Origin of the sequence: Paenibacillus sp. FSL H8-0104 (assembly GCF_038050215.1) — a bacterium.
Classification (GTDB): domain Bacteria; phylum Bacillota; class Bacilli; order Paenibacillales; family Paenibacillaceae; genus Paenibacillus; species Paenibacillus amylolyticus.
In genome coordinates, this window is sequence record NZ_JBBOTC010000001.1 from 2537547 (window position 1) to 3460292 (window position 922746).

A 922746-nucleotide genomic window follows, 5' to 3' on the forward strand; every position below is an offset into this window, starting at 1 on the left:
ACAAGTGCCGCAACAAAGGAATTGGGTAAAGATCAGTTTCTAAAAATCCTGATTACCCAGCTGCAAAATCAAGACCCGATGCAGCCGATGGAGGATAAGGAATTTATCGCTCAAATGGCACAGTTCAGCTCAGTGGAACAACTGGTCAATATTTCTACGCAGCTTAAAACATTGAACCAGTCCCTTGGTGCTGTATCCGGTATGATTGGCATGGAGGTAAGTTGGCTTTCTTCTAATAAAGATGATAACGGAACTCTTCGTCAGGGTATTGTAGATTCCATCATTGTAAGAGATAGCGTTCAATACGCAAAAGTGGGCAACGACGAGATTAAGCTGGATGAGATCATTCAGGTGAATTATCCAAAACAGGCAGAAGAGAGTCAAACTCCGGTACAGAACGTTCAGGATGTAACTCCTGAAACGAACGAGAGCCAGGAAGTTGAATCATCCGCTGAAACGGGTGATACGGAAGATAGCGGGAAAACGATATGAGTGATCGCATAACGGTTGGACAATTATACGCAGGCCCGATTACACCGAATATGCTTCAAAGACCCAAAACGGGAGAAGCTTTGGCTATACCCGAAAAACCTTTTGCAAAAGTGCTGGAAGATAACCTTCTGAAATTGAGCAATCATGCTGCCAAACGATTGGAACAGCGTGGTATTGAACTCAAGACTGAGCAAATGGAACAGATTGGTTCTGCTTTGGACAAAGCTGCTGCCAAAGGAGCCAAAGAGTCATTGATTTTAATGCAGGATATGGCTTTTATCGTCAATGTCAAAAATCGTACTGTGGTTACAGCTATGGATAGTGAGAGCATGAAGGATAATGTGTTCACTCAGATTGATAGTGCCGTAATCATTTCTTAACCGGCTGGCCCTTCTCGGGAGCCGGAATGCCGCTGACCGACTGATGCGGTAACCAAATGAAGACTGGGAGGATTTTTAAAAATGATAAAATCAATGTACTCAGGCGTTTCCGGGATGCGGGGTTTCCAAACAAAACTCGACGTAATTGGTAACAATATTGCGAACGTAAACACGGTTGGCTTCAAAGGCAGTCGGGTTATGTTCAAAGATATTATGAGCCAAACAACGGCAGGGGTAACTGCTCCTGGCGATGCAAGTGGTGGTGTCAATGCGAAACAAATCGGTCTTGGTGTAACGGTAGGTTCAATTGATACGCTGCATCTGGCAGGTAGCCCAATGACAACGAATAATCCAACAGATCTTCGGATTAATGGAGATGGATTCTTCTTGGTACGTTTGAGTGAAGATCAGGAAGTACCTTACCTGACTCGTGCAGGGGATTTCCATGTGGATGCTGCACGTAACCTTTTGACTTCGGATGGATTGTTTGTTCTGGATAACGGTGGTGGAAATATTACGATACCGGATGATGTTGTTTCCTTCACGATAGGTCAGGATGGAACAATTAACCAAACCATGGCAGACGGAACCATCGAAGCGGGTCCACAGCTTGGAATAGGTAAAGTTGTCAATCCAGAAGGCCTTGAGAAAATTGGGGGCAACTTGTACCGTATGACAGCAAACGCGAATCCGGATGGGGCGCTGGAACCATTAACAGCGAACAGTGCTGAGGACGGAACAGGAGCAATCATTGCTGGACAGCTCGAGATGTCTAACGTGGATCTGACAGGAGAGTTTACTGAGATGATCGTAGCTCAACGTGGATTCCAGGCAAACTCCCGAATCATTACAACGTCGGATGAAATACTTCAGGAAGTTGTTAACCTGAAACGTTAATAACTGATTAATGAATTTTTAAAACGTGGGGGAGCTTGCTCCTCCCACTCTGATTAAGGGGGCTTAGCATGATTTCGGTTACGCGGTTAAATGGTTCTCCCATGTGGTTAAATGCGCTGATGGTTGAAATTGTGGAAGAGACGCCGGATACGTATATTACTCTGGTAACTGGAAAGAGACTGATTGTGCTTGAAAAAGCCGCTGACGTTATTTCCAAGATTAAAGATTACAACCGTGAAATCGGGGTTCAGGCAGCCACTATTAAAGTGCAGCAAACGGAGGAATCCTGATGAAAAAAATGATGCCCTGGCTTGCAACAATGTTGCTGGCGATAACACTCATTGTGGTGGTTGTGTTTGTATTTATGCAAGGACAGAACGGGAATAAGGACGACACACATACGGCGGCAGCCTCAGAAGCTAAGAAGATGACTGCGGATGAGATTGTAGAGGTTTCCTCTGAGCTTGGAGAAATTAAAACCAATTTGGCTGATACGGATCATGTTGTAGTTGTCAGCTTCTCATTCAAGTTGTCAGACAAAACAGCCAAAGAAGATTTCGAGAAAATCAAAGAAATTACAGTGAAGCCTATTATCATTCAGACGTTTGCGGATACAAAGTCTGAGGAGCTGGCTACAGCGAAGGGCCGCGTACAATTTAATGAGAGATTGACGGGACTAATTAATGAAGCTTTACCTGAAGGTAAGTTGAGCAGCACCAGTTTTTCAGCTTTTGTAATGGCGCCAATGTAAATGAACAGAACACGCTGTAGACCTGTAAGGGGGTGAGAACATGGTGGATGTATTATCACAGAATGAGATTGACGCCCTATTAGCAGCCCTTTCTTCTGGTGAAATGGACGCAGAAGAATTGAAGAAGGAAGAAACTCAGAAGAAAATCAGATCGTACGATTTTAAGCGGGCAGTGCGTTTTTCCAAAGACCATATCAGAAGCTTGACTCGTATTCACGAAAACTTTGCACGCTTTCTCACCACTTATTTTTCAGCCCAACTGCGGACGTTCGTTCAAATCAATGTCGTTCAGGTCGAACAGTTGCCTTATGATGAGTTTATCCGTTCTATTCCTAAGATGACGATATTGAACATTTTTGAAGCGGAGCCACTACAGGGACGAATGGTGATGGAAGTCCATCCAAACGTGGGATATGCGATGTTGGATCGCCTGCTTGGTGGAACCGGAATTGCTCCAACCAAGATCGCATCCATGACGGAGATTGAGACGACCATCATGGAGCGGATATTCAGCCGAGCATTTGAAAGTTTGCAGGAAGCATGGAAAACTGTGTTGGATATTTCCCCAAGGATGGAAGCGCTCGAGACCAATCCGCAATTTATGCAGATTGTATCTCCCAATGAGACCATTGCTCTGATCTCGCTCAGTACCAAAATTGGTGACACGACAGGCATGATCAATCTATGTATACCGCATGTCGTTCTTGAACCTATTATGTCACGGTTGTCAACTCATCAGTGGTTTGTTTCGGAGAAGAAAACGAGAGCTCCGGAGGAGTATGATGCTCTAAAAGAGCGTGTAAACAAAGCCAAGTTACCAATCGTTGCGGAATTGGGAGAATCGAGAATTTCAATTGCAGAATTTCTGGGTCTGTCCGTTGGCGATGTCATTACGTTGAACAAACCAGTTGATGAGGGACTTTCCATAAAAGTGGGTGACAAACTGAAATACATGGGCAGTCCGGGGACAATCAAAGACCGTGTGGCTGTGCAAATAGACAAGATTGTCACCGAAGGAGTTGAAGAATTTGACGAGTAAGGATTATTTATCCCAAGAAGAAATCGATGCTTTGCTCAGGCAATCGGAATCGATAAACAGCTCGGAACCCGCTGAAAAGACGGTTGATGATTTTTTGACCGAGCTGGAGCAGGATGCCTTGGGGGAGATTGGTAACATTACATTTGGTAGCGCGGCAACAGCCTTATCCACGCTATTAGGCCTCAAAGTAGATATTACAACACCTAAAGTTTCTATCATTAGTCGAACGCAGTTTGAAGAAGCTTTTCCTAAGCCACATGTTGCCGTTCATGTGAATTACGTGGATGGATTCGAAGGTATTAACTCACTTGTTATCAAGAAGAGAGATGCCCAAGTCATCGCTGATTTGATGTTGGGTGGAGAAGGAAATCCGGTCGATGAAGAACTGAATGAAATCCATATTAGTGCAGTACAGGAAGCGATGAACCAGATGATGGGTTCCTCTGCAACCTCAATGTCCACGATTTTTAATCGTTTTGTGAATATTTCCCCTCCGGGAATCGATATTCTCAATCTGGAGAGTGGAGAGGGTGTAAGTAATCTTCCAGCAGATGAGACACTTATCCAAGTTTCATTTCGTTTGTTAATCGGGGATCTGATCGATTCCAATCTGATGCAGTTGCTTCCAGTACATTTTGCCAAAAGCATGGTAGATATGCTGATTGGAGGCGCTCAGGAGTCAACTGCCAGCGCACCAGTGGCATCAACACCTGAACCTGCGCCAGCAGCTGTACCAGCAACGCCACCACCGGTTGCGGAGCAGCCGCCCGTTCAGCACCAACAGGCTCCACAGGCTCCACAACAGCCTGCTCAGGACTATAACGGATATGGACAGGCCCCGATGGGTATGCCTCAAGGAATGCCGCCACAGCAGCCGTATGGCATGCCACCGCAGCAACCTTATGGTGCACCTCAACATTACGGTGGAATGCCAAATAGGAATGTTAACGTACAACCAGTTCAATTCGCCAATTTGCAAAATGGGGCGTATGGTCAGGTAGACGAAAACAATTTGAATTTATTGATGGACATTCCCCTTAAGGTCACCGTAGAATTAGGAAGGACCCAGAAGCAAATTAAAGATATTTTGGAACTGTCACAGGGTTCGATTGTCGAACTGGATAAGTTAGCCGGGGAACCTGTCGATATTTTGGTGAATAACAAACTGATCGCCAAGGGAGAAGTTGTCGTTATTGACGAAAACTTTGGTGTTCGTGTTATAGATATCGTTAGCCAATGGGACCGAATTCAGAAATTACAATAAGCACAATTTAGGGAGGACTTGAATCAAGATGGCAAACCGAATTTTAGTCGTAGACGACGCTGCATTTATGAGAATGATGATCCGGGACATTTTGTCCAAAAATGGATATGAGGTTGTTGGTGAGGCACAGGATGGCTCACAAGCAATTGAGAAATTTAAAGAGCTTCGTCCGGATCTGATCACAATGGATATTACGATGCCTGAGATGGACGGCATTGCAGCTTTGAAAGAAATCAAGAAGATTGATGCTAACGCTAAAGTAATTATGTGCTCCGCGATGGGTCAACAAGCGATGGTAATCGACGCTATTCAAGCAGGTGCTAAAGACTTTATCGTTAAACCGTTCCAATCTGACCGGGTTATCGAAGCGATCAGCAAGACACTGGGCGTTTAAGAGACATGATGATGGCTCAGGGTGATATTCCAGGAGGAGCTGGCGTGGGAAGTAATTATTATTTACAGCTTGTATGGGTGATTGTTGTCCTGGCCGTCATCCTGGCCCTTATTGTTTATCTGATCCGTTTTCTAAACAAAAGGAATCAGCAAATGTTCCGGCACGGCACAATTCGTACCCTGGGCGGAGTTGGACTGGGGCAAAACAAGTCATTGCAAATTATGGAAATTGGTGGGTGTGTATATCTGCTTGGTGTAGGTGAAGACATCCAGTTGATAGATAAGGTTTCGGATTTGGAAGAGGCCCAAAGAATCATTGATTCCTTCGAACGAGATGCTGCTGCACAACAAGGAAATCTCTCACCTCTCATTGCCAAGCTCACAAAACGTTTCCGTAAAGAAGAACCGCCGCGGGAAATGGAACTAGAGGACACAACTTCTTTTCACGAAATGTTTGAATTCAAACTTCGGCAGATGCCTAACCGTAAAGAGAAGATGGAAAAGCTCCTGGATAAAGACAATACTACAGATCGGTCGAGGGATTCATGAAGAAAAAGATTTGGTTAGCGTGTTGTTTATTAGGACTTATCAGTCTGGCATCTGTAACGGTTGCCTTTGCCGAACCCATTCCGAATATTGATATTCAGATTGGAAACGGTGATGGAGGGACACCAAGCACGAGTTCACTGTCCATCATTCTGTTAATTACAGTGCTTAGTATTGCTCCAGCAATGCTTGTACTGATGACCAGCTTTACCCGGATTGTAATTGTGCTCGGTTTTATACGTACATCTTTGGGTACACAACAAATGCCACCCAATCAGGTGCTGGTCGGTTTGGCGCTATTTCTGACACTTTTCATTATGTCGCCGACGTTGTCTTCCATAAATCAGGTAGCGCTTCAGCCCTATCTCCAGGGAGAGCTTACGCAAACCGAGGCACTTGAAAAAGCAGCGGATCCCATGAAGAAATTTATGTTTAGTCACACCAGAGAAAAAGATCTTCTGCTGTTTATGAAGTACAATCAGACTGAACAACCAAAGACCTATCAGGATATCCCAATTACTGTTATGGTGCCGGCATATGTAATCAGTGAGTTGAAGACAGCATTCCAGATGGGGTTTATGATTTTTATTCCGTTTCTGGTTATAGACATTGTTGTCGCGAGTACACTCATGGCAATGGGGATGATGATGCTTCCGCCGGTCATGATCTCATTACCTTTCAAAATACTGCTCTTTGTCCTTGTGGACGGGTGGTATCTGGTTGTCAAGTCACTGTTACTGAGTTTTAACACTTGATCCGGAAAGTTAAAGGAGGACGGTCATGACTTCGGAATTTATTATCGGTCTGGCCGGGAAAGCGGTATACACGTCATTGCTGGCCAGCGCACCTATGCTTATACTAGCTCTGGTTGTAGGACTTGCAATCAGTATTTTTCAAGCGACAACTCAAATTCAGGAACAAACATTAGCTTTTGTGCCCAAGATTGTTGCCGTACTTCTGTCAGTACTTTTGTTTGGACCTTGGATCTTAAATATCTTGGTCGATTTCACGTTTAACATTCTCGATAATCTATACAGATACATAGGGTAGGCTTTAGCAGATGGAGACATTGTTGCAAAGTTTCCCTGTCGCTCTGCTTATGTTTTGTCGAATCACATCATTTTTTGTAACTGCGCCAGTTTTTTCGGCTCGAAATGTGCCGGCTTCAGTTAAAATAGGTATCTCTGCATTTGTCACATTATCTGTCTATCTGATTTACGGAATAGACCAGACCGTACCCACAGACCTGAGTTATGTCTTATTGATCATCAGAGAGATTCTAATTGGCCTGCTTTTAGGTTTTGTGGCTTATCTGTTGATGACGGCTGTTCAGACTGCGGGGACCTTTATCGATCTACAGATCGGTTTTGGTATGGCCAATGTATACGATCCAATGACAGGTGCTTCCGCTCCACTTACGGGTAACTTGAAGTATGCATTTGCTATGCTTCTGTTTCTAACGATGAATGGTCACCATTATTTGCTGGATGCGATAGTTTACAGTTACCGGTGGGTACCATTATCTAATGTGTTTTTCCTACGGTTGGCAGATGGAAGTATTGCTGAATTTTTGATTCAGACCTTAGGTCAATCATTTATGCTGGCTTTTCAGATGTCGGCTCCGATTGTAGTTGCGTTGTTTTTGACGGATGTTGGATTGGGTTTTTTGGCCAAAACTGCTCCTCAATTTAATGTATTTGCAGTTGGGTTGCCGCTTAAGTTACTCGTTGGTCTTGCTATTTTGCTTTTGCTGGTTCCCAGTTTCTCCTTTGTATTTAGTCAATTGTTCGAAGCGATATTCAGATCGATGGAAAAATTGCTTGGAACCATTGGACAAAGGCCCGGCTGAGTGAAACGGAGGAAAAGACACGGATGAAACTTCAACTCGACCTCCAGTTGTTTTCAGGGGAGAAGACGGAGAAAGCTACCCCGAAAAAGAGACAGGATACACGAAAAAAAGGACAGGTTGTAAAAAGCGCTGAACTATCTGGCGCATCCATTCTCCTAATCGTGTTTTTGATCATGATGGTATTCAGCAATTTCTATAAAGAACGTATAGTTCGTCTGTTTACAGATATCTTCATCAATCGATTGAGTATGGATATCACCGGAGAGAATGTGATGGCGCTTATGATGCGCTATGGCATTGAAGTTTTGTTATTGATCGCTCCCGTTTTGCTGGGTGCGTTCCTGGTTGCTTTGATCGTTAACTACATGCAAGTTGGTTTTCTTCTTGTAGGGGAAGGTTTGAAGCCAAAACTTGAGAAACTGGACCCGATTAAAGGTTTCAAAAATATATTCTCTCTCCGCTCATTAGTGGAATTTGCTAAATCCATTTTGAAAATGTCGCTTATCGGTTATCTCGTTTACAGTACAATTAAAGGCTACCAGTCAGATATTGCTTCACTTTCTCATTTTTCATTGGATGCTATTTTACATTTCGCTGCGTCGATTACTTTAAGTCTTGGTATCAAGATTGCAGTGGCATTAATGATACTTGCGATATTTGATTACATGTATCAAAAGTATGACCATGAGAAGAAGATTCGTATGTCCAAGCAAGACATCAAAGACGAGTACAAGAAAATGGAAGGTGATCCGCTGATCAAAGGTAAAATCCGGGAACGCCAGCGTCGTATGGCTATGCAGCGCATGATGCAGGAAGTGCCAAATGCGGATGTGATCATCACGAACCCGACCCACTTTGCGGTTGCGCTAAAGTATGAAGGTTCCGAGATGGAGGCACCACAGATTATTGCCAAAGGTCAGGATTATGTCGCCTTGCGTATTAAGGAAATAGCCAAAGAAAACGGTGTTATTACGATGGAAAACAAGCCGCTGGCACGGGCATTGTTCCAGAGAGCCGAGATTGGTGACGCTATACCGGCCGATTTGTTTCAAGCGGTAGCTGAAGTGCTGGCTTATGTATATAAACTAAAGGGCAGAACGAAATAAAAGGGGATCGGAGGCCGTACATTCATTGAAGATTAAAGATATAGCTGTCCTTGCGGGTATCATTGGCATTGTGTTGATGATGATTCTTCCGATCCCAACCTGGCTGTTGGACTTGTTGCTGGTCGTCAATATTTCAATTGCACTGATGATACTCCTTGTTGCAATGAACAGCAAAGAAGCGTTACAGTTTTCTATTTTTCCAGCTTTGCTGTTGATCACTACACTATTCCGACTGGCTCTGAACATTTCGACTACCAAGCTAATTCTTGGTGAAGGGGATGCTGGAGCTGTAGTTGCTACCTTTGGTAGCTGGATTGCTGGAGGGCAAATTGCAATTGGATTTATCGTGTTTTTGATCCTCGTTGTCGTTCAGTTTATCGTTATTACAAAGGGGTCTGAGCGCGTAGCTGAAGTTGCTGCCCGATTCACCCTTGATGCGATGCCTGGTAAACAAATGAGTATTGATGCGGATCTGAATGCGGGTCTGATCAACGAGCAACAAGCTCGTGAGCGTCGTTCCAAAATTGAACGTGAAGCCGATTTCTATGGAGCGATGGATGGAGCAAGTAAATTCGTAAAAGGTGACGCAATTGCAAGTATTATCATCCTCCTGATCAATCTCATTGGTGGATTTATTATCGGTATGACTGTGCATGGGATGGCTTTCGCAGATGCGATGGCAACGTACTCTGTACTGACTATCGGAGATGGATTGGTAAGCCAAATCCCGGCTCTGCTTATTTCCACAGCAGCAGGACTTATCGTCACCAGAGCGTCATCAGAAGGAAACCTGGCAGATGATATTACGGGGCAACTGTTTACATATCCAATACTAATTTATATCGTAGCTTTCGTTATTGCCATGCTCGGTTTCTTCACACCAATTCATGTTATTACTACGCTTCCGTTGGCAGGTGTGTTGGCATATGCCGCGTGGCGTATGCAGAATAATCTGAATTTGAAACAAGTAGCGGAAGAACAGTTGGAAGAAGAACAGCAGATTGAAGAGGTTAGAAGTCCTGAAAGTGTAATTAACCTGCTTCAGGTGGACCCTATTGAGTTTGAATTTGGTTATGGTTTAATCCCGCTTGCTGATAATCAGCAGGGTGGGGACTTATTGGATCGGATCATTATGATTCGGAGGCAGTGTGCTCTTGAACTGGGGTTGGTCGTTCCGGTTATACGGATTCGAGATAATATCCAGCTCAGACCCAATGAGTATGTTATCAAAATCAAGGGTAATGTGGTAGGTGGCGGAGAACTGTTGTTGAATCATTACCTTGCCATGAGTCCTGGCTATGATGAGGAGTCTGTGACAGGTATTGAAACGACGGAACCTGCTTTTGGACTTCCGGCACTATGGATTGATGAAGTAACCAAAGACAGAGCCGAACTTGCAGGATATACGGTCGTTGATCCGCCTTCCGTTGTGGCTACACATCTGACGGAACTGATTAAGAAACATGCGCATGAGTTACTTGGAAGACAAGAAACAAAAGCACTTGTGGATAATCTCAGAGAGAACTATTCTGCCCTTGTGGATGAACTGATCCCTTCTCTACTTTCCATTGGTGATGTACAGAAAGTGCTTGCCAAGTTATTGCGTGAGAAAATATCTATTCGAGATATGGTTACCATCTTCGAGACACTGGCTGACTATGGTACGTATACGAAAGATCCTGATGTGCTGACTGAATACGTCAGACAATCCCTCTCACGTCAGATTACTCAGCAGTTCTCACAGAAAGGTGAGACACTTCGAGTGATCACGGTTGGACCTGGTCTTGAGAAGAAAATTGCTGAAAGTGTGCAACAATCGGATCAAGGCAGTTATCTTGCGCTAGACCCTGTATCTACACAAAGTGTATATCAGAAGCTCAGTGAACAAGTGAACCGTTTGATTCAATCAGGTCAACAACCTGTTGTATTAACTTCTCCAACCATTCGGATGTATCTGCGTCAGGTTATTGAACGTACTATGCAGGACATTCCTGTGCTTTCCTACAGCGAGTTGGAGCCGAATGTTGAAATTCAAAGTATCGGGGTGGTGAACTTATGAGAGTAAAACAATACGTTGTTGAGACCATGCCCGAAGCTATGCTTCAAATTCGCAAAGACCTGGGAAGTGATGCCGTTATTCTGTCCACCAAAGAGATTAAGGTGGGCGGTGTAATGGGAATGTTTCGCAAAAAACGGATCGAAGTTGTAGCTGCAGTGGATAAGAAAGAAAACAAGCAAACAACAAAGCCAGTACAAAATCAATTCACGCCTGTACCTCGTGCATTTGTACCTGAGGCTTATCGGCAAACAGCTCGTTCGTTTGTTGCGGCTTCTGATGAGTCGGTGACAACGAATACAGCTGATCAAAGTGTACAGGACCAATCTGCGGCTGCACCGTCTGTGTTTGAATCGCGTAATATCGGTTCAAACATAGACAGCGGCTCAGGTTCTTCGAGCACGGATCATAAACCGCGACCGCAAGGGGCGGATTTTTCGGGTTCAACAACTGCTCCGAAGCCAACAGGTTCAGACCTGCAGCAGGATAAGTTAATGACTGAATTGCAGGATCTTAAACAGATGGTGACCAGGCTTTCAAAGCAAGGTACTTCTGCGGACCCTGTGCCAGAGGAACTGCATACGATCCGAGAACGTTTGACAGAACAAGATGTTTGGCCTGAAGTATGGGAATCCTGGTTTGATTCAATTCAAGCAAAATGGTCTGAGAATGGATTAAAAGAACAAGATGTAGAGCAAATAGTGAAGCTTGAGGTTATGCACTTTTTGGAGCAACGTATTGAAGAAGGCATTCTTCCTACCACGCGAATCGTCTATGTAGCTGGACCAACCGGTGTAGGGAAAACTACGACAATTGCAAAATTGGCTGCTGAACAAATGTTCAAAAAACAGCGTAAAGTTGGATTCATTACATCAGATACGTATCGGATCTCGGCGGTAGAACAGCTTAGAACGTATGCATCTATACTGAATGTTCCACTTGAGGTGGTGCAATCGCCTGGTGATACACAACGTGCCATTTCTCGATTAGAGAATTGTGATTTGATCTTTATGGATACAGCGGGTAGAAACTACAGAAATGAATTACTTGTTTCGGAACTGCAAAGTTTGCTTGCTCCTGTAGAGAATAGCGAAACCTTTCTGGTCATGAGTATGACTTCCAAAAGTGCTGATATGGTGCAGATCACGGAACATTTCAGTAAATATGGACTGGATAAGGTGATTTTCACCAAAATGGATGAGACTGGGAGCTGCGGTCCGCTATTTAACTTGTTACACCGTTTTCCACTCAAGCTCGCATATGTGGCAAATGGACAAAATGTTCCGGATGATTTGTTGAAACCAGATGCAGATTCGTTGTCCAAACAGTTGCTGGGAGAATGGTCACAATGAAGGATCAGGCAGCTACACTTCGAAGTATGGTCTCCGCGCCATTGGAAATGGAAGGCATTGAGCGAGATATTCGATCCTCGAAAATCATTACTGTGGCCAGTGGTAAGGGAGGTGTTGGCAAATCCAATTTCACACTGAACTTTGCCTTGGCATTGCAGGCTTTGGGGCAAAAGGTACTTGTATTTGATGCCGATATTGGAATGGCTAATATTGATGTTCTTATGGGTACGTCTTCTTCCTATAATCTTTACCACCTGTTGTACCGACAAAAATCCATAAGGGAAATCATACAACTGGGTGCCAGTGGCTTGCCTTACATTGCTGGAGGATCGGGCATGAAAGAGTTGTTCTCATTGTCTGATCGTGATCTGGAGTTTTTCGCCAGTCAAGTCGAGGATATTGCCCAGGAAATGGATTATGTCATCTTTGACACTGGGGCAGGACTCTCCAGAGAGAATATGAAGTTCATCGGTGCTGCTGATGAATGCCTGATTATAACTACACCTGAACCGACTTCAATAACCGATGCTTATGCTTTAGTCAAAGTTATGCACGGCCAGGAAAATGCTACACCCTTTCGGATGATCGTTAACCGGGTGGAAGACGAAAGAGAAGCGGAACGGGTGGCAGAAAAAATAGCTGGAGTGGCGAGGCGGTTTTTGCAGACGGATATTCCGCTGCTTGGGTATATTTCAGAAGACGCCCAGGTAGTCAAGGCGGTTAAAAGGCAAATGCCCTATAGTCTGGCTTATCCGAATGCCAAAGCCTCTAAAGATATAGAGAAACTTGCTCTTCGTTATCTGGCTGTACCTGCAACTCCGGGATCCGGAACCTTGACAGGAATCAGGGGATTTATGAATAAGTGGCTTAAACGAACAACATGATTTCTGAATAAAGGAAACAGGGGTGACACAACATGGCGGCGTATCAAGTATTGGTTGTCGATGATTCCGCTTTTATGCGTAAGATTGTTACGGATTTGATCCAAGCGGATCCGGAATTCAAGGTTACGGCAACGGCATCAAACGGTAGAGAAGCGATTCAAAAATCACTAGAATTGAAACCCGATATTATTACAATGGACGTTGAGATGCCCGAAATGAATGGGTTGGATGCATTAAAATCAATTATGAAGGAATCTTTCGTTCCTGTGATTATGCTCTCTGGTATCAATGAACAAGGCATGAAAGAAACCATTATGGCGCTTGAAGCCGGGGCATTTGACTTCATTCGCAAACCATCTATTTCACATGACCAGGATATTGCTCAAGTTGGTAAAGCCTTGGTTGAGCGCATGCGTGCTGCGATGAATGAGATCAAAAGAAAAGCTGATCGTGAGTTATCCATGAAAAATAGAGACATGTTGCGAGGAGCAGTTGCTCCCCCAACTCAGCCAGTACAGAAAGAACTGCCGGCTAGGGATCGAGCGGAGCCTGTGAAAAAAACGATCGAACCTGTCGAGACGATTCAACGCTCTCTTCGAGAGCGCACTGAAGCCTTTCAGGCCAAAGCCAAGAAACCAATTGAACCATTGTCACCTTCAAAACCAGGTCGCGTAGAGAATAAACCGGAGCCTTTGCCAAAGGCTGAGCGTAATTTGGGGACGAAGGCAGAAAAAGCAGTGAGGTCAGCTAATCCAGTACAGACTCCAAAGGAAGTTCGACTACCTAATGCAGCTAGAGTGGCAGCTGATCAAATAGCGGCAACTTCTGCCTCTGCAAAAGCCAAGGATGTAATCAAGCCTAATCCTGTTCCCAAAGGTGGAGGAGGGCTGGAAGGACCATTCAACAAACTTGTGGCAATAGGTTGTTCTACGGGTGGACCGAGGGCTCTCAAGACATTGCTCGAGCAGTTGCCTGCTGATTTGCCTGCACCGGTCATTATTGTGCAGCATATGCCGCCCAATTTCACACGTTCTCTGGCTCAACGATTGAATACATTCAGTCCACTGCATGTGGTTGAAGCTGAAGAGGGCATGGTTCTGAAAAAAGGAACCGCCTATATAGCACCCGGCGGATTCCATGTGAAAGTTAACAAAACAGCAGACGGGAAGTTTATCGTGAAGTTGACTGAAGATCAACCAGTGAATGGACATAGACCTTCAGTGGATACGATGTTTGAGTCACTTCTACCGTTTACATCTTTACAAAGGCATCTTGTTTTGCTAACGGGAATGGGAAGTGATGGAGCACGTATGATGAAGCGATTATACGAAGCTGGAGTTACATCAACCTTTGCCGAGAATGAAGAAACATGTGTTGTATATGGTATGCCGCGTTCTGCTGTAGAGCTGCAATGCGTTCGTCATCTTCTGCCATTGCAGGAGATTGCTTCTAAACTTGTTCAAGCAGTGAAATAACGGAGTGTAACTCACGGAGGAGGTGCCTCACAATGGACATGAACCAATATTTATCCATGTTTATTGATGAGTCTAATGATCATCTGCAATCGCTTAACGAAAACATGCTTCAACTTGAAGGCAATCCGGAAGACCTGGGCATAGTTCAGGTTATATTCCGCTCTGCTCATACCTTGAAGGGTATGGCAGCAACTATGGGCTTTGAAGATTTGGCATCACTGACACATAAAATGGAAAATGTGTTGGATCTGGTTCGTAATGAGAAGTTGAAAATGCAGGATTACATTTTTGATACCATGTTCAAGAGTCTGGACGCTTTGGAAACTATGGTTCAGGATATTACCGAAGGTGGACAAGGTAAAGCAGATGTGTCGTCAATCGTAGCTTCACTTCAAGCCATTGAAAATGGTGAAATGACAAACGGAAATGGACCTGCTACAGAAACAAACAAGCCGGCTAACGCTTCAATCTCTTCGGCTGTGGAGCTGGATGAATTCCAATATTCAGTGCTGGATCAGTCGATCGCCGAAGGTCATCGTGTGTTCTACGTGGATGTGCTTGTTAGCGAGCATAGCCAGTTAAAAGGTGTACGGGCTTATATGGTCTTTGATATGCTGGAACGTTCAGGTGAAGTCGTTAAAGCTTACCCATCCGTTCAGGATATTGAGCAGGAGAAGTTTGAGCGCAGTTTCTCGTTGTATTACATAACAACTAAAGAAGCGCACGAACTGGAAGAAGGCATCATGAGTATCTCTGAAATTGAAAGTGCAAAGCTCATTCAACTGGATCAGGAGACTCTCCAGCAGATGGCCAATCAGGTAGCAGCTACAGTTGAAGCGCCACCCGCACCAACAGCTGTAGCTGAGGTTCCTTCGCCAGATAAGAATTCTGTACCCAAAGAAGAAGCCACAACGGCACCAGCTAAAACAGCTGCACCGAAGCAAGCTGCTGCACCTTCACGTACCATTCGTGTGGATATTGAACGTCTCGACGTATTGATGAACCTGTTCAGTGAATTGTTGATTGACCGTTCACGTCTGGAGCAACTGGCCAGTGAAACAGGCAACAATGATTTATCCGATACAGTAGCTCATTTAAGTCGAGTTAGCACAGATTTGCAAAATATTGTACTGAAATTGCGGATGGTTCCGGTAGATACCGTATTTAATCGATTCCCGCGCATGATCCGTGATCTGGCTAAGACACTTGATAAAAAAATCGATCTGGTGATTACAGGTGCTGAGACGGAACTGGATCGTACGGTAATTGATGAGATTGGTGATCCGCTTGTGCATTTACTGCGTAACGCGGTTGACCATGGTGTGGAATCCATTGCAGAGCGTGTAGCTGCAGGTAAACCAGAGATGGGTACAGTAAACCTGCGTGCCTTCCACAGTGGAAATCACGTATTTATCGAGATTGAAGATGATGGTAAAGGTATCTATCGCGACAAGCTTTTGAAAACCGCGATCAAACGTGGAGTTGTAACCGAAGAACAAGGTGCCAAAATGAGTGATGATGAAGTGAATCAGCTGTTGTTCGCACCTGGTTTTAGTACTGCTGATATTATCTCGGATATCTCTGGCCGGGGTGTTGGCTTGGATGTAGTGAAATCGAAGATCACTTCGCTTGGGGGTAATGTAACGATTCATTCAACTCCAGGCAAAGGCACGAACTTCTCTGTTCAGCTTCCGTTGACACTATCCATTATTGCTGCAATGCTTGTACGACTTGGTTCTGAGAAATATGCTGTTCCGTTGTCTTCCATTGTAGAGACGGCCATTGTACAACGTGAGCAAGTTCGTAATATTCATGGCAATAAAATGATCACGTTCCGTGAGTCACTGATTCCGTACTTGTCTTTGAGCGAAGTATTCTCTGTACCGGATTTCAATGACGCTGATGAGCAAGAAACAGAAATTGTCGTGATTCGCAAAGGCGACCGTCTTGCAGCCGTAGCTGTTGAAGAATTTATTGGACAAAGTGAGATTGTTCTCAAATCAATGGGAACCTATCTTCCTGCTATTGAAGGAATCTCTGGAGCAACCATTCTCGGAGATGGACAAGTAGCCCTGATTCTTGATCCTAATGCATTTATTAAATAAGCATAGAGCTAAGTCTTACATTTAATAGGGAGGTTTTTTACATGGAAGAAGAGTTGAAAGTCATCGTCTTTAAATTGGGTTCCGAAGAGTATGGTATTGAGGTAGACAAGGTTCAGACGATTGAGCGCATGATGCCAATTACCCGTGTCCCCAAGACACTTTCCTTTGTAAAAGGAGTTATTAATCTACGCGGTGTTGTAATTCCAGTCATTGATCTACGCGGTCGTTTCTCCCTTCCGGAAACGGAATACACGGATCAGACTCGTATTGTTATCGTAGGTGTAGACGACATGCAAGTTGGCTTTATCGTAGATTCTGCTAATGATGTTATTGATATCAAAAGCAGTGCGATCGATAGCCCCCCAGAAGTGGTTGGCGGCGTCAAAGCGAGATACCTGCGAGGTGTTGCTAAATTGGAAGATTCACGCTTGTTGATTATGCTCAACCTAAACGAAGTATTAAATAAAAGCGAGATTGTACAGCTGGAAAGTGTTGAGGGCTAGTACCGTGGAGATGTTCAACCGATTTGAGGTATTCCAGATGGATGTGCTCAAAGAGGTCGGTAACATTGGAGCAGGCAACGCCGCAACGGCGTTGTCTCAACTCCTCAACAGACCGATTGACATGGGTGTACCTACAGTACAAATGCTCCCTTTTGAAGAAGTTGCCGAAAAAGTGGGCGGAGATGAACGCATCGTGGTTACCGTGTTTCTTCGTGTAGAAGGCGAAGCACCGGGAAATCTTTTCTTTATGATGACACCAGAGGCTGCTAAAATGTTGTTGAATAGACTTGCCGGGTTTGATCTGAAAGAAGGACTCGATTTTACAGATATGGAACAATCAGCGCTTTCCGAGATTGGAAATATTTTGGCTGGATCCTATCTTTCTTCTCTGGCAGATTTCACGAAGTTGTCTATGTATCCAACTGTCCCTGGACTTGCCATCGACATGGCGGGTGCCATTCTAAGTTATGGCTTGCTGCAATTTGGCGAGATGGGTGACGCTGCATTGTTGATTGACACATCTTTCTTTGAAGGTGAAGATCAAGTTGAGGGTCAGTTTTTCCTCATTCCGGATCCACCATCCTTTGCAAAGATATTTGAATCACTAGGGGTGCCACTGAGCCATGATTGAGGACAAAAGCGTCGTTAAAGTCGGTATGGCGGATTTAAACATCGCTCATCTTCCTGGTGTAATCCGTACGACTGGCTTGGGTTCGTGTGTGGGATTAACAATGTATGACCCACATTTGAAGCTGGCTGGAATGGCGCATGTCATGCTTCCTACTTCAGAGATCGCCCGTGAAGGGAAACTGAACACTGCGAAATATGCGGATACGGCGTTGCCTGAGCTTTTGGAAAAGATGATTAAACTAGGCGCTTCTCACTCACGTATTGTGTCTAAAATGGCCGGAGGCTCTCAGATGTTTGCCTTTGCTGGCGCTGGAGATACAATGCGTATTGGACCAAGGAATGCAGATTCTTGTCGAGAGTGGCTTCAAAAACTCAATATCCCTCTTCTAGCAGAAGATACGGGTGGGAATTATGGACGAACGATTGAGATGGATTGTGAAACTGGACTTTTGACTATTCGAAGCGTACAAATGGGTGTAAAGGAACTATAAGACTATGATAGGAAACTACCGCATTAATCTTGGAGCAGGCATCGTTGGGTTTATTCTTACTTTTTTTGTAGCATACAGCAGCAATGTGCTGATGACCAGTTTAATTCGCGGATTGATCGGATTCGTAGCCTGGTTTGTCCTTGCATATGGTTTACGCTGGGGATTGGGATTGCTGCTGAACCCTCAGATCGAGGGAAATGGGTATGGTTATGATTCACCAAGTGCTCAAGATCAAAGAGGTTCACAGGTGGACATTAAAATCGAAGACGATGGACAAGAGCTGAATGATTTGCTCAAGAGTGGACAGAACGCTTCATCTGGGGACGATCTTCCGCCATCTGAGACGAAAGCTCCAACGGGATTCGCCCCTTTGGATCCGCCTAAACTTGTCCGGACCAAGGATCCGGAGGAATTGGCGCAGGCCGTTCGTCACCTGACAGACAAATAAGGAGGGTGAAAGTAATTGAACGAGCGTAAAGCTTCACATTTGAACCATTCTGATCTGTGGGAAAAGTGGAAAGAACATGGAGATCTTGAAGCCAAGAAAACGTTGATTGAAAAGTATCTTCATATTGTAAATTATGTATCCGGTCGACTGGCTGTTGGTTTACCCAAAAATGTTCCCAAGGATGACTTGGAGAGCAATGGCGTTATGGGGTTAATTGATGCATTGGAGAAGTTCGACTATGAACGTGGTCTGCAATTTGAAACTTATGCATCATGGAGGGTCCGCGGAGCCATTCTTGACGGTCTGCGTCAAGGTGATTGGGTTCCGCGTTCTGTGCGTGAGAAGGCCAAGCGAATTGAAGACGCCTACCAACAGCTGGAACAAAGTTATCTCAGGTCTGTTAGTGATGAGGAAATGAGCGAGTACTTGGACGTATCCACTAAAGATTTTCAACATATGCTTCAGGAAGTGGCAGTCATGTCACTTTGCTCGCTGGAGGACCCAATTCGTGAGGAAGAGTCTGAGACTCGTCTGTCTTTGATGGTGGATGAGAAAGCCAAAAATCCGGATTATAAAGTGAATGAGTTTTATTTGAAGGAAGCTTTGGTGCAAGGGCTTGACAAGTTGACGGTAAAAGAGAGAACGGTTGTTTCACTCTTGTATTACGATGATCTTTCTCTTAGTGAAATTGCTGAGGTTATGTCTCTTTCTCCGTCTCGTATATCCCAGTTACATTCCAAGGCAATATTACGATTACGCGGCACGTTGGACAAACAGAAAGATTTGTTGATGCGTAAAGATTAATAGAGAGAAGTAATATCATTGGAGTTTGGGGAGTGGAAAGTCTAAAAGGGGGAAGAATTGCGGTGACACAGCGGACTGCTTTGGAACAATGTTTAAACATTGTTTTATCGGACGACAAATGCACAGCCTACCTTGAATTTTCCAAAGAGGAAGAAGGCTTTGCCTGCACGATCGATGAACTTGAACAATTTGTGGCAAACAAGGGCATCAAACAAGGTGTATCGCGAGAGGCATTATTACTTTTTGTGAACAACCCTGAAACCTATTTGAAAGATAAATACAAGATTGCAGAAGGTGTCGCTCCCATTCAAGGAACAGATGGCTTCATCAAGGTCCTGGTTGGAATGGACGATACGAATGAACGACGACCACTGGAATCGGAAGATGGAACTGTCGATTACAAAGAAGTGACCCGATTAAACAATGTCCGTAGTGGTCAGATCATTGCAGAGCGGATCGCTCCTAGCGATGGCATACCAGGCAGGGCAGTAACGGGTGAGGAAATTCCTTATCGTCCGGGAAAAGAAGCTCGGTTTAAAGTTGGGAAAAACGTTGTGATTAACCCGGATGGTTCTGCGATGTATGCTGCACTGGATGGGCTGGTTACCAAAACGGACGGTAACAAACTGAATGTGTTTCCGGTTTATGAAGTCAATGGTGACGTTGACTACAATAACGGTAATATCGACTTTGTAGGCACAGTTGTCATACGAGGCAATGTACTTACCGGATTTAAAGTAAAAGCAGCAGGTGACATTCGTGTCGTCGGAGGTGTCGAAGGAGCTGAACTGGAAGCAGGCGGCTCAATCGAAATTACCGGTGGTATTATTGGATATAACAAAGGACTGGTACAAGCAGGCCATAATGTTAAATGTACTTTCATTCAAGAAGGCAACGTAGATGCCGGTGAAGATGTTCTGGTTTCCCAAAGTATTATGCATTCTAATATTCGTGCTGGCCACGGTGTCATCTGTGCGGGAACCAAAGGTCTTATTGTTGGTGGCTCGATCCAGGCTGGTCAGAACGTCTCAGCGCGTGTTGTGGGCAACAGCATGTCCACGGTCACTTCCATAGAAGTTGGTGTGCTGCCAAAGCTGCGTAACGAACTCAATGATTTGCGTAAGGAAGTCAGAGAACAGATGGATTCCTTGGACAAAACGAAGAAAGCTTTGACATTGCTGGATCAATTAGCTGCCGCTGGACAACTAACTCCAGATAAGATGTCGATGCGAATCAAACTGAATGCTACGCAGAAATCTGCTCTTCGTATAAGTGAAGAAACGAAAATGCGTATCTTTGAAATTGAAAAGGCACTTGAAGATACAAGTAATGCTCGTGTTGATATTCTGAAGATGATTTATGGAGGCTCTAAAATAGTTATCGGCAGATACACGAAATTTATTAAAGATCCAGTGAGTCGAATTTCATTTTATTATCACGATGGTGATATTACGATGGTTCCATACGTTTAAGTACAGCATTCAGGCACAGGAAGAAATCCATTCGAAACCGTGAGGTGAGCGTATGAGTTTCAAAGCAGTGGAGTTGCAGATTGCGGTACCACGAACAAGTGAAGCGGGACGTTATCAAAGTGAAGCCCAGCAGCGACCGATTACGGATCAGAATCTTTTGGCAGAGCAAACGTCGAAAGAAGCAAATGAAGCAAGGCAACGAAGTGAAGCAATGGACGAAACTTCACAGACTTCGGTGCGTGATGGGCATAACCATGATGGAGATCAGCAGAGTGGTTCCGATGGACAGGAGACGGTTCAGGCTCAAGCTCAAGAAACTGTGAAACCTGCAGAGCACCCTTACAAGGGAAAACACATAGATCTGTCTTTATAATAAATGGTTGTTATGGACATGCAGTCTTGCGCACCGATGGTTGAATCAGAAGGAGAGAACCCAATTTGTCACCATGGATCATTATTGTCATATTAGGGGCCTGCGCCATCGCCTACGCTTGTATTATGCCACGGAAAAACAAGGTGCAAGAGCCTGGGCATCAACTGGTGCAGGAGATGGAATCTACGCTTGAGCACTACATGACCGAGATCGAAAATGATAATGATGCTCTTATTCAACGTGTGGCTGAAATGAAGGGAGAAGCGACAGCAGCCGATCAACGTATGCAATTGCAACTTCAGGAATTACAGCAGCGGTTGGATCAGCTGGAACAGAGCAAAAAGAACGAAGCTGTCGCATCACCTGTTCCACACTCCGGTAATGTATCTGTACAATCTTCCGAAGGTTTGCAAGCACAAGCACTCGTGAAAAGTGTACAAGCAGAGGCGGCCCAGCAGGCGTTAGAAGCAGACCAACAGACCAGTGAAGTCGAATCTTTGCCTGGGCGTGAATCGATTAAAGATCGATATGCAGAACTCTTTAATCTACATGCTGAAGGTAAGTCGATGGATGCCATATCCAAGCAGACAGGCATTCAGCGAGGTGAGGTACAGTTAATACTGCAACTGGCAGAACGGGAGGAAAGCTAAGTCATGGACAAGCGATCCTTATGGATTGGTCTGGGGAGCGGCATGATTATTGGTGCAGTTTTGCTTCAACTGGCCACAGTTGGACAAAATGCATTGTCGGATAGTAATCTGGACCCCGAGCAGACTGCCAATATGACCAAAGAACAGCTTGAAACAGCTGCAAAAAGCCTGGATATGAAGGTGGTCGGTTCTGAAGAGGAATTGTACACAGAAGCTGAGTGGGTAGAGAAGAAAAAGCAGGAAAGCAGTGAGTTGCAAGGGGAAACAGCAACACCACCTGAGACAGTAACCTCTACGGAAACACCTACCGAGCCTGAGAAGCCACAAGAGCCTGCTACAAGTGAAGTTGAAGGGCAGAAAGAGATAACTGAGCCGAAAACAACAGAACCTGTAACGCCAAGCAATCCGAAAGGCGCAACAGTATCATTTAAAGTACGTTCAGGCAACAGTCTGGCGATCGTTGCAGCAAACCTAAAAACTGCGGGAATCGTAGATGATGCTCAAGCATTCATAAAGGCTGGCAAGGCTGAGCGAATCAATACCAAAATCCAGGTGGGTACCTATGCGCTTGAAAAAGGCGAAAGTTTCAAATCCATTATCGCAAAAATCACGAAAGAACCGTCAAACTGAGCATGCTCGGACAGGACGGTTTTTGCGTATTAAACGGTACATTTTCAAAGCTTGATAATAATTAGCGCCTGAGTTACATATCAAGTTTAAAATGATTCGATACTAGCAAAAAACGAAAAGTAGTTTTTAGCTTCAAAGACTGTTGCATCGGACAGTCAGTTATGCTATATTAGATAACGGTGTTAAAACACACGCATGTGCTAATTTTGTTGAGGGTGCTTTCCTTATGGAGAGTCTTGGCGAAAAATGATGCCGGCGGAGGACACAATAAAAACCATATTAGGAGGTGTGTGAAGATGGCAGTAATCTCCATGAAGCAGCTTCTCGAAGCTGGGGTACACTTCGGTCACCAAACTCGTCGTTGGAACCCAAAAATGGATCGTTATATCTTCACTGAAAGAAACGGAATTTACATCATCGATTTGCAAAAAACGGTGAAAAAAGTCGAAGAGGCTTACAATTTCGTTAAAGGAATCGCAGGAGAGAATGGTAAAATTCTTTTCGTGGGTACTAAGAAACAAGCTCAAGATTCTGTTAAAGAAGAAGCTGAACGTGCTGGTCAATTCTACATTAACCAACGCTGGCTCGGCGGTACCCTGACTAACTTCCAAACTATTCAAAAACGTATTGATCGTTTGAAACAGTTGGAAGCTTGGGAAGAAGACGGTACATTCGCTGTATTGCCTAAAAAAGAAGTAATCTTGCTTCGCAAAGAAAAAGATCGTCTGGAGAAATTCTTGGGCGGTATTAAAAATATGAAAGGCCTGCCAAGCGCCCTGTTCATCATCGATCCACGCAAAGAGCGTATCGCTGTTGCGGAAGCTCGCAAATTGGGTATCCCAATTGTTGGTATCGTTGATACTAACTGCGATCCGGATGAGATCGATTATGTTATCCCAGGTAATGACGACGCGATCCGCGCTGTTAAATTGCTTACAGGTAAAATGGCTGATGCTGTAATCGAAGCTAACCAAGGCGAAGAAACTTCCGCTTAATAGATTCGAACATATGTTATAAACTAAATGAAAAGGGTGGTTGGCAGGTGGATAACCTCTCACTGCCCTTTTTTTAGAGTGTACGTACAATACTTAATGTTGGAGGGAATTTATAATGGCAGTTAATGCGAGTGCAGTAAAAGAACTTCGCGAAAGAACGGGCGCTGGTATGCTCGATTGCAAAAAAGCACTGGAAGAAGCAAACGGTGATGTAACAAAAGCAGCTGAATTGTTGCGTGAGAAAGGTCTTTCTGCAGCAGCAAGCAAAGCAGGCCGTGCAGCAACTGAAGGCGTTGTTGAATCTTACATCCACGCTGGTGGACGTATTGGTGTCTTGGTTGAAGTTAACTGTGAAACAGACTTCGTTGGTAAAACGGATCAATTTAAGGATTTCGTTAAAGATGTAGCTATGCAAATCGCTGCAGCTAATCCTAAATTCGTTACACGTGAAGAAGTTCCTGCAGATGAGCTGGAAAAAGAAAAAGAAATCCTGAAAGCTCAAGCTCTTAACGAAGGCAAACCAGAAAAAATCATTGAAAAAATGGTTGAAGGCCGTATCGGTAAATACTACGAAGAGTACTGCCTGCTGGAACAAACTTTTGTTAAAGATCCAGACAAAACGATCTCTCAATTGCTGAACGAAAAAATCAGCCAAATTGGTGAAAACATCTCCATCCGTCGTTTCGTTCGTTACGAACTGGGTGAAGGTCTTGAGAAAAAAGTAGACAACTTCGTAGAAGAAGTAATGTCCCAAGTAAACAAATAAGACGGTTTCTATAAACCGGCGAGCAGAATTGATTTTCGAAGATATAAGAATGATGAAACTTCGAAGCGTAAACTCCCTTATATCTCAGGAAAACAGTGCCTTACCGGTTAAACGTTTTTCCTAAAAGAGCGGAACACAACTGTGTTCCTTTCTTTTTAAGCAGGAGGCCATGCGCGAGAAGTTTTGTTGGTTGAACACCAAGCGTGTTCGATTCAAAGTGGAGGGTGAATAATTGGAACAGCCAGTATTTAAACGTGTTGTCTTAAAGGTCAGCGGAGAGTCTCTTTCCGGTCAAAACGGCTACGGTATTGATGCAGATACGATCTCGTCGATTGCCCAACAGGTAAAAGAGGTTGTTGCACTTGGTGTACAGGTTGCTATTGTATGTGGCGGCGGAAACATCTGGCGTGGAATTGCCGGTAGCGAAAACGGCATCGATCGTGCAACTGCCGATTATATGGGTATGCTGGCGACAGTAATGAACTCGCTGGCACTGCAGGATGCTTTGGAACAGATTGAAGTGCCTACGCGTGTACAGACATCTATTGCAATGCAACAGATTGCAGAGCCTTATATTCGTCGTAGAGCTATTCGCCATCTGGAGAAAGGCCGGGTCGTTATTTTTGCAGCAGGTACAGGTAACCCGTTCTTTTCCACGGATACAACAGCAGCACTGCGCGCAGCGGAGATTGAAGCAGAAGTTATCTTGATGGCCAAAAATAAAGTTGATGGTGTATACTCAGCAGATCCGTTTAAGGACAGTACAGCTGTGAAATTTGATCAGTTGACTTACATGGATATTCTTAACAAAGACCTTGGTGTAATGGATTCAACGGCATCCTCGCTTTGTAAGGACAACAACATCCCGTTGATCGTATTTGCCATTACGGAACAAGGTAACATCAAACGTGTTGTTCTGGGCGAACGTATCGGAACAATCGTTAAAGGGAGTGTAGATTAATGCCACAAGCGGTTAAACAACATGCCGAAGAGCGTATGGAAAAAGCAATTCAAGCATTGCGTCGTGACCTGGCTACTTTGCGTGCAGGCCGCGCAACTCCAGCTCTTCTGGACCGAATTCAGGTAGAGTATTATGGAGCAATGACGCCATTGAATCAACTCGCTAATATCAGTACTCCGGATTCCCGTACACTGATGATTCAGCCTTGGGACAAATCCTCCATGAGTGACATCGAGCGTGCCATCATGAAATCGGATCTGGGTCTTACTCCAGCCAATGATGGTAGCATGATCCGTTTGTCTATTCCGGCATTGACGGAAGAACGTAGAGCGGAACTTGTTAAGCTGACGAAGAAGTTCGGTGAAGAAGGTAAAGTAGCGATTCGTAACATTCGCCGTGATGCGAATGATGACATCAAGAAACTGGAAAAGTCAGATATTTCTGAGGATGAATCCCGGAGACATCAAGATGATATCCAAAAATCGACCGACAAGTTTATTGCTGAAGTCGATAAGGTACTCGCTGCCAAAGAAAAAGAAATCATGGAAGTGTAAGACAAGCGCAGCCCCTCCAATACGGTGGGGTTTTGTCTCTTTTTCCAAGCTTCAGATAAAGAAACTTCAGGGATTTTGGAGGAACAGGAATGATCAAACGGGTTCGGTCGTGGTGGAATGGGGCTGACAAGCAGGAAACGCTGACTATATCCGAGGACAATATCCCGCAGCACGTCGCCATCATCATGGACGGCAATGGACGATGGGCCAAACGTTTGGGGCTGCCGCGTATAGCCGGGCACCAAAATGGCATGAAGGCGGTCAAACGTGCGACCATCGCGGCGGATGAACTGGGCATCAAATATCTGACGATGTACGCTTTTTCGACAGAAAACTGGACGCGTCCAAAAGAAGAAGTGGATTTTCTGATGCGACTTCCGCAAGAATTTCTAGCTATAGAGCTGGATGAACTTATAGAAAAAAATGTGCGCATTCGCATGATGGGCCAAGAGGAACATTTACCTTCTCATACCATTAATGCCTTGCGGGAAGCCATTCGTCTTACGGAACATAATACAGGTCTCGTTTTGAATTTTGCAATGAACTATGGAAGTCGTCGTGAAATGACGGACTGTGTTAAACAGATCGCTCTGCAGGTGAAATCGGGGGAACTATCGGCAGAGGATATAACACCTGAACTCATTGATAGACATATGCTGACGGTTGACATGCCTGATCCGGATCTGCTGATCCGGACGAGCGGAGAGTTGAGATTAAGCAACTTTATGCTTTGGCAGCTTGCATATAGTGAATTATGGTTTACGGATATATACTGGCCCGAATTTGGCAAAAAGCATTTGCTTGAAGCAGTAGCCGAATATCAGCGCAGAACAAGGCGTTACGGCGGTTTGAAATAGATGGAGGATGAAGCCGTTGAAACAGCGACTAACGACAGGAATCATAGCAGGTGTGTTGTTTTTAGGTTTTTGCATGCTGGGCGGACCCTGGTACCATGGTTTGGTATTGCTTATGGCTCTCATCGGTTATTATGAATTTGTTAAAATGACCGGGGTGATGCCTTTTTCAGGTGTGGCCCTGATTGGATATGCTGGTGTGTTTGCCATTGTGTTTCCTTGGGAAATGTTTTGGGAGGCAAGACCGCTATCCTTATTTCAGGTCATCTGGATAGTAATGCTTGTACTGATGACAGCTTCGGTTGTCACCAAAAATAAGGTTCCCGTGAATACAGTGGCCATGCTTTTCCTCGGCGTGTTGTATATAGGGATCGGTTTCTATTACATTGCAGAATCCAGACATCTGCATCATGGGTTGTTCTGGACGTTCCTGTTGCTGGGCTCCATATGGGCCAGTGATGCAGGAGCTTATTTTGTAGGGAAACTCATTGGTAAAAACAAACTGTGGCCTTCTATCAGTCCAAACAAAACTATAGAGGGTGCACTGGGTGGCATCGTAATTGCAATTGTTACTTCTGTTATTTTTGCATTAGTATCAGATGGTTTGCTTTCCTGGCAGAGAGCGATTGTGATCGGAATTGCCTGTGCAGTTGTAGGTCAGATGGGTGACTTGATCCAGTCTGCATACAAACGTGTATATAATATCAAGGATTCAGGCAGTCTTCTCCCAGGGCATGGAGGCATTCTTGATCGGTGCGACAGCTGGATTGTTGTTTTTCCATTCGTACATATACTAATGCTACTGCCCTACTAAAGAAGAACATGAGTCTGAGATAACAGCATTGTTCGCCGTAGGCATTGGATAATTAAAGATGAGGTGCAGCATGAAAAAAATTGCGATTCTTGGGTCAACCGGTTCCATTGGAACCCAGACACTGGATGTAGTTGACATGCATCCAGAACTCTTTCAAGTGGAGGGACTGGCTGCCGGAGGCAATACAGACCTGCTGATCGAACAAACCAAACGTTACCGGCCGAACAAAGTATCAGTGGGGTCCAAAGAACTGGCGGAGAAGATAGCTCCACATTTGCCAGCAGGAACGCAACTATTTTATGGCAACGAAGGACTCGTAGAAGTTGCGGCAGGAACCGATGCGCATACGGTTGTTACAGCGGTGGTGGGCAGTATTGGATTGGAGTCAACGCTTGCTGCCATAGATGCAGGCAAACAGATCGGACTGGCCAATAAGGAGACATTGGTTACAGCGGGGCATATCGTTACGACAAGAGCGGCTGCCAAAGGAGTCTCTTTACTGCCCGTTGATAGTGAGCACTCTGCGATATTCCAATGTTTAAATGGTGAAAACAGAGAACGCCTGACAGGCATCACGCTCACCGCTTCAGGTGGATCATTCCGTGATCTTACCCGTGAACAGTTGAAGAACGTGACTATAGAGGATGCACTTAAACATCCGAATTGGTCAATGGGCTCCAAAATCACGATAGACTCGGCAACGATGGTTAACAAGGGTCTTGAGGTCATTGAAGCACATTGGTTATTTGGTCTTCGATATGATCAGATTAATGTATTGCTTCACCCAGAGAGTGTTATTCATTCATATGTGGAATTTGATGACACAAGCATCATCGCACAACTGGGGAATCCGGATATGCGAGTTCCAATTCAATATGCACTGACTTACCCTGACCGCTTGCCATCACCAGCACAGCGTCTGTCTCTTGCTCAAGCTGGGAAATTACATTTCCGTGATATGGATATGGAACGGTTCCCGTGTTTAAGAATGGCGTATGAGTGTGGTAAAATGGGAGGAACCGCAACAACGGCGTTTAATGCAGCCAACGAGGTTGCTGTAGCCCGTTTCTTGCGTAAAGAGATTTCATTCCTTAAAATAGAAGATATTATTGCTTCTGTGCTGGAAGCACACCACAATGTGGACGAGCCTGATCTGCAGGAGATCGCACGTTGTGATCAGGAGAGCCGTAAGCTTGCGGCCAGTCTGTAATCTCTTTTTTCATAACAAATTGGAAGAAGTGATTCTCTTGTGCGGCATCAGAGAATAATGATAATCTAGAGGGACAGACTGCGGTATGTGCCGTGAAGGAGGATGGATAGGGATTGGAAACCATACAAGTGGTATTTCTAACGGTGCTCATGTTCTTTGTCATCGTGACGGTTCATGAATGGGGGCATTATTATTTTGCCAAACGCGCCGGTATTCTTGTACGGGAGTTTGCGATCGGTTTTGGTCCCAAATTGTTCTCATATAAAAGAAACGAGACCCAGTTTACATTGCGTTTGTTGCCTTTTGGTGGATATGCACGGATGGCAGGGGAAGATCCGGAACTGGTAGAGATCCAGGAAGGACAGACCATTGCGGTAAGATCAGCGGATGACCAGGTGAAGATGATCTATCTGGACCAGCTGGATAACCGTAAAAATGTAATACGTGGTGAAGTCATCTCCATTGATATGGAGAGAGCGCTGAAGCTTCAACTCGATGTAGATGGAGAGATTCAGGAGTATCGTATTCATCCTCAAGCAATGTTGGTAAGTCGAGGTAAACAAACGCAGATTGCACCGAAAGATCGTCAATTCGGCAGCAAAACTGTTGGACAGCGTGCATTGGCTATTTTTGCGGGCCCACTCATGAACTTTATCTTGGCCTTTGTGCTGTTTGCTGTATATGCGCAGATGGCAGGAGTTCCAGTGGAAAATCCAAAAAATCTTGTAATTGGTGAAGTGCTTGAAGGTGGGGCAGCGGATCAGGCGAACCTGCAAAAGGGCGATATTATCGAAACCATCAATGGTACTGCAATTGGTACGGATTCACAAAAAATGGTGTCGATGATTGCCGATTCCAAAGACAAGCCGATGGAATGGACGCTGCGCCGGGGTTCGGATACGTTTAATATAACGATTACTCCACGTGCTGTAGAAGGACAAGAGGGCGGTAAAGTGGGAATTGTACCTACGTTACCAACCCGATCTGTTGGATTTGTAGAGACATTTAAAGTCTCAGGCGTGGCCATGGTTGACACAACCAAAATAATATTTGAAGGTTTTAAACATCTGATCAATCAGTTCAACATGGATGATATTGGTGGTCCAGTTCGCACATTTGAAGTGACAGGACAAATTGCTAAACAAGGGATTGAGCAGTTAACGAGATGGGCAGCAATTTTGAGTCTATACCTTGGGATTTTCAACTTGCTACCAATACCTGCATTGGACGGCAGCCGTCTGGTATTTTTGGGAATTGAAGCGCTGCGCGGCAGACCTGTTGATCCCAATCGCGAAGGCATGGTGCATTTCGTCGGATTTGCGATGTTGTTTGTGTTGATGCTGGCAGTAACTTACAATGATATATTACGTTTAATTAACGGATAATTACGGTTGGACTACGCTCTGGACATTCAGAGATAGTCGTTATGGGAGGACGCTGGAGTCTTATGTCAAAGGAAAATGATAAACAGTTCGTGACTGAAATCACACCACAGGGTGAGGATTTCTCACGCTGGTACATTGATGTTATCAAAAAAGCTGATCTCATGGACTATGCACCCGTACGCGGTTGTATTGTGTTCAAACCAGACGGCTTTGAAATCTGGGAACATATTAAGGATGAGTTGGATCGTCGTTTCCGGGAAACGGGTCATCGCAATGCGTACTTCCCGATGTTCATTCCTGAGAGCTTCTTTCAAAAGGAAAAAGAGCACGTGGAAGGTTTTAACCCTGAATTACCATGGGTTACGGAAGCTGGCGGAGAGAAGCTGGAAGAACGTCTGGCAATCCGTCCTACATCCGAAACGATTATTGGTCACATGTATTCCAAGTGGATTCAGTCTTATCGGGATCTTCCGGTACTGATCAACCAGTGGGCTAACGTAGTTCGTTGGGAAAAAAGAACGTTGCCTTTCCTTCGCACAAGTGAGTTCCTGTGGCAGGAAGGTCATACAGCGCATGAGACGGAAGAAGAAGCACGTGAAGAAACGATGAAAATGCTTCAGATTTATCGTGAAGTGGTTGAGGAATACTTGGCTATTCCTGTAATTGTGGGTCAGAAAACCAAGTCCGAGAAGTTTGCGGGTGCGGTGGATACCTACTCGATCGAAGCCATGATGAAGGATGGACGTGCAGTACAAGCAGGTACATCTCACTACATGGGGACGAACTTTGCAAAAGCATTTGAAATCCAGTATCTTAGCCGGAATAATGTGCTGGAGCTGGCTTACACTACTTCATGGGGAGTAAGCACACGTTTGATCGGTGCATTAATTATGGTTCATGGAGATGACCGTGGTCTCGTACTTCCTCCTAAAGTCGCACCGACTCAAGTGGTCATGATTCCAATTGGACCTCCGAAAACACGTGATGCTGTTGTTGGGCGTGCAGATGAGTTGTTCACTGAGTTGAAAAAAGCTGGAGTCCGTGTGAAAATGGATGATCGCAGCGATGTTCGCCCAGGTTGGAAATTCAATGAATACGAGATGCGCGGTGTTCCGATTCGTCTAGAGATTGGTCCACGTGATATGGAAAATGGCGTTTGTGTACTCGTATCACGGATCACAGGTGAGAAGAAAGTGGTAGAACAAGCAAACCTGGTAGAAGAGATCCAGGCTATGCTGACACAGATCCAGGTAGATATGTTAGAGCGTGCTCGCACATTTATGTCGGATAACTTCTACTCCGTGGATACACTCGATGAGATGAAAGAACTGATGGAAAATAAACGCGGGTTTACACTGGCCGGATGGTGCGGTTCGGAAACTTGCGAAGATAAAGTAAGAGAAGTCACAGGTGCAACAAGCCGGAACATTCCGTTCCAGCCTGCGGAAGAAAAGCATACGTGCCTGGCTTGTGGTGAACAGGCAGAACACACGGTTGTGTTTGCAAGAGCATACTAAGTCAGGGTCACATGACTATATACATTGAACTAAACATTTACATGAGAACGTAGAGAACAGAAATAACCTGAAGAAGCGGAGCTAAAAGCTTTCTGAAAGAAAGCTACATCGGAAGCATACACTGCGCCTTTATCCCCGGATTTTCCCCTTTGTAAATGGGAATCAAAAAATCTGGGGGTAACAGCGATCGGAAGGTTGTTCTGTTATCGGAGTGGTAAGTGTAAATATCTTTTTGTTCAATGTATATAATGGCACGTACGGACTGTAAGAGTAATGAATGGAGAGCTTCTGTCGGATAAAATGAGTCGGTGCGAGTTCGGATCGGTGACATTTTTGAATGCAGGGGCTTTTCATGCTTTAAGGGGGTACAAGGAGGAACACGATGAGCGGATTCGAGGAGAAAAGAAAACGGTTTGAGTTGTTGATGAAACAGGCAGAGCTTCCGGCTGGTCTGTTAGAGCCCTATTTTTTGGATGGATGGATTGAACAAGTAGAGACCAATCGAAGTAATCGGGATTGGAATATTCTGATTGCAAAGGATACGTTGGTACCCGCTCCAATCTATCGCACATTTTGCCTGCATATCCAAGAGAAAATGAATCATATCGCCAAAATTTCATTTGGCTTCAAATACACGGACCAAGTACAAAATGGTGATATCGTCAGTGAATATTGGAATCTCTTTCTGGAGTGGGTTACCCGTGAGATTCCATCTGTAAATGGTTGGATGAACCGGACAACCTTTGAATGTGAAGAGGATCTCCTACAACTGACAATGAGTGATGCAACGTCGATGGAATTGGCTCGTAAGAAACAGATAGATCAGGCTATTACGAAATTCTATGAAAAATACTTTCATCTACCTCTTCGCATCAAGATGCAAGTGGGTGAAGTGGGAAGCAATAAAGAGGCCATGGAACAGTTCCAAGCCCAAAAACGTGTAGAAGAACTTGAGGTCATCGAGAAGATGATGAGTGAAGTGGACACAGAAATCCCGGTGGATGAGGAGCAGGGTGATCTGCGTTTGCAAATGGGTTATGACATCAAGGAACCTGCAGTACCTATGCAGGAAATCCAGGATGAAGAGAAAAAGGTCACGCTTCAAGGTTCGGTGTTTGGACTGGATCGTAAAGAACTGCGAAACGGAAATACGTTGTTTACCTTCTACCTGACCGACTTCACGGACTCCATGCAAATGAAGATGTTTGCCAAAACAAAAGAGGATGTTAAAATTCTCAGTTTGTTGGCTAACGGTAAATGGGTAAAAGTGCGTGGTCGTGTAGAATATGACCGGTTTATGCAAATTCCTGAACTGGCCATGATTCCATCGGATTTGATTGAAGTTAAAGCACCGCCGTCTCGCAAAGATAATGCACCAGAGAAACGGGTGGAGTTCCATTTGCACTCTACGATGAGTACGATGGATGCTGTAACTTCAATCGACAAATACGTGAAAATGGCAGCAGAGTGGGGACATAAGGCGATTGCAGTCACTGATCATGGTGGGGTGCAGGTATATCCCGAGGCTTCCAAGGCTGCTAAGAAAAACGGGATTAAAATGATCTACGGCCTCGAGGCCAATGTCGTGAATGACTCTGTTGCCGTTGTAATGGCTCCTCAGCCATTGGATCTCCAAACAGCAACATACATCGTATTTGATATCGAGACCACAGGTTTGTCGGTAACACAGAACAAAATCATTGAGATTGCAGCCGTGAAGATGCAAGATGGTAAAGAAATCGACCGGTTTGCAACGTTTGTGAATCCGCATGAACGCATTCCCTACAACATTCAGCAGTTGACCAATATTAATGATGACATGGTAAAAGACGCACCTGAGCTGGAGCCTGTCATTCGTGAGTTTGTGCAGTTTGCTGGTGATGGTGTGCTTGTTGCGCATAATGCACGTTTTGATATGGGCTTTATCCAGGCTTCGCTGAAGCAAATTGGAATGCCAGAGCTTCCTAACCCTGTCCTTGACACGTTGGAACTGGCGCGATTGTTATTTCCAAAAAATAAGAACCACCGTCTGAATACGATGGCAGATAAATATAAGGTTGGACTTGAAAGTCATCACCGTGCCATTGATGATACGATTGCACTCGCGGGTATACTGATCGGATTATTAAATGATGCTGCTCAGATGAAAGGGTTAACGAGGCTTGATCGCTTGAACGATTATGTAGGTGTCGACTTGTCGAATACAAGACCTTTCCATTGTGGAATCTATGCATTGAATGATGTCGGTAAGAAAAATCTATACAAGCTGGTATCTCTCTCTCATACGGAACATTTCAAGCGGGTACCGTGCATTCCCAAATCAAAACTGATTAATTTGCGTGAAGGGCTTGTTATTATATCGGGCTGTGAAAAAGGGGAGTTTTTCGAAGCGGTGCTTAACAAATCGCTCGAAGAAGCGGAAGAGATCGCTGAGTTCTATGACATACTGGAGATCCAACCACTTACCATGTATATGCATTTGGTGGATAAAGGGTTGGTGGCTACACCCGAAGAAATCAAAACAGCGATCCGTAAAGTCATCGATATAGGTGTAAAATTTAATAAACCAGTCATAGCCACAGGTAACGTGCACTATTTGGAACCGCGTGACAAGTTATATCGGGATATTACCATTCACGGAATTACAGGTTTTAGTCCACTCAAAGATCAACGTAAACCGGATGCACATTTCAGAACGACAGAGGAAATGCTGGAAGAGTTCCAGTTCCTGGGCCAAGATAAAGCTTACGAAGTCGTTGTTACAAATACGGTAGAGTTATCTGACCGCTTTGAGGAAATTAAGTTATTCCCGGACAAATTGTTTACTCCAATTCTGGAAGGTGCGGACGAAGAAATCCGTAATACCTGCTATGACACTGCCAAGTCTATCTATGGCGAGGAATTACCAGAAGTAATAGTTGCACGACTAGAGAAAGAGCTCATTCCAATTATTAAATACGGTTTTTCTGCCAACTATCTGATCTCGGAACGCTTGGTTAAAAAATCGAATCAGGATGGTTACCTCGTAGGTTCGCGGGGATCGGTTGGCTCCTCTGTTGTTGCTACATTCCTGGGTATATCCGAGGTTAATCCACTACCTGCTCATTATATTTGTGTGAATTCAGAATGCAAACACAGCGAGTGGTTCCTGGACGGCAGTGTTCGGAGTGGATTTGACCTTCCAGAGAAAGAGTGTCCGGATTGTGGTGGCACACTTAAAGGAGAAGGCCAGGATATTCCGTTTGAGACCTTCCTTGGATTTAAAGGAGATAAAGTTCCCGATATTGACTTGAACTTCTCTGGTGATTATCAGCCTCATGCTCATAACTATACGAAAGTACTATTTAGTGAGAAGAGTGTTTTCCGTGCGGGGACCATCGGTACGGTGGCTGAGAAAACAGCATTTGGTTTTGCCAAGAAGTACGAGGAACATCATCAGAAGAAATGGCGTGGAGCTGAATTGAATCGTTTGGCCTCTGGCTGTACTGGGGTGAAACGGAGTACTGGTCAGCATCCCGGTGGTATTGTCGTAGTACCTGATTATATCGAGGTCGAAGACGTTACACCTGTTCAGTTTCCGGCTGACGACGTTAATGCGGAGTGGAAAACGACACACTTTGATTATCATGCTTTTGAAGAAAACTTGCTGAAACTTGATATTCTGGGGCACGATGATCCAACTATGATGCGGATGTTGCAGGATTTGACAGGGGTCGATCCAACGACCATTCCGATGAATGATCCGAAAGTCATGAGCATGTTTAACTCAACCGAAGCTTTGGGTGTTACACCGGAACAGATTAGGTCGCCAGTCGCGACGTTTGGCGTGCCGGAGATGGGAACGAAGTTTGTACGTCAGATGCTTGTTGAATCCCAGCCGACGTCTTTTGCCGATTTACTGCAGATTTCCGGATTGTCCCATGGTACAGGGGTATGGCTTGGAAACGCTCAGGATCTGATTAAGAACGGAACGTGTAACATTAAGACGGTAATTGGTTGTCGGGATGATATCATGTTATTTCTGATCTATAAAACGGGAATGGACGCAAGTCTGGCATTTAAGATTACCGAGAGTGTTCGTAAAGGACGGGGTCTGCCACAGGAATGGATTGACGAGATGAAGAATTGTAAAGTGCCTCAATGGTACATTGATTCATGCCTCAAAATCCAGTACATGTTCCCGAAGGCTCACGCGGCCGCTTATGTTATTTCGGCAGTACGTACGGCGTTTTTCAAGCTGTATCATCCGATTGAATATTACGCAACTTACTTTACCGTTCGTGCGGATGAGATTGATATCGAACTGATGTGTCAGGGATATGACGCGATCTATCGCAAAATTACGGAAATTGAGCAATTAGGTTTCCAGGCACCTCCAAAAGAGAAAAACATGTTACCTGTCCTGGAAATGGGTCTGGAAATGGCAGCACGCGGATTCTCGCTGAAATCCATTGACTTATACCGTTCAGAAGCGACAAAGTTCATCGTTGACGGAAAAACACTAATCCCTCCATTTTCAGCTTTGGCAGGAATCGGGGATAATGCAGCTCGCAATATTGCTGCGGCAAGAGATCATGGTGAATTCCTGTCGGTGGAAGACTTCCAGCAGAAGTCGAAAGCAAGTAAGACCATTGTTGAACTCCTGTCGAATATGGGATGTTTCCGTGGCTTGCCAGAGAGCAATCAGCTTTCCCTTTTCTAGGATTGAATTTGGATCTAACCATAGCGATTGTTGAGGGAACGTAATTTTTCCTTCATTAGTAAGTAAACTGCCTGAAGCATCGCTTACTTGTCACTATTACCAGACTATGTTATAATTTTTGAAGTGAACGAGATAGTACGAATTTCTAAAGAGTGGGGAAACCCACTCTTTAGTCTTTGGTATACAAGAATCTTGGGTATTGAATAATCTGCCAGTGCTTTTTTTGCTGGTGTAACCTAAGTTGGAGGTTATTGGTTTTGAGCACAACGAACATTAAATCTACCGTGGAAGAAATGATCCAACCCTACTTGAACGAACAAGGCTTCGAGCTGGTTGACATCGAATACGTCAAAGAAGGCAGCAACTGGTTTTTACGGGTGTATGTCGACAAAGAGGGTGGCATCGACATCGACGATTGTGTCTTGATCAGCGAAAAGCTGAGCGCCAAGCTGGATGAGAACGATCCGATTCCAACCATCTATTTCCTTGAAGTGTCTTCTCCCGGTGCGGAGCGTCCACTGAAAAAACCTGAGGACGTTACCAAAGCTGTAGGCAAAAATGTTTTTGTTACAACCTACGAGCCGGTGAACGGATTGAAGGAATTTGAAGGCAAGCTGCTTTCCTTTGATGACGATGAACTCGTGATCGAAGCAGGCAAAAAACAGCATGCCATTTCTTATGATAAGGTTGCCAGTGCGCGCCTAGCTATTTTGTTTTAAGTGCCTTGTTCACTTTATTAATGAAAAAGACACATCTCACGATAACGGCAAGGTGCTCATGAGTTCAGAGCCTTTCGCCGTTTTACGTATGAGATGCCATGTTTGAAAGGGGGATCAACATTCATGAGTACGGATTTTATTGAAGCAATGAATGAATTGGAACGGGAAAAAGGGATCAGCAAGGATGTGCTGTTTGAAGCGATCGAGGCTGCACTAATTTCCAGCTACAAGCGGAATTTCAACACGGCCCAGAATGTGCGTGTTGACATGAACCGTAATACGGGAGTTATTCGGGTGTATGCCCGTAAATTGATCGTGGAAGAAGTCCTGGATTCACGTACCGAAATTTCATTGCCTGCTGCACGAGAAATCAACCCACACTTCCAGCTGGAAGATATTGCGGAGATTGAAGTTACGCCGCGTGATTTCGGACGTATCGCGGCACAAACTGCCAAACAGGTAGTGACCCAGCGGATTCGTGAAGCCGAACGCGGCCTGATCTACAACGCTTTCGTAGATAAGGAAGAAGATATCGTTACGGGAGTGGTGCAGCGTCAGGATTTGCGCAATATCTACATCGATCTGGGCAAAATCGAAGCGGCTTTACCGCTGACCGAATTGATGCCGAACGAGAAGTTTGTTCATGGTGACCGTATTAAGGCGTATATCACCAAGGTCGAGAATACGACGAAAGGGCCGCAAATCATTTTGTCCCGTACCCATCCGGGCCTCTTGAAACGTCTCTTTGAACTGGAAGTGCCTGAGATCTTTGACGGTGTAGTTGAAATTCGCTCCGTCGCTCGCGAAGCAGGGTTCCGCTCCAAGATTGCCGTTCATTCCCGCAACGAGGAAGTTGATCCAGTTGGATCTTGTGTAGGTCCTAGGGGAATGCGCGTGCAGACCATTGTGGGTGAGCTGCGCGGTGAAAAAATCGACATCGTTCGTTTCTCCGATCAGGTAGACGAATATGTTGCTAATGCACTGAGTCCTTCCAAAGTATTGGAAGTTCATGTATTTGAGGAAGAAAAGATGGCTCGGGTTATCGTTCCGGACTATCAACTGTCCCTCGCAATTGGTATCAAAGGCCAAAATGCCAGATTGGCAGCCAAATTAACCGGCTGGAAAATCGACATTAAGAGCGAGAGCCAGGCGGAACAGGAATTCGGCAGAGAAAAAGATTCTTCTTCTGAAATGCATCAGGATTCCGTCTCCGTCGACTAAAGTAAAGTACGGGGGGCGCTGACGTATGAAACCAAAAAAAGTGCCGCTGCGCAAATGTGTGGCATGCCAAGAAATGATGCCCAAAAAGCAGCTGATTCGCATTGTTAAAACGCCAGAGGATGAAGTGCTGATCGATTTGACTGGCAAAAAATCCGGACGTGGTGCCTATTTATGCGGCAAAGAGTCCTGTTTTAAGCTCGCACTCAAAAACCGGGCTTTGGATCGGGCGTTAAAAGGCAAAGTCTCACCTGAAATTTACGAGCAATTAGCAGCTGACTTCATCGCGGTTGAGGATGAATTCATAGCAGCACAGGAGCGTGAACATGACTAATATTAAAACGCTGTCTTATTTGGGACTCTCTATGCGTGCAGGTAAACTTGTAACAGGTGAAGAAATTGTACTTAAAGCGATCCGTTCTTCCGAAGCTAAAATGGTTATTGTTGCGGGTGACGCCTCAGCCAATACACAAAAGAAATTTCGCGATAAATGCGGAACTTATAAGGTTCCTCTGTTGATCGGATTTGACCGGGATAGTCTGGGTTCAAGTATCGGTAAAGACACGCGTGTTGTTCTTGCAGTAACGGATCGAGGGTTTGCAAAAATGATCTCCAAGCAAGTCGGTATAATGTCGGAGGTGGAGTATATTGAGTAAACAGGAAAACAAGGATAAATTGCGGGTTTATGAATATGCGAAGTCCCTTAATATGAGTAGTAAAGAAATTATAACCATTCTTAAAAAGCTGGAAATTCCCGTAAACAATCATATGAGTGTCATGGAGAATGGTTCAGTCGGTAAGGTGGAACAATTTTTTAAAGATATAAAATCCACTGCTGCTTCGAAACAAGGCAACGATGCAAAACCAGTTGCAACTTCGGCAGTACGTAGTGACAAACCAGTGGACAGCAACAAGCCGGCCGGCGGAGTGAACACGCCGATTAGCAGCAACCCATCCGGTAGTCCCGTACAAACAAAAATACAACAGGAAAAGCAGGTAGGTATGAACAATAGACCAAATTCCAACAATAACAATGGCACTCAAAGACCCAGCGGCCAAGACAGTCGCAACAGAACGAACTCTTCCCAAGGCTCAAGCCAAGGAGGACAATCAACTAACCGTCCAAGACCAGCTCAAGGTGGACAAAGCAGTACTGCATCCCGTCCGCAAGGAACGGGTGGTCAACGTCCGAATAACAGCGGTGGCGGTCAAGTAAGAACTTCAGGCCCTAACAGCGGTGGTAATACAGGTACTGCTGGCAACCGTAGCGGTGGCCAAGGTCAGAGCCAAGGACAAGGCCAACGTAGAAGCGGCCCAGGTGGTACTACTGGCAGCAACAACAATAGTGGTAACCGTTCGAACAGCGGTGGCGGTGGACGTCGTTATGATGACAACCGTGGCGGTAACTTCCGTGGTAACCGTGGTGGCAAGAACAACCGCAACAGAAATCAACAACAGTACCAACAACGTGAGAAAATTGATAACACACCTAAGAAAATCATCGTTCGTGGTGATATGACCGTTGGTGAAACAGCGAAGTTGCTCCATAAGGATGCTTCCGAAGTTATCAAAAAGCTCATCGCTATGGGTGTTATGGCAACAATCAACCAAGAGCTTGATATCGAAACGATCCTTCTGCTTTCAGGTGAATTCGGTGTTGAGGTTGAAGTGAAGATTGTGCTTGAAGATGACCGTTTCGAAACACTGGAAGAGAATGATGATGCTGCTGACTTGCAGGCTCGTCCACCAGTAGTTACGATCATGGGTCACGTTGACCATGGTAAAACTACTTTGCTGGATGCGATTCGTTCCACGAATGTATCCGATGGCGAAGCAGGCGGAATCACGCAACATATCGGTGCTTATCAAGTTGAAATTAACAACAAAAAAATCACGTTCCTGGATACTCCGGGTCACGAAGCGTTTACAGCGATGCGTGCACGTGGCGCACAAGTTACGGATATGACGATTATTGTCGTAGCTGCGGATGACGGTGTTATGCCACAGACCATTGAGGCGATTAACCATGCCAAAGCTGCTGGGCTACCAATCATCGTTGCTGTCAACAAAATTGACAAGCCGGGCGCTGATCCAGATAAAGTGAAACAAGAATTAACCAGCTATGAACTCGTTCCGGAAGAGTGGGGCGGAGATACCATCTTTGTTAACGTGTCAGCGAAACAAAGAATGGGTCTGGAAGGTCTGCTTGAAATGATTCTGCTCGTTGCAGAAGTGAATGAATACAAAGCGAACCCGGACAAACGTGCCCGTGGTACAGTGATTGAAGCCGAGCTGGATAAAGGACGTGGCCCAGTTGCACGTATCCTCGTACAGCACGGTACATTGAAAGTCGGCGATGCTTTCGTTGCAGGTAACTGCTTCGGTCGTGTTCGTGCGATGGTCAATGACAAAGGTCGCAAATTGAAAGAAGCTGGACCTTCAACACCTGTAGAAATCACAGGTCTGACTGAAGTTCCAGGTGCGGGAGATCCATTCATGGTGTTTGAAGATGAGCGCAAAGCGCGTTCCATCGCTGACAAACGTTCGATCACGCAACGTGAATCCGATCTGGGTACGCATACTCGTGTGACGTTGGATGATCTGTTCCAGCACATCAAAGATGGCGAGATCAAAGATCTGAACGTAATCATCAAAGGTGATGTACAAGGTTCGGTTGAAGCATTGAAAGGTTCCCTTGCGAAGATCGAAGTTGAAGGTGTACGCGTGAAAATTATTCATAGCGGCGCTGGTGCAATCACAGAATCCGACATCATTTTAGCTGCAGCATCCAATGCTATCGTGATCGGTTTCAACGTTCGTCCTGATAACCAGGCGAAATCAACTGCAGATCAAGAGCAAGTAGACATTCGTCTGCATCGCGTGATCTACAGTGTTATCGAAGAAATTGAACAAGCGATGAAAGGTATGCTTGATCCGATCTACAAAGAAAAAGTTATCGGTCATGCTGAAGTTCGGAGCACGTTCTCCATCAGTAAAGTGGGTACCATCGCTGGTTGTATGGTTACCTCGGGTAAAATTACGCGTTCTGCGGAAGCACGCCTGATTCGTGATGGCATTGTCCTTTACGAAGGTAAGCTGGATTCCCTGAAACGTTATAAAGATGATGCCAAAGAAGTAGCACAAGGTTACGAGTGCGGTATCACACTTGATAAATATAATGATCTCAAAGAAGGCGACGTTATCGAAGCTTTCATTATGGAGACAGTACAACGATAAGCAAGGAAGCATGAGGTGAACAACAATGGCTAAGATTCGTACAGGTAGAGTGGGCGAGCAGATCAAGAAAGAAATAAGTCTGCTCATCCAGTCTGAACTGAAAGATCCACGTATCGGCTTTATTACGGTAACGGGAGTCGAAGTGACAGGAGACTTGTCGCAAGCCAAAGTTTATCTGAGTGTCTTCGGTGAACAGGAACAAAAAGATAACACGCTGAAAGCTCTGGCAAAAGCAAATGGATTTTTGCGTTCGGAGCTGGGCAAACGTATCCGGTTCCGGCATGTTCCCGAGTTGATATTTAAGATTGACGAATCCATCGCTTATGGCAGCCGAATTGAGAAGCTGCTTGGCGATATTGGTTCCGACAAGAACGAATCCCAGTAACAGAATAGAGGAGACGGCAATGCACACTTATGAACAGGCGCTCCAGGCCGGAAAGCAATTTCTACTGGAGCATGATGATTACCTGGTCGTGTCGCATGTACAGCCGGACGGTGACGCAGTCAGCTCGACGGTAACGGTGGGCTGGCTGCTGTCATGTCTGGGTAAGACATTCACGATGATTAATGAAGGTGAAATCCCCGGGCGCATGCAATTTCTGTGGGAAGCAGGCAACATTGTGAACATGACCGAACAACCACCGCAGCGAAAATATAAAGCTGTTATCTGTGTGGATTGTGCAGACTTTGCCAGAGTAGGTTTGACACGTCATTATTTCGAAGATGATGCTGTTATCTTGAATATTGATCATCACCCTACAAATGACGGTTATGGTACAGTCAACATCATTAAGTCAGATGCTGCTGCTACGGCTGAAATCTTGTTCGATTTTCTTAACCTGTTCCAAGTAACATGGGATCAAGATGTTGCGACGGCAGTTTATACAGGATTGCTTACCGATACAGGTGGATTCCGCTATGCCAACACCAGCCCAAATGTAATGAAAACGGCCTCCAGACTGCTTGAACATGGCGTGAATGGACCCTATCTCGCCCAGACCTTGTTGGAGCAGGTGACTCTTCCGCAAGTTCGGATTTTGAATCAGGCACTATCAAGCCTGCAGATGACAGATGATGGAAAGATAGCCTGGGTTGTTATTACACCAGATGATATGGTGGCTTGTGGAGCAGCTAATGAAGATCTTGAAGGGGTAGTGAACTATCCACGCAACATTCAGGGCGTGGAAGTTGGTATCTTTTTCAAAGTCATCAACGAGAATGCAGTCAAGGTTTCTTTGCGTTCAGCTGGTAAGATTGATGTTGCTGCACTAGCACAGACCTTTGGCGGAGGCGGGCATGTGCTCGCAGCCGGATGTCGTCTGGAAGGCAGACTTGATGATATTGTCGCAAAAGTACTGAAGCAGGTGAATTCACAATGGTAAAGCCATTTGAAGGTGTACTTCCGGTATATAAACCGGCGGGTTTTACTTCTCATGATGTTGTAGCCAAAATGCGTCGCATTCTCAAAATGAAGCGCATTGGGCATACGGGCACACTTGACCCACAAGTTACAGGCGTTCTGCCGCTCTGTCTTGGACGGGCGACACGTGTGGTAGAGTACATGCAGGAGCTTCCGAAGGAATATCTGGCTACGCTCAGACTGGGACTGTCTACTGACACAGAGGATATGACAGGGGAAGTCATTGAGCGGGCTGAAACGACTGTGGAAGTAACACAGGAACAGGTTCAACAGGTGCTTGAGCAGTTTCTGGGCACGATCTCACAGGTACCACCCATGTATTCTGCCGTAAAGGTAGACGGCAAACGTCTTTATGAGCTTGCTCGTGAAGGTAAGACGGTAGAGCGTAAGAGCCGTGAGGTCACAATCTATGAGCTCGAACTTACTGGGATTGAGACTCAGGGTGAGACCACCGATATATCCTTCCGGGCCTTATGTTCAAAAGGAACTTATATTCGGACATTGTGTGTAGACATTGGTCGGCAACTCGGATATCCATCAACCATGGTTCAACTGGAGCGTACGATATCGGCAGGTATCTCTGCAGATCGTTGTCTTCGAATTGAAGAAGTGGAACAACTTATGGCTGACGGGACTTTGGCGGAGGCGCTGATTCCTGTTGACGAGGCTATTGCTTCAATTCCGGCCCATAAGGTTGGAGAAGAACTAACCAAAGGAGCACTGCAAGGTCAGAAACTGTCTGCGCGTCTTCTGGAACCGCCTGTGGAGCAACCTGGTTTGCTGCGGTTGTATGCTCAGGATGGTACGTTTCTGGGGATATTTGAGCGGGATGAACTAAAACCAACGGTGAGGGCAGTTAAAGTCTTTTTGCCGGAATAAAGAGGTTTCGGGCTTGGAGTTGTGGTGATGCTCTAGCTTGGCCTATCTAGTGAAATGCAGGTGAATGATTGTGAAAACCGTAATGCTAACCTATCCGCAGACGTTACATTCGACTGAGCTGAGCACACTGCCCCAAGTGCTTGCGATTGGTCAATTCGACGGACTGCATCTCGGACATGCAAGTGTCATTTTATCAGCTGTCCGCATTGCGCGGGAAACGGGCATGCAGGCAGCGGTCATGACCTTTCATCCACATCCGAAGGAAGTTATGCGCAAAGGGGATTACGAGGGTTATTTAACTCCCTTGAGAGATAAAGAAGAGATCTTGGCAGGAATGGGCGTTGATGTACTCTATGTGGTGGAGTTCAATGAAGATTTCTCACGGTTGACGCCGCAACAATTCGTACACGACTTGTTGATTCCTCTTCAGACGCGAACAGCGGTGGTGGGTTTTGACTTCCGTTTTGGTCACAAGGGTGCAGGGGATGAACAACTTCTTCGTACTTTGGGAGAAGGAGAGATGATGGTGGAAACCGTTCCTCCTTTCTTGTTAAATGGAGAAAAAGTGAGCAGTTCTCTCATTCGTGGCCTGTTGAAGCGTGGGGAGATGGATGAGGCCAGTCAGTGGCTTGGCCGACCTTACAGCATCAGAGGAACTGTCATTCACGGGGAGAAGCGTGGACGAACGATTGGATTTCCTACAGCCAACCTTGAACTCACAGATCATTACGTTACCCCGTCGAAGGGTGTTTACGCTGTTCGTGTGCAGTATGGCGGACAGGAACTGCCTGGCGTAATGAATCTCGGTGTGAAACCTACGTTTCACGAAAGCGGGATGAAACCTACGTTTGAAGTGCACCTGCTTGATTTTGATGGACACTTATATGACCAGGAACTAAAGGTTGAGCTCGTTCACTATATTCGTGCAGAACGAAAGTTTGACTCCATTGAGGCATTAATTAGCCAGATTCGTGAAGATGCATTAACTGCCGGCCGCCTGTTATCTTAAAGGTTCAGTATTAAATGCATGTTTACATTTACTTTAACTAGGCAATTATGATATACTGTACTACGTTGTCGATTGAGACAACATTAACCTTGGCTTGGTTGCTTGCTCTCACCGGCGGTGACGAGGCTAATGGCGATTATATTGAAGGAGGTGAACAGGATGGCATTGACTCAAGAACGTAAACAACAACTGATCGACGAGCACAAAACTCACGAGTCCGATACAGGATCTCCAGAGGTGCAAGTTGCTATCCTTACGGAAAACATCACAAGTTTGACAGACCACTTGCGTACGCATAAGAAAGACCACCACTCACGTCGTGGACTTTTGAAAATGGTAGGTCAACGTCGTAAGCTTTTGGCTTATGTGAAAAACAAAGATGTTAAACGTTACAGCGCACTGATCGAAAAACTCGGATTGCGTCGTTAATTATCGTACATGTTTTCAAAATCAACCTGGCTGTTATCCGTCATTCTTTTGTCTAAAAGGACAAGCGGAACTTACAGCCGGGTTGTTTTGTAGATGAACATGTTGCCATATATTTGTAGATGGGGCTCCGTGAGGAGCTTTTGTTGTGCAGGTTAGCATGTTGAAAGATCCATACATAGCTAATGAATGCATGACAAGCAGGAAATACTGTGAATATGCAGAATCCATTGAATTAGGAACGAATAAAAGGAGGGGTTTCATGGAACAGCGTGTTGAAATGCAGCTTGGTGGAAGAAAACTTACGCTTGAGACCGGGCGTTTGGCCAAGCAGGCTAATGCTGCCGTTAAGGTAACATACGGGGATACCGTGGTATTGTGTACCGTGACAGCATCAAGTGAGCCGAAAGATCTGGACTTTTTCCCATTAACGGTGAACTATGAAGAAAGATTGTACGCCGTAGGTAAAATCCCAGGAGGATTTATTAAACGTGAAGGCAGACCGAGTGAGAAAGCCATTCTTTCAAGCCGTCTGACAGACCGTCCAATTCGTCCTTTGTTCCCGGAAGGCTTCCGGAATGATGTACAAGTTTTGAATATCGTTATGAGTGTGGATCAGGATTGCGAACCGCAAATCGCTGCAATGATTGGTACATCGGCAGCATTGAGCATTTCGGATGTTCCATTCAGCGGACCGATTGGTGGCGTGAAAGTGGGACGTATTGATGGCGAGTTCATCATTAACCCAACGATTGCACAGCTTGAAGTCAGTGATATTGAACTGGTCGTTGCAGGAACCAAGGATGCCATCATGATGGTTGAGGCCGAAGCAAACGAAGTGCCGGAAGAAGTGATGCTCGAAGCAATCATGTTTGGACATGATGAGATCCAAAATATTATTGCTGTAATCGAACAACTTGTGCAAGTTGCTGGAAAAGAAAAAATGGCTGTTAAGTTGCGTACCGTTAATACTGAAGTTAACAGTAGCGTGCGTGAATTCGCCAGCGCTCGTCTGGTCGAAGCGGTTAAAATCGCCGAGAAACATGCTCGTCAAGATGCAATCGATGTAGTGAATGACGAAACCGTTGCTCACTTTGAAGAGAAATATATTGAAAGTCCGGAATTGTTCAAAGACGTGAAGGAAGTTCTGCACGATATCGTCAAAGAAGAAGTGCGTCGTCTGATCACGCATGATAAAGTTCGTCCGGATGGACGTGGACTTGCTGAAATTCGCCCAATTGAATGTGATACATCTCTGTTGCCACGTGCACATGGTACAGGACTGTTTACGCGTGGTCAAACGCAAGCACTTAGCGTTTGTACACTTGGTGCACTGGGTGATGTTCAGATTTTGGACGGAATCAGTCTTGAAGAAACGAAACGATTCATGCATCACTATAATTTCCCACCATTCAGCGTAGGCGAAGCGCGTCCATTGCGTGCTCCAGGCCGTCGCGAAATCGGACATGGTGCTCTGGGTGAGCGCGCGCTTTCCAAAGTGATTCCTTCCGAAACGGATTTCCCATACACGATTCGTTTGGTATCTGAAGTTCTTGAATCCAACGGCTCATCATCTCAGGCAAGTATCTGTGCCAGCACTTTAGCTATGATGGATGCAGGTGTACCAATCAAAGCTCCAGTTGCGGGTGTAGCTATGGGTCTGATCAAAGATGGAGATCATGTATCCATTCTGAGTGATATTCAAGGTATGGAAGATCACCTCGGTGACATGGACTTTAAAGTAGCTGGAACACCTGAAGGTGTAACTGCAATCCAAATGGACATCAAAATTGCTGGTATTAATCGTCAAATTTTGTCTGATGCATTGGCGCAAGCCAAAGAAGGCCGTATGCACATTTTGGGCAAAATGAACGAAATTTTGAAAACTCCACGTGAGCAGTTATCACAATATGCGCCTAAAATTACAACGATGCATATCAATCCGGACAAAATCCGTGATGTTATCGGTGCAGGTGGTAAAATCATCAATAAAATCATCGAAGAAACCGGTGTTAAAATTGATATTGAACAGGATGGACGTGTCTTTATCGCTTCTTCCAACCAGGAGATGAATGATAAAGCCAAAGCGATCATCGAAGGTATTGTGCGCGAAGTATTGGTCGGCGAGATTTATGTCGGCAAAGTAAAACGCGTAGAAAAATTCGGTGCATTTGTTGAAGTACTTCCGAACAAAGAAGGTCTGGTACACATCTCGCAACTGTCAACTGAACGTGTTGCCAAAGTGGAAGATGTTGTAGCTATCGGTGATTCCATTACGGTAAAAGTAACGGAAATTGACCCACAAGGTCGAATCAACTTGTCCCGTAAAGCAGTTTTGACTGCTGAAGCTCCGGCTCAATCCTAGGATACCGAAGCGACAGGTTATAAATGGATAGATTGAATGAAGAGACAGAATGTGAATTTCTGGCTCTTTTTTTAACGTTTAAATACGTAAAGCAAGGATGAAACCATGGCTCAGCATTCATATTTTTGCCCTTGTCCTCATATGATGGGGACAAAGACGGCGGGAGGATGGAGCTGTGGGAAACCAATCCAAAAAGCTGGCGGCTGTTCTGGCGGGTGTGACTGCGGTCATATTGATCGGACAAGTTGGCAGTGTACGTACATACATTACGGAGATCCGTGATGGGCCAGGTACGCAAAATGCTTTTGACATGTTTAAGGAGGCAACTGGAGAAGATGCGCTGTTGTCTGCGATTCGGGATAAAGCGGCTGAAACGAAAATTGCTCCGATAAATGCCAGAGTGGATCGGGTATGGAAAGCGATTCCTGGTTATAATGGCATGGAGATTGATGTGGAAGCGACATACCGTAAGGCGCTGAGTGGAACATTGAATACCAAAATAGCGTATGTCTACCGTCAGATTGAGCCGGAGATCCAGCTTAAGGATTTGGGTGCACATCCGATCTATCGGGGGAATGCAAACAAACCGATGGTTTCTTTTATGATTAATGTGGCCTGGGGGAACGAATACATTAAACCGATGCTGGATACGCTCGATGCCGAGAAAGTGAAGGCTACTTTTTTTCTGGATGGAAGTTGGTTAAGCAAAAATGTTGAACTGGCCAAAGAAATTCAGAAACGTGGGCATGAGATGTCCAACCATGCATATTCTCACCCTAATATGAGTCGATTGAGCGCAGAACGGGCTAAGCTGGAAATTAGCAAAACCCAGGATCTGCTCCATAAAACACTGGGCGTAGAAAATCGTTGGTTTGCTCCGCCTTCCGGTGACTTTAATCAGAAGACCGTTGACATTGCTTCATCCATGGGACTGAACACCGTGTTATGGACAGTAGATACTGTGGATTGGCGTAAGCCAAGCCCGGATGCCGTTGTTGCCAAAATTGCTAAAAATACCGAGGCTGGAACGTTAATTCTAATGCACCCTACAGCTGCTTCTTCGGGAGCTTTAAAGGGCATGATTCAATCCATACGGGCCAAAGGTCTGGTGCTCGGAACAGTAAGTGAGACGCTGTCTTCGGAACGTGTAAACACCTCTGCGGTTGAGTGAACGTTGTTTTTTTGTTAATATCAAACAGTTGGAACCAAATGTCGATTTCAATTTCAAGGTTGAGATCAAGGCAATTATAGAGATGTAGGAGGGCCAACCATGAAAAAAATTCAGCTGGGCAATGGCCTCAGAGTTGTCATGGAACAGATACCGACCTGCCGTTCTGTGTCTTTCGGAATATGGGTCAAGACAGGTTCGCGTAATGAGCAACCTGCAAGTAACGGAGTATCACATTTTATTGAACACATGTTATTCAAGGGAACAGATCGTTATGATGCCAAGGCGATTGCGGAGCAGTTCGATGCGATTGGTGGTAACGTGAATGCATTCACTTCCAAAGAATACACGTGTTATTATGCTAAAGTATTGGATGAGCACTTGCCGATTGCGGTTGATGTATTGTCTGATATGTTTTTCCGCTCCAAAATGGATGATGGTGAATTGATCAAGGAGAAAAACGTCATTCTGGAAGAAATCTCGATGTATGAAGATACGCCTGATGATATGGTTCATGATCTGATGGCCTTGGCCGCCTATGGTGAGCATCCACTCGCATACCCAATCCTGGGTACGGAAGAACGTCTCAAAGCGATGGATTCCAGCCATCTGCGTGCATATATGAAGGAGCACTACACGATTGAGAACACGGTCATTAGTATCGCGGGTAATATTGATGACAGTGTAATCGATCTGATGGAGAAGCATTTTGGTGCTTTTGATGTAAATGGAGTATCGGAAGCAGTCACGATGCCAGCCTTCCAAAGCGGACAGCTCTTTCACAAAAAGAAAACGGAACAGAATCATATCTGTATCTCGTTCCCGGGCTGTAAAATCGGAGATCCGCTGCAATTCGCTATGGTTGTTCTGAATAACGCCATTGGTGGAGGCATGAGCTCCCGGCTGTTCCAGGAAATTCGTGAGAAACGGGGTCTTGCGTACTCCGTGTATTCCTATCATAGCTCTCATGCGGACAGCGGACTTTTCACGATATACGCAGGTACAGCACCGAAACAGACCAAAGAAGTGCTCGATCTGACCAAAGAGGTTCTACGCGACTTGGCTGTAAACGGCTTGTCCGAAGATGAGCTTCGTAAAGGAAAAGAACAGCTGAAAGGTAGCTTGATTCTGAGCTTGGAAAGCACAGGCAGTCGCATGAATCGTCTGGGTAAAAACGAGCTCATGCTGGGCAGACACCATACGCTGGATGAAATGATCACCAAAATTGAGCAAGTTACCATGGACGATATTAACGCGGTAATTGATCTGATGTTTGCTGAACCTTTTGCACTTGCTATGGTTGGCGCTTCAGATAAAACGATCGCTGGATTGAGAAGGGATGATTTTGTTGTATTACGTTCAAATACAGAAACTGCCGGGCAATGAAGATATTAAACTGCCTCAAAAAATGTCGGAGCTGGCATCCGGCTTTGATGTAGTAGCTGCACTTCAGGAAGATGTTGTATTGCAGCCGGGTCAGCGTACGCTGATTCCTACCGGACTTGCGATGGCAATGCCAGCTGGATTGGAAGCGCAGATCCGTCCTCGGAGCGGACTGGCTTTCAAACATGGTATTACTTGCCTCAACACACCGGGGACCATTGATGCGGATTATCGCGGAGAAGTTAAAGTGCTGTTGATTAATCTGGGTCAGGAACCGTTCACGATTGTACGGGGAGAGCGCATTGCACAGATCGTCTTCCAGACCGTGCCTGCGGTTGAATTGACGGAAGTGAATGAACTTTCGGAAACGGTACGTGGCGAAGGCGGATTCGGTCATACCGGGAAATAAGCAGCGTAAATATACTCATTCTTTAGAGTCGTCCCTGACAGGGGCGGCTCTTTTTTACATTTGAGAAACGGACGGTGGAATGCAATTATTGTTTTCACCCCCCTGTGGGCCCCTGCATACGATAAGGCATACATGTGGTGAAAGGAGTGACGTCCCGATGCTGACCGGAGTCCGGATTGTAGTCCTGGGCGGTGATGCGCGGCAGCTTGAAGTCATTCAAAAGTGCGCTGAGCTGGATGCAACGGTAAGTGTGGTGGGTTTCGATAAAATAGAGCGTTCCATTCCAGGGATCGAGCACCAGGAACTGGAGGATGAAGTGTTTGCTTCCGCAGATGTACTCGTACTGCCTGTTGTCGGTTGCGATGAGCAGGGAAAAGTAAGTACTTCATTCAGTGACACACTGATCTATTTGAAAAAGGAACATATTGCAGCATTACCAGAGCATTGTATTGTGTTCACGGGTATGGCAAAGCCGTTCTTGCGCGAACTTTGTCTTGAAAATGGGCTGCGACTTGTTGAAGTACTTGATCGTGATGATATTGCACTTTATAACTCTATTCCAACAGCTGAAGGAGCCATCGCCATAGCTATTCGGGAGACGGACTTCACAATCCATGGTTCGGAATGCATTGTGCTTGGCATTGGTCGAACAGGATTCACAATGGCCAAAACACTGCAGGGACTTGGAGCAAATGTACGGGTGGGAATCAGGCGGGAAGAGGATGCTGCCCGCGCTACAATAATGGGCTGGAAGCCTTTCATGACAACGGATTTGGCCGCTCAGACCGGGGAAGTTGACTTGCTTTTTAATACGATACCGACTATGATAATCACAGCACAAATCCTGTCCAGAATGCCGCAAAAGGCTGTCATTATCGACCTCGCATCCGCTCCTGGCGGTTGTGATTTCAGGTATGCCGACAAACGCGGTATCAAAGCGCTACTTGCGCCAGGCCTCCCCGGCATTGTTGCTCCCAAAACGGCTGGCGGCATTATTGCCGACGCGTTGATCCGTTTGCTTTTGGAAGAACAGAACGCACGGGAGGTTAAATCATGAACTGGCAGGGAAAAACGGTAGGTTATGCAATTACGGGTTCTCATTGTACGTTTGAAGAGGTTATGCCGGTAATTAGCCGCTTCGTAGCTGAAGGTGCCAACGTCATTCCGATTATTTCGAATTCGGTTCTGACGACGGATACACGCTTTGGTACGGCGCAAAATTGGCAAAAACAGTTGAAAGATATAACAGGTAATGATATCATTTCTACAATTGTTGAAGCGGAGCCATTAGGGCCTTCCAAGCTGCTTGATGTGCTGGTTATTGCTCCATGCACAGGGAATACAACAAGTAAGCTGGCTAATGCGATGACCGACAGTCCAGTGCTAATGGCAGCCAAAGCGCAGATGCGCAATCAGCGTCCGCTTGTGCTCGCGATTTCCACGAATGACGGTCTGGGCTTGAATGCTGCGAATATCGCCAAATTGCTTGTGGCTAAATACTTGTATTTTGTGCCATTTGGGCAAGACGATCCAGTGAAAAAACCAAACTCGTTAGTCGCCAAAATGGAATTGATTCCAGAGGCTTGCTGGAGTGCTCTTGAGGGCAAACAGTTGCAGCCGATGATTGTGGAGCGTTCTTCACAGGCTTGATGGAACAATGATTTGGTGACAACGTTTATGCGCTTGGAGAAATGAAGAAGGGTTCGAGAGACAAAGAAAATCATGGGGGACAATATGCTGGATTGAACAGCTACTATGTCCACGTTCCTGTCTATAAGGCATTCCTGCTTGCGGGCAGTACAGGTTAAGCAAGCGGGAGAGGTCTATTGTGAATGTATGCATCATGACCTCGATAACAACCGCGACCTTTGATTTGCGATTGTCCCAGACAATTACAGAAAATAAGGAGCGGCATGGAATGCCGTATAAAATGCTGAAATTATCGCATCAGAACGCTCCCTAGAGTGATCCATTTGTTGATTTGACCCGTGTCCAGTCTTCTTGCGTACACAAATGGAGGAATAAAGATGCGTATCATGGTACAGAAATTCGGAGGCACGTCTCTCTCCACTGTTCAGGCGAGAGAGCATGTGCTCCGTCATGTTAAACGTGAACTTGAAGCAGGATTGAGTCTGGTCATCGTTGTGTCTGCGATGGGGCGCCGCGGCGAGCCATATGCGACCGATACGTTGCTGGACTGGGCTGCACAGAACGGAAACGCACTATCCGCACGCGAAAAGGATTTACTGCTGTGCTGTGGTGAAATCATATCGGCGACAACGTTGAGCAGTTTACTCGAACATGAAGGCATTCCAACTACAGTGCTGACCGGTGCACAAGCAGGTTTTGTGACGGACGACAATTTCGGGAATGCCCGGATATTGGATGTCCGTCCTGTTCGTGTGTTGGAGCAGCTTCAGCTTGGCCGTGTCGTTGTTGTAACCGGATTCCAGGGGCAGACAGAGAACGGAGACTTCACGACATTGGGTCGTGGGGGAAGCGATACGTCTGCTACAGCTCTCGGTGCAGCATTACGTGCTGAAATGGTGGATATCTACACAGATGTGAACGGGATACTCACCGCTGATCCGCGAATTGTTGAGGATGCACGTCCACTGACTGTTGTGAGTTATGCAGAGATCTGTAACATGGCCCACCACGGGGCCAAGGTAATCCATCCACGTGCGGTTGAGATTGCGATGCAATCCCAGATTCCAGTGCGGGTAAGATCTACTTTTGCAGACACGGAAGGAACGCTGGTTACGCATCCGGAAGGATTCCAGGATGTGCAGACAGGCATTGTTGACCGTTATGTAACAGGCATCGCCTACGTGAGCAATGTAACGCAAATTACGGTGGATGTGCCTGGTGGTGGTGCAGATCGATTGCAACTAAAAGTGTTCAAAACCATGGCTGAGAATTCAATCAGCGTTGATTTTATTAATGTTACCCCCTCGGGAGTTGTCTATACGGTTTTTGACAGTGATTCCGAGAAAGCCATACAGGTATTGCAGGAGATAGGTCTCAAGCCACAAAGCCTGTCCGGTTGTGCCAAAGTGTCCGTCATTGGCGGAGGCATTAATGGTGTACCTGGAATCATGGCTCGAATCGTGGAGTCCTTGACACTGGCAGACATTCAGATCCTGCAATCGGCAGATTCGAATACAACGATCTGGGTACTCGTAAAAAAAGAAGATATGGTTCAGGCCCTGAGGGCACTTCACGCCTCATTCGAACTTCATTTGTAAATAACTGAAGTCAGAGGAGCCAAACCTGTTTTGAAGGAGGAATCGAATTGGACTTTGGAAGATTGATTACAGCAATGGTCACTCCGTTCAATGAACAAGGAGAGATTCATTGGGAGGAAACGGCACGTCTAATCGACTATCTAATTGTAGATCAAAAGTCGGAGACGCTTGTGGTTTCTGGAACAACAGGGGAGTCTCCAACACTTAGTGATACTGAGAAAGTTCAATTATTCGAATTTGCAGTGAAACATGCGGCCGGTCGGTGCAAAATTATAGCCGGAACGGGAAGCAATAACACGGCACATTCCATCCATTTGACACAGGAAGCTGAACGTGCCGGAGTGGATGGCATTTTGTTGGTTGTTCCGTATTACAATAAACCTAGCCAAGAAGGTTTGTTCAAACATTTTGAAGCGATTGCAGGCTCCACCAAGCTGCCAATTATGCTCTACAACGTGCCTGGGCGTACAGTAACCAGCCTGTCAGCAGAGACAACGCTTCGTCTTGCACAGATTCCTAACATCGTCGCTACGAAGGAATGTGCGTCTATGGAGCAGGTTACGCTGATTGCAGCAAGTGCTCCAGAAAATTTCAGAGTTTATTCCGGTGATGATGCTTCAGGCTTACCAGCGATTGCGGTTGGAGCACATGGAATTGTCAGCGTGGCCAGTCATGTCGTAGGGGCAGAAATGAAGAAAATGATTGACGCCTTCTATGGCGGAGCACCTCTTCAGGCTGCTCAGATTCATCAGCAGTTGTTCCCGGTGTTCAAAGGCCTGTTTGAGTGTCCACAGCCTCTACCAAACCCCGTAGCGGTGAAATATGCGCTGACATTGCGTGGTCTAGACGTTGGTTCCGTACGGTTGCCACTTATTCCGCCAACGGAAGAGGAGCAGGTTTATATCAAAGGTTTGCTTAATTTGTAATCATTTTGGTTGTATATGGACTATTTTATTAATCATGGGAATATCCTTCAGATCAGCAAAAGAACCGCTCCTCTTCGTAGAGGCTGCGGTTCTTTTTTTTACGAGTAATGTGAGGTTTCTTTTCCACTGCTAAGGGGAAACCTACAGGTTAACGAGAGAGTGACTTGTTTTTTTTGTTTTTAATCATGTATAATGATGTCAAGTGACTGGGTGCGGTATTTTTTTGAAATTGAAAGCGACATCGCTTCGTGGTGTAGCTTTGCGGTGAAAAAGGAAGGAACGGCTAAGAGGGAATTTCAACTCCAACTTGTTGGTCAAAGGGAATAACTTCGAAGAACTTCTTCCAAATATCGTGAATAAAGGTGTTCTTTTGCATTCATCCCGATAGGTGGGTATGTGATGTATGGACTACTTTTCTTAACTTACAATAAATAATAAGGTACGACGTCCAACTACCATAGGAGGTTTAGATTCATTTGTCTAAGAAAAATAATAACGATAAACTGATGATTTTTGCTTTGGGCGGCGTAGGCGAGATTGGTAAAAATATGTACGTCATCCAATACGCCAACGACATTGTAGTCGTAGATGCTGGTCTTAAATTCCCGGAAGAAGATATGCTTGGTATTGATATTGTCATCCCTGACATTTCTTACCTGACTGAGAACCGTGACAAAGTAAGAGGAATCATCCTTACTCACGGACATGAGGATCACATTGGTGGTCTGCCATATGTTCTCAAACATCTGAATGTTCCTGTATACGGAACAAGACTTACGCTTGGACTTGTAGAAAACAAGTTGAAAGAAGCGAATTTGCTGGGTGATACAAAACGTATTCTGATTGATGCTGATTCCGAGATCCAACTTGGATCTGTTCTGAAAGCATCGTTCTTCGCTACTAACCATAGTATTCCGGATTCTGTTGGTGTATGTGTCGAAACACCGGAAGGTGCAGTTGTTCACACAGGTGACTTCAAATTCGACCATACTCCAGTCAATGGTCAATATGCAGATCTTCAGCGTATGGCACAGATCGGAACAAATGGCGTGTTAGCGCTGTTGTCCGATAGTACGAACGCTGAGAAACCTGGATTCACACCATCGGAGAAAAATGTGGGTATCGTGCTGGAAGATATCTTCCGTAAAGCAAGTCAACGTGTTGTTGTGGCGACATTTGCTTCCAACGTACACCGTATCCAACAGGTGATCAATGCAGCAGAAGTGACTGGACGTAAAGTTGCAGTTATCGGACGCAGCATGGTGAACGTGGTTGGTATTGCTTCAGAACTGGGTTATCTTGAGATTCCGGATGGCATGATCATTGAACCTGAAGAAGTAGGCAAGATGGCAGCTGATCGTGTCGTGATTCTCTGCACAGGAAGTCAAGGAGAGCCAATGTCAGCACTGACACGTATGGCTCGTTCCACGCACCGTAAAGTGGACATCCTGCCAGGTGACACCGTCATTATCGCAGCAACTCCGGTTCCAGGTAATGAGAAATATGTAGGCCGTACAATTGATGAACTGTTCCGTCTGGGTGCTAACGTGCATTACAGCGGTGCTAACAGTGGCGTCCACGTATCTGGTCACGGTAGCCAGGAAGAGCTGAAACTGATGCTCAACCTGATGAAACCGAAATTCTTCTTGCCGATTCACGGTGAATTCCGTATGCAGCGTCGCCACGCGGTTCTTGCTGAATCTGTAGGGGTAGAACCTGAGAACATTTTCATCACGGATATCGGTGAAGTGATTGAAATTCAAGGTGGAGCAGCACGTAGAGCAGGTAAAGTTACTGCAGGTAATGTGTTGATCGATGGCTTGGGTGTAGGCGATGTGGGTAACATTGTACTTCGTGACCGCAAATTGTTGTCACAAGATGGTATCCTTGTTGTTGTGGTAACACTCAGCAAACAGGATGGAAAAATTGTTTCCGGTCCTGACATCATCTCTCGCGGATTTGTGTATGTTCGTGAATCGGAAGGACTATTGGATGAGGCCAACCGGATCGTTAGCAGCACATTGCAGAAGTTGATGAGTGAGAACGTTAACGAGTGGGCTTCACTCAAAACAAATGTTAAAGATGCACTGGGACGCTTCCTGTATGAGCAAACTCGTCGTAGACCGATGATTTTGCCAATCATTATGGAAGTTTAAAATAGGCTAAACAAAAACATATATTCAGGCACACAGTCGCCCCTTCTCTACGAGTAATATTGGACGGTTCCTCGTAGAGAAGGGGCTTTTTTTGCGTTTTCAGGAAGATCTGCGATAAGTCAATATGTGAAGCAATTTGATGTAGCGGGTATAAGGCGGTTGGAAAAGTCCCCATACTAAGGAAATACATTAAATGTTTCTGGAGAAGGGGATTATTGAAATGAATGAACGTATGAATGACAAGCAGGCGTCAAGATCCAATCAACCGGAAGTTGAAGCGCCGGAAATTCCGATTCAGGAGGAAAAGGCCATCTCTCCCGTGACAGAGACTATTCAGCAATTTGGGCAGACACAGTCTCCTGCAGGTGAGTCGAATATTTTCTGCATGACCATTATTGGACAGGTCGAAGGGCATTTGATTTTGCCGCCACAAAACAAAACAACAAAGTATGAACATATCATTCCACAGCTGGTGGCCGCAGAACAAAATCAGCGTATTGAAGGTATACTGATCATTTTGAACACGGTAGGTGGAGATGTAGAGGCGGGTCTAGCCATTGCAGAGATGATTGCTTCTCTAAGCAAACCTACGGTGACTGTGGTCATTGGAGGCGGGCATAGCATTGGAGTACCGATTGCTGTAGCTTCAACATATTCCCTGATTGCCGGAAGTGCAACGATGACGATCCATCCGATTCGGATGAACGGCCTTGTCATTGGTGTACCTCAAACGTTTGAGTATATGGAGAAAATGCAGGAAAGGGTTGTTCGGTTCGTGACTTCTCATTCGAATATCTCTGAAGAGATGTTCAAAGAACTAATGTTTAAGACTGGTGAGTTGAATCGGGATATTGGTACAGCTGTAGGAAGCGCAGATGCAGTGAAACATGGATTAATGGATGCAGTGGGCGGGATTGGACAGGCTATTGCTCAGTTAAATCAGCTCATAGGAGACAAGAGACAGACTCTGCAAGCGGGAGGTTATACCCAATGACATTATATACAGTGATGCCCCCGGAACAACTCTGGTCGGGAATGTGGAAAGAGGGCGAAGATACGAGGGAGATCAAAATGAATGGTTTGTTAATGCAGGTAAGACCTGTTAATGACAATGAAGCCGTTATTGTTCGTTTGCTGGATTGTCCACTTGAAGCCTATCTCAATCCTGCCAATATGCCGGGTTCGACCATTCCGATTTCGGGTAACTTGGGATCAGCATAACGCGACGAATTCAGACAAATTGAGCAGAAAAAGAACATATGTACGGATTATATTTGTATGGTATAATATTCTTCTGGGGGTGACCTGATTTTGGCCAGAAGAAAAAAGAGGAAAAAAAAGGGCGCTGGTTTTAGTGGCGTTTTAAAATATGAAATTTACGGGATTGTGCTTATTACCCTTGCTGTCATAGCATTATCGGGTGAAGCCACCGTTGGACGTTCGCTTTCCAAGATGTTCGGACTGATGCTTGGTAAGTTTTATTTTGCGATTCCACTTGTTGGTATTTATTATGGTCTCATGGTGATGATTCACCGGAAATGGCCGAGTGGTTGGACCACACGCAAGACAGGACTTGTTTTGCTGGTCTTTGCCTTAACCTTGATGAGTACTGTCTCTGCAATGCACCAGAAGCTCATTCCGGTTGGTGCGCTTGAGCCTGGTGCTGTGATTACGCAGGTACATAATGATATGCAAACCGAGTTGCTAACCCCTGCTGTACCAGGTGAGAGGGACTCCATGCTTAACAAGGACATCAGCGGTGGTTATCTCGGAGCTGGGCAATTTGCTCTTTTCCTGTGGCTGTTCGGCAGTCTTGGGGCGAGACTCATCATGATTGTCATGTTTATCATCAGTTTTATGCTGATTACGAGTCTATCTTATGTGGATTTGATACGAATATTCCGAACAAAGATTTGGGATGCCGGGAGTTCGATGTACAAAAAGCTGGAGTCGAGACCCTCTGCACGTTCTGCTTCAACTTCTGATGCCAGAAAGAAAGGTAACGCCCGTAAAGTGGTACCTGTTCCTGTTGAAGATGACGAAGACGAGTATGAGGATGAATTAGAGGAACAGCATCTACCAAAACGAAACTCGCCCATATTCTTCCAACTTTTTGGGAAATGGGGAGCTAAACGGGAACAGGCGACATCAGGACGTGAAATGGATGAGGTCGATTCGGCAGAAACAGAACAGATTGTGTACCGCGCCGAACAAGATCACAATCTAGAGGCGTGGCAGGATGCAACCGAAGACGTAACTAACAAATCAGCTTCATCACGTGTTCCTGTTCAGGCTAAACCTAACTCAGCGCCGATCATTCGAGACTTTTTTGAGCATGTCAGAACAGAAGAGGCAAGCATTGAAGATGATCTGGACGATGCTTATCCTTTCCCGGATAATCTGGCCGATCCAAACGTAGTACAACAGGGCGAGCATACCATTAAAATAACGGATGAACTGGTAGAGACAGAGTGGTCTGCATCCGATGCAGGTACAAACGGGATGAATGCTGTGGATGAGATTCAGAGTGGAGAAGAAGTACCTAATGATGCAATGCAGGGAACAGATACTCCAACTCCTGAAGGGCAGGACACACAACCGGTGAAACCACCACCGCCACCTCCTAAGCCGTACAAGCTACCATCATTCCGTCTACTTGCCAAGCCAAACAATGGGGGCAAGGCGGGTGACCAGAAGGATTATATGCAAACAGCACGTAAGCTGGAAGCCACACTGGAAAGCTTCGGTGTTCGTGCCAAAGTACTTGAAGTGGTTCGTGGTCCTGCCGTTACAAGATATGAAATTCAACCTGACATTGGTGTCAAGGTCAGCAGAATTGTCAGCCTAACTGATGATATCGCGTTGGCTCTGGCGGCAAAAGATATTCGGATGGAAGCACCGATTCCCGGAAAGTCTGCTATTGGTATCGAAGTACCTAATGGTGAAGTATCGGTTGTAACGATGCGTGAAGTAATGGAGACAGCAACGTTCCAGGAGGCAGAATCCAAAGTGACCATTGCATTTGGCCGAGATATCTCGGGACAGACGATTATTGGTAACTTGGCTCGTATGCCCCATTTGTTGGTTGCGGGTGCTACAGGTTCCGGTAAGTCGGTGTGTATTAACGGAATTATTACCAGCATATTGTACAAAGCCAAGCCGGATGAAGTGAAGTTCCTGATGGTCGATCCCAAGATGGTTGAGTTGAACGTATATAACGGGATTCCCCATTTGCTGGCACCGGTAGTAACTGATCCTAAGAGAGCGTCACTTGCTCTCAAAAAGATTGTGGTTGAGATGGAGAAACGATATGAACTGTTCTCCAAATCAGGCACTCGTAACGTTGAAGGTTACAATAATCTGATGAAAGATAATCCTGCGGCTGTTCTGCCTTATATTGTTGTCATTGTGGATGAGCTTGCAGATCTCATGATGGTTGCAGCCGGAGATGTTGAAGATGCGATTGCGCGGCTTGCCCAGATGGCTCGTGCAGCCGGTATCCATCTGATTATTGCTACACAGCGGCCTTCTGTGGATGTTATTACTGGCGTAATCAAAGCCAACATACCTTCTCGTATCGCCTTCGGTGTATCCTCACAGGTGGACTCTCGAACCATTCTGGATATGGGTGGGGCCGAGAAACTGTTGGGTCGCGGAGACATGTTATTCATGCCAATGGGCGCATCGAAACCGGTTCGTGTACAAGGTGCTTTTATGAGTGATGAAGAAGTGGAAAATATTGTGAATTATGTACGTGGTCAAGGTGAAGCACAGTATGATGAGTCCCTTGTACCTGAGGTGGACGACTCTATCCAGGCTGAAGATGAAGTACAGGACGAGTTATACGAAAAGGCAGTACAGATTATTCTGGAGGCCAAGCAAGCGTCTGTTTCTCTGCTACAACGTCGAATGCGAGTAGGATACACCCGTGCCGCACGTTTGATTGACTCCATGGAATCCCGGGGCGTGATTGGTCCTTACGAGGGTAGCAAACCACGGGAAGTGTTGGTCTCGCTTGAAGAGTACCAACAAAACAAAATAAGCTCGTAGCTTGTAATGCACATGAATATTCAGGCGATTCGAGCCCTCAACCTTAATGGTTGGGGGCTTTTTTCATACAATTTGACTGAAGTTTTACCATGATGTCCAATGATCGGATGATTTGGTGCATAGGAAGCAAGCAGGCTTGTCATAATAACCTTAGCGATTCTGTTAATCCCACAAGAGAAAGGTAGAGCACAGTCGATGCGAAAAATGAACATATGGCTTTTCACTGCTATTTTGCTGATGTCCGCATTGGGAATCCGTTATTTGCTTCCTGAGAATGCAGCAACCGAAAGTTCGAATCAAAGCACATCACAAGATGAAGAGAAAGCCTTGCCTACTTTCAGCAGCAACGCTGTGAAATATGGAAGTTACGGTCAGGATGTATATGAGCTTCAGGGGCGTCTGAAGTACCTGGGATTTTACAATGGTAAAATCGACAGTAATTTTGGCAACAGCACACTGAAATCCGTCAAATGGTTTCAATCCGAGTTTGGCATGAAGGCAGATGGTGTGGTTGGAGCTGAGACCAAGCTCAAGCTGTACAATGCGTCAACCAAATGGTCGCCAACAGAGCCGCCGCTACACAAGGAATCCTCAGGTGGAGGTGGAGGTAGCAACAATACGGCAGATAAAGAGCAAGACAATATGGGATCTGCCAATGCCCTTGGTCTCTCAGAGAATGAACTCAAGATTATGGCTAACGCTGTATATGGTGAAGCCCGGGGTGAACCGTTTGAAGGTCAAGTCGCAGTAGCGGCAGTAATAATGAATCGCGTGAAATCACCAAGCTTTCCTAATACGCCTTCAGGCGTGATCTTTCAACCAGGTGCATTTACGGCTGTAGCGGACGGACAGATCTATTTGGAACCAAACGCACAAGCCAAAAAGGCAGTTGAGCAGGCCCTGAATGGATGGGATCCGTCCGGTGGATGTCTCTATTATTTTAACCCGAAGACAGCAACATCCAAATGGATCTGGACCCGCCCACAAGTGAAAACAATCGGACAGCATATCTTTTGTATGTGATGATGTTGGAAGCAACCAGAAGGCGTGACTTCGGTTGCTTCTTGCCTTTTGAATGGGTTAAAATGGTTGTTACGTTTAGCTTAATACGATTGCATGATAAATGACGCCGTAAAGGGGTTTTGACATTTGAATACATCAGGATTCGAACGAGGTAGCAAGAGACAGTTTCGTATACATGTGCTTCCCACTAAACGTTTTAAAACGTTTGCTATATCGTTATATGCAGGAGTTCCCTTACGGGAAGATACAGTAACCAAAGTAGCACTGACACCTTTTGTTCTGCGACGCGGCACGGAGACCTATCCGGAAACAACGCAATTCCGTGAGCAACTGGAGCATCTGTATGGAGCAGGTTTTGGTTTTGACGTTTATAAACGCGGGGATTACCAGATTGTACAGTTCCGAATGGATACCATTAATGATTCCTTTGTTGGAGGCGATGAGCAGCTACTCGATCGTTCATTTGCCTTCCTTGGAGAGGTTCTTACCCGACCTGCACAGGAGAATGGACATTTCAGGACGTCTTATGTACAAGCAGAGCGAGAGACTGTTCGTAAAAAGCTGGAGTCCATCGTGAATGATAAAATGCGCTATGCTGCTGAACGCAGTATCGAGGAAATGTGCAAGAACGAGCCATACCGTCTTCATCCATTGGGTGAGCGAAAGGATCTGCCTGGGATTGAGCCCGACACACTGACTGCGTCTTATCAGGAGTGGCTGCAGCAGGCGAGTATGGATCTGTACGTGGTAGGGGATACGACACTGGAGGAGGTCGAGAACCTTGTTCAGCGTCATTTCAATGTAGATCGAACGTCCTCCTCTGATTACCAGACACAGGCAGCGGTTCGAGGAGATAAGGAAGTGGAGACTGTTGTTGAGCGACTGAATGTGAGTCAGGGAAAACTCAATATGGGACTCCGTACATCTATCACTTATGGAGATCCACAGTATGCCGCAGCACTAATGTACAACGGGATTCTCGGTGGTTATCCTCATTCCAAACTGTTTGTCAATGTTCGTGAAAAAGAAAGCCTGGCGTATTACGCGTCATCGCGATATGACGGACATAAGGGCATTGCAACGATTCAATCCGGGATTGAAATCCCTAATTATGAGAAGGCTGTCACCATTATCAAGCAGCAGCTGGAAGAAATGAAAAGCGGTACAATCAGTGATCTGGAAATGTCTCAGACCAAAGCAATGATCCGTAACCTGCTTAAGGAAATGCAGGATTCTGCTTTTGAGATGATCGCTTATGACTTCAATCGACAGTTGTCTGGTAAAGAAAGAACGGCTGAAGAACTGTTGGCTCAGGTAGAACATATTAGCAAGGAAGATGTACGTGAGGCGGCAGAACAATTCCGTCTGGATACGATTTATTTCTTGCGGGACGAGAAGGAGGAATAATCGGTGGAGAGCATTCGGTATGAGCATTTGCAGGAGACACTATATTACGAAGTAATGGATAACGGACTGCATGTCTATATTTTGCCTAAACCGGGGTTCCAGAAAACGTATGCTACGTTTGCAACCAAGTATGGATCGGTGGATAATCATTTTCAGGTTGAGGGGCAGGAAGAAGTGAAGGTCCCGGATGGGATTGCTCATTTCCTGGAGCATAAAATGTTTGAAGAACCAACAGGCGATATTTTTGCAACATTTGCGTCTCACGGTGCCTCAGCTAATGCGTTTACGAGCTTTGATCAGACGGTTTATTTGTTTTCAGCGACTGAATATGTGAATGAAAATATACAAACATTAGTCAACTTTGTGCAAAATCCTTACTTCACGGATCAAAATGTGGAAAAGGAAAAAGGCATTATTGGACAGGAAATTGACATGTATGCTGATAATCCGGATTGGCGTGTTTATTTTGGATTGATCGAAGCCATGTATCAGAAACATCCGGTGCATATCGATATTGCAGGAACGGTGGAATCCATCCGTACGATTACCAAAGAGATGTTATATGAGTGTTATAACACCTTCTATCACCCGAGTAATATGCTCTTGTTTGTGGTGGGTGGTGTAGATCCACAAGAAGTCATTGATATGGTTCGATCGAACCAGGAGCAGAAGGATTATAAGCCACAGGGGAGCATTCAACGTTTCTTCGAACCGGAGCCTGAGCAGGTAGGAGAAGCCAGACGGGAAGCGAAACTGGCTGTTTCACTGCCCAAATGTCTGTTTGGATTCAAGGAGACGGACGTTGGACTTACCGGGGAACAATTGTTACGGCGAGATATGACAACGCAGCTGATGATGGACCTTTTGTTTGGCTCAAGCACACGATTATTTCAGAAGCTCTACGATGAAGATCTGATCTCGGACAGCTTTGGACATGAGTATAACAGTTCGCCGCAATATGCTTTTTCAGCCATTGGTGGTGATACAAAAGACCCGGATCAACTGCTCGCGCGTATACGTGAAGAAGTGGATGCCATTGTAGAAAAAGGGTTCGAATCCACGGATTTTGAACGTGCACGCAAAAAGAAAATAGGCGGATATTTGCGTATGCTCAATTCTCCGGAGAACATTGCGCATGAATTTACACGTCAGCAATTCCGTGGCGGTGATTTTTTCAATATGCTGCCGCTCTATGAATCGATTACACTGGAAGATGTAAATCTCAGACTGAGAGAGCATATTCGGTGGGATCATCTGGCTGTATCGCTAGTCGTGAGTCCGTGATATGGAGAGGGGAACGGGACAATTGAAGGCAATCGGGGAAATGACTGTACTGGTAACTGGCGCAAGCGGTGGCATCGGAGCGGCTATCGCAGAACGCTTTGCCAGAGTGGGAATGAATGTTGTTATACACTATATGAGATCGCATGAAGCAGCGAATGAAGCCGCCAGACGGTGCATGGAACAAGGCAGTGGAAAAATCATGACCGTGTCTGCGGATCTTCGCAGCCGGGAACAGATTGAGCGTATGCGTGAGAAGCTGGAGTCGCACAATCTCATGCCAGATATCCTTGTGAACAATGCAGGAATCTCGCACTATGGGATGTTGTCTGATGTTACAGAGGAGATCTGGGATGAAGTGATGGCGATTAACCTCAAAGGCACGTTTATGTGTACACAGGAAATGATGCCTCACATGATCTCCCAAAGGTACGGACGGATCATTAATGTATCGTCGATCTGGGGACTGTCTGGTGCTTCTTGTGAGGTGCTGTATTCCACAACCAAAGGTGGGGTGAATGCATTCACCAAAGCGCTTGCGAAAGAACTCGCACCTTCCGGAGTAACCGTAAATGCCGTTGCTCCTGGTGCCGTTCAAACATCCATGCTGAACCATCTGGATCAGAGTGAACTGAAGATGCTGGAAGAGGAAATTCCGGCAGGAAGACTTGCTCAACCTGATGAAATCTCATCATTGGTTTATTTTTTGGCCCTCCCTGAATCGGGTTATATCAATGGGCAGATCATCAGTCCAAATGGCGGTTGGTTAACGTAAAAAAAGCAAGAAAACTTGACTGGCTGTGAACGAACCAGGTGAAGGTTGCTGAGAAGCAGTCGTCTTTCCGGATTATTTTCAAAATGCTCGTATATAAAATGCCTCGAAAGCACATATTACAACTGTTGATTTTAAATCTCATGCGTCATCTAAGGAGGATTTATCATGTCAACAGAAAAAACAGTGCTCTCCAGTTTTGACACATGGAAGAAGTTCCTGGGTGACCGCGTACTGCAAGCAGAGAAGATGGGGATGAGTGAAGAAACCATCAACAAACTTGCGTATGAAATCGGCGACTTCCTTGATGAGAAAGTCGATCCGGCGAACCATTCCAACCGGGCATTGAAAGAGTTATGGGATGTCGGCGATGCTGATGAGCGTCGTACGATTGCGTGCCTGATGGTCAAATTGGCCAAACAAAACGCATAAGATTACAGATGAAGAGCTCCCGCAAGGGGGCTTTTCTCTAATGATTACAAACGGATTACAGAGCTGTTCTTGTAATTCATTTTCATTTTATATATCATTAACGTGACCCATTTTTAGAAGATGTCTCAGATTGTTGTCCAGTGGATATGTTCTGTTGCTGTCGAATAATGGGGAATAATGCATTACGGGGTGTTGAAATGGAATCTAAACAATGGTACATGGAATATAAAATACATAAGAACAGGCCCGGTTTGTTAGGCGATATTGCCTCTATGCTGGGGATGCTTGAAGTGAATATATTGACCATTAACGGTGTTGAAGGCAAAACTCGAGGCATGTTGCTTGAATCGGATGATGATGAAAAAATCCGTTTGCTTGGTGAAATGCTTGGCAAAGTAAACAGCATCACCGTATCGGCTTTGCGGCAACCTAAATTGGTGGATATTTTGGCCGTACGTCATGGCAGATACATTGACCGTGACTCGGATGATCGCAAGACATTTCGTTTCACACGAGATGAACTTGGGTTACTTGTGGACTTTTTGGGTGAAGTATTTAAGAGGGAAGGCAATCAGGTCATCGGTTTGCGCGGAATGCCTCGTGTTGGCAAAACGGAGTCTATTATTGCGGGCAGCGTATGTGCAATGAAGCGATGGACGTTTGTTTCCTCCACACTTCTTCGTCAGACGATAAGGAGTCAAATGTCCGAAGACGAATTGAACCCAAACAATGTCTTCATCATTGACGGAATTGTAAGTACGATTCGTTCCAGTGAGCGGCATTACAACCTGTTGCAGGATATTATGTCCATGCCTAGCACCAAAGTTATTGAACATCCGGATATTTTTGTACAGGAATCCGAATATGATTTTAATGATTTTGATATTATTATTGAATTGCGTAACATTCCCAATGAAGAGATTATTTATGATACGTTTACGGCTAGCTACACCGATGAATTGTAAGGAACCGTACGGAATCATGGAATAGATTAGCAACAACTCAAGAGATAAACATAAGGAGGAGATGGCATGTCTGAACTGGGTCAGCAGTTAAGGGAGGCCCGGCTGCAAAAAGGGATGAGTCTTGACGATGTACAGGAAATGACAAAAATTCGCAAGAGGTATCTGGAGGCCATAGAAGCAGGAGACTATAAAGTGCTGCCGGGTAGCTTCTATGTGCGTGCTTTCATCAAAACCTATGCGGAGACCGTGGGACTGAACCCTGATGAGCTGCTGGAGGGACACAAAAAAGACGTACCCGAAGAAGAGACGGAAGCAACGATGGAACCGGTTATTCAGAAGCGTTCCAGCCGTCCGGTTGAGCGTAGTAATCGGTGGATGTCTGTCGCGTTGATGTGGACATTCCCTGTTTTGATCGTAGTACTGTTGTATGTATACGTGGTGTATAACAATGGTGATGAATCAGATAATCCGGGTCTTGATCAGGTCAAAATTACAGACAGTCAACAACAGCCTGAGGACAAACCGGATCAACCTGCCGACAACGGACAGGCATCTAATCCGCCTGCGACAGACTCAGGTACTGACGGTACTGGTGAGGGCGACGCTGGCGGTAACGGTGGCGGTACAGACACGGAAGGACAGACGGACGGTCAAACTGATGGCCAAACGGACGGACAGACGGATGAAACTGAGGAAAAACCAACTGACAATTCACCGTCTAATGTGACTGTTGCAGAAGATGGGAAATCAGGGAATATTACGAACTTTAAAGTTAACGGTAGTGCAGGGCAACCTGTAACGGTTACGATCAAAGCAACAGGTAATAGCTGGCTGGAAGTGTATAAAGGCGAAAACTCCAGTGGAGAGAAGTTGGAGTATGGTAACACAGCCGAAGGTGACAGCTATACCTTTGAGTTGGATAGTGTAGGCATGTATATTAAGTCTGGTTACGCTGCAGCGACCACGATTGAAGTTGGCGGGCAAGTTGTAACGGATGGCAAGGCGACCAATCGGATCCGTTTGAAGCTTGGTGAAGACAGTAGTGGTACTACTTCCACAGGTGTTGAAAATGGATCAACGGATGGTACAGGAGGTACCACGGGTAGCGAATAACCGGGTCAACTGCAGGAGACAATAATCGTGTCTTAACTTGCAGTTAACTTTTGGTGAAGTGAGGTGGATGGCTGTGACAGTCAGCTGGATCGTAACAGGTTTAGGGATCATTGTCAGCCTCCTGGGTTATTACCTGACTCCAAGTGCTTGGGGTTACGGAATATTGGGTTTTGGACTTGCACATGTACTTTTGGGTGTGCTCGATATGTTCAGACAGCCCAACCGCAGCCGCTATTAGGTTGGAAGCTAAACCAGCGAGCATTTTTGGCAGCCACTTGAAGTGGAAGCCAAAAATGCTTTTTTCTTTGTGTAAAACAGCTTGAAATTAGACTTTTGCTTAAGGTATCCTCTATAATGTTACAGAACATACGATTAACTGAAAGGGTGACTGGTTTGAGCTCAGAAAATTCATTTGATATCGTGTCCAAAATGGACTTGCAAGAACTGACAAATGCCGTTACACAAACCGAGAAAGAAATTGGCGCTCGTTATGACTTCAAGGGCAGCAAGAGCAGCCTGAAACTGGATAAGGATGCGTTAACGATCGTATCTGATGATGAGACCAAACTCAAGGCTGTCATTGAAGTGCTGCAATCCAAAATGGCGAAGCGTGGTCTACCATTGAAAAACATTGATTACGCAAAGGTAGAGCCAGCGTCTTCTGGTACAGTCCGCCAGCGTTTGAATTTTAAACAGGGGATTGATCAGGACATCGCCAAGAAAATCAATATCCTGATTCGGGACTCCAAGATGAAGGTGAAGAGTCAGATTCAGGGAGATCAACTTCGGGTAACTGGTAAGAGTAAAAATGATTTGCAAGCTGTCATGCAGTTGCTAAATGGTGCTAACCTGCCTCTGGATTTGCAATATACAAATTTCAAGTAATAAGGCCTTTTTGTAGCAAAAGTGTTTTTTGACACGGTATTGGGCGTATATTATACTAAGTGTGCATTGCTGGCAGTCAAGCATCAAGTCCAGTCCTCATCGTTTGCTGACTTTGTGAAAAGCAGTACATCTTCTGGAAGTCACCGGAACGTTTAAAGCGTTTTGCTTTTGAGCGGTTGACTTTATTTTTTGCGTTTCTACATAGTGGGATCATGTTAATATGGATTGACATTGAAACTGTACATTTCATGTTCCGGATGATGATAACGGGATTATGATGATTGTTTGGAGTAATGGAGGATATGAGGGAGGGCGTCTTGTGAATTTACCCAACCGGATTACGCTTGCACGAATTTGCTTAATCCCTTTTTTGATGGTGTTCCTGCTCGTGGATTTTCCATTTTATCCAGAGCCGTTGCAGCTTGGAAGCTTGTCGCTTCCGTATAATCAACTGATTGCTGCTGTTATTTTTATCATCGCCGCAAGCACAGATGGAATTGACGGATACCTTGCGCGGAAAAATAACATGGTTACCAATCTGGGGAAACTGCTCGATCCACTCGCAGACAAGTTGCTGGTTACTGCAGTTTTGATCTCGCTTGTGGAGATGGGCAAGCTGGATTCCTGGATTGCAGTTGTGATTATTAGTCGTGAATTCGCAGTTACCGGCTTGCGTCAAATTGCATTGCTGGATGGTTCGGTTGTTGCCGCTAGTGCTTGGGGCAAGCTGAAGACTGTAGTGCAGATTGTGGCGATTGTGCTGTTGCTGTTGAACAATTTCCCGTTTTCATACACGGGTATTCACGTCGATATTATCGCGGTATGGGCAGCAGCGCTTATTACCATCTGGTCGGGTATCGATTACTTTATCAAAAACAAAAATTTGCTTCATTTAACAAAAGCATAATGGTTTGTTCTTAAATGGGTAATCATGAAGGAAGCATTGGGTCAGGGGCAATAGGAAATTATCCTATTGCCCTTTGATCACTCACCACGTGTACAGGAGGATGCTCAATGAAGGCAGAAATCATTGCAGTTGGCACAGAGCTACTGCTTGGACAAATCGTCAATACCAATGCCAGATACCTATCCCGTGAATTGGCTGCGATGGGGATCGATGTATATTTCCAAACGGTGGTTGGGGATAACCTGAACCGACTTAGTGAAGCTATTCGCATTGCGCAGAGCCGTGCAGACGTTATTTTATTTTCCGGTGGCATCGGACCTACCCAAGATGATCTGACCAAGGATGCGCTCGCAGCTGTTCTTAACCGGAAACTGCATACAGATCGAATGGCAATGGACAAAATTGAGAGCTTTTTCAGAGATCGTAATGTGGATATGACAGAGAATAACCGACGTCAGGCGATCGTTATTGATGGCGGAACACCTCTGGCCAATGAAACGGGCCTTGCGGCAGGAAATGCGATTTCTGACAATGACAAATATTATGTTGTGATGCCTGGACCACCTAAAGAGTTGATTCCAATGTTTGAACAGGAAGTCAAACCTTGGCTGTTCCAGCATGTACTCACAGAAGAGATGCCGATCTATTCCCGAATGCTCAAATTCGCAGGTATTGGTGAATCTGCTCTGGAAGATCGACTTCTGGATCTGATTGACGCGCAGACAGACCCTACGATTGCTCCTTACGCGAGCGAAGGCGAAGTTACGGTACGCGTCTCCACAAAGGCTGCGAGTGAGGGAGAGGCGAAGCTGAAGCTGGATGCGATGGAGGTTCAGATTCGGGAGCGTTTGACAGAACATCTCTACGCGAACGAGGATGTGCCTATAGAGTACACGATTGTAACCATGATGTCTGACATGGGGCTGACGCTCAGCGCTGCTGAGAGCTGTACAGGAGGGCTTGTCATGCAAAGTCTGACCTCTATACCCGGAAGTGCGTCAATGCTCAAAGGTGGAATTGTTTGTTACTCCAATGAAATTAAAGAAAAGCTGCTGAATGTGCCTCATGATTATCTGGAAGGTGAAGATGCACCTGGGGCGGTAAGTCCTGAGGTTGCAAAAGTGCTTGCTGAGCAGATTCGCATGATTGGCGATGCTGATTTTGGCTTGGCTGTTACCGGTGTAGCTGGACCGGGATATTCGGAACGCAAACCACCCGGACTTGTCTTCATCGCTCTTGCTGAACGTGGAAAAGAGACGGAAATTCATGAGCTGCGTATTAATGGTAATCGCGAGACGGTTCGCATTCGTTCAGCCAAAGCGATTCTCTATCGCTTATGGCAAAAACTTGTGGCGATGGATTGATTAGTTAATAGCTTCGATTGCATTTACAGTTCCAAGCAAGTATAATTAAGGAAGACGGAAGAACCGTAGAATTAGGCTTTACAGCCTTGTTTACGGTTCTTTTTTCTGTTTAATGGAAAGTTTCCTTGAGGAAGAGGCGCCTCGGCCTTTACAAAAAAAACGAATGTATGTTCGAAAAAAAGCTTGGCAAACGTGTTAAAACAAGGTATCATTATCTTATAAACAGTAAAGGGTGTGAGCTTATTGTCAGACCGTCGTGCCGCGCTTGATATGGCGCTCCGTCAAATAGAGAAGCAATTTGGTAAAGGATCCATCATGAAACTGGGTGAGTCCACTCATATGAATGTGGAAATTATTCCCAGCGGTTCCTTGGCTTTGGATATTGCATTAGGAACAGGCGGCTTGCCTAAAGGCCGTATTGTTGAAATATATGGACCTGAATCTTCTGGTAAAACAACCGTAGCATTGCATGCTATCGCTGAAGTACAAAGAGCGGGTGGACAAGCTGCATTTATCGATGCCGAGCATGCTCTTGACCCACAGTACGCAAGCAAACTTGGTGTTAATATTGATGAATTGCTTCTGTCTCAGCCAGATACGGGTGAGCAAGGGCTGGAAATTGCAGAAGCTCTTGTACGCAGTGGTGCAGTAGATATCGTCGTTATTGACTCTGTAGCCGCATTGGTTCCAAAAGCAGAGATTGAAGGCGAAATGGGCGATTCACACGTTGGTTTGCAAGCGCGTTTGATGTCTCAGGCGCTGCGTAAACTGTCTGGTGCAATCAGCAAATCCAAAACAATCGCAATTTTCATTAACCAGCTTCGTGAGAAAGTCGGCGTTATGTTTGGTAACCCGGAAACAACACCTGGTGGTCGTGCTCTGAAGTTTTATTCCACAGTACGTCTGGATGTGCGTCGTATTGAGAGTATCAAATCAGGCAATGACATGATTGGTAACCGTACTCGTATTAAAGTTGTGAAAAACAAAGTGGCACCTCCGTTTAAACAAGCGGAAGTGGATATCATGTATGGCGAGGGTATTTCGAGAGAAGGCAGTATCATTGACATTGGTACAGAGCTGGACATCGTTAATAAAAGTGGTGCTTGGTACTCCTACGAAGGCGAGCGTTTAGGACAAGGCCGTGAGAACGCAAAGCAGTTCATGAAAGAGCATAAAGATATTGCTGACATCATTGAACAAAAAATTCGTGTAGCCAGTAACTTGGTTACTGCAGTTCCTGCGCCAACGAGTGAAGAGCAACAAAAAGAAGCAGCAGAAGAACAAGAATTGTTTGAAATCAACGAGTAATCTCTCAAAACCTCTCTTGTAGGGAGGACCCTGAGGGTGTTCCCCACTGGACTCCGTAAACTTATCTGATTGAGCTTGGATCAATCTGGATAATGGATTGTAGTGGGAGTACTCGTGCTGTCTAACAGCCCCTGTCCCAATGGACAGGGGCTGTTAGCACGCTAACTGTGGAGTAAAGGCCGGGCAGAGTTCCCGGTCTTTTGTATTATTGGTGTTCTTTTGTCTTATGTGAAGATGTGCTTGGCGTAGTCAGAATGAAAATGTTATGAAAGGGGAGACCAGAATGGATCAACATGACGAGGATTTATATGAAGAAGCAGAACAGGACGGCCTATCCCAATTTCCGGACAACGAAGAACTTATTATTACACGTGTAGAACGAACGAAGAGCAGGCAAGCTCGTTATCGAATCACTTTTGGCATCCACTCCATTACGGTTCTTGAAGATGTGATGATTAAATACAGGATGACTCAAGGTAATACGTTTATGAAGAAGGATCTGGAAGATATCATTCTAGCTGATGAGCGACAGCGGACGTATGCACAGTCTCTGCGTTTTTTGGAGCATAAGCCACGTACGCGCCATGAATTAAGTCAGAAACTTCGTCAGAAGGAGTTTGCTGCACCTTTGATTGAAGAGGCGCTGGATCGGCTTGAGCGGGAGAACCTGGTGGATGACGATCTATTTGCGAAGGAATGGACAAGACAGCGTATGGAGGGCAAGCGGAAGGGAAAACTGTGGATAAGGCAAGAGCTGCGTCAAAAGGGCATTGCCAATGATCTCATTGTTGAGGCACTAGAAGGGATAAGTACAGATGCGGAATTTGAGACTGCTTTGAGTGCTGGACGAAAAAAATGGAATCAGGTCAAAGGGGACGTCAAAGAGAAGAAAAATAAAACGCTTCCCTTCCTAATGAGACGTGGTTTTTCAATGGATATGGTGCGCCGGGTCGTGAATTGTTTAATTGAAGAAGATGAGGCTGGGGACCCTGAAGATGACGAAGCGTTGTTATGGGATTAGCAGACTAGAGTCTCTATACTGCATTCTCTTGACAATTTCTTTCGTCAAATACTAAAATGGACATGAGTCTGTAAGAAATGGACAACCCTTTTTCCTTCCAAAAAAGCGGTTTCGGTTTCTTAAGATTTATACCATTCTTAATTATGGGTTCGCTGGAAACAGTGAATAGTACGTGGAAACATGTACATGTGAAATGAAAATCGGCGGGGGATCGCCGTGAGTATTCGTTATTCCCAAACATATGTAAGGTTTGAAAACTGCAAATTGACCCAAGGAATGCCTTGGAGGAACCAACGAGGAGGTGAACAGTATGGAAATTGCAATCACGATCGCTCTCGTTGCAGCCGCGCTATTCATTGGGTTCGGAGTAGGATATTTTATTCGCAAATCTCTTGCAGAGGCTAAAATCTCTAGTGCGGAACAAGCTGCCGTACAAATCGTGGAGAACGCGAAGAAAGAGGCAGAAGCACTGAAGAAAGAAACGGTGCTGGAGGCGAAGGATGAAATCCATCGCATTCGCGCTGAAGCTGAAAAAGACACTCGTGAACGTCGGAATGAAATTCAACGACAAGAAAGACGATTGTTGCAAAAAGAAGAGTCGCTGGATAAAAAATTGGAATCACTCGAACGTAAAGAAGAGCAAGTGGCTAACAAAGAGAAACGAATTGATGAGACTCAGCAGCAGATCGAAATGATTTACAAAAACCAGGTGACAGAGTTGGAACGTATATCCAACCTCACCATGGAAGACGCACGCAGTATCATACTGTCCAACGTAGAACAGGAAGTTCGTCATGAGACGGCTCAAATGATCAAGGACATTGAACAACAAGCGAAGGAAGAAGCGGACAAAAAGTCCCGCGAGATTATTACACTCGCCATCCAACGTTGTGCGGCTGACCACGTAGCGGAAACAACGGTATCTGTTGTTACCCTGCCAAATGAAGAAATGAAAGGCCGGATTATCGGTCGTGAAGGACGTAACATCCGTGCGCTTGAAACCCTTACAGGGATTGACCTCATTATCGATGATACGCCAGAAGCTGTTATTCTGTCGGGCTTTGACCCGATTCGCCGTGAAATCGCCCGTACTGCCCTGGAGAAACTGGTGGCTGATGGACGTATTCACCCGGCACGGATTGAAGAGATGGTTGAGAAATCCCGCAAAGAAGTGGATGAGCGCATCCGTGAATACGGTGAGCAAGCTACCTTTGAAGTGGGCGTGCATGGTCTGCATCCGGATCTGATCAAAATTTTGGGCCGGTTGAAGTTCCGTACAAGTTACGGTCAGAACGTCTTGAAACATTCCATGGAAGTCGCTTATCTGGCTGGACTGATGGCTGGCGAACTGGGAGAAGACGTAACTCTGGCAAGACGTGCAGGTCTATTGCATGACATCGGTAAAGCGCTGGATCACGAAGTGGAAGGATCACACGTCGAAATTGGCGTGGAACTGGCGAAGAAATACAAAGAACATCCGGTTGTAATCAACAGTATCGCGTCCCATCACGGAGATTGCGAAGCGACTTCGGTCATTGCCATGTTGGTTGGCGCAGCAGATGCGCTCTCCGCAGCAAGACCAGGCGCACGCCGCGAAACGCTGGAAACGTATATCAAACGACTGGAGAAGCTGGAAGAAATCTCAGAATCCTTCGAAGGTGTCGAGAAATCGTACGCCATTCAGGCCGGACGCGAAGTTCGCGTTATGGTACAGCCTGAGAAGATCGATGATGCTGAAGCATTCCGCTTAGCCCGTGACATCACGAAGATGATTGAGAATGAACTCGACTATCCGGGTCACATCAAAGTCACCGTCATCCGGGAAACCCGTGCGGTTGAATACGCAAAATAGAGCATTACGGAAAAGTGGCCGCAGTAGTGGGCCACTTTTCCTGTTGATAGCCTGTTAAAGGCAACTACACATCATGGAGCATGAGATAGAGTCCTGCAAAGGTTCAACATTTGAAGTAAGAGGACTTTGCAGGAATTGAGGAGGCAGTAATCAATGAAAGTTTTGTTTATTGGTGACATTGTAGGCAACGTGGGACGTAAGGCATTAAAGGAAAATTTACCGTATCTGAAATCGAAGTATAAGCCACATGTAGTGATTGTGAATGGTGAAAATGCGGCAGCAGGTCGCGGCATTACCGGCGCAATCGCAAATGAGTTTTTCAACTGGGGTGTACATGGTATTACACTTGGTAATCATACTTGGGACAATAAGGATATTTTTGATTTTATAGATGATGAGCCCCGCATGATTCGTCCAGCGAACTTTCCACCAGGCACACCAGGACGAGGGTACACGGTTGTCAAAGGCGAAGGGAAAGAGCTGGCGATTGTCAATCTTCAAGGAAGAACGTTCCTGCCTGCTCTGGATTGTCCATTCCGTGTAGCTGATGAAATTGTAGATGAGCTGCGCCAAGACCATAAATGTATTTTAGTTGATATGCATGCTGAAGCAACGTCAGAAAAGATTGCCATGGGATGGCATCTGGATGGACGTGCGTCTCTCGTTGTAGGTACACATACGCATGTACAGAGTAATGATGATCGGATTTTGCCTGGAGGAACAGCTTACTTGACGGATGCAGGCATGGTAGGGCCTCGTGACGGCATTTTGGGCATGGAGCGTGAGGCCGTGCTGCGTAAGTTCTACACCCAGCTACCTGTACGTTTTGTTGTAGATGATGGCAAATGGCACTTCCATGGTGTTTTTGTTGAAATTGATGAAGCCACAGGTGCGGCAACACGCATCGAAAAAATTCGTCTGATGGAGGACGAGTGGCGCATGGAATAGGGGTATTGTCCCAATTTGCAGGGAAACCCGTCTAAAAAGAAGGAATTTTTTTGCCTCCCGCGAATAACATCTAGTAAGTGGAAACAAACTTTCAACATTCCCAGGGAGGTACTTACCATGGATGTATTAAAAGTTTCAGCAAAGTCCAATCCTAATTCTGTAGCCGGCGCTCTTGCAGGGGTTCTTCGTGAACGTGGAAATGCTGAACTGCAGGCAATTGGAGCGGGAGCACTGAACCAAGCCATTAAAGCGGTAGCGATAGCCCGGGGATTTGTAGCACCAAGCGGAGTTGACCTGATTTGTATTCCAGCTTTTACAGACATTGTGATCGACGGCGAGGACCGAACGGCCATTAAGCTGATTGTGGAGCCCAGATAATACATGCAGTATGCATTGAACCTGTTTACGATGTAGACAGGTTTTTTTGCGTTTTTTGCAATCACATATTGAGGAGGGTTTAAGATGTCCATGTCTGATTGGCGTGTAGCTGATTTTCACTGTGATGCACTGAGCAAAATTTTGATGCAGCCTGCTCTTTCATTCCAAGATGCTCCACAACTGGATGTGAACTTGCAACGTTTGAAAGAGGGGAATGTAGGGTTGCAGGCGTTCGCGATCTATTTACCCGAAGTACTTGGCAGAGGCAAGTTTGAACATGTGATGGGGCAGTTGGAGATTTATCGTAGACGTGTGGAGAGAAGTCAGGAGCGGCCTGGCGGCACACAGACGTTGTTATGGCGTGAACAGGTGGCTCAGGTGGGGCAAACAGAGGGTCCGTGGGGGTTAATCACACTGGAGGGTGTGGATGGCCTGGAGGGCAACCTGTTCTATCTGGAGTTATGTTATCAGATGGGCGTTCGAATTATTGGACTAACGTGGAATTATGCCAATTGGGCGGCTGACGGAGTAATGGAGAAGCGTGGAGCAGGTCTGACCGAGAAGGGGAAGGAACTGGTGCGCCAGTGTAATGAAATCGGAATGCTGCTCGACGTGTCACATCTGACAGAGAAAGGGTTCTGGGAACTGGCTGACTTGAGTAAACGTCCTTTTATCGCCTCCCACTCCAACAGCTACAGCGTATGTCCCCATGTGCGTAATCTGAAAGATGATCAGATTCAGGCTATCATTGCCCGGGAAGGGCGGATTGGACTGACGTTTGTACCCTGGTTTGTAAAGCAGGAGGGTGTTGTACGTATAGAAGATCTGCTGCCTCATATTGAGGAGATCTGCTCTCTGGGCGGGCAACATCACCTGATGATGGGGTCTGATTTTGATGGGATTTCAACGTATATTCAGAAACTTGAACATTCAGGACATTATCCGAGACTGACGGAAATCCTGCTCAAGCATTATGATGAACATTTAGTGCGCGGCTGGTTGTGGGGGAATGCGATGAGTTATCTGGGGGAACACTTGCCAGAGAGCAATCCGAAGATGCAGATGAAGGGGAATTCCATGAAATAGTGAACTGGTGTGTGCGTTGAATGTGTTGAATTGAAACTTGTTTTCCAAATAAAGGAGGGGAATGATGGTGAAATAAGTGTATTTCATGAATTTTCACCAGTTCGTTTTCATTTCACTCCAAAAAGGGGTATAATACCATTGGATTGTTAAGAGCCTGAGTACAGGCCATAGATAAACAAGGAGTGAATTTACAATGAGTAAAACAGTACCTGTGGGCGTATCTGCCCGTCACATTCATGTATCCCAAGAGCACGTTGAAATTTTGTTTGGCAAAGGTTATGAACTGACTGAATTTAAACCTCTGTCCCAGCCTGGCCAATACGCTGCTAACGAAACTGTAGCGGTAATTGGTTCGAAAGGACAGTTTGATAAAGTGCGTATCCTTGGACCTGTTCGCCCTGAAACGCAACTGGAAATCTCCATGACAGATTCATTTGCGATTGGTGTTAAAGCACCTGTACGTGAATCTGGAAGCATTGAAGGTACACCAGGAATCACAATTAAAGGTCCTGCTGGCGAAGTAACGATTGATAAAGGTGTTATCGTTGCTGCTCGTCACATTCACTTCCATACTTCTGATGCTGCTAAATGGGGTATCGAGGACAAACAAATGTTGAAAGTTCGTCTGGGTGGAGATCGTGGTCTGGTACTGGAAAATGTACTGGCTCGTGTATCCGATTCTTTTGCACTGGACATGCATATTGATACAGATGAAGCTAACGCTGCTGGCGCTCGTAATGGCGACACTGCTGAAATCATCGATTAATTACATGTAATAGCCTCAGCCCCCAATTATGGCGGTCTGAATAACAGTTAAACCTGAGCACAGCCAACAGGGGCCGGTTATTACCAGCCCTGATGGCAAGGCTCAGGTTTTTGTGTTTTCTGAGTGTTCTTCTGAGCATGGCATGTTTCGGATTAGACGAAGGGAGATGCGCTTTGGATGTGGAACTACAGCCCAATTCATGCTATAATTTGCTGTAATGCTCTTTTAATGTTCCAAGCAAGATATTCATGTGGAACAGGGATGAATGAACGATTTTTTATTAATAGAGGCTGTAAGGAGTGACCGAAGGAAATGGCTAAAGACTCAAAAAAGGATTACTCCCAATATTTTGATTTCTCCGATGCCAAAGTAATTTCGCAAGATGAATTCAGCAAAAAGATAAGAATCCGGGGCCGTGAGATTAACATCAAATCGGAACCCAATCATCGTCAGGAGAAACAGCGGGGCAAGGAAGACGTCCAGGTGCTTTACGAAAATGCCGTTCCCGATGAGCTGAAAAACATAGGGAAAGGTAAACACTATATTGTATATACGTATGGATGTCAGATGAACGAGCATGACTCGGAGACCATCAAAGGACTCCTTGAGTCTATGGGATATCAGGCTACAGAGAATCGCAAAGAAGCTGATATTATTCTGCTCAATACGTGTGCCATACGAGAAAATGCGGAAGATAAAGTATTTGGTGAGCTCGGTCACCTCAAAACGCTAAAACTCGAACGTCCGGGATTGTTACTTGGCGTATGCGGTTGTATGTCCCAAGAAGAAGGCGTCGTCAACCGAATCATGCAGAAGCATGGCTTTGTGGATATGATCTTTGGTACACATAACGTGCATCGACTGCCACATCTAATCCAGGAAGCGTTGTTCAGCAAAGAAATGGTTGTTGAGGTATGGTCAAAGGAAGGCGACATTATTGAGAACCTGCCGAAGAAACGTGAGGGTATGCGCGGCTGGGTGAATATTATGTATGGCTGCGACAAGTTCTGTACATATTGCATCGTTCCGTTTACGCGGGGCAAAGAACGCAGCCGTCGTCCTGAAGATGTCATTGCCGAAGTTAGGGATTTGGCACGACAAGGCTTTAAGGAGATCACGCTGCTTGGTCAAAATGTGAATGCGTACGGCAAGGACTTCACCGACCTGAACTACAGTTTTGGTGACTTGATGGATGCCATTCGCCAAATTGATATTCCAAGAGTACGTTTTACAACCAGTCACCCACGTGACTTTGATGACCACTTGATTGAAGTGCTGGCCAAGGGCGGAAATCTGGTGGAGCACATTCATCTTCCGGTGCAATCTGGCAGTTCAGAAGTACTCAAACGTATGAGCCGCAAGTATAACCGGGAACACTATCTGAAGCTGGCTGACAAAATTAAAAAGGCCATCCCGGATGTTGTGTTGACAACGGATATTATTGTTGGTTTTCCGGGGGAAACGGAAGAACAGTTTGAAGATACACTTTCCCTTGTCCGTGAAGTAGGGTATGATTTTGCCTATACCTTTATTTATTCCCCGCGTGAAGGTACACCGGCTGCAGTGATGGAAGACAACGTACCGATGGAAGTGAAGAAGGAACGTTTGAAGCGCTTGAACGAAACGATCAACGAATACAGCCACCGAAGCAATGAAGAGCAACGCGGTAAAATCGTTGAAGTGCTCGTTGAAGGCGAGAGCAAACGGAATTCCGAAGTTCTGGCAGGACGTACACGCAGCAACAAGCTGGTGCATTTTGAAGGACCTAAAGATTTGATCGGTACTTTCGTACAAGTGGAAATCACCGATCCGATGACTTTTTATATTCGGGGCAACCTGCTCTCCGAGCCGGTAGCTGCCAATCAGTAATACACACACACAAATAAGATGAATGATTTTTTGCACTTAGCGGGGTTACGCCGAGCGTAGCGAAGGTGACGGAATCGATTCTGTAGAAGCGAAGCGTTCGCCTTTGTCTCCGAATATTAACCTTGAACAATCTCAATCGAAAAAATTCGGAGACAACAGCGATCAAAAGAACGATCCGACACCGCAGCGGTCACTCAGCAGTCAGCTGAACTTAGTGCAACAGTGAGTTTTCATCTTATATCATCTCATAGAATGGAGCGATTTCAGTGGCGCAGGAAGAAGTGCAGTACAACCATTATGGAATGCCAACCTACGATACGCGCAATCTGGTCATACGCGACGACATTATGGGAAAAGCCAAAGAATTGGCTGATATGCTCGGAACGAGTGAGGAAGTTAGACAGTTTCAACAGGCTGAAACCAAAATTCGGGATCATGAGCGCATCCAGCAGTTGATTGCAACGATCAAGAAAAAACAAAAAGAGATTGTTGCTTTTGAAAGCTTCAAAAATGTGGAGATGGTCAGCAAAATTGAACAGGAAATTGAAGATCTGCAAAGCGAACTGGACAGTATTCCATTGGTTACGGAATTCCAGCAGAGCCAGAGCGACATCAACTACTTACTTCAACTAGTGATCTCTGTAATCCGGGATACGGTTTCTGAAAAAGTAAACGTGGAGGCTGGAACGGATTCACCTCCGACCAGTTGCGGTTAAATGACGGAAGGGTGCGGACGCTGTCCGCGCCTTTTTTGACATTACATAACTGTTAACGTGGAGTGGCTATCGCCAAGTACTCGGAATATAATTCCAAGCAAAGCTCCACGCTGTGGGGTTATTTTGTGTGGCGTAGCTGATTTTTAATGATAAAGGCACATGACATCAAGAGAGCTTGATACGTACAGTGAATAAAGGAGAAATGAATAATGAGTATTTTGGACAAAATGGTGGAAGACGGAGACGGACGATTCTGGGGATTTCTAGGTTGTCGTTATATTAAAGGAGACGGAAAAGAAGTACAGATCGCGTTGACAGCAGGCGAACATCATACCAACTCCATGGGGATCATTCATGGGGGTGTATTGACTTCACTGATGGACCAGGCAATGGGTATGGTTGCAACAGCAGCAATGGAAGTGGATGGCTGTGTGACAACAAATCTGAACGTACATTTTCTTGCACCAATGAAACAAGGGGAATTAACGGTGACAGCTACGGTACTGCATCAAGCAGGACGCAGTGTTACGACTCAATCTGAGGTTCGTGATGCGTCGGGCACGTTGGGATGTATGGCTACGGCGACATTCCGCATAGCACGCCCGAGAACGTAACGCATGAATCCTGCGGTTGACAAAAGATATTATTATGTCATAATGAAATTATCAAAATGAAAATAGTCGGTGGTGCCCATGAGCGAAAACTACGAACACTTTAATGCAGAGAGCGACGAACAAGCAGCACGTGCTTATAGTTCCCAAAAATATCGTACCCCCGATGGTGTTCCTGCGGATATCGTTATGTTCACCTTAACCAAGCGGGAGCGCAAGACGGTGACGAAGACACTTCCCATTCGGGAACTGAAAGTGATGCTGATCAAGCGCAAAGGCTGGCCTTTTGCAGGCAGATGGGCATTACCCGGTGGATTTTGTCAGGAGAATGAATCCATCTACGGTGCAGCGAAGCGTGAGTTGATGGAAGAGACAGGTGTAGACGGTGGACATCTGGAATACTTGAATGTATACAGTCAGCCGGGTCGTGACCCGAGGGGCTGGATTATCTCACACGCATTTTTCGCGCTTGTAGAAGAATGGATGCTGGATCAACGCCAAGCGGCAGATGATGCTGAGGATGTTGGGTTGTTCACGATTCAGGAGGCGCTGCAAGAACTGGAACTGGCCTTTGATCACAGAACAATCATTGAAGATGCTTATCGACGTATTCAACAGCAGATGCTGGAAACGACGATTGCTCGTCAGTTCCTGCCACGTGATTTTACATTAAGTGAATTATATCAGGTTATTCAAAGTGTTGTACCGGATTTTGAAGAACCAAACTTCATTCGCAAGATTACGTCTACCCGCAGCCGTAAAGGCATTGTGGAAGAAGTAAGAGATGAAGAGGGGAACCTGGTGAGTTCCAACCAGTACTCGCAGCGTCCGGCGCAGTTATATCGTTTTACAGAACTCGTACCACGCCTGTCCATCTACACGTAATAAGGTGTAGATGTGTCAATCTGATTGAATCAGGATCAACCATTTCTGGGCTAAGGGAGTGTTGACGATGAAAGCACTGATTGTCATTGATTTTACGAAGGATTTTGTGACAGGTTCTTTGCCTGTAGGTCAGCCGGCAGTAGAGATCGAAGAGACAATTGCAGCTGTAACCGAGGCCTACTGTAAGAACAAACATGAGGTAATCATGGCTGTGGATCTACACGAAGAAAATGATCCGTATCACCCGGAGACTGTACTTTTCCCACCTCATAACATCAGAAATACGGAGGGAAGACAGTTATATGGTCGTCTTGCCCGAGTGATGGAAGAACGGAAAACAGATATACAGTGGATGGATAAGACGAGATATAGTGCATTCTGTGGGACCGATCTGGAACTCAGACTGCGTGCACGTGGTATTACGGATATTGCACTGATTGGGGTATGCACGGATATTTGCATATTGCATACCGCAGTGGACGCTTACAATAAAGGTTTTCATATTACGGTATACGAAGATGCCGTTGCCAGCTTCAATCCGGCAGGGCATGAGTGGGCACTTGGACATTTTCGTTCCAGCCTTGGTGCTTCGGTGGTTAAGGCGAGCGAGACAGTCTTGGCTTAATTTACTCCATAGTCATGTTTGGTTGACTCCATGTTAGGAACCGGATGAATGTGGTGAATGGTGTATAGAGTTTTTTACGGGAGACTTGTTTGTTTAATACGGATGAACAGAATCATGAAGAATGAGTCTCCATATGTTAACCCGTGTTCACAGATGAAATCTGGGGGCACGAGCGGAAGTCAGAGAGGATGAGACAAATGCAGACAACTAGCCTGGCTTTACATACGGATAAATATCAGATCAATATGATGTACGCCCATTGGGTGAATGGTACTCACAAGCGGAAGGCGGTATTTGAAGCCTATTTCCGTAAACTTCCTTTTGGTAACGGATATGCGGTATTTGCCGGATTGGAACGTATTGTGAACTATATCAGCCAGCTTCGGTTTACGATGGACGACATCAAATTTTTATCCAAACAAGAGGAAAATTACGATCCGGTCTTTCTGGAAGAGTTGCTCCAGTTTTCATTTCAGGGGACGATTCATTCCATGAAGGAGGGTGCAATTGTTTTCCCTGACGAACCGCTCATTCGGGTAGAAGGCTCCATTATGGAGACTCAATTGGTGGAGACGGCGATACTTAACTTCATGAATTATCAGACGTTGATTGCAACCAAGGCTTCGCGGATCAAACAGGTAGCACAACAGGATACGTTGCTCGAATTCGGCACACGGCGTGCGCAGGAAGCGGATGCTGCCATCTGGGGCGCACGTGCCTCGTATGTAGCAGGCTTCGATGCAACGTCTAATATGCTGGCCGGAGAGCGCTTCGGAATCCCAACAGCAGGTACTCATGCCCATTCCTGGGTACAGAGCTTTATGAGCGAACAGGAGGCGTTTGACGTGTATGCCAAAGTGTTGCCTGATCAGGTTACACTGTTGGTTGATACCTTTGACACATTGAACAGTGGAGTACCTCACGCCATCAAGACAGCCAAGAAGTTGGAGAGCCAAGGCAAAAAGATGAATGCCATTCGTCTCGACAGTGGTGACCTAGCGTACTTGTCGATTCAGGCACGTCAGATGTTGGATGAGGCTGGCTTGGATTATGTGAAAATTGTTGCATCTAATGATTTGGATGAAAACACGATTTTCAACCTAAAGGCTCAAGGAGCACGGATTGATACATGGGGTGTTGGTACACAGTTGATTACCGCTTCTGACCAGCCATCTTTGGGTGGAGTGTACAAATTGGTGGAGCGTGAAGTGGACGGTGCCATGCTGCCTACGATCAAAATATCTGCCAATCCTGAAAAGGTGTCCACTCCAGGTAAAAAGGAAGTGTTCCGGATCATTGATCCGAAACATGGCAAAGCGATTGCAGATTATATCTGCTATCCAGAGGAAGAGCAGCCGCTACAGGGCGGACCGCTCAAGCTGTTCAACCCGCTACACCCTTATCTGAAAAAGACGGTTACCCGCTACGAAGCGGTGAATATGCTGGAGCCAATCTTTGTGAATGGACGTAAAGTGTATGAACTGCCTAATTTGGATGAGATTCGGGCGTACCACCGGGAACAGATGAACCTCTTCTGGCCTGAATACCAACGGAAGCTCAACCCGGAGATCTACCGTGTGAACATCAGCCCTGCGGCATGGAATATGAAGCAGAAGCTCATTGCGGAACATGTGAAATCCACAGAGGAATAATTCACACATAAGAATTACAGAGAGGCATAACCAGTGAGGTATACTGGCTTATGCCTTTTTGATGCCTATAAAATGTATACGTTCTTAGCGGAGTTGAACAATTCGATGATCGCAAGAAGTAATTTCAGCTATACGCGTTCTGTCTTCTGTGAAAGTACGTCGACAGTTGATAGACGTTATTCTATATGATCCCGATGAGGTGGACCAGTGATGTAAGAAATCTCATGGACAGACTGCCATGGTAACAGGCTATACTGGAAATAGTCATGCCCAATTCAAGAGGTTGTAGGGGAAAAGTAGTAATTATTTCTCGGGAAAGCGCAGGAGCCGCCAAATTCTGCATCGCATTGTTTCAATCCCGTAGCTGTAGGGGATGAAAGTAAGAGGAGGTGCAGACATGAGATGGATATTAGGACTGGTCTGGATCGCTTTTATTGCCTATGCATTGTTGTTGGCACCGGGGCAGTCACCTGGAAGTGATCCGATATTCAAAGAACTGATTACAATGCAAAGCAAAGAGCCCTGGTTACTTACGGTATTTTCGTGGTTAGGTATTTTCCCGGCAGTTTATGCCTGTATGCTGTTAAGAACATCTGTGAAAGAACGAGGTGGCCGTGTACCGGCTTGGCCTTTTGTTATACTTTCTTTCGGATTGGGTGCTTTTACCCTTCTTCCCTATTATGCATGGTCATCATCCGCAAATAGAGCTTCGGGTTACGCAAACTTACATTTTGGTCGTCAGCGGGAGTCGGGAATTGGACGGGTAGCAGCCCACAAGCTGACGCATGTAGTCCTTCTGCTGTTAACGCTGGGGGCAGCATTCTATGCCGTGACGCAAGGTCATCCGGATGTATATATGGAAGCATTCAATCAATCTGCCTTTGTACATATCATGACGATTGATTTTGTACTGCTGACCTTACTTTCCATGATTGCGATATACAGGGATACTAAAGTGAGTCGACGTTCAGCAGCTTGGACCGCGGCAGGCATCATCCCTATTGTGGGTCCACTAATCTATCTGTTGACGCTCAGGAGAGACAGAGTTTGATCATCAATATTTGAAGAATTCCATAGGTAAACGGAGCCGTTAAGCCTGAATGCGAACAATTCATGTGCTTAATGGAAAAATATATAAAATCCAAAAGAGGAGTGGCTATAGATGATAAACCATTTTAACGCATATGTGGTCCGTAAAGAAGAACAGGGCGGAGTGAAAGCTGCTATAGAGCAATTGAAGAAGGAAGATCTGCCAAATGGAGATGTAACGGTACAGGTGCAGTATTCCAGTGTCAATTATAAAGACGGACTCGCTACCCTTGACAAAGGCGGTGTCGTTCGTGAGTACCCGATGGTACCGGGAATTGATCTGGCAGGAACGGTAGAGGAGTCGGTCAGTGGACGTTTTGCACCAGGAGATCGGGTTATCAGTACAGGATTTGAACCTGGCGTATCCCATTACGGAGGGTACAGCGAGTATGCTCGTCTGCGCAGTGAATGGCTGGTGCCTCTGCCACCGGGTCTCAATGAGAAAGAAGCCATGGCAATTGGAACTGCAGGTTTTACGGCTGCACTTTCGGTAGATGCGCTGTTACAGGCTGGAGTGACACCGGAGATGGGCAAGATTCTGGTTACGGGTGCAACGGGTGGTGTTGGCAGTATGGCAGTTGCCATTCTGGCGAAACTTGGTTTTGAAGTAACAGCCAGCACAGGCAAGAAGGATCAGGAGGAGTCATTGCTCCGAAACTTGGGCGCCTCAGAGGTTATTACTCGTGAAGAAGCTGATGCTCCAGCTAAAGGAGCCATGGGGAAACAGCTATGGGCGGGAGTTGTTGATCCAACAGGAGGACCGGCTCTTGCGGAGCGATTGAAACAGATTCAATACGGAGGTGCGGTAGCGGTATCCGGGTTAACTGGAGGCACAGCTTTTGAATCCACGGTACTTCCGTTTATTTTGCGTGGCATCCAGCTTGTTGGTATAGACTCTGTATATTGTCCGATGGAACGTCGGGAACGATTGTGGAAACTGCTCGGCGGAGAATGGAAACCAGAGCGCGCGCTGGAACTGGGAATCCGGGAGATCTCTCTAGATCAATTGCCTCTTACGCTGGAGACGATACTCCAAGGTGGTGCAGTGGGTCGTACGGTGGTCAATACAATATCAGATCTGCCATCCGCATAAGATTCTAAGTCCTTAGACATGCTAATTCTACCTGATTGGGTCACAGCACACGTGGCTGGAAAGGAAGGATTGGCATGTGGTTTGCTAGAAAAGGGCGAAGTCTGGTTGGAAAAACAATGAAGTCGGTACTTGTAAGTGGTGTGTTGATCACGAGTGTCTGGTCCCTGGCGGCTTGTTCGGCATCATCCATTGAGCAGGAGCGGAAGGTCTACACGCGCGAAGCGACGGATGAAGGAAATGTGCGGGCACAGAGTCAAGGACACGGATTAAACGGTGAATTGGTGAGTGAGATCAGTAAGAGTTTTGAAGCAAAAGGCATTCAACTTATGAATAACATGTCTGCCGATGACGACCATGGCGGGATCTCTTATATGTATTTGTTGAATGGAAGTGGCAGACACATCGTGAAAGTCCATATTTTCAGTGATGCGACAACCCGGGCGGCCAGCATGAAACAAATGTATAGTGAGAATCGTGATGAGGCTGTCTTGGAGAATGCGCTTGGCCGGACAACGATTCGTAGCAAAGGGTACGTCTCACTCGTATATACAGCTTCCGGTGGAGAAAAGGACAAGTATGAACAGGATGTTATGCAGGTGTTCCAACATGTGTTGGGGCAACTAAGGTAAGAGAAGATGGGAGCACAGAAAACTTTCAATCCTTACCGTACAGCTAAAAAATAAACCCGAAAAACCCGTCTGATCTTTCAGACGGGTTTATATATTTCACGCATCACATGCCGCAGCTCGGGCAAAATGAGTTTTTCCATGGCCAATTTGACGGCTCCTTTGGAACCCGGCATGGAGAATACGGCTGTTCGTCCAATCGTTCCAGCGACGGCTCTGCTCAGGATGGCAGCGGAACCGATATCTTCGGTGTAACTGAGAAAACGGAAGATCTCACCAAAGCCCGGGAGTTCCTTGTCGAGTAATGAGGATACTGCTTCATAAGTTGTATCTCGGGGTGCAATCCCTGTTCCGCCGCTAAGTAACACGGCTTCAATATCATCACGAACAGCTGCATCTTGCAGGATGCTTCGAATGTTCTCCGTCTCATCTGGTGTGATGATGTATTCAACAATCTGATAACCCGCTTCATTCAAAAGCTGGTGCATGAGCTGGCCACTGGTATCGGTGTCTTTAGTTCGTGTGTCAGACACTGTAACAATCATGCACGATACCGTGTCAGGGGCTTCCTGGCGATGTTGTTCCACTGAATTAGTCATGAAACTTCCTCCTTCAATCAACATGTCCTCATAGCATAGACCATCCGTTAGAATCAGGCAATGTACTGGGGAAGAGTTGAACGTTATTGCACAACGAATGCGGGATGGTGTACACTCGCTAGATATAGATAGACTAGGTTACAAGAAGGACAATCAGAGAGGTGTATACGCATGAATGAAACGATTATAAAAGAACAATCCATACCTGTATATATACTGTCAGGTTTTTTGGGGAGTGGAAAAACAACACTGCTTGTTCAGTTGATTGAACATTGGCAACAGCAGGGTTTGCGCCCCGCAGTGGTTATGAATGAGTTAGGCGATGTCAATCTGGATGGTCAGATTGTGGATTCCACCGTTCCGATGACAGAGATGTTAGGCGGCTGCATCTGTTGTACCGTACGTGGTGACTTGGGATTGCAACTTGCCGATCTCGTTCAGGAGGAATCCCCTGATGTGATCATCATTGAAGCAACCGGTGCGGCGAATCCAATGGAGATTCTGGATGCAGTAACTGAGACTTCACTTTACATGCGATTGGAACTGAAAAGTCTCATTACGGTTGTGGATGCAGCACATCTATCTGGTCTGTATCAGGAGCAGAAGGGGCAGACCTTCAAGCTAATGCAGGAGCAGATTCGTTGTGCGTCTGTGCTTCTCTTGAATAAAACGGATCGGGTGAGTGCACAGGAACTGAAGGATCTGGAGCAGCTTTTGGCAAAATGGAATGGTTTCGCACCTGTAATCCCTACGGTCAAATGTGAGGTGGAGATGGATCTGTTGCTTCGCAGCGGGGCAGACGTGCACGTACGTGATTCAGCTTCTGAAGCAGGCAAGCCGGCTCACAAAGAGCATCATGTGCATACGGAAACCTGTGGTACACATGGCTGCAATCATGGACATGAGCATACAGATCATACAGTCCAAGGCGATGCTACGAATACTGACGCATCTCATAGCCATAGTCATGACCACGGTCACGAGCATTCTGCTCCTCATGCCTCACACGAACATGTTATGGTGTATACACATTATTTCAGTCATCCGGTGAACAGTGAGGCGTTTGAACAATTTGTATCTGCTTTGCCACGGGATGTGTATCGAGCAAAAGGCATCTTATCGTTTAGTGACACGGCGAGCCGTTTCTGGTTCCAGTATGCCTACCGTGAATCGGATTACATGAAGATCACACCTCAGGGAGAGGTCCCTAATGTTGCTGTGTTTATAGGTGAACATTTTGACCAAACTGTCATTCGTGACCAATTACTGGAATTGGAAGCGATAAAGTAGGTTAGATGATTCAATATTCCTCCGAACTGGGTATTAAGATGCATAGCAAACTTTGCCTGGGGGGTAACTTTAAATGACACAACAACAATATCAACAATGTATCGATGCTTGCCTGGAGTGCATGAATGCATGCAACGTATGTTACATATCGAGTCTGAAAGAATATGATCTGGCGATGTTGCGTGATTGCATTCGTTTGAATCGGGAATGTGCAGAGATCTGCAGTTTTGCTGCACAAGCGATGACACGTGGAAGTGATTTCATTGCTGAAATATGTGAATTGTGTGTGAAAGCTTGTGAAGCTTGCGCCGCTGAGTGTGGCAAACACCACCATGATCACTGCCAAGCATGTGCAGAGGCTTGCCGCAGATGTGCAGAAGCTTGCCGGTTGATGGCAGCAGTAGCGTAAATATTATTTCACTGGAATATATAATTAAAACCTATAATGACCGTTTTCCCCTAAGGAAAGGCAGTGAACACAAGCATCTGAGACGATGTGCCTATGTGTTGCCTTTCAGTAGGGGATTTTTAATGTAGGTTGCCAAGTCTGATCGTGGTATGTATAATGATGGCAATGAATTGAAACGAAGAATATCAATGATCGGGAGAGTAGCCAGATCCATACATGACAGCGAGCCGGGAGAGGTGGAAGCCGGTATGACATGACCTGAGTGAACCGCACCCGTGAGATGGTTATCCGAAAAGATGTGCGTATCCCGACCGGGGATAGGCCATATCTGTCTGAGGGTAATCCGGCTTGCGACCGTTATACGCATCGAGCGGAACAGGTTCTACTGGTATGCATGTTGAATCATATTAGGAGTAGCTGTTCACCTAGAGTGGTACCGCGGGAACTGTTAATTCAGCTCTCGTCTCTTATTTAGAGACGAGAGCTTTTTTGTGTTTAATTTCAGCCAATAATGAATGGATAAGGAGTGTTTGACATGTTGATGAAGCAGGCTGCGGCCGATATTACCCCTTTAACGGGTTTGAATGAAGAAGAGGTTCTGAGATTACTGGAAGTCCCACCACAGGCGGAGATGGGTGATGCAGCATTCCCTTGTTTTGTATTAGCGAAGTCATTAAAAAAAGCACCGGCAGTCATTGCGACCGAGCTCGCAACGGGATTGCAGGCATCTGGAATTGAAGCGACTCCCGCCGGGCCGTATGTAAATATCCGTTTCAATCGGGAGAAGCTCGCGCCGAATCTGCTGAAAGAACTGGGGAATGCGGCATTTGGTAAGCTTCAGCTTGGTCAAGGTTCACGTGTTGTAATTGATATGTCTTCCCCTAACATCGCAAAACCCTTCGGAATTGGACATTTGCGTTCTACTGTAATCGGTGCAGCACTGTATCGGCTGTATAACGAAGCGGGTTATACCTCCGTAAGTGTGAATCACTTGGGAGACTGGGGAACCCAGTTTGGCAAGCAGATCGCAGCGTACAAACGGTGGGGCAATGATGAAGCGTTGCAGGCAGACCCGATCCGTACGTCCCTGGAACTGTATGTGCGCTTCCACGATGAGGCGGAGAACGATCCTTCTCTGGAGATTGAGGCACGCGAGTGGTTCCGCAAGCTGGAGCAAGGGGATGATGAAGCACAGCGGTTATGGGCGTTCTTTGTGGAAGTGAGCATGAAGGAATTCAACCGGATGTATGAACGCCTGAATGTACAGTTCGACCATACGCTGGGAGAAAGCTTTTACAATGACAAGATGGGCGCAGTGGTTGAAGAACTGAAGGCAAAAGGTTTACTTGAAGAGAGTGATGGAGCACTCGTGGTACGTCTGGAAGATGAGAACATGCCCCCGTGCCTGATTATCAAAAAAGATGGAACAACAATCTATCCTACTCGGGATTTGGCTACGGCAGTTTATCGTCATGAGGTGATGAAGGCAGATCGGTTGTTATACGTGGTCGGAGGCGAGCAGAGGTTACATTTCCGGCAGGTATTTGCGGTCCTATCCCGGATGGGTCATGAATGGTCTGCGAAGTGTGAACATATCCCGTTTGGATTAATGCGTTTTGAGGGACGGAAAATGTCTACCCGCCGCGGTAAAGTCGTCTTTTTGCAGGAAGTGTTGGATGAGGCAGTCGCTCGTGCTTTGCAGATTATTCAGGAGAAAAACCCGAATCTGGAGAACCCTCAGAAGGTGGCTGAGGCTGTTGGTGTAGGTGCCATTGTCTTCGGTGATCTGCGTAATAGTCGGTTAAACGATGTGGACTTCTCACTGGAAGATGCGGTGAGTTTTGAAGGGGAGACTGGACCTTATGTGCAATATACCCATGCTCGGATTCAAAGTGTGCTTGCCAAGGCAGAAGAAGCGATCCGCGTGGAAAATGAAAACCCTCTGCCTAACCCCGGCCTTGCGGATGGTGAGATTGACACAGTGACCACTCCATCCTGTGTCGGAGATACCTCATGGGCATTGCTGAAACTGCTCGGTGAATATCCCGAGTATCTTGAAAAAGCAATTCATCGGAATGAGCCTTCGGTCATTGCCAAATATACTATAGATGTCGCTCAAGCATTCAACCGTTTCTATCACGCCGAACGGATTGCAGATGCGTCATCTGATGTAAGATCCTTCAGGGTGGCATTGGCCAAACGGACTGCCGAACGCCTCGCGTACAGTTTACATTTGCTAGGTGTCCAAGCTCCAGAGCGGATGTGATCCCAGGTGATATGGAGTACACGTGGACTTTTCAAGAAAGCCAATCAAGATGTACCAGACTCATCAGGTCGAGGTATGTTGCTTCAACAAGTGAGCAAGCGATTAGGTAATGCTCAAGTACTTGATGAAATTACTCTGGAAGTGAAACAGGGCGAATGTGCTGTACTTGTTGGTAGAAACGGCTCTGGCAAAAGCACGTTGCTACGTATGTTGGCAGGTATTTTGTTACCCGATACAGGATCGATCCAGCGCACAATGAAGGGTTCTGATGGGTATGCAGTAGATGGCCTGCCACGTTTACCCTTTACCTCTGGAGAGTATTTGTGGGACATGGGTCGGATTCGGGGCATTCGCCCCGAAATACTGCATGAGCGGATTAGACAACTTAGTGAACTTTTATATCTGGATACCGCGATCGATCAGAAGTTACCCTTATTATCGAAGGGTACATTGCAAAAAGTAAATCTGATTCAGGCCCTGTTACCTGGACCGGGTGGTCTTTTGTTGCTGGATGAACCGTTGTCAGGCTTGGATATTCCAGCTCAAGAGGGCATTGTATCCTTATTGGGGCAATGGAAGGATGAAGGGACATCCATCGTTACAGCTTGTCATGAACCGTTGCTTATTGAACGTTTGGCAGACCAGGTGATTGTGTTGAAGAAAGGCCGTGTGCTCCGCTACTGGAGTCGTGAAGATATACTACAAGCTGGCGAACCCGTTGTACGTATTCAAAGTCTGACGGAAGCTGGAGAGGATCTGGCTAACGATCTATCGATTGTACAACAACCGGGAGTACTGTCTTTAGTTCCTAATACAAGTTCAGGGATATCCAATGTTTGGTTGTGGGATTGGAAAGTAGTTCAACAATCAACAGATGATGTCCTCAGAATGATTCTGGCATCCGGAGGTTCGGTTGTGTCTGTACAACAGGAAGAAAGTCAATTACATATGGAAAGTCTGCTGGAAGGACAACATCCAGCTGTACATGCGAGTCGTGGAGGTGTCACAGAATCTGTGAACTTAAGCTCTTCCATGGATGATGCGGGGGGAGAAGCTGAATGATCAATCTGACCCGATATTTGTTAAGGCATCACATTCGCTCACAGAAATATTTTGCACCGGTTATCTTTTATATCATCGCCATGCTGCTGATCTATTCCTACAAACCCAACCCTATTGCGGACAGTTACAGTGTCACGGCTATGCTGTTATTTCTGGCAGCTGCTTGGCTCGGAGTAATGGTGATGAATACCGAACCTGCAAAGCAGTATCAATTACTTGTCCTTCATGCAGGAAGCAGGCGTAAGGTTGTAACAAGTCAACTCATCTGTGCCTGGATAATGCAATTCATGCTCACCGCAATCACTGTGCTGTATCCCGTGTTCGCGGGAATGTTTGAGAGACAACCCACAGGTGAGGAGTGGATGGTGACTTGGTTAGGACATTTGGGGTTATCACTGCTGGGATTAGGCATCAGTGTATTTTTTCAAAAATCGTACATTCCCTTGCTTAGTCGAAGTATGCCTGCTCTCATTATTGTATTATTACTTTCGTTTGTTCAAGGTTCCATAAGTGAACGTTTGCCTGAATCGTTAGAATGGCTTGGCCGCATTCTTCCACCAGCCTTTTATCTGGTTCGTGAGATGATGTTATTTGATGAATTAAAGATGGGCTCTTTTGTTTCGGTTATGCTATGGACTGTGTTCTATGCATCGGTGTTACTAATCATCCATGTGTGGCTGTCCGGAAGAAGAGATCTGCGGAGTTAGAAGACGCGCTTCCCGATAACTTGAATGTTGCTCTTGGTTTGGTTAGGATAGAGTGACATGGAATGGTTAACATTGTACGGTTGAAGGGGGCGCTCGCATATGCAAAATACAGATATCCAGAATGGTGACATGCTGGACAGCGAACACTCCAGGGAATTGTTTGCCTATTACGGATTGGCAGTGTACTACGGGCAGGCGCTTGAACAGCAGCTGGTCAATCTGATTTTATTAATGAAAATGTCTCAGGGCAAAGCCGTGTCTGAAGAGGATCTGGAAGATCTGTACGAACGAAAAATGAGCAGTTCACTGGGGCAGCTCATTCACGAAGTGCGCCATCATTTTACATTCTCCGAGGAAGAGACTCTTCAATTGAATGAATTATGGCAGCAACGTAACCGTATCGTACATCATTATTTCAAGGAACGAATTCACGAGACATTCAGTCCGGAAGGACGATCACGCATGATTAAGGAATTGGAGGATTTCAAAGACCGTGCACAGGAGTTGGAGATCCGTCTTCAGCAGTATACGGGTGCATGGATTGCAGAGCTTGGTCTGGATGCCGAATCCGCAGCAGCTCTGCAAACGCTGGAGCGGATGCATACCGAGAGTATGCAAGCAAGGGCTTTGGAAGAGGATGAATGACAAGCAAACGGATAACGAAACGCTGGATATTAATGACGGCTCTGGCTGTAGTATTGGTTGGAATCCTGTGGACTGGGATTACCGCAATCCGTATATCTGCATATACGGATGAGGATTCATCCAGGATATCGGATGCAGCAATCATTCTGGGCGCAGCCGTGGCGGGGGATAACCCTTCACCTGTATTTCGCGAACGTATTGAACACGGGATTGAATTATACCGTCAGGGTACCGTTCGTAATCTGCTTTTCACAGGTGGATCAAGTGGTGATGGAGAACATACGGAAGCTGAAGTGGGTCAGAAGTATGCCATCGCACATGGAGTAGATCCTGCGGACATTCGCATAGAGACCAAATCCAGAATTACCGAGGAGAATCTAGTCAATTCAATTCCGATTGGTGAACAGGCCGGTTATCAAACCTATACGATTGTGAGTGATCCATTACATATGAAACGGGCCATGAAACTGGCTGCCGGACTGGGCATGGATGCCGTACCATCTCCGACACGAACAACGGCGTATCAAACCTGGCGCAGCAAGTTTCCTTTTCTCGCAAGAGAGACCGTGATGTACATGGGATATACGATCAAAGGATGGATAGACAATCCGCAGCAGCCATGAGGTTGCACGCGGATTGTTTTTTTGTCTGGCCTAAATAAACAGTAACGGAACCTGAATCCCGATGAAAATACAAAAAAACGATCTACACCGCAAACCCTGAGGTAACTGTGTAGATCGTTTTTTGTTTTGCCGTCGAGTACATCATTTTGATTGGTTACTTAAAGAGCTTTCTGTTTTACTCTGTTATGCATTGCCCCCGGCAAAGGAGGTTGAGGTTGGAACGGAATCACCTGACGGATTCTCGAGCGTTGCGACCGCCGCTGCTTGCGCACCTTGCTGGAGCTGATACATTTTATAATAGCGGCCTTTAAGCTCCATCAGTTCATCATGTGCACCTTGCTCAACGATACGCCCGCGATGCAGAACCAGAATCTGATCTGCCGAACGAATGGTAGACAGACGGTGAGCAATGATGAAGGTGGTACGTCCTTTTTTGAGGACTTCGAGTGCGTTCTGAATCAATGCTTCCGTTTCCGTATCAATATTGGCAGTCGCTTCATCCAAAATGAGGATGGCCGGATCAAACGCCAGTGCACGAGCGAAGGAGATCAACTGACGCTGTCCAGCAGACAATGTGCTTCCTTTTTCGATGACAGGTTCGTCAAAGCCTTGAGGCAAATGAGCCAGGATACGTTCAGCGCCTACATCACGCAGCGCCTGTTCAATTCGCTCACGGGAGATCTTTTCATCGCCGAGACTGACGTTGGAAGCAATGGTGCCTGTGAACAGATACGGGTCCTGCAATACAATCCCCATATGCTCGCGAATCCACTGTTTAGGCAGATCTTTGACGTTCTGACCGTCAATTGTAATCTTGCCTTTTTGCGGATCATAGAACCGGAACAGCAGGTTGATGATTGAGCTTTTGCCCGAACCGGTATGACCGACCAGAGCGACCGTCTGACCTTGGGATGCTTTAAACGAGATATTGTTGAGCACATAATCCTTTTTATAGGCAAAGGATACATCATCGAAGACAACATTCCCTTTGTATCTTGGCATAGAGCCATCGGTTACGGCTTCTCCCTTTTCATCCATCAGCTCAAAGACGCGACCAGCGGATACGAGGGAGGAGTCCAGGTTGGCGAGCTGATTGACCATGCCGGTAATCGGCTGGAACAAGCGGCCAAGGACATCAACGAAGGCATACAGAACACCCAGGGAGATAATACTTGTGCCATCCAACACACTGGAACCAAAATACCACAGGACCACCGCAAAGGCGATATTCCGTAATACGTTAACCAAGTTGTGTGAAGTGAAGGCATTCAGGTTCAGCATTTTGTTCTGGTGTTTCATATAGTCATCATTCAGATCTTCGAATTCCTGTTTGGTTTGTTTCTGATGGCGGAATACGCGGATAATGGACATCCCCTGAATGGACTCGTTAATGATTGCATTGATCTCACTCAGTCGGGATCGAATGATCGTGTTGTAACGAGTAGCGAATTTGCGATAGAGCACAATCCATGTAATGAGCATCGGCACAACGAATAATGAAATCAGGCCGAGGCGAACATCGAGCAGGAAGAGTGCGACATATACACCTGTAATCGTGATGATACCTGAGAAAAAGTTCGAAAGAACGGCAACGAACAGATCCTTGACGGCTTCTGTATCGTTTGTGACCCGAGATACAACTTTACCTGCGGGCAGGTTATCAAAAAAGTGCACCGGCAGTCGCTGAATATGGGCATACACATCGTTACGCAATCTTTGAATGACCTTGTTGGCCGAGGATTGCAGCCAGAATGTTTTACCAAACTCCATAATGACCGAGATCACGAGGAAGATCATGTAATACACAATTAATTGATAGATGCTGGGCATCTCCGGTTTGTAAAAAGCAAACAGTTCACCAGCGGACAGGGGGGTTGCTGCATATTGGCCTGTCACTTCACCTGCGCGTGTAACCGTGAGGGTTCCATCCGTATATGTGCGGTCCCCGTCAGGTGCGCTTACCGGTTCGTTTACAAAATAAAAACTTCTGCCGGCTTGTAATACCCGGACTTCGGAACCTTTGTTTTCATCCGGTGCGAACAAGCCTTCGCGTTTGTAATTCTTACCGTTGTAGACTGCGGCTTCATCTGAAGCTGTTGTCTCATAGAAAGGCTGCTCAATCGCGAGCAAGTGATTGTCAATCATCGATTTGGCGATGAACGGCCCGGCAAGCTCGGCCGCAACCCCAATGGTAAGCATAATTAATGCAGCAATAAATGTTCCTTTGGCTTTCAAGGCGTAATCAAGCAGCCTTTTGCCTGTATTAGACTTCAATGAATTGACCTCCTACGTGGACAGATTGGACTCGACCTGTTGCCGTTCATACTGTTCACGGTACCAGCCGTTCATGGCTAACAGTTCCTGGTGAGTGCCTTCTTCCGTAATTTTCCCGTGCTCCAGTACGATGATTCGGTCAGCATGTTCAATAGCAGACAGGCGATGAGTCGAGATCAGCGTGGTTTTTCTCGAGCGTTTGTTGCGTATATTTTCAATGATTTTGGCTTCAGTACGTGCATCGACAGCAGATAAGGCATCATCGAGGATCAGGATATCAGGATTAGCAATAAAGGCACGCGCCAGCGATACCCGCTGTTTCTGTCCACCGGACAGAGAGATTCCTTTTTCACCAACAAGTGTATCCAGTCCATCGGATAAGGTTCCCAGATCCCCGTCAAAAGCGGCGGTACGAATGGCTTCCAGGATGACTTCATCACTGGCCCCAGGTTGACCGAATTGAATGTTCTGACGAACTGATTTGGAGAACAGAACTTGTTCCTGTGGTACGTACCCGATCCAGCTGTGCAAGTCATCTTTGGCGATATCCTGAATCGGATGACCCGAGATGCTTAATGTGCCCGAACCGGCAGGGTATTCATGAAGTAGTTGTTTGAGCAAAGTAGACTTACCGCTACCCGTACGACCCACAACACCCAATGTTTGACCCCGTCGTAGCGAAAAGCTGATGTGACTGAGATTGTCGACAGTGGAACTTGGGTAACGGAATGTAACATCCTGCATCGCAATTTCTTCTGGATTCGTAACGTGAGCAGGTTGCTCCACATCTTGTACGGCAGGTTCTACCGATAGTGTCTCGTTGACCCGATCAAGCGAAGCGCTACCACGTTGCATCAGGTTAATTAATTCGCCGATGGCAAACATGGGCCAGATCATCATCCCCAGGTACATGTTAAACGATACGAGATCCCCCAGGGTAATTTCATTATGAAATACAAGATATATGCCGTAGGCAAGTGCAATTACATAACTGAGTCCTACGAAGAGCCGGATGGTGGGTTCGAATAGGGCATCCATTCTGGCAACAGCCAGGTTTTTGCGATACACATCTTCGGTCACGTCGGCGAACCGTTTCTCGTCCAGACGTTCCTGCACATAGGCACGCACGACACGAATCCCGGCGATGGATTCCAGCACCTGGTCGTTCATATCTCCGAATGCATCCTGTGCCAGGGTGTAACGTTGATGTACAGCTTTACCATAGATCATCATGGCAATGGCGATAAAAGGTAATGGCAGGATTGCCGCCAGGGTCAGTTTCCAGCTGACCAGGAAACCCATGGCGAACAATACGGTGGCCAGAAAGGCCGTAGAGTCTGTTAAGGTCAGCATGCCAAAGCCTGCTGTAGTAGCAATGGAACGAAGATCATTGGTGGCCCGAGCCATCAGATCTCCTGTTCTGTTTTTCTCAAAAAAGGGAGGAGTCATCCGTAACAAGTGGTCCATAAAGCGTGAACGAAGCAGCCGCTCCACCAGGTTGGCACCACCAAACAGTTTGTGCATCCAAACGTATGTAACCAGATAGATAATGATGACCGTTCCCAGAATAAGCAAAATATAACGGGTAAGTGAGGTGCCGGTAATGGAACCGCGCACAATCTCGTCGATGGCATTACCAAGAAGACGAGGAGGCAGGAGTTCGGCAATGCCCACCAGAATAAGCAAGATGACACCGGTTAGGTATCGTTTGCGTTCCAGCCGGAAGAACCAGGCCAGGTTTTTAAGTACAGAGAACAAGTGTTATCCCTTCCTTTCGATGTCCGAGAAATGCAAATTCCGTTCATGAATGCCGAAATGTACCCACAAAAAAAGACATACCGCACGCAGGCGGTATGTCTTCATATAATCATACGGCAGCATGGCTCAGAGAACAGAGCCGCCACCATATATAAGTTCGATTGTGAGTAAACATCACAGAGGTTCTAATGAAAGAACGCCTTGTCATGCCGACTTATGAACGGAATAATGATTTCGGGTGTGCTCCGGTATTTAGTTGTGCGTTGAATTGACCTATCATATGTTTGTTAAACACCGTAATCACCCTTTCTTTTTTTGGAAATAAATACAATGTAGACCTCGTATGTTTGCATCTTAACACCGGCTTTTACAATCTGTCAAACATTTTTCACAACTTATTTTGTCTTTATGTGGTCACTCGGGTTTGTATTCAAGTCCCTGTCGAGATATGATGGAACATATATATACAGAAGGAGCTGACACCAAATGAGTACCATACATGTATCCGATCAAGCTGCTCGCTGGTACAAGGAAGAACTGAATTTGAACGAGGGAGACAGCATTCGATTTTTTGCCCGTTATAGCTCTGGCGGAGGTCTTCACCCTGGATTTTCGCTAGGTATTGCTGTGGAGAAACCAAGACATCCTGCGGATCAAACCGAAGTGTCGGGGATTCAATTTTTTATGGAAGATCACGATTATTGGTATCTGAAAGGCCACCAACTGCATGTGGATATCGTTGATGAAGGTCAGGATATCGAATATCGTTATACGGAAGTCTAAGCAATAGATGGATTACAGGTCGCCACCGGCTTCCGAGTAGGAGGAGGGGATAAGCAGTGAATCTGCCACCACGAGATTTGGCCCAGTATATCGCAAAACGCTCTCATATTGTTGTAAAAGCGGCGGTGCGGGCTGAGAACGAACAAGGTGAATTACTGCTGATTCAACATGCTGAACATGGTCACTGGCGGTTGCCAGCAGGTGAGATGCGCCCGGGTGAGGCTATTGACGATGCTGCACATCGGGAGTTATGGGAAGAGACAGGTTGGACTGCTGATACCATGACACTGGAAGATCTCTATTCGGGGCCTGACCTTCGGTATTTGCATTCAAGCGGAGATGAAGAGTATTATGTCATTGCTCTTTTCCGGACAGTGATCATTCAGGATGACCTTGTGGAGTCGCGTGTAAATAGTGATGCAGGTCTGAAGTTTTTTGCACTGGAGTCGTTACCACCTCTTAATCAGATTAGCCGAATCCTGTTAGCGAGGGATATTGCAGAATAAAATAAGTATTGACGCAAAAAAATGACCTTGGCATGCACGATAAAGTGGATGCCAAGGTCATTTTTTTAAAAATCCGATTCACGTGCTCAGAGCATGAATTACACCTGATCGAGAGGTTCATCATCCATCGCAAAATCAAAATCATCAATATCAAATACCTGTACAGGTGATTCAGACTCAATTATGCGTGCAATCAGTTCAACCTGATCGGTGAGAATCGGGATACTCAGGCGCTGAGATGTCAGCAGCAGTTCGGTCTCAATGGGATCGAAATACTCCCCGTACTGTGCCGTATCTATTGCATTGATAATGGCAATGGATACTTGGTCACCAAATAAAATGGAGGGGCTTTTGGCCCATGGAACAAGTAACGCACGCTCTATTTTTTTCTTATTCAGCGGTTCCTCGAAATAAGAAATCATTTCATTGATTTTGGATTTCACATGCTGATCATCTGCCGGGTTATCCATCATGGGATCAGGACTGGTCTGGAATTCATATAGCTCAAGGATGGTGGTATAAGGAACAATATATTCAACAGGCGCGGGCGGCGCTAGCAATTGACCGTAAATGGCCACCATCACGGCTTCTGTAATAAACTGACGTGACATGGTTCCTTAATCCTCCTGCGCCATTAATAGTTGCAAAGTGAATCTATATTTCATGCAACAGCATAACCATAATAGTACGTGTTCAAAAAGGACGGTTTTCAGTACCGAGAAGATGGGATGAAGCTAGAAATGGAGTAGCGGAGCGTAGGGAAAACTACGTGAGCAACGGACATTTCGGCTGAATTCCATATTCGATGCTGATGATGCCTCTAGGCATCCTTCGTAATCAAAAGCGGACTTTTTGAACAACCTCTAATGTGGATTATTCTGTTGTAGACTCGTGTACACAATTTGCATGAATAGAAGTATATCACACAACGGTGGGAAATACAGCCAATCTGCATAGCATGTCAGGTCACAACCTTCACAACTTGAATCAGGATTTGCCCAGGAGCAATGATAAAATTCCCGCCGCAATCAATGGACCCACAGGTACACCCTTGAACAGGGCAACCCCAAGTACCGTTCCGATTAACAGCCCTGCAACGACAGTTGGCTGTGTACCCATCAACGTAGCGCCACGTCCTCCGAGATATGCCACCAGTAATCCTACGCCAATGGCGAGCAGGGACTTCCAGTGTAGGAAAGACTCACCGATCGTCTGCAGACTCATCTTGCCACTGGCAAGAGGTGCCATCACGCCAATGGTCAGAATGATAATGCCCAGTGTAAGTCCGTATTTTTCAAGCCATGGAAATGCCTGATTCAGGTTCAGGACTCGTAGCAACAACAGAAATACCATCGCTACAGTCACAGGTGTGTTGCTGCTGATAATCCCGAGAGCCGCAAATACGAGCAACAGCAGGGAAGTCATATCCATTGTTTTCATTTCCCTTCAGTCTGTCCACGTTGTTTGCTAACGATATGTTCCGCAATGTACCGTCCATGCCAGCGTCCGGATTCAATAAAGACTTCATTGGCATTACGACCCGAAGCGATGACTCCACCCACATATACACCAGGTACGCTGCTTTCCATCGTTTGTGCATCATATAGAGGTTTATCCATATCATCAGACATCTCCACACCTACCGACGTGAGTAGTTGACGATCTGGACGGAAACCGGTCATTGCCAGTACGAAGTCATTATCCAGTTCCCGAGTGGAACCATCCGTGTGTATCAGACGAATCGAATCATCGAGTATTTCATTCACGCGTGATTCCAGGTGGAGTGTGATATGACCTTTTGTCACCATGCTCTCGAATAGCGGGCGTACCCATGGTTTAATATGCTGGGACAGACCACTGCCGCGATAAACCATATCAATATGTGCTCCGACCCGAACCAGTTCCATGGCCGCATCCACGGCTGAGTTGCTTCCGCCAATAATGGCGACACGTGTACGGGTATACGGGTGGGCTTCCCGGAAGTAGTGGGTTACCTTATCTTTATCTTCTCCAGGGATGCCCAGATAGTTAGGATGGTCAAAATAACCGGTAGCTACAACTACATTGCGTCCAACATGTACGATGGCTTCCCCGCGGCGATTGAGCGTATGTACCTCAAACGTACCATCATCCTTGCGTTTAATTTCACGGGCTTCCTCATAGTTATGAACACGCAGACCAAAATGTTCGGCTACCCTGCGATAATAGGCAAGTGCTTCATAACGAAACGGTTTATCATTAGGTGTACTGAACGGAACGTTTCCGATCTCAAGCAGCGGGGCTGTGCTGAAAAACTGCATATGGGTTGGATACAGATAAATAGATTGAACGATATTGTATTTCTCAACGATCACAGCGGACAGTCCCAGCCGCTCACATTCAATTGCAGCAGACAGACCGCATGGGCCTCCGCCGATAATAATGACATCTTCCATGTTCTTAATCCTCCTTATTTCAAGCAATATAATCCTACCGTAAATAACGAGCCAATGCCAGTTCAAGCGTGGAGTTTAATTAGACAAGCTTACTTGAAACCAAAGGAGTTGACGTGCAGAGAAGAAAAGACTAATATCAAATTAGATATATATCTAATTGAAAGCGAGATGAACGATGATGCAGCTGGAGAAAATTGTGGCTTATCATAAAGCGTTGGCTGACCCGACCCGGCTTCGCATGCTGCTGTTATTGGCACAGGGTGAACTGCACGGACAGGCACTTGCCGAGCGACTGAATCTGTCACAGCCAACCGTGACACATCATGCATCCAAGCTGAGAGAGGCGGCGCTGATTAAGGAACGACGGGAGAAAAATACAGTGTATTTCACACTCAATCCTTCGTTTATCCGCGAGAATGCACAGGCTTCGGTTGATTTTATCTTTAATCGAGAGGAGGTTGCGGATATGAGTGATGTGAACGAAACACTGAAAGCGTCGGTCATGAGAAATTTTTTCTCCAAAGATGGACGACTGCGTCAGATTCCGGCTCAATACAAGAAAAAACTGATTGTACTTGGTCATCTGGTCGAGCAGCTTGAATTTGGTCGGAAGTATACGGAAAAAGAAATCAATACATTTATAAAGCAATACCATGAAGACTTTGCCACGATTCGGCGGGAATTTATCATGCATCAGTTCATGTATCGGGAAGAGGAGATCTATGAATTGAATCCGAAGGAAATGTGGACACGCTGGGATCAGGTCAAATAGAGTAGCTGGTGGTAAAAAAGTTTGGGCTTGACAACTGTAAAGCTCAGTGTGTAACATAATGGATAATTCTACAAGGGAGGCGATTGTTTATGACAAATTTAAATGCAGTATACGTTAATTTGAATATGAACAGCGTCTCCGGAACGGATCAAAGCATGTAATTTTGCGTTAGCTGGATAGCAGTATCCATTGTAACGTGAAGTAGCGCATGCTCACATGAAGCCACGGGTGACGCACCCGTGGCTTTTTTGTTTGCCGATAAAAGGGTGTTCCTGAATTGTTTATATCGGATGGTTAAGTATTTTATCCGGTAGATCTACAAGAAGGGATGATCTTTGATTCGGTTAACTGCTTATTGCCGCGGGTGTATTTCTACCCGTGGTTTTTTGTTTTGATCTGAACCGGAGATGATTGTTCACTCGGCTTGAATGAAGTAAACAACTTATTTTGGGAGGGATTTTTATTTTAGATAACCATATTGAGAAGTACGGCTGGTCTGCAAAGTGGCAGGAACTGTGGCAAGAGACAGGGATGGAAGAGCAGGAGAGAAAGCCAGCCAGAATTATCGCAGACCATGGACATCTGCAACGTTTGATTACAGAAGAGGGCGAATGCTGGGGAAGAATTTCGGGCCGAATGCGTCATGATAGTCTGGAGACCAGCTTGGTACCAGCGGTTGGAGATTGGGTGGCCATTACAGGTCAGGCAGGTGAAGAAGCAATTATTCACAATCTGGTGTCCCGTCGGAGCAGGGTATCGAGACAGGCGGCAGGTCCAGTGACCAAGGAACAATTAATCGCCGCAAACGTAGATACACTGTTAATCGTGGCTGCACTTAATCATGATTTCAACCTTAGACGACTCGAAAGGTACGTGATGATGGCTTGGAATGGTGGCGTAAGGCCAGTCATTGTTCTGAGCAAAAGTGATCTGTGCAACAATGTGGAAGAACAGATCCGAAGTGTAGAGGGAATTGCTCCAGGCGTTGAAGTGCTTGCGATATCTGCAGTGGAGGGTCAAGGGAAATCCTTACTGGAACGATATTTGCAGCCAGGGCTGACTGTTGCGCTCACAGGATCTTCTGGCAGTGGCAAGTCGACGCTGGTGAACTGGATGATGGGTGAGGATGTGCAGCTTACGCAATCCGTCCGCGAGGGAGACAGCCGTGGGAGACATACGACAACACACCGGGAGATGTTTGTACTTCCACAGGGAGCCGTATTGATCGATACTCCAGGAATGCGCGAGCTTAATCTCTGGGATGAGGGCAATGATGGGCTGTCGCATGCTTTTGGAGAAATTGAAGAACTTGCCGCCACGTGCCGATTTCTGGATTGCAGTCATACACGGGAAGCTGGATGTGCAGTGAAAGAGGCCATACAGGATGGTTCATTGGATGAAAAAAGACTGAATAATTATCTGAAAATGCAGAAGGAATTGCAATATCAGCAACGCAAGGAAGAAGTGGCATCCAGAAGGCGTACCGCCTCCAGCAAACCGGCCAATAGTCGCAAACCCAAGCACTCCCATAGTGTGAAAGAGTGGGAGGAAGCCTGAAATCAGGCGGGCATCATCCGGTATCTTGCATAAGATAGGTCAGGAGGGATGTCATTATGCCAGATTACAGGATTATTGTAGATCTGTCTGACCACATGTTATATCTTCTGGATGGCAATCAGGTGATTAAGGGCTATCCTGTGGCCACCGGCAAGATGCTCACGCAGACTCCAAACGGGGAGTTCACTATTATTAACAAACAATCGAATCCAGGTGGGCCATTTGGCGTGTTCTGGATGGGACTGTCTGCTCCCCATTATGGCATACACGGAACCAATGAGCCTTGGTCTATTGGCAAATCCGTCTCCCATGGTTGTATACGCATGTACAACTCGGATGTACTGGATCTGTCTTCCAAGGTATCTGTAGGCACCAGGGTAACGATCCGGCCGTAGGGCCGGATTTTACTTTATAAGAGGTAGTTCAAAAAGTCCACTTTTGATTACGAATCATGCCTAGCGGCATCAGGACTGAAGTGGATGAATTTGGAATTATAGAAAGAAGAATATATAATATGGTAAATCTAAGGGAGTTGCGTGAGAAAGTGAGTGATAGCTATGCTGATCAGGCGGGCGCGTGAAGGGGATGCGCAGGGGATAGCCCATGTACATACGGAGAGTTGGAAAACAACGTATCGGGGAATTGTGCCCGACGATTTTTTGGATCATTTGACTACAGAATCAAGATTGTCCCAGTGGGAAAAGAATATTCGCTGTGGCGAAAAGGATCAGATCCTGGTGGTAGCTGAACAGGATGATGGGAACATTGTCGGATTTGCTTGTGGGGGTAAGGAACGTGAAGGCAAATTACCTTATGATGGGGAGTTGTACGCTATATATTTGCTGAGGGAAGTGCAACAAACGGGGATAGGTCAGCAACTCGCGACACATGTCGTTCATCATCTGCAGACCCACAATATGAAACGTTTGATCATATGGGCTTTGGAGCGTAATTCAGCTTGTCGCTTCTATGAAAAGATGGGAGGCACTCCAGTCCAGACACAGTCCCTCCGCATTGGTGGTCAAGATCTGATCGAAGTTGGCTACGTATGGGAAGATCTGAGCCTCTTTGGAGAGAAGAGCCTGCCTGACAGATGAAAGACTTACAGGGCGGCAAAATACTGTGGGTTGTGTTGTTTCCTTATGCTTAAGGAATGGAAGGTTAATTCAGGTCTTCACGTTTGCGTATTTCTGAACAAGGTTAATGATGTATTACACCGTTGTGCAGGTGTGACATTTAATCTTGATCAGGAGGCGTATTCACATGACTTTAATAGACACTGAACATATAACATGGACGAAACAATATATTAATGGCAGCTGGGTAGAAGGCTCCGGTGAGAAAACAATGGAGAATATCAATCCTTATACGGGAGAAGTTATTGCCACATGGCGCTCTTCCAATAAGAAAGACATAGATAAGGCTTATGAGTCAGCTCAGAAAAATTCGATTGAATGGGCAAAGTCATTACCTGCTGCGAAAGAAGAGGTATTGCGTAAAGTTTCATCCCTGATGGCGGAGCGAAAAGAGGAGATCATTCAACTGTTGATCACGGAATCCGGGAGTACCCGAATCAAATCGGAGGCGGAGTTTGCAGCGGCTAAACGGATTGTGGATGAAGCAGCATCTTTTCCTTATCGCATGAAGGGTGAGATCATCCCGTCCAACACCCCTGGCAAAGAGAACCGTGTGATTCGTGAGCCGAAGGGAGTGATTGGTGTTATCGGGCCGTGGAACTTCCCTTTGCATCTATGCCTGCGATCTGTAGCTCCAGCGATTGCCCTTGGTAATGGTGTGGTGATTAAACCAGCATCAGACACTCCGATTACGGCAGGTTGGCTCATTGCCGATTTGTTTGAACAGGCTGGTCTGCCTGAGGGCGTGCTAAATGTCGTTGCGGGAAGTGGCAGCGAAATCGGGGATTACTTTGTCGCTCATCCGGTTCCCAAAGTGATTTCATTTACGGGTTCCACAGAAGTTGGACAAGGGATCGGTAAACTGGCGGGTGAACATTTAAAAGAAACGGCACTGGAACTTGGAGGCAACAACGCGATGGTTGTGCTGGAAGATGCGGACATTGAACGTGCTGCTGAAGCGGCGGTCTTTGGCAAGTTTCTGCATCAGGGACAGATCTGCATGGCTCTGAATCGTATCATTGTGCATGCCGATATTTACGATAAGTTCGTCGAATCATTTGTTGCCAAAACGAAGAATGTCCAGGCAGGTGATCCAGCGGATGCCAAAACACTCGTGGGTCCTCTCATTCGGGAAAAAGAGGTAGAACGATTACAGGAGCTTGTGAACAAAACCAAAGCTGAAGGAGCCCGGTTATTGCTCGGAGGGTCCAGTAAAGGCAGTGTGCTTTCTCCTACTGTACTTGCCGATGTCAAACCTGAACAGGATATCGTGCAGCAGGAATTGTTTGGCCCAGTGGCAGTGATCATGAAGGCTCATGATGAGCAGGAAGCTGTACGTTTGGCGAATGATACGCCTTATGGACTTAGTGGTTCCGTATTCACCAAAGATCTGAATCGAGGATATCAGGTTGCCCAGCGCATTGAATCGGGTATGGTGCATGTAAATGATCAGTCTGTGAACGATGAAGCGCATGTGATGTTTGGAGGTGAAAAAGCTTCAGGGATTGGACGTTTCGGTGGGGATTGGGCCATTGAGAAGTTTACACGTACTCGGTGGATCAGCCTTCAGCACCAATATCGGGAATATCCAGGAGTGAAATAAGTCGAAAAAGAGTAAATTAGCAGGGGCATTTATGAATGATTAGGGTGGGTTACAAAAAGATCGACAAATCATGCGAAAGTCCGTCTCCAGCTTGGTGGGACGGGCTTTTTGCACAATATTACACCTTGGCAAAATACGGCTTAATATAAGAGCGGAAAAGCTGTTTGGGGCTGACGCTATCTGGTTATTTATGGATACACGGAAGAATCGATCCGTAAATCCAATGGCAAAGGGGCTTAAATTCATGTCCATTGACCGCTTTATTCTGAGGAAACTGAATACCTGTCAGGAAGAACATACACGTGCCAATTTGGTTCGGCTGTTTGTCATTCGTATTCGTAAAGCCGAGATTGCGGAAGAACATGATGCCGCCTATGTCCTGAGCAAACTGCACTGAGCGATGGCTGATAATAATTGCGAGCCGCTGTTAACGGGTATACAACTCAAAAAAGGAAGCTTGTCTATAACGACAGCTTCCTTTTTCATGTCTTGTAATGGATGTGTTTTGGTTGACTCCTTTTAATATAAAGATAAAGCAAGAGAGTCGTTTTCACTTCGACTGTGGAGAATGGCTTCTCCATTAACAATCTCAATACTAATTAAAGAATGCAGACATTTTTGAATGGCGCGTTTACCGTTGCTAATTTTATGCTCAAGAGCACTGCTAAGCAATCTTAATGTCTTCTGCATAGGTTGTTTGTTTTCTTGATTAAAATATACAGGGATTGATTTGTTTTGAAAGGTTATTAGGGTTCTCACTTGAAATCACCTCACGGTTGTTATTTCATACAGCTAATATTAAATTCCAATGCTTAAAATTACCTTAAAATCAGCTTATGAAAACATAAAGGTGGGTAATGTTTGAAAAGTGTTCACAATTCAATTGTGAGCGAAGGAATAAAAGTCCTGAAAAACGTAACTTAATTACCATTTAAATGGAACAAAAAACTAAAGTTTTCGTATCCTCGCAATAATTAATTGCATAACTGCCACGAAAGTTCTGAGTCGAATGTACGATATTTTAATATATACGTGGGTCATATGTAACAAAATTACAGGTGGTACATTGCAAACAGGGTGTTTATGTAAGAAAATAGGGTTGATATAACGATTCATTCTCTTTTTTTTGATTTAATCTGACATTAGGACAATTTACATATGAGACCATGGGAGGGATTCGGATGATTCTAACCGTGTATTCCGGCCGCGAGGAAGGAGAATGGTTCGACATCGATGTTCCGGACGAATGTACCATTGAACATTTGAAGACATTACTCGGCGTTCGCATTTTTGGACAGGCACCGGGAGACGGCATTCAGTACATCCTTGAAGCCAAGTTTCCGGAAGGTCTGTGGTTCTCTCCGCAGAACGCACAGCAGTTAATGGAAACAGGGCTGCGACAGGGCAGTTGCGTACGTGTTCAGCGGGCTTTTTCAACGACTTCGGAAGAAGCGCCTGTATATGGAAGACGTTCATTGTTTCAGCAGGACAGCAACGAATAGGGCTTTTGAACGTATACATTCATTATTGAACGAACTAAAGGAGGTCTTCTCTTCGTGAATGTGTTATATCAGCGTTCTCCAAGAATGACACCGGTTCTCAAGGAAGAGAGACTCGAAATACTCAGGCCTCCAACAGAACCGAGCAAACCCACGTTTTCCATGATATCCATTATTGTGCCGATCATGATGACTATGGTCAGCATTGGTTTCTACGTATATATCAATATGACCGGCAAAATGAATAACAGCAATTATATGATGTTTCAGATGATGACGGTCATGATGATGCTTACTTCTTACACCATTCCATTCTTCGTGTATCTGAGCAACAAGAAATCATATCGCAAAAAATTGGAAGAACGAAAAATAATGTATCTTGCCCAACTGGACAAACACCGGGAAGAACTGAAAGAAGCTCAGGCGGAGCAAGTGAAGAGCCTATACGAAATTCATGGTGATCCGGGTGTGTGTCTTCAAGTGGTGAAGAACCGGAACAGTTCCTTGTGGGAGCGTTCACCAGAGGATGATGATTTCCTTCAGGTGCGCATTGGCACGGGAGAGATTCCATTCCGCATCAAACTTCAGGTTCCGCGGATTGATGGTTACGAGAAGGATGAGCTGATTGAAGCGGCCCATGAACTTGCGGCTGAATTCCAGACGGTACCAGATGCTTCCATTACATTGCCTTTGTTCCAATCGAAGGTTATGGGACTTGTCGGTGATCGGGAGGAAGTGCTTGCTTCCCTGCGAGTCATCATCTCACAACTGACGGTACGCCATTCCCCGGATGAACTGAAGCTTGCTGCTTTCTATGAAGAAAAGGACAGCAAGGAATGGGACTGGCTTCGCTGGATGCCCCATATCTGGGATGAAGACCAAGGACAACGCTATATGGCCGACAGGCACAGCGGTGCGCATCAATTGGCGGACAGCTTGTTTTCCGTGTTGAATCGGCGTCGTAACAATAAGGAAGACCGCTACAAGAAAAGCGTACAAACTCCATGTTACGTTGTGATTCTCTCCGATACGCAATTGATTGAAGAAGAACCGTTACTTCCGCTGCTGCTGGAGTCGGCTCAGGACATTGATGTATGCACCATCATACTGGCTAATCGCAAGGAGTCTCTACCGATGCATTGTCAGTTGATTATGGATGCCTCGAAAGGCAAAGGGGTGTATATCAAAAAAACGGAAGATGCGGATGTTATTCAACAAACGTACAAGCCTGATGTGATCTCGAAGGAGATGGCAGAGGCGCTTTCCCGTTATATGTCACCGATCCGGTTAAAGCGTTCATCTGCTTCAGATATCCCGCAAGTGCTTCCGTTATTCGATATGCTGAGTACATCACGCGTGGAAGATCTGGATGTGGTGTCCAGGTGGGGACAGACGAGATATCCTGATACGCTGCCTGTACCAATGGGTGTACGAGCTGGCGGCAAAAAAATTGCGATAAACCTGCATGACAAAATTGAACGTCAGGGTCATGGTCCCCATGGTCTAATTGCAGGTACAACTGGTTCAGGTAAAAGTGAAGTCATCCAGTCCATCGTAGCTTCACTCGCTGCTGAATTCCATCCACATGATCTGGCCTTCATGCTGATTGACTATAAAGGTGGCGGTATGTCCAATACATTTGTTGATCTGCCTCATGTGGTAGGGACAATCACCAATCTGGATGGGAATCTGATCGAGCGGGCGAATATTTCACTTCGAGCCGAATTGGTCAGAAGGCAAAAAATATTAAATGATGCGGGAAACCTCCAGCATATTGATGAATATTACAAGATTCTGCGTTCCAGACATGAACAGCCACTGCCACATCTGGTTATTATCATTGACGAGTTTGCGCAATTGAAGCGGGACCAACCGGAGTTCATGGATGAATTGATCAGTATCGCGGCCATTGGCCGGACACTTGGGGTTCATCTAATTCTGGCAACCCAAAAGCCAGCTGGTGTTGTGGACGATAAAATATGGAGTAATTCGCGCTTCCGGATCTGCCTTCGTGTACAGAGTGAGGGAGATAGCAGGGATATGATCAAAATTCCAAATGCTGCCTGGATTACAAAGCCTGGTCGTGGATATTTCCAGGTTGGTAGTGATGAAGTGTTTGAAGAAATGCAATTCGCCTGGAGTGGTGCACCTTATAACCAGCAGGAGGATTCAACAACAGTTTTGCCTGTTATGGAAGTGCGCCTGAACGGTAAGCGGGAGCCTCTGTTAACTGGAGAGCGCAGAGCCGTCCTCAAAGGTGAAGATGTTCCGAAACAGCTTCAGGTATTTATTGATTATGTTGCGCAGTCTGCAGCGGATGCCGGTATCCGTCGTTTGCCAGGACCATGGTTGCCACCTTTACCAGAGACACTGGAATGGGAAGGTCTTCAGGACTGGCAGGAAGAAGAGAATCGGGATCTGCTGCTTGATGGCGGGGCGAATGGTCTGAAACCACTGGTTGGTTTGCTGGATGATCTCCCGAATCAGCGCCAACAACCGCTCGCATTGCCTGTGGATCAAGGACATCTGGTCGTGTACGGCATGCCAGGACTGGGCAAAACAACATTTGTTCAGACCTTGCTTATGTCTCTAGCCCGTTCCCACAGAACTGAGCCTTGGCATGGTTACATTATCGACATGGGCCGTATGATGAAGGATTTTGCAGCACTACCTCAAATCGGTGGCGTGATGATGGCTGAAGAGGAAGACCGGATCAAGCGGTTATTCCGTTATATTCTCAAGCTGTCAGCACAACGTAAAGATATCATCTCGGAGGCGGGGGTTAAAACGATTTCGGCGTACCGCCGGACAGCTCACGCGGCTGTCCCGCAGGTTGTGGTCGTTATCGATGGTTATCTTTCATTCCGCAATGCCTATCCGGAAGAAAATGAACTTCTGGAGACGATCCTGCGTGAAGGCGGAAGTCTGGGTATCACCTTTGTGCTCACCGCCAATCGGGTAACAGATGTATTTGAAAAATTCAGAAGCAATATTCCCAATGCGGTTTCATTTGAGTTATCCGATCCAAGCGATTATTATTATGCCGTGGGAAGACCTTCCAAGGCGCCAAGCCAACTTCCGCCAGGAAGAGGTCTGGTCAAAGGGCAAGTGCCTCCGTTAATGTTCCAGGCGGCATTACCTTCTTCAGGGGCAGATGAGGGCAAGCGTTCATCGGCACTGCGCCGTACGATTGCTGAGATTCGCCAAGGCTGGACAGGGGAAGAAGCGCCGCAGATTGCTCCACTTCCGGAAGAGATCAAACTCAAGGATCTGCTCATTCGGACAGGATCATATGGTCAGGCTTGGGATACATCGTCTGTAACTGTCCCTGTGGGACTGCTTACGGATGATCTGGAACCATTCGAGCTTAATCTGCGTGAAGGTCCGCATTTCATGGTAACGAGTCCGATGGAAGGCGGCAAAACGACATTTTTATTGACATGGATGTTATCACTGGCTTATCATGCTTCTCCGGAAGCTGTGCAAATATACACAGTAGATATGCGTTATGGATCAGGTGGGCTGGGGGAAATCAGCAGTTTGCCCCATGTCCGTGGACATGTATCGCGAGAAGAACAGCTTGCACCTGTCATTCAACAGTTGTACGATGAAGTTCTGAAAAGAGGCGAGATTTCCGGTGGACCGGAACTTGTGCTCGTCATCGACGATGCGGACACCTTGTCCAAGCAGCTAAACGATTTTAATGTAAAAGATCAATTGGGAGCGATTGTTCGTCAAGGAAGGGATCGCGGTGTACACGTGATTCTATCCGGAGTTCCGGCAGACTTCCCAACCTTTGGTTCTGACTGGGTAACGGATGTAAAGGCCTCCCAGAGTGGAATGCTGTTCGGGACTTTAGACCCTAACGATCTCTCGTTCTTCCGTATACCTTATTCCGAATCCGGAGGTAGTTCAGGTGGGCTGAAGGTACTGCCTCCGGGTCAAGGTTATTATGTAAAACGTAAATATTCCAGGGTTAAAGGTGCAGTTCCATGTGATGACAGCTGGAAAATGACCGATTGGATTTCTGAAATTCGTGACCGATGGCATGTTGTAGTTTGAGGGGAGGTGGCTCATAATGTTGACGGTTCATGATTCTAAGCAAAAGGTAGTCACGTTGCAAACAAAGGAACTTTTTTTCCTGGCTGGTATTCTCGGTTCAGACCGACTGCTTGGTGTGGAAGATCCGTTTCGCGGCTATATGGCGGAAGATATCGCGATGGAGTGGGAGCGTGTCAAAACCTCCCTGCTTGACAAAGGATATCTGATTCGGGATCAGGATACCGATGAGCTGATCATGACACCGACCGTTTTCTCCAGGGTAGCCATTGCCGGATTGTCCGACAGAGCTTGTTGGATTCGCTACACGATCAACGGCAAGTCGTATGAGAGTTATATACATTGCACGGATGAGCGGGTCGTTGAGGTTTCCCGTGTTGACGACGTACCGGACTCGTTCCGGCTCAGCGATCTGGGAAGTGTTCGTGAAGCCATTGATGTTCTGATAGAGCGGATGAAATGGAGCGGCCATTCTCCTGCGGAGAAACCGGCCCTAATGTGCTCCAAGAAAAAATTTTATGATGTCATGAATGAGCTCGAAAACAGCGGAGTACAGACCGTGGCAGCGGAACTCGAACAGGAGACAAGTGATCCTGAGGGCTCACTTGCACTGGCACGCTGTCTGGTGGGTAAGGAGTCAGACGGGGAGCTCAGGTTGCTTGTATGGAATGAAGACGGGTGGAAGTCGCAGTCGGCAGCATTTGCTGCAAGTGCGGTATCCAACTGGTTGTTCCGGATGAGCACTGCGGCTTCAGATGATTGGCTTGTTGCAGCACTAACGACTAGAGAACAGTTTCACGAGATGCTGCTGGACTGGCTTAAACAGCCTGCAGGGGAAGAGGAAAGGTGATGGTAAATGCGCATTCGTGTGGAACCGGATGTGCTTCGGGCACTGAGCAAGCAGATTCAGTATGCAGCGGAGCAAATACAGCAAAAGATGACAGTGTTGGATCAGGCGATTCATTCGCTGGAGTGGGAGGTTGAATCCCGCTCAGCGGTGATGAATGAATGGAATCACAGTAAACGACTGGGCGAGGATGCGCTGCGTCGATTAATGGACTTAAGCGTACAGCTGGGACGCAAAGCGTTGTTATTCCAGCAGGCAGACATGGAGTACCGTTCCGTGCTGAGTCATGTGAACACAGCCTATGGTAATGCGGTCAATATGCTGAATGTTCTTCAGAACAATCGTGCAGGAGAAATCATGCCTGCACATTCTGCAACTGTAGCTGTAGTATCCGATCCCCTTTCCGCAATGGCGGCCGTATATCGTGTACAGGATGCCGCTCCGCCTGATGGCTCCCCGGCTACACTGGTGCAGGCTATGCAGCCTGAGCCTGTAGCATGGAGATTCACAGATCCTTCCTTTCGGGGAAGAAGAGGGACCGAGCCTGTGGTTTCCTGAACAGGGTGAATGAAAGTAACAGCAGAAAGTGAATCTTTTTTTGTAAATAGGCTGTTAGGAGAAGTTTCAAGCACTGAAAATGGGGTAAATAGGATTAGGTCCTTCGGCTTTTGTCCGATCGATCCTGGTATAGTACAATTTGAACAAGTAAAAATTTAATTGCACAAACCAAGGAGGAATTTACAAATGGCAGGACGTATTTTAGTTACCCCAGAGCAGCTTGATCAGGTTTCCAACCAATTTAAACAAAGCGGTGAGCAAAGTCAGCAAATCGTATCTACATTGACTCAATCCATCACAAGCATGGAAGGACAATGGGAAGGTATGACAAAGCAACGCTTCTTCCAAGAGTTCCAAGAAGCTAGCAAACAAATGCAATCATTCGTTCAAACGCTGAACAGCATCAGCGCTGAACTTACAGCTATTGCTAACAAATTCCGTACAGCTGACCAAGCTCGTTAATCTGCTTTACATAGATCAGGCCGATGTGAAGTCTGAATTCGTCCTGAATTATAGGTGGATAGCAAGCTGAAGATGTACAACTACAGCAAAAACCGGGCGTTGTCACAACACCCGGTTTTTGCTGCAACTATGACACTAGGATAGAGAGAGGGATAAGCATGTCTTTTCAACCAAATCCCGGGGATGAAGTGGTGATTAACGACATTGCCTATACGATTGGGCAACATCCGGCAGCGCCGGGTCTGGCTTATGCCCAAGCCGGAAGGCAGGGGATTGTTTATCAGTTGTTACCCCGAAATGGTTCCATTCATGGGGCTAAAGCACTAAAAGTCTTTTTTCCTAAATTCCGTATTCCGGCTATGGTGTATCAGTCTGAGCATATGGAGTCTTATAGTGAACTGCCAGGTTTGCAGGTATGCAAGCGTGATGTGCTCACTCCGGAAAGAAACGGAGCGCTCATTGGAAAACATCCCGATCTGTTATATGCGGTGTTGATGCCATGGGTGCAAGGTCAGACCTGGTTCGATGTGATCAGTGATCAGAGACAGTTGACGGCTGAGGAGAGCCTGAAGCTGGCTAGAGCGCTTGCTGGAACAGGTTCGGCTATGGAACAACGTGGACTGGCTCATTGCGATATGTCCGCTCCCAATGTAATGATTCCGTTTTTTTCCGAAGTGGAGAACCTGGGGAAGATGTCTGCGGTAGAACTTGTGGATGTCGAGCAGATGTACGGTTCCAAGATGGATCGTCCGGATGCCCTGCTTGCGGGGTCACCCGGTTATGCAGCCCATCGAACAGTGCACAGCGGTTTGTGGAGTTCATATGCTGACCGATTTGCCGGAGCTGTTATCATTGCTGAAATGTTAAGCTGGTCGGACCCTGTGATTGTAGAGAAGGCCTGGGGCGAAAGCTATTTTGATCAGCATGAAATGCAAACGGTAAGTGAACGGTATTATGCGATGCGGGAGTCCCTTGGGAAGCGTTGGGGTTCCAAACTGTCCGATCTGTTTATTCGAGCTTGGGAAAGTCACGATCTGAGCAGTTGTCCGACGTTTGGTGAGTGGTATGTTGCATTGGCTGCGGTAGACGTGGATCAGGCCAATGCGGCGGCTGCGACATCGGAAGAAAAAGCTGCCAATCCGTCCGAAGCTGATGTGAATCTGAAAAAGAGCTCAGAACCAGTAAGTGAACCGGTGAATACACAAGACGGGAACCGTCCCCAAACGCCTCACTCTCCCGATCAGGAAGCGGTTGTGAACCGTCTGTTCCTGCAAGCAAGAGCCCTTGAGGATGAAGATAAACCGGCTGCAGCACTGGAAGTGTACCGTTCGCTTTATCATTTTATTCCTCATAACAGCGCGATGCAGATGGAAGTCGAGGCTGCAATCAAGGAACTGGATGCAAAGCTTAATCCAAAAGAAGACACAGACAAGCCCGTACCTGTGCCATTCTACAGATCCAAAAAGTTCATGATTTCCTCCGCTGTGCTTATTGTATTGCTGGCAGGTGGCGTGCCAACGGTCAAAATACTCGCCGATCAGGCAGAGGTGAAACAGAAAGAACAGCAGGAAGCCACACGACTGGCAGATATCAAAGCTGCGGAAGAGGCTGAAGCAGCAAAGGCAGCTGCGCTCAAACAGCAGGAAGAGCAAGAGAAGCAAAAGGCCGCAGATGCTGCGAAACTGGACGCAGAGGAAAAGAAAAAGCTTGCTGAAGCCAAGCAGAAGGCAGCTGAAGCAAAGAAAAAAGAAGAAGAACGTAAGGCGTTACAGGCCAAGTACGACAAACAGGCGAAATATGAGGCCTTTCTGGTGAAGCAGGAACAGCAGAAGAAAGAAGCTGCTAAGAGAGCGCAGCAGGAGAAGTATGATAAACAGGCAAAATATGAAGCTTATCAGGTCTGGAAAAAAGAGAATGATGCGAAGCTTGCAAAACAGGAAGCGGAGCGTAAAGCGGCAGCTGAAGTTAAACGTCAACAGGAGATTGCTCAGAAAGCAGCTCTGAAGAAAAAACGTGCCCAGAATGTGGTCACGCTGATTGCTCATTACAATAAGACGTATAACGCGCAAAAAGGCAGAAAAATTGAAAATGCGGAATCGTATGCCCGTGATTTCAAAAATCTCTACAATACCGATGCTTCCTATTTCAAAGGTGTCGGCAAAGTGGCCGCTCGAATGAGCGCCATTAACAAATTCCTGAGCAACAATAGCTACACGTTGCCTAACTTATAAATAACACGTGAATGATGGAGGTGACTCACCCTAGATGAACTACACGATTCAAGCATCACAGCGTACACCTGCACTTATTATATATTTAATTGATATTAGCGCCTCCATGAATATGGTTCTGGAAAATCGTCGACGGATTGACGTCGTCTATGATGCCTTATCTCTCGCGATCCGCCAAATGGTGTTTCGGTCTACCAAGGGAAATCGTCTGACACCTCGCTATCGTATAGCCATATTGGCTTACAGCGATGATGTATATGACTTGTTGAACGGAATCAAAGGGATTGACGAAATCGCTGCAGTTGGTTCTTTGCCTGACCTGACTCCGAGACGATTTTCAGATTCTGCGAAGGCTTTCCTGCAGGCGGAAAAGATTCTACAGGCCGAAATTCCGAATATGCAGGATTGTCCTGCGCCACTTGTATGCCACATGACGGATGGGGTAGCCACAGGTGAAGATCCCGAGCCTATCGCGAAAAGAATCATGGGTATGAGTGTACCTGACGGGAATGTGCTGGTGGAGAATATTTTTATATCGGATCATCTGCTGGAAGGCCCAATTGCTGAACCTAGAAGATGGAAGGGAATCTCTTCGGAAACGAATCTACAGGATGAGCATGGAGAGAAGCTACGGAACATGTCATCCGTCCTACCCGAAAGTTATCGGGAAATGCTTGTTGAAGCTGATTATTTGCTTGCACCCGGTGCACTCATGATGCTGCCAGGTACATGTGCAGAATTGGTATCAATCGGGTTCCAGATGTCCGCTGCTACGCCTGTGAGATAGGAGGGGAATCATGAGAGCGATGCGTTTGGCAACATTGTCTGCTGGAGATAAGGGGGGCCATGCCGAGCAACGGCATGGCAACTTTCGCTATGTGAGTGTACAGACCGGGGAACAGCCGCTAACTCGCTATCAGGGCACGATTAAGTGCAGATATGGTTATGGCAGAGCGGCTGAGACGGTACATCAGGGAGATACAGGACAGGACTTTGCTGCGGTACGTATGAAAGGAAATGTCTGCAATTTTGTATTGTGTGATGGGGTAGGCATGAGTTATCTGGGTGATTTTGCAGCGCGTTTTCTGGGGAATGCCTTACTGGATTGGCTGGAAACGACGCAGCATCCGACGGAGGATGCCGTGGAGCGTCTTCTTCATGACCTCACCCTTCCGGCATCCGAGCAACTGGAGAAATTACAGCCACTGGAAAGTTCCCCTTTGTTGCTGCGTGAAGTGTTGATGGAAAAGCGAAGTCGGGGCAGTCAAGCCATGTATGTATGTGGACGGATTGAGCTTACGGGAGGCGGTCGCAAAAGTCGGGTGTGGCTTGCGTGGCAAGGAGATTCGCGTATTCGTCTGTGGCGTAATGGTCAGGAACAGTCTGAATTATTTCAGACTCACTGCAAGACAAATGAGCGTTGGTCTACACTTGAAGGACCTGTTGGTGGTAAGCCGCACATCTGCGAGATGAAAGGGTCCGCAGGAGATTCACTGCGTCTACAGTTATATACGGATGGACTGAACGACCTGGATGCCATTCAAGCCTATATCCCGGATGAACACATTCAGGTACTGCTGGATGCTACACATACGGGCGGACTTGAAGATGATGCCGCTTTCATTGAGCTGGAATGGTGAGTGCCAGTTACAAAGTTGTGGACCGATCCTGATGTTGCTGTGACAGCGGCGAAGATCAACTGTGAAAAAACTTGTTGGTGTTGATTTAAAAGACACTCTTTTTGGGTAATCTTGTGAAGAATTGATTTTAAGTGCGTGTTCAAAAAGGTCGGTTTTCAGTACCAAGAAGATGGGATAAAGCTAGAAATGGAGTAGTGGAGCCTAGATAGAGCTACGTGAGCAACCGCAATGTTTCCGAAGGAAACAACCTTCGTGAGCCCACACTTATTTCGGCTGAATTCCATATTCGATGCTGATGGTGCCGTTAGGCACCTTTCGTAATCAAAAGCGGACTTTTTGAACAACCTCTTTAATGATGAGCTTAAACGTACATTCTTACATAATTGCTAAAATGAAGGAGTGGGATGGATAATGACACAACATAACGGAAAGTCGCGGTTCCAAGGCAAGGTCGCGATTATTACCGGAGCAGGCTCCGGTATCGGGAAAGCCACTGCGGTCAAGCTGGCTAAAGAGGGTGCACATGTTGCATTGTTTGATCTGGTGAATGATCGGATCTCGGAAACAGAAGCAGAGATTAATGCGCTGCACCCTGGTGCGGCAAGAGCATTTGATGTAGATATTTCCGACCCGGCACGTGTGGAAAAGGCTGTACTGGAAACCGTTGAGTTATTCGGCGGTTTGGATATTGTTTTTGCCAATGCGGGCATTAACGGTGTATCGGCACCCATTGAGGAAATTCAGGTTGAAGATTGGCAACAGATTATTACAACCAACTTGAATGGTACATTTTTCACGATTAAATATGCATTGCCTCACGTGAAAAAACGGGGTGGTGGCAGTATTATCATTACGAGTTCCATCAACGGCAATCAACGCTTCTCAAGCTTTGGCATGTCGGCGTACAGCACGTCGAAGGCAGGACAGGTTGCTTTTGCCAAGATGGCTGCGCTTGAACTGGCGAAGTTCAAGATACGTGTGAACGTGATCTGTCCAGGAGCGATTGCGACAAATATCGATCAAAGTACGGTCAAAACGGATGATCTACAACAGATCATTATTCCGATGGAGTTCCCGGAAGGACAGCAACCGCTTGCGGACGGGCCGGGTCAGCCGGAACATGTTGCCGATCTGGTAAGCTTCCTTGCATCGTCCGAATCCAGACATATTACCGGAGCAGAGATCGTGATTGATGGTGCAGAATCATTGCTCAGCTAAGTGAGCATTCTGGATAAATTTCATTTTTGCTAAGGCGTGTCTTAGGGTATGTCTGCGATAGTCGTTCCTCTGGAACGGCTTTTTTTGTTATAATGCTAACATTCGAATAGAGATATTGAAGAGCAGTAGGTACATTCAATAGGAGCGATCATATGCATACAGAGTTACCGATACAAGAGGTTATTCCTGAGTTAAGACAGTTATTTTGGGATCAAGATACAGGTGTGTTAATTGCAGAGCCAGGAGCGGGAAAAACAACTGTTGTACCGCTGGCTTTGCTGGAAGAACCGTGGGTTGCGGGACGGAAAATCATAATGCTGGAACCCCGGAGGCTGGCCGCGCGTTCGGCTGCGTCGAGACTGGCGGCTACGCTTGGGGAAAAAGCGGGTCAGACTGTAGGATATCGTGTACGCATGGATACCCGGGTGAGTCAGGGGACACGCATTGAAGTGGTGACGGAAGGGGTATTGACCCGGATGTTGCAGCAGGACCAGGGTCTTGAAGATACGGCAATGATTATATTCGATGAATTTCATGAGCGGCATCTACATGGGGATTTGGGTCTGGCTCTGGCCTTGGAATCCCGAGCGATGTTACGTCCAGATTTGAAATTGCTGGTGATGTCGGCGACCCTTGATCCTGTTCCCATCTGTGCATTGCTTGGCGAAGGTACAAAATCAATTCACTGTCCGGGTCGCACGTTTCCGGTGGAAACACGATATGTGCCGAGACCAACAGCTATGCCGCTGGAACAATTCACGGCTCAGACGGTGACTAAGGCATTAGCCGAACAGGAGGGAGACGTGCTTGTTTTCCTTCCTGGCGCAAGAGAGATACACCGTACAGAACGGGAGTTATCGAACGGTTCTCTTCCTGGACATGTGAAAGTTCATTCCCTGTATGGCAGTATGCCGGTGGAACAACAGGATGAGGCCATACGCCCGGCGGCTGAGGGCTCGCGCAAAGTAGTGTTGTCCACCTCCATTGCGGAATCCAGCCTCACACTAACTGGAGTCAAGATTGTGGTGGATGCGGGGCTGAGCCGAGCATCGGCATTCTCGCCGCGCACGGGCATGAGCCGGCTTGTTACCCTGCCGGTGTCCAAGGCGTCAGCCGATCAACGGCGGGGTCGTGCAGGGCGAATTGCCCCAGGGGTGTGTTACCGGCTATGGAGCGAAGAGGTTCATGGGGGGCTGCCTGAGGCAGCTCGCCCGGAGATCACCTCCGCTGATCTCGCGCCGCTGGCGCTGGAGCTTGCCGTCTGGGGTGTCCAGTCCCCAGCAGAGCTGCAATGGCTGGACACTCCGCCTGACGCCGCCTACGGCCAGGCACAGGTGCTGCTGCGCCAGCTGGGCGGCCTGGACGACGCAGGCCGCATCACGCCCTTCGGGCGGCGGATGAACACGCTTGGCGTGCATCCGCGACTGGCCAGCATGCTGCTCCGCGCGGCGGAGCTTGGGCTGGCCAGCTACGCCAGCATGCTGGCGGCACTGCTGCAGGAGCCTGCCGGCCTCCGCAGTAGTGGCAGTGCAGGCGCGGGCACGGACCTCCGCCCGCGCGTAGAGGCGCTGCTGACCGCGGACAGCAGCGGCATGCCGCAAGCGGCAGCGGCTGTCGCAGACGGCGCGGCCGTGCGGCGCATGCTCCAGGAGAGCCGCCAGCTGCGCTCGGCTCTCGGCCCGGCGGCAGATCCGGTGCGGCCGGATGAGGACAGCTGCGGATTGCTTCTGTCCTTCGCCTATCCGGACCGGATCGGGCAACGCCGGGAGGACGGCCGCTATCTGCTGAGCAGCGGCCGCGGCGTACGGCTCGCAGCGACAGAATCGCTGAGCCGTGCAGCGTATCTGGTCGCAGCCGAGGCAGACGACCAGGGCGCAGATGCGCGGATCCTGCTGGCTGCGCCGTTGCAGGAGCAGACCTTGTTGCAGGCAGGACAGCACTTGCTGCACAATGAAGTGCAAGTGGCCTGGGATTCCAATACCCGCAGCGTGCGGGCACATAAGAGACTTCGGATTGGAGCCCTTGTGATTAAAGAGAGCAGTATTGCACAGCCGCCTGAAGATCAGGTGCTAGAAGCACTGTTAAACGGGATACGGATGGAAGGGCTGGATTGTCTGCCCTGGACAAAAACGTCCAAACAACTTGCGGACAGGCTGCGGTTCCTGCATCTCCATCTACCTGAGTGGCCTGACCTGATTGAAGATGATCTGACCGAAGAGCTGGCAGAACATCTTACCCCTTATCTGACAGGCATGCGATCGGCAGCCGACCTGAAGAGATTGTCGATGCAGGATGTATTACTGGGTGGATTGAGCTGGACGCAACGACAACAACTGGACGATGAAGCGCCGACGCATATACAGGTGCCCAGTGGCTCACGTATTCCTGTGGACTACAGTCGTCCAGAGGACCCGGCGCTGGCAGTAAGATTACAGGAGATGTTTGGACAACAGGAGACACCGCGTATAGCGGGTGGGCGAGTCCCGTTGACCATCCACTTGTTATCGCCAGCTCAGCGACCTGTACAGGTTACACGAGATTTGGCCAACTTCTGGCGAGAGACGTACTTTGACGTCAAAAAAGACCTGAAAGGTCGTTATCCGAAGCACTACTGGCCGGATAATCCACTTGAAGCGGTCGCCACAAATCGGGCCAAACCACGGGGGAAATAGATGAATTACTTCATTTTTTAAGATATTAACGACTAGGTTCCCAAAGGGCGCGCATCAGGCTTAGACTGTGCTGGAACAACGGTCGGTTTTGTAGCTGTTCGATAATTCTCTACCTTAAAGAATTACCCTTTAACCAGGACATGTCTCAAAACTCGCTGAAGTGCATCTTTTACTATCTTTCGCCCCATGTTACGTCACTTTGCCTTTTCGCTCCATGCTACGTTACTTTCCCTTGACGTCTGCTGAAAACTTCCGGCATGGAACGAGAATTTGGAATAATCTGCTTCTTTTGAGGTTGAAGACACATCCTAGAGCGTATCTTCAAACCTGCCGAAGCCGAAGCGCAACTGAACGTGCCTGGAGTGGAGCTGAACATGGAGCAGAACCATGGAGCGGAGCGCTAACGAACTTGTGACGTCTTATTCAGCGATTTGAAGCGCCCGCAGCAATCTAAGGAATCTGAAACACCTTATATCTGAATAACCAGCTGTATACAACGGGTTTGTCAGGTGATTTTGGTAAATAACGTGTCTCATGTTCCTTACAAACTTAAATGAAGACCCGAAGGCTAAATAAGACGTCCTTGGTTCCTTAGAAAATCGTCTGGGACAATCCGCCAGGATCAGCCAGTCTGGACTTCAAGATGTTTTGGACCCTAACATCCTTCAACGTAGAACATGCCTAACAACGTATCACATGTCTGAGTTTGAAGGCGCAACCTGATGAGGCATGAAAAAAATGAACCTCAGCAATTCATTGCTATTAACACATACGATATTGACTTGCAAGCGTTTGAAAGAAACGAAGGCGGGTAATAACATAACGAACCACTCAATCAGATGAGGAGGGATTCATTATGCAAAAGAAAATCGTAGGTGTGTTTAATACAGAACGTGAAGCATCGCAGGCTATCGAGGGTCTGAAAGCACAAGGATTCACTTCAGACGAAATCTCCGTTGTTACACAAGATCGGGACGAACTGAAGGCAATTCGGGAAGAGACAGGTACCAAAGCCCCTGAGGGCGTGGCTGCTGGTGCAGCAACAGGTGGTGTCCTTGGTGGCGTAGCTGGTCTGCTCGCAGGTATAGGTGCACTAGCCATACCGGGCATAGGACCGATTCTGGCCGCAGGCCCTATCGCAGCAGCATTTACCGGTGCAGCTGTGGGTGCAGGAGCTGGCGGATTGGTGGGTGGACTTGTGGGTCTTGGTATTCCGGAAGAGGACGCTAAACAGTATGAGGAGTATGTACAGAATGGTAAAATCCTGCTGCTCGTAGATTCTACGGATCGGGACTCCGATGTGTATGATGTGTTCAGTGGCAACAGCCAGCTTAACCGAGACAGAGCCGAAGCAGCTCATCGCGGAGATGTGCCAGCCGAACGTCCGGATCTGGATATGGAAGAACGCAGATTGGAAGCCCAAAACAAGGCAGCACGATTCGGTAACAATACATTCCTGTGATCTTGCCGCGAATTTAATCGATATGAAATAAAACCCAATGACTTATTATCTGCAAAATGGAATGACATATATGATCCACCAGATGGTCATTAGCCGGTTTCCTTAAGGGAAGCCGGCTTTTGTCCCTGTGTTGCATATGGGTGGGTGTCAATAATGTTGGATGGTGTTTTTACCCAGTCAAGCAGGGAATAACAATACATATAACAGTACAGCCAAAGCGAGTCCAATCACCAGTAACATCATGGTAAGAAACCGGATTAATCCGGTCGATGCCTGAAACGTCTGTTCATTGATTTGTGTACGCTTCCGATGATACGCTGCTGCCGAATACACAATGATGGATATGCCCCCAATCAGAGAAGTGATACCCGTAATAATCGCCGCAATATGTGCAAGCCGATCATACGCCGACGAATTGAAGCCAAATCCGGCAGCAAGAAAGCCGATGCCCGCCATGGCAATACCGGTGCGTACCCAGGCCAGAAAAGTTCGCTCGTTAGCCAGATGTTGCTGGACATACTTGGAATCGGTAGTGGTTACGTCTTTGTCTGTTAAAGAAATGTGAATCAACTCCGTTCATTAAATATACGGCTTCATTGTACTTTGTTTTTATCGCAAAACCAAGAAAGGATGGCTGAATGTATGCCTCGCAAAGAACGAATTACAGAAATAGAGAGCTTAAGGGGAATTGCCTTTGGAGCGGTGGTTCTCCAGCATTCCATCGCACATTACTCATTAGTCCCGGAAACGAGACTGGAGGATGGCGTGTTACTGGCCATACTGCTGATGCTCTCCAAATTTGCAGTTCCTTTATTCATATTCATAACAGGTATGGTGCTGTTTTATAACACGGGAGACAAGCTGAATTACGGCAAGTTTATGAGAAAAAGAGTAAACGACGTGATCGTGCCTTATCTGATCTGGTCACTCATTTATTTTACACTTGCACCGCGGGGCTGGACCGGATTTGGATGGAATGACATCCCGGACCTAGGCCTGAAGTTGCTTACGGGCAAAACGACTTCACACTTTTGGTACATCATTATGTTGATTCAGTTTTATCTGTTATTTCCGCTCTTTTTGCGAGCCATTCGTTATGTATATAACCGATATGAGGCCAAGGGGCGCTTGATCGCATTATTGATTTCTGGTGTGGTGTATCTTGTACTTGCGGATCAATTAAGAAACATCGCCAAGTTCATGGAACGGCTGAATATCCCGGTGCTGACAGATGCTTTTACAACGTATGCAGACCGTAATTTCCTCTATTTCTTTATTTATTTTGTACTTGGTGCAGCAGCGGGGTTATCCGTCCAGCACTGGAATGAATGGATTCATCGATTGCGCTGGATATACTGGACAGTGTTTATTGTTCTGGGTCTGCGGTTTACTTATTTATTAATGCTGGAGTTTCAAAAGCCGGAGGGAATCAAAATTACGTTCTACACAGTCAGCTTGATCCGCCCTGATATGGCACTCTTTCTGATCGCTTCCATTATGGTCATGTACCAGTTGGCAGGAAAACTTCATAACCTCATGGCTACACGATTGCTGGGATGGATTGGTGGTGTATCGTATGGCGGTTATCTGATGCATATGTTGATGCTGCGGTATAGCTACATTCCGGATGAGTTGTTTTACGTTGCTATGGGTTGGAACCCTGTCGTCCGAATGATCATCACCTGGTTGTTGGCTCTTACATTATCCTGTGTAGTGACATGGCTTATCTCGCGTGTAAGCTGGGGCAAATGGATTGTGGGAGCCGTACCGAAATCTGTCCGCAATAAATGAAAACATCAACATATGAAAAATTCACAATAGATCACCACAGCCGCACAGAAGTGTACGGGAGTACGAGAGTATACGAACACAAGATACAGAGCACAGGTATTACAGCTTTTATAGCTTTTGCACAGACTTTCTTGTCATTAAAATTCGATCTCACGACACCCTGAGCCCTGAAATAAACAACTTTTGAATCAATTTCATAACTCACTAAAAATGAGTTTCTGTAACTGGATATAGACAAATTGAACCGTTTCGATCTATATCCAGCCTTGATTGAAGCAGCTAAAAGTATTATGAAATTGATTCTTTTGAATAAAAATTAAAATTTCATTACCTGAAAAATTCACAACAGAAAACCTTTTTCCGTGCTTCCCCCAGGTTAACGCGTATTCACACGATTTCTTGCTCGCCCTCCTTGAAGATGGATAAAAGGGAGGCAAAGCGGAGAAAGATGGCAGAACCCGAACATAAGTTTTATAATACTAGATATATAGGTTCTGACAGGAGGGGAATGAACGTGGCTTTTATGATTGCACAGCGGGCATTTATCAAGCTGTATCTGATTACGATGGTTGAACAGCACAGGGGGTATGGTTACGAGATGCTGGAGGCGATGAAGCAGGAATTCAAAGACTACGGTTATGTACCACCCCAGAGCGAGGTATATCGGGCACTGCATGAATTGGTACAGCAAGGTGTTTTTTATCGCACGAAGAAGCTGAAGGGCAATGATCCAAAGGTCGATTTTCAGGAAATCGTTTTATATCATTTTACGGATGATGGTGCGGAAAAAGCTGAGTTATACAAGAAACAGGTCAAAACGGATCTGGATCGTTGTCTCGGCATGTTACACAAGGCAGAAGAGGACAATTACGGTACGAAAGGAAGATGAGCATGAACAGACAGTTACAGTGGGGTGTACTCGGTACGTCAACCATTGCCAAAAATGCAGTCATTCCGGCGATCCAGCAGTCTGAACGTGGTGAGGTGTTGGCAATTGCCAGCCGCAGCAAAGAAAAGGCAGAAACCCTTGCCGAAGAACTCGGCATTGCCAGATCGTATGGCAGTTATGAAGAGCTCATCGCTGATCCGGACATTGAAGCCGTCTATATTCCTTTGCCTAACCATATGCACAAAGAATGGACCATCAAAGCGGCACAGGCTGGCAAACACGTGTTGTGTGAGAAACCGGCTGCCTTGAATGCAGATGAATCGGCAGAAATGATCGAGGTATGTCATCAGCATGGTGTTCTTTTTGCAGAAGCGATTATGTATCGATATCATCCCAAGCACAGACGTGTGCAAGAGATTATAGCTAGTGGAGAGATTGGCATCGTCAGAGCCATCCATGGTAATTTTACCTGTAATACCGCTGATGACAAGGAGAATGTAAGGTTCAAAAGAGAGATGGGCGGCGGATCATTATTCGATCTTGGCGTGTATCCGATCTCGGCGGCCCGGATGTATCTGGGACAGGAACCGGAAGCGGTGACAGTTCACGCTCTATTCTCGGACGAGCATGATGGCGTGGATATGATGGCGTCGGGACTGGTAGAGTTTCCGAATTCGGTAGCTTTAACTTTTGACTGTGGCATGTGGGCTTCAGGTCGAGCGGAGATGGAGATTCTCGGGACGGAAGGGCGGATTGAACTGCCAAAAGTATTTGGCTGGGAGAACAGCGATATTCCACCTCAGATTATTGTGCACACCGATTCGGTCAGCCGTGAGGAACGTGTATCCGTGTCGAATTCCTATGTGCTTCAGGTGGAGACGTTTGCAACGGCTGTGCTTGAAGGAGAGGCCTTACCTTTCAGTCCGGAAAATACCATTCAAAACATGCGCGTTATTGATGCGTGCCTGGAATCGGCTCGAACTCGTCAACGTGTGCAATTGATCGGTTAGATTAGGTCAGGTCAGTTTAAACATACTAGAAAAGTAGACTCCATCTTCAGGGATGAGAGTCTTGTTTTCTGTCTTAAAATGTTACCATTATAATATTTTACAAATTCAACGTCTTTATTTGATATTTCTACCAAAATGATGTGATATAAATAGTCATGAGATGACTTGTTTACTATAATCTAGCAGAACATACAACTAGACCATTACAGCTTGCAGAACGCATATCGTGACAACGTTCATCTACTTTGAGGGATCGGGAGGCCGGATTGATGAAAAAATTGATATCCACCGCATTACTGGCATTGTTGTTAACGTTTGTTTTCCTCACAGGTTCACAGTTCACTCCAGTCGCACAGCAGAAGGCATCTGCTGCAACATGTACCATCATCAATACGTTTACAGGTGTAGCAAATTATTTGAGTGCAAATGGAACGTTGCCATGTAACTTTATTACCAAATCACAGGCAACAGGACTTGGCTGGGTAGCGTCAAAAGGAAACTTGGCTGTAGTTGCTCCTGGGAAAAGCATCGGTGGGGATACATTTGGCAATCGGGAGGGGCTTCTGCCTTCGGCCAGCGGACGTACATGGCGCGAAGCGGATATTAACTATACTTCCGGCTTCCGTAATTCGGATCGAATTGTGTACTCCAATGATGGACTCATCTACAAAACGACAGATCACTATGCATCATTTACACGTTTGAAGTAGAGGAAGGAGCAGCCATGAATACCGTGATTCTGGATGGAGAAGGCTTTACGAGTAGCGCTGAACTTCATCAACAATTAAAGGACAAGCTGAAGCTACCGGATTTTTATGGCGGTAATCTTGATGCATTGTGGGATTGTTTGACGGGTACGATTGAACTTCCACTTGAGCTAAAATGGACCAACTACCAAATCAGCGAAGAACGCCTTGGGAATGAAGCAAACCGGGTACGTGATTTGATGTTGGAGGTACAGGCTGAACAGGCTGGATTTCAATTGCTTGTTGAGAAGTAGGCAGCAAATAAAGACAGTTCAAATACAATACGTCCAGCCGAGCAGACCACATGTGGTCTGTTTTTTTTGTGTTATAGGAGGTTGTTCAAAAAGGTTGTCCCAAAAGTCCCTGTGTTGATTACGAATTCTCTGAAAGAATAGCGAGCTATAACTTTGCTTATTTATCGTTAAAATTATTTTCACGGAGGTATTGATTTCTGCATAACTTACGTTAAAATAAAATTAACATGAAAAATATTTTAACGTTGAGGAGTGAAAAGGGATGAGCGATAACACAGCAGTTGGCAAGCAAGGTATGGGTGAGTTAATACGAATCAGACCGTACATGCAATTTATGCTTAGTAAAGTTGTATCCAGATTTGGTGATTCGATTGACTCGATTGCCTACAGTTGGATGGTGTACATTCTAACCGGTTCGAAAGTGCTGATGGGTACGTTGCTGGCGGTGAATTTTTTGCCCAATATCCTTCTGGGTCTGTTCGCCGGGGCTTTGGTTGATCGCATGTCTCCGAAAAAAGTGATTGTGATTACGAATACCGGTCGCGGGTTGTTTGTGGGGATTACAGCTCTGCTGTTTGGATTGGGTCAACTTGAAGTCTGGCATCTGTTTGTCATTACAATTCTGAATTCTTTGCTGGAATGTTTCACTACTCCTGCGGAAGTGTCCAGTGTCCCCCGATTGCTTCCCCAATCGATGCTGCTTTCAGGTAATGCCATGTCCTCTTCCGCAACCAGAGTGGCCGAACTCGCAGGACTTGCAGCGGCTGGTGCCCTTATTGCTACAATAGGCATTGCCTGGACGATCCTGATTGATGCTGGATTGTTTGCGCTAAGTGCTTTAATTATGAGCCGAGTCGGCTATCCTGAAGTCTCAACATCTGCTAACAATGAAGATAAAACATTAACTGAAATGAATTCTCTTTCATCCAAAAAAAGTAGTATATTCTCCGAAATGGCGGAAGCTTTTCATTTTCTCCGTAAACATGCCTTATTGTTAATTGTCTCCATCCTGTTTGCTTTCGTTAATTTCTGCCTGATGCCGTTTAATGTTCTTCGTACACCCTATGTCATTGAAACGTTGCATGCTGGCGCTGGGGGATTAAGTCTGCTTAGTGGGCTGATGGTGGGAGGTATGTTGCTTAGCGGTGTATGGTTGACACAAAGGGGAGCGAATTATCGTAAAAGTGTGCTGGTCATCAGCGGTATTGTCATGTTGGGTCTCAGTTATGCGATGACGGCACTACCCGCTTACATGACTTCCTTCCAACTGCCGGTTGCAGCGGCCTTTTGTCTACTGATGGGTATGGGGATTCCGCTGGCTACAACACCGCTGGCCACCTATCTTATGGAAGTTACCCCTTCGGAGATGCTGGGTAGAGTGTATGCCCTTCAAAGTATGCTCGTCTTGAGTGTTGCACCCCTTGGGAGTCTGGCTTCGGGAGCACTTGCAGATTGGATGACCATGCCCGTTCTGTTTATCGTTTTTGGTATTATGCTTGCCATGTCAGCAGGTATGCTGTTGTTTAGCAAAAGTTTTCGAAGTGCCCTGTGAAGATATTCAGAAGTGATCATTAGCCAATTTTCTGTATCAAGTCATTTCTCGCTCGTTTTGACCGAAGTCCTGACGCAACGTTATAATAGAGATATCGATGGACAACAGGTACTCCGGAAATGAGGATACAGGGATGGCGCACAAGGTTCTTTCAACAATTGAAGAAATTAAAATCTACTCCGATCCGTATCGGATACAGATTATGAATATGTTTAACAAGCAGGGCAGACCATCCACTGTTAAAGAGATCGCCGACCAGATGGGTGAGGTGCCAGCCAAAGTTCACTATCATGTAAAAAAGCTGGAGAAAATTGGTCTGTTGACCATCGTTTCCACGCGTGAGATTAATGGGATTATCGCCAAATATTATGAACCATTCACCGGAGAGATCCATCTCCGTCACGAAGATGAAGACAAGGAAAACTCTCCATTGAAACAGGTGTTTCGGTCCGAGACGCTCAAATTATTAAATGAAATGTTCGAACAGAGTCGTCAGCGATTCATGCATCAGGCGGAAAACGAAGATCGGATGTTTCTCTCGGACATCACGCTGTATGCAACCCGTGAGGAAGTAGAGCAGCTGTATAAAAACATCATAAAACTCTGTGAACCCTATACTACAAAAGAGAATCGACAAGGGGAACATGAGGTCTTTCAGTTATTCTCTGCTCTCTCTAAACCTATAGTGAAAATACCTGCTTCTAAGACAGATGCAAAAGAGAAAAAGAAAGCTACGTCCAGTATGGGTAAAGCAACTCCGAAAACGTCTCGATCTGTGTCTAAGCGGCAGGAATCTGCATCATCTGGTAGTGAGTCGGAAGAATAAATGGATGGAATACATGGGTTTAGCGTTATCGCAGGAAGCAAGTAACGGCAAATGTGAGAGACTGCTATGGAGAAAACTAGAAAAAGCCGCCCAATGGCGGCTTTTTAATGCGTGATAAGGAAGGCTAATGGTGGAGCGGTCTATGGAATCAATCAATTTTGACGCTTAACGTTTCGGTTCATAACAAAGTTACATGTTCTCATCGTAGCCCTTCACATCACGTTTAGCTGCGGTTGCGGGGGAGTTGGATGTACCATATTCTTCGACCGCTTCCCAGGCATCTGCGTTGTCGAACTTGCCGGCCCGCTGCTGTCTTCCTTCTCCAGCACCACTCGGAGGCATGGTCATTACCTCTTCTTCAACGGGCCGATCGTTGCTGATCTCCCGGTTAGGCGTGTCGTCAATACAGTAAGCGGTATAAGGGATAGCCTCAAGTCGTTCGAAGGGAATATCTTCTCCGCACGTTACACAGGTTCCATATGTACCTTGCTCCATACGTTCCAATGCGTCGTTCACTTGATTGAATTCGTCTGTTAATGTATCGTCAATCGCCAGATCACGGCTACGTTCAAATGTTTCCGTACCGGCATCTGCCGGATGATTATCATAGGAGGACAGCTCACCGGTTGAATCTTTCAGCGACTCGACTGGAGCACCGTCTTCCATGCTGGATTCAAAATGACGCTGCAAGTTTTCACGTTGCTCCAAAAGGGCGTTTTTCAGTATTTGATGTTGATCTTTAGTTAATGTACTCATAAGGACATGCTCCTTTCCCGTTGTGGGGTGTAGTGTGTCTTTACCCGAATTGGAAGAAAAGCAATCATTTTGGTGAGGAATAGGGCTGTATCGTTTTATATCTGACGGATTATGTGTTATAAAAAATAGAGAGAGAAATTGCCGTGTGTTCTTCCCAAGAAATAGAACTACGGCTTGGCCTATAATGGAGGTTGTCAATATGGATGAACATATGAAACGAAGATTGGATAAACAAAGACAATTGTTCAAACAATTGGGTGTGCAGCTAGATGCGTTATCGATTCATGAAAAACAATTTAATTATAAACTTCGTGGTTATGATCCGGATGAGGTAGATGCTTATCTTGATCTGGTCATCAAAGATTACGAACGTTTCTATGCCAATATTGCAGATCTGATGGACAAATGGCAAGAACAGCAGTTAACGATCCGCGATCTCAAGTCGTCCGCGAAACCGGTGGAAGATCCAACCAAGATTGATCGCAAACAACTGGATGATATTGTGAAACAACTGGAATACAGTGTGCGACAGCTCAAGATCAGAGCACGTCCCGAAAAGGATCTGTTCTCTGAATAACGTCAGCATGTCCTGGATTATATTAAATAAAGGTGGTTAATCATGAGTACTCATTTTTCGGTCAGTGTGCATTGTTTGTTGTTATTGTCACTCAGCGCGCCTGAACGAATCACGTCTGCACATATTGCAGGTAGCGTGAATACCAACCCTGTCGTCGTTAGACGTATTCTGGGCGGGCTGAAAAAGGCAGGATTGGTGAACTCCTCTCCTGGAACAAGAGGTTTTTACTTAGCGAAGCCATCAAGTGAAATCACATTAGCCATGATCTATCAGGCTGCCAAGGACGAAGGTCCATTGTTCCCGATTCACGGCAATTGTAACCCGGATTGTGAAGTGGGCTTGCATATAGACAGCTTGCTGACCAATCTGTATCAGGTTGCCGAGGCGAAGGTGGAGCAGTTCTTTGCATCCATTACACTCGAAGATATGGAACGTTCCTGTACTCAGATGCAAGCTGTTCCATCACAGACAGAATAGATTGCAATAAAGACTTAAAGTGCATGTTCAAAAAGGGTGGTTTTCAGTACCGAGAAGATGGGATGAATTCCATATTCGATGCTGCGATGCCGTTAGGCATCCTTCGTAATCAAAAGCGGACTTTTTGAACGACCTCTTAAAGGAAAGGTGGGTTGTTATATGAAGATTTTAGTCATCTCTGACACGCATTTATCACGTAAATCACGGAAGTTACCGACTAGGCTCCTGGATGTATTGCCGAGTGCAGATCTCATTCTTCATGCCGGTGACTGGTCGGATTGGAGTGTATACCCATTGCTTAGTGAGTATGCACCAGTTGAAGGTGTAGCGGGTAATACGGACCCGTCCGAAATCGCTGAAAAACTGGGATATTCTCGTATTGTTGAAGTGGAAGGGCTTCGTCTGGGTCTTGTGCACGGTCATCTGGGATCAAAGGGTACGGAGCAGAATGCAATTCATACGTTTGCAGGCCAGCATGTGGATGCTGTGATCTACGGACACTCACATATCCCGGTGATGCATACCGTGGACAACACACTGGTATTTAATCCGGGGTCGCCTACGGATCGGCGTTTTCAGAAACAATACTCATTTGGCATCATGACAATAGAACAGGGGAAAATACAGGCTGAACATGTGTTCTTTGATCGGGATTAGAGAGATAAGCGCTGGTTGCAAGTTGGACGAGTACAAGAGCCAGAACCAGAACCAGCTACTGAAGTGGCGACTTGATAACTGATAGGGAACCTTTTCCTTAAATTTCATATTATATATATGATTATTGTACAAGGCATCTTTGAGCAGAATTCAAATCTGTTCCAGGGATGTCTTTTTTGATTTTTGATCACATCATTCTCTTGAGAAGTTATCTCTGAATGGGGAATGTGCTCTGATCGTTATCTGTCATTCATCTGTTGGCCTTTTCCCCTATGGTGACGTTCAGTGGAGTGATACAATGCCTTTACGACATGAAATGAATACGTTTACATAAGGAGATGGATCATGATGAAACTGTCTGTATTCACGGTGGCTACCCCTGATCTGAATGCAGAAGAACTGGCATCGGCTGCGGCAGCAGCGGGAATTGATGGAATTGAGTGGAGATTCCGTGGAATTCCTGAAGATGCTATGTCTGAAGAGCCTTCTTACTGGAGAAATAATCGATGCTCGGTAGATCCGAGCCGCTGGGAGGAACAGGTTACTGTTTTTCGTGAAGCAGCGTTAGGGCAAGGTAGAAAATCCATCGCACTTGTACCTTATCTGAACTGTGGAGATCTTTCTGCCACCGAACAGGCGTTTCAGGTTGCGGCTGGGTTAGGAGCTTCAATGATGCGTGTAGGTGTTCCTGGATATGATCGCAAGACCAGTTATCCTGAGTTATATCGTAAAGCCGTTGATTACCTGAGTGAAGTACAGGATTTGGCCAAACAGTACAACATCAAGGCGATTGTAGAGACGCATCATCAGACGATAGCACCGACGGCATCGCTGGCCTATCGGCTTGTGCAATTGCTCGACCCGCAGCATGTTGGTGTATTGTACGATCCAGGCAATATGGTGCATGAAGGATATGAGAATCATCGGATGGGACTTGAGTTGCTGGGGCCTTATCTGGCTCATGTGCATGTAAAAAATGCCGGGTGGTTTGAACCAGAAGGGAAAGATTCACAAAAGGCTAATGTGACTGAGAAGAGTAGCGGAGTGGCTTTGAATACAGCCTGGAAATGTCACTGGACGCCGCTGACTGAAGGCATGGTCGATTGGGTACAGATGGTGCGGGATCTTCGTGCCGTTGGGTATGACGGATACTACGGAATTGAGGACTTTAGTGGTGCCTTGGAATCCAAGGCGATGTTACAGCATTTTGCAGACGTTTTCGCCGAAATTGAGCGTCGTGTGGACGAGGAGGAGCAGTCATGAGTATCGTACGAGTAGCGGTGATTGGTATAGGAAACATGGGAGCAGCACATGCCAGAACGTTGGTGGCTGGAGAAGTACCCGGTGCAGAGCTGGTCGCCGTATGTGATGTAAGAAGAGAGATGGAGAGCTGGGTATCCAGTCACCTTCCGGCAACGGTCACCTATTGGCAGGATGCAGAGCAGATGATGGCTTCGGGTACGATTGATGCAGTCATTATTGCAACGCCGCATTATGATCATCCGGAACAGGCCATTCAGGCTTTCAAGCATGGCTTGCATGTCATGATCGAGAAGCCGGCCGGTGTGTATACAAAACAGGTACGCAAGATGAATGAAGCGGCCGCAGCCAGTGGCAAAGTCTTTTCCATGATGTACAACCAGCGAACCAATCCACTCTACATTAAGCTGAGAGACTTGATTGCTTCGGGCGAACTGGGTGAAGTACGGCGTACCAACTGGATTATTACGAACTGGTATCGATCCCAAAGTTACTATGATTCCGGCGGCTGGCGGGCAACATGGGCAGGTGAAGGGGGCGGTGTACTGATTAACCAGGACCCCCATCAACTGGATCTGTGGCAGTGGACCATCGGCATGATGCCGGTACGAATGCGTGCGTTCTGTTCGTTTGGCAAGTATCGGAACATTGAAGTGGAAGATGATGTAACAGCTTATGTGGAGTATGAAAATGGAGCAACGGGTGTCTTCGTAACGACTACTGGAGAAGCACCGGGTACCAATCGATTCGAGGTCAACGGAGACCGGGGTAAAATCGTGATCGAAGATGGAAAACTTACGTTCTGGCGACTTCGGGAATCTGAGCCTGAATTCAATCAGCGGTTTACCGGAGGTTTTGGACAGCCAGAATGCTGGAAATGCGAGATTCCGATTACAGGTGTGGAAACGGGTCACCCGGGTCTGATTCGTAACTGGGTTGATGCGATTCGTACAGGCGTACCACTTATTGCTCCCGGTGAGGATGGTATACACGGATTGACGTTATCGAACGCTATGTTGCTGTCCACCTGGACGGATAACTGGGTGGATCTGCCGATCGATGAGGATCTGTTCTATGAGCATCTGCAGGAACGCATTGCTGGCTCAACGACGAAGAAAGACAAGGCATTCAGTGGCAGTCAACCTGCTGATTTGAGTCAGACGTTTAAATGAAGACGATTTGTTATGTAAGACGAGTTCATTGTAATCAACATTTTATAAAAAGGATGGGATGACATGGCTAAAGACGGGATGTTTTATGCACCAAAAAGTGTTACAAAAGAGGTCGTATGTGGTCCGGGTGAGTTCACGATTGCTGCTGTTGCGCTGGATCACGGACACATCTACGGCATGGTTGGGGCATTGTTGGAGGCTGGAGCTACTCTCAAGTGGGTGTATGATCCGGACCCGGCGAAGGTAGAGGCATTTCGGAAGCAGTTCCCACAGGCTCAAGTTGCTGGATCTGAAGCCGAAGTGCTCGCCGATGATGAGGTGTTATTGGTGGCAAGTGCAGCGATCACTTCAGATCGTGCGCCGCTTGGCATGAGAGTTCTGGCCGCAGGCAAGGATTATTTTACAGACAAAGCGCCATTTACCACACTGGAGCAATTAAAGCTTGCACGAGAAGAAGTGAAGCGAACAGGCAAAAAGTATATGGTGTATTACAGTGAACGACTGCATGTAGAAAGTGCGATCTATGCGGGGCAGCTTATCGAACAAGGGGCAATCGGCAAAGTAGTGCAAGTTATGGGCACAGGCCCGCATCGCTTAAATGCTGGAGGAAGACCCGACTGGTTCTTCAAGCATGAGCAGTATGGCGGCATTCTCTGTGATATCGGGAGTCACCAGATCGAACAATTTCTGACGTTTGCATCATGTACGGACGCTGAGGTAGGGTTCAGTCGTGTGCATAACTTCAATCACCCACAGTTCCCGGAACTGGAAGACTTCGGCGAAGCTTCTCTGATTGGTGATAACGGAGCTTCCGGTTACTTCCGAGTGGACTGGTTCACACCGGATGGTCTGGGCACATGGGGCGATGGGCGTACAGTTATTCTGGGAACGGACGGTTATATCGAGCTGCGGAAGTATATCGACATCGCAAGGGAACCTCAGGGGGATCAGGTGTACCTGGTCAATCATGAAGGGGAGTACCGCTACAATGTAAAAGGCAAGGTAGGTTACCCGTTCTTCGGCCAACTCATTCGCGATTGTCTGGATCGCACCGAGACAGCCATGACACAGGAACATGCATTCAAAGCCGCAGAACTCTGTCTGATTGCACAACATAAAGCGATGAGCGAGCGCGTGGTGTGGAGTAGCGGAGCGAAGTAAATATTTTAGGTGAAGGAGAGCAAAGGTTGATCACTAAAGGTTATCCGTAAATCTTCTTTTGTTGAGTGAAGAAAGAGCAGCCCAAATGTTAAACTGCATCCAACAGGTTAGTTATGTCTAACGAATGGAGTAGTTCACACTGGGGCTGCTTTTTTGAGTATGTTCGTGACTTCGCAGATGGATTAATATGGGTTATATTATATATGTAGTTCGGATATTGTTTGAAAAGAGAGGTGTTTACGAAGTTCGTAGATATAATGTTATAGGAAATCCATGCGAAGTTAATTCAGGAGGGACTAAAGAAGATGAACAAGAAACTATTAGAGCAGTTTGAACATTTCAATAAATTTGTAAAATCAATTGATGATGTGACTTGGCAAAAGTCGATTGCTCCTGGAAAGTGGACGGTGAAGGAAGTCGTGACCCATCTATGGAATTGGGATACATATACTTTAAATACAATGCTCCCACACATAAAAGACCAAGTGAAACTCCCAGGATTCGTCGATCATGATACCCATAACTTAAAAGCAATAGAGAAGGCTAAAGAATTTACAGACAGAGAAAGTATGATTAAAACCTTTATTGAAACTCGAACCCATTTAGTCAACCAATTCCGTGAGGTAGATCATTCAGAAATTCACTTTTTTATAGGCAATGATAAACGACCTTATACCTATGAAAGATATCTAAAAATATTCGTACACCATGATGAACATCATAAGAAACAAATCGAAAACCTATTAGCGTGATTCAGAGAAGACATGGACATCCTATAACATCATATTCACGCTGCGGACATTCGTCCTGGGTCCGGCATACGCCGGACACTCGACATGCGTCGAGTCGTGAATACAGGAACGTTATATGCAACCTGAAAGGCAGCCATATCTGAGAAGGTCAAATTTCAAAGGATCCAATTCTTGATCCGAAACTTTTTTTAGAGGCAACCAAAAGGATTTAAAGCATCAAAGCATATCCAAAGAAAGGCAGAAAAATTGCGGGAAAGATTCGGAACAATAAACGGGACAACGAATTGCTTTAGAATACGAAGAGAGTTGAGAAGGATTACAAAAGCTAAAAAAGTATTACTTAAAGATAGCAAGAAAGCATAAAATTAAATAAGAAAATGTTTGGTTAAGACCATTAGAAATTAGAATATACCAAAAATGACATACGGTTTTTATCTAGTCTTTGCTAAATAACTGGAGTATATTGGGTTATGAAGATAAAAGGGTCACATGAAACTTAAAATAATACATAAGAAATGGTTGGTGTTTTAATGAACATTGAAGAATTGGATGAGTTAAAAAAGAAAACAGTCGTAGATTTACAAAATCAAGAGATGAAAATCAATGAATTTATTAATAGATTTGATACAATAGAAATGCTATCTAGGTTAAGTTATTTTTCTTATATTACAATAGATAGTGAGAAGGGATATAAATATATTCAACCTGCTAATTTAGAACACTTAGCGGGTATTATACTAAATAGAACATTTGTAGTTAAAGAAGAAATACCAAATCCGTTAGAAATAGACGACTTAATAAAAACTATTGATCACTTCATGTCATATTGGAAGATCTCTAATTACTTACGAAAAATAGATTTTGACTTAAGTGAAAAAGAATTGAGTAAAGCAATAGTAGCAGCGAATATGACGAGCAACTATGGAATTGTTAGAGGATATTCATGGTTTACTCCTATGCAACAGCAAATAATAGATCTATTGAATAACTATGACGAGTATTTAGAAAATACTATTGGTTTTACAATAGGAGATTGTTTTGAGTTTTTTGAACATCTAACACAGCTATATTCAGAAAAACTTGAGAAATTAGCAGAAAAATCTATTACAAGAGCAAATGAAATGATACCTTTTATTCTTGAAGATTATAAAAAAGGGGAAATAAGGGATAAAAATATTAAGAAGATAGTGAAAAATTATTCCAAAAATCATAAAAAAGCGATTCATGAACTTGTTCCTTATATATTATTTTCTGAGAGTCTAAAAGATGAACTTTTGTTCTCGAGTTTTGATATAAAAGTTGATGATGAGAAACTAAAGAAATTAAATAAATTCCTTGAGTTTTTCTCTACTAATATCGCTGAAGAAGTTCAAGAATATCGTTTCCCAAGCGATGATAATATTTTTAGAGCTAAACCTATTCTCAAATATGAAGACTCTTATCTTCTGATGTTTCCTAATAGTTTAAGGTGGACTTTACAGGAACAAATGGAAAAAGTTATTCAAGAAAATGAAGAAATGTGGAATGAATATGGACAGATCAAAGGTGATTATTTAGAAAAAGAGACTATTAATGTTATGAGAAAAATTTTACCTGAAGCAGATATACATTCTGAGTTATACTACAAACATAATGGTGAAAGATACGAGCTTGATGGTCTAGTGTTGTATGACAGTAATCTATTTATAATAGAATCAAAAAGTAGAGGTTTTCACTCCCCGGCAAAAAAGGGTGGGCTTGGTCGTTTGAAAAAAAACATTCAAGAGAATATTGAATATGCATTGATACAAGCCAAAAGAGCAAAAGACTTTATTGAAAGCAAGGAAGAAGTCTGTTTCTATAATCGTAGTGGTAAGAAAGTTCTTAAACTTCAATCAGAAACTTATAAAAATAAGTTTATAATGAATACTACCTTGGATTATTTTGCGGATATAACTACTTCTTTAACAAGTTTGAAAGAGGTGGGATTATATAAAGCAGAGGAATACCCATGGTCTATATCTTTGGCTGATTTTAAAGTTATTTCTGATTTTATTGAGTTTCCCACCCAGTTCATACATTATGCTTTTTTACGTACTAGAATGAATGATAATATCGCCTTGAAATCTACGTATGAACTTGATATTTTTGGGTTGTATCTTTTTCAAGACCAGGAGGAGCGACAAGATTACCATGTTGAGGAAATTGATATTGGTAAAGTGATGAAGAATATTATTTTAGGTACTCAAGAAAATGTTTATTCTGAAGTTCTTGATTATTCTCCAATATATAACAGACATTACTATGATAAAAATGTAGGACTATCTTCAGAACCATATAGAAGAAAGTTTAACAATAAATTCAAAATAATTTTGATGGAATTAAATCAACTAAATCAATATGGTCATACTACTATTGGACTAAAATTGATAGATCTTTATATGAATGAACAGGATACCATCATTGAAATGTATGATAGAGTAGTCAAAATGACACAAAACGATGGTAATTTGCATGACATTTCAAAGCCTGTTAATTATGATAAGTTAACTGGTTCTATTTATGGAGTAACTATAATGTCAGGCTATACCAGAGATAGAGTTATTATTTTAGAAAAACTAAAAGCACATTGTGTATTTAAAATGCATCAATCACAAGCCAAGGAATGGATAGGATTATGTACGTTTCTTGATGATAGAAGAAAAATAGTGAACAATTTTGTTTACGTTGATGAAGATATGCTTTCTAGTAGTAAAAAAAATCCGGATTTTATTTCTTTATTAAACATGATTGATCAGGAGACTAAAAAAGTAGGAAGAACTTTATATAAAGCAGGTAGAAATGATCCATGCCCTTGTGGGAGTGGAGTGAAATACAAAAAATGTCATGGATCTGGTATCTAAGTGTTTTAATTATATATTTGTAATGATTTATAAAAATAAGATTGCTTATTTTGGATATATAAAGATTAATAGTGATACATGAATTAAAAGGTAAAAAATTAATATATAGTAATGATAGAAATATAAGAAAGCGCCGAATCATCTATCGGCGTTTTTTGTTTAGGGTTTAAAAATCAAAGAAAATTTAAAGCTAAAAAGACGATTAAATCAGGAGATCGGGGGTTGAAATAGGAAGCATGAAGTGGCTTCAGATCAAATGAGTAGAAAGAGAGATTGGAAAAAGAGTTTTAAGAGAAAATAGATCTAAAAAAACGGATTAAGAGTTAAAAATCATTTTAAAAAGATAGAAAGAAAGCATAAAATTGAAGAAGGAAATAATGAAATAAGATTAAGACAAATTGGAAGGTCACAGGCAGCATATAACATCATATTCACGCGGCGGGCATACGCCCTTGATCCGGCAGTCGCCGGACACTCGACATACGTCGAGTCGTGAATACGGGAACGTTAGACGAAATAGACTGTGAAAGGACATATATATATGATAACAATCTCATGTACCAAGAAGCTATTTGATGCTAGTTCTTTTGTCGAAGAACCAGACAACGAATTAGAGGACGAACTCTACAAGTGGCATGCCAATGTATTTCGAATGGCTAAAAAGAATAATTTAATTATTATGAATAATAAGACAAGGTATTGCTTTATTTTGTTTGGAATAAGAAAAGAGCACTATAAAAACTTTAAAGAGATATTTCTCCATGCACTGATAGAAAATTTAAAAGCAGAAGGAATCTCTGAACCTTTAATTAACAACTATATCAGTCATGCAAACAGCATTAAGTTCATCAAAACGTATGATAGAAGCGTCATTGGATCCATGATAGACATGGTTAAAATGACTGAATTCATGATTGAAGACTATTTACCCATACAAGAAATGAACATCATCGAATTAAATAAAATGAACAACGCGACTCCCTTAGTAAAGCTAAAAAAATTTCCAAACCAATTTATGAGGGAGGCTCTTAGTATGTGAGCCTACAGTCTACTTCGTCTAGCATAATATTCATGCTGCGGACATACGTCCTTGGTCCGGCATTCGCCGGACACCCAGCATATGCTGGGTCGTGAATACAGGAACGTTATACGAAACCACTCAGGAGTAATTGTATAGTTATATGCGGATCAAGGAAGGGGATAAATTGAATGATATTGAATTTGGAATTAGCGGATATTTTAGAAAAATCTGAAATTAATTATATGGTTGATCGAATGACTGCAATCAGAGAACGAGAAGGAAACCCTGAGGGAATTGAAATAAAACGATTCGGGGAGAGCACGGCGTTTTATAGTAAAACGATGCCATGGGGTCTTTTTAATAATGTAAAGGGAAGGATTTCTGAAGATGTCATTGAAGATATCTTAGACTTTTATAATGAGCGGGAAAGGAATTTTGAGATTCAAGTCATCCCGGGTAATATAAATCAAGAAGTTATGAAAAAACTCCATAATATAGGCTTTTATCAATCAGGATTTCATACAACGCTTTTTTGTGAACCTGGAAATCTAAATTCGTTTGATCATCATAAACTGGAAATTCGTGAACTACTCGAAGATGAGTTCGATACATATGCAGAAATTCATTGTTTAGGTACAGGATTATCACTTGATGGGAAAGAACACGTAGCTGCAAATAACCGAGTACTGTTTTCTCGTCCTGGATGGCACTATTATTTGGGGTTGGATCAGGGCTATCCAGTTGCAGTAGCTGTAATGTATATAGAGAACAATGTTGCTTCATTAACATTTGCGACAACACTACCTGAATATCGAAATAAAGGATTTCAAACAAATTTATTACTTAGACGAATTCATGATACCTACAACAATTGTAATCTCGTTGTTAGTCAGTGCTCATTTGGCTCGCAAAGCCATCGGAATATGGAAAGAGTGGGTATGAGAATTGGATATACCCGGGCAACATGGACAAGGAATTAATTGTGAGGGGGAATTTAGGCTGGCATCGCCTAACATAATATTCAAGCAGCGGCCCTTCGGAGCCTTGGTCTGCGGGGTAGATTTCGAAGAGGCTTTTCAGCAGACAACCCCTTCGGGTTTCATGAATACTGAAACGTTATTTGACATAAAACTATTACATTTTAGGAGAAAATAATGAATATCACTTTCTCGAAATGGGTGCAATATTATCGAAGAAATAATCAAAACCTCAAATATATTCATTGGGATGACAACTATAAATTAACAACTAATGAAAGAGAAATAATCATTAAGTCAATTCAACAGTTTCAATTAGGAGAAAACTCCGAAGGTAAATATCTAATTAAACGTGCGCAAGAATATGTACATCAGACGCAAGATCAGGATTACTATGAAGCGCTTATAGAATTCATTAAAGAAGAACAGAGGCACGCTAGAGATCTAGGCAGATTTATGAAGGTACAGGGAATCCCACTCCTTCGTAGACATTGGGTGGACAATGTATTTAGAAGATTACGTCGATATGCGAGTTTAGAACAATCAGTCATTGTTCTATTAACTGCTGAGATTATTGCTAAGTTGTACTATAAAGCCTTGCAAAAATCTACAAAGTCAGAAGTATTAATCGATTTATGTAATCAGATTTTAAGTGATGAGGAGAAACATGTTCAGTTTCAATCTGAAACACTTCATAAATTTGCTCAAAATAGAAGCGTTCTCTTTAACAGAATAGTTTATATCCTTCGTAGAATCCTTTTTGAAGGAACGCTAATTATAGTGTGGTATCAACATAAGCCTGTATTTAAATCTGGGGGATATAAACTCAAAAGTTATTACTATGAATGCCGTCATGAGTTTAACTTAACGAAGAAGATTATAGCTAATTCACAGTAGAGGTTTACGTCAGATAACATCAGATCCAAGCTTCGGGTCCTGACGCCCCCTGGGTCAGCACGTAGGGAATTGGCAGGGGCGACACATCCGCACCGACTAACCGCATCACGGCCGCCCTTAATGTGGCTTAAGTCGATGGGACGTAATGGATACAGTAACGTTATATGCAATCCCGGAGATCTAAGTTCCAATTGAGGATGAATGTATTAGGAGGGAAGGATGATGAATCATGGTATGGCATCATGGCAAGAACTGAAAATAGATTATGAAATTAATCAAATATCTCCCAATATATCAACTAGACTAGAAGATATTGAACTTATCCCTACGGGGCTTGGAATAAAAATACTCACTATCCTTATTGAATGGGCTTGCCAGCCACAAAATACCCACCCAATTGAAATAGCGAGGAAAAAGATTAAAACAATTCCTTCTGATTGGCTAATAGAACATCTTCCTAATGTAGCTAAAACAGCAATCTGTCTTGACGATGAATGGGAGTATCGTAGATTGTTAGAGCTACTTTCAGAGGCAATTCCAAAATTACTAGATTGGGGAATTGTATTGGGAATTAATTCTAAAAATGAAGGAATTAAAGAGGAAGCAAATGACTATAAAGAAAAATAACAGTTTTGTAGAGTGCAATGAAATGAGGATGTAGATGTGGATCGAAGAAGTCTGTAAAGCATATAACATCATATCCACGCATCGGACCTGACAGTCCTATGTTCACGAGAAGTGATTGGCAGGGAAGCAGATTCAGCGAACACTTCCTCACCGACTAACCACATCGCTTCCGTCTCTTGACGGAGCCTTAATTCAGTGGGGCGTTGTGAATACAGAACGTTTATTGAAATCAGCGTAAAAACAGTATAACAATTCATTATTTTATTTTGAATAGGAGTGAAATCATGCTGGAAGCGGTTATTTTCGATATGGATGGTACACTATTTCAAACAAACAAAATCTTAGAGTTATCGTTAGAAGAAACATTTACTATCTTGAGGTCTCTAAATGAATGGTCGAGTGAGACTCCAACTCAAAAATATCGTGAAATAATGGGTGTTCCTCTACCAGTAGTTTGGGAAACGTTATTGCCGAACCATTCAAATGAAATCAGACGAATTGTGGACGAGATCTTCCTAGAGAAACTAATTGCAAATATTAATAATGGCAATGGCGCCCTATATCCGCATGTCAAAGAAATTTTTAATTACTTGAAACATGAAGGCTATTTCATTTTTATTGCAAGTAATGGACTAAACGAATACCTTAATGCCATCGTTAACTGCTACAAATTAGATAAGTGGGTGGCAGAAACTTATAGCATCCAACAAATAGGAACTCAAAATAAGGATGACTTAATCGGTCATATTCTTAAAAAACATCACATCAGCAATGCAACTGTAGTTGGGGACAGGATTTCTGATTTCAATGCCGCAAAAAACAATGGGTTGAAGGCTATTGGTTGTCGATTTGATTTTGCCCAAGAAGGGGAGCTTGCACAAGCGGATTTTATTATTGACGGCTTACTTGAATTAAAAAATATATTTAAACATCAGGGAAACTAGAATGCTTTTGTAATTATATCGAAGAAGACGCTGAAATCCTATAACACCATATTTAAGCTGCGGTTACCCCTTGGTCACAATGATGTTTTTGGCAGGGGAGTTGATTCATGTGACAACTTGCTGCGCAAGTTCGTGAATACAGAACGTTATACGCAACCCTTAATAATGTTAAATCATGCAACCAATTAATAACAGATAATAAATATAGGTGAAAGAATACATTTACAAGGTAGCAGTTGAAAACCAGGATGAACGGAATATTAGAAGGTGTACCATATAACAATAAATTTCCACATCGTTAGTTATGCTCCTCGGTCATCAAGAGGAATACCAGAGAAGCGGATTCATAATAAAGTGCAAACTAAAGAATATTGCTATTATGCGAAAGAGAGGATCAAATGAATTATCATTTTGGTTTTTCATGGAAGGGTCTGATAATCTTTTTATTGCCAATGATACCAAATATATTTTATTTTTTAATTCCTGCGTCAGATATATCAGGAAACCATGCAAATAGCCATTTGATTTTAGATGTTTTGGAGCACGGAAGTCAGGCGATATTTTTCTTTCTTCTGATATTTGTTGTAAGAAAACAAGCATCTGAAGTGCGATGTCCGTATATAATTGGTATGGCAATTATGTTGATTTTTTATTATGGGCTATGGATATTGTATTTTACAGGCAACGCAAACTTTATTATTTTTTTGGGGATGGCCGTTCTCCCGGTAGTATATTTTATATTAGCTGAGATTTGGCTTCAAAATTATCTGGCTATTATACCAACAGTACTTTTTGGTATTGTGCATGTCATTAATACATATTTGTCTATTGCGAATTAAAGGGAGGACAACAATCCTCTTAAATTTTGATTGTGCGTTCAGCATGTATTCTATATCAAGGATTAAATCCCGAATGGTGAGGGTAGAAGTAAGCCATAGCTTAAGGCAGGGGTGTCCAACGTGAGCAGGAATCTGAATGAAGCCATTGGCAAATCTCCGGTCCGAGGAACACGAGCCTCTTATATGGCTAGCGTTCACTGGATGAAGTTACTACACAGACCAAAGTTGATACTGCTGAAGGCGTACGAGAGTAAATGAGGGGATCTTTCCTATGCGAAACGGATTTGATAGGAGCAAAAGATAGAACCAAAAGATAAAACACGTAAAGACATATTAAATATATAAAACACACAAGACATATAAGGATGTGGAATCGAAGAAGAAGGGGCAGCGTATAACAATGCATTTTTGCTTCGTCGCTGACGCACCTCGGTCTTCAAGAGGGATTTCGGACACATCCAACCAGCTAAGTGGCAAAGCCACCCGGACCTCCGGTCCTTAAGCCGTTTGGACGTCAGAAATGCGCAACGTTATACGCAATACCCTAAAATTAAGAAGAAACTAAAGAACAATAAAAGAAGAAACATAATAAAACTTAATTGAAGGTGATAATTATGAAAGAATGGGACTACAGTAAGCCTTGGTTTCATGGCTCGCCATTATTTCTAAATGAATTACTAGTCGGAAGCACAATAACCCAAGATCGAGAGTTAGCAAGAATCTTTTCGCAGAAACCATCTATTGTTTCTTTTGATGAGAATGGCGCAAGATTTCATAATGGTAAGTTATGTGGATACATTTACATAATTGATGAGGAAATTATAAGTGAGGATGTATATCCACATCCAGCAACTACCATGAAACCTGGTGAAGAATGGCTCATAAAAAGAGGATTAAAAGTACTAAAGATAGATGAAACAAAAACAAGAGCGGAAGAACAACTTTCAGAGGAAGAGGAGGTAGAATTATTGGAAAAGCTAAATAACAGATAGCCCATAGCTTAGTCACAGAAGAGGGCACTGCGTATAACAATATATTCACGCCTCGGGCCATTCGGCCCTAGGTCAGGCAGGGGAATTGGGAGCAGCCGGACAACCCTGCACTAGCTAAGTCCGTCAGACCCGGCTGTAGCCCTTAAGCCAGTGAGGGTTCGTGAATACAAGAACGTTATCTGTAAGATTGAAAAATGATTAAAACTGTAAAAAGTAAAAGTATATATTATCTAATTATAGAGTTAATTCAATTGCAACGTTCTGTTGCTAGAGGGGTAAGTGATCAAGGTGCTAATTTTGATCCTGCTTATAATTATTGTTATGGGAGTAGCAATTATAGATGGGAGATTAAAAAAGAAACTTGAAAATGATAAAAGAATTATTGAAAGATTAGATGTGTTAATTAATGAAGTGAGAGATATCCGTAAAAAATAGAGAAATAATAATCACAAAAGAAAATAAAGGTTTATTGTTAATTGTAAATCGCTGAAACCTATCAAATTCAAATCAGATGGAAAATAGGATTAAGTGGACTTGTTTACAAAATGTTAATAAGAAATATTATGATTATCAATAAATAAGTTATAATTCAACGTGTTATTTCTGCTCGAAGAAAGTCAATCCATCAGATAACATAATATTCAAGCTGTGGCTCCGATGGAGTCTTGGTCTGCGGGAAGGAATTCAGAGAGGCAATTCAGCAGACAACCGTTGGGGTTCATGAATACAGGAACGTTAGATGAAATCCCCAATCAATAAAGACTAATACTTTTGAGTGCATTTCATTTTTAAGGGGGAAACATAAATGATAGAACTTAGGAAAATAACATTTGATAATTTTTCAGAATGTCTGGACTTAAGAGTTGAGGAAGAGCAAGGCAGATTTGTAGCATCTATTATATATACTCTTGCGGAATTGTATGTTGTTATAACAAATAAAAGCAGTTTTATTCCAATGCCATATGCGATTTATTGTAATGATAAGATGGTTGGATTTATCGCAATGTCATATGTTATTTCTGAGAGTGAAGATTCTGAAAATTATTATGACATATATAGATTTATGATAGATAAACGATATCAGCGCAAAGGATATGGCAAAAAAGCAATAGAAAAGTCAATTGAGTTACTTCGAACTTTGCCGCATGGAAAGGCCTCAGAAGTCGTGATTCTTTATTCGCCCGAGAATAAGGTAGCAAGGAAACTTTATTCTTCTCTTGGTTTTGTAGAAACAGGGGAGTTAGATGAAGACGGCGATATTTTCGCAAAACTGATCATATAAAGCAAGCAGGATTTCTATGTAGTAATTCGAAAAAATAAGGTGAATCATCTAATATCATATTAACGCATCTGGTATTCGCCCTAGGTCGCTAGGAGGGATATCGAGGGAGATGTGTCAGGCGACAATCCTGCACTGACTAAGTCCGTCGGACCCGTGCTGTCGCGCTTAAGCCAGTGAGTGTTCGTGAATACAAGAACGTTATAGGAAATCAAGAGAAAGCTTAATTAAATTATAAAGATTAGATAAATCATTAGTTAAGGACGGTGATTTCAATGAGTAGCTTGTTACTAACCTCTTGTGGTTTTTATACTGAAGATATTAAAAATCAATTTCTGGATTTTATTGATGGAGATATTTCTCAATTAAAAGTCTCAATTATTACAACAGCATCCCCTAGAAAAGAAACTAATAGATATGCACAAAGAGCAATGCAAGAGTTTAAGGACATGGGATTTCAGCATATCAATTTTGTAGATATTGAATTTGATGACCCGCAAATACTCTTACATAGAGATGTTATATATATTAATGGTGGGAATCCATTTACACTATTGTATTACGCTAAGAAAAGTGGTGCTGATGAAATTATCAAAACACTGGCCGCACAGAATGTAATTATAGTTGGAGTAAGTGCAGGAACGTTATTACTGGGGCCGAATATTAACATTGTCGATTTCTTTACTCCACAGATGAACACAATGAATTTAACGGATTTTAAGGCATTAGGTGTAACAGACAAGCTTATTTTTCCTCACTATGATCGAGAGGACATATTTAAAGATAGTACTAATAAAACAATTGAAGAGAGAATAGTAGAATTTGAATGCAATGAGAAATGTAAGGTGACAAGGCTTAAAGATGAAGAATATATCTCAATATTAATGAACCAAGCACATTGAAAGTGATAAATTCATTGAATGTAGCTCGAAGAAGCCCCTAAAATCTTGCCAACACCGTATTATCGCTGCGGGGCTACGCCCCTTGGTCTGCCAGAGGGTTCCGAGGAAGTAGCGTGGCAGCAGACACAACTCCTGCGAGGCTAAGTCTTCGACCCAATCTCTCGGGTTCGTGAATACAACAACGGTAGATAAAATAACGAAGAAGTTTATATTGGGAGTTGATTCATTGAAGTATTCAACTGTAGTTCTTGACTTGGACGGAACATTATTAAATTCAAAAAAAGAAGTATCTAAGAGAAATGTAGATGCGGTCTTATCTTGTTATCAGAAAGGAATCAGAATAATATTTGCAACAGCTCGACCGCCCAGGGCGGTTAATTGGTTGCTTCCACAAGGATTAGTAGATATCGGGGCTTTTGTATATTACAACGGAGCTCAAGTGATATGTAAGGAAACCAAGATAGAAATTAATGAATCAATCCCTGCTAATGTAACTACAGAAATTCTTGATTACTGTTTGAAGTGTGACCCTCAAATTGAACTGACTATGGAAGTGAAGGATGAGTGGTTTAGTTTAAGAGAGCTTGATTATATTAGCTCAATGAACACACAATCAAACCCCATAGTAAAACCCTTAAAAGAATTAAAGCAATATGATGCCACGAAGATACTTCTGACTGGCAATAATCACAATTCTGGATTGTTTGAAAAATTCGAGGGTAGAGTGAATATACTAATTACGGATAATAATAAATTAGTACAAATCATGCCTCTTCTGGCATCTAAGGAAATGGCAATTACTAAACTCTGTGAATTATATAATGTAGAATTGGATTCCGTTATTGTATTTGGTGATGATCATAATGATGTAGGCCTCTTTAAGATGGCGGGATATTCTATTGCTATGGGGAATGCGATTAGGGAATTGAAGGAAATTGCTGATGAAATAACCGTTAATAATGATGAAAACGGTGTTGCTGTAAGTTTAGAAAGATTTTGTGGGTAACTCAAGGTTACTTTATCTAACAGTACATTCATACACCGTCTCACTTGGTCCTCGGTCGCCAAGAAGGATATCGGAGAAGTTAATTAAGGCGACCCATTCAATCAGCTAAGTCTATTAACCCGTTCCCTACGGTAAGCTGCTTGAACGTCAGGAATACAACAACGTTTAGCCGAAAGAAGTTCTTATTTTAGGAGGGGTCTATATGATATTAGAAAAAGTTATAAATAGAATTGCAATACAAAGTGAATATAAAGATTTGGTTGATAAGTATGTGGATCATATTCTTAACGAATTCAAAGATAAGATTCATAGCATTTATATGTGTGGCTCGATTCCCAAAGGAACGGCTCAACCTTTTAAGTCAGATGCAGACTTTACTATTGTATGTGCAAATCCCCAAGATATTGATTACGAAAGATTGTCAAATATCAAAGACAGGCTGTTGGAAGAATATCCATTCGTCACTAAGATGGATACGATCATTTGCTCGATTGATGATGTATTAAGTAGACCGAATGATTGGGGTTTTTGGATTAAGATTATTTGTGTTTGCATACATGGGGAGGACATTGGTGAAAAAGTACCCCCGATCATAATTTCTCCAGAATTCATTTTAGACTTAAATACAGATACTAAGGAGGAAGTAGATCGTGTACATCGATCACTTTCTAATGTTAGTGATCACTCAATGAAAACTAGATATATTAAAGGTTACTCTAAGAGATTAATTCGTGCATTATATTCTTTGGTTTTAGAAGATACAGGGGTATGGGAAGATGAAATCATTAAGATGAAGAATGCCATATTAAACTATTGTGAGATTGACTCCGCTTTAGTTGAGTATCTATATGCTTGTTACTTGGATAGTAGCAATGTACTTGTTGAAGAGTTTTTGAGAATTGCAGATGAATTATATCGCTATTTTGAGAATGCTTTAAATACAATGGCTGCTTCCAGAAATTGATCGTAATCACCTTGAGAAGCGAGTGACCACATTCAGCCCCTTAGCCCGTCGGGACATCGCCAATACAAAACGTTATCTGAAACTTGCAAGATTGAAAGGAGAAAATATGATACTTGGGTTGTATGAAGCACATTTACCAGTAAGTAACTTACATCAATCTATCGAATTTTATTCTAAATTAGGATTAGAGCTGGCCTGGAGAGATGATGATACAGCGTTCTTCTGGATTGAAAAAGAAAAGAGTTGGGTCGGTCTATGGCAAGGCAAAGAGCATAAAACTTCTTATCATCCATCATTAAGGCATATAGCATTTCGAGTTAGTTATGAAGATCTTAGAGACAGTGTGAAATGGCTTCAAACTATTGAAATAGAGCCTGTCCCATTTGGAAAAAGAGATTCAATAAATCCATTTGTAAGGCCTAATCAGGGAAATGCTTCAGTCTACTTCAATGATCCAGATGGAAATAGTTTAGAATTAATGTGTTTTGTAAGTGTCCCTGAAAACTTAAAGAATATATCCAATAAATTATCAATCGAAGAATGGGAAGACCTTTTGAAGAGATAAAAACTAAAGAATGTATTTGGGGATTTAAAAGAGGTATCAGCATCAGATAACATAATATTCAGGCTGCGGCTCCTTCGGAGCCTTGGTCTACCGAATGAAAGCGTTTCATAAAAAATATTAAACTAAGTTGAACGTATGAATACAGAAACGTTAGGCGAAATAATGCTAGTGGAAGGAGATTTAAATGCATATTAGAGGAGTAATTCTTGAGGGGTACTCAAATGCCGGGAAGACTTCAGTATTAAAAGCAATTAAACGATATCAATCACAAGAAGAATCCTCAGAACGGAGCGTAGTTATCCTTGGAGAACATTATACTCAAATTTTGAATAATAAACATGGAGAATATGTAAGTCTAACCCGAGAAGGACATATTGAGTTACTTAAAGAGCGGGTTGAAATGCTAAAGAAACTTAACGAATGGGCAATTCAACTTGGTCCTGCATCTAGAGGATCTAGGGGACTATTTTATGTTCTGGAGAGGTTTCACTTAAATCATAGAGCTGCATTTGTAGATTCGGATTTGGATGAGATAAATAAAATAGAAGAACAGCTTGAGTCTTTAGGTGCCAGGTGTATTTTGCTTACAATCTCGCCCGAAGTTGTAGAAGAAAGAATTAAAAGTAGACAACCAGAAGAATGGATCTATAAAACAGAAGAAGAAGTAAGATCGTCGGTAAGTGAATTATTAAGAATCCAAAATGTATTAAGACATCAAGCTCAAATCTCAAGAGTGCCAACAATAGAAATCAATACAGATGATAAGAATTGGGATGAGTATGTAAGGGTAATCATGGAGGGCAACGACATTGCCTAACCAGATGTTCAAGCATTGTCGCTAGTGCTCCTTGGTCGGGTAGAAACTATAAACAGAAGAATGTATCCAGCCAGTCGTCGTGAACACAAAATGTTAGATGAAATCAGTTAAAATCAAAATCAATATGAGGTGCGTAATGGATCGTAAGATTATTCAAACCGCAAAAGAGATAGCAATAAGAATTATTCGCGAAGCAGGTCTAATCTCTAAAGAGAAGTTTGATAACTTTGTTGAACTGAGATCTAAAGATGAATTTGGGGATGTGGTTACTGAAGTAGATCATATCTGTGAAGAAATCATCATCAAACAAATACAAGGCGTATTTCCAAATCATCAGATACACAGTGAAGAGGCAGGGCTTATCGGAACTAAGCACGATTGGTTATGGTTAATTGATCCTTTAGACGGAACTAATAATTTTGCGATTGGTTTACCTGTTTTTACGATATCAATTACCTTAATGTACAAAAGAGAGCCTGTGCTTGGAGTGGTCTATGAACCTCTAACAGAACGTTTATTTGTATCTGTTATTGGTGAAGGGACAAGCTGCAATAATCGACAAATACAAATTAAGAGTAACCCGAATATTTTCAAAGGAAATATAGGTTGGATTCAAGGTCACAGAGTACAAAACGACCCACAAGCAGTAAAACTAAGACAATACATTGATATTAGATTTAAACGAATGTTAAGATTGTGGGCTCCAACGCTTCAATGGTGTATGTTGGCCAAAGGAGATATTGATGGAATTGTTCTGTACAATTCTGAAGGTGATGACTTGTATTCAGGTATCTTAATGGTTAAGGAAGCAGGGGGGCTTGTTATAGATTTTGAAGGAAATAAGTTTAATGGAATGAAAGAAGAACCTTATTTAATTGCATGTCACCCAGACCACAAAGAAGAACTATTGAAAATTGTAAGAGAAGGATTGAGCTAACACCTAGAAGCAACTGACTTCGGCTAACATTATATCCACGTTTGGGAGCCTGACAGTTCCTCGATCGGCGAGAAGCAATCGGCAGGGAAGAGAATTCAGCGGACACATCCGTACGACTAACCGCATCGCGCCCGCTCCAATTGGTCGCTTAAGTTGGTGGGAGGGTCGTGGATACAGTAACGTTATGCGCCATTAAAGGAGATAATTTATGAAAGGTAAGATACTCTTATTAGTTTTTATTACAATAGTGTTTTCATCTTGCCAAAATAGTAGTCAATCGACTACCTTGAACAGCGAAACTAAATCAAAAATGAATTCTGAACTGCCTCCTGATGAAGAGAGTACAGGTAATGGAACAGAACCGAAAGAAATAACTGAAGGTCGATCAGATGCTTCTAACAATGAAGTGTTATCCATGAGCATTGGGAACTATGAATTGAAAGGAGAATTTTATGATGAAATGCTTCGAAATCCTATAGATCATGATTATGAAGTGGAATTTAATGAGGCTCAAAATTCAAAAGAGATTATTACAACAATGGGATGGGGGGCGTTGGAAAGTAAATATACAGAGATTTGGGATAAAGAGTTGAATCAAATATATAAAAAGCTTCGTTCTAAGTTGGATAGAGAACCAAGAGAAGCACTAATCGAATCGCAGAAAGAATGGTTACAGTATCACTTAAAGGAAACAAAATTTGTAGAGAAGGCATTTATTAATAATGGTTACCTTGGATCAAAAGGATCGGTAAGCCTAGGCACGGTTATACGGGAGAGAATTAGGGAAAGAACAATGCAATTATTTGAATATCGATATTTGTTAGATGGTGAAGTTGAGTTTTTATACCAAAGTAAAAAATAAAGTTGGAATGTTTATTATAGGTTCTAGGTGATGCTTCGAAGAGAGTAACGGCGCATAATAATGTATTCAAGCTGTAGGGATACCACCCTTTGGTTGTAAGATGTATAATCATGGAAGAACACTTAGAAAATACGACTCAGCTTAAGATAAGAGCTATCTAAGGCTGGGTATTTTCGTGAACGTGCAGGACGTTATACGACAGAATCAAAAACAATAGAAAAGAGGGTCATATAGCCCTCTAAATACTAGAATTCTGCAATACACTAAATAGTTGTAGGGCATCTTTGCAACCTTGTATGTAGATACTTCTTTCTAGGATGGATTGGAGTGAGATTTGTGCGTCTTCGTAAAGAAAAACTGTATGTTGAAGTTTATCGGGCAAAGCATCACGAAGTGTTTTAAAATATTCATCTGTCTCCACAGAAAGCTGAGTGTACTCCCTATGACACTCCAGAAGATAGAATTATGGAGGGAAAAAGATGAACATAATCAAATGTAATATACGAGAACTCATGGCAGAACATCGAATAGATGATATAACAGAATTGATGGCAAAATCGGGCTTAAGCCGGAATTCGATCAATAAACTCTATAGGGAAACAAATATAGAAACAACAAAGCTGGAAACCTTATTCAAGCTATGCGATACATTTAATTGTAAATTATCTGATTTGATTGAATACGTACCAGGAGCAAAATAAATAGTGAAGGTCGATTTGAGAAACGATTCCGTCCTATAACATAATATTCATGCATTGCTCCTTCGGAGCCTGGGACTGCGGATGGATTTCGAGAAAATTTTCAACGGACACCCCCCTTTGGGGTTCATGATTACAGAAACGGTATCCAATACTCTCAATCAAAACAACAAGCATAGGAGCAATATTATGACAATCATTTTCAAAGAAATAAAAGACATTGATACACAGGCAATTCAAGAACTGTTTCATTCGGTGGACTGGAAATCAGGAGATTTCCCAGAAGATCTTAGACAAGCAATAAACAACTCGCATACGGTTATTACTGCATGGGATGATAACAAATTAGTTGGTTTAATAAATGCATTGTCTGACGGCGTGATGACAGTATATTTTCATTACATGTTAGTACACAAAGAATATCAATCATTAGGAATTGGAAAGAGAATGATGGAACAAATGCTTAGTCGATATTCTAATATCAAGACAAAAGTGCTTATATCTTATGATAGTGCAGAAAAATTCTATGGATTATTTGGATTTAAGCCAGAAGAAGGAACTAAAGCCATGTTTATTTCAGATATGGTATAGCATTGAAGTAAAGATTCCGATCAGATGAGAATTGATTATAGATGAATTTGTTTTTGAGAAGGTCCTATATAAAGCTTCAATTCGGATATGAAGGGATACCAGATGATAAGTTATAAACCATTTCAAAATTTATTGATTGACAGGGAGATTAAGAAGCAGGATTTATTAAAAATCACGGGGATCTCATCGGCAACGATGGCAAAACTTAATACGAATGAGTATGTATCGTTAGAAGTAATCGATAAATTATGTACGGCATTGGGATGTCAGCCTGGAAATCTATTGGAGCATATAGCAGATCAATGATGGGATGATAACATCTGCTGTTAACCAAAATTGAGATTCCGTCGTATGACATAAAGCAACGGCTCCTAACGGAGCCTTGGTCTGCTAAATGGATTTCGAAGTTGATATTTTGGCAGACACCTCCGAGAGTTTGTTGAACTGCATAAAAAAAGGAAGGTGATTAGAAATCACTGCAATAAATTAAAGAGGAGAAGCTAATTATGTCTAGACCTTTAAGAATTCATATTATAGGTTCAACTGGTAGCGGAAAAACATACCTTGGTCAAGTTTTGTCAGAGAAGTTAAATATAAAAATTCACGAACTAGATACAGTCATGTGGAGCAGTAAAGTGAAGTTTTCAGGAAAGAATTCTCCAGACGTGAGAGATAAATTACTACATAAAATAATTGATAATGATAGTTGGATTGTAGAGGGAGTATATTATAAATGGCTTTCTGATAGCTTTTCAAGAGCAGATGTAATTTATTACCTAGACACTAATGTATTGATTCGACATTTTAGAATTATCATGAGATTTGTTAAACAAAGAATAGGCGCAGAAAGATCTATATACAAGCAAACATTAAGAGGACTAATTGAAATGCTTATTTGGAATCATAAATTTAATAGTACAAATCGGAAAGAAATCTGTAGTTTCTTGTCCCCTTATAAAGACAAAGTGATAATCATAAAAACCAACAGGCAAATGATAAGTTTACTCAATGAAGGCAGTGAAATCACATAACTCCGTATTTACACATCGGGATATACGTCCCTCTGTCAGCAGAAGTTTTGGTAGAGGACCAGGAGGTAATATAACAATTAAACGGTGGACATTGATCCTTGGGCCCAATAAGCAGTACACCCAGCCTACGCTGGGTCTTATATACAGAAAAGTATGTGAAATCGACGAAACTATTTAATGAGGGTGAACGATGAAGATAATAAGAGATAGGGAAGAACTTGAAGGAACTGGTTATATTGAAGTTTTACCCGGGAAGTACCTTGGGCAATGTTGGAATGAGGACTCAATTTACTTTGATGAGGAAGTATTCGGCTTTGTAGAGAAAACAATAGAAAATATATTTTCTGGATATGATCATTATGCATTTAACGAAATACATCGAAAAACGTGGGAGGTGATCCTTGAGGATTTGAAAACGCTTGCTAATCTCCTTGATGAAAAAGTAACAATGGAATTAATAAATGAACATGTATATTTCTTCTTTGGCAGTTCTAAAGATGAGTTTCAACAAGATTTTCTCAATAGTGTTCAGAGACTTCGTGAATTAATCATAGAGTTTGTTGTATGGATTAAAAAGCAATTAACCACTCATGATTATGTTTCAGTTCTAGGCATTTAGCTATTCCATTCGAGGGAGAGTGGTTATTTAAACCAACATAGGAGGAATTAGAATGAAATTTATTGTTTCTGCAAGTGTAATCGTTATCAATGAACATAATGAGATTTTACTCATGAAAGGTCGAAGAGGTTGGGAAATGCCTCAAGGTTGTGTTGAAGAAGGAGAGACTATTAGGCAGGCAGCAGTTCGAGAAGTGAAAGAGGAAACAGGGATTGACATTGAATTAATTAAATTTTGTGGTTTGTATCAGAACATAACGCGCGGTGTATGCAACAATATATTTACTGGAAAACCGATTGGTGGAGCTTTAACTACCAGTGATGAAAGTGAAGAAGTGGGCTACTTTACTTTAGAAGAAGCTGGGCAAATGATAACATGGGGGAATTTCTATGAAAGAATTCATAATGCATTAGATGAGAAAAGCCATCCTTTTTTGATTGAATTTTCAGAATAAGGTCACTCATTATGGTAGACTCCACCTTAAAGCCGCTCCTATCTTGGTTGGTGATGTTCTAGTCAAACACCATTCTACCTAAGATAGGGGCGATTTTTATATAATTGTACCTTTGTAACTCAGGTTTAATTGCGGTAGTTTCTAATCAAAATACAGATATGAGAGTAGTCTAATATAAGGAGCAGCCCGAGAATACAGGTTGCTTCTTTTTTTGCTTTTACACTTCGCAAATGGAACATTGTGGGTTATATTGGATATGATTTGGTTCTATAGTAGAGAAATGGAGAGGTGGTCAACCTTGGATGAAAATGTACGCTTTCCGATAGGACACTTTGAGCCAAGTCTTAAATTCTCTAATGAGGACCGAATCCACATCATTCGTCAAATTCCCGGAATTACGAAAACCTTAAGAGAGATTACACAACATCTCAATGATGATCAACTTTGTATTCCTTATCGTGATGGCGGTTGGACGATTACACAGATTGTGCACCACCTTGCGGACAATGACATGAACGCTTATATCAGATTTAAGAGAGCGTTAACTGAAGAGGAACCGATGGCAAGCTCATATCGAGAGGATTTATGGGCATCATTACTTGATTACAGGAATACGCCCATCGAAGATTCAATTTTGCTGATGGAGATACTGCACAAGCGATTTCTCACTCTGCTGCTTGGTTTACATCCCGATCAGTTTAGACGAACACTCCGAACAGAAGTGTTAGGTGCAATTACATTGGATATCGCGATTCAAAGATTTGTATGGCACGGGCAGCATCATATTGCTCAAATTAAATCTTGTATAACATCGCAAGGGTGGTAGGGTTTTATACATTTCAAGTGTGGAGGTAACATAATGGGGAAAGGAAGAATTCTAGGCATAGCATATAATGTAATTCCAGTGAAAGATTTGGAATTGTCAGCTGCCTGGTTTGTAAAGCATTTTGGATTTAACATTCGCCACCAACGCGAAGGATATTTGAGTTTATTTCGGGGTGATCGCCCAATTTTGGACTTGATTCAAAGCGACAATGAAACACGAGCGACATTTGAAGTGCATCAGAAAAAGAGATGGGTCATTACATTTTTCACTGATGACATTGGTTCTTTACATGACTACTTAACATCAGAGAATGTGAAAGTAGGGGCTGTTAGTGATGAGGGACAGTATGGGAAGTTTTTTGTGTTAGAAGATCTGGACGGTAACTTGTTTGATGTGTGGGAACACCGTGATTGTGAATTGAATTTCTGAGGAGCCTTGGTTTGCTGCTATCATTTACTGAGCATTTGTATGTAAACGGATTCAGAACTAGATGAGTGACTGCGTTTTAAATATAAAGTCAATTATAAGAAAACTAGATTAGGGAGATACAAATGTTGATTGAAGACGAAAAAGTATACCCTGATTGCGCAGTTGAAATTAGAATAGTTGACGTTGGCGGTTTAACAAAGCCAGAGCTTATTCAGAAACTGGACCAACACTCTATTTTATTAAATAAATATGGAGAACAGTTGTTAAATGATGAGAGATTTGTAGTTTCCGGTACAAAGCAAAGCTTGCAAACGGTTGAGTTGACCGTCAGACAACTTGGATTTTCAGATGGTGCTACGACTTTTCAGCTCTTTCGAAGAGCAAATGATCTTGGGTTAGAATGTTGTCCGGTTGAGTTAGGACCTTATCTAAGAATGCAATATTTGGATCAGCCCGAGATATGTTCTACCAATATTTCAGAGGGTAACAAAGCTCCGTCCGGCTCCATTACCATAGCATCTGCAGCCCTTACGGAGGATAATGAATTTCCAAAAGGTTTTTATCTCAGACGATTAAACGACAAGTTATGGTTACGAGGATATCTTGCCGACCATTTGCATATTTGGAGTCCTCATGATCGCTTTATCTTCTGTAGGGCTCGGCTTTCTATTGTATGAGGATCAGGAAGATGTTTTGAAAGCAAAGGAGTGAAGGACCAATGGATATCAAAAACAAAAGCGGAGATGTGCTTGGAAAAATTCAAATTGAATCCTTACGCAATGATAATGCGATTGACCGGATAGTCATTGACTTAAAGCCTGGTGAAGGGAAGGCGATATACACCGCAGATGTTACAGAGAACCAATTCACGCAACAGACCAATTATGCAGCTATTCCATGGGAAGACGGTTTGGAACAATTGCAGAAACATTATTCTCCATGGCAGCCGAAATTTCCGATTGATTCTGATATAGATGCCATTCATGTATTTTATGGATTTGATAATTTTACTCCGCAAGAAATCGATGAAATGATTGAAGAAAGTAACAGGTCAGGTAGAAATGTAGTGATACGAGACCTGAAGCCCAATAAGAAGGTTGTGGGCATCAGCATAACGTATAAAGAATACGGTGGTTATAAACTTAATATTTTCGGGACAACAAAGAGCCGGATCGCATTGTCTGATCATGATGGTACTAAGGTTAAACAGGTAGCCATACGTGGCGTCCAAGCATTTTATATTTTCAATAACGAAACTTCCCAATTGATATGGATCGAAGAGGATATGCATGGGAAGGCGTTGCAATACGAGATCAATGGTAGAAACATGTCAGAAGATCTTGTGATGAAGATTGCGAAGTCAATGAACGGATAAATGATGATGTTAATCTGAGTGAGGTGCAACGATGAGTTACAAAGCTATTCTCATAGACCAATTAAACGCCTGTTATCATGACAAGAGCTGGTTTATTCCACTTCATGATATTTTGACAGACCTCAATGCGGCGGAAGCCTCTTATGTAAAGAATGAGGGAGAGCATTCCATTTGGGCGATCGTCAATCATCTTATTTTCTGGAATGAGAAGTGGCTTGAGAGATATATTGCCGAACAGGTCAACGGGCAGAATTCAGTGAATAATGAGGATACATTCGAGATAGATACGTCTAACCTGAATGATGTGGAGTGGCGCAAGACATTACATAGACTGAAAACCGTGTTTAGTGATTGGAACAGGGCACTCGAAGATAGTGAAGAACATAAATTGACCCGTGAAATCCCTACCTATTTCAACGCGCCATGGTGGGGAATTGTATCAAATCTATGTATTCATAACGCCTATCATATTGGCCAGATCATGCTGCTCAAAAAATCAATGAAACACACGTAGTACACGCTGTATTACATTTATGAAATTATACTTAAGCAAAGGAAGATGACTATCATGGAAAAAGGCAAAATTATATTTTTGAACGGTGTAACCAGCTCTGGTAAAACTTCAATTGTAGAGGCGATGCAATCATACGATGATCCGTTTTTCTATGTTGTGGCTAATGATTTATTTGAAAATACGATTGGTGATAAACATCTTCAGACGGATTACTGGAAGTATCTGAGTGAAGCGATAGTAATGATGTATCATACGGCAAAAGTATTTTCAGACCATGGAAAGCATGTTCTGATTGATGGCATTCTTGTGGAAAGACCGGAGCTCGCGCCGCATTATGAACAAGTCAAACAGATTTTTGAAGGGTATCCACTGGATATCGTTGAACTGCACTGTCCTCTCGATATCTGTCGTCAGCGTAAAATTGAGCGTGGTGATCGCAGAGAAGAGCAATCGGATGAGCAACATCAAATTATGGCTAAACACATCAACTATAGCTATTCGATTGATACAAGTATGAACACACCGGAAGAATGTGCAGAGAAGATTATTGCAGCGCTGTTCAAGAACCATCATGAACCATTGAAAAATATGTAAAAATTATATTACGAAGCTGTAGCGGAATCGATATCTAGTAATAACTTTGTCTGCTTTAGTCTGGAGGATTAAATGAGGATTTCAATGGAGTTACAAACAAGAAAAAGTATAGTTCATGATTTAAAGTCAATGGGGATAAGGGAGGGCATGACGATAATCGTTCATTCCTCCTTCAAAGCAATAGGTAAGGTTATAGGCGGCCCGGTAAGTGTTATTTTAGCTCTGGAAGAAGCCGTTGGAACCAATGGAACCATTGTCATGCCCACTCAAACAGAACATCTTTGTGAACCTTCAGAGCATGACGCGAACCTGTCCTCAGCGGAAATTGAGTTCATCAAAGACAATATGCCTATTTATTATCCTGATTTAACCCCAACCTCGTATATGGGTATCATTTCTGAGGTGTTTCGGAGGCAAGATGGTGTGTTTCGAAGCTCACATCCGCATATGTCTTTTGCTGCCTGGGGGAAAGAGGCCAAACGGATAATGGAAGATCACAACTTGCATTATGCATTAAATGAGAAATCTCCGCTAGGAAAAATCTATGATTTGAGTGGATACATTCTGTTACTTGGTGCGCCTGAAAATAGTAACACCTCCTTGCACCTGGCCGAATATAAACAGCAGAATTCATTTGTTAAGCCAAAAGTCTGGGGAGTAAAAATGCTGGTGGATGGAATTGAGCAATGGACTACATACGATGATATTAACAATGAATCAGATGATTTTGAATTGATTTTTAATGAGTTTAAGATCCAGACTAACGCTGTTACCGAAGGAATGGTAGGGGAATCTGTGAGTTATCTGATACCCCAAAGAGAGATGGTTGATTATGCTTTGGGATGGATGAATCGTAACCGAAGAGAACATATCGAGCAGTGAATCATTTCAAAAAAGATAGAAGGGGGAAATGTAATCATGACTAAAGAGATTGAACATTTGCTTCAAAATTTTGAAGAATGGGCGTTGTTTGTCAAGACGATGAATCATCTTGAAGAGAAGACCTGGAATTCCAGTATGGAAGAAGGGAAATGGACGATAAAATCCATCGTCAGTCATATCATGTTATGGGACCGATATTTTTACAAGGAAGCGATTGAGAAGATTGCTCTGAAGCAGCCAGTTACGTTGAAACATATGAATTTTGAAGAGTTTAATCGCAAAGCTATTGAATTTAGTAACCGCACAGAGACGTCCGAAATCGTAAACAAGGCTATCACGTACCGCCATAAAATTATGAATGACATTCGAGGGTTATCGGAGGAACAGCTTCATCAGACGTATTTGGACGCAGAGGGGAACGTATTTTATATTCCCCAATACCTTAAAGATTTTATATGGCATGACCAGCATCATATGGAACCGTTGAAGAAATATCTTGCCAACCTTGAAGCATAAAGGATTTAGCAGGCAGGGGGTGACACGGAACACAGCATGTTGCTTGCTTTGAATATAATATGTATCCCAAACCAGGGAGGGATTGTAGTGAGTACTCATACAATTGAATTAACTCAGGAAAATCTGATTGGTTCATTTACCAATGAGGTAACTCCCATTTTGAGCGTGAAATCTGGTGACTCTATTCGTTTTCAGACGCTGGATGCGGGCTGGGGAACAGGGGTGAGTTATGCGGAACGCATGAAACCTTTTGATCGTCAAGGTGAAAAAGATGGAGGTCATGCCTTAATCGGTCCGATCTATATCGATGAGGCGAAGCAAGGACAGACGTTGGAGATTGTTTTTAATGAGATCGTACCCGGGAGTTACGGGTTTACTTCCGCTGGCGAATATCCGAACTGGCAGAACCAGAAGTTACATCTAACAGAGATTGAAGAACTGTCGCTGAACTGGACACTTGATCGCCAAACGATGAATGGAACCTGTGAAATAAAAGGAAAGTCCTTCACTGTATCTCTCTCGCCGTTTATGGGTGTAGTGGGCATGCCGCCAGATTCAGGTGGGATTCATACGACTTGGCCACCTCGCTATTGTGGAGGAAACATCGACTGCAAGGAACTGGTGCAGGGAAGTAAATTATATTTACCTATCCCCGTAGACGGGGGTTATCTCGCGATTGGTGATGGTCATGCACTGCAGGGAGACGGTGAAGTCAGCTGTCAGGCCATTGAATGTCCGATGAAAGTGGTGGATGTCACGCTTAATGTGATTGATGATATGATTTTGACCAATCCTCGTGCACATACGCCATCCGGCTGGATTACCTTCGGTTTTCATGAAGATCTGAATGAGGCTACGGTTGAAGCATTAGACGGGATGCTCAATCTGATGGGTGAGTTGTATGGACTAGATCGAGTGGAAGCGATTGCACTTGGAAGCGCGGTAATTGACCTGCGTATCACCCAAATTGTGAATGGCGTTAAGGGTGTGCATGCTGTCCTTCCGCATGACGCTTTTAAGTGACTTAAGGCCTGTTATACGTCGTATTAGTTGAACTCGGGGGTCGATAAAATGAAAGGCAGACCACAGATCGTTTTAGATATCGCAGGGGTTTTGTTAAGTAATATGTCGTTGACGTGCTGGAAAGATATGAGTGAGGAAACCAACCTATCGGCAGAATCTTTGAAAGTACATTTTGCAGGAATCAAACGAAAGCTCTGGACAGGAATGATGAGGGAAGAAGAGTTCTGGCAATCGTTGAAGGAGATGTATCCCGAATTATCAATAAGCCGAGCGAAGGACATCTTATACAATTCAATTGTTCCCTTACCAGCCGCTCAATACCTTGAGTGATGGAGTGAGTTCGCAGATATCCATCTACTCAGCAATCATTGTAAGGAATGGATTGAGCCGAATCTGAGCTGTTTAAGCTCATTTACCAAAAGTGTAACCATCTCTAATCAAGTGGGTTTATGCAAACCTGAGATTGAGATATACCAACGGGTCAAAACCCTCCTGGCAGCTGGAGAAGAGGTTCTATTTATAGATGATCAAGAGAAAAATTTACATTCTGCTAAGCTACTTGGTTGGAAGACTTTACTGGCTGACGAAGAAGGAGATTGGGTTAATGAAGTTGAGTCATTGCTAATTTAGAATGTAATCCAGAAACAGTAATAGAACAGCATGCATAACTGGCACACCGTGCATAACCGCTAAACTCCAAATTGCTTTAGATGATGATCTAAATGCTTGTATATGCCCTTACCCCATTGCTCGGCTGTTAATTTTCCGAAGAAGGGATGGGGGTGGCGGGAGAAATTTTCTGAAGCACCTTGTTGAAAGATATTAATCTGCTGCTCAAGCTTTTCTTTTTCTGCCATAAACTGTCGTTGGTCATCAATAATGATTGTCGGGATCGTAGACATATTATGGGGCAAGGGCTTGTCATTATAAAACATTGGTTTTGCGAACCGTCCTATAAGTCTTCCAAGTAATCCTCTAGGTGGAAAAGCATTTCCTAAGGGGATATCATGAAATGCTGAACAGTGAGCCAGCATTTGAGAGACCTGCATCGTGCCCCATTCAGGGATGGATTTTTCACTAAGTTGATCCATGCGCTCTGTAATTTCAGCAGCATTCATCGTATCAAATATACTTTTCACAAGAACACCTCATTCCTCCAGGATATAAAATTTGAACTTAAACTATCATCATTCTCTTATTGAAAGGTTTATCCTCTTACTATCAAGAATAATAAGATATGGTAAGTTTAGTCAATGTGTTATAGGAAAATCACAATTGAAATCGGAGGATGCGAACTTGGAAAATAAGGAAACGTTTAATCTCGTAACACATGAATATGAACGATATAGACCCCTTTATCCGAGTGAAATGTTTGATGAGATTTTTACATACCTGAATCTTAGTAAAGAGGGTTCCATTCTTGAGATTGGCTGCGGAACGGGGCAGGCCAAGGAAAGTGATTTCAATTGATTGTGTCAGGAACGGCCTTTCACTTCATTGATCCGGAGGTCGGTTACCACCGGGCTTGGGAATTGCTAGAGAATACAGGCGGCATTGGACTTTTCTGGACGATTCATGTACCGGTCTATGACCAGCTGCACAATGAAATTCGCATTAGCCCCTCATCTGGATGATTCTCACTATCCTTCGCCAGATGAAGTTATCCAGGAGCATAAAGAAATAACAGAAAAATCTGGCTTGTTCACGGATATTGAGGTTAAGGAGTATAACTGGATACAGTCCTGTTCCAGCGAAGAGTATGTCACGCTGTTAAATACCAATTCCAAACATCAGCAGCTTTCTATTGATGTTCGGCGTTCACTTCTAGAGCGAATCAAACATTCCATTGATGCTGCAGGTGGAACGATAGAGAAACAACATAAGGTTGCCCTTTTTCTAGGGAAGAAAAAGGTCTAAGGATATATGTTTTTATTTTTCCACAGAAGAACAGGAGGGAATATATGAGTAATCCGCGTTCAACATACAGTATCCAAACGGCAGTGTTAAGTTTACAAGAGGAATTAGAGAGGTTAAAGATGCAGGCGATAATGGGGTGGTCCAAAGAATTTCGAAATCTAGAGTGGTATGGTTTGAAAAATGGAATGCGTGTATTGGAGGTCGGAAGCGGACCAGGTTACATTACAGAGCAACTATTGAACAATCTGCCGGACAGCGAGCTTACTTCACTTGAGATTGATCGTTCACTGCAAGCACAAGCCAAAGAACGGCTGAAAGATATTCCTTCCAAGCGATTACAATTTGTAGAGTCTTCCATCTACCAGATGGATCTGCCTGATGATTCTTTTGATTTTGTCGTGGCAAGACTTATCTTTCTTCATTTGAACAATCCTGACGAAGCTGCACAAGAGATATATCGTGTACTGAAGCCTGGCGGCCGTCTTGCCATTATTGATGTGGATGACGGCGTTTTTGGAGCAGTGAATCCTGATGTTCCTGCTTTGCATACGGTATTAATGAAAATTTCGGACTATGTAGCACAACACGGCGGTAATCGTTTAATTGGCAGAAGTCTGCCGCGTCTCCTTTCTGAGAGCGGATACATCGATGTTGACATTGATTCTGTCCTTCAACATAGTGATCTGTTAGGCATAGAAGGGTTTAAGCAGCAGTTTAATCTTAATCGTTTTGTACATTTTGCTGAAAAAGGTGTGATCAGTTCGGAGGAATTTGCTCAGCTGCAACAAGCTTCTGAAGCGATAAATCATTCGCCGGAAGCCTATGCCATGATGAATTTCATTACAGCTTGCGGCACGAAGCCATTGACATAGCTGGGTTGAAACTAATTAGGGACGGAGAATGGGGATGAATATCGTTCATTCTTTTCAGGAATTAGTAGTTCGAGGCGATCATCAGGGTATGATTGAGTTACTGAAAAACTACGAACAATCCAGGAAATTGTCTGTCCATGAACGAGGCTGGGTCTACTGGAATGTTTCAGATGGTTATGCCTTGTTAAGAGAGCCGGAACCGCTTTATGCCAATCACCGGGAATTCTTCGAATGGGGGAAAGAAAACCTCGCTCCGGAGCAGTTACACTGGATTGTTTCGGATTCGACACAAGCGTTGTCGTTATCTCTGGGGAACTACTTTGATCATTGGATGGACTGGTACCAATATGCTTGCGATAATGCTCCGAAGTTGGATACCAACCGAGGTGTTCGATTCGAGAGCCATCGGGCTTTGGGTGGTTCGCTTTGGGTTTTGGAGAGATACAGTGAAATGGACAGTGTGCTTGAAAATATGAACCAGCTTATACAAGAAGATGAGACATGGTCCAATATTCTTTTTGCCCGGATTACATATAACAAACAGCGTCTGGCCTATCTGTATCATGTTGGGGAGGTTAGAGAAGTAAATCTGCTTCTGGATGAAACGCTGAATTTGATAAACAAGATCGACTGGTCAGCATTAGATCAAATAAAAAATCAGGAAGTTGTAGGTAGCTGGAGACAATTGAATTCATCCAGTAACTCACAGAGAGATGTTCACATCGCGATGAACAATCTGGCATGTATTTTGACAGATATTGAAAAGGTAGAGGAAAGTGTGGGGTTATTCAGACGGCTACAGGACAATGGATATGCTTTGAATGGGTATGCTTTTTCTAAATATGTCTGTTCGGTCTGGAAGTCAGAGGGGGTTGAAGCTGTTAGGGAAGTGTTAGGTGCCAATAAATCTTTTGAAATCGCTGAACTGATTAAACATAGCCCTATGCTTTCAGAGATCGAAGATTAGGTTTGAGGTTGTCTAAAAGAGGACTGAACTTCAAGGACTAAGAAAGAAGGAATGCATGAAGTGAACCATGACATCTTGTTAAACAGATTTCCGAATGTGAACATTGTTAAACTAACAGGTGGTTATACCAATACGACCCTTTTACTTGAGGGAACTGATCCGCAGATGATTGCTAAAATCTATCATGTAGAAAATACAGATGCAAGGACAGAAATAAGCGCGCTAAGGTTGTTAAATCATTCTGGCGTGACTCCGCGAGTGCATGATTGCTTTGAAAAAGAAAACTGGCTGTTTGTTATGATGGATTATGCTCCAGGAATAAATGCACAGAGGCTGCTGGATCAAGATGGACGTGACCAAGGCAGGAAAATTTATGAGCAACTTGGTATATATCTCGCCAGAGACGTGCACACAATCAAACGAGGTGACTGCGAAGCAGAGCTGCCAGTCATAACGAAGTCCGCTAATGATGTGGAGGAACTTAAGTTTGTACCCTCCGGAATCAAAAGCATGGTAAAAGAAGTGTTGGACATTTCCGATCATGGGGAGCAAACTCTGATTCACGGAGATTACGGACCACATAATGTCATGTTATCCAACGATTCAATGTTCATTTTGGACTGGGAGTGGGCAGGATGGGGCAATCCGTTGTTTGATATCGCATGGGTGGTCTGGTTTGTGCATCTTCATTACCCTCACATGGCAAAGGATCTGTCAGAAGTCTTCTTAAATGCATATACAGAACGTACAAATATTGATGTAACAAATGATCTAATTCGGGCATATTCCACATCCAAAGTAATACAGATCATGCACCGAATCAAGAATGCTCATCCAGATGTACATAGGGAATGGCTCCGCAGATTAGAATGGACACTGCAAGCGAGCTTTAACAAGTCTTAATCGTGAAATTTCGTTGAAACGCTGAGATATACGTGAGAGGAGTGATGTGATATGAGAAACAATACGAATCCGAGTAGAAGAAATGAAGTTGCAAGAGGTGTTTTTGTCTAGCGCAGGGACCCAAGGAAGAGTTCCGGGGGATTCCTCTGTGTAATTTTCACAAGGAGGAATTTCAAATAATGATTCATTTAAAACGTGTATCGGTGGATAATTGGTATGCATGTACTCAACTGAATGTAACGGAAGAACAGAAAAAAAGTTTTCCCGCGCCGGTTGTATATTGGATTGCTGAATCCAAGGTTGTGACCGATTTTCGACCCATGGCCATCTATTTTGATTCGGATCTGGTTGGTTTTGCCGTGTACTCAGATAAGGCGGATCATGAGGATAACTACTGGCTTCTTGCTCTAATGATAGATACAAAATATCAGGGCAGAGATTATGGAAGAGAAGCATTGAGGAAGTTAATTGATCTAATGAAAGAATCGCAGAATTGCAAACGCATCATGATTGGACACAGGCCGGAAAATGGTATCGCCGAAAATCTGTATGAATCACTTGGTTTTCACAGCGTAAGTGAAGGGCTGATTGATGGCGAAGTCGTTCGGCTTCTAAGATGCAAGTAGTGCCAAATCACAAGCGATTTGGATTGTAAAGGAGGTAATTTGTCTTTGAAGCGTGTACACATTATTTTCTCATTACTCTTTATCATGTTAGGAATTGTGATTATTACAATCTCGAAAATGATTGAAGAGGTAATTCCCAAGCTAGGGTATACAGCATTCCAGTCAGCAGCAGCTGGCAGTTATGATTCGAGTGCTTATCAAGTGAATTTTGCACTGAATTATTGGATAGGCGCGATATGTATTTTGGGTGGAGTTATCTGTTTAATTAGTACAATGAATGTTGTCAGAAACTACATTCGTGAAATGAATATAAGAAACAGAGCGTTTGATGAAACTCATAATCATGACGACACAAGAGAACTGAAATAGGATATGATATGACATAAAAAAGAAGGGGCGGATACACATGATTACATTCCAATACTTTGAACCGGAAGATTTTGATCAACTGATCGAATGGAGTGGGGATGAAGCATTTTTGCTCCAGTGGGCAGGCCCTCAGTTCCAATATCCACTTTCCAGAGAGCAGCTATTGGATTATTTGCATGGTGCCAATGATAAGAACACTTCAAATAAGTTCATTTATAAAGTGATGGATGAATCGACTCAGGAGATTGTAGGTCATATTGCTCTTGGCGGTATCGATCGATATAATCGTTCAGGGCGTATTGGTAAGGTGCTACTTGGCAAGCCGTATCAGGGTAAAGGTTATGGGAAGCAAATGATCGATGAGGCACTTCGAATTGGATTTGAAGAGGAGAAGTTACACCGGATCAGTCTGGGCGTATTTGATTTTAATGTCTCAGCCATCCGATGTTATGAAAAAGCGGGCTTTGTACAAGAAGGACTTATTCGTGATGCGAGAAGATATGAAGATACATTCTGGAATCTTATCGAGATGAGCATATTAGAAAACGAATGGAAAAAATGACTTCTCAAAAGGAACATCATACTTGAGAGTCATCTTTCTTGAGAAACACTTCGATGAACGGATGTAATAACTACGTGTATTAAAATTTAAATGGGGATGTCCTCCTGTCATCAGAATGACAGGAGGACATCCCCTTAATTACTTTCTTTCTGGTTTATTTCAATGATCCCCGTATCAATAAATTCCTTCACAGGCACACCATCGCTAGCGAGTAACAGGGTCTCCATCATTTTGGTACCCCAGACTCCTTCATTCTGCGAAATAACGGCAGACAATTGACCGTTAAGTAACCCGTTTTCACTGGTCGGGCTATCACCGAACGCGATTAAATGCCGGTTAAGGCCTTTTGCTTTCCAGATCAGGGTAGAGGCAGAGACAGAAACAAAATCGAGCCCGATAATTGCATTGAAGTGAGGGTGAGCTTGAATCATGTTCTCCATATCGGACATGGCTTGATCTTCATTCCCTTGATGATAACGAACTTCCAAGATCTCGATGTCTGTTTCACTGCGGATATAATCAATGAATCCATTAAGCCGCTGTTGCAAACCCTGCATCTCCTCCAAGCCATTCTCGACAAGAATCATGCCTTGATTATGCAGAAGTCGTGTAGTCGTCATCGCGAACTGCTGGCCAGTGCGATAGTTATCGGCGCCCACATAAGCGATTCGATGACTGGATGGGACATCTGACTCAAATGTAATGACAGGAATACCTGCAGCTTGGGCTGCATCAATAACGGGTGTAAGTGCAGCAGCATCCACAGGAGATATAGCTATCCCGTCCACATGCTGTTTGATCATATTCTCCATGATACGGATCTGTTGTTCGGTATTGGCTTCATCAGGTGCGTTTACAATTAATGTAATATTATGTTTCCCTGCATACTCCGTTGCATCCTTCGTGATCATCTCATAGGTTGGATACGTCATTGGATAGATAATACCGAAAGTTTTGCTCACTGCAGATTTCTCTACAGGTGAAGTCGCAGGAAGTGTTGCAGCCATTTGCTGTGGGCGAATGTGTGCCGAACCGGATGAAATGATCATCGGGAACACAAGTATTAGCGTAAACAAAAGTGCAAATCTGGCTTTATTCATACATTGGCTCTTTTCTCATATCTGATGGTCTGGCCTGCGATTCCTCGGTTCCTTGAGTTCGGTATTCTCTTGGCGTAAAACCTGTTGTTTTCTTGAATATATTAGAAAAATAGTGAGAGTCATTGTAACCAACTTTGTAAGCAATCTCAAAGGTTTTGTTGTTGGTTGTTTTCAGCAGCTCCTTGGCTTTGCCGATTCGAATCTGAGTTAGATACTCCGTTATCGTTTGACCAGTTTCCTGACTGAAAATCTTGCTTAGATGACTTGGACTGATTCTGACGTGTGCAGAAATCATCTTCAACGAGACCTGTTCGTTATTGTATTCACGGGATACATAGGCTTTCACCTGATCAATGACATCACTGTATTTTCCAGAGCACGCTGCTCTTCTCTGCCATAACAGGTTAAGCAGGGAACACAGATATTGGGTACAATCCTCCCAGCACGTAATCTTCCGAATCGTCTGTTGCAGGGAAGTAATGTTCTCATCCGAATGGTCACTCATGCGGAACAACTGATTGGCGAGCCGAAATGACTCCAGCGTAAGATCATTCAACAGATAGAAGCCATACGAGGAGGACTTCCAGTCGAAGGACTGTAATGGAGCGGCAAACTCTTGCACAAAATGGTCACGCAGATTGGGGCTGCCGATTTTGAGAAATTCAAGAAACGAATTCCTGTCGAGAAAAAGAGTCGTTTGCTCATCCAGGTTAATTTCACTTAGAGAAGCTCTGTTTTGAAGGGTGAGTCGATTAATATATTTATCCTCCTCCGCTTCCAGATAAGAGACATGAATTCCTTGCAGACGTTCCTGTTGACTGCCAATGCCCAGAATAATATTACATTTGAACGTATGCTCAAGTTCCATACGAACCCGCCCGCGAAGCTGCTCCAGATATACGGATATGTTGTCATCGGAGTGATACTTGAGCAGAAGCACCAACTCGGTCCGGCTTCGAATATAAGGAAGAAGTTCGACGTGGGGATCACGAGTTTCCTCCAGTATGGGAAGCAACTTCTTCATCAGGGATTCCGGGTCCCGGGAGTCATCTGTTAATCGAACGTCGATAATGACAATTGTATAATACCGGGCCGAGAGTGGAAGTGAGAGTTGTTTGGCTGATTCAATCGCATCGGTTGTACCGATGAGTCCTCCGCACAGATCGGCCAGCAGTTTTTCTTTGGTGATCGTCCGGTTTGTCATGCGTTGATGTTCTTCATCCATTTGTTTGCTGACCTTATGAAGCATTTGGATTAGCTCTGCTGCGCTAATGGGCTTTAGACAGTACTCGGTCACACCAAGTCGGATAGCCTCCTGGGCATAGCTGAATTCATCATGACCGCTCATGATAATGATTTTGATATCAGGTTGTTGAGTGCGAACGATGGAGGTCAGTTCCAATCCGTTCATAAATGGCATTTTGATATCCGTAATCAGAATATCCGGAGCCCATTCATGAATTAAAGGTAACGCAAGCTCGCCGTCGGGTGCATCCCCGCAATAGTGAAAACCTTCCTTTTCCCAATCGATGCAGCTCCGTATATTCTCCCGAATTCCAATTTCGTCATCCACAATCATCACCTTTTTCAACGGTTAACCTCCTTGCTTTTGGGGATACGAATCATAAATGTGCTGCCTTCCATATAGGTACTTTCCATTTCAACGCCATAAGCTGGTCCAAAATAGAGTCGAATCCGGTGATGTACATTGAGCAGACCAAATCCGCCTTCCTGCTCGTCATCTTGGGGTGAACGGGAACCGGCCGGCTTCTCCAGCTCTTCACGTAATTGTGCCAATCGATCCGCAGACATGCCAATTCCGTTATCCTGTACGGTCAGAATGATGCTATTTTCCTCTACATATCCGTGTATGGATATCAGCCCTTGACCGCGTTTGTTCTTGATCCCATGGTAGAGCGCGTTTTCAATCAGGGGCTGCAGCGTCATCTTCAAAATGGGATAATCCTGAAGCTCACGATCAACGCTGATCTCGTAGGTGAGAATATCGTGGTACCTCATCTGTTGAATAACCAAGTAACTCCGCGCATGTTCAAGCTCGGTTTGAATGGATACCCAGTCGAATCCTTTGTTCAGACTCAAACGAAAGAACTTCGAGAGGGCCTGCACAAGTTTGATTACATTTTCTTTTTTCTCTGCTTCAGCCATCCATAGGATGGATTCCAACGTGTTATACAGGAAATGAGGGTTGATTTGAGCTTGTAGCGTACGTAGTTCAGCTATTTTCACTTGTTCATTCTCTCGAATGCTCTTTTCGATTAGCATTTTGAGCTTATCTAGCATCACGTTGAAGCTTTTACCCAGATCAGCAATTTCGTCCGAGCCGTGTGGTGTGACTTTGGCTTCCAAGTAACCGTTTGCAGCTTTACGCATCTTGTTCATCAGAATCCGGATGGGAAGAATCAGTCGATTATTCAGGAAAAAATATAACGATATCGCAAAGAAAGCACTTAACAAAACCGTAATGATGATCAATTGGCGAATGCTATTGGCCTCTGCAATGATTTCCTGATAAGGAGCTACCCCGATCATTTTCCATCCGGTCTGTTTTGAGGTGCTGTATACAACAAACTGGGGCTTTGATCCTGCTGACAGGATAAAGCTGTCGTGCTGTAGATGTAAAGGGACCGATTGGATCTGATCCATCATGGTTATGGATGCCGGGGTGACATCCGGCCTGAAGAGTGTATTTCCGTATTGATCACTAATATAGAAAAAACCGGAATCCTTAATGGGGGTATTCGTCAAAAAATCATCAATGAATGAATCATTCAAATCAATCACTATGAACCCGATGACCTCATGTGTAATTCGCTCTTTGACCGTGGTTATAATTGAAAGCGCATTCTGTTTAGGGTAAGCAAACCCATCCAGCCTGTTATATTCCGCATAGGCTGCAGAATGAGGGATGCGCAGAATGGCATCCGGATATTGTATTAGATACTTGAAGTACGGGTTACGCAGCGGATTTCGTTCCAGCTTGAACACGCCTTTTCGTTCACTTATGCCTTTTCCATAGAAATTCACGAATGAGATATTAAGTACCTTGTCATACTTGTAGGTTTCCCGATAAAGATTGTATGTCTGAAGGATGGCTTTGGCTTCCGGGTAGGACTCCGATTGAGAATACAAGTATTGAAGCACTTGCGGGTTCTTGCCCAGTTCGAGCAGCCGTTCCGTATCCTCAAACAAGATGTCAATGTTCCTGGCAAGCTGGTCGGCAACCAGCTGTGTTGAGGCCTTGTTATGATTGGATACGACCGTATAGGATTTGTGGTAAGAAATCAATCCAACCACGATCAGTGGCACTGAACTGAGGATGATAAACATGCTGAGTAATTTAAGCCTGAGGCTTGAAGCAATCCATTGAATGAGTTTCAACGTATTCCACTCCATCTGAAGGGATCAAAAATGTATCATTAGTATAACATGATTTTCTAATATGTAAGAGAATCGCTAAATACTACACAATTAAACAAAGAAATTACACTTTTTAAACTCCATTTTTTGAAATTACTAAATTATTACATAAATAAAGTATGAGACTCCATATAAGCTCGGAATGAAAGCGTTCTATAATGTGGTCACACCACAAGGTGAAACGAAAAAAGGGAGGATCACAACATGCGAACCAAAAAAAAGTGGGGACTTGCCATAACATTGGCTATGGTGATGCTAGTCAGCACGGCATGTAGCAGTACCAATGGAGGAGCAGGCTCCGATAATGAAACTTCAACGAGTGGGAATGGCAGTACACCTGCCAGCGCCAAAACAATTACGCTTGGTTTTTCGCAGGTTGGTGCAGAGAGTGGCTGGCGTTCGGCGAATACCAAGTCGATTCAGGATTCAGCCAAAGAAGCAGGTTATGATTTGAAATTCTCCGATGCGCAGCAGAAGCAGGAAAATCAAATTAAAGCTTTGCGATCCTTCATACAACAGAAGGTGACGGTGATTGCTTTTTCCCCTGTTGTAGAATCCGGTTGGGATACCGTATTGAAGGAAGCGAAGGATGCAGGAATTCCCGTGATTTTGACGGACCGTGCTGTGGATTCGCCGGATAAAACCCTCTACAAAACCTTTATTGGCTCCGACTTTGTAGAAGAAGGACGCAAAGCAGGTCAGTGGCTTAGTGACCAATACAAAGACACACAAGACGAAATCAACATTGTTGAGCTGCAGGGTACAACAGGCTCCGCACCAGCGAATGACCGTCAAGAGGGCTTTATGGAATTGATTGCTTCCAATTCGAAGCTTAAAGTGATTGCTTCACAATCGGGTGACTTTACACGTGCCAAAGGCAAAGAAGTCATGCAAGCTTTCCTCAAAGCACATAAAAAAATAGATGTTCTCTATGCACATAATGACGATATGGCACTTGGGGCAATTCAGGCCATTGAAGCGGCAGGATTGAAACCAGGCGTAGATATTACCATTATCTCTGTGGATGCCGTGAAGGATGGTATGCAGGCTGCTGCTGATGGCAAAATCAACTTTATCGTTGAATGTAATCCTTTGTTAGGACCTCAATTAATGGAAGCGGTTCAATCGGTAGTGGACGGGAAAGACATCGAACCCCGAATCGTTACGGATGAGACGACCTTCACATCGGAGCAAGCCAAAGAAGCATTGCCAACACGTGAATATTAAAAGCAGATTCGTATAACACCGAAAAGTCATTTTTCGACCAGGCTGTCGCTAAATGACTTTTTTCCATAACAAAGGAGAGGGTTATATGGCCGAGCAAGCACCCATTTTGCAAATGACAGGCATCACCAAACAATTTCCCGGGGTTAAAGCGCTATCCAGCGTCAGCTTTCGCTTGTTTCCGGGCGAGATTCATGCCTTGATGGGTGAGAATGGAGCGGGGAAGTCGACGCTTATTAAAGTTCTGACTGGCGTTTATTCCATTGATGAAGGAACGGTAACCATGGATAACCGGCATCTTTCGATCTCCGGTCCGCTTGAAGCGCAAAAGGCGGGAATCAGTACCGTTTATCAAGAGGTCAATCTTTGTCCGAACTTAACGGTCGCTGAGAATATTTTCATCGGGCGGGAGCCGATGCGATTTGGCAAAATCAATTGGAAGCAAATGAACAAAGATGCGGAGAACATTCTGCGAGACAGATTACATCTGTCCATAGACGTTAAGGCTCCTTTACAGACCTACTCGGTCGCGATGCAACAACTGATTGCAATTGCAAGAGCACTCAGCATCTCGGCAAAAGTGCTCATATTGGATGAACCCACATCCAGTCTGGACAAAAACGAGGTTCAGCAACTGTTTCGTATTATGCACAAATTAAAGAGTGAAGGTCTCGCAATTCTTTTTGTTACTCATTTTCTTGATCAGGTATACGAAATGTCGGATCGTCTAACGGTGCTCCGTAACGGGGAATTGGAAGGAGAGTACATAGCCGCAGAACTTCCACGCATGGAACTGGTGCTCAAGATGATCGGCAAGGAGCTTGAGGTGCTTGAGGAGCTTCCGAAGGAAGCAGATGCTGCCCAGGCGGAGTCGGGAGAAATGTTAATTACCGCTAAGGCACTTGGACGTAAAGGAGCAATTGAGCCATTTGATCTGGACATTCGCAAAGGAGAAGTCGTTGGCTTGGCTGGATTATTGGGGTCTGGTCGTACTGAGATTGCTCGCCTTTTCTTTGGTGCAGATCGTTCAGATGAAGGCAAGCTGCTCGTTGTAGATACAGGAAGTACGGTCAAGTCTCCGCGTCATGCAATTGATCAGAATATTGCTTTTTGCTCCGAGAACCGTAAAACCGAAGGCATAATCGATGATTTGACCATTCGGGAGAACATTATTCTGGCTTTACAAGCGACACGAGGCTGGTCCAAACCCATCTCACGCAAGAAACAGGATGAGATCGCCGAAAAGTACATCAACCTGTTAAATATCCATCCGAAAAACCCGGAGCATTTAATTAAAAATCTGAGCGGCGGTAATCAGCAAAAGGTGTTGCTTGCACGGTGGCTGCTGATAAACCCCGATCTGTTGATTCTCGATGAACCTACGCGTGGAATTGATATCGGTGCCAAGACTGAGATACAGAAGTTGGTGCTCTCTCTGTCGAAGCAGGGCATGGCCGTGCTGTTCATTTCGTCCGAGCTGGAAGAAGTGATTCGTGTCAGCCACCGGATTGCCGTAATCCGGGACCGCAAAAAAGTGCAAGAACTTAGCGGGGATCAGATCCATCAACAGCAAATCATGAAAGCAATGGCAGGAGGTTAAAGAGATGGCGGGCAAGATGCGTAAACATCATTTGTTTTGGCCGTTATGTATGCTTGGTTTACTTTTAATCTTTAATTTGCTGTACTCTCCGGATTTCTTCTCCCTCGTCATGCGTGAAGGGAATCTGTATGGCAGCTTGATTGATATTCTCAATTTTGGAGCGCCTTTAATTCTGGTATCGATCGGCATGACACTGGTGATTGCGACCGGAGGTATCGATTTGTCCGTGGGCTCCATTGTAGCGATCTCCGGTGCCGTGGCTTGTATGAGCATCAGCAGAGGAGTGGATCAGAGTTCGCTCTGGCTTATGTTGGGTGCACTTGGATTATCTATAGGTCTCTCACTGATCTTGGGCATATGGAATGGGGCGTTGGTTTCGGTTGCCCGAATCCAACCCATTATTGCAACGCTTATTCTGATGGTAGCTGGACGTGGGATTGCGCAATTGATTACGAGTGGACAGATTATTACTGTATCCAACGCGAACTATGCCTATATCGGGGCAGGTTCGCTTGCAGCATTGCCTTTTTCCATCTTCATCGTATTAACTGTGCTGCTTGTTGCCTCATTGCTGACGAGAAAAACGGCACTTGGACTGTTTATCGAATCGGTCGGAAGTAACGCAAACGCGAGCCAACTGGCAGGTATTCGTTCAAAAACAGTTATTCTCACGGTATATGTCTTCTGTGGTCTGTGTGCCGGCATTGCCGGGCTTATTCTCAGCTCGAATGTATCCAGTGCGGATGGCAATAACGCAGGTCTGTGGTATGAACTTGATGCCATTCTTGCTGTAGTCATCGGGGGTACTTCGCTCAATGGTGGTCGTTTCTATCTAATGGGTACCGTCGTTGGAGCACTCATTATCCAAACCTTAACAACGACGATTTATATGATTGGAGTCCCGCCAGAAGTTACGTTGGTTGTCAAAGCCTTTGTAGTACTGGCCGTATGTTTGATTCAATCCGATTCATTCCGCAATTCCATGGTGATCCGTTGGAAAAAACGGAAGTTTCCAGCCGAACAGGGGGTTAACCGCCATGTTTCTTAATCGTAAGTATCTCCCGGTCTTTGTCACCTTCGGTCTGCTGGCTGTGATGTTTGCCATAGGCTCTTTCCGGTATACGGGATTCTTTTCCACACAGGTACTGCTTAATCTTCTCATTGATAACGCATTTCTGATTATCACGGCGATTGGCATGACTTTTGTGATTGTATCGGGAGGAATCGACCTGTCGGTAGGTTCTGTCATTGCGCTGACGACCATCATTAGCGCAAGTCTGGTCGAGAAGCAAGGGTGGTCGCCTGCGATCGTTATACCTATGGTGCTTGTTATGGGTGCGTTGTTTGGCACAGTCATGGGGGCGATCATCCACTATTTTAAAATTCAGCCTTTCATCGTGACACTGGCAGGCATGTTTTTGGCGCGGGGGTTGTGTTATGTCATCAGTCTCGACACCATTACCATTACGAATCCATTTTACACACAGGTTGCGCAGGCGAAAATTTCCCTGCCAGGTGGCAGCTTTGTCTCCATTAATGTGATTATTGCACTGGTCATTGTACTGCTCGCGATCTACCTGGCACATTACACCCGGTTTGGGCGCAACGTTTACGCCATCGGCGGAAGCGAGCAATCCGCGCTGCTCATGGGACTGCCGGTTGCACGTACCAAAATCCTGGTGTACACGTTCAGCGGTTTGTGCTCCGCGCTTGCCGGTGTTGTCTTTACCTTCTATATGTTATCAGGTTATGGATTACACGCCATGGGTCTTGAACTCGATACCATCGCGGCTGTTGTAATAGGAGGCACCTTGTTAACAGGTGGTGTAGGGTATGTGGCGGGAACCTTTATTGGTGTATTGATCCAGGGGGCTATCCAAACTATAATTAGCTTCGAAGGTACGCTCAGCTCATGGTGGACCAAGATTGTGATTGGCCTGATGCTGTTTGTTTTTATTTTGTTCCAACGACTTCTTAGCGGGCGGCGAGTATCCTCGAAATCACTGCATTAAGTTGATCGAATTAAATGATATGACAATGAGATGGGGGATGCGTGAGTGAGAAGACATGTGAACTGGTTGTGTTTGTTCATTCTACTGCTGCTTGTCGGCTGCACAACCCCTGAGTCTGAATCTGTTCCTCCTCCCATCTCGTCTAACAACTTAGAAACTCTTCCCTCCGTTGAGGAATGGATGGAATCAGCGGTAGCAAGGGATACCTCTACGAAACCGATTGTCTTAGGTTTTTCACAACTGGGCAGAGAGAGTGCCTGGCGTCTGGCAAACTCCACGTCTATTCGCAATGCTGCGGCTGAATCGGGAATCTCCCTTGTAATAAAAAATGCAGAACAGTCTCAGACGAAACAGTTCGAGGCTGTTCGGTCGTTCATCAGGCAAAAGGTAGATGTCATTGCCATTGCACCGGTCGTGGAATCGGGCTGGGATGGTATTCTTCAGGAGGCCAGGGATGCAGGTATACCTGTTATCATCGTAGACCGGTCAGTTGATGTCAAAGACACTTCACTTTTTGTGACAACGATTGGATCGGACTTTTATGAGGAAGGTGTGAAGGCCGGGAAGTATATTCAGGATCGGATGCGAAATCATCCGGATTTGATACGGATTGCCGAACTGCAAGGCACGAGTGGTTCTACACCCTCTATCCAGCGTGGCGAGGGCTTTAGAAGCATTTTCGAAACCAGAGCAGATATCATTTTCTCACAAAGTGCTCCTGCCGATTTTACGGAGGACAATGGCAAACAAGTCATGAAAGAATTCCTTCAGGTCCCGGAAGACAAACGGCCGCAGGTTCTTTTTGCCCATAATGATGAAATGGCTTTTGGCGCCATACAAGCGATAGAAGAAGTTGGGCTGAAGCCGGGAGAGGACATTATCATTGTCTCGGTGGACGGCTCCCGCAAAGCACTTGAAATTCTGGCGAGTGGGAAAATCAACGCTGTGGTGGAATGTAACCCGCTGCTTGGTCCTCAGCTTATGCAGGCTACAAAAGAAATTATTGCAGGGCGTACACTCCCGAAGCGCATGGTGCCCCCGGAGGACATCTTTACACAGGAGAGTGCTAAACGGGAGATGTACAACAGGCGATTCTAGAATTCGTGAATAAATAGAACATTTTGGATAAAATTCAATTTACTTTAAATAAACTTATCGTTTATACTGAACTCACCTTGAACTAAAAGCTCTTCTCTATGAGAAAGGACGTAGCGGATTACATACTTTTGAAAGCGCTTTTTTCGAGGGGTGAGAGTTCGATAAAGAGAGGGAGTGTAGAAGGTAGTATGCTGTGAATATATTATGAGGAGGTAATTTTATGTTCAAAGTTAAGCTGGCAAAGGCGGTAATATCTCTCGCACTTTTCGGTACCTTGTTTTCTATTCCGGGGGTGCCTGATGCTCGTGCTGCAGATGCAAGTTGTCCGAATGGTTATGTAGGTCTGACGTTTGATGATGGCCCATCTGGAAATACAACAAACATGCTTAACGCGTTGAAGCAGGCTGGCTTACGGGCAACGATGTTCAATGTTGGACAAAATGCACAAAATAATAAATCTCTGGTTTCTGCACAAGTAGCAGCTGGTATGTGGATTGGCAATCATTCCTATACACATCCAAACATGACTACATTGAACAGTTCTCAGATGTCGTCAGAGATTACTCGGACACAACAGACGATCCAGTCTATTACCGGAAGTTCACCTAAACTGTTCAGACCACCTTACGGTGCGACAAATGCGACCTTGAAATCCGTTGTGAGCCAAAACGGCCTGAAGGAAGTACTGTGGAACGTAGATTCCCAAGACTGGAATGGTGCCAGCGCAGCCCAGATTGTAGCAGCTGTGAATACGATGAAAAGTGGTGACGTCATACTAATGCATGATCAGTACCAGACGACACTTCAGGCCATTCCGCAGATTGCACAAAATCTGAAGAATCGTGGCCTTTGCTCAGGTATGATCTCATCAACTACCGGTCGGGCAGTCGCGCCCGATAATAGCACTACCAATCCCCCGAGTAACGGAACAAAAGTGGAAGCTGAGAACATGACCAAAGGTGGACAATACACCGGCAATATCAGTTCTCCTTTCAATGGTGTGGTCCTTTATGCCAACAATGATTTGGTTAAATACACTCAGAATTTTGCAACGAGCACTCATAATTTCTCGCTTCGTGGAGCTTCAAACAATGCCAACATGGCTAGAGTTGATTTGAAGATTGGCGGACAGACGAAGGGAACCTTTTACTTTGGCGGAAGCGCTCCAGCGGTTTATACCCTGAATAATATCAGCCATGGGACGGGAAATCAGGTCATTGAGTTGGTTGTAACAGCCGATGATGGGACATGGGATATATATATCGATTACTTGGAAATACATTAACAAGCTTAGGTTGATTGAAAAATAATGCACTATAATGAAATCCCGTTGGGTTGACCCAATGGGATTTCATTATGTTTTTTTCCATTTTGTAACACAAAAGTGGAAGGAAAACATTTATAATGGATGAAATTGTATGTGAAGAATCTGGTTTCTATTGAAAAGTTTCATTGAATGGGAGTGAAATCATCAAATGATCATCATGATTAACGGAGCGTTTGGTTCGGGAAAAACTTCTGCAGCTGAAGCACTTCAGCCCTTAATTGCCAACAGCATGATCTACGATCCTGAAGAAATAGGTTATATGCTCAGAAAACTTCTTCCAGAGAATTGTAGAGAGGAAAGGGAACGTACGGATGATTTTCAAGATATCGATTTATGGAAAATTCTAACCGTAAAGACGGCTAAAGAAGTAAAGCAGAAATACAACAGACACTTAATTATCCCCATGACCATCTATAAAGAGGAAAACTTTAATTACATCTATAACGGGTTGAAAGAGATCGATCAGGACATTCATCATTTTTGCCTTACGGCTACAGAAGAGACGATTTATCATCGTTTGGCTAAACGTGGAGATGAGTATGGAGGCTGGCAGTATCAACAAGCACCAAAGTGTGTTGAAGCTTTCAAGGATGAAAAATTTCAAACTCGCATTATTACCGATCATCTGGAGACTAGTGAAATCATAGAACTCATATTGAGGAAGGTCCTATCCAAATAATTATCCTTTTTTATTAAGGAGGATTTTAGGATGATGATTGTACATGTACTCTTAAGAAAAGAGTGGGAAGCCGCGTTGATTAATGGGATTCTAAAATAAAGTCAGAAGATATATGGGAAGATCTGTATAATGAAGGCAGGGAATATCCTCATATTTACGGTGAATTAAATCTAGACGCGGTATTTCATACATATGATGAAGAAATGAACAGAAGAGGATGGAACCTAATTGACGACAGTGACTTTTGAAGAGGTAACCGAACAACACCTCCCTGAAATTAGAGTGATTTATAACTATTATGTAATGAATACAACGATTTCGTTTCATACGGAGGAATTAGATCTTGATCAGATTAAATCCTCTGTCATGAACAAGGATACACGGTATAAAACTTATGTAATTCTTGAAAACAATCAAATGATGGGCTATGTTCTGATAACCCAGTATAAGAGTAAACAGGCATATGACATTTGTGGTGAAGTCACTATATATTTGAAGCCCGATATTTTGGGAAAAGGCTTAGGGAAACAAGCACTACGTTTTATTGAGAAGATTGCAAAAGAACAAGGGTTTCATACCTTAATTGCGACGATTTGCATGGAGAATACAAGAAGTAAATCATTATTTGAGAGAAATGGTTATGAACAATGTGCTCTCTTTAAAGAGATTGGATATAAATTCGATAGAAAGCTGGATATCGGAAGTTTCCAAAAGATATTGTAAGGAGAATAGAGAATGAGTAGAAACCTATATATTATATCTGGCCCCCCTGGAGTAGGGAAATCTACAACTTCCAAGCTGCTGGTTCAGACTTTAGATAAAAGTGCTTATATTTCAGGAGATGCGGTTAGTCACTTTCCGGTCAAAGGGCGAGGTAAACCCTGGCTTGATAAGGATACAAACGACTTAACTTGGAAAAATATATCTAGTCTAGTGAAAAACTTATTGGATTATAAATACGATGTTGTTCTGGACTATGTGGCCCTTCCGGAAGACATTGATGGATTAATGGCAGAATTGGCAGACTATCATGTTCGCATAATCTATGTTGTATTAATGGTTGATCGTCAAACCATTATTCGTAGAGACCGTCTAAGAGCAGAAGAATATCAAATGAAAGAAAGAAGTATAATTCTGCTGGATGAGTTTGAAAATCATCCCGATCTGAGAGTAGATAACAAGCTGTATACTAATTATTTTACAGAAGAACAATTACCTGAAATAGTAAGTGGAATTATAAATAATGAGAAGTATCGATTGAAATAACTGTACTGTTATTATGCTTCGAAATGAAAATGATAAGAGGGTGAACAGATGAACAGAGGAATACGTTTTGAAATCCCAAACGCCTATGGTCGCTTTCTTGGGGAGATTTTAAAACCAATGGAAGTATCTAATTTCGATTGGTTTATTGGTGAGGAGGAGTCCTATTTCGTTGTTGATGATACGTTAGGGGATGATCTTTTTCCGGATGTGATTATGGGTATGAATGGAGAAGAATTACAGAAGATTATTGATGACAACGAGTATTATTTAATATTTGCGAATTTAAAAGCATTTCCAAAAGGCTCACAAATAACAGATATTATCACCTATGAAGATTATGTGGAGAGTGACTGTCAGATGGTTCTTCTTGTGATCGATAGTACCTACGTCACGGTTTATTGTAAAGATTTAGAGAAAGTCGAGGAATTATATAATCATATAAATAGACAGGGATTTGAATCTCTCGCATATTTAACGGATGAGAATGATGCTAGGACAAAACTATCGGTCTGGTGATAAAGGAGCATGGGATTAATAGCGATGAGTTAGGTGTTAACGCTAACGAACCTGACACGTCTTATTCGGGAATTTGAAACGCCCTCCGAAATCTAAGGAACCTGAGACACGCTATACCAGGTAAAATAGCCTTTTGTAGCGTTTTTATCAGATGATTTTGGAAAATAAGATGTCTCATGTTCCTTACAATTTTAAAAGAGGACGTGAAGGCCGAATAAGATGTCCTGTGTTCCTTAGAAAATCGCCTGGCGATTCGCCAGCATCAGTCACTCTGAACTTCAGCAATTTTCGGACGGTAAGCTGGCACCCATCACTGTTTACTTGCCTGAGTTTTCAGACACGCTCTAGTCCGTTTCCCTATGATATTTGAATGTTTATGAATACGATTACATCTTTATGAAGCAGGGGAATTGCCTTGTCTGATTACTATTGGGATGACCAAATTGAATATCTGAGAAATATGCGGTGGCTTTACTATAACGATGATTATCTTGAATTTTTGTTTTTGGTTCAACGTGTATGGAAGATTAAAAATTTAGTAGATATTATCAACTTGGTTAACCTATGCTCCGAACATGAAAATTACATCGGGAATTGTGACGAGATAGGTGTACTGCTTTTATTACACATAAGGAGGTACACATGATGATATATAGGAGAAAAACCTATATTATTGCGACTTCTTTTGTAGATGAGTTTAATGCTCTGTTTAATGATATTTTGCTGCCATCCCAGTTGAAATACGGATCAAGACTTATTGGGAGATGGCACACAACAATCGATGATGAAACCAGCGAAATTTTTGCGATGTGGGAATACGATACCTTTGAACAATACGAAGAGATTGAGAAAAAGATAAAATCAGATACAGAACACGTAATGCGAGTTCAAGCCCGTTTTGATCAGATTGGAAGACATCGGTATAAAGATGTATTTCGAGAAGAGATTAGGCAAGCGTTTTTCACATCGACAGTAGAGCGCGAACAAACGATTTTGAAGTGAATGAAGAAGGAGTTGAGAGAAAGATGGAGACAGAACGACTTATATTTCGGAAATATACCAAAAATGATTTTGATTTACTTTTTGAGATGACTCGTGAGCCAAATATGATGAAATTTATAAGACATGGAGGACCCTGGACCAAGGAAGAAACCATGCAAAGCCTGGAAAAGTTCATCAACTGGAATAAAGACGATAAAGGGCTGTTCCTCGCATTTAACAAAGAGGATAACAAGTTAATTGGAACCTCTGGACTGATTCCTCAAATCATTGAAGGCAATGATGAGCTTGAAGTTGGTTACTGGGTTGTAGAGCAATACTGGGGAATGGGTTATGGTTATGAACAAGCAAAAGCGTGGAAAGAATATGGCATGGATCACTTGAAGCAGAAAAGATTAATATCGTTAATTCAACATGGCAATGTGGGTTCTATGAAAGTCGCGCAAAAGAATGGTATGAAACACGAGAAGGACGTAGATATAATTGGGAAAAATGTAGCAGTATACTCGATTGAGGTGAAGTGAATATGACTCCATTTCCTGAACTAGAAACCAAAAGATTGCTGTTAAGAGAGATTAAACAGAGTGATTCCCAAGACATATTTCATATTTTTTCTTCAGATGAAGTTACAAGATTCTACGATGTAGAAAGTTTCACAACTATAAAACAAGCAGAAGTACTTATACAAAGGTGGAAAGAACGATTCGAAAATGGTCAGGTGATCCGCTGGGGAATTGCTTTGAAATCGGACAACAGAATTATTGGAACATGCGGATTTCATGGTTGGATGAAACAACATCATAAAGCTGTGTTGGGATATGAGTTAGCACCAGAGTTCTGGCGGCAGGGTTACATGACCGAGGTAACTCAGAAAATCGTTGAATATGGATTCAAGAATCTTGAATTAAACAGAATTGAAGCATTTGTCGAGCCAGAGAACGCGGGATCAAGGAAGTTACTTGAGAAAATTGGGTTCAGTGAAGAAGGCATATTGAAAGAACATTATTATTGGAAAAATCGATTTGTTGATAATGTCATCTATGCAATTTTGAAGAAAGAATATGTATGAGAATCCGAATTATTGGATCTTGCGGTAGTGGGAAATCAACATTAGCCCAAGAATTGTCGGATCAATACGGTGTTCCTTCTTATGAATTAGACAATCTCATCTGGGACAGAAGTGCCGAAAATCTGAGATATCCTGAACATGTTAGGGATGAAACCCTCCAATCTATTGTCAGTTCCGAAACTTGGATCATAGAAGGAGTACAGTGCAAAGATTGGACAATAAAGTCCATCCAGGAAGCGGATTTGATTTTTGTATTAGCTCCAAATGTTTTCATTAGAGATTATCGGATCATAAAAAGGTTTGTATTGTCCAGAATGGGTTTGCAACCGTGGAATTACAAGCAGTCATTCAAGAACTTATGCAAGATGATTGTGAAATGGAACCATCAATATAATATAAAAGAAGTTATATGTACAATTAACAAAAACCATAAGACTGCAACAATCACGAAGAATAAAAAACAAGCGATACAGTTGATTGAACATCATTTGGAAGTGGTTGTAAGTGAGAGTGAAAAGAACCTTAGAGGTAATCAAAGATTATCGAAAGAGGAGATACAGTGGTGAATATAAAGATACAACCAGTCACACGAGAGAATTGGGAAGAGGCGCTGAAGATCTCTTTGTATGAACACCAAGTCTCATTAGTTCCATCTGTTATTGAGGGGATCGCTTACGCCTATATAAAACCGTGGGATGAAGCATTTGATCCTTACGTACTTGAGATTGATGGGGAGGTATTTGGTTTCTTTTATCTGAGTTACACTCCCGATAGTACAGATAATTACTGGATTGGTGGTTTTCAAATCGATCAATCCTATCAAGGCAAAGGAATGGGAAAGCGCGCTATAAGAGCCATTCTAGATTACATTACAAAACAGCATCCGTTGTGCAAGGTTATTTCATTAACGGTTGAACGTGATAACGAAATAGCACAGAATTTGTATAAGAGCATGTCCTTCATTAGTGAGAACAGAACCAATTCAGATGATGAAGTGATCTACAGGTTGGAAATAAAATAAGAAATTTGAATAGTGTAAAGATTACATGTGATGACTTTCTAAATGAGGGGACTTAAACAATGAATCGTATGAATCATGAAGAAGAATTACAAATCGCATTTGATGATCATGAAGAAGACTACAAAAACGTTTGTAATAACTTATATAACTATAACGTCTCTGAAACAAATGGGTTATTAAAGAAGCCTGGAAAGACAATAAATCTTTTTTTACGGAACAAGACAGGTAAGGCAGTTGGTGGGATCTTCTGTGCTACATATTGTGAAACATTATATATTGATAATTTTTGGATAGATGAGGAACACAGAAAGAAAGGATATGGGAAGTCTTTAATCATGCAAGCAGAAAGCATGGCTTCTGAATTAGGATGTAAGCTTGCACACACAAGCACATTTTCATATCAATCACCGAAATTCTATCAAAAAATGGGCTATGAAGTGTTTGGATTAATTGATGAGTATCCTAATGGAATCATTCAATATTTTATGAAAAAAAGATTATAAGACGAAAGATGAATTTTAGAGAAACAAAAGGATGGCGGAAAGTATGCGAGCCACAAGGGAGTTTTATATATCACTGAATTTAATGATCTCGAAAGAGAGATAAAACGAAATAAAGAGGAGAGCTGCATGATATGCCGAGAAAACTCAATTCAATATGAATATTATCGGAATCGAAAAACGAAAGAAAAACAACATAAAGTGAATTCAATTACAAAAAGTGTGGTATCCGCATTGGTGGGAATAGCTATAGAACAGGGCTACATTGAGAATGAGGATATTCCAATTGTGAATTATTTTAACGATCTGGATGATATGCAAAAAGGGGATTACGATTAAGCATCTGTTAACGATGTCCTCGGGCCTACACTATCCGGGGAATGAAGCGATGATTCCATCTAGGAATTGGACGGAATTTGTTCTTGAGCAGCCTGTTGAATTCGAACCTGGAGTTCAAATGAAATATAGTTGCGGGAGTTCGCATATACTTAGCGCCATATTGCAGAAGGCGACTGGTATGAACACTTTGGAATTTGCAAAAAAGTACTTGTTTGCACCTCAAGGCATTAGCGATTTCCATTGGTATCAGGATACACAAGGGATTGCCATAGGTGGTTTTGGTTTGCGAATGAAGATTGAAGATATGTTGAATTTTGGGGTGATACGCTCAGAATGGAGCGTGGAATTCGAAACAACTCATCTCTGCTGACTGGATTGCTAGAAGTGTAAGTCTTTCTCTTACTTCCGAAACCTTATATAGCTACCACTGGCGCATAATGAAAAGTAACAAGGAAGAATGCGCTGAAAATAAAACGTTTTATGCTATGGGTATGGGCGGAGGAAGAGAGCAATATATCTTTGTTAACCAAAAGCGAGGATTGGTTGCGGTATTCACAACGATTATATCCGAAGATAGCTTGTTACCACTTCAATGGTTTAACAATTATATATTGAAAGAATAGTTGTTTATGGGAGAGATAACATGAGCCACTGGTTTGATCTAGATGAACTTGATCCGGAGTTAATCAAATTTGCAGTTATGATCGCTAAATACAATAATAAATTCATCATTATAAAAAATAGGAAAAGAGGAGGTTGGGAGATCCCAGGAGGCAACAAAGAAATAGGGGAAACCATTTTACACACGGCAAGTCGAGAACTCTATGAAGAGACAGGGGCAGTACACTTCGAATTAATACCTTATGGTGTATATGAATGGAATGGGAGCTTTGGTATGGTTTCTTATGCTGAGGTTAAATTGCTGGAGAGCTTACCGGAGTCTGAAATCGATGAAATAAAGCTTGTGGATGTATTACCTGAAGGGATGAACTTCGGAGATATGTTTTATCGTTTCTCAGACAGATGGGATGGACTTGAGAACCATAAGCTTAAGAAATACACTATCGAAATAAATCATTTGAATGAGTTACCTGAAATTAAAATAAGCTAGTTTTAGTTGGAGGAACTCTGTTTTGAAACTAAAGGAGATGAAAAGAACTAGTGAATAAGAATAAGGGACTCATCATGTCACTATTACTTTTATTGCTTTTAATTTTGTTATGGAATTCCTTTCGAACTTCAATTTTTGAAGCAGTTACTGTTCAAAAGATTAGTGAAAATGAAATGACTGTAATTAATTTTAATAATCTTGAAAGAACAATAGCCGTTCCAATGGATATGTCAAAACTAATTGAAGAGAACAAGGAATACACTATTTTGTACGATAAAAGGGTCTTTGATAAATACAGACTTCGATCAATAAAGCCATAGGATCTTAGAAATAACATGGGGAAGGAGAGATGGCAACAATCATGATAACGTATAGAACGTTGACCCTTGATGATGTGAATCAGCTGCAGGAAATAGATCGCTCGGAACATATTGATCTCATTTATGAAATGAGAGAGAACCGATTGGTTGAACTTGAACAAAATCATGAATGCTCAAACTGGGATGAGATGCTTTTGAAAGAGATTCAAAATCGATATGTGTACGAATTAGAACAAGGTGGCATGGCATATGGCGCGTTTGCTGAGGATCAATTAATCGGATTTGGTGTGCTGGCACATCAATATAGAGGAAAAGAACGAAATCGATTACAAGTTGACTTGATGTATGTCTCACGCTGGTACAGAAGACAAGGTATTGGAAAACGTATTCTAAACGAGTTAGGTGAAGAGGCTAAGAAACGTGGCGCACAGTATCTGTATATCTCCTCCACAGAGACGAAATCAGCGGTATCCTTTTATAAAAGTCAGGGCAGTCAGATTGCAAGCGAGATTGATCAAGAACTTTATGACAAAGAGCCGAAAGATATACACATGATAAAGGAGCTGGGCACATGACAACGGTTGGGATACTCGGAACCATTCATAATCCAGAACTCAGAGAGCGATATCATTGTTCTCTTTCCCTTTACAAGAATGTGATAACTGAGTTTAAACCAGATCTCATTTGTGGTGAAGTTCATCCGCAGAGTTGGTTGAGGTATCTGAAGGACAAACATGATAGAGGATACTGGGGAGAACCAGCCAGTGAGTATTGGGAATTGGTCTTCCCTTTATGCGAGGAGCATAACATCCCATTTGTCCCTATTGACTGGTTTGAATTGGATGTCTGGAATGCTTTTGATCCATTCAACGGTTATTCGGACGTGGAACGCAAAGAACTTGAACAACGGGATGATCATTGGTTTGCAGAGCAAATGGAGACGTATCAGTTTGGCGAGATTCCTTTTAATTCAAAGGAGTTCGATCGTGTAACCAGACAAAAATATGAATGGTTGCATCAGGTAAACGCGAAGGCACAGAACTTTCGCTGGGTGGTCCGTAATCAGATTATGATTCAAAGAGTCAAAAATACAATTGAAGCTCATCCAGGAAAACGAATCCTCTGTATCGTTGGAGCCGATCACAATTACATCTTCCAAGAAGAGCTGATGATAGAACCCGTTGAATTGTTGTATCCGTTACGATAAAGGAACCGTTGGTAGAATTACAAATGAAACTTATTATTTAAGGAGCATTACATGCGCAAAAAAATACGTAAAACACTCAAGTACAGCATATTCAGTATTATTTTAATAGTTATAGTAGCTCTGATATTTCCCACATGGACACCCAAAATTAAAGGTGAAAACAGCATCAGCATGTTAGAACAGGTCGAAATTAACGGTACAGGACATGAAGTCATGATCAGGGGTGTTGATCGGACTAACCCTATCCTGATTTTTGTGCATGGTGGGCCAGGATGCTCGGAGATTCCATACGTAAGGAAGTATCAGAAAGAGCTTGAGCAACACTTCACGGTGGTGCATTACGATCAACGTGGGAGTGGGAAGTCCTATCACTTTTTTGAAGATTACTCGAATCTCACAACAGATGTATTAGTAGATGATTTGTTAGCGTTAAGGGATTATGTATCTAAGGAGTTAGGTCAAGAGAAGGTTATATTAATCGGTCATTCATTTGGTACATACATCGGGATGAAAGCTGCGGCTAAAGCACCTACTCAGTTTCACGCTTATATAGGGATTGGACAGATGGCGAATACACTTCAGAGCGAACTGGAAAGTTTGGAGTACACGTACGAGCAAGCGAAACAAGCCGGTAATGAAGATGATGTTAAAAAACTGGAGCTAATCCGCAGCTCGATCGAGCAAGGAAAGGAACTTACGCCTAGAATTTTGTTGCAAAAGTACGGTGGTGCAGCCAGACTCATCAACGAGAATAGAGATTATATTTCAGGATTCCTTTTAAATCCCGAATATAATGGGCTGGATATGATTCGCTTTTATTCAGGGATGTTCAGTTCACAAGACATCTTACTGAGGGAAGCATTTGATCAAAATTTACCTGATATTGTTGATCATCTGGAGATTCCTACCTATTTTGTAACGGGTAAATATGATTATATGACCACTGCAAATGCAGCACGTGATTATTTTGACGTATTGGATGCACCGATCAAAGACTTCATTGTATTCAACGAGTCGGCGCATTACCCACAGTTTGAAGAGAAAGAAAAATTCGTAAAGTGGTTAAATGAGCTATTTTAATATGCATTGAGAGGAGCAAGATCATATTGTTAAATGAATTCATTGAGCTTGAAGAAGAGAGTGATGAGAGTTACCGGTGTTACACTCTGCAAAATACTGTGCAAATATTTAAACACTGCATACAGGATGAGGATTTAAATGACGTTCGAATATATGTGTCTACTAATACACCGTTAGATTCAGTTGTTCATAATATAGAAGACTACATTAAGTGGTTTTCAACGTGTGAGACTGTCTTTCGAGAATATTATGAGAATGAACTTCATGAAAAGGTACATCAGAATTGGTTTAATGAGATTGAAGTCTATCGTGTGGATATCACATTTAACAGTGTAACCGACTACGGCGCAACAATATCTTGCGGAGATCATATTTTGCGCGATCACATTATGATTATTGATTTTGATAGAGAACAAATCCAAGCAATCCACTTAAACGGATAGATGGATTATTTTGTAGTAAATAGTCACAAAAAACAATAAAGATATCGCTTTATTTTCCATAAATGTGTTATTATGTTTTTGTTGGACGAAGAATTCATTTGTTTGATCGATTAGAGAGAGGAGGCACGTATTCTCGATCATTCAATCTGTATGCATAGATTAACTGCACTGCTTGTTAAAAATAATAGAATAAGCGGAGGTATGGTTATGTTCAAAAAATGGAAGAAATTTGGCATCAGCGGCTTGGCACTGGTATTAGTGGCTGCGGTAGCCTTTACGGGATGGAGCGCTAAAGCATCAGCAGCGGACGCTTCGCAAATAGTGTCTGAGATGGGTGCAGGATGGAATCTTGGCAATCAGCTGGAAGCAGCGGTGAACGGTACACCGAATGAGACAGCTTGGGGCAATCCTACGGTAACTCCAGAGTTAATCAAAAAGGTAAAAGCGGCAGGCTTCAAATCCATTCGTATTCCCGTTTCCTATTTGAGTAACATTGGAAGCGCTCCCAATTATACAATCAATGCGGCATGGCTGAATCGAATTCAGCAAGTCGTGGATTATGCGTACAATGAAGGTCTGTATGTGATCATCAATATTCATGGTGATGGGTTTAATTCCGTACAGGGTGGATGGCTACTCGTGAATGGTGGCAATCAGACTGCCATTAAGGAAAAATATAAGAAGGTGTGGCAGCAGGTTGCCACCAAGTTTAGCAACTACAATGATCGTCTTATTTTTGAATCCATGAACGAAGTATTCGATGGTACCTATGGCAATCCAAACTCGGCCTATTACGCCAATCTGAACGCATACAATCAAATCTTCGTGGATACGGTTCGTCAGACTGGAGGTAACAACAATGCCAGATGGTTGCTGATTCCAGGCTGGAATACCAATATTGACTACACTGTTGGTAATTATGGCTTTGCTCTTCCAACAGATAATTACAGATCCTCAGCTATTCCTAGTTCGCAGAAGAGAATCATGATCTCAGCACACTATTACTCTCCGTGGGATTTTGCAGGTGAGGAAAACGGCAATATCACACAGTGGGGTGCAACTTCTACGAACCCTGCCAAAAAGTCTACTTGGGGCCAAGAGGATTATCTTGAATCGCAGTTTAAGTCCATGTACGACAAATTTGTGACTCAGGGCTATCCCGTAGTGATTGGTGAGTTCGGTTCCATTGATAAAACGTCCTATGATTCCAGCAACAATGTCTATCGTGCTGCTTACGCCAAAGCAGTTACAGCAAAAGCCAAGAAATACAAAATGGTTCCTGTTTATTGGGATAACGGGCATAACGGTCAACATGGATTCGCCTTGTTTAACCGTTCAAACAAAACCGTGACGCAGCAAAATATCATTAATGCCATCATGCAAGGTATGCAATAAATTACTGTCTGGCTGTATCCGTGTAAACGGCGTGTTCCTGTAAAAGGGACATGCCGTTTTTTTGTGCTACTGGAGATGAAGATGAACAACATTTACCAATGCATTTTACATAAGCCACATACAGAATTCATTAAATCCCACAATAGCTTTTATATACTTAATTTGCTTGATATAGCGAACTAAAAGGACTAGGTGGTAGACAGAATGTTAAAAAAACGTGATTTGCAGGAATGCCTTTCACTGTACAGCTTAATGATGGACCCCGCAGTCTCTCCTTACGTTCGTTATCAATGCCAATCGTATGAAGAATATCTATTCCTGACCAAACAATTGATGGTCGAAGAAGAGCAAAAGACAGTGATTTCCCGAACGATTTTGAATGAAACAGGGCAGCCTATTGGAACCATTGATCTATATCATATTGAGCATCAAAGCGGTTTTTTAGCCACTTGGATTGGTTCACCGTTTTTTGGAAACGGGTATAGCCAAAGAGCCAAATCAGCCTTTTTTGTTGAATTGTTTCTGGAACATGGGATTGAAACGGTATTTATGAAGATACGCAAGCAGAATATAAGATCCAGAAAAGCGGTACAAAAACTGCCTTATGTGAAGTTAGCCAATGATGTGTATCCAGATGTATATCAACGGATTAATTTGAATGAACAGATGTATGATCTGTATTATGTTGAACGGTCAGCCTTTTTCGAAAATAGTATGGATCTGCACCAAGTGGTAGCTACGTAACTTATTCAGAGAGCGTCAACAGCGGCGTCAGTGATGACGCCGCTATTTGATATGATGATATAGGAACGGACCGTTAATATAACATGCAGGAATATGGACTAGAGAATCGAAAGACATTAAGTAGATAACCTCATAAAAAGTGGACGGTTAATCAAGGAGGCATGAAATGAATAATATTAACAAGATTTTGGGTGTAGTCCTCATGCTTGGCAGTGTGTTTATTTCAACGATGGACAGAATTTCAATCCGAGTCTCTGTCGCTATAGTAGAAGCAGGATATGCGTCAGGAGGGACGAACGTACCCCAGTTTGCTCAGATGAACGAGCATCCAACAGGTTTACTCGTATACTTCATGTTTTTTGTTGGATTCATACTATTGGTGGCGGGATTCCCGGGGAGTTATAAGAAAAATCGTAATCATGGGTATAACAAGGAAGTTTAGCTTGAGGAGGGATGAAAGTGGCCCAACAGGAGGAAGTGTTATCAGGAGGTAATGTGAATCAGGTCGTCAGAATAGGTGAGACGGTTCGCCGGCATGTGAAGCCAAATCCATATGTGGTTGAACTGCTTTTACATCTCGAAAAAGTTGGTTATGATCATGCCCCTCGATTTCTGGGAATAGATGAACAGGGGAGAGAAACGCTCTCTTACCTCGAAGGCATCGTTCCAGGCAATGACTACCCTGATCTAGAAGAGTATATGTGGTCAGACGAATCTTTGATTGAAGTCGCAAAACTGTTGAGAAGTTACCATGATGCGACCATTGGATTTACAACAACATCAGTATCAACGAACAGATATCCAGGCATAACAGAAGATGAAGTTGTATGTCATAACGATTTTGCGCCGTATAATGTGGTGTACAAGGATGGCCGTCCTCAAGGCATTATTGATTTTGATATGGCGGGTCCGGGTCCGCGAATGTGGGATATCGCCTATGTCTTGTATACGTCCGTTCCACTCGCAAATTTCTCACCAGAGATGGACGGAAAGGGTGTAATGCCATACGTCAGCCAGGCACACGGAACTGTACGAAAAGAACGGATTGCCTTATTCATGGCTACGTACGGGCTGAGTGTTCCAGCAGATTTGAAGGATTGGGTCATATCACGTATCCGTTTCATGTGTAAAACACTGACTGATCGTGCGGCTGATGGAGATGTCGCTTTTATGAAGATGGTCGAAGAGGGGCATCTGGCCCACTATGAGAAAGAAGTCATTTTTCTTGAAAACCATTGGGATGAATGGGTTTGAAAGGTAATGCTAATGGACCGCGTGATAGCCTACGGGCTGGACAGCGGTTTTTTTGTTTTCATCTTTCAAATCCCTATAAATTCCTTTCTAATCATTTTCAACAATTGTGATCAACAATACAGCAATATAGTTCAGATTAGATCGAAATAACTGTGATACAATTCATTGTAAAGCGCTATCATTGTAAATTATTAAACTATATTGCTTTTTATATTCTGGGAAGGGAGATCTTACTGATGCTAACCATACACACCCCGACGAATATTGCTTTGCAGGAAAATGAAGTTTATGTGCGATCAGAAGCAGATAATTTTCAGGATGAATGGCCTGTTCATACGCATAATGGGTATGAGATACATTATTTTATTCAAGGAGATGCAACCTTTTTAATCGGTGACCGAATATATAAGCCGCTGCCTGGAGATATGTTTATATTCAGAGGCGGTGTGCCCCACCGAATCAATCCTTCAAGAGAAATGGTGTACAAGCGAAGTTTTGTCAATTTCACGGAATTATTGCTTTTGGACATGCTTGCTGTCAGTCAGTTGGAGAATCTGATGTCCATATTCCGTCATCCCAATGGGTTATTGGTGCATTGGCCTCCGGAGGAGCGTGAGTATATCACAGCTATATTTAAGGGAATCAAGGAGGAGATGGGGGCAGGAAATACAGGGTACAAAACAATGGTCAAATTAAGTCTTACCCAATTGCTACTGCGGATTTACCGGAAAACAACTAGTGAGCAATCCGCCAATCCTATCTTATGTTCTTCCCAGAAGCAGACAAGCGTAAGCCGGGTTCTTCATTATTTAAACCAGAACTATACGGAGAATGTTTCATTGGATGAACTGTCCAAAACACTCCATTTGAATAAATACTACATTTGTCATTCTTTCAAAGAGACGACGGGATATACCATAAGCAACTATGTTATACGGAAAAGAGTTGCAGAGGCCAAAAAATTGTTGCTGTCTACGGATGCACCGATTTTGTCCATATCTGAGACGCTAGGTTTTAACACACCTGTATATTTTAGCAGGGCCTTTAAACAATATGTGGGTGTATCACCACAGTTATTCCGTAAAAGTGAATTGCTCAACGAAGCCAAAATTCATTAGAACCTTCCAAGGAGATGTTGATATGACAAGAAGAACAACGTTTAAGCTCATCACTAGCATGGTATTGGTCATGTTACTCATCGTATTGACTGCTTGCGGAAAATCAGGTACCAATGCTAATCCAAAACAAACAACCCTGGATTTCCTGTGGTTCTCTGACGGAAAAGAAGGAGAAGTCATCAAGGAAATCATTAAAGATTATGAGCAGACCAATACCAAGGTTAAAATCAACCTGATTGAAGTTGGCTTCAAGGATATCCAAACCAAATTAAAAACAATGTTATCCGGTGGAAAGCCACCTGCTCTGAGCCGGGTCACGGATACCGGATCATTTGCTAATCAGGCGGTTGATCTGACACCTTACGTGGACAATGCGGACCAATTCGAGGATCAATTTATTGACTCACTTAAACCTTATTATGTTATTAATGACAAGCTGGTAGCGGCGCCTATGGATGTTACAGCGAATGGGCTTATTTATAACAAAACCTTATTTGATAAAGCGGGCGTCAAAGTACCGACCTCTCCTGACCAGGTATGGACGTGGGATGAATACACAGCTGCGTTAAAAGAGGTTATGGACAAAGGCGGAGCACGTTATGGCATGGTATGGGATGTCACACCGCATAGATGGTCCACTCTTTTGTATCAGAATGGCGGAAGCATCTTAACAGAGGATGGCACTGCAGCAGCGATTAACAGTGAAGCCGGAATCCGTAGCATGGAGCAGTTCAAGCAGCTTCATCAAGAAGGTATCATGCCCGAATCCGTATGGCTCGGAGGGGAAAATCCGAACAACCTGTTCCGTTCCGGGACGGTGGCTACCCACTGGGCTGGCAACTGGATGATCAGCAATTACAAGGATATCACCGATTTTGAATGGGGAGTCACCTATATGCCAAAAGGAACACAACGTTCTTCAGTGCCAGGCGGGAAGTTTCTGATGGCATTCAAAGGCAGCGGATATGAGCAGGAGGCGGCAGAATTTATTGAATACTTAACGTCCAAAGAAGTGAATTCAAAATATAACCAAGAATCATTGTTTATGAGTCCGCGGAAGGACAGCTCTGTATTGAATTATGAATTCGGCAAGGAGATGTTTGAAATTTTCGCAGATGAACTGAAGAACAGTTCGCCTCTTGCAGCTAATGACTGGTCCAGACAGACCATTATATCCAAAATTTCAACGGACCTAAAAAATAATATTGTTGAGGTTTTATCCGATAAGGCAACTCCGCAGGAGGCATTGGATCGAACAGCCAAGCTGATTAACGAGGCTATTGGCAGTCAATAAACGTAAAGCCATGTGGTTAATTCGTATACGGGGGCTTAGCGATTCCTGTAAAGCCTCCCTTTCGAATAACGCATAAGGAAGGGGCAAGCAGATGAGTGAAGGACAACGATTAAACAAAAATACGCTGGCAAAACAGAACAGGAAGCTCATTATTGCTCCTTATCTGTTTATACTACCCAACCTCCTGATCTTTGGAACTTTTATCGTATTTCCCTCTTTATTGGGCCTCTATTATTCCTTTCATGTCTATGATGGATTGAACCCAATGAAGTTCAACGGGCTGGATAATTATATCAAAATTATAGGGGATCGGGAATTTTGGTCGACCATCGGACGAACGGGGATTTATGCAGCGATTGTTGTCCCGCTAATATATGCAGCAGCGTTAGGCATTGCTTTGCTGCTTGCGCGCGAGATTAGAATGCGCGGGTTCTTCAGGGCCGTATTTTACTGGCCGACCATGATTTCTTACATTATCGTTGGATTGACCTGGAAGTGGATTTTCGGAGATTCATTTGGCATTTTGAATCATCTGTTAACCGTGGTTGGTGTGGAACCTGTCGGCTTTTTAACCTCTTCCTTTTGGGCAAATACGGCTGTAATCATCGCGACAGTATGGTCACGTGCAGGCTTTTTCATGGTCATTTTTATCGCGGGTTTGCAGGCTATACCTACGGATTATTATGAGGCTGCCCGCTTGGATGGGGCAACGGGAATGAAGGTGTTCCGCTATATCACGCTCCCGCTTTTGAAGCCGACAAGCTTGCTTGTTGTTATGCTGACTCTGATTGACGCGTTCAAAGCATTTCCACTTATGTTTGCGCTTACAGGTGGTGGTCCGGGCAAAGATACTACCTATATTGTTCAATATATTTATGAGATTGGCTTTAACAGACAGGAGCTCGGTCTGGCCAGTGCGATGTCGGTGATACTGTTTATCCTTATTGGTGGATTCTCGGCTCTGCAATTCCGTCTATCGAAAGGAGGGGCTACGTAATGGTAATGAAGCCTATGGTCAAAATCTTCATCTACAGTCTGTTAAGTGTTGCCGCAGTGGTGTGGCTCCTGCCTGTCCTGTGGGTCGTGATTTCTTCTCTAAAAACGAATAGCGATCTGTACAGCTTCCCTCCCAAGTTATGGCCGCAGCCAATCACCTTCGAGCATTTCAAGGAGGCATTCAGTAAAGGCGATTTTGGCTTGTATTTTATGAATAGTACAATCGTAACTGTAAGCTCAACGCTGCTACTGTTATTGATTAACTCCATGGCAGGTTTTGCATTGGCGAAATATCGCTTCCGCGGAAGCGCGATCATATTAATTGCTTTTGTCTCAACACTCATGATTCCGATTGAGGTAATTATGATCCCTATATTCAAAGTGCTGAGTGCACTGGGGTTGTATAATAGCCTACTCGCGATTATTATCCCGCCAGCAGCAACCCCAACAGGTGTGTTCCTTATGCGGCAGTATTTGTTGTCCGTACCGGACGAGCTGTTGGAAGCTGCCCGGATGGATGGAGCGGGCGAATGGAAAATTTACTGGAGCATTATTCTTCCGATAGCGAAGCCGATTCTTGCGGTGCTTGCAATCTTCTCCTTCATGTGGAGATGGGATGATTTTGTATGGCCGTTAATTGCGATTAGTGATCCATCGAAATATACGATTCAGCTTGCGCTCTCTAATTTTATTGGTGAATACAACGTGGATTGGGGAAGTTTGCTTGCGATGTCCGTCATCACGATGCTTCCGGTACTGATTGTTTTTATGGTTTTCCAGCGGTATTTTGTCAGCGGTATGATTACTTCAGGAATGAAAGGATGAGTTGAATGTCAGATACCACCCGGAGTGGGATGGATACCTTGAATTATAAACCTATGAAATTAGGTCACAATCAGGTCATTAATCATTGGATGATCAGCGGCATATATACAAAGCCTGTTGCCTTTGTTCCAACAACGATGGAGGGAGATATTAATGATTGGCTTATTGATGGTTTTGCCATTCATGAGAATCCATGCAGAAAGGAATTTGTAGAACATAGGAGAACGCAGCCTGTGAACCGATTTTTTGATCAATGGAGCGAGTTTCCTAGCCCGGGAGACGATTTCGTTGGAGAAGAGAACGGAATGCCTTGGGCACTGTATTCTCCTTGGAATAATCCACGGGTGGAGCAATCAGGATTTTGGTTTGTACCGACACATCTGCGCAGTTACGCGGCTACAAGACTCATTTCTCCGACTGCTCATACCGCTTCTTTGCGGATTAAGACCTATGGCAGTCTGACGTTGTGGGTGAATGGGGAAATGGTAACGGATTTTGCGCCACTCATGCGTAACAAGGAGCAGGAAATCGTAATTAAAGCTGAACTTTTAGCTGGAATTAATGAGATCTATGCCTGCTGGGAGGATCTGGCTGAGCGGGATACCATGTATGCTTTTGCGGTGGAATATTTGGGAGACGAGGAATTGGTGATTTCCCTGCCTATTGCTTCTCATTTGGCGGAGTCTGTAAAATCCGCAGAGGAAGCTCTCGAACAGGCTTATTTTCCTTCGGATCTCTTCAGAGGTGAGCAGATTAAGCTCAAGCTGCCGCTTCCCTTGCCGGATATCGTTAGAGAGGTTGATATCCAGTATGGCAATTTTTTTGACGGTACCGAAAATAAGACAATACACATCGCCGAAAAGGAAACGGACCTGGTCCTGGCACATACGAATCAACTCGGTCATCATTACGTATATTTCACGCTGGCTATTTCAGTTTCAAATGTTGTACTAACCAAGAAGTTTGGCTGCCAATCCTATGATACGAGCTATGATGAGGCTGCTCAGCAAGCTGCGGATATTGAAGCTCGCAAATCCCTGGCTCTGCGATGCATTGCCGAGAAGGGCAGTCCCAATATTCATAAGGCCATCGCCATGCTCAAAACAGGAGGCAATCTGAAAGAAGCGGAGAACATTTTGCTTGAGGGTGTGGAAGGGATCGAGCAACGGAAGGATTGCAGTGACTTCTATCTGGTGGGACTGTTCCGTCTTTGGAGAGATGAGCGAAATAGCGGTCTGTTCAGTGAATCGTTCTGGGATCGGGTAAAAGCAAGCATTCTGGGCTATCGATATTGGATTGATGAACCTGGCGATGATGTGATGTGGTTCTTCAGTGAGAATCATGCCTTGTTGTTCCATACCAATGAACTGTTAGCCGGACAGCTGTTTGGGGATGAAATGTTCAGCAACAGTGGTGAATCCGGTGAAGTACACCGTCAAAAAGCAGAGCAGAGGCTTGCATTATGGTTTGAGCGCTTTTTGGATGAAGGATTGGCAGAATGGAATTCAAGTGCATACATTCCGATTGATGCGGTTGGGTTGTTGCATATCTATGAATTTTCCCATAATGAACAGCTCAGACAGCAAGCCAAAAAGGCAATGGACCTGTTATTCTATTATATTACCGTTCAAATGCATCAAGGAGTCTTGTCCACAACGTTTGGGCGCAGCTATGAGAAGGAACTGCTGGGTGGTTATGCAGCGGGAACCACTTCAATGTGCTGGATCGCTTACGGCGTTGGCAATGTAAACAATTATTCAATAAGCAATGTTGCCTTGAGTTTATCGGATTACAGTCCTCCAGCAGCATATCAGGAGCATCTGTTGCTTGGAGAGAATCAGCAGTTGGTGTTCGCCAATCAGCAGGGTAAGGGAGGTTACGCCAAGCTCTATCATTGTCGGACCAGGGAATACTCCTTATCCTCAATCATTCGCTTTCGTCCAGGCAAGCCAGGTTATCAGGAGCATGTCCAGCATTTATCCCTGTCACCTGAGGCGCTGATCTGGGTGAATCATCCGGCAGAAATATACAAGCATGGGGATGGTCGACCTTGCTTCTGGGCTGGGAATGGGATATTGCCCGATGTTGTTCAGCATGAGGGGATCGCTTTGATGATGTTTGATATTCCTGCGGATCACAATTCTGACTGGACACATGCTTATTTTCCTACTCACTCCTTCACGGAATGGGTAAGGCATGAGAACTGGCACTTTGCCCGTTTGGATAAGGGTTATGCAGCTATATATGCGGCCAACGGGACGAGTATGGAGAGCAGCGGGGTGACAAGAGAACGTGAGCTTATTTCACCTGGCTTGCGTAACGCCTGGATTATAAGAGCAGGAAGCGAACAGCAATTCGGGTCATTTGACGCTTTTATCAACCAAGTTCGTTCTGCAAGCCCGCAATTCGATAATCAAGCTTTAACTCTCACTCTAACAGACCCGGTATATGGTCCAATTCAATGGGGAATGAACAAGCCTTTTCTTATTAAAGAAGAGGAAATTATACACGAAGGTTATGGAGTGAAGGGACAACTGAAGTTACTGGACATGGAGCGCTGAATCGTGTGTAAGAAACCAAGGGAGTGATAACCAACATGCTGAATCAAATGGTGCTGCAGGAGAGAATAAGCAAGGTATCCCAAGCGATGGAGTCTATGAAAAACACAAGCATCAATGAACAGTTTCCCATCGGACTAATCGACATACATCTATGGGAATGGCCGCAAGGTGTCGGTCTGTATGGCTTGCTTCAGCTCCATGAGGCAACGAAAGATCCCAAAGTGCTAGAATTTCTGGAATCATGGTATAATGCAAGGCTGATGGAAGGGGTACCGGAAAAAAATGTGAACACCTGCGCTCCGCTCCTTACTTTGATCTCATTATGCGAGCTGACCGGAAACAAGGAGTACGAACAGGTCTGTGAGGAGTGGAGCAGTTGGATCATGGATGGACTGCTGCGAACCGGAGATGGTGCGTTTCAACATATGATCACGGGAGATGCCAATGATGGTCAAATTCTGATTGATACCCTGTTTATGACGGTGCTATTTTTGGCCAAGGCAGGGGTATACTTCAAGAAACCCGACATGGTGGAAGAAGCCAAACGACAGTTCCTTGTGCATATCAAATATCTATATAACAAGAAAACCGGATTGTTCTATCATGGCTGGGATTTCAATGAAAATCATAACTATGGTGCTGTTCATTGGGGAAGAGGCAATGCATGGTATACGGCGGGAGTTATGGATTTCCTGAATATCATTCCGATCGAAGACGGGCTAAAGGCATATCTGTTGGATACAGCAACCGCTCAAGTCAGAGCACTGAGCAAGCTTCAAGGTGAGGATGGCATGTGGCACACTGTGCTGGATGATCCAACCTCTTACAAAGAAACCTCGGCAACGGCAGCGATTGGATACGGCATTCTCAAGGGAATCCGGTATGGATACCTGGATGAATCCTATCGCCAGAATGGCTTGAGTGCGCTTGAAGCGGTGTTGAAACAAATTGATGATAACGGAGTTGTACAGCAGGTGTCCTATGGTACACCTGTGGGGCAGGATGCTCAGTTTTATAAAGATATAGCGATCAGTCCGATGGGATATGGACAAGCACTTACGTTGTTTATCCTGATTGAGGGCTTGCGGGCTCCAACCGCCGAATAGAAAAAGGTGGACTTTGTGTGGAGGATAGGGGATACAGTTTCCTGTATCCTCCTTTTTGTTTTAGTAAGCTCGAATCTCGATTAATTCCGCATATCTGCTGCCATTTGTGGCATCAATTATGATTCTCAGAGCCTGAGCTGATACAGGGACATCCAGGGAATGAATAACTTTTCTTTTGTGATTTTCTTGCACACTTGCGACTTGTGTCCATTCGCCAGCCGGAGTCAGTACCTCCACGTGATAATCACGCACCAGCTCAGGCATCACACGGAATGTTGTGTGATGGTGATGTAAATTAACCAGATCCTCGTTCACATCATCATTAAACGTCAAGTGCAATTCAGCCAAGGTTTGTGGCTCTTCCCATGTCAGTTGTACCCATTCCGGCTTGCCAGACTGCATCGGCTGCGACATCCACTGCTGCGGTCCACCGAAGGGGCGATGGTAACCGTTGATCGTGTTGTCCGCTGAATAGGCCGTGGTCTCAGAGAGGGTACGACAGCAGAAGGGCTGACGCGCCAACCCCTGCATGGACCATAATACGACTGGCTGATCCGTGGCATGATCCTCCAGATTTTTGGACACGTGGTTTTCTTCTGTTTTGAAGAAGATCAGCACCCCGCTGTGTGCTTCTGTCGAATGGTAGAGTGAGACGGCTTTATTGGAGCGGATGATTATAAAAGCATTCTGCGGTTCTTCCGGTCGCCATTCGAGCGGCAGCTTCACCCACTGCGCAGTTCCTGTTGTAACGTTAACAGTCACCGTAACTTGTAACAAATGCGGGACGTAGTTCTCCTTACGCCCCGTATCCCACAGCTCTACCGTCAGTGCGGTATCGCTGGATGCATCCAGCAACAGCTCCAGGCCGCTGAGCACTGGATGCACAGGCAGCAGCAGGGCGACATCTGTACCCAGCGGGTACGTCTCGCCAGGCTGCTCAAGGGCGATGCCCGTCAGCGTGCTGGAGGCTGTAACCTGGGCACGCCGGGCCAGATCCAGCTCATCGTGGCTGCGCACCCCGATGATGGAAGCGTCCTGCCGCAGCAACGTCTGCTGCAGGACCGCCAGATGCCTCGCGTACAGCTCGCGAGGCGATACCCCCATGGCCGCGCAGAGCGCCGCGCCCGTACCAGCGGCTTCGCCGATGACCGCGCATGTTGCCATGACGCGGGTCGTGCCGAAGGCGACATGTGATGCACTGATGTCGCGCCCGGCCATGAGCATATTCCGCACATTTGCGGAATACAACGAGCGGAACGGCACGTGATATATGCCATCGGCATGCATATGCTTCGAGCCACTCGCTTCGGCGTACATGCCCTGCGGGGGATGCAGGTCAATGGACCAGCCGCCAAAGGCAACGGCATCCGGGAACTCCCGCTGGCTGATAATATCGTTCTGGGTGAGTACATAGTCACCCGTGAAGCGGCGGTACTCCCTTTTGCCAGGTAGAGAACCAATCCACTCCAGCGTCATATGATCTGCATCAAACTTGCCGGAGTTCTTGATATAGTCCCAGATCCCGTAGATCACGGACCACAGTTCATCACGGATCAGCTCATTGTCATGAACGGTGTCATGTTCACCGCCCCATTCAATCCACCAATAATGACAACCGGAATCGCCGCTGCGAATGACCCGGCGAATCGGAATGCTGGTCTGTGTAATATCCTTGGCAAAAGAGGGCGGGATATAGCGGACAGGCGCACCAGCATCTTTGGTATAAAAGAGAAGTGTACTGCCCAGCGTGATCTGATCAGCCACCTCAGGTGCCCACTCTTCGCCATATTCGCTGCGGGCTTCCCGGCCGAGTGCAAACTTGGCTCCAGCCAGAAAGCCGACCAATCCATCACCCGTACAGTCCAGATAGATCTGGCTTTCGAATCGGATTTTGCGCTCAGAACCCATCATCCACCCGGTAACAGAGGTGATCATGCGTTCATCTCCATCCCCAGTGGCCTCGACTTCATGTACATCCGTGTTCAGGTACAGGCTGATGTTGGGTTCAGCTCGAACGGCTTCCAGAATGATCAAGTCCCAGAGATACGGGTTGCCTTCCGGGTTGCGGTACTGGTTCTCTACAAACAATTCCCCCATGATACCCGTCTCGCGGGCATAGCGGTTAATCCCGTGGGCGGTAGCGCCGCAGACCCATACGCGTACTTCACTGCTGGAATTGCCGCCAAGCACGGGGCGGTTCTGCACCAGCGCAACCTGCTGCCCCATGCGGGCAGCGGCTACCGCGGCGCATACACCAGCAAGTCCTCCGCCGATGACGGTGATGTCGTATTGTACATGCTCTTGTTTCATATCTGTGACCTCCTTAACTGAAGTTAGATCCACCTTGACTCCAACTACATATCTATAATTTCATCTTAGATTTATATATTCACTTTTTAAATGCACTATACTATCATCAAACATATACTTTATTTCACAGAAAGGGTGGTCAAGTCATGGAGCTGCTTAACCACATCTACTGGAAGCAAAAAGGGGAATTTGCTCTTACGGAAGATATCTATACGACTTGGGTGGCTTTTGCCGTCGAAGAGGGAATATTCCATTATGAGATTGGAGGTCAGATCGGAGAAGCGAGTTTTGGCGATCTGGTGCTGTGCCCCCCGGCGGTTCCTTTTCGGCGGACAGTCATTACCCCGCTGACATTTCACTATTTACAGTTTAGCAGTAGCCCGGAGGAGGAGGAGTTTCTGCCACCAGCCGGAAAATCGCTGATTAATGACACGAAGCGGTTAGCCTCGACGTACGCTTATTTACGCCAGGACAGTGAGGAGAATAAGGGGGAAGTTGCCCGTTGGAAGACACATTTTATGATGGATTTGTGGCAGTTGTATCAGGTGGAACGCAGACAGAATCGCTTAAAGGAGCGGAGATTTACCGAAGACGCACGAATGGCTGAAGCGGCAGCGCTGCTGGAGGAACGGGCGGAAGAGGAGATCAGCCTTCAGGAATTGGCGCAGCGACTGGCCTTGAGTCCGGTGCAGTTGACAAGGCGTTTCCGGGAAGCTTTTCAGGAGACGCCATCAGGCTATCTCAAACGGGTCCGTCTGAAAAAAGCGCAGAACCTCTTGGCTGACAGCAGCCTGACCCTTAACCAAATTGCCGAGCGATGCGGATATGAGAACGGTTTTTATCTAAGTAGAGTGTTCTCCAAAACGTTGGGCATAAGTCCATCTGAGTATCGCAGGAGACACAGGGTGTAGGCTGAAAGAAGTAAGCAGAAAGCTTGAAGACAACTTTAAAGACAACTTTTGAAGCCAGCGGAGCACCAGGTATACACTTCGTTACGGGTTGCCCAGATTATGGAGGAGCTGGTGCGAATGAGTGCAGAAGCAACGGATACTGCATTTCTAACCGAAATTAGAGGGGAAGTACATTTCAGTTGTAGATCATGGACGATTTATACTATAATTTACCATATGGAGTCCTTATCCGAACGTATGCCCCCCGTATCCGTTTGAATGAGGACTCTGATTTTATAACTAAAACCAAGGAGGTGGATATGGCCTTAGCCTTTGGAATAAGGAATTCATCCTAATATTCGATAAAGGAGAATGGAAGCGATGAGAAAAATGATATTTTTGAAAGCGCTTAAATTTGTTTTGATGATAACTTTGTTAGTTCCTTCGTATTGGGCAGCTCAGTCTGTTCATGCGGCAGAAGGGGAGAATACCTTGATTCTGAGTCATGATTTTGAAGATGGCACGGTCCAGAGCTGGAGCGGACGCGGTGAAGTAGAAACGCTTCATGCAAGCGCCGTTGCAGCTCGTACCGGAGATTATGGACTGGAAGTGAGCGGGCGTGCTATGACATGGCATGGGCCAGCGCTGGATGTGACAGAACTTTTGGAGGTGGGACAGACGTATGTGTTCACCGGCTGGGTGAAGCTTCCGGCGGGAGCGTCCAGCACAAACCTCAATATGTCTTTACAGCGTACCCTGCCAGATACAACACATTATGAAAATTTAACATTCGGTACCGCATCCGCAGGCGGATGGACCAAGCTTACTGCACAGTTTAAAATGCTGGAACCAGCGAATCAGTTATCGGTTTATTTTGAAGTGCCAGACCGTGCCACAGCTTCTTTTTATGTGGATGATTTCCGATTGGAGAAGTTGCCGGATCTCGGACCCATTGTGATCGAAGAAGACATTCCTTCCCTACAGGATGCTTTTGCGGGCAAGTTTCGAATTGGGACGGCCTTCACGAACAATGAACTGCTGACCGAACCTGACAAGCAGCTGCTTACGAAGCATTTTGATAGTCTGACACCAGGCAATGTTCTGAAATGGGACAGTACCGAGCCGCAAGAGGGTATGTATAATTTCAGCGGGTCGGATGCCGCAGTCGCTTTTGCAGCAGCGAACGGACAAGAGATACGTGGGCATACCCTCGTTTGGCATACACAAACTCCGGATTGGGTATTCCACGATGCCAACGGCAATCTGGTGAGCAAAACGGTGCTGTATGAACGGATGCAGCAGCATATTGAGACGGTAATGGAGCGTTATCAAGGCCAGATCTACGCTTGGGACGTTGTGAATGAAGTCATTGATGCCTCCGAGCCGGATGGCCTGCGGCGCAGTCTGTGGTACCAGATTGCCGGGGAAGAATATATTGAGAAAGCATTTGAATTCGCCCATGCAGCCGACCCGGATGCCAAGTTGTTCATTAATGATTACAATACCCATGAGCCGGCCAAAAGCCAGGCCCTCTACAATTTGATCACTCGCCTTCAAGCCAAGGGTGTGCCTATTGACGGAGTCGGCCATCAAACACACATCAGCCTCTTTTATCCAACCCTTTCGGAAATTGAGAGTTCCATTGTCAAATTTAAGGCGCTGGGCCTCGAAACACATATTACTGAGCTTGATGTAAGTGTATATTCCAATGATTCGCAATCTTATGATATCTTCCCGGAAGAACTGAAGACACAGCAGGCGGCGCTGTACAAGTCCCTGTTCCAGATCTTCCTGAGGCATACGGATACAGTCAAAAATGTTACCTTGTGGGGCAAGGATGATGCCAATACCTGGCTACGAACCTTCCCGGTCGCCCGCAACAACTGGCCGCTGCTTTTCGACGAGCGACTCCAGTCCAAGCCAGCCTATTGGTCCGTATTAGAGACGGTCCAGGTCGAGGCAGTACCTGCCGCTCCGCAGAATCTGACCGCCACTGCGGTTAGCGACAACAGCATCAATCTAAGCTGGAGTGCATCTGCAAGTGCGACCTCCTATACGGTAAACAGGTCGCTGACAGCAGCCGGACCGTATACATCTGTGGCCGCTGTATCGGGAACAAGCTATAAGGATATGGCGGTATCTGCTGGAACCACCTACTACTATGTGGTGAATGCGGTTAACAGCGTTGGGAAGAGTGTGAACTCCGTTCAAGCTTCCGCAAAGGTCCAGGGTGGAGGGCCGCCAGAGCCTGCTGGTAATCTGACTCTAGCCTATCGTGCAGGGGATACAAATCTGCTCGATAACCAAATGAAACCGCAGTTTGTTATTTACAATAACGGTACCTCCACAGTTAGCCTGAATGAACTGACAATTCGTTACTGGTATACAGTGGACGGGGAGAAACAACAATCCTTTTTCTGTGATTATGCACAGCTTGGAGGCAGTCAGATCAGCGGCAGCATAGTGAAACTGCCTGCACCTGTTCCTGGAGCGGACCATTATCTGGAACTGAAGTTCGGTACCGGAGCAGGCGTGATCCCGGTCGGAGGAACCTCTGGGGAGATACATACCCGGTTGCACAAAGCAGACTGGTCCAATTACAGCGAAGGGGATGATTATTCCTTTAACCCGCTGCAGACCTCTTTTGCCGATTGGACCAAGGTAACTCTTTACCGGAACGGCGAGCTTGTCTGGGGAGTGGAGCCTATATCCTAATTTGCTAAGTCGTTATATCTAGCCTAGCCGGAGATCCCAGATCTCCGGTTTTTTTAATGCAATAGAACAAATCTGTGTATCCGTATCCCGTCCCTGGCAACTGGTATCACATATCCATGCGAATGAGCCCGGCCCCGGCCGAAGCGGGGGAACTGATGGTATAATGATCTCAATAATTGCAGGGGGAGCGCTGAGGGGATGACAAAGCCCGACTGGAAGACCTTTTTGCCGCATAAGCTCAGGTATCGGCTGTTTGGTGCGTTTGTGGTGTTGATTCTGCTACCATTCAGCGTACTTAATGTCTACAACTATGGACAGATCGAATCTCTGGTTGAGCAAAAAATCAGCGAACAGAGCCACGAGCAACTGGTGCAGATGTATGGTTCTCTGGAGGACCAGATGAGTATTGCATTTAAAACCCTGATTTTTCTGGAACAGGATTCAGCCGTAAGAAACGCCCTGACTTCTCCAGACAATCGTTCTCCGCTTGAGAATAAGTCGTTGGTGGAAGAGAAGTTCAAGATGATCAACAACAGCTTTTTTCTATATAATCCTTCCGTGTACTTCACGCTGTTAGATTTTCATGATAACGTTTACACTTCGTATTTGCCCAAAAAAGCTCTGGCCTATGGCCCTTATCGGGAACAATTTCGCAAGCATCTTGGAGAAATGACCTTCATCAAGGGCAACACTGATTCAAACTCGTTTCCATCAGAAGAGTTACTCTACCGCTGGGATGCCCGGGATACCAACCATGTCCTGCGGGAGCTATCCTCCAGCCCGTATCTGTTGTCCCTCTATGCGTATATGAAGGACAGTGGCGGCAAAAGGTACGGAATGGCACGGATCAGCATCGATTATTCGTACTGGTTTCAGTCTATGCTGAAGGATTCGCAGAGCAATCAGGAGTATTTCCTGATTACTGGCAATGGGGAAACGATTGCCCGCTCGTCCGAAAAAGCGGTACTTTCCCCAGACGTGACCCGGGAAATTGCACTTCATCCGGCAGAGGCCTATCTGACGGATAATGATTCAGATACGCTGATTAACTACGTATACATCGAGTCACTGGACTGGTACATGGTAAATCGTATTCCACTAGCTGTGTTGTTTACGGAGATATCGGGGCTTAAGCAGCGCTATTTTTTAACGTTTTTTGGCTTCACAGCAGCATTTGTGCTCATGGCCTTTATGATCTCGGCGACGTTCACTCGGCCTTTATCACATCTGCAGAACCAGATGAAGGAGGTAGTACGCAAAAACCTCAAGGTCCGTATCCCTGAAGGCCGCAGCCGCGGAGAAGTGCTGGAACTGACCCGTACGTTCAATACGATGCTGGATGATGCCAATCAGATGATCAACAGACTCAAGGCGGAGGAACGCCAGAAGGAAGCGGTACATTTTCATATGCTCCTGGCCCAGATGAATCCGCACTTTCTCCTGAATACATTGAATACAATGAAATGGAGTGCGATCCGCAGCGGGAATGAAGAGATCTCCGAGATGTGTGTTTCCTTGGGCAAATTACTGGAGGTCAGCCTGAATTCACAGGTCGAATTGGTATACCTGAAGGACGAGATTGAGTTAGTTCAAGCCTACCTTCATATCCAGCGGATTCGTTACCGCGATAGCTTTGAGGTGACTTGTGAATTTGACGAAAAACTGGAGTATGCGCTCGTGCCCAAGCTGAGCTTGCAGCCACTGGTGGAGAATGCCATTCACCACGGTGTCGGGCCACTGGAGCAGCTTGGTCAGATCCGTATCAGCATTTACAGGCAAGACACAGGAAAACTGATGCTGGAGGTGGCCGACAACGGAATTGGCATGGAGGAATCCCGACGTCAGCAGATGACCCGCACACGTCCGGGGATCGGCCTGTCTAACCTTAAGGAACGATTGCGATTATTGTTCAAAGGCCAAAGTGAACTTGAAGTGATTGATACCAAGCCGGGGACATTAGTGAGGTTCAGCATTCCTTTTTTATTGTCGACGCCTTACTTACAGAAGCGGTCAGACTAGGGCGTGTCTGAAAACTCCGAAGGAAGCAGATTTTGCTGAATTTTCGTTCCAAGCAAGGAAGTTTTCCGCAGGCGTGCCGGGGCACGTCAAGGGGAAGTGACGCAGCATGGGGCGAAAAGGCGGTAAAAGATGCACTTCGCGAGTTTTGAGACACGTCCTACACGACTGGAGAGGGGAATCTGGCATGTGGAAAGTATTACTTGTAGAGGATGAGGTATTCGTACGAGAGTCGGTGCGAGAGATTATTTCCTGGGAAGAGCTGGGTTTCACGGTCATCGGAGAATCCGGTAACGGGACCGAAGCGCTGGCGATGATTATAGAGGATACACCGGATCTGGTACTGACCGATATTGTCATGCCAGGTATGGATGGTCTGGAATTACTCAAACAGACCCGTCAGGCCGGGTTGAAAACCAAATTTGTCATGCTCACCTGTATGGGGGAGTTCGAATATGTACGCCGTGCAATGGAATACGGGGCTTCCAATTATATTCTGAAACTATCCATGAGTGTGAATTCACTGCGTGATACACTCCGTAAAGTAAGTGCAGAACTGGGAGCTTCGACTGAAGCCCGGACAGAGACAGATCCTCATCAAGTGCCACCTTCCACATCGGTTCTCACATCAACGCCTGTTTCGCCTGATTCTCTTACGGTCCCTTCTGCGCCCCCGTCTGATACGGATCTTCCATTTACACCTGTTCGTGAGCCGATTGTGAAACATCCGGAGATTAGCAAAATAATTCAGTATATCGGACAGCATTACGACCAGGACATTACCGTCAAATCCATGTCACGATATGTGATGATGGGCGAGAATTATGTGAGTGCTTTGTTTAAAAAGAAAACCGGTCATACCCTGATTCATTACTTGCATGGGGTACGGATGGAGAAAGCGGCTGAATACTTGCGCGAGACGGACCTTCCTGTACAGGAGATTGGTTACCGGGTAGGGTTCGGAAGTGATAATTATTTCATTAAAATATTCAAGCGTTGGACCGGTTGCACGCCCAGCCAGTATCGCCATCGTTCGTGACTCACAGGATGAGTAGAAGGAATATGTGTACCGAGTGCTCAAGCAAGCACAAGTAAATCCGTATTTTTGTTCAATCCGAATCATGGATATGTATCTTATGAACCCAGCAAGGTCCCTGCTACGATGTAACGGAAGGTACACTTCAATTCAGGGAGGTCATGTGACCAGATGAGAATCAAAAAAGGATTAACGGGATTAATCGTAGGTGCGCTGATGCTGGGCTTGCTTGCCGGCTGTGTAGGTAAAAATGAGACGAACGGTGGAGATAACGGAGGTGGAGCGGCAGGGGGAAAAGTGAAGCTCACCATGTGGGGCGCGGTGCCGCCCGAGAATGGTCCACAGGAAGTGGTGGATACCTGGAATGCGGAACATCCTGATATTCAGGTGGAATATGTGCGGTTTGTGAATGACGATGATGGCAACCTGAAGCTGGATACGGCGCTGTCCACCGGGCAAAACGTTGACCTGTATGTCAACTATACCCTCACGAATCTGGATAAACGCATCAAGGGCGGTACAGCACTGGATCTGGGCGAGTTCACCGACTACAACATTGATGAGAAAATGGGTGAAGATGCGGCTTCCTGGAAAGTGGACGGAAAATATTACGGGATGCCAACCAAGAAAAACGCTGCCTTCTTCGCTTTAAATATGAAAGCGCTTGATCAGGCCGGACTGAGTGTACCTACAGCCTGGACATGGGATGAAGCTCGTGAATATGCACTCAAACTGAAGGCTGCTGGCTTCAAATACGGATTGGTGCAGCATACTGCTTCCTATGTAGACCCGCTCGATTCTGTTCTGGTGAAGAACGGCTATGTTAAGGCAGACGGTTCTTCCAATCTTGATGATCCACTCGTTACCAAATGGCTGGAGACGTTGAACGGAATGATGAAGGAGGATGCAACCACTCCTCCGCTCGGAGAGCAGCTGACTTCTAAAATGCCGGTGGAAAACATGTTCCTTGGCGGTGAGTCTGCCATGATTAATATCGGCGAATGGCTGATCCGCACATCAAACAATATGACCGAATTCCCGCGGGATTGGAAAATCGCCTTTGCCCCTGTACCGAGACTGGCTGCACAAGAAGCAGATATGGTGAAGAGTGGAGGACTTGGTGACTTTATTGCGATTAATTCCAAGTCAAAAAATAAAGAAGCCGCATGGGAGTTCCTGAAATGGTACGCCGATGGGGGAATGATGCCGATGGCTGCGGGTGGGCGTTTACCTTCCTCGAATGCGGTCGATCAGCAGACTGCCATTGATCATTTGCTTGGCGATTATGCCGATTCTTATGATAAAGAGTCACTGGAATTTGTGTTGTACGGTGACGAGACACCTACGTTTGTCCGCAGCATTGCGCAGGAAGTGGTTGATCTGCGTGCACAGGAGTATGAAAAGTTCTTCCTCGGTAACCAGACTGCCGAAGTTACGGTACAGAACATGGTCAAACGCCATAATGACTGGCTGAAGCAGAATCAATAGGTTGCAAAAGCAATGAGTCCAAAGGCCGTCCCAATGGGGCGGTTTTTTCTATATAAGCAATAGAACAATTCCATGTTGTTTCTCTCCCGAAAGGCACTGCCGAAATACATATATCTGTGATATCAGGTACAGGGTTATGTTCCTTAAATGTTAGAGGACATCTTGTTATGCTTAATTCCAGAACAGATGTTAAGGAGTGGGGAGCATATGCATAAATCCTGGATGAAACGGCAGAGCAGACTCGGGTATCTGTTTATTGGGCCCAATATGATTGGCGTGCTGTTGTTTTTTATTATACCGGCTGTTTATTCGTTCTATCTCATGTTCACTGATTACAAATTCATGAGCCCGGAGACGAATTTCGTAGGGCTGGACAATATCCGTCGGATGTTGAATGATGATCTGTTTGGCGTGGCGCTGCGAAATACATTTGTATTTCTGTTAGCGGTTCCGGTATCGATGGGGTTGGCTTTTATCGTGGCGGTGGCGCTGAACAAGTCGGTGTATTGGCAAAAAACGCTGCGTGCTCTCTATTTCATGCCCTATATCACCAGCGGTGTTGCCATCGCTTTTGTCTGGATGCTGCTGTTCCAGCCAACATCGGGGCCCATTAATGGCTTCTTGCGGGGGATCGGTATTACGAATCCACCCGGATGGTTATCAACAACCGAATGGTCCATGTATGCGATTGATATCATCTGGATCTGGTTCATGCTGGGTTACAACATGATTATTTATCTGGCCGCTTTGCAGGAAATTCCGGAGGAATTGATTGAGGCTGCAAGGATAGATGGAGCCCGCCCTTGGCAGACGATACGCCAAGTGATTTGGCCGCTTGTGAGTCCAACTACCTTTTTGCTGCTGATTACCGGATTGATTATGACCATCAAAAACTTTGGTATCATTCAGGCGATCACCCAGGGTGGTCCGGGGAACAGTACAACCGTACTGTCGCTGTTTATCTACCAGAATGCCTTCCGCTACTACGAGATGGGATACGCTGCTGCCATTAGCTGGGCACTCTTTGCCATCATTATGGTCTTCACTGTATTGCAGTGGCTTGGTCAGAAACGTTGGGTTCACTACTAAGGAGGGGAGGAGTCGTTATGGAGAAACAAATTGCCGCGAATGCGAAGCCCACAGCTCCGCATTCACCTAAAGTTAGAGTCCGCATGGAGTCCTTGACGCAGATTCGAAAAATCATACTGACACTTCTGATGTCCGGGTTTGCCCTGCTGATGATTATGCCGTTCATCTGGATGATCAGCACGTCGTTCAAATCTCCTGCGGACGTATTCACCTATCCCATCCAGTGGATACCCTCCAGCCTGAACTGGGAGCATCATATTAAGGTTTGGAGTGGAGCGGATACCTTTGCGACGTATTATCTGAACTCGTTGAAAATATCGCTAATTAGCACGGTCGGAGCTGTATTTCTCTCGGCTTTTGCAGCCTATGGCTTCGCACGGATTCAATTCAAAGGCCGGGAGACACTGTTCCTGATCTATCTCTCGATGATGATGGTGCCACCGCAGGTACTCTTTGTACCGAAGTTCCTGATGTTTGAATGGGTAGGCATATATAATACGCATTGGGCATTGATCCTGCCCGGAATGTTCACGATCTTTGGGGTGTTTATGCTGCGGCAATTCTTCCTGTCCGTGCCTTCAGAGATCTCGGAAGCGGCGTTCATCGACGGTGCCGGTCACCTGCGCATATTCTTCAGGCTGATTCTGCCCTTGGCGAAGCCAGCGCTGGCTACACTGGCCATTATTGATTTCTCCTGGCACTGGAATGACTATGAGAATGCGCTTGTGTTCCTGATCGACAAAGACTTGTACACCGTTCCGCTCGGACTGCAGAACTTTATTCTGGAGAATAATGTGGACTACAACGGCATGATGGCCGCTGCCACGGCAGGCATTATTCCGATGATCATCGTTTTCCTCGTGGGTCAGCATTATATCATTCAGGGCGTGGCCGGAAGTGCCGTTAAGGGCTGAAGATGCTGTCACTGTGATCCCATATAATAACCCTTTTGCTGAACGAAGAGATTTTCGCGGCAGAAGGGTTTTCTGTTGAAAGGGAGAGTAACTTATCTTGCGCGATACAATAGTTCAAACTTCGTATATAATTAACAATGACATATGATGCTGTATGACTACATAACTATCGCGAGGTGCACTAGACTTATGCCAACCATCTACGACTTTACCGTAACCAGAACCAGTGGAGAGCGTTTCCCACTCTATCAATATGAAGGAAAACCTGTGCTCATCGTAAACACGGCAAGTAAATGTAAATATACGCACCAGTTCGATGACATGCAGAAGCTGTATGACCAGTACAAGGATCAAGGACTTCAGATTATTGGTTTCCCGTGTAACCAGTTTGCAGAGCAAGAGCCTGGAAGCAGTTCGGAAGCGGAATCGTTTTGCCAGATTAACTATGGTGTGAAATTTCCGATGTTCTCCAAACTGGATGTGAATGGAGAAGCGGCGCACCCGCTCTACGACTTTTTGAAAAGATCAGGGCCTTTTGCAGGCTTTGATGAAACAGATATACAGGCCAAATTATTGAAATTAATGGTGGCTGAGAAGGCACCAGAATGGTTACACGGCGATGCAATCAAATGGAATTTCACAAAATTCCTGATTGATGCAGAGGGTCGTGTGGTCAGACGCTTCGAACCTATCGACTCCATCGACGAGATTCAAGAGAGTATTAAACAGCTTCTATAATTTCACTTTCATATATCCTACAGGGGCATGATACAAATCGTTTCCCTCTTCCGAACAGGAGGTGCATGAATGTGCCGAGCATGATGCAATTTAGCGCTTCACTGGAGTATAGTTACCGATCCACCAGCATATTTAACCCAGGCAAGTCAGATGGATTCCATTCACATCCACATTATGAGATTTATTATTTTCATGATGGAGAATGTACCTATATCATAGGAGACCGGGTATATAACCTGGAGCCGGGTGATCTGGTGTTAATGCATGGCCTGACTCTTCATCGACCACATCCGAAGCCAGGCAGTGCTTATGAGCGAAGCACACTGCATTTTGATCCGTCTGCAATCCGCAGCAGCCTGCATCCGGACCGTATGGCTGAGGTCCTTAGACCATTTGAAGAACTCAGAAATTGCCGGGTCAATCTGAAGGGAGATAACCGCTCTGAATTCGAAGCTCTATTGCATGATCTTCATCGTCTGTCTCAAAGTCAGAGCAATTTCAGGCAAGAGCGAATGAATGTCAGACTGTGTGATCTGTTGTATTTTGTAGCAGAGATCTGCCAGGGTGATGTCCAGGAACAACTTCCCTCATCGGAGAGGGAGCGGCATGTCCAACACATTATTCGTTATGTGGATACCCATTATATGAAGGACATTGGTCTGGATGATCTGGCACTGGAATTACATCTGTCCAAGCCATATCTGGCAGGCATGTTTAAGGAAATGACAGGTTTGACGATATTTAAATACCTGTATGACCGCCGTATCAATCAGGCGAAGCTTTTGTTTCAGTTTCAGCCTGAGATCACCGTGACAGAAGCAAGTCGATTGTCCGGTTTCAAACGCCTTTCGCATTTTAGTCGGATGTTCAAACAAAGTGTGGGATGTTCGCCTGATCTGTACCGTACCCAATTGCATCGCCAATCATAGAAGTCGTCTTTGAGCTGACCAGCTTGTCTGGTTGGCTTTTTTTGTTGGTTTTTGTTTGAGGAATGCATCCGACTGTGTTTAGAGGACACGCAGAACAGGTAAAGAAAGGTAATGAACCCAGAGGAGGCGAATATGAATGAAACAGCGCACACCGGATCAGAATAACAACGATACCCAACAGGAACAATCCCGTGACAATCCTGAACAATATAAGACAGAGCACGAAAGTCTGCTTGACCGACATGAAGAAGAACAGACCGTAGATCCAATTCCGATGGAAGATCTGAATATGGAAGCTCAGGAAGAGAAGAATAAAGATCAGACAAAAAGTAACTCGTCTACGGAAGAGAAATACCGGGCGGATTATCGTAAAAAGACGGGCGAAGGATAATTTCAATTGCTGTATTGGGCAAACTTGTTGAAATGTTTTCAGTGAATGTATATTTAGTGAAAATAAATTAGTTTGTTGACTAATGTATGTTACTATATTATAGTTACTGTGTTGGCAACTGAAAAAAAATTTTGGGAGGCGAATAAGAATGACAACTTTTTTTGATGCGTTGAAAAACAGAAGATCTTATTATGGAATCAGCAAGGAATCTACAATTTCGGATGCTAAAATCCAGGAAATCGTAGAAGAAGCGGTGAAATATACACCAACTTCCTTTAACTCACAAACATCCCGTGCCGTTGTATTGCTCGGTGAACAACATGATAAATTGTGGAATCACACAGAAGAAATTTTGCGTGAAGTGGTAGGTAATGAAGAAGCCTTCAAATCCACAGCAGAGAAAATGACTGGATTCCGCAGCGGATATGGTACGGTTCTCTTCTTCGAAGATAACAATGCGATCGCACAGCTTCAACAAAATTTTGCAGCTTATGCAGATAACTTCCCAATCTGGGCTAACCAATCCAACGGTATGTTGCAACTGGTAATCTGGACTGCTCTGGAACAAGAAGGTCTGGGTGCATCTTTGCAGCACTACAACCCGTTGATTGACGAGAAAGTGAAGCAAGAATGGAGCATTCCTGAGAACTGGAGATTGATCGCTCAGATGCCATTTGGTAAACCAACGGCAGCACCGGGTGAGAAAGAATTCCAACCCATTGAAGAGCGCGTAAAAGTACACAAGTAAGCTTCGCATTTCCCAACATTTAACCACATACGGCCTCGCTTCAATTTGATACGATGATAGTTGATCGTAATCCAATGAAGCGAGGCTTTTTGATGTGAATAATAGATTAAAAGACATAACGAACCAACGGATATGGAAAATGGCTTTATGCGGGTTATTAACACTTGGATCGCTGGCTGGATATGGCTCTACTGTTCAGGCTGCAACCGTGCAGCAACAGTTTCAGGATACGCAGACCAGTTACGCCAAGGATGCCATTACACATCTGGTGGCAAAAGGCATTGCTGCCGGTACGTCAGAGACTACGTTTGAACCGAAGAAAGCCGTTACTCGTGCAGAATTTGCGACGTTTGCGGTGAGATTACTAGGTTTGAAGCCCGTTAAAAATAATATTAATCCCTATCAGGATATAAGCATGAATGCTTGGTATTACGGCAATGTTGCCGCCATGACGAATCTTTTTATTCTGGAGGGTAAGGGTCAGGGAACGTTCCAGCCTAATGCTTCTATTACGCGCGAAGAAGCGGCTGCCCTTCTTGTTCGAATGTTAAAACAACAACCCGTAGAGACATCACTCTTATCTTCAACGTATTTTGACGCAGCGGATATCTCGGACTGGGCACGTCCTTATGTTCAGACGGTATATCAACTTGGACTAATGCGGGGAAGCGGAGGCGTGTTTCGACCACATGACCAGGTAACGCGAGAAGAAGCAGCCGTAATGCTCGATGCCATTTTACAAAAGAAAACATGGTCTGAGCAGTTACAACGTGGGGATGAACTTGGCGTTCAGCTGGGCTGGCAATATAACTCCACTACAACTGAATTCAAGAAACAAGTGGAACAGTCTGAGGTCAACACACTTGTCCCACGCTGGTTTTTCCTGAACAGCAGTATGAAAGTAACAGATCACGCGGACCCTGCATTGATCTCCTGGGCATCCGCCACCGACAGGCAGCTATGGCCATTGCTCGGTAATCGTTCGGATTCGGCACTTACGCATCAGATGTTATCCAGTTCGGCCAACCGAGCTGCAGTGATCTCACAGGTAGCCGCTTATGTCAAAACCTATAAATTGGACGGCATTAATGTGGACTTTGAGAATGTTGATCCTGCGGATCGTGAAGGGCTGACGGCATTTGTGACCTCTTTGACGGCTACGTTGCACGCACTCGGTGCTGTGGTGTCCGTGGACGTTTCGCCCGACCTGGGTACTGATTGGACGGATGCATTTGATTATGCCAAACTGGGCGCTGTATCGGATTATATGGTGCTGATGGGATACGAGGAACACTGGAACGGTGATCCGAAAGCAGGATCAGTGGCGTCTCTTCCATGGGTAGAAAAGGCTTTGGATACCATGCTCTCCGAGGTGGTACGTGCCAAAACAATTTTGGCCCTTCCGTTATATACACGAGACTGGTCTTCCGTGAATCCGGCAACCAGTTCTTGGGACATTACACTGGCAGACCAGGGAATGCGTGCGCATGCTACGGGATCTGTAAGACGATGGGATGCAAGTCTGGTTCAATATATTATCGGGTACAACAGTAATGGTAAGCCAAGATATATATGGGCAGAGGACAGTCGTTCGTTATCAGCCAAAGTGTTAATGAGTGAGCAACGGCAAATTGCTGGACTGGCTTACTGGTATATGGGCGGCGAAACAGCGGATGTATGGAACGCCATCTCGAATGCATCGCGATTTGAATCGTATAACTTCTAAGCAATCATAAATCTTATAGGCCCAAACTCACCGTGATTCCTACGGATGGTTTGGGCCTGTTTATTTTGGTATAAGATAAGCAATATGAGGAAACGTTTAAGCTTGGCTGAACGGTTTAATGTATATAAGGACAAACTGTTTAATTAAATTAGATAAATGGAAGTTCAGGAGGAGAAGGAGCATGCGAGAGGTTGATTGCATAATTGTAGGTGGAGGGCTCGCAGGGCTTCAGGCAGCCATTCAGCTTGGACGTTATTCAGCTCATCAGGTGTTGGTAATCGACGCGGGAGAAGGCAGATCGACGTTATGCCGGACTTATCATAATATCCTCGGTTTCCCCGATGGGGTATCCGGTGAAGAGCTTAGAGAACGAGGCAGGATGCAGGCAGAGCGGACTGGTGTATCTTTTGAGAAAGACCGTATCATTAAAGCGGAACGTAAGGGAGAACATATTCAATTATTCGGTACTTCCGGATCTGAATATAGGAGCAAAACCGTGTTATTGGCAACGGGGCTCACGGATAGAGTTCCGGACATTCCGGGACTAACCCCTACGCTGGGCCGAACGGTGTATGTCTGCCCTGATTGCGATGGTTATGAGATTCAGGATCAACGTACGGTACTATTGGGATCTGGCGAACCAGGTGCCAATATGGCGATGATTTTAATTCAGCGTACGAATGATCTGTTATATATCAATCATGAGCAGGCTCCCATATCTGCAGAGTTGCATCGGAGCATGAAAGAGGCGGGAGTTCGTTATCTGGAAGCGGCTGTTCAGGAAGTACAACAGATTGAGGATGGCCATATCACCGGTGTTCTGACCGAAGATGGACAGATCTTTGAGTCGGAGCGTGGTTTTATCGCTTTTGGAGGCAATCGGGTGCACTATGAATTGGCAGAGCAGCTGGGAGCTGTAATCGCAGATAATAAACATGTAGAAGCCGATCCGCGCAGCTTACAGGCAGCGACGAATGTATGGATTGCCGGGGATCTGGGTTTACATGCAGAGCAAGCAACGGTTGCGATGGGTGAAGGTTCCATTGCCGCGATCTGGATTCATAAGGCGTTACAGCAGATGACAAAAGATTCACGTTGAATTGCACCTCCAGATATGAGGTTGATTATTCAATCGTTCATTACCAAAAAGTCCTCCCAAGCCATGCATGTGGCAGGAGGACTTTTTGAGCTATCTTTTGCTAGGGAGAAAAGTTACGCTTATTTGTCTGATGAATCCGTTGACTTGGAAGAAGACGTCTTGTCCTTTGAGTCATGGGTGAAGTCTTTGCGAATGTTGTCCACGATATCACCAACCACGCCTTCGATCATATCGGTTGGTCCGGGATTATTTTTGTCTGGATGGATAACGGTATTCACTCCTGGTTCAAGTTCATCGTTTGTCTTCTCATGTTTGGTTTTATCACGCATGGGAAATCCCTCCTGGTTCGATATTGTATAAGGTGTTCATTAACATATCCAAACACCGTTACGTATATGTAAACGATTAACCGCTGTAGTTCTTTTGAAACGTGTACTTGCTCATATATAGAAGATATATACAGAATTGAACGTACTGATTAAACTTCAGCAATACGTTTATATTATAGATAACCTGAGTATTAAGTTTAAAGCTTGAAACCAATAAACAACTATTATGCAGGAGGTTATTCAAATGAATGAAGAAAATCATGTAATCCATAAAGATGGCCAAGTTTCAACTGACAAGGTGGACAATGCAATTGAGAAGATTGCGCCGGAAGAAAGAGAACAGATTTTACAGAACTTTGATGCATTCAAAGAATACCTAGGTAAGCGAATTGCCATGGGAGAATCGATTGGACTAAGTGAGGAGCAGATGGCCAAAATTGCCGAGAAAGTAGCGGATTATCTGGCAGCTCGGGAGGAACCCCGTAATCGTGAAGAAAAACTGCTTCAGGAGCTGTGGAATGTCGGCAAGGAAGATGAACGCCACATGCTGGCTCATATGCTCGTTCGTTTGGCACAAAGCTCCACACCCAATCATTAAGATTAGCATCTATGCGTAAGCATAGGAAATACTTTGAGCAGGTCTTCAAACCTGCCAAAAACCTGCCAAAAGCTGGAGCGTAACTCTGAGCATGTCTGGAGCAGGGCAGATAGAGGGGCGCTAACGAACCTGTGACGTCTTATTCAAGGGTTTGAAAGTCCCGCAGCAATCTAAGGAATCTGACACACGTTATATTGGTATAAACAGCCGTTATTAGCGTGTTTTCAGGGAATTCTGGCAAATAACGTGTCTCATGTTCCTTACAAAATAAAAGGGGCGCCAGATGGCCAAATAAGATGTCCTCGATTCCTTAGCTATCTGGACACAGACATCCTTCAACGTATCACTTGCCTGAGTTTAAAAGACACACCCCAGTAAATAACCTCTGAATGGCGATGCCTTCAGGGGTTATTGCCGTTTACGGAGACTACAGAAAGGAGTGATGACGCACATTGTAACTATTTTTAATCTGGCTGATACTTTTATAATCCCTGTTCGAAGTATGATAGGAAAAGAAAGAACGTTGGAATCGATAGTTCACATGAGCGTTTGAGAAGCAAGACTTCCGGTTAAGGAATAGTAACGTTCATATTAAGGAGAGATGTTACCTATGAAGAACGCGACAAAACAATGGAAACTAGGAATGATCGGTGCAGTTGTTGCTTTACTTGGTATGATTGTGCTGACTACATATTTACTTACCCCTGCGAATGCTCAAGGTAGTACGGACGCTCAACAAACTTCTGCGAAAGAAGCTCAAGTTGCAAACTCCGAGATGTTTACAGCCTATGTTGAAGGTATGCATATAGAAGACGGCAAATTGTTTATGACAGTGGACAAGATTGGCTGGTATCAGGGTGAAGAAGCCGATACGATTTTTGCACAGCGCAATCCGGAAGCAGGTATAGACGGTGCTCCAGATGGTTACTATATTGTCAATGATAGCAAAGAGCAGGAACAGGTTGAGGTTAGTGCGGATGCTGAAGTATTGATGCAGTTGTATGATCGGGATGGTACGATGCAGGGCGCAGATATTCAGTGGAATGAACCTGTGACATTATCCAAGTTCGAATCGTTGTATGAGAATACCCGTATTCTTGATCTCTCCGTATTCCCGTATCACCTGACGGTGCAGGACGGAAAAGTTACTAAAATTGTGCAACAATACATTCCATAAAATAAGATGAAATTCATCATCAAGCATTCCTCCTGTTCATTGGAACGGTGAGGGATGCTTTTTGGTTATGACAAATTCATGAAAGCGATTGTAATTAATGGTAGGTACATGTATCATTATTGGAATGGCGTTTTTACATAGTTCAGGAGGAGCCTCATGCTTAAAGACATGATTGCATTAACTAAGCCCGGACTTCTAAGGTTAAATGTGTTTGCGGTGGCGGTAGGATTCTGGGTAGCTTCAAAATGGGATATCAACTGGTTATCTCTGCTCATGGTCGTGATTGGATCAACTTTGGTTATTGCTTCAGCTTGTGTAATCAACAATTATTGGGATCGTGAATTGGACCAAAAGATGGAGCGCACCAAAAAAAGGATGGATTACATTAACCATCTGAAGCCAGGGTTTGTGCTTGGCTATGGCATTATCCTAGGTGTTGTGGGAGTAGCAGTACTGTATCTCCTGGTGAATCCGTTATCAGGCTGGATGGCACTGCTTGGATGGTTCGCTTACATCGTGATTTACACGATGTGGTTGAAACGCAGTTCAACGTGGAGCACGTCGCTGGGTGGAATTGCCGGAGCGATGCCGCCTGTCATCGGTTATACGTCTGTAACCAATGAGATTGATGCAGGTGCCTGGTTGCTGTTTGCACTATTATTTTTGTGGCAACCACCACACTTCTGGTCATTGGGTATTCGCCGGGTAGAGGAGTATCGTGCTGCTGGCTTCCCGTTGTTGCCAGTGGTTAAAGGGGTGAAACGCACCAAGTTTCAGATGATTCCTTATGTTTTTCTGCTGCTTCCTGCTGTATTTCTGTTGTATTATTACGACTACGTAGGTCTGGTATTTCTGATTGTATCTCTGGTCGGTGGACTGATCTGGTTTGTGCATACACTTAGCGGACTGAAGACACAGGATGATGAGAAGTGGGCAAAAGTGAACTTTCTGATCTCTGTTAATTATCTCATGCTCGTATTTATTGTCATGGTAGCGAATACGGTATGGTCTTAATTAGACGATGAACAGATCGTTTTCAGAGAGATTTCAGCTTAAGCTAGCTGGCTGCATCGAATGAAAAAGCACACGATGGAATAGCGTTTGGACAACCTTGAGTTGTTACAACATATTCTATAGGGTGCTTTTTTGGTATAATAAAACAATTGAATCATATAAGTGGAATTTATAATGCAAGATGGGAAGTGACAGCATGAGTAATTTGGAACAGGCCGTGCGATGGAGACAAGAAGGCAAGGTGCAGGAAGCGATTGAACTACTGCAAGAGATTACAGTCCAGGAACCCGAGAATGCGAATGTCTGGTATCAGCTGGCTTGGGCACATGATTCGCTTGGATTGGAGCGGGAAGCTGTTCCGCATTATGAGAAGGCACTAAGTCTTGGTCTTTCTGATGAGGACAGAGCAGGGGCGATACTCGGGCTGGGCAGCACATATCGAACGCTTGGACAGTATGAGCAGGCAAAGGTTTGGTTTGAAAAAGGGATGAAAGAATTCCCGGCATACCGGGAATTTGAGGTTTTCTATGCCATGGTGCTCTACAATCTGGGTGAACATGCAGAAGCGATGCAAAGACTGCTCGTGCAACTTGCGGACACATCAAGTGACAAGAGAATCAATGATTATAACAGAGCAATCCGTTACTACGCAGATCAGCTCGACCGGGTGTGGGAATAGATCGAATACACAGAAAAGGGGATGGATGAATGAACTCCAATCAAGATCTGAAACAGGTAAATGAAAGGTTGGATCAAATTGAGAAAAAGCTGGATAACCTGGGAGATAGCCAGCAGGGCAAACGCTCACCTGGCGTGCGCTTCCTGATTGGTTTTGGCATCACGATTGCGATTATATCTGTACTGCTGCTAACTCTTGGTGTTATCCAATTTGTGAGTAATGGATAGAAAAAGTCGATCATGACGACAGGTAGTGAGTTCTCCAAATTTACATTACCTGGCCGAGCCACTGTTTCACCTCTTCTATAAAACGTCGCGTAGCTGGCGATAGATTGCCCAAAGATGGGCAGGCCATGCCAATCGTACGATAAGGATCTCCAGAGAGTGGAACGAGCGCGAGTGCATGGGTATGATTTTGAAGAACCATTTCCGGAAGCAGGCTGATACCGAGGCCATTACGGACCATCGCCATGATGGCTTGATCTTCGGCTACTTCATAGACGACATTGAGCTTGGCTGCATGCTGCCGGATCAGTCGTTCAATCTCGTTATCTCCGCCCCACTTGGGCAGAATAAAGGGTTGCTCCAGCAGAATATCAAACGAAACAGACTCCTCTGAGGCGAGAGGATGATCCAGAGGCAGGATACACATCATCCTGTCTTTTTGTAATGGGATCGTCTCAAAAGGTGATGAATCGCCGAGGGATAGAAATCCGAGATCGATGGCACCTCCAGCTAGCCAGCCCTCAATCTCAGCATAATCGCCTTCCCACAGCTTAATCTCAATTCCGGGATGGCGCAGGCGAAATTGTTTCAGGATGCCCGGCAACCATTGTGTGGAGACACTTGCGAAGGTACCAATACGCACCGTACCAATCTCCGCGCCGCGAATGAGGGAGATTTCCTGGTTCATCAGTTCCGTCCAGCGCAGAATCTCACGTGTGTATCCCAGAATGCGTTCCCCTTCAGCGGTAACCCGCACACCGGAGCGGCTGCGATGGAGCAGGGAAAAACCACATTCTGTCTCCAGACTGGCGATGGCATGGCTGACTGCGGATTGGGTGATGTTCAACGCTTCTGCCGCTTTGGTGAGACTGCCATATTCCACAACGGTATTCAATATTTCGTATTTGATCAGTGACATGAATGGTTCCGTTCCTTTCCATTTTTGATGCATGAATTTATTTCATATAATCCATTATAAATATTCATTTTTATAATGCAAAGAGATCGTTTATACTTGCCAAGGCGAGTTAGTTTGACGCACGATCACACAGCTCAGAATACATAGAATGAAGGTTGAAGCAAGATGAATGGTGTACAGGTTAATCAAGGTCAGACAACAAGAAGAGCGGACATACAGATGCTGCTCGCAACGGTTATATGGGGATCTTCCTATCTGTTTATGAAATCGGGCCTGGAGTCCATGCAAGAATTGAATCTGGTCGCATTTCGTTTTGGAATTGCCTTTATTGCGGCAGGGCTTCTTTTTCATCGGCGGTTGTTTAACATGGATCGCAGAACACTTGTGGCAGGCGCTATTATGGGGACAGCTTTATTCGCTGCATTTGTATTCATCACCTATGGTGTGCAACGAACAACGACATCCCAAGCGGGATTCTTGATAAGTTTGGCTGTTATTTTTGTACCGATCCTGACGACGATCCAGCATCGTCGTATGCCGGACAAACGATTGACGCTCAGTATCCTGGTTGCCGTTACCGGGCTTGGCTTGTTGACGCTTCAACATGAGCTTAGTCTGCACACGGGAGATATTCTCTGCATACTAGCAGCACTTGTGTATGCCATCTATATAATGATTGCTGGCAAGTTCACACCGAAGCATGATCCACTAACTTTGGGGACAGTTCAATTAGGTGTTGCAGCGATGTGGGGAATTGCAGCTACATTTATGCTGGAAACGCCACGTATGCCCGATACGGCTGAATCCTGGGCAGCCATTCTCGGCTTAGGTGTTTTGTGTAGCGGCTTGGGGTATATTCTGCAGACACTCGCGCAGCGTCATGCCTCTCCCACAAGAACAAGTCTGATTTTTTCACTCGAACCACTGTTTGCAGCAGCCTTTGCATTTACCTTTCAAGGGGAATCGCTAACGTTGCAAGGGTATGCGGGAGCAGCTTTGATGTTGGTTGGTGTTCTGATCACAGAGATCAAACTTCCACAGCCTATCTTCTGGCGCAGAAAACGCTCGGTTTTACAGTCGGAACTCGGCGATCAGGGAGCACCAGGCGTATAATTGGCGGACAAAGGGTCCTTTCGTCATCTTCTATGAAGGTGGGGAGAGGGCCTTTTTTGGTCATGTCCTACACCTTGTGAAACAGATAAACAACTACCTAACAAAAACAGAATAACATAACCTTGTTTTGTTGATTTTTGTTTTTTATGCTACACTGAATGGAAAATTAGGAAAAACGGGTGAGTAGGATGGCCAAAAGAGTAACGATGCAGCAAATTGCGGATGCTGCGGGGGTGTCCAAATTCGCAGTCTCCCGTGCGCTGACGGGCAAGCCTGGTGTGAGTGAGCATACACGCGAGATGATTGTCAGAACGGCGGGGCAGCTTGGGTATTTCAGAACTGAGCCTAAGCGTTATCCGGGGGAGACACAGATATCAGCGGAGATGAAGCCAGAAGCGGAGCGACAAGGCACGATATTGATTTTGTTTCCTAACGTTCGTTCTCAGAATCGAGCTTCCTTATACTGGGGGCCAGTATTTGATGGCATTTCTGAGAGGTTGAATGAGAAGGGAATGGATATTTTAACGCTGACAGAACCCTCTTCAGATCGGATGTTCTCGGTCCTTAATCCCGAAGCGATCAGCGGAGTCATAACCGTGGGCACCATCTCGACATCGGTATTGCTGGAGATTTACAGACTGCGTATTCCGCTTGTCATGGTGGATCATGAAGACCCTGCCATATACGCAGACTCGGTTTTTACGGACAATATGAAATGTATGAAAGAACTGGTTCTCATGCTCGTTGGTAAAGGGTATAGAAGGTTCCAGTTTGCCGGACAACTGCCCGATGCAGCAAGTTTTAGAGAACGCTGGCTTGGATATCGTATGCTGCTGGAAGAGAAACAGTTGGAGGGGGAACAGCAAGACGGCTTGCTGGGACCAGAGTATGATCAGATCCGGAGATCCATTGCTGAAATGGAGCTGGAGGATATCCCTGAAGTTATCGTGTGTGCAAATGACCATACAGCTGTCATTGTCATTCAGGCACTCCAAAGTCGAGGCATTCAGGTGCCCGAACGTTGTGCCGTAACCGGATTTGACAATACGCAGACGGATGAACCCATTCTTGCTTCGGTACATATTAACAAAGAGAATCTGGGAACGAGAGCAGTAGACCAGCTATTGTGGCGGATCAAACACGTGGATGAACCTTATGAACGCAAGCTGATCTATTCGGAATTAATTATTCGTGATGAATATAACGCCAGTATACTGTAATGGGATATGAATTTACGGGCTCATTTTAACAATGATCATACGGGTAAATGAAATCAGGTGAAAGACATGGAGAGGTTAGAGCTTCATGTCTTTTTGTTATGCAGAGATTGTTTAACAAATTAAATTACAAAACAGATTGACTATAAGATGCATATCGTGTTAATTTTGTTTTGTAAGTTATTTGTTTTTATAATAACAAAACCTAACAAAATAATGTTTACCAACTCTAACAACAATGGAGGCTGTCATGAGCACAATACAATCACATGTTTTTCAGAATTGGACGTTCAAGGCTTGCGAAGATCAAGAGTGGATGCCGGCTCAGGTGCCCGGCTGTGTGCATACAGATTTGCTGAAGCTGGGCAAGATTCCAGATCCTTTTTATGGAACAAACGAGAAGGAAGTACAATGGATTGATAAGATAGATTGGGAATATCAGACGGAATTTGACGTTGCCGAAGGGTTGTTCTCCCAAGAACATCTGGAGCTGGTGTTTGATGGTCTGGATACATATGCGGATGTGTATGTGAATGATGTGCATGTGTTATCAGCAGATAATATGTTCCGGATATGGAAGGCAGATGTAAAGTCTGTATTGAAGGGGAACGGCAACATTCTCCGAATACGTTTTCGGTCACCAATTCAGGAAGATCTGCCGAAGCTGGAGAAGCTCGGATATGCATTACCTGCATCGAATGATCAGTCCGATGTTGGTGGACTTGGCGACAAGAGAGTAAGTATTTTTGCACGTAAAGCCCCGTATCACTATGGTTGGGACTGGGGTCCGCGTTTTGTAACCAGTGGGATCTGGCGTGAAGCACGTCTTGAAGGTTGGACACAGGTACGAATCAATGATGTGTATATCCAGCAAAATGAAGTAAGCGCTACCTCAGCTTCATTAACTGCTGTTGTGGAAGTCGAGACATCACAAGCGGTAGATACGACTATTCGTATCGGCGCAGATGGACAGAGATGGGAAAGATCCGTATCACTACAACCCGGAACTCAGACGGTGGAGATTCCAATCTCTATTGATGAACCGAAACTGTGGTGGAGCCGTGGGCTTGGTGATCCGCATATGTACACCTTCCTTACCGAAGTGCTTCAAGGTGAGCGAGCTGTGGCTGAATCTACAGTGAAGACTGGGCTTCGTTCCATTCGGCTGGTACGTGACAAAGATGAAGCAGGAGCATCCTTTTACTTTGAACTAAATGGTGTTGCGGTCTTTGCCAAAGGGGCCAATCACATTCCAAATGATAGCTTCATCACTGAAATTACTCGTGAACGTTATCGTCATGAGATCGTATCCGCAGCCGAGTCCAATATGAATATGCTGCGTGTGTGGGGTGGCGGAATCTATGAGCAGGATGTGTTCTACGAACTGTGTGATGAATACGGAATCCTGGTATGGCAAGACTTCATGTTTGCATGCAGCATGTATCCAGGAGACGAAGCGTTCCTGAACAGTGTGAGACATGAGGCGATTGATAATGTGAAACGTCTGCGCAACCATCCAAGTATTGCACTCTGGTGTGGGAATAACGAGATTGATTCGGCTTGGGCTCACTATGTTGAGAATGGTGGCTGGGGTTGGAAAAAGGAATTTACTGCCGAGCAGCGTGAAAGCATCTGGGCCGATTACGAAGCCATCTTCCATGATTTGCTGCCAGAAGTCGTTGAAGCGTATGCGCCAGGTGTGGATTACTGGCCTTCCTCACCACTGGTATCACTGACAGGGGATGAGACGCAGCATGCGCACCCATCCACAGCTGAAGGGGATATCCACTACTGGGGCGTGTGGCACAATGTAGAACCATTCGAGAACTACAACGTGCATGTGGGTCGTTTCATGAGTGAATACGGATTCCAGTCTTTCCCGGAGTACAAGTCAGTACGCACTTACGCGGAAGAAGAAGATCTGGCTCTGGAGTCGGAAGTCATGCTGGCTCATCAAAAGAATGGGGCAGGTAATCGTCTGATCAAACAGTACATGGATATGTACATGCATGAATCGAAGGACTTCCCATCGTTCCTTTATATGAGCCAGGTGCTTCAGGCGGAAGCAATGAAGACAGCCATTGAAGCGCACCGTCGCCGCAAACCATTCTGCATGGGCACACTTTACTGGCAAATGAATGACTGCTGGCCAGTGGCTTCATGGGCAGGTATGGACTACCTTGGTCGTTGGAAAGCATTGCAATATTATGCGAAACGCAGCTTCAGCGATGTGTTGGTATCGGTAGATGGAACAAAAGAAGATACAACAGATATATATATCATCTCGGATCAATTACAACCTGTAAAAGGGCAGTTACAGATTCGTTTGCTCGGGTTCGATGGAACGGTGCATCGTGATGAAACACATGACGTGACCTTGGCACCTAATACAGGTGATCGAGTGCTGTCATTACGTAACGCGGAATGGCTTGAAGGTCATGATACAGCTAACACGCTGCTGCGCCTGGATCTGAAACAGGAAGGTGCTGCGAATATCGTACAGGAACACTATTTTGTACCGTCCAAAGACCTTGCTCTGCAGCCTGCAAACATCAATGTAAGCGGAGGAGCGGATGAGAACGGCGTTCATCTGGTACTGGAAAGTGACGTGCTTGCTAAACAGGTATGGCTATCTTCGGATGTGGAGGGTGTCTTCTCAGATAACTTCTTCGACTTGATTCCTGGCATTCCGGTGAAGGTGCAGTTCACTTCCAGAGAGGGATTGCAGTCTAATGATGTGATATCAAATCCGGGACCGATCGAGGTTCGATCCATGATTGATTTTATTCGTTTGACCTAGAAGAAACGGTTGGAGTCTCTCGGAAGAGAGATTCAACCGTTTTTTTATTGAAACCTGACCCCATTTATATATCGTAATGGTTTCGTAATACTTCGCTTAGAGAATCGTAAGCTGTCTTGCTTATTGTAATCCATGTAAGTAATAAACGAATGGAGAGTGATAAGAATGATGAAAACAAATAAGAGCAAAAAAGTGATGGTAGCAGCGGTATTGATGATGTCCATGGCCTTTTCTGGATTGGCAAGTGCTGCAGATATGAAAACGATTAAAAAGGATGGCATGGAACTTGTTCAATTGAGACAGGCGGCGAAAATGTATGATTACAGCATTATGTGGGACAGCAAGGATAGATCTGTAACTTTGATGTATATGGGCAAAATGGACGACAAGATGATGAAAGACGACAACATGATGGAAGATGACATGATGATGAAAGACGACATGAAGATGAAAGACGACAAGATGATGAAAGACGACATGATGATGGAAGAAACGATGATGCCTGCGGGAAAAACGATTAAATTGTGGATTGGATCGAAAAAAATCATGGTAGACGGTATGCAAGTTAACTTGAAATCGATGCCTGTCATCCATGAAGGGAATTCGTATGCGGCTGAGTCTTTAATTAAACAGTACATGATGCCAGCCATGGAAATGAAGTAATTTAAGGGCTAAGCATCGCCATCACCATATGATATGATTGGCTCAAATGTATTTTCTGGAATATGGGGTGGGTTCGTTTGAATGAATGTGTACTTGTTGCTGATGATGATACAAATATTACGGACGTTTGTCGCAGGTATCTGGAACGGGAAGGTTATCTTGTCGTGACGGCTAAGGACGGTTTGGAGGCTATTGAGCTGTGGCGCAGCCAAACGCCAAGCTTGATTGTGCTCGACCTGATGATGCCACATAAGAATGGTTGGGAAGTTTGCAACGAGATTCGGCAAACTGAGGATGTGCCCATTGTAATGCTGACGGCCCGGGGGGAGGAGCAGGACCGTCTGATGGGACTGACGATGGGGGCAGATGATTATCTGACCAAACCATTCAGTCCGAGAGAACTTGTTTTACGTGTGAAGGCAATCCTGCGGAGAATGCGAATTGCGCAGGCATCACCTGTTACAACATCTGAATATACGATCAATTATGAAGGGCTTACCATTGATTTTACCAAGCGTGAAGTGCATATCAGCGGGCAGGTAATTGAATTGACCGTTACAGAGTTTGAGATGTTGTATTTGCTGGCAAGTCACCCGGGTCAGGTGTTCTCCCGTAACCAGATGTTAAGCAAGATTTGGGATTTTAGCTATGAGGGAGATACAACAACGGTGACTGTACATGTTCGGAGATTACGAGAGAAGATCGAAGAGAATCCTTCTGATCCAAAATATATTAAAACAGTTTGGGGCATAGGCTACAAGTTTGCGGGTGGTAGTTCATGAAACTTCGCACATACTTGGTGTTGTCCAGTCTCACGGGCATTGGCGTATTATTAATTTGTTTGTTCATCAGTTATTCCAAAATGCTACTTACGATCGAACAATTGTATTGGTTATCGGCTATAACGGCAGGGGTAGGCTTACTTTCGTTTATTCTTCAATATTTGCTGACTAAGCCATTGGAGAAATCAATTGCGCGAATTACACAGCAGACAATACGAATTGCCGAAGGGGATTTCCATACGGAAGTCCCTCTCATCGGTACGCAGGAATTTAAGCTCCTGGCACAGCAATTTAATGAAATGAGTTCCAAGCTGAAGGAAAGCTTTGATCATCTGCATCACTCAGAAACCGCGAGACGAGAGTTGATCGCCAATGTATCCCATGATTTACGGACTCCCTTGGCATCCATTCAGTCATTCGTAGAAGCGTTGGAGGATGATGTCATTAAGGATAAAGAAACCTTTCAACGTTACCTGAACACGATACGACTTGAAACGAAGCGTTTGGGAGGGCTTATTCAAGACTTGTTTGAATTATCCAGCCTGGAAGCGCAAGGGGAGGTATTTGACCCTCAGCCTTGTCACGTTGATGAGTTGCTGCTCAGTACGTTGGAGAGTTTTTCGTTTCATCTCGCCGAGAAAACGCTGAACGTTGAAATCAATTTGCCCGATAAATTACCAGCCGCGGTCATGATGCCTGCACAAATGAAGCGGGTCCTTTCCAATTTGCTGCAAAATGCCATTCAATACTCTCCTGTTGAAGGAAAAATCATTCTGGCTGCCGAAGAAAAGGGGCCGTTTATACGAATTTCAGTTACGGATGAAGGGGAAGGCATTGAAGCGGAGGAGACTTCGCGTATATTTGAACGTTTTTATCGAATTGACAAATCACGTAGCAAGAGTAATGGGGGGGCCGGGCTTGGCCTTGCCATCGCTCAATCAATTGTGGAACTCCATGGTGGCGAGATCGGGGTTCAGAGTACAAAAGGAGAAGGAAGCTGCTTCTGGTTCACGCTTCCGATCTACGTCAGTCGTTAACCTTGGTTAATCAAACGTAGTATTTATTCAGGTGGTGAATGACTTGACCAGTGATTTGGTTTTTCTATTCGGGGTTTTTGGTGCAGGATTGTTATCGTTTTTTGCGCCATGTATTCTGCCGCTGATCCCGGTATACGTGTCTTATCTATCCGGAAGCATGGTCAACGGTACGAATCAGCAGCAGCCTGACACCCATTCGGTTCGGTTGCGGTCCACACTTGTTTTGCGGACATTTTTATTTGTTCTTGGGCTGTCCCTGGTATTTGTTTTACTCGGTTTTGGTTCCGGCATCGTTGGTAATTTGATCTCAAGTCCTGTGTTTATTGCGATTTGCGGAGCCATCGTGGTGCTTTTTGGGATTTATCAAACCGGGTTGATCCGGCTATCCTGGCTGGAACGGGAGAGAAAGCTGTCAAGCAATCAAGCCAAACGGGGAGGGTATGTCGGAGCGTTCCTGTTGGGTCTAACGTTTAGTTTTGGCTGGACGCCTTGTATCGGGCCTGTGCTGGCGGCCATTCTTGGTATCGCCGCAGGAGAAGGCTCTCCACTCTATGGCGGGTTTCTCATGTTCCTGTATACCCTTGGATTGGCGATTCCTTTCCTGATTCTGTCCGTTTTTTCGGAATATGTTATGAAGCGGATACGTCGTTTATACAAGTACATGGGCGTCATCAAAATAACTTCCGGCTGTATTCTTATTGTCATGGGACTATTGTTAATGACAGACCGACTAAACAGCTTGGTGACCTGGTTTCAATAATCATTGGAGGAATTTAGTATGAAGATGGCACGGAAATGGATGGTATCTGTAATCGTATTCACTGGAGTACTGTTGATCTTAAGCGCATGTGGAACACAGCAAACTGAATCAAACCAAACTGAATCAAAACAAACGGGGTCATCATCAGCCCCAGCATCCGATATGAGTTCGTCAACCATGATGAACAAGGGAGAGACGGCTCCTGAATTTTCATTGCTTGATCTTAAAGGAAACACGGTTGGACTTTCTGATGTTCAAGGCAAGAAAGTGTATGTGAAATACTGGGCTTCCTGGTGTTCCATCTGCCTTGCGGGTTTGGAAGACCTGAACAATCTGGCTGGTCAAAACAATGATTTTCAAGTCATTACGATTGTGACGCCAGACTACAAGGGAGAGAAATCCTCCCAAGCGTTTACCAAATGGTTTGATCAACAGCCGTATGATAATATAACTGTTCTTTTGGATGAGAAAGGTGTATGGGCCAAGGAATTTGGCGTAAGAGCATATCCTAGTTCCTTTTATATTGGCTCTGATGGTATTTTAACGAAATCGCAGCCAGGGCATGCATCCAATGAACAGATCATGGAATCATTACAAGAGATTTTGTGAGAAAGGAGGAAGTGTCATGAAAAGGACGCTGCTGGGCCTGTGCCTCCTTGTTATAGCGATAGTTGTGTCTGCTTGTGGAAACAGGGGTGAGAGCCATTCAGCTTCATCTTCGATATCCACTCAACCTGTCAAGGCATCGAGTGTCTCCGAGGAAAACCTGAGTAACCTGTACTTGGCAGGAGGCTGTTTCTGGGGTGTGGAGGCATATATGGCTCGTATTCCGGGGGTTCAGGATGTGACTTCCGGTTATGCCAACGGTGAAGGAGAGAATCCAACCTATGAGGATGTTATTCGCGGGGAGCAGGGGTTTGCGGAGACTGTTCATGTAAAATATGATCCGCAGCAAGTATCTTTGCAGAAACTGCTTGAATCTTATTTTCGAGTTATTGATCCTACCAGCTTGAATAAGCAGGGCAATGATCGTGGAGTTCAGTATCGGACTGGAATATATTATACGTTGCCTGAAGATGCCAAAATCATCGAGCAGGCTGTAGCGGTAGAGCAAGAAAAATATGACCAACCCATTGTAACGGAAGTGATGCCTCTGCAGAATTATTATTTGGCGGAGGATTACCATCAGGATTATTTGGAAAAAAATCCGAACGGATATTGTCACATTGATATGACTGTCCTGGATGACCTGGAGATTGGAATTGATCCCGCTCAATATCCACGTCCAACAGATGAACAATTAAAGGAACGATTAACAGACGAACAGTATGCGGTCACGGTAAACAATGATACGGAGCATGCGTTCAGTAACGAATACTGGGATAATGAGGAGCCCGGTCTGTATGTGGATATTGCAACGGGAGAGCCGTTATTCACCAGCCGGGATAAGTACGATTCCGGTTGCGGGTGGCCGAGTTTTACAAAGCCGATTGTACCTGAGGTTGTTACCTATACAACGGATACGAGCTTTGGGATGGAACGCACGGAGGTACGAAGCCGGGCAGGTGACATCCACCTCGGTCATGTGTTCGATGATGGTCCCGAAGATCGCGGCGGCAAACGTTACTGTATTAACAGTGCATCGATCCGCTTTATTCCGCTAGACAAGATGGAGGAAGAACATTACGGATATTTATTGTCTTTTGTCGAGTAGAGAAGGGCAGCTGACTTTATCAAAACATAATAAGGCCATAATTTTAGAACGGTTGAGATCTCTCTATGAGGGATTTCGACCGTTTTTGATTCTGAGGCATCTAACAAAAACGGAGGTAGGCTTCAAAGATGGTTCCATCATTGTTATAATTGATAATCATTATCAATTATAGGTGGGTTTTTAGTTACAATACCAAGGTATTGTGTGTGTTTGATTGCTTAGGAGAGGGAGTTTATATGGGAATTCAGAATGACATCAAGCTGTGGGATCAGGTTCAGGTTCGCGTGCTTGATGTGCGTCTTATATCACTCGCAACACACGAGTTCATACGCAATTATGTGTTACCGACCAGTGCATTTGTGTATGTTCAAGGCAGGGGTCAGGTCTGGCTGGATGAAGAGGTATGGACTACAAGCCAGTTCATGCTGCTGCATGGGGGGAAAGGAAGACGTCTGACACTTGAAGCGACAGGGGTTATGGAGGTACATCTGATTTTGTACAAATCAACCTTGCCCTCCAATGTGCTTGTGGAGTACCGAATGATGTTGAACCAGCGTAATCCGTTTGAAGAGTCCTGGGCGACAGTGCCGGATCATACACTTGAGCTGCGTGAGCTTGTGCGGAATATACATGAATGCTGGTCAGGGCAGGAGCGAGTGGGCAAAATTCAGGTCAAAGTGTATTTTTTTCAACTGGTACAGCTTGTCTTGTTACAGCGGAGTCGCATGTCTAACGAATTTGAACAGCCTTCGCTTACCGATCAGGTTTTGCGATATATCAAAGCTCATTACCGGGAATCCATCTCACTTGATTTGCTTGCCCAATCCTTGAGTTACAGTCCGCAATATTTATCACGCAAATTCAAGGAACAGACGGGATGTACACCTACAGAATATGTGATTCGGTTACGAATGGGTGAGGCAAGGAGTCTGCTTGCGTCCACAGAAGCTTCATTACAGGAGATTGCTGCGTATGTGGGTTATATGGACCCGTTTTATTTCAATCGTATATTCAAAAAAGAGACTGGAATCACACCAGGGCAATATCGGTTGAAGCAGCAGGAAAACTCGAAATCAGTTTCAAAAAGTACATTAAATGCAACAAATGAATCCATTGTAACAGGAGGGGATGAACGTTATCCTTTAATTGATGATGATAATCATTATCAATATAAGGGAGATGAGGAAATCAACATGTTTAACCATTTTAAATCAGCGATTATGTCGCTTGCGCTTGTACTCACATTGAGTGCTTGTGGAACAGCCCAGCAGGGGGCAGAAACATCCGAAGTTGCGGCTGAACCCGAACAACCGGCAGTCGTGGAAACCCAAATAGTAAATACGACCTTTGGTGAGGTAGAGATTCCTGCACATCCCGAGCGAGTTGCTGCCATAGATTATCTGGGAACGGTGCTTGCTCTTGGTGTCAAACCGATTGGTGGAGGCCAATTTCTGATGAACAGTCCTTATCTGGAAGGTCACATGGATGGTCTTGTAACGATAGGGGATTCCGTTGAACAATTGATGGAGCTGGAACCTGATCTCATTATTACATTGAATCCGGACAAGGCGGCTTATGAGAAATATAGCAAGATTGCTCCGACCGTTTCGATCGCATCCATCACTTTTCCGACACTCAAGGACGAAGTGAACTATTTCGGTAAAGTCCTTGGCAAAGAAGCGGAAGCAGAGAAGTGGCTGGCTGATTTTGATGAGGAGATTGCCAAAATCAAGCAGGAGGTGCAGAGTGTTGTTCCAGCTGATGCTACATTCTCCGTTATGCAGGAATATGATCGCCAAGTCTTCATTTTTGGCAATCAGTCGGGCCGGGGAGGGCGTAACATCTACGAATTGCTTGGTTTGCAAGCACCAAAGAACATTCCATCCGAGTTGATGCAGGGCGCCTATCATGAATTCTCCATAGAACTGCTCTCCAAATACGCTGGAGATTACATTGTGCTGACCAGCAAGTCTCAGTTGAAAGACCTTCAGGCAGATCCGATCTGGGGTTCATTGCCTGCTATCAAAAATGGAAAAGTGTACATATGGACGGAAGAACAATCCTGGTTCCGTGACCCTATTGCCTTGTTGAAACAGACACAGGATCTGGCTGAATGGATTATTGGACTTAATACACCGTCTAAATAAGGAACTTCAAAAAACCGTGCCGCCCAGTTTGCTGAGCAGCACGGTTTTTCATTTTCTTATGTAGGACTGAACAGTAGAGGGGATTAGCTGCCTGTACGGAGATGAAATAACAGTGTGGTGTGATTACCGTATAAAGAGTTTATTCGCTCTTTGGTTCGTTCTGAATTTCTTGCAGATCCTCCAGTTGCAGTGTGAGGTCATTCTCGGGGTTTGCGCTCACAATGACTTCTGACTGTGATTGTTGCTGACCTGGCTGATTCGACTTGGCGGCAGGTTTGATCACGTAGAGACTTTGAACGGAGTTGAGCAGGCTGGCAGGGGTGTCTTCATACGTTTCCAGGAAGAGTACATAGTCTTTGGTAGGAATCAGCTTGAGGTTGTCATCATTAATAATCTCGGTGTTGCCAAGTTGTCCGCCAAGTTGCTTCACTTCAAGTTTTTCCCCGGCAGTGTAATCGCCTTTATAGGATTCAGCGACCTGAATCGTGTGGATCGTATAGATTTTGTCAAAAGAAGCTGGCTCTCCGCCCGGATCGGACGCAGGGTTTAACTCGTTTTCATTGGCAGCATCAGTAACTTGTACGATATCGTTTAAAGCTTCCACACGAGTCTCAACAACACTACCTTTTACAATGGTATTTGCTCTCTCGGACAGGTCGCCAATGCTGCCATAACTCGGGTAATCTTCAGAAGCAATAATGGTCATGGGTGCATCGGATGGGGACGCGGTAGGTGTAACAGAAGAACATCCAACAGCAGATAAAATGAAAATGGAAGAGAGAAGCAGCGTTAATACTCGATTTTTGTTCATGGACAGGAATCCTCCTTGGATTTTTGGGATAAGTTCGTAGCGGATTAGTACTTGGATTTTACGTTATTGATATCAAAAGTTTGGGGTTGGGTCATGGAATTGCGGTTACGGGAGTAAGACATAATGGAAGGACTACTTGTTGTCGGGTTGTCACCGAGCCAGATGGAGTGTCCGAGTTCGTGGACAAATACGCTTTGAATGAAGTTGGATAAGTTGGTTGCGTCAGGGGTGATCGTGGATGCATTGAGTTCGATGCGGAAGCTTACAACTTGACTGCCGGAGACGGAGGCGTAGTTGACACCATATGCTGTATTATTGAAGTTTCCTGCGGTGATGGTGTTTGGGGAGTTACTTGTTTTGGTGAATTTAACTTTGGCACCTGCATTGTTCCAGTTGGTAAGGGAAGTGTCCATGGGAGTCTGCCATGCGGCGGCGTAATTATACGTACGAATGGGAATGGTGGTGCTGGGGTAACCGTAGGTTAGAAAGGTTGCCGCATAGATGGTACTACCAAACATCGCAATCGCTGAGAACAACATGATGCTTATCAAAAACTTCCTTTTCATACTTAAAACCTCCAATAAATGTATTTTATTCTCTATTATAGTAACAAGTAATATTGGAGTTGAAATGAGTCCGAGGTCGTTGTTTTTGTCGTGAAAAACATGAAATATATCTTGATCCGACCCTAATGGTGTCAAAATAAGTCATTTTCTGTTCAATGTTCATGAATAATTTCCCTAAAATTACAAACAATACGTTCAACTTCTCATAGGGAAAGGTAGTGCTTGAACATGTGCAACCGTTTTTCATTGGCAGCCGATTTGGACGATGTCAGAGATCATTTCAAGATTCAGCGAGTGATGTATTATTACAAAAACCGATACAATATCAGCCCAACCCAGCATACGCCGATTATTTTGCATCAGGATGGTGAGCGTGTATTGGATGAGTTCCGGTGGGGGTTCATTCCATTCTGGGGGCGTGATGCCGTTAACGCAAATCTCATGACAGTGCATGAGAATCCTTCCTATTACAAACTGGTAGAGACCAAGCGCTGCGTTATTCCCTGCAATGGATTATATTACTGGCGGCAAGAGGGCAAAAAAAGTTATGCGGTTCGTGTTGTTATGCCGGATCGTGGCCTGTTCGGTATTGCTGGGTTATATGAGGTGTGGAGAGATACACGGAAAGAGCCGCTTCGTACCTGCACGATGCTTATGACAGGCGCAAATATGGTTACACGTGAGTTTGGCAGTAAAATGCCAGCGATCCTTTCCGAAGAAGAGATCAACACCTGGCTTGACCCGGCAAATACACGGGTGACTCAGTTGTTACCGCTATTGAAATCGTATAACAGTACAGAGATGAATCTGTATCCAGTAACCCCAATGGTCGCCAACGATGAACACGATTGTTACGAATGCGTAGAAGAGATGGATCAGAAGCTGGCTTACGTTCGGAGTTTCTGAGTATCTTTTGGATGATGTGAAGAAAATGAAGAGGGCTGAGAGTCTGGAGACACTCTGCTCTTTTTTTCCTTTCTGAAAATGAAAAGTTGCAATTGCAGTGAAACGTAACTATAATCATTACAGTAAGTGAACGCATATATTCATATATCTATTAAAAGAGATATTTATAATCAGGAGGGAACCACGAATGAATCCAAAGTTTAACCAGATGTTTGAACAAGTTTCACTACCGACTGGCATTACACTGAAAAACCGAATCGTGCTCGCTCCCATGACTCATATGTCCTCGAATGCTGATGGTACAATATCCGACGCTGAACTTGCTTATTATGCACGTCGCACCGGTGGTGCGGGCATGTCAATTACGGCTGTAGGGCATGTAACAGAGACAGGCATTGGTTTCCCAGCTCAATTTGGTGTTTATGACGACCGCTTCATTCCTGGTCTGAAAAAACTGGCTGAGACCATTAAACAACAAGGCTCCGTAGCCGTATTGCAAATTTTCCATGCGGGCCGTCTGACTCCTGAACAAGCTGTACCTGTGGGTCAAGTGGTTGCTCCTAGTGCGGTTGCAAGTGAGCGTCCAGGATCTCCTGAACCAAGAGAATTGACGGATGCCGAGATTACTTCGATTATCAAAGACTTTGGTGAAGCGACACGTCGTGCAATCGAAGCCGGCTTTGATGGTGTTGAGATTCACGGTGCTAATGGTTATCTGATCCAGCAATTCTTCTCCCCGCATTCCAACCGACGTGAAGATCGTTGGGGCGGAAGTGTAGAGAAACGTCTGACATTCCCGCTTGCTGTAGTAGATGAGATTCAGAAAGTGGTTGCCGAACATACCAAACTGCCGTTCATCATTGGTTACCGTTTCTCTCCGGAAGAACCGGAAACACCGGGACTCACAATGGAAGATACGTATGCACTGGTGGATGCGCTTAAAGATAAAAACTTGGATTACCTTCATGTCTCTGTGAACGAGTTCTGGTCCAAGCCAAGACGTGGCGAAGCAGATACGCGTTCGAGAATGGAATTCATTCTGGATCGTGTGAACGGTAAACTGCCTGTTATTGGCGTAGGTTCAATTCATACGGCTGATCAGGCCGCTGAGGCGCTTCAAACGGGAGTACCTTTGCTTGCCATTGGACGTGAGCTGATTATTGAACCGGATTGGGTTGAGAAAATCGAGAGCGGACGGGAAGAAGATATTGAGACGATTCTGACCAAATCGGATCAGGAGCGTCTGGTTATCCCTGACGGATTGTGGAATGCAATCATCCACACGCCAGGCTGGTTCCCTATGGCAGAAGATAAATAAGATACACTTCAAGACTGGAATGGAGGGGGCGAAAGCTCCCTCTTTTTGCACATGGTCCAAATTCTCCTTGTCATCGCTCTGTGGTATGATGGATGAACAGGATTAACTGGATAATCAACGGTTTGGAGTGAAGGAATATGCTCGTAGCTGAACGGTATGAGAAAATAGTGGAATGGGTGGATACGCAAGGCAGCATGCGTGTGACCGAACTTAGTGAGCGCTGCGGGGTGACGGAAGAGACGATTCGTCGTGATCTGGACAAGCTCGAACAGGCGGGCAGGCTCAGACGGTCCCATGGCGGGGCAGTCAGCGTAAGATACAAGGATGAGTTACAGTCGGAGATTCCATATCCGGAACGGGCTGTAGCGCATGCAGAAGAGAAGCGCAGAATTGCAAGCGAAGCGGTGAAAATGGTGGAATCCGGCGACCGGATTGCTCTGGATGCAAGTACAACGGCGTGGTATATGGCGGCAGGATTGCCAAACATTCCACTGACGGTATTAACCAACTCAATTAAGGTCGCTGCAGAGCTGAGTAACAAGGAGCAGATTCGTGTGATTGCCACAGGTGGGCAACTGGCTTCGAAGTCATTGTCTTTTGTAGGACCGCTGGCGGAACGTTCGCTTGATGCCTATCATGTGGATAAAGTATTTCTGTCTTGCAAAGGAGTGCATCTGACCAAAGGCATCAGTGAATCCAATGAATTACAGGCCTTGGTGAAGCAGAAAATGATCCATATTGCGGATGAGGTCATTTTACTTGCAGATTCCAGCAAGTTTAACATACAGGCTTTTACCAGAGTTGCTGAGATGAACAGTGTGGGCAAAGTGATTACAGATCAGGGTGTAGATGAAGAGCACGTTAGCGCATTGATTGAGCAGAATATTACGTGTATACGTGTGTAAACAAGAAAGGAATGAATGTCATGAAACATCCTTTTCATCTGAAAGCGGTATGGAATGGTGGGCGTAACAGTGAGGGAACAATCGATGCAGGTGGATTAAAAACGGTCATATCGATTCCGCAGGAGATGGGCGGACCCGGTACGGGAACTAACCCGGACGAGATGCTGCTGGGTGCAGCCTCCACCTGTTACCTGATCACGCTGGCAGCGATGCTGGAGCGTTCGGATATTACGCCGGATGAATTAACGCTTGAATCGGAAGCAACGGTAGATGTTACGAATAACGTATTTACGTACGAACGGATCGTACATAGACCTCGGATTGTGCTCAGCGCAGATGCCTCTGAGGCGGATCTGACCAAGGCTGAGCGCTTGGCGCATAAGGCTGAATCCTCCTGTATGATCTCCCGAGCGGTGGCAGGTAATGTCCAGATGGAGACACAGCCAGTCATTGTTATCACTGGAGCTAACGCGGTGTGATATACTGAAGAATAGACGATTCAAGTCGTCATTTGTACAAAATAAGGAGAAATTCGGTATGAACACACAGAAGCGCAAGACTAACCTCTGGGTACGTTTAACACGTGCTATGAAGCTGAATTTCCTCAAATTGTTACGTGCTCCCGGAGGTGCTCATAAAGTATCCACCGGATTTGCAATAGGGTTCGGACTGGAGCTGATCGTGATCTCGACCGCATCCCTGATATATCTCATATTCTACCCAATTGTGCGACTGTCTGGGGGTTCGATGCCAGCAGCGATTGTTGGTAACGTGATTGGAAAACTTACGTTTTTGCCTATCATTCTGATGCCGCTCGCGAAGCAGATTGGTTCCTGGATTCTACCTGCTCACAGCATGGGACAAGGACCGGTACATGAGAGTGCATTCATGGAGCTGTTTCGCGGGAACTGGTCGGCCGTGAGTGAATTGTTGCTTGGTGGACTGGATATTCTGGCAGGCATGTCCGTGTTTGGTGTCATTCTGGGTGTGATTTCGTACTTTGTCGTAAAATTCTTCTACGTCAGAGCGCTCAACCGGCGTTATGAACGCCGGTTGGAGAAACGCCGACAAGCGGATCTAGCGTCGGTGTCGCCTCCGGTACTAATCAGGAAGCCATCACAATCATAATCGGCAGCATCAACATGGATGCAGCGGTTGTCCACAGGATGCAACGGGATACAAACTGCGGAGAAGCATTGAACTGTTCAGCCAAAATAACGGCGTTCACTGCGGTCGGCATCGATGCGAGGATCAGCAGCACACTGAACAACGTACCCTCGACCTGAAGCGCGGTCAGAATCACCCAGGAGAGGATGGGCGCAGCTGCGAGACGGACCACAAGTCCGGTCCAGAAGGCTCGGCGTACATTGGGCAGCCAGGGCACTGTAGCACCTTTTGGTCTGAGCATCTGTGCTCCCAGAATGGCGAGAACGACAGGAGAGTAACCCGCGGCCATCATGGAGATGCCTCCATCCAGCGCTTCAGGCAGGCTCAGATTGGACGCACGTAGCATAATGGCGATGCCAGCAGCATAGATGGATGGCATACGGAAAACGGACAGAATCGCATCTTTCACCGTGAATTCGGATCGCGCGGCAAAAAAGATACCTACCGTATTAACAATAATCATCTGTCCAATAACATAGACAGAAGCCTTGTCCAGTCCAAGCTGACCAAAGGCAAGCAGTACCAGCGGGAGCCCGTAATTCACGCAGTTTGTAAACGTGGAGACGAGGGTGAGACCCGCTTTTTCGCTTGCACCCAGACGGAAAACCCGGCTTAATAGCTCGGCGAGGGCCCACAGAGCAATCAGATTAATAATAGAGAACCAGAACGTGCTGGTGACGTCCGTCCAGGTAATCTCTGCATGCAGCAATGTATTGAAGATGAGCGCAGGGCTCAAAATATAAAGGGAAAAGGTCGAGAGCGACCGGGTATCCCAATTCTTAAAGCGTTTTAACAGAATACCTCCGATCACGGGAAGTGATATCGGCAGGAACACATGGTATAACGTAAGTAAAAATGAGTGAAGCAATGCAACTCAGTCCCTTCTGGATGAAAAACCTATCTTATCATAGCAGAAGATGCACCTCATATGAATGGATTTCAGTATGATGATGTGTAGTAATCGCCTTGCTTAACTAAGGATTTCCCTGATGGGCAGCGACAGCGGATTGCTATTTTGATATGGCAGATTTATTATAGAAGAGGTGCAACAAGATTACATACACATAGAGGAGGAAACTGTAATGAGTGAATCAAAACGCTTGCTCGTACTTGCCGGCTCTTACGCCGAAGCGGAAAATGAGGGCATTTATGCATATGAATTGAATGAGGATACAGGCAGCTTGTCCAAGCTTGACGGCATCGCGGGCGTGAAAAACCCAACGTTTGTCAACGTGGATGCTGAGGGTAATAAACTGTATGCGATTGGTGAAACAGCGTCAGCTGAAGGCAATAAAATGTCTGAAGCTGTAGCTCTGAGCATTGATCCTTCTACAGGAAAATTAACGTTGCTGAACCGGAATAACTCCATTTCAGCTCCACCATGTCATATCCAGCGTGACCCTTCCGGCAAATACTTGATCCTGTCCAGTTACCACGGTGGTCTGGTAGGACTGCAAGCCTTGACGGATAACGGTGAAGTTGGAGCGCTTCTGGACGAGAAGAAACATGAAGGAAAAGGTGCGCATCCTGAGCGTCAGGACAAGCCACATGTTCACTCCGCATTCTTCAGCCCGGATGGTAAATACATGATGGTACAGGATCTGGGCGCAGATAACATCGCGATCTATTCCATTGATGCAGACAAGAATGAACTTGTTCTGCACAGTGAAACCAAAACACATCCGGGAGCTGGCCCACGTCACTTGGCGTTCCACCCGAATGGTCAATTCGCTTATGTCATCAACGAAGTGGATTCTTCCATTACTTCGTTCAAATATGATGCAACAGCGGGTACGTTGACTGAATTGTCTACTGTATCCACACTGCCTGATGGATATGATGGCAAAGAGAATACAACAGCCGAAATCACGGTTTCCAATGATGGACGTTATGTATATGGTTCTAACCGTGGACATGACAGCATCGTTGTATTTGCAGTAGATGCAGACAAAGGTCACCTGACACTGGTTGAGCATGTATCTGCAGAAGGTGAGCACCCGCGTCACTTTGCGCTGACACCTAACGGCAAATTGCTGATTGCAGCTAACCGCGATACGAACAACCTCGTGACATTCACGGTAGATCAGGAGAGCGGACGTCTGAAATACACTGGTCACAGCACAGGTGTATCCAAGCCGGTATGCGTGAAACCTGTATATCTGTAAAATGATAAATTTCTAAACCAGCTTTGGCTGGATTGAAAATGAAACGATAAAGATAAAGACCCTGCCATGTGGCGGGGTCTTTTATATTGAATATCTAATTGGATGATTAGGCTGTTGTTCTGCTTTAAGCGTGTGGATTGGGATAGAGGATTAATTCTATATTTGATTCACCTAACAACGAATAATTATCAATAGTATCGTGCAAGTAACTACCCCACTTCAAAGTGCGTACTTCCTGAATGGATAGTCAGGGTCTACAATGAGTGAGTAGCCAAAACAAACACTGCATGCATCTTAACAGACCAATTGGTGCAGGCTAAATATCTGATTATTATTTTTACAGGAACAAATCATACTTGAACAACAAAGGAGAAATAAATGATGAAATTGCAATTGGCGCTTGACTTGGTAAATATCCCTGAAGGTATCGCACTGGTTAAAGAGGTTGAACAATATATTGATATCGTTGAGATTGGTACTCCAATCGTTATTAATGAAGGTTTGCACGCGGTAAAAGCAATGAAAGAAGCATTCCCTAATCTGCAAGTTCTTGCAGACCTTAAAATCATGGACGCTGGTGGTTATGAAATCATGAAAGCAGCTGAAGCTGGTGCAGATCTGATCACTGTGCTTGGGGCAACCAATGACAGCACGATCAAAGGTGCAGTAGCAGAAGCGAAGAAACAAAACAAACAAGTTCTTGTAGACATGATCAACGTGCCTAACCTGGAACAACGTGCTCGTGAAATTGATGCGCTTGGCGTAGATTACATCTGTGTACACACAGGTTATGACCTACAAGCTGAAGGACAAAGCCCGTTCGAAGATCTGCAAACGATCAAAGCTGCTGTGAAAAATGCTAAAACGGCTGTCGCTGGTGGAATCAAGCTGGAAACATTGCCAGAAGTAATCAAAGCACAACCGGATCTGGTTATTGTAGGCGGCGGTATCACAGGACAAGCAGACAAAGCGGCAGTTGCAGCTGAAATGCAACGTCTCGTTAAACAAGGGTAACAGATGAGCAAAACACAGTACGCAGCTGACATCTTGAAGGAGCTGGAACGTACGCTAAGCCAGATCGACGATGCAGAGATGCAAGCGATGGCTGAGCACATTCTGGCTGCAGAACAGATTTTTGTAGCAGGAGCAGGCCGGTCAGGACTTATGGGAAAGGCTTTTGCCATGAGACTGATGCAGATGGGGCTTCGTGTATATGTGGTGGGCGAGACCGTAACACCTGGGATCAGCTCGAAGGATTTTCTCTTGCTGTGCTCTGGCTCAGGAGAGACAGGCAGTCTGGTAGCCATGGCTCAAAAGGCTAGCCAAGCTGGTGCGCCTGTAGGTCTCATTACGATTAAGCCAGAGTCCACGATTGGGAAACTGGCAACTACGGTAGTGCGTCTCCCGGCTTCAGCCAAAGAGGACACAGCAACTTCCGGAGCGGCAGTAACCATTCAGCCGATGGGCTCGTTGTTCGAACAAGGACTGTTAATCGGCATGGATGCTCTCATCCTTACGATGATGGAAATGAAGGGTATGACCGGAGCGGATATGTTTGGCCGCCACGCGAACCTGGAATAGTGAATAGATGAAAGACCGGAATCCTTTGATTATGAAGGGTTCTGGTCTTTTCTGCGATACATAATCATTCATCTGTATAGGTTTTATCCGTGATTTACAGTTAAACTTTGCATCCCGACCAGGCTGTAGTAGAATTAATAGATAGCTGTATCGAATGAATGTACTTATTACATCATGCATGGAGCGGAAAACTTACCTCGTGTGAAGTGTCCCCGTGATATGCGTATTATACGCGATATAAGATTGAAGATGAGGGGGCTCGGAGCCATGGCGTCCGAAGTGAAGGAACGGATTAATCTGAAAGAAATCAACTGTGAGAAGGAATTGACCCTTGCGGTGATCGGTGGCAAGTGGAAACTGATTATTTTGTGGCACTTGGGCCTGGAAGGCACCAAACGTTTCAGTGAGCTGAAACGCCTAATCCCTCATATTACCCAGAAGATGCTGACCAACCAGTTACGTGAGCTGGAGGAAGACAAACTGATTGAGCGCAAGGTGTATGCCGAGGTACCACCTCGGGTGGAATATACGTTGACAGATCACGGTCAAAGCCTGATGCCCGTCCTGCACGCAATGTATAACTGGGGTAAAAATTACGGTGAAAATGTAATCTGGAAAGAAAGCTAAATAAGTTATATTCACAGCGAACCGCCGGGTAAATGGATACTTCCATAAACCAGCGGTTTTTTAGTTACTTTTAAATTTTGGACAGTGGATCAATAGTTTACTCCAAACGCAGCGGGCAGAAATAGACTTAAGAAGCGGAGCGTGCGCCTTTATCACCGGATTTTTACCTTTGAAAAAGGGGAATCAAAAAATCTGGGGATAACAGCGATCGGAAGGTTGTTCTGTCATCGAAGTGGTAAGTGAGAATAATCTTTAGTCCAATCTATACTCCCTTGAACTGGAATATGATACGATGAGAGATATTGGAAATGCAAGGAGGATGACAACTAAAGATGGAAAAAATACGTACACGTGCTGAGGTAAACCCAGAAACGACTTGGGATCTGAGAGACTTGTTTGTAACCGATGTAGAGTGGGAGCAGGAGCTTCGATCACTTCCTCAGGCTGCTGCCCAGATCGAAACGTTCAAAGGACGTCTGGGCGAAGGCGCTGAACAATTACTGGCTTGTCTGGATGCGCGTGAAGCTTTGCAGGAGCGAATCAGCAAGACGGCGTCTTATGCTCGACTGAAGCAGTCAGAGGACAGCACCAATCCGGTTAATATTGAGAATTCAGCCAAGGCAGGAGATATCCTATCAAATCTGTCTTCGTCCTTGTCTTTTGTCAATTCGGAGATCGTTGATCTGCCGGAGGGAACAGTTGAGCGTTATCTTGAAGAGCTTCCGGAATTGGAGCCGTATGCGCGCAGTTTGGAGCGTTTGATTCGAGAAAAAGCACATCGGCTTACGCCTGAGACCGAGAAGGTACTCGCTTCATTAGGAGAGGTACTGGATTCGCCATACCGTATCTATCTGCGCGGTAAACTGGCAGACATGACGTTTGACGATGCTCTTGATGGAGAGGACAATAATCGTCCACTGTCCTGGTCATTCTATGAAAATAATTATGAGATGTCGTCTGATACAAAGCTGCGCCGTTCTGCTTATGCTGCATTCAGCTCGACATTAAATGATTACAAAAATACGTTCGCAGAAGGTTATGCAACCGAAGTGAAGAAACAGGTTGTTTTATCCAGGCTGCGTGGTTACGACGATGTTACAGATATGCTTCTCAGCCCACAACAAGTGAGCAAAGAGATGTACAATAATATTCTGGATATTATCCAGCAGGAACTCGCACCTCATATGCGCAGACTGGCGGCTCTCAAGAAACGTGAACTGGGTCTGGACAAACTGATGTTTTGTGATCTGAAGGCGCCGCTTGATCCTGAATTTAGCCCTGCCATTACATATGATGAGGCGTGCATACTCATACGAGAAGCACTTGATGTGCTTGGGCCGGAGTACGGCGAGATCGTAGAGCGCGCATTCAGTGATCGCTGGGTGGATTACGCAGATAACGCAGGCAAATCAACAGGGGCATTTTGCTCCTCTATATATGGTTCACACTCCTATATCTTAATTTCATGGGCAAACAATATGCGCGGAGCATTTACACTTGCCCATGAAGTGGGGCATGCGGGCCACTTCATGCTTGCGGGACGTTACCAACGTCTCACGAATACACGGCCATCTCTTTATTTCATTGAGGCACCATCGACGATGAATGAAATGCTGCTGGCCGATCATCTATTGAAGCGTTCCGATAATCCGAGAATGCGTCGCTGGGTCATTTTGCAATTGTTGAACACGTATTACCATAACTTCGTTACACATCTGCTGGAAGGTGAATTACAGCGCAGGGTGTACGCACGCGCAACCAATGATGAGCCCATTACGGCAAAGACGTTAAGTCAACTCAAGGGAGACATCCTTTCCGAATTCTGGGGACCTGATCTGGTAATTGATGAAGGGGCCAAGCTCACATGGATGAGACAGCCTCATTATTATATGGGACTATATCCGTATACCTATGCGGCAGGCTTGACGGCTTCCACAGCGGCTGCACAGCAGATTCGTGAAGAAGGACAGCCTGCGGTAGATCGCTGGCTTGATGCACTCAAAGCTGGTGGAAGTCTCACACCACAGGAGTTAATGAAGCTTGCGGGTGTGGATATGTCCGGACCTGAGCCGATTCGCTCTGCGGTTGCTTATGTCGGCAGTCTGGTCGACGAACTTGAACGTCTGTATTCCTGATCTGGTTCATATAGTATATGGACAAGGCAGAACGGGTTGTCTGCATGCACCGCCTTCCTTGCGTGGGGGCGGTGCATCTTATTTTTGCAAGGGGAAAGGAACGATGATGAATGGCGTTAACAAGCGTGTCCTCATCGATGGGCCGATTAAGCGTAGACGGCTTTGGTGTGTTTGACGACATGAATGGAGTACCAGGTTTTGAAGGCAATCAGGGTGGTTTTTTTTCGGGATTTAATGAGTTTGCTACAATGAATGCATTTGCTTCGATTTTCATTGGCGGCATATTTCTCATCATTGCGGGAGTTATTGTTTTTGTTATTATTTCAGGGGTACGCACCTGGTCATCGAATAACGCAGCGGCCTTGTTAACCCTGCACTCAACGGTGGTAGCCAAACGAACGGAAGTCTCAGGTGGAAGCGGCGATAGCAGTGCGACAACCCGGTATTATGTTACATTTGAATTCGACAATGGGGAGCGCACTGAACTGATTGTTGGCGGAAACCATTATGGTATGATGGTGGAAAATGATCGAGGGATGCTGACGTATCAGGGGACACGTTTCAAGCATTTTGAGAGAGATGTACAACCCCAGTCGGGGGTAAGCAAAGGTCAATTTTATACGTAAAAAAAGAAATGCGGCTCCTCCCAGGTGGGAGAGAGTCGTTTTTGGTATACCCAAAAGAAAGAAAAACCGAAGGGTATTCAAACGCTTACATTGGTGATATACTCGTAAAATAAAGCAAAACAGTATTAAACAAAAACAAACAAAAAATAAATACAGAATAAAGTACAGAGTTACGGTCTGAATCAAGGGATACCGTTTGGAAAATAGGATTGGTTCGAAAGGTTGGTGAAGCGCGGTGAGTGTGCTGGCTTATGATTTGGGCGCTGGGAGCGGGAGAGCGCTACTGGGACATCTGAATGATCGAGGGATCGAAACAAGCGAAATTCATCGGTTCAAGAATGAACCAGTGAAGATTAGCGAGCGGATGCACTGGGATATTCTGCGATTGCATCATGAATTGTTGCAGGGGCTTACCCTTGTGAAACAGCAGGGAGAACAGCCGGAGAGCCTGGGGATCGATTCCTGGGGCGTTGATTTTGGTTTGCTTGGCAGTAATGGTGAGTTGCTTGGTAACCCGTATCATTACCGTGATACACAGTTTAACGGCATGATGGATCTGGTACGGCAAGAGCTGACCTCTCAGCGAATCTTCGAACGTACAGGGATTCAGTTTCTTAGCTTTAATACTCTGTATCAATTGGCAACGCTTCAACGCAGCGGTTCCCCGTTGCTTCATGAAGCAGAGCGTTTTCTCATGATTCCGGATTTGCTACGTTATTTCCTGACAGGGGAAGCGGTGAATGAGTTCACCAATGCAACCACAACACAATTATACAATCCATCAGCGGGGCAGTGGGATAGTGAGTTGCTGGCGCATATTCGTATTTCGGAGAAACTGTTTGGTAAAGCCGTGCTGCCAGGTACCCGTGTTGGACAATTGCGAAGCAGTATCTGTAACGATCTGGGATTGTCCCCGATTCCCGTGATCGCTGTTGCGGAGCATGATACGGGTTCAGCCGTTGTGGCTGTTCCTGCAACGGAACGTTCATTTGCTTATCTGAGCTGTGGAACCTGGTCCCTGATGGGTACGGAGATAGATCATCCGGCAATTAGTGAAGAGAGTCTGGTCTTGAACTTCACGAATGAAGGCGGGGCGGGCGGAACATTCCGTCTGCTGAAGAACATTATGGGTTTATGGATTTTGCAGGAAAGCATGCGGGAGTGGGACCGCCAAGGGCAGGGAATTAGCTATGATGCGTTATTGGCGCAGGCGGAACAGGCACCTCCATTTGCTAGTTTGTTTGACCCGGATGATGAACTGTTCATGCCCGCAGGAGATATGACGACGCGTATACGTCAGTATTGCCGTGATACAGGGCAAGTGGTACCAGAGGAACAGGGGGCTATTGCCCGGGCAATTCTGGAGAGTCTGGCATTGAAGTATAGAAGAGTTCTGGAATGGACGGAGCAATTGTCGGGTCAGACGTTCAACGGATTGCATATGGTCGGTGGAGGCATCCAGAACCGCCTGTTATGTCAGTGGACTGCAAATTCCATTGGCAAGCCGGTATGGGCAGGTCCGGCAGAGGGAAGTGCCATCGGAAATATGGCTGTGCAATGGATAGCGAGCGGAGCTTTTAAAGATATCTGGGAAGCTCGTAAGGCCATTCGTGATTCATTTCCGGTAACTGCGTATGAACCGCAGGACAGGTCAATCTGGGAAGATGCTTATGGCAGATTTCTGCGTGTGACTGCTTCATCTAATTCACAAGCGGGGAGTGAGGTGTAACATGCTGGCAGCCGAGCGGTATGACCGAATTGTGGAGATGGTGAATGTAAAGGGCAGTATGCGTGTATCCGAGCTTAGTGAGCGCTGCCGGGTGACGGAGGAAACCATCCGGCGGGATTTGGATCGGCTGGAACAGGCAGGCCGACTGCGCCGATCTCACGGTGGTGCAGTAAGTGTGAAGGAAGATCAACCGGAGATTCCTTACCGGATCAGGGAGACAACCCATGCGGAAGAGAAGAAGCGGATTGCACAAGCCGCTCTGGCGATGATTAATCCGGGTGATCGCATTCTGTTGGATGCGAGCACAACGGCAGGTTATATGGCAGCGAACATGCCGGATTTTCCGCTGACGGTCTTAACCAACTCGATCCAAATTGCCACTGAACTCAGCAACCGTGACAAGGTTGAGGTCATCTCAACAGGGGGCCAGTTGGCATCTCGCTCGTTGTCTTTTGTTGGGCCGCTCGCGGAGCGTTCTCTGGAAACGTATCACGTGGATAAAATGTTCATGTCGTGCAAAGGTGTACATCTCGAAGGCGGCGGAATCAGTGAATCCAATGAACTCCAGGCAAGGCTGAAGCAGAAGATGGTTGGCATATCAGATCAAGTCATCTTACTTGCAGATGCCAGTAAATTTGGTGTCCGTGCTTTTGCCCGAGTATCCGGGTTAAATGCAGTCCATATGATCGTTACCGATCAGCCATTGGAGGCTGAACAGACAGAACGTTTGAGCGGATACGATATTGGTATCATCACGGTTTAATCTTTTAAATTTTTATCTATATAAATTGAACTAAACATTTACACGAAACGGAGTGTCCAGTGTAAATATTCTTAGTCAATTTATCTACTAATCAGTTAATAGGAGCGTGTAATTATGAAGGTCTCCTTATTCATTACCTGCCTCAGCGATGCCATCTATCCCCGAGTGGGGGAAGCCATGGTCAGATTGCTCGCCGCTCATGGCGTTCGGCTGGATTTCCCGCCGGTGCAGACCTGCTGCGGTCAGCCTTCCTACAATAGCGGGTACTGGGATGAGACTCGGGTAGCGGCCAAAACGATTCTTGAAGCGTTTGACGACAGTGATTTTGTGGTATGTCCTTCGGGATCGTGTACGTATATGATTCATCATTATCCCGAGCTGTTCGCGGATGAACCAGTATGGTTGGAGAAGGCAAAACGATTGGAAGCCAAAGCTTATGAGTTTACTCAATTCCTCGTTCAGGTACTCGGGATAACCGATCTGGGCGCACATTTTCCGCACAAAGTAACCTATCATCCATCCTGTCATGGCAGCCGTCTGCTTGGTGTGAAGGATGAGCCGATGGCGCTACTATCTCAAGTAAAAGGTCTGGAATTGGTTCCGCTCCCATTTGCTGAGGATTGCTGCGGGTTCGGGGGCACGTTTGCCATTAAAATGTCCGATATTTCAGGAGCGATGGTGACGGAGAAGGTCGATCATGTCAAAGAGACACAAGCCGAAGTATTGGTGGGGCTGGACATGGCCTGTCTGATGAATATCGCAGGTAATCTGCGTTATCGGAATGAACCGGTGCGTGTAATGCATTTGGCGGAACTACTGTATGAGGGGGTGCGAACAGGATGAGCCAACCGGGAGTCATGGATACTACGGTCAAAGAACGTGCCGGACTGGCCTTGAATGATGATTTTCTGCGAAAAGCAGTCAAATTCACGACAGAACGTTTGCGTAACGGGAAGAAATCTGCCTCAGAAGAACATGGAAATTGGGATGAATGGCGGGAGCGTGGCCGTCAGATTCGTCTGCATACGATTGCGTATCTGGATTATTACCTGAATGAATTTGTGAATAACGCCCGTGCGAACGGGGTTCATATTCATTTTGCAGATACATCGGTGGAAGCAGCGGCGATTGCGCTGGATATTGCGGCGCATAAGCAAGCTTCTACGGTGGTGAAGTCCAAATCGATGGTGTCGGAGGAAGTGCACCTGAATCATGTATTGGAGTCGGCGGGAATTGAAGCTATTGAGACCGACCTGGGTGAATACATCATTCAGTTGGCAGGCGAAGCCCCTTCTCATATTGTCATTCCAGCGATCCATAAGAACCGCTACCAGATTGCAGAGTTGTTATCGAAGGAAGCGGGTGAAATTCTGGAGCCGGACACAACGGTACTTGCCGGATTTGTTCGCAAAAAGCTGCGTGAGAAATTCCTCGAAGCAGATATCGGCATGACCGGCTGCAATTTTGCAATTGCAGAGACGGGTTCCATGGTTTTGTTCGAAAATGAAGGCAATGCCCGTATGGTATCCACTGTTCCGAAAACGCAGATTACACTGATGGGCATGGAGCGGATCATCCCTTCGTGGACGGATCTGGAAGTCATGGCAACCTTGTTGCCACGCTCCGCAACAGGTCAGAAACTAACGATGTACATGTCAGGCATCACAGGTCCTCGCCGCACAGCGGATGCTGATGGGCCGGATGAAATGCATATTATTATCGTGGACAACGGTCGATCTTTACAGCTCGGTGATCCTGAATTCCAGGAGTTGCTGAATTGTATTCGCTGTGGTGCTTGTCTGAATGCTTGCCCGGTATATCGTCATATTGGAGGTCATGCCTACGGTGGGACGTACAGTGGTCCAATTGGCGCAGTACTGACACCTGCACTTAATGGCAACATTGATGAATGGAACGATATTGCGGGTGCTTCGAGTCTGTGCGGAGCCTGTTATGAAGCATGTCCAGTTAAAATTCCATTGCATGATATGCTCGTTTATCTACGTAGGCGTAAAGTGGAAGACGGCCATGGAAACAAAATGGAGAGCATGGGCATGAAGGGATTTGCCGCTGTTGTATCCAATTCCAAACGTTTCAGTGCGGCCATACGCCTGGGACAGATCGGGCAGAAGGCAGTTGTACGCAACAACGGCATTTCACTCAAATTGGGTCCACTTAAAGGCTGGAACAATTATCGGGTTGCGCCAAGCCTCGCCAAGAAATCCTTCCGGCAACAATGGAACAAGCTGGATCAGGAACTGAACCAGAAGCAATCGGCCATGGATTCTTCCGTTCGCAGCCGTATGGAGCAGATTATTCGTGAACGAGAGGAAGGGGATGGTAAGCATGGTCACTGAACATCAGCAATGGCTCGCACAATTGGAGAAGAAGTCGATGGAGAAACAGGAGCAGTTCATGAATGACATTGCTTCGAAATTGAGAAGACCAAGGCAACGCCATGCGCCGACCCAACCCTTTCGGGGAGCACCCGACTTTTGGACTGAGCTGGAATGGGATGAAGAGAAGCGTATTCAAGCATTTACGGATAACTTTGTGAGTGTAGGCGCACACATTGCCCGGGTTCAGAATATGGAAGAAGTATCTCAATTTATAGCCAACAAATCTCATGAACTGAGTGCCAGGTATATCATTCGACAGAATGAACAGGCATTACAGGATCTCGGATTGGAAGAGCAGCTTCCGGATGTACAGATCTCAGTGTGGAATAGTCAGGCGGATGAGAACTGGAAGGCTCGGGCAGCTGAGGCTGATATTGGTGTGGTCATGGCGGATTATGCAACAGCATACACAGGCTCGGTCACTGTACTTTCTTCACCGGAAAAAGGTCGTTCGGTCAGTCTCTTGCCTACGGTACTCATCATCATTATCCCAGTGGATCGACTGTACACCAGACTGGGTGAGACGCTGGATCGATTTGACGAAGTGGGAAGAGAGAATCTTCCGGCAGGCATCCACTTTATTTCCGGGCCAAGCCGCTCTTCCGATATTGAAAATGATTTAACCATTGGGGTACACGGACCAGGCATTGTATATGGTTTAATTATGGGTTAACGATGTGTTTAGCGTGATGGCACATCATGATTTTGATAACTGTCCGAGATGCAGTATTTGACTGCTGAGGGCAGTTTTTTATTTTGTTAACTATAGTTAAAAACTATTAAAATTATATTAATTATATATTTCACCTATTAATAATGGAAGTGTATAATCCATTTCAAGAGAGAGTTCATATGAGATACAAAAGAGAAAGAGGAGGATGAATACAGATGAGTATATTTTCTTACCAAGTTCCGTTTATGGATAGACACAAGGGTGATTTTTCTGCTTTTAAAGGGAAGGTGCTACTTATTGTGAATACAGCAAGTCGGTGCAGCTACTCCCGGCAATTCAGTGAACTTCAGCAGATGTATGAGAAATATCGTGATCAGGGGCTGGAAATTTTGGCGTTCCCGTGCAACCAATTTAACGACAAAGAACCTGGTAGTAGCGCTGAGGTAGTTGAGTATTGCAGAAGTCAGTTTCAGATATCCTTTCCGATCTTCGAGAAGGTTGAGGTCGTTGGGCAATCGATGCATCCGGTGTTTCGTTATCTGACTACAGAAGCGCCATTTCAAGGTTATGATCTGGACACGAAGGAAGGAGAGTGGATGGACACCTTTGTGAAGGAGAAACATCCAGAATTGTATCAAGGTGACGGCATCAAATGGAATTTCACCAAATTCCTGATTGACCGTAATGGGGACGTCCATGGCCGTTATGAAACGACAGTAGCTCCATTAGAGATGGAGTCAGCTATTCAGGTTCTGTTAAAGAATTCATAAGTATACCTTAATCCCTGTCCTGAGGTCCTATGACTTTGGGACTGTTGAAGATTAGAACTGGAAATGTTAGGGTAAAAGAAGATAACGAAGTCTTCCATTTTTTTTAATCAAAAATGACCAATATACCATTTCAGTCAGTTAGTTCTTTAAATGGTTTTATCGTTATCTGGATGAAATATGAAAATGTGCAAAAAATAACTTGAATCTGTTGATCTGAAGAGTAAGTGTAATCACGTCTGTAAATCAAGTCATTATTTTTTAGTTGTAGAACTCTTAACTTGGGAAGAAGGAGTGAGCGTCATGCCACCAATTTCAGTGCCTCAACCAAAAACATTTGGCCCACTAGGCAATTTGCCGCAATTGAACTTTGAAGAGCCGGTGCAATCCTTGGTGAAACTGGCTGAAGAATACGGACCGATCTTTCGTATGGAGTACCCTGGGCGAAGTGAATTGTATATTTCAGGTCACGAACTGGTCGCCGAGGTAACAGATGAATCCAAATTCGACAAACGGGTGTGGGCACCCCTTGCGAAGGTTCGTGCTTTTGCAGGAGATGGGCTATTTACGAGTTGGACCGAGGAGCCGAATTGGAAAAAAGCCCATAACGTACTGCTGCCAAGTTTCAGTCAACGTGCGATGCAGGGATATCACAACAAAATGATTGATCTGGCTGTGCAGCTGGTTCAGAAATGGTCACGATTGAACCCGGATGAGACGGTTAACGTTCCGGATGATATGACACGTCTTACGCTCGACACGATTGGCCTGTGTGGGTTTAACTATCGGTTTAACAGCTTCTATCGGGAAGAACCACATCCATTCATTACGAGTATGGTTCGTGCGTTGGATGAATCCATGAGTTCATTGCAACGACTGCGTCTGCAAGACAAGCTGATGATCACCAAAAAGAAACAGTTTGAACAGGATATCCGTTCCATGTTCTCTTTGGTGGATCACATTATTGCCGAGCGCAAAGAGAAACCGCAGGAAGGCGCAGATGATCTGTTGTCCCACATGCTCAGCGGCAAGGACCCGGAAACAGGAGAAACGCTGGATGATGAGAACATCCGTTATCAGATTATTACATTCCTGATCGCTGGACATGAGACCACAAGTGGACTGTTATCCTTCGCCGTTTATTATCTGATGAAGAATCCGGATACGCTGGCTAAAGCCCAAGCTGAGGTGGATCAGATTCTGAAAGATCCGGTTCCAACGTACAACCAGGTTCGCAATCTGAAGTACGTTCGTATGGTTTTGAATGAAGCATTGCGGTTATGGCCTACGGCCCCGGCATTTTCTCTGTATGCAAAAGAGGACACTGTACTTGCGGGTCAATATCCTTTGCAAAAAGGAGACAGTGTCAGTGTACTTATTCCCAAGCTGCATCGTGACCGCGAAGCATGGGGAGACGACGTAGAGGAATTCCGCCCGGAACGGTTCGAAGATCCGAGCAAAGTGCCGCATGATGCCTATAAACCTTTTGGTAATGGTCAACGGGCCTGTATTGGTCAGCAGTTTGCACTTCAGGAAGCAACGCTGGTACTGGGCATGGTGTTGAAGCATTTTGACTTCATAGATCATTCTGATTATCAGTTAAAAGTGAAAGAAACGCTGACGCTCAAACCGGATAACTTCACAATTCGTGTACGTGCGCGTGGCGGGCAGCCAGTCATGGCCGTTCCGGGTGTAGCGGTAGAAGAACCAAAGCCGGTTGCCAAAAGAACGGAGCCGGATGCAGCAAATGCCCACCACACACCGATGCTTGTTCTGTACGGTTCCAATCTGGGTACCGCTGAAGGCATTGCACGTGAGCTTGCGGATACCGCCAGATATCAGGGTTTCCGGAGTGAGGTCGCTACGCTGGATGATCGTGTTGGCAAACTGCCAAAGGAGGGCGCCGTCATTATTGTCAGTGCATCCTATAACGGTCAGCCGCCAAGTAATGCCAAGATGTTTGTCGAGTGGATCGAACATGCAGATGCGAATGAATTCAAAGGTGTGCGTTTCGCCGTTCTTGGATGCGGTGACCACAACTGGGCCAGCACCTATCAGCGTATTCCGCGTTTAATAGATGAACAGTTATCTTCCAGAGGAGCAGAGCGGTTATCACCACTGGGTGAATCAGATGCCAGCGGAGATTTTGAGAAACAGGTGGGGGATTGGACAGAGCAATTATGGCCAGATCTCGCACGAACGATGGGATTGAAGCTAAACACAAGCTCCAATAGCGAACGCAGTTCACTGTCTGTACAGTTTGTCAGCGGGCTCGTCGTAACACCGCTTGCGGATACGTATGATGCACATGTGGCAGAAGTACTTGAGAACAGGGAGCTTCACGACGCGGGCAGTGAACGAAGCACACGTCACTTGGAGATCAAATTGCCTGAAGGCATAACCTACAAGGAAGGGGATCACCTGGGCATTCTGCCGCAGAACCCACCGGAGCTGGTGGAACGTGTACTTCGTCGTTATGGATTCACCGGAACGGAGCATCTCGTTCTGGATGCATCCGGTCGGAGTGCCGCGCATCTGCCGCTACATCAACCGGTGAACCTGTATGATCTGCTCAGTCATAGCGTTGAGCTTCAGGAAGCTGCAACGCGTGCGCAGTTGAGAGAAATGGCAGCATACACCGTATGTCCACCGCATAAAAAAGAACTTGAAGCGCTGCTTGATGAATCTGTGTATATGGACGAAGTGCGGAACAAACGGATCTCCATGCTGGATTATCTGGTGAAATATGAGGCATGTGAATTGCCGTTTGAGCGTTTCCTTGAATTATTGCCTTCATTAAAAGCCAGATATTATTCGATCTCCAGTTCACCGCGTGTTCAGCCCGATCAAGCGAGTATTACGGTCAGTGTTGTGCGCGCCCCGGCATGGAGTGGACAGGGAGAATACAAAGGTATTGCGTCCAACTATCTGGCTAACCTGAAACCAGGTGACGAGATCGTGATGTTCACGCGGACACCGGAATCCGGGTTCCAACTGCCGGAGGATGCACAGGTTCCCGTCATCATGGTAGGCCCGGGTACAGGTGTTGCTCCATTCCGAGGTTTCTTGCAGGCAAGGCATGTATTGAAGGAACAAGGTCAAGAGGTTGGCGAAGCCCACCTGTACTTTGGATGCCGGAATCCCGAGCATGATTATCTGTACAAAAATGAACTGGAAGCAGCCCAGCAAGAAGGGCTTGTAAAACTTCATACGGCCTTCTCCCGTGTAGACGGGGAGGAGAAATGTTATGTACAGCATCTGATGAGAGACGATGCCCATCAACTGATTCCTTTGTTTGAAGAGGGTGCGCATCTGTATATCTGCGGTGATGGCAGCAAGATGGCACCTGATGTGGAAGCTACACTCCAGCAGGCATACGCTGATATTCATGGCAAGTCCGCGAAGGAAGCAGAGGATTGGCTTAATCAGCTTCAGCAGGATGGTCGTTATGCCAAGGATGTATGGACAGGCATCTGATGTACACATATGAAGGGTCAGCTTGATCCTTAACTGGCTGAGCGGTGAGATACAGAAGCAGTTCTGTTCTCACCGCTTTTTGACATAAAATGATTCTTCAGCAGATAAGTGGTTGCATGGGTTATAATTATATATTGGAAGGGAGCACCCGTATGCAGACATTTGGGAACCATTGTATGGCTTGCGAAAAGAACCAGCTTTACTTCCGTCTACAAGGCCGTTTCAGGTTTTTTCTTCCGGTGGTTGGCCGATAGATCGACTCGACGCTGGAGAGAGGAAATAATATACGGGAAGGGACTCTGCCTTTTCCCTGGAGTTCAAGATAATCCAGTCCCACGCCCACAAGTCTGATATTGTTAAATGCATTCCTGGAAGGGAAAGTCGTGCGGATTCCCACTCTGACGCCTCGCCGTGTTCGAGGAATATCGAATACCCGAATGGAATTCAGACTAAGTGGAATGAATAACTGCCGGTTTACTTTGATAAACTGCCTTGGATAGACACGACGAATACGTCCCGGTTCCAACCCGGAGAGTGGAGTATTCAGTTCTGCAAGGTGCCCCTGGAGTTCTGCCAGGCGCTGCTGAAGTGTTTTTCCAGTATGGAGATGCTGCCAGCTCATAAGTATTCCTCCGTTCGCCATTTGTACCTAGTATATGAAGGAACGGGGTAGGAAGGTGTACGTTTGATAGCCCATGTTCGTTAAGTCTAACGGGGTTTCTTTTATAATAGAGGAGTGATTCACATGATCGTAGAGATGTATAAAGACCTCATTAAGGATGAGCGTGGCAATTATTATCTAGCAGTGCAGATCGAGGGCAATGAGCTTACGCTCGTTAATGCTTTCGTCGAAGCGGCATTCACACCTGAACTGATCTACAATGAAGAGTTTCGTACCAAGCATAAAGAGATGGAAGGCGGATTTGTAGGCAAAATTGCGATGGACCTGCTAAGGCATGATGTGGTCATGGGGATGAAGCAAATCGACCGCAAACTGTTGAATCTGTCGGATGTGGAACAGCAGTTCACGGTAAATTATATTGATACGATTGAATTTTATCGCCACCCGGCGTGGAACCGGAAGGTGTAGAAATAAAGAAATGTAAAAGCGCAAGTGCAGGGGCAGTAAACCTCCGCAACTTGCGCTTTTTGCATACAAACAATTAACGATACGTAGGATGGATGATGCCAATATCGCGTTCAGTTTTCAAATTTCCATCAGCGTAACGCTGCATTTCATTTCCTTTGATCTGAATCGGGATACACTCCCCTTGATAGTAAAGCTCCCCCTCGACGGTGCGAACGCTCATTCCAATGATGCCTTTCAGATGTCCACTATGATCCGTCACCAGTCGAATCCCTGACGGGCCGTCCAGATGAACCTTGCCTTCCAGATATACCGTCATGCGATCAGGCGTGTTGACCAATTCATATCCTACTCCGTTGACTTTCCGGCTATAAGCCGTGTTGCCAGATACGATCTCACCATGATCCATGTCGATGGGGAGCAGTCCGGTAAACCAGAGCTGATTCGATCCAACAGGCATAATTCCGCATAATCGCTCCACATAATCGAGGAGACAGAGGATGGAGGGGGAGTACGTCTCGGTAAAACCTTGTTCTCCGGTCCAGGGGCTTAGTACCTGACCAAATCGCTTATCTTTGGATAGAGCGGACAAGATAGGCTGCATTACCCAGGTTAGCTCCACATATCTATGATGATACTCGAATGCGTGTGGCGCCCGAATCAGACTCAGGAAATTGGATGCCCCTCCCCAGCTGTTATAGGAGGAAAAGGGATCAAATCTGGGATCATCCATTGAAATCGATGTAAACGGGTATTTAGCGAAAAACTTGCTTGTATTCAACAGGTACCGACGCAGTAGGTTATCGAACAATTCACGGTCACCCACCTCGCAGGCCATTACGCGGAGCAACACATCAGATTGGACTCTGACCAATTCGTCATTGCGATCCCGATCATAGAAGAACATATCCTGTTCGTCGTAACAATAACGGAAAAGACTTTCCAGGCTAGACTCGGCTTTTGCTTTCCAATCCGTTCCCGATACTCCCAGTTCTTCAGCCATACGGGACAGATACGTGCGCTGACAATAGATATTGGCGGTCAGATCCGGTGCCAGAAAAGGCAGAATCGGAGAATCCGGATGATAGGCAGAAGCATCATTCATATAAGGTGTATCCGGAACATGCCAGAATCGCGGGGATAAGTCATGTCCGGTGTCAAACGTACTGAAGGCCTCTACACAGCCAGTTCCTCGGGTATTACGGTTGTGGGCAATCCACTCATCGTAACGAACCATAGCCTTATACATCGTGTTCAGGAAAGGCGACTGCTTGCCATGATTGATATGAAGCTGATAGTGGTTCCATACACTGCGTGCCAGCGGAGTGACCAACTGGATTTGCCGGAAAGAAGGTCCGTTTGCCGTGAGTTTATACGGGAGCAATCCATCTTCTCTTTGTTGCTTGGCAAATGCGAGGTACGTTGTTTCGGACACAGATGGAAGCAGGCGAGACAACAGCTCCGCATTGATGGTACCTGTACTCTCTAACCAACATCCGAGATAGATGCCACCTTCTTGTAAAATAGGATTGCTGTCTCCTATGGGCAGGATGCAAGCAAGCAATTTCTCCACTGCCGCATAATACGTAGCTTCCATTCGTCCGCCCGATGCCGCAAACCGGATACCCGACGCATGCCATTCCTGTAATAACTGCTGATCTTCCGGTTTGACTGGCTGAACTTGTTCCATAATCGAAATGTTGCGCAGCCGATTTAATATCTCTTCTGTCATATGTTCCTCCTTGTAGCGTCTGCTTATTGATTCGATTCAAAGATCCGAACGGTACCGTTATAGAAGTCCGAGTCGACTTGCAGATTAGCCACAAAAATATAAAAAAGACTGCGTGATATGCGCAGCCTTTAAATGAAATTAATAATGTAGTGCAGACCTGGGAGACTTAGAAACGAACCAGATTATTGACATTGACAGGCAAACCCGTCGCGATGGCGCGATTGGCAGCAATACCCGTCAGAATGGATCTGGCACCGTCCACGTGGTTAGCAGCGCGATGATACGGATCTTCAACAGGCTCTCCAAACAGATCATTCAGCAGAACCGGGTCACCTCCGCCATGTCCACCTGCTTTTTCTTCCACTTCAACCTCATATGGCGCATCAAACATTGGAAGAACCCGCAACGTTTTACCGATCAATGCACCTTCTTTACTCTTGTCACCCAATGAGTTGACATAGGATTGCTCCACAATGTTCATCTCAATCCGGCCTTTGGTGCCATTAATGGCAATGCGGTAACCTTCCCATGGCTGGTAGGCGACGAGGGAGTACGTCAGAATCGCTTTGTTCCGATACTTCACAAGAACACCCATCGTATCCTCAATGTTGATGCCATCCCCAAATACACTCTGATCGCGCTGGTAACCATCTTCCGATTCGGCATCCAGATACATGGACTTCATATGTGCGTCTGAATCCAAATGCAGTGCAAAAGGGTCATCCTTTGCGATCGGGTTGCCGGTTGCCCGGTTGTAGAATTGCGTTACACCGCGTTCTTCTGCGTTTTCTCTGCCGTAATACATCAGATCACCAAATGCAAACACGGTATCCGGTTGCGAGCCAATCCAGAAATTCACCAAATCGAAGTGATGGGTGGATTTGTGCACGAGTAATCCGCCGCTATTACGCTTGTCCCGATGCCAACGGCGGAAATAATCTGCCCCGTGGCGGGTATTCAGCAGCCATTCAAAGTGAACGGAAGTGACTTTCCCGATGGTATCATTCAGAATAAGTTCTCTAATCTTAGTATGGTGCGGTGCATAACGGTAGTTAAAGGTGACTCTTACGTTCTGGCCAGTCCGCTTGACAGCATCCAGAATCTCCTGACATTTCTCCTCATCGATGGTCATCGGTTTTTCGGTGACAACGTCACAACCCAGTTCCATCGCACGAATGATGTACTTGTGATGGGTGCGGTCAACACTCGTTACGATGACATAGTCAGGCTTCTCGTTCTCAATCATCTGATCAAACTGATCTGCAGGATAAGTGGGTACCTCAGGATACTCGTACTTTTCCTTCAATAGTTGATTCGCGTAGTTCATGCGGACTTGATTTATATCACAAAAGCCGACAAGCTCGGATGTATCCCTGTAATCCCGGGTCAAAGCACCATAAAAAAATTCGGCGCGGCCGCCAGTTCCGACTAATACATAACGTTTCTTGTTACTCATGTCTATCGCCTCCTTGAATATAGCTCTAGACTATAACAAGGGAGTACTTCTTTCGCCGCATTTTATGCGTAACCGCTTTCAAATGCCGCATATTTTGCTATAATTTATGGAAAGGAGAGAGGGCGATATGACAGAACCTTTCAGTGCAGATTTTCATGATCCCTCGGATTTACTGCACATCGAATATGATCGTCGCATTGGATATTTCTCGATGACGGATGACCATCTGCATGATCATTATGAGTTATATTACCTGTTGTCTGGTGAGCGTATCTATTTCATTAAGGACCGGACCTACCGGGTAAAGGCTGGTGATCTGGTGTTTGTTGACCGCAATACGGTTCATAAAACATTGGAGAGCGGTATGCCTGACCATGAGCGGATGGTGCTGTATTTGAAGCCTGAGCTTTTTGCAGCCATAGCTATTTCCGCGGAGTTAGTTGAAGGCTTGAAGGAACCCTTCTGTTGGGAGATTCCTATTGTAAGGTTTCCATCTCAAGTCACGGAGGTTCTAGAACGGATGGTTAGCGAAATGGTGGATGAAATGCTTCGTCCTCAACCTGGAAGCAACCTGTTGCTCCGTCACCGGGCTGTTGAATTGTTGCTCCATGCCTATCGTAATCAACACTTGGGCAGGTTAAGCTCCGATGATCGTGAGCCGGTTCTTCATCCCAAGACACAGGCAGTTGTACGTTACCTGAATGAGAACTATCAGAAACCACTGACATTACCGGAGGTGGCGGGCATGTTTCGTATTAGTCCGCATTATCTGAGTCGATTGTTCAAACAAACGACGGGATTTACCTTCAGTGATTATCTGAATCTGTTACGGGTGAAGGAAGCACAGCGTTTACTGCGAGAAAGTGAAGAATCCATTACGGACATCGCCTGGCTTGCGGGGTTCAGTAACTTCTCTCATTTTGGCAAGATGTTCAAACGTACCGTTCAGGTATCGCCAAGAGTTTATAGACAGGAATACAAGGAATCGGGTTCCGTGAGGACCCTAAAAGAGGGAGAGAATATACGATGATTGAAGCAAGATTAAATGAAATGGGGATCATTTTGCCACAGGCCAGTGCCCCCGCAGCGAAATACGCCAATGCCGTTATTGTGAATGGAATTATGTATGTATCCGGGAAAGGACCGGATACCTCTGAACGTGGCAAACTGGGATCAGACTTCACGACAGAGCAGGGATATGATTTTGCCCGGAACGCTGGACTGGAGGTGCTTGCTGTCGTTCGAGATGTGTTGGGTTCACTGGATCGGGTGAAGAGAGTGGTTAAAGTGCAGGGATTCATTAATGCGTCCGCTTCGTATCAGGAGTATCATAAAGTGCTAAATGGATTCTCGGATCTGATGATGGAGGTATTTGGGGATCAGGGGGTACACGCTCGTTCAGTATTCGGTGCAGTGTCCGTAAGGGATAATTTGCCGCTGATCATTGATTCTATTTTTCAAGTGGAGGAGTAGGTATAACGATGACAGAATCGTCTTCTTTTAATCCAATTATGCTAACGATTCCCGAGAGCTTCCATACGAAACGCCTCACGATTCGAGCACCACAGTGGGGGGATGGCGCAGCCGTTAATGAGGCGGTCCGTGAGAGTGCGGAGCAGCTGCGGTTGTGGTTACCTTTTGCCGAGAAAATCCCTTCATTGGAAGAGTCTGAAGTGACTGTTCGCAAAGCAAGGCTGCAATATCTGGAACGTACCGACATGATGTTACATTTGCGTGATAGACATACGGATGATTTCGTAGGTAGCAGTGGGTTACATCGCATTGACTGGAATGCACGCTGTTTTGAGATCGGTTACTGGATTCGAACATCGCGAGCTGGTGAGGGTTTGATGACGGAAGCGGTGAGAGGCATTGAGCAATTTGCCATTACTCATCTGGAGGCGAACCGGCTGGAGATCCGCTGTGATGCCCGCAATGTGCGAAGTGCCAAAGTTGCCGAACGAGCGGGTTATACGCTGGAAGGTATACTGCGCAAGATGAGACGTGACAGCACAGGTACGCTGGTTGATTGTATGGTTTTCTCCAAAGTCAGAGGCAGTGAGTTCGGAGGGGAAATATGGAACGAATCGGTCAGGGAAGAAATGCGGAAATCTATGCCTATTCGAACGAGCACATTATGAAGTTATATAGAATGGATTTTCCACTCTAAGCAGTCCAGAAAGAATAAAATATTGCCTGATTAACAGCAGATCTGTCATGGCGATTTTCACCCTGATAATGTTATGCTCAGTGAGGGCGGCGATCCATATAGGGTCATCGATTGGATGACTGGTATGGCGGGAGATCCTGCGGGTGATATGGCTCAAAGCTGGGTAATATTAATGAGCCGCACATTGCCGGAAGATACAGAGCCTGCTATACGAATGGGTTTTGAAACGGCTCGTGAATCGCTGGTCGAATATTACATCCATCATTTTATGCAACTTTCCGGGATTACACGTGAAGCTATAGAGTCCTGGATGCTGCCAGTTGCTGCCGCGCGTCTAGACGAGGATTTGCCCGCTCAAGAGGGAGAGAGCTGCTCAAGTTTGTTCAGGAACGAATTCGTCGGTTATAAAAGTTGAATTACATATTATTTACACTGACACTACGATGACAGAATAACCTTTCAATCGCTGTTATCCCCAGATTTTTTTGATTCCCTTTTCCGAAGGGGAAAATCCGGGGATAAAGGCGAGCGCTTCGCTTTTTAAGGTTTTTTCTGTCCTCTCCGTTATCGTGTTAATGATTAGTTCAACATCTATAGACGAATCTAATGATTTTATATATAAGGGTAGAGAAAGAGAGGGGACATATTCATGCTGCATTCATTAAAGGCCATACAATCATACAAGTCAGGTAACACGCCGGAAGCCCAGCAGCTATGGCTGCAACTGCTGGCAGCAGCGGAGAAACCCCATATTAACCTCGAACGTATTCATTCCATTGCCGAACTTGAGGGAACAAATCCAGTACTGGACTACACCGAGCGTACACTTCACGTACTGGAGGAGCTTCAGGTTTCTTTTTGGGTGCGAGAAATTCTGGAAGACGTATTAATCTGGTCAGAGACGGCGAAGGCCGGATCACGGGAGCAACGGCGGGTATGGCAAAAGCAGGGCGTTAACTTGTTTGTACACAATGTGGGGTCCGCTCAGTTATATGACTTATACGCAGTGGCGGAGCACCTGGATAATGACATCGATAAGACCAAGGAGACGAGTATATATCAACTTGGTTCTCCGAGTGGTGCTCTAAGTAACAATGCGGATATAAGCGAGCATGCTGCACTGACTTCACACACACCAAGGCATGAGATTATTCGTACTCTGATTGCTACGCATGGACTTATTGGTCAATACATACGCGGAGAGATTCCATTTGCCGAGAATGCTTCGCTCCACGCCTTGATCGTCAAAGGGTGGCTTACTACAGATGAATTGCACACCATACTGATGGCATTAAATGAGTGCATTATTGCAGGCGTTGATCGAGCTTTATGGAATCAGGTTCAGGCTGAGGTACAGCGAATTGTAGGCTGGATTATCGCTGGACCAGATCATGAAGACTGGAGCGTGAAGGAACGGTTATCCCGCTTAAGAAGTTCATCCATTCGGCAGGGAGAAGCTATGGATACGGCTTACGCCAAGCTCCAAACGGAACTGGATGTAGAACAGGCGCTGGCTCCGCTCGCCCATCGCACATTATGGTATGTGGAATCGGCCATGCAGGATTTTTCGTTGCAGGAGATGGTGAAAGTGTTCCTGTTGACGCTTCGCAGCGAGAGCATGCATCCAACATCCATGGAGAGTCTATCTGAAATCGTTCGCCATATCAGCTTCGAACCATTGATGAATACGATGTATTACGATTACAAGGGCGTCAAGAAGCTCAATATTTACAAGAAACGAATGATTGAAAAATATTTGGAACAGTATTCGTGGGAACAGATTGTGTCAGGGGAGCAGATCGTCTATCCCCATCTAACCCATCGCATTGAACGTCATACGGATCTGCCGGATACATTATTCGTGACCTTTGAATTTTCTCCAGCGGCGGAGAAACTGATTGCATTCTGTATTGAAGCTGAAAAGTCGCCGTTATACGAGAAGGCTGTACTGCTGTTATTTGACCTGTTCGGATTACGCCGGGATGCCTATGACCGTTTCCACAACGAAGAGACGTATTTATCCGATATGAACAGCTCCGGTGATTACAAAAAAGTACTGCTTGACTATATCGTTGGTAAACGGGTACTGGATATTGGTCCAGGTGGAGGAATTCTGCTGGATCTGATTGAGCAGGAAAAACCGGAAGCGGAGCCGATTGGTATCGATATCTCAGCCAATGTCATTGAAGTGCTGGAGCGTAAAAAACAGCGTGAGGGACATCGCTGGCAAGTGATGAAGGGCGATGCTCTGCAACTGGAGCAATATGTGCAGCCGGGCACAGTGGATACGGTTATTTTTTCATCCATTCTGCATGAATTGTATTCTTATATTGAACTGGACGGTCGAAGATTTAATTCCGATACGGTTGTGGCAGCGCTGAGAAGTTCATTCCGTGTGCTGTCACCTGGAGGAAGAATTCTGATTCGGGATGGCATCATGAGTGAACCGGAGGCACAGAAGCGCCGGATTCGTTTTCTGGAACCGGATGGGATGCGCTGGCTGGAGCGGTATGCAGAGGATTTTCAGGGACGTGCAATTCAATATGAGCGGGTCTCAGACAATGAGGTCGTATTGCCGATCAACGATGCAATGGAGTTTCTCTACACCTATACGTGGGGCGAAGAGGCATACGTGCATGAAATTCAGGAACAGTTCGGTATATTCACGCCGACAGCCTATGAGAACTGTATTCGAGAAGCGCTGGGTGAACAAGCCGAGATGATTACGTTCCGACATTTTCTCCAGGAGGGGTACACGGAAGCGCTTGGAGAACGAATGATCTTCATGAAGGAAAATGGTGAGCCTGCGCCTTTGCCAGACAGTACCTGCCTGATTGTCATTGAGAAGAAAAAAGGGTTGGCGGATGGATGATGAGTGAGGCCAGTACGTTTTTGTATTTTGTCAGACATGCGGAGTCTCGATATGTTGAAGGAAGAGAACGCGAGCGTGGACTGACAGAGCAAGGTCATCAAGATGCGGGAACGGTTGCCAGTCTGCTCCATGGGGAGCAGATTCAACTGTTCTATTCTAGCCCTTACAGGCGAGCGGTGGATACGATTCAGATTCTGGCAGATCGGTCAGGTGGAATTGTGGTGACAGAGGAAGATCTGCGTGAACGTCAGTTATCGAGTTCGGATGTGAAGCATGATAATTTTCGTGAAGCCAAGCAGCGGTTGTACCGTGATCCTACGTATGCGCATCCAGGTGGAGAGTCTGGTGAACAGGCTCGCTTAAGAGCAGTAGCGGTCATCGAGAAAATTTTGGATAAACATGTGGGTCACAAGGTAGTCATCGGAACCCATGGAGATGTAATGACTCTTATTTTACAACACTATGATTCTTCCTACGGTTATGATTTCTGGGAGAAGACTACAATGCCGGACATCTATAAGTTGCAGTTTGATGGAACGCGCAAGTTGGTCCAGGTCACCCGATTGTGGGAGTGACAGAGTTATATATGAGAAATGCATTAGCCAGAATGATAGTGGGGAGGAGTGAGTTGGACGGATGAAAATTACGCTGTTGCCTGATACATACTTTATTGAAAATCTAAGCGTATCTTCATTGCAGGATAGGATGTACTGCATATTTGATCTCGAAGGTACAGGCATTAATCCTGTGGTGGAGAATGTGACACAATTTGGTGCGATGCATTACCAAAGAGGACAACAATGTAATACAACATTTTCATCACTTGCACGTGCGAACAAACCTATACCAGAAGCTGTGGCGAAATTAACAGGCATTTCGAATGAGGAAATGTTGGAGGCTCCGTCGTTCGTAGAAGCATTTCAGGAATTTCAGAAATTCATTGGTGATAACGTGCTTGTAACACAAGCAGGATATGAATATGATCTGCCCATCTTGAAGCGGCATTGTGATGAGTATGGGCTTCCGATGTTGACTAACCCGGTGCTCGATACAAAAGCGATGTTCACCTACATTCATCCTGAGATTACCGAGGTTGTCTCTACGGATTTTCTGATTCGGTACTACGATCTGAATACAGATGGAATTCACAGGCACAATGCTTTGGCAGATTGTGGTGTGATTGCTCGTATCTTTGAAAGTATCCTTAGCGAATATGAGGGACTTCAATTGGATCATTTTACAGCCGATCCAAAGCAGATGATGAAACGTTTCGTTATACCAGAGATGTATCTGACTTGACGAGGAACTGGAGGAGAGATCAATGAGCAAAACGGATGTGGAGAAGCTACTGTTGGATCTTAACGAGGGACGGATTCTGACCCAGCAGACATTCGAAGGATTGGACGTGGAAATTTACTTGGATGAAAGGGATGCCTCTGCATTTGCTGACGAGTGGATGCAAGCTTTTGAACGATGGGCTCAAGATACCGCGGTAGCTGAAGAAGAGGTGCTGCGCGCATGCAGGGAACAGGCGTTCAAACAGACCTTGGCTCTCACCGGCGAACCTGAGTTAGCGGGGTATGTAAGTGATGATATGGGTTTAATTGGTGCTGCACTGTTACAGGGTACGGCGAACGATTCCTTTGTGGATCAACTGTTGGAAAGTTATCGACAAGGTAGGTTGCCCCTGCGATAAGCGGGGGGAGGACCAACAAGGGTGTTTCCGTTTGTATAAAAAAATAGCATCAAATGTACATTGTGAGTCGGCTGAAGCATGAGTTACAATTCACCTAAGCAATAGATGAGAATGATAATCATTATATGTGAAACATTCTCACGGTTACATTAACAGATCACATAGGGGTGAAGGGTAACATGGTAGGTTTAGTTAAAGGTTTCAAAGGGTGGACGATTACATTACTGCTCATGGGTCTGGTTATTTCAGGATGTAGTACAAATACCGCTACGAATGCGGAACAGACTCCTTCAACTGAAAGTGCAGCTTCTGGAGAAAATACTTCTGGAAACGAGACAGAGCCTGCGACACGAGTTGTACAGGATGAATTTGGAGATGTGACGATTCCGGTTCAACCACAGCGGATTGCTGGAATATATGTGGAGGATTATCTGAAGGCGCTCGATATTACACCTGTAGTGCAGTGGTATCATCCTTTGTGGGGTGTACAGGATTATTTAGGACTGGATGTTCCGCAATTTGACACCACAGGGAGCATTGAAGCTTTGTTGGCATATGATCCGGATCTCATCATTGTAGATGGTGGAGTGGATATGGAGAAATATGAGATGTATTCCAAGGTGGCACCGACGTATCGCTTGCCTGAGAGCGTATTGCAGGATTCGAATCAAATTTTGAAAACCATTGCCGATGTTGTGGGTAAACCGGAAAAGGGTGAAGAAGTTGCTACGGCATTCGGAGCTAAGGTTGCAGATGCTAAGGCGAAGTTGCAGGAAGCGGTTGGAGACGAGACCGTCGCAGTTGTCCGGTTGAATGTTAATGATGATACACTGGCGTTGTTCGGTGTGAAGAATCGATTTACCGGATTTATTTATTCGGAGCTTGGTCTAACACCTCATCCTCTGGTTAGCAAGATGGAAGAATATCAGGAAATCTTGTCTGAGGAGGCCATCCCGCAACTTGATGCGGATCATCTTATTATTTTCCCTTCCAATGGAGAATGGTCATCCCCTGAGAACAAGGAAGCTTTGAAGGTACTTGACAGCAAGTTGTGGCAGTCGCTTCCAGCGGTTAAGAACAATCAGGTGTATATCATGGAAAGAGCACATTGGCAATCAGGTGCGATTACAGCAAATTCCATGAAAATTGATGATCTATCGGAAAAAATGACTCCATAATTGAATCAATTTCATAAGACCTTAATCCATTTTTAGTGAGTCATGAAATTGATTCGAGCATGATCCCATAAGAAAGTTCTTCAGCCAGGGTTGAAGAGCTTTCTTTTTTCGTATACACTATTTTAAATGATAATAATTCTCAGTTAAGGACGATGAACATGTGCCACACCATAATACAACTGATTCCTAAGCCCTGGCTATGCTCACTTCAGCATATGGAATACGTAGATCACCATAAATCTCATATCGATAAACGTTTGTTATACAGAATGTCGTCTTCACACGCTATATTTGTTGTAACGTCTGGGAAGGGTTCAATAGTTTGCTCAGATCGGGAATCTCATTTGGAAAAAGGAATGATTATGTTTGTTCCGGCTGGAACATCCGTTAAAATAGAAGGTTCTCCTGGGACAGGAAGTGAATTGCAATACTATAAGCTTGATCTGATGGTGGCTGAGTTAAGCGAAGAGACTTCGAACGGTTTGTCTAGAAGAAACACGGAGGAGCAGCAGGAACTTTCCCAAAGTCCAGATTCTCCGACATTATTACCTCTTATGCAACTCAGTTACAGTCCGTGGAGTTCTTGTCTGGAAGCCTTGGAACAAATACTGCGTCAACAGGTCACTGGCGATTGGCTGGAGCAATGGGAGGTACAGCTTCGTTTTCAGGAGTGGTTCCGTGCCTTAATTCGCCAGAGTGTCCCCGAAACAGAAGTACCCGATGATCGTGCCCGTCTTCAAAGTTCAATTCGTTATATTGGCGACCACTATGATCAGACCATAACCGTGGATGAGCTCGCAGCAGATATTGGTTTTACCAGGGCCAGCTACACTCGGCAATTTAAAAGGATTACGGGCAAGCTCCCGCTTGAATATGTAAATGCGGTTCGGCTTGAACGCTCGAAGCAACTATTGCAGCTTACGGATGATCGTATCCATGAAATTGCACAGAATGTGGGATTTAGCAGCGAGTATTATTTTGGTCGCCGATTTAAGCAATACTCTGGTATTTCACCTGGGTTATACCGCCGTCATCACCGTCAAGAGGTTCGTGTCTTTGCCCCGTATCTGGAGGACTTTGTGTTGGCTCTTGGCGTAAAACCTGTACTGCAATGTTCGCATCACTCCTGGGGTAGACAGCATTATTTGGGGTTGGATGACGTACCTGAATTTGATGTGAGCCAGATGGATGCGCAGTTTAATCTAGGCAATGTACCTGATTTTATCATGCTGGATAAGGGATATGATCGATGGAATCTGGACCGCTTTCAGCAGGTAGCACCTACATTTTACGTAGATCATCTGGGAGAGGACTGGCGCTCCATTTTAAGATCGACAGCCGATGTGTTAGGGAAGGTGAATCGGGTTCAAGATGTAATTGGTGCGTATGAGGACAAGGCCATGGAAGCTAAGAGTCGGTTAGCACGTTATATGCGTGGTCAGACGGTAGCCTTTTTGCGTATATCTGCTTCGGATATTACTCTTTATGGGGATCAGCAGGGCTACGTCGGCCCTGTAATTTATCAGGATCTTGGACTGACTCCGCATTCCCATGTGCAGCAATGGACAAGACACGAGCGGAGGGTCTTCATTAGATTGGACAAGTTAAGTCAGCTTCATGCGGATCACTTGTTGATTACATTTGACACTGGAAATTCTGCTAAACCTGGAGAGGAGCGCGAACTGCTCGAAAGGGATGAATGGAAACGTCTGCCTGCGGTGAAGAACGGTAATGTGTACGAAGTGGATTTCATGTCGTGGATGAACTACGGTGTGATCTCTCATGGGAAGAAGATTGAGGATATATTGCGGTTTATGGCGTGAACAATGCATGGTCTGTGAGATGTTTTTCAAAAAAAATCAAGAAAATCATATAACTTTCAAAACTATCAAAATTTTGTGATGTAACTCACGGGCACTCTATGAATCTACTGGTATTATCCTTTTCGTTAATCTATAATCTGCTTGTTTAATAGACTAAATAAAGGAATTTTAATTAGATTGAGGAATATATTATAACAGATAGTATATAAACTAAAGGAGCAGATCAATGATCAAGGATAAAATTCCAATTTGGTTCTGGTGTATCTCGATAGTAGTTGCCATTATGTTAGTATTCAACTTGTTTCAAGTAGATTCTCGTATTAACATGCTTGCACTAGGCATTCTAAATATTGCTAATGCCATTCGGATGTGGAAGAAATATCGGAACTCAGCAATTATATTTTTGATAATAGGTGTTCTTTGTGCAGTTTTATTTTTCAAATATCTATTTCAATAATCATCTTGAAGCTTGACCGTCATATATCTGGCGGTCTTTTTCGTTTCAGAGATTAGAACAATGAAGGAATCATAATGAGCGACAAATTACAAAAATATCATTGCGCCACGTGTGTGATGAATGAGCCAATACAATTACCCGAAAGGCTTGTTTCATCTTATTTTAGTGTAGCGTTTACAAAAAAACTGGATAACGAGCATAAAATGCAAAAGCGGATGTCCTTGACTGAACGATTGTGACATACCATTAGAGTGAAGGCAGATCTGTAACGCAGGGATTGAAGTCTTCAAGCATAGCCATGAATGGCGGATGGGAGAGCTGTAATGACAAAACGGGTAATTCTGTTGGAAGAAGGTACGGCAGAGATGAAAGGGCTAATGGGCAGTAAAGGGGCTGATCTTGCAGAGCTAATCCATGCAGGGTGGTCTATCCCGGCCGGATTTGTAGTCACAACGGAATGCTGTCGCGAGTTCTGTACCCGTCTTGGACATCTTTCCGGTGAAGGAGAGGAAGAGATTATTAACGCGATCCGGCATCTGGAACAGCAAACCGGGAAGTTCTTCGGACATTCGGAGAATCCGCTACTACTCGCGGTACGTACGGACCAGGATCGAACCTCAGCAACTGCGACACAATCACTGCTCAATGTTGGTCTGAATGATGTTACTGTGGAAGGACTCGCACGTCAAACTGGTGATCGGTTGTATGCACTCCAATGTTATCTAGATTACTTAGAGGAATATGGACAGCTGGTATATGCAATTCCGTCTGAATCTTTCACAGAAATATCGAGTCACGTCAAGGGTCGGGATGAAACGGAACTTGAATTAACCATTACCGAGTTTAAATATTTAATCGAAGGGGAGGGGCGTAACCCTTTTCCTCAAGATGTTCAAATTCAATTCAAAGAAGCAGTACGTGCGGTATATCATTCACAGCGTATTAAAGCATCCAGATCTCAGGACGAGATCATGCGTAAATCATATTACATCTCTTCGGAGCAAAGCGCTCCTGTTCTTATACAGACGATGATGCATGGAAAATGTGGAGAATCAAGCGGGATCGGAACAATATATACGTGTAACCCACTTACAGGAGAAAAGGGAATTACAGGACAATATGTCCCAACCGGGAACGCGAGCCACACAGATCACAGCCTGGAGCGTTTACGGAATGACGAACCTGAGCTGTACACAAGTTTGCTGGAGATAGGTAGCCAGCTGGAGACGCATAAGGGAGAAGTGCAGGAAATCACCTTTGTGATTGAATCCGGCGCGTTGTATGTTGTGCAGACCCAGCCCGCACGATTATCTTCAACAGCCACACTGAGGAGTACTGTGGATTTTGTCCATGAAGGACTCCTCACCAAGGAGGATGCACTTCTTCGCATCCAACCTGCGCATATCACGGAAGTGCAGAAGCTTTACACCAATCCTACTTCTATCAGCGAAGCGAGCAATGGACATCTGCCCATACAGATCCAGCCAGTAACTAATGATGAATGTCCAGCTTATAACAACTCAGATTCACTTTTATCAGCAGATCTGCAACTACTGTTTAAGTGGGCTGATGAAGTGAAAGAGCTGAAGGTACTGGCCAATGTAGATCATCCACAGGATGCCATGACAGCACGGCTACAAGGGGCCGAGGGAATAGGTCTATGCCGGACGGAGAACATGCTGTTATCACCTGCGCGGTTACCATTTGTACAAAAAATGATCCTGGCAGACAGTGAATCCGAACGCAGGCGTGGGTTGGAGCGTCTGTTGCCGATGCAGCAGTCTGATTTTGAACAAATATTCGAAGCGATGGATGGATACCCGGTAACGATACGTTTGCTCGATTCGCCGTTGCATGAACTGTTACCGGATCTGGGAGTGTTGGAGAAACGACGTGAGTGGTTACAAGCAGAGGAGTGGCAGGAGCAAAAAGACCATCAGAATGAACTGGAGGAACTGGAGCGTGTCATTCGCAGAGTCTGTGAATTGCATGAACATAATCCGACATTGGGACAACAGGCTTGTCGGCTGAGTACGGTGTTCCCGGAGATCGTTGATATGCAGCTGGAAGCGATATTCCGCGCAGCGGTGAAAGGCATCCGGCAAGGCTGGTGGGTACGTCCCGAGATTATGATCCCGCAGATCGGTCATGTGCATGAACTTCAGGTGATGAGAGATCTGGTGGATCATGTGGCTGACCAAGTGCTTGGTGAGGAGAAGCGGCATTGTCTCTATAGAGTGGGGGCGATGATCGAAGCTCCGAGAACGGCGCTGACGGCGACTCACATTGCTCGCCAGGCTGACTTTTTCTCGTTTGGCACGGATGAGCTGACAGAGATGATATTTGGATATAGTCGCCATGAAGCTGAGAAGCGGCTCCTTCTCCTTCAACGTGATACGGACTCTCGTGCGGTAACGAATAATCCATTTCATGTGCTGGACATTGAGGGAGTCGGACAACTGATTGAGATGGCTGTCGTCCAAGGTCGAATTCGAAAACCTCATCTGAAGACAGGGATCTGCGGAGAAAATGTTGTGGACCTGGAGTCGATTACGTTCTGCCACCGCATTGGTCTGGATTACGTAAGTTGTTTGCCTGAACAGATCCCTTATGCACGAATTGCTGCTGCACAAGCAGCCATTAAGGGACAGAGAGAGGGAGCGGACACGCAGAACACGGATATCTCTACAATTGCGTAACGATCACTCTGTCCTACACGGAACTTCCATGGAATAGCAACCAGAAAACTGTTATACTGAAATATACGTTTTGTAAAAGGAACGTAAAATTTCAGGGTAAGGGTTGAAAGCGACCATGTATAATTCCAAAAATGAACGAACTTCATCACGGACCTTATTCGCCGTGTTATTCATTCTTATGCTGCTCAAGCTGTCACTACTGCGGTATTTCTTTTTCCAGGGTCTGTCCGGCATCGGTCTGTTAACTGACGCATTAGGTGCATTAACGTTGGTATGCCTGCTGGATCTGATCGTGCCCAAAGGCTGGAAGCGAGCAGTATACGGGGGATTCAATATTCTGTTTTCTCTGGTTCTGTTCGCGGCTACGCTGTATAACGTTCATTTCAGTTCGGTACCTACCTATACCGTGCTAAGTGAGCTGGGGCAGGTTGCCCAAGTGCGGGGAAGTATCGGACCGCTGGTGCGACCGGAACACTTTCTGTTTTTTGCAGACATCGTACTGGCATTGCCAATATGGTTGATTATGCGCAGACGTGCTGGCGGGCGTAACTACAGCAGTTACCGCGATAGCGGTTTGACGTTTGGCAGAATTCGCAGACGTTACTGGGGCAAACTCGGCGTTGCGCTTACGGCTGCATTCTGCATCGTGCTGTCTGGCAGTTTTATTGTCAAAGGTGAAACGATTGATAACGAGCTGGTTCGAGCCGAGAATCTCGGTTTCCTGAACTATCAGGTATCGTCTGCCATTCTGACGAGCAAAGAAAATGAGGCCATTGCGAATGGCAACATTAACGAAACCATTGCCAAGATCAATGAGCTGGTTAGCCAGTATCCGTATCAGGATACACCAAGTGACGGCACAGCTGTGAAAGCCAAATATTTTGGTCAGGCCAAAGGCAGCAATCTGATCGTACTGCAACTGGAGTCCTTTCAGAATTTCCCGATTAATGCTTCATTAGACGGTCAGGAATTAACACCGGTACTGAATGATCTGGCCAAAGAAAGCTATTATTTCTCTCATTTTTTCCAACAGATCGGACAGGGAAACACATCAGACGCGGAGTTCATGTCGAACACATCTATCTATCCAACCGGAGTTGTTCCCATGTCAGCAGGGTACAGTGACCGCGAACTGCCGAGTCTTCCGAAGTTATTAGGAAAAGAGGGATATGAGTCCGAGACGTACCACGTCAATGACGTCACCTTCTGGAACCGGAACAAGATGTATCCGGCACTCGGATTCACTCGTTACTTCGACAAGCCCAGCTTCGAGAACGACAGATTCAATGACTTTGGACCATCGGATGAAGAGTTGTACCGTGTAGGTGTGGAAAAAATGACTGCGCATCAGGCTGCGAATCAGCCGTTCTATGCTCAGTTCATTACGGCATCGAGCCACTCGCCGTTTACGGTTCCCGCTGATCGTGCACGGATCACGATTCCTGCGACCATCACGAACAAACTGCTTCACGATTATCTGCAAGCGATCAACTATACGGATTATGCCATCGGTCAACTTATTAATGAGTTGAAGGCGAACGGATTATGGGATAATACTACTTTAGTGCTCTACGGAGACCACTTTGGTCTGCCTGCTGACGAAGAGATTACACAGCAGATTCAGGCCAATCTGGGCGTCCCTTATGACGGTAAAGTAAGTCGATTCAACATCCCGTTCATGATTCATACGCCGAAACAGACCAAAGGACAAGTGATTGAGCAGCCAGGCGGTCAGTTGGATATGTTGCCAACGATTATGAACCTGATGGGTGTTTCCCTTCAAGATGAGAAGTTCACTGCCTTCGGACATGATCTGCTCAACATGGACCACAATGCCTTTGGTATCCGGTATTACTTGCCAACGGGTTCATTTGTCAACAATGACATCATGTTTATTCCGGGTGCAGGATTTGACGATGGAACAGCCTACTCCCTCAAAACATATGAACCGGTAACGAATTTGGAACCGTATCGTTCCGATTATGAACATGTGCTCAGCCTGATGAAACTGTCTGACGAGTATGTGAAGTTGTTACCAAAACGTGCGCCATAAATCAATTTTCTGCAATAGGTCAGATCAAAAACGTCACCAGTTCAAAAGCTGGTGGCGTTTTTTTGCATGTTTCTTGCACAAGTGTGGTAATAAAGAGAATAACTAAAGTTTGAAACTGTAATAATTAATGTTACAATGGAATGAGCAAGAATGAAGTGAGCAAAAGCGCGTAATATTCGCAGATCTCATATTCACAGTACTTATGAACCTAACAGACGAGAGGATTGAATATATATGAAACTGAGTGTACTCGAACATGGACATATCAATGAAGGACGAAGTGTACAGGATACGTTGCAGGAAACGGTGAAACTCGCACAACATGCAGATCAATTGGGGTACTCCCGGTTCTGGATGTCTGAGCATCACGGTAGTGGTGCGCTGTCATTCTCCAGTCCTGAAGTTATGATTGCACATGTGGCTGCACATACGGATCGAATTCGCGTAGGTTCCGGTGGCGTTATGCTTCCTCATTATAGTGCCTATAAGGTTGCAGAGAATTTCCGCCTGCTGGAAGCTTTGCATCCGGGGCGGATTGACCTTGGGATTGGCAGAGCACCAGGTGGCATGCCGATTGCCAGCAGAGCTCTGAATGAGGGGAAATCATCGAATGTACAATTCTTTCCGCAACAGATCGCGGATCTGGGCGGATACTTCGACGAGCAGTTGCCCGAGGATCATCGGTTTGCATCTCTGGTAGCCGGACCATCGGTTCCCACGGTACCCGAAGTGTGGTTGCTGGGTTCCAGCTCCGAAGGTGCGAGAATTGCTGCAGCGCAAGGGACGTCGTATGCGTTTGCCCAATTCTTCGGAACACCAGGCGGCGAAGAAGCGATGAAACATTACCGCAGACATTTCAAGCCGTCCATCTTGAATGACAAACCACATTCAATGATTGCTGTCTCGGCATTCTGCGCGGAGACAGAGGAAGAAGCCACTGAACTTGCGCGCAGCAATGAACTTTTCTTCTTACGCCTTGGACGAGGTCTTGAACAAAGTTCATTCCCATCTCTGGAGACGGTGAACAACTATCCATACACAGCGATGGAGATGGAACAGATTCGTCAACGTCGTTCCTTTTCCATCGTGGGAACACCGGATCAGGTGAAAGACAAAATTACCGCAATGGCTGAACGCCATGAAGCAGATGAAGTCATTATTGCATCAGCGGTCCATTCGTTTGAAGCACGTTTGCGCTCATTCGGCTTGATTGCAGAAGCCTTTGGACTCAAGCAGGACTAATGGTAAGCAAGCGGGAATAACTACTCTGAACAGACTGGAATCTTGCTCATGCAAGGTTCCGGTTATACTCTTGCGTGATCAGGGAGAGGAGAGATTCACATGCGCAGATGTGTCATTAGTGATATTCATGGCTGTTACGATGAATTTAATGCACTGCTTAAGCTTGCAGATTATAATCCGCAGCAGGATGAATTGATTTTACTCGGTGATTATGTGGATCGAGGTCCAAGTAGCAAACAGGTCATCGAACAGATTATGCGGCTTCAGCAACAGCACGATATTATGGTGATCAAAGGCAATCACGATGCCATGATGGTCAAGGCGTTAACCCAGGATGTCGAGCAATATGATCAACACTGGATTCGTAATGGCGGATTACAGACGATGGCAAGTTATCTGGATCTGGAACTTACTTATGATGAGCAACAGATAGATTGGGAAGCTTATGCTGAAGCCAAAAAGTGGATACGTACACACTATGAACACCATCTTCGTTTTCTGGAACAGCTTCCGCTGGTGTACGAGATTCCGGGTTATATTTTTGTGCATGCCGGGATCAACCCGGATATCGAGGATTGGAGAAGCCAGTCCGAGCGGGACTTCATTTGGATTCGTGAATCATTCTATTCCAAACCAACAACGATTAGAGAGACGGTTGTATTTGGACACACCCCCGTGAAGCATTTGCATGAAGAGACAGGCATTTGGTTTGACCCGAGCGGAGACAAAATTGGCATTGATGGTGGTTGTGCCTACGGAGCACAACTGAACCTGCTGGAGATTAGCGAGGACGGCAGTCTACAGACCTTTTTTGTACGGCAAGGGCAGAGCGCGGAAGAGACTGAGATTTAATGTTTTCGTTGCGTATCAGAGTTTCGTATGCTAATTTATAAGGTTGTACGATGGAATAAATAGGATACATACCATATCGACTTGAGGGAATGAACCAAGTTTGGCTATTTTCCAAAATGACTTGCCTGAGAATGATTTGCAATTAATTCGCTGTAAAGGGATTGGAATTTAGCCTTATTAGCGCTATAATCAGTAGGGTATGATTGAAATATGACATATATTTTCTATATAAGTTCAACTAAACTTTTTACACGAGAACGGAGAGGACAGAAAAAAGCTGGAGAAGCGGAGCGTTCGCCTTTATCACCGGATTTTCCCTTTAAAAGGGAATCAAAAAATCTGGGGATAACAGCGATCGGAAGGTTATTCTGTCATCGGAGTGGCAAGTGTAAACATTCTTTGGTTGAACTTATATAAATCAGAATTGACGGAGGGCTATGAATATGGAAAAAGCGTTAATCTTCGGTCACAAAAATCCCGACACGGATACGATCTGTTCGGCAATCGCCTATGCGGATCTCAAAACAAAATTGGGTCAGGACGTTGAAGCTGTTCGTCTCGGCGAAGTCAATGGTGAAACCCAGTTTGCACTGGATCAATTCAAAATTGCAGCACCGCGTCTGATTAAAACCGCTGCAAATGAAGTAAACAAAGTTATTCTGGTTGACCACAACGAGCGTCAGCAAAGTGTAAGCGATATTGAGGAAGTGACTGTTGTTGAAGTTATCGACCATCACCGTATTGCTAACTTTGAGACAAGCGGACCTCTGTATTTCCGTGCAGAGCCTGTAGGTTGTACAGCAACCATTTTGAATAAAATGTACAAAGAAAATGGCATCGAAGTGAGTGCACCGATTGCTGGCCTGATGTTGTCTGCCATTATCTCCGATTCCCTGTTGTTCAAATCCCCGACTTGCACAGAGCAGGACGTAGCCGCTGCACGTGAACTGGCTGCCATTGCTGGTGTAGATGCAGACAGCTATGGTCTGGACATGCTGAAAGCCGGTGCGGATCTGAGCCAAAAAACTATTGCTGAACTGATTTCCCTGGATGCCAAAGAATTCGTAATGGGTCAATCCAAAGTGGAAATTGCACAGGTTAATGCTGTTGACGTGAATGATGTTCTCGTGAAGCAACCTGAGCTTGAAGCAGCTATTGATGCGATCATTTCCAGCAAAGGTCTCGACCTGTTTGTATTTGTCGTAACAGACATTCTGAACAACGATTCCGTAGCTTTGGCATATGGTACATCCACTAAAGCAGTGGAGAAAGCCTACAATGTGACGCTGTCTGATAGCAGAGCTATCTTGAAAGGCGTAGTATCACGCAAATCACAAATTGTACCGGTTCTGACGGAAGCATTCAACACGCTGTAAATCAAACCGATTGGCATATTCATAAGCTGATATGTATTACAAATAAGTAGCAACACCATCCTAGCCTGCTCTGATCCGTAAATGGTCAGGACAGGCTTTTGATGTAGAGGAGGTAGAATCATGATCAAAAATGAAAAGATCAAAGCAGCCGAAGTGCAGCTGACCGGCCTGAATGGTGAAGATCTGGGTGTGATGTCCACGCAGGAAGCACTTCTACTTGCAAAGCAGCATAAAGTAGATCTAGTGTGCTTGTCCTTGATGACAAGTCCACCGCCATGCAAGCTGATTGGAGCTGGAGCGGCCAAAGCAGAAGCGCAGCAGGCGAAGAAAAAAGCGAGTAAATCTCCCGATAAACGTAAAGTCAAGGAAATTCGCTTGAACCTTGCGATGGAGGATCATGACCGGGAGACGAAGCAGTCTCAGGCGGAGCGCATTCTGAAGAAGGGTGATTCGGTAAAACTCGTCATCCAGGTGCATGGAGCCAAAGAAGGAGTTGCAGGCAAGGAGTGGGCTGAGCAACTGAGCAAATCGCTGGCTGAATTCGGTAGCAAAACGACAGGTGTTCAGGTAAGTGGTAAACAGGTTGTTGTGCAACTGGACCCGAATGCGTAAACGGCCAGAAGCGATCCTCGATGTAGCACAAAGGTAAAGCAAATGTCGATATAGTAATGATTTTTTGGATGTAAAAAAGCCCAATGAGGTGGCAGGTTAACTGCTACTGTATTGGGCTTGTTTGTCATCACTTGGATTGAGGTATTGTTCGCAATTGAATGCAAAATCCGTTTCCGTTCCAGTAGTTCAGCTACGTAAATAACGGCTGCCACCAAGTCGTACATATAACTGTCCGGGTAATACAGGCGTAGAACCAGCGGCAATATTATTCTGGCTGTTTTTGGCGAATCGGGATAAATAAAAGAAGTCCGGATAGATCACCATATCCATTAAATAGGCGGAGACTCGGCTACCTGGAACGCGGAACTGATTCAGGGTACGTATAATCTCTTCGCCGCTTGCAATACCAATGCCATGACCATAATACCAGTTCTCGCGCAGCATGAACGTATTCTCTCCCTGCCACTCGGGGGTTTCCGGAGAAACATCCGGATTTTTGAAATACAGCACATCTCCTGGCAGGGCGGTCTCACTACCGTTTTTTTCGGTCAATCGCAGGTCACTGTCATAATGCCAGTCAAAGAGTAACAGATTGCGAAACAGGGAATTAAAGGCGTCTTCGCGAATGCTTCCCAGCACGCCACCGTACAGCACAATAACGGTAGCTGTTGCACACTCAAAAGCATATAAGTGTCCATTCCTCCAGATATCCCGGATGCCGTCGGCGGGGGTCACGTTTGATCTTAGCTCAAACCCACCTTCCGCATTACGATTCCAGTAGGCAGGATTACATCTGGATTTTTCAAAGGATGCAAAACTCACACCGCTTCGATCCAGTCCTTCCGCGGCTTCCACGAGAGAGCCCCTCAAGTCCCATTCAAATCGAAGATGATCCATGGATTGGTACACATACCTCGTTGGACGATTCTGGAGTTGCTGTAACCAATACCATTCAAAATCAGACCATTCCGAGCGGTTCAGCTGGACGGGTTGATTAGCAACAATGATCATGATCCATAACCTCCGTTCCTATTCGAATATTCAACATTGTATAATCGGGAGAGCACGGGTATTGTGTAGTATATGACGATTCATGCAGGGATTTTGCCCGATCTCGTTTATCAATCATGGCATTTGGGGTAGTACTCTATAGATGAAGTTATGTTCAGGTCTATCTATTCATACGGAATACATTCAGATTCTCATAAAGGAGGACATGTAATGTCGAAATCCATTACAGAGAGCCGATCTCTGTTCGAACAATTGTATACGCACGCACCAATCGGCATTGCTGTCGCATCGCATGTAAATGGACGGTGGTTGCAGCTTAATCCTGCATTTTGCGAGATGCTTGCATACAGTGAAGATGAACTGATCGATACTTCGGTCATACATATGATCTACGAAGAAGATCTGCATATGGAGGAATTCCGCAGCAAGTTCTGGGAAATGACTCATGAAACAAGTCCGATGTACGAGACGGAGGTTCGTCTGAAACGAAAGGACGGTTCGTTATTATGGGCAACCATTAGAGCTTGCATTGTTAGGGATGAAACGAATGGTCAGCCATTGTATCTGCTGGTACAGGCTGCTGACATTACGAAACAAAAAGATGCAGAGGAAATCCTCATTGTGCAACGTAAGCAATTGGAAGAGAGCAGTCGCATCTCTCGCCTGCTGGCGGAGTCTTCACTAGACCTGATTGCAATACATGATGCCGATTCAAGTCGTACATTTAAATATGTATCGAATGCATGTAAAACCATGTTGGGCTATGAGTTGGAAGAAGTTATAGGTAAGCCGGGAACATTTGTTATCTATCCGGAGGATGTGCCTTTGGTTGAAGCGTACGTAGAAGAGCAGAGAAAGGGTCTGGCTCCCAAACGGCTCAATTATCGCCTGTTACATAAGGATGGATCTACGGTATGGGCAGATACGATTACGCACTATGTATATGACGATTCAGGTGAATTAATGGAGATGGTCGCCGTAACCCGCGATATCACAGCCAGCCAGCAACAACAGTTAAGCATGCAGGAGTACAGATCGTTATTTGACTGTAATCCCCTAGGTGTGGCTTCTCTTGATCTGGAAGGCAATCTGCTGAAAGCCAATATGGGTCAGGAACAGTTGACAGGACACACCAAGGAGGAGCTGCTGAGTCGGCCTTTTGATCACCTCATTGATCCTGTGGATCTGGAGAAGACTCGATATCATTTTGAGGAAACGGTGAAGGGCAATGCACAGAGCTACGAGATAGGTTTAATTCACAAAAATGGGCAGCGGATTGAAACAAATGTGATTAATGTTCCTATTATACTTGAGGACAAAGTTGTTGGGATCTACGGGATTACGAGTGACATTACTGAGTCCAAACGTTACGTCGAGGAAATCGAGAATCTTAGTTATGAACGGGCATTGATTTTGAATGGCATGTCTGAAGGTGTTATTGGACTGGACCTGGAAGGGAATCTGAACTTTGCCAATCCGGCCGCTGCGGAGATCATGAACTTCTGTCCAAGTGAATTGAATGGCAGACCATTAGAGCAGATGATGATCCAAATGCAGAGCGAAGGCATCCCCTACCCATCCAAGGATACACCAATTCTACAGGCTGTTCGTGAGGGACGAGGTCTGCCACGTACCGAATCCGTATTCTGGAGACAGGATGGGTCCAGTTTCCTGGCGGAGTTCCAATTGAAGCCGATTATGGATCAGGGTAGAACCCGCGGAGCAGTGTTGGTTTTCCGTGATATGACATCTGTTAAGGACATCATACGTGCCAAGGAAGCAGCAGAGCATGCAGACCGGGCCAAGTCCGAGTTTCTCGCCATCATGAGTCATGAGCTTCGTACGCCATTAAACGGCATCATGGGCATGGCCCATCTGTTAATGGAAACCGAACTGGATGATGAACAGAAAGGTTTTGCGGAAATCATGATTAATAGCGGTGAATCCCTTTTGTACATTTTGAACGAAATTTTGGATTTCAGCAAAATCGAAGCAGGCAAAATGGATCTTGAGCGCGCACCTGTAGATATTAAGGCGATGCTGGGTGGGGTGATCGAGCTGTTTGCACTGAAGGCATCAGAGAAAAATATTGAACTCTATTGTGAAGTGTCGGATCACATTCCTGAACGCATTCGAGGGGATGAGACACGGATCCGGCAGATTTTGATCAATCTGGTGGGTAATGCCGTTAAATTCACAGAGCAGGGCCGTATTATGGTGAGCGTAGGTGCTGATTTCTCAGATGAGCATGGTCAGGATAACCTGATGTTGACCTTTAAGGTGAGAGATACGGGGATTGGCATTCCAATAGAAAAGCAGCATCAGTTGTTCCAATCCTTCTCACAGCTTGATCCGGCCATTAATCGTAAGTTTGGCGGGACAGGTCTAGGCCTTGCGATCAGCAAAAAACTGGTAGAATTAATGGGCGGAGCGATTGGTGTACAGAGTGAGATCGGTGAGGGGGCAGAATTCCAGTTCACCCTCGTAGTGGAGCGGTGGTTAGAGGAAAGTAATGACCCGATTGAAATCACCACGAATGATGAACTGCAATTGGATCGAGCGAGTCTTGCCCATGACATCAAAATTTTGATTGCTGAGGATCAAGCGGTCAACAGTCATCTGTTGGAGGAGATGCTACGCAAGTTTGGCGGAGTCTGTGATATCGTTGAGAATGGTGCACAGGCCGTCGATTCATTGAACAAGGTTCAATATGACCTGGTGTTTATGGATATTCAAATGCCCGTTATGGATGGGATTGAAGCGACCTGCCACATCAGACAGAGCCACCCAGACATACCGGTTATTGCAGCGATTACAGCTTTTGCAGGCGCCGGTGACCGTGAGGAGTGTCTGAAATGCGGGATGCAGGACTTTATCAGCAAACCGTTTCATTCCACGGAGATTAGCCGCGTATTAAATACATGGGTTCCATATATCCGCTCTCAAAGGGTAACGTAACGGAAAAATAACCTGCGCCTTGAAATTCAAGGTACAGGTTATTCTGTCATTTACGACCAGCCTCCGATTAACCCGGAGAGGGTTACGCATTCATCATCTTCCAAATCTGCAATCAGAGTGAGTTCTTCGTTGTCTTGTGGATCAACGGAGAATAATTCACGGCGTCCGTCCTCATGCACAATAATGACTAACTGCTGGCCGCCCTTTGTATCAAACTGGTACTTAACTCCGATACCAGGTAGTGGGCATTCGCGGATATTCATGAAACCTGTCACCTCTTTAGCTTTGCTTAATAAAAAATTAACCGTTCACACAGTACGGATGTATTCTACTATCCATAACACCGTTTGGCAAGTCACAAATAAAATTGGTGTGAAGAATTAATTTTTTCCGCGATATGAACTTGCACTGTGGCGCTGTCTGGCCCGCCTGCGACGAACAAAAAACCACATGAGCAGAGCAGCGATTAATAATAGACCAATGACTGCAATGATGATGATATTCCGGATATTAGGAACCTGTACAGTCAGATCCAGTTTATTCATCTGGAGGGGTGAAACGTGCCAAATGAGCGTTTTTCCGCCATCCTCTACTTGATCGGCATTGGAATCGGCTGCCTTGATGGGCAAAGACAACTTGAAGTCAAAGTTAACATCTTTTAACAAGAGGTTTTTAAGAAAGCTAGGCACCTTGTTAATTTGATTTTTGATCTCACCATCGGGCATGGACTCCATGAGGTCGGCTTCTGCTGTAATGTGCATCTTGGAAGTGAAGAAGCCGGGGGAAGTTGTTTGTTCAACTTTGATCCCTTGTGGTAACTTGGACGTATCAAAGCTGGTTTTATTGCTTTTTTCATAATGGGTGGTCGCTGTGAGCTGCTTCTGATCTCCCTGTTCCGAAACCTCTGCCTGGAAGTTATTTCGATTCAATGCATCTGCGATCAGAGGCATGAGATTGTCTTGTCCAATTTTTCCAAGAGCGGAGTTCTTTACGTTGAGATTGAGATCCAGATCCGTTGATCCATCCATATTTACCGTTAGATGGGCTTCTCCATCAGCACAGGCGGTCAAAACAGATAACATAAGGGCTAATAAAACAGTAAGAAATAGCTGACGTAAGGGAATGCGAGTTGACATGTCTTTCAACCTTTCTGCGTAAAAATCCAAATTCCATTTCATAGAAGTATAGTATACACCGTAAGCATGGCGGATGAAACTTTGCACCGTGCAGCGAGGTACGTATGATTTAGTGTGATCGGGGAAATAATCCATTTATTAAAATTAAAGATTTCGTATTTTTGTCAATGTTCGGTCAATTCAAACGGCGATTCACCGTGTACACTAGTAGTAGTGTGATTAATATACGGAAGCAGGGAGGTTACATTCATGACATATATCATTATTATGGCCGTTATTATGGTCGTGGGCATGGTCGGAATGGGCTGGTTCTATCAGATTATGGATAAAGACCAAAGCTAGTATTGTTTAAATGTGAAAAGAAGAGAGACAACCTATAAGCTGGCTTCGCTAACGCGAGGCGGGCTTATTTGTGTGGGGAAAATTTTTGAGACGCTGACCTTACATTAGCACGTAATATATGTAACCATTCATGTTGCACAATTTGACCGATGGACAAATATTTTTCGTAAAGATGGGATTTTTTAGCTGCTCTTTTGTATAATAGGGGGTAGTTTAACTCGGGATACTCCCGAAATTCTGCCAAACAGGAAAGGGTGTACATAAATGAAATTTAGTGAGTATACGTATACACGTCCGAATCTGGAACACATCAAGACATCTTTCCGTGAGCTGTTGAGCGGTTTTGAAGCTGCGGCAACGGTTGAAGAACAGAGTGGGTTCATGGATCAGATTAACGCGCTGCGCAGTGATTTTGAGACACAAGCCCAATTGGTCTACATCCGTCATTCCATTGATACCAATGATGAGTTTTATAAGGCTGAGAACGAATTTCTGGATGAGAATGCACCGATTGTACAGGAATATATTACGGATTTTTACCGTGCATTGGTTAACTCCAAATTCCGCAACGAGTTGGAACAAAAATGGGGTTCACAGCTGTTCCAACTGGCGGATCTTTCACTGAAGACATTCAGCCCGGAAATTATTGAAGAACTCCAGAAGGAGAACAAACTTTCGACAGAATACAATCAGTTGATCGCATCGGCCAAAATTCCGTTCGAAGGTGAAGAGCGCACGTTGCCACAGCTTCATCCATTTGAACTGTCCACGGATCGCTCCATGCGGGAGCGTGCTTCGGAAGCCAGATACACGTTCATGGCTGAACATGAAGCTGAATTCGATCGCATTTACGATGAACTGGTTAAAGTGCGTACACAAATCGCGAAGAAACTGGGTTATCCAAGCTATGTGGAACTCGGCTATGATCGCATGAACCGTACGGATTACAACGCCGAGATGGTTGCTAATTTCCGGGCACAAGTTCGTGATTATATCGTGCCTGTGGCGACCAAGCTCAGAGAGCGTCAGCGTAATCGGATTGATGTGGAGACGCTGTATTATTACGATCAGGGCTTCAGCTTCAAGACGGGTAACCCGACACCTAAGGGTGACGCGGACTGGATTATCGAACATGGTAAAAAAATGTACGCTGAATTATCACCAGAGACGGATGCATTTTTCCAGATGATGACCGAAAACGAGCTTATGGATCTGGTAAGCAAAAAAGGTAAACAGGGCGGCGGATATTGTACGTTCCTGAACGATTACAAAGTGCCGTTTATCTTCTCCAACTTCAACGGTACATCCGGTGATATTGATGTATTGACACATGAAGCAGGTCATGCTTTCCAGGTGTATGAGAGCCGTGATTTTGCAGTGCCTGAATACAACTGGCCGACATATGAATCGGCTGAGATTCATTCCATGAGTATGGAGTTCTTCACATGGCCGTGGATGCAGTTGTTTTTCAAGGAAGATACGGACAAGTACAAGTTTGATCACCTGTCTTCCGGTCTGTTGTTCATTCCGTATGGTGTAGCTGTGGATGAATTCCAGCATTTTGTGTATGCGAACCCGAGTGCAACTCCAACGGAGCGCAAGCAGGCATGGCGCAACATTGAGAAGACCTATCTGCCACACATCAATTACAAAGATAATGCGTATTTGGAGCAGGGTGGTTTCTGGCATAAGCAAGGTCACATTTTCTCATCGCCATTCTATTACATTGACTATACGTTGGCACAAATCTGTGCATTCCAGTTCTGGAAACGCAGCAATGAGGACATGAAGTCCGCATGGGCCGATTATCTGACATTGTGCAAAGCGGGAGGAAGCCTGTCCTTCACCGGATTGGTTGAACTGGCTGGATTGAACTCTCCATTCGAGGATGGCTGTGTATCCTCCGTAATTGGTGATATTGAGGCATGGCTTGACGGCGTGAACGATAAGGCGCTGTAAGCCTTCGTAAGGATGCTTTTAGTGTAAGTACCTTTGGTAAGGTATAAGTAGTGGATAAAGCTTTAAGATAGATAAGTAAGACGGCTTGGAGACCTTCGGGTGTCTGGGTCGTTTTTTTCATTGCGGGGAAAAATCAACCTCAAGTGTAACATTTATCGGATTCATTGTGATTTATTTCACTATATCTGAAAACGGATTCAGTTACAATGGAGATAGTAAATCAGGGGTTACAGGAGGCTGGTTCAAATGGCAACACATGCATATTATGTTCCGCCCGTGAACTTGATGGGTAGAGGTTGTTTACAAGAAGCAGGTCAGATGATTGAACAGATGGGTATCCGCAAGGCGCTGGTTGTAAGTGATCGTCAATTGATTACTTCAGGCGTTGCTGAACAGGTACTGTCTATACTAAGAAAATCAGGGTTAGACTATGTAGTATATGATGAGGTTCAGCCTAATCCAACATGTCAGAATGTACATGATGGACTACAAGTGTTCCAGGATCATGGCTGTGACGCCATTATATCGATAGGCGGAGGTTCACCGCAGGATGCTGCCAAAGGCATTGGCATTGTAACTACGAACGGTGGGCATATCCGTGAATATGAAGGATTTCATCAATCGAAACATAAGTCCGTGCCACTTGTGGCTGTTAACACAACGGCTGGCACATCGAGCGAGGTGACAATTAACTACGTGATTACAGATGAGGAACGAAAAGTAAAGATGGTGATGGTGGACCGCAACAGTCTGGTCTCCCTGTCGGTTAATGATCCGGAGCTGATGCTCAGCAAACCTGCAAGTCTCACAGCGGCCACAGGAATGGATGCGTTGACACATGCCGTAGAAGCGATGGTTACACCGGGTGGATTTACAGTGACAAGTGCGACAGCAGCAGCAGCTGTTGAACTGATCTTTGAATATTTGCCAAGAGCCGTGAGAGACGGCAGTGATCTGGAAGCGCGGGAACATATGACGTATGCGTGTTTCCTTGGCGGGATTGCTTTTAATAATGCGGGTCTGGGTTATGTCCATGCGATGGCGCATCAACTGGGTGGCGTATATGATCTGCCGCACGGTGTCTGTAACGCAATGTTACTCCCTTATGTGGAAGAGTTGAACGCCAAGCATGTACCCGGCAAATTCCGTCATATTGCTAAGGCAATTGGTATGGATGTGAAGGGTAGAAGTGATGAGGAGTGTTCCGATTACGTCATTGAGGCTATACGTCAGCTATCGAAGGAAATCGGCATTCCTGAGAAACTGTCTGAATTGGGTGTAAAAGATCCCGATGTGGAACTGCTTGCTGATAACGCGATGAAAGATGCCTGTGCACCAGGCAATCCCTATCAACCGTCCAAGGATGAGGTGATGGAGCTGTTCCGCAAAATTATATAAGTGAGAACGTATCGAGTCGGAGGGGATCCGGCTCTTTTTTGTTTTTCAAATCTCGGATATTGTATCTACGCCTTTGGGCATCTTCACAAATGGTGTTCAATGCGTAATAATGTAGGTCGGGCCATTGGCAACATATGACATCGACATCAGGAGGCATCATGAGACTTAGTACAAGTAACCTAAACACCTATATTAAGCAATATGAGACTTATTTAAGCGTGGAGCGTAATCTATCCCTTAAATCCATTAAAGCCTATCTGTCTGATCTCAACAGACTTGTAGAATGGCTTAACACTAAAAATATCCATGATGTAACCAGAGAAAATCTAAGAATGTATCTGGAACAATTAAACAGTGAGCATACACTTAAAGACTCGACCATTAAAAGAAAGTACATATGCTTTAAAGCATTTTTTAGTTATTTGGTTCAAAGCGGTGATATAATCGAGTCCCCAATTATTGGTTTCGGAAAAAAATTCAAAACGGCAAGACGTATTCCAAAGACACTTTCTGTCAAAGAGGTTGAAAAGTTATTAAATGCACCACAAGAGCACATGAAACAATTGCACACGAGTTTTAGAAGAAGAATCAACCTTCGCAACGATGCTATCATTGAACTGCTCTATGTTATTGGAATTCGTATTGGAGAACTAGTGAATATTGATATGGAGCACATCGATCTCGAAGAGAGAACCGTGTTGATTTTTGGAAAAGGTCGTAAGGAGCGGCTGCTCTACATCTCAAGTAGCGAGGTCATCCATAAAATTAAAACATGGTTGCATGCCCGCGAACATTTCGACCCCCAATCTGATGCTCTGTTCCTCAACAAATATGGTGATCGACTCTCCATTTACTCCATTGAGGATATTTACTCTAAATACAGGGACTTATCTAAAGTTAGCAAAAAATCAACACCTCATTACCTCAGACATAGCTTTGCTACACATCTGCTGAACAATGGTGCAGATTTACGATCAGTCCAAGAAATTCTCGGACATACCAATGTCAGCACGACCCAAATATACACAGAAGTGTCTGTTGAACGGAAGAAGGATGTGCTGTCGAGGTTTAATCCGAGAAATAATCTAAAAGTGTAGAGAAAAACCTCCAAATAACTATAAATTATTTGGAGGTTGCAGTAGTGTTAACGAAAAGACAACAACTTGTAAAAGAAGGAATTCAAGAAGTTTTTAATAATGATCGAATAAACATCGTTCATTTAAGCGGTCCTCCTGGAATTGGAAAAACATTTTTGGTTAAAAAATACCTTGATGAAATCATAAATTCTTATGAAGATTGGAAAGGGTATCATATTGAAGGCAATAAAGGAGACATCGATGCCTACTCTACCATTATTCATTCAGAAACATCGAATCGAATAAATGAGAATACTGGAACAAATTTCAATTTAGGATTTAGTATTCCTTTGGTATTTTCTGTCGGGTTAACGAGCGCATTCAAGAGAAAAGAAATTTTTGATTCAAAAATAGATTTCTTTTTAAGACAGCTTAGAAAATCTTCAGAAAGTAATATTGTTATTGTCGCAGATAGTTATGAATACTGGGACAAACACTCTAAATCATTTATAGAAGCCATAATAAGTCGCAAACATTTGCTAAAAAGTAAAAACATTAGACTTGTAATTATTACAAATGAAGAAGATCGTGCTAAAGTGACAGACATAAGTTTTAAGAATTTTATAACATCAGGAAAACATTACAAATTAATTGCTCCTGAAATTAATGAACTAACTGAGATAATTAGTTTATTAGGGTATAAATTATCTCTTTCTCGAAGTGAACTTGATACTATTATGTCATTAAGTGGAGCAAACATTGATTTTATCAACATGGTTGTAGATGGACTTTATAACGATCAACAAGCAAAGTTATATCCAGATGAAAAAGGTTTTAGTATAAATGAAATTTTGGAAAATAGACTGAGGATTTTTGGTAATAAAGAGAAAGATGTTAATGACATTTTGAAAGCATCTTCGGTTATTGATGGTGATTTTAACACGGATGAGGTTAGTTACCTGTGTGATGAAAAATATGAAACAGAAGATTTGCTCTCCCAGTCTTGCACATATCTTTTGTTAAAAAAAGGAAACCAATTCGCGTTTTCAAATACTCTAATCCAGAGTTTTTTTTATGATAAAGCAACCGAAACCCAATCTAAATTTCATTACAAATACTACAAATATTTGAAACAGAATAGGTCGGAAAGTTATTCTTTACGAGCTTTACATCTATCATCGGCAAACAAGGAAAAAATATACTAAAGAAATTGTTGGATTGTTTGCATTAGCTTATTGCCGCAGTATTGCAATATCATGGATACCTGATGATCAAATATCGATTAAACAAACTTTGAATGAAATCATTCAAAGCGACATTGAATTAAGCCCTCTTATTAAAGATTTAGACTATCTGTTTAAAGCCTGTAATCAGTATTTGGCCCAAAATTATCAACAAGCAAACAATGAACTGCAGAATATTTCCGACTCAGGATCATCATTGTTATTGAGAGCTGAGGTATTACGTATGCAGCTGCTGGTTTCGCTGATGCTCAATATGAACACAAACCATGTAAGAAAATATGTTAAGTTATTATCTTACTTGTTAGAAGAGCTAGAAATAGAAGAACCTGAACAGTGGGCTCAATGCTCCTTCGCACTATTCTCTACGTACACAAACAAACTTGGAGAGTTCGATAAAGGTGAAGAGATGGCATTTAAATTACTAAATTTTATTGATAAACAAGGTAACAGGCCGTTCTTCAACTATATGCGTAATATTATGTATCGAAAATCATTTTTATTTAGGTCCGCTTTAATGTCTAAAAGAAATATTTTAGATAGTGTAGAATATTTTGAAGCTGCGGATGATTATGTCCAGTATTATTTCTCACTCTGTAACTATGGAGGGATTTCAATTGTTTTAAACGAATTAGATGAAGCCATGTTACATTTGGAAAGATGTTTGCAACTGGTGTCTGAACACGATTATATTGAATTTCTTCAATAGGAAAAATTAACAATAATTTATTTTTAGCGAGATTCCTTTCCAAACTACGCCCAGCTAAAATAAACAAAAATCTTACTCAAGAAATGATAGAACAAAGTATTATCGATTTCGAAAGTAAGATTTCGTTTACACCTAGCGAGAAAGATGCAATTATGTTAATAAATATTGCTAACCTGCACTTAATCAATAAGGATTACACTCGCTTTGAAGATATCTTAGTTAGCTTAAAAACACAGATTCTTATTAACAACGAAGATCAATTTTATGATTATTATCTTACCAACTTGGAACTAATTAAAAGTTTACTTCAGCACGATTGGTTATTGGCTGAAAAACTGTTAGCTGAACTTAAGAACAAACTGCCAGAATTTCATAAGAAAAATATTAAAAAAATGAAAAACAGAATAATTGCCCTGGAAAAAATGATTGCAGCACAAATTATGCTTGATCCTCTCCTGCTTGATCAATGGGTATATGATCATAGTGCATGAAGATGATGCTTGCCAGTTTTATTGTAGATTGTTTCTCTTTTCAGATCTTCAATTTTCATCTTTATGAGTCGTAGTTCTATCTTAATTAGAATTGGCTGATAAAGCGATAATGGAGCTATATATATCATGGTAATTAAGACCCAGCTGTTCATAAGCGAAAGCAAACGAACTATGCTGGGTCGTATACGGCGAAGCGGCAATATCCATTAAGTAAGGCACTCCTTGATTATTTATTCTGAAGTCTACTCTCCCATATCCTTTTAGTCCTACCAGCCTTCCAATTTGTGTAGCCGTAGACCGAATTTTTTCAACAACAGATTTCGGGAACTCTTTATCTAAAGAATAGAAGCCATAACTATCACTATAAGAGTGAGCGTAGGTTAGAATTTCTTGCCCTACATGGTTCTCACCATCAATTGAAATTCCAACTGGATTCATTGCATAAGGTTTACTTGATATAAGAAGTGGTACTTCACATTCAAACCCTGAAATGAATTCTTGGACTAAAAGAGGAGTATTTTTTTCTAAACTCTCTCTTGTTATTTCCAACTGAGACTCTTGATTATATTTTTTTATAGACGATTTCGAAAGTCCTATGCTCGCTGATTCATGCATCGGCTTTATTATTATATTTGTTTCTACCAACGGCTGGGCGCCGTTAAGCCAAGTATGAACCGGGTCATATACCCAACTATTTGGAACTTTAATTCCATGGTTATCTAAGTATTTTGTATACATATATTTAGCTCTACTAAATGAAATTACAAGTGCATCTGACCCTGTATACGGAATTGACATAAGGTCACAAAACGAAGGAATAAGTGATTTTTTTCCTGTATGTTGACCATTTCGCGATAGATTGTAAACAAATCTCTTATTTCTATAAGAGGATTCTTTCAGAGTTGTTAGAATAAATTCAATCTCGTTAAAGAAGGGCTCAACAAAAAAGCCAGCATTCTGAATTCCTGTTAAAACTTCTTCAAATTCTTGATTGAAAAACTCGTTGTTTGTAGAGTAACTCATCAGGCTATTATTTATTTCTCTAGTTTTGGAACGTGTATTTGTTAAAAGAGATACGTTGAAGTTTGCTCGAAGCGATTCAACTTTTGGTTTCAGATCTTTAATTAGATTTTCGATTTCTTTCACTACTGCAACCTCCAAATAATTTATAGTTATTAGTATGTAAATTCCTGATAGATTGCTTTGGCAAATCTGATCATAACTTCTATACTACATCTATCTATTCGACACATTTCTATATATTCCTCTAAAAATTTACAAATTTATTGCCGTTTTCTGATTCGTAAGACCTGCATTTTTGATTTATAGGTTTATGGGTCTAGTAGTGTCACACTTTTACCATGAATTTTCCAAAAGGAGTTTACTTCTCTTATATCGAATACAATATGAATAACAGCGGCACGAGAAAGGGTAATCTTACCCGCAACTTGATGTCGATGTTTTCCAGTAAGATTCCCCAGTCCGTTTCGTGTTTAATGTTAAATAGGAGTAGACTATTTCATTGTTCACGAGCTACACCTTAAGTTCTGCATCTAAACATTCACCTCTGTAAGACAGTCAAGCAATTCTACACCAGCATCATCTCTATTTCAGGCTTTACAATCCAAGAAGTTCAACTGCAACAAAGATTCACCGGTTACACATCTGTACAGCAAGCTCCTAATCAAGACAACAGTGTCCACACAACAGAATATCGATTATGGGCTCTGAAATGAATCAGAACGAATGCACGTGGAGGAGGCTGTAATGATGGCGAAAAAAGAAGTTGTAGCGATGCTACTTGCCGGAGGGCAAGGTAAGAGGTTAAAAGGATTGACCAAATCACTGGCTAAGCCGGCTGTATATTTTGGGGGCACATACCGAATCATTGATTTTCCGCTGAGTAACTGCTCTAATTCTGGTATTGATACAGTTGGTGTATTGACTCAATATGAACCACTTGTCTTACATTCCTATATTGGCATTGGCAGTGACTGGGATCTGGATCGGAAAAACGGCGGGGTATATGTACTTCCTCCACATGAACGTGAAGACGGTAGCAACTGGTACCGGGGTACAGCGGATGCGATCTTCCGGAACCTGAACTTTATTGAACAATTCGATCCTGAGCATGTGCTCATTCTGTCAGGGGATCATATCTATAAGATGGACTACGAAAAAATGCTCCAGTATCACAAAGAAAAAGATGCGGATTGCACCATATCGGTCATTGATGTCTCATTGGAAGAAGCCAGCCGGTTCGGAGTGCTGAACACCAACGATGACTATAGCATTTATGAATTTGAAGAAAAACCTCCTGAGCCCAAGAGCACACTCGCTTCCATGGGTATCTATCTCTTCAAGTGGGATGTACTGAAACGTTTCCTGATCCAGGATGAACAACAGGCATCCACCTCCTATGATTTTGGTAAAGATATTATTCCTTTATTGCTTGAAAATAAAAAATCCTTATATGCGTATCCATTTGAAGGTTATTGGAAAGACGTAGGTACCATTCACAGTCTGTGGGAATCCAATATGGACCTGTTGGACGAAGACACACCGTTTAATCTGAATGATCCGGACTGGCGTATTTTCACACGTAATCCGAACCAACCTGCACAATACATCTCACCTTCGGGCAAGGTGCGGAATTGTATTATTAGTGAGGGTACTGTAGTGCATGGTGAGGTCAATCATTCTGTTCTGTTCTATGGAATTGAAGTTGGCGAGAACAGTGCTGTCATCGATTCGGTCATCATGCCAAGAGTGAAAATCGGGCAAAATGTGAGCATTTACCGAGCTATTATCGCAGAAGGATTGGTTATTCCAGATGGAACACAGATTTCGCCTGCACCGGGAGATGAGAGTGATATATTGCTCGTGGATCAGGAAGAACTGGAACGCCAGCTTCGCCAAGGAATAACCAGCAAGGCCTAATTGAAGTTAAAAGGACGGTGCATGCGATGAAACAATTGATCGGAGTTATTAACCTTGACCATGAACTTGAAGAATTGAAGGAATTGACGTATTTTCGCTGCGGAGCCGCGGTGCCTTATGCCGGGCGTTACCGTCTGATCGATTTTGTTCTATCCAATATGATGAATGCAGGCATTGAGAGTATTGGTGTATTTGTACGGCGAAAATATCGCTCGTTGATGGACCATCTTGGTGACGGTAAACCTTGGGATTTGGATCGCAAGCATGGGGGTATGTTTATTTTGCCACCAGACTGGAACGATCCAACAGATACATCACAAGGGGATTTGCAACATTTCCATAACAATTTGGACTTTTTCCACAGAGGGGCAGGACAATATGTTGTGCATGCGGGCAGTCGCCATGTGACCAAAGCAGACCTCCAGGATGTCTACAGGTATCACATCAGTAAAGGAGCCGACGTTACACTGGTCTGCAAAAAAGTAGATCAGCTGCTGCCTGAGCATGACGCCTGTGTCAAAGTTGAACATGACGGGGACGGTAACGTGGTGGACATTCACCAAAGCGCTAATCACCCGAATATATATACAGAAATTTTCATCATGGAAAAAGAATTGTTCTTGCGCCAGGTGCAACGCTGCATCGATCATGGCGAGAGCCATTTCTTCCGGGATGTCATTCAAAAAAATCCGGATGGATTGAATATCGCTGCGTATGCATATGATGGCTATCACGCAGTCATCAATTCCATTGACAGTTATTATCGCAACAGTATGGATCTGCTGAACACAGGGCAATATGAACAACTTTTCAAGGAAGATCCGATCCAGACCAAAATTAAATACGAAGCGCCTGCCAAATACCTGGATACCGCCGATGTTAAACATTCACTTCTCGCGAATGGCTGCATTGTTGGTGGAGAGGTGGAGGACAGCATTCTGTTCCGTGGGGTACAGGTGGCCAAGGGTGCCAAAATAAAAGGTTCCATCATCATGCAGAAATGTTACATTGGTGAGGGGACGGTACTTGAGAATGTCATTCTCGATAAAGACGTGAAGCTGACCGGAGGACAGACGCTGATCGGCGACCCGTCGAATCCATACATTTTAGCGAAAAGTACTATTATCTAATGCCCACACGTAACCGATATCTTCTATAAATATATATAAAATAAAAATCCTGTAGGATGGATTTAAGGTTCATACACTTTCTAAGCATCGGGTACCATTGCTAGAGCTTTTCATACGTGCAAACGTAGTGGAGGGGACGAAATCGAATCTGAAGCGTAGCGTTCGCCTAAAAGCTTTCTGCAAGAAAGCTGCTTCGAAAGCATATGCTGGCTTCAAATTTTACCTTGAATATATAAATTCAACTTAAACATTTACACAAAACGGAGAGGACAGAAATAACCTGAAGAAGCGCAGCGCTCGCCTTTATCCCCGGATTTTCCCATTTTAAAAGGAATCAAAAAAATCTGGGGATAACAGCGATCGGAAGGTTATTCTGTCATCGAAGTGTCCAGTGTAAATATTCTCTAGTTCAATTTATATGAACCGCCACCATCCTGCAGGATTTCCCCGGGAGGAACCTACTTTTGTTTGACAACAAGGAAACGTTCAAGAGTATATTTACACGGAATCTGGTCAGCAAATTGGGCAAACCGATTGAAGAAGCAACACAGGAAGACGTGTACCATGTACTGGGAAGCATGATTCGTGAATATGCAGGCCAGGATTGGGCAGCGTCGAATCAGGGGTTCAAGCAGCGCCAGGATAAACAGGTCTATTACTTCTCGCTGGAATTCCTGATTGGACGTCTGCTCGGCAACAATCTGTTGAATGTGAATGAATTGGAATTGGTGCGTGACAGTTTAGCTGAGCTGGGCTTCTCCTTGGAAGAGATAGAAGAACAGGAGGCGGATGCAGGACTCGGTAATGGAGGTCTGGGACGACTCGCTGCTTGTTTCCTGGATTCACTCGCATCACTACGATATGCAGGACATGGTTGCGGAATTCGATATAAATACGGGTTGTTTGAGCAAAAAATCATCAATGGTAATCAGGTAGAGTTACCCGACAATTGGCTGGATAAGGGCAATGAATGGGAAGTCCGCCGTCCAGACAAAAAGGTGGAAGTACAGTTCTGGGGCCGAGTAGAAGCTCATGAGCAGGATGGAGAATATCAGTTTGTTACAAAAGATGCCGAATCGGTTGTCGCTATACCCTATGACGTGCCTGTCATCGGTTATGGTCAAACCCATGTGAATACATTGCGTCTATGGAGTGCCGAGCCAAAGCGCGAGACTTCACTCGACACCCCTTCGAACTACTACGGTTATCTGGATTATAGCCGATCGGTTGAATCAATCTCGGAATTCCTGTATCCGGATGACTCTCAGTATGAAGGAAAGTTGCTGCGATTGAAGCAGCAATACTTCATGTGCTCAGCAGGTGTACAGAGCGCCTTACGTACGTTCAACAAGCTGGAGCTACCGTATGATCGGTTGCCTGATAAAGTGGCCTTCCACATTAATGACACGCATCCAACCTTGGTTATTCCAGAACTGATGCGCATCCTGATTGATGTGAAGGGGTATGGCTGGGATGAAGCATGGGATATCACAACCCGTACTGTATCGTATACCAATCATACAACGCTTAGTGAGGCGCTTGAGAAGTGGCCTGTATCCATGATCAGCAGGCTGCTGCCACGAATCTACATGATAATTGAAGAGATCAATAAACGCTTCTGTGGCATGCTGCTGGACCGGTATCCGGGAGATCAGGATCGCATAGGGCATTTGGCGATTGTTGCAAACGATCAGGTACGGATGGCACATCTGGCGATTGTAGGCAGTCATAGCGTGAATGGTGTTGCTGCTCTGCACACCGAGATTTTGAAAGAGCGCGAGATGGCTCCGTTCTATGAACTGTATCCAGAGCGTTTCAATAACAAAACGAATGGTATCACTCACCGCCGCTGGTTGATGCATGCCAATCCGAAACTGTCGGATCTCATCACGGATACAATCGGTAACGAATGGATAACAGAGCCGGGCAAGCTGGACCAGTTGGCTGGTTTTGCGGATAATACATCATTCCAGGAGCAGTTCCGTTCAATTAAGCGGGATAACAAAGAGCGGCTTGCTGCGTATATTCTGGATCATACCGGGACAGCAGTGAATCCGGATTCCATCTTTGATGTACAGGTGAAGAGACTACACGGGTACAAACGTCAACTGTTGAACATTCTGCATGTTATGCATCTGTATAACCGGCTTAAGAATGATGCTTCGTTTGATATGGTACCACGTACATTCATCTTTGGTGCCAAGGCAGCGCCGAGTTATTATTTTGCCAAGAAAATTATCAAGTTGATCAACAACGTGGCTGACACGGTGAATCGGGATGCGGCCGTGAATGACCGCTTGAAGGTATTTTTCCTCGAAAATTATTCCGTCTCTCTTGCAGAGAAGATCATTCCCGCTGCGGATGTTAGTGAACAGATCTCAACCGCAGGCAAGGAAGCTTCCGGTACGGGCAACATGAAATTTATGATGAACGGTGCTTTAACGATTGGCACGATGGATGGAGCCAACGTGGAGATGGCGGAGCAGGTTGGGGAAGAAAATATGTTCATCTATGGTCTGCGTGCAGACGAAGTACTTGAGTATTATCGTTCCGGCAGCTATCGTCCGAATGAGATCGTGCAGCACGATGAACGCATTCGCGAGGTCGTGGAGCAACTGGTGCATCCAGGTGCATTCTGTTATCGTGACGGGGAGTTCTGGGATATTTATGACTCCTTGCTGGCCCATGGTGATGAATACTTTGTATTGCGTGATTTTTCTGCTTATGCAGACGCGCATGCAGCGATTGACCAGGCGTATCGGGATATTCCGGGCTGGACTCGGAAAGCGATATTAAACACGGCACATTCCGGCATATTCTCCAGTGATCGTACCATTAGTGAGTATGCGACAGATATCTGGGGTGTTCATCCCGTGTCCGGGAACTGGAAAGGTTAAGAATAGATTGTTAAACAAACAAGTCCCCTTGTTCACAAGAGACATCTCTGCTGGTAAATCAACCAGCGTAGAGAGCATCTCCTTGTAGAACAAGGGGGTTTTGGCATACAGTGTATCATAGTGTCATTCAACTTGAAGAGAATCGGAACTCGCGTATCTTTCGTCATACAAGTTCGCACACAAAATCAAAAAAAAGATCTGGATCTCAGTCATACTACATAAGAAATCGTTTGATATTTTGAATTAGATAGGGGAGCCGTCACTATGGATCATTACACACGAATTCAGCTTGCTATTGAGTATTTGGAGCAGCATTTGCAAGATGATTTTAATATCAGAGAGACGTCCGCTGCTGCGAGCTTTTCGGCGTTTCATTTTCAGCGTTTATTTCAGGCGATCACGGGATTCACGGTACTGGAGTACGTGCGCAGACGCAGATTAACGGAAGCTGTAGGGATGCTGCGGGGCACATCGGAAGGCATACTGGACATTGCGATGAGCTTTGGCTATCAATCTCAAGAGGCATTTACCCGTGCATTTTCAGCCTACTTTGGAATGACACCGGCGAAGCTGCGTAAGCTGGAAGTGGATCAGTTGTCTCTTCTGAAGATGCAACAGAGCATTGATTTTAACGATTATCGAACTCGGCTTGATGGAACTTTCCACATGAACACACCCCGTCTGGTCACACGGGAACCGAACTGGATTGTCGGCTATGAATATAAGACCAACCTGAATGACAATCAGCATTATGCTGAAATACCCGGATTTTATCACGATTTTGGCATGGAACAGAAATTCATGGCGATCCAGGAGAGGACACGCCCTGATATGGCTTATGGTGTGGCCTGTCATTTTGAAGAGGATGGAGCATTTTCTTTTATTGTGGGTGAAGAAAGCAGTGGAGCATCGCAGGTACTTGAACCCGGTTTTACTTCGATTGAAATTCCGGGCGGCTTGTATGCAGAGTTCACCGTGGAAGGCTCCGGGCAGGATATTCGGAAAATGATCTATGGCAGCTGGTTGCCGCAGTCGAACTATGAACGGAGGGAAGGACCAGACTTTGAAGTGACGGATGTCTGGAAATCGACCCCTGAACAACTGGACATGAAGATATATATCCCGTTAAAATAGACCTTACCGCTTCGCGGAATTCAAGGTCGGAGGACAGATGAATGAGCGAAAAGTCGTGGCTCCACTCCAAGTGGATGCTGACCATTGTTGCTTGCATGGCAGCGCTCTACATACTGATTATGGGCATTTTACTGTTTGTCAGTGGTCGTATTATCAATATAATCTCGTACCCTTCGAGACGATTCGTCCACTTCTTATGGAGAGGGAGAGGTACAATACAGATACCTGGGTGAAAAACCTGTTTGGCAATATCGTATTGTTCATTCCGCTGGGTATCTGGATTCCATGGTTGTTTCGGAGGAGTCGTACGTTCCTGACCTTTACATCTACAGTTGTTTTGCTTCTGCTGGGTGTTGAGGTCACACAATTGATTACACGTGTAGGTTCGTTTGATGTGGATGACATTATTCTGAACACGATCGGTGCCTGGATCGGTTACGCCGGATTTAAATTAGTCTTATGTTCACAAAAAAGGACTCGGAATTGAACCGCAGATCGCGGTCCATGACCGGGTCTTTTTGCATAAGATACCTTTCAAATGTTTACAAGGGAATCATTTCGGATAAAACATATTAACGGCTTAATACAGTGAGCAGAGATTATATATAAATTTAACTAAACATTTACACGAAACGGAGAGGACAGAAATAACCTGAAGAAGCGAAAGCGTTCGCCTAAAAGCTTTCTGAAAGAAAGCTGCATCGGAAGCATAAGCTATCCCCAGATTTTATGAATTCCCCTTATAAGGGGAATTCATAAAATCTGGGGATAACAGTGATCGGAAGGTTGTTCTGTCATCGGAGTCCAGTGTAAATATTCTTTAGTTCAATTTATATAGTAGACAATGATGAGAGCGAGGTGGGCGATATCGTTTGGTGGAAAGAGAGTGTGGTATACCAGATTTACCCGAGCAGCTTTAAGGATTCGGACGGAGATGGATATGGCGACTTGCAGGGGATCTATGAGAATCTCGATTATTTGGAGAATTTGGGCGTAGATGTGCTCTGGCTCTGTCCCATTTACGATTCACCAGGACATGATAACGGATATGATATCCGGGATTATTACGGCATTTTACGCAAGTATGGCACGATGGAGGATTTTGATCGATTATTGGCAGAGGCACACAAGCGTGGTCTCAAGATCATGATGGACCTGGTGCTGAATCATACGTCAGATGAACATGCGTGGTTTGCTGAATCGCGTTCATCAAAGATGAATCCGAAGCGGGATTATTATATTTGGCGTTCAGGCAAAAATGGGCAGGTGCCGAATAATTGGGAGTCCTATTTTGGAGGTTCGGTGTGGAAGCATGATCCCGAGACAAATGAATATTATCTGCATCTGTATTCCGAACAGCAACCGGATCTCAACTGGAACAATGCACAGATGGCAGAAGAGATGTATGAGATGGTGCATTGGTGGCTGGAAAAAGGGGTCGACGGATTCCGTTTCGATGCAGTAGCGCATATCGCCAAGGCAGAGGGTCTGCCAAGTGCCCACAATCCGGATAATCTGCCGGTGGTTCCAGCGTATCAGCTCTTTTCCAACCTGGAACAGGTACACTCCATCCTGAAGAAACTGAATAACATGATCCTGAAACCCTACGGACCCATGACAGTTGGCGAGACTTCAGGACTTGGACCTGAGCAGGCGTTGGCTTATGTGGGGACGGATCGTGATGAGCTTAATATGGTATTCCAGTTTGAGCATATGTTTATCGATGCCAAATCCTCCGGAATTGGTAAATGGAACTATAAGGAATGGAAATTGACAGATCTCAAAGAAATCATGAGCCGGTGGCAAACGGTTTTGCATGGTAGAGGCTGGAACGCCAATTATATGGGGAACCATGATCAGCCACGTCCGGTTTCTCGTTTTGGTGATGACGGTAAATATCGGGTGCGTTCTGCTCAGATGCTGGCGACATGGATGCTTACACTCGAAGGGACCCCCTACATCTATCAAGGAGAAGAGATCGGCATGACCAATGTCGCTTTCCCGAATATCGAACAATACCGGGACATCGAGACCAAAAATTATTTCAATCATTACATTGGTCAAGGTAAGTCGAAGCATGAAGTCATGCAGGCGATCTGGCTGAAGAGTCGCGATAATGCCCGCACGCCGATGCAATGGGATGAGACGGAACACGCAGGTTTTACCCAGGGTCAGCCGTGGATTCAGGTGAATGATAATTATCCTGAGATTAATGTGGCTGATGCCGAAAGTGATCCGCAATCCATTTTGCATTATTACCGTAAGTTAATTGCGCTTCGCAAACAACATAAAGTGCTTATCTATGGCGCGTATGAATTGCTGTTGCCGGATGATCCGGATATCTATGCCTATACACGAACGCTGGATGATGAGCAGATGCTGGTCATTCTGAATTTCCGTGGGCATGAGCCTGAGATGCACTGGCCAGAAGACTGGACTTCCAAGCATGCCAAGCTGATCATCAGCAATGTGAGCAGACGTTATTCTACCGATGAAGGTGCCATTCAGCTTCAACCATATGAAGCAAGGGTATATCGTAAGCAGCGGTGACACAGAGGCTAGCGTAATTTTGCGTTGGTGAAGAGCTATGATTTATAATAAATAGTGGTTCTCAAAATAATCAAAACATATGTCGGGAGGAATCCAAGTTGTTGAATATTACGTTCCACGGTCACTCCAGTGTACAGCTGGGCACAGAAGAAAAGTCTCTGATCATTGATCCCTTCCTGCGTGGCAACGAACTTGCCGTCACAAAGCCTGAAGATATTAAGACAGATGTTGTGTTGCTGACACATGCACATATGGATCACATCCTCGATGCTGAACCTATTGCCAAAGCGAATAACGCCAAAGTTGTGGCTATTGTGGAATTGGCTACATATATGTCTTGGAAAGGTCTGGATACACTCGGCATGAACATGGGCGGAACGGTGGATCTTGATTTTGCTCAAGCTAAAATGATTCAGGCGTTCCACACTTCCGGGATTGTGCTCGAAGAAGAACAACGGATCATGTATGCAGGTTTGCCTGCTGGATATATCATTAATATTGGTGGTAAAACGATTTTGCATGCCGGAGACACAAGTCTCTTCGGGGATATGAAAATGATCGGTGATCGTCATGATATTGATGTAGCTTTCTTGCCGATTGGTGGACATTTCACGATGGGACCTGAGGATGCGCTGCAAGCGGCCGAATGGTTTAATGCCAAACTGACGATTCCGGTTCATTATGATACGTTCCCGGTAATTCGTCAGGATGCAGAACACTTCGTGCAACAACTGGCTGCAAAAGGGTTGGAAGGACGTGTGCTAGCCCCGGGAGAATCGATTACCCTGTGATGCACATTTAACCCCTGTTCAATAATAAATGGATTTATGGATAAAGACGAATATCACGTCAAGATAACTGACGCGATATTCGTCTTTTTTCGGTTTCAGGTTCAATTTTCACCAATAGAGTTGGTACAAATGACAAAAACATTGAAATTCCATTGTTGAACTCCCTTTTAGAATGATATAAAAAGTTACACGGAAACCAAACGGAAATCCGAATTGACCGCAAACAGGGGGAGCGTTCATGTCATTTATGAAATCATTATTTTTTCAAATTATTGTAGCGGTAATCATCGGGATTGGTGTAGGCATCCTGTGGCCGGATCTGGGTAGCTTGCTGCAACCGCTCGGAACAGGTTTCATCAAATTGATCAAGATGATCATCGCACCACTGATTTTCATGGTGATTGTGACAGGTATTGCCAAGATCGGTGATCTGAAGTCAGTAGGTCGCATCGGACTGAAAGCCATCGTGTGGTTCGAAATTGCAACTACAGTGGCGCTGGTACTTGGATTGGGAACAGCCAATCTGCTTCGCCCCGGTGCCGGAATGAACGTGGACCCTTCAACGATAGATGCAAGCGGCATTGAAGCAAAAACCAATGGTTCCGAGTTACCGCATACGGTAGACTTTATCATGAATATTATTCCGACAAGTGTTGTAGATGCCTTTGCACAAAATGCACTTCTGCAAGTATTGCTCGTGGCCTGCCTGTTCGGGGTTGCCCTGGCAGCAACAGAGAGTAAGGCAAAAGAGAATGTACTGACGCTGATTGAGAACTTGCTCGGCATTGTGTTTCGTATCATCGGTTATATCATGAAACTCGCGCCGATTGGTGCATTTGGAGCCATGGCCTACACGGTAGGTGCTTATGGGGCTTCCACATTGTCGTCCTTTGGTCTGCTGATTCTGGCCTGTTACGGCGCAGCACTGCTGTTTCTGGTCATGCTGGCATTGGCTGCCTGGTGGATTACCGGGCTGAATTTCCTGCAATTTGTGAAATATACCCGTTCTGAAGTGATGCTGGCGATTGGAACCGGGTCATCAGAAGTGGTGATGCCACGCATGATGGACAAACTAACCAAGGCGGGTTGTGATCGTGCGGTTGTGGGTCTTGTGGTGCCGACGGGGTATTCGTTTAATCTGGATGGTGCTTCAATCTATTTATCGTTGGCAACGGTTTTTGTTGCTCAAGCCGTAGGGATTGAACTGACATTGATGCAGCAAATTACGATTTTGCTGGTGTTGATGTTAAGTTCCAAAGGCATGGCAGGAGTACCTGGCTCCGCATTCTTGGCCCTGTCCGCAACAGCAGTGGCTGTTAATGCTTTTCCGGTAGCAGCGGTTGCTCTGCTGCTTGGTGCAGATCGATTCATGGATACGATGCGTGTATTCACCAACCTGATGGGCAACTGTGTCGCAGCATTTGTGGTGGCAAAATGGGAAGGTCTGCTGGATCAAAAGCGAATGCGTGCCGTACTCTCTGGTGAGATCAGTGCCGCTGAACTGGAAAGGGAAGAGCAAGCTGCACTATCTCTATTGAAGTTGAATATGCAGGAAAAACAAGGGAAAGCCGTAGTTTCACCGGAGATGTCGTAAGAAGCGTTTTTGAAAAGTTCAACCAAGTTCAACCAAATTAAACCGTCTGTTGCCCACTCCAATCGTGGGAAGAACAGACGGTTTCTTGTTGTCCCAATACAGATATCATTGGGTTCACGAACGCAGGTTCCAAAATAAATGTTACAGAGGAAAGATTTATGGGGAATGTGTAGAAGAGGCGGAGAATATACATATTATAGTTTCAACTTGTATATACATGTTTACTTATGTAATATAGATATGAAGTTAGCCGAGAACATCACATAAGAGCATTACAATTTATTGGAGGCGTTAACATGAGTTCTAATAACACAACTCCGTCATCTTGGTGGAAGACATCAACGGTGTATCAGGTATATCCGAAGAGTTTTAATGATACAACCGGATCGGGTACTGGAGATATTCGTGGATTAACCGAGAAGCTTGATTATTTGCAGCATCTGGGTATCGATATTGTGTGGTTGCAGCCGGTATATGTATCCCCGCAGCATGATAATGGATATGACGTAGCGGACTATTACCGGATTAATCCGGATTATGGGACGATGGAGGATTTTGACGAACTGCTGAAAGGTCTGAAGGCTCGTGATATGAAACTGATGATTGATATCGTGGTGAATCACTCCTCGACCGATCATGAGTGGTTCCAGCAATCCCGTTCTTCCAAGGATAATCCGTATCGGGATTATTATATTTGGAAAGATCCTGCTCCGGATGGCGGTGTGCCAAACAACTGGCAATCCAAGTTCGGTGGGCCTGCTTGGCAGTTCGATGAACAGACGGGACAATATTTCCTGACTTTATTTGATAAAACGCAGGCAGATCTCAATTGGGAGAATGAAGAAGTACGCAAAGCTGTACGGGATATGATCAAGTTCTGGGCCGAAAAAGGTGTGGATGGTTTCCGTATGGACGTGATCAACCTGATCTCCAAAGACCAGCGGTTCCCTGATGATGATGGTAGCGTGTCACCGGGTGATGGACGCAAATACTACACGGATGGACCGCGTGTGCATGAGTACATCACCGAGATGTACGATGAAGTATTCGGGCCTTACAACATGGTGACCGTAGGGGAGATGTCCTCCACAACACTGGAACATTGTATCCAATATTCGAACCCGGCTTCCCGGGAGTTTTCGATGACGTTTAACTTCCATCACCTGAAAGTGGATTATCCGAATGGTCAGAAGTGGGAACTGATGCCGTATGATTTCGAAGCGATGAAGCAGCTCTTTAGTGAGTGGCAAACTGGCATGCAGGCCGGTGGAGGTTGGAACGCGCTGTTCCTTAATAACCATGATCAGCCGCGGGCACTATCCCGTTTCGCCGATGATGGTGATTATCGTGCCGAAAGTGCGAAGATGCTTGCAACAACGATACACGGCATGCAAGGTACACCTTATGTCTACCAGGGTGAAGAGATCGGCATGCCGAATCCGGTCTGGAATGACGTTAGCGAGTTCCGCGATATCGAATCAACGAACATGTACCGCCTGCTTCAGGAAGAACGAGGCAAATCCGCTGAAGAAGCTTTCAACATTGTAAAAGAGCGTTCCCGGGACAACTCCCGCACACCGATGCAGTGGAATGGAAGTAAGAACGCCGGATTTACTACTGGAACACCTTGGCTGAAGGTGGATGAGCGGTATCCTTCCATTCACGTGGAACAGCAGCTGGCTGATCCAGATTCGATCTACTACCACTACCGCAAATTGATTGCCCTACGTAAACAGGTTAACGTGCTGATCGACGGTCTGTATGAACGATTGGACGATGCACATCCGGATGTATTCGCGTACGCACGGACCAATGGAAGTGAAACCTTGATTGTTGTATCCAACTTCAGTAAACGAGACGTCACGTTCTCGCTTCCGGAAGCAGTCTGGAATGATCACATTGCAAGCAAATCAGCAGAGTTACTCATAGGAAATACGGAGGCAGCCCCTGTGCTGACGCAGGAAATCTCTCTCAGTCCGTATGCATCCTATATGTGGCTTGTGCCACAACAGGACTAATCACATTTTATAAATAGGAAGTGACACTATGGCAATTGATAAAAAACAGGTTGAGGAGATCGTCCGGGCAGTCGGTGGCAAAGAGAATATTGAAGCTGCTACGCACTGTGTTACACGACTCCGGTTTGCCTTGTATGATGAGAGTAAAGTGGATACTGAAAGTCTGGATCAGAATGATCTGGTTAAAGGTCAGTTCTCTTCCCAAGGACAATTCCAGGTCGTTATTGGGCCTGGTCTGGTGGATAAAGTCTATGATGAGATGATTCAGATTACCGGGGGAGATCGTTCTTCCAAGGATGATGTGAAGGCGGTTGCTGGTAAAAAGCAAAATCCAATCCAGCGAGCGATCAAAACACTCTCGGATATTTTCATTCCAATCTTGCCTGCAATCATTACGGCAGGTCTTTTGCTCGGGATTAACAATATTCTGACAGGTCCAGGCATTTTCTTTGATGGAAAATCATTAGTGGATGTTTATCCAGCCTGGAAGGATCTTGCGTCCATTATTAATACGATCGCAAGTACAGCCTTCACGTTCCTGCCGGCGCTAATTGGTTGGGCAGCTGTAAAAAGGTTCGGCGGCAGTCCGCTGCTCGGGATCGTGCTGGGTCTCATTCTGGTACATCCCGATCTGCTGAGTGCATATGGTTACGCTGATGCTGTGAATAATGGCACGGTGCCAACATGGAATCTGTTCGGTTGGGAGATTGAGAAGATTGGTTATCAAGGGCAGGTTTTGCCAGTACTGGTATCGGCCTATCTGCTTGCAAAGATGGAAATTTTCCTGAATAAAAGGGTACATGATTCGATCAAACTGCTGGTCGTTGCACCAGTTACGTTGCTGATTACCGGATTCCTGGCATTTACAATTATTGGACCGGTTACATTTGCTATTGCAAATGCAATTACTTCCGGCTTGATCTATGTATACGATTCATACGCGGCGCTGGGTGGTCTGATCTACGGTGGTCTGTACGCTTTGCTCGTTATCACCGGTATGCATCACACGTTCCTCGCGGTGGATGTTCAGCTCATTGGTAGTCAAGGCGGTACGTTCCTGTGGCCAATGCTGGCATTGTCCAATATCGCACAAGGCTCGGCGGCACTTGCGATGATGCTTGTCCTGCGTGAAAAGAAAATGAGAGGCCTTGCGGCAACGTCTTCGGTATCGGCCTTCCTCGGGGTAACTGAGCCGGCGATCTTCGGAGTGAATATCCGTTACCGTTATCCGTTTATCTTTGGTATGATCGGTTCCGCGATTGGTGGTGTACTGCTGACGATGAATAATGTTCAGGCAACCTCCATCGGTGTAGGTGGTGTACCTGGATTCCTGTCGATTTTCCCTGACAAATGGGGTGTCTTCTTCATCGGCATGGCGATTGTCCTGGTTGTACCGTTTGTACTGACCGTTCTTTTTGGCAGAGCCAAACTGAGAAAAGAAGATCGTAGTGCAAGCAATGAAACCGTTAATGAGCCTAAAGCGGCTACATCGCAGTCTGCTTCGGGTGTTACCTCTTCAACTGCAAAAAAAGATCCAAACCAGCGCACACGTAGTGCAGCTCAAGTAGGAGACGAAGCCGTGAATACACTGGAAATCATGGCGCCATTAACAGGCCAGGCCGTATCACTGGAGCAAGTACCAGATCCGGCTTTTGCCGAGAAACAGATGGGTGAGGGTGTAGCAATTGAACCTTCCGGCAACGTTGTTGTTGCCCCGTTTGATGCTCAGGTAGCTCATGTGATCAAAAGTAAACATGCAGTGATTCTTGAACACGCGAGTGGATTACAAGTTCTGATCCATGTCGGGATTAATACGGTATCCCTCAAAGGTGAAGGCTTCAACATGCATGTGGAAGCTGGCGAGCATGTAAAGGCTGGACAAAAGCTGTTGGAGTTTGATCGTAAGGTGATTGAAGATGCGGGATACCCGCTGATTACACCGATTATCATTCCAGATGGTCAGGATATGGTTGAACGGGTGGAAGTCACGACAGGTGATGTTACATCTAATCAAAATGGTGTGTTGAAGGTTCATCTGAAAGGTTAATTGAATACAACAACAAGAAGGGGCTGCGTGATATGTAGCTCCTTTTTGCTGTATGATCGTTATTTTCATGACGATCATGGTAAACTGTATATAAAATGGAAGAATCACATTTTTAAAATAATGGTGGTTGGAAAGGTTCTTCTGACAAAGCAAGCTTCAGGCATGTTCGAGTCGTGGCGTTCATATGGTGGAGAAAGAGTTCCTAGATCGATGAGGAGGAGAGCCATGACACGTATTGCGGTGATGGTCATTCATGGGCTGGGTATGCGGAAGGATGGGTACGCGGACAAGCTGATTGCTTGTTTGCATAAGGAATTGGACAAGGTAATGGTCTTGCCTGGAGCCTCCAAACAGATGCTGGATATCGAACCTGTATATTGGGCGGATGTATTTGAGGAGCGGGAAGAGGCGCTTTTTCAACAGCTCGTCAGCTCTCCGGGATTGAACTTTCAGGCGTTGCGCCGATTTGTCATCCATTACCTGGCTGATGCGGTTGCTTATCAACCAGTGGAAAATCAAGGCCATAACTATGATGCTGTACATCGAACGTTGAATCAGGCGATGCATACCCTTGCACAGCGTAATGGACCGGAAGCTCCGCTCTGTGTGGTTGCCCATAGTCTGGGTGCCGTAATCGCCAGTAACTTCTTCTACGATCTGCAATATCCGTCCAGTCGTGTTCCTGAGGTTGTGGATGTGAACTCGGCTTTGGAGCGAGGTGACACCCTGACCAATTTTTACTCGTTTGGTACAACCCTGCCCTTATGGAGTTTGCGTTATCATGACTTTAGTTGCCCAATACAGGTGCCCTCTTCCCATGTGAATCAGTATTATGCAGGGCTGGAAGGGGAATGGGTGAACTTCTACGATCGGGACGATATTCTGGGTTATCCGTTACGCCCCATTGATCCCGCTTATGAGAAAGCGGTCAAAGAAGACATTGAAGTGAACTCTGGCGGCGTGGCTATGAGTTGGAATCCGCTAAGTCATGGGGGGTATTTTTCCAATCGAAGTATGAATCGGAGAATTGCTCAGGGGCTGGCTCGAACCTGGACCTGGATAAATCGCTCATAATATCAGAGGTAGTTCAAAAAGTCCGCTTTTGATTACGAAGGATGCCTAATGGCATCATCAGCATCGAATATGGAATTCAGCCCATCTTCTTGGTACTGAAAACCGGTCTTTTTGAACATGTATTGTATGTACTATAGTTATTGAAATGAGGAGGGAATATGTATGGAATGCAGGACAGGCTGTGCCGCATGTTGTATCGCGATCTCCATATCATCACCGATACCGGGCATGGCTCATGGCAAGCCGGCAGGTGTACGTTGTGTGCAGCTTACCGATGATAATCGCTGCGGAATTTTTGGCCAAAAAGATCGTCCTGCGGTATGCAGTGGATTGCAAGCTGAGGAAGAGATGTGTGGTAGCACCGATCAGGAAGCATTTGATATTCTAACCTGGTTGGAGCAAGAAACTGCACCAAAGGTAATATGAGTAGGTTGTTTTAATGAATTGGGATAATTATACTTAATAGGGAAGAAGGTTGATCAGAGAGAGGAGATGCGAATACAATGGGGCTTGTTAAACGTTTTGTATTGGTTGTTGTGAATATGATCGGAGAGTTATGGATGGGGTTTTACCGACGTAACTCGGATTATTATGACCATCAGACTTCGGAGTCCAAAAGTAAGATTGGCTATTATGCATTTATTATTGGGGCAACAGTGGTTACGGTGGGCATTGTAGGCTGGATGTACAACCGAATTTATTCATAAGTAGTCATTATGCTTAAAATTGACTGAAGCCAAATGCTGAAGATGAGTCTGTACAAATAAAAGAGAGTATCCGCAGGATGTGACATCAAATGGATACTCTCTTTGTCATGGAATCGGGGCGAAATATGATCATTGAAGTGAGGGCTCTGCTTTCTTTTCTTTTAACATATGTACTAGAATCATCTTCAGTACGGAAGAGACGATGAAAAAGATAAACAGGATGCGGAACAATTGATACCCGGATACAACCGAAAGATCGGCATTCACTTCATGTGCCATGATACTCATCTGATCCATGCCGCCAGGGGCCATACTGAGTAGTGAGGTTGCCGCGGAGAGGGAGAACACATTCATTAATAGATAACTCAATCCAAGCGCACCAACAATGAGCAGTACACTACTAGTCACCGCTAGAGTGACTGTCTGTGTCTTGCGTTGCAACTGTTCCGGCTTGAGCATCAGTCCAACGTGGCTGCCAATCATCAATTGCGATACGTTTAAGAGGGAGACTGGCAGACTGGGCGTGTGCATCGTTGTACTTAATTGAACGACACACATGACGATCATGGGACCCAGCATAAAGGCCGTCGGAAATCGGAGTTTGCGTGCAACCCATGCACCCGCTACACAGAGCGGAGCATAGACAAGAATCTCGGGGAAAAGGGAACCCCACGTCGCTACGTCAATGAACGGATGATCCAAACCGCCACCTGCAATACCTCCAATCCACGGACTGAACAGCAGGAACGGAACACAGAAGACAATCATGATCAGCCGAGTCACCTGCAAAAAGGTAACCAGCGTCAGATTGATGGATTTCATCTCTTCTGCAAGGGACACCATCTGGGACAGTCCTCCTGGAATGCTGCCAACCAGCAGGGAGGGGAAGTCAAAGTCGGTTATCTTTGAAGCGATGTAGGCCGTAATTACACACAATCCGATTAACAGCAAGGTCATCAGAAGCATCATGGGAAGTTGTTGCAAAATGCCGTGCAGGGCCTCTTTAGTTAAGGTGAGTCCAATCGAATAACCAACAATCAGAATGCCATAGTCCCGAATGGAGGCAGGCCACATGAGCGGCCATTTGGCGACTTGGGAGCCAAGCAGCATAAATACCATTGGCCCGAGCAACCACGGGATTGGTGTATGAATGACTGTGAACAGCAATCCGCCAAGAACAGAGACACCCAGACTAAGAAAAAACCGAAAGACAACGTGGGAACCAAGCTTGCGCATCAGTTCCATCCGTTTAGCCTACCGGTTGAATGAGGTGGTATGAGATTCAGGTATGCATTCAGGTTTAATGAAGGATTCATGTTCATGTGTGATCACTCCTGATGATGAGATACGTTGCGTTATCTGCGGAACAACCAGACTGCTACTGTTCAATTCATTAAGATCCTGCGAGAGCCGTAGCGGAAGGTTTGGGTTCTCTGAACATTACATAGTACATCAGTGATGAAATAACGTATAGACAGCCTGTGATGCTGAATGTGATCGCGTAACCCCAGTACGTTCCGTATGTAGTGACCAGATAGGATTGAACGGGTCCCATGGTCGCCCATCCAATCATGAACGAGGTCTGCATCAGTGAATTGGCAATGCCGCGGCGTTTGTCCGAGATCCGATCCACCAGTATCGCTGAATGAATGGGATTGGCTGCGTTCATCAATGCTTGTCTGAATAAGAAACTGAGCGAAGCGATGAACAACAGATTGGTGAAGCCTGTTAATAGAAGGAAGGGTAGCGACATGACCTGGAAAATGACAACGGCTCTTACGCTTCCGACCTTTGCCGCCAAGGTAGGACCAATCAGCATGGATACAATCGTCATAATCTGACCAAGTGCAATTAGTAAGCTCATGCCGCTCAGAGAAACCGAGAATCGATTGGTGAAATACAGATTCAGATACGGTACAACCAGTCCGGAACCTAATCCAATTAACAACTGAGTCACTATAAACTGACCAATCAGTCGGGAATCTTTTTTCTTCGTGATCGAATCGTCCGTGCTTGGGGTATTTGTTGAACTTTCTTTTAGCTCCGCATTGGGTTGAAGAACGGGTTGCGCCGGAATTGTTGTCTGCGGAGCAGCCTTGCCTTCGGTTACAAATAACAGTGGAATAAATGCAGCCAGTGTTGCTGCACCACCGATAAATAAAACCGTCTGCAATCCGGTCACTTTGGCGAGTCCTACTGTATGTAACAAATCTGCGAATACGCCGCCACCCAGGCTACCAAGAACCTGGGAAGCGAGCACAAGGGATGAATAATAACTGAACATCTTCAGCCGCTGGCTTTTCTTGACGTTTTCCGCCAGATAAGGAATGGCCAATACTTGGAATACCCCAGCGAAAAGGCCAGAGAATACCGCGAACCAAATCAGTCCTGTAGCCGAATAATCGAAGGAGCGTCCGATCAGAAAGATTCCGCTGAATAACGCCCCGGTAATGAGTAATCGCTTGCGGCTGAATAGATCACCGCATAGACCGATAGGAACAAACATAATGGCTGTTGCGAGTGATTGAATACTTACAATCTGGCCGTTCATTGTATCATTATAGCCCAGACCCTGAATGTACAGATTGTACAAGACAGAGAACATGCCATTTCCGATCTGATACAGAATGCTAGCCAGGAAAAACAGTTGAATATTGCGGGACCAGCCGCGAATTTCATCATTAATATGTTGTAAAACTCTCAAGTGGTTCCCCCCAGTCTGCCTGTGCAGTGATTCCAGTTTAACAGGAAAGGGGAATTTGCGGAAGAATTGACCACTGTTTATTTTGGTTCAGAGGCATCAATCACACGAGCAATGACGAATCCATCGTAACCTTTGCTACCAACCGTTTGCAGTGCTGTAGCTTCAAGCCGAGGGTGATCCGCGATCAACTGCAGGAATGATCGAACGCCTTGAACTCTGGGGTCTGTGCTGTCTGTGCGGATCACTTCACCGTCCCTGACGATATTATCACCAATAATAAGACTCCCCGGCCGAGTCAGTCGCAGGGCCCATCTCAGATAATCGGGATTACTCGGTTTGTCAGCATCGATGAAGATCATATCAAACGGTTCCCTGTATTCTTCCTGAACATCGGGAAGGGTGGTTAGGGCAGGACCAACTCTCAGGTCAACCTTGTGCATCAGTCCTGCTCGTGTGAGATTGGCTCGGGCCAAGTCTGCATGGTGTGATTCCGATTCCAGTGAGACGATGCGTCCGTGTTCAGGCAGGGCTCTTGCCATCCAGATGGTACTGTATCCACCCAATGTGCCGATTTCAAGTACACGGGATGCGCCTTGGATTTGCAGCAGGAGCTGAAGTAACTTTCCTTGATTTGGTGTTACGTCATGAGCAGGGAGTCCAGCTTCGGCATTGCTTTGCAGTGTATGTTCCAGTAGGGAATCTGATGGAATCAGCAGATCATTCATGTAGTAGTCGACTTGAGTCCAGGTATGCTGTAGGTTGGTCGTATTTATATTTTTCATGTTCACATGTTCCTTTCCTTGTTCCTTGTATTGGATTTCATATTTCAACTATAAATGGAGCAGATATATAAATAAAATATATATTATGTATGATAATATAACTTTAGATTATGTATTTGGCGTGGAAGAGGTGTAAACATGAATCTGCATGGATTACGATTATTTCATGCCATCGTGAGATATGGCGGGGTCACTCGTGCCGCAGAGGAACTAAATATTAGTCAACCTGCGGTATCTTCTCAGGTGAAGAAGTTTGAACGTGAATTGGGAATCCAGCTTTTTGTTTCGGAGGGAAGAAGACTGGTGCTTACGGATGCGGGGATACAGTTGACAGGTTATGCGGAACGTCTGTTCATGCTGGAGCAGGATGTCGAGAATTTTGTGCAGGATTTTCGGGAGGGCAAGAAAGGACTGATCCGTCTTACGGCAACCTACTTGCCTTCAAATTTTCTGTTGCCGGGCTGGATTGCGCGGTTTAAGCAAATGCACGAGGATGTGGAGATTGTTGTTAGCACAACCAACACCCGGATGGCTTTTGACCAATTACTTCGTTATGAGGCAGAGATTGCAGTGTATGGTGGAAGTGGCATCACACATGCAGGTGTCCAATGGGATGAATTGTTTGACGATGAGATGTGGTTTGTTGTGCACCCTGACCATCCGTATGCGGGAAAAGAAATCGAGCTGCATGAGATGATGGCAGAACCGTTCATCATGCGCGAAGAAGGCAGTGCTACACGTGAGCGACTCGTTTCCCTTTGCACAACAAATAACCTGGCCGCTCCCCGCATTGCGCTTCAGTTCAACGGACTGAACGAAACGATTAGTGCGGTGAAGGCAGGTTATGGGGCCAACTTTATATCTTCTTTGGTTGTGAACGAAGATGTGCAGCAAGGCAGGCTGGCACGTGTGTTTGTTCGAGGTGTACAGCTGAGAAATACGGTTGCCGTATGTACACGAGCCGGGGAGGTATTATCACCTGCTGCACAGCATCTGGTCAAGCTTATCCGCCAAGAAGCTACTTTGATGAAATAAATAGCGTGATTGTACTTAAAACAACTTAAAGTACGTGTTCAAAAAGACCAGTTTTCAGTATCCTAAAGCGGACTTTTGAACAGCCACTTGAACATGGACAGGGTACTTCTTCTATTATTAACTTTTATTAACCTTCACTTTGTTGTGAAGTTCCCCATGCATGTAATCGGGCGTATAGGGTTACGCCGCCAATGATCAGGACAGGAATCCAGACTGCAATCATGGGCACACGGTGGAATAACAATGCGGCTGCAATGACGCCGATCAAATAGATGACAACAGCACCTGCACGAAGGTAGGAGTCTGTGGACAAGGCTTTGGTTAACGATCGGATATTGGCACGTCGCAGCTTTTTGAGGATGCTCACGGTATCCTCAACCACAGCGGCCAAATTATTGGTGAGCACGGTTGTTGAGATGCCAGCAATGCCAATGCGGCGTGCCGCAGTTGTCTGCATCCCCATTGCAACGGCTAGGATGACAATTAACAGATAAGACAGTTGTTCTGAAAATGGACTAATCATGGCGATCGCGAACAGCAGGAGCAATATGCTTTCAACAGTAAATACGGCTGTGACCTTAGAAGACCAGCCATTTTTGGTCTGCACAGGTCCAACCATATGTGCTGCAATGGCATTGCCGGCAATAAAACCGATGAGAGCAAGCAATGACCGCAGCACGACAAATTCCTGAGCACGGGCAATGGCAATACCGAGCAGTACAACATTTCCCGTCATATTGGCTGTGAGCACATGCCCCAGTCCCAGATATCCGATCAGGTCCACCATTCCGGCAGACATACAGAGAAGCAACATGGCGTATTTTTGGAGGGTGCTTTGATTCATCCTATCCGTCCTTTCAAAAAAACGTAGCCCCTCCAGTATACAGCCATAACCCATGCATCTTCAAAATGAAATTCATTCGCGCAAGACTTAAGGTGCAGCGAGCCAATCAAACATATTGTTCACCGCTGACTGATGTATTTTCTCGTGAAAATGATGATCCTGCCCGCCATAAGCGTGAAATGTGACGTCTGCACCTCGCCGCTTAAGCCAGTGATACATTCGGGTTCCGTGACTATAATTCACTTGTGTATCTGATGTACCATGCATGATTAGCACGGGACAAGATAGTTTGTTCGCTTTCGACAAGGGAGAACGGGCGAGATAAGCTTCTGGAACCGTGCGTGGGGAACCACCCAGCACCCGTTTCAATGTGCGCCTCAGGTCGGTTCGCTCATGGTAAGTGCGTTCCACATCGGCGACACCGCTCCAAAGAACTAACTTATGTACTCTGTCATGTCCCTCATTATAGGTCGTTGCGGTATGTACAGCATTAATGGCCCCACGGGAGAACCCCATTAACGATATCCGAGTCGGATCGACAAAGGGTAAACGCTGTATCAACCGGTAAGCGGCATGCACATCTTCGGCATCTTTCCCGCCATACTCGTCACGGCCCTCACCTCCTTCGTTGCCACGATAGGATGGGGCGAACACGATATAACCTTTATGTACAAATTGCTCAAGCCAAACGGTATTTACCCCGCCATAGCTGCCAAGTCCGCCGCGGCAATAGATCAAAACCGGCCACTGTTCCGGTAAGTTATCCGTATCATGTATTGTTGCAGCAGGGTAATGGCTGGCGAGCGGTTGCAGATGAAGATGTAGAGGCTTATGTATGGAAGCGAAGTCTGGAAAGGCAGAGGAGATAGAGCCGGGATGAGAAGTTTCATATGTCGTGATATCAGGTAATGAACAACCTTGTGGCAGGTATAAATAAGCTTTAACCCGAAGTGTATCGGATGAATACGTCACTTGATAGAGCAGGAAAATCAACCTCTTTCATCGGTAATAACAGGCCAAATGACAGGGATGCTTCTATAGGATGCGCGTAAAATAAGTTCCCATACCTTCCAGGCTGAATCGCCAGCCCAAATGTGAGAAATTCGTTTATTGGCTCCATATGATTTATAATGGTTCAGGAGACATGTGGATTGACCGCTTGTTCTCATATTCATAAAACTAATTTTAGTGTGCAGAAAGAAAGGGAGAAAGCCATGATGAACGCTCCACATCCAATTGATCAATTCAAGAAATTCAAATATGAAATTACCAGATTTATGATGATCTATAAATTTGCTCTGGATCAAATGGAGACCAAGATTGAAGTCCTGAAGGAAGAATTCCAGTCTTTGCATGATTACAGTCCAATTGAGCATACAAAGTCCAGACTGAAATCACCTGAGAGCATTATGAATAAGATGTTCCGCAAAAATCATGAGTTAACGTTTGAGAGCATCAAGCAAAATATCAAGGATATCGCCGGGGTACGGATTACATGTTCCTTTATCTCGGATATCTATCGCATTAAGGATATGCTGTGCAACCAGAGTGATCTGCGTGTACTGGAGGTCAAAGACTATATCGAGAATCCAAAGCCAAACGGCTACCAAAGCCTTCACCTTCTGGTGGAAGTGCCTGTGTACATGTCCAATGGTGAGGAACGAGCATGTGTGGAGATCCAGATCCGTACAATCGCGATGGATTTCTGGGCGAGTCTGGAGCATAAGATTTTTTATAAATACAATAAGGATGTTCCCGAGCATTTGACCAGAGAGTTAAAGAGTGCGGCAGATTCGGCAAATGCGCTGGATCAACAGATGGAGCGACTTCACCGGGAAATTCAGGAGATTAAGGACGCCGATAACGAGCGGGATGAAGAAGAATTGCGCCGTATTATTATTAACAATCAACAGTTCACACTGCCGTCCAACCTGCTCAAGCTACTGGGTAGCGGGGAGTAGTATTTGATGAAAAGTACAACAGCTTCATTGAACACAAACTCCACATCTCGTGTACGAATGGCTTTAATTCTGGGGACACTGTCGGCCTTTGGGCCGTTGTCCCTGGATATGTATTTACCCGCATTGCCCACGCTGGCTGATGAGTTTGGTTCATCTACTTCGTATGCTCAACTCAGTCTGACGGCGTGTATGATTGGACTTGCGGTTGGACAGTTGCTTGCCGGACCTCTAAGTGATGTACGTGGTCGGCGAACACCGCTCATTGCAGGGCTTGTGCTCTATACGATCGCCTCCATACTTTGCCTGGTTAGCCCGACGATGGGCTCTTTTGTTGTGCTGCGGTTCATTCAAGGTGTAGCTGGAGCGGCAGGGATTGTCATCTCGCGCGCAATCGTCAGAGACGTATATTCGGGCCCGGAACTGACACGGTTCTTCTCTCTGTTAATGCTGATTAACGGCGTAGCCCCGATTGCTGCACCAATCATTGGTGGACAATTGTTGACGTATACATCGTGGCGCGGCGTATTTATTTTGCTCAGCCTCATCGGTATACTGACGTTGTTGGCTGTCATTTTCGGTCTTGGAGAGACATTACCTTCCAACCGCAGATCAAGCGGGGGATTGAAACAGACATTAATTACGTTTCGCCAAATCGCAGGGGATCGTCAGTTTATGGGTTATGCGTTAACCCAAGGGTTTGTAGCAGCTGGCATGTTTGCGTATATATCAGGTTCACCGTTTGTGCTTCAGAAAATATACGGGGTATCCCCGCAAATGTTCAGTGTATGCTTCGCCATTAACGGGTTAGGCATTATTCTGGCCAGTCAGATTGCCGGTAGACTTGCAGGAAAGGTATCAGAGAATCGCCTGTTAATCGCGGGGCTGCTAACCGCGGCGCTCGGAGGAACTTCATTGCTCATCGCCATTCTGGCTGGAGGTAATCTAATCTCTGTACTGATTCCGTTATTTCTGGTGGTATCCAGTGTTGGGTTGGTCAATACCGCGTCCTTTGCCTTGGCGATGGCCAATCAGGAGAAGTCGGCAGGCAGTGCTTCTGCGCTTATTGGTGTGATGACGTTCCTGTTCGGAGGTATTGTCGCTCCCCTCGTAGGTCTCAGGGGAGAAGGCACAGCTGTGCCAATGGGAATCGTTATTGCGTGTGCGGATCTCGGTGCCTTGGTGATTTACTTCCTAATGGTCAGTAAAGGCAGGAAGTGCCAGAACGATCAAGTGTTGAGTTAAATGTACTGATTATGTACACCTTGCGTTTATGGAGTCTTAGTAATGTAAAGGTGCATCTGGATAAAAGGACGAAAAAGAGCCTCACTTGGAAGGAATTATGCTTCCAAGTGGGGCTCTTGCTGTAGGTAAGGACAGGTTTAGCAGAGCGCAAACAAAATCTGTGTATTGGACAGTATACCTGGCCTGAGGAATGGATAGAAGTACCCCACCACAAAACCAAACAGATTAATTGCAGGCCACATCAGGTAGACATCATTGTATGTGAAGACAAGGGACCACCGGTTATAGCAAAAGTTGGGCAGCGCACGTTCTTCGTTATCTAGTGGTGCCGCTGCACCAGTCTGTGCAAATTGCACAGCTTGAGTGAGACTTTGCGGCTGTTGCTGGAGGAAGAGCGGGAGCAGACCCGGGCTGCTTTTGATCAGGTTATACAGAAAAAGCATTTCTGCCGGAGGCTGACCTACCGGACGAGGATAGGCACTAAGTAGGGTGGGCAGGTTGCCTTGAGTCAGTTGCGCAGGTACGCCTGGTGCTGTACCCGGGATTGTACCTGGAATGCCTCCGGGGATATATGGACCGGGTCCTCCGCCTGGAATGTATGGAGGATAGGCGCCTTGACCGCCAGGGATACCAGGAAACGTTGGACCACCCGGTGTGCCGCCACCGCCACCTCCTGGGAACAGGGGAGGCAATTGAAAGGAACGGTCTTCTCCATAACTTAGATAAGGGTTATATTCGTAATACATGTACAGAACATCCTTCCTGTCGTCGTATTCTGCATTCAGCATATGGCGGCATCCGCCTATAGGTGAATGCCGTCAAGAAGATTTTAAATGATCTATATAGTTGAACTAATCATTTACACCAAACGGAGAAGATAGAAAAAACCTGAAAAAGCGAAGCGCTCGCATTTATCACCGGATTTTCCCTTAGAGAAAGAGGAATTGAAAAAATCTGGGGATAACAGCGATTGGAAGGTTGTTCTATCATCGTAGTGTCAGTGTAAATAAATTTTAGTTCAACTGTATAGCGCAGAATATAATCGAATTGACAACTGAACTGATAACAATTATCATTGTCAATGGAATCGGACAAACGTACATGCGGATATTATATGTATCAATAATAGTTTCAATATTTTTGAACATTGAAATCTGTCACAATAGCGCCGAATAAGGTTTCTATAATGAATTGAAAGGGGATATATCAAGTGTTTAAGAGAAATAAAAAGATGATCATGCTTCTAATGACGGTGATGGTTATGTCCATCTGGTTGGCCGCGTGTGGAGCGAAGCCTGCAGAGAATGGAGCAGCAGGAGAGAACGATACAAAAACGGAGACTGAGACACAAACAGAAGCCGCTACAGAGCGCACATTAACAGATGCAATGGGACACGAAGTAACCATCCCGGCTAACCCTGAACGTGTCATCGCGTCTTATCTGGAAGACCATCTCGTTACACTCGGTGTTAAGCCAGCGGCACAGTGGTCCATCAACAACGGCAATGGTTTGCAGGATTATCTGCAAAATGATCTGAATGGCATACCTGGTATTGCAAGTGATCTACCTTTTGAAGCCATGGCCAGTTTCTCACCAGACCTGATTATTATGGGTTCTGAAAGTACAGTGGAAGGGGAGAAATACGAACAGTACAACAAAATTGCCCCTACTTATGTACTCGGAGATGAGGTCAACAAGGACTCGCGTCAGGCTCTGCTCAAGATCGGCGAGCTTTTGAACAAATCGGATGTAGCGCAGAAGGCGCTTGATGATTATGATGCCAAGGCAAAGGAAATCAAAGAAAAAGTAACTGCTGTTACTGGAGGAACAAAATCCGCTGCAGCGTTGTGGTTATTCAATAACAAGTTTTATGTTGTAAGCAACAATGTTTCCAGTGGTGAAGTGATGTACAACGAACTTGGACTTGCAGAGCCTAATGTTGTGAAGGAAGCATCCGCGAAAGCAACGGGTAACTGGTCTGAGATTTCATTGGAGAAGATCGCGGAAATGGACACAGACTATCTATTCCTGGTGAACAGTGACAAGGGAGCAGGCTCAGAAGCGCTGAAAGATGCCGTATGGCAGAGCATTCCTGCTGTAAAGACAGGTAATGTCTTTGAATTTACCCGTTCTAGCAGCTGGCTGTATAGTGGAGTTCAAGCGAACCTTCAAATTATGGAAGACATTCAGAACAGCATCGTTAAATAAGAAATAGCCAATACGAAATGGCATGTTCAAACTCCTTGGTGCAGTGGGCACCAGGGAGTTTTTTTGTTAATTTAGCATTTTACGATATATAATAAAGAAGTAGAAACATTGTCGTATCATGAAGTAGAGTTGTCATTTGCTTCACGAGCATGGAAGGGGATATTTACATATGTACACATTGGATCCACGTGAAATAACGGGGAGAGACAACTATAAACTGATGAGTGGTTCGGTGGTGCCACGTCCAATTGCTTTTGTGACGACACTTTCAGATAAGAATGGTGTAATTAATGCAGCGCCTTTTAGTTTCTTTAATGTGGTTAGTTCGGACCCGCCGCTGTTATCCATATCTATTGCACGTAAAGACGGTATCATGAAAGATACTGCACGTAATGTGATTGCTCATCAAGAACTGGTCGTGCATATCTGTGATGAAGCAATCATAACAGAAGTGAATGAGACAGCAGCCATACTGGAACCCCACGAAAGTGAGCTTGAGCGGACAAAACTGACTACAGTGCAAAGTACCAAGGTTGCTGTGCCAGGAATTCAGGAAGCACTCATTCGGATGGAGTGTGAGCTGTATCAACACATTCCGATCACGAATGATGAGGGCAAACCAGTGAGTGACCTGCTGCTGGTACGCATTGTACAGTATCATTTCAGCGAACAAGTCTACAATCCGGACAAGGGCTATATCCTGATGGATCATTTGAAACCAGTCAGCCGACTGGCGGGTAATGATTATGCCAAGCTTGGGGAGAGATTCACGATAATTCGGCCTGAATAGTTCTGACAGATCGAATATGTAATATAGGAACGGGTTTAATCCGGTATCAAAGGCGGACAGCACGTGCGAAACTCGCATAAGTTGTCCGCCTTTGCTTGTTAATATGAACATAAACAGGACAGGTAGTGAATAGACTTGTACTATATCCTGCACACATGTCATATGAACCTATTTTATATATAGGTTGTTTAAAAAGCCTACTTTTGAACACGTACTATAAGGGGGTTAAGCCGATGAACCAGCTTGAGGCAAATACTGGGGCATGTATTATGGGAATAGGAACGGCGTGGCCTGCCCACTGTATTGAGCAAAAGGATGTGTCTGCCCGTCTCGCGCAAGCGCTGGAACATGAGCCGGATGCGAGAAGGTGGGCCAAACGAATCTTTAATCAGTGCGGTGTGGAGACTCGGTACACGTGTGAACCGAATCTGCTTGAGCCTGTTGATTCTTGCCGATATTTACCCTTTACCAGTGCGGAGGAGGTTCCGACTACATCCGAGCGTATGGGCAAATACAAAGCTGCTGCTGTTCCACTTGGTCTCGAGGCGGCCGGACAGGCCATTCAGGATGCAGACGTAACCTCCTCGGAAATTACACATCTCATTACGGTGAGTTGCACGGGGCAATTCCTGCCCGGACTTGATGTTCGGCTGATCCAACAGCTTGAACTGTCACCGCAGATCAACCGGATTCCACTGGTGTTTCAAGGATGTGCAGCCGGTCTGAAGGCGATCCAACTGGCGAATTCCATTGTAACGACAGATCAGAAGGCTACGGTTCTCATCGTGTGTGTGGAACTATGTACACTTCACTTTCAGCCATCTGCCAAACGGGACGACCTGTATGCTGCATCTTTCTTCGGAGACGGTGCCTCTGCCTGTGTTATTGGTGCGTCCGGAACAGACCGCAATGAATGTTTTCGACTAGGCCGAGGGCACTCAACGCTGCTCCCGGATTGTGCAGAAGAAATGATCTGGGAAGTCGGCAATACAGGCTTTGATCTCTACCTGTCACCACAGATTCCGAAGTTGCTTGGTTTGCATCTCGGTCCAGAGGTAGAACGGTTGCTGGAGGGGAGCGGTTTACCGGAAATATGGGCGATCCATCCGGGAGGCAGAGGCATCGTGGATGCCGTTCAGAAGCTGTATCAGTTGACAGATGAGCAGGTCTCCTACAGCCGAAACATCCTGCGGGATTATGGCAACCTGTCGTCCGTGACGATTCTTTTTGTTCTTCAAGCCATCCGCGAGGATTACAGACAGAAGGAAGAGCATTCCAGTGGGATAGCGCTGGCCTTTGGCCCGGGACTGACAGCAGAGTTACTTCCTTTTACATACATCCCTGCCCCCATAGCGAACAGAACACCTGTGAATCATGGCATCCAATAGTTCACGAACCCGAGTGAAGGAGATATACACCGCAAGTGTATGAATGTGCTTATGATCTTACCGATGAACATAATCGAATAACTAATCTGATCGCAGAGGAGCTTAGGTATGGGTTATCGCAGACTTGCTGCCTTCATCAGCCGATATCCGCGGTTCATTATTCTCTGCTGGGTATTTACCATCGGGATGTCAGCGGTCTGGGCATGGAAGTTACCTAACATTGTTCAGGATCACGGATTAAAACGGGTTCACGGGGATGCGCAAGCGGTTGAACTTGTTCTGGAGGACGAATTCGGTACTCCTGCTGATCCGGTTATTCTGGTGTTTGAGAAAAAGGAAAATACCTCGCCGTTACAGTTCCGGCAGTGGATCAAGGATCGTTTGACACAGGTTCAAGTGTTGCCTGCGGTAACCTCTATCACATCCCCTCTGGATGTTAGTGAAAGAGTGACGCTGCAAGACCAAAGGGCATATGCCCTTGTGAAAATGGATGTGCCCGCGCATCAGATGGGTCCCCCACTGGAGCAGCTACGCGCCGTGCTGGCAACAGACGGTCCAGGTACGGTGCAATTGACGGGGAAGGCAGTCGTGCAGCAGGATGTCAATCATCTGAGCTTTCGTGATCTGGAACGGGCAGAGATGGTGGGCCTACCGATTGCCCTGATCGTTTTGTGTTTTGCATTCAGGGGGCTATATGCCGCGTTTATTGCTGTCATGATGGGGATCAGTGCTGTGATTACTGCGATGGGAGTCACGTCACTCCTTGGTTATCATCTGGAATTGTCCAACTTTATCATTAATGTGATTCCCATGGTGGGCATGGCACTGAGTATAGACTTTGCCCTGATCATCCTGAGCAGGTACAGGGAAGAAGTTCAGCGGGCCTACGAAGATGAAGACGAAGTTAACGTTACGGGCAGTAGCCTGGATATGCAGAGCGAGGTTTTGCGGAGCGAGATTCTTCAGCGAACATTACGTACAGCAGGCAGAGCGGTGTTGTTCTCGGCAGCTTGCGTGCTCCTTGGGCTGCTGGGTTTGCTCTGGATCAGACTGCCGATGTTTCTAAGTGTATCATTGGGGGCTATTATTGTTCTGCTCCTGTCGCTACTGTTAAATGTTACGCTGCTGCCAGCTCTCCTATCACTGTCTGCGGATCGGGTATTCAGGCGAAAGTTAGTCCATTGGTTACCCAGACGCTCGGTATGGCATAGATGGTCAGCAATGGTCATGAAACGACCCGTCAGTATGGCCATTGGAGGTACGGTTGTGCTTCTCCTGTGTGTTTATCCAGTAACCCAGCTGGAACTGTCCGTCCCGGATGCCTCTTCACTGCCAGAGAGAATGGACTCCCGCCAGGCAGCAGAGCAGTTGCAACATGATTTGGGGCAAAAGAATACCTCCACCATCGAGATCGTGATTGGCGGACAGCAGGAACTGTTGACTGCCTCTCACTGGCATTTGGCCCACCACAAAGCCCGTCAACTACTGCAGGACTCAAGCGTATTGAGCATTGTTTCACCATGGGGCCTATTACAGCCGAATCAAAACGGTTCGCAAAGCCTTTTTCAAATTCCACCGTCGGCGCTAACTCCTTCCATAGAAGGCAAGGAGTCAACCAGGACGGCATGGTTGCGTTCAACGGTCTCTGATCACTCGATTCGATTGATAGCCACGGTGCACGGGGAGCCTGGTTCGGAACAGGTTGCAGACTTGCTGGAACGAATGAGGAATAGCGATCATGCACCAGGTTCCAACAACGTAAAACTACGTTATGGTGGGGAAGCTGCCAAGCAGTATGAAATAATGCAGGAAGTCACAAGTCAACTGCCCAAAGTGCTGGTATTTGTAGTGGTCACCAATTATCTTGTGTTACTGGCGGCATTCCGATCGATGCTCATTCCAATCAAGGCAATTGTGATGAATCTGCTCAGCTTAGCCGCTTCATTTGGCATATTGGTGTGGGTGTTCAATGAAGGACATCTAGGTATGGAGCCGTCAGCTATTGCCATTATGATTCCTGTATTCATTGCAGGATTGGTGTTTGGCATATCCATGGATTATGGTGTGTTTATGCTGAGCCGTATTCAGGAAGTGTATAGACGAACCGGAGACAGCGATGTGGCTGTCCAACAGGGATTGGCTTCTACAGGTCGTCTGGTCACCTCCGCAGCGGCCATTCTGCTTGCGGTGACTGTGCCGTTTGCCTTTGCTGAAGTCGCAGGTGTGAGGCAGTTAGGGATCGGAATCACGGCAGCGGTGTTGATTGACGTTACATTAATCCGTCTAATACTGGTACCTGCATTGATGAAATTAATGGGCAGGTGGAACTGGTGGCTGCCAGGTCAGATGAAATGAAGGGTATTTCCGTAACCTGTCTTCAGGTTGGAGATATCCTTTTTTTGGCTAGAAATCGTGTGATTCCATTCAAAACAGGCAAACATGTTCAATTCATGGGTGACATAGATGTTCTATAATGGATGGAATTAATTCCATATCACAGTCTTATATCTACGTTATCCTATGAAAAACAGGAGGGACACAGGCCCATGTCTGATATTGAAGCCTATCTACAACAACAAACGAATCTTCGTGGTCGTTCCGCGTATCATGCAGATCAACCCCTGGAGTTATGGCGCAGTCAGTTACGTACACGTGTGAAAGAACGGCTGGGAGGTTTTCCCACGATGGCGGCCGCACTGAATCCTGTCTTACTGGAGCGCATTACATGTGACGGATATATTCGGGAGCGGATTGAAATCACGACCTATGCAGGACTTCGCATGCCAGTGTATTTATTAATTCCGGGTGATGGAAGCATTACCGAAAACAAGAGACCTGCTATCGTTGCTTGTCATGGGCATGGCTACGGTAGCCGAGAGATATCGGGTATGGAACCGGATGGGTCACTACGGACAGGCGAGCCCGGATTACACAAGGACTTTGCAGTAGCTCTTGTGAAGCGTGGTTATGTGGTTGCGGCTCCAGAGTTGCTCGGATTTGGTGATCGAAGACTGGAAGAGGACCGCGATGCGCCACCAGGGGTAAGCTCCTGTACGAAGATTGCTGCGCATCTGCTCATGGTGGGGAAGACCCTCGCCGGTCATAGGGTGTATGAAACAACACGTGTATTGGATTATGTATCGACTCGGTCAGAAGTGGATTTGGAGCGAATTGGAAGCATGGGTATCTCGGGCGGTGGGCTGGTGACCGCATTTACAGCCGCGTTGGATGAACGGTTCAGGGCAACTGTGGTAAGCGGTTATGCAAATACATTCCAGGGCAGCATATTGGATCGGAACCATTGTCTGGACAACTATGTGCCAGGTATCCTGCGTGAAGCGGAGTTGCCGGATCTTATCGGCCTGATTGTGCCTAGGCCACTTTTTATTGAAGCTGGAAGTGATGATCAGGTGTTCCCAATCCTTGCAGCGAGAGAGGCATATGCCCGTTTGACACACATATATGAGCAGGCGGGAGCAACAGAATCACTGGATGCGGATTTCTTTACCGGTGGACATGAGATTAGCGGAGCGAAGGCTTATGACTGGCTTGATCAAGTTCTGTGAAGCTGAGGCTTAAAAAAACTGAAAAAGCGAAGCTACAAGCTTTCTGCAAGAAAGCTACTTCGAAAGCATACACTTCGCCTAAAAGCTTTCTGAAAGAAAGCTACATCGGAAGCATACGCTATCACCGGATTTTCCCTTGAGAAAAGGGAATCGAAAAATCTGGGATAACAGCGATTGGAAGGTTATTCTGTCTACGTAGTATATTCGAGAGGAGAATTCAGTGATGAAATGGTCAATATCGGTTAAGCTTCTGCTCTGTTTTGTTCTGTTTGCAAGTACAATGGGCATCGGTTTGGGAAGCAGTGGAGGGCAAGTCGCCGAAGCGGCAACGGACAATTACAGATTTGATTTTGGTTCGGGTGCTGTTGAGAACGGTTACACAGGCGTGTCCGCAGGAGATGCCTATACGCCTACGAAAGGTTATGGTTTCAACACACCTGCCAATATGAGAAATGTGCCTGCATCAGGAAGCGGGGTTAAGAGTGACGCTGTGCAGTTTCTGACTTACGGCACCAAGAGCAGCAATACCTTCAATGTGAATCTGTCCAATGGCCTATATGAAGTTAAAGTGGTCCTGGGCAATACTGCCAGAGCGAGTGTGGCTGCAGAAGGTGTCTACCAGATCATTAATATGACGGGCAACGGGGCAACGGACCAGTTTCAAATTCCGGTGACTGACGGGCAATTAAACCTGCTGGTTACAGAAGGAAAGACAGGCACCGCCTTCACACTTAGTGCACTTGAAATCCGGAAGTTATCCAATCAAACCGTTACCAACCGCACGATCTACATAGGTGGTGACTCAACAGTTTGTAATTACTATCCGCTGGGCAGCAGTGTACAAGGAGGTTGGGGACAGTTGTTTCCGTCCTATGTGAACAATTCCACCTTCCAGGTTCGCAATATGGCGTCAAGTGGTCAATTTGCGAGAGGCTTCCGCGATGATGGTCAGATGGAAGCGATTCTGAAGTATATCAAGCCGGGAGATTATTTTATTTTGCAATTCGGAATTAACGATACCAATGCCAAGAACAATACAACGGAGGCGCAGTTCAAAGAGATTATGCGGGATATGGTACGTCAGGCGAAGAACAAAGGAGCAACGGTTATCCTCTCTACGCCTCAGGGCCGGGCAACAGACTTTAATACAGCCAATGTACATCAAGCGGAGAACCGCTGGTACAATCAATCCACACGTGCACTCGCTCAGGAAGAGGGGGTTACCCTTGTTGAACTGAACAAGCTGAGTTCTGCCTATTTCACGTCTATTGGTCCTGCGGCAACACTTGCTCTGTATATGACAGGGGATAGTCTGCATCCGAATCGTCAAGGGGCTGCGGAGCTTGCACGTATTGTGGCTGCGGATCTGAGAAGACAGGGACTGAATGGATTCTGACTTTACTACTTAATCAGTCTGCATAATCAGTGCTTGATATGATCCGTGTATGAAAAATAAAAAATACCCCCGGGAACATGCCGCGAAAAGGGCGGCTGATCCTCGGGGGTATTTGTTATGCCTAGGCTGGGGATTACTCCATCATATCCTTGGCTTCATGGTTCACTTTTTTTCCTTTTAACAAGGGTTCCAATTCATCTTGCACGCTCTGCTCCCACAGCGGTACATCTGTGCGATAGGCGGCCCGTCCGTTCAGATGTCCGGCGACCGGAGCCGTGATGAATACAAACAGGATACCTAACAACAAGCGGGCACTGATATAGTTATCGAAATACCAGAAGTAGAAAAATGTAGCGCTTAATACACAGAACACTCCAAGTGTCATACTTTTGGTTGCGGCATGGGCACGTAGATATACATCAGGCAGACGAATAAGTCCGAATGCACTGAGTGCACTGAGTAGTGCACCCAGCAGTACGAGTAGACCTATAGCGGTTTCAGCGGTTATTTTAACGATCTCCATCATTTTTGAATACCGCCCCCCGTTCAATATAACGTGCAAATGCCACTGTACTTAAAAAGGCCAAAATGCCAATCAGCAAGATAATATCCAGATAGGCTTGGGTTTGCAACATCATCGACAGAACGGCAACGATGGCAATCACATTGATACCGATGGTATCCAGTGCCGTGATCCGATCAGCCATGGATGGTCCCCGAAGCACCCTGTACAAGCAACCCAGAATGGCTAAGGAGAGAATGAGCAATGAGATGAACAACAGTGAGGATAACATTAACGCGTCACCTCCATAATTGCTTTTTCGAATGTATTTTGGATATCATCTCTCATTTTCTGTTCATCCTTGATATCCAGTGCGTGAATAAACAGTTTACGTTGATTACCCGAGATCTCAAGCGGCAGAGAACCTGGTGTCAATGAGATGAGTAAGCAGAGCAGAGTAACTTCCCAATCCGAGGACAATTGAGTTTTATACGTAAAAATACCGGGCCTTATATCTAACTTGGGCTTGATAATCTGGCGTATAACCTCAATGCTGGCTCGCACCAGTTCCTTGAACAGCAGTGTAATTAGTTTGAAAATGGCCCAGACTCGCACAATATAGAAGCGCTGGGGGAAGAATCTGCGCATCCCCCCGATGAGAAGCAGTCCGAGCAGGTAACCTATGAGAAAACCAACACCATTCCAGGCGTTGTTCAGAAACATCCATACAAAAGCAATGATAAGATTCAGTACAATCTGAAAGGCCATAGACATCTACTCCTTCAATACGGCATCAATATAAATATTGGGATGCAGTAGAATATCGCCTGCGCGGGAGGTCAATTGGAACATGCCTTCAGCCCCCACACCCATTACGATGATGAATACAAACAGAATTCCGGCAGGAATCAGAAGGCCGTTCACCGCGTAAGGGCGTCTTGTAACCCCGGCAGGCGGTTCGCCCCAGAACGCTTGTATGAAGATACGAAGTACCGAATATAACATCAACAAGCTCGAAAGCACCGCAATGCCGGTAAGACCATACAAGCCTGCCTGCAAGCCTCCTTCAAAGAGAAGCAACTTCCCCGGAAATCCACTAAATGGCGGCAAACCTGCCAAGGCAAGTGCACTAATGAAGAACATCCAGCCTAGCAGCGGATAGCGATGGATTAACCCGCCCATGTTATCAAGTTTGGATGTTCCGGCAACAGCGATCAAGGCACCGCCGAGCAGGAAGAGCAATGTTTTGATCAACATATCATGTAGCATATAGAAGAGCAGACCTTCCAGTGCAGGGCGACTGGCCGCAGCCATACCAAAAGCGACAAACCCTACACCTGCGACCACGTTGTAGATGAGAATCTTGTTTACATCGCGGTATGAGATCGCACCGATGACACCCAGGACCATCGTTGCTCCAGCCATCCATCCGATTAGTGCATGGAAGAAATCAGGATCATGATAGAAGATCAGTGTGAATGTTCGCACAATCGCGTACAAGCCAACCTTGGTAAGCAATCCTGCGAACAATGCAGTGACAACAGCAGGTGGTGCCGCATAAGAGCCCGACAGCCAGAAGAACAGGAACAGTCCGGCCTTGATGCTAAATACGATCAGAAAGAGAACAGCAATTAAGGTAATGACTCCGCTCTGTCCCACTTCAGCAATTTTGACGGACAAATCTGCCATGTTCAGTGTGCCAGTTATGGAGTAGAGGAAGCCGATGGAAGCGACAAAAAGAGCTGAAGAAACGATGTTAATCAAGACATATTTGATCGTTTCCCGAAGCTGTCTTTCCGTACCTCCCAATACGATCAGTGCATAGGAAGAGATGAGCATCAGTTCAAAGCTGACAAACAAATTGAACAAATCTCCGGTTAGGAATGAACCGTTAACGCCCGCGATTAGAAAATGAAAGAACGGATAGAAGTGGTGCTCTTCCCGCTCCTTGTTCACACTGCGGAACGCATACAGCAGACACGCCAGTGCAATGATGGAAGCGGCAACGACAAGTAGCGCCGATACCATGTCCGCAACAAGCACAATACCATAGGGAGGTGCCCATCCACCCATATTAAGCGTTAGAACTCCAGTCTGAGCTACCCGCGTAATGAGTATCGTTGAGACCGCTGCTGTAAACAAAAGTCCAATGACACTAATGATCCGCTGGATATTTATTTTTCGGAAAAATAGCAGAGCCAGAACACCTGTAATCAAAGGCAAGAGAATGGGCAGAACGACGAGATTATTCATATGGGCGCCCCCTTACTTCTTCCATATCGTCTGTTCTCAGCTTCAGATAAGAACGATAGGAGAGAACAAAGAAGAACGCAGTGAGTCCAAAATTGATAACAATCGAAGTTAGTATCAAAGCCTGAGGAAGAGGATCGACATAACGTTCAGCCATCTCCCCAAGCAACGGTGGTGCCCCAGTTTTGAGACGTGACATGGTGATCAAGAGCAGATGCACGCCATGGGTTAGTATGGACATGCCAAGTACGATGCGGAGCAGGCTCCGCGACAAGATTAAAAAGACGGCAACCGCAAACAGAATGCCAACGGCTACACACATCAATATTTCCATATCAGCGATCCTCCCCGATCTGTAGAATGATGGTCATGGTGACACCCAGGACAGCGAGATACACGCCAAGATCAAACAGCATGGCCGTGGCGAGTTCTGTCTCTCCTAGCAAAGGAAGTTCGAAATAGCCGAAGGTTTGACTTAGGAACGGAACTCCAAATATAAATGAACCCGCACCCGTGAGTAAAGCTATACCCAATCCGATTCCTGTTAGCATACGGAAGTCAACCGGTAACGCTTTGCGTATCGTATCTGTACTGAATGCCAGGGCAATCAATACGAGCGCTGCCGCTGTGACCAAGCCGCCGATGAAACCTCCGCCCGGATTGTGGTGACCTGCAAAGAAGAGGTGCATGGCAAACGTCAGTATGATGAACACAACAACCTTGGTGGTCGTTTGTAGCAATACATCATTACTCTGCAAGGGGACAGTATCCCACGAGGATGAGCTGCGTTCCCGGTTACCATACTTTTTCGTATTGTCCGCTTCATCATCCAGAGCAGGTTCGGAATCCTGACTCTCGTCCTTCTTACGGAACTTCAAGCGGGCTCCAAGATCTTTTGCTTCGAGGTTCAGATTAATCATGGAGTAGATAGATAACGAAGCAACGCCAAGCACCATAATCTCCAATAACGTATCGAAGCCACGGAAATCTACCAGCAACACGTTCACGACATTTTTACCACCAGCTGAGTCATAGGCTTCCTGAAGGAAGAAAGTAGAAATGCTGTCCAGTGAGGCTGTTCCGCTTGCGGCCAATGCAACAAAAGTCATCACGATTCCGACTGCAATCGCTACGATCATATTTACCGTGAGATAACTGCGGCTTGATTTGCCACGTTGAAGCTCAGGCAGATGGTAGAAGCAGAGCAGGAACAATGCAACGGATACCGTCTCAACAATCATCTGTGTCAACGCCAGATCCGGCGCCCGGAAGAGTACGAATAGCAGAGTTACAAGGTAACCAACTGCTCCAGTCATAATGACTGCCGATAGTCTGTTCTTGGCAAAAGGAATCGAAACTGCAGCACCGATGAGCGTGACTAGTAGTACCACCTCATAAAATGAGTAAGGTGCATTGCCTTGCAGATTCCAGGTAATATTTTCTCCTGAACGGAAGAAGGCATAGACCAGCAACGCGACCGTGAATGAGAAAATGTAAACGAGATAATTACGAACCGAGCCATTCATATAGGCTTCCGTCCATTTGCGTGCATAATGCTGAAGATTATCAAGCACGACATGGTACATATTGTTAATTGTTAATCCTTGTGGATAATGCTCATAAATATTCCTCCATCGTGGCAACAGCTTGTAGAGAGTGATTCCGAGAATCACAACTCCGATTGTCATAATCAGTTCCGGAGTCCATCCATGCCACAGGGAGAAATGTACATCGAAGCGCTCATTCCCATTCAAGAGGGATGGAAGCACAGCGGCCATTGCCGGTTCAATCAGTGATCCGGCCAGCAGATTCGGGAAGAGTCCGAATACAACGACAAGAACACCTAGAACAACAGGCGGAATGAGCATGCCAGCGGGCGCTTCGTGCAGCTTCTCGGCAGGGATCTCGCTTTGGCTACGACCGAGGAATGTTTTGAACACGATAATAAGCGCATAGATCAGGGTAAACACACTTGCAAGCCAAGCGAATACCGGCAATAGAACACTCCAGGACCCAAGTCCAAAGATTCGTAGATGCGTGACTTCCACCATCGCCTGGAAGAATAACTCCTTGCTCAGGAATCCGTTGAAGGGCGGAATACCCGCCATGGCAAGTGAGCCGATCAATGCCACGGTGAATGTGATTGGCATGAATGAAGCAAGTCCACCGAGCTTCCGTATGTCACGTGTACCCGTTTCATGATCAACAATCCCTACGACCATGAACAGAGCGGCCTTGAAGGTTGCATGATTAAACAGGTGAAGCAGCGCAGCGGTTATTGCAACAGTGTACATCGCAGAGGATTCGCCATATCCGAAGTAGAGAGCAGCAGATCCAACCCCTAAGAGGGACATGATCAGACCAAGTTGAGAGATGGTCGAATAGGCAAGAATCGCTTTGAGATCGTTTTTTTTCACCGCCAGGAATGATCCATAACACAAAGTCAGAAGACCAACGCCGGTAACGAGCCAGAACCAGAGTCCCTGTCCACCGAAGATTGGTGTAAACCGTGCTACAACGTACAGTCCGGCCTTGACCATGGTGGCTGAGTGAAGATAGGCACTCACAGGTGTCGGAGCTTCCATGGCATCCGGCAACCAGATATGGAACGGGAACTGAGCTGACTTGGTGAAAGCTCCAATCAGGATCAAGATAAGTGCGGGTAGAAATAGTGCGCTTTCCTGAAACTGACCCAATCCTGTAATGGTTGCACGAATACTGAATGTTCCGGTAATGAGATACATCATCATGAATCCGGTAAGCATGGCGAAACCGCCAAATACCGTAATCAGGAATGATTTTTGTGCTCCTGAAGTTGAGGCTTTACGTTTGTAATGGAATGCAATCAACAGGAATGACGTAATACTGGTCAATTCCCAGAATCCGTAGAGCACGATCATATTATCAGACAGTACCACGCCCAACATGGCTCCCATGAACATCAACAGATACAGGTAGAAACGGTTCAGCGCTTCTTTCATATCCATGTAGAAGATGGAGTAGAGAACAACGAGGACACCGATTCCGGTGATTAGCAGTGTCAACATGAGGCTCAGACCGTCCAGATACAGATTGAATCCAATGTCCAATGAAGGGATCCACGGGATATTTCCGGATACGGTATTGCGCTGTGACACAGCGGGTATGAGACTCGCAAAGTATACAAATAATAGTGCCGGGACAAGGAGAACCGGCCATCCCAAATGTAATTTACGGAAGAAACGATGCAGCATGGCAAGAAGAATGCCAGCGGCAAAAGGCAGAATAACAGCAACATGAAGCAGGCTCAACATTACACCCCCAATGTTTAGAATTTCGACTTCTCTCTGTGTGACATACAGGCGCATGATCCTTTGAAGGATATGCTTGCTCTCTATATTCATAACCCAAGTATGTATATACAGAATCGTGTCTATTCTTTGAATGGAAGAAACACGGTGAAGATTTCAGTATAATATTGTATGGGCATGTATAATAAAAAAACACACAAGTTCCGATAAATATGAAAACGAATAGGTGACATTCCGTGTACTCTTTACAGCATAGTTATGTTGAGAAGCAAGATGGTTTCACCGTGTAATGGAGGAAGTAATGTCATTCAAAATTAGAACTGTGCTTACAGTCATCTTTGCTGTGTTATCCTTGCTGGTTACCCTGACGATTGGGTCTATTTTTAGCCAAAAGTCATTTGTTGCTGTAGAGACTGAGATTGGTCACTCGCTTACAGGCACGGCCTCACAGGCTTCGGACAAGCTGGATCGATTCATGTCCGCTCGTGCGGGTGAACTGGACCTGCTGGGCCAAATGGCTTCGTTGGAAGATGAATTCCAACCTGATGAGATTCAGATGCTGCTGGATCAGTTACAAGATAGCTTTCCCTCATTCTCATGGGTTGGATTCATGGACCCGAAGGGAAAAGTGTTAGCTGCTACGGATGGTATCTTGCTTGGGGAAAATTTATCAGAGCGACCTGTGTATCAGGAGGGAATCAAGGGTAAATTCATTGGAGATGTGCATAATGCAGTACTTCTTGCCAAGCTGCTTCCGAATCCAACGGGAGAGCCGTTGCAATTTGTCGATATCAGTTTTCCGCTGAAGGATAGCAAAGGAATGATTCAAGGTGTGCTCGCTGCACATTTAAGCTGGGAATGGGCGAAGGAAGTCGAGGAATCTGTACTTGCCCCATTGGAAAGGGAAGAAAAGGACATTGAGTTTTTTATCGTAAGCAAAAAGGAACATACAGTGTTGCTCGGGCCGAAGGAATGGGTCGGTAAACCGTTGGTGTTGCCTGGCATCGAAGAGGCCCAGCTCAACAAGAGCAGTTGGTCCATTGAAAAGTGGCCTGACGGTAATGAATATGTGACAGGGTTTGCCTACAGCCAGGGTCATCTGGATTATCCCGGATTAGGCTGGACCGTTGTCATTCGTCAAGTCAAGTCATCTGCTTTTGCTTCTGTGTTTGACCTGATGTGGTTTAATGTGTGGTCTGGACTCGCCGTTACCGTGCTGTTTGCACTGATTGGCTGGGTTGTCTCACGTCTGATCTCTGCCCCGCTTGTGCGTCTTACCAGAGTAGCCAATCGACTGCGTGCAGGGGAAGAGCTTGAGATTCCTGCGATTAAGGGGATTAAGGAGATTGAAGTGTTGTCCCGTTCGCTTCGGGATATGCTGACCTCTCTTATGAATAAAAACTCAGAGCTGGTCGTGATGCAGAATCTGGCGCATTTTGATCAGTTGACTAGACTGCCAAATCGCACTGCCCTTGAAGTGTATCTGGAGGAGTCTCTGGAGACCGAAAGTGAAAATCACACGCTGACTTTTCTCTATCTGGATCTCGATGGATTCAAACGGGTCAACGATACACTTGGACATCAGACTGGAGATGTGCTGTTACAGAAAGTGGCCCAGCGACTGTCTGCTCTTGGTCAGGTGAAGGGGATAACTGTCCGATTGGGCGGAGATGAATTCCTGATTGTACTTCAGTCTGTTGGGATTCATCCGAGGGAAGAAGCCATGGCTTATGCAGAAGCCATCATTCAAAGTCTGAACAAGCCGTTTATTATTGAATACGAGCGAATTCGAATTGGATGTAGCATTGGAGGTGCGGAATATCCAACCAACAGCGACAACCCAAGTGAGATTATCCGGATGGCGGACGAAGCTTTGTATGAGTCCAAACGTGCAGGCAAGAACAGAATGACATTTTATTCCGAGTTGAAGCAGGATCGTTAGCGTATAATAACATTAGCGGGGTTATCCCAATTACCTTTGTGCGAATAAGCGTATAGACAAGGAGGGGTGAAATTGTCTGGAAAATATACAACTGTACCTTATGGTTATGAGCCACCTGCGGCCAGCCGCAAAGGTACACTGACTTTTTATGACTCGTTTGAACATGTGACCGATGAGCAACTCGAGCGAGCCGCTGCAACGGTAGATACCCGTTCATTCATACAGCTTGTGCTGTATCCTTTACACGAGAGCACGTTTAAACGAATGAGCAAGGATACGATACAGGCATATTACAAAAGAGAAGACCGCCTGCATGATTGGCGGAGGGAACATCCAACTTCACGTATACGTGTGGAGGGGCTTGAGGGCAAGAGAAAGAAATATACACCTGTGGATAGCGCGCTACGCCATATCACTGCGGAATATCCAGCCCCTCACTTTCTGTATTTGACGATAGAGATGGCGAATATGTTTGCTTCATTTGATTCCTTCAAGGATTGGATCAAAGAGCTGCGTCTCATCATTGATGGATCGTCCGAATACCTGCATCCGATGCTGGAGCAAAATCGCCATCGCTGGGAATGGGCGGAATGAAAACATAGATGTATGAAGACGATCGGCGTGCTGATTATATTCAAACCCAAAAAAAGTTGTGTTGTACAAACCGGAATTCCGGTGTACAGCACAACTTTTTTAGTTATATTTTCTCTGACAAGGACGAAGTCAGATCAAGTGATGTTACGGTTTTATTTTTACCTGTTCGTTTCGCGGCATACAGACAGGCATCCACTTCCTCGAACAATTTGTCTTTGGTTAGATTAGGGCTGTAGCTTTTGAGACCGATACTCACGGTGATGGAAGCTCCTTCAAGTTCCAGATGGCCCATCAGGGCAATCTTTTGGCGAATCTGTTCCACCAAGGCATAAGCCTGCTTGAAAGATTGCTCAAACATCAATAAGGCGAATTCTTCGCCCCCGTACCGTGCTGCAATATCACTTGAGGTAATGGTTTCCTGAATGATCAGGGACACTTTCTCCAGAATAATGTCTCCAACCCGATGACCATACGTATCATTAATGGATTTGAAGTCATCAATATCGATCAGGGCCAGATGCAGACTCATGCCACTGTTGGCATACTCAAATGCTTTTTCATAATAATCCTTGAATGAGCTTTGATTATAAAGGTTGGTTAGACCGTCTGTTTTGGACTGTTTGGTCATAATGGCATTTCGCACAATAAGGTCCTGCTTGGCAAGCATGCTGGCATGAAGATCATCGAGCACCTCAACGCCGCTGGTTACGATAACCTGTGCTACATATGTACCTAGGATTAGAAAAGCAGGAATGGATACCATGTCAAATGAAGACAGGTACAACCTGTAGGCCGGATCGAACAAAACCAAAAAGTAACCAGTCATCTGCATCAGAAAGACAATCCAGACTCTCTTTTTACTGAAAAACAGCACCGAAGCAAAGATGGGCAACAGACAGATTGCTAATATAATTCGGATGTCATAATTGACATGAATAATCGTCCAGGCGATAACCGTGCTGGCTATAGACATGGTGTAAAAGGAATATGAACTGAAGCGCCGATCAACCCAACTTGCGAACAAAATGCATGAACAGCTGACGGCCGTAGGCCAGAAGAGGACATTCATCAAGAAATCTGTAGGTGTGCGATCATACTCCAGAAACAGGAAACAGCCAATCTGAATGGCGAAATGTGCAATGATAACAATCCAGTAGGCATGGAGCATTTTTTGAATCCATTTGGAATGTTTGAACTCGTACTCTGTTGGAATGTGGCTATTATGCGTATGGAAACCTTTCATATATCACCGCTGACTGCATCATAATGGTACGACAGAATTACTCTCGTATATGATAATTATAAATCACAATGAACAAAACGCAAATGTATTTAACTGTTATGTGAGAACAAGACTCACATAAGTTTCGAGTTGTCACAAACTTTTTATGGAGGACAAACAAAACTCAACAATACACTCATAGACTATATACATGGCTCCGTTCCATATGTAGGAAATCATTGATGAAGGGGAGGTGATCTTCATTCCTCTTGTCGTTCGTTCAACCGTTAATGCTACGGGAGCAATTACATTTACAGGAAATACGCTTGGACTGAGTCGTTCGGAAACAGCGGGAGTACCCGGAACACAGGACAGTATTGGAGGTTTTATCACAACCAACACCAGCCTCCAGTACGGCACCTATCCACTAGGAACGACAAGCCTGTATCAGAGCAACAGTTCAGCAGCCATTCTTACACTACCTGCTGGAAGTACCGTTCTGTATGCAGAATTGATCTGGGGCGGCAGTTACATCAATGGTACAGTCAATCTGAGTGCTGCCATTAACAATCCGGTTACGTTTATTACACCCGCAGGGACTTCCAGTGTTACCCCTGATCCACTTACCTACAATCAATTCGATCTGGGGGGCGGTGCTGCTGGCTATGTACGTTCCGCCAATGTGACCACACTTGTACAAAATGGGGGAGCAGGTACATATATCACCGGAGCAGTGGTAGGGACTATTGTTATTACAAATGATTCCACGGCCAATCATGCGGGGTGGACACTTGGAGTCATTTATCAGAATCCTAATCTGCCTTTTCGCAACATGTCTTTGCGTGCAGGCGGCGTACTCGTTCAATCCACTTCACCACCTGTTGTTACCACACTGACTGGATTTGCAACGCCCCTTTCCGGTGTATTGGGAGGAAGAATACTGTTCAGTGCGCAGGAGGGAGACGCAAACCGGACCGGTGACCAGGCATTATTCGGGCCAACCTCAGCTACATCGGTTGCTTTGTCCGGGCCCAATAATCTAGCTGCGAACTTTTTTGCTTCTCAGATTAACGGAGATACCGGAGCGCTTAATACAACAGGAACGTTTGGGACACGAAATCAGATCAATGGAGCTCCAGGTACGAATATTATCGGTGGACGTCAAGGCTGGGATATTACCAATGTGGATGTTTCAGCAAGACTGATCAATAACCAGTCATCTGCGGTGTTGACATTAACAACCTCGGGGGATGCCTACATTGTCAACGCCAATGCAATTCAAGTTGATATTAATGCACCCAAGATCACATTGGCTAAGGCAACGGTCGCCGCCGGTGCAGTTGCCGGGGATAGTATCCTATATTCGGTTACCGTTACCAATGCAGGCACTGCGAGTGCGGCCAGTGTTGTTTTATCCGATTCACTTCCTGCAGGTCTTACCTTTATTCCTGGCAGTGTCACGGTTGCAGGTGTATCCCGTCCAACACTTGATGTGACGGCAGGCATTCCGTTGGGTTCGTTAACTTTATCCAGCAGTGTTGTTGTAACCTATCGAGCACTCATCGGTCAGGATGCAAGCATCCTGCAACTGGTGAATTCGGCCAATGCAGCCTTTACATTTCAAAGTGTAGCAGGGGGGCCGGTCATTACCGGAGTTATTCCTTCCAACAACTCCACCCTTACGGTTTATTCGCCAAACCTGTCCATTGTGAAATCGGCGAGTACCACCAATGCCACGGTGGGTGACCTGGTAACGTATACACTGCAGGTGAACAACGGAGGGAATGTTGCTGCCAACGTTACATTGAGGGATAACATTCCAAGTGGTAGCTCATATGTAGCAGGCAGCTTTCGTCTGAATGGAAATGTGATTGCTGGCGCCAATCCGGTTACTGGCGTTAATCTGGGGAGCCTCGCGGCAGGAAGTGCCAATACCGTGACTTTTCAGGTACTTGTAACAAGCTTGCCAACACCGCCGACTCTTGTGGATCAGGCGACAGCTTCTTATTCCTTCAATTCACCTGATGGTCGGACGATCACGGGAAACATCGCCTCGAATACCTTAACGATTCCGGTAACATTGCCCAATGTGACCACGGTAAAATCAGCATCCGTTACCGATGTTGCTGTCGGGGAAACCTTCACGTACACCGTAGTTACGACCAACAGCGGTATTCAGGTGATTAATAATGTGGTACTTACAGATGCGCTCCCTGCTGGAATAGCTTTTGTTCCCGGCAGTGCAACCGTAAGGGGAACTGTCGTACCGTCTGCGAATCCGAGCAGTGGTATCTCTATTGGGACATTGGCGGCCGGAAGTTCTGCGACGGTGACGTTTCAGGTGAATGTGCAGTCTTTGCCTGCTTCAGGTTCGTTAGTTAATCGAGCGGTAGTGTCCTATAGCTCTGGTTCGTTCACGGGCATTTCCAACTCCAATTCCATTACAACCCCTGTATACCAAGCTGTTGTTGGTATCAACAAGTCGGCAAGCCAAACCAATGCGACACTGGGGGATCAGATTGCATACACACTTGTGGTCACGAACAGTGGGAATATAGCGACTCAAGTGAATGTGACGGATACGATTCCAGCGGGGCTGACGTTTGTCCCGAATTCGGTAACTGTGAATGGTACTGCACGTCCTGGAACAAGCCCATTAACCGGAATAACACTGGGAAGCCTCCTGCCGGGAGTTGCGGCTACGGTGGTGTTTCGCGCTACACTCACCACACTTCCGACTCCCCCGACACTGGAGAATCAAGGGACAGCAAGTTATACGTACCAGCTTCCAAGTGGAAGGAATCTCTCAGGCAGCAGCTTATCCAATATCGTTCGTATATCTGCATCGGCTCCCAATATTTCTATTAGTAAAACAGTAAACACAGCGGATGCGACAGTTGGAGATGTGCTTACGTATACCGTTGTTGCAACAAACGCAGGAATTAGTGCAGTACAAAATCTGGTGATTTCGGATGCACCATCCGGCTCTGAATTTGTCCCGGGTAGTGTCACGATTAATGGATCTGCTGTTCCCAGCGCAAGCCCCGTTGCGGGAATCGCAGTGGGTTCATTGAATAGCTCAAGCAGTGTAACTGTGACCTATCAGACCCGAGTGAATTCCGTTCCATCTACGGGTTTGGTTAGTAACCAGGCCAATGCAGCATTTACATCAGGCAGTTTTAACGGTGTTTCTTCTTCAATATCAGTAAATACTCCCATATTTCTTCCAGTGATCCAAGTGGTGAAGTCAGCAAGTACAACAAGTTTGACGGTAGGCGATACGTTTAATTACACCATCCAAATTAACAATACAGGTAACATAGCTGCAACGGTTACCTTGACAGATCCCATTCCAGCAGAAGCAGTATTCAGCACAAATAGTGTCATTATTAATGGCGTACCTACACCTGGATTCAGCCCGGAGTCGGGTATCAGTCTAGGAGAGATTGCAGCGGGCTCAGGTGCAACGGTCACCTTTGTTGCGACGGTTACCAGTTTGCCAGATGCAAGGCAGTTAATTAATCAGGCGGTTGCTTCATTTGCCTACACACTCCCAAGCGGGAGAACGATTGCCGGTCTCTCGTCATCAAACACCATCACTATTCCAGTGTCTCTGCCCAATGTTACGATTGTCAACAGTGACAATGTAGAGTATGGCGTAGTCGGAGATGTCATTCGATACACATCTGTTATTCGTAATAACGGCACAGTAGCCGTTAATAATGTGGTATATGTCAATCCTCTTCCTTCGAATACCCCATTTGTACCCGGAAGTGTCATTGTGAACGGGACTTCGTTCCCGCTCTCCAATCCGACCGCCGGCATTCCAATCGGTACGTTGGCTCCAGGAGCCGAGGTTACCGTAACTTTTGAGGTGACGATTACCATGCCGATTCCTTCGCAGATTAACAATCAGTCGACGGTCAGCTTCACGTCCGGTTCATTTTCAGGGTCATCATCGTCCAATACCACTCAGACTCCGGTCATACAACCGCAGATTTCACTTGTCAAAACAGCAAATACCGTAAATGCAACTGTAGGTGATACGGTTGTATACACGGTGACGGTCAGCAATGCTGGCAATCTGGAAGCAAATGTTACTCTCACAGACAATATTCCTTCTGCGACTACTTTTGTACCCAACAGTGTGGTTGTATCCGGTGTGCCAGAGCCGGGAGTAACACCAGGAACAGGTATTCCGGTAGGCATTGTAGCAGCAGGGGCGACGGCTGTTGTCACGTTTGCCGTTGTTGTGGATTCACTTCCATCCCCACAGCAGCTTAGCAATTTTGCTACATCATCCTTTACATTTACACCTCCAGATGGGCGGACGTTGACTGGCTCAGCCACTTCGAATACACTCACGTTCCCGGTCTCGTCACCAAACGTCGCTGTTGTCAAAAGCACAGCTTCCACTGCGGCTACGGTAGGCGATACGGTGACCTATTCCATTCTGGTGACCAACAGCGGAATTGCACCGGTGAACAATATTCAGTTTTCAGACCCGATTCCAGCTGGAGCCTCCTTTGTTACAGGGAGTGTCACAGTGAATGGGGTTGCGCAACCCGGAGCCAATCCGGCAGGTGGGGTACCCCTTGGTACATTGGGGCCAGGAACGTCCGCGACGGTCACATTCAGTATCCGTATCGACGCGATCCCGCCAAGTGATCAGTTGAGCAATCGCTCTACGGTCAGTTTTACCTCAGGTACATTCTCAAGCACAACCTTTTCAAATACCGTGGTCACTCCGGTGTACCAGCCTATTCTTTCAGCGCAAAAAACAGCCAGTACACAAAATGCTACCGTTGGGGATACAGTCAGCTACACGATAACTGTGAACAATCAGGGAAACTTTGGAGCCCAGATTAACCTGACAGATAACCTTCCAGCCGGAACCATCCTTGTTCCAAATAGCGTTATTGTGAACGGTCAACCGCTGCCAGCAGGAAATCCAGCAACGGGCATCCCCGCAGGCACTGTGGCTCCCGGAGCTACGACCACCATTACCTTTTCAGTAGTTGTTGATACGCTGCCAAGTCCGCAACAACTGGTGAATCAGGCTTCGGTAGCTCTATCATATACATTGCCGGATGGGCGGAACATCACGGAGTCTGTTCTATCCAATGTGTTGACCATTACCGTATCGGCACCGGATGTCGATGTCGTCAAATCTACAACTTCAACGGCGGTATCAGTTGGTGATATCGTAACGTATAGCATCGCTGTAACCAATAACGGAATTGCAACGGTGAACAATGTGGTTTTCACGGATGCAGTGCCGACAAGTACCGTTCTTGCGCCAACCGGCGTGTTTGTCGATGGTGTTCTGCGCCCTGGTGCCAATCCTTCTACGGGAATAACCCTTGGTTCCATCGCACCTGGCGTAACGGTAACCGTTGTATTTAGTGTGCAGGTCACGGCGCTTCCGGCAAGTGCAGTGTTAAACAATCAGTCCACGGTCAGCTTTACATCAGGGGCTTTCTCAGCGACCACATTCTCCAATACGGTTACAACTCCGGTCTTTCAACCTATTCTGGCGGCAGTCAAAACGGGAGATCAGACGATAGCAACGGTAGGGGATACCGTTGTGTACAGCATCGCCATTTCCAATACCGGGAACTATGGCGCATCTGTCACGTTAACGGATACCATTCCGGCAGGAACAGAGTTTGTTCCTAATAGCGTTATTATTAACGGGGCTTCTGCACCAGGTGCAGATCCAGCTTCGGGTATTCCGCTTGGTGTCGTTTCCACAACAACTCTAGTTACCTTCTCCGTTGTAATTGTGACGTTACCTTTGAGCCAGTCCATTACCAATCAGGCTTCTGCGACATTTTCGTATACATTACCTGATGGAAGAACACTTGGAGGCACGATTACGTCCAACGCACTCAACATTCAAGTATCTGCTCCGAACGTCAGTGTAGTTAAGACAGCTTCGGTAGTTGATGCCGTGGTAGGCGACACGATTGTGTATGAAATGGTTGTGACCAATGAAGGAATTGACCCTGTAAACAATATTGTGTTAACCGATCCCATCAGTCCGGCCGTAACATTTGTTGCTGGGAGCGTCCTGGTAGATGGCGTTCCACGGGCCTTGGCAAACCCGGCGCTGGGCATAGCCCTTGGTAGTTTAGCCCCTGGAGCATCGATAACGGTATCGTATGCAGTTCGGGTCAATACACTGCCAACACCACCGGAAGTAAGCAGTCAGTCTTCCGTAAGTTTCACATCGGGTGTTTTCTCGGGAGCAGCGTATTCCAATACGGTTGTAACACCAATCTATCAGCCGATTATTGCCGTAACCAAAACAGGGAGCACCTCCAATGCAACGATTGGTGACACCATCACGTATTCTTTTGCAATTATCAATAGTGGGAATCTTGCTGTTAATTTAACATTAATCGACAGTATACCAAACGGAGCGGTACTGCTTCCCAACAGTGTTCTGATTGATGGTGTTCCACAGCCAGGTGCCAATCCGGAGACGGGTATCGTTGTGGGTACCATACCGTCCGGAGGTACGGTTACTGTAACGGTTACCCTCGAAGTGACTGTGGATTCGTTGCCACAGGATCAGCAACTGGTTAACCAGGCGGTGGCCAACTATACATTTAGTCCACCCGATGGCCGTCTGTTGACGGGGAGCGTATCTTCGAATGTTCTGGTTATCCCGGTATCTGCACCAAATGTTGTTGTTGCCAAAAGCACAAGTGCCATTGATGCTGTTGTTGGTGATGTAATCACCTATACCGTTGTAGTAACCAATAGCGGCATTGAAGTGGTGAATAATGTGGTCATGGTTGACCCGGTACCTGTCGGTACAGTATTTGTGCCAGGAAGTGTTACGGTGGATGGTGTGCCAAGACCAACAGGGAATCCGAATACAGGCATCACGCTTGGTTCGATTGTTGCGGGTGCTTCCGTTACGGTTACATTCAGAGTAGAGGTTGTGGTGATATGAGCCAATCTTCCGGTCCGTTGTCCCACTGGCTAAAGAATCAGTCCCTGGTTCGATTCAGCTCGGGTGCGACTGAACTGGAACAGGTATCTTATTCGAATACGGTTGTAACACCGTGGATCGGCCCCAGGCTTGAAGTCAGAAAAGTCTGCAATATCACGGAGGCTGCCTTGGGGCAGTCTCTTATCTACCGTGTTGAAATTGTTAACACCGGAAATCTTACGGCCCTAGTGTACCTATTGGATCAGCTATCTTCAGAGACGGCACTGCTTCCCAACAGTGTACTGCGTGATGGTATTCCGTTACCGGGAGCATCACCGGAGAGAGGATTGCCTCCAGCCGAAATCGCGCCTGGAGCCACGTTGCGATACCACTTCCAAGTTGTAATCTTGCGTTTACCTGAGACACTGAAGCTGCTGAATCAGGCACAGGTTAACTATGAGTTTTTGACACCAGAAGGCAGATCGGTTACGGGTATGGAACAATCCAATATCGTTGAGGTCAATCTGGTCTCATCCCGGCTGGAGATTTCCTTTCAGGCGGATCACATCTATACCTTCTCAGGGGATATTGTCATGTACACCGTCATCGTGAGCAATCCGGGTTTTATTGCAGCCCCGAATGCCCAAGTAACGATTTCTTTGCCACAAGGTATTGTTTTTATACCTGCGAGTGTCATCGTAGATGAAATGTTTGCGCCACAAGTAACGCCTGATACGGGCATACAACTTGGAGAGATTTTACCCGGAAGCTCAATTAGAATACAATATCGGGTTCAGGTTACGGGGGGAAGCGATGCAAAGGGAATATCAAGTGTAGCTGTACTGGCGTATATCTCGGCAGGACAGCAGGAGATGGTCTACTCCAATCAGGTTACTCTGGAAGTGATACAGCCCCAGGTCTCTGTGGTGAAAAGTGTGCTCCCGGTAACGGCCACATTGGGTGATGCCGTCCAATATAATATTACCGTCTCCAATGCAAGCAGTTATGCGGTGGATGGAACTCTCCTGGATGTACTGCCAACAGGTATGACATTTGTCGAAGGCAGTCTGCGCTGGAATGGGGTTAAACGTCCCGGAACCAACCTGGCTAAAGGTCTTAATCTGGGGACGTTGACAGCCCGGTCGGTTCTGAATATTCAGTTCGAAGCGAAACTTCCAGATCGAGATGAATCGATGCCTGATGACTACAGGTATGTGAATCATGCTAGCCTGATGTATACATTTCGATTGCCGGATTCACGGTCAGTGCAGCGGATGATTACATCTAATGAGGCTGTGGTCGAATTGAAAGCGCCGATAATTCAGGCTTATGTTCAAGTGACACCCACATTGGTCGAGCAGGGAGGTACCGTCACTTTTCAGGTACGTGTGGGGAATACGGGGAATTTGCCGGCACGTGTACAACTTGGGAGCATTTTACCTGAGGGTGCCAGATGGCTTGGTCAAGCTACGGGTCAGCTCCAATTGAGCATATCAGAGTATTCCACACCACGGGTTCTGCATGTGGGCGTGATTGAGCCTGGAACGGAAAAGAACATCTCGTATGTAGCGAAGTTAGCTTCTGAGAAGGTGGGGACGCTGCAAGGAGACTTGATTGCCAGGTACACGTATGAATGGAATGGACAAAAACGGGCTGGCGAAACCCGATCGAATGAGTACAGCATCATTGTGGAGTATAGAGAAGAATAGGAGGTATCACGGTTAACGGTAACTTGCCTGAGGAATTTGCTCATTCTGGTTGCCATGAGATTACACGAACGTAAATGAATGGTATACTAATTGAATATGAACTCGGCAATCAACCCGTGGAATCGGGACGTCGGAGTAGAGGAGGCAGCCACATTGGCAAAAGCAAAAGTAGCAAAAAGACCTACACGGGATGAGTTTGAACTCGAAGAGTTGGGAAACCAGCTGGTTGAAGCTTTTCGGGAACGTTCGGAAGTACTGTTGACGGTATGGGGCAAAGAAGATCAGGTGCAAGGAGTCATCGTCAAAATGGACTCCCGTACACGACTCGTGCATGTAGAGTATACCGAAGAAGAGTTCACAGCGAAGGTACCTTTTCTGGATATCATGCGTGTGCAATCTCCCCGGTACTGAACGAAAAAAACAGCAATCTGAATAATTAGGGCATCCGCCCTGTCAAAGTCGTTCTTCCTGCATAAGATAACCCATACCTGTTGCAGAGGAGGTACGGTCAATGAGCGAAGTATTAGGTGGAGAAACAAGAGGCTACGGATACGGAGGTTTCACTTCTGTAGGTGCCATTCTGGTTCTGTTCATCCTGTTGGTTATCATCTCCAAAGCGTTCTTGGTATAATTGCATATCTCTAAAGAATGAAAGAAGCTCTGCCATCGCGGCAGAGCTTTTTTGTTCGTTCAGTCCTTGGCGAATTTTGTAGAAAATCGGTGTAAGTCCTGCTTACGTTATGTTAGAATATAACCATCCCTAGAGAAAGAAAGAGGTGTTTTGATTATGAGCCAAACGTTAACAGAATCTTTAAATGAACAGATGAACTTTGAGTTTTATTCCGCTCATGTATATCTGGCTATGGCAGCCTATTGTTCCAGCAAAAGTCTGGATGGATTTGCAAACTTCTTCATCGTGCAAGCGGAAGAAGAGCGATTCCATGGCATGAAAATATACAAATTCCTGAATGATCGTGGGCAACGTGCCACACTTGAGGCTTTGCCAGAACCGAAGAATGAATATGCTTCGATGCTGGATGTGTTTGAGCATGGTTATGCTCATGAACAGCAAAACACGAAAAAATTCTACAATCTGGCTGACATCGCTCTGAATGAACGTGAACATGCAACGATGTATTTCCTGAAATGGTTCATTGATGAGCAGGTTGAAGAGGAAGCTTTGTTTGACAATATTATTCAGAAGCTGCGCCGCATTGAAAAAGACAGCAATGCCTTCTACATGCTGGATGCCGAGTTTGGCAAACGTTCGTTCACTGCTCCAACTGAATAAATTGCACGTAGGGAGTCGAGAAGATTCCAGCGTCAAAACACCATTTACATACAGCATGAGGTAATGATCCTGAAAGCAATGGGGGCAATCTCCTTGCAAAGGATGATGGTTTGATGCCATATGCTGATTGAAGACAAAGAAGCCTGCACTTGTGCAGGTTTTTTTGCATGCACAGATTGAATGATTGTATAGATTTGCTTGAATTGGAGTAAAGGTCTATCAAAATTCTGAATGTGGGTAATAGAGGATATGTCACAATTGATCTATCCTGACGGGGTCTTATTTTGCGCAAATCTATCAAATTCGTATTAAATTTTAGGTTTATCTGACAAAAGTGTAACTCTACCGTAGCCTTTGGAGCGAGAACAGGAGCCACTATCTTTGATAGTATTAGGATTAATCGCCAAGGGATGAAGGTAGAAAAACATGGACACCCGGGGAAATATAACACACAAGGGAGACTTTTAATTATGCTACATATTCGTAAATCTATCATGGTCACACTTGCTATTTTACTAATCATTCCACTATTATTGCCGCAGTCGGTATCTGCCAAATCAGCTGCATCCAAGGATGGAGCAAGCAAAGCAAATTCCAAAATCATATACCTGACGTTTGATGATGGGCCAACTGCTCATACGGGTCAGTTACTGGATATTCTGGATCAGTATCATGCGAAGGCAACGTTTTTTATGCTGGGACCTCAAATGGAGCAATTTCAGAAGGCTACCAAACGAATTGTAGCTGACGGACATGGATTGGGTCTGCATGGTGTGACTCACGTTCCAGGCAAATTCTATAAATCTGCATATAGCGGATTGAAAGAGATGCAACAGGCCAATGCAAGTCTGAACAAGGTTGCCGGAGTTAAAACAAGTCTCGTTCGGACGCCATATGGTAGTAAACCTTATCTCAAACCGGCATTCCGTAATGTACTGCTGGGCCAGGGTGGATTCCATCTATGGGATTGGAATGTCGACTCGGAAGACTGGAAATACAAGAAGGATCACCAGAAAGTCTATAACAGTGTAATGAAGCAAATCCACAATGTGCAAAAGAGCGGAACAACACCTGTTGTGCTTATGCACGACCAGGAAGCAACGCTGAAAGTATTACCGCAAGTATTGAAAACATTGAAGGCAGAAGGGTATCGTTTTGAAGTATTAAGCAAAAAAGTACAGCCTGTTAACTTCTGGAACGACAAGCGTTAATCTTTTGAATTTTTAGATTGGCTACAACAAAGGAGGTACACATCATGAAGAAACAGCCATTATGGATCACGATTCCAGTAACGACAGCGGTTTTACTTGCTTTGGCAGGATGTGGCGGACCGAATTCAAATACAGCATCATCAGAGAATAGTTCTTCACCAACGACAACAGTGGGGGAGCAGACCGAGACCGGTAGCGGTGGTGCTGATTTCTCTAATGAAAATGAAACAGGAACCAAAGAGAATACGGGCACAACAGATAATGAAGATACATCAGGATCGAAGGCAAATGACAACCAAGTTGCCTCTGGTCATTCAGGTGTGAATGATGTGATCAAACAAGTTCGCAACCAGTTGAAGATGAAGGATGCAGCGTTACCCACTTCATTTTCATTGGACAAGGGTACATCTTTGGGGGCGGCAATACTGTCCAATACTGCGGATGCATTTAAGGTAAACTTCTACGCTACCACTCAGTCTGTTGCCATTAATGATCAATCTTTAACTGCATCCGACAGTAAGATACCTGTACTGGCTTCCTATGAAGTGAAGACCTATAAGGACCCGGATCAGCCAGAAATATTCCCTGAGACGGACCTTAAAGATATTCCAGCAGATATGGCTGTGGATCTAGGACATGGCATCAAAGGTATGAGTGAAGGTGCCGCAGGCAGTCAATATCTGACTTGGCAAGAAGGTAGATGGACGCTGGAAATTCGTTCGGTATCCGAAGATGAAATGAATAATCCGGGCATAGCGAAAAAAATGGTGGAGTACCTGGAGTTACATGCCTTGCCTGTACCTAAAGATAAAGGGTATATCAAAGTTGAATATCCAAGTGGTGGACAGTCTGTTCATGTAACGATCTCATGGCAGGACGGTAACCAAATTCATCAGCTTAAGACCGATCAAGTGCCATTAGAAGCTCTTGGTATGGTTGTATCTGTGAAATCTTAAGTATTCTACGGTTATCCTGCAATGTAGAAACAATGAGTGTGGGATTGTTACGATACACCTAAAAAAAGCTTGGCCCAGGAAGAAATTGCTGGGCCAAGCTTTTTATTTTGAGCATGTTATCGCAGCTTATGCAGCCGGGGTACATGCTATTTTTGTTTCAATAGGTTAAAGCGGTGCTTTCATTTGAACCACCCTTTTTCCTTGGAGCGAGTGATGGCCTCAATGCGGTTACTGGCATTTAACTTGTTGAGAATAATGGAGATGTAGTTACGCACCGTGCCCGTTGTGATGAACAGATGCCCGGCGATTTCCTTGGTGTTTTTCCCATCTGCCATGAGGCCTAGTACGGCATTCTCCCGTTCTGTCAGGGGATTTTCTTCTACATAAGCTTCATCTACCAAGTCGGGAGCGAAGATGCGTCTGCCATTCATAACTTGGCGGATCGACTCGGCAAGTTCTTCAATTGGACTATCTTTGAGCAAGTAACCACGGACACCGCCCTTTAGGGCACGTTCGAAATATCCGGTCCGGGCAAAAGTGGTCAGGATAATGACCTTACAGCTCATACCTTTGAGTTCTTCTGCGGCTTCAAGGCCGCTTTTCACGGGCATTTCTATATCCATCAGACAGATGTCCGGTGCAAGCTCCTGGACAAGGGCAAGGGCTTCCTGGCCGTTGCTGGCACGTCCGACGACTTCCATATCTTCCTCCAGATTGAGGAGGGAGGACAAGGCGCCGAGCATCATGCGCTGATCTTCCGCGATTACAATTCTAATCATGATTCTGCCTCCTTTATCGGTTTGCGAACGAGTTTCGGAACATGAATAATGATCGCTGTACCCGGGATGTCTGTCGCAGAGCGAATATCCAGACAACCGTTCACAAATTCAAGTCGTTCCTTCATGCCCAAAATTCCTGTTCCGCGCCGATCCTGTTTGCGAGTTCGTTCTATTCCAACACCGTTATCTTGAACGGTTAATACATTATCCGCTAGTGTTTCTTTAATGATGATAGTACAGGTTGTTGCCTGACTGTGTTTGACGACATTCGTGACAGCTTCTTTCAAGCACATACCGAGCACATTTTCATTCAATTGTGACGTATCCTGTAACTTCGGATTACCTTCCAGCACAAATTCAATCGAAGCGGCCTTCAGAATCTGCTCCGCCCGGAACAGTTCATCGACCAATTGTGTACCACGCATAGTGGTGACCATTTCCCGGACTTCTTTCAGAGCTGTACTTGCCGTTTGTCTGAGGTCGTTCAATTCAATCTCGGCCTGATCGGGATTATTGCGGAGCAGCCGTCTCGCCAGATCGGTTTTCAGACCGATCAGAGAGAGCTTCTGACCAAGTGTATCGTGCAGGTCACGAGCGATACGCTGGCGTTCTTCCATTTTTACGAGATCATCAAGTCGCTTGTTCGCATTCTCCAATTGGCCTTCCAAATGTTCAGTTTTGTTTTTGTTATACGTACTGATTGGGAGCAGGATGGAGGCCATTAAGCTGATGAATACAAACGGGAGTTGGCTCACCAACAGAGAACTCTGATTAATGAAACCATAATTAATGGTTACGAAACTGGCTCCCAGGTTCACCGAGTAGAGGGTGAAGAAACCGGCTTTATTTTTAATATTCCCAATAAAGAAAGCAAGAAACAATGAGAAGTAGGCATAATCATAGGCGATCGTCATCGTAATGGATATGGCAATAAGCATTCCAATCCACATGTACACCTGCCAGCCCTTGGTGATGAAGGCGAGCAGGTAACAGACGAAGAAAACGAGGATAATGATGATGCCGGTTACCATCGTCCATAATTTAGAATATTGCGATATAAAATAGAATGGCAGGATGAAAAAGGCGAGCCATACATAAAGGTTCAACCCTGTTTTTTTATAAAAATTTTGCATCCACTTTTGAATGGAATTCTCCTCCTCAAACTTGTACTCAACTTTAGCATGACTGTAGCATGACTATGGCTTGAACACAAGAAAACGAATCCGACAGAGTTAAGGCTTCTCTGTCAGACCCGCTGGATTGGTTACTCGGATAGGCGGTTGAACATACGGCTTGCGGGATAGCTTTTTGAGCTGTCTGAAGCTAATAAACTGTTTAGAATCTTCATCCCACAGACGGAAGCGCAGGGCAACCAGACTGGAACGTAATGTAATAGTCGTTGCTTTTTGCAAAGGTGGTGTTGCGTTATGTGCTTCTTCCAAGAAATAGTTAGGTACACGTGGGCTCAAGTGATGCACATGGTGAAACCCGATATTACCACTGATCCATTGCAATAATTTTGGCAATTTGTAATAAGAACTGCCTTCAACAGCTGCTTTTACATAACTCCACTCATCTTCATGTTCAAAATACGTCTCTTCGAACTGATGTTGGACGTAGAACAACCAGATACCAAAGAAACCGGAGAAGAAGAAGATAGGTGCCTGCACCATTACAAAAGCCTGCCATCCGACTAACCAGGACATGAATGCATAGAGCACTACGATCAATACGGTAGTCAGGTGTGTATTGATACGTTCTTTACGTCTAGCACCTTTCCGGTTAAAACGGTAAGCCAACAGAAACACGTAAATGGGTCCGATACAAAACAATACAAACGGGTTACGATAAATCCGATAGAAGAGACGACCCCAAGGAGAAGCTGCTTTGTATTCGTCAACCGTCATAACCCAGATATCACCTACACCACGTTTGTCAAGATTACTGCTTGTTGCGTGATGGATAGAATGCTCGTTTTTCCACTGCTGATAGGGTGTAACTGTTAATACACCAGTAATGGTACCGAGAATATCATTGGCGCGTTTGCTCTTGAAGAATGAACCATGACAGCAGTCATGGAAAATAATAAAGGTCCGCAGTACAAACCCGGATGCCACCAAGGCAATCGGGAAGGTCAGCCAGTAGGAAACCGATAAGCTAAAGTAAGCTGCAGCCCATAACAAGAAGAGCGGGAGCAATGTATTGATTAACTGGCGGATACTTAGTCTGAGATCATTTTTTTCGTAAGGGGTAACTTCTTTTTTTAAGGCCATTTCTTTTGATCTGTTCATAAAATTGTGTCCTCCTTCAATCGTTATAACTGTAATCAGCTACAACTTGGCGTTTCCCGCTAGACTTTCCTGTGGGAAGCGTTTTTATCATTGTAAAACAATCCGAACATGACAGTAAGTCATAAACGTCAGCCTTCTGTAATGATGAATATCAATGATGGACCATGACATTTGTCATGGGTGTATGATACTCAATAGCTCTGCAGAAGACAGAAGAGCAGGTTTTACTAATTCCTTTGCACAAATTACGCAACAATTTGTATTATGTATACAAATTTTGTTGGGAGCATGGTAAAATCTATCCTTGAGTGGTTATGACAACTTATGAGACGGGTCGATTAGGTTGATTTCTGATGGATTGGATGGAATGCATAATGAAGAAACGAATTACGGATATCCTATTTATTATGGCAGGTGCATTTCTGTTTGCACTGGCGGTGAACCTGTTTGTCATCCCGAACGATTTGGCTGAAGGCGGCGTCACGGGTATCACGATTATTTTGTATTACCTGTTTGAATGGTCCCCTGGACTGATGAACTTGATCCTGAACGGTATTTTGTTAATTGTGGGATATCGGTTTCTTGATAAAACGACTACGGTATATACAATTATTGCAGTGGTATTCAACTCGTTGTTCCTGCATCTGACGGAGAGTTGGACGATTGCATCGGATGAACTCTGGATCAATACCATTTTTGCCGGATTATTTGCCGGTCTTGGTATTGGCTTGATTGTTAGAGTGGGAGGCACAACGGCGGGCACAGTGATCCTGGCCCGACTTGCCAACAAATATCTGGATTGGAATATCAGTTACGGACTTCTGTTCTTCGATCTGATTGTGGCTTTCTCCTCATACTTCATCATTGGACCACAAGGATTAATGTGTACAATTGTCTTGCTGTTTGTCGGAACCAAAACAATGGAGTTCATTATTGAAGGGCTCAATCCGAAAAAAGCCGTTATGATTATCTCTTCCAAACAGGATGAAATCGCGAAGCAAGTCATTGAGAAGATGGATCGCGGAGTAACCGTCCTGTCCGGTCATGGCTATTACACAAAAAATAAGAAAGAAATTCTATACATTGTGATTAGCAAGCAGGAAGTTTCTATGCTGAAGAAGATTGTACGAGCAGAAGATGAGATTGCTTTTATCACCATTCATGACGTGCGTGATGTTTTCGGTGAAGGATTTATTGAGCTCTCCAAAACTTGATGAATATATGTATATAAGGAAGAAAAAGTTGCGGTGAATATCACCGCAACTTTTTTGATAGGTTAATGGTATCCGGTATTAATCTAGTTCAATAAGAAAGAACCCTTCTCCGAAGAGAAGGGCAAAAGAGTATTAGTAATGTCTTCTTTTTTTGACTCCACAATATTCAACAGTGACATGACAGTGTTTTTTACACTTTGTAGGGACATATTTCACTTTGGTAACACAAGTTTTCGTAATTTTTTTGTAAAAACACTTTGGTCTTGGATGATGACATTTATGATGCTTTCTGTACATATTAAAACCTCCCTGATCGTGATAAGGTATTCTATGAACAGGTCACTGTTTCGGAAATGTATAAACGTCTATTATTGTATAATAATTCCTTTATTGGGCTTCTGTGTTACAGGTGGAGGTTGGTTCTTTCTAGTAAAACTTTCTACTAAAAGAGTGCAATGACAAAAAGCTGTACACCTACCAAACACGATGATATATTGAATTTAATCAATTTGTTAATAAACCTAACTAACTAAGCATTTAGCATAATTTCCAAGAGCGTTTTACAATCAGCAAGATATAGATCGAAACGGTGTTATTCGTCTATATTTTGTACCCGAGAGCGACTTTAATCGAATTATGAAAAATGCTGACTATAAGAGGAGGCGATAACATGGCTGGCACACCGCAGTATATCCGCAATCTGAATGAAAATCTCATTATGGATGCCCTCATAATTCAGGGAACCATGTCGAGAGCGGATATCAGCCGTCAGACCGGACTTAGTAAACCAACAGTATCTTTGGCAGTCGAACATCTGATTGACCGTAATCTGGTGAGGGAAATGGGGCCAGCTGACAACGCTCAGGGTCGAAAAGCAACCCTCATTCGTTTCAACGAAACGGCTTATTATGTCTGTGGTATAGATATCGGCGCAACTCGTATTCGGATTGCATTATCCGATCTGAATGGAGAGATCATTGCCTATCGAACATATCCCATGGTTGTTCAAGAAGCTTATGAGCGAGCAGAAGCGACGATGCTCGAGCTTCTTCGAAGCCATATGAACGAACTGCTTGATGAGAATCATCTGAACTGGGATCAGATTCAGTGCATCGGGTTTGGTATACCAGGCGTAGTGCTACCTGAATCAGGGCGTATCAATCGTATTGTGGACCCGTTAGCGGGTCTGGAAGAAGCTTTCTCTTTAGAGTCGTTGTCAGGAGCTTTTCCCTGTGAAGTAATTCTAGAAAATGATGTGAATCTTGCAGCGCTTGGGGAGTATCGGAGTGGTGTAGCAGCAGGATATCCCTTGTTTGTTTTTTTCTCCATCGGTACAGGGACGGGCGCTGGCATCATGGTACATGGCCAACTGCTTCGAGGTTTAGGTGGCTTAACTGGAGAGATCGCGGAGATGCTGGTGGACGATGGCCGACGTCTGGAGGAAGTGCTGTCCGCTGATGGTCTGATGCAACTGGCGAAAGATTATCTAGATCAGCATGATGAACTATTATTGGAGGCTGCTGATTCGGGTGCAGATGCTCTTCACAGACACCTGACTCCCGAGAAGTTATTTGAAGCTGCGCGCAGTGGAGAAGTAGAGGCGTTAGACATTCTACAACAATACAGCCAGAAGATTGCTTCCGCTCTGCGTCAGATTAGCGTTGTGCTTGCTCCAGATCTCATTGTGCTTGGCGGAGGTGTAGGAGGGAACGGTGATGTGTTATTGCCTTTACTGAGGCAGATCATCTCTGAGCAATTCCCTGTGCAACCACAGTTAATCTGTTCCAAGCTTGGTGAGCAAGCTGTTGTCACTGGCGCGGTTCAGGTAGCCGTACAACAAACGATGCTGAACCTTCAGCAGGAAGCCATGGAATAAGAGATTGGATATACAACATGTGAGGAGGGAAAAGGCATGACAGAATCCGTGAAAAACGTAAGTAATAATGATCAGACCAATCAGAATGGTACGGTTGGAGGTGATCTATCCGGCTGGACTGCAGGTATTGACATTGGAGGCACCAAAACATTAATGCTCTTGTCATCACAACAGGCTGGAAATGAAGTTCATGAACGTATCTTGCCTACGCTTGCCAGTGATCAGCCGGATGAGTTCTTCCGATGGTTATTCACTGAATTGGAAATATTCTGCCGCGAAGTTGGATGCAGTCTGGATCAACTTAAAGGTGCAGGCTTGGGATTCCCTGGTGTGATTCTGCAAGAGGAGGGGATACTGCGAAATGCTCCGGCTTTTCAGTGGCCTGAGCTAGATATTCGCCCTGTTATTGCGAAGTATTACAGCGGGAATATCATGTTGGATAATGATGTGAATATGGCGGCAATGGGAGAATATGATCAAGGGGCAGCACAGGGACATCAACACTGTGTAATGGTCACGGTTGGAACAGGCATTGGATCTGCTCTTATCCTGAATGGACAGCTCTATAGCGGCCAGAATGGAGCAGCAGGTGAGATTGGGCATTTCATTGCAGGAGACGAAGGGCTTTATACCGGTTACGTTGCGGATGCGGATTCCTTTGGCGTATTTGAGCAAGTGACTTCAGGTACGGGAATTACCGAACAGGCGAGGCGTTATTTTGCTGCTGGAAAGGGGAGTTCCTTATCCCTGATCATGAGTCTGGCAGGAGGGGAAGCGGAACAGATTGAAGCCAGGCATGTATTCAAAGCAGCGGAGTCGGGTGATCTTGCTGCCCTGGAGATTCTGGAACTACCCATGCGTTATATGGCGAGAGGTCTGGCGAATATTACGGCTTTACTCAATCCTTCCATTATAGTGATCGGTGGTGGCGTGGCTGCATCCAACCCATCCTATTATCTAAATGAAGTGCGCACACGCCTCCAACGTTACACTGTTCTGCCTACACTTCTAGCTGTAGCTGAACTGGGGAACAAAGCAGGAGCAATCGGGGCATTGGCTGCAATCAAGTCCAGTCTGACACGCACTTAAAAATAGAGAATAGGCGAAGCAACTACAGAAATAAAGGATGGAGATCCGGATGAGAAGTAGACATATGAAGGCTTACACAGAGAAAATAAAAGCCGATTCCAATGATGCAAAACGTGTTTTACTCCAATTACAGGGCCTATATCTGTTTATGGGGCTTGCCGGGGGGATGTTTAACCCGTACATTAATCCCATATTGGTAGCACAAGGGTTTTCCAGTAAAGAAACCGGATTTATTATGGCGTTTGGCACACTCGTATCCATTATTCTTCAACCAATATGGGGAATTCTGGTAGATAAGTTTAAAAAGACACGGTTCGTACTGGTGATAAGCCTGCTTGTTCCTGCATCGTTAGCGTATTTCTACAATATTCAAGTGTACTTTATATTAATATTGATTTATACTTTATGCACTATATTCCAAGTGACTCAAATACCCGTTGCTGACTCCTATGCGGTTACAGCCGCGAGAGCCGCGAACACCTCATATGGCATGATCCGACTCTTCGGCAGCATAGGAACGGGAGTTGGGGGATTTGCCGCAGGGATGTATCTCTCCCAGTTTTCCATTCACATGTTATGGCTGCCATTTCTCCTGTTTAACATTCTGAGCGCTATACTGGCAAGTACACTCCCCCGGCAGACGAGCATATCCTCGTCCTCGGTAACCTTCTCCGTAGGTTTGGCAAGATTGCTCCGAAACCGGACATTCCTTCTATTTCTAACAGGTTGTTTCCTGGTTAACCAAACGCTCACTGCGTTTAACTCCTTTTTTGTTATTTCATTTCAGATGGCTGGCGGTTCTGTGACCATGACAGGTACGGCGTTGTTGCTTGCGTCGATTACCAATGTTCCATCCATGTTGGCAGCGGCATTCATACTCCGAAAATGGGGGCATGAACGCACGATGCTGCTTGCAGCGGGGGCGTATATGTTACGTTGGGGAATACAATGGCTATGGCCGACACCTGAGGTCATGATTGGCGTTCAGGTGCTGCATGGGTTATCCTTCGGATTCTTTTATATCGCAGCAGTGGAATATGTGGCTTCGGTTACGGGACGGGAGATGCAAGCCACAGGACAAAGTTTATTTAACATGGTGTTTGCTGGCCTGGGCGGAATTGTTGGTAATATGCTTAACGGATATTTACTCGATTCCGGCGGTCCATCACTGATGTATCTGGCTTGCACGATCAGTGCGGCACTAGGATCAGTGATTCTGTATATCGTCAGCAGGCAGGCCAAAGAACAGAGAAGAGCATACTCGTTAGAATAGAGATGGAAGGAGCTGGAGCCTATGAAAGTAAATCTGAAGCGGAATTGGCACACCAAGTTGATGTATTCGTATTTTCCTATTTTTCTGCTTACGATTTCCATTCTGATCTTTCTCTCCTTCCTGATTGTCAACGAACTCTCACGTAACGAAACACAAAAAGCCGACATGATCTCCACCCGCTATATCGTGGATACACTGGAGCGCTCGCTAAGTGACATTGAACTTCGGTTGCTTGAAGACATTGGCGCAAACAAAACATATAGTCGCTTTCTGGAAGCTGGCCAGGGACAATTATCGAGTCAGTTCATCTATGATGCAGCAAGTGGGCTGGGACGTATGCTGGATCAGCAGGATATGATTCAATCCATTTATCTCTATCGCATGTCCGATTCCCAGATTCTTACGCCCAGAGGCATGATGCGTTTGGAAGATTTTGAAGATCGCGCCTATATTGAGCAAGCCTTGAAAGATCGGGAGAATCTCGGTTGGAACTTGCCACGTGATTATAAGGAACGTTCCTTCGACGTACCTTCACAGGTAATTAGCATGAATAAGTGGCTTCCTTTGCCGTGGGGCGGGGAAGGACTGCTCGTCATTACCATCCGCATGTATGCAGTAGAACGGCAGATTGATAACATGACCAATGAAAAGTTATCTGTTCTTCAGGTTCGGGACAAAAGCGACAATCTGATCTATACCGCGCATCAAATGGACCCTTCTGCAGGTGAAATCCTTAATCGTGTGACTGCGGACAAGCTTGGTCTGGTCTTTGAGAGCGGCATTCAATCCGGACAGCTGTATTCATGGGTATCACTCGTCTCTTATGTGTGGATCGGTATTGGATTATTAACGATTGTTGGTGCAGTGGCGGGACTAATCTACATTACGCGCAGAAATACGCGGCCCATCCAGCTCATCATGAATCGAATTCAGGCGTTACAGCCACGTGCCGAGGAGGATGAAGCAGCACCATCCGTCAAGGATGAGCTGGCACTCATCGACCGTGCGCTGGAACATCTGATTGCTCAAACGGTTGACTATGAGAAACAACATCATGAAAACTTGCTGATTCATCGCAGACAGTTGCTTGTTGATCTGATGGAAGGAGAGCGAATGGATTCGTTCCGTCAGCGACTTCGCCATCTGCAACCGTTAGAGGAACGATTCATGGAACCGAAGAGTGTTGCTGTCCTCATTGCGGAGATGAATGGTGACGATCTCTCGACCAATCAGAATATTCTGAAGATTGCGCTCATGAACGTAGTGGAAGAACTTGTGCAGAATGAGACCCAGTTCGGCGGTTGGGCTGAATGGTTTGGGAACCGCAGGCTTATTGTGGTGATTGCGTCGGATGAGCAGGAAGGACTGGACCGTGAATTACTTATGGATCTGGCTAAACAGATGCATATGTGGATTGCGGAAAACTTCCGCCTCCGGTTTACGTTCGGGATTGGACGAACCGTATCGGGCTGGGAGGAGATTACTCGTTCCTATGCGAGTGCAGATGCGGGTTTGCAGCATAGACTTACCCTGGGTAAAGATGCGATCGTTCTCAGTGAGCAACTGCCAGATCGTATTGAGCTGCAATCGTACAAGTATTTGCAGATACTCGCAGACTTTGTCCGTGAATTCAGACTAACCGGCGATGGTTGGCGAACGCAGCTGGATCAGATGTTTGTTGCGTTTAATGAAGATCAGATTACAGATAGCGATATTCGCATGTTGCTGCAGGCGTTAATCCAGATGTTGTCCCGTGAATTCGGGGAGCTGTCTGAGCGGTTGCAAAGCCAATTTGCCGAGGAAATCCTGACTCGTCTTCGCAGTGATATCCAGCAGGTGGAGACACTCGAGGGAATTCAAGAGATTTTGCAGGAGTGGCTTAAAGAAGTTTATCGCAATTATGTATCTGTAAATGAAACGAAAAGTCATCGAGCGATGATCAACGAGCTCCGGATTTATATTGAAGAGCATTTTGATGATCCGGATCTGTCGCTGAAACATCTGAGTGATCGGTTCCAGATCTCGGGCAAATATGCGAGTTATCTGTTCAAGGAAGAGTTTGAGATGAAGTTTGTTGATTTTCTGGTGAAACTGAGGGTCGAAAAGGCCTGTCGTCTGTTGTCTGCATCCGATATGGCTGTTCAGGATATTGCTCTGCAAGTGGGTTATGCCAATGCCATCTCCTTTGGCAGAGTATTTAAACGGATTATGGGCGTGACACCAGGAGACTACCGCAAGCAGGGTGGAAAACAAGGGGATCAATAACGGAATTGCATGTGTTAGAACATCCGAGTATCGGGTAAAATCCAATAATCCTAGAGATATCTATGAAATCTCCTGTATGAGGCAATAAGGTTTCGTCCCTTATCGTCCTTTGCAGGAGATTTTTTGGATGTTCAACCACGATCTTAGGCCAGTGTGGCTGATATGTTGTTAAGGAATTTTACGAATGTCCTATACTAGCATTATGACAATTCATAGATTAATAGGGCAGGAGTGAAAATGATGTACAAACACGGACAGCAAGTATGGGGATCAGTAGATATCAGTAAAAGGGTTACCATTACAGCAAGCAACAACACATTTACATTTCATGTAGATGACTCGTCATATACGATAACTATACCTGCTGGTACCTACACGACAAGTCAACAAAGGCATGAATCCGAACTTCTTCAGGCCATTTCGAAGGCAGGGGCAGCTCAGAACATTCCTGTACGATTTATTTTGGGCGGAATGCATTATGATGAGAAGTATAATGTGTTGATTTTGGAACATACGGACACGATCAACGAACATGTCATCGATCAATTTGCGGGAAATGCCATCGATACGTTGTTTGGTCAAATGAAGTTTAATCTTCCGCCGAGGAATTAGTCGTGGAATCGTTCTACACGTGTTGCTAAACAAGGAGATCACATAAGATGTGGTCTCTTTTTCATTTTTTGAAGAGAGATTTAATGGAAAAAAGATTATTGCAAGATGGGTGATGCCAGATTGTCTATGAGAAATCAAAATGAATGCAACACAATATGTTATTATAGTTAACATTAAAGGTGTGAAAATTGTATATTGTCAGGAAATATGTTTATATATCGCGGTATTTAACGTAAAAAACGTGAATTTCACATTTTGAAAATAGTTTATTGTCTAAATATCAGATCGTATGTAATGATTAGTGACATTCACAGGTGCAACAAAATGGGATGAACAAAGTGGAGTGGCAATCATGTGAATCCATTCAGAGAGTGTGCGAAAGGGGAAAGGTCAAATGAGATTATATCAAAGACGTAAGGCAGGCAAGGCAAGTTCAATCCTCGCAGTGGTAACAGCATTCACTCTATTATTATCTGCATGTTCGTCGGGAAGCGAATCAACATCTTCATCTGGAGAGTCGGGTTCGGGGGAAAAAACAACTTTGAAAGTAGAAATCTTCGATCGGGGAAACACTCCGGCGGGCTACACCATTTCGGACAGTTATCTGACTCGCTTCATTCAAGAGAAGTTTGGTGATCCAAACAACATCGACGTTCAGTTTGTTCCGGTACCACGCTCGGAGGAAGTACAGAAACTTAACGTTCTGATGGCGAGTGGCTCTGAAGTACCTGATATCGTCTTTACCTACGATTCGGGAACATTCAACCGGTATGCAGAGCAAGGAGGTCTGACCGAACTTACGGATCTGATCAATCAAAGTGGTCCTAACCTGAAGAAGTTCCTGGGAGATGAAACGCTGGCCTACGGTCAATACGATGGACAACAGTTCGCGGTTCCAGGTAAACGTCTTGTACTTGGCAAGTACGCATCCTATGTTCGTCAGGACTGGCTGGATGCACTCGGATTGCCATCACCTGAGACAGCTGAGGAGCTGCATACAACACTGAAGGCCTTTAAGGAAAAAGATCCGGGTAAGGTTGGCACAGGACTTATCCCGATGGGGATGTCCATTGCCTCGGCTCAATATGAACCACTAATCTGGTCATTCATTGAACCGCTGACGGAAGAACAGAAATATACATTAACGCAACAACTGGGTTCCAATGACTATCCAACGTTGTTGCCTGGTTTCAAGGACGCTCTGAAATATATGAACACACTATATAATGAAGGATTAATGAGCAAGGATTTTGGACTCGATAAAGACAAGAAAAAGCTGTGGGAAGATGTATCTAACGGCAAAGTTGGATTCTACACCGAGGATGCAGGGGAGATTTATATCTCCGGTACGTACAAAAACCTGCAAACCAATCAACCTGGTGCAGTGATGACACCGATTGATGCATTCAAAAACTCCGAGGGCAAATTCGCCAAACCGGCATATGCACCCAATGCGATGTATGTCATGATCCCGAAATCGAGCAAAAATGCGGAAGCCGCGATGAAGTATCTGGATTGGATGGCTTCGGGCAACAACCTGTTCGACCTGCAATTCGGTGTTGAAAACGAGAACTATGAACTTGTGGATGGGGTACCACTGATCAAAGATGATGCTTCTCCTGAAATTGCAGGCCGTATCTATAATTCCGGTGACATTGCCATTATCGTCAACGGTAAATACGTTGGGGATGACAAGAAAAATGAAGAGGCCTATGTCGTTCAGGTAGAGTCGAAATATCGGGATGATATGCGCAAGTCGGTAGCGATCTCTAACACGGACACCATTCAACCGGTACGTTTCTCCAAACCGATTGAGGCGGAAGCACGCTACGGTAACGGCTTGAAAGACAAGTTTATGGAGTTCTTCGTGAAAACAACCATTTCCAAACCTGCTGATTTTGAAGCCACGTATGACAGCATGATGAAGGACTACATGGCGAGCGGTGGCCAAGCAATCCTGGATGAACGTACAGAAGCTTACAAAGCGATGAAATAAGTAGAGTAGAGATCACATCTAATGTGTATGACAACAAAGAACAGGGATTTCATTAGGGCGATGGCAACATCGCCTTGATGAAGAATCTGAATGACATGGGGGGAAGGTTTATGAAAACAAGCATCTATTTCCGCAGAAACTGGCAACTATATGCGTTGCTCCTACTGCCCATGATCTACTTCATTATTTTCAAGTATGGGCCAATGTATGGCGTGCAGATTGCGTTCAAGGACTTTAACTTCTTTCAAGGGATCGCCGGTAGTGAGTGGATTGGCTTGGATGCATTCAGAGAAGTGTTTCAAAATCAGGGATTCTACACGGCATTACGCAACACGTTAGTGCTTAACATGCTGGATCTACTGGTCTCCTTCCCGGCACCACTTATATTAGCCATCTTATTGTTCGAGCTGAAGAAGGCCTGGTTCAAAAAGTTGGCACAGACTTTACTGTACATTCCTCACTTTATTTCGTGGGTCATTATTGGAGGGATCGTACTTCAGGTATTCGGTACGCAATCTGGTTTCATTAACAATATCTTGATGAGCATGGGATTTGATCCATTACCTTTCCTTTCAGACAAAAATTATTGGCTCTTCACGTATCTTGCGGTAGGCGTGTGGCAGAGTGCAGGCTGGGGTACGATTCTGTATCTGGCATCCCTGACAGGCATTAACCGGGAACTCTACGAAGCGGCTGAAGTGGATGGAGCAAGTCGGCTACGTAGAATCTGGCACATCTCCTTGCCAGGCATCAAAACAACGATTGTTACCTTATTGATCATCAATGTCGGCAACATGATCTCTATCGGCTTCGACCGACCTTTTATAATCGGTAACGTGGCTGTACGTGAATACTCGGATGTGCTCAGCACATTTGTCTATCGTGTCGGTTTACAGTCTGGTCAAGTTACGCTCGCAACAGCTGTAGGTTTGTTCCAGGCATTAGTTGGACTTGTCTTCATACTCGGAGCAAATTATACGTCCAAGAAATTAACCGATGAGAGCATTATGTAGTGGATTGATTCACATATGATCTGTAAGGAGTGAGTGGGATGTCTGAAAACACGGCGAATCGAATATTCAACACGGTAAACGTCATTCTTATTGTCATTACGATGGTGCTGTGTCTTGCACCATTCATTCATATTATTGCGATCTCGCTCAGCTCAAACCGGGCGATCGGTTCAGGAGAAGTTTCCTTTTTCCCCAAAGAGTTATCCTTTGAGGCGTATACCAAAGTATTTGCAGATGGATCAATGATTCGTTCCCTCATCTATACCATTTGGCTGACCGTCCTGAGTACGGTGCTAAGCATGGTGATGACCATTGCAGCAGCTTATCCACTGGCGAAGAGCAATCTGAAAGGGCGCAAGTGGTTCATGCTTGTCATTGTGGTGACGATGTTCTTCAGTGGCGGCATTATCCCCGAGTACATTCTGATCAAAAATCTACATCTACTTGATAGCACATGGGGACTTATTCTGCCTGGATTGATTAGTCCGTTTTATATGATTATCCTCATTACCTTCTTCAGAGGGATTCCCGAAAGTCTGGAAGAAGCAGCAGGCATTGATGGAAGCAGCCACTTTGGAACACTTATGCGCATTATTTTGCCACTATCCCTTCCGGTTATGGCAACACTGAGCCTATTCTACGCGGTAGGGCGGTGGAATGGTTTCCAGGATGCACTCATGTATATTACGAAGCCTGAACTATACCCTTTGCAATTGAAATTGTATCAGATGATTCAGCAAAACCAGATTACAGAATTGATGCAGAACGAAGGCATTGGTGCTGTTCAAGTCCTGCCTGAGAGTTTGAAAGCAGCCAGCGTTATATTCTCAACGTTACCGATTCTGCTTGTATATCCATGGTTGCAGCGGTACTTTATCAGTGGCGTAATGGTAGGTGCTGTAAAAGGTTAATAGAGGTTGTTCAAAAAGTTCACTTTTGATTACGAATGATGCCTAGTGGCATCATCAGCATCGAATATGAAATTTAGCCGAAATAGGTTGATGCTTACGAAGTATGTTTCCTTCAGAAACATTGTAGTTGCTCACGTAGTTGTCCTACGCTCCGCAACTCCATTTCTAGCTTAATTCCATCTTCTTGGTACTGAAAACTGATCTTTTTGAACACGCACCTATAGTCTCGGGAGGGCGCATGACATGACACAACGAATGGTAGAAAAGATGTCGAAAGAGCAGCAGTATCTTGTAAATCAATCCATGACGATGATGGATAGCTTCTATGATAAGGAACTGGATCTGCTTCGGAGTTTCGAAGAAGAGGATTCATCGCAGCACAGCACACGAGCCAGTGCGCATTATGCGCTCGGGTTGTTGATTCGAAATGAGCCTGGTGATGTGGAACGCGCGATACGGGTGTTCCACAAGGTGCTCAATTTTCAATATGACGCTCCAGATGAGATCTATCACGGAACCTTCGCGACCCGGCCCAATGATGTGTATCCACCAGCGGGTCACTATGCTTGGAAATCTTTTGCGCCAGGCACGGCCTATTTCCTGGAACGCACCTTTGAGAAGGTGTCTGCGCAGTTTATCCATAAACTACAGGAAGAGGGTTCTCTGCTCACAGAGGCCGCAGATCCCAAACAACTGAAGCAATTGTTTCATTCGGCAGTGAATCAGGTTCTGCCACCGGTCTGGATCAGTTATGATCCCAACTGGCGCGAGTTTATCGCTTGTGTCTGTGTGGTCGTAACTGCTGAATTCGCCGAACTTATGCCGGAGACCCTCATGAATCGGATGGACCATGCGATGGAACTGGCTGTTCAAGGGTCAGTAGAACGAAGATTATCCGACGTAATTCCAATGAATACGAATATTGAGTTGATGCACATTTTCATCACCCACTACTATGGTCACCGCTTGAACCGGATAGAATGGATTCGGCATTCGGATGAACAGGCGGAGGGATTGATGAAGGAGTTTGAACAATACAACGGTACATTCGCCGAGTTCAATACGACAACCTATTACGGAGTCGATCTCTCCGTGCTTGGCATGTATCGAAAGTATGGACTCACGGAACGTTTGATTGAAATTGGACACCGAATTGAACATGGGCTGTGGAATAACATTGCACTTTATTACAATGCCAACCTGGAGAATCTCTCCGGCCCATTCTCTCGGGCGTACGACATGGAGATGCGAGAACATAGTTCAATCGGTGTATTTATCTATCTTTTGCTTGGTGAAGGGTATGAATATCTGGCAGGCATCAACTGTGAGTCAGGCCATGATCCATTGATTGCGCTCCTTGGGGTAGATGTGCCCGCGGAAGCCGTGCCGTATTTCAAGGCTCATCAAGAAGATCGGCTTGTGCAGAAACAGTTCATGGAACTGTGTGAGCGTAATGATCCAACGTCCAATCGGAATTTGTGTACGGCCAAAGCCTGGATCGGAGAGGATCGGATGATCGGGGCCATGTCGGGGAGTGTGAATACGAACGGACAGATGCATCCCGCTACGATCCACTGGCAGACAGAGACGGGTGAGCGTTATTATCTTCGCTTGATCCGCCGTGAGGTAGGCGAGGGTTGGAACAGTCATCTGCGCGGAGTGACGTTTGACGCGGATCTCACGCCAGATTCGTTAACCATTGATGTGGAACTGGATACGGTGGAAGAGATCGATGTTTATTTTGAAATCAGAGGGCCATCCCTTCGTCAGGAGGATATTACAACAGCGTTATGGCAGTTCCCAGGACTTACGTGTACCGTGAAGGCTGAAGCACCTGAACCATCCGTGTTAACTTACGTGAATCATGCGGAGATCGTCTATCGTTATGTGCCTGGGATGACTGCAAACAAGATGAGATTTGAATTGACTCTCCGTGAAGACAACGGTATGAGGAATAAATAGGTATATAAGATGAACTGAACATTTACACGAGAACGAAGAGTGGAGAACCGATCTGAAGAAGCGGAGCGTTCGCCTGAAAGCTTTCTGCAAGAAAGCTGCATCGGAAGCATAAGCTATCACCGGATTTTTCCCTTTGGAGAAGGGGATCAAAAAAATCTGGGGATAACAGCGATCGGAAGATGGTACTGCAATTGGAGTGATCTAGTGTAAAGTTTATTCGTTCAACTTATATAGATAGAGATAAATGGAATATGAATGGGCGATAGAATGAGAGACAGGAGGACCAATCATGTATACGGACAAGCAGGAATATTCGTTTTCAACATGTTGGAATATCAAACGTCATACGACCGGACAAGGCATGATTGAAGAGATCAAGTCTCTTGGGTTCAGACAGGTGGAATTGAATTACAACGTTACGGAAGAGATGCTGCAGACGATAGAACCGATGATTGAACGGGGAGAGATCGGTGTATCCAGTGTGCATAATACATTTCCACATGTGGCTGATCCAGATTACGGGACGGATTCCGTCCTGCTCGGGTTCGATGATGAACCACGCCGCAAACGGGCGATTGAGCTGTTACTTCGCTCAGCCGAGTACGCACATCGTTATGGGGCCAAGGCTGTCGTTGTACATCCCGGTGAGGTTCCGTTTGAATATAATATAGATGAAGCGTTGAAAAAGATATACCACTATCAAGGACCGGATTCATCGGCATATCAATCTTTATGGCAAGAGATGCTGGAGAAGCGGGAAGATGGCAGCGCACATTACCTGAGCCTTATTCAGGAGAGTCTGGAAGAGGTATGTAACTTGTCGGAGCAGCGGGGATACGGGGTGAATTTCGGTATTGAGACCCGTTCACGCTGTTATCAGATGCCGACTTTGAACGAAGCGGGAACGATTATTGGACAAATGAAGGGCGCGCCGCTTGGTCTCTGGTACGATATTGGTCACGGCATGATGATGGATCGAATGGGGCTGTACGATAATGTACGTCAGGCTAACGCGTTGATTGATCACGTGGTTGGCGTGCATATTCATGAAACCGTAGGGTTATCAGATCATTGGTGTCCATACATCCATAGTAAAGACATGACATTTTTTGATTCGTTTTTGGATATTATCGACCGTTCTCCGGTGAAAGTATATGAGCTGAAAGCCGCGTGCACACCGGAAGAGATTGATGAGAGTCATGGAATAATCACGGCTCGTATTGCTGAACGTCAGCGCGGATAGGGAGCACACGCATCAAGCATGAATGCACCTTATAGGAAAGTAAACCAACAGATAGAGCAGTCCAGAACAAACCTCAAGTTGCATTACAGGGTGTTCTGCCGCTCTTTTGTTGTTCTCGTAAAATGTTCCATGCTTTAGCGTTTCTCAGGGAGTGTTACGTCACCGAGAATCCCTGCCTGATAGCCTTTGACTACAGCACCAATTCTGGACTTAACACCAAATTTCTGTGTAATAGAGGTTATATGATACTCCACTGTACGTTGACTGATCGCCAGATCCTGTGCAATTTCCTTATTGGTCATCTCCAGTGCAATGCGGTTAAGTACTTCCCGTTCAGTTGCTGTGAGAGACTCCTCCAGATTAGGGGATAACATGGTCTCTGGAATAAGAACATGTCCCAACATACTTTGGTGAATGGCGTTGATAATCTGTCCATACGTTGCTTGTTTCGACAAGTAGGCATGGACGCCCAGATCATAAGCTTTTAACTGGAATTCGTGATAGTTGTATCCGGATAACAATATAATTTTGACGGATAACCCGTATTGATCTTTCAATCTTCTCACAACCTCGAACCCGTCAAGCTGGGGCATGCGGATATCCATCACAACAACATCTGGTCGCAACGCCTCTACTTCGGATAAAAAAAGTAATGGATCGCTGAATGTTTTCAGTACCTGTATGCCGGGTTCGCGGTTTAAGCGGTTGTTGAGACCTTCCATGACCAGGGGGTGATCATCAAGTAGTACGACTGTGATTGGCTCGTTCATTGTTCAGTTGCTCCTTTGGTTAAAGGCAAACGGATGTTGATTGAGGTTCCTTTGCCAAGACTGGAATGTATGGTGAATTCTCCACCGAGATGCTGAATGCTGCTTTGTATGGATATCAAACCGAAGTGCCCTGTTGCAGTATCAAATGTGGTATGAACATTAAACCCCAAGCCGTCATCCTCTACTTGTAGAATCAAGTCAGTATCCCTTGTATGTACCTGAATGGAGCAAAACGACGCCTGTGCATGCTTCATCACATTCATAATGAGTTCGCGGACCGTCCGAAAGACGTTGGACTTCAGAGGTTCGTGCTTCAACTCTTCAGAGAGGGCGTTGTAGTTTAGTTCCATTCTGATGCCACTTTGCATTTGAAGTGTACGGATGAGCCATTGCAACGCTTCCTCAAGATCACTTCGATCCATAATATGAGGGTAGAGATCATCACACAATTGGCGTATATCTCTCTGGGAAGCATACAGGCACTCCAGCCAAACAGCCGTTTGATCCTTATGTGTCTCTCCGGTATCGTGTAATTCCTCCAAATCACGAGACAGGAAAATCAGGTTTTGAAGCAGTTGATCATGAAGGAAATAAGAGGTTTTCATACGCTCTGCCTGTTGGGCTTCCATCATAATATCATTGAACTGCCGATGGCGGCGTATCTGGTGTTCATGAAGATCTGTCTGGTCTACACGGTATTCGTATCGCTTCTGCAGATCGGATAAGAGTCTGCCATTGACGAGCATTCGAATCGCTTCCAGCCTGCCTTTATCAATGATATCCTGCTCTTCTGCTGAAAAAAGGGTGCGATTTTCTTTGTGACCAATGCCCAGAAATCCTATCGTCTCCGTGGTGGGTTCACCTGACAGCTCCCAAACCTGCGCCAAATCAACTTTCTGTCGTAAAACTTCAATATCCAACGCCTGAATATCGATATTCTGAATGGAAGCAAAAATCCCTGTGCCTTCCTGAGAATATCTGTGTTTATCATCAATCCATATGACAATTACACCTTCAATATCCAGCATCTTGTGGAACATCTCGGCAAACACGTGAATCATGTCCCGCATGTTTTGCTGCTCAGCCATTCGCACAGTCAACCGGAGTTGCTGGTGTTCCAACCAGTCTTTGTTAAGTTTGTTTTTCTTGCGTGAGCGGGTGAGCGTGTACTGATACACCCAAGTGATCAGCAAAAACGAGACAAACAGCAAGCTGATATGAATTAACGAATGCAGGTGAGAAGCAGCCAGAAACAGTAAAAATACGATTAAAGCATATAGTCCATGAATCATCAATCTTGGCATAACCAGTTTGAGGTCAAGCATACTCCGTTGTACAAGTACATAAGTGAACATCCATGATAAAGGCAGAAATCCAATTAATGTGTACTCTACAGGCAATAATGGTTCACCTTGAAGCAGGGTTGGAATAGCAAAACAGATAATGAAGGGAATCAGGCTAAAAATAATTCCTGTTAACATGAGCAAAAGCTGGTTCTGCTCCTTGCGATTGTAGCTTTTACGATTAACCCATGTCATCCAGATTAAGATCAGAAGGGTTGCACAAAGAATAAAGTTGAGCAGATTGGTTGGACCAGACGGTGCAACAGGAGTACTGACGGTAGTAATGCCTTGATTGAACTGAACAACGGTCATTATCCACTGCTTGATGTACAGAAAGGCAAGGCCAGTAGAGTAGGCAACTGCAATACCTCTGCTGATGAATAGTAACCACCGGAAACGATGCAGGTGGGTACGGAACACAAAAGACACATAAAAAGCAGTTAGACAGTAAGGTAACCATGCGGCACATAAGGCCAGAATATAATTGGATAAAGGCAACTGGGATGTGTATATCGTCAGTATACATATGGCCATGGACAGGTTAAGGAGGTAGAACAGGCGCATCACTCGTGAACCCGGTTGGCTAAACAAGGCATAAGTTCCGGTCAACAATAGCAATAATTCTACTATGGATGAGAAGCCGATGTTGAACCATTCACGTGGTCCAGGCTTCATTGTATGTTGGGATGCCTGACCATGAGAATTCTCAACGCCGATGGTGTAGGCTTCAGTCACTAAGAATACACCTTTTTGATGGAGTAAGCGGACTCCTCCTTCGGGTTCCAGCGAGATAACGGTGTCACCTGATCTAATCCCGGATGTATAAGCTAAACCTTGCGGATCTACATCATGTACTGCCCAAGAATTGGAGGCATTTGGTGTCAACGAAAGTCCGATATAAGGATTCATAAATGAAGAGATATGAATATACGTGGCTGTCAGTATAAAACACAACATCGTTACAAACCACACGAAATTAAATTTAGTTTTCATGAATCTATGTAATGAGAGTCCTAGTCGCATGGTAAAATCATCCGTTCTTATAAAATGCATCATTGGTAAAATGAAGTGGAAAAACAAGCCATGTAGCAATGACATGGCTTGCCGAGCATCACTCTATGTTAATGTAGCAGAGTGCCTAACATTTTGTACATCAAAACTGATGATTCCTGCCTGAGCATAGGCTGCTTCGATCTATAATCCACAGCACCGGTGCTGGATACAGATACTTCAGGACCGTAGAGACCTAGAGCAACTACAAACTGGACACCTTCTTCAGCCCAGCGATCCTGTGAACCGATGAGATCGGCAGTTACGGCAGGTGCGCCAAGGAGTTGTTGTGCCGTTCTTGATATGATCACCGCGGCCTCTTGCCTTGTTATGGCTTGCTCGGGATGGAACAATCCACGAGTATTACCTTGTACAATGCCCAGTTCAAGGGCAGTCTGAATGTAGGCGGCATAAGGACTAGATTGGGTATCTTTAAATTTTGGAGATTGAGCTGAAATGGACATCCCGCTTATGCCCACAACCTGTGTTACAAACTCCCCACGACTTACAGGCTTCTCTGGTTCAAATAGGGATTGATCCTGGGGATACAGGCCAATCTGTGTTAAGCGATAGATGTACGGAGCATAGGGATGGTCTTCTGGCACATCTTCATAAGGCCTGGCTTCTGGCAATTTCTCGGACCAGCTATCTGACTTGTTGTAATAGAAATACGTGATTTCACCTGACTGATTTTTTTTGAAACCAGCAAGCTTTCCGTCCTCATCCATGAACAGCATGTCCTTAACGGGGGTTAAGGTGTGAGTGCCATAAGCATCTATAACCTGAAGACCTTTCTCTGTTGCTGAAATATCATACAACCATGCGGGCAAGCGGATATCCCGATATAGTCCCTCATAGGTACGAAGTGAAGACTCGGGTACGCTATAATTGACATCTTGGACCTCATTACTCGGATAAAAATGATCCATAAATGCTTGGAAAAGCGCTTCTCGCACATCTGGTCCATCACTGTTGGAGACGATAAATAGTCCAGTCTTCTCGTTAGGTAACAGCCACAGATTGGAGTGGAATCCGTCAAGATCGCCTGCTTTACTCACGACTTTACGTCCATGATTATACTGCGAATAGGTGGATTCGAATCCGTAACCTGTTCCAGGTATATCCGGGTGTATGGAGACATCCAACGTTTGCATCGCTTGGACGGATGACGGTTCTAGTATACGTGCACCCTGGTACGAACCTTGATTGAGCTGCGCAAGCATAAAGTGGGCCATATCCCGTCCAGTTGTAATTAATCCGCCCTCAGGGGAGCTGTCCGGTATATTGGGATATTGCGGAAGCTCTTGTCCTTCAGCGCCATAAGGAGTTGCGAGTTTACTCAGCGTGTCTTTGCTTAGTGTAAAATGGCTATCCGACATATCAAGGGGGTTGAATATATGCTGTTGTACATAAGTCTCAAACGGAAGTTTGGACTGTTTCTGAACAATGTAGCCCAAGAGTGCATAGCCGTAGTTGTCGTAACGGAAAACTTCTCCTGGATTGCGAACAACGGACGGTTTGTTGTCTTGGATGAATTGCTCAAGCGGATAAGAATGATTCAACTCCCTGGGTATAGTTGCTGCATCTGTGAAATCAAACCCGCTGGTGTGGGTCATTAGATGTTCCAATGTTAACGCTGTTCCGGTGTGGTTGGTCAGATTAAGACCATCTGTGTATGCGCTGATATCCTGATTAAGTTTTACGTTACCTTGCTCGGTCAATTGCATAATAGCGGTTGCTGTCAGCGTTTTGGAGATGGAGGCTACACGGAATAGAGTGGAGTCGGCGTCGACGGGGATTTGTTTTTCCACATTGGCATAACCATATCCTTTATTCAAAACGATCTGTTGATCGTGAACAACGGTGACTACCGCACCTTTCAGAGCAGACTTCACTTCAGGTTGGGCGAAGAATTGATTGATGAACGATTCAGTTTCCTGAGGACTTACCTGATGAAGGGGGAGACTGCTTTCAGCTGATACACTGGTCATCGTGGTGAAACTTAGAGATGCAACCAGGAGGATGTTGGCTACGGCACGTTTCCAATTAGGATTTGATTTGTAGCTGTGTTGTTGTTGTCGAGTTGGACATGTTGCTACGTGAGATTTCATGAAATTCTCCTTTGAGTTGAGATATGTTCGTTCTCTTTCATTTAAGTACATCTATAATCTATCAGTTTGAATGTAATGGCGATTCCGTAGTACGCACTTATTATGGCAGGACTTCCGCAAACCTTTTTGCGTGATCCCGCAATTGTGGAGGATGAAGAGTGAGTTTTGAATAATCTTGAATATATGAAAAGAGGTATTTGTCATGATGACCCAACGGGGGTCTCGACAAATACCTCTTTTTGTTTTGTCTTCTTATTTTCCATGCAAAGCGACATCGTGCAAAGGAATTGGGAAGTAGATTTTATAAAACTACGCGTACATCCGTCGTTCAAGTTCAGCATAGGCAATCGCAGGATCATCACTGGAATTGTCAATATAAGCGACGGATGAAGCAGGGAGGGGCCAGGCTATTTCTTTACGGACGAGAGAAGCTGTGAAGGCATCCCAGTTAGCTAACTTCCATTCATCTAGGGGGGATTGTCTCGCTGTGATCCGTTTGTGATACAACGCTTCATTCTCAAGATAAATATAGGCAACCCGCACATCCGTATCTTTCAGAGAACGTCCAATATGTGCGAGTTCCTGCTCGATCCAGTCAGGGGTAACGATTTCTTTGGTAAATGGCCCCACAACGATCGTATCGATACCCAACTGAACGTTATCCAGAGCGGCGTCCATCGTAATGCGGTACCCAAGATCACGGCACAACCTTTTGTATTCAGGTGAATCTCGGTCGGATGGATCAAGTCCCTGAAGGGTCATGATCGCCTCAGCCGCGGGACGAAGCAGAATATCCATATCGAAGAAAGCAGCTTTATGTTTACGGGAAAGGGCTTTGGCTAGTGTGGTCTTGCCACTTCCGGCCCCACCGAGAAAGAAAATTAGTTTGCTCATGAATGTAATGCCTCCTTTAATTAGATTCAAAAAATAGGATATGTAAATGAAAAATACACAAATATATAGATTCGTCATTAGAAAATGAAAGGACTTGTTTATTTTAACATAAATAAAGAAGCTTGTTGGCTAGACAGAAAAGGAAGGATAAGGTAATATCATACCTAGTTGTTCTATGCATAGGTTTCCGATGTATGTGAAAAGAAGAGATTTAAAAATGTATTTTTCGAAATCTAAAAACTCTTGCTAAATGAATTGAAAAGGAAGGAGTGAGCGCGTTGCAGGTTAACAAACAAATGATTAAAGGCAGTACCGAAACATTGATTCTGACCCTGCTTCAGGAACGACCGTTGTACGGATATGAATTAATCAAGGAACTACATCGTCAATCCGAGGGTGTGTTTAATCTGAAAGAGGGCACGTTATATCCCATTTTGCATGCTATGGAGATTGAAGGTTGGGTAGAGTCGTACTGGATGGAGGTTGAAGGTCGTAAACGGAAATATTATTCGATTCGTGACAAGGGCATGGAGGCCTTACAAAGTAAAAAAGCAGAATGGAATATGTTCCGTAGAGCTGTGGATCGGGTGCTTGGGGAAGGAGGCCTGACATGACAAATCGACATAAGCGAATTCAGCATTATCTTGATCACATGTGTGTTCAGGTTAAAGCTCGCGAAGTACATAACGACCTGCGTGATGAGTTGGGAAACCACATGGAAGAGATGATTTTGGATAAAAAACAAGAAGGTTATACAGAGGAAGAAGCAATTGCATATGCCATTGAACAGATGGGTGATCCCGCTGTCGTAGGCAAGAGTATGCACCGATTGCATCGCCATCGTATGCATTGGGGCATAGTGTCTGGAATCATTGTCTTGGCTACAATCAGTCTGATACTGATGTGGATTTTTACGACTAATACGACACAAGCAAGATATCAATATTTATACAGCTATCATGTGAAAAACACCGTTGTTGGATTAATGATGATGTCTTTCTTTATTTTCTTTGATTACCGCAAATGGAAAAAAGCTGCCTGGTGGATTTATATTTTGTTCAATGCCCTGTTGTGGATCAATCCGATGCTATCTTCAGCCTACAATGGTGTAGACAGGTACTTGTCATTACCATTCGGCTTTGTACTTGATGTAACCACGGTTTCAATGTGGATATTGCCTCTCGCCATAGGTGCAATTATGCTGGATAAACTTCGAACAAGTTGTAGTATACAGTCAATACTAAGTTACATTGCAATGGTGGCATTACCGGCAGTGCTCTTGTTTCAAATATCGGATTGGGTTCGCATGTTATTGTTTGGTATCGTATCTGTAATTTTATTTGGCTGGATTACACGTAAATGGTTGTATATGATCATCGCTGCAATAACTACTGGAAGTCTGTCACTAATATTGTTGCTTTTCATGGATGAATACAGACGTTTGGATAGATTCTCTGTCGTGTTCAACCTTCAGGATGACCCCAATGGAAATGGTTTTATGTATAATTCGATTATGGATATCGTGCGAACAGCCGGATGGTGGGGCAATGGACTAGATACACGGTTTGACCTGATCAAAAGTAATTATTTCGATTTTCCCGGTGTAATGCTTATTGATGTGTTTGGTTGGTCTGCAGGCATACTCTTGTTGGTAGGTATTTTCTGGTTTGTAAGTAGTATGGTGAAAATACTCCCTCGTATTCGGGATGATTATGGTCGCATGATCATCTTGAGTGTCACTACGATATTGTCTTTGCAGATGATTTATTCTCTTGTAGTAATTACTGGTAAGGTTCCAATCATCAGCATTGCTTTTCCTTTCATTGGATATGGCACTCATCTGATCTTTGAATATGCCATGATTGGATTACTTCTTGGGGTATACCGCCGTAAGGATACTATTTCGAAGAAAAATGAAAAAATACGGCAGAAGGTGGACGCCGACCTACTGACCAATTCATAGGCATCCAAAATCATTACCGCATCTTGAAATGAAAGTATTATTATGCTCGTTTAACGAGCATTCACGGAAACCAGATATGACGCAGGTTTACCCAGCCCTGGCTGTTGAAAGATAGACCACGCACGGAAGGCAGATAAGCGGTTTCTACCGGTTTTTCGGATAAATGGAACAGTAAATTCTGACCAACCAAAAATTGCTCAATTCGATCTAATTCACAAGTTCGATCCGCAGCGATGGGAGAGGCGACGATGGTTTGTAAGATCTCATGGATCGTTATACGAGCAGAATCTTCCAGATGCTCAGATAACGTAGAGTAGAGATCATACCTTCGCAGTTCTTCGTCCCTGTCCCGAATGAGAGAGAAGAGAATCAGATCAGATTCCAGCCGCAGGTTTCCTTTGAACTGCTCCATCGTAGCAGTACGGACGGTACACGAGAAACCGCACTGCTCCAGTATGGACGCCAGATTTTTAGCATCCCTGCGATATTGTGGAATGGTTGCAATGTGCAAGGAGATGGGACTGGAGGATACGGAACTTATCGATATATCGCTAAATCCCTCCAAGTGGACCTGGACTTTCTTGGTATTCACCGCACTAAAATCAGTCTCCACGACTTCAGAGTCACCTGCATGTCCGTCATCTCTATACATTCCAGCAAGGCATGACTGAAGGTGTGCTCTTACTTCCGGATCGTTTAACGGTCCGGTTTTGTGCGTATTACATGTGAGTAATTTATGAACCATCACACCTGCACTAATCTGTGTCCAGTCTGCACCCTCAGACGAAGACGGATTATGAACAAGATGAAAGAACGGAGTTTCGATATCTTGGCTATCGTCCATTTTTGCCGAGGCACTCCACGGAATTTGCAGGATATCTACCCGGTCCATATGTGCTCTACCTTGAAAATACGATGAAAAGGCTTCAAGTCTGCACAAGTGATCATCCCAGGCGGTGACCTTGAACGGTCCCGTCCCAACAGGTTTTTGCATCCCATGTACATCACCCGAATGCTTCATCTTATGTTCGTTTGTTCCTGGTGAGGGTACAATCGCTGCACGACTTGTTGTCAGGAAGGACAAAAACAATTCATGAGGATCTTTAAGCTGGAAACACACGGTTAAGGAATCGACTGCTTCAATAGATAGAATCTGTTTACTTACATCACGGTACAGTGTCCGGCGATCTGTAGATTGCAGCCGTTCAAACGTATGCACTATATCATGGGCCGTCAACAACTGACCATCGTGAAATGTAATACCTTTTCGCAAATAAAAGATCCAGGTCTTTCGGTCTGCACTGACATCCCAGGTATGAGCGAGACAGGGAAGAATCTCTCCCTTTTCGCCCCGCTGGACCAACCCATCAAAGACATGGCTGGTAACAAAGGATTCAGCTAATAGATTAATGTACAGCGGATCAAGCGCATGAAGCTGTTGGCGCAGGGGCAACCGAAGCGTATCAATCTGCTCATTATTAGTGCCGGCTTCCGTATGATGTCCTGAATATCCAAGCAACCACTGGTTTAGATGATCCTGCATGATTGTTGAACTGGAGAATGCGCTCACCTGCTCGGCAGCTTCCTGCAACTCCCGGCGATTCATGGCCTGCATCATATATTCTGCGGCGATTTGATCAGCCGGAACAAGCAAAGTCAGTGAAGAGCGCCGACCCCGGCCACGCTGGGAAACCCAACGAATCCAGTCATGTGCAACCATCTTTTTGACAATCGTTAACGTATTGCGGTGTGTACAATTTAGCAACTCAGCGAGATCGGCGAGTGTAAGTTCATGTTCTGTATGGTGACCGTAATGACGATGTAACAGCAGATATTGCTGATGTAATTTCAAGTGTTGATTCCCTCCTGGAGGTGAACTCTGACGTATTCCTCTAAAATAAGAAGTTTTGTCGATTTTAATTTCTATTTATATTCCTATTTTATCATCTAGAATATAGCATAGAAAGGTTAATGGAGGTTTTTCCCATGATTGATAAAATAATGGCTTCACCGCAACGCGCTCTAATCACGCTACTGTCTGCATGGATGTTGGCGATCATTCACCAGTATTTATTCTATGGTAATGAGATTGGCGTATCGTATCCTATCTTTGTAATTCTCTTTTATGTGTTCATGTATCTGTTTGCAAGGGATCGCATGAGGTCTTTCAAGTTCATTGATGCTTTTGTAGCGGCTGTAGTGCTATTGTTGTCGCTAACGTTTCTGTTATACGACAATGAACTGCTGTATGTTCTTAATTTTCTGGTCATACCTGGCGTAGTTATCTTACATATGACGTATCTGATGGGCAGAAAACAGAAGCAGTGGTGGGAGATTGGCTTGATTGGTACGGCTATTGACCACTTGCTACCTCAAGCCATACGTCATTGGGGGACTGTTGCTGCTATTGCTGTGAGAGCAGGCGGGCGTGGCATGGGCAAATCCCAGAAAACAGTTGTTTTCAAAGTACTCATTGGTCTTGTGGCGTCCTTGCCTATCCTCATTGTAGTCGTTGCATTACTGTCCTCTGCTGACGGGGTCTTTGATCAGTATTTAGCCGGTTTTCCGGAGTGGCTGAATCAATTGGCTTTTACTCCAGGGATACCAAGAATCATCTGGATTGTCATCGCAGGTGTATTGCTGTTCGGTTATGTATGGGGATTTGTACAGCCAATGCAATATGAGGCAGAGAAGAGAGCGAATGCACATTGGAAAAATGGAGCAGCATCCACGGTTGATAAGCGTGATCACACCTATATATTCTCTCCTGTGGACCCGGCCACTGAAGGTAAGGTTACCAATAAGATTACACCCGAGCCCGAACGCACTCCGGTTCAGCGGGAACCATTCAGATTGGACCCCATCATTGTGGGGACGATGTTGATTGTCATTAACTGTGTGTACGTTTTGTTTGTACTTGTACAGTTTTCGTATCTGTTTGGTGCAGGAGAGGGGCATCTTCCGGTAGATCTGTCTTACGCAGATTATGCGAGAAGTGGATTCGCAGAGTTAATTCTCGTCACAGGTATTAACTTCTTTATTCTTATTGTTGCTTTGCAGTATACCCGTTCGAGTGGCAAAACGGGTTCCATCGTGCATCAGGTACTTCTCTTGATTCTGGTCAGTTGTTCAGCAATTATGTTGTATTCCGCGTTTATGCGCCTGAATCTGTATGAGCAGGCATATGGATATACGTACATCCGCTTCCTGGTACACGCATTCATGATCTTCCTCGCACTCCTGTTGCTGATTGCTGGCCTTCGTATACGCTACACGTCAATACCGCTGATCCGCTGGTATATTGTGCTAGCGCTCACTGCATATGTTGCTGTCAACTATGTGGGCATGGATAAACGGATTGCCGAGCTGAACATAGAACGTTATCATCAGACTGGCAATATTGATGCAACCTATCTGGCAAGTCTGTCGGCAGATGCAGTTCCGTTACTTCGAGAGTTTGCTCAGGAGGAGTATCCGGATCTCAAGAGGGAAATGCTGGAACGTCAAGCCTACCTGGACGTGGATGCATCAGATCGTTCATGGCCTTCTTATAACGTGGCAAGACACCGAGCTGAGCTAGAAATGTCCAAATTGAGAACGGAATAGCTGAATAGTAGTTGTTTTCACGTACGGATTTATGCAAAAGCAATATGTAAGTGTTATAATATAAAAACTAACCTATAAAGGGGGTGAATCCCTTGTTTGAACTGCAGGAGTTATTACCATATTTATTCTCGATTGGACTCATCTTCACCGTCAGTTATGCCTATATTGCCCATCTTCATTGTGGCATGACAGAGTACTGGATGGAAGGTGGCGCCGGTGGTGGACTTGAACCTGTACTTCCCGCCCTGTGTTTGGACAGACAGCACAGACAGGAAGACTGGAGCCGCATGATTAGACGAAGAGAAGCGCCCGATGAAGATGAACCAGATTGTCATTCCTCGTTGAACGATTGGTCAACAAATCAACGAGGAGGATATATATGGAACATAAGACCAACAAGGGATTCACTTTTACTTCGGGCAAGGGACGGATCTATGGCCTGATTGCCATTTTGTTTGCAGTCATGCTGCTTGCCGGATGCAGCAACAACGTGTCGGAGATTACTTCATCGACACCGGGATTTTTTAATCACTACATTGTATTTCCACTGTCGTATCTGATTCAGCATATTGCCACGATATTTAACGGAAGCTACGGGGTCGCGATTATCGTGATTACGCTGGTCATTCGTTTAGCATTGTTGCCCTTGATGATGCGTCAAGCCAAGTCCCAGCAGGGAACACGAGTCATCATGAACGTCATGAAACCCGAGATGGATGCGCTCAAGAAAAAATATGAAGGCAAAAATGATCCTGCTGATAAGCAAAAGCTGTCTCAGGAAACGATGGAGCTATACAAGAAACATAAGTTTAATCCGTTGAACATTGGTTGCTTGCCGATGCTCATTCAGTTGCCTATACTTTCAGGTATTTACACAGCCATCCGACTTACACCGGAGTTGTCCTCCCACTCGTTCTTGTGGTTCAAACTGGGAGCGCCGGACTACGTACTCGCTGTGGTGGTTGCGGTCATATATCTGATTCAAGCTAAGGTATCACAAGCCAACATGGCGCCTGAGCAGCGAAAACAGTTCGCCATCATGGGATATCTCTCCCCATTGATGATGGCATTCTTTTCTCTTACAGCTCCGGCAGCAATGCCGCTCTACTGGACCGTTGGGGGTTCGTTCCTGGTACTACAGACATTATTGTTCCGTAAAATGTACCCGGTGGAACACCCACAGGAACCTGTGGTTGTGGAAGTAAGTAAGAAAAAGAATAAAAAATCCAGCTCCGCCAAACCTTCTCGGAAACCTGCAAAGTCTTAATAAATTTGGTCGCAGGTGACAAGAGAAACATGGTGACTACGTAATCTTGTTAAATACAAAAAACATAATGAAGAAGCCTGATCCATATGGATCAGGCTTCTTTTTATACTCTCAGGTGTTCCTTTTTAGTTTTTTACGAAAGCGGATGGAAAGCATAACGTCCACTGCCTGTTCCCCAATATCACTTAATGATATATACTTACCTGATCAAATGTGATATTGATAATCAATATCAATTATTAAGTGATGTATACATTGGAAAAAGTGAAACGAGGAGTGCGGGTAGATGCAAGAGGAAGAAGCAAGACAGGGATTTACACCAGAGATGATTGATATGATGGCCAGTATCTGGACACGTTCGATCATTACATTAATAGATGTACGCTTTCAGAATGTAGCGTCCCAATACCCGTTGGAGCAATATAAAATACCTAGTAGCATGTTTATCTATGCATATGGGGGAGAAGCGCAAATCCAACTGAATGAAACCACATTTGCAATGGAACGCTTCGGTTTAGTTCACGGCGGGAAGGGGAGCCTGCTCAGTATTACACCTAAAGAGGAAATGGTGAAGACATTTATGGTGTTTTACAGAGCAGAATCACCTCTCTTTTTCAAGAAACATCTGCAACAATTACTGGAGCAAGTGAATCCATTTGTTCAACAGTTTGGTTATACGCCAAGTAATCCTATCTTGCTACGCGATTGGTTCCAACGGATGATGAATGGCTGGAAACGTGGCAAGGCGATGGATCAGCTACAGGCCAAAAGTTTTTTATATCAATTGATTCATGAGGTGTACAGGGATTTGGAGGGTGGTGAGATTCGGTATCTCCAGCCAGATCCAGCCTGTTCTGCCAAGGTATATCTCGATAAACATTACAGGGAGCCGATTATGTTCCAACAAATTGCCGATATGTTTGGGATCAGTGGTGGACAATTGACGCGGTTGTTCAAAAAAAGGGAAGGGATGAACTTACAGGAGTATCTCATTCAGAGAAGGATTGAAGCAGCCTGTCATGATTTGAAACATACAGAAGCGACGGTTAAAGAAATCGCAACGGGAGCTGGTTTCACAGATGAGAAAAACCTGTTCCGCATGTTTAAGAAGCATTACAAGATGACACCAAGTGATTATCGGAAAATAAACGCACTATCCATGCAGGTTGATGGTATTGATAATGATTCTCATCTCCCTTACGATGAGAGGGAACTAGCGAGTCTAGTCAAGACTTATAGAGATGGGGAATCAATGATGTTTGGAACATTAAGAAGTAAAGAAATGATTTTGGCGGCGGCGATAAGCATGATGCTCTTATTGACGGCATGTACGTCGGGGACGCCAGCGAATAATGGGGGAACGGCAAATACAACACCTGCTCAGACACAGCAGGCGACACAACAGGAAGGTTCGGAGACAAAAGCTTCAGAAGCAGTCTCGCAGACCAGAACGATATCCACAGTTAAGGGTGATGTTGAGGTACCTAATAACCCTCAGCGAGTTGTAGTTGATTATTTGGTTGGTGATGTCGTAGCCCTAGGTGTAACTCCTTTAGGTGTGGCTAGAGCTGCACGGGGGGAGACAGAGCCTGTTTATGCTAACCAGATTACAGACTCCATAAAAGTAGCCATGGAGCCGGAAGATATCATGACGCTTGAGCCTGATCTTATCATTTTGGCATGGAGCGATGAGTCGTATGATGATTTATCCAAAATTGCCCCGACCATTTATGTTCCCTATGGTGATATGACTACAGAAGAGCGGATACAATTTATTAGCGATGTTTTGAACAAACAGGAAGAGGCTAAGGATGTTTTGAATGCTTATTCCGGAAAAATCGAAGAAGCAAAGCTAGCCTTTCAGAATGCGGGCCTATCCGATGTAACGATTACGGTTGGAGAATTCAGTGATAAAAGTAACTACATAGCTGGAGCCAAGCATGCCGTTGGCGAGCTTGTTTACGATGAACTTCAATTGCAGGCACCTTCAAAAGTCCAAACGGATATTATCGATGCAGATAAATATTGGGGCGATGTCTCCATGGAAGTATTACCCGCTTACTCTGGGGATTATATGATCTTCTTAGGAGATGGAAACGTTGCTTCTGATAATGCAGTGTGGAATGCCATACCTGCTGTGCAACATGATCGGATCGTAAAGGTAGATTCTTCGCTATCTTGGTCCACCGACGTAATGACTTCCAGTGCATTGATTGATTATATTGTTAGTCAATTGCTGGCATTAGCTAAATAAGAGTTAAAACGAAATTTTAATTGAGCACTCCAAATTTTCAAACATGACCAGTCGAATTTATGGACGTTACTATCCATATTCGTTTGGATTGTCAATAGGTGATGAAAGGGAAACGAGATGAAAAGCAAGCCTGAACAAAAACGCCGTGGGGCGATGAACTTCACCATGTACATGGTAGTAGGGCTTGGATTAACGGTTCTCATGTCGGCGGCATCAATTATGTTTGGTGCTGCTGATATGAGGTTAGCAACGGTATGGGAGGCTATTTTCCGATTTGATCCAATGCTCACTGAACATCAAATTATTCAAACCATGCGTCTTCCGCGTACTGTAGCTGATCTGATCGTTGGGTGCAGCCTTGCGGTATGTGGCGCTATCATGCAGGGGACAACGCGTAATCCGCTGGCCGACTCCGGGCTGATGGGGATTAGCTCTGGCGCAGCATTTGCAATTGCACTATGCCTGGCCTTTCTGCCGGGTTATTCGTATTGGCAGATGATGATGTTCGCTTGTCTGGGAGCAGCGATCGCCACCGGTATGACTTACTTTACCGCGTCATTGGGCAATCGCGGAATGACGCCTCAGCGACTTGTACTGGCAGGTCTGTCTATTTCAATGTTGTTTGGCGCACTCAGTCAGTACTTGGCGATCAATTATAACCTGGGCCGAGCATTGACATTCTGGACAGCAGGTAGTACAGCGGGGGTCAAATGGGGAGAATTGCTGATTATCTCACCGCTCTTTGTTGGTGGTATACTGCTGGCACTGGCGCTGTCCCCTTCCGTTACATTGCTCAGTTTGGGAGATGATGTGGCAAGTGGACTCGGCATTCGTAGCGGACTGGTCAAGATTTTGTCGACAATTATTGTACTTGTGCTGACTGGATTGGCTGTTGTTGTGGTTGGCCCGGTTGGTTTTGTGGGTCTGATTACCCCGCATATTGTGCGATATATGGTAGGTGTCGACTATCGATACATTATTCCGGCAGCGGCTTTATATGGTGCGTTGCTGACCGTATCGGCCGATTTGGCTGGACGTTTGATCAATAAACCGTTCGAAACACCGATTGCCATTATATTTTCTATCATTGGTGTGCCGTATTTTCTCTTCTTGGCTCGAAGACAAAGGAGGGAATATGAATGATCAAGCGGCGTTATACGATGAAACGAGGCATTATCATCAATGTAGTGCTTATGGTGCTCATCCTTGTGTTTGCGATCATTAGCATGAATTCTGGCAAGATGAATCTTTCACCGCTAGAAGTGCTGAACGTTCTCGTGGGAAACGGTACCGATAAGCAAAATCTGATTGTGTTTGATTTTCGTTTGCCTCGAATTGTCCTTTCGATTTTGGTAGGTCTGGGAATGGGAGCGGCCGGGGTCGTGATGCAGAGTTTGCTGCGTAATGACATGGCTAGTCCGGGAACTCTGGGAATTAGTTCGGGATCGGGTTTGTTTGTCCTGTTCTTTGTTGTATTCATTGCATCCACAGGCAAGAGTTCCTTTATTGCTCTGCCTCTGTTGGCTTTTGTTGGCGGACTATTGGCAGCGGGGTTGATCTTCTTATTATCGTATCGCCGCGGACGAGACATCTCACCAATCGGTTTGATCTTGACCGGGGTAGCGCTAGGAAGCGGGTACGGGGCGCTGACAACCTTCTTGACACTCAAGCTGGATGATTCGCAGATGAACTTCATGTTGTATTGGCTGGCGGGGAGCCTATGGGGCGATGATTGGGGTTATATTTCCATACTGACACCATGGGTCTTGATCTTACTCGGCTATATTTTTTACAAGGCTCGCATACTGAATGCCCTCCATTTGGGCAATCAGACAGCACAGGGGCTTGGTGTTTCCGTGAAGCGACAGTTCTTGGGGTTGTCAATCGCTGCTGTTGCTTTATCCTCTGGCAGTGTAGCTGTGGGAGGAAGCTTCTTTTTCGTTGGATTGATCGCTCCGCATATGGCCAGAAAACTGGTCGGTCCCGATCACAAATTGCTCATTCCGGCTGCCAGCTTAGCCGGGGGACTAGTCGTGGTGTTGGCTGACACGATTACGCGCACGGTTAGCCTCGTAGGAGATGTGCCGACAGGAATCGTAATTACAGTCATTAGTGTTCCATATTTTCTTTATTTACTAGCAAAATCCAAATAACACATAAATGATATGGTCTGAATTTTTTTGTGGAAAACGGCTTCGCAGGACTGCGCGTTGCATTTTAAGCAGAGTGCAAGATAACAAAAGTTCAAACAACGAAGTTACCCTGTGTTACCGCTATGCTTCTTAATTAATAGCATATAGAAAAAGATGCCATTACGAAGATATCGTATTGGCATCTTTTGATTTTTTCTAATTATTTGATAGTCAAGTGGATTACTGGAAAATTACATCAGGATTTATATGGCAGGCTCATCCGATAGCTGGAAACGGGAAACGAAATACCAGATGAGCTCGCGACGGGAGGATACCTTGGTTTTGGCGAAAATGGATTTCAAATGATCCTGAACGGTGTAGACAGAAATATGCATCGCAGCAGCAATTTCCTTGGACGAATAACTGCGGAGCACATATCCGAGAAGTTCCCGCTCTCGACTGGATAATCCATGGCTTTCAGCGAGCAAGGGCAGTAAATCCTGTGGCATCGCCTGCTCCAAACGGATAGCAATCTGATCCGGCCCTGTAAGCTGTTGCATGAGACTGGCATGAAGTATGAGGTAACGCCCATCCGGAAGTTGGATACAAACTTTGGAGGGTGGGTCGGTTGCAATCTGAGTACCCACGACCAGTTCTGCCCGATTCTTGCGCTGCAAGTGGGAACTCACTGCACGTACCGGACGGGGCAACACATCCGGCCCTACATGTTCCAGCATACGTAATTGGGACAGCCAATATTGAGCGGAGGCGTTCAGGGATAAGAGCTGGAACGTGTCTGAGGTGATCAAAATTCCGGGTTCCTCGGGACTTTCACTCGTGATCTCATCGATCAGTGTCAGGCTCGTGGACCGCAGCATCGATGCAATAGAAGCGGTCCAGGACTGAATCATCATCCGCTCCTCTTCTGTAAAGACAGCACTTTCTGTCTTACGATATAGGGTCAGATATCCCCAGCAAGCGTCTCCACTGACCAATACAGCACGTAGTTCATCACCAAACCCCGCTGGCTGAAGAATGTTGATATAACGTGGGCTTTGTTCAAGCTGTGAGTTCATGGACGTATGAAGTGTAGCTGTATGCTCACCGCTGCGAATTAATTCAGCGTATTTATGTATATCTTCTTCCATGTATTCATTGATGAATAACCGATCATGAATGGCCTCAATGCCATCTTCTGTCACGGCTCCTGTGGAGAGAAGAGTCATAGGATCAACGGTAGTGAAACAGTATGCATCGTAAGGTATAACAGTATGGATCTGCTTGAGAACAGCTTCCCGATAGGTATGTGAGGTCCAGGTTCCTTTTTCAAGAGAAGTGATAAGTCTGTGGTTCCGATCAATACGTGATGTCAACAAGATTACTCCTCTCTCTGTGCGCATATCCCAATGTTCTGGGATTGTAGGCTCGCCGTATCCTTCTATAATGAAATTAGACGAACAACGAGTCAAGTCTAACTTCAATTCAAGAGGAGTGCGGTGTCTATGAATCACAATCCATCACCAATGAGCTGGGAAACAGCAGATGTTCATCGTTACGAACAATCGATAGCCCTGAAAATTCCGGGTTATTCTCATATGCATGATCTAATGGAACGGCTGCTTTCAGCATCTTTTGCAAATAACAACGATATTCATATCCTTGTTGCCGGAGCAGGAGGGGGAAAAGAGATTGCTCTGCTCGGATCACGTCATGCCGGTTGGACATTGACTGGAGTAGATCCTTCACAGCCGATGCTGCAACTTGCTGAGAAACGAGTCGCGGAAGCAGGCATCGGTTCCAGAGTGAAGTTGCAATCTGTCACGGTTGAAGAATTGCCGGAGGATATTGTATATGATGGGGCGACAAGCATGCTCATGTTACAATTCCTTCAGGGGATGGGGGCCAAAAGAACGTTTCTGACCAGCCTCGCAGCGAGACTTAAACCGGGTGCACCACTGATCATTGCGGCTGTAAATGCCGATCTTCGTTCACCTGCACATCCAATCATGATGCAAGCTTGGAAGGATCACATGTTGAGTGTGGGCGTCCTTCCAGAAGAGTGGGAGCGCTTTGCTGCTTCCCTGGGCCGTGAATCCGATCCAATATCCTCTGAAGAGATGACTCAGCTACTGACCGAATGCGGTTTCTCACATATTACACGTTACTTCGGGGCGTTCTGGGTGGAGGGGTATTATGCAATTCGAAACTAGCATGAAGCCTATGAAAGATCAGATCTGGGTGGTTGGTGGTTATGGTCAAGTGGGGCAGATGATATGTACTCAACTGGGGAAATTGTTCCCGGGTAAAGTATGGGCTGCGGGTACACGCATGAACCGTGCGGAAGAGTTCAGCAGGTCTACAGGTGGTGCTGTGCTACCGCTTCAACTGGATGTAACAAAACCTGTGGAGCCTTCCATGTTACGGCCTGTGAAGCTGGTCATCATGTGTGTGGACCAGAGCGATACCCGGTTTGTTGAAGCCTGCGCAAAAGCCGGAACCGATTATATTGATATTTCTGCAAAATATGATTTTCTCGCTCAGGTTGAACAGCTGCACACCAAAATGCAACGTTCCAAATCGACCGCGATCCTCAGCGTTGGATTATCACCTGGAGTGACTAATTTGCTTGTGCGCGAAGCGACCATGCATATGGATCAGGTGGAGGAAGCAGACATTACCGTCATGCTGGGACTTGGAGAGAAGCACGGAAAAGCTGCCGTGGAGTGGACCGTTGATCAGATGAATGCCACTTACCAAGTGATGCAAAAGGGCAAGCCTGCTGAGGTACAAAGTTTCGGAGATGGCAAAAGGATTGATTTTGGAGCAAAACTTGGGCAGCGGAAGGCCTATCGATTTAACTTTTCGGATCAGCATGTGGTTGCTCGGACGTTACGTATTCCAACCGTATCTACCAGACTCTGTCTGGACTCCCGCTGGATCACAAGATCTATGGCAATCTCCAAACGTGCAGGGTTGTTTTCGTTACTGCGTATCCCGTCTATTCGGAATGGAACGGTTAAGGCATTTGGCCTTATTCCTGGGGGAGAACCGATGTATGCAGTCAAGGTCGATGCCGTAGGATGGGAAAATGGTGAGCAAATCCGCGTCGAACAACTACTGGTCGGTGCAAAGGAAGCCGATGCAACAGCAGCTGTAGCTGCAGCCGTGGCAGAACGTGTGTATAAAACAGAGTTGCCACATGGTGTGTTTCATATTGAACAGTGTCTCTCTTTGCAAGACATTCAGGATGCACTTCATACGCCACTAAAGGTGACGACCAAGATCACCTAGTTTCATGTTCTTTTGCTGAGAACCTCCGATCTGCTATGATGGAACAATAATCATGGCATGAATGGAGGGAGATCATGAACTGCGTTGCTGTATTACCTTATTACAAAGTACAGAGAGAAGTGACGGGTCTCGCCCAAGAGATTGAGATGAATGCCCGCTCCATGATTCTGTATTCAGATAAAATCGTGACCAAATACCGCGAGTTCAACATCACGGAAGTGTTTGATATGTCATTTCGCCGTATGGGTGATGAAGGTGGATTTTTCTATTTGCACACAAGCACAGGAGTATATCCATATATGGTCGAAATCGACCCGAAACCGTTTATACAACATTTCAGAAAGATGACGATCCAAAAATTAAAATGACTTGACCTTGCCGTTACGTGAAGGCTTACCCTCGGATATGGCAAGAACCATAACCAATTCAGAGGAGCCGTGAATGTAATGAGTATACTGATTCAGCAAGCTACGATCCTAACGATGAAAGATGCCGATGCCCCCTTTACGGGGGATATTCGTGTTGAGGGTGATCGCATTACTCATATTGCTGATCACATTGTGCCTCACCCCCAAGATGAGATTATCGATGGACGCAATAAGGTTGCCATGCCAGGACTGATTAATGCCCACCAACATACACCGATGAGTCTGCTCCGGGGATTCTCGGATGATCTGAAGCTGATGGACTGGCTCGAACGCAAAATGCTGCCTGCTGAAGCACGGATGAACCCGGAAGACATCTATTGGGGTGCCAAGTTATCCATCGCCGAGATGATCCGTTCGGGTACCACTGCGTTTGCGGATATGTACATTCATATGAATGAGATTGCAGAAGCGGTTAAGCAAACGGGTATGCGGGCATCGCTTACACGTGGGATGGTATTCATGGAGGATGATGGGGGACGCAGGTTGCAGGAAGCGATCGATCTTGTGCAACGCTGGTCTGGAGCGGCCGATGGGCGGATTACAACCATGTATGGACCCCACTCACCCTACACTTGTCCCATGGAGCCACTACGTGAAGTCATTGCTCTGGCTGTCAAGGAGGATATCCCGCTACATATTCATCTGGCTGAGACAAAGGAAGAAGTTGTGAAGATTCGTGAGCGCTATGGCTTGACTCCGACGGAGTATTTGGAAGAGGCGGGTATGTTCGAACAGGCACATGTGTTGCTTGCGCATGGTGTACACCTCAATCGCAGGGACATCGGCAGATTGAAGGGCATGCGCGGCGGTGTAGCACACAATCCAGTCAGCAATCTGAAGCTGGGCTGTGGAATTGCTCCAATTACCGAGATGTTGGCTCAGGGAATTAACGTTGGAATCGGAACGGATGGAGCGGGAAGTGCCACAACCGTGGATATGTTCGAGGAGATCAAAGCCGCGACCTGGCTGCAAAAGCTGGATTATGGCGACCCAACTCGCTTGCCAGCCAAGGACGTACTAAGCATGGCTACACGCGGAAGTGCTAGTCTACTTGGTCTACAGGATGAAGTGGGGATGCTTGAGGTGGGGTGCAAAGCTGATCTGATCCTGATCGATCTGGCGAAACCACATCTTCAACCGGTACATGAGGTAGAATCGTTACTGGCTTACAGCGTAAATGGGGCGGACGTGGACACCACGATTGTGAATGGTCAGATCCTCATGAGAGGCAGAAAGCTGCTCACGATCGATGAGGATGAACTTTACCGTGAGGTGAAGGTTAGAGCCAAACGGATTGTTGAGGGAATTTAATTTTAGGTGAATATGATCCGAACTGGAAAATGATTTGTGTTCAAAACGCTATGGAGGCATACTCCATGGCGTTTTTTGTCGAATTACAACTGGAAATAGTTCCATGGTCCTGTTCAGAATCGGTTCAGAATGACTCGTTATACTGAGCATGTAGTTGTTCAAATTTGAAATGTACACGAGGAGGAACATGAATTGAAGGGGAAACAAAACAAAAAACGGCTTAAGCCGATATTGAAAAAAAGCATGTTGACTGCACTCGGGTTGGGCATTGCATTGCCTATAGGTGGAACGCTTTCCCAAGCTAACGCAGGAGCAATTGGTCCGGTAATAAACATTTCACGACCTGTTCTTAACGATGGTATCCATTGGTTAAATTATTCATCAGAACAAAACGATCCTTCTTTTGTGTCCGGTGTACCCATCGAGGTAACGAACAATATAGTTAGAATCAATTTAAGTACACATTTTCGATCCGATGAGTTTAATATGCTCACAGCCAGTTCAGGTGATAGCAGTATAGCTGAGGTGTATGTAGAAACAAGACAAGATGAAAATATGCCAACACCTACAAGTACATTGGTGGTTATTCCTTACAAGAGCGGCAAAATCAATATCGAATTGAAAGCTAAATATACAGTATCTGATGTACCAGAAACGGTTACGGATAACTTTGAACTTCACATTAGTAAAAAAGGGGATGTAAATGCAGACGGAAAAGTGAATTCTGCGGATGCAGCAGACCTTTTGGAATATCTTCGTAACATGCTAAGTCGCCGCGGCTTTACCTACGTAGAGATGAACCGAATGGACGTGGATCGTAATGCGGAACCCTCTTTGGGGGATATGAATGCGTTGTTAAACGGATATGCCAACAAAACACTTGGCGCGAAAAACAATGACTATGTGTTGACCTTCCAACAAGTGGACGATGCGCCTTATGTGTTGAATGGTCAATTGAAGGATTACATGGAGAACGCAATTGCCACTGATTATGATTTAATGGATGTTGATGGGGATTACATTAATACTCCTTCTTATCAGTGGTACCGCGCAACAGAAGCTTCAGGAGAAGATATGGTTCCAATAGAAGGGGAGACACGAGAACAGCATACCGTTACATCTGAGGACGAGGATCATTATCTTGTGCTCGAAGTGACTACTCATTCCACTTCGGATACGAATACGGAGCCTAGACGAGTATACATTGTTGGAAAAGAAAAAATACAACGCCCTGATTAATTCATATTTTTAATTCAGATAACGAATAACAATATTTTTTCTATCGTTACCATACATTCTACCAATTGATACACACATGGAGGCTAATACATGTTTCAACCGAAAAAGAAACGTCCAAGAATCAGAAGAACAATGTCAGGTCTCATTGCACTGACGCTACTCTCGTCACTCGTATTCCCGAGTGTAGCAGGAGCAGAGCCAGCGGAACCATCACAGGTGCAGTTTGCAAATGTTAGTGTACAGGCAGGGCAGACGGTTCATGTTCCTGTTGCATTGAAAAAATCCCATTTCGGGGTGAAAGCTTATAATATGCAGATTGATTATGATACGTCTGCACTGGAAATTGTTCGGATCACGCCTAAATCTGTCAACGTCATCAGCACATCCCCAAATGAAGATGGTGTAGCAGACTTCCAGTACCAAATTAATAATGCGGAAGGCTGGGTACGGATCATCTGGGTTGATTTTACTGGGGGTGACCATTCAATTGTAGATGAAACCCAATTATTTGATATGGAGATCAAAGCCAAAAGCAATGCGACGCCTGGAACGAAACAGCTATCCGTAGATCAAACTGATTCAGAACATTGGCATTTTACCAATGTAGAATATCAGAGTTACACTGAATTGTCCGGTGGAACAATCACAATTACAGCAGCAAACTCAGGTGGCGACAATTCTGGTTCGACACCTACACCGAATCCTGGTAACTCTTCGGGTGGAGGAGGAGGAGGAGGAAGTGTATCGCCAACTTCACCCGTGATTACCCCAGTTCCATCGACTCCGGCGGTAACCAAAGGTGTAGACATCTATGTGAACGGTCAGAAACAGGAACAATCTGCAACGGCCACCACATCAACGGTAAACAATCAGGTTACCACCACGGTTCATGTGGATAATGAAAAAGTCATCAATCAGATTGGAAGTGGACTAAAAACGCTTCTGCTGCCTATTACAGGTACTGGCAAGGGTGCGGTCGTTGGTGAACTGAACGGCAAGTTGGTCAAAACAATGGAAGGAAGTAATGCCGAAGTTGTCATTCAGACTGATAGCGGTACGTACACACTTCCAGCTAACCAGATTCAGGTGGATCAGATTCTGAACCAATTCGGAAGCACGGTTCCATTGGAAGATATCACAATCCAAATCGCTATTGTGCCTAGTGCCACATCTAAACAAACAGCAATTCAGGCTGCAGCGGATAAGCTGGAGAACACAACGGTGATCGCAGCTCCGATTGATTTTGAAGTAAAAGCGATCTGGAATGGACAGCAAGTTAATGTAGATCGTTTCAACTCTTATGTAGAGCGCTCCATTACTTTGCCAGAAGGTGTCGATGGTTCAAAGATCACGACAGGAGTTGTGCTTCAGCCGGATGGCAGCCTTCTGCATGTACCGACCAAGGTTATCAAAGGTAATGGACAAGATTCTGCTATTATTAACAGCTTGACGAACAGCACTTACGCTCTGATCTATCATCCGGCAACATTCAGCGATGTATCAAGTCACTGGAGTCGTGTTGACGTACAGGATCTGGCATCCCGTCTGATCGTACAAGGTACTGGTGAGAACGTATTTGCGCCAGACCGGAGTATTACGCGGGCAGAGTTTACGGCTGTTCTGTTAAGAGGTTTGGGTCTGCACTCCCCGCGCAGTACAGAAGCGGCATCGTTCACGGATGTGAATACTGGCAGCTGGTATGAGGATGAGGTTCAGACGGCTGTGTCCTACGGCCTGATCTCAGGTTATGCTGACGATAGCTTCCGTCCGAACAACGAAATTTCTCGTGCTGAAGCGCTGACTATTGTGTCACGTGCGATGAAACTGGTCGGTCTGGCACAGGCCGACGCGTCGGAGACAACAAGTCTGCTGAGCACATACAGCGATAGCGCTAAAGTACAGGCTTGGGCAGCAGAGCCAGTTGCATCGGCGATTAAACAAGAGCTGGTACAAGGTGCTGATGGTAAACTGATGTCAGATGCAGACATTAGTCGTGCACAGTCAGCCGCGATTGTGAAAAGGTTACTTGCAAAAGCGGGATTAATCTAAACTTTATAAGTTGAACTAAAGATTATTTACACTGATACTACGACGACAGAATAACCTTCCAATCGCTGTTATCCCCAGATTTTTTGAATCCCTTTTCCAAAGGTGAAAATCCGGGGATAAAGGCGAACGCTTCGCTTTTTCAGGTTTTTTCTGTCTTCTCCGTTATCGTGTAAATGATTAGTTTAACTTATATTATCAAATGCAATAACGAAATAAGATAACCCGAGTCCTTATATCTAAGGATTCGGTTTTTTTGTATATAGTTCTTTTGAACAACCTCTTATAGGTGCAATGATCCAGTTCATTATCAGTTCATACTGATTTGTTACGATATGAACATCAAATAGATAGATATTGTGCATGATCAGGAGAGGAAGAGATCCATATGAAAATACTAGAAGTTAAAAATGTGAAGAAATCATACACCTTATATGGAAAAGAAAGAGTACCGGTACTCCACGGTTTGAACTTGAGCTTTGAGACAGGGGAATTTGTCTCCATCCTTGGCGAATCTGGCTGCGGTAAGTCGACACTGATGAATATCATTGGTGGCATGGACTCCGACTATGAAGGGGACGTCGTTGTTCGAGGCAAGAACTTAAGTGCCATGACAGAGAAAGAAATGGATGATTATCGGAAGAATAATATCGGCTTTGTCTTTCAAAATTTCAATCTGATCCCGCATCTGTCTGTCCTCGAAAATGTGACGATTGCGATGCAAATGACGGATACCAATGAGAAGGAGCGGAACCAACGTGCCGTTGATATATTAACAGAGGTTGGGCTGAAGGATCATCTGAACAAACGTCCTAACCAGTTATCTGGTGGTCAGAAGCAACGGGTTTCCATCGCACGGGCTTTGTCCAACAATCCCGATATTATTTTGGCTGATGAACCGACGGGTGCTCTGGATAGGGAAAACGGAGATCAAATCCTCGCTCTGCTCGACAGTATAGCCAAAAAGGGAATGCTGGTGATTGCCGTAACTCACTCGCAGAAAGTCGCTGACTCCGGTACACGGATTGTGAAGGTTGAAGAGGGGCGTATTAGTGATGATATTCACCTGAAAGATCCTTCTACGGCTGCTTACGAGAGTGGTCAGGATTCTTCCCGGAGCCTGAGCTTGCTTGCTTCATTCAAGATGGCACTTAAAAATATGAAACTCAACGGCAAACGTAATGTTCTGGTCGCTTTGGGTGGATCTATAGGTATATTAAGTGTACTCCTGATGCTCTCCTTGGGGAATGGAATAACGACGTATATGAATGACGAAATCAATTCAAGTATGGACCCTTTGCTCGTGGATATAACAAAGCCGAGTGAAGAAGCCAAGGACATGCAAGGTCCCGAGGCCTTGATGGCACCAGGTGAACCGTTCACCAAAGCTGATGTAGAGACGATTCGCAATTTTCCTAATGTGGATCATGTAGAGACAATTACGACCATTACAGGCAAATCCACTATGGTGAATGAAAAACAAAGTGTAGGACTCACACAGTTAACAACGTTAACGGATGCTTTTGATCCAGCATTGATGACAACTGGTGTTCTGCCGGTAGAAAATCAGATGCTGTTACCTCTCGATACAGCGAAACAATTAAGCGGAAATGATCAAGCTGAAACCATGATCGGCAAGTCCGTGTTTTTATATATCAATGAGATGGATAGTAATAATAAACCAGTGACTTTGGAGAAAGAAGTAACCATCTCAGGGATCTATGAAGCCGCAGATCGGCAATCTCCAATGCAACAATCGCCGGGATACATTTCATCAGAAACGCTGGAGCAAATGTATGCGGACGAAGGAATAACAATTGGGCCAATTCAAGTTAACGCCTATGCAACCGATATGAAATATGTAAATGATATCAATGAAGCTGCAGTGGATGCTGGCTTCGCAGGCTCCCAAATGGCTAAGGTCATGGAGAATATCACCACATATGTAAGTATGGCTTCCATTGTACTCGCGGGTATTGCAGGCATTTCGTTGATCGTATCCGGTATTATGATACTGGTAGTACTCTATATTAGTGTCGTGGAGCGGACAAAGGAGATCGGAATTCTCCGAGCGATTGGAGCAAGAAAGAAAGATATAAAGCGAATATTCTTCTCCGAATCTGCCTTATTAGGCGTATTTAGTGGTATTATTGCGGTAATCTTTGCAGTGATCATTAGTTATGTATTAAACATTCTTTTGGACAATGCGTTTGGAGCCAAACTCATTAATCTCTCGGGATATTATATCTTGTTTGGTATCGTGGTAAGTACAGCGATTAGTATTGTTGCCGGTTTGATGCCATCATCAAAAGCGGCGAAGCTGGACCCGATGGAATCCTTACGATACGAATAAATATCAATTTTGGAAAGGATAATGGCTACATGAACACAATTCTGGTGGTGGACGATGATTCCCATATCCGCAAATTAATCCGAATCTATCTTGAAAAGAATCAATTCTCCGTGCTGGAAGCGCCAGACGGTCAAGAGGCGTTAGATATCCTCTCGCATACGAAAGTTGATCTGGCGATTGTGGATGTGATGATGCCGCGAATAGACGGTATTGAACTGACGGAAGATATCCGGTCTTATCTGGATATTCCCATCCTGATGGTGACTGCCAAGGGAGAATCCAAGGACAAAGTCAGAGGATTTAATGCCGGGTCAGACGATTACCTGGTTAAACCGTTTGATCCTGTGGAGTTAATCTTGCGTGTGAAATCGTTACTGAAAAGATATAACAAAAGTTCATCAAACATGATTCAGATCAGCGGTGTTACGATTGATTTGGGCAATCTGATGGTTGTTTCGGATGGACAAACTATCGAATTGAAAAAGAAGGAATGTGAATTGTTATTTTCTCTGGCGAGTTCGCCAGGGAAAATATTCACACGTACACAGCTTATAGATGACATATGGGGCATCGATTACGAAGGAGATGAGCGTACAGTTGACGTACATATCAAACGGTTAAGGGAACGGCTTGAACCTGTACCTGAGCTAGTGATCTCAACGATAAGAGGACTTGGATATCGTCTGGAGCGGGCATGAAAATGTTTAGGAAAAGCCTGCGACTTCGCATCGTAGCTACGTTTATCGGGATTGTTCTGGTGAGTTTGATTCTCTCCTTTATGATAAATAACGGGTCCCAGGAAAAGACACCGAATCGGTTTATGGTTACTTTTGCTCAAGATCTCGCTACACTGATTAACCTGATCGATGATCCGGAAAAAGTACAATCAAGCTTAGGTATCTTTGCTCGCTACGGCTTAAATATCACTCCCGTGAATGAACAAAGTGAAGTGTTATCTTCCTTGCCAGAGGACAAAGTTCATTCGTTATTTGAAACGGGTACAACGGATGCCATTTTTCTGTCCAGTAAAGATGGAATCGCGACCATAGGTGTTCCTGGAACAAACGAGGGGATCGGCACATTTCTAATTCAAAGCGATTTCTCCTCTCTTTTTCATACACTGCGAAACACGCTCTTAACCTCACTATTAACAGTTCTGGTGATTGGCAGCTTATTAATCCTGTTCATGTCCGGGTACATTGTGAAACCGATTAAGAGATTAACGGTTGCAGCGAAGGAGATGTCATCAGGTGACCTGTCGGTTCGCTTGAAACATAATAATCAGGATGAGTTTGGCGAACTGATGGAGAGCTTTAATCATATGGCCAGTGAGTTGCAAAAAATCGATTCGGTTCGTGATGACTTTGTCAGCAACGTCTCTCATGAAATGCAATCTCCGCTCACATCAATTAGAGGATTCACCAGAGCACTACAAGATGGTGTTATTCCATTAGAAGAGCAGAAAGAGCATTTGGATATTATCTATGAAGAAACGCTGCGCTTATCGAGGCTCAGTGATAATCTGCTTCGGCTAGCCTCGCTGGATTCAGAGCATCATCCGGTTCATTTCACCACATTCCAGGTAGATGAACAATTAAGAAGGGCGATCTTACTGGCAGAGCCGCAGTGGGCTCAGAAGGACATACAGATCGAATTGGATTTGTTGCCCTGCGAGATCACAGTGGACAAAGATTTGTTTGATCAGGTCTGGCAAAATTTAATAAACAATGCGATCAAATACACCGGTCCACAAGGTACCATTCATGTCGAAATTGAGACGTCATCTTCATTTGTGAAGGTATTGATTAGAGATTCTGGACAAGGAATACCTGAGGAAGCACTCCCGTATATCTTTGATCGATTCTACATGGTGGACAAAGCGCGAAGCAGCTCGCTTCGAGGGAATGGATTGGGTTTGTCCATTGTCATTAAAATCTTGAAATTGCATCAATGTACAATTGATGTAGAGAGCGAAATGGGAAAAGGTACACAGTTTATTGTCACGATCCCCAGATCGACCATTACACCTACATCTTAAGGAAAGCCAGAAAATAGAGAGCAGCAATCTGGTAACAATCGGTTCCTGTGTGTTCAGGATTCAGATTGTTGCCAGATTGCTTTTTTTGATATCTGTATTTGCGACAAAATTTCACATATAGTTTTGTTTAGCAGTGGATCATTTGATAAAATAGAAGAGACATTGTGTGAATCTATGAACTTAATTAATTTAATCATACAGAGAATGGAGCCATCCAATGAAATATCGCAACATGGAAGATTGTATTAACGATCTGGAGCAGCACGGTCATTTGATTCGGGTCAAAGAAGAGGTTGATCCTCATTTGGAGATGGCAGCGATCCACATGAAAGTGCACGAGGCTAAAGGCCCTGCTTTGTTATTTGAAAATGTAAAAGGCTCAAAGTTCCAGGCCGTATCCAATCTGTTCGGCACGGTGGAACGAAGCAAGTTCATGTTCCGCGGTACGCTGGAAGGCGTACAACGGGTCATGGCAGTTCGTGACGATCCCATGAAGGCGCTTAAGACGCCATTTCAGCATGTCCAAACAGGTCTTGCTGCGTGGCAGGCGCTGCCAAAACAGAAGTCTATAAGCTTGCCGGTGTCCGCGCAAGAGATTCAAATCTCGGATCTGCCACTCATCAAACACTGGCCTATGGACGGTGGGGCATTTGTGACGTTACCACAGGTTTATTCGGAAGATCCAGACAAACCAGGAATCATGAATTCGAACTTGGGGATGTACCGGGTTCAACTGGATGGCAATGATTTTGAAATGAACAAGGAAATAGGGTTACACTATCAGATTCATCGCGGAATTGGTATACATCAAGCCAAAGCTGTCAAAAAGGGAGAACCACTGAAAGTGAGTATTTTCATTGGGGGTCCACCTGCACATACACTTTCAGCGGTTATGCCTTTGCCTGAAGGACTTAGTGAGATGACATTTGCCGGTTTGCTCGCTGGACGTCGCTTCCGGTACAGTTACAAGGACGGATATTGCATCAGTAATGATGCTGATTTTGTCATCACGGGTGATATCTACCCAGGTGAGACAAAACCCGAAGGGCCGTTCGGTGATCATCTGGGTTATTACAGTCTGACACATGAATTCCCGCTAATGCGTGTGCATAAAGTCTATGCCAAACCTAATGCCATCTGGCCGTTTACAGTTGTTGGTCGTCCACCGCAAGAGGATACGGCGTTTGGTGATTTGATTCATGAGATTACTGGAGACGCGATCAAACAGGAGATTCCAGGTGTCAAAGAAGTGCATGCGGTCGATGCGGCAGGGGTCCATCCATTACTGTTTGCCATCGGCAGTGAACGTTACACGCCGTATCAGGCGGTGAAGCAGCCGACAGAGTTGCTTACGATTGCCAATCGTATTTTGGGTACGGGTCAGCTCAGTCTTGCGAAGTACCTGTTTATTACTGCTGAGGATCAGCAACCTCTGGATACCCACAAGGAAGTTGAATTCCTGACCTATATCTTGGAGCGTATGGATATGCAACGGGATATTCATTTCCATACCCATACAACGATTGATACACTGGATTATTCGGGTACAGGACTGAACAGCGGCAGCAAGGTCGTTTTTGCAGCGTATGGCGACAAGATTCGGGAGCTGTGTTCGGAAGTGCCAGAGTCTTTGAAAAACATTCGTGGTTATGAGAATCCACAGCTCATCATGCCGGGTATCGTTTCGATCCAGACATCGGCCTTTACGAGTTATGCGGATACAGCACAGGAGATGCAAGCATTCACGTCTCTATTGAAAGAACAGGGAGGTCTGGACTCGTGTCCGATGATCATTCTATGTGACGACAGTTCGTTCCTGAGTGCTAACCTCAGCAACTTCTTATGGGCAACCTTTACTCGCAGCAACCCTTCACATGACATGTACGGGGTTAATAGCGGATATGACCACAAGCATTGGGGCTGTGATCAGGTGATTATTGATGCACGTACCAAACCCCATCAGGCACCGCCACTGATTCCCGATGCTTCGGTCGAGAAGAGCATTGAACGATTTTTTGTTAAAGGTGCTAGTCTGGGTTCGATCAAAATCTAATTTGAGATGTCTTGAAGAAGTTCAAACGGAGCGTTTGAACTTCTTTGGCTTACTCTGATACGGCAATGAGGCACAAAAGTGTGTAAAAGTTTAAAACCGGGACTAATTTGGATATTGGAGTGAGGATAAAGTCTTAGGCGTTCGTATTTACCATTGTGATTAAGGTCGTTTGAACTATGTATGAAATGAAGAATTATAACGATATAAAGAAGTATAGGTATTTTTGTGGCCCCGTTCCGTTGGGTGCTGTTACTATAATGAATTGTTCAGGGGGAATACCGATTTGAGAATCCATATTATGAACCTGCAAGACGGAGACCGTCTAACTGCGGATACATTCAGCGATGCAGGATTACACGTTCTCGGGAAGGGAACTGTGATCAAAGGTGAGGATATCACCTTGCTTATGCAGCACCGTGTAGATTATGTAGATATTGAATCACGCGAAGAGGAAATCACTGAAGCAGAATTTTTTGCAGCAGCCGCAAAGCATGCTTCGGGGATAACTACGAAGGAAGAACCACCTGAAGAAGAGCTGAAGTCCCAATTTATTCAGACTGTACATAATTATCAAAATGCTTTTCTCGAAGCTCTGACCGTTGGCAAGTTCAACGCCACCATGGTGGATGATGCACTGCAACCGATGGTTGAAGGACTGGATGAGCAAAAAGATGTCGTTCATCTCCTGATGATGCTGGAGCGGGATGACGTCAATAACTATACACATTCAATCCAGGTAGGATTGTTGTCATTCTACCTCGCGAATTGGCTTGGATATTCTCAGAAGGAGAGTTATCAGATTAGTCGCGGTGGTTATCTGCATGACATTGGAAAGTGCAAAGTTTCCCACCGGATTCGGAACAAAACAGAACCGTTGACGGCTGATGAGCAGCTTGAAATGCGGCGTCACACTATATATGGCCATGAAATTATCAAAAATTCGATGACGGATGAAGCGACAGCACTGGTTGCTCTGCAACATCACGAGCGGGAAGATGGGTCGGGTTATCCGATGCAACTTGAGAAAAGTGAAATTCATCCATATACACAGATTGTATCTGTAGCGGATATCTATATAGGCATGAGATCCGGGAACCACGGAGGAAGCAATCCAAACCTGATCAACAACCTTAGAGATATCTATGGAATGGGATTTGGTAAATTGAATGAAAAACCGGTTCAGGCATTGATGCAACATTTGCTTCCTAATTTCATCGGGAAACAGGTACTGCTCAGCAATGGAGAAAAAGGTGTTATTGTCATGAACAATACGTCCGATATTTTCAAACCACTCATCAAAGTGGAGTCTGAAGAATATCGCGATCTCTCCAAAGAGCGTACGCTTGCCATTGATGAATTGCTTATTTAATCTAAATATGATCTGTATACCTTACTTATATTGAGGACGGGCCTCCTGTACGAAGACAGGGGACCCGTTTTTTGTTATATCATCCTAGATGTGTTGTTCGACCAAGGAAGCAAGCGTATACTTTGCAAAGACCTTATTTTTCCTGCCAAGGAGCGATGCTATGATTGAAGTGACAACCGAGATTACAATACATGCCTCGATTGAACGATGCTTTGACTATGCCCGGGATATTGATGTACATACTCAGACCGTCTGGCAACATACAAGAGAGCGAGCAGTTGCAGGAGTAACCACAGGAAGAATTGGAGCAGGGGATACCGTTACATTTCAGGCTACTCATTTTGGGGTCAGACAGAAGTTGAAGTCCCGAATTGTGCAGTTTGAACGACCTTTCCTCTTTGTGGATCAGATGGAGAAAGGGGCTTTCAAGAGCATGCGACATGAACATCATTTCAGCGTAATTGGGGATCAGATAACTTGCATGAGAGACACACTTCGATTCGAAGCTCCACTTGGATTGCTGGGATGGGCAACGGAGCGACTTGTGCTGAAGAGATACATGCAGGCATTTCTAGAGGATCGTAATCGTAAGCTCAAAGATATGCTTGAGCAGTAGCCAGAATTGAATGGATAGAGGAGAGAAGACATTTGATGGAAAATGAATATTTTGTAGGTTGGGGCACACTTGCCTTGATTAATGCCGGACTGGCTCAGGGAAAAAACAGAAGTGGTCGGAACTGGTTTCTGATTTCCCTGTTATTTGGTTCGTTGGCAACTCTCTTTATTGTGGTGTGGAATAAACTGGACTAATTCAACGATCGAGATTCCGATGCATATAACGATCGATCATCCAGAACACAAGGGCTGCTGCACTAACACCAGCACCTAACCAGCAAACGGCTGTCCAGCCTGCCCATGCATACACTTGGGTAGAAACGATGGAGCCGGTTGCACTGCCGATGGAATAAAAGATCATATAAGCTGCCGTCAGGCGGCTCTGCGCTTCGGGATGAACTTCGTAGATCAGGCTCTGGTTGGTAACATGTACGGCCTGCACGGCGAGATCGAGCAGGATAACACCCAGGATCAGAAACCAGAGAGAATGATGGACATAACCGATGGGCAGCCAGGACAATAGCAGAATGACAAGGGCGACACCGGTTGTTTTCTGCCCAAGGCCCCGGTCGGCAAGTTTACCTGCACGGGCAGCAGCCAATGCTCCCGCCGCTCCTGCGAGACCGAATGCACCTATGACTGTATGAGACAGGGACAGTGGAGGACTACTTAGTGGCAGAACCATGGAAGTCCACAAGATGCTGAAGGCTGTAAAAATCAGCATGGCCAGCACACCTCGTACTCTTAACACACGCAACTCACGGTACAGTTGTAAGACGGAACCGAGTAATTGGGTATAGCTTTGTTTCACTTGCGGGGACTGCTGCTTTGGGAGAACAAGATATAAGGCGACAATTCCGAGTAATGTAAGGCTGGCGGAGAAGAGATACACCGATCTCCACCCGAGCCAATCGTTCAGCGTACCTGCAACCGTTCGTGCAAGTAAAATGCCAATGACGATCCCGCTGGTTACCAACCCGACAATGCGACCGCGTTCGGAAGGGGCTGCCAAGTGTGCAGCAAAGGCAACGAGCGTTTGCGTAATGACCGCGAGTAGACCTACGACAGCCATGCCCGCGAATAAAAGTGAGCTGGATTGTGCGGTTCCTACGAGAACCAGTGCAAGCACGGATAAGAGCATTTGAATGATGATCAGCTTGCGGCGATTTAAGAGGTCACCAAGGGGAACGAGAAGGAACAGCCCCAAGGCATAACATATTTGAGTCACTGTGATGACAATCCCAATGGATGATGGAGAGAGGCTGAATTCTTGAGCGATGGAGTCCAGCAAAGGCTGAGCATAATAGATATTGGCGACCGCAAGTCCGCTGCACACGGCAAAAAGAAGAGCAACTAACCGTGACATGGCAGGACGATCCTTATTGGATAATTGTGCATCTGGAGAAGAAGTTTGCATGAGTATTTGTCACCTTTCTACTCTGTACTGATCGGTATGTTATGTTTCGGGATAACCATACTTTATTTGCGTGAATTCTGTCAACAGAGAATAAGGTGAGGGTTAAACTAAAGATTTTTACCCAGAGAATACGACGATAAATAACGATGCGATCGCTTCTATTCCAGATTTTTCGATTCATTTATAGCTAAACACGCCTTTCTGGTTATTAGGTTTTGACTTTGTAATAAGAGTGAGGTTAAAATATATAAACATACTGATCGATACATAAAGAGGTGAATTTTATGGTTAGACAACGGGAATTTGATACGGATAAAGCACTTGATGCAGCGATGCATACGTTTTGGGACAAAGGGTTCGAAGCGGCGTCTTTAAATGATTTGACGACCGCAATGGGCATACAACGTCCCAGTCTGTATGCGGCTTTTGGCGATAAAAAGGAATTATTTGAAACAGCACTTCGCAGGTATACCACTCAGCACGCGGCTCAAGTCAGAGCCAGACTTCAACAGGGCTCCTCCGTGCGGGAAGCCTTTCGTGGATTGTTTGAACATATTGGAGCAGAGGGGAGTGTGACCGAGCCTAGTCACGGCTGTTTTTGCATTAATACGATGGTTGAGCTGGCTCCACATGATCCCAAATTCGCTGTCCTTACACGGGAGCATCAGATGTACCTGGGTGTTCTTTTCAAAGAAACGATAGAACGAGGGCAACAGAGCGGGGAGTTGTCTACTGACATGAACGCGAGTGCGGTCGCACAGTCTCTGGTTGTATCCATGATTGGACTGACTGTTCTGATGAAATCAGGACCAGACCGCTTATTTGTAGAGCAGAGCATCCAAGTTACGCTGTCTTTGCTGCAGTAATAGGGATTTATTCTGTTTAAAGTGATGCGGAGTTGCTACAATATATTTAAGAATTGAGCAGATATAGGAGGAGATCAGAAATGAATACGAAGTTGCGCTGTGCCGTTTTGGATGATTATCAGAACGTTGCGCTGACGTCGGCGGATTGGGGTCCGTTGATGGATCAGGTGGAGATTCAGACATTCAACAACTATATGGGCTCGGAAGAAAAAGTCATTCAGGAATTGCAGGATTTTGATATTGTGGTTCTGATGCGGGAACGTACACCGTTTCCAGAGAAGGTCATTTCGCAGCTTCCTAAGCTAAAACTTCTGATTACAAGTGGTATGCGCAACGCGTCGATAGATCTCAAGGCTGCAGAGAAGAACGGCATCATTGTGTGTGGAACTGAGGGAAGCTCTAATCCGCCGACGGAGCTTACATGGGCACTGATTCTGGGGCTGTCCAGACAACTGGTTACAGAAAATAATGCACTTCGCTCCAATCGAAACTGGCAGAGCACTTTAGGATTGGATCTGCATGGGAGAACACTTGGATTGCTTGGTTTGGGCAAAATAGGTACTCGCATGGCTGAGATCGCACAAGCATTTGGCATGAATGTGATGGCCTGGAGCGAGAATCTGACACAAGAGAAAGCCGAAAAACATGGTGTGATCTGGTCCGAGACCAAGGAGCAACTGCTTGCACAGAGCGACATTGTATCCATTCATCTAGTATTAAGTGATCGTACGCGGAATCTGATCGGACAAGCCGAATTTCAACTAATGAAATCGAGTGCGCTACTCATCAATACGTCGCGAGCGGGCATTGTCGATCAGGAAGCTATGGTGGAGGCATTGCAGCGTAGTGTGATTGCTGGTGCAGGTCTGGATGTATATGAGCAGGAACCGCTCCCCGTTAACCATGTGATGCGAACATTACCCAACGTCCTGGCAACACCGCATCTGGGTTATGTGACTCGTGGCAATTATGAGATCTATTATAATCATACCGTAGAGAATATAGCGATGTTCCTGAAGGGAACACCGATCAGGCAAATGCATTCTTAGAATGAACGTATGCGGAGTATGACTCTGCTATAGTTATACAGAATCAACGACAAATAAGGTGCTGCCAGGAAAGAGTTAGACCTGAGCAACACCTTTTTAGTATATCTGTGTAGCAGGACAAATAAAGGGCTAGCCGTAAAATATATTCTATCCTAATGCCCATACCCCTCACCAAATTTAACTGTGTTGTCCTCGCTGGGAGGAATGAATCATGGCGACGCTTGATTCACGAACGATTAAGCGCGGTTCAAATTGGATGTGTTCGTAATCGGTCGTGCTCATCTCCCGAATTCGTTTTAACAACAGCTCAGTAGCAAGTCTGGCGACTTCTTCGCCCATAATGGACACGGAACTAATCTGAGGAGACGTGACGGTTGTCCATTGATTGTTATCCACACCCACAACAGCCACATCTTCAGGTACACGAACCCCTAACTCCTTGAACCGATTAACCAATCCGATGGCAACCATATCATTAATGGCATAGACAGCATCTGGCATATGCGTAAGTCCATAGAAATAATCTGCAGCATTGGCACCTGTATTTAATGAAAAGTCCTCACCAAAGTAGACGAGAGAAATGTCCACATGGCCTACAGCTTGCTCATACGCACGAAAGCGCTCTTCAATAATGTCCTTCGGTGCTCCCGCATAAGCGATTCGAGTCCGGCCGATCTTGAACAGATGTTCCATCACTAGTTTGCCTTCAGGTTGAGAGAGAGAGACGATATCTGCCTTCATGCCAGGTTCCAGTTTCTTGCCGTAATTAATCATGGAGATAGGGAGCGGCGCTTTATCAATCAGTCCGGGTAACGTTTTGGGGTACGCCAGAGGCATGAAGATTAGTCCGTCCACATGCAATTTTTTGACATTACGAATGGTTTCAAGCTCCGTTCTGGCATTGCCTGCCGTATTGATCTGCACGACATGGTAACCATGCTGCTTCGCCGTTTGCTCTACAGACCAGGAGATTTCCGGAATGATGGCGTTACGTATGTCGGGTACAACAAGAGCGATCTGGTGCGTTTGCCGGATTTTCAGACTCTGTGCCGAGGTGTTGGGTACAAACCCCAGTTCTTCAATGGCCTGCATCACCTTATCCCGTGTTTTACTGCTGATGCCTTCTGAATTGTTGATGGCCCGGGATACGGTAGCGATGCCCACGCCGGCACGCTCTGCAACGTCCTTGATCGTAAGTTTCTGTTCTTTCCTCAATGTACGGTTACCTCACTTTATCGGAAACGATTCCGAATTATTAGGAATATGTATGAACTTCACGATAGTTATATAACTTGATTATAACATTTGAACAATGAAGTATCCCGTGAATGGGCCAGATTTATGGCGAGGCCTGATTAAATTTCGATAGAACTACAATAATATTTGTCATAATATATGTTAATATCAAGGATTACATCGTTTGTAATACCGCTAAGATCACTTGAATTAAAGTACAAGCATTCTAAAGTGAACTCGATATGATCATGAAATAGCCATATTAATGGAGAGATATGTTTGACAGTGTATCTAAAATGTGACATATTTAATTTACGGAAACGTTTCCGATTATATCAAAAATTATGATCTGGGAGATGAAATGAATGAAAGCATTACGTTGGCATGGAGTCAAAGATTTACGTCTCGAAAATATTAATGAACCTCACCCTGAAGAAGGAAAGGTCAAAATAAAAGTGGAATGGTGCGGTATCTGCGGCAGTGATTTGCACGAGTACACAGCAGGTCCAATCTTCATTCCCGCTCAAGCACCGCATCCGCTAACAGGGGAACAAGCGCCTATAGTTATGGGGCATGAATTCTCAGGACAGGTGGTTGAAGTAGGGGAAGGTGTTACACGTTTCAAGGCAGGCGATCGTGTTGTGGTAGAACCCATCTATGCATGTGGACACTGCGAAGCTTGTAAACAGGGCAGATACAATCTGTGCGATCAGATGGGTTTCCTTGGACTCGCTGGAGGCGGCGGAGGATTCTCCGAGTATGTAACTGCTGCAGAAAACATGGTACATGCCATTCCGGATTCAATCTCGTATGAGCAAGGTGCGTTGGTTGAACCTTCAGCTGTAGCACTTCACGCTGTGCGACAAAGCAAGCTAAAAGTGGGAGATACAGCAGCCGTGTTTGGCGCAGGCCCAATCGGACTACTGGTCATCGAAGCGCTTAAAGCTTCGGGAGCGTCGGATATTTATGTGGTGGAGTTATCGGATGAACGGAAAGCAAAAGCCGAAGAGCTCGGTGCCATTGTGATTGATCCAATGCAGTTTAATGTCGTGGAAGAGATCCATCAACGTACACAAGGTGGCGTTAACGTAGCCTATGAAGTAACCGGTGTTCCACGTGTTCTGCAACAAGCCATCGATTCAACACGTATTGGTGGAGAGTTGATGATCGTCAGTATTTTTGAACAGGAAGCGCCGATTCACCCGAACTCAATTGTCATGAAAGAACGTACAGTTAATGGCATTATTGGTTATCGCGATGTGTTCCCGGCGGTTATCAGTCTGATGGATAAAGGTTTCTTCCCGGCTGATAAGCTGGTGACCAAACGAATTTCGTTGGATGAAGTGGTAGAGCATGGATTTGAAGCACTGTTGAAAGAGAAAAATCAGGTTAAGATTTTGGTAAAAGCTGAATAGAAATCACAGACATTAAGAACAAGTAGACAGCACATCAACAGATGTGATTGTCTACTTTTTTTGTATAAATAGGGCGAAATTTGTTGCATGTGCGGGTGGTTTTACATAGTATAAAAAGATACAAATTGTATCATCTTGGTGTGAAGGTAATGATGATGAAAAAATGAAGGAGGAAGCGGACATGCAGAGACATACAAAATGGACAGCCGTAATTTTGACCATTGTCGCAGGAATGAGCTGGATGCTTATGGGGAACTCCAAGCCGAAAAACACCACGTCAACAAGTCAACCCCCTGCGACGGAACGTGGGCTTGCCAAGGTGTCTAATGCACCGATCAGTTCAGCGGATGTAACATCGAAGATCGAACTGCTAGGCAGACCTTTTACCAAAACACCATATGCTAATAACGTCTGGGACATGCAACTGTACAACGGCAAAATATATTTGGGCCACGGAAATAGCAGCAATCTGGGCGTAGCTCCTAATTCAGGCCCTATCCCAGTCATTTATTATGATACAGCGAATGCAAAATTCAAGACCCAGTCGGTGACGAACAGCAACCCGGGCATCTTGCCATCAACGAAGATGTATGTGGATGAGGAACAGATTGATATCTACAGAGTACTAAACGATAAGTTATATATTCCTGGCAATGATTCTGATAGTGAACAGTGGGAACTGGGCAACTTCTATCGTCTGGATGGAGAGGTGTGGACCAAATATCGCAATCTGCCGCTGGGTGTACACGTATACGATTTGGCATCTTATCAAGGCAAGATGTTTGCCGCGCTGGGTACAGAGTCCAAACCAACCATTCTAATCTCTCATAATGAAGGTGAAACTTGGCAAAAATATGCGACCATTAATACGTTTGGTTTCCGGGCTTATACCATGTTCCATCTTAATGGCAAGTTATATGCATCTGGCATGATGTATCCTGCCAATAAAATATGGAATGACAAAACTAATATTTTGGAGATTAATGAAAATCTTGAGAAACGGGATGTTGTCATCTATGGTAACAAAATGCTACCTGGACTAACCTATCAAACGGGCACAATTCCTTATAATAAAATAGGCAAAAATGTTAACTTCAATAACAAGTTGCTCTATATAGCGGGAGGCGTGTTTAATGATGGGCAGCTGCTGCCCAAATCTTTGAATGTCATGACCGACATCAATCAGGCAAGGCGAGTTAATCTCCCGGATGCCAAGGCGCTCCCAACCGATGTGCTGTTGCGTGATGGCAAGGTGTATGTGCTTACGTACACTCGCCAAAGTGCCAATCTGTATATAAATCGGGTCTACCAATCAACGGATCTGACCACATGGAATGAGATTTTACGTTTTAACCAGGACACCTATGCCAAGTCTTTCGAAGAGAACGAGGGTGACTTCTACTTTGGTCTGGGTACCGATCCGGATGTGTTATCAACTTCATCAGGGAAATTGCTTCGAGTGAACCGCAGTGATATCCCCGTGAATGCTAATTAAATTGGAAGGAAGATTATGGATTATATACTATGCTACATCCACATTATTGGTGACCGGGAAAATACTTTAAGATGTAGTAGAGTGCATGTCAGACTGCTTCGGTAGTGTGATCCAACAGAGGCTGCCGTAAGGTAGCTTTCTTTTTTTTTCTATAAGAGTAGTTTGAACGCCCAACTTCGAAAATTTGAAAATAAAATTAAGAAACTATAAAATGGATAGAGAAATAATCCTAAACCAGTCAACTGGATTACACGTGTTACAATATACAAAAGCATGTCGCATTTCATGTGGATGCGGAGTTCCACACTTCCAATTGCAAAGGAGCAATGTACTATGAACGTACCTTCAGCATTATTCAAACCTTTCACCTCGGACAAGCTAACATTGTCTAATCGAATCGTTATGGCACCCATGACTCGCGGATTCTCACCAGAGGGCGTACCTGGACCAGAAGTTGCTGAATACTATCGTCGCAGAGCAGCAGGTGGAGTGGGGCTCATCATAACGGAAGGTACAGGCATTAATCATCCATCTTCGGTTAGTGGAGCGAGTATTCCATTATTCCATGGTGAAGATTCGTTGCAAGGATGGGCTAATGTAGTGAAAGCAGTACATGAAGCGGGTGGCAAAATTATGCCACAATTGTGGCATGTGGGTACAGCACGTCGTTCCGGTGACTTGCCTAACGCAGAAGCTGACCCTGTAAGTCCGTCAGGGGTAAGCATGGCAGGTGAACCATCACGTGAACCATTAACGGATGAGGAGATTCAATGTCTTGTACAGGCATTTGCCCAAGCGGCAGCGGATGCACAGCGAATCGGGTTTGACGGCATTGAACTGCACGGAGCCCATGGATACCTGATTGACCAATTCTTCTGGGAGCAGACGAATCGACGGACCGACAATTATGGTGGTGATTTGGTACGGCGAACCCAATTTGCGGTTGAAGTGATTAAAGCTTGTCGTGCGGCGGTTGGTCCTGATTTCCCAATTGTGCTCCGGTTCTCCCAATGGAAGATGGGGAATTATGAGGCACGTCTGGTGGAGACGCCAGAACAATTGGAGCAATTCTTGGCCCCACTTAGTACTGCTGGCGTGGATATATTCCATTGCTCTACACGCCGGTTCTGGTTACCGGAATTCGAAGGATCTGAGCTGAATCTTGCGGGTTGGACGCAAAAAATAACGGGTAAACCAGCTATTTCAGTTGGATCGGTAGGTCTTGAAGCTGAATTCGTAGACAGAGCAACCGAGAACCAGGGAACAGGGGATGCCCATTTGGATCAATTAAATGAGAAGTTGGAGAACAATGAATTTGACTTGATCGCCTTGGGTCGTGTTCTGCTTAGTGATCCCGAATGGCCTGCCAAAATTCGTGAAGGTCGCATATCCGAAATCATTCCATTTACAACGGAAGTGTTGCAAACACTCCATTAATAGAAGCCTAATAACGTTTGGTGAAAGATGAACTAACGCTGAACGGCAACGATTTACAACAAAAAGTAAAACAAAAACGAACAAATAGGCCGCCTTTGGGCGGCTTTTTGATCTTACTATACCAATAATTTCAACATATGAAAAATTCACAATAGAAAATCGTTTTCTGCACCGTTACTCCTTTTTATTCTCCACATACATCGCACACGCGCCTAGTCACAACACCATTAAGTTCCACATCTCAGGTTCCAGTGCAACCACTTTTTTTACCGCTTAAGTGTCTAAACAACGATTCAATCTTCAGTACGACTTATTTTGAAAATCCACCACCTTATGATAAGGTTAGGCCTGAACCCAAGGGTTGCCAAGATGACATTACATAAGGAGGATGAATATCCTTGCACAACTATAGGTACAACTCGAACAATAAATGGAGAAAACCACTGCAGATGCTGTGTCTTCTGCTGGGGATCGTACTGCTTTTATCGGCATGTGGCCAAGCACAGAAACCTTCCTCCGCAACGGACTCGAACACCGGATCGAATGCTGGCTCCAACTCAGGGCAATCTTCTTCATCGCCGGAGCAGAATACCGCTCCACCGCAGGAAGAAGTACCAGAGGAACCGCAAGAAGAAGTCGATCCGGTGCAGGAGCAGCTTAGTTCATTAACGTTAGAAGAGAAGATTGGACAGATGATACTGGCCGGTGTTCAAGGGACAACGTTGGATGATCAAGCCAAACAGATGATCACCGATCAAAAGGTAGGGGGCATTATTTTCTATGCCAACAATGTATCAACACTCGAGGGAACAGCCAAGTTTGTGAAGTCCATCAAGGAAGCGAATCAGTCCAACCCGGTACCGATCTTCATGAGTGTGGATCAGGAGGGCGGCAAAGTCAGTCGTATGCCAGAGACGGTGGAATCCATTCCTTCCAGTAGAAAAGTAGGCGAGACGAAAGACAGCGCGCTTGCTGAAACGATGGGCGAATTGTTGGCGAGACAGGTTCAGCTTGCGGGTTTTAATGTGGACTTTGCTCCTGTGTTGGATGTGAATAGTAACCCGAAGAACCCGGTGATTGGAGATCGTTCATTCGGCAGCTCGGCAGAACTGGTGTCACGTATGGGGATTGCAGAGATGAAGGGACTACGTAATGAAGGCATTATTCCGGTAGTGAAACATTTTCCGGGTCATGGTGATACGTCCGTGGACTCCCATCTTGATCTTCCTGTCGTGAATAAAACGGAAAAACAACTGGCCGAGCTTGAATGGATTCCATTCCAGGCCGCAGTGAAGGAGCAGGTAGAGGCGGTCATGGTTGCACACATTTTGTTCCCGAAGCTGGACCCGGACCATCCGGCTTCCTTATCGGATGTCATTATTGGTGAACATCTGCGCGGGAAGTTCAAGTATGATGGTGTGGTCATCACAGATGACCTGAGTATGGGTGCAATCGCGAAGAACTACAAGTTGGACCAGGCAGCCCTAGCAACGGTTAAAGCAGGAAGTGACATTCTGTTGGTAGCTCACAGTTATGAGAGTGCCAAGACGATTTTTGATACGCTAATAAGTGCAGTAAAGTCAGGCAAAATCACCGAGTCCCGAATTGATGAAAGTGTATATCGTATCCTGGCATTGAAGCAACAATACAAGTTATCCGATGATCAGAAAGCTTCCGGAGACCTGAAGCAATTGAATGCAGATATTGTGGATTGGCGTAAGCAAATCGATGCTAGATAATAAATCCTGTGTTATGATTTTGCCAGAGGTGAGATCCAATAATGTATACCATTATGATAATAGAGGACGATCCCAAGATTGCGGGATTATTGAAATCACATATTGAACGCTACGGGGACCGGGCCGTACTGGTCGAGGATTTTGAGATGATTGTACAACAGTTTGAGCAGGTACAGCCACATGTGGTCCTTCTGGATATCAACTTGCCCAGTTACGATGGTTTCTATTGGTGCCGCCAGATTCGTACGCTGTCCACATGCCCCATTTTGTTTATCTCCGCACGGAGTGGGAAGATGGATCAGGTCATGGCACTGGAGAACGGGGCGGATGATTATATTACGAAGCCATTTGAGCATGAGATTGTTATAGCAAAAATTCGAAGTCAGCTGCGCCGGGTATATGGGGACTATGCTGCACGTGACGAAGAACGCAAGGTGGAACTGGACGGTTTGGTCGTGTACTTGGAAAGACTGGAGATTCAGCTTGGTGATCGCAAAGTGCAGCTGACGAAGAAGGAAACGATTCTGCTGGAAACGTTACTGCGGCGCAGTCCAAAGCTTGTGAGCAGAGAGACAATCTTGGAGAAGCTGTGGGATGACTCTTTTGTGGATGACAATACACTCAGCGTAAACGTTACTCGGGTGCGTAAACGATTAGCCGAACTTGGTATTACGGACGCACTGGAAACGGTCAGAGGTTCGGGTTACCGATTGAACAATACCTGGAAGGCCTCTTCACCATCATGAGATTGTTTATACGAGAACATCTCGCTTTAACGTGCTGGGTTGTTGCCATCTTGTTCACTGTTGTTGCAGTGTTCTGGTATGACGGTTACAACGATTGGGTCACGGCTACTTATGCCGTAGCGTTGGGATTATTTTTATACATCGGATATTTGGTGTATCGTTATTATTCACATCGCTCCTTTTATACCCGGATGTCACGGTCGATGGATTCGCTGAAGGAATTTGTACCATTGAACGAAACAAGTCCTTTATCACTGGCGCTGGAGAAGTTGTTGGATTCACAATACGGCCAGTATCATGCTCATCTTCATCGGCTGGAACAACGGCAGCAAGAATATCTGACATTCATGAACCAGTGGGTCCATCAGATGAAGACACCGTTATCCGTTATTGAGTTGACCGTGGAAGGTCAGGAAGATGATGATCCTCGGCTCGTAAGCATTCGGGAGGAAGCGGACCAGATGAGGCGAGGTTTGGAGACTGTGCTGTATGTGGCCAGGTTGGATACCTTCGAACAGGATTTCAGTGTGGAACCTGTGATACTGAGGACCGCTGGGGAAGAGGCGATCCATGAGCTGAAACGGTTCTTCATCCGCAATCACGTCTATCCAGAGATACATATAGATCCTGCGCTGGTTGTGCAATCCGATGCCAAGTGGATTCGGTTTGTCCTGGTACAGTTACTATCGAACGCAATCAAATACTCCGCGGGCAGCGGGCAAAAGATCTATGTGCGTGCGTATGAAGCCGAACGCTCCATCATACTGGAAGTGCAGGATCAGGGCATCGGAATTCCGAAGTCTGATCTAAATCGGGTATTCCAGCCTTTCTTCACCGGGGAGAACGGGCGACATTTCAAAGAGTCCACTGGCATGGGGCTGTATATTGCCAAAGAAGTGTTAACACGGATGAATCATCGGATTGATCTTGAATCCGTGTACGGCGAAGGAACGACTGTCCGAATCACATTCAACTCCTGAAGTGACAGATTGAGGTAAGATTGGGCCGTGAGGTGTGTATTTTTGTTGAAGAAGTGTGAGTGGAGTATATATTACAGTGTAAGTGTAAGTATAGACGTCTATTGCCTGATCGGGGCGAAGGCGTCTTTTTGATTTTCATGATGCAACCTTACAACATTGTCATGTTGATGAAAGGTTAAACCATAGGAGAATGGCCGAAACTTCGATAGACTATAGTCATAAGAGTACAGGAAAGGCCACGCACAATACGCATGCACACAGCATGAAAAGTAACTTGATTTTGAATTCATATATCACTAAGGAGTTGTAACCATGGAGATTTGTTCTGTGAAACAGATCAGTAAAATCTACAAAGGCATCGTATCTTATGAAGCGTTATCAGGTATTGACCTCAGTATTCAGGAAGGTGAGTTTGTTGGCATCATGGGACCATCGGGTAGTGGCAAAACAACGCTGCTGAACATGATCTCAACCATTGATCACCCAACATCAGGCGAACTGCGGATTGCAGGAAAGAATCCGTTTGAATTGAATCAGGACGAACTCGCGCTGTTCCGGCGCAAAGAGCTTGGATTTGTTTTTCAATCGTTCAATCTGTTAAATACACTGACAGTCAAGGAAAACATTGTGCTGCCACTGACTCTTGACGGTGTTTCGCTAGCAGAGATGAACACACGTGTCGAACAGCTGGCAAGCAAGTTGGGGATCGAGGGTATTCTGAACAAACGGACATATGAGATATCAGGAGGACAGGCACAGCGTACGGCCATTGCCAGAGCGCTTATCCATTCCCCGAAGCTGATTCTGGCCGATGAGCCAACAGGCAACCTGGATTCGAAGGCGGCAAGAGATGTCATGGAGATTCTCGAAACTCGCAATCAGGAGGATCAGGCTACGATGCTGCTGGTCACTCATGATGCAGTAGCTGCAAGTTATTGCAGTCGGGTTGTCTTTATCAAGGATGGCAAACTGTATAATGAAATTCACTACGGCGATAATCGCGCAGCCTTTTACCAGAAGATTATTAATGTATTATCCCTAATGGGAGGTTCAGGACATGAATTTTCGCCAGTTCGCCATTAATAACGTTGTTCGCAATAAACGAATTTATCTGGCTCATTTTCTGAGCAGTACATTTTCCGTTATGATCTTTTTTACTTACGCATTGCTCCTGTTCCATCCTGATTTGAAAGCGGGGTTAAAGGGATCAAGTGGGACGGTTACGTTGCTTGCAAATCAGGGGTTTGTGATTGCAGAGATCATTATATTCATCTTTTCATTCCTGTTCCTGCTCTACTCCGTTGGTTCATTTCTGAAGACGCGCAAGAAGGAATTTGGTATTTTCCTGATCATAGGCATGACACGTAAGCAGATGAACAGACTTCTGTTTATGGAGAACATGTGTATCGGATTAGCTTCCATCATTACCGGGATTGGACTCGGAATTATTTTCGGCAAATTGATTCTGCTGATCTGTGGCTCCATGCTGGCTGTTGAGAACAGTCTTCGATTCTATTTTCCGCTAAAAAGCATTGCCCTGACGGCAGGTGCATTTCTGCTGCTGTTTGTTGTGATCGCGATGTCCTCATCCTTGCTCATTCGCAAAGGAACTCTCATTGACCTTGTGAAATCAGAGGAAAAACCGAAACCGGAACCCAAAGCCTCACGTCTACTCGCCTTGTTATCCGTATTGTTGATTGGTGGGGGTTATGCAGGAGTATTCACTTTTGTATGGATAAGCTTCTCCTTTCCGTTATTACTCGCAAGTGTCGTGGTTGTTATTGCAGGTACGTACTTTCTGTTCACGCAGCTCAGTGTATACATCATTCGGGCACTGAAAAGAAATCCAAGGTTGTTTTTCCGTAAAACCAATCTGCTCTTCCTATCTGAACTTACCTATCGAATGAAAGATAACGCCATCATGTTTTTCATGGTAAGTATCATCTCGGCTTCTTCATTTACGGGAATTGGCACCATGCTTGCTATTGCTGACCCGGGGTTGTCGTCCATGTCGAATCCGTACGCATTCAGTTATATGAATAACTGGTATACTCCAAACTCCGAGCGACATATTCGGCAGATTGAAGAAACGTTGATTGATAATCAAGTTCCCTACGTGAAGGGCAGTTATGCTCCTATAGGTGAAAATAATAATGGGAATATTATCAAACTGAGTGATTATAACCGTCTTGCGAAGGCACTGGGGTATGAAGAACGTACGTTGAAACAAATCGATGAGTCATTTATGACACCAAGCAATTTGGCGATGCGCAAGGAGTACCGTGAACAGGTTGAAAAAGGAGCCTCGGGAGGAAAGATCAATCTGGAGGTTGATAATCAGCACATACCTGTCCAGCTATCGACACCTGGTACCGATATTGTGATTCCTTTTCAATATGAAATTTATCTCTACGTCGTAACCGACGAATTGTTTAATAAGATGAGACCTGCGTACAACGAGGAAGTTGGCATGCCTGAAGGTTTCTATTCGAGTCGAACGATACAATTTATCGTGAAAGATTGGATGGGTACACGCAGCTTTGCTCCTGAATTGATCAAATCCATTCAAGATGATCATTCCGAAAAAGGTTATTACGAGGTCAGCGCGCTTGTGGTGGATTGGCTTAATTCCAAGCAGACCAATGGCATCATTCTAATTTTGAGCGGCCTGATCGGCATTGTTTTCTTCACCTTTGCAGCAAGTTTCACGTATTTCAGACTTTACGCAGATCTAGAACGGGATGAAGCGCAGTATCGCATGATTGGCAAAATGGGACTGAGTCGTCCCGAACTCCGTAAGATCGTAACAAGGCAGCTATTGCTTATGTTCTTCCTGCCGATTCTGGTGGCGGTCATCCACAGTTCGGTTGCCTTTGTGGCGTTGCAGCAACTGGTTGATTTCTCGGTCTTTGGATACAGCCTGCGCATCTTCTTGGTGTTTGCTTCCATGCAGATTTTGTATTTTGCACTCGTGCGCTGGCGGTATCTGCGTCACATGTATTCCAAATTAGTCTAAAATAGCATGGCCCAACAGACACCGGACTCATCGCTCGGTGTCTGTTGACTTTTCTAGCTGAGGCACAGTACTATTTCATTAGATACAGAATGTATCATTACATAGTTTTTCAAGCAGTTAGAAGGATGGAGTTACAGAAATGTCAGGCCGGTGCCTGAGAGGGAGGACATATCATGAGTATCACGATGTCTCGTGGACAAGCTTACATTCAACGTTTGAATGATGAGCGGAATGTATGGCTGGACGGAGAGCGTATCCAGGTAACTGGGCATCAGGCCTTTCAGGGAACACTTCAAACCATAGAAGGATTGTTCAATCTGGTGGATGACCCGGAGACAAGGGAAATCGTGGCCTATTGGGACGAACAGACGGGAAGTTACGTGCATCGCTCTTTTCTTGTGCCTCGTTCACTTCCTGACGTGAACTGCAGGGCGGATGCTTTTCGGCTGTGGGCCGATCGGACGTACGGAGTGATGAGCCGATTGTCTGATTATGCCCGATCCCGGCTGACCGGTTGGTATGCAACACGACATGAGATGACAGCGCATGACCCGGCATTTGCAGGTAAAATATCCGCATATTTTGAACAAGCCAAGCGAAACGATGCATTCCTGACAATTGTACAGCGTGACCCGCAGATTAATCGGTCCTTGCCTGTTAGAGAAGATGAGGATGCCATGCTGCGAATTGTCAAAAGGAATACGGAGGGCGTTGTGATCCGCGGGGCCAAAATGGTGGCAACAGCAGCGCCTTATGCGGATGATATCATTGCTTATCCCGTTCAACGAATTCCAGGCCACCTGCCAGAGCTGGCCCATATGGTAATCGTAGCTGCGGACAGTCCGGGTTTGCACATGATGTGTCGTGAATCTTTTGCCACAAAAGATACAGATAAATCACATCCACTCAGTGCGCAGTATGATGAGATGGATGCTGTATTATTTTTTGATGATGTATTTGTACCCTGGGAACGTGTATTACTGCACAATAACCCTGAAGCCGTATGGCAGATTCGCTGCAATACAGCTTCGGCCAGTCTGGCCTATCATCAGAGTGTCATTCGATTACACTCGAAACTGGAGTTCATTACAGCCGTGACCTCATCCATTGCCAAGGAGATCGGGGTGGACTCTTTCCTGAATGTACAGGAACAACTCGGAGAGCTGATCAGTCAGATGCAGACCATCGAGGGACTGATTATTGCTGCTGAAGCACAGTCCAAGCCGGACGCATTTGGCAACTGGCTGCCGGAATTCAAATATATTGAAACCGCACGTAATCTGGGCAATCGCTATTACCCCCGCGCGGTGGAGATTTTGAAGACCATTGCTGCGGGTGGTCTGATTCAGATTCCTTCAGGTACGTTTGAGATGAATGAAATGATGGGTTCCATGATTGGCAAATATCTTGGTGGAGTAACGATGCAAGCCCCGGAGAAGATTCGTCTCTTTCAACTCGCATGGGAACTAACAGGAAGTCCACTCGGAGCAAGGCATGATCTGTATGAACGTTTCTACGCGGGTGATCCCGTGCGCAATCGGGCGAACCAATATGTGCAGTATGACAAGGAAAGCTTATTGGGGAAAGTTGAGCCGTGGCTTCGTTCGCTTAAGGACTGATCTGATGATCTAATACAAATGCTCCGAATGAAGATTGAAAAGCCTGAATGAAGAACGAAAAGCTTGAATGTAGGCTGAAAACAGCCCTTTTTTAGTTAATGCCTTGGCATGAGCCAGGGCTCTATTTCTATTTATTTAGATTATCTTTAGAAATGATTTAGGTTGAATTAAGAGACGTAGTATATAGTAATAATGTAGAGATAGGCATAGAGTATAGGAAATGAGAGGAATATCATGAGATACACCGTATTAATTGCAGATGACGAACCAGAGATTGTTGAACTGCTTCAACTATATCTGGAGAAGGACTATACCATTAAAACTGCGGTGAATGGAGCCGAGGCATTACAATGCATACGTTCAACACAGATCGATCTGGTCATACTGGACATCATGATGCCTGTAATGGATGGATTGCAGTTGATCAAACAGATCAGAGCCACATATCACATGCCTGTACTGTTCCTATCCGCTAAAAGTCAGGATCACGATAAAATCCTTGGACTTGGACTTGGGGCAGACGATTATATAGCGAAGCCGTTCAACCCGCTTGAGATTGTCGCCAGAGTAGAGGCGTTGCTCAGAAGAGTTAATCAATTTGATGCAGCGGAGATCCCCGAAGCGAAAGAACAGAATCTGGTATTAGGTGAGCTGACGCTGGATCGATCCCAATGTATCCTTTTTCGTTCAGGAAGTCCTGTAACATTGACCTCTACAGAGTATAAAATTATGGAATTGTTGCTTGATCAACCTGGCCGAGTGTTCACCCGTAAAAAAATATACGAAGCGGTCTGGGGCGATTATTATGCACACGAGGACAGCACGATTATGGTACATATCAGCAACATTCGGGAGAAGATCGAGCGTGACTCCAGACAACCGGAATATCTCAAAACGATAAGGGGACTGGGATACAAAATTGAAGCGCCCATGGAAAGCTAGAGAAAAGCGACTGTTGCAGACATCCCTGACTTTGGACTTCTTGCTGTTCAACTTCTTTTTGCTGTTACTGGTATTGATTGTGTACCTTATGGTTTCACTTGATGTCGTGGATTTTCGCATTTCGGATCAGGTGGTAGACCCGAATCTGAATGTTGAAGCCCACATGTATGTGGAGGAGCTGGAGAACGAATTTTATTCCGGTGGAGGTTCGGTGTCGAAAGGCAAAGACACAGAGATTCAACGTCTCAAGGATAGCGGGGGCTGGATTGAAATTCTGGATGCGAATCGCAATGTCATTCATCATGTGGGAGACAAGCAAGATGCGATCACGCAATACAGTGAAGCTGATCTATATGATGGACTGGAAAATCGGAGTGACCAGGAATACTATTATTCGATCACTCCTCTCTCGACAGAAGGAGCGGCAGCGTATGTATTGCTCAAAATCCCGCGTGATCTGGTCAGCGTGCGAATTAATGATAATCAGTTGATTACTAATCTGAAACATCCATTATCCTTTTACATTATGATTGGCATCGGTTTGGTTTTATTATTGATCTTTGTCTACAGCTACTGGGTCGCACGGAGAATCAAAAAACCACTCAGTATCCTCTCCTCGGGTCTTACGCAGATGATACAGGGGAATTATAGTACACGGATGTCGATCTCGGCCGAGAGGGAATTTGTCCAGATTGGTGAGACCTTCAACTACATGGCGGACGTTATTGAGAACACCTCTGCGGAGAAACGTTACGCCGAAGAGAGCAAACAGCGACTGATTGTAGACTTATCACATGATCTGAAGACACCGATAACATCCATACAGGGATATGCGCAGGCATTGGTGGAAGGACGTGGAGAGGACAAGGACAGGCAGCAAAGATATCTGGGATACATCTATAACAAGTCTGTTCAAGTTGCACGCATGATACAGAATATGTTGGAGTTGCTCAAGGTGGATTCGCCCGATTTTCGCATGCATATTCAGAGAAGAGAGATTGGAGAATTCCTGCGCGAGATTATGGCAGATACCTATGGGGAGATTGAACAGAAACAGTTTGTCCTTCATGTACTTGTTCCTGATGAGGTGATCTACGCGAGGTACGATCCGGAGCTGTTATCCAGAGTCATCCAGAATCTGATTACCAATGCTCTGTCTTATAATCCAATCGGGACCGAACTGCGCGTCGAACTCATTCCGCTTCATACCCATGTGGTGATTGAAGTGGCAGATAACGGAGTGGGCATACCTCAAGAACTATGGTCAACGATCTTTGACCCGTTTGTACGAGGGGATGAGGCGCGGACAGCGACCGGAGGCACCGGACTTGGTTTGTCCATCGCACGACGTAATACGGAGAAAATGGGCGGACGGCTGATCCTTTCCCGGCGTGGGCGAGAGACCACCGTGTTTAGCATTGAGATTCCAAATTAAATAAGAGAAGAAATGTCCATGTGGAGGGAAATATTTTGTTCAAAGTAAATACGTTTGTACGGTTCAGTATTGCACTGGCGCTGATATTGGTTAATATCTATTTATTATCACGTGTAAGCTTCATCTTTCAGCCGCTCGTCACCATGATCACGGTCATTACCGTGCCGATGATGTTGTCGGTGTTCTTTTATTATCTGCTAAGGCCGCTTGTGAATTATATGGAGAAAAAGAAAATAAATCGCACGCTAAGTATTTTGCTAATCTATCTGGTTATTGCTATTCTGGGAGTGTTCTTCATCATTGGTTTATGGCCATCGTTACGTGAGCAACTGATCAATCTGGTCGATAACGCACCAAGTTTAATTAATTCATTAAGTGACCAGCTCAGAGAGCTGGAGCAAAATGGTGCCATTCAGGCCTTGTTCCCTGAGGGCTCGACACCTTTCTCCCAGATCACGGAGTATATCAACAAAGGATTTAACTTTGTAACCAACTATGTAAGTGGATTTTTCTCACTTGTTTCCAGTTTTGCGATCATCTTGTTTACACTACCGATTCTTTTGTTCTATATGCTGTTACAAGGCGAGAAATTTGGTCGTAAATTGGCACATATCGCTCCAAAACGTTTCCAAAATGACAGCCGTGATGTTGTAATTGAGATTGATCAGGCGTTGAGTGGTTTTATCGTGGGAAGAGTTTTGGTCAATCTGGCGCTGGGTGTATTGATGTATATCGGTTTCCTCATCATTGGACTGCCGTACGCATTACTGCTCACGGTAATTGCGGTCATCATGAACTTTGTTCCGTTTATCGGAGCGATTGTGTCGTCCGTACCTATTGTGATCATGGGTCTCGTGGTATCACCATCGGTTGCCATCTGGTCTCTGATTATTATTCTTGTCGCTCAGCAGATTCAGGACAACCTGGTTGCACCGTACGTATTCGGCAAAAAGCTGGATATTCACCCGCTCACGACCATCATTCTGGTGTTGGGTGCAGGCGACCTGGGTGGAATTATTGCCATCCTGATTATTATCCCGGTTTATATGATCGTTAAAATTCTTTTGGTTCGAATCTATAACATGTTCTTCAAGGACAAATGGCAGAATGCATAGAATTTAATTATTCGAAGGAGTGGAGCACATGTCTGAAATTATCGAAAAACAATACAATGAACCTGAATATATTGCACCTCAATCTGTTCAAATGGGTACCATTCACATCTCGAATGATGTGTTATCCAAGATCGTGGGGATGGCCGCTCAATCAACGGCTGGTGTATCCTCCATGTCCGTTGGACTGACTGAAGGGATTGCCAAGAGTATTAGCGGCAAGAGTCTGCAAAAAGGGATTGACGTACACGTCAAAGACGAACAGGCAACCATCCAGCTGCGCATCAACATTCAATATGGCAACAAGATGCACGAGGTCTGCCGTGAACTTCAACATAATGTTCAACAGGCTGTAGAACAATTAGCCGGCGTCATGGTCGATGAAATCAAAGTGCAAGTTGTTGGCATATCCATGCCGGAGATGGTATAAACCAATGAAAAGAATGTAAGGAATAACGTTTGTAAGGATAAACGATTAACAAAAACAGCACCTTCCCAATTAATAACTTAACTGGGAGGGTGCTGTTTTATGTTTGCGATAATAGGTGGGCGCTTCACCCATCACTTTTTTGAACATTTTGGAGAAAAGCAATTGATCGGTGTAGCCCACAGAACGGGCAATATCGCCAATGGTCAGACCGGGATCAAGCGTTAGTTCGGCTGCCCTGCGCATCCGATAATGGACCAGATACGACTGAATACTGCTTCCCATCTGGTCCTTGAACAGAGAGCACAGATAACTGCGCTGCAAACCGACATGGGCGGCGATGGACTGAACGGTAATGGCATTGGCATAGTTCATTTCAATGAAGTCCATTACCTGCGTTACATACGTTTCCTTCGAATAATCCGGCATGGGTTGAAGATGCTCTGAATTAGCCTGATCAATCAAAATAGAGAAGAATTGATACAGTAAACCAGTCATGCTAATCTCCCAGCCTTTATGGGTATTGCGAGAATTGATCATTCGGTGCAGGCAGGATCGCATCTCGTCATCCTCATTACCCAGTTCAAAGATCGGGTGATGCTCGGACAGACAGGCCTGCTGTAAAAAGGAAGAACTATTGCTGCCTTGAAATGCAACCCAGCTGTATTCCCATGGATCATCCTGATCTGCTTCGTAATGCACGACGGAATGCGGAACGATCAGAAATCCTTGCCCTTTGTGCAGTGTATACTTTTTGCCACCAACTTCGAAGGTGCCTTTGCCATTCAAAATATAATGAATTTTGTAATAGTCTCGCATGGCAGGGCCAAAGTGGTGACCTGGTGTACATGCTTCCGTACCATAATGAAGGAGCTGTAGCTCCTGAAAATGATTGTTTTTGAACATATACGTAATCAAGGGTATTCACTCCTGTACGATTTCGTCTCATCTTGCATTTTAACATACTAAATAGTTGAAAAGATTAATTATTTAACATTAGTATATATAGATAACAATCATTATTCCATATGTTCAAAGTGAAATGCCATATCGTTTATCCAGGAAAATGTCTAAGATGAAAAGGAATTCAACAAACCTTACAGGAAAGTGAGAATAACGATGCCCTATACTGCGAGTGAACAACGATATGATGAGATGAAATATGTACGTTCCGGCAAATCCGGAATCAGACTTCCGCAAATTGCGCTGGGTTTATGGCAGAACTTTGGTGGCAACCGTACATTGGATATTCAGGAAGAAATGATTTTGCGTGCCTTTGACCTCGGAATTAACCATTTCGATCTGGCGAATAACTATGGTCCACCTCCAGGATCAGCGGAAGAGAACTTTGGCGTGATTTACAAAAAACATCTTCGTCCTTACCGGGATGAACTGCTTATCTCATCGAAGGCAGGCTACCATATGTGGAATGGACCTTACGGCGAGTGGGGCTCCCGTAAAAACCTGATTGCCAGTCTCGATCAAAGTCTTGGTCGGATGGGACTGGATTATGTAGACATTTTCTATCATCACCGTCCAGATCCGGACACGCCATTGGAAGAAACGATGACGGCATTGGATCATATCGTGCGGCAAGGTAAAGCATTGTATGTGGGCTTATCCAATTATAATGCAGAACAGACACAAGAAGCGGTGACCATTCTTCGTCGTCTGGGTACGCCATGTCTGGTTCATCAGCCAAACTACTCGATGTTAAATCGCTGGATTGAAGACGGTTTGCAGGACGTACTGGATGAGCAAGGCGTAGGTTCCATTGCGTTCTGTCCACTCGGGCGCGGTCAGTTGACGAATAAATATGTCGATAAGATCAAGGAAGAACGCGTCAATCCAACAGGAAATTTGAAAAAAGAAGCATATACGGACGAACGGATTGCCAAGTTCGATGCACTTCAGGCGGTTGCGGAGCGAAGAGGGCAGACGATCTCTCAACTGGCTCTGAACTGGATTTTGCGTGGTAACCGTGTAACTTCTGCATTGATTGGGGCAAGCCGTGTGTCCCAGATTGAAGAAAATGTAGCTGCGCTCAGCGCACCGGATCTGACAACGGAAGAGTTGAATGAGATCGAAAGCATTTTGGACGGAATGGGTAATTATCCGTGGTAACATACACAGTATAGCTGTGTGAAAATTATAGTTAGGTAAAACTAATGTAATATAAATGAAGAATGAAAATGGCGCCTACCTGATCAATCAGGAAGGCGCCATTTTGTATATGTCATTTTCATTATAGGATAAGATCTATTATAATAGTTCATTAATTGACCTATGTTTATTTTTTTCAGAATGAACCTAGTTCATAGCACCTGGTCCTAGGATTTAGGGTATAATATATAGAAGCTTTACAATTGAACTACGAAGGAGAGGCTCCATTTGAACTTTGAACAGTGGATTTCGCCTGAAAGCTATAACCTGACATCCGAGATGGAGAATCATCCATCAGACCGGATTGCACTTAGATGGCTCAGCGATCAACGAGAATTGGAAGAGATCACGTATGGTGATTTATTCAAGCAGGCGAATCGTCTTGCTGGAGGTTTGCGTGAACTTGGACTAGAGAAGGGTGATCGGGTGTTGGTCATGGTACCACGCCGTATTATTGCCTATGTCATTTATATTGCTTGTCTGAAATTGGGGATTGCCGTTATTCCTTCCTCCGAGATGTTACGGGCAAAAGATCTGGAATATCGTCTGCGTCACTCTGAGGCGCGGGCTGTTATTGTATGGTCCGAGACGACCTCAGAAGTGGAAAAGATGGACGCGGATCTGCCGTCACTGGCACATCGCATCGTGGCATCACCGAATGAAGAAGTTAGCGTACCTGCTGAAGGTTGGGTCAATGTGCATCAGTTAATGCAGAATCAACCCGACGAGATGGCTGCGGTGGAGACTCATCGTGATGATACGGCTATCCTTGCTTATACTTCGGGCACAACTGGTAATCCCAAAGGAGTTGTACATAGCCACGGTTGGGGATATGCCCACCTGCGGATCGCTTCTTCATTATGGTTGGATATTCAACCTTCAGATACCGTATGGGCAACGGCTGCACCTGGCTGGCAAAAATGGATCTGGAGCCCGTTCCTGTCGGTACTCGGAAGAGGCGCGACTGGACTGGTCTACAATGGATCATTCCAGCCCAAGCGTTATCTGGAACTGATGCAGGAACATCAGATTAATGTCCTTTGCTGTACACCAACCGAATATCGGTTGATGGCCAAAGCAGATGATCTTGGACATTATGACCTGTCTCATCTGCGCAGTGCTGTTTCAGCGGGTGAACCGCTCAATCAGGAAGTTATTGAAATCTTCCAGCGTCATTTTGACCTGACTATTCGGGACGGATATGGACAGACCGAGAGCACGTTGTTAATCGGCAGTCTCAAAGATGCGCCTGTACGTATTGGCTCGATGGGTCAGTCAATTACACCTGGATTGATTGAAATTATTGACGATGAGGGACAACCTGTGCCTCCGGGTGAAGTAGGAGATATCGCGGTACACAAAGAGATGCCAGCTTTGTTCCGGTCCTATTATCAGGATGAGGGACGGAAGGAAGCGAGTCAGCGTGGCGATTATTTTGTAACAGGGGACCGTGCACGCAAAGACGAAGAAGGATACTTCTGGTTTGAAGGTCGCAGTGACGACATCATCATCAGTTCGGGTTACACGATTGGACCATTTGAAGTGGAAGAAGCACTCATGAAACACGCCAGTGTGAAGGAATGTGCGGTGGTTGCAAGTCCGGATGAGATCCGTGGCAATATTGTCAAAGCTTTTGTCGTGTTGAGAGACGATTCACTGGCTTCACCGGAACTGATGCGTGAACTGCAACACCACGTCAAGGAAATTACAGCACCTTATAAATATCCACGCAAGATCGAATTTGTTACGGATCTGCCAAAGACCAACTCTGGTAAAATCCGCCGGATCGAGTTACGCGAACAAGAAAAACGTAATAGTTAGATCATTTTGTATAGATGAAATTTTGGGAATTGTGCCTGCGTAGTGAAAGAGAAGGAATCGATTCTGCAGAAGCGAAAGCGGTCGTACAATATATGAAACAGGAGTGAACACAACCATGAGTCAATTTGAACAAACCTTTGAAAAGTCATTGGAACAATACGCAGAACTAGTTGTTAAAGTTGGCGTGAATATTCAAAAAGGACAGGATCTGCTCGTTACTGCACCGATCGAAACGCTTGAATTCACACGTCTCATTGTGCAAAAAGCCTATGCGGCTGGTGCAAACTATGTACAAGTGGACTTCGATGATGACAACATTACCCGCAGTCGTTTTGAGCATGGTTCCAATGACAGCTTTGACTATTATCCAGCGTGGAAAGCGGATATGATGGAGAAGTTTGCGGAAGCAGGTGGCGCTACCCTGACGATTAAAGTTCCAGATCCTGAACTGTATAACGGAATTGACTCCGACAGCGTTTCCCGTGCTACCAAGGCAGCTGCACACGCACGTCGCGGATATGCCAAATACACACGCAACCATGAAATTAGCTGGTGTCTGATTAAAGCACCGACCAAGGCTTGGGCGAACAAAGTATTTGCCGACATCCCGGAAGAAGACCGAATCAACGTGATGTGGGAAACGATCTTCAAAATGAACCGTGTAGATGGCGGAGACGCCGTACAAAATTGGAGAGAACATCTGGATACCCTGAATACCATGAGTGATCTCCTGAATAAAAAGAACTATAAGAGCCTGCATTACCGTGCGCCAGGTACAGATTTGAAAATTGAATTGGTCCACAACCACATCTGGGGTGGCGGTGGTAGCGAAAATAAACAAGGTGTATACACCGTTGCCAATATGCCAACTGAAGAAGTATTCACCATGCCTAAACGCAGCGGAGTGAATGGATATGTCAGCAGTACCATGCCTTTGAACCTGAACGGACAACTTGTAGACCAGATGAGAATCACATTCAAGGATGGACAGGTTGTAGCGTTTACGGCAGCATCCGGTGAAGAGCATTTGAAGAACCTGTTTGCCACCGATGAAGGAGCACGTTATCTGGGTGAGGTCGCACTAGTACCACATGACTCCCCAATCTCCAACCTGAATCGTATTTTCTACAACACAGGTATTGACGAAAATGCATCCTGCCACTTGGCTGTGGGAAGTGCGTATCCATTCAACATGAAAGATGGCACAACCATGTCGAATGAAGAGTTACTGAAGCATGAGTGCAATGTGAGCTTGACTCACGTTGATTTCATGATCGGTTCTGCTGAACTGGATATCGATGGTGAGTTACAAGACGGTACAATCGAGCCGGTATTCCGTAAAGGCAACTGGGCATTTTAATATCTTAACAAGTCTTAACTAGCTAGTAGTAACAGTCGTTAACAAAAAAAGTGACTTCAACCTGAAGTCACTTTTTTTGTTTCCTCGTAACATGAATTACACGAGTTTTACAGGCACACATATTTCGCAATAATGCTGATTAAGCAGTTCCCAACGATATCGTTCTATAACCGGCTTGTTATCCATCCGATAACCACTTGTTTGTAAATGAGGGATGATCACATTCCATGCCTGCTGAATAGCTTCTGCCGTATGTCTCACCTTGCAGATGAGATAATCTCCGCCTGATAACTCGCCAATCTCAACAAACTCATCTTCCAGACGTTCAGATTCAGTGATAACAATACAGGCATCATATCTACATTTTTCGGGCGGTGTGGTAGTTGGGTCATCTTGTGGAATACCGAATAAAATTGCTGCTTCATTAAGCAGTTGTTTTTTGTCTGCCCATTGTTTCAGCGTATTCATCGCTTGAGCATTGGCAGGCCCATACGGACCAACTTGTCGCACATAGGCGATACGATATGACGTGAGGTTTTCGATAACCATTTCCATGAAAATCTTCCTCTCTGTACGATTTCTCTTACATATTGGATGCTAACATGGTATAAAAGAATTTGCTTAGGTAATTGTTGAATCCCGGCGACGAAACTCATAGAATAGTGATAATATGTTGGAAGACTGTTCCAATAGAGCAAAACGAGAGGGGGAGGGGTTATAACATGGATATTACTTATGCCTTCACGGATGAACATTTCAGGCAAGTTGTGTTGGATCGTTTTTGTGATCAGCGGGATTTCATCCAGGAGAGAGACGTTTGTGAGGTTGAGATATTAGAACTCTCAAATCACAATATTAGCAATCTTGATGGAATCGAGTATTTCAGGGGTCTTCAAGAGCTGGATTGTGCCTATAATCAATTGACCGGTTTGGTTCTAGCTCAGAATCACAAGCTGAGGATATTACGTTGCAGAGAGAATCAGCTTCTTACACTGGACCTCAGTTCCAATTTGGAATTGCAAGTGCTGGATTGCAGTTTTAATCGACTTCGCAAATTGGATCTTTCTCATAATCCCAGGCTTGTAATGGTGGAGTGTCATTGGAATATGTTATCGGAGCTGGCTTCGGAGCCCCTTGAGCAGTTGGAGGAACTTAGTTGCAGTTATAACGCTCTTTTCTCACTTGAACTTGAACACAATAAGCAACTGCGACGACTTGATTGCGCCAACAATTACATGTTGGAACTTGATGTAACCGGTTGTCCAAACTTGATTGAACTTCGTTGTAACCACAACCATATTAAACAGTTGGATTTTCGTTCAAATATGGTTTTAGAGAGTGTCCGTTGTTTTAACAACCATATTAGCAAGCTGGATATTCGCCATAACGTACAACTAAAAGAGTTGTACTGTTCCGAGAACAAATTAAACGAGTTGGATTATAGCGCTAATCCCAAGCTGGAAAGACTGCAGTATGCAGATAATCTAATGTTTGAATCCAATCATGAAGTTCCGGGTATGGGGTTGTTTCAGTATGACGTCTCGATGTCCAACTATCAGATGAGCTTACTTATTCAGGATAAAGAACTGGTAGTCACTGCACAGGTTTCAACCAAGACAGAGATGGAAGCCTTATCCTCATATATGGAAGAGACGTGGAAACGTTGGGACATGCTTGGTGAGCAGGCACTTAAAACCATTGCCGAGGCTCATCCGGACGAAGATATCAATACATTGATTTTGGCTGATGCAGAATTTCAGGGAGATCAATATTTCCGATTGGGTTATGATGCGGGGGATACACCTGCTGGTCGACTGTACATATATGCGGAGTTTGACGATGAATTTCACATGTTGGATACGTTGATCTATGAAACGTATTAAAGCCACGAGATCGTGGCTTTTTTGCTGTGTTGAACTAAAGATTATTTACACTGACACTACGATGACAGAACAACCTTCCAATCGCTGTTATCCCCAGATTTTAATTCCATTCCTTTTCTAAAGGGGAAAATCCGGGGATAAAGGCGCACGCTTCGCTTTTTCAGGTTTTTTCTGTCCTCTCCGTTATCGTGTAAATGTTAGTTCAACTTATATAATTGGTTATATTATATGTTATTCAGCGTGCATTTTGTTAAAGCTAACATATTCGTTAATCGGTTTACGGTAACCGCGTGGGCGCTGTTTGGCTTCCGACTTTTTGCCGATGGTGATCAGCATAACGGGTACGTAATGGTTAGGGATTTCCAAACTCCGTTGCAATTCTTCCGAGTCAAAGCCAATCATTGGACAAGTGTCCCAACCGCGATCCTGAGCGATCAGCATCAATTGCATGGCAGACAGGCTGGCATTGCGAATCGCATCCTCACGTTGGAAGAATCTGCCGCGAGATTCGTAAAATTCGGTGACACTTTGGGATTCCTGCTCGTATTGGAACGGAGTAAGAGCGCCTAGGTTCAGCAGGCCTTCGTTAATCGTGCGGATATGATGATGCGCGTTGACGTCGCCCAATACCACGATGACTGCAGAAGCTGTTTTTACCTTATATTGCTGGGAAGCCTCATAGACTTTCTCTTTCTGTTCCTCGTCTTTAATCACAAGATAGTGCGTGTGTTGCAGGTTAAAGGCAGATGGTGCAAATTTGTTCAGGGCAAACATTTCTTGCAGTTCCAAATCCGAAATTTCAATTCCTTCTTCAAAAATAACGGCCGATCTACGGTTTTTGACTAGATTCTCCAACTCACTCATGGTGGTTTCCCTCGCTTATGTATAATTTATAAACTGACTATAACACACTTAGTTACTTTATGTAAGTATTATTTTAGAATAAGACAAGGATTGTCTGCCATACGCTAAAATAAAACACTAGAGGTGATTCATGAAAGCATTGATCGCAAGGTATATGGGAGGACATGACCCTCATGAATTTCGGGTATATGTGATCCAATCTTCGACGTTAAAACGTTTTGTAGTCGTGGAGATTATTCTAGGCCCTATCGTGTACAATGTCGCACTTTATTTGTGCCATAATGTAATACTTGCTGGAGTAGGCTCTTGGGCTGGAACAGAAGGTCTGAAGAGACTGCCACTGGTCTTTAGAAAAATCGTTGGGACATGATGAAGTGTGTAAATGAAAAATTGAAGCAGAAGAGGGCCAGTTGCGGCCCCATCTTCTCCTTCAGTCATGTTATCTATAGTCACGCTTCTTTTATCTAAACACATAATTATAACTGTCTAAGCTTTGGGTTCAAACTTGCCTTATTTGGCACGTTCCAAATACTGCTCCAGCGTAAGTTTCTGGTTGGTAATCTCACCAGCAATATATACTCCGACATAACGTACATGCCATGGCTCATAGGAGTAACCAGTCAATTTCTCCTGATCTTTGCCATAACGGATGATGAAACCGTACTTGTGGGCATTGGCTTTCAGCCATTTGCCTTCTTTGGTGTTGCCAAAGCTTTGCTGAAGATCATAACCAGCCGAAGCGCTGGAGATATCCATGGCTAGACCCGTTTGATGTTCGCTTTGTCCTGGCCGAGCACTTGTTTTATTGGCAACAGCTTCACCTTTGATGCTGGCATTACGGTCAAAGATCGATTTTTGGGTCGCATAAGAGCGATAGCCAGACACCGCTTTGATATCGATGCCGTCTTTTTTAGCAGCGGCAAATAATTTCTCTATCGCGGTTGCGGCCACTTTACGCATCTGTTTCTTCGGACTGGAACCTGAGAAGCTAAAAGGAATATTAGGTACAACCAAATCTTGTGGTGTATAAGTTGAAGGCAGATTTCTCTTTTTATTGACAAGCACAACTGTACTGGACACATTGGTCACAGTTGCCACATTTTTAATCGTTTTGATCGTACGACCAGGTGCATTATCATGCAGAAATTGAGTGAAGCTGGAGCTTGCAGCAGACGCGACGGGATTCAGGCTTGAAGTGATGGGAAACGTAGTAAAAGCAGAACCTGCTACAACAGAGCCTACGAGAATTGTAGATATGATGGATTTACGAGTAAAAGGTTTCATGATGTGTGTTCCTCCTCGGAATATATGAATCTATATACCGAGTATACTAGAGGATTATATCCATAGGTTCTCCAATTGTTTCCGAGTTGTAAACAAAGTTTGCTAGATTCTTCTTCTTCTTCAACTCTCGTAGAGGCAGTATACATGAAAAAGCCGTTGCATTAGATGCAACGGCTTTCGATGTGAAGAGAGATAATGCTAGATTACTCCAAGTATGCTGGAGACTGTGTTATAGCATGCAGGCGTCGGATCCACCGGAGCTTCCCGCAGTTACTGCACGGGTGTCACGAACGCGTACGTTGGCGCTGAGCACACCAGAATCACTGCTTAATTTGAAAGAAGGATAATTCTCTTCTGTATCCAGCTTCATGTGTTGTTCTAGGTTCAGCTGCTGCTTCGGATCAACATAGAACGGAACCAGATTGGTTTCAATCTGCGCGTCGAGAGCCGCAAGTTCATCAACAATGATAATAGCGATAACTCCGTTACATCCGCAACCTTCCAAGTCATAGATCACTTTGAAATATCCAGGTTGGTCATTCAGGCTTTCCGTCAATCGTTTTGCTGCCAAATCTGTAATTTGAATATACATATAGGTACACTCCTTTATATGTGGTCATGGTTGGTAAATGGTAAAAGAATTCATTCATCTTCTATTCCCATTATACCACTTTGGCAAAAATCAAAGCATTTATTTTCTTGACTGATCAGTCTGGAAAAGGTATTCTTTAGTTAATGAATAGGGAGGTGAGGTCTGAAATTGGGAAGAGCCAAGGAGTTCGACACGGAGACTGTTCTAAGAAAAGCAACGTCTGTATTTGGAGCGTACGGTTATGAAGGTACATCTTTGAGCTTACTGCTGAGTGAACTTGGCATTGCGCGGCAAAGCCTGTATGACACCTACGGAACTAAACATGATTTATTTGTCTCTGCTCTTAAATTCTATATTCAGCAGAAGACAGAGGCGGGGATCAGACTATTAAATGAATGTACAAATGTGAGGCAAGGCGTGACGGAGTTGTTCAACGAAGCGGTTAACGTGTTGACAGACAACGAACGTCGTAATGAATGTTTCATCATTAATAGCGCGGTTGAACAGGCACCACAAAATCACGAAATCGCGGCCTTTATTCAAACCACTAACCAACAAATGGAAGATGTTTTTCATACTGCGCTGTTACGAGGCCAGAGGAGTGGCGAACTGAGGCATGCAGAGGAAGAATTGCCCGGTCTTGCCCGTTTTCTGAATTATTCCCGACTCTCATTGACCTTTACGGCGAAGAGCGGTGCAAGTACAGAAGCGCTGCGAGATTTTGTACAGATGACCCTAAGGGCTATGGATTAGCGTTTTACATGATTCGAGTAAGAATTCTTTACGTTTTCTTGAAAATGGACGCTTAAGGCGTTTATTTTTTGACTATTATAGACCGATTGGTCTGGAAAAAGAACACGAAACAAACTGAAGGAGGAAATAAGGATGACACAATCTCAGCAGTTGGAAGAGGGCAATAGTATACCGTATCGGATCATGCATGGATTTACTCAATTGCTACTGGAGGGAAAACTAGAACAATGGTTGGAGTTATATACATCTGACGCTATTTTCGAATTCCCATATGCACCAGCAGGATATCCTCAGAAACTGGAAGGCAAAGCCGCAATTACGAATCATCTTCATAATCTACTGGGGATGATTGAAATTCAGCAGTTTTCTGAACCGGTGATCTTGGCTGATTCCACGAAACAACAGTTTGTGGCTGAATTTACTTGTAAAGGGCGTTCATTAGTTACAGGCAAGCCTTACAACCAAACGTACATCTCTGTAGTGAGCCACTCTAATGGAAAAATTACACATTATAAAGACTATTGGAATCCGATGGTCGTACTCGAATCGGACTTAGGAGGAAACAAGCATGATCAATGATAAACCGTTGACACTTATTACCGGAGCTAATGGAAAGACAGGAAGCCGTGTTGCGGCCATACTTCAAAAGCATCATTATCCGGTGCGTTTGGCAGGAAGAACTAAACCATCTCTTTCTGGTTCTGCCGATAATTATGTCTATTTTGATTGGTATGATTCCGAGACATATGCGCTGGCGCTGAAAAATGTGAATCAGGTGTACCTTGTTGTGCCAGCAATGGATATGAGCCCAGAAAACGCCATGATTCCATTCATCAAGGAAGCATTGTGGAACGGCGTTAAGCGATTCGTTTTACTTGGCAGTGCTTCGATCGATGAGAATGGTCCTATATTTGGCAAAGTACATCAGTATTTAAAAGCCTATGCTCCTGAGTGGTCTGTATTACAGCCTTCCTATTTTATGGAGAACTTTACGGAGGGACCGCATCGGGAGACAATAAAGCAACTCGGGAAAACGTACAGTGCTACGGGTGAAGGGAAAATTGGATTTGTTAGTGCAGATGATATCGCGGCGGTGGCCTTCCATGCTCTGACAGATGTAGTTCCTCATAATACGGAGCATATCATTACAGGGCCGGAGTCGTTGTCCTACGGACAGGTTGCAGACATCATTAGTCGTGTACTGGGTCAGTCCATCCAGCATGAATCTTTGTCCGATGATGAATTGAGGAACAGCATGATTCGCGCAGGAATGTCAGAAGAATACGCTGCTGCCCTCGCAGGACTGGATGTGCCTATCCGGGAGGAGGGAAGAGAAGATCAAACGACGGATACGGTGAAAAAAATAACGGGGAATAGCCCGATTTCATTTGAGCAATTTATTCAAAATCATATGGAAGTATGGAAATAATGGAAGAAACATTTTCATATTATGAGAAGACGGTGCCTAGTGCCCGTCTTTTTGCATATCTACCAACATGTTGGCATCGTTAATTCAAATATATATATATCCCTAACCAGGGACACTACGGAAAGCAGTGATTATACGAACACACTTTTGGGGAAATAGATGAAGATGAATGTTAGGGCGTGTCTGAAACACGCCCTAGATAAAGGGGCGAAGAGAGCGAATGATTCAGTTCGAAAATGTATCGAAACAATATCCTGATGGAACAACGGCTTTGCGTCAGGTTAACCTCAACATTAACAAGGGAGAACTGTTTGTCATGATTGGTCCGAGTGGATGTGGCAAAACCACCATGCTCAAAATGATCAATCGTCTGATTGAGCGAACAGATGGAACAGTGCGCATTAATGAACGCCCAATCGATGAATACAACATTCACGAATTGCGCTGGAATATCGGATATGTGCTGCAACAGATTGCACTATTCCCGCATATGACAATTGCCGAAAATATCGCAGTTGTTCCTGAACTGCGAAAATGGAAGTCAGATCAAATCAAGGAGCGTGTACATACGTTACTGGACATGGTGGGTTTGCACGGAGATACGTACAGTGAGCGTAAACCGTCCGAGTTATCTGGAGGACAACAGCAGAGAATTGGTGTGTTGCGTGCACTCGCTGCCGATCCCGAGATCGTTTTGATGGATGAACCGTTCAGTGCACTCGATCCAATGAGTCGGGAGAAATTGCAGGACGATATTCTGGATATCCAACGTCAGATGAAAAAAACAATTGTTTTTGTCACCCATGATATTCAGGAAGCGATGAAGCTGGGGGATCGCATCTGCATTATGAAGGATGGGCAGGTTTTGCAGGTGGGTACCCCGGAAGAACTGATCCGACAGCCAGCTAATGATTTCGTACGTGAATTTGTTGGAAGTCCTAACACCGATACGAGTTCACAATCTGATTTTGATCTCGAATCCATCATGTCACCACTCTCACCGGGTCATGTGCCAAAATCAGCCAAAACCGCCGTTCCTGTATCCATTACGTTGACGGAGTTAGTTGATATCATGGCTTCCCATGACCATCTGCTGGTTGAACGTAACCGCCAGATTATTGGCGAGATCAGTCGAGTTGATCTGATGAAATACTGGTCTGGTCAGTTACAGGAACGAGGTGAAGGACATGAGTAGATTCACGGAGGTGTTCAGTGAGCGCAAAGGTCAGTTGTTGTCTGCTCTCCTGGAACATATTCAGATCTCATTTATCGCATTGTTCTTTGCTGTCCTCATCGCTATTCCGCTAGGTATATACCTTACACGCAAACCAAGAGTGGCTGAACCCATTATCGGGGTTACGGCTGTGTTGCAGACGATACCGTCCTTGGCGCTTCTCGGATTGCTCATCCCGTTATTCGGCATAGGCACACTTCCTGCAATTATTGCATTGGTGGTGTATGCGTTGCTTCCTGTACTCCGCAACACGTACACGGGCATATCCGAAGTTGACCCTTCCATGGTCGAAGCGGCGAATGCGATGGGCATGAATAGTCGTCAACGGCTTATCAAAGTGGAACTGCCACTGGCGATGCCTGTCATTATGGCTGGAATTCGGACCGCGATGGTCCTGATTGTAGGAACAGCCACACTTGCTGCCTTGATCGGCGCAGGAGGTTTGGGGGCATTAATCTTGCTGGGCATTGATCGCAACGATACGGCACTGATCATCCTTGGAGCCATTCCGGCAGCCTTGCTGGCTATTTTGTTTGATGTACTATTACGTCAGTTCCAACGGTTATCCTTCAAGAAAACATTGGTTACCCTTGGTTCGCTGGCAATAATCGCGATACTTGCGATTACCATTCCCTTCGTGGCACGTGGTGGTCAGAAGGATCTCGTCATTTCCGGGAAATTGGGGGCGGAACCCGAAATTCTCATTAATATGTACAAATTGCTAATCGAAAAAGATACAGACCTGACCGTTGAACTAAAACCCGGATTAGGCAAAACGCCATTCCTTTTCAATGCACTCAAGTCGGGTGATATTGATATCTATCCTGAATTCACTGGGACAGCCATCTCCGAATTCATGAAGGAAACGGCAGTGAGTACCGATCGGACAGAGGTGTACGAACAGGCAAGAGATGGAATGCTGAGCCAGTTCAACATGGTGCTGCTGAACCCTATGGATTACAACAATACGTATACGTTGGCCGTTCCAAAGAACATCGCAGATCAATACAATCTCAAGACCATTTCGGATCTCAAACCGGTGGAACAGCAGATGAAGGCAGGATTTACCCTGGAATTCTCGGATCGGGAAGACGGTTACCTAGGCATTCAGAAGAAGTATGGGATTGAATTTCCGAACGTTGCGACAATGGAACCGAAGCTTCGCTATGGTGCTGTTCAACGTGGCGATATCAATCTCGTAGATGCCTACTCCACAGATAGTGAGTTGAGACAATATGAACTTGTTGTGCTGGAGGATGATCAGGAGTTATTCCCACCGTATCAAGGCGCGCCGATGCTTCGTCAAGAAACGGCAGATCAATATCCACAACTGGTTGAGGTGCTGAATCAGCTTGCTGGCAAAATTACGGATGATGAGATGCGTCAGATGAACTATGACGTGAACGTAGAGGGAGCGAATCCTGAACAGGTTGCAGCAGAGTACCTTAAACAGGCTGGATTGCTGTAACTGCAGGCATTCCTGCAACAGATGTACCAAAAGGATGAGGAGGAACCATGATGACACAAAAAACGTATGACTTGATTGCGATTGGAACAGGAAGCGCGGCAAGCTCTGTTATCACCCGTTGCGCTGAAGCAGGCTGGAAAATCGCTGTAATTGATGAACGTGAGTTCGGCGGAACGTGTGCACTGCGTGGCTGTGATCCCAAGAAAGTACTGGCCGGAGCCGCGGAGCTGATTGACTGGAATGAACGGATGCAAGGGAAAGGAATTCAGGGACAGGCGACCATCAACTGGTCTGAACTTATGGCCTTTAAACGCACCTTTACCGAGAGCATACCTAGAGCAAGTGAAGATCAATTCAAACAGGCCGGAATGGATACGTTCCATGGTAAAGCTTCATTTGTCGATGAAGATCATATTCAAGTTGGAGAAGAAGTGCTCCATGGCAAACACATCCTGATTGCTACCGGTGCAAGACCTGCGCCACTTGAGATTGAGGGCTCGGAGCATCTTCTATATAGTGATGACTTTCTGGATCTGGAACAGCTGCCGGATCGTTTAGTTCTGGTAGGCGGTGGATACATTGCATTTGAGTTTGCGCATATTGCGGCCAGAGCCGGGACGGAAGTCCACATCCTGCATCGGAGTGAGCAGCCTCTGAAGTCGTTTGATGCGGAGCTGGTGGAAGCTTTGTTGCAAAAATCGAAAGAGATCGGCATTCATGTTCACTTGAACGCGGAGGTGAAATCCATACGGCAAGAGGGGAACGCCTATGTCGTTCATGGTAGACGCAATGGTGCAGATCACCAGTGGCAGTGCGGACTTGTCGTGCACGGAGCCGGGCGCATTCCCAATGTGGATGACCTGGAATTGGAGAATGGCAACGTCAGCTACAGCAAAAAGGGGATTACGGTGAACGAGTATTTGCAAAGTGAAAGCAATCCACGAGTGTATGCTGCTGGCGATGTGACCGACACAAAAGGACTGCCTTTGACCCCGCTAGCTGGACAGGAATCCCGCGCGGTATCGTTTAATTTGTTGGAGGGAAATCAACACAAACCAAATTATAAAGTGATGCCTTCCATTGTGTTTACTGTCCCTGCCCTTGGAGCTGTAGGTATGAGCACGGAACAAGCCAAGAAAGAGGGCTACGAGGTGCAGGTAAATGATATGTCGAAATGGTATACTTACAAGCGAACTCATGAAAAATTTGCCATGGCCAAAGTGGTGATCGATAAATCAACCGGACTTATTCTGGGTGCGCATGTGCTCGGGAGCAAAACAGAAGAATTGATCAACCTTTTTGCAATGGCGATTCAATTCAATCTGACTATCGATCAGTTAAACACCATGAATTTTGCATATCCTACTGCTGCATCGGACCTGGGTTCTTTAATTTAGAAGTGATGATGAACTCCCCTTTGGGACGGAAGGAAGGATGAAAACAACGATGTCATCGGATTTTATTGGGCTTCATGAAGGCAAGTGGACGAAGGAACCCGTTGCTGCACGAATGGATGGGGATCGTTTCGTTGTGGAAGCTCGGGAAGGCAGTGACTTCTGGGAGAACACATTCTATGGGTTCTGTCATCGGGATGGACATGCCATGCTTGCTCCATGGGACGGAACGGAAGCGATTGAGGTATCGTTTGATCTAAGCTCATTCACCGAATTATATGATCAGGCGGGACTAATGTTATGGTACGGAGAAGACCAATGGATCAAGGCCGGAGTTGAGGTCAATGATGGCGTGGCACATGTTGGAGCCGTCGTGACGGATACGTATTCGGATTGGTCACTCTCTCCTGTGCCAGAGTGGGGTGGACGAATCGTAACAATCAGAGCCTCCTACAGTAATGAGGCTGTTGTCATTCGTGCTCGCACAGATGAGCATCCTTGGCGTACGATTCGGGTTGCACGGTTTGCCTATCCAACGAACAAACACGCTGGTCCATTTCTGTGTTCACCGAAACGTGCAGGATTCGAGGTAGCCTTTACCAAGTGGATATCCACGACACCCGATCAAGACTTGCATACAGATCCGCCGATGACGGATTAAAACAAGTTAAGATGCACGATAAACAATGAAACATGAACAGGTGTATCTGGCTTAGAAAGCAAGACAACACAAATAAGCAAGTCTTCCATTAACGGAGGACTTGCTTATTTTTTTGTGTTTAAACTTTGGACTGTGAAGAGTCTCCAGTTACTCATTTCATCATTCACCGGGGTCAGTGAGTTCTTTTCGCACAAACAATAGAGTGCTTGCGAACTTTACTTGAGTTAAACGTTTATTTACTCGTGTCCGTATCCAGGGACTGGGTTTCGGTCTCTTTTTCACCCTCATCATCATTGGACTTATTGAACTCCAGCATACGCTCCTCGTAATCGTCGAGGAACCATAACGGGTCCATACTGTCTTCCTCACCGTTGTAATTGATTACGATTTCTTCCCCAGCTTTGATGTCTGTATACGCGTAGAAGTCAAAGGTGTGGTTATCAAAATTGATATCATAAGTAGCGTTAGGTTCATAGGAGTGGTTGATCAGACTGCCATAGCCGAGCAGAATGGCGGTATGATTCGCCCCATATTCGAACACGTAATCTTCCAAAATCGTTTTTTCGACATGCTCATGATCTTCATTTGGGTAAGGCACAACGGGTGCCTGATGGATAAGCGTTCCTTTGGCAATATCAACGGTAGCAAATACCCCGCGGTTAAACTCACCACCATCACCCAACTTGGATTGTTTCACTTCAATCATAATCTTCACCTGATGCTCTTCGAAGAGCTCCGTTCTATATAATAGTAATTCGTTAAGGCAAAATTTTAACCCATACTTTCATATAAGGCAAATTTCAGACAAAAAGGTGCAATAATTTTTAATATGGCGTTGAGTTGTGCAGGATATAACGCTTATAATATACAAAGAATTAAGTCTATATAGAAAAGGTGTCATGAATGAGTATATTAAATGTAGAAAAATTAAGTCACGGTTTTGGTGACCGTGCTATCTTTAACGACGTTTCATTCCGCCTCTTGAAGGGCGAACATATTGGTCTGATCGGGGCCAATGGTGAAGGTAAATCCACCTTCATGAACATTATTACAGGAAAACTTCAGCCGGATGAAGGCAAGGTGGAGTGGTCCAAACGGATGCGTGTTGGTTATCTGGACCAGCATGCTGTATTGAACAAAGGCCAATCAATCCGTGACGTACTTCGCGGCGCGTTCCAGTATTTGTTTGACATGGAACAGGAAATGAATGATATGTATGGCAAAATGGGCGATGTTACCCCGGAGGAACTTGAACAACTTCTTGAAGACGTGGGTACGATTCAGGATACGCTGACAAACCAGGATTTCTACATGATCGATGCCAAAGTGGATGAAACCGCACGTGGTCTGGGTCTGACGGATATCGGTCTGGACAAAGACGTTAATGACCTGAGTGGTGGACAGCGTACCAAAGTACTGCTTGCCAAGTTGCTGCTGGAAAAACCCGATATTTTGCTGCTGGATGAGCCTACGAACTACTTGGATGAATTGCATATCGAATGGTTAAAACGTTATTTGCAGGAATATGAGAATGCATTTATCCTCATTTCTCACGATATTCCGTTCCTGAACAGTGTTATCAACTTGATCTATCACATGGAGAACCAGAATCTAACTCGTTATGTGGGCGATTATGATCACTTCCAGGAAGTGCATGAGATGAGAAAACAGCAGCTGGAGTCGGCTTACAAGCGCCAACAACAAGAGATTGCTGACCTCAAGGATTTTGTAGCGCGGAACAAAGCAAGTGTTGCTACACGTAATATGGCGATGTCCAGACAGAAGAAACTCGACAAGATGGATGTCATCGAGATCGCCAAGGAGAAACCGAAACCGCAGTTCAACTTCCGTGATGCAAGAACATCCGGCAAGCTCATTTTCGAAACCAAAGGTCTTGTAATTGGATACAACGAACCGTTGTCCAGACCACTGGATCTGCGTATGGAGCGCGGACAGAAGATTGCCCTTGTTGGTGCGAACGGAATCGGTAAAACAACTCTGATGCGCAGTATTCTGGGTGAAATTCAAGCTCTGGAAGGAACCGTTCAACGAGGTGAACATCTGGAGATTGGTTACTTCCAGCAAGAGATGAAGGATGCCAACTACAATACATGTATTGAAGAGATCTGGCAGGAGTTCCCTTCCTATACCCAATTCGAGGTGCGTGCTGCACTTGCAAAATGTGGTTTGACTACAAAACACATTGAGAGCAAGGTAGCTGTACTAAGTGGTGGTGAGAAGGCCAAAGTGCGTCTCTGTAAGCTCATCAATAACGAAACGAACCTGCTAGTACTCGATGAGCCGACGAACCATCTGGACGTAGATGCCAAGGAAGAGTTGAAACGTGCGCTCAAGGCTTACAAAGGCAGTATTCTTCTAATCTCCCACGAACCGGAATTCTACCGTGATGTCGTTACGGAGACGTGGAACTGTGAGTCGTGGACAACAAAAGTATTCTAAATAGAGGTTGTTCAAAAAGTCCGCTTTTGATTACGAATCATGTGCGAGCTTGCGAACAAGCTCGAAGCGTGAGAAAAGGCGCGAATTTTGCTTGCAAAACAGGCAGAACTCGCGCCTTTTTTACGTGGTTTTAACGAAAAATGTTTGAACCCAATTCACAGTTGACAGCTTGAATAAGGCAATAATATAATTCAGGAAAGCGATTACATTTATATATTAAAAACCTGTTTCACTGCATAGGGGCAAAGAAAACACGGTATTCCGTATGGGTATCATTGCACTTAGAAGGGAAGACGGGTCTTTTTTTGCACTCCAATGAAACCGGTTTCATTAAAATAAGGAGGTGGACAAAAGCTCGTTACTGACCACTGGTTGCTGAGTATAGGCTGAACAACAACATCGCGCATACAAGAACCATGCTTTCATCTTTCACGCCAAAGGAGAGAATGAACATTGGATAAACTCAGGAAACCCATGATATTTATGTTATCAGCAACACTTGCGCTGTCTTCGGGACCGTTGATGCTACCGAGTAAGGCGTATGCCGATCTGAGCAGTATACCCACCACATTGTTGCAGGACGATTTTTCGGATGGGAATTACACGGAATCACCCGCGTGGAATGTAAGCTCGGGCAACTGGGAAGTCTTTGCTGACCCGACAGATGCGTCCAACTCCACGCTTATCCAGAGCGATACCAATGAAGGCATCATCTCTACTGGAGACTCCATCTCGGACATGACCGTGTCCATGCGCTTTTACACGGGAGCCGGTCAGGGATATCCGGGAATATTGCCGCGGTTTCAGGATAAGAGCAACTTTTACTATTTTCAAATGCAAGTTCCTAGCAATAAACTCGTTTTCTCCAAACGGGTGAACGGATCAGACACAACTTTGAAAACGGTGGACTATGCATTTGCCAAAAACACATGGTACACACTCAAAGTGGTGTTATCAGGTACCACCATTCGCGGGTATATCGCGGAAAACGGCTCCGATCGGTTGGTATTTGATCTGGTCGATACTACATACGGGTCAGGTACCGTGGGCATTCGGAATAAGTGGCAGTCGGTACATGCAGATGACGTGATCATTGCCGAGCAACCGCCTGGGAACGATATTCAGCTCTCTATTGCTGAGCAGACAGCTTCTTCGGTTTCACTGCAATGGTCTGAAATCGCGGGAGCATCAGCCTATCGCTTGTACCGTTCCTCTACGCCTGAAGGCGGTTATTCCCTGGTAACCAATACCGGGACTATGGGACACACGGATGAAGGATTAAGCGGGGATACGGTGTATTATTACAGGCTCGCTTATGAATACGGAGGCCTAACCGAATCATTATGGACTGCTCCGCTGGAAGTTCGGACGACAGCCGCAGCACCACAGGCTCCGGGCGAATTAAAGGCCGAAGCACTCAATGCCACGAGTGTGAAGCTATCTTGGCCCGCCGTGGACAAGTCAACTGGTTATCGCGTGGTTCGGGCCGAATCTGGCAGTGAGCAATACGAGCAGATATACGAAGGGAAAGGGCTCACATTCACGGATAATGCACTTGAGCCGGGCACCAGCTACAGCTATCGCGTAACAGCCTATAACGCAGCTGGTGAGTCAGCATTCACTGTTGCAGAAGCCACGACATACTCCATTGACTCTCCAGCAGAGTTCGCTGCCACAGCTGTGACGGACACATCAATCTCTCTGGGGTGGAATGTCTTGCCTGGATCTGATGTAACGTATATCGTGTCCCGTTCAACCAGTGCTACGGGTACGTATCAGCAGGTCTATAGTGGCAATGAAAACACGTTTAACGATAGCGGTCTGACGATGGGCACAGGATATTTTTACATCATTCAGGCGACCGTGGACGGCGTAACTTCTCCAGCATCCGCACCGCTGGGTGTTGCCACAGTTCGCACAAGCATTACACCAGGGCAATTGTGGCCAGATCTGGACGGGAAGCCGATTGATGCTCATGGGGCTGGCTTTTTCTATGATGAACAGACGGAGACCTATTACTGGTATGGCGAATATCATAAGGGCGGCTGGCCAGCTGTTGGAGTGCGTGTGTATTCATCCAAGGATCTGATGAATTGGAAGGATGAAGGCATGGCTTTAACAACACTTCAATCCATGGATGATTTTGACAATGACCCGTTGATCTCCAAATTGTATGCGGGGCGTGAAGACCGCGTGGATATCTGGGCAGATATCCGCAAAGGACGGATTATTGAACGACCAAAGGTCATCTACAACGACAAAACGAAGAAATACGTGATGTGGGCCCACATGGATGGCGACAAAGACCCCTATAACGATAATGCGAATTATGGTAAGGCGCGGGCCGGTTATGCGATCAGCGACTCTCCAACAGGGCCTTTTGTGTATCAGAAGAGTTACCGGATGGACAGAGCTCCCGAAGGGGAGAAAGATTTCTTCCCAACCGATAAGGGTATGGCACGTGATATGACGTTGTTCAAGGACGATGACGGCACTGGCTATCTGATCTACTCCAGTGAGGAAAACCTGACGCTCTATATCTCCAAACTGAATGAAGACTACAGTGACGTAACAGGGTGGCATAAGGAAGGACGAACGGATGACAAAGGCAATCCGGTACGAGATTCCACCTATCAGGCGGAATACGGCGTCGATTACGTGCGTGTGTTCCCGGGAGGGCAACGCGAAGCACCGGCGATGTTCAAGTATCAGGGGAAATATTATATTTTGACTTCCGGAGCTTCTGGCTGGGCCCCTAACGAAAACAAAGTGACGGTGGCGGACAACATCTTTGGCCCGTGGTCAACGCAGACCAATCCGTTCGTGCGCACGTTGCCAACCGATCCTGATCCAGGCAAGGCATTTGGCACACAGACGACTTCTGTCATACCGGTTGATCCGGAAAAAGGCAAATTCATTTACGTGGGGGATACGTGGAATGGTGGCAATTTCTCGAATGATGCTGCAAAATACGTGTTCTTGCCAATTGAGTTTGGAATAGGCTCCGACATCGCGATCAAGTGGTATAACAGCTGGACACCTGATCTGCTGAATTCGATGGGCAAGGTTGATATTGCTGATCCGTTGCCAGAAGCCGTGGCGCTAGGCAAAGTCCCATCCCTGCCAACAACATTGAATGTGCGCGAGGGTGGAGCACTGGTATCAACGCCAGCAGTATGGACGATTGATAACCGGGCCATGACGGCAGAAGATTTTGCTAAGCCAGGACCGCTCACATTACAGGTAACCACACCGGAATATAACAACAAAAAGCAGGCAGTTCACGTAAACGTCATTCCGGAGAATACACTCTATTTTGTGAACAGCGGAGGTTACGAAACGGCTGATTATAGCCTCATGGGTGCTTATATGAAAGGAACGCTTGCCAACCCGGGAACGCCCGATCAGATGTACGCTCAGGCTGAGGGACGTAATTGGGGTTATGTCAGCGCAGATGCACTGGCATCCGGTTCGAATGGCGGGGATATATTCTCGACCGTACGTTATCTGAACGGTGGAAATGTCAGCAATTCTCCTAAAGGCACGGACTTAACCTATAGATTTGATGTGCCAAACGGGACATACGATGTGTACGCCGGATTCAACGATCCGTGGAGCAATACATCGCGCAGAGCGAATTTAATCATCAATGGCACCAATACCGGTGCAGTTACTTTTACGCCTGCCAACGTTAGAGCCCAGAAAGGCATCAGCGTGTCGGACAACAAGCTGGAGTTGACCGTGCGCAATACGGCATCGCAGGACCCGATGATTAGCTGGATTATGATCGTTAAACCTGACGCCGCTCCACCTGCAAATGATAGTGCTGGTCTTAATCCTGATGCGTTGAATTCAACGAGCGCAACGCTTCACTGGGATGCTCATCTTGGTACAGCAAGCTACAAGCTCTACCGCTCAGATCGTGAGCAAGGTGAGTATAAGGTGGTTTACAGTGGCAATGGACGGAAGTACACGGACAGTGAACTGAACCCCGGCACGGAATATTATTACAAAGTGGAAGCTTTTGATGCGACGGGGCAATCCTTGAGAGGTGTATCTTCCGCTTATCAGGTGCACACGGCTCAGCAGAGCGCTGCCGATGTAGCTACAGGCATCACAGCATTGGAACAGCCTTCCGCAGGTGCAAAAAAACTGAAGTTACCATCCGTGCCGCAAGGTTTCACGGTGAAGATCGCTTCCAGTTCGGTACCGTCGGTCATTCAAACCGATGGAACGATTGTCCCACCATCCAAGGAAACAACAGTAACACTGGAGTTGGAAATTACTCGAACTTCTGACGACAGTAGAGCCCTGACTATACCGTTGACAGTGAAGGTGCCAGCATCTGTTCCTTCCCCTGGAGGCACGGACCCTGGTTCGGGTGGTAATTCAGGTGGCAATTCCGGTGGAAATCCAGGAAATGGTTCTGGTTCATCCAGCAATGGTGGACAATCCGGAAGTGGTAACTCAAGTGCAGAGAATGCGGTACCACAACCTAAACCGGAGAAGGACCGTTCTGTTCTGGAGTTGCAGGGACAGTCTGATCAGAAGGGTGTAGTGCAGTCCAACGTGGATGTTTCAACGATTAAAGATGCTTTTAAAGTTGCCCCCTTAACAGATGCGGGTCAGCGCTTGGTCGAACTTCGGCTGAAGCCGGTTTCGGGAGCAACGGTATATGAAGTATCTCTGCCTGCCTCTGCGTTAATAGATCAGGGTGAGTCACATGTGTTCAACATTGTTACAGAGCTGGGAATGTTGGAGCTTCCTGCGACACTGTTAATGAAGGATATCGTTGGTGATGGGATTGCATCAATCCGATTGGTCAGAACGGAGCTGTCAAAAACAGTCTCAGATCAGCTTGGCACGCAATATGGAGTCCAGCTTGAACTTCAACTGGATGGTCAACCATGGCCATCGGAAAGCCAGTTAATACTTCGTCTGCCTTTCCAATCCTCACAAAATGCTCAGCAGGATCGGATTGTAGCATTTGCCATTGGAGCGAACGGTGTGGCAACCCCATTGCCGCAAAGTTACTACGATCAAAAAAGCGGGCAACTTGTATTTTCCGTCACATCACTCACAGGAAATTATGCTGTTGTGTCTGTGGAGCAGACATTCGCAGATCTTGCAGAAGTGCAGTGGGCCAAGAAAGCAATGGAGGCTTTGGCTGTCCGAGGTGTAATTGATGCTGAGGCAAGCGGTGATTCCACGCAGTTACATCCAAAAGAGGAGATGACCCGCGGCCAATACATGCAATGGTTGATGACTGCGCTGGGTTTGAATGCTGCATCCGGGAATGCGTTCTCTGATGTAAACGAAAATGCTCCGTACTACGAAGCAGTTACAGCTGCGCGTTCGCTAGGTATCACGAGTGGTACCGGTGACGGGCGCTTCTTGCCAGAGTCCACGATCACTCGTCAAGAGATGATGACGTTGACAGTGAGGGCACTTGCGGTGGCTGGACTGGTTGACTCTGAGACGGCTGTAACAGATAACCTTACTCGTTTCCGCGACGCTTCCGAGATTCGCTCCTATGCCCGGGATAGTGTGGCATTACTTGTGAATCTGGGCATCGCCCACGGGTACAACGGTGAGGTGAAACCACTTGCCGAATCGACCCGAGCCGAATCGGCTACGTTGTTATATGCGATGATGAGCAAACTGGTATGGAAGAAATGATGTTACACCAGAATCGTAGCGTGTGAAAAAGAAGGCTTACTTTGACCTGGAACCCAGGTTGGAGTAAGCCTTCTTGATTGTACGCCCATCATGGGCGAAAAGTCAGTTACCCAAGGAACGAGTAACCTCCTATCGTTTTGCAGTTGTTATCTGTAATATCTGCGAATTGTTATTTGTAATATTTGCAAATTGTTAATTGTAATGTTTGCCGATTTGATATGCTTGCTCCAGCAAGCTTTCGATATGTTCTTTGGATTCTGAAATGGTTTCATAGAGGAATTCGACTCGGGATTCCTGCATTCTCGCATAGCCTGCGATCCCATTATTTAGATAGTTGGAAATCATGTTGTAATAGTCGTATTTATGGAATGAAGCCTCCGTTCCCCCAGCTAGTGCAATCCACAGTGCCTTTTTGGAGTTTGCCTTGTTCAGCAGCCCCATGTTCCATACCTTGTCCAGATAAGCTTTGAGCATGGAGGGAACGTTGTACCACCAGATCGGGAAAACAAATACAATGGCATCAGCCGCAAGCACACGATCCAGCTCTTTGCGAATCACAGGAGCATGCTGTTTATCGGGATTTTGCCAGTCTCGCTCATCTTCTACACGATATAGGGGATCGAATCCGTCATGATATAGATCGAGGATATCGATTTCATGGGAATTCTCCTGCATACCTTCTATAAAACGATTCATCACGGCAAATGTTAGGGAATCCTGTCTTGGGTGAGTAACGACCAGTTTAACTTTCATGTAGGAGTAACCATCCTTTTTTCTTTTTTATTTTGGTTAAACATTCTGACCAATGTTATTATAAGTTTCATGACATCTTATTGAGAAGTACGCACCTGAGAGTGCTGTAGATACCTTGGGGTTCTTCGGTTACTTTTAATAACGGATATACATATATGTGAATTATGGGGGAGTACAAGTGGAACAAGAAATGAAAAAATATGAGAGTGGTGTGCAGGCGATGCTGGAACTGGTCGGTGGAAAATGGAGGATTCTTATTCTGCATCAGCTGATATCAGGTAAAAAACGAACAAGCGAACTTCGCAGAGCTATTCCAGGCACTACCCAGAAGGTCTTAACCCAGCAGCTGCGTGAACTGGAAAAGAATGAAATCATCCATCGGATCATTCATCCCCAGATTCCGCCCAAGGTAGAGTATGAGATGACAGAGTACGGCTTGACACTGCAGGACATCATTGACCGCATATGTCTATGGGGAGAGAATCACTTGGACAAAGTATACGGAGATAAAAGCAGAGTGCTGGGAAATCATTTTAGTGACTATATTCCACTTTCAACTTCAACTTGAGCTGGCTGCCAAATTTAAAAATATAACAAAACCGTCCTTGATTTAAAAAGGAGGGTTTTTGTTGTTTTTTGTCCTTTATCAGCGAAACTGATAAATGCTATAAAATCATTGAAATTGACCCTCAACACCCGGTGTGTTAGGTTTTAGAGAGAAGAAATTAAATTAATGTGATGATTTTAGTCGGAATTAAAATCGAAGCAATGCGCGAGGTGGCAAACAGTGGAACTTCAAGTGACAAACAGCCCTTTTAATCAAGAACAAGTTGAACTGCTTAATCGTCTTATTCCTACATTGACCGATGGACAACGTACTTGGTTGAGCGGATATATTGCAGCAATTCAGGCAAGCGCGACAATAGCGGCTCCAGCTAACCTGGTACAGGCTGCACCAGCTACAGGTATTGCACCTGTCAGTGCTCCGCCAGTATCCCGGGAAGTTACCGTGCTTTTTGGTTCACAAACCGGGAATTCCAGTGGCCTATCGAAAAAGCTGGCCAAGAAACTTGAAGAGCAAGGTCTTCAGGTAACGTTGTCATCGATGGGAGATTTCAAACCGAACGGACTCAAGAAAATTGAAAATCTCCTCATCATCGTCAGTACGCATGGCGAAGGCGAACCACCGGATAATGCGATTCCGCTGCATGAATTCCTGAACAGCAAACGGGCTCCGAAGCTTGAAGGACTTCGTTACTCGGTGTTGGCTCTCGGAGATACCTCCTATGAGTTCTTTTGTCAGACAGGTAAGGACTTCGATAAACGATTGCAGGAGTTGGGTGGTACAGCCCTTGTACCACGCGTTGACTGTGATGTTGATTTTGATGAAGCAGCTGCAGAGTGGATGAATGAAGTACTGGCATCCTTAAGCAGTACATCTGCTACTGCGAGTACGGTAACCACGGAGGCTGTTACAGCTGCGGTGAGCGGCGGGGAATCCGAATATGATCGCACGAATCCATTCAAGGCTGAAGTGTTGGAGAATCTCAATCTGAATGGCAGAGGATCGGACCGTGAAACACGCCACATTGAGTTGTCTTTGGAAGGTTCCAGCCTGGATTACGAGCCAGGTGACAGCCTTGGGGTATTCCCTGAGAATCATCCGCGCCTTGTAGATGAATTGATTGCAGCCATGGGATGGAATGCCGATGAACGTGTGACCGTGAATAAAAACGGCGATCAGGCATCTGTGCAAGAAGCGTTGCTGCGTTATTTTGAAATTACAGCTGTGACGAAACCGGTCGTGGAACAACTTGCGAAACTGAATCCTGGGAGTGGCCTGACAGCGTTACTCGCAGATGATTCCGAATTCCGCACGGTCATGAATAGCTGTGATCTGCTGGATCTGGTTCATGATTATAATCTGAAAGGGATTCCTGCCGGAGAATTTGTAGCTGCTCTTCGCAAAATTCCGGCACGTCTATACTCCATAGCGAGTAGTTCGAAGTCTTTCCCGGATGAAGTTCATCTTACTGTTCGTTCGGTACGTTATGAAGCACGTGGCAGAGAACGTTACGGTGTATGCTCGGTACATCTGGCTGAACGAATCGAAGCTGGCGACACCTTGCCTGTATATATACAGCATAACCCGAATTTTAAGCTACCTGAGAACCCGGATACACCGATCATCATGGTTGGCCCAGGTACAGGTGTGGCGCCGTTCAGATCTTTCCTTGGTGAGCGTGAAGAAACAGGAGCAGAGGGCAAGACATGGCTGTTCTACGGAGATCAGCATTTCGCCACGGACTTCTTGTACCAGACGGAATGGCAACGTTGGCTCAAAGATGGTGTGCTCACGAAGATGGATGTAGCCTTTTCACGTGATACGGAACAGAAAGTGTATGTACAACATCGCATGCTGGAACACAGCAAAGAACTGTACCAGTGGCTTCAGGAAGGTGCAAGCGTATATATCTGTGGTGACGAGAAAAAAATGGCACATGATGTGCATGCTGCGCTCACCACGATTCTTGTACAAGAAGGCGGTTTATCGCCTGAGCAGGCATCGGAATATCTGACACGGTTACAGCAGGAGAAACGTTATCAGCGGGACGTCTATTAATCACCGGCCCAGCCGGATTGCACCATCCCGCAGAGACGAGAGGAGAAAGCAGCATGGTTTATAATAACTTACTTAACCCACAGCGCACGAATAGCGATGTGGAAGATATAAAGATCAAAAGTGATTACTTGCGCGGAAGTCTGACCGAAACGTTGGCTGATCGTATCACGGGGGCTATTCCAGAGGACGACAACCGTCTGATGAAACACCACGGTAGTTATATGCAGGATGACCGTGACCTGCGTAATGAGCGTCACAAATCCAAGCTGGAGCCTGCATACCAATTCATGTTACGTGTGCGTGCTTCCGGTGGGATTGTAACCCCGGAGCAGTGGTTGATGATGGATCGGGTAGCGCATAAATATGCGAATGAGACGATTCGTCTGACTACACGTCAGTCTTTCCAACTGCATGGCGTACTGAAGTGGGATCTTAAAAACACCATTCGCGAAGTGAACGATTCGTTGTTAAGCACACTGGCTGCATGTGGTGACGTAAACCGTAACGTGATGTGTAACCCGAATCCGAATCAATCTGATGTGCATGCTGAAGTGTATGAGTGGGCATGTCAGGTGAGCAATCATCTGGACCCTCGGACCCGGGCTTATCATGAGCTGTGGCTGGACGGAGAGAAAGTGGTTGATTCCCAGGACTCGGACGAAGAAGTTGAGCCAATCTATGGCAAAGTGTATTTGCCACGGAAGTTCAAAATCGGTATTGCTGTACCACCATCCAATGATGTGGACGTCTATTCACAGGATCTTGGCTTTATTGCTATTGTGGAGAACGGCAAGTTGCAAGGCTTCAACGTTTCCGTAGGAGGCGGCATGGGGATGTCTCATGGTGACGCCAAAACCTATCCTCAGGTGTCCAAAGTCATTGGTTTCTGTACGCCGGAGCAAATGATTGATGTTGCAGAGAAAACAGTTATGATTCAGCGTGATTATGGAGATCGTGCAGTTCGTAAACATGCTCGTTTCAAATATACGCTGGATGATCGTGGTGTGGAGTGGTTTGTCGAAGAGCTGACCAGCCGTCTGGGATGGAAACTGGATGCGGCACGCCCGTATCATTTTGAGACTAACGGAGATCGATATGGTTGGGTAAAAGGTAATAATGGCAGATGGCACTACACGCTGTTCATTCAGAATGGTCGTGTAAAGGATGTTGATGGATATCCTCTCATGACGGGTTTACGTGAAATTGCCAAAGTGCATACGGGTGATTTCCGTCTGACTGCGAACCAAAATCTAATCATCGGTAATATTAGCGGCCAGAAAAAGAAAAAGATTGAAGCACTCATTCAGCAATATAACCTGACTGATGGTGCACATTACTCAGCGCTGCGCAGAAGTTCAATGGCTTGTGTTGCGTTTCCGACCTGCGGCCTTGCGATGGCTGAGTCCGAACGTTACTTGCCGTCCCTGATCGACAAACTGGAGCCTGTACTCGACGAAGCCGGGCTGAGAGACGAAGAAATTGTCATTCGGATGACCGGCTGCCCGAACGGATGCGCAAGACCTATGCTGGCAGAGATTTCATTTATCGGTAAAGCACCTGGGAAATACAATATGTATCTCGGTGGCAGCTTCACCGGACATCGCTTGAATAAGCTGTATAAAGAAAACATTGGCGAAACTGAGATTCTGGACACGTTAACTCCAATGGTGAATCAGTATGCCAAGGAGCGCAATGAAGGGGAACATTTCGGAGACTTTGTCATTCGTGCGGGTTATGTTCCTGAAGTGTTGGATGGTCGACAATTTCACGCTTAATTGACCGGGTAAGATAACTGAAATTAGGACTGATTTAGGGCGGAAGCATTCCTTTATGGGGTGCTTCTTGTCTGCTATATATGGAGTGAATAGAGGTAACGTTAGTTGCTGCTGAGAGATTTATAAGAGGATAAACTGAGGTTAATCTTCAAATGGAGATGGATAATCACCGCAGTTATTCCCATTATTTCGTGTGTATTAACTTGTTGAAGTACGCTCAACAAGATATAATGGCATAGTAGAAAGCAGATTAAATGTTGAAAGTGAGCGGAAACGATATGGGTCGTAAGTGGAATAATATCAAGGAAAAGAAAGCTTCAAAAGATGCAAACACGAGCCGGGTCTACGCTAAATTCGGCGTTGAGATCTATGTAGCTGCCAAGAAGGGCGAACCGGACCCGGAAGCGAACCGTGCACTGAAAGTCGTGCTGGAACGTGCCAAAACGTATAATGTACCCAAAGCCATCATTGATCGTGCGATGGAAAAAGCAAAAGGCAGCGGGGATGAGAACTATGAAGAGTTGCGTTATGAAGGCTTCGGACCGAATGGTGCGATGGTCATCGTTGATGCACTCACTAACAATGTGAATCGTACAGCGCCGGAAGTACGCTCTGCGTTTAACAAAAATGCCGGAAACATGGGTGTCAGCGGTTCTGTTGCCTATATGTTTGATCCAACAGCGGTTATTGGTATAGAAGGCAAAAACTCCGAGGAAGTACTGGAACTTTTGCTCGAAGCAGATGTGGATGTACGTGATATCGTGGACGAAGACGATGCTGTAATTGTATATGCAGAACCGGATCAATTCCACGCTGTACAAGAAGCATTCAAAGCTGCTGGTATTACTGAGTTCACAGTAGCCGAGCTGACGATGCTTGCGCAAAACCATATTGAACTTCCAGAGGATGCACAAGCTCAGTTCGAGAAACTGATCGATGCGCTTGAAGACCTTGAAGATGTTCAGCAGGTCTACCATAACGTAGAGTTCGTTTAAGAGAACGAGACGATACGTGGTGGTATGATTGTATCATTGTAGCCTTGTCAGGGTAGGACAAATATTAAGAATTCATCATTTTTATAGCTCAGCGAGGGTATACCTGTTAGCGCTTGGTGATTTTTATGATGATATATGTTTTCCTATCTAAGATGTCTAAGGGCAGTATTAAAACTCACTTTTTGTATGGGAAAATCCATATAAGGAGTGAGTTTTTTTATGTTATTTGAAGATGTTTACAAAGAGTTTCTTTTTGATTAGGAGATCAAGGACTATAGTATCCCCACTATAAAAGGATATAGAAATAACAATAGGGTATTTCTGAATTACTTATGTAATGAATTTTCAGTTGTTAAAGTAGAAGAAGTCAACACCTCTCACATCAAAGCATATCTTATGAACTTGGAATTGAAAGGACTATCAGAGACCTACATTAATGGAATACAAAAAAATATCCTTCATTTTTAAAATTCATTGTGGAGGAAGGGTATATCGATGAAAAGAGAAATCCAGTGCTAGGTTTGAAATGGATGAGAGAACCTAAAGTTAAACTAGTGAGGCTGAAAACAAGGCGAATGGTAAAGAAGCAGCAGCATATTTTAACGAAGATGGAAGTTATGTTACTGTTGAGGATGAATCAGGTTTAATTATTCAAGTAAGTAACAGAAACGATCAGATTGGGAACCGGATAGTACAATAAAAATTCTTACTCACCAAGAAAGGAGAAAAAAATGAGTCTTTCAAAGAATAACATTATAGACAAAGCAACAATACGTGGTGGTCTGTATTTATATAGTTTTTCGGATGCGATTGATCTAATTACTTACTGTAAGGATAATAACTTGAGCATCTTAGGAATCGATGCTTTTATAATCTCCAAGGATAAAACACAACCAGTAAGTGAGCATAGTGTTGACTATTCTGCTTCTCAGCAAAATGGGAATTGGGACAGGGCTATTACATTTATCCAGAGTAAATCAAGTTTGAATCATATGTATGAAGTTATTTACTCATAGGAAAGAGATACATCTATTGAAGAACGAACATACTCCGTTCTGGACTTGATGGCATATAAAGCTATGGTCCAATTCGTTACTAAATATTCAGAGAAGAATCCTTCTGCTAGTTTTGAACAGTTTTAGAGTTTGTGAAACTTTCGGATTCATGTACTCCAATCGACTCTAACTCATGGAAAGTGGAAGAACAATCTCGTTAGATAGTCTTTTAATTTACTTTGTGCGAAAAACACTATTAGCACTGAGCTATTAGTGTTTTTTGTGTCTCATTATTTTTCTCATTGGATGAATTAAGCATTTCATACTGTTCCTGAAAGTGCTTAGTGATGGCTTCTTTTCTAATTTAATCGAATGTTTTACCCTTTGTTTGTTCTGGTATATCACCATGTATAGGTCCTAATGATCCGACCACATCCAATAGACTTTTCTTCTTAGATGCATTCTTGTTTTCGGTCATTAACGATCATTCCTTGTATTCTGTTAAAACAGTACATCCTAAATGTGTTTTTTGGTGATCACTTGCCAAACTTTTAATCCTAGTGAATAAGCAATGAGAATCATAGTCTGATTCCATTGAATCTTATATTCCTTTTTATCAATTGTAGCCTCTGTAAGTATATTCGTGATTTTATCAGCTGTTAATGGTGTATTCAATTTCTCAAATCGATTTAGGTGCATATAATGTTCTTCATTCTCTTCCCCATTGTAATCATCAATTTCAACAATACCTGTAGCTATCCCTCTTGCAATTATCCCTACACCACTACTATAGAGATAAACAATATCGTTTGCTTCGATTGTGTCGATATAATGCTTCCAAGGGCTATAATAAGCGGCACATTTCATGTTACTAATCATGTCACTTTCAGCTTGGGGGTTGTTTGATTTATTTGTATTAATGATATACACCTTGGGCATGTTCTCATTCCTTTTCACAATAGTAACTATAATTATATACAGTTTTAACCATAAATGATACGATAGGTAAAGGATTTCATAAAAAAGTGGAGGTATATTTATATGGCTGGAGCACCTGAATGGACAAAATCTGAAAATCTAGCTATTTACATGTTTTTGGAGAAATATCCTCACAAATCAAGCGAAGAAATAGCTGAGGAGATTTTCAATAACAGTTTACTAAAAAATCACTTCTTCATTTATAGAAATAACGTGAATACAATTAAGCAGCATGTAGACTTGCTACGAAAGCCTGAGCATCAGGGTAGGCTCTTTGTACCAGATTATAAAAATCTTGAAGAAGGATAGAAGAGTACCAATTTACATAAAGTTGACAAAGATTGATGCAGTGCTAATTGCACTGTATCTTTATATTACACAAAATGATTAAATATAGTACGACAAAGAATGTAATGTTGTATAATCTCAATTTCATCTTGTGTATTTAGTATAGTGCTGCAACTGTTTATGTTGTTGAGATTTAAGGGTGAATTTCAAGTGATTAGGAGCTAATTATTAAATGATTCCACAAAACATAGTTAAACAAAATATCTTAGATGCTATAGCTGTAATACATAAAGAGGGTGTACCAAAAGAGAGAGAATCAACTAAATATCATTTAAGGTATAATGGTGGGCTGTATCCACCGAAATATGTAATAAGTGTTGCAAATAGGTTTGCTAATGGACATGCTTTAAGTCGTGATAGGTTTAATGGGGGAGCAGAAACTAACAACTTTCTTAAGCGATTAGGGTTTGAAGTTATAGAAGAAACTTTAGCTACAAAAAATGAAATGCAAATGTCAGAAGAACAAACATTTAGAGTGGGAGAGTATTATTCGCGGAATGATATATATCAGAAATTAAATGTTCCAAAAGCTAAACAAAAAGGCCATTGGAATACTGGATATACTCAATATGAGAAGGATTCTTTCATCTTTGCAAATGTGGGAACCGCAGGGCGAACAGGACATGACCATCCAAATCGGTTTGATGGAAATGATCTTATTTGGTATGGGCGAAATAAAAGTACATTAACACAGAGTTCTATACAATCCCTAATCAATCCAGAGGGACGAACATATATATTCGCGAGAGAAGATAGTAATGATCCTAAATTTTTGTTTTTAGGAAATGGAAGAGCAAAAGACTATTTTGATGAAAGTCCAGTTAAAATAATATGGTCTTTTGATAATGAAACTGAAAATCATCCAGAAATTCTTGCGGAAGAAGTCAATGAACTTGAAATATATACTGAAGGTTCTGTAAAGAAAGTATCAGTAAATGTATATGAAAGAAATCCAATAGCTAGGAAGAAGTGTATAGAACATTATGGATTAGGCTGTCAAGTATGTGGGTTTAACTTTGTTAACATTTACGGAATTATCGGTGAGAACTTTATCCATGTTCATCATTTGAAGCCTTTGCATGAGATTAGTGAAAAATATGAAATTGATCCAGTGGAAGACTTACGCCCTATATGTCCGAACTGCCATGCTATGTTACATAAACGTAAACCGGCATATTCCATTGAAGAACTAAAACGGATTATTAAAGATAAAGTTACCGATACGCCTCATTGATGTTGTCTCTAATGCTTATAACTACATTTAAGAAGGATAAACATGTAATCTGTTATAGTAAAATCACTCATAATTTGGTATGATAATGTATAAAATTTCATACAAAAAGTGAGAGAAATACAAATATAAGCACGCTGTACAAGAAGCATTCAAAGCTGCTGGTATTACTGAGTTCACAGTAGCCGAGCTGACCATGCTTGCGCAAAACCATATTGAACTTCCAGAGGATGCACAAGCTCAGTTCGAGAAACTGATCGATGCGCTTGAAGACCTTGAAGATGTTCAGCAGGTCTACCATAACGTAGAGTTCGTGTAAGAGAACGAAACGATACGTGGTGGTTTGATTGCATAAAAAGAGTGTCTGACCAATCTGCGGGATTGGACGGACACTCTTTTTTTTGTTCGTTTATGAGTCAGACTGAAGTTTTCCAGGGGACTGCTCTGATTTTTCCGATTTACCCCCACCAAACTTGAACAATATAATTCCCCCAACAATGACAAGTACACCAAGCAGCTGATTCCACGAAAAAGGAATTTGCTCCAGACCGAGCCACCCCATGGAATCAAACAATAGTGCAAAGCTCAGCTGGGATGTTAGCACGATCGAGATGGCATATGTGGGACCAAGCAGCTTCATCCCTTGCACGAGACAGAAGACCACGCCAACGCCGATGGCTCCACTGAGCCAGTACCAGGGCTGCATATGCTGGAAGCTAAATGTGTTCTTGCCCTCCACTAGCAGAGAGATGAGGAACGAAGCAATGAATCCGGTGAAAAGCACCATCGTTGTTGTGGACCATGAACCGGTGCGTTCATTGACTTTGCTATTAAAAATCGTTTGCAGACTGACAAGTGCACCTGCCAGTAGTGCAAGCGAAATACCTGTGATTAACATGGTTGTCGAACTCCTTATTCATAAATATTGTGACCTGTTATTTCCCTTAGACCCGCTCGATCCTTGATCATAATCAATCCCTGATGTCGTTCAATTAACCCGTCTGCACAGAGCTTCTGGATGACCCGGTTCAGGTGTCGGTAACTGGTGCCGATCAGATTCGCGATGTCGGTCAGATTGAACGCGTCCAGCTCTTCATGAACGACGTTGCCCGCTTCTTCTGTTGAGATGGAGAGCAGGTAGCTGACTAGACGAACCTCAACGGGATACATCAGGTTGAAATTGGAAAAGTTCGAGTCAATGTAGAATTTGTGTGAGATGATTTTAAGCAAAAATTTAAGTAAAGGTGCATAATCGCTGGCAAGCTCAGCGAGCCATTGATAATGAATGCGAAGCATCACCACAGGTGACACAGCCTGAACCGTATTAACAATATCGCTTTCACGGACATACTCTATGTCACCGACAACTTCAAGGGGTGTTTTGAAACAAAGCACCAGCGTTTTGTCCTGTGCGGAGGTGGTGAAAATCTTGATTTTACCTTCGACCAGTACGTACAAATATTCGGAAGTTTCCCCTTCACGACAGATCAATTCACACTTCTCGAAATGGCATAACGTCATATGTGTACGCAGGGGCTCGTGAAATACAGTTTCGAGTTGATATTGCTTCAGATATTGTATTAATTGTTGCTCGTTATGGATCTCTTGCACGCTGTTATTCACCCCCGACGATATGTTTCAATCCTTCTTCAAAAACTATAGTTTCATAATAATGACACCAGTCACCATTAAGGCAATGCCCAGAAATTGCGGCAGTTTCATCTTTTGTTTCACCACGCCGAACCATCCGTTACTATCCACCAGAAAAGTCAGGAACAGCTGAGCAATGAGCAGAGCCGAGATCGTGAACGTAACCCCAATTTGCTGAATGGCCGTCACTTCGCTGAAAATAATGACGGCGCCAAAAGCACCTCCAGCCAAGTACATAGGTTTTACTTGTTTGAGTCCTTGAAGGTTGGTGTCTCTAACAAACATTAGGATCAGCGCCGCTAAGATGAAGCCTGTCAGTTGTGTAATCGTAGCGGCCTGCCATGTGCCCATGTCGGTGCTAATCCGAGTATTGGCAACACCTTGGAGCGTGATGCACGCGCCGCCCAGTAATGCAAAAATAATTCCTCTCATATGTACGCTCCTTATTCAATCACTTTGACTTCTATTATTAAATGATAAATTGACTCTGAACGCCAAGGACAAATGTCCTGAGCTTTGAAGTCACAGCATCTAGAGTACAATAAAGAACTCGGAAAATCCAGATGGGGCATGAAAAGATGCGTGGCATATGTGCTTAGTACTCATTTTTCATCATAATCTAACGAACTAGTGACACCTTATTGTACTGATTCGATTGAATTGAGAAATCTAACAAATCTCAGCGACGTTAAATGGGCTATGTTGGGTAGAATTGGCGGTAAAACAGGGGGAATGGAGGCATAGGGTGTCTACGATTCGTTACTTTTGAAAATCGGCTAATATTCGCTAAATAGAGTGTGTCAGGTTCGTTAGCTATCCAGGAAATGAAACGAGAGTCTGCCCAGCGTACCCCGGAGCATAGAAAGTATCCAAAGCTCCAGGGTAGGACAGGCAATGAGAATAGAAGCAATCAGCTAGAAGATCCTGATCCTCTCCATACAAATCAAATGATCCTATTAGATCACAGTGTACACAGGCTTCTCGCCTATAAAACGAACAGACAATTCGGGAAAACGTTCTGCCAACCTGTTTGCCAATAGCTTCATTCCCGAAGCCTCGCTCTCTGCATGCCCCACCATGATCAATGCCTTGGACTTGCCTTGTTGCACAGCATCACGGATATATTCCGGTGTTTCCCATTCGAATCCTTCTCCAGCGATGATGAGATCCAATTGCTCATTCTGAATCAAGGGAATCGTCACAGGGCCATTGCCACGAAAACCTACCAATACCGCTGCACGTCTACAGACTATTTCCGCATTGCCTGCAACGCGTACATAATCGATGCCCAGGGAACTTTTCACATGGTGAGCAATAGCTTCAACGGTGCTTCCTTCCGGAAAAGAAAGAATGTCTGCTTCCGCTAGTCGTTGTTCCACATAAGAGGACCATCCCAAGGTCTGAATCAGTCCTTCGGTAATGCCGTCCGGTTGGAAGCGGTGGATGATATCATGACATCGATAGATGGAAATGCCTGCTTCGTCGATCAACTTTCTTTTAGTTTCATAAACTGGATCATTGGCTAACCAATCGGTATGACTGTGATGGTTGTAGAAGGGGGATTCATGAGCGATAATTAGATTGGCCCCACGTTGTACGGCATGTTCAATGACATGTTGAGTGGGCATAAAAGTAACAAACACACCTGTGACCGTTTGGTCGGACGAGCCAGTAATCAGCCGATCTACCGTGTTCTCCGGTAACTCTACATGGGCTGTGAGATACTGTATAATGTCTTGAATGGTTATATTCATGAACATAAGTCCTCCAAAATAATAGATTTTATAGTTATTGTATCATTTTGAAGAATAAACAGTAGGATAGAAAGGTCTTGCTTGAAGTGACAAAAGGAGTTATACTAATCAAACATAACGGAATGAACGTTCATTCCTGTATAAAGGAGGGATAGCCACATGGCTAAAAGCAGCAAAAAAGATGATATTTTTGCAGCTGCTTTAACGCTTTTTGCCGAGCGGGGATTCGATGCAACAACCATGCCGATGATTGCCGATTCGGCTCAGGTGGGAGCAGGAACTATTTACCGTTATTTTACGAACAAGGAAGTATTGTTGAATGAACTTTTTCAGAAAAGTATCAGGGAGTTTCTTGATGCCTTAAAACAGGGATTTCCGAATGAGCCGATACCTGTACGAGACCAGTTTCATCATATTTTTCGTGGATTGTTCAAGTTCGCAGAGTCCGACCCGGATCGCCTAAAGTTTATTAATTCTACGGGTAATGCATTGCATTTTCACGATGAAAGCAAGGAAAGTGTCAATGAATTTATGGGGTTTCTGAATGAATGCATACATAAGGGGCAGCAGCAAGGAGCCATTCTTATACTGCCTACAGAAGCTTTAATGAATATAGTCTACGGTGCTTTCATTCATTTGTTTGAACACTTTAACAAAGGTCTCCTGGAAGCGACGCCGGAGCTAATGAACCAGCTTGAGGAGTGCCTGTGGAATGCCATTAGAGTCCATTGATTCTATTGGCCTTTTTTTACAACATAAACGGAATGAATATTCATTCCTATACTAGACATAAGGTGTGTGAAGATAAATCATGAATAAACTAAGGAATCCCAGAACGATTTCCCTGATTTTTTGGATACTCATTACTCTCGTTTCTGTAGTGGCGATGCCTGATTTTGGTCAACTGGTAAAAGAAAAAGGACAGATTTCAATTCCTGAAACGGCACAAAGCCAGGTTGCTGCGATTATGTTGAAAGATATGGATAAGGATAGCGGGAATACCTATTCCATCATTGCTGTATTTAATAGTGGAGAAGATACACAAGCATTAACGAACCAGCAAAAGACGGAGATCGAATCCGTTTTATCCAACCTGAAAAATCAGAAAAAGCAACTGAATATTGAGACGATCACAAGCCATCTGGATGGTGAAGAGCAAGCCGATCGGCTTATATCCGAGGACCGAACCACGATCCTGACTCAAATCACCGTCACTAAAGATGAAAATATTCCTCTTTCGGAAGTGATTAGTCTGTTAAAAGAATCTTCAGCCATCCCTGATGTGGATACATATCTGACGGGAGCTGACCTGATCGATGATGATTTTGGTAAATCTATTGAAGACGGTGTGCAGAAAACAGAAATTATCGCAATCATTTTCATCCTCGTTATCCTGATTATTATTTTTAGATCGCCGATCATACCTGTTATTTCACTGCTCACGGTAGGTGTATCTTACGTTGTTTCATTAGCTATTGTGGGATATCTTGTAGATTGGTTTAACTTTCCATTCTCGAACTTTACTCAGATATTTATGGTCGTTATCCTCTTTGGTATTGGTACGGATTATAATATCCTGTTATATACCAGATTCAAGGAGGAACTAAGTAGACAAAATGGCGATGTGATTCTTGCGACCAAAACGACATTTAAAACAGCAGGCAGAACCGTATTGTATAGCGGCATCGCTGTATTCATCGGGTTTCTTTCACTCCTGCTTGCCAAGTTTCAGTTATATCAGGCAACCTCTGCGGTGGCGATCGCAGTAGCGGTTCTCATTATCGTCCTCAATACGTTGAACCCGTTCTTCATGGTTGTCATGGGCAAAAAAATGTTCTGGCCATCGAAAAAATTCGAAGGCCATGCGGACAGCCGACTGTGGGGATTTTTATCCCGCCAATCGGTACGAAGACCTTTCCTGGCAATCATTCTGGTTGCGGTGATTAGTGTTCCTTTATTATTCAGTTACAGTAATCGACTAAGTTATAATGACCTGTTTGAAGTCAATAATGACTACAATTCCAAACAGGGGATTAATCTTATTATGGAGCATTATGCACCAGGATTCTCAGCGCCAACAACATTGGTTGTGCAATCCGAGCAGGCAATGGACAATCAGACATTGCTGAAGGCACTGGATGATCTGACGGATAAGATGTCCAAGGTGGAAGGTGTCTCTGAGGTTTACAGTGTCACTCGACCAACTGGAGTCCAAATTAAAGAGTTGTATATTAACGATCAAGCAGAGGAGCTTAATCAGGGTATTGGTAAAGCAAACGATGGTGTGGGCGAAATTAAGGAAGGTTTGTCCTCTGCAGCTGGACAGCTTCAATCATCAAATGATTTAAGTAACGTACAGCTGTTGATTGACGGGACAAGCCGGTTGCAAGTTGGAGTAAATGCATTGGGAGACGCCATGAATCAGGTATCTGATGGGCTGAATAATGGGAAAGAAGGGGCAGAGACGTTGAAAAACGGACTTACTACCCTTAAAGAAAAGGTTGGAGTCCTGTCTAAAGGTGCCAGTGATCTGCAAAAAGGGTATACGCAACTTGAACAGGGATTTGGTTCCTTTAGTGGTACTTTCACAAGCATCAAGACAGCCATTAAGGGAGCGCTTGATGCCTATGCTCAGATCGAAGGCAGCATGACCCGTCTAATTGCGAATCATCCTGAGTTACAACCAGAAGAAGATGCTGTACAAGTGATTAGTATTTCTCAAGCGGCTCAAACCGAACTGAACGCGTTATACACACAGTTGGACCCGTTGATGCAGCAGTACAATGGGGCTATGGTTTCTTTCAAGAAAGCCAACGAGTCAATGGCTCAAATTAGTGGCGGTCTGACTCAGGTTGCTGTAGGTGTCGATCAGCTTGAAGACGGTGCTGGCGAGCTATCCAAAGGTTTGGCGACTGGAGCCAATGGAACCAAGCAGATAGCGGGTAAAACATTGGAAGTGAAAGATGGGCTGGGTCAGATTAATGAAGGACAGAGTCAGTTGTTAAGCGGTCTGAACGATTTGCAGGACAAAATGGGTGAGTTGAAATCCGGATTGACCGAAAGTACAAAAGGACTCTCAGATGTGTCGAAGGGTCTTGGTGATGCCGAAGATTATTTGGGTCATATTGGCCAGTCTGATGCTGCGAAAAGCTTCTACATTCCAGAAGAGGTATTAAAAGGAGAAGAGTTTCTAAGTTCGCTCGACATGTATATGTCTTCGGATCGGAAGACAGCGGAAATCTCCATCATTTTGACCGATAATCCATATTCGAAAGAAGCGATGGATGTTGTTCAAAATCTTAACAAGCAGTTGGAAACGGCTTTGGTTGGCACGGATTTGAGTGAGGCGAAAGTGGCACTGGGCGGCATACCGTCACAGAACCTGGATATGAAAGAATTATCCGGAGGTGATCTGAATCGGACGTCCATGATCATGCTGATTGGAATTGGATTGATACTTTTGTTCATTATTCGTTCGTTTTGGCAGACTGTAATCATTATAGGTGCATTATTCCTGACGTATTATGTGGCCCTTGGTCTGAATGAATTGCTGATGGTTGGCCCGCTTGGCGTTGACTATCTGAGCTGGAACGTTCCTTTCTTCAGTCTGATCATGATTGTTACACTTGGTGTGGACTACAGTATCTTCCTCATGATGAAATATCGTGAGATTGAAGGAGATCCAATTCATAAAATTACGGAAGCTTCCCGTAATATAGGAGGGGTCGTGATCTCGGCTGCAGTAATATTGGGAGGTACCTTCGCCGCACTAATTCCTTCCGGTGTTGTTACGCTGATTGAAGTAGCTATTTCTGTCATCATCGGATTGGTTTTGCTAAGTTTTGTCATGCTTCCAATCTTACTTCCGGCTCTAATCAGTCTATTACACAAGTTAAAAAACTGGGGTTCGGGGTCCGATCCCATAAACAAACAAATAAATAAATAAATCATCTTTATATCAAACGATTCCTGACAAACATGACGTCAGGGGTCGTTTTTTATTTTTTTATCCTATGAATTTTAACTAAGTTATCATAACAATGCGGGAAATAATCTAACGTGAAACAATGACGGATTCATATAGTTTTCTCAAACAAGAATAAGTATACTTACATAGAGTCTTGTTTGTATTAAATGGAGCTGATTGCAGCGCAAGTAGTTCTATTTTAAGGCGCAATGAGAATCAGTTGAGGATCAGCATTCATTTGCAACAACAGAACAGATTGTGAAAGGGGATAACTACGATGACAGCAACAACTATTATGGAACGTCTGAAGAGCGAGACAGCTCATTATCACAGACAAGTAGAACAGAACCCTTATGCAAAAGCCATTATGAATCAAACTGTGACTATAGAAGAATATAGAACATATTTAGAGAAATTTTATGGATTCCTGAAACCGCTGGAGGATCAGGCTGTACAACAGCCTTTCTGGGAAAGTACGGGACTGGATATTGAGATTAGAGGCAAGGCTGGACTGTTGGAAAAAGATTTACGAAATCTGGGTGCCAGTGAAGAAGAGATCATTCAACTTCCGCTCTGTGAAGAACTGCCGGATATTTCAACACCTGCCCGTTTGTTCGGATATCTGTATGTAATTGAGGGGTCCACGAACGGTGGACAGATCATGACCAAGCGTTTGTCGCAGTTCCTGCCCATTGAGGCTGATCGTGGATTGGAATATTTCAATGCTTACGGCTCAGAGACAAGAACAAGATGGAGCGAGTTTACAGGTTTGCTGCAGCAGTCCATCAGCACTCCAGAAGATCATGACAACATGGTACACAGTGCATCAGAGACATTCCGACTATTAGATCAATGGATTAATACGTAGGGCGGACTTTATTTCATATATTAAAAGGAAACTATATAAAGTTGAAATAATACATTTACACATAACGGAGAGGACAGAGAAAAGTTAAATAGACATGATGAAAAGAGGGCAGAAATGCCTTCTTTTTTGTGTCCAGGAATGTCTAAATTTCGTCACCGCAGACACAGGACAAGTGATATAATGATCCCTATGGATACACTTGTTCGTATTCTGTCTTGGAGGAGGGTGAGATAACGTTCTATGAAAGACAACTCAAGACAATTGGAATTTATGGAGATAGATCTGAGTGAAGAACCTGAAACAGCAGCAGTTCCGGTTCCTGATCGTTCAACCATTGTGCAGTCTGCACATGATACGATTCAGCATCGTGGAGGCATATTGTCCTCAGAGAAACGTTTTGTAGAGGAAGCAAAGCAGTGGGCAGAGATGGAGGGGGATGTATCCCCGTGGGTTCCCTTTATGAGTTACTGGCCAACGTATGGCGTGATGAATGAAGCCCAGCGCAAGTGGTATATGTTTTGGAGGAAGGAAGTGCGTCAGGGGAGATACCCGGATACCGATCTGTCCTATCTATTTGTTCATATCTACGAGTTAATTAACGGCATTGGCTGGCAGAATCCTCAGGATGGTTATGATCAATTGAAGCAGCTATGGGTGAACTACCGTGAACGGCTGCCCCAATTAAATATATATATGCAAGAGTGGATGGTCGATTATGTGCTGGTCCATCAGATGGAGATGTCCTTATCCGAGGTCATGGGCCTTTCGGGCGGATACCTGCCAGCAGAGATGCTGGATAGGGAGCTGCAACGCATTTTACAGGATAATGTATCGGATATATCGCTGAATATGCTGCAAAGATACTATGATTACGATATTACGCTCAGTAAATTCTACAGAGATGGCGGCAAAGAAGTGATGGAGCAGTACATCCCGCGGGTCATGGCCTTGGTTGATTCGTACCTGGAACGTACGCGACAAGTTGGACTGTTGCCTGAGTGTGATCCTAACGATGAACGCACGATGGAGCGCATTCTGTTTCGCAAAGCAGTCTATGATGATTCGATCTATGGAAGATCGGTATCGTTCAGATATATGCCCATAGGTGAACAGGCTGAATTTGTGCAGATGGTTACGCGGATCTATCGATGTACTGAAAATAAACTTCGTGAACTGCTCGGATTCAGAGGCAGATTGCGAGGACAGACTCTTGAACCCCTACTTGCAAATCTGATTGAACGTTACCTGGACAAAGCATATGCGATCGAGCAGGCGGAGTCTGTGGAACAACCGATGATTCGTATTGATACAGAGAAATTGGCATCTTTACAGCAGGAAAGTGAGTACGTGCGATTGGCGCTTACAATTGAGGATGATCACCCTTCTGAAGTGAAGGATGAAGAGGATAACAACGCAAATGTTACAAGTAATCCATTCGATGTACTGGAAGCAAGGGACGAGATCACTCCAACTGAAGGTTCCATGGAGTCGGAGCCATCGGCAGAAGAGATTGCAACAGGAGCGCAAGTAGAATCTATTAGGTTGCAGTGGGACGAGTCTACTGAGGCTGATCTGGATGAAGAATGGCTGCTCTTTGCCAAGGAATTATCCCCTCAGCAGGTGCAAACGATTCATGTTCTACTTGGCACAAGTCCAGATAGGGAACTGATGCGTCTGGCTGAGCAATATGGAACGATGCCTACGCTTCTGCTGGATGAAATTAATGATGTGGCTATGGAAACGATCGGTGATCTTCTGATTGATGGTGATCGGATTGTACCTGATTATATAGATGTGTTCGAACATGTGAAGAGGTGATACGCAGTGACAGAACTTAAAATACCAAAGCGGCTGACCACCGCGCTTGTAAATTCATTGACAGCTGGTGTTGTCCCGCGCATAGGACTGGAGCAGATTGCTGTTGGTCGGAAACCGGAAGTGGAAGCCATCTTGCGGGATATGGACAATATCGCCGAGGGAGGCGCAGCGTTTAAACTCATTACGGGTCGTTACGGCAGCGGTAAAAGCTTTCTTTTGCAGATGATTCGTAACTATGCGATGGATCGTGATTTCGTTGTGGCGGATGCAGATCTGTCACCAGAGCGTCGATTGGTGGGAACCAAAGGGCAGGGACTTGCGACATATCGCGAACTGATGACTCGTTTGTCTACACGCACACGCCCGGATGGGGGAGCGTTGGAGCCGATTTTGCAAAAATGGATCGCAGGGCTGCAACAATCCACGATGCAGAGTCAGAACTTGCGCCCGGATGATCCCGCTCTGCCGCTGGAAGTAGAGAAGCAGATCTATGCGGTGACGGGTGAGATGCAGAATCTGGTTCACGGCTTTGATTTTGCCAAAGTACTGGCGTCATACTGGAACGGGTACAAGCTGGCTGATGATGATCGCAAACAGGCGGCGCTTCGCTGGCTTCGAGGAGAATTTGCAACCAAAACGGAAGCGAAAAAAGAACTCGCTGTTGGAGTCATTATTGACGATGATAACTGGTATGACTACTTCAAATTGTGGTCTGAATTCACAGCGCGCATTGGTTACAAAGGATTGCTGTTGTTCATTGATGAAGCGGTGAATCTGTACAAAATTACAAACAGTGTCTCCCGCCAAAGCAACTATGAGAAATTGCTGACCATGTTCAATGATACGATGCAGGGCAAGGCGGAGCACCTGGGCATATTTGTAGGTGGTACGCCGCAATTTGTGGAGAATGAACGGCGCGGATTATACAGCTATGAGGCGCTTCGCTCCAGGCTTATTGATGGTCGTTATGCAGCCAAAGCGTATGCGAATTACACAGGTCCGATCCTGAAGCTGGCGATGTTATCGCATGAAGAGATTCTGATTTTACTTCAGAAGCTGCGGCAGATTCATGCCCTGCATTTTGGATACAGCGCAAGTCTGACGGATGAACAATTGGTTGATTTTATGCAAACGGCGGTGAACCGGCTGGGTGCGGATGAATTGCTGACCACGCGTGAAGTGGTACGAGATTTTATGGATGTTCTGCATACGTTACACCAGAATCCTGAAGTGACTTATACTCAATTACTTGGCGAGCGGGTTGCCAAACCTCAGGAAACGGGTAAAGGGGCAGATGCTTCCGCGAATACAGATGATCTGGACGACTTTCTGGCGGAGTTTGAATTATGAGTGATAATCCATTCTATCGGCTGGCGCCGTTTGTTCAGGAATTTATATATAAAAAAAGATGGGAATCGCTTCGTCCTGCCCAGATTGAGGCCTGCAATATCTGTTTTCATACCCCGCATCATATGCTGATTGCGGCGGGAACGGCCTCCGGCAAGACGGAGGCGGCTTTTTTTCCTGCATTGACCGAGCTGTATGAACGGCCTTCCAAGTCGGTTGGCATTTTGTACATTGGACCTCTGAAAGCCCTGATTAATGATCAATTCGAACGTCTTAAGGATCTGTTATCCGAAGGAAATATTCCGGTTTGGCATTGGCACGGGGACGTACCTCAGGCGGAGAAAACAAAACTGATGAAAAATCCGTCCGGTGTGCTCCAGATAACGCCAGAATCGCTGGAAGGTCTGCTCATGAATCGACCGAATGCAATCCCGGCGCTGTTTCATGACTTGCGATATGTCATCATCGATGAGGTGCATGCTTTCATGGGAGCGGATCGGGGCATTCAAGTACTCAGCGAACTTGCCAGAATCGAGCGTATGGCTGGCTGTGCACCGCGAAGAGTGGGCTTGTCCGCTACACTTAGTGACTATGATACGGCTACATCTTGGCTTGCTGCGGGAACGCAGCAGGGAGTGGATGTGGTCTCTTCCCCGGGCGGTCGCAAGCTGCGACTGCGGGTGGAACATTTCTCTTTTCCAGATGCACAGGACGAGGAGCAGGCGGAGCAGCTTCATAACGCACGCAAAGCGTACTACGACTTCATCTATGAGAGCACACATCGTAAAAAAGCGCTGATCTTCACCAACAGCCGAACGGATGCAGAAGTCACCATTCTTGAGATGCGGCGAGTCGCGGCTCGCAGGCAAGAGCGTGATGTGTTCCATGTACATCATGGAAGTATCTCGGCTATGCTGAGGGAAGAGACGGAAGCTGCCCTACGCACTGGATCGGGGCCTGCGGTTGCTGCGGCAACGGTCACGCTTGAACTGGGCATCGATCTGGGCGAACTGGAACGTGTGGTTCAGCTCGGTGCACCGTATAGTGCGTCTAGCTTTGTACAGCGTCTGGGACGTTCAGGGAGACGAGAGGACATGGCATCGGAGATGCTTTTTGTATGTCCGGAGGAAGAGGATGAGGAAGCGCAATTGCCAGCACGTATGCCGTGGACGTTGATGCGTGCGATTGCTGTTATCGAACTGTATGTAAAAACCAAATGGGTCGAGCCGCTTGAAGCCCGCAAAATGCCCATAGGTGTGCTCTATCATCAGACGATGAGCATGTTGAAAAGTATGGGGGAGGCGGAGCCGAGAGATCTTGCGGAAGCCATCCTTTCGCTGGCTCCATTTGCGTTGATTAGACCTGATCAATATCAGGTATTCCTGAATTACCTCATTGAGACGGATCATCTGCAATGGACAGAGGATCGAACATTGATCATCGGTCTGACAGGTGAGAAAATTGTGAATAATTATCGCTTCTACGCCGTGTTTAAAGACGATGAGGAACATAAAGTACTAAACGGCTCGGAAGAGATTGGTTCGATTACAACCGTGCCCCCACCTGGCTATTGCTTCTCGCTCGCAGGCAAACTGTGGAAAGTGGAAGAGGTCGATCACAAGCACAAGGCTGTGTATGTGAAGTCTGCAAAAGGTAAGGTAGATACGTTATGGCTTGGAGCGGGAGGAGATATTCATACGTCGGTAGTACAGAAAATGCGTGAAGTGTTGTCAGACTCAGTGATCTATCCCTATCTGTCACCACAAGCCGTCAATCGACTTGAACGGGCGCGCCGCCTAGCTCGTGAAAGCGGACTGTTAAAGCAGGTCGTGATTCCGGCAGGGGGGGATTCGATGTATGTTCTTCCTTGGGTTGGAAGTAAATCATTCCGTACATTGGAGCGCCTGATGAAGCATAATCTGTCCAAGAAACTTGCCTTGCGTTCGGTTGTGCCCATGGAGCCATATTATTTTGTAGTATCCGGCAAGGTCGACGAACGAACATTGTTAGCCGAGATCATGAGTGAGTGTCGAACGGCTGAAGACGCATCTGCGTTACTGGCTGAAGATGAAGCGCCTTATCTGGGCAAGTATGATGAATTTGTCGCGCCGCCTTTGATCCGTGAGGCTTTTGCTGTGGATGGGTTAGATTTAGATGGATTGAAGGCAGGTTTACAACAAACATTGGAGTGGGACTCCTCAAGCTCCAATCGGACATGACGTTTTTACGTAATCAGAATACTCGAAGTATAGTACAGCGATCGAAGCGACTCGGTGTAATAATTTAGTTCAACTTTTTATACGGAATAGGGTTGACACCATCTCACCTCCCATGTAATATATGAAAAGTCGTCACACACGAATTACATCAAATTGCATATATCATTTCGTATAACCTCGCAGGCCGAAAGTGTACACAGGGCGAGGGTCTCTACGGGAAGCCTATACTTCCTAACTACGATGCCAAGGAATCAATGTATTCCTTGCTCGTAGTTAGGATTTTTTGCATTTAGATGGTGTCTGTGACCTTGGCATGAACCAACATGCAGGCGTATTTTTCTTATCATCAGGAGGTTTATTCACAATGAAATATTATCTGTCCGTTCTCGCGGGAGCGATGAGCTATGGCATATTATCCACGATTGTGGTTCTGGCGTACGGCGAAGGGTATAAACTTGGAGAGGTTGTGGGAGCACAGCTGATCACGGGTTTTCTTCTATCCTGGATGCTCGCGCTATACACAAAATTTAGAACAAAACGTAAGTCACAGGCAAATGGCAAAGCATCAGGAGCCGTGGCACAGGTATTCAAGCGGTTGACGTGGAAACAACGTCTGATATTGATGGCTGCTGGAACACCAACGGTAATAACAGGTCTCGTGTATTATCAGTCTTTGCGTTACATTCCGGCTTCACTTGCCATTATCCTGTTGTTCCAGTTCACTTGGATTAGTGTATTGATTCAGGCGATAAGCAAACGTCAACGTCCAGACAAAGTCACATTCCTGACGTTGATCATTCTGTTTGGCGGAACTTTGCTGGCAGCCGGTTTCCTGGAACAGGGACTGGGTGAGTTCAACGGTCTGGGTATTGCACTTGGATTAATGGCAGCCGTAAGTTATTCCCTGTTTGTATTGTTCAGCGGCAAAGCGGTTCCTTCAGCACATCCAGCCTTCCGCAGTGCGTGGATGGTTACAGGCGGATTGATCCTGCTGTGCATTTTGTTCCCACCGACATTCCTCTTTAACGGATTGATCTGGAGCCAGTTGCTTGTATTTGGATTGCTGCTTGGATTCTTCGGGGCATTCATTCCACCAGTACTGTTCGCTATCGGCGTTCCGCATATTGGTGGTGACATGGCCGGAATCCTGGGTGCAGTGGAGCTTCCAATTGCAGTATTGTTATCCTCAATCGTGCTCCATGAGCATGTCAGCGGATTGCAATGGTTCGGAGTTATTATTGTACTCACTGGTGTAGCCCTGCCAGAGTTGTATAAATTACGCATGAGACGAAGTCGGAATACACCGATCTATTCCTGAGTTATACAAAAAGGGATATTGCGAAGCATGAACGGGAATACCCGTAGATAAGCCTGAGAAATCAGGCTTTTTTGATTGAAATATTTTTGCTCAATCGCAATAGCCCAGAGGGGTCATTTTCAATGCCATGTGAATCAGGTATGCTTAAAGAATACATCCGTCTGTTAATAGAATATTGATGGGACATCGAATGAGGAGTGTTTATATGAAAAGCTGGTTTGGAAAAACATGGCCTTGGTTAACGCTGGGTCTGACCGTTGTTGTACTGCTTGGATCATTTTTGGTTTATTTTATGGGCAAAGACGTATCCCCGGGATCGGGAAGTGCAGTAACTGCACAAGCTGAGACTCCGGAGGATTTGAAGGGATATGAAGTCATTGATGTGGACGTGAGCAACGATGGTTTTGGACCAGACGTTATCGAGGTGAAAGCTGGCGTACCGACCAAAATCAACTTTATTCTGACCCGGTCGGTGACACATGTGAAATCAGTGGGATCACAAAAGCTTGGCATGGATCTATACATGCAAAAGGGACCCAATTATTATACGGTCGACAAAGATCTGCCCAAGGGAGAATATGAGATCCATTGCGGCATGTACATGATATATGCAACGATTAAGGTCGTATAAGCAGAAGGAGCAAGGTTTCGGGTCACCGAGCTTTGCTCCTTTTTTTGGTGCGTGATATCATGAGAAAGTGGGTAAAATCGATCAGGAGGTGGCGAAATGAAAGCGCTATTTATTGGAGGGACAGGCACCATCAGTACGGCCATTACGGAGATGCTTGCACAGCAAGGCTGTGAACTTTATTTAATTAATCGTGGCAATCATAACGATGACTTACCTAGTGAGGTCAACGTACTTCAAGCCGATATTAATGACGAGGCACGTGTAGCGGAACTGATTGCTGATCTGGAATTTGATGTTGTGGCAGACTTTATCGCTTTTGTACCGTCTCAATTGGAGCGAGATTACCGTTTGTTCAAGGATAAAACCAAGCAGTTTATATTTATAAGTTCAGCATCAGCGTATCAGACTCCTCTGGCCGATTACCGGATCACGGAAGGTACGCCCTTATCGAATCCATACTGGGAGTATTCTCGCAACAAGATTGCCTGTGAAGACTATCTGATGAAACAATACCGCGAGCATGGGTTTCCTGTTACCATCGTGCGTCCGAGCCATACGTATGGCGACAAATCGGTACCTCTCGGTGTTCATGGTGCTCAAGGCAGCTGGCAGGTTCTCAAGCGTATCCGTGAAGGAAAACCCGTTATCATCCACGGAGATGGCACCTCACTGTGGACCATTACGCACAATACTGATTTTGCCAAAGGGTTTATTGGGCTTATGGGAAATATCCATGCCATTGGTGAATCGGTACATATCACCTCGGATGAATCCGTCACCTGGAATCAGATTCATGAGATTATAGCTGGTGTGTTGGGCGTTAAGCTTCATGCGGTGCATGTACCCTCTGAGTTCTTGGCCGCATGCAGTGATCAGGATCTTCGCGGCGGATTGCTGGGTGACAAAGCCAATACCGTTGTCTTTGATAACAGCAAGCTGAAGCGGCTTGTTCCGGAATTTGTAGCAACGACAAGAGCTGATCAGGGCATTCGACGTACGATTGAGCACATTCTGGCGCATCCTGAATTACAGACCGAAGATCCGGAATTTGATGTATGGTGTGACAAGGTCGTTGGCGCACTAGACGAAGCGTTATTAAAGATCAGAGATGAGAAATGAGAAGTAAGGCGTTCATGATCAAGTGTTTACATTCATGCGCTTAATCGTTATAATCAAGAAAAAATGACACTTGTTAGGGGAGGCACCCCAACTTAGGACATCGTTCCTTTGTTGGGGTGCCTCCTTTTTTTTGTGTGCCAAAAAGGAGAGTAGACGTTGAAGAAATCAGGAAAACGTGTGAAGAAACAAGCGGAACAGTTAACCAAAGTGGTATTGGCATTTGCGTTATTATCACCTCAAGCCCTTTTGCTTGAATGGGGCGCAACGACGGTAATGGCTGAAACGGTTGAAACGATCGGGATTGTATCCGATACGGGCAGCATGAAGGCTGTACAATCATCCAAAGTGAAAGTAGAGATGAACAGTGATGGCAAATACAGAATTGTATTACTACCAAACACAAATGTATTTTACGGTGGTGATACAGGGAATGTATCTACGATTATCGACCATAATGGATCACCCGTGAACTTCAAAACATTGCCGCTTAATTATTACCGAATTAACAATAATGTGATTGAAATGTCCCGGCAAAAGGACAATGTCGAATATATTTTGCGTGTATCTATCGTTAATGCTACCTCACAAGGTGGATACATGAAGGTTGAACTGGAAGCCATCAACCGCAGTGGATCGGCACTGAATTTGGGTGGAACATTTTATTGGGATACGATGGTGAATGGCAATGATGCATCTCCGTTTGAAGTCATCGAGAATGGATGGCGCAATTACAGCGGCGGCGTTCAGGTCACGGCTTTTTATGCGAATACGTACAATGTTGTGAATGCAGATCGCATATACATGGGACAGTACAGCGGTCCGGACAATGCGCAGCTAACAGGGGGTTCTTCACCTTCGTCATTCACTACAGGGCAGACCGTTACGGCGAGTGATACAGCTGCGCAATTCTGGTGGAATGCCAAAGCAACAGCGAATCAGGCTTCACGCAAATTTTCAACGATCGTGGGAATCGGCCCTCAGAACGTTCCGCCTTCATTTACACTAACGGCTCCTTCTTCGGGGCAAACGTATTACAAAGGCGAGCAACTTCAGATCTCTGGTACAACGCGAGATACGGATGTAGGAGACCTATTGACCGTGAAATGGTCCATTGATGGTGGGTCTGAGAACATTTTGACCCAGATGACCGCGACGGGTTCAAATCAGTCTTTCAACACTAACTACACATTGCCTGACACCCTGCCAGATGGTACGCACACATTGCAAGTATGGGTCATGGATGACAAAGGTGGAGTGTCCTCAGCAGGAACCGTTAACTTTACGGTTAGAAGTTTTGTTGTGCCTGGAACGCCGACTTATACACTGGTTAACCCTAATAACTTGACGGTCAACTGGGATAAGAAGGCCAATGACGCCTCTGTTACATATGAGCTGAAGAATATGACCACGAATCAGATCGTGGATACAGGTGCGTCAAACAGTCGGCAGGTGACAGGGCTCACTCCGAATACCAGTTATTCTTTTGCTGTACGTGCCAAAAATTCAAGTGGTTCCTTCACGGGGTACTCCAGTCCATCCACCAAATATACATTGGCGAATCCACCCGCTGCTGCGGCTGTGACACAATCAGGCAACTCTGTTACAGCGAGTTGGAATAATAATAGCAATCCTGCGGGCACTCATTACAAAACGGAAATACGCAGTCCAGGTGGGCAAGTCCTCGCAACGGGAACAACAACTTCCACACGTACAGCGTTTGCCCTGACCGGACTCGCGGACGGAAAATATGAAGTATTTGTGGCGGCACTGAATGGTGAAGGGATACAGACCCCGTTTATATCCGCTGGAGAGATGATTAAAGACACGACGGGTCCAACTGCTCCTTCCGTTACAGTCACTCCATCCACATGGACCAAGGAAGATGTTCTGGTCACGGTTGAAGAAGGAAAGGATGCTTTAAGCGGAACTCAGAAGACTGAAGTTAAAGTCGGTCCGGCAGGAGAATGGCGTGAATATAGCGCTCCGTTTACCGTAAACAGTGAAGGCAACACAACTGTTATGGCACGCAGTATTGATGCGTTTGGTAATACGGGACAGGAAACAGCTGTGACAGCCAGAGTAGATCGGACGGCACCAACGCCACCTGTCATCTCGCTGAATCCGCCCGATTGGACAAAAGCGGCGGTAACCGTGACATTAACGGAGGGTACGGACGAAGCAAGTGGCATTGGTCTGACACAATATAAGCTGGGAAGTGAGGGAGAATGGATCGACTATAAGGCTCCTCTTACACTAAGTGAAGAAGGGATAACCGAGATTTACGCACGAAGTGTTGATCGGGCCGCCAATGTCAGTGCTTCCACTTCGGCAACAGCCAGAATCGACAAGACTGGGCCTGAGCAACCAACGATTACGTTAAATGAAGAGAATTGGACGAATCAGGATGTAACTTTTGCAATAAACAGTGGTGATGATGCGGGCAGTGGGCTTGCCAAGAGCCAATATCGACTTAACAAAGAAGGTCCCTGGATCGATTACACGGGCGAAGTGACGGTTACCGATGAGGGAGAAACGATCGTATATGCACGTTCACTTGACCGTGTAGGGAATATAAGCACGTCCGCTCAGGCTACAGTTCGAATCGACACGACAGCTCCAACCGAGCCGGTTATTCGTTTAAGTTCTTCTGGATGGAGTAAAGAGCATGTGCAATTCACCATTGCTGGAAGTGTGGATGAACAAGCAATTTCCTATGAATACAGCATGAACGATGCTCCTTATATTGCAGGCAATACGGGTACAGTAAGCACAAACGGCGGTACCACCATTCGAGCTAGAGCAAGGGATACCGTTGGCAATGTGAGCAAGGAAATCAGTCGAATCGCCTATGTGGATCAGATGGCTCCAACGATTACATTTGCACCGAACGGACATGCTTGGACGGATATAGATATATCCACTACCATTCAGTATGCCGATGACCACTCAGGCATTCAGGAACGGGAACGATTCTATCAAGTTACGAACAGTGCAGAATCACCGGAGCATTGGCTTGAAGCTCGCTCTGACCAGCATAAAATATCCATCGAATCGGAAGGTATATGGTACATCCATGCGAAAACCATGGACAGAGCAGGGAATACATATGAGACAACATCATCACCTTACCTTATTCAACGCAAGCCCCAGCAACCGACTCATGTGAAAACGACACAGATCGCTGAGACTTCAGCTGAACTTACAGTGGATTTGCCAACTGGGGAAAGGTATACCGATGGATATCAGTATGAGATAACGAATAAAACGACAGGACAGTCATGGACACTGGATTATCCTAACCACAGTATAATCGATAACTCCCTAAGCGGTGGTCAGGTCTATGAATATGAAGTTAGAGTGAGAAACCATACCGGAGTAAGTGATGCAGTAAGTGTTCAAGTATTAACTACCCCGGCAGCTCCCGGAACGTTGCACGTTAGAAAAGTAGATTCACAGCCCAATTTGGCTGAAATTCATTTTGATTCAGTACGAGGAGCAGATGCTTACCGCATCATCGCGACTACTTCGGACGGTGCCACCGTATTTGATCAGACGGTATCTGATCCTGGCAGCCTTCCCTATGTTAGCAACCTCTTTCCAGGAACCATTCATAACATTTCGGTAACGGCAATGAATGAAAGTGGAGCAGGTAGTAGCAGTAGAACCGGATTCCTCACACTGCCGGCAATGCCCGGAGAATTTATGGCCGTTCAAATTCAGGAGCATGATATTTCATTAGAATGGCAGACAGTGACTTCTGCAACGTATTATGGTCTTTCACGTGATGGAGCAGCCATATATGAAGGAGAGCAGACGGAGTATCTGGACTCGGGTCTGGATAGCGGAACGGAGTACAGCTATACGTTAATTGCCGGAAATGAGACAGGAACAGGACCGTTGGCAGGATTACCTTTGCTCAAGACTTTACCTGGGCAAGTGTCCGGCTTACAGGTATCCGATGCTTCCACAGCGAGCCTTCGTCTGAATTGGGAAGCAGTACGAGGAGCCGATCGTTATGAGTTATGGTTGAATGGAGAGATGTCGGGAACGGTTTCTGCCGGAACCCAAGAATGGGTCTATGCGGGACTGAGTTCAGGAACATCTTATCAACTGGATGTACAAGCAGTGAACGGAAGTGGACAGGGGATACGCAGTTCGGTATCAGGAACAACGTTACCAGAAAGCCCGTCGGGACTTCACGTTGTTCAAGTAACTGAACAGGGAGCAATCTTGAGCTGGGAGCCTGTAGCTGGGGCAACGAAATATCGGGTGGTCATCGATGGACAGAGCCATGAGATATCAGATACACAACTCGCAGTTCACCACCTGTCAAGCAGTCGTGAGTATACCTATGAAGTATTGGCGGGCAATGCTTCCGGGTACGGTGCATCCACCAGTAGTACAATTCTTACGCTACCTAGCAGGCCGGAAGGACTGAATGTCACATGGACGGGTGAAACAAGTATGGGACTTGCATGGCAAGCTGTAGATACGGCAAATCTCTATATTGTGAAAATCAATGGAACAGAAGTGGGCAGAACATCAGAACTTGCCTACACGGTTGAGGGATTGTTACCTGGTACAGAGTACGCTTTGGAAGTTCAGGCTGCGAATACTTCTGGTGCAGGTGAGACAGCGCAGCTCATCCGATTGTCCAAACCTGTGTCGCCTGCCGAAGTACTTGTTGATCCAGGAGTACATCAGGCAAAAGTTTCCTGGTCTGTCGTGGAAGGTGCCGCTGAATACGTGATTGAGCAGAATGGCAAGGAGATCTATAGAGGAATGGAGAATGAAGCAACGATTACAGGGCTCCAGGATGGGACGTGGCATCACTATCAACTATGGGCGTTCAACAGACAGGGAACTCGTTCTGAAGGGACGGATGTATCTCTGCTGACTTTGCCTGAGAAACCCGTTAAGGTTGCAGTATATGATGTGGCAAAAAACAGCCTGGGTCTGGATTTCAGTAACACTGGTGTCCAAGGGGCAGATCATTATGTCATTGAACGGGATGGAAGAGAGATCGCTCAGATGGATTTAAGTGAAACTCAATTTGTAGACAAGGATCTGTCGCCAGGAACGAAATACACTTATGTAATTCGGGCAGTCAATGCGAGTGGAACGAGTGGGCCGCTTACTTTCAGTGTAATGACTCAAACGTTGCCATTGATTGCAGAAAGTATCACAGTGAAAGCCGGAACACATGTGGTGGATCTGGCTTGGGATGTTGTTCAGGGAGCGGCTGCATATGAGATTCGAAATCGGGTAACGGGAGATGTACAGAGCGTGTCTGAACCGTCTGTACATCTCAATAGTATGCTGGATGGCACGGCGTATGAATTCGAACTTGTTGCGATTAATGAAGATGGGCATCGGTCAGAGTCTATTCAGATTCAAGTTTTAACGAAACCCATATCACCTCAGACGGCAGGCATAACACACATCACAGATAAGACTGCGGTATTGGACCTGACTGGAAGCTCAACACGGGGAGCAGAGCAATTCATCATTATGCGGGATGGTGTTGAAGTCGCTAAGGTTCCAGCAGATCAAGCTTCATTTGAAGATGATGGACTGACACCAGGCGAGCATTACACGTATACCATCAAAACATCCAATGCAACGGGAGAGAGTGATTCCGGTTTCGAAGTTCACTTGCGAACGTTGCCTGCTATCATTCATGAACCTTTACATGCAAGCAAGATTGGGGAAAAAGAGGGATTGATCTCTTGGCCAAAGGTACAAGGTGCGGAGGGATATACCATACGTATCGGAGATCAGATGTTCACCACGATTGAAGAAGGGGATATCACAGAGGTGAGATTAACTCATCTGGAGAGTGCAACCCGATATGATCAGATACAGATTATTCCTTATAATACGGCTGGTTCAGGAAGTCCAATGATCGTGACTCCTTTTTACACCTTGCCTCATGTGGATTCACTGGAAATGAAGATATACCCCGAGACAGATCACGCCAAACTGGAATGGGACTTCCCTTATGGGAACGAAACTTTCGTTATATTACTGGATGGTACAGAAGTATACCGAGGCAAAACAAAAGAGTTTATTGTTGATCAACTGGATGCAGGCAAACAGTACTCGATTGAAATCTACACAGAGAATGATCAGGGAGATGCATCGGAGAAGCTGGCGTATTCCGTTCTGACCAAACCAGTAGCTCCTGTCAAAGTAGAGTTTAATTCAGCGAAGGATCACATTCGTCTTCTATTGGAACAGAGCCGGGTCGAAGGTGCCGAGCAGTTTATCATTGAGCGTAACGGTGTAGAGATTGCTCGTGTTCTTGCAGACGAACTGTTCTATGACGACAAGGAACTCGAACCGGGCGTGAACTATATCTATACAGTGAAGGCCATGAATGCCTCCGGCAGTAGTGATGGTGGTTATTACCTTCATGCAATGACTTTGCCTGGTAGTGCTGCTTCATCTCCTGTAGTAGAGGGGCGTTCCATGTATGATGCAGACATTGTATGGGAACTGATTCCTGGTGCTGGGGGTTATCGAGTTTATCGAAACGAAGAGCTTGTGGGAACAACAACGGAGACATCCATACATGTGTCTGAATTAAACAGTGCCGAGCGTTATACTGACTTTGCAATCGTTCCATTTAATGAGGCAGGTGAGGGTGAGGCGCTCCAGGTTCCGGAATTCGAGACGTTGCCTTCCGAGGATCTGACAGTTGCAGCCGTAGCGCAAGGCACAAGTGCGATTAAGCTAACTTGGGAACTGGATTCAATAAATGAGGTGATTGTGATCACCCATAAAGATCGTGAGATCTACCGTGGCACGCAGCGCAGTCATGTATGGACAGGACTGAATGCCGAGCAACATTATGAGGTGGAAGTATGGACGGAGAATTCAGCAGGTGAAAAAAGTGAAAGAAAACGGGCAGCAGCCATGACTTTTCCGTATCCACCATCCTCCTGGAGCGGTGGCGGTGCAACCCCGAGTCCAAACGGTACATCGGAAGAAACCGATGAGGTGAGTTCACAACCAGAACCGTCTGAGCAGCCTGATGTACCTGTGAAAAAAATTATCAAATTTATTGATATCAGCCAAACATTTAATAAAGATCAGATCACCTGGCTGGCGGAACAAAATATCATTCAAGGTGTAAGTGAAACTCGCTTCGAGCCACGCCGTCCGATCACCCGTGCGGAGTTCACTGCATTAATCGTGCGTCTGATGGGTGTGGACACAACGGTTAATGAACAACATGGATTTCAGGATGTGAACGATGAGGATTGGTTTGCTCCTGAGATTAAGGCAGCCGTTCATCATGAGATGGTTCAAGGCATGGGGAACGGCAAATTCGCTCCACATGCGCTGGTGACACGGGAACAGGCATCCAAGATTATAGCAAATGTTGTTCGTAAAATCAGACCGGAACCGCTGACTTCCCCAAGAGCGTTTACCGACCAGACTGATGTATCTGATTGGGCCAAAGAAGAAGTGCAGGAACTTGCAGGTTTGTACATGATTACCGGATATGAAGACGGCAGCTTCCGTCCCATGCAGCACTTAAGCAGATCCGAAGCTGCAGCGCTGATCTTCCGCTTAAATAAGCTGATTCAAGTTATGGATGCGAACCGTACAGATCAAGTGGAGAAAGCGTCAGCGTTTGATCGTCATATCTAGATTAAATTGATTCTTACATGTGATACTGCAATCATCTGCAGTAACGACATTACCGCTTGATTGGTTTTTAATGCTATAATAGTTGCCAATATGATAAAAAAAGGGTAATGAACAATGGTGATGAATAATGAATAATAAATTTATCCGGATATATGAAGATATTGCAGATCGTATTCGGACCGGAGAGATAGAGGCAGGGACGCTGCTTCAATCGGAACTGGATCTATCGGAAAGTTATCAAACGTCTCGAGAGACTATTCGCAAAGCATTGAAAATGTTGTACGAAGAAGGTTATATTCAGAAGATTCAAGGCAAGGGCTCGATTGTACTGGATATACGCAAGATCGATTTTCCCATCTCAGGTCTGGTTAGCTTCAAGGAATTGGCCAAAAAAATGGGACATCGTGCTCAAACGTATGTGAAGGTTTTCGAGGAGCAACAGGTGGATCAGGCGTTGCACAAAAAAATTAACTTTGGCCTGAATGAACAGGTCTGGGAGATCAGACGTGTGCGCAAAGTGGATGGAGAGCATGTCATACTGGACAAAGATTATATTAGCCAGCGGCTTGTTCCTGGGCTCAGCAAAGAGATCTGTAATGATTCCATCTATCAGTACATTGAGCAAGAGCTGGGGCTTTCGATTTCGTTTGCCAAAAAAGAGATTTTGGTGGAAGAACCCACCGCAGAGGACAGGGAACTACTTGACCTTGAAGGTTTCCACAATGTAGTTGTGGTGAGGAGCCAGGTGTACCTGGAGGATGCCAGTCAATTTCAGTATACGGAGTCGAGGCACAGACCGGACAAGTTCAGATTTGTGGATTTTGCACGTCGCAGATAAGTTAATCAAGATCGATCAGAGAGTACCTTTCACTGCATTATTCAGTGGATAGGTGCTCTCTTTGGTTATGGGGGAATCCGAAGATCGTCCATCAAGAACAGCTTAATGTCAATGTTCTTCCTGCATGTCGGAGCGTATGATCACAATATATACGAGGCCGAGGAGTGAGGGAATTGAATCACGTGACAGCGAAATCAAATGTTCGCATATGGGAAGAAACCAGAGATATTCCAACCTATGGTACAGGTAAACCGGACAAAAATCCGATGTTTCTTGAAAAGAGAATCTACCAGGGGAGTTCGGGTAAGGTGTACCCGCATCCCGTGATCGACAGCATTGAAGATGAGGCCAAAATGAAGTCGTATCGATTAGTTATTCTCGAAAATGAATATGTACGTATCGAGATGATGCCCGAACTGGGTGGACGGATCTATCGTGCGCTGGATCGGACCAACAACTACGATTTTGTATATTATAACCGGGTGATTAAACCTGCGCTCGTGGGTCTGGCAGGGCCATGGATTTCCGGAGGAATTGAATTCAACTGGCCACAGCATCACCGGCCCAACACGTTTGGCCCAGTCGATTATACATTTGGCAGTAATCAAGATGGAAGCGCTACCGTGTGGGTGGGTGAGATTGACCGCATGTATGGTACCAAAATGACCGCTGGCTTCACATTGCATCCCGGCAAAGCCTATCTTGAAATCCATGCCGAGGTATACAATCGCACCAGCGCACCTCAAACTTTTCTATGGTGGGCCAATCCGGCTGTAGCTGTCAACGATCATACGCAATCTGTGTTTCCACCTGATGTAACGGCTGTGCTGGACCACGGAAAACGGGACGTATCCCGCTTTCCCATCGCAACCGGTACCTATTACAAGATGGACTATTCTGAAGGTGTGGATATCTCGCGATACAAAAACATACCGGTTCCAACATCCTATATGGCGTATAAGTCGGATTATAATTTTGTAGGGGGTTATGACCACGGGGTTCAGGCGGGTTTGTTGCATGTAGCCAATCATCATATTTCTCCGGGTAAGAAACAATGGACCTGGGGGAACGGGGAATTCGGGCAAGCTTGGGATCGTCAGTTAACGGACGAGGATGGACCTTATATTGAATTAATGACCGGGATCTATACCGATAATCAACCTGATTTTACGTGGTTACAGCCCTATGAAGCGAAATCATTCTCGCAGTATTTTATGCCGTATAAAGGAATTGGTATGGTCAAAAATGCAACGATTGATGCAGCGGTTAATCTGGAAATGGACGAAACGACCGGAATGGTAACCGTGATGGTATATGCGACGTCGGTTTTTGAACAAGTGACCGTTGAAGTGATAGGACCAACCATGGTATATCTCCACGAGAGATGTAATATCTCACCTACGGAACTATATAAATCTTCATTCCCGTGGAGCGGACAAGATGAATGGCATCAGGTGAAGTTAAGTGTTCGAACTGTGGAAGGAAAAGAACTTGTGGCCTATCAGCCTGAACGTACTGAGATCCAGGAAGTTCCAGATCCGGCCACACCACTCCCGCTACCATCCGAGATTCGTACGAATGAACAACTATATCTGGCGGGTCTTCATCTGGAACAATATCGGCATGCCACGTATGAACCGGAACCTTATTATCTGGAAGGTTTGAAGCGTGATGCAACGGATATTCGTCTAAACATAGCGTATGGCACATTGCTGCTGCGTAGAGGGCTGTTTCAAGATGCAGAGAAGCATTTCAGACAGGCAGTACAATCGCTGACATGGAAAAATACGAATCCATATGATAGTGAAGCTTTTTACCAACTCGGTCTAAGTTTGAAATTACAGGGGAAACAGGAAGAAGCCTACGCAGCCCTGTATAAAGCCGTATGGTCTGCACAGTATCAGGATACAGGTTATTACATGCTTGCTCAGATCGATACGGGGCAACATCGGTACATCGAAGCTTTGGATCATATCGAACGTTCGCTGATTCGTAACACCAGAAATTATAAGGCTCGCCATCTGAAGGTGGCTCTGTTACGTAGATTGGGTCAAAATAAACAGGCCATTCAATATGCGCGTGAGACATTGGAACTGGACCCGGTTGAATTTGGAGCTGCACATGAATTAGTCCTGATCTACAGCGGAGCAACTGCACCTTCAGAGAGAGAACAAGCGGGGCAAACACGTGAGCATTTCCATCGTCTGATGCGAGGAGACGTTTATAATTATCTGAATCTAGCCGCAGACTACGCGGATTGTGGATTGTGGGAAGAAGCACTGACGGTACTCTCTTATGTTGAATCCGAAATTGCACAGCCGTATCCTATGGTTGGTTATGTTCAGGCTTACTTGTATCATCAGCTGGGGGATGTGGAGCAGGCCCGAGAATGTAAAAAGCAGGGAAAAGCTGCTCCAACGGATTATTGTTTTCCTAATACGTCATTTGAATTCATGGTGCTTCAGGATGCATTGGCAGTGGATTCGAATGATGCGCGTGCTCACTATTACCTGGGAAATTGGTTATATGATCATAAACGCTACGAGGAAGCAATTACCCATTGGGAAACTTCACGCGAGGTGGATGCTGCATATTCGACTGTACATCGGAATCTGGGACTGGCTTATTATAACAAGCTGAATCGCCCCGATCTTGCACTGGCATCATTAGAGGAAGCTTTCCGGTTGGATTCACAGGATGCCCGAATCTTCTACGAGTTGGATCAATTGCACAAGAAGATAGGGTATTCCTGCGAGAATCGAGTCAAATTGCTGGAACAACATATGGAGTTGGTTCACCTCCGTGATGATCTTTATATCGAGTGGGTGACGTTATTGAATATGCAAGGTAGTCATCAAGAAGCATGGAATGCCCTTCAGACCCGGCGGTTTCATCCATGGGAGGGTGGAGAAGGCAAGGTAACAGGACAATATGTTACGGCACTGACGGAACTGGCGAAGCGAAAACTGGAGAAACAACAACCTGAACTAGCAATGGAATTGTTGAAGAAGGCTTTGGTTTACCCGGAGAACTTAGGTGAAGGTAAATTGGAGGGAGCCGGAGACAACCCAGTTTACTTTTATCTTGGCTGTGCCTACCAGCAACTGAAGAGTAATCAGTCGGCAGAGGAAAGTTTCCACAAAGCATCCATCGGTTTGAATGAACCGGCAAGCGCGATGTTTTATAATGATCAACCGCCGGAATCCATCTATTATCAGGGTCTGGCCTGGCAGAAACTTGGCAATGTGAAGGAAGCAAACCGACGCTTTAACAAACTCATAGACTATGCGGAAAGACATATGCATGATCACATCCGAATGGATTATTTTGCGGTATCTCTGCCCGATTTTCTAGTGTTTGACGACGATTTCAATCAGCGAAATGAAGAACATTGCAGGTATATGCGGGCATTGGGTCTTCTGGGGCTGGGGCGGACAAGTGAAGCCAAACTTGAGTTGGAGCGGATATTGGAGAAAAACCCGAATCATCAAGGGGCAATCATCCATCGATAATTGATAATCGTTTCAACACATCCCATTTATATCGAAGGAGTTATATAATCCATGAATGATACTATAGCAGGTAGCCAGATTCGTTTCATATTGGATGCGGAAGATAAAGAGATTCGTGCGGGTCGCATGACTGGCAGTGGCGGCAAAAGCCCACGAGGGGAATCGTATGATTTTACAAACTATTATATGACTCGTAATGCTAAACCCCATATTCCGGTGGTAGGTGAGTTTCATTTCTCCAGATTCGCTTACTTGCAGTGGGAAGAAGAATTACTGAAGATGAAGGCAGGCGGGGTGAGCATTGTCGCTTCCTATGTTTTCTGGAATTTTCACGAGGAGCAGGAAGGCGAATTTAATTGGTCAGGAAATCTGAATTTGCGGCACTTTGTGGATCTGTGTGGCAAACATGAGCTGCCTCTGATCGTACGAATTGGTCCATTCTGTCATGGGGAAGTGCGTAATGGTGGAATGCCGGATTGGTTATTCAGTTATCCATTCGAAGTCAGGTCGAACGATGAAGGATATCTGTATTACGCCAAGCGATTATACCGGGAGATTGCTCGTCAGCTCAACGGCTGCTTTTATCAGGAGGGTGGCCCTGTTATCGGGGTACAGTTGGAAAATGAGTATATGCACGCTGGCGCACCCATGGATGCCTGGGGGTATACCCGCGAAAAATACATTACCTCCGGCCGGGATGGACGAGAACATCTGAAGATGCTTCGCCATATTGCCGAAGAAGTCGGTATGAAGCCGATGTTCTATACTGCCACGGCCTGGGGCAATGCTGCGGTGCCTGAAGAAGGAACATTGCCTATGCTAGCGGGGTATGCGTACACACCATGGATTCCCAATCAGCCTCCAAGCCGGGAGTATTTATTCCGGGATCTGCATATGAATCCTGTGGAAGAAGTGGATTATGACAGTCTGGAGTACCCTGCTGCGTATTGCGAGCTTGCTGGAGGCATGCAGGTCAGTTATCACGCTCGTCCGGTTGTTGATGCGGACAGTGTCGAGGCGATGACCATTGTGAAACTTGCGAACGGCAGCAATCTGGTTGGGTATTATATGTATCACGGGGGGACCAATCCGATAGGCAAAAATTCATATATGAACGAGCAGGCATTGCCGAAAATGACGTATGATTACCAATCGCCACTCGGGGAATTTGGGCGTGTTGGTGAATCGTATGACCGCATTCGTACCTTGTCCATGTTCCTGGAAGGATACGGTGAGTTACTTGCACCAATGGGCTGTGTTGTACCGGATGGTCAACAATCTATAACCCCGGAGAACACGTTGGATCTGCGTTGGTCTGTTCGGCAACAAGATGGTTCTGGATTTCTGTTCATGAATAATTATCAGGATCATGTGGCGATGCCTGATCGTGATATCCAATTGGAGCTGCATACCAGCAAAGGGACTGCTTCTTATCCCAGAGAAGGAACGATGCGGCTGAAATCCGGCACGGCGGCCATTCTGCCTTTCCATATGAATCTGAATGGAATGAAGATCATTAGTGCTACCGTTCAGCCACTGACCCGATTTATGGTAAATCAGGAGCTTACGGCTGTCTTTTATGTCCATGATGGCATGGCGCCTGAGTATGTTATTGATACATCATCTGTTACAAATGTGGATATGCCTGAAGGTACAGTATCGGAGCAGGGGAATGAAGTTGTGATACATCCGATTGCCGGCAAGGACCATCATCTGCGAATCACAACATCGGACGGTATAATCATACGAATCATTACATTGACCCGTGAAGAGGCATTACATGCCTACCGTTTCCGTGTGGGCGGAGAAGAAAGGCTTGTAATTAGCAGCAGTCATCTGTATGTACAGAATGAGATGCTCCTATGTACATCTGTGGAGCAACCAGAGATGGAGGTATCCTTTTATCCGGCTCCAGAGCATGTTTCAGCTTCGAAATATGCTGTGTCATCCCAGTCGAAGCAGGGAATATTCGGTACGTATACATTCCAAGTTTCGCCTTACGAGCCTGCTGTAGAGGTTGATTATCCGAAAGAGTATGCAGCAACACTGAGATTGGACACAGCGTGGCCGGAACAAGTAGATGACGTGTGGATTGAGATTGATTATGAAGGAGACGTTGCAACAGCACATATTCATCATCAGATGTTAACGGATCATATTCACTATGGATGCAGCTGGATGCTTGGTTTGAAGCAATCCCGTCATTTGTTGGCTGATCACGCGCTTCGTCTGTCTATAACCCCAATTCGAAAAGGGACGACTGAGAGTTATGTGAATCAGGCTTATGTGGAGCGGTTTGAGGGCGTGGAGATTGGAAAGTTTAATGAAATTCGGGTGAGACCACAGTATCGGGTTGGTTTGATATTGGCGGGAGTTAGAGAAGACACTTAGTCTAAATCAGGAGTTAAACAAAATAACAGATTAACAAGATTTAAACAAGAGTTAACTTTCGTTAAGAATACAGAGGGTTCTTTCTCCGAACGATTGTGAGGGGAGAGAACCTTTTTTTGCTGTGTTATGTAAAAACAAATGTTTCCTAATCATGGTAAAAAGATCTTGACTGGTAAGCGTTTTCAATTTATTATAACTTCATAACCTTAACGATAAAGTTTATTTAAACTAAATAACATAACTTAAATAAAGTTAATTGTTATTTATTTAATAATAAAAAAACTTCTATGACCAACGATTTTAGTTAACTTCTTGCCTAGAGCAGGGTTAATTGAAATAAAAAAAACAAATACAGGAGGTTCCAAACGAATGGTTAATCTGAAAAAGTGTACAATCTTCACGATTATTGCTGCTCTCATGTTCATGGTATTAGGGAGTGCAACACCCAAAGCATCTGCTGCTACGGGTTTTTATGTAAGCGGTAACAAGTTGTATGATTCCACAGGCAAGGCTTTTGTCATGAGAGGTGTTAATCACGGACATTCCTGGTTCAAAAATGATTTGAATACCGCTATCCCTGCAATCGCCAAAACAGGTGCCAATACGGTACGCATTGTTCTTTCGAATGGTAGCCTGTACACCAAAGATGATCTGAACGCTGTTAAAAATATTATTAATGTGGTTAACCAAAATAAAATGATAGCTGTACTCGAGGTGCATGACGCCACAGGGAAAGATGACTATAATTCGTTGGATGCGGCAGTGAACTACTGGATTAGCATTAAGGAAGCTTTGTGATTGGCAAAGAAGATCGGGTCATCGTCAATATCGCCAATGAATGGTATGGAACGTGGAATGGAAGTGCGTGGGCTGATGGTTACAAAAAAGCCATTCCGAAACTCCGAAATGCGGGAATTAAAAATACGCTAATTGTGGATGCAGCCGGATGGGGACAGTTCCCTCAATCCATCGTGGATTATGGACAAAGTGTATTTGCAGCCGATTCTCAGAAAAATACGGTCTTCTCCATTCATATGTATGAGTATGCTGGCAAAGATGCTGCAACCGTCAAAGCCAATATGGAAAATGTGCTGAACAAAGGATTGGCTCTGATCATTGGTGAGTTCGGGGGATACCACACAAACGGTGATGTGGACGAGTATGCCATCATGAGATATGGTCAGGAAAAAGGGGTAGGCTGGCTTGCCTGGTCTTGGTACGGAAACAGCTCCGGTCTGAACTATCTGGACATGGCCACAGGTCCGAACGGAAGCTTAACGAGCTTTGGCAACACCGTAGTTAATGATACCTATGGTATTAAAAACACTTCTCAAAAAGCGGGGATTTTCTAATCCGCCGTTGAAACAGGAACACTCTGACGGTTACGTCAGGGTGTTTTTTTAATAAAATAGTTCAATCTATAATGACTTTTGAATATTTCCGTTTGGTTTTAAAATATTTTGTTTTCAAAATAAAACAAAGATGTTAAACTCGGATTAGGAATAAAACAAACATTATCGGAGGGAAACAAATGGTACAGAGTTTATGGAATGCATCGCAGGCATCTGAGAAAACAACAGGACTTGAGCAGTTGGTTTACCGATCCAATCTGATTGGGACTGATCGCAGTGTATGTAACATCTACGGTGGTAATACGTCTACCAAAACGACAGTGAAGGATTTTCGTGGTCGTGATGTAGAAGTAATGTATGTGAAGGGAAGCGGCTCTGATCTGGGTTCCATGGAAGCGAAACATTTTACCGGACTTGGGCTCGAAGACATTCGACCATTAATTGAACGTGAATCCATGTCGGATGAAGAGATGGTTGAATATCTGGGACATTGCATGATTGATGCCAAGCACCCGCGCGCCTCTATCGAGACTCTGCTGCATGCATTTCTTCCATATAAGCATGTGGATCATACGCACCCGGATGCGATTATCAGCCTGTGTTGTGCGCATAACGGCAAGGAATTGGCGAAAGAGATCTACGGTGATCGTTTTGTATGGGTACCTTACGTTCGTCCAGGGTTCACCTTATCTAAAATGATTGCTGAAAGCGTATTCTCGAATCCTAATGCCGAACTCGTACTGATGGAAAAACACGGACTTGTCACTTGGGGAGAAACATCCGAGGAATGTTACGCACAAACGATCAAGATTATCAACGAAGCAGAAGCATTCATCGAAGCACGGGTGGATGAAGGAAGTTTGTTTGGTGGTGTGAAACACCCGGCACTTGCAGCAGAGGTTCGTCGTCAGATCGTATCACGTGTAATGCCAACAATTCGTGGAGCGGTATCGGATAGCAAAAAAATGATTTTGTCCTTTGACGATCAAGAGGACGTACTTGCTTTTGTGGGGGGAGCAGATTCACCGGAATTGTCACAGGTAGGTGCAGCTTGCCCGGATCATCTGGTACATACCAAAGTGGTACCTCTGTTCATTGATTGGACACCGGATGCGGAAGATATCGAAGGCTTAAAAGCCAAGCTGGTAGAAGGTGTCGCGGCCTACAAAGAGCAATATCAGCAGTATTTTGAGAGCAACAAAAACGAAGGTGACGTCATGTTCGAAGCCGCACCACGCGTTATCCTCATTCCAGGTGTGGGCATGATCAATACAGGCAAGAGCTGGGCGCTTTCCCAAGTAAGCGGAGCGTTGTATCACAGAGCCATTGCCGTTATGCGTGGAGCTACTAGCCTGGGTCAATTCGTATCACTCAGTGCAAATGAATCTTACAATGTGGAGTACTGGCCGCTGGAATTGTACAAATTGTCTTTGGCTCCAGCAGAAACCGAGTTCTCCCGTAAAGTGGCGTTTATTACAGGCGGCGCAGGCGGGATCGGAAGTGAAACAGCACGCAGATTGGTATCTGAAGGCGCACATGTGGTGCTTGCTGATCTCAACCTGGAGGGCGCACAGAAAGTAGCACAGGAAATCAATGATCAGTACGGTGCGAATCGTGCTTATGCGCTGAAAATGGACGTCACCGATGAGGAAGCCGTTCAATCTGCTTATGCTGATGTTGCGGTGCAGTATGGCGGAGTGGATATCATCGTGAACAATGCCGGATTGGCGACATCCAGCCCATTTGACGAAACGTCCCTGAAAGAATGGAACCTGAATATGAATGTTCTGGGTACAGGGTATTTCCTCGTGGCTCGTGAAGCGTTCAAGCTGATGAAACAGCAGGGTATTGGGGGAAGCATGGTATTTATCGGGTCCAAGAACTCGGTGTATGCAGGTAAGAGTGCTTCTGCTTACAGTTCAGCGAAAGCGCTGGAAGCGCATCTGGCACGTTGTATTGCAGCAGAAGGTGGAGAGTATGGCATTCGTGTCAACACGATTCTTCCAGATGCCATTCTACAGGGTTCAGCGATCTGGAACGGTTCCTGGAGAAACGAACGTGCAGCGGCATATGGAATTGAACCGGATCAATTGGAAGAGTATTATCGCAAACGGACGACATTGCTCGTGAATATCTATCCAAGAGATATTGCGGAAGGAATCGCATTCTTTGCTTCTTCGAAATCCGAAAAAACAACCGGTTGTATGATGACCATTGATGGCGGAGTACCGGCAGCATTTACACGTTAAAATAGGGGGTTCTTGCGGATGGATAACCAAGTCAAGCAAGCGTATGAAGCAGCCAAGGCATTGTATGCCCAGCACGGAATTGATACGGACGAGGTACTGAACAAACTCGCGGAGATCAAAGTTTCCGTACACTGCTGGCAAGGCGACGATGTCAAAGGATTTCTGAATAAAGATGGGGAGTTAACAGGTGGTATTTCCGTTACAGGTCAATATCCGGGGGCTGCGACCACACCTGTAGAGCTTCGTAACGATCTGGAGCAAGCTTTTGCTCTGATTCCCGGCAAACATAAGGTCAATCTACACGCGATCTACACGGATACAGACGAGCAGGTTGAACTGGATCAGATTGAGCCAAAGCATTATGAGAACTGGGTAAAATGGGCTAAAGAACAAGGACTCGGTCTGGACTTCAACCCAACATGTTTTTCCCATGAAAAATCAAGTGACGGGTTCACGCTCAGTCATCCAGACCCTGAAATTCGCAAGTTCTGGATTGATCACTGCAAGGCATCCCGCCGGATTGGTGCTTATTTCGGGGAACAGCTTGGTCAGACTTGTGTAACCAATGTATGGGTACCGGACGGATTCAAGGATAATCCGGTTGATCGGTTGACACCACGCAAACGTCTCAAAGAATCGCTGGATGAAGTATTCGGCGAACCACTTAACCCGGAGCACAACCTGGACGCGGTAGAGAGTAAGCTGTTTGGTCTGGGTTCGGAAGCATATGTGGTGGGTTCTCATGAATTCTATATGGGTTACGGTTTGCAAAATGATACGTTAATCTGCCTGGATGCGGGTCATTTCCATCCAACAGAGGTTATTTCCAATAAACTGTCGTCCTTGTCTTTGTTTACAAGTGGCATTCTGCTTCACGTAAGCCGCCCGATGCGTTGGGATAGTGACCATGTGGTAATTATGGACGATGAGTTGCTGGAAATTGCTCGTGAACTGGTTCGACATGATCTGCTTGCGACCACACATATTGGATTGGATTTCTTTGATGCAAGCATTAACCGTGTAGCTGCATGGGTTGTGGGGACTCGCAACACGATCAAAGCCCTTCTCCGAGCGATGCTCGAACCAGTGGATGCCTTGAAACAAGCCGAATTGGAAGGGGATTACACGTTGCGTCTTGCCTTAACGGAAGAGTTCAAATCCTATCCGTTTGGCGCGATCTGGGACTACTATTGTGCTCAGCAAGGCGTACCAGTTCGTGAAAAGTGGATCACTGATATCAAAACCTATGAACAAGACGTATTACTACAGCGTGATAAATCATTGGTGTAACCGCATTTATTTTTCGTATAAACCACTATGGAATGAAAATTCCATGGTGGTTTTTTTGGCATAATCACGCTGAAATGCATAACTGAGGCGATTGCTTCCATACTAGGAATATAGATCCGTATCGTATACGATTGCCACGCAGAGGAGGAATAACAGAGTTGAATCTAGCCCACAACAAACTTTATATCGCTGCACTTGGCGGCGTGAATGAAATAGGGAAGAATATGTATTTCATCCAGTACCATCAGGACATCATCGTGATTGACTGTGGTTCGAAGTTTCCCGATGAGACATTGCCTGGTATTGATCTGATCATTCCGGATGTAACGTATTTGCTGGAGAACCTGGATAAAGTAAGGGGTCTTGTGGTTACTCACGGACATGAAGATCACATTGGTGGCATTCCGTATTTGTTAAAACAAATGAACATCCCGGTGTATGCATCCAGACTCACTCGTGGGCTGATCGAACTTAAACTGAAAGAGCATGGGTTGCTACGCAAGGCCGACTTGCATACGATCGATGCTCATTCCAGCATTACGCTGGGAGGGATCGAGGTTTCCTTTTTTGCAACCAGTCATAGTATACCGGATTGTCTTGGTATCTTTTTTCAGACCCCAGCAGGCAATGTTGTGCATACCGGAGATTTCAAATTTGATATGTCGCCTGTACATGGACCATTCCCTGATCTGCACCGTATGGCCGAGATTGGCAAACAGGGTGTCCATATTTTGCTCTCCGAGAGTACCAATGCAGAAAGACCGGGATTTACACCTTCCGAGCGTGTTGTGGGAGATCACATTCTGGATGCCTTTATCCGTGCAAAACAAAAAGTATTCATCTCGACCTTTGCGTCGAATGTCAGCAGGGTACAGCAGATTGTGAATGCAGCATTCGAGACGGGCCGCAAACTGGCACTGTTGGGCAGAAGTATGGTGAATGTGGTATCGGTGGCCAGTGAATTGGGGTATTTGCAAGTTCCTGACGGATTGTTGATTGAAGCTATCGATTCGGATCAGTTTCCACCTGAACAAGTTGTTGTATTATGCACCGGTAGCCAGGGTGAAGCGATGGCAGCATTGTCACGTTTGGCATCCGGTAAACATCCTCACGTAAGAATTAACGCCGGGGACACGGTCATTATTGCTGCCGGAGCCATTCCGGGCAATGAACGAAATCTTGCACATGTAATTGATAACCTCTATGTTCTTGGAGCACGTGTGATATATGGTTCAAGTGGTGCAGCTGGGATGCATGTATCGGGACACGGCAGTCAGGAAGAACTCAAACTGATGTTAACCCTGATGAAACCGGATTATCTGATTCCGATCCACGGTGAGTTTCGCATGTTGTATCAACACAGACTGCTTGCTGAATCCGTAGGTATAGAGCGTGATCATGTGTTTATCGTGAATAATGGGGATATGGTCCAGTACAAAGACGGCATTGCTTCGCTGGGTCCCAAAATTGCGTCGGGAAATAGTCTCGTAGACGGTCTGATCATGGGTGATGTCGGCAATATTGTACTTCGCGACCGCAGGCAACTGTCCTCCGATGGCATGCTGGTGATTGTGACTACACTGAGCAAAACGGAAAAACAGATGGTCACGTCACCCGAAATTATCTCCAGAGGGTTTGTATTTGTTAAGGATTCGGAAGAATTCATGCATGAGATTCATGAGCTGGTTCTAAACCGGATGGGTGAGTTGACCGGGGCTGGGGTGAATCAGTGGAATGTGATCAAAAGAAAGCTGAAAGATGAGATTGGTCACTATATTTACGCTCAAACGAAGCGAAGACCTATGATCTTGCCAATTATTATTGAGGTCTGAGTCAGCAAGGACAGGGATTATTCTTGCCCTGATGATCTGTGCAAACGTGTATATGGAAGTTTAACAGCCTGATGAATGTCGGATCATACTTCGGTATGAACGTCACATTGATATCAGGCTTTTGCTATTACATCGGGAATGTACCATAGACGTGCGATAAATGGAGTTGAATCAAATTCGCCATGGGTTTGCGATTCGAAGTATAATAAAAGGTAAACTAGCTAATAGAAATAAGAGGAGTCTTTATGAATAAAACGATTTCTGATATCGCTCAGATGGCAGGTGTGGCAAAAAGCACGGTCTCTCGCTTCCTGAATGGCGGATCCGTTAGTGAGGATACACGCCAGAAGATTGAGCGTATTATCAAACAATACAACTATGTTCCCAATACATTTGCACAGAGTCTGAAGGCTAAGAAGACCAGTATCATCGGTACGGTTGTGCCACGTCTTGATTCGTTTGCAACATCCCAGACATTGATTGGAATTGATGAAGAACTGCGGAGTAATCAGTATCAGATGCTGATCGCAAATACAAGTCAGGACATGCAGCGCGAGATTGATGCCATCTATGATTTTGCACGACAGAAGGTATCGGGTATTATTCTACTGGCTGCTGAAGTGACCGAAGCACATCTGAAGGCCGTTGAGGATATACGGATTCCGGTGTTATTGGTGGGGCAGCAGCATGAGCAATTGCACAGTCTGGTTCACAATGATGATCAGGCAGGTTATGAGATGGGCAGATATGTCGTCGAACAGGGTCACCGCAAGATCGTGTATATGGGGGTTAGCGAGAAGGATCGGGCGGTAGGAATCTATCGTAAACAAGGGTTCCAGCGAGCAATCGCCGAGTGTGGTGGATGTGAAGTGAAGTATTATGAGACAAGCTTTAAGATGTCTGAAGCCATCGTTACCGCTGAAGCCATTCTGAAAGAAATCACACCAACGATCATCGTGGGGGCCACGGATAATATCGCACTGGGTGTGATGAAGATTGCATTCTCCAATAAAATCCGCATACCGCAAGATTTGTCTGTTACGGGATTTGGCGGATATGATATTACGGAGATGATTCACCCCACGCTGACGACTGTGAAATATCATTATTTGCAGGCGGGCAAAGTAGCGGCGAATCACATTATTCGTCTGGTCAAAGGCGAGTCGGTGGAGGAACGAACAACACTCGACGTAGAACTAATTCCTCGAGAAAGCGTTGACAAATTATAAAAACATCCTTTATGATAATTCCATCGAACCGGTTCCATTATGAATATCCAATGCGGATATGCGAACACGGGAAGGCACTAATGCCATATGGAATTATTTTTTTGTGCCTATTGGAACCGGTTCCTATATTTTGAATGGAGAACAACTATGAAAATGACTAGAGAGCAACGCTACAGACGAATTGAGCAAGCAGAGCCTGGAGAGATTGCGAAGCTTGAAGCACAGATATCCGTATGTCCTTGGAGACAAAGTTATCACATTCAGCCGATAACAGGTCTGCTTAATGATCCTAACGGCTTTGCATATTATCAAGGCTATTATCATCTGTTCTATCAGTGGTTTCCACTTGGGACAGAACATGGCATGAAATACTGGTATCATACCCGCTCGAAGAATCTGGTGAACTGGGAAAATGTCGGGATTGGAATCGAACCGGGTGGCAGGTATGACTCACACGGAGCTTATTCCGGTAGCGCAATTGAAAAAGACGGCAAGCTGCACTTGCTGTACACGGGCAATACCAGAGATGAGGATTGGGTCAGACATCCGTATCAATGCTTGGCAGTTATGGATGAAAGCGGTTCAGTAACCAAACTGAATGATCCCGTGATCTCGTCTGTGCCAGCCGGATACACGGAACACTTCAGAGATCCCAAGGTGTGGAAACAAGGAGACACGTATTATTGTGTAATTGGTGCGCAGAGAACAGACGAGACGGGATGTACAGTGCTGTATCGCTCCATTGATCTGAACAACTGGGAGTTCCTTGGTGAAATTCGTACGCAATTAACCTCCTTTGGTTACATGTGGGAGTGCCCGGATTATATGGAGATGGACGGGAAAGGTGTACTTGTCTTTTCCCCGCAAGGCTTAGATGCAGCGGGAGATCATTATCAGAATATTTTTCAATCCGGTTATCTGATCGGTGAGCCGCTGAATCTACAGACGAGAGAGTTCAATCATGGTGAATTTCAGGAACTGGATCGTGGATTCGACTTCTATGCGCCGCAGACGATGCAGGGCCCGGACGGAAGACGTATTCTGGTAGGATGGATGGGACTTCCCGATCTGGAATATCCAACAGACGATAGTGGCTGGGCTCATTGCCTGACCATTCCTCGGCAATTGTCATTCCGTGACGGCAAGTTAATTCAACAACCGGTTGAAGAGATGGTCCAATTACGTCAGCAGGAGGAAGGGACACATATTCGCGCAACAATTGATAATGAGAGTCGATCTTTCACTGGTTTTAATGGGATTGCCTATGAACTGATATGTGAGATAGGCCATATAGAAGCAGAGGTTGTAGGCATCGAATTCCGGGCAAATGGAACTGAGAAAACGGTTCTTCTGTATGATCGGATTCAGCAGAAAGTTGTTTTGGATCGGACGATGTCTGGTGCCGAGCTGGCAGAGCAGAATGGCGTTGTACGACGGTGCACACTTACTGCGGAAGTGATTAAGTTCCATCTGTTCGTAGATTCGTCCTCGGTCGAGATCTTTGTGAACGATGGGGAAGAGGTCTTTACCAGCCGCATTTTCCCAAGCCGGGACAGCGTGGACATTCGTTTCTTTACACGCGGAGGCAAAGCTGATTTTGAAGCAACTCAATGGCATTATTAAGTATTACGTGAGAGGAATGAGATAACATGTCGGAGAATCAACGGATTGCCCAGGAAGTCATTCATGCCATCGGGGGCAAAGAAAATATCGCATCATTTGCACATTGTGCAACACGTCTTCGCATCATGGTGAAAAATAAAGAAAAGATTGATCAGAAAACGGTCGAGAACATCGACAAGGTGAAAGGCGCCTTTTTCAACTCAGGTCAATATCAGATTATCTTTGGTACGGGAACAGTGAATCGAATCTTTGAAGAGGTTGAGAAGCTGGGCATCGAAGGAACGTCCAAGGACGATGTGAAGAGTCAGGGGAAAAAAGAAGGAAATGCTTTTCAACGGGCTATCCGCACGTTTGGTGACGTATTTGTACCCATCATTCCCGTTCTGGTAGCTACAGGACTGTTCATGGGATTGCGCGGATTACTTACCCAGAATGAAATTCTGGCATTGTTCGGTGCAACACCGGATGATATCTCGGCCAATTTCCTGTTGTTCACTCAAATCCTGACGGATACGGCATTTGCATTTCTCCCTGCACTTGTAGCGTGGTCCGCATTCCGCGTATTTGGCGGAAGTCCGGTACTTGGTATTGTACTGGGGCTAATGCTGGTTAATCCCGCATTACCTAATGCTTACGCGGTAGCAGATGGATCAGCACAGCTGCTGCATATGTTCGGTTTTATACCTGTCGTGGGTTATCAGGGATCGGTTCTGCCAGCGTTCTTTGTAGGTTTGATTGGAGCCAAGTTTGAGAAGGTACTAAGAAGACGGGTGCCTGAGGCACTGGATTTAATTCTGACTCCTTTTATTACGTTAACGGTTATGATCACACTTGGACTATTCGCGATTGGTCCCGTATTCCATTCCCTAGAAGAGTGGGTGCTGCATGGAACAACTGCCGTATTGGATCTTCCGTTTGGCATCGCAGGTATTATCATTGGATTCTTCCATCAGATTATTGTCGTTACCGGTGTACATCACATCTTTAATTTCCTGGAGATTCAGCTACTGGAGAAAACGGGATTCAATCCGTTCAACGCCATCATTACCTGTGCCATGGCAGCACAAGGAGCGGCTTGTCTTGCAGTCGGTCTGAAGACCAAAAATATGAAACTCAAAGCACTCGCATTACCTTCTTCCTTGTCCGCATTTCTGGGCATTACGGAGCCAGCGATCTTCGGAGTTAACTTGCGTTATATGAAACCATTCATTATGGGACTTGTTGGTGGTGGTGTTGGTGGTTTCATCGCTTCCCTGTTCCATCTGCAAGGTACGGGCATGGCTGTAACGGTTATTCCCGGTACACTGCTCTATCTGAACAGCCAACTGCCGTTGTATATCTTGTCCAACGTAGTTGCCATGGCGATTGCATTTGCACTTACCTGGTTCTTTGGCTATAAGGATCAACCAGTTGCAGAGGAATCCGCAAGCAATGACAACAGTGGAGTAACATCAACTGAAGTTAAAGCAGTGGACTCTAATCCGCGTATTAATTCAGTTACCGATGCCGTTACAAGCAATCGTCCTAAAGTAGATCTGCTCGAAATAGCTTCGCCGATGAATGGTACAGTCGTTGCTCTGGAGCAGGTTCCTGACCCGGCGTTCTCGGAAAAACACATGGGTGAAGGCATTGCCATTGAGCCATCAGAAGGAAAAGTGTACGCACCGTTTGATGGAGTCATCGCACATGTCATGAACAAGAGTAAACATGCGGTGATTCTGGAGCATGAGACGGGTGTACAGATGTTGGTTCATATCGGAATTAATACGGTTGGACTGAAAGGAAACGGTTTTACCGCGCATGTGAATAGCGGAGATCGTGTAACTGCAGGTCAATTGTTGATTGAATTTGACATGGATGTCATTCAGGCTGCGGGTCTGCCGGTGATTACACCTGTGTTGATCCCTAGTGGAAACGAAACCATAGCAACTGTTACAGCAGCCTCAACAGGTCATGTTCAAGCCAATGGGGAAGCGGTGCTAGTAGTGAAATTCAAAGAACCTCAATAAGTGATCGTTTGAAATAGAAATGTACTGGAACATGGATGTAGAGAAATACAAAAAGGCAAAGGAACTGATGTATCATCAGGTTTCCTTTGTCTTTTTGTATTACTTTTAGCCAAAGTATTAAGACATTTTGCTTTGAATCTGTGCATGTAAGCGATTAAAAAGAGATATATCTTCGATTAAGGCTCGGTTAATCAGATTTCTTTAATCGCTTATGATTAACGGAGATATAAGGAGATCCAGAGCGTAAAGGGCAGATTACATAGGATATAAAGAGGAATATGGTCTGGAATCAATCAGGAAGGTTCTGAATCGGATACGGTTCAATTGCGGAAAGGCAGACAGAGGACTATGATTCGCACATAACGTACTTGAGATGATATATGCAGGATCTGATGTGAAGGCGAGGTAGACAGCAATGGATGAAGCAATGATTGTTGTATCAACAGGACACAGTGCAGCGGGGATGAATTTCGTGGATTTATTACTGAAAAAGGGATTAGCCTTCGTTGTGCTTGTACACAGTGAAGAGGAACGGGAACAACTTCAAACCCTTGGAGCATTTCCTGTGCGTTATATTCAAGAAACGGAAGGGATGCAACAGACTCGACCCGAATATATGGTCACAAATGCATTTGTGTTCGAGAATAATCTGCCTCAGTGTTGCCAGGATATCCAGTTGTGTCACAGCTGGTATCCGCAACATCTCTATGTCGTTTCCAGTAACAAGGCTCCAGTTGGTCTTGTATATAAAGGGCTTGGTGCGACGTATGTCATTCATAGCCAGAGTGGGAATGTTTCGTTTTTATTGTGAACGGTCATTCATAATGGATGTGGAAGGAATATCTGATTAAAAGGAAAAACGTTCTGTTCGAACCGATGGCTCTGGACAGAACGTTTCGTGATTCCCACAGGTATAGTTCAAGTGGGGAATCCTTATAACTATTATGAAGCTACGCCAACAACGCTGGTTCCATTTTTCGTGATTTTGTACGTCAGCACATCTCCGTTCCAGAAATGGAACTTAAGCGTAACTTCGCCATCATTGGTTTCATTGAAGAAGTTAGGTTTCAGCTCAATCACATTTCGTTCGTAATCTGGGCTAAATGTGTAGGAGAATTCTTTGAACGAAGTCCAGTTCTGTGGACCGGCGTTTTCTCCGTTTGCATATGTTGCTTCCATCGTTGCCAGTTGGTTCCCATTAAACGTAGTCGGAATGGCAAATGCACTGGTTGTACCTGTTGCATCGTTCAACTTAGGTGTGTCATATTTAATGATATTAAAGTTCCAGTCAGCACCTTCATTGAATCCAGCTGTGAGTGTAGCATTTACGCCCAAATCACCAGAGGTTGTCAATTTGGTTAACAGATTGGATTTTAACGTAAGCACATCTTTTTTGATCGTATAGTCTTTACCTCTTACAAGAGGGGTGGTGCCATTTTTCAACGAATTGAATTTGTTCCCATTCAGATTGAGTTTTACCTTCTTATCTTGAATGGCTTCATTTTGTTTAAGATATACGAGATCCGTTTCGGCTGTGGATGAGCGACCTGTCCAGCTGGCTTTCATGGTATCAAATAATTCCTGATCAGACCAAGTAAAACTTGTGCGACCGAAGTGTTGTCCGTTATCCCACAACATCGTTGTCATCTGTTTTTGACGCAGATATTGTCCAACAAATTCGAAGAATTTCAGTTTTTCGCCTTGCTCAATGACACCTGTGTGTTGATCAAAACCAAGCAAGCCATACTCACCAACGATAACCGGAATGCCTTTCGCTGTAAAAGCATTGTATACCCGATCAAAAGTGTCGGTAACGTCCTTCTGTACTTCCTCGTTATACTTGGTGTAACCTGCGATGTTCACACTGAATGGCCAGAACCCGTAGTAGTGAACGGTTGCAATAATATTGCTGTCATTCAATTTCTGAATGGTCTTATTCAGTTCATCCAGATCAGGTTGAGCGGAAGAGGTATGCATCGTTGGAAGTACAAGTGGACGTGTCTCGTTGTTTCCACCCGAAGTTCTTACGATCTTGTGAAAAGAAGTATTCAATTCGTCCAGCATGCGATATCCAATCGCTGCATCTGTTGTGCCGCCTTCGGAGAAACGTGGTTCGTTAACACTTTCGAACATGAGTTTATCGGATGCATCTTTGAATTTGTCCGCAATCTGAGTCCAAGCAGCGTTGTAACGTGCAAGCACGTTGTCATGGTCTTTCTCCATGTAACTGATCCAGCGCCAGGAATCATGGTGAAGATTGATCATGACGTAGAGATCCGCATCGAGGGCCCAGTTTACTACTTCTTGAACCCGATTCATGTAAGCGGAATCAATTGTGTAGTTGGGTGCGTCACCGATGTGGGCTTCCCAGGTCACAGGAATACGGATACTGTTGTAGCCCTCAGCAGCGATCGACTGAATTAGTTCCTTCGTAATGCGCGGGTTGCCCCAGGCTGTCTCATCTTCACCAACGGCGTCAAGAGAGTTACCCAGATTCCAGCCAGGCTCCATGGCGTTCACGTAGGTCTGCATTTTGCTTGGCGCGGCTGAGGTATTGGCCTGTTCGCTGTTGTCAGTTGCAGCTGAAGCCATAGCAGAGGAGAATAGAGATAGAATCATGGCAGTCAAGAGCGTAAGAGATAAGACTGATTTGCGGTTTTTTTTCATTAATATAGTCTCCTTCGAATAGAGAATGGTTGAACATGAATAGCGGTTAAGCAGGCTGAAAATAGAGCTCAACGCAAACAAAAATTCACTTGTTTAATACAGAAATCACTACCGATTTATGTACTGAAAGCGTTTTCGTAATTTACTATATCATGATTTAATATTGGACAATACCTGCACAATTGGAATAAAAATCATGTGAAAATCAGTGATTGCTTTTTAATGATAATTAGATTTAAATACCCTGGGAGGGATCTAATATGAAACTGGATGCACATCAACATTTCTGGGAATACAATGTCGCCGAGTACGGATGGATTGGCGAAGAGATGAAAACCATTCGTCAATCTTTTCTTCCGGAAAATCTTGAACCTTTATTGGTCAAATCAGGACTGGATGGATGTATTGCGGTACAAGCCAGACAATCACTGACAGAAACCGAGTGGCTTCTGCAGTTGGCAGATCGGCATGAATGTATCAAAGGTGTTGTCGGATGGGTGGACCTTTGTTCGGATGAAGTTCGGAATCAGCTTGAATTGTTCGCGTCCAATCCGTATCTGAAGGGCGTACGTCATGTCATACAGGATGAACCTGATCTGAAGTATGTATTGAGAGAAGACTTTCAGCGCGGAATTTCATTGCTAAAGGAGTATGGTTTGGCCTATGATCTGTTGGTATCCAAGGAGCAACTGCCTTATGCCGTTGAACTGGTTAAGGCGTTTCCTGAACAGCGATTTGTACTTGATCATCTAGCCAAACCCGACATAAAATCAGGTATACTCTCACCATGGAAAGAAGCGCTTGAGTCATTGGCCGCACAACCAAATGCGTACTGTAAACTTTCAGGGATGGTGACGGAAGCAGACTGGGGAAATTGGACTCCGAGCGACTTTACAGCCTATCTGAATATCGCCATAGAAGCCTTTGGTGCGCAAAGGTTAATGTTCGGGTCCGACTGGCCCGTGAGCAATGTTTCAGCTACGTATTCTGAAGTATATGGTCTCATTATGAATCACATTAATGCCCTACCTATATTAGATCAACAGATGATTCTTGGCGGCACATGTGCTGCGTTCTATCAAATATCGTAGTGGGCAATCCGAAGCTAAACCGGTTTCAAGAAGTTGACAACTGTTCTGATTCTTGCTAAAGTTTTATCCAATCCGCATAATCATGATCTGGGAATGTTACCGATATGGGCATAACCTGAGCTGGCTTGTTTACACGTAATCGTGTACCCAGGCTGGTTCGGGTTTTTTCTATTTTGTCTTTTTAATATTTTTCAGGATTTGAGCGGGTAGCTGAATTACATATTTGGAAGGAGAATGATGATGACGAATTTTAAATTTCCTACAGACTTTCTGTGGGGTGGAGCCATTGCTGCCAATCAGGCGGAGGGCGCGTATCTGGAAGATGGCAAAGGGCTGAGTATCGTTGACTTGCTACCAACAGGTGAGAACCGCAGAAGCATTATGAAAGGCAATGTTCCAGCTTTTACGCCGCTTGCTACCGAGTTCTATCCTTCGCATGAAGCAATCGATTTTTATCACCGTTACCCTGAAGACATTGCTTTATTTGCCGAAATGGGATTCAAAGCACTGCGTGTCTCCATTGCTTGGGCACGGATTTTCCCGACAGGAGAAGATGCACAGCCAAATGAAGCCGGATTACAATTTTACGATAACCTATTTGATGAATTGTTGAAAAACGGCATTGAACCTGTGGTTACATTGGCTCACTTTGATGTGCCTGTGCATCTGATCGAGAAGTATGGCAGCTGGAGAAGTCGTGAACTGGTAACTCTTTTCGAGACATACGCTACAACGGTATTCACTCGGTACAAAGACAAGGTGAAATACTGGATGACATTTAATGAGATCAACATGCTGTTACATCTTCCGTTCCTTGGGGCGGGGCTGGCGTTTAATGAAGGGGATAACATCAAGGAAATTCAATATCAGGCTGCTCACCACCAACTGGTTGCAAGTGCACTGGCAGTCAAGGCATGTCATGAGATTATTCCTGGTGCCATGATTGGGTGTATGCTCGCCGCAGGAAGTTTCTATCCGTATACTTGTAATCCGGAAGATGTGTTCCAGGGCATGGAAAAAGATAGAGAGTCCTATTTCTTCATCGATGTGCAGTCACGTGGGGAATATCCGGGTTATGCCAAACGTTTCTTCAAAGATCACGAGTTGAACATTGTTATGCAGCCGGGTGATGCGGAAATCTTGAAGAATCATACCGTAGATTATATCGGATTCAGTTATTATTCAAGTCGTACAACCAGTACCGATCCGGAAGTTATCAAAAATATGACCAGTGGTAATGTATTTGGCTCGGTAGCCAATCCATATCTGGCGAAGTCCGAGTGGGGCTGGACGATTGATCCCAAAGGATTCCGTATTACCGCCAATCAACTACATGATCGTTATCAGAAGCCGCTGTTTGTTGTTGAGAATGGATTTGGTGCCAATGACGAGGTTACACCGGAAGGTGAAGTGGATGATGCGTACCGGATTGACTACTTGAAACGACATGTAGCTGAAATGGGTGAGGCCATTCAGGATGGAGTGAACATCATCGGTTACACCAGCTGGGGACCTATTGATATTGTAAGTGCCTCCTCAGGTGAGATGAGAAAACGTTATGGCTACATTTACGTGGATCGTAATAATGAAGGTCAAGGTGAGCTGACACGACTGAAGAAGAAGAGTTTTGAGTGGTACAAAAATGTGATCGAATCCAACGGAACAAACTTGGGTGACGCGTAATTTATATTTTTCTGAATTAAAATGGTCTTGTACGGCAATAAAACATCGGAAGTTTCATCTATATAAATTGAACTAAACTTCTACACAAAACGGAGAGGACAGAAAAAAGCTGGGGATAACAGCGATCGGAAGGTTGTTCTGTCATCGGAGTAGCTAGTGTAAATATTATCTAGTTCAATTTATATAACCATGGAACTTCCGTTTGTCCCCGCATTGAAAGCGTTGACATATAGTCAGGTTCGCGCTATACTTGACGCAATTATATCGTTTCTGGGATTGTTACTACTCGAAGTAGGCAAAACCTAAGCACCAAAAAAAGCAGACCACCATGTCTTGTTTATTTTGTGATGCTTCAGGTTTTTTTTGTATGCCCAAAAGACGATGTATAACTGCCAAGAGAGTGGAACGTGACGGGGGGATTGAAGTGAAAATAGCAAAGGTTATCAACAATAACGTCATTAGCATCTATCAGGCGGATGGAGCAGAGCTTGTGGTGATGGGACGTGGGATTGCCTTTAAGAAAAAGCCGGGGGATAAAGTAGATGAGACCCGCATCCAGAAAGTATTTGCATTGAAAAACAAACAAACTTCCGATAATTTCAAAATGCTGCTGCGGGAAGTTCCGATGGAACTGATTGAAATTGTGGAAGAGATTATCACGTATGCATGTGAGAATCTGGGCCGAAAGCTGAATGAGAACATCTATGTATCTCTTACAGATCATATTAACTTCGCCATCGAACGTTATCGGGAAGGCGTGGAGATCAAGAACGCATTAATGTGGGAGATCAAACAGTTGTACAAGTCCGAATTCGAACTCGGCCTGAGGACGCTGGAACAGATCAACACCCGAATGAATATTGAGCTTCCACCCGATGAAGCCGCTTTTATTGCTCTTCATATTGTTAACGCAGAGATGAACGAAGAAGTTATTACAACGATGAACATTACGAAGTTTATCCAGCAGATTATTAATATAGCGAAATATCATTTCAAAATGGAATTTGATGAGGACTCTCTCAGTTATTTTCGCTTTATCACACATCTGAAGTTCTTCTCCCAGCGTGTGCTCAGTGGTACGCATTACGACAACAACTATGATCATTTCTATGACATGATTAAGGAGAAACATCCAGATGCCGCAGCGTGTACGGAGAAAATTGAGTTGTTTGTCAAAAAGGAATACAACCATGAGTTGACCAATGAAGAAAAATTGTATCTGACGGTTCATATCGAACGAGTGGTTAATCGATAATATTTAAATGTTGACAAAAATGGTTTTATTATAATAATATGTGATTAACAGGAATTGAATATGATTTAACTGGGATTGTTACTGGTTATGCAGGCAAAACCTAAGTCATGAGAAGGTCAGGACCATTGTGTCCCCTTGCTCAAGGCTTAGGTTTTTTGCGTGCAAAAAAATCGGTAAAGGGCCTGTTTGAGAAAAAGTGGGGGTGCAGATCATGAGTCAAGAGAAACTGGCCAAAGAGATTGTAGAACTGGTTGGCGGTGAGAAAAATGTGGAATCGCTGGTTCATTGTGCAACACGGTTACGGTTTGTATTGAAGGACGATGCCAAGGCAGACAAAGCCAAACTTGAGAAAACAGAAGGCATCATCGCAGTCAAAGAAAATGGAGGACAATTCCAGGTGGTTGTTGGTAACAAGGTGCCTGAAGTCTATAGTGCCATTGGACAGATCAGTAACATTCTGGACGATTCGACTGATAAAGAAAAACCTCGCAAAGCAGCCAAAGGGCTCGGGGGGATTATCGATATCATATCCAGCATCTTTGCACCACTTCTGGGTGTTATGGCGGGAGCCGGTATTCTAAAAGGGTTATTGTTGATTGCAAGCAATATTGGATGGCTGGAAACGACAGAAACAACATATACAATCCTGTATGCAGCAGCAGATAGTCTCTTCTATTTCCTGCCTCTGTTGTTAGCGGTTACAACAGCACGTAAATTCCAGGGAAATATGTTTGTTGCGATGACGATTGCAGGAGCACTGATCTATCCGTCCATCGTCACGTTGAAATCAGAGGGAACACCAACGGATTTCTTCGGTATCCCTGTCATCTTGATGAACTATTCATCTACAGTTATTCCTATCATTTTAGCTGTCATTGTCATGAGCAAGTTGGAAAAGTTCTTTAATAAAACACTTCACGATAGTGTGAAAAACTTTGTTACGCCATTGTTTTTGCTAGTGATTATGGTACCTCTGACATTGCTTGTATTTGGACCATTTGGCGTATACGTTGGTAATGGAATTGCAGCCGGGCTTGTTGCCGCTTTTGGATTCAGTCCATTGCTCGCTGGAGCTGTTATGGGTGCAAGCTGGCAGCTGCTCGTTATATTCGGAATACACTGGGGTCTGATCCCAGTATTTATCAACAACGTTGCAGTGTATGGACAGGATGGGGTTAAACCCGCTGCGACAGCTTCGATCTTTGCTCAAACGGGTGCTGCTTTTGGGGTTATGCTGAAAACCAAGAACAAAAAACTGAAAACGCTGGCTGGATCATCCACGTTGACGGCTCTGTTCGGTATTACGGAACCGGCCATCTATGGGGTAACATTACCACTGAAACGTCCATTCATTGCAGGAGTTATCGGTGGTGCAGTTGGTGGAGCTATCATTGGTCAAGCGGGTACTTTGGCATTCGCATCCGGCGCACCGGGCTTGCTGACCTTGCCAATCTTCTACGGACCAGGTGGACAAGGTTTCCCAGGATTGATTCTGGGTATTGTAGTATCCTTTGTTGTTTCGGCTGTACTGACGTACATCATGGGCTTCAAAGATCCGGTTGAAGAAGAAATAAAAACCGAATCTACGACATCCGATCAGCAATCTGTTCGTGCAACGAATGCTTCAGACGAAAATGTATTTAGCCCAATCGAAGGAACGATTGTTGAATTGTCGGAAGTTCCGGATCCGGCCTTTGCATCGGGAGCAATGGGTAAAGGGATTGCGATTGAGCCAACTGTGGGCAGAGTTGTTGCGCCTTTTGACGGCACAGTTACCGTTGCATTCAAGAAAAAACATGCCTTGGCTGTAGTATCAGACACCGGTGCTGAGATATTGGTTCACGTGGGAGTTGATACCGTTAAATTGGACGGACAGCATTTTGTGTCCCATATCAAGGAAGGGGACAGGGTCCAAGCGGGAGATCTGTTGCTTGAGTTCGATATTGCACAGATTAAGGCTGCTGGTTATCACACGGTAACACCGATTATCGTAACGAATTCCGCCAACTACGAGGAAGTAATTCCACAGGCTACAGGTCAGGTTCATAGCCAGGAACTTCTATTGAAATTAAGTAGCGGTAATGACCAGGAACAAAAGTAGTTTGATGTACTAATCTGATGGTGTAGTGTTTTCATCGTTCCGTTGACATGGTGGAATTGGAAAATTATAATTAGAATTGTACATCTATACATGATAATGAAAGGTGGATTATTGAATATGACACATGCAATGAGACTGCGCTTCCTTCCTTTGAATCGGTAATTGAATACGTTCAAAGGCTCTGACTATTGGTTCAGAGTAAACGGGATCAGTCTGTCATTTTCAATCATCCTGACCTTAAGATAAGTGTTATACTCGATTACCCGTTTACGTTGAATCACAGGCCGTGGCCTGTGATTCTTTGTTTTTTCTTCTGATTATCTTAATCAGGTAAATAATTAGGTACAGGCGCTCAATACAGACTACTGGAGGTAACCGCTATGATGACGTTACTGTTCTATTGATACGAGCTGGCACGATAAGCTCGTATCGATAGAAGCGTGCTTCGCTATCGATACGAAATAAATCTTATTTCGGAGGTAGCGAATATGGAAAAGATATGTTTTGAATTAGAACAGGTTGAGATGACCTATATGGATAAAGTAATACTGAACATTGAGCGACTGGCTGTGCATCAACTGGATCGCATTGGTGTAGTGGGTGGTAATGGTCAGGGTAAAAGTACATTGTTGAAACTCATTGCGGGACAGATCCAGCCAACAGTCGGAAAGGTAAAACGTTTTGCAGAGTTTGGTTATTTGGAACAAGTGGAACCGCCCCAGTCTAACGAAAGTATCGAAGTTGACGGGGCTTTACTCAGTAAATTAGCGATACCTCAACACGATCAGCCATGGAGTGGTGGAGAACAGACCCGTCTAAAACTGGCTCAAATGTTCACTCATTATCATGAAGTACTGTTACTGGATGAACCAACGACACACCTGGATCAAGAGGGCATTACATTTTTGCTGGATGAATTGCGTTATTATTATGGGGCGCTTGTGCTGATCAGTCATGATCGTGCGGTTCTGGATGAACTGGTGACCACGATCTGGGAAATCCATCAAGGTGAGGTTCGCGTATATTCCGGCAACTATAGTGATTATCAGGCACAGAAGAGGCTGGAGCGTGAACAACAAAACCAGGCCCATGAGCAGTTTTCCAAGGAGAAAAGACGATTGGAGCTGGCCGCTCGGGAAAAGATGAAGAAAGCCGAGAAAATAACGCAGGCCGGAAGCATGTCCAAAAAAGAATCCAAGGCAAAAACAAACCGTATGGTTGAAACCAAATCCAAAGGCACCAGTCAAAAAGCGGTGCACCGCGCAGCTAAAGCGATTGAACAGCGGATGCAACAACTTCATGAGGTTAAAGCGGTGCAAGAGGATCGGCCTATGATCTTCCGTCAGCCCAAGACACTGGAGCTGCACAATCGATTTCCGATTATGGCAGATCGCCTTACACTTGAAATGGAAGGTAACGTATTGCTGGAGGATGTAAGTTTTCAGGTTCCATTAAAACAAAAAATAGCGATAACCGGAGCCAATGGCAGTGGGAAAAGCACATTGCTTAACCATGTTTTCCATGCTGGGGATCACATCACAATGTCTCCAAAAGCAAAGCTCGGTTATTTTCAGCAAATGAGCTATCGTTTCACGACAAAAGAGACCGTATTACAATTCCTGAAAAATCGTTCGGAATATGAGAAATCAGAGCTCAGAAGTGCGTTGCATGCGATGCAGTTTACAGGTAATGACTTGCTGAAGAATGTTGGGACATTAAGTGGAGGAGAAGCGATTCGTCTTCAATTATGTCACTTGTTTCTTGGACAATATAACATTCTATTGTTGGATGAGCCGACGAATTTTCTTGATATGCATGCATTGGAAGCGTTGGAGCGTTTTATCAAGGCCTATGAAGGGACGATTCTGTATGTATCTCATGATCAGAGGTTTATTGAAAATACAGCGGATCAACAATTTCAGATTACAGAGCGTCAATTAATTCAGGTGAATATATAAGTTGAACTAAAGAAGATTTACACGGATCACTCCGATGACAGAACAATCTTAGAGGAAGAGAAGTACCGAAAACCGCCAAAGTGATTTTGGCGGTTTCGTCGTTTTCAAAGATAGGCAGATTAGTTACCTTATGTAGCTTCTATTAAGAATCCGCTTTTATAACCGTTGAATGCATGTTACCTGTGAGACGTTGAGGTGGGAAAACCATGCGCACTGGCGCAATGATGATGGCAGCAAATACAGCTTTGATCAGATCACCAATTATGTAAGGATAAAACCCTTGAATCATGGCCTCAGGTAAGTCCATTTTGAAAGCATAAGCAAGCCAAGGGACCCCGGATACATAAACAAGCAATGAACCAAATAGTTCAAATACAACAAAAGCGAGAATAAATCCTGTTACACCTTTGATGTTGATTCGTGCAAGCAACAATCCAATCAATAAAGCGGAGAACGGCCACATCATCACATATCCTCCGGTAGGTCCAAGAAGTACTGCAAGTCCTCCGGTCCCGTGCAGCAAGGGGAATCCAAGAGCGGTGAGCAGAACAACCATCGTGACACTTAGAAAACCATAGAGTGGACCAAGTAATCCTCCGGCCAGCATGACAGCCAAAGTTTGTAATGTTATCGGTACTGGGGAGAAGCCAATGGGAATGCTTATGTAACCAAAAAGTACTAAAATTGCGGCCATAAGTGCGCTGAATACAATGCCTCGCAAAGATAATTTCATGTTTGAACAATCCTCTCCATTTTGGTAATATGATTGTTAACCAATTATATAAATGTGGTTAACGATTAGGATCGTACCACATAACAATAGAAAGGGAAAGGACTAATTTACGATGCAAGGCAACCTGCCTATAATTACATTAGAAGATGTTCGAGTGCATTATGCTTCCGAAGGTAGTCAGGTGAGAAAAGCACTGGATGGGGTCTCACTTACGCTGCACCAAGGAGAATGGATTAGTATTGTAGGAGCGAATGGCAGTGGGAAAAGCACACTTGCTGGACTACTGATCGGATTCGTTCCGCTATCGGGAGGGGTACGGAATATTTCGGATGAACTTACTGTTCGGGGTGTACTGCAGCAACCGGATGCACAGGTACTTGGCGATACGATTGAAGAGGAGTTTCATTTTGCGCTGTCACCATTGATGGATTCTGTAGAAGAGCAATTGGAGCGCAGGCAGGATGCATTACATACCGTAGGACTTCAATATCCCCCGGAGAAGGCTGTCTCACAATTATCCGGTGGACAGAAACAACTGCTTAATATTGCTGTAGCACTCGCAGCCAAACCGGATATATTGATTCTGGATGAGCCAACAGCCATGCTTGATCCGGGAGCAAGGGACAGGATGGAAGCCATTGTTCAGAAGATTACCCAGCGGGGTACAACGGTGATCTGGATTACGCACCATCTGGAGGAAGCAACCCTGTGTGATCGAATCATTGCTATGGAGAGTGGACGTAGTGTGTACGACGGGGAGCCGAAGTCCTTTTTCTATGAAACAGAGTTGAATGAGAAGGCTACTAGGGAAAATGAGCAGCTATCCCCCTGTGAACGGTTAGGATTGGACCCTCCTTTTACTGTAAAAACTGCGTTATTGCTCAAGCAAAAAGATATGATGCCAGAAGCCATGCCACTGCGACCTGAGCAATTGGCCAAGGAGGTCGCACGTTGGAGATCAAGCTAACCAATATACGTATAGAAGCATCGGCATCGGGCAAACGTGCACTGCTTGAAGATGTGAGTGTACAGTTGAACAGTGGGGAAATCACCTTGCTGCTGGGCTGTACGGGTTCAGGAAAAACGACTTTACTACAGACGTTGGCTGGTCTAAGACCGCCCGATACTGGAAGTATCACATTGGATGGCACTCCTTTCTGGAAAGAAGGAAAAGTGCCGCAGTCGATTTTATTGCAAACGGGACTATTGTTTCAATTTCCGGAACAGCAACTGTTTGCCCGAAGTATTCAGCGTGAATTCTCATATTCTCTGCGTCCCTATCGACTTTCAGAGAAACAGCAACAAGAGCAGATCACAAAAGCACTGAACCAGTGGGACCCGCCAGTATCCTCGGAGTTGGACCGGCGTTTTCATCTGGACAGGTCGCCATTTGCTCTAAGTGGGGGAGAGAAGCGCAGGCTTGGACTTGCTCTCGGAAGTGTGACCAACCCACACTGGCTTCTGCTGGATGAGCCGAGCGCCGGGTTGGAAGCGCAAAGTGTCGGGCTTTTGCTGGATGTACTGGAGCAACATCGTCTGGCAGGTGGTGGGGGTGTGGTAGCAACCCATGATCTGGATACATTTTTGCCTTGTGCGGATCGAGTATTGTTGTTGCAGGAAGGCCGTCTAATCGCTGATCTTACGCCGAGAGAACTTCACAAAAGACCTGAACTGCTGGAGCAGACAGGGATTGGACTGCCACCATCGATGAGACTAGCACAGCAGTTAAGAGCAGCGGGTCTAGAGCTGCCTTTGACCGCGATGACGGCAGAAGAGATGGCTGAAAGTATTGTTCAGTCCACGTCAGTTGAGGTGGGGATTCAGAACGGATCGAAAGAAGCATCAGGGACGGTAACGATGGAAGTCAAGAGCGATGTAATGAAGTATGAAAAAAAAGCACTGAAGCTGTCGTCCGTTAAAACTGAAGATGATCCAAAGCTTCTTCCGAACACATTGACTCATTCAGGCGGATTATATGGCGTCATGGACCCACGTCTGAAATGGATTTTGTATATTTTGCTGGTCACCGCAGCTATGATTCAACAGCAATGGCTGGGATTGACGTTAACACTGGTGCCGGTAGTAGCAGCACTTGCCGTGCTTCCGCGTCAGACTTTGGCTGGATGTATGAAATTAATGAAGCCATTATTATTCTTTTTCATCATCTCAACGGCGTTATCTGGGACAACTCTTTCAACAGAGGGAGGAGGTCTGCACTTTGGTTTTTCCCTGGGTCAGGCGGAGGGCACTTTGTTGAATGTGTATCGTTTGTTTATCGTCACATTGGCAAGCCTTTGGTTTTCGTTGACGACACCTTATGGGCGAATGGTAGAAGGGCTGAACTGGGTACTCGGTATCGGTAAAAAGATCAGGTTGCCCGTAGCTTCGTTTGCTCTTGCTGTATCGTTAATCTTTCGGTTTATCCCGATGATCTGGAGTGAGTGGCAGCGATTCTCACTGATCGTACGAGCACGTGGAAAGGCAGCATTAAGACCAAATACCGTGCGAATTCGTGACCTAGGTCCGATGGTGATTCCCTTGTTAATGGCACTGTTCCAACGTGCAGAGGATATGACCATTGCGATGGAAATGCGTAAAGTTAGAGAGCACTCTACGCTTGGAGGACGTTCATCGTTATTGGTATGGTCCAAACGTGATACCTGGTTTAGCATGGCTGGCCTCATTGTTTTTGTACTATTAATATGGATTCGCTAATTGTGATGGCGATGATTAACGTGATTAATCCGGTGATGAATATGACGATGGATTAGAACAATAAACGCAGTGTTTTCCAAAGATCATGCATAAATGCATTTGTCCTCGCTCACAATAAGTGGACGTTGGTCATCTGAAGTGGATCAGGAGGGATAAACGATGAAAGATAAGTTTTTGCGTGAAGAACGGCAAGAATATACCGATGTGTCTACGGTGGAGTCGCAGCGAAACGATATCACACTCGAAGAATTCCCGGAGGGCCCTTACGGTTCATCTTTACTATCCGAGTCTCTTGGGAAAAGTTCTCCGTGGCGGGTGGACCAGCGGTCTGCACATCGTTTTGATTATGAAAATCATGAGCTTCACGAGGGGGAAGTACGGGATTATCCAGGTCAGGATGTTTTTGACGAAACGGTTCCGGATAACGTATCCAAACCTCAATATACGGAAGAGTCGTAAAGGGATTTTGATATAAATTAGAGCGTAGCCTCCGACAGGTTTTATCCTGTTCGGGGGTTATTTTCGTTGTGTTTAATGAAAACAAATCTCCTCCAATTCCACATTATGGGTTATTATGTTTGTAGCTCGAAGTAAAAATTTGGTTGAATATGCGGGGGGACTTGGAATGAGAGAGATCGATTATAGTCAATATTTCTGGCAGGATGACAAGGTTAGATTGCGTGCTTTGCGTGAGGAAGATTGGGAAGATCATTATTATAACCGCTTTGATACACCCGCCCGTCGGTTATTAGAGTGTGCAGTAGAGTTGCCGCCAACCCATGTTGAAGCGAAGAGTTTCACGGAAAACTTCTCTGATTTTTCTTTAGCCAAAGGACGGATCATGTTTACAATTGTAAATATGGATGGTGAAAATGTCGGAGGTGTGAATCTGAACAGCATTGATGAAAGGAACGGTACCTTTAGCATTGGCATTCAAATTGACAGGGATCATCGAGGAAAAGGATACGGAACCAGAGCCGTTCGAATCTTGCTGAACTATGCCTTCTTCGAGCGCAGGCTAAACAAATTTAATGATTATGTACTCCAAGGAAATGAACCTTCCGCAGCAATGATGAGAAAACTTGGATGTGTTCAGGAAGGTGTGCGTCGCCAGGTGATCTATACGGATGGAAAATACCAGGATCTGATCCTCTTTGGATTAACCAAAGATGAGTATATGGAAAAAGAGGGGCTTGCTTGAAGTAAAGGCTAATAAGCTGAAATTAAGTGTGTAGTAGGAGGAACTATGAACCAACCCATACTAACCGATGAATTAATCATCGATTGCAAGGATATTTATTTGCGCGAGTATCGAATTGAAGATTTAGAGAAATTGCAAGAAATTACGTGGCAACCTGAGGTGTATGAATTCTTACCGGGATGGAACGCTACGATTGAAGATAGGAGCCTGTGGCTCACCGAATATGAAATTCCTGAGAATCAGCGTTTTAAACAAGCTGTGGTGGCGGGAGGAGACATCGGAGATTTATACTTACGTATGGCTATCGTACTCAAAGAAAATGACGAGTTTATCGGATGGTGTTGCTCAGGGATTAAGGACGAACTGCCAGCACCCAATCGGGAGATTATGTACGGTATTTCGAAACACTTCAGAAATCGTGGTTACACCACGCAGGCGCTCAAAGGAATGATGTAGTATTTGTTTGAACATACAAACGTGGAAGTGTTAAATGCCATCGCTTTGACTACCAATCCAGCATCTAATAAGGTGATACAGAAATGTAATTTTGAACGGGTCAGCTCGATCGAGATTGAGGATGAAAAGTATAACCATTACCACCTGCGTAAGCAACAAGGTCAATTTTAATAGAACGTAGTCCCATAGTGAAGGGCTATAAAATGAAAGTTTCGGATCAGGTTGGACAGTTATTGCTCTGGCTGTCTGATCTTTTTTGTATTTATTTTAAGAAGCTACTGAGGAAACTTTGTTAGGATACGTGCTCCCTTACATAAATGCAAAAGGTTAATCTATAGCATAAGGCTTGTATTAATAATTTTCTCCTCGATAATAGCGCTCCAGTTTGTTATCCAAATGAACAAGCTGCGCTTTTTTCTCCTCTATATCATTCAGCAACTTTTGCTTTTGATCCTCAATCAGCTTGGTTCTTTCCTTCAGCGTGGAGGTTCCTTCGTTGACCTGATCATAATATTTTTTGATGTCTTCCACACTCATCCCGGTTTCGCGAAGGCATTTGATAAAAACCAGCCAGTTCAGATCATCCTCCAAGTAAAGACGGTTATTCTGCTCATTTCGTGCAGCAGGTTTCAGCAGTCCCTTTCTTTCATAAAAGCGGATCGCTCCAATGGAGATTTCAACTTTTTTGGCTACTTCTCCAATCGTTAACATGTTAACCCCTCTTTTATAAAAATAATTTGACCTACACTAAGTGTAGCATAGTAACTTATACATTGTTAAATATAAATCAAATTATGGAAAGAAGGATTCGCATGAAAAAGACTGTCTTTGTAACCGGAGCAAATAAAGGAATTGGATATGAGATCGTAAAGCAGTTGGGTGAAGCAGGTTGGAAAGTTATCCTCGGCGCACGTAGTGTTGAACGGGGTGAAAGAGCTGTTTCAGAATTAACTTCCAAGGGGTTAGATGTAGAATTTGTACAGATCGACATGTGCGACTCGAAGAGCATTGAGCAGGCAGCCGATACGATTCACAAGAGTTATCCTGCAATAGCCCTTCTGATCAATAACGCGGGTATGCCGGGTGCTTTCTCTCATTCCTTTACGGATACAAAAGAGGAAGATCTGCGGAACGCCTTTGAAGTGAACTTTTTCGGCACCTTCCGTTTGAATCAGCGATTGTTCCCGTTAATCAAAGATAATGAAGGCACAATCATTAATGTATCAACCGACATGGCTTCTCTGGACCATATGCAAAATGCGGAATTTACTTTAAACGCCTTCGACTATAATTCATCCAAAACGGCCAACAGTGCCATGACACTTTCGATGGCTTATGAAGTCAAAAACAGCAGAGCTCAAATCTTTGCGGTAACGCCCGGATTCACATCAACAGATCTTAATGGCAATGCCGAAGGCGGCAAATCAAAAGAAGCCGGCGCTGCGATTATCGTGGGTTATGCGACGGATGGTAAACGCCATAACGGAGAATTCCTAGATGAAAATGGCGTGTACCCTTGGTAATCCACCGTTCATACTGGATGATCTTGTCCCCCAGATGATAGCTAAAAGTTAGATGAAGTATTGGCGTGGTTCCGTTACTTAGATATCAAGGAATATGAGAATACAACGTCGAATAAAAAAATGATAGTTTATCTTGTTTATATGCTGTAAATGAAACAAACACCAAACGTAGGCGAACATCTTTCTTGTACTAAGTTAACAGAGCATGTACTATACATCCTGTCTCTAACAAGCATATCAATCGGAGGTATGTATTTAATGGAGGTTTCACTGTATAAAGCAGATTTAAAAGATGTAGTGACTATTCATGAAATGAAAGTCAAAGCATTTATGCCCTTGTTGGAAAAATATCAGGATTTTGAAACAAGCCCCGCCAATGAAACCGTAGAAAGAATTATTACTCAAATCAATCAATCTTTCACAGATTATTTCATAATCCATCATCTTGATGTTGCTGTTGGTGGAATTAGAGTCGTGAAAAAAGATAATCAAAACTATAGTATTAGTCCAATTTTTATACTGCCAGAACATCAAGGAAAAGGAATTGCTCAAAAAGTCTTTACAATGGTTGAGCAGATATATGATGATGCAAAGTCATGGAAATTAGGTACCATCTTACAAGAGAAAGGGAACTGTTATTTGTATGAAAAGATAGGCTACAAAAAAACGGGTGTAACAAAAGCAATTAACGACAAAATGACAATGGTATTTTATGAAAAGCATATATAAGCTTCAAATCCTTGAATAAGATGTCTCAGATTCGTTAGCCTGAAACCCATTGGGCTACCACCATAATAATCGGATACAAAAAGAATCCCTTTTCATTCCTCAACCGAAATGAGAGGGGGATTCTTCATGCAATAAAAAGGCGGAATTAAAATGGAAGAAAAGCAGCGTTTGGAGAGCTCGCCTAGAGCTTGCGTAATGATCAAGTAGATCTACCTAGAGCTACGTATAGCCAACTTTTAGCTTACGTATAGCCGAAGCTCAGCCTAGACATCAGTCTTATGCAGCGGCAGCAAAATCATAAAGTCAGTTCCCACGCCTACCTGACTTTGTACGGTAATATTCCCACCATGCGACTCCACAATCGAGCGGGTAATGGCGAGACCGAGACCTGCGCCACCTTGTTTGCGCGAACGAGAACTGCTTGTGCGGTAAAATCGCTCAAAGATATGGGGCAGATGTTCAGGTTCAATGCCTGTTCCGTTATCTTTCACTGATAATTCAGCCTTATGGTGCGTGGCATATAACGTTATGGAGATGGCTCCATGCTCAGGATCGGTGTGCTGCACCGCATTATGGAACAGATTCAACACCACCTGCTTCACCTTGTAAGCGTCAGCAAGTACATACACTTCAGCCGTCAGATCAAGATGAATGGATCTTTGCTGAGCCATCATGGCGAGTTGTGGTTGCATTTCGAGCAGCAGACTGTCTAGCTGAATGACCTCCCGCTCCTGCTTTGGAGCCTGATCCAGCTTGGTTAGTAACAGCAAATCTTCAACCAGCTTGTTAATTCGTACGGATTCACCGTGCATGCTGTCCAGTGCTTTATACAATTGATCTTGATTGGTCGCTGCACCCCGTTGTAGAACTTCAATGAAGCCGTGAATGGAGGTGAGTGGGGTACGAAGCTCATGAGAAGCATCAGACAAGAAACGCTGCATCTGCTCTTTCGATTCCCGCTCCGCTTCAAACGAGTTCTCCAGCCTTTCAAGCATGCCATTGAATGAAACTGCGAGCTGATCCACTTCCTCTTGTCCCTGAACGACGGGAAGGCGTTCTGCGAGGCTGCCTGCATCGATCTGCTGTACTTTATTCACCATGTTAGATAGGGGAACCAGCGTCCGGCGTAATACCTTAGTGTATAGAATAAGACCGGCTACCATGGCCAACAGCGATAACATGAGGAAGATTAGAAGCTGTTTAATAATCAAGTCTCTCAGTGGCTTTGTAGCCGTGCCCATCTGTACCATCGGTAAACCGCGATTGCGTGGACCGGGTGAAGCAAATACAATCAATTGCTCATTCCCTTGGCTATCCGTGACGATCCGGTAGGGAATGTGTTTTTGTTCTTTCAACTCATCTGTAATGTCCTGATATTCAGCGGTTGATAGTTGAGGGGCTTTCAGACCGTCTTCTCCAAAAATATCCTCGAACGTACCTTGGTTATCAAACAAAGCCAGTGAACGGTCAGGAATAAACAACACCCGATTACCAGACCCGTTTCCTGCCTGTCCACCAAAAGGATTGTTGGAAGAGCCGTTACGTGACTGGATTCCGAGCCAAACCGGGGGCATGGACATGAGCTGTTCTTCCATGGTTTTTGCCTGATTCCGGTAGAGAAAGCTTTCCATGATCCAGAATTGAAGGATACCGATTAACAATAACAGCCCAGCAAGCACGAACAGAGAACGTGAGAGCAATTGAGATCGTAATGAACGAGGCCAGATCCATTGGTGCAGACGTCTTAAACGAAGTTTATTTTTCTTAGGCAGCGAGTTCATCAGAGATCCACCCTGTACCCGACACCCCGAAGCGTGCGAATGAGTTTATGCTCTTTATCCCCGAGTTTGTCGCGCAAGGAACGAACGTATACCTCCACAATATTTTCTTCCCCGCCAAAATCATACCCCCACACCCGGCTTAGAATGGTCGCTTTACTCAGTACAATCCCATGATTAAGCACAATGAATTTTAGCAATTCGTATTCGGTAGGAGATACTCCAAGACCTGATTCTGATAGGTGATTTCTTTGCGCTGATCATCAATTCGGAAGGGACCGTGGGTGACGGCTCCTATTAATAAAGGAAATTGATTCCGCAGTCTGGCCTGAATCCGGGCGAGCAGCTCGTCAAAGGCAAAGGGTTTGATCATGTAATCGTCAGCACCTAACCAAAGGCCCTTAACCCGATTCTCGACTTCATCCTTCGCTGTCAGCATAATTACACCAACCTCGGCACCGGTCTTACGCAGACGCTCGACCACTTCGAATCCATCCATCTCTGGCATCATGACATCCAGAATAGCCATATGTGGCTTGAATTCAAGCGCCAACTCAAGCGCAGCGGCTCCATCGGGTGCGGTGCGCACATCGAAGCCCTCATTGCTTAATCCAAGCTCTAGAAATTGTAAAATATGCGGTTCATCATCAGCCAATAGTATTTTAATTCCGCTGCTAAGCTTCATAATGTGCCTTCTCTCCTTGCCCGTTTCATCTAGACTTCTCCCTCACTTCGGAGGGACTGTATGTAGTATTATCGCTTGCCAAACTGAAATTTAGCTGAAAGGATTGTGAATTATCCTCAGACAACATTCAGCGGGCACTCATCCCAGTTTTATTTTGGCATGTCACAATACTAGACATGAAGAACTTTGAAGGAGTGATTAACTTTGAATAACACCAAAAGAAGGATGGATCTTGTCCTTCTGCCGATTGTATTACTGGCGGCATTTCTGAATGGGTACGGTATCTGGAACGATCAATATGCCAATTCCTATTATACGACTGCCGTTGGGAGTATGCTCAGCAACTTCCATAACTTTTTCTATGCATCACTCGACTCGGCAGGCTCAGTAACTGTTGATAAACCACCTGTTGTCTTCTGGATCCAAACGGCCTTTGCCTATGTATTCGGATTGCACGGATGGAGTGTTATTTTGCCTCAAGTATTAGCAGGAATCGGTTCGGTACTCCTGATCTATTTCATGGTGAAACCTACATATGGTCTTGCAGCAGCACGAATCTCGGCACTTACGATGGCGACTGTGCCTGTCGTGGCGGCAGTCAGCCGGACCAACAATATTGACAGCATGTTGGTGTTTACACTACTGCTGGGTTCATGGTTTTTGTTCAAAGGCAGCAAACAAGGCAGTACTTGGCGCATTCTGGTTGCTTTTGGGTTAATAGGCGTAGCCTTTAATATGAAAATGCTTCAAGCCTACATGATTCTCCCGGCTTTTTACTTGTTTTATCTGCTTGCATTTCAGGCGAAATGGAGAAGGAAGATCATCCTGCTGATCGGCATCACAGCGGTTCTGGCGGTGGTTTCCTTATCCTGGGCGGTCAGTGTGGATTCTATACCCGAAGACGAGCGGCCTTATATCGGCAGCAGTGAAACAAACTCGGTCATGGAACTCGCCTTTGGATACAATGGTCTGGCTCGCCTAACGGGTCAGCAGAATACTGCAGGTAACGCAAGTATGCCAAATGGTATGGGACAGGGAGATAATCGTGGCAATCGAGGAGACTCGTCTTCAGGTCCTAATCAGACAGGCAGTGGAGTTCCTGGCGCTGGGCAAGATGTCAATGCACCGGATAACGATAATATGAATGGTTCGAATGGCTTGAACACCATGGGCGGCATGAATGGTTCGAATGGCGATTTCCCGAACAGGCAGATGCCAAATGATATGGAAATGCCAAACGGAAGAGATTTCGGCGGAGGCATGGGAGGCATGTTTGGTACAGGGGAGAAAGGTCCTCTGCGTCTGTTCCAGACTGAACTGTCAGGTCAAGCTAGCTGGCTTCTGCCAGTTGTGCTGCTTGGATGCATTGCCATATTTGCAGGATTAAGACGGAGAAATATAACCAACAAGCACAAGGAAGCCTTGTTCTGGCTGGCCTGGCTGCTTCCCGTTGCTGCCTTTTTCAGTGTGGCAGGTTTCTTCCATCAGTATTATCTGATTATGCTTGCACCTCCAATTGCGGCGCTGACTGGCGCAGGATTTGTAGCGATGTGGAAGTCATATCATGATCGCAATGGCTGGCAGGCATGGTTGCTTCCGGTGTCCGTGTTGCTGACGACTCTGTTCGGCTGGTATATCATGCAGGTGTATAACGATACGATTGGTGCAGGCTGGTCCATTAGTGAATTGATCGCAGGTATTCTGGTCATGATCATCCTGGTCGTTATGCTTCATCGCACACATCAATGGAAACAGGGCTTCATTATCACGGGATTCATGGTGATGCTGATCGGTCCAATCTACTGGGCATTCACCCCAATTACTTATGGTGGTAACAGCATGATTCCGGCAGCAGGACCTACTGGTTCCAATGGTATGTTTGGTGGAGCGGGAATGGGCAACCGTAACGAAGAAGTGGATACAGCCACACTGAATTATCTGAAGGAGCACAATACAGGCGAAACGTATCTCTTCGCCACTACGGACTATAATCAGGCAGCGCCTTATATCATCGATGAAAGAGCAGCGGTCATTACGCTTGGAGGTTTCTCCGGGTCAGACCCGGTGTACACAACGGAGGAACTGGAGCAACTCATCAAGAGCGGGCAAGTGAAATACTTCATGGTTGGTGGCATGGGTGGCCGCGGAGGGAACTCGGATATTAGCGATTGGATCAAAGAACACGGAACCGAGATTCCAACGTCAGAATGGCAGACAGGCACCGACAGCGGATCTGCGGATAACGGAGACACCGGAAACAGAGCTGGATTTGGATTCGGCGGACAGACGACTTTGTATGAAGTGAAATTGTAGACGAAATAAAAATCTCGAACGAAGTCCATTGGAAAAGGGAGGGGACAAACATGGCTCACGCGTACCGATACAGCATTATTATTCCCATGTATAACGAGGAAGCGGTGATCGAGGAGACTTATCGGCGTCTGAAGAAGGTCATGGGCAGCACAGGAGAGAGTTATGAACTGTTGTTTGTTAATGATGGCAGCGTGGATCGAAGTGCACAGATGATCCGTGATTACGCCCGTTGGGACGAGAGTGTGAAGCTGATAGATTTTGCCCGTAACTTCGGACATCAGATTGCGATAACAGCTGGTATGGATTATGCAGTGGGGGATGCGGTGGTTATTATTGATGCGGATCTGCAGGACCCTCCCGAACTGATACTGGATATGATCGCCAAATGGAAAGAGGGCTATGAAGTCGTATATGCCCGTCGCACCAGACGAAGTGGGGAAACTCGCTTTAAGAAATGGTCGGCAAGCCTGTTCTATCGTGTACTTCGTGCTTCAACGGATACGGATATCCCGGTAGACACCGGAGATTTTCGCCTGATTGACCGCAAAGTATGTGATGAGATGAAACGTCTTCCGGAGAAAAACCGATTTGTGCGGGGGTTGGTCAGTTGGGTCGGATTTCGTCAGACTGCGATTGAATATGAACGTGATGAACGTCTGGCAGGCGAAACAAAATATCCGCTGAAACGCATGTTGAAACTAAGCCTGGACGGCATTACTTCATTTTCGTATAAACCGCTCAAGCTCGCAGGTTATGTAGGTGCGATCCTGTCGGTTGGCGGATTCATCTATATGTTAACGGTTATTGTTTCGGCCATCTTTACAGATTCAACAATTAAGGGATGGCCATCCATTGTGAGTATCATGCTGATGTTTAACGGATTCATCCTGATCATGCTGGGCATTCTGGGCGAGTACGTGGGCCGCATCTATGATGAGACCAAGGCGCGTCCGCTATACATTGTGAGAGATGTGGTGCAGGCCGAGGGCCAGCAAGCGCAATCCCGATTGACAGCCCGAGTTGCTCATCATGACTAAGCGTCTGGTGACACTTTTCAAGTTCGGTATTGTGGGTGTTGCAAATACGACAGTGGATGCGGTGGTGTTTGCTTTGCTTGCAGTGGTCGGTGTACCGGTTCTGATGGCTCAAGTAATCTCGTACAGCTGCGGTGTTGCGAACAGTTATTGGATGAACGGCAGGTGGACTTTTCGAGATACGGCACGAGGAGGTGGCGATAGAGCAAAACTTATTCGTTTTCTAATCACCAATCTCATCGTTCTCGCGTTATCTACCCTCATTCTGATGACTTTGCACGACATGCTGGGTTGGAGTCTCGTGATGAGCAAAATCCTGGCGACCTTGATGGGGATGGTTCTGAACTATATGGCCAGCAGATATTGGGTGTTTCGTATCGCTACTTAGCTGCCCACAGCGTGCAATATTGGTTATAAGAAGCAAATGAAAGGAGTGTATGATGATATGCGAATTAAAAAAGCAGTTATTCCGGCAGCGGGTCTCGGAACCCGTTTCCTGCCAGCGACCAAAGCACAGCCTAAAGAGATGTTACCGATTGTAGACAAACCGGCCATCCAATACATTGTTGAAGAAGCAGTGCAATCAGGCATTGAGAATATCCTCATTGTGACCGGACGCAACAAAAAATCCATAGAGGACCATTTTGATAAATCGGTTGAACTTGAACACTCTTTATATGCCAAGGGCAAACAGTCTTTACTGGAAGAGGTGCAGGCCATCAGCGAGATGGCAAATATTCATTTTATTCGGCAAAAAGAACCGCTGGGATTGGGGCATGCCATTGGGTGTGCACGGCAATTTGTAGGAGATGATGCCTTCGCTGTATTGCTCGGAGATGACATTATGGTGTCTGATCCACCTGCACTTGCACAGATGGTCCATCTCTATGAAAAGACAGGCAACCAGATCATTGGTGTTCGTCAGGTAGACGCGGCAAATGTGAGCAAATATGGCATCATTGATTCGAATGGTGCAGAGGACCGGGTTCACTGGGTCACCAATCTGGTCGAAAAACCTTCTCTTGCAGAAGCGCCATCCCGAACAGCTGTAATGGGACGATACATTCTGAAACCTTCCATCTTTCCTATTCTGGATCAGATCGAGAGAGGGGCTGGAGGGGAATATCAGTTAACGGATGCTTTGAAAGAAGTAAGTCAGGTGGAGGAACTGTTGGCCCTTGAACTGGAGGGGCGTCGCTACGATATAGGCGATCAATTCGGATATATTCAGGCGATCTTGGAAATCGGACTGATGCGCAAGGAATTACAGCCTATGCTGACACCCTATCTTCAGAAGCTTGCAACTCAGTGGGCATAGGAATTGATATGTAGCAGAGGTTTAGATCTGCTATAGGACGAGTTCTCCTCCGTGCCATGGTTCTGTCATAGACTCTAGTATTGTACAATTATTCCAGTAACGCTACAATTAGCAAGAAGTTTAGGTTGCTCTTTGAGGAGTGAGGAATCATGAATGAATCTATCATCAGGGACCTTATTAAGTATATGGACGTGGAGGACAACGGCGCCAATCAGTACATTCAGACCGAGCATCGGATGAAACTGGGACTCTTTTGGGGGATACAGGAAGGCAGCCGGGTTCTGGAAATCGGGTGTGGTCAGGGAGATACAACGGCCGTGCTTGCACATCTGGTGGGGGAGCACGGGTACGTTCATGGTGTAGATATTGCACCAGAGGATTATGGTACACCGCTGACCGTAGGCGAAGCGGCAGCCAAGCTGCGGAGATCTCCACTGGGTGATCGAATTCGAATGGATTATGATTTTGACATTTTAAGTGATCAGGTTCAATTCACCGAGAATGAGTTTGATGTTATTGTACTTTCCCATTGTTCTTGGTACTTGAAATCGTTTGACGAACTCGCCGAGATTCTTAGCAAGGTTAGGACGTGGGGACATGAGTTATGTTTTGCAGAATGGGATGCCCGAGTTACAGATGTGAGCCAGCTCTCACATTGGTTATCCGTTCTGATTCAGTCTCAGGTCGAATGTTACAAGGAGAACAGCTTCTCCAATGTGCGCACGCTTTTTACACCGGAGGACATCCATGAGCTTGTCTCTGCGGCAGGCTGGACGATTAAGGAAGAGAATTCGATCCATTCTCCCGAGCTGCAGGACGGTCGCTGGGAAACCGAAATGACACTGGCAGAAGCGCCTGTGGAACTGAAACTGCTTCCGATCCCGGACAAAGTAAAGACACTTCTTCTTTCCGAACTGAAATTACTTAGGACACATCATGCCACGAGGCCTGGGAGCCCACTGGGAACGTATGCGATGGTTGCCAAAAAGCAGTAAAGAAATAACGTATAAATTCCATGATCTAAAAAAATGTGTTTACTTCATCACAGTAATTTTGATATTATAATCGCAATATCAAATGCGACGAAGAGACGAGTAGATAAAAATCATTCTTTCAAAGAGAGCTCCGGCAGCTGAAAAGGAGTAAAGAACTTTTTATTGAATAAAGACTCAGAGCAGCACATCGGAACTTAGCATTAAGGGATGGTGTGACAGGAGCTCCTGTTACAGAGCTAGAGTATGAACGGTCTACAGCTAGCAACATGGTTGTAAACCTTTACTTGAAGAGGCGGATATGGTGACATATTGGCGAATCTGGGTGGTACCACGAGAGTTCAATCTCGTCCCTGAGACTATTGTCTTGGGGATGGGATTTTTTGGTTTTTCCGGGGTGTGACTACACGCTTTGGAATTGCCTGAATAGTGTTAATTAGGAAGTCAATTTCATAATACGTTTTGGTGAGTTATGAAATTGATTTGAAGAGAAGAATCACTTAAACCGAAAGGAATTGATGATTGAATGTCAGCAAAATTGAAAGTTGGTATCGTCGGAGGAACAGGAATGGTGGGTCAGCGTTTTGTGGACCTGCTCGAACAACATCCATGGTTTGAAGTAACAGCTATTTCTGCAAGCGCCAATTCGGCAGGTAAAACATATGAAGAATCCGTACAAGGCAGATGGAAACTCGCAGTTCCTATTCCGGAAGCTGTGAAGAAAATCGTTGTTCAGGATGCTTCCCAGGTTGAGGCTTTTGCCAGCCAGGTTGACTTTATTTTCTGCGCTGTTGATATGAAAAAGAATGAAATTCAAGCGCTCGAAGAAGCTTACGCTAGAACAGGCACACCTGTCGTGTCCAATAACTCGGCTCACCGCTGGACAGCGGATGTACCGATGGTAATCCCCGAGATTAACCCGGGACATCTGGATGTGATTGAAGCTCAACGCAAACGTCTGGGCACAAAAACCGGATTTATTGCTGTAAAACCAAACTGCTCGATTCAAAGCTATGTGCCAGCACTGCACGCCTTGCGTGAGTTCAACCCGACTCAGGTCGTGGCTTCCACGTATCAAGCAATCTCGGGAGCAGGTAAAAACTTTACGGACTGGCCTGATATGCTTGATAATGTCATTCCATACATCGGTGGCGAAGAAGAGAAGAGTGAGCAGGAACCGCTGCGGATCTGGGGTAGCATCGAAAATAATGAGATCGTCAAAGCATCGGCTCCATTAATTACAACACAATGTATTCGTGTACCGGTAACGGATGGACATCTGGCTACTGTGTTTGTAAACTTCGAGAAAAAACCAAGTAAAGACGAAATTTTGGAGCGTTGGTTGCAGTTCAAAGGTCGTCCACAGGAACTGGTTCTGCCAAGTGCACCAAAACAGTTCATTACGTATTTTGAAGAAGAGAACAGACCACAGACAAAACTGGATCGTGACATCGAACGCGGAATGGGTGTCTCCACAGGCCGACTGCGCGAAGATTCACTCTATGATTACAAATTCGTTGGATTGTCCCACAACACGCTCCGCGGAGCGGCAGGTGGTGCGGTTCTGATCGCAGAACTGCTTAAAGCCGAAGGATATATTCAACCGAAATAAGCATAAAGGCATCATGAGCAGCAACAGATTTCTGAAAATGATTAGAGTAAAACCATCACTCGTTGATGGTTTTTTCTATTGTGGACAAGCATTGGTAAATCTACATTCTTATCGTTGCTACAGGTTTAACAGCAATATTTTCACAAACAAATTACTAGGTTTACGAAACGTAGCAGTATCGTAGCAATAATAGTAATAATAGCAACACAAATCAAAACGCCGACAATCATGTCGGCGTTTTTTTATCCAATATTTTGTTAGGCAGCGGATGTCTTATCCGACTTTTGCAGAAGCTGCGATCGACGACCGAGCAGATAACCTGTCAGGGAAGCGAGCATCTGTTGAAATACCATGCCAAGCACGACGGGGACAGCAACAGGTGGCGGAAAATAAGAAACAGCGAGTACTGCGCCAGCACTGATATTACGCATGCCCCCATTGAACACCAGAGCGACCTGATCGGCCTCGTTCCAGCCTAGCAATCGGGCGATGAAGTAACTTAGCGCATAACCGAATGATGCCAGGAAAATAATGATGACCGCAAGACCAGCCAACTTCCAGTTGAAATCAGCCAAGTAGGGCGCAACGACAGATCCGTTAATCGCAACGACAGATGCCATGAACAATTTGGATAACGGATTCAACCTTGGTCCCCAGACCGGGACAATGCCGCCTTTGGTCCACTCATTCAGCAGCATACCGAGCAGGGATGGTACAACAATCATCCAGAACAGACTGCTCATCATGGCTGCTGTGTCCAGTGTGACACTGGTTCCGATTAACAGGGATAACACCCCGGGCACTACAAAAGGAGCAAGCATGGTATCAATCAGGATGATGGATAGCGTAAGTGCGATATTGCCCCGATAGATACTGACCCAGATGAAGCTGCTTATTCCTGTCGGAATCACGGCTGCCAGAACAAGGCCCGTTATGGTGTACGCATCTGTAGGGAAAACCAGATGACCCATACCAAGAGCAATTAGAGGCATCGCCAAATGCAAAATAAACAGACATACAAACAGGGGGAACGGCTTTTTCAGCACGTTCACAAAATCCCGTATCCCAAGACTGATACTTCCAGCGAACGTCATGAACGCAAAAAGCCAAGGAGATAAAAAGGTATAAGAAGAAAGAAAACTCCCGCATAACACGCCAATAATAATGCTGATTGGGGTAATCAGTGGCATGATGCGGTTCAAGCGTTGGTTCAAAGCTTGAAGCATAATCATGACATCCCTTTACCGTGTGATTTTACTATTATACATGTTAATAACGTTGGCTGCAGACCCATTTGCAATGAAGTAGTCTGAACAGGTATTATGGACTTGGAACAAGGATTCCGATTAGGAGAAGGGGAGATGATCATGTTTATAAGAAAAAGAAAGAACACATTAATGATGACAGGCCTTATTGCATCAAGTATTCTTTTGATTTCGGCATGTTCTGTCGTGGAACAAGCTAATCAAAGTTTAAATTATGTGAGTGGGGCTACTGATTATATAGAACAGGTATCAAACGCCGGGGCTGATCTGCAAGAGCTCGCATCGGGTGCGGTGAATAATCCGGAGATTACAACGCAGATTCAGGAGAAAATCGATCTGATCCAAGCAGAAGCAAGTGAATTTTCTCAGTTGACTGCACCTGCAATAGGAGAGAGCATTCATGAGAATCTGGTCAGTTATAATACGCAATTAACAGAAGTCGTGAACAATTTCGAGAATACAATTGCAGAGCAAGGTTTTACGGCAGAAAATTGGGAGAAGACAGGCATTCCTGAACTGATCACCAATATCAATAATTTGAAAGATCCGCTTAGCGGACTTCAGGGTGAATAAGTTGAATTAATTTTCAATATGGAAGACAACACAGTTTGAAATTCTCATATTTTATAAGGGCGAGATATCGGAATGATTGAATTACCGTTATGCTCGCTTTTTTATTTTCCGAAAACTCATGCATATTTAATATTACAGGAGCTAGACTATATCATGTAAATAGGAGATGTATATGACATTTATCTCTTATTTATGTGAAGATGATCTATGGTTTGACAAGGTTGGGACAGAGGCGTATGATAAGTATATAAGTTAATAAAATATAGTTACTTACTATAAGTTTAGAGCTGCACCTAAAAATATTTTGCCAAAGGAGAGCTGAGTTATGACTCAACACAATGGAAAAGTAATCATTATTACAGGCGGAGCCAGTGGTATTGGTAAAGAAACAGCACTTCAACTTTCGGATCAAGGTGCGACTATTGTTGTCGCTGACTACAATGAAGACGGAGCCAAGAAGCTTGCGGCAGAGATTGAAGCAGCAGGCGGAACAGCGGGCGCGTACAAAGTGGATGTATCCAAAGGGGACGAGATCAAAGCCTTGATCGACTGGACCGTAGAGCAATATGGTACGTTAAGCGGTATTTTCAATAACGCAGGCATTGGACTTGTGAAGCCGTTTCTGGAGATGGACCCGGAATCCTATCACAGAGTCATTGATGTAGATCAGCACAGTGTATACTACGGCATGTATTATGGCGCGAAAAAAATGGTTGAATTAAATGTACAAGGTACCATTGTAAATACAGCTTCGATCTATGGAAGTGTTGCTGCAGTAGGCAGCTTCAACTACAATGCAGCCAAGGCTGCTGTTGTTATGATGTCGAAATCCGGTGCATTGGAACTTGCTGAGCATGGAATTCGTGTAGTTGGTGTAGCACCTGGCTTTATCGAAACACCGATTCTGGGTGATGACAAAGCCATGAAAGATGCACTTGCTACTCAACATATGCGTGGAGAGCTCATTCAACCGGAGAAAGTAGCCAGTGTGGTTACATTCCTGTTCAGTGATGCAGCAAGCGCAGTGAACGGTACAACCGTAGCCGTAGATGATGGATTCCTCAGCTTCAAAACCAAATAAATAACCTTCTAAAATTAAGAGAACTCATCTCAAAAAAACAGAAAAAAAACGGTGCAGAACGATTAATTCGTTTTGTACCGTTTTTGTATTTTCATTATAAAGTAATCATGGCATATGAGATGGAAATAAGTTTGTCGAATCATCCCGAAATTTCAGAGATCGTGATACAATTAATAAGGTTATAGCTTTTTATCATTTTGTGGTGTCATAGACAATTCGAACGCCGAGAGAGCCATAACTCTCTTCTTTGTAATGACATTGAGAACAAGTTTTGGTCGAGCACAACGCATCGTTATGAACTTGTAATTTTTCGTTGCACTGTGGACATTTATTTTCAAAAAGAGTCTTCAACACGTTAAACATGCTTAATCACTCATTTCGGATTAATTTACTTGGTTTTCATTATAACGGATTATATTCACCTTGTATAGCACTTTTGAGTGGTATCGAGATGAGATTTATATTGCACGAAAGGAAGCGCATAACCGATGGATTTTCTGCTTTTTGTCATCATGTTTATACTGGGTCTGGTCGGTTCATTCTTCTCCGGTTTGTTGGGTATTGGTGGGGCCATTATCAATTATCCGCTACTGTTATATGTTCCATCCTGGGTGGGATTGGAGCCGTTCTCAGCACATCAGGTATCGTCGATTAGTATGTTTCAAGTGTTTTTCGCTTCACTTGCTGGTGTGATTGCATTTCGCAGAAAAGTAAAAACGGGTAGAAGCGGTGGGGCGATCGTTCACCGAGGTTTGGTGCTATACATGGGCTCCAGCATTCTTACTGGCAGTCTGATCGGCGGGTTCATATCCGGTCATCTGGACGGAAGGGTTATTAATCTGATCTATGGCATTCTGGCGATCATGGCGATTGTGCTAATGCTGATTCCCGGAAAGGGAAAGCTTGATACCTCAGCTCCACTGGTGTTTAACCGATGGATTGCAGCAGGCACGGCTTTTGCAGTAGGTATTGTATCAGGAATTGTTGGTGCGGGTGGTGCCTTTATCCTTATTCCTATCATGCTGACGATTCTCAATATCCCCGTACGAACGACGATTGCTTCTTCACTGGCGATTGTATTTATCTCCGCAATCGGCGGCGTTATAGGGAAAATTACGGGTGGAGACATTCCGATGGAACCCATCATCTATACGGTGATCGGCAGTCTGCTCGGAGCATCCCTTGGTTCACGGGTTAGTTCGATGATCAATGTGAGGGTACTTCGATATGCATTAATCGTACTTATCGCCATCACAGCGGTCAAAGTCTGGTCATCCATTCTGTAAAATCACGTATATGGGAATGAACAGTGACGATTTCGTAACCAAACGGTTGGATCGCCGTATAAAGGTTATGAACATGAGCTGAAGCGTTGGATACACGATCAAATGAGTTCAGTTTTCGTCCATGGAGCACCTCATCTCCTTTCATGGATACATGTTTAACATTAATAGAATTTGAGGTATCCACCCTATGAATAACGTACTTACAGAACAGGCTGATGCAGGATATCGGCTAGCTGAGCAGAAAGCATCTCAGTATTTTACTTCTCTTAGGCAGCAACTTATGGATAATACGTATACAACAGCACTTACCCAAGATATTCATGTGTGGCAAAAGAAACATATTCATCGTTTTGCCTGGCTTTCTCTTTTATCACCTAGCAATAGAAAACCGGATCCCCGGGATGTTCATAGATATATCCACTGGCTGAATACGACAGGAAAGCTGGATGATTACCTGGATCGGAGTATCTCCTATATTTATATGCGGGATCTGGGGCAAGCCCTTGATTCTCCGGGTACGCAGGCCCGAATTCAGAATGTTGTCCAGAATACTAAAAAATACTTTATGGGCTCAGCTACTGGGCGAAAAGGACAGCCTGATTATATCAGTCTGGCTGCGTTGTACCGGTGGGGACAGAAGGAGCACATTGAAACGGCTGTCATCTGGGTGATGAACAAATTAAAGAATGTAGCATCCAACATCCCGAAGGAGCTGGATGCAGAGCAGGCGCAACGGAAGCTCATCAAGATCATTCTCGGCGTGGTCCTTCATGTGGACGATGAGATGAACGAGCAGACACCACCTGAAGAACGTGCCCGGAGATTTGATGCGGCGATCCGACTTGGTTATTCGTATGGTTTGACGTATCCATTTGTGGATGATCTGCTGGATTCTCAAGCATTGACTGTTCAGGAAAAAGAACAATATTCCCTGATGATACGTGATGCACTTCTTACCGGGATTGTACCTGATCTGGGAGAGTGGAAAGGCAGCAATCTTGAAGTAATTGAATATGTACATTCCGAGCTTCGGGAAGCATTTGAGTACATCAAGAACTACCAGCATCCAGAGAAACAGCGCACGTTTTTAGAGCAATCCTATGTATTCTTTCAGTCTCAGGAGATCGATCGCAATAAGAAATTAGCCAATGCGAATTATAGCAATGAAGAATTGTACATTCCGATTATTATCAAATCCTCTTCTTCCCGATTAATCGTCCGGTCTGTTCTCAGTGCACCGGTGGATGAAGGATTTGATCTGCGGACGTTCTATTACGGGATATATAATCAGTTGGCTGATGATTTTGCCGATATGTTTGACGATATGGAAGAAGGGGCAGTAACTCCATATACGTACTATTTGAAGTATCGAGATTTGCGTCCCGATTTGATTAATCCATATGAATTGTATTGGGCAGTCATCTCTCATCTAATCCATGATGTTTACAACTCGGATGCCAAGACCCGTGAGGTCATACTGGATCGTGCCATTAACGGGCTGAAGCGTTGTAAAGAACGGTTGGGGCAGCAAAAATATGATGAAGTGATGACGATCTTTGCCTCTGGGCAGCCTGAATTCAATCAACTGGTTCAACAGATGGTGCGAAAAGCAGATGACGTTGATTTCCTTGATAAATTGTTACGGGATCAGGTTGTGCTTCAATTGAAAAATGACAAGCAGGAAAAAGAGGAGTTCAAACAGACCATTCGAACGGTTCGCGAACAGATTAATGTGGAGTTGCAGATTGCGAAGCCCGGTGGCCTTCATGAGATGAAAGAAACGCTGATCGATGCAGCCAATTACAGTTTGCAAGGCGACGGAAAAAGGTTACGTCCGATATTAACTTGGGTTATGGGCGTGCGCGAGTATGGTCTTCATGAATCATCCATCGTTCCGCTGCTAAGATCATTGGAGTACATGCATACTGCTTCCCTGATCTTTGATGATCTGCCTACGCAGGATAATGCTTCGACAAGACGTGGACGTTCAACGCTGCACCATGTGCACAATAGTGCCACAGCAGAGCTAACCGGTCTATTTCTTATCCAGAAGGCGATTGGAGAGCAATCCTCATTGGATCGTTTTGATGCGGCGACCGTGCTCAGACTCATCCAGTATTCGGCTGAAAAAGCAGAGGATATGTGTATGGGGCAGGCCATGGATCTGAATTCCAAAGGCAAGGCATTGACGCTGGAGCAGTTGAACATGATCTGTTTTTACAAAACTGGCATTGCCTTCGAAGCTGCCCTGGTCATGCCAGCGATACTTGCCCAAGTGAAGGAACCGGAGATGGCTGCGCTGAAAAAGTTCGCTTATCATGCGGGGATCGCCTTCCAGATCAAGGACGACTTGCTGGATTTCGAGGGAAATCACCTCATTCTTGGGAAACCTGCAGGTCAGGATGTGCGGAACAATAATTCAACCTTTGTGTCTATTCTGGGTGATGAAGGCGCGAAGAAAGCGATGTGGGAGCATTATTGTCTTGCTACAGATGCATTGAACGAGATGCCGAAGCCTATCCCCTTCCTGAGACATCTATTGGATTATCTTGTTGGTCGCGAGCGCTAATTCATTTAACTAACGATTGCGTGTTGCGTATGACTTATTATGATATATAACGACAAAGGTCAGGATTCCATATGAATGGATTCCAGGCCTTGTTTGACTTTGTAGACACCAAACTTTTGAAAAGATATGTTTCAATAACTCACTTTTTGGGTACTAAGCTGGTATTGTGGTTTTAAAACGGACCGATCCTTTGTGGAACAACTTCCTTCCAATTAAAAATCAACTTTCGACTATTTATAACATGAGTTTATAAGCCAAAAGGAGAGTTTACAATGCAGGTTCAAAAGGTCGACCATCACGAATTGTTCGAGCAGATCTACAACCAAGCACCTATTGGAATTGCACTCGTTGCTCCGACAGGAGAATGGAGAAAAGTGAACCCTGCTTTTTGTTGTATGCTAGGTTATACAAGTGATGAATTAATGGATCTCACGTATCAGGATATTACACATCCGGATGATTCCTCACAAGATATGATCTGTAGTTATGAGCTATTTGAAGGTAATTCAAAAGAAAATCAATACGAAAAACGTTACATTAATAAAAATGGTGACATCTTATGGTGTTCAATACATGTTTCCTTGGTTCGAAGCGAAATTACGGATGAACCGCTTTATTCCGTTTGCCATATTGTTGATATTTCCAATCGTAAACTGTCTGAACAAAAACTCCTCCATCGTGAAGAAATGTTCAAACTTATTACGGATCATGCTCAGGAGATCATCTATATTGCCGATTCAGAGGGAGTTTGTCGGTTCTGCTCACCGTCAGTCCAACAAATATTAGGTTATTCCCCGGAAGAAGTCATTGGCCAAAACAATAATGCTTCCTTTCACCCACAAGATCTGGAACGGATCTCACAGATGGATTTGACTAAAGGTAATCTGTTGAATATTAGAGTCCGCCATAAAGACGGGCATTATCTTTGGTTTGAAACCACATACAAGGTCTTTGGTGATGCGGAGCATGAACAGCAGATTTTTACAATTGGACGAGATATATCAGAGCGAAAAAAACAAAAGGATATCAGTGCAGAGGCTGAACGTATCGCCTTGATTGGTAGTTGGGAATGGGATATGGTCTTAGACCATATTACATTTTCAGATCAGATCTTTGAGATTTTTGAACTTGAACGCACCTGCAAACCATATCGGATAAGTGATGTTTTTGATGTTATGGATGCCGAAGATATAACCTCTTTACAAAAACATATTGCAGGGGTAAAACAGGGTGAACCGCTCGATTTTGAATACAAACACATCAGCTCTGATGGAAATGAGAAGTATCTTCACTTGCGTGGATTAATTACGCTTGATGAGCATGGTCAGCCAGTTCAGCTGAACGGAACACTACAGGATATCACTGAACGCAAGCGCATCGAATTTAAATTGCAGGAATCTGTGGAGCGATACACTTCGCTTAAGAAATACAATCATGACGCCATTATCTCGTTTAACATGGATGGTAATATTATGAATGCAAATCCAGTAGCGGTGAAAATGACGGGTTGTCCCGTGGCTGAAATGATCGGTACAAGTATAAGCAGATTTATCGGAGCCAGTAATCTGGGTCTGATTCTGGGCAGTAACTATGAGATGGCTGAAAAGGAGATCAACGCTGTTCGGCACACGAATGGATCTGAGACAGAAGTCTTGGCTACGCTTGCTCCAATCATTATTAATACATCCAATGTCGGGTTTTACCTGATTGCGAAGGATATTACGGAGCAGAAAAAACTGCTGGTAGCCAAAGAGACAGCGGAGAGAATGAATAAGGCCAAAAGTGAATTTTTGGCGATGATGAGTCATGAAATCCGCACACCTATGAACGGTGTAATTGGGATGACGGATTTGCTTTTGGATACTCCTGGACTTAGCGGGGAACAAAAGGAATATATCGAAATCATTCAGAAGAGTGGAGATTCCTTGCTGGCCATCATTAATGATATTCTTGATTTTTCCAAAATCGAATCAGGCAAAACCGATCTGGTAGAAGATCCTTTTGATCTCGTAGAGATCGTGACCGAGACGGTGCAAATCGTAAAACCGCTGGCTCGTGAAAAGAAGCTGGATGTTCGCATGTGCGTAGAAGATGTCATTCCAACTCCGGTGTATGGTGATGCTTATCGTCTTAAACAGGTACTTACCAATATCATCGGCAACGCGGTCAAATTCACTTCAGAAGGCGGCGTAGAAGTTAAAGTGGGAGTTAAGGAGCAGTGCGACAATAACGTGCAGCTTTATTTTCAGGTAAAAGATTCGGGCATTGGCATTCCGGCTGAGAGGAAACAACAATTATTTGAACCTTTCTACCAACTGGAGAATTTTATGACCCGCAAACCTCAAGGTACCGGTCTTGGCCTTGCCATTAGCAAGAAACTGGTGGAGCTTATGAAGGGTGAGATCTGGATCGAGGAATCGGATGAACCGGGTACAATATTTATATTTACCGCCCAATTTAAATTAAATAACGGTGAAGAGAGCAACAGGTTGGATCAACAGCAGAAGAAGAGCAGAACATCAGCCTTACGGATTTTAATTGCAGAAGACAATGAGGTGAATCAACTCGTCCTTAGCAGAATCGTTGAGAAAAAAGGGCATTTCGTGGATCATGTGGCGGACGGTGTTGAGGCAGTCGAGGCGGTCAAACACACTTCATATGATATTGTCTTCATGGATGTGCATATGCCAAGGCTTAATGGATTCGAAGCGACAAAAGCGATTAAAAATGCTTTGCATCCCGAGAGTTGCCCATTCATTATTGCGGTAACTGCAAATGCCGTAAGAGGAGACATGGAAAACTGCTTGAAGGCAGGCATGGATGCGTATGTCAGCAAACCGATCAAAATCGAGTCCATTATGCAAGCATTGGAGAGCTATTACATCAAAAATAATCTCTGAGCGCGCTAAAAATGGATTCATGAGCAAAAAAGCCGCTAGCTTAAAATAGGCTAGCAGCTTTTTTTGCTGTTCCATGATTTTGTCCTCCATCCTGCATCCCACAGATGCGACTAAGGACAAATCCTAAGGATTTTTGATCCACAATTTGGAGATGTCCAGATAACCGAATTCTGCGATCTGCATGCCGAAGATGCTCTGATCCAGTTCAGCCTGCTTGTTCATGTGACAGCCATGTAAGATCCAGCAGTGATCACGTAACAAGGCTTCAGCTTCATCCAGGAGCGCAGTACGGTCTGCCCGATGAAGCTTTGCAAAATGATGCAGTTTGTCATCCAATAGAGACTGGAATGCATGAGACATACACATATGAAAGTGGTTGGACAGGTTTTTGAAAAAATGAATCATGCCGTACTGCCAATCTTCCTCCAGTATCTCTTCAGCGAGGATCAATTGCGCGTTCATGGTTTCCTCTGAGTTGAAGTAATCCACAACAGCCTGCATGCTGATGTTCAGACCGATGGACGCTGCCCGACACTGAAACCACTCCGCAACGTCTGCATCCTTATTATGCTTATACGATAATGTTACCGTCTCACCCTGGTACCCACAATTATGCAGCAATTCACGAGCATGCTCAAGAGAGGCAGCGGTCCAGTCTTGGGCTGCACTTCTCCAAGGCAGAAAGCTGCTGGCCGGTGTGATCCGATTCCCGCCGAGATCTCTTACAAGTGCGACCGAATCATAGACGATACGCAGGGCTTGTCGAAATAAGGGATGATGATGGATGCCTTCCTTGTGAAAATTGAACAGCATATACTGACAACCCAGCGCCGGATAATTGATACTGTTGGTCTGATCACAGCCTGTTGTCAGACTTAATCGATCTGTACCCGGTAGCTCATAATAGCGATCATTCGGACTCAGGTCAGGCACAAACCAGAAATGGACTTGATCCAGATGTGGCCGGATGCCGTAGTACGCATCAAAAGCGGTAAGCTCCAGCACATCTGAATTCAGCTCAGAGATCTGAAAAGGACCGGTACCTATCAATGTATTGGCTACATTGTAATCGTAGGGCAGGATTGTCATCCGAATACAACTGAACAGATGCAAGAAAAACCGATTAGGACGATGTAGAACAAACTTGATGCAGTAATGCCCAGCTACTTCCGCTCGTTCAATATCCCGATACAACCAGATGGACGGACTATGCACATCAATCAATCGTTGCAACGTCGCTTGCACATCCCGGGACGTCATGATACGTCCGTTGTGGAAACGTACACCTTTGCGAAGATAGAAGGTCCATAAACGATGGTCCTCGCTACATTCCCACATGTGCGCCAGTGCTGGCAGGAATGATTCCGTCTTGACATCATAGGTGATCAATGTATTACAGACCTGGCTTAGCAGGTAGATTTCAAATGCAGTATAAACAAAGGCTGGGTCCAAATCACCTAACTGGCGTGACCTCATGATGCGCAGGATATCCTGACCTGAGGCAGTTTCATCGTGGCTGTGAAATCCCATCTGTTGATGAAGGGAGAGCATGAGCTGTTCTCGCAATGTATCATCCATCTGAACGGTTCCGATGAGTTCAATGGCATCTTTCATTTTGCCTTTACCCAAAAGCTCGGTAAAACTCGCTTCCAACGCTTCATTCATACTACGCAGCATCGTTAACTCCGAATGATGTCCCCGTCCACGACCGGGTTGCCAGTGGATGAAGCCTTGCTCCTCCAATTTTCTGAGAATGAATTTCACATTGCGGGGGGTGCAGCACAAGGCAGCGGACAGGTTATCGATCGTTACCGCTACAGGTTCATGAAGTTTGAATGAAAGTTGTTCGGCCCCGGCGAGCCTTATAAAGTGTGTATGCAGGGTATCCATGGTCATGACTCCTCTATTAAAGGTGAAAAGTGTGATCATATGTTTACACTTTTCTTTCCCCCTTTTATCCTTACAATTATACATTAGAAGATGTAGTTCAAAAAGTCCGCTTTTGATTACGAAAGATGCCTAAAGACATCATCAGCATCGAATATGGAATTCAGCCGAAATGTCCGTTGCTCACGTAGTTTTCCCTACGCTCCGCGACTCCATTTCTAGCTTAATCCCATCTTCTCGGTACTGAAAACCGAACTTTTTGAACACGAATTAGTAGAGGTTGTTCAAAAAGTTCGCTTTTGAAGCACTTAGAAAGAATAGGAGAAGTTCGCATGAAGCAATATTTAAGACAAATTCACCCCTTGGCATGGACGATCATTATCGGAACCATGTTTGGACGTCTTGTGACGTCCATGAGTATCCCGTTTCTATCCATCTATCTGACACGTGTGTTAGATGCTACACCGACCCAGACCGGTGTTACTGTGGCTGTTAGCTCGCTGGCAGGTGTCATGGTCAGTTTTTATGGAGGTTATATTTCTGACCGGATCGGGCGCAAAATTGTGATGTTAATCTCGGTATTTAGCTGGGCAGGTGTGTTTTTTATTTTTTCAGCAGCAGAGCATCTATGGGTGTTTTTTGTTGCCAATACGTTAAACGGATTATGCCGCGCAGTATTTGAGCCCACCTCCAGAGCGCTGTTATCGGATATTACTTCTCCAGAGAACAAATTGCTGGTGTTCAACCTCAGATATGCTGCAATTAATCTCGGTGTAGTCTTTGGGCCAATTATCGGATTTCAGCTGGGATCATCTGAATCGACGTTTCCGTTTGTGATTTCCGGCTTGGTATACATAGCCTATGGACTTGTATTATTTCTGCAATTCAAGCTACAGCATGCCAATCTGCCAGAGCGTCACCAGGCAACCGCACCACGTTTGCGTGAAGCACTCATGACCACCGGTCGCGATCGTGTATTTCTGCCAGTATTAATCGGTACCACATTTTGTGTTCTGGGTTACGGGCACTTTAGTTCTACGTTGGCACAGTACTTGGCGAGGAGCCCGATCTTTGAAAATGGAAGTCAGATGTTCTCGTACATGCTATCCCTGAATGCCGTGACGGTACTGATTATTCAGTATCCTCTTGTGAGAACCTTCCGAAACTTCCCACCGCTTGTTCCTCTGATTGTGGGTAACTTGCTGGTGGCAACCAGTCTGATGATGGTTGGAATCGCTGAAGGTGTGCTCATGATGATGATGAGTGTCATACTATTTACCATTGGGGAAGTGTTGTTGTTCACCATGATGGATATGCTCATTGACCGGATTGCGAAGCCGGAATGGAAAGGGACGTATTTCGGTACCATCGGATTCAATAATATCGGTAGTGTCATTGCTCCTGTCATGGGCGGGGTGTTATTAAGTCAATTTGGAGCGGAGAATGGTTTCGCTGTTTTTCTACCGATTGCACTGACGACTGCCCTGGGAGTACCTTTTCTTCTGATAGCACACAGACGTCTTGTTGTTAGAGAAAAACAAACAGAGCCTACATCATTAAGTATGTAGCGAGAATTGAAAAGTTTAATGGCATGAATTAAATAACAATTCAGTTAAAATTATCTTGACGGATGTTAGTCCAGCGAATACAATAAACAACAAATATGTGAAACGGGTGGGATGATGATTATGTTTATGCCTATACAGATTTCGAATCGATAACTGAATACGCATGAGCATAGTGACATTAATCCAATTTTTTTGCAATGATCGCGTTGGGACAGTCATGTTTGTGCACCTCTGTCGTGGACGCTCATCATTATTGCGATGCAGAGGAGATAGTTGAAATGCTTTGCATTTCATTCGATCTCTTTTGGCTACAAGCTGTAGATGAACATTAGTTCATCTATGGCTTTTTTGCATGCATTCCACCCGATTTGTTCACATGGAAAGGAGCGTTTGGAGCGTTATTTTATAAAAAACTAACTTGTTAAAAAGGAGAATGTACAATGGTCAACATGCGTTCTACATATCAATTATGGGCGGGAAATCCCGATTTTAATGTCATTATGTATGACTCATCCTAGTGATCGCAAATTTGCTGTTGTTAAGATCATCAACAAATATGAATAGCCAAGAACAATTAAATAAACCGATAAAGAGGTGGGACCTGTGCCCAAAACAGAGAAACGCTCCATGTCATGGCTGCTGCGTTATCTGAAACCCGTTAAAGGACGGCTGGCCTTACTTTTAATCATGTTGCTCACATCAACGGGGCTTCAGCTTTTGAATCCACAGATTATTAAACGATTTATTGATACAGCAGCAAGTGGGGGAGTCCTCACCAATCTTGTTCAGCTCGCAGGAATATTTCTGGTTGTTGCCGTGTTTAATCAACTCATTACGGTAGCGGTCAGTTATTTGGGGAACGACGTGGCCTGGCGGGCCACGAATCAACTGCGCGGAGATCTCCTGAAGCACTGCCTGCGTCTTGATATGCGTTTTCATAATGTGAAAACACCTGGAGAGATGATTGAACGTGTGGATGGTGACGTAACGAGTATCTCCAATTTTTTCGCAATGTTCATCGTGCAAGTGATCGGGAGTTTTGTGCTGCTGGCCGGAATTCTCGGGTTCATGTTCAGTGTTAATGTGCCTATTGCTTTGGTTATGACCGTTTTCACATTATTATCGATCCTGTTCATGGTCTTCATCCGAAATCTGGGCGTGGACTCTTCCAAAAATGAACGTGCGGCAAGTGCCTCTCTGTTTGGATTAATTGAAGAACGCATTGCCGGGATTGAAGATGTGCAAGCAAATGGTCATGTGCCCTATGTGATGAACCGCTTTTACCGTACGATGCGCACGGTATTCCTTAAGGGGAGAAAAGCCTGGCTGCTACGGGTTATTCCGTGGAATACCACAGTAGTCCTGTTCGCTCTGGCGGTCACTGCTGTGCTTTTGCTGGGTGTGCATTATTATATGGAAGGTCTAATTAGTATCGGAACATTATTTCTGATCTATCAATATACGCAGATGCTGAATGATCCGATTGAGATGCTTGGAGATCAGGTGCAGGAGTTTCAAAAAGCAAAATCCGGCATGCTGCGCTCCAGAGAGCTGTTGTCCATGCAGAGTGAGATTGAAGAAGGCACAGAGGAGAAATTGCCGGAAGGACCTCTTGGTCTGGAATTCAGCCAGGTGCACTTCAGTTATAACCAGGATAAACCGGTATTGCACGACATTACTTTTGCTATTAAACCTGGTGAACGCCTAGGAATCATCGGTCGCACAGGTAGCGGTAAATCAAGTCTTAGTCGTGTTCTTCTCCGGCTGTACAATCTGGATCGGGGTACGATCCGTGTAGGTGGAACGGATATCACAAAGCTTTCGTTACAAGCACTCTATCGTCGGGTGGGAATGGTGACACAGGATGTGCAGTTGTTTGATGGCACGCTGCGTGACAATCTGACCCTGTTCAATGGAGATGTATCGGATCAGATGATCAAGGAGACGACGGATCGCCTTGGACTTAGCCAATGGATTAATTCACAACCAGAAGGACTTGATACGTATCTGGCAGCAGGTGGAGCTTCATTGTCTGCAGGGGAAGCACAGTTATTTGCCTTAACCCGCGTATTCCTGACCGAACCGAGTCTGGTTATCTTGGATGAGCCTTCATCGCGTCTAGATGCTGCGACCGAGGGAATGCTTCAATCTGCAATTGACCAGTTAATGAAACAATCCACCGGAGTCATTATTGCTCACCGACTGGCTACACTGGAGAAAGTTGACCGGATTATGGTGCTCGGTGATGGGAAGGTACTGGAATTTGGAGCGAGAGAAGAACTTGCCAGTAACCCGGCATCTCACTATGCCAGACTGCTCATTACAGGCAGAGAGGAGGAATTGGCATGACTGTAGCAGGATTTATAGGCCGTTTGTTTCGATTCAGGCCTTTGCTGTTTATAATCAACGGATTGTTATGGTGTATATTTCACTCCTTACCGCTAGCCATTGGTATTGGAATGCAATGGTTTTTTGATCGCACAACAGCGGGTTCAAACGACTACATGTGGCTTGCTGTGCCGCTAATCTTTATTGCTTTGGTCCGAATGGCACGGGTGGGCACATTTTTTGTAGCCTTCTATGCATGGGTTACGTATCTGTATCATGTTCAGGCGATTTTGCGAACCAACATGCTCGCAGCAATCATGCGCTGGCCGGGACGTAATCTTCCGGCTTCACCAGGGGAAGCGATGAGTCGCTTTCGGGATGATGTGGATGAAGTCGTCGAGTATGTGGAATCATGGGTAGACTTCTGGGGACGTCTTGTATTTGCTGTTGTGTCTATCGTCATTATGGCGAACATTAATTGGCAGATCACATTGGTTGCCGTGCTGCCGTTGGTGGTCGTTACCTTACTTAACAACCTGTCCGGAAATCGGGCTCGGAAATATGCACAGGTTAATCGAGAATCGACTGGGCGAATTACCAGTTTTATTGCGGAAACGTTTGGAGCAGTGCAAGCCCTGAAACTGGGTCAGGCCGAAGAGAATGTCTCTACACGTTTTAACCAGTTGAATGAAGATCGTCGCCAGGCTGCACTTCGAGACAATCTGTTCAAGCAGTGGATGAGATCGATGAATCAGCATGTTCTAAGTATCTGTACCGGATTGATTCTACTGATGTGTGCAGCTGAGATGAAAGCAGGTAACTTTACCGTAGGTGATTTTGCCTTATTCACCAGTTATCTGGCCAATATCGGATTTAGCATTTCACTGTTTGGTTATATGGTGTTTCAGCATAAAAGGCTCAAGGTATCCTATGATCGTATGCGTAAGCTATTCCGCCCAGGGGAAGAAGACCAGATCATGGATTCGAGGGAAATCTATCTGTATGAAGATCCCCCGGAGCTTGTAAGTGAACAGAGGGACCCTAAGGAGAAGTTGCAATCTCTTGAGGTGAATAAGCTGACTTATCAATATCCGAATTCTGCAAATGGCATAGAAGAGATCAGTTTCCGACTGGAACGTGGACAATTTCTTGTTATTACAGGACGGATTGGATCAGGTAAATCAACGCTGGTACGAACACTTCTTGGACTGTTACCCAAGCAAAAAGGGGACATTCACTGGAATCGAGAAGCTGTTGATCCAGCCACGTTCCTGATGCCGCCTAGAGCCGCATATACCCCGCAAGTGCCAAGACTGTTCAGTGATACGTTGAAAGAAAATATCGTCCAAGGCAAACAGGGGAACACCGAGCAAGCGCTTGAAAAAGCCATTCGTCTGGCTGTGATGGAGAAGGATATCAAACATTTGGATCAGGGGCTTGAGACCCCGGTTGGTCCCAGAGGGGTGATGCTGTCAGGCGGGCAGATTCAGCGCGCGGCCACAGGACGCATGTTAATGACGGAGGCGGACCTGTTTATCTTTGATGACCTGTCCAGTGCACTGGATGTGGAGACAGAACAACAAGTATGGGAAGGGCTGTTCCAAGAGCCGGATGTCACCTGCATTGCAGTTTCTCACCGCAGGGCAGCACTTTCCAAAGCAGATCACATTATCGTGATGAAAGATGGACGCATTGAAGCCGAGGGAAGTTTGGCCGAATTGCTTGCCACCAATGAAGAGATGCAGCTGCTGTGGCAAGGGGAACAAACCCCCGCCAAAGTTGGATAGCTTAAAAAATTTAGAAAAGATAATAAAAAAACAAAAAAGCCTTACAGACGACTCCTTGAAAGAGGACAGTCTGTAAGGCTTTTTATCGTTATAACGAGTGGAAAGATGGAATATTATTATCTCATCATCTGAGCAATCAAGGAATACGCAATGATGACCAGGAAGATAATAGTGATATGGTTAATGGAGAAGATAAACATCCGTTTGGACCATTTCTCTGTTTCTTTCTTGTCAAAGGTAGCCACACTGAGAATGAGCCAAGCCAAGCTAACCAGAAATGCCACAATAGCGACAAATGGACTCATCGGCCAGAATAAAAAGCTGGAGATCAGTAACAGTACCAGATACACGTTTGTCTGAATGTATGTCCGTCTGATGCCTTTAACAACGGGTAGCATCGGAACACCAGCAGCTTTGTATTCGTCAAAACGACGAATCGCAATCCCGTAGAAGTGAGGCATTTGCCATAAGAGCATCGTAACGACCAATGCCCAGATCTCGAAATGACCCAGTTCCGGTGAAATGGCTGCCCAACCGATGAGTGGAGGCACAGCACCCGAAAGACTTCCCACTTCCGTGTTGTAGATCGTTGTACGTTTGGTCCACATCGTGTAAGGGAACACGTAAAGCAACAGACCCAAAATACCAAATACAGCAGCGGATGGGGAAGCGATGTACAACATGATGCCCCCGATGATGGTGATTGCAATACCGAGAATCAGACCCGACTTAGTATCTACGCGTCCCGTAACGGTAGGACGTTTCTTCGTACGTTCCATGATCGCATCAATATCACGATCATACAGATTGTTAAACACCCCTGCAGCTCCAATAATGAGAGAAGACCCAATAAAGGAAAGGATGATTGGTACAATATTAGCTAAGATTGAAGCATCAAATACATATAAAGCCAAACTTAAACCCGCAAACATGGCGATCAGGTTGGACTTGATGATTCCGATTTTGATCGTATCGAAGAATACTTTCGGAATCGAGCTATACTCCAGGCTGATATTGGTCTGTGAACCATTGTTCAATGTTTTCAAGAACTCACTTCCTATATCTATACTTATATATTATGTCGCTATTATACCATTCAATACACTATGTGATTTAATTAACGTTTTAGTATTTAAAATAATGTCATTTGATTGTGAACAATTTAAAAACAAGGTTTTTTTTAATTGTTAAATAATTATTTCTGTGTTACAGGAGAGAATCAAAAAATCAGGGTATAACAGTGATTTAAAGTTTGTTCTGTCATTGTAGTGTAAGTGTAAATAATCTTTTATTCAACTCACACAGGCTGGATTGAAGAAAGTAGTTAAAGATATATGTTGCAAAATGATTAGGTTTTGTTTATTGTAGACATAAGATATCTTTAATAGTTATGTTTGAATGTGTGCTTGTAAATCTCCGATATTACTTTCTTAAGAGAAAGCGGAGGTTATTTTTAAAGCTCAATTAGAGATATTAAATGTCTGGAAAGGGTGAATAATTTGAGTAATATGAATCAACGCTTGGATGTACTTATTATTGGTGGAGGACCAGCGGGGCTTAATGCAGCCCTAGTACTCGGCAGGGCCCGCAAGAACGTTGTGGTCATTGATGATGAGACACCGCGTAACTGGGTTACAAGGGAGACTCATGGGTTTGTGACAAGAGATGGGGCAAGTCCACGTGAATTCCGGAAAGCTGCCAAAGAACAGATTGCAGCTTATCCCTCAGTTCAATTTGCATCCGATACGGCAACAGCGATAACAGGTAGCGATGGTGATTTTGTAGTTAAGACTACTCAGGGGGCAAGTTATCGCACGAAAAAGATTTTGTTTGCGGTAGGTAAGAAAGACCTTCCCTTGGATATTAACGGATTAACAGAGGTTTACGGTAAAAGTGCGTTTGTGTGTCCATATTGTGATGGATGGGAGTTAAGAGACCAATCGCTGGTCATCATCGTTAGTGGAGATAAGGCATTACATATGGCAAAAGTCATATCCGGCTGGACAGAACGTTATACGATCTGTACGAATGGATCAGATTCCTTAACTGATGAGCAGCGTGAAGAGCTGAAGCAGCATCATGTTACTGTATTCGATGCACCGATTCAATCCATTAACTCTGAAGAAGGAATGGTACAGCAAGTTGTACTGAATGACGGTACAGCGATTCCATGCACAGGAGTTTTCTTCCAACCGAAACTGTTTACCGGATCAGAACTGCCCAAGGCCATCGGCTGTGAAATTACAGAGTCAGGAACGGTTATCGTTGATGCTTCCGGCAAAACATCCGTAGCGGGTGTATACAGTGCTGGTGATGCAGCATCCGAGATGTATCAGGCAATCACGGCTGCGTCTCTGGGGGCATTGTCTGCGGTAAGCATTAATAATGAATTGAATTTCGAGAAGTGGGATGAACCACGTCATCATTAGAATAAATTAAAAGCGTCATAAAATCATAGTGTCATTGGTTCATACAGTAGGGGATTGCATATGCAATCCTCTATTTGTTGTTATCAACTTAAACGTTGAACGGTTCAATTGAAAGTAATTCAGCCGGAAGAAAATTTGATATTAAGTTAAATGTGGTTTATTGTATTATCAAATGATACATATTACTATCATTTATAAAATCATCAAAGGAGAGATCACTTATGAATGAAAGCAGAACAGCCATCATATGGCTAACGAATACCTTGCTCCACGGCGTACAGTTAAGAGGTGATCATCATGAGTGATGCAACTTACATTCCACAGCCCAAAATGTATGGACCACTTGGCAATCTGCCTTTGATAGACAAAGATAAACCAACACTGTCGCTAGGTGTCCTGGCTGAACAGCATGGACCAATATATCGACTTACCGTTCCCGGTTATTCCGGTTTAATCGTATCTGGACCAGATCTTGTCGCTGAGTTGTGCGATGTGTCCCGTTTTGACAAATATGTATACAATGAACTCGAAAATGTACGTGCCTTTGGAGGCGATGGTTTATTTACAAGCAGAACATCAGAGCCCAATTGGAAAAAGGCCCATAACATTCTGCTTCCCACCTTCAGCAAACAGGCCATGAAAGGTTATCATCCCATGATGGTTGATATTGCCGAACAGTTGATCAACAAGTGGGCACGCCTCAATTCCAACGATACGATTGATGTTGCGGATGATATGACACGCCTTACGTTGGATACCATTGGACTATGTGGATTCAATTATCGGTTTAACAGTTTTTACAGACAGGACCACAGTCCTTTTATTGAAAGTATGGTTCGGGCTTTAAATGAAGCTATGCAGAAGAGTTCACGTTTGAAAATTCAGAATCTGCTTATGGTGAAAACCAAACGACAGTTCCAAGCGGATATTCAGACGATGTTCTCTCTGGTAGATCAGATTATAGAGGAACGTAAAGCGAGTTCAGCACCCGAAGAGGTCGACTTGCTCGCACGTATGTTGAATGGCAAAGATCCGGAGACTGGCGAAATGCTGGATGATGAGAACATTCGTTATCAGATTATTACATTTCTCATTGCCGGACATGAAACCACGAGTGGTCTATTATCTTTTGCTCTTTACTTTCTACTGAAAAATCCGGAATCGCTTCAAAAGGCGTATGACGAGGTGGATCAGATATTGGTCAGTGACTCACCACAGTACGAGGAAATTCTTCAGCTTTCCTATATTCGCATGATTCTTAGTGAATCGCTTCGTCTCTGGCCAACAGCCCCGGGATTTGATGTATATGCGAAAGAAGACACCGTCATAGGTGGCAAATACCCGTTGAAGAAAGGGGAAAGTTGCAGTATTCTTCTACCTCAGCTTCACCGTGATAGAGAGGCATGGGGAGAGGATGCGGAGCTTTTCCGTCCGGAGCGATTTGAAGATACGGCGAAAGTGCCTCATCATGCGTATAAACCTTTTGGTAATGGGGAGAGAGCGTGTATAGGCATGCAGTTTGCTTTATATGAAGCAACACTTGTGCTTGGCATGGTCCTCAAACATTTTGAGCTGATCGATTATAGCAACTATGAGTTGGATGTTAAACAGACGCTAACGTTGAAGCCGGGAGACTTCCGGATCCAGGTGAAAGCGCGCGTGGCTTCGCAAACAAGGAATAAGTCGACCGTAACTGCGAAAGAGAAACCTGCTCCTGTTGTTCGTAAAAATATAGCAAGTGACAGCCAGAGGGGAGAAACCCTGGCCGTTGAAGCAGATGGTAAGCCTTCGCTCCTGGTGTTATATGGTTCCAATCTGGGAACGGCAGAAGGCATTGCCCGAGAGCTTGTGGAGAAAGGGCGTTTGTATGGAATCCCAAGTGAAGCAGCCACTCTGAATGAGTGGGTTGGCCGCATACCCCGCGAAGGTGTCGTTCTCATCGTCACTGCTTCGTATAACGGTAAACCTCCGCAAAATGCTACGGCATTTGTAGACTGGTTGAAGGAAGTAGAGTCAGAGGAAGCAAAGGATGTAAACTATGCCGTTCTGGGTTGTGGAGATCGGAGTTGGTCCGGGACGTACCAGAGCATTCCTCGATTGATAGATGAGAGGCTTGAGGAATTGGGAGGTAAAAGACTGTTATCCCGTGGTGAAGCCGATGCCGGAGGTGATATGGAGAAACAAGTCGAGGTGTGGCAGCATATGTTGTGGCCTCAGGTGTTGAGTGTCTTGGGGATTAGCGAGGAAGCAATCAAATCCTCCAAGCCAAGCGCCAGCAGACTTCAAATGGAGTTTGTCCGCGAGAAAACGGATATGCCTCTTGCACGAACTTATGATGCCAGCTATGCCACGGTTGTAGTTAATAAAGAGCTTCAGGCGCTGGGAAGTGGAAGAAGCACACGTCACATCGAAGTGTTATTGCCTGAAGGCATGAGTTATAGAGAAGGTGACCATCTCGGCGTGTTGCCTAGTAATCCGAAGCAGAATGTGGATCGGATACTCAGTCGGTTCGGACTACGTGGGGATACTCCGATCCAATTAACTTCGGACGTCAGCCATCTTACACACCTACCACTGAACAGACCCGTCAAGATTCATGAGTTGCTCGCTTATTGTGTGGAATTGCAGACACCAGTCTCCAGAACACAGTTGCAGGAGTTAGCTAATCATACGATATGTCCACCTCATAAGCGTGAACTGGAAGGCATGTTGAACGAAAACAGCTACAGGGATGATATTCTTGCCAATCGAATCACCATGTTGGACCTGCTAGAAAGGTATGAGGCGTGTGAGTTGCCTTTCGAAAGGTTCCTTGAACTATTGCCTCCGCTTAAGCCCAGATATTATTCAATATCCAGCTCGCCAAGTCTGAATTCCGAGCAAGCAAGCATAACCGTATCGGTAGTAAGAGAGCCAGCATGGAGTGGTAAGGGCGAATATCTGGGAGTTGCTTCATCGTACCTCGCTGGTTGTTCATCCGGAGAAGATATTCTGATGTTTGTACGTACACCTGAATCCGAATTTCATCTGTCCGAAGAGGTTGATGTTCCAATGATCATGGTGGGACCGGGGACGGGTGTTGCACCATTCAGAGGTTTCCTCCAGGCGAGAGCTGTTATGAAACAGAGAGGTTTGTCTCTGAGTGAAGCGCATCTGTTCTTTGGGTGCAGGAATGATTCAGATTTCATATATCGTCAAGAGCTTGAACAATACGAGCGAGAAGGGATCGTTAAGCTACACACTGCTTTTTCTCGTGCGGATGGCAAGCCCAAAACGTATGTACAGCATCTGATGAAGGAGAATTCCGAACAGTTGATTCACATGCTGATGAGCAAAGGAAAACTCTACGTATGCGGGGATGGAAGCCAGATGGCCCCTGCGGTAGAAGAGACTTTGCAACAAGCGTATCAGAAGGTGCAGGGAGCAACGGTGCAGCAAGCGAAGGACTGGCTCATTCAGCTTCAGGCCGAAGGACGCTACGTGCAAGACGTGTGGGCAGGTAATAAACGAACAGGTGAAACTCCTAAAACTGTGCATGAGGAGGTACATTAAGACGGAGATGACTCCAATATCTACTAATATACAGTCCTTAATATACTCAAGCTAACAAACAGCCGCTTAATCTGGAGCTTTGTCTCCAAATTAGCGGCTGTTATCATGATCTGACCATGAGCCGTCGCTCGGTTCATTTTCTCACTCCTGAACTGTTAGCGTTTACATTAAAATTTGAAATAAAAATGATTGACAGTCCTTATCTGAACGAGTTTAATTATATAGACCGATTGTTATAATTATTTGAAGGAAGTGGCTTTCGTTGAGTGAAAAGTCTAATGCTAGAGAGTCTATTGTCAGCACAGCAGCGAGACTGTTTTTTTCACAAGGATATCATGCGACCGGTCTGAATCAGATCATCAAAGAGAGTAGTACGCCGAAAGGGTCGTTGTATCATTATTTCCCGCAAGGCAAGGAAGAGCTCGCGCACGAGTGTATTCAAAAAGCCAATGAACAAATCTTGCAGACATTTGAGAAAACATTTGCAGCCCACGACAATACGGGGGATGCCATTCAGAGATTTATTCATGATTTGGCTCATGAAACAGAAGCAGCCGGGTTTACCGGATTTCTGCCATTCAGCTTCTGGGCAGCTGTGGAGACATCGTGTATTAGTCAGCAGTTGCGTATTGCATGTCAGGGTGTATTTGCAGATTGGCAGGATGTCATTAAGAAACAACTGATTCTGGATGGCGTTGGTGAAGAGAAGGCGCGGGAGACGGCACTTCTGATCATTTCTTTGATGGAGGGAGCACTGATTATCAGCCTGACGAATCAGGATAAACAGCCTCTGCTGACGGCTGCTGAGTATTTGTCGGTTGTGACGAAGAACGCCAAACAGATTCAATAATTTATACCAAGAGACAGAGAAAAAGAAAGTTCGATACGTTTGAGGAGGATGGGATCGTGGAGGTTTCCATGAAGGCTGATTCTGCACAGAATCAACAAGAAACAAAGCAATACAAGGTATTTCCGATTTTGTTCGCGATGCTGCTGAGCGGCTTTATTGGTCTGTTTGGAGAAACGGCATTAAACGTGGCATTGACGCCACTTATGGGACTGCTTGAAGTAGGACCTACAACGATTCAATGGTTAACCACAGGATACTTGCTTGTATTGGGAATCCTGGTACCGGTATCTGGAACGCTGTTACAGTGGTTTACAACCAGACAGCTGTTCACAACGTCCCTGATTTTCTCCATTGCAGGCACATTCGTTGCTGCGCTTGCACCTAGCTTCGAAATTCTGTTAGTGGCACGGGTACTTCAGGCTGTAGGTACAGCGCTGTTGCTGCCACTGATGTTTAACACGATATTGGTTATTTTCCCGATTGAAAAACGTGGTGCTGCCATGGGACTGATCGGTTTGGTTATCATGTTTGCGCCAGCAAGCGGTCCGAGTATCTCCGGTCTGATCCTGGCTAATCTGAGCTGGCACTGGATCTTCTGGATTTCCTTGCCGTTTTTCATTATCTCACTGGTATGTGGCTTGCTGTTCTTGCCGAATATTTCGAAATTGACCAAGCCCAAAATTGACATACTGTCTATTATATTGTCCACCCTTGGTTTTGGTGGTATCGTATACGGATTCAGTAGTGCAGGTGGACATGGGGATGGTGGCGGAGGCTGGACCAGTCCGGTAGTTGTTGCTACTCTCGTTATTGGTGTGTTGTCCTTGCTGTTATTCAGTATCCGTCAGTTGAGAATGAAACAGCCAATGATGGATTTGCGTGTATTCAGATATCCGATGTTTACTGTCGGTTTGATCCTGGTCTTCATCTGTATGATGATTATTTTGTCATCCATGTTGATTCTGCCGATGTATCTGCAACAGGGGATGGCTGTCACGGCACTGACTGCAGGATTAGTCTTGTTGCCAGGTAGTCTGTTAAATGGATTCTTGTCTCCAGTCATGGGACGTTTATTTGACAAGTTTGGTCCTAAATGGCTTGTTATTATCGGAATGTCAATCGTGGCGATTGTCCTGTTCTTGTACACGGGTATTGAAGCGACGACTTCCCTTGGAACGATTATTACGCTGCATGTATTCATGATGGTCGGTATCTCGATGATTATGATGCCTGCACAGACCAATGGTCTGAATCAACTGCCACCTGAGTACTATCCGCATGGTACTGCCATCATGAATACGTTGCAACAGGTATCCGGAGCAATCGGTACGGCTGTTGCGGTAAGTATACTGAGCGCAGGACAGTCCAGCTTCTTGAGCGGTGTGGCGAATCCGGAGAGTCCGGAGAATAAACTGGCTGGTTTCACATCAGGTATACAGAATGCATTTGTTTTTGCACTGGTTCTGGCGATCACGGGTCTGATTACTTCAATCTTCGTGAAGCGGGTCAAAGTTGGAGCTCAAGCTGGACAACAAGGTCCTATGCATTAATCCAATAACTAACAATAACAATTTGATATTGTATCTGAGCGATGTGTCCCTTAACTTTAAGGACGCATCGCTTTTTTGCGTACTTATTCTATCTTTTTTGGTGTTGACGTGAAACGGGTTACAGCCTTTAGAGTAAAAATGTAGCCGGAATACAGCGGTTTAAAGAATGAATTTCAGAGCAAATACTTCATGTTCCGGCAAAATTGTATATGTTCATACTAATATAAAAGGGTAATATAGAATGTAATAGTACAATTTTTAACCAATTCGAAAACGGTTTATATTTTATTTTTAATCAAGGAGACTTCATTATGATCATCATCAATCCCATTGGTAATAACATTGAACAGATGCTGTTGCACTACGAAAAAAACGGCCATCTCACTCTACAGGCATCGCTTATTAGTAATAGCTCGGTTGTATATAGATTGCAAGACTATTGTCTCAAGGTATATGCTTCACGGGCAAGATTGGATGGGGAGATGGAAAGTGAGGCACTTAGGGCATTGCAGAGTAATTCTTATGCACCTAAATTGTATGCGTATTCACCAGGGGAGTACACCCTGACAGAGTGGATTGAAGCATTCAAACTGAAAGAGTACCGTGTAACCTATGGACACATTCCTCCCAACTTGATATACGATATGTTTACGACGGAACTTCAGCAGATTCATGTTGGATATTGGGACTGGGATGTCATCCGTTATGAGAATCTGCTCTGGACCAAGACAGGTGATGTGAAAAGAACGAACTTTTGGTTGTGTGAGCCTGTAAACTCCAGACGTGAGAACTTATATAACCAGGTCATTCGAAGAATTGATAACATCTACAATGGCGATCGAACCGAAATGGAGACGATGAAACAGTACTTTTATCGTCACCAGTTGACTTCATTAGAGATCGAACAAGCTTTCAGCGATTTCAGGTCCCAACGGCCAAGACTGGCGATAGCACAATAAATCACATAAAAGAAACCCCAAAGATATTAGAGAATCTTTGGGGTTTCTTTTATGATATAACATAGTCTTACTTTTGCAGAGTGTACGTTACTTCTTCACCAGGGTCAATATCTCTTCCGCAACGAGGTCAGGGCGATATTGATGGATGTAATGATCGGTATCTTTAATGGTTACCTGTTTAGAATCATCTGACCAAGATTTGAATTCTACTTGGGATTTATCCCATTCGGGTTCACTTGCACCAAGGTAATCAGCCGTCAGTATGGTGAGTGGAAACGGTAAGGTTTGCTTGTGATCTACAACTACTTTGGCATTGGCAGCTATTTCACGTAATTCATCCAACGTGTTCACATTACCATAGTTGTGCAACAGCGCAGTTGTATCCAATTTTTTCAGATCATCGGTTACAAGTTTCAGTTCATTACGATTGGCATTAGAAGTTTCGACAACCATGTCAGATTGCATGGAGAGGCGGAATAGTCCGGTTTGGATACGGAATTTATTCGCAAAACCACCAATTGTGTCTGCCAAAGAGTCATCGTCATTCGAATAATATTCTGGGCTTCCACCATCAATCATGACGATACCCTTGACGAGATCCGGGTATTTTTGTGCGAAACGGATGGTCTCCAGCGAGCCGAGTGAATGTCCAACTAATACATAAGGTGGCTTCTGTCCAGATACCTGCAACAACTCGTGTAATTCTTCAGCTACGGTATCGACATCACGTTTCTTATCGGTCTGATCGCTATATCCATAGCCAAATCGGTCATATACAGCGAATTTTGTGTTGGGAGCAAGCTTTTCATATAATGGATAATAATCTACATAGGGATTAGCGGTCCCCCAGCCAGAGGCGAGTACGACTGTTACATCGCCTTCTCCACCAGTATATAGATGCATATTGTCTCCATGGACTTCGTACAGCTTACCAGGGGGGACGAGTGTTTTGGCATCCTGCCTTAAACCCACTTGTTGGTAGATCACGCCTGTACCCAGAAGCAACAGAATTACCGCGAGGTCAAATATCAAAAACTTAACTAATCTTTTGCGCCATTTCTTCATGTTCTCTCACATACTCTCCATGTATTTTCTCTATCATATATGCCCAATCTTATAGGAGAGAAAACAGAGTCTTAATTCTATCTTAATTAGCCGAAAATTGAATATCAACGGCCAATGAATTAATATATAGCTACGATATGAATAGTTCTCTTCCAAATGTTGAGACACAGATTGATTATATAGAACAGAAGGTATGTATAATGACAAAATACGAAAATCAGCTCCCGACATCAGCAGGCATGAACTTCAAGTCCCTGATCAGCATATTGAGAGATTCCATGCGTGGCAATGTAGAGCGGAGGCCAGCGGGCGTAATGCCTATGGAGATATGTGAACCCGCTGAAACCTTCAGTGCATCCGATAATCCACAGGTTACATGGTTCGGACATTCGGCTTTTTTGCTTGAAATTGAAGGGCACAGATTGCTCTTTGATCCGATGCTGGGCAATCGTCCATCACCCGTATCCTGGGTGGGTACCAAACGTTACAGCACCAATCTACCGATTCAACCGGAGGATTTCCCAAGGCTGGATGCAATCATTATATCGCATGACCATTATGATCATCTGGATTATGACTCCATTCGCAGATTGAAGGATAAAACAAAGCGATTTATCGTGCCGCTTGGGGTACGTCGTCGACTGATTCAACTGGGTGTGCCTTCGGAACAGATTACCGAGCATAACTGGTGGGATGAGTTATCGTTCAAAGGTCTAACATTGGCTTGCACGCCAGCAAGACATTTCTCTGGCAGAGGATTATTCGACCGTAATTCTACCTTATGGTGTTCGTGGGTTATCGCTGGACAACATACGAAGGTGTTCTTTAGTGGCGATAGCGGATATGGTCCTCATTTCAAGGAAATTGGCAGTAAATATGGTCCATTTGACCTGACGTTGATGGAATGCGGGCAATATGACGAGCGTTGGTCCAATATTCATATGATGCCGGAAGAAACGGTGCAAGCGCATTTGGATGTAGGAGGTAAGTTGCTTATCCCGATTCATTGGGCCGCATTTACGCTGGCCTATCATGCCTGGAATGAACCGGTTGAACGAATCACGAAGGCTGCACATGCTTTGAAAGTTAAGATTGCAACTCCCAAAATCGGCGAGAAGGTTGTGCTTCATACGGAGCATTACCCTACACATCCATGGTGGAGACCGGAATTAGGATAAAAAAATAAAAGCGTTCAGCTCATTGAATGAGTGGACGCTTTTTCTATTACATTTTACATAAGGATTGATAGTGCACTGTAAATTAACAACATACCCATGACGATATTAACAGGACGCTCGTATCTTAATAAAAAGCTCTGGAATAACATGCCACCGAACGCCCAGGTCATATTGGCACTAATACCGATGAAGGTGAGCAGCAAGGAAAATACAATTAAATGAACATGGGACTGCCCAAGAGGCAGAACAAAAACGGATATGGCAGTAAGCCCATACAGAATGACTTTGGGATTGATGAATTGCAGGGTGAACCCAAATAGAAATGAATAATGATTAACCTTGTTTTCTTGCGAATCTGCAGGTTTACTTCGCATGATTTTGAGCGCCAGATAGAGCATATACACACACCCTAACACGTTCAATACGGGTGCGATCCTGGGAATATATTGATGAAGAATAAGGTTGAAATAACTGGACAGAAACATAATAAGCAGGCAGCCGGTTGCAACTCCACTAATAAACGGAAGGGTCTTGAGGAACCCCTGATTTCTGGCATGCGTCATGGAAATGATATTGTTGGGTCCGGGTGTAAATGAAGCGATGATTGCATAGGTCACTAAAGGTATAATGTTCATGGTTCCTCCACGTTTTCTTAGTTGTGTGATATAATGACCTTAAATGTACGCTATAGCGTACGGTCTTTATTATTGTACAACATGTACGTTATATAGCACAATGTAATTATAAAATGAGGAGGATGTATTTTTGAAAAACATCAATAGTATTCTTGCTCAGAACCTGAAACAGCTTAGGGAACAAAGAAAACTCAGTCTGGACAAGGTCGCCGAAATGTCTGGTATTAGCAAGACTATGCTTGGTCAGATTGAACGTGGTGAATCCAATCCATCCATTGCAACCGTATGGAAGATTGCTAATGGCCTGAAAACCTCCTTCACTGCTTTGATCCACGAGCCGAAGTCAGATACTACCGTTGTGACGGGCGATGATATTCAAGTATTGATGGAGGATGAGGGAAGGGTTCGGATCTATCCGCATTTTCCTTTTGAAGAGGGTCGTCGTTTTGAAATATATATGATGGAGATGGACCCCAAGTCTGAGTTGAAAGCTGAACCGCATATCGAAGGTACGGAAGAATTTATTACTGTTTTTGAAGGGGAAGTTACGATTCGGGTAGGGACGGAAGAATATATGGTGAACCAAGGGGAGTCGATCCGGTTCCGAGCAGACAAGCCCCATGCCTATATCAACTCCGGTGCTAAGACGAACAGATTAAACATGGTTATTCATTATTCGAAGTGAAATGCAAAGATCCAACTGTGAATGTAACGAACGATGAACGAATGGATGCATTCATTATTCGAAGTGACAATAAAGCAGCCTGATGTAACGAACTGCATCCATTTGTTAGTCATGTCTAACAAATGGATGCAGTTCAATACATTGGCTGCTTTATTGATGTGTGCACTATGGAGCCCCCAACCTCTAGCGAAGGGGACTCTAACTTATTGCTTTTCTTTAGCCTGACGCTGTATTTCCTTGGCTGTTAATGCTTTATCATACACTCTTACGTTATCCAGACTGCCTTTGTAGAACGGATCAGACGTATAACGACTCTTGCCTACATAAGCTTCCGTTACCTGCAGATCTTTCGGGTTAAAAGTAATCTCAGAGCTGCTTGCAACCGATGTACCATTCACATACAGAGTACCCACATCACCCTGAAGGGTTACAGCGACATGAACCCACTCTTTGGAAGGCAGTGGATTAGCTGCAATCAGGCTCTGATCCCGTCCCTCATTATGAATGGTGAATTGTAATGCTCCATTATGCTGGGAGGGCGTGAGGAACATATGCCTCGTTAAACCATTTCCAAAGTCGAAAATACGCTGCCAGGACCCGCCACCATCCCAATTGACCCAGGCGCTAAACGTGAAATCCATTGTATCTGTAATGAGTCCAGGTAACTGAATGTAACTGTCTGTCCCATTGAATGTAGCAGCCTGATTTTTGCCACTAGCAGCAGAACTGACCACGTTAAAGGCTTGTCCGTGATATTCGTTTTTGCTGTAATCCTGTGCGACTTTGCCAAGTTTCTTATGTTCAAAAGTATACTCCCCGAGCAATGGGCTTACCGCTTGCTGTGGAATGATAACGTTAAACGTTTTGGAGCTTACCGCAGTTCCTTTACGAATCGTTGCGGTTAATTTCACTTTGGCATCGCCCTTACCGGCGCGAGGTCGCTGTACTACACCTGTAGTGGATAGAACCGAAGCATTGGAGCTTTTCCACGTAATCTCTGCATCACTTGTTCCCTTGGTAGGCAGAGATAGGTTGAAGAACACATGATCCGTACTGCTAATGCTCAGATCCTTCTTTACCGCATCTACAATGTCCTGATCACTCCGTTCAACACCTTGACTTCCCCAGATGGCTATCCCGGAGGAGGAGAGGGCGCTAAAGGTCAGAAGCGTACTTTGAGATTCCGAATTCCATTCATGTGTGAAAACGCCTTTGTACACAACGTTATTCGAAGTGATCTGAACCTTGTTGTCTGTACCAAGACTCCATGTTCCTGTCACGGCACCATGAATCTGCCCATCTGCCGTGAACTGAACCGTCTGGGATGGCTTGATGTCCGCCGTGATGTCCTTACCATGATTCACCCATTGGTACTGACCAGCGATCTCCTGAGTTGTCAGTTGCGTGGTATCCTCTCCCAAAGCCGCATAGCGATACGGCGAAACAACGGGCCAACCATCTGCATTCATATGCATCTCATGCACGCGAACTTCATGCTCTTCGCCACGCCCTGGAAAGCGGGTATGGAAGATGAGAAATTGTTTGCCAGTCTCCGGATCAACATAAGCAGAGTTATGCCCTGGCGATACATAACCGCTACCTAGGCCTGTGCCCGGATCACCGATCTGTCTCTCGAACAGGAAGTTCCCCATCAATTTGACTCCAAATGGCTCAATAGAACGATCGTCAAACAACGGTTTATCCTTGTCCGCTTTAACGTTGATCATATCGTTTCCTTCCGCATCGAGGAAAGGTCCATCCGGTGTTTGGGAGCGGGCTACGCGAATGTTGTATCCTCCATCAGCACCTAGCCCACCGTAAGACAGGTACAGATAATAATAATCAGTTTCGGGACTGTAGAGCATATAAGGGGCTTCAATACGACTATGATTGCCTCCGGTCAGCTTTTTTCCATAACCTTGATTTGGCAGTGGTTTACCTGTCGTTGCATCCATCTCGAGAATGAAAATCCCTCCGGAATACGAGCCATACACCATCCATAACTTGCCGTTTTTATCATAAAAGACATCCGGATCAACCACATTGGGATGAATCGTTGCATCGTAAATGGTACCATCCTCACTGATCTGATCCCACATGCCGGATTTCAACAGAATGCCTTGATCCTTATAAGGGCCTTCGATATTGTCTGCGACAGCAATGCCGAGCGCTGATCGCGGAGAGTCCCCTTTACAAGCATTGTAGTACATATAAAATTTGCCGTCCGCCAATTGAATGACATCTGCTGCCCACAACGTATCTGTCTGCGCCCATTCCAGCGCTTCAGCGAATTCCTTGGTTACATTGGGGACAACAGGATTGTTATCCGTAACGCCGGAGGCGACCAGATCCCAGTTCAGAAAGTCTTTGGACTTAGCTACTTGCAGGTGTGAACCAAAAATATAAAACGTATCATCCACCTTAATGACAGAAGGGTCATGAACGGAAACATTTTTAAATGTTGGAGCAGGATTAGCGATAGGTGTGGTGGAACTCCGCGAGTTACCCACGGTTGCCCCTGAACCATTTGCGAACACCGAGATTGGCGCCAAAGTTGTTGCAGTAAGTAAAGTGGTGCTTAGTACAGAAATGTTAAGTACGCGAACCCAATAACGTTTCATACGTTTCCCCTTTCCTATTTCCCGGAATGAAAAATCAACCGATACTTGGCAGCACACGATAAAAGGTTCGGCAGACCTCCTTTGAGTATTTCATTATATCAAGCGCTTTCATTTGTTATATTATCAATTGATTTATATGTTTGTAAACCATAAATGTGATGTTTATAAGACTAAAATGAATAAATAAAGAGAGACGGGAAGAGCCAATAAAGGGCATTACATTCAAATAAACCAGTTGTCTTTCTCAAATTTAGGATTGAAATGGGGAGCGATGATGCGATATTATTACGTTTAAGAAATGTGTTTAACTATTTATCAATCATTTTATATTAATACGAATCAAAAGTGTGAACCGACAATTTCCAACTACATAGGAGGTAAGAACATGAGCACATATCAAAATCAATTAATTGCACAATACTCGTTTGAAGATACCGTTCAGATCGGGAAGGACAGCTCCGGTAAGGGACATGATGCTATAACCAAAGGCGAGATCCCGCCTGTGATATCCGAGTTGAAAGGCAGAACGGCGGTGACTTTCAACGGGGGAGCGAATGGAACTTCTTATCTGCAATTACCCTCGATTCTGCTTCGTGATGTAAGCGATAACACGGGAATCACGATTGCCACTTGGGTGTTTCTGGGCAAGGGGTCCAACGTGTGGGAACGCATTTTTGACTTTGGTAAAGGGGAGAAGGGACCGTATTTGTTTCTGACACGTCAGCTCTTGGGAACGTTATATGCTGGCGATAATCTGGTTGTCCACCCAAGTGGAGGAGTTGCAAGTGGAGAATGGCTGCATATTGCGCTCTCCGTGGCAGGTAGCCAAGAGGGAACGTTGAGCAGTGCGGGTCCGATTGTATATGTGAATGGGGAGAAGGCGGCAGACGGTTCGATCAGTCAGACATCCAGTGGCAATTATGCCAAATTGCGCGAATGGTTTGATTCGTTCACCGATCCTGAGAATTATAGCCAGAATTATATTGGACGTTCCCAGTATGCAGCGGATGTGGACTTTGCAGGTTCGTTATCCGACTTTCGGATCTATGGGGCAGCGCTCACCATGGATGAAGTCATTGAAGTGATGTGTGAATCACTGACAGACGAAGCGATTGTGAAGCTTGCGGCGGACAAGTACTTGTCCTTCCCCAACCGAATCATCACCAAGGATGTATCATTACCCGCAGACTTGCTGGGTGGTAAAGTGTCTGTTGAATGGAGCTCCAGTGCTCCGGAAGTTCTGTCTGAGAACGGAGAGGTTCAGGTGATCACATCAGCACAAGAGGTTACGCTCCGTGCGCTTCTGAACAGAGGTGATCGTAAGCTGAGCCAAAGCTTTGACGTGTCTGTTGTGCCAGCGCATCTCCCGCCTTACACGGTCACTATCCATGGAGATCAGAAGGTGGCGGATATCAGTGAAGTCATGTATGGACTTTTCTACGAGGATATTAACAACGCGGCAGATGGCGGAATCTATGCAGAGCTTGTTCAGAATCGATCATTTGAGTCTTTTGCATTTGATACGTACTCGCATGACTCTGGAGAATGTGGTTGTTCGACAGGTCGAAATCGTGAACCTTTGTTTGCCTGGTCAGGCGACACCGAGAAAATGCGCGTACAGCATACGGATGGACTAAACGTTCATTTTAACGTGGAAGACCCTGAAGTAAATGCTTATTATGTAACGGTTCAGGATGGGGCTACGATTCGGAATCGTGGATTCTCAGACTCCAACCAGCATTGTGCCATGTCCATCAAGCAGGGTGAATCATATGACTTTACCGTATGGGCAAAAGCAGAATTGGCAGGAACGATCACTGTTCAATTGCAGGATGGAAGTGACACTTCCATCAGTGATTCGGTAACGCTGCATGTTGAAGGCGGGAACACATGGAAGAAATACGGTTTGTCTCTGATCGGAACGGAGACTGTACTTGGTCAACTGGCACTTACGTTTGCAGGTGACATCTCCATCGATATGGTGTCCCTAGTCCCTCAGAATGTATGGGGAGCTGATCCGACAGAAGAGGGAATATCGGCTACGGCACATGCTAACTACACAGGTAACCCGAACTATCGATTGAGAAAAGATCTAATCCAGGCACTCGCAGATCTGCATCCGAAGTTCCTGCGTTTTCCGGGAGGATGTATCTCGGAGGGATCTTTTATCTGGGATAACGTATATGACTGGAAGGATTCTGTGGGTCCGGTTGAGCTCCGCAAAGAAAATTATAATGTCTGGGGTTACATGATGACGATGGGCCTCGGTTATATGGAGTACTTCCAACTGGCGGAAGATCTCAATGCCGCTCCGGTTCCAGTCATGGCTTGCGGTGTGTTGTGTCAGGCACGCTCGGATTATGCTCACCCTGCGGGTGGCGCTTTAAGGGATTATTATATCCGCAACTTTACAGATCTGATTGACTTTGCGCTCAGTACAGACTTTGAACAAAACGAATGGGCGGCTGTACGAAGCCAGATGGGCCATCCTGAACCGTTTGATCTTCGTTATCTGGGCGTAGGCAATGAGAACTGGGGCACTGAATTTTTTGCCAACTTCGAAGTATTCAAACGTTCAATAGATGACTACATGGAGCAGAACTATCCTGATCATGAGTTGCACATTATCTCGACGGTTGGTGCTCAGGCGGATGATGATGCGTACCAGGAAGGATGGAAATTCCTCAGCGGGAATCTGACCGGATCGGCTCAAGTTGCCTTTGCAGATGGCACAGAGGTGATTGAGGAGACGGTAACCTGGTATGAAAACCAGGACAATTATATGGACACCATTGCAGATGAGCACTACTACCGCTCCAATGAATATTTGCTGAATAACGCGGATCGATACAACTACTATGACCGGGCTTATCTTGAAGACGGAAGTATCGATTGGAAAGAAACATCCAAAGTATTTGTTGGAGAATATGCTTCCACGGACAAAAACACGCTGGCAGGAGCGGTCGCAGAAGCTGCGATCATGACTGGATTTGAAAATAATGCAGACGTTGTTCGTTTGGCTGCCTATGCGCCATTGTTCAACAAAGTACTAACGGACGGTACTTACCGCTGGACGCCAGACTGCATCTGGTTTGATGATGAAACCGTGTGGTATACACCGAATTACTATGTACAGCAGCTTTTTGCAAAATATGTAGGGGATCAGGTGCTTGAGACTTCATTCTCCACCTATAGCAAAGGCAAACCGTTGAATCTCATTCCTCGTGGAGGTATCGAGATTGCAACGGGTCATGCAGACATCGTGGTGAAACGAGTTACAGTGACGTCCAATGTGGATGGCAGTTTGATGTTTGATGAAGATTTCAGGGAACGTACAGAGCCTAGTGAGGCATGGAGACAGATTCCTGGATCGGAAGGATATACGTTAATCGAAGGGAAAGGACTCATTTTGAAGGCACAATCAAGTGGATTGAATGGATTGTATCTGCTGAATGCCGAATGGACCAACTACAAAGTTCACGTTGAGGCTGAAAGAATTTCAGGTGAAGATGGTTTTTACATTGGCGTGGGACTGACGGATATCTCACCTGAGAACAAGGATGTCATTGAGTACGCAATTAGTTACGGCGGGAACGCAACAGGCGTGAAGGTGTACAAACAAGGGATTGAGGGTTATACACTGGGAGACTATTCATCCAGCTCGGCAACAGGTAACCTGAGAGCGGCCAACTATGAACCACTCGAGAATGGAACCCATTATACAATCACGGTTAACTATGGTGGAGATACAGGAAAGAATCTGGTTTGCTCCTATACAGACGGACGTAATACCAGCAAGGTTCTGGATTACAAGCTGGAAGCTTACAACCGGGAAGTATTCCACTCTGTTACGAAGGACGCAGGGCATGTGTATGTGAAACTGGTCAATGCAGATGGTGAGGATAAATCAACCCGGATTTGCCTTCAGGATCTGAAGGTTAATGCTTCAGCCAGACTGATCACACTTACTGGAGAAGATCATTTGGTGCATATTCCGAATGTGAATCAGAAGAATGATGAGAAAGTGGTTCCCCAAGAACAGGAGATTACACTGTCGGATACATCGGTGGTCGTTAACTTAACAGCTCATTCAGTGAATGTATTGGTGATGGATATTCTGAATTAAATTCATATCGTGAACAAGAGACCGCGTTTATCGCGGTTTTTTGGCGTTCGAAATCTGTCCATTGATGATCAAAGAACGAAAAAATGGTACTCTCCTAAAGGAAGGCACCATTTCTTTGGGTCTGATTATCTGCGTTTTAATAACAGAACGCCACTGATTGCCGACGTTTTATGGCGATAGACCACTTTGAATCCAATATCATTGTCCAGCAAACAGTTCAGTGCATTGATTAGCCGTGCACCGGGAACCAGTGTGAATGTACATGGAGACGTATTACCAATCACGCGCACACTTTGGATTCTGCGCGCAGAACCAGGGACGAGGGGATTTCTTGACCAATAGATTAATACCAGATCCGGTTGCGGAACAGCATTGACACGAGCCATACTAATCATCTCTTTTCTATTAGATTCTCTATAGTAAATGACAATGTGATGTAGAAGGTGCTAGACAAAAGACGTCATGAGCAATAAATGGGGTTAACACCTTCCATTTATATCTAGTGCCTGTGGAATTCACATCAATTCATAGGTATAACAGATACTCATAAATGCATTTTCAATCCCATACATATATTCTGGAGGTGATTGGGATGAGCAAGGAACCTATGGATGAGAATAAAAAGATTGAGCAAAGAAATACCTTTCTTCGGGATAATAAAGGCAAAGAGATGTCTTCCAACGAAGGGGTTAAAATATCAGATGACAGCAACTCGCTAAAAGCGGGGGATCGTGGACCCACGCTGCTTGAAGATTTTCTGATGCGTGAGAAACTGTCTCACTTTGACCGGGAACGCATCCCGGAGAGAGTTGTGCATGCTCGCGGATATGGAGCTTACGGTGAATTTGAGTTATATGAATCACTTGAAGAGTTAACGATGGCTCATTTTCTTCAGAATCCAGGAGTGAAAACACCGCTGTTTGTGCGTTTTTCCGAAGTTGCTGGTTCCAAAGGGGTTAACGAGACGAATCGGGATGTACGTGGGTTCGCCGTGAAGTTTTATACTGAGGAAGGCAATTTTGACTTGGTTGGCAACAATATACCTGTTTTTTTCATTCAGGACGGAGTTAAGTTCCCGGATTTGATTCATGCGGTAAAGCCGGAACCTAACAATGAAATTCCACAGGGCTCTACTGCACACGACACCTTCTGGGATTTCATTGCGAATAACCAGGAGTCGGCTGCTATGGTCATGTGGATTATGTCGGATCGCACGATACCACGGAGTTTTCGAATGATGCAGGGATTTGGAGTACATACCTTCCGACTGGTGAACAATGAAGGCAAATCCAGATTCGTGAAATTTCATTGGAGGCCCGTACTTGGCATGCATTCTTTTGTGTGGGATGAAGCTCAAAAGCTAGGAGGTGCTGATCCGGACTTTCATCGCAGGGATCTGTGGGAGAACATCAATGCGGGCAATTTTGCCGAGTTTGAACTCGGAATACAAGTTTTGGAGGAAGCGGATGAATTCAAGTTTGATTTTGATATTTTGGATGCAACGAAATTATGGCCTGAAGAAGACATTCCGGTGCGAATCATTGGCAAAATGACGATTAACCGCAATGTCGAAAATGTATTTGCTGAAACGGAACAAGTTGCTTTCCATCCAGGGAACATCGTACGTGGCATTGACTTTAGCAATGATCCGTTGCTTCAAGGGCGACTGTTTTCTTACACGGATACTCAATTGGCGAGGGTTGGCACAAATTATCAGGAACTGCCGATCAATCGTCCGATATGCCCTGTACATAACAACCAGAGAGATGGAGCCTCTCGCTATACCATTGATCAGGGGAGAGTCGCCTATCATGACAATTCGCTTGCCAATAACTCACCTTATACTGTGCCGGGAACAAAAGGGGGATTTGTGACATATCCTTCCCCAGTGCAAGGTCTTAAAGAACGGAAAACGGCACCCAGCTTCCTGGATCATTTCTCGCAAGCACGTCTATTCTGGAATAGCATGACAGGCTTGGAGAGAAGCCATATTATTCAAGCACTCACGTTTGAACTTGGGAAGGTAAAGGATGTTTCCATTCGTCAGCAGGTTGTCAATATGTTAGGTCATATCAGCACGGAGCTGGCGACTATTCTGGCCGTGGAACTCGGAGTCAATGTACCTAACGTCCCTGAATCTCCAGTGACGAAGTCGTCACCTGCGCTCAGCATGGCAAATACGGTGTTTTCTCCCAAGACATTGCGTGTCGGAGTGATTGTTGGGGAAGGGTTCGATGGCCCGAGCACACAATACATTTTGGAAGAGCTTAAGGGAGCGGGACTTCAACCGGTCATTGTACATGAAAGACAGGGTGTGGTACGTGGAACAGGGAATGTGGAGCTCAAGGTGGACGACAGCTTTTTGACCGGCTCACCCTTGGTATATGATGGTCTGTTCATTGTTGGAGGACAGCAGGAAAACGATTATGTTCAGAAATACACCCGATCCTATGCGATCGAAACGTACAATCATTTCAAACCGATCGGTGCTACACCGACGGGTGCAGCGGTGATCCAGCCGGTCGGCATTATAGGCAAACCTGGCGTCATTGTGGAACAGCAGCCTGCGGCGTTTGCAGAGCAATTCATTCAAGCGATGACCCAGCAGCGCTTTTGGGATCGGACATAGCCACGTGGGATAAACTGGACATGGGAAGTTCATGCGTCTAAACTAGATAGACCAGACACACTAAGAAGGGATGCGCCGATCCAAACCATGTTGCAGAAATTCGGGTTTACACAATATGAAAGTCAGGTATACGAGGCTATATTTGCCCAGGATGAACCGCTTGATGCCACATCGATTGTTAATTACTCCAACGTTCCCAAAGCCAAAATCTATGAAGTGCTCAACCGTCTGATCGACAAGGGAACGGTGCTGACAACGATGGATGGGAAGAAGAAACTATATATGGCTGTGGATCTTCAGTCTATTATTCATAAGATCAAGGCTGATTTTGAGAAAGATATTGAGGAATTGAAGAGTTACAAAATCAAACGTACATTCACCGATGAACATATCTGGACGTTAAAAGATGAGTCATCCATCGCGTCGAATATCGAACAGCTTATCGAGGAAGCAGATTCATCGGTTCTTTTTCTGGCCTGGAATGAGCGAATGGAGAAATATCGTGAACTGCTGGAGCAGAAGGAAAAGCAGGGCGTGTACGTTGAAGTGCTTGCCGTTGGGGGAATGGAGACATCCTTAAACCGGATATACTCGTTGATTCCATTGCTTGATGCGCCGGAACCATCACAGCTGCTTATTGTGGATCATGAATATCTGCTGTTTGCCGGTGTAGAGCACGATTCATGGCGAGCGATCAAGACGATGTCCAAACCGATTGTTAAAGCGATGACTGATTATTTCTACCATGATGTTGCGCTTACTCAAATTACTAAAAAATACGGTGACCAACTGTTACAGGATGCTGAAATCGAGAAACTGCTCACCAGATTAATCTATTAAAACTATTCTCTTGGAGGATAGTTTTTTTGTTATATCTTTGTTTGAAAACAATCATGAAAATAGCTATTGAAACTTTCATTCTTATGGGTTACTATCGTAGTTGTAACTTTTAGAGGAGGATTCAAAAAATGAATAAGAAAGTATATGTGCTTGCTATCGCAGCATTTGTGGTCGGAACGGTTGAACTGATCTTGGGCGGAATTCTGGACCTGATTGCTACGGATCTTCATCTTTCCTTGGCGAAAGCCGGGTATTTAATCTCTATTTTCTCTCTTGTCTATGCGTTGTCTGCACCGATTTTATTAAATATGACGGCCAGATTCGAGCGTAAAAAAGTATATATGTGTACGCTGTTTGTATTTCTGATCAGTAATCTGATCTCTGCATTTAGTTCCAGCTTTTATATGCTGATGGCGGGCAGAGCACTCGGAGCCGCAACGGGTTCACTTATTTTTGTGCTCTCCCTGACCCTTGCAGCACGTATTGTGGAACCACAATATAAAGGACGCGCCGTGGGGATTATTACCATGGGAGGCAGTGCATCACTTATCCTAGGTGTACCTCTTGGAATCTTTGTAGGTAACTTGGCAGGCTGGCGTGAGGTGTTTATGTTGATCGCTATTCTCACAGCAGTGGTTATGGTGGCCATCTGGATTGCGATGGATCGTGTACAGCCTATTCCTGCTGTATCCCTGAAGAAACAGCTTACGGCACTGTGGAATCCAAAAATGTTGGCAATCCATGCTACAACTTTGCTTGTGCTTGCGGGTCATTTGACTTTATATGCGTATTTCACGCCATTCTTGCAAGAAACGCTGGGTGCCAGTGCGACGATGGTCACCTTTATCTATATGATGTTTGGGATCGCCGCTGTTGCAGGTGGAGGCATTGGAGGCATGTTGTCCGATCGTCTGCATCCTGCTAAAGCCATTATCATTGTGCTGATTCCCTTTATCGTAAGTATGGCTGTCATTCCGTTCAGTGTGGGATTGCCTTTGATCGCCTTCTTGTTGTTGTTAAGCATCTGGAGTGCACTGAGCTGGACCGTTACGCCTGTACAGAATAGTCTCATTATCAAAACGTCGCCGGAAACAGCCGAAACGCTAATCAGCACTAACTCAGGTATTGCCCATGCAGGTATTGCACTGGGTACCTATATCGGCGGCATAGTGATCGATCATTCATCGATTCTGAACACCGGATGGGTTGGTTCTGTTCTGATTCTGCTTGGTTTGGTGACTGCCATCTATGCCATTAGCGTTAAGGAAAAAACCGTTCAGGCGGTTGCTTAGAATAAAGAAATTAGACAAAAAGCTTGAACCTCTGCATTCCCATAGTCTAATGGGTGTAGAGGTTTTTTTGCTGTTTCGCTAGAGTACGCGTCAGTAGAATAAACCATTTTCATATCGAGCAAAACTTGCTTTATTCATACTAATCTATATAATTAAAAGAGTTTTTAAAAGTATTATTTAATGTTGAATTACATGATGTGTAATGAGGGAGCGGTGATCATGACTACGAAGACGGAAAAACAAAAAATGCTGGATGGCGAGCTGTACATGGCTTCGGATCTTCAATTGTCTGAGGACAGAGAGTATGCAAGGAAAATGACGCGGACGTTCAATCAAACGACGGAAACGGACGGTGAGCTTCGCACCAAGTTATTGAAGGAACTGTTGGGATCTACAGGTGAACATCTGGGCATGGAACCTAATATTCATGTGGATTATGGATATAACATTCATGTAGGCAATCATTTTTATAGCAATTTTAACTGTACGATATTAGATGTGTGTGAAGTTCGTATTGGAGACCATTGCTTAATGGGGCCAGATGTGCATATCTATACGGCTACTCATCCACTCCATCCGCATGAACGCAGTACGGGTGCAGAATACGGCAAGCCAGTCACGATTGGCAATAATGTATGGATTGGTGGCAGAGCCGTTATTAACCCGGGGGTTACCATTGGAGACAACGTGGTCATTGCTTCCGGGTCTGTGGTTACAAAGGATGTTCCGGATAATATGATTGTGGGCGGTAATCCTGCCAGAATTATTAGAGAGATTGAGCTTTAACTTATTTTAGATAGAAGATGGGAAGTGCTTACAAAATGATGACTGAAAAAGAAAAATCTCAATTAGGGCTCTTGTATAACGCCAATTATGATCAAGAGTTAATTGAAGAGCGTTTACATGCCAAAGGGCTTTGTTACGATTATAACCAGCTCCATCCAGGCAAGATCAATGAAAGAGAAGCGTTAATTAAGAAATTGCTCGGGAGAACGACCGATCGTTTCCTGATTGAACAGCCATTTGTATGTGATTACGGCTATAATATTGAAATTGGTGAGAACTTCTATAGCAATCATAATATCGTCATGCTGGATGGAGGCAAAATTAGTTTTGGAGATAACGTTTTTGTTGCTCCCAATTGCGGATTTTATACAGCAGGCCACCCTTATGATGTTGAGCAGCGCAATGAAGGTCTGGAGATCGTTGGACCCATCACGGTGGGCAATAATGTGTGGATCGGTGGCGGTGTGACAGTTCTTGCCGGTGTGACGATTGGAGACAATACGATCATCGGAGCAGGGAGCGTAGTGACCAAGAGTATACCATCTGGTGTGATTGCTGCGGGTAGTCCTTGCAGGGTCATTCGCAAGATAACGGAAGAAGACAAAACCAAGTACAGCAGGGATGTAGTGAAGAACATCTAGTGAAGAATAAATAGTGAACAACGTGATAGTCGCTAATGAGAGTGCCCGATGTGTATCATCGGGTGTTTCTTTTTGAAAATAAAAATAAAATCCCCAGACAGAAAACATGCCAAGGTATCGTATAACCGACACTTTTTCATGTGATATGTCTGAGGGATAGAAGAATGTATCTGTTACATTTGCTTAAAGATCCTTAACGCTGCAAACTTTTCCCGTTACTGCTGATCACTTCTTTGTACCAATGGAAGGATTTCTTGCGATAACGTTCGAGTGTTCCTGATCCATCGTCATGACGATCCACATAGATATAGCCATAACGTTTTTTCAACTGGGCAGAAGACGCACTGACAACATCAATGCAACCCCATGATGTATAACCCATAACTTCAACGCCATCTTCAATAGCTTCACCAACTTGAACCAGATGATCATTCAGATACTGGATTCGGTAGTCATCTTCAACTGTTTTCTCGCCGTCAGCACCCGTGATCAACTCATCAACAGCACCAAGACCATTTTCTACAATAAACAGTGGTTTTTGATAGCGGTCATAGAACATGTTAAGCACATAACGCAATCCTTGCGGGTCAATCTGCCATCCCCATTCACTTGCTGGCAGATAAGGGTTAGGTACACCCCCAAGAAGGTTACCTTCACCTGCGATTTGTTTCTCCGGGTCTGCTGTCTGACAGATACTCATGTAATAACTGAAAGAGATAAAGTCTACCGTATTCAGCAACATTTCCTCGTCGCCAGCTTCCATCTGAATCTCGATTCCATTTTCACGGAAGTAACGTTTCATATAACCAGGGTAGCGACCTCTTACGTGTACATCACCGAAGAAATAGTTGCTGTGTTCGAATTCCATGACTTTGATCATATCGTCTGGATTCGGTGTCAGCGGGTAGGTAGGCATACTGAGCATCATACACCCAATCTGTGCCGTAGGAATAATCTCATGACAGAGCTTCACAGCGGAAGCACTGGCTACAAACTCATGATGGATCGCTTGATACAGATCTTGCTTGCTAAGCTTCTCCTTAGGCGTGTAGATGCCTCCACTCATGAAGGGTGCTTCAAGAATCGAATTGATTTCGTTAAAGGTAAGCCAGTATTTCACTTTGTTTTTATAACGTTTAAATACGGCAGTTACATAACGCTCATAGAATCCAACCATTTTTCGGTTAACCCAGCCGTCGTATTCTTTGGACAAGTGAAGAGGTGTCTCATAGTGGGATAGCGTAACGAGTGGTTCGATCCCGTATTTGTGACACTCGTCAAACAGATCATCGTAGAATTGAAGACCTTCTTCATTTGGTTCCAGCTCGTCCCCTTTTGGGAAAATCCGGGACCAGGCGATGGAAGTACGGAATACCTTGAAGCCCATCTCTGCAAACAGTTTCACATCTTCCTTGTAGCGATGATACAGATCGATACCGATCAGTTTCATGTTATCTTCAGTGGGTTCTTCCGTGATTGGACCCATGATGCCTTTGGGAGCTACATCCTGAGTAGATAATCCTTTGCCGCCTTGATTGTATGCACCTTCAGCCTGGTTGGCTGCAATTGCGCCACCCCACAGGAAATTTTCCGGGAATTGATAGGTTTGATTACTCATGTGTATCGCTCCATTCATCAAATTGATTTTAAGATGATTCATATATGACATAAAAAAAGCTTAAACGTTGTAACGGGTTACACGTCAAGTTTTACTTTTGACCCAGATCTGAGGCATACTATTATTCTATAGTTCGTTAGCAAGAAGGGAGTCTCCGATGTCCAAGTTTGATGAAATTATGAAGCGGTCCGGTTACTCAAAAGCGACAGTATCACGCGTGATTAATCATTCTCCGCATGTTAGTGATGAAGCAAGACAGATCATAACGGATATTATGAAACAGTTGAATTATATTCCCAACCGGAATGCGGTATCTTTATCTACAGGGCAAACAAAGCAGATTGGAATTGTGACCTCTACCACAGGTGAGATCATTCTTACATTCATGAATCAATTTATTGATACAGCCATGGATTTTGGGTTTCAGACGATTATCTATACATCCCGTGGAGATCCGGAGATTGAATTGCAGGCGTTCGAAGATCTGCGCAGTAAACGAGTCGATGGGCTAGTTATTATTGCTTGTGTTAATGATCCTCGGAAATTAAAGGCTTATATGGAGTATGGGCCCATTGTCTCCTGGCAGCGAATGGGGAATGACGAGATTCCGTCTGTTGCTATGGATCAGGCAGAGGGGTATAAGTTAGCTCTGGAGCATCTGGTTTCGAGAGGATACACCCGAATTGCAAATGTATTTGGAAGGGCTGAAAGTTTGAATACCCAGAGCCGCCGTGAAGCCTATGAATCTTTCATGAAGAGCAGAGGGTTGCATGTGTGGACTGAAGCATATCAATATTCCGTATTTAGCTCCTCCGATGGCGAAGAAGCGATGCGAAGAATGGCTGAGGGGCCAGAACTTCCACAGGCCGTATTATGTTCCAATGATTATGCAGCCATCGGCATTCTTAGTGAAGCACGCAGACGGAAAATTCAGGTACCGGAACAACTCGCCATTGTGGGGTTTGATGATATCGAGCTTTCCCGTGTTCTTGGAATCACGACCATACACAATCCGATTGCGGAGCAAGCTACCCAGGCTTTCCATCAATTGTGGGCCGTATTGGGTAAAATGGAGTTGCAGACCGAACAGCTGACATACCAGCTGATTGAGCGTGAGACGACTTGAATCCATAAGACTGATGTTGGAATCTGATTTTATGGATTCAATAATTATTCAAATTTGAAGCATCTTCAAATCGGAGTCATACGTTATACTGAATATGAGCTTCAGAACGACATATCTGTACGGAGATGTGGCGTGAGATTTTTGTATCATGTTACAAGTTACATATTTCACAAACGATTAGCAGGAAAGGTGAGAATGGACTTTATGAAAACAGTGACAGGCCGATTCAGAATTGCGGGCATATGGGAGGGCGTATCCTTACTTTTATTGATTTTTATTGCTATGCCTCTGAAATATTTTGCAGATATCTCTTCCGCTGTAGCCGTAATGGGCATGATTCATGGTATTTTATTTCCTTTGTATCTTATTGCACTAGTGCATTTGGCTCTGGTCAAAAAGTGGAAGATAACACGTTGGCTGATGGGTGGACTCGCCGGTCTACTGCCGTTTGGTACTTTTGTATTCGAATCTTATCTTCGAAAGAGAGATTGGAAATAAAAATCAATAAGAATAAATGAAAGCAGGCGACTAATTCAGATGTTATCCGAATTGTCGCCTGTTACTTTCTGTACAAGTTCTACTTTACTGTACCTTGCTGACGATCGGACAATAAGCTGACTCCAATATCGCCTGAGGCATTCGACACAGGTGTATACGCCGAGAAGGAAGTAACAACAACCAGGGCAGTGAACAGAAATAAGAATGATTTTTTCATACCATAACCTCTTTCATATGGGGATATATTCCATTTGATTCTAACGCATATAGGCTATACTTGAAAAGAAAAAGTTTAAATGAGCAAGCTATTGAATGATTGAAAGGGTTGAGCTTCTATGAAAGATATTCATGAGTTAACATCCATAGAAATGGTTGAAGAAGTTATTCAACAACATGAATTGGTTTTTTTGTATGTATCTCGTCCAGAGTGCAGTGTATGTCACTCTTTACTCCCCAAGATCAGGGCGTTGCTTGAACCTTATCCATCAATATACCTCGGTCACATTAATGCTAACGACGTGGAAGAAGTTGCTTCCAAGTTTCTTATTTTTACCGTTCCAACAATGATCATGCTTGTGGAGCAGAAGGAATATATTCGAGCGGATCGTTTTGTTCGCTTGGAACGTCTGGAAGAGCAGTTGCAACAGATTCACTCCATGTATATCCAGGATGAGGAATAGAAAGCTAAAGCTTCATGAACGGCGGCTCATACATGAGCCGTTTTTTTTCGCCCTCAGTGGCATATAGCTATGAATAAAGTACATGATGTTTGAACTCGCAAATTAAAGTGTTGCCATGAAAACGGTTTTATGATAATTTAAACATTATAAAAACGTTTTTATAGTAAAGGAACAAAACTTATGGCAAAGATAACGATTAAAGATGTAGCAAGGGAAGCGGGCGTATCCATATCTACGGTCTCCAACGCCTTAAATGGTGTGGATGTCTTGAACCCGGAGACAAAATCACATGTTCTTAAGGTGGCAGAGCGTTTAAATTATGTGCCCAATCTGAATGGCAAGCTGTTGAAGTCCGGTCAAACCAAAATGCTTGGTTTTTTCACTACAAGTGTATCGGGTCCGTATTTCTATAAGCTGGTTGAGTCAATGTCTCGCGAATGTGATCGTCTTGGGTATGGTTTGAATGTATTTGTGACCAAGGATAAACACGTTATTATGAGTAATATTCTGGGTCGGCGGGTGGATGGTGTCATTATCTACGAAGAGCTTCGGATTGATGAGCAAGATATTATCGCAATGGAGAAAGACAAGATCAAGGCGGTTTTTCTGGATCGGGTCTATCAGAGCGATACGATGGGAAGTGTCATTTTTGACTCGTACGTGGCGGCTTATGAAGCTACCAAGTATTTAATTGGGCTGGGGCACAAGAAAATTGCTTATATTTCGGGTGTGGATACGATGTTTGACAGTGTGCAGCGTAGAGACGGCTATTTGGCTGCCTTGCATGAATACCAGCTTCCAATCGATGAAGATTACATTATACAAGGGTATTTTGAGGAGGAGAGCACGTATAGTGCGATAAAATCTTTTCTTCATTTGCACCCCGGCAAGCGACCTGATGCATTTCTTGCAGGGAATGACTTGAGTGCAATTGGCTGTATGCATGCGTTGAAGTCTGAGGGCTTTGAAGTGCCTCAAGATGTTAGTGTCGTGGGTTTTGACGATATTGATATCGCACAGTATTTTTCTCCACCACTCACAACGGTAAGAAATCAAATTGCAAGACAGGGTATCCTGGCAATCAATCAACTGGTGGGTATGATTAAGGAGAAAGAACAAGGGGCTGCGCAAAAATTGGCGGGTGAGCTGGTGGTTAGAGGTTCAAGCCATGTGAAGATCGACCGGAAAGACTACCGTACATAAGTTGACTCAGCTTCTTCTCCGGTCTTTTTTTACATAAATAAAAACAAAGGGGTTTTTTATGTCGAAAAATAAAAACGTTTTTATATAAATGTATGTATGATGGAGGGGAGTAAAAAAACGTGGATAAATTAGCCGTAGAGACATCAACAGGTAAAAATGCGATCAATCCCAATGGGAAGAAACCCATCGGACAACGGATTAAAGAATTCATAGTCGATTATTGGAGACAATGGGAGATTCAATCGATGATTATCCCTGGCATTATCTTTATGATTATTTTCTGTTATATTCCGATTTACGGTTTGACAATTGCCTTCAAAAATTACACGGTCATTGATACGCTGGCTACCGCTCCTTGGGTAGGGTTGGATAATTTTAGAATCATTTTGTCAGATAAATACTTCTGGGATGCAGTTGTGAATACGTTGGGGATCAGCTTTTTGAAATTAGGTATCGGGTTTGTCATTCCGATCATTCTCGCAATCATGATCTACGAGTTAAACAGCGGACGATTCAAGAAGTTTGTGCAAACGGTTTCATATTTACCTCACTTTTTGTCCTGGATCGTACTTGGGGGAATGCTGATCACCTGGTTTTCGACAACGGGGTTATTTAATCAGTTGTTACTTAGCCTGGGAGTGATCTCGCAACCGCAGAACATCTTGCTGGATGCAGGCAAGTATTGGTGGATTGCTACGTTATCGGATATTTGGAAAGAAGCAGGTTGGGGAACGATTCTGTATCTGGCGATCATGGCAAAGATTGATCCTACGTATTATGAAGCGGCCAAAATTGATGGTGCAAGCCGTCTTAGACAGATCTGGAATATCACATTGCCTAATATGAAATCAATCATAAGCTTAAATCTGATTTTAACTGTAAGCGGTTTATTAGGGTCGAATCTGGATCAGACGCTGGTGCTCATGAACTCCCAGAACCGCGATAAAGCGGAAGTCATCAATTCGTACGTCTACCGTATGGGGATGTCTCAGGGTGACTTTTCATATGCAACGGCCGTTGGCTTGGGTGTCTCCATCATCTCTGTCATTCTGCTCGTCACTGCAAACAAAATCACAAGCAAATTAAACGATAATCAATCTGTGTTGTAGAAGGAGGCATCCCGCGTGAATGGAAAGGTGGCAAAAGAAGATCTCGATAGTCGGATCTTTGATACCTTAAATATGATTTTGTTAATCATCTGTACGATCGTTATTCTGGTTCCGCTCTGGAATGTCATCATCTCTTCCTTTAGTTCAGGCAAAGCGTTGGCGGAAGGTGGATTCATCTTCTGGTCACCGGAATTCTCGCTGGAGAATTACAGAGCGGTATTCAATGATCAGGGCATCTGGCAGGCCTTCTTCATATCAGTTTCCAAAACAACGATCGGCGTTGTTACACATGTGTTCTTTTGTGCCATGGTTGGTTACGGTCTGAGCAAAAAGTACATAAGAGGCCGTAAATTATACGTTGCCATGGGTGTTATTACCATGTTCTTCTCGGGCGGTATGATCCCGACATACCTGTTAATCAAATCACTTGGCCTGCTTAACAGCTTCTGGGTGTACATTATCCCGGCGTTATTCAGCTTCTATGATGTCGTAATTCTGATGAATTTCTTCCGGAATGTTCCGGATTCGCTGGAAGAATCGGCCAAGATTGACGGTGCAGGGGATTGGCATATTTTCCTGAAAATCTTCATTCCACTCTCCATGCCTGCCATGGCTACAATTGCACTATTTAATGGGGTGGGGCAATGGAACGACTTTATGACAACCAAGTTATACATTACCGATCAGTCACTGTATCCACTTCAGATGATGTTGTATGAGATTATCGTGCAGTCACAGACACAATCCATGCAAAATGTCGGGGGTTCGGCTGTTATTGAAACAACGACCAAAGGCGTGCAGTTGGCCACCATTGTCATTACAACACTCCCTATCGTGCTGATCTATCCCATCGTTCAGAGATACTTTATCTCGGGAATGATGCTCGGAGCAGTCAAGGAATAGGAGCAACCAATACCCCATTTTGAGGAGGAACAAAAATATGTTGAAGTTGAATAAGGCATCAGGCAAAAAAGGGATTAAATTGCTCGCAACACTGCTCACAGCCGTACTTATGATTACAGGTTGCAGTGGTGGATCTGGGGGCTCAAGTGAAGGAAACTGGGTTTCCATTGAAGATCGTTATACGGTTGACCCGGAAAAGCCAGCTTGGCAGTTGGATAAAAAGGAAGAGGCTACCGACCTGACATGGTACGTCAATGCGGACTGGTGGAACACCGATTTTGGCAAGGACATTGTTACCAAGAAAATCAAAGAGGATCTGAACATCAATATTAAATTTATCACGGGTGATGATACCAAGTTAAACACCTTTTTCGCCGGTGGAGATATGCCTGACTTGCTGACGGTATTTGACTCCAATTCTCCTGTGGTACAAAAAGCTGCAACTTGGGCGATGCCGCTGAACGATCTGGCGGAAAAATATGATCCTTACTTCAATAAAGTTGCGGCTGCCGATACATTGAACTGGTTCCAATTGGCGGATGGTAAAACCTACGGTTACCCGAACTATTCCAATACGCAAGAGGATTATGATAGCGGTAACATTCCTGCCAAAACCGCATTTATCATTCGTAAAGATGTGTACGAAGCTTTGGGTAGTCCGGTCATTGGAACGCCAGAAGAATTCCAGAGTGTGATGAAACGAATTAAGCAAGAGTTCCCTGCGCTGATCCCGTTTGGATTCAACTCCATTGGTGAAGGAACGGGTTCACTCGGAGATACGTTGCAAGACTTCATTGGTGTTCCGCTTGAGAACGAGAATGGAGAATTCTATGATCGTAACCTGGATGAAGATTACCTCACGTGGTTGAAAACATTGAACACCGTGTATAGAGACGGCAATATCAGTGATGACAGTTTTGCCGATGATGGTACGGCTTTTGAAGAGAAAGTGAAATCGGGAAAATATGCAACGATGTTGCTGGATGGCACACCTCAACAGGGAGGAAACCTGCAAATTTATATGAGCGCCAATGAAGGCAAAGAATACGTCGCCATTGATGGGCCACAGAGTACCAAGGGCAATGAGCCAACCTTGAATCAGTCCGGTATTACAGGCTGGATGATCAACTTTATTTCCAAGGACTGTAAAGACCCGGCCAAGGCAATTCAAATCTTTACGTACTTATTGAGTGAAGAAGGACAGACGCTTATGAATTACGGGATCGAAGGGGAGACCTTCCAAACCAAAGCCGACGGTAGTGTAGAATTACTGCCAGCAGTGAAAGACATGCAACTGCATAATGCGGATCAATTTAAAAAGGATTATCGAATGGGTGAGTTTATGTTCTTCGGTCATGACCGCCACAAAGCACTCAGTGCAGATGCTTTTCCTGAAGCGATTAAACAGATGCAGGAGTGGGGCAAAGGCAAGCTGAAACCACACTTTATTCTGGAGAATATTAGCCCGGATCAAGGTACACCTGAAGCTCGTGCGTTGTCAGCAATCAATACGAAGTGGAATACAACACTGGTCAGTATGGTACGTTCCAAGGATGATGCCTCGTATGACAATGCACTGGCTTCTTACAAGTCATTTTTAGGTGAGAATCGTTGGGAAGAGATTGTGAAGGTACGCAGTGAAAAGATGAAATTGAACAAAGAGAAACTAGGCATTCAATAATAGAAATATGAAGGAGAATCTTATGACTACATTTAAAATGTACAAATCTACGGGTGAAGAAGATTTATTTGTATCTCTAACCCAAGATCAATTGAAACCACTGGATGCTGATAAGGAGACAACGACCATCCATCTGGATGATCAGCTAACGTATCAGGAGATGGACGGATTTGGTGCTTCTTTTACCGATTCATCTGCCTATTTGATCAACCAAATCTTGAATGAGGAACAACGGGATGAGGTCATGACCCGACTATTCCATCCGGAGAAAGGGATCGGGCTGTCAGTCATCCGTAATCCGATGGGCGCTTCGGACTATGCGAGAACGGTATACAGTTATAACGATATGCCCGAACAGCAGACGGACCCGGAATTAACCCAATTTAGTATTTCACATGATGAAGAGGATGTTATTCCTTTAACGCAAAAGGCGTTGGCATTGAATCCTGAAATGAAACTGTTTGCTTCACCATGGAGTGCACCGGGATGGATGAAAACGAGCGGATCGATGATTACCGGACAGTTGAAGGTTGAATGGTATCCCGTTTATGCTGAATATTTCGTGAAATACATTCAAGCGTATGGCAAGCATGGATTACCGATCCATGCCATCACACCACAGAATGAGGCGCTTTATGAACCAAGGCACTATCCCGGTATGTTGATGCCAGCCGAAGCACAAGCAGATTTTATCAAAAACCATCTCAAACCAGCCTTTGTGCAAAACAATATTCAAACCAAGATTCTCTGTTACGATCACAACTGGGATCAACCGGACTATCCCCTGACTGTACTTGAACAAGCGGGAGATGAAGTGGACGGCGTGGCCTGGCACTGGTACGGGGGCGATGCTTCCGCTCAAACGAAGGTTTATGAAGCTTTTGCAGGTAAAGAAGTGCATTTCACTGAAGGCTCAGGCGGGGAGTGGATTCCGCCATTTGAGCAAGCCTTCTCGAATGTGATGCGAACGGGAATCCACATTCTTCGTAATTACAGCAAGTCATTTGTACTCTGGAATATGGCACTTGATGAGAACAACGGTCCTACGGTCCCTGGCTTTGGACAAAGTACGTGCCGTGGCATCGTACAGGTGAATCAGCAAACAAAGGAACTTACGTATACACTTGATTATTATGCTCTGGCTCATTTTAGTGCTGTGATCCGTCCGAAGGCTGTTCGGATCGAATCAACATCCAGTTATGATGGAATTTGTTCTGTGGCTTTTAAAAATGCCGATGGTTCCGTAGCTCTAGTCCTCTTCAATGATGGGGAGAAGACGGGTAACATACAGGTTAAGCTACGCGACGATGTATTGATGAAGTTCCAGCTGGAAAGCAAGAGTGTCATGTCCGTATTGATCACAGATTAATAAATGGATGGAGTTATAACCAGGCTTCATCAGAAAAGAAACCAAAAGAAGCGATATCCGGAATGTACTCGGATATCGCTTCTTTTGGTGAAATTCATCTATTCAGGGTTATATTATACGGGCTGAATAGCGAGATGGGGTGTCCCACTACTCTCATCAACGAACAGTATATATTGGTTGCCAGCTGTCCCTGTTAAGACCAGACCGGGTTGACCTGCAACACCAGGATTGTAATATCTGAATTGTTGCAAAACGGGGAGGGAGACTGGAAGAGTAGGTTGATTAAGTGCCATTAATTGTGTAGCGGCCTTAACGCTATCTCCAGCTTCAATCACTCCGCCTACACCCAAATGGTTGACAATCGAGGAGCTGGCGTTGATTTGAAGGCTGCCTGTTATGGTCTGACTGCCATTGACGTTTAGATCGACACCAACGGTTTGATTACCATTAACTTGCAGATCTTGGTTAATGGTCTGATTACCGGTGACAAGGATGCTATCAAAAGTTGGCAAAGATATCATCTCCTATACAGTATTCATATATTCTATGAGGACAAGATCTGGAATGATCCGGGTGGCCACACATTATATACTTGGGATAAAGCCCCTTTTGCAAAAAAAGAGTTAGCGAAACACTATGTCATGCATATTGTAGGCAGAGAATGTTTTCGTATGGAACGGGAGGGTTTGCTATCCAAAAGAAGTCAAAAATGCAGGTTAAGTCCACGAAAAAGAAACGTTCAGTTCATGATGCGAACCGGTTATTCCTGAGACAGATGAATGTGGTTCTGAACAGGAAACTCAAATCCATGCGTAAACATATGGAAGTACAGCAATTGGAACTGAATCAGCAATGGCTGAAAATGATGCAGGTGGGAAGCATACCTACCCGAGAAGTACCAAAAGTGATCTATAAGGAGTTAAATGTGCTTCTTATCACTCCTTGTAATGACCGAGAAATGTCATCACATTGTGTCCTGATTGAACAGAGTCTGAAACATCTCGTGAGAAATGTGAATGAGATTAAATATATCGAAACCGTGTCAGCCTGTTTGTCTTCCTATGATGTTGACCTGATTATGGTTATCGGAAGCCGAGAAAACTTGCCGGATGAGAATATTACAGCATTAAGGACATCCACCGTGAAAAAGGCCATCTGGTTGTCTGCCGATCAACAAGTGAATCAAAGCGAAACTATTCTACCGATTTTTGATCACGTGTTTACACAACATTCAACCCAAATAAGCGATGATCAGCATCATATGGGAAGCACTGGTAGTCATGAACTGTTCATGCCACCTGATCCACATATATTCTGTCCGCAAGCTGTTCCCTCGGAGTACGAATCGGATGTTTATATCATCGGGGATGCAGAATCGGATGGCATCGTCAACGCTGTTGCCAAATCGGGTCTTTTGGATAACAAAAAGGTTCGGGTAGATGGAAAGGGTTGGGCACAGATCGGGGATTTCAAGCCTGTTCATACGAATGAAGCTCGTCAGATGTTATATAACGGAAGTAAACTGGTTATTCATCGTGGCGAATCAATCAAAAACGTGATGGAAATTGCCGCATGTGGGACGTTTCAGCTCATAGGACCATCTGTGAATCAGAGCAACGGGATTGACCTTAGTAACTTTCAACAATACAACTCTTGTGAAGAACTCACTCTGAAGTTTGAACATTACTGGCAGAGTGTTGATGCAAGGAGACTGGCCGCTAGCCATGCTCTGGCATACATGAAATATAATCAATCCCATCTACAAAAAACATTGCGACTGCTGGATATCATTTTCATATAAATCATCCCAAAAATCACAGGAGCGTAGGCTGCATCAAGTTGCTGCATTGGAGGAGTTCTGATTGAAGGTAATTGCTCTGCATCTGCCCCAATTTCACCGGATTGAGGAGAACGACCGATGGTGGGGGGACGGTTTTACTGAATGGACCAATGTAAGAAAAGCCACGCCTTTATATTCGGGTCATCATCAGCCTAAGCAGCCGTTTCAGGGGAAATATTATGATCTTTCCGATCCAGATGTACGAAATTGGCAAGCGGAAACGGCTAAACAACATGGCATTTATGGATTTTGTTATTATCATTATTGGTTCAAAGGCAAGCGTTTGCTGGAAAAACCAGTGAATGAAATTTTGGAAAGTGGGGAGCCTGATTTTCCTTTTTGCTTGTCCTGGGCCAATGAGACATGGACAAGAAAATGGGATGGGCAAGAATCCGATGTTCTCATGGCCCAGAACTATGGGGATCGAGAGGATTGGGAAGAACATTTTAATTATCTGGTAAAAGTATTTAAGGACAAACGATATATTCGAGTGGAAGATAAGCCATTATTTCTGATCTATCGACCAGCCAGTATTCCGCAATGTGAGGAAATGATTCAGTTTTGGCGTGAATTGGCTTTGAAGCATGGCCTGAAAGGGATTCATTTTGTGCAGACCATTGGTGGATTCCCTACATTTAATGGTCAGATCTTTGATGCGAGTATGGAATTTGAACCGCATTATACGTTTGCACATGGACATATGAATGGAATCTGGATCGAAATGAATATCAAGGGACAGCAGCATATTGCTGTGAATTACGACAAGGTATGGTCCTCCATTCTCGAACGAACACCACACCGTAACGGAGAAATTGTTTATCCAGGTGCTTTTGTCAATTGGGATAATACACCGCGGAGAGGTGTTGACGGACAGAGTACGCTCGGGGCCACCCCAGAGAAGTTTGGGCTGTATCTGTCCAGACAGATGGAACGAGCGAGGACGCTGTACAAAAGTGAATATCTTTTTGTTAATGCCTGGAATGAGTGGGCGGAAGGGGCATATCTTGAGCCGGATCAAAACTATGGTTATGCTTATTTGAGAGAACTCAAGAAAGTAACTCAGCATGAATCGAACAGAAACAAGTCTATAGGAGGGAGTTCCGAATGAGGGAACTCTCTCTTTGCTTTGAGTTTATTTATAGACCATGTTTCGTTGTAAGTCCCGTTTGTTGTTTGCGGTACTCCGTTGGAGTTAACCCTGTATGCTTTTTGAACTGTCTGGAGAAATAATACAAATCACTGAAACCGAGATGCTCGGCGATGGTGGTTATTGTGTTCGGGGTGCAGGCCAGCAACTCCTTGGCCTTATCGATTTTTTTGCCAGTAATATAGAGGATCGGAGGAACACCGATCTGCTGCTTGAAGAATCGAATGAAATAATTCGGATGCATGTAGGCGATCTGGGCCAGATCCTGAACCGAAATATTCTCTTCGATGTTGGAATCAATATAAGCCAGAATGGTGGACAGTTTCTCCATGACAGGCACGTTAATAAAAGAGATCTGATCCAGATCCAGATTCATTATATAGTGGGACAGTAGCTCGGTTAGTTTGCTCTTGGCCATCATATGGCCATAGACTTCATCGGATTTTGCATATGTAAGGATACTGCTGAAGATTGCTTGAATCAACTCAGGTTGATCTATCGTACAGATGTGTGGGAATTTCAGAATTTGGAACAGATTGATTCCCCCAACCTTTGCGCTAAAGTGACACCAATATTTGAGAAAAGGACGGTCATTAATGGCAGAGTAGGACTGTTGGATCCCCTCTGGCATTAAAATAAGTTGATTAGGTGCAGGGTAATACTCCTCATCCCCAATTTTGAGCCAACCTTCACCTTCGCATATGAAATAAAACTTGCTGTAATCGGGCGTGTAATCCAGATCCCGCCAATCCGTATCGCACCGATTGTAATTGACCATGAATAATTCGACTTGGAGATTGGACAGGTAGTTCGTAAGCAAAGTTTGATGATTCATACTTTTCATCTCCATACAAGGTTATTATTGTCCATCTAAAAGTTAGTGTTCTGCATGTCTATCTTTCAGCCGTAGCACTACAATACAACTACAGACAATAACAGAAGGGATGAGAACATCTCATGGACAAAAACGAATATTTGCAACATATTGAAGCAACGATTGAGAGCGGTAATTTCAAGGACAACTGGAGTTCGCTTAGCACCTTCCAAGTACCCGAATGGTACCCAAAAGCGAAATTCGGCATATTCATTCACTGGGGGCTATATTCTGTACCAGCCTATGATAGCGAATGGTATTCGCGAAATATGTACATACAAGGGACCAAAGCTTATGAACATCACCTTGAGGTGTATGGACCTCATAAGGACTTTGGATATAAAGACTTCATTCCGATGTTTCGTGCAGAGAAGTTCGATGCAGACGAATGGGCAACGTTATTCAAACAGGCTGGAGCCAGATATGTTATGCCTGTGGCTGAGCACCATGATGGTTTTCAGATGTACAAAAGCTCTATCTCTCACTATAACACATATGAAATGGGCCCCAAACGGGATCTTCTCGGTGAGATGAAGGTTGCATACGAGAAGCAGGGGCTGACATTATGCGTGTCGTCTCACCGCGCCGAGCACTGGTTCTTCATGTCTCACGGGAAGGAGTTTGATTCAGATATTAAGGAACCTCTGGAGCGTGGGGATTTCTATTGGCCTGCCATGCCTGAACCCAAGGATCACTTCGACTTGTATGACTCACCTCCAACCGAGGAGTATCTGGAGGACTGGTTGATTCGCTGCTGTGAACTGGTCGATCAATATCAGCCAAAGGTCTTTTATTTTGATTGGTGGATTCAAACGGTTGCGTTCAAACCCTATCTTAAAAAATTTGCTGCCTATTATTATAACAAAGGCGAAGAATGGGGCGTGCCTGTAGCTATCAATTATAAACATGAGGCCTACATGTTTGGTAGTGCCGTTCCGGATGTGGAGCGGGGACAGTTCGCTGAGCTTAAGCCCTATTTTTGGCAAACGGATACAGCTGTTGCTAAAAACTCATGGTGTTATACGGAAAATAATAACTATAAAACGGCTGAAGAGATCATTCGGGATCTCGTCGATATTGTAAGCAAAAACGGAAATTTACTGCTGAACATTGGACCCAAAGCAGACGGCAGCATACCGGAAGAAGATCGTGAGATTTTGCTGAGCATTGGCAAGTGGCTGGAAGTGAATGGGGAAGCGATCTATGACACGTCATTCTGGCGTACGTTTGGCGAGGGTCCGACAGAGGTGAAGGAAGGGCAATTCACGGATGGGGATACGAAGATATTTACGAGTGAAGATATACGGTTTACGTTAAAAGAAAGCGATCTGTATGCCACGGTTCTTGCCTATCCAGATAACGGGGTGGTGCAGATTAAATCCCTGAAGGAAAATTCTCACCATTTTCAAGGGGGCATTCAAGATATTCAGGTACTTGGTTACGAGGAACAACCGAAATGGGAGAGAACAGCGGACGCACTGATGATCACAACGACAACTGTGAAAAGTAATGCGCCTATTGTTTTCAAAATTAAATTGGACTAATCAACAAAGATAAATTAAATACTGTAAATATAAAAAGGGCGCATCTAGGAGTATTGTACTCATCGGATAGCGCTCTTTTGGTTGGGTTATACATAAGGCTGACTTCCATGCAAAATCCTCTTCATGATAATGGAGGCTCCTCCAAGCTGAAAACTGTAATTCGGAAATTTACTTATATAATAATCACGAAATTCTTGCTTGCTAATATACTGATATCATCAAACCAGTGATGTTCGCCTGTAATGGATTGATTGAGACTCACTAAGGAGGATCTGCAAAAAAGATGAAACCAAAGAAACGCATCAGATATGGTTGGAGCGGATTTAAGAAAAAAAAAGCTGAGGACTGTGACCATCCCCAAGAGCAGCACAAAGAACACCATCACGAGCACCATCATAACCACCACAATCATCATCACAATAACCACCATCATAAGTGTTTTGACAAAGAAGCCGAATTCCTTCTCAAATTAATTGGTGAGTTGAAGGGAGCAATTGTACAGGTTTTTGCCAATCCCACGCCTCACAATGTTTCACTTCTGATTGAGGTACTGCGTAAATTACTGGCTCTGGTTCATTGCTCGGATTTGAAAAAGGGAACCAAGGCAGATCTCGAAGCGATCTTGGAGCTTACCATTGTATCTGCAGAGGCCGTTCCATTTTCTCCGATCAGTGTGGGAACCAATTTGCAGCAATTGCTGGATGTGCTCCTATCTGTCATTTTACAGGGGAATATCGATTCGGCTGAGAAAGATCAACTGGTCATTTTGATCCGGGCGACCGAATTGGCTATCACAACAGGGCTTAGAAACATAGGCAGTCAAGGTCCGGCAGGACCTGCAGGACCAGCGGGTCCTCAGGGCGTACCTGGTCCACAAGGCCCGGCTGGCGCTGCTGGTTCTCAGGGTGGTGTAGGTCCAGCTGGTACACCGGGAGCTGCTGGTGCCCAGGGACCAGCAGGTGCGACAGGTGTTACTGGAGCAACGGGTGCGGCAGGCCCAGCAGGTGGCGCAACAGGAGCGACAGGTGTAACGGGGAGTACAGGAGCTGTTGGGGCAGCGGGCGTTACAGGAGCAACAGGTGATCCTGGCGTAGCAGGAGCCACCGGAGTCACCGGGGCTACCGGGGCAGCTGGACTTGCGGGAGTCACCGGGGCTACCGGGGCAACGGGTGTGACAGGAGATACGGGTGCAGCGGGAATTGCAGGGGTAACCGGGGCTACCGGCGCAACTGGGATTGCGGGAGTAACTGGCAGCACCGGTGTTACTGGGGCTACGGGTTCTGGCGCCATCATACCGTTTGCTTCTGGCGGGCCTGCCATATTAACAACGATTCTTGGTGGACTGGTGGGAACGACAAGCCTTATCGGTTTCGGCAGCTCTGCAACAGGAGTCAGCATTCTGGGTGGCACGATTGATTTAACGGGAACGATTGTCGGACCACTCATTAACTTTGCATTCTCTGTCCCACGGGATGGCGTTATAACTTCGATTGCTGCCTATTTCAGTACCACAGCAGCCTTGGCCTTAGTTGGTTCAACGGTGACCATCACTGCGCAATTATTCAGTTCACCTACTCCTGATAATGCATTTACTGCGGTTCCGGGGGCGGTTGTTACACTGGCACCTCCACTCACCGGTATTATTGCATTGGGTAGTATCTCCAATGGCATAACAACCGGATTAACTATACCTGTGACTGCACAGACACGTCTGCTGCTGGTGTTCTCGGCAACGGCAGCCGGACTCACACTTGTGAATACGGTTGTCGGGTATGCAAGTGGCGGCGTGAACATTACATGATGAGATATAAATTTTGAGATGAACGACATGAGAGTTCTCATGTCGTTCTTTTTCTTGATTTGAAATTTTGAGTGTCAGGTCTTGGTTATATAGAACTACTACAAACTATTATTCATCAAAATAATGCATAAATACGAAAAATAAGCTGAAATACGTAAGCGACATCAGACACATAAAAGCATTAAATAGACTTATTTTCTATATTTTTCAATATAGTGCTTGTGTATATCGAATAATGACTTTATACTATACCAATAAAATCCAATTAAATTCCTAATCGACTATTATATGTAATTAAAATGTTTAAGCACTCACTCGAATCACGATCGAAAGTCATATCCACCACTCCTTAGCAAGCGTTCTGCTAACGCTCCAGATTACCCTTCCACATGAATGCTTATAGACATTCACTCTCATTGCATTATTCAAACACCCAAACTATTCACTCACATGGTTTAATCTGATTCATTCAATCTCCTAAACTTCCAAGTAAAAAATCATAGACTGATCTGTTATCTCTTCTGACTCATATTGTTCCCTAACCAGACCTGTAAAGGAGGTGAGGCTTTATGTGAAATCCAGGGTATCTATTTCGTACGCAATAAAGGTAATTTACCGTTTCATTCTGCAGAGAAGGGCATATGTACCAGACTAAATTAAAAAACCGGGTAAAAGGAGTGGAAAAGTTTGATAAAGATTAATCGGTTACGCAAGCCCATCTCCATGGGGCTCTCGCTTCTCCTTGCATTTTCGATCATTCATCCGGTTTCAGCTGAAAACTCCACATCATCCAAATTGGATATGAAATCTGGACTTGCCAAAGTTACGGAGTCCAAAGTAAACGCCAAGCTGACCAAAGAATTTGATGGTAGTGAATATGTGACCTATCTGGTGAAAATGAAGGAACAGGTGGATACAGCAGCAGTCTCCAAACAGGCCCTTGAAAAGGCGACCATCGCCAAACAAACGGCTTCAGCCACAAAGCTGTCCGTTCGTAATTCGGTTGTCAGCTCTCTGCGAGAAACGGCCTCGCGTACACAATATCCATTGGAAACTTATCTGGAAAAGGAAGTTGACCTGGGTAAGGTCAAAGAATATAAAAGCTATTTTATCGTAAATTCACTGGCAGTAACGAGTACCAAAGAAGTCATGGAACAGATTGCGCTGCTGCCTGAGGTGGAGAAGATTCTACCGAATGAGACGAGATACTTACAGAAAGCCGAAGTGAGTAAAGAACCGGCGAATGCGGCACCAGGCAAAGATGCTGTCCAAACGCCAGCTAAAGACTCTTCAGTCGGTGTCAAAGACAAAGACAAAGAGCCTGCTGCAAAGGACAAGCTTGCGACAGAGAACGTGGAATGGAACCTGGATTACATCAATGCGCCTGCCGTGTGGGATCGGGGCATCGATGGAACAGGGATTGTTGTTGCCAATCTGGACAGCGGTGTGGATTATACCCACCCGGCGCTTCGCAGCAAATGGCGGGGACTGGATGCTTCGGGCAATATCGTTGATCCCGAACTGAGCTGGTATGATCCGCACAGTAATGCTTCCCTCCCTGCGGACGGAGACGGGCATGGTACGCACACGATGGGTACGATGGTTGGCTCCGAAGCAGATGGTACCAACCAGATCGGGGTTGCTCCCGGTGCGAAGTGGATTGGTGTACGGATATTCAATCCGGAAACAACAGATGCCATTATTCTGGATGGCGGACAATGGTTGATCGCTCCGGTGGATGCGGAAGGCAATCTGCATCCTGAACTTGCACCGGATGTTGTTAACAACTCGTGGGGCGGAGGCGCAGGATTGGATGAATGGTTCCGTCCTATGGTCCAAGCTTGGCGTGATGCTCAGATTTTCCCGGAATTCTCCGCAGGAAATGTGAGACTGGGTAACCCGGGCGGACCTGGTTCTGTTGCTAACCCAGCCAACTATCCTGAAAGTTTTGCTACAGGAGCAACCGATATCAACGGAAATCTGGCTTCGTTCTCCCTGCTGGGCCCATCCCCGTATGGTGAGATCAAACCGGAAGTATCTGCACCTGGTGTGAATATCCGTTCATCAGTTCCGGGCGGAGTATATGAGGGAGGCTGGAACGGAACATCCATGGCAGGCCCACATACAACTGCACTTGCTGCACTGCTGCTTCAGGCCAATCATTCCCTTACGGTGGATCAGCTGGAGCAGATCATTACAGATACAGCCACGCCGAGAACGGATAGTCAGTATCCGACATCTCCTAATAACGGCTACGGTCACGGCATTATTAATGCCCTTGATGCTGTGGGGTCTGTACTCGAAGGAATTGGCACGGTATCCGGCAGAGTGGTTACGGCCGGAGATGATCTGGAAGAGCCAGTACTGGCACATACCCCTGTTAATTCTGCCTTTACAGGCATTGATATACCACTAACGGCTCATGTGACAGATAACGTCGCAGTAGTCTCCGTCGAGGCTTTTGCCAAAACGACAGGCACCAACCAGTACGTTTATCTACCGATGAACCGGATTGCTGGAGATAACAAAGATGGGACGTATACAGCGACAATCCCTGCTTTTCTTATTGAACCGCAAGGTGTGGAGTATTATATCCGTGTGAACGACTACGGTAACAACGGATTCGAAAGTCAGGTATACAAAGTGGCTGTGTCCAATGGTGTTCAGCCAGGATACCTTCAGGATTTTGAAGAAGATCAGCTTGGATTCACGACTGGCGGAACCGGAAGTACCTGGGTATGGGGAGCACCAAGCAGTGGTCCTGGAAGTGCCTACTCCGGTGACAAGGTGATTGCAACCAATCTGCAAGGAACTTATGTGGCGAATAGCAATGCATATCTGCTTGCGCCGCCAATTGATCTCACCGAGAGTCCGGAAGGGGCATTGTTATCCTTCAAGCACTGGTATGACTTGGAGAATAACATCGACTTCGGCAAGGTATACATCGCTTCCGAGGATAGCGATTATGTGTTCCAAGAACTGTTAACCTTCACGGGTACAGGTGGCAATTGGAAGACACAATATGTGGATCTTCGCGAATACGCGGGACAGCAGGTGTTCATCAAATTCAATCTGACGAGCGATAATTCATTGCAAAAGGCTGGCTGGTACATTGATGATTTCGCTGTAGAAGAACTGGATGAGATTGCTCCGGGTGCTCCTGCCGGATTGTCTGCGACGGCCGATATTCTTGGTAATGTAGCCTTGAGCTGGACGGGTCCGAGCGATGAGGATCTCGAATCCTATATCGTATATCGCTCCACAACCGCAGGTGCAGGTTATGAATCCATTGGAACTGCAACAGGAACAACGTTTACAGATACGGCTACGGTGACAGATTCGACGTATTATTATACCGTTGCCGCACTTGATTATAGTGGCAATGAAAGCGACAAATCGAATGAGGTCTCCATTACAGTAGAGGTGCCTCAGGATATCTACATCGATCATTTCGATGGCAGTGATGATAATGGCTGGACTCATTCAGGAACCAAAGATGAGTGGGAACGCGGTATTCCGGTAACGGGACCTGCCAGCGCGGTTTCTCCACCGAATGTCTGGGCGACTGATCTCGACAATACGTACGAGAGTGGCTCCAACTATTCACTCGTATCTCCGGTCATTGATTTGACGGATGTGTCCGAAGGAACACTTACGTTTAATCATTGGTACGAGATTGAGAGTGGATACGATTACGGGTATGTGGAAGTCACCAAGGATGGTGGAACCACATGGTCAGAACTGGACAAATTCTCACATAGTACCAACGGTAAACAATGGACACCTGTATTTTATGATCTGGATGCACTTACCGGTAATGAAGTTCAATTCCGGTTCCGCCTGACCTCAGATAACAGTGTTGTGAAGACAGGCTGGTTCATTGATGATTTCCGTGTACTGGGAGTTGCTGCAGAGACGGTAACGGAGGACAGTGCGGTTGTGCTTAACAATGACAAACCAAAACCGTCCTATGATAATCCATGGTACAAAATTTCGCGGACAGACAAAGCGGAATTTAACAAAACGAAACAGCAACAACCTGAAGTTGAAAAACCAGGAACAGGTTCGGTTAATCCACAAAGCCTGCCTGCAAGTGCAACGGTTACCGTACTGGAAACCGGACGTTCGGTGAAGACAGATCCAGCTACAGGCAAGTATAACTTCACACACGTAGCAGGTGATTACACGTTAAAAGCTGAAGCATATGGATATTATCCTCGAACTCAGCAGGTGACGATTACAGATGGCAATGGAGCCAAAGCCAACTTTAATCTGGAAGCAATTCCGCATGGGCAGATTGAAGGTGTAGTAACGGATGAGCGGACAGGACAACCACTGGCTGATGCTTCCGTTCTCGTGGTGGAAGATGCGAATGTAGGTGAAGTTCGCACAGGTTCAGATGGCAGCTTCGATATTCAGGTATTGGAAGGAAGTTATACCCTATCCATCCGGGCTGCAGATTATTACAGTAAAACCGTTACTGTGACAGTCCCTGGTAATGGTACGGCTGAGGCAAATGTTGCCTTAAAACCATTCATCGGTTTCCCTGGGGAAATTGCTTATGATGATGGAACAGCAGAGAACGCACGAGCTTTTAATGCTGCGGATAACGCTTGGGCAGTTCGAATGACACCAGAGCTGGAGACCGCTCAACTGACAGGTGCATCGTTCCGATTCTGGAACACCGAATGGCCTGTACCTGGAGGCACAGCGTTCCAATATGCCGTATATGATGCATCGGGTGCGGGCGGAGCTCCGGGACGGCAACTGGCTGGACCATTTGACGGTACTGCACTTCGTAACGATCAATGGACAACCGTTGAATTCCCAGAACCGGTCATTGTAACGGGTGATTTCTATATCGTGTATGTACAGAGTTTAGCTGGAACTAGCGCTCCGGGACTCGCTACCGATGAGGATGGTCCAAATGCAGGTCGAAGCTGGCAGCGTGTAAGCGGAGCATGGAGTACTTCACCGGTAGAAGAAGGCAATTACATGATTCGTGCAGTCGTGAGATATCCGGTAAATGCACCTGTGCTCACAGTACCTGCAAACACGTATACGAATCAATCGACCTTCACTGTGTCGGGAACGTCTCCGGCATCTGGAGCTCAGATCAAGATCTACAACGGCAAGGATCTGGCTGGCACCACAACGGTGGCAAATGGGAAGTTCTCATACGGTGTGAAGCTCCGTTCTGGCATTAATGCGATTACTGCGGAGGCAGTGGTAGACGGTAAAACAACGGACCGTTCACTCCCCGTAGTCATTATTCTGGATCAGACCAAACCACAATTGACGATTCTCACGCCAGCTCAAGGGGATCGCATCAATGCAGAAGTGGTTCACGTAACGGGTAATGTCGTGGAACAATTCCTCGATAAGGTAACCGTTAACGGACAAACCGTACAAGTGGGTAAAGACAGAAGTTTCAGTCACCGTGTATTGGTCAATGAAGGCGAGAACACAATAACCATTACAGCAACCGATATCGCTGGTAACAAAACAACCGTAACCCGCACCGTCTATGTGGAAACGGCGTTGCCAGAACTTACGAATATTACTCCGGCTGAAGATGTTCGAATCACATCAGGGGAGAGTGTTACCGTTTCATTTGATAGTAAACCTGGTCTGCAAGCATCTTTCCGTATTCAGTTACCTTTGAATCTGAATGCCCAAGGGGCAGGAGAGATTCCATTGGTGGAGACTGAACCTGGTCGTTATACGGGTACGTACACAACACCTTCATCCCTTGTTCTGGATGGTGGAGTCATTGTGATTCGCGCTCAGGATGCAGCAGGCAACAAAGTAGAGGCGGAAGCAGCTGGACGATTGTTCGTCAGCGCAGCACAAGAACAATCCGTTCCAGAACCAGATTCGAGCCCTGAAGAGAATGGAACGGAAGTGAGTCCACCGTCCGCTGAGGGTCTGCAACCTTAATTATGCAAAGTATGACTTGGATGATAACTGCGTTTTGACCATCTAAGCAAGAAGCCGATAAGCCGAGGTATCAGGGCTTGTCGGCTTTTTGTTGTCTCGATTCATAACTGACGCCTAAGATTAATGAAGCATCCATCGGGATGCTTTTTCTTTTGCTCTCATATGACAGCAGGTGAGTTGTCTCCTTTCTTCACATTAATGATATAACATGATATATTAGGATGTAGAACATGAGAAGTATGGGTATTTATGGAGGTGCTTGTATTGGGGAAAGATTCGGCATCCAAGCCGATGTATGAACAGATCTTTGAATCCTTGCGTGAACGGATACAGCTTCATCAATATCAAGTGGGTGAGCGTGTTCCTTCGGAAAAGGAATTATGTGATGAATTCGGAGTGAGCCGGATTACAACTAAAAAAGCACTTGAGATGCTGGCGAGTGAACAATTAATTGTTCGTCAGCCGGGACGGGGTTCTTTTGTAGCCGACACAGCAGAAATGTTACAAGAAAGATCTAACAGACCTGCTCCGCTTGCTTCGGTTAAAGATCCAGAGAAGAAGCTGCTCATTGGTCTGGTCATTACTAATTTCAGTGATATGTATGGTACAGAACTGTTATATGGTATGGAAGAAGCTTCGCGAGAGCATGATTGTTTTCTCGTACTTAGACGTTCCTTCGGGATTCCCGAGCAGGAGGAACAGAGCATTCAGGAACTGCTGGAACTGGGTGTGGATGGATTGATTATTTTCCCGGCACAGGGTGAATATTTCAGCGATGAGATTTTAAAACTGGTCGTTAACAAATTCCCGTTTGTCCTGATTGACCGGTACTTGAAAGGCATTCCAGCTTCATCTGTCAGTACGGATAATGTAGGCGCGGCGCGAGAAGGGATGAATTATTTGTTCGATCTCGGTCACCGACACATCGCTTTTCTGACGCAGCCTCCGGCGAACACTACACCCATTGAAGAACGAATTGAAGGCATTATTGAGGCTCACAATGATCAAGGAGTTCTGGTGAACAGGGAACTGTGGTTAGAATCTTTTCTTTCGACACTGCCAAGTGTGTTTGATCCTCAAGTCGAGGTCCGTGATGTGGAGACATTGGTGGAACATTTACAGAAATACCCCCAGATTACTGCACTCTTTGCTGCGGAGTATCATATTGCTTTACTTGCAGAACAGGCAGCGGATCGGCTTGGTCTGAGAATCCCGGAAGATATGTCCATCATTTGCTTTGACAGTCCAAACGCTGCCGAAGGAAGCCGTGTAACCCATATGAGACAAAGCCAGTTTGATATGGGAAAACAGGCATTCGAGATGGTGCTTCAAAGTATGCAGAACAACGAAATGACAGTGAACAGGGTTGTTTTGCCTGCCCGATTGGTGAAGGGGAAGTCAACGAGTATGGTGAAACAAAAGGGTTAATTATAACAACTTAATATTCATTGTGTTCAATCAGGGGCTTCGTATAAACGAGGCCTCTTTTTGGTGCGGATAAAATGGGGAGAATTGCTTTAAATGGTATATTATTTGGTGTCTTCAAATTAAAATAACATGCTAATATACAAATAAATATATTGACATAACATTATATTCGTTTTAGGATGATGAAAGCGGTTAACAAACTGGATTAAATAGGAGGACAACATGCTGACACCCAGAGATGATCAAGAAATTTCTCCCTCGATATACGACATGATTGATCAGGTTAACAAACGTATGCCGGACCATCCGGAACTCAACCAAATGTTTAAAAATTGTTTTACCAATACGATGGCAACCACAATTCAGCGCAAAGAAGATGGAACAACTTTTGTGATTACGGGAGATATCCCTGCCATGTGGTTACGTGATTCTGCCGCTCAGGTCAGACCTTATCTGCTTCTCGCTTCAGAGGATGAAGATATCGCTGACATGATCGCTGGACTGGTTGAACGTCAACTGAAATATATTCTCCTGGACCCGTATGCAAACGCTTTTAATGAGACGGAGAGTGGAAAAGGACATCAGGAAGACCTGACGCAGATGAATGATTGGATCTGGGAACGGAAGTATGAGATCGACTCACTGGCTTATCCGATTCAGCTCAGTTATCTCTTGTGGAAGAACACGGGAAGAACAACTCAATTCAATGATACGTTCCGTAAAGCATCCCAGATCATCATGCAGTTATGGCAAGTGGAACAGCATCATGAGACGAAATCACCCTACACATTCCAACGTCTGGATGCTCCCGAAACCGATACGCTCACCCGAGAGGGACGAGGTACTGAAACAGTCTATACAGGCATGACCTGGTCGGGATTCCGTCCCAGCGACGATCGCTGTGAATATGGTTATCTGATTCCATCCAATATGTTCGCCGTTGTGGCGCTTCGATATCTACAGGAAATTGCTGAAGTGGTGTTCGAGAATGAAACGCTGGCAGCGACTGCTCAGCAGTTGGAGGAACAGATCAACAAAGGTATTCAGGATTATGGCACCGTTGAACATCCGGAATATGGAACCATATATGCATACGAAACGGATGGGAAAGGCAATCACAATCTGATGGATGATGCCAATGTGCCGAGCCTGCTGTCTTTACCTTATCTCGGATATGTGGAGGAGAACGACGAGGTGTATCAGAATACACGCCGTTTCATTCTTTCCTCGCACAACCCGTATTTTTATGAGGGAACAGCAGCAGCGGGAATCGGTAGTCCGCATACACCGGAAGGGTACATCTGGCATATCGCTTTATCGATGCAGGGGCTGACTACAGAGGATCGCAATGAAAAACTACGATTGCTTCAGCTCATCCATAAGACGGATGCGGATACCGGACTGACCCATGAAGGTTTTTCGGCCAACAATCCACATGAATATACACGTCCATGGTTTTCATGGTCCAACATGCTCTTTAGTGAACTGATTATGGATTATTGCGGATTCCGCGTACAGAAATAGATAGGGAAGCAAGAGATAACCTGCGAGTACATCATAACGTTCGGAGTTCGTTAAATTCCGACAAGAGGAGAGCGAATCATGAGAAAAATATCATTGAAAATGCCGGTAGCAGCAGTTATGACATCCTTGCTCATTCTTACTACAGCCTGTTCGGGCGGAAGCTCAAGCACAGGCACAACCAGTGATGGCAAGAAGGAAGTAACTGTATCGTTCCGTTCTTCAGGATCTGAAGATACACTTACGAAATTCTTCCAATCAGGCTTGGTGGATCAATTCGAGAAAGAAAACCCGGATATCAAAATCAACATTGCGCCTGTACTGGCAAGTGAAGGCGATTATACGTCCAAAATGGTTCTGCAAATGAAATCCCCGGATACGGCACCGGATGTCATTGCTGAAGATACATCCATCATCAAATCCGATGCTGCTGCGGGATATCTGGAGCCGCTGGATACACAGGTTCAGGGATGGCCCGATTGGGAAGAACACATCATCGACAACCTGAAGGCAGGGGTTACCGGAGAAGACGGCAAAGTGTACGGCGTTCCGGCTACCTCGGATACACGCGGAATCTGGTACAACAAGGAACTGTTTCAACAGGCAGGACTTGAAGTTCCGTTCAAACCTGCAAGCTGGGCAGAAGTGCTCGAAGCAGCACGTACGATCAAGCAAAAACTGCCGGGTGTGACACCACTTAATATGATCGTGGGCAAAGCAAACGGTGAAGGTGTCACCATGCAAACACTGGAAATGCTGCTCTATGGTACGGCGGACACGCTGTATAACGACACCAGCAAGAAATGGGTCGTGAACAGCCCGGGGCTGCTGGATTCCTTCAAATTCATAGATCAAGTGTTTAACACGGATAAAACAGGTCCAACCATGCAGGTTGCCCTGAATGGACAAGCTGGCAGTATTGCATTCCAGCAACAGTTCCCGCAAGACAAACTGGCGATGGCTGTAGATGGTAGCTGGGCAGGTTCGACATGGGCCGAGAACGGTACTGCTCCAATCGCCAACGTTGAAGAAAAAATAGGTTTTGCACCATTCCCAACACAAAACGGGGAAGAACCTGGAGCAACTACGATGTCTGGAGGATGGGCTTGGTCTGTTCCTGCACAGGCGAAGAACAAGGAAGCAGCTTGGAAATTTATCGAGTTTCTGATGAATAAGGAAAATGCGACTGCACGCGTAGTAGCGGAAGGTAGCCTCAGCCCACGTAATGATTCCACAGAAGTTGACGGTTATACGGATCGTCCTTATACCAAAGAAGCACAGGAACTCTTGAATGTGGCCCACTTCCGTCCAGCGAACGATCAATATGCAGCGGTATCCGCACAATTGCAAAGCATTGTTGAGAGTATTGCCTCTGGCAAGCTGACGCCGGAAGAGGGAGTTACACAATTGAAGGACAACGTATCCCGTTCCCTTGGCGCGGACAGCATCGAAGAGAAATAAGGATATCGATATATTCGGAGGGGGAGGCACAATCTCCCCTTTTTCCGGTTCGAATGGAGAGTGACTTATGAAAAGGAAAGCACCAGGTTCATTTCTGTTTCTAATGCCTTCCGTACTGTTATTACTTGTGTTTTTCATTGTTCCCATCATTCTGACGATCTGTTTTGCCTTTACGAATATGGCTCTGACTGGGGCGGCAGCCAAGAGTTTGGAGTTTGTCGGATTCCAGAATTTCATTAATATGTTCCATGATCCGGACTTCCGGATTAGTGTCTGGCGTACGCTGGTCTTTCTCATCTTCTCCGCAGTGATTGGTCAGGTATTGCTTGGATTCATTCTGGCTCTTCTAATGAAGGAGAAAAATGTGACGTTCCGTCGGGTCATCGGCATCATCGTCATTGCCGGTTGGGTGACACCCGAGATTGTTGTGGCATTCTGTATGGTTGCCTTTTTCAGTGACAATGGTTCATTGAATCAGATCCTCGGCTGGTTTGGAGCGAATCCAGTCTCCTGGTTGTTCAGTTTCCCTATGGTGAGTGTCATTATCGCGAATATCTGGCACGGCACAGCCTTTTCAATGATGGTCTATCAGTCGGCACTGGATGATATCCCGAAGGAAGTTGAAGAAGCTGCGATTATTGACAGTGCCACCGGGTTCCAGATTGTCAGACACATTACGATTCCAATGGTAAAAGGGTCCATCGTGACCAACATGATGTTGGTTACCCTACAGACACTGGGCGTGTTCACGCTGATCTATACGATGACCGGTGGTGGCCCGGGTACTTCAACACAAACCTTGCCGATCTTCATGTATAACCAGGCCTTTGTGAACTATCAATTTGGATACGGCACAGCCATATCTCTGGTTCTGTTGTTCATCGGTATTATCGCCAGCCTGTTCTACATGCGATCCATGAAAGTGAAAGTGTAACCATGAAGGAGGTTCGATCCCTATGGTCAAACATGGGCTTCAACGCAAAATCCAGTACGGGATTCTAGTTTTTCTAGGGCTCAGTTTTTTATTGCCGCTGCTCTGGATCATTTTGGCTTCATTTGACCCGAATGCGCAACAGGGCATCAAAATGCCCAGTACCTGGACCATTCAAAATTTCAAGGATGTACTCGGGGATTCGAGCAATCTTCGTTCATTCGGTGTAGGCCTGATTCTGTCGGGAGGACAAGCGATACTGGTTGTTCTGGTATCTGTCCTTGCTGCGTATCCTTTATCCCGTTATGAAATGAGATTCAAAAAAAGCTTCTTGTTATCCATTCTGTTCATGACAGCTCTACCGATTACTGCCGTGATGGTTCCGGTATTTCAGATGTTTCTGTTCTTCAAAATGCAAAATAGCATCATCGCCACGATGTTGTTCCTGACCGCATCCTCACTTCCTTACGGCATCTGGATGATGAAAAATTTCATGGATTCGGTGCCCATTGATCTGGAAGAATCGGCATGGATTGACGGAGCGTCCGTATGGAACGGATTGAGACGAATCGTGGCTCCGCTGATGTTGCCAGGTATTGCAACGATAGCGATATTTACCTTTTCGGGAAGTTGGGGCAACTTCTTCGTGCCATACATCCTGCTCCAGACACCGGAGAAACTTCCGGCATCGGTCACGATTTATCAATTTTTCGGCAGCCACGGTATGGTTGAATACGGCAGATTGGCTGCATTTTCACTACTTTATACGATGCCTTCGGTTGTGTTATATATCTTCTCCCAGCGTTACATGTCCAAAGGATTCAGCATGGGCGGAGCAACCAAAGGTTAATGACAGGAGGTACGCAACATGACAACCAAAAAGACGGCACATCTCATCTCGCATACCCATTGGGACCGCGAATGGTATATGCCTTATGAACACCATCACGTACTGCTCATTGAGCTGATGGATAAACTTCTGGATACGCTTGATCAGGACCCCGAATATCGCTATTTCCATCTGGATGGGCAGACGATTATTCGTGAAGATTATTTGCAGGTTCGGCCCGAACAACAGGAGAGGCTCGACCGTTATATTCGTGAAGGACGCATTCATTTTGGCCCATGGTATGTGTTACAGGATGAGTTTCTGACCAGCAGTGAGGCCAACTTGCGTAATCTGCTCATCGGTCATCGTGATGCTCGACCTTTGGGTGTGATATCCAAGACGGGATACTTCCCAGACTCGTTCGGAAATATGGGACAGGCACCGCAGATTCTGCAACAGGCGGATATTCATAACGCGATCTTCGGGCGTGGGGTGAAGCCTACGGGATTCAATAATGCCGTGGTTGATGCAGACAGTTATGAATCTCCCTATTCTGAGATGATCTGGCGTTCGCCGGATGGTTCGGAAGTGCTCGGCATTTTGTTCGCGAACTGGTACTGCAATGGGATGGAAGTTCCGGTTGATTCGGAGAAAGCCCGAGCCTATTGGGATAAAAATCTGGCGGATGCCGAGAAGTTTGCCTCGACTCCCCATCTGTTGTTCATGAATGGTTGTGATCATCAGCCGATCCAGATGGATCTGCCAGAGGCTTTACGCACAGCAGCTGCGTTGTACCCTGACGTGGAATTTATCCACTCCAATTTTGACGATTATATTGAGGCGGTTACGAAGGAAGTCCCTGAGCATCTGGCGACCATTGAGGGTGAGCTTCGCAGTCAGCACACGGATGGTTGGGGAACACTGGTGAATACGGCATCCGCACGGGTTTATCTGAAACAGTTGAACCAGCAGGGGCAGACGTTGCTTGAAAAAGTAGCCGAACCACTGGCCGCCATGGCCCATATAGCCGGGGTAAAAGATTATCCGCATCATCTATTGACGCATGCATGGAAGATGCTGATGCAGAACCACCCACATGATAGCATCTGCGGATGCAGTGTCGATGAGGTTCATCGTGAGATGGTGACCCGCTTTGCCAAGAGCAGACAACTTGCAGAGAAATTGGTTTCCCAGAGCGCGCAGGCGATTGCTGAGTCCATTCGTGTGCAACCTGCTGAGGCTTGGGGAGAGGAAGCGGTGCTGTTCACCGTGTTCAACACGAGTGGGTGGAATCGAAATGGAATCATTGAGATGGATCTGATTGTGGACAAAGCATTTTTACCGGAAGGTCCTAACCCTCAGGCACTTGCGCAGAAGGTGGAAAAAGATGCACTACCAGTGTATCAGCTGGTCGATTCGGATGGACAAGTGTATTCGGCAGAAATTAACGATCTGGGTGCACATTTTGGCTATGAACTTCCGAAGGATCGTTTCCGACAACCTTATATGGCTCGTAAATTAAGAGTGACTTTCCAGGCGGTGGATGTACCTTCGCTGGGATATAAGACTTATGCTCTCATTCCAGTAGAGAAGCAAGCAGAGAATGTTGAGATTGTTGAAGTGCCCGATACGAGCGAACTCATCCAGGTGCAGGGAATGATGATGGAGAACGGTCATTTGCGGGTGACGGTTGAAGAGAATGGTACGGCAACGATTGAAGATAAGGTCTCCGGTGCTGTATACAGGGGATTAAATTCATATGAGAATACCGGTGATATCGGCAATGAATATGTCTACCGTCAACCGGAGGGAGAGACAACGCTGAACACGGAGCATCTGAAGGCGGACCTGCGGATTGTGGAGCAGTCTCCGTATCGGGCAGTTATGCAAAGTGTATTACGCTGGGATATTCCTGCTGGAGCAGATGAACTGTTCGAGCTGGAGAAGCGCCAAATGGTTCCTTTTACAGAACGGAAGGCACAGCGAGTCGAGAACACTGTTCCCTTGGTGATTACGACAACGTATACGTTGGAAGCGGGCAGTAATATGGTCAAGGTAAAATCTGACTTTAACAATCAGGCCAAGGATCATCGACTGCGCGCACTCTTTCCATCCGGACTGGTGACAGAGGATCATTATGCAGATTCCATCTTTGAAATTGCCAAACGTTCCAATACACCGGCCAAAGAATGGGTGAATCCGAGTAATGCGCAACATCAGCAGGCATTTGTACATGTGACCGATGGCGATCATGGCTTGATGATTGCAAACAAAGGGCTGAATGAATACGAGATTTTACAGCATGAAGAGGGCAGTACGATTGCAGTTACGCTGCTGCGTGCCTCTTCGGAGTTGGGAGATTGGGGTGTGTTTGAAACACCGGAAGCCCAATGTCTGGGACCTCAGAGTGTGGAATATGCTATTATTCCATTTGCGGGCGATGCGGCACAGTCAGGTGCATGTGCATCCGCATACGTGTATCCGATTCCGTGGACGACTGTACAGCTAGGGACACTTGCGTATACATTTGAGCAAGAAGGTCATGCTGGAGCTGATGGGCAACAGGTTGAACTACCTCTGTCGAAGCAATGGTTAGCGTGGAATTCGCAAGGTTCGACACTGGCATTCTCCGCATTAAAGATCGCAGAGGAAACTGGAGATTTGATTGCTCGCTGGTATAATTTGAACTCCGAACCGGTTGAATTGAACGTACAAACTGGATTCGAATGTGCCTCCGTCTATGAGAGCGATGTGCTGGAACGGGTTAAGGACACGTTGGAGGGGCAAAGCCAGACGGTATCCGGGTACAAGATTGTTACACAAGGTTATGCGTTACGGTGAGTTGATTTTTGAACATCATAACTATAGAAACCTCCTGTTCACGGTAGCGTGGGCAGGAGGTTTTTGTTGTGTGCTCCGTTATGTAAAATATATCAGGGATTTGGGCAAGTGTATAAATGTCTAATAACATTAATGTCGTGATTTTATACATTTATTGTCGCGAGTTTCTATTAAAAATAGATTAAGTCTGTGATAACTTATAGATAAATGTCAGAATATTATATAGTATGGAGGTAAGATAACAGTGACCATTCGAATTGGAAAAATTAGCTTGTGGCATGTTCACGCATGGGATTACATCAAGCAGGCACAGGAACATGAGGATACAGTCATCGCCGCTGTATGGGATGAAGATGCCAAGCGTGGTCAGGAAGCGGCTGAACGTTTAAACGTACCATTCTATGCTTCACTCGAAGATATGTTGGCCAAGGATGACATCGATGCCGTTATTATAGATGCGCCAACCCGCATTCATGAAGAAGTGATCACCGCTGCTGCAAAAGCAGGTAAACACATTTTCACGGAGAAAGTTATTGCTTCGACACAGGCGGAATCCAATAGAATCCTTAATGAGGTAAAGGCAAACAAGGTCAAGATGACAGTATCCTTACCTCGACTGAATGCAGGGTATACGTTAACGATTCAGGATGTCCTTAACCAGGGATTACTTGGTAAAGTGACTTATGTTAGAGCGCGTTTATCGCATGATGGAGCAATTTCCAACTGGTTGCCTGAACACTTCTATGATCTGAAGGATTGTCAGGGCGGTGCGCTGATTGATCTGGGCTGTCATCCAATGTATCTCGCCAAACTGTTTCTGGGTCAGGAAGTAACAGCGGTTAATGCGAACTTTGGATATATTACAGGTAAAGAAGTGGAAGATAATGCCGTTGCAACCTTGTTTACGGATTCTGGAGCAGTCGGCGTTGTTGAAGCCGGTTTTGTGAACAGCCATTCTCCATTTACGATTGAGGTTCATGGTACGGAAGGTACGCTTCTGTACGGAACACCTGATGAAAAACTATTGATTCGCACGAAAGCAGTACAGGGACAGTATCAAGAGTGGACTGAACTTCCTTTGGCAGACCAAAGAGAAAGCGCATTCAATCAATGGGTTGCACATATACAGAATGATACGGATGCAACTGAAAACGTGCAGATCGCTATGGAGCTGACCCGTTTGATGGAAGCAGCGAATCTCTCTGCCAAAGAAGGGCGCAGAATTACTCTGAAAGAGTTGAAGGGTTAGTTTTTATTAAGGAGGTGTGCAATCTTGAGCCTGTATCCTTATGAGAAAATGCTTGAACGGCAGGATCTCCTGGAGAGACTGGATATTCTAATGGTATGGGGACATTATGAGATTCGCGTGATGCGATTTCATTTGACTTCTTTTCCAGCGGGCCGAGTTGTGGATTTCCATAATCATGCGGAGTTTGAGTTTCATTTTATCCCGAGAGGTAAAGGTAAAGTTATTCTGGATGATCAGACACATGCGCTCTCGGAAGGTATGCTTTATTTGACTGGACCAGGTGTCGTTCATTATCAGGAGGCTGATGCTAAAGAGGACATGGATGAACTATGTCTTCATGTGGATATCGTTCACAAGCCAAGAGAACATGTCGATCCCTGGGAAGCAGCAGAATCCGAGGAAACGATGGAAAAGCTGAGAACGCTTCCGCTTACTCCGGTGAATGATTATCATCGGGCGATGCATTGTTTTTTGGAAGCCTATGAGGCATGTGATCAGAAATTGTTAGGTTATTATACGTCGATCAAGCAACTGGTTATCAGCATATTACTCAAAACCGTGCGAGCATACGACACCGGGGGGAATCGACCGGAAGCCCCTGTGCGGGATATGTCGGTGTATCGTTATGAGTATGCAGTGCAATATATGGAGGCGAATCACCCTACAGTGGTCACGCTGGAACATGTAGCAGAGAAACTTCATATTAGCAGCAGACAATTGCAGCGAATTTTCTACCAAGTACAGCCGGAGATGCCGTTCAGCCGTGTGCTGGAGGATATTCGTCTGCGCGCCGTGTGCCGCAATCTGGAAGAAAGTAACGTATCCATTGAACAGATCGCTCTTGCTTCAGGATTCAATAATGCCAACTATTTGCATGCTGTATTTCGCAAACGTCTGGGGATGACCCCGTCGGCTTTTCGTAAAATGAAACAACCAATACTTAAGTGAGGGTGAATATATATGAGTAAAGTATATCGTATCGGAATTATTGGCTGTGGTGGAATCGCGAATGGCAAACATCTGCCGAGTCTGAGTAAATTAGATAATGTTGAACTGGTGGCTTTCTGTGATATCGTTCAGGAACGTGCGGATGAAGCCAAACAGAAATATGGCACTACTGAAGCCGAAGTCTACACGGATTATCAGGAATTGCTCAAGGATGAGTCTTTGGATATTGTGCATGTGCTTACACCGAATATTTCTCATGCCGAGATTTCTATTGCTGCTCTGGAGGCAGGCAAACACGTGATGTGTGAAAAGCCAATGGCGAAGACATCTGCTGAAGCACAGCTCATGCTGGAAGCGGCAGAACGTACCGGCAAAAAACTTACCATCGGATATAACAATCGTTTCAGAGAAGACAGTCAGTACTTGAAGAAGGTGTGCGAAGCGGGTGACTTGGGTAATATTTATTTTGCCAAAGCACATGCGATTAGACGTAGAGCAGTACCAACATGGGGTGTTTTCCTGGATGAAGAGAAGCAAGGTGGCGGTCCGCTGATTGACATTGGTACGCACGCACTTGATCTGACGCTCTGGATGATGGATAACTATCAACCAAAAGTTGTGCTGGGTACGACCTATCATGAGCTTTCACAACGTGAAAATGCGGCCAATGCCTGGGGCCCGTGGGACCCGAAACAATTCTCCGTAGAGGACTCGGCCTTTGGCATGATTGTAATGGAGAATGGGGCAACGATCATGCTGGAATCCAGTTGGGCACTGAACTCACTGGATGTGGATGAGGCAAAATGTAGCTTGAGCGGTAGCGAAGCGGGTGCGGACATGAAGAACGGACTGCGCATCAATGGTGAGAAATTCAGCCGTTTATACACCAATGAGATTGAACTGAGTGCAGGCGGGGTAGCTTTCTACGATGGTAAGAGCGAGAGCGCACCGGATGTTGAGATGAGAAAGTGGATTGAAGCGATTGAGAACGATCAGGAGCCGGTGGTCACACCGAAACAAGCACTGATTGTATCTCAGATCTTGGAAGCACTCTATGAATCTGCTCGCACAGGCAAGGCCGTGTACTTGAATAACGGTAACGAAGCATAGAAAAGGCTTAAAACAATAGATTACAAAACCCTTTGTCCTGTTATTTGGGGCAGAGGGTTTTTGGTGTTTTGGATGCTAGGGCGTATCTGAAAACTCCGAAGGAAGCAGATTTTGCCGAATTTTCGTTCCAAGCCAGGAAGTTTTCCGCAGGCGTGCCGGGGCACGTCAAGGGGAAGTGACGCAGCAGGGGGCGAAAAGGCGGTAAAAGATGCACTTCAGCGAGTTTTGAGACACGCCCTAACTATTGGTCCATACCATACTCTATTTCGGCACATATGATGAGAGAAAAATGAGCTGAAAAGAGGGTATGTCTTGACTAAACACAAAACGGGTCATGGTGTTTCCATTGTTGTGTGTACCAATCGACCGCAATTTTTTGACAACATTCTGCAAAATTACAGTCGCCAGCGTTATCAAAGCAAAGAACTGATCATTGTCCTGAATCATGACAGTATGAATCTGGCATTATACCAAAACCGGGTTCGAAATCTTGCCAATGTTCATGTATATCAAGTTCCGGAGAGCATTTCCCTAGGACAAAGCCTGAACGCTGGCATGACAAGGGCACGCTTTTCGCTGATTGCCAAATTTGATGATGATGACTACTATTCGCCGTATTATTTAACAGAGCAGGTGAGAGAACTTAGACGGACCAAAAGTGATATTGTGGGTAAACATTCGTGCCTCGTCTATTTGGGCGCATCCAAGACATTGTTGGTCAGATCTCCTGCTGAAAAAAATAAACCGGTTGAATTTGTTCAAGGGGGCACTATTTTATTCAAAAGAGAGATCTTGAAAAAAGTCCGCTTCACGGACCGTTCAATAGGGGAAGATGTGACCTTCCTGAGACAATGCAGGAAAAGAGGATTCAAAGCGTACGCGACCTCTCCTTACAATTATGTCTATCACCGCAGACAGAACAAAAATAGTCATACCTGGAGAGCGGATGACAGCTTTTACCTAGAGGGAAGCAAAAAACTTGCGGTTACAGAGGATTTCAGACCCTATGCCAATAAGAAGTTATAGAGGAGAATAACGAAAGCGAAGATGCATCTGCTGCGTGTAGATGCGTCTTTTTTGTGCCGAAATGCTTAAATTTGGAGGTGGTCAGAAAAAAATATGAATTTACTTGAAAAAAAGTATTGCATATAAGTTTAGTCGGAATTATATTAATGGTATAAGGTCTAGACCATATACAGATCGGAGTGTTTAGATGTCCAGTACGTTTTCATTTCGTTTTGAGAAAGTATCCACCAAAAAGGTTAGTGAATTCATTAGGGAACAACTGGAAGAAGCCATTATTTTGAAAGAATTAATGAGTGAAGAACAGCTTCCAGCCGAGCGAGATCTGGCAGAGATTTTTAACGTAAGCCGCATTACCGTTCGCGAGGCACTCTCTTCACTGGAAGAGAAAGGCTTGATAGAGAAAAGGGTGGGTGCCAAAGGCGGAACGTTTGTACTGCCTCTGACAGCCAATTCGCATAAGCGCACGAGAGAAGAAATTAAACGGGATTGGTCACAGATGTTGAAGGTGTTTGAATTTCGAACCATCATCGAGCCAGAGGGAGCTTTTCTCGCTGCTGAGCGGATCACCGCAGGCGAACTGGAGCTGCTTGAGGGTTACATGGAACAAAGTATAGAGCCAGACTGCACAAGGGAATGGTTCAGGGCGCTGGATGTGAAATTTCATCTGACCATCGCCAAGGCTTCGGGGAATCCATACTGCGAGAGAGCCGTCAGACAGATCCGGACGAAAATTAATCCGGCGCTTGACCTGATGCCTTATGATGACCGGATACGTACCGTCAACCACGGTGTACATATGGAGATTCTTGAAGCATTGAAAGCCCATGATAGCACCAAGTCTAAGGAGACGATGAAAAGGCATATCGAATTCTCAGCGGATGCAATCTATGCCCGTTTGGTTTCTGAATCGGACAAAAATGAAGGGAATGACAGCAAATGAATCGTTCAGAACTAATACAGCTGGCTCAGCCACTACAAGCCCAGTTAAGCGCTTGGCGCAGAGATTTACATCAGCATCCGGAGATCGGTTATGAGGAGCATCGCACATCCGCTATCGTAGCTGAGCATCTGGAAAGCCTGGGGTTGGAAGTTACACGCAATGTTGGACAGACCGGGGTTACAGGCCTGCTTCGCGGAGAGACCGATGGACCAACCTTTGCCTTGCGCGCAGACATGGATGCTCTGCCAATCCAGGATCAAAAAGCGGTGGAATACCGCTCGCAAGTGGATGGCAAAGCGCATCTGTGTGGACATGACGCTCACACCTCCATCCTGATGGGAGCCGCCCAACTGCTTACTGGTCTTGGAAGACCGAAATCAGGCAACATCAAATTTATTTTCCAGCCAGCAGAAGAGGGACTTGCAGGTGCAAGAGCCATGATCCAGGACGGTGTTCTGGAGAATCCAAAGGTTGATGCCATCGCAGGATTACACATGACACCTGGACAGGACACAGGAACCTTGGGTGTAAGTCAGGGCGTTGCGTTTGCATCAGCTGATCCCTTGATTATCAAGGTGTTTGGCAAGGGTGGTCACGCAGCTCGTCCACATGAGGGTATTGATGCAATCGCGGTATCCGCTCAGGTCATCACCGCATTGCAAAATATCGTCAGTCGGATGGTTGATCCACTTGAACCGGCAGTAGTCACGATTGGCAAAATCACGGGAGGTTATATGGGAACAGCCATCGCCCCCGAAGTGGAGATGATCGGTACGGTTCGTACACTCTCACCTGCCATTCGTGAGCGGATGCCAGCTTTGATCGAGCAGGTTGTTAAAGGGGTCTGCGATTCTTTTGGAGCTGGATGCGAAGTTGTCTACGGCGATGGATACCCTGTTGTCGTGAATGATCTCGGCATGGTTGACCTGCTAACAGAGACTTGTGATCAGGTTAATGCGGAGAAGGGATGGACTTATATCAAACCTTCTACAGGGGGCGAGGATTTCGCTTTTTATTGTGAACAGGTTCCGGGTGTGTTTTTCAGACTAGGATCTGGGAATGATGAGGAACGTACTCGCTATCCACTCCACCATCCCATGTTTGATCTCGATGAGACAGCCATGCCTTATGGTGTGGGCATGTTGTCTGCAGTAGCACTTGAATTTTTGGCACGGAATACATCTTCTGAGGGGGAGCAATCACAATGAAAAAAAGACAATGGACAGGCTTGTGGATCACGTTACTGGCAGTCGTAATGGTACTCAGCGCTTGCGGAGGAAAATCGACAAGCACGAATGATGGTTCCGCAACAGAAGGAACGGGCAGTGGAAGCGCAAGTACAACACTGACCGTTGCTGCAGCAACAGATATTGAGAGTTTCGATCCGCACAACAACAACAACACTTCCAGTGAGGCGGTTCTGGTCAACGTTTTTGATTATCTGATCAAAAATGACAGTGAACAGAAAAAAGTTGCGGGACTTGCGACATCATGGGATCAGGTCGATGATACAACGTGGAGATTTAAGCTGCGTGAAGGTGTTACCTTCCACAATGGCGATCCATTCACTTCAGCAGATGTAAAATACACGCTGGAGCGCGTAGCCAAGGACGAGACACTGAAACAAAACAGTTATTTCAAAAATATCGTAGAAGTTAAAGTGGTGGATGACTATACCGTAGACATCATCACGGATGGTCCAGATCCGTTGCTCCTGAATCGTCTGTCCAAAATGGGAGCAGGCATTCTGCCAGCAAAATATATTGCGGATAAAGGATTCGATTCTTTCCTGAAACAACCGATAGGCACAGGCCCTTACAAGTTCAGTAAATGGACCAAAGATGATCGTGTGGAACTGGTGAAAAACGAGAACTACTTCGACGGTGAACCAAAATGGAATGAAGTGGTATTCCGCGTTATTCCTGAAGCCTCCACACGTGTATCCGAATTGCTTGCTGGTGGTGTGGATGTTGCGTCTTCCATTCCGTCCACTGACATTGCCCGGATCGAAGGCGAAGCAGACAAGAAGATTGTCAAAGCGCCAATCCAGCGTGTACTTCAACTGATCTTCCGTCAGACAGAAGGCAGCATCACGGCTGATCCGAAAGTACGTGAAGCCATTGACCTGGCTATCGACAAACAAGGAATCGTGGACAGCATTGCCGGCGGAGCAGGTATCGTAACCCGCACATCCGTAACACCAGGCAACTTCGGTGCTGAACCTTCATTGTACAAAACGTCACTTTATGATCAAGAAAAAGCTAAACAGTTGCTGCAAGAAGCTGGCTATGCGGAAGGTGAAGCCGAGATGACTATCTCCGTTTCCGCACAATACAAAGAACAGGCTGAAGTTGTTGCAGCAATGCTGGAACAAGCCGGATTCAAAATCAATCTGGATGTCCTGGAAGCAAGTGCATTCAGTGAACGTTACAGCTCCAAATCATTCAAAGAAATCTTCATGATTGGTATTGGTAACTCCTTGTTTGATGCTTCGAATAACTACAATCGTTATATGTTGGAAGAAGCAAAAGGCGAGTCGGATTACAACAATCCTGAAGTAGAGAAACTGCTTCAATCGGCATTGGTGAACATGGACCCTGCGTCTCGTGAGAAAGAGTATCAGCAAGTACAACAGATCTTCTCTGAAGAACGCCCAGCCGTATATCTGTACCAAATGGAAGGTGTCTACGGAACAAATGCTAAAGTGAACTTCGCGCCACGCAGTGACGAGATGTTCTATGCTGACGAGATTACACCTGTTGCACAGTAACATCGGGTATAACAACCGGTCATTGAAAAGATAGGCCGTGAACGGCAGGGACTGGATAACCATGTTCCTGCCGTTCTTTTTTAAAAGGGAGGTGAACAAGGAATGGGCAAATACGTACTTAAGTCACTACTGCAGATCATTCCGGTGCTGTTCATTGTTTCATTAATTGTGTTCATTTTGGTTCGAGTCACCGGTGATCCGGTTGCGCTAATGTTGCCTGAAACGGCTACCGCTGAAGATCGTGCTGTCTTGACGCAGGCACTTGGTTTGGACCAGCCTTTATATACGCAATACGTGAAGTTTCTGGGCAGTGCGATACAGGGAGACTTTGGTCAGTCTTTTCGCTACAATCAGCCTGCGCTAGAGCTTGTGCTGGAGAGATTGCCTGCCAGCTTTGAACTGGCTGTAGCCGCCATGTTTTTTGCTGTACTTATGGCTGTGCCACTTGGAGTCATTTCAGCTGTCAAACGCAATACGTTTACCGATCTCATTATTTCAGGAATATCCGTCATTGGTAAGGCGATGCCAAACTTCTGGATGGGGATTATGCTTATCCTCTTGTTCTCCGTCATGCTGGGCGTATTGCCGGTATCCGGTCGCGGAGGATTGTCACATCTGATCTTGCCTGCATTCACGCTTGGCGTTGGACTGGCTGCGCAGATGACCCGACTGATTCGCTCCAGCATGCTGGAGATTCTCAACCAGGACTATATTCGAACAGCTCGCAGCAAGGGGCTTGGCCGAATGGTTGTCATTGTGAAACATGCGTTTCGGAACGGATTGATACCGGTCGTGACAATTATGAGTTTACAGTTTACAAGTCTGATAGGGGGCACTTTGATTACGGAAACGGTGTTCTCCTGGCCTGGACTGGGTCAATTGCTGGTCGTTGCAGTCAACACACATGATATGGCGATTGTACAGGCAGCGGTGTTTGTCATTGCCTTTATCGTTGTGGTAATCAACATCTTGACGGATGTAGCTTACAGGCTACTCGATCCGCGCATCAAATACGACTAAAAGGAGGTGCAATCATATGACAGGCAGCAATGAAATGCCAATTCCGGGTACAGAACAGGAACAAGACAATGGGCGTGCACCAACGGGATTTCGTTATATCTGGCAACAACTGATCATCAGCAAGACCGGAATGTTTGGTGCTGTGCTTGTATTGTTGGTTGTGTTAATTGCCATAGGTGCACCTCTATTGACGAGTCATGATCCGGCAGCGGTTAATCCGCTTAACCGACTTAAACCACCAGCATGGCTTGAGGGCGGAACGGCCGAATACTGGCTGGGTACCGATAATCTGGGTAGAGACATGTGGAGCCGCATTGTATATGGTGCCCGGGTTTCCTTAATCGTGGGTATGGGTGCCGTAATTGTGTCAGGAATCATTGGCGCCATTCTGGGGCTGGTATCCGGATTCTATGGGAAATGGGTGGATGCCGTAATCATGCGTGTAGGTGATGCATTCATGGCGATTCCGACTATTCTGTTCATGCTTGTTGTGATGGCAATTGTTGGCCCGGGTATTACAACGTTGATCTTTGTCATCGGGGTGACGAACTGGGTTCCATTCACCCGTGTGGTAAGAAGTGAGGTTCTTAGTATCAAAGAGCGTGATTTTGTGCATGCGGCCAGATCAATTGGCGCGAGGAATGGAAGATTGATTCTGAAACACATTCTACCGAATATCCTGTCATCCTTTATCGTCATCTGCGGTATGAATGTCGGCACGACAATTATTATGGAAGCTTCACTCAGCTTCCTGGGTCTGGGTATCAAACCACCCGATGTATCCTGGGGAGGGATGCTCAGTGATGGCAGACAATACGTTGCTACAAGCTGGTGGGTCGCTACATTCCCGGGACTAGCCATTACATTTACCGTACTCGGTGTTATTTTCCTTGGAGATTGGCTGCGTGATGTGCTTGATCCACGTACGGAGACAACCCATAAATAAACGGAGAAGGGAGCCATCATTATGAACCAAAGACCAATTATGCCGGAGGATCTGCGTCATTATCGTTGGATCAGTCAGCCAGTAATCAGTCTGAACGGACAAGTGGCTTATGTGGAACAGACCATAGATCAGGATAAAAACGAATATAACACGCAAATTCGAGGGATTTCCCTCGATGGTGATGAAGATATTGCACTTTCGGATGGAACAAAAGATTCCTCACCTGCTTGGTCGCCGGATGGCACACAGCTCACATTCATTCGGTCAGTGGATGGTGGCAAAGGACTATGGACGCTCCATTCAGATCAAAAAGAGCCGGTCATGCTGATATCTCCCGCACGTAAAATTTCAAGTTATATCTGGTCACCGAACGGGCAGTACATTGCGTTTACCAGCAAAGTACAACCGGAGGACCAACAGAAGAAAGCAGACGTCCAACAGGAGCCAGCACCTGTACTGCGCGGTAAAGTCTTCGAGCGTACAACGCCGAAGGCGGAAGGGGCTGGCTGGTGGGATGGTCAATACAGCCAGTTGTTTGTATATGAGATCAAAAGCGGGGAGATCACGCAGGTGACTTCCGGGCTATGGAATATCAGTGCTCCGGCATGGTCGCCAGATAGCAAGCAGCTTTCTTTCATTTCGAAACAAGTAGAGGACGAGGAACTTGATGCGGATCTGCTTTACTTTACCGATGTATACAGCATTCGATTGGGAGAAAGTGATCTGTTCAAAGTGACGGATTCCAGTCTGGCGATAAGCCAATTCTCCTATTCGTCTGACGGGCAGCAGCTGATTCTGATCGCCAGTGATCGTGAGTATGGAAGCGGGAGCCACAACAGCTTATACGCTGTTCCCGTTCATCGAGGTATACCCAGGCCAATCGCACCTCAATTAGATATGCAGATGGGTAACGCGGCGCTTGGAGATATGAAGTCGGCAGGTGCGTCACCTTCTCCTATCTCGGATGCCCATCATCCGGAACGCGGTGTATATGTACTCGGAACACATAACGGGAATGTGGACGTGTACCGTATTCAAGAAGATGGGGCGTGTCAATCCGTTACGGGCGCTGGTGAAAAGGATGTGTATCAGTATACCTTAACACCAGATGGTACGTCGCTGGTTATCGCTGCGTTGACTGCTGAACACCCTGGAGAGTTATATCGCGTGGATATCGACAGTGGTGAAATGTTCAGACTCACCCGGCGAAATGATGAATTCATGGCTGAATTGGCTGTAAATGTGCCAGCCCGTGTAGAGTTTAAGTCCTCCGATGGATGGCCGCTTCAAGGTTGGTTAGCCAAACCGGCAATACGTGACACCAATGGGAAACTGCCACTGATTTTGCAGATTCATGGTGGACCTCACGCAATGTATACGGGAACATATAGTCATGAGTTGCAGACACTCGTTGCGCAAGGTTATGCTGTGCTGTGGATCAATCCACGCGGAAGTATGGGATACGGTCAGGAGTTTGCCAGAGCTTGCCGTGGTGACTTTGCCGGAGGAGATTACCGGGATCTGATGGAAGCTGTTGATTATGCCCTGGCTACATACGATTTCCTTGATGCATCACGTCTGGGTGTAGCGGGTGGCAGTTATGGCGGAGTGATGACCAACTGGATTGTAGCGCATACCCACCGTTTCAAGGCGGCTGTAACCCAGCGATGCATCTCCAACTGGTTGTCCATGTACGGAACGAGTGATATCGGAATTTCCTATGTTGAGGGAGTCATTGGTGGTAATCCGGCGGAAAACGCTGAATTCCTGTGGTCCCGTTCACCTCTTGCCCATGCACATCACATTGAGACGCCACTTCTGATCATGCACGGAGAGCAGGACTATCGGACACCGATTGCGCAAGCGGAGGAATTATATACTACGCTAAAACGATATGGCAAAAAGACCAAACTGATTCGTTATCCGGGCTCCAACCACAGTTTGCTGAAAAGCGGTAAACCTTCACTTCGGATCGATAGCTTCGAACAGGTGAATGCCTGGTTCAATCAGTACCTGGGGAATGAGGAGGGCGAGCGATGAGTCGGACTCAGCTGTCCATTCCTGTAGGGCTTCTTGTAGAGAATGTTCTGACAAGTGGGGTGCCGGGAGACGTGATTATTGAATGGTTACAACGTCGAGACTTTTCCCGGTTGTTGCCTCTGGTTAAGGAATCCGCGATGGATTTTGATGAAAGACTACAGACAGCAACTGATATCGGAGACGATTGGGAAAAGGCGATACGTCAAGGTTATGAGTTCAAGTTTTTGCATATTAACGGGTTGAAACGATTGCTCGATTTCCGGTTTGACCGTAAGGTGGATCGGGATTACGTTCAAGATGAGTTGTCTCTGAAGCATATTCAACTGACCGCAGAAGAGATTGAACTGCTACAATCGTTAATTGGCAGGCAGTGGATCGTGCAAGCAGAAGAAACAGAGGCAGCAGAAGAAAGCAGAACAGAGGACGAGTCATCTTCCCATATTCCTGTCTGTATTCAATTAAAATTCCCATAGTATGACTAGAAGAAACCGCGATGATCGCGGTTTTTTTGCTATGTACAGGTAGAAATGAGGACGGCTGAATTCAAAAGTTGAAATCGGACTCTGCATGATTTATATTTATATTAAATGATATTATTATCTATCAAAAATGCAGGTATAAAGAGGGGGACCTAGGATGTCCATTCAAAATGTTTTGGGAAAAATTCAAATATCGGATGATGTGATCTCCAAAATTGTCGGCAAGATCGCGAATACCACCAGTGAGATTTCCTCCATGTCGACAGGACTTATAGAAGGGGTCACCAAAAAGTGGAGCGGGAAAAGTTTGCAAAATGGCATAGCTATCCGCAAGGTAGAATCCAGACTGGAGATAAACTTAAAGGTTGTCATTTGTTATGGAACAAAAGTGCATGAAGTCTGCAGGGAATTGCAAAACAATGTGAGATTGCATGTGGAACAGCTGACCGGATTAACCATTGATACGGTGAATGTGATCGTTGAGGGGTTATCATTTAACCAACCCGCTGCCAAGCTTTAATCCAATTTCAGCTACCTAGAGGAGTGACAGCGATGAATAAGATTTCCATAACAAAAGCCAGTCCACAATCATTAGTCGGCGGGCAACTAAATCAGATGGCACTTGAATATATGGCCTATTCGCTTGCAGGTACCAAGGATAAAGGCGTTATAGAAAAAACATTTAACAAGTTATGGCGTTCGAATCAGAATAGATTCAGTCACCAATATGCTTATGAAGCTAAAATGGGTAACCAAACGCTGGGCATGATCATGTGTTATCCGACCACTATAATGAACAAACTTGCTTTACCAACGTTCTCCAAACTGTTTGAACTTCGTAAATGGAGCCTGATTAAGTATAATCTCCAACACTGGAAAGAGTTCTACTCCATGGTGACATTAAAAGAAGCGGAGAACGACGAGTACCACATCGGGACATTGGCTACGTTGCCTGAAAGCAGAGGACTTGGTGTAGGGACACAGCTCATTCATTTTGCTGAGGAGCAAGCTGTAACACAAGGTCTGTCCAAATCCTCACTTACGGTTAAAAAGGAAAACCTACTAGCTATTAAACTCTACGAGCGTTTGGGATACCAGAGAGTAGGGGAAATCAATAAACCTTCGTTATCCCTGTACAGGATGTCCAAAAAACTGGTGTAATGCTTTCTGATAGGAATAGAACAAGCAGTTAACTGGAGAGTTTCATATATAAGCCCACATTGGAACAGTTAAAAGTGTGAGCTGGAGGGGCGCTTTATGCGTCCCTTTTTTAGTTCTTCAGATTTTTCTCATAAAAAAAGTAACTTGACTTTTGTGGGTGTTTAAGCAGGTACTTGACAGGGGTGTGGTATAGTATAAAAAGTTCTTTTAATGAAAAAAGACGGAGAAATATACAGTGTGGGGTGTAACCAGTGTATCAATATAAGGATCAGGAATATGAAGCAGTACATTTTGAGGGACGTGACCTGCGCTATGGAGAACTCATAAGTTGTGTTTTCAAGCAGTGTACATTTATGAACGCTTCTATGGAAGAAATCGAAACGAGTAACTGTCGTTTTATCGAGTGTGACTTCAAAGGGGCTTCCATGAATGGTTCGATTCATACGGAATCGGCTTTTGAAAACTGTACCTTCTTTGGTGCGAATCTCTTTGCTTCCAAATTTAGCTCCTGCAAGATGACAGGCTCAGACTTTTCAGGTGCGCAAATGGATGGCATCACACTAAGTCACGGCGATTGGTCCTATACCAATCTGAGACATACGCGTTTGGGGAAACAGGATCTGAGAGGAATTCGTTTCTTTGAGGCTGACTTTACGGACACGGATTTCACCAAAGCGGATTTGAGAGACTGTGATCTTACCCGAGTTGTATTAAGCAGAGCCAAGCTTCAAGGGGCCGATCTTAGAGGGGCTAACCTGGAAGGAATCGATCTGAAATCACTGGATATCAAAGGCGTACGTTTGGATCGCGAACAAGCCGTTCTGTTTGTGCGCTCGTATGGTGCGAAAGTAGACTAAGTTGAGTTGAACATACACAGCATGAAGCCGCCCTTAAGGCGGCTTTTTTGACGTTAAAGCTTTCCCATTCAAGCAAATTGGCAGGAATAAGAGATCTAAACAAGAAGTAGTTAACATAAGTTTCAACTAAAAGGGAGGTTATCATGACCGTCACATTAATTATTATTGTCGCTATTATTGTCTTTGGGCTTACAACAGGCACGATCACTACGATTATGGCATTTAAACTGTTACGTAACAATGAAGAGAAACATCACCTTCGCAAGAGCATTCTGATGGACGGAATTCCAACAGAAGCAATAATTCATGATATTGTACAGACATCATCCAGTAGGGATGGAAGGCCTGGCGTGCGATTGGATCTGACTGTAACCCAAGTTGACGGCCGCACCTTCCCAACAATTGTAGAGACTTATATTCCAATCACACATGTTCCCCATTTTCAGAAAGGAAATGTCATTAACGTAAGATACATTGCGATGGGGAATGAACGAAAAGTTGAGGTAGAGGATGCCTACCTTCCGTGAGGTGCCGCATGGTGGTAAGCTTCGGTTATCAGGCATATCAAAAACCATTACCTGAAACAAATCAGGTAGTGGTTTTTGATGTGAATTTAATTGAGTTAATCCTCTTCTTTTGACATATTTCGTATATACCTCGCTTTGTTTCATGAAATGAATTTGATTACGTTTTAACGCTGTGCTTGTGGGTTCGTTTCAATCGCACAGCAACCAAACTCATAATCAGAGCAGCAATGAACAGAAATACGGTCACACCTGCAATGACAACAAAGAAGGATTGGTCAAATGCAGCAAAGGCGGCATTTTTGAGCGATTCAGCAGACGCAGTAGGCAAGCTTTCGGCAGCGATAAGTGCTTCATCCAGACTGTCTTTCGCATTGGCTGGCACACTAATTCCCACAGGGATCTTCATAGCGAGTGTGTAGAAAAGGGTCGACATGCTGCCGATGATTGCAATACCGGATGCTCCGCCCAACTCATAACCCACTTCCTCAATGGAAGCGGCCATACCCGCTTTGTGTGGTGGGGCATAACTCATAATGGAATGTGATGCAGCGGTCATCCCTGATCCAAGACCTGCACCAAGCAGTGCCAAACCGATAATCTGCCCAGTGAACCCAGCATCGAAATACATCAGATACGTCCCCATGCCAAGGGCAGCGATGAAAAGAGTGAAGCTTTTGATATATACAACATCCACACGGTGCATAATGGCCCCCGTAACAGGTCCGGCGATGAGTGCTGCAACAGGTATGGACACGGTGAATAGTCCAGCCTGAAGAGGTGACATGCCTTCCACCAGTTGAAGCCGCTGAGTGACCATATATTGCACACCCATTTGTGCAAACAAGCCAACCAGTGCGGTAATAAAGCCGGTGCTGAATCTTGGGATTTTGAATAAGGACAGATCCAGCAGTGGATTGGGACTGTTATTCTGACGGCGAATAAAGATGATCAGGGACAGAACACCGACAACAGCAGCAATGATAGCGAGTGTGAGAGATCCTTCGCGTCTTGTGAATTCCTTAATGGAATAGATAATTCCGACCATGGCAATCATGATCTGAATGGAACTGGTGAAGTCCCACTTTTTCGAGGTATCCCCTTGATGTTTAGGGATCATTTTCAAGGCGAATACAAACGCGATAATGGCTATGGGCAGGTTAATCAGAAACACAGAACCCCACGAGAAGTGTTGAAGAAGCAGTCCACCAACAATCGGTCCCAATCCAGCACCACCTGATGCAATGGAACCCCAGATGCCGATTGCCAGTGCGAGTTCTCGCTCATTCGTAAACGTAACTCTGATAATCGACAATGTTGCTGGCATCATCATGGAGGCACCTACGGCTAGAAGAATTCTGCTCATGACTAGCACAGCCGGTACTGGAGAAAAGGCAGCAGCAAGAGAAGCAGCAGAAAAGACGACCAAGCCCAAGGTAAATATTTTTTTATGACCAAGACGGTCCCCGAGTGTTCCCATTGCAGGAAGAAGACCCGCCATGACAAGGGAGTAACCGTTCAGAATCCATAATTTCTCCGAAGCAGATGCACCGAGATCATGGGTCAAGCTGGGTAGGGCTGTGTACAGGATGGTCATATCCATCACAATGAGTAATAGTGCACTTGAGACAATAACAAGAATCATCCAACGTTTGAATTTAGACATGTTTCCCTCCGACGATATGAATAACTTACAATTCAAGACTAAACTATCGGGTAACCCTATAGTCAAACTTTTCTTTACACACTATAATGCATTTATATTGATAAAACTTAGACTACATATGTACATGGAGGGCCCATAGATGGCTGGACATCACGCACAACACTTTACCACCAGTGAATTTGCCAAGATCTGCGGAGTGACCAAACATACCTTGTTTCATTATGACGAGATTGGGCTGTTAAAGCCTGAATATACCAATGCCAAGGGCTACCGCTATTATGGTATGCAACAAACGTATGTGCTGGATGTCATACATGTGCTGAAGAAGGCAGGAAGCTCACTCCAAGAGATTAAGTCGTTTATCCAAAATCAGAATACACCATTGTTAATTGAGCTGTTTGAACAGAAATTAAAGGCACTTGAGTTGGAACAACAACGAATCAAACGCATGCAAAAGCTGCTAAGTGGTGCAATAGAAATGACGAAACAAGCCACGGATGCTTCTCCTGAAGGGCTGCATATCGAACAATGTGAGCTGGAGTATTTTATTGCTGTACAACTGGAGCAAGGGGACGGGGATAAGGAATTCTTCCGTAAGTTCATTGAATACAGGACCCATTGTGATGAACAGATGATCGACTATGAGTTTCCGGTATGGACGATCTTAACTCAGGAGCACTATGAGGCAGGAGAATACTATCCGGATTACTTTGGCAACAAAATAAAAGCTCCCATTCCAGGGGAAATGATATGGATTAAGCCAAAAGGGATGTATGCCGTCATGAATCATCGAGGTTCATACGAAAGCATGCCAGAGACGTATTCCCTCATGAAAGAGGAGATAGAAAAAGAGGGACTGCAAGTCTGTGGACATGTGTATGCACTGGACCTGCTCACTTATTTTGCAGAAAGTAATCCCGATGAGTACATCATCAAAATTTACGTAGAGGTGTGTAAGCCATTAAACACAATGGTTTAACGGTACGGGGATGGAAGATGAGATCGAGGCTACGCTGTCTTGACCCATATCGTATTCCATGTTAAGTTTTCTGTATTAAATTTTGAACTTTCAAAGGGGGGATAGAGTCATGACTGAATTAGAGGTTGTGGATGTTTATGTGGACCTGTCAACAAACATGAACAGTGGCATGGTTCACAATATGACTAATCAGAATCCGACACTTTGTCCTCCTATGCATAGATCTACTTGGCGCTGAGTGGTTTATCGCCAGGTTTCTTTATTGTATAAGCGAATCTAAATTCTGATTATGTTCAAATATTAAAGTGAGGGAATCCATGCCATGTTCCATGGTGAAATCCCGTCAGTTTACTTTTATATTTCACATAAAAAGGATGATATGCATGTCTTTAATCAACGTTACCAACCTGACCTTTGCTTATGAAGGCAGTTACGATAATATATTTGAAAATGTCAGTTTTCAGTTGGACTCCGATTGGAAATTGGGTTTTACCGGAAGGAACGGCAGAGGCAAAACGACATTCCTCAATCTGTTGCTTGGCAAATATGAATACAGCGGACATATCTCTGCGAATGTTAGCTTTGAATACTTTCCTTTCCAGGTAGAAAATAAGGGAGCCATGACCGTTGATGTCATCGGCGAGATTCATCCTGAATATCTGCACTGGCAAGTTGTGCGCGAGCTTAACCTGTTAAAAGTGTCAGAAGATGTGTTGTATCGGCCTTTTGATACGTTATCCAACGGAGAACAAACAAAGGTGATGCTGGCTGCTTTGTTCCTGAAGGATAATCGGTTTTTGCTCATAGATGAACCTACCAATCATCTTGATCTCCATGCAAGACAAATCGTCAGTAATTATCTTGGTAGCAAGAGTGGATTTATTTTGGTATCTCACGATCGATCCTTTCTGGATCACAGCGTGGACCATATCCTTTCCATCAATAAAAGTAACATCGAGATTCAGAAAGGCAATTTCTCCGCTTGGTGGGAAAATAAAAGAAGGCAAGATCAGTTTGAACTTGCGAGTAATGAGAAATTAATAAAGGATATCAAGCGTTTATCCGATTCAGCCAAACGGACCGGTGGATGGTCGCATGAAGTTGAAAAGACCAAAAATGGTACGAAAAATTCCGGCTCCAAGGTGGATAAAGGATATATTGGGCACAAGGCTGCCAAAATGATGAAACGTTCCAAAAATATCGAACAAAGGCAGCAATCTGCGATTCAAGAGAAATCCAAACTTCTCAAAAACATCGAGAGTGCAGAACGTTTACAGATTCATCAGCTGGATTTTCACAAGCAGGAACTTGTTGAATTGGAACATGTGTCGATATCATACGGCTCCAATACGGTGTGTAAGAATGTCAGTATCACGGTTGAAAAAGGGGATCGTATTGCCCTGTACGGTAAAAATGGATCCGGCAAATCAAGCATTCTTAAACTGATCTGTGGTGAAGATATCCCTTATACAGGTCTTTTCCGAAAGGATCATCAGCTTAAAATCTCGTATGTGTCGCAGGACACGTCCGATCTCGGAGGGCATTTATCTGAGTATGCGGCCACACAGGGGATTGATGAAAGCCTGTTTAAATCGATACTTCGAAAGTTGGATTTTTCCAGACTGCAATTGGAGAAAGATATCTCAACGTTTAGCGCAGGTCAAAAAAAGAAAGTGCTCATTGCTAAAAGTCTTAGTGAGAAAGCTCATCTGCATATTTGGGATGAACCACTCAACTTTGTAGATGTCATTTCACGTATGCAGATCGAAGATTTACTCTTGGAATACTCGCCAACCCTGCTTTTTGTAGAGCATGATCGTGAATTTTGTACAAATATTGCAACGAGAATCATCGAACTGTAAGTAACGTGAAAGATAACCATGTTAAGAGCCGCCAAATGGCGGCTTTTAGTATTACTCGTGAGGAAGTATGCTATAATTTTATAATCTCATCCAATCATTTGATGGATGACTAGATCAATTGTAGACTAATTCGCCAAGAGGTGTAATACCAATGAAAAAGGAAATGACAACAATCAAACAAACCAGGCTCCATTCCATTTTGGACGAGGCCACCAAATTGCTGATTGAAAAACCGAATGCTTCCATGAATGAAATTGCGGAATCTGCAAAAATCGGAATCGCTACGTTACATCGATACGTGGAAAGCCGCGAACAGCTTATGGTATATCTCGGATTACGCGCAATCGAGGTGGTCAGTGAGACCATGAAAGAAATCCAACTGGATGAGGAGCATTGTGAAAAGTACATACCTGAGCTGATCGAGGCGTTGATTCCATTAGGCGACAAAATTTATTTTCTGGCTCATGACACCACCATTAACTATAATCCCGAGATTGAGGGAGCAGATCTGAAACTGAGAGAACCTGTATTACACGCGGTCGGTCTGTTACAACAGAAAGGTTATTTCCGCTCCGATCTCGATAAAACCTGGATTGTCGATGTGTTGTATTCCATCATGTTCCTGACGTGGCAGCAGGTTGTAAGTGGTCATATCGCGAGAAAAGCAGCCCCTGCGCTTGTGGTGGATACGTTTTATCATGGATTTAAGCAGCGATAGGTCAGGGTCTATCCAATGAAAAACAATAGATTTTAATACGAAAACACCCTCAAAGAATCAACTGTATCGTTAGATACACAGACTCTTTGAGGGTGTTTTTTTGCGTTCACAACAGCGTTTCTCAGTGCGCAAGCTGCAAAGACATGATTTTCTCACATATTCAAATATTAACAGAGTTCAGAATTTAAGATTTTCAGTTTACAAAAAATGATATAAATTTCTAGTAGATTCAAATCATTACCAAATAAAGACAAAATATTCAAGTGAGGGGGCCGGACAGAAACACCAGCAATTGTGCAGTTCGAATCAGCTTATGTACTCATTCCATCAACCCAAATCAGGAGGGATTCCATGCTTTACACCATTATTGTGCCAGTCAACCAGGACTATAACATTTTGAACCTGTTCACAGATTCGCTACTCCGGACGGTAAGCCCATCCACTCAGATTATTTTCATCAACGATGGTTCCGGCTCAGCAGTCTTTCAACATCTGGATAAACTGAAGCAAGAAGTAAGAGAAGGTGTGACCATCGAGATTCTTCAGCATGATTTTCCACTCGGTTGCGCCGTGTCGATTAATAGCGCACTGAGCCTAGCCAAGGGAGAGTACATTTTCTTCCTGGATTCTGACACCATTCTTCAACCGAACTGGCAACCGATGATGAAAGAGACACTGGATAGCGATATTACGATTGGCATGATTGGGGGCGTTCTGTTGTATCCGCAAACAGGAGGCGTGCAGCATTGCGGCATTGCTTTTGCGGACACCATCGGCCGACACCTGTTCCTGAACGCATCTCCTGATGATATCCCGAAAGAAACCTTCTCTGTTCAACTGGTGGTGTTCGCCATGTTTGGCATGAAGCGGGAGGTGTATGAGACCATCGGTAACCTCGATGAGAAGTTCTTTAACGGATACGAGGACTTTGATTATCAGATGCGGGCACGAGCTGCCGGATACGATACGGTCATTAACCCGAATATTCAAGCGTATCACTGGGAACGCAGCAGCGGGATTCACCGCAACTTCAACCGCAAGAACAATCTGGCACGCTTCTGGAAAAAGTGGGGCGGTCAAATCGAGGCTGATGTATGGCCATTCGTTTTCAGTCATCTGAAAGCACAGCTGGAAAGCCAAGAGGAATACCAGCATCTGCCGATTGTCGGGATTGACCTTGCCGAGGTTCGAAGTGATGCCGATACATTCTGGACCAAGTTGGAGGAAGCCGAATTTGCAAATGTAGCCGAAGTACGGGACTATTCAAACCGCTTTAATTCCAATGGGGCCATCTGGCTGCCACAGGTACTAGGCAAGGAACTGATTCATAGTGAGAACCGGTTACTGTTTTTGGTGGACAATTTCGCCCGTTTGCTGGAGAACCGCTACTGGATTGAGATGAGACATGCTCATCGAGCCAAGGATCTGATCATTGATCTGTATGGCAATGTGATCACGATGGATCGCATATACGATGGATGCTGGCCTGGAACCAAAGTTCGGTAATTCACTCACAACGAAAATAAACAGGGAGGTACTTAAAGTGAAAGAAAAAGAGAGCACGCTCGATCGTGCCGTACGGTTTACCCGTAATCTGGAGTGGTTGGAACAAGTCGAGAAGGTAATTCCGAGCGGATGCAGCACTTTAGCCAAAGCACCTGAACGTTTATTTCCGGGCCATACACCCGTATGTTGTGCAGAGGCTTATAACTCCCGATTTACAGATATCGACGGGAATGAATGGCTGGATTGCGAAATGGCCATGGGTACGGCGCCATGGGGCCATGCCAGACATGAAGTCCAATTAACCGTCATTCACCAGTTGAAAAAAGGGACAAGCTTTTCTTTACCTGCCGACATCGAGCTTGAATGTGCCGAGTTGATTCTGGAGCGGTTCGAGGGTCGTTATCCATCGCTGCGCTTCACCAAGAGTGGTGCTGATGCAGTGAGTGGGGCCGTGCGTCTGGCCCGTGCCGCTAGTGGCAAAAGCAAGGTTATTGCGACAGCTTATCATGGGTGGCACGACTGGTCTGCCTACGGTTATTATGGTGGCCAGACGAAAGAACGTGGCATCCCGGTGGATATCGAGCGTTCAACGATCTGGGTTAACAAGCCTACTACGGAGCGAATTGAGGCTCAGATTACCGCGTCTCCCGAGGATATCGCATGTATTGTTCTATGCCCCAACGAGTGGAAAAAGGATGCGCTGGAGGAAGCCGTAAACCTATGTCGGTCTCTGGACATCATTATCATATTCGATGAGGTAACTTCCGGTATTCGAATGGGCAAGCAGGCTACAGCAGGAGAATATGACATCTGGCCTGATCTGCTCTGTATCTCTAAAGGTATGGCCAACGGTTTACCGCTCGCAGCGGTTATGGGGCCTGAGCACTTGATGTCTTTGTCAGGACAGGTCAGATTCAGTAATGCCCATTCCAGTGAAACGACAGCGCTCGCGGCAGCTATTGCCTGTGAACGATTAATGAAAAATGCGAAAGTATGGCCGACTTGGCGTGATCCGGCAACCCGGATCATGGATCGTCTGGAATCTGAACTTGTGTTACTCGGATTGACGGATCAATTGGAAGTGAGAGGGACTTATGCAAGCTTCTGCATTCAATCCTTGGCTGAAGATAACTTCCAAACCGATCCTTTCCGCGAGTTCATGGTGAAGAGAATGGCTCACTTCGGCATTTTCACCAAAGGATACTTTATTTTCTCTGATGCCCATACACGGGAAGAATTGCTATGGGTCGAGGAAGCGCTGTTGCAGATCCTGTCAGACTGGAAAGAGATTCAGAAGCAGGAACATCTTCATGCGATGCAACTTTCGAAAACGTTTGAAGCTTAATCCATAGATCATAATCAACAATCGACTAGGAGGAATTATTCAATGAAAGCACTCGTATATCAGGATCTCAAACAGGTGACTTACCAGGAGATTGAGGAGCCAACCATTCAAAAGCCAAACCAGGTAAAAATTAAAATCTATGGTTCCGGCATCTGCGGGACAGATCTGAATATTGTCAAAGGCAAAGTGCCGGCGAATAAAGGAACGATCATTGGTCATGAAGGCGTAGGCACAGTGGTTGAGGTGGGCGACGACGTTCGTGGTTTCAAGATCGGTGATCGGGTATTGGTTGATCCCACGCAATCTTGCGGTACCTGCTCATACTGCCGTGAGGGTCTGTTCATCTACTGCGAGAATTTTGATGACTATCAAGTAGGGATGACGACACACGGAACCTTTGCTGAATATTTTGTTGGGGACGAAAAGTATATCTATGCCATTCCGGATTCCATGAGTTGGGAAACGGCCATGATGATCGAACCACTGGGATGTGTACTTCAGACGTTCATGAAAGCAGGGACTAAGCCAAGTGACTCTGTACTGGTCCTCGGTTCTGGAGCAATCGGTTCCCTGTGTCAGCTAGTTAGCAAACGATTGGCAAGGCTTACCGTAGGCACGGAAGTTGATCCATACCGCAAAGAGTTCGCTTCAGGGATCGCGGATCATGTGTTCTATCCTCAGGATCTGACGCTGGATAAAGTATATGAGATCAATAATAACAAAAAGTTTGATATTGTAGTGGACGCGGTTGGTAACCAGCTTCATGTAGGGTTTGAGCTGATTGCCAAAGGCGGAAAAATTATTCCTATGGGATATGACGACAGCTATGAGGTGACGTTCAAATCAACAGCCGTGATTAATGATGGCATTAGTATCATTGGCGCAGTGGCTAATCACTCGATGATCAGTACGGCACTGAAATTTGCCCAAAGCATCCCGGAACTGGAACAGATGGTGACAGCCAAGGAACTGCTGAGTGATTATGAACAGGCCTTTAATGGAACGATTGGTTATGACATGCATACTGGAGAGAAGTTGCCGATGAATTCGGTCAAAACAGCTCTTATCCTATAAGAGGTACGATAAGCATGTAGACATTAGCGGGTTTGCCGCTGCGAGAAGTTTGAATTCGCAGCGGTGAAAACCGCAGAAGGAAGGGATATCGATTGAAATTGCTTCAAGATTTGCCGAAGAATCCACGCTACTCCATTTTACTCGAACCGGTATGGGCCATTCCGGGCACGATCGTTCTCTTTTACGCTCCTTTATATATGAAGGAAGCCGGACTTTCGGACATAGAAATCGGTTTAATCAATTCGGTGAATCTTTATTTTGCCTTTATCTTTCAATTGTTTGCGGGTTCCATTACGAATAAGCTGGGCCGGAAACGAACAACACTGATTTTTGATCTGCTTGCCTGGAGTGTTCCCATGTTCATCTGGGCCTTCTCCCAGAACTTCTGGCTGTTCCTGATCGCTTATTTACTGAATGCAACATCCAAGTTTGTAACGGTCGCCTTTAACTGTCTGATCATAGAGGATGTGGAGGAACACAAACGATCCAAGGTATTCGCCATTCTCAACATGATTATTACAGGGGCAGGTGTACTCACGCCTATTGCCGGGGTGGTCATTGCTGATTATGGTATTGTGCCTACACTCGCCAGCATTTACTTTGTCGGAGGCATCCTCATGACCGCCATGTTCTTCATTCGTAACCGATACACGGATGAGACCGAGGTCGGCAAGGAACTTATGGGATTGCATAGTAAAACCCGCGTGCTTCAGAGCTTGGGTTCCAGTCTGCGCCTGTTTGGCAAATCGTTCTACAAACGGAGACTTTTTCCGATTATTCTGATCACGGTGTTATCCAATCTGATTTTGCAGCTGAATTTCTTCCAGGTCATTTTCTTCAAGGAACAGTTGAAGTTTGATGACCGTGTCATTTCGTTTATCCCAGTAGTGACTGCGGTGACCGTCATGCTGCTCTATTTGGTCATCATTCCGCGATTGAAACGGCGTTCGGAGGAAAAGTATGTTGGTTTTTCTATCGTGCTTAGCACGGCCGGAGCCATTCTGTTTCTGTTGATCCCTGTGGGGAATATAGGGATGTTGTTTCTCACGCTAATCGTGCTCGCTGCGGGTAACTTCATTTTGCAGACGTACCGGGATTCCCTGCTGATGAACCGATTGGGTACGCATGAGAAAGCCGATATGTTCTCGGCCGTGCAGACCGTCATGACGCTTACAGCCATTCCATCCGGTTACCTGACGGGCCTGCTCTACCATCACAATCCAACACTGTTATTCAGCGTCATTCTTGGTCTATATGTTGTACTCATGGTCATCATGTTCTTCCTACCAGATCCGCAAAAGCACTCCCAAGTGCTGGAACCTTACAAAAATATGTAGAAAAAGGGGTTTACTGTATCTGGAGCGAATATGTAGTACAGAAAAAAACTAGTAAATGCATGTTCAAAAAGAGCGGTTTTCAGTACCGAGAAGATGGGATGAAGCTAGAAATGGAGTAGCGGAGCGTAGATAGAGCTACGTGAGCAACGGACATTTCGGCTGAATGCCATATTCGATGCTGATGATGCCACTAGGCATCCTTCGTAATCAAAAGCGGACTTTTTGAACTACCTCTAGAACATATTTTAACTTGGGAGGCTGCTAACAAATGACTAACGTAATGACAACAGAAGCGCGGAAGCAATGGAGCTGGATGAACGAGCCCGATATCTGGTCCTATACGGATCAGGGAGGTGTGCTGGTGGAAGCGAAGGCGGACACCGACTTTTTCCAAGATCCAGCGGGCAAGCACATTCGTGCAACCGCACCATTTCTGTCCATGCCTGTGCCTGGCGATTTCGAAATCACAACCCAATTAACCGTTGATATGAAAAATCAATATGATTCCGGATGTCTGATGGTGATGGCGGATGATCTTAACTGGTGCAAAATTTGTTTTGAGTATGATGGCAAAGTGCCTACCATCGTGTCGGTAGTGACACGTGATGGTTCATCCGATGATTGCAATTCGTTTGAAGTCTCCGTACCTAATCCCTATCTGCGTATACGCAAAGTAGAGGGCTGCATATCATTCTTTTATTCACCTGATGGGGATGAGTGGAAACTAATTCGTTATTTCGGCATGCCGATACAAGGGGAACTTCGAGCTGGATTAGTTGTTCAGTCGCCAACTGGAACGGGCTGTACGTGTCATTTTTTATCCGTGAACGTTACTCATCCGGACTTGACCGCACGTTTCTAATCCGCTCCCCTGGCCGATCACTGGAGGGAGAACAGGTTCATGGTAAAAGCATTTATATTTGATTTTGATGGACTCATTGTCGATACAGAGACACCTTGGTATTATGCGTTTCGGGATATTTATGAAGAGCACGGAGTTGAACTTGGTCTGGAGCTATGGTCGAAAAATGTGGGGACATCCTTTGAGGAGTTTCATCCATTTCTGTATCTGGAGCAAGCGCTCCAAAAAAAGATAGATCATGATCATATCAAACTGCTCTCTGAACAGAAATACGAAGTCTATTTGGGACAGGCTTCCATTCTTCCAGGGGTGTATGAATTGCTTCAGTCTGCGAGGGAGAAGGGGATTCAGCTTGCGGTTGCTTCCAGCTCTACACGGGACTGGGTGCATGGTTACTTGCAGAAATTAGGCATTTTCGATTATTTCACAGTCGTTCATACATCCGAGGATGTGAAGCGAGTGAAACCGGAACCTGAACTGTACCTTCTTGCTCTCCAGAGTCTTGGGATCGAGGCTTCCGAAGCGATTGTGTTCGAAGACTCACCTAATGGCTTGAAGGCAGCCAATGCAGCAGGTATTCGGTGTATCATCGTACCTAACGAGGTAACGCGTGGTCTGGAATTCGCCATGCATGAACTGCGGTTATCCTCGCTGGCCGAGATCGATATGGAGGCGCTTTAATCCAGATACTGCTTGCGTAGCTCGATAGGGGAGATCCCTTCGTATTTTTTGAACACTGATCCAAAGTAACTGGCACTGTTGAAACCAACGGCTTTGGCTATTTCATGAGCGGTCGTAGCGTTATTTTCGATGAGCATTTCCTTGGCTTTCAACAACCGATATCGCATCAGATATTCCAATGGAGTCATTTGAAATTCTTTTTTGAATATCCGATTGAGGTGCTGCTCGGTAACGTCCATCTGTTCAGCCAACATGGGGAGAGAAATATCCTGATGATAATTTTGTTTGATAAAAGTAATGAGTTCATCCAATCTTAATCGGGCATCAGAACGTTCGTAAGCACTATAGCGTTCACCTTCAATGGTTAATCTGACCAAAAGCATGTACAGTAATGCGGATACGTGCCAGATCTGATCCTTGTGCCGGGACTGCAGCGCCAACGTAATTTCACGCAACAGGATATGAAGCATTCCATCCGGCTTGAAGGCGCGCAGCTCCCCGATCTGCAAGGTATGCAAGAACCGTGGCAATAAATAGCCATTGAAAGACAGACAATCAAATCGTAATGAATCACTCAGATTGTGGTAACGGTAGGTTACCTCCGGGAACAAAATGAGAGCGGTCCCTTTTTTGATCGAAAATTCATGATTCTTTGCTGCGATTCGCCCTGTTCCTCCGATGCACTGTACAATGCTGTAATCCCGCGAATGGTCGCTCCAATTCATCAATTCATCAACGGTCAACTGGTTTTGCCCTGTAATCATGAGCGGCATATCGGTATCCAGCGGATTCCCCATACTAGGTTTCGGCATCGTCGTGTTATTCCTCTTTTCGTTAAAGGATCATGTGCGTAAGTGGCGTGGTTACAGCGTTAAAAGAAACCTAGAAAGAATTATATTACATAAATGGAATAATTTTAATTGAATGACGGGCAATATATAAAACGTTTTCATACAAATGCTTCAACAATTCTTTATTGGATGAATGAGTATGAACTGTAGTCTGATCAGCCTCTATTTATGGATCTAAAAGTACGCCTGCCTTGCCAACAGAATGCGAAACGGTATACGCTATAACGAATGAGTGATTAAGGAAAGGGATGCAAACATGAAGAAAGTCATCGTAGTCGGATCGGGTATTCTGGGGGCATCAACAGCCTATCAATTAGCCAAACATGGCGCAGAGGTAATCATCGTAGATCGAAAAGATATAGGACAGGCAACGGATGCAGCTGCCGGTATCATCTGTCCATGGCTGTCACAGCGTCGCAATCAGGACTGGTATCAGCTCGCCAAGGCAGGTGCGCGGTTCTATCCTGGCATCATAGCGGAGCTTGAAGGCGAAGGAGAAACGGAAACCGGTTATGCTCAAGTGGGCGCGCTTAGTATTCATACGGACGAGGATAAAATCAACAAGATGGGAGAGCGGGCACATCTTCGCAAAGCAGATGCACCGGAGATTGGGGACATTACACCTCTTGATGCCAAAGAAACCCATGATCGTTTTCCTCTACTGGATGAACGTTATCAATCGGTACATATCAGTGGTGCTGCACGTATAGATGGAAGAGCGCTGCGCGATGCATTGATCCGGTCTGCACAGCGGAATGGAGCGGAAGTGATCCATGGAGACGCCACGCTTCAATTCGAAGCGGATCGGGTCATTGGTGTGAGTGTTAATGATCAGAGTTTCCTGGCAGATGAAGTCGTTGTCTGTGCAGGTGCATGGGCTAACGAACTGCTGAAGCCACTCGGCATACACTTTAAAGTGCATTATCAAAAGGCACAAATTATGCATCTACATGTCACGGATGGGGAGGATACAGGCCGCTGGCCTGTGATCATGCCACCTTCTGATCAATATCTGCTGGCCTTTGATCAACAGAAGATCGTGATTGGTGCCACTCATGAAAATGATGTGGAGGGTTATGATACAAGAGTAACTGCAGGGGGCATGCAGGAAGTTTTGAATAAAGGTCTGGAACTGGCGCCGGGGCTAGCCAATAGCACATTCCAGGAGGTAAGAGTTGGGTTCCGTCCGTTCACACCTGGCTTTCTGCCAGTAATGGGGGCTGTTCCAGGCTGGCAAGGTCTGATTACCGCGAATGGACTTGGAGCCTCTGGACTGACCATGGGTCCTTTTATCGGGAGTCAACTGGCGAAACTAGCTCTAGGCATGGAACTGGATATCGATATTGAGCCCTACACTGTTGGCAAAGCAATGGATGAAATTGAAAGAGGTGAGTCATGACTTATTCACAACGTGTATCCGATGGAGCGAACTCGTCCGACATCGTATATCTGGAGCATCAGATTGGTACGACGAAAGAAAAACTGCGCATAGCTTTGGAGAAACAAGAAACATACAAAAGCGAATTGTCGGAATTGAAGTCATCACCAATCAGGAATGTATCCGAAGACAGTTCTGAAGAGCAAATCTTAATGGAGAAGGCAAGCCAAACGAAGAACTTGATTGAAACCCTGTCTGAACAACTGGAGCAACTACAGGAAGCATTAGCGAAACTAGGCGATTGATCGGCTCTATGGCTTATCTCTTTGAGACATCAACAGAAATAATATACGATACGTATAAAACGAAAACCCCTTATATTAAGGGGTTTTTCTGATTTAGTTCAAATGGTTTATATCAATAAATGAACGTATGGTATAAAATGGAATCAGGTGCTGAACTGTCAATTCAGGTACCCATGTAACCAATCACGAAACTATGCTGAGAGGTGGATTCCAAATGTATAAAGAAGTGATACGTGTTGAGGACATCACGGGGTTTCAGTCGAGATCTGAAGAGTTTTTCCCACTTCACTGGTTTCGAAAAATGCTGTCCGAGCATCCTGTGTACTATCACGAAGATACAGACACCTGGAATGTGTTCAGATACGATGATGTGAAGCAGGTCCTCAGTAATCATGAGTATTTTTCAGCCGAAGGAACCCGGACAACGATTGCCGTTGGAGCAAAGAACAATGAAGGCACACCTCCAGACAAATTAAACATATCAAGTATCGATCCTCCCCGTCATCAAAAAAGTCGTTCGTTGTTATCGGCTGCTTTTACACCTCGTAGTCTGAAAAACTGGGAGCCACGAATTCGCAACATTGCAGAGCAGCTGGTAGCCGATATTGAGCCAAATACGACGATTGATATTGTTCAAGCGTTGGCCGCTCCACTACCTTCGATGGTTATGGCCGATCTGCTCGGCATCCCTCTTACAGACAGCCATCGCTTCAAGAACTGGGTAGATATTTTGTTTCAACCCATCAATTCAAAGACGGCTGAAGAGAGTGAACTGAAAAAACAAACTGCCGCGCAAGAGTATTATCAATTCCTGTATCCTATTGTGGTTCATAAACGGACTCATCCTGGTGAGGATATCATTACGGATCTGTTAAATGTTGATGTTGAAGGTGAGAAGTTCACGGAGGATGAGGTTGTTCGCACGACCATGCTTCTGCTTGGAGCCGGTATAGAGACAACGAGTCATATGGTTTCAAATACGTTCTATTCCTTCCTCTACGATGACCCGAGCTTGTATGGCCAACTCAGGCAGAACCCCGAATGGGTTCCGCTCGCAGTGGAAGAAATGCTTCGTTATAGGTTCCATAATGCCAAGCGGCATCGGACAGTAAAGCAGGATAATCAACTGCTCGGAGTGGATTTGAAAAAAGGAGATGTTGTCATCTCCTGGATGAGTGCAGCCAATATGGATGAGCAGATGTTTGAAGACCCCTTTGAGCTGAATATTCATCGTCGTAATAACAAAAGACATCTTACCTTTGGTAATGGCCCACACTTTTGTCTAGGGGCCCCGCTGGCAAGAATGGAACTAAGCATTGCCTTGACAGCATTTGTGGAGAAGATTGCTCGGATTGAACCAGTGGAGTCCTTTGATCTGGAGAATAATCTGGCCACTTCAGCTCCGGGACAGTCATTGACCCATCTGCCAGTGAAGATCGTTGCGGAGTGAGAAGGAATCATACGGGACACAACCTAAAAAGCGGCAGATCAGACGTAAACGTCTTGATCTGCCGCTTTGTTATGCAAGCAAGTATGAGGCTGGACACCTTAATTTGAATTCATAGAAACTTTTTGTCTTACCACCTGTTTGATTTCTTCCTCTTTGGCTTGTTTGGTGCGTTTGATAAAGAAGGAAAGGACCAATCCCACAACAGCGATACCGATGATAACAACATAAGCATCATTGATACCCTGGATCATGGATTCTGTAGCAAGCTGTTTTTGACTGAGACCATTGGCTGCACCAGTCGCCATCATATCCTGTACGTGCGCTGTTGTACGGGAGGTCATGACACTTACGAGTAATGAAGTGCCTACAGCACCAGCCACTTGTCTGACGGTGTTGGAGATAGCTGTACCGTGTGCACCAAGTCTTGGTGGCAGTTGGTTAAGTCCCGCAGTCTGAATCGGCATCATGAGCAGAGCCATACCAATTCGGCGGCCGGTAGACATTAATACCAGGTAACCATAACTGGTTGAATCCGTTAAGTCGATGAATCCAATTGTTGTCACGATGGTGATCACCATCCCGATAACGGCGAGCCATTTCGCTCCAAATCGGTCAAACAATTTTCCGGCTACTGGCATCAGGAAGCCCATGACAAGAGCACCCGGAAGGAGTAATAATCCGGACTCCAGTGCAGTGTAACCACGTGCGTTCTGGAGATACAAGGGAAGCAACATCATGTCAGCATACATGATCATTGTAATCGCGATACTGATGACCGTGGTCAGGGAGAACATATTGTACTTGAAAGCCCGCAGATCAAGCAGCGGAGTTTCAGACACGAGCTGACGCCATGTAAACAGGGCAAGAGAAACAATCCCAGCCGCAATGCAGATAAGAACTTCTGCACTTGACCATCCCAGACTTCCTGCTCTGCTGAAACCATAGAGCAATGCGCCAAATCCGATCGTGGACAGCACCACACTGATTGTGTCGAACTTTGTGTTGACCCGTTCGGATACATTCTTCAGGTATACAAACGCAAAAGCAATGACAATAAGAGTTAATGGAATCATGCCATAGAACATCGTTTGCCAAGAGTAGTTCTCGAGGATATAACCGGCAAGGGTAGGCCCGATTGCAGGGGCAAAAATGATGGCAAAACCAACCATACCCATTGCAGATCCTCGTTTTTCAGGAGCAAACAAGGTCAAAATAACGTGCATCAAGAGCGGCATGATAATGCCGGCACCCGCTGCTTGAATCATACGTCCTGTCAGCAATGTGCCAAAGTTATCTGCAAGAGCAGATACGATGGTACCAATCAGGAAAATAAACATGGAAGCTTGGAATAATTGCTTGGTTGAAAAGCGTTGCATGAAGTAGGCCGTAATGGGGATAAGTACCCCGTTCACCAGCATGTAACCTGTCGTTAACCATTGTGCAGTTGCGGCGGAGATGTTAAAATCACCCATCAGTTCCGGTGTAGCAACACTCATGATCGTTTGATTCAACGTTGCAAGGAAGGCTCCCAAAATCATGATAAACAGGATGGGGCCTTTCTTTACGGATAATTCTTCTTGTACTCTAGCCTGACTCAATCCTTTTCATCCTTTCAATCCACACGTGACTAAATTTACAACGTGTTGTATAGTTTACATTGTATTTATTGAATTATATACATATTCGGACAGATTACAATTTACGTTATGACGTGTTTTCGTTGTTTATTTTACAAATAAAATGAATTTGTTGTGTAAATCAAAAATAAACGACTGTTTGTTTAAAATTGTAATGTTTAAAATTTGATGGGAGGGATACACGTGAAAGACGAGAAGAAATCAGCCGTGGACCCAAGAATATTGCGAACACGTCAGTTAATTCGAGGTGCATTTGTTGAATTGCTGCAGGAAATGGATATTGAGAAGTTGTCAGTCAACAAAATTGCCGAACGAGCGACGATCAATCGGGTAACCTTCTACCTGCACTATCGTGATATTACGGATATGATGGAGAAGATGGCGGATGAGATGATTGAGAATATTGAACGGATCGTGGATGAATATGCCCCTCATTTTGAGAAGCAAAGAACGGAAGAGGCTTGGCCTGTTCTAGTCAAGTTACTAGAGCATTTTGCAGAGAACGCCTCGTTCTATCAGGTGGTTCTTGCTACAAAGCGCACACCGATTTTTACCGAACGACTGCTCAAATTGTTAAGTACGCTGGTCAAAGCCAAAATTGATCGGGTAGAGATGGAAGATGAACTCGAAGAATCCGGCATTCACAAAGAAATCGCAATATGGTACGGTTCTTCGGCTCTGATTGGAACCATCGTTGCCTGGTTGCGTAATGATATGCCATATTCACCTCATTTCCTGGCGAAACAATTCTCGTTGATTCGCTCGTACTCTTATAATGACCTGATATAATCATGCTACAATTGCATCTAACGTTAATAGAGGAGGAATAATGTGATGAAATATAGTGCAGAACGTATCTATGTGAGATTTTGGAATGTGGATGATGCCTCATTGCTTCTGGATCTACAGGTTCGCAATCGTGCGGAAATCGAGAACATATCAGCAAGTGATCGGGACGAGTCTTTCTACAGCTTGGAAGGGCAAAGGTCACTCATTGAGAGCTGGAACAAGAAGAGAGAAGAAGGAAATCGCTATTCTTTTGGTATTTTTCTACATACAACGGATGAACTCGTCGGTGAAATTTCTTTGTTCGAGATCATACTGGATTCTACCCCAAAATGGATCCTTGGTTATGTGACGGATACTCTGCATCAAGGAAAAGGATATATGAGCGAAGCCCTGCAATGTGTAATGGAATTTGCCAAACACGAAACTGAAATTACTCGAATCGAAGCTGGCGCTGTGCCCGATAATACAGGTTCCATCCGTGTCCTTCAAAAAGCAGGATTCAAGGAGAATGGGTCACAGCCTGTGCCAATCCAGGGAACGTTGAAAGAACATACGATGTTTGCTGTGGATATACTATAAGCAAGATGTTTTAATATTTACTATACAAGTTGGACTATATATTTAAACGTAACGGAGAGGACAGAAAAAACATATGGCTACTATACTCGTTGCAGACGACGATGCGAACATTCGTGAACTCGTCTGTCTATTTCTCAAAAACGATGGATTCACAACAGTGGAAGCTGCGGACGGTAAGGAAGCTCTCACTATATATGGCGAAACTCCAGTAGATCTGGTCGTCCTTGATATTATGATGCCTGTCATGGATGGTTGGGCACTGTGTAAAGAACTCCGAAGAGCCAATCCCGACCTCCCGTTACTCATGCTGACGGCGAGAGGAGAGACTTGGGAGAAGGTGAAAGGATTCGAACTGGGTACGGATGATTATTTGACCAAACCGTTTGATCCGTTAGAGCTGACCGCTCGTGTCCGAGCATTACTGAAACGATACAAAATCGGCTCCACACACACAATCCAGTTTGGTAACGTCATTCTGGACCGTCAGACGTATAAGGTGATGAGAGGTACAGAGTCGCTTACGTTACCACTTAAGGAGTTCGAATTGCTGTATAAGCTTGCTGGAACACCAGGACAAGTCTATACACGTGAGCAATTAATCGATCAGATATGGGGTATTGATTACGCGGGAGATGATCGAACAATAGACGTACATATTAAACGCCTGCGCGAACGATTCGCGACAACACCTGATTTTCGGATTGAAACGGTGCGTGGGCTAGGGTACAGACTTGAGGTCTATGAATGATCAGATCCTTATATATTCGTGTTGTTCTGACCTTTCTGGTGTCAGTCATCACAGGCACGATTATTTCATTTTTTATGTCAACCTGGATGTTCGAAGATCAATTGAATGAAAATGCTCAAATTAACATACGCAATTTTGGCCAGGACGTTGTGCAGATTTATAAGACGCTGCCTGCTGATGAAGCAGAATCATTCGTTAGTAGAATGAAACAACTTGATTCGTATCATATTCGAATTTATGATGCAACGGGCAATTTCAAGTCTTATGGGAAGCTTAACGAACATAAATCATCCCCCGTATCGACGGATCAACTCAAGAAGGTTTTAAACGGAGGGGTTGTGCAGGACACACCTAAAGGTATCGCTACCGTTCTTTTGGGGCTACCGATCAAGACGGAAACGGGTATAAGAGCGATGTTTCTAGAAACACTCTCACCGCCCTCAGCCTCTTTTGTGGTCCAGTTTGGCTTGATTTTTGCAAGCTGTTCCTTGATTGTAGGAAGTTTGTTGATTGTGGTTGCTTCTGTATATCTGGTTAGACCGATCAAAAAATTGACCAAAGCGACCAAACGGATTGCAGCTGGAGACTTCAATGTCAAGCTGAACATTAAACAAACGACGGAGATTGGTACATTGGCCCGTAGCTTTGAAGAAATGATGCATGATCTTCAGCAGTTGGAGCAGATGCGCAGGGAATTCGTTACCAATGTTTCGCATGAGGTTCAGTCTCCGCTCACCTCGATATCCGGTTACGCTTCGGCACTGAAGCAAGTAAATCTCTCAGAACAAGAACGAAACCGTTACCTGGATATTATCATCTCAGAAGCAAAAAGAATGTCCAAAATGAGTGATAGCCTGCTGAAGCTGAGTTTGCTTGAATCGCAGTCACAGCAACTACGGCTCACCACCTTAAGCCTTGATGAACAGATCAGGCGGGTCATCGTGGCGCTTCAGCCGCAATGGTCTGGGCGCAACATTCATTTCGAGCTTGATTTGGAGAACGTGAAGGTAACGGCTGATCACGATCAGTTAAATCAGGTATGGACAAACATCATCGGAAATAGCATCAAGTTTTCCGAGGATGGCGGTATGATTAAAGTCAGTATCGAAGAGGACTTCAAAAATGTGACTGTTCGAATATCCGACACGGGCATTGGAATTCCCCTGGAAGATCAGAAGCGTATATTCGACCGTTTTTTCAAGGCAGATCGTTCCCACAGCCGCAAATATGACGGGAGTGGTATGGGACTTGCTATCGTTAAACAGATCGTCTCCCTTCATCAGGGTGACATCCAAGTGGAAAGTGAACCTGGTCAAGGCACGACCTTTATGATTACGTTGCCCATCCATCCACCAACGGATAGTTAGGCTCACAGGTTAGGCCAATGAATAGAATATCCATCGGATTATCTAAACCAAATGTTCATGTCCTATGTAACATGCAAGCTTCCTTGTATGTTACATAGGACATTTTTTTTTTGCTTGTTCATACTCCGTTCATATTCCGGTCATGGGGAGTACATCTTTCTTGATTAGGATTTCTTAAGTAGCCTGCCAGGCCAATATACAGATGAGGATAGGAGCAGATGAATGTGAATCAACAAGCAGACAGAGAAGTCCAGAGTAAGAGCAAAACCAAGAAAGTGTTAAACATCTTGTTTAAAGTGTTTGCCGCAATCGTTATCGTAATCCTACTTTTTGTAGCTACCGTATATACCGTTAATAAAATCAGTAGTTATTCGGAGCAAAAAAGAATGGAGCCGTATGGTCAACATGTATCCGTAGACGGGAAAAATATGAATGTATTCATTCAAGGCGAAGGCGAGGAAACGATTGTACTTCTGCCGGGTTTTGGAACAGCGTCACCTGCACTTGATTTTAAGCCACTTATTTCAGAACTATCCCCCTATTATAAAGTCGTTGTGGTTGAACCTTTTGGTTATGGATTGAGTGATCAGACTGACAAGGAACGCAGCACAGCAAATATCGTAAGTGAAATCCACGAAGCGCTGCAAAGTCTACATATTGATCGGTATATTCTCATGGGTCATTCCATTTCGGGGATCTATAGTCTGGATTATGTGAACAAATATGCAGATGAAGTAAGTACATATGTCGGGCTGGATAGCAGTGTTCCAGCGATTAGTGAACAGAAGGTTGAAGCATCAGAAATCGTACCGATTACATGGTACCGTAACTTGGGTTTCCCACGTTTGCAATTGAAAATGAGTGATGATCCATATGCTGGGCTACCGTATGATGAACAAACCAAAGAACAATTGAACATTTTGATACAAAAGAACATGTTTAATTCAACTCAATTAAACGAGATTGTAAGCATGTATTCCAATTTTAAAGCAGCTGAACAGTTAACGTTCCCTGTTAATCTTCCGGTTCTTTTCTTTGTTCAAAAGAATCATCCGGCAGCAGACAATTGGGTTCCGGAACACGAGAAGTTAATAGAGAACTCTGTGCGTGGTGAAGTGGTGCTGCTGGAAGCAAATCATTATTTGTATCGTTCCCATGCCAAAGAAATTGCTGAAAAATTCAGGGGATTTATGACGCAGCAGTAAATATAAATGAATTGGCTTGTTCATATTCAGTTCATATTGACGTCACGGGGAGTACATTTTCATTGGATAAGATTTCATTAGCAGCAAAAAAGACAATCGAACTATCAGTTCAGGACAGGAGAAGATAACACTGACGACGCAGCCAGCGGAAAAGAAAACAAAGAATAGATCAAAGGCCAAAAAAGTGAGAAACATGATACTGAAAATAGTAGGAGCAATCGTAATCGCCATTATTCTATTTCTAGGTATTGTTTATATCACCAATGTGATCAGTAGTAATTCAGAGGCCAAGAAAATAGATTCCTATGGTCAGCATGTATCTGTAGACGGGAAAAATATGAATGTACTCATTCAAGGTGAAGGCAAGGAAACGATTGTACTTCTGCCTGGTTTTGGAACAGCAGCACCAGCGCTTGATTTTAAACTGCTCATTGACGAACTATCACCATATTACAAAGTTGTGGCGGTTGAGCCATTCGGGTATGGGTTAAGTGATGCTACTGAAAAAGAACGAACCACAGAGAATATCGTAAGTGAAGTTCATGAAGCTCTGCAGCAACTCGATATTCATCAGTACATGCTCATGGGTCACTCCATTGCAGGCATTTATGGCATTGATTATGTGAACAAATATCCGGATGAGGTCACGGCATTTGTCGGAATTGATAGCAGTGTTTCAACACAACCGGGTATGGATGCCAAATTACCTACTAAAACGTTCGCATTTCTTAAAAAATCAGGTCTCCAAAGATTGGTGGTCAAATTTAGTAGTGACCCCTATGCTGGACTCGCATTTGATGAACATACCGTAGAGCAGATGAACATGCTGTCGAATAAAAACTCGAACAGTTCCACGACTTTGAATGAGATGGACCATATTGCTTCCAATTTTAAAGGAGCCCAAGGTTTAACCTTTCCTAAAGACCTGCCACTTCTTCTCTTTGTACAAGCGAATAATGAAGGTGTAGAAGGATGGATACCGCTGCATGAAGGGCAGATCAAAGATTCAGTACATGGGAAAGTAATCACCATGGATGGCGAACATTACTTGCACCATACGTTATTCAAAGAAATAGCTGAAGATGTTAGAGCATTCATGAACGAAGCGAAATAATAATTCTGTAAAAGTCCGTGATGAGAGAGAGGAATTCAATTGAGATTATTTGAGATACTGTTAGTTCTATCCTGTTTCGCGTTACTCATAGACCTACTATTTATTAAAAGAAGTGCAAAGAAAATAGGTTTGGGTTTGGGTATAGGAAGTAGCGTTATATTATTAGTGCAATTGTTTGTTGAGGGATACAGATGGCAGTTGCTTTTGGTATATATCATGACGGCTCTATTCATAATCATCGTTTTATTCAGACATTCCGATAAGATGGCGAATCTTAAAATAGGGAAGTTCTTGAAATATAGTTTATCTTCCTTAATCGTTATTTTGCTTGTTGGTTCTACCGTCTTGTCTGTATACTTACCTGTTTTTAATCTGCCGAAGCTTGATGGTCCAGAGAAGGTGGGTACTCAAACATTTCATTTAACAGACCAGAACAGAGACGAAATCTTCACTGAAGATCAAAACGATAAGAGAGAACTAATGGTTCAAGTTTGGTACCCAACTGAAAACAGCAATAATAACAAGCGTGACACGCTGTTTCCAAAAGATAAAGAAATGTTCAAAAAGTATATTCAGAGCTTCTCTAATTCTTTAAAACTGCCCGAATTTTTGCTCGACTACTTGAAGTATAGTCAAACCAACTCTTATGAAAATGTAGAAATATTACCTTCTACAAGTCCTTATCCCGTGGTACTACTATCTCATGGTATGGGAACCAGTAGAGTTCTACATGTATCACAGGCCGAGAATCTGGCCAGTCATGGGTATATCGTGGTCACCATCGATCATACGTATAGCACCTTTGCTACTCTTTTTCCAGATGGCCGTGTAACGGATTATAAAAAAAGCACGACTACACTAGATGAACGTACAAAAACAGGGAGTATATGGACGAAAGATGTGGAGTTTGTAATCGATCAAATCGAAAAGCTGAATTCAGGTGCAATCGAAAGTCAGTTTAAAGGGAAAATCGATCTAGATCACATCGGCGCGATGGGGCATTCTTTTGGGGGTGCAACCGCGTTTAATGCAACGTATTTAGATCAGAGAATCAAGGCCGGGGTTAATATGGATGGGTCACTATATGAAGTGGAAAATAGAGATGATATAAACAAGCCGTTTATGTTCATCCGATCGGGAAGTTTTGAAGACTGGTTCGCCAACTTTGAAATAGATAGAAATTCGGATGATGAAGTAACTAAATCTCTTTCAGATGAGCTGCACATTATGAAAAATGTTATGAATCATGGGGGAAAAGTGATCTATGTAGAAGGAACCCAGCACTTCAATTTCACGGACCTTCAGTTCTATTCAGAGCTGGTTAAACTGTCCGGTATCACAGGAGATATCAATGGTAAAAGAGGATCAAACATCGTAAATCAATATGTACTCGATTTCTTTAACAAGCAACTGAAAGGAACGGGTGGAGATCTCATTCAGGGACCAAACGACTTGTATCCGGAGGTGAAATTTGTAGACCCAGAAGAAATCAAATAACCAAAACACTTAAAATTCAGGAGATGATGTGAATGGGACGACAAAAGGGAAAACGCACTTCAATCGCCGTGTTAACGCTGGCATTAACCATGTTAGCTCCAATGTCTGCAATGGCTGCGCCTACTACAAGTAGCAGTGATCATACGTATGAACCAACCAAGAAAACGGTGATGGAGAAAGCCAAGTTACTCACTGAGAAACATGGAATCACAAGCCTGCAATATGCCCTTATCGATGGTGGCGAGATTGTGGTGTCCGGTCAGACGGGCAAAAACGATAAAAACAACAAGGTGCCTCTTACGCCGGATACGATCTATGGCATAGGATCAACGAGTAAAATGTTCCTCACAGCTTCTGTTATGAAGTTAGTTGACGAAGGCAAGGTGGATTTGGATCTGCCTGTTGTGAACTATATACCTGATTTTCAGATGAAAGATCATCGCTACAAACAAATCACACCACGCATGCTGTTGAATCATTCTTCCGGTCTGCTGGGAGGCACGGGCAGTAATGCCACATTGTACGGGGATAATGATACGTACTCACATGATACGTTTCTGGACCAATTGGCAAGTCAAAACCTGAAGGCAGATCCCGGCGAGTTCTCGGTGTATAGTAACGATGGGTTTACGTTATCCGAGATTATGGTTGAACGTGTTAGCGGCATGAGTTTTACAGCTTTTATACACCAATATTTTACGGAACCTTTGGACATGAAACATACCAAAACACCACAGGATGTGGTTGACACGGCAGCAATGGCGGGAATCTATTCTCCTATGTATGAGGGTCAGCTTCCACAAGAGAATTATAATGTTATCGCTACTGGAGGCATTTATTCCACCGCTGAAGATCTTGCGAAGTTTTCACAAATCTTCACGGGAGAGGTCCAAGGCATTCTTACCGATAAGTCTGTAGAAGCCATGGCGCAAGAAGAATACAAAAAAGGCATGTGGCCAGAGGGTGGCGATACGTCTATATCTTACGGATTAGGGTGGGATAGTGTAAATCTGTACCCATTCAGTGAATATGGTATCAAGGCAGTAACAAAAGGTGGAGATACCATATCGTATCACTCATCATTAGTCGTACTGCCGGAATATAATCTGGCTGCAGCCGTTACCTCATCAGGTGGGACAAGTGCCAAAGATCAGTTCATTGCGAGTGAATTATTACTCAGCGCACTTGAGGAAAAGGGCATTATTACAGAACGGAAGCCGGAAAAATCGTTTGGTGTTCCAGTGAAGGCAGATATACCTAAAGAAATAGCCACGAATGCAGGTATATATGGCGGCAATAATTCAGTTAAGAAGATCGTAATGAATACTGCTGGACAAATGACTGTATCCACACCCGCAGCTCCAAGTGATCCGGTTCAAAAATACACCTATACAGCAGATGGTACTTTTGTTAACGATGAAGGCACGGAAAAGTTGAAATTTGTTAAGGAGAAGAATGGAAGGACTTATCTGTGGTATCGATCTTATATATCCTTACCAGGACTTGGACAATTGGCTTTCTCCGAATATAAAATGGAGAAGCTGGAAGCCAATGAATTATCCCAGGATATTACGGCCTCATGGGAGCAGCGTGAAGGTAAAAAATATTACCTGCTGAATGAGAAATATACATCAACGGTTTATCTCAATTCGGCACCAATTCTCCCTATTCATTTGGACAAAGAGACCCCTGGGTATGTATCCAATACTAAGATTGTTGGAGCAAACGAAGCAGTCACGGAGCTGCAAATCCCTGGCCTGGCTGGACGTGATACAAAGGAGATTTATTTTGCTAAAAAGAACGGAGTAGAGTACATTACAGCCGTTGGTAGCATATACGCCAGTGAGGAAATGGTACAACCGCTCTATTCGGGTAAACAATCTCTAGCAACGATTCAAGCAGACGGATATGCCAGATGGTTTTCGTTACCATCAACGGTGAAAGGAAAAGTCATGACGGTTAAAATGCCTGCAAATGGCGCCTTTGCCGTATATGATCAGAAGGGTATTTGTATTAATCACACCGTAGTCAGCGGTGAGAACGAGGTTGTTTTACCAGAAAACGGCCGCATTGTATTTGCAGGTGACGTGGATTCCACATTTGAAATTTCATTAAAATAGATGTTGTACCGTAGTTAGTTTTATGAAAGAAACTAAGAAAGCAGCCGATCAAAGTAATCGGCTGCTTTTGTTCAATTTAACTATAATTAGTTTGTCACTTCAGTTAGAATTCTTCGCTCTTGCTCAACTGAAGAATTATTCTTTTTTAGGAGAGTGGAAACGGTGCCTACGATATTAGTTGCTGACGACGATGCGAACATTCGCAAACTCGTCTGTTTATTTTTGCGCAACGACGGATTTACAACCATCAACGCCGTAGACGGAAAGGAAGCCCTGGCTATCTATACCTCCACGCCAGTCGATTTGGTTATTCTTGATATTATGATGCCAGTCATGGACGGTTGGGCATTATGCGAGGAACTTCGAAGAGCCAATCCGGATCTTCCGTTACTAATGTTGACGGCAAGAAACGAGACCTGGGAGAAAGTACAAGCATTTCAGCTTGGGACAGATGACTATATGACGAAGCCATTCGATCCGCTTGAGTTGATGGCTCGCGTCAAGGCACTGTTGAAACGATACCGTATAGGATTAACGCAGACCATCCAATTAGGAAACGTTATTCTGAACCGGCAGACTTATAAGGTCCTGAGGGGTACAGAGTCGTTCACCTTGCCGCTTAAAGAGTTCGAATTATTGTATAAACTTGCTGGATTACCGGGACAAGTCTATACGCGGGAGCAATTAATCGATCAAGTTTGGGGAATTAATTATACTGGCGATGATCGAACGATAGACGTGCATATTAAACGTCTACGCGAACGTTTCGCAGCTATCTCCGATTTTCGTATCGAAACGGTGCGGGGACTTGGCTACCGGCTAGAGGTGCAGGAGTGACCGGCTCCCTCTATACACGTGTAGTCCTGACCTTTCTGGTCTCCGTGATTGGGGGCACAATCCTTTCTTTTCTTGCTACAACCTGGATATTTCAAGATAAATTAAACGAAAACTTACAAGGCTCCTTGCTTGACTTTGGCCAGGATATCGTCCGCATCTACGAGACATTGCCGTTACATGAAGCAGAAATGTTTATAAGTGAAATGAAACAACTCAATTCCTATCACATTCGAATCTATAAAGCAACGGATCAATTCCAATCCTACGGAGAACTTAAAGAACAACATCCTTTCCCGGTGACGACGGAACAAGTGAAGAAAGTGCTGGATGGGGAAAGGGTCCAATTCAATGGGATCGATACGTTCTTCTTGGGATTGCCGATAAAAACTGAAATGGGAAGCAAAGCAATGTTTGTAGAGCCCCTCACTTCCTCTTCCACCTCATTTCTCATCAAGTTTGTTTTAACTTTTATGATTTGTTCGTTAATAGCAGGAAGCCTATTGATACTAATTGCGGCTATGTTTCTGGTGAGACCGATCAAAAAGCTGACAGAAGCGACCCGGCTTATAGCTGCCGGAGATTTCAATGTCAAGCTTAATATTAAACAAAAGGGTGAGATAGGTACTCTGGCTCGTAGTTTCGAAGAAATGATGCACGATCTAAAGCAGCTTGAGCATATGCGTAGGGAATTCGTAGCAAACGTGTCCCATGAAGTTCAGTCTCCGCTCACTTCCATTTCCGGTTTTGCTATAGCGCTCAAGCAGGTAGACCTCCCGGATGACGAAAGAAGCGATTATCTCGATATTATCATCACTGAAACTGCAAGAATGTCCAAAATAAGTGATAGTCTGCTAAAGCTGAGTTTGCTTGAATCTCAATCATTGCAAATGCGGCTCGCCACGCTCAGTCTGGATGAACAGATCAGACAAGTAATCGTCGCTATTCAACCCCAATGGTCGGCCCGTAACATTCAGTTTGATCTTGATTTGCAGCCCACCAAAATCACGGCTGATCATGACCAGTTAAATCAGGTGTGGATCAATATCTTCGGCAATGCCATCAAATTTTCCGAAGATGGTGCCCGAATTAACGTCACGATCAAACAGAATATCAAGAACGTGACGATCCGCATATCGGATTCGGGTATTGGTATTCTCCCGGAAGACCAAAAGCGTATATTTGACCGCTTCTTTAAAGCTGATCGTTCCCACAGTCAGAAATATGAAGGAAGCGGTATGGGACTAGCTATTGTAAAGCAGATCGTCTCGCTTCATCAAGGGGACATCCGGGTGGAGAGCGAATATGGACGAGGAACGACCTTCATAGTCATCTTGCCAATCACAACACCCACAGAGTGATTGGATTTCATGCCTTCTCAAAGCTATGACGCCCTGTATAAACCTCCTTGCGTATGATGATGCAAACTTTTTTTGCCTGTTCATCCTCCGTTCATGCTGCAGTCATTAGGGGGACATCTTGGTTTGTTATATTGTCTTTAGCGCCCACGTTAAGGTGGCTTAACACAATGATGAAGACAGGAGTAGATGCAAGAATGAAACCAAGAGAGGTAACAAAACTGAAGATAAGTGTGAGGGCAGCAAAAAAGAGAAATACTATAGCTGCTGTGACTCTCATGCTGACGATACTTGCCCCAATGTCTGCAATGGCCGCACCGGCTCCCATGAACAACAGCAACCTTACGTATGAGACAACAAAGAAAGCCGTGATCGAACAAGCCAAATTGCTGACCGAGACATATGGTACGACGAGTCTGCAATATGCGCTCATCGATGGTGGAGAGATTGTGGTGTCCGGTCAAACGGGCAAGAACGATATAAACGACAAGGTACCTCTTACTTCGAACACCGTCTATGGCATTGGTTCAACCAGTAAAATGATGCTTACAGCCGCTGTAATGAAGCTGGTTGACGAAGGCAAGATTGATTTGGATGCACCTGTTGTGAACTATATGCCTGACTTTACAATGAAAGATAACCGATACAAACAGATCACACCCCGTATGTTGCTGAATCATTCCTCTGGTCTTCTGGGCACCTCAACCAGCAATGCCACATTGTACGGAGATAATGACACGTATTCACATGATACGTTTCTGGAGCAATTGGCGAATCAAAACCTGAAAGCAGATCCCGGCGAATACTCAGTCTACAGCAACGATGGCTTTACGTTAGCCGAGATTCTGGTCGAAAGAGTGAGCGGCATCGGTTATACCGCATTTATACACAAGTATTTCACGGAGCCTTTGGATATGAAACATACCAAATCACCACAGGATGTGGTTAATCCGTCAGACATGGCGGCAATCTATTCCCCTTTTTATGAGGGACCACTACCAAAAGAGAATTATAATATCATCGGTACTGGAGGTCTGTATTCCACCGCTGAAGATCTGGTCAAATTTTCAAGAATCTTCACGGGAGAAGTTGATGGTATTCTTTCCAGTAAGTCTGTCAAAGCTATGGCGCAAGAAGAGTATAAAAGAGGCATGTGGCCAGAGGATAGCGATACGCTGATGTCTTACGGGTTGGGGTGGGATAGTGTGAGCTTGTTCCCATTCAACGAATACGGCATTAAGGCCGTTATGAAAGGTGGAGATACTTTATCTTATCAGTCCTCATTAGTGGTACTCCCGGAATATAACATGGCTGCAGCCGTTATCTCTTCAGGCGGGTCAAGCTTAACCAATAATTTCATTGCGAATGAATTATTACTCAGTGCACTTGAGGAAAAGGACATCATTACAGAGCGGAAGCCAGAAAAATCATTTGGCGTAACTGTGAAGGCAAATATGCCTAAAGGAATATCCAAGTATGCAGGTATATATGGCGGCAATAATTCGGTTATGAAGATCAAAATAAATACGGCTGGACAAATGACTGTATCTTCACTTACAGCTCCGAGTAATCCGGCTCAAGAATACACCTATACAGCAGATGGTACTTTTGTTAATAACGAAGGTACAGACAAGTTGAAATTCGTTGTGGAGAAAAATGGGAAAACCTACTTGTGGTCACGATCTTATATATCCGTTCCAGGACTCGGACAGCTGGCTTTCTCAGAATATAATGGGGAGAAGCTTGAAGCCAATAAATTATCCAAGGAGATTAACGCTGCATGGGCAAAGCGCGATGGTAAAAAATATTATCTGGTGAATGAGAAATACACATCAATGCTCTATCTTAATGCTACATCGATCCTGCCTATTCAGTTGAATAAAGAGAATCCGGGATATATGTCCAATAATAAGATTATTGGAGCCAACGAAGCAGCCAATCAATTGCAGATTCCGGGTACTGCCGGACGTGATACGATGGACATTCATTTCTCCAAAAAGAACGGAGGAGAGTATCTTACATTTTCAGGTTATGTATACGCTAGTGAGGAAATGGTGAAACCAATCTATTCGGGTAAACAATCCGCAACAACCATTCAAGCAGATGGATATGCCAAATGGTTTTCGGTACCAGCTACTGCGAAAGGAAAAGTCATGACAGTGAAGTTGCCTGCAAAGGGAGCCTTTGCTGTCTATGACCAGACCGGAATTTGTATTAATCACAGCGTGGTCAGCGGTAAGAATAATGTTGTTTTACCAGAAAACGGCCGTATTGTATTTGCAGGTGAGGTTGGTTCCAAATTCGAAATTTCATTAAAAAAATAAAATGAATGGATTTCCAAACGGCTGAACACCAAACGAACTCAACAGGAGAGAACCATCATGATGAAAAAAATATTAATCATTTTGCTCAAAATATTCGGAGCCATCGTTATCGCTTTTGCATTATTTCTTGCCACTGTTTTTATTGTTAATGTATTTAGCAACAAATCGGAAGAAGGGAAAATAAAACCCTATGGTCAGTTTGTAGCAGTTGACGGGAAAAACATGAATGTGTTGATTCAAGGAGAAGGCAAAGAAACGGTGGTATTGCTTCCTGGATACGGAACACCTGCCCCAGCCCTTGATTTCAAACCGCTTATCGATGAGCTATCTCCATTTTACAAAGTTGTTGTCATTGAACCTTTTGGTTATGGATTAAGTGACATTACTGAAAAAGAGCGTACCACTGAAAATATGGTTAGTGAAATTCATGAAGCGTTACAGCAACTTGGTATTCATAATTACACGCTTATGGCTCACTCGATTTCAGGGATATACGGCCTGGATTATGTGAATAAATATCCAAACGAAGTAAGTTCATTTGTCGGAATTGAGAGCAGTGTCCCAACGCAGGGAGGTAATGATGATCCATTTCCAACCGAAACGTACAAACTGCTTAAAAAATCAGGATTCTACCGATTGTTAATGAAACTGGCCCCTGATCAACTGATTGCACCCGATGTTGATGAAGAAACCAGAGAACAAATTAGAATACTTTCACTCAAAAATACGTTTAATCCGAACAACCTGAATGAAGGTGAAAACTTTGGTCCTAATTTCAAAGAAGCTGAGAACCTGTCCTTCCCCAAAGATCTTCCTGTGATTTTCTTCTTACAAGCGAATGATACCGAAACGGAAGGATGGATACCATTACATGAAGAGCAAGTCAAAGCTTCTGTACATGGAAAAGTGATGACATTTGAGGGAGAACATTATTTGCATCACACCCGATCCAAAGAAATGGTTCAAGAATATAGAAAGTTTATAAGTGAGATAAAATAGTGTCGCCAACAAAAGAAGTCGCGAAATCGCGGCTTTTTTCTGTTAGGGAGATGGTGAATATACATACTTCGTTATCTATTGGAAAATTTAGGTTGACACTTCTTTTTGTCACGTATACAATCGTATACATGAATATGTTGTATACATATGTATACACGTAATGGGGGTGGCACAAATGAGAGATCGTCCTATCGAAGAGATGGATGGAAGTGTACGTCAAGGTGAGCGTCCGAGACGCGATATGAGTGACAATGAGCAACGTGGTGAACGTTCCAGACGTGGAAGAGGTCATGGTGAACATGAGGGAAAACGGGGCCGTGGTGCGCAGACATTCCGTCGCGGCCGAATTCTTGTATTTCTGGAACAAATGCAGAATCGGAGAACAACGCTTGTCCGACAACTTGGACAGGAGGAGTATGAACATATTCGCCCGGTGATCAGTGGGGAGTTAAAAGCTATTGATCAGGTCATCGACGAGTATATCCATCTGTTCGAGCTGCAAAATGAAGATGTAAACCCCAATAAGGATCTAGAGAGTGAGAGTGAATAAGTATGATTCGTCGTTTTTTCTCGTATTATCGTCCCTATAAAAAACTGTTTTTGATTGATTTTGGATGCGCTGTACTCGCAGGTCTTCTGGAGTTGGCTTTCCCCCTTGCCGTCAGCAAATTCATTAATGAATTGTTGCCAGGTCAGGATTGGCCTCTCATTATGCTTGCCTGTGTTGTGCTGTTATCCATCTATGCACTTAATACCGTATTGAACTATGTAGTTACATACTGGGGACATATGCTGGGCATTAACATTGAGACCAACATGCGTGAGAAGATGTTCGCTCACTTGCAGAAGCTGTCCTTCCGGTTCTTTGATAATCGTAAAACAGGCCACTTAATTGGTCATCTTACGAATGATCTGAATGATATCGGCGAGGTTGCTCACCATGGACCTGAAGATGTATTCATCGCAGTGATGACATTAATCGGATCGTTCTGGCTGATGGCTAACATTAATCTTGAGCTAGCGCTGCTTACCTTTATCATTATCCCAATTATGGCTTGGGTCATTATCGTATTTGGTGGTCGCATGACAAAGACGTATCGGCGACTTTTCGGAGACGTCGGCAATTTCAATGCGCGTATTGAAGACAACGTCGGGGGTATGCGTGTTGTGCAATCGTTCGCCAACGAAGAACATGAGAAAGAACTTTTTGCAGTGGACAATCAGAATTTCCGTAACACCAAACTGCTTGCCTACAAAACGATGGCGAAAAGTATCTCGGTCAGTTATATGATGATGCGACTGGTTACGGTGTTTGTCATGATCAGCGGGGCTTGGTTTTATATCGATGGCAGAATCAATATGGGTGACTTTATGGCCTTCCTGCTCCTGTCCAATATCTTCTTCCGCCCGATTGAGAAAATCAATGCCGTCATAGAAAGTTATCCAAAGGGCATTGCTGGTTTCAAGCGTTATCTGGAGATCATTGATACAGAACCTGAGATTGCGGATAGCAAAAACGCCGTTGAATTCGAAAGTGTGAAAGGTGATATTCGCTTCGAGAACGTCTCGTTCGGATATGAATCCAGTCGGCGAATTCTAAGTGATATCAGTCTGTCTGTTCGACCAGGCGAAACGGTTGCTTTTGTTGGACCTTCGGGTGCAGGTAAAACGACAATCTGTAGCCTGTTGCCCCGATTCTATGAGGTAGAAGAGGGACGTATCACTGTAGATGGTGTGGACATTCGCGACGTTAAGCTTCAATCCTTGCGCAAACATATCGGAATCGTTCAGCAGGATGTATTTTTGTTCTCGGGTACCATTAAGGAGAATATTGCTTATGGTGATCTGAGTGCAACGGATGAACAAATCTGGGATGCCGCCCGTCGTGCCTCATTGGAGGAATTGATTCTTACGTTGCCGGATGGTATGGATACTGTCATTGGCGAGCGTGGAGTCAAGCTGTCCGGAGGACAGAAGCAACGGTTATCTATTGCTCGTATGTTCTTGAAAAATCCACCCATTCTTATTCTGGATGAGGCAACCTCAGCGCTGGATACGGAAACGGAAGCACTGATCCAGCAATCACTCGCTGAATTGTCGGTGGGCAGAACTACACTTGTGATTGCACACAGACTGACAACTATCAAGAATGCAGATCGAATCATCGTAGTAAACACAGATGGTATCGCTGAGCAGGGCAACCATGAGGAATTGGTCGCCGCTGGAGGGATATACAGCCGTCTTCATCAGGTGCAATATAGTCACTCTTAATCCAGGTAAATTGAACAAAAAAATAATTACACTCGTCACTCCGATGACAGAACAACCTTGCCGCGCATATGCGCGGCTTTTTTTATTGATTGGATATTAAAAATGAAGTTATAAAATGCTATGTAAAATATAATGTTGACAACGTCCACTAACGTGATTATTATAATGTTGACAATGTCCACTAAAAAGGAGGGTTTGACATCGACTCTCAGTACATAAATCCAGATATACTGGCTGACATGCGACGTTTTAACCGTTTTTATACCAACATACTTGGTGTACTCGACAAGCATATTCTCGGAACAGGGTATTCGTTTGCAGAAGTACGAGTCATTATTGAGATTGGAATTCGGGGAGAGAGCATTGCGAATAATCTGGTAGATACACTGACCATTGATCGCAGTTACATGAGCCGAATTGTGAACAAGCTGTCCAAGGAAGGACTGCTGGTGAAAGTGGATTCTGCGGCCGACAGCCGGGTCAGTCTGATTCGTCTGACAGCCAAGGGTGAGGAACTGTATGCCCAATTGAATGACCGATCCGATCAACAGATCCTGAAGCTGATGCAAGAATTGAATGAAGAAGAGATTCAAGAGGTATACACCTCCATGATGAACATACAAGAGAAGTTGAACAAGAAGGCAGGAGAGACAACACGATGATACGATTTGAATGTGATTATAACGAAGGTGCGCATGAACGCATTTTACAAAGACTGATGGAAACCAATATGGAACAGACGAGCGGGTATGGCACGGATGGACACTGCGAACGGGCGAGAATGCTTATTCGTCAGGCTTGTGACAATGAGCAAGCTGATGTTCATTTCCTGGTTGGTGGTACACAGACAAATACAACGGTGATTGCCTCTATTTTGCGTCCATATCAAGGTGTGATTGCTGCGTCCTCGGGACACATTGCGGTTCATGAAACCGGAGCTATTGAAGCTACGGGACATAAGGTACTCACAGTTCCAAGCGAGGACGGAAAGATCACGCCTGAGCAGGTTAGAGCCGTCTACGATGCGCACATGAATGAGTCGTCACCGGAACACTGTGTTCAACCAGGAATGGTCTACATATCCCAACCAACGGAGAATGGAACGATGTACAGCAAGGCAGAACTGCAAGCATTGCATACAGTGAGCAGAGCATGTGGTCTTCCGTTTTTCGTGGATGGAGCACGTCTTGGATATGCACTCGCTTCACGCGCTTGCGATATGACACTTGCTGATCTTGCTCGCTTGTGTGACGTGTTTTACATCGGGGGAATCAAGATTGGCGCATTGATGGGAGAAGCGGTTGTAATCCTGAATGATGCACTAAAACCAGATTTTCGTTATATGATCAAACAAAAAGGTGGCCTGCTTGCCAAAGGCAGATTGCTAGGTATCCAATTCGAAACGTTGTTCGAAGATGGTCTGTACCTCGATATTTCTCGCCATGCCGTAGATATGGCCTTGAGAATTCATGACTCACTCGAACAGCAGGGGGTACGCTTCCTGTACAATTCACCAACCAACCAGCAGTTTCCGATTCTGCCGGATCGTTTGCTTGAGAAATTACGCAGCGGTTATACGTTCACCTTCTGGGAAAAAGTTGACGGTACACACAGTGCGGTGCGGTTCTGCACCAGCTGGGCGACTCGTCAAGAGAATGTAGATGCACTGACTCGTGATATCACTCAATTATTGCACGGAGAGATCCACGTGCCAGAACCGGTCGAAGCATTGGTCTGATCATGTCCAAAAATTAAGGAGAACAGTTCCGATTTCCTTCTCATAAATACGAGTATTTGGAATAAATCCAAAAGAAATTACGCAGAATTTTGATACTGAACAAAGGACAACTCATTGTGGTTGTCCTTTTTTGGTTTGCCTTTTGTGTGATAGTTGTGAGATAGAGAGTGAATACTCGGTTACTCACTCAAGGCCATGTCATATTTCTCTTTCAGCCGTCGGATATCGGCTCTTGGCGGCGCACCGAACATGCGTGCATATTCGCGGCTAAATTGAGAAGCGCTCTCGTAACCAACCCGGAACGCTACATCTGCCGCATCGGCAGATTCGGCCATCAGAAGTCGCCGGGCTTCCTGTAATCTTAATTGTTTCTGGAATTGTAATGGGCTCATAGCTGTGATCTCTTTGAAGTGACGATGGAATGAAGAGACGCTCATGCTGGCGGTCTCAGCCAGATCTTCAATGCGAAATGGCTGTTCCCAATGATGAACGATGTTCTCAATCGCTTCTCTGATCCGATAAGTGCTGCTACCTTCAACCGCAATCTGCGCCAGTTCTCCTCCGTAAGGTCCTTGAAGGAGGCGGAACAGGATTTCTTTAACGTACAACGGAGCCAGAAACGGTATCTCTCCCGGCGTATCCAGCAATCGAACAAGTCGGAGTACAGCGTCCTGAATGGACGATTCCATCTGACCTACAAACATGGCTCGTCTGGCGTTTTCGTTGAATGTTACCTTGATATTGCATTCGTTAAGTACTTCGAGAATTTGGTTCGGTGTGAATTCGAGTTTGAGACTTAAGTAGGGTGCATCGGCGGATGCCTTGATAATCTGCCCGATGACCGGGAGATTCATGGAAGCAATCAGGTAATTGGAAGGTCCATATTCATAACGCTCCTGTGCGAGCAATACTTCTTTGAACCCTTGAACAATTACACAAAATGAAGGTTTATATACTCTGTATGCCGGTTCACTAATCTTGGAATGGTGATAGACAAACAGGGAAGGGATCGCCGTTTCCATTGCACCGTTATGATTGGAATGGCGTTTGATCAGGTCACTCAATTCCTGTTTTGGTTGAAATATTTCTTCGGTCATATGTATCCTCCTCACGGATTTAACCTACTTACATTATATAGCTTACCGTACAGAACCAAAAGAGGGCCTGAGAGGATCAGGCAATCAATTAAGACGATTGATATACCGCTTGCAGCCCATGACTCGGCATACTAAGAGTATATTAACAGAGCCAAGCGATTAAAGTTTATTCGAAAAGTTGGTGAGTAAGGTGATGAAGTGGTTATCAAACCATGTGAGGCAAATTTTGATTGACAGGCTCGAATCACAGATCAAGTATGAAGAAAATTCTGTACATCGAGAGATATACTTCACATGCTGGTTAGAGCTAGTTACCGTAGAGGTCGAGACAACATCAGTTTACAGAACAAATTCAAGGAGAGTATGAAATATGGAATATGTGGGCGAACAAAATCTCAGTTGATCCGAATTCTTAATGTTAAAGTCGCCATTCGGCGGCTTTTTTTATAGTGATCTGATGAGTGAATTGACAGTTCCTTTATATTAAAGTTATTATAGATACATTAGATCCTTAATTCAGAAGGAGATTATAATCTATGAATAACGGACATTCATCCGGTCAAACGAACGAATCGTGGAGTGGTCATTCCGCTCCTTTTGCGACGTTACAGGAAACACCTATCTTATCATTGCTCCAGCCATCCCAAGGTGAACGTATTCTTGATGTGGGTTGTGGCAATGGGGATCTGACAGCCAAAATTGCAGCCAGAGGAGCACTGCCAACAGGTATAGATTTTTCAGAAGAGACGATTAGGCAAGCTAAACAGAAATACCCTGATATGAATATTCAAGTAGCAAATGCTTGTCATTATCGGACAGAAGAACCGTTTGATGCGGTCTTCTCTCATGCCGTTCTGCATTGGATAAAGGATGCTCCAGCTGTAGTACAATCAATACAGTTAGCGCTCAAGAGGGGCGGGCGATTCGTGGCTGAGTTTGCTGCAAATGGTAACACGGCTATATTAATTACAGCGGTACAGGAAGAACTGGATGCCCGTGGATACAAATGGGAAGGACGGAATCCGTGGTATCACCCGACCATTGGCGAATATGCTAATCTTCTGGAGCAACACGGATTTCGAGTTAGTCTGGCTCAGCATGTGGATCAATTTACCCCGTTCAAGCCAGGTGCCAGAAAGTGGTTGACCAGCTTCGCGGAGTATTTATTCAGTGGTATCACACCTGCGGAACAGGATGTTATTATGGAAGCAGTTGAGAAAAAAGTACAGCCACAACTGATGCGGGATGGACAGTGGTATCTGGACAGAAGCCGACTGCGAGTTGTAGCTATTAAGGAATAGGGGAATACGGGATGAAAATGGACAAACCCAAGATTCAGGAGCAGTTGCTCGAACCGGAAACGATTGCATTCCTGGAATCCAAAGTGGAGTACAAACACAAACTGATCGAGAACATTACATTGGATCAACAGGAAGCGAGTAAGGTTTCCTTTGAAAATGTTGTATTTAGACATGTGACCATCTCGGAGTCTACCTTGGAACAATTTGAATTCACCGATGTCAGGTTCGAACACTGCGACTTCTCCAATGTCAATCTCTCTGGTGCCTTCATGCACCGGATCGAATGGCATAACTGCAAGTTTGTCGGAACTGATTTTTCCAATAGCCGATTGCAAAATGTCAGTTTCCTTCATGGTCTAGGCGACTACAGCAATTTCCGTTTTGCCCATCTGAAACAGGTCTCCTTCTCGGAATGTACCTTGATTGGTGCGGACTTTGCCTATCTGGCACTGCAAAAAATGGAGTTCAGTCAATGTAACATCGACCAAGCTTCCTTAACGGGGACCAAAATGAAGGATTTGGATCTTAGCGATTGCGAATTTGACTCCTTGGTGCTGACCATGGAAGATCTCAACGGTTGTGTGATTTCACCACATCAAGCCGCCACATTTGTAGGATTAATGGGTTTGATAATCAAATAAATGGCATGCTTGCATATACGGGGTTGCCAAGATAGTGGAAGTGTGTATAATTGGAGACACATTAGAATAAAAACAGGTTTTCTAGGGTTCCGCGATGGATGTGTCGGTCTGGTCCGAGAGAAAACCCGCAACCTGTTGGTTGTGCCACGGAGGGATAAAAGCCTGGGAGATGAACTGCTACATGCAGTTTGTTTCCCGGGCTTTTTTTGTTTTTACGCTAATGAACCTTGCGGGTTGTACAAAAAATGTAGTAGAGAAGGAGTGTTACAAGAATGAATAAAACATGGATGTCGGTTGTGATTGCTGCTTTGTTTGAAGTAGGTTGGGTCATTGGATTGAAACATGCCAGTGGTCTGCTGGAATGGGGGTTTACGTTGGTTGCAATTATCATTAGTTTCTCCTTGATGATTGCAGCTTCGCGGACACTGCCTGTGGGAACCGTATATGCCGTATTTGTTGGCCTGGGTACCGCTGGTACGGTACTTGCAGAGATTGTTCTGTTTAATGCGACTGTTCAAACCGGAAAAATGGTACTCATTGGTGTACTTTTACTCGGCGTGATTGGTCTTAAAATGCTGAGCAAAGAGAAGAATAAGGAGGTGCAGCTATAATGAACTGGGTATTTCTTATCTTGGCAGGTATATTTGAGATGATCGGAGTGCTGATGATAAACAAGTTGCACAAAGACCGTAATCTCATTTCACTGGTTCTATTGGTAGGCGGGTTTGGTTTAAGCTTCCTGTTCCTGTCCATTGCAATGGAAACTCTTCCGATGGGGACAGCATATGCCGTATGGACGGGAATCGGGGCCTCCGGTGGTGCCATTCTGGGCATGGTGTTTTATGGAGAACCTCGAAATGCCCTTCGAATTCTGTTTATCGCTATGGTGCTCGGATCGGCAGTTGGTCTTAAATTGGTCAGTTAAACAAAGTGATTTTAAAAAGATAATGTACAAATTACGTTTTTAATGGTATCCTTATACGTTACGTGTGAAATAAAAGATGCGTCATATTGATAGATGTGCGTAAATGAAGGAGACAACATGACATTTAAGGACTTAAATATTATCCCCTCTATTATGGAAGGGTTAAGCAAAGCAAACTATACTAATCCTACCCCTATACAGGAACAGGCCATACCAGCTGTATTAGCTGGCAGAGATCTGCTGGGATGTGCACAGACAGGAACAGGCAAGACGGCAGCATTTTCAGTGCCGATCATTCAATTATTAAGCGAAAGATCCAAAGGGCAAGGATCGAAGTCCGCACGACATATTCGCTCATTAATTTTGACACCAACACGAGAACTGGCGATTCAGATCGCGGATAACATCAAGGTATATAGCCGGTATACGGACATTCGTTGTACGGCAATCGTTGGCGGCGTTTCGCAAAAAGTGCAAGAGCGTGCGTTGAATCAAGGTGCAGATATTATTATCGCAACGCCTGGTAGATTGAACGATCTGATTAACCAGAAACGTATTGATCTGAAGATGGTTGAGATTCTCGTTTTGGATGAAGCAGACCGGATGTTAGACATGGGCTTCATTCATGATGTGAAAAGAATCATTGCCAAAATGCCGAACAAAAAGCAGACGCTGTTCTTCTCAGCTACGATGCCTCCTGAAATCACCAAAATGGTTAAAACCCTGCTGGTTGATCCAGTCAAAGTAGAAATCACACCGGTATCTTCAACGGTAGACCGCATTGAGCAGTCTATTTATTTGTTGGAGAACGGCAAGAAGCAACATATGTTGAACCAAATTTTGGAGGATAAATCCATCGTCACGGCATTGGTGTTCACACGCACGAAGCGCGGCGCTGACCGGGTTACACGTGATTTGGCCAAAGCGAATGTTACGGCACAGGCTATTCATGGCAACAAGTCTCAGAACGAGAGACAACGGGCACTGAACAACTTCAAGAGTGGTGCAACACGTGTATTAGTTGCGACGGATATCGCGGCAAGAGGAATTGACGTAGAGGAACTTTCACATGTCATTAACTTTAACCTGCCTAACATTCCGGAAACGTATGTTCACCGTATTGGCCGTACAGGTCGAGCAGGCAAAAGCGGGATGGCCATCTCGTTCTGCGAGAAGGACGAACTTCCATTCCTGAAGGATATCGAGAAAGTAATCAAAAAGACGATTCCTGAAGTGAAAGGTCATCCGTATCCAATGACAGGTGTACCTGTGTTTGATAAAACCAGCAAAGCATCAGGCAGTAAACCTTCGTTCAACAAATCGGCTGCAGGCAAACCGGTGAAGTCCAAAGCTAACCCGGCACGCAAGCCCAAATCCGAATGGTTTGCCAAGAGTGGTAAATCAAACAGTAGTCGTTCAAACGACGGTAGACCCAATAGCAGTAGATCAAACAGTAGTAGCAGTAAATCTAACCATGGCTCATTCAGCCGCAGCAGCAAAACTAGGAATGATAGAGCCAATTAAGATCTAAATAAATCCAGATAAAACCTTCTCCATTCATTTGGAGGAGGTTTTATTATGTGCTTTTATGTGCAACGAGCTTATTTACATACGAACTTACATTCGGTATCATTATATCGTCCACTGGTGAAAGGGAGGTACTGACTTGAAGGATACGATGATTGAATACAGTTTGAAGAAGAAAGGTGCGACCAAGGATTATCCATTTGGGCCTGATCCAGTCGCGATGAAGGTCGGAGGGAAAATATTCGCATTACTTTTCGAAGACAAAGAAGAAAATGGTCTATTAAACTTAAAATGTGATCCCATTATTGCAGAGAACCTGAGAGAGCAGCATGAAGCGGTTCGACCAGGATATCATATGAACAAAAAACACTGGAATACCATTACGCTGGATGGTTCATTGTCCGATGAAGATGTCTATGTCATGATCGATCACTCGTATGATATGGTTGTCAAATCCCTTCCAAAAAGCGTTCGGGAGTCTTTGGCCGAATGAGGAGAACATATACCACTTTCTCTACACCTCATTCATCATGTTATTGACATTTAAGAGGTAGGTGAAAAGGCTAATGGTCTGCTTCTCTAACAGAATGAATATCCTATGAAAATGAAGACATATTTGAAGTCCATTTGGTTCCATTACCTTGGAAATAAACAAGATCGAACGGCCTTGTTTAATGTGGCTTCCCTTGTTATCAATGCTGTAACAGGGATAGGCAAGTTAATCCTGGGCATATATCTGCTTTCGGGATGGTTCATTACAAATGCTGTATATTATCTGATTCTGTGTGTGGCAAAAGGACAAGTGCTCCATAAATATACAGTTACCAAGAGGATGGACTCTCCCGAAGAAAGATATAGATTGGAGCTTACGGTATATAAGCGCGGAGGTCTGTTCCTGTGTTTACTAGGCGTGTCCTATTCGATGGTCTGCCTGCGAATGTATCTAATCGGCGATGCCTTCATATATGAGGGTAACATCGTGTATATCGTAGCAACAGTCGCTTTTACCAAGATGGTTTTTGCCGTGTATGGTACCTGGGCTAACCGTCATCTCCATAACCCGATCATATCTACATTGAAAATGATTAACTTCACTGATGCGATGGTATCCATCGTGGTGACCCAAGCGACATTACTTACCATGCAAGGCTCACCTCTTGCATTAAAAACCAGTAGCTTGTTTGGCATGGGGTGCAGCGTTTTATTTTGTTTGATGGGGGTCTGGATGATGTTCCACAAAAAAAAGGAAACAAGCACGGACCCAAACCAATCTCCTGGCACTGAATGTTAACATTGAAGCATTAAGAGCAGGGGAAGGTAATTTTGGTTGACGTTTCAGCATGTTGATCAATACATATCAAATGAATTGCACATGACGGAATAGACGAGTGTCATCTATACTTAAAGTGACAACGGAAGAAGGCGTATTGGCAATCCACTAAAGGAGTGATATCTATGGATCAACAACAACAATTGGCAATGGTACAACGTATGCGTCAAAATGTCGTCGGTACAGGTGCAGCACTTCAACCCAGTTCCACGTATGCGGTCACAGTAAAAGAAGTCATGATTCCTACAACTAAAGGGGATACACGTGTACTTGTGTATACACCGGATAGGGAGCATTCCGCGCCTCTGCCGGCCTTCTTTAATATGCATGGGGGTGGTTTCATCTTGGGACAAGCAGAGATGGATGATCCATGGTGTCGCTTGATTGCTGATCGATCTGATTGTGTGGTCGTTAATATCGATTACAGTCTTGCACCAGAGCACAAGTTCCCAACGGCGGTCCATGAATGTTACGACGTTGTACAGTGGGTCCACGCCAACCCGCAATCCTTCTCGGTTAACCCGTCTCTATTCGCTATTGGGGGACATAGCGCTGGTGGTAATCTTGCTGCAGCAGTGTGTTTACTGAATCAGCAACGAGGTAGCGAGCTGCCAATTGTTCTGCAAATTATGGATTATGCCGTGTTGGATGTGGCTACAGATCCGGCCGAGAAACCGAGTTTTGCAGAAGCCATTCCAACCGACATCGCCAGAACGTTCAATGCCATGTACCTTGATACGCCAGAAGATGCGCATGACCCGTTGGCTTCACCTGTGCTCGCAACATCAGTAGAGGATCTTCCAGAAGCATTGATTATTACCGCGGAGAAAGATTCACTTGCCCAAGAAGCAAGAACATATGCAGCAAGGCTGGAAGCAAGCGGGGTGAAGGTGACTCTTAAGGAGTACGAGGGAGCCGCTCATGGATTTACGCATTCTGGCGATCTCCAGATGGCTGAGGATGCCTGGTACCGAATGAGTGACAAGATCAGAGAAGCATTTTCCAAATAACGTGTATCAGAATGACGCTTAGAAGGAATATAGTTACCTTGAAGTCGCCTAATGGCGGCTTTTTTTCGTTCATTGGTGTAATTGCTTCAATGGCATGTTGAAACCAAGCTTCTGAGCTTGCGGATGTGTTAATAAACTAGATTAGGAGCCTTATTGAGATTATAACGATATCGTTAAGGGTAAGAGTTGTTAAATTAGAGGAAATAATGACCAATACCAGGAGGTTTATTATGAACCAATATAACAGTCCATCCGATATCGCGATTCTTGGCATGGGAACGGCTCTACCTGCTCACCCCGTAGCGCAGTCAGATATTGCAGAATTAATCGCTTCTTCTCTTCAGGATCGGCCAGATTTGGCCCGTTTTGCCAAGCGAATATTCAAGTCCTGTGGTGTTGAAACACGATATACCGTTGAACCGAGCTATCTGGGTTCACTGGAAGAATGCCGTTATCTGCCCTCTGGTGAGCGATCAGACATCCCGACAACCGAGGAACGAATGAATACATACAAGCGAGAGGCGCTTCCGCTCGGGATTGAGGCGGCAAAGAAAGCCCTGGAAGATTCAGGCGTATCTCCAAAGAGCATCACACATATCATCACGGTCAGCTGCACCGGTCAATATCTGCCGGGTCTTGATGTTATGCTCATCCGCCATTTGGGTTTGTCTGCCCGAGTTAATCGACTGCCGCTGATTTTTCAGGGTTGTGCCGCAGGGTTGAAAGCCATTCAGATGGCGCGAGATGTCGTGCAGGGAGCTCCGGGATCACAGGTGCTTATTGTCTGTGTAGAGTTATGCACCATTCATTTTCAGCCCGTACAAGATCGGGAAGCGCTGTTTGCAGCTTCATTCTTCGGAGACGCCGCTTCTTCTTGTGTAGTGGGTACACCAGAATCTCAGCACAAGAATGTTTTGAGTCTGGGAACGGGTTATTCTGTGCTTCTTCCGGATTCGACTGAAGATATGACCTGGGAGGTGGGGAATCTGGGGTATGACCTGTATCTATCCACACGTATTCCGAAGCTGTTAGGTGTTCACCTGGAAGAGGAACTGCGTCTCTTATTGCAAAGCGAACAGCTGCCTGAACTATGGGCCATTCATCCGGGAGGACGTGGGATTGTGGACTCTGTGCAGAATGTAATGAAGCTGCGAGACGAGCAAACGAAGTATAGCAGGGATGTCCTCAGAACGTATGGTAACTTATCATCCAATACCATTCTGTTTGTACTGAATGCGATGCGTGAGGACATGAAGGCACATGGTCAATCCTCTACGGATGGTGTAGCCATGGCATTTGGACCGGGACTCACCGCAGAGTTGATGAAATTCACTTATGTCCCCTCATTATCTTCAGTGATGGAGGAGCACGATCATGTCCTTTTTTAGAACATTGTCCATTCGCGCCAAGGAAGATGAACTGATGGATGACTTCTCTCTGGGAGGGGAGGAGCTTCGTGAAGCGCTTAGACATCTGAGACGTCTTAACAAAATATTTGCAGCACCTGGCCCAACTCTGGCTGGTGTAGAGAAGTTGTGGAACTCAGTCGGTAAGCCGAATAAGCTGACCCTGCTGGATGTGGGGGCAGGTTCAGGAGATGTGAACCAGAAACTACTGCAATGGGCAGATCGTCAGGGCGTTCAGCTGGAAATTACGCTGGTTGATCTGACGGAAGAAGCGTGTGAGGAAGCGAGACAACTATTCCGTGACGAACCCCGAGTCCGGGTACAACGTGCCGATCTTACACAACTGCCGGATGCTTCAGCAGATATTGTGACAGGTTCCCAGTTTGTACATCATTTTGACGGAGATCAGCTGGTTGATATGGTTTCTCATATGCTAAGAGCATCCAGATACGGTGTCGTTATTAATGATATTCACCGCCACCCCGTATCCTATAAGGCGGTCTGGATTACTACACGGATGATCTCGCGCAATCGGTACATTCGTCATGATGGGCCTCTTTCCGTAGCCAAAGGTTTTACAGGAAGGGATTGGAAGGAACTTAAACAACGGCTCAATCATGATACGATGACCTATGAATGGAAGCCTTTATTCCGTTACTCTGTTGTTATTCCCACGAAAGGCAGGTGAACTCACGTGTCGAAATCGATAGATGTGATTGTCATCGGAGCCGGAATTGCCGGCAGTACATGTGCCACGCAACTGGCAGGGAAAGGACATCGGACCCTTTTGCTGGATCGCCAGGAGTTCCCGCGGCACAAAACCTGCGGTGAGTTCATGTCACCCGAAACCAAGGAGATGTTAGAAGTTCTGGACATTCACCTTCTGGACCAGTCGAAGAAACCCAGCACGATGGATCATGCCAAAATCGTTATGCCACAAGGCGGAGTGATCGAAGCACCGCTGCCGGGATTCGCATATGGCATAAGTCGATATGAGCTGGACCAGATTTTGCATCAGAAGGCTCTGGAGGCCGGAGCCCAGATTGTGACCAAAGCGACCTTAACGAGCATCGAGCAGCTTGAGGATGCCAGTTATGAGGTTCAGGTGAAACAGGGAGATGAGCGGATCAGCTACAGAGCCAAAGCCGTTATCGGGGCACATGGAACCAAAAAGCCGCGCGGGATGGCTTCCGCACCTGATCTGCGGGACCAAACCGTATACGTTGGTGTTAAGTCCCACTTCAGCGGGATAGAGATTCCCGCAAGGGTAGAGTTATATTTTTGCGAGGGTGGTTACGTGGGCATTTCCCCGATTGAGGATGGCATTGTAAATGTCGCCGCATTGTTAACACTGGATACCGTCCAGGGAAGTGGCAAGTCTGTAAACGATATTTTACAGGCGGCATCCCTGACAAACGTGAGTTTGGCAGCCCGTTTAGCTGAAGGAAAACCTGTAGATGGAACGCAAGTGTCGATTGCGCCGCTGCATCTGTCCAACGTTCCTGAACCGTGGTCTCAATATCCGCATATTGGGGATGCCATGCTGATGATACCACCCTTATGTGGAGACGGAATGTCCATTGCCCTTCGCTCCTCACTCCTGTGTGCAAGGTGGACTGACAAGTACCTGCAAGGCGATATTGAACATGCCGATTGGCAGAGTAATTACACGCTGGAAGCAAGCCGTGAATTCACCCAATTGCTCAGACGCGCAAGAAGAATTCAAAAGCTGGCTTTTGCCAAAACCAATAAATTCTATCCTGGTCTGGCCCGCATGATCCCCGGTCTAGCCGCTTATGTTGTGAAGGCCACACGGCTATCCGAGATGAACGCAGCGCGCTAATAGGCTGAAAGTTTACTCAATACTTATGCGAAAGAGGTTGCTGACGGCGGCCTCTTTTTTGGCGTACAAACATTAATTTTGTGGAGACAGTTTGGAAATTCGGGAAATGCTCGTATAATAGAATCTAATGTAATGATAGAGAGTTAATTCAGATGAAATGTCGGGAGGCACTATTTAAGATGAACTATTCATTTTCCAATCGTATCGCAGCACTGCAACCATCCATTATTCGTGAGATTCTGAAGGCTTCTTCGGGGCAAAATGTAATTCCATTCTCCGCGGGAAATCCTGCTCCGGAAACCTTTCCTATTGAAGCGATTCGCACATTCACTCAATCCATTCTGGAGCATGACCCGGTCACAGCTCTGCAATATGGGATTACGGAAGGATATGTTCCCCTCAGGGAAGCATTGACTCAACATTTGAAGACAGGTTTTGATACCGGTAAACCATCCGATCAATTGTTCATTGTATCTGGAGCGCAGCAGGGGATTGAACTGGCCTGTAAAGTGTTCTGTAATGAAGGGGACACGATCATCTGTGAGAGTCCGAGCTTTATCGGTTCCCTGAACTCCTTCCGGGCATCCGGTGCAAAGCTTGCCGGTGTTCCGATGGAGATGGACGGTATGGATATCGAGAAGCTGGAACAGGCGCTGCAAACGGAGCCTAATGTGAAAATGATCTACGTGATCCCAAGTTTCCAGAATCCTACCGGTGTAACAACGAGTCTTGCAAAACGTAAGGCCATATACGAGCTGGCTAAGAAGTATGGCGTTATGATTTTGGAAGATAACCCGTACGGAGAACTTCGATTCAATGGAGACGATGTGCCAACCATCAAGTCTATGGATGATGAGGGTCTGGTTATCTATGTTGGATCATTCTCCAAAATTCTATCGGCGGGACTGCGCGTTGGTTTTGTACAAGCGCCCCATGAAGTCGTGGAGAAGATGGTTGTTGCCAAACAGGGAGAAGACGTACATACGGCCATGCTTCCACAGATCCTGGCGTACAAGTTCATGACAGAGTATGATTACGTGGGGCACATTAACAGTATTCGTGAGGTCTATCGGAGAAAAGCAACATTGATGATGGACAAGCTGCAAGAGCATATGGGTGAGTCCATTACCTATACCCAACCGGATGGTGGACTGTTCCTCTGGTGTGATCTGCCAGCACATGTGCCAATGCTTGATTATGCCAAGACAGCGGCAGCTCAAGGGGTTGCGGTTGTACCGGGAAATGCATTCCTGGTGAACGAGCAAGACCCATGTAATGCCATCAGACTTAATTTCTCAACCCCGTCAGACGAACAGATTGTCAAGGGTGTAGAGATTTTGGGGCAGGTATTGAAAGGGTATAACGCTTAAAAATGCTTCAATGTGATATATTTACGAAAAGCCGCCGATTGGCGGCTTTTTTGGGCTTTTTCTCGTCCTTAATTATCAATTAAAGCACTTAATTCTGCCTGAAATACCTTTTGATTCTTCTGATTGAAAGTACTTAGCAGCACGGTAACAATCCCATTTCCTTTTCGTCTGGGAGTCAGTCCAATGACTTCTGCAATGACATGAAGTTCATCATCCGGAAAGACCGGTTTCAGGAATTGAATGTTATTCATTCCGGTGCCCGCCACGACATGCTCTCCATAGACCCCAACCTCAATCCATAATTTAAAGGAGATATTCATCGTTTGCATGCCAGAAGCAATTAAACTGCCAAATCGGCCTTGTTTGGCCTTTTCCTCATCCAAATGCATGTACTGTGGATCATAGATTGTGGCAAACTCAATAATATCACGCTTGGATAATGCCAAGGATGTGGTTTCGTAGCGCTGACCTATTACATATTCACTAAATCTCATGAAGGCACCTCGGTTTCTTTAATATGTTTTATCGTAGTTGATGTTTTGCTAAGAGACATGACTGGACTGACGTGTTAAAATGCTAGTGAACTATCCCGTGTGTATTGCTGTGTTACTGCCATAATGAACTAAACAGATGAAACTGTCTTTGAGGAGTATATATGATGACAACGATTAAAGATGTAGCCAAGATGGCTGGTGTAGCCAGTTCGACCGTATCTTGCGTACTCAACGATAAAGGGAATGTAAGTGAGCCAACAAGACTCCGAGTACTTGAGGCAGCGAGCCAACTCAATTACGTTAGGCATGGTCCTGCATCGGAATTAAAACGAAATAGTACACAAACCATTGGTATTATTGTCCATGACATGTCCAGCCCGTATTTCTCGGATTTGGTGAACGGAATAGAAACCGTCGTCATGAGTCATGGATACGATATGATCGTATGTAGTTCGTTGGGTGGAGAGAAGTCGACAGCCCATCGTTACATTCGTGAACGAAGAATTGACGGAGCTATTGTTATTGCTCAGAATATTCAAGATCAGTTGCTGATTGAAGCATCTGAAGCAGGGTTTCCGATTGTTGTCATGGATCGGGATCTGGATGCTCAACATATTGTAAAGGTTTTGATGAGTGATACGCAAGGCGGTTACTTGGCTACCCGTTATCTGATCGATAAAGGGCATCGTACAATAGCTTATATTAGTGGCCCGTCACAATCGGAATGTAATCTCCATCGTTATCAAGGTTATTTGAAAGCCCTGAAGGAGGCAGGTATCGAAGAGAACCCCGAATGGAAAATTGGCGGACAATACATGAAGCAAGATGGGTACGATGCAGCCAAGAAACTGCTTGAAGGAGAGCTGCCATCCGCTGTATTTTTTGCAAATGATGAGATGGCGATCGGCGGCTTGGAAGCCTTCAGGGAGCATGATATCTCAATACCTGAGCAGTTATCCGTAATTGGCTTTGACAATATACCTGCATCTCAGTACATGAATCCACCTCTAACCACATTTCGTCAGCCGAAGAGGGATGCAGGCCAGCTTGCAGGTCATGTTCTCTTCCAACTGCTGAATGGAGAGATCGTAGAGACGTTATATACACTGGACATCCAATGCGTGGAACGTGATTCTGTTCGGCTCCTCAACCTGAGTTGAGGAGTTTTTTTGTATTCTATAGAATTTTAAATTCTTAAAAAGAAAGGAGAGTAGCCATTAATGCATAATATAAAGACGAGGAGTATTTTGCGTTGGAAATAAATGGAGGTTGATACGATGGGCGTACCCACTTTTTTGGAGACAGGCCATATGCAAGAAGGTTTTCCCATTCGGGTAATTCATACAGGAAATCAGTTCAATTATGCTGCACACTGGCATGATGAGGTTGAACTGGTTCTCGTTAATGGTAAGAGCGCCAGAATTGGCGTGAACGACCACGTGTGTGAGTTGGAAAAAGGGGATGTGCTGCTGATCAAACCAGGGGATGTGCACTGCTTTTTGCCGGGGACTGAACATTTGACCATTATCTTGTTCCGACTCGAATTGTTAACGGGGAGTTTCACGACCGAAGCCGAAATTCAGGATCTCGGACAACTTTTCAACAAAACAACTGTTATTCCCTCGAATACGGGAAGTCAGAGCAATCTGACTCAATATATAGATGACATCATTACCGAGAAGAAAAATCAGAAGCCGGGATACCGATGGTTAATGGTATCCAGGTTGTATGATCTCATCATACTTTTATTACGTACCAAAGTACCGGTTACCACCGATGAATCTTCATCTTCAGGATGGGCATGTACTTCTTCCAAAAAATTTGAATTCCTTGAATCGGTCTGTGAATACCTGGAGGAGCACTATGCTGAGCCCATTAAGCTGGAACAGGTGGCGGAACATATTAAATTCAGCAAGTTCCATGTCTGCAAACTGTTCAAAGAGATCAAGGGAGTAACATTGATGGAATACTTGAATCATTTTCGAATTATCAAGTCAGAGTGGGCCTTATTGTTCCGTCAGGATACGATTCTGGAGATTGCGATCGGACATGGATTTAACAATGTTAACTCCTATAATCGTCTTTTCAAAAAATATAATGACTGTACACCCTCCGAATTTCGTAAGAAACATCGTACGAATATCACAAAATATGGAGGGTAATGCACAATATTTGTGGAGAAAGCCCTCTCCAAAATCAATATACTCTAATAAATTGTAAGCGTTTCCTTTTTGAAGGAGGGGGCCTATGAAGAAGTGGTTTAAGCCAACTATTGTATTTGTATGTGCAGCGATGTTGTTAGCTGGTTGTCAGTTCAGTCCATCGAATCAAACCAAGCAACAGGAGATTACCGTGTGGAGTTTTACAGATGAAGCAGGGTACGCCATCGAGAAATTCGAACAGAAATATCCTGACATCAAAGTGAACTTTGTCAACATCCCCGGTAATTTCTATATCACCAAGCTGAAATCTGCGCTACAGACAACCTCGAAGGCTCCAGATGTATTTATGATTGAAAATGCGAATATTCGAGAGCTGATTGACGTTCCATATCTGGAGAATCTATCAGCTTCGCCGTATAACGCCAATGAACTTATTCAGGAACAATATGCTTTTGTTCAGGCCAATGAACAGGACAGTGAGGGAAATGTCAGAGCGATAGGTTATCAGGGAACACCAGGGGGCATCTACTATCGTCGGGATTTGGCGAAGAAATATCTGGGCACCGATGATCCTGAGAAGGTGGGTTCACAGATCGATACATGGGAGAAGATCTTCGAGATTGGAGAGAAGGTGCAGCAACTAAGCGGGAATAAAGTACATGCATTGGCGAATTGGAATGCTATATCGAATTCATATGATGGTATACCTTGGGTGAAGGACGGCAAACTTGTCATCGATCCAACGTACTTGGAAGTGCTCGATCTTGTACGTGAAGCACGTGAGCGGAATGTACTTGCCGAGTATGAAGATGGAAGTGCCGGTTACGCTGCATCCATGCAAAAAGGAGAGGTCATGTTTTATCCCGGGGCAACCTGGGGTTTGCAATATACGTTCAAGGCAAACGCTCCGGATACCGAAGGCATGTGGGGCTTAGCCCAGGGACCGTCAGCCTTTAGTTCAGGTGGAACCTATATCGCGATGTACAGTAAAAGTGAGAAAAAGGATTTGGCCTGGAAGTTTATTGAGTTCTATAATTTTGACCACGACTTTCTTTCCGAGTTAGCGAAAGAACAGGATTATTTCACCAGTAACATGGTTGTGAATGATGAACTTGCCCCGTCTCTCTCATCGACCTATTTGGGAGGACAGAAGCATTTCGAGTTTTTCTCGGAGGCCGCAAAACGGGTACCTGTATACGAACGCACCAAATATGATGCCACGATTAACAATGATATCTACAAGATTGTACTCCAGTTATATCTCAACAAGGACATTCAGACCAAGGAAGAAGTCGTAAAGCGAATCAAACGTGATGTTACCTTGAGATTTCCGGAGCTGGAAGTGGATTAGTAAGCGATTGAATATACACATCCGATGATAACTGGGGGGATAGAGCATGTTTGCCAAAACGATTCGCAAGGACCATTACGGCTACTACTTCATTGCTCCGTTTTTTATTATTTTTACCACTTTTGGGCTGTATCCCATTTTATATTCGCTCTACATCAGTTTCACCAACTTTGATGGGATCACGACACCTGACTTTGTAGGGATCGGTAATTACGTCGCCGTATTACAAGACCCGTTGTTCTACAAAACCTTGTTTAATACGTTATTCATCTGGGGCGTTTCTGTAGTTCCACAACTCACAATCTCACTTGTGTTGGCTTTTATCCTGAATGATAAGCTGCTCAAAGGACGGGACTTTTTCAGAGCCGTATACTTTTTTCCCAACATCGTTACGGCTGCATCACTTGGATTGCTTGTGAGCTTGATTTTTGACTGGCAGTCTGGCGGACTGAATCATTTTTTGGTGCAGACCGGCATAATACAAGATCCAATTAACTGGAAAAATGACCCCTGGTTTATGCGTCTGATTGTATCATCCATTTTGTTTTTTCAATACTTCGGCTATTCCATGGTCATCTACCTTGCAGGTCTTCAGGGCATTGATCCTTCATTGCTGGAAGCTGCACAGATGGATGGCGCGAAAAAGAAACATATTTTCATCCATATTATCGTGCCGATGCTCCGTCCAATAATTCTGTTTCAGATGATTACATCCATTATTGGTGGCATCCAGATTTTCGATCAGCCATTTACACTAACCAACGGCAATGGCGGTCCTGACCGAGCAGCCATGACGAGCATTATGTATCTCTATAATGTAGCATTTCAGAGCACACGATTTGGTTACGGCGCTGCCATCGCATTTTGCCTGTTTATTATCATCATATTGTTGTCCGTTGTATCCTTCATCATGACCAAGCGGAAGAGCCGTTCATAGGGAGGGGAGTTCTTATGCAAACTGCAAAATCAGTTGAACAACCAAATGCGGCGATTCAGCAATATGCCAATACAAGGGGGCTGACGGCAGGTAAAATCATCATCTATCTGTTGCTGACAGGTCTTGCCGTGCTCTGCATTATTCCATTTTATCTGATGCTTATCTATTCCACACATAATAATGCAACGATTGCTTCGACGTTTACATTTCTCCCTGGATCATTCTTGATTGATAACTATATGAACATGGTATCCAAAATCAACATATGGCGTGGGTTTGCCAACAGCATATTTATTGCCGGAACATCGACCGTATTATCTCTGTATATTGGGGCTCTAACTGCGTATGGATTTGCTAAATTTAAATTCAAAGGACGAAACGGATTGTTCCTGTTTTTGTTAGCAACCATGATGGTACCGGGTCAACTGGCTTTGATTGGCGTATATCGACTTTTCAGCATGATGGGACTTCTGGATAGTTATGCCGCAATTATTTTGCCTGCTGCAGCTAATGCGTTTAATGTATTTTTTATCAAACAGTTCATGGAGAGCAGCATCCCGGATGAGATTATTGAATCTGCACGGGTGGACAGTGCCGGTGAGTTCCGGACGTTCAATCAGATTGTACTGCCTATTCTGGGGCCGGCAATCGCCGCCCTTGGCATATTCACGTTTATCGGATCATGGAATAATTTCCTGACACCGCTGGTGCTATTTTTCTCCCTGGATAAATATCCACTTCCGGTATTGGTTGCGCTAGTGCAGGGGTACTATGGGATGGATTATGGGCTCTTGTATTTGGGGGTAGCGATCTCAATCCTGCCTATTATCATTGTATTCTCTATATTTTCCAAACAGATTATTGGGAGTGTTGCTTTGGGTGCTGTGAAAGGATAGCGATCAATAGAAAATAGGGAATTGCAAAGAGCAAGATCAACGAATTCATAGGAATGCAATAGCGTTTTATATCATCAGAGTCGCTCATGAGGGCGGCTTTTTTGGCATTCTATATTTTGCGTATATATCCTAACTGATAAGTAAAGGATACCTTTAACTGAGAATATCTGGACGGAGCGTTTACGGAAAGGGGAGGCGTCATGGACACATCAGCGATAACACAACAGGACTTACCGTTAACCGGAAATCTTGCTATTGATCAAGAAATGTTACGCTCCGTTTTTGCGGGTTGCTCGGACGTTGTATTTCATACATTCCAAACCGCGTGTCTTACATCAGCATTATGCGTATATTGTGTTGGTGTATGCGATACGGAGCGGCTGGAACGCCAGGTACTAACGCCCCTTCAGGAAACGGGGATCGAAGCTGCGCAAGTTCCGCTAGCTTCTGTTAAGCAAGTTGAAACGACTACTCAGGCAGTACAGGCCATATTTGAAGGAGAAGCTCTGTTACTACTGGATGGTTCAATAGGCGGAACAACATACCCACTATACCAAGCTGCAAATCGTTCAACGGAGGAACCGTTAGCTGAATCGACCGTGCGTGGTGCACGGGATGGGTTCACAGAATCGTTGACCATGAATATGTCATTACTGCGCAAACGTCTCAAGACACCTGCACTGAAGATTCATACACGTAACATGGGAGATCGTACAAACACCAGTATTTCACTTGTATACATGGAGGGGATTATTGATCCCAAACTTGTTAAGGAAGTGGAGACACGACTTGGCGATTTAAAGCTCCGAGACGTACTGGAGAGTCAGTACATTGAAGAAGGCATTGTCGACCAGCGATATTCACCATTTCCACAGATGATTGCGACGGAACGCCCGGATGTCGTTGTTTCCAACTTGCTGGAAGGTCGTTTTGCTATTCTCGTTGACGGAACGCCGTTTACCCTTATCGCGCCAGTAACCATTTTTTCCATGTTACAATCCCCCGAAGATTATTATCAAAATGTGTTCATGAGTGTTTTTGTACGCTGGCTGCGATACATTTTTTTTGTTTTATCCATGCTGCTTCCATCGGCTTATGTAGCGATTACGACGTTTCATCAGGAGATGATTCCTACCGTATTACTTCTCAGTATTGCTCGGGCGAGAGAAGAGATCCCTTTTCCTGCCCTGGTGGAAGCACTCATTATGGAAATCGCCTTTGAAGCATTGCGTGAGGCTGGTGTCCGATTGCCCAAGCAGGTCGGATCAGCGGTCAGTATCGTGGGCGCCTTAATTATTGGGCAAGCTGCGACGAGTGCCGGAATTGTCTCAGCCCCCATGATTATCATTGTCGCGATTACCGGTATCGCTTCTTTCATGATCCCCCGCTATGCTGCCAGCATCGCGACCCGTCTACTACGTTTTCCCATGATGTTTCTGGCGGGAACGCTGGGACTCACGGGTGTCATGCTGGGAGTCATCTTGGTTGTCATTCATCTGAGCAGTCTTCGTTCATTTGGAACACCTTATCTCTCACCGGTAGCACCTACGATGGCTAAGGAACTTAAGGATGTATGGTGGCGTCCATCCCCAAGGAACAAACCACACTAGAACAATCTACATTCGAGCAAACAAGGGAGCGGGATTACATATGTTGACTGACAAAGGGAAAATATCGGTGACTCAATTGGCATTTATGGTCTTTCCCGCCATTTTCGCGACGGCTATCCTGTCTGTTCCGGGAATTACAATGCACTATGCAGGACATGACATGTGGATGACTCCAATTATAGGTTCAATCGTTGGATTGGCTGCTATTGGTATTTCAGTTGGACTTGATCGTCTGTACCCTGGAAAAACACTCATTCAATCCAGCGTATTGATTATTGGTCGGATTCCAGGCAAGTTATTTGGCCTGATATATATCGCTTTTTTGCCCCACCTGACGGGCTTGATTATTCGGGAATACGGTGAATTCATTGTCAATAATGCACTTCCACGTACACCTTTGTTTGTTGTGATGGGTACCATGGTTGTTGTATGTGCGATTAATGTCAGACTCGGGATTGAAGTTGTCGGACGAACCGCTCAGGTGTTTGTTACCCTGCTGATCGTTCTGCTAGCTTTGATCTTTATATTGTTGATTGGTGAACTGAATCCTGCCGAGCTGTTTCCTTTTATGGAGAAGGGTCCAATTCCCATTATTACGGGGGCTGCTGCACCTGCTGCATGGTTTAGTGAATATATCGTGTTGGCTTTTCTGCTACCCTATGTGAATGAAAAAAAACGAATAACCCGGGTCATGTTAGGTTCCCTTGTGTTTACAACAACTGCAATGACAGTTACCAATCTGTTTTGCCTGTTTTTAATTGGTGATTTGACGGATACATTTGTATTTCCGGTCATGATCGCAGCAAGATACATAACCATTGCGGACTTTCTGCAGCATATCGAATCCCTTATTATTGCTATCTGGATTTTCGGTATTTTCGTTAAAATTTCCGTTTTTCTATATATCTTTGCTACATCAACCGCGGAATGGTTTGGTTTGCGGGACTACAAACCTGTGGTTGGTCCACTTTCGTTCCTGTGCATGATATTTGCTTACTGGGTTGTGTCCGGTGGATCCGGTATTTCCAGTTTGGTTAGCGCTTCAGCCAACTTGTATACGATCAGCATTTTATTAATCCTTCCGGCTATGATTTACGGTGTCGCATGGCTGAAGAAAGGGTGGGCACATTTTCGGAAGAATCGAGCGAACACCTGATTGATGGGGGAGGAGCACTTGCGAATATATAGAGTACTACTAATGCCAATATTGTGTTGTGTGCTTTTAAGTGGATGCTGGGATCGCATCGAGATTAACGATTTGGCTATCGTGCTGGCTACAGGGATAGATTATGAAGATGGCAAAGTACAATTGACTTCACAGATTTTCATTCCGCGAAAGGCGAGTGCAGGAGATAGCAGTGGGAGTGGAGGTAGTCCAAGCGGGGTTACAATGATTCGAACAGCGGAAGGACGTACAATTGCCGAGGCATTGAATCGGTTACAACGTAAAGTTCCCCGGAATATGTTCTGGGGCCACTGCGAAGTCATAATCATTAGTGAGCAAGCCGGCAAACGCGGTATCCGCGAGTATATCGATTTCTTCCTGCGTTACCCTCAGTTCAGGGAGCATGCATATGTCTTTTCCAGTGAAAAGGCTGCGAAAGATATCCTTGCGTTACTTGATCCACTGGAGCGAAGTTCTGCTGAATCGTTGCGTGAGATGGCCAATCTGAAGTTAGGTACACGTGTTACTGCGCTTGAACTAGCTAAATCTATTGAAGGTCCGAGCAGTTCAGCCATTTTGTCTCGCATGTTAATCTTACCCCCGGAGCCTGATCAGGATAAACTGACGACTACGCCATATGTGAAAGGTCTGAGTATGTATAAGAAGGATCGTTATGTCAAGACGGTCAAAGAACCACTAAGCGTAGGTGTATTACTACTTGCAAAAGAACTGAACAGCATTATCATGCCCGTTGAGTTTGAGCCGTTAAAGGGTTCTTTTTCGATAAGACTCATTGAAAATAAAACCTCCTTGAAGCCGCGAATTGTAAACAAACAGTGGAGTATGAAGGTCGACATCCAAACCAGGGGAGAAGTGGTGTTAAATACGACGGATGCCAATCTGACGGATCCCGCTGTATTAACTAAACTGGAAAAGGAATGGTCGGCTAAACTCACATCTTTGGCTCATGATGCTTTAGTCATGTCCCAGAAAGAGCTGCGCTCCGATTTCTTCAAATTCGCAGTTGAATTTCGCAGATATTACCCGCATCAATGGAAAGCGCAGGAGAAGAACTGGGAAACCATCTATCCTGATATGGACGTGGAAGTCAACGTAGATGCACATGTAGTACGTACCGGAAAATCAACAGGACCACAGGGGATACCTAATGAGGACGAAAGTTGAACAGAATCGGCTCCTGTACAAGCCTGGAAGAGAGGTGATTGAATGAAACTAGGCTCAATCCTTGGAATATTGATGCTGGCGACTGCGATAGTGTATGGAGAGTGGAAGAGCAGCAAAGAGAAGCGAGCCAGAATAGTGAGCGCGGGATTTACTGCTGTGGCGGCAGTAATTGGGATCATTCTTCTCTTTCAGCCCCGTTTGCCTGGTCCTACCCAGTTTGTGAAGCTTATATTTGGAAGTGTGGATAAATTTATAAAATAAGATGATGGGAAAAAGAAGGACCAAGTCTCTGCGTACCAGAGGCGCGGTCCTTCTTTTATTTAAGTTGTAGCCAGTTAGAAAGTTTACTCTTTGATCACAGAAGCATTTACGGCATCTTCCATTTTTGTATTGTAGGAACGGAACAGACCCAGACGCCAGAACGCGGCTCCTTTGAGGTCATAACGTTTGGCGAGACCCAGCTTATCATCAACAGAGGACGGCGTTTCACTGCTTAGACTGATACCGAGCAGAAGTTTACTCTTTGGGACACCGGCCTGTATGGCTAATTGAATTGCCTGATCTACAAGACTATTTGGCTCAGGTACCTGAGATTTGGTGCCAACCGGATTATACTGATAGGCCATAATAATAAGATCATCTGCAATAGAGGCAAGTGTTTTGTAATCATAACCTTTATAAGCACTATTTAGCGGCGGTACTGCCAGAGATAAAGCTGTGTCCTGGGGCAAGGAACTTTTTAATTGTTTCACGTAAGCATTGAGCAGCTTCTGTTGTTCTACCGCATCCAGTTTAAAGCCCAATCCTTCAAAATCCAGAACAACTCCGCCAAAACCATGCTCTGCGACAGCAGCAGTTATGCCTTCAATCGATTTCTGCCGCAGGCTCTTGTCGCTCAGAACTTTGGTCAGTTCGCCATTTCCGTCCAAGGCATACACCATGAGCTGTGGTTGGATCTGTTGATCTGCTGCGTCATCAACGATGGACTGCGGTGTAATATCACCCGCAGCAGCAGGGAGGCGGTACTCATCCCCTTGGAGCGTGAACTGACCTTCACGATCAATGCGGCTCCAGCCAAAGGCTACGGAATTCATGGAAGTAATAAGGTCCTTTTCTTGAAAGGATTGCAATGCATAGAAGGCTCTCAGGTGCATCTCGCGTTGTGGGGAGACAAGGGAGACCGTCTTGGTTGCTTGATTCCAGCTTACTTGTACACCGAATTGGTTACTGAACGAACTTAGTGGAATAAGTACGCGGCCCTCCCGCTGAACGGGTGCAGCTGAGAGTGTAACTTTTTTTCCATTTACGGTCGCTGTGGTGCTGCTAACTTGTAATAGTATCTCGGTAGTTTGTCCTTTCACCGTGTTCGTTGCTTTTACAGTCTGTGATTTGCTGTTCCAGGTAATATCAATACCTAGGGCTTCACCGACCGTCCGAAACGGAACATAAGTGACACCTTTATCAACTCGTGGAGCTGCATCAAATTTCAGGGGCACATCATCCAATTGAACTGAGATGGCCGGGGCAGCATAGGCTCCACCGATATTGGGGGTACTTCCAAGAATAGAGAGAGCAATTACAGTAACCGCAGCGATTTTTCCTGCTCTTTTAATAAGCATCGTTTGTGTCCTCCAACTCCGTACATAATAGTAGAATCGTATTTTGAACAGAATCTAGTAATCTAACATATGTAGCATAACAAAATTTTCATATCGTTCCAATATAAGAGTCCGGAATGTAGTCATATATACCATATCGCTGTTTAATAGGTTCTTCCGACAATAGTGTAATTAAATGATAGCTTTGGTGAGTTGTTGGCTAGAAGTCCAAACACAATAGTACGCTACGAATATACTATCCTATCCCAACATTAGGAGGTAGATTGATGAGCACATTTCTGGATGCAAGAACATCACAAAATGCCAGTTTGGCCAACTCAATAGCTATTCCAATATTATTACTGAACACCCCACAGCTCTTTGGTCAAATCGGTCTGCAAACTGCCGGAGCAGGAGCGAATCCCAGAGTTCAATTTAAAGGAACGGTTTCTGTACAATTACCTTTAGCTCTTGCGGGAATAACGATTACCGTTGTAAGAGGTACCTTGTCAACGGACCCGGTTATTTACTCCGCAACGTCCACATTTGGTTTAAGTGTATTGGCACCACAAGTAATAACATTCTCTGGAAATGATTTTAATCCACCGATTTTACCACAATTAACTTACACTGCTTTTATAAGCTCCAACTTGCTGGGAACAGTCCGTGTTGGTCCCGAGAATTTTGATGGATTTGTGGTCTCTGATTAATAGCTCGCTCTAAAAATAGTTATGTTAATCGTAAAAACAACCCCATACCTCTAATCTACGGGAAACCGATTAGAGGTATGGGGTTGTACGTGTTTGTTCAATCTGAAACGACAAATCCGTCGAAACTCTCGGGTCCCACCCGAGTAGTCCCGAGCAGGTTTGTGCTGATAAATGCGGTATAGGTTAATTGGGGCATGAGCGGTGGGTTATAGTCAGTGGCAGAGAAGACAATCACTTCAGGGTTAAGCAGACCATTCAGACCATATGTGTGGTTTCCCGAGTATACAATTGGATCGGTTGCGATTGTTCCTCTTACCACAGTAATCCTTACTATAAAAAGTGCACGCGGCAATTGCACCGTGATGGTTCCTTTTAATGAAACTCTTAGATTGGTTCCGGCTCCAGCGGTGATGAGACCAATCTGGCCGAATAATTGTGGCGTAAAAATCACTGGAATCGGTATGGAAATGGAATTAAACAACGCAGCATTTTGCGATGATCTTGCATCGAGAAATTGAGTCAACGTATATACCTCCTATCTGTTTCAGATAGAATAATATATTCATCATTCAGATATTTGTATGGACGTTGGGTGCAGCGCTGGAGATATTAAAGACAAACCGACTGCCCATAGGACTGGACTCTTTAAGCCATACAACGCCACCCATTAATTCAGCGAGTTGTTTACAGATGGACAAGCCCAGCCCCGCTCCGCCATACTTTCCTGAATTACCATGAATCTGGGAATAGGATTTGAACAACAGATCCTGACGGTCCTGCGGGATGCCGATGCCCGTATCCTTTATTTCGTAGGATGCATGGAGAGTACCTTTGGTATCAGCAGATACCTCAGTAGAGATGCATACTTCACCTGTCTCCGTAAATTTTAGCGCATTCCCAACGAGATTGATTAAAATCTGACGAACTTTGTGCTGATCGCCCATAAGCATCAGATGATCATTAATATTATATTCTGCGTACAACCTAATTCCTTTTTTCTGTGCTTCAGAAGAGAATAATTGTAATACATGTTCAACTGTGTCAGAGACACTATAGGGCTTGATCTCCAGAGAGATCGCACCAGCTTCTGCTTTGGAGTAGTCCAGAATTTGATCCATCATCGACAGAAGGCTGGCGCCACTTGACTCAATGACATTAACATATAACGATTGATCCTCACTTAGCCTGGTCGATTGCAACAGATTGGCCATTGCAAGAACACCATTCATTGGCGTCCGGATTTCATGGCTGAGAACGGCCAGCAAATTTTTCTTTTCTTCAAGCACTTTTGCAGCGGTCTCTTCCGCCTGTTTTAATTGTTGCAGAGTTGTTTCCATCTCAAGAAGACTCGTGAAAAAGGAAGACAAGGAGAGAAGCAGATCCACGTCCTTTTGTTGATAGGAATAGAAATCCTGATCAAATGAGCAAAGGGAGCCGTAAATTTCTCCGTTCTCATTATGTATAGGCACACCGACAAATGAACACCCACCTACGAATTCGGTTGCGTCCATATGTCTGGTTAATGGATGTGTTAGATTATTATTGATTACTAACGGGCCTTGGGAATGTTCAGTCACAAGTGCACAGTATGACTCGGCGTTATCAACGACCAGCCCCTCACCCAGAATGAGTTTGTCACGATTATATACGTTCAGAACCTTGGTGGATAGATGATCCAACTGGGCAATACAAAACGTGTTTGCAGGAATTAACCTGCTTGCCGTGTCCATGACATTAGCAGCCGAATCATATAATTTATGTGAGACAAGGGATAGTACATCAATGAATTCTGTTTTTAACATATTGATTTGACTCCTCCTGATTGTAGAAATTCGTTGTGCACTGTATTCAGTATATATGAATTTGAAGAATCGATCATGTATGGTTTTGACAGTGGAAGACGGAAATGAGAAAATATAATGCTGTGTAACATGTATATATTAATAAAGTTTTGGAGGCAAATCAATGAATCAGCGTTTTCGAATTACCCGATCCATGCAGGAAAGCAATGCGGAACAATCCATCTCGCTGGAAGAGTGCAAACTCTACTTCGAATCCCAACCCGATTTTACCTATTCACCGGTTCTTAACATTGTAGGAGCTGAGAGCACCATGACCATCGACGGGGACTTTTTTATGTGGGACCTTGAGGGTGCACAGATTGCTTTTCGTTTGTACATGGGGGATCTGTATGTAGCTATTTCTAACGAAGCTATTGTTCCCAAAATGATTGAGATTGCAACGGATCTACGTGCAGATATCGTTGAAGGATAAGAAGTAGAGAACTAGAGTTTGATAAAAATGTAATGATGTTAGTTGTAGTATGTTTTAGAGATCCCTGTAAAAATGAGACTAAAGATTCATTTATATTCCATATGTTAGATTGTAATATATGGAATATAAAACATTTTACAGGAGGGTAATGAAGTGAAAAAGACCAAATTAATACTTGTTGTATTCCTGAGCATGATCCTTGCCTTATCAATAACTGGAATAGGATCGAGTTCAAAGGCTTCTGCAGCTACGGCACGTACACCCATTGTATTGGTACATGGATTGACCGGTTCAGATAGCAATTTTACAGCAATTGAGAGTTATTTGCGTAGTCAAGGGTGGACAAGAGACGAATTATTCGCGATTGACCTTCCTAGCAAACAAGGAAACCAGCTGTTGAACTCCGCAGCAATTAGTCGATTCGTAGATGATGTTCTGCGCCAAACGGGTCATACAAAAGTCAATATTATAGCTCATAGCATGGGTGGAGCTAATAGTCTCTATTACATACTTAACCGTGGAGGCGCTTCCAAAGTGGATAAGTTGATTACCCTTGGCGGGGCTAATCGATTGACCACAACGACAGCTCCGAGTGGAATAAAGGTGACTTCGATCTATTCCACCAGTGACACGATTGTGTCCCCGGTACTTTCCCGTTTGAACGGGGCGAACAACGTTTCGGTTTCCCTCGTATCCCATATCGGTCTGCTGTTTAACTCGCGGGTGAATGCCCTGATCAAAACTGCGTTGAATGAGTAGCTGAACATACAAAATGTGCATTTTTTCATTGATATACAATGATTGACTTGAACACGACTGGCCATTTATGGGCAGTCGTGTTTTCGTATTACCCGGAAATGGCTCGCTGAGGTAAGTTTCAAAAATAGGTACATCCGTTCTATAATTAGAAATCAGAATTAAAAATGGAACAAGTTAAAGGAGTCTATATACATGCAACTTCTACCGAATGATCGAATTAAAGTTCATCCAGGTTTCTGGGCTGGTTTACATCAATTAGGGATTGGTGCTCACGACGTAGCTCGCACTGCACAATTGCCTCTTGAAGTAATCACTCAACCTGTAGTGACCCAATCTCAATACTTCGCAATCTGGCAGGCCTACTCTGATCTCAATGGGGACACCGCCGAGGGCATCATCAAACTTGCAACCGGATATGAAATATCGAAGTATCCTCCGCCTGTACTGGCGATGTACCATGCTCGTGATTATCGTGATGCGTTGAATCGCATGGTGCGTTACAAGCAAATGTGTCCTCCCGAGAGTTTGCAGATTACCGAAGCAGGGGAGGAATGTATCATTGAACTCGAATGGTTACATAAGGAGCAACAAGGTCCGCCATTACTTGTTGGTATTACGCTGGCATTTCTGATCGAACTTGGACGGAGGGGCACAGGACAACCTTTGACTGCCAAAAGGGTTGAGTTCTCCCAACCGATGGGTGACGTAGCCACCCTTGAGGCTTACTTCGGCTGCCGAGTTGATACGAATTCTAAGCATAATCGGCTGACGCTAGAACGGAAAGATCTGAGTCTTCCATTTCTATCGTATAACGAGGAGTTACTGGAGATTCTGACCCCGGCACTGGATCGGTCGCTGGACGAACAAGAGAGCAATCGTTCCATTACTGAAGTGGTCAAATGGATTATGAAACGCAGCCTCACAGGAAAGCGCCCTGACATCCAGACGGTCGCCAAAGAGCTTCGCATGAGTGATCGTACCTTGCAGCGGCGACTGACGGAGGAGAACACAAACTTCAAGCAATTATTAACCGAGGCCAGACGTGAGCAGGCCCGAGCGTACCTTGCAGATCCTTCACTTGATATCAAAGAAGTGGCATTTCTGGTTGGGTATGAAGATCAGAATTCGTTCTATCGTGCTTTCAAGACCTGGGAAGGGGATACACCTTCAAATTGGCGTGTAAGGCAATAACTCTGGCGCAAAATGCTAGTTACTAGGTCCTTCAGACTGCGTAATATTATACCTATCCGGTGCATGAAGCTATTGGCAATGTCCAGAAGAAGCAGCCGGATAGTTGTAATCATGAAGGAGAAATGCAGGATGGATATGGGACTAAAAGAGAAAACAGCCTTAGTTACAGGATCAACAAAAGGGATCGGCAAAGCGATTGCTATAGAACTCGCTCGAGAAGGTGTTCATGTTCTGATTAATGGACGTAATGATGAAGAGGTGGAACAAACCGTTCGTGAAATCAAGTCCACTTTTCCGGAGACCTCTCCGCAAAAGGCTACCGCTGATCTTGTGGATCTGGCGCAACGCCAAGCTTTATTCGAGAAATTTCCTGAAGTTGATATATTAATCAATAACATGGGGATATATGAAATCATGAGTTATGAAGACATAAATGATGAAGTGTGGGAGAAATATTTCCGTACTAATGTACTTGCTGCCAATGGCTTGTCCCAATTTTATTTACCTAAAATGGTGAAAAACAATGACGGGCGTATTATTTTCATCGCAAGTGAAGAAGCCCTTATGCCTTCAGGCCAGATGCCTCAGTATTGCATGACCAAGTCAATGCTGCTGTCATTATCCAAAAGTTTGTCCAAACTGACAGCAGGGAGCGAGGTTACGATCAATACGATCCTGCCAGGTCCAACACTGTCCGAAAACGTACAAGAAATCATTGAGGGCATATACCCTGATGAGGCACTTACTTTTGAGGAAAAAGAGAAAGACTTTATGAAGAGTAATCTGCCACAGTCCGAATTACAGCGATTCATCAAGCCAAGTGAAATAGGCAGACTCGCTGCATTTGTATGCAGCCCATGTGCTTCCGCCTTCAGAGGCTCTCCCATCCGGATGGACGGGGGCATGGTTCCCACCATATTTTAAAATTGTTCAGGATACAGGATATGGTTCCATAAGATGTCGCCAGCATTGGCGGCTTTTTTATTTGTAAATGATCTATGCGAGGGCGTCAATCGAGTTTATAATACAGGTATGTTTTTCGAAAACGATTTCTGTTCATTGGAAGCGATTACTTTTATCGATTATATGAATCTAAAAGGGGACACTATCATGATAGAAGCAATAAATCTGGAAGGCATATGGAAACTCCAACTTGATGAACATAAGGTGGAACGTGGTCTGAATTTCTCAGACGTTATTACATTGCCAAATACTACATCTCATGCGGCCAAGGGCAAGAAAAACGAGAATGTGTTAATCGGTGCGCTGACGGATGAGTACTTATTTGAGGGTTATGCCTGGTTTTCAAGAGAGATTGAAGTTCCCGAACACTTGGCTGGCAAACGTTGCTTCTTACATCTGGAACGAACAAGAGTTACCACAGTCTGGATTGATGGGGTGGAATGGGGAACACAAAACAGTCTGAACACACCTCACCGTTACGAGATTGAGGCAGGGCTAACCGCTGGGACTCATACAATTACCATTCGAGTGGACAATACCAATTATCCAACCAAAGGGGGTCACCTTACATCCGAAGACACGCAGACGAATTGGAACGGCATCACCGGGAAATTGGAACTTCAATTTTTCGAGCGTGTTTTCCTGGATAATGTTCAGGTCTATCCCGATCTTGCGACTCGATCTTTCGAGATCAAGGCAGCACTTGTTGGTGACCTGCAAGAAGCACGAATCGTGGTTTCGGCTGTTGCAGTCAGTGCAGATCCGGTGTATACGACCGAGGAACAGATTTTCGCCCCGGATTCGCAGGAAATCCAGCTGACGTACAAGATTGGTGAAGATGCGATGTTATGGAGTGATGATGAGCCTAACCTGTACCAACTTCATATTCATCTGCAAGATCAGGACGGCGAAGTGCTGGATTCCACCGAAGTATGGACGGGACTACGGGAATTCCGGGCTGCTGGAGACAAATTCACCATTAATGGTCGCAAAACGTTTCTTCGAGGCAAACATGACGGGCTGATCTTTCCGCTCACGGGATACGCGCCAACAGATGTGGATGAATGGGTTCGTATTCTCGCTATCTCCAAGTCCTACGGTATCAATCACTACCGTTTCCATACCTGTTGTCCTCCGGAGGCTGCTTTTATTGCAGCGGATCTGCTCGGCATCTACATGGAGCCTGAGCTTCCGTTCTGGGGAACGATTACGGATGAATCTTCGGATGGGCATAATCAAGCCGAGCAGGATTACTTGATTAGCGAAGGATTTGCGATGCTGCGTGCTTTTGGTAATCATCCTTCGTTTGTCATGATGTCGATGGGGAATGAACTATGGGGAAGCAAGGACAGATTGAATTCGATCCTGAAGGCATACAAAGCATATGATCATCGTCATCTATACACCGAAGGTTCGAATAACTTTCAGTTTGTGCCGGACATTCTGGAGGAAAGTGAATTCTTCTGCGGGGTTCGTTTCTCCAAAGAGCGCCTGTTCAGAGGTTCATATGCGATGTGTGATGCTCCGCTCGGTCACGTGCAGACCGACCTGCCAAATACATTGAAAGATTACGATTCAAATATTGTACCTGAGCAAGGCAGCGATGCTGACCCTTCTGGTCAGACTGGGGACAAAGAGATTCAGATTCAGTATGGGACTGGTTCCAAAACAGTGCAGGCCGAAGCTGGAAGTGACCAACTTGTCTCACACGTACCAATCATCTCGCATGAAATTGGACAGTACGCCACGTTTCCTAATTTCGAGGAGATCAACAAGTATACGGGTTCACTCAAAGCCAAGAATTTCGAAGTGTTTCGAGAGCGTCTGAATGCCAAAGGGCTGGGACATCTGGCGGAAGCATACTTCAGAGCCTCTGGTAAACTCGCGGTCGCATGTTACAAGGAAGAACTGGAAGCTGCTTTTCGTTCGAAGCAACTAGCCGGGTTCCAGCTGCTGGATCTTCAGGATTTCAGTGGTCAGGGAACGGCGCTGGTGGGTGTACTGGACGCATTCATGGATTCCAAAGGCATGATTACACCTGAGGAGTGGAGAACGTTTTGTTCCGACGCTGTGTTGTTGGCGAGATTCCCCAAATATAATTATCAAGCGGGTGAATTGTTCGAAGCACGCATTGAACTAAGTTACTTCCGCAGACAGGCATTGGACGGACGTCATCTGAAGTGGGAAATTCAAAGCGAGCAGATCGAAGGAAGCGTCCTATTGGAAGGGAGAGCAGACCTGCCAGCGACCCATGGAGAACATTATGTGAATGTCGCGGATCTCAGCATTCGCATTCCTGAAGTCTCCAATATGACCAAAGTGGAGCTTAGACTGTCCATTCCGGGTACGGATATCCGTAAGTCTTACGACCTGTGGATCTACCCGAGTCAGGAGGCAGTGGACCTGAGCGGTTTGAATCTATTTACCGAACTCTCGGAACAGGCGTTGGCGCTGCTTGAGCAGGGCGAGGATATTTTACTTTTCCCGAATCCTAATCAGCTTCAACACGCGATCCAAGGTTTCTATAGCACCGATTTCTGGTCTTACCCTATGTTCCGATCCATCTCGGAGAATATGAAAAGAGAAGTTCCTGTGGGCACAATGGGCTTGTTAATTCAACAGGATCATCCGGCCTTCGAACATTTTGTCACAGAGGAGCACTCAACTTATCCGTGGTGGAGCATCGTGTCCGAGTCGTCATCGATCATCTTGGATGAGTTGGATAAAGACTTGAATCCGATCGTGCAGACCATTGATAATTTTGAGCGAAACCACAAGCTCGGCCTGTTGATGGAGTGTCGGGTCCGGAAGGGGAGAGTGCTGATGGGAGCGCTGAATCTGGAGCGTCTGATGACTACATTGGAGGGCAGACAGTTGTTATACAGCTTCCAGCGTTATGTACAAAGTTCCGCTTACCAGCCAGTTGCACGTCTGGAAGTAGAGGAACTTCGCAAGTTGTTTAACTAAGATGTAGGGAGAAGAAGTGTCAGGTTTCCCTTAATTATGCTAATGAGCCCCTTCCGCGAATGGAAGGGGCTATAAGACATGCAGATTGAAACGGTTCATTCTCCCATTAAGCCTTAGATGAACCTGCACTTTTTAGGATTACATTCCAATCTTCTTCTTCAAAAAGTATGTTGTCTTTATCCTCTGTTACTCCGATCCGGACCTCAAGGATCACCATCCTGGTTTCAGCCAGAATAGAAAAGAGACTCTCCTTGGTAATCACGAACTGATTGCCCATACTCATTTGCATGACCTTTCCGTTTACAAGCACTTGCCCACTGCCTGCAAGCACGGTCCATGCTCTACACCCAGTTCTATGCCAGTTCAACCCGATATGTTTGCCCGGTAGAACCGTTATGTTTAATGTGGTCACAGTTGTATTCTCATCGTCTAACGAACTCTCAATGACACGATAACTGCCCCAGGTTGCTTCACCATACATCGGTTTTAATGGCAAGTTACCCAATTGCGCTTTAATTTCATTTGAATTATTTTTGTTGGCAATGAGAATGCCATCCGGACTTGCGGCAGCGATAATACCTGGCACGCCAATGACTTGGATGGGGTAGGGAAGCTCGTTAATAATATAGGAATCGGAGGAAGAACCCGAGATTCCACCGTGTCCGATTACATGGGTATCCAACTGTGCGCACAGCGTATCCCAGCTTCCGATATCCTGCCATACTCCCTTATAAGGCAGGACTACGGCCCGCTGTGCCTTTTCTGCAACATGCTTGTCAAAACTCCGTTCAGGCAACGCTTCATACAGGGACGACAATTGATCATAATGAACCGGAAGCCCCATTTTTTTAATATGGGATATCATAAACGCGACGGTGAATGCGTACACACCGCAGTTCCATAGAGCCCCACGTTGTAGCAGCGTTTCAGCAATGGAGGCTTCAGGTTTTTCTATAAATTGTGTTATGGGCGCATAAGCATTACGTTCTTCCCCACCCGGCAGGATGTATCCATACTGTTCTGAAGCATGTGTAGGCCTTGTCCCAATTAAAGCGATTTCGGCTTGAGAATGTTTCAATATGTCCGGCAGTAATTGGAAGTTGCTGAAAAAATCTTCACCTGCGAACACATCAGCTGGCGCGATACAGATCACATCGTCATCTTTGGCCATTCGGAAGGATTGCAGATATAACGTCGCTAAGGCCGCCGCAGTAAAAGTGCCTCGTTTATAAGGTTCCCCAATGACTGGTATTTTGCCTTGAGTATGTCGTGCCGTAATATTAGCCTGATCCTGATGTGAAATAATGAGTGTTGAATCCGTTAGGGATGAACTGTCAAGCTGGCGGCATACTCTGCTGATCATGGATTCCCTACCTCCAGCGGGTGATGGAAGTATATCTATGAACAGCTTGGAGCGAAGCTCATTGGATAACGGCCAGAGCCTTTTGCCAGAGCCGCCGCACAGCAGTACGATATGCATGGGCTTCCTCCTTAAGCTCAGGGAGCTTTACTATAGATTTTCCGTTTATGAAAGGAAAGAGAACGATATTTAAGAGCCAGATTGCGGATTTGTTGCTCTTTTAACGAAGAAGCGTTCACATTCAGACTTTTATTCTTGGAACTTCTAAGGACCATGCTGCCTGGGTTTTTCGTATACATAAAATTGGCATACGTTTCATACTCGGAGAAACCAAACTGTTTCTTCTTATTGATATTAGATATGATCGCTTTGTACCATGGCAGCTTATGAACCGCTTCAATTTTCTGTTTTAAGGCAGCGAGTTTCGATTTGTCGAACAGCATATAATGGGTGACAAAAGAGCGGGGACGCGGAGCTTTCATGCCTAACAACTTGCGGTAGGTATTGAAATATTCCGGCTGGCTCCAGTCACGGCAGTAAAAGACTGTTTTGCCTTCTACAAGAAATGAATGAGGTTTAATCAGTACGGTATCTGCATCCATGACTAGAAAGTACTTTGCCTTCACAATGGAATCTCCGTTCATTTTGAGCAGCTGCTGATATAACCAGCCTGACCGATTCCATCGGGAGGACTGGTAGTGTATGTCGTTTTTGGTTATAGGCAGGACGGATCGCTCATTAACAAAAATGCAGTTTTTAAGGGAACAGAGTTTTCTGATTTTGGTGCTAACCGGAGAAACAATATATATGCTTCCAATGGGATGTTTTACATAACGGCGAATGTTATCGATGACGAGGGGAAGGGTAGCCAAATCTTTCTCGATCGCTGGTATAAGAACATCAATCTTAGGCGCATTATTCAACCGGATTCCAGGCTGGACGGACATCTTCTCAACTCCTTGCACAAATCGTGATGACTCATTATATGGTATGTGTGCAAAAGTGTTTTGGTCAGGGCATGTGCAAATATACATTTTTACGAATAGGGGCTTTTGTTGAGGGTTCCTTTATCGGTATTACATATAATGCTTGCAGGATCTTGATCAAACAGCAGGCTTTGATGCGGTTGCTGAAGGGAGAGTTTACGACATGGGAGTTGATAAGTTGCAGCCGTTAAGAAGCAAGTGGTTAAAAACAAAATTGATCATTAATAATGAATTAATTAAACCGTTTATCCCCGACACACAGAAATATAACAAAACGAATCTGAAATCCATGATCAGCAAATATGGAATGGTCTATGTCAAACCCGAGAGAGGTACTTTCGGGATGGGTGTTATTAAGGCGGAGATGGAAAGTCAGCAACATTTTGTCTATCAGATCGAGCAAAAACGTCTGACGTTTGACAGCTTTGAATCGTTTTATAACAGTCTGACTCGTCTGGTGAATAAAAGAAGTTATCTGATTCAGAGAGGAATCCATCTGCTTAAGCACAATAACAGACGTTTTGACATCCGTGTCATGATACAGCTAAGCCCGACCAAACATTGGGAAGCCACCGGAATCATCGGGCGACTGGGTCATCCAAAGAAAATCGTAACCAATTATCATAGTGGTGGTACACCGATGGATATTCACAAGCTGCTAAAATCACATGCATCCACCAAACGCAGGAATGAACTGATTCAAGAGATGAATGAGCTTAGCCTGCGCATAGCTCGTCATATGAAAAAAAAGTACCCGCATCTTAAGCAAATTGGTGTGGATATCGGCCTTGACCACAGTCTGAAACCCTGGATTATTGAAGTGAATGTCAAACCTGACCCATATATATTCAATCAATTAAAGGACAAGACGATGTATCGCAAGGTAATACGGTATTACCGCCATGCTTTCCCCAAAAAAACAAAATAACAGACTGGACTTTTCATAGGAATGCTGGAGAAGGTTACAAGCTCAAGAGTCGCCAATGTGGCGACTTTTTTTGTTGATCTGCGTTTTAGGGTCGGAATAATGCATTTCATCCCCATTCGACTCCGAAACCTATGCTAAAATAGTATATTCGAGAGTGAAATTCAGAGTCGATGTCGATGAAAGGCGGATGTTCCCCCATGTTCAATATTGCAATCTGTGATGATGAGGAGCAGCAACGAGAACGTGTGAAATCCATGCTGGTCTCCTTATCTCTAAAAACCAATTTTGATTTTCAAATTAGCCTATTCACATCTGGTGAACAATTGCTCTCACACTACAGAGAGGTTGGGGATACATTCAATATTCTCATCTTGGATGTGGAGATGGGCGGAATGAACGGGATTCAGACCGCTAAAGAGATCAGGAACATGAAGTTTCTGGATGTACAGATTATGTTTCTGACCAGTTACCCGGAATATATGGTGGAGAGCTTTGATGTCATCACCTTTCAATATCTGATCAAGCCAATCCAGCCGCAAGTTTTCGAGGAAAAGATGATTAAGCTGTGTCAATATTTTCAGGCATTGGACAAAAAGTATGTATTAATCAAATCAGACTATGATGAACTGCTGCTGAAATATGATGATATTCTCTGGATTGAGGTCGTCAAAAGTTTAACGATCAAGAACAAGTTGAATTTTGTGACACAGGAAAATGTACATGAGACCAAAGGCATTTTATCCAGCTACGCTACAGGTTTGAAAGACCATGGTTTCTTACAGATTCATCGCTCGATTATCATCAACCTGATGCATGTTCAGAAGTTTTCCGGTACCCAGGTCGTTATGTTTAATGGAACGGAACTGCCCATAGGTCGATCCAAGGTCAAAGAAATCAAGGATGCTTACACCAAATATATGATCATGAGGATTCAATGATATGGGTACCTATATGATCTTTTCCATCATCTTTGTGACCTTACTTATGGCATTTCAGGCGAATTTTTATTTTGATTCTGTGTTGGGCAAGTCCAGACGAAAGCCGCGCAGAGCGATCTATTTCATGGTATTTCTCATGTTGGGTTATTTTTATTTGGTCTCTTCCTTCTCTGATATCATTTCTACTGCTGTTGCTCTGCTGTTAATCTTCAGTCTGGCACAGTCCTATGAAGTGGAGTTTAAAATCAAGCTTGTTTTTACCATCCTGTATGCGGTTCTGATTACTATGGCAAATACAATAGCCGTATATATTCTCGGAGTTTTGGAATCCACAGAATTCATTTCATGGGAACAGTTCAACGGAGAAAACCACTGGATTCTCTCCAAGGTGATGCTGGTTGGTTGCAGTATCATGTTCATTGTTATTCAAATTGTGCGTTTAGTGGCTAAACGCAGAAGTTTTGCCGTGCATTATCGTTATTATTTGCTGTTTCTTATCGTACCCATTATTACGATCTATCAGATCAATGTAGCCTCCATATATAGTGAAAAAAACATATTCTACGTCTTTTCTGTACTAGGCTCGCTATTTCTCAACGTGTTCATTGTATATGTATTCGATAACATGGTGGAAAAGGTACAGCTTGCGCATGAAAATACCCAGTTACAGCGTCAGATGGACTACCAGGATGCCAACTATGAGAAGACCGTTCACAGTTTCAAAAACATTAAATCCATCATCCATGATATCAATCAGCAGTTTCTGTATATTGATGAATGTATCCAACGTAACGAACTGGCAGCGGCAGGTGACCATATCAAGTCTACATTAAATACCATTGAAGGTGCGTACCAGCGGGTGAACTCTGGCAATCTGGTCATTGATGCACTCGTTACAAATACCTTGGCTATGGGGCAGGCAAACGGGATCAAAATCGACACCAAAATCCAGCTCCACTCGCAGCATATCCAGATCGATCGGTACGATCTGTGTGTGGTGCTGGGTAACATGCTCGATAACGCAATTGAGGCCTCCAAGAAGGTTAGACAGGCTGAGGATCGATATATCCTGATTGCCATTCACTCCACATCATCTACACTGGTCATCCAGATTATGAATCATGTGGAGCAACCGATCGTTGACTTGAAAAGTGACAAGCCCAATCCGGAGTACCATGGGATCGGTCTAACCAATATATCGCGAATGTGCGAGAAATATGGTGGACATATGAGTATTGAGCATCAGCATCGGAAATTTAACAACATGGTCGTGCTTCCGTTTCACACCGACAACCCCTGAACCTGCCGTTCAGGGGTTGTTTTTTTCCATTCAGGGTCCGTTTGCGTTTGATCAGTCTCTTCCCGGATATGATGAATTCATTCATAAGAACATTTGAGGGAGGACATATGATGAAGAAACTAATTAGTCTTTTATGTACAGCGGTGCTTGCAATTACACCGCTGGCAGATGTCAGAGCAGAGGCGAATAACAGCGGTACGATTGAGGCACGGGCGGAGCAGATCGCCAAGGAGATGGTGCAAAACTACGGTGTCACCAGTGTGCAATATGCGATCATGGATGAAGGGGAATATATTTTATCAGATAGTGTCGGATTGCACGATAAGGCATCACAGAAGCCAATAGACAAGGCTAGCATGTATGGCATAGGCTCGGTTAGCAAAATGGTTGTTACGGCAGCCGCCATGAAGCTGGTCGATTCCGGTAAAATAGATCTGGATGAGCCGCTTACTTCGTATATCAAAGACTTTAAAATGGCAGATGCGCGCTATACTCAAATCACACCGCGCATGTTGATGAATCATTCATCCGGTCTTTACGGTACACATTATGGAAACAGCATGTTGTTTGAAGATAATGACACCCGCAATCATGATGAGTTATTGCTCAAACTTCAGTCCGAAAAACTGAAATCCAAACCTGGTGCATACTCCGTCTACGCCAATGACGGTTTTCAATTGCTTGAAATCCTGGTTGAACGGGTGAGTGGATTAAGCTACAGCGAATATATCGCCAAGTTCATCAGCGAGCCGTTGAAGTTGGAATCAACGAAGACACCACTAGATTCCTTTGACAGAGCGCAATTATCCGAAACCTATTGGCCTACACTTGAGATGAAGATGCCTACCGAAAATGCAAACATTATCGGCACAGGCGGAGTGTACTCTACCGCAGAAGAATTGAGTCAATTCGGAGAGGTTTTAATGGGGAACAGACCGGATATTCTGTCCGAATCTGCTGTGAAGGCCATGCAATCTCATGAATATCGTAAGGGCATATGGGTATCTGATGAGCAAAATACGATCAATTATGGCTTGGGATGGGATTCGGTTGACCTTGCACCTTTCAGCGATTATGGGGTTACCGCGCTTGCCAAAGGTGGGGATACCATGTTGTACCATGCCGTGTTAATCACTATACCTGAACATGATATTTCAATGGCGGTTCTATCATCTGGCGGATCTTCCATCTACAATCAGATGTTTGCCAGCAAAGTGCTGCTGGAAGTTCTGGCGGATCAAGGCATCATTGACAAGGTTAAACCCGATCAGACCTTCTCGTCACCCGACAAAGTGAAGATGCCAACAGAATTAAGCGCGTACTCCGGTCTCTATGGTACGGTAGGAGAGACATTGGATATAACGATTAAGGATGGTGAAATGCAACTGCCTGCTTTGCTGGGTGGAATTATTCCAGAGCAGAAATATGTGTACACAGGCGACGAACATTTTACAAGTGTCGATGGCAGTGTGAAAGCTAGTTTTGTGAAGGAACGTAATGACAAGGTGTATGTTAAAGTTCAAGGCATGATTACGTTACCCGGTATAGGTCAAACGGTAATGAACACGTATGATTATCAAAAACTGGATCATAATGCGCTTGACGCAGCAACGAAAGAGAAATGGACAGCTCGTGACAGCTCGAAATATTACGCGTTGGATGAAAAAATAACGTCGATCTTTTATCTGCTTCCATCGATGCTGATCAAGAACTTGTCTGTTGATGCCAAAAATGGTTACGCCAATGGCACGCAAATCATGGATGCCAATCATGCAGAGAATATCGCCGAGATTCCTGTAATGAACGGAAGAGACGCGTTTGATCTGCAATTTTACACAAAGAATAGCGCCGAGATTTTGCTCCAGGATGGGCAGGAATACATTGCCGAGGATGCGATTACTCCCATCTTTGGTGGAAAAAAAGGAATTACGACTATTCCGGCAAACGGTCAAGCCCGGTGGTATGCGATCGACGACCGATCGGGTAACAAATCCATCACGGTGAATTCTCCGAAGACCGGAGGTTATGCAGTGTATAATGATAAAGGGGAAATGGTTGACTTCTCTGTAGCAACCAATCAGGAATCGACGAAACTCCCGAAAAGTGGTTTTATCGTTTTTGGTGGGGACTCCGGTGATGTATTCCAGATCCAACTAAAGTAAAGCAGAAACTTCATTAATGAGTCAGGTTCGCAACTTATCACCGAAAAAATACAGTTATCAAGAAGTCGCCTAGTGGCGGCTTTTTTGATATTTTATTTGAATAATTTAACAATCCCGTAACTATTTGGACCCATCACACGTTATGTTTATGTAGTTATATCTCAGGATTTTAATAACAGGAGGAATTCATTTACCATGGTCAATATACATAAACGTCAAATGAATAAGGAATGGAAAAGAAGAGCAGAAAGACCCATCATTGCAGGCATTACTGCCGGAATGCTGATGGTTCACGGCGTTATCGGCGTGTTGCCATCGCAGGCACATGCTGAAGCATCGGATGTATCCATCCGTAACTGGTATTCGTATCAACGAATCACTGTACCTGAACTGAAACCTTCTTGGACAGCGAAAGTAGATAACTATCTGAATATGAACGAGACGTATGTTGGAGTTAATGCCATCGCAGAAGAAGGCAAAGTATTCACGTTTGCTGGATCGAAGTTGATTGCACTTGATGCGACAACAGGTAAACGGTTGTGGACTTACGCCAAAGACCTGACTCCTTATATTACCTATCAAAGCGGGATTCTCTACGGACTGACCATTGATCACAAGCCATATGCCTTGAATGCGAAGACAGGCAAAGCAAAATGGCAGTCAGGCACATCCACCTGGATTGATACGTATAACCGTACGGAAGCTCTGATTCCAACGGTGGATACCCTCTACGTGATTAAGGGGAGTACAACGTTTGCACTGGACATCCAGTCAGGCAAACTGCGCTGGGAAGCAGATGAACCATTAGGTGAAGGTAATGGTACTGAGTATCTGAGAGAATCTAATGGTGTGGTGCTGAGAACCTTTTTTGTCCAAGGGGCACTTACATCCTTACAGCTTAATGCATATGACAAGAAAATGGGCAAGAAGCTATGGGGTCATTTTGGTCAGGGGGAAGCTATTCAGATCAAAGATGGTCTTGTTTACTCAGCGGACTACTATTCTTCGATGTTGGAAAATGACGAGTCTTCACCAGAACGCAAATGGAAAGTTAATGCGTACAACTTGAAGACCGGTGTGTTAAAAGGAAGTCAGGAGTATAAGTGGACCATGCCGGGGGATCCACCGTATGTGAATGGGTATGGAGGGATATTTTCCAATAAAGAGAAACTATACACTTTACAAGGGGATAAGATAGCGGAGTATTCGTTGACCTCAACCAAGCCGGGTCCCGCGCCACTTCGAACTTTTCAGCGCCCTTACGGAGAAAATATGGTGTGGCTTGGCATTACACAGGAAAGGTTGATCTTCAAAAACGACAACACGGGAGAACTCACAGGCATTAAGCTGGCTAATGGTCAGGAGGTTCAGTGGCATGGTGATGCCCCCGTTTCTCAGATTGATGTTTACGGCAAAGGGATGTATCGAGCACAACGTAACGGCACACTGCTTGTCCTCAACATGATGTCGGGTCAGTCGGTCTTCCGCGTCTCCACCGGTGGAGATCTGCATAACACGACGTTAAAGACAAACGGAATGATCATCATCCAAACCGAAGGCAAACTACTCGGCGTTAAGCTGCCAGCATCGCTGAAATAAGTGATTTAAGATGAAAAATCATGTGAGAAGACTGGATTACGGCATAGCTTGCTTATAATCCGGTCTTTTTTTATTTTTGCGCATAAAACACTGCAAAGTCCAAGTATTTGTACATGCAATCTGCCACACGAAACCCCGCTTCCTCCAACCACATCAATTGATCCTCCAGCGTGGCATTGATATCCACCTTGCGTCTTTCGATCGATGCCGAGGTGTCTGTATCAAGGGTTCTTCCCTGACCCTAGGGAAATACCGATTATGGATAAACTCATAGGTTGGACCTATGGATTCCGAGTCTCTGCTATGGGTAATAACATGTAAGCACAGAATATAGACAGGGGGAATGAACCTGATGTTTCAACCACGTTCTATTATGATGAGTATCTCGTTAATCGTTATAGTTCTAACACTTGCAGCTTGCTCTGGTAGTAATGAACCTTTGCCTAGCCCTCAACCATCAATGCCAGTAGGTGAACCTGCTCCAGCACCTTCAACAGAAAATGAACAACCATCTGAAACAGATGGAACAGAAGAAGCAAATGAAACGGAGCGTCCACAGACCGCAAATTTTGAAATGTTGACCGCAGATGGCAATCAATCACTAGAAGCGACCTTGCAACAAGGAGAAGGATTTTCCTTGTACGTATTCGAGAAATTCACATTTGATGCTACTCAAGGCCGTCTGTCACTGACTAGTAACGCTGACTATTATGTGGATATTGAACCACTGCCTTCGGATTATAATCTGGCAGAACTGGAGACAGCGGGTAAAGAAGAATTAGAAAAAGCCGGTAAGGTATCTGATTATAGTGGAGAACTGGTAGAACACCCACTTGGTTATGCCGAGCTCTATCTTCAGGCCTCTGGTGAAGAAGGCATTAGCGATTATATGGTCTGGAAATCAGAAGAAGAGGAAGCATTTCTATTCCGTCTTCATAATCCAAAAGGAGAAGAGGCCTCTGATTTCGCCAGTCCGGTCCTTGTTTCGTTATCCACCGTTGAGGGTGATTCGTAACTTGGATGACTATAATCATTTCAACGAAAGTCGCCAACTGGCGGCTTTTTTTACTTTTGCAGATTGCACGGAGAAGTTGCGAGGTGATGTATTCACTTCCATTTGACTTAGAGTACGCTCTAGGGTGTAGACTTTGAAGAAGTAGAAATATTACCAAGGAGATGAACAGAATGACACAGGAAAATAATACTAGAACTTTACAACATAAAATGGACTCTGGCTTCAACCATAATAGTACAGCGGAGGATGTATTGAGGGATCTGGACTTGTCCGGACAGCTTGCTATTGTAACGGGTGGATATTCCGGCCTGGGGTTGGAGACGACACGTGCGCTTGTTAATTCGGGAGCCCGTGTAGTGGTGACTGCACGTCGTCCAGCGGTTGCGAAGGAAGCACTTTCGGGTGTGGAAGGTGTTGAAATAGATGAATTGGACCTCGCTGATTTATCCAGCGTTCGTGCTTTTGCGGAGCGGTTTCTGGCGAGTGATCGGGACATTGACATGTTGATTCTTAATGCGGGCATCATGGCTTGCCCGGAGACGCGGGTTGGTCCTGGCTGGGAAGCTCAATTTGCAACAAATCATCTGGGCCACTTTGCCCTGACTAATCTGTTATGGCCAGCACTCGCAAGTCAGGGGGGAGCACGTGTTGTTTCATTGGCATCAGCGGGACATCATTTCTCACCGATTCGTTGGGATGACATCCAATTTGAACATGGCTATGAGAAATTCCCTGCCTATGGACAGTCCAAAACAGCAACGATTTTATTCAGCGTTGAGCTGGATCGTCGAGGTGCAGAGCACGGAGTACGGGCTTTCTCAGTTCATCCAGGCGGAATTATGACACCACTACAGCGTCATATGCCAAAAGAGGAAATGATTGCTCTGGGCTGGATTGATGAATCTGGACAAGTGGCCAACCCTGCGTTCAAAACACCTGAGCAGGGGGCAGCGACGCAAGTCTGGGCTGCAACCTCTCCTCAGCTTGAGGGAAAAGGCGGTGTCTACTGTGAGGATTGTGACATCAGTGAATTGGCTCCAGAGGATGGAGGTTTCTATGGGGTCAAGCAATATGCCATAGACCCTGAGCAAGCTATCCGTTTGTGGGAGCTATCAGCCAAGCTGACTCAAACAGACATAGAACTCTCATAATCATGCAGTTTCGGCAACAGAGCAACAGCTTGCTTCCATGCAGGAACTCAGGGAAAAGTTCAAAATCTAAAGAGAATGCGATTAATTATAATGAAAACAACATAATTTCAAACAAAATCTCCTATTTAGCATATAATAAAGAAGGAGCATCTCATTTTCGCGATGGTGCAATCATTTCTTTATGAATTCAGGGAGAGAAAATCATGAATATTTTTGAGCATCAGATACCTTTGGAAAAAGTGAAATTCAATGAACCACTAAAAAATCACACGTTTATTAAAATAGGTGGCAACGCAGATATTCTCATCCATCCAACAACGATAGACGAAATCACTAAAATCGTGGAAATTGCCAACTTACATCAGTTACCTCTAACGGTCATTGGAAAAGGCTCAAACGTCATTATTAAAGACGGGGGCATCCGGGGAGTAACGATTTCTCTTAGCCACTTCGATCAAATTAAAGTGAATGAGGACAGCATGATTGCGCAAAGCGGCGTTGATATCATTGATGTATCCAGACTTGCTTTGGAGCATAGCTTGACCGGTTTGGAGTTTGCTTGTGGTATTCCCGGCAGCACGGGGGGCGCACTTTACATGAATGCGGGTGCTTATGGCGGTCAGATCGCCGATGTTGTGGAACGTGCGACTGTGATCACCAAAGACGGTGCAGTGTTGGAGATTCCGCGAGAAGAGATGAAATTTGGTTATCGAAATAGTCTCTTCAAGATGGATCACTATATCATACTGGAGGCCGAATTCGGGCTCAAAAAAGGAAACAAGGAAGATATTGCAAGCAAAATGAAGGAATTAACGTTCCTAAGAGAATCCAAGCAGCCGCTTGAATTCCCCTCTTGTGGAAGTGTATTTAAACGACCCGAAGGACATTTTGCTGGTAAACTGATTCAGGATTGTAACTTGCAGGGCACTCGCATCGGAGGTGCTGAAATCTCCATGAAGCATGCAGGTTTCATCGTAAATGTGGATCACGCTACTGCCCAGGATTATATGGATCTGATCCAATTTATTCAGAAGAAAGTATATGATACGTTCCAAGTTGAATTGGAAACCGAAGTAATCTTTCTGGGAGAATAGCTTCGATGAATGACTTGAAAGGTCGCCAATGGCGGCCTTTTTTGATTGTTCGAATTATACTTAAACAAGAACTAATATGCTAATTATGGTAATATCAGAGTGATTGTATTTAATATTTCATCGTCATCATAAGGAGTGTACTTGGAGATAATCAAGCGTAACAGGAGAATTCTGCTAATCACTGCAATGGTAATTTTACTATCGCCCCTGTCAATCTTGGCATATATGTATATGAATGAACGAGCTGGCGGGCTAGCGGATCAACGGATATCCAAAGTTTGGGGATTGAATGAACCTATACATATTCCTATAGCGAACAGTCCTCAAGGGGCCGTTCAAGAATTTAGAGGTGAATCTTATACCTCCCAATTCATTCATCAGGAGGCTGTGGACGGGGGCATGATTTTGTTTACACAAAAAAAGGGTCGGGAAAATAACAGTAATCTTCAGATGGAGTATACCCGCAAGAACATTTTCGGATGGAAATGGGTATGGGGTGGAGGATATTCCATTAATGAATCAGTTGAATCCAAGTTTGCGTTGAATTATATGAGCATACCGAAATTAGAAAAAGTCTCGGCCCCGTTACCGATGTTATTTGGTGACATCATAGACTCCACTATCAAACGTGTAACTGTTGAAATCAAAGAAAATGGAAAGCCCGCCACTTTCGATGCGAAGCTGGTTGAGGCAGGTGAGAACCAACAAATCTGGTTCGCATTCCTGCCTTCATCAGCGACTCCTCCTTATACAATCAAAGCATATGATCAAAAGGAGAACCTCTTAATCAATAAAGACATTGAAGAGGCAGACGGCTTGGGCTCATTATTTGTTGAATAATCTCAAATAGAACCACGCAAAAAACAGCGGCATTCGAAGACTTTAAGTACGAGTCTAAGATTGTTGCTGTTTTACGGTTAGAGAATAAATAGTTAACTGGACTTTGGATCATCTGCGGTTCGATTGGCCTTCACATATTTGAGCTGCGCAACGATAATGACACTGATGATGACCAGCAGGAACCACGAACTAATTTTGCTAAAGCTAACCAGTTGCCAGGCATCATGCTGATCAGGGTATTTCCAGGCATTGAAAAATGTAGCGATGTTCTCAGCAGTCCAAATGAAGAAACCAACGATGATAAAAGCAAGCGATAAGGGCATTCGATAGGTCGTTGCTCGTACCCGGTAAATAATCCAGGTTTTCCAGAAGACAATAAATACAAGCGCCGTCAGCCACCAGCGAAAATCGGGCATAAAATGATGAGTGAAAAAGTTAATATAGATGGCTGTTCCGAGCAGCATCGAAGGTGCAAAACCAGGCCATCCGGTCATGTCCATTCGCAGTCTTCGCCACACCTGACACATAAAACTGGCTACACTTGCATACATGAATCCGCTATAAAGAGGGACACCCAGGATTTTGCTGTATGCTTGCTCAGGGTATGACCATGATCCCATCCATACTTTATAGATTTCTAGCACCAGGCCAATAATGTGAAATACACAGATGACCTTGATTTCATCCTTGGTTTCCAAGCCGCTTCGATACATTAGGTACTGCACAGCAAGCAATACGAGCAGAATGGCATCATATCGATGAAGGAAAGGAATAGGAATTATGCTAGACAGGGCCAGTGTTCCAAAGATCGCTACGGGAAATATGCAGCTCATGGCCTGATGATAGCCAAAATGAAGTAGTTGTATTAGAGATTTCAAGTCGAGTTAAACTCCTTTCCAAACAAGTTGGAGCAAGATTCATTTAAGATTTAAGGTTCTTCAACACGGGCGTTTTTGCCTACACTTCATAATATAGTTATCATCCATGAATAAAAAGAGAAAAAACCATGCAAATCTGTTCTTGTTTTCAAACTGGAATCATCATGAGAGGGCTCTATGTGAGGTCGACAGGGTCACTCCATGTATATTCTCTTGTGGATATGTTAAAATGAAATTCGTACAATTACATTAGACAAGGAGGCCGCTATGCAACCAATTAAACCTCAAGACATTCAGCTCCGGATCAATAATCTTGCTGATCAGGACTTATACGTACATCTAGAACTTACGTCAGGTGCTTACGCACAACACATGGACAGTACAAAACATCCAGCATCGGCATTCATTACTAATGCGGCCATACGATATACGCAGGGGTCCATTTCAGGTACAGGTCCATACCGTGTTGGTCTGAAAACAACGCAGGGATGGCTTTACGCCGAAGGACTTACACATATTGATGAGCAGGAACAAGAAAGAATGATTCTCGCCGGTCACGACAGCCAGGGTAAACTAGTTGTGGCGTTACAATTAAGCCGAGAAATGTTCTGATGAAAGCGGAGGATTGAATAATCATGAATACTACACACAACGAGCATGAGCGCATCTTGGTGGTATATCCACATCCAGATGATGAAGCTTTCTCTGTATCGGGAACGTTAGCCAAATACATAGATGGCGGTGCCCATGTAACCTATGCTTGTCTAACACTTGGCGAGATGGGGCGCAATATGGGGATTCCTCCATTTGCCAACCGAGTGACGTTGCCTGGCATCCGTAAACAGGAACTCATCGAAGCTTCTGAAGCGATTGGTATTCAGGACCTGAGAATGCTGGGTTTCCACGATAAAATGCTGGAGTTCGAAGACCCACAGTTACTGGAAGATACCATCATGTCACTACTTAAAGAGTTGAACCCCACGCTGGTCATTACGTTCTATCCGGGGTACAGTGTTCATCCTGATCATGATGCAACGGGAGCCGCTGTTATACGTACAATCACTAAACTTCCTGTGGATGAACGTCCGATTGTTCACTGCGTTGCGTTCGCTAATAATCAGGAACAGTACATTGGCAAACCGGATGTATTTGTTGACGTATCCGAATTTTTGGATCGAAAAATGGCGTCCATTCGTGCCCATCGTTCACAATTCCAGGCAGCAGAGCTTGTAGGAAATCGTGAGCTGAATAATGAAGAAATCAAGAAACGTTTTGGCAGAGAAACATTTTGGACCTATCCATTTGAATAATATATTACTTCGAAGTCGCCTATATGGCGGCTTTTTTTGATTCACATCACAATATCGACACAAAAATGTTGCGTCTATAGCCTAATTGAGCTATATGGAATAAATATCATTTTAAGTACACTATGATCAGGATTGTGATAACGCTTCATTTATTACGTTGCTTCAATGGATGAGGAACATGGAGAGTTGATTTTAAGTGGAATGGAGGGATGGTGTGTACAACCAACGTATATTTTGGATTAATGTAAGACCCGTTGAATACATTGCCACAGCAATAAGCAACTGTAACAAGAAGCCGGAATTGCGCGGTTTGAATCATGAGTAATCCTTGGGCAGGCTTGGGTACATTCAACAGTTGTAAGAAAAGTCGGGTTACAGGTTTCATTTTTCTAATCGGAATGATGATGCTCCTGCTATCCCTTCCGCACGGTGCAGTCATGGCCTCTTCCGGACATCGTGATCTCATTCCCCTTCAGCCTATGATTGACCGTTCTGCACCTGGAGAAGTCATTGAACTTGCATCAGGTCGTTATTCTGGACCCGTGACGATTGACAAAAACATCACCATTCAGGGTGATCCTACGGTCATAGTTGTTAATGCGGAAGCCACCTCTACGATAATGATTCGCTCGGATGGGGTGAAATTGAGCGGTTTTACAATTGAACATGATACGAATGAACAGACTGCAGCGATTCAGGTTGAAGGGAAAAACAGTGAAATCACGGATCTGCATATTCAGACCCAGGGGTATGGGATGATCATCCGGAATTCGAGTCAGGCAACGATTCAGCGGAACAACATTACGTGGGCCGGGTCTGATTCTGCTTCCAGTGGCCAGAAGGGCAATGGCATTGATCTGTACAACTCCCATGATAGCTTCATTGAAGCCAATGAGATCACCGGCATGAGGGATGGAATCTATCTGGAGAACAGTCGCAAGTCTATCGTGCAAAATAACAGGCTGTTACATACGAGGTATGGCATCCATTGCATGTATATTGACGGCTCTTCTGTCATTGATAATACCGGAGAAGAGAACATGACAGGTGCCATGATCATGGGCGTCAAGAATACGGTTATATCGGGCAATTCTTTTCGCAAACAGAGTACTAATGTTCATTCTCAAGGGATTTTGTTGTATGACGTGCATCAATCCTCAATTCACAACAATGTGGTGGAGGGTAATCGTGTCGGCATGAATATTGCAGAGTCATCGGGCAATGAGATCCATGACAATGCGGTGCTTCGGAATTTTGTTGGCATACAGCTTGTTCTGGCAGAAGCTAATGAGTTTACACGTAACCAATTGGTGTCTAATGTCATTGAAGCTTCGGCGCTGGATAGCCCGAATAATGTCCTGATGGAGAACTACTGGGACTCCTTCCAGGGGCTCGATCTGAATCGGGATGGGATCAGTGAAATATCCTATGCCATCAATCCTTTTTATGAGCAACTGGTCAGTCGAAATTCAGCGTATCAGCTCTTTTTCCAATCACCGGGTATGGTCTTTCTGAGTGAGCTGTTTACAGAAGGCAGAGAACAATGGACTACCGACAAATCGCCACGAATGAGCATGGATATGGAATCTGATCTGCACATGTCAGTAGAAAGTGCTACAGATTCCAATGTGGTGTGGTTGTTCGGGTTAATTCTGTTGGGTATGGCAACTTTTATAATCATCTATATGGGGGTATTACGAAAATGAACAAAAGTTTGAACAGAAGATGGACATTCCTCATGGTACTTATGTTTGGCATGGTGCTGTTAACCGCTTGCGGAACAAAATACGCGGCATTGCCGATCAATGAAGACGTGGATATCTGTGCGATCTGTAAAATGCAGGTGAAGGACGATGCATATGCAACACAGCTCACTACGAAAGACGGCCAAAACTACAAGTTCGATGATATCGGCTGCATGAACCAGTGGAAAACAGAAAATGGCACAGATAACATCGGCATGGACTATGTACGTGACTATAATGACAAGGAATGGATTGAATACAGCAAAGCCACGTATGTATACGACGCTTCATTGCGTACACCTATGGCCTATGGAATTCTTAACTTTAAGGACAAGTCCTCGGCTGAAGCTTTCATTGCAGAGCAAGGTGTAGGAACCATTATGACCGCTGAGGATCTTGCCTCTCATGACTGGAAACAGAACACAGAAAATATGGACATGATGGGTGAACATGGGCATGATGAGCACGGACATGGTGAAGAAGGAGACGGTAATGAGATGCATCAGGAAGGTGAGATGAAAGAAGAGTCAGGCCACTAAGTATGACAATAGAAAATGGTGATCAATGATGTCAGATATGATACAGATTGCAAGACGAGAAGTGAAAATGGGATTTCGCAATCCTTGGGCGTATTCGTTTCTGATCCTTTTTTGCACATTTAGCTTAAGCTTGTTACTTCTGAATTCGCAGAATCTGGTTGAAGGATATTCGGGCACAACAGGTTCGATGTTGAATCTCATTCTTTACCTCTTACCATTAATGACGCTGTTCCTCGGTTCCTTCTCACTAACATCCGAAAAGGAAGACGGTAGCTGGCAACTGCTGTCCACGTATCCCATTGGCACGATGTCTTTTATTGTGGGCAAGTATCTTGGGCTCTCGATTGTTTTAATTACCATTGTTGCGTTTGGATACGGCCTGATGGGGGTTATTAGCGGAGTAATCGGGAATCTACTGGATGCCGTGACATATCTTCTCTTTCTGGCATTTTCTTGTGGACTGGTGTTGTTATTCCTGACGTTGGCGCTATTTATCGGTTCGTTGTCGCGCAATCGGTGGCAGGCGTTAACCATATCCGTGACCGTATGGTTTTTCGCAGTCATTGGATGGCCGACCTTATTGCTCTCTGTGCTGGGACTGATGCCTTATCTATGGGTGAAACCGCTGCTGGTTATGCTAACACTCATCAATCCGGCCGAGCTGGTGCGATTGTTTGTAGTCATCAAACTGGGAGGCGGCTCCATTCTTGGACCAGAATATTATCGATGGGTGGAGTGGGTGCAGCAACCAAGTGGCAGTTGGATCTTCATCGGGATATGCCTATTCTGGATTGCCTTCTCTGTCCTGGCGGTATATGCGATCTGGGAGAGGGGGCGTTCTCATGGATAAGATGGGACTCGAAGTGATGGGATTGTGCAAATCCATTAAAAAGCAACCGATTGTTGAGGATATCTCCTTTCGCATTACTTCAGGCCAAGTGCTTGCCCTCTGTGGAGGGAATGGTGCAGGAAAGAGCACGGTGCTGCGTATGATCGCAGGAATTCTTCGGCCTACCTCCGGTGAGGTTGCAGTGAACAATGTACGATGGTTGAAGGAGCGCAAGCGTTATTCAGAGCAGATTGGATATATGCCGGACGATTATCAATTTAATCAAGGACTGAGTGCGGAGGAAATGCTTCTGTTCTGGGCTTCTCTGAGGAAAGTTCCCAAGGAGAGAGTACAGGAAGTACTGACCATGGTAGGTTTGGAGGATCAAAAGAAAAACCGGGTTACGACCTTCTCCAAAGGCATGCGCCAACGTGTGTTATTCGCCCAGGCTGTGCTGTCGAAACCTCCACTGCTCATCATGGATGAGCCAACGAATGGATTGGACCCATTCTGGATGCAGGAATTAACTCAGCTACTCAAGGGCATCAAACAGGAAGGCCACATGGTCGTGTTCTCGACCCATCAGCTGGAGATCGCAGACGATATTGCGGATCAGGTGATATTCATGAACCATGGACGTAATGTTGGAGAGGGCTCTACTCACGACTTTTGTGATCAATTCGGTTCGCTCCATGCAGCATTTCATCAAAGTCTTGGTTTAAAGTGAAGGTGAGTTTATTGCAGAAGAAGAGTTTTAAAAGTAGACGTACACTTACAATTTTGATTGGTGTGATCGCATTGCTCACCGGTGCATGGGCCATTTTCGAAAATGTGTCGACACCCGAGTCTGTTCGAGGCAACACCATTGAAGCAGGTGCAGTGGCTCCTGAGTTCACAGCGGTTAATTCAGCAGGCGATCAAGTCAAGCTGTCGGATTATCGGGGCAAAGCCGTGATGATTAACTTTTGGGCTTCATGGTGCACACCTTGTGTAAGGGAGATGCCGCTCGTTCACCAGATCGCTCAGGACTATCAGAACGACGTGGAAACCCTGTTTGTTAACGTGGGGGAATCGAAGGGCACGATCCGTGAGTTTATGGATAAGCAGGCGTTTGATTTTCCGGTGATCATTGATGTGACGGGTAACATATCAGGCTTGTATCGTATTACGGGGTTGCCGGCTACGATGGTTATTGATAAGGAAGGGGAGTTCCGTCATATATTGCTTGGCGAACTGACCGAAGATACACCGTTGCAGGAATGGCTGGAAGAGAGCATCTAGTTGGAAGCGTGGGATGATGAGAAAAGAGGCAGGAACGCTCGAGATCGCCCAAATTTGGAGTAGATGAATGTATGTTAAAAGTAACTACAAAAATATAACATAAAAAGGCGGACACCCATCTAACGAAGGGGTGTCCGCCTTTGCTACTTTTGCTTTTGAAGATATGCTGCTTCGCAGCCGATTACAATACAGCAGCTGAAGCGTGATTGTTACGAGCGATTCTGGTTGCATCAACCATGTTGCGCAGAGAAGCAACCGTTTCTTCTTGTCCACGGGTTTTCAATCCGCAGTCCGGGTTAATCCAGAACAGCTTCGGATCAAGAACACGCAGGGCACGTTCAATCATGCTGCTCATTTCATCTACACTCGGAACACGTGGACTATGGATATCATATACGCCAAGACCGATACCGAGCTCATACGTATTTTCTTCAAAACTATGAATCAGTTCACCGTGACTACGGGATGTCTCAATGGAGATAACATCCGCATCCATAGCTTCAATGGAATCAATCATGTCATGGAATTCGCAATAGCACATATGTGTATGAATTTGAGTCGTTTCATGCACCGTGCACGTGGAGATACGGAACGCTTTGACTGCCCAAGCCAGGTAGTCGGCTTGTTCATTTTCTTTCAACGGAAGCCCTTCACGAACAGCCGGCTCGTCAACCTGGATCATGCCAATGCCTGCCTGTTCAAGTGCTTCGACTTCCTGTCTCAACGCATACGCCAATTGATAGGCAATCTGCTCACGAGCAATGTCTTCGCGTACGAATGACCAGTTCATGATGGTAATCGGGCCAGTGAGCATGCCTTTGACAGGACGCTCAGTCTGCGATTGGGCATATCTCGTTTCTTCAACCGTCATTTCACCAGTAAACGCAACATCTCCGAAGATGATAGGTGGCTTCACGCAACGGGAACCATATGATTGTACCCAGCCGAACTGTGTAAAGGCAAAACCGGCAAGTTTCTCGCCAAAGAATTCAACCATGTCGGTACGCTCAAACTCACCATGCACCAGTACGTCAATTCCGATCTCTTCTTGAATCTTGATCCAGATATCAATCTGATCCCGGATGAAGGCAGCATACTGTTCGTTGTTCAACTCACCCTTGCGCCACAACTGACGTGCTTTTCTGACTTCAGCAGATTGTGGGAAACTACCTATCGTTGTTGTCGGGAAGAGTGGCAATTGCCATTTGGCCTGTTGGGCTTCATGACGCTCTGCAAAAGGACGGGAGCGCTCTGGCTGTTGAACACTGATGGAAGCAACGGCTTTCTGTACAGCGGTACGGTTCCGATCTTCGGATTGCTGAAGCGCTTGAAGGGTAAGCTCAGCTTCGTCTATTTTGGCGGTAATCTCTGCACTTGGTGAAGATAAGGCTGTAGTCAAAAGAACAATCTCATCCAGCTTTTCATCTGCAAATGCAAGAGCATTCTTCAGTTCAGATGTAAGTTTTGCCTCACGGTCTGTGGTTACTGGCACATGCAGCAGGCTGCAAGATGATTGCACGATGATACGTTCAGGTGTCACGAACTCAGTTAATTCATTCAGCAAATTCAGTTTTGTTTGAAGGGAAGCTTTCCAGATCCCACGTCCATCAATAATACCTGCACCGAGCACTTTGTCTGCCGGGAAACCGGATGTCCGAATGGATTGTGTGTTACCAGAGAGTCCGTGTACAAAATCAAGTCCTACACCTTGAACTGGCAGTGCAACAATATCGTTGTAGTTTTCGACAGATTCAAAGTACGTTTGCAACATAATATTCAGGCCTGGAACGGCTGTGGCAAATGTTTTATATATTTTATTCAGACGCTGTACGTCTTCATCGCTTAATTTGGTTACCAGAATAGGTTCGTCGACCTGCACCCACTGAACGCCTTCGCTTGCAAGTTCTTGAAGCAATTGAGTGTAAAGTGGCAACAAGCGGTCCAACCAAGCGTCTGTCTCGGATTTATCATAACCTTTGGAGAGCTTCAGGAAGGTTAGCGGTCCAACAATAACCGGTTTACCTTCAATGCCGAGTTTTTCTTTTGCTTCACGATAAGCGAGAAGTGGTTTGTTTTCCGTCAGAGTTGGGGAAGCCCCGTCCAGTTCAGGTACTATGTAGTGATAGTTGGTGTTAAACCATTTTGTCATTTCACTTGCTGCGGCATCTTTCGTTCCCCGAGCAATGCCATAATATACGGACAACGGAACCGAGCCACCATCATAAGCAAAACGTTTAGGGATAATGCCAAACATCACAGCCGTATCCAGGATATGATCATAATAGCTAAAGTCATTAACCGGAATGATGTCTATGCCTTTTGCTTGTTGCTTGCGCAAATGATCGATACGAATCTCCTGCAAACGTGCGTGAAATTCTGTTTCCTCCAGCTTACCTGCCCAGAACGCTTCCAACGCTTTCTTCCATTCCCGATCAGCACCAATACGCGGATATCCCAATACACTGCTTTTTGTCATCGTTTAAAACCCCTCTGCTTTTATGTTACACAAAATTTATCACAGATTCAGAGTTATAATGTAATTCCATTAAATTATACCTAGTTATAGCCTGAGGCTATATCCAAAGGAGTATGCTACATAAGTTGAATTAACGAGTATTTACACTTGCCACTCCGATGACATAATAACCTTCCAACTCAGCTAAGGATAAATAATAGATCGTAATCATATTTTGTATGCTTTTGCATTCGCTCGGGATAATAGAAAGTAAAAAGGTGGATGAGTATGGTAAATTGCCTGTGAGATTACCAACTATTATCAGGCAAATCATATGCCGGTCCCTAACTACGGTCTATATGATATTCATGTATTGGAACTTAAAAGGCGCACACAAGGTGGTTATAACTTTCGAACCGTTCTGGAAGTCAGAACTTTCTACGGTCCACATAACCCCCCATATGGGAAAGAGATCATTACGTTTGAAATAGACACCACTAATGTTACAATGGTTAACTACGTTCATACGAATGATTGAAAGGAAGGCGGTACGCATGAACCTGTATCATATCCAGTCGACTGTGCATGGGATCAACAGAGTAAAGTCCTTTTTGGAAGACAATTATATTGGTATTGCTTGGTCAGGTACAGGGGATCTGGAGCAAACGCCCCCGGAGTTATGGAAGGAACAGTTGGTTCAACACTATCCCTTGGATGAGTCGGAATTGGCAAGTACACTTGCGACACTACATATGTTTGTTAACCTCATGCAGGATGGAGATTATGTCTTAATTAGTGATGATGAATGGACGTATGTTGGGGATATCGGGGATTATTATTACGACGATTCCGCTGGCACAGAAAACGACTTGATCTGTCACCGGCGCGGAGTTACCTGGTTGGGGCGCATTCCTCTCGCTGAACTGAATGACAAAGTGCAAGCACTGCAAAATGACTCATCCATCCTTGCGAAGTTTGAGTATCCCATACCACAAGCACAGCTGGATCGAGGTCTTGCAGTCAGTATAGCAGCCGAAGCAACCAACTCTCTCTCAACAGGGGTAGATGAAGCCACGATTCAGACAGCTCTCAAGGTGCTGAGAGAAGCGTTACACAGTGAAGAAGAAGAGCTGCGAATTCGTGCGGCTACAGCCATTTTGCAGTATGCCAAACAATAGGAAGACTATGCTAAGAATGGTTTCTGGGTTTAGACGGTAACCATTCGCGGATCAGCAAATTTACTATTTATAACCCTTGAGTAAGTTCTGAGATCTGTTCATTTACATTCATATCACTTCGTCCACCGTGGTAACAAATCACAGATGAAATGTCGAGTTCCATATACTTTTTCAAGGAGCAACGAGCCGTTTCGATATCCAGCGTAGTAGGTTCATGAATGCCTCCAAGCCTGCCGTCTACACTATACATTGAATCTCCGGCGATGAGCGTCTTGCTGCCCATCAAATATAGACTGATATGACCTGGCGTATGACCAGGTGTATGAATAACACGAATTCCGCCGCAAAACGGCAGTACCTGACCATCAGTTACCGTTTCATCTACTTTGCCCATTGGAGGATGCTCAAGGTGACCGTCTTTGAGAAGAGGGAGCTGTCCCTCAATATATGGCTTATCCAGCGCATGCGCATATATCTTGACTTGTGAGCCACACTCCTGCAAAATCTCGGGAAGACACCCGATATGGTCCACATCCTGATGCGTCAAAATCACTGCTTTAAGTCGGCTGATCGGCACACCAATCTTTTCGAGTGCGATACGCAAATCGTCATATTGTCCAGGGAATCCGGTATCAATTAACACAACCATTTCTTCATCCCATATCAGAACAGGGTGAGTTATATTCCCCTCGAAATTAAGCTGAAGCATCGTTATTCCCTTTGAAATTTCCATAATATCAGACCTCCGAGAGTTGAAATTCATATACATCGTTGCTTGTTATATTTCTTATGTAAACGAATAAAGACGGCAATAAGATACGTTCGGGTATTTATAGGGTGTACTTATAGAAATATTCAATGAATTGGGGAATTGACGCTTGCTGTTGGGAATGATAATTTAGATATATCATTTAAACCAATAAGTCCAATAAGATAAAGGGGGTATGTGGGATGACACATATCGTGCATGCAGCAGCTGAAGATATTCGGAGCGAAGATTCGCTGTTATTGATCAAGGAACTGAGTGAAGAACTCGGTTTGTTATATGGCGGTGATGGAACGGCGGGATTTCAACTGTCAGACGTTGAGGTGCCACGTGCGGCCTTTATCGTTGCCAGGATCGACGGGTATCCGGTCGGTTGCGGAGCACTTAGACCCCTTGATGATACATCTGTAGAAGTTAAACGCATGTATACACGCAGTGGTTACCGCCGTAAGGGGATTGCCCAGGCGATATTGGCCGAGGCAGAGCGTCTTGCAAACGAACTTGGTTATACCAATCTGAAACTGCAAACAGGTCCCTTGCAACCAGAAGCTGCAGCGCTGTATGAGCGTGTAGGGTATTATCGAATTCCTGTTTTCAGTGGAAATTGGGACAGAGTGTTGGCCTACCAGAAAGATCTGGTACACGAAAAAGTATAATTATACGCATCACAGCTTTTATTTCCTGAACGGACAGAGGAACACAAGATAAAAGTAAAAAAGTCGCCGATTGGCGACTTTTTGCATTTTAACATACTCCATATACTCCAATTATCTCATCTGAAAATACAGACAAAAGCGTTCAATCCGTTGCGCTATTATTGATCGAAGGTTCTTGATGTTGGACCCCCCACTCACATAGTCCTTCCAAAACGGGCAATAACGTTTCAGCTTTGGCTGTCAGACGGTACTCGACTTTAGGAGGGACTTGGGGATATTCTTTCCGCGCCACCATACCATCTGCTTCCAATTCTTTGAGCTGTGAACTCAGCGTTTTATACGTGATGGCGCCGATCTGTCTTTTAAGTTCATTGAAGCGGACAGGCTGGTTATCAGCCAGAAGATACATAATTACCATTTTCCATTTGCCACCAATAACGGACAACGTGTATCCAAAAGGGGTATCTTGAATATTTTTAACTTTACCGTGGTATTCAGCCATACTCATCATTCACACTATCCTTCCGGGTAGTACCTATCCTAAAAGACCGTACTATTTATTTGTTTGGGCTCAGTTTATACTAACCTTACTTTGAAGTAAAGGAGATTTACGATGACTCAAAAAACAATACGTCTGCTTATGCCACAATGGCAAGGTGGAGATAATCCTAACTACTCTTTTGGAGGGGAGCTGCTTGCATGGCTTGCACCTGACAATAATCAACCTCTCATTCATGTTCCTGTTGAGGCTTATGATGGAACATCTCTGGTAAGCGAGAACGGGATAAAAGGCAGAACACAGCTACTTCAGCAATTGCAGGCTGCCCAGCATATTATTCAAGCTCACCAGCCCGATCGCATTGTCATGTTTGGCGGTGACTGTTTGGTTGAACAAGCCCCGTTTGCTTATTTAAATGAACGATATGGCGGAGAACTTGGTTTGATATGGATTGATGCACATGGTGATCTGGTTAGATACGAGGGTTATGACAACGGTCATACTTTACCGCTTGGGAACCTTCTTGGGGAAGGCGATCCGGAGTTTGCCAAACATGTTAGTGTCCCCTTGAAGCCCGAACATGTCTTCATGGCCGGGTTGACAGCTCCCACTGAACAGGAAACCGAAGTGATTCAAAGATTGGGTATCCGAACGGCTGGAACTGAAGAATTAACCCATGGCATGGATTCGATTAAGAAGTGGATTAAAGAGACTGGGTTCAAACACCTGGCAATTCATCTTGATCTGGATGTGCTTGATCCCAACATGTTCCGTTCATTGTTATTCGCCAAGCCAGGAGAACCTTATGAGTTTTCACCAGCGGGAACCATGCAAATACCTCACTTGCTTCATCTGATCAAAGAACTGTCTGAAGAAACAGATGTAGTTGGATTAGGAATAACTGAGCATATGCCGTGGGATGCCATTAACTTGAAGAATTTGCTTGGAGAAATACCTATCCTGAACCAGTGATATAGGTAATGAGTCGCCAGAATATATCAGAATACTGATATAAAGAGTCAAAATATAGGAAGATTACAGATAGAAATATCAATATTATTATATGGGTGGTTCGACGAGAATCAGAAATTAAACAAACTGAGGAGAGACACCCAGATGGTCACGTTATTGTTAATCATTATTTATCTCGCATTTATAGGGCTGGGATTACCTGATGCTTTACTTGGCAGTGCCTGGTCCGTTATGAAAAACGATATACATGCGACAACAGAAATGGCTGGTTACATATCGCTAATCATTTCATTTAGTACAGTAGTGTCCAGTCTGTCCGCCAGCCGATTGTTACACCGGTTCGGAACGGGTAAAGTCACATTATTCAGTATCCTCTCAACAACGATCGCGCTGTTGGGATTCTCATTCTCTGAGAATTTTGTGTTTTTACTGATTTTGGCGATCCCTCTCGGCTTAGGTGCAGGTTCGGTGGATGCGGCACTAAGTAATTATGTAGCATTACATTTCAAGGCCAAGCATATGAACTGGTTGCACTGTTTCTGGGGAATTGGCGCAGTGACAGGCCCACTCGTTATGGCATATTGGCTGAATCAAGCAAACAACTGGCGTGCAGGATACGTTACTGTGGGGTTGATTTTGCTTGGGATCGTGGTGGTCTTATTATCAACTTTGTCTCTATGGAAGATTTTTGAGAAGGAAAGAGTAGAGGGTTCAGGCGATGAGAAGAAACGCGTAAGCAACCCTGAGGCCATACGTATCCCCGGCGTGAAAATGTCGATGCTTGCGATGCTCTGTTACAACGGTTCCGAAACTGCTGCCGGTCTGTGGATGGCTTCTTTCTTCATTGTTAGCAAAGGAGTTTCTCCAGGTACTGCCGCAGCACTATCCTCTCTATTTTTCATTGGCATTATCTTGGGACGTGTAATCTCAGGTTTTCTTTCGACTCATGTAACCAGCAAAAATCTCATCAGATATGGTGGAATCGTTGGATGCTTCGGATTAGTTATCCTGGTTATGCCGATTCCTTACTGGATTGCCGCAGGGGCTTTATTTATCGTGGGACTGGGCGGAGCACCGATCTATCCGAGTATTGTTCATGCGACACCGGAACGCTTCGGTGAGAAGGCATCCCCAAGTGTAATTGGACTTGAAATGGCCAGTGCCTATACAGGTTCAACACTCATCCCGTTAGGTATGGGACTTATAGCCAGCCAATGGGGAATGTCAATGGTACCCCTGATCCTGCTGATTCTGTTCAGTGTTATGTTCGCGGCTACAGAGCTGGTTAACAGAAGCAACAAGGCTACGCGCCTGACCGTCTAGCTCTTGCTATAGGTCATTAAGGTTCTGCCACTATACAACAAAGGAACAACCATCGCTGGTTGTTCCTTTTGGTGTGTGGACTATTTTTTATAAGAAGATCAGTAACAATGTTCCTGCAGCAAAACAGTAATACGAAAAGTATTTCAGATTGCCTTTGGCCATAATGCCCATAAACCATCTCATGGAGAAATACGTGACAAAGAGTGTCGTGATGAATGCGATTAGATAAGGGATAGCCAGTTGTGATCGATTCGGATCATTGGCGATGTCGGATACACCCATAATGAGTCCACCAATGCTTATGGGAATGTACAGCATAAAGGAGAACTTCAAAGCCGTTTCCTGTTTCATGCCAACAGCGATGGACGCAATTACAGTTGCCCCTGAGCGGCTAATGCCCGGAATAAGAGCGACCGCCTGAGCCAGACCTACCAACAATGCATCTTTCGTAGACAGATCACCGTCTTGCTTGCGACCACGAAGATTACGAATAAGCCACAAGGCAACCCCGGTGATTAATAGCGCGATGGAAACGGTATATACGGATGAGAAGATTTCTTCAATCCGGTCCTTGAACAGGACTGCAACGACAGCAGCAGGGATCGTACCAATAATTATGTATAAGCAAAACATGAAGTCTGCTCGATATTCTTCTTTACGAGTACGCAGGTAACCTAATGCACCAATAATCAACTTTTTGATATCTTCCCGGAAAATAAAAATAATAGCGATAAGTGATGCCGTGTTTGTTAAAATCTCAAATGACAATCCATTCTGCTTGATGCCCATAAGTTTCTGGGCGATGATCAGATGACCGCTTGAGGAGACGGGGATTGGCTCCGTCGCACCTTGAACAATACCTAAAAACAAATACTTTAACCACAATATAATCTCTTCCATGTTGTCCTCCTTGATTACGTTTCATTGGCTTTTCAAAACTCACTTTTTTAAAAAAAGTGAATGGTTTACTCTATTGATGATAGCTGTTTAACTTGGTGACTTGCAAGTTAGAGTTCATAGAGGGGGTGCAGTAAACATAGCTTGTCAAATCCTGCATAGCATGATATCGTTGATAACGATTATCAATATCAACGAAAAGGTGGGTTTATTTTGCGTAAACAGATAAAATCAATATGGATCATGATGGCACTTATCTTGCTGATTGTACTTAGTGCATGTGGTCAGTCTGCGACGACCAATAGTACAAACGGGGACAGCACGAATGCGGCTACGGAGACAGAAACCAAGACGGACTCGGATTCAGCTTCTTCCGCTGAATCAACGGCAACTGCCGAAGAGGAACTTGTTACATATCAATCGGATGCAGGTGAAGTACAGGTACCGAAGAATCCTAAGCGCATTATTGATTTGACATCATTTTCGACAGGGTACTTTGTTGCCTTGGATGCACCGGTAGTTGGCGCATTATCAGGAGCGATGAACAACAAATATATCAAGGATCAACTTGCAGCAGCGGGCACCAGTGATCTGGGTCAAGAGCCTACACCAGAGAAACTAATCAGTTTAAAACCTGACTTATTTATCGTGTACACTGGAACAGAGGGCATCGACAAGCTGGAGCAGATTGCGCCTGTTGTACAGATTGCATATGGTAAGCGCAATTTCAAGGATCTAATGCTTGAAATGGGTAAGCTCACCAATAGAGAAGACGCAGCGAAAGCTTGGAATGCTAAATGGGAAGCGAAGATCAACGAACTGAAGCCCAAGGTTCAGGAAGCTGTAGGCGATCGTACCGTTTCCATACTGAATCCATACGCCAAAGGATTATTTGTATTCGGTCATAACTATGGTCGAGGTGGTGAAATTATTTACGGGGAGTTTGATCTCAAGGCACCAGCCAAGGCCCAAGCTGAAGCGATTGACAGCGGAACTGGATGGGCTTCAATCTCCATGGAACTATTACCGGAGTATGCGGGGGATATCATCTTCACCAGCCCGTGGTCGGGAGATACAACCGATCCCAAGATCGTATATGACAATACATTATGGAAGAACTTGCCTGCGGTGAAGGCAAATCATGTGTTCCAGCTTGATCCGACTTCAGACTCGTACAACGATCCGTTAACGTTGGAAGGTCAGCTTCAATTTATTTCCGATAGCCTGCTTACCGCGAAGTAAGATTAGACTGCATAAATGGTAATACTGGAGCATTTCTAAACGTCGGTACAAGACGGGGAAATGCTCTTCTGATGAGCTTAGGATGTTATATACGTCGAACTTGGATGGGTTTTGACCAATGTAATTAAGCTTGATACAATAGGATAACAGCTGATGAACATTAAATATCAAGCGGGGTGATCTAGATTGCAGCAAAAGAGTGAACGTTTGAATGTTTGGTTGGCTTTCTCTAACATTCATACCCATCTGAACGAGAAGCTGGAACAAGCTCTGCTTCAACAATATGACTTATCTTTGAAGGAATTTTATGTGTTAAACTTCATATATAATGCGGAGGGTAAGGAATTACGCCTACAGCAACTTCAAGAACTAGTGGGGTTGAGCCAAAGTGCTACTTCCAGGCTCGTCGTTAGGATGGAAGCCAAAGACTGTGGGGCTCTGGAAAGACATGCATGTGAAGATGACCGGCGTGGCATTTACACTCGAATTACGGAGCTTGGAGAGAATAAATACAAGAAAGCACTTCAAACGTTTAATCAGGTCTTGCAAACTGAATTGGAACAGGATGGATTTGAGACTCGATTAGAGAACCTCACTAAAGAATTGTTCTAAGGCTAGGGTGAATATAGGGTAATGTAGTCATTTACCCTATAAGAAGACTTGACACTCATTAATATATCCGTTAAATTAAATGCATGCGCATGAATTTAATATGGATGCGGTGATTTTGTATAAAGGAGGTATTGAACATGAGGGTGTTCGTCGTGGGATCAAATGGACAGATTGGTCAACAACTTATTCATCTTTTGAAGAATAGTGAAGAACACACCGTTCTTGCCATGGTACGAAAACAAGAACAGGTAGATTCATTTGCAGCACAGGGTGTGGAAACGGTGCTTGCCGACTTGGAAGGTACGGTTGACTCACTTGTAGCTGCTGCAACGGGTTGTGATGCCATTGTATTTGCGGCTGGTTCTGGCGGTACAACGGGATATGATAAAACACTCCTGATTGATCTGGATGGTGCCGGGAAAACCATTGAAGCGGCTCAAAAAGAGGGTATTGATCGATTTATCATGGTGAGTGCGATCCAAGCCAATAATCGTGAGAACTGGCATGATAACATCCTTCCATATTATGCAGCGAAACACTATGCTGATAAATTGTTAGAGATCAGTGGATTAACATATACCATTATACGTCCAGGGATTCTAATGAATGAACCGGGAACAGGAAAAGTTACTGCTGCTGAGAATATCACAACCGGTAACATTGCTCGTGAAGATGTAGCTCATGTGATTTTAGCCAGTTTGAGTGAGAAGAATACCTACAAGCGTTCATTTGATCTAATCGCTGGTGAGGATACAATATCTGAGGCATTGAGTGGGCTTTGATCCAAAACAAAATTTTCGATGATATCTGATGAGTTAAGAGAGGGCTATACAATGATTATGTTGATGCTTTTGACCTTCATATTAGGTATGTTCATCGTTGTACGTCAATTTTGGCCAGTACGCAATCTTGAATATATAGATTATCAAGTATTTCTCAGACAAGAGCGTGATTTTCGGCAGTATAAAGTGATTGATATTCGAGATGCGACGGATTATATGGCTAACCCTACTCCGGATACGATTAACATCTCATTGGGACGGCTTGCTTTCACATGGGAAAAATACCTTCTTCGAGAAGATAACGTAATTATAATGTCACCTGGTATGCTTCAATCCAAAAAGGCTGTCCGTATTTTGCGAAAGCATGGATTTGAATGTCTTTATGTGATGAAGTAAAAGTTAAATGTGAGTTCCAAATCATACGGAGTTATTAATCGTAGGTATTATTTCGATGCTTGCGCATGCATTTTATTATACGTGATTCATGAAAAGGGGAGTTTTATTTTGATGACAGATTTGTTTAGTCCATATTCTTTTAAAAGCCTGGAGCTTAAAAACCGTGTCGTAATGGCTCCAATGTGCCAATATTCAGTTGAGCAAAAAGATGGTATTGCAACCGATTGGCATTATATGCATTACGTTAGTCGTGCTGTAGGAGGAACAGGTCTCATTATCATTGAAATGACAGATGTGGAGCCGGATGGCCGAATCTCAGATTATGATCTTGGGTTATGGTCAGATGAACAGATCCCGGCTCTGAAGCGGATCGTAGATGCGTGTCACAGTTATGGGGCCAAGGTTGGCATTCAGATTGCTCATGCGGGCCGCAAAGCAGAAGATGCTGAGGTTCCAGTTGCTCCATCCGCGATCGCCTTTGATGAGAATTCCAAGCAGCCAAGAGCGCTCACAACGGATGAAGTAAAAGGAATGGTTGAGAAATTCCGGAGTGCTGTAGCTCGTGCTGTGAAAGCTGGTTTTGATGCGATTGAGCTTCATGGCGCACATGGATATCTGATTCATCAGTTCCATTCTCCACTAACAAACAAGCGAGAAGACGAATATGGTCAAGATTTAACGTTATTTGGACGGGAGATCATTCAGGCTGCAAAGGCAGAGATGCCAAAAGACATGCCCCTGATGATGCGTATTTCAGCCAAAGAATATGTCGAAGGTGGCTATGGCATTAACGAAAGTTCCGAGTTTGCCAAAGCTTATAAAGAGGCAGGCGTTGACGTATTTGACATCTCATCTGGTGGCGAGGGACCTATTGGTGCATCGGGCAGACCAGGAACTCACGCAGCTTATCAAGTACCTCTCGCTAAAGCAATCAAAGAAGCTCTTGATGTGCCTGTGATTGCTGTTGGAAGGCTGGACGACCCGAAATTGGCAAATGCAGTCATCGGAAATGAAGAAGCTGATCTCGTTGCAGTCGGAAGAGGGTTGTTAAGAAATCCTTACTGGGCCTTGGAAGCTGCGTCTGCTTTGCGCAAGACAACGGACGTTCCAAAACAATATACGACTGGTTTTTAATGTATTGATAATTTAATGTTAATGATTTAGTGATCTTCATTAATACATGAATAAGGGAAGGACTCCGACTGGCAAAACAGAAGGAGTCCTTTTTGAGGTTAGACTAGACGAGCTAAAGGAGCGATATTAGCCAGTAACCAGTCAAGAGATGGTAGTCGTCTCATCGGTTTTACCTCGCAGGCGTTTAATATCTTCTCTGGGCGGAAATCCGAACATGCGTGAATATTCACGGCTGAATTGGGAAGGGCTCTCGTAACCTACCTGAAATGCTACATCTGCTGCATCGGTGGACTTGGATAATAACAAGCGGCGCGCTTCTTGCAGCCTAAGTTGTTTTTGAAACTGAATCGGACTCATGGCAGTCACTTCTTTAAAGTGTCTGTGCAGCGAGGCAGTACTCATATTTGCCAAATCCGCCAATTCCTCAACCCGAAAATTTTGCTCAGAGTGATTCATAATATATTCAATAACGTCTCTGATTCGATAGGTATGGCTACCCTCCATGGTAGCTTGTTCCAGAGCAGTCCCATGTGGGCCTTTCAGAACTTTATAGAGAATTTCTTTTTTGAACAAAGGAGCGAGCAGCGGGATACCTTCCGAATGATCTTCCAACAAACGGGCTAACCTGACGACTGCATCCAGCAGAGACGACTCAGCTTGGCTGACAAACATCGCACGTCTCGTTGTTTTCCGCGGTCTTGCTGGGAAATCGGAATGGTTCAATACCTCCAGAATCTCACTGGATGTGAATTCAAGCTTCAGGGCCAGATAGGGAGCCTCAGACGAGGCTTGAATCACTTGTCCACTAACCGGCAAGTCAACGGTTGCGACGATATAACTTCCTGGACCATACCGGAAACGATCCTGTCCCAGCAGGACCTCTTTCTCACCCTGAACGATAATGCAGAAGGATGGTTCATTCACTCTAAATATAGGTTCAGTAACGACTGATTCACGGATTAGAGATAATGAAGGGATTGCCGTAGGATGCACCCCGTCCTTGTCAGAAAAACGGTCAATGAGTGTGGCTAATTCGTTTTGTTGTTCGTGTATTTGATCAGACATGCAAAGTTCTCCTTTTTTCCTCACAACATAATAATCACATTCTATCGTATATTGACCAAAGGCGGTAGAAAACGGATAGGAATAGGCAAACATTTGATGTGAATGGATAAGACATTCTGATTGCTGGTTACATAATCACAAGTACACAGGTCATGATATACAACAAGTACAGAAGATATACACTTACGGTTCAGCTAATATATGATTAGATGAGAATGAAAAGGGTATCTGCATCTTTTATTTACTGATCGTTCCCGATGTGTTAGATTGATTTTGGGAGGGAAGTCGAATGGCTAGAAGTAAAGAGTTTGAAGTGAACGAAGTGTTGGATAAAGCAATGAAGATCTTCTGGGAACAAGGTTACGAGAAGACGTCGATGAGTGATCTGGTTGAGCATATGGGCATTCATCGCAGAAGTATATATGATACGTTCGACGATAAACATACGCTGTTTTTGAAGGCTATGGATCGTTATAGTGGCAAGATCAGCACCACATTACTCGCAGAAATCAAGGCATCCAAGACGGCAGTGGAAGCACTGCATAAAATTTTCGATGTTATGATCAGTGCAGTAGAGGATACGCCATCGGGATGCTTGATCGTGAACTCCGCCGTGGAGCTAGGCACACGTGATCAGGAAGTGGACAACCGATCTCTTGAATCGTTTAACGAAGCTGAGCGGATGTTCGAGCAGATCATTCAATGGGGGCAGCGGGAGGGAGAATTCTCTTCTGATCATGATGCGAAAGAAATGGCAGAGTACCTGCACAATATTTCTGTCGGCATCAGAGCCATGGCAAGAACCTCGACGGAAAAAGAAAAACTAAACCGTATTATCAATGTAACGATGAAACTTTTGGAAAAATGATGAGTAGAGACATACCCAAAAAAGTAGCTTGAAATCCGTTAGAGGACTTCAAGCTACTTTTTTGTGCGCTAATTTTAGAAAATAGAAAGTATGAACCATTAATTGGTGATGGCATTTTCCATCGGTTTAATTTTGTGAATCTCTTCGGTCCCAGCCTCCAAAGCTGTTTCGTAGTAGCAGCGTTTGTGCTCGATGACTTCCATGGTTCTTTTTAGTTCCTCCATTTGTGCTTCCACAATAGCTTTTCGCTCCGTAAACATGTCATATCTTTGCTTCAGCGAGGAGTCCCCTTCAGAGCACCATTCAATGAAGTCCTTAATGTCTTTAATAGGCATCCCGGTCAGCTTCAGACATTGGATGATCTTTAGAAAGTCAATGTCGGAGTCTTTGAACAAACGTGTTCCACTCGTGGTGCGTTCAACAAAAGGCATGAGTCCTTCCTTGTCGTAGTAACGCAATGTATATACCGTAAGGTCTAATTTTTTGGCAACTTCACCGATTGAATAGGTCATTTTCATAAAATTCCTTTCTACTAGGGGTAGACTTCGAGTTAACTCTAGGATGATCCGAGTGAATTCTAACATGTTGGATTACTGGATGTCAAAGTACGTTGGAGATAAAAAAATAAGATAAACATTTGACCTAGAGTTAACTAGAGGGGGTAAGATTATTTTGAACTTTAAATTACTAGGAGGTTATACCATTGATTATAGCTAAAGCCAGAGCCGTTGACGGACCAGACCAACAATTCAGAAGTGCTGAAATCAAACGACGTGATCTGGATACCAATGATGTATTAATCGAGATTAAATATGCCGGTATCTGCCATTCTGACATCCATACTGCCCACGGTGAATGGGGCCCTGTGAATTATCCACTCGTTCCTGGACACGAGATTGCCGGGATTGTAACCGATGTAGGAACTGGAGTCTCCAAATATAAGGTCGGTGACCGAGTAGGGGTCGGATGTATGGTGGACTCTTGTGGTGAATGTGTTAACTGTCGCAAAGGTGAAGAGCAATACTGTCTCAAAGGAAATATTCAAACTTACGCTGGAGTAGACAAATACGGTGAGCCTACGCAAGGTGGATATTCAACTCATATTGTTGTCGTAGAGGATTTCGTCGTGCGCATCCCTGATAACATTGCACTTGATGCTGCTGCACCTTTGCTGTGTGCCGGTATTACGACGTATTCACCACTTCATCACTGGGGAGCTGGCCCAGGTAAGAAGGTTGCCGTTGTAGGTATGGGTGGTCTAGGTCATATGGCTGTCAAAATTGCACATGCGATGGGTGCGGAAGTAACGGTTCTCTCCCAATCCTTGAGCAAAAAAGAAGATGGACTGCAATTTGGTGCAGATCACTACTTTGCCACAAGCGAACCGGAAACATTCGAGAAACTTGCAGGGACATTTGATCTGATGATCAACACAGTAAGTGCGAATATTGATATTAACGCTTATTTCTCACTGCTCACACTTGATGGCACACTCGTGAACGTGGGTGCTCCTGCTGAGCCACTAGCCGTAAACGTATTTTCTCTTATCGGCCATCGCCGTTCATTCGCAGGTTCCATGATTGGTGGCATCCGTGAGACGCAGGAAATGCTTGATTTCTGTGCAGAACATAATATTGCGCCTAACATTGAGGTTATCTCCGCTGACCAGATTGACGAAGCATACAAACGTGTACTGGCTTCCGACGTGAAATATCGCTTTGTTATTGATATCGGCACCATGTAATTGTGAAGTGTGCAATAATGATAGTTAAAGATAGTAGAAAGCAGCTGCCGCCAAGGTCAGCTGCTTTTTGCTTTTCAGTTTGTTAATTCCTGATCATTCTACAACCCGTGCTCTTTTCGCAACGAACAGAAGATACCTGCGTCTAATAACTAGTGAAGTAAACATGAAAGGAGTGGAATGAGAAAGATGACAGTATCATTTTCACATCAGCCGGAAGGTTACGAATGTCCATTTTGTCGTATTTGGGGTATCGAGCGACCTGATCAGGGAACAAAACAAAGGGATATCATCTATCAAAATGAAAAGGTAACGGCATTTATAGCGGGCAAATGGTGGCCAAACAATAAAGGACATGTTCTTATTGTTCCGAATGAACATTTCGAGAATATTTTTGAACTCCCTGCGGATTACGCTGTTGAAATTCACCGCGCGGCTCAGCTTACAGCATTTGCAATGAAAAGTACATATGGATGTGATGGGATTTCGACACGGCAACATAATGAACCTGCTGGCAATCAAGACGTGTGGCATTATCATCTGCATGTTTACCCTAGATACGTGAATGATCAACTGTATCTGACAAATGGTTCGCAGTCCGATCCAGATGAACGCGCTTTCTATTCTGATCAGTTGCGATCTTGGATAAAAGAAAACATTTAAAGTCTAGCAGTATCGAATGAAAACCTATTAGGAGATGAAGCTGAGATAAATTGGACTACCCATCCACATCATTATTAGAAAATGAGGCTTAAAAGATGAAGAAAGTTCTTCTAAGATCAAGTACAGTTATCTTATTGTTAACAACGGGAGGCTTCTAAGCTACAACCTATACTTTAGAAACTAGCGTATCATCTGGAGAAACCACTCAAAGTACGCCAAATCTATCCGCAGAAGCAGTGGAGAATGACAAAAATGTATTGGGTTATTTAGTCGATATCACAGAACATTGGGCTGAATCTAGTATTTTGAATGCTATTAAGCAGGGGATTGTGAGTGGTTACCCTGACGGAATGTTTTATCCAGATAATCAGGTTACAGCGCAGAATTTTTGAAGCTCATTGTGGGCTCATTGGGGACAGAGGTGATTCTATCCCAAGTCATGGCCTATGGTATGAGGTCTATGTTAAATCAGCCAAAATAAAGGGACTTTACAGCCAGTCTGATTTTCCATCCGATGATTGGACTAAGCTCATGTCTCGTTTGGAAATGATTCACGTTGCTGTGAGATAAATTGATCAAAAAGCAAGTACGGACAAAGAATTTATGTACATAGCTGTAAAAAACGAATTTATTTCGGGAACAGGAATTGGAAAACTAGATCCGGAATGGACAACGCCCCATGCTCAAGCACTGATCATCCTTGAATGTATTCAAAAATACGCAATGGGGAAACTTTGAAAGTGGATGAAGTTTAGCTAAAGCTGAACAAGCGATGCATGCAACAACGGACTATTGGGGTCATGTAACGATCCATATATCGATTATTTCTCTATTAAATTGAAAAAGGGAGTGCAGTCCGAGGGTTACGCAGACATTCCACTTTCTACAAACAGAAATGATTATGGTCTAAAAATTGATGGATCTACTTCTATTTTCAATATTGGATCTATTGTGTGATCTTCTAAGTAGACAAGCACACTGATTTCCCCGTGTAAATAGAAGTAAAAATTAGAGAAGGGTTGTGCCAGTGTTGAAAGGAAAGATATCTAAAAGATTGTTAGCAATTTTCGTAGTTTTAACTTTGTATTTAGGCAGCACAGATCAGATGTATGCAGAATTCACCGAATTAAGCTTAGAGGAGCACGGAGGGCTACAGCAGGAATGGGTACATACTCTTCCTATAGAATTTAATTATCTGAGTTTTGATCTAGGTTACAATCCTCAAGACAATATTAACCGTGCTGCTCAGCTTGTCATGCTAAACCCGGGCACTTTGTCTGGTAATAACTTTGGCCTATACACGATAAATAATAAGACAGGGAAAATTGCCTGGGCGTACGACATTAAAAATAAAGTGAAGAATTTTTACCCTTTGAATCACGCTTGGTTCTATAACGAGAGCGGAAGTATATTCTATCAATATTCTACGAATCACGGGAAAACGTTTAATATTCTTAGTTTGGATGCGAAAGGAAAACGTATATATGAGAAGAAGGATTTAAGTTTCTCAAATATCTATCCGTATAAAAAGGGTATTGTCTTACAACAAACGGATAGTCTTAAAAATCAATCCCGTTTTATCACACTAAATTCCAAAGGAATAACGACAAGCGAGACTCTGTTAGGTTATAAAACTGAAGTACTGACTTCTGGTTATGTACTCCATTTTGTAGGTGAGAATAAAATCGAGGTTTTAAAAGATGTAACCTCTTTGAAAAAGCCGTTATTTACGATTAACTCCAAAAAGTTTGGTGGTTTTTACGTTGCGGGTTATCATCAATTAAGTGACGGTACACTAATTGTAGAATATGCAAGATCCAATTCATATGGTGGACAGAAATTAATGGCTTATGGAGTTAATGGTAAACTCAAATGGGACACCGTGCTTGATAGAAACATGAATATTTCTATGCATTCAACCGGAAGTAAACTATTAATTGATAACAAATCTGAACACAGTATCACTTTGTATGATCATAACTTCAAAAAGCTGTTTTCTCGTACGTATGAAGGAGAGCTTAATTTTAATGGTTTAATGAGCTCCTATCGAAACGATAGCTATATTGAGTATACTAGCTTTGGGACCATTGATGACAAATGGGGAGAGAGGTATACCTTAATGAAAGATAATGGAGACATTATACTTAGTAAATACTTTGTTTTAGATGATGTGCATAAGAGTAACTTTGCATATGACTCGTCCGAAAATGTGGTCTATCGAACTGTGATTAGCGACCACCGATATAATCTGATTAAATACAAGGTAACTAAATAATAGTTGGAGTGCCGTTGATAACAACAATCAATGGCTTTTTATATTCGATGAGGTTTTTAATATTTTATTCGGAAATTAGTAAAGTTTTTTTAATATATTGTGAAGATGTATTATTTCAAAGTTAATAGTGTAGTAGTTCTTCTCAGATTAACAAAGATGGTGTATCCGATTATGATCTCAATTCTATACCTGGTAATACTCTGATATTAACCTTATTAAAGATTCACTCGAATTAATTGTTAATAAACCGACATATAAGATAAGGTATTACTGAAATAGCTATTTATTTTAGGACCTAAATACATGATAATAAATAAGCATTTCAAAAATTTCAAGTGAAAAGAGGTCATCTTAGAGAAAAAATATTATATAATGCAAATTAAATATAAAATTATTAAGTTAGAGAATGGGGTTATGTAATTTGAGTAAACGATTTCTTTTTGGAACCAAAATCACTGTTATTCTGATATTAGTTTTTAATTATGTATTATCTGAGGATACTTCTCTGTTTGCTGCAGAATCTAAAAATGACCAAATAATAAAGAAAATATCTATAGGGAACAATCATCTTCTTATGCTCGATGAGGAAGGTTCGATTTGGTCAGCTGGTAGTGGCATGTTTGGCGAGTTCTCTCCAATGATGAATAAAGTAGTAGAGAATAATCCATTAGCAACAAATATAATGGCGATTTCTGCAGGAGAAGTCCATAGTCTAGCGTTAACATCAGAAGGATCAATTTTAGAGTGGGGTTACGATTCTAGACCAACTCAAATAATATCCAATTTGAAGAAAGTAGTGGATATAGCAGCAGGATATGAGATGAATTTAGCATTGGCTGAAAATGGAGATCTTTGGAGTTGGGGGGCCTTTAGTAATATAGAACCTCTTGGCCAACTGGCATCTGTAAAACTTGCTGACGTGGTTGACATAGCAGTAAACACAGATGCTTCTTATGCTGTAAGGAAAGATGGAACTTTGTGGGCATGGGGCGATGATAACAGTTCTTATCAACTGGGTTCAAGAGATATAGATCCTTATACAAGTAATATCCCTCGTAAAATTAGTATCCCGAAAGGAATTACTAAAGTCTTTGCAGGTAAGGGCTACGCTATGGCTATAGATATCGATCAAAATGTATGGGCATGGGGAAGGAATGATTTCGGGCAACTGGGCGATGGTACGCTCATTGACCAGTACATTCCTCAAAAAGTAAAAAGTCTAAATTCGATAACACAACTTGCACTCGGAGATACTTACGTTCTCGCTTTAGAAGGTAGTGGTACTGTATTATCTTGGGGAGATAATACGTATGGCACTTTAGGCGATGGTACGACTACTGATCAGTTAAAGCCCACAATACTTTCAGGGCTGTCCAATATTAAATATATTGAAGCGGGAAATAGTACTAGCATGGCAGTTAGTAACTCAAATCAAGCTTATATTTGGGGTAATAACCTACTGGAACGGTTTCCTAAAGCTCTGGAAAAACCGAAACTTATAGAGGTTACTGTACTTAAAGGGAAAGAGGAATCAATAGAAGCACCTACTGGATTGAATTTAAAAGCTTTATCCAGCTCCTCTGTAAGACTTATGTGGAATAAACCTAAAACACCTAGTACTGGTTTAGGTGGATTCATTGTTTATCAGAACGGGTTGAAAATAGCTGAGACTAACGATGAGACCTTTATTATTAAAGGGTTAAATCCTAATGAAGAATATAAATTTATAGTTAAAGCTACTAACAGTAACAAGAAGAAATTTTCGAAAAATAGTGAAACTGTGACTAAGAAGCCTGTAAAGAAAGAAAAGTCTAGTTATGTTTATAATTCTTCCGGCCAATTAAAAAGTATCATGTATGAATCAGGGAAGATAGTACACTATGAATATGATAAAAACGGAAATCTTAAGAAAACAACGGTTGTGAATCCTTAACCCTATTAGACTTCTTAAATAACTTATTACTTCATAAATTAAGACTATTATTTTACCTGCACCCTTGCGAATAAAGTGTTATTCGTAAGGGTGCTTTTTATTAATCTGCTAATTTAAATTTCGTGAGTCTTCTATTCATAGTTCTTTGTATAGGTAACAGCGAGATAAGTGAAGCTAGTTTTTGGTAGCGCAAAAGATTGCTTATTATACATAAATTAACTTTAGCCTGAGTACACTGGGAATAAATCGACAAAAATATCTATAATTCGACAAAAAAAGCCTATTTCTTAAAATTGCCAAATAAACGATAATAGGAAAGCTGTTTTTGAAAACAGACAAAGCTAAATGTTAAAGAGAGGGTGGAAAGTACAGAATGATCAAGAATTAATTTCAATTATTGCACAAGGAAAAATGTACACGAAGGGGAAACCTGCACATGAAGTTACGGGGAATATCGATTATGGTGCTAATTCTAATACTTAGTATTGGGATTTTCACAAATGAAAAAGTGGATGCAGCTGAGAAAAAGAAGCTAAACGAAATAAATAAAGTCTCAGTTGGGACCCAACATCTCTTTTTACTAGGTAGAGATGGTTCAATATGGTCAGCCGGTATGAATCTTCCTGGTTTGCTGGGGCGTCCGGGAATTGCATTTGATGGCATCGGAGTGATCTCATCTGCCTCGAACGTTGTTGATATTTCTGCCGGAGGTTTTCGAAGTTTAGCTTTGACCTCTGATGGAACGTTACTTTCTTGGCTAGGAACTACAGATGTTGAGATCCCAGATCTGATTACCTCAGTGAAAAACATAAAGGCAATAGCAACAGGTTCAAACTTTAGTGTATTACTCACTAACGATGGTGGGGTTTGGACATGGGGCTCAAATTCTTCAGGCGAACTGGGGTTGGGTGATACTCAATCACGTACCGTACCAACTCAGATACCAAATTTTAAAAGTGTCGTAGAAATAGCTGCAAGCTATTCGACAACGTACGCTTTGAAGAGTGACGGCTCGGTATGGGGTTGGGGAACAAATGCCACTCATCAACTTGGAAATGAGACAATGAATTATTCACTCAATCCGATAGAGATTAAATTTGCTGCTAAAGTAAAGCATATCTATCAAAAGGCAGGCTATGGGGCAGCAATTGATATAAATGGCGATGTGTGGTCATGGGGTACTAATTCTTTTGGGCAACTGGGAGATGGAACACAAACAAAAAAAATAACACCGTCCAAGATTGAAGGATTACAGGGAATAAAGGAACTAGCTTTAGGTACCAGTCATGTACTTGCTTTGAAGGAAGATGGCACTGTAATCTCGTGGGGGGCTAATACCAGAGGTAAATTAGGTGATGGGACAACGACTAACAGCCTGGTGCCGGTTAATGTGAAGGGTTTAACAAACATCGTCTCCATCTCTGCCGGCGCAAATACCAGCGCAGCCATCAGTAATTCCTCTAAAATTTACTTGTGGGGAATGGACGTAACGAACAATGGAACAACGACATCTACGCCCAAACGCATATTGGTCGATGATTATTCATTGGAAGTCCCCAAGGGATTGAATTTAAAACTTACTAATCCCTCTTCTGTGCATTTAAATTGGACATCCCTCACTGGAGATGATGATAGCCTAGATGGTTTTAATATTTATCACAATGGTGTCTTAATTGGGAACACGCATGAGAGAGAATATGTCATCAATAACCTTGATCCATATCAAGAGCATCGTTTTTATATTACGACTAGAGGATTGCTAGGTAATGAGTCTGAACAAAGTAGCGTTGTAATTAAGAAGAAGAAACAAAAATACAGTTTTACTTACAATTCGGCAGGTCAATTGATAAGCATTATATATGATTCCGGCAAGAAGATAGTTTATGAGTACGACAAAAATGGAAATTTAATAAAAATAAATATCATTAATCCAGTCAATCCCTAACAGATTAACGTTCAACTGATTGACAGAGTCTGTTCTTCTCACTAGTAACTGTTGAAGATACTCTTACAAATTCCATAATGACGTATGACAATTAGTCATCTCAGAGAAAAGCTATTTAACTCTCAAATGGACAGAAGGATGTATGAGTACGCCTAACTATACATTCCAAGCTTGCTACTTTTATGTTTACACGTTCAACCAACCTATAGCTATTATTTAATTTGAAACGGAGAGAAACAACTTTTGAATTATTTTATGAAGAAAACAATATCCATCATTTTAATCGTAGCCGTGCTGTCAGGATTGATGGGAAACGCCTTACCTACGAAATCATATGCTCAAGATGAAGCTCCTTCACCCGAAACGATCCAAATTCTCATTGATGAATTCGGTACCACGGCTTCATTCATCCAGCGTTATTTGGATCAAGGATACAATCTGAATGAAATAATAGCTGCATTTTACAAAGCCAGAGAAAGCGGAATATCCTTCGATGAGGCGCTTCGGGCAATTCACCCTGAGGAGGTCAACGAATCAGCTACCGTAACCAGTGATGTATATGCTGACCCTACTATTGAAAATGATGCTTCAATTATCAGTGTCGAAGCGGAACAATCTGGAATTATGAAGCGTTATGAAACTTATGCGGTGACTGAGGAGGTCTACTCTAATTTACCGACAGATCCAATCACGGAGAGCGATGACGAGGAAGAGTCGAACGTGAAAAAGGAAGAGCCCTCGGAACAAACGCCTGATGAGTCCGTGCCTGTCCAGGAAGAGAAAGAACTTGAAAACGAACAAGTTGATGCAAATGACAAAGACAACCAAGAGTTAGAAACAACTCCTGATTCGGATTCTACGGAAAACAAAGAGGAGGCAACAACGGAAGAAAGCGATTCAAAAGAATTGAAATCCATTCAGCCGCTTGCTGCCTCAACAAGTGTCCCTGACCCAGGGAAGCATGTGTCTGAGAAAGCACCCGTATTTGATCGAAAATCGTTTAATGAAGCGCCATATAGTGTGGGTGAAAATGGCGAAACCATCTCTACACTCAGTGGGGGACTTATTCTCGAACATGCCGATGCCACTTTACCTGGACGAGGAGGAATGTCTTTTACCCTCGAACGGCAGTATAACTCAACTTCAGCACAATTCTATGATATGGACGTAGGCTATAATACGTACGAATATCCAATATATCAATACTTTGTAACGTATAATGCTGTGAAGAAAAAGAAAATTCCTAAATATCACGTTAAGTATACGGAAAATATGTCGATTCAGTGGGATAACAATGGGGATGGAGTAGTCGATTCCGAAACGGCAATCATTGAAACGAAAACGATGAAGAAGGGAACCTACACAACTGAATCCGAAGCCAAAGAAGTGGCTAGTCATCGAATCGTGTACTTTACCGAGCCTGAACCACTTTTTGTACAGAAGACTCAATACAACAATCAAGATAACTTTCCTGCCACTATGGCCTATAACGAGGGTGGATTCATTGGAACATTAAACAAATCTGGAAGCGCAAAAGTTATCTCTGGACAATACACACCAGCTCAGACAATCACAGCACCGCAACAGACATGTATCAATGAAATTTCGGGAAAATATGACTCTAAAGGAAATTGGGTACAAACTGGAGCTGGGAGTCCATGTCCAGATACCAAAACAGCGACGGTACAGGGTAAAACCATAACATTGACCCGTACTTCCGTGACAAATACAAAGGCCTGTCTTTCACCCAATAAAGCGGGGGCTAATTATCCGTGTACCAAGTCTTGGACAGCCTATTACAATGGATCTGTGACAATTCCGGCTTCGGATACACGTAGTTATTCGCAATCTTATGCAGGCACAGTAGAAAAACCTGGATCCTACTCCTCACGGAAATATGATTCCTGGGTAAGTCTGGGGAACGGTGCGAAACAACGTAAAGTATACAACGTGAGTGAAAAACCTTGGGTGGAAACTGAAATCACGGAGGGAAGCGCAGTCGCAACCACGCTAGCTACAGATGCCACTGAATTATGGTCTGAAGCTAATACTTGGAAAGAAACATTTAATGCAAATCCCGGATATCCTATACCCTATCCGTTTGACGATGGTTATAACTACTATATCGCTGCACAACCTGCTGGGGAAACTCGCGCATATCAAGTAGGAAGCAACATGGATGTAACCTACTTTAACAAAACGGTGCCTGCAGCAGCGGACAAGCGTACGCCGCTAGGAAAAGGTTGGTCTTGGAAACTACCATATATTGAAAAGGATAACGAGAAATCATTTGTGGTAATGGCCGATGGTGGCCGATATGAAATTGTTGGCAGCAAGCTTAAGGGTGCGGATTGGGAAGGTACCAGCGTAACCCAGGACACGTCGGTAACTGTCAATGGAGAAACATCGCAACAAGTTATCATTTCGGCCGATGGACTCTCAAAACAATACTTCACCGCCGATGGACGCTTACTTCAACTTTCCGATTCCCGGCAGAACGACATTCAATTCATTTATGAACAAAATGCAACCTATCAGAGTAAATTACTAACTCAGGTCAAGGATGCCATTGGAAATACGATCCGGATTGATTACTCACCTTCGGCCGTGACGATTCGGCAAGGAGATCGTACCGTTACGTATCAAAAGAAAACCCAGAATGGGATTGAATTACTGGATTCAGTCATCGACCCGCTAGGTCGAAAAACGACCTATTCCTATAAACTAGCAGATGCGAAGTTTAACTTGCTTGGCTTTAGCCCAGAACGCGCGGTATCCAATCCATACGCTTTGCTGACCTCCGTTCAGCATCAAACTGGAGCAAAGACCTTCTATGAATATGAGAACTCTGCAGTGAAACGCTATATCGGAGCTGACTCACTGAACGAAGCATACCGCGTACTAACACGTAAGGATCAGTTAACCTATGAAAATGGCACAACTGAAGATTACAACCGCCAAACAGTAAGCTATACTTCAGACCTGGGAGCAAGTTATGGGCAGAAGGCTACATTTGGGGCTACCATCCGTGATGGACTGAGAGAGACGAAATATAATTTCCGTAAAGAGGTCCTTAACGCAGATACGCCAACTTCTTTCTATCTCGACCAGATGGTCGTTAGCGCCGAAGGGCAGAACCTTACAACAGCTTATACGTATGGAAAAGTATTGAAAGGCCGGAGCATTCCAGCAACCGAACCGACTACAGTGGCTGTAACGGATAATCAGACAAAGGACACCTTGACTACAAGCATACAGTATGACGATTATGGCAACGTAACTTCTCAAACGGATGCTAGTGGAAAAACCGTTACCAGCACATATGATGAAACTCGGCACTGGCTAACCAGCATAACCGAAGTAGTAGATGCCTCCAATAAACAGGTTGCTGTTCTCACACGCAACACAAATGGAGATATCACTCAAATTGTCATCCGTAAAAATAGTGCCAGTGGTGACCTTATCAGTCAGGCTGATTACACGTATGACACATTTAGCAACCTGCTTACACAGCGATTGAAGAACGGCGCTCAGGAACAAGTAACGACATTGGAGTTTAACGCACTCTATCAACAAGCTTTTCCAATGAGAACGAGTACATCAGTAACAGATGTTGACGGAAAAAAAAGCACCGTGTTGACTTCTAGAACCTACCAACCTTCTAATGGGGCTTTAATGAGTTCAACGGATGCATCCCAGCGGACGACATCATACGGATATGATGCGCTTGGACGAACTATTCGGGTTACTCAGACGGATGGCAGTGTCCTGAGTGCTTCTTATGATGATGTGGGAAACCGAATTACAGTAACCGATGAGAACGGACAGAAACGGATAACAAAGTGGAATTCGCTCGGCCAGGAAATTGAATCGGGTTATTACCAGGGTGGAATCTATGTGGTCGTTTCACGTACGGGGTATGATCCGTACGGACGTGCGATTTGGAGTGAAAATGGTCTGGGCAATCGGACACATTTGGAATATGATGCATGGAATCGAGTTGTATCAACTACAGGCGCGGATGGTTCAATAACAACAGTGAAATTCAATGATTCAGCCCGAACAGCGACAACGACTGACGCTGAAGGATATACACAAGTTCAAACCTCCGATCGGTGGAGACAAATAATTCAAGTCGCAGAGAAGGCACAACAAGACAATGAACTTCGAGTGCTTAAAAAGATGACGCATGATCCGATAAACGGTAATTTGCTGGAAGAAACGGATGGCAAAGGCCAGGTTACGGAGTACAGTTATGACGTCCAGGGACAGTTAACTGTGGTGAAAAGTGCGAACGGTGAACAAACACGCTACGCTTATGACATGCTGGGCAATCTCGTGCAAACGACTGATGCAGCTGGGAATGTAAAACAAAGTCGTTATGATGAGCTGGGGCGTCGAATTCAAACAACCGACAAGCAGGGGAATACCACAAAAAGTTATTATAATCCAGACGGTTCCTTAAGCAGATTCATTGATCGAAACGGCAATGCTTTTCTTTTCAATTATGATGTACGGGGCAATTTGCTTGCTAAGAGTAGCCCTGAAGAAACGATCCAATTCACTTTCGATCGAGTGGGTAATCGTACCAGCATGATCGATCAAACGGGAACTACGTCATATGAATATGACACTGCAACAGAACAGTTAAAGCAAATGACCTATCCAGATGGTAAGCAAACGACGTTTGAATATGATAGCTTTGGTAACCGCACATCCATGACCGGTCCGTTTGGAACGAAAGTCTACTATGGATATGATACGATGAACCGGCTTGTTTCAGTAGGTACGTCACAGGATACTCCGGATAAGCAGTACAGTTACTACATGAACGGTTTAAGCCGCGAAGCTAGCGCAAAGAACGGGGTTCAGGATCTTAAAACGTATCAGGGCTTGGATCTGATTGGTTCGAATCAGGTAAAGGATCAAGTTCTACTGAACAGCTATTCCTATGAATACGATAACAATAAAAATATTGTGAATCGGATACATGGTGATTCAATCGATACATTCTCATATGACAAGCTCGACCGAATTTTGACATATAATGTAAATCAAGAAGAGTATACCTATGATCAACAGGGGAATCGTTTAACATTATCTAGTGATGCGGAAATCGATGTTAAAGACAGTACCTATACGTATGATATGAGAGACCGCCTGATTTCCGTGAATAAGAAGGGTACTCAGGTAAACTACAAGTACAATGGTGACAACTTGCTGGTGGAACGTACGGAGAATGGTATCATCACTCGTTATTATTATGATGATAACGCACAGATCATTGCCGAAGCTGAAGTTCGAGACGGTACGTCAACGCTAAAAGCGAACTATATCAGGGGAGCTCAGTTGGAAGCTATCCAGTATCCAGATGGTAGCAAAGCCTATGTACAGTCTAATGCACATGGGGATACCACCGAACTACGGGATGAGCAAGGGGAAATTTTGAACCAATATGAGTATGATATTTGGGGTAACATCCTGACCAAGGAAGAAACGGTTCACAATCCATTCCGATATGCTGGTGAGTTGTGGGATGATACAACAGAACTTCAATATTTGCGAGCACGCTGGTACGATCCGGCAATGGGACGCTTCATTAACGAAGATTCGTTCGAGGGTGAATTAAGTGACCCGCTGAGTCAAAACTTATATGCTTACGTGAGCAACAATCCCTTAAAATATGTTGATCCGAGTGGGCATATAAAAAATTCAACGTACTACGAGATTGATCTTATGTTAAGAGACTCTATGTCGTTTAAAAGTAAGTCAGATGCTTACTGGAGTAATCGTAGTCAACTTGGGGTAATCTTCCAAAAGGTTTATGGCGATCGTGATAATATGACGTTCAAATTTCGATATGGAGTTTTAACTCAAACCAGTCCTTACTCTCAATTTAATACAAAAGGAGGAGCAGATTGGGCACGAAAAGCCCTATTGGCAGATCTGGATGCTTTTACTGATCGTACTTGGACTACGGCGAAGTCTGTTGAAGCTATACTTGATAGCGCCGTTGGCCTAACAGGAGCGGCAATAACTAAAGGGAAAGGCTCATCTATTACGTCGAAAGGGTGTAATTGTTTCACAGCTGGTACTAAGGTACAGACTGACAAAGGTGAGAAAAATATTGAAGACATTGAGGTCGGAGATAAGGTTCTTTCTAAAAATGAGAATAATCCTACTGGAAATACAGCATACAAGGAAGTAACAGGCTTATTCCGTAACCAGCGTGATGATATTATTAAACTGTATGTTGGTGAACAGGTTATTGAAACGACAGACAATCATCCGTTCTGGGTTGAAGGTAAAGGGTGGCTGTTCGCTGACGAACTGTTATCGGGTGATAAACTTCAAAAGGCTGATGGAAGCAATCTAAAAATTGATAGGGTTGAGTATACTAAACTTGATGAACCAGTTACGGTTTACAACTTTACTGTTGCTGATTATCACACATATTATGTAACGGATTTGGGTATATGGGTGCATAATACAGGTTGTGAGTTTGTGGATGTTAGTAAATACAAGAAATGGACAAGTGTGGGAAATCAAAAGAAATGGTTAAAAGGGAATAATTTCAAAGAAGGTACTCAATATACAACCGATATAATGAAGACAGATGTGACAAGCAATGGTAAAAAAATTGGAGAGATTCATTACTTCCAAAGGGATGTTATTAATCCAGACAAATATGTTCCAACACATTTTCAATTTATTGACCCTAAGACTGGAAAAACTAAATCGGATCATTTTTATTTCGAATGAATAGGATGATGAAATTGGAAATAAATCTTAAACAGACGTATGGTATGATTAAGCATAATTTGTCGTCAGAGGAAATTGCAGACTTACTGAGTTTTTTTGTTATAGGAGATTCCATGATATTATTTTCCTTTTACGAAAGGAATATAAATCTATTTGATTTGAGCACACAGAAGTTTATTTTAGAGAGAAGTATTTTTGTGAATTCGGAATGGGTTTTGCCCTGGGGGGAATCTATACCTCATTGGGATGGACCAAATCAGACACCACCGGCAATCATATGGTTCTCCGCATCAACAAAAGAGGATATGATTAAAGCGATTGAAATTGATAATTTATTTAGATGTGTTGTTATTAAGCGAAGCGAAAGTTTCGGAGAATATTCAAACGTACTATTTCATCAGGAATATTATTCGTCCATTGATGAAGAAGAAGACTACGATTATTATTTAGGTTTCACAAATAAGGATTTATTTTTTGAGGATACTCTGGATAAGGTTAAGAAGGTATTCGAGGTATCATTAATAGAATAACAAACTTAAAGGCCTTGGAGATATTATGTCTTCAAGGTCTTATATTCATTGCATACATAGAGAAAAGATTTATAGTCGGAAATCCGGTTATCCAAAAGGCTAGTGTCCCTCTCGCTAATCGTAGGGAAAGAATATGCTGTGTATGTAAGACTACTGAATGAATAAAATGTGCTTTTACTAACTTGAATTAAATAAGAAGGCAGACGATCAACTGATCAGTTGTTGTCATGTGATAGTATGCAGAATAACAAAATGTTTGTACACTTCTAATGTTCTTATTTATGAGATGATTACTTCTCTTGAAGATGGAATGCGGCTGTCCTTTTCTTCAAATGGACAGTTAAAGACAAACTGTAACGGGTGAGATAAAGAAATTAGAACGAAGGTACAAGGTTGATAAAGAGGAGAGGTCAGATAGAAAAGAGGAACCATATAGAAGAGACAACCAAGATATCGTTTTTGGTTTTGGAGATAATTTGGAAACCCCAGATACAGCATACAATATAATAAAAATTGTTGAACAGATTGAGATTGCCTAACCATATAAATCGAAAATATTTTGACATGATTCTTGACTGAAGATAAAAGAGTTCTACGGAGTAATAAATAGAAGAGCAGATGTTAAGCCGTTGGCTGCTTAGATGTAGTAGGATAATCCATGGTCAACGAATACTTAACATAACCTTAAGAATAAGGGTGAATGATGTACCAAATGATTATATTTGGAGATTTTCGTTGCTGATGAAACAACAATTATCCAATTTTTTCAATTGGCATCCACACCACTCGTGATTTAGCTATGAATAAAGTCAATGCCTATTCAAAAGCCCAAAATTACTAATTACTTCGAATGCCGCTAATTAATAACTTCGGATATTTCCTTGAAAATAGGGATAAGTTGGTTGGAATGCGCGCGCGATTTTTCATGAATATATTCATTTTAACAGGAAAGTCAAAACAATTTATTGTTAAGTTACCCGGTAATGTTATTTTAAAAAGGGAGAGTCTGTAGTCATTGCCCCGGCAAGTAGACAAATAAAAAAGAGAGATTCCATTAAGCGGCGACTTTTTCCCGGAAATCCATAGGGGAGAGGTCGCCGAGTTTGTTTTGGAAACGGTCCTTGTTGTAAAACAAACTATACTCTGTAATTTGGTTCCTTGCTTGCTCCAGATTCTGGGGCTTCTCAAAATACAACTTCTCCGTCTTTAAATGGGAGAAGAACGACTCAATACATGTATTATCATAGTAGTTCCCACGCCGGGAAAGGCTTCCTCTTACCTTCTTCTCTTCAAGCAACTTGTCTAGCTCTGTGTTGTATACTGGAAACCCTGGTCCGAATGGAGCAAGGCAGGTCCACATTTCAGTTTCTTTACCGTGTCCATAAAGAGTTTTAAGTCATTTCACTCGGAGAGTTCCCAAGCTACAATCTCGTAGTTGTACAGATCCATCACAACCGAAAGATAAGCAAAATCATACCCAATTCGGACATACGTAATATCCGTCACGAGCTTCTACACAGGAGCTATCGCCGAGAATTCCCGGTTCAAGACATTACGGAACAGAACTGACGGTTTACGGCCAACAAATGGGCGTTTCTTGCGAACCACAAAACGAATCTGAAGTTCTCTCATTGAGCGGCGTACCTTTTTGTGATTCACCACGAGGCCTTCCTTTCCTAACGCGGCTCGCATACGTTTGTAGTCGAAATAAGGACGAAGCCGGTGAATGCCTAAAATATGTGCTTTTAGAGCCGCATCCCGATCTGCTCGTTTCTCTCTGAGGACGATATCTTATTCCATTTGTAGTAACCTGCAAGAGAAATTTCAGCAATTTTACACAACCAAACCACAGGTGCCCACTTACTTATTTCTCGAACGGACTGGCACCGGACTTCGAAATCCAGCTTCCCTCTCCGTGCAAATTCGAATTGAGCTTTTTTAGATATTATACCCGTGCTTTCAGATAAGCATTTTCTTCTTCTGCACTGCTAAAATGCTTCTTCGTCCAACGTCCTCGATAATCCTCAAAACTCTCTCCATTTTGGCTTTTCCGTACCCAAGTAATAATCTGGTTCTCACTCTTAATACCAAACTCCGATCCGACTGAATGTCCAACCTTCTTCCAATCGCAAACGAACAGCCTCTTCCTTCGTTTCTTCACTATATTGATTAAAGTTTGGTATTTTTTCGATGACATAGAAAAAATTCCCTCCAATTTTCAATATTGAGTTCAACATGATCTCTTTTTTCAATGTCTACTTTGAGGGGATAGTTTGCAGCCTGCTTCTTTTTCGATGAGCTGTCGGGCGACCTTGAGACGGACCTGGTTATTTGATATTGGGTGATGCTGCTTCGGCCCTTGATCCTTTCATCTCATGGTGTACAGAAAGCTACAATGTCGGCAATGAGGGCAGTATACTGTATCACAAGTTTACTCAGCCGTTTCATAAAGAAAAGACGGTAATAGAAGCATATGAAATTTGGTACTGTGATTGGTTTTTCAGAGATAAAAAAGAACTGCGTGATAAATTATCTACTCATTAGTCCGAAGTTAAAGTTCATTAGTTAATATTTAAAGAAACGATTTGCGAAATGTTAAGGGAGCGTTAGATAATCCAAAATCTTATTGAATCAAGATATCATTTAGAAGAATTGTGCTCTAACAGCATTAGATATTTGAATTGCCTTATAGTTTCTTGGAGTAACTTTTGTACTGGGATTAATGGTGTAGGGGGCCTGGGAGTATCTTACGAATTATTGGGCTTGAAATCATAAGGGAAGTTCCATCTTGCTTTATTCCATATGTTTTTACAGTTATATTTGTCGGCAAATTGAAAACGGTTGTAACAACAAGCTGTAAACCGTCAATTTGATTTTCTGAAGTGTAGTTCAAATGCAATGTCTCCATTGGATTAATAATTTTGCAACCTGTTTCAAATATATTATCTATAGCTAATATTTCTCATGAAATTAGTATCCCGAATGGATTTATAAAGTCTTTGCGGCTAAGGGCTACGCTAAGGTCATAGATATCGGCCTATTAAAGAGAACTTTGTTGTTACAAATTCTTTTTGCATTAAAACAACCGATAAGGCTTTTTGAATTTGATATTCATGATAGAATGAGTTTGAATGGGGAAAATTAAATAGTATATTTCATAATATAGGGGGAACCAATGGAGACCTTTGCAGAATTTATAGCACGCATCGATAACCCGGAACACCAGGCACGAACGGAAGAAGTTTTGAACTGGATTACTGAAAAATTCCCGAATTTAAAGCAAAAAATAGCCTGGAATCAACCGATGTTTACCGACCATGAGACATTTATTATTGGTTTTAGTGTATCCAAACAACACTTGGCTGTTGCTCCCGAGAAGGCAGGAATTAATCGTTTTTCGGAAGAGATCACACAGGCGGGTTATGATCACACCAAAGAGTTGGTGCGGATGAAGTGGAAACAGGAGATTGATTTTTCGTTACTTGAGAGAATGATTGAGTTCAATATAGCGGATAAGGCAGAATGTTCAACATTTTGGCGCAAATAAATCGCGATATAAAAAGAAGACCCCCAACTTCCAGATACGGAAAGAGGAGGTCTTCTATATTTTAAGCAAAAGCGATTATTGAGCACCTACTACAGGGTGAGGTACATAAGGCTCCTCAAGGAATGTTACGTCTTCTGAGGTCAACTTAACGGAAAGAGCACCTACCGCATCTTCCAGATGCGATATTTTGGTGGCACCGATAATTGGTGCCGCTACAGTGTCTTTTTGCAGCAACCAGGCAAGTGCAATGTGTGTGCGAGGGACACCGTATTTTTCTGCAATGGATGCAACTCGTTCAACAACAAGCCGATCCGCATCACTTGTCGCATTGTACTTGGATTTCTGAATTTGGTCTGTCTCGGATCGAAGTGTTGATACGGACCAGTCACGGGTTAACCTGCCTGAAGCTAGAGGACTGTAAGGAGTAACACCAATCTTTTCTTCCTTGCATAAAGGCAGCATTTCTCTTTCTTCTTCACGGTAGATCAGGTTCAAGTGGTTCTGCATGGAGACAAACTTGGTCCAACCATTTTTCTCTGCTACATGTAATGCTTTTTGGAACTGCCATGCGAACATGGCTGAAGCGCCAATATATCTCACTTTACCGGACTTCACCACATCATGTAAGGCTTCCATGGTTTCTTCAATAGGCGTATTGTAGTCCCAACGATGAATGATATACAGATCTACATAATCCGTTTCCAATCGTTTCAGGCTTTTATCAATCTCACTCAGGATGGCTTTTCTGGAAAGCCCGGAACCGTTGGGTCCTTTATGCATTTGTCCGTGTACTTTGGTAGCAATAACAACCTCATCCCGATTGGCATAATCCTTTAATGCCCGACCAAGGTATTCCTCGCTTGTACCCAGAGAGTATACATTAGCTGTATCGAAGAAATTAATGCCTAGATCCAGTGCTTTTTTGATCACGGGGCGAGAATTTTCTTCATTCAGTACCCATTCATGAACCCATTTACTGGCGTCCCCAAATCCCATACATCCCAGGCAAAATCGAGATACGTCCAAGCCTGTATTACCAAGTTTCGTATATTCCATGTTATGTTCAAATCCTTTCTAATGTTTATTATTGCCACCTGTATGGTGATCTATTTACACATTATTATGTCATAACAAATGTAACAACCTGTACCACATTTCTATCAAACTTTTGCCTATTCCTATCATAATCTCTGAATCTGAATCAGTTGAGCCCATTAAAGTTCTCATATAAAAAGAACAAGCCACTCGTTTCTCCGTTGGAGATTCAAATGGCTTGTTCATGAATAGCAGGCGAGAGGGGATTTCTAATGAAAACTATTGTTTAATCATTGTTTGATGAATCCAATCGCTTATTTTGGTTAATTTAAGATTGGCTTTGATATTATCATCCAACTCTTGATACCGTGGAAGAAGATCTGTATGCCCATCAATCCATTGGTACAATCCTTTAAGACCTGCTGCTGTCTCACTTCCCAACAAAGGCTGAATCGCTGCTTCAAAATGATCAAAAGGTAGAGACATGAAGCTGATCTTTTCACCTAATACAGCACTGAATTGTTCAGCTAATTGTGTACCTGTCAGGGCTTCTAATCCGGGTGCTGGGATAATGCTTCCTGCCAATTCCGAATGAGTCAAGGCATAATAGTGGAATTGAGCTGCATCGTTTAAGCTAATCCAGGAGATCGGCTTGTCTGCTGGTACCGGGTAGGCCAAAACGCCATTGTTCAGTATTCCGGGAATCAGGAAGTTTTCCAAGTATACAATGGGTTCCACAATGATATATGGAAGACCACTTTGCTGCAATTCATGGATAACTTCACGTTTCAATTCAATTCCTTTGGAATGGGTGATAGGGTCAGGAACATAGGTACCCGTGTTAACTACAATCAATTTAACGTTTGCCTGTATAGCAGCATCAATTGCATTTTTGGTATATTGTCTGATCTTATCCGGATTGAACTCCACCGGCAGGTTCAGGAATACTTTACTCACACCTTCATGCGCCGTATGGAGCTGTTCCACATCTGATAGATCCCCGATGAAAGCTTCAATGTTTTGTTCCTTTAGTGTTTTGGCTGTTGCCTCATTTCTAGTAATCGTGCGAACCTCACAACCGTGTTGAACGAGTAATTGAGCGACAGCGCCGCCTTGGGAGCCCGATGCTCCATATACTAAAAATCGATCATTCTGTGTCATAGTGGTCAATAACTTCCTTTCAATATGTGATTGGAATGAATGAGTTAACACTCAGCAATGACCTCAGCATAACGAATTTAGAATAGGAGCGTAAGTACGCACATTAATGATATAGAGTATCCCTTAGGATACTATGGGAAGGCGTTTTACATATGTTTCGATCCCCAATCACCTAGCTGAAACAAGATCGAAGTCAGGCTTTGTCCTTTTTCTGTAAGGGAATATTCGACTTTAGGCGGAACTACAGGGTGGGTAACACGGTTTATCAAACCAGCTTCTTCAAGTTCTCGTAATTGCCTGGTTAACGTGCGATGCGTAATGGGGTCAAGCATTTTCTGTAATTCATTGAATCGAATTGTTGAATGGCGAATGAGCCGATTTATAATTAATAGTTTCCATTTCCCACCAATCATATTGACTGCAAACTCAACAGGACAACGGTCCTCCACAGATTCTATATTCATATTTATGTATCCCTCCTAGAAAGCATCAACTCATGTTTCATGTTTTGTTCATTTTATCGAATTTATAAAGGGGTGTATAGCTTACAGCGCATTCAGGGTATGAACCATGCCCAGGACACAAAAAAAAGATGCCCACAGTGTAGCTCGAGGGACATCTTATTCAATATAACTTATTGTTCAACTCAGACAAAACGAAAAAAAGCATTGAACGTGAAAAAAAGCCATGATATAATCTATAGCGCAATTGACATTTCTATTGAATGTAAAGGGTGAATCATTATTTCTCCTAATTTAATTTTACATCCGACATTCCGATTTGTCAATGCTCTTTTTTGGTCCTAATAAATGGAAAAGGGAGTGGACTCATTCATGGATAAAACAAACGATTGGAAGTTGGAAGAGGAAAGATTAGTACAGGTGAGGAACAAGCTTCAGGCACGACTCGACGAACTGGAACCGAAGGTTGCAGGACTACATGAACAGGCTGCCGAAATTCGTAAACGGTTCTGGGAAGAAGTGACGATTAATACGGGTTCGTACAGTGATTTTGAAGATGCATTCTATACCATTAATCAGCAGTCCAGAGTGTTGGCCGAGAGGGAGCGCGGGCACAAGCTGTTAACACAACAATGGAAAAATACAAAGAGACTGCTTCCGACGCCGTACTTTGGCCGTTTCGACTATAAGGAAAAAGGCATGACATTGACTGAACAGATCTACATCGGTGTATCATCCTTCATGGATGAAGATGGATTGAACTTTCTAATCTATGACTGGCGTACGCCAATTGCAAGTCTGTACTATGATCACTCTCCCGGGCCAGCAAGTTATGACACACCTTCAGGACGAATCGACGGAAAGATGGAGCTCAAGCGTCAATTCCAGATTCAACATGGGCAGCTTCATAGCATGTTTGATTCAACTGAGACGATTGGTGACGAACTGTTGCAGCAAGTGCTCGCCAAGGGTGCAGACTCACAAATGAAGAGTATTGTAGCAACTATCCAGAAGGAACAAAACGCCATCATCCGTGATGACCGAAGCCGAATGCTTATCGTTCAGGGGGCAGCTGGCAGTGGCAAGACGTCGGCTGCGTTACAGCGAGTCGCTTACTTACTATATAAACACCGCCAGACAGTTAAAGCAGATCAGATTGTACTTTTCTCGCCGAATCCGATGTTTACCAGTTATATCTCGACTGTGCTCCCGGAACTTGGGGAAGAGAATATGCAGCAGACGACTTTCCAGGAATACCTGAATTATTGGCTGGATTCCTCCATCCGACCAGAGGATGCCTTTGATCAGATTGAATATGTGCTGACAGCTCAGAATGATCCGGGATATGAAGCTCGTATGGAGGCGATCAAGTACAAAGCTTCCGAGACATTCCTGCAAGTGCTCCAAAACTACGGTAAGTGGTTAGGAAGAGAGGGGACGCGGTTTAACGGCATTCAATTTCGGGGACGTGAATTCATCAGTTCAGACCAAATCAAGACCCAATTTTACAATTTGGATCAGAATCTTACCTTGTCCAACCGTATACTTCTTTTGCAGGAATGGTTGCTGAGAGAACTTGTTTCGCTGGAACGTCTGGAACGGGAAGCAGACTGGGTTCTGGAGGAGTTGAATTATCTGGACACGGATGAGTATGTGGAAGCTTTCCGCATGTTGCACAAAGAAAAGCCTGTATTCGATGTAGCGGAAAAATACGCAGCACGAGATAACGGTAATGACAGCGCAGTGCAAGATGAGGGTGCCTTTAACTTTGCAGTGCGAGAAGAGGAGCTGCTTCGTCAGAAACTGGTGAAAGACATGTTTAAACCTTTAAGAAAGAGTGTGCGGAAATTTCAGTTCGTGGATGTGAAAGGGATATATGAACAACTATTTGTAGATGAGACCGCTTATCGGGAACAAACGAATGGGGCAATCCCCCCACAGCACTGGCCTGAGATTTGTAAACAGACCAAGGCCATGATCCTTCAGAACAAGCTGTTCCATGAGGATGCTACTCCGTATTTATATGTAAAAGAGATGATCGAAGGCGTACGGACGAACACAGAGATTCGTTATGTCTTTGTCGATGAAGGCCAGGATTATTCGGCGTTTCAATACGAATATCTCAAGAAACTGTTTCCTCGTGCCCGCATGACGGTGCTGGGGGATTTCGGGCAAGCCATCTTTATGCAGGCTACGGATTTGGCAGCATCCAACTCGCCACTGGTTCACCTTTACGGAGAAGGCGAAACTACTTTGATACGGCTCGTACGCAGTTATCGTTCAACCAAAGAGATTGTTGAATTCACGAGACAGATGTTACCAGGGGGAGAAGAGATTAGACCGTTTGAAAGGGGAGATCAGAAGCCTCTTTTAACAGGATTGAAGGACGAAAAGCTGCGTGGTGCGCAGATTCTCGCAGACATCGCCGCACTTAAGGCGGAGGGGTTCGATTCCATCGCTGTGATTACGAAAACCGCGGCTGAAAGCCGTGACGCCTATGAAAGGTTGCAAAGTCAAGGCGGCGAAGGGTTGCAGCTCATAACAAAGGACACACAGATTTTTGAAAAAGGAATCATGGTTATTCCTGTGTATCTCGCCAAAGGCGTTGAGTTCGATGCTGTCCTGGTCTATGATGCTTCACCCGTTGCTTACAGCCAGGAATATGATCGCAAGCTTCTGTATACGGCATGCACACGTGCCATGCACCGACTTCATCTATATACTGTTAGTGACTGGTCACCATTTGTGCAGGCGTTACCTGCGAATCTGTATGACATAAGAACGTAATTCATAAGTAAAGTAAATCCGTTCTCAATGAAGGACCACAGAAAGATGCTCGGAGCCTTATTTCAAAGGTTATCGGGCATCTTCTTTTATTAAAGACATGAATCATAAAAGTTATTCTTTACTGATCGTTCCCGATGTGATAGATTGTTATTAGAGATTATGAGAATGATCGTTCCCATAACAACTCGAAAATGAATACATTCTCAATGAGAGGGAGTAATAATAAATGAATATTTCCAAACAAGTTGCTATTGTAAGTGGGGCTAATCGAGGGTTGGGTAAGGAACTTGCTCTTGAACTGCTGGCGAGGGGAACCAAAGTGTATGCTGGGGCGCGAAACCCTGAATCCATTGATCTGCCCGGGGCTATTCCACTGCAACTCGATATTACGGATCCACAATCTGTCATGGCTGCAGCTGAGGAAGCTAGTGATGTAACCCTTCTAATTAATAATGCTGGTTCCGCTACGGGTGCTTCTCTGCTCAGAGGTGAGCTGAACGATATTCACTTGGAATTCAATACACATGTATTCGGTACGCTTTCAATGATTCGTGCGTTTGCACTGGTAATAGAGAAGAATGGGGGCGGTTCGATACTGAATATCCTGTCTGCTCTATCTTGGCTCAGCCTTGGTAACTCAGGTGCATATTCAGCTGCAAAATCCGCTCAGTGGGGAATTACGAATGCATTACGTCTGGAATTAGCCCCTAAGAACGTTAGCGTTGCCGGATTGCACGTGGCGTTCATGGATACGGATATGACGGCAGGTATCGACGCACCAAAAACGAGCCCAACGGATATTGCCAAAATTGCAATAGATTCCATTGAAGCGGATCTCTACGAGATTATTGCTGATGATACTAGTCGGAATGTACAACAGGGTCTTGCTGGTGGTGTTGCTGCCCTTTACCCGCAATTGTTTCAAAAATAGAGAGGTGTAGATACATTTCTCGCTATAAATAAAACAACCCCCGCCAGATCTGGTGGGGGTTAAGTCTGTCATGAATTCTCTAATTCCATTCCTTCAAGAACGGTGAGAATATGAGGTTTAACCTTTAACTGCACCGGCAGTAAGGCCGCTGACGATATATTTTTGCCCGAATAGATACAGGATGAATACAGGCAGGGAAGTAAGCACGAGATTGGCGAAGATCAGGTTCCAGTCCCGGCTATATTTGCCGTAGAAATTGTAGATCGACAGTGGCATCGTCCATGTGGAACTGTCTGTCAGGAAGTACACCGGAATTGTAATGTCATTCCAGACGGACATGAACACCATGATCGCTACCGTTGCGTTAACGGGCAGGATGAGCGGTGTGACGATGCGGAAGAACACCCCGAACACACTTGCTCCTTCCAGAAATGCCACTTCGTCCAGCGCTCGTGGAATGGTTTTGATGAATCCACTATACAAGAATACACTGAAGGCTGTATTTAACGCGGCGTAGATCAGGATGACACTTGTGATGCTGCCGTAGAATCCCAATCCCTGTACAACACGTATGGTCGTAATAATCGACATTGGCGCAATCAGTCCCATGAAGAAATACATGTAGATCGTGCCGGATAGTTTGGTTTCCCGACGTGCCAGAATGAATGCCGCTGCCGAAGAGGCAACGATATTAATGATGGAAGATACGCCAGTAATCAAAATGCTGTTGAAGAACGCTCGCGACAGTCCGCCTTCCTGGAAGACACGAACATAGTTCGAGAACTGCCATGTTTCCGGAAAACTCAGGGAGAAACTAAGCACTTCGGCACTGGTTTTGAATGAACCAAAGATCAGAATGACAAGCGGCAACAGAACGATAAGAGAGGCCAGAATCAGGAAACCTTCCACGATATAGTTGCGGATGGCGAGTTTGCGTGTATAGCCCATGTTATTCCGTAACCTCCTTACGCCGCATGAAGATCAATAGCGGTATAGCAATAATGGTAACGACCACGAAGAGAAGTGTGTTGACCGCGGTACCAAGTCCCCAGTTGCCTTCGCCGAAAGATCGCAGAATGATCGTACCTACGACCTGGGAAGCGTTACCCGGGCCACCACCGGTCATGACATATACTTCGGAGAATACTTTGAGTCCACCGATCAATGTCAACATCAAGTTAATGTTAATTGCGGGCAGCAAGAGTGGTAGTGTGATCTTGAAAAAACTTCTCCACGAACTTGCGCCATCAATCTTGGCTGCTTCGTAATACTCTTGAGAAATGGACTGCAGGCCCGCCAGATAAATGGCCATCTGGAACCCGGCACTCTGCCAGATCGAGACGATGGCAATCGTCCAGATCACAATCGATGGGTTGGTCAGCCAAGCTTGGCTTAACGAATGTAACCCAACAGATTCCAATAAATTGTTAATTGTACCTTCGGTACGCAACATGGGAGTGAACAGGATGCTGATCACAAGGATGCTGAGAATGGAAGGGGAGTAGAAGATCGCGCGTAGCAGGTTCTTTGTTCTTAGTCGCATGTTAAGTCCTACGGCCAGCAATAGACCGATGACATTTTTGCCAACGACGGTGACAATTGCAAATATTGCCGTGTTTTTCAGCGCCAGAATAAGCGTTTTGTCTGAGAAAATTTTCTTGAAATTATCCCACCCGATGAACTTCAGCTCCAGCCGATCCAGCCGCCAATCCGTGAATGAATAATAGAAAGCGGCGAGAGCAGGCACAACAAAAAAGATGGAGTAGATAATCAGTGCGGGAAATATCATGTAATACGAGTACAGATTTTTAGTCCTTTTCATGTCTCACACTCCGTTATAACTAGGCAGCATAACGAATGATTATGTTATGCTGCCTTATATTTCACTCTTTAGAAACCTTCTACGCCTTTATCCTGCATCAACTGACTGAACTTCTCATCCCAGGATTTCAGTACTTCTTCTGGTGACAATCCACCCGCGAATTGATCCTGTAACAATCGATACAGTTCGCTGCGATCAACCAGCATGTATGCATCCGTTGTCAGCACGGTTTTCTTCGGCGTAATATAGTTGTCTACAATATCCTGCTTGTAAGCCGGCAATTCTGGTGTGGTGACGTCACTGAAATTGGATACGTACCCTTTGGAGTCCACGATCTGTTGTGCAACTTCCTTGGAGGCGATGTAGTCCAAGAATTGTTTAGCTTCTTCCAAATGTTTGGATTTCTTCGGAATGAACAGTTGTCCGCCGAGTGGACTTGCACCCAGACTGGCATTGTCTGACGATGGAATCGGGAATACGCCCAGTTCCATATTTGGATCTTGCTCGGCCACGCCTTCAATTAACCAATCGCCCATAAACATCATGGCAACTTCCTTGTTCAGGAATTTACCTACGGCCATGTCATAGCTGTCGCTAAGCACATCCGTGTTGGTGTAACCTTTAGTGTAAATCTCATATTGTTGTTCCAGGAATGTTTTGAATTCCGGGATATCAGACCATTTTTTCTTGTTGCTGTTCAACTCATCAAAAAAAGTCGGTTCATTTTTGGCTACAAAATCGGCAAAAGCTGCAGCAGGCCAGATGTTGGCAGCCCAGGCATCTTTGTACGGCATGAATACAGGTGTAATGCCACTTGCTTTGATTTTTTCACAGATCGCCAGGAATTCTTCGTAGTTGGTTGGAAGCGACAACCCGAGTTCTTCAAAGATTTGTTTGTTATAAACGACCCCTTGCATCCCCGTATCTTGGCTGACATGGAAGCTGTAGAGATGACCACCAGAAGAGAGGACGTCTTTGTTCACAATTCTGCTCGCCCAAGGCTCGTTATCCAGAATCTCGAAGTTACGTTCAAGGTTCAAATCCGTGACTGCGCTCGCCAGATTGTACTGAATAATATCAGGCGTTTCATCTACAGCCAGTTTGGTTTGCAGTACAGTTGTCGTTTGTTCCGCTGGAATCAGCTGCAAATTGACACGAATGTTTGTTTGTTTTTCGAATGCATCGAGAATGTCCTGCTGGATAAAGGCAGAGTCCTGAGAACTTTTAGAGATTGCCAGCTCCAATGTGACTTTGCCACTCTTGCTGTCCCCGCCAGCAGCTGTGCCGGAATCCGTACCTCCTGATCCACAAGCCGTTAATGAGACCGATAATAAACTGGCCAGAATAATGGAAAACACCTTTTTTCTTTTTATTGTTTTCAATGCAAATCCCCCTCTGAAACGTGTAGTGAATCCGTTTACAAGTCCGATTATAGATTCTTTTCTCGCCCCGGTACATGTCTGTGCTTGAACGTTGATGTGTAAAATCCTGAACTTGAAATCGCTATCATTTCATGAAATACCGTGATAGAGTAGACATGAATATAAGGGATTTCACATCATGTCAGAACAGGAGGGCATCTCTGAGAATGGCAAAGCTCATACATAAAGCAACTCAATTCAGTTTGCAGACAAAGGTGTTTTTGACATTTCTGGCTCTGCTTTTGTTTGTGCTGGGCTGTTTTATCGTGTATGTAAATGTGATCGTTGTCCGCCCGCTCAAACTGAAAACAGAGCAGGATACGCTCGTTACAGCTACGAAGGTAAGAGAGCAAGTTGATCTATACGTAGAACAACAGAACCAGATGTCGCAGCGAATATTATCCAGCAAAAATATATTTGTAGCCATGGACAAGAGCTCCTCAGCTCATAGTAACTATGAAAGACTGAAGCAAATTCGGATCATCAAAGACATCATGTTTCAGGCCATCGGGCCGAGCATGAATATCAAGGACATGTCCATCTACGACAATCACGGGGTTCTCCTGACATCATATCTGGGTTCGGGTAATCCTCCCGCAATCCTGAACACCATGATGGAGAGTAGTCAGGTCGGACGAGATTGGACGGAAAGTGGTTTTGTTCTGCTGCGTCAAGACGATACGATCTCATTTGTGCGCACGATCAATGATCAGAACGGCAAGGTGTACGGTTATCTTAGCATCCAGATGGAACAGGCCTATATACAGAACCTAACAGAGGGTATTACCGCTGGCGAAGTCTATATTCTGAATGAACAAGGCGAGCAGATGACAGGTTCGGAAGCGGGTGTGACATTTACCAATTGGACAAAGCCTGCATCAGACGAGGGACTGGATGTGGACAAAAACGACAATTATATCACGCATTCCACTTCACCCAGTACAGGCTGGATCACGTATATCATAACGCCCAAAAAATCTGTTCTAGGCTCGATCCATTCGGTTCAGACGATGTCCATTCTGCTGATTACAGCACTGATGCTGGTTTCATTTGTGTATATCTTCCTGTCGACACGTAACCTGCTGCTGCCTATCCGCAAGCTACGCGGTCAGATCTGGCGCATGAACTACAGCAATATGAATCTGAAAGTGGATGAAACGCCGAAGAATAACGATCTCTTATTACTTAACGAAGCCTTTCAGGATCTGATGGAGAGGCTGCAACAATCCATTGACCGGGAAAAATCGGCGCTTCATGAAGAAGTAAAGGCGCGTAATTCGGCGCTGCAAGCCCAGATTGCACCTCATTTTATTCATAATGTTCTATACCTGATCAGTATTGCCGCCCAAGAGGGGAAGACCAAAGTTGTATCGGATATGTGCAAACATCTTTCGGACAGTCTGCGTTATATTGTCTCTTCACCATACGCGCATGTGACTTTGGCTGAGGAGCTTCAACATACGAGACATTATCTGTCCCTTGTACAACAAAAGTACGAAGAGGATCTGGAGTGGGACATCTGTGCTGATGAGCTGGCGAACGATATCCGATTGCCGCGGTTGGTCATTCAGCCGTTTGTGGAAAACTGCATTGAACATGCCTTTGCCAACACCACGCCGCCTTGGCGTATCCAGATTACCGTGAAGCAATATAACGGATTATGGGCTTTGGAGATCAAAGATAACGGAGAGGGCTTTCCACCGGATAAGATCCAGGAGATTTTAGCCAATATTCAGGCATCGGGTTCCGGAATGAACCAGACTGCTGATCGTGGAACAGCCCTTGGTAACATGGGGATTATCAATAGTGTCAATCGACTCAAACTAATGTATAACAACCGGCTTTTTATTAATATATTTAACAATCATGCGGAAGAGCAACATGGAGCAACGATTCAAATCATCGGCTCACTGACGAGAGATTTTTACTAGCAAGGGGGTATAGGCGATGTATAACGTTATGATCGTTGAGGATAGCAAACCGATATTACGTAATATTAAAATGCTCTTGGAAACGCTGAGCTTCCCGATTCGTGTAGCGGCTACGGCAACGAATGGCGAGAAAGCCTTGGCGGCGATAAAGCAGTCACCGATTGATCTGCTGTTGACCGATATACGAATGCCGAAAATGGACGGACTGTCCCTGATTGAGCAAGCCAAAATTGCCAACCCGGATCTGAAGGTCATCTTGATTAGCGGTTACAGCGATTTTGAATACACAAGAAAAGCATTGAACCTGCAAGTGTTTGACTATTTGTTAAAACCCGTCGAGCGAGAGGCGCTTGAAGAAGTCATGGGTCGGGTAATTGACCAACTTGATCAACAGATGTCCAAGGAACTGCTGGATTTGCAGGAAATCATTCATCCCCAATGTGAGACTACGTCGAAACAGGGGGAGCATTTTCCGCCTTTATTCAGCCAGATGATGATCATTATGAGCAGACAGCCTTTTACCGCAGGGCATGAACGTTGGGTGCAGGTGGAACTTGAGGGTTTAGTGCAGGATTTTTTTGCATTCCATCCTTGTCGTGTTTACACCAGTCAAACTTCATATCAATTTATCGCTTTTGTCAACAAGAGTGCACTTGAGGTGTACTCTTCCGTACATGAATGTCTTGAATCGATGCGACGGCATTTGGTTGCGCATGACATCGATGCAATCATTGGAGGACAACTTCTATTCGCTGAGTCTGGTAATCTGCCGGAGCTCTATCACCGAATGTCGTCCATTTTGTCTGAGCAGCAACGGTTGAAACAAGGAATAGTGTTGGATACCGGGAATCCGGTGTCGATGGCCAGATCTGAGACAGGCTGTCTGGATCCGCTGCAGGAATCAGCTTTTGTACAGATGATACAGGCTCGGCAGAAAGAACGGTTTGCTTTTAAGTTATCCGAATTGCTGAATCGATGGGCAGAGGAAAATGTACATATGACCGAGGTGGAGCGGTTTATTGGATTGATTGTAGACACGTTTGCTCATCTGTACGAGGAACAGGGGTCGGGCATAAGATTGGGTCTGGAGCTTCGGTCAAGACAATTCGCCCAGGCACAGTCCTATGCCGATTTTTGCCGGGAACTGGCGGAATGGACGGGACAGTGCTTCGATATGCTGCAATCCCACGTTCGAAAAAGCAAGGCGATCCTGTTTGAACAGATTGACGATTACGTAAAACTAAATAAATACTCTCAATTATCTATCAACGACATTGCCATGAAGTTTCACGTTAGCCCGTCGTACGTCAGCAGAGTGATCAAAAATGCAACACAAATTACGTTTGTCCAGTATTACACCCGGCTTCGCATTCAGGAGGCCTGCAGACTGATGGAAAGTCAACCCGACATGAAGTTTAAGGAGGTTTCCGATTTACTTTCATTTAGCGACCAGCACTATTTCTCGAAGGTGTTCAAAGAGTATACGGGGCTAAGTCCTACGGATTATAAACAACAGATGTCTGGTATAAAGACCCAATCATAGTTAACAAACCCTTTTTAATTATGTTATAATACTAAACAAATACGGCTTGTTACTGAATTCATTCAGGCAATACCTATGTATATACATGCTCAAAGTTTCTTTGGGTGTGCATATATATGGTTTTTTTTGCGTTTACTGGCCGATTAGTTCTACCAAAAATGAATAAAGAGAGGAAGATTGAACTTGAAAAAGGAAAGTGAAAAAAGGTCATTTTATAAGAAAGGAGGAGCCGTTTTACGATTAATGAGCACTCGACTCATTGCAGCTTTCCTTGCGGTACTTATTATCCCGACTGCACTTATCGGTTATTTCTCATATGATAGTGCCAAAGATCAGGTACAACAAAAAATGACAGATCCCCTCAATACAATATTAACGATGACAGGACAGTATATTAACAATCTGGTGGGGGAAAAAGCAGCATTATTGAGTTATATTGACAGTATGTATGGCACCACCCCCAGTCAGACGAACAACGAAGCAGTACAAGTAGGAATCGACCAATTAGCTGATACATATCCTGATATTCTTGCCATAACCGTAGGCAACGACCAAGGCAGTAATATATCTTCTCCAGCAATTGAGGATGCAACATATGATCCACGCAGCACAGATTGGTATTCTAATGGTGAAAGTAAGAATGGATCACTCTATTTTTCGAGTATTATGAAAGATCCGGTATCCGGGAAGATTTATGTAGAGATTTCAAAAGCTCTGTCAAATGAACAAGGTGTAGCAAGTATTAAACTTGATCTGGAGCCATTAGCAAAAGCGTTATCATATGTTGATGTAGGAGGCAATGGAAGTCTGATTGTGGTTGACTCCAATCGAACGATTGCGGCTTGGTCCGGTGCGATTGCAAAAGGTGGAGGAGGAGAGCTCGGCGGAGCACTTATTGAGGGAATTCCAGTCCATCCTAATACGGCTTCAAGTTCCGATGAACCGATGGCATTTTCCCAATTTGTTAGAACGGATCTGGCGTATGATCTGGAGGTATATAACGGTGTTAATGCTTTGACGGGTTGGAATGTCATTGCTTTGATGGGCCATGAAGATTTTATCGCCGCAGCGAAACCCATCATGATATCGAGTCTAACGGTCATTGTTATATCTGTATTGATTGCCGGTGTAATTATTTTCTTCATTCTGAGATCTTTTATTGTACCTATGCAAAAACTGCGAAAGGCAACCCGCAGCGTAAGCGAAGGGAATCTGTCTGAACGAGTGAATCTTAAAACCGAAAACGAATTTGGTATATTGGCAAATGATTTTGACCAAATGACCATCTCCCTTCAATCAGTGGTTGCTGAACTTCACCAGACGTCATCGTTGTTAAGTCACTCTTCCCAGATGATTCAGGAAAGTACAGAACAAACCACCCAATCGGTTCAACATGTGGCTGAAACCATGCAACAGACTGCGGAATCAGCTATCGTTGGGGCGGAGAATTCGGAACAAACCGCGAATGCCGTAGAAGAGATGGCGAGAGGCATCAGTTCAATTGCAGAATCTGCGAGTGCGATTGTGGATTCGGCTGAAGAGACGGAGCGCGCTGTTGCTAACGGTGGGAAAACGATAAACCAGGTCGGAGAACAAATGGAACACATTCTCGGAGCTGTTGAAGAAACCTCGGCATTGATTAATGAGCTGTCCAGTCTCTCCACCGAAGCTAATCGAATGAATGAAGCGATTGCGGATATCTCTCGGCAAACCAATCTTCTGTCACTGAATGCCTCTATTGAGGCATCAAGAGCAGGAGAACACGGAAAAGGTTTTGCTGTCGTTGCTGGTGAGGTGCGCACGTTATCGATGCAATCCAAACAAAGTGCGGACGACATTGGCGCTACCATTGGTAAAATGCTCGATCTGATTGCCAAATCCACGTCTCTTATGAATGATAAAGTTCGTAATCAAGTCGGTGAAGGAATGCGGATCAGCCAAGAAGCTTCTGCAACCATATCGAACATTGAACAATATACAACGCATATCGTGGATCAAATTCAGGATATTTCCGCTGTCTCAGAACAGTTGTCAGCCAGTACGGAAGAAGTCTCGGCTACCGTTGCCGCGATGAGTCATATCTCTAAAGTGTCGGCTGATAGTGCTCAGACAACTTCAGCAGCAGCCCAAGAACAAATGGCGGCGATGCAGGAGATATCGGCATCATCTGCACAGCTCTCCAAAACAGCTGAGAACATGCAAGAATTGGTTCGCCGCTTTAAGCTTTAGAGTAGAAGTAAGTAAATGTGTAAAGAAATATGTAAAGAGACATGTAAAGCACTAGGCGCTCCCCTAATGGAGCGCCTTTCTGCATGTAGTAAGATTAGTAAGAATGTGACACCTCGTCCCCGAACATATCCTTTTGATTCTTTTTTCGGAAACTTCGTGGTGATTCACCAACCGTTTTGGTAAATAAAATCGTAAAGTAATTGGGGTTATCGTAACCGACCAGTTTGGCAATTTCCCATATTTTTTTGTTGGTTGAGACTAATAATCGGGTGGCTTCACCCATTCTTCGTTGAATCAGGTAATGATAAGGAGAAGTGCCAAAGTGATTTTTATACATATGAATTAAGTAATAAAAATCGATATGAAATTGATCTGCCAATTCTTTGAGTTTAATGTTCTGCCGATAGTTGGTATCCAAATAGTCTTTAATGCTCTCAGCAAGGGTATTGCTCTCAACGATCTCCCCACTAGGAAGCTGTTGACGGGACTGCCGATCGATGATCAGAAGTATTGCTTTCAGGACATGTCCAGAGATCGACTCGTATCCATGTTCCCGGATTGAAAATTCATTGAAGAGAGTCTGCATTAACGAATGGAGCTCATCGGAATATCGGTTGGCTCGAATGATCGGATTGTTAGAGGGAGGGATGACCCAATCCTCAAGGGTCTGGGTGCCTTCTGCAAAACGAAAGCCGCAATAAAAGGTGGATAACGGGAATTCAGGATTGGACTTCTCCTCGTGAAGAGTACCCTTGTTATAAATGAGCATGTCCCCTTTTTGAGCCCAGTGTTTGGTACCGTCAATGGTGAACAATCCTTTGCCTTCAGTTACGTAGATAATCTCATGCAGATCGTCATGTTTATGCGTCGGAAAGCTCCAATGGGGATTGTCGGCCAGTTTTCCTACATAAATAATGGTGCAATCTCGATTTGGATGCCGTTGGCCGAATTCGTGGTGTGTATTCATCTATGTCTTCCCTTCAGAATCTGTAATGAAAGTCTGTGTTGAAATGACAACATATATAATGTTTTGCAATAAAACCACAACAACCTTGATTGTCGCCATGGTATATCTGACAGTACAATTTCACTATCCAAAATGTACTATATATCGAAAGTGAAGGAATGGGAAAGCAGAAAATACATGAATTAATGATCGTAGACAGAATTGAAGCGCTTGCAACAATAGAAAGGATTAGTGAGTATTGATTTATGACTAGAAATAGAGAGAACCTACTTATTTTAACGCTTACGCTTGTTAGCTTTGTACTGGGAACAACCGAGTATGTTATCGTGGGTGTGTTGAAGGAAATTGAAAGTTACATGAAAGTATCACTTGCTGCCGCGGGTATGCTTGTCTCCGGTTTTGCGATTGCATACGCAGTGGGTACACCATTTGCTGTGGCTTTCTTGGCCAAAATATCCAGAAGAAGTTCCATATTGATCGGATTTGCAATCGTGTTAGCATTAAATCTATTGACCGTGTTCTCAACAACGTTCTCTTCTCTGATGGCCATTCGCATCGTGTCGGCCGTTGCTTGTGGACTTACAATATCGCTTTCGATCTCGATCGTAAGCGACGCAGTGAACCGGGAGCGAAGAGGGGAAGCTATCGCCTGGATTTTGGGCGGATTTTCAATCGCTAATGTGCTAGGTGTTCCGCTCGGTACATTTATCGGACAACATCTAAGCTGGTCCATGACGTTTGTTGTTACAGCATGCATAGGGGTTGTGCCGCTGGTGTTCATGTTCCGTATTCTGCCACGCCAAACAACAACGATTGCAGGTTCGTTCAGTGATCAGATGTCTCTCTTTTTAAAACCACGGATATTGCTGGCCTGTCTGATCCCTGTACTCGGAAACAGCTGTATTTTCGTCGTTTTTACTTACATTACGCCACTCCTGAGTGAGACGATGGGTGTGCCAGTACAATGGATTAGTGCCATACTCCTGATCTATGGAGCCTGTAGCATCCTGAGTAACTGGATTGGTGCCAAAATAGCCAAGGGTGACTTCCTGCCCAAGCTCAAGCGACTTTTCGTCATCCAAGCCATCCTGTTCCTTGGCATGAGTTTTACCGTTTCTAATGTGTGGATGGGCTTGGCGTTTCTGTTCCTGATTGGATGTCTGTCATCCTCCATGAGCGCGGCATCCCAGTTATATTTGTTTGATGTGTCAGGATCGATCGCGCCGGGGTCCAAAGCATTTGCATCTACACTCCTGCCTGTGGCGGCCAATGTGGGTATAGCGCTAGGCTCTGGTGTCGGGGGAATTGCCGTTAATATGGGTGGTCTCCAGTGGGTGCCTCCAGTTGCTGTGATGCTTGCCTTGCTGGCTTTTGTCGTTACCCTGATATGCCAGCGTTCCATCCAAGTGAATTCAGACGAAGCAACCACTGTAAAAGCAGCTTAGATGAGATGCTGTCTAGACTAAACGCATGAATGCGTATATATGGTATATGAACTACAAACAAAGTCGCTGTTATACGGCTTTGTTTGTTTTTTTAGTTTTCCAGCATTCCGGATGTAACGGGTTCGTAGATGATAGAGGTAGGATAATGCAATAATTCAGTGAATTTATATATGAAGAGATCTGATAAAATGAATGAAAAGCTTGGAGGTAATGCCATGAAAAAGCCCATGATCGGTGTACTGCCTTTATATGATACTGACAAAAAAAGTTACTGGATGCTTCCAGATTATATGAACGCCATAGAAGGAGCAGGCGGGGTTCCAATTATGCTGCCTTTGACAACAGATACCGAGATCATAGCAACGCTGGCTAATCAGTTCGATGGGTTCCTGTTCACCGGGGGACATGATCTCAATCCTGAGCTGTATCATGAGCATGCAGAGGTTACCTGTGGAGAGTTGTGTATTGAACGCGATATGATGGAGTCTATATTATTACAAAAGGTAATTGAGCTTGATAAGCCTGCCTTTGGCATATGCCGTGGACTACAGCTATTTAACGTTATGTTGGGTGGAACGTTATATCAAGACATTCCCACTAGCCTTCAACTTCATGTGAACAAGTTCGTTAACCATAAGCAAAGTCCGCCGTATACGAATCTTGTACATGATGTACATATTGAGGAAAATAATTTGCTTCGTGATATCTTGCAAACCGATACGATAAAAGTGAACAGCTACCACCATCAGGGAATCAAAATGTTATCGGATAAGTTAACTGCTGTGGCCGTCGCTGAAGATGGACTCGTTGAATCCGTGGTCATGCCAAACCGCTCGTTTGTTTTGGCTGTGCAGTGGCATCCAGAGTACAGCTACAAAGTAGATGACTACAGTCAGAAGTTATTTGCGGCGTTTGTTAATGCTGCTAAATCCCCACGCTATACTATCCATATTGAAGACATCACCGCATAAAATGTGAAAAAGAAAAAAGACCTCCTGTTTATAAAAACAGAGGAGGTCTTTGTATTGGTGAATATAGTCGTAAAAGTAATCATGGTATCTACCGTTCTATTGGCAGGGTTATTTTAATCCAGACTTCGTGTTGGCATGCTCTTCAGCATTCAGGGAAGCAATCAGCTTCTCGCCTTCAACATCCAGGTTTGGCAGAATGCGATCCAGCCATTTTGGAAGTGCCCAAGCTTTGTCTCCGAAAATAGCCATGATGGCAGGGACCAAGCCCATACGGATGATAAAAGCATCAATCAGAATGCCTACCGCCAAAGTGAAACCAATCTGCTTGATCATGACATCGTCAGTGAATATAAATCCTGCAAATACAGAGACCATAATCACTGCTGCGGCAACAACCACGCGACTTACCTGATTGTACCCATGAACAACGGATTCGGTCCCGCGATGACCATGCACATAGGATTCCCGCATGGAGCTCACAAGGAAGACTTGATAGTCCATCGCGAGGCCATACAGGATACCTGTTACGATGATCGGCATAAAGCTCAGTAGCGGGCCACCGGTATCGAAACCAAAGAGCGAATGCAGCCAGCCCCATTGGAATACAGCAGTGGTGATCCCGAATGTAGCCAGGATACTAAGCAGGAAGCCAATTGTTGCTTTGATGGGAACGATGATCGAACGGAATACGAGTAACAGAATGATCAGTGACAACAGGATAATAATGCCTACATAAATAGGGAACACCTGCGCCAGTTTGGCTGACATATCGATGTTAACAGCTGTGAGTCCAGTAACTCCGAGTTTCACATCATAGGTCTGTGCGATGCTGGAATCAGCCGCGCGTAGATCAGTGACCAGTGTTTTAGTGAGATTATCGTTAGGACCCGTTTTTGGAATGAGACTGAAAATAGCTAAATCTTCTGTCATCCCAAGCGGTGTGACTTGTGCAACGTTATTCTGACCTTGAAGTTCCATCACCAGACCACCCAAGAGTTCCGGTGTAACTTTTGCGGAAGTTTGATTAGGCTCTGCGACCAGAATAAGGGGTCCGTTGAATCCTTCTCCGAAACCTTCGGAGATGGCATCATAACTTTGTCTTGCAGTTGTATCCAGATTCGCTGAGGAAGCGCCGGGGATACCCATTTCCATTTTGGTGATCGGCGTCGCGGCAAAACCAAGAATGACGATGATGGCGATAATGGTAGCCCAACGATTTTTGATAACGAATTTCACCCATCTGTTCGCGACTCCGTGGTTAGTGGCTTTAGGATGTTTCGCGCTTTTCTCACGAGCTTTGGCGGAACAGATGCGTTCTCCTACCAATCCCAGTAAAGCCGGCAACAGGGTTAAAGCAACAAATACGTTGATGAGCACGGTGGCAGCTGCGACCAAAGCCATCGTAGACAAGAATGTGAGACCGATGACAAGCATACCGCACAGTGCAATAATGACGGTTAATCCGGCAAAAAATACTGCGCTGCCCGATGTACCAATGGCTCTGGCCGTTGCTTCTTTTGCGCTCAAGCCTTGATCAATGATCATTCGACGCTGGCGATTAACAATGAAGAGCGCATAATCTATTCCAACAGCCAATCCAACCATGAGAGCTAGAACGGAAGTGACACTAGGCATTTCAATGAATTTGGAGATGGAGAACGCACCACCAACTCCAATGGCAACACCGAGGAGTGCAGTGATCAGAGGCAGACCTGCTGCAACAACGGAGCCAAGGGTGATCAGCAATACAATGACAGCAATCACCAATCCGACAATCTCAGCCGAGCCGACCCCAATCGATACCGTTTTGAGCGTTTCGCCCGGCAGTACCTTAATATTGGTTCCTTGCTCTACCGTCATAACAGATTGAATAACGGAATCAAATACATCCTGTGTTATGGCAGACTGTTCAATTGTAAATTGGAACTGGAACAGTGCAATGCTGCCGTCTGAAGAGATCAGCATTCCAGGTACAGGAACACCATCCACCATCAAAGGTCCATAGGGAGGAGGCGTGGTTGTTGCGGATTGCGCCATATCAGTAGCCTGAGCATTCTGAGCCATTTCCGCCTGAGCACCCGAATTACCCGCTTCAGCTGCATAGTCCGCAGGGTTAATGACTTTGTCTAATCCGTAAACTTCATTAACACCTTTCATCATGGCCGCCAAACGTTCAGGCGTATCCAAACGCTCGTTGTCTGGAGCTTTGAAGACAACACTTCCTTGACCGCCGGAGGCGGCTGGCAGTTCTTTTGCCAATTGATCCAGAACCTTCTGTGACTCTGTGCCTTCAATCTTCATTTCGGAACTGATGTGAATACCATTGATGCTGATCATGGAGATGACAATTCCCAGAATTAAAACCCAGCCAATGATGAAGGTTCCAGGTTTGCTAAAAGCGGTTTTCCCCACTCTGTATAATAATGTAGACATTTCTCTATTTTACACTCCTCTATGATGAATGTGGATGGTTGGCATGTTCAAATCCTGCCCGTAAATGATTAAACGTGGTTTCCAAAAATTGATCGAATGTTAAAACACCGGGCTTGGTATCTTCAGTAATGACTTGTCCGGGCAGTAACACATTGAGTCTTCCATCAATTAATGGCAGTATTGTTCCATATAGTGCGTTGATCAAAAGATAAGTATAGATCTCGTCATACTTCCCGTTAGATAAGTCTAATAAGGTATCTTGTGCCTGCGTCTGCATCCGGTGCATGGCTCCAAGGTAATGCGGTTCAAGCACGGGATAGGTCTGGGATAGCGATAGTAGCTGATGAAGTCTTCCTATTAGTTCTGTTGTAAGCTGCATCTTGATCAGGTTATACAGTACGTCAAGCAAGGAGACGTTGTCGGGCAATTCGGTAAGTAACTCTTCGAGTTCCGTTGTATTCTGAACGGATATTGCGCCTCTTGCTACGGCTTCTTCTTTACATGTGAAGTAGTTTGCAAATGTTCTGCGGGAACAACCCACCTGATGCACGATATCTTCGACCGTAAAGCCATCAAGCCCATGTTCAAGGGTAAGTTCAAATGCTGCACTAGCAAGTGCTTTTTCAGTTGCTTCTTTCTTCAAATGTCTCAAGTTTCGTTTGATCATTATTCTCCGCTTATGCGTTCACCTCCAACACCAATGACTATGGTTTAATTCTTTTAAGAAGAGCACACATACTGAATATGCACTTTGTGAGGTTTATCATAACAAACAAGTTGCCCATTGTGCAATTATTTTATATGACAGCTATACTGCGAATCAATGCTTCAACTCCTGAGGAATGAATGTTAAAATCAATAGAAAAACTTGGGGCGATAACGAGATATGAGTAGTCGTAAACAAAGTTTATTGGAAACAGCACTTGCACTATTTTTAGAGCACAGCTATGCAAATACAACAATCCAGATGATCTTGGATCAATCGGGTGTATCCAAAGGCACATTCTACAAATTCTTCAGTTCCAAAGAAGACTGTTTATATTCTATTATTGATCAGCGTATGCAAGAGGATGTTTTCATTCGTAAAGAGCTTGAACAAAATCACTATACATCGGATTATGACCTGCTCGTAGATCAGATTGCGATTCCTATGTCTGTACCTAATAAAGAGCGAGTATGGGAATTATATTGGACGGGTTTTTATTCCGGGGAGATCAACTCAGCCAAACTGGCTACAGTTCACCTAAAATGGCTGTCCACACGCTTGATTCAGGTTTACGGGAACGATATTAGCTTATATGCCAACGAAGGGGCCATATTGTGCTACGGCATATTACATCAGATTGCCAACACATCAAGAAGTCTAAATACGCAAAAACCGGTATGGAGCGAAGTGGTTCCCAAAGTATTAACGTACATTGAAGTGATCCTAAGAACAATGCATCAGAGAAATGAACATATTTTCGACTTTCAGTCTCTCTATTTCCTGAATGCCGATGAGCGTAACCATGATATGGGTCTGGACATCGATAATATATTGATCGAATTTTATGAGTTCAACAACCGTGTACAAAAATCCAAGGAATCTGCATCATTCAAGCAACTTTCGAAGGGGCTCTTAGCGCTATTACAAGATCAAGAGGATTTAAATATTCCTGTAATCGAAGTGGTGCTGCAAGCGTTTCACAAAGAGTACAAATCCAGTGCGTTTCAATCTGAAGCCAATAGACTGACCGAAGCCTGTTGGTGGTATTTGGAACTAGTGAAGCAACGTAATTAATATGGGGGTTGGCTCGTAGCCGACCTCTTTTTTTGTTTTTTTATGTCTGTGGTTATTATTAATATACTATTAGTATATTAATAAATTGTTGTTATAACAGTTGTTTTGTACTGTTTAAACTATGATATTTGAAATTAATTATACGAGTAGTATATAATTGGAATGAACATATATTTCCATAGATTTGAAGCACTTCACTTCGAAAGGAAGATTTATATGAATAATTCGAATAACCAGACCTCAGAAAAAGTAGAATTTAATTTGTTTAGCGAAGAAAATAGTAAAGATCCATTTGCCATGTTTGCACAGATGCGTGCCAAAGGTTCCGTTGTCCCTATTCCTAATCCAATGGGTGGAGCAGGGCAAACCTGGATTGTAACTCGGATGGACGTTGCCATGGAAGTGCTGAAAGATCACTCTCGATTTACGGTAGATATGAACTCTATTGATAGTGGCAATGATATTCGAAAGAATCTCTCAGGTGAGCTTGGTTCATCGGAACCCCAGACCTTTTTTACCGGAAAGTCGATGCTCTTTGTTGATGAACCGGATCACCGAAGACTGCGTAGCCTGGTTTCCAAAGCGTTCACGCCAAGATATATGGAAAGCCTGCGTCCACGCGTCCAGGAAATTGCCGATGAGTTGATTGACCAATTCGAAGGAAAAGGAGAGATGGATCTTGTAAAAGACTATGCCTATCCTTTCCCAATCAACGTTATTTCCGAGATGTTGGGTATACCTCAGGAAGACCGACCTCAGATCCATGTATGGTCTGAAGACATTGCAAAAGGTCTTGGTTTTGGTAAACAGGACCCTGCCGTAGCGCAGCACTTGCGATCATTCGCAGAGTACACCTCACAACTTGTGGCGAACAAACGAGTAGAACCTTCAGATGACCTCATCAGTCAATTGATTGCGATTGAGGAGGAGGGAGATCGACTGAATGAAGATGAATTAATATCCATGATCACGTTATTGATATTTGCTGGACATGAGACAACTTCCAATCTGATTGCAACTGGTTCTTATCTTCTTCTGACCCATCCCGAACAACTGGAACAACTGAAACAAGATCTGAATCTGGTTCCTTCTGCGGTGGAGGAGTTGCTACGATATAACGGACCCGCCACTTCCTCAGGTCCTCGTTATGCAACGCAGGACACGGAGCTGGATGGACAATTGATTCAAAAGGGAGACGTTGTGATTCCCCTTCTGAAATCAGCGAATCGGGACGAGCAGCAGTTCACTGATCCCGAAGAGTTGGATATCGAACGCAAAATAAAACGGCATTTGGCCTTTGGACACGGCATTCATATGTGTCTTGGCGCTCCGCTTGCTCGTGTAGAAGGGGACGTGGCGTTTACTACGCTTTTACGTCGGCTACCGGATATTCAGCTCAGTATTCCTCAGGAAGAGATTCATTGGCACTCTGCTTTGTCATCACAGGGATTGGCAGCATTGCCCGTAAAATTTTAATAGATAAACTTAGTGTAACCCATTGGAGTATGACGAATTTTCGTCATACTCTTTATTTGTATAGATGATAGAATGGAATGAACAAGAAACATATTAATGGATTGAACACTGCTTAATGTAAAAGATAAAGTGGGATACATAATTTTTGTGGTGGAGGTAAACCTTATGAATAAAGATGAACAATTCATGCATAAAGCCATTGAGATTGCTCTGCAAGCTCGCAAAGAAGGAAACGAACCATTCGGCTCATGATCAATTAGCGGAAATTGCTGGCAGCAACATTATGATCACGTGTGAAGAAGTATTTGAGCCAAGTCCTCAAAAGTCTGAAGTAGTGGGGGAATTACTGGGTGCAGATGGCTTGAAAGTATTCGAAGGATATCAATTTCATTCCAAGTCGTAATCCGTTCTAAAAAAAATTTTAATTATTGCTTGATTTTTTTTTCAACGTCTGATAGTGTAAGACCTGTGATTTTGGGAAGTTTATTTATCAATATGAATTAGAGCTTTCCAGCAGATAATTTTGACCACTTCACCAGGAAGTTAAGGCCATACGGACAGCCGGGTCAAACGCCGATTGGCAACTTATGTTGCTTTATTGATTGAGTTCAAAGCTCAAATTTTATAAGTTGGTTACTTTACAACCAGTGCAATTGCACATCAACTTGTGAAACGGTCAATAAGAGTGGTAAAGGCGAATTATTTGCTATATAGACTCTGATCCAATATTGATATACATGAAGAAGCTTTCCGCCAAAGGAGTTCTTGTGAACTTTTTTGGTCATGGAGACTTCACGTCTTTTTTATGATGTATATCGATAAGCAAGTGTGATGATGCGCGATTGCGAGCATTTTTCACCTTGCTTTTTTTGTTGTCTTGTTGTCACCGTATTAAACCAATTTAAAAAAAATACATATTGGGATAGGAGAATGTAAAATGGGAAAAGCACTAATCATCGGCGCCGGCGGCGTTGCTTCCGTGGCAGTACACAAATGCGTTCAAAACAGCGAAGTTTTTGAGGAAATCTGCATCGCGAGTCGTACAAAATCAAAATGTGATGAACTCAAAGCCAAGCTGGACGGCGGAAAAACAAAAATTACAACAGCACAAGTTGATGCTGACAATGTTGACGAACTGATCGCTCTGATCAACGAAGTTAAACCGGATATCGTTATGAACCTCGCTTTGCCGTATCAAGATCTGACAATCATGGATGCTTGTCTTGCAACTAAAACAAATTACATGGACACAGCGAACTATGAGCCACATGATACAGCGAAGTTTGAATACAGCTGGCAATGGGATTACAAAGAGCGTTTTGAACAAGCAGGCATCACTGCATTGCTCGGTAGTGGATTTGACCCAGGTGTGACTGGCGTATTCTCCGCTTATGCCCTGAAGCACTACTTTGACGAAATTGAGTACATCGACATTCTGGACTGCAATGGCGGCGACCATGGCTATCCGTTCGCAACCAACTTCAACCCTGAGATCAACATTCGCGAAGTATCTGCGAACGGAAAATATTGGGAAAATGGTGAATGGATCGAAACGAAGCCGATGGAAATCAAACGTGTCTACGACTTCAAAGAAGTTGGCGAGAAAGACATGTACCTGTTGTATCATGAGGAACTGGAATCTTTGGCAAAAAACATGCCAGGTCTGAAACGTATCCGTTTCTTCATGACATTTGGTCAAAGCTACCTGACTCACTTGAAAGCTCTTGAAAATGTAGGCATGACTTCAATCGAGCCTATTGAATATGAAGGTAAACAAATTATTCCACTGCAATTCCTGAAAGCAGTACTGCCTGATCCAGCATCCCTTGGACCACGTACTGTAGGTAAAACAAACATCGGTTGTATTTTCAAAGGTAAAAAAGACGGCAAAGACAAAACATATTATGTTTACAATATCTGTGATCACCAAGAGTGTTATAAAGAAGTGGGTTCCCAAGCGATCTCTTACACAACAGGCGTTCCAGCAATGATCGGTGCAGCAATGGTCATGACAGGCAAATGGAACAAACCAGGCGTATATAATGTAGAAGAGTTCAACCCGGATCCATTCATGGAAGAGTTGAACAAATGGGGCCTCCCATGGGTAGAAGACTTCAACCCGGTACTCGTTGATGAGCTGCCAGAAGAAGTTAAAGAATCGGAGCTTGTTCGCTAAAATGCGGTTCGAGCAATTACCGACACCATGTTTTGTTGTTGACGAGGCGCTTATTGAGAAAAACCTGAAAATCCTGAACGGTGTTATGCAGCGTACAGGTGCCAAAATCGTGCTGGCTCAAAAAGCATTCTCCATGACTGCGATGTATCCGCTGATTGGAGAATACCTGAGCGGTGCAACGGCAAGCGGTTTGTATGAAGCGCGTCTGGGCCATGAGGAAATGGGCAAAGAGAATCATGTCTTTGCTCCAGCATACCGCGCAGAAGAGATCGACGAGATTATCTCCATCTGCGACCACATTATTTTCAACTCATTTTCGCAGCTTGCAAAATTCAAGAATAAGGCGCTTCAAGCTGGCCGTAAGGTCGGCTTGCGCGTCAACCCTGAATGCTCCACCCAAGAAGGACATGAGATCTACGATCCGTGTTCTCCGGGTTCGCGTTTTGGCGCGAAACTGGAGGATTTCGATGCAGACCTGTTGGAAGGTGTCTCCGGACTGCACTTCCACACACTGTGTCAGCAAAACTCCGATGATCTGGAGACTACGCTGAATGCAGTGGTCGAGAAATTCGGACAATGGTTGCCGCAGATGGAATGGATCAACTTCGGCGGTGGACACCATATCACACGTGAAGATTATGATATTCCAAGACTGGAAGCATGCATCACACGTATGCAGAACGATTATGGCCTGGAAGTATATCTGGAGCCGGGAGAAGCTGTTGCGCTGAACGCGGGTTATCTGGTGACTTCTGTGCTGGACTTCCATAAGAACGGTATGGACATCGCTATTCTGGATACTTCAGCTACATGCCATATGCCGGATGTGCTGGAAATGCCATATCGCCCGCCGCTGATCGGTTCGGGAGAAGTGGGCGAGAAGGCTCATCTGTATCGCCTAGGTGGACAAACCTGTCTATCTGGTGACGTGATTGGGGATTATTCATTCGATCAGCCTTTGCAAGAAGGCGACCGTCTGGTATTCGAGGACATGGCGATTTACTCCATGGTGAAAACCAATACGTTCAACGGCATGCCGCTTCCAGCGATTGCAGTCAAAAGAAAAGACGGCGATTGCGAAGTTGTCCGTGAATTCGGATATCAGGATTTCAAAATGAGGCTGGCATAATTACTTCATTAATATAGTAAGCATTGAATATAAATACAAAGAAGGGAACCTGGAGACAGGTTCCCTTTTTTAGCGTTCAATGATGTTTATCAGTGAGGTTAGATGAATGTTTACCGGTATTAAGCCGACTTAGCTTCGATTTCAGTTTTCGGGTTAATTTTTCGGTTTCGAGGCTGCTCGTGCAGCGTATGGAAAGATCGGTTCTCTTAGTTCAAAGTCATACGTCAACCCATCCACAATGCCGACTACACTTTCACTGTCATACAACTCCAGCAAAAATCCAGCCATTTGTTCCGCCGTATGGAACTTGGGAACTCTGCCTTCATATTCAAACTCATCTACATTAAAGGAATGTTTCGCAAATTCTGTCTCGGTTGCAGCAGGTGCGAGAACTTTGGCTTGCATCGCTGCGTTCTTACCTTTTAACTCTTGCGCAAGTCCTTCGGTAAAGGCACTTACATAGAACTTGGTTGCGCAGTAGGTTACTGCATCGGCTACAATCGTATATCCACCACCAGAGGAGATATTAATGATCTGTGTGCCATCAACATCTGCATAATCACGTACATACAGGGAAGAAAGAATCGTAAGAGCTTCTATATTTAGATGAAGCATCTGTTCAATCTTGGGCAGATGTTGTTCGCCCACGGAAGCAAAATTTCCGAATCCGGCGTTGTTAATCCACGTCTCAATGGAGTAAGCCTGAAGACTCTCATAGAATTCATGCACATTAGCGGCAATGGACAAATCCACTGTACGAATGACAACATCCAGAGCAGGATTGATTTCAGCTACTTTTGCTTTTAACTTGTCCAATTCATCGGTTCTGCGCGCTGCCAGAATTATATTTTTGCCACGAGCTGCAAAAGCTAAAGCCGCTTCATATCCAATGCCTGAACTGGCACCGGTAATCACTGTATATTTCATGGGAATTCCTCCTGGATCTGATTTCATTTTTTATTGTGATGTGACCACGAGTTGATTATACTGATTAGAGCTTACTCTAAGTCAAGCGGGAAAATGGAGGGGAGGTTAACCATGCATACCATTGGTGAAGTGGCAGAATTACTCCATATCAGTGCACATACGTTGCGTTATTATGAGAAGGAACAGATTGTAACTCCTCTCCGAGATGCCAGTGGAGACAGGCGATACAACGAGTCACACCTGAAGTGGCTGCAATTTGTGATCAAATTAAAAGAGACTCAAATGCCCATTGCTATTATTAAGAAATATGCGTCCTTGTTTCAGGAAGGGGAGCATACGGCGGCGGATCGTTTAAAGCTGCTGGAGGAGCATAAAGAGTCGATTCAAAAACAGATGCACATACTTAACACAGCAGATGAGATGCTTGAGCATAAAATTTCGTCGTATCGGGCGCTCATCGGACAATGAAGTAACACACACAAATGACGATCTATTGCCAAAACAGTGATTTTTATTATAGACTGTTTTTTATCGGTTGTTCATCAAGGGGGAAATGCAATGCATCAAAACAGAAAACAAAAGTCAAACAAGTTAAAGATCCTCTCCAAAGTATTATTGATTATCATTGGGGGATTTATAACGGCATATGGCCTGGAAGCCATATTGATCCCGAATAATGTCTCAGATGGTGGTGTCACAGGTCTGAGTATCGTAGGATCACAGCTGTTCGGATTACCACTGGGGATGCTCATCGGGATTATTAACATTCCATTTGTGTGGCTCGGGTACAAGCAAATCGGAAAAAGCTTTGCGTTATATTCGATCATCGGTATTGCTTCACTCGCAATCAGCACCAGTCTGATGCACCATATACCAACCATCATTGAAGGTGATACCTTGCTTGTTACGGTTGTCGGCGGGATTATCATCGGTTTTGGTATGGGACTTGCATTACGTAATGGCGGGGCATTGGATGGCATAGATATGCTGGCTGTACTCCTTTCGCGAAAAGTACCTTTTGGAACCAGTGATCTCATCCTGTTCCTCAACATGTTTGTATTTATTGTCGTTTCTACCGTGTTTGGTCTGCAAGGCGCGATCTTGTCAGGACTTGCGTATTTTATTGCTTCTAAAGTAATACATATTGTTGAAGAGGGCTTGAGCGGCTCCAAAACGTTTAAAATTATTACGAATCAACCTGAGATTATGGTTGAAACCATTCGGGACCGTTTAGGCCGTGGAGCAACGTATACCGAGGCTTATGGTGGCTACTCTAATGAGCAATTCAAGGAAATTACTTGTGTCATTAACCGGATGGAAGAGAGTAAAATTAAAGATATCATTCACGAAATTGACCCAACTGCTTTTGTAGTCGTATACGATGTAGCTGAAGTGAGAGGCGGCAATTTCAAAAAGAAAGATATTCACTAACATACAAAAACGCGCTGACAGGAGGAATACTCTTGCCAGCGCGTTTTTGTTTACCTTATGTATATAAAAAAAATCAAGCTTCCGTAAAAACTGTACTGAAGCTACTGTCAACACCTTCAATATATAATGGAACAGCATATACCTTTTCAATTCCAGATAAATTATGGTTTAAATTCATATCCTCTATAAGTAGAATGAACTTGCCATCAACCCGACCTTTCCCGAGCATAATTTGATGAAAAGCGATAGCTTCATCCACATGAATCACAGAGCCTGAAGAGATCATATCCATCCCAACTGCTCGCAATGAATCAAAAACCATCAGGTAGCTTGCAGCATCCGCTGCAAATCCTGGGTTATGATCACTATAACGAATAGGGTCAGATGATCGAAACTTGCCAAAACCTGTACGTATGAGCAGTAGATCAGAGCCAGCGATCTGGTGCTCATACGGCTCCAGGTCAGCTTTGGTAATAAGTTCATCATTACCTTTGGGAATATCGAGGATTGTTGGATGAGTAAAGATAAAATAGTCTATTGGAATCTCGCTTATTTTTAGACCTTGCGGATTGAAATGCCAAGGCCCGTCAATATGAGTTCCATTATGGTTGAGGGATGTGATGATAAATTGGTTATACAGGTCTCCTTGATCTATGCTGGACTGCTGCTGAATCTCAACAGAAGGGTTATCTTTATAAACGGGAGTATTTACACTAAGAGGATAGGACAAGAGGATCCGCTTCATCTATTGTTCTCTCCTTTATGTCACACAGGATTTATATAATGTTTGGTGAATGTATGGACTCATATTATGAAAGGAATCGGTACTTCATGCATAAGCACAGCTCTATTATGGAAAACTTCTGTAGTGTGATTAAATAGCATGATTCCTATGGGAGGTTAGCATAGTGACAAAGCAGGACCCGCAAGAGCTTTTGAAGCAAAAACATGAACTGGATGAACAAAAAAGACAGTTCACTAATTTTTCCCGAAATATTTCAGGTCATGGTGAGGTTGAAGCTGGTCAAGAGTTCAGTGTTGACCGAGTGCCAGATGACCAAAACCGTATGAAATCGGTTGAGAACAGACGCGGCGAAGTCTAAAACGTTACAACATAAGCCGATCCTTTCATGGATCGGCTTATTCGTGCGTAGCATTTTATCTAACAGGAAGATATATGTTGTAGTTGAGAATGATTATCGATAGAATGGAGAAAAGTGAAAATATCCGCTGATTTTGCTGATGTTTTGCTAACTTAATGGGTTGTGGAAGGTGAAGGAAGAGATGCACGTAGAAGAGCATGTGAAGTTATGGAATCTGGCCTCAATTAAAATATGGGATGTGCGTCACGTCGTCGTGCGCGCTGGCGAACCCATCCATGCCTATCGATTTCCAATTAGCGGTTTTATATATACAGTTCGCGGCAATGCAACGATTACGCTGGATGACACGATGTACGCGATCGATCAGATGCAAGTCTTACATGGAGGCAAGGGGGTATGGATGAATATCTCCCTGAGCGAGGATTCATTCGAATTTTATTTGATGTTTTATCGGGCTAATTTGTCGTTATCCAATACTCGTGAGAATCAAGCTCTGCTCAGGCAACATGTCCCGTTTCACGTGCAATATGCTTTCGCCCCAAGCTATCCCATTGACTTATATGATAAAGTCCAAAGAATAGAGCAACATTGGGAACGGACGGATGCGTTCTCGAAATTTCAGGTAAAGACGTTATTTTATCAATTTATTAATGAATTAATGAGGCAGTTAAGTGCACAAGGAATTGAGACTGCCAAGCCCGATCTGGTAGCTCAAGCCGTTCGTTATCTTCAAGAGAACTACATGTTGCCCGTTATGGTCGATCCGCTCGCAGAACTTCTGGATTGCAGTGCAGGGCATCTGTCGAGAACGTTCAAGAAAGAGACAGGCAGCAGTCTGATTACCTATTTAACTCGGATACGGATGTACAAAGCCAAGGAGCTGCTGTTGCACACAGATGCATCTCTTCAGAAGATTGCCGAGGCAATCGGCATTCCAGATGTGATCTATTTTAATCGTTTATTTAAAAAGCATGTTGGCCTTTCACCAGGTCGGTTCAAACAAAAATGTATCGCCCTGCCAACCGGTCAGAATAATGCTATTCAAGAATCAGAATTGTCCATTGTCAGTCCCATGCATCGCGGTTATGATCCTATTGATGATGATAATTATTATCAATACAACTCAAAAGGAGAATCACTTACATCTATGAGATCGAGAAAACCCGTTGCATTGCTTTTGATGCTCAGCCTTACTTTATTAATATCAGCCTGTTCCCCTTCTCAGGGCAGTTCAGCAACAAGCAGTAATGGAACAAGCGGTAACAATGCTCCAACCACCGAAGTCGCGCAATCCACCGAATCAACAGTACAGGAGCGTGTTGTTAAACATCCTTGGGGAGAAACTGTCATCAAAGGTGATCCTCAGCATATTATTTCGTTGTTCCCGGCTGCAACTGACTATTTGTTAGCACTCGGTATTGTACCCCAGGCAGCATCCAGTAATGAGGAGGGGAGTGATCAGTTTCCTACCTACCTGTCCGATCAACTACAAGGAAAAGAAAATCTGGGCTGGCAGGTTGATCCCAACTACGAAAGCATATTGGCGGCAGAGCCAGACCTGATTATCGGTCAGGATTTCATGAGTGATGCCTATGACAGTCTCAGCAAAATTGCCCCTACCTTGCTGGCAGAGAAGCTGCAGGACGAGCAAGGTATTATTCGTATGAAGACAAGCCTGTTACATATGGGAGATATGTTAGGGAAGACGGATCAGGCCAAACAGGTCATTGAAGAATACGAAAAGAAGGCTGCAGAAGCCCGTGAGAAAATCAAGCAATCCATCGGAGACGAGACCGTGATGTTCCTGCGTTTATCCGATAAAGAAGTGCGTTATTACAGTAAAAGAAACTACGAGGTTCTGTACGACGATCTAGGCTTGACACCTCCTGTATCCATACCTGACCCGACAGATTCAATGAAAGTAATCTCCATGGAGTCGTTACCATCGATTAACCCGGATCATATTTTCCTGTTGTCATCAGACGAAAATGAAACGACAGAATTGCAAAAAACAGCAGTGTGGAAAAGCCTGAATGCTGTTAAAAACAACAATGTCTACATCGTTGACTACGGCTTGTGGTTCCAAGGTCCGGGAGGACCCATTGGACAGAGCAAGATTATCGACGAAGCGGTAAGTTTCCTTACCCAATAAATAAGGAAACTAGACAGGAGGATTAATGCATATGGAAACGTCCGTCGTAGAGAAGCTCATTCGTGAACGAAGAACCATTCGTCAGTTCAATGGCAAACCGCTGGCGAAAGAAACGATCATGCACTTGCTGGAAGCGGCCGTGTGGGCACCTGTTCATTCCCGTAAAGAGCCATGGCGCTTCATATTATTTGTAGAAGAAGGTCGGAAGCAATTTGCTGATGCGGTGCTACATACGTTTTCCAAAGATGAGCGGGAGCGCTGGACAGAGAAGCTGCAAAAGGACTATTGCGAATCTATCCAAGCCCATCTGCTGGTTGTGATTGAGGCTGATCCGAGACAACGGGTATGGGAAGATGCTGTGGGGGCTAGTGCTGCCCTTATTCAAAATATTCAACTCCTGGCATGGGAGCAGGATATCGGCGTAGTGTGGAAGACGAATGAATATAATTTCGATCCTGATTTCTACTTCAAGACCGGTGTGAGACCAGGGGAGAGAATCATTGGCACACTTCATCTGGGGTACTTTGATCAGGATAAGATTCCCAAGCCTCGTCCTCGTACTCCAGCAGAAGAGTTATTGACCTGTGTCTCGGTGGCAGGAGAAGACGCGCAACAGCATTAGTTGCCATTAGTAACGTACTATCAGATGTTCAAAAATTCATAGAATATTTCTCACCAAGCCGCTAAAATAGCGGCTTTTTTGGCGATCTTTGAATTTTGCGTAACAGTCAGGCTTTCATTTTGTTCCAATGTCCCGGATTGGTATCATCTGGGATGATTAAGTTAATAATATCCTGATAATGGTCTGCTTTATTGATCATATATTGGACTCGTTGTTGGGCTTCTTCCAACTGAGCAAACGCGGCTTCCTTCTGCCGTAAAATGATCTCATAGCGCTTTTGTATGGTTGAGTTCCCCTCAAGGCAGAGATCCACATAAGCTTTAATTTGTTCCACAGACATACCGCACTGTTTTAGATATTTTACACCCGTAAGCCAGTTTACGGATTCTTCGTCAAAAAGACGGTTATTGTTTTTGTCGCGTTGCAGATTTGGAACGAGCCCTTTATCTGTATAGAAACGAACCGTATGTTCGGAAAGGTCGAGCAGTTTGGCGACTTCTTTGACGTTATACATGACGAAACTCCTTATGTCTTCAAGTATGGAATGAAAAATGATAGAAAAAGATTGACTTCGAGTTACTCGAAGGTGATACCCTAAGTATAGTTTAAGGTTATTAGACTGTAAATCTCAAAAAATTATAACTAACAAGGAGTGTCACTCGATGGAATATGTTACGTTGAATAACGGAGTTCAGATGCCTATTTTGGGATATGGTGTGTACCAGATTGCTGATCAGGAAGAATGCGAGAAATGTGTGCTTGATGCAATCAGCGTTGGGTATCGTTCTATTGATACAGCACAAGCCTACCGTAACGAAGAAGCCGTGGGCCGCGCTATTCAAAAAAGCGGAGTACCTCGAGATGAATTTTTCATCACGACCAAGGTATGGATTTCAAATGCAGGGTATGAAAAAGCCAAAGCATCCATAGAGGAATCTCTGCGGAAACTCCAACTGGAATATCTGGACCTGGTCCTGATCCATCAACCGTTTAATGACTATTATGGAACATATCGAGCTATGGAAGAGTTATATAAAGCGGGGAAAATCAAAGCTATCGGAGTAAGCAATTTCTATCCGGACCGATATATCGATCTTGTTCAGTTCAGCGAAGTCGTACCGGCAATTAATCAAGTTGAAACCCATGTGTTCAATCAGCAGACAGAGGCACATGAGATCATGAAAAAATATAATACGCAGATTGAATCCTGGGGACCATTCGCGGAAGGCAAAAATGACTTATTCACGAATGCGACGTTGCATGAAGTAGGTCAAAAATACAACAAATCGACGGCCCAAGTCGCTCTGCGTTTCTTGATTCAAAGAGGAGTGGTTGTTATTCCGAAAACGGTCAACAAAAATAGAATGGAAGAGAACTTCAATGTATTTGATTTTGAATTGACCTTGGAGGATATGGAAAAGGTAGCAGCACTGGATACAGGAACAAGCTCCTTTTTCTCACATTATGATCCTCAAACCGTAGAATTCTTGACTGACTATGGCAAGAAAGGACTGTAATCCAACTTATTCAATATCGTGCTCATTGTAGACGAACTTATGAAATTACAACAAGCCAGACAGATCATCTGTCTGGCTTGTTGTATTACAGGAAGAGAATCTCAGTTAACCAGCTGTTCCTGTTACGATCATTGAAGCAATATAGATGGTAGTCAATCGTTGTAAAAGGTCGTATATTAATAATATGTCGATTGTGGGAGTGAACATGTACCACATCGCAAAATGATAAACGATTTTACATAGAAGGACGGGAAAAAATGGACTTTAAACCGCTTGCTTCATTTATTGACCGCATTACATCCTGGCGTATACCGTGGGCAGAGGTGCTGGTGATGCATCGAAATGATACCGTTTTCCATTATCGTAATGGATACGCCAATCTGGAAGAGAAAACACCTATCGGTGATGGAGCGATCTTCAATCTATACTCCATGACCAAAATTATGACCTGCGTGGCAGGATTGCAACTGGTGGAGAGAGGTGAAATGCTGCTAAGCGACCCACTGTCTGATTATCTGCCAGAGTATGCTGAGATGACGGTAAAGAAAACGATGGCGAACGGCGAGATCCGGCTGGAAAAGGCGACAAAAGCCATTACAGTACGTGATTTGTTCACCATGACCGCCGGGTTCTCGTATGACGTGGGTAGTCCAAGCATTCAAGAAGCTGTAAAAAGCACCGACGGAACATTACCAACACGTGACTTCGCGAGAGCGCTTGCGAAAGAACCACTGCTGTTTGAACCAGGGACACACTGGAATTACAGCATGTGCCATGATGTGTTAGGAGCCTTGGTGGAAGTGGTAAGTGGCAAACGCTTTGGTACGTATCTGCGGGACGAAATCACCGGACCCCTTGGCATGAACGATACAGCGTTTAATCTGAACGATGAGCAGCAGACACGCCTGATTCCACAGTATGCTTATAATGATGAGCTTGAAAAGGCTGTACGTTTTGACGGTAATGGATTCCGTGTGGGTACGGAGCTGGAAAGCGGCGGTGCAGGGTTGCTATCAACCGTTAGCGATTATGCACGTTTTCTGAACGCGCTTACTGGGCATGGTACGAGTCCACAAGGCGTGCGCATTCTGTCACAAGCTTCAGTGGAACTGATGCGAACGGACCACCTGAACGAGATGACTCGTGCTGATTATTCCTGGGATCATATGTATGGATACGGCTATGGACTAGGTGTCCGTACACATATCTCCAAAGCAGGCAGTGGTTCGCTGAGCCCAATTGGCGAATTTGGTTGGAGCGGCGCTGCTGGGTGTATGGCTATTATTGATCCGGATTCAGAGCTTACAGTCATGTATGCACAGCACCTGCTGAACAGTCAGGAACCATACGTTCAACGACGCTTACGTAATGTGGTTTACTCCTGTCTATAAATCATATCGTATTCGAAGATACTTGAAGAGCCGCTATATAGCGGCTTATTTTATGTTATATGATTCGAAATCTATTAATTAGATTGTTATTTCTTTATTAGAAAGGGTATGTTATCATTCTTAGGAAATTAGTACTAGTAGGAGGATATGCTTATTGAACATGAATCTATATTAACTACATAGTTTGATCAAGATTACACGCTAGCAAGTACCTGTTTGAATGTTGAGATTGTGAACGATTCATAATTAGAAAAGAGCTGTTAGATTTTTATTTTTTACTCAAAGGAGAGTCATCGATGATACACCCTAAGCACCAATCAAAATGGGCTTCTCTGGCCTTACTTACCTTATTCGTCTACGTTCTGAGCACATTGCTCCTGCTACCACCCAATGCTGCTGCCAAAGGAGAGCAAATCTCCGCCAAACAGCTCGAAAGTATGAGCCGGCTTTCATTTACGCTTCGTGATGCCAAACAAACGGCTTACACCATTTATATTTTCGCTTATGATGAACAGAAGAGAACGCTGACCGAAGAAAATGGCTGGACCAACAATAAAAAAGGCGACAAGAGTTATTCAGGCACGTATCGTGCAGCCTTGCTGAAAAAAGGTGCAGCATACGGAACTGTTCAGGCAGCAAAACTGGATCTGAATACGATTATTTTGCCTCAAACCTGGAACTTTGTTGTGAAGAGCAAAGAGGCCAGTACACCAGACATGCTGATGATCACCGATTGGGGAACTTCTAATTTTAATGAGGTGAAAACGTATATTGTTCGTTCCGGGGAATTGCGCCGTGTAACATATGTCGATAATAAGGGGAAAAAAATCGACGATTCCTACTCTGCAAGCAGAGATGATGGAATCCGTACTCTTTCAAGGGCCCGAGTGCAGTTCAAAAATTACAACAACCTTCAATTTGTCTATGGGGTTGATACGTTTAAGCTGAATGTGAACAAATTGGAATTGCGGTTGGAAGATACACGTAACCTTCGTTCAGAAGCTTGGCCAAACTCGGGTGTTGGCGATCGCGCTTACCTGAAAAGCCTAAAGGAAGCTGCTTTAAAGGGTGTGTTGCCAGGCCGGACGGACGTTAAGATTGGCATGACGCTTCAAAATGCGCAAAAAAAGCTGGGGAAACCCAATTCTCGTTCAAACGGGGAATGGGGAGCGTACTATTTTTATTCTAAATTCGGTGTCGGGTTTGATTCATACATGCACGAGCTAACCAATAAATCACGTATTGCCGTTTTTGATTTGTACAATGAAAAGCAGAATCTTTCACCACGGAATGTGAAAATATGGATGGGAAAACCTTCCTCAGAATATTACAATGAAGTCGTGGTTGGTTATGAGATGGTATACCAATTGGGTAATCACGCCATTGTATTCACTTATGAGGAAGAAGAGGATTTGATTGATTTTACGAGTATATATTAAGGTATAGCATTCATCGTAAAGAAATGAAAGCATAGCTTAATCACATTTACAAAAAAAGCCGCTGATTAGCGGCTTTTTTTGTTATCCATGGAAGTGGACGCGTAGTCTATTTCATTGGAGTGTTATTAGAGCTCTGCACAGAACGTACACGATTGACTAAATAAATGCCGACTGATACGAACAGTAATGCGACCAGATTTTTCAATTCCAAGATCGTTTCCCCCAGGAATAACGCTGATAATAAAGCTCCAAATACAGGGATTAGGAAGTTATAGACAGACACTCTTCCGACCTTGTTGTACTTGAGAAGCATATTCCATAGACAAAATGCGACAGATGACAGCAAAGCCAGGTAGATTAAGTTACTGGTGGATTCCAAGGTGAAATGGGTGACCCGACCGCCGAGTGATAGACCTAACAGCGTAAGTACCAGTCCCCCGACGAATAAGCTGACACCTGTTATGATCAGAACATCGATGGTGGCGGTGAGACGTTTTGCGTAAAGGGCCGTAACGGAAAAAACAAGTGCCGCTATAATAACGAAGCCTTCGCCTGTGAATGAAAAGGAAAAAGCAAGCAGATCCGTATGGAAGTTTACGATGATTACACCAACGAATCCAAGCAAGCAACCAACGATTTTATTTCTGCTTAATTTGTCGTTTTTATAGATGAAATGGGCCAGAACAACACTGAAAAAGGTCGTAGTTGCGTTCATAATAGAGCCTTTGACACCTGTCGTATTGGCTACGCCAACGTAGAAAAACATATATTGCAAACCGGTTTGCAATATACCTAACATGATGAGACCTGTCCACTGAGGCTTGGTTAATTGGAGCTTCTGTTTTCTAACGATACGAGACAGGAGCAAGAGCAGCATACCCGCCAGTGTAAACCGGTATCCTGCAAATACATACTTGGAAGCAATATCTTCCGGCAGAATGTTAAACGCGATATATCCAAGTTTGATGGATGGGTACGCACTTCCCCATAACAAGCAACACAGGCTTGCCACGAGCATGACAAAAATGGGATCACTAAATTTACTCGGTTTCTCAAGGGTATTTCTCTCTATCACTTTCGATCTTCTCCTCACATTTCATGTACATATGTATGTATGAATCTATTAATATCCTCACTGACCATATCACATATCGTTAATCTTTGTAATGATAATTAATAAACCGCTCTTCAATTGGTCTGATTAAAAGAAGGAACGGTTCATGAGGAGTCTATGTTATAGATTCCTTTCTAATAAAATCCCAACTTGTTCTGCGACAATGTGAGGTTGCCGGGGGAATCCATTGGTGAAATAGGATTCCACGATACCAACGATTGCTGTACCAAAGAACGTGAGAATCACTTCTTTTGTTAGTCCTTTATTTTTCCCCTCCGTCACATTCACCTCATCTTCCAGTTCTTCAATGACAAGAGCCAGGAAGCGATTGCGGAAAAAAGGGGCTCCTTTACTCAGTAACATAGCCGAGAAAAATGAATAATGAACTTCAAAATAGTCGAACCAAAGTACATTGCTTTCTATAAAATCCAGATCGGATGCTTCCTTGCACAATCTTCTTAGTTCATCGATATGTTCTTCAATTAATTTATCCAGCAAGTCAAATTTGTCCGAATAGTGATGGTATATCGTTCTGCGGCCGACATTGGCATGATCAGAGATATCTTGCATCGTAATGGTATCAAAAGGTTTCTCATTCATGAGTTTGATAAAAGCGGATTTGATCGCTTCCTGAGACTTAAGTATTCTTCGATCTGTGACAGAAACGATAGTAATCACCATTCTTTCCAGAGAGTAATTGCACAAATGTTGTTCCTTTGCGCCATAAGGCACAGATCGAGTTCATTTGATCCTTGCAGAGGCAGTGCAATTATTTTATATTATACACAAATGTGCGATATCGCACGTATGTGTGTAATCATATTTAGGTCAACATAGGGGCAGGACGCATTAATCAATAAGATCACACTGGAGGAAATGAAATGGCTAAACATGAGGAAGTTAAAGATGGAGTGATATTCCCGGTAGGAGAAAAAAACGAAGCATTTTCGCAATATTTCATAGGGCAAAGTTATCTCCAATCCTTGGTTGCTGATCCCAAAGTGAATGTGGGTGTTGGGAATGTAACGTTTGAACCGGGATGCAGAAATAACTGGCATATCCATCGCGGTGGATTTCAGCTGTTGTTAGTGACTGGTGGGGAAGGTTGGTATCAGGAAGAAGGAAAACCTGCTCAATTCCTCAAAGCCGGCGATGTTATTGTGACTCATGATGGTGTGAAACACTGGCATGGGGCCGCTAAAGATAGTTGGTTTGAACACATTGCGATCACTGCAGGTACACCAGAATGGTTGGAACCAGTTACAGATGAAGTTTACGGGGAGTTATAAAATAAACGCTATGAATTGATTTATTCGAAAATGGTACTATCTAATTTGTTAAATTAAAGGCTAATTAAGTTCAGGAGATTGCTGATTCTTATGTTGATCCGGGTGCCATCACTCTGAGTTTTAATCGAGTGATGGCTCTTTACATCTATGAAGTATCGATCTCCCTGGCAGGAAGAAACCATGATATAGATGAATTCTAGTGCACTTTATGTATACTTGGAGAAATTTCCAGAATGAAAACGCTTGTCAAATTGAAAATAATATGATAATTTAATGTCTGTAACCGGTTACACATAGAGGAGAGCAACTTATGACAACAATTAAAGACGTAGCTCAACTGGCTGGCGTATCTGTAGCCACCGTATCCAGGGTCATTAATGATAGAGGTTATGTTCATGCGGACACACGCAAGAAAGTGGAAGATGCAGTGAAGGCGCTTAACTTTTCACCAAATGAAGTGGCACGCTCATTATATAAACGCAAGTCCAAACTGATTGGCCTGTTGTTGCCGGATATTACGAACCCTTACTTCCCGCAGTTGGCCCGCGGTGTAGAGGACCGGATGCAGGAGCAGGATTACAGACTGATATTTGGAAATAGTGATGAGGATGAACAGAAGGAGCAAGATTACATCCAGACGTTTATCCAGAACAACGTGGTCGGTGTGATCTCTTCAACGAACTACCCTCATTCTTCAATATATGAAAAACTGAAGATTCCTGTTGTATTTCTGGACAGAACTTCACTTGATCGTCCATCCGTGTATGCGGATGGCAGGGAAGGTGGAAGACTAGCTGCAAGGGAGATTATCAAACGCGGCAGTCGCCGGATCACAGTTATGCAGGGACCGTCACAGATCAGACCCGCTCAGGATCGTTTTGAAGGGGCGATTGAAATCATCCGTGATGCTGGGTTAGACTATCGGGTAATCCAGACGACCTCATTTTCAATTAATGAGGCAAGTGTATGGGCTGAAGAATTATTCAGGAAGTATGCGGACACAGACGGGGTCATTGCCAGCAATGACATCGCAGCCATGGCAGTACTGCATGAGGCATCACGGATTGGAAGAAAGGTTCCTGATGACGTACAAGTGATTGGTTTCGATGATATTCCGATGAGCAGCCTGTTATCGCCGGCATTGTCCACCATTCATCAGCCAGCATACGAGATGGGAAGAGAAGCGGCGGGATTACTTATCCAGCTTGTGGAACAAGCTGCAATAGAGAATAAAAACATACAGTTGCCCGTGAGTTTCATCGAACGGGGCACTACGAGAAAGGTGAGATCAGATGGCTAAAATATGTGTAATTGGAAGCAGTTCAATGGATCTGGTTGTTACTTCGTCAAGACGGCCGGGGGCGGGTGAAACCGTTCTTGGCGATAGCTTCAAAACGGTTCCAGGTGGCAAAGGAGCCAATCAGGCTGTTGCCGCTGCACGACTGGGTGCCGAGGTTGCGATGATCGGCCGGGTAGGCGACGATGCTTTTGGCAAAGATATTGTAGAGAACTTTAGAGCAAATGCTGTAAATACGCAAAATGTGAAACCGGTTACACATTTAGAAAGTGGAACGGCTCATATCATTCTGGCAGAAGGTGATAATAGTATCGTAGTGGTTGAAGCGGCGAATCGGGAAGTCACTCCTGCATATGTCGATGAAGCAGCTGAAGTGATCCGCGATGCAGATATCGTATTAATTCAGCAGGAAATTCCGGAGGAAACGGTTGTGCATGTGAGTGCATTGTGTGCAGAATTCGGAACACCGCTACTGCTTAATCCCGCTCCGGCGAGAACATTGCCGCAAGAAGTGATCGACAATGCCGCATATATCACACCGAACGAGCATGAAGCCGAGATTTTGTTTCAGGGCATGAGTCCTGCACAGGCATTACGTCAGTATCCAAACAAGTTGTTCATCACGGAGGGCAGTAAAGGTGTACGGTACTTTGATGGCACTGACGAAATTCTAGTCCCAACTTATAAAGTTGAGGCTGTTGATACTACGGGGGCAGGGGATACGTTCAATGCCGCATTTGCAGTTGCTTTGGCTGAAGGAAAAGCGTTGCAAGAGAGTATACGCTTCGCCAATCGGGCTGCATCGTTGTCCGTCACCAAGTTCGGAGCGCAGGGCGGCATGCCGACGCGTGATGAAGTAGAGGAGAGCTTGTAATGAAAAGAAATGGCATGTTGAATAGTCACATTTCCAAGATTTTGTCTGATCTGGGCCATACGGACATGATTGCGATTGCGGATGCAGGTCTGCCGGTACCGGACGGGGTACTCAAAATTGATCTGGCCCTCAAACTGGGAACACCAAGTTTTCGCGAAGTGGTGGAAGCGATCGCTGAAGATATGGTCATTGAGAAAGTCATTGTGGCTGAAGAGATTTGCGAAGGCAATCCCGTAGCGATGCAATTCATCACAGAGAAATTTGGGGTAGAAGCAATCGATGCTTCCGTCAGCCACGAACAATTCAAAGCATTAACACGGCAGGTGAAAGTGGTCATCCGCACAGGTGAAGCCACACCTTATGCCAATTGCATTTTACAATCGGGAGTCCATTTCGGTTAAAAGGAGGTTGCGTAATGCACATTCAGATGCAAGACATTCATAAAGCGTTTGGAACGAATCAGGTGCTGAGCGGAGTGGATTTTGAACTAAAGGATGGTGAAGTTCATGCCCTGATGGGGGAGAATGGAGCCGGCAAATCCACACTGATGAATATTCTGATTGGTCTTCATCAGCGTGATCAGGGAACCATTACCATAGACGGAGAAGAAAACTATTTTGCAAGTCCGAAGGAAGCCGAGAAACTGGGTCTCACATTCATACATCAGGAGCTGAATGTATGGCCTGAAATGACGGTGCTGGATAATCTCTTTATTGGTAAGGAACTGACATCATCGTTCGGATTGCTCAATACAAGACAAATGAAAGCGCTTGCCAAAGAACAGTTCGCCAAGCTTTCCGTAGACATACCACTGGAACGTCCTGCGGGAGAGTGCTCTGTCGGGCAGCAACAGATGATCGAGATTGCCAAAGCGCTAATGACAGATGCCAAGGTCATCATTATGGATGAGCCAACAGCAGCACTTACGGAGCGTGAGATCCAGAAGCTGTTTGGTGTAATCAGCTCGCTGAAGAAGGAAGGCGTATCCATCGTCTATATTTCTCACCGAATGGAGGAGATATTCACGATCTGTGACCGGATTACCATCATGCGTGACGGAAGAACGGTAGACACACAAGCTATTCCGCAGACAAGCTTTGATGAAGTGGTGCGGAAAATGGTAGGTCGTGAACTTACCGAGCGTTATCCTGTCCGGAATCCTTCTTATGGTGAAGTTGTCCTCGAAGTAAGGAATGCAAGTAGCAAAGGTCTATTCGAGAATATTAACTTCACCGTGAGAGCGGGGGAAATACTCGGTTTTTCAGGACTCATGGGTTCTGGACGAACAGAGATCATGAGAACCATCTTTGGTTTGGATACGTTGGATAGCGGTGAAATCTTCATCCGCGGCAAAAAAGCGAACATTCGTAAACCGGCAGATGCAGTGAAACATGGAATCGGGTTTATTACAGAAGACCGCAAGGATGAAGGGCTGGTATTAGACTTCTCTATTCGCGAGAATATGGCGTTGCCAAATCTGTTCAGTTTCTCAAGCAAAGGTTTCATCTCAACTTCAAAAGAACAAGACTTCGTAGATACACTGATCAAACGTCTACAGATCAAAACGCAATCCTCCGAGACGGCGGCAAGGAATCTATCCGGGGGTAACCAGCAGAAGGTGGTTATCGCGAAATGGGTTGGTATCGGACCAAGCGTACTTATCCTGGATGAACCTACCCGCGGAGTGGATGTCGGGGCGAAGCGCGAAATCTATGAATTGATGAATGAACTGACTGACCGCGGCGTTGCAATCATCATGGTATCGTCGGAGCTACCTGAAGTGCTTGGCATGAGTGACCGGATCGCGGTTGTGCATGAAGGACACATCAGTGGCGAGGTTGCAAGGGAAGTAGCAACACAAGAACACATTATGACATTGGCCACAGGGGGACAGTGATATGACAACAATGCAGGAAAACAAAACGGCTAAAAGCGGCTTCCGTTTCTCAAACGTGATACAAAAATTGGGACCGCTGCTTGGCTTAATCATTCTTATTCTCATCGTATCGGTGTTGAATCCAAGTTTCTTGGAACCGCTTAATATCTTGAATTTATTGCGTCAAGTCTCGATTAATGCGCTGATTGCCTTTGGTATGACGTTTGTTATCCTGACGGGTGGAATTGATCTGTCGGTCGGCTCAATCCTGGCTTTATCCAGTGCTTTTGTAGCAAATATGATGTTGTCTGGTCTCGATCCGATCTTGTCCATCATTATTGGTGTAGCACTCGGTGGTGTCATGGGCATGGTGAACGGACTGATGATTACCAAAGGTAAAATGGCTCCGTTTATCGCTACATTGGCAACCATGACGATATTCAGAGGACTGACGTTGGTGTACACCAATGGTAATCCAATTACAGGACTCGGGGATAACCTGTTGTTCCAACTGTTTGGCCGCGGTTACCTGCTGGGCATTCCGGTACCTGCAATTACGATGCTGATTACCTTCATGATTCTGTGGATTGTTTTGCATAAAACGGCTTTTGGTCGTAAAACGTACGCCATCGGCGGTAATGAGAAAGCTTCCATTATCTCGGGTATCAAAGTTAATCGCGTGAAAATTATGATCTACTCCCTGACAGGTATGCTCGCTGCTCTGGCAGGTGCAATTCTGACATCGCGTTTGAATTCAGCGCAACCAACGGCAGGTACATCCTACGAGCTGGATGCGATCGCAGCAGTTGTATTGGGTGGTACAAGTCTTGCTGGAGGACGCGGACGCATCGTTGGTACACTGATCGGTGTTCTGATTATCGGCGTGTTGAATAATGGATTGAACTTGCTTGAAGTAAACTCATTTTATCAAATGGTTGTAAAAGGTATCGTCATTGCCATTGCCGTCCTGCTGGACCGCAAGAAAACAGCATAAGGAGAGAAGCGAATATGAAAAAGTGGACTGTAACACTCATAAGTATGCTGATGATCATCGTTCTGGCCGGGTGCTCTCTGGAGCCACCGGAATGGGCGAAACCTAACCCAAACAAAAGTAATGGACAGAAGAAAATAGGTTTGTCGATATCTACACTAAACAATCCATTCTTTGTATCACTGAAGGACGGGGTAATGGCTGAAGCCAAAAAACAGGGAATACAGGTCATCGTGGTTGATGCGCAGAACGATTCGGCCAAACAAACCAATGATGTGGATGATCTCATTCAGCAAGGCGTTAGTGCACTGTTAATTAACCCTGCGGACTCTGCAGCGATCTCCACAGCGGTTCAATCCGCTAATAGTGTGGGCATTCCTGTGATCACGCTGGATCGCTCCGCAGATAAAGGCGAAGTGGCGGCACTCGTGGCATCGGATAACGTTAAAGGTGGACGCATGGCAGCTGAATATTTTGTGGAACAACTGGGTGAGGGAGCAAAAGTCATTGAACTTGAGGGTGTACCTGGCGCTTCCGCAACAAGAGAACGGGGTAAAGGTTTCCATGAAGTGGCCGACAAGCAACTTGATGTGGTTTCCAAACAATCTGCTGATTTTGATCGGTCCAAAGGATTAAATGTCATGGAGAACTTGCTACAGGGTAATCCTGACGTGCAAGCGGTATTTGCCCATAATGACGAGATGGCACTTGGTGCAATTGAAGCGATTCAAAGCTCAGGTAAAGACATTCCGGTCATCGGATTCGATGGTAATGATGATGCAATCAAATCCATTCAGGATGGGAAATTGACGGCAACAGTCGCTCAGCAGCCTATACTGATTGGCCAACTGGCGCTGCAAGCAGCTCTGGATGTGCTCAGTGGCAAGCAGGTGGAGTCATCGATTCCCGCTGAATTGAAGCTGGTAACCAAGGAAAATGTGAACGAGTAAATCATCATAAAACATGTATCTTCTTGGACATGAACATAGAACTAAACCAAGCCGCTAATTTAGCGGCTTTTTTCATTTTGGAAGAAGCGTGCGGGCATCACATCAATCAGATTATTGACTTTTAAAAGCATATTAAAGGAACCCCAATTGAATTAATGTCTACTTTGTCATTTTGGACTGTTCCAAAATAGCATTTTTGGATATGTATATCCAATCCATGCGTTGCTATACTAGCATGACGTTCCACACATTCTTCACAATACATAAGAAGGAACTAATCTCAATTATCCATTCCTGTTCGGAATAGAAAGAAGGTGGCTGACATGAAACATCTAGTAGAAGAAAATCTTCAAGCTGTAAGACAGCAAATGGCATTGGCCTGCCAGGCTTCAGGTCGCAACATAGAGGACATCCAATTGTTGCTCGCGACCAAAACGGTACCGCTTGAGAAATTACAAATAGCTATCCAAGCAGGTGAGCTCCTGTTTGGAGAAAACAAAGCTCAGGAACTCCGAGACAAATTCCCACTCATGGAACAAAGCAAGCAGGTGGAATGGCATTTTATCGGGCATCTGCAAACAAATAAAATAAAGGACGTTGTTAAATATGTTACGCTCATCCATTCCGTAGATCGTCTGAAACTGGGTCAAGCGTTACATAACCAGCTTCTCAAAGAGAATAAGACCTTAGACATTCTTGTGCAAATTAATACGTCCTACGAAGAAAGTAAATTTGGTGCCTCTCCAGAAACAGCCGTCGAGCTTGTAGAACAGTTGTCTCAATTCGAGACATTAAATGTGAAAGGTTTAATGACCATTGGAAAACTGAATGCGACAAACGAAGAAACACGACATTGTTTTCGATTGTTAAACCAGATCCGTACACAGATTAAAGAGAAAAATATTCCACGCGTAGAAATGGATATTTTATCGATGGGTATGTCTGGTGACTTCCAAGTCGCCATTGAAGAAGGAGCTACAATGATACGTGTAGGAACAAGTGTATTTGGACCACGGTATTTACCAGACGAATATTACTGGAATGAAAACACACGCATCGATGATTAAGTGAGAGGTAGTGTTAAATATGAAGACAGCATCCCCTTCGTTACGTGGCCGTGATTTGATATCGCCGGTAATCGCCGCTTTGATATCCGTAATTGTTAATTACGGGGGTACGTTTATCCTTGTTTTTCAAGCTGCAAAAGTGGCTGGTTTAAGCCCGGAAATGACCGCTTCCTGGATATGGTCCATCTCGATTGGGGTAGGAGTAACGGGGATTTGGCTCAGTTATCGATATAAGGAGCCGATTATTACAGCCTGGTCTACACCGGGTGTGGCGTTTCTCGTTTCAGCATTAGCGGTAACCCCTTATCCAGAAGCTATTGGCGCGTACATGATTTCAGCAGTTGGATTTATTATTTTGGGTTGGTCAGGCATGTTTGAACGTTTCGTTCGACTTATTCCCCCAGGCATCGCTTCCGGATTGTTAGCTGGTATTTTACTACAGTTTGGAATATCGGCCTTTGGAGGGGCGAAGGTAGATCCTTTGCTTGTGATTGTACTCTTTGCAGCCTATATCGTGTTAAGAAGGTTTACTTCCCGTTACGCTATTGTTGGCATAATGGCAATCGGTTTGATTTATTTGATATGCATGGGGAAAACAGACTTCAGTACAATCCAATTGGCTGTAGCATCGCCTGTATTTGTTGTTCCAGCATTTTCGTTAAATGCTTTACTTGGCGTTGCGCTACCGCTGTTCATTATTACTTTGACAGGGCAGTATATGCCCGGAATGCTTGTTCTGCGTAATGATGGATTCAAGACAAGTGCCAATCCCATTTTAGCTGTAACAGGTTTGGGTTCGCTTCTTGCAGCCCCATTCGGATCACATGCTTTTAATGTGGCAGCTATTACAGCAGCGATTTGTACAGGAAAGGATGCACATGAGGATTCAACCAAACGTTATATTGCAGGTATTGCTTGTGGTGTTTTTTATATTTTTGTCGGCATTTTTGGCGTAACATTGGCTGCTCTGTTTTTGATTCTTCCTGCTACCTTTATTGCAACATTAGCGGGATTAGCCTTACTTGGAACGATCGGTGGCAGTCTTGCCAATGCATTAACGGACCCTAAGGGACGTGAAACTGCATTGATTACGTTTTTGGCGACAGCAGCGAATGTGACTTTGCTTGGTGTGGGTGGTGCATTTTGGGGACTGTTTGCAGGAATGATGGCACATCTACTGATGAATAGTAAATTTCCCAAAAAACAGTTTGGAACGAATAAATAACCGTAATATTGAGAGGAAGATGTTCATGAAACATTTGGAGAAGCAAGATAAAGTAATAGGAATGGCTGTCCAGCAAGAGCTTGGAAGGCAGCAGGATAAGATAGAACTGATTGCATCAGAGAATTTTGTAAGTCAAGCTGTAATGGAAGCAACAGGTTCGGTATTGACCAATAAATATGCGGAGGGGTATCCGGGCAGAAGATATTATGGCGGGTGTGAGCATGTCGATACAGTCGAAGAGATAGCAAATAGCCGCCTTAAAGCACTTTTTGGCGCTGAACATGCAAATGTGCAGCCTCACTCCGGTTCTCAGGCCAACATGGCTGTGTATTTTGCCTCGGTTGAGATTGGGGACACAATACTTGGCATGAATCTATCCCAGGGTGGTCATCTAACACACGGAAGTACTGTTAATTTTTCAGGTAGGTTTTACAATTTTGTTTCATATGGTGTCGATGCACAGACGGGCCGCATTGACTTTGACGAAGTACGTAAACTTGCTTATAAGTATCGTCCACGCATGATTGTTGCAGGTGGAAGTGCATACCCGCGGACCATTGAGTTTGAATTATTTGCCCAGATTGCCGCCGAAGTGGGAGCTCTTTTCTTTGTAGATATGGCGCATATAGCAGGAATTGTTGCGGCAGGTTTGCATCCTAACCCGGTACCACATGCCCATTTTGTTTCAACCACCACACACAAGACCTTACGAGGACCACGAGGGGGAGCCATTTTGTGCCGGGACTCCTGGGCAAAGGTGATCGACAAAGCTGTATTCCCGGGAACCCAGGGTGGGCCATTCATGCACGTTATCGCGGGGAAAGCGGTGGCATTAGGTGAGGCATTGCAATCCGATTTCACAACATATATTGAAGGTGTTCTGAGTAACGCCAACGTATTGGCAGAAACTTTAATGAATGAAGGACTCACCCTTGTATCGGGAGGAACAGATAATCATATCGTGTTGGTTGACTTACGAACTATGGGCCTTACAGGCAAAGAAGCCGAAGCTTTACTGGATGAAGTAGGGATTACGGCGAATAAAAATGCAATTCCTCACGATACGGCAAGTCCTTTGGTTACAAGCGGTATTCGTTTTGGAACTCCGGCTATGACTTCAAGAGGGCTTGGAGCCAGGGAAATGAAAGAAATTGCTCAGCTGATAGGGCTTGCTTTTAAAAATCCAAAGAACTCGGATGTGAAAAATCAAATATTAGGTAGTGTCCGTGAAATCACTTCGCAATTTCCTCTATATGAAGGACTTAAATAGCTCAACAGCAGACACAAATAGAGCCTGCAATTGTTCCTAATGGATAACAATTGCAGGCTCGTAATGTGCTTGTTTATATTGAAACTTAAGACAGCCCTAGTAGGCTATACCTACACGAGACTGTACATACTCATCAGACATTAATTGCTGATAAGCAAACTCCGCAGTATCGATTACAGATATAGAAGTTCCACCGTCAGGCAAATAGTCGCGCTCAACCCGGTACTTACCAAGAGATTCTCCATCAAATAAGTAGGTAGGACACACGATGGTCCATTCTAACTCTGAAGCCTTCAGAATGTTGTACATCTCCAGATGCTCTTCAGCTGCTCGCGTGGACTTACGTTTGGACTCAGGGGATTGAAAACGAAGCAAGCCAGGATCCGTTCGACTTTCCAATATTCCTGCTGTACCAATGGTAATGATTCTTTTGATACGCTCCTGAGCCATAGCCTCAGCAATATGTCCCATGGATTGCGATAATGTAGTTGTTCCATCGGTACTTAAGGAACTAACAACGAGATCCACACCCTGTATGGCGTGATGAATATCCTCTTTGACTAAAGCGTTTCCTTGATGTAGAACGAAATTGTCATCGTTGATTTGTACCTTTTCCGGGCTTCTAACCAGTGCAGTTACATGATGATTGGAACGTAGGGCATTAGAGACGAAATGACTTCCAACCCGTCCGGTGGCTCCTAACACTAAAATTTTCATTACAAAAAACATCCTTTCGAATCCGATTGGAGAGCATGTTCTCCATCATAATACAATCTTTGCAAGCCGATGTATGCCTTCCTCAATCTGCTCCTCATCCACTTTCGCAAAACCTAATATCCATCCTTTTCGATGACTCTCCAAGCAATATCTACTAAGCGGATACACGCGTACACCTTGATCAAGGGCAGCATTTGTCAGCGCTTCTTCGTCAAATGACGTTTCAGATTCTAGAAGCATATGTAATCCCGTTTCCACACCACTTAATGTAAATCGTGAGCCTAGCCCAGAAGCAACAATGGCTTTGGTCATGACTTCGTGTCTGCGTCGATATATGTTCCGAACTCTTCGCATATGGCGCATAAAATGACCACGCTCAATAAAATGAGTTAGCGTTAATTGTTCCATAATCGGCAGATGACGATAGGTTAATTCATGAACTTGGGTAAGGCGATCGATGGCTATTTTGGGGCCGATGATAGCGGATAGTCGAATGCCAGGTGCAACCATTTTGGAAAAACTCATCATATAAAGCGTATTCTGAGGTTGCTGACTAAATATAGTTGGAAGTGGATCTCCACGGTACCTAAATTCGCTATCGTAGTCATCCTCAACAATCCAATATCGATGATGAGTTGCCAAGTGCATCAATTGTTGCCTGCGTGGCTCCGACATAATAACACCAACGGCGCATTGATGAGAAGGTGTGACAAATACGAGTTTCGTCTGTGGGTGAATATGATCTACACATAATCCATACTCATCAACCGGAACGGGATCGACTTGCATCCGGCGGTATTTCATCGCCATCCAAGCGGCAGGGAAGCCGGGATCTTCAACCGAAACTCTGTCTCCCTCACTTAAGAGAGCCTGGGCAATTAAATCAATGCTATGTTGTGCACCTGAGGTTAACAAGATTTGATCAACATCGATATGAATGCCTCGTTCAAGTGATAAATAACGTTGAATCTGCTCTCTTAACGCCAGTAACCCTCTGGCATCGCCATAAGCCCATATATCCAAATTAGGTTCAGCGGAAGCTTGTAAAAAGGATTGCCTCCAGGCTTTTGTGAAACTTTCATCCAGATAAGGCTCGTGGGGATTAAAATCAATTTCTATTTTGCGATTGTCTCTATTGCCAAACCAACTATGCAGATGACCAATCGATTCGTTTAGTGTAGGCAATTCGGGCGGAATAGGCCCTTGCATCGTGACGTCTTCTGATGAACGAGGTGCATATGTCCAATCACTAACTCTTGTCCCGGCTCGTCGGGAGGTTATCGTATACCCTCGACTGAATAATTCCTCGTACACAATCTGTATGGTTGAGCGTGAAACACCAATTAATTGAGCAAGTTCGCGTGAGGGGAGTAGCAATTCTCCTGGTTGCCATTTCCCGGTTGTGATATTATGAATCGCTTGATCCAAAAGTTGCTGCCAGATCGGGCGTTGGTCATTCCGATTAACTTTTAGCATTGCTTCAACTCCATTACTCATGCTGAATTATGGACTGCATTTATTTATGTACTTAGCCATGTTATTGGCACTCCATTGATTGATATACCATTATAGCAAAAGTTTAATTTGCAAACAAAACAAAGATGGACTAAAGCGATTTTACCGTGTGTCCAACCTATTTGGGTTGGTCCTGCTTGGTTCATACTCGATTCATATTCAAGCCACAGACAGTTCATCTTCTTCGGTTACACTACGGGAGTACGAACACAGAGATTCCTAATCCATAGACTAGACAGGAGAAGATGAGATTGACACGAAAGAAACGAACGTCTATCGCCGCCATAACTTTGGTGTTTGCAATGATGTCCCCAATGTCGGCCATGGCCACACCCGCTACCAGTAACGGTAGTAGCTCTACGTATGATCTAACTAAAAAGGCAGTAAGTGCAAAGGCCAAGGTACTCACTGAATCATACGCTACGACAAGTGTGCAGTACGCACTGATGGATGAGGGTGAGATTGTGATCTCCGGTCAGGCAGGAAAAAGCGACCTGATAAACAACATCCCGCTTTCTTCAGATACTATGTATGGCATTGGTTCAACCAGCAAAATGATGCTCACAACCGCCGTAATGAAGCTAGTGGACCAGGGCAAGATCGATCTTGATGAGCCTGTCGTGAAGTATATTCCGGACTTTAAAATGAAAGACAAGCGTTACCAACAGATTACACCACGCATGTTACTGAATCATTCATCCGGGCTTCTAGGAACGTCAAGTAACAGTGCAATACTGTTTGGAGATAATGATACCTATGCACATGATACGTTACTGGAACAATTGGCGACGCAACATCTGAAGGCCGATCCTGGCGCATACTCGGTGTATAGTAATGACGGTTTTACATTAGCTGAAATTTTGGTTGAGCGGGTCAGTGGCATGGACTTCACAACTTTCATGCACCGGTACATAACCGAGCCTCTTGGTATGGAGCATACCAAAACACCGCAGGATATTGTAGAGCTTAGCAAGATGGCAGCAACATATGCCCCTTCGGATGAGGAGAAACTTCCATTAGAGACTACAAATATGATTGCCTCGGGAGGCATCTATTCCACCGCTGAAGATCTGGTTCAGTTCTCGAAAATCTTTACAGGTGAGGTTGAAGGTGTTCTTTCGGAGGAATCCGTAGAGGCCATGGAGCAAGAAGAATACAAGAGAGGCATGTGGCCGGAAGAAGGCGATTCTTCTATTGGTTACGGCCTGGGCTGGGACAGCGTGAACCTGTTTCCTTTTAATGATTACGGCATCCAGGCAGTAAGCAAAGGTGGCAATACAATAACCTATCATTCCTCCTTGATTGTGTTACCGGAATATAATATGGCTGCTGCCGTAACCTCTTCGGGTGGTCATAGCTCAACGGATCAATTGCTGGCAACTGAGCTGTTGCTTGGCGCGCTTGAGGAGAAGAATATCATTCCAGATCGTAAGCCGGAGAAGTCACATGATGCACCTGTGAAAACAACTATGCCAACAGAACTTTCACAGCATACAGGCATGTACGCTGGTGGGGCAAACATGTTAATGAAGCTGGACGTAAAAGATGATGGGCAATTAACGCTATCTAATCTGTCGTCTCCTAACAGTTCTGATCAGACCTATACGTACACCGCTGATGGCTCATTTGTTAATGATGCGGCTACGGAAAAGCTGAAGTTCGTTCAGGAAGTCAACGGGCACACATATTTGTGGTCTCGCTCGTATCAGTCTGTTCCTGGGCTTGGGCAAGTTGCTTCCTCTGAATATAAGGCAGAAAAGCTTGAAACCAATGAATTGTCGGAAGAAGTAAAGGCCGCATGGCAGAAACGGGAAGGCAAAGCCTACGTGTTGGTCAATGAAAAATACACATCAACACTGTACAACGCAGCGATGCCGATGATTCCCATTCATACTTTTAATGAGCTGCCGGGTTATGTCTACACGAATAAAATCGTTGGAGCTAACCAAGCTGTGAACCAATTGCAAATTCCTGGATTAGCGGGCCGTGACACGATGGAGTTTAATTTCTATGAGGAAAATGGCGTGGAATATGTTACAGCTGGAGGCAACGTTTATGTTGCTCAAGACATCATCAAACCGATCTATGCGGGAAAACAATCAAAGACAACGATTCAGGCGAATGGTCATGCCACATGGTATTCGATTCCTGCATCAGCTGCAGGTAAAGAAATGACGGTCAAGATGTCTGCAAACAGCGCATTTGCTGTATATAACCAAGCTGGCATAGGCATTAATCATACAGTGGTCAGTGGACAAAACGAAATTGTGTTGCCTGAGAACGGAACTATTGTATTCGCGGGTGAAGCTGGTTCGAAGTTCGAGATTGTATTGACAACCAGAGCAAATTAATAGATTATAAAAAACTGTACAATAAAAAGTCGCGGAAATCGCGGCTTTTTTTGAGTTTTAAATTTTAAATAATACGTTTTAAAGTAAATGTACCTTTTTTCAGATTCACAATGTAATATTGGGTTTCGCGAAGCTTACCTAAAGGGTAAGTATTAAAAGGACTTTTACTGGTTGGAAAAAAATGATGGAGGAAAATGTTGCAAGTGGAAAGGCAAAGCATTGATTGTTAATATACAGTAAATAATAACAATCAAATGGGCAGAAGATCGACAAAAAGCATAACCGTAATACCGATTCCAAAGAAAATAATGATTATTCGGACAATACCGAGACGGGGAGGACACATGAAAACAACGAAGATCTCATTTTTTATACTTTCACTGATGCTGCTCCTGGTGAGCGGTCTATCAGGATGGGTAGGGAACGCTGCCGCAGCGTCCGATTCCGGTAAAACCTATGTTATCGGAACTGATGTCACATTTGCTCCATTCGAATATGAAGATGAGAATGGTGATTTTGTTGGTATCGACATGGATTTGCTGGATGCCATCGCCAAAGATCAAAATTTCAAGTATCAAATCAAATCCCTGGGATTTAACGCAGCTGTACAGGCACTTGAGGCGAATCAAGTCGATGGTGTGATCGCAGGGATGAGTATTACGGATGAGCGAAAAGCAAAATTTGATTTTTCAGAGCCATATTATGATTCAGGCGTTGTTATGGGGATTAGTTCCAATAATGATACCATTAAAAGTTACGAAGATCTTCGTGGTAAAAAGGTCGCTGTAAAAACGGGAACAGAAGGGTACAGCTTTGCTGAATCCATCGCCTCAAAGTATGGGTTTACGATTGTTCCATTCGACGAATCATATCAAATGTATGATGATGTAAAGACCGGTAATTCGGTGGCCTGTTTTGAAGATGAACCCGTTCTAAGATATGGGGTAAAGCAGAATAATGGTTTGAAAATCGTTACCGCCAAAGAAGACGGGGCTTCCTACGGATTTGCGGTAAGTAAGGGTAAAAATCAGGAACTTCTGGAGATGTTCAATGCTGGTCTTGTGAATATCAAAGCAAACGGTGAGTACAAGCGCATTATCGAAGAATATGTTGGAGAGAATTCCCAAGTCGCAAATCTGGGGCGTTGGGAGCTAATTCAGAAATCCCTTCCCTCACTTTTGAAAGGTCTGGGGAAAACACTCTTATATACGATTGTGTCCCTGTTCTTCGCGTTTATCATCGGTCTGATTTTCGGATTCATGAAGGTTGGACAGAACAAATTCCTGCGTGTTGTTGCCACCGTATTTGTGGATATCTTCCGCGGTATTCCGCTGATTGTCCTGGCATTCTTTATCTATTTTGGGATTCCACAGGCGATGGGCTTCACGATGCCATTGTTCCTGGCGGCTATTCTGACACTTAGTCTGAATGCAGGGGCGTACGTAACCGAGATTATCCGAGGCGGGATTCAATCGATTGATCGTGGTCAGATGGAAGCTGCCCGTTCATTGGGCATTCCTTATCGCAAAGCGATGATAAAGATCGTTATTCCGCAGGCAGTGCGGGTTATGATTCCGTCCTTCATTAACCAGATGGTTATCACGTTGAAGGATACGTCAATCTTATCCGTTATTGGTCTCGTAGAGTTGACACAATCGGGTAAAATTGTTATTGCAAGAACGTTCTCCTCTTTTGACATTTGGTTAACGGTTGCGGTTATGTACCTGATTGTCATTATCACATTGACCAAAATTGCTGATTATCTGGAGGTGAAGGTTCGTCGTGGCTAAAATAAAAGTTGAAGGTTTGAAGAAAAGTTTCGGCTCGAATCAGGTCCTCAAGGGAATTGATGTGGCGGTCAACGAAGGAGAAGTTGTCTGTGTCATCGGGCCTTCCGGTTCGGGAAAAAGTACCTTCTTGCGCTGCATTAACCAATTAGATGTGATTACGGCAGGCCGGGTTATTGTGGATGATCAGGATCTGAATGACCCTAAAACCAACCTGAACAAAGCTCGCGAAAATATTGGAATGGTATTTCAACATTTTAACTTGTTCCCTCATTTTAGTGTGCTTAAAAACATCATGTTTGCGCCCAGAGAACTCGGGATATTAAATGCACAGCAGGCTCGTGATACAGCACTCAAATTACTTGAGCGTGTGGGTCTGTCTGATAAAGCAGAGAGCTTCCCAACACAACTGTCAGGTGGACAAAAACAACGTGTAGCTATCGCTCGTGCGCTTGCTATGAATCCGGATGTTATGTTATTTGATGAACCGACGTCGGCGCTTGACCCTGAGATGGTAGGAGAAGTTCTCGGTGTTATGAAGGACCTCGCGAGCGAAGGCATGACGATGATGATTGTTACCCATGAGATGGGTTTTGCTCGTGAAGTAGCTGATCGTGTGATCTTCATGGACGGTGGTTATATTGTCGAGCAGGGCACTCCTGAAGAGATATTTGGAAATCCGAAGAATGAACGGACGATCAGCTTTTTGGAAAAGGTACTCTAGCACTGAATCGAGAATGAATACATTGAAAGTCGCTATTTTAGCGGCTTTTTTTGTTATATTTATGAGGTGATTTAATAGAAAGACCGAACAAACTAAGCCAAGAAAGTGAGGTCTATACTCCATGGAAAACGTGTCACAAGAAGATCAACTGCAATCCATTAAAGCCTTTCAATCAACCATCCGCAAATCGGAAAATGCCTTAGTGAATATGACTCAGAAAAGGAATAACACAACATTGTTACAGAAACGTCTCCAAGCTTTATACATCGGCCTAGCACTGTTGGAAAAGATATGGAATCAGAAATCTCATCCCTACACGGAGGAAGATATCGCAGAAGCCCGCCTTGTCTTGATGGGATTGTTCCCATCTCTAGAGAGCACGTATGCCAATTCCAAAGAAGGTAGCCCACAAAAGACTCTTCTAGAAAGAAGGATTAAAGCATTTCATCTGGCCGTTCAAGCCATGGATACATACTGATGAAATGAGAGAGAGGTCTGTCTAATGAACGACAGACCTCTCTTTTTCTTTTGCAAGCTTAGGAAAACCGATAGAGACGCACACCGTGCACAGGTACAGTAGTAACTAAGGAATTCTCTGTTAATTGAGCTGCTTCTTGGCTCCACAATTCGGTACCTTCGGTAATGCCGGACAGTCCGACCTCATCAATGGACAGATCCACAGGTAGAGCATTCTCGCCGATGTTAAACACAGCGACGTAAGAGGAACCATCCGTATGCTGGGCAGTCCACACAATAAGATCTTCTTTGCGTAAGGCTTCTCTGGCTCCGTAACTCTCGCGATGCATTCGCAGAACCTCACGATTAGTTAGCAGGGATAGTGTCCAGTCATCGTTATCTCGCAGTTCACCACCAAAGATGAGCGGGGAACGGAAGATGCTCCACAGTGACATCATCGTCAACTGCTCGTCAGGTGTGAACCGAGTCCAGCGATCTGCTCCACCACCGTCTACAGAACGGATACCGATATGACCCAAAGGCAACATATCACAGTCTGGCCAGCAGCCTGCTTTGGGAACGCTCTGCCACGTCCGGCAGCGGTCGAACATATCCAATAACAGTGGCCAGAGGTCCCAGAAATCGTCCGTGACACGCCACATGTTGGCATGATCAGCCAAGAATTCTGAGTATTCTACTGGAGCAGGGCCAGGAGAGAGACTTAGTACCATGGGCCGACCGGAGCGCTCAATCGCTTTGGATATCATTTCGATCTCAGGTTGATGGGTGTCATAGAGCCTTGAAGCAGCAATATCGTCAACCTTCACCAAGTCAACGCCCCATTGTGCATACAGTTCAAACAGCGAATCGTAGTAGGCTTGTGCGCCTTCTTTTGAGCTATCAACACCATACATATCTGTATTCCACGGACAGATGGAGTTAGGATGAGCAATATCGCGCGCAGTGGCGGTTGTTCCCAGAATCGGAGTAGCCGCATGTGCAGCTTGACGTGGAATACCACGCATGATGTGAATGCCGAATTGCAGCCCCAGACTATGAACGTAGTCGGCTAATGGCTTGAATCCCTGTCCACCTGCAGCGGAGGGAAACCGATTCTCGGCAGGCATAAGCCGCGAATATTCATCCATGATGAGTGGAACGAACGGACGATATTGCGAAGAATTGGCCAAAGGCTCGTACCATTGAATGTCGACCGTAATATAGCTCCAGCCGAAGTCTTTAAGATGTTCTGCCATGTACTCGGCGTTGCCACGAATTTCGTCTTCCGTAACGGCTGCGCCGTAACAATCCCAGCTGTTCCAGCCAAGCGGTGGAGTTGATGCTGCAAGTGTATGATTCATGGGAATGCTCCTTTATGGATTAATTATTGCTCTCGCTCAATTCATCATAATAAAGGAATTTATTAATATCTACAGTAATGTTGAGTGTCGAATAGCAAAATATTGCGGTTAATCGAAGAACAATTTACGGTACACAAGGCTTTCTCCGCCACTACGAAATTCACCTGGCGTAACGCCGGTTATGCTGCGAAAGGCTTTGATAAAATAACTTCCGCTGGAATACCCGACTTGCTCGGCGATGACTTCAATGCTAAGAGAAGTTCCGCGCAGCAGTTCCATTGCTTTCTCGGTACGTACACGGGTTAGATAAGAACCAGGCGTCAAGCCCGTACTGGAGGAAAAGCGACGTATAAAGTGATATTTGGAAAGGGAAACATGCTCCGCTAGGTGATCGATACTGATCATCTTGGAGTAGTTGTTTTCTATGTATTCAACGGCTATTTGAATGTTTTCAGACCAATTCTCCCTGTTGCGCAATGTTGTTCTCTGTAATCGCGTTAATTCTGTCATGAACTGATATACGCTGGATGATGCGATCAGAGGATCAGTTATTCTGCCTGTTGCCGCATCAGTCACGATCATCCGCAACAGTCGGATGGGTGTACAATCAGCGGGAAGATAGGGAACTTCTCCCGCTTCACGAAGAAATTTTCTCCAATGGGGCAGAATAAGAGTGGGCCTGAAAAGCAGGAACAGAAACTCCCAAGGTTCTTTTGATACTGAATGGTAGTAATAGCGATGTGGCCCTGGAATTTCTGCCAAAAAAGCTTGTCCTGCGGTAACATGATGAATGCGATTATTCGACTCAAATACACCTTCACCCGAGACTGTATATTGGAATAACAGAAGAGGCCCGTCCGAACGTTCGAGTCCATCCCAATGATAAGAAGGATCGGTTATTGAATCACATCCAGCCGCATACAGTACACACAGTTGGAGCTCCTGGTCTTCCGCGAATCGAAACCCATAGGTTCCTCTAGGGATATTCATGTCAGCTCTCCTTGTTGCCCTGAATTTTTACTGTGCTCCGCGAATGAAAATATCTACTAGCTTTTGGCCCAATGAAAGATTGGAACCATATTTATGCAAGTTATCTTCCCGGTTACCCATTAACATCAATGTCGAGAAAGTCTCTGCGAGGAAAAATGGATCGTCCGTTCTCAGTCTGTTTTCATCCATTGCTCGTTGGAAATGAGAGGCTAACACTTCATGAATCTGATGCTCCGCGTTGCGTATATCCTGAATTTGAGCTGGTTCAAGAAAAGGCTCAGCTTCCCTGAGCATGGTTTCAATCTCCGCATGCGGATTTCCCAGTCTGGCCTCTGCCAGACGCACAAGCCCCGACTCCAGATTCTCGGCTTGATCAAGGATATGCGAGGTTAACCGGCTCACATTCTGTAACATCGTTGTAAAGGCAACCTTAAAAAGCTCGGGTTTGCTGGTGAAATGATAATAAATGGTTGGTTTTGACACGCTACATGTTTTGCCAATTTGCTGAAGCGTGACTGTTTCGTAGCCATACTCCATGAATAACTGTGAAGCGGTTTGAATAATGGTTTGCTGAATTGAGATATCATCGTTGCCATGTTTGGGTCTTCCAGGCAATCGTTTGGGTGATTTTTCTGTCATTGGACTTCCCTCCATGAATATTTTATGACAAATAACGATAGTAAGCAAAATCATCTTGTAATTATACTTACCGGTAAGTATAATTACGAAGAGTTAAAAAAGGCATATCATTATCCTCATACTAAGGTGGTTTTAAGGTTGAAAACAGCACAACGTACTAACAAATGGAAGAAAATAATTATGTGGACCATCTTGTCCATTGTTATCATCGTGGCCGGCGTTTACGTATATCTCAATTCGGTTACGTATAGTCCGACTGAGCGAGCTGAAACGGCGATGACAAGTGATGCTCAGGTTATTGTCGCCAAGATTAAGGACGGTTACCGATTTGAACCCGTGAGTACAGAGATAACCAAACCGAATATTATTTTTTATCCAGGTGGTCTGGTTGAACCTGAAAGTTATTCTCCACTTGCCAGAGAAATGGCAGAACAGGGTCACCGCGTATATATCGCGAACATGCCAATAAACTTGGCGATTTTCGGTCAGAACAAGGCTGATTCCTTTATCGAGGAACATCCTGACGAAGCGTTTGTTATTGGTGGTCATTCGTTGGGAGGGTCATTTGCATCACGGTATGCTACGGAGCACAATGAGAAGTTGGAAGGAGTCTTTTTCTTGGCTTCTTATGCAGATGAAGGAGGGAGCGTAAAGAATACGGACTTGTCTATCTTACAGATTACAGGCTCGGATGACGGAGTGCTTAACTGGGAAGACTGGGAGAACTCCAAAGCAAATCTTCCGGAAGACACGACATATGTGAGTATTGAGGGTGGAAATCACGGTCAATTTGGCTCATACGGCATGCAAAAAGGAGATAATCAGCCTGCCATTACGGAAGATAAGCAGTTGGAAGAGGTTGTTGTAGCCCTAGAGAACTGGATGGATACATTAAATTAAACTATTAAATGAATGTGTTGAATGGTAATGATCGTGGTACGATTAAAGTCGCTATTTTAGCGGCTTTTTTTGTTGTAGAATAAAAATAATGCTTCAATGGAGCAAGGCAACAGCTTTAATTGATTGAATTTCAACTCCATAATAGGCTTACAGAATTGCTTTAATTACCACAAATCGTTAACATTAGAAGCATTGTCATCGAAATAGCACCAAAACGGAAGACAGCAAGAGCAAGAACATCAAAAGGAGAAAAGATTATGTTTTTCAGAAAATTTGCTTACACGTTAGTGATCATCCTCGCTGCATTATTGTTCTCAGGTTGTACGTCAGAGTCTTTGCGTGATCTCGGATCACCTCAAGTTTCGGAGGATATGGGATTTGATGAGGTTGCCGACTATATCTCGGAGCACAATGAACTCCCACCAAATTATATTACCAAGAAAGAGGCAAGAGATCTGGGATGGGAACCAAGCGAAGGTAACCTGCGAGAAGTTGCTCCAGGCAAAAGCATCGGCGGCGACGTGTTCAGGAACCGGGAAGGATTACTCCCCAACAAAAAAGGCCGAATCTGGTACGAAGCAGATATAAATTACTCAGGAGGACGGCGCGGAAGCGACCGAATTCTATACTCGAATGATGGTCTAATCTACCAGACGACAGATCATTACAAGTCATTTGAACAGTTAAAATAAACGGAGGAAATGATATGAGCATCATTCAGATTAACGGAAACGACTTTCACAGCAAGGAAGAGCTTCATCAAATTTTGCAGAACCAGCTTGAGTTAGACGAGAGCTATGGAGGCAATTTGGACGCTCTATGGGATGTCTTAACTGGGGCTGTAAGCATGCCGCTTACTTTTCAATGGATTGGCTTCGAGAAAAGTAAAGAAATTCTTGGAGATTACGCTGACCAGGTCATGGAATTGTTGCGTGATGTGGAAGGGGAGATCCTAGGATTTACGTTGGAATTATATTATTGAAAAGCAGGTTTGGCTTTATGAGGCGATGGGCAACCATCGCTTTTTTGGTCTTCACATTTTTACTGAGACACATGTCTAGATCATGCTATTTTCATGGCTTAATAATCAAGGTTGGGGTGATTAGACTTCCTTATACTTTAAACATGGAATAGGGTAGGCAGGAATGTAATCGTTTATTAACGGTTGAATATGTAAGCGTATACTATTTCAAAGTGAACCATCGCAATGTCTGGATTGGTTATTACGACTAACACCATTTAGGGGGCAGAAAAATAATGAGAGCCATTTCAAAAATGCTAGGAGCATGTCTCGTAACAAGTGTTGTGTTAGTTTCCGCCGGTTGCGGAAACGCTGGAGAGAATTCCGAATCAAATACGAGTGACCCCAACAGCCCGATCACATTTACCTTCTTCGGCGCAGATGCAAGTCCCAACTGGAACAAAATGCAGGATGCGGTAGGGAAGAAAATTACGGAAGAAACCGGTGTAAGTATTGATGCAGAATTCGATATTTCGAGCGGAGGCGGAAACGACCGCATTTCCCTGATGGCTGCCAGCGGCGATTATCCGGATTTGATCTTCCCAAAAGGTAACTTGACTAGACTCGTTGATGCCGGGGCAATGATTGATTTGACGGATCTGATCGAAGAACACGCCCCCAATTTGAAAAAGATCTACGGTGAGCACTTCAATCGGTTGAAATACAGCAATGATGATCCTTCAATCTATTGGATTCCAACGAACGGCGCAATCGATCAAGTTAGCTTCGATGCCACGAACGGTGCGGCTATTCAACATCGTGTAGTTAAGGAACTCGGGTATCCTGAGATCAAAACCTTAAACGATTTCGAAAATGTGCTACGTGACTTTTACGAGAAGAATCCGACAACAGAGGATGGCCAACCTACAATTCCACTGACGCTTAGTGCAGATGGATGGCGGCGAATGATCACTGTTACTGATCCCGCTGTCATGTCTACTGGAGGACCTGGAGATGGTGAGTATTTCATCAATCCGGACACCTACGAAGCCATTCTGCATTACAAACGTCCCGAGGAGAAGGAATATTTCCGGTGGTTGAACAAGATGTACAATGCAGGCTTGCTGGACAAGGACAGTTTTGTTCAGAAGGATGACCAATATAAGTCCAAAATCGCCAGTGGTCGCGTGTTATCCTTGCTTGATCCAAGCTGGGGATTCAGTGATGCGGAAAATGCGTTGAAAAGCGCAGGGAAAGACGATATGACCTACGGATTCTATCCGGTAACGTTAGATGACAGTTTTCAACGTAAAAATTTCCAGAATATCGGTTTTGATGGTTATGGCATTGGCATAACAGTCGATTGTGAAGATCCTGTCCGTGCCATCAAATTTTTGGATTGGATGTCTTCTGAAGAAGGGCAAGTATTGAGAAACTGGGGCGTTGAAGGCGAGCAATATAATGTGGAAAACGGTGTTCGCACCATCCCGGCCGATGTACAGGAACGTAAAAACAAAGACAATAATACATTCACCAAAGAAACCGGAGTAGGCTTGTATTACATTTTCGGTGCTCACTACGGGGATGGTGTCAAAGATTCAACGGATAACTACTATACAACGAATTATCCTGAACAGATTCAGCAAAGTTATTCTGATGAGGAGAAAGAAGCTTTGAAAGGTTATGGCATAACTACATGGAAGGACTTGTTCCCTTCCGAAGAAGAGTTTCCGGTGAAAGAGTGGGGCGCTGCTTACAATATGCCGATTCCTTCGGATAGCGGGGATTATAACGTTGTGTATCAGAAAACGCAGGATATTATTCAGAAACGGATCGCCGAAGCGATTACATCCTCTCCGAGTGCCTTTGAAGGCATATATGACAATATGATTACCGAACTTGATAATGCAGGTGCATTGGCCATGGAACAGCAGTATACGGAGTGGATTAAAGATCGCGTTCGATTGTGGACGGGTAAAGAGATCAATTAACTTGCGGATACGATCACAATAATGAATTGTTTGCAGATCCGAAGTATATCAAGAACTAAAAAACATCGAGCCATGCAGGATGGTTCGATGTTTTCAGTTTACATTTTACATTGAATGAACTTGTCATTATTGTGGTAATGCTTCAATTGCATCACGTCTTTGTTTGATATACTTACCGGGGGAGATGCCGACCATTTTGGTAAAACTGCGAATAAAATTGGCATAGTCACTAAAGCCCGATTGAAAGCATGCATCCGTAATACTCATTCCTTCTGACAGGTGGAATTTGGCCCGTTCAATACGACGACCCAAAATGTAGGAACGGATGGTCAATCCAGTATGCTTTTTGAACTGGCGGCTGATATAAGTACTGTTCATGTAGAACACTTCGGCAAGTTTGCGAAGCGTTATGTCTTGATTCAGATGTGTTTCAATATAATCCATGGTTTCACGAACCAGTTCAGGCATAATGTCATTGGGAACAAAGGAATTGTTATGAAACCAGACGTTAATCATGACCAACAATTGGGCTACGGCTGCATTTATTTTGATATCGGTGCCATAAGCATCGGAAGCAAGCAACCCTTCCAGTTCGTTAGTACATTGCAGCATCTGCTTCAAGTTATCGTCGTCTAGATGTACGATGTTGCCTGTTCCTTTGGGGCGATGGTCAAAACATGACGATAGATTGGTTGATGGTGTGGAAAGCTGAAACAGATATGTTTTTTTGAGATTGATTGTAATTCGTTCATACTCAGATTCATCCAGAATAAAGGCTCGGTGCATCTCCTCGGGTGACATCACAAGCAGATCACCAGGCTGAACATGGTAACATCGATTATCTACATAAAAGTGAACGTTTCCACGAAGAAACAGGTAGATTTCGTATGCATTATGGCGATGATAGATCGTTTCCAGCTTATACGTCGTTACGCTGTGCAGATATAAGAGCTCAGGCTGGATGGGATCATAAAAACACTCAGAGGATCCACTCATGAAGTACCTCCCGTCATTTCACGCAATAAATAGAGCGGTTAACGCAATGAAATTGTACTCAGCTTACCTTAAAATGTAATCATCCTATCATGATACCTTTTGTATTGCAAACGCTTTCTTGTAAAAAGAACAACTAAAAACGATTATAGGGGGATTCTTTTGATGAATCATCATTCTACACCACATGCTGGTGAGCAAAAGCAAGACCAAGCTGCCAATCTGGAGCGTATTCCAGGGGAGATTGGAAAGCTTCGTCCCAACGGTAACCCTTTGGTGGCCCACAAATTCGGAGCGGATCCCTATGCTTTAGTATTTAACAATCGAGTCTACTTATATATGACTAGTGATAAGCTGGAATATGATAAGGACGGTCTTCCTCAGAAAAACAGCTACAGTTCAATCAACCGGATTACGGTCATTTCTTCGGATGACTTAATCAACTGGACCGATCATGGAGAGATCAGAGTGGCTGGACCTCAAGGCGCAGCAACATGGGCTTCACAATCCTGGGCCCCGGCAGCTGCTCATCGAATCTTGGATGGAAAGGACTGTTTCTTTCTTTATTTCGCCAACAATGCCAGTGGAATAGGTGTACTGTCTGCGCCCACACCTGTAGGTCCATGGATAGACCCTATAGGAAAAGCACTTATTACAAGAGAGACTCCGGGAGTAGAGGAAGTAACCTGGTTATTCGATCCGGCTGTCATTGTAGATGATGATCATCAGGCCTACATCTATTTCGGTGGTGGTATTCCACAGGGGAAAGCAGAAAGACCGGATACGGCAAGAGTGATGCGATTGGGAGACGATATGATCAGCGTTGTTGGCAAAGCGAAGGTTATTCAGGCGCCTTATATGTTTGAAGATTCAGGGATACATAAATATAATAATAGTTACTACTTTACGTATTGTTCCAATTTTATTGAGGGTGATCGGCCAGATGACAGCCCACCACCTGGTGAGATTGCATATATGACCAGTGTTCAGCCAATGGGGCCATGGACATATCAGGGTACGTTACTCCAGAATCCTGGACACTTTTTTAATATTGGCGGCAACAATCACCATGCTATATTTCAACTATCGGATCAGTGGTACATTGCCTATCATGCCCAGACATTATGCCAAGCCATGAATATCCCAGAAGGTTACCGGTCAACACATCTTAATCGAGTCGAACATGATGAGGCCACGGGTAAGATCAAGAAGGTACATGCCGATTATCAGGGCGTAGATCAAATCAAGTGCTTCGATCCCTATGGGCGGGTAAGCGGTTCGACGATTGGATGGAGTAGCGGAGTATCAACAGAGCAATATTTTGACTCTGGTGAGATGTCTGCATCAGATTCGAATATGATCTCCGCTAAGTTGCATAATGACAGCTGGATAGCTATATCCAAGGTCGACTTTGAAAGTGAAGGGCCTACAAGCTTCACAGCCACGATTGCGAATCAAGGAACCGAAGGTACGTTAGAACTTCGACTTGATCGTACAGACGGACTGTTAATTGGAGAAATCATTGTTCCACCTGTAACCGAATCTCTTCAATGGATGGAACTAACAACTAATGTTACGGGTGCGAAAGGTGTGCAAGACTTGTATATTAAGCTTAAAAGTTCAACAGACAGCCCAACCATCCTTTTAAGAGAATGGAAGTTTAATAGACAAAATGAGGTGTAATTAAAGCATGTATCCGAATCCGATTATTTGGGCCGATTACCCGGATCTTGATGTTATTCGTGTAGATGACACATATTATATGGTCAGTACAACCATGCATATGATGCCGGGATGTGTCATCCTGCGTTCATATGATCTGATCCATTGGGAAGTAGCCACATATGTATACGACACATTGGACGATACACCTGCACAACGGCTGGTGGATGGTCATCACGTTTATAGTAAAGGCATGTGGGCTGCATCACTCCGCTATCATCAAGGAATGTTCTATGTGATCTTTGTTGCGAATGATACCCGTAAGACATACTTGTATACGTCGACCTCCATCTCGGGAGTATGGAAGAAACAGATCGTGGAAGGGTTTTACCATGATTGCTCCTTATTTTTTGACGATGATGAACGAGCATATCTCGTGTACGGTAATACCGAGATCTATCTGACCGAATTAAGCTCTGATCTGTCCGGGCCCAAACCTGGTGGAGTGCATCGCTTGATTGTAAAAGACGAGCAGCCTCATCACCTTGGTTATGAAGGAGCACATTTTTACAAGATCAATGGTAAATATATTGTGTTCCTGATTCATATCACGAAAGCTTCCGGACGTAGAACACAGGCGTTTTATATGGCAGACTCTCTGGAAGATGTCTTCACTGGTGGAGAAGTATTTAATGACGATATGGATTATTTCAATTCAGGTGTTGCTCAGGGCGGTATCGTGGATACGCCGGATGGAGACTGGTATGCAATGCTGTTTCAGGATCATGGGGCTGTTGGCCGGGTTCCTGTTTTGGTTCCGCTACACTTTGATCAAGGTATACCGGTCTTTGCAAGCAAAGCGCCGAAGCAGATTGATATCCCGAGCACGAGACCAGAGCACCGTTATAACCCGTTAGTGGGTAGCGACAGTTTCAATTATGAACCCGAGGAAGATGGAAGCATCCGCCTCCGTGATTTTTGGCAATGGAATCATACACCTAATCATGAACTTTGGTCCGTGACAGAGAAATCGGGGGTGTATCGTGTTCGAACGGGACAGATCAGCCCAAATCTGACGTTTGCGGTCAACACACTAACCCAGCGTTCAATGGGGCCCGCTTGCGAAGCAATAGTTACGCTTGACGGCAGTCGGCTGAATGATGGGGACTATGCCGGGTTGTGCTTTCTAATCGGTTCGTACGGTATGATCGCTCTCACGAAGCAGGATAACAAGTTTTACTTGGTCATGCATGCCAGAGATAGTGAGGATTCCACCATATTTGGTAATCTGATCGACCAGAAGCCAGCCACTGAACATGAACGTATCCCGGTATCAGATTCAGTAGTTAAACTAAAAGCATTCGGAAATTTTGAGAACAATCTGGATGAGTGCTCTTTTGCCTATTTCGATGGAACTGAATGGAGAGATATAGGGATTGTCCACAAAATGATATATAAACTGGATCATTTTATGGGTTGTCGAACGGGGTTGTTTGTATATTCAACTGAAATAGCTGGAGGAACAGCTGACTTTTCGAATTTCGAATATCGCGTAATTAATCCTGATGAGAAACAATAAAGATACGAAAAGCCGCCCAATGGCGGCTTTTCGTATTCAATGAGTATAAGTTGTTGTACAATAATATGGATTAAAGTTGACAGAGAGAAGAGAGTTGTTCAAACCGAACTGGGGGCATGTCGTCATGTATAAGAGATGTCTGGACATAACAAGATGGACCTTCATTCTGTTCCTTGCTGTATCCATACCAGCAGGTCATACCGAAGGTAATACCAAACAACATCATCCGCAGCAAGATGGGCAGCAGATTCAACTTCCCGCTACGTTTGAGAGGTATTCTCCTCCCATCGTGGTCTCTTTTGTCAGGGAAACGGGAGATGACCTTGAGCGCATGATTAGTCAGTTACCTGGTGAGACGATACTGGATAATCGCTGGACTCGTTTGTACGAGAAAGAGCTAGGTATTCAAATTCACTATGACTGGACTGCTAAGGGAGATGTATACAATCAGAAGTTGGGTGTATCCCTTGCTGCAGGACGTTTTCCAGATGTGGTGAAAGTTAATCCATATCAACTTAGACAACTGAGCAACGCTGGAATGATCGAAGATTTAACCCATGTGTACCAAGAGTATGCTTCCCCACTTACAAAGAGTATATTGGAGGCGGAGGGAAGAGGCGCATTTGATGCGGCAACCATTGATGGCAAACTCATGGCTATTCCCGAATCATCTTCCTCCATTGAGACAGCGCAGTACCTGTGGATTAGAACCGATTGGTTGGAGCAACTGGGGCTACGGCCGCCTGAAACGATAGAAGAGCTTCTCCAGGTTTCGAAAGCGTTTACAGAGGAGGACCCCGACGGGAACGGAGAGCATGATACATACGGACTTGCGCTAACGAACCATCTATGGGATCCAGTTATGGGAGCTGCAGGGTTCATGTCCGGCTACGGTGCCTACCCTAATATATGGGTTAAAGATGCAGAAGGAAACCTCACTTATGGAGGTATACAGCCTGAAGTTCGGGAGGCTCTGAAAGTACTGCAAACGTTGTATCGTGAAGGCCAACTTGATCCGGATTTTGGTTATAAAAGTGGAAACAAGGCGTTTCGTCTAGTTCAAGATGGAAAAATAGGGATGCTTTACGGCGAACAGTGGACATCCTTTATGCTTCAGAGCACCCGTGATACAGATACAGGTATAGATGTAGAATGGCAGGCATATCCGATTGTTGCCAAGTCGGACCGGAGTCTGTTCGTACCGCTACGTTCCAACACTGGGCAATACTTTGCTGTAAAAAAAGGCTTCTCTAATCCGGAAGTTGTTGTAAAGCTCATGAATCTGCATCTGGACATCAACTGGGGGGATCAGGCACAGTATGAAACATACTACAATGACGACTCCCGAGCTGTGTGGATGCTTTCACCAGTAACTCCTTTTCCCGGTAATAAAAATATAGATGCATACAAACAAATTCGGGATGCCAGAAGTACAGGAGACTTCTCGGCTCTGCAGAATGAAGCTCTCGCCATTCACAAACGCATTGTGGCCTATGAATTGGAAGATGTAGAGAGCGGCTGGGGTTGGAAACAAACCTATGGGCCTTCGGGTGCTTTTAGCATTGCAGATTCTTACGAGAAGAACGGCCAACTTCTCTATGATCAATTCACGGGCGGAATTACGGACACGATGGTTGATCGACAAATTATTCTTCGGGATCTTCAGCTTGAAGCCTATATGAACATTATTCTAGGCAGGTCGATAGATGAGTTTGATCAATTCGTTGAGAACTGGCGCAAGCTGGGGGGAGATCAGATCACATCGGAGGTTAACGCGTGGTTTCGCGCCAGCAAGCCAAAGGAGCGCTAATGTTCACTTTATTTTTACAAGGAACCCACTCAGCCTTTGGCATTGGAGGTGAATATATTGATCAAGATCCCTGCTAAATCATGGTTTAACAGTATATTTGCGCGATTAATAATCACCTATCTGGTATTTGTGCTCCCCCTTATTCTTCTTGGCGTGTATCTGTATCATTGGAGTTATGACAATGCAAGTCAGGAAATATCGTTGTCAACGGAAAGACGGTTGAACCAATATGTGGTGGAATTGAACAGAGAGATAGAATGGATGGAATTACAGCAGTTTGATATCGTTGAGGATCGAAAACTCAATCGTCTAGCCATTCTCTGGGACATGATGGATCAGGTTGAGCGGCGTGATACATTAAATTACCTGACTGAACGACTCGCTTCATTCAAGAATAGCACTGCTTATATCAAAAACGTTCATGTACATATCCCTTCTGTTGGCAAAAGTATATCCGCGATCCAAGGCATCGATGATTTCGATAAAAGTTCTTATCTATATTTCAGTTCAGGCATGCAAGGAAAAGGTACACGTTTCACGGTGAAAGAGGACGCCTTGAACTTAAGTGCCGTCAGGCTGACAGGCACGAGAGGAGAACCCCCGCTTTTTGTCATTCAGGTGGAGCTGGATACATACCATTTTCAGAATGAACTCACACGGCTTAATTTGTACCCGGAGAGTTCAACGTTTCTGATTGAGGACAAAACGGGGCATGCCATCACAGATAAACAACAAGCTAGTGTTATTCTCGCGAATTACCGTGAGCACAGTGTAAAGGGTACACTTGATGGCTTTCGGATGAAGGTGGGGGACACCATGTACCATGTTAGTCAGTTGCATATGGACTCCCTGGGCTTATCCGTAGCTACATATCTACCCGAGGCAATTGTTACCAAGCCACTTAGCAAGTTCTATCATTGGGCTTGGCTGTTTGCAATTACATCATTTGTTGCCATCACGGCGTATCTCTATTCAAGTTACAAGTTGATTCATATCCCGTTGCTGTTGTTGGTGAAAAGATTCAAAAAAATGGAGGGAGGCATGCTCGATGTCCCCATTGCGCATAACCGAAAGGATGAATTTGGCTTCCTCTACACCCGCTTCAATCTAATGATTGAAAATCTTCAATCCCTTATCGATCGAGATTTTAAGAAAACATTGATGATGCAGCGGGCCGAGTTGAAACAGCTTCAATCGCAGATTAATCCTCATTTTCTGTACAATAGCTTCTTTATTCTGAATTCACTGGCAAGGACAGGAGAAACCGAACGTATTGAGCAATTCACGAACATGCTTGGAGAGTATTTCAGGTTCATTACGCGGAATGAAACAGACCATGTGAAGTTGAAAGTGGAAGTTGAGCATTCACGAATCTATACAGAGATTCAACAATTACGATTCTCCAGACGAATCAAAGTTGATTTTGGGCCACTACCTGCTGAGATGGAACATATTAAAGTTCCCAGACTCATTATTCAACCTATTATTGAGAATGCCTACGAACACAGCCTTGAAAAGAATACGGACTCCGGTCTTCTAATTATTGGGTTTAATATGGAAGGTTCATATGCCGAGATCACCGTAGAGGATAATGGAAATGAGTTGGAAGAGCAACACATTCAAACTCTTCAACAACGTTTGCATAAGGACGGAGGTACAGACGAAATGACCGCGTTAATAAATATTCATCGACGTTTGGTCCTGACGTATGGAGAAGGAAGTGGCCTTTTCCTATCCAGAAGTGAACTGCAAGGGTTAAAAGTCACAATTCGAATCCAGTGGAAAGAGGGGGAAAACGAATGTATCGACTTTTGATTGTAGATGACGAGGAGATTATTACGGATAGTCTCTATGAAACGTTCGCCAGACATATACCCGAACAGCTTGATGTATGTAAGGCCTACTCTGCAACAGAAGCATTGTCCTGGATGCAACGGTCGAGAATTGACATTGTTCTAACGGACATCCGTATGCCGGGCATGAGTGGGTTGGAACTGACAGAGCGGATTCAAGCCAGTTGGCCGAATTGTCGCGTCATTTTTCTGACAGGACATAGCGATTTTGATTATGCATATCAAGCTTTTCAGATGGCTAATGTGCGTTACTTGCTCAAAACGGAAGGTTATGACAAGGTGATGTCTGTTGTAGAAGATGTGATGGAAGAGATCCGGCAAAGTCACAGCATGGTCGAGTTGTTGGAACATTCTCATAAAGTCAATTCGCAGCTTGCACTGATACAGCAAAAAGAGTATTTGCGGAAGTTACTTCAAGACTGTACGGCGGTTATAGATTCTACTATGGATATGCAGGACGAATTATTCAAACGAGATATAAGATTACAGAACAACTCACCTGTGTATCTCATACTGGGTCGGTTCAATAATTTGCCAGAAAAAGGTTCGGACCTCACACAAGTCCAAGAATCTGTGCGCATTATCGGCTCTTCTCTGATGAATGAGCGTACAGTGTGCGCAAGTGTAACGGACCATTATGGGGATACGATCTGGCTGCTTCAGCCGAAGCAGGAGGAAGAGATGACAAATGATAAACTTGTGCGATTTCTAGAAGGTACACTGGAACTGGTACAGGAAGCATGCATGGTCTCACTCGGCGTATCCATTGCTTTTTCATTAAGTAGTCGCAGTTGCAATTGGTCCGAGTTAACCAAACAATATGAACGTCTGAGATTACTCCAGTGGATGAAAATTGGGGATGGTGTATCCATGGTACTCACGGATCATCGTAATGATCTCTCATCTGATGTACCCAAAGAATCCATGCGGATCTCAAACCGGATCGAGATTATGTCAGGATATTTGGAAACGGGACGAATTCAGCCATTTTACGATATATTTGAGGAGCTTGCAGGAGAACTGCTACAACAGGAAATTACGATGGAACGTGCCATGGAGACATACTACAATCTGGCATTATTATTGCATTCAACGATCAATCGTTGGGGTCTTCAACAGAAAATCCCGGATCAACGAAGCTTGCTGCACTTAGGGGAGTATACCTGCATGAAGGATGCAGTACAATTTCTATATCGTGCTGCTGATGAATTAGTCCGCTACAAAAGATCAAATGAACAGGAACGCGCTAACGTTGTCATTCATTCCTTATGCAGTTACGTCAAGGAGAACCTGGAGAAAGATCTCTCTCTGGTGAGACTGGCAGAACTCCATCATTTTAATCCATCCTATCTGTCGCGATTCTTTAAGCAGGAAATGGGAATAAACGTGTCAGAGTTCATTGACGACTGCCGAATACGGAAAGCCAAAGAATTGCTTCAGAACACAAATCTTATGGTGCGTGAGGTCGCACTTCAAGTGGGGTACGAGGCTGCCCATTCATTTACCCGACTTTTTAAGAAAATAACGGGAATGACTCCCCAAGAATACCGGGAATCCCTGTTGGTACGTTAACGGTAAATACTCTGGAATTGACCAAACCCAAACAACCACAAAAAAACGCAGGAAGTAGAATACATCCTGCGTTTTTTTGTGGTTATTATCCAATTGATAAACAAACCGATTCGGCGATCCACCTTTAGGCCGTGTGGATTTTTTGTCTTCTATAAGCATTGGGACTCGATCCGGCATACGCTTTGAACTTTTTATAGAACCAATCAATATCCTTATAACCTACCTCAATAGCAATCTCATATATTCGCAGATTCGTGGAAGACAACAACTGCTGTGCCTTTTCCATACGTTGCTGGAGCATATAATCATTGAAAGACATCTTCTCTTCCAGCTTGAACTTCTGTCCAAGGTACGCACAGTTAAAATGAAGCATGTCAGAGATCTTCTTCAGCGTGATTTCATCACTCAGATGATCCCGTACATAGGCCTTAACGATACGAATAACATGACTGGAGTGCATGGGTTTACCGTTCATTTGAACGGGTGTTTTGAAGAACGACGACGTTTTGTGTGCCGGGTCGGTTTCAAGGTGGGATCTAAGTCCATGCAGACTGTTAAGTAAAGAAGAAGGACTAACAGGATACGGGAGATAATCATTTACCTGATACGTCAGGGCTTTGCGTACAAACCTGAAGTGATCTCTTCCACCCATCAGGAGGATAGGTATCTGACTTTTTTTTCGAATGTCATTGCATAACCAGAGCCCCGCGGTATCAAACCTCTCTGTATGTACCATAACAAGGGAAAAGTCTCGTTCTGACAATGCGGTCAAAGCCTCGGCCGATGAGAACACACAATTTGCGATAGTATATTGAGCTTTGCTCCGTAGCAACATCTGTTGCAACTCTCCGCACAAACGACGGCTGAAATCCACAAGTAAAATATCATACATGAAGCAATACCTCACCTTCTGCTGAATTGTAATGCGCTAGATTAACTGAAATTTGACTTAATTTCATTATGGTAATAAAAGAAAGCGCATACAATGTGCATATTTTTGTAGACAGTGCATTTCTTTACCAATTAAAACCTATAATGCACTTTGCTCGTGCAAAATTACGCAAATCTATATTCAGCCCGGGTAAACATCTGTATTTCGGCAGGTTGTTTGCGCTTTCATTTGAACGATACACTGTGATAGCAAACGACAATCAGGGGGGAAGACGATGAGAAAACACAAGTTCATGCTACTGAGCCTGGTATTTGCGGTCTTATTGGTGATTGCTGCATGCAGTTCTGCACCTACCGCTCAACCCGAGCCGGAAAAGACAACACCACAGGAGGAACAAAAACCCGCGGAAACCGAGCCAAAGAATGAAAACTCCACGCCAGAAATGGACTTTGACATGGGTGGCAGAACGATCAAGGTTGTTGCTTGGTGGGACATGGAAATACAGGGGAACAACCCGGACAACATTCAACGCCTTGAGAATCTCGAAGCGCTGAAGAAAAAACACAACTTTAATATTGAATATGTTTCCATCGATTTTGGTGAATATCAGGAAAAAGTAGTTGCTTCCCTGATGGCCGGTGAACCGCTTGGCGATCTGGTGAGACTGGGCAAAAACTATGCCATTCCGGCATTGACCAAACAGGATCTGTTATGGCCGGTGGATGATTATATTAAAAACGACAAGGTATTCAACCAGAAAACAACCAAGGAATACATGCAGTATGAAGGCAAAGGTTACGGCTTTACCGAGGACCAGTCCTCGTTTATCAACGGGATTTTCTATAATCGCACACTCATGCAAGAGCTCGGCTTGAAGCCACTTCAGGAGTATGTGGATGCCGATGAATGGAACTGGGATACGTTCATCAGTGTTGCCAAGCAAGCAAACAAGGATAGAAACAATGATGGCAAGCTGGACACTTGGGGACTCGCTCAAACGGGCTTGCTGGAACCGATTCTGTATTCCAACGAGGCTTCTCTGACCAAAGAGGATAAGCAGAACCTGGAAGATCCAAAAACGAAAGAAGCGTTGAACTTCCTGTCCAAACTGGCTACCGAGAAGGTCGGTAGAGCTTCTGAGGGCGGAGATTGGACAGAGCCATCCACGTTCTTCCGTCAAGGCAACACCTTGATGTATTCAGGTGCCATGTACGAAGTTGAAGGTATTATGACGGATATGAAGGACTACGATATTGGTTTTGTACCGTTTCCAAAAGGTCCAAGTGCAACAGCGTATCACTCCGGTGAGTCACGTTACCAAGCTATAACGATTCCAAAAGCAGTAGAGAATCCGGAACAACTGATGTACATCTGGGAGAAAATTAATGAGATCGAATCGATCTATGAGTATCCGGGACAATCCACACTGGAGACACATCTGACCGATGAAGCAGATATCAACAACGCCAGAGAGGTTGCGGAAGGTATGTTGGTTCTCGACCATAACACATTCCCGTCCTTGCCGTTCTGGGATTTTGATGGGGAACTCAAAGAAGGGGTATCCGTATCTACGCTGATCGAGAAATACAAGGCTCCTTTCCAGGCTGCGATTGATGAGGTTTACAAATAAGTATCACGTTACACGGGCAGAACGCACCAGTGAAGGTGCGGTCTGTCCGGGTTAGTCAATCGTTCAGTTCTCTCAACGCTTACAGGAAAGGGGATACATTCAAACATGCGGTCACGTAAGAAAAAGGGACTAATCCTGGTGCTTGTCCTGGCCTTGGTGCTCTCCATATGGACACTATATCCATCGCGGGATCGTAATCCGGGAACGGTACATGCGCTTGAGGACTTTGAGGCGGTATCGGGAACCGAGGATTCATTCAGTTATGAGCATTATCTGACTGCTCATGACAATACGGCCAAACCGGATGAAATTGTACGCATCGAAGGCGAATCTTATGTTCAGGCAGAGGATGGGGAATTTGAGGTTGTGCAAGGGTACGCCGGATTAGACGGAAATGCCGTAATTACGCCGGAAACTGGAACCATTCGCTGGGATGTTCCCGTTCAAGTGAGCGGTTTGTACAACATTCGCATTCACTATTATCCCGTAGAAGGCAAAAGCTCCGGGATCGAACGCAGGCTTGAGCTTAATGGTAAGGTCCCGTTCAGAGGGGCCGATATTCTTCTGTTTGACAGGGTATGGGGGAATCGCGAGGATAACGTCCGGCAGGACGATCGTGGCAACGAGCTTAGACCAAGACAAGTGGAGCAGCCCGAATGGCAACTGACTTCCTTCAAGGACAGCGCAGGGTACTTCGAGGAACCGTTTCAGTTTTATTTTGAAAAAGGCAGTCAGAAGTTATCGCTCACTTCATTAAGAGAAAGCATGGCGATCGATTATATCGAGCTGTACCAAGAAAGCGAAGTTCCTTCCTATGCAGAGCTGGAGCAAACCTATGCCTCACTCGGCTTGAAACAATCGGCTCCTGTCATGCTGAAAGTTCAGGGGGAGGAAGCTGTTAGCAAATCATCTCCTACACTGGCACCAATCTCGGACCGATCAAGTCCTTCACTCGAGCCTTATAATGTATCGAAAATTCGGATGAACGCCATCGGGGGCATTAACTGGAAACTGCCGGGCGAATGGATTGAATGGGAAATTGACGTGCCTGAAGACGGACTGTATCAACTGGCGCTTAAGGTGAAACAGGATCAATTGCGTGGCATCTATGCCACCCGCAGTCTGACGATTAACGGCGAAGTTCCGTTTAAGGAAATGAAACGCATTCGATTTAACTACAGCCCGGCCTGGCAAACTCAGGTCTTGGGTTCGGGAGAAGATCAGCCATATCAGTTTCATCTGGAAAAAGGGAAACATCGAATCCGAATGACGGTTACACTTGGCGACATCGCTCCGCTGCTTCGGACCGTGGAATCCAGCGTGCTGGAACTGAATGAGATGTATCGCAAAATATTAATGATCACCTCCAACAGTCCGGACCCACTACGGGATTACCAGCTGGAACGGCGTATTCCGGAGATGACGGAGGTGTTTGAACGACAAGCTGACACCTTGCGTTCCGTTGCAGATTACCTGGAAAAGGCCACGGGTGAGCAAAGTGACAAAGTGGCCGTACTGCACGCTATGGTATTGCAGCTTGAAGATATGGCGGCCAGACCAGAGACGGTTCCCAAACGGCTGGATACGTTCAAAATTAACGTAGGTGGTCTCGGCACATGGATTCTATCGGTACGTGAACAGCCGATTACGTTGGATTACCTTGTTGTATCTCCGCCGGGTGAATCGTTGCCCAAAGCGGAAGCGAGCACCGTCCAGCAGGTGAAGCACGAACTGGGCGCATATGTTGCCTCGTATACCGAAGATTACGACAGCATTGGTAACGTGGAACAAAAGAAGGATGCCATCACCGTATGGATCACAACCGGACGAGATCAGGCCCAAGTACTGAAAGGCATGATCGACGATTCGTTTACCCCGGATACGGATGTGTCCGTGCAGTTACGTCTCGTTCCGCCGAATATTTTGCTGCCCGCAACACTCTCGGGGGAAGGACCGGATGTAGCCATGCAGATGGGCGAAGACATTCCGGTGAACTATGCGATGAGGAATGCAACAGCGGATCTGAGCCAGTTCCCCGATTTCGAGGAAATTTCGGGCAGGTTCCGTGAAAGCGGATTGACGCCTTACCGCTACAACGACGGGGTATATGCCCTTCCGGAGCAACAGCATTTTCCAATGCTCTTTTACCGCAAAGATATTCTGAATGAACTGGGCCTCGAACCGCCGAAAACGTGGCAAGACGTATATAACGCCATCGCTGTGCTGCAGAAGCATAACATGGAGTTTTATCTGCCTATAGAAGATACGCTGAACAATGCCAACCTGGTTCCGAATTCAACCTTTGCGATGTTGTTATATCAGAATGACGGAACGTTCTACACCGAAGACCAGAAGAAAAGTGCACTGGATTCGGAGATTTCAATGGACGCGTTCAAACGCTGGACGCAATTTTATACCAATTACAAGTTTCCGCTCAAAGCCGATTTTCCGAACCGCTTCCGTACAGGGGAAATGCCGATCGGAATTGCTGATTACACCACGTATAACATGCTGACGGTTATGGCTCCGGAAATCCGCAATCTCTGGGACTTTACGATTGTTCCGGGTACACAGCTTCCGGATGGGTCCATACGGCATGAAGTGGCCAGCGCTACGAGCGCGGTGATGATGCTCGAAAATGCTGACAACAAGGAAGCGGCGTGGAAGTTCATGAAGTGGTGGACTGCTGAGCAGACCCAGATTGAATATGGGAGAGAAATGGAAGGTCTTATGGGAGCGGCTGCCCGTTACCCGACGGCCAATATCGAAGCCTTGAAGCAATTGCCTTGGCCTGTGAAGGATTATCAAAATCTCGAGAAACAATGGGAATGGGTACAGGGAATCCCACAGCTTCCTGGAGGTTATTTCACGGGACGACATCTGGACAACGCCTTCCGCAAAGTGGTCAATGCTAATGAAAATCCGCGTGAAGCCTTATCGGATTATGTCTTGTACATTGATGATGAAATAGAGTTGAAACGCAAGGAATTTAATCTGAAATAGAGGAAAGGGAGGGTAACGGTTGCAAGCTAAAACTACCAAGACAGCCGCCGCTCCTGCCGTCCATACCCGCCAGGTCGGCTGGTGGTCCCTATTGAAGCGGGATCTGTATCTCAGCAGGCATTATTACGTATTGATGGCACCGTTTATGCTGATTTTTTTCATGTTTACTGTCATTCCGGTCGGCATTTCACTCGGGCTCAGCTTTTTTCACTTCAATATGCTGGAGCTGCCGCGATTTGTCGGCTGGCAGAACTATTCCCGGCTTTTCCTGAACGATGACGTATTTCTGATCGCGCTCAAAAACACGCTGCTTTTTGCCGTAATTACAGGCCCTCTCAGTTATATAGCCTGCTTTTTGTTTGCGTGGATCATCAATGAGCTGTCTCCTAAAATTCGGGCGGTCATGACGCTGGTTTTCTATGCCCCATCCATATCGGGCAACGTCTTTTTCATCTGGCTGATCATCTTCTCGGGTGACAGCTACGGGTATATGAACGGATTCCTGATGCGCCTTGGCGTCGTACTGGAACCGATCCAATGGCTCGCAGACGAGAAGTATGTACTGGCAATCGTCATTATTGTACAGCTGTGGCTGAGCCTGGGAACCAGCTTCCTGGCCTTTATTGCAGGACTGCAAACCATTGATCGTTCTTTGGTTGAAGCAGGAACCGTAGACGGGATCAAAAACCGCTGGCAGGAGCTCTGGTACATCACCTTGCCTTCGATGAGACCGCAGCTGATGTTTGGTGCGGTAATGCAGATTACCGCTTCCTTCGCCGTAGCTGAGATCTCCATCGCACTGGCAGGTTTCCCGAGCGTAAACTATGCGGCACACACAGTTGTCACACATCTGATGGACTTCGGAACCATTCGTTTCGAGATGGGCTATGCCTCGGCCATCGCAACGGTTCTGTTTGCCCTGATGCTGGGTACAAACGTTTTCACGCAAAAAATGCTTAGAAAGATAGGTGAATGACGATGACCAGCAAAGTACGTGCCGTGTTTGGCATGCCAAAAAGGCTTAATCGGTCATTTACCGTCAGCCTGATGTTATTTGCATTGCTGGGCGTGTTCGGCTCCTTTATGGTGCTTCCGCTCATCTATGCTGTCAACAATGCATTCAAGCCGCTGGATGAGCTGTTTATTTTCCCGCCGCGCTTCTGGGTGAACAATCCGACAACGGAGAATTTTGCCGATCTGATCAATCTCATGGGCAATTCGTGGGTGCCGTTATCCCGCTATATTGCCAACACATTGCTCATTACGATACTTGGCACAGCGGGACATATTCTTCTTGCATCTGCAGCGGCTTATCCGCTGGCGAAGTATCGTTTTCCGGGTTCCAAAGTGTTGTTCACCATTGTCATTCTGTCCCTGATGTTCTCGCCGCATGTTACGGCGATTCCGAACTACATGGTCATGTCCTGGCTTGGCTGGATTAACACTCATGCGTCCATTATTGTGCCATCACTTGCGTTCTCGCTGGGACTTTTCCTGATGAAACAGTTCATGGAGCAGATTCCCGATGCTTTGCTGGAGGCAGCCAAAATCGACGGAGCCAATGAATACCGGATATTCTGGAGCATCGTGATGCCCAATGTGAAGCCGGCATGGCTCACGCTCATGATCCTGCAGTTTCCAGCGTTATGGGGAACGGATGGCGGGAGTTTCATTTACAGTGAAAATCTCAAAACGCTGCATTATGCGCTCAGTCAGATTGTGCAGGGAGGGATTGCAAGAGCTGGTGTAGGTGCGGCTGTTGCTTTGCTGCTGATGATCGTACCGATCACTCTGTTTATCATCTCTCAGAGCAGTGTTATGCAGACGATGGCCACTTCGGGCATGAAAGAGTAGAAAGGAGGCAGCGAGGTGCGGAGAAGCACATGGAAAAAACGTAAATCGATCATCATGGGCATGATCTGCCTCCTGTTGTTCGTTCAAGAGGCGCCCTATGTGAGTGCAGACGGTAAAACGGATGCGTATCATTATTCCTTCTGGGGTGACGCAGTTCCTTCACCCGCGGCATATGAGGCAACAACCATTATCACCGGCAAGAAGTTGAACACAACTCCTATGAAAGAGCCAAGCGACATGCATGTTACCGCCAATCAGCACGTCTTTGTGCTCGATTCGGGCAATGGCCGCATCATTGAGATGGATCGCAACTTCAAGCTGGTACGGACGATTGATTCATTTGAGCAGGAAGGCAAGGAAGATCATTTTAAAAATCCACAGGGATTGTACGTCACGGAAAAAGGCCATCTGCTGGTCGCTGATTCGGATAATCACCGGGTGGTGCATCTGGATGAACAGGGGAAGCTGGTCAAGATCGTGTCTGAACCAAAATCGGATCTGTTAAAAGAAGACTTCCAGTTTAAACCGATGCGGATTGTTATGGACAAAGGGGAGCGTATCTACGTCATGGCCGAAGGCGTATTTGATGGATTCATGGAGTTCAGCGCCGATGGTACGTTCTCTTCCTTCATTGGAGCGAACAGAGTTCAGGTGGACCCGGTGGAGTATCTGTGGAAACGGTTTGCAACACGGGAGCAGCGGAGCCAGATGGTGATGTTCACTCCAACGGAATTTACCAATCTGGATATGGATGAAGAGGGCTTCATCTACGCCACTAGCGGGGATCGTGGCAAAGATCCGGTCAAGAAGCTGAATGCCCAGGGTACAGACATTTTGCGCAGAGAAGGCTATCAGACTCCGCAGGGTGATTTGCTGTATACCCAAGAAGCAGGGCCATCCCGCCTGATTGATGTGGATGTGGGTGACAGTGACATGTATTCCGTACTGGATTCCAGCAAGGGCCGAATCTTTACCTACAATGGAGACGGATATCTGCTCCATATTTATGGGGGCATCGGGAACCGGCTGGGCCAGTTTAATACACCTGTTGCCCTGGAACGTGCGGGAGACCGGATGTTAGTTCTGGATAAAGCGCTGGGTGAAATCACCGTCTTTCAAACAACTGAATACGGACGTACACTCCACGAAGCGGTGCGCAGCTATTATAACGGTGATGAAGATCAATCTTCGGTGCTGTTTGCCCAAGCTGCCGAGATGAACGCTAACTTGGAATATGCGTATGCGGGAATTGGCAAAGCATTGCTTCGTCAGAAGGAATACGCCGAGTCTGCGAAATATTTCAAGCGCAGCATGGAGCCCAAAGGGTATTCCAAAGCTTTTCTTTTGTACCGCAAAGAGCTGATGCGTGAGCATTTTTCATGGATGATGTCCGGTATATTCCTGGCTGTCGCTGCGATTGTCACCGTCATCATCGTTCGCAGGCAGAAAAGGAGGACTACGAATGCAGGCATCAAGTAAGCAACTATACCAGTACCCGCTGCATCTGATTTTTCATCCGTTTGACGGATACTGGGAATTGAAGTATGAACGGAACCAGAGAAACTCACTGCTGATTGCTTTCATGATCCTGGTGCTTCTGGTCATCACCAAAATTTTGCATGCCCAGTACAGCGGTTTTCTCATTAATCTCAGTAATCCAAAGTACCTGAACAGTCTGCTCGAAATGTTATATGTCATTATACCGGTACTGTTTTGGTGTGTGGCTAACTGGTCGTTAACCACATTGATGGACGGGGAAGGCAAGTTCTCCGAGATTTTCATGTCAACGTGCTTTGCACTGGTACCGTTGTTACTCATTCATTTTCCATGGATCTGGCTGAGTCTTGTGATCTCTGCGCAGGAAACTGCCTTTTATTATTTCTCCAATGCACTCGCCGTTGTATGGACGGTATATCTGTTATTTGTGGGGAATATGACGGTTCATCAGTACACACCAGCCAAAACGGTGCTCACGATGCTGCTGACACTTGTAGCGATGGCGTTTATGGCATTTCTGTGCCTGTTATTCTTCAGTCTTGTACAGCAGATTGTATCGTTTGTCGTAACCATCTATCAGGAATTAGTGCTTCGGGGCTAAGGGAGGAGGAATTTGTTATGAATTATACCGTAGCCAAAAAAATAACAGGAATGCTGCTCGCGGGCAGTCTGCTTCTTGGCGGTTGTCAATTCTCGCCAACACCGCTCGCTCACGAGACAGTGACTGCCGCTGATCAGACGGACTTTCCCTCCCTGCCTCCCGGAGAGAAACTGAAATCATCGTTCAGCGATGTCCGCCTTCCCGGCATGGTAGGTATTGCGCAGAATGCTGCGCTGCAGTTGTTCATTAACGAAGAGACTGCCGAAATTGCAGTGATTCACACGCAGAGCGGCCAGATCTGGCGCAGCAATCCTGCAGATCGTGAGCAGGATGGGGTTGCTGCCGGGATAAACAAAGACCTTTTGTCATCACAGACGAAGCTCAGCTTCTTCAACAGCCTCGGACAGAGCAGCACCGTGAATTCCTTCACGGATAGTGTTGCACACAAGCAGATAAGCTACGAGGTGCTGCCAAGCGGCGTGCGGGTCCACTACCAGTTTGGAAGCACTGAGCGATCCATAGAAGACTTGCCGATGAAGATCAGCAAGGAGCGATTCGAACAAAGGCTGCTTGCACAGCTAGACAAGGCCGGGCAACGGGCCTTGAAGGTCGGCTATGCGGAAGACAAGGATGAAGGCGCTTACGTCCGGATTGATAAGGCGATGCAAGGATTGCAATTGTCCCGGGCCTTGAAGGCTTTTGACACAGCCGGTTACACATCGGAGGATCTGGCTCAGGATCATGCCGAGTTTGGCATTGAAGAGGAACGAAGTGGACCACGGCTGTTTATGCTTACGATGGAATATGAGCTGGATGGAGAGGATCTGCTCGTGCGTGTTCCGTCCTCAGGCATTCATTTTCCGGAGGAATATCCGATCAACAGCATATCTGTAATGGATTACTTCGGGGCCGGGGGTTCAGAAGAAGAGGGCTCCATACTGGTGCCGGACGGTTCGGGAGCGTTGATCCATTTTAACAATGGCAAGCTGCAGTATCCTGCCTATCAACAAGATATATACGGACCGGATATGACCATGAAACTACGGGAAGCAAGTTCGAATGAAGCCAGAGCCAGGTTGCCGGTATTTGGACTGATTCGGAAAGAGGGAGCTTTCCTGGGCATTATTGAAGAAGGGGATGCCGTTGCAGTTGTGAATGCCGATATCAGCGGCAAACTGAACAGTTACAACAACGTATATCCAAGCTTCTATGTAGTGAATAAGAGCGATGTGACGCTTCAGGCAAGTGATATGGTTCGTACACTTCCGAAATTCCAGAAGAAACCGACCGCGTCTGATTTCGTCGTTCGATATGCTTTTGTCGGGGCGGATAAAGCCTCGTACTCGGGACTTGCATCACTCTATCGGGATTATCTGGTGCAAAACGGCGGACTTCCCGAGCTGAATGCCAGCAAGGAGCAGAGTAACGTTCCCTTTTATCTGCAATTGTTCGGTGGCATGACAACAAGGCAGCATATGCTGGGCATACCGTATGATTCAACGGAGGCTTTGACCACGTTTGATGAAGCCAAAAACATTCTTTCCGCCTTGACGGAGAAGAAGGTATCCAATATTCAGGTGCGCTATGCGGGATGGCTTAACGGCGGACTCCATCATCGACTGCCGGATTCCATCCAAGTAGACGGCGCGGTAGGCGGGAAAAAGGGATTGCGGGAATTCAGCGCATATACACAAGAAGCGGGCATCGGTTTCTATCCCGATATCGCTCTGCTGAATGTGCAATCCAAAAAAGGGTTTAAACCGTCCAAAGAAGCTTCACGCACATTAACTCAGGAACCGGCGGTCTTATATCCGATGAACCAGGCCATACAGCGGCGGGACCGGGATCGTTCACCATCCTATGTGCTTTCGCCCAACATGCTGGAGGACGTGACGGCAGACATGTTAGATGAGTTGAGGTCCCTTCAAAAGGATGGACTGTCACTAAGCCTGAATGATCTGGCAGCTCAGTTAAACAGCGATATGAATCCGAAAAAGCTGGTGGACCGAACCCAAGCGCTTGGCTCCGTGAAGAAGGCACTTGAACAGATCGGACAGCAGTCTGGCTCGCTTGTTGCTGAAGGTGGGAACGCTTATGCCCTGCCGTATGTAACTGGTCTGACAGATGCGCCAATGAAAAGCAGTCGTTTCAAGCTGGAGGATGAAGAGATTCCGTTCTATCAGCTCGTTGTACACGGCAGCATCGGTTATACGGGGACGCCATACAATCTCTCCACATATACCAATGCAAGGCAATATGTGTTGAAGCTGATTGAATATGGAGCCAGTCCTTACTTTGCATGGTTCAATGCGCCAAACCATGTTGTGAAAGAAACGGATTATGATGATCTCTACGCGGCGAATTATGAACAATGGATCGATCTGGCTGCCGAGATCTACAACGAGGTGAACCAGGTGAACCAGCCGTTTGCCGGACGTTCCATGGTGTCCCATGAATCCCTGGAGGAGGGCGTCTTCCGGACAACATATGAAGGTGGCGGGTTCGTAATCGTCAATTATAACGACTTCCCTGTAAAAGTTGACAACGATACAGTGGAAGCCCAAAGCTATGTGACTGGTGGTGAGCAGCTCTGAAGACGCTCCTGAAATGGAAATGGGGAAGTCGTACGTATGCTCAGCAGAAAGCCATGTGGGGCGTAATCTACGTGCTTCCCTGGCTCATTGGTTTTGTGTTGTTTTTCTTCATTCCGCTGTTAGCCTCTCTGCGATACAGCATGAGTACAATTCAGGCTAACGCGGAAGGCATAGCGATTCAGTTCAACGGTGTTGCCAATTATATTCAGGCGCTGACCGTCAATACAAGCTTTAACCGTGCGTTAATTGAGGCGATCACAGACGTGCTCATCAACGTACCGCTTATCGTTATATTCAGTCTGTTCCTTGCCGTCATCCTGAATCAGAAGTTCAGGGGCCGGGCTGTAGCGCGGTCGATCTTTTTCCTGCCCGTTATTCTGGCATCGGGAGTGATTATGACACTGGAGAGCACCAGCCTGATTGAAGCGGTTAATCAGAGTAGCACAGGTGGAAGCTCACTCGGGACATTTGAACTCGAAAATCTGATGGTTAACGCCGGAGTGAGCGATTGGATCGTTACGTATCTGAGCAGCGCCGTAGATCGGATCTATCAGATCGTCAGTCAATCCGGTGTACAGATTTTGATCTTTTTGGCAGGGATCCAGACGATTTCCCCTCAACTGTATGAGGCTTCGAAGATGGAAGGGGCAACGGGTTATGAAGCCTTTTGGAAAATTACGTTCCCAATGGTCAGCCCGCTTATTTTTGTCAATGCGATCTATACAATCATTGATTCGTTTGCCAATAACGCCATGACGGAACTGATCCGGGATACCGGCTTCGTCAAATTTGACTTTGGATTAAGTTCTGCCATGGCATGGGTCTACTTTCTGGCCATTGCCATCATTCTGGTTATCGTAAACATCATTTTCTCGAAGCGAGTCTTCTATCAAGATTAGAAAGGAGGGTGTCCCACGTGACAACATCACGATTATTATCGCTGGAGCATTGGAAAGGCTGGCTGTGGGCCATGATCCGATTCGTTCTGATTACCGGGCTTTCCTTCGTTATCCTGTTTCCCATATTTCAGAAGGTTTCCACATCCATCAAAGCTAAAGGTGATCTGTATTCGGCAGTGGTGGTGTGGATTCCACAGAACTTCTCCATCGACAATTTCAAAGAGGCGATACGCGTAATGGATTACTGGACAACGCTGTTTAATACGTTTGCCCTGTCTGCAACGACTACACTGCTGACTACAGCATCCTGTGCACTTGCAGGTTACGGATTCGCCAGACTGAAATTCAGGGGAAGCAACTGGCTGTTTGCTGGTGTAATTCTGACGATTCTTGTACCGCCAACGACCATTCTCATTCCGGTATACCTGAATCTGAAAAGCTTTGATCTCATGGGGCTTATGACGCTTATAGCCGGCAAACCTGTTAATTTGCTTAATACCTATTGGCCGTTTATTCTGACGGCGATTACGGCCAATTCACTTAAGGCCGGTTTGTACATCTTTATCTTCCGGCAATTCTTCAGAGGTATTCCGAAGGAAGTGGAGGAGGCGGCCTATGTGGACGGCGCGGGCATCGGACGAACATTTTCAAGAATCATGCTGCCCAATGCCATTCCGTCCATGGTAACAGTCATGCTGTTTTCCTTCGTATGGCAGTGGAACGACAGCTTTTATACGACGACTTATCTGACTTCAAGTAAAGTCATGTCGACTCAGTTATCGTCCCTTCCGTATAATCTGGCCCAGCAGGTTACTGACGGTGCAGCTTCCCAAGCCGATCCGTTCTATCTGAGTATGATCCAGGATACAGGAATTCTTCTTGCCATTCTGCCTTTGATCATCATCTATTTGTTTGTGCAACGATATTTCGTAGAGAGTGTAGAGCGTACGGGAATCGTCGGTTAAGTTAAGTTCTTCTGTACATTTGGAGTGGGATCAGACTGGAAGAGGGAGGAGGAACTTCATGCAACATTCCATCTGTGAAAAGGGGGCATGTAACGATCTCATGAACGTCTGCTTACAGCAGAACCGCGATCCTTCCCTGCGCAGGATCCCCCTACTGGTGTGGAACGGGCTGCGGGAGCGGGCGCCGACCTGAGCGATCTGTTTGATCAGAGATACTCTGACGGAGCATACTCGCATTATTGCAAGGCAATATATCAGATCAGGAGGAATTAAAGTGAAGAAGTTCATGACATCTTGTAAACTTGTACTCATTCTGGCTTTATTGATCACAATTGCTCCATGGGGAGGCAGCCGTGCCGAAGCATGGGTGGGCATGCCGATGGGCAAGCTGCACGTAAACGGTAAAAACCTGGTGAACAGCAACAACCAGCCTGTGCTACTGAACGGTTGGCATCAACCCTCAGGTGCCTACTGGACGTATCAGGACAGCAATTATTACCTCAATTTGCACGGCAATAACCGTCATGCAGCTACACTGGCTTATCTGAAAGACATTACCGATACTTTTGCTGACACCAGCGCGAAGTACGGAAGCAATCATGGCTGGAATATGAATCAGGTACGTCTGTTCATCGATCGTCAGGACATGGGAGATGTGGCTGCTGGTACATATAACTTTGCCGGTGTGCAGACCGTTACGCAAAATGTAATTATTCCGTACATTCAATATGCCAAAACAAAAGGTGTCTATGTTGTCCTGGGACTGGACTTCACACTGAAGGATGATCAGGCAACAACACCTGCCAACCTGCAAAAATTCAACGAAATCTGGGGTTATCTCGCTTCACGCCCGGAGATCAAAAGTGCAGACAACGTTCACTTCGAACTGATCAACGAACCGGTGAAATCCTATGCCAATGGACATTGGGGTGGATACAACGGGGAAAATGACTTTGTGGATCACTGGAATGACTTGCGTAATTTCCAAAATTCCATGATTTCAACAATTCGTAGCAAAGGTGCGGACAACGTCATCTGGGCGGCAGGTCTGGGATACAACCAATTTTACAGCTTGACGGCAAGCCATCCATTGACTGATCCGCTCAATAACTATGGATATGCGGTTCACTGGTACCCTGGTTATGGCGCATATGACAACTTCTCTATCCTGCAAGACCAGTGGAATACCAACGTGAAGGCTGCTGCTGACAAATATCCGATTAATATTACCGAGGTAACCTGGTTCAAAAACAAACCTGGCGATTCGGCCTATTGGAACTTGTTTAATGGCAGCAATGAAGGTTTTGGCACCAATACCAAAACGATTTTCAACGCATCAGGCAATGTCAGCATTGCAGCTCATATGAACGGATTCATTCTAAGTGAAGGACCACGAAGCTCCTTTGCCGACCCAACGGCTGGACTGAAATGGGATGGAGATGCTTCGCGGAGTGCCATGGGACGATTCCTGTTCAACTGGTACCATGAACGTGCTCAGACTTACCCGGGCAGTGGACAGGGTGGCGGACCGACAACGGGTCTTGTATCCGGTGCAACTTATAAAATCGTAGCCCGGCATTCCAACAAAGTTGTTGATGTGCCTGGTGGTCAAAATGAAAATAATCTTCAGCTCCAGCAGTGGAGTGATCTGGGCGGTAATCCTCAGAAGTGGGTTCTGACTTCGATCGGAAACGGCAACTATACACTGACAAGTGTGAACTCGCCTGACAAAGTCATCGATATTCGCAACGGTACCCTCACCAATGGGGAAGCGGTTCAACTCATGAGCAATCTGAACACAACCGCTCAGCATTTTAAGGTCAATGATCTTGGTAACGGGTACTGGAGTATCATTAACGTGAACAGCAATAAAGCGATTGAAGTGGCAAACGCTTCCACTTCGGATGGAGCCAAACTGCAGCAGAACACCTACACAGGTGCTACAAACCAACAATGGAAATTTGTTGCCGTTAGCAATTAATAAGCACAACGTTAAACAAAAGCCTTCCCAAGTCATTCCATGTCTTGGGGAGGTTTTTTTGCGTTTATTTTTGATATTTTGTGATGGATGTCATGCGAAGGTAAAATACAACTATATTTGTGCGCTAACCCGCAGACCAACAATTATTTTCATGCAAGCATTGTACGCTACAGTATGTAAATGTACCATAAGGAAGAAGTTGTACCTTCACCAGGAAGAAATGCCCGGTGTATCATTGAACAGCTACCTTATCACAGAGAAATGTAAGCGCTTGATAAAAAAGGGAGGGTACATATGCAGCTCCTATGGTCCAAATTTTCACCCGTGTTCCGCCGATTCCTCATTTCGTATCTTGTCATTCTGATGATTCCTCAAATTGCGGGATATGCCTCTTACCGAGCTTCCATTGAAGCGGCCCGTTCCAGCTCCATTGAGAACAGTTTGAAGTCGCTGAGTCTTGGCAAAGAGATCATTGAGCGAAATCTTCTTCAAGTCGAAGCTTTTACCAGACAGCTTGCCGTCAATCCCGATTTGCAAAATTTAATTGCTGGGCCAAAGCCGCATGATCTCTACAATGTCTACGGTATGAACCGTATGCAGCGGAGCCTCTCCATGTACAGCAGTACCAATGATTACTTGTCCCATTTCTTCATTCACATTCCGAACTACAATGCCATCATCACACCAAGAACTGTGTATTATCGTCCAGAGCATTATTATGCTGCAAATCAGCTGGACGGTATGTCGTTTGAACAATGGCATGACCAAATTCTCAAACAACCACACTTTAATGAAATCATACCGCTTCGAAACTATAAACGTGAAATACTCGGCACTGTGCTTGCAGACGTTCCCGCCATTACGTTTCTGCAATCTCTGCCTTTGAACAGCTTCAACAAACCGCAAGCGACGATTGGTGTCATGATTGATCAGGATCAGATGGCCAGCCTTACTCAACATATTGTGGATCAATATGGCGGCTGGACTCTCGTCACCGATGCGGAAGGGCAGATCATTTTCTCCCATGGCATTGAACAAGCCGAAGCCGAGCAAATGGCACAGAGTCGCCAGAGAGAAGGTAACGCTGCGGAAACGGAGCTGAACGTGCAGAATGTACAGCCTGGAAGTGATGGTCGGCTGCTGATATCGATGCAGTCCAGTCAAAATGGATGGAATTACATGGCAGGGATTCCGGAGAAAGCACTCATGACAAAAGCGGACCAAATCAAACAAGTCACGCTGGTCTTTACTTTGGCAACCATTGCCTTGGGACTGTTATTCGGGCTGGTTCTGGCCTATCGGAATAGTGCACCCGTATACAGATTGTTGGCCTCTTTTCGGGAACAAATCACCGATTCCCCAGGCAGACGGGGCAATGAATATGATTTTTTGGCAAGCCATATTAACAATCTCATTGCTAATAATGACTCACTTAAAAACGCCATGAATGAGCAGATTCCGTTATTGAGAGACGGTTTTATCAAACGTTTGTTAACGGGAGAAGTCTATACCTCACTTGAGTTGGAGGTTATCTCATCCCAGGCGCACATTTCTCTTCATAGCAGCAAGGGCTTGGCAGGCTTAGTGAAGGTAAACGGATATGCCAATCCGGACAGTGAAGAAACTATCCATGAACTGGGTGTCGCAAGGCTGCTCATCAAACAGGTACTTACAGAGTGGAATGCGCAGCTGCTGATCACGGATTGGGGAACAGACCAGATCGCTTTTGCCTGTCCATTGGATGAGAACTCACTGAATGAAGCTATAGGGAGATGTGAAAAAGAGCTGAACACCTTGATGGAAGTGATCTACCGGGAGCATCGGATATCCACAACAATTGGCACAGGTGCAGCTTACGAGGTCTGGAATGATGCAGGGCGTTCCTTTGACGAAGCCAAACAAGCTCTGGATTATGCCATTCATATGGGAACAGACCATCTGGTGAGATTTGAAGATACGATGAAGGAAAATGAAATGTTCTATTATCCGATTGAGTCTGAACAGCGCCTGCTGAACACAATCAAAGTCGGGGAGCCTGAAGAGGCGGTACGTATTCTGGAGCAATTGTTTTTTCGTAATTTAGAGGAGCGGGAACTGTCCTACGAGATGACACAGCAGTTCATCATGGAGCTGAAGGGGACTTTTCTGAAGCTGGACGAACCAAAATTCAAGTTGGATGCCTCCCTGCTGGAGGAATATAAAACCCGGGTGACATCCATTCAGATGACAGAAACGATTACTTCGCTGCGTGCAAAGTTCAAACGGTTAACGGAAGACATCTGCGGTGATTTCCAGAGAAGAAGAGCAGGAGCACATGCGGATACTGTAAGCGAAATGATTTGTTTTATCCAACAACATTATGGGGATGCAAACTTGACGATCTATCGGATTGCCGAGCACATGAGCAAGTCCGAGAAGTTTATATCCCAACTGTTCAAAGAACATACGGGAGAGAATCTTTCCGATTATGTAGAACGGGTACGCATCGATGCTGCCTCGAACTTGTTGCACTCCACCGGTCAGACCATTGACGAGATAGCGGAGGCCACCGGGTATAATAGTGCACATTCATTCCGCCGAGCTTTCAAGCGGGTACGCGGCATTTCTCCGAGTGTATTTCGGAAAATGGACGTTCATAGCGGTTAATGTAGGCTGTTTCTCGGGAACTATATTCGCTATTTGTACTTTCTCAGCGTAACTGTACCTTTACGCATCCCCAGCGCAATCTTATGATTACTCAAAAAGTAAGCGCTACCAAGTTGAGCTGAAGTTCAGCACGATTTGGAGCCAAGAATGGGGGGATGATTCTGAGAACCACAATGACCAGTGAATCAAAGTCCGTGGAGAAACCAAGTAAACCGTTTGCCTTGAAGCAAGCATTATCCAGAAGCTGGAGGCGACATTGGCAGCTATATCTGCTGATCCTGCCACCGATTGCTTACTTTATTATTTTCAAGTATGTACCCATGGTGAATGCGGTCCTAGCATTTAAAGATTACAACGTCATCAAGGGGATCTGGGGCAGTCCGTGGGCCGGAACCAAGTATTTCGAATTACTTTTCAAAAATCCGGCGTTTGTCATGCTGATCAAGAACACACTCTACATTTCGTTTTACAGCCTGATCGTTGGTTTCCCGATTCCTATATTACTGGCGCTCGCGCTGAACGAAATCAAAAACATACGATTCAAAAAAACAGTACAAATGGTGACATATGCTCCATATTTCATCTCTACTGTTGTTATGGTCTCCATCATTATGCTCTTTCTGTCTCCTAGGCTGGGTATTGTCAACACGATTGCAGGTGCCCTTGGTTTCGAAGCGGTGAATTTTCTCGGTGAGCCCGGACTGTTTCGATCCATCTACGTATTCTCCGATGTGTGGCAGGGAATGGGGTACTCGGCTGTGATCTATCTGGCTGCTCTGGCAGGTGTTGATCCATCCCTGTATGAAGCCGCCAAAGTGGACGGAGCCAACCGAATACAGAAAATCATTAATGTTGATCTGCCTGGACTACTTCCGGCAGCCGTCATCATTCTGATCTTGAGTGTAGGTAATATCATGGCTGTTGGGTTCGAAAAAATATATTTGCTGCAAAATCCGCTCAACCTGTCTGCTTCGGAGATTATCTCCACCTATGTCTATAAAATAGGATTGCTGAATGCCAATTATAGCTTCGCTACTGCGGTTGGCCTGTTCAACTCGGTGATTAACCTGATTCTGCTATTAATTGTAAACGCGGTTGCCAAGCGACTGTCCAATACAAGTTTATGGTAACGGGAGCGAAAGGAGGAGAATCAACCCATGCCTAACACACAGACAAATGCAGGTCGTTCGCGGATCAAGAGCAGCAGTGCGATTCGTGAATCCTGGGGAGACCGCGTATTTATAACGGTTGTTTACTTCATGTTGACAGTGGTGCTGATTGCCGTGCTGTATCCCTTGATATATATTGTGAGTTCTTCGCTCAGCAGCCCTGCTGCCGTCTCCTCGGGAAAAGTCTGGTTGTGGCCCATTGACCTGACGTTTGACGGTTACAAGTCTGTATTGCGGAATGATCAAGTCCTTACCGGTTATGCCAATTCCCTTTTTTATACAGCCTGCGGCACCTTCATCAGCGTGGCACTGACCATTATGATTGCTTATCCATTATCCAAAAAAACGTTTGTTGGTCGCAGCTCGTTAATGATGTTTATTACCTTCACCATGTTGTTCTCAGGCGGTTTGATCCCTACCTATCTGGTGGTCAAAACCATGGGACTGATTGATACCCGTTGGGCGTTGCTGATTCCCAATGCCGTCTGGGTATGGCAAGTCATCATTGCCCGTACCTTTTTTCAGAATTCGATACCGGAAGAATTGTCCGAAGCAGCAGACATCGATGGCTGCAGTGACATCCGGTTTATCTTCAGTATTATCCTGCCACTCGCCAAACCGATTATCGCCGTGTTGTCACTTATGTACGCTGTCGGTCAGTGGAATGCATACTTTGACGCCCTCATCTATCTGAAATCACAGTCGCTCTATCCGCTACAGCTGATATTACGCAGCATTCTTATTCTGAACAGCAGTACGGGGAGCATGGATGCATCGGAAATGATTAAACAGCAGCAGATGGCTGAACTCATGAAGTACTCGTTAATTGTGATGGCCAGCTTGCCGGTGCTAATCATCTATCCTTTTGTTCAACGGTATTTCGTGCAAGGCATGTTGATTGGCTCAGTCAAAGGATAAGTTCATTTTTTCTATTATTCATGAGGGAGAGGATTGTATTGAAAAAAGCGGGATTCATCATTCTTGCCTGTATGCTGTTTACCTCGTTGGTACTTGCCGGATGTTCAAGTTCTGATAAGGGGAACGGGGAAGGTAGCGATCCATCAGGCAAGACGGCCATTAATGTGTTTGCTCACCAGGGTTCGGATACCAACCTTTCCACTAACAAATTCACGAAGAAAATGGAAGAGAAGTTTGATATTAAATTCAACTGGACTACGGTTCCATTCGACGGTGCAGCGGAGAAAAGACAGATTTCACTGGCTTCCGGTGATTATCCGGACTTGTATCTGCTCATCCCTTGGGTAGATCGTTTCTCCCAGACAGACTTGTTGAAGTTTGGTCAGCAGGGGGTTATTTTGCCGCTGAATGATCTGATTGAGGAGCATGCTCCCAATATTAAAAAAGTGCTTGAAAGCAATGACTATTATCGGGCCATGAACACTGCTCCTGACGGAAATATCTATGGTCTGACGGGTCTGAATGAATGTTTTCACTGTTCATACCCAAACAAAATGTGGGTCAACACCAAATGGATGGAACAACTGGGCCTGACCGAACCCACGACGACAGAAGAATTTAAGGAAATGCTTCGGGCATTTAAAACGAAAGACCCGAACGGGAACGGCAAAGCCGACGAAGTACCGCTAAGCGGTTCGACTGAAAATTTCGGTGTGCACATTATTCCGTACTTGATGAACGGTTTTATCTATGACGACGATCGGAATTATCTCATTGTCAATCAGGGGAAAGTGGAGACCGTAGTGAACAAACCGGAGTGGAAAGAAGGGCTTGCCTATATTAAATCCCTGTACGATGAAGGGTTGATTGATCCAGGGGCATTTACCCAAAACGTCGGGGCCTTCAAAAAAATTGGAGATAACGCTGATGCACAGCTTCTCGGTGCAGGAGCAGCGATGCATCCATCATTATTCGTAACCACTGCCGAAGGTTCTCCTTACGGGAATGATTACAATCCCATCCCTCCATTGAAGGGACCCCATGCTGCTTATGCTACGTACAACTATCCGATTGATCCCGGAGCGTCTTTTGTACTGACAAACAAAGCCAGTGAGGAAACACAGATCGCGGCCATAAAGTTGCTGGATTATCTCTATACCCAGGAAGGAACCATGGCATCATATCTCGGAGAAGAGGGTGTAAGCTGGCGCAAACCACAAGAAGGAGAAGTCGCGCTCAATGATCAGATTGAGCCGTTATATAAAGCCATTCCGCTTCCTTCTGGAGAAGAACCTCGTAATGACAGTTGGGCTGCATTAAGTCAGTACAATCATTATCAGGCATATCGGGACTCCGAAGTACAGGGGACAGACATCTATGCCAATGATGGTGGTGAGCGACGTCTCTATGAGGCGACATTGTTAATGGAGGGCAAGGAACCAAAAGAGATTTTCCCTCATTGGGCATTGTGGGTAGATCCGTCCCAAGCTGATGAAGCCAGCATGATGCAGACCAATCTCAAGGATTACATCGATCAGAACGCCCTGCAATTTATTACTGGCGCCAAAAGTCTGGATAAGGATTGGGATGAATATGTGAAAGGCCTGGAGGGATTGAACATTAATCGATATCTGGAGATTATGCAGTCTTCCTATGATACTTCTTCCGTTTCCAAATAATTAAAGTATCTGAATCATACAGAGCGGGAAAAGTTACTGCCTGTATTTGCACAACCACACGCGTTCCCGGTTCGCAGTCAACATATGCGAGCCGGGAACGTTTTTTATTGATATAGATTAAATCGTAATATCATTGCATCCTTCTTAAAATTCAGTGATTGGACCTGTGCTGCAAGCCAAACGTTCACAGGGCAGGTTCAACAGCTCGTGCACATTCCCTTAGTTTAGTACATGCGATATCTTCCGCTTAGAGCGAGCATGCTGAAAAAATACAGGCAATTGTCGTAATAACGTCGCTCTCCCTGACGCAAAGGTGTGTTCCAGAACTTGCGAACGAATGTGTCAGCATGTGGACCGTCCGCAGCCAGTGAAGCCATGGCATTGGTAGCCAGCAAACCTACAGGATGCAGTGAAGGTTCGTCGAAAGGTTCACCTTCTATTGTATACCGACGATAATCGGACATTTCAATATCACTGAAGAAGGATTGAATCCGATTGGATTGTTCGATCTGCCAGTGATCCCTGCGGAACCATTCCCAGTCCAGCGCTATATTTGCAGCAACACGGTAGGCATCACTGTAAAAATGTCTGAAATCACCATGCGGCTGTATTGGAGCCGGAGAGCCGTCATAGTTCGCATATTCAGGTGATAATCCGGTTACGGGATGGCAGGCTGTATGAAGGTAAGCACGACTAGCGGCCGCCGCTTCTTTCCAGAAGCTCTGATCTTCTTCATCCGCATATTTCGCGAATAGCTCATAAAAATGAGGCAGATGGTAGGATGGGTCGCTAAACGGTGTTTCTGGTATGAATTTGATCAGTTTTGTTTCCGGGTCCCACATGGGATCGCCTTCGCCGTCTTCGCCTTGATGTATACATGCACGAAGGATTTTGCGGGCTTGTGCCTTGTAATCATAAGGTTCAGCCCCATCGCCCCAGCGGTTGGATGCAAAAAAAAGCGCCATGGCAAAAAACTCCTCACCATCAGGAGCAGGACCTTGTGAGAGTTGGGTTCCGTCAGGCTTGCAATGCCAGGCAAAATAATCTTTATAACGTCCCGCTTTATGTTGCATAAACGTGTGTGAGAAATTCCAGAGTCGATCAAATTCCTCCTTTTTGTCCATCTGAACAGCCATCATCATGCCATAGGACATGCCTTCGGAGCGAACATCGAGATTACCGGTGTCCAGCAAATAACCCTTGTCCTCACCCATAGGGTAATATATTCGAGTATTTTTATCGCCATAAAACAGCTCGTTCCATGTTTCTTCCAATCTGTTCGTAATCTCATTCTTATCGTAGCCTAGCTTCAAGAACAGATTTGTATATGTACCCGTATCCCACGCGCCTTGACCCGTGATATTCATGAGTATCCTCCTTTATCAATGCGGTTTTTCAAAATTATATCATGGAAATAGTATACAAATTAAAGCGTTTACATGAAAAAATTATAGGTGTTCTGATCTGCATGTCATTGTACTCAAATTAAAATGATATATTGGTTAAAATCCTATACTTTGTCAGGTTGTTGTAAAATTATGTAAGGGATACACTTTGGGAGAAGGATCACATCTGATCTAATAATACAAGCTGTGATTCTTTAAAAGTTGTTTGAGGATGGTCAGAATCTAAACCGGAAGGATGTGATGATGATTTATGCTCCAGGATTCAGGAGATGCAGGTGAAAACACGGAATTCACTGCACCGCGCGATCCAGTTGGAGTGACAGCGTCGGCAGTCAAGCCCGCAATTGATTTTGAGTCACCTAGATATCGCGACATGATTGGCCGATCTCTTCTGAACAAAGGAAATAATGTCAGATTAAAACGAGCCATTGAGAAGGCAAAAAACGGCGAACCTGTCGTTATCGCTTATATTGGAGGCTCCATTACCCATGGTGCTGGTGCAGTACCTATTCATCTCCAAAGTTACGCTTATCGGTCGTATGAGTCGTTCAAGTTTATGTTTGCGCTTTCAAAAGATAGTTCGATTCATCTGATTAAAGCAGGTGTGGGTGGAACTCCTTCAGAACTGGGGATTGTACGTTATGATCGTGATGTGCTGAGGGGAGGTGCCGTTCAGCCGGATATTGTCATAATCGAATTCGCAGTCAATGACGCAGATGATGAAACCCAAGGTAAATGTTACGAGAGTCTGGTACTCAAAGCACTTACTGCCGATAACAAGCCAGCGGTCATCTTGTTATTCAGTGTATTCGAAAATGACTGGAATCTACAGGATCGTCTCGCTCCGGTAGGCTGGCATTATGATCTGCCAATGGTAAGTGTGAAAGATGCTGTCGTAGATCAGTTCAATAAGACAAAAGGTGAAGGCAACGTTATTTCCAAAAAGCAATTTTTCCATGATATATATCATCCAACTAACATAGGGCATCGAATTATGGCCGATTGTTTGGAATATTTGTTCGACGTGACGAATCGTTCTGAGTGGGATGAGAAAGATCATCATATTGAAAAAGCTCCGCTAATTGGGAATGAATTTGTTAATGTGAAGCTGTTGGATCGGAAAAATGGCAATCATATTGCCCGAATCGATGCAGGCTCTTTTTGTAAAACGGACACGGATCTGCAGATGGCTGAGATGGATGCTCATGACTATGGTACACCTCAGTTCCCCAACAACTGGATGCGTACAGGAGAGGGAAAAGAGGATCAGAGTAGCTTTCGGATAAGTTTGCAGTGCAAACGCCTCATTCTGATCTTCAAGGATTCTGGTAACGATGAATTCGGAACTGCACATATCAAGGTAGATGGGGTATTTGTCCAAAAAGTCGATCCGCGTCAAGTGAACTGGACCCATTGCCATGCCACACTTCTGCTTAACGAAGAGCATGTGGGGGAGCACTCCATCGAGATCGAAATGGCGGAAGGCCATGAACATAAATGCTTCACTATTCTGGGTTTTGGCTATGTGGATTAACTGAAGACTGATAGTCACTCATATGTTCGGAGGAAAAGAGAATGGAATTGATCTCACCAGCAGTAACGGGATATGACCAGTATCGGGAGAATATACCACGTGGAGTCATGGAGACGGTAGAGTATCCTTCCACCACGGTTGGCAATTCCCGTAAAGCGATGGTGTACACCCCACCAGAATTTTCTTCGACAACGATGTATCCTGTACTTTTTCTTTTGCATGGTATTGGCGGAGACGAAACCGAATGGCATACTCATGGATCTCCGCAAATTATTCTCGATAATCTGTACAACGATAATATGCTTGAACCGATGGTTATTGTTTTCCCCAACGGTCGCGCAATGTCGAATGATCGAGCCGTAGGAGACCTGTTTGAACCTGAGAAAATCAAAGCATTTAAACGGTTCGAATCCGATCTGCTCAACGATTTGATACCTTACATGGAGTCGAACTACCCTTTGCATAAAAGCCGGGATAAAAGGGCGATTGCTGGTTTATCCATGGGTGGAGGTCAATCCTTAAATATCGGATTAAATAATCTAGACCATTTTGCATGGATCGGTGCTTTCTCTGCAGCCCCAAACACCAGAAGTCCGGAGCTACTTGTCCCTGATCTTTCGAAAGCGCCTTCATTACTCTCGCTGTTATGGATCTCTTGCGGTGAACAGGACAATCTTATAGAGATTAGTCTTGGGGTTCACCAATATTTGGCGCAACACGGAGTACCTCACATTTGGCATGAGGAAAGTGGAGGACATGATTGGCCCGTGTGGAAGAACGATTTGTATCTGTTTTCGCAACGTCTTTTCAAATGAATTTGCTGAAGAACATTCATATCGGATTGTAGCATCAACCAAATCTATTAAAATATCAGGAGGTATAATCTATGTTTAAATTTAGCAAAAAATTGTTAACCGTTGTTCTTGCAGCTTCCATGAGTTTTGGTGTCTTCGCAGCCACATCGAGCGCAGCAACAGATTATTGGCAAAATTGGACAGATGGTGGAGGAACGGTCAACGCCGTGAATGGATCGGGCGGGAATTACAGCGTGAATTGGCAAAATACCGGGAACTTTGTTGTCGGGAAAGGGTGGACATACGGTACGCCTAATCGAGTGGTCAATTATAATGCCGGCGTATTCTCTCCTTCAGGTAACGGCTATCTCACCTTCTATGGTTGGACTAGAAACGCTCTAATTGAATATTACGTGGTGGATAGCTGGGGAACGTATCGTCCTACCGGAACGTATAAGGGCTCGATGACTAGTGATGGCGGCACATATGACATCTATACAACGATGAGATACAATGCACCTTCCATTGATGGTACTCAGACTTTCCCTCAGTATTGGAGTGTTAGACAGACCAAGAAACCAATCGGAGTCAATTCTACCATCACGTTCAGTAATCATGTGAATGCATGGGCGAGCAAAGGGATGTACTTAGGCAACAGCTGGTCCTATCAGGTGATGGCAACGGAAGGTTATCAAAGTAGCGGAAGCGCAAACGTGACGGTTTGGTAAAAATGATGTGATGCAGTTCAACTTCTGCACCTGCATTTGAAATTCAATTTTCCGGTAGCGTTGAGTAACGTTATTCTCCAGACTAACGGACCTCGACGTTGCCGGATTTAAGCTAGTAAAGGAGAATAATTGAATGAAGAAGCTGGTATGGTTAACTTTAATCGCTATAGTTGTTAGTCTAAGTGCTTGTTCAGCAAGTAATACGAAATTAAGCGATGACTTGGTATTCGTCGAAGGAGGAGCCTTCAAGAGCAGTAAGCCGAGTCAGATCGATAGGAATGAAACGCTGGATTCCTTCTATATTGGCAAATACGAAGTAACTCAAAAAGAATGGATGGAGGTTATGGGGGAAAACCCTTCTGGCTTCAAGGGAGATGACCTGCCTGTTGAAATGGTCAGCTGGTATGACGCAGTGGAATACTGTAATCAAAAAAGTATAAAAGAAAACCTGAAACCTTATTACAATATAGATAAAGACAACCAGGACACGAATAATCACAATGAAAATGACACTATAAAATGGAATGTAACGATCAACGAGGACGCCAACGGTTACCGTTTACCCACAGAGGCAGAATGGGAATACGCTGCAAGCGGAGGTCAAAAGAGCTTAAATTACACATACAGCGGAAGTAACAATCCTGATGAAGTGGCTTGGTACTGGGTAAATGCCGGCGAGAACATTCTGACGGGTGACTGGAGCTGGCCCGCTATTGAGAGCAATCGTAATCAAACCAAAAAAGTCGGAACTCAGAAGGCGAATGAGTTAGGAATCTATGATATGTCTGGGAATGTGAGAGAATGGTGCTGGGACTGGTACAGCGATTCGGAGAGTCCAAATCAAACTTGGCGAGTTGTGAAAGGCGGAGGCTGGATCGGCGGTGTCAATAACAATGAAATATCATTTCGAGGCAAATTTGATGCAAATGGTTTTGGTCCCGATCAAGGATTCCGTATTGTGCGTGGAGAATGAAAACTCTTTTTCCTGGAAATAGATTACTTCTGAGCTAAACCTATACTTTGTCGGGTGAAAACCTATAGTTTAACAGGTTGTTGTACCAAAATGTAAGCGTTACACTTGAATTGTTATCCCGGCGCTTCGCTAAAATCGGAGCGTTCTTATAGTACAGTCCGATGGAACCATGTTCTATGTTATTGATAAATGACGATGAGACTGGTAGAAATTTTGTTCTCCAAAGTTGTGCGAGCAGACAACAATCCTGCTGTTGTTCTGCTGTTTAGCGTTTTCAGAACAACTGGAATCTACCTATTGATATAGATAAAATACATGCAGCTGATCAAGGATAAAAGTGAGGTGAGCTAATGTACAAGGTCATTGTCGCGGATGATGAGCCGTTTATGCTAGAAGGATGGAGAACAATGATTGACTGGCGAGCTTGTGGATATGAACTCTGCGGAACGGCAACAGATGGGGAGGAAGCACTTGCTTTATTTAACTCGGTTGAACCGGATCTTGTCGTCACGGATATTCAAATGCCTGTTATGGATGGTCTTGGTTTGATTCACACCTTGCGAGAAGATCTCGCCTATACCTCTAAAATTGTTATCGTTACAGGATACTCCGATTTTAATTACGCGAAGCAAGCCATACGGTATCAGGTCGATCAGTACGTGCTTAAACCTCTTGTTCCCGAGGAGATTCATCAAATCCTTATGGACATGATTGAACCTCTGGACAAACGCAGAAATGAGCAAAAACAGCAAAATGGAGTCACGGTTACAGATGAAGCCTATGAGAATCATCTTAATGAATATCGAATAAGCGAAGAATATGATTTAGAGCAAATGATGAACATCTCCAAAGAGATCTTGGCGTTGATTGAAGCAGAAAATACGTATTCTATCGATATTGCAGTGAGTGCACTGTTAGAGAAAAGTGAGAAAGCAGAGGTTTCGTTGGAATGGATACATCATGTCATCCGATATATCCATGGGGAGTTGCTACGTAAATATGGAAAAAGAGAGGGTTGCAGAGAAATACTATGTGAAAAAGATTGGCATGAGGCTGCGAGTTGGTCTTCCGGCACATTGCAAGACCTGTGTGTTCGACTGTCCAAGCAACTTTCCCAGTCTGAATTGAAGCAAAAGACGGGTACGGGAGGGCTGGTTGCAGAAGCAGTGAATGAATTGAAGCAGCACTATCGAAGTAAAATTAAATTACAGGATGTAGCTAATCGTATTCACGTGAATTCTGCCTACCTGGGTCAACAGTTCAAGCGGGAGATGGGGGTCAGTTTCAGTGACTATGTGCACCAGCTTCGTGTTGAGGAGGCCCGTAAACTCCTGCGACGTACCAATATGAAGATCACTGACATTGCATTCAGGCTAGGATATCATGATGCTGAATATTTCACCCAAAAGTTCAGAGCGCATACAGGGGAGCTTCCGTCAGTCTATAAAAACAAAAACCAAGGGTGATTATATGCGTCATAAATTCTGGATGTTCAGTAAGGTTAATGATATTCCTCTCCGATCCAAATTTCTGCTTATTTATGTACTTAGTATTCTCCTTCCTGTAATAACGATTAATATCTTCTTTTATGAACGAACCTCTGCGGATATCAAGATTAGAGAACAGGAAAATCTACGTAAATCCATCGACAGGGCTGCGGGGGAACTGCTAGGCATGATTGATGAGAGCGTTGCCCTGAGCCGAATTATTGCAGCAGACGATTCGCTCTATGAGGCACTGGATCGGACCTATCACTCCCCCGTGGATTATTACAACGTCTACCATGCATTCCTGCGAGATAAATTAACACGGTACATGTCAGCGAATATTCTGGAGGTGCGTATCTATACGGATAACGATACCATTCAGACGGGCAGTCATTATATCGTGATGAAAGACAAGAATGTACTCCCTGGATTGAAACAGCTGAAATCCACCAGTGGAGGCATTCTTGTCGTTGATTATATTGAGCCATCCGGATTTAACGCGGGAAGAAGAATCAGTGTGATTGGCAAAATGGATACCTATACTTCCTATGCCAATTACAACAAGTATTCCAAGATTGATCTGGAACTTAGCCGGGTGTACAGCATTTTAAATCGTGAATCAGACAGTCTTCAGCTGCGACTGGTGGACAGCAACAATCGAACTGTCGTTTCAAGTGGGGAGTTCAGCGAAACCGATTTATCCCCCCTTGATAATGAATCAATGCTCAAGGAATCTGGAGATTCTGCTTACACGCTCGAAAAATCGTTGGGGAATCTAGCCTACCTAAAGGGTTGGAAATTGATTGGAGTTGCCGATACGCGTCACCTTGACCACCTTTTGCAAGAAGCGTTTAAATCAATTCTGGGGTTGCTGGCATTAAGTATCGTGGTCCCCTCTGTATTGATCTACATTATTTTGCGTTCCTACCACTATCGGATTCGCAAGTTATCCAGACATATGGAGAAGGTTCGTAACGAACGATTCGATCTGATTGAAATTCACGAAGGCCGCGACGAAATTGGCGGGCTTATTCGTACATTTAACATCATGATTGGTAAAATTCATACGCTGATTAATGACGTATATAAACTGGAAATCCGCCAAAAAGATCTGGAGCTGGATCAAGTGAGGACTGAATTGTCCATGCTCCAGAGTCAGATGAATCCCCATTTTTTATTTAACACATTGAATGCCTTGCTAGTCGTTAGTACGAAGAATGGATATACGGAAGTAATTGAGATTATTAAAAGTCTGTCCAAACTGATGCGACAGTTGCTCAGTCATTCTGACAATCTGATTCCTTTGCAAGAAGAGCTGCAATTTACGAATCTTTATCTCCAGATTGAGAAGTTTCGCTTTGGAGAACTGTTTGATTACACCTTCGAGGTTGATCCTGATGCAGCTTCGTTGCTCATTCCCAGAATGAGTATTCAACCGCTTGTCGAAAATGCCTGCAAACACGGCTTGCAGGCGCGAAAAAATGGAAGACAGATCAAGATAACGGCGAGTCGAAACGCTTCTGAACTGGTTATTCAGGTGATCGATAATGGAATCGGTATGGATGCAGGGAGATTAACCGAGCTCCTGCGAGATATTCGTTCTGAAAGACCCAGGAACGGCGAGCATGTAGGACTCCGCAATGTCTACCGCAGGTTGGAACTCTTTTATGAAGGAAATGCGATATTTGATCTAAGCAGTGTACCTGGAAAGGAAACCATTGCAGGGTACCGTATACCGATCTCCAAGCTGGAACAGAGGAAATAGGAGGTAAACTCTCATGTATAAAGTATTGTTAGTCGATGATGAACCTTATGCCATTGAAGGGTTACAGCTTCTGATCAATTGGGAAAAGTATGGTTTCGAAATCAGAGGCGTGTGCGCCAACGGTGAGGAAGCCATTCGGATGATGGAACAAGATCGACCTGATCTCGTGGTGACAGACATTCGTATGCCTGTGATGAATGGGCTGGAACTTGTAGAAGAAGCACGACGATTGGAACATGAGTCTGTGCTGTTTGTCATCACGAGTGGATACAGTGACTTTAATTATGCCAGACAAGCTATTCGATTAGGTGTCTCCAACTATCTAACCAAACCGGTTGACAGTACAGAAGCAGAGGATATGTTGGTCCGTCTCCGTATGCAATTGCAGGAGCGTGAAACCCAGGAGCGTATAAGGGAACATGCAAACGAGCAAAGGATCAAAGCGTTTTTGTCCGCACTGATTAAGGATAAGCAAAATATATCGGAGGAGGAGATGTCAGAGATACGTCCTCGTTTGAACAAGTCCCATTGGGCATACCTGCGGATAGCCTTTCAGGGAGATATTCAGGAAGTCTGTTCAGTAGTCGAACAAACGGCTGAAGAAACAACTTGCTGTTATGTGATAGACAGAACAAGAGACTCATTGGGGCTTGTATGGGGGGAGGAAACGAATAATAGAAATGAGACGTTTGAAGCAATTAAAGCTTTTACCCAGCGTTTGATGAATAATATGCAACATAACGGCTGCGGAGATATTCATATCGCGGTTGGATTAACGGTCAACAAACTGGAGCATTTATCTGAATCCTTCCGCTCCGCTCAGGAAGTTGGGCGTTATTTGTTTTTTAATCAAGAGCATCTTTTGTTTGCCGAAGATATTCAGCTGGAGAATTGGCAGTTTGATCCGGAAACGCTGTCAGAGGTGGACCATATTTGCGATTTGCTTGAAAACGGTTCTGTGGAGGACCTCTCGTCTGCGATTCGGAGTGCTTTTGAACTGTTTGTACAGATGAAGGCTGCGCCAGAGATTGTACATATTTTCTCTACCCATATTATATTCCGCGGATTGTCCCTGTGCAGAGAATTAGGAGGAGAACCTAATGCTCTAATGAACGAATTGGCGAGCGGAATTCTGGAGAAGGGCCATCGAAATATAGAAGAGGTTGCTAACAATCTGGAACATTTCTGTTTACAATGCAAGTCAGCACTGGCAATTTTCCGGGAGAGGCAAATGGGTGGCATCCAGGCGACGGTTGCTGAATATGTGCAGATGCATTACAGGGAGACATTTACGATCCAGGAGCTCGCAGAACGATTCTACGTGAATCCTGTCCATTTAGGGCAATCCTTTTTGCGAAAGTATGGTAAGGGTGTAATCGAGGTAGTACATGATCTAAGAATGGAAGAAGCGAAGCGTCTGCTCCAGCAGACGAATCAAACATCCAGTGCGATTGCGGAGCAAGTAGGGTACCGCAGTTACCAGCATTTTCTCAGACACTTCGAAAAACGAACAGCCATGAAACCAGTAGAATACAGGCAAAAGTATGCGAATTGATCCATGAAAAAGAAGAACCCCTCCTGAATAAGACCTACAATTACAGGGGGGTAGACCTTAAATGTATATATTTTGTAACCGCATACATTTCTTCATACTAAAAACAGTAAGACATACCACTTCCAAGGAGGGCAAGTACATGGGGGGACTTAAGAAAAAGAAGCTTTGGGGTTCCGTATCACTCGTTCTGGCTTTGAGTTTGGCACTGGCAGGATGCAGCGGTGACAATGAGAAAGCGACTACAAAGGATGGGAAAGAGGTACTGAACATCTCGGCCTTTATCGGAACGCCAAATCAGGCGCCAGCTAAAGATAACCGAATCTACAAGAAGATTCAGGATGAACTCGGCGTTAATCTTGAGATGGAGTTTCTAGTAGGTGATCTTCAACAGAAGTTGGGCGTTATGATTGCCGGGGGCGATTTCCCGGATCTGATCACAGCAGACACCAAGTTGGTCTCAGCGGGTGCGGTTATTCCGCTCGAAGATCTCATTGAAGAGCATGCACCTAATCTGAAGAAACATTTCGGTAAAGACTGGAACCGGATGAAAGATTCCAGTGACGGACATATTTACTGGTTGCCTAACTATGGAGTGTATACAGGAGAGTTCATTAGTAACTATTATTCTGGTCCTGCATTCTGGATCCAAAAGTCCATACTGAAGGATGCCGGGTACCCAACTCCTAAAACGTTGGATGATTTCACAAAGTTGGTCCGTGATTATGCAGCCAAGAATCCAACTATTGATGGTCAACCAACGATTGGTTTCACTACATTGGCTTCAGACTGGCGGACGTTCCCTTTGCTTAACCCACCTGAACATCTTACGGGTCACCCCAACGACGGGGGCGTAGTCGTAGATGATAGTGGAGTCGCAACCGTTTTTGCCGACAAAGATATCTCCAAACGGTATTATAAGGAACTAAACAATCTGTACAACGAGGGATTGCTGGATAAAGAAGCCTTTGTTCAGAACTACGATCAATATCTGGCCAAAATTTCTTCGGGACGTGTGCTTAGTATGTTCGACCAGCACTGGAATTTCCAAGCCGGCGAAGACCCACTCGTAGCACAGGGGAAAATTGGTCAGACATACGTAGGCTTCCCGCTTGTCTATGATACAAGTATCACAGATCATTATCTGGATCGTCCGGTCATTAACTTGAACAATGGTTTTGGTATCAGTAAAGATGCCGAAGACCCTGTCGCACTCATCAAATTCCTCGATAAGCTTATGGACGAGAAGTACCAGAAGCTCTTGTCATGGGGTGAAGAGGGTGTAGACTACCAAGTGAATGAAGAGGGAAGATTCTATCGTACACCAGAGCAACGGACAGAGCAGGATGATCCAGCATGGAGATTGGTTAACAAAGCTGAAGGTTTCTACGCTGCTGCACCGAAGCTTGAAGGAACATTTGAAGATGGCAATGCAATTGGAGCGATCAACCAACCTGAGGAATTCTATGACAACCTCAAACCGGAAGATAAAGAACTTCTGGATGCATACGGCTTCAAAACGTGGAGTGACTTCTTCTCTCCTGCACCAGAAAATCCAGTGTACTATCCAGCATGGCAGGTCGATCTGAAAGAAGGCTCTGATGCTGCGGTAGCGAACAAACAAATGACAGACACTTCATTGAAATTCTTGCCTAAAGCAATCATGTCAAAACCGAATGAGTTCGATAACATTTGGACTGAATATGTAGACGCTTACAAGAAGATCGATGTCAAATCCTATGAAGATCGAATTAATGATCAACTGAAATGGAGAATCGAGAACTGGTCTGTTAAATAAAAAAATGCGGCAATGATTCTCTCGGAAGGTATCAACCAAAGGATTACTCAGGCGAGTGCCTTCCGGGGACATCATGCTTAAAGTCGCTGCAAGCCAATAGGAGGAGTGAAAGATGGCGAACACGCCTGGAGCCATACCAGAGCAAACCACCCGTACAGTCGTTCCCAAAGCACCACTGTTAAAACGATTGCGCGGACAAAGACAACTCATGTTCATGTCATTGCCCATCGTTGCGTACATTCTCGTATTCTCGTATTATCCCATTTGGGGCTGGGTTATGGCCTTTCAGAATTACAGTCCTGCGAAGAGTTTCACGCAGCAGGAATGGGTCGGGCTCAAACACTTTAAGTTTTTGCTAACAGACGATGCATTTCTTAACGTGCTTCGTAATACCATTGCGATGAGCGTCATCAATATGGTGCTCGGATTTGCCACAGCAATTATATTTGCCATTTTACTTAATGAGATCAAACATAAGTTATATAAACGAACCATTCAAACAATATCGTATTTACCTCACTTTCTCTCATGGATTATTGTGACAGGTATCGTAGCAAGTTCACTATCTGTAGATGGTGGGATTGTGAATGTGGTACTCATGAAGCTGCATATCATTCAAGAACCTATCATGTGGCTTAGCGTTCCGGAATACTTCTGGGGCATTGTAGGCGCATCCCATGTATGGAAAGAAGTTGGCTGGAATGCCATTATTTATTTGGCGGCCATCACGTCTATCGATCCTTCCCTCTATGAAGCGGCAGAGATTGATGGTGCGAACCGATATAAGAAAATGCTGTATGTGACCTTACCCGGAATCAAATCCATTGTTATCATTTTGCTGATCATGAATATGGGCTGGATTTTGGAAGCTGGATTCGAGGTTCAGTATCTGTTAGGTAATGGTGTGGTTGTCGACTGGTCACAGACGATAGATATATTTGTCCTGAAGTACGGACTACAGATCGGGAATTATTCTTTGGCTACTGCGGCAGGTATCTTCAAAACAGTAGTTAGTATCACGCTGATCTTTGCGGCGAATTCAATTTCCAAACGGCTCGGGGAAGACCGATTAATATAAGGGGGACTAGAGATGGGAATCAATAAATCTCGGCTTGAACCGATTGTCTTCCATACGTTAAATGGTATACTGATGATCGCAATCGCGATTGTTACCCTGTATCCGTTTGTGAATACACTCGCCGTATCATTCAATGCCGGTAATGACACCATCCGGGGTGGGATTTATCTGTGGCCTCGGGTATGGACAGATCAAAACTACAGAGCAGTATTTGCAGGAGGGACCATCTTCAGCGCCTTTGGTATATCTGTGGCGAGAACGGTTTTGGGGACAGTTTTAAGTCTATTCTTAACCTCCATGCTGGCTTACACACTAAGCCGAAAAGATTATATATTACGAAAGCCCATTACCATTACAGTTGTTCTTACGATGTATTTTAGTGCAGGTCTTATTCCAACTTACTTCCTAATGAAAGATTTGCATTTGTTAAACAACTTCCTGGTGTACATTATTCCTGGGCTGATCAGTGCCTTTAATATGATTGTTATTAGAACTTATATCCAGACACTACCCGAGGGATTGATCGAATCCGCCAAAATCGATGGTGCTGGAGATTTCAGAACATTCATTTCCATTATTCTACCGCTGTGCCAACCGGTTCTTGCTACTGTTGCACTGTTCATTGCAGTCGGTCAATGGAATTCTTGGTTTGATACGTTTCTGTATGCATCTTCCAAACAAAACCTAAGCACGCTGCAATATGAGTTGATGAAACTATTATCATCTTCTATGAATTCCAACAGCAGTGCAGCCGTTGCCAATGGTGCAGATCTTGGTGCTGCGCGTAACATGGTCACACCTGTATCTATTCGGGCAGCGATTACGATTGTTGCGGCATTACCCATCTTAGTCGTATATCCATTTTTGCAGAAGTATTTCGTTCATGGCTTGCAGCTTGGAGGGGTAAAAGAGTAAACTTAATGCAGTTCCAGATAACCGATCAAAAACGGTCACTAGGTGACCGTTTTTTTATGTTTTTTTAAACGGCGGGCCGTAGTATGTCAATTGCACACGAATCTAACTTATTCAATAATGTTGTTGACAATTAAATTAAAGTTACTATAATTTATATTTACTTGATTCACCAGTCAGTCTCTTTTCAGGGTGCCACTGCGCGCGAAAGCCCTATATCAAGAACTGTCCACAGCGCCTGACCATCCCGAGCCCTTACCACTTTATCAAGGAGACTGAAGAGAAAATGAAAGTATTAATCGTGGAAGACTCCATTTTCGTACAGAAATTACTTACAAAGCTGATTGTTGATCATATTCCAGAATGCGAGATTCAGATTGCTAATAATGGAGAGCAAGGATACAACCTATTCAAGGAATTTCAACCTGATTTTATAACCACCGACCTGCTAATGCCTGGTTTGAACGGACAAGAAATGCTTCGAATGATTCGAGAAACGGATAGCAATGTCAAAATTATTATCTTATCCGCAGATATTCAGAAGACAACTAGGGATGAAGTTGAAATGTTAGGCATTTCTGGTTTTCTGAATAAACCGTTAACCGCAGAGAAGGCAACTACCATGATTCAACTGATTCAGGCGGCCTATCATGCTGAATGATTTACAGAAGGATTTGCTTACTGAACTAGTGAACGTTTACGTGGGACAAGCGGCTAACATGTTGTCAGAGATTGTAGACAAGCGTATCGTTTTGAATATTCCGGAAGTGGAACTAATCTCCATATCCGATGTTGATCCTGGAGATCGAAGATACAACATTTTCTTTAGTGAAGGTCACCTGTTTAGGTCATCCTTACAGTTCGGATACGAATTTCAGGGAAAAGCATTTCTGATGTTTCCTGTTGAGCAGGCTAAAGTATTGGCAAACATCTGTCTTGGAGAACTGGGTGAGAGCGTTATACCGAACGATCCGAACCTGATGGATACGGATTTGGACGTTTTGAAGGAAGTTAGCAATGTCCTGCTTAACGCGATTATTGGAGAATTCGGTAATTTCCTCGAGATCAAACTGGAATACGTCCTGCCTGATATTGAACTGATCTATGTCACCAATTCCGATCAACAAATATTGCTTCAGAATGAAGTTTATGTCCTGGTTTTACATACCTCGTTTTTACTTGCCGATACGGATGTGACAGGTATCATTGTCATAGCACTGAGTATGAACTCCATATCGAGCCTGCTGGCCAAAATGGACGCTTTGTTGGAGGCGGGCAATGGATAATCTTATTTCACAAGCTTTGAACAAAGCCCATATGGGAATAATGATCGTGGACAGGCATTTGAAAATTGTTGTGTGGAATGCCTGGTTGGAGCGCTTTACTGGCAAGAATGTAGAAGAGGTAGTAGGCTTGAATCTGCTTGAGGTCTGCCCACGGTTTAAGTCGAACATGTATTTAAATATTTTGCAAAATGCGCTGTATCATGGACAGAGCAGATTTTGCTCAAGCGCGTTACATAAGGCATTCATTCTTCCTAATGAAGGAGAGGATGAACAATTATTCAGACAAAATATGCATGTTGAACCGCTCTATCATGAAGATCGGAGTTATGCCCTTATTCAGATTACTGACATGACTAACACCAATACCAGGGTATATAAACTTAAAAATCTGATCAAAGAACTGGAGACGGAGTACGCCAAAATCAAAATCTCCGAGAAAATCAGCAAGCATTTGTCTTTGCATGATCCACTTACCGGTCTGCCTAATCGTCTTGCTTATAATGACCGTCTTGCCTGGGCCATCAGTAATGCCAAAAGAAACCATAACAAACTAGCCGTCATGTTTGTGGATGCTGATGGGTTTAAACAAGTGAATGATACATATGGACACCATGTTGGCGATCAAGTGTTGCTGGAAATGGCAAAGCGATTAAGTGAAACAATTCCAAGTGCGGACACTGTAGCTCGGCTTGGCGGGGACGAATTCATCATTTTAAGCCATCTGAAAGATGATCACGATGCTGAAGTCATCGCCAAAAGATTGGAAGCTGCATTCAGTACCCATTTCAAAATTGCCGGAAACTATATCAACCTTTCGATGAGTATTGGTATCAGCCTATTTCCCAAGCATGGACAGGAGCCTTCCGAACTTCTGAGACATGCGGATGGAGCTATGTACAAGATTAAAAAGAATGGCAAGAATGGTTACGGAATTTATGAACCTGAAAATGCTTAAGAAATCTAAAAATGTCTTTTAATAAAGTTGCTATAATAGCAACTTTATTTGTCTATACAATTAACATAAGAAAAAAATATGTTTTTTCCTCTATTACTGTACGGAATGCCGATTATCTTAATCATAGTGGGGTATTTCATATTTAAAGGGTACAAGAAGCGCAGGGGTATGAAGACGAACGATAAGTCGGTGGCTCCTGATGGTCAGCAAGCTAATATTAAACCATAGGATTAATAGTTGATATCACAATATTGAGCGGGACCAGAGTAAGGCCCGATGGAGAGCCGCTATATTAGCGGCTTTTTTGGATTTTATTAAATAAGAAGAAGTCTGAAAGAGGCGATAGTCAGAACAGTACCAAAAGCAAGGAGAAAAACGCCTCTAAACTTGATGCCCATCATATCGTATTCATGAAGTTCATCCTTCGTACGATTAAAAGGCCATGAATTGGGTCGTCTCAGTGCTCTAACTCCAAAGAATAAACCAATCATTCCAAGTAACAGAAAGAAAAAGAAGAAAAACATATCATCCCCCCTTTAACAAAGATAAGTAATATGGAAACCTATTGATTTGCCTATGCTGGCTGAGAATACATACTTTATGAAGGGTTACGTGGTTTGAACATTTTGTAGAAGATCAAACTGTATACATACGCCATCACCATAGGGATTAAAATACGAAGCGTAAGACCAGAGGAAGTTCCATCCATTAAAATACCACACTTTTCCGTAATCTTTGGCGATCCACTCTACAATAGTCAATATGAGAGCTGATACAACTGCTACTAACCATGGATGTGCTCGATGCCTGTTAATATAGTATATCATAAGACATCCAGCCATAAGGAAGATACCCACATCGAAAGGCAGAGCTGAAAAGGAGCGATTCGTGAATTCCGGAGCAAGGTGTCAAAAGTATTTCTTTGATGTTAAGGCAAGAAAACTAGCGAATTTATTTCAAAAAAACTGGAACAGTGCTATGATATAAAAGGAAAATAAATCTAATTATTACAATAAATTTAATATATTTACAGAGAGGGATTAAAGATTGAAACTATAATCCAAATATTTTTTATTATGAGGAGGATAAACTATGAATAAGAGAAAAACGAAGAAAGTTAGTACGGTAATGATTTGTATTCTATCGTTATTTTTGGCATCTTCAACAGTCCTGGCTAATACTGCATCTTCACCGTATAGTACACCCAAAATTAAGGGACACACGTACACTTTCACATCTGAAGTATGGACTCGAAATTTCACTACAGGTACGACTGCTGAAGCCGTTGCATCAGTGAAGGCTTCAGCAAGTGTTCCAAATGGATATATGGGAGCTATGGCTAGATTGTACACATCTGGCGGAAGCTTAACAGCTTCAAGTTCCATGACATATAATACGTCGAAAACCTCTAGTTTTTTTGTCTACTCTCCAAGAATAACGACTAAAACGACGTATTATGCTCAGAACGTTGGTGAATTCTATAATGGGAATGGATACACTCGGTATACTGGATACAAATCGCCAAACTTAAAGTTATCGAACGTAAATTCATCAAATGTTTTATTTGAAAACAACACTGAAACATCGGAAACGATTCACGAATTATTGCTTCAAACTAAATATGATGTCAATTCACAGGGCGATACCTATGGCTCAGCATTATCTGAACCAATCATTGGGGTTGAACCCGATTTGATTGCTGCAATTGGCACCAATGGAATCGAGGGTTATCTAAAAGCTGAAGATCTTACACCTAAAATCACTACCATCGAAGAAGCCTTGGCACAAACACAAGTGAATGGTACTGTTCGAACGATTCATTTGTATGATGTAGAAGGAGACAATATTATTGGAGAATTTGATGTAGTTACTGATTATAAAGTAGAATAAAAATTTCTCAGAGTAAAAGAGCCGCTAAATTGCGGCTTTTTTGGGTTAAGCTAGCCATTTCAATTAAGTGGTTTAGCCGTATTCTTTGCCAAAGTCCTCCATCTTTTCAAGGATCGGTAGTAACTTCATTCCCTTGTCTGTTAACGAATACTCAACTCGCGGAGGAACTTCCGGATATACAACACGTTGTATAACACCATCATTCTCCAACTCTTTAAGCTGCTTTGTAAGGGAGCCTTGAGACAGATCTCCAAGGAATTTTTTGATATCTGTATATCGCCGTGTTTCGTCTTTTAGGTACCATAAGATAAAATATTTCCAACGCCCAGAAAGGACATTCTGAGTAAAAGCTATGGCGTACATGTCACTTTTTCCATCTATAAACTCTTGTTCAAAACCTTCGTTGCAAACTCTCATTCATATCACTCCTGATCCAAAGGTACATAAAGATGTACTATGTTCATTTAAATTGCCCTCTTTGCTAATAAAACAAATACACCTATGATGGTGTCAACACCAAAACAATTTTAGTTTACCTAAAGTATGAAAGAATAATTAATGTTATCTCGATTGAATAGTTAGCAAGCTAAATAAATATATCATAGAAATGAGTGACTGATAAGGGCTGGAGCCAAACCGATATTCGATCATACTGTAAATTTTAACAAAGGAGATGTTTAACAATGAGTAAAAAAATTCGTACAGGTATCATAGGGGCATCCATTAATAACGGGTGGGCGAGTGGAACACATATTCCAGCTATTCAGCATTTGGATGAATTCGAGCTTACAGCGGTTGGGACAAGTAATATGGTGAGTGCAAAGAAAAGCGCAGAAGCTTTCTATGCAGATCACGGCTTTGATAATATGAAAGAGTTGGCTCAGCATCCTGATGTGGATATGGTCGTTGTCAGTATTAACGTCAAGGAACATTATAACGCCGTTAAAGCCGTTGTACCTGCTGGCAAACCAATCTATTGTGAATGGCCACTGGGTTCGAATACAAAGCAAGCCTTGGAAATGCAGGAATGGGTAGCGTCCGCACAACAGCCAAATGCGATTGGATTACAGGCTAGACAAGCCCCGGCCGTTCAATATGTAAAAGATTTATTGGCAGAAGGTTATGTGGGTAAAGTGTTATCTGCCAACCTGAAGATCGCCATTGATGGCATGGGTGGCGTTGGTGACAAGTCGAGTGCGTACTTGTATGACCGGAAAGTTGGAGGGAACTTGCTGACCATTGTAGGGGGCCATAATCTGGATGCCTTCACTTACATGCTTGGGGACTTTACAGAATTGTCTGCCACCACAGCTCAACAGTTTCCAGAAGTTGAATTGGTAGATATTCAGAAAGTCATCAAGAAAACAACGGATGATCAGATCATGATTACAGGAAAATTGACTAATGGTGCAGCAGCCAGTGTTCATATTCAAGGTGGAGTCAAACATCAGACAGGACTCACACTTGAAATTTTCGGAGACAATGGCACGATTGTGCTGAGCGCCCCGGCATCCATTCAATTCGGATCACACCAATTACGCGGTGCAGGATCTACGGACAACGAGCTTCGTGAACTACCCATTCCCGATGCCTATTACTCGGCTCCACATTCTTTATATAACGACTCCGGAATTGTTCTGAACATGGCTCAGGCTTATCGTAAGTTTGCCAAAGATATTCAAGAAGGTACTACCTTAGCACCTAATTTCGCGGATGCGGTGAAACTACATCAGTTACTGGATGCCGTCGAGAAATCAGCCCAGACCGGTGAACGTCAATATCTATAACCCTCACTAAACGGAACAAAATCTGATCCATCCATATACTTAGCATGCTAAATATATTCACGCTATAGTAAGGGCACAAATATCTGTGTCTGTCCAGAACGAAGGAGAAAATCGTTATGAAAAAAAGAAGTGAAATGCAACTGGCTTTACAGATGGTTTCGGGTTATGGAGCCGAATTTAGCGCATGGAGAATGCCTGGCACGGATCCTGCAGCTTACACCAATATGGATAGTTATGTAGAACGGGCTAAATTAGCTGAACAAGGAAAATTTCAAATGATTTTCATCGCTGACACTCCAGGCTTATCCAATAATTTAGGCCCACAGACACCTATGTTTCCTATGGACCCCATGTTGGCACTGATGGCAGTAGCAAGAGAGACACAACACATCGGGCTTGTGGCTACCCTCTCTACAACATTTAATTATCCCTACAACATTGCACGTCAGTTCAAAGCACTGGATGTTATCAGTCATGGACGTGTGGGATGGAATGCAGTTACCACATCCGATCCCCTAGCGGCTGCTAATTTCGGTGCCAGGGTTGAAAATCGCCAAGAGCGCTATGACAAGGCGCATGAAAGCATACAAATTGTTCAGTCCTTGTGGGGGAGTTGGGAACCAGACGCTTGGACGTTAGATGTAGAAGGAGGGGAATTTGCTGATATGGACAAAATCCAGCCTATTAACCTTCAGGGTCAATATTATGCATCTCGTGGTCCTTTGCCCATTCCGCCCTCTGAGCAAGGGCAGCCAGTGATTTTCCAGGCAGGGGGAGGAGGTGAAGGATTAGAATTAGCTGGGAAATATGCTTCGGGAGTGTACGCCAATCCTTATGATATTACGTCTGCCCGTGAACACAGACAAGCCATAAGGCAAAGTGCTGCCCGTTTCGGTCGAAACCCCGATGATATCAAAATGTTTGCTGGTTTTATGTTTTCTCTGGCTTCAACGGAGGAAGAAGCTCTGGATCGTCGGAAACAGCTTATGAGTTTTAATCCCCAGGAAATCCCTAGCAGGGTAAGTTACCTCGGCTCCATGGTTGGTTTACCCTTATCGGTAAACTCAGTAGATATAGATCAACCTTTAGCGCCAGACTTGTTGAAAAATGCATATGCCAACCCCATGGACCCACGTTCTCCGAGAGCCTTAAAGTTATTAAAAAAAGGACTCTCTGTAAGGGATGTTCTCGCTCACGGGGTCATCAACTATCATCCGGTTGTTGCAGGCACCCCGACACAGGTTGCTGACTTCTTGGAAGAATGGTTTTTGGCTGAAGCATGTGACGGATTCTCAGTCGTGCCCGATGTATCTTTTGATGGCGTTGCAGATTTTGTGAATCAGGTAGTACCTATCTTGCAGGAACGCGGTTTGTTCCATAAGGAATATGAAGGAAAAACACTACGCGAGAATATGGGCGTTCCTTACGAATACGGATTGCAGGAACATGGAATCAACGAATAAAGGAGAGCGTTTAATGAATAACACACTCGAATTGCTTCATAACCATACATCGTTTCGTTCTTACACATCTCAACCCCTAACTGAGGAACAAATAGATGCAATATTTCAGGCAACAAATCAAACTTCATCGTTCAGTCTTCTGCAGGCGGTATCCATTATACGCATCACAGATCCAGTACTTCGAAAAAAACTCAGACATCTGTGTGTCGATCAACCCTATATTGAAGAAGCGGCCGAATTCTGGATCTTCTGTGCAGATTTCAACCGAAATCATGAAATCGCTCCGGATGTGGATATTGAATATATTGAATTTCTGTTGATTGGTTCATTCGATGCTGGCCTGATGGCACAAAATGCGTTAACCGCGGCTGAATCGCTGGGACTTGGCGGAGTGTTCATTGGTGCGGTCAGAGCTAATATTAGCGAACTATCTGACGTATTGAATTTACCTAAATTTGTTATCCCTCTGGTGGGGTTATGTATCGGTAATCCAGCTGGAGATAAGCCGGAACTGAAACCTCGACTCCCTCAATCCATGGTATTGCTTGATAATCAATACCAACCAATGGATCAAGAGAAATTAGCAATCTATGATGAGACCATGCTGAAGTATTATGAAAATCGTCCGACGAGAGCCCCTTTCACCGTAAAAAAAGTAAAAGGATGGAGTGACCATATCCAGGATCACCTCGAGAGAAGTATTCAACCGCAAATGATGGCCTATTTGAACAAGCAAGGTTTTGCCAAAAAATAAGGACTAAACCAATCTTTCGGGTGAAACTTGGATAGGAAAAGGCCCTTAAAGACGACACTAAGGTGAATTGACACCTGTATATCTCCATGATACATTTAGTCTGCTAAATATAATTCGGATGTTAGGGAGGGATCGTTCATGACAGATACAGTAGATTGTGAAATTCGACAGTCTTTAGATCGAATTTCCTCCCAAATGCGTCGAAATTATAGTGAATCTCTTCGGGAACTTAATCTCTATGTAGGACAAGATAATCTGTTGTATCGGCTGTGGTTGGGTGATGGGGTAACCCAGATGCAACTAAGTGAACATATGAAATGCGAACCACCAACGGTTACAAACATGGTCAAATCACTGGAACAGAACGGATTTATATATCGCAAACGTGATGTACAGGATGCAAGGATCATGCGTATCTTTCTAACCGATAAGGGCAAAGAATTAGAAAAACCGGTTGAGCATAAATGGAGAGAGCAACAAGAGAAACTACTTCAATCCATTTCTTCGGAAGATCGGCTGATATTGAGGCAATTCATGCAACAAATGGAGCGAAATATTTTATAACTTATGCCAACATTCACGTAAGCTAAATAAATGAACGAAACAGAGCCGCTATAATAGCGGCTTTTTTTATTGCCAATAGCTATACTTTCTTGCCCAGAACAAAGAATTTGTACTGTCAGTTTCGGAATTCACGATTACACCTCTAATGTTGGGATAAGATTGTGATAATTCAAGTTAATTTTGTTCATTTAGATGCTTAAGAGATTACAGTACACTGAAAGAACATACAAACGGAACACACTAAACATGAAAATGTGAGGAATTATAATTCGTTGGAGGTTTTAACGTGAAGACCAAAAATATCTGGTTTAATCAACCTGCTGGGACATGGGAAGAGGCATTGCCTATCGGAAATGGAACTCTTGGAGGCATGATTTTTGGAAAAACACAGATCGAGAGAATTCAGCTTAATGAAGATAGTCTGTGGTATGGTGGGCCGATGCAGCGGAATAATCCTCAAGCACTTGAATCTTTATCTCAGATCAGAAGCCTGATTTTTGACGGTAAGATTAGGGAAGCAGAAGAACTCGCAGCAGATACTCTGGTAGGTGTTCCTGACGGGCAAAGGCATTATGAGCCATTAGGGGACTTCTATATCGCTATGGATCACAGTGAACATGAACCAAATGGATATCAAAGACATCTCGATCTGGAACAAGGCAAGGTAAACGTGAATTATACCGCAGATCAATCCATTTACAGCCGAGAATATTTTGCTAGCTACCCGGATCAAGTGCTCGTTGTTCATCTCAAATCTAGCGTGCCTGGAAAGTTATCTTTCTCCACTGTTTTTGGCAGGGGAACCGTTCTGGAATCAACATCCTATTCCGATATTCTTAAGCATCCTGTTGGTTTCCAATCCTATCTGGACCGGATCGAGAAGCGTGGAACGAATGACTTGATCATCCGGGGAAGAAGTGGGGGAGAAGAAGGAATCCGATTTTGTTGTGCGATTCGCCTTATATCTGAAGGAGGGCAGGTTCATTATTCAAGCGGCCAGCTTTCTCTGAAGGATGGTAATTCAGCGACTATTCTAATCACGGCTTGCACGGATTTCCGAGTACCTAAGGAACAACTCGAAGTGGAGTGCCTCCGCAGGATTGATGCTGCTTCCGCAAAACCATATAGCGAACTGCTCGCCGATCATGTCTCGGACTATCAATCCTTATTCGAAAAGATGGATATACATCTCGAAGATGAAAATAAAGATGTGATATGTTCCGAACTTCCAATCGATCAGCGCCTTGAGCGGCTTAGAGCTGGTCAGCATGATCCGGAACTGCTGAGTCTATACTTTCAATTTGGTCGCTATCTGCTTATCTCAAGTAGTCGTCCAGGTTCTTTACCGGCAAATCTTCAAGGGATATGGAATAAAGACATGCTTCCTGTATGGGATAGCAAATATACGATTAATATTAATACACAGATGAACTACTGGCCTGCAGAAAGCTGCAATCTGTCTGAATGTCACGTTCCATTGTTTGATTTTATAGATCGACTGCAAGTCCGGGGAAAGGAAACCGCTAAAAGCATGTATGGTTGCAAGGGGTTCGTTGCTCATCACAATTCGGATATCTGGGCAGACGCTGCTCCGCAGGATGTATGCATGACATCGACGTTTTGGACCATGGGAGGAGCATGGCTTTCATTACATCTATGGGACCACTACGAATACAATAAGGATGTTCAATTTCTCAAAAAATCTTACGCCACGATGAAAGATGCGGCTATCTTTATTCTGGATTATCTAATAGAGGATCCTACCGGCAATTGGGTGATATGTCCTTCGTCCTCACCGGAAAATCGCTATATATTAGATAATGGAGAGTCGGGGGCTTTATGTTTTGGTGCTTCAATGGACAATCAGATTATTAGAGAACTCTTCACGCGTTGCATTGAAAGTACCGGAATATTGCAAGAAGATCAGGAATTCGGAGAAGTACTCCGTAGTGCTTTAACCAAAATACCGGAGACCTCCATTGGAAAACATGGCCAGATCCAAGAGTGGAGTAACGATTATGATGAATTGGAACCGGGTCACAGACATATCTCCCATTTATTCGCTTTGCATCCTGGAACGCAAATTACGTTGCAATCAACGCCTGATCTGGCCAAGGCAGCTCGTGTAACACTCGACAGAAGATTGGAACACGGTGGTGGACACACAGGATGGAGCCGGGCGTGGATTCTCAACATGTGGGCACGATTAGAAGAGTCGGAACTTGCACACGATAACATCGTGGAACTTCTACGTTCCTCCACGTTACCCAATCTGTTTTGTGACCATCCTCCATTTCAAATTGATGGGAACTTTGGAGGTACTGCAGGGATAGCAGAGATGCTTCTCCAGAGTCATAACGAAGTAATCAGATTGTTACCTGCTTTACCATCAGCGTGGTCAAAAGGATATATTCGTGGTATTCGGGCTCGTGGCGGATTTGAAATAGATCTGGAATGGGAAAATGGTCGTCTGTTAAATACCAGAATTCGCTCTATTGAAGAAACAAGAGTAACCGTGTCCTATCTGGACCAAAAAATAGAATTAACCTTTCCTGGCCCCAATTCAATAATTGAACTAAGAGGATACGACTGGAATAATCAATAAGAATTTACCGATTACCTGAGCGAATACCGGCTGACAGGATTGCCGGGTAAATTCGCTCTTTTTTTTTGCTGAGATAAGATTAGGCAAGAGTTGGCGTGTTTTTGCTCAATGCAATGTTTAAAACAGACTTCCATATTTAACAAATTTGCCAGGTGAAGTGCCGACCTGCTTGGTGAAGCTGCGAATAAAATTGGCATAATCTCCAAAACCGGATTGATAACAGGCCTCTGTAATACTTAAACCTTCGATTAAATAAGATTTCGACAGCTCTATACGGCGACTAAGAATGTATGCTCGAATCGTGAGTCCGGTATGCTTTTTAAATTGCCGACTAATATAGCTGCTATTCGTGAACATAGCCTCTGACAATTGTTCGAGCGTCAGTTGCCTCGTCAGATTACATTCAATGTAATCCATCGTGTTTCGAACTAGTTCAGGCATAATATCCGTTGCAACAAAATCCGTATTTTGGAAAAGTTAGATTCGTTAGAAGTAGTAACTGTGTAATCAAAATATTCCCCAGAATATCCGCTCCATAGTCACTTGATGAGAGACACTGTTCAAGTTCGCCAGCTAATTGTAGCACTCGTTGAAGTTCGTCCTCTTCAAGATGTACGATATTACCCTTACCCTTGGGACGGTAGTCGAAACATGCGGATAAGTTGGTGCTTGAAGTAGACAAGCGGTTCAGATATGACTTTTTCAGATTTATGGTGATTCTCTCATATTCGTTTTTGTCCAAGGCAAAGGAACGGTGCATCTCCTCCGGGTTAAGAACGAGCAGATCTCCACGTTGCAAATGGTAACAACGGTTCTCAATATAGAAGTTTACATTGCCACGAAGAAATAAGTAGAGTTCATATGCATTATGTCGATGATAAAACGTTCCCATATTATACGTGGTGGTACGATGAAGATACAACAGCTCATTCTGGATTGGATCAAACAGGTATTCTGAAGTCTCATTCATATCAGATATATGACCTCCTTGTCGTTTCGCGCAATAAATATAGCCGTTTGTGCAATGAAATTGCAGACGTGAACCTATAAAATGTAACCATCCTAGCATGATGGATACATAATTGCAAGCGTTTACACTCAGGTGTGTACAACGCGATTGGAGGAAAAGATGGATCTGATTTTCACGGCACGGAGTAGAGTGCAGGACAACGTAGAGTACACGGCATTGGACAAGCATGCTCTCAAAGCTAGCGTTAAAGTAATAAGCGGAAACGGCAGTGCAGAAGCTCCATGGCAAGCCGACATTCAGATTTACAACGAGGGACAGAATGTCTGGTCAGGAGTTATTCATGTGGAAATGCCGTTGGACAAACAGAATCCGAGATTTTTTTTGCCTGCATTTATGTATGGCCGCAACCGGGGTGAAGCGCCTCAGAATGTTCCAAATGAGTTCCCCAGGCTAAGGGAGGGCAGTCCTTCTCGTCCTTCATCACCCTGGTGGATGGTAAGAAGTGATCGTCTGTCTCATCCAGCTGCACTTATCTATGATGAAGGTCGGATTGTTGGTTTAAGCGCAAGTCCCTACTGGATCAATACAGGAGGCCATAAGCAGCAATGGTATCCAGGAATGGAAGGAAACTTTGTGCAATATGGGGGATTCACATGTTCTATTGAAAAGGGTGCGGTCGGATATACGTTGGGATATGAGAATGCTCCGTTGTTATTTATCAAATCCAGACTTGTCCACGAGCGAGCTGCCCTTGGAGAAAACTGTTTTGAACTTGCGGCAGGTGAATCGGTTGGGCTCACACTTGAACTATATAACTACGAGTCTGAATCAGAACTGGGCATCAATCCAGCACTGGAAACAATCTATAAGAGGTATCACGAAAAACCAAGAGAAGGAAGTGACATTCAGACAACGGTAACGGATTTGTCCAATGCCATCTATGAGTATGCCTGGCTTCCGGAGGATTGTCATTATTCTACATTCGTATATGAAGATGCTGCTGAAACCGGTGGCTACCGATACAACAAAATTATCTCAATCAGTTGGACAAATGGTATGACCATCGCTGCACCAATGCTTATGGCCGCACTGCGACTGAATAATGAGCCCATGCGACAGCAGGCGTTATCCTGCATTACCAATATTATCGAGAATGCCATGAATCCCGAATCCGGACTTCCGTATGACGCCTATCAGGATGGGATATGGAGTGTTAAAGGCTGGTGGTTCGACGGCATGCGTACCCCAGGACATTCCTCTTACCTTGTAGCTCAAGCAATGTTCTACATTCTGAAAAGCTACGATTATGAGAAGCGCATTCGAAATGTGAGACACGATGATTGGCTTGCTTACGTCAAACAAATACTTGATGGTCTGGAGTGCACGAAGAATACGGATGGAGAATACCCCACCATTTTGTCAGAGCGGACCGGAGCAGGTCTTGAATATGATGCCTTTAGTGGGGTCTGGTGTCTTGCTGCCAAGGCATATCACTGTTGGTTAACCCATGATGAATCTTCTCTGGAAGAGCTCAGACGCAGTGAAGCCCACTATTACAATACCTATGTACAACACATGGAATGTTACGGCGCTCCACTGGATGCGGACAAGGCAGTGGATTCGGAAGGCATTCTGGCTTACATCAAAGCTGTTCGGTTTCTGCACGCGTTGACCGGTGACGAGCTGTATCTAGATCACATGAGAGATGCGATCAGTTATGAATTCAGCTTCAAATTTTGTTACAACTCACCTATTAAGATTCCGCCACTCAGTACATTAGGCTGGTCCAGTTCCGGAGGAAGTGTTACTTCAGTAGCTAATCCGCATATTCACCCCATGTCCAGCAATCTAGTGGATGAGCTATTGTATTATGTGGGACAGCGGGAAGAGAATTATGTTCGTCAACGTATGATGGATACCATCGGGTGGGGTTGTCAGACCTATAATCGTTATGATCAAGAATTCGGCTATGGCAAAAAAGGATGGATGTCTGAACGCTTCTGTCATTCGGAAGGACTGGTCACTGAAAAATATGCGGATGGTACACCAGCCAGCACCTGGTTTTGCCTGATGCCATGGGCCAGTGGATCGATCATCGAAGGCCTCGTTGGCGACTATTGGGATTATGCGCGACATGAATGAATGTATTATGCAATAACTACAACAGTCACCATATTAGATGCCGCCGATAGGGAGAGACGCTACCGGCGGTTTATTTTCGTTGGAGGAAAGGGGACAAACGGATGTTAAAAGTATTACTGGTAGATGATGAGATGTATGTACGAAAAGGGCTGTATGAACTCATAAATTGGATGGATCTTAACATGGAGATTATCGGAGAGGCAGAGAACGGTGCAGAGGCATTAAATCTGATTAAATGCCTGCAACCAGACGTGATTATAACAGATATCCGCATGCCAATTCTGGATGGACTGGAACTTATACGTGCCGTAGAGAAAATGCCACTTCTCGAACCTGTGTTCATTATCATCAGTGGTTATCATGACTTCAAATATGCACAGCAGGCAATCCGGTACGGCGTTCATGACTATATCCTGAAGCCTATTGATGATGAAGAACTGACGGCCACGTTGCAGAAGTCGGCTAATCTGATTTGCAATAAAAGAAAACATATTCTTTTGGCTGAGGGACAGGCCAGTAACATCATGCTGGAGGATGTGATCAAAGGCCATGTACAGAAGGAGGATGAACATCGATATGCTGAGATGCTTGGGATCAATCGTAACTCCAGTCTGCTCATAACTTTGATTGAACTTCAGACCGGATTAGGTGCAATTAAAATTACGATTGAACAGCTACGTGAAGCAGTACATTCTCTGGAGAGTAATTTATGCAAAATGTTCATCAGTGAGCAACAACGCGGCATGTTTACTTTATTACTGTTGTGGCCTGATCATCATCAAGGAGGCTCGGCGTTACAGGATAACCTACATAATATTCATATAACACTGAGCAAAAGGTTCAACCTGGATATCGGTCTTTACGCAGGAACACTCGTCAAAGAAATTGGTGATGTCCCACAATCCCTTATGGCGGCTGAAGAAGCAGCCAAGCATAAATATGCTGAAACTGGTGGTGTCGTACGTTATACGGAGATCAAGGACAAACCACTGTTTGTTTTCAATGTATACCAGGACGAGGTGGATCAATTAATTCTGAGCCTGGAAGAGGGGAATAGGTCAGCTTACCACAAGATTGTAGAAGAGAAATTCAAATTGTTTCATATGAATCGATTTTCTTCTCAGGCTGTATGGGGTTCTCTTTTGCGTTATATAACGGGTATTCTCGCTGTGGTCCATGAAATGGGTGGTAATGATGAAGGTCTACAGCAGCTAAAGGAGCTGGCACAACAAAGTCATGAAGGTTGGAATTTACGACTATTGAAAAATGCATTTCTCATCGCGTTGGAGGAAGCCGAGGATTATGTCTCTCATTTACGAATGGAGCGATCCAAAGGGGATATCAGCAAGATCAAACGATATATTGATACAAATTATACCGAGAACATCAATCTCAAAAGCATTGCTGCGCTCTTCTACATGAACCCCGTTTATCTTGGGCGATTATTCCGCAAAAGTTACAATCAATACTTTAATGACTATCTGCTCAACCTGCGGATTCATGAAGCGAAGAAGTTATTGCGCCAGACGGATCTGAGAATGTACGAGGTTGCTGCACGTGTAGGATTTCAGAATGCGGATTATTTTGTAACTCAGTTTGAGAAATTGGTTAAGTTATCACCTACAGAGTATCGCAATCTCCTTATGGGAAATGAGCAGCGAGGTGCACAATGCCAAGATGGAACCTGAATTACATGAAGCTTCGAGATAAGCTACTGCTTATGTATGTCTTATCTGTGTTTATTCCCATCGTTGTTACCAATGTGGTGTTCTACAATGTCACATCTGCCAATATTCGCAGTCAGAAAACTCGTGATGCCGGCATGGCACTGAACAATCTGAAGAATGACCTGCGAGTAACCATTGATCAGGGCGTCGGCCTCTCTTATTCGTTATATACTGACCCTGTATTCAACGACACCATCTCCCGTTCATTTCAAAGTCATTTTGAGTACATTGACGCTTATAATTCCTATCTAAAAGGGCAATTCTCCGGGCAAATGAATCAGGGGATTCGCTGGTATCAAGTGTATACCGATAATTCTACCATTTTATCTTCCGGTTATATTGATCGTTTAACTGACGATGTCCGCAACTCGGACTGGTACGTTCAATTTCAGGCATACTCCGCCCCTTATCCGGCATTGATCTCATCGGATCAGATGTTAAGTCTGTTTCAAAGGCTCGACAATCTGGACACTGGGGGGAGAGAGCAGTTACTTAAAATTGACCTGAATATGGATATGATCAAGCAGTATTTTCACAACAGCGGATTTGATGGAAAAGTGTATCTTCTTGATCCGGGGGGACACATCCAATTTTCAAATGATCCTACAGCAGAAGAAGCTCAGATAGGGAAACGTTACAGCGAGATCCAGTTTCCAAACAAAATGATTCCCTTTGAGATTACGTATACAGGTATTAACTATCTGGAAGGGTGGTCCCTGCATGGAGTGATGGATGAAGAAATTGTGTTGAAGGAGGTGCGGAAGTCCCGTTCCTTCGTCGTATGGCTGGCTTGCATTAATTTTGTCCTGCCTTCTATTATCATCGCGGCGATGTCCAGATCCATCCATGTCAGGCTGGTGCGTATTCTAAAACATATGAAAAAAGTAAAAACACAGAATTTCCAGACGATTCCGCCTGAAGATGCAAGAGATGAAATAGGTCAACTCACGATGGAATTTAATCGAATGACCGAGACGATCCATAACCTGATTCATGAGGTATATCTCGCCGACATCCAAAAGAAAGACCTGGAGTTGAAGCAGCAGGAAGCACAACTTCATGCGCTCCATAGTCAGATCAACCCACATTTTTTGTTTAATACGCTGGAGTCGGTACGTATGCGGAGCCTCATCAAAGGTGAGAAAGAGACTGCCAAAATCGTGCATAACATGGCCAAGATGTTTCGCAAGTCGATTAGTTGGAATCAGAATGATGTGATAGTGAAGGAAGAATTGGAACTCATCGAGAGTTTTTGCAAATTCAGAAATACCGCTTTGGAGAAAAACTCCAATATACCATTGAGGCAGATCCTGCGGTACTGATGTACCGAATCCCCAAGATGGTTATCCTTCCCTTTGTTGAGAATGCAAGTATTCATGGAATTGAGTCATCTCCGGGTGTAGGCATCATTCAACTCGTCGTTTCAATGGAAAATGACCAGCTCCATATCAGACTAACGGATAACGGTATAGGGATGTCACAAGCAAAATTGGAAGAGTTGTTAAGTTACCTGGATCAAAACACCGATATGGGAGAGCATGTTGGCATGAAAAATGCGTATAGTCGCTTAAAACTTTGTTATAAAAATCACTTTACATTCGACATCGAGACATGGGAAGGAGAAGGTACGCGTATTCAAATTAAGCTTCCACTTGATCCATCAGCCATGCCAGGCGACTAAATACGAGGGATATACTTTTCAAAGTAGGAGGTACACTTTCATGGGTAACTTTGAAAGCGCTATCTTGATATATTGAGAAGGCTTAATGACACAAACAATACGTTAAGGGGGCATTTGCTACATGTTTAGAAAAAAAAACATGATAACAGGTCTGGCCATTTTACTGGCTGTAACCCTGGCAGGTTGTAATAAAGCCAGCCCGGAAGCCTCTTATCCTGACAGTAATGACAACACCCCGGTCACCTTTAAATATTTCACGTTTGGCGGTGGCAAGAAGGACATTCTGGCAAGCAGCACGACCATTGGCAAGAAGCTACAGGAACAAACAGGCGTTGACTGGAAGATGGAATATCTGGTCGGTGACGGTGCAACCAAGGCAGGTGTAATGATTGCGAGTGGGGATTACCCCGACATCATCGACTCCAGTGGTGAAATGGCCAAATTGATGGATGCAGGTTCTTTTATCCCGCTGGATGAACTGATCGATCAATACGGGCCTAACATCAAGCGGGTATACGGGTCTTATATGGACAAATTCAGACAGGAGGATGGAAAGATATACTTCTTGCCATACACTGCCAACATCGGTTATGTGTCAGAGCCTAATTTTCAGACCGGCTTTTATATTCAGCGTGCTGTGTTAAAAGAGTTTAACTATCCCAAGATCAAAACGCTGGACGAATATTTTGACTTGATTGAGCAATACAAGCAAAAGCATCCGCAGATCGATGGAAAAGAAACCATCGGCTTCGCCACACTTGCGGGTGAATCGGGCAGCTTTTTCACCCTGCTAAATCCGGCTATGCATCTGGCAGGTTATCCAAACGATGGCAGTGTGATGGTGGATATGCAGAGTCATGAAGCCAAACTGGTAGCCGGATCTGATTATCAGAAACAATGGATTCAGAAGCTGAACGAGGTTAACGCACAGGGGATGTTTGATCCAGAATCCTTCACAATGAACCAGGATCAGTATCTCGCCAAGTTGACGTCCGGTCGGGTGCTGGGATATTTCAGTTACTCCTGGCAAGTTGGAGATGCAACGAACAACCTCAAGAAGGCTGGTATTGACGATAAACGATACGTATCTCTCCCGATCGTATTTGATGACAGTGTCAAAGACCAGTATGTGGACCCGCCAGGTTTTGTGAACAACTACGGTGTCGGAATTACCGTAAATGCCAAAGATCCCGTGCGAATTATTAAATATTTTGATAATTTGCTCAAGGAAGAAAACCAGATTCTGGTTCAATGGGGTGTTGAGAACGAGACGTATAGTGTGAATGATGAGGGTCGCTTTTACTTTGAAAATGATGACCAACGCAAGGCACATGAAGATCCAGAATTAAGTCGTAAATTCGGCTTTGACTATTTTAATTACAGCTGGCCTCGTTACGGGAATAACTCCGTGCTGGAGGATGGCAACGCCTATGGACCGGGCAACCAACCAGAAGTGGCTACCTTTAGTTACACGGACGGTGACAAGCTGTTGTTAGAGAAATATGGTGTGGAGACATTCACAGAACTATTCAGCACACCGGATGAGCGTCCTTGGTCTCCTGCTTGGTCTATTGCACTGGAGCAGGGCTCTCCTGAACAGATTTTTATCACCAAGGCAGAAGACCTCCAGAAGAAATATTTACCCAAAATGATTATGGATTCGCCTTCCACTTTCGAGAACACATGGAATGAATATATGAGTCAATTGAATCAACTCGACAAGAAAACATACGAAGCTACGATAACACAGGCAGTTAAGGATCGTGTAGCTGGCAAATGGTGAGTGTAATCCACGAGAGAAAACACGGAACGGGGGAATATTCACATGTTAAAACCAAAATTTAGAACAGCGGGTTTAGCTGTATTACTAACAGCTTTGCTGGCTGGGTGCAGTCAAAACAGTTCGTCATCAGCGCCTTCAGCCACAGGTGATGATGAGAACAGTTCAGTCACGTTCTCGTATTACATGTTCTCTCCAGGCAAGAAGGATGTTCTGGCAAGCGAAACTACCATCGGTAAAGCGTTGCAAGAGCAGACTGGTGTGGACTGGAAGATGGAATATCTGGTAGGTGATAGTGCTACAAAAGCCGGTGTCATGATTGCCAGTGGAGACTATCCTGATGTCATTAGCTCCAGTGGTGAGATGTCCAAGTTACTGGATGCAGGTGCCTATATTCCGCTGGATGATCTGATTGAGGAATACGGTCCTAATATCAAAAGGGTGTATGGACCATATTTCGATAAAATGAAAAATGCCGAAGATGGAAAAATCTATGCCCTGCCTTATACGGCTAATCAGGGTGAGTATTCAGGTAGCCCAAATGTGGGCGGAGGAGCTTTCTGGATTCAACGATCTGTGCTCAAAGAGTTTGATTATCCCAAGATCACTACACTGGATGAATATTTTGATCTAATTCAGGATTATAAGGAAAAACATCCAACTGTCGACGGTGCAGAGACGATCGGATTTGTGTCACTTGCGGGTGTGGCCAATAACTTCTTCACCTTGCAAAATCCAGCGATGCATCTCGCCGGTTATCCGAACGATGGCAGTGTCATGGTCGACATGAAAACCCATGAAGCAAAAGTCGTCGCGGGAACAGATGCTCAGAAAAAATGGATTCAGAAGTTAAATGAAATCAATGCTCAAGGCATGCTTGATCCGGAATCCTTTACGATGAACAAAGACCAGTACTTGGCCAAGCTGACTTCGGGTCGTGTGTTAGGATACTTCAATTATGGCTGGCAGATTGGGGATGCATCGAAAAACTTGCTCTCTGCAGGCATTGATGAGAAGCGCTACGCTCCACTTCCGATTGTGTTTGATGAAGGAATCAAGGATCAGTATGTGGATCCTCCCGGCTTTGTCAACAACTATGCAACAGGTATCTCGGTGAATGCCAAAGACCCTGTTCGTATCATCAAATATTTTGATAATTTGCTGAAGGAAGAGAATCAGGTTCTGGTGCAATGGGGAATCAAGGATGAGACGTACAGTGTGGATGAAAAGGGCCGATTCTATTATGCAAATGAAGATCAACGCAAGGCTCATGATGATCTGGAGCTCAGCCGTAAATTCGGGTTCACCTACTTTGGGACAGACTGGCCGAAATATGGCGGTGAATCTACACTAACCGATGGTAACGCTTATAGCCCTGGCAACCAGCCGGAAGTGGCCGCTGCATCTTACACCGAGGGAGATAAGAAATTCCTTGAAGCCTACGGTATCCAAACCTTTAGTGAATTGTTTAACAAACCGGAAGAGCGGCCTTGGTTCCCGGCATGGTCCATCGCCCTTGAACAAGGATCACCTGAACAGATCTTCACCACCAAATCGGATGATCTGCAACGTAAATACTTACCGGAAATGATCTTGGGAGCACCATCGAATTTTGATAAGCTGTGGGATGCCTACATGGCTGAATTGAACAAATTGGACAAAGCTGGTTATGAAGCGACCATTACCAAAGTTGTGAAGGATCGTGTTGCAGGAAAATGGTAATACGAACACTTTAAGTGCGTGTTCAAAAGCGGACTTTTTGAACAACCTCTTTAAAACAAACTGTTACATGCGCAGGAGAAGACGAAAGAGCATAAACTCCGGCTTCTCCTCGCATGAATAACAGCACAGGAAAGGAGCAGGTTCACCGTGGAGAAACCTAATGTCTCCCTTAACTCGATGCCTCCAGCCTCGAGTCCGAAGGGAACCAGAGCACACTCGTTCTTTAAGCGACTTGTGCAGCAACGAACGCTTGCCTGGATGTGTATTCCTTTTGTCATCTGGGCTTTTATCTTCAAGTACCTGCCGTTATGGGGATGGACCATGGCTTTTCAGAATTTCAAACCGGCAAGGTCCTTCTCGGATCAGCAATGGGTAGGTTGGCAACATTTTAGTACGTTATTTGAAGACAATACCTTCTACCGGGTGTTGCGAAATACACTCGTTATGAGTTCCATTAAACTGGTGTTGGGATTTGTGACAGCAATTACGCTGGCTCTCTTGTTGAATGAGCTGAAAAATGTCATATTTAAACGTTTTGTGCAAACCGTCAGTTATCTGCCTCACTTTATCTCGTGGGTTGTTGCTTCCAGCATTGTATTAACAGTCCTGTCACCAGACGGAATTATCAATCTGCTGCTGATGAAGCTTCACCTGATTGACAGTCCGGTACTATGGATGGGGAAAGGAGAATACTTCTGGGGTATTCTGGGGGCAACTGAGGTCTGGAAAGATGTCGGTTGGAACACCATTATCTATCTGGCAGCAATTACGGCAATTGATCCGGCGCAATATGAGGCTGCCGAGATTGATGGAGCCAGTCGCTTCAAACGGATGTTATATATCACCCTGCCTGGCTTGAAACCGGTTATTGTGATCTTGTTGATCATGAACATGGGAAGTATTCTTGAATCCGGATTCGAACCGCAATATCTGCTGGGTAACGGGATGAATATGGACTATTCGGAGAATCTGGACATCTTTGTACTGAAATATGGATTAGGGATGGGGAACTTTTCCTTAGGTACAGCAGCTGGCATATTCAAAACGGTGGTCAGCTTCATCTTCCTTTTCTCAGCGAACTATATAGCGAAAAAAATGGGAGAGAGCAGACTATTCTAAAAGGAGGCCTATGCCATGCGAAAAGGAAACACATCCCGCTTGCGGAATAGCAGCACCGGGGATCGAGCGTTTGACACCTTTAACATCATCTTCATGGTATGTTTGATGATTGTGACGATTTATCCCTTTGTTAATATGATTGCCGTATCCTTCAATAATGCAAACGATGCCATTCGGGGTGGAATATATCTATGGCCTCGTGTATGGACACTGGACAACTACAAATACATTTTTGGCGAATCCGATATTTATCACGCAACTCTGATCTCGGCGCTGCGTACGATCATTGGAACCGTGGTGTCCGTCTTCTGTACAGCCATGCTCGCGTATACGGTTAGTCGTCAGGAATTTGTGCTTCGCAAGTTTGTTACGATGTTTTTTGTATTCACCATGTATTTCAGCGGGGGGTTGATCCCCGGTTATCTGCTGATTCGAGACCTTGGATTGATCGGTTCCTTCTGGGTATATATCATTCCGGGTGTAATCGGTGTCTTCAATATGATCGTCATCCGTTCATTTATTGAGGGTCTTCCTGAAGGCATTCTGGAGTCAGCCCGTATTGACGGGGCAGGGGAGTTCACGACATTTATCCGCGTTGTCCTGCCGCTAACGATTCCCGCAATGGCAACCGTATCACTCTTTGTAGCTGTGGGACAATGGAATTCCTGGTTCGATGTATTCCTGTACAACTCTTCCAATAAAGAATTAAGCACATTGCAATATGAGTTGATGAAGATTCTACAAACTTCAACGACCTCAGCGACTTCATCAGCAAGTGATGCTTATCAGTCTGCCGAAAGCAATGCAACGGCGGTCACACCAACCTCGATTCGAGCGACCATGACCATTATTGCAAGTGTTCCTATTCTGATGGTGTATCCGTTCTTACAGAAATACTTTGTCCAGGGTATGACGATTGGTGGCGTGAAGGGATAGTCATGACCTGAATATAATTTCATTGAACTTATGAAAACGCAACAAACTATACCGTAGTAACGTCTATTCATCCATAGAATACAACAGGAGTGAAACAAATGCATGTAAAATGGATGACGATTATTGGTGCCGTTGTTGGCTCTATGCTTATAGGGGTGGGAACGGCAGCTGCGGAAGAAACGTTTGTTGATCTAAAGTATTCAAAGTGGGCAGAGGATGGCATCACGTATATGGCGAAACGGGGAACAGTAGCCGGATACGGCAATGGGATCTTCAAGCCAGAGGCACTTGTGACAAGGGCACAAGCTGTCACTTTTATGGTGCGCGAGCCCTATTCAGATCAGCTTCAAAGAGCAGTGGAAGGCACAACTTATTCCGATGTTCCAACTACACATCCTTTCCATCGAGAAATCATGATAGCTGCTAAAAATGGACTTGCAAGTGGTTTTCCTAACGGAACTTTCCGTCCGGACGCACCACTTAGCCGCGCAGAGACTGCGGCCTTCCTTACACGGGCATATGCACTCGTGGAAGGTAAGAACGCCGCAAAATGGACAGACACGGACAGGCATTGGGCAGCAGCACCCATTCTTATTATGAGTTCAAACGGCTTGGTCGGCGGTTATTCAGATGCCACCTTCCGTCCGAGTCAAGCTGTCACGCGTGCTGAATATGCCGTATTTATGGCGAGAGTAATTCGCTTCGAACGTGAAGCGGCCATTCGGACACAAGATTGGGACAAACTGATATCCTATATGACGGTGAGCGAGCAAGTTGGTCAGATGCTTATGCCCGACATTAGGCAATGGAATGGTAAAGCGACAACGACCGTTAATGAGGGGCTGAAACGCACGATCCATGATCAGGACTTGGGCGGACTTATTCTTTTTGACAAAAATATTGTAGACGTGACGCAGCTTACAACGTTCACACATGATATACAAAGAGAAGCAGGTGACATTCCTCTATTTCTTAGCATCGACCAAGAAGGAGGCGTTATTAAGCGAATACCAGGCGGTACGAACCTGCCAGGTCAGATGGCGCTTGGCGCAACTGGAGATGCAACACTAGCCGAAGCAGCTGGTCAGCTGACAGGGGAGGAGCTGAAGGCACTGGGACTGCAGATTAATTTTGGGCCAGTGCTGGACATCAACAGCAATCCAGATAACCCCATCATTGGTATACGGTCGTTTGGCTCGGATGCGGATATGGTGACACGGCTTGGTCTGGCAACAATAAAAGGGCTACAGCAATCAGGGGTGATGGCGGCAGTTAAGCATTTTCCGGGACATGGAGATACAACGGTAGATTCCCATCTTGGTATGCCTGTGCTTGCCCATAACCGAGAACGGCTTGATGCGGTAGAATTAAAACCGTTTCGGGCTGCAATCAAAAATGATGTAGAGATGATTATGACCGCGCATATTGCTTTCCCTGCCATTGACAACGAACATGTTACTTCCCTCAAGGACGGTGAACGTGTGCCGATTCCTGCCACCTTATCGAAAAAGGTACTGACAGGACTGCTTCGCGGAGAGCTTGGATATGAAGGTCTCATTGTGTCGGATGCCTTTACCATGAATGCAATTGCAGAGCATTTTGGGGAGAATCAATCGGTAGAACGAGCCGTTTCCGCAGGTGTTGATATCATCCTTATGCCAAAAAATTCAGCAGCGGCCCATCAAACGCTGGTAAACGCGGTGAACAATGGAACGATCAAGGATGAAACCATACATGCATCTGTGAAACGAATCTTGGAGATGAAAGCGAAATATGGTTTATTTGAACGCAGTCAAACTCTTGCGCAAAAGCTAACTCAGCTTAACGGTATCATCGGATCGAAGGCGCACCGAGCAGTGGAGCAGACAATCGCAGAGCGAGCGGTCACTGTACTCAGCAGTCGCGAAGGTGTGCTTCCTGATCCAATTCAGCAAGGCGACCGGGTTGTTATTGTCGCAGCCGAGCAGGAACAGGCGAAACAGCTTGAGAAACAACTGTTGCAAGCCGCTAATAACCTGTCGTTAAAGACTGAAATATCACTTGTTGGACAAGGCAACATGAATGAAACGCTCCAGGCGATTGGCAAAGCCAATTATGTCATTCTTGCTTCTTACCAATTCCGCAATGTGGCCAGCCAGTTCGGGTGGAGTGATTATCAAACCTTGATTAATGCAATGAACAAGAGTAATCAGCGATACACGCTGTTGTCTCTCGGTAACCCTTACGAAACGATCTATTTGCAGAACGTGCGCTCAGGAATTGCTGTGTATGGAAAGCAGGAGCCAAATACGTCTGCCGGGATCAAAGTATTGCTTGGTCAACTGAAAGCTGGAGGACAATTACCCGTACTAACGGATTAACGCTTAATTAATGAAGAAAAAAACGGATTCCAGCATACGGAATCCGTTTTTTATTTCAAACTTTTGTTTTATCGATCCATGTACCATGCCATCACTCGGGTATTTCTTCGCTACAAACAAAATGAAGCAGCATCTTCACAAATTGCTCCGTCATCCGCATATCCAATGAATTATCATGAGCACCACGAATAGTTACCATGCGCTGGAGCATGCCCATCATCGTTGTGAAGATAAACTGAGCCAGATCCAGCGGAGGGGACGGATTCTTAATACTGCCGTCAACAACACCTTGGGATAAAGCGTCCATCAGGAAATGATTTTCTTTCCCGTTCTGGTTGAACTTATCATACTCTTCTCTTAATTCAGGGCTAAAATCATACATCTCATAGTTGATATCAAACAATTGAATAAACCGGATGTAGTCTGGATGATTCTCGGCATAAACAACCCATGCATTCAACATAACCGTGAGTTGTTCCCGCCCGTTTAAGTCCTTCGTTGAAGCACGGCTAACCTCATCCGTTAAATGTTCGATCAGTTGCATCTGAATGGCTAGAAGAAGTTCATCCATTGACTGGAAATGTTTATAAAAGGTCACTCTACTAAGTTCAGCTTTCGTACATACATCCTTAATCTTCACCTGGAGCAATCCATATTTCAAAAAAAGCTCCTTACCTGCTGCAATCAAATCATCACGATGTTTATTTCCCAATTGTTGATGCCAGTTTTCATTCACTTGTATACAATTGTCCTTTCTTCGAACGAAATGCGTTCAAGGTCAGTCCGAGAGAAGCGAGTAGCATAATTGCACCAAAAATATACGGGAAGTTTATGTTTTTGTCAAACAATAGTCCTGCGATCAGCGGGCCAATCACCGTGCCGAGACTGGAAAAAGTAGTATTCAGACCGGATGCATAACCTTGCCGATCTCCTGCATTTTTGGATATTAACGTGCTGACCGAAGGTCGCAAAAACGAATTGAATGCAAAGAATAACGCAGAAGCGAACAACAGAAACACAAGGTTGACCTTAATTAACATTAACAATAAAGCTATGGGTGTGATTATTAAGGAGAGACGGATCAACTTAACTTCACCTATTCTCTGTACGAACCAATCCAAAAGCCAGATCTGCACAACGATACCGATAATCGCGCCCAAAGTAATAATGATGGAGATTGTTGCAGCGTCGAATCCGTATTTTTGCTCTGCGAAAAGCGCGAATACTGTCTCATAACTCATGAGACCAAAGGTCATGACAAGCAACACAATCAAGTATTTGAAATAGGGGACTTTAAAAGAACTCCAGATTTTCTTGCCCAAGTGATCTCCTTTTTGAAGACGGATGGAGACCGTTCTTTTCTCGGGGGGAAGTGTCTCAGGCAATAGCAGCGTCATCAGGGCCGCAATCAGTCCCAGACCCGCTGCGAAGAAATAGGGCATGCGAATGCCCATCTCGGCGATGAGACCGCCCAGACCAGGTCCGAGAACCATCCCCAAATTCATAGCTGCGCCGAAATAGCCCATACCTTTTGCACGTGTCTCTGGCGTTGTAATATCGGCGACATATGCGAGGTTGGCAGGAACCATTAAACCAAGACTGATTCCACCGATAAACCGTGCGACATAGAGGAACGGCAATGACGTTGACAGCGCAAATATGATATCTGAAATGACAGACAGAAACATACCCGCAATGATCAACTTTTTGCGTCCAAATCGATCAGACAGTTGTCCCCCGAGAGGGGAAAAGAAGAATTGAGCGGCACCGAAGGCTGCAACTAAAAATCCTGCTACTGTGCCTCCCGCATGAAAAAGCTTCAAATACTCCGGCAATATGGGGATGAGCATCCCTTGCCCCAATAAAGCAATAAACAGATTTAACATCAGAATGAACAGTGGAAAGCGAACTGATTTTGGTAATGTACTCATGTACGTCATTAACCCCTTCATTTACAACTTGTTAACCTTTACATTGTGTAAACCATTTTAAATGATTTGAAGGAAATATGTAAATCTTTTTTTTAGTGAGTAGAGTTATAATTGAATTCATATGGAGGTGGGAACACGTGAAATTAGAGGAATTGTTTACGGTACATGTGAACATTGAGAAATCATTTGATTTACAGAATAGCGAAGATGATTCGGTTGTCATGATTACTTTTACAGGCAGCGTAACCGGAAAGTACTTTGAGGGAATTGTGCTGGGTGGAGGAGTGGATACGCAGATTATCGGGAAGAATGGTGGTCCGCATACGCTATCGGCCAGATACATGCTCCAAGGAACCGACAACTCAGGGCATTCCTGCAAAATTTATATCGAAAATAACGGAAATATTGATAAAACGCTGAAAACTGCTTTATTTCGTACTTCCCCCAAAATGATTACAGACAGCAAAGCCTTATCCTTCTTGAACTGTGAGACACTTGTCGGAGAAGGTCATCCGACGGAGTCAGGGATAGATATAAAAATATATAGAAAACCGCTGTAATGCGGGGCAAATAGCAGTTATCTTTTTATTGTATGGCAGAGAAGATAGCTTTTTATAATGAAAAGTCAGAGTCGCTAAGGAGCGGCTCTTTTTGTCGTATGAGACTTTACGTCAATGTTTATATGTACTCTTTTACAATTAATTAACATAGGATGGATACGGCGCAGACACTTCACACCTATAGTATGATGAGCGAAAATAAACCCATATCAGGCGGAATAAGGAGAAAACTATTCATTATGATGATCAAAAAAATCGGGATTTCAGTAGCATCACTCGCCATCTTAACGTCTGTAAGTGTATTTGACGCATATGGTGCAGGCTCCAAACGCATGATCGAAGTTTCTGAACAATCGGCTAATGTGGTTGTGAACGGTCAAAGGGTGGAAGGCGAATCATTTCTCTACAATGGGGTTACTTATATACCTGCAAGAGCGATTGGTGAAGCCTTGGGGCAAGAGGTAGACTGGGATAACAACACCCAATCGGTATTTGTTGGAGCTAAAATTAACGATCAGCAGGGATACCGCGGTACCAAAACGCCATATCCTTTTAAGGAAACAAGTTACACAAAAGCTCCTATTGGATATGAACCCATATTTATTAACTACATAGGGAGACATGGTTCCAGACATCTATCCAGTTCCAAGTACGACAAGACGTTATTTGAACTGCTCGACATCGCTGAAAAGGACGGGCAGATCACTAATCTGGGCAAAGAGCTGAAGAAGGAAATTGGCAATCTGATGAAGGTTGAAAAAGATCATTATGGATTGTTATCCACTACGGGTGGAGAAGAACTGAAAGGAATAGGGGCCAGAGTTGGGCAGAATTTCAAAGAACTCTTTACATCGGATAAAAAAGTGATTGCACAAGCAACCTTCAAAGATCGAACGCCGCAGAGCAGAGATCAGTTTATTGACGGGTTAAAGGAAAGCTTGGGAGATAACAAGGTAGACATTCTGGCTTCAGCTTTTGAAGAAGGGAAAGACCCCTATCTACGGCCCTACGACTTGGCTACGAAGTATAACGAGTACGTAGAAGATGGAGACTGGGTTAAGTTATACGAGGATTATGTCACACAGAACACTGGAACGCGTTATGCAAAAGAGGTCCTTCTGCAATTTCTCTCTGAAGGCTTCTATCAACGGCTGAACGCTGGAGAGTTTGAACTGAAAGATGAGAAGGGAAAAGTGAAGCTCAGCAACCCAACCGAGGCTGCTTCTAATCTATATGAACTCTACATCATTTCTTCGAATATAAAAGGAGAAGGTGACTTCGAATTCGGGCGGTATTTCACGGCTAATCAGTTAAAATGGTACGAGAGCATTGACAATATCAATGATTTCTATGAAAAAGGTCCATCTTTAACCTCAACGGATCTGCCGCAAAATATCATTGCACCTCTGGTCAAAGAGTTGATCGTGTCTACCGACCAGTCCATTCAGCAAAAAGACACGGCTGGTATATTTCGTTTTGCTCACGCAGAAACCATCATTCCACTATCTTCATTCCTGGATATCGCCGGAGCTAATGTGAGTATCGACAAACCGCAGGACGTGACCCAAAACTGGAATGGCTCGGTTATCTCACCAATGGGAGCAAATATTCAATGGATTCTGTATTCCAATGGTAAGGATGTTCTCGTGAAAATGCTTAGAAATGAAGAAGAGATCGCGTTCCCGATCGAAACAAAGACCTATCCGTACTATAAATGGGAAGATGTAAAAGCATATTACCAAAACAAACTGCAGAAGGTAGGCGTAAGCTTGGACAGCAGTTTGGAAGACAACATTGAGCTTTTACAGAAGAAATTCTAATCGGTGAAACGATATGCATTTTATATGAAAATAAAGACGAAGATGAAGAAAGCAACTCCTCTCCATGGGGCTGCTTTCTTTTTTTGCATTTTGAATGAAATGGACCAGTAAAAAAATCCTAAAACAAAATGTGACCAAATGCCGTCCGTAAGAGTGTTAGAGGTATAAAGGAGGGCATAACAACCATGCAGCGATCAGTGCCCCAGCTGGGCGATCATGTGATGAAAGTCTATGAGACATACGCGGATACGCTGTTCCGGATTGCCATGGTGCACCTCGGCAGACGAGAAGACGCGGAGGAAGCCACTCAGGATACCTTCATCAAACTAATAGAAAAAGCCCCTACGTTCAACGATGCGGAGCATCAAAAAGCATGGTTGATTCGGGTCATCACCAATCATTGCAAATCCTTATTAGGCAGAGGCTGGCGCAAACGGGAGGTCAAGCTGGAGGGAGTCGATCCTCTTACAACAGACAACCCTGAAGATCACGCGCTGATCGAACTTGTGCTGTCATTGCCCGTCAAGTATAGATCGGTGGTTCATCTGTATTATTACGAAGATTATCCGATTCGAGAAATTAGCGAGATCCTGGAGATTAGCGAATCAGCAGTGAAAATGAGATTGAAACGAGGAAGACAGCTGTTAAAACTGGAGCTGGAAGGAGAGGAACTGTAATGAACGAAGAACAATTCAAACAAAACTACAAGAAAGCGGTGGATCATATGAAAACAAACGAGCAAATGAAAAAACGGGTAGAGCAATCCTTAAACACGCAACATCAGGGACCAAAACGTCAACGTAAACCACTATACATTGCAGCAAGTGTTGTTATCGCTGCCAGCATTGGATTGGCTGCGCCAAGTGTATGGCAACAATTCAATGGACCAGCCGCACCAACACCACAGGTGGCAGCGGTGACTCCAGGAGCATCGTTTGATCCGATCGTGATTCCGAAGATGGAGTTGCCGAGTTCACAGGGCAAAGGCGCGATGGCTGATATGATGCAACTGGTTGTATATGGAGGAAACGTATATACACAGTCCCCAACATTGCTTGAAGGCGCAAATGCACTCAACCTGCGGGGTGAAAAGCTTGGTACTACAACTGGTGGCATCAATGAACTGAGCGGCCAGGATAAATATACGGAGCTTGCTTCCAACATTGGCGAAGCAGACATCTATGCGGTCAATGGCTACGACAAGGATTTCCGCATCATGTCTTACACCGAGATCGATGGTCAGGTGTATGCTCAGTTATTCGACAAGAACAACGAGATCACTATTGGTACTGGTGCCGACCTGATCGGCAAGCTTCATCTCGAAGGCAACATCGCCTCGGCGCAATGGGAGACGTTCGACAGCTGGAACAATGGATTGCAGCAGCTTCAACCGTTAGCAGCGGATGAAGCACTGGGCAGCTTTATCTCATCGCTAAATGCTGCCAAACCGATCGCAACGAGTCCGGAGTTGGAAGAGAACCTCTACGGCAAGGAAGATCGCAAGATCATCTATCTCACGCTGGAAGACAAAACGCAGGTCCCACTGGTTCTGTTTGGTGAAAAAGCTCTGGTTCGTTATGGTAATGTTCCGGCATTCCTGGAAGTGGAGAAAGGCGCGTTCCAATCATTCTGGGACAGCTTGGGCGAGTAAGGCGAAGACAGTAACATGGCTGCACCAAGAAGAGCGAACAGGGCACGCAAGTGCTTTGTTCGCTTTTTTCATCAACAAACAATCATTTGATAGGATTAGGCAATAAAATGATATGAATAGGATATGGATTCTTTCCTCTTTCAATGTAAAATGGGTACACCTAGTTTTAACTAAAAAGAAACAGGAGGTTAGATGAATATGAATCGAATCGAAAAGAGCCAGGAAACATATAAAAGGTTATTCGGCGAGGGAGTTCCAGCGGCATATGCTACAGATCCTGAATTTCAGGACATATTAAGTCGCTTCATATTTGGTGAAATTTTTGATCAAGGTACTCTTGACGATAAGCAACGAGAGCTTATTACTTTGGTTGTACTGGCTACTAATCAAACGTTGCCACAGCTCAAAGCACATACTCGTGCAGCGCTAAATGTTGGGTTGACTCCAACGGAGATCCAAGAAGCAATCTATCAATGCGCACCTTATTTGGGATTCCCCAAAACCTTAAATGCCATATCGGAAATAAATGAAGTGTTAAAAGAGCGAAATGTTGCACTGCCTCTTGAAAGTCAAAAACGGGTTGAAGAAGATAATCGCTTTGACAAAGGACTTGGTATTCAAAAAGAGATTTTTGGCGATATTATTGAGAAAAACCGGGAAAATGCCCCGTCAAATCAGAAGCATATCCAAGACTATCTTTCAGCATTTTGTTTTGGTGACTTCTATACCCGCGGAGGTCTGGATCTGAAAACACGAGAACTTCTTACTCTTTGTATACTAAGTGCACTCGGAGGTGCGGATAGTCAAGTCAAAGCACACGTTCAGGGTAACATCAATGTTGGCAATAATAAAGAAACCATGATCACCGCTCTAACTCACTGCCTTCCCTACATGGGATTTCCTAGAACACTAAATGCTTTAGCCTGCGTTAATGAAATCATTCCAGAGAAATAATCTTCTTTATTTGAAGCAACAGACAGTTGATTATCCCAATCAACTGTCTTCTTCTGGTTAACAAGAAGGTATAGTAAAGAAATGAATGATTCAGTAGACACTTAAATGAACGTAAATCAGGAGGAATTATGGAGTTAAGAGTACTTCGATATTTTTTGACAGTAGCTCGAGTAGAAAATATCACACATGCTGCAACGATCTTACATGTGACACAGCCAACGTTAAGCAGACAGTTGGCTGATCTGGAAAAAAATTTAGAAACTCAATTGTTTATACGCGGGAAAAGTAAAATAACACTTACAGATGCAGGCATGCTTCTACGTCAAAGAGCAGAAGAAATTCTCACACTTGCGGATAAAACAGAGAAAGAGTTTAAAGATCAGAACAACCTGGTTGGAGGAACCATATCGATCGGGAGTGTTGAATCATTAACGTCCAATGTTATTTTACAATTATTAAAAGACTTCAATCTGGAGTATCCGCAGGTTAAATATCACATCTATAGTGGAACGGGGGATGATATAAAGGAGCGAATCGATAAAGGACTGCTCGATGTGGGCATTTTGTTAGAGCCCATTCACATTGAGAAATACGATTTCATCAGACTGCCCCAGAAGGAGCGCTGGGGAGTCCTTATGAAGACCTCATCACCTCTTGCACAAAAAGAATATGTCACTTCAACCGATTTAGCCGGAGTGCCTCTGCTCATATCCAGCCGATCTGTCGTACAGAATGAGATTGCAAGCTGGTTTGCCGATGAGTATGCACATTTAAACTTCGTTGCGACCTATAATTTAATATCTAACATACTTAACCTCGTAGAGGAGGGGTTAGGGACGGCCATCTGTATTGAGGGTGCGCTTGCAATGAAGCAGTCTGACACATTATGCTTCAGACCTTTTCAACCGGAACTTCAGTTTCCAACAGTGATTGTCTGGAAAAAACATAAGGTATTCAGTCAAACGGAGGTACGTTTTTTGGAACATATCAGGCATGCCTTTCAGGCATAATAAAGTATGAATTATAGGTATTGGCTATAGCTGTTTATCAGATGATATTTTAAAGGTGTAATGAATGCAGCCTTTATGTATTTCAGATAAATAGCTTTTTTTATTGCAAAGAGAAGTTATTTAGAGCGCTTTTGGTCTCATTCATTTAGATGGCAACAACAAGAGGGGGCATTATTGGATGAGCAAGAAATACGAGAAGTTGGCTCAAGATATTGTAGAGAAAGTGGGCGGTAGTGAGAATGTATCCACTCTGACTCACTGTATGACTAGGCTTAGATTTGCACTGAATGATACTAATAAAGCAGATCAAAAAGCGCTTAAATCGTTTGATGGTGTTATTGATGCGCTTGAGAGCGGCGGACAATTTCAAGTCGTCATCGGCACACATGTTGAAGACGTTTACAAAGAAGTGATCAAGCATCTTCAACCTAACGCGAGTTCATCGGGTGAACCAACTGATGTTAAGAAAGTTAGTATTTTGGGGAAATTAATCGATTTCGTCTCGGGGACATTTAGTCCGATTGTCCCCGCTATAGCTGGGGCTGGTATGATCAAGGCATTACTCGCTCTACTTATTTTGTTCAACTGGATTTCAAAAGATTCCCAAACCTACTATGTCGTAAGTCTTATGTCAGATGCTATTTTCTACTTTTTACCATTCTTGTTGGCGTTTTCAGCTGCAAACAAACTAAAATGCAGTCCCGTCTTAGCACTCGTTTTAGCCGGTGTTTTACTCCATCCCAACTTGACGCAATTGCGTTTGGATGGGACTGACGTAAGTGTTTTTGGAATCCCGCTAACTCTTGTATCTTATAGTTCTTCTGTAGTTCCAATTCTCTTAATAGTTTGGTCACAATCATATATTGAATCGTTGTTTAAAAGGATCATTCCGAATGCAGTGAAAGTTATTTTTGTTCCCATGTGCACTATTTTAGTAACGGGAATTCTTGCCTTAACCGTGTTGGGACCACTGGGGTCATTTTTCGGAACGTATTTAGCGATGGGCTTTGACTTCTTGGCCGCACATGGTAGCTGGCTGGTTATTTTCCTGGTTGCAACCTTCTGGCCAATACTGGTTATGTTTGGGCTGCACCATAATATTGTTCCTCTATCCATTGCTCAAATCACCACATCAGGTTATGAGAATATCCTTGGTCCTGGAGCGATGATCAATTGTATAGGTCAAGGTGTTGCGGCATTAGTTGTAGGGATGAGAACCAAGGATAAAGCATTAAAACAAATTTCTGCTTCCAGTGGGATCACCGCGTTGATGGGAATCACGGAACCAGCTCTTTACGGCGTAAATTTACCGAAGAGATACCCACTTGTCGCGGGTATGATTGGAGCTGCTAGTGGGGGACTCTTTGCAGGGCTAATGGATGTTTCTCGTTACGCAACAGGCGCTTCAGGAATCCCGGCGATTCCTCTGTACATTGGTGAAAATATCTGGAATCTATATAACATTTTGATCGCACTTGTTATAACAACTGTCGTAACTGCTGTACTTACCTATTTGCTCAGTTTGAAATATGAAAAAGATGCACCTTCACAGAACACTGTTTCAAATGCGAACGAAGGGAGTGGGGTTGCGGATGAAGTCATTACAATTAAAGATTCTGTTATTGCAACGCCACTTAAAGGTCAGCTTATTCAACTTCAGGATGTACAAGATGCAGCGTTTGCCTCAGAGGCAATGGGTAAAGGAATTGCTATTGAACCTAGCGAGGGGAAAGTCATTGCTCCATTTGATGGCATGATTGTATCTCTATTTCCTAAGAAACATGCTATTGGACTATTATCCGATGAAGGAGTCGAAATTCTTATTCATGTCGGCTTAAATACGGTAAAGCTGAACGGAAAATATTTTGAAGCGTTCGTTGAAGAAGGTCAGAGAATTACAAAAGGACAGACCTTGCTGACTTTTGATCTGGACAAAATCAGACAAGAAGGATATGTCACTCAAACGCCCGTTATTGTAACCAATTCGTATAGTTACTCGGATGTGATCGCAGAGACTAGTCCCCAAAATATTGATTTTAACAATACATTGTTGGTTGTCAAAGCTTAACAAAACTACAGGTTAGGAGTGTGTTTTAATGACTTTAAGAAAAGACTTTTTGTGGGGTGGGGCAGTTGCTGCTAACCAATGTGAAGGTGGATATGCAGAAGGCAACAAGGGACTATCCACAGTTGATGTAATCCCGGCAGGGAAAGATCGTGTTCCTGTCATGCGAGGACAGTTAAAAATGTTGGAGTGTGATCAAGAACATTTTTATCCGAGTCATGAGGCTATTGATTTTTATCATCGGTATAAAGAAGACATTGCTTTATTTGCAGAGATGGGCTTTACGTGTTTCCGTTTATCTTTGGCATGGACTCGGATCTACCCTAATGGAGATGATGAGTTACCCAACGAAGAGGGTTTGAAATTCTATGAAAATGTATTTGACGAATGTTTGAAGTATGGCATTGAGCCGTTAGTCACCATTACCCATTTTGATGTCCCTATTCATTTGGTGAAAACTATTGGATCGTGGAGAAGTCGAAAAATGGTGGATTATTATGAGAGACTGTGTGAAACGATCTTCACCCGTTATAAAGATAAAGTGAAGTATTGGCTTACCTTTAATGAAATTAACATGCTGTTGCATCTACCTTTTGGCAGCTCAGGCCTAGTGTTTGAAGAAGGTGAGAATGAGGATGCTGTGAAGTATCAGGCGGCTCATCATCAATTGATCGCAAGTGCAAAAGCAACTGAAATTGCGCGTAGAATTAACCCGGAAATTAAGATTGGCTGTATGTTAGCAGGTGCCAACACTTACCCGTATACATGTGCACCAGATGATGTCTGGAAAGCCATGACAAGAGATCGCGAGCACTACTTCTTCGTCGATGTACAATCCCGAGGAGAATACCCAAACTATGCCAAGAAAATGTTAGAACGAATGAATATTCATTTAGCCATGGAAGACGGGGACGAGGAATGCTTGAAAAATAATACGGTTGATTTCGTTTCGTTCAGTTATTATGGTTCGCGGTTAACTAGTGCAGACCCGGAAGTAAATACTCAAACGGCAGCTAACCTGTTTCCAACACTGCGCAATCCTCATTTGAAAACGAGTGAATGGGGATGGCAAATCGATCCTGAAGGTCTAAGAATTACAATGAATTCCTTGTATGACCGCTATCAAAAGCCACTATTCATCGTTGAAAATGGCTTAGGAGCGATAGATACTCCTGATGAGACGGGATATATTGCGGATGATTATAGAATCGAGTATCTGCGTCAACACATCCAAGCTTTCATAACAGCAGTGGAAGAAGATGGCGTAGAGTTGTTGGGTTACACGTCCTGGGGTTGCATTGATCTAGTAAGCTCAAGTTCTGGAGAGATGAGTAAACGATACGGTTTCATACATGTCGACAAAGATGACGATGGAAATGGTACGTTGAAACGCAGCAAGAAAAAATCCTTTGAATGGTTCAAAAAAGTTATTCAAAGTAACGGCAAAGAACTCTAATCGACTGAGCAGTAACGTATGAAGTCATCGACTTATGTGTTACTGCTTTATCCATTTATCGCAACATCAAGGCTAACTACTGGCCATATGGAGCAAAAACAAACAGTTAGGAGTTGGTTTTTTATAATATCCATGGAGCAGCTTAGAACATATTCGTTATTGTCCGTTGCGTTATTAATTTCTTCAGGTCCAGTGATTGCCGCTAACATTCCTGCAATAACCAATGATTTTCCAGAGATATCGGTAACACACGTAGGATTATTAACGACCATACCTTCATTATTTGTCATTCTTGGTGTGTTAATTGCTAATCGACTTGAACTTCTTATTGGGAAGAAAGCAACTATACTAACTGGATTAGGACTTGTTCTCATTGCGGGAGTATTCCCTGCATTGTATCATGACCTTTTTTCGTTGCTGTTCATTTCTCGCTGTTTGTTTGGGTTAGGTGTAGGTTTATTTAACCGGCTCATCATTCAGATGATCAGTGATATGTATCATAAAAATCCAGGTAAACAAGCAACCGTAATTGGCTTAGAAAGTGCCTTTGAGGGATTAGGAGGCATTTGTCTAACACTACTCGTTGGTCAACTATTGAAAATGGGCTGGCACACATCATTTTATGTCTACGCCCTGGCACTTCCTATTTTCATTGCATTCCTGATTTTCGTTCCTTCTGATAAAAAAGAGCTTAATAGAAGAGAAGAGGTCACAACGAATCCAAGCCACACTAATAATAAAAAAGCCCTTCAAGTCATGATTGGCTATGGTCTCTTATTATTTGTAATAGTAGCTATTTTCATCAATTATAATTTACAGATTACTCCTTTGATTTTGGAAAAAAATATCGGAACTGCGACAAACGGAAGCAACATGATTGCATTTATAGGTTTGGGAGCTTTTGTTGCCGGTTTTTCTTTTGGAAAAGTATACAAATCACTCGGTAACTATATCGTTCCATTATCAATTCTGTTACTTGGAAGCTCGATGTTCGTTACGACGATCTCGCAAAGTATCATGCTTACTACCGTTTGCTCAATGATCATCGGGTTTTCATTCCGCTGTATAATGCCCTATTTATTGCATACTTTTGCACAACAAATCGCCAAAATGGCAAAGCTGGGTACGACCATTGTTCTGATCGCGTATAACTTGGGAGCCACACTTTCACCGTATGAAGGAAGGTTAATTACGCAATTATTACGACTAGATACAGTGCAATCATTAGTCTCAAGTAATGCAATAATTCTATTATGGATTTCGGCAGTTAGTTTGGGAGTAGTAACCCTTCATCGCAAAAAGAAGAATATTCAATAAACATAGAAAACAGGGAACTTCTTGAGATGAAGTTCCCTTGTTTTAGATTGAGTTGTATGAACTTTTTAATTAGAATTTTTGTAATACACCAAGTGATCGGTCCATTCATTATTTTCGTGTATAAACCCTTTACGAAGGCATTCGAATTCCATACCAACACTCTCTGCCAGTTTCATGGAAGGGGTGTTATCCACATTAATATGAGCTTCTATGCGGTGGAATTTCAGATGTTTAAAGGGACTCCTCTGGATTGAATTTATGCTCTGGGCATAGCACTGAAATAGTCCATAACCACGCTGCGAAACTCTAAAGCGGCTTTGGAAATATACCTGTTTTTGTGCGAAAGTAGAGCGATTTCCCGTACGAGTTGATGTTCCTCTACCTGAAGATATTTAATGCGCTCATGCGGGTTTCTGGCTGTGCTAGGTATAAACGCGAGACCGATCTCCGCCTCCACAAGGGCGGTTAATCTTGCAGGCTCATCACCTTCATATACATACTTCGGTAGGAAACCAGCGGATTGACATACGGAATCTACCATATCACGAACCCCATACCCTTGCTTCACCCCAACAAACCACTCGTCCTTAAGCTCGGTTAATTGAATGCTGCTTCGGTCTGCATATCGATGACCCATAGGAACAGCGACTACAATCGGGTCGTCATATAGTATCTGACATTCGATATCGTCACCTTCAATCGGAGGGGAGGAGAGACAAAAGTCCACCTCGCCCCGATGCAGAAGTCTGGACATGTTTTCTAACGAGACCATTTGCACATGGAACTGAATATCCGGCTTGTTTTTCCGGAATTCCCGCAGTATACCTGGCAATGTGCTCGCCGTAGTCACCGCCAATTGCAGTGTACCCTGATCCGGGTTGGAGAGGTCAGCGATTTCCCGCTTTCCTTGTTCCAATTCAAATAAGGCTTTTTCAGTTCGCTGAAGAAATGTTCTTCCAAAGTCGTTTAGTCGCAGCTTTCTCCCGATTCGATCAAATAAAGGGACTCCCAAGTCGTCCTCTAATCGTTGTATCGTTTTGCTCAGGGAGGATTGCGTGACATGCAGCTTTCCCGCAGCTTCCGTAACATGTTCGCATCGGGCCACTGTCAGGAAATATTTTAGTTGAAGAAGTTCCATTTACACCATTCCTTCATTCCTTCTAGTTCATCAAATCATAACATATAATGCGTTGGAATAAATGAATACGTTCAAGTAAGATAACAGCAGAAGAGAGAGAGGTGCACCAATGAACGTTCGAAATAAAGGATTGATGTTAGCTGTTGGACTCGGAATTATGTTGAATCCGTTGAATTCCTCCATGATTTCGGTGGCAATCTCCAGGCTACAACAAGTGTATCAACTTAATTTTACAGCCGTTTCGTGGATTATTTTATCATTTTACATTGCCAGTGCTGTCGCTCAACCCGTCATGGGCAAGTGTAGTGATTTGTTTGGCCGCAGGAAGATCTTCCTCATGGGTCTTGTTATTGTTTTTGTATCGTCCATGTTAGCTCCGTGGTCTCCCAGTTTTTCATGGCTCATCGTATTCCGGATTGTTCAATCATTTGGCACAAGTATGATGGTGGCCGTCGGAATGGCGATTGTCAGAATGAACGTGACTGAAAAACAAGCCTCCGCCTTGTCCACCTTGGCTATATTCCTTTCTGGAGCGGCTGCAATTGGACCTTTTATTGGTGGAGTATTGATTCATTGGTGGGACTGGCACAGCATATTCTTCGTTAATATTCCGTTTGTCTTGGTGAGTTTTTGGTTCGCCTGGAAAACAATCCCGAAGGACGAGCAATCTCCGTCTATCTCTGGTCACATGTCCATTCGGCCATGGCTTGCGTTAATTGACGCACCAGGTATCCTGATGTTTACGGTAGCTTTGGTGACTCTGCTCATCGGTTTACTATCAGTAAATTCCACAGGAGATATTTCAACATGGCATCTGCTGACAGGGGGGATCGGGTTAATCGCACTCGTCATGTTCATCCGACATGAATTAAAAGCAGCCACGCCTTTTATCCCTCTGCGAACGTTTGCCTCATATCCCGAGATGACTTGGGTGAATGTGCAATACATGCTGGTGAACATCCTGTTTTACGCACTTTTTTTTGGAGTTCCTACGTATTTGAAGCAGGTACGTCATCTCAACGAAGTTCATACAGGAATGAGCATGCTAGCTTTGGGGTTATGCTCAGTCATTATTGCTCCGATCGCAGGACGCTGGATTGACAGATCAGGATCACGGCCAGCTCTGATCGTATCCGCTTCTTTAATGACATTTGGCTCTATATTGATCGTTGTTATGAATGAAACTTCTCCAATCTTCATAATCATTGTTGCCTTAGCTTTATTTGGCATAAGTAACGGCCTAAACGCGGTCGGTATGCAAGCAGCACTGTTTAAAAGCACACCGAAAGAAATGATTGGAGTCGCATCGGGTATTTTTAATACATCACGCTACCTGGGGACCATTTTATCGTCGTTATTGATTGGAATTGTTATGGGGGATACATTCAATGTGACAGGATTTCAGATGCTTGGAATCATCCTTACGGTATTAGCTGCATCACTGATCATCATGAGCGTACGTCGCGAGGCAGGTGCGGTGAGTCCGGAGAAAGTAAAATAGAGAATCTTCCGTGCAATAACACGTTTACACCCAATGAATCAATAGCTCCATTGGGTGTATTTTTTGATTTTCACCAAGTTGTCAGAAAGAGTTGATCCTTTCTTGAACGTTTAGGGTAGAAGACGTGTCTTTGATTGAATTAGGTAAAAATAAAGATATAATAATTTTGATTAATAGGCTTGGTTAGTACATTAAGTGCATCAATATCAGATTTTAATAGGCATCCAATGATTGTTATTATCGGGGGCCTACAGGAGTAAACGCATTATAGGTGTGGCAAGATATCGTCATACCTAACTTTGTGAAATTTTTCGCAATTCTGCATTGAGCTTGGCCAAATCTGATATTGAATGTTTCTAAATTGAACAGAGTTTGAAAGGAGGCAACACAAAGAATGGCTATTGATACGGTTTTATGGAGCAGGCTGGTGACTGGTTTGACGCTCGGGTTCCACGTGATTTTTGCAACGCTTGGTGTCGGTGTACCTTTGATGATTGCTATTGCAGAGTTCATCGGCATTCGGAAGAAGGATCACCATTACATACTTATGGCAAAGAGGTGGTCCAGAGGGTTTGTCATTTCTGTGGCTGTTGGTGTTGTGACAGGTACAGCGATATCACTGCAGTTGGCCCTGGTATGGCCGAATTTTATGAAACTGGCGGGGAATGTCATTGCACTGCCACTATTTATGGAAGTATTTGCATTCTTTTTTGAAGCAATATTCCTGGGCATTTATCTGTACACGTGGGATCGGTTCAAAAATCCGTATATCCACTGGTTGCTGACTATTCCGATTGTCGCCGGGGCAGGCATGTCTGCTGTTTTTATTACAACAGTGAACGGCTTCATGAACCAGCCTGAAGGTTTTGTCATGGAAGCAGGTCAATTCATGGCAGTGAACCCCGTGCAAGCGATGCTGAATACAGCGACGTTCTCCAAAGTGTTCCATGTATTAAGCTCGGCTTATCTGACAGGAGCTGCTCTGTTAGCAGGAATAGCAGCCTTTGCGATGCTGAGAAAAGGAGTGTCAGCCTACCACAAAAAAGGCTTGAATCTCATGATGGCCGTTGTGCTGGTATTCAGTTTGTTAAATTCTTTAGCTGGAGATGTGTCTGCCAAGTTTTTGGCTGAGCATCAGCCGGAGAAGCTCGCAGCTGCCGAGTGGCATTTCGAGACGGAAAGCGGCGCGGATTTGATTTTTTTGGGATGGCTGAATGCAGAACATGAAATTATAGGCGCTCTTCATTTGCCGAAACTGCTCAGTTTCCTTGCCTTTGGAGACTTTAACGCCGAGGTAACCGGGCTGAACGAATTTCCACCAGATGAACACCCGCCCTTACTTGTGCATTATTTGTTTGATCTAATGGCTGGTATTGGATTCGCTCTGCTTGCTATATCAAGTCTGTACTTCCTGTTTGTATTCTGGAAGAAACGTAATCAGTTTAACAAGTGGATGCTACGTATGGTTGCACTGAGTGCACCGCTTGCTTTTCTGGCCGTTGAGATGGGTTGGTTCTATGCAGAGATCGGGCGGCAACCATGGATCATCCGAGGTTATATGCGGGTAGAAGAGGCCGCTACTTCTTCACCGAGTGTGAGAATTTTATTTTTCGTCTTCTTGCTTCTCTACATCCTGCTAGGCGTTATGTGTGTCGTCGTACTGAGACGGTTGTTCAATAACAATCCTGCTGAACTCGAGATGGAGAAATGGTTGAAGGAGCAGCATGATCAATCAGCCAAGAAAGGGGATCAGGCCTGATGAGTTATGAATTAATTGGTATTTCGGTACTCTGGCTGTTCTTGTACGGCTATCTTATTGTAGCTTCCATTGATTTTGGAGCAGGTTTCTTTGCCTTTTATGCACGCCTGACAAAGCAGGATCATCTGATTAATCGTCTGATCTCCCGTTATCTATCACCGGTCTGGGAGATCACCAATGTATTTTTTGTCTTTTTCTATATTGGCATCGTTGGATTTTTCCCGGACACGGCCTATTATTATGGCTCCGCGCTGCTTGTTCCAGGAAGTATTGCCGTCATTTTACTTGCCATTCGTGGGTCGTTCTATGCTTTCGAAAATTATGGTTCCAAAAAAAGTATCGTGTATTTGTTCTTATATGGAGCTACAGGGTTGCTTATTCCAGCGTCATTGTCAGTGGCACTGACCCTTTCTGAAGGTGGCTTTATTTTGAAGCAGGGAGATACCGTTTCCCTGGATTACTGGGCGCTATTTACGAATCCATTATCGTGGAGCATCGTTGGACTGGCGATCGTGTCCGTATTGTTCATTAGTGGGTCATTTCTCACATTTTACGCTTCTCGCGCAGAGGACCATTCGGCATTGAAGCTGATGCGGAACTATGCTTTGTTCTGGAGCACACCGACCATTATTCTCGCGCTGACTGCATTTATATATTTGGGTCAACACAATGAGCGTCATTTTCAAAATATGATGGATTTATGGTGGCTGCTGGCGCTTTCCGTTGCGTTTTTCATGATTGCCATGTGGCTGTTATATAACGGACGCCGTTATGGTTTAGCTTTTATATGCATCATGCTGCAATTTCTCACAGCCTTTTTTGCTTACGGGATTGGGCAATATCCTTACATTCTCGATCCATTCATCACCATTCAGAGTAGCGCGACACCACCAGCGATGGGTTTTGCACTCGTCGTTGTGTTTATCGGTGGTCTGTGCCTGTTAATTCCTTCTCTTATTCTGGTCTTCAAACTGTTCCTGTTTGATGCGGATTATGTGAAAGGGAAAAAATAAAGGAGGAGCGTTCAATGAAAAGGAGAGGCAAATCCAATCTGATCTCGCAGCAAATGTCTTTACAACGAAAAAACAGACTTCTCCTTGCGATCATTTCGCTGGCCCTTGGTGTAGCTATTATAAGCCAGGCCACCTTGGTGGCTGAAGCAGTCCAGCGAATCTTTGTAGAGAAAGCTTCCTTTTCATCAGTGATCCTGTTGCTTGTCCTATTATTGGCTGTTATGGCCGTACGCTCACTGTTGTCGTATGGTAATGGGAAAGTGGGCTTGCATATGGCAGCACGCGCCAAGACAAATATGCGAGCATCTGTGTTGCAGAACCTGACCCGCGCTTCCATGCCTTCAACCCTGAGTGGACAGACGGGAGGAAAGGTCAGTGTTGCTTTGGATGCTGTGGATGAGGCCGACAGTTATTTCAGTCAGTACATGCCGCGTATGATGGAAGCTGCGATGATCCCGATTCTGATTCTGGTTGTTACGTTTACGCAGCACTCTAACACAGGCTGGATTATGCTGTTTACGGCACCGTTTATCCCGCTGTTCATGATCTTGGTTGGGCTCAAGACAAAGAACAAATCAGAAGAAAAATACGCGCAACTGGCTGAGTTTTCCGGTACGTTTCTGGATTCGCTTCAAGGGCTGGTTACGTTAAAAATATTCGGACGGGCTAAACGTCAGCAGCAGGAAATTGAACGTAGCAGTCTGGGGTATCGTGATGCCACCATGGGAATTTTGAAGATTGCATTTACAAATACGTTTATGCTGGAATCGATCGTGATGTTAAGCATTGGTATTGTCGCGCTTGAACTGGCTATTCAATTACTGGTTTTCAAATCGATGAGCTTCCACACAGCCTTTCTCGTGTTGTTACTCGTCCCTGAGTTTTACAGTCTGTTGAAGAATACGGGAACGGCTTTTCACAGTGGGCGAACCAGTATGGGGGCCATTCGTAAGGTGGAACAAATGCTTGAGGAAACAAGTATCAAGAGCACACAAACGGAGCCTGAAGAAGGATCGGATCAAAGCCAATTAACCGATGTCGATGCAATTACAAAGACGGAAGAGCTTCGTACAGCTCGTGCCGAGTTGATTCCAATGCCACCAACCATTGAACTGAACGATGTCCGATTCCAGTACACACCTGATTCCTTTGGACTTGAGACAGGACAGATCTCAATTGGACCAGGAGAACAGATTGCTATTGTAGGCAAAAGTGGCTCAGGTAAAACCACGCTGCTTCATCTCATTGCCGGTTTACTGAAACCAGATTCGGGAGCGGTTCTGGTTAACGGAAGCCAGCTTTCGCAACATGATGAGGCTGCATGGTTTGAACGTGTTAGCTATATTACACAGCATCCGTATATTTTTGCAGGTACATTTGCCGAAAATATCGCGATTGGCGCGGGTCGGAACGTCTCCAGAGCTGAAATTGAGCAGGCGGCAGAGGAAGCAGGGCTTGCTAGCGTTGTTGCACAATTGGAGCAGGGCTTGGATACGTTTGTTGGTGAAGGTGGCCGGGGGCTGTCTGGTGGGGAAAAGCAAAGACTTGCTTTGGCACGTGCTTTTCTGAAGAGACCATCCGTCATTTTGTTCGACGAACCCACCGTAGGACTGGATCTACACACCGAGCGGGTATTGCAACAATCCATTGCGGCATTAGCGAAAACGGCAACGATGATTACGGTGGCACACCGTTTATATACAATTCAACATGCGGACAACATTTTGTTTATGGATAGTGGGGTATTGGTGGATTCAGGACACCATGAAGCACTTCTGGCGCGCCTGCCTCAATATGCGGAGATGGTTGATGTACAACGGAAAGGAGGGTTAGCATGAATGAGCTGACGATTCTGTCAAAAGCGATGATTCAGGAGCGCAAGGATATCTTGCTTTCGATATTGGGCGGATTTATCGCCGGCATAGCAGGGGTAGCTCTCTTTTCCGCGAGTGGTTATATGATATCTCAAACAGTATTTGCGCCACCGCTGTACACCTTAATTGTACTCACCTCCATGGTCAAACTACTTGGTTTCCTTCGAGCGGCAAGTCGCTACGGGGAACGCTTGTATTCGCACAGGGCGACATTCTCCATGCTGAGCCGTTTGCGGACGTCCTTTTTTGCCAAACTGATCCCGGTAACGCCAGGTATATTGAACAAAAACCGAAGCGGGGATCTGCTTGCGCGGATCGTGGGTGATGTGGAAAGTTTGCAAAATTACTTTTTGCGAGTCGCGTATCCACCCATCATGGTCGTTATGGTGTTTTTGGCTACCATGCTGTTCACTTCGGCCTTTTCGATCTGGATTGCGTGTTTGTTAGTACTAGGTATGCTGATTACGGCATTTGTTGTACCAGGTATTGTCTTGTTAGGTCAGCGAAAAATACACGGACGTGTCCGCCAGCAACGGGCCTTGCTGTCCACGGAAGTGACCGAAGTGTTGTATGGTTTCAGGGATTTGAAAGTATACGGCCAATTGGAACAGCGTGAGCAACAGCTTCAGCAGGCTTCCGCTGCATTGGCAACGGAGCAGAAACAAGCCGCTTCGCACCTGTTGCGCGGGCAGTCCATGCACGTTTTTGTGACGTATCTCGTTACATGGGGAGTGCTAGCACTCAGCGCTTTCTTAATTGTGAATGGAGCATTTGCCGGTGTATTTCTTGCCATGCTGATCCTGGCCACGCAGACCGTGTTCGAAGAAGCTGCCGCAATGGCTATATTGCCTCTATATAAGCAGGACAGCGAACACGCCGCTCAGCGACTGGCGGAAACGGTGCCAACCTCCGATGTACAACCTGTACAGCCAAGCGGTGAAGTTTCAGCCGATCAGGCGGTTTCGATTGACCTATCCGGTGTTAACTTCCAATATGAAGGGGAATGGAGACCGGCGCTGAGGGAGCTATCTCTGCAACTTGCAACAGGCTCCAAAACAGCGATTGTCGGGCCGAGCGGGTCAGGCAAGTCAACGATTTTCGATTTGTTACTCAAGCTGCGCGTACCAACGTCTGGCGATATACGATTAAACGATGTTTCGGTGAAGGAACTGAATGAAGAGAGCATTTGGCAAGGGACGAATGTCGTGTTGCAGCAAAGCCACTTCTTCCGGGGAACCATCCGGGACAACCTGTTGCTGAATGGAGAAGAACATTCGGATGAACAACTGTCGGCTGTGCTGGATAAAGTCCAACTGCCGAATAAGTTGTTGACCGACATGGTCTATGAAAAAGGGGAGAACCTGTCGGATGGTGAGAAGCAGCGGTTGGCTCTCGCACGGGCCATGCTGCGCAAAGGACGGTTATGGCTTCTGGACGAACCAACTTCTTCGTTGGATTACGTCACAGAGAAACATGTGCTCCAGCATCTTCTTGCACAAGCATCCGAAGATACATTTCTTCTGATCTGCCATCGGCTGACGGGATTGGAAGAGATGGATCGGATTGTGGTCATGGACCAAGGCAAGATCGTGGAATCAGGTTCTTTCTGTGAGCTGATGGAGCAAAAAGGCTATTTTTATGAAATGAAACAAATTGAACGACAAATGATTGGAGACGCCGGGGCGTGAGAATCTAGTCTATTGAGTTGATAATACTGTCGGTTGTCGTTAATGTAGAAAATTTCAATAAATCAATTTTTATAAATTTAACTAAACCCCAAAGGATGCAGTGCATATACTCCTTGGGGTTTGTTTTGATATAATAGTTTTTTTATGTCTATGAAGGAGATGGAGATGGAGATGGGAAAGTATAAGTGGGATATTGTTTTTTATTTGGCCGTATTTTTATTTGTTGTGTACATGAAGATGAATGACCAATCTCTGTTTTGGATACTTGGGGTCGTTCTCACCGCTACTCTGATCATGTTTACCATTCGTATTTTTTATCCTCTGGGTTGGGAAACACGTATGGAGCGCGTCGAGGCTTTTCTACGCAGACAGGAGAATACCCCAAAGCTTTATATCTATTACGCTCTTGCAAACAGACTTGATGATGAATTGGAACACACAATAGAACGCATCAGAAATGAGGACACCAATAAAAGGACACAAGCAGTCTATAATGCAGCTTACGGCTCCTATCGCAACGACTTGGTAGCTGTTCGTACTGCGGTGCAGAATATGCGTAGATCGGATTATCGTACATATTATGAAACGTATTTGCTTATGGAAGAAGGAAGAAGTGAGCAGGCGAGGGAACACTTGAAATCCATTAACAAGGTCTGGATGAGATCTTCGCTTCTTGCAGCGATCGAACTAAAAGCGGGACAACGCGAAACTGCGATTCAGCTATTACAGGAAGCAATGCATGCTGTCAGAGGTGTCCATCGTTATATGATATTTAAGGAATCAGAGAGATACTAGGGCGTGTCTCAAACGGTGAACAACAATCTTTCTTGGCATATAGTACAATTGACTCGGACAAAAGCTTGTTCCACATAGGAGCAAGCTTTTATCTTTGGTATTAAAGGAAGGACAGGAAGGACAAGAGTATACAGAGGCGCTAAACTGTTCGGCATAGTGGAGAACACCCGAATTAAAATGCTCTCCAACCAGTTAGCCTATATGATGAGAATCTTAAAGACTTTAATTTACCTTTACATAACAACAGATGATTCAGCCGTTTTATTTTTCTTCGCAAGCGGCTTTTTCCTGAGTGTCCTATCATACAGATACGGTTTTCCGTGATAATCCCGTGCATGCTTTTGTTTCTGCTTTTTATGTATATCAACCTTGATCTCCAGATTGGCAACGTTATTCTGGAATTCAGTACCAATTCGTTTGCACCATTTCAAACCACTTTCTTCAGATGCACTGAAATGAACACGTAATAGATATCCGTTCACCGTTAATTCAAACTTGTATAAATTCATGATATGTATCCTTTCCAGACGGGCATGTTATGTTACACCAAATACGATAATCTGATTATAACAGGAACGTATGTTCTGTAAAAGTGTTATTTATGATACCCGCAATTCAATAAGGTTCGCTAGACATCTTTGCAAGAGTCCGTTTAATGGTAATATATCTAAAAATGGTTCATGTTGGGGGATACGCATGTATAAACTGATGATCGTAGATGATGAATTGCTCATGCGGGTTGGAATTCGTTCCATGCTGAATTGGGAAGAGTACAATTTCTATGTTGTTGGTGAGGCGGGAAATGGAAAAGAGGCATTAAGCCTTGCGCTTGAAGTGATGCCTGATCTAATTATTACAGATATTAAGATGCCGATTATGGATGGGCTACAGCTTATACAAGAGGCCTCCTGCGTACTGAAAACATGTAAGTATGTCATCCTGAGTAATTTTGACGAATTTCATTATGTGAAAGAGGCGCTAAAACTTGGCGCTTCAGATTACTTGATTAAAAGTGAGATCACCGAATCCTCCCTTATTGACCTCCTGAGCACTGTTGGACAGAAACTGCAAAGTGAACATGTTCACCCAACCAACACACCCTCTATAACACAGGACTATTCCAAGAGCCTAAGATATCTAAAGGATAGTTTCTTCCAAGATATTGTAAGCGGATTCATTAGTGAGGAGGATATCGTCACCAAAGCGGAAGAACTGCATTTTCGTATACGTTCGGACCAGTTGGTTGTCATGAAATTCATCGTGAACTATTACGAGGATGCAAAGCGGAAATATGTTGAGAAGGGGGAAAAGCTGCTCCGATTTTCGATTCTTAATATTATGGAAGAGATCATTCCATCGAAGTGGGAGAAAGAAATTTTTGTTGAAAGTTCCTCTGAATATTGGGTGATCGTCAATGTACTTCCTGAGAGCCAATCTGTACACGCCGACTTAAATAAACTATGTAATAAATTGCTGTCTTCGATCAAGGATTTTATGAATCTATCGCTCACGGCTGGGGTAAGTAGAATGACTTCCGGATTCCTTCACATCAGGAAGGCCTGCCAAGAGGCAGAAACGGCTCTACAACAGAGTTTCTTCACAGGAAGCAACCAGGTGTTGTATTACGATGATATGGTTCAATCCCCAGATCGACATGAAGTTAAGGGGGCTTTAAGCCCGCAACAAGAACGAGATTTGTTGAAGTTATGGGTAAGCAAAGACAACAAAAAGGCGGAAGAGTTCCTTGAAGGAATCCGATCCAATCTGGAACAGCTACGAGCGGATGAGAATAGCATTCGCAAGCAATATATCATGGTAATGGAAACGATACATTCTCATCTATCCCGAGCTACGGAAAGAGGTGCACCTTCTTTAACAGAAAAATCACCCTATGAAATCGTTCTAAAGGGGGAGTATTGGGAGGATATCCACCAAGATATGCTTGCTCATATTGCGTATTACTTCCAAACCGATTCCCAAATCAAACAGGAAAGCACTTACACCGATCTCGCCACTGAATTGATCGACAAGTATTATGCGGAAGATATCTCACTGCAAAGTATCGCTAGCCAAATTAGTGTGAATCCGTCGTATCTCAGCCGTGTGTTCAAACAGGAACGAGGAGAGAACTTTATCACGTACTTGACCCGAGTTCGAATTGAACATGCCAAGGCGTATCTATTGAGCAGAGGAATGAGAGTGTATGAAATCGCAGAAAAGGTGGGTTACCATAATTACACGTACTTCAGTAAGATTTTCAAAAAATCGGTAGGTGTCACTCCTGAGGAATATCGAGAATTACAGCAGGGATGAATGTAATCGGTGAATAGAGGTGCAGCATATGAAGCATGTTCGGCCCTTCCGAATCAAGTACAAAATTATGGTGATCTGTATGACGGTCATTATCCTTCCGGTATTGGTGATGACAATCAACTCGTATTACTCCTCAGAGCGTTTATTGGCACAGAACTATACAACGTTGCTAAACGATCTGGCCAAACAGACGAATATTCGCATTGATGAGTTCCTCAAGGAGATTGAGAAAATTTCGCTGCTCGCCAGTAATGGGCTTAGTGACAATCTGTCTGCGACTCATGAGGGGAGTTTTCCGATCCAGGATTTCCTACGAGAGGGTGATGAACAACATGAGATTGCCGCATACAATATTCTGATGAATTATATCATGATGAAAGATCGCGTATTCTCCATCTACCTTTACAATATGAACGGGGGGCAAGACCTTTTTGTCAGTCCACATCAACCCATTGATCCAAACTTCAAAGTAGCAAACGAATTGTGGTTTAAAAAGTTCATGCATGATAAGGATCGAACCATTACCCTCACAACACGAATCGACGAGCAATTGGAGAATAAAATACTGGCAGTGTCACACGCTCGCAAAATTCATGATGTGACTAGTGGAAAACTGCTTGGCGTGATTGTTGTCAGCATTGATATCAAATTCATTGAAATCGTCAACCGCAACTTGCAGGAAGGGCTGCGCTCCAGATTCATGATTGTTGATGAGGATGACAAGATCGTATATAACGTGAATGAACGATTAATCGGGACACTGTTCCGGGACAACGTTCGTCCGCCTGAAGCACTAAATGTCGTGGTGACCAGTCCCCTAAGTCAGCAAAAATGGACAACTTACTTATATATGCCTTTGGATGAGTTGACTGCTGATGGCAAAATATTGGGCCGTAATCTGGTGACGCTTGCCATCGTCATTGTTCTTTTTGCTGCCGTCATATCCATCTTTTTATCTCACGTGATCACAACTCCCATTAAAAAACTGCTACGGAATATTGCTCTAGTCGAGAAAGGTCAGTTTGAACAATTTGAACCTATTGGATCAAGAGATGAGATTGGACATTTATCCATTCGATTCAACAAAATGTCACACGAATTGAAGCGGTTGGTCGAACGGATGCAGCAGGAAGAAATAGAGAAAGCCAAGGCCGAGATGCGTGCGCTCCATGATCAGATCAAGCCTCATTTTCTGTATAACACCCTTGGGTCGGTGAAATGGATTGCCTCGATGCAGCAGGCAGACAAAATCGTGGAAATGACCGATGCACTAATCTCGATGCTTCGCTATGCAACAAAATCCGATGGAACCCTCGTAACCATTCGTGAGGAACTTGATAATATAACGAATTACGTAACGATCCAGAATGTCAGGTACTACGATTGTATTCAGATGAGATACGAGATTGAGGATAGACTGCTAAATTATCGCATGCCCAAAATGATTCTACAGCCCATTGTGGAGAATGCAATATTTCATGGACTCGCTGAACTCGAAGAAGACGGAATCATCACCATTCGGATTCAATCACAGCTGGATGAAGTTGTGATCCAAGTCTGCGATAATGGCGTCGGTATGGATCATCATACGATGCAGAATTTAATGGAAGAGAAATCCGGTGAAGGTACGGGAACGAATGGGATTGGATTGCATAATGTGCAGCGGCGGATTCAACTTCATTTTGGGAAATCCTATGGAATACAGGTGGAGAGTAAAATAGGTGAAGGTACCATTTTCTCCATTCTGCTGCCTGCCATCCTAGAAGCCAAATAGTCATTCATGTTTCCACTTAAGCATCTCATAATACGGTACAGCGATCATAAACATAAGTTTAGATATAAACAAAGGGCTCGCAGTATGAACTGCAAGCCCTTTTGTTCACCCTTTGACGCTACCTAACACCAAACCTTTGGTGAAATATTTCTGCAAGAATGGGTACACGAGTAAAATCGGAATGGCACCCAGGAACATCTGAGCGGCGCGCCCCGTTCTGGCGTTCATCATGGACAACAGCTGCGTATAATCTGACCCAGATTTCAGCATGATTTGCTCAAAACTTTGCAGGAGGGTCTGGAGATAACTTTGTAATGGATAATTGTCTGGATTGTTCATATAGATAATGCCATCGAACCATGAATTCCAGTGGGCAACGATACTGAACAACCCAACCGTAGCGAGAGCGGGCTTGAGAAGCGGGAGTAGAATACGAAGTAATACCTGTACAGGCCCAGCACCATCGATAATGGCTGATTCTTCAATCTCCTCGGGCAGCCCCCGAATGAAATTCATGAGGATAATCATACTGAATACGGGGAGGGCCCCAGGCAGGATCAGAGACCATATGGAATCGATCAGTCCCATTTTGACGACTACCAGATAGGTTGGAATTAGACCTCCACTGAATAACATGGTTATTATGAAAAATCCCATATAGATATTACGCCCCATCAATTTTTGTTTGGATTTGGAGAGGGGATAAGCCGTGAGTACGATCAGAACCAGATTCACCACCGTTCCGATAACGGTTCGTTGAATGGCTACCCAGAGAGAGGAGAAAAATGATCCTCCAGTTAATGCAAATTCATAGGCTTTTGTCGTAAATTCCACAGGCCAGAACGTAACACTCCCCGCAGATACAGCCGCGCTGCTGCTGAATGAAACAGCCAGCAGGTTGATAAACGGCAGGATACATAGGAGAGAGATTAGAAGCAGTATGGTGTAGTTTAAGATAAGAAACACACGTCTGCTCATACTTTTATCATAGATCATAATGTAAGTTCCTCCTTCTTAGAAGATACGATAGCCAGCCACTCTGTAAGCCAGGATGTACGATACAGCAACGAGAACACTGGAAATGATCGATTTAAATAACCCGACAGCGGTACCAATTGAATACTGTGCTTGTTGAATTCCTAAACGGTAGACATAGGTATCAATAATATCACCCGTCTGATAGACAACAGGGGAGTAGAGATTATAGATTTGGTCAAAGCCAGCATTGAGTACGTTCCCAAGTGAAAGTACGGTCATTAAAACAATGGTTGGCATGAGTAGAGGCAACGTAATGTAGATGGTTTGTTTCCACCGTTTCGCTCCGTCGATCACCGCGGCTTCGTAAAGTCCCGGATCAATACTGGTCAGGGCTGCCAAATAAACAACCGTGCCAAACCCGAAACCTTTCCATATGTCACTCACAATCATCGTCCAAGGAAAAATAGAGGGTGTGCCAAGAAAGGAGATCGGTGCAATCCCAAATACACTTAGAAATGTATTGATAATGCCGTCGGAGCTAAGGATATCCAGCATGATGCCAGCCATAATGACCCAAGAGAGGAAGTTCGGAATGTAGACAAGGGTTTGAAATGTACGTTTGATTCCACTGTGTAGTACCTCGTTAAGCAGTAATGCAAAAATTACGGGTACGATTATACCACCGATAATCTTAAAGACAGACATGTACAATGTATTCCAGATCGTTCTTACGAAGTTCGGCTGATTAAATATGTGGGTAAAATTATCCCATCCTACCCATGGCGAGTTGAATCCGAGGCCCGGATTGTACTTCTGAAATGCAATAATAAGTCCGTAGAAAGGGATATAACAAAAGATGAAGACCAAGACCAGGCTTGGAATTAACATGAGATGGTAAGCACGCTGCTGCTGCCATTTTCTCAGCATTCGTATTCCTCCGTTCCTTGTACGCCAAATGTAATCGCTATCAAATAAAGGGGAGGGATGACCCTCATCCCCTCTTTGTGACAAACGAGATTATTTCTTCCCGTAGGCTTCATTAACTGCCTGAGTTGCGTCATCGCCCCCGGCTGCACGCCAATTCTGGACAATAACATCGAAATAATCGATACTTTCGCTACCCATAATGATCTTGGTGAAACCTTCGGTCAGGATATCATCCAAGGTTGTTCCGTAGCTTGAAAGTATTTCTGGCGTAACACCCCATAAGGCCGTCTTTGTATAGTTCTCGCTGTCCAGTACTTTCTTGGCAAGACCATACGCATTCTTTGGAGCCCCTTGTTGCAAATAATCACCAACTGCTCCTGGGGTTGCATTCTCCATGAATTCCACACTGTTGTTATATTTTTGCCACATACCCGAAGTTGTGAGTCCACTGGTATCCTTGGATTGAAGGGCAGCGGAGACCGCCTCAAATTGCTCGTAATCGGAATTCGGATTAAGTACACGGAACGCTCCAACAACATGGGCAATATCGTTGTCCAGCAAGGCGGATAACGTTTCTGTCGATTCCTTGCCATTGCCTTCATCCACAATATAAGCATAGTCGTTCAAAATTTTGATCACTTCTTCAGGGCTCTTAAATCCCTTTTTCATAACGATATAATTGTTGTTGGCGAAGAAAATGGATTGTTTGGCTTCTTTCCCATCAACGGTAGGGATGATATAAGGGTAGAAGATGGCATCCTTACCCAGATTGGATACCGTATCGACACCCGGATTATAACCCCACCACTGGTAATAAGGCTGCATGCCCACTTTTCCGGCTACAATGTCCGCGTTCATCGCATTAAAGTCTTTGATTGCAAATTCCGGATCAATGATGCCTCGCTTGTACCATTCTGACCACTCAGCCAGCGCATTTTTCATCTCAGGCTGCACGGAGCCGTACACGAGTTTTCCAGTGCTATCCTCCATCCACATATCCGGATGCGCATTCCATGCAATGGCCAGCAGGTTGAGGTAATCCAACGATTGGTCTACCGCTATACCATAACCACCGTGCTTTTCCATGAATTTTAGTGCGATATTTTTGATGTCTTCCACCGATTTCGGATCTTGGACTCCCAATTCTTCTTTCCAGTCGTTCCGAATCCAGATGAAGTCTGGTTGTTCAATTAATCCCCAGTGCATCTGTGGTATCCCGTATAGCTTACCGTCCTTCTTTCCAGATTCGTAACTGTCTGCATCTGCTTCCATGTAACCTTTGAGACGATCTGAAGCGTGTTGATCAAAGGCCTCGGAAAGGTCCATGACCATATCTGCTTCGACTAACTGTCTCAGTTGTGATGGATTAACTCTGAATACGTCAGGAAGATCGTTCGATGCGATAGCCAAATTGAGTTTTGTATCGTACTCATCGCTGACCCAGTCTGTTTTGACGTTGATATCAAACTTATCTTTGTATCGCTTAATCCATACATTGTTGGTGATATCGTCGCCCTTTGGATATTTTGCAGAAGAGTATTCTGATGTTACGGTATGAATGGTTGTTGTTCCAGCCTCGTTGGAATCCGTGTCCGTCGTTGAACCTTTATCAGCACCGTTTCCATTGCTACAGGCTGCGAGTAATAAGGTTGACATGCACACAGACAAGACTAAGGCTTTCGTTTTCTTGTTCATTTCTTTTCCCCCTTATCAGTCATATTTCAATAACGCTTTCTTGAAAATATTCTAAACGAGAAAGGGGGAACGGGATATAAAGGTTATTGACGAGAACTGGTATCTTTTTTTACTTTTGAGTTGTAGCGGAGAAAAGAATAATGAGCTTTGTGCACTTTTTTTACTTTGTGCTCCTTCTTTTTTTACTCATGACTCCAAAAATTGCTTTAGATGACGATCGATAACGAGTGAATCCTCTTCGTTTGCTCCGATTCCAAAGCAGTGTCCCCACTTGGACTCTACAGGTTGATACACCGCGTTTGGCATATGCTGAGCATCATACGCACTGTCTTCTGGCGTGAAAAACAAGTCACTTGATCCTGGCATAACGAGTGCAGGAGAAGTGATCTTGCTTAACGCCTGTTCGAAGTTGCCGTCATCTACGGGATTATCGCTAATGTCTCCATAGATTCCTGTACGTAGCATGGTAATCAAGTCGTTAGCATCGAAGGGAAGAAATACCTGATCCCAGTAATCTTCTACATAAGATTTCAAGGAGTCGTACCCCTCAGATTGATACAATTTCTCCAAATAGTACGCCTGCGAAAACCCCCATGGAGCATAAGCTCTTCCCATCGCTGCGAGACCGGCAACCGGAGGGCGTTCATATTTACCATTTTTATAAACTGAATCTGCCTGTAACGCCGCGATCATTGCTTCGAATACCAACTGTGTATGGGGTCTGCTCTTTGCCGTTCCGCCAAAGGGGGCAATACGTTCGACCATCTCAGGATAACTGGTTCCCCATTGATAAACCTGCATGGCTCCTAGAGACCAGCCCACAACAAGTTTGATTTTGGAGATACCGAATTTTTGAGTGATGAGTTGATGTTGGGCACGCACATTGTCATACATGGAGATGAGGGGAAAGTTGTTCTTATCATATGGGGCAGGGGTATTACTTGGAGAAGACGATAACCCGTTACCTAACATATTGGGCACAACGATAAAATAACGACTGGGGTCCAGTGCTTTGTCCGTTCCAATTAACCATTCATTATCTGTGTGAATTCCAGCAAACCATGTTGGGACAACAATAACATTGTCCTTTGCCGCGGTTAAGTTTCCATAGGTCTTGTAAGCGATAAAGGCTTGAGGGAGCCGTTGTCCCGATTGAAGTAATGTATCTCCAAGGTTATATGTTTCATAATCGTTCATAGATTGATTCTCCTTATAAAATAGTAATAACTTGATTTCACTCTACATTACGTCTATTATCAATTCAACGAAACGTTATCGAACATATCATTCATTTATTTTGAACTTAGGAGGTGCCTGACTCATGGAAATACGCCAGCTAAAAACCTTTTGGACACTTGCATCGACCTGCAGCTTTAGTCAAACTGCTGAATTATTGAGCTATGTACCGTCTACCATAACCATGCAAATCAAATCGCTGGAAGAAGAGCTCGGGGTGAAATTGCTGGATCGATTAGGCAAAAAGGTTGTGTTAACAGATGCTGGCCAACAGTTTCTGCCGTACGCCACTAAGATATTAAACGATGTAGAGGAAGCAAAGTGTATATCCAGTCAGCACGGAGAATTGGCGGGAACGGTTGTGATCGGAGCAGACGAAGTGCTGTGTGCATATCTTCTTCCAGCCTTGTTCAAACGCTTCCGAGCAGACTATCCTGGTGTGCGGTTATTGTTCCGCCCCTTGTCCGGGCAAGAGCTTAAATCAAGTCTGAGAGAAGGGCATGCCGATGTCGTTTTTGTATTGGATGAGCCTATTAATTCCAGAGACCTTCATTCAGAGTTTTTAAAGGATGAGACCTTTCAAATGGTGGTTTCTCCCGATCATATGTTAGCATCGCGTTCCGAGTTGGTCATTGATGACTTCCACAAACAGCATTTTTTACTGACCGAAAAGAACTGTTCGTATCGCACTTATTTTGACCAATCCATAACGAAGAAAGGTGCAGATGCTCTGACAGAGCTGGAGTTTCATAGTGTAGAAGCCATTAAACAATGTGTTGCGGCTGGTCTAGGGATCGCTTTATTACCTGAAATGGCTTTGAAGAAAGAGTTGAGCGATGGGGAAGTGGTTGCTCTACCGTGGGATTTATCAGATATATCCTTTTCTGCGCAAATGCTCTGGCATCGGGAAAAATGGATCTCTCCGTCCATGGCTGCTTTCATGGAGGTCGCCAAGAGTGAGTTGATTTGATTGTTCAGAATTTGTTTAGATGTATGTGTTAAAATATTCTTCATGGAGATCGTGAGGTTAAATGGAATCAACCTTCAACAACATGATACAGATATATATGGGGGATTAGCAATGGAGAGAAAGATTAGAAATTCTGCAAAAGCATTGATCATTAAAGACGGGAGAATGCTTGCAATGAAGCAGGATGATAATGATGAAGTCATCTACATTCTGCCTGGTGGGAGCCAGAATGCAGGTGAAACCCTGACGGATGCTGTGAAGCGTGAAGTTGCGGAAGAAATCGGAATAGATGTAGAACCGTTATCACTGGAATTTGTCATTGAAGGGGTATACGGTGAAGCTCTTCATCGTGTAGATTTTGTTTTTTTATGCGAGTACATAGGTTTGATGGACCAAGATAGTTCTATTCTGCCAAGTGACGAAAATCAAGTGGAATATGAATGGCTCGAAATTAAAAATATAAATGAACTACCTTTATTTCCTGCAAAATTACGAAAGCAGATCATTAGATTGGTTGATGGAGAAAAAACGGTTATGTATTTAGGAAATGAGGAAGATGACGACCTGAATAGTTAGATGTGTACACGTCGTAAACAAGCGGCCGTCTTGTATTTATAAAGGAAAGGCTATTTCAAAGGACATGATGATCCAGTGAAATAGCCTTTTTGTCGTTGAACAAAGTGTACAGAGCGATTCAAAAATGAACCTCTATGATAAGGGGTTACACTAGGCCAGGAGTTATATATCTTGTTGCTTCACGCCTGCTGTCATATTTTTCTGACCCCATATTACCATGGATTCAATTAAGGGAACCAACTCCTTGCCTGATTCTGTGAGCGAATACTCCACTCTCGGTGGCACCTCGTTATATTGCTCCCGATGCACGATGCCGGAATGAATCAAATCCTTCAAACAGTTCGTTAGCATCGTTCCGGTAATGCCAGGCAATCTTCTTTTTAATTCATTGTAACGTATACAGTCATTTTCACTGAGGATCGCCAGGATCGGAAGATTCCACTTGCCTCCAATGACCTGAAATGCATAAGTCGCTGGACATAACTGATCGAAATTAAACTCGTATTTCACTTGATACCCTCCAATAGTATACTTTTTGATACTAAGTCAGAAAAAGAATCGTACTTGTTCAGAAGATTGTAGACATTATAATCAAACTAACACAAGAAAATCAATTCATAAGACAATATAAAGGCGGGATAAACGTGAGTAACGAATCAATGATGTGTGATCTGGAAACAGGCGTATGTGGTGTGAGCGAAGAAGAGGCGATGCAAGAAATCAATCTGAATCACGTTGAGAAAAGGATAACTCTATATTACGTAACAGATCCGATCTGCTCTCACTGCTGGGCGCTTGAGCCTGTGCTTCATCGGTTTATTGAGGAATACGGCCATTATTTTACGCTGCAAATCAAAATGGGTGGGCTATTGGCTAACTGGAATGGTTTCTCGGATGGCGCTAACGGGATTCAGAAACCTTCGGACGTTGCAGCGCATTGGAAGGAAGTGGGTGAACATTCACGCATGCCCATCGACGGTTCCTTATGGCACGATAATCCAATACTTTCTTCCTATCCGCCATCTCGCGTATTTAAGGTCATTCAGAGTACACACCCTGGGAAAGAGCAGGACTTTTTAAGACGTGCGCGTGAAGCCGTGTTTGCATTTAATCGAAATATTGGAGAAGATGATGTGCTGACGGATATCGTCAATCAACTGGGCTTGAATGAAAAAGAAGTGGTTGAGGCGGCTGCACAGCAATCAGCACAAGAGTTATTAGAGGAAGACTTTGAGAGTGTCGCTAGTTTGGGAGTTAGAGGTTTCCCATCCATTATCATTGTGAATGAAGAGAACCAGGGTATGAAAATTGTCGGAGCGCGTTCTCTTGAAACATATGTGCAAGCACTTCAGCAGGTGCTCGGTGGTGATCTGAAACCCAAACAGATAACCTCGTTGGAGCAGAAAATCAATGAGGGACACCTTCTTTTTTCTAAAGAAATGGAGGTCTTGTACAATATCGAAAAGAGTGATATTGAATCATATGTGAAATCTGAATTGGCAGAGCACACATATCGTATGGGTCATATTTTGAATGAGATGTATATTGAGCATATCTGAGGCAGGAGCCATGTCAGAATCTTCCTGCTTTCGGCACACGGATGTGTTATTCGCACAGGCAAGTCGTCCACCCATTGCGTAGACTGAAGTAGATCAAGTCAAGTGAGGTGAATTCCATGGCTAAAACCAATGAAATACACGTCCGGGTGAAACGGCTCAAGGATCGCCCAGTCTGCGTGACTCTTCATAATGGCGAGACGTACGTCGGGTACATCTCTGGCGTTAACAGCGAAGGCGTAGTGCTTACCGGGGGCGGAAAGCTTACACAGGCGGCAATCACAGCACCCTCATCTGAAGGCAGTGCTCGCAAAACCAAACCTAAAGCAGGGGCTACGAGAAAAACAACATCCTCTCGAAACCGTAAACGGGTGAACAGCACACGTAAGTCGCAAGTACGATCCCGGTCGATGTCTCGTTCAACGTCTAGGCAAGCCCAGGTATCCTCTTTCATGCCTATGCTAGGCTCATTGTTAGGTGGCTTTGGCGGTGCAGGCTCGATTGGAGGTATGTTAGGCGGGGGTATGCGGTTGTTTGGCATGATCCAGCGGTTTACACCTGTGGTCAAAATGGGGTATGGCATGATTAAGCAGATTCAGCCATTTATGGGGGCAGTTCAAGGGCTGATGACTCCAGCAAGCCAAGCAGCTCAGGCTGAAACCGAAGGTGAAGAGGAAGCACAATAAGGATAATACTTGAAATGAAAATCGTGAAATAGAACACAACCTTCGTTGCATTTGGGAAGGAAACATTGCTAGTATGTTGGGTGATTTGATCTCTTTCTGATCTGGTCTGTTCCTTATCTTCTTCTCTGTTCTGTTTCAGCTTCTTCGCTAGATGCTTCACTGCAAGCTGCTCTCCGTACGGCAAACGGAGGGTGGCTTATTTCTTATGCTGTATAAGAAGTTTGAACCAGCTCAATATAGCATGCTTGCTCAGCGCTAACGAACCTTAGAAACCGTATTCGGGTCAATATCAAGCCATTAAAATTCTAACGAATATGACAAACCCTATTTGCTGCAAAATGCAAGCTAGAGTGAGAAAACGGCACTGATTCTGCAGCATAACTTCTCCTGTGTTCGTTAGAATTAAAATCCGCCCGAATCGGGTTAAATAAGTCTCCCTGTGTTCGTTAAATTCTTTCGTTGCGAGGAATAAAAAATGAGGTTTCCAATACGCACCACACGTCTAACTTTGGAACTGTGTAGTTCGGCCGACTACCCTCATGCAGCAAAAAGCACCGCGCGCAGGGAGCTGCACGCGGTGTGAAAAACAACGCTGATGTTGCAGAGTAAGAGAGAATTCTATCCCGCTCTTATTATTTATTATGCCTGTTTGGTTTTGAGGCGAATCACGTTCCATGATGCTTTGTTCAAGACTGCTTGCACTTTACCCTGATCAACCGTAGTATATCCGCCGTTGTGAGGAACAACGTTACGTGGGTTTTCTTTGGTATTGGTGGCTTTCAAGTCGTTGTTCTCCAATACGATATGCTCCACAAATGTGGTTTCTCCGAAGGAACGCAGATCCACATTCAGTTCCAACTTCTCATCCAGATGTCTGTTCACCGCAAAGATTGTGATCGTGCCGTTTTCTTCATCATGCACACTGATCGCTTCGAGATAAGGCACATCTGTAAAGTCTTTGGAATCATATTTAGGTGAAGTTGTGATGGATCGCAACACCGTACCACGGCCGAAGTTGGATGCGTGCATGAATGGGAAATACGTCGTCTGGAACCAGATTGCTCCGTTATTTTCCGTCATGATTGGTGCAATGGTGTTAATCAACTGAGCAAGGCAAGCCATTTTTACACGGTCGGCGTGCTTGAGTATGGTAATCAGATAACAGCCCACAGCTAGTGCATCTTCATGTGTATACACATCTTCAAACTCTGGAGGCGCAATCTGCCACCGTTCTTCCATACGGCTTGTGCCGATGGATTTCCAGACATTCCATTCATCCAGAGACAGCATTAATTTCTTTTTGCTGCGTTTCTTGGCTTGTACAAAATCACAGATTGAAGCGACACTATCAATAAATTGATCCAGATCCAGCGATGTCGCCAGAAAGTCATACGTGTTGTCTTTATTATTGTTGTAGTACTGATGCAGGGACAAGTAGTCCACATTTTCATAGGTGAGATCCAGCACAGTTGCTTCCCAATCTGCAAATGTACTCATGTCACGGCTGGAGCTGCCACACGCGACGAGTTCAATATCCGGATCAACCCATTTCATCGCTTTAGCGGTCTCATTGGCAATACGGCCATATTCATATGCAGTCATTGCACCAATCTGCCAAGGGCCGTCCATTTCGTTGCCTAGACACCAGGTTTTGAATTTATGCGGGTCCTTGTAACCGTGAGAAATACGCAGATCACTCCAGTATGTGCCAGATGGGTGGTTGCAGTATTCGATCAGGTTTCTG

Annotated in this window: 791 protein-coding genes, 7 pseudogenes, 2 riboswitches and 1 other annotated feature (2 of these 801 running past the window's edge); of the genes and pseudogenes, 665 read left to right on the plus strand and 133 right to left on the minus strand. The window is 44.7% G+C overall.

The genetic code is table 11. The features are described from left to right. The 86 genes from NST38_RS11470 to NST38_RS11895 all read left to right on the plus strand — a co-directional run. Positions 1-492, plus strand: the 3' portion of a protein-coding gene (locus NST38_RS11470) for a flagellar hook capping FlgD N-terminal domain-containing protein (RefSeq protein WP_047842480.1). Its footprint begins 66 nt before the window's first position; the window shows 492 of its 558 coding nt (coding positions 67-558); its start codon lies beyond the left edge, outside the window; it ends in the stop codon at positions 490-492. A gap of 50 nt (positions 493-542) precedes the next feature. After that, positions 543-872, plus strand: coding sequence for a TIGR02530 family flagellar biosynthesis protein (locus tag NST38_RS11475; RefSeq protein ID WP_370511413.1), 330 nt, complete (start codon positions 543-545; stop codon positions 870-872). Positions 873-953: 81 nt separating this feature from the next. Next, positions 954-1769 (plus strand): flagellar basal body rod protein FlgG, encoded by an 816-nt coding sequence (gene flgG / locus NST38_RS11480; protein WP_076249815.1) that lies wholly within the window; start codon positions 954-956, stop codon positions 1767-1769. 68 nt (positions 1770-1837) lie between these two features. Then, positions 1838-2059: a flagellar FlbD family protein gene (locus tag NST38_RS11485; RefSeq protein WP_017689179.1), complete on the plus strand. Its 222-nt coding sequence runs from the start codon at positions 1838-1840 to the stop codon at positions 2057-2059. Continuing rightward, positions 2059-2520, plus strand: coding sequence for a flagellar basal body-associated FliL family protein (locus NST38_RS11490; RefSeq protein ID WP_036609360.1), 462 nt, complete (start codon positions 2059-2061; stop codon positions 2518-2520). The genes NST38_RS11485 and NST38_RS11490 overlap by 1 nt, the downstream gene beginning before the upstream one ends. Before the next feature lie 40 nt (positions 2521-2560). Next, positions 2561-3559 carry a flagellar motor switch protein FliM gene (gene fliM / locus NST38_RS11495; protein ID WP_036609359.1) on the plus strand — a complete coding sequence of 333 codons (999 nt, stop codon included), beginning with the start codon at positions 2561-2563 and terminating at the stop codon, positions 3557-3559. Then, a complete protein-coding gene (fliY, locus tag NST38_RS11500; RefSeq protein ID WP_036609358.1) occupies positions 3549-4823 on the plus strand; it encodes a flagellar motor switch phosphatase FliY in 1275 nt (424 codons plus the stop codon). Before fliM ends, fliY begins: the two co-directional genes overlap by 11 nt. Before the next feature lie 28 nt (positions 4824-4851). Beyond that, on the plus strand, positions 4852-5217 hold the full coding sequence (locus NST38_RS11505) for a response regulator (RefSeq protein ID WP_017689175.1): 366 nt from the start codon (positions 4852-4854) through the stop codon (positions 5215-5217). Between the two features lie 11 nt (positions 5218-5228). Then, positions 5229-5765: a flagellar biosynthetic protein FliO gene (locus tag NST38_RS11510; RefSeq protein ID WP_101313439.1), complete on the plus strand. Its 537-nt coding sequence runs from the start codon at positions 5229-5231 to the stop codon at positions 5763-5765. Beyond that, on the plus strand, positions 5762-6517 hold the full coding sequence (gene fliP / locus NST38_RS11515; RefSeq protein WP_036609355.1) for a flagellar type III secretion system pore protein FliP: 756 nt from the start codon (positions 5762-5764) through the stop codon (positions 6515-6517). The genes NST38_RS11510 and fliP overlap by 4 nt, the downstream gene beginning before the upstream one ends. A 25-nt stretch (positions 6518-6542) precedes the next feature. Beyond that, positions 6543-6812, plus strand: coding sequence for a flagellar biosynthesis protein FliQ (gene fliQ / locus NST38_RS11520; protein WP_017689172.1), 270 nt, complete (start codon positions 6543-6545; stop codon positions 6810-6812). Positions 6813-6822: 10 nt separating this feature from the next. Beyond that, the gene (gene fliR / locus NST38_RS11525) at positions 6823-7611 is read left to right on the plus strand and encodes a flagellar biosynthetic protein FliR (protein ID WP_036609353.1); all 789 of its coding nucleotides are present in this window, start codon (positions 6823-6825) and stop codon (positions 7609-7611) included. A 23-nt stretch (positions 7612-7634) separates the two neighbouring features. After that, positions 7635-8717, plus strand: a complete 1083-nt coding sequence (flhB, locus tag NST38_RS11530; RefSeq protein WP_179086416.1) for a flagellar biosynthesis protein FlhB — start codon at positions 7635-7637, stop codon at positions 8715-8717. A 25-nt stretch (positions 8718-8742) separates the two neighbouring features. Further along, positions 8743-10776, plus strand: a complete 2034-nt coding sequence (gene flhA, locus NST38_RS11535; RefSeq protein WP_036609349.1) for a flagellar biosynthesis protein FlhA — start codon at positions 8743-8745, stop codon at positions 10774-10776. Then, complete coding sequence (gene flhF, locus NST38_RS11540) at positions 10773-12125, plus strand: flagellar biosynthesis protein FlhF (protein WP_076249813.1); 1353 nt, start codon at positions 10773-10775, stop codon at positions 12123-12125. The genes flhA and flhF overlap by 4 nt, the downstream gene beginning before the upstream one ends. Beyond that, positions 12122-13009 carry a MinD/ParA family protein gene (locus NST38_RS11545; RefSeq protein ID WP_036670376.1) on the plus strand — a complete coding sequence of 296 codons (888 nt, stop codon included), beginning with the start codon at positions 12122-12124 and terminating at the stop codon, positions 13007-13009. The genes flhF and NST38_RS11545 overlap by 4 nt, the downstream gene beginning before the upstream one ends. Before the next feature lie 32 nt (positions 13010-13041). Continuing rightward, on the plus strand, positions 13042-14484 hold the full coding sequence (gene cheB, locus NST38_RS11550) for a chemotaxis-specific protein-glutamate methyltransferase CheB (protein WP_047842490.1): 1443 nt from the start codon (positions 13042-13044) through the stop codon (positions 14482-14484). Positions 14485-14516: 32 nt separating this feature from the next. Beyond that, positions 14517-16589 carry a chemotaxis protein CheA gene (locus tag NST38_RS11555; protein ID WP_076249812.1) on the plus strand — a complete coding sequence of 691 codons (2073 nt, stop codon included), beginning with the start codon at positions 14517-14519 and terminating at the stop codon, positions 16587-16589. A gap of 41 nt (positions 16590-16630) precedes the next feature. Then, positions 16631-17092 (plus strand): chemotaxis protein CheW, encoded by a 462-nt coding sequence (locus NST38_RS11560; protein WP_036609340.1) that lies wholly within the window; start codon positions 16631-16633, stop codon positions 17090-17092. 10 nt (positions 17093-17102) lie between these two features. Next, a complete protein-coding gene (locus NST38_RS11565) occupies positions 17103-17723 on the plus strand; it encodes a chemotaxis protein CheC (RefSeq protein ID WP_091017763.1) in 621 nt (206 codons plus the stop codon). Beyond that, positions 17716-18213: a chemotaxis protein CheD gene (locus NST38_RS11570; RefSeq protein WP_017689162.1), complete on the plus strand. Its 498-nt coding sequence runs from the start codon at positions 17716-17718 to the stop codon at positions 18211-18213. Before NST38_RS11565 ends, NST38_RS11570 begins: the two co-directional genes overlap by 8 nt. A gap of 4 nt (positions 18214-18217) precedes the next feature. Continuing rightward, entirely contained in the window at positions 18218-18661 is a 444-nt protein-coding gene (locus NST38_RS11575; protein WP_017689161.1) for a hypothetical protein, read from the plus strand. Positions 18662-18676: 15 nt separating this feature from the next. Next, entirely contained in the window at positions 18677-19465 is a 789-nt protein-coding gene (locus NST38_RS11580) for a FliA/WhiG family RNA polymerase sigma factor (RefSeq protein WP_076249811.1), read from the plus strand. Positions 19466-19527: 62 nt separating this feature from the next. Next, a complete protein-coding gene (locus NST38_RS11585; RefSeq protein ID WP_076249810.1) occupies positions 19528-20937 on the plus strand; it encodes a DUF342 domain-containing protein in 1410 nt (469 codons plus the stop codon). Positions 20938-20989: 52 nt separating this feature from the next. Then, on the plus strand, positions 20990-21310 hold the full coding sequence (locus tag NST38_RS11590; protein WP_076249809.1) for a hypothetical protein: 321 nt from the start codon (positions 20990-20992) through the stop codon (positions 21308-21310). 65 nt (positions 21311-21375) lie between these two features. Then, the gene (locus NST38_RS11595; RefSeq protein WP_036670381.1) at positions 21376-21960 is read left to right on the plus strand and encodes a hypothetical protein; all 585 of its coding nucleotides are present in this window, start codon (positions 21376-21378) and stop codon (positions 21958-21960) included. 3 nt (positions 21961-21963) lie between these two features. Further along, entirely contained in the window at positions 21964-22590 is a 627-nt protein-coding gene (locus NST38_RS11600; protein WP_076249808.1) for an endolytic transglycosylase MltG, read from the plus strand. 296 nt (positions 22591-22886) lie between these two features. Continuing rightward, a complete protein-coding gene (gene rpsB, locus NST38_RS11605) occupies positions 22887-23585 on the plus strand; it encodes a 30S ribosomal protein S2 (RefSeq protein ID WP_017689155.1) in 699 nt (232 codons plus the stop codon). A gap of 115 nt (positions 23586-23700) precedes the next feature. Then, a complete protein-coding gene (gene tsf / locus NST38_RS11610; protein ID WP_036609326.1) occupies positions 23701-24351 on the plus strand; it encodes a translation elongation factor Ts in 651 nt (216 codons plus the stop codon). Positions 24352-24583: 232 nt separating this feature from the next. Then, the gene (gene pyrH, locus NST38_RS11615; protein ID WP_017689153.1) at positions 24584-25312 is read left to right on the plus strand and encodes a UMP kinase; all 729 of its coding nucleotides are present in this window, start codon (positions 24584-24586) and stop codon (positions 25310-25312) included. Beyond that, on the plus strand, positions 25312-25866 hold the full coding sequence (frr, locus tag NST38_RS11620; RefSeq protein WP_036670384.1) for a ribosome recycling factor: 555 nt from the start codon (positions 25312-25314) through the stop codon (positions 25864-25866). The genes pyrH and frr overlap by 1 nt, the downstream gene beginning before the upstream one ends. 89 nt (positions 25867-25955) lie before the next feature. Beyond that, positions 25956-26723 carry an isoprenyl transferase gene (locus tag NST38_RS11625; RefSeq protein ID WP_017689151.1) on the plus strand — a complete coding sequence of 256 codons (768 nt, stop codon included), beginning with the start codon at positions 25956-25958 and terminating at the stop codon, positions 26721-26723. A gap of 16 nt (positions 26724-26739) precedes the next feature. Beyond that, positions 26740-27534 (plus strand): phosphatidate cytidylyltransferase, encoded by a 795-nt coding sequence (locus NST38_RS11630; RefSeq protein WP_036670385.1) that lies wholly within the window; start codon positions 26740-26742, stop codon positions 27532-27534. A gap of 70 nt (positions 27535-27604) precedes the next feature. Further along, on the plus strand, positions 27605-28744 hold the full coding sequence (locus tag NST38_RS11635) for a 1-deoxy-D-xylulose-5-phosphate reductoisomerase (RefSeq protein WP_076249807.1): 1140 nt from the start codon (positions 27605-27607) through the stop codon (positions 28742-28744). Positions 28745-28857: 113 nt separating this feature from the next. Then, positions 28858-30129: an RIP metalloprotease RseP gene (rseP, locus tag NST38_RS11640; protein WP_076249806.1), complete on the plus strand. Its 1272-nt coding sequence runs from the start codon at positions 28858-28860 to the stop codon at positions 30127-30129. Positions 30130-30191: 62 nt separating this feature from the next. Next, positions 30192-31646, plus strand: coding sequence for a proline--tRNA ligase (gene proS, locus NST38_RS11645; RefSeq protein WP_036670387.1), 1455 nt, complete (start codon positions 30192-30194; stop codon positions 31644-31646). Positions 31647-32028: 382 nt separating this feature from the next. Further along, positions 32029-36348 carry a PolC-type DNA polymerase III gene (locus NST38_RS11650; RefSeq protein ID WP_076249805.1) on the plus strand — a complete coding sequence of 1440 codons (4320 nt, stop codon included), beginning with the start codon at positions 32029-32031 and terminating at the stop codon, positions 36346-36348. 257 nt (positions 36349-36605) lie between these two features. After that, positions 36606-37067: a ribosome maturation factor RimP gene (rimP, locus tag NST38_RS11655; protein WP_036609311.1), complete on the plus strand. Its 462-nt coding sequence runs from the start codon at positions 36606-36608 to the stop codon at positions 37065-37067. A 123-nt stretch (positions 37068-37190) separates the two neighbouring features. Beyond that, positions 37191-38288 carry a transcription termination factor NusA gene (nusA, locus tag NST38_RS11660; RefSeq protein WP_036609309.1) on the plus strand — a complete coding sequence of 366 codons (1098 nt, stop codon included), beginning with the start codon at positions 37191-37193 and terminating at the stop codon, positions 38286-38288. A gap of 25 nt (positions 38289-38313) precedes the next feature. Next, entirely contained in the window at positions 38314-38619 is a 306-nt protein-coding gene (gene rnpM, locus NST38_RS11665; protein WP_036609307.1) for an RNase P modulator RnpM, read from the plus strand. Then, positions 38612-38941, plus strand: coding sequence for a L7Ae/L30e/S12e/Gadd45 family ribosomal protein (locus NST38_RS11670; protein WP_017689142.1), 330 nt, complete (start codon positions 38612-38614; stop codon positions 38939-38941). Before rnpM ends, NST38_RS11670 begins: the two co-directional genes overlap by 8 nt. Continuing rightward, the gene (gene infB, locus NST38_RS11675; protein WP_036609305.1) at positions 38934-41522 is read left to right on the plus strand and encodes a translation initiation factor IF-2; all 2589 of its coding nucleotides are present in this window, start codon (positions 38934-38936) and stop codon (positions 41520-41522) included. The genes NST38_RS11670 and infB overlap by 8 nt, the downstream gene beginning before the upstream one ends. Before the next feature lie 25 nt (positions 41523-41547). Further along, positions 41548-41907 (plus strand): 30S ribosome-binding factor RbfA, encoded by a 360-nt coding sequence (gene rbfA, locus NST38_RS11680; protein ID WP_017689140.1) that lies wholly within the window; start codon positions 41548-41550, stop codon positions 41905-41907. 19 nt (positions 41908-41926) lie between these two features. Further along, entirely contained in the window at positions 41927-42904 is a 978-nt protein-coding gene (locus NST38_RS11685) for a DHH family phosphoesterase (protein WP_076249804.1), read from the plus strand. Continuing rightward, positions 42898-43821 carry a tRNA pseudouridine(55) synthase TruB gene (gene truB / locus NST38_RS11690; protein ID WP_076249803.1) on the plus strand — a complete coding sequence of 308 codons (924 nt, stop codon included), beginning with the start codon at positions 42898-42900 and terminating at the stop codon, positions 43819-43821. Before NST38_RS11685 ends, truB begins: the two co-directional genes overlap by 7 nt. Positions 43822-43891: 70 nt before the next feature. Next, entirely contained in the window at positions 43892-44830 is a 939-nt protein-coding gene (locus NST38_RS11695; RefSeq protein WP_036609299.1) for a bifunctional riboflavin kinase/FAD synthetase, read from the plus strand. 159 nt (positions 44831-44989) lie between these two features. Continuing rightward, entirely contained in the window at positions 44990-45259 is a 270-nt protein-coding gene (gene rpsO, locus NST38_RS11700) for a 30S ribosomal protein S15 (protein ID WP_017689136.1), read from the plus strand. Positions 45260-45518: 259 nt separating this feature from the next. Continuing rightward, entirely contained in the window at positions 45519-47621 is a 2103-nt protein-coding gene (gene pnp, locus NST38_RS11705; RefSeq protein ID WP_101313440.1) for a polyribonucleotide nucleotidyltransferase, read from the plus strand. A 175-nt stretch (positions 47622-47796) separates the two neighbouring features. After that, on the plus strand, positions 47797-48792 hold the full coding sequence (locus tag NST38_RS11710) for a polysaccharide deacetylase family protein (protein ID WP_076249801.1): 996 nt from the start codon (positions 47797-47799) through the stop codon (positions 48790-48792). Between the two features lie 99 nt (positions 48793-48891). Next, positions 48892-50175 carry a M16 family metallopeptidase gene (locus tag NST38_RS11715; RefSeq protein WP_076249800.1) on the plus strand — a complete coding sequence of 428 codons (1284 nt, stop codon included), beginning with the start codon at positions 48892-48894 and terminating at the stop codon, positions 50173-50175. Beyond that, a complete protein-coding gene (gene dut, locus NST38_RS11720) occupies positions 50135-50581 on the plus strand; it encodes a dUTP diphosphatase (protein ID WP_179087829.1) in 447 nt (148 codons plus the stop codon). Before NST38_RS11715 ends, dut begins: the two co-directional genes overlap by 41 nt. Positions 50582-50738: 157 nt before the next feature. Further along, the gene (gene dpsA, locus NST38_RS11725) at positions 50739-51638 is read left to right on the plus strand and encodes a dipicolinate synthase subunit DpsA (RefSeq protein WP_076249799.1); all 900 of its coding nucleotides are present in this window, start codon (positions 50739-50741) and stop codon (positions 51636-51638) included. After that, complete coding sequence (locus tag NST38_RS11730; protein WP_062833836.1) at positions 51635-52231, plus strand: dipicolinate synthase subunit B; 597 nt, start codon at positions 51635-51637, stop codon at positions 52229-52231. The genes dpsA and NST38_RS11730 overlap by 4 nt, the downstream gene beginning before the upstream one ends. A 377-nt stretch (positions 52232-52608) precedes the next feature. Then, on the plus strand, positions 52609-53829 hold the full coding sequence (gene dapG, locus NST38_RS11735; RefSeq protein ID WP_036670402.1) for an aspartate kinase: 1221 nt from the start codon (positions 52609-52611) through the stop codon (positions 53827-53829). Between the two features lie 47 nt (positions 53830-53876). Beyond that, positions 53877-54755, plus strand: a complete 879-nt coding sequence (gene dapA, locus NST38_RS11740; protein ID WP_036670403.1) for a 4-hydroxy-tetrahydrodipicolinate synthase — start codon at positions 53877-53879, stop codon at positions 54753-54755. A gap of 476 nt (positions 54756-55231) precedes the next feature. Beyond that, positions 55232-56911, plus strand: a complete 1680-nt coding sequence (locus tag NST38_RS11745; RefSeq protein ID WP_036609284.1) for a ribonuclease J — start codon at positions 55232-55234, stop codon at positions 56909-56911. A 232-nt stretch (positions 56912-57143) separates the two neighbouring features. After that, on the plus strand, positions 57144-57905 hold the full coding sequence (locus NST38_RS11750) for a ClpP family protease (protein ID WP_036609439.1): 762 nt from the start codon (positions 57144-57146) through the stop codon (positions 57903-57905). Beyond that, positions 57902-58132, plus strand: a complete 231-nt coding sequence (locus tag NST38_RS11755) for a YlzJ-like family protein (protein WP_017689125.1) — start codon at positions 57902-57904, stop codon at positions 58130-58132. The genes NST38_RS11750 and NST38_RS11755 overlap by 4 nt, the downstream gene beginning before the upstream one ends. Positions 58133-58222: 90 nt before the next feature. Beyond that, a complete protein-coding gene (locus NST38_RS11760; protein WP_076249798.1) occupies positions 58223-60961 on the plus strand; it encodes an FtsK/SpoIIIE family DNA translocase in 2739 nt (912 codons plus the stop codon). Positions 60962-61156: 195 nt separating this feature from the next. Then, the gene (sleB, locus tag NST38_RS11765) at positions 61157-61984 is read left to right on the plus strand and encodes a spore cortex-lytic enzyme (protein WP_076249797.1); all 828 of its coding nucleotides are present in this window, start codon (positions 61157-61159) and stop codon (positions 61982-61984) included. Between the two features lie 126 nt (positions 61985-62110). Beyond that, positions 62111-63391: an EF-P 5-aminopentanol modification-associated protein YfmF gene (yfmF, locus tag NST38_RS11770; RefSeq protein ID WP_076249796.1), complete on the plus strand. Its 1281-nt coding sequence runs from the start codon at positions 62111-62113 to the stop codon at positions 63389-63391. Positions 63392-63394: 3 nt separating this feature from the next. Further along, positions 63395-64675: an EF-P 5-aminopentanol modification-associated protein YfmH gene (gene yfmH, locus NST38_RS11775; RefSeq protein ID WP_076249795.1), complete on the plus strand. Its 1281-nt coding sequence runs from the start codon at positions 63395-63397 to the stop codon at positions 64673-64675. Between the two features lies 1 nt (position 64676). Continuing rightward, positions 64677-65447, plus strand: coding sequence for an elongation factor P 5-aminopentanone reductase (gene ymfI, locus NST38_RS11780; RefSeq protein WP_076249794.1), 771 nt, complete (start codon positions 64677-64679; stop codon positions 65445-65447). A 165-nt stretch (positions 65448-65612) separates the two neighbouring features. Beyond that, positions 65613-65876, plus strand: coding sequence for a DUF3243 domain-containing protein (locus NST38_RS11785; protein ID WP_017689119.1), 264 nt, complete (start codon positions 65613-65615; stop codon positions 65874-65876). 197 nt (positions 65877-66073) lie between these two features. Then, positions 66074-66841: a DUF3388 domain-containing protein gene (locus NST38_RS11790; protein ID WP_036609270.1), complete on the plus strand. Its 768-nt coding sequence runs from the start codon at positions 66074-66076 to the stop codon at positions 66839-66841. A gap of 66 nt (positions 66842-66907) precedes the next feature. Further along, positions 66908-67954 (plus strand): helix-turn-helix domain-containing protein, encoded by a 1047-nt coding sequence (locus NST38_RS11795; protein ID WP_076249793.1) that lies wholly within the window; start codon positions 66908-66910, stop codon positions 67952-67954. Between the two features lie 67 nt (positions 67955-68021). Then, positions 68022-68192: a hypothetical protein gene (locus NST38_RS11800; RefSeq protein ID WP_017689116.1), complete on the plus strand. Its 171-nt coding sequence runs from the start codon at positions 68022-68024 to the stop codon at positions 68190-68192. Positions 68193-68347: 155 nt separating this feature from the next. Further along, entirely contained in the window at positions 68348-68839 is a 492-nt protein-coding gene (locus NST38_RS11805) for a YajQ family cyclic di-GMP-binding protein (RefSeq protein WP_036609266.1), read from the plus strand. 319 nt (positions 68840-69158) lie between these two features. Continuing rightward, on the plus strand, positions 69159-69746 hold the full coding sequence (pgsA, locus tag NST38_RS11810) for a CDP-diacylglycerol--glycerol-3-phosphate 3-phosphatidyltransferase (protein WP_017689114.1): 588 nt from the start codon (positions 69159-69161) through the stop codon (positions 69744-69746). 107 nt (positions 69747-69853) lie between these two features. Then, positions 69854-71110: a competence/damage-inducible protein A gene (locus NST38_RS11815; protein ID WP_076249792.1), complete on the plus strand. Its 1257-nt coding sequence runs from the start codon at positions 69854-69856 to the stop codon at positions 71108-71110. 243 nt (positions 71111-71353) lie between these two features. Further along, complete coding sequence (recA, locus tag NST38_RS11820; protein WP_036609261.1) at positions 71354-72418, plus strand: recombinase RecA; 1065 nt, start codon at positions 71354-71356, stop codon at positions 72416-72418. A 283-nt stretch (positions 72419-72701) separates the two neighbouring features. After that, positions 72702-73439: a regulatory protein RecX gene (locus NST38_RS11825; RefSeq protein ID WP_074094594.1), complete on the plus strand. Its 738-nt coding sequence runs from the start codon at positions 72702-72704 to the stop codon at positions 73437-73439. A 310-nt stretch (positions 73440-73749) separates the two neighbouring features. Then, a complete protein-coding gene (gene rny / locus NST38_RS11830; protein ID WP_036670418.1) occupies positions 73750-75291 on the plus strand; it encodes a ribonuclease Y in 1542 nt (513 codons plus the stop codon). 153 nt (positions 75292-75444) lie between these two features. Further along, entirely contained in the window at positions 75445-76239 is a 795-nt protein-coding gene (locus NST38_RS11835; protein WP_017689109.1) for a TIGR00282 family metallophosphoesterase, read from the plus strand. Between the two features lie 117 nt (positions 76240-76356). Next, positions 76357-76617 (plus strand): stage V sporulation protein S, encoded by a 261-nt coding sequence (locus NST38_RS11840; protein WP_007430104.1) that lies wholly within the window; start codon positions 76357-76359, stop codon positions 76615-76617. An 84-nt stretch (positions 76618-76701) separates the two neighbouring features. Beyond that, entirely contained in the window at positions 76702-77703 is a 1002-nt protein-coding gene (locus NST38_RS11845; protein ID WP_370511404.1) for a dipeptidase, read from the plus strand. Positions 77704-77896: 193 nt separating this feature from the next. After that, positions 77897-78469, plus strand: coding sequence for a phosphate propanoyltransferase (gene pduL, locus NST38_RS11850; protein WP_017689107.1), 573 nt, complete (start codon positions 77897-77899; stop codon positions 78467-78469). A gap of 312 nt (positions 78470-78781) precedes the next feature. Further along, positions 78782-80338, plus strand: coding sequence for a tRNA (N6-isopentenyl adenosine(37)-C2)-methylthiotransferase MiaB (miaB, locus tag NST38_RS11855; protein WP_036609253.1), 1557 nt, complete (start codon positions 78782-78784; stop codon positions 80336-80338). 302 nt (positions 80339-80640) lie between these two features. Continuing rightward, positions 80641-81054: a RicAFT regulatory complex protein RicA family protein gene (locus NST38_RS11860; RefSeq protein ID WP_197997748.1), complete on the plus strand. Its 414-nt coding sequence runs from the start codon at positions 80641-80643 to the stop codon at positions 81052-81054. A gap of 209 nt (positions 81055-81263) precedes the next feature. Continuing rightward, a complete protein-coding gene (locus tag NST38_RS11865) occupies positions 81264-81668 on the plus strand; it encodes a PaaI family thioesterase (RefSeq protein WP_036609249.1) in 405 nt (134 codons plus the stop codon). A gap of 78 nt (positions 81669-81746) precedes the next feature. Beyond that, complete coding sequence (locus NST38_RS11870; protein ID WP_036609248.1) at positions 81747-82550, plus strand: NUDIX hydrolase; 804 nt, start codon at positions 81747-81749, stop codon at positions 82548-82550. 67 nt (positions 82551-82617) lie between these two features. Continuing rightward, positions 82618-83175 carry a cysteine hydrolase family protein gene (locus NST38_RS11875; RefSeq protein ID WP_036670420.1) on the plus strand — a complete coding sequence of 186 codons (558 nt, stop codon included), beginning with the start codon at positions 82618-82620 and terminating at the stop codon, positions 83173-83175. 197 nt (positions 83176-83372) lie between these two features. Continuing rightward, on the plus strand, positions 83373-84827 hold the full coding sequence (locus NST38_RS11880) for a nicotinate phosphoribosyltransferase (RefSeq protein WP_036609243.1): 1455 nt from the start codon (positions 83373-83375) through the stop codon (positions 84825-84827). A gap of 397 nt (positions 84828-85224) precedes the next feature. Then, positions 85225-85878, plus strand: coding sequence for a hypothetical protein (locus tag NST38_RS11885; RefSeq protein WP_036670421.1), 654 nt, complete (start codon positions 85225-85227; stop codon positions 85876-85878). A 111-nt stretch (positions 85879-85989) separates the two neighbouring features. Next, the gene (locus NST38_RS11890) at positions 85990-87009 is read left to right on the plus strand and encodes an acrylyl-CoA reductase family protein (RefSeq protein WP_036670422.1); all 1020 of its coding nucleotides are present in this window, start codon (positions 85990-85992) and stop codon (positions 87007-87009) included. Positions 87010-87083: 74 nt separating this feature from the next. After that, on the plus strand, positions 87084-87638 hold the full coding sequence (locus tag NST38_RS11895; RefSeq protein ID WP_076249791.1) for a hypothetical protein: 555 nt from the start codon (positions 87084-87086) through the stop codon (positions 87636-87638). 77 nt (positions 87639-87715) lie between these two features. Here NST38_RS11895 and NST38_RS11900 read toward each other — a convergent pair whose 3' ends face one another. Further along, positions 87716-88234, minus strand: coding sequence for a MogA/MoaB family molybdenum cofactor biosynthesis protein (locus NST38_RS11900; protein ID WP_036609234.1), 519 nt, complete (start codon positions 88232-88234; stop codon positions 87716-87718). Between the two features lie 171 nt (positions 88235-88405). Between NST38_RS11900 and NST38_RS11905 the strand changes: the two genes are divergently transcribed. From NST38_RS11905 to NST38_RS11935, 7 genes are all read left to right on the plus strand, one after another. Continuing rightward, on the plus strand, positions 88406-89524 hold the full coding sequence (locus tag NST38_RS11905) for a CobW family GTP-binding protein (protein ID WP_076249790.1): 1119 nt from the start codon (positions 88406-88408) through the stop codon (positions 89522-89524). A 73-nt stretch (positions 89525-89597) separates the two neighbouring features. Continuing rightward, entirely contained in the window at positions 89598-89933 is a 336-nt protein-coding gene (locus tag NST38_RS11910) for a four-helix bundle copper-binding protein (RefSeq protein ID WP_036609230.1), read from the plus strand. Positions 89934-90468: 535 nt separating this feature from the next. Then, a complete protein-coding gene (argS, locus tag NST38_RS11915; protein WP_076249789.1) occupies positions 90469-92199 on the plus strand; it encodes an arginine--tRNA ligase in 1731 nt (576 codons plus the stop codon). 6 nt (positions 92200-92205) lie between these two features. After that, positions 92206-93261, plus strand: a complete 1056-nt coding sequence (locus NST38_RS11920; protein ID WP_101313443.1) for an ATP-binding cassette domain-containing protein — start codon at positions 92206-92208, stop codon at positions 93259-93261. Next, the gene (locus NST38_RS11925) at positions 93258-93968 is read left to right on the plus strand and encodes a hypothetical protein (RefSeq protein ID WP_076249787.1); all 711 of its coding nucleotides are present in this window, start codon (positions 93258-93260) and stop codon (positions 93966-93968) included. The genes NST38_RS11920 and NST38_RS11925 overlap by 4 nt, the downstream gene beginning before the upstream one ends. A gap of 99 nt (positions 93969-94067) precedes the next feature. Next, a complete protein-coding gene (locus tag NST38_RS11930) occupies positions 94068-94613 on the plus strand; it encodes a hypothetical protein (RefSeq protein WP_051447120.1) in 546 nt (181 codons plus the stop codon). Then, on the plus strand, positions 94610-95236 hold the full coding sequence (locus tag NST38_RS11935; RefSeq protein WP_076249786.1) for a YdcF family protein: 627 nt from the start codon (positions 94610-94612) through the stop codon (positions 95234-95236). The genes NST38_RS11930 and NST38_RS11935 overlap by 4 nt, the downstream gene beginning before the upstream one ends. Positions 95237-95419: 183 nt before the next feature. Here the strand turns inward: NST38_RS11935 and NST38_RS11940 are convergent, their stop codons facing one another. Then, on the minus strand, positions 95420-97510 hold the full coding sequence (locus NST38_RS11940) for an ABC transporter ATP-binding protein (RefSeq protein ID WP_076249785.1): 2091 nt from the start codon (positions 97508-97510) through the stop codon (positions 95420-95422). A gap of 12 nt (positions 97511-97522) precedes the next feature. Beyond that, the gene (locus NST38_RS11945) at positions 97523-99268 is read right to left on the minus strand and encodes an ABC transporter ATP-binding protein (RefSeq protein ID WP_076249784.1); all 1746 of its coding nucleotides are present in this window, start codon (positions 99266-99268) and stop codon (positions 97523-97525) included. A gap of 486 nt (positions 99269-99754) precedes the next feature. On the opposite strand from NST38_RS11945, the gene NST38_RS11950 reads away from it, so the two are divergent. Further along, positions 99755-100051 (plus strand): HesB/YadR/YfhF family protein, encoded by a 297-nt coding sequence (locus NST38_RS11950; RefSeq protein WP_036609218.1) that lies wholly within the window; start codon positions 99755-99757, stop codon positions 100049-100051. Between the two features lie 56 nt (positions 100052-100107). Beyond that, positions 100108-100557 carry an NUDIX domain-containing protein gene (locus tag NST38_RS11955; RefSeq protein ID WP_076249783.1) on the plus strand — a complete coding sequence of 150 codons (450 nt, stop codon included), beginning with the start codon at positions 100108-100110 and terminating at the stop codon, positions 100555-100557. Positions 100558-100655: 98 nt separating this feature from the next. On the opposite strand, the gene NST38_RS11960 is transcribed toward NST38_RS11955, so the two are convergent. The 3 genes from NST38_RS11960 to NST38_RS11970 form a co-directional block, all read right to left on the minus strand. Beyond that, positions 100656-101168, minus strand: a complete 513-nt coding sequence (locus NST38_RS11960; protein WP_036609214.1) for a hypothetical protein — start codon at positions 101166-101168, stop codon at positions 100656-100658. Positions 101169-101544: 376 nt separating this feature from the next. Further along, the gene (locus NST38_RS11965) at positions 101545-101988 is read right to left on the minus strand and encodes a DUF441 domain-containing protein (RefSeq protein WP_036609212.1); all 444 of its coding nucleotides are present in this window, start codon (positions 101986-101988) and stop codon (positions 101545-101547) included. A gap of 5 nt (positions 101989-101993) precedes the next feature. Further along, entirely contained in the window at positions 101994-102992 is a 999-nt protein-coding gene (locus tag NST38_RS11970) for a YpdA family putative bacillithiol disulfide reductase (protein WP_076249782.1), read from the minus strand. A 178-nt stretch (positions 102993-103170) separates the two neighbouring features. On the opposite strand from NST38_RS11970, the gene NST38_RS11975 reads away from it, so the two are divergent. The 6 genes from NST38_RS11975 to NST38_RS12000 all read left to right on the plus strand — a co-directional run bounded on the left by NST38_RS11975 (position 103171) and on the right by NST38_RS12000 (position 108457). Further along, complete coding sequence (locus tag NST38_RS11975; protein WP_076249781.1) at positions 103171-103764, plus strand: DUF2087 domain-containing protein; 594 nt, start codon at positions 103171-103173, stop codon at positions 103762-103764. A 531-nt stretch (positions 103765-104295) separates the two neighbouring features. Then, positions 104296-105321 carry a ribosome small subunit-dependent GTPase A gene (gene rsgA / locus NST38_RS11980; protein WP_370511412.1) on the plus strand — a complete coding sequence of 342 codons (1026 nt, stop codon included), beginning with the start codon at positions 104296-104298 and terminating at the stop codon, positions 105319-105321. 56 nt (positions 105322-105377) lie between these two features. Continuing rightward, a complete protein-coding gene (locus NST38_RS11985) occupies positions 105378-105716 on the plus strand; it encodes a L,D-transpeptidase (protein ID WP_076249779.1) in 339 nt (112 codons plus the stop codon). Positions 105717-105878: 162 nt separating this feature from the next. Next, complete coding sequence (locus NST38_RS11990; RefSeq protein WP_076249778.1) at positions 105879-106418, plus strand: GNAT family N-acetyltransferase; 540 nt, start codon at positions 105879-105881, stop codon at positions 106416-106418. A gap of 166 nt (positions 106419-106584) precedes the next feature. Next, on the plus strand, positions 106585-108060 hold the full coding sequence (locus NST38_RS11995; protein ID WP_076249777.1) for an aldehyde dehydrogenase family protein: 1476 nt from the start codon (positions 106585-106587) through the stop codon (positions 108058-108060). Between the two features lie 190 nt (positions 108061-108250). Continuing rightward, on the plus strand, positions 108251-108457 hold the full coding sequence (locus NST38_RS12000; RefSeq protein ID WP_133384357.1) for a hypothetical protein: 207 nt from the start codon (positions 108251-108253) through the stop codon (positions 108455-108457). Positions 108458-108579: 122 nt separating this feature from the next. On the opposite strand, the gene NST38_RS12005 is transcribed toward NST38_RS12000, so the two are convergent. Further along, positions 108580-108819 (minus strand): hypothetical protein, encoded by a 240-nt coding sequence (locus NST38_RS12005; protein ID WP_074094612.1) that lies wholly within the window; start codon positions 108817-108819, stop codon positions 108580-108582. 422 nt (positions 108820-109241) lie between these two features. Here NST38_RS12005 and NST38_RS12010 point away from each other — a divergent pair, with 422 nt between their 5' ends. From NST38_RS12010 to NST38_RS12060, 11 genes are all read left to right on the plus strand, one after another. Next, positions 109242-109562, plus strand: a complete 321-nt coding sequence (locus tag NST38_RS12010; protein ID WP_074094613.1) for a hypothetical protein — start codon at positions 109242-109244, stop codon at positions 109560-109562. 54 nt (positions 109563-109616) lie between these two features. Continuing rightward, a complete protein-coding gene (gene essC / locus NST38_RS12015) occupies positions 109617-113621 on the plus strand; it encodes a type VII secretion protein EssC (protein WP_076249776.1) in 4005 nt (1334 codons plus the stop codon). Positions 113622-113637: 16 nt separating this feature from the next. Beyond that, on the plus strand, positions 113638-114468 hold the full coding sequence (locus NST38_RS12020) for a hypothetical protein (RefSeq protein ID WP_047842537.1): 831 nt from the start codon (positions 113638-113640) through the stop codon (positions 114466-114468). 6 nt (positions 114469-114474) lie between these two features. Further along, entirely contained in the window at positions 114475-115023 is a 549-nt protein-coding gene (locus NST38_RS12025) for a WXG100 family type VII secretion target (RefSeq protein WP_076249775.1), read from the plus strand. 186 nt (positions 115024-115209) lie between these two features. Beyond that, positions 115210-115485 (plus strand): WXG100 family type VII secretion target, encoded by a 276-nt coding sequence (locus NST38_RS12030; RefSeq protein ID WP_017689071.1) that lies wholly within the window; start codon positions 115210-115212, stop codon positions 115483-115485. A gap of 158 nt (positions 115486-115643) precedes the next feature. Beyond that, a complete protein-coding gene (locus tag NST38_RS12035; RefSeq protein WP_076249774.1) occupies positions 115644-117716 on the plus strand; it encodes a hypothetical protein in 2073 nt (690 codons plus the stop codon). Between the two features lie 34 nt (positions 117717-117750). Continuing rightward, positions 117751-118503, plus strand: a complete 753-nt coding sequence (locus NST38_RS12040; RefSeq protein ID WP_017689069.1) for a vWA domain-containing protein — start codon at positions 117751-117753, stop codon at positions 118501-118503. 10 nt (positions 118504-118513) lie between these two features. Next, on the plus strand, positions 118514-119356 hold the full coding sequence (locus tag NST38_RS12045) for a protein phosphatase 2C domain-containing protein (protein ID WP_076249773.1): 843 nt from the start codon (positions 118514-118516) through the stop codon (positions 119354-119356). A 411-nt stretch (positions 119357-119767) separates the two neighbouring features. Beyond that, a complete protein-coding gene (locus tag NST38_RS12050; RefSeq protein ID WP_017689067.1) occupies positions 119768-120574 on the plus strand; it encodes an SDR family oxidoreductase in 807 nt (268 codons plus the stop codon). A gap of 152 nt (positions 120575-120726) precedes the next feature. Continuing rightward, positions 120727-123246, plus strand: coding sequence for an ATP-dependent helicase HrpB (gene hrpB, locus NST38_RS12055; protein ID WP_076249772.1), 2520 nt, complete (start codon positions 120727-120729; stop codon positions 123244-123246). 856 nt (positions 123247-124102) lie between these two features. Then, a complete protein-coding gene (locus NST38_RS12060) occupies positions 124103-124708 on the plus strand; it encodes a general stress protein (protein WP_017689064.1) in 606 nt (201 codons plus the stop codon). Between the two features lie 177 nt (positions 124709-124885). On the opposite strand, the gene NST38_RS12065 is transcribed toward NST38_RS12060, so the two are convergent. Continuing rightward, on the minus strand, positions 124886-125278 hold the full coding sequence (locus NST38_RS12065; protein ID WP_017689063.1) for a YidH family protein: 393 nt from the start codon (positions 125276-125278) through the stop codon (positions 124886-124888). Positions 125279-125350: 72 nt separating this feature from the next. Between NST38_RS12065 and NST38_RS12070 the strand changes: the two genes are divergently transcribed. From NST38_RS12070 to NST38_RS12100, 7 genes are all read left to right on the plus strand, one after another. Further along, positions 125351-126499 carry an acyltransferase gene (locus NST38_RS12070; protein WP_036609190.1) on the plus strand — a complete coding sequence of 383 codons (1149 nt, stop codon included), beginning with the start codon at positions 125351-125353 and terminating at the stop codon, positions 126497-126499. Between the two features lie 514 nt (positions 126500-127013). Further along, complete coding sequence (locus tag NST38_RS12075) at positions 127014-127388, plus strand: helix-turn-helix transcriptional regulator (protein ID WP_036609188.1); 375 nt, start codon at positions 127014-127016, stop codon at positions 127386-127388. A 2-nt stretch (positions 127389-127390) separates the two neighbouring features. Next, positions 127391-128398, plus strand: a complete 1008-nt coding sequence (locus tag NST38_RS12080) for a Gfo/Idh/MocA family protein (RefSeq protein WP_076249771.1) — start codon at positions 127391-127393, stop codon at positions 128396-128398. Positions 128399-128667: 269 nt separating this feature from the next. Then, positions 128668-129108, plus strand: coding sequence for a ribonuclease (locus tag NST38_RS12085; protein WP_036609184.1), 441 nt, complete (start codon positions 128668-128670; stop codon positions 129106-129108). A gap of 14 nt (positions 129109-129122) precedes the next feature. Next, positions 129123-129398, plus strand: a complete 276-nt coding sequence (locus tag NST38_RS12090) for a barstar family protein (RefSeq protein ID WP_076249770.1) — start codon at positions 129123-129125, stop codon at positions 129396-129398. 262 nt (positions 129399-129660) lie between these two features. Further along, complete coding sequence (locus NST38_RS12095; RefSeq protein WP_076249769.1) at positions 129661-130950, plus strand: MFS transporter; 1290 nt, start codon at positions 129661-129663, stop codon at positions 130948-130950. Between the two features lie 133 nt (positions 130951-131083). Beyond that, positions 131084-131776 carry an ArsR/SmtB family transcription factor gene (locus NST38_RS12100; RefSeq protein WP_076249768.1) on the plus strand — a complete coding sequence of 231 codons (693 nt, stop codon included), beginning with the start codon at positions 131084-131086 and terminating at the stop codon, positions 131774-131776. A gap of 189 nt (positions 131777-131965) precedes the next feature. Here the strand turns inward: NST38_RS12100 and NST38_RS12105 are convergent, their stop codons facing one another. Next, entirely contained in the window at positions 131966-132532 is a 567-nt protein-coding gene (locus NST38_RS12105; RefSeq protein ID WP_036609176.1) for a TraR/DksA C4-type zinc finger protein, read from the minus strand. Positions 132533-132731: 199 nt separating this feature from the next. On the opposite strand from NST38_RS12105, the gene NST38_RS12110 reads away from it, so the two are divergent. The 23 genes from NST38_RS12110 to NST38_RS12220 all read left to right on the plus strand — a co-directional run bounded on the left by NST38_RS12110 (position 132732) and on the right by NST38_RS12220 (position 155099). Continuing rightward, a complete protein-coding gene (locus NST38_RS12110; protein WP_017689054.1) occupies positions 132732-133109 on the plus strand; it encodes a DivIVA domain-containing protein in 378 nt (125 codons plus the stop codon). A 42-nt stretch (positions 133110-133151) separates the two neighbouring features. Beyond that, positions 133152-133586: an Rrf2 family transcriptional regulator gene (locus tag NST38_RS12115; RefSeq protein ID WP_017689053.1), complete on the plus strand. Its 435-nt coding sequence runs from the start codon at positions 133152-133154 to the stop codon at positions 133584-133586. A 159-nt stretch (positions 133587-133745) separates the two neighbouring features. Then, entirely contained in the window at positions 133746-134243 is a 498-nt protein-coding gene (locus NST38_RS12120) for a metallophosphoesterase family protein (protein WP_076249767.1), read from the plus strand. 348 nt (positions 134244-134591) lie between these two features. Continuing rightward, positions 134592-135506, plus strand: coding sequence for a sugar phosphate isomerase/epimerase family protein (locus tag NST38_RS12125; protein WP_076249973.1), 915 nt, complete (start codon positions 134592-134594; stop codon positions 135504-135506). After that, positions 135503-136675: a Gfo/Idh/MocA family protein gene (locus NST38_RS12130; protein WP_076249766.1), complete on the plus strand. Its 1173-nt coding sequence runs from the start codon at positions 135503-135505 to the stop codon at positions 136673-136675. Before NST38_RS12125 ends, NST38_RS12130 begins: the two co-directional genes overlap by 4 nt. Positions 136676-136738: 63 nt before the next feature. Further along, positions 136739-137836: a Gfo/Idh/MocA family protein gene (locus NST38_RS12135; RefSeq protein ID WP_036609170.1), complete on the plus strand. Its 1098-nt coding sequence runs from the start codon at positions 136739-136741 to the stop codon at positions 137834-137836. Between the two features lie 305 nt (positions 137837-138141). Further along, entirely contained in the window at positions 138142-138588 is a 447-nt protein-coding gene (locus NST38_RS12140; protein WP_051447118.1) for a DinB family protein, read from the plus strand. Positions 138589-139118: 530 nt separating this feature from the next. Further along, complete coding sequence (locus NST38_RS12145) at positions 139119-141470, plus strand: YecA family protein (RefSeq protein ID WP_047842550.1); 2352 nt, start codon at positions 139119-139121, stop codon at positions 141468-141470. Positions 141471-142011: 541 nt separating this feature from the next. Further along, positions 142012-142509, plus strand: a complete 498-nt coding sequence (locus NST38_RS12150; RefSeq protein ID WP_076249765.1) for a DUF6933 domain-containing protein — start codon at positions 142012-142014, stop codon at positions 142507-142509. Positions 142510-142679: 170 nt separating this feature from the next. Next, positions 142680-143471, plus strand: coding sequence for a GNAT family N-acetyltransferase (locus NST38_RS12155; protein WP_083684238.1), 792 nt, complete (start codon positions 142680-142682; stop codon positions 143469-143471). A 174-nt stretch (positions 143472-143645) separates the two neighbouring features. Then, a complete protein-coding gene (locus NST38_RS12160) occupies positions 143646-144365 on the plus strand; it encodes a ferritin-like domain-containing protein (protein ID WP_076249764.1) in 720 nt (239 codons plus the stop codon). A 222-nt stretch (positions 144366-144587) separates the two neighbouring features. Further along, positions 144588-144992 carry a hypothetical protein gene (locus NST38_RS12165; protein ID WP_076249763.1) on the plus strand — a complete coding sequence of 135 codons (405 nt, stop codon included), beginning with the start codon at positions 144588-144590 and terminating at the stop codon, positions 144990-144992. A gap of 284 nt (positions 144993-145276) precedes the next feature. Further along, positions 145277-145936, plus strand: coding sequence for an HAD hydrolase-like protein (locus NST38_RS12170; RefSeq protein ID WP_076249762.1), 660 nt, complete (start codon positions 145277-145279; stop codon positions 145934-145936). A 398-nt stretch (positions 145937-146334) separates the two neighbouring features. Further along, positions 146335-146775 carry a hypothetical protein gene (locus NST38_RS12175; RefSeq protein WP_076249761.1) on the plus strand — a complete coding sequence of 147 codons (441 nt, stop codon included), beginning with the start codon at positions 146335-146337 and terminating at the stop codon, positions 146773-146775. A 614-nt stretch (positions 146776-147389) separates the two neighbouring features. Then, on the plus strand, positions 147390-147767 hold the full coding sequence (locus NST38_RS12180; RefSeq protein ID WP_076249760.1) for a hypothetical protein: 378 nt from the start codon (positions 147390-147392) through the stop codon (positions 147765-147767). An 805-nt stretch (positions 147768-148572) separates the two neighbouring features. Continuing rightward, positions 148573-149049: a GNAT family N-acetyltransferase gene (locus NST38_RS12185; protein WP_076249759.1), complete on the plus strand. Its 477-nt coding sequence runs from the start codon at positions 148573-148575 to the stop codon at positions 149047-149049. A gap of 272 nt (positions 149050-149321) precedes the next feature. After that, positions 149322-149948, plus strand: a complete 627-nt coding sequence (locus NST38_RS12190; protein WP_076249758.1) for a Type 1 glutamine amidotransferase-like domain-containing protein — start codon at positions 149322-149324, stop codon at positions 149946-149948. Between the two features lie 169 nt (positions 149949-150117). Then, positions 150118-150954, plus strand: coding sequence for a Cof-type HAD-IIB family hydrolase (locus NST38_RS12195; protein WP_083684237.1), 837 nt, complete (start codon positions 150118-150120; stop codon positions 150952-150954). A 202-nt stretch (positions 150955-151156) separates the two neighbouring features. Further along, on the plus strand, positions 151157-151918 hold the full coding sequence (locus NST38_RS12200) for a nucleotidyltransferase domain-containing protein (protein ID WP_076249756.1): 762 nt from the start codon (positions 151157-151159) through the stop codon (positions 151916-151918). Between the two features lie 106 nt (positions 151919-152024). Then, positions 152025-152483, plus strand: coding sequence for a VOC family protein (locus tag NST38_RS12205; protein WP_076249755.1), 459 nt, complete (start codon positions 152025-152027; stop codon positions 152481-152483). Between the two features lie 184 nt (positions 152484-152667). Continuing rightward, a complete protein-coding gene (locus NST38_RS12210) occupies positions 152668-153300 on the plus strand; it encodes a hypothetical protein (protein ID WP_076249754.1) in 633 nt (210 codons plus the stop codon). Positions 153301-153436: 136 nt separating this feature from the next. Next, complete coding sequence (locus NST38_RS12215) at positions 153437-154237, plus strand: inositol monophosphatase family protein (protein WP_076249753.1); 801 nt, start codon at positions 153437-153439, stop codon at positions 154235-154237. Between the two features lie 208 nt (positions 154238-154445). Next, positions 154446-155099: a lysozyme inhibitor LprI family protein gene (locus tag NST38_RS12220; RefSeq protein ID WP_036670467.1), complete on the plus strand. Its 654-nt coding sequence runs from the start codon at positions 154446-154448 to the stop codon at positions 155097-155099. Between the two features lie 238 nt (positions 155100-155337). Here the strand turns inward: NST38_RS12220 and NST38_RS31620 are convergent, their stop codons facing one another. After that, positions 155338-155553 carry a hypothetical protein gene (locus NST38_RS31620; RefSeq protein WP_339191610.1) on the minus strand — a complete coding sequence of 72 codons (216 nt, stop codon included), beginning with the start codon at positions 155551-155553 and terminating at the stop codon, positions 155338-155340. Between the two features lie 25 nt (positions 155554-155578). On the opposite strand from NST38_RS31620, the gene NST38_RS12225 reads away from it, so the two are divergent. From NST38_RS12225 to NST38_RS31625, 17 genes are all read left to right on the plus strand, one after another. After that, on the plus strand, positions 155579-155800 hold the full coding sequence (locus NST38_RS12225) for a helix-turn-helix domain-containing protein (protein WP_174806439.1): 222 nt from the start codon (positions 155579-155581) through the stop codon (positions 155798-155800). A 186-nt stretch (positions 155801-155986) separates the two neighbouring features. Next, positions 155987-156388 carry a GNAT family N-acetyltransferase gene (locus tag NST38_RS12230; RefSeq protein ID WP_076249971.1) on the plus strand — a complete coding sequence of 134 codons (402 nt, stop codon included), beginning with the start codon at positions 155987-155989 and terminating at the stop codon, positions 156386-156388. 102 nt (positions 156389-156490) lie between these two features. After that, positions 156491-156694: a helix-turn-helix domain-containing protein gene (locus NST38_RS12235; protein ID WP_076249752.1), complete on the plus strand. Its 204-nt coding sequence runs from the start codon at positions 156491-156493 to the stop codon at positions 156692-156694. A 200-nt stretch (positions 156695-156894) separates the two neighbouring features. Next, positions 156895-157419, plus strand: coding sequence for a hypothetical protein (locus tag NST38_RS12240; protein ID WP_076249751.1), 525 nt, complete (start codon positions 156895-156897; stop codon positions 157417-157419). 190 nt (positions 157420-157609) lie between these two features. Then, positions 157610-158038: a hypothetical protein gene (locus NST38_RS12245; RefSeq protein ID WP_076249750.1), complete on the plus strand. Its 429-nt coding sequence runs from the start codon at positions 157610-157612 to the stop codon at positions 158036-158038. Positions 158039-158090: 52 nt separating this feature from the next. Continuing rightward, positions 158091-158492, plus strand: a complete 402-nt coding sequence (locus NST38_RS12250) for an NUDIX hydrolase (protein ID WP_076249749.1) — start codon at positions 158091-158093, stop codon at positions 158490-158492. A gap of 298 nt (positions 158493-158790) precedes the next feature. Continuing rightward, the gene (locus NST38_RS12255; protein ID WP_256719969.1) at positions 158791-159318 is read left to right on the plus strand and encodes a YfiT family bacillithiol transferase; all 528 of its coding nucleotides are present in this window, start codon (positions 158791-158793) and stop codon (positions 159316-159318) included. Between the two features lie 33 nt (positions 159319-159351). Beyond that, positions 159352-159747 carry a VOC family protein gene (locus NST38_RS12260; RefSeq protein ID WP_076249748.1) on the plus strand — a complete coding sequence of 132 codons (396 nt, stop codon included), beginning with the start codon at positions 159352-159354 and terminating at the stop codon, positions 159745-159747. A 122-nt stretch (positions 159748-159869) separates the two neighbouring features. Further along, entirely contained in the window at positions 159870-160424 is a 555-nt protein-coding gene (locus tag NST38_RS12265) for a helicase (protein WP_076249747.1), read from the plus strand. A 41-nt stretch (positions 160425-160465) separates the two neighbouring features. Beyond that, positions 160466-161122, plus strand: a complete 657-nt coding sequence (locus NST38_RS12270; RefSeq protein WP_076249746.1) for a DUF4367 domain-containing protein — start codon at positions 160466-160468, stop codon at positions 161120-161122. Between the two features lie 31 nt (positions 161123-161153). Continuing rightward, on the plus strand, positions 161154-161636 hold the full coding sequence (locus tag NST38_RS12275) for a DinB family protein (protein WP_076249745.1): 483 nt from the start codon (positions 161154-161156) through the stop codon (positions 161634-161636). 54 nt (positions 161637-161690) lie between these two features. Beyond that, positions 161691-162230: a phosphotransferase-like protein gene (locus NST38_RS12280; RefSeq protein ID WP_076249744.1), complete on the plus strand. Its 540-nt coding sequence runs from the start codon at positions 161691-161693 to the stop codon at positions 162228-162230. An 84-nt stretch (positions 162231-162314) separates the two neighbouring features. Further along, positions 162315-163112, plus strand: a complete 798-nt coding sequence (locus NST38_RS12285; protein ID WP_179087827.1) for an aminoglycoside N(3)-acetyltransferase — start codon at positions 162315-162317, stop codon at positions 163110-163112. Positions 163113-163148: 36 nt separating this feature from the next. Further along, a complete protein-coding gene (locus NST38_RS12290; RefSeq protein ID WP_076249742.1) occupies positions 163149-163628 on the plus strand; it encodes a DinB family protein in 480 nt (159 codons plus the stop codon). A gap of 87 nt (positions 163629-163715) precedes the next feature. After that, positions 163716-164651 (plus strand): acetamidase/formamidase family protein, encoded by a 936-nt coding sequence (locus NST38_RS12295; protein ID WP_101313452.1) that lies wholly within the window; start codon positions 163716-163718, stop codon positions 164649-164651. A gap of 48 nt (positions 164652-164699) precedes the next feature. Then, on the plus strand, positions 164700-164981 hold the full coding sequence (locus tag NST38_RS12300; protein ID WP_083684236.1) for a hypothetical protein: 282 nt from the start codon (positions 164700-164702) through the stop codon (positions 164979-164981). 99 nt (positions 164982-165080) lie between these two features. Further along, positions 165081-165281: an HAD-IA family hydrolase gene (locus tag NST38_RS31625; protein WP_373888053.1), complete on the plus strand. Its 201-nt coding sequence runs from the start codon at positions 165081-165083 to the stop codon at positions 165279-165281. Positions 165282-165340: 59 nt separating this feature from the next. Here the strand turns inward: NST38_RS31625 and NST38_RS12305 are convergent, their stop codons facing one another. Further along, entirely contained in the window at positions 165341-165790 is a 450-nt protein-coding gene (locus tag NST38_RS12305) for a DUF1569 domain-containing protein (RefSeq protein WP_076249741.1), read from the minus strand. Positions 165791-165947: 157 nt separating this feature from the next. Between NST38_RS12305 and NST38_RS12310 the strand changes: the two genes are divergently transcribed. The 9 genes from NST38_RS12310 to NST38_RS12350 all read left to right on the plus strand — a co-directional run bounded on the left by NST38_RS12310 (position 165948) and on the right by NST38_RS12350 (position 170867). Beyond that, positions 165948-166121 (plus strand): hypothetical protein, encoded by a 174-nt coding sequence (locus tag NST38_RS12310; protein ID WP_179087825.1) that lies wholly within the window; start codon positions 165948-165950, stop codon positions 166119-166121. Beyond that, the gene (locus NST38_RS12315) at positions 166118-166285 is read left to right on the plus strand and encodes a hypothetical protein (RefSeq protein WP_180361717.1); all 168 of its coding nucleotides are present in this window, start codon (positions 166118-166120) and stop codon (positions 166283-166285) included. Before NST38_RS12310 ends, NST38_RS12315 begins: the two co-directional genes overlap by 4 nt. After that, on the plus strand, positions 166254-166568 hold the full coding sequence (locus NST38_RS12320; protein WP_143781220.1) for a hypothetical protein: 315 nt from the start codon (positions 166254-166256) through the stop codon (positions 166566-166568). The genes NST38_RS12315 and NST38_RS12320 overlap by 32 nt, the downstream gene beginning before the upstream one ends. Positions 166569-166612: 44 nt before the next feature. Further along, entirely contained in the window at positions 166613-167440 is an 828-nt protein-coding gene (locus NST38_RS12325) for a methyltransferase domain-containing protein (RefSeq protein WP_076249738.1), read from the plus strand. 34 nt (positions 167441-167474) lie between these two features. Continuing rightward, positions 167475-168407, plus strand: coding sequence for a hypothetical protein (locus tag NST38_RS12330; protein ID WP_076249737.1), 933 nt, complete (start codon positions 167475-167477; stop codon positions 168405-168407). Positions 168408-168482: 75 nt separating this feature from the next. Continuing rightward, positions 168483-169310, plus strand: a complete 828-nt coding sequence (locus NST38_RS12335; protein WP_179087823.1) for a phosphotransferase family protein — start codon at positions 168483-168485, stop codon at positions 169308-169310. Between the two features lie 179 nt (positions 169311-169489). Beyond that, the gene (locus tag NST38_RS12340) at positions 169490-169936 is read left to right on the plus strand and encodes a GNAT family N-acetyltransferase (RefSeq protein ID WP_083684234.1); all 447 of its coding nucleotides are present in this window, start codon (positions 169490-169492) and stop codon (positions 169934-169936) included. 45 nt (positions 169937-169981) lie between these two features. Further along, a complete protein-coding gene (locus NST38_RS12345) occupies positions 169982-170305 on the plus strand; it encodes a hypothetical protein (RefSeq protein WP_076249734.1) in 324 nt (107 codons plus the stop codon). A gap of 37 nt (positions 170306-170342) precedes the next feature. Then, positions 170343-170867 (plus strand): GNAT family N-acetyltransferase, encoded by a 525-nt coding sequence (locus NST38_RS12350; protein WP_076249733.1) that lies wholly within the window; start codon positions 170343-170345, stop codon positions 170865-170867. Between the two features lie 134 nt (positions 170868-171001). Here NST38_RS12350 and NST38_RS12355 read toward each other — a convergent pair whose 3' ends face one another. Genes NST38_RS12355 through NST38_RS12365 form a run of 3 tightly spaced genes read right to left on the minus strand, consistent with a single transcriptional unit; the run spans position 171002 to position 175366 of the window. Continuing rightward, positions 171002-171967, minus strand: coding sequence for a sugar ABC transporter substrate-binding protein (locus NST38_RS12355; RefSeq protein ID WP_076249732.1), 966 nt, complete (start codon positions 171965-171967; stop codon positions 171002-171004). Further along, positions 171960-173549, minus strand: coding sequence for a response regulator (locus tag NST38_RS12360; RefSeq protein ID WP_256719976.1), 1590 nt, complete (start codon positions 173547-173549; stop codon positions 171960-171962). Before NST38_RS12360 ends, NST38_RS12355 begins: the two co-directional genes overlap by 8 nt. 5 nt (positions 173550-173554) lie before the next feature. After that, entirely contained in the window at positions 173555-175366 is a 1812-nt protein-coding gene (locus tag NST38_RS12365) for a cache domain-containing sensor histidine kinase (protein ID WP_076249730.1), read from the minus strand. Positions 175367-175609: 243 nt separating this feature from the next. On the opposite strand from NST38_RS12365, the gene NST38_RS12370 reads away from it, so the two are divergent. From NST38_RS12370 to bglB, 35 genes are all read left to right on the plus strand, one after another. After that, positions 175610-176632: an ABC transporter substrate-binding protein gene (locus NST38_RS12370; protein WP_017689009.1), complete on the plus strand. Its 1023-nt coding sequence runs from the start codon at positions 175610-175612 to the stop codon at positions 176630-176632. 85 nt (positions 176633-176717) lie between these two features. Beyond that, the gene (locus NST38_RS12375; RefSeq protein ID WP_076249729.1) at positions 176718-178229 is read left to right on the plus strand and encodes a sugar ABC transporter ATP-binding protein; all 1512 of its coding nucleotides are present in this window, start codon (positions 176718-176720) and stop codon (positions 178227-178229) included. A 4-nt stretch (positions 178230-178233) separates the two neighbouring features. After that, a complete protein-coding gene (locus tag NST38_RS12380) occupies positions 178234-179277 on the plus strand; it encodes an ABC transporter permease (RefSeq protein ID WP_083684233.1) in 1044 nt (347 codons plus the stop codon). Further along, on the plus strand, positions 179267-180241 hold the full coding sequence (gene yjfF, locus NST38_RS12385; RefSeq protein ID WP_017689006.1) for a galactofuranose ABC transporter, permease protein YjfF: 975 nt from the start codon (positions 179267-179269) through the stop codon (positions 180239-180241). The genes NST38_RS12380 and yjfF overlap by 11 nt, the downstream gene beginning before the upstream one ends. A 45-nt stretch (positions 180242-180286) precedes the next feature. Next, a complete protein-coding gene (locus tag NST38_RS12390) occupies positions 180287-181339 on the plus strand; it encodes an ABC transporter substrate-binding protein (RefSeq protein ID WP_341343966.1) in 1053 nt (350 codons plus the stop codon). Between the two features lie 220 nt (positions 181340-181559). After that, positions 181560-182624: a polysaccharide deacetylase family protein gene (locus NST38_RS12395; RefSeq protein WP_036670498.1), complete on the plus strand. Its 1065-nt coding sequence runs from the start codon at positions 181560-181562 to the stop codon at positions 182622-182624. A 190-nt stretch (positions 182625-182814) separates the two neighbouring features. After that, positions 182815-183345, plus strand: a complete 531-nt coding sequence (locus tag NST38_RS12400; protein ID WP_076249727.1) for an AAA family ATPase — start codon at positions 182815-182817, stop codon at positions 183343-183345. A gap of 95 nt (positions 183346-183440) precedes the next feature. Further along, a complete protein-coding gene (locus NST38_RS12405) occupies positions 183441-183593 on the plus strand; it encodes a hypothetical protein (RefSeq protein WP_370511411.1) in 153 nt (50 codons plus the stop codon). Further along, a complete protein-coding gene (locus NST38_RS12410) occupies positions 183583-184068 on the plus strand; it encodes a GNAT family N-acetyltransferase (protein WP_240768113.1) in 486 nt (161 codons plus the stop codon). Before NST38_RS12405 ends, NST38_RS12410 begins: the two co-directional genes overlap by 11 nt. A gap of 12 nt (positions 184069-184080) precedes the next feature. After that, on the plus strand, positions 184081-184611 hold the full coding sequence (locus NST38_RS12415; protein ID WP_076249725.1) for an AAA family ATPase: 531 nt from the start codon (positions 184081-184083) through the stop codon (positions 184609-184611). Positions 184612-184659: 48 nt separating this feature from the next. Then, positions 184660-185127 (plus strand): DUF2691 family protein, encoded by a 468-nt coding sequence (locus NST38_RS12420; RefSeq protein WP_076249724.1) that lies wholly within the window; start codon positions 184660-184662, stop codon positions 185125-185127. Between the two features lie 645 nt (positions 185128-185772). Beyond that, positions 185773-186129, plus strand: coding sequence for an NIPSNAP family protein (locus tag NST38_RS12425; protein ID WP_076249723.1), 357 nt, complete (start codon positions 185773-185775; stop codon positions 186127-186129). 23 nt (positions 186130-186152) lie between these two features. Further along, positions 186153-186650 (plus strand): GNAT family N-acetyltransferase, encoded by a 498-nt coding sequence (locus NST38_RS12430; protein WP_076249722.1) that lies wholly within the window; start codon positions 186153-186155, stop codon positions 186648-186650. A 2-nt stretch (positions 186651-186652) separates the two neighbouring features. Next, positions 186653-187195: a GNAT family N-acetyltransferase gene (locus tag NST38_RS12435; protein ID WP_076249721.1), complete on the plus strand. Its 543-nt coding sequence runs from the start codon at positions 186653-186655 to the stop codon at positions 187193-187195. Beyond that, the gene (locus tag NST38_RS12440; RefSeq protein ID WP_076249720.1) at positions 187192-187761 is read left to right on the plus strand and encodes a hypothetical protein; all 570 of its coding nucleotides are present in this window, start codon (positions 187192-187194) and stop codon (positions 187759-187761) included. The genes NST38_RS12435 and NST38_RS12440 overlap by 4 nt, the downstream gene beginning before the upstream one ends. Beyond that, positions 187758-188216 (plus strand): GNAT family N-acetyltransferase, encoded by a 459-nt coding sequence (locus NST38_RS12445; RefSeq protein WP_341343967.1) that lies wholly within the window; start codon positions 187758-187760, stop codon positions 188214-188216. Before NST38_RS12440 ends, NST38_RS12445 begins: the two co-directional genes overlap by 4 nt. A 59-nt stretch (positions 188217-188275) precedes the next feature. Next, entirely contained in the window at positions 188276-188719 is a 444-nt protein-coding gene (locus NST38_RS12450; protein ID WP_076249718.1) for a GNAT family N-acetyltransferase, read from the plus strand. 198 nt (positions 188720-188917) lie between these two features. Then, the gene (locus NST38_RS12455; protein ID WP_341343968.1) at positions 188918-189055 is read left to right on the plus strand and encodes a hypothetical protein; all 138 of its coding nucleotides are present in this window, start codon (positions 188918-188920) and stop codon (positions 189053-189055) included. 13 nt (positions 189056-189068) lie between these two features. After that, positions 189069-189425: a serine hydrolase gene (locus NST38_RS12460; protein ID WP_255319735.1), complete on the plus strand. Its 357-nt coding sequence runs from the start codon at positions 189069-189071 to the stop codon at positions 189423-189425. A gap of 121 nt (positions 189426-189546) precedes the next feature. Beyond that, on the plus strand, positions 189547-189678 hold the full coding sequence (locus NST38_RS12465; protein ID WP_341343969.1) for a hypothetical protein: 132 nt from the start codon (positions 189547-189549) through the stop codon (positions 189676-189678). 20 nt (positions 189679-189698) lie between these two features. Beyond that, complete coding sequence (locus NST38_RS12470) at positions 189699-190166, plus strand: NUDIX domain-containing protein (protein WP_076249717.1); 468 nt, start codon at positions 189699-189701, stop codon at positions 190164-190166. Positions 190167-190515: 349 nt separating this feature from the next. Continuing rightward, the gene (locus NST38_RS12475; protein ID WP_179087822.1) at positions 190516-191061 is read left to right on the plus strand and encodes a GNAT family N-acetyltransferase; all 546 of its coding nucleotides are present in this window, start codon (positions 190516-190518) and stop codon (positions 191059-191061) included. An 80-nt stretch (positions 191062-191141) separates the two neighbouring features. Next, on the plus strand, positions 191142-191693 hold the full coding sequence (locus NST38_RS12480) for a hypothetical protein (protein WP_341343970.1): 552 nt from the start codon (positions 191142-191144) through the stop codon (positions 191691-191693). 51 nt (positions 191694-191744) lie between these two features. Further along, on the plus strand, positions 191745-192773 hold the full coding sequence (locus tag NST38_RS12485; RefSeq protein ID WP_076249716.1) for an alpha/beta fold hydrolase: 1029 nt from the start codon (positions 191745-191747) through the stop codon (positions 192771-192773). A gap of 26 nt (positions 192774-192799) precedes the next feature. Continuing rightward, positions 192800-193216 (plus strand): hypothetical protein, encoded by a 417-nt coding sequence (locus NST38_RS12490; RefSeq protein WP_083684232.1) that lies wholly within the window; start codon positions 192800-192802, stop codon positions 193214-193216. Between the two features lie 207 nt (positions 193217-193423). Beyond that, positions 193424-194611 (plus strand): glycoside hydrolase family 5 protein, encoded by a 1188-nt coding sequence (locus NST38_RS12495; RefSeq protein ID WP_076249714.1) that lies wholly within the window; start codon positions 193424-193426, stop codon positions 194609-194611. A 204-nt stretch (positions 194612-194815) separates the two neighbouring features. Next, on the plus strand, positions 194816-195355 hold the full coding sequence (locus NST38_RS12500; RefSeq protein WP_076249713.1) for a GNAT family N-acetyltransferase: 540 nt from the start codon (positions 194816-194818) through the stop codon (positions 195353-195355). 166 nt (positions 195356-195521) lie between these two features. Further along, positions 195522-195797 carry a hypothetical protein gene (locus tag NST38_RS12505; protein ID WP_076249712.1) on the plus strand — a complete coding sequence of 92 codons (276 nt, stop codon included), beginning with the start codon at positions 195522-195524 and terminating at the stop codon, positions 195795-195797. A gap of 11 nt (positions 195798-195808) precedes the next feature. Further along, a complete protein-coding gene (locus tag NST38_RS12510) occupies positions 195809-196609 on the plus strand; it encodes a phosphotransferase (RefSeq protein ID WP_076249711.1) in 801 nt (266 codons plus the stop codon). Between the two features lie 236 nt (positions 196610-196845). Then, a complete protein-coding gene (locus NST38_RS12515; RefSeq protein ID WP_036609061.1) occupies positions 196846-197727 on the plus strand; it encodes an AraC family transcriptional regulator in 882 nt (293 codons plus the stop codon). Positions 197728-197749: 22 nt separating this feature from the next. Next, on the plus strand, positions 197750-199021 hold the full coding sequence (locus NST38_RS12520) for an ABC transporter substrate-binding protein (RefSeq protein WP_076249710.1): 1272 nt from the start codon (positions 197750-197752) through the stop codon (positions 199019-199021). Between the two features lie 91 nt (positions 199022-199112). Further along, positions 199113-200018 (plus strand): carbohydrate ABC transporter permease, encoded by a 906-nt coding sequence (locus tag NST38_RS12525; protein ID WP_076249709.1) that lies wholly within the window; start codon positions 199113-199115, stop codon positions 200016-200018. Continuing rightward, complete coding sequence (locus tag NST38_RS12530) at positions 200018-200842, plus strand: carbohydrate ABC transporter permease (RefSeq protein WP_036609056.1); 825 nt, start codon at positions 200018-200020, stop codon at positions 200840-200842. The genes NST38_RS12525 and NST38_RS12530 overlap by 1 nt, the downstream gene beginning before the upstream one ends. 29 nt (positions 200843-200871) lie before the next feature. Then, positions 200872-203403 (plus strand): hypothetical protein, encoded by a 2532-nt coding sequence (locus NST38_RS12535; protein WP_341343971.1) that lies wholly within the window; start codon positions 200872-200874, stop codon positions 203401-203403. Positions 203404-203438: 35 nt separating this feature from the next. Beyond that, positions 203439-204509, plus strand: a complete 1071-nt coding sequence (gene bglB / locus NST38_RS12540) for a beta-galactosidase BglB (RefSeq protein WP_076249707.1) — start codon at positions 203439-203441, stop codon at positions 204507-204509. A gap of 60 nt (positions 204510-204569) precedes the next feature. Here the strand turns inward: bglB and NST38_RS12545 are convergent, their stop codons facing one another. Continuing rightward, a complete protein-coding gene (locus NST38_RS12545) occupies positions 204570-206819 on the minus strand; it encodes an FAD-dependent oxidoreductase (protein WP_076249706.1) in 2250 nt (749 codons plus the stop codon). 146 nt (positions 206820-206965) lie between these two features. Here NST38_RS12545 and NST38_RS12550 point away from each other — a divergent pair, with 146 nt between their 5' ends. From NST38_RS12550 to NST38_RS12610, 13 genes are all read left to right on the plus strand, one after another. Continuing rightward, on the plus strand, positions 206966-207730 hold the full coding sequence (locus tag NST38_RS12550) for a helix-turn-helix domain-containing protein (protein WP_047842603.1): 765 nt from the start codon (positions 206966-206968) through the stop codon (positions 207728-207730). 360 nt (positions 207731-208090) lie between these two features. Continuing rightward, positions 208091-210424, plus strand: coding sequence for an endo-1,4-beta-xylanase (locus NST38_RS12555; protein WP_076249705.1), 2334 nt, complete (start codon positions 208091-208093; stop codon positions 210422-210424). A gap of 198 nt (positions 210425-210622) precedes the next feature. After that, positions 210623-212443, plus strand: a complete 1821-nt coding sequence (locus NST38_RS12560) for a cache domain-containing sensor histidine kinase (protein WP_076249704.1) — start codon at positions 210623-210625, stop codon at positions 212441-212443. A 184-nt stretch (positions 212444-212627) separates the two neighbouring features. Next, positions 212628-213479, plus strand: a complete 852-nt coding sequence (locus tag NST38_RS12565) for a response regulator transcription factor (protein ID WP_076249703.1) — start codon at positions 212628-212630, stop codon at positions 213477-213479. A gap of 168 nt (positions 213480-213647) precedes the next feature. After that, the gene (locus tag NST38_RS12570) at positions 213648-214964 is read left to right on the plus strand and encodes an ABC transporter substrate-binding protein (protein WP_017688971.1); all 1317 of its coding nucleotides are present in this window, start codon (positions 213648-213650) and stop codon (positions 214962-214964) included. Between the two features lie 207 nt (positions 214965-215171). Beyond that, the gene (locus tag NST38_RS12575; protein ID WP_076249702.1) at positions 215172-216053 is read left to right on the plus strand and encodes a carbohydrate ABC transporter permease; all 882 of its coding nucleotides are present in this window, start codon (positions 215172-215174) and stop codon (positions 216051-216053) included. A 17-nt stretch (positions 216054-216070) separates the two neighbouring features. Then, positions 216071-216967 carry a carbohydrate ABC transporter permease gene (locus NST38_RS12580; RefSeq protein WP_256719966.1) on the plus strand — a complete coding sequence of 299 codons (897 nt, stop codon included), beginning with the start codon at positions 216071-216073 and terminating at the stop codon, positions 216965-216967. A 189-nt stretch (positions 216968-217156) separates the two neighbouring features. Then, a complete protein-coding gene (locus NST38_RS12585; RefSeq protein WP_076216217.1) occupies positions 217157-217705 on the plus strand; it encodes a glutathione peroxidase in 549 nt (182 codons plus the stop codon). A 65-nt stretch (positions 217706-217770) separates the two neighbouring features. After that, positions 217771-218634: an AraC family transcriptional regulator gene (locus tag NST38_RS12590; RefSeq protein WP_047842609.1), complete on the plus strand. Its 864-nt coding sequence runs from the start codon at positions 217771-217773 to the stop codon at positions 218632-218634. Between the two features lie 136 nt (positions 218635-218770). Continuing rightward, complete coding sequence (locus NST38_RS12595; protein ID WP_036609033.1) at positions 218771-219025, plus strand: hypothetical protein; 255 nt, start codon at positions 218771-218773, stop codon at positions 219023-219025. A 148-nt stretch (positions 219026-219173) separates the two neighbouring features. Beyond that, positions 219174-219773, plus strand: coding sequence for a nitroreductase family protein (locus NST38_RS12600; protein ID WP_074094703.1), 600 nt, complete (start codon positions 219174-219176; stop codon positions 219771-219773). Between the two features lie 94 nt (positions 219774-219867). Next, on the plus strand, positions 219868-221499 hold the full coding sequence (locus NST38_RS12605; protein ID WP_256719965.1) for an S-layer homology domain-containing protein: 1632 nt from the start codon (positions 219868-219870) through the stop codon (positions 221497-221499). 181 nt (positions 221500-221680) lie between these two features. Continuing rightward, positions 221681-222598, plus strand: a complete 918-nt coding sequence (locus tag NST38_RS12610) for an NAD(P)/FAD-dependent oxidoreductase (RefSeq protein ID WP_076249700.1) — start codon at positions 221681-221683, stop codon at positions 222596-222598. Between the two features lie 119 nt (positions 222599-222717). Here the strand turns inward: NST38_RS12610 and NST38_RS12615 are convergent, their stop codons facing one another. After that, on the minus strand, positions 222718-222927 hold the full coding sequence (locus NST38_RS12615; protein WP_076249699.1) for a hypothetical protein: 210 nt from the start codon (positions 222925-222927) through the stop codon (positions 222718-222720). A gap of 244 nt (positions 222928-223171) precedes the next feature. On the opposite strand from NST38_RS12615, the gene NST38_RS12620 reads away from it, so the two are divergent. The 5 genes from NST38_RS12620 (at position 223172) to NST38_RS12640 (ending at position 226622) form a co-directional block, all read left to right on the plus strand. Continuing rightward, on the plus strand, positions 223172-223525 hold the full coding sequence (locus NST38_RS12620; protein WP_036609024.1) for a DUF3243 domain-containing protein: 354 nt from the start codon (positions 223172-223174) through the stop codon (positions 223523-223525). Positions 223526-224135: 610 nt separating this feature from the next. Continuing rightward, entirely contained in the window at positions 224136-224702 is a 567-nt protein-coding gene (locus tag NST38_RS12625; protein WP_076249698.1) for a hypothetical protein, read from the plus strand. 156 nt (positions 224703-224858) lie between these two features. Then, a complete protein-coding gene (gene cyoE, locus NST38_RS12630) occupies positions 224859-225716 on the plus strand; it encodes a heme o synthase (protein ID WP_076249697.1) in 858 nt (285 codons plus the stop codon). Between the two features lie 196 nt (positions 225717-225912). After that, the gene (locus NST38_RS12635; RefSeq protein ID WP_036609020.1) at positions 225913-226395 is read left to right on the plus strand and encodes a tetratricopeptide repeat protein; all 483 of its coding nucleotides are present in this window, start codon (positions 225913-225915) and stop codon (positions 226393-226395) included. Positions 226396-226424: 29 nt separating this feature from the next. Beyond that, complete coding sequence (locus NST38_RS12640) at positions 226425-226622, plus strand: hypothetical protein (protein WP_076249696.1); 198 nt, start codon at positions 226425-226427, stop codon at positions 226620-226622. A gap of 40 nt (positions 226623-226662) precedes the next feature. Here the strand turns inward: NST38_RS12640 and NST38_RS12645 are convergent, their stop codons facing one another. After that, positions 226663-227538, minus strand: a complete 876-nt coding sequence (locus tag NST38_RS12645) for a LysR family transcriptional regulator (RefSeq protein ID WP_341343972.1) — start codon at positions 227536-227538, stop codon at positions 226663-226665. A gap of 165 nt (positions 227539-227703) precedes the next feature. Here NST38_RS12645 and NST38_RS12650 point away from each other — a divergent pair, with 165 nt between their 5' ends. The 10 genes from NST38_RS12650 (at position 227704) to NST38_RS12695 (ending at position 239771) form a co-directional block, all read left to right on the plus strand. Further along, a complete protein-coding gene (locus NST38_RS12650; RefSeq protein ID WP_076249630.1) occupies positions 227704-228651 on the plus strand; it encodes a DMT family transporter in 948 nt (315 codons plus the stop codon). Positions 228652-228839: 188 nt separating this feature from the next. Further along, positions 228840-229871 carry a LacI family DNA-binding transcriptional regulator gene (locus NST38_RS12655; RefSeq protein WP_076249629.1) on the plus strand — a complete coding sequence of 344 codons (1032 nt, stop codon included), beginning with the start codon at positions 228840-228842 and terminating at the stop codon, positions 229869-229871. Positions 229872-230118: 247 nt separating this feature from the next. Further along, positions 230119-232668 carry a beta-mannosidase gene (locus NST38_RS12660; protein ID WP_036609017.1) on the plus strand — a complete coding sequence of 850 codons (2550 nt, stop codon included), beginning with the start codon at positions 230119-230121 and terminating at the stop codon, positions 232666-232668. Between the two features lie 165 nt (positions 232669-232833). Then, positions 232834-233331, plus strand: a complete 498-nt coding sequence (locus NST38_RS12665; protein WP_076249628.1) for a stalk domain-containing protein — start codon at positions 232834-232836, stop codon at positions 233329-233331. Between the two features lie 77 nt (positions 233332-233408). Then, the gene (locus NST38_RS12670; RefSeq protein WP_081745906.1) at positions 233409-234113 is read left to right on the plus strand and encodes a response regulator transcription factor; all 705 of its coding nucleotides are present in this window, start codon (positions 233409-233411) and stop codon (positions 234111-234113) included. Beyond that, entirely contained in the window at positions 234110-235150 is a 1041-nt protein-coding gene (locus tag NST38_RS12675) for a sensor histidine kinase (protein WP_076249627.1), read from the plus strand. The genes NST38_RS12670 and NST38_RS12675 overlap by 4 nt, the downstream gene beginning before the upstream one ends. 34 nt (positions 235151-235184) lie before the next feature. After that, positions 235185-235910, plus strand: coding sequence for a cytochrome c biogenesis CcdA family protein (locus tag NST38_RS12680; RefSeq protein WP_341344265.1), 726 nt, complete (start codon positions 235185-235187; stop codon positions 235908-235910). An 18-nt stretch (positions 235911-235928) separates the two neighbouring features. Continuing rightward, positions 235929-236519: a redoxin family protein gene (locus tag NST38_RS12685; RefSeq protein WP_076249625.1), complete on the plus strand. Its 591-nt coding sequence runs from the start codon at positions 235929-235931 to the stop codon at positions 236517-236519. A 16-nt stretch (positions 236520-236535) separates the two neighbouring features. Further along, positions 236536-237624, plus strand: coding sequence for a peptide-methionine (R)-S-oxide reductase MsrB (gene msrB / locus NST38_RS12690; RefSeq protein ID WP_076249624.1), 1089 nt, complete (start codon positions 236536-236538; stop codon positions 237622-237624). 236 nt (positions 237625-237860) lie between these two features. Further along, positions 237861-239771, plus strand: a complete 1911-nt coding sequence (locus NST38_RS12695; protein ID WP_076249623.1) for an AraC family transcriptional regulator — start codon at positions 237861-237863, stop codon at positions 239769-239771. Positions 239772-239910: 139 nt separating this feature from the next. On the opposite strand, the gene NST38_RS12700 is transcribed toward NST38_RS12695, so the two are convergent. Both NST38_RS12700 and NST38_RS12705 read right to left on the minus strand, forming a co-directional pair. Next, positions 239911-240582 (minus strand): hypothetical protein, encoded by a 672-nt coding sequence (locus NST38_RS12700; protein WP_076249622.1) that lies wholly within the window; start codon positions 240580-240582, stop codon positions 239911-239913. Positions 240583-240626: 44 nt separating this feature from the next. Further along, the gene (locus tag NST38_RS12705; protein WP_076249621.1) at positions 240627-241148 is read right to left on the minus strand and encodes a hypothetical protein; all 522 of its coding nucleotides are present in this window, start codon (positions 241146-241148) and stop codon (positions 240627-240629) included. Positions 241149-241376: 228 nt separating this feature from the next. Between NST38_RS12705 and NST38_RS12710 the strand changes: the two genes are divergently transcribed. The 5 genes from NST38_RS12710 (at position 241377) to NST38_RS12730 (ending at position 245405) form a co-directional block, all read left to right on the plus strand. Next, on the plus strand, positions 241377-242054 hold the full coding sequence (locus NST38_RS12710; RefSeq protein WP_036608866.1) for an SOS response-associated peptidase: 678 nt from the start codon (positions 241377-241379) through the stop codon (positions 242052-242054). 187 nt (positions 242055-242241) lie between these two features. Next, positions 242242-243372, plus strand: a complete 1131-nt coding sequence (locus NST38_RS12715) for an NADH-dependent flavin oxidoreductase (protein ID WP_076249620.1) — start codon at positions 242242-242244, stop codon at positions 243370-243372. A gap of 137 nt (positions 243373-243509) precedes the next feature. Next, positions 243510-244277 carry a DeoR/GlpR family DNA-binding transcription regulator gene (locus NST38_RS12720; protein WP_076249619.1) on the plus strand — a complete coding sequence of 256 codons (768 nt, stop codon included), beginning with the start codon at positions 243510-243512 and terminating at the stop codon, positions 244275-244277. 20 nt (positions 244278-244297) lie between these two features. Further along, positions 244298-244756 carry an OsmC family protein gene (locus tag NST38_RS12725; protein WP_036608858.1) on the plus strand — a complete coding sequence of 153 codons (459 nt, stop codon included), beginning with the start codon at positions 244298-244300 and terminating at the stop codon, positions 244754-244756. A gap of 58 nt (positions 244757-244814) precedes the next feature. Further along, the gene (locus NST38_RS12730) at positions 244815-245405 is read left to right on the plus strand and encodes a DUF2062 domain-containing protein (protein WP_036608856.1); all 591 of its coding nucleotides are present in this window, start codon (positions 244815-244817) and stop codon (positions 245403-245405) included. On the opposite strand, the gene NST38_RS12735 is transcribed toward NST38_RS12730, so the two are convergent. Continuing rightward, on the minus strand, positions 245383-246312 hold the full coding sequence (locus NST38_RS12735) for an AEC family transporter (protein WP_076249618.1): 930 nt from the start codon (positions 246310-246312) through the stop codon (positions 245383-245385). The two genes, NST38_RS12730 and NST38_RS12735, sit on opposite strands and share 23 nt — an antisense overlap. 214 nt (positions 246313-246526) lie before the next feature. Here NST38_RS12735 and NST38_RS12740 point away from each other — a divergent pair, with 214 nt between their 5' ends. The 13 genes from NST38_RS12740 (at position 246527) to NST38_RS12800 (ending at position 262386) form a co-directional block, all read left to right on the plus strand. After that, positions 246527-247609, plus strand: coding sequence for a lactonase family protein (locus tag NST38_RS12740; RefSeq protein ID WP_076249617.1), 1083 nt, complete (start codon positions 246527-246529; stop codon positions 247607-247609). 381 nt (positions 247610-247990) lie between these two features. Beyond that, the gene (hxlA, locus tag NST38_RS12745) at positions 247991-248623 is read left to right on the plus strand and encodes a 3-hexulose-6-phosphate synthase (protein ID WP_036670570.1); all 633 of its coding nucleotides are present in this window, start codon (positions 247991-247993) and stop codon (positions 248621-248623) included. Between the two features lie 3 nt (positions 248624-248626). Next, the gene (hxlB, locus tag NST38_RS12750) at positions 248627-249190 is read left to right on the plus strand and encodes a 6-phospho-3-hexuloisomerase (protein WP_047842632.1); all 564 of its coding nucleotides are present in this window, start codon (positions 248627-248629) and stop codon (positions 249188-249190) included. A 267-nt stretch (positions 249191-249457) separates the two neighbouring features. Beyond that, positions 249458-249817: a winged helix-turn-helix transcriptional regulator gene (locus tag NST38_RS12755; protein WP_036608849.1), complete on the plus strand. Its 360-nt coding sequence runs from the start codon at positions 249458-249460 to the stop codon at positions 249815-249817. A gap of 332 nt (positions 249818-250149) precedes the next feature. Next, entirely contained in the window at positions 250150-251952 is a 1803-nt protein-coding gene (pepF, locus tag NST38_RS12760; protein WP_076249616.1) for an oligoendopeptidase F, read from the plus strand. Between the two features lie 110 nt (positions 251953-252062). Next, positions 252063-252578: a DUF2500 domain-containing protein gene (locus NST38_RS12765; RefSeq protein WP_244988124.1), complete on the plus strand. Its 516-nt coding sequence runs from the start codon at positions 252063-252065 to the stop codon at positions 252576-252578. Between the two features lie 235 nt (positions 252579-252813). Then, a complete protein-coding gene (locus tag NST38_RS12770; protein WP_076249615.1) occupies positions 252814-254307 on the plus strand; it encodes a rhamnulokinase in 1494 nt (497 codons plus the stop codon). A gap of 1 nt (position 254308) precedes the next feature. Then, positions 254309-255070, plus strand: coding sequence for a DeoR/GlpR family DNA-binding transcription regulator (locus NST38_RS12775; RefSeq protein WP_076249614.1), 762 nt, complete (start codon positions 254309-254311; stop codon positions 255068-255070). 114 nt (positions 255071-255184) lie between these two features. After that, complete coding sequence (locus tag NST38_RS12780; protein ID WP_017688927.1) at positions 255185-255913, plus strand: (Fe-S)-binding protein; 729 nt, start codon at positions 255185-255187, stop codon at positions 255911-255913. Then, positions 255910-257427 (plus strand): LutB/LldF family L-lactate oxidation iron-sulfur protein, encoded by a 1518-nt coding sequence (locus NST38_RS12785; RefSeq protein ID WP_076249613.1) that lies wholly within the window; start codon positions 255910-255912, stop codon positions 257425-257427. The genes NST38_RS12780 and NST38_RS12785 overlap by 4 nt, the downstream gene beginning before the upstream one ends. Continuing rightward, entirely contained in the window at positions 257417-258142 is a 726-nt protein-coding gene (locus NST38_RS12790; protein ID WP_076249612.1) for a LutC/YkgG family protein, read from the plus strand. The genes NST38_RS12785 and NST38_RS12790 overlap by 11 nt, the downstream gene beginning before the upstream one ends. A 215-nt stretch (positions 258143-258357) precedes the next feature. Continuing rightward, on the plus strand, positions 258358-258912 hold the full coding sequence (locus NST38_RS12795; RefSeq protein ID WP_076249611.1) for a glutathione peroxidase: 555 nt from the start codon (positions 258358-258360) through the stop codon (positions 258910-258912). A gap of 300 nt (positions 258913-259212) precedes the next feature. Further along, positions 259213-262386: a bifunctional cytochrome P450/NADPH--P450 reductase gene (locus NST38_RS12800; protein WP_076249610.1), complete on the plus strand. Its 3174-nt coding sequence runs from the start codon at positions 259213-259215 to the stop codon at positions 262384-262386. Positions 262387-262585: 199 nt separating this feature from the next. Here NST38_RS12800 and NST38_RS12805 read toward each other — a convergent pair whose 3' ends face one another. Then, complete coding sequence (locus NST38_RS12805) at positions 262586-263008, minus strand: hypothetical protein (protein WP_036608832.1); 423 nt, start codon at positions 263006-263008, stop codon at positions 262586-262588. A 123-nt stretch (positions 263009-263131) separates the two neighbouring features. Here NST38_RS12805 and NST38_RS12810 point away from each other — a divergent pair, with 123 nt between their 5' ends. After that, positions 263132-263476 carry a hypothetical protein gene (locus NST38_RS12810; RefSeq protein ID WP_047842639.1) on the plus strand — a complete coding sequence of 115 codons (345 nt, stop codon included), beginning with the start codon at positions 263132-263134 and terminating at the stop codon, positions 263474-263476. Positions 263477-263549: 73 nt separating this feature from the next. Here NST38_RS12810 and NST38_RS12815 read toward each other — a convergent pair whose 3' ends face one another. Beyond that, positions 263550-265205, minus strand: coding sequence for an MGH1-like glycoside hydrolase domain-containing protein (locus tag NST38_RS12815; protein ID WP_076249609.1), 1656 nt, complete (start codon positions 265203-265205; stop codon positions 263550-263552). Positions 265206-265371: 166 nt separating this feature from the next. After that, the gene (locus tag NST38_RS12820) at positions 265372-266661 is read right to left on the minus strand and encodes a Gfo/Idh/MocA family oxidoreductase (RefSeq protein ID WP_036608810.1); all 1290 of its coding nucleotides are present in this window, start codon (positions 266659-266661) and stop codon (positions 265372-265374) included. 127 nt (positions 266662-266788) lie between these two features. Between NST38_RS12820 and NST38_RS12825 the strand changes: the two genes are divergently transcribed. The 16 genes from NST38_RS12825 (at position 266789) to infC (ending at position 285691) form a co-directional block, all read left to right on the plus strand. After that, positions 266789-267691 (plus strand): AraC family transcriptional regulator, encoded by a 903-nt coding sequence (locus tag NST38_RS12825; RefSeq protein ID WP_076249608.1) that lies wholly within the window; start codon positions 266789-266791, stop codon positions 267689-267691. Continuing rightward, positions 267688-268134, plus strand: a complete 447-nt coding sequence (locus NST38_RS12830) for a RidA family protein (RefSeq protein ID WP_076249607.1) — start codon at positions 267688-267690, stop codon at positions 268132-268134. Before NST38_RS12825 ends, NST38_RS12830 begins: the two co-directional genes overlap by 4 nt. Positions 268135-268142: 8 nt before the next feature. After that, positions 268143-268802 (plus strand): GNAT family N-acetyltransferase, encoded by a 660-nt coding sequence (locus NST38_RS12835; RefSeq protein WP_076249606.1) that lies wholly within the window; start codon positions 268143-268145, stop codon positions 268800-268802. Between the two features lie 69 nt (positions 268803-268871). Continuing rightward, a complete protein-coding gene (locus NST38_RS12840; protein WP_256719973.1) occupies positions 268872-269246 on the plus strand; it encodes a phosphotransferase in 375 nt (124 codons plus the stop codon). 234 nt (positions 269247-269480) lie between these two features. Then, positions 269481-271703 (plus strand): class I SAM-dependent methyltransferase, encoded by a 2223-nt coding sequence (locus NST38_RS12845; RefSeq protein ID WP_076249604.1) that lies wholly within the window; start codon positions 269481-269483, stop codon positions 271701-271703. Beyond that, positions 271703-272278 (plus strand): histidine phosphatase family protein, encoded by a 576-nt coding sequence (locus tag NST38_RS12850; protein ID WP_076249603.1) that lies wholly within the window; start codon positions 271703-271705, stop codon positions 272276-272278. The genes NST38_RS12845 and NST38_RS12850 overlap by 1 nt, the downstream gene beginning before the upstream one ends. A 61-nt stretch (positions 272279-272339) precedes the next feature. Then, positions 272340-273002, plus strand: a complete 663-nt coding sequence (locus NST38_RS12855) for a 3'-5' exonuclease (RefSeq protein ID WP_076249602.1) — start codon at positions 272340-272342, stop codon at positions 273000-273002. 22 nt (positions 273003-273024) lie between these two features. Further along, positions 273025-273399, plus strand: coding sequence for a hypothetical protein (locus NST38_RS12860; protein WP_076249601.1), 375 nt, complete (start codon positions 273025-273027; stop codon positions 273397-273399). 179 nt (positions 273400-273578) lie between these two features. Beyond that, positions 273579-274577 carry an ABC transporter substrate-binding protein gene (locus NST38_RS12865; RefSeq protein WP_076249600.1) on the plus strand — a complete coding sequence of 333 codons (999 nt, stop codon included), beginning with the start codon at positions 273579-273581 and terminating at the stop codon, positions 274575-274577. A gap of 269 nt (positions 274578-274846) precedes the next feature. After that, complete coding sequence (locus NST38_RS12870; RefSeq protein ID WP_256719972.1) at positions 274847-276400, plus strand: helix-turn-helix domain-containing protein; 1554 nt, start codon at positions 274847-274849, stop codon at positions 276398-276400. Positions 276401-277180: 780 nt separating this feature from the next. Further along, the gene (locus NST38_RS12875) at positions 277181-279556 is read left to right on the plus strand and encodes a putative PEP-binding protein (RefSeq protein WP_076249598.1); all 2376 of its coding nucleotides are present in this window, start codon (positions 277181-277183) and stop codon (positions 279554-279556) included. Between the two features lie 115 nt (positions 279557-279671). Next, a complete protein-coding gene (locus NST38_RS12880; RefSeq protein ID WP_076249597.1) occupies positions 279672-281609 on the plus strand; it encodes an LTA synthase family protein in 1938 nt (645 codons plus the stop codon). A gap of 234 nt (positions 281610-281843) precedes the next feature. Next, positions 281844-282851: an LLM class flavin-dependent oxidoreductase gene (locus NST38_RS12885; protein WP_076249596.1), complete on the plus strand. Its 1008-nt coding sequence runs from the start codon at positions 281844-281846 to the stop codon at positions 282849-282851. A 99-nt stretch (positions 282852-282950) separates the two neighbouring features. After that, positions 282951-283703: a metallophosphoesterase family protein gene (locus NST38_RS12890; protein WP_076249595.1), complete on the plus strand. Its 753-nt coding sequence runs from the start codon at positions 282951-282953 to the stop codon at positions 283701-283703. A 443-nt stretch (positions 283704-284146) separates the two neighbouring features. Beyond that, a complete protein-coding gene (locus NST38_RS12895; RefSeq protein ID WP_017688903.1) occupies positions 284147-285079 on the plus strand; it encodes a manganese-dependent inorganic pyrophosphatase in 933 nt (310 codons plus the stop codon). 120 nt (positions 285080-285199) lie between these two features. Next, complete coding sequence (gene infC / locus NST38_RS12900) at positions 285200-285691, plus strand: translation initiation factor IF-3 (RefSeq protein WP_047842654.1); 492 nt, start codon at positions 285200-285202, stop codon at positions 285689-285691. Between the two features lie 186 nt (positions 285692-285877). Here infC and NST38_RS12905 read toward each other — a convergent pair whose 3' ends face one another. Continuing rightward, on the minus strand, positions 285878-286702 hold the full coding sequence (locus NST38_RS12905; protein WP_076249594.1) for a protein-glutamine gamma-glutamyltransferase: 825 nt from the start codon (positions 286700-286702) through the stop codon (positions 285878-285880). 210 nt (positions 286703-286912) lie between these two features. Here NST38_RS12905 and NST38_RS12910 point away from each other — a divergent pair, with 210 nt between their 5' ends. Then, positions 286913-289660, plus strand: coding sequence for a PAS domain-containing hybrid sensor histidine kinase/response regulator (locus tag NST38_RS12910; protein WP_076249593.1), 2748 nt, complete (start codon positions 286913-286915; stop codon positions 289658-289660). Between the two features lie 50 nt (positions 289661-289710). On the opposite strand, the gene NST38_RS12915 is transcribed toward NST38_RS12910, so the two are convergent. Together NST38_RS12915 and NST38_RS12920 are read right to left on the minus strand one after the other, a co-directional pair. Next, entirely contained in the window at positions 289711-289923 is a 213-nt protein-coding gene (locus NST38_RS12915) for a hypothetical protein (protein ID WP_076249592.1), read from the minus strand. Between the two features lie 117 nt (positions 289924-290040). Continuing rightward, complete coding sequence (locus NST38_RS12920; RefSeq protein WP_179088655.1) at positions 290041-290796, minus strand: DUF3153 domain-containing protein; 756 nt, start codon at positions 290794-290796, stop codon at positions 290041-290043. A gap of 606 nt (positions 290797-291402) precedes the next feature. Between NST38_RS12920 and NST38_RS12925 the strand changes: the two genes are divergently transcribed. The 6 genes from NST38_RS12925 to NST38_RS12950 all read left to right on the plus strand — a co-directional run bounded on the left by NST38_RS12925 (position 291403) and on the right by NST38_RS12950 (position 298012). After that, the gene (locus NST38_RS12925; protein ID WP_076249590.1) at positions 291403-293097 is read left to right on the plus strand and encodes a M3 family oligoendopeptidase; all 1695 of its coding nucleotides are present in this window, start codon (positions 291403-291405) and stop codon (positions 293095-293097) included. A 246-nt stretch (positions 293098-293343) separates the two neighbouring features. Continuing rightward, positions 293344-294495 (plus strand): iron-containing alcohol dehydrogenase, encoded by a 1152-nt coding sequence (locus tag NST38_RS12930; protein WP_076249589.1) that lies wholly within the window; start codon positions 293344-293346, stop codon positions 294493-294495. 158 nt (positions 294496-294653) lie between these two features. Next, positions 294654-295592 (plus strand): tyrosine-type recombinase/integrase, encoded by a 939-nt coding sequence (locus tag NST38_RS12935; RefSeq protein ID WP_143781214.1) that lies wholly within the window; start codon positions 294654-294656, stop codon positions 295590-295592. 44 nt (positions 295593-295636) lie between these two features. Continuing rightward, positions 295637-296776, plus strand: a complete 1140-nt coding sequence (locus tag NST38_RS12940) for a hypothetical protein (protein ID WP_341343973.1) — start codon at positions 295637-295639, stop codon at positions 296774-296776. Between the two features lie 13 nt (positions 296777-296789). Then, positions 296790-297521, plus strand: a complete 732-nt coding sequence (locus NST38_RS12945; RefSeq protein ID WP_341343974.1) for a hypothetical protein — start codon at positions 296790-296792, stop codon at positions 297519-297521. A gap of 83 nt (positions 297522-297604) precedes the next feature. Further along, positions 297605-298012 carry a hypothetical protein gene (locus NST38_RS12950; protein WP_341343975.1) on the plus strand — a complete coding sequence of 136 codons (408 nt, stop codon included), beginning with the start codon at positions 297605-297607 and terminating at the stop codon, positions 298010-298012. 81 nt (positions 298013-298093) lie between these two features. Here NST38_RS12950 and NST38_RS12955 read toward each other — a convergent pair whose 3' ends face one another. After that, positions 298094-299158 carry an ATP-grasp domain-containing protein gene (locus NST38_RS12955; protein ID WP_341343976.1) on the minus strand — a complete coding sequence of 355 codons (1065 nt, stop codon included), beginning with the start codon at positions 299156-299158 and terminating at the stop codon, positions 298094-298096. 624 nt (positions 299159-299782) lie between these two features. On the opposite strand from NST38_RS12955, the gene NST38_RS12960 reads away from it, so the two are divergent. The 13 genes from NST38_RS12960 (at position 299783) to NST38_RS13020 (ending at position 316894) form a co-directional block, all read left to right on the plus strand. Next, on the plus strand, positions 299783-300952 hold the full coding sequence (locus NST38_RS12960) for a glucose-1-phosphate adenylyltransferase (protein ID WP_076249585.1): 1170 nt from the start codon (positions 299783-299785) through the stop codon (positions 300950-300952). A gap of 26 nt (positions 300953-300978) precedes the next feature. Then, entirely contained in the window at positions 300979-302082 is a 1104-nt protein-coding gene (gene glgD / locus NST38_RS12965) for a glucose-1-phosphate adenylyltransferase subunit GlgD (protein WP_036608765.1), read from the plus strand. A gap of 464 nt (positions 302083-302546) precedes the next feature. Beyond that, entirely contained in the window at positions 302547-304979 is a 2433-nt protein-coding gene (locus NST38_RS12970; RefSeq protein ID WP_076249584.1) for a glycogen/starch/alpha-glucan phosphorylase, read from the plus strand. 264 nt (positions 304980-305243) lie between these two features. Next, the gene (locus tag NST38_RS12975; protein ID WP_076249583.1) at positions 305244-306113 is read left to right on the plus strand and encodes an effector binding domain-containing protein; all 870 of its coding nucleotides are present in this window, start codon (positions 305244-305246) and stop codon (positions 306111-306113) included. Between the two features lie 37 nt (positions 306114-306150). Further along, positions 306151-306600 (plus strand): VanZ family protein, encoded by a 450-nt coding sequence (locus NST38_RS12980; protein WP_076249582.1) that lies wholly within the window; start codon positions 306151-306153, stop codon positions 306598-306600. Positions 306601-306971: 371 nt separating this feature from the next. Further along, positions 306972-308663 carry a glycoside hydrolase family 13 protein gene (locus NST38_RS12985; RefSeq protein WP_143781213.1) on the plus strand — a complete coding sequence of 564 codons (1692 nt, stop codon included), beginning with the start codon at positions 306972-306974 and terminating at the stop codon, positions 308661-308663. A gap of 98 nt (positions 308664-308761) precedes the next feature. Next, positions 308762-309454, plus strand: coding sequence for a metal-dependent hydrolase (locus NST38_RS12990; protein WP_017688878.1), 693 nt, complete (start codon positions 308762-308764; stop codon positions 309452-309454). A gap of 238 nt (positions 309455-309692) precedes the next feature. Beyond that, positions 309693-311048, plus strand: coding sequence for a C4-dicarboxylate transporter DctA (gene dctA / locus NST38_RS12995; RefSeq protein ID WP_036670619.1), 1356 nt, complete (start codon positions 309693-309695; stop codon positions 311046-311048). A gap of 296 nt (positions 311049-311344) precedes the next feature. Further along, positions 311345-313066, plus strand: coding sequence for an alpha,alpha-phosphotrehalase (gene treC / locus NST38_RS13000; protein ID WP_076249581.1), 1722 nt, complete (start codon positions 311345-311347; stop codon positions 313064-313066). Positions 313067-313094: 28 nt separating this feature from the next. After that, the gene (gene treP, locus NST38_RS13005; protein ID WP_076249580.1) at positions 313095-315113 is read left to right on the plus strand and encodes a PTS system trehalose-specific EIIBC component; all 2019 of its coding nucleotides are present in this window, start codon (positions 313095-313097) and stop codon (positions 315111-315113) included. 225 nt (positions 315114-315338) lie between these two features. Further along, positions 315339-316187, plus strand: coding sequence for a chemotaxis protein (locus NST38_RS13010; protein ID WP_076249579.1), 849 nt, complete (start codon positions 315339-315341; stop codon positions 316185-316187). 162 nt (positions 316188-316349) lie between these two features. After that, positions 316350-316613 carry a YkgJ family cysteine cluster protein gene (locus NST38_RS13015; protein ID WP_017688873.1) on the plus strand — a complete coding sequence of 88 codons (264 nt, stop codon included), beginning with the start codon at positions 316350-316352 and terminating at the stop codon, positions 316611-316613. A gap of 77 nt (positions 316614-316690) precedes the next feature. Beyond that, the gene (locus NST38_RS13020) at positions 316691-316894 is read left to right on the plus strand and encodes a hypothetical protein (RefSeq protein WP_017688872.1); all 204 of its coding nucleotides are present in this window, start codon (positions 316691-316693) and stop codon (positions 316892-316894) included. Between the two features lie 129 nt (positions 316895-317023). Here NST38_RS13020 and NST38_RS13025 read toward each other — a convergent pair whose 3' ends face one another. The 3 genes from NST38_RS13025 to NST38_RS13035 form a co-directional block, all read right to left on the minus strand. Further along, entirely contained in the window at positions 317024-318139 is a 1116-nt protein-coding gene (locus NST38_RS13025; RefSeq protein ID WP_256719959.1) for an AbrB family transcriptional regulator, read from the minus strand. 148 nt (positions 318140-318287) lie between these two features. Then, on the minus strand, positions 318288-319598 hold the full coding sequence (locus NST38_RS13030) for an MFS transporter (RefSeq protein WP_076249578.1): 1311 nt from the start codon (positions 319596-319598) through the stop codon (positions 318288-318290). A 77-nt stretch (positions 319599-319675) separates the two neighbouring features. Further along, positions 319676-320380, minus strand: a complete 705-nt coding sequence (locus tag NST38_RS13035; RefSeq protein ID WP_076249577.1) for an O-methyltransferase — start codon at positions 320378-320380, stop codon at positions 319676-319678. A gap of 138 nt (positions 320381-320518) precedes the next feature. Here NST38_RS13035 and NST38_RS13040 point away from each other — a divergent pair, with 138 nt between their 5' ends. Beyond that, complete coding sequence (locus NST38_RS13040; RefSeq protein ID WP_047842668.1) at positions 320519-321415, plus strand: LysR family transcriptional regulator; 897 nt, start codon at positions 320519-320521, stop codon at positions 321413-321415. Between the two features lie 127 nt (positions 321416-321542). Here the strand turns inward: NST38_RS13040 and NST38_RS13045 are convergent, their stop codons facing one another. Then, positions 321543-322259, minus strand: coding sequence for a YoaK family protein (locus NST38_RS13045; RefSeq protein WP_076249576.1), 717 nt, complete (start codon positions 322257-322259; stop codon positions 321543-321545). 87 nt (positions 322260-322346) lie between these two features. Beyond that, positions 322347-323231, minus strand: coding sequence for an alpha/beta hydrolase family protein (locus tag NST38_RS13050; RefSeq protein ID WP_083684268.1), 885 nt, complete (start codon positions 323229-323231; stop codon positions 322347-322349). Positions 323232-323476: 245 nt separating this feature from the next. Here NST38_RS13050 and NST38_RS13055 point away from each other — a divergent pair, with 245 nt between their 5' ends. Beyond that, on the plus strand, positions 323477-324220 hold the full coding sequence (locus NST38_RS13055) for a GTP pyrophosphokinase (protein WP_036608962.1): 744 nt from the start codon (positions 323477-323479) through the stop codon (positions 324218-324220). Positions 324221-324226: 6 nt separating this feature from the next. Then, a complete protein-coding gene (locus NST38_RS13060; protein WP_076249575.1) occupies positions 324227-325462 on the plus strand; it encodes a multidrug effflux MFS transporter in 1236 nt (411 codons plus the stop codon). A 137-nt stretch (positions 325463-325599) separates the two neighbouring features. Here the strand turns inward: NST38_RS13060 and NST38_RS13065 are convergent, their stop codons facing one another. Beyond that, a complete protein-coding gene (locus NST38_RS13065) occupies positions 325600-326250 on the minus strand; it encodes a hypothetical protein (protein WP_076249574.1) in 651 nt (216 codons plus the stop codon). Between the two features lie 422 nt (positions 326251-326672). Here NST38_RS13065 and NST38_RS13070 point away from each other — a divergent pair, with 422 nt between their 5' ends. The 6 genes from NST38_RS13070 to NST38_RS13095 all read left to right on the plus strand — a co-directional run bounded on the left by NST38_RS13070 (position 326673) and on the right by NST38_RS13095 (position 334811). Next, positions 326673-327671: an ABC transporter substrate-binding protein gene (locus tag NST38_RS13070; protein ID WP_143781211.1), complete on the plus strand. Its 999-nt coding sequence runs from the start codon at positions 326673-326675 to the stop codon at positions 327669-327671. A 169-nt stretch (positions 327672-327840) separates the two neighbouring features. After that, on the plus strand, positions 327841-328461 hold the full coding sequence (locus NST38_RS13075; protein ID WP_076249572.1) for a flavin reductase family protein: 621 nt from the start codon (positions 327841-327843) through the stop codon (positions 328459-328461). Positions 328462-328694: 233 nt separating this feature from the next. Beyond that, positions 328695-329849 carry a type III polyketide synthase gene (locus NST38_RS13080; protein ID WP_076249571.1) on the plus strand — a complete coding sequence of 385 codons (1155 nt, stop codon included), beginning with the start codon at positions 328695-328697 and terminating at the stop codon, positions 329847-329849. Between the two features lie 108 nt (positions 329850-329957). Continuing rightward, positions 329958-332204 carry an MMPL family transporter gene (locus NST38_RS13085; RefSeq protein WP_253507892.1) on the plus strand — a complete coding sequence of 749 codons (2247 nt, stop codon included), beginning with the start codon at positions 329958-329960 and terminating at the stop codon, positions 332202-332204. A gap of 191 nt (positions 332205-332395) precedes the next feature. Then, positions 332396-333415, plus strand: a complete 1020-nt coding sequence (locus NST38_RS13090) for a dienelactone hydrolase family protein (RefSeq protein WP_076249569.1) — start codon at positions 332396-332398, stop codon at positions 333413-333415. Positions 333416-333695: 280 nt separating this feature from the next. Continuing rightward, a complete protein-coding gene (locus tag NST38_RS13095; protein ID WP_076249961.1) occupies positions 333696-334811 on the plus strand; it encodes a rhamnogalacturonan acetylesterase in 1116 nt (371 codons plus the stop codon). A 133-nt stretch (positions 334812-334944) separates the two neighbouring features. Here NST38_RS13095 and mnhG read toward each other — a convergent pair whose 3' ends face one another. From mnhG to NST38_RS13125, 6 genes are read right to left on the minus strand one after another with little or no spacing between them, the layout of a single operon-like run. After that, positions 334945-335337, minus strand: a complete 393-nt coding sequence (gene mnhG, locus NST38_RS13100; RefSeq protein WP_341343977.1) for a monovalent cation/H(+) antiporter subunit G — start codon at positions 335335-335337, stop codon at positions 334945-334947. Continuing rightward, positions 335321-335605 carry a Na(+)/H(+) antiporter subunit F1 gene (locus NST38_RS13105; protein ID WP_017688855.1) on the minus strand — a complete coding sequence of 95 codons (285 nt, stop codon included), beginning with the start codon at positions 335603-335605 and terminating at the stop codon, positions 335321-335323. Before NST38_RS13105 ends, mnhG begins: the two co-directional genes overlap by 17 nt. After that, complete coding sequence (locus NST38_RS13110) at positions 335605-336081, minus strand: Na+/H+ antiporter subunit E (protein ID WP_036608718.1); 477 nt, start codon at positions 336079-336081, stop codon at positions 335605-335607. Before NST38_RS13110 ends, NST38_RS13105 begins: the two co-directional genes overlap by 1 nt. Positions 336082-336087: 6 nt before the next feature. Then, on the minus strand, positions 336088-337566 hold the full coding sequence (locus NST38_RS13115; protein ID WP_047842678.1) for a Na+/H+ antiporter subunit D: 1479 nt from the start codon (positions 337564-337566) through the stop codon (positions 336088-336090). Further along, complete coding sequence (locus NST38_RS13120; RefSeq protein WP_036608715.1) at positions 337559-337897, minus strand: Na(+)/H(+) antiporter subunit C; 339 nt, start codon at positions 337895-337897, stop codon at positions 337559-337561. Before NST38_RS13120 ends, NST38_RS13115 begins: the two co-directional genes overlap by 8 nt. Before the next feature lies 1 nt (position 337898). Then, positions 337899-340853: a Na+/H+ antiporter subunit A gene (locus NST38_RS13125; RefSeq protein ID WP_076249960.1), complete on the minus strand. Its 2955-nt coding sequence runs from the start codon at positions 340851-340853 to the stop codon at positions 337899-337901. 301 nt (positions 340854-341154) lie between these two features. Here NST38_RS13125 and NST38_RS13130 point away from each other — a divergent pair, with 301 nt between their 5' ends. Together NST38_RS13130 and NST38_RS13135 are read left to right on the plus strand one after the other, a co-directional pair. Continuing rightward, on the plus strand, positions 341155-342795 hold the full coding sequence (locus NST38_RS13130) for a sensor domain-containing diguanylate cyclase (RefSeq protein ID WP_076249567.1): 1641 nt from the start codon (positions 341155-341157) through the stop codon (positions 342793-342795). Between the two features lie 72 nt (positions 342796-342867). Beyond that, on the plus strand, positions 342868-343389 hold the full coding sequence (locus NST38_RS13135) for a hypothetical protein (protein ID WP_076249566.1): 522 nt from the start codon (positions 342868-342870) through the stop codon (positions 343387-343389). A 103-nt stretch (positions 343390-343492) separates the two neighbouring features. On the opposite strand, the gene NST38_RS13140 is transcribed toward NST38_RS13135, so the two are convergent. After that, positions 343493-344632: a GGDEF domain-containing protein gene (locus NST38_RS13140; RefSeq protein ID WP_076249565.1), complete on the minus strand. Its 1140-nt coding sequence runs from the start codon at positions 344630-344632 to the stop codon at positions 343493-343495. 232 nt (positions 344633-344864) lie between these two features. Here NST38_RS13140 and NST38_RS13145 point away from each other — a divergent pair, with 232 nt between their 5' ends. The 7 genes from NST38_RS13145 to NST38_RS13175 all read left to right on the plus strand — a co-directional run bounded on the left by NST38_RS13145 (position 344865) and on the right by NST38_RS13175 (position 356721). Beyond that, complete coding sequence (locus NST38_RS13145) at positions 344865-351575, plus strand: DUF7507 domain-containing protein (protein WP_076249564.1); 6711 nt, start codon at positions 344865-344867, stop codon at positions 351573-351575. Continuing rightward, on the plus strand, positions 351572-353263 hold the full coding sequence (locus NST38_RS13150; protein ID WP_076249563.1) for a DUF11 domain-containing protein: 1692 nt from the start codon (positions 351572-351574) through the stop codon (positions 353261-353263). Before NST38_RS13145 ends, NST38_RS13150 begins: the two co-directional genes overlap by 4 nt. Before the next feature lie 153 nt (positions 353264-353416). After that, complete coding sequence (locus NST38_RS13155) at positions 353417-353674, plus strand: YolD-like family protein (protein ID WP_036608707.1); 258 nt, start codon at positions 353417-353419, stop codon at positions 353672-353674. Positions 353675-353774: 100 nt separating this feature from the next. Next, complete coding sequence (locus NST38_RS13160; protein WP_017688846.1) at positions 353775-353894, plus strand: hypothetical protein; 120 nt, start codon at positions 353775-353777, stop codon at positions 353892-353894. 156 nt (positions 353895-354050) lie between these two features. Beyond that, positions 354051-354554: a ferritin gene (locus NST38_RS13165; RefSeq protein ID WP_047842684.1), complete on the plus strand. Its 504-nt coding sequence runs from the start codon at positions 354051-354053 to the stop codon at positions 354552-354554. Between the two features lie 470 nt (positions 354555-355024). After that, positions 355025-355765, plus strand: coding sequence for a polysaccharide deacetylase family protein (locus NST38_RS13170; protein ID WP_074094795.1), 741 nt, complete (start codon positions 355025-355027; stop codon positions 355763-355765). Positions 355766-355809: 44 nt separating this feature from the next. Next, positions 355810-356721, plus strand: coding sequence for a hypothetical protein (locus NST38_RS13175; RefSeq protein ID WP_076249562.1), 912 nt, complete (start codon positions 355810-355812; stop codon positions 356719-356721). 179 nt (positions 356722-356900) lie between these two features. On the opposite strand, the gene NST38_RS13180 is transcribed toward NST38_RS13175, so the two are convergent. The 3 genes from NST38_RS13180 to NST38_RS13190 form a co-directional block, all read right to left on the minus strand. Next, positions 356901-357500 carry a response regulator transcription factor gene (locus NST38_RS13180; protein ID WP_036608692.1) on the minus strand — a complete coding sequence of 200 codons (600 nt, stop codon included), beginning with the start codon at positions 357498-357500 and terminating at the stop codon, positions 356901-356903. Beyond that, positions 357497-358645, minus strand: a complete 1149-nt coding sequence (locus NST38_RS13185) for a sensor histidine kinase (protein WP_076249561.1) — start codon at positions 358643-358645, stop codon at positions 357497-357499. Before NST38_RS13185 ends, NST38_RS13180 begins: the two co-directional genes overlap by 4 nt. 87 nt (positions 358646-358732) lie before the next feature. Beyond that, the gene (locus tag NST38_RS13190) at positions 358733-359791 is read right to left on the minus strand and encodes a fatty acid desaturase (RefSeq protein WP_076249560.1); all 1059 of its coding nucleotides are present in this window, start codon (positions 359789-359791) and stop codon (positions 358733-358735) included. 374 nt (positions 359792-360165) lie between these two features. Between NST38_RS13190 and NST38_RS13195 the strand changes: the two genes are divergently transcribed. The 11 genes from NST38_RS13195 (at position 360166) to NST38_RS13245 (ending at position 375245) form a co-directional block, all read left to right on the plus strand. Then, positions 360166-361005, plus strand: coding sequence for a YitT family protein (locus NST38_RS13195; RefSeq protein WP_017688839.1), 840 nt, complete (start codon positions 360166-360168; stop codon positions 361003-361005). Positions 361006-361675: 670 nt separating this feature from the next. Further along, entirely contained in the window at positions 361676-362881 is a 1206-nt protein-coding gene (locus tag NST38_RS13200) for an ROK family transcriptional regulator (protein ID WP_076249559.1), read from the plus strand. Between the two features lie 36 nt (positions 362882-362917). Beyond that, positions 362918-363970, plus strand: coding sequence for an ROK family protein (locus tag NST38_RS13205; protein WP_083684221.1), 1053 nt, complete (start codon positions 362918-362920; stop codon positions 363968-363970). A gap of 49 nt (positions 363971-364019) precedes the next feature. Beyond that, entirely contained in the window at positions 364020-365243 is a 1224-nt protein-coding gene (locus NST38_RS13210) for an MFS transporter (RefSeq protein WP_243391424.1), read from the plus strand. A gap of 21 nt (positions 365244-365264) precedes the next feature. Then, positions 365265-367508 (plus strand): helix-turn-helix domain-containing protein, encoded by a 2244-nt coding sequence (locus NST38_RS13215; protein ID WP_083684220.1) that lies wholly within the window; start codon positions 365265-365267, stop codon positions 367506-367508. Between the two features lie 240 nt (positions 367509-367748). Further along, positions 367749-368120: a hypothetical protein gene (locus NST38_RS13220; protein WP_101313954.1), complete on the plus strand. Its 372-nt coding sequence runs from the start codon at positions 367749-367751 to the stop codon at positions 368118-368120. A 394-nt stretch (positions 368121-368514) separates the two neighbouring features. After that, positions 368515-370116: an extracellular solute-binding protein gene (locus NST38_RS13225; protein ID WP_101313955.1), complete on the plus strand. Its 1602-nt coding sequence runs from the start codon at positions 368515-368517 to the stop codon at positions 370114-370116. Positions 370117-370226: 110 nt separating this feature from the next. Continuing rightward, positions 370227-371129, plus strand: a complete 903-nt coding sequence (locus NST38_RS13230; RefSeq protein WP_017688833.1) for an ABC transporter permease — start codon at positions 370227-370229, stop codon at positions 371127-371129. Positions 371130-371167: 38 nt separating this feature from the next. Further along, positions 371168-372040 (plus strand): carbohydrate ABC transporter permease, encoded by an 873-nt coding sequence (locus NST38_RS13235; protein ID WP_047842693.1) that lies wholly within the window; start codon positions 371168-371170, stop codon positions 372038-372040. Between the two features lie 243 nt (positions 372041-372283). Beyond that, entirely contained in the window at positions 372284-374002 is a 1719-nt protein-coding gene (locus NST38_RS13240) for a hypothetical protein (RefSeq protein ID WP_101313956.1), read from the plus strand. Between the two features lie 289 nt (positions 374003-374291). After that, a complete protein-coding gene (locus NST38_RS13245; protein ID WP_101313957.1) occupies positions 374292-375245 on the plus strand; it encodes a sugar phosphate isomerase/epimerase family protein in 954 nt (317 codons plus the stop codon). Positions 375246-375379: 134 nt separating this feature from the next. On the opposite strand, the gene NST38_RS13250 is transcribed toward NST38_RS13245, so the two are convergent. The 4 genes from NST38_RS13250 to NST38_RS13265 form a co-directional block, all read right to left on the minus strand. Beyond that, positions 375380-376015: a response regulator transcription factor gene (locus NST38_RS13250; RefSeq protein WP_341343978.1), complete on the minus strand. Its 636-nt coding sequence runs from the start codon at positions 376013-376015 to the stop codon at positions 375380-375382. Then, positions 376012-378351: a sensor histidine kinase gene (locus NST38_RS13255; RefSeq protein WP_180361769.1), complete on the minus strand. Its 2340-nt coding sequence runs from the start codon at positions 378349-378351 to the stop codon at positions 376012-376014. The genes NST38_RS13250 and NST38_RS13255 overlap by 4 nt, the downstream gene beginning before the upstream one ends. Positions 378352-378479: 128 nt before the next feature. Beyond that, the gene (locus NST38_RS13260; protein WP_180361770.1) at positions 378480-380519 is read right to left on the minus strand and encodes a serine hydrolase; all 2040 of its coding nucleotides are present in this window, start codon (positions 380517-380519) and stop codon (positions 378480-378482) included. A gap of 309 nt (positions 380520-380828) precedes the next feature. Beyond that, complete coding sequence (locus tag NST38_RS13265) at positions 380829-381413, minus strand: AAA family ATPase (RefSeq protein ID WP_101313961.1); 585 nt, start codon at positions 381411-381413, stop codon at positions 380829-380831. A 278-nt stretch (positions 381414-381691) separates the two neighbouring features. On the opposite strand from NST38_RS13265, the gene NST38_RS13270 reads away from it, so the two are divergent. Then, complete coding sequence (locus tag NST38_RS13270) at positions 381692-382027, plus strand: PadR family transcriptional regulator (RefSeq protein ID WP_074094807.1); 336 nt, start codon at positions 381692-381694, stop codon at positions 382025-382027. After that, positions 382024-383376 carry an FtsW/RodA/SpoVE family cell cycle protein gene (locus tag NST38_RS13275; protein WP_076249548.1) on the plus strand — a complete coding sequence of 451 codons (1353 nt, stop codon included), beginning with the start codon at positions 382024-382026 and terminating at the stop codon, positions 383374-383376. Before NST38_RS13270 ends, NST38_RS13275 begins: the two co-directional genes overlap by 4 nt. A gap of 61 nt (positions 383377-383437) precedes the next feature. On the opposite strand, the gene NST38_RS13280 is transcribed toward NST38_RS13275, so the two are convergent. Next, the gene (locus NST38_RS13280) at positions 383438-385228 is read right to left on the minus strand and encodes an ABC transporter substrate-binding protein (RefSeq protein ID WP_076249547.1); all 1791 of its coding nucleotides are present in this window, start codon (positions 385226-385228) and stop codon (positions 383438-383440) included. 134 nt (positions 385229-385362) lie between these two features. Between NST38_RS13280 and NST38_RS13285 the strand changes: the two genes are divergently transcribed. From NST38_RS13285 to NST38_RS13310, 6 genes are all read left to right on the plus strand, one after another. Then, positions 385363-386982, plus strand: a complete 1620-nt coding sequence (locus tag NST38_RS13285) for a DUF4153 domain-containing protein (protein ID WP_076249546.1) — start codon at positions 385363-385365, stop codon at positions 386980-386982. Between the two features lie 92 nt (positions 386983-387074). Next, positions 387075-387425: a hypothetical protein gene (locus tag NST38_RS13290; protein ID WP_235193801.1), complete on the plus strand. Its 351-nt coding sequence runs from the start codon at positions 387075-387077 to the stop codon at positions 387423-387425. Continuing rightward, a complete protein-coding gene (gene yidC, locus NST38_RS13295) occupies positions 387362-388249 on the plus strand; it encodes a membrane protein insertase YidC (RefSeq protein ID WP_076249545.1) in 888 nt (295 codons plus the stop codon). The genes NST38_RS13290 and yidC overlap by 64 nt, the downstream gene beginning before the upstream one ends. A 286-nt stretch (positions 388250-388535) precedes the next feature. Further along, complete coding sequence (locus NST38_RS13300) at positions 388536-390503, plus strand: AraC family transcriptional regulator (RefSeq protein WP_076249544.1); 1968 nt, start codon at positions 388536-388538, stop codon at positions 390501-390503. A gap of 117 nt (positions 390504-390620) precedes the next feature. Next, the gene (locus NST38_RS13305; protein ID WP_076249543.1) at positions 390621-391646 is read left to right on the plus strand and encodes a FecCD family ABC transporter permease; all 1026 of its coding nucleotides are present in this window, start codon (positions 390621-390623) and stop codon (positions 391644-391646) included. Further along, entirely contained in the window at positions 391643-392656 is a 1014-nt protein-coding gene (locus tag NST38_RS13310; protein WP_076249542.1) for a FecCD family ABC transporter permease, read from the plus strand. The genes NST38_RS13305 and NST38_RS13310 overlap by 4 nt, the downstream gene beginning before the upstream one ends. 242 nt (positions 392657-392898) lie before the next feature. Here NST38_RS13310 and NST38_RS13315 read toward each other — a convergent pair whose 3' ends face one another. Next, positions 392899-394008 (minus strand): helix-turn-helix transcriptional regulator, encoded by a 1110-nt coding sequence (locus NST38_RS13315; protein WP_341343979.1) that lies wholly within the window; start codon positions 394006-394008, stop codon positions 392899-392901. A 129-nt stretch (positions 394009-394137) separates the two neighbouring features. Here NST38_RS13315 and NST38_RS13320 point away from each other — a divergent pair, with 129 nt between their 5' ends. From NST38_RS13320 to NST38_RS13380, 13 genes are all read left to right on the plus strand, one after another. Continuing rightward, the gene (locus NST38_RS13320; RefSeq protein WP_341343980.1) at positions 394138-394845 is read left to right on the plus strand and encodes a class I SAM-dependent methyltransferase; all 708 of its coding nucleotides are present in this window, start codon (positions 394138-394140) and stop codon (positions 394843-394845) included. Position 394846: 1 nt separating this feature from the next. Then, positions 394847-395926 carry a saccharopine dehydrogenase family protein gene (locus NST38_RS13325; RefSeq protein ID WP_341343981.1) on the plus strand — a complete coding sequence of 360 codons (1080 nt, stop codon included), beginning with the start codon at positions 394847-394849 and terminating at the stop codon, positions 395924-395926. 74 nt (positions 395927-396000) lie between these two features. Beyond that, entirely contained in the window at positions 396001-396294 is a 294-nt protein-coding gene (locus NST38_RS13330) for a hypothetical protein (protein ID WP_036608638.1), read from the plus strand. Positions 396295-396372: 78 nt separating this feature from the next. Next, on the plus strand, positions 396373-397665 hold the full coding sequence (locus NST38_RS13335) for an amidohydrolase (RefSeq protein WP_076318086.1): 1293 nt from the start codon (positions 396373-396375) through the stop codon (positions 397663-397665). 192 nt (positions 397666-397857) lie between these two features. Next, positions 397858-398904 carry a hypothetical protein gene (locus tag NST38_RS13340; RefSeq protein WP_076318085.1) on the plus strand — a complete coding sequence of 349 codons (1047 nt, stop codon included), beginning with the start codon at positions 397858-397860 and terminating at the stop codon, positions 398902-398904. 90 nt (positions 398905-398994) lie between these two features. Further along, the gene (locus NST38_RS13345; protein ID WP_341343982.1) at positions 398995-400953 is read left to right on the plus strand and encodes an S-layer homology domain-containing protein; all 1959 of its coding nucleotides are present in this window, start codon (positions 398995-398997) and stop codon (positions 400951-400953) included. Positions 400954-401338: 385 nt separating this feature from the next. Continuing rightward, positions 401339-403303 carry an ABC transporter ATP-binding protein/permease gene (locus tag NST38_RS13350; protein ID WP_341343983.1) on the plus strand — a complete coding sequence of 655 codons (1965 nt, stop codon included), beginning with the start codon at positions 401339-401341 and terminating at the stop codon, positions 403301-403303. A 29-nt stretch (positions 403304-403332) separates the two neighbouring features. Then, positions 403333-404001 carry a response regulator transcription factor gene (locus NST38_RS13355; protein WP_341343984.1) on the plus strand — a complete coding sequence of 223 codons (669 nt, stop codon included), beginning with the start codon at positions 403333-403335 and terminating at the stop codon, positions 403999-404001. Between the two features lie 2 nt (positions 404002-404003). Continuing rightward, positions 404004-405341, plus strand: a complete 1338-nt coding sequence (locus tag NST38_RS13360) for a sensor histidine kinase (protein ID WP_076318081.1) — start codon at positions 404004-404006, stop codon at positions 405339-405341. Between the two features lie 217 nt (positions 405342-405558). Beyond that, entirely contained in the window at positions 405559-407394 is a 1836-nt protein-coding gene (locus NST38_RS13365) for a UbiD family decarboxylase (RefSeq protein ID WP_341343985.1), read from the plus strand. 283 nt (positions 407395-407677) lie between these two features. Continuing rightward, positions 407678-408763, plus strand: a complete 1086-nt coding sequence (locus NST38_RS13370) for an HD-GYP domain-containing protein (protein WP_036608620.1) — start codon at positions 407678-407680, stop codon at positions 408761-408763. A 160-nt stretch (positions 408764-408923) separates the two neighbouring features. Then, complete coding sequence (locus tag NST38_RS13375; protein WP_341343986.1) at positions 408924-409379, plus strand: SRPBCC family protein; 456 nt, start codon at positions 408924-408926, stop codon at positions 409377-409379. Positions 409380-409411: 32 nt separating this feature from the next. After that, positions 409412-409573, plus strand: coding sequence for a hypothetical protein (locus tag NST38_RS13380; RefSeq protein ID WP_160319701.1), 162 nt, complete (start codon positions 409412-409414; stop codon positions 409571-409573). 1 nt (position 409574) lies between these two features. On the opposite strand, the gene NST38_RS13385 is transcribed toward NST38_RS13380, so the two are convergent. Further along, positions 409575-410795, minus strand: coding sequence for an MFS transporter (locus NST38_RS13385; RefSeq protein ID WP_341343987.1), 1221 nt, complete (start codon positions 410793-410795; stop codon positions 409575-409577). A 284-nt stretch (positions 410796-411079) separates the two neighbouring features. Here NST38_RS13385 and NST38_RS13390 point away from each other — a divergent pair, with 284 nt between their 5' ends. Continuing rightward, on the plus strand, positions 411080-411661 hold the full coding sequence (locus NST38_RS13390) for a TetR/AcrR family transcriptional regulator (RefSeq protein WP_017688803.1): 582 nt from the start codon (positions 411080-411082) through the stop codon (positions 411659-411661). 80 nt (positions 411662-411741) lie between these two features. Next, positions 411742-412710: a D-2-hydroxyacid dehydrogenase family protein gene (locus NST38_RS13395; protein WP_076249530.1), complete on the plus strand. Its 969-nt coding sequence runs from the start codon at positions 411742-411744 to the stop codon at positions 412708-412710. Positions 412711-412887: 177 nt separating this feature from the next. Here NST38_RS13395 and NST38_RS13400 read toward each other — a convergent pair whose 3' ends face one another. Next, complete coding sequence (locus tag NST38_RS13400; protein WP_076249529.1) at positions 412888-413925, minus strand: LacI family DNA-binding transcriptional regulator; 1038 nt, start codon at positions 413923-413925, stop codon at positions 412888-412890. A 386-nt stretch (positions 413926-414311) separates the two neighbouring features. On the opposite strand from NST38_RS13400, the gene NST38_RS13405 reads away from it, so the two are divergent. The 13 genes from NST38_RS13405 to NST38_RS13465 all read left to right on the plus strand — a co-directional run bounded on the left by NST38_RS13405 (position 414312) and on the right by NST38_RS13465 (position 430312). Beyond that, the gene (locus NST38_RS13405; RefSeq protein WP_076249528.1) at positions 414312-415361 is read left to right on the plus strand and encodes a 2,3-butanediol dehydrogenase; all 1050 of its coding nucleotides are present in this window, start codon (positions 414312-414314) and stop codon (positions 415359-415361) included. Positions 415362-415542: 181 nt separating this feature from the next. Further along, positions 415543-416856, plus strand: a complete 1314-nt coding sequence (locus tag NST38_RS13410) for a hypothetical protein (RefSeq protein WP_076249527.1) — start codon at positions 415543-415545, stop codon at positions 416854-416856. Positions 416857-417189: 333 nt separating this feature from the next. Next, positions 417190-418293 (plus strand): NADH:flavin oxidoreductase, encoded by a 1104-nt coding sequence (locus NST38_RS13415; protein WP_083684215.1) that lies wholly within the window; start codon positions 417190-417192, stop codon positions 418291-418293. Between the two features lie 398 nt (positions 418294-418691). Beyond that, the gene (gene nagZ, locus NST38_RS13420) at positions 418692-420032 is read left to right on the plus strand and encodes a beta-N-acetylhexosaminidase (protein WP_256719957.1); all 1341 of its coding nucleotides are present in this window, start codon (positions 418692-418694) and stop codon (positions 420030-420032) included. Positions 420033-420073: 41 nt separating this feature from the next. Next, positions 420074-420778 (plus strand): response regulator transcription factor, encoded by a 705-nt coding sequence (locus NST38_RS13425; protein WP_047842720.1) that lies wholly within the window; start codon positions 420074-420076, stop codon positions 420776-420778. Beyond that, complete coding sequence (locus tag NST38_RS13430; protein ID WP_083669688.1) at positions 420775-421758, plus strand: sensor histidine kinase; 984 nt, start codon at positions 420775-420777, stop codon at positions 421756-421758. Before NST38_RS13425 ends, NST38_RS13430 begins: the two co-directional genes overlap by 4 nt. A 312-nt stretch (positions 421759-422070) precedes the next feature. Further along, the gene (locus tag NST38_RS13435; RefSeq protein ID WP_036608600.1) at positions 422071-422841 is read left to right on the plus strand and encodes an ABC transporter ATP-binding protein; all 771 of its coding nucleotides are present in this window, start codon (positions 422071-422073) and stop codon (positions 422839-422841) included. Then, complete coding sequence (locus NST38_RS13440) at positions 422816-424774, plus strand: ABC transporter permease (RefSeq protein WP_047842722.1); 1959 nt, start codon at positions 422816-422818, stop codon at positions 424772-424774. The genes NST38_RS13435 and NST38_RS13440 overlap by 26 nt, the downstream gene beginning before the upstream one ends. Before the next feature lie 173 nt (positions 424775-424947). Then, entirely contained in the window at positions 424948-426393 is a 1446-nt protein-coding gene (locus NST38_RS13445) for a 4-hydroxyphenylacetate 3-hydroxylase family protein (protein WP_083684214.1), read from the plus strand. Positions 426394-426627: 234 nt separating this feature from the next. Beyond that, entirely contained in the window at positions 426628-427335 is a 708-nt protein-coding gene (locus tag NST38_RS13450) for a response regulator transcription factor (protein WP_036608597.1), read from the plus strand. Next, a complete protein-coding gene (locus NST38_RS13455) occupies positions 427313-428770 on the plus strand; it encodes a sensor histidine kinase (protein WP_076249525.1) in 1458 nt (485 codons plus the stop codon). Before NST38_RS13450 ends, NST38_RS13455 begins: the two co-directional genes overlap by 23 nt. A gap of 35 nt (positions 428771-428805) precedes the next feature. Beyond that, complete coding sequence (locus NST38_RS13460; protein ID WP_036608593.1) at positions 428806-429885, plus strand: AI-2E family transporter; 1080 nt, start codon at positions 428806-428808, stop codon at positions 429883-429885. Between the two features lie 28 nt (positions 429886-429913). After that, a complete protein-coding gene (locus NST38_RS13465; RefSeq protein ID WP_076249524.1) occupies positions 429914-430312 on the plus strand; it encodes an Asp23/Gls24 family envelope stress response protein in 399 nt (132 codons plus the stop codon). A gap of 69 nt (positions 430313-430381) precedes the next feature. Here the strand turns inward: NST38_RS13465 and NST38_RS13470 are convergent, their stop codons facing one another. Next, positions 430382-431227 carry an AraC family transcriptional regulator gene (locus tag NST38_RS13470; protein ID WP_076249523.1) on the minus strand — a complete coding sequence of 282 codons (846 nt, stop codon included), beginning with the start codon at positions 431225-431227 and terminating at the stop codon, positions 430382-430384. Positions 431228-431428: 201 nt separating this feature from the next. Between NST38_RS13470 and NST38_RS13475 the strand changes: the two genes are divergently transcribed. The 3 genes from NST38_RS13475 (at position 431429) to NST38_RS13485 (ending at position 435653) form a co-directional block, all read left to right on the plus strand. Further along, positions 431429-432433, plus strand: a complete 1005-nt coding sequence (locus tag NST38_RS13475) for an aldo/keto reductase (protein ID WP_076249522.1) — start codon at positions 431429-431431, stop codon at positions 432431-432433. 267 nt (positions 432434-432700) lie between these two features. Beyond that, complete coding sequence (gene mbcS / locus NST38_RS13480) at positions 432701-434293, plus strand: acyl-CoA synthetase MbcS (protein ID WP_179087809.1); 1593 nt, start codon at positions 432701-432703, stop codon at positions 434291-434293. A gap of 115 nt (positions 434294-434408) precedes the next feature. Continuing rightward, entirely contained in the window at positions 434409-435653 is a 1245-nt protein-coding gene (locus NST38_RS13485; RefSeq protein WP_036608587.1) for an aminopeptidase, read from the plus strand. Between the two features lie 96 nt (positions 435654-435749). Here the strand turns inward: NST38_RS13485 and NST38_RS13490 are convergent, their stop codons facing one another. Next, positions 435750-436208 (minus strand): AraC family transcriptional regulator, encoded by a 459-nt coding sequence (locus tag NST38_RS13490; RefSeq protein ID WP_076249521.1) that lies wholly within the window; start codon positions 436206-436208, stop codon positions 435750-435752. A gap of 167 nt (positions 436209-436375) precedes the next feature. On the opposite strand from NST38_RS13490, the gene NST38_RS13495 reads away from it, so the two are divergent. Continuing rightward, on the plus strand, positions 436376-437536 hold the full coding sequence (locus NST38_RS13495) for a leucine-rich repeat domain-containing protein (protein WP_076249520.1): 1161 nt from the start codon (positions 436376-436378) through the stop codon (positions 437534-437536). Between the two features lie 231 nt (positions 437537-437767). On the opposite strand, the gene NST38_RS13500 is transcribed toward NST38_RS13495, so the two are convergent. After that, positions 437768-438400: a nitroreductase family protein gene (locus NST38_RS13500; protein ID WP_047842731.1), complete on the minus strand. Its 633-nt coding sequence runs from the start codon at positions 438398-438400 to the stop codon at positions 437768-437770. A gap of 130 nt (positions 438401-438530) precedes the next feature. Between NST38_RS13500 and NST38_RS13505 the strand changes: the two genes are divergently transcribed. Then, positions 438531-438770, plus strand: coding sequence for a hypothetical protein (locus NST38_RS13505; RefSeq protein WP_235193803.1), 240 nt, complete (start codon positions 438531-438533; stop codon positions 438768-438770). A 140-nt stretch (positions 438771-438910) separates the two neighbouring features. On the opposite strand, the gene NST38_RS13510 is transcribed toward NST38_RS13505, so the two are convergent. Continuing rightward, on the minus strand, positions 438911-439684 hold the full coding sequence (locus NST38_RS13510; RefSeq protein WP_076249519.1) for a M15 family metallopeptidase: 774 nt from the start codon (positions 439682-439684) through the stop codon (positions 438911-438913). Between the two features lie 229 nt (positions 439685-439913). Then, positions 439914-440276 carry an iron-sulfur cluster biosynthesis family protein gene (locus tag NST38_RS13515; protein ID WP_076214772.1) on the minus strand — a complete coding sequence of 121 codons (363 nt, stop codon included), beginning with the start codon at positions 440274-440276 and terminating at the stop codon, positions 439914-439916. Positions 440277-440444: 168 nt separating this feature from the next. Between NST38_RS13515 and NST38_RS13520 the strand changes: the two genes are divergently transcribed. From NST38_RS13520 to NST38_RS13550, 7 genes are all read left to right on the plus strand, one after another. Then, on the plus strand, positions 440445-441029 hold the full coding sequence (locus tag NST38_RS13520; RefSeq protein ID WP_076249518.1) for a TetR/AcrR family transcriptional regulator: 585 nt from the start codon (positions 440445-440447) through the stop codon (positions 441027-441029). 132 nt (positions 441030-441161) lie between these two features. Beyond that, complete coding sequence (locus NST38_RS13525) at positions 441162-441608, plus strand: nuclear transport factor 2 family protein (protein ID WP_076249517.1); 447 nt, start codon at positions 441162-441164, stop codon at positions 441606-441608. Further along, a complete protein-coding gene (locus NST38_RS13530) occupies positions 441598-442458 on the plus strand; it encodes an ergot alkaloid biosynthesis protein (protein ID WP_076249516.1) in 861 nt (286 codons plus the stop codon). Before NST38_RS13525 ends, NST38_RS13530 begins: the two co-directional genes overlap by 11 nt. A 220-nt stretch (positions 442459-442678) precedes the next feature. Then, a complete protein-coding gene (locus NST38_RS13535; protein ID WP_076249515.1) occupies positions 442679-443653 on the plus strand; it encodes an ABC transporter ATP-binding protein in 975 nt (324 codons plus the stop codon). Next, positions 443646-445160 carry an osmoprotectant update ABC transporter permease/substrate-binding subunit OpuFB gene (opuFB, locus tag NST38_RS13540; RefSeq protein ID WP_076249514.1) on the plus strand — a complete coding sequence of 505 codons (1515 nt, stop codon included), beginning with the start codon at positions 443646-443648 and terminating at the stop codon, positions 445158-445160. Before NST38_RS13535 ends, opuFB begins: the two co-directional genes overlap by 8 nt. A gap of 50 nt (positions 445161-445210) precedes the next feature. Then, entirely contained in the window at positions 445211-446557 is a 1347-nt protein-coding gene (locus NST38_RS13545) for a dihydrolipoyl dehydrogenase family protein (protein ID WP_076249513.1), read from the plus strand. 37 nt (positions 446558-446594) lie between these two features. After that, positions 446595-447215 carry a DUF1349 domain-containing protein gene (locus NST38_RS13550; RefSeq protein WP_256719956.1) on the plus strand — a complete coding sequence of 207 codons (621 nt, stop codon included), beginning with the start codon at positions 446595-446597 and terminating at the stop codon, positions 447213-447215. 232 nt (positions 447216-447447) lie between these two features. Here the strand turns inward: NST38_RS13550 and NST38_RS13555 are convergent, their stop codons facing one another. After that, positions 447448-447921: an SET domain-containing protein gene (locus NST38_RS13555; RefSeq protein ID WP_076249511.1), complete on the minus strand. Its 474-nt coding sequence runs from the start codon at positions 447919-447921 to the stop codon at positions 447448-447450. Between the two features lie 197 nt (positions 447922-448118). Here NST38_RS13555 and NST38_RS13560 point away from each other — a divergent pair, with 197 nt between their 5' ends. Continuing rightward, entirely contained in the window at positions 448119-449675 is a 1557-nt protein-coding gene (locus NST38_RS13560; RefSeq protein ID WP_017688769.1) for an ABC-F family ATP-binding cassette domain-containing protein, read from the plus strand. 453 nt (positions 449676-450128) lie between these two features. Continuing rightward, positions 450129-455354 carry an S-layer homology domain-containing protein gene (locus tag NST38_RS13565; RefSeq protein WP_076249510.1) on the plus strand — a complete coding sequence of 1742 codons (5226 nt, stop codon included), beginning with the start codon at positions 450129-450131 and terminating at the stop codon, positions 455352-455354. Positions 455355-455546: 192 nt separating this feature from the next. Here the strand turns inward: NST38_RS13565 and NST38_RS13570 are convergent, their stop codons facing one another. Then, positions 455547-456107 (minus strand): NAD(P)H oxidoreductase, encoded by a 561-nt coding sequence (locus NST38_RS13570; RefSeq protein ID WP_036670680.1) that lies wholly within the window; start codon positions 456105-456107, stop codon positions 455547-455549. 190 nt (positions 456108-456297) lie between these two features. On the opposite strand from NST38_RS13570, the gene NST38_RS13575 reads away from it, so the two are divergent. The 6 genes and pseudogenes from NST38_RS13575 (at position 456298) to NST38_RS13595 (ending at position 462516) form a co-directional block, all read left to right on the plus strand. Further along, the gene (locus NST38_RS13575; RefSeq protein ID WP_341344266.1) at positions 456298-456675 is read left to right on the plus strand and encodes a winged helix-turn-helix transcriptional regulator; all 378 of its coding nucleotides are present in this window, start codon (positions 456298-456300) and stop codon (positions 456673-456675) included. A gap of 219 nt (positions 456676-456894) precedes the next feature. Continuing rightward, on the plus strand, positions 456895-458730 hold the full coding sequence (locus tag NST38_RS13580) for an assimilatory sulfite reductase (NADPH) flavoprotein subunit (RefSeq protein WP_076249509.1): 1836 nt from the start codon (positions 456895-456897) through the stop codon (positions 458728-458730). A 53-nt stretch (positions 458731-458783) separates the two neighbouring features. Next, positions 458784-460505, plus strand: a complete 1722-nt coding sequence (gene cysI, locus NST38_RS13585; RefSeq protein ID WP_076249508.1) for an assimilatory sulfite reductase (NADPH) hemoprotein subunit — start codon at positions 458784-458786, stop codon at positions 460503-460505. A 278-nt stretch (positions 460506-460783) separates the two neighbouring features. Beyond that, positions 460784-461500 (plus strand): YebC/PmpR family DNA-binding transcriptional regulator, encoded by a 717-nt coding sequence (locus tag NST38_RS13590; protein ID WP_036608916.1) that lies wholly within the window; start codon positions 460784-460786, stop codon positions 461498-461500. Between the two features lie 592 nt (positions 461501-462092). Further along, a pseudogene (locus NST38_RS31630) lies at positions 462093-462200 on the plus strand (colicin E5-related ribonuclease); the annotation flags it as partial. Positions 462201-462231: 31 nt separating this feature from the next. Further along, positions 462232-462516: a hypothetical protein gene (locus tag NST38_RS13595; RefSeq protein ID WP_047842745.1), complete on the plus strand. Its 285-nt coding sequence runs from the start codon at positions 462232-462234 to the stop codon at positions 462514-462516. Positions 462517-463011: 495 nt separating this feature from the next. Here NST38_RS13595 and NST38_RS13600 read toward each other — a convergent pair whose 3' ends face one another. Continuing rightward, positions 463012-463434 (minus strand): hypothetical protein, encoded by a 423-nt coding sequence (locus tag NST38_RS13600; protein WP_076249507.1) that lies wholly within the window; start codon positions 463432-463434, stop codon positions 463012-463014. 102 nt (positions 463435-463536) lie between these two features. On the opposite strand from NST38_RS13600, the gene NST38_RS13605 reads away from it, so the two are divergent. The 3 genes and pseudogenes from NST38_RS13605 to NST38_RS13615 all read left to right on the plus strand — a co-directional run. Then, positions 463537-463782 carry a hypothetical protein gene (locus tag NST38_RS13605; protein ID WP_076249506.1) on the plus strand — a complete coding sequence of 82 codons (246 nt, stop codon included), beginning with the start codon at positions 463537-463539 and terminating at the stop codon, positions 463780-463782. Between the two features lie 211 nt (positions 463783-463993). Further along, positions 463994-465055, plus strand: a complete 1062-nt coding sequence (locus NST38_RS13610; RefSeq protein ID WP_083684213.1) for an HNH endonuclease — start codon at positions 463994-463996, stop codon at positions 465053-465055. A 130-nt stretch (positions 465056-465185) separates the two neighbouring features. Beyond that, positions 465186-465371, plus strand: a pseudogene (locus tag NST38_RS13615) (YebC/PmpR family DNA-binding transcriptional regulator); the annotation flags it as partial. Positions 465372-465461: 90 nt separating this feature from the next. Here the strand turns inward: NST38_RS13615 and NST38_RS13620 are convergent. The 4 genes from NST38_RS13620 to NST38_RS13635 all read right to left on the minus strand — a co-directional run bounded on the left by NST38_RS13620 (position 465462) and on the right by NST38_RS13635 (position 468456). Next, entirely contained in the window at positions 465462-465950 is a 489-nt protein-coding gene (locus NST38_RS13620) for a DMT family transporter (protein ID WP_076249505.1), read from the minus strand. A gap of 14 nt (positions 465951-465964) precedes the next feature. After that, positions 465965-466663: a Crp/Fnr family transcriptional regulator gene (locus NST38_RS13625; RefSeq protein WP_036670692.1), complete on the minus strand. Its 699-nt coding sequence runs from the start codon at positions 466661-466663 to the stop codon at positions 465965-465967. Between the two features lie 45 nt (positions 466664-466708). Further along, positions 466709-467134 (minus strand): DMT family transporter, encoded by a 426-nt coding sequence (locus NST38_RS13630; protein ID WP_036608521.1) that lies wholly within the window; start codon positions 467132-467134, stop codon positions 466709-466711. A gap of 524 nt (positions 467135-467658) precedes the next feature. Next, the gene (locus tag NST38_RS13635) at positions 467659-468456 is read right to left on the minus strand and encodes a Nif3-like dinuclear metal center hexameric protein (RefSeq protein WP_076249504.1); all 798 of its coding nucleotides are present in this window, start codon (positions 468454-468456) and stop codon (positions 467659-467661) included. Positions 468457-468615: 159 nt separating this feature from the next. On the opposite strand from NST38_RS13635, the gene NST38_RS13640 reads away from it, so the two are divergent. From NST38_RS13640 to NST38_RS13740, 21 genes and pseudogenes are all read left to right on the plus strand, one after another. Further along, positions 468616-469188, plus strand: coding sequence for a TetR/AcrR family transcriptional regulator (locus tag NST38_RS13640; protein ID WP_076249503.1), 573 nt, complete (start codon positions 468616-468618; stop codon positions 469186-469188). 79 nt (positions 469189-469267) lie between these two features. Continuing rightward, positions 469268-472402, plus strand: coding sequence for an MMPL family transporter (locus NST38_RS13645; RefSeq protein ID WP_076249502.1), 3135 nt, complete (start codon positions 469268-469270; stop codon positions 472400-472402). Between the two features lie 298 nt (positions 472403-472700). Continuing rightward, the gene (locus NST38_RS13650) at positions 472701-473291 is read left to right on the plus strand and encodes a biliverdin-producing heme oxygenase (protein ID WP_076249501.1); all 591 of its coding nucleotides are present in this window, start codon (positions 472701-472703) and stop codon (positions 473289-473291) included. 240 nt (positions 473292-473531) lie between these two features. After that, a complete protein-coding gene (locus NST38_RS13655) occupies positions 473532-475109 on the plus strand; it encodes a TerB N-terminal domain-containing protein (RefSeq protein ID WP_076249500.1) in 1578 nt (525 codons plus the stop codon). A gap of 6 nt (positions 475110-475115) precedes the next feature. Further along, complete coding sequence (locus tag NST38_RS13660; RefSeq protein WP_076249499.1) at positions 475116-476459, plus strand: ATP-binding protein; 1344 nt, start codon at positions 475116-475118, stop codon at positions 476457-476459. Continuing rightward, complete coding sequence (locus NST38_RS13665; RefSeq protein ID WP_076249498.1) at positions 476456-478675, plus strand: DEAD/DEAH box helicase; 2220 nt, start codon at positions 476456-476458, stop codon at positions 478673-478675. The genes NST38_RS13660 and NST38_RS13665 overlap by 4 nt, the downstream gene beginning before the upstream one ends. Positions 478676-478822: 147 nt before the next feature. Beyond that, positions 478823-478933, plus strand: a riboswitch (purine riboswitch). A 106-nt stretch (positions 478934-479039) separates the two neighbouring features. Next, positions 479040-479993, plus strand: coding sequence for an EamA family transporter (locus tag NST38_RS13670; RefSeq protein WP_076249497.1), 954 nt, complete (start codon positions 479040-479042; stop codon positions 479991-479993). A 205-nt stretch (positions 479994-480198) separates the two neighbouring features. Then, positions 480199-480624 carry a cupredoxin domain-containing protein gene (locus NST38_RS13675; RefSeq protein ID WP_017688751.1) on the plus strand — a complete coding sequence of 142 codons (426 nt, stop codon included), beginning with the start codon at positions 480199-480201 and terminating at the stop codon, positions 480622-480624. A 96-nt stretch (positions 480625-480720) separates the two neighbouring features. Further along, positions 480721-481743, plus strand: coding sequence for an SDR family oxidoreductase (locus tag NST38_RS13680; RefSeq protein ID WP_076249496.1), 1023 nt, complete (start codon positions 480721-480723; stop codon positions 481741-481743). Between the two features lie 156 nt (positions 481744-481899). Then, positions 481900-489402: a fibronectin type III domain-containing protein gene (locus NST38_RS13685; protein WP_341343988.1), complete on the plus strand. Its 7503-nt coding sequence runs from the start codon at positions 481900-481902 to the stop codon at positions 489400-489402. Positions 489403-489529: 127 nt separating this feature from the next. Further along, positions 489530-490240 carry a trehalose operon repressor gene (gene treR / locus NST38_RS13690; protein ID WP_076249494.1) on the plus strand — a complete coding sequence of 237 codons (711 nt, stop codon included), beginning with the start codon at positions 489530-489532 and terminating at the stop codon, positions 490238-490240. 173 nt (positions 490241-490413) lie between these two features. Then, complete coding sequence (locus tag NST38_RS13695; protein WP_076249493.1) at positions 490414-493752, plus strand: DUF5107 domain-containing protein; 3339 nt, start codon at positions 490414-490416, stop codon at positions 493750-493752. 51 nt (positions 493753-493803) lie between these two features. Beyond that, on the plus strand, positions 493804-496143 hold the full coding sequence (locus tag NST38_RS13700) for a beta-galactosidase (protein WP_101313983.1): 2340 nt from the start codon (positions 493804-493806) through the stop codon (positions 496141-496143). 417 nt (positions 496144-496560) lie between these two features. After that, positions 496561-497495, plus strand: a pseudogene (locus NST38_RS13705) (glycoside hydrolase family 5 protein). A gap of 179 nt (positions 497496-497674) precedes the next feature. Beyond that, positions 497675-499744 (plus strand): bifunctional aldolase/short-chain dehydrogenase, encoded by a 2070-nt coding sequence (locus NST38_RS13710; RefSeq protein WP_076249491.1) that lies wholly within the window; start codon positions 497675-497677, stop codon positions 499742-499744. An 18-nt stretch (positions 499745-499762) separates the two neighbouring features. Further along, positions 499763-501034, plus strand: coding sequence for an L-rhamnose isomerase (rhaA, locus tag NST38_RS13715; RefSeq protein WP_074094867.1), 1272 nt, complete (start codon positions 499763-499765; stop codon positions 501032-501034). Between the two features lie 158 nt (positions 501035-501192). Then, the gene (locus NST38_RS13720; protein WP_076249490.1) at positions 501193-502866 is read left to right on the plus strand and encodes a ribonuclease J; all 1674 of its coding nucleotides are present in this window, start codon (positions 501193-501195) and stop codon (positions 502864-502866) included. 245 nt (positions 502867-503111) lie between these two features. After that, on the plus strand, positions 503112-504095 hold the full coding sequence (locus NST38_RS13725; protein WP_036670711.1) for a LacI family DNA-binding transcriptional regulator: 984 nt from the start codon (positions 503112-503114) through the stop codon (positions 504093-504095). Between the two features lie 147 nt (positions 504096-504242). Then, complete coding sequence (locus tag NST38_RS13730) at positions 504243-505718, plus strand: glycoside hydrolase family 32 protein (RefSeq protein WP_076249489.1); 1476 nt, start codon at positions 504243-504245, stop codon at positions 505716-505718. A gap of 26 nt (positions 505719-505744) precedes the next feature. Further along, a complete protein-coding gene (locus NST38_RS13735) occupies positions 505745-507727 on the plus strand; it encodes a sucrose-specific PTS transporter subunit IIBC (protein ID WP_076249488.1) in 1983 nt (660 codons plus the stop codon). 415 nt (positions 507728-508142) lie between these two features. Then, positions 508143-508538 (plus strand): hypothetical protein, encoded by a 396-nt coding sequence (locus NST38_RS13740; RefSeq protein ID WP_076249487.1) that lies wholly within the window; start codon positions 508143-508145, stop codon positions 508536-508538. A gap of 131 nt (positions 508539-508669) precedes the next feature. Here the strand turns inward: NST38_RS13740 and NST38_RS13745 are convergent, their stop codons facing one another. Further along, positions 508670-510394, minus strand: coding sequence for a cellulase family glycosylhydrolase (locus NST38_RS13745; RefSeq protein ID WP_076249486.1), 1725 nt, complete (start codon positions 510392-510394; stop codon positions 508670-508672). Positions 510395-510654: 260 nt separating this feature from the next. Here NST38_RS13745 and NST38_RS13750 point away from each other — a divergent pair, with 260 nt between their 5' ends. From NST38_RS13750 to NST38_RS13770, 5 genes are all read left to right on the plus strand, one after another. Next, a complete protein-coding gene (locus NST38_RS13750; RefSeq protein WP_076249485.1) occupies positions 510655-511485 on the plus strand; it encodes an amidohydrolase family protein in 831 nt (276 codons plus the stop codon). Between the two features lie 240 nt (positions 511486-511725). Continuing rightward, complete coding sequence (locus NST38_RS13755; RefSeq protein ID WP_076249484.1) at positions 511726-513168, plus strand: 6-phospho-beta-glucosidase; 1443 nt, start codon at positions 511726-511728, stop codon at positions 513166-513168. A gap of 424 nt (positions 513169-513592) precedes the next feature. After that, positions 513593-514423 (plus strand): BglG family transcription antiterminator LicT, encoded by an 831-nt coding sequence (gene licT, locus NST38_RS13760; protein WP_076249483.1) that lies wholly within the window; start codon positions 513593-513595, stop codon positions 514421-514423. Positions 514424-514634: 211 nt separating this feature from the next. Further along, complete coding sequence (locus NST38_RS13765) at positions 514635-516524, plus strand: beta-glucoside-specific PTS transporter subunit IIABC (RefSeq protein WP_076249482.1); 1890 nt, start codon at positions 514635-514637, stop codon at positions 516522-516524. 488 nt (positions 516525-517012) lie between these two features. Continuing rightward, positions 517013-518482 carry an Msr family ABC-F type ribosomal protection protein gene (locus NST38_RS13770; protein ID WP_341343989.1) on the plus strand — a complete coding sequence of 490 codons (1470 nt, stop codon included), beginning with the start codon at positions 517013-517015 and terminating at the stop codon, positions 518480-518482. Positions 518483-518624: 142 nt separating this feature from the next. Here NST38_RS13770 and NST38_RS13775 read toward each other — a convergent pair whose 3' ends face one another. Further along, positions 518625-519215: a biotin transporter BioY gene (locus tag NST38_RS13775; RefSeq protein WP_074094877.1), complete on the minus strand. Its 591-nt coding sequence runs from the start codon at positions 519213-519215 to the stop codon at positions 518625-518627. A gap of 112 nt (positions 519216-519327) precedes the next feature. Between NST38_RS13775 and NST38_RS13780 the strand changes: the two genes are divergently transcribed. The 5 genes and pseudogenes from NST38_RS13780 (at position 519328) to NST38_RS13800 (ending at position 523758) form a co-directional block, all read left to right on the plus strand. Next, a complete protein-coding gene (locus tag NST38_RS13780) occupies positions 519328-520182 on the plus strand; it encodes an ATP-binding cassette domain-containing protein (RefSeq protein WP_076249481.1) in 855 nt (284 codons plus the stop codon). Further along, on the plus strand, positions 520167-521930 hold the full coding sequence (locus NST38_RS13785) for an ATP-binding cassette domain-containing protein (protein WP_076249480.1): 1764 nt from the start codon (positions 520167-520169) through the stop codon (positions 521928-521930). The genes NST38_RS13780 and NST38_RS13785 overlap by 16 nt, the downstream gene beginning before the upstream one ends. A 159-nt stretch (positions 521931-522089) precedes the next feature. After that, positions 522090-522389 (plus strand): hypothetical protein, encoded by a 300-nt coding sequence (locus NST38_RS13790; protein WP_017688728.1) that lies wholly within the window; start codon positions 522090-522092, stop codon positions 522387-522389. A gap of 166 nt (positions 522390-522555) precedes the next feature. Then, on the plus strand, positions 522556-523131 hold the full coding sequence (locus NST38_RS13795; protein ID WP_076249479.1) for a GNAT family N-acetyltransferase: 576 nt from the start codon (positions 522556-522558) through the stop codon (positions 523129-523131). A gap of 45 nt (positions 523132-523176) precedes the next feature. Beyond that, positions 523177-523758: pseudogene (locus NST38_RS13800) on the plus strand (GNAT family N-acetyltransferase). A gap of 180 nt (positions 523759-523938) precedes the next feature. Here NST38_RS13800 and NST38_RS13805 read toward each other — a convergent pair. Beyond that, complete coding sequence (locus tag NST38_RS13805; RefSeq protein WP_076249478.1) at positions 523939-524298, minus strand: MerR family transcriptional regulator; 360 nt, start codon at positions 524296-524298, stop codon at positions 523939-523941. Between the two features lie 101 nt (positions 524299-524399). Between NST38_RS13805 and NST38_RS13810 the strand changes: the two genes are divergently transcribed. Both NST38_RS13810 and NST38_RS13815 read left to right on the plus strand, forming a co-directional pair. Beyond that, positions 524400-525110 (plus strand): SDR family NAD(P)-dependent oxidoreductase, encoded by a 711-nt coding sequence (locus tag NST38_RS13810; RefSeq protein WP_076249477.1) that lies wholly within the window; start codon positions 524400-524402, stop codon positions 525108-525110. 150 nt (positions 525111-525260) lie between these two features. Next, positions 525261-525839 (plus strand): GNAT family N-acetyltransferase, encoded by a 579-nt coding sequence (locus NST38_RS13815; protein WP_341343990.1) that lies wholly within the window; start codon positions 525261-525263, stop codon positions 525837-525839. A 263-nt stretch (positions 525840-526102) separates the two neighbouring features. Here NST38_RS13815 and NST38_RS13820 read toward each other — a convergent pair whose 3' ends face one another. Next, entirely contained in the window at positions 526103-527620 is a 1518-nt protein-coding gene (locus tag NST38_RS13820) for a sensor histidine kinase (RefSeq protein ID WP_076249475.1), read from the minus strand. Continuing rightward, positions 527620-528302: pseudogene (locus tag NST38_RS13825) on the minus strand (response regulator transcription factor). The gene NST38_RS13820 and the pseudogene NST38_RS13825 overlap by 1 nt, the downstream one beginning before the upstream one ends. Positions 528303-528506: 204 nt before the next feature. Between NST38_RS13825 and NST38_RS13830 the strand changes: the two are divergent. The 6 genes from NST38_RS13830 to asd all read left to right on the plus strand — a co-directional run bounded on the left by NST38_RS13830 (position 528507) and on the right by asd (position 535571). Further along, a complete protein-coding gene (locus NST38_RS13830) occupies positions 528507-530615 on the plus strand; it encodes a glycosyltransferase family 39 protein (protein WP_076249474.1) in 2109 nt (702 codons plus the stop codon). Between the two features lie 50 nt (positions 530616-530665). Beyond that, positions 530666-531652 (plus strand): glycosyltransferase family 2 protein, encoded by a 987-nt coding sequence (locus NST38_RS13835; RefSeq protein ID WP_076249473.1) that lies wholly within the window; start codon positions 530666-530668, stop codon positions 531650-531652. Beyond that, positions 531645-532037: a GtrA family protein gene (locus tag NST38_RS13840; protein ID WP_076249472.1), complete on the plus strand. Its 393-nt coding sequence runs from the start codon at positions 531645-531647 to the stop codon at positions 532035-532037. Before NST38_RS13835 ends, NST38_RS13840 begins: the two co-directional genes overlap by 8 nt. Positions 532038-532094: 57 nt before the next feature. After that, positions 532095-532967, plus strand: coding sequence for a UTP--glucose-1-phosphate uridylyltransferase GalU (gene galU / locus NST38_RS13845; RefSeq protein ID WP_076249471.1), 873 nt, complete (start codon positions 532095-532097; stop codon positions 532965-532967). 149 nt (positions 532968-533116) lie between these two features. Further along, the gene (locus tag NST38_RS13850; RefSeq protein ID WP_076249470.1) at positions 533117-533962 is read left to right on the plus strand and encodes a class I SAM-dependent methyltransferase; all 846 of its coding nucleotides are present in this window, start codon (positions 533117-533119) and stop codon (positions 533960-533962) included. Between the two features lie 78 nt (positions 533963-534040). Continuing rightward, positions 534041-534317 (plus strand) — a binding site (T-box leader). A gap of 168 nt (positions 534318-534485) precedes the next feature. Next, entirely contained in the window at positions 534486-535571 is a 1086-nt protein-coding gene (gene asd / locus NST38_RS13855) for an aspartate-semialdehyde dehydrogenase (protein ID WP_076249469.1), read from the plus strand. Between the two features lie 257 nt (positions 535572-535828). Here asd and NST38_RS13860 read toward each other — a convergent pair whose 3' ends face one another. Beyond that, on the minus strand, positions 535829-536797 hold the full coding sequence (locus tag NST38_RS13860; protein ID WP_036670738.1) for a bile acid:sodium symporter family protein: 969 nt from the start codon (positions 536795-536797) through the stop codon (positions 535829-535831). Positions 536798-536938: 141 nt separating this feature from the next. On the opposite strand from NST38_RS13860, the gene NST38_RS13865 reads away from it, so the two are divergent. The 5 genes from NST38_RS13865 (at position 536939) to NST38_RS13885 (ending at position 545245) form a co-directional block, all read left to right on the plus strand. Further along, positions 536939-537409 carry a DUF6376 family protein gene (locus NST38_RS13865; protein WP_143781208.1) on the plus strand — a complete coding sequence of 157 codons (471 nt, stop codon included), beginning with the start codon at positions 536939-536941 and terminating at the stop codon, positions 537407-537409. Positions 537410-537734: 325 nt separating this feature from the next. Then, entirely contained in the window at positions 537735-538490 is a 756-nt protein-coding gene (locus NST38_RS13870; RefSeq protein WP_076249467.1) for an SDR family NAD(P)-dependent oxidoreductase, read from the plus strand. Positions 538491-538978: 488 nt separating this feature from the next. Continuing rightward, the gene (locus NST38_RS13875; protein WP_076249466.1) at positions 538979-539776 is read left to right on the plus strand and encodes a sulfite exporter TauE/SafE family protein; all 798 of its coding nucleotides are present in this window, start codon (positions 538979-538981) and stop codon (positions 539774-539776) included. A gap of 1837 nt (positions 539777-541613) precedes the next feature. Then, on the plus strand, positions 541614-542345 hold the full coding sequence (locus NST38_RS31635) for a polyprenyl synthetase family protein (RefSeq protein ID WP_370511409.1): 732 nt from the start codon (positions 541614-541616) through the stop codon (positions 542343-542345). A gap of 272 nt (positions 542346-542617) precedes the next feature. After that, positions 542618-545245 carry a PAS domain S-box protein gene (locus NST38_RS13885; protein WP_076249464.1) on the plus strand — a complete coding sequence of 876 codons (2628 nt, stop codon included), beginning with the start codon at positions 542618-542620 and terminating at the stop codon, positions 545243-545245. Between the two features lie 123 nt (positions 545246-545368). Here the strand turns inward: NST38_RS13885 and NST38_RS13890 are convergent, their stop codons facing one another. Beyond that, positions 545369-547135, minus strand: a complete 1767-nt coding sequence (locus NST38_RS13890) for an ABC transporter substrate-binding protein (RefSeq protein ID WP_076249463.1) — start codon at positions 547133-547135, stop codon at positions 545369-545371. A 329-nt stretch (positions 547136-547464) separates the two neighbouring features. On the opposite strand from NST38_RS13890, the gene NST38_RS13895 reads away from it, so the two are divergent. From NST38_RS13895 to NST38_RS13905, 3 genes are all read left to right on the plus strand, one after another. Continuing rightward, positions 547465-548700 carry an MDR family MFS transporter gene (locus tag NST38_RS13895; protein ID WP_076249462.1) on the plus strand — a complete coding sequence of 412 codons (1236 nt, stop codon included), beginning with the start codon at positions 547465-547467 and terminating at the stop codon, positions 548698-548700. Between the two features lie 603 nt (positions 548701-549303). Then, a complete protein-coding gene (locus NST38_RS13900) occupies positions 549304-551049 on the plus strand; it encodes an ABC transporter ATP-binding protein (RefSeq protein ID WP_076249461.1) in 1746 nt (581 codons plus the stop codon). After that, entirely contained in the window at positions 551046-552815 is a 1770-nt protein-coding gene (locus NST38_RS13905; protein ID WP_076249460.1) for an ABC transporter ATP-binding protein, read from the plus strand. The genes NST38_RS13900 and NST38_RS13905 overlap by 4 nt, the downstream gene beginning before the upstream one ends. A gap of 116 nt (positions 552816-552931) precedes the next feature. Here NST38_RS13905 and cyoE (NST38_RS13910) read toward each other — a convergent pair whose 3' ends face one another. Then, positions 552932-553861 (minus strand): heme o synthase, encoded by a 930-nt coding sequence (gene cyoE / locus NST38_RS13910; RefSeq protein WP_036608378.1) that lies wholly within the window; start codon positions 553859-553861, stop codon positions 552932-552934. A 462-nt stretch (positions 553862-554323) separates the two neighbouring features. Between cyoE (NST38_RS13910) and NST38_RS13915 the strand changes: the two genes are divergently transcribed. The 5 genes from NST38_RS13915 (at position 554324) to NST38_RS13935 (ending at position 562155) form a co-directional block, all read left to right on the plus strand. Further along, positions 554324-555244, plus strand: coding sequence for an NAD(P)/FAD-dependent oxidoreductase (locus NST38_RS13915; protein WP_076249951.1), 921 nt, complete (start codon positions 554324-554326; stop codon positions 555242-555244). Positions 555245-555541: 297 nt separating this feature from the next. Further along, positions 555542-558796 (plus strand): bifunctional cytochrome P450/NADPH--P450 reductase, encoded by a 3255-nt coding sequence (locus NST38_RS13920; protein ID WP_076249459.1) that lies wholly within the window; start codon positions 555542-555544, stop codon positions 558794-558796. 262 nt (positions 558797-559058) lie between these two features. Continuing rightward, positions 559059-559646: a TetR/AcrR family transcriptional regulator gene (locus NST38_RS13925; RefSeq protein WP_076249458.1), complete on the plus strand. Its 588-nt coding sequence runs from the start codon at positions 559059-559061 to the stop codon at positions 559644-559646. Between the two features lie 68 nt (positions 559647-559714). Further along, complete coding sequence (locus NST38_RS13930) at positions 559715-561196, plus strand: DHA2 family efflux MFS transporter permease subunit (protein ID WP_076249950.1); 1482 nt, start codon at positions 559715-559717, stop codon at positions 561194-561196. Positions 561197-561507: 311 nt separating this feature from the next. Next, positions 561508-562155: a hypothetical protein gene (locus NST38_RS13935; RefSeq protein ID WP_076249457.1), complete on the plus strand. Its 648-nt coding sequence runs from the start codon at positions 561508-561510 to the stop codon at positions 562153-562155. A gap of 87 nt (positions 562156-562242) precedes the next feature. Here the strand turns inward: NST38_RS13935 and NST38_RS13940 are convergent, their stop codons facing one another. Further along, positions 562243-563220 carry an alpha/beta fold hydrolase gene (locus tag NST38_RS13940; RefSeq protein ID WP_076249456.1) on the minus strand — a complete coding sequence of 326 codons (978 nt, stop codon included), beginning with the start codon at positions 563218-563220 and terminating at the stop codon, positions 562243-562245. Between the two features lie 200 nt (positions 563221-563420). Here NST38_RS13940 and NST38_RS13945 point away from each other — a divergent pair, with 200 nt between their 5' ends. Beyond that, on the plus strand, positions 563421-564398 hold the full coding sequence (locus NST38_RS13945; protein ID WP_076249455.1) for an MBL fold metallo-hydrolase: 978 nt from the start codon (positions 563421-563423) through the stop codon (positions 564396-564398). Between the two features lie 53 nt (positions 564399-564451). On the opposite strand, the gene NST38_RS13950 is transcribed toward NST38_RS13945, so the two are convergent. Then, positions 564452-565033 (minus strand): LysE family transporter, encoded by a 582-nt coding sequence (locus NST38_RS13950; RefSeq protein WP_076249454.1) that lies wholly within the window; start codon positions 565031-565033, stop codon positions 564452-564454. Positions 565034-565163: 130 nt separating this feature from the next. Between NST38_RS13950 and NST38_RS13955 the strand changes: the two genes are divergently transcribed. Next, positions 565164-565718, plus strand: a complete 555-nt coding sequence (locus NST38_RS13955) for a helix-turn-helix domain-containing protein (protein WP_076249453.1) — start codon at positions 565164-565166, stop codon at positions 565716-565718. A 203-nt stretch (positions 565719-565921) separates the two neighbouring features. Here the strand turns inward: NST38_RS13955 and NST38_RS13960 are convergent, their stop codons facing one another. Continuing rightward, positions 565922-568339 carry a family 43 glycosylhydrolase gene (locus NST38_RS13960; RefSeq protein WP_076249452.1) on the minus strand — a complete coding sequence of 806 codons (2418 nt, stop codon included), beginning with the start codon at positions 568337-568339 and terminating at the stop codon, positions 565922-565924. A gap of 385 nt (positions 568340-568724) precedes the next feature. Here NST38_RS13960 and NST38_RS13965 point away from each other — a divergent pair, with 385 nt between their 5' ends. After that, complete coding sequence (locus tag NST38_RS13965) at positions 568725-572465, plus strand: alpha-L-arabinofuranosidase C-terminal domain-containing protein (RefSeq protein ID WP_076249451.1); 3741 nt, start codon at positions 568725-568727, stop codon at positions 572463-572465. A 125-nt stretch (positions 572466-572590) separates the two neighbouring features. Here the strand turns inward: NST38_RS13965 and NST38_RS13970 are convergent, their stop codons facing one another. Beyond that, a complete protein-coding gene (locus NST38_RS13970) occupies positions 572591-572851 on the minus strand; it encodes a hypothetical protein (protein WP_074094912.1) in 261 nt (86 codons plus the stop codon). A 206-nt stretch (positions 572852-573057) separates the two neighbouring features. Between NST38_RS13970 and NST38_RS13975 the strand changes: the two genes are divergently transcribed. From NST38_RS13975 to NST38_RS13995, 5 genes are all read left to right on the plus strand, one after another. Next, on the plus strand, positions 573058-575094 hold the full coding sequence (locus NST38_RS13975; RefSeq protein WP_370511403.1) for a catalase: 2037 nt from the start codon (positions 573058-573060) through the stop codon (positions 575092-575094). A gap of 87 nt (positions 575095-575181) precedes the next feature. Next, complete coding sequence (locus tag NST38_RS13980) at positions 575182-575934, plus strand: TrmB family transcriptional regulator (protein WP_076249450.1); 753 nt, start codon at positions 575182-575184, stop codon at positions 575932-575934. A 128-nt stretch (positions 575935-576062) separates the two neighbouring features. After that, positions 576063-577226 (plus strand): MFS transporter, encoded by a 1164-nt coding sequence (locus NST38_RS13985; protein ID WP_076249449.1) that lies wholly within the window; start codon positions 576063-576065, stop codon positions 577224-577226. Positions 577227-577445: 219 nt separating this feature from the next. After that, positions 577446-578012, plus strand: a complete 567-nt coding sequence (locus tag NST38_RS13990; protein ID WP_076249448.1) for a sugar O-acetyltransferase — start codon at positions 577446-577448, stop codon at positions 578010-578012. A 38-nt stretch (positions 578013-578050) separates the two neighbouring features. Next, positions 578051-578653, plus strand: coding sequence for a sugar O-acetyltransferase (locus tag NST38_RS13995; protein WP_101314076.1), 603 nt, complete (start codon positions 578051-578053; stop codon positions 578651-578653). A 193-nt stretch (positions 578654-578846) separates the two neighbouring features. Here the strand turns inward: NST38_RS13995 and NST38_RS14000 are convergent, their stop codons facing one another. Continuing rightward, positions 578847-580271, minus strand: a complete 1425-nt coding sequence (locus NST38_RS14000) for a glycoside hydrolase family 1 protein (protein ID WP_076249446.1) — start codon at positions 580269-580271, stop codon at positions 578847-578849. A gap of 157 nt (positions 580272-580428) precedes the next feature. On the opposite strand from NST38_RS14000, the gene NST38_RS14005 reads away from it, so the two are divergent. Both NST38_RS14005 and NST38_RS14010 read left to right on the plus strand, forming a co-directional pair. Next, entirely contained in the window at positions 580429-581397 is a 969-nt protein-coding gene (locus NST38_RS14005) for a LacI family DNA-binding transcriptional regulator (protein ID WP_036670760.1), read from the plus strand. 195 nt (positions 581398-581592) lie between these two features. Then, on the plus strand, positions 581593-581895 hold the full coding sequence (locus NST38_RS14010; protein WP_306068467.1) for a DUF3817 domain-containing protein: 303 nt from the start codon (positions 581593-581595) through the stop codon (positions 581893-581895). Positions 581896-581974: 79 nt separating this feature from the next. Here NST38_RS14010 and NST38_RS14015 read toward each other — a convergent pair whose 3' ends face one another. Continuing rightward, the gene (locus NST38_RS14015) at positions 581975-582112 is read right to left on the minus strand and encodes a hypothetical protein (protein ID WP_017688678.1); all 138 of its coding nucleotides are present in this window, start codon (positions 582110-582112) and stop codon (positions 581975-581977) included. A gap of 118 nt (positions 582113-582230) precedes the next feature. Between NST38_RS14015 and NST38_RS14020 the strand changes: the two genes are divergently transcribed. From NST38_RS14020 to NST38_RS14045, 6 genes are all read left to right on the plus strand, one after another. After that, on the plus strand, positions 582231-582575 hold the full coding sequence (locus NST38_RS14020) for a thioredoxin family protein (RefSeq protein ID WP_076249445.1): 345 nt from the start codon (positions 582231-582233) through the stop codon (positions 582573-582575). A 180-nt stretch (positions 582576-582755) separates the two neighbouring features. Further along, entirely contained in the window at positions 582756-583778 is a 1023-nt protein-coding gene (locus tag NST38_RS14025) for a LacI family DNA-binding transcriptional regulator (RefSeq protein ID WP_017688676.1), read from the plus strand. 119 nt (positions 583779-583897) lie between these two features. Further along, the gene (locus NST38_RS14030; protein WP_218640789.1) at positions 583898-584887 is read left to right on the plus strand and encodes an ABC transporter permease; all 990 of its coding nucleotides are present in this window, start codon (positions 583898-583900) and stop codon (positions 584885-584887) included. A 15-nt stretch (positions 584888-584902) separates the two neighbouring features. After that, positions 584903-585790, plus strand: coding sequence for a carbohydrate ABC transporter permease (locus tag NST38_RS14035; RefSeq protein ID WP_017688674.1), 888 nt, complete (start codon positions 584903-584905; stop codon positions 585788-585790). 37 nt (positions 585791-585827) lie between these two features. Next, positions 585828-587471, plus strand: a complete 1644-nt coding sequence (locus tag NST38_RS14040; protein WP_076249444.1) for a sugar ABC transporter substrate-binding protein — start codon at positions 585828-585830, stop codon at positions 587469-587471. A gap of 22 nt (positions 587472-587493) precedes the next feature. After that, positions 587494-588840: a glycoside hydrolase family 30 protein gene (locus NST38_RS14045; protein ID WP_076249443.1), complete on the plus strand. Its 1347-nt coding sequence runs from the start codon at positions 587494-587496 to the stop codon at positions 588838-588840. A 113-nt stretch (positions 588841-588953) separates the two neighbouring features. Here NST38_RS14045 and NST38_RS14050 read toward each other — a convergent pair whose 3' ends face one another. Continuing rightward, positions 588954-589361, minus strand: a complete 408-nt coding sequence (locus NST38_RS14050) for a hypothetical protein (protein WP_235193806.1) — start codon at positions 589359-589361, stop codon at positions 588954-588956. A 287-nt stretch (positions 589362-589648) separates the two neighbouring features. On the opposite strand from NST38_RS14050, the gene NST38_RS14055 reads away from it, so the two are divergent. Together NST38_RS14055 and NST38_RS14060 are read left to right on the plus strand one after the other, a co-directional pair. Then, positions 589649-590641: a hypothetical protein gene (locus NST38_RS14055; RefSeq protein ID WP_143781207.1), complete on the plus strand. Its 993-nt coding sequence runs from the start codon at positions 589649-589651 to the stop codon at positions 590639-590641. A 61-nt stretch (positions 590642-590702) separates the two neighbouring features. Then, the gene (locus NST38_RS14060) at positions 590703-591788 is read left to right on the plus strand and encodes a glycosyltransferase WbsX family protein (RefSeq protein ID WP_076249441.1); all 1086 of its coding nucleotides are present in this window, start codon (positions 590703-590705) and stop codon (positions 591786-591788) included. Between the two features lie 28 nt (positions 591789-591816). Here NST38_RS14060 and NST38_RS14065 read toward each other — a convergent pair whose 3' ends face one another. Next, entirely contained in the window at positions 591817-592662 is an 846-nt protein-coding gene (locus NST38_RS14065) for an AraC family transcriptional regulator (RefSeq protein WP_076249440.1), read from the minus strand. Positions 592663-592784: 122 nt separating this feature from the next. Between NST38_RS14065 and NST38_RS14070 the strand changes: the two genes are divergently transcribed. The 24 genes from NST38_RS14070 to NST38_RS14185 all read left to right on the plus strand — a co-directional run bounded on the left by NST38_RS14070 (position 592785) and on the right by NST38_RS14185 (position 626070). After that, complete coding sequence (locus tag NST38_RS14070) at positions 592785-594245, plus strand: alpha-L-fucosidase (protein WP_076249439.1); 1461 nt, start codon at positions 592785-592787, stop codon at positions 594243-594245. 283 nt (positions 594246-594528) lie between these two features. Beyond that, positions 594529-596046 carry an exosporium glycoprotein BclB-related protein gene (locus NST38_RS14075; RefSeq protein ID WP_083677366.1) on the plus strand — a complete coding sequence of 506 codons (1518 nt, stop codon included), beginning with the start codon at positions 594529-594531 and terminating at the stop codon, positions 596044-596046. Positions 596047-596733: 687 nt separating this feature from the next. Beyond that, complete coding sequence (locus NST38_RS14080) at positions 596734-601986, plus strand: S8 family peptidase (protein ID WP_036670772.1); 5253 nt, start codon at positions 596734-596736, stop codon at positions 601984-601986. Positions 601987-602241: 255 nt separating this feature from the next. Then, the gene (locus NST38_RS14085; RefSeq protein WP_305955663.1) at positions 602242-603414 is read left to right on the plus strand and encodes a GntR family transcriptional regulator; all 1173 of its coding nucleotides are present in this window, start codon (positions 602242-602244) and stop codon (positions 603412-603414) included. A gap of 222 nt (positions 603415-603636) precedes the next feature. Then, positions 603637-604938 (plus strand): glycoside hydrolase family 125 protein, encoded by a 1302-nt coding sequence (locus NST38_RS14090; protein ID WP_076249437.1) that lies wholly within the window; start codon positions 603637-603639, stop codon positions 604936-604938. Between the two features lie 78 nt (positions 604939-605016). Then, the gene (locus tag NST38_RS14095; protein WP_076249436.1) at positions 605017-606396 is read left to right on the plus strand and encodes an extracellular solute-binding protein; all 1380 of its coding nucleotides are present in this window, start codon (positions 605017-605019) and stop codon (positions 606394-606396) included. A gap of 67 nt (positions 606397-606463) precedes the next feature. Then, complete coding sequence (locus NST38_RS14100; RefSeq protein WP_036608294.1) at positions 606464-607330, plus strand: carbohydrate ABC transporter permease; 867 nt, start codon at positions 606464-606466, stop codon at positions 607328-607330. A gap of 22 nt (positions 607331-607352) precedes the next feature. Further along, complete coding sequence (locus tag NST38_RS14105; protein ID WP_076249435.1) at positions 607353-608177, plus strand: carbohydrate ABC transporter permease; 825 nt, start codon at positions 607353-607355, stop codon at positions 608175-608177. A gap of 18 nt (positions 608178-608195) precedes the next feature. Next, a complete protein-coding gene (locus NST38_RS14110) occupies positions 608196-610997 on the plus strand; it encodes an alpha-mannosidase (RefSeq protein ID WP_076249434.1) in 2802 nt (933 codons plus the stop codon). Between the two features lie 244 nt (positions 610998-611241). Then, positions 611242-612246, plus strand: a complete 1005-nt coding sequence (locus NST38_RS14115) for a Gfo/Idh/MocA family protein (protein ID WP_076249433.1) — start codon at positions 611242-611244, stop codon at positions 612244-612246. Between the two features lie 24 nt (positions 612247-612270). Beyond that, on the plus strand, positions 612271-613194 hold the full coding sequence (locus NST38_RS14120; RefSeq protein WP_245838080.1) for a helix-turn-helix domain-containing protein: 924 nt from the start codon (positions 612271-612273) through the stop codon (positions 613192-613194). A gap of 12 nt (positions 613195-613206) precedes the next feature. Beyond that, on the plus strand, positions 613207-614304 hold the full coding sequence (locus NST38_RS14125) for a Gfo/Idh/MocA family protein (RefSeq protein ID WP_076249431.1): 1098 nt from the start codon (positions 613207-613209) through the stop codon (positions 614302-614304). 312 nt (positions 614305-614616) lie between these two features. Continuing rightward, on the plus strand, positions 614617-615330 hold the full coding sequence (locus NST38_RS14130) for a glycosyltransferase (RefSeq protein WP_076249430.1): 714 nt from the start codon (positions 614617-614619) through the stop codon (positions 615328-615330). 187 nt (positions 615331-615517) lie between these two features. Beyond that, positions 615518-616270, plus strand: a complete 753-nt coding sequence (locus tag NST38_RS14135) for a FadR/GntR family transcriptional regulator (protein ID WP_076249429.1) — start codon at positions 615518-615520, stop codon at positions 616268-616270. Beyond that, positions 616267-617478, plus strand: a complete 1212-nt coding sequence (locus NST38_RS14140; RefSeq protein WP_036608270.1) for a M20 metallopeptidase family protein — start codon at positions 616267-616269, stop codon at positions 617476-617478. Before NST38_RS14135 ends, NST38_RS14140 begins: the two co-directional genes overlap by 4 nt. Further along, on the plus strand, positions 617475-619040 hold the full coding sequence (locus tag NST38_RS14145; RefSeq protein WP_076249428.1) for an ABC transporter substrate-binding protein: 1566 nt from the start codon (positions 617475-617477) through the stop codon (positions 619038-619040). Before NST38_RS14140 ends, NST38_RS14145 begins: the two co-directional genes overlap by 4 nt. 102 nt (positions 619041-619142) lie before the next feature. Continuing rightward, positions 619143-620060: an ABC transporter permease gene (locus NST38_RS14150; RefSeq protein ID WP_017688654.1), complete on the plus strand. Its 918-nt coding sequence runs from the start codon at positions 619143-619145 to the stop codon at positions 620058-620060. A gap of 16 nt (positions 620061-620076) precedes the next feature. Then, positions 620077-621006 (plus strand): ABC transporter permease, encoded by a 930-nt coding sequence (locus NST38_RS14155; protein WP_341343991.1) that lies wholly within the window; start codon positions 620077-620079, stop codon positions 621004-621006. 21 nt (positions 621007-621027) lie between these two features. After that, the gene (locus NST38_RS14160; RefSeq protein WP_341343992.1) at positions 621028-623046 is read left to right on the plus strand and encodes a S9 family peptidase; all 2019 of its coding nucleotides are present in this window, start codon (positions 621028-621030) and stop codon (positions 623044-623046) included. Then, positions 623043-623519, plus strand: a complete 477-nt coding sequence (locus NST38_RS14165) for a hypothetical protein (RefSeq protein WP_341343993.1) — start codon at positions 623043-623045, stop codon at positions 623517-623519. The genes NST38_RS14160 and NST38_RS14165 overlap by 4 nt, the downstream gene beginning before the upstream one ends. Before the next feature lie 163 nt (positions 623520-623682). Further along, entirely contained in the window at positions 623683-624045 is a 363-nt protein-coding gene (locus NST38_RS14170) for an Asp23/Gls24 family envelope stress response protein (protein ID WP_341343994.1), read from the plus strand. Positions 624046-624077: 32 nt separating this feature from the next. Further along, positions 624078-624686: a GNAT family N-acetyltransferase gene (locus NST38_RS14175; protein WP_341343995.1), complete on the plus strand. Its 609-nt coding sequence runs from the start codon at positions 624078-624080 to the stop codon at positions 624684-624686. Between the two features lie 251 nt (positions 624687-624937). Then, complete coding sequence (locus tag NST38_RS14180; protein ID WP_341343996.1) at positions 624938-625543, plus strand: pentapeptide repeat-containing protein; 606 nt, start codon at positions 624938-624940, stop codon at positions 625541-625543. Positions 625544-625686: 143 nt separating this feature from the next. Further along, positions 625687-626070, plus strand: coding sequence for a hypothetical protein (locus tag NST38_RS14185; protein ID WP_341343997.1), 384 nt, complete (start codon positions 625687-625689; stop codon positions 626068-626070). 157 nt (positions 626071-626227) lie between these two features. Here the strand turns inward: NST38_RS14185 and NST38_RS14190 are convergent, their stop codons facing one another. Further along, the gene (locus tag NST38_RS14190) at positions 626228-627733 is read right to left on the minus strand and encodes an MFS transporter (RefSeq protein WP_341343998.1); all 1506 of its coding nucleotides are present in this window, start codon (positions 627731-627733) and stop codon (positions 626228-626230) included. Positions 627734-627872: 139 nt separating this feature from the next. On the opposite strand from NST38_RS14190, the gene NST38_RS14195 reads away from it, so the two are divergent. From NST38_RS14195 to NST38_RS14235, 9 genes are all read left to right on the plus strand, one after another. After that, positions 627873-628712, plus strand: a complete 840-nt coding sequence (locus NST38_RS14195; RefSeq protein WP_341343999.1) for a MerR family transcriptional regulator — start codon at positions 627873-627875, stop codon at positions 628710-628712. A gap of 383 nt (positions 628713-629095) precedes the next feature. Next, on the plus strand, positions 629096-630574 hold the full coding sequence (locus tag NST38_RS14200) for an Lsa family ABC-F type ribosomal protection protein (RefSeq protein ID WP_341344000.1): 1479 nt from the start codon (positions 629096-629098) through the stop codon (positions 630572-630574). Positions 630575-630725: 151 nt separating this feature from the next. Beyond that, positions 630726-631292, plus strand: coding sequence for a TetR/AcrR family transcriptional regulator (locus NST38_RS14205; RefSeq protein WP_036608234.1), 567 nt, complete (start codon positions 630726-630728; stop codon positions 631290-631292). Between the two features lie 351 nt (positions 631293-631643). Then, positions 631644-632798 carry a glycosyltransferase family 2 protein gene (locus NST38_RS14210; RefSeq protein ID WP_017688647.1) on the plus strand — a complete coding sequence of 385 codons (1155 nt, stop codon included), beginning with the start codon at positions 631644-631646 and terminating at the stop codon, positions 632796-632798. 37 nt (positions 632799-632835) lie between these two features. Next, a complete protein-coding gene (locus NST38_RS14215) occupies positions 632836-634143 on the plus strand; it encodes an aminotransferase class III-fold pyridoxal phosphate-dependent enzyme (protein WP_338708741.1) in 1308 nt (435 codons plus the stop codon). A 42-nt stretch (positions 634144-634185) separates the two neighbouring features. Next, positions 634186-635217, plus strand: coding sequence for a zinc-dependent alcohol dehydrogenase (locus NST38_RS14220; RefSeq protein WP_036608226.1), 1032 nt, complete (start codon positions 634186-634188; stop codon positions 635215-635217). Between the two features lie 92 nt (positions 635218-635309). After that, positions 635310-636554, plus strand: a complete 1245-nt coding sequence (locus NST38_RS14225; protein WP_051449724.1) for an MFS transporter — start codon at positions 635310-635312, stop codon at positions 636552-636554. A 268-nt stretch (positions 636555-636822) separates the two neighbouring features. After that, on the plus strand, positions 636823-637416 hold the full coding sequence (locus NST38_RS14230; protein WP_051449725.1) for a DUF1349 domain-containing protein: 594 nt from the start codon (positions 636823-636825) through the stop codon (positions 637414-637416). A 39-nt stretch (positions 637417-637455) separates the two neighbouring features. Then, positions 637456-638097 carry an HAD family hydrolase gene (locus tag NST38_RS14235; protein ID WP_076249419.1) on the plus strand — a complete coding sequence of 214 codons (642 nt, stop codon included), beginning with the start codon at positions 637456-637458 and terminating at the stop codon, positions 638095-638097. Here the strand turns inward: NST38_RS14235 and NST38_RS14240 are convergent. After that, positions 638094-638909, minus strand: a complete 816-nt coding sequence (locus tag NST38_RS14240; RefSeq protein ID WP_076249418.1) for an AraC family transcriptional regulator — start codon at positions 638907-638909, stop codon at positions 638094-638096. The genes NST38_RS14235 and NST38_RS14240 overlap by 4 nt on opposite strands. Positions 638910-639204: 295 nt before the next feature. Between NST38_RS14240 and NST38_RS14245 the strand changes: the two genes are divergently transcribed. The 3 genes from NST38_RS14245 (at position 639205) to NST38_RS14255 (ending at position 642081) form a co-directional block, all read left to right on the plus strand. Further along, positions 639205-640347, plus strand: coding sequence for an NAD(P)/FAD-dependent oxidoreductase (locus NST38_RS14245; RefSeq protein ID WP_076249417.1), 1143 nt, complete (start codon positions 639205-639207; stop codon positions 640345-640347). After that, positions 640344-640631: a hypothetical protein gene (locus tag NST38_RS14250; RefSeq protein ID WP_076249416.1), complete on the plus strand. Its 288-nt coding sequence runs from the start codon at positions 640344-640346 to the stop codon at positions 640629-640631. The genes NST38_RS14245 and NST38_RS14250 overlap by 4 nt, the downstream gene beginning before the upstream one ends. Positions 640632-640845: 214 nt before the next feature. Further along, the gene (locus NST38_RS14255; RefSeq protein ID WP_076249415.1) at positions 640846-642081 is read left to right on the plus strand and encodes a cytochrome P450; all 1236 of its coding nucleotides are present in this window, start codon (positions 640846-640848) and stop codon (positions 642079-642081) included. A 98-nt stretch (positions 642082-642179) separates the two neighbouring features. On the opposite strand, the gene NST38_RS14260 is transcribed toward NST38_RS14255, so the two are convergent. Beyond that, entirely contained in the window at positions 642180-643619 is a 1440-nt protein-coding gene (locus NST38_RS14260; RefSeq protein ID WP_076249946.1) for a DHA2 family efflux MFS transporter permease subunit, read from the minus strand. 282 nt (positions 643620-643901) lie between these two features. On the opposite strand from NST38_RS14260, the gene NST38_RS14265 reads away from it, so the two are divergent. The 16 genes from NST38_RS14265 to NST38_RS14340 all read left to right on the plus strand — a co-directional run bounded on the left by NST38_RS14265 (position 643902) and on the right by NST38_RS14340 (position 662661). After that, positions 643902-644507, plus strand: coding sequence for a TetR/AcrR family transcriptional regulator (locus NST38_RS14265; RefSeq protein WP_047842851.1), 606 nt, complete (start codon positions 643902-643904; stop codon positions 644505-644507). A 45-nt stretch (positions 644508-644552) separates the two neighbouring features. Continuing rightward, positions 644553-645086, plus strand: a complete 534-nt coding sequence (locus NST38_RS14270; protein WP_076249414.1) for a GNAT family N-acetyltransferase — start codon at positions 644553-644555, stop codon at positions 645084-645086. Positions 645087-645159: 73 nt separating this feature from the next. Beyond that, positions 645160-645834 (plus strand): response regulator transcription factor, encoded by a 675-nt coding sequence (locus tag NST38_RS14275; protein WP_017688634.1) that lies wholly within the window; start codon positions 645160-645162, stop codon positions 645832-645834. Further along, complete coding sequence (locus NST38_RS14280) at positions 645831-647201, plus strand: sensor histidine kinase (protein WP_076249413.1); 1371 nt, start codon at positions 645831-645833, stop codon at positions 647199-647201. The genes NST38_RS14275 and NST38_RS14280 overlap by 4 nt, the downstream gene beginning before the upstream one ends. A 218-nt stretch (positions 647202-647419) precedes the next feature. Beyond that, a complete protein-coding gene (locus NST38_RS14285) occupies positions 647420-648406 on the plus strand; it encodes an alpha/beta fold hydrolase (RefSeq protein ID WP_076249412.1) in 987 nt (328 codons plus the stop codon). A gap of 193 nt (positions 648407-648599) precedes the next feature. Then, positions 648600-649520, plus strand: a complete 921-nt coding sequence (locus NST38_RS14290) for an alpha/beta fold hydrolase (protein ID WP_051447070.1) — start codon at positions 648600-648602, stop codon at positions 649518-649520. A 39-nt stretch (positions 649521-649559) separates the two neighbouring features. Further along, on the plus strand, positions 649560-651017 hold the full coding sequence (locus NST38_RS14295; RefSeq protein WP_036608204.1) for an alpha/beta hydrolase family protein: 1458 nt from the start codon (positions 649560-649562) through the stop codon (positions 651015-651017). Positions 651018-651049: 32 nt separating this feature from the next. Continuing rightward, positions 651050-653137, plus strand: a complete 2088-nt coding sequence (locus tag NST38_RS14300; RefSeq protein WP_036608202.1) for a serine hydrolase domain-containing protein — start codon at positions 651050-651052, stop codon at positions 653135-653137. A 162-nt stretch (positions 653138-653299) separates the two neighbouring features. After that, positions 653300-653974: a response regulator transcription factor gene (locus tag NST38_RS14305; RefSeq protein WP_036608200.1), complete on the plus strand. Its 675-nt coding sequence runs from the start codon at positions 653300-653302 to the stop codon at positions 653972-653974. Next, complete coding sequence (locus NST38_RS14310; RefSeq protein WP_036608198.1) at positions 653971-655332, plus strand: sensor histidine kinase; 1362 nt, start codon at positions 653971-653973, stop codon at positions 655330-655332. Before NST38_RS14305 ends, NST38_RS14310 begins: the two co-directional genes overlap by 4 nt. 194 nt (positions 655333-655526) lie before the next feature. Then, positions 655527-657653 (plus strand): serine hydrolase domain-containing protein, encoded by a 2127-nt coding sequence (locus tag NST38_RS14315; RefSeq protein ID WP_076249945.1) that lies wholly within the window; start codon positions 655527-655529, stop codon positions 657651-657653. Positions 657654-657710: 57 nt separating this feature from the next. Beyond that, positions 657711-658652 carry an alpha/beta hydrolase gene (locus NST38_RS14320; RefSeq protein ID WP_076249411.1) on the plus strand — a complete coding sequence of 314 codons (942 nt, stop codon included), beginning with the start codon at positions 657711-657713 and terminating at the stop codon, positions 658650-658652. 175 nt (positions 658653-658827) lie between these two features. Next, positions 658828-659202, plus strand: a complete 375-nt coding sequence (locus tag NST38_RS14325; protein ID WP_235200730.1) for a hypothetical protein — start codon at positions 658828-658830, stop codon at positions 659200-659202. A 2-nt stretch (positions 659203-659204) separates the two neighbouring features. After that, positions 659205-660923, plus strand: coding sequence for an ABC transporter ATP-binding protein (locus NST38_RS14330; protein ID WP_076249410.1), 1719 nt, complete (start codon positions 659205-659207; stop codon positions 660921-660923). A 239-nt stretch (positions 660924-661162) separates the two neighbouring features. Continuing rightward, entirely contained in the window at positions 661163-661585 is a 423-nt protein-coding gene (locus NST38_RS14335; protein WP_036670809.1) for a MarR family winged helix-turn-helix transcriptional regulator, read from the plus strand. After that, entirely contained in the window at positions 661582-662661 is a 1080-nt protein-coding gene (locus NST38_RS14340; protein ID WP_076249409.1) for a threonine aldolase family protein, read from the plus strand. Before NST38_RS14335 ends, NST38_RS14340 begins: the two co-directional genes overlap by 4 nt. Positions 662662-662840: 179 nt before the next feature. Here NST38_RS14340 and NST38_RS14345 read toward each other — a convergent pair whose 3' ends face one another. Further along, the gene (locus NST38_RS14345) at positions 662841-663758 is read right to left on the minus strand and encodes an AraC family transcriptional regulator (protein WP_076249408.1); all 918 of its coding nucleotides are present in this window, start codon (positions 663756-663758) and stop codon (positions 662841-662843) included. Between the two features lie 536 nt (positions 663759-664294). On the opposite strand from NST38_RS14345, the gene NST38_RS14350 reads away from it, so the two are divergent. The 12 genes from NST38_RS14350 to NST38_RS14405 all read left to right on the plus strand — a co-directional run bounded on the left by NST38_RS14350 (position 664295) and on the right by NST38_RS14405 (position 675111). Beyond that, positions 664295-665059 (plus strand): methyltransferase domain-containing protein, encoded by a 765-nt coding sequence (locus NST38_RS14350; protein ID WP_339199506.1) that lies wholly within the window; start codon positions 664295-664297, stop codon positions 665057-665059. An 11-nt stretch (positions 665060-665070) separates the two neighbouring features. Further along, positions 665071-665700: a pentapeptide repeat-containing protein gene (locus NST38_RS14355; protein WP_076249406.1), complete on the plus strand. Its 630-nt coding sequence runs from the start codon at positions 665071-665073 to the stop codon at positions 665698-665700. 70 nt (positions 665701-665770) lie between these two features. Next, positions 665771-665871: riboswitch (guanidine-I (ykkC/yxkD leader) on the plus strand. 101 nt (positions 665872-665972) lie between these two features. Continuing rightward, positions 665973-666311 (plus strand): DMT family transporter, encoded by a 339-nt coding sequence (locus NST38_RS14360; RefSeq protein WP_036608190.1) that lies wholly within the window; start codon positions 665973-665975, stop codon positions 666309-666311. Next, entirely contained in the window at positions 666311-666625 is a 315-nt protein-coding gene (locus tag NST38_RS14365) for a DMT family transporter (protein ID WP_036670814.1), read from the plus strand. Before NST38_RS14360 ends, NST38_RS14365 begins: the two co-directional genes overlap by 1 nt. 117 nt (positions 666626-666742) lie before the next feature. Then, entirely contained in the window at positions 666743-668149 is a 1407-nt protein-coding gene (locus NST38_RS14370) for a DEAD/DEAH box helicase (RefSeq protein WP_076249405.1), read from the plus strand. Between the two features lie 142 nt (positions 668150-668291). Then, complete coding sequence (locus tag NST38_RS14375) at positions 668292-668645, plus strand: MmcQ/YjbR family DNA-binding protein (protein ID WP_076249404.1); 354 nt, start codon at positions 668292-668294, stop codon at positions 668643-668645. A gap of 105 nt (positions 668646-668750) precedes the next feature. After that, complete coding sequence (locus tag NST38_RS14380) at positions 668751-669443, plus strand: hypothetical protein (RefSeq protein WP_036670818.1); 693 nt, start codon at positions 668751-668753, stop codon at positions 669441-669443. Positions 669444-669607: 164 nt separating this feature from the next. Further along, positions 669608-670492 (plus strand): alpha/beta hydrolase, encoded by an 885-nt coding sequence (locus NST38_RS14385; RefSeq protein WP_076249403.1) that lies wholly within the window; start codon positions 669608-669610, stop codon positions 670490-670492. Between the two features lie 230 nt (positions 670493-670722). Continuing rightward, a complete protein-coding gene (locus NST38_RS14390) occupies positions 670723-671880 on the plus strand; it encodes a type III polyketide synthase (RefSeq protein WP_076249402.1) in 1158 nt (385 codons plus the stop codon). After that, a complete protein-coding gene (locus NST38_RS14395; RefSeq protein ID WP_076211919.1) occupies positions 671867-672586 on the plus strand; it encodes a methyltransferase domain-containing protein in 720 nt (239 codons plus the stop codon). Before NST38_RS14390 ends, NST38_RS14395 begins: the two co-directional genes overlap by 14 nt. Positions 672587-672592: 6 nt before the next feature. Continuing rightward, positions 672593-673741: an NAD(P)/FAD-dependent oxidoreductase gene (locus NST38_RS14400; protein WP_076249401.1), complete on the plus strand. Its 1149-nt coding sequence runs from the start codon at positions 672593-672595 to the stop codon at positions 673739-673741. 179 nt (positions 673742-673920) lie between these two features. Further along, entirely contained in the window at positions 673921-675111 is a 1191-nt protein-coding gene (locus tag NST38_RS14405) for an aminotransferase-like domain-containing protein (RefSeq protein WP_076249400.1), read from the plus strand. Between the two features lie 68 nt (positions 675112-675179). Here the strand turns inward: NST38_RS14405 and NST38_RS14410 are convergent, their stop codons facing one another. After that, on the minus strand, positions 675180-675605 hold the full coding sequence (locus NST38_RS14410) for a MaoC family dehydratase (RefSeq protein WP_076249399.1): 426 nt from the start codon (positions 675603-675605) through the stop codon (positions 675180-675182). Between the two features lie 164 nt (positions 675606-675769). Here NST38_RS14410 and NST38_RS14415 point away from each other — a divergent pair, with 164 nt between their 5' ends. The 9 genes from NST38_RS14415 (at position 675770) to NST38_RS14455 (ending at position 685172) form a co-directional block, all read left to right on the plus strand. Then, positions 675770-676765 (plus strand): LacI family DNA-binding transcriptional regulator, encoded by a 996-nt coding sequence (locus NST38_RS14415; RefSeq protein WP_036608167.1) that lies wholly within the window; start codon positions 675770-675772, stop codon positions 676763-676765. 117 nt (positions 676766-676882) lie between these two features. Further along, positions 676883-677767 (plus strand): AraC family transcriptional regulator, encoded by an 885-nt coding sequence (locus tag NST38_RS14420; RefSeq protein ID WP_017688600.1) that lies wholly within the window; start codon positions 676883-676885, stop codon positions 677765-677767. A gap of 85 nt (positions 677768-677852) precedes the next feature. Then, positions 677853-679118, plus strand: a complete 1266-nt coding sequence (locus tag NST38_RS14425) for an ABC transporter substrate-binding protein (protein WP_076249398.1) — start codon at positions 677853-677855, stop codon at positions 679116-679118. A 46-nt stretch (positions 679119-679164) separates the two neighbouring features. Further along, positions 679165-680055, plus strand: a complete 891-nt coding sequence (locus NST38_RS14430) for a carbohydrate ABC transporter permease (RefSeq protein WP_076249397.1) — start codon at positions 679165-679167, stop codon at positions 680053-680055. A 14-nt stretch (positions 680056-680069) separates the two neighbouring features. Further along, positions 680070-680951 carry a carbohydrate ABC transporter permease gene (locus NST38_RS14435; RefSeq protein WP_083684212.1) on the plus strand — a complete coding sequence of 294 codons (882 nt, stop codon included), beginning with the start codon at positions 680070-680072 and terminating at the stop codon, positions 680949-680951. Positions 680952-681151: 200 nt separating this feature from the next. Then, the gene (locus NST38_RS14440) at positions 681152-682561 is read left to right on the plus strand and encodes a spore germination protein (protein WP_076249396.1); all 1410 of its coding nucleotides are present in this window, start codon (positions 681152-681154) and stop codon (positions 682559-682561) included. A gap of 40 nt (positions 682562-682601) precedes the next feature. Next, positions 682602-683717 carry a GerAB/ArcD/ProY family transporter gene (locus NST38_RS14445; protein ID WP_076249395.1) on the plus strand — a complete coding sequence of 372 codons (1116 nt, stop codon included), beginning with the start codon at positions 682602-682604 and terminating at the stop codon, positions 683715-683717. Positions 683718-683759: 42 nt separating this feature from the next. Then, positions 683760-684911, plus strand: coding sequence for a Ger(x)C family spore germination protein (locus NST38_RS14450; RefSeq protein ID WP_179087808.1), 1152 nt, complete (start codon positions 683760-683762; stop codon positions 684909-684911). 42 nt (positions 684912-684953) lie between these two features. After that, positions 684954-685172 carry a hypothetical protein gene (locus NST38_RS14455; RefSeq protein WP_036608149.1) on the plus strand — a complete coding sequence of 73 codons (219 nt, stop codon included), beginning with the start codon at positions 684954-684956 and terminating at the stop codon, positions 685170-685172. A gap of 83 nt (positions 685173-685255) precedes the next feature. Here the strand turns inward: NST38_RS14455 and NST38_RS14460 are convergent, their stop codons facing one another. Continuing rightward, positions 685256-686530, minus strand: coding sequence for a stalk domain-containing protein (locus NST38_RS14460; protein WP_076249394.1), 1275 nt, complete (start codon positions 686528-686530; stop codon positions 685256-685258). A 266-nt stretch (positions 686531-686796) separates the two neighbouring features. Here NST38_RS14460 and NST38_RS14465 point away from each other — a divergent pair, with 266 nt between their 5' ends. Further along, entirely contained in the window at positions 686797-687219 is a 423-nt protein-coding gene (locus NST38_RS14465; RefSeq protein WP_076249393.1) for a hypothetical protein, read from the plus strand. Between the two features lie 97 nt (positions 687220-687316). Here the strand turns inward: NST38_RS14465 and NST38_RS14470 are convergent, their stop codons facing one another. Together NST38_RS14470 and NST38_RS14475 are read right to left on the minus strand one after the other, a co-directional pair. Next, positions 687317-687742 carry a hypothetical protein gene (locus NST38_RS14470; protein ID WP_076249392.1) on the minus strand — a complete coding sequence of 142 codons (426 nt, stop codon included), beginning with the start codon at positions 687740-687742 and terminating at the stop codon, positions 687317-687319. A gap of 46 nt (positions 687743-687788) precedes the next feature. After that, the gene (locus tag NST38_RS14475; RefSeq protein WP_076249391.1) at positions 687789-689021 is read right to left on the minus strand and encodes a GAF domain-containing sensor histidine kinase; all 1233 of its coding nucleotides are present in this window, start codon (positions 689019-689021) and stop codon (positions 687789-687791) included. 163 nt (positions 689022-689184) lie between these two features. On the opposite strand from NST38_RS14475, the gene NST38_RS14480 reads away from it, so the two are divergent. The 5 genes from NST38_RS14480 (at position 689185) to NST38_RS14500 (ending at position 695373) form a co-directional block, all read left to right on the plus strand. Beyond that, the gene (locus tag NST38_RS14480; protein ID WP_076249390.1) at positions 689185-689493 is read left to right on the plus strand and encodes a hypothetical protein; all 309 of its coding nucleotides are present in this window, start codon (positions 689185-689187) and stop codon (positions 689491-689493) included. A 192-nt stretch (positions 689494-689685) separates the two neighbouring features. Further along, positions 689686-690252, plus strand: coding sequence for an esterase/lipase family protein (locus NST38_RS14485; RefSeq protein ID WP_083677388.1), 567 nt, complete (start codon positions 689686-689688; stop codon positions 690250-690252). A 192-nt stretch (positions 690253-690444) separates the two neighbouring features. After that, on the plus strand, positions 690445-691443 hold the full coding sequence (locus NST38_RS14490) for a helix-turn-helix transcriptional regulator (protein ID WP_076249388.1): 999 nt from the start codon (positions 690445-690447) through the stop codon (positions 691441-691443). Between the two features lie 129 nt (positions 691444-691572). Beyond that, entirely contained in the window at positions 691573-692367 is a 795-nt protein-coding gene (locus tag NST38_RS14495; protein ID WP_076249387.1) for an SDR family NAD(P)-dependent oxidoreductase, read from the plus strand. A gap of 186 nt (positions 692368-692553) precedes the next feature. Further along, complete coding sequence (locus NST38_RS14500) at positions 692554-695373, plus strand: glycoside hydrolase family 2 TIM barrel-domain containing protein (protein ID WP_076249386.1); 2820 nt, start codon at positions 692554-692556, stop codon at positions 695371-695373. 106 nt (positions 695374-695479) lie between these two features. Here NST38_RS14500 and NST38_RS14505 read toward each other — a convergent pair whose 3' ends face one another. Continuing rightward, complete coding sequence (locus NST38_RS14505) at positions 695480-696853, minus strand: sugar phosphate nucleotidyltransferase (protein ID WP_076249385.1); 1374 nt, start codon at positions 696851-696853, stop codon at positions 695480-695482. Positions 696854-696870: 17 nt separating this feature from the next. Further along, entirely contained in the window at positions 696871-697680 is an 810-nt protein-coding gene (locus NST38_RS14510; protein ID WP_047842887.1) for a DUF6492 family protein, read from the minus strand. 202 nt (positions 697681-697882) lie between these two features. Here NST38_RS14510 and NST38_RS14515 point away from each other — a divergent pair, with 202 nt between their 5' ends. The 9 genes from NST38_RS14515 to NST38_RS14555 all read left to right on the plus strand — a co-directional run bounded on the left by NST38_RS14515 (position 697883) and on the right by NST38_RS14555 (position 708746). After that, positions 697883-698647: a YheC/YheD family protein gene (locus NST38_RS14515; protein ID WP_076249384.1), complete on the plus strand. Its 765-nt coding sequence runs from the start codon at positions 697883-697885 to the stop codon at positions 698645-698647. Positions 698648-698844: 197 nt separating this feature from the next. Beyond that, positions 698845-699585 (plus strand): LytR/AlgR family response regulator transcription factor, encoded by a 741-nt coding sequence (locus NST38_RS14520; RefSeq protein ID WP_076249383.1) that lies wholly within the window; start codon positions 698845-698847, stop codon positions 699583-699585. Position 699586: 1 nt separating this feature from the next. After that, positions 699587-700885, plus strand: a complete 1299-nt coding sequence (locus tag NST38_RS14525) for a GHKL domain-containing protein (RefSeq protein ID WP_036670839.1) — start codon at positions 699587-699589, stop codon at positions 700883-700885. Between the two features lie 110 nt (positions 700886-700995). Further along, positions 700996-703047 carry a serine hydrolase domain-containing protein gene (locus NST38_RS14530; protein WP_076249382.1) on the plus strand — a complete coding sequence of 684 codons (2052 nt, stop codon included), beginning with the start codon at positions 700996-700998 and terminating at the stop codon, positions 703045-703047. A gap of 195 nt (positions 703048-703242) precedes the next feature. Next, positions 703243-704646, plus strand: coding sequence for an outer membrane protein assembly factor BamB family protein (locus NST38_RS14535; protein WP_076249381.1), 1404 nt, complete (start codon positions 703243-703245; stop codon positions 704644-704646). Between the two features lie 352 nt (positions 704647-704998). Beyond that, on the plus strand, positions 704999-705661 hold the full coding sequence (locus NST38_RS14540) for a hypothetical protein (RefSeq protein ID WP_076249380.1): 663 nt from the start codon (positions 704999-705001) through the stop codon (positions 705659-705661). Between the two features lie 170 nt (positions 705662-705831). Next, on the plus strand, positions 705832-706812 hold the full coding sequence (locus NST38_RS14545; protein WP_076249379.1) for an SDR family NAD(P)-dependent oxidoreductase: 981 nt from the start codon (positions 705832-705834) through the stop codon (positions 706810-706812). A 185-nt stretch (positions 706813-706997) separates the two neighbouring features. After that, positions 706998-707906, plus strand: a complete 909-nt coding sequence (gene murB, locus NST38_RS14550; protein ID WP_370511408.1) for a UDP-N-acetylmuramate dehydrogenase — start codon at positions 706998-707000, stop codon at positions 707904-707906. A 231-nt stretch (positions 707907-708137) separates the two neighbouring features. Further along, positions 708138-708746, plus strand: a complete 609-nt coding sequence (locus tag NST38_RS14555) for a hypothetical protein (RefSeq protein ID WP_179087807.1) — start codon at positions 708138-708140, stop codon at positions 708744-708746. Between the two features lie 92 nt (positions 708747-708838). On the opposite strand, the gene NST38_RS14560 is transcribed toward NST38_RS14555, so the two are convergent. Next, positions 708839-709624, minus strand: coding sequence for a DUF817 domain-containing protein (locus NST38_RS14560; protein ID WP_076249377.1), 786 nt, complete (start codon positions 709622-709624; stop codon positions 708839-708841). A 267-nt stretch (positions 709625-709891) separates the two neighbouring features. On the opposite strand from NST38_RS14560, the gene NST38_RS14565 reads away from it, so the two are divergent. The 7 genes from NST38_RS14565 to NST38_RS14595 all read left to right on the plus strand — a co-directional run bounded on the left by NST38_RS14565 (position 709892) and on the right by NST38_RS14595 (position 715328). Next, positions 709892-710236, plus strand: coding sequence for a YojF family protein (locus tag NST38_RS14565; RefSeq protein WP_076249376.1), 345 nt, complete (start codon positions 709892-709894; stop codon positions 710234-710236). A 23-nt stretch (positions 710237-710259) separates the two neighbouring features. Beyond that, positions 710260-710934, plus strand: coding sequence for a bacillithiol biosynthesis deacetylase BshB2 (gene bshB2 / locus NST38_RS14570; protein ID WP_036670850.1), 675 nt, complete (start codon positions 710260-710262; stop codon positions 710932-710934). A 317-nt stretch (positions 710935-711251) separates the two neighbouring features. After that, positions 711252-712640 carry a right-handed parallel beta-helix repeat-containing protein gene (locus NST38_RS14575; protein WP_256719953.1) on the plus strand — a complete coding sequence of 463 codons (1389 nt, stop codon included), beginning with the start codon at positions 711252-711254 and terminating at the stop codon, positions 712638-712640. Next, positions 712637-713218, plus strand: coding sequence for a nitrous oxide reductase accessory protein NosL (locus tag NST38_RS14580; RefSeq protein WP_076249375.1), 582 nt, complete (start codon positions 712637-712639; stop codon positions 713216-713218). Before NST38_RS14575 ends, NST38_RS14580 begins: the two co-directional genes overlap by 4 nt. A gap of 28 nt (positions 713219-713246) precedes the next feature. After that, positions 713247-714068, plus strand: a complete 822-nt coding sequence (locus tag NST38_RS14585) for an ABC transporter permease (protein ID WP_076249374.1) — start codon at positions 713247-713249, stop codon at positions 714066-714068. After that, complete coding sequence (locus tag NST38_RS14590) at positions 714061-714774, plus strand: ABC transporter ATP-binding protein (protein WP_036608081.1); 714 nt, start codon at positions 714061-714063, stop codon at positions 714772-714774. Before NST38_RS14585 ends, NST38_RS14590 begins: the two co-directional genes overlap by 8 nt. 2 nt (positions 714775-714776) lie before the next feature. Then, complete coding sequence (locus tag NST38_RS14595; protein WP_256719952.1) at positions 714777-715328, plus strand: TlpA family protein disulfide reductase; 552 nt, start codon at positions 714777-714779, stop codon at positions 715326-715328. A gap of 181 nt (positions 715329-715509) precedes the next feature. Here the strand turns inward: NST38_RS14595 and metE are convergent, their stop codons facing one another. Beyond that, positions 715510-717804 carry a 5-methyltetrahydropteroyltriglutamate--homocysteine S-methyltransferase gene (gene metE / locus NST38_RS14600; protein ID WP_076249372.1) on the minus strand — a complete coding sequence of 765 codons (2295 nt, stop codon included), beginning with the start codon at positions 717802-717804 and terminating at the stop codon, positions 715510-715512. Between the two features lie 286 nt (positions 717805-718090). On the opposite strand from metE, the gene NST38_RS31640 reads away from it, so the two are divergent. Beyond that, positions 718091-718321, plus strand: a complete 231-nt coding sequence (locus NST38_RS31640) for a DUF3888 domain-containing protein (protein ID WP_445933726.1) — start codon at positions 718091-718093, stop codon at positions 718319-718321. Between the two features lie 16 nt (positions 718322-718337). Continuing rightward, positions 718338-718961 (plus strand): hypothetical protein, encoded by a 624-nt coding sequence (locus tag NST38_RS14605; RefSeq protein WP_076249370.1) that lies wholly within the window; start codon positions 718338-718340, stop codon positions 718959-718961. Positions 718962-719028: 67 nt separating this feature from the next. Here the strand turns inward: NST38_RS14605 and NST38_RS14610 are convergent, their stop codons facing one another. Next, the gene (locus NST38_RS14610; protein WP_076249369.1) at positions 719029-719694 is read right to left on the minus strand and encodes an MBL fold metallo-hydrolase; all 666 of its coding nucleotides are present in this window, start codon (positions 719692-719694) and stop codon (positions 719029-719031) included. Between the two features lie 218 nt (positions 719695-719912). On the opposite strand from NST38_RS14610, the gene NST38_RS14615 reads away from it, so the two are divergent. Further along, a complete protein-coding gene (locus NST38_RS14615) occupies positions 719913-720383 on the plus strand; it encodes a GNAT family N-acetyltransferase (protein ID WP_074095010.1) in 471 nt (156 codons plus the stop codon). Positions 720384-720525: 142 nt separating this feature from the next. On the opposite strand, the gene NST38_RS14620 is transcribed toward NST38_RS14615, so the two are convergent. Beyond that, entirely contained in the window at positions 720526-720891 is a 366-nt protein-coding gene (locus tag NST38_RS14620) for a winged helix-turn-helix transcriptional regulator (protein ID WP_076249941.1), read from the minus strand. 105 nt (positions 720892-720996) lie between these two features. On the opposite strand from NST38_RS14620, the gene NST38_RS14625 reads away from it, so the two are divergent. Next, a complete protein-coding gene (locus tag NST38_RS14625; protein WP_076249368.1) occupies positions 720997-721854 on the plus strand; it encodes an arginase family protein in 858 nt (285 codons plus the stop codon). Positions 721855-721998: 144 nt separating this feature from the next. Continuing rightward, positions 721999-723177: an MFS transporter gene (locus NST38_RS14630; RefSeq protein WP_076249367.1), complete on the plus strand. Its 1179-nt coding sequence runs from the start codon at positions 721999-722001 to the stop codon at positions 723175-723177. Positions 723178-723264: 87 nt separating this feature from the next. Here the strand turns inward: NST38_RS14630 and NST38_RS14635 are convergent, their stop codons facing one another. Beyond that, complete coding sequence (locus NST38_RS14635) at positions 723265-724077, minus strand: undecaprenyl-diphosphate phosphatase (protein WP_036608062.1); 813 nt, start codon at positions 724075-724077, stop codon at positions 723265-723267. A gap of 210 nt (positions 724078-724287) precedes the next feature. On the opposite strand from NST38_RS14635, the gene NST38_RS14640 reads away from it, so the two are divergent. The 5 genes from NST38_RS14640 to NST38_RS14660 all read left to right on the plus strand — a co-directional run bounded on the left by NST38_RS14640 (position 724288) and on the right by NST38_RS14660 (position 728240). Beyond that, positions 724288-725316: an ABC transporter substrate-binding protein gene (locus NST38_RS14640; protein WP_083684209.1), complete on the plus strand. Its 1029-nt coding sequence runs from the start codon at positions 724288-724290 to the stop codon at positions 725314-725316. A gap of 186 nt (positions 725317-725502) precedes the next feature. Then, positions 725503-725928: a MarR family winged helix-turn-helix transcriptional regulator gene (locus NST38_RS14645; RefSeq protein ID WP_017688556.1), complete on the plus strand. Its 426-nt coding sequence runs from the start codon at positions 725503-725505 to the stop codon at positions 725926-725928. A 137-nt stretch (positions 725929-726065) separates the two neighbouring features. Further along, on the plus strand, positions 726066-726710 hold the full coding sequence (locus NST38_RS14650) for an SDR family oxidoreductase (protein ID WP_076249366.1): 645 nt from the start codon (positions 726066-726068) through the stop codon (positions 726708-726710). A gap of 51 nt (positions 726711-726761) precedes the next feature. Next, the gene (locus tag NST38_RS14655; RefSeq protein WP_076249365.1) at positions 726762-727106 is read left to right on the plus strand and encodes a rhodanese-like domain-containing protein; all 345 of its coding nucleotides are present in this window, start codon (positions 726762-726764) and stop codon (positions 727104-727106) included. A gap of 111 nt (positions 727107-727217) precedes the next feature. Further along, positions 727218-728240, plus strand: a complete 1023-nt coding sequence (locus tag NST38_RS14660) for an NADH:flavin oxidoreductase/NADH oxidase (protein WP_076249364.1) — start codon at positions 727218-727220, stop codon at positions 728238-728240. Between the two features lie 141 nt (positions 728241-728381). On the opposite strand, the gene NST38_RS14665 is transcribed toward NST38_RS14660, so the two are convergent. Continuing rightward, positions 728382-729305 carry an AraC family transcriptional regulator gene (locus NST38_RS14665; protein WP_076249363.1) on the minus strand — a complete coding sequence of 308 codons (924 nt, stop codon included), beginning with the start codon at positions 729303-729305 and terminating at the stop codon, positions 728382-728384. Positions 729306-729594: 289 nt separating this feature from the next. On the opposite strand from NST38_RS14665, the gene NST38_RS14670 reads away from it, so the two are divergent. After that, positions 729595-730173, plus strand: a complete 579-nt coding sequence (locus NST38_RS14670) for a TetR/AcrR family transcriptional regulator (RefSeq protein WP_076249362.1) — start codon at positions 729595-729597, stop codon at positions 730171-730173. A gap of 98 nt (positions 730174-730271) precedes the next feature. Here the strand turns inward: NST38_RS14670 and NST38_RS14675 are convergent, their stop codons facing one another. Then, on the minus strand, positions 730272-730685 hold the full coding sequence (locus tag NST38_RS14675) for a MerR family transcriptional regulator (protein ID WP_370511402.1): 414 nt from the start codon (positions 730683-730685) through the stop codon (positions 730272-730274). A 191-nt stretch (positions 730686-730876) separates the two neighbouring features. Between NST38_RS14675 and NST38_RS14680 the strand changes: the two genes are divergently transcribed. From NST38_RS14680 to NST38_RS14710, 8 genes are all read left to right on the plus strand, one after another. Then, on the plus strand, positions 730877-731917 hold the full coding sequence (locus NST38_RS14680) for an NAD(P)-dependent alcohol dehydrogenase (RefSeq protein ID WP_076249360.1): 1041 nt from the start codon (positions 730877-730879) through the stop codon (positions 731915-731917). A 177-nt stretch (positions 731918-732094) separates the two neighbouring features. Next, on the plus strand, positions 732095-732577 hold the full coding sequence (locus NST38_RS14685; protein ID WP_341344001.1) for an HIT family protein: 483 nt from the start codon (positions 732095-732097) through the stop codon (positions 732575-732577). Positions 732578-732813: 236 nt separating this feature from the next. Further along, positions 732814-732969 carry an S-layer homology domain-containing protein gene (locus NST38_RS31645; protein ID WP_083684208.1) on the plus strand — a complete coding sequence of 52 codons (156 nt, stop codon included), beginning with the start codon at positions 732814-732816 and terminating at the stop codon, positions 732967-732969. A gap of 635 nt (positions 732970-733604) precedes the next feature. Further along, a complete protein-coding gene (locus NST38_RS14690; RefSeq protein ID WP_076249358.1) occupies positions 733605-734852 on the plus strand; it encodes a hypothetical protein in 1248 nt (415 codons plus the stop codon). Positions 734853-735273: 421 nt separating this feature from the next. Next, positions 735274-736785: an RCC1 domain-containing protein gene (locus NST38_RS14695; protein ID WP_076253004.1), complete on the plus strand. Its 1512-nt coding sequence runs from the start codon at positions 735274-735276 to the stop codon at positions 736783-736785. 436 nt (positions 736786-737221) lie between these two features. Beyond that, entirely contained in the window at positions 737222-738730 is a 1509-nt protein-coding gene (locus NST38_RS14700; protein ID WP_076253005.1) for an RCC1 domain-containing protein, read from the plus strand. 255 nt (positions 738731-738985) lie between these two features. Further along, entirely contained in the window at positions 738986-745492 is a 6507-nt protein-coding gene (locus NST38_RS14705) for a polymorphic toxin-type HINT domain-containing protein (RefSeq protein ID WP_179087921.1), read from the plus strand. Between the two features lie 5 nt (positions 745493-745497). Beyond that, positions 745498-746022: a hypothetical protein gene (locus NST38_RS14710; protein ID WP_256720116.1), complete on the plus strand. Its 525-nt coding sequence runs from the start codon at positions 745498-745500 to the stop codon at positions 746020-746022. Positions 746023-747076: 1054 nt separating this feature from the next. On the opposite strand, the pseudogene NST38_RS14720 reads toward NST38_RS14710, so the two are convergent. Then, positions 747077-748259, minus strand: a pseudogene (locus tag NST38_RS14720) (IS3 family transposase). Between the two features lie 938 nt (positions 748260-749197). Here NST38_RS14720 and NST38_RS14725 point away from each other — a divergent pair. Then, the gene (locus NST38_RS14725) at positions 749198-749569 is read left to right on the plus strand and encodes an iron chaperone (protein WP_062834357.1); all 372 of its coding nucleotides are present in this window, start codon (positions 749198-749200) and stop codon (positions 749567-749569) included. A 75-nt stretch (positions 749570-749644) separates the two neighbouring features. Here NST38_RS14725 and NST38_RS14730 read toward each other — a convergent pair whose 3' ends face one another. The 3 genes from NST38_RS14730 to NST38_RS14740 form a co-directional block, all read right to left on the minus strand. Next, entirely contained in the window at positions 749645-750625 is a 981-nt protein-coding gene (locus NST38_RS14730; protein ID WP_076253007.1) for an aldo/keto reductase, read from the minus strand. Between the two features lie 258 nt (positions 750626-750883). Continuing rightward, entirely contained in the window at positions 750884-751765 is an 882-nt protein-coding gene (locus tag NST38_RS14735; protein ID WP_076253008.1) for an SDR family oxidoreductase, read from the minus strand. Positions 751766-751911: 146 nt separating this feature from the next. Next, on the minus strand, positions 751912-752229 hold the full coding sequence (locus NST38_RS14740) for a winged helix-turn-helix transcriptional regulator (RefSeq protein ID WP_074095024.1): 318 nt from the start codon (positions 752227-752229) through the stop codon (positions 751912-751914). Positions 752230-752598: 369 nt separating this feature from the next. Here NST38_RS14740 and helD point away from each other — a divergent pair, with 369 nt between their 5' ends. Together helD and NST38_RS14750 are read left to right on the plus strand one after the other, a co-directional pair. Further along, a complete protein-coding gene (gene helD, locus NST38_RS14745; protein WP_076253009.1) occupies positions 752599-755013 on the plus strand; it encodes an RNA polymerase recycling motor HelD in 2415 nt (804 codons plus the stop codon). 226 nt (positions 755014-755239) lie between these two features. Continuing rightward, complete coding sequence (locus NST38_RS14750) at positions 755240-755944, plus strand: SDR family oxidoreductase (RefSeq protein WP_076253010.1); 705 nt, start codon at positions 755240-755242, stop codon at positions 755942-755944. A 117-nt stretch (positions 755945-756061) separates the two neighbouring features. On the opposite strand, the gene NST38_RS14755 is transcribed toward NST38_RS14750, so the two are convergent. The 3 genes from NST38_RS14755 to NST38_RS14765 form a co-directional block, all read right to left on the minus strand. Next, entirely contained in the window at positions 756062-756892 is an 831-nt protein-coding gene (locus NST38_RS14755) for a carbohydrate ABC transporter permease (RefSeq protein WP_017688542.1), read from the minus strand. A 1-nt stretch (position 756893) separates the two neighbouring features. Further along, positions 756894-757766, minus strand: a complete 873-nt coding sequence (locus tag NST38_RS14760) for a carbohydrate ABC transporter permease (protein WP_036616033.1) — start codon at positions 757764-757766, stop codon at positions 756894-756896. A gap of 68 nt (positions 757767-757834) precedes the next feature. Next, the gene (locus tag NST38_RS14765) at positions 757835-759148 is read right to left on the minus strand and encodes an ABC transporter substrate-binding protein (RefSeq protein ID WP_076253011.1); all 1314 of its coding nucleotides are present in this window, start codon (positions 759146-759148) and stop codon (positions 757835-757837) included. A gap of 206 nt (positions 759149-759354) precedes the next feature. On the opposite strand from NST38_RS14765, the gene NST38_RS14770 reads away from it, so the two are divergent. From NST38_RS14770 to NST38_RS14780, 3 genes are all read left to right on the plus strand, one after another. Further along, complete coding sequence (locus NST38_RS14770) at positions 759355-761118, plus strand: sensor histidine kinase (protein WP_076253012.1); 1764 nt, start codon at positions 759355-759357, stop codon at positions 761116-761118. A gap of 16 nt (positions 761119-761134) precedes the next feature. Further along, positions 761135-762661 (plus strand): response regulator, encoded by a 1527-nt coding sequence (locus NST38_RS14775; RefSeq protein WP_076253013.1) that lies wholly within the window; start codon positions 761135-761137, stop codon positions 762659-762661. Positions 762662-762904: 243 nt separating this feature from the next. Next, a complete protein-coding gene (locus NST38_RS14780; RefSeq protein WP_076253014.1) occupies positions 762905-764890 on the plus strand; it encodes a methyl-accepting chemotaxis protein in 1986 nt (661 codons plus the stop codon). 94 nt (positions 764891-764984) lie between these two features. Here the strand turns inward: NST38_RS14780 and NST38_RS14785 are convergent, their stop codons facing one another. Beyond that, positions 764985-765857: a helix-turn-helix transcriptional regulator gene (locus tag NST38_RS14785; protein WP_076253015.1), complete on the minus strand. Its 873-nt coding sequence runs from the start codon at positions 765855-765857 to the stop codon at positions 764985-764987. A gap of 245 nt (positions 765858-766102) precedes the next feature. Here NST38_RS14785 and NST38_RS14790 point away from each other — a divergent pair, with 245 nt between their 5' ends. After that, positions 766103-767302 (plus strand): MFS transporter, encoded by a 1200-nt coding sequence (locus tag NST38_RS14790; RefSeq protein ID WP_076253016.1) that lies wholly within the window; start codon positions 766103-766105, stop codon positions 767300-767302. 215 nt (positions 767303-767517) lie between these two features. After that, complete coding sequence (locus NST38_RS14795) at positions 767518-768273, plus strand: gamma-glutamyl-gamma-aminobutyrate hydrolase family protein (RefSeq protein WP_076253207.1); 756 nt, start codon at positions 767518-767520, stop codon at positions 768271-768273. A 108-nt stretch (positions 768274-768381) separates the two neighbouring features. Here NST38_RS14795 and NST38_RS14800 read toward each other — a convergent pair whose 3' ends face one another. After that, entirely contained in the window at positions 768382-770706 is a 2325-nt protein-coding gene (locus NST38_RS14800; RefSeq protein ID WP_076253017.1) for an MMPL family transporter, read from the minus strand. A 19-nt stretch (positions 770707-770725) separates the two neighbouring features. Further along, positions 770726-771358 carry a TetR/AcrR family transcriptional regulator gene (locus NST38_RS14805; protein ID WP_338708799.1) on the minus strand — a complete coding sequence of 211 codons (633 nt, stop codon included), beginning with the start codon at positions 771356-771358 and terminating at the stop codon, positions 770726-770728. A gap of 234 nt (positions 771359-771592) precedes the next feature. Here NST38_RS14805 and NST38_RS14810 point away from each other — a divergent pair, with 234 nt between their 5' ends. The 5 genes from NST38_RS14810 to nspC all read left to right on the plus strand — a co-directional run bounded on the left by NST38_RS14810 (position 771593) and on the right by nspC (position 777267). Further along, positions 771593-772486 (plus strand): TetR/AcrR family transcriptional regulator, encoded by an 894-nt coding sequence (locus NST38_RS14810; RefSeq protein WP_076253019.1) that lies wholly within the window; start codon positions 771593-771595, stop codon positions 772484-772486. A 216-nt stretch (positions 772487-772702) separates the two neighbouring features. Then, entirely contained in the window at positions 772703-773962 is a 1260-nt protein-coding gene (locus NST38_RS14815) for a cytochrome P450 family protein (RefSeq protein WP_076253020.1), read from the plus strand. Between the two features lie 205 nt (positions 773963-774167). After that, positions 774168-774365: a hypothetical protein gene (locus tag NST38_RS14820; RefSeq protein WP_341344002.1), complete on the plus strand. Its 198-nt coding sequence runs from the start codon at positions 774168-774170 to the stop codon at positions 774363-774365. A 534-nt stretch (positions 774366-774899) separates the two neighbouring features. After that, positions 774900-776138, plus strand: a complete 1239-nt coding sequence (locus NST38_RS14825; RefSeq protein ID WP_036616010.1) for a saccharopine dehydrogenase family protein — start codon at positions 774900-774902, stop codon at positions 776136-776138. A 1-nt stretch (position 776139) separates the two neighbouring features. Next, a complete protein-coding gene (gene nspC, locus NST38_RS14830; RefSeq protein WP_076253021.1) occupies positions 776140-777267 on the plus strand; it encodes a carboxynorspermidine decarboxylase in 1128 nt (375 codons plus the stop codon). Positions 777268-777420: 153 nt separating this feature from the next. Here nspC and NST38_RS14835 read toward each other — a convergent pair whose 3' ends face one another. After that, positions 777421-778194 (minus strand): SDR family NAD(P)-dependent oxidoreductase, encoded by a 774-nt coding sequence (locus NST38_RS14835; protein ID WP_076253022.1) that lies wholly within the window; start codon positions 778192-778194, stop codon positions 777421-777423. 111 nt (positions 778195-778305) lie between these two features. Between NST38_RS14835 and NST38_RS14840 the strand changes: the two genes are divergently transcribed. Together NST38_RS14840 and NST38_RS14845 are read left to right on the plus strand one after the other, a co-directional pair. Further along, entirely contained in the window at positions 778306-778662 is a 357-nt protein-coding gene (locus NST38_RS14840; RefSeq protein ID WP_017688527.1) for a MerR family transcriptional regulator, read from the plus strand. A gap of 90 nt (positions 778663-778752) precedes the next feature. After that, positions 778753-779625: a YitT family protein gene (locus tag NST38_RS14845; RefSeq protein ID WP_017688526.1), complete on the plus strand. Its 873-nt coding sequence runs from the start codon at positions 778753-778755 to the stop codon at positions 779623-779625. A 73-nt stretch (positions 779626-779698) separates the two neighbouring features. Here NST38_RS14845 and NST38_RS14850 read toward each other — a convergent pair whose 3' ends face one another. Then, entirely contained in the window at positions 779699-780355 is a 657-nt protein-coding gene (locus NST38_RS14850) for a cyclase family protein (RefSeq protein WP_235200839.1), read from the minus strand. A gap of 178 nt (positions 780356-780533) precedes the next feature. Here NST38_RS14850 and NST38_RS14855 point away from each other — a divergent pair, with 178 nt between their 5' ends. The 3 genes from NST38_RS14855 to NST38_RS14865 all read left to right on the plus strand — a co-directional run bounded on the left by NST38_RS14855 (position 780534) and on the right by NST38_RS14865 (position 783502). Then, positions 780534-780728, plus strand: a complete 195-nt coding sequence (locus tag NST38_RS14855; protein WP_017688524.1) for a hypothetical protein — start codon at positions 780534-780536, stop codon at positions 780726-780728. Positions 780729-780897: 169 nt separating this feature from the next. Beyond that, positions 780898-782880 carry an AraC family transcriptional regulator gene (locus tag NST38_RS14860; RefSeq protein WP_256720133.1) on the plus strand — a complete coding sequence of 661 codons (1983 nt, stop codon included), beginning with the start codon at positions 780898-780900 and terminating at the stop codon, positions 782878-782880. 31 nt (positions 782881-782911) lie between these two features. Next, positions 782912-783502 carry a nitroreductase family protein gene (locus NST38_RS14865; RefSeq protein ID WP_036615999.1) on the plus strand — a complete coding sequence of 197 codons (591 nt, stop codon included), beginning with the start codon at positions 782912-782914 and terminating at the stop codon, positions 783500-783502. A gap of 106 nt (positions 783503-783608) precedes the next feature. Here the strand turns inward: NST38_RS14865 and NST38_RS14870 are convergent, their stop codons facing one another. Continuing rightward, complete coding sequence (locus NST38_RS14870; RefSeq protein ID WP_036615998.1) at positions 783609-784016, minus strand: MerR family transcriptional regulator; 408 nt, start codon at positions 784014-784016, stop codon at positions 783609-783611. A gap of 148 nt (positions 784017-784164) precedes the next feature. Here NST38_RS14870 and NST38_RS14875 point away from each other — a divergent pair, with 148 nt between their 5' ends. From NST38_RS14875 to NST38_RS14885, 3 genes are all read left to right on the plus strand, one after another. After that, on the plus strand, positions 784165-785019 hold the full coding sequence (locus tag NST38_RS14875) for an aldo/keto reductase (protein WP_036615995.1): 855 nt from the start codon (positions 784165-784167) through the stop codon (positions 785017-785019). Positions 785020-785276: 257 nt separating this feature from the next. Further along, complete coding sequence (locus NST38_RS14880) at positions 785277-786410, plus strand: serine hydrolase domain-containing protein (RefSeq protein WP_076253023.1); 1134 nt, start codon at positions 785277-785279, stop codon at positions 786408-786410. 296 nt (positions 786411-786706) lie between these two features. Continuing rightward, on the plus strand, positions 786707-787849 hold the full coding sequence (locus NST38_RS14885; RefSeq protein WP_315373112.1) for a DUF4309 domain-containing protein: 1143 nt from the start codon (positions 786707-786709) through the stop codon (positions 787847-787849). A 106-nt stretch (positions 787850-787955) separates the two neighbouring features. On the opposite strand, the gene NST38_RS14890 is transcribed toward NST38_RS14885, so the two are convergent. Both NST38_RS14890 and NST38_RS14895 read right to left on the minus strand, forming a co-directional pair. Then, on the minus strand, positions 787956-788924 hold the full coding sequence (locus NST38_RS14890; RefSeq protein ID WP_143781000.1) for a DMT family transporter: 969 nt from the start codon (positions 788922-788924) through the stop codon (positions 787956-787958). Between the two features lie 159 nt (positions 788925-789083). Further along, positions 789084-789563 (minus strand): TetR/AcrR family transcriptional regulator, encoded by a 480-nt coding sequence (locus tag NST38_RS14895; protein WP_370511440.1) that lies wholly within the window; start codon positions 789561-789563, stop codon positions 789084-789086. A gap of 281 nt (positions 789564-789844) precedes the next feature. Between NST38_RS14895 and NST38_RS14900 the strand changes: the two genes are divergently transcribed. The 10 genes from NST38_RS14900 (at position 789845) to glyA (ending at position 799802) form a co-directional block, all read left to right on the plus strand. Next, the gene (locus tag NST38_RS14900) at positions 789845-790252 is read left to right on the plus strand and encodes a cupin domain-containing protein (protein WP_076253026.1); all 408 of its coding nucleotides are present in this window, start codon (positions 789845-789847) and stop codon (positions 790250-790252) included. A gap of 310 nt (positions 790253-790562) precedes the next feature. Then, positions 790563-791552: a LacI family DNA-binding transcriptional regulator gene (locus NST38_RS14905; protein WP_076253027.1), complete on the plus strand. Its 990-nt coding sequence runs from the start codon at positions 790563-790565 to the stop codon at positions 791550-791552. Next, entirely contained in the window at positions 791545-792423 is an 879-nt protein-coding gene (rbsK, locus tag NST38_RS14910; RefSeq protein ID WP_036615980.1) for a ribokinase, read from the plus strand. Before NST38_RS14905 ends, rbsK begins: the two co-directional genes overlap by 8 nt. After that, entirely contained in the window at positions 792423-792824 is a 402-nt protein-coding gene (rbsD, locus tag NST38_RS14915; protein WP_036615977.1) for a D-ribose pyranase, read from the plus strand. Before rbsK ends, rbsD begins: the two co-directional genes overlap by 1 nt. 14 nt (positions 792825-792838) lie before the next feature. Beyond that, positions 792839-794320, plus strand: a complete 1482-nt coding sequence (locus NST38_RS14920; RefSeq protein WP_036615975.1) for a sugar ABC transporter ATP-binding protein — start codon at positions 792839-792841, stop codon at positions 794318-794320. Between the two features lie 10 nt (positions 794321-794330). Next, on the plus strand, positions 794331-795293 hold the full coding sequence (locus NST38_RS14925) for an ABC transporter permease subunit (protein WP_370511443.1): 963 nt from the start codon (positions 794331-794333) through the stop codon (positions 795291-795293). Positions 795294-795307: 14 nt separating this feature from the next. After that, the gene (gene rbsB, locus NST38_RS14930) at positions 795308-796240 is read left to right on the plus strand and encodes a ribose ABC transporter substrate-binding protein RbsB (RefSeq protein WP_036615972.1); all 933 of its coding nucleotides are present in this window, start codon (positions 795308-795310) and stop codon (positions 796238-796240) included. A 323-nt stretch (positions 796241-796563) separates the two neighbouring features. Next, positions 796564-797307 carry a YggS family pyridoxal phosphate-dependent enzyme gene (locus NST38_RS14935; RefSeq protein WP_036615970.1) on the plus strand — a complete coding sequence of 248 codons (744 nt, stop codon included), beginning with the start codon at positions 796564-796566 and terminating at the stop codon, positions 797305-797307. Between the two features lie 19 nt (positions 797308-797326). Further along, positions 797327-798532: a benzoate/H(+) symporter BenE family transporter gene (locus NST38_RS14940; protein WP_036615968.1), complete on the plus strand. Its 1206-nt coding sequence runs from the start codon at positions 797327-797329 to the stop codon at positions 798530-798532. A gap of 25 nt (positions 798533-798557) precedes the next feature. After that, positions 798558-799802 (plus strand): serine hydroxymethyltransferase, encoded by a 1245-nt coding sequence (glyA, locus tag NST38_RS14945; protein WP_036615966.1) that lies wholly within the window; start codon positions 798558-798560, stop codon positions 799800-799802. A gap of 96 nt (positions 799803-799898) precedes the next feature. Here glyA and NST38_RS14950 read toward each other — a convergent pair whose 3' ends face one another. Both NST38_RS14950 and pdxR read right to left on the minus strand, forming a co-directional pair. Next, a complete protein-coding gene (locus NST38_RS14950) occupies positions 799899-800519 on the minus strand; it encodes an NAD(P)-dependent oxidoreductase (protein ID WP_036615963.1) in 621 nt (206 codons plus the stop codon). Positions 800520-800564: 45 nt separating this feature from the next. Further along, positions 800565-801995, minus strand: coding sequence for a MocR-like pyridoxine biosynthesis transcription factor PdxR (gene pdxR / locus NST38_RS14955; RefSeq protein ID WP_036615960.1), 1431 nt, complete (start codon positions 801993-801995; stop codon positions 800565-800567). A 284-nt stretch (positions 801996-802279) separates the two neighbouring features. Here pdxR and NST38_RS14960 point away from each other — a divergent pair, with 284 nt between their 5' ends. The 4 genes from NST38_RS14960 (at position 802280) to NST38_RS14975 (ending at position 807374) form a co-directional block, all read left to right on the plus strand. Further along, positions 802280-804385: a serine hydrolase domain-containing protein gene (locus NST38_RS14960; protein ID WP_036615958.1), complete on the plus strand. Its 2106-nt coding sequence runs from the start codon at positions 802280-802282 to the stop codon at positions 804383-804385. A 344-nt stretch (positions 804386-804729) separates the two neighbouring features. Beyond that, positions 804730-806175: an amino acid ABC transporter substrate-binding protein/permease gene (locus tag NST38_RS14965; RefSeq protein ID WP_076253028.1), complete on the plus strand. Its 1446-nt coding sequence runs from the start codon at positions 804730-804732 to the stop codon at positions 806173-806175. Continuing rightward, positions 806168-806896: an amino acid ABC transporter ATP-binding protein gene (locus tag NST38_RS14970; protein WP_036615952.1), complete on the plus strand. Its 729-nt coding sequence runs from the start codon at positions 806168-806170 to the stop codon at positions 806894-806896. The genes NST38_RS14965 and NST38_RS14970 overlap by 8 nt, the downstream gene beginning before the upstream one ends. Before the next feature lie 121 nt (positions 806897-807017). Further along, positions 807018-807374 carry a hypothetical protein gene (locus NST38_RS14975; RefSeq protein WP_036615949.1) on the plus strand — a complete coding sequence of 119 codons (357 nt, stop codon included), beginning with the start codon at positions 807018-807020 and terminating at the stop codon, positions 807372-807374. Positions 807375-807432: 58 nt separating this feature from the next. Here NST38_RS14975 and NST38_RS14980 read toward each other — a convergent pair whose 3' ends face one another. From NST38_RS14980 to NST38_RS14990, 3 genes are all read right to left on the minus strand, one after another. Then, positions 807433-808713: a glycoside hydrolase family 27 protein gene (locus tag NST38_RS14980; RefSeq protein ID WP_036615947.1), complete on the minus strand. Its 1281-nt coding sequence runs from the start codon at positions 808711-808713 to the stop codon at positions 807433-807435. A 108-nt stretch (positions 808714-808821) separates the two neighbouring features. Beyond that, complete coding sequence (locus tag NST38_RS14985; protein WP_036615944.1) at positions 808822-809703, minus strand: helix-turn-helix domain-containing protein; 882 nt, start codon at positions 809701-809703, stop codon at positions 808822-808824. A gap of 27 nt (positions 809704-809730) precedes the next feature. Continuing rightward, positions 809731-810342: a TetR/AcrR family transcriptional regulator gene (locus NST38_RS14990; protein ID WP_036615941.1), complete on the minus strand. Its 612-nt coding sequence runs from the start codon at positions 810340-810342 to the stop codon at positions 809731-809733. A 138-nt stretch (positions 810343-810480) separates the two neighbouring features. Between NST38_RS14990 and NST38_RS14995 the strand changes: the two genes are divergently transcribed. From NST38_RS14995 to NST38_RS15010, 4 genes are all read left to right on the plus strand, one after another. Continuing rightward, positions 810481-811242: an alpha/beta hydrolase gene (locus tag NST38_RS14995; RefSeq protein ID WP_083684741.1), complete on the plus strand. Its 762-nt coding sequence runs from the start codon at positions 810481-810483 to the stop codon at positions 811240-811242. Between the two features lie 257 nt (positions 811243-811499). Next, positions 811500-811934: a ribonuclease domain-containing protein gene (locus tag NST38_RS15000; RefSeq protein WP_036615937.1), complete on the plus strand. Its 435-nt coding sequence runs from the start codon at positions 811500-811502 to the stop codon at positions 811932-811934. 14 nt (positions 811935-811948) lie between these two features. Then, positions 811949-812224 (plus strand): barstar family protein, encoded by a 276-nt coding sequence (locus NST38_RS15005; protein ID WP_076253029.1) that lies wholly within the window; start codon positions 811949-811951, stop codon positions 812222-812224. Positions 812225-812499: 275 nt separating this feature from the next. After that, positions 812500-814194: an ABC transporter substrate-binding protein gene (locus tag NST38_RS15010; RefSeq protein WP_341344003.1), complete on the plus strand. Its 1695-nt coding sequence runs from the start codon at positions 812500-812502 to the stop codon at positions 814192-814194. A 126-nt stretch (positions 814195-814320) separates the two neighbouring features. On the opposite strand, the gene NST38_RS15015 is transcribed toward NST38_RS15010, so the two are convergent. Beyond that, positions 814321-815190, minus strand: a complete 870-nt coding sequence (locus NST38_RS15015; RefSeq protein ID WP_076253031.1) for an AraC family transcriptional regulator — start codon at positions 815188-815190, stop codon at positions 814321-814323. Positions 815191-815352: 162 nt separating this feature from the next. Between NST38_RS15015 and NST38_RS15020 the strand changes: the two genes are divergently transcribed. From NST38_RS15020 to NST38_RS15040, 5 genes are all read left to right on the plus strand, one after another. After that, complete coding sequence (locus NST38_RS15020; protein ID WP_341344004.1) at positions 815353-816870, plus strand: glycoside hydrolase family 43 protein; 1518 nt, start codon at positions 815353-815355, stop codon at positions 816868-816870. A 7-nt stretch (positions 816871-816877) separates the two neighbouring features. After that, positions 816878-818428, plus strand: coding sequence for a glycoside hydrolase family 43 protein (locus NST38_RS15025; RefSeq protein WP_076253033.1), 1551 nt, complete (start codon positions 816878-816880; stop codon positions 818426-818428). Positions 818429-818552: 124 nt separating this feature from the next. Then, positions 818553-820238 (plus strand): extracellular solute-binding protein, encoded by a 1686-nt coding sequence (locus tag NST38_RS15030; protein WP_083684744.1) that lies wholly within the window; start codon positions 818553-818555, stop codon positions 820236-820238. Positions 820239-820286: 48 nt separating this feature from the next. Further along, positions 820287-822053, plus strand: coding sequence for a sensor histidine kinase (locus NST38_RS15035; RefSeq protein ID WP_370511444.1), 1767 nt, complete (start codon positions 820287-820289; stop codon positions 822051-822053). Further along, positions 822038-823663 carry a response regulator gene (locus tag NST38_RS15040; protein ID WP_076253035.1) on the plus strand — a complete coding sequence of 542 codons (1626 nt, stop codon included), beginning with the start codon at positions 822038-822040 and terminating at the stop codon, positions 823661-823663. The genes NST38_RS15035 and NST38_RS15040 overlap by 16 nt, the downstream gene beginning before the upstream one ends. Before the next feature lie 124 nt (positions 823664-823787). Here NST38_RS15040 and NST38_RS15045 read toward each other — a convergent pair whose 3' ends face one another. Beyond that, positions 823788-824555: a helix-turn-helix domain-containing protein gene (locus tag NST38_RS15045; protein ID WP_047842955.1), complete on the minus strand. Its 768-nt coding sequence runs from the start codon at positions 824553-824555 to the stop codon at positions 823788-823790. 274 nt (positions 824556-824829) lie between these two features. Here NST38_RS15045 and NST38_RS15050 point away from each other — a divergent pair, with 274 nt between their 5' ends. The 14 genes from NST38_RS15050 to NST38_RS15115 all read left to right on the plus strand — a co-directional run bounded on the left by NST38_RS15050 (position 824830) and on the right by NST38_RS15115 (position 845991). After that, positions 824830-826185 (plus strand): extracellular solute-binding protein, encoded by a 1356-nt coding sequence (locus NST38_RS15050; RefSeq protein ID WP_036615912.1) that lies wholly within the window; start codon positions 824830-824832, stop codon positions 826183-826185. 105 nt (positions 826186-826290) lie between these two features. Next, the gene (locus tag NST38_RS15055) at positions 826291-829188 is read left to right on the plus strand and encodes an extracellular solute-binding protein (RefSeq protein ID WP_076253036.1); all 2898 of its coding nucleotides are present in this window, start codon (positions 826291-826293) and stop codon (positions 829186-829188) included. 19 nt (positions 829189-829207) lie between these two features. After that, positions 829208-830164 (plus strand): carbohydrate ABC transporter permease, encoded by a 957-nt coding sequence (locus tag NST38_RS15060; protein ID WP_036615906.1) that lies wholly within the window; start codon positions 829208-829210, stop codon positions 830162-830164. 2 nt (positions 830165-830166) lie between these two features. Beyond that, positions 830167-831042: a carbohydrate ABC transporter permease gene (locus NST38_RS15065; protein ID WP_026081082.1), complete on the plus strand. Its 876-nt coding sequence runs from the start codon at positions 830167-830169 to the stop codon at positions 831040-831042. Positions 831043-831057: 15 nt separating this feature from the next. Beyond that, positions 831058-832521: an NHL repeat-containing protein gene (locus NST38_RS15070; RefSeq protein ID WP_076253037.1), complete on the plus strand. Its 1464-nt coding sequence runs from the start codon at positions 831058-831060 to the stop codon at positions 832519-832521. Further along, positions 832505-833140, plus strand: coding sequence for a YIP1 family protein (locus NST38_RS15075; RefSeq protein ID WP_074095068.1), 636 nt, complete (start codon positions 832505-832507; stop codon positions 833138-833140). Before NST38_RS15070 ends, NST38_RS15075 begins: the two co-directional genes overlap by 17 nt. A 17-nt stretch (positions 833141-833157) precedes the next feature. After that, positions 833158-835734, plus strand: a complete 2577-nt coding sequence (locus NST38_RS15080; RefSeq protein WP_341344005.1) for a DUF5696 domain-containing protein — start codon at positions 833158-833160, stop codon at positions 835732-835734. A 53-nt stretch (positions 835735-835787) separates the two neighbouring features. Then, positions 835788-836633: a carbohydrate ABC transporter permease gene (locus NST38_RS15085; RefSeq protein WP_082219083.1), complete on the plus strand. Its 846-nt coding sequence runs from the start codon at positions 835788-835790 to the stop codon at positions 836631-836633. Between the two features lie 17 nt (positions 836634-836650). Then, complete coding sequence (locus NST38_RS15090) at positions 836651-837598, plus strand: carbohydrate ABC transporter permease (RefSeq protein ID WP_340032966.1); 948 nt, start codon at positions 836651-836653, stop codon at positions 837596-837598. A 274-nt stretch (positions 837599-837872) separates the two neighbouring features. Then, positions 837873-839579 (plus strand): RICIN domain-containing protein, encoded by a 1707-nt coding sequence (locus NST38_RS15095; RefSeq protein WP_340017195.1) that lies wholly within the window; start codon positions 837873-837875, stop codon positions 839577-839579. A 294-nt stretch (positions 839580-839873) separates the two neighbouring features. Continuing rightward, entirely contained in the window at positions 839874-842225 is a 2352-nt protein-coding gene (locus NST38_RS15100; protein ID WP_341344006.1) for a helix-turn-helix domain-containing protein, read from the plus strand. 275 nt (positions 842226-842500) lie between these two features. After that, a complete protein-coding gene (locus tag NST38_RS15105) occupies positions 842501-843355 on the plus strand; it encodes an ABC transporter permease (protein ID WP_036671100.1) in 855 nt (284 codons plus the stop codon). Positions 843356-843382: 27 nt separating this feature from the next. Next, the gene (locus tag NST38_RS15110; protein ID WP_076253042.1) at positions 843383-844312 is read left to right on the plus strand and encodes a carbohydrate ABC transporter permease; all 930 of its coding nucleotides are present in this window, start codon (positions 843383-843385) and stop codon (positions 844310-844312) included. 20 nt (positions 844313-844332) lie between these two features. Beyond that, entirely contained in the window at positions 844333-845991 is a 1659-nt protein-coding gene (locus tag NST38_RS15115) for an ABC transporter substrate-binding protein (RefSeq protein ID WP_143780999.1), read from the plus strand. Positions 845992-846215: 224 nt separating this feature from the next. Here NST38_RS15115 and NST38_RS15120 read toward each other — a convergent pair whose 3' ends face one another. Continuing rightward, positions 846216-847358, minus strand: coding sequence for a glycosyl hydrolase family 8 (locus NST38_RS15120; RefSeq protein ID WP_076253044.1), 1143 nt, complete (start codon positions 847356-847358; stop codon positions 846216-846218). A 289-nt stretch (positions 847359-847647) separates the two neighbouring features. Between NST38_RS15120 and NST38_RS15125 the strand changes: the two genes are divergently transcribed. From NST38_RS15125 to NST38_RS15190, 14 genes are all read left to right on the plus strand, one after another. After that, positions 847648-848931, plus strand: a complete 1284-nt coding sequence (locus tag NST38_RS15125) for an SGNH/GDSL hydrolase family protein (protein WP_076253045.1) — start codon at positions 847648-847650, stop codon at positions 848929-848931. A 41-nt stretch (positions 848932-848972) separates the two neighbouring features. Continuing rightward, on the plus strand, positions 848973-849746 hold the full coding sequence (locus tag NST38_RS15130) for an alpha/beta hydrolase (protein WP_076253046.1): 774 nt from the start codon (positions 848973-848975) through the stop codon (positions 849744-849746). A 71-nt stretch (positions 849747-849817) separates the two neighbouring features. Further along, positions 849818-850453 carry a glycoside hydrolase family 11 protein gene (locus tag NST38_RS15135; protein WP_036615877.1) on the plus strand — a complete coding sequence of 212 codons (636 nt, stop codon included), beginning with the start codon at positions 849818-849820 and terminating at the stop codon, positions 850451-850453. 133 nt (positions 850454-850586) lie between these two features. Then, entirely contained in the window at positions 850587-851426 is an 840-nt protein-coding gene (locus tag NST38_RS15140; protein ID WP_036671125.1) for a formylglycine-generating enzyme family protein, read from the plus strand. A 350-nt stretch (positions 851427-851776) separates the two neighbouring features. Further along, positions 851777-852892: a response regulator transcription factor gene (locus NST38_RS15145; RefSeq protein WP_076253047.1), complete on the plus strand. Its 1116-nt coding sequence runs from the start codon at positions 851777-851779 to the stop codon at positions 852890-852892. A gap of 22 nt (positions 852893-852914) precedes the next feature. Beyond that, positions 852915-854678: a sensor histidine kinase gene (locus NST38_RS15150; RefSeq protein WP_256720119.1), complete on the plus strand. Its 1764-nt coding sequence runs from the start codon at positions 852915-852917 to the stop codon at positions 854676-854678. 13 nt (positions 854679-854691) lie between these two features. Further along, positions 854692-856233 (plus strand): response regulator, encoded by a 1542-nt coding sequence (locus NST38_RS15155; protein WP_076253049.1) that lies wholly within the window; start codon positions 854692-854694, stop codon positions 856231-856233. Between the two features lie 139 nt (positions 856234-856372). Continuing rightward, on the plus strand, positions 856373-858028 hold the full coding sequence (locus tag NST38_RS15160) for an extracellular solute-binding protein (protein ID WP_036671131.1): 1656 nt from the start codon (positions 856373-856375) through the stop codon (positions 858026-858028). A gap of 112 nt (positions 858029-858140) precedes the next feature. Next, entirely contained in the window at positions 858141-859106 is a 966-nt protein-coding gene (locus tag NST38_RS15165) for an ABC transporter permease (protein WP_017688458.1), read from the plus strand. 12 nt (positions 859107-859118) lie between these two features. Then, positions 859119-860021, plus strand: coding sequence for a carbohydrate ABC transporter permease (locus NST38_RS15170; RefSeq protein ID WP_017688457.1), 903 nt, complete (start codon positions 859119-859121; stop codon positions 860019-860021). A 283-nt stretch (positions 860022-860304) separates the two neighbouring features. Continuing rightward, entirely contained in the window at positions 860305-860679 is a 375-nt protein-coding gene (locus NST38_RS15175) for a response regulator transcription factor (RefSeq protein ID WP_036615858.1), read from the plus strand. Continuing rightward, complete coding sequence (locus tag NST38_RS15180; protein WP_076253050.1) at positions 860669-861304, plus strand: chemotaxis protein CheC; 636 nt, start codon at positions 860669-860671, stop codon at positions 861302-861304. The genes NST38_RS15175 and NST38_RS15180 overlap by 11 nt, the downstream gene beginning before the upstream one ends. After that, complete coding sequence (locus NST38_RS15185; protein ID WP_036671133.1) at positions 861297-862259, plus strand: sensor domain-containing diguanylate cyclase; 963 nt, start codon at positions 861297-861299, stop codon at positions 862257-862259. Before NST38_RS15180 ends, NST38_RS15185 begins: the two co-directional genes overlap by 8 nt. A 1092-nt stretch (positions 862260-863351) precedes the next feature. Then, complete coding sequence (locus NST38_RS15190; RefSeq protein WP_036615847.1) at positions 863352-864149, plus strand: hypothetical protein; 798 nt, start codon at positions 863352-863354, stop codon at positions 864147-864149. Between the two features lie 72 nt (positions 864150-864221). Here the strand turns inward: NST38_RS15190 and NST38_RS15195 are convergent, their stop codons facing one another. Continuing rightward, the gene (locus tag NST38_RS15195; RefSeq protein ID WP_047842975.1) at positions 864222-864566 is read right to left on the minus strand and encodes a winged helix-turn-helix transcriptional regulator; all 345 of its coding nucleotides are present in this window, start codon (positions 864564-864566) and stop codon (positions 864222-864224) included. A gap of 266 nt (positions 864567-864832) precedes the next feature. On the opposite strand from NST38_RS15195, the gene NST38_RS15200 reads away from it, so the two are divergent. The 5 genes from NST38_RS15200 (at position 864833) to NST38_RS15220 (ending at position 871322) form a co-directional block, all read left to right on the plus strand. Then, the gene (locus tag NST38_RS15200) at positions 864833-865936 is read left to right on the plus strand and encodes a Gfo/Idh/MocA family protein (protein ID WP_076253052.1); all 1104 of its coding nucleotides are present in this window, start codon (positions 864833-864835) and stop codon (positions 865934-865936) included. Between the two features lie 116 nt (positions 865937-866052). Then, on the plus strand, positions 866053-867399 hold the full coding sequence (locus NST38_RS15205) for an NtaA/DmoA family FMN-dependent monooxygenase (RefSeq protein WP_076253053.1): 1347 nt from the start codon (positions 866053-866055) through the stop codon (positions 867397-867399). 13 nt (positions 867400-867412) lie between these two features. Beyond that, entirely contained in the window at positions 867413-868153 is a 741-nt protein-coding gene (gene nfsA / locus NST38_RS15210) for an oxygen-insensitive NADPH nitroreductase (RefSeq protein ID WP_076253054.1), read from the plus strand. A 138-nt stretch (positions 868154-868291) separates the two neighbouring features. Beyond that, the gene (locus NST38_RS15215; RefSeq protein WP_036671145.1) at positions 868292-868717 is read left to right on the plus strand and encodes a MarR family winged helix-turn-helix transcriptional regulator; all 426 of its coding nucleotides are present in this window, start codon (positions 868292-868294) and stop codon (positions 868715-868717) included. Positions 868718-869003: 286 nt separating this feature from the next. Continuing rightward, entirely contained in the window at positions 869004-871322 is a 2319-nt protein-coding gene (locus NST38_RS15220; RefSeq protein ID WP_076253055.1) for a glycoside hydrolase family 95 protein, read from the plus strand. A gap of 117 nt (positions 871323-871439) precedes the next feature. On the opposite strand, the gene NST38_RS15225 is transcribed toward NST38_RS15220, so the two are convergent. Further along, positions 871440-871739 (minus strand): helix-turn-helix domain-containing protein, encoded by a 300-nt coding sequence (locus NST38_RS15225; RefSeq protein ID WP_341344007.1) that lies wholly within the window; start codon positions 871737-871739, stop codon positions 871440-871442. 16 nt (positions 871740-871755) lie between these two features. Further along, entirely contained in the window at positions 871756-872292 is a 537-nt protein-coding gene (locus NST38_RS15230) for an AraC family ligand binding domain-containing protein (RefSeq protein ID WP_341344008.1), read from the minus strand. A 159-nt stretch (positions 872293-872451) separates the two neighbouring features. Here NST38_RS15230 and NST38_RS15235 point away from each other — a divergent pair, with 159 nt between their 5' ends. The 9 genes from NST38_RS15235 (at position 872452) to NST38_RS15275 (ending at position 885759) form a co-directional block, all read left to right on the plus strand. Beyond that, a complete protein-coding gene (locus NST38_RS15235) occupies positions 872452-874434 on the plus strand; it encodes a hypothetical protein (protein ID WP_076253057.1) in 1983 nt (660 codons plus the stop codon). Positions 874435-874535: 101 nt separating this feature from the next. Next, complete coding sequence (locus NST38_RS15240) at positions 874536-876122, plus strand: response regulator (RefSeq protein ID WP_076253058.1); 1587 nt, start codon at positions 874536-874538, stop codon at positions 876120-876122. Then, complete coding sequence (locus NST38_RS15245) at positions 876104-877483, plus strand: sensor histidine kinase (RefSeq protein WP_341344009.1); 1380 nt, start codon at positions 876104-876106, stop codon at positions 877481-877483. The genes NST38_RS15240 and NST38_RS15245 overlap by 19 nt, the downstream gene beginning before the upstream one ends. After that, complete coding sequence (locus NST38_RS15250) at positions 877414-877842, plus strand: sensor histidine kinase (RefSeq protein ID WP_341344010.1); 429 nt, start codon at positions 877414-877416, stop codon at positions 877840-877842. The genes NST38_RS15245 and NST38_RS15250 overlap by 70 nt, the downstream gene beginning before the upstream one ends. A 121-nt stretch (positions 877843-877963) precedes the next feature. Then, positions 877964-879625, plus strand: a complete 1662-nt coding sequence (locus NST38_RS15255; RefSeq protein ID WP_076253060.1) for an ABC transporter substrate-binding protein — start codon at positions 877964-877966, stop codon at positions 879623-879625. Positions 879626-879667: 42 nt separating this feature from the next. Then, positions 879668-881344, plus strand: a complete 1677-nt coding sequence (locus NST38_RS15260; RefSeq protein WP_076253061.1) for an ABC transporter substrate-binding protein — start codon at positions 879668-879670, stop codon at positions 881342-881344. 177 nt (positions 881345-881521) lie between these two features. Next, positions 881522-882463, plus strand: coding sequence for an ABC transporter permease (locus NST38_RS15265; RefSeq protein ID WP_047844314.1), 942 nt, complete (start codon positions 881522-881524; stop codon positions 882461-882463). Between the two features lie 15 nt (positions 882464-882478). Next, entirely contained in the window at positions 882479-883399 is a 921-nt protein-coding gene (locus tag NST38_RS15270) for a carbohydrate ABC transporter permease (RefSeq protein ID WP_036615816.1), read from the plus strand. A gap of 98 nt (positions 883400-883497) precedes the next feature. After that, a complete protein-coding gene (locus NST38_RS15275; RefSeq protein ID WP_076253062.1) occupies positions 883498-885759 on the plus strand; it encodes a glycoside hydrolase family 3 N-terminal domain-containing protein in 2262 nt (753 codons plus the stop codon). A gap of 91 nt (positions 885760-885850) precedes the next feature. Here the strand turns inward: NST38_RS15275 and NST38_RS15280 are convergent, their stop codons facing one another. Together NST38_RS15280 and NST38_RS15285 are read right to left on the minus strand one after the other, a co-directional pair. Further along, positions 885851-886471 carry a TetR/AcrR family transcriptional regulator gene (locus NST38_RS15280; protein WP_243391223.1) on the minus strand — a complete coding sequence of 207 codons (621 nt, stop codon included), beginning with the start codon at positions 886469-886471 and terminating at the stop codon, positions 885851-885853. Between the two features lie 16 nt (positions 886472-886487). Beyond that, positions 886488-887690, minus strand: coding sequence for an MFS transporter (locus NST38_RS15285; RefSeq protein WP_036671164.1), 1203 nt, complete (start codon positions 887688-887690; stop codon positions 886488-886490). 137 nt (positions 887691-887827) lie between these two features. Between NST38_RS15285 and NST38_RS15290 the strand changes: the two genes are divergently transcribed. The 9 genes from NST38_RS15290 to NST38_RS15330 all read left to right on the plus strand — a co-directional run bounded on the left by NST38_RS15290 (position 887828) and on the right by NST38_RS15330 (position 898523). Continuing rightward, on the plus strand, positions 887828-888250 hold the full coding sequence (locus NST38_RS15290) for a DUF3237 domain-containing protein (protein ID WP_076253063.1): 423 nt from the start codon (positions 887828-887830) through the stop codon (positions 888248-888250). Between the two features lie 239 nt (positions 888251-888489). Beyond that, positions 888490-890070, plus strand: coding sequence for a histidine-type phosphatase (locus NST38_RS15295; protein ID WP_076253064.1), 1581 nt, complete (start codon positions 888490-888492; stop codon positions 890068-890070). 185 nt (positions 890071-890255) lie between these two features. Then, the gene (locus NST38_RS15300; RefSeq protein WP_036615805.1) at positions 890256-890747 is read left to right on the plus strand and encodes an RNA polymerase sigma factor; all 492 of its coding nucleotides are present in this window, start codon (positions 890256-890258) and stop codon (positions 890745-890747) included. After that, complete coding sequence (locus NST38_RS15305; protein WP_076253065.1) at positions 890747-891721, plus strand: hypothetical protein; 975 nt, start codon at positions 890747-890749, stop codon at positions 891719-891721. Before NST38_RS15300 ends, NST38_RS15305 begins: the two co-directional genes overlap by 1 nt. A 198-nt stretch (positions 891722-891919) precedes the next feature. Continuing rightward, a complete protein-coding gene (locus NST38_RS15310; protein ID WP_076253066.1) occupies positions 891920-892675 on the plus strand; it encodes a carboxymuconolactone decarboxylase family protein in 756 nt (251 codons plus the stop codon). A 128-nt stretch (positions 892676-892803) separates the two neighbouring features. Continuing rightward, the gene (locus tag NST38_RS15315) at positions 892804-893685 is read left to right on the plus strand and encodes a LysR family transcriptional regulator (protein WP_076253067.1); all 882 of its coding nucleotides are present in this window, start codon (positions 892804-892806) and stop codon (positions 893683-893685) included. 178 nt (positions 893686-893863) lie between these two features. Next, complete coding sequence (locus NST38_RS15320; protein ID WP_076253068.1) at positions 893864-895753, plus strand: beta-glucoside-specific PTS transporter subunit IIABC; 1890 nt, start codon at positions 893864-893866, stop codon at positions 895751-895753. A gap of 28 nt (positions 895754-895781) precedes the next feature. Further along, positions 895782-897206, plus strand: a complete 1425-nt coding sequence (locus NST38_RS15325) for a 6-phospho-beta-glucosidase (protein ID WP_076253069.1) — start codon at positions 895782-895784, stop codon at positions 897204-897206. Positions 897207-897338: 132 nt separating this feature from the next. Further along, positions 897339-898523: an MFS transporter gene (locus NST38_RS15330; RefSeq protein WP_083669662.1), complete on the plus strand. Its 1185-nt coding sequence runs from the start codon at positions 897339-897341 to the stop codon at positions 898521-898523. A 65-nt stretch (positions 898524-898588) separates the two neighbouring features. On the opposite strand, the pseudogene NST38_RS15335 reads toward NST38_RS15330, so the two are convergent. Next, positions 898589-898816: pseudogene (locus tag NST38_RS15335) on the minus strand (GNAT family N-acetyltransferase); the annotation flags it as partial. Continuing rightward, the gene (locus NST38_RS15340; RefSeq protein ID WP_076253070.1) at positions 898780-899661 is read right to left on the minus strand and encodes a LysR family transcriptional regulator; all 882 of its coding nucleotides are present in this window, start codon (positions 899659-899661) and stop codon (positions 898780-898782) included. The gene NST38_RS15340 and the pseudogene NST38_RS15335, both read right to left, overlap by 37 nt. Before the next feature lie 109 nt (positions 899662-899770). On the opposite strand from NST38_RS15340, the gene NST38_RS15345 reads away from it, so the two are divergent. The 6 genes from NST38_RS15345 to NST38_RS15370 all read left to right on the plus strand — a co-directional run bounded on the left by NST38_RS15345 (position 899771) and on the right by NST38_RS15370 (position 908291). Further along, positions 899771-901162, plus strand: a complete 1392-nt coding sequence (locus NST38_RS15345; protein WP_076253071.1) for an MFS transporter — start codon at positions 899771-899773, stop codon at positions 901160-901162. A gap of 394 nt (positions 901163-901556) precedes the next feature. After that, on the plus strand, positions 901557-902921 hold the full coding sequence (locus NST38_RS15350; RefSeq protein ID WP_074095104.1) for a cytochrome ubiquinol oxidase subunit I: 1365 nt from the start codon (positions 901557-901559) through the stop codon (positions 902919-902921). Next, entirely contained in the window at positions 902921-903934 is a 1014-nt protein-coding gene (locus NST38_RS15355; RefSeq protein ID WP_174806461.1) for a cytochrome d ubiquinol oxidase subunit II, read from the plus strand. Before NST38_RS15350 ends, NST38_RS15355 begins: the two co-directional genes overlap by 1 nt. A gap of 14 nt (positions 903935-903948) precedes the next feature. Further along, positions 903949-905772, plus strand: coding sequence for a thiol reductant ABC exporter subunit CydD (gene cydD, locus NST38_RS15360; RefSeq protein WP_076253072.1), 1824 nt, complete (start codon positions 903949-903951; stop codon positions 905770-905772). Beyond that, a complete protein-coding gene (gene cydC, locus NST38_RS15365; protein ID WP_076253073.1) occupies positions 905769-907496 on the plus strand; it encodes a thiol reductant ABC exporter subunit CydC in 1728 nt (575 codons plus the stop codon). Before cydD ends, cydC begins: the two co-directional genes overlap by 4 nt. 171 nt (positions 907497-907667) lie before the next feature. Next, positions 907668-908291 carry a hypothetical protein gene (locus NST38_RS15370; protein ID WP_076253074.1) on the plus strand — a complete coding sequence of 208 codons (624 nt, stop codon included), beginning with the start codon at positions 907668-907670 and terminating at the stop codon, positions 908289-908291. A 233-nt stretch (positions 908292-908524) separates the two neighbouring features. Here NST38_RS15370 and NST38_RS15375 read toward each other — a convergent pair whose 3' ends face one another. Then, positions 908525-908800 carry a hypothetical protein gene (locus NST38_RS15375; RefSeq protein ID WP_076253075.1) on the minus strand — a complete coding sequence of 92 codons (276 nt, stop codon included), beginning with the start codon at positions 908798-908800 and terminating at the stop codon, positions 908525-908527. Between the two features lie 187 nt (positions 908801-908987). On the opposite strand from NST38_RS15375, the gene NST38_RS15380 reads away from it, so the two are divergent. Then, positions 908988-910604, plus strand: a complete 1617-nt coding sequence (locus NST38_RS15380; RefSeq protein ID WP_076253076.1) for a helix-turn-helix domain-containing protein — start codon at positions 908988-908990, stop codon at positions 910602-910604. Between the two features lie 28 nt (positions 910605-910632). Next, on the plus strand, positions 910633-912378 hold the full coding sequence (locus NST38_RS15385; protein WP_076253077.1) for a cache domain-containing sensor histidine kinase: 1746 nt from the start codon (positions 910633-910635) through the stop codon (positions 912376-912378). Between the two features lie 105 nt (positions 912379-912483). On the opposite strand, the gene NST38_RS15390 is transcribed toward NST38_RS15385, so the two are convergent. The 4 genes from NST38_RS15390 to NST38_RS15405 form a co-directional block, all read right to left on the minus strand. Then, positions 912484-913374, minus strand: coding sequence for a carbohydrate ABC transporter permease (locus NST38_RS15390; RefSeq protein WP_036671192.1), 891 nt, complete (start codon positions 913372-913374; stop codon positions 912484-912486). 18 nt (positions 913375-913392) lie between these two features. After that, the gene (locus NST38_RS15395; RefSeq protein WP_076253078.1) at positions 913393-914283 is read right to left on the minus strand and encodes an ABC transporter permease; all 891 of its coding nucleotides are present in this window, start codon (positions 914281-914283) and stop codon (positions 913393-913395) included. Between the two features lie 90 nt (positions 914284-914373). Beyond that, positions 914374-915978 (minus strand): hypothetical protein, encoded by a 1605-nt coding sequence (locus NST38_RS15400; protein ID WP_341344011.1) that lies wholly within the window; start codon positions 915976-915978, stop codon positions 914374-914376. A gap of 186 nt (positions 915979-916164) precedes the next feature. Continuing rightward, positions 916165-917175: an alpha/beta fold hydrolase gene (locus NST38_RS15405; protein WP_076253080.1), complete on the minus strand. Its 1011-nt coding sequence runs from the start codon at positions 917173-917175 to the stop codon at positions 916165-916167. A gap of 124 nt (positions 917176-917299) precedes the next feature. Between NST38_RS15405 and NST38_RS15410 the strand changes: the two genes are divergently transcribed. Together NST38_RS15410 and NST38_RS15415 are read left to right on the plus strand one after the other, a co-directional pair. Beyond that, a complete protein-coding gene (locus tag NST38_RS15410; RefSeq protein ID WP_076253081.1) occupies positions 917300-918184 on the plus strand; it encodes a LysR family transcriptional regulator in 885 nt (294 codons plus the stop codon). Between the two features lie 111 nt (positions 918185-918295). Further along, on the plus strand, positions 918296-918760 hold the full coding sequence (locus NST38_RS15415) for an NUDIX domain-containing protein (protein ID WP_076253082.1): 465 nt from the start codon (positions 918296-918298) through the stop codon (positions 918758-918760). Positions 918761-918922: 162 nt separating this feature from the next. Here the strand turns inward: NST38_RS15415 and NST38_RS15420 are convergent, their stop codons facing one another. Continuing rightward, positions 918923-919270, minus strand: coding sequence for a winged helix-turn-helix transcriptional regulator (locus NST38_RS15420; protein WP_076253083.1), 348 nt, complete (start codon positions 919268-919270; stop codon positions 918923-918925). Between the two features lie 134 nt (positions 919271-919404). Between NST38_RS15420 and NST38_RS15425 the strand changes: the two genes are divergently transcribed. Together NST38_RS15425 and NST38_RS15430 are read left to right on the plus strand one after the other, a co-directional pair. Continuing rightward, positions 919405-920319: a DsbA family oxidoreductase gene (locus NST38_RS15425; RefSeq protein ID WP_076253084.1), complete on the plus strand. Its 915-nt coding sequence runs from the start codon at positions 919405-919407 to the stop codon at positions 920317-920319. A 116-nt stretch (positions 920320-920435) separates the two neighbouring features. Then, the gene (locus tag NST38_RS15430; protein ID WP_076253085.1) at positions 920436-921002 is read left to right on the plus strand and encodes a hypothetical protein; all 567 of its coding nucleotides are present in this window, start codon (positions 920436-920438) and stop codon (positions 921000-921002) included. 639 nt (positions 921003-921641) lie between these two features. Here NST38_RS15430 and arfA read toward each other — a convergent pair. After that, positions 921642-922746, minus strand: partial view of an arabinosylfuranosidase ArfA gene (gene arfA / locus NST38_RS15435; protein WP_074096903.1) — the 3' portion only. 389 nt of this gene lie beyond the right edge of the window; 1105 of the gene's 1494 nt are visible here — the last part of the coding sequence; its start codon lies beyond the right edge, outside the window; its stop codon occupies positions 921642-921644.

What these genes read in the sequence shown, in the direction of transcription:
- NST38_RS11475 (WP_370511413.1), top strand. Translation starts at nt 543, where the DNA reads ATGCTTCAAAGACCCAAAACGGGAGAAGCTTTGGCTATACCCGAAAAA.
- flgG (WP_076249815.1), top strand. Translation starts at nt 954, where the DNA reads ATGATAAAATCAATGTACTCAGGCGTTTCCGGGATGCGGGGTTTCCAA.
- NST38_RS11485 (WP_017689179.1), top strand. Translation starts at nt 1,838, where the DNA reads ATGATTTCGGTTACGCGGTTAAATGGTTCTCCCATGTGGTTAAATGCG.
- NST38_RS11490 (WP_036609360.1), top strand. Translation starts at nt 2,059, where the DNA reads ATGAAAAAAATGATGCCCTGGCTTGCAACAATGTTGCTGGCGATAACA.
- fliM (WP_036609359.1), top strand. Translation starts at nt 2,561, where the DNA reads ATGGTGGATGTATTATCACAGAATGAGATTGACGCCCTATTAGCAGCC.
- NST38_RS11505 (WP_017689175.1), top strand. Translation starts at nt 4,852, where the DNA reads ATGGCAAACCGAATTTTAGTCGTAGACGACGCTGCATTTATGAGAATG.
- NST38_RS11510 (WP_101313439.1), top strand. Translation starts at nt 5,229, where the DNA reads ATGGCTCAGGGTGATATTCCAGGAGGAGCTGGCGTGGGAAGTAATTAT.
- fliP (WP_036609355.1), top strand. Translation starts at nt 5,762, where the DNA reads ATGAAGAAAAAGATTTGGTTAGCGTGTTGTTTATTAGGACTTATCAGT.
- fliQ (WP_017689172.1), top strand. Translation starts at nt 6,543, where the DNA reads ATGACTTCGGAATTTATTATCGGTCTGGCCGGGAAAGCGGTATACACG.
- fliR (WP_036609353.1), top strand. Translation starts at nt 6,823, where the DNA reads ATGGAGACATTGTTGCAAAGTTTCCCTGTCGCTCTGCTTATGTTTTGT.
- flhB (WP_179086416.1), top strand. Translation starts at nt 7,635, where the DNA reads ATGAAACTTCAACTCGACCTCCAGTTGTTTTCAGGGGAGAAGACGGAG.
- flhF (WP_076249813.1), top strand. Translation starts at nt 10,773, where the DNA reads ATGAGAGTAAAACAATACGTTGTTGAGACCATGCCCGAAGCTATGCTT.
- NST38_RS11545 (WP_036670376.1), top strand. Translation starts at nt 12,122, where the DNA reads ATGAAGGATCAGGCAGCTACACTTCGAAGTATGGTCTCCGCGCCATTG.
- cheB (WP_047842490.1), top strand. Translation starts at nt 13,042, where the DNA reads ATGGCGGCGTATCAAGTATTGGTTGTCGATGATTCCGCTTTTATGCGT.
- NST38_RS11555 (WP_076249812.1), top strand. Translation starts at nt 14,517, where the DNA reads ATGGACATGAACCAATATTTATCCATGTTTATTGATGAGTCTAATGAT.
- NST38_RS11560 (WP_036609340.1), top strand. Translation starts at nt 16,631, where the DNA reads ATGGAAGAAGAGTTGAAAGTCATCGTCTTTAAATTGGGTTCCGAAGAG.
- NST38_RS11565 (WP_091017763.1), top strand. Translation starts at nt 17,103, where the DNA reads ATGTTCAACCGATTTGAGGTATTCCAGATGGATGTGCTCAAAGAGGTC.
- NST38_RS11570 (WP_017689162.1), top strand. Translation starts at nt 17,716, where the DNA reads ATGATTGAGGACAAAAGCGTCGTTAAAGTCGGTATGGCGGATTTAAAC.
- NST38_RS11575 (WP_017689161.1), top strand. Translation starts at nt 18,218, where the DNA reads ATGATAGGAAACTACCGCATTAATCTTGGAGCAGGCATCGTTGGGTTT.
- NST38_RS11590 (WP_076249809.1), top strand. Translation starts at nt 20,990, where the DNA reads ATGAGTTTCAAAGCAGTGGAGTTGCAGATTGCGGTACCACGAACAAGT.
- NST38_RS11600 (WP_076249808.1), top strand. Translation starts at nt 21,964, where the DNA reads ATGGACAAGCGATCCTTATGGATTGGTCTGGGGAGCGGCATGATTATT.
- rpsB (WP_017689155.1), top strand. Translation starts at nt 22,887, where the DNA reads ATGGCAGTAATCTCCATGAAGCAGCTTCTCGAAGCTGGGGTACACTTC.
- tsf (WP_036609326.1), top strand. Translation starts at nt 23,701, where the DNA reads ATGGCAGTTAATGCGAGTGCAGTAAAAGAACTTCGCGAAAGAACGGGC.
- frr (WP_036670384.1), top strand. Translation starts at nt 25,312, where the DNA reads ATGCCACAAGCGGTTAAACAACATGCCGAAGAGCGTATGGAAAAAGCA.
- NST38_RS11625 (WP_017689151.1), top strand. Translation starts at nt 25,956, where the DNA reads ATGATCAAACGGGTTCGGTCGTGGTGGAATGGGGCTGACAAGCAGGAA.
- NST38_RS11635 (WP_076249807.1), top strand. Translation starts at nt 27,605, where the DNA reads ATGAAAAAAATTGCGATTCTTGGGTCAACCGGTTCCATTGGAACCCAG.
- proS (WP_036670387.1), top strand. Translation starts at nt 30,192, where the DNA reads ATGTCAAAGGAAAATGATAAACAGTTCGTGACTGAAATCACACCACAG.
- NST38_RS11650 (WP_076249805.1), top strand. Translation starts at nt 32,029, where the DNA reads ATGAGCGGATTCGAGGAGAAAAGAAAACGGTTTGAGTTGTTGATGAAA.
- nusA (WP_036609309.1), top strand. Translation starts at nt 37,191, where the DNA reads ATGAGTACGGATTTTATTGAAGCAATGAATGAATTGGAACGGGAAAAA.
- rnpM (WP_036609307.1), top strand. Translation starts at nt 38,314, where the DNA reads ATGAAACCAAAAAAAGTGCCGCTGCGCAAATGTGTGGCATGCCAAGAA.
- NST38_RS11670 (WP_017689142.1), top strand. Translation starts at nt 38,612, where the DNA reads ATGACTAATATTAAAACGCTGTCTTATTTGGGACTCTCTATGCGTGCA.
- rbfA (WP_017689140.1), top strand. Translation starts at nt 41,548, where the DNA reads ATGGCTAAGATTCGTACAGGTAGAGTGGGCGAGCAGATCAAGAAAGAA.
- NST38_RS11685 (WP_076249804.1), top strand. Translation starts at nt 41,927, where the DNA reads ATGCACACTTATGAACAGGCGCTCCAGGCCGGAAAGCAATTTCTACTG.
- truB (WP_076249803.1), top strand. Translation starts at nt 42,898, where the DNA reads ATGGTAAAGCCATTTGAAGGTGTACTTCCGGTATATAAACCGGCGGGT.
- rpsO (WP_017689136.1), top strand. Translation starts at nt 44,990, where the DNA reads ATGGCATTGACTCAAGAACGTAAACAACAACTGATCGACGAGCACAAA.
- pnp (WP_101313440.1), top strand. Translation starts at nt 45,519, where the DNA reads ATGGAACAGCGTGTTGAAATGCAGCTTGGTGGAAGAAAACTTACGCTT.
- NST38_RS11715 (WP_076249800.1), top strand. Translation starts at nt 48,892, where the DNA reads ATGAAAAAAATTCAGCTGGGCAATGGCCTCAGAGTTGTCATGGAACAG.
- dpsA (WP_076249799.1), top strand. Translation starts at nt 50,739, where the DNA reads ATGCTGACCGGAGTCCGGATTGTAGTCCTGGGCGGTGATGCGCGGCAG.
- NST38_RS11730 (WP_062833836.1), top strand. Translation starts at nt 51,635, where the DNA reads ATGAACTGGCAGGGAAAAACGGTAGGTTATGCAATTACGGGTTCTCAT.
- dapG (WP_036670402.1), top strand. Translation starts at nt 52,609, where the DNA reads ATGCGTATCATGGTACAGAAATTCGGAGGCACGTCTCTCTCCACTGTT.
- NST38_RS11750 (WP_036609439.1), top strand. Translation starts at nt 57,144, where the DNA reads ATGAATGACAAGCAGGCGTCAAGATCCAATCAACCGGAAGTTGAAGCG.
- NST38_RS11755 (WP_017689125.1), top strand. Translation starts at nt 57,902, where the DNA reads ATGACATTATATACAGTGATGCCCCCGGAACAACTCTGGTCGGGAATG.
- sleB (WP_076249797.1), top strand. Translation starts at nt 61,157, where the DNA reads ATGCGAAAAATGAACATATGGCTTTTCACTGCTATTTTGCTGATGTCC.
- ymfI (WP_076249794.1), top strand. Translation starts at nt 64,677, where the DNA reads ATGGAGAGGGGAACGGGACAATTGAAGGCAATCGGGGAAATGACTGTA.
- NST38_RS11785 (WP_017689119.1), top strand. Translation starts at nt 65,613, where the DNA reads ATGTCAACAGAAAAAACAGTGCTCTCCAGTTTTGACACATGGAAGAAG.
- NST38_RS11790 (WP_036609270.1), top strand. Translation starts at nt 66,074, where the DNA reads ATGGAATCTAAACAATGGTACATGGAATATAAAATACATAAGAACAGG.
- NST38_RS11795 (WP_076249793.1), top strand. Translation starts at nt 66,908, where the DNA reads ATGTCTGAACTGGGTCAGCAGTTAAGGGAGGCCCGGCTGCAAAAAGGG.
- NST38_RS11800 (WP_017689116.1), top strand. Translation starts at nt 68,022, where the DNA reads ATGGCTGTGACAGTCAGCTGGATCGTAACAGGTTTAGGGATCATTGTC.
- NST38_RS11815 (WP_076249792.1), top strand. Translation starts at nt 69,854, where the DNA reads ATGAAGGCAGAAATCATTGCAGTTGGCACAGAGCTACTGCTTGGACAA.
- NST38_RS11825 (WP_074094594.1), top strand. Translation starts at nt 72,702, where the DNA reads ATGGATCAACATGACGAGGATTTATATGAAGAAGCAGAACAGGACGGC.
- rny (WP_036670418.1), top strand. Translation starts at nt 73,750, where the DNA reads ATGGAAATTGCAATCACGATCGCTCTCGTTGCAGCCGCGCTATTCATT.
- NST38_RS11835 (WP_017689109.1), top strand. Translation starts at nt 75,445, where the DNA reads ATGAAAGTTTTGTTTATTGGTGACATTGTAGGCAACGTGGGACGTAAG.
- NST38_RS11840 (WP_007430104.1), top strand. Translation starts at nt 76,357, where the DNA reads ATGGATGTATTAAAAGTTTCAGCAAAGTCCAATCCTAATTCTGTAGCC.
- NST38_RS11845 (WP_370511404.1), top strand. Translation starts at nt 76,702, where the DNA reads ATGTCCATGTCTGATTGGCGTGTAGCTGATTTTCACTGTGATGCACTG.
- pduL (WP_017689107.1), top strand. Translation starts at nt 77,897, where the DNA reads ATGAGTAAAACAGTACCTGTGGGCGTATCTGCCCGTCACATTCATGTA.
- miaB (WP_036609253.1), top strand. Translation starts at nt 78,782, where the DNA reads ATGGCTAAAGACTCAAAAAAGGATTACTCCCAATATTTTGATTTCTCC.
- NST38_RS11860 (WP_197997748.1), top strand. Translation starts at nt 80,641, where the DNA reads ATGCCAACCTACGATACGCGCAATCTGGTCATACGCGACGACATTATG.
- NST38_RS11865 (WP_036609249.1), top strand. Translation starts at nt 81,264, where the DNA reads ATGAGTATTTTGGACAAAATGGTGGAAGACGGAGACGGACGATTCTGG.
- NST38_RS11870 (WP_036609248.1), top strand. Translation starts at nt 81,747, where the DNA reads ATGAGCGAAAACTACGAACACTTTAATGCAGAGAGCGACGAACAAGCA.
- NST38_RS11875 (WP_036670420.1), top strand. Translation starts at nt 82,618, where the DNA reads ATGAAAGCACTGATTGTCATTGATTTTACGAAGGATTTTGTGACAGGT.
- NST38_RS11880 (WP_036609243.1), top strand. Translation starts at nt 83,373, where the DNA reads ATGCAGACAACTAGCCTGGCTTTACATACGGATAAATATCAGATCAAT.
- NST38_RS11885 (WP_036670421.1), top strand. Translation starts at nt 85,225, where the DNA reads ATGAGATGGATATTAGGACTGGTCTGGATCGCTTTTATTGCCTATGCA.
- NST38_RS11890 (WP_036670422.1), top strand. Translation starts at nt 85,990, where the DNA reads ATGATAAACCATTTTAACGCATATGTGGTCCGTAAAGAAGAACAGGGC.
- NST38_RS11895 (WP_076249791.1), top strand. Translation starts at nt 87,084, where the DNA reads ATGTGGTTTGCTAGAAAAGGGCGAAGTCTGGTTGGAAAAACAATGAAG.
- NST38_RS11900 (WP_036609234.1), bottom strand. Translation starts at nt 88,234, where the DNA reads ATGACTAATTCAGTGGAACAACATCGCCAGGAAGCCCCTGACACGGTA.
- NST38_RS11905 (WP_076249790.1), top strand. Translation starts at nt 88,406, where the DNA reads ATGAATGAAACGATTATAAAAGAACAATCCATACCTGTATATATACTG.
- NST38_RS11910 (WP_036609230.1), top strand. Translation starts at nt 89,598, where the DNA reads ATGACACAACAACAATATCAACAATGTATCGATGCTTGCCTGGAGTGC.
- argS (WP_076249789.1), top strand. Translation starts at nt 90,469, where the DNA reads ATGTTGATGAAGCAGGCTGCGGCCGATATTACCCCTTTAACGGGTTTG.
- NST38_RS11925 (WP_076249787.1), top strand. Translation starts at nt 93,258, where the DNA reads ATGATCAATCTGACCCGATATTTGTTAAGGCATCACATTCGCTCACAG.
- NST38_RS11930 (WP_051447120.1), top strand. Translation starts at nt 94,068, where the DNA reads ATGCAAAATACAGATATCCAGAATGGTGACATGCTGGACAGCGAACAC.
- NST38_RS11935 (WP_076249786.1), top strand. Translation starts at nt 94,610, where the DNA reads ATGACAAGCAAACGGATAACGAAACGCTGGATATTAATGACGGCTCTG.
- NST38_RS11950 (WP_036609218.1), top strand. Translation starts at nt 99,755, where the DNA reads ATGAGTACCATACATGTATCCGATCAAGCTGCTCGCTGGTACAAGGAA.
- NST38_RS11960 (WP_036609214.1), bottom strand. Translation starts at nt 101,168, where the DNA reads ATGTCACGTCAGTTTATTACAGAAGCCGTGATGGTGGCCATTTACGGT.
- NST38_RS11965 (WP_036609212.1), bottom strand. Translation starts at nt 101,988, where the DNA reads ATGGATATGACTTCCCTGCTGTTGCTCGTATTTGCGGCTCTCGGGATT.
- NST38_RS11970 (WP_076249782.1), bottom strand. Translation starts at nt 102,992, where the DNA reads ATGGAAGATGTCATTATTATCGGCGGAGGCCCATGCGGTCTGTCTGCT.
- NST38_RS11975 (WP_076249781.1), top strand. Translation starts at nt 103,171, where the DNA reads ATGCAGCTGGAGAAAATTGTGGCTTATCATAAAGCGTTGGCTGACCCG.
- rsgA (WP_370511412.1), top strand. Translation starts at nt 104,296, where the DNA reads ATGGAAGAGCAGGAGAGAAAGCCAGCCAGAATTATCGCAGACCATGGA.
- NST38_RS11985 (WP_076249779.1), top strand. Translation starts at nt 105,378, where the DNA reads ATGCCAGATTACAGGATTATTGTAGATCTGTCTGACCACATGTTATAT.
- NST38_RS11990 (WP_076249778.1), top strand. Translation starts at nt 105,879, where the DNA reads ATGCTGATCAGGCGGGCGCGTGAAGGGGATGCGCAGGGGATAGCCCAT.
- NST38_RS11995 (WP_076249777.1), top strand. Translation starts at nt 106,585, where the DNA reads ATGACTTTAATAGACACTGAACATATAACATGGACGAAACAATATATT.
- NST38_RS12000 (WP_133384357.1), top strand. Translation starts at nt 108,251, where the DNA reads ATGGATACACGGAAGAATCGATCCGTAAATCCAATGGCAAAGGGGCTT.
- NST38_RS12010 (WP_074094613.1), top strand. Translation starts at nt 109,242, where the DNA reads ATGATTCTAACCGTGTATTCCGGCCGCGAGGAAGGAGAATGGTTCGAC.
- NST38_RS12020 (WP_047842537.1), top strand. Translation starts at nt 113,638, where the DNA reads ATGTTGACGGTTCATGATTCTAAGCAAAAGGTAGTCACGTTGCAAACA.
- NST38_RS12025 (WP_076249775.1), top strand. Translation starts at nt 114,475, where the DNA reads ATGCGCATTCGTGTGGAACCGGATGTGCTTCGGGCACTGAGCAAGCAG.
- NST38_RS12030 (WP_017689071.1), top strand. Translation starts at nt 115,210, where the DNA reads ATGGCAGGACGTATTTTAGTTACCCCAGAGCAGCTTGATCAGGTTTCC.
- NST38_RS12035 (WP_076249774.1), top strand. Translation starts at nt 115,644, where the DNA reads ATGTCTTTTCAACCAAATCCCGGGGATGAAGTGGTGATTAACGACATT.
- NST38_RS12040 (WP_017689069.1), top strand. Translation starts at nt 117,751, where the DNA reads ATGAACTACACGATTCAAGCATCACAGCGTACACCTGCACTTATTATA.
- NST38_RS12045 (WP_076249773.1), top strand. Translation starts at nt 118,514, where the DNA reads ATGAGAGCGATGCGTTTGGCAACATTGTCTGCTGGAGATAAGGGGGGC.
- NST38_RS12050 (WP_017689067.1), top strand. Translation starts at nt 119,768, where the DNA reads ATGACACAACATAACGGAAAGTCGCGGTTCCAAGGCAAGGTCGCGATT.
- hrpB (WP_076249772.1), top strand. Translation starts at nt 120,727, where the DNA reads ATGCATACAGAGTTACCGATACAAGAGGTTATTCCTGAGTTAAGACAG.
- NST38_RS12060 (WP_017689064.1), top strand. Translation starts at nt 124,103, where the DNA reads ATGCAAAAGAAAATCGTAGGTGTGTTTAATACAGAACGTGAAGCATCG.
- NST38_RS12070 (WP_036609190.1), top strand. Translation starts at nt 125,351, where the DNA reads ATGCCTCGCAAAGAACGAATTACAGAAATAGAGAGCTTAAGGGGAATT.
- NST38_RS12080 (WP_076249771.1), top strand. Translation starts at nt 127,391, where the DNA reads ATGAACAGACAGTTACAGTGGGGTGTACTCGGTACGTCAACCATTGCC.
- NST38_RS12085 (WP_036609184.1), top strand. Translation starts at nt 128,668, where the DNA reads ATGAAAAAATTGATATCCACCGCATTACTGGCATTGTTGTTAACGTTT.
- NST38_RS12090 (WP_076249770.1), top strand. Translation starts at nt 129,123, where the DNA reads ATGAATACCGTGATTCTGGATGGAGAAGGCTTTACGAGTAGCGCTGAA.
- NST38_RS12095 (WP_076249769.1), top strand. Translation starts at nt 129,661, where the DNA reads ATGAGCGATAACACAGCAGTTGGCAAGCAAGGTATGGGTGAGTTAATA.
- NST38_RS12100 (WP_076249768.1), top strand. Translation starts at nt 131,084, where the DNA reads ATGGCGCACAAGGTTCTTTCAACAATTGAAGAAATTAAAATCTACTCC.
- NST38_RS12105 (WP_036609176.1), bottom strand. Translation starts at nt 132,532, where the DNA reads ATGAGTACATTAACTAAAGATCAACATCAAATACTGAAAAACGCCCTT.
- NST38_RS12110 (WP_017689054.1), top strand. Translation starts at nt 132,732, where the DNA reads ATGGATGAACATATGAAACGAAGATTGGATAAACAAAGACAATTGTTC.
- NST38_RS12115 (WP_017689053.1), top strand. Translation starts at nt 133,152, where the DNA reads ATGAGTACTCATTTTTCGGTCAGTGTGCATTGTTTGTTGTTATTGTCA.
- NST38_RS12120 (WP_076249767.1), top strand. Translation starts at nt 133,746, where the DNA reads ATGAAGATTTTAGTCATCTCTGACACGCATTTATCACGTAAATCACGG.
- NST38_RS12125 (WP_076249973.1), top strand. Translation starts at nt 134,592, where the DNA reads ATGAAACTGTCTGTATTCACGGTGGCTACCCCTGATCTGAATGCAGAA.
- NST38_RS12130 (WP_076249766.1), top strand. Translation starts at nt 135,503, where the DNA reads ATGAGTATCGTACGAGTAGCGGTGATTGGTATAGGAAACATGGGAGCA.
- NST38_RS12135 (WP_036609170.1), top strand. Translation starts at nt 136,739, where the DNA reads ATGGCTAAAGACGGGATGTTTTATGCACCAAAAAGTGTTACAAAAGAG.
- NST38_RS12140 (WP_051447118.1), top strand. Translation starts at nt 138,142, where the DNA reads ATGAACAAGAAACTATTAGAGCAGTTTGAACATTTCAATAAATTTGTA.
- NST38_RS12145 (WP_047842550.1), top strand. Translation starts at nt 139,119, where the DNA reads ATGAACATTGAAGAATTGGATGAGTTAAAAAAGAAAACAGTCGTAGAT.
- NST38_RS12150 (WP_076249765.1), top strand. Translation starts at nt 142,012, where the DNA reads ATGATAACAATCTCATGTACCAAGAAGCTATTTGATGCTAGTTCTTTT.
- NST38_RS12155 (WP_083684238.1), top strand. Translation starts at nt 142,680, where the DNA reads ATGATATTGAATTTGGAATTAGCGGATATTTTAGAAAAATCTGAAATT.
- NST38_RS12160 (WP_076249764.1), top strand. Translation starts at nt 143,646, where the DNA reads ATGAATATCACTTTCTCGAAATGGGTGCAATATTATCGAAGAAATAAT.
- NST38_RS12165 (WP_076249763.1), top strand. Translation starts at nt 144,588, where the DNA reads ATGAATCATGGTATGGCATCATGGCAAGAACTGAAAATAGATTATGAA.
- NST38_RS12170 (WP_076249762.1), top strand. Translation starts at nt 145,277, where the DNA reads ATGCTGGAAGCGGTTATTTTCGATATGGATGGTACACTATTTCAAACA.
- NST38_RS12175 (WP_076249761.1), top strand. Translation starts at nt 146,335, where the DNA reads ATGAATTATCATTTTGGTTTTTCATGGAAGGGTCTGATAATCTTTTTA.
- NST38_RS12180 (WP_076249760.1), top strand. Translation starts at nt 147,390, where the DNA reads ATGAAAGAATGGGACTACAGTAAGCCTTGGTTTCATGGCTCGCCATTA.
- NST38_RS12185 (WP_076249759.1), top strand. Translation starts at nt 148,573, where the DNA reads ATGATAGAACTTAGGAAAATAACATTTGATAATTTTTCAGAATGTCTG.
- NST38_RS12190 (WP_076249758.1), top strand. Translation starts at nt 149,322, where the DNA reads ATGAGTAGCTTGTTACTAACCTCTTGTGGTTTTTATACTGAAGATATT.
- NST38_RS12200 (WP_076249756.1), top strand. Translation starts at nt 151,157, where the DNA reads ATGATATTAGAAAAAGTTATAAATAGAATTGCAATACAAAGTGAATAT.
- NST38_RS12205 (WP_076249755.1), top strand. Translation starts at nt 152,025, where the DNA reads ATGATACTTGGGTTGTATGAAGCACATTTACCAGTAAGTAACTTACAT.
- NST38_RS12210 (WP_076249754.1), top strand. Translation starts at nt 152,668, where the DNA reads ATGCATATTAGAGGAGTAATTCTTGAGGGGTACTCAAATGCCGGGAAG.
- NST38_RS12215 (WP_076249753.1), top strand. Translation starts at nt 153,437, where the DNA reads ATGGATCGTAAGATTATTCAAACCGCAAAAGAGATAGCAATAAGAATT.
- NST38_RS12220 (WP_036670467.1), top strand. Translation starts at nt 154,446, where the DNA reads ATGAAAGGTAAGATACTCTTATTAGTTTTTATTACAATAGTGTTTTCA.
- NST38_RS12225 (WP_174806439.1), top strand. Translation starts at nt 155,579, where the DNA reads ATGAACATAATCAAATGTAATATACGAGAACTCATGGCAGAACATCGA.
- NST38_RS12230 (WP_076249971.1), top strand. Translation starts at nt 155,987, where the DNA reads ATGACAATCATTTTCAAAGAAATAAAAGACATTGATACACAGGCAATT.
- NST38_RS12235 (WP_076249752.1), top strand. Translation starts at nt 156,491, where the DNA reads ATGATAAGTTATAAACCATTTCAAAATTTATTGATTGACAGGGAGATT.
- NST38_RS12240 (WP_076249751.1), top strand. Translation starts at nt 156,895, where the DNA reads ATGTCTAGACCTTTAAGAATTCATATTATAGGTTCAACTGGTAGCGGA.
- NST38_RS12245 (WP_076249750.1), top strand. Translation starts at nt 157,610, where the DNA reads ATGAAGATAATAAGAGATAGGGAAGAACTTGAAGGAACTGGTTATATT.
- NST38_RS12250 (WP_076249749.1), top strand. Translation starts at nt 158,091, where the DNA reads ATGAAATTTATTGTTTCTGCAAGTGTAATCGTTATCAATGAACATAAT.
- NST38_RS12260 (WP_076249748.1), top strand. Translation starts at nt 159,352, where the DNA reads ATGGGGAAAGGAAGAATTCTAGGCATAGCATATAATGTAATTCCAGTG.
- NST38_RS12265 (WP_076249747.1), top strand. Translation starts at nt 159,870, where the DNA reads ATGTTGATTGAAGACGAAAAAGTATACCCTGATTGCGCAGTTGAAATT.
- NST38_RS12270 (WP_076249746.1), top strand. Translation starts at nt 160,466, where the DNA reads ATGGATATCAAAAACAAAAGCGGAGATGTGCTTGGAAAAATTCAAATT.
- NST38_RS12275 (WP_076249745.1), top strand. Translation starts at nt 161,154, where the DNA reads ATGAGTTACAAAGCTATTCTCATAGACCAATTAAACGCCTGTTATCAT.
- NST38_RS12280 (WP_076249744.1), top strand. Translation starts at nt 161,691, where the DNA reads ATGGAAAAAGGCAAAATTATATTTTTGAACGGTGTAACCAGCTCTGGT.
- NST38_RS12285 (WP_179087827.1), top strand. Translation starts at nt 162,315, where the DNA reads ATGGAGTTACAAACAAGAAAAAGTATAGTTCATGATTTAAAGTCAATG.
- NST38_RS12290 (WP_076249742.1), top strand. Translation starts at nt 163,149, where the DNA reads ATGACTAAAGAGATTGAACATTTGCTTCAAAATTTTGAAGAATGGGCG.
- NST38_RS12300 (WP_083684236.1), top strand. Translation starts at nt 164,700, where the DNA reads ATGAAAGGCAGACCACAGATCGTTTTAGATATCGCAGGGGTTTTGTTA.
- NST38_RS12320 (WP_143781220.1), top strand. Translation starts at nt 166,254, where the DNA reads ATGAAATTCGCATTAGCCCCTCATCTGGATGATTCTCACTATCCTTCG.
- NST38_RS12325 (WP_076249738.1), top strand. Translation starts at nt 166,613, where the DNA reads ATGAGTAATCCGCGTTCAACATACAGTATCCAAACGGCAGTGTTAAGT.
- NST38_RS12330 (WP_076249737.1), top strand. Translation starts at nt 167,475, where the DNA reads ATGAATATCGTTCATTCTTTTCAGGAATTAGTAGTTCGAGGCGATCAT.
- NST38_RS12340 (WP_083684234.1), top strand. Translation starts at nt 169,490, where the DNA reads ATGATTCATTTAAAACGTGTATCGGTGGATAATTGGTATGCATGTACT.
- NST38_RS12350 (WP_076249733.1), top strand. Translation starts at nt 170,343, where the DNA reads ATGATTACATTCCAATACTTTGAACCGGAAGATTTTGATCAACTGATC.
- NST38_RS12355 (WP_076249732.1), bottom strand. Translation starts at nt 171,967, where the DNA reads ATGAATAAAGCCAGATTTGCACTTTTGTTTACGCTAATACTTGTGTTC.
- NST38_RS12370 (WP_017689009.1), top strand. Translation starts at nt 175,610, where the DNA reads ATGCGAACCAAAAAAAAGTGGGGACTTGCCATAACATTGGCTATGGTG.
- NST38_RS12375 (WP_076249729.1), top strand. Translation starts at nt 176,718, where the DNA reads ATGGCCGAGCAAGCACCCATTTTGCAAATGACAGGCATCACCAAACAA.
- NST38_RS12380 (WP_083684233.1), top strand. Translation starts at nt 178,234, where the DNA reads ATGGCGGGCAAGATGCGTAAACATCATTTGTTTTGGCCGTTATGTATG.
- yjfF (WP_017689006.1), top strand. Translation starts at nt 179,267, where the DNA reads ATGTTTCTTAATCGTAAGTATCTCCCGGTCTTTGTCACCTTCGGTCTG.
- NST38_RS12395 (WP_036670498.1), top strand. Translation starts at nt 181,560, where the DNA reads ATGTTCAAAGTTAAGCTGGCAAAGGCGGTAATATCTCTCGCACTTTTC.
- NST38_RS12400 (WP_076249727.1), top strand. Translation starts at nt 182,815, where the DNA reads ATGATCATCATGATTAACGGAGCGTTTGGTTCGGGAAAAACTTCTGCA.
- NST38_RS12415 (WP_076249725.1), top strand. Translation starts at nt 184,081, where the DNA reads ATGAGTAGAAACCTATATATTATATCTGGCCCCCCTGGAGTAGGGAAA.
- NST38_RS12420 (WP_076249724.1), top strand. Translation starts at nt 184,660, where the DNA reads ATGAACAGAGGAATACGTTTTGAAATCCCAAACGCCTATGGTCGCTTT.
- NST38_RS12425 (WP_076249723.1), top strand. Translation starts at nt 185,773, where the DNA reads ATGATATATAGGAGAAAAACCTATATTATTGCGACTTCTTTTGTAGAT.
- NST38_RS12430 (WP_076249722.1), top strand. Translation starts at nt 186,153, where the DNA reads ATGGAGACAGAACGACTTATATTTCGGAAATATACCAAAAATGATTTT.
- NST38_RS12435 (WP_076249721.1), top strand. Translation starts at nt 186,653, where the DNA reads ATGACTCCATTTCCTGAACTAGAAACCAAAAGATTGCTGTTAAGAGAG.
- NST38_RS12440 (WP_076249720.1), top strand. Translation starts at nt 187,192, where the DNA reads ATGAGAATCCGAATTATTGGATCTTGCGGTAGTGGGAAATCAACATTA.
- NST38_RS12450 (WP_076249718.1), top strand. Translation starts at nt 188,276, where the DNA reads ATGAATCGTATGAATCATGAAGAAGAATTACAAATCGCATTTGATGAT.
- NST38_RS12460 (WP_255319735.1), top strand. Translation starts at nt 189,069, where the DNA reads ATGTCCTCGGGCCTACACTATCCGGGGAATGAAGCGATGATTCCATCT.
- NST38_RS12465 (WP_341343969.1), top strand. Translation starts at nt 189,547, where the DNA reads ATGGGCGGAGGAAGAGAGCAATATATCTTTGTTAACCAAAAGCGAGGA.
- NST38_RS12470 (WP_076249717.1), top strand. Translation starts at nt 189,699, where the DNA reads ATGAGCCACTGGTTTGATCTAGATGAACTTGATCCGGAGTTAATCAAA.
- NST38_RS12475 (WP_179087822.1), top strand. Translation starts at nt 190,516, where the DNA reads ATGGCAACAATCATGATAACGTATAGAACGTTGACCCTTGATGATGTG.
- NST38_RS12485 (WP_076249716.1), top strand. Translation starts at nt 191,745, where the DNA reads ATGCGCAAAAAAATACGTAAAACACTCAAGTACAGCATATTCAGTATT.
- NST38_RS12495 (WP_076249714.1), top strand. Translation starts at nt 193,424, where the DNA reads ATGTTCAAAAAATGGAAGAAATTTGGCATCAGCGGCTTGGCACTGGTA.
- NST38_RS12500 (WP_076249713.1), top strand. Translation starts at nt 194,816, where the DNA reads ATGTTAAAAAAACGTGATTTGCAGGAATGCCTTTCACTGTACAGCTTA.
- NST38_RS12505 (WP_076249712.1), top strand. Translation starts at nt 195,522, where the DNA reads ATGAATAATATTAACAAGATTTTGGGTGTAGTCCTCATGCTTGGCAGT.
- NST38_RS12510 (WP_076249711.1), top strand. Translation starts at nt 195,809, where the DNA reads ATGAAAGTGGCCCAACAGGAGGAAGTGTTATCAGGAGGTAATGTGAAT.
- NST38_RS12515 (WP_036609061.1), top strand. Translation starts at nt 196,846, where the DNA reads ATGCTAACCATACACACCCCGACGAATATTGCTTTGCAGGAAAATGAA.
- NST38_RS12520 (WP_076249710.1), top strand. Translation starts at nt 197,750, where the DNA reads ATGACAAGAAGAACAACGTTTAAGCTCATCACTAGCATGGTATTGGTC.
- NST38_RS12525 (WP_076249709.1), top strand. Translation starts at nt 199,113, where the DNA reads ATGAGTGAAGGACAACGATTAAACAAAAATACGCTGGCAAAACAGAAC.
- NST38_RS12530 (WP_036609056.1), top strand. Translation starts at nt 200,018, where the DNA reads ATGGTAATGAAGCCTATGGTCAAAATCTTCATCTACAGTCTGTTAAGT.
- NST38_RS12535 (WP_341343971.1), top strand. Translation starts at nt 200,872, where the DNA reads ATGGATACCTTGAATTATAAACCTATGAAATTAGGTCACAATCAGGTC.
- bglB (WP_076249707.1), top strand. Translation starts at nt 203,439, where the DNA reads ATGCTGAATCAAATGGTGCTGCAGGAGAGAATAAGCAAGGTATCCCAA.
- NST38_RS12545 (WP_076249706.1), bottom strand. Translation starts at nt 206,819, where the DNA reads ATGAAACAAGAGCATGTACAATACGACATCACCGTCATCGGCGGAGGA.
- NST38_RS12550 (WP_047842603.1), top strand. Translation starts at nt 206,966, where the DNA reads ATGGAGCTGCTTAACCACATCTACTGGAAGCAAAAAGGGGAATTTGCT.
- NST38_RS12555 (WP_076249705.1), top strand. Translation starts at nt 208,091, where the DNA reads ATGAGAAAAATGATATTTTTGAAAGCGCTTAAATTTGTTTTGATGATA.
- NST38_RS12560 (WP_076249704.1), top strand. Translation starts at nt 210,623, where the DNA reads ATGACAAAGCCCGACTGGAAGACCTTTTTGCCGCATAAGCTCAGGTAT.
- NST38_RS12565 (WP_076249703.1), top strand. Translation starts at nt 212,628, where the DNA reads ATGTGGAAAGTATTACTTGTAGAGGATGAGGTATTCGTACGAGAGTCG.
- NST38_RS12570 (WP_017688971.1), top strand. Translation starts at nt 213,648, where the DNA reads ATGAGAATCAAAAAAGGATTAACGGGATTAATCGTAGGTGCGCTGATG.
- NST38_RS12575 (WP_076249702.1), top strand. Translation starts at nt 215,172, where the DNA reads ATGCATAAATCCTGGATGAAACGGCAGAGCAGACTCGGGTATCTGTTT.
- NST38_RS12580 (WP_256719966.1), top strand. Translation starts at nt 216,071, where the DNA reads ATGGAGAAACAAATTGCCGCGAATGCGAAGCCCACAGCTCCGCATTCA.
- NST38_RS12585 (WP_076216217.1), top strand. Translation starts at nt 217,157, where the DNA reads ATGCCAACCATCTACGACTTTACCGTAACCAGAACCAGTGGAGAGCGT.
- NST38_RS12590 (WP_047842609.1), top strand. Translation starts at nt 217,771, where the DNA reads ATGAATGTGCCGAGCATGATGCAATTTAGCGCTTCACTGGAGTATAGT.
- NST38_RS12595 (WP_036609033.1), top strand. Translation starts at nt 218,771, where the DNA reads ATGAAACAGCGCACACCGGATCAGAATAACAACGATACCCAACAGGAA.
- NST38_RS12600 (WP_074094703.1), top strand. Translation starts at nt 219,174, where the DNA reads ATGACAACTTTTTTTGATGCGTTGAAAAACAGAAGATCTTATTATGGA.
- NST38_RS12610 (WP_076249700.1), top strand. Translation starts at nt 221,681, where the DNA reads ATGCGAGAGGTTGATTGCATAATTGTAGGTGGAGGGCTCGCAGGGCTT.
- NST38_RS12615 (WP_076249699.1), bottom strand. Translation starts at nt 222,927, where the DNA reads ATGCGTGATAAAACCAAACATGAGAAGACAAACGATGAACTTGAACCA.
- NST38_RS12620 (WP_036609024.1), top strand. Translation starts at nt 223,172, where the DNA reads ATGAATGAAGAAAATCATGTAATCCATAAAGATGGCCAAGTTTCAACT.
- NST38_RS12625 (WP_076249698.1), top strand. Translation starts at nt 224,136, where the DNA reads ATGAAGAACGCGACAAAACAATGGAAACTAGGAATGATCGGTGCAGTT.
- cyoE (WP_076249697.1), top strand. Translation starts at nt 224,859, where the DNA reads ATGCTTAAAGACATGATTGCATTAACTAAGCCCGGACTTCTAAGGTTA.
- NST38_RS12635 (WP_036609020.1), top strand. Translation starts at nt 225,913, where the DNA reads ATGAGTAATTTGGAACAGGCCGTGCGATGGAGACAAGAAGGCAAGGTG.
- NST38_RS12640 (WP_076249696.1), top strand. Translation starts at nt 226,425, where the DNA reads ATGAACTCCAATCAAGATCTGAAACAGGTAAATGAAAGGTTGGATCAA.
- NST38_RS12645 (WP_341343972.1), bottom strand. Translation starts at nt 227,538, where the DNA reads ATGTCACTGATCAAATACGAAATATTGAATACCGTTGTGGAATATGGC.
- NST38_RS12650 (WP_076249630.1), top strand. Translation starts at nt 227,704, where the DNA reads ATGAATGGTGTACAGGTTAATCAAGGTCAGACAACAAGAAGAGCGGAC.
- NST38_RS12655 (WP_076249629.1), top strand. Translation starts at nt 228,840, where the DNA reads ATGGCCAAAAGAGTAACGATGCAGCAAATTGCGGATGCTGCGGGGGTG.
- NST38_RS12660 (WP_036609017.1), top strand. Translation starts at nt 230,119, where the DNA reads ATGAGCACAATACAATCACATGTTTTTCAGAATTGGACGTTCAAGGCT.
- NST38_RS12665 (WP_076249628.1), top strand. Translation starts at nt 232,834, where the DNA reads ATGATGAAAACAAATAAGAGCAAAAAAGTGATGGTAGCAGCGGTATTG.
- NST38_RS12675 (WP_076249627.1), top strand. Translation starts at nt 234,110, where the DNA reads ATGAAACTTCGCACATACTTGGTGTTGTCCAGTCTCACGGGCATTGGC.
- NST38_RS12685 (WP_076249625.1), top strand. Translation starts at nt 235,929, where the DNA reads ATGAAGATGGCACGGAAATGGATGGTATCTGTAATCGTATTCACTGGA.
- msrB (WP_076249624.1), top strand. Translation starts at nt 236,536, where the DNA reads ATGAAAAGGACGCTGCTGGGCCTGTGCCTCCTTGTTATAGCGATAGTT.
- NST38_RS12695 (WP_076249623.1), top strand. Translation starts at nt 237,861, where the DNA reads ATGGGAATTCAGAATGACATCAAGCTGTGGGATCAGGTTCAGGTTCGC.
- NST38_RS12700 (WP_076249622.1), bottom strand. Translation starts at nt 240,582, where the DNA reads ATGAACAAAAATCGAGTATTAACGCTGCTTCTCTCTTCCATTTTCATT.
- NST38_RS12705 (WP_076249621.1), bottom strand. Translation starts at nt 241,148, where the DNA reads ATGAAAAGGAAGTTTTTGATAAGCATCATGTTGTTCTCAGCGATTGCG.
- NST38_RS12710 (WP_036608866.1), top strand. Translation starts at nt 241,377, where the DNA reads ATGTGCAACCGTTTTTCATTGGCAGCCGATTTGGACGATGTCAGAGAT.
- NST38_RS12715 (WP_076249620.1), top strand. Translation starts at nt 242,242, where the DNA reads ATGAATCCAAAGTTTAACCAGATGTTTGAACAAGTTTCACTACCGACT.
- NST38_RS12720 (WP_076249619.1), top strand. Translation starts at nt 243,510, where the DNA reads ATGCTCGTAGCTGAACGGTATGAGAAAATAGTGGAATGGGTGGATACG.
- NST38_RS12725 (WP_036608858.1), top strand. Translation starts at nt 244,298, where the DNA reads ATGAAACATCCTTTTCATCTGAAAGCGGTATGGAATGGTGGGCGTAAC.
- NST38_RS12730 (WP_036608856.1), top strand. Translation starts at nt 244,815, where the DNA reads ATGAACACACAGAAGCGCAAGACTAACCTCTGGGTACGTTTAACACGT.
- NST38_RS12740 (WP_076249617.1), top strand. Translation starts at nt 246,527, where the DNA reads ATGAGTGAATCAAAACGCTTGCTCGTACTTGCCGGCTCTTACGCCGAA.
- hxlA (WP_036670570.1), top strand. Translation starts at nt 247,991, where the DNA reads ATGAAATTGCAATTGGCGCTTGACTTGGTAAATATCCCTGAAGGTATC.
- hxlB (WP_047842632.1), top strand. Translation starts at nt 248,627, where the DNA reads ATGAGCAAAACACAGTACGCAGCTGACATCTTGAAGGAGCTGGAACGT.
- NST38_RS12755 (WP_036608849.1), top strand. Translation starts at nt 249,458, where the DNA reads ATGGCGTCCGAAGTGAAGGAACGGATTAATCTGAAAGAAATCAACTGT.
- pepF (WP_076249616.1), top strand. Translation starts at nt 250,150, where the DNA reads ATGGAAAAAATACGTACACGTGCTGAGGTAAACCCAGAAACGACTTGG.
- NST38_RS12765 (WP_244988124.1), top strand. Translation starts at nt 252,063, where the DNA reads ATGGCGTTAACAAGCGTGTCCTCATCGATGGGCCGATTAAGCGTAGAC.
- NST38_RS12775 (WP_076249614.1), top strand. Translation starts at nt 254,309, where the DNA reads ATGCTGGCAGCCGAGCGGTATGACCGAATTGTGGAGATGGTGAATGTA.
- NST38_RS12780 (WP_017688927.1), top strand. Translation starts at nt 255,185, where the DNA reads ATGAAGGTCTCCTTATTCATTACCTGCCTCAGCGATGCCATCTATCCC.
- NST38_RS12785 (WP_076249613.1), top strand. Translation starts at nt 255,910, where the DNA reads ATGAGCCAACCGGGAGTCATGGATACTACGGTCAAAGAACGTGCCGGA.
- NST38_RS12790 (WP_076249612.1), top strand. Translation starts at nt 257,417, where the DNA reads ATGGTCACTGAACATCAGCAATGGCTCGCACAATTGGAGAAGAAGTCG.
- NST38_RS12795 (WP_076249611.1), top strand. Translation starts at nt 258,358, where the DNA reads ATGAGTATATTTTCTTACCAAGTTCCGTTTATGGATAGACACAAGGGT.
- NST38_RS12800 (WP_076249610.1), top strand. Translation starts at nt 259,213, where the DNA reads ATGCCACCAATTTCAGTGCCTCAACCAAAAACATTTGGCCCACTAGGC.
- NST38_RS12805 (WP_036608832.1), bottom strand. Translation starts at nt 263,008, where the DNA reads ATGAGCTGGCAGCATCTCCATACTGGAAAAACACTTCAGCAGCGCCTG.
- NST38_RS12810 (WP_047842639.1), top strand. Translation starts at nt 263,132, where the DNA reads ATGATCGTAGAGATGTATAAAGACCTCATTAAGGATGAGCGTGGCAAT.
- NST38_RS12815 (WP_076249609.1), bottom strand. Translation starts at nt 265,205, where the DNA reads ATGACAGAAGAGATATTAAATCGGCTGCGCAACATTTCGATTATGGAA.
- NST38_RS12820 (WP_036608810.1), bottom strand. Translation starts at nt 266,661, where the DNA reads ATGAGTAACAAGAAACGTTATGTATTAGTCGGAACTGGCGGCCGCGCC.
- NST38_RS12825 (WP_076249608.1), top strand. Translation starts at nt 266,789, where the DNA reads ATGACAGAACCTTTCAGTGCAGATTTTCATGATCCCTCGGATTTACTG.
- NST38_RS12830 (WP_076249607.1), top strand. Translation starts at nt 267,688, where the DNA reads ATGATTGAAGCAAGATTAAATGAAATGGGGATCATTTTGCCACAGGCC.
- NST38_RS12835 (WP_076249606.1), top strand. Translation starts at nt 268,143, where the DNA reads ATGACAGAATCGTCTTCTTTTAATCCAATTATGCTAACGATTCCCGAG.
- NST38_RS12845 (WP_076249604.1), top strand. Translation starts at nt 269,481, where the DNA reads ATGCTGCATTCATTAAAGGCCATACAATCATACAAGTCAGGTAACACG.
- NST38_RS12850 (WP_076249603.1), top strand. Translation starts at nt 271,703, where the DNA reads ATGAGTGAGGCCAGTACGTTTTTGTATTTTGTCAGACATGCGGAGTCT.
- NST38_RS12855 (WP_076249602.1), top strand. Translation starts at nt 272,340, where the DNA reads ATGAAAATTACGCTGTTGCCTGATACATACTTTATTGAAAATCTAAGC.
- NST38_RS12860 (WP_076249601.1), top strand. Translation starts at nt 273,025, where the DNA reads ATGAGCAAAACGGATGTGGAGAAGCTACTGTTGGATCTTAACGAGGGA.
- NST38_RS12865 (WP_076249600.1), top strand. Translation starts at nt 273,579, where the DNA reads ATGGTAGGTTTAGTTAAAGGTTTCAAAGGGTGGACGATTACATTACTG.
- NST38_RS12870 (WP_256719972.1), top strand. Translation starts at nt 274,847, where the DNA reads ATGTCGTCTTCACACGCTATATTTGTTGTAACGTCTGGGAAGGGTTCA.
- NST38_RS12875 (WP_076249598.1), top strand. Translation starts at nt 277,181, where the DNA reads ATGACAAAACGGGTAATTCTGTTGGAAGAAGGTACGGCAGAGATGAAA.
- NST38_RS12880 (WP_076249597.1), top strand. Translation starts at nt 279,672, where the DNA reads ATGTATAATTCCAAAAATGAACGAACTTCATCACGGACCTTATTCGCC.
- NST38_RS12885 (WP_076249596.1), top strand. Translation starts at nt 281,844, where the DNA reads ATGAAACTGAGTGTACTCGAACATGGACATATCAATGAAGGACGAAGT.
- NST38_RS12890 (WP_076249595.1), top strand. Translation starts at nt 282,951, where the DNA reads ATGCGCAGATGTGTCATTAGTGATATTCATGGCTGTTACGATGAATTT.
- NST38_RS12895 (WP_017688903.1), top strand. Translation starts at nt 284,147, where the DNA reads ATGGAAAAAGCGTTAATCTTCGGTCACAAAAATCCCGACACGGATACG.
- infC (WP_047842654.1), top strand. Translation starts at nt 285,200, where the DNA reads ATGATCAAAAATGAAAAGATCAAAGCAGCCGAAGTGCAGCTGACCGGC.
- NST38_RS12905 (WP_076249594.1), bottom strand. Translation starts at nt 286,702, where the DNA reads ATGATCATTGTTGCTAATCAACCCGTCCAGCTGAACCGCTCGGAATGG.
- NST38_RS12910 (WP_076249593.1), top strand. Translation starts at nt 286,913, where the DNA reads ATGTCGAAATCCATTACAGAGAGCCGATCTCTGTTCGAACAATTGTAT.
- NST38_RS12915 (WP_076249592.1), bottom strand. Translation starts at nt 289,923, where the DNA reads ATGAATATCCGCGAATGCCCACTACCTGGTATCGGAGTTAAGTACCAG.
- NST38_RS12920 (WP_179088655.1), bottom strand. Translation starts at nt 290,796, where the DNA reads ATGTCAACTCGCATTCCCTTACGTCAGCTATTTCTTACTGTTTTATTA.
- NST38_RS12925 (WP_076249590.1), top strand. Translation starts at nt 291,403, where the DNA reads ATGAAATTTAGTGAGTATACGTATACACGTCCGAATCTGGAACACATC.
- NST38_RS12930 (WP_076249589.1), top strand. Translation starts at nt 293,344, where the DNA reads ATGGCAACACATGCATATTATGTTCCGCCCGTGAACTTGATGGGTAGA.
- NST38_RS12935 (WP_143781214.1), top strand. Translation starts at nt 294,654, where the DNA reads ATGAGACTTAGTACAAGTAACCTAAACACCTATATTAAGCAATATGAG.
- NST38_RS12950 (WP_341343975.1), top strand. Translation starts at nt 297,605, where the DNA reads ATGATAGAACAAAGTATTATCGATTTCGAAAGTAAGATTTCGTTTACA.
- NST38_RS12960 (WP_076249585.1), top strand. Translation starts at nt 299,783, where the DNA reads ATGGCGAAAAAAGAAGTTGTAGCGATGCTACTTGCCGGAGGGCAAGGT.
- glgD (WP_036608765.1), top strand. Translation starts at nt 300,979, where the DNA reads ATGAAACAATTGATCGGAGTTATTAACCTTGACCATGAACTTGAAGAA.
- NST38_RS12975 (WP_076249583.1), top strand. Translation starts at nt 305,244, where the DNA reads ATGGATCATTACACACGAATTCAGCTTGCTATTGAGTATTTGGAGCAG.
- NST38_RS12980 (WP_076249582.1), top strand. Translation starts at nt 306,151, where the DNA reads ATGAATGAGCGAAAAGTCGTGGCTCCACTCCAAGTGGATGCTGACCAT.
- dctA (WP_036670619.1), top strand. Translation starts at nt 309,693, where the DNA reads ATGTCATTTATGAAATCATTATTTTTTCAAATTATTGTAGCGGTAATC.
- treC (WP_076249581.1), top strand. Translation starts at nt 311,345, where the DNA reads ATGAGTTCTAATAACACAACTCCGTCATCTTGGTGGAAGACATCAACG.
- treP (WP_076249580.1), top strand. Translation starts at nt 313,095, where the DNA reads ATGGCAATTGATAAAAAACAGGTTGAGGAGATCGTCCGGGCAGTCGGT.
- NST38_RS13010 (WP_076249579.1), top strand. Translation starts at nt 315,339, where the DNA reads ATGACACGTATTGCGGTGATGGTCATTCATGGGCTGGGTATGCGGAAG.
- NST38_RS13015 (WP_017688873.1), top strand. Translation starts at nt 316,350, where the DNA reads ATGGAATGCAGGACAGGCTGTGCCGCATGTTGTATCGCGATCTCCATA.
- NST38_RS13020 (WP_017688872.1), top strand. Translation starts at nt 316,691, where the DNA reads ATGGGGCTTGTTAAACGTTTTGTATTGGTTGTTGTGAATATGATCGGA.
- NST38_RS13025 (WP_256719959.1), bottom strand. Translation starts at nt 318,139, where the DNA reads ATGGAACTGATGCGCAAGCTTGGTTCCCACGTTGTCTTTCGGTTTTTT.
- NST38_RS13035 (WP_076249577.1), bottom strand. Translation starts at nt 320,380, where the DNA reads ATGAAAAATATAAATACGACCAACCTACAGCATACCTGGACTCAAGTC.
- NST38_RS13040 (WP_047842668.1), top strand. Translation starts at nt 320,519, where the DNA reads ATGAATCTGCATGGATTACGATTATTTCATGCCATCGTGAGATATGGC.
- NST38_RS13045 (WP_076249576.1), bottom strand. Translation starts at nt 322,259, where the DNA reads ATGAATCAAAGCACCCTCCAAAAATACGCCATGTTGCTTCTCTGTATG.
- NST38_RS13055 (WP_036608962.1), top strand. Translation starts at nt 323,477, where the DNA reads ATGAACGCTCCACATCCAATTGATCAATTCAAGAAATTCAAATATGAA.
- NST38_RS13060 (WP_076249575.1), top strand. Translation starts at nt 324,227, where the DNA reads ATGAAAAGTACAACAGCTTCATTGAACACAAACTCCACATCTCGTGTA.
- NST38_RS13065 (WP_076249574.1), bottom strand. Translation starts at nt 326,250, where the DNA reads ATGCTGAATGCAGAATACGACGACAGGAAGGATGTTCTGTACATGTAT.
- NST38_RS13075 (WP_076249572.1), top strand. Translation starts at nt 327,841, where the DNA reads ATGTACACATTGGATCCACGTGAAATAACGGGGAGAGACAACTATAAA.
- NST38_RS13080 (WP_076249571.1), top strand. Translation starts at nt 328,695, where the DNA reads ATGAACCAGCTTGAGGCAAATACTGGGGCATGTATTATGGGAATAGGA.
- NST38_RS13085 (WP_253507892.1), top strand. Translation starts at nt 329,958, where the DNA reads ATGGGTTATCGCAGACTTGCTGCCTTCATCAGCCGATATCCGCGGTTC.
- NST38_RS13090 (WP_076249569.1), top strand. Translation starts at nt 332,396, where the DNA reads ATGTCTGATATTGAAGCCTATCTACAACAACAAACGAATCTTCGTGGT.
- NST38_RS13095 (WP_076249961.1), top strand. Translation starts at nt 333,696, where the DNA reads ATGGGCATCGGTTTGGGAAGCAGTGGAGGGCAAGTCGCCGAAGCGGCA.
- mnhG (WP_341343977.1), bottom strand. Translation starts at nt 335,337, where the DNA reads ATGATGGAGATCGTTAAAATAACCGCTGAAACCGCTATAGGTCTACTC.
- NST38_RS13105 (WP_017688855.1), bottom strand. Translation starts at nt 335,605, where the DNA reads ATGTTATCCTCACTGTTGTTCATCTCATTGCTCATTCTCTCCTTAGCC.
- NST38_RS13110 (WP_036608718.1), bottom strand. Translation starts at nt 336,081, where the DNA reads ATGGCCTTTCAGATTGTACTGAATCTTATCATTGCTTTTGTATGGATG.
- NST38_RS13115 (WP_047842678.1), bottom strand. Translation starts at nt 337,566, where the DNA reads ATGAATAATCTCGTCGTTCTGCCCATTCTCTTGCCTTTGATTACAGGT.
- NST38_RS13120 (WP_036608715.1), bottom strand. Translation starts at nt 337,897, where the DNA reads ATGGAAATATTGATGTGTGTAGCCGTTGGCATTCTGTTTGCGGTTGCC.
- NST38_RS13130 (WP_076249567.1), top strand. Translation starts at nt 341,155, where the DNA reads ATGTCATTCAAAATTAGAACTGTGCTTACAGTCATCTTTGCTGTGTTA.
- NST38_RS13140 (WP_076249565.1), bottom strand. Translation starts at nt 344,632, where the DNA reads ATGAAAGGTTTCCATACGCATAATAGCCACATTCCAACAGAGTACGAG.
- NST38_RS13150 (WP_076249563.1), top strand. Translation starts at nt 351,572, where the DNA reads ATGAGCCAATCTTCCGGTCCGTTGTCCCACTGGCTAAAGAATCAGTCC.
- NST38_RS13160 (WP_017688846.1), top strand. Translation starts at nt 353,775, where the DNA reads ATGAGCGAAGTATTAGGTGGAGAAACAAGAGGCTACGGATACGGAGGT.
- NST38_RS13165 (WP_047842684.1), top strand. Translation starts at nt 354,051, where the DNA reads ATGAGCCAAACGTTAACAGAATCTTTAAATGAACAGATGAACTTTGAG.
- NST38_RS13170 (WP_074094795.1), top strand. Translation starts at nt 355,025, where the DNA reads ATGCTACATATTCGTAAATCTATCATGGTCACACTTGCTATTTTACTA.
- NST38_RS13175 (WP_076249562.1), top strand. Translation starts at nt 355,810, where the DNA reads ATGAAGAAACAGCCATTATGGATCACGATTCCAGTAACGACAGCGGTT.
- NST38_RS13180 (WP_036608692.1), bottom strand. Translation starts at nt 357,500, where the DNA reads ATGATTAGAATTGTAATCGCGGAAGATCAGCGCATGATGCTCGGCGCC.
- NST38_RS13190 (WP_076249560.1), bottom strand. Translation starts at nt 359,791, where the DNA reads ATGAACAGATCAAAAGAAATGGCCTTAAAAAAAGAAGTTACCCCTTAC.
- NST38_RS13195 (WP_017688839.1), top strand. Translation starts at nt 360,166, where the DNA reads ATGAAGAAACGAATTACGGATATCCTATTTATTATGGCAGGTGCATTT.
- NST38_RS13200 (WP_076249559.1), top strand. Translation starts at nt 361,676, where the DNA reads ATGGCTGGCACACCGCAGTATATCCGCAATCTGAATGAAAATCTCATT.
- NST38_RS13205 (WP_083684221.1), top strand. Translation starts at nt 362,918, where the DNA reads ATGACAGAATCCGTGAAAAACGTAAGTAATAATGATCAGACCAATCAG.
- NST38_RS13210 (WP_243391424.1), top strand. Translation starts at nt 364,020, where the DNA reads ATGAGAAGTAGACATATGAAGGCTTACACAGAGAAAATAAAAGCCGAT.
- NST38_RS13215 (WP_083684220.1), top strand. Translation starts at nt 365,265, where the DNA reads ATGAAAGTAAATCTGAAGCGGAATTGGCACACCAAGTTGATGTATTCG.
- NST38_RS13220 (WP_101313954.1), top strand. Translation starts at nt 367,749, where the DNA reads ATGTACAAACACGGACAGCAAGTATGGGGATCAGTAGATATCAGTAAA.
- NST38_RS13225 (WP_101313955.1), top strand. Translation starts at nt 368,515, where the DNA reads ATGAGATTATATCAAAGACGTAAGGCAGGCAAGGCAAGTTCAATCCTC.
- NST38_RS13230 (WP_017688833.1), top strand. Translation starts at nt 370,227, where the DNA reads ATGAAAACAAGCATCTATTTCCGCAGAAACTGGCAACTATATGCGTTG.
- NST38_RS13235 (WP_047842693.1), top strand. Translation starts at nt 371,168, where the DNA reads ATGTCTGAAAACACGGCGAATCGAATATTCAACACGGTAAACGTCATT.
- NST38_RS13240 (WP_101313956.1), top strand. Translation starts at nt 372,284, where the DNA reads ATGACACAACGAATGGTAGAAAAGATGTCGAAAGAGCAGCAGTATCTT.
- NST38_RS13245 (WP_101313957.1), top strand. Translation starts at nt 374,292, where the DNA reads ATGTATACGGACAAGCAGGAATATTCGTTTTCAACATGTTGGAATATC.
- NST38_RS13250 (WP_341343978.1), bottom strand. Translation starts at nt 376,015, where the DNA reads ATGAACGAGCCAATCACAGTCGTACTACTTGATGATCACCCCCTGGTC.
- NST38_RS13255 (WP_180361769.1), bottom strand. Translation starts at nt 378,351, where the DNA reads ATGAAAACTAAATTTAATTTCGTGTGGTTTGTAACGATGTTGTGTTTT.
- NST38_RS13260 (WP_180361770.1), bottom strand. Translation starts at nt 380,519, where the DNA reads ATGAAATCTCACGTAGCAACATGTCCAACTCGACAACAACAACACAGC.
- NST38_RS13265 (WP_101313961.1), bottom strand. Translation starts at nt 381,413, where the DNA reads ATGAGCAAACTAATTTTCTTTCTCGGTGGGGCCGGAAGTGGCAAGACC.
- NST38_RS13275 (WP_076249548.1), top strand. Translation starts at nt 382,024, where the DNA reads ATGACAAATCGACATAAGCGAATTCAGCATTATCTTGATCACATGTGT.
- NST38_RS13285 (WP_076249546.1), top strand. Translation starts at nt 385,363, where the DNA reads ATGATTGATAAAATAATGGCTTCACCGCAACGCGCTCTAATCACGCTA.
- yidC (WP_076249545.1), top strand. Translation starts at nt 387,362, where the DNA reads ATGGAACATAAGACCAACAAGGGATTCACTTTTACTTCGGGCAAGGGA.
- NST38_RS13300 (WP_076249544.1), top strand. Translation starts at nt 388,536, where the DNA reads ATGCAAGAGGAAGAAGCAAGACAGGGATTTACACCAGAGATGATTGAT.
- NST38_RS13305 (WP_076249543.1), top strand. Translation starts at nt 390,621, where the DNA reads ATGAAAAGCAAGCCTGAACAAAAACGCCGTGGGGCGATGAACTTCACC.
- NST38_RS13310 (WP_076249542.1), top strand. Translation starts at nt 391,643, where the DNA reads ATGATCAAGCGGCGTTATACGATGAAACGAGGCATTATCATCAATGTA.
- NST38_RS13320 (WP_341343980.1), top strand. Translation starts at nt 394,138, where the DNA reads ATGAATCACAATCCATCACCAATGAGCTGGGAAACAGCAGATGTTCAT.
- NST38_RS13325 (WP_341343981.1), top strand. Translation starts at nt 394,847, where the DNA reads ATGAAGCCTATGAAAGATCAGATCTGGGTGGTTGGTGGTTATGGTCAA.
- NST38_RS13330 (WP_036608638.1), top strand. Translation starts at nt 396,001, where the DNA reads ATGAACTGCGTTGCTGTATTACCTTATTACAAAGTACAGAGAGAAGTG.
- NST38_RS13335 (WP_076318086.1), top strand. Translation starts at nt 396,373, where the DNA reads ATGAGTATACTGATTCAGCAAGCTACGATCCTAACGATGAAAGATGCC.
- NST38_RS13345 (WP_341343982.1), top strand. Translation starts at nt 398,995, where the DNA reads ATGTTTCAACCGAAAAAGAAACGTCCAAGAATCAGAAGAACAATGTCA.
- NST38_RS13350 (WP_341343983.1), top strand. Translation starts at nt 401,339, where the DNA reads ATGAAAATACTAGAAGTTAAAAATGTGAAGAAATCATACACCTTATAT.
- NST38_RS13355 (WP_341343984.1), top strand. Translation starts at nt 403,333, where the DNA reads ATGAACACAATTCTGGTGGTGGACGATGATTCCCATATCCGCAAATTA.
- NST38_RS13360 (WP_076318081.1), top strand. Translation starts at nt 404,004, where the DNA reads ATGTTTAGGAAAAGCCTGCGACTTCGCATCGTAGCTACGTTTATCGGG.
- NST38_RS13365 (WP_341343985.1), top strand. Translation starts at nt 405,559, where the DNA reads ATGAAATATCGCAACATGGAAGATTGTATTAACGATCTGGAGCAGCAC.
- NST38_RS13375 (WP_341343986.1), top strand. Translation starts at nt 408,924, where the DNA reads ATGATTGAAGTGACAACCGAGATTACAATACATGCCTCGATTGAACGA.
- NST38_RS13385 (WP_341343987.1), bottom strand. Translation starts at nt 410,795, where the DNA reads ATGCAAACTTCTTCTCCAGATGCACAATTATCCAATAAGGATCGTCCT.
- NST38_RS13390 (WP_017688803.1), top strand. Translation starts at nt 411,080, where the DNA reads ATGGTTAGACAACGGGAATTTGATACGGATAAAGCACTTGATGCAGCG.
- NST38_RS13395 (WP_076249530.1), top strand. Translation starts at nt 411,742, where the DNA reads ATGAATACGAAGTTGCGCTGTGCCGTTTTGGATGATTATCAGAACGTT.
- NST38_RS13405 (WP_076249528.1), top strand. Translation starts at nt 414,312, where the DNA reads ATGAAAGCATTACGTTGGCATGGAGTCAAAGATTTACGTCTCGAAAAT.
- NST38_RS13410 (WP_076249527.1), top strand. Translation starts at nt 415,543, where the DNA reads ATGCAGAGACATACAAAATGGACAGCCGTAATTTTGACCATTGTCGCA.
- NST38_RS13415 (WP_083684215.1), top strand. Translation starts at nt 417,190, where the DNA reads ATGAACGTACCTTCAGCATTATTCAAACCTTTCACCTCGGACAAGCTA.
- NST38_RS13425 (WP_047842720.1), top strand. Translation starts at nt 420,074, where the DNA reads ATGTATACCATTATGATAATAGAGGACGATCCCAAGATTGCGGGATTA.
- NST38_RS13430 (WP_083669688.1), top strand. Translation starts at nt 420,775, where the DNA reads ATGAGATTGTTTATACGAGAACATCTCGCTTTAACGTGCTGGGTTGTT.
- NST38_RS13435 (WP_036608600.1), top strand. Translation starts at nt 422,071, where the DNA reads ATGGAGATTTGTTCTGTGAAACAGATCAGTAAAATCTACAAAGGCATC.
- NST38_RS13440 (WP_047842722.1), top strand. Translation starts at nt 422,816, where the DNA reads ATGAATTTTCGCCAGTTCGCCATTAATAACGTTGTTCGCAATAAACGA.
- NST38_RS13445 (WP_083684214.1), top strand. Translation starts at nt 424,948, where the DNA reads ATGAGTATCACGATGTCTCGTGGACAAGCTTACATTCAACGTTTGAAT.
- NST38_RS13450 (WP_036608597.1), top strand. Translation starts at nt 426,628, where the DNA reads ATGAGATACACCGTATTAATTGCAGATGACGAACCAGAGATTGTTGAA.
- NST38_RS13465 (WP_076249524.1), top strand. Translation starts at nt 429,914, where the DNA reads ATGTCTGAAATTATCGAAAAACAATACAATGAACCTGAATATATTGCA.
- NST38_RS13475 (WP_076249522.1), top strand. Translation starts at nt 431,429, where the DNA reads ATGCCCTATACTGCGAGTGAACAACGATATGATGAGATGAAATATGTA.
- NST38_RS13485 (WP_036608587.1), top strand. Translation starts at nt 434,409, where the DNA reads ATGAGTCAATTTGAACAAACCTTTGAAAAGTCATTGGAACAATACGCA.
- NST38_RS13490 (WP_076249521.1), bottom strand. Translation starts at nt 436,208, where the DNA reads ATGGAAATGGTTATCGAAAACCTCACGTCATATCGTATCGCCTATGTG.
- NST38_RS13495 (WP_076249520.1), top strand. Translation starts at nt 436,376, where the DNA reads ATGGATATTACTTATGCCTTCACGGATGAACATTTCAGGCAAGTTGTG.
- NST38_RS13500 (WP_047842731.1), bottom strand. Translation starts at nt 438,400, where the DNA reads ATGAGTGAGTTGGAGAATCTAGTCAAAAACCGTAGATCGGCCGTTATT.
- NST38_RS13505 (WP_235193803.1), top strand. Translation starts at nt 438,531, where the DNA reads ATGAAAGCATTGATCGCAAGGTATATGGGAGGACATGACCCTCATGAA.
- NST38_RS13510 (WP_076249519.1), bottom strand. Translation starts at nt 439,684, where the DNA reads ATGAAACCTTTTACTCGTAAATCCATCATATCTACAATTCTCGTAGGC.
- NST38_RS13515 (WP_076214772.1), bottom strand. Translation starts at nt 440,276, where the DNA reads ATGTATATTCAAATTACAGATTTGGCAGCAAAACGATTGACGGAAAGC.
- NST38_RS13525 (WP_076249517.1), top strand. Translation starts at nt 441,162, where the DNA reads ATGACACAATCTCAGCAGTTGGAAGAGGGCAATAGTATACCGTATCGG.
- NST38_RS13530 (WP_076249516.1), top strand. Translation starts at nt 441,598, where the DNA reads ATGATCAATGATAAACCGTTGACACTTATTACCGGAGCTAATGGAAAG.
- NST38_RS13535 (WP_076249515.1), top strand. Translation starts at nt 442,679, where the DNA reads ATGATTCAGTTCGAAAATGTATCGAAACAATATCCTGATGGAACAACG.
- opuFB (WP_076249514.1), top strand. Translation starts at nt 443,646, where the DNA reads ATGAGTAGATTCACGGAGGTGTTCAGTGAGCGCAAAGGTCAGTTGTTG.
- NST38_RS13545 (WP_076249513.1), top strand. Translation starts at nt 445,211, where the DNA reads ATGACACAAAAAACGTATGACTTGATTGCGATTGGAACAGGAAGCGCG.
- NST38_RS13550 (WP_256719956.1), top strand. Translation starts at nt 446,595, where the DNA reads ATGAAAACAACGATGTCATCGGATTTTATTGGGCTTCATGAAGGCAAG.
- NST38_RS13555 (WP_076249511.1), bottom strand. Translation starts at nt 447,921, where the DNA reads ATGATTGAAGTGAAACAATCCAAGTTGGGTGATGGTGGTGAGTTTAAC.
- NST38_RS13560 (WP_017688769.1), top strand. Translation starts at nt 448,119, where the DNA reads ATGAGTATATTAAATGTAGAAAAATTAAGTCACGGTTTTGGTGACCGT.
- NST38_RS13570 (WP_036670680.1), bottom strand. Translation starts at nt 456,107, where the DNA reads ATGAAAGTTAAACTGGTCGTTACTCACCCAAGACAGGATTCCCTAACA.
- NST38_RS13575 (WP_341344266.1), top strand. Translation starts at nt 456,298, where the DNA reads ATGAAAAAATATGAGAGTGGTGTGCAGGCGATGCTGGAACTGGTCGGT.
- cysI (WP_076249508.1), top strand. Translation starts at nt 458,784, where the DNA reads ATGGTTTATAATAACTTACTTAACCCACAGCGCACGAATAGCGATGTG.
- NST38_RS13590 (WP_036608916.1), top strand. Translation starts at nt 460,784, where the DNA reads ATGGGTCGTAAGTGGAATAATATCAAGGAAAAGAAAGCTTCAAAAGAT.
- NST38_RS13595 (WP_047842745.1), top strand. Translation starts at nt 462,232, where the DNA reads ATGAGTCTTTCAAAGAATAACATTATAGACAAAGCAACAATACGTGGT.
- NST38_RS13600 (WP_076249507.1), bottom strand. Translation starts at nt 463,434, where the DNA reads ATGCCCAAGGTGTATATCATTAATACAAATAAATCAAACAACCCCCAA.
- NST38_RS13605 (WP_076249506.1), top strand. Translation starts at nt 463,537, where the DNA reads ATGGCTGGAGCACCTGAATGGACAAAATCTGAAAATCTAGCTATTTAC.
- NST38_RS13610 (WP_083684213.1), top strand. Translation starts at nt 463,994, where the DNA reads ATGATTCCACAAAACATAGTTAAACAAAATATCTTAGATGCTATAGCT.
- NST38_RS13620 (WP_076249505.1), bottom strand. Translation starts at nt 465,950, where the DNA reads ATGTTAATCACAGGTATTTCGCTTGCACTACTGGCAGGTGCACTTGTC.
- NST38_RS13630 (WP_036608521.1), bottom strand. Translation starts at nt 467,134, where the DNA reads ATGAGAGGAATTATTTTTGCATTACTGGGCGGCGCGTGCATCACGCTC.
- NST38_RS13635 (WP_076249504.1), bottom strand. Translation starts at nt 468,456, where the DNA reads ATGAATATAACCATTCAAGACATTATACAGTATCTCACAGCCCATGTA.
- NST38_RS13640 (WP_076249503.1), top strand. Translation starts at nt 468,616, where the DNA reads ATGGCTAAAAGCAGCAAAAAAGATGATATTTTTGCAGCTGCTTTAACG.
- NST38_RS13645 (WP_076249502.1), top strand. Translation starts at nt 469,268, where the DNA reads ATGAATAAACTAAGGAATCCCAGAACGATTTCCCTGATTTTTTGGATA.
- NST38_RS13650 (WP_076249501.1), top strand. Translation starts at nt 472,701, where the DNA reads ATGACAGCAACAACTATTATGGAACGTCTGAAGAGCGAGACAGCTCAT.
- NST38_RS13655 (WP_076249500.1), top strand. Translation starts at nt 473,532, where the DNA reads ATGAAAGACAACTCAAGACAATTGGAATTTATGGAGATAGATCTGAGT.
- NST38_RS13665 (WP_076249498.1), top strand. Translation starts at nt 476,456, where the DNA reads ATGAGTGATAATCCATTCTATCGGCTGGCGCCGTTTGTTCAGGAATTT.
- NST38_RS13670 (WP_076249497.1), top strand. Translation starts at nt 479,040, where the DNA reads ATGAAATATTATCTGTCCGTTCTCGCGGGAGCGATGAGCTATGGCATA.
- NST38_RS13675 (WP_017688751.1), top strand. Translation starts at nt 480,199, where the DNA reads ATGAAAAGCTGGTTTGGAAAAACATGGCCTTGGTTAACGCTGGGTCTG.
- NST38_RS13680 (WP_076249496.1), top strand. Translation starts at nt 480,721, where the DNA reads ATGAAAGCGCTATTTATTGGAGGGACAGGCACCATCAGTACGGCCATT.
- treR (WP_076249494.1), top strand. Translation starts at nt 489,530, where the DNA reads ATGAATAATAAATTTATCCGGATATATGAAGATATTGCAGATCGTATT.
- NST38_RS13700 (WP_101313983.1), top strand. Translation starts at nt 493,804, where the DNA reads ATGAATGATACTATAGCAGGTAGCCAGATTCGTTTCATATTGGATGCG.
- NST38_RS13710 (WP_076249491.1), top strand. Translation starts at nt 497,675, where the DNA reads ATGGTACAGAGTTTATGGAATGCATCGCAGGCATCTGAGAAAACAACA.
- rhaA (WP_074094867.1), top strand. Translation starts at nt 499,763, where the DNA reads ATGGATAACCAAGTCAAGCAAGCGTATGAAGCAGCCAAGGCATTGTAT.
- NST38_RS13725 (WP_036670711.1), top strand. Translation starts at nt 503,112, where the DNA reads ATGAATAAAACGATTTCTGATATCGCTCAGATGGCAGGTGTGGCAAAA.
- NST38_RS13730 (WP_076249489.1), top strand. Translation starts at nt 504,243, where the DNA reads ATGAAAATGACTAGAGAGCAACGCTACAGACGAATTGAGCAAGCAGAG.
- NST38_RS13735 (WP_076249488.1), top strand. Translation starts at nt 505,745, where the DNA reads ATGTCGGAGAATCAACGGATTGCCCAGGAAGTCATTCATGCCATCGGG.
- NST38_RS13740 (WP_076249487.1), top strand. Translation starts at nt 508,143, where the DNA reads ATGGATGAAGCAATGATTGTTGTATCAACAGGACACAGTGCAGCGGGG.
- NST38_RS13745 (WP_076249486.1), bottom strand. Translation starts at nt 510,394, where the DNA reads ATGAAAAAAAACCGCAAATCAGTCTTATCTCTTACGCTCTTGACTGCC.
- NST38_RS13750 (WP_076249485.1), top strand. Translation starts at nt 510,655, where the DNA reads ATGAAACTGGATGCACATCAACATTTCTGGGAATACAATGTCGCCGAG.
- NST38_RS13755 (WP_076249484.1), top strand. Translation starts at nt 511,726, where the DNA reads ATGACGAATTTTAAATTTCCTACAGACTTTCTGTGGGGTGGAGCCATT.
- NST38_RS13765 (WP_076249482.1), top strand. Translation starts at nt 514,635, where the DNA reads ATGAGTCAAGAGAAACTGGCCAAAGAGATTGTAGAACTGGTTGGCGGT.
- NST38_RS13770 (WP_341343989.1), top strand. Translation starts at nt 517,013, where the DNA reads ATGGAAAAGATATGTTTTGAATTAGAACAGGTTGAGATGACCTATATG.
- NST38_RS13775 (WP_074094877.1), bottom strand. Translation starts at nt 519,215, where the DNA reads ATGAAATTATCTTTGCGAGGCATTGTATTCAGCGCACTTATGGCCGCA.
- NST38_RS13780 (WP_076249481.1), top strand. Translation starts at nt 519,328, where the DNA reads ATGCAAGGCAACCTGCCTATAATTACATTAGAAGATGTTCGAGTGCAT.
- NST38_RS13790 (WP_017688728.1), top strand. Translation starts at nt 522,090, where the DNA reads ATGAAAGATAAGTTTTTGCGTGAAGAACGGCAAGAATATACCGATGTG.
- NST38_RS13795 (WP_076249479.1), top strand. Translation starts at nt 522,556, where the DNA reads ATGAGAGAGATCGATTATAGTCAATATTTCTGGCAGGATGACAAGGTT.
- NST38_RS13805 (WP_076249478.1), bottom strand. Translation starts at nt 524,298, where the DNA reads ATGTTAACGATTGGAGAAGTAGCCAAAAAAGTTGAAATCTCCATTGGA.
- NST38_RS13810 (WP_076249477.1), top strand. Translation starts at nt 524,400, where the DNA reads ATGAAAAAGACTGTCTTTGTAACCGGAGCAAATAAAGGAATTGGATAT.
- NST38_RS13815 (WP_341343990.1), top strand. Translation starts at nt 525,261, where the DNA reads ATGAAACAAACACCAAACGTAGGCGAACATCTTTCTTGTACTAAGTTA.
- NST38_RS13820 (WP_076249475.1), bottom strand. Translation starts at nt 527,620, where the DNA reads ATGAACTCGCTGCCTAAGAAAAATAAACTTCGTTTAAGACGTCTGCAC.
- NST38_RS13835 (WP_076249473.1), top strand. Translation starts at nt 530,666, where the DNA reads ATGGCTCACGCGTACCGATACAGCATTATTATTCCCATGTATAACGAG.
- NST38_RS13840 (WP_076249472.1), top strand. Translation starts at nt 531,645, where the DNA reads ATGACTAAGCGTCTGGTGACACTTTTCAAGTTCGGTATTGTGGGTGTT.
- galU (WP_076249471.1), top strand. Translation starts at nt 532,095, where the DNA reads ATGCGAATTAAAAAAGCAGTTATTCCGGCAGCGGGTCTCGGAACCCGT.
- NST38_RS13850 (WP_076249470.1), top strand. Translation starts at nt 533,117, where the DNA reads ATGAATGAATCTATCATCAGGGACCTTATTAAGTATATGGACGTGGAG.
- asd (WP_076249469.1), top strand. Translation starts at nt 534,486, where the DNA reads ATGTCAGCAAAATTGAAAGTTGGTATCGTCGGAGGAACAGGAATGGTG.
- NST38_RS13860 (WP_036670738.1), bottom strand. Translation starts at nt 536,797, where the DNA reads ATGCTTCAAGCTTTGAACCAACGCTTGAACCGCATCATGCCACTGATT.
- NST38_RS13865 (WP_143781208.1), top strand. Translation starts at nt 536,939, where the DNA reads ATGTTTATAAGAAAAAGAAAGAACACATTAATGATGACAGGCCTTATT.
- NST38_RS13870 (WP_076249467.1), top strand. Translation starts at nt 537,735, where the DNA reads ATGACTCAACACAATGGAAAAGTAATCATTATTACAGGCGGAGCCAGT.
- NST38_RS13875 (WP_076249466.1), top strand. Translation starts at nt 538,979, where the DNA reads ATGGATTTTCTGCTTTTTGTCATCATGTTTATACTGGGTCTGGTCGGT.
- NST38_RS13885 (WP_076249464.1), top strand. Translation starts at nt 542,618, where the DNA reads ATGCAGGTTCAAAAGGTCGACCATCACGAATTGTTCGAGCAGATCTAC.
- NST38_RS13890 (WP_076249463.1), bottom strand. Translation starts at nt 547,135, where the DNA reads ATGGATACCCTGCATACACACTTTATAAGGCTCGCCGGGGCCGAACAA.
- NST38_RS13895 (WP_076249462.1), top strand. Translation starts at nt 547,465, where the DNA reads ATGAAGCAATATTTAAGACAAATTCACCCCTTGGCATGGACGATCATT.
- NST38_RS13905 (WP_076249460.1), top strand. Translation starts at nt 551,046, where the DNA reads ATGACTGTAGCAGGATTTATAGGCCGTTTGTTTCGATTCAGGCCTTTG.
- NST38_RS13915 (WP_076249951.1), top strand. Translation starts at nt 554,324, where the DNA reads ATGAATCAACGCTTGGATGTACTTATTATTGGTGGAGGACCAGCGGGG.
- NST38_RS13920 (WP_076249459.1), top strand. Translation starts at nt 555,542, where the DNA reads ATGAGTGATGCAACTTACATTCCACAGCCCAAAATGTATGGACCACTT.
- NST38_RS13930 (WP_076249950.1), top strand. Translation starts at nt 559,715, where the DNA reads ATGAAGGCTGATTCTGCACAGAATCAACAAGAAACAAAGCAATACAAG.
- NST38_RS13935 (WP_076249457.1), top strand. Translation starts at nt 561,508, where the DNA reads ATGATCATCATCAATCCCATTGGTAATAACATTGAACAGATGCTGTTG.
- NST38_RS13940 (WP_076249456.1), bottom strand. Translation starts at nt 563,220, where the DNA reads ATGAAGAAATGGCGCAAAAGATTAGTTAAGTTTTTGATATTTGACCTC.
- NST38_RS13945 (WP_076249455.1), top strand. Translation starts at nt 563,421, where the DNA reads ATGACAAAATACGAAAATCAGCTCCCGACATCAGCAGGCATGAACTTC.
- NST38_RS13950 (WP_076249454.1), bottom strand. Translation starts at nt 565,033, where the DNA reads ATGAACATTATACCTTTAGTGACCTATGCAATCATCGCTTCATTTACA.
- NST38_RS13960 (WP_076249452.1), bottom strand. Translation starts at nt 568,339, where the DNA reads ATGAAACGTTATTGGGTTCGCGTACTTAACATTTCTGTACTAAGCACC.
- NST38_RS13965 (WP_076249451.1), top strand. Translation starts at nt 568,725, where the DNA reads ATGAGCACATATCAAAATCAATTAATTGCACAATACTCGTTTGAAGAT.
- NST38_RS13970 (WP_074094912.1), bottom strand. Translation starts at nt 572,851, where the DNA reads ATGGCTCGTGTCAATGCTGTTCCGCAACCGGATCTGGTATTAATCTAT.
- NST38_RS13975 (WP_370511403.1), top strand. Translation starts at nt 573,058, where the DNA reads ATGAGCAAGGAACCTATGGATGAGAATAAAAAGATTGAGCAAAGAAAT.
- NST38_RS13980 (WP_076249450.1), top strand. Translation starts at nt 575,182, where the DNA reads ATGTTGCAGAAATTCGGGTTTACACAATATGAAAGTCAGGTATACGAG.
- NST38_RS13985 (WP_076249449.1), top strand. Translation starts at nt 576,063, where the DNA reads ATGAATAAGAAAGTATATGTGCTTGCTATCGCAGCATTTGTGGTCGGA.
- NST38_RS13990 (WP_076249448.1), top strand. Translation starts at nt 577,446, where the DNA reads ATGACTACGAAGACGGAAAAACAAAAAATGCTGGATGGCGAGCTGTAC.
- NST38_RS13995 (WP_101314076.1), top strand. Translation starts at nt 578,051, where the DNA reads ATGACTGAAAAAGAAAAATCTCAATTAGGGCTCTTGTATAACGCCAAT.
- NST38_RS14000 (WP_076249446.1), bottom strand. Translation starts at nt 580,271, where the DNA reads ATGAGTAATCAAACCTATCAATTCCCGGAAAATTTCCTGTGGGGTGGC.
- NST38_RS14005 (WP_036670760.1), top strand. Translation starts at nt 580,429, where the DNA reads ATGTCCAAGTTTGATGAAATTATGAAGCGGTCCGGTTACTCAAAAGCG.
- NST38_RS14010 (WP_306068467.1), top strand. Translation starts at nt 581,593, where the DNA reads ATGGACTTTATGAAAACAGTGACAGGCCGATTCAGAATTGCGGGCATA.
- NST38_RS14015 (WP_017688678.1), bottom strand. Translation starts at nt 582,112, where the DNA reads ATGAAAAAATCATTCTTATTTCTGTTCACTGCCCTGGTTGTTGTTACT.
- NST38_RS14020 (WP_076249445.1), top strand. Translation starts at nt 582,231, where the DNA reads ATGAAAGATATTCATGAGTTAACATCCATAGAAATGGTTGAAGAAGTT.
- NST38_RS14025 (WP_017688676.1), top strand. Translation starts at nt 582,756, where the DNA reads ATGGCAAAGATAACGATTAAAGATGTAGCAAGGGAAGCGGGCGTATCC.
- NST38_RS14040 (WP_076249444.1), top strand. Translation starts at nt 585,828, where the DNA reads ATGTTGAAGTTGAATAAGGCATCAGGCAAAAAAGGGATTAAATTGCTC.
- NST38_RS14045 (WP_076249443.1), top strand. Translation starts at nt 587,494, where the DNA reads ATGACTACATTTAAAATGTACAAATCTACGGGTGAAGAAGATTTATTT.
- NST38_RS14050 (WP_235193806.1), bottom strand. Translation starts at nt 589,361, where the DNA reads ATGATATCTTTGCCAACTTTTGATAGCATCCTTGTCACCGGTAATCAG.
- NST38_RS14055 (WP_143781207.1), top strand. Translation starts at nt 589,649, where the DNA reads ATGCGTAAACATATGGAAGTACAGCAATTGGAACTGAATCAGCAATGG.
- NST38_RS14065 (WP_076249440.1), bottom strand. Translation starts at nt 592,662, where the DNA reads ATGAATCATCAAACTTTGCTTACGAACTACCTGTCCAATCTCCAAGTC.
- NST38_RS14070 (WP_076249439.1), top strand. Translation starts at nt 592,785, where the DNA reads ATGGACAAAAACGAATATTTGCAACATATTGAAGCAACGATTGAGAGC.
- NST38_RS14075 (WP_083677366.1), top strand. Translation starts at nt 594,529, where the DNA reads ATGAAACCAAAGAAACGCATCAGATATGGTTGGAGCGGATTTAAGAAA.
- NST38_RS14090 (WP_076249437.1), top strand. Translation starts at nt 603,637, where the DNA reads ATGCTGACACCCAGAGATGATCAAGAAATTTCTCCCTCGATATACGAC.
- NST38_RS14095 (WP_076249436.1), top strand. Translation starts at nt 605,017, where the DNA reads ATGAGAAAAATATCATTGAAAATGCCGGTAGCAGCAGTTATGACATCC.
- NST38_RS14100 (WP_036608294.1), top strand. Translation starts at nt 606,464, where the DNA reads ATGAAAAGGAAAGCACCAGGTTCATTTCTGTTTCTAATGCCTTCCGTA.
- NST38_RS14105 (WP_076249435.1), top strand. Translation starts at nt 607,353, where the DNA reads ATGGTCAAACATGGGCTTCAACGCAAAATCCAGTACGGGATTCTAGTT.
- NST38_RS14110 (WP_076249434.1), top strand. Translation starts at nt 608,196, where the DNA reads ATGACAACCAAAAAGACGGCACATCTCATCTCGCATACCCATTGGGAC.
- NST38_RS14125 (WP_076249431.1), top strand. Translation starts at nt 613,207, where the DNA reads ATGAGTAAAGTATATCGTATCGGAATTATTGGCTGTGGTGGAATCGCG.
- NST38_RS14135 (WP_076249429.1), top strand. Translation starts at nt 615,518, where the DNA reads ATGTCCAGTACGTTTTCATTTCGTTTTGAGAAAGTATCCACCAAAAAG.
- NST38_RS14140 (WP_036608270.1), top strand. Translation starts at nt 616,267, where the DNA reads ATGAATCGTTCAGAACTAATACAGCTGGCTCAGCCACTACAAGCCCAG.
- NST38_RS14145 (WP_076249428.1), top strand. Translation starts at nt 617,475, where the DNA reads ATGAAAAAAAGACAATGGACAGGCTTGTGGATCACGTTACTGGCAGTC.
- NST38_RS14150 (WP_017688654.1), top strand. Translation starts at nt 619,143, where the DNA reads ATGGGCAAATACGTACTTAAGTCACTACTGCAGATCATTCCGGTGCTG.
- NST38_RS14155 (WP_341343991.1), top strand. Translation starts at nt 620,077, where the DNA reads ATGACAGGCAGCAATGAAATGCCAATTCCGGGTACAGAACAGGAACAA.
- NST38_RS14160 (WP_341343992.1), top strand. Translation starts at nt 621,028, where the DNA reads ATGAACCAAAGACCAATTATGCCGGAGGATCTGCGTCATTATCGTTGG.
- NST38_RS14165 (WP_341343993.1), top strand. Translation starts at nt 623,043, where the DNA reads ATGAGTCGGACTCAGCTGTCCATTCCTGTAGGGCTTCTTGTAGAGAAT.
- NST38_RS14170 (WP_341343994.1), top strand. Translation starts at nt 623,683, where the DNA reads ATGTCCATTCAAAATGTTTTGGGAAAAATTCAAATATCGGATGATGTG.
- NST38_RS14175 (WP_341343995.1), top strand. Translation starts at nt 624,078, where the DNA reads ATGAATAAGATTTCCATAACAAAAGCCAGTCCACAATCATTAGTCGGC.
- NST38_RS14185 (WP_341343997.1), top strand. Translation starts at nt 625,687, where the DNA reads ATGACCGTCACATTAATTATTATTGTCGCTATTATTGTCTTTGGGCTT.
- NST38_RS14190 (WP_341343998.1), bottom strand. Translation starts at nt 627,733, where the DNA reads ATGTCTAAATTCAAACGTTGGATGATTCTTGTTATTGTCTCAAGTGCA.
- NST38_RS14195 (WP_341343999.1), top strand. Translation starts at nt 627,873, where the DNA reads ATGGCTGGACATCACGCACAACACTTTACCACCAGTGAATTTGCCAAG.
- NST38_RS14200 (WP_341344000.1), top strand. Translation starts at nt 629,096, where the DNA reads ATGTCTTTAATCAACGTTACCAACCTGACCTTTGCTTATGAAGGCAGT.
- NST38_RS14205 (WP_036608234.1), top strand. Translation starts at nt 630,726, where the DNA reads ATGAAAAAGGAAATGACAACAATCAAACAAACCAGGCTCCATTCCATT.
- NST38_RS14210 (WP_017688647.1), top strand. Translation starts at nt 631,644, where the DNA reads ATGCTTTACACCATTATTGTGCCAGTCAACCAGGACTATAACATTTTG.
- NST38_RS14220 (WP_036608226.1), top strand. Translation starts at nt 634,186, where the DNA reads ATGAAAGCACTCGTATATCAGGATCTCAAACAGGTGACTTACCAGGAG.
- NST38_RS14230 (WP_051449725.1), top strand. Translation starts at nt 636,823, where the DNA reads ATGACTAACGTAATGACAACAGAAGCGCGGAAGCAATGGAGCTGGATG.
- NST38_RS14235 (WP_076249419.1), top strand. Translation starts at nt 637,456, where the DNA reads ATGGTAAAAGCATTTATATTTGATTTTGATGGACTCATTGTCGATACA.
- NST38_RS14240 (WP_076249418.1), bottom strand. Translation starts at nt 638,909, where the DNA reads ATGCCGAAACCTAGTATGGGGAATCCGCTGGATACCGATATGCCGCTC.
- NST38_RS14245 (WP_076249417.1), top strand. Translation starts at nt 639,205, where the DNA reads ATGAAGAAAGTCATCGTAGTCGGATCGGGTATTCTGGGGGCATCAACA.
- NST38_RS14250 (WP_076249416.1), top strand. Translation starts at nt 640,344, where the DNA reads ATGACTTATTCACAACGTGTATCCGATGGAGCGAACTCGTCCGACATC.
- NST38_RS14255 (WP_076249415.1), top strand. Translation starts at nt 640,846, where the DNA reads ATGTATAAAGAAGTGATACGTGTTGAGGACATCACGGGGTTTCAGTCG.
- NST38_RS14260 (WP_076249946.1), bottom strand. Translation starts at nt 643,619, where the DNA reads ATGATTTTGGGAGCCTTCCTTGCAACGTTGAATCAAACGATCATGAGT.
- NST38_RS14270 (WP_076249414.1), top strand. Translation starts at nt 644,553, where the DNA reads ATGAAATATAGTGCAGAACGTATCTATGTGAGATTTTGGAATGTGGAT.
- NST38_RS14275 (WP_017688634.1), top strand. Translation starts at nt 645,160, where the DNA reads ATGGCTACTATACTCGTTGCAGACGACGATGCGAACATTCGTGAACTC.
- NST38_RS14280 (WP_076249413.1), top strand. Translation starts at nt 645,831, where the DNA reads ATGATCAGATCCTTATATATTCGTGTTGTTCTGACCTTTCTGGTGTCA.
- NST38_RS14285 (WP_076249412.1), top strand. Translation starts at nt 647,420, where the DNA reads ATGAATGTGAATCAACAAGCAGACAGAGAAGTCCAGAGTAAGAGCAAA.
- NST38_RS14290 (WP_051447070.1), top strand. Translation starts at nt 648,600, where the DNA reads ATGATACTGAAAATAGTAGGAGCAATCGTAATCGCCATTATTCTATTT.
- NST38_RS14300 (WP_036608202.1), top strand. Translation starts at nt 651,050, where the DNA reads ATGGGACGACAAAAGGGAAAACGCACTTCAATCGCCGTGTTAACGCTG.
- NST38_RS14315 (WP_076249945.1), top strand. Translation starts at nt 655,527, where the DNA reads ATGAAACCAAGAGAGGTAACAAAACTGAAGATAAGTGTGAGGGCAGCA.
- NST38_RS14320 (WP_076249411.1), top strand. Translation starts at nt 657,711, where the DNA reads ATGATGAAAAAAATATTAATCATTTTGCTCAAAATATTCGGAGCCATC.
- NST38_RS14325 (WP_235200730.1), top strand. Translation starts at nt 658,828, where the DNA reads ATGAGAGATCGTCCTATCGAAGAGATGGATGGAAGTGTACGTCAAGGT.
- NST38_RS14330 (WP_076249410.1), top strand. Translation starts at nt 659,205, where the DNA reads ATGATTCGTCGTTTTTTCTCGTATTATCGTCCCTATAAAAAACTGTTT.
- NST38_RS14335 (WP_036670809.1), top strand. Translation starts at nt 661,163, where the DNA reads ATGCGACGTTTTAACCGTTTTTATACCAACATACTTGGTGTACTCGAC.
- NST38_RS14340 (WP_076249409.1), top strand. Translation starts at nt 661,582, where the DNA reads ATGATACGATTTGAATGTGATTATAACGAAGGTGCGCATGAACGCATT.
- NST38_RS14345 (WP_076249408.1), bottom strand. Translation starts at nt 663,758, where the DNA reads ATGACCGAAGAAATATTTCAACCAAAACAGGAATTGAGTGACCTGATC.
- NST38_RS14350 (WP_339199506.1), top strand. Translation starts at nt 664,295, where the DNA reads ATGAATAACGGACATTCATCCGGTCAAACGAACGAATCGTGGAGTGGT.
- NST38_RS14355 (WP_076249406.1), top strand. Translation starts at nt 665,071, where the DNA reads ATGAAAATGGACAAACCCAAGATTCAGGAGCAGTTGCTCGAACCGGAA.
- NST38_RS14360 (WP_036608190.1), top strand. Translation starts at nt 665,973, where the DNA reads ATGAATAAAACATGGATGTCGGTTGTGATTGCTGCTTTGTTTGAAGTA.
- NST38_RS14365 (WP_036670814.1), top strand. Translation starts at nt 666,311, where the DNA reads ATGAACTGGGTATTTCTTATCTTGGCAGGTATATTTGAGATGATCGGA.
- NST38_RS14370 (WP_076249405.1), top strand. Translation starts at nt 666,743, where the DNA reads ATGACATTTAAGGACTTAAATATTATCCCCTCTATTATGGAAGGGTTA.
- NST38_RS14380 (WP_036670818.1), top strand. Translation starts at nt 668,751, where the DNA reads ATGAAAATGAAGACATATTTGAAGTCCATTTGGTTCCATTACCTTGGA.
- NST38_RS14385 (WP_076249403.1), top strand. Translation starts at nt 669,608, where the DNA reads ATGGATCAACAACAACAATTGGCAATGGTACAACGTATGCGTCAAAAT.
- NST38_RS14390 (WP_076249402.1), top strand. Translation starts at nt 670,723, where the DNA reads ATGAACCAATATAACAGTCCATCCGATATCGCGATTCTTGGCATGGGA.
- NST38_RS14395 (WP_076211919.1), top strand. Translation starts at nt 671,867, where the DNA reads ATGTCCTTTTTTAGAACATTGTCCATTCGCGCCAAGGAAGATGAACTG.
- NST38_RS14405 (WP_076249400.1), top strand. Translation starts at nt 673,921, where the DNA reads ATGAACTATTCATTTTCCAATCGTATCGCAGCACTGCAACCATCCATT.
- NST38_RS14410 (WP_076249399.1), bottom strand. Translation starts at nt 675,605, where the DNA reads ATGAGATTTAGTGAATATGTAATAGGTCAGCGCTACGAAACCACATCC.
- NST38_RS14415 (WP_036608167.1), top strand. Translation starts at nt 675,770, where the DNA reads ATGACAACGATTAAAGATGTAGCCAAGATGGCTGGTGTAGCCAGTTCG.
- NST38_RS14420 (WP_017688600.1), top strand. Translation starts at nt 676,883, where the DNA reads ATGGGCGTACCCACTTTTTTGGAGACAGGCCATATGCAAGAAGGTTTT.
- NST38_RS14425 (WP_076249398.1), top strand. Translation starts at nt 677,853, where the DNA reads ATGAAGAAGTGGTTTAAGCCAACTATTGTATTTGTATGTGCAGCGATG.
- NST38_RS14430 (WP_076249397.1), top strand. Translation starts at nt 679,165, where the DNA reads ATGTTTGCCAAAACGATTCGCAAGGACCATTACGGCTACTACTTCATT.
- NST38_RS14435 (WP_083684212.1), top strand. Translation starts at nt 680,070, where the DNA reads ATGCAAACTGCAAAATCAGTTGAACAACCAAATGCGGCGATTCAGCAA.
- NST38_RS14440 (WP_076249396.1), top strand. Translation starts at nt 681,152, where the DNA reads ATGGACACATCAGCGATAACACAACAGGACTTACCGTTAACCGGAAAT.
- NST38_RS14445 (WP_076249395.1), top strand. Translation starts at nt 682,602, where the DNA reads ATGTTGACTGACAAAGGGAAAATATCGGTGACTCAATTGGCATTTATG.
- NST38_RS14450 (WP_179087808.1), top strand. Translation starts at nt 683,760, where the DNA reads ATGCCAATATTGTGTTGTGTGCTTTTAAGTGGATGCTGGGATCGCATC.
- NST38_RS14455 (WP_036608149.1), top strand. Translation starts at nt 684,954, where the DNA reads ATGAAACTAGGCTCAATCCTTGGAATATTGATGCTGGCGACTGCGATA.
- NST38_RS14460 (WP_076249394.1), bottom strand. Translation starts at nt 686,530, where the DNA reads ATGCTTATTAAAAGAGCAGGAAAAATCGCTGCGGTTACTGTAATTGCT.
- NST38_RS14465 (WP_076249393.1), top strand. Translation starts at nt 686,797, where the DNA reads ATGAGCACATTTCTGGATGCAAGAACATCACAAAATGCCAGTTTGGCC.
- NST38_RS14475 (WP_076249391.1), bottom strand. Translation starts at nt 689,021, where the DNA reads ATGTTAAAAACAGAATTCATTGATGTACTATCCCTTGTCTCACATAAA.
- NST38_RS14480 (WP_076249390.1), top strand. Translation starts at nt 689,185, where the DNA reads ATGAATCAGCGTTTTCGAATTACCCGATCCATGCAGGAAAGCAATGCG.
- NST38_RS14485 (WP_083677388.1), top strand. Translation starts at nt 689,686, where the DNA reads ATGATCCTTGCCTTATCAATAACTGGAATAGGATCGAGTTCAAAGGCT.
- NST38_RS14490 (WP_076249388.1), top strand. Translation starts at nt 690,445, where the DNA reads ATGCAACTTCTACCGAATGATCGAATTAAAGTTCATCCAGGTTTCTGG.
- NST38_RS14495 (WP_076249387.1), top strand. Translation starts at nt 691,573, where the DNA reads ATGGATATGGGACTAAAAGAGAAAACAGCCTTAGTTACAGGATCAACA.
- NST38_RS14500 (WP_076249386.1), top strand. Translation starts at nt 692,554, where the DNA reads ATGATAGAAGCAATAAATCTGGAAGGCATATGGAAACTCCAACTTGAT.
- NST38_RS14505 (WP_076249385.1), bottom strand. Translation starts at nt 696,853, where the DNA reads ATGCATATCGTACTGCTGTGCGGCGGCTCTGGCAAAAGGCTCTGGCCG.
- NST38_RS14510 (WP_047842887.1), bottom strand. Translation starts at nt 697,680, where the DNA reads ATGTCCGTCCAGCCTGGAATCCGGTTGAATAATGCGCCTAAGATTGAT.
- NST38_RS14515 (WP_076249384.1), top strand. Translation starts at nt 697,883, where the DNA reads ATGGGAGTTGATAAGTTGCAGCCGTTAAGAAGCAAGTGGTTAAAAACA.
- NST38_RS14520 (WP_076249383.1), top strand. Translation starts at nt 698,845, where the DNA reads ATGTTCAATATTGCAATCTGTGATGATGAGGAGCAGCAACGAGAACGT.
- NST38_RS14525 (WP_036670839.1), top strand. Translation starts at nt 699,587, where the DNA reads ATGGGTACCTATATGATCTTTTCCATCATCTTTGTGACCTTACTTATG.
- NST38_RS14530 (WP_076249382.1), top strand. Translation starts at nt 700,996, where the DNA reads ATGAAGAAACTAATTAGTCTTTTATGTACAGCGGTGCTTGCAATTACA.
- NST38_RS14535 (WP_076249381.1), top strand. Translation starts at nt 703,243, where the DNA reads ATGGTCAATATACATAAACGTCAAATGAATAAGGAATGGAAAAGAAGA.
- NST38_RS14540 (WP_076249380.1), top strand. Translation starts at nt 704,999, where the DNA reads ATGTTTCAACCACGTTCTATTATGATGAGTATCTCGTTAATCGTTATA.
- NST38_RS14545 (WP_076249379.1), top strand. Translation starts at nt 705,832, where the DNA reads ATGACACAGGAAAATAATACTAGAACTTTACAACATAAAATGGACTCT.
- NST38_RS14555 (WP_179087807.1), top strand. Translation starts at nt 708,138, where the DNA reads ATGAATGAACGAGCTGGCGGGCTAGCGGATCAACGGATATCCAAAGTT.
- NST38_RS14565 (WP_076249376.1), top strand. Translation starts at nt 709,892, where the DNA reads ATGCAACCAATTAAACCTCAAGACATTCAGCTCCGGATCAATAATCTT.
- bshB2 (WP_036670850.1), top strand. Translation starts at nt 710,260, where the DNA reads ATGAATACTACACACAACGAGCATGAGCGCATCTTGGTGGTATATCCA.
- NST38_RS14575 (WP_256719953.1), top strand. Translation starts at nt 711,252, where the DNA reads ATGAGTAATCCTTGGGCAGGCTTGGGTACATTCAACAGTTGTAAGAAA.
- NST38_RS14580 (WP_076249375.1), top strand. Translation starts at nt 712,637, where the DNA reads ATGAACAAAAGTTTGAACAGAAGATGGACATTCCTCATGGTACTTATG.
- NST38_RS14585 (WP_076249374.1), top strand. Translation starts at nt 713,247, where the DNA reads ATGTCAGATATGATACAGATTGCAAGACGAGAAGTGAAAATGGGATTT.
- NST38_RS14590 (WP_036608081.1), top strand. Translation starts at nt 714,061, where the DNA reads ATGGATAAGATGGGACTCGAAGTGATGGGATTGTGCAAATCCATTAAA.
- metE (WP_076249372.1), bottom strand. Translation starts at nt 717,804, where the DNA reads ATGACAAAAAGCAGTGTATTGGGATATCCGCGTATTGGTGCTGATCGG.
- NST38_RS14605 (WP_076249370.1), top strand. Translation starts at nt 718,338, where the DNA reads ATGAACCTGTATCATATCCAGTCGACTGTGCATGGGATCAACAGAGTA.
- NST38_RS14610 (WP_076249369.1), bottom strand. Translation starts at nt 719,694, where the DNA reads ATGGAAATTTCAAAGGGAATAACGATGCTTCAGCTTAATTTCGAGGGG.
- NST38_RS14615 (WP_074095010.1), top strand. Translation starts at nt 719,913, where the DNA reads ATGACACATATCGTGCATGCAGCAGCTGAAGATATTCGGAGCGAAGAT.
- NST38_RS14620 (WP_076249941.1), bottom strand. Translation starts at nt 720,891, where the DNA reads ATGAGTATGGCTGAATACCACGGTAAAGTTAAAAATATTCAAGATACC.
- NST38_RS14625 (WP_076249368.1), top strand. Translation starts at nt 720,997, where the DNA reads ATGACTCAAAAAACAATACGTCTGCTTATGCCACAATGGCAAGGTGGA.
- NST38_RS14630 (WP_076249367.1), top strand. Translation starts at nt 721,999, where the DNA reads ATGGTCACGTTATTGTTAATCATTATTTATCTCGCATTTATAGGGCTG.
- NST38_RS14635 (WP_036608062.1), bottom strand. Translation starts at nt 724,077, where the DNA reads ATGGAAGAGATTATATTGTGGTTAAAGTATTTGTTTTTAGGTATTGTT.
- NST38_RS14650 (WP_076249366.1), top strand. Translation starts at nt 726,066, where the DNA reads ATGAGGGTGTTCGTCGTGGGATCAAATGGACAGATTGGTCAACAACTT.
- NST38_RS14655 (WP_076249365.1), top strand. Translation starts at nt 726,762, where the DNA reads ATGATTATGTTGATGCTTTTGACCTTCATATTAGGTATGTTCATCGTT.
- NST38_RS14660 (WP_076249364.1), top strand. Translation starts at nt 727,218, where the DNA reads ATGACAGATTTGTTTAGTCCATATTCTTTTAAAAGCCTGGAGCTTAAA.
- NST38_RS14665 (WP_076249363.1), bottom strand. Translation starts at nt 729,305, where the DNA reads ATGTCTGATCAAATACACGAACAACAAAACGAATTAGCCACACTCATT.
- NST38_RS14670 (WP_076249362.1), top strand. Translation starts at nt 729,595, where the DNA reads ATGGCTAGAAGTAAAGAGTTTGAAGTGAACGAAGTGTTGGATAAAGCA.
- NST38_RS14675 (WP_370511402.1), bottom strand. Translation starts at nt 730,685, where the DNA reads ATGACCTATTCAATCGGTGAAGTTGCCAAAAAATTAGACCTTACGGTA.
- NST38_RS14685 (WP_341344001.1), top strand. Translation starts at nt 732,095, where the DNA reads ATGAGAAAGATGACAGTATCATTTTCACATCAGCCGGAAGGTTACGAA.
- NST38_RS14700 (WP_076253005.1), top strand. Translation starts at nt 737,222, where the DNA reads ATGAAGTTACGGGGAATATCGATTATGGTGCTAATTCTAATACTTAGT.
- NST38_RS14705 (WP_179087921.1), top strand. Translation starts at nt 738,986, where the DNA reads ATGAAGAAAACAATATCCATCATTTTAATCGTAGCCGTGCTGTCAGGA.
- NST38_RS14710 (WP_256720116.1), top strand. Translation starts at nt 745,498, where the DNA reads ATGATGAAATTGGAAATAAATCTTAAACAGACGTATGGTATGATTAAG.
- NST38_RS14725 (WP_062834357.1), top strand. Translation starts at nt 749,198, where the DNA reads ATGGAGACCTTTGCAGAATTTATAGCACGCATCGATAACCCGGAACAC.
- NST38_RS14730 (WP_076253007.1), bottom strand. Translation starts at nt 750,625, where the DNA reads ATGGAATATACGAAACTTGGTAATACAGGCTTGGACGTATCTCGATTT.
- NST38_RS14735 (WP_076253008.1), bottom strand. Translation starts at nt 751,765, where the DNA reads ATGACACAGAATGATCGATTTTTAGTATATGGAGCATCGGGCTCCCAA.
- NST38_RS14740 (WP_074095024.1), bottom strand. Translation starts at nt 752,229, where the DNA reads ATGAATATAGAATCTGTGGAGGACCGTTGTCCTGTTGAGTTTGCAGTC.
- helD (WP_076253009.1), top strand. Translation starts at nt 752,599, where the DNA reads ATGGATAAAACAAACGATTGGAAGTTGGAAGAGGAAAGATTAGTACAG.
- NST38_RS14750 (WP_076253010.1), top strand. Translation starts at nt 755,240, where the DNA reads ATGAATATTTCCAAACAAGTTGCTATTGTAAGTGGGGCTAATCGAGGG.
- NST38_RS14755 (WP_017688542.1), bottom strand. Translation starts at nt 756,892, where the DNA reads ATGGGCTATACACGCAAACTCGCCATCCGCAACTATATCGTGGAAGGT.
- NST38_RS14760 (WP_036616033.1), bottom strand. Translation starts at nt 757,766, where the DNA reads ATGAAAAGGACTAAAAATCTGTACTCGTATTACATGATATTTCCCGCA.
- NST38_RS14770 (WP_076253012.1), top strand. Translation starts at nt 759,355, where the DNA reads ATGGCAAAGCTCATACATAAAGCAACTCAATTCAGTTTGCAGACAAAG.
- NST38_RS14775 (WP_076253013.1), top strand. Translation starts at nt 761,135, where the DNA reads ATGTATAACGTTATGATCGTTGAGGATAGCAAACCGATATTACGTAAT.
- NST38_RS14780 (WP_076253014.1), top strand. Translation starts at nt 762,905, where the DNA reads ATGAGCACTCGACTCATTGCAGCTTTCCTTGCGGTACTTATTATCCCG.
- NST38_RS14785 (WP_076253015.1), bottom strand. Translation starts at nt 765,857, where the DNA reads ATGAATACACACCACGAATTCGGCCAACGGCATCCAAATCGAGATTGC.
- NST38_RS14790 (WP_076253016.1), top strand. Translation starts at nt 766,103, where the DNA reads ATGACTAGAAATAGAGAGAACCTACTTATTTTAACGCTTACGCTTGTT.
- NST38_RS14795 (WP_076253207.1), top strand. Translation starts at nt 767,518, where the DNA reads ATGAAAAAGCCCATGATCGGTGTACTGCCTTTATATGATACTGACAAA.
- NST38_RS14800 (WP_076253017.1), bottom strand. Translation starts at nt 770,706, where the DNA reads ATGTCTACATTATTATACAGAGTGGGGAAAACCGCTTTTAGCAAACCT.
- NST38_RS14810 (WP_076253019.1), top strand. Translation starts at nt 771,593, where the DNA reads ATGAGTAGTCGTAAACAAAGTTTATTGGAAACAGCACTTGCACTATTT.
- NST38_RS14815 (WP_076253020.1), top strand. Translation starts at nt 772,703, where the DNA reads ATGAATAATTCGAATAACCAGACCTCAGAAAAAGTAGAATTTAATTTG.
- NST38_RS14825 (WP_036616010.1), top strand. Translation starts at nt 774,900, where the DNA reads ATGGGAAAAGCACTAATCATCGGCGCCGGCGGCGTTGCTTCCGTGGCA.
- nspC (WP_076253021.1), top strand. Translation starts at nt 776,140, where the DNA reads ATGCGGTTCGAGCAATTACCGACACCATGTTTTGTTGTTGACGAGGCG.
- NST38_RS14835 (WP_076253022.1), bottom strand. Translation starts at nt 778,194, where the DNA reads ATGAAATATACAGTGATTACCGGTGCCAGTTCAGGCATTGGATATGAA.
- NST38_RS14840 (WP_017688527.1), top strand. Translation starts at nt 778,306, where the DNA reads ATGCATACCATTGGTGAAGTGGCAGAATTACTCCATATCAGTGCACAT.
- NST38_RS14845 (WP_017688526.1), top strand. Translation starts at nt 778,753, where the DNA reads ATGCATCAAAACAGAAAACAAAAGTCAAACAAGTTAAAGATCCTCTCC.
- NST38_RS14865 (WP_036615999.1), top strand. Translation starts at nt 782,912, where the DNA reads ATGGAAACGTCCGTCGTAGAGAAGCTCATTCGTGAACGAAGAACCATT.
- NST38_RS14870 (WP_036615998.1), bottom strand. Translation starts at nt 784,016, where the DNA reads ATGTATAACGTCAAAGAAGTCGCCAAACTGCTCGACCTTTCCGAACAT.
- NST38_RS14875 (WP_036615995.1), top strand. Translation starts at nt 784,165, where the DNA reads ATGGAATATGTTACGTTGAATAACGGAGTTCAGATGCCTATTTTGGGA.
- NST38_RS14880 (WP_076253023.1), top strand. Translation starts at nt 785,277, where the DNA reads ATGGACTTTAAACCGCTTGCTTCATTTATTGACCGCATTACATCCTGG.
- NST38_RS14885 (WP_315373112.1), top strand. Translation starts at nt 786,707, where the DNA reads ATGATACACCCTAAGCACCAATCAAAATGGGCTTCTCTGGCCTTACTT.
- NST38_RS14895 (WP_370511440.1), bottom strand. Translation starts at nt 789,563, where the DNA reads ATGAATGAGAAACCTTTTGATACCATTACGATGCAAGATATCTCTGAT.
- NST38_RS14900 (WP_076253026.1), top strand. Translation starts at nt 789,845, where the DNA reads ATGGCTAAACATGAGGAAGTTAAAGATGGAGTGATATTCCCGGTAGGA.
- NST38_RS14905 (WP_076253027.1), top strand. Translation starts at nt 790,563, where the DNA reads ATGACAACAATTAAAGACGTAGCTCAACTGGCTGGCGTATCTGTAGCC.
- rbsK (WP_036615980.1), top strand. Translation starts at nt 791,545, where the DNA reads ATGGCTAAAATATGTGTAATTGGAAGCAGTTCAATGGATCTGGTTGTT.
- rbsD (WP_036615977.1), top strand. Translation starts at nt 792,423, where the DNA reads ATGAAAAGAAATGGCATGTTGAATAGTCACATTTCCAAGATTTTGTCT.
- NST38_RS14920 (WP_036615975.1), top strand. Translation starts at nt 792,839, where the DNA reads ATGCACATTCAGATGCAAGACATTCATAAAGCGTTTGGAACGAATCAG.
- NST38_RS14925 (WP_370511443.1), top strand. Translation starts at nt 794,331, where the DNA reads ATGCAGGAAAACAAAACGGCTAAAAGCGGCTTCCGTTTCTCAAACGTG.
- rbsB (WP_036615972.1), top strand. Translation starts at nt 795,308, where the DNA reads ATGAAAAAGTGGACTGTAACACTCATAAGTATGCTGATGATCATCGTT.
- NST38_RS14935 (WP_036615970.1), top strand. Translation starts at nt 796,564, where the DNA reads ATGAAACATCTAGTAGAAGAAAATCTTCAAGCTGTAAGACAGCAAATG.
- NST38_RS14940 (WP_036615968.1), top strand. Translation starts at nt 797,327, where the DNA reads ATGAAGACAGCATCCCCTTCGTTACGTGGCCGTGATTTGATATCGCCG.
- glyA (WP_036615966.1), top strand. Translation starts at nt 798,558, where the DNA reads ATGAAACATTTGGAGAAGCAAGATAAAGTAATAGGAATGGCTGTCCAG.
- NST38_RS14950 (WP_036615963.1), bottom strand. Translation starts at nt 800,519, where the DNA reads ATGAAAATTTTAGTGTTAGGAGCCACCGGACGGGTTGGAAGTCATTTC.
- pdxR (WP_036615960.1), bottom strand. Translation starts at nt 801,995, where the DNA reads ATGCTAAAAGTTAATCGGAATGACCAACGCCCGATCTGGCAGCAACTT.
- NST38_RS14960 (WP_036615958.1), top strand. Translation starts at nt 802,280, where the DNA reads ATGAGATTGACACGAAAGAAACGAACGTCTATCGCCGCCATAACTTTG.
- NST38_RS14965 (WP_076253028.1), top strand. Translation starts at nt 804,730, where the DNA reads ATGAAAACAACGAAGATCTCATTTTTTATACTTTCACTGATGCTGCTC.
- NST38_RS14975 (WP_036615949.1), top strand. Translation starts at nt 807,018, where the DNA reads ATGGAAAACGTGTCACAAGAAGATCAACTGCAATCCATTAAAGCCTTT.
- NST38_RS14980 (WP_036615947.1), bottom strand. Translation starts at nt 808,713, where the DNA reads ATGAATCATACACTTGCAGCATCAACTCCACCGCTTGGCTGGAACAGC.
- NST38_RS14985 (WP_036615944.1), bottom strand. Translation starts at nt 809,703, where the DNA reads ATGAATATCCCTAGAGGAACCTATGGGTTTCGATTCGCGGAAGACCAG.
- NST38_RS14990 (WP_036615941.1), bottom strand. Translation starts at nt 810,342, where the DNA reads ATGACAGAAAAATCACCCAAACGATTGCCTGGAAGACCCAAACATGGC.
- NST38_RS15000 (WP_036615937.1), top strand. Translation starts at nt 811,500, where the DNA reads ATGTTTTTCAGAAAATTTGCTTACACGTTAGTGATCATCCTCGCTGCA.
- NST38_RS15005 (WP_076253029.1), top strand. Translation starts at nt 811,949, where the DNA reads ATGAGCATCATTCAGATTAACGGAAACGACTTTCACAGCAAGGAAGAG.
- NST38_RS15010 (WP_341344003.1), top strand. Translation starts at nt 812,500, where the DNA reads ATGAGAGCCATTTCAAAAATGCTAGGAGCATGTCTCGTAACAAGTGTT.
- NST38_RS15015 (WP_076253031.1), bottom strand. Translation starts at nt 815,190, where the DNA reads ATGAGTGGATCCTCTGAGTGTTTTTATGATCCCATCCAGCCTGAGCTC.
- NST38_RS15020 (WP_341344004.1), top strand. Translation starts at nt 815,353, where the DNA reads ATGAATCATCATTCTACACCACATGCTGGTGAGCAAAAGCAAGACCAA.
- NST38_RS15025 (WP_076253033.1), top strand. Translation starts at nt 816,878, where the DNA reads ATGTATCCGAATCCGATTATTTGGGCCGATTACCCGGATCTTGATGTT.
- NST38_RS15030 (WP_083684744.1), top strand. Translation starts at nt 818,553, where the DNA reads ATGTATAAGAGATGTCTGGACATAACAAGATGGACCTTCATTCTGTTC.
- NST38_RS15040 (WP_076253035.1), top strand. Translation starts at nt 822,038, where the DNA reads ATGTATCGACTTTTGATTGTAGATGACGAGGAGATTATTACGGATAGT.
- NST38_RS15045 (WP_047842955.1), bottom strand. Translation starts at nt 824,555, where the DNA reads ATGTATGATATTTTACTTGTGGATTTCAGCCGTCGTTTGTGCGGAGAG.
- NST38_RS15050 (WP_036615912.1), top strand. Translation starts at nt 824,830, where the DNA reads ATGAGAAAACACAAGTTCATGCTACTGAGCCTGGTATTTGCGGTCTTA.
- NST38_RS15055 (WP_076253036.1), top strand. Translation starts at nt 826,291, where the DNA reads ATGCGGTCACGTAAGAAAAAGGGACTAATCCTGGTGCTTGTCCTGGCC.
- NST38_RS15065 (WP_026081082.1), top strand. Translation starts at nt 830,167, where the DNA reads ATGACCAGCAAAGTACGTGCCGTGTTTGGCATGCCAAAAAGGCTTAAT.
- NST38_RS15075 (WP_074095068.1), top strand. Translation starts at nt 832,505, where the DNA reads ATGCAGGCATCAAGTAAGCAACTATACCAGTACCCGCTGCATCTGATT.
- NST38_RS15080 (WP_341344005.1), top strand. Translation starts at nt 833,158, where the DNA reads ATGAATTATACCGTAGCCAAAAAAATAACAGGAATGCTGCTCGCGGGC.
- NST38_RS15085 (WP_082219083.1), top strand. Translation starts at nt 835,788, where the DNA reads ATGTGGGGCGTAATCTACGTGCTTCCCTGGCTCATTGGTTTTGTGTTG.
- NST38_RS15100 (WP_341344006.1), top strand. Translation starts at nt 839,874, where the DNA reads ATGCAGCTCCTATGGTCCAAATTTTCACCCGTGTTCCGCCGATTCCTC.
- NST38_RS15110 (WP_076253042.1), top strand. Translation starts at nt 843,383, where the DNA reads ATGCCTAACACACAGACAAATGCAGGTCGTTCGCGGATCAAGAGCAGC.
- NST38_RS15115 (WP_143780999.1), top strand. Translation starts at nt 844,333, where the DNA reads ATGAGGGAGAGGATTGTATTGAAAAAAGCGGGATTCATCATTCTTGCC.
- NST38_RS15120 (WP_076253044.1), bottom strand. Translation starts at nt 847,358, where the DNA reads ATGAATATCACGGGTCAAGGCGCGTGGGATACGGGTACATATACAAAT.
- NST38_RS15125 (WP_076253045.1), top strand. Translation starts at nt 847,648, where the DNA reads ATGCTCCAGGATTCAGGAGATGCAGGTGAAAACACGGAATTCACTGCA.
- NST38_RS15130 (WP_076253046.1), top strand. Translation starts at nt 848,973, where the DNA reads ATGGAATTGATCTCACCAGCAGTAACGGGATATGACCAGTATCGGGAG.
- NST38_RS15135 (WP_036615877.1), top strand. Translation starts at nt 849,818, where the DNA reads ATGTTTAAATTTAGCAAAAAATTGTTAACCGTTGTTCTTGCAGCTTCC.
- NST38_RS15140 (WP_036671125.1), top strand. Translation starts at nt 850,587, where the DNA reads ATGAAGAAGCTGGTATGGTTAACTTTAATCGCTATAGTTGTTAGTCTA.
- NST38_RS15145 (WP_076253047.1), top strand. Translation starts at nt 851,777, where the DNA reads ATGTACAAGGTCATTGTCGCGGATGATGAGCCGTTTATGCTAGAAGGA.
- NST38_RS15150 (WP_256720119.1), top strand. Translation starts at nt 852,915, where the DNA reads ATGTTCAGTAAGGTTAATGATATTCCTCTCCGATCCAAATTTCTGCTT.
- NST38_RS15155 (WP_076253049.1), top strand. Translation starts at nt 854,692, where the DNA reads ATGTATAAAGTATTGTTAGTCGATGATGAACCTTATGCCATTGAAGGG.
- NST38_RS15160 (WP_036671131.1), top strand. Translation starts at nt 856,373, where the DNA reads ATGGGGGGACTTAAGAAAAAGAAGCTTTGGGGTTCCGTATCACTCGTT.
- NST38_RS15165 (WP_017688458.1), top strand. Translation starts at nt 858,141, where the DNA reads ATGGCGAACACGCCTGGAGCCATACCAGAGCAAACCACCCGTACAGTC.
- NST38_RS15170 (WP_017688457.1), top strand. Translation starts at nt 859,119, where the DNA reads ATGGGAATCAATAAATCTCGGCTTGAACCGATTGTCTTCCATACGTTA.
- NST38_RS15175 (WP_036615858.1), top strand. Translation starts at nt 860,305, where the DNA reads ATGAAAGTATTAATCGTGGAAGACTCCATTTTCGTACAGAAATTACTT.
- NST38_RS15180 (WP_076253050.1), top strand. Translation starts at nt 860,669, where the DNA reads ATGCTGAATGATTTACAGAAGGATTTGCTTACTGAACTAGTGAACGTT.
- NST38_RS15185 (WP_036671133.1), top strand. Translation starts at nt 861,297, where the DNA reads ATGGATAATCTTATTTCACAAGCTTTGAACAAAGCCCATATGGGAATA.
- NST38_RS15190 (WP_036615847.1), top strand. Translation starts at nt 863,352, where the DNA reads ATGAATAAGAGAAAAACGAAGAAAGTTAGTACGGTAATGATTTGTATT.
- NST38_RS15195 (WP_047842975.1), bottom strand. Translation starts at nt 864,566, where the DNA reads ATGAGAGTTTGCAACGAAGGTTTTGAACAAGAGTTTATAGATGGAAAA.
- NST38_RS15200 (WP_076253052.1), top strand. Translation starts at nt 864,833, where the DNA reads ATGAGTAAAAAAATTCGTACAGGTATCATAGGGGCATCCATTAATAAC.
- NST38_RS15205 (WP_076253053.1), top strand. Translation starts at nt 866,053, where the DNA reads ATGAAAAAAAGAAGTGAAATGCAACTGGCTTTACAGATGGTTTCGGGT.
- nfsA (WP_076253054.1), top strand. Translation starts at nt 867,413, where the DNA reads ATGAATAACACACTCGAATTGCTTCATAACCATACATCGTTTCGTTCT.
- NST38_RS15215 (WP_036671145.1), top strand. Translation starts at nt 868,292, where the DNA reads ATGACAGATACAGTAGATTGTGAAATTCGACAGTCTTTAGATCGAATT.
- NST38_RS15225 (WP_341344007.1), bottom strand. Translation starts at nt 871,739, where the DNA reads ATGGATTACATTGAATGTAATCTGACGAGGCAACTGACGCTCGAACAA.
- NST38_RS15230 (WP_341344008.1), bottom strand. Translation starts at nt 872,292, where the DNA reads ATGAATGAGACTTCAGAATACCTGTTTGATCCAATCCAGAATGAGCTG.
- NST38_RS15235 (WP_076253057.1), top strand. Translation starts at nt 872,452, where the DNA reads ATGGATCTGATTTTCACGGCACGGAGTAGAGTGCAGGACAACGTAGAG.
- NST38_RS15240 (WP_076253058.1), top strand. Translation starts at nt 874,536, where the DNA reads ATGTTAAAAGTATTACTGGTAGATGATGAGATGTATGTACGAAAAGGG.
- NST38_RS15245 (WP_341344009.1), top strand. Translation starts at nt 876,104, where the DNA reads ATGCCAAGATGGAACCTGAATTACATGAAGCTTCGAGATAAGCTACTG.
- NST38_RS15255 (WP_076253060.1), top strand. Translation starts at nt 877,964, where the DNA reads ATGTTTAGAAAAAAAAACATGATAACAGGTCTGGCCATTTTACTGGCT.
- NST38_RS15260 (WP_076253061.1), top strand. Translation starts at nt 879,668, where the DNA reads ATGTTAAAACCAAAATTTAGAACAGCGGGTTTAGCTGTATTACTAACA.
- NST38_RS15265 (WP_047844314.1), top strand. Translation starts at nt 881,522, where the DNA reads ATGCCTCCAGCCTCGAGTCCGAAGGGAACCAGAGCACACTCGTTCTTT.
- NST38_RS15270 (WP_036615816.1), top strand. Translation starts at nt 882,479, where the DNA reads ATGCGAAAAGGAAACACATCCCGCTTGCGGAATAGCAGCACCGGGGAT.
- NST38_RS15275 (WP_076253062.1), top strand. Translation starts at nt 883,498, where the DNA reads ATGCATGTAAAATGGATGACGATTATTGGTGCCGTTGTTGGCTCTATG.
- NST38_RS15285 (WP_036671164.1), bottom strand. Translation starts at nt 887,690, where the DNA reads ATGAGTACATTACCAAAATCAGTTCGCTTTCCACTGTTCATTCTGATG.
- NST38_RS15295 (WP_076253064.1), top strand. Translation starts at nt 888,490, where the DNA reads ATGATGATCAAAAAAATCGGGATTTCAGTAGCATCACTCGCCATCTTA.
- NST38_RS15300 (WP_036615805.1), top strand. Translation starts at nt 890,256, where the DNA reads ATGCAGCGATCAGTGCCCCAGCTGGGCGATCATGTGATGAAAGTCTAT.
- NST38_RS15305 (WP_076253065.1), top strand. Translation starts at nt 890,747, where the DNA reads ATGAACGAAGAACAATTCAAACAAAACTACAAGAAAGCGGTGGATCAT.
- NST38_RS15310 (WP_076253066.1), top strand. Translation starts at nt 891,920, where the DNA reads ATGAATCGAATCGAAAAGAGCCAGGAAACATATAAAAGGTTATTCGGC.
- NST38_RS15315 (WP_076253067.1), top strand. Translation starts at nt 892,804, where the DNA reads ATGGAGTTAAGAGTACTTCGATATTTTTTGACAGTAGCTCGAGTAGAA.
- NST38_RS15320 (WP_076253068.1), top strand. Translation starts at nt 893,864, where the DNA reads ATGAGCAAGAAATACGAGAAGTTGGCTCAAGATATTGTAGAGAAAGTG.
- NST38_RS15325 (WP_076253069.1), top strand. Translation starts at nt 895,782, where the DNA reads ATGACTTTAAGAAAAGACTTTTTGTGGGGTGGGGCAGTTGCTGCTAAC.
- NST38_RS15330 (WP_083669662.1), top strand. Translation starts at nt 897,339, where the DNA reads ATGGAGCAGCTTAGAACATATTCGTTATTGTCCGTTGCGTTATTAATT.
- NST38_RS15340 (WP_076253070.1), bottom strand. Translation starts at nt 899,661, where the DNA reads ATGGAACTTCTTCAACTAAAATATTTCCTGACAGTGGCCCGATGCGAA.
- NST38_RS15345 (WP_076253071.1), top strand. Translation starts at nt 899,771, where the DNA reads ATGAACGTTCGAAATAAAGGATTGATGTTAGCTGTTGGACTCGGAATT.
- NST38_RS15350 (WP_074095104.1), top strand. Translation starts at nt 901,557, where the DNA reads ATGGCTATTGATACGGTTTTATGGAGCAGGCTGGTGACTGGTTTGACG.
- NST38_RS15355 (WP_174806461.1), top strand. Translation starts at nt 902,921, where the DNA reads ATGAGTTATGAATTAATTGGTATTTCGGTACTCTGGCTGTTCTTGTAC.
- cydD (WP_076253072.1), top strand. Translation starts at nt 903,949, where the DNA reads ATGAAAAGGAGAGGCAAATCCAATCTGATCTCGCAGCAAATGTCTTTA.
- cydC (WP_076253073.1), top strand. Translation starts at nt 905,769, where the DNA reads ATGAATGAGCTGACGATTCTGTCAAAAGCGATGATTCAGGAGCGCAAG.
- NST38_RS15370 (WP_076253074.1), top strand. Translation starts at nt 907,668, where the DNA reads ATGGGAAAGTATAAGTGGGATATTGTTTTTTATTTGGCCGTATTTTTA.
- NST38_RS15375 (WP_076253075.1), bottom strand. Translation starts at nt 908,800, where the DNA reads ATGAATTTATACAAGTTTGAATTAACGGTGAACGGATATCTATTACGT.
- NST38_RS15380 (WP_076253076.1), top strand. Translation starts at nt 908,988, where the DNA reads ATGTATAAACTGATGATCGTAGATGATGAATTGCTCATGCGGGTTGGA.
- NST38_RS15385 (WP_076253077.1), top strand. Translation starts at nt 910,633, where the DNA reads ATGAAGCATGTTCGGCCCTTCCGAATCAAGTACAAAATTATGGTGATC.
- NST38_RS15390 (WP_036671192.1), bottom strand. Translation starts at nt 913,374, where the DNA reads ATGATCTATGATAAAAGTATGAGCAGACGTGTGTTTCTTATCTTAAAC.
- NST38_RS15395 (WP_076253078.1), bottom strand. Translation starts at nt 914,283, where the DNA reads ATGCTGAGAAAATGGCAGCAGCAGCGTGCTTACCATCTCATGTTAATT.
- NST38_RS15400 (WP_341344011.1), bottom strand. Translation starts at nt 915,978, where the DNA reads ATGAACAAGAAAACGAAAGCCTTAGTCTTGTCTGTGTGCATGTCAACC.
- NST38_RS15405 (WP_076253080.1), bottom strand. Translation starts at nt 917,175, where the DNA reads ATGAACGATTATGAAACATATAACCTTGGAGATACATTACTTCAATCG.
- NST38_RS15410 (WP_076253081.1), top strand. Translation starts at nt 917,300, where the DNA reads ATGGAAATACGCCAGCTAAAAACCTTTTGGACACTTGCATCGACCTGC.
- NST38_RS15415 (WP_076253082.1), top strand. Translation starts at nt 918,296, where the DNA reads ATGGAGAGAAAGATTAGAAATTCTGCAAAAGCATTGATCATTAAAGAC.
- NST38_RS15430 (WP_076253085.1), top strand. Translation starts at nt 920,436, where the DNA reads ATGGCTAAAACCAATGAAATACACGTCCGGGTGAAACGGCTCAAGGAT.